Source organism: Epibacterium sp. ABZ3_068 (assembly GCF_056159265.1).
In genome coordinates this window covers 624,985-1,547,730 of the sequence record NZ_JBSWUV010000001.1, presented here as the reverse complement: position 1 = coordinate 1,547,730, position 922,746 = coordinate 624,985, and the positions used below count along the sequence as shown (strand labels likewise).

The following is a 922,746-nucleotide window of genomic DNA, read 5'->3' as shown; positions in this document are numbered from 1 at the left end:
GGAAGCCCGCGCAATTGTCCGCATGGCAGTCAAGCGCATGGAAGCTTGGCTGAAGCGTCCCGAAGAAGAGCGACTGACGCTTGGTGTCATTACATTCAACTCCGAACAACAGGGATTGATATTAGATCTTCTTGACGAAGAGCGGCGGCGAAACCCGGAGCTCGAATGGTTCTTCGAAGATGCCCGAGAAGAACCAGTAATCGTGAAAAACCTTGAAAACATTCAAGGCGACGAGCGGGATTTGATGCTGTTTTCAATCACCTTCGGTCCGGATCACGCTGGCAAACTCTCAATGGCCTTTGGCGCGCTCAATAGCGACGGAGGAGAAAAAAGACTCAACGTTGCAGTGACACGTGCCCGGCAGGAGCTGCATATTTTTGCCTCTATTCGGGCAGATCAGATTGATCTGAACCGCACCAAATCACTCGGTGTGAAACACCTGAAAGGGTTCTTGGATTTTGCGGCGCGTGGACCGGTTGCTCTTGCCGCAGAAAGCGATGGATCTTTGGGTCCTGTCGAGAATGTGTTCGAAGCCGCCGTCAAGACTGCAATCGAAGCAAAAGGCTGGGAGCTCCGGCCACAGATTGGGGTGTCAGGTTTTAGGATTGATCTTGGTGTGGTGCACCCAGATCATGCGGGTGTCTATCTTGCTGGTATTGAGTGTGACGGAGCAACCTACCACGGTTCCGCTACTGCGCGTGACCGGGATAAAGTGCGACAAGCTGTTCTTGAAAACCTTGGATGGACAATCCTCCGAATATGGTCGACGGACTGGTTCAAAAATCCAGGCTCTGTTGTTGAGCGAATTCACAAGATGCTGACAGAGCATCTGGAAGCTGACCGCATGCAACGTGCTGCGAGGGAAGAGGCCGTATGCCTCAAACCGAATTCGGAAGAAGAGGAATCTCTTCTGAATGACGGCGTGTCGCTACAGAAAGCAGAAACCGAGGATGAAAGGAATGAACCTAAGCCTGAAACACCGCCTGCTCCACCAGCGCCTGCGAAGGAGCGGGAACGTGAACCACTGGTTGCACGAGGGTCTGGCCAGTATCCCGCGGAACAGTCCCCACAACACGCAACTCCGGATCCCGACAGGTTTTACGAAACATCTTACAGGTCAATCCTGAGCACAATAATCGCTGAAATCGTGGCGCAACAGGGGCCTATGCCTTTGTCGTTGCTTGCGAGGCGTATTACGACTCTTCATGGGTGGCAAAGGACAGGCCGCAAGATCTCAGAACAAGTGCGCGCATCGTTGGAGCAGGTTGAAATTCGTCGCGAAGGCGAGGTGGATTTTCTATGGAGTAAGGGCAGTTATGCTGAACGCATCGCTTTCCGCCCGGAACTTGATCGAACTGTTCGGGATATTTCACGTTCGGAGATAGCGGCGCTCATTGACGCAAATTCTGAGTTCCTCAAATCAAGTGAAGACACTTGCTTGGATCTCGCTCGGATGGCCGGCATCAACAGGCTTTCAGCAGATGCACGAAGTTATTTGGAGCTTTGTTTAGACTGGCACAAAAAATCAGAGGATTGACGGCATTGATTGGTGGACGCTGCCTTCTCAAAAAGTTCCGAAGCTGGGGATGCCAAATCTGCTACTCGCAAGAGCGCACCTCGGCTGGTGTTTCCTACTGCCTTTTCGCCATAAATCGACAGACCGCTATGCCTCAATCTCTTTCTCAATGAACGGCTCGAGGTTTGCCGATCTCGCGCAAGATCAGCAAGCGGGATGAAGGTGCGCTGAAACCTGACCAGTGCTTTGGGGTCAATCAGATATCTGACCTGTTGACCTTCGTTCTCCTGGCTGGCCTCAAGAAGACCTTCGCGACACCAATGGGTTACAACCTCCGCTTTCCAACCGGCCAACTCGGCGACTTGATGTGCTGTCCACAATCCGGGTTTTGAGGCCTCGGTGAAACGTGCGTCGATGTCTACACAAGCGAACTCGAACAATCCCAATGGCTGTTCAGAGGGCGCTGAAACAGGCTGGATCGCTCCTGTCTGAATGGCCTTGAATACTGCGATCAGTTTCGACTTCTGCGTGGTGCGCCGAAGATTGAGATCAGAGAAGCGCAGAGTTTCCGCTGAGGAGCCTGCCGCTTTTTGATTGCCCCTGATGCCGTCAACAAGCACCAAAAGATCATCGGACAAGAAAGGACCTTCGACCAAAGGTGGCAAATCTGAGGTCGGTAGACGCGAAACCAGCCCAGCATCTTGAAGAATGCGAAACTGAGCCTTGCCGACACCAAGCATTTCCATTGCTGATTTTGCGGTCAGGTATCTCGCGCGGTCGATTTTGAGGCCTTCTACGACCTCCCGTAGCACCATGGTGTGCTTGTGCCCATGCCCGGAATGAGCCTGGCGGCCTTCTAATTTACCCGAAGCGACAGCCGCAACGATCCGCTCTCCCCGAACGTTCAAAACACGGGCGGCTTCGGTCGCTGATATCCAAGTTCTATCCTCGACAGGTCTTCCCGCGTAAGGACCTTGGAAGTGCTCTGCGATATGGCACGATGCCGCGCGAGCACGAATGGCTGCTGAGGAAGGTGCAGCAGCCGTTCGCATGAACCGACGTGAATGGCAGCTGAGCGCCGTTCATGTGGACTGGCTTGAACCCCAATTGCACTGAAAGTAATGGCACCAATGCACAGATCCAGCAAAGGTAGGTTCACCTCGAAAAACACAACTCAATGGAGAATATTGGCGGTGCCAACAAAGCTGACGTCCGACTTCGTCAATTCTTCAGATTTTGGCGAATTTCGGGGCATTTTTTTGCCTGTCCCGAAACTCGCCCAATTTCACCAAAGCGAACAACTTTAGGTGCTTCGCGAACACTTATGGGTGTCGCGAACGATTGTGGGGCATCCTACAGATCGTCAGAAGTCCAGGTTTTCGACGCTTAGCGCGTTTTTCTGGATGAACTCACGGCGCGGCTCGACCACGTCTCCCATCAGTTTGGTGAAGAGATCATCAGCTTCGACACTGTCATCCACTCGAACTTGCAAGAGCGTGCGCGCATCCGGGTCCAATGTAGTCTCCCACAGCTGATCCGGGTTCATTTCGCCCAAACCTTTGTATCGCTGCAGGCTAAGCCCCTTCTCACCTTCTTCAAGGATCGCTTTCAGCAGGCTCAAAGGACCATGAATGGCCTGACTGCGATCCTTGCGTTGCAGAACCGCAGATGAGCCATAGATCTCTTGAAGGCTAGCGGTAAAGCTGCCGGTTTTCCGAGCCTCACCGGAGCGCAGCATCGGGCCGTCCAATGTACGCACCTCTTCGACGCCGCGCAGAATACGCGCAAGGCGAATGCCGTGATCTTGGGTAATCCGGCCCTGCCAACCGCGCTCGTATTCCAAAGCGATCTGGTCCAGACGCGCCGCAACTTTGTCCGCAACGCCCTGCAAATCCGCATCAACCGCGCCAGGCACGAAGGCCCCAGCCACAGCGGCCTGTTCCAAAATCGCACGCGGATAGTGAGTCGGAAAGGCATCCAAAACCCGCTTCAGCTGGCGCGCTTCATCAACCACCCGGGTCAGGTCAGCGCCTGCGATTTCGGATCCATTGCCAAGTTGCAGAACAGCCCCCTCAACGCCCTGGTTAATTAGGTAATCATCCAGAGCATTCTGGTCTTTCAGGTAGACCTCGGACTTGCCCCGCGCCACCTTGTAAAGAGGAGGTTGAGCGATATAAAGGTATCCGCCTTCGATCAGCTCAGGCATCTGGCGGTAGAAGAACGTCAAAAGCAGCGTCCGGATATGGGCACCGTCGACATCCGCATCGGTCATGATGACGATCTTGTGGTAGCGCAGCTTTTCAATATTGAATTCATCCCGGCCGATACCGGTGCCAAGCGCCATCACAAGGTTTCCGATTTCCTGGCTCGACAGCATTCGGTCAAACCGGGCCCGCTCCACGTTCAGGATCTTGCCGCGCAAAGGCAGGATCGCCTGCGTCTGACGATCACGACCGGTCTGCGCCGAGCCACCAGCGGAGTCACCCTCCACCAGGAAGACTTCGGTCTTGGAGGGGTCTTTCTCGGAGCAGTCTTTCAGCTTTCCGGCAAGAAAGTTCACATCCATCGCGGTTTTGCGGCGAGTCAGTTCCCGCGCCTTACGGGCGGCTTCACGTGCCAATGCGGCCTCGATGATCTTACCGACAACCTGCTTGGCAACATTTGGGTTCTCTTCAAACCACTCTGCCAGTTTCTCGTTCATCAAGCTTTCAACAACTGGACGCACTTCCGAGGAAACCAGTTTGTCCTTGGTCTGGCTCGAAAATTTTGGGTCCGGCACTTTGACGGACAGTACGCAGGTCAGACCTTCACGCGCGTCATCCCCGGTAAAGGACACCTTCTCCTTCTTGGCGATGCCTGAAGACTGCGCATAATTGTTGATGGTACGGGTCAACGCCCCACGGAACCCCGCAATGTGGGTGCCGCCATCGCGCTGGGGAATGTTATTGGTAAAAGGCAGGACGGTCTCGTGGTAGCTGTCGTTCCACCACATGGCGATTTCAACGCCGATGTCGTCCTTCTCACCCTTGATATAGATCGGAGCGTCCATAACCGGCGATTTGGAGCGGTCGAGATATTTAACAAACTCGTTCACACCACCTTCGTAAAACAGCTCAGTCTCAATCCGTTCCGCGGGGCGTTCATCAACCAGAATGATCCGCACACCGGAATTCAGAAATGCCAATTCCCGCAGACGTTTTTCCAACGTCTCATAGACATACTCAAGGTTTGAGAATGTGTCGGTTGAAGCCAAAAAGCGCACTTCTGTCCCAGTACGATCACCACAATCGCCAACGACTTCCAGATGTTTGACTGTATCGCCACGCTCAAAACGCGCGACGTGTTCTTTACCGTTACGCCAGATGCGCAGCTCAAGCCAATCCGACAAGGCGTTCACAACCGAAACACCCACACCATGAAGGCCGCCGGACACTTTGTAGGAGTTGCTGTCGAATTTACCACCCGCGTGCAGCTGGGTCATAATCACCTCAGCCGCTGAAACGCCTTCTTCTTGGTGGATATCAACCGGAATACCGCGACCGTTGTCGCTGACAGAGACACTGGAATCCGGGTGGATTTTGACGGTTACCGCGTCCGCGTGACCGGCCAGCGCTTCGTCAATTCCGTTATCGACAACTTCATACACCATGTGGTGCAGACCAGAGCCGTCATCCGTGTCACCGATATACATGCCAGGCCGCTTTCGTACGGCCTCCAACCCCTTGAGAACTTTGATAGAATCAGCGCCATATTCTGCTGGGGTTTGCTCGTTCTCGGACATTCACAATTTCCTGCTTTAGCTTTGCGATTTTATACGAATTTCACGCCGGAATGTCACGTGGAACAGCTCAATTTTCTTGGCAATTTCAAGGCGCTTACTTCTGGCTTTATATCGTGTGGACGACAGAGTGCCCGGCGTCTTCGGAAACCTCGAACACCTGCGCCCGGGTCGCGATCTCAGCAAAGAGTTCCGAACCGGTTCCAGTCATCCAGGCCTGAACACCCAAGGCGCAAATTTCATCATACAGCGCCGCCCGACGCCCCGCATCCAAATGCGCGGCGACTTCATCCAACAAAAGGATAGGAGGACCTTCGTCCTGCTCCATCAACGCCCTTGCATTTGCAAGAATGAGCGAGATCAACAACGCCTTTTGTTCCCCCGTGGAACAGTCCTTCGCCGGCAGGGCCTTGGCGCGGTAGGTGCCCAAAAGGTCCGTTCGGTGCGGCCCTACCAAGGTCCGTCCCACCACGACATCCCGAAATCGACTTTCCTCCAGGGCCGCCTGGAAATCCTCTGCCGAATGCGGCATGTCACCATCCGCTTGCAAAAGCTCCAGCTCTGCGGTTGGGAAACCCGTCTCGGCGTTGGTCTGCGCCTGGTGGAGATAATCAACTGCGTTCAAGCGTGCCTGATGGATCTTGTGGCCGGCCACCGCCATCTGTTGCTCCACCACACGATACCAGACCGGATCACGCACCTCCTGCTTCAGCAGTTTATTGCGCTCGCGCATCGCCTTTTCATAGGTCAACGTCGCCTCGGCGTGATCGGGCGCAAAACTGAGCGCGACCCGATCCAGAAAACGTCTACGCCCTTCTGCGCCCTCGATCCAAAGCCGGTCCATCGCCGGGATCAGCCACACGACCCGTGCAATCTGCCCCAGGGCAATCTGGTTACTGGATTTGTTGTCGATCTTGACCTGCCGCGCCGCGCCTGCCTCGGACCAGGTTTCGACCTCATAATTTTGATCCTGACAACGCAGAATACCGCTGAGCTTCCATCCCAAGCTTTCCGGTTTACGCGCCATCTCTGCTGCGCTTGCACGACGGATCCCGCGCCCAGGAGAGAACAGCGACACCGCCTCAAGCACATTGGTCTTTCCGGCACCATTATTGCCAAAAAGCGCCACGGGTCGACCATCCAAATGCAAGTCCGCCCGCAAATGCGAGCGGAAATGGGAAATCGACAAAGAGGTCAGCGCACGCATGGGCCTGCCCTCCCTTTCATCTTTTCATTGACTATCTCGCCACAGACTGTGCCGCCGGGCACATTACACACGCATCGGCATCACGACATAGACAGCGCTTTCATCGCTGCCTTCGCGCATCAAAGTCGGGTCACCAGAAGAGTTAAACATGAACACAGCATTTTCACGATCAACCTGGTTTGCAATTTCCAACAGGTATTTGGCGTTGAAGCCAATATCCAGATGTTCGTCGCTGTAGGCTACGGCCAGTTCTTCTTCGGCTGCACCGCTGTCGGGCGCGTTGACCGACAGTATCAAGCGATCCTCACTCAGCTGCAGTTTCACCGCACGCGACCGCTCCGAGGAAACAGTTGCAACACGGTCAACAGCTCGCGCAAATTCGCTCGCATCCACTTCGAGACGGCGTGTATTCCCAACCGGAATAACGCGCGTGTAGTCCGGGAAAGTTCCGTCGATAACTTTGGAGGTGAGGGTAATATTCGGCGTTGCAAAACGAATTTTGGTCTCAGAGACAGAAACTGCGATATCCATCTCGTCGTCATCCAGGAGCTTACGAAGCTCACCCACAGTTTTGCGCGGCACAATCACGCCCGGCATATCTTCTGCACCTGCAGGAACATCCGCGTCAATACGGGCCAGACGATGCCCGTCCGTTGCTACACACCGCAAAACCCGGCCACCCGCACTCCCGTCCGAGACATGCATGTAGACACCGTTCAAATAATACCGGGTTTCTTCGGTCGAAATCGCAAACTTCGATTTATCAAACAAGCGGCGGAGCACTGCGGCATTGGCTGCAAAATTTGACTGATACTCTGACGAGGCCATGACCGGAAAATCTTCACGCGGCAACGTAGCCAGCGAAAAGTTCGAGCGCCCCGCCTCAACTGTCAGACGTCCAGTTGCTGCGTCCGCGCTCAGGGTCACCAGCGCGCCATCGGGAAGCTTGCGCACGATCTCATGCAAGGTGGTCGCTGCAACCGTAGTTGCGCCTGCCCGTTCAACCTGAGCGTTGGCTTTGTCGACCACCTCAATATCCAGATCGGTTGCGCGGAACTGAACCGTGTCACCTTCGGCCTCGATCAGAACATTCGCCAGGATCGGAATAGTGTTACGACGTTCCACAACGGACTGTGCCTGAGCTACAGCCTTCAGAAGGGTGCCGCGTTCGATACTGATCTTCATATCCCTCATTCCTTTCGTCTGGCTTCACCAGCAGCCCGTCGTCAACCCGGGAGGTCAAGGTAACCTTTTGCGCCCCCAAGACAAGACTTTATTCGATTTCTCCAATTGTAGATGACCAGCGTCAAGGGGCCAAAGGGTGCTAATTTACAGAAGGCCATGAAACGTTGCCCTCACGCTGTATTCGCACCATAAAAAACGGCCCTGAGAAGTATCAGGACCGTCTTTGAAGAAAGTCTCAGAGAGTTGCTTATGCCTCGATCGAGCGACGCAGCATTTCAACATCTTCGGCAATCTGGCCGTCGATCATCTTTAACTCTTCGATACGCTTCACACCGTGCATGACCGTTGTGTGATCACGACCGCCAAAACGGCGACCGATTTCAGGCAAGGATCGGCTGGTCAACTGCTTGCACAGGTACATGGCAACCTGACGCGGCCGTGCATAGGAACGCAATCGTTTGGGACCGATGATATCGGACATGCGGATATTATAATATTCAGAGACCTTGCGCTGGATTTCTTCAACCGTGATTTTGCGCTCAGAAGCGCGAAGTACATCGGCCAGACAGTCCTGGGTCAGTTCCATGTCGATCTCGCGCCCGACCAATGACGCAAAGGCGAACAATCGTGTCAGCGCGCCTTCCAACACCCGTACGTTTGTTGAAATGCGATGTGCGAGGAACTCAAGCACACCGTCAGCAACTTTTAGATCCGGGAAAGTCTGGCGATGTTGCTGAACCTTGGTTTGCAGAATGCCAAGACGCAGCTCATAGTCGGTCGGGTGGAGATCAACCACCAAACCACATTGCAGACGAGATTTGACCCGCTCTTCCAGCTCTTTGATTTCTCCGGGCGCACGATCCGCGGAAATGATGATCTGCTTGTTCTGATCAACCAGAGCATTGAACGTGTGAAAGAACTCTTCCTGTGTGGAATCCTTGCCAGCGATGAACTGGACATCATCCACCATCAAAACGTCAACCGAACGAAAGAGGTGTTTGAAATCCATCATTTTGCGCTCACGAAGCGCTTGCACAAAACGGTACATAAACTGTTCGGCAGACAGATACAGAACGTTCAGATCCGGATTGGAGCGTTTCAGCTCCCACGCGATGGCGTGCATGAGGTGGGTTTTACCCAAGCCAACACCACCATACAAAACCAGTGGATTGAATGTGACGGGGCCGGCCTCACCGACGCGACGGGCAGCGGCATGGGCCAGCTCATTGGGCTTACCCACAACAAAGGTGTCAAAGGTAAAACGCGGATCAAGAGGCGCGGCCTGCAGACCTTCCAGCGCATCTCGGCTATTCGAAGATGTCTCCGCAACACGGGCCGAGGGTTCATCTGACTGCGGTGCAGGCGCGTCAGAATAGGCTTTTCTCTCTTCGGGCGCAACGTTCTGAACAACCTCAAAAAGCGGCTGATTTGCGTTCGACGCTGGACGTTTCGGTGAATTCACCGCCACATTGAAAGCCAATCGCTGAACGTGCTCACCGGACATGTTCAGCTCATGCAGAATCAAATCCGAGAAGTTTTGGCCGACATAGTTCCCCATAAAATTCGTGGGAACATTAAAGACAGCAATACCACCGTCCAAGTTTTGCAACTCGAGAGGCTCGATCCAAGTCGTAAAATTGTTCTGCCCGACTGTCTTTAGCAATCTTTTTCGGACACTGCCCCATTTATCGTTCGTCATTCTTCGCCTCTCGCGTCCCCACATGCCGCAGCTACTTTAAGCTTGCGTTTTAGTCCCATGCCCAATTGTGGGCTTATGACGGAAAAAAGCTCCCAAGACTGAAAAGTTGCAAACTTTCCAAGCCTAAGGGTACGACCCCTTATTCCCGTCTCATTTTTTCATACAATCGGTGAGCTACATCACCTCGTAACGTTTCACGGCCCGAGCTAGGGAAACATATGACCTTCTGCAACAAAGCCCGCAAAAAGGCTTAAGAAACAGATGCCTAAGCGTTCTCTACCGACAACGCCAAACAGGCCATACTATTTTCACTGAACCCTGTAGAAACCACCTCGGCAGCCAGTCCCCCAAGCGCATGAATCGCTGAACATTGGTAGCAATTTTGGACAGGTGGCAGCAACGAAACTATGCGGTTGACTCTGCCTTTGCTCCCAAAGAATCTCTGCCCTTTGCGATAAGTTTTTGTCCTCATGGGAAAAAAAAGAAGCGCCGCAAATAGCAGCGCTTCACAAATTCGTGGAACCGAAACGGATCCGTCATCCAGCAGTAGTCTGATTAACCCAGCGCTTTTACGCGAGCAGCAAGGCGCGAGACTTTACGGGATGCAGTATTCTTGTGGTAGACACCTTTGGTGACGCCACGCATCAATTCAGGCTGAGCTGCACGCAGAGCAGCGGTTGCCGCTTCTTTGTCACCAGATTCGATTGCTTCTTCAACTTTACGCAGGAAGGTGCGGATGCGCGAACGACGGGCTTTGTTTACTGCAAAACGCTTTTCATTCTGACGAGCGCGTTTCTTAGCTTGAGGCGAATTTGCCATTGTGTGGACCTCTACAAGGTTTGTTTTTTCGAAGGCGCAATACCAACCAAACCCGGGGTCTACTCACCGGTGTGATTCTAGCCTAGGCGGGCTGCACGCGCATGTATGACGGCGGCTTCTATCTACATCAAACACAGAATGCAAGTGCAGATTAGACTTCATCAAAGCCAGCCGTTAGGTCGGCTTTGATGAAGTCTGGCTTGCGCGAATTACTTATCGCGGAACTGAGCTGCACGCTTCTCCAGGAATGCGCCCATGCCTTCCTTCTGATCTTCGGTTGCAAACAGCGAATGGAACAGGCGACGCTCGTACAGCAGCCCTTCCTCGAGCGGGACCTCATAGCTCCGGTTCACGGCTTCTTTGGTCGCCATCACGCTCAGCTGAGATTTTTCAGCAATCTTCTGTGCAGCACCGGTAGCTTCATCCATGAGCTTCTTGGCCGGCACAACGCGCGACACCAAACCGGAACGCTCGGCTTCTTCCGCTTCCATGAACCGACCTGTGAGGTTCATGTCCATCGCTTTTGACTTGCCAATAAAACGGGTCAGGCGCTGGCTGCCTCCCATTCCCGGCATAACGCCCAGGTTGATCTCTGGCTGCCCAAACTTTGCGGTATCAGATGCTATTATAAAGTCACACATCATCGCCAGTTCACAGCCGCCGCCGAGCGCATAGCCAGACACTGCTGCAATGATCGGCTTGCGAATTTTGGCAATCCGGTTGCTGACTTTGGCAAACAGATCTTCGCTGAATACATCTACAAAGCTCTTTTCAGACATCTCTTTGATGTCAGCGCCAGCCGCGAAGGCTTTCTCTGAGCCGGTGACAATAATGCAGCGCACCTTGTCACTGGCATCTGCATCTTCCAAAGCAGTCGAAAGTTCCGACAGTAACTCGGTATTGAGCGCGTTCAACGCCTCCGGGCGGTTCAGTTTAATGAGGCAAACATGGTCCTGCACGTCGACGTTAATCGTCTCATATGCCATAGGGTTTTGCTTTCGATTGTTCCGTTTCAGTTCGATTCCTTACCATGCACGTGTCTCGGATCAAGTTATCTTTGACATTGACTGCAATAGAAGGTGGACCGCCCGGACTGCGTTATTCTGGCCACTTTCCCCTCACAATTTGCGCGACGGCAGGGCTCGCCTTCCCTACCGTAAACATCAAAACTGTGTTGAAAATATCCAAGTTCTCCATTGGCTTGTCGGAAATCTTTAAGCGAGGATCCGCCGGCCTTTATTGCATCTTGCAACACTTCGCGAATAGCCGGAACAAGGCTTGCAACACGTGTTTGTGCAATCTGGCTCGCCTTCCGTTTGGGCGAAATTCCGCAACGGAACAAGGTCTCACACACATAGATATTACCAAGACCCGCGATGATTCCCTGGTCCAGTAGGGCCGATTTTATCGGTGAGTTCCGACCTTTGAGCGCCTCAACCAAATAGCGTTCATCAAACGCGTTTCCCAATGGCTCCGGCCCCAACACCGCCAGCAATTTGTGATCCGGCAGCGTCTCTGTTGCAATCAGATCCATCGCACCGAACCTGCGCGGATCGTTGAATGTCACACGTGCACCATTATCCATGTCAAAAATCACATGGTCATGTTTTTGATGCGCAGGATGGTCATGGACAAACTGCCCCAGCGGATCTCCGGAAACAGTCATCCGGCCTGACATGCCAAGATGAACCAAAAGCGTTTCCCCGCGATCAAGTTCCGCAAGAATATATTTCGAGCGTCTTCTCAGCGCTATCACACGGGCACCGGTCAAACGTTCTGCCATATTTTCAGGGAAGGGCCAACGCAGGTCGGGACGGTTCACCTGTGCCCGCGCAATGACCGCACCTTCCATTGAAGGAATTAAACCTCGCATCACGGTCTCGACCTCGGGCAGCTCAGGCATTACATCGCTCCTGCAACAGATGACGGTCGGCCGCATTGTGCCAACCAATTTGCGCTCTATAACTGGGGCGAACCAAAGGAAACGGCAAGCCGAATGACCGAGACTCAGGACAACACCACCCATTTTGGATTTGAAACCGTACCCGAGCATGAAAAGGCCGGGCGTGTGCAGGGGGTCTTTAACTCGGTCGCCTCGAAATACGATATCATGAATGATGTCATGAGCGTGGGCATCCACCGGGTCTGGAAAGACGCGATGATGGACTGGCTTGCGCCGCGTCCCGGGCAAAAACTCTTGGATGTCGCGGGGGGAACCGGCGACATCTCGTTCCGCTTTCTGAAGCGCGCAGGCTATGGGCATTCCACCGTACTGGATCTGACACGCCCCATGCTGGAAGAAGGGCGCAAACGGGCTGAGGCAGCGCGAATGGCTGACAGTCTGGACTGGGTTACAGGCGACGCGATGGCCCTGCCCTTCCAAGATAATACTTTTGATGTCTACACGATTTCTTTTGGCATCCGAAATGTCACGCGCCCGCTGGAAGCACTCAAAGAAGCCTATCGTGTGTTAAAACCCGGCGGTCGGTTGATGGTCTTGGAGTTCAGCCAGTTGCCGAATGAAGGTCTTCAAAAGCTCTATGACCTGTATTCATTCAACGTGATTCCACGCATGGGCCAGTTGATCGCGAATGATTACGACAGTTACCAATATCTGGTCGAATCGATCCGCAACTTCCCGGACCAGGACACATTCCTTGGCATGTTGCGTGAAGCTGGGTTTGAAAACGCAAAATACCGCAACCTGTCTATGGGCATTGCAGCCCTGCATTCTGGCTGGAAGATTTAATCCATGCGCGGTCCACACAATATTGTTCGCCTGATCCGCACAGGCGCCACGATGGTGCGCACGGGTGCCATGAATGCCGTTCTGGATGCGTTCGAGGCCCCACGCCCTTTGCGCATATTAGCATACACCCTCGGCTGGCCCTTTCAGTGGTTGGGCTACAAAGGGGATGAAAACATGCCCCCTGCCACCCGCGCGTTAACCGCGCTGGGGCCTGCATACATCAAGTTCGGCCAGGTCTTGTCCACCCGTCCGGATGTGGTTGGAGACGAATTGGCACAGCAGCTGCGCGTTCTGCAGGACAAACTGCCACCATTCTCACGCCAAGAGGCCATCCAGCAGGTTGAACATGAGCTGGGCCGCCCCTTGGCTGAGGTATTCTCGGAGTTCAGCGAACCGATCGCAGCGGCCTCCATCGCACAGGTTCACAAGGCGCGTCTGGTGGACAGCGGTCAGGACGTCGCCGTGAAGGTCCTGCGCCCCGGAATTGAGCGTGCCTTTAACCGGGATGTGGACGCCTTTTATCTGGCGGCACGCATCGCCGACCTCTTTGCCCCTGGCGCCCGCCGCCTGCGCCCGTTGGACGTCATCAAACATTTCGACGGCGTTGTTCAGGGAGAGCTTGACCTGCGTCTGGAAAGTGCTGCCGCCTCTGAGTTTGCCGCGAACACTGTGGATGACGAAGGCTTCCAGCTTCCGCAGGTTCTTTGGAACTATTCATCGCGCCGCGTGATGACCTTGGGCTGGGCGGACGGCACTCCTTTGGGGGATAATGACGCGCTTGATGCGGCCGGGCATAATCGGAGCGCACTCGCAGAGCGGGTCCTGTCCCTGTTCTTGCGTCACGCGCTGCGCGATGGCTATTTCCACGCGGACATGCATCAGGGCAACCTGAAGGTCGCCGCCAATGGTGACATCATTGCCTATGACTTTGGAATCATGGGGCATATCGACGAATATACCCGCCGGGTCTATGCAGAGATCCTCTATGGTTTCATCAAACGTGATTACCGCCGTGTGGCTGAAGTCCACTTTGAAGCGGGCTATGTTCCCGCCTCTCAGGACGTGGATGAGTTTGCCCGTGCGTTGCGCGCGGTCGGAGAACCAATTTTCGGCATGGACGCGGCACATATCTCCATGGGGCGATTGCTGAATTACCTGTTCGAAGTCACAGAACGGTTTGGCATGGAAACACGGACCGAACTGATATTGTTGCAACGCACCATGGTTGTTGTGGAGGGTGTTGCGCGCTCACTTGATCCGCGTATGAATATCTGGGAAGCCGCCCATCCGGTTGTTGAGGACTATATCAAATCCTCCATCGGCCCCAAAGCTGTTGCGTCCGATTTGGCAAAGACGGCTAAAGTGCTTGCCCGGTTTGGCCCGCGTTTGCCTGCTTTGGTAGAAAGAGCCTTGATCCAGCAATCAACGGCCTCGGAACCGCGCGGCACACCAGGCAGAATGTGGATTGTTCCGGCAACAATCGGATTGGGTTGCGGCGTGCTTCTCAGCGTTTTTGTAAGCGCTCTTCTGTGACGCGAGATTGGTCGAACTGACCGGTTGGCCAGATTTGACAAATCTTTGCATGACGCTCAAGGTTTCCAGTATGACGGAACACACCGACGATATTTTGAACCTCCTGCCGGCCCGGCTGAAAGATGCACGCCGTGCGCAAGGCTTGTCTTTGGAAGCCGTTGCAAATCTTTCGGGCGTCAGCCGATCCATGGTCAGCCAGATTGAACGCGGTGAATCAAGCCCGACAATTGCGACCCTGTGGAACCTGACCCGTGCATTGCAGGTGGATTTTGCCGGCCTATTGGAGGCTGGACAAAAGCAGGACCACATTGACGTGTTGCGTTCAACAGATGTCCCAATCATCCAAAACATGGGACAGGGGTGCAGAATCAAAATCCTGTCCCCTCCCGAAGATGCCGGCGGACATGAGGTTTACGACATCGCACTGTCGGAAACAGGAACGTTGATCAGCCAACCACACACCGTCGGAACCCGAGAACAACTCACGGTTCTAGAGGGAGAGGTCCGGCTGACATCAGGGAGCGCCGACGACGTCCTGAAGGCAGGCGATACGGCGCGATACGCAGCAGACGTTTCACATGCCATTTCTGCAAATGGTGCAGAAGCCCGTGTCTTCCTAATTGTGAAGAACGGTTAATCCCTGCTGGGGTGCTGAGCAGGGCGGGCGCAAAATTCCGCGCAAGTTATCCGCTATCACGGAAAATTTTCCACTATCCAAAAATTCCCCCTTTACGGAATCACATCCAATATGACAGAATTTCTGCAACAAGCGGAGTTCTGTCATGTCCCAAGCCTTCTACTCACACTTGTCCGACACCCTCTCCCAGATCGAGGCTGACGGGCTTTACAAACGCGAACGTATGATCACCTCCCCTCAAGGCGGGGAGATCAAGGTTGGCGACAATCAGGTTATCAACCTGTGCGCCAACAACTACTTAGGCCTTGCCGACCACCCTGATCTGATTGCGGCCGCCAAGGGCGCGATGGAACCCAGAGGGTTTGGAATGGCATCCGTGCGCTTCATCTGTGGAACACAGGACATTCACCGGGAACTGGAACAGCGGATCGCATCCTTTCTTGGCAAAGATGATTCCATACTGTTTGCGGCCTGTTTTGATGCCAACGGCGGGTTGTTTGAGCCACTGCTGACTGCGGAGGACGCCATAATCTCGGACAGTCTGAACCACGCATCAATCATCGACGGAATTCGTCTCTGTAAAGCGCAACGCTACCGCTATGCCAACAACGACATGGCTGACCTGGAGGCCAAACTGAAAGAGTCCCGCGCCAAAGGTGCGCGCCACATCATGGTTGCAACTGACGGCGTGTTCTCGATGGATGGGTACCTGGCCAATCTCCCGGAGATCCGCGCATTGGCTGACCAGTATGACGCCGTTCTCATGGTGGATGACTGCCATGCAACCGGCTTTATGGGCCCCAACGGCGCAGGAACGCCGGATCACTTTGGCGTCACAGTGGACATACTTACAGGCACATTGGGAAAGGCCCTGGGGGGATCAATCGGCGGCTATATCGCCGGGCCTCAGCCTGTAATTGATCTGCTCCGCCAGCGCGCGCGGCCGTACCTTTTTTCAAACTCACTGCCGCCCGCGATCGTCGCCGCCGGACTGGAAGCCATTCGTCTTGTTGAAGAAGGCACGGATCTGCGCGCGAAACTTTTTGAAAACACTAAATTCTGGCGAGACGGGTTGGAGAACCTTGGATTTGAACTGCTCCCGGGCAGCCATCCGATTGTTCCTGTTATGCTGGGCGAGGCGCAATTGGCCCAGGACATGGCCGCACGACTGTTTGAAGAAGGCGTCTATGTCTCAGGCTTTTTCTTCCCGGTTGTCCCCCGTGGTCAAGCCCGCATTCGCACGCAAATGAACGCGGCTCTGACGCAGCAAGAACTGGAACGCGCGCTGGCGGCTTTTGAAGTTGCTGGCAAAGCCTGTGGGGTGATCTGATGCGTCCAAACACGATGAAAGCGCTTGAAAAATCTCACCCCAAAGAAGGGCTGTGGATGGTGCAAGCTCCGGTGCCCGAAATCGGTCCCGATGAGGTGCTGATCAAGGTCAACAAAACGGGTATCTGCGGCACCGATATTCATATCTGGAACTGGGATGATTGGGCGGCCGCCACGGTGCCAGTCCCAATGATCACAGGTCACGAGTTCGCAGGTGAAATTGTCGAAATCGGAAAAGATGTCAATGGCTTGAAGATCGGGCAGCGTTGTTCGGGAGAAGGCCATTTGATCGAACATGACAGCCGCCAGTCTCGGGCCGGAAAATTCCACCTGGATCCAGGTACGCGTGGCATTGGGGTTAATGTTCAAGGGGCTTTTGCGCAATACCTGCGGCTACCTGCCTTTAACGTGGTGCCCCTGCCCGACGATATCCCGGACGAAATCGGAGCCATCCTGGACCCTTTGGGCAACGCGGTCCACACTGCTCTCAGCTTTGATCTGCTGGGAGAAGACGTGCTGATAACTGGCGCAGGTCCAATTGGCATTATGGCGGCAGCTGTTGCGCGTCACGCAGGCGCACGGAATGTGGTCATCACGGACATCAACCCCGACCGTTTATCCCTCGCGGAACATGTGGTGCCAAACGTCCGCCCCGTGAATGTCGGCACCGAAGATCTTAACGATGTGATCCACGAGCTCGGCCTGTCTCAGGGCTTTGATGTCGGTTTGGAAATGTCAGGCAATCAGATCGCACTGGACCAGATGGTTGAAGCGCTTGTAATGGGAGGAAAAATCGCACTGCTTGGCATTCCGCCAGGCAAGTCGCCTGTGGATTGGTCGCGCATCGTATTCAAGGCCATCACCATCAAAGGTGTCTACGGCCGGGAAATGTTTGAAACCTGGTACAAGATGATTGCCATGCTGCAAAACGGTCTGGACGTCAGCCGGGTCATCACGGACCGCTTTACTGTTGAGGACTTTGCCCAAGGGTTTGCGCAAATGAAATCCGGACGCTCCGGAAAAGTCGTGCTCGACTGGACGGGCTGACGGTTTCTGCCACCGCAGAGGCGCGCGTCTCACCGAACGGGAACGCGCCCCTCTTTTGTCAGCCACCAGACTTTCTCACCTTCAAGCACCGCAACCGTCAGCGGACGACCGTATCCGGCGCCACTGTCCAAGTTAAGACGATTGCCGCAGTCTTCCGGCGCTTTGAGGGCTGTATGACCGTGGACAACCAACCACGGATGTGGGGCGCTGTAGCTCAGGAAAGGCTCTCGAATCCAGACCAGATCATTTTCCTTCTGATCTTCGAGCGCAACGTCTGGGCGGATACCTGCATGGACAAAAAGGTAAGGTCCGGCTTGATAAAAAATCCTGAGCGATTGAAGGAATTCGATGTGATCGCGTGGCACGGCCTCCTTGGCGCGCTGGTGAACATCTTCCAAACGCTCGCTCCCTTCAACGCGCACCCCATAAGATGCCAAAGTCTGCATGCCACCCAAGTCAGGGTGCAGCCAGCTGTGGGTGATTTTGAGATGGGGATCAGGGCGGGGGCTATCCTCCAGAAACCACTCAAACATGCGGTCGTGATTGCCCTTTAGTGCTGTCCAGTTCCGCCCGGCCTCTATGCCGCTTTTCAGCATTTCCAAAACGCCGCAACTGTTTGGCCCGCGATCCACATAGTCGCCAAGAAAAGTGACCTGCGCGGTCTCGCCTCCATCCGCGTCAATCCAGGCCAATGCGTCTTGCAGCATCTGATGCTGCCCATGAATATCACCAATGGCGTAGATCGGATCCGACATCACATATTCCTTTTGCTCAAGCGGTATACACAACAAAATGGCAAACCTGTCAGCGGTAACTTTGCCGACTAGCCGCCCAGCAACAACGAAAAAGGCCACCTTCGCAGGTGGCCTTTTGGAACTGTTGCATCCGGGATCGCATCAAGCGACGTCAAATACCAACGGCTTGATCTGGGTAAATTGATCCGTCTCAGCCAGCTTGGCTCGTGCTTCGGCTGGCACCGGAGCATCCACATAAAGCAGCGCAATCGCTTCGCCACCGATATCAGAACGGCCCAAGGTAAAGTTCGCGATGTTGACACCCATATCCCCCAAGGTGCCACCCAAGGTGCCGATGATGCCCGGAACGTCTTTGTTGGTGGTGTAAAGCATGTTCGCACCGACTTCCGCGTCGATGTTGATGCCTTTGATCTGGATGAAGCGCGGCTTGCCGTCAGAGAAGACAGTACCTGCAACCGAACGCTCACGTTTGGACGTTACAACGGTAACCTTGATATAGCCGTCAAAGGAGCCGGTTTTGTCCTGTGTCGTGGTGGAGATCTGAACGCCGCGTTCTTTGGCGATAACCGGAGCGGACACCATGTTCACATCCGGGTTGGCCTTTTTCATGATACCCGCGATAACCGCACAGTTCAGCGCCTCGAGGTTCATGTCCGCTACGATACCATCATAGCAGATGTTGATGGCTTCAATCGGCTCATCAGTCATCTGACCGGCAAACGCACCCAAATGGTCGGCCAGTTTGATCCACGGCCCCATGATTTTGGCTTCTTCAGCCGTCACAGATGGCATGTTCAGCGCGTTTTCAACGGCGCCGGTCAACAGATAATTGGACATCTGCTCGGCCACTTGCAAGGCCACGTTTTCCTGCGCTTCGGTGGTTGCAGCGCCCAGGTGCGGGGTGCAGACCACATTCGGCAAGTTGAACAGGGCGTTTTCCTTGGCAGGCTCTTCCGAGAACACGTCAAACGCCGCGCCCGCAACATGGCCGGACTTGAGCAGCTCAGCCAGCGCGGCCTCATCGACCAGACCACCGCGAGCACAGTTGATGATGCGCACGCCTTTTTTCGTCTTGGCGAGGTTTTCCGCAGACAGGATGTTCTTGGTGCCTTCGGTCAGCGGCACGTGCAGGGTGATGAAATCCGCGCGGGTCAGCAGTTCGTCCAACTCGACTTTCTCGACCTGCATCTTTTCGGCTTTCTCTTCCGACAGGAAGGGGTCATAAGCCACAACTTTCATTTTCAGACCACGCGCGCGGTCGCAAACGATGCCACCGATGTTACCCGCGCCAATCACGCCAAGGGTTTTGTTGGTGAGTTCAACGCCCATGAACTTTGACTTTTCCCACTTACCGGCATGGGTCGAGGCAGAGGCTTCCGGGATCTGACGCGCAACCGCAAACATCATTGCAATCGCGTGCTCGGCGGTGGTGATCATGTTGCCGAACGGCGTGTTCATCACGATCACGCCTTTTTTGGACGATGCTTCTTTGTCCACGTTGTCGGTGCCGATACCTGCGCGACCAACAACTTTCAGGTTGGTTGCCGCTTCCAGGATGGTCGGGGTCACTTTGGTCGCAGAGCGGATTGCCAGACCATCATATTGGCCAATCACTTCGGCCAGCTTCTCTTTGTCTTTGCCAAGGTCGGGCATGAAATCAACGTCGATGCCACGATCACGGAAGATCTGGACGGCGGTTTCAGACAGTTTGTCGGATACGAGTACTTTGGGAGCCATGGGTTTGGGTCCTTCAAATATAGGGTGCAGAAGGGCGCGCAGATCCGCGCGCCCAGATCAATTGGAGTTAAGCTTGCGCTTCGATTTCGGCCTCAAAGGCCCAGGCGAGCCAAGGCAGCATGGCTTCCAGATCGGCAGTCTCAACCGTGCCGCCACACCAGATGCGCAGACCGGCCGGAGCGTCACGATAGGCACCAACGTCCAGCGCCACATCTTCGGCTTCCAGACGTTTGGCAACCGCCTTGGCAAAGGCTGCGCCGTCTTGGATGCGGTCATCGGTGAATTTCAGACAAACCGAAGTGTTGGAGCGGGTTGCACCGTCCACGGCCAGGTTGGCGATCCAATCATTGGCGTCACAGAAGTCGAACACGACCTTGGCGTTTGCATCCGCGCGGGCCTTCAGCCCTTCAAAACCACCCACAGACCGCGCCCAGTCCAGAGCAACCAGATAGTCCTCAACCGCCAGCATCGACGGCGTGTTGATGGTGGCACCGGTAAAGATACCGTCGATCAGTTTGCCACCTTTGGTCAGGCGGAAGATTTTCGGCAGCGGCCACGCTGGCGTATAGCTTTCCAGACGTTCAACTGCACGCGGCGACAGGATCAACATGCCGTGGGCCGCTTCACCGCCCAGAACCTTCTGCCAAGAGAAGGTGGTCACATCCAGCTTGTCCCAGGGCAGATCCTGCGCAAAGGCGGCAGAGGTCGCATCACAGATGGTCAGACCTTCGCGGTCATCCGCAATCCAGTCACCATTGGGAACCTTGACGCCCGAGGTGGTGCCGTTCCACGTGAAGACAACATCGTTCTTTGGGTCGACAGTCGCGAGATCAACGATCTCACCATATTCGGCGGTTTTGACCTCGGCATCGATTTTCAGCTGTTTCACCACATCCGTGACCCAGCCCGCGCCAAAGCTTTCCCAGGCCAGCATCTCAACCTTGCGCTCACCAAGAAGGTTCCACAGGGCCATTTCAACCGCACCAGTGTCGGATGCGGGAACGATGCCGATTTTGTAATCAGCGGGGATGCCCAGAACTTCGCGGGTGCCTTCGATGGCATCCTTCAGCTTGGCTTTGCCAACAGCTGCGCGGTGCGAACGGCCAAGAGGCGCGTCGGAAAGTTTGGACAATTCAAAAACGGGGGGTTTGGCACAAGGGCCAGAGGAGAAACGCGGGTTCGCCGGCCGCGTTGCCGGTTGAGAAATAGCCATCAATGCTACCCTTCCAGATAAATGCCTCTCGTTGGGGAGAGGTGTCCCACCGACCGGAATAGAGAGAGCTGCGGTAATCAGCAACAGGGAAAATGGACCAAATCCGGCCATTCTATTTGCAATTGCGACCTAAAATTTCGCCTTTAGGAAACTTATTCTCTCTCCGAAGTGTCGGATCAAAGACCTCAACAGGGGTGGTTCCAATCGCTCCGCCTCGTTATGAGATTGGCAGAATCACCGCAAAGGACGCGCCTCTTATGTTTGTCACAACCCTGCTGTGTAACCCTGCTTCGACCACCCTCGAACCGGCTTTAGCCGAATCGCTGCGCAATGCCTGGGGTGGCGGTGATGTGGTCTGGTTGGCCCAGAATGAGGCGCTAGAATTCACCCACGCCCAAATGCCAGACAATCGTTGGGACGTCTGGTCTGACCTTCAGGGCATGGGGGTCGACATGATCACTCAACCCGTTGAAGGACGGCGTAAAAAAATGCTTCTGGCGGACATGGACTCCACTATGATCCAACAGGAGTGCATCGACGAGCTGGCCGATGAGGCTGGTGTCGGCGCGCGGGTAAAAGACATCACCGCCCGCGCCATGAATGGCGAGTTGGATTTCGAAGGCGCATTGACGGAACGGGTTGGCCTGCTGAAAGATCTGCCGGAGACCGTTATTGGCAAGGTCCTTGAAACGCGGATTACATTTATGCCCGGCGGCAAGGAATTGCTGGCAACGATGAAGGCGAATGGCGCCTATGCCGCGCTGGTCTCTGGTGGGTTTACCGCGTTTACCGCCAAAGTCGCTTCAGAGCTCGGCTTCGACGAGAACCGCGCCAACACGCTGCTGACGGCAGACGGCAAGCTGACCGGCGAAGTGGGACGGCCGATTCTGGGGCGCGAAGCCAAAGTTGAAGCGCTGGAGCAAATCACCACACGCCTTGGCATCACCGAACGAGACGTAATTGCCGTTGGAGATGGTGCCAACGACCTTGGCATGTTGGGACGCGCGGGCGCAGGCGTTGCACTGCACGCCAAACCTTCGGTCGCCGCGGAATGCGATATCCGGATAAATCACGGAAACCTGACTGCCCTGCTGTATATCCAAGGCTACAGCAAAGACGACTTTGCCTCCTAATGTTTGAAGTCACATTTGAGGTTCTGGCCTTGCTAATGGCAGCAGGGTTCATAGCGGGGTTCATTGATGCCATAGCAGGCGGAGGCGGCCTGATCACCGTGCCGATGTTGTTATTGGTAGGCGCTGATCCAGTAACCGCCTTGGCAACGAACAAAGTTCAGGGCCTGTTTGGTGCAGGCACCGCCGCCTTGTCCTACGCACGCGGCGGCCACGTGGACTTGAGACAGCAAGCCCCCACTGCACTGATCGCATTTCTGGCGTCAATGGGCGGCGCTTTGCTGGTATCGGTCCTGCCAACCGAAGCAATCCGAATGGTTTTGCCCATAGTGCTGATCGCAATCGCATCGTTCTTTGCCTTGAAAAAGGGACTGGACGACACCGACCGACACCAACGGCTGACACCGTTTCTGTTTGCCATGACGATTGTTCCACTGTGCGGCGCCTATGACGGGCTATTGGGCCCCGGTGCAGGCAGCTTTTACATGCTAGGGTTTGTCACACTTGCCGGTTATGGGGTGCTGCGGGCAACTGCACATACAAAACTGCTGAACTTTGCCTCCAACCTCGGTGGATTGGTGGTCTTTGCAGTTGTTGCAACGCCTTGGTGGCTGACAGGTCTTGCAATGGCGGCAGCTCAGGTTGTCGGCGCTCAATGCGGAGCTGTTTTGGCTCAGAAGATCGGGTCACGTCTCATCAAACCATTGCTGGTCGCGACGTCATGCCTTTTGGCCGCAAAACTCCTCTGGGAGATGCTTTAACGCTGGTTCTCTGACGGTCTCCCAGAAGTCGCAGTGTTTGGTTTATTCGTCAGGGAAGCACAAAATGCCCCAGTTTTTGTTTGCCTATCATAATGGGAAAAAACCTGAGACCCAGGAAGATTGTGAGCGGGCAATGGCAGCTTGGAATGATTGGTTTGCAGCAATGGGCGAAGTCGTGGACAGTCCCGGTGCACCCGTCGGGTTGCCCAAAACAGTCAGCCAAAGTGGGGTTGCTGAAAACGAAGGGGCAAACCCGATTTCTGGCTATTCAGTGATAACGGTAGACACAATCGAAGAGGCGTGCCGTTTGGCGCAAGAGTGTCCAATGGTCCAAGATGGAACAGGCTCGGTAGAGATCGCCGAGATCCTCGAGATGTAGCCCCCTAAGACGTTCAAAAACTCAGCGCTGCGGCGGGTCGAATGGATCCGCAGTGAATACCGCGCCAATTTATGATGGGTGCGTTCATACGTTTCAACGTAGCCGGGTGAGCCGGATCCAAAACACCCAAGTTGGAGAGAATCGATGCTATTGCACATTCACTCGCGCGCGTTGATCCGTCCAGAATTTTGAGTGCTACACCCAGTTTTTGCTCTGGCAGGATGGCAACAAACACCGCTTCGGCACCTGTTTTGATAGCTACGCGCCCTCCCATGGCGCGCATTAATTCGGTACAAGCGCGCCCTTCTCCGGCCACAAGGTCAGGATGGGACACCATTGCATTGACCAGTGTTGCACCCGCTTCTGACGCGCGGTCAGACCGTACGTGAGACGAGGCAAACCACGCCATCGCCCGCGCCAGGCCGTGAAGGGTTGTCGCAAAGTTAGGCGCCGAACATCCGTCGATCCCGAAACCAGGACTGGTCGCATCGGTCACGTCTTCGAACGCGGACAGACAGGCCTGTTGTACAGGATGATCAGGTTCAACATATTCGGGACCAGCCCCCAAATGCTGCGCAAGAGTCAAAAAACCTGCATGTTTGCCAGAGCAATTGTTGTGGATTTGACACGGGCTCTGGTCCGAATTCACGAGTAAACGTCGCGCGTCTTTGTCCTTGGGCATGTGCGCACCGCACCTGAAATCTGCGTCGCGCAATCCAAGCTGATCCAGCCAGCGCCCTATTGGGTCCGTATGGATTTTAGCTCCGTTGTGTGATGCGCAAGCCAAGGCGAGCTGCTGCGAGCTCAGCCCATATTTTGCAGCTGCGCCAGAGGTCAGAAGCGGCAGTGCCTGAATCATTTTAGCTGAGCTTCGCGGATAGATGATGGCCTCCGGATCACCCCAGGACTGCACGATCTGCCCAGTGGCGTCACAAACGACGGCATGGCCAAAATGCACGGACTCGCATAAATCTGCGCGCCAAATCTCCACCATAGGAACCGGGTTCGTCATTTTAGGCCTCATTTCTGCGCGAATTCCCGCCAAACTCCCTTTCAACCATAGCACTTGATACGTTAATGTGGTTGTGTGGCGCAAGCGCGTTACAGGGGTAGAGACGGTGCATCAACGCCGCAAGGCCCTGCGTATTTGAGGTAGAAGACAGTCTTTGGAGTCGGGACAAATGGCATCGAAACTCGTCCGCATGATCGCGGGACTGAGCATGGCCTGTATGGCCAGCATGGCCGTGGCACAACAAGCAACAACAGATAATCGCGTCGGCGCCAATGTCGATTGGAGCGTGTTTCAAGGCGACAACCCCAAGGAATGCTGGGGAGTTTCCGCGCCAAAGGAAACCGTAAATACCCGCGATGGGCGCGTCGTGGCCGTGCGCCGAAGCGATATCCAGCTTTTTGTTTTTTATCGCCCGAACACGTCCAAGAACGGTCAGGTCACTTTCACCGGCGGATATCCCTTTGCGCCTGGCTCGACCGTGTCGTTGGAGATTGGCGATGAACAGTTCACTCTGATCACAGAAGGTGAATGGGCATGGCCGACGACATCCGCAGATGATGCAAAGATCATTGCCGCCATGAAACGTGGATCAAGCGCGATCCTGACAGCGCGGTCTGCGCGCGGCACCCAGACCAAGGATACGTTCTCTCTGCTCGGCTTTACGGCCGCAGTTGAGGATGCGGATAAGCGCTGCAACAGCTGAGCATGATCCAGGCTGTTTTGTTCCAAAGACCGCCCGATTGAGGCGGTCTTTTCATATTTGACATATTCGCATGACGGATATGTCCTACTCTGGCTGCATCTTTCATTTGGAACTTGCGGTATTCTCCTTTATACAGCCTCCTTCAATCCCTTTGCAGCACCCGAGTCCCGAGCCATGACAGCCAAAGCGCCGATCACGCAAGACGTTCTGACCCTGCCCCGCAAAGACGCGGAAGGTGACAAGATCAACCTGGTTGGTCTGACCCGCGACCGTATGCGGGAGGTTCTGATCGAAAACGGCACCCCTGAAAAACAGGCAAAAATGCGAGTTGGGCAGATCTGGCAGTGGATATACCAATGGGGCAAGCGCGATTTTGCCGAAATGACCAACCTGGCCAAGGCGTATCGCACGGATCTGGAAGAGAAATTCGAAATCCGCATCCCCGAGGTCGTGAGCAAACAGGTGTCGACCGATGGCACCCGCAAATATCTGGTGCGTATCAACGGCGGCCACGAGGTCGAGGTCGTGTATATTCCCGAAGACGATCGGGGCACGCTCTGTATCTCCTCGCAGGTGGGCTGTACCTTGACCTGTTCCTTCTGCCACACTGGCACCCAAAAGCTGGTGCGCAACCTGACCCCGGCTGAGATTGTCGGTCAGGTCATGATGGCCCGCGACGATCTGGAGGAATGGCCTGTACCTGGCGCGCCGAAGGATGAGACACGCCTTCTGTCCAACATCGTTCTGATGGGCATGGGGGAGCCGCTCTATAACTTCGAGAACGTCCGCGACGCGATGAAGATTGCGATGGACCCCGAAGGGATCTCCCTGTCGCGCCGTCGTATCACCCTGTCGACCTCTGGCGTTGTTCCCGAAATTGCCCGCACCGCCGAGGAAATCGGCTGTTTGCTGGCGATTTCCTTCCATGCGACGACCAACGACACCCGTGATGTGCTGGTTCCAATCAACAAACGCTGGAATATTGACCAGCTGCTGCAAGCGCTGGCCGATTACCCGAAGGTATCGAACTCTGAACGGATTACCTTTGAATATGTGATGCTGGATGGTGTCAATGATACCGACGAAGACGCACACCGCCTGATTGACCACATCAAGCGCTACAAGATCCCGGCCAAGATCAACCTGATTCCGTTCAATGAATGGCCCGGTGCGCCCTACAAACGATCCTCGAACAACCGGATCCGGGCCTTTGCCAATATTATCTATCAGGCCGGCTATGCCTCACCGATCCGCAAGACACGGGGTGAGGATATTATGGCCGCCTGCGGCCAGCTGAAGTCAGCCACCGAACGCGCCCGTAAATCACGCAAACAGATCGAAGCCGAAGCCGGTATGAACAACGGATAAGCAAAAGCCCGGCCTATGGCCGGGCTTTTTTTTCAGCGCTCGCGGCCAGGTAGACTGTCCCGTGGCGGCGCGCTTTCCCAAGATTCGAAAATTTCCATTGCCTCCTGCGCGCTTTCGGCAAACTTAAAAAGGTTCAAATCATCGGCCGAGATAGTCCCCGCATCGGACAAGGCTTCCCAATTGATGATCCGTTCCCAGAATTCACGTCCGAACAGGATAAACGGCACCCGCTCCATCCGGCCCGTTTGTATGAGCGTGAGGCTTTCAAACAGCTCATCCAACGTCCCAAATCCGCCGGGGAAAACGGTAATCGCCCGTGCGCGCATCAGGAAGTGCATCTTGCGGATCGCAAAATAGTGGAAGTTAAAGCTGAGTGAGGGCGTCACATATTCGTTTGGTGCCTGTTCGTGGGGCAGCACAATGCTGAGACCGATAGAGCGGCCACCGGCCTCAATGGCTCCACGGTTACCGGCTTCCATGACCCCGGGGCCACCGCCTGTCACGACAACGTTTTGACGACCGCCGCTCTCCTGGGATTTCAGCGTCATCAAACGGGCAAACTCCTGCGCTTCGTCATAGAAATGCGAAAGCTCAGCCAGAGTCTGAGTACGGGCCTGATCCTTGTTTGCAGGGGCTGGGATGCGGGCACCGCCGAACATGACAATGGTGCTTTCGACACCTTGCTCGTCCAGCATCAACTGAGGTTTCAGCAACTCTAGCTGCAGCCGCACAGGGCGCAACTCATCCCGGCAAAGGAACTCTTCGTCCGCAAAGGCCAATGCATAGGCTGGTGAAGCGGTTTGCGGCGTCAGCGGAACATGTTCTGCACGATCACGGTCGGAATGGGCGTCTGGAAAGCGGCTATGGCGTTCTTCGGTCATGGAATAAGGAGACCTCGTCTAAAAAGTTAGACTTAAACCCTATCGACACGACCAATCCGAGACCAGCCCTGCAAACACCAATGCAACTTACAATCCGCATTAATTGCGGTCGGATTCTAATTTTCCTACTGTGTGCGAACCGCGGATTGGCCCCTTATTCGAAAAACAGCTCAGAACAGTGCAAGAATGACCGAAACCATTGCCGACAAGATCTACTATGCCCTGCGTGAGCGTATTGTAACCGGTGATCTGCCAGCAGGAGAGAAGCTGCGACAGGATCACATCGCGCAGGACTATGACGCCAGCCATGTTCCTGTACGGGAAGCGCTGTTGCGCCTCGAATCGCACGGATTGACCACATCACTGCCCCGGCGCGGGATGCGTGTCAGCGCATTGGACCCACAGGAAATCCGCGAAGTTGTGGAAATGCGTGTAGCACTGGAGGTATTGGCACTGTCACATGCTGTCCCGCGGATGACCGAAGAACATTTGACGGCAGTGCACAGGTGTTTTGAAGCCTGTGAAACCGCCGCCGATATGTTGGCGTGGGATCGTGCAAACCGCGCGTTTCATATGGCTTTGCTGGCCCCTTGCGTCATGCCGCGGCTATTGGAAACCATCGCAGATCTCCAGATGGCCGCGGCGCGGCACATGTTCGCCTATTGGCAAGGGCAGTGGCGCCCTCGGCCTGATGTGGATCACGCCGCTTTGGTTAAAGCGGCATCCCAGCGTGAAACAGCGGCAGCCTGCGATATCATGCGTCGGCATCTGCGTCGTGTGCGATGATTGGGCGCGAATTTACCACCGAATGAGGCGGATTGAGGCATGACCTTTGCAGGTTTTGCAGTTAAGAAAGCCTAATATTTTTTGACCCCGTGGAGAGCACCAATGTCCAACGCACAGCTGGAAGCCGCAATCGAGGCCGCCTGGGAGGCCCGTGACACAATCACCCCCGCAACCACTGGCGAAACCCGTGACGCCATTGAAGACACACTGAATGCATTGGACAGCGGCAAACTCCGCGTTGCAGAAAAGCTGGACAACGGTGACTGGCATGTAAACCAGTGGGCCAAAAAAGCCGTGCTTCTGGGGTTCCGCATCAAGGATATGGAAGAGCAATCCGGTGGCCCTCAAGGCTCTGGCTGGTGGGACAAGGTCGACAGCAAGTTCAAAGGCTGGGGCGAAACCGAATGGAAAGGTGCAGGTTTCCGCGCTGTTCCCAATGCGGTTGTACGCAAATCAGCCTATATCGCACCAGGCGTGGTTCTGATGCCATCCTTTGTGAACCTCGGCGCATTTGTTGACGAAGGCACAATGGTAGACACATGGGCCACCGTTGGGTCCTGTGCACAGATCGGCAAAAACGTACACCTGTCCGGCGGTGTTGGTATTGGTGGTGTTCTCGAACCGATGCAGGCCGGTCCAACCATTATCGAAGACAACTGCTTTATCGGAGCGCGTTCAGAAGTTGTCGAGGGTTGTATTGTCCGGGAAGGTTCCGTGCTGGGCATGGGCGTGTTCATTGGCCAATCGACCAAAATCGTCGACCGCGAAACCGGTGAGATCTTCTATGGTGAGGTACCGCCCTACTCCGTGGTTGTTGCGGGCTCCATGCCATCCAAGAACAATGTGAACCTCTATTGTGCGGTTATCGTAAAGCGTGTTGACGAAAAAACGCGCTCAAAGACCGGCATCAACGAATTGCTGCGTGACTAAGTAATCGCTTGGGCGATGCCCAATGCCATGCATTGACCAGTGGCCATTCCGTTGGCCGCTGGTCTGGTTTTCCGTTTGACCCGGCATACATTTCCCGTCAAAGGCATGTCCCATGACAGAGAAAAAGAAATCCCGCCAACAAGTCTATACCCTGCTGGTCCAAATCGGCCGCAAAGAAGGGGATGGCCTTCCACAAAGAGCAACAGGCGCAGCCCTGATGGTCTACGCTTCTGGTGTGGATGAAGCCGAAGCAGTGCGCGAAACTGTTGCCATCCTGAAACAGGCGGATACCGCTCCTTTGGATGTTACCGGATACGGTACATTAGCCGAACGTGAAGCCGAGGGGCACGAGATCAGCGACGAAGAGCGGGATCTGATGAAGCGGGCTCTGGATGAAAACGCGGTGATCGTGGCACAGATGACACCGTTTTTTGGCGACCACGACACTCCCGAAGTTCATTAGCTCGGCGAACGGGTCATTTTGGACGTCCAAACCATTTGGCATAGATCGCATCATATGTGCCGTCTTCTCTCATTTCCAGAAGGGCTCGGTTGATCTCTTCCTTCAAGGGTGATCCTTGCGGCAGAGCCAGTCCGTAACTTTCCTGAAGAAACACTTGTCCGATGGTCTGACCGATTCCACGCCCCTCGTGACTGGTGTAATAATTGAGTACAGGTGCATCAAAGACCACAACTCGGATGTCGCCAGCTTCAAACGCCGTGAGCATTTCCTGCAAGTTGCTGAAGCCCTTAAAATCTACCTCGCGCCTGTCGAGAAACCCGGCCGCGGTTGAGCCGGACAAGGTTCCAACCTGTTTTCCGTAAAGGTCATTGACCGAATTCACATTGCTGCTGATCGCTTCAATGGTCATCACAGCTGTAATTTTTGCGACAAATACAGAAACAACAAACAAAGAAGAGATCACCAAAAGCACGCCAAAGATACGCCCGATAGGCGTGCGCGGAACGCGTTCTTCGAAGCCACCATTCACGACCAGATTCAGCGCCCACCAAAAGGACGGAAACCATGCTTCTTTCAAAGGGCGGTCAAAATATGGCTGCGCGCGGCGCTCGACTGTCCACATCAGCATCCCGCCGCCAAACAGCAAAAGAAAGGCGACACCGATTGCAATCGCCAGATCCTTGGACATCAGCGCACTTAACAAAGATGGTTCCCGCAGATCTTCGGACGTCACCATGATCTGCAGACCACTTTCGAAAATCGGATGACTGAAGTCCATATCCGCTTCGCGCGTTGATGTGACAGAGATATTGGCCGCCGCCATATCTGCTTCGCCAGTAACAACGTTAATCAACATTTGCGGGAAGCTGTCCAACCGACGCAGCTCATACGGCTGATCAAGACGATCGAACAGGGCTTCGACCAAGTTCACAGTGAAACCGGTTTCCTTGCCGTTTTCAACCATCGAAAATGGCGGCCGCGTTACAGTGTCCACGACAAATGTCTGTCCAGATGCCGTGCCCGCCAAATTGACCACGAGCAAGAACACAATCGAGCGAAATAAGGTCAAGAATACCCTCATGGAATAGTCACCATTTGCGAATGCTTACGGCGGAGAGACTATTCAGGCAAGGTATATGCGCCTCTGAAAGCAATATGGACCAGCAAATCTTACGTGGTCGCCCAATAATTACAGAGGCTTTTTCGCTGAAAAACTACTTTGAGCCAAACGGCTCACTGAAATTCACTTAGCCTGTGGTTTTCAATGGATCCCACACAGCAACCTGAAGGTGATATCACGTTCCAAAACCGAGTTGCGCCGACAAAAGGCGCCCCTCAAAGGTACGCAAAACCGGACGTGCCGCTTTGCCGTAACCGTCGCCAGTTTCAGGATCCAGCTCCGGGAAAATCGTGCAAATCTCATCTAAAACCTCGGGGTCAAACAAAGAATCTGTTTGGCTTCCGGGCAAATAACTTTCGCTTGGCACCCCTTCGGAAAATACGATCTGGTGCGTGTCAAACATCATATGAACATATGTAACGGTACCACCGGGGTGGCGCATTATCGTAGTGTCATTCACCAGACTTTGTGCCGCAACCAAAACTTCCTCTTCCGCAAAAAGCAGTTCCGCAGTGCTGTCGGCAATCAAAATCCGGTGTTGCGGAGACAGCCAAAGTTCCCGGCGGTTGCCAATTGCATTTTCTGCAATGCGGATGGGTGCAAGTTTGCCTTTAGCTGCAACCGTGCGTGTTCCAATCCACCGGATCGGTTGATCTCCGCAGTCCCGTGTCGTGACCAAATCTCCAACGGATAAGGTTTCGACCCGCTGTTCACCCTGTGGTGTTGTGATCAGTGTTCCAGCGACAAAACATGGGATTGTACTGGCCTCGACAATTCCAACGTCGGAATTCGTACCATCCGACACGGTGTAGGTGAAATTGAAGTCTTCCGAATCTCCGTCGCCCACCAGGGTCAACGTACCGTCATCGTTCAAAATGACGTCCTGGCCTGTCCCCAGCGTGATCGTCTGCCCAGCGCTAACTTCTTGCCCGTTGATATGGGTTATCGTTAGCGTTCCGTTGCTGCTGCTTTCATCATTGGCGAGAACATCCACTGTTTTGCTCTCGTTGGGCTGCACGTGGACAATGTCTTGATTTGCAATCAAAGACGTCTGCACGGAATCGGCGGCGATCAACAAGCTACTATCGTAGGCCGAATCCGAGACATCCGCGATGCCGATCCGGATAGAGTTCACTTCGCCCGGGTTGACATCAACCTTGAGTGTCAGCGTGATTGTCAGCCCGTCCATCTCGGTGTTGAAATCACTTGTCGAGTTATCCAGATAAAGATTCTGGTTCGAAACGTCGTTGATGTTCCCCGGATCCGTGTCACCAGAGCCGAAACCAATCTCGATAAACTCGTCGTTGACCCAAACACCTACAAAATCCTGAAAGACCGAATTTTGAAACTCTGGGTATTCTTCTGACGCAAAGACAAATTGCATTGTCAGCGTGTCCCCGGTGGGAACAAAATCTACGTCAAGATAGGACGCATCGAAGGTGCGTGTTCCAGCTTCGGCATTGAAATCAGCCTGATCCGTCTGTCCGGACGTGTTTGTAGAGCGAGAGTTAGACTGGTTCGCATCACCGGTCGAGTTCGTGTAATCAGCGGCACGCCCCGTTGAAAAAATAACACCGGTGTCTGAAGGCGTTGCACCATCAGCCAGAGCATCACCACCAGAGTAAATGGCGGAAGACAGCGGATCCCCTGTATAGGTTGCACTCTCGATGGAGACCCCGTCGCCAAAGATAGTCTGAGCCAGTTGTTCCGCAGTTGCGGAGGTATCATAATTCAGTTCCGACGCTGCAACCATTGCCGTGCCTCTGCCTGTTTCCGGACATTGCCAGATATTGAAATGTTCAAGGCAAACGCAGGTAGCACCTGTCTGGAAGACAAATGCAAAACCAGAGCACACTGATACCGCTGCTGTGCTCATTTCATTTTCGAAGTTGGCCCGATTTTTTCGGTTGTCCAACTGCTCAACTGCCCTGCCTCGGGTCTTGTTAAGCAATCGTTAACCAAACTTAATTTGAGAGTCAGCCGGTCAAGAGAAGACTCTTGGTCCGCGCTGTTTTTTGGCCACAGGTATTCGAAACCTCGCATTTGCACCCCGAAGGATTCCGCGATAGGCCGGGAGGCAACAGAATTTCAGGAGCCGCATATGTCCACAACTGACCCCGCACTGCTGACCGCTGATTTAATCCGTTGCCCCTCTGTTACGCCCGAGGAAGGCGGGGCGCTGGTTTTGCTGGACCGCGTTCTCAGCGAGGCGGGATTTGAATGCACGCGCGTAGATCGAGGTAACACCTGTAACCTCTTTGCCCGCTGGGGCACGAAAGGCCACAAGCGGACGTTTGGGTTCAACGGGCATACCGATGTTGTGCCTGTTGGCGATGAAGCGGCATGGACGGTCGCACCGTTCGGAGCGGAAGTAAAAGAAGGTGTCCTGTACGGTCGCGGCGCAACAGACATGAAATCCGGTGTCGCAGCCTTTGCCGCCGCCGCCATTGATCTGGTTAAAGATTGCCCACCCGACGGAGCGATTGTTCTGACGATCACTGGTGATGAGGAAGGCGACGCAACGGACGGCACCACCGCGCTTCTGGACTATATGGATGCGGAACAAGAACGCATGGATGTCTGCCTGGTCGGCGAGCCAACATGTCCCAACCACATGGGTGAAATGATCAAAATCGGCCGCCGCGGATCTATGACCGCATGGTTTACGGTCACTGGTGTCCAAGGCCACTCCGCCTACCCTCATCGCGCCAAGAACCCTTTAAACGCGATGGTGCGTTTGATGGACAAACTGGCAAGCCACGAGCTGGACCAGGGGACCGAGCATTTTGATGCCTCAACCCTGGCTGTTGTTACTGTGGACACAGGCAACCCTGCCACCAATGTCATCCCGGCACAGGCCACTTCGGCGGTCAATATCCGGTTTAACGACGCCCATACGGGCAAAGGTCTGTCAGCTTGGCTATTGGGTGAGGCCGAAAAGGTTGCGACGGAATTCAACATCTCTATCGAAACAAAGATCAAAATCTCTGGTGAGAGCTTCATCACGCCACCGGGCCCTTTGTCCGAGTTGGTTTCAGCCGCAGTCCAAGCGGAGACCGGTGTGCGCCCAGAACTGTCGACCACCGGCGGTACATCTGACGCACGCTTTGTCAAAAACCATTGCCCGGTTGTTGAATTTGGTCTTGTCGGCAAGACCATGCATCAAGTGGACGAGAACGTGGACATCGCACAGATCCATCAGCTGAAGGCGATTTATAGCCGCATCCTCAAGGACTACTTTGCATGACAATCTCAATGGCAGTGGTCGACGATCCGTCCCAATGCCTCGCATTGCGGATGGAGGTGTTTGTTCACGAGCAAGGTGTTCCTGTCGAAGATGAGCTGGACGATCTGGATGATCAGGCAGTTCATATCCTTGCCCTCAATGGGGACACCCCAATCGGAACTGCCCGCGTGGTGATACAGAAGGAAACGGCCAAGATTGGCCGTGTCTGCATCAGCAAGCCCGCGCGCGGCAGTGGGCTTGGGAAAGAGCTCATGATCTTTGCATTGGGCATTGCCAAAAATACAGCAGGCGTAAAGCGCGCAAAACTTGGTGCTCAAACTTACGCGATTGGGTTCTATGAACGCTTGGGCTTTGCCGCCTTTGGCCCCATCTATGACGACGGTGGAATCCCCCATCGCGACATGGTGAAAGAACTGAAATGACAAAGACCCTGGTCGTAATGATCAAGGAACCCAGACCTGGCCGCGTAAAGACGCGCTTGGGAAAAGACATCGGCATGACGGCCTCGGCCTGGTGGTTTCGTCATCAGTCTGCGCATTTGCTGCGTCGGCTGCGTGATCCGAGATGGCGCATTGTTCTTGCGACAGCACCCGATATTGCGGTTGCGTCCCGTGTGTGGCCTGCGGACTATGCCCGGTTGCCTCAGGGCAATGGCAATCTTGGCCAGCGCATGGAACGGATGCTCAAGACCGCATCTCAAACCGGCGCGGTATGCCTGATCGGTGCAGACATTCCCGGAATCACCCGCGCCCACATCGCCCGTGCGTTTTCGGCGTTGGGGGATCATGATGCCGTTTTTGGCCCGGCGCCAGACGGTGGGTTCTGGTTGGTTGGGGCAAAGCATCCAAAACGCTTGCCCAAAACGCTTTTCAAAGGTGTGCGATGGTCATCCGTTCACGCGCTGTCTGATTCACTGGCAACTCTCCCCGACCTGAAGATTGCACTGGTGGATACATTGGCAGATGTGGACACCGTGGCAGATCTGCGTCGCTTGCAAGGCTGACAGGACGATTTTGCTCATGACCTTGTCATCTTGCCGTGCTAGGCGGGAGATATGAGTTCTATTCCCAGCAAGGCCGAGATCCTCGATTGGATCACCGCCCACCCGACCCAGACCTCCAAACGCGACATCGCCAAAGCCTTTGGCATAAAGGGATCCGACAGGATCGACCTGAAACGCGTGCTCAAAGAGCTTGAGAGCGAGGGGCATCTGGAGAAACGCAAAAAGACATACCGCGACCCGGATCGTTTGCCTCCTGTCAGCGTTTTGGTGGTCAAAGCCCCGAACGAAGATGGCGATCTCTTTGCCCAGCCCATGGAATGGCATGGTGAGGGGGAAGAACCCCGCGTGTTGGTTATTCCCCGCGCCTCTGACCATGCTCTTGGCAAAGGGGACCGTATCCTTGCCCGCCTCACACTGGTTCAGAATGAGGACCATCACTATGAGGCGCGTCTGATCCGTCGGATCGGCACGAACCCCAAACGTGTTCTGGGCATCTTCCGCAAAGGCACGGAAGGCGGGCGCATCATTCCCATCGACAAAGCAAGCGACAAGGAATGGGTGGTCGCAGCCGAAGCCTTGATGGGGGCCAAGGACGGTGAACTGGTCGAAGCCGAACAAGCTGGCCCCAAAGGTCGGATGGGATTGCCACGTGCCCGGATTGTTGAACGCCTGGGCGATCCATCCGCACCAAAATCCGTGTCGCTGATTGCAATCCACCAACATGGGATTCCAGATCATTTCCCTGATAAAGTCATTGAAGAAGCGGATCAGGCAAAACCAATGGGGCTGAGCGGGCGCGAAGACCTGCGCGACATGCCACTGGTCACAATCGACCCACCAGATGCGCGCGACCACGATGACGCCTGCTACGCCCATGCGGATGACGATCCCAAAAACCCAGGCGGACATGTCATCTGGGTCGCGATTGCGGATGTGGCAGCCTACGTCAAACCCGGATCTGCCCTGGATCGCGAAGCCCGGAAACGTGGCAATTCCAGTTATTTCCCGGATCGTGTGGTTCCGATGCTGCCCGACAGGCTGTCAGGCGATCTGTGCTCTCTTCACGAAGGGGTGCCACGCCCCTGCCTTGCGGTGCGGATGCAGATCGACGCCGACGGCAACAAGATAAATCATCGGTTTGTGCGCGGCCTGATGCGCTCGGCGGCATCCCTCCACTATGCGGAGGTCCAAGACGCCTTTGACGGCAACCCAAATGAGAAATGCGCCCCCTTCCTCGAGGATGTGATCAAGCCCCTTTACGCGGCATATGCAGCGCTTGTGAACGCCCGCAAAGCGCGCCAGCCCTTGGATCTGGATTTGCCTGAGCGCAAAATTGTTCTGGATGACAACGGTCAGGTCGCCTCTGTCGCATTCCGGGACCGTCTGGACGCACACAAGCTGATCGAGGAATTCATGGTACTGGCCAATGTGGCCGCCGCAGAAACCCTGATCAAAAAGCGATCGCCGCAACTGTTTCGGGTACATGAGGAGCCCGCTGAAGAAAAACTCGATGCGCTTCGCGAAACTGCCAAAGCCGCCGGTTTCGCGCTGGCAAAAGGCCAGGTTCTGCAAACCCGGCATCTTAACGCGCTTCTGAATGCAGCTGCAGGGACCGATGACGCGGAGGTGATCAACATTTCCACTCTGCGGTCTATGCAGCAGGCCTATTACTGCCCAGAGAATTTCGGCCATTTTGGCTTGGCGTTGCGCAACTATGCGCATTTCACCTCCCCCATCCGGCGCTATGCGGATCTAGTCGTCCACCGATCGCTGATTTCGAGCCACGGCTGGGGCGATGACGGCCTGCAACCAGATGACATCGAACGGTTGGACGAAACGGCGCAGCATATTTCCGAAACCGAACGTCGCTCTATGGTCGCTGAACGCGACACCACGGACCGGTATCTGGCCGCCTTTCTTTCAGAACGGGTTGGCAATGAATTTGAAGGCCGGATCAGCGGCGTCGCGCGGTTCGGGATCTTTGTAAAGCTCGACGAGACGGGTGCAGATGGTTTGGTACCGATCCGTACCATCGGACGCGAGTTCTTCCAATTTGATGCCCAGGCGGGCACGCTCATGGGGGTCGACACCGGGCTTATCCTGTCGGTCGGCCAGCTCGTTACGGTTCGCTTGGCCCAAGCCGCTCCGGTAACAGGTGGTTTGGAGCTGGAGCTGTTGACGCTGGAAAACGCGACCATGCCCAAAGGGCGCGGCGGCGCTAGACCCAGCCGTGGCCGAAAAAGCCCCGCAGGCCAAGCGCCAAAACGCAAGGCAGCCAAGTCCAAGATCAAAAACGACAAGCTCAAGAGGAAGGTCGTCCGCAAGCGCCGCTAGCTGATCATCACAACGTCGTAAAATCAAACAATGCACGTTACGCGACTCATAGCCGAAGCGGCTCTTCGTGGGATGTGAAGCCTTTTTTGCATGCCGTCGAACCGCTACAGTAAATTCAGCAGTTTTATTGAGGTGCAGAATGATCAAGTTGGTTTCAACAACCGCTGTGCTGGTCGCGATTGGCACATCCGGAATGGCGTCACCGGAAGTGTCGCTGAGACCTACCGCCCGGCCAGTTGCAAAAGACAATCCGGTGCTGTCTTCGGCCGAAATTCAACGTCCAACGGCCCGGCCTGTGGTCACGGCCGAGGACACGGCCATCCCCGTCGCCGCGAACCCCGGTTTTCAGAATTGGATTAACGGCTTTCGCACCCGTGCCCGCAACCAAGGGATCAGTGACCGCACGCTGAACCGGGCGTTCAAGGGCGTGAATTATGATACTGAGGTGATCAAACGCGATCGGAACCAGTCCGAATTCACCAAAACGATCTGGGAATACCTGGACAGCGCGGCATCGGACACCCGGATCAAAAATGGGAAGTCCGCGCTCAGACAGCATCGCCGCACTCTAGAACGGATCGAGGCACACTATGGCGTGCCCAAGGAGGTTGTCGCCGCTGTCTGGGGATTGGAAAGCGCCTATGGCACTTACAAGGGCAGCAATGATGTCGTCCAATCCCTTGCCACACTTGCCTATGACGGGCGCCGTGGACGCTTTTTTGAATCACAGCTGATTGCCGCGCTCAAAATCATTCAAGCCGGCGATGTCGCGCCACGCAAGATGACCGGAAGCTGGGCTGGCGCCATGGGGCATACCCAGTTCATTCCGACGTCCTATCTGGCCTATGCTGTCGATTTTACTGGCGACGGAAAACGCGACATCTGGTCAGACGATCCAACGGACGCCTTGGCATCCACCGCTGCTTATCTTGCCAAATTTGGCTGGGTCAAAGGTCAGCCATGGGGCGTCGAAGTCCAACTACCCCGTAATTTCAATTTCGCCCTGGCCAGTCGCAAGATCCGGAAATCTCCGGCGGATTGGGCAAAGCTCGGCGTTAAGGGGCTGGATGGTCGCAGCGTGCCAAACTATGGCAGCGCTTCGATCCTGCTTCCGGCGGGCGGCCAAGGCGCTGCGTTTATGATCTTCAAGAACTTTGCAGTCATCGAACGCTACAACGCAGCGGATGCCTATGTCATTGGTGTTGGCCACCTATCTGACCGCCTGAAAGGTGCCGGGCCCATCCAAGCAAAATGGCCGCGTGGGGACCGCGCGCTGACTTTCAAAGAGCGCAAGGAAATGCAGCGACGCCTAACAAAAGCGGGATTTGACACCCAAGGCGTCGACGGAAAAATCGGACCAAATACGATTAGTGCCGTACGCGCTTATCAGGCGTCGAAAGGTCTGACCCAGGACGGATATCCTTCCCTGACCCTACTGAAACAACTTCGATAACAAAAAAGGCCCCGCAAAGCGGGGCCTCTTTTTTTGAAAGTAACTGGGCTTTTACTGTGGGCTCATACCGCGCAGGCGCTCTGAGCGGCGACGTAGCAGTTCCACTGTTGTCAGAAGTGCAATCGAGATCAGGACCAGGATCGTTGCAACTGACAAGATGGCCGGGCTGATCTGTTCGCGAATACCGTTCCACATTTGACGCGGAATCGTCTGCTCATCCAGTCCGCCGACAAACAGCACCACAACCACCTCGTCGAAAGATGTGACAAAGGCAAAAAGCGCCCCGGAAATAACACCCGGCAAAATCAGCGGCATTTGCACGCGAAGGAAGGTCGTGACCGGATCCGCGCCCAAACTTGCTGATGCGCGTGTCAACGAATGATCAAACCCTACCAGTGTCGCGGTGACGGTAATGATCACAAAAGGAATGCCCAAGGTCGCGTGCGCCAAGATCACACCAAGATACGGGATGCCCCAGTCTTGGATACCGATGGAGGAGTAAAAGAAGAACAGACCAGTCGCCACGATAATAATCGGAACGATCATCGGCGAGATCAGGATTGCCATGATAACACGGCGCCCTGGCATCTCTGGACGCGACAGGCCAAGTGCCGCCACTGTGCCCAGCACCGTTGCCAGGACCGTGGAGAAGAAACCGACGATGATCGAGTTCTTGGTCGCGTTAATCCAGGCTGCGTTTGTCCAGGTGTCCATCCACCAGCTCCAACCGCGTGGAGCATCAGGGTCTGTCATCCCAAAGGTTAACAGAAGATCGTACCACCGTGTTGAATACCCAGTTGGATCCAGTTTCAGCATCTTTTCGCTAAAGGTGAAGTACGGCTCTGCGTTGAAGCTGAGCGGGATAACCACCAGGATCGGCGCAATCAGGAACAGAAAGATCAGTGCGCAGATTGCAAGATAAGTATAGTGCCAGATCCGCTCGAGGCGAGATGCATGTGTCGGAAGTGCCATGTCGATTACCCCAGCTTCAGATTGTCGATTCCCACCAGCCGGTCATAGAGCCAGTAGAGAAGAATAATCCCACCCAACAGAAGGGCTGCGAGTGCGGCCGCCAGCGACCAGTTCAGCGATTTCTGCATATGGAAGGCGATCAGGTTGGAAATCAGCTGACCGTCAGCACCGCCGACAAGAGCCGGGGTAATGTAGTAGCCCACAGCAAGGATGAACACCAACAGAGCTCCAGCTCCGATACCGGGAACGGTCTGCGGGAAATAGATCCGACGGAAGGCTGTCCAGCTGGTTGCTCCAAGCGAACGTGCAGCACGAACGTAAGACGGGTTGATCGGGCGCATCACAGAATAGAGCGGCAAGACCATGAACGGCAGAAGAATGTGCGTCATCGCGATCAACGTACCTGCCTGATTGTACATCATTTCCAGACGGTTTTCATCCGCCAGAATGCCTGAACCGACCAGCGCGTCGTTCACAACGCCTTGGCTTTGTAGCAGCACCATCCAACTGGTGGTCCGTACCAACAAAGAGGTCCAGAACGGCAAAAGAACCAGGATCATCAGAAGGTTTGACTTTGCCAACGGAAGAGTCGCCAGCAAATGCGCAATCGGATAGGCGAGGACAAACGTCAAAAATGTAATGATGGTCGACAGGAAAAGAGTTCGCTTGAACAGTTTTACATAGACCTGACGGTTTTCGTTCACCTGGACGACGTCTCCATCAGCATTTTTGGTACGGTCCAGCGCCGCCAAGTAGAAGTTGGCTGTATACGACGAACTTGCATCACGCATCACACGCCAAAGGCTCGGGTCGGCCCAATCGTCGTCCAGCTTCAGAATCGCCTCTTTGAACGGCGGTTCCAGCTTTTTTGCACTCCGAGCTGCCTTTGTGAACATCGAGCGGGAACCGGAACGTTCGTAGTTGATACGCGTTCCTGCTTGGCCAGCCGCTTTGACTTCGCGCAGCACAAGAAAGTCCGCCGCCAGGGCTGCATAAGCAGCTTCATCAGGTTCTGTACCAAGCGGGTTTTCGTCAAACCACTCGGACAAATTCGTCATAAGCGGTGTACGTTCGCCGCTTGTCACGTCTTCGTGCCAAGTAAAACCTTCGTTGTGGACAGACCGGTGCAGCATTTGCCCGATTGGCATCACAAATGTCAGAAGGATAAATGCCAGAAGCGGTGCAACCAGCAGAAAAGCGCGGCGACGTGCATGGGATTGCGCGCGCATCAGCGCCTGTTTCAACGGCTTACCATCTGCCGTTGTCAGCCTGATCGGTTTATCCGAGATCCCGGCTGTTGAAAGAGTAGAATCACTCATAGTGGCTTACACCTTTTCCCCGAAAGTGGGCCGGGCCTTATCATCTGGCCCGGTCCCTTTGTGGCTCATACCCCTGCAACGCAGGGGTATGAAATTAGTTTGCCAACCAAGCGTTGAAGCGTTCGTTCAGTTCGGTGTCTTTGTCGACCCAGAACTCGAAGTTGTTAACCAGAGCATTGCCCAGGTTTGCTTCGGCTGTCGGCATGTGCGGTGCCATTTCGGTTTTACCGTCGGAGAACAGCCCAACCAGGCTACCAGAGGACTTACGGGCGGGGCCGTACGAAATCCAGGACGCCTGATCTGCCAAACGCTGGGTGTCGGTCGCGTATGCAATGAACTCCATTGCGGCGTCCTTGTTCGGAGCACCTTTCGGGACAACAAACAGGTCAAAATCAAGGATCTGACCATCCCAGACAACTTCCAACGGCTGGTTTTCAGCAACAGCGGCGTTGAAGATACGGCCATTGTAAGCGGTGGACATTACCACTTCGCCGTCGGCCAAAAGCTGCGGCGGCTGTGCGCCCGCTTCCCACCAGACGATGTCGTCTTTGATCTTGTCCAGAACAGCAAATGCGCGGTCAACACCTTCGTCTGTTTCCAGGATGCCATAGACCTCAGCAGCCGGCACGCCGTCCGCCATCAAAGCCATCTCCAAGGTTGCCTTGGCGGATTTGCGCAGACCGCGCTTGCCAGGGATTTTGAAAGTGTCGAAGAAATCCGCGATAGAGGTCGGTGCCGAAGAAACGTTTTCTGTATTATATGCAAAAACAGTCGACCAGACGATGTTTGCAACCGCACAATCCTGCAACGCGCCCTGGATGAAATCGTCCTCGGCCGGGGTTCCATCCGGTGCGGACGGCAGGATGGAAATGTCGATTTCTTCCAGCAGGCCTTCGTCGCACAGACGAACCGCGTCGGAGAATTCAACGTCTGCAACGTCGATGGTCACGTTACCCGCTTCAACCTGCGCCTTGATCGGTGTCGCAGGGTTGTCAGCGTCGACGGAGACAACTTTGATACCGGTCTCGGCTGCGAATGGCTTGTGATAGGCTTCAACCTGGCTCTTGGTGTAAGCGCCACCCCAAGACATCACGGTAACTTCTTGCGCGTGTACTGCAACAGCAGCAGTTGTCAGCGCGGTGGCCATAAGTGCAGTTTTGATTTTCATATAGAAACTCCCAGTTAAAGCCCGTTTTTGTTATTAGAATTTAGCGGTCCGGGCAGTGTATCCGCCAATTTTTTAGGGTGCGCGCCGGATCAGGCGTCCAGCGCGTGACAATCTTCTGGCATCCAGCCGATTTCGATCTGCTGGCCAGGTTTAAGACGGACTTGGTCCGGCGCGTTTCGCGTCTTGATGATGAACTCGTCATTTCCAGCGACCCGCAACCGCGTGCGGAAGATGTCACCCATATAGATGAACTCCAGCACTTCAGCCTTGAGGGTGTGTACGCCTTCTTGCATACGTTCCTTGTTGTACTCGACACGTTCCGGCCGAATGGAAACCCGCGTACGTTCACCTGGCTTAGACACGTTGACAGGCTTACAGTCGATCAACTCGCCATCGTCCAACTGGACCAATGCGCGGTTTCCGTTGACCTCTTTGACCGTACCTTCCAGCGTATTGTTCTCACCAATAAACTGAGCAACGAAGCTATTGATCGGCGCTTCATACAGCTCTGTCGGCGGCGCAAGCTGCTGGATTCTGCCATCGTTGAACACCGCAACACGGTCAGACATGGTCAATGCCTCGGTCTGGTCGTGGGTTACGTAAACCGTTGTAATCCCAAGATCATGTGCAAGGCGGGTGATTTCAAACTGCATCTTTTCGCGCAGCTGTTTATCAAGCGCGCCAAGTGGTTCGTCCATCAGCACAAGCTCGGGCTCAAACACAAGCGCACGGGCCAAGGCGACCCGTTGCTGCTGACCACCCGAAAGCTGGGACGGACGACGGCCACCGAATGCGCCCATTTCAACCATATCCAGCGCGCGCTGAACTTTTTTCTCGCGCTCGGATTTACCCAAACCACGCACTTCCAGAGGGAAGCTCAGGTTTTCGGCAATGGTCATATGCGGGAACAGCGCATAGTTTTGGAAGACCATGCCAATTCCACGCTTATGAGGCGGAATATGGTTGATGGAAACACCATCCAAGCGAATGTCACCGTGTGTTGCCGTTTCAAAACCGGCCAACATCATTAGACATGTCGTCTTACCTGAACCAGACGGGCCGAGCATTGTGAGAAACTCGCCTTTTGGCAAAGTAAGATTAAGGTCTTTAACGACAAGATTCTCGCCGTCATAGCTTTTTTGCACGCGTTCAAACTCCACGAACGCGTCGTTACGAGACAAATTTGCCAATCTAGGCTCCCCGTTTTTATGTTTATCGGCGACTGTCAGTCACTCTTATTCACTCACCATACATCTCTGCCAACCCGGTGCAAGCGCATCTCTATTGGTCTTGATCATGAAGGTTGGGCAAAGAATTCTTGGTTCTCCGAGTTAAGGTGTTTTCCTCAGAGGAAATGCATCATTTGCGTCACTTTGTGATTGATTTGCGCCAAATCTACCTCTCCAATCTGCTGTCGCCTTCATTTCATTGAATTTTATCCGCCCTCCAAAAAGACGGAAAAAGCGCACCGAGGGTGCGCTTTGGTTTGTTTTTTAGGCAACTTCCCGCGAGGTCATGCGCTCTGGAGCAAGCCTTCCGCTTTTAGTTGTGCATAGCATTCATCCAGAGATTTCAACGCACGGGACATCAAAGTGTCAATTTCATCCCGTGAAATCACCAAAGGAGGGGAAATGATCATCCGTTCACCGACATGGCGCATCACCAAATTGTTGGCAAAACAGCGTTCGCGGCAGATATAGCCGACTGTCCCTGTTTCAGCTGCAAATGCTGCGCGGGTTTCCTTGTTTGGCGTCAGAGCGATGGACCCCATCATTCCGACAATTCTGGCTTCGCCGACAAGCGGATGACCTTCGAGCGCAACCCATTTCTCCTTTAGATACGGCGCAGCGACATCGCGAACGTGATCCAGGACATTCTCTTCTTCAAGGATCCGCAGGTTTTCCAAGGCAACAGCCGCCGCCACGGGATGCCCTGAATACGTATAGCCGTGATTAAATTCGCCGGTCGCAATGACAGATGCCACTTCGTCGCTCACAATTGATCCGCCAATCGGCGCATAGCCCGAGCTCAACCCCTTCGCAACTGTCATTATGTCAGGGGAAATGCCCATTGTTTGAGAACCAAACCATTCGCCCGTTCGGCCGAAACCGCAGATCACCTCATCCGCGATGAGAAGGATTTCATATTTGTCGCAGATCTTCTGCACTTCTGGCCAATAGGTCTCGGGGGGCACAATCACACCGCCAGCACCCTGAACAGGTTCCGCAATAAACGCCGCAACCCGATCCTCTCCCAGCTCCAGAATAGCCTCTTCAAGCTCTTTTGCCTTGGCGACCCCGAAATCCTCAGGGGTTAAATCGCCGCCCTCGGACCACCAGTTTGGTTGGTTGATATGGTGAACATCTGGAATGGGCATGCCACCCTGTTCGTGCATTGCGGTCATCCCGCCCAAGGAACCGGCACCAACGGTGGAGCCATGATAGGCATTCTTGCGACTGATGATAATCGATTTGGACGGCTTCCCTTTGAGCGCCCAATAATGCCGAACCATCCGAATGTTCGTGTCATTTGCCTCGGAACCGGACCCCGCAAAAAACACATTGTTCAAATCCCCGGGCGCGAGCTCAGCGATTTTTTGAGCCAGCTCGATTACTGGGCGATGCGTGGTCTGAAAGAATGTATTGTAGTACGGCAGCTCACGCATTTGGCGCGCGGCGACATCCGCAAGCTCATCACGGCCATAGCCGATATTGACGCACCACAACCCGGCCATCGCATCCAGGATCTCGTTGCCTTCACTGTCTGTCAGGGTCACACCGCGCGCACGGGTAATAACGCGTGCGCCTTTCTGCGCCAGCTCTCCGTTACATGTAAACGGATGCATGTGATGCGCTGCATCCAGCGCCTGAAGTTCCTCGGTCGGCATGTGGTTAGTAATCGTAGACATGGAGCGACTCCCATTTCAAAGTTGCCCCAAGAATATGATCAAATTATTCGTTGTCAATCGAATCAGTGCCAACCAATAGGCCCTGGCGAATTTGCTCCATGCCCTGCGTGACGTCGCGCTCCATTGCCAAGGCTGCCAATTCACCATCCCGACGACGCATCGCTTCCAGAATGTCTTTGTGACGATCAGGGAAACTCTCGGATCCTAATTGCCCACAAACAACCCGCATAGACGGTCCAAATCTAAGCCAGATCCGCTCCGCTATGTCGGTCAGAACCGGCGCATTCGCATGGCGATAAAGTTCCGCGTGAAACTGGTAATTATACACCAGATAATCGTGGACATCATCTTCGGCCAAAGCTTGATCCAAAGCGGTATCAAGCTTGGTCAACCTCTCCACCGCGTCTTCTGTAATGCGACTAGCAGCCCTTCTAGCCAACTCACATTCAATTGATTTCCTTATATAAACCATTTGATCTATGTCCTCGCAGGACAAAGAAGGGACAGAAACCCTTCGGTTGCCCTGGAAGACCAATGCGCCTTCAGAGATCATTCGACGAATCGCCTCTCGAACGGGGGTCATGCCCACGCCGAGCGTTTCCACCAAGCCCTGAATTGTCACTGCCTGGCCAGGTGCCAGCTCTCCAAACAGCACTTTCTCGCGCAAGCGTTGATACACCACTTCATGGGTGGGGCGTTTTTCACTTGCTTCTGCTGTTTCCACATCCTGCAAAACTGGGGCCGTCACTGTTCCGCGTGCTCCTACTTTTTTGGCAGAATGCACCAAGAAATGGTCGCAGGAAACACAAAGATGTTGCGAACATTTTCGAAACTTGATCAAATTACCACCAGCCGGACGAGGAAGCCGGTCTCAATTGGGAGTGTCATAATGACCGCGAAACTAATTACTCTGACCGCCGCTGCCGCATTAAGCGCGGCTACGGCCTATGCTGAAGAAGTTCGAGTTTATAACTGGTCCGACTATATCGATGAGTCCCTTCTGACCAAATTCGAAGAAGAAACCGGCATCAAACTTATCTATGACGTTTTTGACAGCAACGAACTGTTGGAAACCAAAATGTTGGCCGGAGGGTCCGGCTATGATGTTGTGGTGCCAACGGGCTCTTTCCTCGCACGGCAAATTCAGGCAGGGGCATTCCAGAAGCTGGACCCATCCAAACTCAGCAACTCTGGCAACATGTGGGATGCAATCGAAGAGCGCACCTCGATTTATGATCCTGGCAACGAATATTCCGTAAACTACATGTGGGGAACAACCGGCATTGGTGTAAACACCGGCAAAATAGAAGAAGCATTGGGCGCGGATGCTCCGATTGACTCTCTCTCGCTGGTTTTTGATCCGGCCAACATGGAAAAACTTGCTGAATGTGGCGTTTACTTCCTGGACGCCCCTGATGAAATGATCCCGGCGGCGTTGAAATACATTGGTGAAGATCCAAACAGCATGGATGCCGATGTCGTGGCCAAGGCCGAAGCTGTCCTGCTGGCCGTTCGCCCTTATATCAAAAAGTTCCACAGCTCTGAATATATCAACGCTCTTGCAAATGGTGAGATCTGCGTGGCTTTCGGCTGGTCCGGTGATATCCTCCAGGCCCGTGACCGTGCAGCCGAAGCCGAGAACGGTGTAGAAATCGCATATAACCCGCCCAAGGAAGGTGCGCTGATGTGGTTCGATCAGATGGCCATCCCTGTCGATGCGCCGAACCCTGATGCGGCACATAAATTCCTGAACTTCATCATGGACGCCCAGAATATGGCAACGGCGTCCAACTATGTCTTTTACGCCAATGGCAACAAGGCAAGCCAAGAGTTCCTGGTGGAAGACGTGATCGGGGATCCGGCAATCTATCCAAACGATGAGACCGTCAAAAACCTTTATATCAAAGAAGGCTACCCGCCCAAAGTTCAGCGCATCGCAACGCGCCTGTGGACCAAGGTTAAATCGGGGACCTAATTCTCTTCGGAACAAAAACAACCGGGGCGCTTTGGCGCCCTGGTTTCGGATGTACTCGCCACAAACGACCTCCGGTGGGTAGACGCCCGACTTTTTTCCATGAATTCCGAGAGGTTCAGCGTGTCTAATCCTGTCTTTGCGCCGTGGGACGACCCAACAGCGCAGCCCCTGATCCAGTTTAAGAACGTCACCAAACTCTTTGGCAACTTCACTGCGATCGACGATCTTACTGTCGACATTTACGAACGAGAGTTTTTTGCCCTGCTTGGACCGTCCGGGTGCGGCAAGACAACCTTGATGCGTATGCTTGCCGGGTTTGAGAGCCCGACACAGGGCACAATCAACCTGGCAGGGCAGGATATCGCTGCGGTTCCACCAAACCTCCGGTCTGTGAACATGATGTTCCAGTCCTATGCGCTATTCCCCCATCTCAGTATCTGGGACAACATTGCGTTTGGCCTGCGCCGAGAGAGAATGCCAAAGGAACAGATAAACGAGCGCGTCTCGGAAATGCTGCGCCTCACCCGGCTGGAGAATTTTGCGCGTCGAAAACCACACCAGATCTCAGGCGGACAACGTCAACGTGTCGCCTTGGCGCGCTCGCTGGCCAAAGCGCCCAAACTCTTGTTGTTGGATGAGCCGCTTGGTGCCTTGGACAAAAAGCTGCGTCAAGAAACACAGTTCGAGCTGATGGACATCCAGGAAAAGACCGGCACCACCTTTGTAATTGTGACCCACGACCAAGAAGAGGCAATGACTGTCGCCTCTCGTGTTGCGGTGATGGACAACGGGAAAATCATTCAGATCGCAACGCCCGACAAGATCTACGAAGAGCCCAATTCAGTCTATGTCGCTGATTTTATTGGGGAGGTGAATATTATCCCGGCATCGGCCAATCCAAGCGGTTCGGATACATATGCGCTGACCTGGTCGGAAAATCAAAGCCCGCTTACGGCGATTTCTCCGTCAACCTTCAGCCATGGCCAAAGCTGCCATCTGGCGATCCGACCGGAAAAAGTTGCGATTTCAACCGAAAGACCAGCTGATGCCGTCAATGCAGTGCAGGGCAAGATTCTCGACATCGCGTATCTCGGCAATATCTCCACATACCATGTTGAATTACCAACTGGCACGGTAATCAAGGCCCAGGCCGCCAATACCCGCCGCATTTCACGCCGCGCATTTACTTGGGAAGACACTGTTTGGCTGTCCTGGACCGCCACTGCAGGCGTGTTGTTGGCAAGTTGATGCGGCGCGCGTTTCTTATCCTCGTCCCATATGTCTGGTTGCTGGCGCTGTTTCTGATACCCTTTGTCATCGTCCTCAAAATCTCTTTGTCTGATGCAGCAGTTGCGCGCCCTCCCTACTTTCCCCAATTCGATTGGGCAGAAGGGATCCGTGCGTTCCTTGCCGAATTGGATTTCGAAAACTTTGTCTGGCTGACCGAAGACGACCTTTACTGGAAAGCGTATCTAAGCTCTTTGCGGATCGCCGCTGTCTCCACGGTACTGACGCTTCTGGTCGGGTACCCTATCGCCTATGGCATGGCGCGCGCACCGTCAGAGTGGCGGCCTACCCTTATGATGCTTGTCATCTTGCCGTTCTGGACCAGTTTCCTGATCCGCGTCTACGCTTGGATGGGTATACTGTCGAACGAGGGCATCCTGAACCAGTTCCTTCTATGGACTGGCCTTATTTCGGAACCGCTGGTGATCCTAAACACCAATACCGCAGTCTATATTGGCGTCGTTTACACCTACCTGCCCTTTATGATCCTGCCAATTTATTCCGCTTTGGAGCGTATGGATGGCTCTCTCATCGAGGCTGCCGAGGATCTGGGGTGCTCCCGTCTTTCCGCATTTTGGCTTGTCACCATTCCTCTTTCAAAATCTGGTATCATCGCTGGCAGCTTCCTCGTGTTTATCCCGACTTTGGGCGAGTTCGTTATCCCGTCGTTGCTGGGGGGCTCCGACACGCTGATGATCGGCAAGGTACTGTGGGAGGAGTTCTTCTCGAACCGCGATTGGCCGGTGGCCTCAGCTGTTGCCGTTGTGCTTCTGCTCCTTTTGGTCATCCCTATCGTCCTGTTCCAGCGTAACCAACAAAAACAGCAGGAGGCAGAACAATGACACGGATGAGCTGGTTCAACACGGTCTCGCTCACGCTTGGCTTTGCCTTCCTCTACATTCCGATGGTGATCCTGGTTATCTACAGCTTTAACGAAAGCAAGCTGGTGACGGTCTGGGCGGGGTTTTCAACCAAATGGTACGGAGAGCTTCTGGGCAATGACGCTTTCCTGAACGCGGCCTGGGTTACGATCAAAGTTGCAGTCGCGTCATCGACCATCGCAACCGTTCTTGGAACAATGGCAGCTTATGTAATGGTGCGGGGCGGACGCTTTGCCGGCCGGACATTGTTTTCCGGCATGATCTACGCACCGCTGGTTATGCCTGAGGTCATCACAGGGCTTTCCTTACTCCTGCTTTTCATCGGCATCGGTCTTGACCGTGGCGTGTTCACGATCATCCTGGCGCATACCACATTCTCGATGTGCTATGTCTCTGTCGTTGTGTCCTCTCGCTTGGTCACCTTTGACCGCTCCTTGGAAGAAGCAGCTTTGGACCTCGGCTGCACGCCGACAGAAGCCTTCCGGCTTGTTACATTGCCAATCATTGCTCCGGCGGTCATTTCTGGCTGGCTTCTGGCATTTACGCTGTCATTGGATGACCTTGTGATCGCGTCCTTTACCGCGGGGCCGTCTGCAACAACGTTGCCGATCAAGATCTTTTCAGCCGTGCGCCTGGGCGTCAGCCCCGAGATCAATGCCCTCTCAACAATCATGATCACAATCGTGGCCTTTGGCGTGATTGTGACGTCTCTGGTGACCAAACGCCAATTGGTGCGCCAGAAACAGGAAGAACAAGAGGCTGAGCGCAGCTGATGCACCGTATCTACCCGGACTTCGCCTATGGCGACGGCCCGCGCAGAAATTGCTGGTGGGACGAGACAACTGTAGCGCCGGATTGGCCCCAGTTTGAGAGCCTCCATATGGTGGACGTCGCAGTCATTGGCGGTGGGTTTACCGGCGTTTCAGCTGCCCTGCATCTGGCCGAAGCTGGCATGGAAGTCGCCTTGTTCGAAGCCGAAACACCTGGTTGGGGAGCATCTGGCCGCAATGGTGGGTTTTGTTGCCTAGGCGGTGCGAAACTGTCCCATGATGGGATCGCGCGACGATACGGAACAGAAGCGGCACGCGACTATTCTGAAAGCGAAGTGGCTGCAGTCAATCTCGTCGAACAGCTGATAACCAAGTTTGAAATCCAAGCTGATACCCATTCAGACGGCGAAACTGTCATGGCACATTCAGCGCGCGCAATGGCCGGATTACGCGCCGAAGCGGAAAACGCCATGGCACGAGGTGAAAAAGTCACCCTGCTCGAGCGGTCGGACCTCACCGCCAATGGGCTGAATGGGCGATTTTTTGGCGCGCTGACGGCTCCAATCGGTTTCGGCCTCAATCCCCGAAAATACCTGTTTGGGCTTGCGGATGCTGCGCAAAACGCGGGGGCTCACCTGTTCTCCAGAAGCCCTGTTGTCACTGTTGACCACCAGCGAAACTCCCATGTTCTGAAAACCGCTAACGGCGTGCTCCGTGCCAAAAAGCTCATCATTGCGACCAATGGCTATTCCAGCGAGAATATCCCCGAATGGCTACGATCGCGGTACTTGCCAAGCCAATCGTCTGTCCTCGTCACACGCCCGCTCACCGATGCAGAGCTTATGTCTCAGGGATGGACAAGCGATCAGATGGCCTATGACACACGGCATCTGCTTCACTATTTTCGTTTGATGCCGGATCGGCGCTTCCTGTTTGGAATGCGTGGCGGCCTCTTGTCCTCGCCCTCTGCAGAGACACGAATTAGGCGGCAACTCCGCTCTCACTTCTGTCACCTGTTCCCGGCCTGGTCCGATGTGGAAATCACTCATATGTGGTCCGGTTTGGTCAGCTTGGGTGCAGGATTACTCCCCTTTATCGGAGCGATACCCGAAATACCTGGTATGTTTGCCGGGCTAAATTACCACGGCAACGGGGTCGCGATGGGCACCTATGCTGGTCGCATTCTCTCAGATCTGGCTCAGGAGAAAACACCAACGGTTCTTCACCCAAGTGTCGTACAGACATCTCATCAGTTTCCTCTGGGACAAAAGCGACGTATTTTTTTGCCCTTGGCCTATGGGTATTATGCGCTCAAGGACTTCAGCCTATCCAACTCAAACTCCATCGCCTGATGGTCGGCAGGATCACCGCGCTGTGTTCGCCACGCACAATAGGCCGCCATTCTCCAATGGTACCAAGCCCGCAACTGATCGTAGCGACGGACAATGCCTTTATTGGGGTAAGCAGACAAAAAGTCTTCTTCTTCCTGCAGCGTAAGCACTGCGCCGCGATACAGGAATTGCATGGCAGGTGACAAGAAAATCGCCAGGTCCTCAGTTGGATCCCCCAAAACAGGACATTGCCAATCAATCAGCCGCAGCCTGTCTCCTGAAACCAGAATATTGCCGGGAACAGGATCACCATGAAGCAGTGCAACGTGTTCGGAACTTTCCACTGTACCGGCTGGTTCAAGCGCTCTTAGACCGTGATCAACCGGGCAGGAATTCAAAATGCGCAACACCTGTCGGGTGATGTCGGACGATCCATTTGCCCCTCTCGGGACAAAGCTCGGCGCGCACTGCGTATGAACACGTGCCAGCAATTGCGCAACCTTCGCAACGTCGCTCTGCCACGAAACACCGTCGATCAGAGAGTACATTAGCCAATCAAGGCCATCGACTTTTCCCCCATGCTGAAATCTGGGACAAAGGTCAGTTTGCCCAAGCACCCTGAGCACGAGACGCTCTCGATCAGGATCATTGTCAAAAAGGGGGTTGGAACGGTTCGGATCATAGATCTTCAGGACAGAGACATGATCCCGAAAAACGACATTCGAGCGCCCCCCCTTCAACCTTTGCCGGGACGTTGTATCAAACCCCTTCGCCTTTAAGGATGCCCAAAACACCGGGCTAATGTCAGACGGTACTAAGATAGGTCAGCGCCCCCAAAGCAGTTCACTTGCGAGCGCATGTTGACCCAAACTTATGCGTTTGGCTCTCGCAGCCCGGTCACTTGTGAAGTGTCAATCGCCGAACCGCCTTTCATTATCAAGGCAACTTGGCTGCCCGCAATTCGCGCCTCTACAACTTTACTGTAAACATCAGCGGTATAAGATTCGAGGAGAGTTTCGTCACGATAATTTTCCAGTGTAAAGCTGTATTCACCTATTTCGACTTGATTTCCGTCCGCGTCGGTTCCGTCCCATTCATAATTTTCTGCGGATACCGGCAGCGATACTTTTCTAACTTGGTTTCCTTCTGCGTCTTCAATCACAAGACGTACATCATCGGCGCTTGCCAACGGATTCGGTGCGACAACAATCGGATCTGTCCCGTCATAATATCCTGCGATAGGAGCCTTTGCCTCCATACCGACCCATTGCGTCACGGTTGCAATTGTAGAAAGTGCCAGTTGTTCTTGCATTCCCGACAACAGTTCATTGCCTTGAACCTGTTGTTCCACCATCGAGAATTGCGCGAGCTGAGACGCGTATTCGGTGGAATCAATCGGCTCCAAAGGGTCTTGATTTTCAGCTTGGGTTGTCAGCAGCTTAAGAAAAGTTTCGAAATCCGACGCAATCCCACTGGCGCTTGAGCTGCTTGAAGATGACGAAAAGAGTGAAGACGTTGTGTTACTACTTGATGTGACTGGAGTGGTCATATGTTCAAACTCTCATATCCAACCCGGATCCACCCAGGTTCAAAGGTTGTGCTGTCTGCACGTCCTGCGCTTTGTCTTCCGCTAGGACGCCGTGTTCATCTGCAGATGACGGATGACCGCCCTCAGATCCATGTGATTGATTTTGAGAGTCGCCACTTGAAAAGGAGAACGAGATGTTTTCAAAGCCCATCGCCCTGAATTCCTTTTCCAACTCCCCAATGTGGCGCCGCATCAGGTCACTGGTTTCAAAACGCTCAGCATGAATGGAAACGCGCACGCCGGTTTCGTTGGTCGTAAGCTGCATTTTGACGTTCCCAAGCTCTTTTGGGTTCAACATCACATCAACTTTACGCTCACCCTTGGCTGCAAACGCCTCACTTAACTGGACTGCAACGCGTTGCGCAACGTCTACTCCCTGAACTGCAACGGGTTTAAAGGTCGCCTCGGTGAGTGTCTGGCTGATGCCAATGGCCTGCCCCCCAGCTCTTAATTCAAAATCGCGCGAGAGCTTTCGCTCGCTCTTCACAAATGTTTCTGATTGGCTCAACAGTGCCGCTTGCGAGATCTGCGTCGAGCTGCTCAATGTCGCGTTATAAGTGCCGGTATCCAGTGTGTTGGAGCCAGTGACAGATACCACCTGAATATCTGCAGTCTTCTTGGATTCGTTGTTCGCCCAGATATCATTTGCTTTGCTTTCAACCCGAGTCGCTGACGAACCAGAAGAGGTATTGGGCACATTAAAAGACGTCTGGGGTACAGCAGAATATGTGGTTGTTTTTTCAGCGGCTACTTCTGTCAGAATCCGCTGTTTGGGAGTTTCAATATCGTCCCCAAGCGCAGAAGCTTCCACCTCACCCTGTTCCAATGGAACAGCTGAATCCGTAGCCAACTTGTTTCCAACTCCCGCCTTCTGCGGCGTCGCGGTGGCCAGAAAATTATTCTTAGCCTCACTTGGCGCCTCGGCGGCTTTTGTATCCAATTCTAACTTTGTGAGGCTCGGATCGGTATTATCGACAATCTTTGCGGCATGTTCATCCACAATTTTTTGAGTCGCCGGAGAAAGCGCTCCCAGCCTTACCTGATATGCAAGCGGCAGTTCCTCAACTGATTCTGATGACTGCAAGGAAAGATTCGGCTTCGCATCGACCTCGGAGTTTTCTGGCTTAAAGTCCTTTGACTTGATCACCGTTCCTGTCGTCTGATCGACGACATCTGGGGAAGTGGCAACAGTTTCCTGCGCTGCAATATTCTGGATCTGCGAAGGTTTCTGCTGAACATTCGCTTCCTGTGGCAAAGGTTTTACGTCCGAGGCTAATGCTTGGCGGCTCCCACTGGTCTCGTTTTTCCGAACGTTCTCTTCGGATAGGTTCGGAGTATAAGCCGCAGACAAACCGTTGGCGGGTTCCACCTCTGCGCTTAGGCTCGCGTTGTCTGGGTGAGTTGGTTTCACATCTGGAACTATGGATTGTGTTTCATCCACAGCATTCTCGCCTTCGACATTCAAGCCTGGAGAAACTTCCACAAGGTTAGGCGCTTCGTCCACAGCAACAGATTCGATCTGTTGTTCCGTTTGAACCGCTGCGTCTTCTACTGGCTGATTACTGTGATCAATGGCATCGATAGCTTCTTCAGCAGCTGATTCTGCTGGTACTGTTTCGACCTCTGAAATTTCCACTGCATCAAACGTAACAGCTTCATCAGTCCCAACAGTTTCGTCAGTTTCAACTGAAGCTAACTCTTGAACCACAACCTGAACCGCAGCATCAGGTGTTGCGTTATCTTGCTCGGCCTTAGCGTAAAAGTTCGCGAAAGAGCCTTTCTTATGGCTCGTTTCAACCGTCTCCGCAGGCTTGGAACCTAATCGGTTATGACTCGCTTCAGCATTTTGCCCAATAATCACGGGATTCATCATCGGCTTCCAGACATTCTATCTTGACAAGATCACATTAACGGAAAGCGGTTACCGCAATTTTAACTGCTCTGCGATTATTCTGAGAAAAGTCGAAACAAATCCAACTTTTCGAATCTGAGGTCCAGAATGGAAATTCTCTCACACTCAGCGCGCCCGAACGTCGCGTATTCAGGCAATTCTAGCGCGGCGTCTCAAGATCCAATCCGTAAGGCAGCGCTAGATCTCGAAAGCGCTTTTTTGGCTGAAATGTTGAAATCTGCGGGCTTGGGAAAAACACAGGATTCTTTTGGAGGCGGCGCGGGAGAGGATCATTTCTCGAGTTTTCTCGTAGAAGAGCAGGCCAAGCAAATCGTCCAAACCGGTGGAATTGGCCTTGCCGAGTCACTTTATCATGCACTGAAGGATGCCCAAAATGACGATTCATGAAGCACAGGACCTGATTGACGAACTTGATGAACTCCTGGAGCTTGAGCGTGAGGCCCTGTTACAAGGCCAGCTTAATAAGCTAGAAGCCCTTTTAGAGCGCAAGGGCGCACTGATTTCCGAGCTCAATTCCTTAGAGGGATTTGAGCAAGAAACGTTGGAAACGGTGCATGAAAAGGTGTCTCGTAATCAACTTCTGTTGGAAAGTGCTATGCAAGGCATTCGTTCCGTTGCCGCGCGCATGAACGAACTGCGCAATGTTCGAAAAGGCTTGGACGTCTATGACAAGGCCGGTCGCAAGAACAGCTATTCGACCACTTCAAGCGTGAAACTCGAGAAGCGCGCCTAAGGTCCGAGCAATTTAGGGAAAATTCTAAAAAACCAAATTTGGGCTTTAGCACTCCATTAGCAACTACAGGTGCAATGTCACCTTGCACCTCATGACGGGGTGGCGCGGAAGCCAACAGGCAGTTCGCACAGTCAGAAAGACGTCAGAGAGCGCCCCATCTGGGGCAGGGATAAATCGGGGGAAAAAGAACCCTCGCATACAAGGATTAAATGCTATGACCAGCATTCTGACCAACAACGGCGCAATGGTTGCGCTGCAGACTCTGAGCTCGATCAACAATAACCTGACCGAGACTCAGAATGCCATCTCGACCGGCAAAGAGATCAACACTGCCAAAGACAACTCTGCAATCTGGTCCATCTCCAAAGTAATGGAAGCAGACGCAAAGAGCTTTGAAGCCGTTGAAGATTCTCTGGCGCTGGGTGCTTCGACTGTTGGCGTTGCGACTGCTGCCGTTGAGCAAATCACTGACATTCTGAATGACATTCGTGAGAAAGTTGTTCAGGCAACTGGTGAAAACGTTGATCGCACTGCGATCGGCAACGAAATCACTCAGCTCAGCGATCAGATCACGCAGATCATTGACGCCGCGCAGTTCAACGGCGCGAACATCCTGAAGGGTACAACAGTAGACGGTACCGCAACCGAACTGACGGTTCTGTCCTCTGTAAACCGCAACGCAGGCGGAACCGGCATCACCACGTCGAACATCACCGTCGCGGCACAGGACTTCACTTCCAACCTGGACCTGTCAGACATCGACCTGACCAGCTCGACTACAATTGATGCTTCGCTGGATGCTGTTGAAGCTCACCTGCAAACTCTGACCACTGCAGGTGCTGAGCTTGGTGCTGCGGCGAACCGCATCGACGGCCAGATGGAGTTCATCACCAAGGTGAAAGACGCAACCAAATCCGGTATCGGTGCACTTGTGGATACCGATATGGAAGAAGCGTCCGCACGATTGAAAGCATTGCAGACACAGCAACAGCTGGGTGTTCAAGCGCTTTCGATTGCGAACTCTTCGCCGTCCACACTGCAGCAGCTGTTCCGTTAAGAAACAGTTTGATCAGGGCGCCACTGGTGCCCTGATCCTCTGACCTCAGAGAATCTGATGTAATACGTTAGGAAAACACGTGAATGCCCTATTGAAGGCAAAGAATGCCTATTCTGCTGCCAACGCATCGACAAGCACACCCAAGAGCTTCGAATATCAAGTAATTGCCCGCGCCACGCGTGAAATTATGGAAGCGGCACGTAGAGGCAAAGAAGGATTTCCTGCACTTGCTAAAGCACTAGATACCAATCGCAGGCTCTGGCGTATTCTCGAACAAGATCTTCTGAGCGAGGACAACCAACTACCCGCAAACGTGAAAGAAAATTTAGTTTATCTCGCTGAATTCACACGTCAACACACCCCTAAAGTCCTTCGGAGAGAAGCTGGAGTACAACCGCTTCTTGAAGTTAACACAGCCATTTTGCGTGGCCTTCGAGGAGGAGCGACCTGAAAATGAGTGGATTGGTCCTGAAATTGGCCCCTAAAGAGCGTGTTCTGGTAAATGGCGCGGTCATTGAAAACGGGGACCGCCGCAGCCGCCTTTCAATTGTAACCCCTGACGCAAATATTTTGCGCTTACGCGATGCTATTCATCCTGAGGATGCAAACACTCCGGTTCGTCGTGTCTGCTATGCAGCCCAATTGATTCTCACCGGAGACGTAGACCCCGAGGAAGATCGCCTAGCAATGTTGCGTCGAATTGAGGAACTTAGCCAAGTTTTTACCGATCCCGACAGTCGCAGCTCTCTGGCTGAAGCTACAAATGCGATACTGAACGACAACCATTATCGTTGCCTAAAAGCCTTGCGAACTCTGTTGCCGCGTGAAGAACGCTTATTGGCTATTCGCCCGTCCTAGGGGCTTTGTTGCACAAATGGGGTGAGGGATTTCCTGTGTGAATCCAGCGTTGTATGGTAATCCCCCCACTTTCAATGGGGCTCAGCTGTAGAAATCACGCGGCTGTTTTCAATTTCATAGCGGGTGTGATGCCGCCAATGGCCATGTTGGGCCGGTCGTTGTTGTACGTCCAGAGCCATCTTGTGGCCTAGTCCTGTGCATCCTCTATCGTTTCAAAGATGCTTTGATCCAGCCATTCGTGCCGAACTGTGCGATTGTAGCGTTCGATGTAGGCGTTCTGCTAGGGCTTGCCTGACTGGATGTATTCAATGGCAATGCGCCGTTTCTCAGCCCATTGCATCAGCAAGCCACTGACATATTCGGGGCCGTTATCAACCCGAATGGTGGTGGGCTTGCCGCGCCATTCGATAATCTGGTTCAGGCTGCGCACGACACGCATTGCTGGAAGCGAGAAGTCCACCTCGCCCCCCAGCCCCTCACGATTGAAGTCTTCCAGCGCGTTCAGCAGCCAGAATTGCCGTCCATCCCCCAACCTGTCGGCCATGAAGTCCCCTCTCGTACATGCTTTGCATCTGCGAGAGGGGAGCGATCGACCAGACCTCATTCGGGTCCTCAGGTACAGCCAGTTCGTCCTGCTTTTCCCGCTTCAACCGTTTGCGCGGCTTGATCCTCAGGTTCAGCTCCATGAACCGCCCCGGTTTTACCGAAGACTGTAGAGTTCGTATTTCAAGCAGCGATTTTGTGTGACTTCAAGGCTTCTTCGTATTTCTCCTCAGCTTCGATTGGCGTGATGTATCCGAGCGGCGCAAGCAGGCGTTCCTTGTTGAACCAATCGACCCATTGGAGGGTTTCCCACTCGACCTGATCTTTGGATTTCCACGGTCCCAACCGATTGATGACTTCGGTTTTGAACAGGCCGATTATCGTCTCGGCCAGGGCGTTCTGCGCATTCAAATGATCCCCCAGATCATTTGATCCGCTGCGCGGACCTGCTGGAACTCATAGCTGTCACCAACGCTGCCGACGGATGGTTCCAGCCAGCATCGACCAACCGTTCCGTGTACTTGATCGACACGTTTTGGCTGCCGCGATCCGAATGATGGATCAGCTTCTCAGCAGGCCTGCGCGCGTGGATTGCCTGTTCCAATGCGTCCAGGACAAACTGCGTGTCCTGTGTCGTCGATGCCCTCCAGCCCACGATGCGGTTCGCAAAGGTATCGATCACGAAGGCTACGTAGACAAATCCGCGCCAGGTCGAGACGAATGTAAAATCTGACACCCACAACTCGTTTGGCATCGGAGCCCGAAACTGGCGATTGACCTTATCCAGCGGACACTGATCCGCAGGCTGGCCCTGGGTGGTTTTGATTTTCTTTCCCCGCCGAACACCTTGAATGCCAAGCTAGCGCATCAACCGCTCTACAGTGCAGCGCGCGACCTCAATCTTCTGACGCTTCATCGCATGCCACAGCTTGCGTGCGCCATAGATTGACCGGTTCTGCTCCCAAATGTCCGTCATCTCCTTGCGCAGATAAGCATCCCGCTTGGCACGATCCGATGCCCGCTCAGGATCACGCTCGATGGCAATCCGTTCATAGAAAGTCGACGGAGCAATCTGCAAAACTCGGCAGATCGGCTCGACCCCGTGCAGCGCTCTGTTGTCCTTGATAAAGGCAATCATTTGCGGAATGGGCGGTCGAGCTCCGCCTGTGCAAAATACGCAGATGCCTTTTTGAGGTTCTCATTTGCCTGACGCAACTGCCGGTTCTCGCGTTCAAGTTCCTTGATGCGATCACGTTCGGCCGTCGTCACGCCATCACGCTTGCCGGTGTCCGTCTCATGCTGCTTCACCCAAATGCGCAGACTGTCCCTGCTGCATCCAACCTTCTGCGAAATCGACAATATCGCTGCCCATCTGCTCGCGTATTCGCTCTCGTGATCCAAAACCATCCGCACCGCTCTGGCGCGCAATTCCTCTGGATAACGTGTTCCGTTCGTCGTCTTTCCCTGGACCCAGTATCCTTAATTCTGCGTCTCCGGAAAACAAGGGGCGGTTCACGTCCGTTTCAGTGCCATAGTCCGTCTCCTTTGTTGCACCAAAAGCTATCAAAGGAGCGGCATCAAACCGCGAAAGTTCCATAGAGGTCAGAAGTCTGCCCATTCAACTGGTCCGCCACCGGAGACTGCGGTTTGCGCTTCTTTAGGCGAGGACCAGCTTTCGTCTTCATGGCTGGCTGTTTGGCTTTGAGTCAGCTGCACGACAGCAGCTCCTTCGTTCAGCTTGAAGTAAGCCACCATGCTAGAAAGGTTGGCGGCATCACCTTTCAACATATGGCTTGCAGCCGTGGCTTCCTCGACCATTGCGGCGTTTTGTTGCGTGACCTTGTCCAGCTCGATCATACCTGTATTGATCTCAGCCAAACCGCCTGACTGCTCGCTCGCGCCTTGTGCGATTTCGGAAATCAAACCTGAGATCTGCGTGACTTGGCTTACAATACTGTGCAAAGCATCGCCAGTCTTCCCTACAAGATCCACGCCCTGCTCCACCTGCCGATAGGAGTCACCAATGAGCGTTTTGATCTCGGTCGCAGCGTCGGACGATCTTTGTGCAAGCGCCCGAACCTCTGACGCGACGACGGCAAAGCCGCGACCTGCTTCTCCTGCCCGCGCGGCCTCAACACCCGCGTTCAAGGCCAGCAAGTTGGTTTGAAAGGCGATATCATCAATGACACCGATGATCTGTGAAATGCGATTGGACGATTCTTGAATTGCATTCATTGCCTGAACTGCGCTGCTGACCACCTCGCTACTGTTTACAGCTTCGTTCTTTGCGCCTTGCATCGTTTCGGATACACTCGAGGCTCCTTCCGCTGCCTTGCGGACTGAGGCAGTCAATTCATCCAAAGCCGCAGCGGTCTCTTCCAGTGTCGCTGCTTGGCTCTCAGTCCGGCGGGCCAGATCGTCAGATGCTTGAGTAATTTCGCTCGAACCATTTCGAATGCTTTCGGCAGTTCCAACAACCGAAGAAATCGTCTCGCGCAGGCGATCAATCAATGAATTGAAGTCTGTGCGAAGCTGCTCATACTTTTCCGGGAACGTGTTTTCAATTGAATTGGTCAGGTCGCCAGTGGCCAGTTTTCCAATTGCATCACTCAACCGATCAACAACCTGTTGCTGTGCAGCATCTGCGCGATGCTTCTCTTCTTCCATACGCTTGGCTTCGGCGTTCGCGTCGCGAAAGGCTACCAGCGCCTTTCCAAGCGCACCGATCTCATCACGGCGTTCAGCCTCTGGAATTTCCCGATCTTGATCACCCTTCTGTAACGCATCGATGTGGGAAACAACTGCGGAAATCGGATTTGCGACCCCGGACGAGATCAGAAACAGCATAACCGCGAAGGATGCAAAGAACACAAACCCCAAAACAGTAGCCGTTAGATTTGCAGCGTTGACTTCATGCGCGATGATCGAAGTATCGAGTGCCCAAATCAAACTGCCTGCCGCTTCACCGTCAAATGACAAAGCTGTCTGGAAAAAAGTCAGATCACCAACTTCCTGGCGCAGTGTACCATTCTCCAGCATACCAACTGAGGTTTCCTCCCATGCGGGATCGGTTTCATCAGCTTTCGAAGCTTCGGCAAGAACATCACCTGCGCTCACGACTTGAGCAAACACGAAGGCGTCCTGCAGGGACAATGATTGAAGCGTGGAGTCTGCCAATTCACTATCATAATTCCAAGCAGCCGTCGCAAGCGGCGCTGCAACATAAGAATTGGTGAGGGACACCTTTTCTTCGAATGCTTCATAAAGAGCATTTGAAAGGGTATTGGCCCAAAAGACTGTTATCACAAACATCATGACAAGCAGTCCCGAGAGACCCGGCAAAAGGATTTTCCACTTTACCGGCATGTTCTTGAAACTAGTGGACTTCAGCATCAGTGTAACCCTTTAGATACGTTATTCTTGATTCGGCCAATAGTTTTCCGAATCGAACTTTTCAGGTCTTGAAGAGGTGCAACCATTCCAGATATTCCAGTTCTACTAGGCCCGGTTAAAGGGCTTTGAGTGAATAGGTTTTTCACCTATGCGCTTGCGGCTTCAAAAGACCTTTCTGCATTCCGCATTTTGTTGATTCTCTTGATCCGTGTGCGCCTAGAAGATGACTGGAATATTTTGCAGGATTCCCTGAGAACAAACCCGCTTTGGCAATTAATCCAGCACTCCGGCGCAATTCATTCTCCGACACATCCGTCACCTCGAAGATCACTTCTTCAGTCATGTTGTCGCATCCCAGAGTTAATACTGCGTTATTGGATGGAAAACTTAGATGTCAAAAATGAAAATATACGGCGATAAACTATTCAAATTTTGCTGGTCTCGCTTTAGCAGGTAGAAAGGAAGGGATAGGAACCCAGGTCGAACGGTAATCCCCCCATTTTTAATGGGGTTCAGCCGTAGAAATCACGCTGCTGTTTTCAGTTTCATAGCGGGTGTGAAGCTGCCAATGGCCATTGTTGGGCCGGTCGTTGTTGTAAGTCCAGAGGGCTTTGTTGCACAAATGCAGTGACGGGCAGAGTTCCCCTTTCCCCGAGCGGACTTATCCTACGGGCTCTGTGACGGGAATGCCGAGAGCAGTGTAGCGGTTGAGCACGGCGATGCGGATTTGGATTTCCGCGACCTGCCGGTCGAAGTCCCGGGCCATCACGGATTGGCCAAGCAGTTTGATACAGTGCATCTTGCTCTCGACGCAGCTTCGGCGGTGGTATCCGGTCAGTTTTCGCCACAACGCACGGCCCAGGTATCGTGAGGCCCGGACTGCCTCGTTCCGGGCGATGGCACCGGCGCTCGTGGGCTTCCAAGGTTTGGCATTTTTGCGGGGCGGGATCACGGCATCGGCGTGTCGGGCAGCAATCGCCTCGCGGCAATTGCGGGTGTCGTAGGCGCCATCCGCGGTGACCGACCCAATCTCCTGATCGGGTGGAATTTGTTCGAGCAATTCGGGCAACATGGGCGCATCGCCGATATTACTGCCAGTGATCTCGACAGCCCGGACCTCCAGTGTTTCCGCATCAATCCCGAGGTGGATCTTACGCCAGATGCGCCGCTTCGGGCCGCCCGCTGCCCGGCAGCACATGCTGGCATGTGTGAGAGGGATGCTTGCGCGTTTGTCGGGAAAACAGTTCCCCGGACTGTTTTCTGACCCTCCTCACTCCACTCGCCTTCGCCCTCCGACTTGATGCCGGTGCTGTCGATGAGAAGGTTCAGCGGTCCCATAGAGCCGCGATACGGCAGGCGCACGTTCAACGTCTTCTGGCGGCGGCTCAGTGTGCTGAAATCCGGCACCGTCCAGTCCAGACCGACCAGACGCAGGAGACTTTCCACGAACCCGGTCGTTTGCCGCAACGGAAGACCAAATAGAACTTTCAGGGTCAGGCAGGTCTGGATCGCCGCGTCGCTGAAACTCCGCTGTCGGCCGCGCCTGCCGCTTGGCGGGGGTGTCCAGGTCATCTCGGGATCAGACCAGATCGTCAGTGATCCGCGCTGCTTCAGCGCACTATTGTAAGCTGACCAGTTCGTGGTCTTGTATCTTGTCGGTGCCCAACTGGTCATGACCTCCAGCTATCACACTGGCTTCACGACATGAATCCGCTCACGCCATTTGTACAACAAGGCCGGGGATTACCGAATCCTTGGACATCTAATAGACTAGTTCAGGATGAGGCATCAGCTGCTGATCTGCTCCCTTTGGAAACCGCGTTTATGGATTAGCTCTTTTCGGGTTTTGGTCCTCTTTTGACCGCAGGTGATACTGCCACGGTGTGAGCCCGTCGAACCGGCTTATATTCATCGTCTGTCTCCTAGTTTGGAGAACCGGCTAACTTCAAAGCACGGTCTCCAAGAGGAGCAGGTCACAACTCATATGCGAAACGAAAAGGGCGATCAAAGACCGCCCCCAGTTTCAAGATACCAAAAATGATCATTCGTATTTTTTCTGGATTTCTGCCTGAATACCCTCTGCAATCAAGGCGTCCAGGGCAGACTGCATGCGGCTGACTAGATCGGCATCTGTCGCCTTGCTGCAGGCCACTGACATAACAGTCTCAGACAGTGTCAAAACCGCCTCCATTGGCTGCCCGTCGGCGACTGCAGTATCATAAAAAGCTCCGGATGTGACCAGCAGGTCGATCCGGCCCGCCATAAGTTTTTTCACAGTAACATCAAAGTTGGGAGATAAATCGGTCTGTTCGAAACCGGCATCATTCAGGACACCTACTGTATAATCACCTGTCTGTGTACCGGTTCGAAGTTTACGGGCATCCTCAATAGAATTTACAATGACGTCACTACCCTTGAGCTTGACCAGAACGGTTTTGTCCACGCTCAATGGCTCCACCCATTGGAAACGTGCATCTCGATCCTCTGTGTGGGTGGTGGCAAAAACGCAAGTATTTGGCTTTTTCTCTGCCAGATTAATTGCCCGGGACCATTGCGTCAGCTCCAGGCTGTAGTCCAGCCCGGCGCGCTCCATCATTTGGTGGACTTGATCAGTTGCGATACCGACAATCTCGCCATCCCGAGCGAAGTTCAAAGGCGCATAGTCTTCAGTATAAAAACTGATGCTCTCAGCCTTCGCAGAAGTTGCCAGCCCTATCGCGCAAACGGCGGCCATCTTAAAAACGTTATTCATCACGAGTTTTCCACAAGGTTAGATAGGTGATACCCGGGACACTCGTGCCAAATAGTGTACAACAGGTTTAAATTGACACATCTTGGCCTATGAACCGGATTTGCGTGATGCTTTTCTGCAGGTGCTCTGAGCTACTCTCCGATCGTTGTACAGGGCATTGGACCGTTCGCGGTTTGATGCCGCTCGTTTGATAGCCTTTATTGCAACAAAGGAGACGGACTATGGCACTGAAACGGGCGGACGAATTTCGCTAGGGTGCGGTGCGAATTTCTCTGACTGGCGGGCTGACGCGTAAACAGGTGGCTGATGACCTTGATGTTGGCCTGTCGACATTTAACAAGTGGATCACTGCACACAGAGACACTGATGTGGTTTCGACAGAGGGTTTGAGCTTGGCGAAAGAGAATGACGTGCTCCGGCACGAGAACCACATTCCCAAGGACTTGCAAGGATCCGTAAACAGTCCGGGGGACTGTTTGCCCGCGGCAAGAGGGAGATCCTAAACTGAAGAGGATCAGGAAAGGCCCCAGTGGGGCGTTTCCCCGATGAAGGCAACGCAGTTCTTCGCGAGACAAAAGCCATGAGGTTTAGGTTCATCCACTGCCCGGCAGGGTCATGCACAGCATGATCCCGAGAGGGAAAGAACACCGTAACAGCTTTCCCACCCACCGGCTGTGTGACGTCATGGATGTCAGTCCCCGAGGCTTGCGGGCTTTCCGTAACCGGCCAGCTAGTCGCAGGCAGCGGTCTGATCTTGTCACTTTGGCCCACATCAAAGAGCAGTCCCGTCTCAGCCTAGACAGCTAAGGTAGGCCACGGATGACCGCAGATCGGTCATCGCCGTGTGGGCCGTCCCCTCTCGGCAGATTTGGCTTTGCCAAATCGCCTGTCGGGCAATGGATGCGTCAGAACGGCATATCCGTTGTCAGAACCCGCAAACACAAGGTGACGACTGATAGTGACCACAAATTCAACATTGCGCCAAACCTGTTGGACCTGCATTCAAGGCGCGTCGTAGGCTCGGCTGTCAGAAATCGCATGAAACGCGACCTTGCGATCAGGGCTTTGAGGATGGCCATCGCGCTACGCCAGCCGCGGAAGGGCTGCGTCCATCATACGGATCGCGGCAGCCAGTATTGCTCCCATGACTATCAGAAGCTCCTGCGTCAGCATGGCTTCCAGGTATCCATGAGCGGCAAGGGCAACTGCTATGACAACGCGGCCGTCGAGACGTTCTTCAAAACGATCAAGGCTGAGTTGATCTGGCGCAGGTCATGGCAAACACGCGGCGAGGCAGAAGCCGCCATCTTCCAGTACATCAATGGCTTCTATAATCCGCGTCGAAGGCACTCAGCACTGGGGTGGAAAAGCCCGGTCGCTTTCGAACGGAAAGTGGCCTAAACGAGCACTTGGCGCGCCACTAAAAACGCGACAGGTCCAGTGCCGGGTTGTGCCTCGCGATGGACGTGCCGTTTGATGATAACGCTGTTGGCACCAATGATCAGCAGACGGCGAAGCGACCGCTCCCACATCTTCGTCGTCGCGCCGAGCCGTTGCTTGCCGCCGGTCGAATGCTGCCGCTGGGCAAGACCGAGCCAAGCAGCAAAATCCCGACCCTTGCGGAATATCTCGGGCGGAGACGAGAGGGTTGCGATGGCCGTAGCGATCAGCGGGCCGATGCCCGGGACTGTCATCAAGCGCTGCGCCACTTTGTTGTCCCTGGCGCAGCGGACGATCTCGGCATCCGCTGCATCATTCTGCGGGAAAACGATTCACTGGATCGTTTTCTTGTTAACCTCACTCTGACGTTTCACAAAGGGCTTCATATGGGCGGGTGAGATCAGTCGCATATCGTGGCCCAGCTTGCCGATCTCGCGGCACAGGAAATGCGCGCCGCCATATGCTTCCTTTGCGGCAGCGCAGGACGGCAGCTGACTGAAAACTCCAGAACCTGCGCTCGCCGCAACGTCTTGCGCAGAACAGCTTGCCCCGCTCCATCTGCCCCTTGAACCTGAAACACATTCTTCGCCAGATCGAACCCGACCGTGATAATCTCCCACCTGACCGTCCTCCTTTGTGGACCATTGCAGACCTACCTGGCCACATCGAAGCCGTCGGCGGGCGGTCACATCATCAGAGCCCAGTTGGAGGGCCTCTTTCACGGGGCAAGGCCGAGCTCACGCAATGACCGAAGCAGCACTTTTAACATTAATAGGGAGAGCGATAAATATTAAATACAACTATAACAATTCAACTCAGAACCCGGTAATTTTTCCTTATTCATTTCCAGCAATTCTCGTCGTGGTTGTGTGAGAAGTGAGGTAGGGTTATGACAATCGAAAGTTCCACGCTAAAAAAAGATACTCCTGACACCGTCGATGAGTCTTCGGCGCTGTTGGATGCGATAAACCGCGTTCAGGCGGTGATCGAATTTGATCTGGACGGTACAATTCGGACCGCAAACAATAACTTCCTGATCGTCACAGGGTACTCTCTGGATGAAATCTGCGGCAAGCACCATCGCATGTTCTGTGATCAGGCCTATGCGCAATCGGACGAGTATCGGGATTTCTGGATGCGTCTCGCTATGGGGGAGTTCACCAGCGGAGAGTTCCACCGTTTTGGCAAAGGAGGCGCGGAAGTATGGATCAACGCGTCCTATAACCCGATTTTTGGCACCGATGGAAAGCCGTATAAAGTTGTGAAATTTGCCAGTGACATAACAGCTGAAAAGCTGCGAAACGCTGAGCAAAACGGGAAAATAAACGCCATCAGCCGCGCTCAAGCGGTGATTGAGTTTGAGCTGGATGGCACAATCATTACCGCAAATGAAAATTTCCTTGCCACTGTTGGTTACAGCTTGGAAGAAATCAAAGGGCAGCATCATCGCATCTTTTGCGACCCCGAATATGCGGCAACGCCTGACTATAGCGCATTTTGGTCAAAGCTCGCGCAAGGTGAGTTTGCAGCAGGTGAATTTCAGCGGTTCGGGCGAGGCGGAAAAGAGGTTTGGATCAACGCCACCTACAATCCGATTTTGGACGCCAACGGTAAACCCTACAAAGTTGTAAAGTTTGCGACCAATGTAACCGAAGAAAAACAACGCACTGCAGAACAGTCCGGCAAAATGGACGCCATCAGCCGTGCTCAGGCTGTGATTGAGTTTGAACTGGACGGCACGATCCTGACCGCCAATGAAAACTTTCTGAGTGTAACGGGATATGCCCTGGATGAGATCAAGGGGCGCCATCATCGCATGTTCTGCGACGACGAATACGTCAACTCTCCGGACTATAAAGCCTTTTGGGCCAAACTTGCTGCCGGCGATCTATCGACAGGCAACTACCGACGTTTTGGAAAAGGCGGCAAAGAGGTCTGGATTAACGCGTCTTATAATCCGGTGTTTAATGCGAATGGAAAGCCCTACAAGGTTGTAAAATTCGCCAGTGACATCACAAAAACTGTTGAGCTCGAACGCGAGGTCACACGAATAGCCGAGAATTTTGCCAAACGGTCTGGTGACATTTCCGAACAGGCTACGAAAGTGGCCGAAGGCGCGCAGTCCTTGGGCTGTACAACCGAGGAGATCAGCGCCTCCATTGAGGAATTGAGTGCATCGATCGATTCGATTGCACAAAACAGCAAGCATTCAGATGAGATCGCCCAAGGCACCCGAGAAGAGGCCGACCTTGGCGCCAAAGCTATCGAGCGCTCGATTGAATCGATGGAACTGATCAACGCATCATCTGAAGAGATCAGCGAGATTGTAAAAGTCATCAGTGAAATTGCTGCGCAAACCAACCTCCTCGCTTTTAACGCGGCGATTGAAGCGGCGCGCGCTGGTGAACATGGTCTTGGATTTTCCGTCGTTGCAGATGAGGTGCGAAAACTTGCTGAACGCTCCTCTCAGGCCACCAAAGAGATCAGCAAACTGATCAATGAGACTGTAAAGCGCGTCTCCCAAGGGAGCGAAGTCTCAAAAGAGGCCGGTGACGCTTTCAAGAAGATTCTGAACGGGATCAAGGACACCACAGATTCGATCAAGCAGATTTCCGTAGCAGCACGCGAACAGCAAACCGCAGCAAGGGACGTGTCGGATGCAATCCAGAACATTGTCGATGCGACGGAACAATCCGTCATTGCTTCAGATGCCATTGCCGCATCCACCAACGAGCTCAACGGAGGTGCTCAGGAACTGACGCGCGAGATTGCCAAACTTGGACAATAAAACTGGGTTTTGGAGAAACTTCCTATGCCAGAAAGAGACGTCGAACTGAACACCGGCAATTTCGACAAACTGCGGGCGGTGATCCACCACAACACGGGGATCACCATCGCAGACAACCGAAAAGGACTGCTGGAGAGCCGTCTACGCGGACGCCTGAGAGAGATTGAGGAAACCAGTTTCAACGGTTACCTCAATCGTGTCAGCAAAGATGCGGGTGAAATGCAGGAGTTGATCAACCGTATCACGACGAATGAGACTTACTGTTACCGTACTCCCCGGATCTGGGATTTTTTCCGCGATGATTTTTTGGTCAACTTTCGCGCCAAGAAGTTGCCCCGCGCGATGAAGGCGTGGTCTGCAGCAGCCTCGTCGGGGGAAGAAGCGCATACAATTGGCCTTATCTGCGAAGAGATGCGCCAGAAGGCGTCAGGTTTCGATTACGCGATACTGGGGACTGATATTTCCTCTCGTGTGATAGAGAAGGCAGAACAAGGTCTCTACCGCGGCAAAGCCATTGCCCGGCTTAAAAAAGAGCAACCCGGCTTGGTTGAAACCCACATGGTGGGGGATGACACGGTTGGTTATTCCGTCACGCCGGAAATCAAACGTCGCATATCCTTCAGACTGCATAATCTGATCAGGCAGTTACCGGGAGGGCAAATCTTTGATATCGTGTTTCTTCGTAATGTTCTGATTTATTTCGATAAAGTCGAGCAAGAGCGGATTCTTTGGAATGTCAGCCGTCAAATGCATCCGGATTCTGTTTTGATCATTGGTGAAAGCGAAAGCCTGACACGGCTGGACAGTCCATTTGAGCAAGTCGCCCCCCTGATCTATCGCCCTCATTTGGATTGAAAACATGTCAGAACCAGACGCAATAGAACGACATGTCCGGATCGGTCAGGTCAAAACCGGGCACCCCGGACAGACATTAACTGCGATCCTGGGCTCATGTGTTGGTATCGGTTTTTTCCTGAAGTCGCGTTCGATCTACGGGTTGGCTCATTGCTTGTTGTCGCAGTCAAATGGAAAGCCGTCGACCAAAGAAGGAGCTGGACGCCACGTGGATCAAGCTCTGACATCTCTTCTGACGATGATGGAGATACAGCCAGAGGAACGTCGGCAACTGCGTGTCGTTCTGGCTGGGGGAGCGAACATGAGCATGCCGCTGGATACGCCGCCTGAACAGCTTGTTGGCAGCATAAATGCAAAATTCGCGCGCAAGGCATTACGCAGTGCAGGGTTGCGGCTGCTGGACGACGATTTGGGAGGCACAAACGGGCGGCGGATTACAATCGACTGCACGACCGGAGAGTATGAAATAGTGAGTATCCCCCGACTGGAAGGAGCAAAGCCGTGACCGAAAATGTCCATTCCCATGATGTGCCGGATAAGTCTGCTGCGATCCTGTCATCATCCTTATCGGACGCGCCTGTCACAAAAGTCCCCAGAATGGAGACTTACGGGTCCTTTCTCATCGACGGCATGGAATTCGCGTTGCCGGTGAGCGTCGTGCAAGAGGTTGTTAACGAACCCGAAACGGTCTCTCCTATTCCTCTCTCCCCCTCTTACATGAAAGGGCTGTTTAACCTGCGTGGTATGATCGTCCCAATGATCGACCTGCGTGAGATTTTTGGGTTTCCCCCAACAACATCGTCTAGCAATCGCAAGATCGTCATTATCGAAGATGGGAAAACACATCTGGGATTGGTCTTTGATGCAACCGGTGAAGTGATCCATGCACGCCAGACCCAACGCGTCGCTTTTCAAAGTCGCGACAACGGGATCAAAGACGTTATTTCCCAAGGCGTTCTGAAACTCGATGGTGGGGAGCGTATTCTTCAGGTTTTGGATCCCCATGAAGTCTTAAACTTAGAAAAAGTCCCGCGGATCAAAAAGGAGGAATCCGACAGACAGCGCCGGTCACAATTGGGCCAGCGCAAGCATTGTATTTCCTTTGAAGTAGGACACAGTAAATACGCTTTTGAGCTGGAACATGTTCAGGAGGTGATGGAAGTCCCCGAGATCAAGCAATCTTTTTTGACCCACGGGTATGTACTGGGTTCGATTAGCCTGCGCGGGCGGATTGTTCCGATTGTGGACTTTCGGGGTTTTGTCGGAAAACAACTAAGCGACAGCCAGCAGATCCGCGCATCAAGCTCAAACAAGATTTTGATCATGAACCTTAAGGAAGGTCAGATTGGGCTGCTGGTTTACTCGATCGATAGCATCATTCCATTTTATGAAAAGGACGTGCTGCCGATCTCGAAAATTGCCATGCCGCATGAGGCGATATTCAAAGGCTGCCTGCCGGTGAACAACTCTGAATTGGTCATGCTGTTTGATCATGCTGAAACCATGCGCCAACCGGATTTGGTGGCCGCTGCTCAATGCTGTCAGGAACTTTATCCTGACGGGGCAGAGGTGGAAGAAGAACAAGCAACCGTGTCGCGAAAGCGCAGAACATTCATAACCTTCAGAGCGGATACTGATTTTGCTATGGATATCGATCAGGTGCGCGAAGTTATCGATTGCCCCGAGGTATTGATGAAGCCGCCTAATGCAGCAACCGCCGTGGCAGGGCTGTTCAACCTTCGGGAAGAGATAATTACACTGCTCGACCTGAGGCTCCTTTATGACTTGCCCGAGGCGAATGTAGAAAACCACAAGATCGTGGTGTTCGAAACATCTGGCCAGAAATACGGTGTCCTTGTGGATAGGGTAAACGAAATCATAATGACCACATCCGACAAGGTGCTCCCCTTCAAGTCGACATCTGCCCAGCTTTCTGATGGGCCGGGCTCTCAAGACGTGAGGGAAATGGTGCAAACAAACGCCGCAAATGATGGGTCCAAAACGGTTATGGTTCTGGATGTTGCAGCCCTTGTTCACAGAAGCATGGGAGAATAGAGAGGGCGGCCATCCCCCTGCTTTTAGACCGATAAGAAACCACATCCAAAAGGTAGACCAAATCTGATCGAGCCCCCACGTTCACGCAAATACCAACGCACCTTAGCCGTGGCGACTATTGAATGATCGCGCTCTCCCATTCCTGGGTAAAGGCTTCGCGAGCAAGGCGATCAAGATAGATCATCAACGACGGCTCCAAGGGCACAATCTTCTGTCGTTGGGCAGCTGCGGCGTTTTCCAGCGGTGGCAGCTGCAATCTGTCAGAATGGTTCTCTTGTTCCGCAGCTTCCAGCACATGGTTTACAAATCTTTCCGACAGCTCTGGGTATCGCGTGCCCTTTAGAACAAAGATCGTTCGCATCATCGTGGTCACAAAATCCTCGGGAACGATCACAAGGAGGCGCTCATCCTCCCTTTCCTGCGTCGTTGCATAGCTTCCCAATACATTATACGCGACCAGCGCCTCACCCTGAGCTACTGCTTCGATCATCTCACCTGAGCAACAATAGAGGCGTGTGCCCAAACTTCCCATGACCTCAGTGAAACGCCAGAAGGTTTCGGATGCCCGCGCATCCTGCGTCGCGAAGAAGTAGCCTAATCCGGATTGGCGGATGTCATAGGTGGCCAGCTTGCCGCGAAACGTTTCAGGTTTCGCCCGAAAGAGCGAGATAAAATCCTGGCGGGTACGCGGGAGAGGTAAGGATTGGAAAGCTTCCCGGTTTACGACAATGGCTGCGGGTTCTGCCGTAAAGCCAAACAGACTTTGACGCCAATGCGTCCATGCGGGCTGTTCGATATTCTTGAGCTGTCGAGCAAAACCGTCGTTGGTCAGCTTGATCTGTAAATCCATCGCGCTGGAAATAACCACATCAAAGGACAGCGGATCGTTGCGAATGATATCGTTAATATCAGACGTACCGGTCACCAGATATTCGATCCGCACGCCTTCGTTGGCGCGGACAAAATCCGCGAGAACCAATTCAAGATAGATTACATCCGTACTCGAAAGCACCCGTAAAGTCAGATCGGCCTCGGTCGGTCCAAAGATTTTCTTATCCTCCCAGTCCTGCGCCTGAACAACCGTGGCAACAGCCAAATACATCAGAATGACAAGGTTGCGCATGCTCCGCCCTCCGGGTGATTGCTAAGAGAAAGAGACCCACCATGCGCCACAGCCACGTCTTGGGCAATCGTCAAACCCAACCCCGAACCGATCGTCTCTGCAGCGTTTGAACCGCGCATAAAGCGCGTCGAGAGTTCTGGAAGCTCATCTGGTGGAAAGCCGGGCCCGCAGTCGCGTACGGTAATGCTCGCAGGGTTGTCCGATACCGAGATCTGGATCACGCTTTCGCTGGGCGCATATTTTAAGGCATTGTCGATCAGATTACGGAGCGCATTCTGCAACAGGATTGCGTCACCATCAATCCAGACTTCTTTGGTCGTAGTAAGGTCAAGATCAACATCCCTCATATCGGCCAAAGGTCGCATGGCCTGAAACAGGTCACCAGTGATTTCAGCTAGATTCAATCGTGTCTTGCTGAGATGATCCGCACGGAATGTGATCATTGCATGATCCAAAAGCTGCCCCGCCGCTCGAGAGCTTTCATCAATAGCCCGAACCATGGCTCGCAGCGCTTGGCGGTTCTCCTGTTTGTCCACCCGCTGCAAGGTGGTTTCGGCATAAGAACGCACCGTGGCCAACGGAGTTCGGACCCGATGTGCTGCTTCGGCAATAAATTCTTCGGATTGGTTCAGTGAATGTGCAAGTCGCCGCATGAACCTGTTGAGAGACTCGACCAAAGGCGCCATTTCCGCAGGCACGGGTGCCGCCACGGGACGCAGATCTTCTGGTCCGCGCCGTTGCACCGAAGCTGCAAGCCGCGTGAGAGGGGTGATTGTTGCGTAGGTTAACCACAAAGACAAAAGCGTCATCAGCACAAAGAACCCCAAACCAAGAAGGCCGGCATTACGTGAAATCCGGTTCAAAACACCAGCAAGGCTCTCCTGACTTTGTGCTACGGTCACAGTCAGTGTTGTTTGCTGAATTGCTCCGACCAACCGCCGTGATCCGGTGGCGATCCTCAGATCGGACCCATCAAATCGACCTGCGTAAAACGCGATATCTCCTGGTTCGACATTGGTGAACACCATATGTTCGTACCCTGAAAGAAACCGTCCATCCTGGTGAATGGCATAAAAAAACCGATCATCAGCCTGTGTCGACAAGATGGAGAAGGCGGAATACGGGAGTTCAACAGACAGCACATCATTTCGGATTGCGGCCGCGTCCAAAATCGATGTGACCGACGCGCTGAGAATCCGGTCTTGCGTCGACTGCGCGATCTGGACCGCATATGTTCTGACGACCAGATAGAGGATCACCGCCAAAACAACCGCTCCGCCGATCAATGCAACCATCAGTGTTTTGCGCAAAGAACCTGCAATATTGACCCTGTCGCCGCTCAGCTCTGCCTCAGTCATCGCTGATCCAGCCTGTAACCCAATCCCCGGTGGGTCGTGATGGTCACATTGGACGGCTCCAGATGTTTGCGAAGTCGACCAATGTAGACCTCTATGGCGTTCTCTGAGACGTCTTCATCAAAGGTGAACAGTCGATCGAACAGTTTTTGTTTTGAAAAGATCTGGTTCGGCGCGTTGATCAGTAATTCAAACAGTCTCAACTCGCGATTTCTCAGTTTCACAGGGGTGCCTTTGACCGACATCTGTCCAGCAACCGGGTCAAAGCTGACATCGCCAATTGTGACCACAGGTTGTAAAGATCCGTGGTTGCGGCGCAACACTGCACGACAGCGCGCCTGCAATTCGGCATGGTCAAAAGGCTTTGTCATGTAGTCATCCGCCCCCAGATCCAGAAGGCTGATTCTGTCCGAAACCTCCGATCTGGCCGTCAAAACGATGACAGGGGTGTTGCGATTTTTGGCCCGGTGATGTTCCAGAAAACTACGACCATCGCCATCAGGCAGCATAATGTCCAATAGAATAAGGTCATATTCTCCAGTGTCACAGAACAACTTAGCGTCTTCTATTTTCTCCGCGTGATCAATGACATGCCCATCCATCTGAATGCGGGAGATCACCGCATTGGCCAGTTCAACATTATCTTCGACCAAGAGAAATTTCATTTACACGATGCCTCTTTTTTTGGCGCGACAGGTTTGTGACAGGTTCACGTGAACACTGGTGCCTCGATTGTGTCGCCAAGCGACCAGTTGTCAAATGGGAGGAAAATTATGACAACGTTCAAACTGGGCCGCCGCGCCCTGATGGCTACGGCTATTGCAACGCTCAGCTTTGGTGCGCCTGCTTTTGCGGGTGGCGAAAAAGTCCTCGACAGCATCCACTTCCTGATCCCCGGCGGCGCTGGTGGCGGCTGGGATGGCACCGCGCGTGGGACAGGTGAAGCGCTGACCGGCTCTGGTCTGGTGGGGACCGCATCTTATGAAAACATGTCTGGCGGTGGCGGCGGCAAGGCGATCGGATACCTGATCGAAAACGCTGACAGTAGCCATGGCACGCTGATGGTGAACTCCACGCCCATTGTCATCCGGTCCCTGACCGGCGTGTTCCCGCATAACTTCCGCGACCTGACGCTGGTGTCCGGCACCATCGGCGATTATGCGGCAATTGTGGTGGGCAAAGACAGCCCGATCAACTCAATGGCGGATCTGCTGGCCGCCTATGACGCGAACCCATCAAAAACCGCAATTGGCGGCGGATCGGTGCCGGGCGGCATGGACCACCTGGTGGCGGCGATGGTGATGGAAGCCGCTGGCAAAGACGCCCTGGGTGTCAAATACATCCCCTATGACGCAGGCGGCAAAGCCATGGCTGCCCTGTTGTCCGGCGAGATTGCAGCACTGTCGACCGGTTTTTCCGAGGCCGTAGACCTTGCCGCAGCGGGTGAGGTGAAGATCATCGGCGTCACCGCAGAGGATCGTGTTGATGCGGCACCCGACGCAATGACCATGAAAGAACAAGGCATCGACACCAGCTTTGTGAACTGGCGCGGTTTCTTTGCGGCACCGGGTCTGCCCGAAGACAAGCTTGCAACCTATCAGGATGCGATTGCCAAAATGTATGACACGCCAGAATGGGAAACCGTGCGTGCGCGCAATGGTTGGGTCAACATCCACAATTCAGGCGATGATTTCAAAACCTTCCTGGAAGGTCAGGAAAAGGTCATCGGCGATCTGATGAAGAAACTGGGCTTTCTGTAAATCAGACCCCGTTTCGGTTTCGCAAAATCTGACAATCTGGGGCGGGACACTCTCCCGCCCTTCCTAATCCAAGGGAGAGGGAAATGGCACTTGATCGCTGGATCGCCCTAGTGCTACTGGGCGTCTGCCTGGCCTATGGATACGCGGCCTGGTTCGCCATGGACGCAAGCCTTGCACCCTTCATGAGACGCGCGCCGATCTGGCCCAGCACTTTCCCCAAAGTGTTGTCGATCTTGGGCATTCTTGCGTCCGTGATCATTCTGTTGGGCCTTGAAAAAGGTGAGGCCAAGATCGGCGATATCGATTACCGCCGCCTTGGCGATTACCACATTGGACAGGCGCTGCTGCTGTTGGGGCTCATGGTGGCCTATGCGCTGTGCCTGCGGCCCATGGGGTTTTTGTTCTCTACCATCGCTTTCCTGATGCTGGGCTCGGCCATTTTGGGAGAGCGGCGCTGGATCATCATGGCTGTTGTGGCGGCGATTGCTACCTTTGTGGTCTGGTATTTGGTGCAGCAGGTTTTGGGCATCTACTTGCGCCCCGCGCCCTGGTTCATAGGAGGCTGATATGCTCGAAGGACTTTTGATCGGGCTGCAAACGGCCCTCTCGCTACAGAACCTGCTGATGGTCATCGCGGGCTGTCTGATCGGCACATTTATCGGCATGTTGCCGGGCTTGGGCCCGATGTCGATCATTGCCATTATGATCCCGGTTGCGATCTCTATGGGGGATCCATCGGCGGCGCTAATCTTGTTGGCGGGCGTCTATTACGGCGCCATTTTCGGCGGTTCGACTTCGTCGATACTGTTGAATGCACCTGGTGTTGCGGGCACCGTTGCCAGTAGTTTTGACGGTTATCCGATGGCACGCCAAGGCAAGGCCGGCAAGGCGCTGACCGTGGCGGCCATCGCCAGTTTCGCGGGTGGCACCATTGGCGCGATCCTGTTGATGATTTTTGCTCCAGCGCTTTCGTCCGTCGCGCTTTTGTTCCATTCGCCCGAGTATTTCGCGTTGATGGTGGTCGGTCTTTCGGCAATTGCGGCCTTTGCCGGGACCGGACAAGTGGCGAAAGCTCTGTTGATGACCCTGCTGGGCCTGATCATGGCCACTGTCGGCGAAGGGGCTCTGTTCAATCTTCCCCGCTTCACTATGGGGATCATGGACCTGCAGTCGGGCTTTGGCTTTATCACTCTGGCCATGGCGATGTTCGCCTTGCCCGAAGCGCTGTTCCTGGTTCTGAAGAAGAAAGAGATGAGCGGCGATGGCGGTGAAATCTCCGATCTGCGTATTACACGGGCCGAAGCGAAATCCATTGCGCCGGTAATCGGGCGTCAGTCGTTGCAGGGCTTTTTCATCGGAGTTCTGCCAGGCGCGGGTGCAACAATCGCCAGTTTCCTTGGCTATGCGGTGGAACGCAATATCGCCACCAAGGAGGAGCAGGAGGAATTTGGCAAAGGTTCCATCAAAGGGCTGGCAGCACCGGAAACCGCAAACAACGCTGCCTGTACCGGATCCTTTGTTCCACTGTTGACCTTGGGCATTCCAGGCTCGGGGACAACAGCGATCCTATTGGGAGCGCTGATTGCGCTGAATGTCACGCCAGGACCGCGGTTGATGATTGATGAACCCCAGGTGTTCTGGGCGGTGATCATGTCGATGTTCATCGGAAACCTGGTTCTGTTGGTCCTCAACCTGCCGCTGATTCCTTACATCGCCAAAGTGCTTTCGGTTCCGCGCAACTATCTGATCCCGTTCATTTTGTTCTTTACCCTTATGGGGGCCTATATTGGCCAGAACAATGCAACCGAACTGTTGCTGCTGGTTGGATTTGGGGTCTGTGCGACAGCGCTACGATTTGCCGACTATCCGCTGGCACCCCTGCTGATCGGGTTCATCCTGGGTGGCATGATGGAAGACAACTTTGCGCGCTCCATGCAGCTTTATGATGGTGTTGCGTTCATCTGGGAGCGCCCAATGACACTGGGCCTTTTGGTTCTGGCAGTTGTGCTTGTCGTGTTGCCCAGCTACCGCGCGCGCAGGGCCCGCCTGCGGGCGGCTGGTATAGCTGAAGGAGACTGATAACTCAAAAGAGGGAAACCAGATTACATCTTCTGGGACCGCAAGACAAAAGAAGCAGCTTAATGGCTTGATCATTAAGCTGCTTCTTCCATTTTAAAGATGGGCACAGGGGACGGCTTATTCCTTCCATACGGTAACGAAACGCTCTCAACGATTTTGAGCCAAACCGACGTGAAGCAATTCTTCGGGGTGTCATCGCTGGAGACGGCTCAGCTCGTCAGCAAAATGTTGGGTGAAGAGGAGCTTTCATCGGAAAGTTTCGGTCTGGGAGCTGAAGTTCTTGGCATGCCAACTTTGAGCCTCGGAAAACGAACCAAACCGCTGATGACGCCGGACGAAGTTCGCCGTCTGCCAGATGATGAACAAATAATCTTCCTCAAAAACCTGCCGCCAATTCGAGCTTTAAAAGCAGGTTATCAAGAGATTTCACCGTGGCGAAAGGTCGTAACGGCCAATCCGCTGCATGACGGCAAGCATTTCTTGGGAAAGGTGAAACTGAAGATCAATGGCAGTGGTGCAGCTGCAACTCGCATCGGAACGCGCATGGTCAAACGTGCAAAGCGCCGGCTATTGCGCCCCCTGTTTGCTGCGCTCGGCCTACTTTTGCCATCGAAGCAGGCTGTTGGACCAGCTGCGCTTGTTGTTGTCATTCTGACGCTTGGCCTTCCGCACTTGAGGGTTCAGTACACTGCAAGCCATAGCTGGTGCCGCTATGTCGGCCTTCCGGTCGTGTCAGAGTCTTTCGATACACACGGACAAGACAACTGCCCCCTCATCATCTGGAAGAAACTGGGGGAAACGCAGTCATGATGCACCCTCACAGCAATAAAGGAGGAGCACACCACGCTCTTTGCAGTCGCGCGATTGGCCATGGTACAATGAAATTTGAGGCTCAGAAAAGTTATCCACAGATTTTTTGCCTCAAAAGATTCAAGAAAGTGGCATAATATGTCCCGTCGGCGCTCAGATAACAGCTGGCGAACGGCCCTGCGCGATGGGCTCAGCACCTCGTCCGATCAGCAACTACGTGAACTGGTAAAGTACCTTGCCAGGCGTGCAGCAGATGAAGATCATGAAAGTTGGCGGCAACGCCAGCGAACGAAGAAACTGAAAGAAACGAAGAACCCGCCAAAACCACATTGAAGAGACAACCATTACCCGCATTGCCATCTACGCCCGATACTCCACAGACCTACAAAGTCAGTCTTCTATCGAAGACCAAATCCGGCTGTGCGAAGAACGTGCAAAGGCAAATGGCGGGGAAATCGAACAAAGCTACACTGACCATGCGGTCTCTGGTGCTTCTTTGATGCGTCCCGGCATTCAGATGCTGATGCAGGACGCGGCGGCTGGTAAGTTTGACGTGCTCTACGCGGAGGCGCTGGACCGAATTTCGCGCGATCAGGAAGACATTGCGGCAGTTTACAAGCGCCTGAGCTTTGCAGGCATCGCTATCATAACGCTGTCAGAGGGTGAAATCTCTCAACTTCATATCGGCCTGAAATGCACCATGAACGCTCTGTTCCTGAAAGACTTGGCCGACAAGACCCGCCGTGGCTTGCGCGGTCGGGTTGAAAAGGGCCTGTCTGGTGGCGGGAAGTGTTACGGCTACGATGTCGTTCCGGGTGAAGAACGCGGTCAGCGTACCATCAATGATGTTGAAGCTGCTGTCGTACGCAGGATTTTTGAAGACTGCGGCGCTGGCAAGTCACCTAAAGCGATTGCCGCCGCGTTGAATAAGGAAGGTATCTTGAGCCCGTCTGGCAAAGGATGGGGGCAAAGTACGATCAACGGCAATCGCCAACGTGGCACCGGTATCCTGAACAATGAGCTGTATATCGGTCGGCTGGTCTGGAACCGCCTTAGGTATCTCAAAGACCCTCAGACCGGCAAGCGTGTCTCAAAGTTGAACCCTGAAGATGATTGGATCATCCAGAAAGTGCCTGACCTGCGCATTGTATCCGAAGAACTTTGGGAGAAAACGAAGTCGCGGCAAGCTGGCCTGAACAGCAAGCCAAAGCTCTGGCAGACCAACCGACCAAAAAATCTCTTTGCCTATCTGATCAAGTGTGGCGTCTGTGGAGGCGGCGGCTCTACCGTGTCGAAGGGTCGGATCGGCTGCTCGAACGCGCGGAACAAGGCTACTTGCGACAACAAGCAAACGATTCCCCGTGATGAGCTCGAAGAGACCATGCTTGGGTCGCTACGCGATCATTTGATGAACGAAAAGCTCTGCGAGGTATTCTGCGAAGAATACGCGCGGCACATGGGAGACGCGGTCAGCCCGACATGATCGTCAGCGACAACGGAACGGAAATGACATCTCATGCTGTGCTGCGATGGTGCCAGGACACTGGCGTTGGTTGGCACTACATCGCGCCAGGAAAGCCCATGCAGAATGCGTTTGTCGAAAGCTTCAATGGCCGCCTGCGCGACGAATGCCTGAACGAACATATCTTCGGCAATCTCGCCGAAGCCAGAAAGATAATTGAAACCTGGAGGATCGACTACAACACTGAACGACCACACACTTCACTTGGCGGGCTGGCTCCAGCCGTTTGCGCCAGTCTCAACCGTGCCACCCGGCCTGCCTCGCTTGAGCTCCGCAAGGGCTCCGCTCAGCAGGCCTTGACCGCAACCCAATCAACAGAAAGAAACAAGAACGGGTTCTACACCTGAACGGACCGGATCAGGGGGCTGGGTCAGATGGCTTGCGCGTGTTTTTCCACTACGTTCAGAGTATGTTGTGTCTGATGTAGTAGGAAAAGCTGGTTGCGGGAGTAGGATTTGAACCTACGACCTTCAGGTTATGAGCCTGACGAGCTACCTGGCTGCTCCATCCCGCGCTGGTTTTGTGTATTTATCGATTTATAGAGACTGGTATTATCTAGGTTTGGCGGTGACCTACTCTCCCAGGGCTTAAGCCCAAGTACCATTGGCGCTGAGGCACTTAACTTCCGGGTTCGGGATGGGACCGGGTGTTTTGCTCTTGCTGTTGCCACCAAACCGAGGCAATACCATGCGTTTTTTTTGACGCTTACAATCAAGGTTGTCCAAGTTAGTTTTGCTTTTGGTTGCTTGATATATTTTAGAATAGACACTGTCTATTTCTGGATCAGATCAAGCCAATCGGGCGATTAGTACCGGTCAACTGAGTGCATTACTGCACTTACATCTCCGGCCTATTGACGTGGTGGTCTTCCACGGCCCTCAGGGATACCTTGTTTTGAGGGGGGCTTCCCGCTTAGATGCCTTCAGCGGTTATCCTTTCCGAACATAGCTACCCAGCACTACCGTTGGCACGATAACTGGTCCACCAGTGGTTCGTTCACCCCGGTCCTCTCGTACTAGGGGCAACTCCTCTCAAGTATCCTACACCCACGGCAGATAGGGACCGAACTGTCTCACGACGTTCTAAACCCAGCTCACGTACCTCTTTAAACGGCGAACAGCCGTACCCTTGGGACCTGCTCCAGCCCCAGGATGAGATGAGCCGACATCGAGGTGCCAAACACTGCCGTCGATATGGACTCTTGGGCAGTATCAGCCTGTTATCCCCGGCGTACCTTTTATCCGTTGAGCGATGGCCCTTCCACTCGGGACCACCGGATCACTATGGCCGACTTTCGTCTCTGCTCGACTTGTCAGTCTTGCAGTCAGGCTGGCTTTTGCCATTGCACTCAACGAGCGATTTCCGACCGCTCTGAGCCAACCTTCGCGCGCCTCCGTTACTCTTTAGGAGGCGACCGCCCCAGTCAAACTACCCGCCACGCAGGGTCCCGGATCCCGGTAAGGGACCGCGGTTAGATATCAAGAGTGCGAAGGGTGGTATCTCAAGGGAGGCTCCACCTGGACTTGCGTCCTGGTTTCGATGCCTACCACCTATCCTGCACATCACAATCCTGATACCAGTGCGAAGCTGTAGTAAAGGTGCACGGGGTCTTTCCGTCTAACCGCGGGAAGCCTGCATCTTGACAGGCAATTCAATTTCGCTGAGTCGATGTTGGAGACAGCGGGGAAGTCGTTACGCCATTCGTGCAGGTCGGAACTTACCCGACAAGGAATTTCGCTACCTTAGGACCGTTATAGTTACGGCCGCCGTTTACCTGGGCTTCAATTCGGAGCTCTCACCCCTCCTTTTAACCTTCAGGCACCGGGCAGGCGTCAGACCCTATACGTCGTCTTGCGACTTCGCAGAGCCCTATGTTTTTAATAAACAGTCGCCACCCCCTGGTTTGTGCCCCCGGATTCCACTTGCGTAGGACCCGGGCCTCCTTCTCGCGAACTTACGGAGGTATTTTGCCGAGTTCCTTCAACATCGTTCTCTCAAGCGCCTTGGTATTCTCTACCAGTCCACCTGTGTCGGTTTAGGGTACGGTCTCATGGAGGGCTATTTCCAGGGACTGATCAGCAGCCCACCCAATCCGATAAGGGCAAACTACCTTCACAATCCGTCACATCCTCCTGGCCCAGGAATATTAACCTGGTTCCCATCGCCTACGCCTTTCGGCCTCGGCTTAGGGGCCGGCTTACCCTGCTCAGATTAGCTTTAAGCAGGAACCCTTGGACTTTCGGCGAGAGTGTCTCTCACACTCTTTGTCGCTACTCATGTCATCATTCTCACTAGTGATCTCTCCACGGGATCGCTCACGCGCCCGCTTCATCGAAAGCTCCGTGCGTCCAAGACCTTCCAGAGGAAGGTTAAAGACGCATGGAACTATATCACACTACGCTCTGCTACCATGCACTATGTGCATCCTCGGCTTCGGCTCATGGCTTGAGCCCCGTTACATCTTCGCCGCAGGACGTCTTAATTAGACCAGTGAGCTGTTACGCTATCTTTAAAGGATGGCTGCTTCTAAGCCAACCTCCTGGTTGTTTTGGACATCCCACCTGCTTTCCCACTTAGCCATGAATTAGGGGCCTTAGCCGGAGGTCAGGGTTGTTTCCCTCTCCACTACGGACGTTAGCATCCGCAGTGTGTCTGCCATCTAGTACTCCCGGGTATTCGGAGTTTGGTTAGGATCAGTAAGCCTGTGGGGCCCCATTACCCATCCAGTGCTCTACCCCCCGGGGTATTCGGATGACGCTCTACCTAAATAGATTTCGCAGAGAACCAGCTATCTCCGAGTTTGATTGGCCTTTCACCCCTAGGCACAACTCATCCCGATCTTTTTCAACAGATGTGGGTTCGGTCCTCCAGTGCATGTTACTGCACCTTCAACCTGGTCATGCCTAGATCACTCGGTTTCGGGTCTGATCCCACGTACTCATGCGCCCTATTAAGACTCGCTTTCGCTGCGCCTACACCTAACGGCTTAAGCTTGCACGTGAGACCAAGTCGATGACCCATTATACAAAAGGTACGCCGTCAGATCGTAAAGATCCTCCGACTGATTGTAGGCGTTCGGTTTCAGGGACTGTTTCACTCCCCTTGTCGGGGTGCTTTTCACCTTTCCCTCACGGTACTGGTTCGCTATCGGTCAGTAAGGAGTACTTAGCCTTCGAAGGTGGTCCTCCGATCTTCAGACAGAATTTCACGTGTTCCGCCCTACTTAATACGTCCTTCAGAGCTTCCCATACGGGGCTATCACCCGCTATGGCTATGCTTCCCAACATATTCTGGTCACTCATCAGGCTCGGCTGGTCCCCGTTCGCTCGCCGCTACTAGGGGAGTATCAATTGATTTCCTTTCCTCCGGGTACTTAGATGTTTCAGTTCCCCGGGTTTGCTCTTAAAACCCTATGTATTCAGGTAATAAGTACTTGGTTATGCTCATTATAAGCAGCCTAGAAAGGCTATTATAACAAACATTCAAGTGGGTTGCCCCATTCGGAAATTCATGGATCAAAGCTTATTCTCAGCTCCCCATGACTTATCGCAGAGTATCACGTCCTTCATCGCCTCTTACTGCCAAGGCATCCACCAAACGCCCTTCTCGCGCTTGATCTGATCCAGAAAAAGACAGTGTTAACGTCTTTCCGTTTCGCCACTTGGGCGACGCGGCAATTAACACGATCGACAACAGAAGCTGGTAAGATCTGTTGCTTATCTTTCTGAACCAAAAGCATACTTTCCCGCCTGAACAGATGTCGGTCTGTTCAGACATGCATGAACTTAATCATGCGGGTTAGTGTACTTGACTTGGACAACTACCGTCATTTCATAAAGGCATACAAAAGGGCGTCTGAGGAAACATGACGCGTCCAATGCTTTCCACTGCCGAAGCAGCTTCACCTGAATGAGGTCATCCCCTTACTTAGGGCGACCAACGGTGTTGTTGATTGTAATCTCTATAAACGATATCAAGTTCCGCTCTCTTGAGAGAGGGAATGCTGCGTCCGATTGGACGTTTAAGAAGCACATCTTGCGCTGCTTAAAGGTCAAATCGAACCCTTTGATCTATGTATATCCGAAGAATGGTGGGTCGAGGAGGACTTGAACCTCCGACCTCACGCTTATCAGGCGTGCGCTCTAACCACCTGAGCTACCGACCCATTCTCTGTTGGGACTTAGCTGGAGATGGTGGAGCCTAGGAGGATCGAACTCCTGACCTCCTGAATGCAAATCAGGCGCTCTCCCAGCTGAGCTAAGGCCCCCTAGCTGAACCCTGCAATCTGCAAGGTCCTGACAATTCCTGAAGAGATATGAGGACGGCTCGGTTTGATATGTGACCAGCTTTGTTTGCTGGTCGTGCTAAGTGTTCCACGAAAGAGAGCAAGCTCTACTTTGCTAGGAACATCCTTAGAAAGGAGGTGATCCAGCCGCAGGTTCCCCTACGGCTACCTTGTTACGACTTCACCCCAGTCGCTGAGCCTACCGTGGTCCGCTGCCTCTCAAAGAGTTAGCGCACGGCCGTCGGGTAGACCCAACTCCCATGGTGTGACGGGCGGTGTGTACAAGGCCCGGGAACGTATTCACCGCGTCATGCTGTTACGCGATTACTAGCGATTCCGACTTCATGGGGTCGAGTTGCAGACCCCAATCCGAACTGAGACATCTTTTAGGGATTAACCCATTGTTGATGCCATTGTAGCACGTGTGTAGCCCAACCCGTAAGGGCCATGAGGACTTGACGTCATCCACACCTTCCTCCCGCTTATCACGGGCAGTTTCTCTAGAGTGCCCAGCCGAACTGCTGGCAACTAAAGATGTGGGTTGCGCTCGTTGCCGGACTTAACCGAACATCTCACGACACGAGCTGACGACAGCCATGCAGCACCTGTCACTAGGTCCCGAAGGAAGGCCTGATCTCTCAGGTTGTCCTAGGATGTCAAGGGTTGGTAAGGTTCTGCGCGTTGCTTCGAATTAAACCACATGCTCCACCGCTTGTGCGGGCCCCCGTCAATTCCTTTGAGTTTTAATCTTGCGACCGTACTCCCCAGGCGGAATGCTTAATCCGTTAGGTGTGTCACCGAATAGCATGCTATCCGACGACTGGCATTCATCGTTTACGGTGTGGACTACCAGGGTATCTAATCCTGTTTGCTCCCCACACTTTCGCACCTCAGCGTCAGTATCGAGCCAGTGAGCCGCCTTCGCCACTGGTGTTCCTCCGAATATCTACGAATTTCACCTCTACACTCGGAATTCCACTCACCTCTCTCGAACTCAAGACTGGGAGTTTTAAAGGCAGTTCCAGGGTTGAGCCCTGGGATTTCACCTCTAACTTTCCAATCCGCCTACGTGCGCTTTACGCCCAGTAATTCCGAACAACGCTAACCCCCTCCGTATTACCGCGGCTGCTGGCACGGAGTTAGCCGGGGTTTCTTTACCAGATACTGTCATTATCATCTCTGGCGAAAGAGCTTTACGACCCTAAGGCCTTCATCACTCACGCGGCATGGCTGGATCAGGGTTGCCCCCATTGTCCAAGATTCCCCACTGCTGCCTCCCGTAGGAGTCTGGGCCGTGTCTCAGTCCCAGTGTTGCTGATCATCCTCTAAAACCAGCTATAGATCGTAGACTTGGTAGGCCGTTACCCCACCAACTATCTAATCTAACGCGGGCCAATCCAAATCCGATAAATCTTTCCCCCGAAGGGCGTATAAGGTATTACTCACCGTTTCCAGTGGCTATTCCTTAGATCTGGGTATGTTCCCACGCGTTACTAACCCGTCCGCCGCTCCACCCGAAGGTGGCGCTCGACTTGCATGTGTTAGGCCTGCCGCCAGCGTTCGTTCTGAGCCAGGATCAAACTCTCAAGTTGAAAAGCAATTGCTTGCTTATCCTTGACGTCGAACCTCTGCACATCACTGGTTGCTCTGCAAATCCAAACCCTTGGGAGAGCTTAAATCTGGATCCGGACCCGGCTAGGAACCCGAAATAGCAACCTGTTATTCTCTGTTTGTTGTGCTTCAGTACCAAAGGTACAGAAAGCCGTCCAAACAGTGAAGCTGACACTAGATCATCGGGCCGAAACCCTACTAGCGTTGATATACAGACGTTGATCCATCGAAATAAACCAAACCGCCCACATATCTCTTCAGATATACAACAATGTCAAAGAGCAACACCCGGAAACAAAAGACCCGAAGGCCAAAAACAAGACCGTTGCGCAAAATCTTCCTGCGCCACCGCCTCAGTCCATTCCCAAATGCCCCAGCCTCTCCCAGGTGTCCCTCAGTCTTCCCTGAGCGCCAAGATCGTCTTTCCGACCCGTCACCACCGTCTCTCCGGTGTGTCCCGCAGCGTCTCCGCCGCGCCCCGTAGCGCCTCAGCGCCGCCGGTGAAGGGGGTTCTAGTGTTATTCCCCGAGGGCCGCAACCCCTTTTTTCAGGAAATTTCGTATTTCTTTCATAGAACCGTCACGCTGCCTAAAAAACAGGGCCATTCAGAGCGTTCTCGACGAGGAAAACAGGCGTTTTCCGCCTTTTGCGCCCGGAACACGCAGAATCAACAGGCCCAGGATCCCAAATAGATAGGCCAAAGGTTCAATCTGAAATCCTTTGGCAAGCCAGACATAGTGAATCGCAGCAAGAACAGCAGCACCATAGGCCAGCCGATGTAGTTTACGCCAAGTTGAGCCGAGTCGGCGGATTGATGCGTTGTTTGATGTTACAGCCAAAGGCAGGAGCAAAACGAAACCGGCCATTCCGATGGTAACAAAGGGGCGCTTGACGATGTCTGTCAGGATCTGCGCCGGGATCTGCACATCCAAAACCAGCCACACCAGAAGATGGCAACTGGCATAGAAGAAACAAAGCAACCCAAGCGCACGCCGGAATTTGAGAAGGTTAAGGCTCAGGTGTTTGCGCAGAGGGGTCACAGCCAGGGACGCTATCAGAAACTGCAAAGCCAGTTCACCATAGCGATGTTCGATCGCCTTGACCGGATCCACGCCCAGGCCACCTGTAATCCCAAGGTAGAACAGCCAGGGCGCGGGCAGCGCGCCTGCGACGTAGACGATCCACGTGGGACACTTGCGGACCAGCCCGTTCAGCTGGTCCAGGATCTTGGCGACTTTCAATAGAACTTTCTGAGATCCATCCCATCGTAAAGATGAGCGACCTCTTCCTCGTAACCATTGAACATCTGTGTCGGTTGGCGTTTGGCAAAGATACCACCGCCCAAAAGCCGTTCTGACGCCTGGCTCCAGCGCGGATGATCCACATTTGGGTTCACGTTTGAATAGAAGCCGTATTCACGCCCGTTTGCCATATTCCAGCTGGTCTCGGGCTGCTGATCGGTCAGAGTGATCTTTACAATCGATTTGATGGATTTGAAGCCATATTTCCATGGCACCACAAGACGCAGGGGCGCGCCATTCTGATTGGGGAGGGGCTTGCCGAAGATTCCCGTCGCCATCAATGTCAAAGGGTGCATGGCTTCATCCAGACGCAGACCTTCGCGATACGGCCAGTCGAGCACCGGATAGCGCGTGCCGGGCATTTCATCAGGACGCAGCAAGGTTTCAAAGGCCACGTATTTTGCACCTTCCTGCACCCCAGCCAGGTTCAGCAGATCCGCCAGCTCAAAGCCGTTCCAGGGTACCACCATCGACCACGCCTCGACACAGCGGAAGCGATAGATGCGCTCTTCGATGGTCATCTGCTCCATGATATCGCTGAACGCATATTCACCGGGGCGGTCTACCAGCCCCTCGATTGTCACACTCCAAGGTTTGGTTGTCAGCTGTCCTGCGTTTTCGGCCGGGTCGGTCTTGCGGGTGCCGAATTCATAGAAGTTGCAGTAGTTCGTAACCTCTTCCCACGTATTCGTCGTCAGCGCCTCTTCAGCCTGAGCAGACCCAGCGGAAACAGCAGCCAGCCCACTCCCCGCAAGACCAGCAAGAACTTTGCGGCGGTTCCAGAACAGCGCTTCGGGTGTCACGTCATCAGCGGACAGGTCGTTTTTCCAACGGTGGGCCACGGGCGCACTCCTTCTCTCAAACATTCAGTCTGTTTCTAAAGTAAGACCCACAGGGGCCTCAAAACATAACCCGTCACGTCTCCGCGACGGCGCTGTAACTTGGCATCAACTCGTTCATCGGGCGAGAGTGACCACCATCTTGCATGATCCGCACATGTCTGCGGCGCATCTGGCGCGGTTCCGCCACACCGACCGAATGGGCAATCACCTCAACCTCATGCACCAATTCCTGCGCATAGCGGGCGACGCGTTTATATTTCTCTTCTACCACCAACCCCTTTTGAAAGCGGGGGTTGTGGGTGGTGATACCTGTTGGGCAGGTGTTCTTGTTACACTTGAGCGCCTGTATACAGCCAAGCGAGAACATGAACCCGCGTGCCGAGGTCACAAAATCCGCGCCTGCGGCCAAAGCCCAGGCCACGTCGCCGGGATTGACCAGCTTCCCACTGGCAATAAGGCGAATGCGTTCGTGCAGCCCGTACTCATCGCGCAGGTTACAGACCATCGGCAGCGCCTCGCGCACAGACATGCCAACAAGATCCATCAGCGGCATAGGCGCCGCACCGGTTCCCCCTTCGCCGCCATCAAGGGTGATAAAATCAGGCGCGCCCTGTGTCCGGATGGCGATGTTCATAAACATCTCCCGCATCACCGCTTCGCCCCCCACCACAATTTTGATCCCCACGGGCTTTCCAGTCACTTCGCGGACATGGGAAATCATATCCAAAAGATCGTCCCAGTTGGCAATTTCCGGATGACGATTGGGAGAGATGCTGGCCTCACCCTCTTTTATGCCGCGGATGGCCGCGATCTCGGCGTTGACCTTTGCCGCAGGAAGGATCCCACCCTTTCCGGGCTTGGCCCCTTGAGACAGTTTGATTTCGAACATGCGGACCTGTTCATGGGCCGCAGCGGCGCGCAGCTTCTCATCGCTGATCCCGCCATCGGGCGTACGCACACCATATTTTGCGGTGCCGATCTGGAAAACGATGTCGCACCCGCCTTCCAGATGAAACGGGCTTAACCCGCCCTCACCGGTATTCAGCCACACACCTGCCTCCTTGGCGCCGCGGCTGAGCGCTTGCACAGCGGGTTTGGACAGGGCGCCGTAACTCATCCCCGATACATTAAAGATCGACGGGGCATGAAATGGCACCCGCGCGGTCGGGCCAATTTCCAACGGTTCGGTCTTGGCAAAATCCGCGTCCAGTTTGGGAAAGGGCGCATTTACAAAAATCGCCGTTCCCGGAACCGCAGTATTCCGCGTGGACCCAAAGGCAATTGTATTTCCTGCTCCTTCAGCCGCCCGATCAACCCAATCCCGCTGAGCGCGGTTAAAAGGAAGCTCTTCACGATCCATGGCAAAGAAATACTGTCGGAAGAACTCCCCAAGCTCCGAGAAGAGATGCCGGAACCGCCCGATGACCGGGTAATTGCGGCGGATCGCGTCCTTGGTCTGTCGCCGGTCAATAACAAAGAAAGCCGCCCCCACAAACAAAAGAGCGCCAATGATAAAGACAAAGGCAAAAACCAGGATTTCCAACGCGTTCAGGGCAAACCCCATACTCACCTCCATGTGGGCCACACGCCATTCACGCGCCCAAAACTCTGAATATCTTATACAACCGATAAAGCAGCCGGGTCGTTATCGCCAAGGACAACTCACAGAACTGTGTCCTCGCTGCAAAACATCGCAACGGATTTCACGTTTACGTGACTTGAAGGTGAATATCGCCGCGGCATCGTCAAAGAAAAAACGCGCCGAGTCCCCGGCGCGTTTCATACATTATGTCAATGTGCTGCAAGTTTAATGAACCACCGCATCATCAGGTCGCGGACGGTCCGATCGACCAACGCGATCTCCGATCACCAGCCCCTCTGCACCGGCCGAAACGGGAACGGTGTCGCCGTCCATGATATCTCCGGCCAAAAGCATCTCAGCCAGCGGGTTTTGCAAGGCACGTTGGATCACACGCTTGAGCGGACGAGCCCCAAAGACCGGATCATAGCCCTCATCTGCCAGCCATGTTTTCGCCGCGTCATCCAACTCCAGCGCAATCTTGCGACCAGCCAGACGTTTCAAAAGGCGCGACAACTGGATTTTGACAATCCCGTCCATATCCCCCCGCGCAAGGCGGTCAAAGATAATGGTCTCATCCAGACGGTTCAGGAATTCAGGCCGGAAGTGTGCCTTGACCGCATCCATCACGTCCCGTTTGGCGTCAGAGGCATCGGCACCTTCGGGCAGTTGGCTCAGCGCCTGCGCCCCAAGATTCGACGTCAAAATGATCAGCGTCTGTTTAAAGTCCACCGTCCGACCCTGGCCATCCGTCAATTGCCCATCATCCAGTACTTGCAGCAGTACGTTGAACACATCCGGATGCGCCTTTTCGACCTCATCAAACAGCACCACCTGATAGGGTTTACGCCGCACGGCCTCCGTCAGAACACCGCCCTCGTCATAACCAACATAGCCCGGAGGGGCACCGATCAGACGCGCCACCGCGTGTTTTTCCATGAACTCGGACATATCAACACGAACCATTGCGCTGTCATCGTCAAACAGGAACTCAGCCACTGCCTTTGTCAGCTCAGTTTTACCAACACCGGTTGGGCCCAGGAACAGGAATGATCCCAGCGGGCGGTTTTCGTCATTCAGCCCGGCACGGGCACGCCGAACTGCGTTGGACAGCGCAGTAACAGCCGCATTCTGTCCGATGACCCGCGCATGCAGCTCGTCCTCCATCCGCAACAGCTTCTCACGTTCGCCTTCCAACATGCGCGACGTCGGGATACCCGTCCAGCGCTCGACAACGTCAGCGATCTGTTCAGGACGCACCGCCTCATCGACCATCCGCCCCTGCTGCTCCTTGTCATCCGCTTCGGCCAGCTTTTTCTCCAGCCCCGGAATAACGCCATAGGACAGCTCACCAGCGCGGGCAAAGTCACCGTTTCTGGTCGCAATCTCCAGATCGGAACGCGCCTTTTCCAGTTGTTCCTTCAGCTCAGTCGCTGACGCCAGCTTGTCGCGCTCCGCCTGCCATTGGGCGGTCATTTCGGCAGATTGCTCCTGCAGATCTGCCAGCTCTTTTTGCAGCCGGTCCAGACGATCCTGTGACGCCGCATCTTCTTCCAGCTTCAGCGCCTCTTCTTCGATCTGGAGTTGCAGGATCTGACGATCCAGCGCATCCAGTTCTTCGGGTTTGCTGTCCACCTGCATCCGCAGACGGCTTGCCGCCTCATCCACAAGGTCGATAGCCTTATCCGGCAAGAAACGGTCAGTGATATAACGGCTCGACAAGGTTGCGGCTGCCACCAATGCGGCATCGGCAATCCGCACCCCATGGTGAAGCTCATATTTTTCCTTGATGCCACGCAGGATCGACACGGTGTCCTCCACCGTGGGTTCTTCGACCATCACCGGCTGGAACCGACGGGCAAGTGCTGCGTCCTTTTCCACATATTTCCGGTATTCATCCAGCGTGGTTGCCCCGATGCAATGCAACTCCCCGCGGGCAAGCGCTGGCTTGATCAGGTTCGCAGCATCCATCGCGCCATCGGATTTCCCGGCCCCAACCAGCGTGTGCATTTCGTCAATGAACAGTACAATTTCACCGGCGGCTTCGCCGACCTCGGTCAAAACAGCCTTCAGGCGCTCTTCAAACTCACCACGATATTTGGCTCCGGCAATCAGCGCGCCCATGTCCAAGGACAACAGCTGTTTGTCGCGCAAGCTCTCTGGCACGTCGCCATTCACGATCCTCAGTGCCATGCCTTCCGCAATCGCGGTTTTACCCACGCCAGGTTCACCAATCAGCACCGGATTGTTCTTGGTCCGACGGCTCAACACCTGCATGGCGCGGCGGATTTCCTCGTCACGCCCAATGATCGGGTCAATCTTGCCCTCACGCGCGCGTTCAGTCAGGTCCAGCGCATATTTCTTCAGCGCGTCATAGCCTTCCTCGGCGGTTGCACTGTCCGCAGTGCGCCCTTTTCGAATATCGTTGATCGCCTCGTTCAACTTCTGCGCCGAGACATCGCCTGCGACCAGCGCATCCTTGGCTTTGGATTTTACCAAGGCCAACGCCATCAGCATACGTTCGACCGGAACAAAACTGTCGCCCGCCTTATCGGCAATCTTGGCCGCCTCATCCAGAACTTTGGCTGTTTGCCCATCCAGATAGATCTGGCCGACATCGCCCGAGATCTTGGGCAATTTATTCACAGCGTCCTGCGCAGCCTCTGCAACACGGGCCGCATTTCCGCCCGCACGAGAGATCAGATTGCTGGCCAGCCCCTGATCATCGTCCATCAATGATTTCAAAAGATGTTCCGGGACCATCCGCTGGTGCCCTTCGCGCAAAGCAATGGTTTGCGCTGCCTGCACGAATCCCCGTGCCCGCTCAGTGAACTTGTTCAAGTCCATCTCGTTCTCCTTTTCAAAGCGCCCTGCAACTATGGAACGCCCGCTTGGCAGCGCGTCCCGGTTTGGGCCTCATCTTCAGATTTGGGCAGTTTCCCCGCCACTTCAAGACTATGGACCAAATTCACTTAGATTTCCCTGATCTGGCGCAAATTGGGCAGGGATAGGGGGTTTTCAGCCGCGTTCGACCCGATTAGGAATGCGCAAGTTCCCCCAAAGCCCGGAGAGTAGAAGAATGACCCAGCCCGCAGCAGACGACCGCCTGATTGTTGCCATGGACGTACCCGATGCGTTGGCCGGGCTGAAACTGGCCGAACAGATCGGCGATGCGGTCTCTTTCTACAAGATTGGCCTGGGGATGCTGACCGGCGGCGGCCTGGCACTTGCAAACGAGCTGAAGCAGGAGCACGGAAAACGCATTTTCCTTGATATGAAGCTCTTTGACATCGGGGCCACGGTGGAAAACGCGGTGCGGGGTCTGGCGCAGTTTGACCTCGATTTCCTGACCGTTCACGGCGACCCCTATGTTATTAAGGCAGCCAAGGAAGGGGCCGGCGGTAAAGATCTGAAAATTCTGGCGGTGACCATCCTGACGTCGCTGGACCGTCAAGATCTGGACGGCGCGCTGATCAAGGAAGGTGCCGTCAAGGATCTGGTGATTGAACGCGCTGGCAATGCTTTGGCAGCTGGCGCGGATGGTGTAATCGCCAGCCCGCAAGAAGCGGCCCTGATCCGTGCCCTGCCAGAGGCAAAAGGCAAGCTGATTGTCACCCCGGGTGTCCGCCCGGCAGGCGCAGACCTAGGGGATCAAAAACGCGTTGCAACACCGGCCAATGCCATCGCAGACGGCGCCGACCACATTGTGGTGGGCCGCCCGATCTGGAAGGCAGAAGACCCGCGCGCTGCGGCCACCGCGATATTAAACGAGCTGAAAAGCCCGCAAGCGAAAACCCCAAACCGCTAACCGGTGAATCACCTGCAGTCAGCGCGCTGCTGTTGGCTGGATTAACCATTTGGTAAGGAAATTGCCTAAATTCACGCCGGCGAGAAATATTTTCCCGTCGGCCAAACTCCGCCTGCATCGCATCAATTGACGCTCACGGAAACTACGTCAATCAATTGGGAACGCGGGGCTTTTCCGATTCGCCCCAGTTTTCCCTAAAAAATCTGCATGTAACCCAAAAGGCACAGGTGATTCTTTCCCTATGATTCTTGGCCCGCAGACCTTTACGAAACTGCGGGAACTGCGGGAACCTGTGGTCAGGACACTCCCCTGACGGGCGGTTCTTCCTGAGGCCCGTCAACTTCCCCCGCGCACGCGGGGGACTTTGTTTTTAGGGCCCCAAACGCCCGCTGATTGCATCAATCCCAAAGCTCTACACTTTTAGCCTCGAGGTATTCTTGCAATCTTGTCCTGAAATTCGGCACAGCTTTGGCATGCGCACAATAGGCCTCGGGCGTCCACATCTCCCAGCATTGCCCCTCGTCTCCCAAACGAATCTCGTCCACGCGATCCTCTGGTAAATGAGCGGCAAAGAACCAGGACACCTCGGCATCTGCCGCGTAGCTCCGCGCCCAGACAATATCGAGCTCTTCCAACGTGATTCCAAGTTCTTCCTGAGTTTCCCGCAACGCACAGGCCTTAGGGCTTTCCTCCCCTTCGCGGCCGCCGCCTGGTAAATCCCAATAGGCCGGAAAGGGAATATCCGGATTGTCATCCCTCAGGATCACAACCAGTTTTGACCCCAGAAACAAAGCCAGTTTAGCACCGGTAAATGACATGCTCGCCCCTGCAATCGATAAAGACAATCCCCTGCGACATAGATATGATGGGACGTCCCACCCCGCAACCGGATGCTTGTGATGCACGCTCTTTGCCGCGATTGTTTGTGCGTTCTCACGCCAGCTCGACGCTGCCCCAAATGCCGCAGCCCGCGAATCCTGGCCCATGAAGAGCTGTTTTCCCTTTCGATTGCACATATGGACTGTGACGCGTTTTTTGCCAGCGTCGAAAAGCGCGACAATCCGGAGCTTGCGGACAAACCTGTAATCGTAGGCGGCGGCAAACGCGGTGTTGTCTCTACCGCCTGTTATCTGGCCCGCATTCGCGGCGTGCGCTCTGCCATGCCGATGTTTCAGGCCCTGAAGCTGTGCCCTGACGCAGTGGTCGTCAAACCACGCATGAAGGCCTATGTGGAGGTCAGCCGACAGGTCCGCGCCTTGATGGACGAGCTGACGCCCGTAGTAGAACCCCTGTCACTGGACGAAGCCTTTATGGATTTGACAGGCACCGAAAAACTGCATGGCGCGCCGCCTGCGATAATGCTCGCACGATTGGTCAAACGGATGAAAGATGAACTGGGCATAACCGGCTCCATCGGCCTCAGCCACAACAAGTTCCTGGCCAAGGTTGCATCAGATCTGGACAAGCCCCGCGGGTTCTCGGTGATTGGAGTCCGCGAAACGCAGGATTTCCTGCGCGATAAACCCGTGCGACTGATCTGGGGCATTGGCCCGGCGGCGCAGGAGTCACTTGGCAAAGCCGGCATTCGCACTTTTGAAGATCTGCTCCGGTGGGACCAACAGGATCTCATCAACCGGTTCGGCAGCATGGGAGAGCGGCTTTTTCATCTTGCACGCGGTCAGGATCGCCGCCGGGTCTCTGCCCGCACGCCGTTAAAATCCATCTCGAACGAAACAACGTTCTTTGAAGACACTCAGAACCTTCAGGTGCTGGATGGCCACCTTTGGAGGCTGGCGGAAAAGGTCGCAGACCGCGCCAAGGCCAAAGAGATGGCCGGTCGCGTTGTCACTCTCAAGCTCAAACGCGCCAATCACTCATCCCTTACGCGCCGCACATCATTAAGAGACGCAACTCAGATTGCCGATCAGATATACAGGACCGCACGCGACATGCTGGATCACGCCATTGGCGAAGGCCCTTTTCGCCTTATCGGTTGCGGCATCTCTGATCTGGTTCCGGAGACCCAAGCAGACATGACTGGCGATCTATTGGACCCTCAGGCCGGACAGCGCGCGCAGGCAGAGCGGGCCGCGGACAAGATTCGCGCCAAATTCGGAGATGGCGCGATTCTTAAAGGTCGCGCACTTCGCTAAATTTCACTGCTCAGAGGGGAAGCCGGTCATTCAGCAGCAATGCGCTGCGGTTCTTGTCCCATTGCGATCAGTTCGGCAACCACCCCGGTCAGCACGGTATGCAATGCGTCAAACCCGCGATGCCGCTCAATCTTCTGCTCATCCATGTAAAGAGACCGGTCGATTTCCACCTGGATCGCATGCTGATTATGCGAAGGGCGCCCATAGGTCTGAGTAATATACGCGCCGGCAAACGGCGCATTTCGCGCAACCGTCAAGCCGGCCCGCTTAAACGCCGCTTCGACCTGCTCCATGACGTCACTGCTGCAAGAGGCCCCGAATCGATCCCCCAGAACAACTTCGGGTTTGCGCCCATTGCGCAGACTTGGCTCTCCGATCGCCTCATGGGGCATCGAATGACAGTCGATCAACACTGACACACCGAATCGACGTTTTCCGCGTGAGATCAAGTCGCTCAACTGCTTGTGATAAGGATGCCAGTATTTTTGCAGCCGGTCTTCTGCTTCGGTCAAAGGCATTTTACCCGAATAAATCGCACGACCATTGGCCACCACGCGGGGAATCACCCCCAGACCCGACGCAACTCTCGGATTTTGCCCTTTCTTCTGAACACCTTGTATCAAAGCCGGATCCAGTTCGTCAGGCGCGCGATTCAAATCCACAAAAGAACGAGGAACCGTTGCACATAACAAGGGTGCCCCCAACCGCGGTGCAGACGAAAAAAGCTCATCCACAAAGGCATCTGAGGAACTGCGGATTTGCAGATCGTTCAAAATAGAGCGCCCAAGGAAACTTTCGCGATATCTGTCCCCGCTGTGAGGCGAGGCAAAGACGACACCAGACCGCAGAACACGCGGCATTTCCAATCGAAAAGCTGTATCCGTCATCCCGGCTCCGAAAATTTGTTACAAGAAACACCTTAGACCGGAATTTCCTTTGCCAAAAGCTCTTGCGCCCGTCTGCGACTCTTATTATAGACCCCTTCACCGGCGCGGAACTTCGCGCCCCTTTCCTTTTTAGGGGCTAGTGAAACGCAGGTAATCAGGGGCGATTAGCTCAGTGGTAGAGCACTTCGTTGACATCGAAGGGGTCACAAGTTCGAACCTTGTATCGCCCACCATGATTTCATTGTCGGGATCTGAAGGCAGATCAAGGCACCCGTCAACCCAGGCGCTGGTTCGCGCGCCGCAGGAACAGGAGAGAGGCCATGAAGGTCAAGAACTCGCTCCGCTCGCTCAAGAACCGGCATCGTGATTGCCGCGTTGTGCGTCGCAAGGGCCGCGTCTATGTGATCAACAAGACCCAGCGCAAATTCAAAGCGCGTCAGGGCTAAGATCACGTCGAAAATTGACGTTACGGATTATTTAAAGACCACATCTTCTGATGTGGTCTTTTTCGTTTGCGCACACTCAGGTTTTCCAATTGTGACACTCTGCGCACGAGAATTCCGAGTGTTATTGTTGGAATTTAGTTTGCATCCTGCCGCAAAACCATTAATTGACATTTTCAGTCGGATTACCGGCAACGAGTTTTCATTCCGAAATACGGGACGCTAAATGATGACCACAAAAACATTCTTTCTGGGCGCGCTGACCGCAGCCGTCGCCACCGCCGCCGCCGCTGAAGGTGAATTGAACCTTTATTCCTCGCGTCATTATGACACCGACGAACGTCTCTATTCGGATTTCGAGGATGCAACCGGCATCACCATCAACCGTATCGAAGGCAAAGCAGACGAACTGCTGGCCCGTATGCAGGCAGAAGGTGCAAACTCTCCTGCCGACATTCTGCTGACCGTGGATACATCCCGCCTGGCGCGCGCCAAGAACGCCGGCGTACTCCAGTCCGTCGACAGCGCCATTCTGGAAGAGAAGATCCCGGCCAATCTGCAGGACGCCGACAACCAGTGGTTCGGCTTCTCGCAGCGTTCGCGTATCATCTTCTTTGACAAGGCAGACGTTGCAAACCCACCCGCAACCTATCTGGACCTGGCCAAACCCGAATACAAAGGTCTGGTCTGCATCCGCTCTTCCTCAAACACCTATAACCAGACTTTGTTGGCGGCCATCGTAACCAACCACGGCGAAGACGTGGCCAAGGACTGGGCAGCAGGTGTTGTTGCGAATATGGCCCGCGATCCACAGGGTGGCGACACCGACCAGCTGCGCGGTATTGTGTCTGGCGAATGCGAAATCTCTGTTTCCAACAGCTATTATTTTGCCCGCGCCCTGCGCAAAAACGTCAAAGGCCTGTCGGATGACATCGACATGATCGGCTGGGTATTCCCGTCTCAGGACGCGGAAGGTGCGCATATGAACCTGTCCGGTGCCGGCGTTGCTGTTAACGCACCAAACAAAGAGAACGCGATCAAGTTTCTGGAGTATCTGGCATCTGATTCTGCGCAGAAGTATTTCTCCAACGGCAACGACGAATTCCCGGTTGTGGCAGGTGTAGAACTTGCTCCGAATGTCGCGAAACTCGGCGAATTCAAAGCAGACGACGTTGTTCTGTCCGAGGTCGCCAAGAATATTCCGGTTGCCCAGAAGATCTTCAACGAAGTGAACTGGAAGTAATCCAACCCGGTTTTCGTGGAACACAGGAGGTGCGGAGAAATCCGCGCCTCTTTCTTTTTCGTGACGGTGCTATCGACGCCCGACCTGACGACAAATCAGGATAACCGGAATCAACCCAACGGCAACAATGACCAGCGAGGGCACCGCCGCACCTTCAAGGCGCTCATCAGATGCGAGCCGATAGGCCTGAACTGCCAGCGTATCAAAGTTGAACGGGCGCATGATCAGGGTGGCGGGCAATTCTTTCATCACATCCACAAACACAATCAACAGCGCGGTCAGCAGGCTTGGCGTCAGCAGCGGCAGGTGCACACGGCGCAACATGCCCATCGGTGTCTGCCCCAACGATCGCGCCGCCGCATCCATATTCGCATGTACCGTGGCCTGCCCACCTTCATAAGCGCCAAGGGCTGCGGACAGGAACCGCACCATATAGGCCGCCACCAAAAGCCAGATCGACCCGGTAACCAGCAACCCGGTGCGAATGTCAAAGGTTGCGCGCATCCAGGCATCAAGCGTGTTGTCAAAGGCCGCAAAGGGCACCATCAGCCCGACTGCAATGACCCCGCCCGGCACCGCGTATCCCAACCGTGCAACATAAGACGCCCAGGCCGAAACCCGGCCCGGCTGCAAACGCTGGTAAATCCCTAAACAGATTGCGGCTGCCACTGTAATCACCGCAGCCGTGCCCGCCAGCGTCAATGAGTTCTGGATAAATTGCACGTATCTACGGCTGAGCAGATTCTGTTCGGACTCAAGCCCCATCAACACAAGAATGGCAATTGGCAGAACAAAACCCAACAGAATGGGCAATCCGCCCAACACCCACGCAGCCACGCGGCGCGCGCCGTCCAACTCGGCCGGGGGCATCTTGGCATGTTGTTTTCCGGCCTGATGATACCGCGCGCGACCGCGGCTAACGCGTTCGCTCACCGACAGCATCAATGAAAACACCAACAAACACAGCGCCAATTGCGCGGCTCCGCTGCGGTCAGCCAGGGAAAACCAACTGGTGTAGATACCGGTGGCAAAGGTTTGAACGCCAAAATAGGAGACAGTGCCAAAATCTGCCACGGTTTCCATAACGGCCAAAAGAACGCCCGTGGCAATGGCTGGGCGCGCCATGGGCAGGCTCACGCGCCAGAACGCCTGCCAGGAGCTGTTGCCCAAAGCCCGCGCCGCCAGAAAGGCCCCGGCGGTCTGCTGCATAAAGGCCGCCCGCGCCAGCAGATAGACATACGGGTAAAGGACAAGAACCAGCATCAGCGCCGCACCCGGCAGTGATCGAATTTCGGGAAACCAGTAATCGCGCGGCCCCCACCCCGTCACGTCACGCAGGGTGGATTGCACAATACCCGGGTGATCCAGAACATAGGTATAGGCATAGGCAAGCACATAGGCCGGGAAGGCCAGTGGCAAGACCAGCAGCATCTCAAACAGGCGCACCCCCGGAAACCGCGTCATGGTGACCAACCAGGCGGCACCGACACCTATGGAAAAAGTACCAACAGCCACCATCAGCACCAGCAACACGGTCGTTCCGGCATATCGCGGCAATACGGTTTCTGCCAGATGTCCAACCGCACCAAAACCGCCGGTTACAGCGGCCAGCAAGACGGCCACCATTGGCAAAAGACAGGTTGCGGCGAGGATCAGACCAACCGTTTTGAACGCTCCGGTTCCAGCCCGTTTTCCACCGCGCTTGCCGTGAGGCGCATAAGTCTTTTCCGTGTCTGCAGCGCTCATTGGCGTGCCCCGATCTCAGTCTGGTTCCTCATGGTGTTCCTATTTCCACCAATTTTATCAGGAATGCCAGACTGAACCCGGCAGCACCATCCCCTGGACTGACGCAGTCACCATGTTCGACTGCGTAAGGTCAGTCGTAAACGCGCTGATCCTCGATCACCAAACCATCCCGCGGCAAGGCCCCGGGTGCAAACACTTCGACGTCTCCTTTGAGCTTGAGCACCTCAATCACAGAGCGGGCGAATTGCATCTGATCCCCGCCATCGGCTTCGATCTGCACCGTCATCCGGTCCATCTCGCCCTGGCGGCTGGCAATCACACGGGCGCGCTGGATTTCACTGTGTTTGTCGACCAATGCAGCCACCTGTTCGGGACGCACAAACATGCCTTTGATCTTGGTTGTCTGGTCCGCGCGCCCCATCCAGCCTTTGATCCGCAAATTGGTTCGCCCGCAGGGTGACTGGCCCGGCATGACCGCGCTGAGGTCTCCGGTTGCAAAACGGATCAGCGGATAGTCCGGATTCAATGTGGTCACAACGACTTCGCCGATCTCACCCGGTTGTACGGGAACACCGGTCCCCGGAGTAACGATCTCGACCACCACATGTTCGTCAACGATCATCCCCTCCATTGCCGCGCTTTCATAGGCAATGTTCCCCAGATCCGCCGTGGCATAACTCTGCAGGCAAGAGATCCCGCGATCTGCATATTCCTGTCTGAGGGACGGGAACAAGGCACCGCCACCAACAACCGCTTTGGAGATTTTGAGCCGCACTCCCATGCTGTCGGCCTTGTCCAGAAGCACCTTGAGGTAATCCGGTGTCCCGGCATAGGCGGTTGCCCCAACATCCCATGCGGCCGTGACCTGCAATTCGGTCTGGCCGGTCCCGGCTGGCAGAACCCGCGCACCCACCGCCTTTGCCCCGCTTTCAAAAATCATGCCGGCCGGCGTCAGGTGATAGCCAAAGCAATTCTGGATCACATCGCCTTTGCCAACCCCTGCTGCATGTAAAAAACGCCCCATCCGCCACCAGTCGTGGCCTGTTCCGCCGGGCTCATAAATCGGGCCCGGGGACTGAAACACATGCAGAATGTCCCCCACCGGCACATTGCCAAAGGGCGGATTGTCCTTCTGCGCGTTCACCAAATCGGATTTACGCAACACCGGCAACCGGGCCAGATCCGACAAATCCTGCAGCGGATCAATGTCCTGCAAATAGGCCCCTGAAGAGGCGCACACCCGCGCAATCTGTTCATTCACACCCGACAACAGCTGACGTGCACGTTCATCCACAGAGCGGGTTTCTAATGTATCAAAATATGTCATCCGCGCTCCCCCTTAACTCAACCACCGTTTACGCCGCCGATAGGAGCGCACATCACGAAAGCTCTTGCGGCCGTCTTCAGACATCCCAAGATAGAATTCCTTGACGTCCGGGTTCTCCTTCAATTCCGCGGCCGGGCCGTCCATCACAACACGCCCCGATTCAAGAATGTAACCGTAATGCGCATAGCGCAGCGCCACGTTGGTGTTCTGCTCCGCCAACAGGAATGTCACACCTTCCTGTTCATTCACCGCTTTGACGATCTCAAAAATCTGTTCGACCAGTTGCGGCGCCAATCCCATCGAAGGTTCGTCCAACAGGATCGTCTCCGGGCGGCTCATCAGAGCACGCCCCATGGCGACCATCTGCTGCTCGCCGCCCGACGTATAACCCGCCTGACTTTTACGGCGTTCTTTCAAACGCGGAAAATAGGAATAGACCATTTCCAGGTCGCGTTTGACCTCGGCTCCGCCATCGCTTCGCGTATAGGCACCGGCAAGCAGGTTCTCTTCGACCGTCAGATGTTCGAAACAATGCCGACCTTCCATCACCTGGACCACGCCACGTTTCACCAAAGCCGCCGGGTCGAGTTGGTGCACCTGTTGCCCATGATAGCGGACTGTTCCTTTGGTCACCTCGCCACGCTCGGATTGCAATAGGTTGGAAATCGCCTTCAGAGTCGTGGTCTTGCCCGCACCATTGCCACCCAAAAGAGCGGTAATCCCCCCTTTGGGAACAGCAAGGCTCACCCCCTTCAAGACCAGGATCACGTGGTTATAGATCACCTCGATATTATTCACTTCAAGCAACGCGGCCTGTGGCGCGCCTGCTGCTTTGGTCCCGTCTTCAGCTTTTGCGATGTCCAACATCTGCCCTCCTTGCGCCGTGATCCCCGGCCGGTCCTGCCAGCCGGGGAAGATGTCATCACTTGCAGCGTTCCTCGATCCCGTTTTCAGAAGCAAAGGCGGTGGAATCCTCGGCAATCAACGCATTGATCACCTCTCCATCTGTTGCCTTGAAATCCGAGATCAGCGACCAGCTCTGGTTTTCCGCGTCCCATTGGGTCACGCCAACCATTCCAAGGCCACCGTGGTTCTCGCAGGAGACGTTGAAGGTTGGTCCAAAGTTCGGCATGCCAAGCGCAGTCATCTTGGCTTCGTCGATCACAAGCGCTTCCATACCGTCGCGCATCATCGCGGCTGTGATCTCCGCTGTGCCGTGCAATTCCTGTGCGGTTTTGGCGGCCTCAACCGCCAGCATCGCCGCGTACATGCCGCGGTTATACAGAACCTTGCCCACGTTATCGCCAGCACCGGCTGCCAGACCTTTGTCGACAACATACTTGCGCATGTCGTCGAACACCGGGAAATCATCGCCAACGTTATGGAAGGTGACCGCCTTGTAGCCATGCGCCTTGGCCCCCGCCGCAATCACATCATGTTCGGCACCAGACCACCAGACACCGATGAAATTCTCCATCGGGAAGCGGATATTGGCGGCCTCCTGAACAGCAACCTGGTTCATCACGCCCCAGCCCCACATGACCACATAATCAGGCCGGTCCCGTCGGATTTGCAGCCACTGGGATTTCTGTTCCTGACCGGGGTGATCCACCGGCAGCAGCTTCAGTTCGAACCCGTGTTTCTTGGACAGCTCTTCCAGGGTGCGGATGGGCTCCTTGCCGTAAGCCGAGTTGTGATAGACCAATGAGATCGTCTTGCCCTTCAGATCACCACCGTTTTCCTCCAAGAGGTGGTTAATCACGCCAGACGCGCCGTTCCAATAATTGGCCGGATAATTGAACACATGGCTGAACACTTTGCCGTTGGCAGCAGATGTGCGGCCATATCCCATGGTGTGAAGTGGGATGCCATCAGCTGTTACTTTAGGGATCAACTGATACGTAATGCCCGTGGACAGCGGTTGATAGATCAGCGCACCATGGTCCTTGGTTGCTTCGTAACACTCAACACCTTTTTCAGTGTTATAACCGGTCTCACATTCGATGACCTGCGCCTTTACGCCGCCAATACCACCGTCACGTTCATTCACCAGGGTGAAATAATCGTTGTACCCGTCCGAGAATGGCACACCGCCGGCCGCATAAGGGCCCGTGCGATAGCTCAAGTCCGGAAAGACCAGATCCGCTGCCGCCGGTCCCGCGACCATCACAGCCGCCACGACGGCGCTTATCAGTTTCCGTGTCATCGGTTTCTTCCTCCCTAGATTATTCCGATGGTCCGGCGGGCCACATATGTGTCCTCCTCCCGCCGGTTTTCAGACCCAGCCCGCATCAGTGCGGAAAGGGCCACAACCTCAGTTTTTCCTTGGTGACGCGCCACATCTGTGCAAGCCCGTGGGGTTCGACGATCAGGAAAAACACAATCAAGGCCCCCACGACAACCAGTTGGAAATGCGCCACAATATCGGTAGGCCAGCCCAGAACGTCCACGCCCAGAACCTTCAGAACCACCGGCAGCAATACCAGAAACGCCGCCCCGGCAAAGGAGCCAAAGATCGACCCCAACCCGCCGATGATCACCATGAACAGCACTAGAAATGATTTCTGGATGCCAAAGGCTTCGCCGACCTCAACCGCTCCGAGATAGACCGAGAAGAACAGCGCCCCCGACACCCCGACAAAAAAGCCCGATACGGCAAAGGCGGTCATCTTGGCCTTCAACGGATTTACCCCGATGATTTCAGCCGCGATGTCCATGTCCCGAATTGCCATCCAGCTGCGCCCGACCGAACCGCGTGTCAGATTGCGCGCGATCAAGGCGCAAACCGTCAGGAATACAAGGCAGAACAGATAGGTCGCCCAGGCCGGAGCGTTCGGCCCGGTGATCACAATGCCAAATACTTCGCGTTCCGGTGCGCTGATCTGGCCAGAGGCCGAGTTGTTGTAAAACCACGGGACACGGTTGAAGAGCCAGACCAGAAAGAACTGCGCCGCCAGTGTGGCCACTGCCAGATAGAACCCTTTGATGCGCAAGGACGGCAGCCCAAACAATACGCAGACCGCCGCCGTAATCCCCCCGGACAAAAGAACATGCACAATCATGGACATCTCGGGAAAGGCGGTCATCAGCTTGTAACAGCCATAAGCTCCAACGGCCATGAACCCACCCGTTCCCAGAGAAACCTGTCCGCAATAGCCAACAAGAATGTTCAGCCCGATCGCCGCAATCGCATAGATCAGAAATGGCAGCAGGATCGCATTGGCCCAGTAGTCGTTGATGAAAAACGGGATCACTCCAAAGGCAACCGCCAGCACCGCATAGTAGCGTGCCCGATCAAACCGGATCGGAAACGTCTGGCCGTCCGCCACATAGGACGTCTTAAAATCTCCTGCTTCACGATAAAACATTCAGCCCTCCCCAGGCACCGGTTCCAAGATTTGGTTTCATGTCAGCCCAGATCATGCCGTGCCTCCCAATTTTCCTGTGCTAGATCGCGCGCGTCCCGGCCCAGGCGGGCCGATGGTTTTGCATATCCAGAGCGTTCTGAGACACGCACAAGTTTGAGATAGGTAAAAACCCCGGTAAAAAGCCCGGCCGCTGCAAGAAGGCTTGCAATCAAAAGCTGCTGTCCGGAATGGCTCTCAGCGCTCAGCGCGAGATAGCCAAACGCCCAAAACCCTGCCCAGGCCACGACATTTATCACCGCCAAAAGCTTGATCATCCGTGACCTCCCCGCATTAACAGAATGTTAACCGTTTTGTCAGTTTTCAGCGCTTCGCCACATTTTGCCCAATTCTCAGCGCTAATGTTAACGCGGGAAAAGTGAGTGGATGAAATGACGGCTATATTGGAGGACATCCGTCGGCTTGATGCCGCGCGGAAACGTGGGGACATATCCCCCGATGTATACGAAGACCAAAAGCGGCGCCTCTTGGGTGACGTGGAAGATGTGCAACTTGTCGCAGTGGCCAGGGCCGAACGCCGTGAACATCGCCCTGCGCGCGAAGACCCAAACCAAGGGCTGTGGTCGCTCCTGCTGGTCGGTTTCTGTCTGGCCGGAATTCTGACCTTCATCGCTGCGCAGCTGATCGGCGATATGACCATTGCCGTTACATTGGTGGTAACCATCTTTGCCGCCATTCTGGTCAAGGCTGCTAAACGGTTGGAACATTGACCCAACCGTATGCTGTGCGGGGAGAGATGATCAGACCCTTTCAATGATCTTCTCCCCAAACAGCCCCTGCGGGCGAAACACCAGGAACAGCAGCGCAAGCACATAGGCAAACCAGTTTTCGGTCGCCCCGCCCACCAAGGGGCCGATTGCGAATTCAAAGAGTTTCTCACCGACGCCGATGATCAACCCGCCGACAATGGCGCCGGGGATCGAGGTAAAGCCGCCCAGCATGAGCACCGGCAGCGCCTTGAGCGCAATAAGCGACAGCGAGAACTGAACCCCTGATTTGGTCCCCCAGACAATACCTGCAACAAGGGCCACAAACCCTGCCAGTGACCAGACCAGGACCCAGATGAAATTCAGTGAAATCCCCACGGACAGCGCCGCCTGGTGATCATCCGCCACCGCCCGCATCGCGCGCCCCTGTTTGGTGTACTGGCTGAAAAGCACCAGCCCGACCACCAGCAGCGCCGCAATCAACGTCGCCACGAGATCCAGATTGTCGATAAAGAACCCATAGTCAAAGATCTGGAACGTGGTCTCATCGATCCACAGGTTGATACCCTGCGGCAGCCCCACATCCAGAGTCTTCAACTCGGACCCCCACATCAGATCCGCCACACCTTCCAGAAAATAGGCCAGCCCGATGGTGGCCATAAACAGGATGATCGGCTCCTGCCCCACCAGATGGCGCATCACCAGCACCTGCACCAACCAGGCCAGCAATACCATCACTCCGACGGTAACAGCGATTGCAAGGAAGCCCGGCAGGTTCCACCCGAAATGGGTGATATGGCCGCCAAAGATCGCATTGATCAAATGGGCAAAGGGAACCTGCCCATTCATAATGCCCACAAGCGTCATAGCCGCAAACAGCGCCATCACCCCTTGGGCATAGTTAAAGATACCCGACGCCTTGTAGATCAGAACAAAGCCCAGCGCGACCAGCGCATAAAGCACACCCGCCATCAACCCGTTCAGGGTGACCTCCATGGCAAAGACAAGCTGTTCAGACATTATGACACCTCTTCCTGACACGGGCTTTCGATATTGTTCGGTAAATTCGCAGTGACTCCGACGCGGAAATCACCTGTATCTGGCCCTTCAAAGGCAAACAGCGCCAGCAGCCCGTTTTCGCGGCAATAAACCAATGCAGGATCAACCTGGGCCTTATGATGGAAAGCGACACCGTGAAACGAATGCTCTGGAAAGGCGGCTTCAATGCTCTCCACCCATTCCGCCTCAAACAGGCTGCGGGGAGGCTTTTGAACCGATTTGGCAACACATAGAAACCAATGGTTTTTTGAATAAGCAGCGTGCACCAACATCTGACCTATCTGAACAGACGTTTCCTGAATTCCCTCAAGATTTATCTGAGCCGCGGCTGCATCGAATGGCGCAAGAGGTGCATCACTTTGGCCCTCCATCACGTCAAAACACAAGTGCGCCGCCTCAATCCAATCCGGCATTGTTTGCGCCCGAAGCCCCACAGGCAACACACCCGCAGCGCAAAGCGACACAAGTGCAACCAGTCGCGTGTAAAAATGGGGTCCCCTAATCATGGGCCACCCCCAGATAGGCGTCGATGACCTCTTGGTTGTTGCGCACCTCATCAGGGGTGCCGTCGCCAATCTTCTTGCCGTAATCCATCACCACCACCCGATCCGACAGATCCATCACCACCCCCATGTCGTGTTCGATCAGCGCAATTGTGGTGCCAAACTCGTCATTCACATCCAGGATAAAGCGGCTCATGTCCTCTTTCTCCTCGACATTCATCCCGGCCATGGGCTCATCCAGCAGCAACAGCTTCGGCTCCGCTGCCAGGGCCCGCGCCAGTTCCACCCGTTTTTTCAACCCATAAGGCAGACGCGATACGGGGGTTTTGCGGATCGCCTGGATCTCAAGGAAGTCAATAATCCGCTCAACCTTCTCGCGGTTTTCCACTTCTTCCGCTTCAGCCCGACCTTTCCAGAACGCCTGCTGAAACAGGTTTGCGGACATATGGTTCAAACGACCTGTCATAACATTGTCCAGAACACTCATCCCTTCGAACAACGCGATGTTCTGAAACGTGCGTGCAATACCCTGTCGCGCCACCTCATAGGGGCGCATGGGTTTGCGTTTCTTCCCGTGGAACCAAACCTCACCTTCCTGCGGCACATAAAACCCGGAAATGACATTCAGCATCGACGACTTGCCGGCCCCGTTTGGTCCGATAATGGCGCGGATTTCCCCTTCGCGAATATCGAATGAGATGTCCTTGATGGCCTCCACTCCGCCAAACCGCAACGTGATGTGTTTCATCTCCATCACCACATCACCAATGGTTCGTCCGTCTGCGGTGACAAACCCCGCTGTCTGATCCAACATGTTAGGCTCCATTCTGGTGCTGCGCCCCAAGGGACGGTGGGCGGGGCGATGTCCGGCATAGCCGGACGAGCGTCGTATCAACGTCCCTCATTCCGCCGCCTCCAAACGCGCAATCGGGGCAGATACCTCAGCATCCTGAATGGACAGTGTCGCGCTGATCGCCCCCTTGCGCCCGTCCTCATAGGTTACTTCAGTTCGGGTAGAGACCTCGGTTGCGCCGCTATAAAGTGCCGTGAGAATGTCCTGAAACTTCTCTTCCACAAACCCGCGGCGCACCTTGCGCGTTCGCGTCAGCTCCCCGTCATCCGCGTCCAGCTCCTTGTGCAGGACCACAAAGCGATGCACCTGACAGCCTGACAGCATCTCATCTTCGGCAACGGACCGGTTCACTTCTGCCACATGAGCGCCAATGGTTTTCAGAACCTCAGGATGGCCCGCCAGCTCCTGATAAGAGGCATAGGCGATATTATTGCGCTCGGCCCAGTTCCCCACCGCCGTCAGGTCGATATTGATAAAGGCAACACAACGGTCCCGCCCATTGCCAAATAACACCGCCTCCAGAATATCCGGGAAGAACTTCAGCTTGTTCTCCACATACTTCGGCGCAAACATTGCACCATCGGCCATTTTGCCCACATCCTTGGCCCGGTCGATAATCCGCAGATGACCGCTTTCCCTCTCGATGAAACCGGCATCACCGGTGGCCACCCACCCATCGGCATCCTTGGTCTTCATTGTGGAGTCCGGGTTCTGGAAATACTCCACAAACACCCCGGGTGAGCGATAAAAGATCTCCCCCGTTTCATCGATCTTCAGCTCCACGCTTGGAGATGGCACGCCAACCGTATCTGCGCGCACCTCACCATCCGGCTGCTGAGTGATAAACACCGTCGCCTCGGTCTGCCCATAAAGCTGCTTCAGGTTGATGCCGAGCGAGCGATAGAAGTCAAAGATCTCGGGCCCGATTGCCTCACCTGCGGTGTATCCCACCCGGATCCGCCCATAGCCCAGCGTGTCCTTCAGCGGACCATAGACCAGCACATTGCCAATTGCGTATTTCAACCGGTCAAACAGCCCAACAGGTTTTCCATCCAGAATGCGCCCGCCGACCTTTTTGGCGTGCCTCAGAAAGTGATGGAACATCCTCTGTTTCAGCGGGCTTGCATCCTCCATCCGGATCATCACGCTGGTCAGCTGCCCTTCAAACACCCTAGGCGGAGCAAAGAAATAGGTTGGGCCGATCTCGCGCAGATCCGTCATCATCGTATCCGCGCTTTCGGGGCAATTGGTGCAGAACCCACACCAATAGGCCTGCCCGACAGAGAAAATGAAATCCCCAACCCAGGCCATCGGCAGATACGACAAAATGCTGTCATCGCTGCGCAGCCCATCGAATTGTGCCGAATTCTTGGCGGTCTCGATCACGTTGCGATTGGACAGCACCACACCCTTGGGTTTGCCGGTGGTGCCAGAGGTATAAAGCATCACACAGGTGCTGGAGTAATCCAGCTCTGCCCGCCGCGCGTTCAGCTCATCCGCAAGCGCCAGCGCTGCCTTGCGACCCTGAGCCTGAACAGCCCTGAACCCATGCAGATGCCCGTGATCATATTTCCGCATTCCCCGCGGATCGAGGTATATCATCTGTTCCAGAACCGGCAGCTGATCCTGCACCTCCAGAACCTTGTCTACCTGCTCCTGGTCACCTGCGATCACAAACCGCGCGCCGCAGTGGCTCAGGACATAGGCCATCTCTTCCGCAACCGCGTCCTGATAGACGGGCACCGGCACAGCACCGACCGATTGCACGGCAACCATCGACCAGTACAGATACGGGCGGTTGCGCCCAATGATGGCGACAAAATCGCCAGGCTTCAGCCCCAGGTCCAGCAGACCCAGCGCCAGCGCTTCCACTTCCTTTTCGGTTTCGGCCCAGGTCCAGCTCTGCCAGATCCCGTATTCCTTCTCCCTGTAGGCGGGCCGATCCCCGTATTCTTCAGCATTTCGCTGCAACAAGGCGGGCAGAGACATGTCTCCGCCCGCACGCGCACGCACGTCTGCCATATGTTCTCCTCCCAACCCGTCCCCTGACTGACCGCTGCTTCCTCCCTCGCAAACGGCCCCGAGGACGGGACAGATGTCAGCATCGTGGTTAATGTTGTCAGCAAGTTTGCCCAAATCTTACGAATTGTTTCAGCAGGGCCCTGCGGCGTTAAACCTCCGAAACGTGACGGCATAAAGCTGCGGAAATGCTTGCCAAACGCGCGCCCGGTGATAGCCATGAAAGACGCTTATGGAACGTATCGACACCTCATATACTGCGATGACCGCGGCCGGGCTGAACCTTATCGCCCAGGCCATTTCCATTTATGATGGGGATTTAAAACTGGCAGTCTGCAACCAACGGTTCCAGGACATGTTCGATCTGCCCGATGCGCTGGCCATGCCCGGAGCCGACTTTGCCGACACCATCCGTTTTATCGCGCAAAGCGGGGACTACGGCGACATTGAAGACCTCGAAACCTTTGTCGCCCAACGTGTGGCGCAGGCCAGAACCTTTGAGCCGCATTACTTCGAACGCATCCGCCATAACGGGCAGGTGATCTCGATCGAAGGATCCCCGCTGCCCCAGGGAGGCTGGGTCACGGTCTATACGGACATCACCCGCACCAAGCGGATCGAGGAGATGCTGCGCAGCCGCTCCGAAGAACTGTCGGACCAGCTGATTTCCCATACCGAGGAACTCTCCGCCACCAACCGCAAACTGGCCGCCTCCATCACCGCGCTTGAGGCGGCAAAACGCGACGTGGCCACCAGCGAGCGCCGTATTCGTCTGACGGCCGAGATGATGCCCGCCCATATCGCACATCTGGATGCCAACGGGTATTACACCTTCACCAACCGCCGCCTCAGCAGCGTGTTTCCGGGCCGACCGACCGATATTCTTGACACACATATAGCAGAGGCACTCGGCCCGTTTGCCTTTTCCAAGATCGAGCCGCATCTGATTGCTGCCTACAAGGGCGAGCGCCCGGTGTTTGAGTTCACCGAAGACCACGACAGCCGCCGCATTCGCGTGGCCCTGACACCGGATGGGAGCGGTGGGGTTTATGTGCTGTCCATGGATGTCACCGAAGAAACCCAGGCGCGCGTCGCCCTGCAGCAGACCCGTCGCCGTGACATGGCCGCGCAGATGACCAATGGGCTGGCGCATGATTTTTCGAACCTGTTGACGGTGATCCTCGGCATTCAAAGCAAACTGTCCAAGATGGAATTGGGCAGCGAGGCTGACCAGCTGATCCGGGCCACCCAATCCGCGGCGGAACGGGGCGGTCGTTTGCTGCACCGGATCTCTCAGATGACCGGCAACCGACCACTGCGGCCGCAAGCCACGGATCTTGCCGCACTTCTGGAAGAATTGAAAATCCTCGCCTCACCTTCCCTGCCACGTGGCATGGGGCTGTCCGTTGTGAACCACACCAAAGCGCAGACCCTGCTGCTGGATGCTGGCAAGCTGCAGGACGCATTGTTGAACCTGATCCTGAACGCGCGCGACGCCTGCGGCACCTCGGGGCAGATCACCGTCAGCGCGCATGAGGTCGGTCGCACATGGATTGAAATCAGCGTCACGGACACGGGCCCCGGATTTTCCAGCCAGGCGCTTGAACAGGGCCTCAATCCGTTTTTCACCACCAAGGGCAGCAAGGGTTCGGGCCTTGGCCTGTCGATGGTCTATGACATGGTCAAACTGAACGGCGGCAATGTGCAACTGGCCAATACGATCTCAGGTGCCAGCGTAACCCTGCGACTGCCCTATCGCCTGGCGCCCGAAGCCAACGGCGGCATGGCCCTTCTGGTCGAAGACAGCGATACATTGCGCGAAACGTACAATGCCATGCTCACGGACCTCGGCTATTCTGTAATCGAGGCCGAAACCGCGACGGACGGGATTGCCTTGGCGCGCAACCTGCCAGAAATTCAACTAATCCTGTCCGACATAAAGCTCAAAGGCTCGGAAACCGGCTTGGATCTCCTGGACGGGCTTGATCCATCGTCTCCGCTGCCGCCGGTCATTTTGATGACCTCTGCCGCAACCTCTGACCCGGTTTTCCGCTCCGCTCTGAAGAAAGCGCCCGTTTTGCAGAAACCTTTCACCACCGATCAATTGGCGGCCCTCATACGACCGGAGACCTCTGCATGAGCGCACTTGTCACCATTCTGGATGATGAACCCGAAATTCGTAAGCTGCTGACAGAGACGTTGGAGGACGCCGGTTTCAGGGTGCAATCCTTTGGCCGCGCCCGCGCATTTGAAGCCGCATTAAACCGGATTGCGCCGGATGTCTGCCTCATAGATCTGTCGCTGCCTGATACGGACGGTCTGGCGCTGGTTCATAAACTCGCGCAGGACCAAGGTGCTGCGGTGATTATCATTTCCGGCCGGGCACAGGTGCAGGATCGCGTCGCTGGCCTGGAACTTGGGGCTGATGACTATATTACCAAACCCTTTGACCCGATAGAGGTTGTGGCCCGCGTTCGGGCACGTCTGCGCAACGGCAGCCGGGCACAGACAGGATCAACCACCAAAAATTGCGCGCGCTTCACCGGTTGGCAGGCGCATTTTGATCGCTTTGTTCTCAGCGATGATCAGGGCAACGAGATGCCCTTTTCCCAGGCCGAAGGCGAAGTGCTGCGCCTGTTTCTGGAAAACCCCAAACGACTTATCTCGCGCGCGCAGATGCAAGAACAGCTGGGCGGTGCAGCCGGTGAAAGTTTTGATCGGGCCATGGATGTCCGCATTTCCCGCCTGCGCACCAAGCTGCGCGACGATCCCAAGAACCCAAAGCTCATCAAAACCATCTATGGGGCGGGCTATATCTTTCTAGATGATGTGGAATGGTAAGGAATGTTAACAACATATAGGTATCCCTTGTCATCTACCGACAACATATCGGTTGAAGATCAAGAACTCTTGGGATAGCCTAACTCTATGACGACCTGTTTGCTCTATACTCAAAGCGAACGCCAGCCTTCACGGTTCTATCGGATCGAACTGGCCATGAACCTCTTTTCCGAAGTCTCGGTGTTGCGTGAATGGGGGATTTCCGGCTGCGACGGGAAGACCATGATTAACATTTATGGCAACCTGCGCGAGGCGTCTCTGGCTGCGGATGAACACCGCAACCGCATGATAAATCAGGGCTATTTCCGCGACACTCTGGACGCATAAAGCCTGCGCCGATCCTTCAGTCCCAGTTTTCGCCCACGCCCAGTAAACCCGGCGTACGGTCATATTCCAGAAACTTGTTTCGCGTGCGAAACATATGAAAATCGAATATGTTTTTCCCCCTATTCAACAGCCTCTTGGCCTCCTAAATCCTGACAGTCTACAGGCAGGAGAATTCTATGAGCCAGATTACCCTGGTCAGGCACGGGCAGGCCAACACAGGCGCACGTGACGAGGCAAGCTATGACAAACTCAGCGATCTGGGCCACCAACAAGCCCGCTGGTTGGGCGAGCATCTGCGCGACACCGGCTATCATTATCCGCGGATTTACTCGGGCACGTTGACCCGCCACGTGGAAACCGCCGCATCCATGGGCATGTCCGCGAACATCGTTCATGACCCGCGCCTGAACGAGATGGAATATTTCTCTCTTGCCGAAGCAATGGAGACCCAGCACGGTCTGCCGATCCCCACCGAACGCGAAGGCTTTGCCGACCACATACCCAAGGTTTTTGCCGCCTGGTCTGAGGGGAGGATCGAAAGCCCTTATGAGAGCTGGCAAGAGTTTCAGACACGGACACAAACAGCGTTGAAAGACATCGCCCAAGGGGAAGGCCCCGCATTGGTGGTAACCTCGGGCGGGGTCATTGGCATGATCATGCAGTTCTGTCTGGACCTAGACCCCAAGGCCACAGCGCGCATGGTGCTGGCCATTATGAACTCTTCGCTGCACCGGCTTTACATCATGAACGGCGTCATCAGCCCCGATCTGTTCAACGCGGTTCCCCATCTAGAAGCACGGGAGCGTCGGTTCGCCCAGACCCATCTTTGACCCTGACACAGGACCGCTCTCATGCAGCTCTATTACGCTCCCCGCACCATCTCCATCGCCGTCGTGATCGCGTTGGAGGAAGCCGGGATCGCCTATGACGGGGTAGCGCTTGATTTCGCAGCCGCCGAACAGACCAGACCAGACTATGCCAAGGTAAACCCAAAGGGCCGGGTTCCCGCTCTGGTGCATAACGGGCACACGCTGACAGAAACCGGTGCCCTGCTGGAATATATCGCGGATCTGGCCCCATCGGCCGGCTTGCGCCCCGCTGATCCGATCAAAGCTGCCAGAATGCGTGAGGTGATGTTCTACCTTGCGTCAACGATGCACGTGAATCACGCCCATAAACTGCGCGGCCATCGTTGGGCGGATCATGAGAGCTCGCATCAGGATATGACCGCCAAAGTGCCCGAAACCATGGCTGCCTCCTGCGCCTATCTGTCTGACAATATTCTGCAGGGCCCATATGTGCTTGGTGCCGATTTCACACTTGCAGATATCTACCTCTATGTGATCTGTACTTGGCTTCAGGGCGACGGGGTCGATGTGGAATTGTTCCCCAAAGTCCGGGAGTTTATGACCACGATGGAGGCCCGCGCTTCGGTGAAATCCGTTTACGACCGCGGGATGCTTTGAAGGACGACGACATGACTCACCTTTGGGTGCGCGCCGAACAACGGGCCAACGAAGATCGCGTTGGGCTGACGCCCGCAGGCGCAAAAAAGCTGCTGGACGCCGGGATCAAGGTCACGGTGGAAAAGAGCCAAACACGCGCCATCCCGTTACAAGGCTATGTGGATGCAGGCTGCGAGATAGCCGAGGAAAACAGCTGGCCCACAGCGCCGGCCGAAGCCATCATCTTTGGCCTCAAAGAGCTGCCCGAAGACGGCACCCCCCTACCCCATCGCCACATTATGTTTGGCCACGCCTACAAGGGGCAGCACTCGGGTAAGGCTCTGCTGGATCGGTTCAAGGCAGGCGGTGGAACGCTATATGATCTGGAATATCTCGTCGATGACGCTGGCCGCCGGGTGGCCGCCTTTGGGTATTGGGCGGGCTATGCCGGGGCTGCGGTCACGCTGAAAGCCTGGGCGGCCCAACAGCGCGGCGCACTCTGCGGGCCGGTTACGGCCTATGAAAACAAAGACGCGCTGATCGCAGAACTGTCCGAGGAGCTATTCCAACTCAGAACCTCCCGTCCGACCGCAATTGTCATCGGGGCAAAGGGTCGGGTTGGCACAGGAGCCGCAGATCTATGCGAAACCATGGGGATCAAAGTCACCAAATGGGATATGGACGAAACCGCCCATGGTGGTCCTTTCCCGGAAATTCTGCAGCATGACATGTTCCTGAACTGCATATTCGCCCGCCCCGGAACACCGGTCTTTGTGCCGCGTGATGCGCTGACGGCTGAACGCACTCTGTCTGCGATTGGCGATGTGGCCTGCGACCCCGACAGCGATTACAACCCGGTTCCCGTCTATGACCGCGCCACCACCTGGGAAGCTCCGGCCCTGCGGGTAGCGGATGCGCCGGCTCTGGATGTGATGGCAATCGACAATCTGCCCTCGATGCTGCCTTTGGAAAGCTCCGAAGACTATGCAGACCAGCTTCTGCCCTCGCTTTTGACGCTGGGAGATCTGAACACGGGCGTCTGGGGCCGTGCCCACGAGGTTTTCAAACAACATGTGCCGGGTTAACCGGCTAACTTTGGGAGTTTTTTATGACTGTTCATTGGTGTGGCACAGGCCTGTCTGCCATCCCCGGCCTGCGGCGTCTGCTTCAGCAGGAGCGCGCCGTCACCGTCTGGAACCGGACCGTGGCCAAGGCCGAAGATGCTGTCGGTGATCTGACCAACGACATCCATGCTTTTTCAATCGACGCGCTGACTGAAGCGCTCAAACCGGGCGATGTGATCGTCTCCATGCTGCCCGGCGACCTGCATGTCCCTCTTGCGGAACTGGCAATCTCCAAAGGGGCGCATTTTGTCTCCTCCTCCTATATCGCGCCTGAAATGCGCGCGCTGGAAGAAAAGGCCAAAGCGGCCGGAGTCGTCCTGGTCAACGAAATCGGTCTGGATCCGGGTATTGACCATCTGATGGCCCATGCTTTGGTGGCAGATTACAAATCGTCTGACGCGTTTGATGCAAAGAACGAGCTGAGCTTCATTTCCTACTGTGGTGGCATCCCCAAGGTGCCCAATCCGTTCCGCTATAAATTCAGCTGGTCGCCTCTTGGAGTTCTCAAAGCGCTGCGTTCACCGTCCCGGTCGATCCGCAACTTTGCGCCGCTGGATGTGGCCCGTCCATGGGATGCGATATCGGCTTATTCTGCGCCGCTTCCCACGCCAGAGAGCTTTGAGGTCTATCCAAACCGCGACTCCTTGCCCTTTATGACCCAGTACGAGTTTGAACCCGACTGGAACGTCCGTGAATTTGTTCGCGGCACCCTGCGTCTCAACGGGTGGGCCGAGGCCTGGAAAGACGTCTTTGCCGAGGTCGAAACCCTCGAAGGGGTTGCCGGTGATACGCGTCTCAAAGAGATGTCGGACCAGTTCTGGGCAGACAATGCCTATGATGAAGGAGAGGCCGACCGGGTTGTCCTGTGCGTTGCGTTGAAGGCCGTTCAGGATGGCAAAGACGTCTGGCACAAATCCTATGTGATGGATGCCTGGGGAGATCTGCGGGGGACCGCTATGGCACGCCTGGTCTCGATCCCGGTCTCTTTGGCAATAGAGGCCGTTTTGGACGGGAGACTGGAGCCCGGCCTGCACGCGGCCTCCCCGGACCCGGTCCTGATCAAGGAGTGGATGGCGGAAATCGGAACTCTTGCCCAACATCTGGCTGTTATCGATCATTCAACGGCCTAGCCGCTGAAATTGCGAATGGCCGCGTCTTGCGGCCATTTTGCTCAGGCGCGCCGCTGGCTCCAAGGCTCCACCCAAAGAGGGCAATGTCCCCAGCCCGCCCGCGCAATCCCATGGCCGGCAGCGCAGTCCAGACCTTGCGCGCGGGCGCGTTCTCCGCGAATGCGACATCCAATGCCGCCCCAGACGTCACAAAAGAATGCTGCGTGGTTTTGCTGGCCTCCTGCAAACGTGCCGCCACATTCACAGTATCCCCCAGAACCGTATACTCCAGCCGGTCCCGTGTTCCCACAACGCCCAGAAACACGCGGCCCACATGCAGACCGATCCCCACCGCAACCGGCGTTTGTCCATCTGATTGCAAATCATCGGACCAGGCGTGGATCTCCCGCAGGATTTCCTGCCCGCAGGCCAGTCCACGGGCGGCTTCGTCCTCTCCGACAAAAATCACCATTGCCGCATCACCGATATATTTGTCTATGATCCCCTGATGCGCTGAAACCGCACGTTCAACGCGGCGGCGGAACTCGGTTATAAATGCGCCCACCTCTTCTGGAGGGCGCCCCTCGGACCAACGGGTAAAGTCACGGATATCGACAAACAGAACGGCGGCCTGTCGCTGTTGCCCTTGTCGCAGGGCGGTCGGTTCCTGTTCCACCAGATCGCCTACGATCTGGGATGGCAGATAACGCGTCAGCTTGGCTTTTTCCGCCGCCTCTCGAATAGAGCGGCGCAACAATGCACGCGTTCGCAAGCCCGCGACAATCAGAACGCCTCCGGCAAGGCAGATCATCATCAACCGCATCATATTTGGCGGGCCTTGCAACGCAGTACCAAGCTGCGCAACCGTGTCTGCAACCACATATTCAGGTGTGGCCTTCAGCAAGACTGCATGTCCAATCACCACCACCAAAACAGAATAGATCTGGATGGCCGGATTGAACCGCAACACACCAAACGCAAAGACCATCGGGATCAGCCAGACCGAAGGCATTGCAAACATCATGTCACCAGATAGACCGGAGTTGACGAGGCTGAACCATGTGTTTGTCAGAAGAAACAGGCAGTCGGCCGTTACAACAATCCAGATCATCCAGATCCGAAACCAGCCGCGCCGCAACAGAAAGAGGCTCAGAACCCCCAGTGCGATATATGCACCCAAGGTTGCCGAAGCGAGCAGGATTTGTCGCTTGATCAGGATGCGCCCGTCCAACGGGAAATCCCGTACAAGCAGAAATATGGTCACAAACAGGCCAATAGAAACACCGATACGCAGAAGCGCAACAACCCGTTCCGCATCAATTTGCGCGGCCCGCAACAAGTTATTTGCCCGTCGCTCGCGTGCGGCGCTGGACCAGCGCTGAATCACATTATCCATCCGTTTCAAGCAGCGTCATCTGTCGTGGTTCCACCTCAACATGGCCGGGATCCTCCAACTCTCCGCTTTGGGAGACAACGCCCATTGCCTCAAACCGGCGAGCCGAGGGCAGTACGCGGGATTCCAAGGATCCCACCGCCTTGTTGTAATGGTTGACCGATGAGGACAATGATTTTCCTACCGCAGCCAGATTGCGTGAAAACGTGTTCAGACGATCATACAGATCCTTGGCCGTTTTTTGCACTTCTATTGCGTTTTCGGCCATCTTCTCTTGCTGCCAGCCATAAGCAATGGATTTCACAAGCGCCATCAGCGTCGTAGGCGTTGCGATCAGCACCTTGTGTTCAAAGGCATATTCAATCAGCCCCGCGTCCGCATCAACCGCAGCAGAAACAAATGTCTCGCCGGGAATGAACATCACCACAAAATCCGGCGTCTCTCCGAGGGCGGATTGATAGGCTTTGGAGGACAATTGTTTCACGTGGGTCCGAACATGTTGAGCGTGGCGTTGCAGGTGAACGGCCTGATCCTCGGGTGTTTCGGCCTCAATCGCATCCAGATATGCCTCCAGCGGGGTTTTGGCGTCCACAATAATGGAACGTCCACCTGGAATGCGCACCACCGCATCCGGTCGACGCTGGCCCGCATCAGTGGCAACCGATTTCTCCAGTTCATAGTCCACATGTTCGCTCATGCCGGCCATTTCAAAGACCTGACGCATCTGCATTTCGCCCCAACGGCCACGGGTTTTGGGCGCGCGCAGCGCCTGCACCAGACGCCGGGTCTCACCGCCCAGAGCGGCCTGCCCGTCGGCCAGCGTTTTCACCTGTTCCTTGATCGCGCCATAAGCCTCGTTTCGGGCCTGCTCGATCTCTTTGATACGTTCACCAAACTGACCCAGCTTTTCATCCAGCGGCTTCACCAGGCTTTCAATCGCCTGATGGCGTTTGGCCAGATCCTGTTCGGCCGTCTTGCTGTGGTTCTGGAACCGTTCGCTGACGAGGTTGAGGAAGCTTTCAGAGTTCTGCTTCAAAACACCCGACGCAAGGGAGGCAAATTTATGCTCCATCTGCTCATTCATCTGACGCAGCTCTTCCAGACGGGCGGCGTGCTGGGCGGTCATGGTCTTGATCTCAGCTTCGGCCTTATGGCGGGCGACCAGCTCGTTTTCATGGATCCGGCGCAGGGTTTTATTTTCCCCCTCCAGATCCGGCAAGCGGCTTGCCTCTGTCTCTAACGCGGCCACATGACTGCGCAGATCGCTGTTGGTTTCCTGTGCCGCCGCCAGCGCAGATCTGTTGCGCGTCAAAGAGACGAGAAGAAACAAAGCCAGAAGCGAAAGCGCCGCAACAGCATAATGCAGCGGGGTCAGCATCGCAGGATCAAAGGGTGGGATCAGGGTTTCCATATCGCGCGCCCTTTCAGCTGCGGCCAAAGAGCCGCTCGATGTCAGAAAGTTTCAGTTCCACATAGGTGGGTCGACCATGGTTGCATTGGCCGGAATGCGGCGTGGCTTCCATTTCGCGCAACAGCGCATTCATCTCTTCTCCGCGCATCCAGCGGCCCGAGCGGATCGAACCGTGACACGCCACCCGGCTGAGGATTGCCTCCAGCCGGGCCTGAACAAGCTGGCTTTCACCCTGGTCGGCCAGTTCATCAAGGATGTCGCGGATCATCGCTTCGGCGTTTACCTCGCCCAATATCGCGGGGGTTTCACGTACAGCCACCGCGTTGCCGCCAAAGGGTTCAATGCCCAAGCCAAACTTGCGCAGATCCTCCGCGACCTCCAGAAGCCGGGCGCAGTCGCCGTCCGACAGCTGCACGATTTCCGGGATCAGCAAACCTTGGGCAGTGACGCCGTTTTCGGCCATCTGCTTTTTGAGCTTTTCATAAACCAGCCGTTCATGGGCGGCATGCTGGTCGACAATGACCATGCCGTCCTGGGTCTGGGCAATGATGTAGTTTTCATGCACCTGCCCCCGTGCCGCACCAAGGGGGAGGTGCTCGAGCGCGATTTCCGGCTCTGCTTCAGGCGTTGGAGTATCCACCACGCGGCCACTGAACGCCTGCGCCATCTCGGCAAAGCCGGCATCAGCAGCGGGTGCAGGATAGGCGGGTGCGGGAATAAAGTCCGGGCGCTGCCCCGCAAAGGCAACGCTGCGGGCCGCCATCGAAGGGCGCTCCATCTGATAGACACGCGGGGCGCCGCTGGCAGTGGGCTCTTCCGGACGCATGGCCCCTAAGGTGGCGCCAGCAACCGTCGTGGAGGCGCGATGCCCGGCCTCGGCCAAAGCGTGGCGCAGAGAAGAGACAATCATACCCCGGGCCAGGCCGGGATCACGGAACCGAACCTCGGATTTTGCCGGGTGGACGTTCACATCCACCAAGGTCGGGTCGCAGTCGATAAACAGCGCCGCCGCCGGGTGACGGTCGCGACTGAGGAAATCCATATAGGCGGCGCGGAGCGCACCGGTCAGCATCTTGTCCTTTACCGGTCGCGTGTTCACAAACAGGAACTGGCTGACCGCCGCCCCGCGGGAATAGGTCGGCAATGCGGCATAGCCATAAAGGCGCAGACCTTCGCGGGTGGCATCAATGCGCAGAGCGTTTTCGGCAAAATCCCGACCAATCACATGGGCCAGCCGCCCGTGAAGCGCGTCAAAAAGGTCCCCGGACAAAGGATCTGCACGAAAGCTCACACGCCCTTCGCCGCCGTCAGAGACATCGCGCAATGTGAACCCGATGGATGGCTCGGCCATGGCCAGGCGCTTGATCGTGTCGGAAATCGCCTGACTCTCGGCCCGGTCTGACCGCATGAATTTCAGGCGGGCGGGCGTGGCAAAAAACAGGTCGCGCAGCTCAACAATGGTGCCTGCGCGCAGGGCGGCGGGCTTGACGGGTTCCATTTGTCCACCCGCCACCCGGATCTGCGCCGTGTCAAAACCAGCTGCGCGGCTGGTGATTGTCAGGCGGCCCACGGCCCCAAGGCTGGGCAACGCTTCGCCGCGAAACCCAAAGGTGTGGATATTCAGCAGGTCCGAGCCGTCGATCTTGGACGTCGCATGGCGGGACAAGGCCAGCGGCAGATCTTCTGGCGTCATGCCGACACCATCATCCGTCACCCGGATCAGAGTTTTGCCGCCATCCGCAATGTCCACGGTGATCCGTGTCGCCCCGGCGTCAATGGCGTTTTCCACCAATTCCTTGACCGCAGAGGCCGGACGTTCGACCACCTCACCGGCTGCAATACGGTTAATCGCGCTGTCATCCAGCTGGCGGATCACAGGACGGTTGGTTTCTTGTTCTTGGGGGCTGATTTGGGGGTCGGCAGTGTTCATACCCCTAAATTTAGCATGGGAGGGGATGATTCCACCAGCGGCGAATTCAAGCCCTGTCAGATGCCCGCCGGGGTTCCCGCACGGGTACGACAAGGACCAAAGACGGCAGCAAGCGCCAGGATGAGGCCCGAAACCGTAGCAATCATGCCTGCCGCAGAGACCGCATCATAAAGCCCAAGCCAAAGGGGGCCATACCCCGCCAGCACATAGCCCAGGATGGCCGAGAGCGCAGCAAAAACAACGCTCCACCCGATTTGGCCCTCCAATTGGTTGGCCATCATCCGGGCTGCAGCGGGCGGACAGATGAACATGGCAATCACAATAATCGATCCCACCGCATCAAAAGCGGCAACAGCCGCGATGGCTGCCACCACCACAAGCGCCAGCCCAAGCGGCGTGGTTCTGATCCCGACGGCTTGTGCAAAACCTTCGTCAAAGGTGGAGATCTTCAGCGCACGCCAGAAGACACCGATAAAGAGGCTCGTGAGCAGCAGAACCAGAGCCATGCGCAAAAGCTCTGGCGGAAGGCCCGCAAGCGCCAGCGGATCCAGCAGCGACGCCCAACCGGTGGCGTCCAGCCAAATGAGGCTTTCGAGGTTGCCGTAAAGCGCATGTTCCACATCTAGATGCACGCTGGAGGTATCTGTTTGTTCCAGCAGAAGAACACCGCCGGCAAACATGGTGGTAAAGACCACCCCCATGGCGGCACCGGGTTCAATCCGTCCCAGGCGGCGAATAGCTTCGATCAAAAGAACCGCAACCAACGCCGCACCTGCCGCGCCAATCATCATCGGCCATGTGGAAATCACCCCTGTCAGGAGAAACGCCATAACAATCCCCGGCAGGACCACATGGCTGATCGCATCACCAATCAGCGCCTGCCGACGGAGCAACAGAAAATTCCCCGGTAACGCACAGGCAATCGCCGCGCAGGTGCCAATAAGCATCGGCGGCAGGGACAGGGGTACAAATTCTGCGCCACTCATGAGGCAACCTCCTGCGGGCCACCGATTTTCAGGTCTATGGCGTGGATTTCATCGGGGGTCAGAACGGTTTCGATCTCACGCAGCCCGTCATAAAGCGCGGCGGCGGCCTCATGCGCATGATCTCTACGCAGGACCTCCCATCGTTTTTCATCACGCAGCGCCTTGGCCGCGCGGGCACGGCCTGCCTCTGTCGCGACCCCATCCGGCCGCACCAGACCGGACCGTCCCAAAAGCCGGAGCGTGAGCGCCTCGTAAATCGGTTGCTCCTGAGCCAGTGCCAACAGCCCCTGACGCAGGTGAACCCGGCGCTGAAACCGGCGCTGGCGGATCACAGCGGCCAGAACGCCACGGCTGGGTGCGAAAAACAACGACAGCGCAAACAGAGCGGCGCTCATCAAAACGATCAGCGGGCCTGTCGGCAGATTCGGCGCCGTGGCAGAGATCCCTGCACCCAGAAAGGCTGCCAAGGCGCCGAAGACACCCGCCAGAAGCACAACCACGTCAGAGCGTTCTGACCAAAACCGCGCGGTGACGGCGGGTATGATCAGAAGCGCGACGATCAGGATCAGACCAACGATCTTGAGACCAACAACAGTGACGGCCATCACCAGCCCCATCATCAGCATGTCGGTCCGGGGCACGTCGATCCCCTGTGATGCAGCATATTGCGGATCAAAGGAGACCAGTGTCAGCGCACGGCGGGTTAATGCAATGATCACAAGCGTGGCGGCCCCACCGCCCGCGATCAACAGCGCGTCATTGAACAACATGCCAGCAGTCGAGCCCAGCAGGAACCCTTCGAGTCCGGCCTGACGGCCCACGCCTGCGGTTTGGATAATGGTGAGAAGCACCACGCCAAAGCCAAAAAAGGTAGAGAGAACCGCACCGATCGCCGCGTCCTCGGCCAGCCGGGTGCGCAGGGTCAGCCAATTGAGACACCACAGACCGACGGCGGCCGTCAGGGCGGAGCCGATCAACAGGCCGATCAGATTGCGCCCATCCCCGCCCAGGGCTGCCATGACCAGAAAGGCGATGCAGACGCCGGGCAGAGTTGCGTGACTGACCGCATCAGCCACCAGAGCGCGTTTGCGCAGGAACAGAAACGTGCCTGTAATGCCAGCTGCCGCGCCCAGAAGAGCGGCCCCGACAGACACTAACGTTGCATTATAGCCGAGCTGCAGCAAAAGCGCGTCCCAGATCATGGGGTCAGCCCGTGATCTGGTTCAGCTGTTCAACTTGGGTTGCGGCCAGACGTCCGCCATAAGCCGCCTGCAAGGTTACGGTGTTGAACGTGGTCTCCACCGCGCCTTCGGCCACTTTGCGGGTGTTGATCAGGAAGACATTGTCAAAATACTCGGTCACGGTGGCCAGATCATGGTGAACCACAACCACGGTTTTACCTTCGGCACGCAGGGATTTCAAAACGCCGATAATCGCCTTTTCGGTGGCAGCGTCGACCCCTGCGAAGGGTTCATCCAGCAAGTAAAGATCCGCATTTTGAGCCAGCGCACGCGCAAGGAACACCCGTTGCTGCTGCCCACCAGACAGCTGGCCAATCTGGCGGTCTGCAAAGTCGCCCATGCCAACCCGGTCCAAACAGTCGCGCGCAGCAGCACGATGATGCCCCCGGATGCGGCCCAGAAGACCCACTTGCCGGTACAGCCCCATCAAAACCACATCAATCACGCGGGTCGGGAAATCCCAGTCCACGCTGGCGCGCTGCGGAACATAGGCCACGCGGGCTCGTTGTTCGCTGAGGGGTTTGCCAAAGACCTGCACCCGCCCAGAGACTGAAGGAATTACTCCCAGTGCAGCTTTGAGCATGGTGGATTTTCCAGCCCCGTTGGGGCCGATGATCGCTGTCATTTCGCCGGGTTGCACGGTCATATCAACGGAAAACACCGCCGGTTTCTGGCCATAGGTCACAGTCAGGCCGCGAATGGCCAGCGGGCTTTGCGCCAGACAGCTTTCCGTAAGGGTTGTGCCGTTGTCCGTGATCAGATCCAACATCGCTTAAAACCCCGCCAAGAGTTTGCCATCCATGCCACCCGCGGGCACATTGGCCCCCAGCGCCGCTGCAATGGTGGTGAAATTATGATCAAGCATCCCTACAAGCGTGCCTTCATAGGTGCCATCCTTGCCCATCGCATCCGAGAAAAGCTCTCCGCCGATCTTGACCTCATGCCCCTGAGCGGCAGCCCCTTCGATCAGGGCACGCACAGAACGGTCAGAGACAGAGCTTTCGACAAAGACAGCCCCAATCTTGCGTTCGACCAACATGTCGACGAGTTCCGAAATCCGGTTCAGCCCGGCCTCGGATTGTGTGGAGATGCCCTGGACCCCCAGAACCTCGAACCCGAAATCACGACCAAAATAGCCAAAAGCGTCATGCGCGGTCAGCAAGACGCGATTGTCCGCTGGCACCTTGCCCAGAACGTCCCGCCCATAAGTAGCCAGTCTGTCCAGCTCTGTCAGATGGGCTGCGGCATTGGCTGCAAACACATCTGCGGCTTCGGGGCGAGCTTCGGTCAGGCTGCGCTGCACCTCTTTCACCACATCCTTCCACAAGGTCGGCGTCATCCAGACGTGGGGGTCGAATTTGTCGGCGTAATCATCATGGCGCCGCAGCATATCCTTGGGCAGGGCTTCGGCAACGGCGACAACGGTGCGCTTTGCCCCAAGAGCCTGCATGAAGTCTTCCATCTGCGCCTCGAGATAGAGCCCATGCCACAGAACAAGATCCGCGCGGGTCATGGCGACGATGTCGCTGCGTGTCTGGCGATAGGCATGGGGGTCGACGCCGGGACCCATCAAAGCCTTGACGTCCACCTCATCACCACCAACCTGACGCGCTGCATCTGCGATCATACCGGTTGTCGCGACAACTTTCAGTGGAGCCGCAAAAGCAGCCACCGGCACAGCCAGCAAGGCGGAAACAACCGCAATCATCAAACGGCGGGTCAGCATGATAGTCAGAATCCTTCTGTACATCCTGGAGAATGATATTGAGAACGATTTGCAACTTTGTCAATGATATTGAGAATTATTCTCAACAAGACGGTGCAACTGCCCGAAATTAGCTTAAATTCCAAGCATCCACCCCAACGCTCAAAGCCTCCCGCACCATATGCCAGCCACAAAATAAAAAGAGCGCACCAAACGGAGCGCTCCTTTTGTTTATCGGGATGGCAGATGCCAGGCCCTTTATTGCGTGGCCTGCAATCCCTCCGGCCGGCCAACGATCACAAACTGCAGACGCTCCGGATCATACAATTCGGCAGCTACGCGGTTCGCCTCTTCCAGAGTGATCGCATTAATCTTGTCATTGCGGGTGTCGACATAATCAATCGGCAAACCGTCCATCTGCATGCCGACCAGAATGGCTGCAATGCGGTCATTGCCATCAAACCGCAACGGATAGGCACCCGTAAGATAAGTTTTTGCATCCTGCAATTCTTGCTCGGTCACGCCATTGGATTTGATCCGTGACCATTCGGATTGGACAACATCCACCGCTTCGGCCATCTTCTCGTTCGCCGAAGCAAAAGAGCCGAGGTAAACCGCCGCCAGATCCCGTGGCAGCAGGTAGGAGTAGACCCCATAAGTAAGGCCCCGTTTTTCGCGCACCTCGCTCATCAGGCGACTGTCAAAAGACCCGCCTCCGAGGATCTGGTTCAACACATAGGCGGCAAAGAAATCAGGATCGTCGCGTTCCACCCCCGGCTGACCAAAGATAGCAACCGACTGCGGGGTTTCAAAATCGATGATCTCCAGGCCTTTGGACAGTTGGGGGGCAACAGGGGCTGGCATGGCTGCACCCGTTTCAGGTAGATCCGTCAGCAAACCGTCCAGAAGGGTCGCAAGCTCTTCGGCCGTAATATCACCCACCGCACTGATATAGATGCGATCCTTGGCAAAAACAGATTCATAGGCCGCAAAGATATCCTGGCGGGTCAGCGCCGTGACACTCTCGATTGTGCCGTTTTCCGGTGTTCCATAAGGGTGGTCACCATAGGTTTTGGCCGCAAACATCTTACCAGCAATCTCGTTCGGGTCCGTTTCCTCGGACCGCAGACCGGCAAGCACCTGTGCACGAACACGGTCCAAAGCATCCTGGTCGAAGCGGGGCTCCAGCAAAGTCTGACGCAACAACTCCATTGCTTCGGCGCGGTTCTCACTGAGAAAACGCGCTGATACAGCGACCGAGTCGCGATCAGAGCCGTAAGAGAAGCTGGCTGCAAGGCTTTCCAGGGCGCGGGCGTAGTCCTGTGCCAGAAGCTCCCCGGCCCCCTCTTCCAAAAGGCCGGTCATCAGATTGACCGAACCGCGTTTGCCGGGAGCATCCAGTGATGTGCCACCTCGGAAGCGAAGTTCAAGCGCGGCAAAGGGGATCGAATGATCTTCGACCAGCCATGCCTTGAAACCACCCGGAGTGGTGACGTCCTGAATTTCTATAGCACGGGCCGGAAGGGTCGCCAAAAACAGAAAGCAGATGGCAGAAATGTATTTCAAGGGGTTCATTGGGTCACCTCCTGTGCGTCACGCATCAGCCAGCCCGTTACGGAAACTTCCGGCTGCAAGACCTCCCGTGCGATGGCGATGATTTCATCGGCGGTAACCGACTGCAGGATCTGTGGCCACGCCTGAACATCTTCGACCGTCAACCCAGTGGTCAATGCACGGCCATAGCGGTTGGCGATACGATCCACATTATCACGGGCATAGATCTCATCCGCGCGCAGTTGCAGTTTGATACGCTCCAACTGGTCTTCATCAATCCCCTCTTCGAGGAAGGCAGCAAGTGTTTCGTCCAACGCCGCTTCGGCCTGTTCCAGGGTCACGTCCTGAGCAGGCACAACAAGGAAGGTGAATGTGGTGTCATCCAGAGATTCGCCGCGATAATAGGCCGTTGTGTAGACAGCCAATTGTTGATCGAATTGCAGCGCATTGGTCAGATAAGAGGTGCTTCCCCCGCCCAGAAGCTGCGCGAGAAGGTAGAGCGCGGCGGCTTTTTCCTGGGCGCCGCTGTCGCGCTCCGGTGCGAGATAGCTGCGCATCACATAAGGCTGCGCAACCCTCGGATCCTTATAGGTCACACGGCGGGCACTTGTTTGGGGTGGTTCTGACGAACGCATGCGCTCTGGCAGATCTGGATTGGCGGGGATTACTCCGTAATAGGTTTCCGCCAAGCTGCGGACGTTTTCCGGATCTACGTCTCCTGACACCACAAGGATCGCATTGTTCGGCGCGTAATAGGTAGAGTAGAAAGACAACGCGTCTTCCATCTGCAGCTCTTCCATCTCGTGGCGCCAACCGATGATAGGCTGACCATAGCGATGGTTGAGATACTGGACGGCGTTCATCTGCTCCCGGAACAATGCACCCGGATCGCTGTCGGTCCGCTGATTGCGCTCTTCCAGGATGACCTCACGCTCGGTCTCGATGTCTTCGGGGGTCAGGCGCAGATTGACCATCCGGTCGCTTTCCATCTGCATCATCAGTTCAAGCCTGTCCGAGGCGACACGCTGGAAGTAAGCGGTATAATCGTAGCTGGTAAACGCATTGTCGCGCCCACCGTTGGCGGCAACCGTTGCCGAAAGCTCCCCGGATTCAAGGTTCTCGGTCGCCTTGAACAAAAGATGCTCCAGAAAATGGGCCACTCCGGATTCGCCGATCGGTTCATCCGCCGATCCAGCGCGATACCAGACCATTTGTTGCACGACCGGCGCTCTGTGGTCTTCGACCACGACCACATCCATACCGTTGTCCAATGAGAAGGTGGTGACCTTCGCTTCACTGGCTCCCACACTGCCAGAAAGGCCAAGTGCCAGCGCTGCAGCGCAAGTGATCCGTCGGATCATATGTCGTCCTCCGTTAAAAAGCGGCGCGAGTTTTGCCCGCCGCGCCGGAACTGCTCAGACCTCCCGATTGGACGGGATCGTCACCGGATACAGGATACCGATACCCTTAAACCTACGTTTCCTAGTCGCAGGAACAAGGCCATTGGCGAGGATGTGAGAATATTTTAGGATTTTTATTCAGCCGGAGGCGCAGATGGCGTGCCCGTCTGCGCGTCACGATAAGCCTGGTTTACCGCAAACGGATCCAGAGACTGGCGCTTGTAAGCATCCCCATACCGGTCGACCGGGAACAGTTTAATACGCGCGGTACGCTGTTCGCGACGGCGGAATTTGGCGTCTTCCTCTGCCAGATCTTGGCGTATCTCCGGTTCTACGCCATAGCGACCGGTCGCAGCGATAAGCGCGCCGTCGGATGCTGGAATACCGGCGGTGTTGAGGTTCCCGCCCAATGCTGCAATTGCATCAGCCTTGGGGTTTTGATCGGTGCGATTGGTACCACCCGGCGTCGGTTGCGGCAATTCGGCAAAATTCGCCGGCGTTTCCAGCGGTCTTACCGGCTGTACCAGAAATTCATCCGGGCCAGTGCCCGTCGGTCGCAGATCATGCAGGCCGCCTTTGCTGCAGGCGGAAACCGCCAGAACAAGGCCGATACCCACAAGTGTCTTTGAGATCTGCATCTGAACCACTCCCGTCCGTTTATCGCGTCTTAGCTGATTTTGAATGCAAGGTCACGCGGGCTTTTTCAACTGGCTTTCAAACAGGATCAATCCTGCTGCACCACCAAAGATAAAGACATCCGCAATGTTAAACACAAATGGATTGTTGATCCCGCAGCAGGACATATTGAGGAAGTCCAGCACATAACCATAAACCAGTCGGTCCAGAACATTGCCCAGCGCGCCGCCGATAACCAAACCTGCCGCGAAACGCAGCCCCCGGTGCGGCGGCTGGCGCATGGCCCAGATACACAGGGCACTGCAGATGACAATGGAAAGCCCTGCCAGAAACAGTGCACTGCCAGTTTCGCCAAGGATTTCAAACAGCCATCGCAGAAGCCCGAAATTAATTCCCCGGTTTTCCCCGTAACGAAAGTTCAGGAGGGGCGGCAGCACATCAATTGCAAGACGGTTTTTCAGATCCATGCCGAAAACGACCCAGATCTTGGTGATCTGATCCAGCCCGAAGGCCGACAACGCTGCCATCAGAAGTATGCGCATCCGCTCCTGCTTTCTTCGTTAGTGACGGAAGTGGCGCATGCCGGTGAAGACCATCGCGATGCCATTTTCATTGGCTGCATCGATGACTTCCTGATCACGCATGGAGCCACCCGGCTGAATCACGCAGGTCGCACCCGCAGCAACGGCTTCCAACAGGCCATCGGCAAAGGGAAAGAACGCATCAGAAGCCACGGCGGAACCTTTGGCGAGGTTTTCGTCCAGCCCCAGCTCTTTGGCCATGCGCTCGGCTTTGGAAGCGGCCACATTGGCGCTGTCAACGCGGGACATCTGGCCCGCCCCCACACCCACGGTCGCGTTTCCTTTGACATAAACGATCGCGTTAGATTTGACGTGTTTGGCAACTTTCCACGCAAACAGCAGATCTTGCATCTGTTCGTCCGTCGGTTTGGCCTCGGTCACCACCTTCAGGTCGTCGAGTCCGACATATCCCACGTCTTTGTCCTGAACCAGAACGCCGCCAGCAACCTGTTTATAGGCGGTGATCGCAGCACGCGGTGCGGGCAGAGCATCGGTCAGCAACAGACGCAGGTTTTTCTTCTTGGCAAAGATCTCTTTGGCCTCATCCGACGCGCCGGGAGCGATGACCACCTCGGTGAAGATCTCGACGATCTTTTCGGCGGTGGCCGCATCCAGCGGCTGGTTCAGCGCCACGATCCCGCCAAAAGCAGAGGTGCGGTCGCAATCAAAGGCCTTTTGGTAGGCGTCCAACAAGGTTGCGCCGGTAGCCACACCACATGGGTTGGCGTGTTTGATGATGGCAACAGCCGCAGTTTCCGCCGGGTCGAACTCGGCCACCAGCTCATAGGCTGCATCAGTGTCGTTGATGTTGTTGTAGCTCAATTCCTTGCCCTGCAGCTGCTCGGCGGTCGCCACACCGGGACGGCCAGAGCCATCGGTATAAAAGGCCGCTTTCTGATGGCTGTTTTCGCCATACCGCAGGGTTTGCTTGATCTCCCCCGCGAACACACGGCGGCGCGGGGTTTCCTCACCAATCGCATTGGCCATCCAGGTGGACACAGCCGCGTCATAGGCACCGGTGCGCGCATAGGCGATCTGCGCCAGTTTCTGGCGGAAGGCATAGGTGGTCTGGCCGTCATTGGCCTCCAGTTCCGCCAGAAGCGCATCATAGTCTTCGACGTCGACAACGGTGGCGACAAACCCGTGGTTCTTGGCAGAGGCGCGGATCATGGCAGGGCCACCAATGTCGATGTTTTCGATCATTTCAGCATAATCTGCACCGCGTTCCAGAGCGGCTTCAAACGGGTAGAGGTTCACCACCAGCAGGTCGATCTCTCCAATGCCGTGTTCCTTCATCGCCGCAACGTGGTCATCATTGTCGCGCAGAGCCAACAGGCCGCCGTGGACCTTGGGGTGCAGCGTTTTTACACGACCATCCATCATCTCCGGAAAACCGGTGACCTCCGACACGTCCTTTACCGTCAGACCCGCTTCGCGCAGCGCTTTGGCGGAACCGCCGGTGGAGAGAAGCTCGACACCGCGCTGAGCAAGCGCTTTGCCCAAATCAATCAGGCCGGTTTTATCGGAAACAGAAAGCAACGCGCGGCGCACGGGGTGGAGATTGGTCATGGGTGTGGCAGTCCTTCGTCAGGCTCAATCAAAACTATCGGGCTCGTCCCGGTTGAGGTCACGAACGGCAACGGCGGTGTCTTGTGCCTTGCTCAGCACCCACCGGACGCGCGTCGCAAACTCTATTGCGTAGCCAGATAGAATGATTTGTTGCGAAGCGCGAGGCTTCAGACGGCCTTTTTCAAGATAAAAACTGGGTTCCAGGCGCAAATTGGCATTTCCATCATGGCGAAACACCCAAATCTCACCGCTTTTGAGGGCAAGAGACACGACAGCCCCCCCCATATCGAGCCGTGCATCAACATCCGGGTGCAGGTGGAATCGTAGATCAAAGCCAATCCCTGTGGCCCCGACCGTACGTTTGCTGTGCTCGAATTTCTTCTGCGCGGCCTCATCCAGAGCCAGAAGCATATCGTCACCCGTCAAGGATCGCCCATCATCGCTGAGCTCCATTGAGCGGGCATGCGTCAGCCCAAAATCGCGCTCATATCCATCATGGGCCATCTCGATCTTGGTTTCATTCGTTTGTTCTTCGACTTCGATAGGCACACGCGTCGGGCCATCAATCAGCGCCTCACGACTGGACACTTTGTGCGGCTTTGCCAAACGCGCCATCGAATGCCCAGCCAGACAGAGGGTAGAATGAGACGGAGTTGCACGCCCTGCCCGGCGCCACTCCAGACCGAAGGTTTCACCCGATCCGCAGTTCACAATCAGCGGCCTGCGCCCGGATGTCAGTTCAAACGCAAGGGTAGATGCATGGGCATTGTAGGACGCAACACCTGTGGGAGGCAGGGACGCATCAACGATGACAGACGTTCGCCGCGCATATAGCCGCGCATAGCCCATGGCCAGACCGTCGGACTTTTCTCGACTGGATGGCCCCGCGGCCAGGGCATGATCCAGCCGCCCCTCCATTCCACGTCCACCGCCATGAAACCGGGCCAAGCCGCCATCCGCATGCCGCAAACTGCGCAAGGCAGGCGCAATCCGTTCAATCGCCCCTTGATGAGCAGGCGCAACACGGCGCCCGGTTTCCGTCAGGGCTGCCGCAGCCCAAGTCAGAAGCGTGAAGACTTCCAGCAATTCTTCGGGATTACGGGTTGGCAGACCACCTTGGGCATCAATCTGCCTTTCACATTCACCAGACAGTGCCTTGATCGCTGGCTCGGCCAACTCCTCGCGCCCCTCCAGGGTCATTCCGGCATAGATGAGGCCCGTCAACGCTTCAAAACGCGGCAGACCCGGTATGGCGCCCTGCCAGCGATGGGCCAGAAACCAGGCCTGCCGCGAAAGAGAGGCATAAAAGGCGTCTGACGCCTCTTTTTCCTGCCCCGCGAGCAGGAACAGGGCGTGGTTGATCCAGCGGATTACACGCCGCCCTGTCAGATCAGGGCTCCAGCCGATCCCGCCGCCCTCACCATGTGCTTCAATCCAGCCCCATACCCATGTCTGAGCCTTTTTGCGCGCCGTCACATCCCCGACCGCAACCAGGTCATCAAGCCAGGCAAACCCGTGGCGCTCTGCGTCAAACGCCTGATCCGGTGCCTCAACCTCCCACAACCCGGTGGTTTGTGATTCCAAAAGATAGCCCGCAAAGAGCAAATTGCCGGACACAAGCTGGCGGCCCCGTGCAAAACTGCCGATGGTGCGCGGTTCAGGCTGCGACACAAACCCTGTCGCCGACGGCTGGCGTCGTGCGCGATAGGCATACCAACGGTTCAAGAAACGGGTCCCGTTGGTCGAAATACGGCTGTAGTGTGACATATTCAAATAGTCTCAACGCCCGGCCTAGGGGTGTAAAATTGCAGGCCTTTTCCCGCGAGCATAGCGCGCCGCCAAGCCCAAGTCACCGGGGTTGAAGATATGTCGCGCCGTCGCTCAGGCCGATTTGCGCAGAAGAGCCATGTAAAAGCCGTCCATACCGCCCCGATCGGCCCAGTAATCAGGCCGAAGGCGCAGGCCGCCTTCCTCGGTGATCCAGCTCGATTCGATACCAAGCGCCTGAAGTGCCATTCGATCGACCGCCATGTCCGGAAACATATCAACCGCATCTTCGACCTGACATTCCCCTTCATCCGGCAGCAGAGAACAGGTGCAAAACACCATACGTCCACCGGGTTTCACAAGGCTCCAGGCGTGGGCCAGCATCTGCGCCTGCAGATCAATGAGAGCCCCAAAATCGCTACCATCCTTGGCATGGGGCAGATCCGGGTGGCGGCGGATGGTTCCGGTGGCGGAACAGGGCGCATCCAGAATGACCGCATCATATTGCCCCTGATGTTCAAGCGCATCACCCGCGATGACCGTCGCCCGAAGCTGCGTCCGGGCCAGGTTTTCCCGCAGACGCGCCAGACGATTTTCAGAGATATCAACAGCTGTCACATCGGCACCGGTCGCGGCCAATTGCAGGGTCTTGCCGCCTGGTGCGGCGCATAGGTCCAGAACGTGTTCCCCTTTTTGGGTGGCAAGCAGACGTGCCGGCAGGGCTGCAGCGGCATCCTGAACCCACCAGTCCCCGGTCTCGAACCCAGGCAGAGCTGAGACCTGCGCTGCGTCCTGCAGGCGAATCGAGCCACTGGGAAGCGCTTCGCCCTCTGGCAGAATGCCCTGATTGTCAGATTTAGGTGTAATATCCAGCGGCGCGCCAGCAAGATGCACCGCTTCGATCCCATGCATCGCCTCTGCCCCCCAGGCCTGCTGCAGAGGGTTTCGGAGCCATTTGGGCAACCGGGGAGTACGCAGCTTCTCCCATTCTGCGGGTCCGTGTTCAGCCACTTTACGAAGCACCGCGTTGACCAGCCCCTTAAGCGCCCCGTGGCGTTTGTGGCGAGACACGATATTGACGATTGTGTTGACCACACCATGGGCCGCACCGCCACCGCAAAGCTCATAAACCCCCAGACGCAAAGCATTCTTGACATGCAGGGGCGTGGCCTTCTTCAAGTATTTCCCAAGAATTTTGTCGCAGCGTTCAAGATTGCGCAGCACATCGGTCACCAACCGCTGCGCCCGCGCGCGATCCTGGGGTTCCAACCGTTCCAAAGCGCCTGCCGCATAACATTCGGCCAGCAGGCGTCCTTCGCCCAAAACCTGGTCCAACAGATAAACTACTGTGCTGCGTGCGTGCATTGGGTCAGACATCCGGCACTCCTTTGGGATGCGGCGAGTGAGGAGCGGGAAGCGCTTGTTCCCGATGAAGAGCGGCGTATATCATGCCCAGAGCATAAAGGAACCCGTCAATGACCGACGCCACGCCCCAGATCAAACCCGAATGGAAAGACCTGCCGCCCGCCGCCCAACGCGCCCTGGCCGAAGCCGATGCGCGTAGGCAGGCCGAGCAGGAAAAAGAGCCGCTGCCAACAGAATTGGGCGGGCGAGATGGCCCCGAACCCGTACGATATGGCGATTGGGAGAAAAAAGGCATTGCAGTCGACTTCTGACCAACGCGGATAGGTTCATGATCATCGAAATCCGCCAATACACGCTGCATCCAGGAAAACGAGAAGAGTTCATTCGTTTCTTTGAAACCGTGAACCGGCAGGCGCTGCGCTAGGCAGGTATGCAGGTTTTTGGCCCGATGCGTGATCTCGAAGAGCCTGATAAAGTACACTGGATGCGTGCTTTTCCCAGCTTGGAAGCGCGGGAAGAGATCAAGAGCGCTTTTTACAATGGTCCCGTCTGGAACCAGGACATTGAATCCAAAGTCATGCCAATGATCGCAAATTTTGAAACATCTCTGGTGGAAACAACCGACGGGTTTGAAGGGTTTTCTGGCACACCATCGCCTTGAAAACTGAGGCCTTCACCCTGGCGATCAGCTCGCGGGGGCCAGCCCCCGCACCCCCGAAGTATTTTCAAAAAGATGAAAGCAATAGCGCACAGGCAACCTTTCATCTTTTCTCAAATACTTCCGCCGGAGGCAGCGGCCCAACGGGCCGCTTCAGAGTCCCAGGACGTCCACCATATCATATTCACCGGGGGCCTTCCCCTGCCCCCAAAGCGCGGCCTTTACCGCACCGCGCGCGAAAATCGCCCGGTCGGTGGCCATGTGGCGCAAAATGATACGTTCACCGGGAGCAGCAAAGAGGACATCGTGTTCGCCCACGATGTCGCCACCACGAATGACCGAGAAGCCGATATCCCCCTTTTTGCGGGCACCGGTGATTCCATCACGCGCGCGGTCTTCGACGTCAGCCAGCTTTACGCCACGCCCTTCGGCGGCGGCTTCACCCAGCATCAGCGCCGTGCCGGAAGGGGCGTCGACCTTGTGGTGGTGATGGGCTTCGATCACTTCGATATCGAAATCCTCGTCAAGGGCAGCAGCAACCTTTTTGGTAAGCTGCATCAGAAGATTCACGCCAAGGCTCATATTTCCAGCCCGGACAATCACCGCGTGGCGGGCGGAGGGTTCAAGCTGGGCGATTTGCTCCTCGCTCATGCCGGTTGTACCGATCACATGGACACAGCGAGCCTGAGCCGCGAGTTTGGAGAACTCGATTGTCGCTTCGGGCGCGGTGAAATCGATGACCGCCTGTGCCTTGGAAAAGGCATCCAGCGCATCGTCGGTCACAGTCACGCCCAGTGCCGCGCCGCCCATGGCTTCGCCAACGTCACGACCCACCCAATCGTGGCCAGCGCGTTCAATGGCTCCGACCAGACGCGCCTTTTCGCTCTCCTGGACTGTCTTGATCAGCATTTGCCCCATACGCCCCGAGGCGCCGGTGATCACAATTCCGGGGAGGTCAGTCATCGCTCTGGTCCTTTTTAAAACGTGCTGAATTCCTCCTACAGCGCCGCGCAGCGCTTGGCAAAGGGGGCAATTCGGCATAGATCGGAATCATGGCTAAAAACAAATTTCATGATGGTCCCGGTCCTTCGCAACGTCAGCTTCGTGTAGGAGAGCTGATCCGCCGCACCCTGTCTGAGGTGTTGGCGCGTGGTGACGTGCATGATCCCGACCTGAACCGTATGTCGATCACTGTCGGCGAGGTACGTACCTCGCCGGATCTGAAAATCGCAACAGCATATGTGCTGCCCTTGGGCGGCCAGGGGCAGGATCAGGTGGTGCATCTTCTGGCGCGCAACAAGGCGGAACTGCGCCGTGTGGTCGGCAAGAAGCTGGGGTTGAAATTCGCCCCAGATCTGCGGTTCCAGTTGGATCAGACCTTTGATCAGATGGACGAGACGCGCCGAATGCTGGGTCAGGACGCGGTGCGCCGTGATATCGACGAATGATCCGCGCAGCCTGCCTGATACTATGCGCCTGCATGGTTTGGGCAGGTCTGCCACAGGTGGCAAGGGCGGTTGAGTGCCGCAATCTGACCTATGATGGCAACCGGTACAGCCTGTGCGAAGTGGACGCGTCGCAAGAGCAGTTGCAACTGTTTCTCAAGGACGAAAACGGTGCGGTGCTGGGGCATTTTTCCCGTCTGGCGGCTGAGCTTGGCGATCAGGGCAAAGAGCTGAGTTTCGCCACCAATGCCGGCATGTATCACGCAGATCGCTCGCCGGTTGGTTTATTCATAGAAGACGGCAAGGAAGTCATGCATCTGGTGCCCACTGCAGGGCCTGGCAACTTTGGGCTGTTGCCCAACGGTGTGTTTTGCATCCGGCAGGGGCGCGCCGATGTGTTTGAAACCCTGAGTTTTCGCGACAGCGGTGTTGCCTGCAACTACGCCACCCAATCAGGACCGATGCTGGTGATCGACGGCGAGCTGCACCCAAGGTTTCTTCCGGATTCAACATCCTATTACGTGCGCAATGGTGTTGGCACTTCGGCAGATGGGAAGCGAGCGGTCTTTGTGATTTCGCGCAATGCGGTGACGTTTCATCAGTTCGGCAGCCTGTTTCGCGATCACCTAAAGCTGAAGAACGCGCTATATTTTGACGGCAATATCTCGCGGTTTCATGCACCGCAGATCGGACGCAGTGATGCGGGTTTTATGATGGGGCCGATTGTTGGCGTTGTGAGCGAAGCGCCAGAGGCTGAGCTGGCAAACTGAGCCAAAGCGCACTGGATGAATTGACAGATCAGATTGCTTGAGCTACGCCGCGCGCCTTGAATCATGCATTAAGGATGGGCAATGGCACGCAAACGCAAAGGGCGCGATATTTCCGGCTGGCTGGTGGTGGACAAACCGGCGGGGATGACCTCGACTGCGGTTGTGAACAAGGTCCGTTGGGCGCTTGAGGCACAAAAGGCGGGCCATGCGGGTACGCTGGATCCCGAAGCCACCGGCGTTTTAGCGATTGCTCTTGGTGAAGCGACCAAGACCGTGCCGTTTATTACCGATGCGATGAAGGCCTATACGTTTACCGTACGCTTGGGACAGGCCACCAATACCGATGATGCCGAGGGCGAAGTGATCGCCGAGAGCGACATGCGCCCCTCGGATGAGCAGATCAAAGAAGCGCTGCTGCCGTTCCTTGGGGAAATCCAGCAGGTGCCCCCCAAATTTTCTGCTGTCAAAATAGACGGTCAGCGTGCCTATAAGCTGGCGCGGGATGGGGAAGACATAGAACTGGCGGCGCGGCCCTTGTGGGTCGAAGAGCTGTTTCTGATCGACCGTCCGGATGAGGATCACGTGGTTCTGGAGATGACCTGTGGCAAGGGCGGCTATGTCCGCTCAATCGCGCGGGATCTCGGCGAGGCCCTTGGGTGCTACGCTCATGTCAAAGAGTTGCGTCGTATCTGGTCCGGCCCGTTTGAGGTGGAAGACGGTCTGAAATGGGATGAGGTGATGCGAATGGAACGCACGCCTGAGCTCGACACCCACCTGCGCCCACTGGAGCAAGGGCTGGATGGACTTCCTGAGGTCAAATGCACCGCTGAAGGTGCCGTTCGTCTGAAGAACGGCAATCCTGGCATGGTGATGCCCAATACTGAGGTTGAATATGGGGATGAAGCCTGGGCCTCGCTGGAAGGGAAGGCCGTGGCGGTCGGCATTTACAAGTCCGGCAGCCTGCATCCCAGCCGGGTGTTCAACCAGTAGGCAGGCTTGATCCATGTCCCTGCCCGTGGCATGGCGCGGGGCATGATCACTCGTCACCATACCAAGGGCGACGCGCCCTCGTCAGCCATTTACTCCGATTGCGAGACCTATCGCTATTCCCTGACCCGTATCTGGAAGCCTGAGGGAAAACGGGTGATGTTCATCATGCTCAATCCGTCCAAAGCGACCGAGGTTCAAAACGACCCCACGATTGAACGCTGTGAACGCCGGGCGCGCGCCTTGGGATTTGGCGGCTTTCGCGCAACAAATATCTTTGCTTATCGCGCCACCGACCCACGTGACATGCGCGCAACCGATGCGCCAGAAGGCCCGCATAATATGGATACCCTTCTCGAAGGGATGGATTGGGCGGATATGGTGATTTGCGCCTGGGGCACGCACGGCGCGCACCGAGGCCAGGGGCCCCGGGTTGAGGACATGTTGCGCAAAACCGGCAAGCCGCTTCACCACATTGGCCTGAGCAAAGCAGGCCACCCAAAACATCCCCTTTACATATCTTATGCGCAGCAGCCGATCCTTTGGCGGGGTTAATTCGCGCATCCATACGAAAATTTAACAGAAGTTCTCTATTCGTTCTCTGACTTGCCGGGTATAATCTCCCCTGTTGCGCTTTGGGTTTTGTTACGCGTTGGAGTAAGAGCCATGTTCATGATAGCCAGCTTCTTTACGCTTATCGCCGCTAGCAGTTTGTTATTTCTGGATGAATCTGACGAACAGGACGACGAAGACCAGGAAGCGGACGACACTGCGGAAGCACGTTTTGAAGACACGGAGACCCTCCCACTGGACGTTTTCATTGGGAGCGATGAAGCCGACACACTTTCCGGTGGCGATGGAGACGACCTCCTGGAAGGGCGCGCGGGGGCTGATGCAATCAACGGCGGCGACGGAGTCGATACGGTATTGGGCGGCGATGGCAATGACGCGCTTTATGGTGCTGACGCGGACGACAGTCTTTCCGGTGGCGCGGGCGATGACGTTCTGCATGGCGACGCCGGATCAGACCTTTTGGAGGGAGATGGCGGGGCAGACCTCCTGTTTGGGCACTTTGGCTCTGACACTCTGGACGGCGGCGAAGGGGACGACGTGGTCCACGGTGGGCAAGGCAATGATGTTTTGAGCGGGTCCGCCGGAAACGATGCGCTGCATGGAAATGACGGCGACGACTCACTGGAAGGTGGTGACGGGCAAGATTCACTGTTTGGCGGTTATGGAGACGATCTGATCCTGGGGGATGACGACGCGCTTCAGGACTATTTGAATGGCGGTGACGGCGACGATACCATCTTTGCCGGGAGCGAGGATATGGTCACCTCCGGCGAGGGCGCAGATCAGATCATTGCCAGCAACGTAAATCGCGACGAAGCTATACAGATCACAGACTTTGAAGTCGGCCAGGATGAGCTGGTTATCCCTTGGCCTTTTGAACCCGCAGATCCCCCGGAGATTACCATCACCGCTTCTGAAGACGTCCCGGATGAAACAGAAGTGCGGGTCGACGGGCAAATCGTGGCGCGTTTGTCGGCAGGGGCTGAGATTACACTGGATGACATCGTTTTGCAGTCAGATGGTCCTGCGATTCCGGACCCAATTCCCTGAAGGGCATTTTGCGCAGTTAGCCTTTGCCAAATGATCCAATTCGGACTATACGCGCCCATCCATGAGATTCTTTTTGAGAACTGATGGAACTCTCCACGGGCCTGTGCTGGACGACATCCCGGCCTGCGCCATTCACCTTTAACCCAAAAGGAGACCCCGATGTCGATCACTGCTGAAGAAAAAGCACGCGTCATGAAAGAATTTGCAACCAAGGACGGCGACACCGGTTCGCCTGAAGTCCAGGTTGCCATCCTGACCTCGCGCATCAACACTCTGACCGAGCACTTCAAAACCCACAAAAAAGACAACCACGGTCGTCGTGGCCTTTTGAAGATGGTTGCTCAACGTCGTAAGCTGCTGGACTACCTGAAAGGCAAAGAAGAGGCGCGTTACACAGACCTCATCAAACGCCTGGGCATCCGCCGCTAAGCGGGAACCACCGCAAGACAGTATCGCTCGTTCCGAAAGGAGCGGGCGTTTTTTTTTTGCAAACGCATTGCAGTTTTTGAAATCACTTCACAGGTTAGTGATTTTCGGCTTGTACCGCAAATAACACCACCATAAACAGCGATCGTCAAAAATCAAAAGCTAGGCACTGCCCCTTTCTAGGCTCACCCCGCGACCAATCACGAACCGTCGACGGGACAACCATGAAACCTACAGTAATCTCAGGCTTGATGCTGACCACAGTCTTGAGCTCAGCAAGCGCCGTTTGGGCGCAAGATTTGAACGAACCACTGCTTTTGGAAACGATCCGTATTGAGGCCGAAGAAGCGCAGGCCTTACTTGGCAACGAAGAGATTTCAGAAGAAGAAATCGACGCGCGCAATCCGACCTCTGCCAAAGACATTTTTGCCGGAAAAAGTGCTGTCACCTCAAGCGGTGGTGCTTCAATTGCCCAGCGCGTTTACGTGAACGGTGTCGAAGAAACGCTGCTCAACGTCACGATCGACGGCGCACGGCAGAATAAATCCCCGTTTCACCATGCGGGCAATGTGCTGTTGGATCCGTTCCTTCTGAAACGCGTCGAAGTCAGCAAGGGGCTGGCACCCGCCGATGTTGGGGCAGGCGCTCTGGGGGGCTCTATCGCCTATGAGACCAAAGACGCTGCCGACCTCTTGGACGAAGGGGATAACTTTGGCGGCGTGTCTCGCCTGACTTTTGGCACCAACGGGCTTGGCACCGAGGGGTCAATGGCCGTGTTTGGGCGGACCGGCGGATTTGAATACCTTCTGAGCGCATCAAAACGCGATGGAGACGATTACGAAGACGGCGACGGCAACATTGTGAACAACTCGGCCTCGGCGCTCTCGGACTATAGAGCCAAGTTTGCGTATAATTTCGGGGAAGGGCACCGCGTAGAATTTTCGGCCAGCAAGACCGAAGACGAGGGTTTGCGTGCATCCCAGAACGGTATTGTCCGCGCCAATTTCGCCGGTGTGATTGGCCGCGACACAGTGTTGGTACACAGTCTTGCAACGCGTGAATCCTACACTTTGACCTATGAAAAAGAAAAGGATGGAGGCATCTGGAACCCAGAGTTTCTGCTGTCATACAACGAACAAGACAATGACGCTGTTGGGCTTTACGGGCGCAACACAAGCCTGAGCGGCAGCCTCAAGAACGAATTTGCTCTGTCCAATGGTACGATCACCGCAGGCATCGATTTCTTCCGCGAATCCGCCAGCGGACGGTCCGACGAGGAAACAGAGATCCCGTCGACCCGACGTGAAGAGCATGAGGGCTACGGTATTTTTGCGCAGGCCCGGCAGGATTTCGGATCGCGGTTTTCGACCAGCTATGGCGCCCGGTTTGACGTTCAGGACTTCAGAGGTGTCGACGGTACAAAGTTGGATGACAGCGGTGTAAGCGTCAATGGCTCGGTCGATTATCTTATCAACGACAATTGGTCTTTGAACGCGGGCTTTGCGACGACTTGGGGCGGATATGAACTTGGCGAAGCCTCCTTGGTCAACCTGAACGCGGACAATGTTCCAACCAGCTACGATGGGTTTGGCGCATCACGTGCCCGCGCCGCCCGTATCGGCGCCCGGTTTGACAATGGGACCCTGAAGGCAAGCGCAGCATTGTTCCGCACCGAAATCGACGATATTGCCGAGGCCTCGGGCGACCGCGGGATTTCCAGTGACCTGGTCAGTGAAGGTATCGACACATCGTTGACCTATGACTTTGGCAGCGGTTTTGTTACTGCGAACTGGACCTATGCGGACGTTACCGAGAATGGAGAGGACATCGGCACGTTTGCCTATTTCCACGGTGCACCCGGTGGTCATCGGATCGCTGTTTCCGCACATTGGGATCTGAACAATTCCTTTGGCGTCGGCGGCGTTGCGCAGATCGTGCCATCCTTTACGCAGGATGATGGCGACAAGCTGCCGAGCTATGAGACCGTGGATGTCTATGCGTCTTATACCCCGCCAAGCATGGACAATCTGGAATTGCGCTTGGATGTGCGAAATCTGTTTGATGAAACCTTTGCAACCCGCAGCACAGATGGCATCGACTCCACTCGCGCCATTCCGATTTATGAAGCCGGGCGCACCATTGCGTTGACTGCCCGCCTGCGATTCTGATCAGGGATTGATCGAAAAGAAACAGACCGCACCTTGAAAGAGGTGCGGTTTTTTAGTGCGCCATTTCACCACTTGAGTTCGATCTCATTTTATGTTTGTTACGATATAACATATCTTGAGGTGAAATTGAAATGGCTGACACACGTTTGCCCGTTACTGTCCTGTCCGGCTTTCTGGGGGCAGGAAAAACGACGTTGCTGAACCGTATTCTGAACAACAGGGACGGCTTGCGGGTCGCTGTAATTGTGAATGACATGTCCGAGGTCAATATTGACGCCGACTTGGTGCGCGCAGGCGGTGCAGACCTGAGCCGGACCGAGGAAACTCTTGTTGAGATGTCCAACGGATGCATTTGCTGTACCCTGCGGGATGATCTGTTGGAGGAAGTGCGCCGACTCGCTGATGAAGACCGGTTTGACTACCTTCTGATCGAATCGACCGGCATTGCTGAGCCTCTTCCCGTTGCGGCAACTTTTGATTTCCGCGACGAAGACGGTCAAAGCCTTTCTGATGTTGCCCGCCTGGATACGATGGTGACAGTTGTGGATGCGGTGAATCTGTTGCGTGATTTTTCCAGCCATGACTTGCTGGAAGACCGGGGGGAAACTCTGGGACCGGAAGATGACCGTACATTGGTGCATTTGCTCACCGACCAGCTTGAATTCGCCGATGTCGTGGTTTTGAACAAGGTGGATGACGCAGGTCCGGAAAATGCCGATGCCGCGCGCAAGATCATTCGCAGCCTGAATGCGGATGCCAAAATTATCGAGACCTCCTTTGCCAAAGTGGAGCCTCGGGACATTCTCAACACCGGGCTGTTTGATTTCGAGAAAGCGCATCAACACCCGATGTGGGCCAAAGAACTGTATGGGTTTGCCGACCACACGCCCGAGACCGAGGAATACGGTATTCAGTCATTTGCCTATCGCGCCCGCGCGCCTTTTGATCCCGTGCGCATTCACAAGCTCCTGAATGGGGACCTGCCTGGTGTGATCCGGGCCAAGGGTCATTTCTGGGTTGTGACGCGCCCGCAATGGGTGGCAGAGTTTTCACTGGCCGGCGCACTGTCCAGCGTTGCTCCGCTTGGCACATGGTGGGCGTCTGTTCCAAAAGACCGCAGGCCGGAAGGCGCAGAGGAGTACCTGGCAAATGTCTGGTGCGAACCTTTTGGCGACCGCCGACAGGAATTGGTCTTTATCGGCTCAGGTATCAACTGGCCCCAGCTCGAGGCAGATCTGGATGCCTGCCTATTGCCAGACACCACGCCGGATGACCTTGATCTCCTCAAAGATATGCCGGACCCATTCCCGGTTTGGCGCACGTCCCAACAGGCTGCATAAACATGGCCGCAATGCGACGCTGCAACCGAGGCGACACAGGTCTGCGGGCAAAAATACGCAAAGGCGATCCCATGGACGCCTTTGACCGGCTGCCGCGCGAATTGCGCCAATGGATGGCCGGGGCCAATTTGCCCTGGTCGCCCAAATCATGCGACCGTATCTGGCGCAAAGCGGCCTCCAAGGGCCTATCAATAGATGAACGGCTTGCCCTTTTGGATCAGGTGGAAACAGCCACTTTGGTCAAAGCCGACACCGGGTTTCGCTGACCCTGCGTTGAAAAACTTACCGCCTGCAAAAAAAATCAAAAACACTGTCACAGATGTGTCAGTCCCGCCCTCTTTATAAGTGTCCCGCCGGATGAACTGGCGGCCATTGATACGGAGACACATTATGAAAACCTTTGATGTACAAGCGATTGGTATCGAAAAATCCGCAGCCGAAGTTTTTGAGTTTGTCGCGCAGCCGCAGAACCTGACCAAATGGACAAATGCGTTTGAGCGGGCCGACGATACCTCTGCGGATCTTGTCACACCAAACGGCGCTGTTCCGATTAAACTCAAAACCATTGCCAATGCCGCAGCCGGTTCTGTCGATTGGTACATGACTTTCCCTGATGATTCAGTTGCCACGGCCTTTTCCCGCGTCACACCCGATGGCGAAGGCAAATCAATCTACTCGTTTGTCCTGATGGCACCGCCGGTTCCTTTGGAAGAACTGGAAGGTGCATTACATTCACAGATGGAAATACTTGCTAAGGAGCTCATGGAGTTAAAAGCAAAGTTGGAAGAATGATCATTTTCGACGGAAATCAAGTCGAGGCGGCGCGACAGGGGAACCGCGCCGCCCTGAATGAAATTGTACGGGCTGCTGAGCGGCCCGTATTTAACCTGGCGCTGCGGATGCTGGCGAACCACGCGGACGCCGAGGATGCGACTCAGGAAATCCTGATCAAGATCGTGACGCATATCGGGTCTTTGATCGATGTGAACGCCGCAGGGGCCTGGGCGATGCAGGTTGCCTGCCGAGATCTGATGGCGCGCCGCAAACGTGGCCGGGTGGAAGCCATGCGCTTGACCTTTGAAGGGTTTGCGGCGGATTTGGACCATGGTCGACAGGATCTCGCAGAAGGCACGCTGACCGATGCGGAAACCACCCTAGCGCTGGAAGAGATCAAGGTCGGCTGCACTCTGGCCATGCTCACCTGCCTGCAACGGCCTGCGCGCATGGCCTATATTTTGGGCGAAATCTTCGAACTGACCGATCACGAAGCCGCACATGCACTGGATATTTCACCCACGGCTTTCCGCCAGCGGTTGGCGCGCGCGCGCAAATCCGTCACGGAATTTGTCACAAAAACCTGTGGTGTGATTTCACCTAACAACCCTTGCCGCTGCTCCAAACGGGTTGCCGCCGCGCTGGACCAGAAGCGGATCATCAAGGGACAGTCCCAATTCCGATTGGATACATTACCGCGCCACACACCGGATCAGGTCTCTGCCTTTCTCCGGTCTTTGGAAAAAGGGCGCGCGGCGGCGGCGCTGATGCGATCCAACCCTGACTTTCCGACGCAGGTCAGCGAAACCATCCTGCCAATGCTCGACGTGCAAACGGTGGCAACAGGGCCTTTGCAATAAGCCCGGGAAAAGGCTTCTTTGCAAATGTTGTAAATTCAGGTAATCACCGGGACATCTGAGACGACGTGCCCGGACCCTGGCACGCGAAAGCAAGATAACATGGGGTCGGCGGCAATGGGGCCGCTACGCAAACGGAAGACCCGGGATACGCCTGAGAGAGCTTCCAATTAGGATACGAAACGTATGTTCGACGTTACCAAAAAATCAATTCAGTGGGGCGAAGAGACGCTGACACTGGAAACCGGCAAGATCGCCCGTCAAGCGGACGGCACTGTGATTGCTACCCTTGGCGAGACTTCGGTCATGGCCAACGTGACCTTCGCAAAGGCACAGAAACCCGGTCAGGACTTCTTTCCGCTGACCGTTCACTACCAAGAGAAATATTATGCCGCCGGTAAAGTTCCGGGTGGCTTCTTCAAGCGCGAAGCGCGCCCGACCGAAAAAGAAACCCTGACCGCGCGTTTGATCGACCGTCCGATCCGTCCGCTGTTTGTCCCTGGCTTCAAAAACGAAGTTCTGGTGATGTGCACCGTTCTGTCCCACGATCTGGTGAATGACCCGGATGTTGTGGCAATGATCGCTGCCTCTGCCGCACTGACCATTTCCGGCGCGCCGTTCCGCGGCCCGATTGCCGGTGCACGCGTTGGCTTTGTGGATGGCGAATACGTCCTTAACCCAACCGTCGATGACATGCAGGACCTGCGCCTGAACCCGGAACAGCGTCTGGATCTCGTTGTTGCCGGCACCAAAGACGCCGTGATGATGGTGGAATCGGAAGCCTATGAGCTGACCGAAGACGAAATGCTCGGCGCGGTGACCTTTGCGCATGAGCAGATCCAGCCGGTCATCGACCTGATCATTGATCTGGCCGAAGAAGCCGCAAAAGAACCGTTTGAGTTTGAAGCGCCGGACTATTCGGAACTGTTCGACGTGGTGAAAGCCGCTGGCGAAGAGAAAATGCGCGCAGCTTACGCGATCAGCGACAAGCAAGAGCGTGTTGCAGCTGTTTCTGCTCTGAAAGAAGAGATCATCGCAGGTCTCTCTGAGGAACAACAAGAAGACGAAAACCTCGGCTCTGCACTCAAGAAGCTGGAATCCGGCGTTCTGCGTGGTGACGTTGTGAAAAACGGCCGCCGCATCGATGGTCGTGCCCTGGATCAGGTTCGTGCGATCGAATGCGAAACCGGCCTGTTGCCGCGTACGCACGGTTCGGCTCTGTTCACCCGTGGCGAAACCCAAGGTCTGGTTGTGACCACTCTGGGCACCGGCGACGATGAGCAGTTCATCGACTCCCTGCATGGTAACTTCAAATCGAACTTCCTGCTGCATTACAACTTCCCTCCCTATTCGGTTGGTGAAGTGGGCCGCGTGGGCTCCCCCGGCCGTCGTGAAATCGGTCACGGCAAACTGGCATGGCGTGCGCTGCAGGCTGTTCTGCCCGCACCGACCGACTTCCCCTACACCGTGCGTGTTGTTTCGGAAATCACCGAATCCAACGGCTCCTCCTCGATGGCATCCGTCTGCGGTGGCTCCCTGTCCATGATGGACGCGGGTGTTCCGCTGAAGGCACCGGTTGCCGGCGTTGCGATGGGTCTGGTTCTGGAAGACGACGGCTCCTACGGTATCCTGACCGACATCCTGGGCGACGAGGATCACCTCGGCGACATGGACTTCAAGGTTGCAGGTACTGAGGCCGGCATCACCTCGCTGCAGATGGACATCAAGGTTGCAGGCATCACGCCTGAGATCATGAAATCCGCTCTGGCACAGGCAAAGGCAGGCCGGATGCACATCCTGGGTGAGATGGCCAAAGCGCTGACAGAGGCCTCCTCGTTCTCTGAACACGCGCCGCGCATCGAGACCATGAACATCCCGACCGACAAGATCCGCGAAGTGATCGGTTCGGGCGGTAAGGTCATCCGCGAGATCGTGGAGACCTCGGGTGCGAAGGTCGACATCAACGATGACGGTGTGATCAAGATTGCGTCTGCCAACGGCGAAGCGATCCAAAAAGCCTACGACATGATCTACTCGATCGTGGCGGAGCCCGAAGAAGGTCAAGTCTACACCGGTAAAGTTGTGAAGATCGTCGACTTTGGTGCCTTTGTGAACTTCTTTGGCAAGCGCGACGGTCTGGTGCACGTGTCCCAGATCCTGAACAAACGCCTGAACCACCCGTCTGACGTTCTGAAAGAAGGTCAGGAAGTAAAAGTCAAGCTTCTGGGCTTTGACGACCGCGGCAAGGTACGCCTGTCGATGAAAGTTGTCGATCAGGAAACCGGCGAAGAGATCGTCGAGAAGAAAGAAGATGCAGAATAACTTTTGAAGTTTTCTGATCTACTCTTGTCATAACATGCAGCCCGGGGCGATTGCTCCGGGCGCTTTTATTCAGTAAATCAGTTCGCCATGGTCAAAGTTTCAATAATTACCGTTGCCTACAACTCATCCGAGATCATCGGCAGCCTGCTGGCGTCAGTTCCCGAAGGTGTTGACATCATTGTTGTCGACAATGCCTCGGATGATGGCCCCGAATTGCATGAGATCTGCACGGCGGAGGGAGCCGAATACGTTCGTTCTGAAACCAATCTGGGGTTTGGTCGCGGATGCAACCTGGGCGCGGCCCAAGCAGAGGGTGAGCTGCTCTTTTTTGTGAACCCCGACGCAGTGCTGGAAGATGGGTGTATTGATCATATGTGTGACGCGGCTGCGTCTCACCCCTTGGCCAGCGCCTTCAACCCGTTGTTAAGAGAGAAGAATGGCGCAGTTTCTTTCAAACGGCGTAGTAAACTGCTCCCACGGTCAGAATGGTTGCCCCGTAATTTGACAGAGTTTGACCGCGAAGTCCCCGTTCTGTCTGGCGCTGCCTTGATGATCCGTCGAACGGCTTTTGAACACGTTGAAGGGTTTGATCCCAATATCTTCCTGTTCCACGAAGACGACGACTTGAGCCTTAGATTGAAACAGCAATGCGGCCCGCTGCGTCTGGTCGGCAAGGCAGAAGTCAAACATTTGTTTGGTCACTCAACCAAACGTTCCGCGAAGTCTGCAGCTTTTAAGGCATGGTATATGGGGCAGTCGCGTGTTTACGCTTGTCGAAAACATCAGGTGCCAATGGCATTTACCAAAGCGCTCTTTGACGCATTCTTGCAGGCTATTTCACCTGTTTCATTTCTGTCCGGGCGAAAGCGAGCCAAACACATCAGTTATCTAAAAGGTGTGATCGCGGCTTACCCTCTGCAGTCTGCCAGACTCCCGCCGCGGACCTAACATTTTCTTGATTTTCAGGAGAAAAATCAAGAAAACCCACGAAACGACCTCCGTTATTGATTGGTATGGTATGAAGAGCCCCCCTTTGTGGAAAATCAGGCGCGAACTGCTGCGTCCCTTCACGCAATTGCGTAGACTGCCATCCCGGTTGGCAAGCTTGTTCTTTGCCCAAAGATACTATGATCTCTTCTTGGCCCCAAAAGTCGTCAAAACCAAAGGCGAGATTGTGATCAAGAGCAAGGTGGCTGTGTATTTGATTTTCCCGCAGAACGGGGTTCAGAGATCTCATTTTGAGGCACTCAAATACCTGAGGGAAAACGGATACGCGCCGGTGGTTGTGTCGAATCTTCCGCTGAAAGAGGATGAAATTCGTGCCCTTACAAAGGAGTCGTCTCTGATCATCGAACGTCCAAATTTTGGCTATGATTTCGGAGGCTATCGGGACGGGATTCTCGCTGCGCTGGGTTTGAACGACAGTCTGGAACGATTGGTTTTACTCAATGACTCCAGCTGGTTTCCCTTGCCAGGTTCGAAGAATTGGCTGCGCGAAGCTGAAGCCCTTAATCTGGACTTTGTTGGTGCCGCTACGAATTATGGTCACCCACGGGTTGGGCCAGAAAAGTTCCGCTCAATTTCGTGGTTCTACACAACCAAGCATAAGAACTTTCACTATTGTTCCTTTGGCTTGATGGTTTCGGGCGCTCTTCTCAAGTCACAGGATTTCTTGAAATTCTGGAAAAGCTTTCCTCTGACGAATGACAAAACAGTAACTGTGAGACGTGGGGAAATCGGCCTGAGCACCTTTGTCATTTCCGGAGGTTTTTCCCACGGAACCACCTTGGAATTGAGCGATCTCGACACGCGGCTCAGATCCGTGGACCGCGCAAAACTTCTGGATATCGCAAACCACCTTATCATACCCGAATCGACGCAACTCAATCAATTGAAGAGAGATTTGCTTTCGTCAAATCCAAGCGACGAAGATCTTGTGTGCCTAATTTTGTCAACGGTGTCCTACAAGGGCGTCAGCTATACTTTGCCACGCTTTATGCACCAGGATCGTGGGTTTGCTTTTTTGAAAAAGTCGCCGCTTTGGCTGAGCAAAGATGGGTCCGATCTCATGTTGGATTTTGCACGTGAACTCGGCGGCGAGTTCGCAGACGTGATTTTGCAAGAGGCGTTGCAAAAACGCCAGGAGCGCGTTCCAGAGTACGATTGCTAGCCCCCGCACAAACCTGCACGCCCCAGGGCGCGCAGGTCCTTGCGAAATTTATTCCGGCGCTTTGGTTTTGCGCAGGTAGGGGAAGATGGTTTCGAACTCGCCAAACTTGGCCTTGGCGTCTTCGTTCGACACTGAGGGGGGGATAATCACGTCCTCACCGGGGACCCAGTTGGCTGGGGTTGCGACACCTTTGCCGGACATCTGCAGACCGTCCAACGCGCGCAGGATTTCTGCGAAATTGCGACCAACGGTCATCGGATAGGTCATCGACAGCTTCAGTTGCTTATCGGGGCCAATGATAAAGACCGAACGAACCGTGGCGCTGTCTGCCGGTGTGCGCCCATCAGGCAGATAGGCTTCGGCTGGCAACATATCGAAGGCTTTGGACACTTCCAGTCCCGTATCAGCGATGATCGGGAAACCGGCAGTGGCCTTGCCATAGGTTTCAATATCGCCCTTCCATTTGCGGTGATCTTCGGCACTGTCGACAGAAACGCCAATCACTTTGGTGCCTCGCTTTTCCCATTCTTCGGAAAGCTGCGCCACAGCCGAAAATTCGGTTGTGCAGACCGGGGTAAAGTCCTTTGGGTGGCTGAACAGAATGGCCCAGCTGTCACCGATCCAATCATGGAACGTGATGGTTCCCTGGTCTGTTTCAGCCGTAAAATTCGGGACGGTATCGTTGATGCGCAAGCCCATATCGGGTCTCCCTTTTGCGGATGGAGTGAGGGTTATCATTCTCAATCCTTAATGTCGTTCGCGCCCATAGAATTGCAACCACGCGGTCTGATTACCAGATGAAAAAGGATCGAACACAAAGCGAACCATGCAAGCGTGGACAATAAATTTGATCAAATTCTTCAATATTGCTTGTGTGCCAGCGAACCGAGTGACAGAGTGTCGTCAAGATGCTTAGACCGGGAGTATACGCCATGATTGAGAAGCGTGATTTTTACATAAATGGTCAGTGGGTTAGCCCAATTGAAGGGCGTGATCACCAAGTTATCAACCCGTCATCCGAAGAACCCTGCGCGGTGATTTCTCTGGGTGGACAGGCCGATACCGACGCAGCCGTTGCGGCCGCAAAGGCTGCGCTGCCTGGGTGGATGGAAACGCCGGTTGCAGAGCGGATCGCCTTGGTTGAGACGCTTTTGAAAATTTATGAAAGCCGTTCCGAAGATCTGGCCCAGTCGATGTCGCTGGAAATGGGCGCGCCACTTGATCTCTCTCGCAGCTCTCAGGTCGGCTCCGGCAGTTGGCATTTGCGGAATTTCATAACAGCGGCCAAGGCATTTGACTTTGATCACCCGTTGAACGACGCCTCGCCCAACGATCGTATCATCCATGAGGCAGTGGGTGTGGCCGCCTTGATTACCCCGTGGAACTGGCCAATGAACCAGGTCACATTAAAGGTCGGTGCGGCTGCGATTGCAGGCTGTACGATGGTGCTGAAACCATCTGAAGAAAGCCCCATCAACGCGATGATCTTTGCCGAGATGATGGATGAGGCCGACTTCCCGGATGGAGTTTTCAATCTGGTGAACGGCGATGGCATGGGCGTTGGCACACAGCTGTCGGTGCATCCAGACGTGGATATGGTCTCTTTCACCGGGTCGACTCGGGCCGGCACAGCGATCTCCAAGGCAGCAGCGGATACGCTGAAACGTGTGCATCTGGAATTGGGCGGCAAAGGGGCCAACCTGATCTTTGAAGATGCAGACGACAAAGCGGTGAAACGTGGTGTGCTGCACATGATGCAAAACACCGGTCAAAGCTGTAACGCTCCAAGCCGGATGCTGGTCCAGCGCGGGATCTATGACCGTGTGGTCGAAGAAGCGGCACAAGTGGCAGACACCGTCACCGTGGGCCCAGCGTCAGAAGAGGGGCGCCACATTGGGCCGGTTGTGAACGAGGTGCAATGGAACAAGATCCAGGCGCTGATCGAAAAAGGCATCGAAGAAGGCGCACGTCTGGTTGCCGGCGGCCCGGGACGCCCTGATGGTTTGAACAAAGGGTTCTATGTGCGTCCGACCGTTTTTGCCGATGTGAACAATCAGATGACAATCGCCCGCGAAGAGATCTTTGGACCGGTGCTGTCGATACTGCCTTTTGACACCGAAGAAGAGGCGGTGGCGATCGCCAATGACACGCCTTACGGGCTGACCAACTATGTGCAGACTAAGGATTCCGCACGCGCGAACCGGCTGGCACGGGTGCTACGGTCCGGCATGGTCGAAATAAACGGCAAATCCCGAAGCGCGGGTTCTCCCTTTGGTGGGATGAAGCAATCCGGCAATGGTCGCGAGGGCGGCAGCTGGGGGATCGAAGATTTCCTTGAGGTCAAAGCTGTCGGCGGCTGGATGACCGAATAAACAGATCCCCAACTGGAACCGCCCTGTAACGGGGCAGTCTTTTTCTACAGGCTCTCCGCAGAGCCGAGGTTTCAAAAAGGAGCCTTGGCTCGGAATTTCAGGGATTCACTGCTGTCTGGATGTTTGATGCGCAGCTCCTCGGAGTGGAGCATCATCCGATCATAATCCAATGCCGCACCACTGGCATAAAGGGGATCTCCCAAAATAGGATGGCCGAGCGACAGGCAGTGCACCCGTAGCTGATGGGACCTGCCCGTTTTGGGTGTCAGGCGAACGCGGGTTTCACCATCACCGTATTTTATCACTTTCCAGTCTGTAACCGCAGGCTTTCCTGTCTCGTGGCAAACCTTCTGACGCGGCCGGTTCGGCCAATCCACGATCAAGGGAAGATCAACCGTCCCGTTGCGAGGATCTAACTGCCCTGCAATCCGCGCAACATAGGCCTTTTTTGTGGTTCGCTTTTCAAACTGCATCGACAAATGGCGTTGCGCATGCGCCGTGAGGCCGAACACCATCACTCCGGATGTGTCCCGATCCAAACGGTGGACCAAAAGAGCCTCCGGGAAGACAGCCTGGATACGGGATATCAAACAATCCGCCAGATGCTCCCCACGCCCCGGCACGCTGAGCAGCCCGGCAGGTTTGTTCACAACCAGAATCTCGGCATCATGGTGCAGAATGTCCAGGGGCTCCTGCGGCGGGGTGTATTCGCTTGAGACTGTCATAGGGGCTGCCTAGCCCTTGCGCACACTGGGAGCAAGATCCCACGCCGAAAAGCGACATGAACCTCAGGTGGAGGTCGCCCGGATCTGTCGCAAAAGCGAAGCCGAATAGATCACCAATGCAGCCCAGATAAGCGGGAAGGCAAGTTGGCGGGCCCGATCGAATTCTTCGCCAAAAACAAACACCGCCGTGAGAAAGATCAGGGTCGGCGCAATATACTGAAGGATACCAATCGTCGTCAGGCGCAGAAGTTTGGCCCCATTGGCGTAGATAATCAGAGGAACGGCCGTCACCACTCCGCAGCCCATAAGGAGCGCAGTGTCACGCCCGTTCATCGCAAAGTGATTTTCACCGGTTGCAACCAAATACCCAAGATACCCAAGCGCAAATGGCATCAGAATCAGCACTTCCATCATGAAACCTTGATTGGGGCCGACGGGCAGGGATTTTTTGAAATAGGCGTAAAAACCCCACGTTAGGGTCAAACAAATTGAAACCCATGGCAGAGAGCCCGCCTGGACTGTCAGGATCACCACAGCCAGGCCAGCCAGGACAATGGCCACAATCTGCGCTGCATTCAGCCGTTCACCCAGAAGAAGCGCCCCCAATGCGACACTAAATAAGGGATTGATATAGTAGCCAAGCGCGGCATCAATGGCGTGGCCAGATCCAATCGACCACACATAGATACCCCAGTTCAAAGATATGAGTGCGGCGGTAACCATTCCCATCATCAAACTGCGCGGGGTACGCAACGCGGTCATCAGATCCTTGGTCCGGCGCAGGGCCACCAGCAACACTCCGGCAATGGGCAATGACCAGAGAATGCGGTGCACCACAACCTCAGCTGGAGAAATATGCGCCACTAGTTTCATATAAAGGGGCAGAAAACCCCAAAGAAAATATGCCGTCAGGGCAAAGGCAAGCCCTGCGGGGGTATCCCGGTTCTCTGCAGTCATTTTACGCGCTCCTCCGGGTAACAATAGTTCAGGACACGGCGCGCGAAAATTTATTGTTTGTGCAGAAGAGGATCACGAAATGTCATCAGATGCCCGCTTATTCGCGGGCATCTGCAAACCGATAGATCAGATTTTCACCCGTTCGGATTTGGGATCATACATGGGCCGCAATGACGCTTCGGCTTTGACTTTGGTTCCGCACACGTCGATTTCATAGGTCGACCCAAGAACTTCCGCCGCGCTCTCCCCTGCGCAAGGCACGTAACCCAGACCGATAGCACCGCCGAGTGTGTGGCCATAGTTGCCCGAGGACAAATAGCCCACGTTCTCACCGTCGCGCAGGATCGGTTCATTGTGGAACAAAAGCGGTTCCGGATCCGTAAGCTTGAATTGCAGCAAGCGGTTTTGCGGTCCTGTTTCCTTGCGGGCAATCACCGCTTCACGACCGATGAAATCACATCCCTTGTCGACCTTTACCGCAAAGCCAAGACCCGCATCCACTACGTGATCTTCGCAGGTGATGTCGTGACCAAAGTGACGATACCCCTTCTCGATCCGGCAGCTGTCCATCATGTGCATGCCACAGAGTTTCAGGCCAAGGTCCTGACCGGCTTCGAAAAGGGTTTCAAATACATGTCCCGCCATGTCCGTGGACATGTAGATTTCCCAGCCAAGTTCGCCCACATAGGTCACGCGATGCGCGCGCGCGAGCCCCATTCCGACCTCGATCTCCTGCGCGGTGCCAAAGGGATTGGCGGCGTTGGAGAAATCAGCGGGTGAAACCGCCTGCAGCAGTTTCCGCGCATTCGGCCCCATCACGGCCAGTGTGCCTTCGCCTGCGGTAATATCGGTGATGACAACATTAAAGTTGCCCTTGTTCCGCTCCATCCAGGTCTGATCAGCAAGACGTGTCGCTGCCGGTGTCACCACCAGATAGGCCAATTCCGACAGACGGGTGACTGTTACGTCGGCTTCGATTCCACCGGTGCGGTTGAGGAACTGAGTATAGACGATTTTGCCCACAGGCACGCTGTAGTCACCACCACCGACATAGTTCATAAACGCTTCGGCATCTGGGCCTTCGACACGGATTTTGCCGAAAGACGACATATCATACATGCCGACGTTTTCGCGCACAGCGCGGTGTTCGGCAGCTGAGTTTGCGAACCAATTCTGGCGCTTCCAGCTGTACTGATATTCCCGTTCCTGGCCTTCCTCAGCGAACCAGTTCGCGCGTTCCCAGCCCGCCAGTTCACCGAACACAGCGCCTTGTTCTTTCAGGTGATGATGGAATGCCGTGCGACGCACACCGCGTGCGGTGGCTTTTTGACGATAGGGGAAGTGGTCCGCATACAACAAACCCAAGGTCTCTTTGGAACGTTCAAAGAGATACTTCTTGTTGCCCTGGAAAGGCTGCATGCGAGAAATATCAACATCGCCCAGGTCAAAGGGTTTCTCACCGCTGTCCATCCACTCAGCAAGCGCCATACCTGCACCACCAGCAGATTGGATGCCGATTGAGTTAAAGCCGGCCGCAACCCAGACATTATCCATCTCTGGTGCAAGACCCAGGTGGTACGCGTCATCCGGCGTAAAGCTCTCGGGGCCATTGAAGAAGGTGTGGATACCCGCTTCGGCCAACATGGGCACGCGGTTCACCGCCTGCTCCAGAATCGGTTCGAAATGGTCGAAATCTTCCGGCAGCTGGTCGAATTCAAAGCTGTCGGGAATGCCGTTCATTGCCCAAGGTTTCGCATTGGGTTCAAACGCGCCAAGCAGGATCTTTCCCGCGTCTTCTTTGTAGTATGCGCATTCATCCGGCACGCGAAGAACCGGCAGCTGTGTCAAACCATCGATGTTTTCCGTGACGATGTAAAAATGTTCACAGGCATGGAGCGGTACGTTTGTTCCCGCCATGCGGCCAACTTCGTGGCCCCACATCCCCGCACAGTTGACCACCATATCACATTCGATATGACCCGAGGCCGAGCCGTCATCTGCCACCCAGTCGACGCCAGTGACTGTTCGCCCTGACTTGGCGATTTCCGTAACCTTCACGCGTTCTTTGACAATCGCGCCACGCTGGCGCGCCCCTTTGGCCAAAGCCAAGGCGATATTTGCCGGGTCACCCTGACCATCCAGCGGAAGATAGACCGCGCCTTTGACGCCTTCCAAATTCACATGGGGATAGAGCTCTTGCACACGTTCGTTGGAGATTTCTTCAACCTCAACGCCAAACGCACGGGCCATGGCAGCCTGGCGATAGATCTCTTCTTTACGTTCCTCGGTCAGAGCGACGGTGATTGAGCCCACCCGCTTGAACCCGGTGGCAACGCCGGTTTCTTCTTCTAGCGCGCCATAAAGTTCCTGACTGTATTTCGCCAGCTTTGTCATGTTGGCAGTTGCACGCAACTGGGCGATCAGGCCGGCAGCATGCCATGTGGTGCCGCTGGTCAACTGTTTACGCTCCAGAAGAACGACGTCCTTCCAACCTTTCTTGGTCAGGTGATAGGCCACAGAACAGCCAATCACACCGCCGCCAATGATGACCACACGAGCCTTGTTTGGCAGGTCTACCATGTCCGTAACTCCTTTTCGTTTTCCTTGAAGTGCCAAAAAACCGTCAGCACGGACGTATCAAAAACGCCAAAAACAGAACCTATTCTGCCGATGTCGAAAGGCGTCTCGATTTTCTTAGGGCCGCCGGGGTTATCCCAAAAAAGTTTTTGTACAGAGTCGAAAATCCGTTTGGAAATCCGCAAGCAAGACCGACGTCACGAACGCACATTGAGGTGTTCAACAACAAATTATTGGCGCGATGCATACGAATTTTCCGATAGAACGTGTTCGGAGGCACACCAAGGCGCGCCTTGAATTTACGCTCCAAAGACCGGGGGGATATTCCCAAGTCTTCAACCAAAGAAGAAATCGGAAGCGGCTCTTCGATGTTCTCTTGCATCCGGCGGATACAGTGGTCCAGATCGCGATCACCGGTATGGGCAATGGCACCGCCGTTCACAGGTTGCAAGGTTCCCGGATCACGCACATTGTCGTGCAACAAAATGTTTGCAACTGTGGTCTGCGCCGCTGATGAGATGAGTTTTCCGATCAGGGCCAGCATCACATCGACAGTCGCTTCAAGCCCAGCACAGGTTACAATCTGGTCGGCCTCACTTACAAATTGCGTGCCGGCCTCGAAATACCCATGACGTTCCCGCAAAAGCGTTGAGTTTTCCCAATGGGTTGTCATGCCCTGTAAGGAGCCGTCTTCCTGGATAAACCGAGCGGCCGCTTCCGCCAAAAGATAAGTCCGCGTTCCAGCATAGAAATAGCGACTGAGTATCGGGCGCAATGACAGGCCTGGCGCGTCGGGATCTGAATTCCCCAGAACAAAGAGAAATTCAGCATTTGGCTTTTGAGGCACGTCCTGAGTTTCCACCATAACGCCGCAGGCATTGCGGCGTATGCCGCCGCCATTCGATAGAAACGACCAGGAGAATGCTGTGTGCGCCAAGGTTCGATTGCAAATTCGCAATGTATCGGTGATGGCGGAGAGTTCGGACAGAACATAACCATCACACAAGATGATATCAAAATGCCAAGTTGGATTTTGGGTCATTACATTCATGTCCGAACTCCCATTTTTATGCCCGAACGCGGGCGTTCTCTGGATCCCAGAGGTTGGCGTTTTCTTGAACCACAGCGGGGACCTTTTGGCCGTAGATCTCAACCATAAGCTCTGTACCTGGTTTTGCCAGATCCGCACGCACCATTCCCAGAGCGATGGACGCGTTTACCCGGTAGCCCCAATCGCCAGATGTGGTTTCCCCAACGATCTCGTCACCGTTGTAGATACAGGACATATAAGGCGCATCGGCGTCACCCGCCTCTACAATCAGCGAAACAAAGGCCTTCTTGGATCCTTGTTCCGCTTCTGCAATCAGCGCATCTTTGCCCGGGAAATTCTGCGGTTTATCCAATTTCACAAACCGTGACAGATCTGCTTCAAGCAAGGAATAGTCCGTGGACAAATCGCCTTTCCATGTGCGGTAGCCTTTTTCGATCCGCAATGAATTCAGCGCATACATGCCAAAAGGTGTAGCGCCCTGGGCGCGGATGGCGTCATAGACGTCTGCGGCATTCTCTGTCGGGCAGTGCACTTCCCAGCCAAGTTCCCCGGCAAAGGAGACCCGCGCCAGCATCACCTGATGTCCGGCAACCTCAGCCTGTTGATGCGTCAGCCATCCCAACTGCAGATCTCCGTTGGTCAGCGGTGAAAGTACGTCGCGGGACGTGGGGCCCGTTACAAGCAATGTGCAAATGTCACCAGAGACATCCGTCAGGGTCAGCCCTTCGGGAAGGTTGCGCCAGAGCAATTCGAAGTCATGCCATTGCGCCACTGCGGCGGTCATCAACATGAAGTCATCTTCACCTTTGCGGATCAACGACATCTCGGTCACGATGCGTCCGCGGCTGTCGGCGAAATAGGCCAGGTTCATGCGGCCGATTTTTGGCAATGCGCCGGTGATCTGACTGCGCAGCCACTCAGCGGCACCTTCACCGGACAAGGTGAAACGCGAAAAGCCGCACATGTCGATAACGCCAGTGCCATCACGCACGGCTTCGCACTCTTCCTGAACGCGCTTCGCCCAAGGGCCGTTTCGGTTCCAGCTTTCTGTCGCGGCTTCCGAAGTGTCATCTCCGTCTTTTGCGAACCAGTTTGCCCGCTCCCAACCGTTGTAGGCGCCCATCTGACCGCCATCTGCAATCAAACGCGTGTGGTTGGGTGACAGTTTTTTGTCGCGCGCCGCAGGCCATTCGTGATGCGGGAAATGCATCGCATATTCGTGGCCATAGGTTTCCATCGCTTTGTTGAGACAGAAGTCAAAGTCGGCATGCTCGGTGTAACGGCGGCTATCGACGGCCCACATGTCCCACTCGGTCTCACCTTCGGTGATCCATTCAGCCATAACCTTACCTGCGCCACCCGCCTGCACGATACCAAAGGTAAAGCTGTGGGCTTCAAAAGCGTTCTTGACGCCTGGCATCGGGCCCATCAGCGGCAAACCATCCGGAGCATAAGGAATCGGCCCATTGATGACACGACCCACACCCTGAGTGCCCAACAGTGGCACGCGGCCCATTGCGTCTTCAATGTACCATTCCAGACGATCCAGATCATCTGGATACAGCTGGAATGAGAAGTCCTGCGGCATCGGATCTTCAGAAGTCACCCAGTGCGCCTTACAGTTGCGCTCATAGGGGCCAAGGTTCAGGCCATGCTTGTCCTGACGCAGATAATAGGAGCTGTCCACGTCGCGGATCATCGGCAGTTTACGACCGTTTTCTTTGGTCCATGCTTCGATTTCAGGAATTTCTTCTGTCAGGAAATATTGGTGCGACATCACCGTCAATGGCACATCGCGCCCGCCAAAGGGTTTGAACCATTCGCCCACCCGTTTGGCATAATAGCCGGCGCAGTTCACCACAAATTCACATTTGATGTCACCCTTTTCGGTATGAACAACCCATTCGTCGCCGTCGCGGCTGACGCCGGTTGCTGGGCAGAAACGTTGGATATTTGCACCCAGGTCCCGTGCGCCCTTGGCCATGGCCTGGGTCAGCTGAGCCGGATCGATGTCACCGTCCAGCGGATCCCAAAGTACCCCGGCCAGATCATGGGTTTCCATAAACGGATAGTAATCAAGCGCCTCTTTTGGCGTCATCATCTCCATCTCAAGCCCTTGGTACCGAGCCATGGAGGCGACGCGTTCAAACTCCTGCATCCGCTCTTTCGTGTGCCCCAGGCGCAGCGCCCCGGTCACGTGATAGTTCATCGGGTAGTCCACATCATCCGCAAGAGTACGATACATCTCCAGCGAGTACCGCTGCATGTTCATCACCGCCCAAGAGGCTGAGAAGTTCGGACAGTTACCCGCCGCGTGCCAGGTGGATCCTGCGGTCAACTCGTTCTTTTCGAGCAGAACACAATCCGTCCAACCTGCTTTGGCAAGATGGAAAAGTGTTGAAACGCCAATCGCGCCGCCACCAATGATGACAACTCGTGCTGTATTAGGAAAATTGGACATGATCTGCATCCATATTGAGGTTAGAGGGGGTCTAAGGTTTTTGGGGCAGGCCGTCTGCGATCGTGTAATAGTCGCTTTTTTCGGCCGTATAGATGTGTTTTTCCAATGTGATGCCGGTCGGAGCATTTACGGCCCCAAGGGCAAAACTGATTTGATCTTCGTTATGGGCTTTCCAGAACAAAGACGAACCACAACGTGCACAGAAACCACGCTTTGCGGTTTGGGAGGCCTCATACCAAGACAGGCTGCCAGTGATGGACAGGGCATCTTCATGGACTTGCGCTGAGGCCCAAACGCCACCCGATTGTTTGCTGCATTGGCGGCAGTGACACATGCTTGCTGCAGTTGGTTCAGCCTCGGTCTGAAATTTAACTTGGCCACACAGGCAACTACCGGTGATCATGGCGCTTCTCCAAAGAACGGCAATGTCAGTAGACGGGCGGTGCGATGACCCATATGGCAACCGCAGCTTCATCGTACGGATTGGCCCACTGGTAAGGCTCATGGCGGATGCGAAAACTGTCTCCGGGTCCGACAGTGAACTGTCGCTCACCGATGCGAAGATCCAGACGCCCGGAAATCATGTAACCCACTTCCTGAGTTGGGCGATTTGCCGGGAGCTGCATGTACGACTTGGCGGCAAAGGTAGAATGCACCATCTCAAAGTCATCAGTGAGATCAGGAGAAAGGAGCTCTTCGAACAAACCCTCCTCACCTGATCCCATGGCACGGCGTGCGCCTGCACGGACGATGTAACCTTGTTCGGGCACAGGCGATGCAGAATGAGAGAACAGCATCGACATGGGAACATCCAAGCAGCTGGCCAGCAGGCGCAAATCCGAAATGCTTGGCTCTGATTTGTCTCGTTCAACTTGACTGAGCCAGCCAACAGAACGCCCAAGCTGCTCTGCCAAATCGGTCAAGGTCAGACCACGCGCTTTGCGCAACGCACGTATGTCTGCTCCAAGAGTTTCGTTTGGTCTGGACAGAGCGTTCACTTGCAACTCCCGTGAAATTTTTGCTTCTTTTTTCACAATCATGGAACTTCGTGAAATTTTCAAGTTTTTTTTCACGCCCCCATCCGAAAGACATGGCGCTCCCACAATGAGAGCGCCTTCCGTGATTAATTTTTGGTCATTAGTACGGTGTCAGATCCGCTCGATTGCAATCGCGGTCCCCTCGCCGCCCCCAATGCAGATCGCAGCAATCCCACGTTTCAGTCCGCGTTTTTCAAGCGCATTCAACAAAGTCACGATGATTCGTGTACCGGAAGCCCCAATGGGGTGCCCCAATGCGCAGGCTCCACCGTTTACGTTAACCTTTTCGCGCGGGATCCCCAGTTCGCGCATAAACGCCATCGGGACAACTGCAAAAGCCTCGTTGACCTCCCATAGATCAACGTCCTCAGTCGTCCAGCCAATGCGATCCATAAGTTTCTGCGCTGCAGGGACAGGCGCGGTTGTGAACCAACCCGGAGCTTGCGCATGGCTGGCGTGGCCAACAATTTTTGCCCGTATGTTCAGATCTTTTGACTTGGCCACATCTTCGGATGCCAGGACCAGAGCGGCGGCGCCATCTGAAATGGAGGATGCATTGGCAGCCGTAATGGTTCCATCCTTTCGAAACGCGGGCCGTAGAGTAGGGATTTTCTCGGGCCGCGCGTTTTTTGGCTGCTCATCGGCATCAATAGATGTTTCCCCTTTGCGCGTCTGCAGGGTGACGGAGGTAATCTCACCTTCAAATGCGCCGGTCTCCTGAGCGCTGAGCGCATTCGACAAAGACTGAAGCGCGTATTCATCCTGTGCCTCGCGGGTGAACTGGTATTTTTCGGCGCAATCTTCCGCAAAACTGCCCATCAAGCGCCCTTTGTCATAGGCGTCTTCCAGACCATCCAGGAACATGTGATCCTGGGTCTGGCTATGACCAATGCGCGCGCCTCCTCTCATTTTGGGCAAGAGATAAGGCGCATTTGTCATGCTTTCCATACCGCCGGCGATCATCAGCTCGGCGTGGCCAAGAGCGATCTGGTCAAAAGCCATCATAGTGGTTTTCATACCTGAGCCGCACATCTTGTTGAGAGTTGTCGCGGGCACATTGTCCTTCAGGCCGCCGCTGAATGCAGCCTGCCGCGCCGGAGCCTGACCCAGGCCGGCGGATAGGACACACCCCATCAGAACCTCGTCAACACTTTCCGTATTTGCGTCGCTCAAAGCAGCCTGAATTGCCGCCCCTCCAAGATCCACGGCCGACACGTCCGAGAACATGCCCTGAAATCCGCCCATTGGCGTTCGGCTTGCGCCACAAATAACAACGTTTCCCATTCAATCTCCTCCAATTTTAGGTGAAACTCTTACCCGATAGAAAGATTTAGCCGATAGATTACGCTAAAGGTTACTACTTACCGGGAGATACCATGACTCTGACCAGTACATTGATCGACGGCGCCCAAGTGGTCACTGTCAATGCGGAGCGTATCGACGCCGCCATGGCAATTCAATTCAAAGAAGATATGCGCAGCCAAACAGACAGCGGTCCGGAGCGCGTGATCCTCGACCTGTCAAAGGTCGAATTTATTGACTCCAGCGGTCTTGGAGCAATCGTAGCAGCCATGAAACAGCTGGGTTCTGGTCGTAAATTGGACCTCGCGGGCCTGACTCCAGTTGTAGACAAAGTCTTTAGATTGACCCGAATGGATACTGTGTTCAGCCTCTATGCAACGCTTGACGACGCCACAGGTGGAATAGTTGCGAATAACTGATCCCGTTGCATAGTCCGCCCCAAAGAGTATTGCCGATGGAAGAAACTTTCGCCTGCTCGTTTACGGCAACAGAACTCGAAGCCCGAACAGGCATCAGTTCAGTCGTTGATCAGTTGCGCAACCACGGTCTGCCGGAACCCCGGATTGGCGAAGTACAAATCGCCTTGGCCGAAGCGGTAAACAACGTTGTAGAACATGCGTATGCTGGACATGCTCCCGGCGACGTCAATATTCGATGCACATTAGAAGCCGAGAAACTTTCAATCTTTATCCGTGACGCAGGTGCGCCCCTGCCAGATGGTCAACTGCCTGCTGGGAAGCCCCAGAATTTGGATGGTACCCTCGAACAACTGCCCGAAGGTGGCTTTGGATGGTTCCTAATTCGGAAGCTGACAAGCGACATAAAATACGAGCGGAGTGACGGTGAAAACAATCTGTTGCTCAGCTTCGAAATTCAAATCAACTCCGTCTGACCGGGTCACGCTTCCCAAAACCGGGCATGACCCAGGCCACAAAGGGTTCATGTTGCAACCACAGTTGAACCGTCTCCCTCGACATACTCAGATGTGAGAGGCTGCAGCCTTTTGTAACCTTGCGTCACTCTCGACAGCATAGGCACATTGGCCTTCTGTAACGCAAGGAAGATGGGAGACTGAGGCATGCGCGATTTTCACAAACCACACCGGTCCGGAGTTTGGGCCCAGAACGGAATATGTGCGACATCGCATCCTTTGGCAGCCCAAGCTGCGATTGGCATTCTGAAACAAGGTGGCAATGCAATGGATGCCGCTATTGCCGGTGCCGTACTTCTTGGAATTTGTGAACCACAAATGACGGGAATCGGCGGTGACTGCTTTGTTCTCTTTAACAGACCAGGCGAAACAGAGATCCGTGCTCTGAACGGGTCCGGCCGCGCGCCCGCTGCGTTACTGGCTGCTGATCTGCGGGAGAGAGGGTTGTCAGAGGTCCCGGTTCATGGGGCCGAAGCTGTAACAATTCCATGTGCAATTGACGCGTTCTGCCATCTGAGCGAAACCGAAGGCGTCTTGGGGCTGGATGCGATTCTGCAACCGGCCATTCACTATGCTGAGTCTGGTGTACCGGTTGCTCCGCGGGTCGCCTTCGATTGGGCCACTGACAGTAAGAGCCTTAACGCAACCGCCCGCCTCCATTTCCTGTTGGCGGGAGCCCCCCCCAAGGTCGGCCAGATATTCCGCGCCCAAGGGCAGGCAGAAGTATTGCGCCGCATTGCCCGCGATGGACGAGACGCCTTTTATACAGGTGAAATTGCCGAAGACATGCTGGATGCACTGTCGGCACAAGGCGGCGTACATACCGCAGAGGATTTTGCGAACACCAGAGCCACTTCATCAACCCCAGTTTCAGGCACGTACAAAAACGTTGACGTGGTCGAGCACCCGCCAAACGGTCAGGGTGCAACTGCAATCCTGTTGCTCAACATATTAAAGCAATTTGACATTGCAGGCATGGACCCGTGGGGTGCTGAGCGCATACATATCGAGGCCGAAGCCACAAAACTTGCTTATGATGCACGTAACCGGTTTATCGCCGATCCAGACTATACAACTCGGCTGGAGCACATGCTGTCACCTGACACCGCTGCAAAATTGGCTGCTTTGATCGACACTAAAACCGTGATGCCTGCCCCGGCTCCCCTCTCAGAAGCGGTCCACAAAGACACGGTCTATATTACAGTTGTCGATCGCGACCGAATGGCGGTTTCATTGATCTACTCGATCTATCACGGTTTTGGATCAGGTATCGCCTCTGAGAAATTTGGCATCCTCCTTCAGAACAGAGGTGCCGGTTTTAACCTGCGCGCGGGACACCCAAATGAACTCGCTGGTGGCAAACGCCCGATGCACACTATTATCCCAGGGATGCTGCGCGAAAACGGGAAGATCGCAATGCCATTTGGCGTGATGGGGGGGGCCTACCAACCCGCCGGCCATGCGCGGCTTGTTTCAAACCTTTGTGACTTTGGACTGGATCCGCAGGCTGCGATGGACGCCCCGCGTGCCTTTGCTGACGGCGCAGTCCTCAAGATTGAACGAGGCTATGATCCGTCCGTTCAACAGAAACTCTCGGACATGGGCCACAAGATCGAGGTGCCTGGCACACCCTTGGGCGGCTCACAAGCAATTCGCATCCACAATAGCGGCGTTCTGGAAGGTGCCAGCGATCCCCGCAAAGATGGCTGCGCATTGGGCTACTGACACAAAACGGGGCATGAGCCTGCCCCGCACACCTTCATCAGCGTTTCGACGAAGCGTCTAGTTCATCTGGTAGTGCAGCGCATAAGCGGCACCATCAAAATTACCAAACATGTCTGGAACGTCCGGATGTTCAACAGGCTCACCAGAATAATCGGCAATCAAATTCTGTTCGGATACGTAGGCGACATAGAAACTTTGGTCGTTCTCTGCCAACAGATGGTAAAACGGCTGCTCCTTGGACGGGCGGCTGCCCTCTGGAATCGCCTGGTACCATTCTTCGGTGTTGGAAAACTGGGGATCAACATCAAAAACCACGCCCCTAAACGGATGCTTGCGGTGTCGAACGATCTGACCCAGCTTGTATTTAGCGTGTGTTCTCAACATTGCTCTCTGCCTTTTGTATATTAGTTCTAACTTAAAAATTTAGATTTTGTCCAACTTTTGCCACATTGAAACAGGGAAACAGTCTGTGAAGTGCTTTAACACAGTGCGTTTTCGAGTGACCGATCACAGCTTTGCCACGGCCTGTCGAAAGTGGTTTATATTGCCCGCAGATCCTGTAAAATAAGGACAAAACAAAGATAGGCAGGCAAATGAGCAGAGTAATATGCGCCATGATAGTGGTGCTGCTTGTGGCGGCGTGCGGTGGCGGCGGAAATACGCCCCCGCGAGATTTGGACAACGCTTGCAGCATCATTTCGCAAAAACCTGAGTACCTGAAAGCGTTCAAGGAAACCGAACGCAAGTGGGGTGTGCCGGTTCACGTTCAGATGGCGACCATTCATCAGGAAAGCAAGTTTCGATCCAAAGCTCGCACTCCACATCAATATATACTTGGCGTCATCCCCGCTGGACGACAATCCAGCGCCTATGGTTACAGCCAGGCATTGGACGGGACCTGGGATGATTACCGCGATGCAACCGGGCGTCGTTTTGCCCGACGGGACAGAATCAAGGACGCCACCGATTTTATGGGCTGGTACATGAACCAGACTCGTCAAAAGAACGGTGTGTCCCTTTGGGACGCGCGTAACCAATACCTCGCTTATCACGAGGGCCACAGCGGTTTTGCGCGTGGGTCGTATCGCAGCAAGTCTTGGCTGCTGCGAGTAGCCAGCAACGTGGAAGCACGCGCTCAGGACTATCAGGTGCAACTGGCGACATGCCGCAAGTTTCGCTGATGAATCCGCAAACAAAAGCCCACCGAAAGAAAACGGTGGGCTTATTTTCTGATCTATGTGGTCAGTTTAACGATCTGTATTTCTCTGAGCCGTGAACAGTTTGGAACTCAGCTTCATTCCGGTTTCCAACGATCCCAGTAAGACGGTGGTTTGACCGCCGGCATCGTCGTTCACCACCCATTTGCGCAGCTGCACCGGATTACCCGTAAAGCTGAGGTCTATACTTCCATATTCCGGATGTTCCGGATCCTGAGCGCGCACAACCGTTGCGGTACCATCAAAGCTGTGCCCCACAACCATATTCGCACGGTTCAGGTCCACGGTGCGTGCCAGAATTACCGACAACGGAGTACGACGCAACGGATAGGTTTCCGGTGGTTGATTGGATTTCGGGTCCTGAATCATAACGGCGCCGGCGCTGGCAACAACCACGGGCGCGTCTGGGCCAGAATATTCAAACCTCATCCGACCGGGGCGATGCAGGTAAAGCTTGCCCGTAGACAGGCTGCCGTCGTCATTGACCTGAGTAAACGACGCCTCCGCCGTTTTAAGACCATTTAGATAGCCTGAAATTTCATTCAGGCTGAGCTTTTCAGCGGCCCACGCCGCCGGGGCGCAGGCGACAAATGCAAGTGCGTATGCAAACTGTTTCATGTTCTAAAAGATATGCCTTCCCTTTGAGATTCAAAGGGGGTCGGCTTATTCCTGCTCAGGCACCAAAATTTCGCGTTTCCCAACGTGGTTAGCAGGCGTGACAAGACCGTTGTCCTCCATCTGCTCCACCAGCCGTGCGGCCTTGTTGTAACCAATCGCCAGTTTACGCTGGATGTAAGAGGTGGAGCACTTGCGATCCTTGACTACAATTGCAACGGCCTGATCATAAAGCGCATCTTCGCCATTGGTGTTCCCACCAGTGTTCAGCCCCAATACCGCATCGATATTGTCAGCCTTCTCATCATCAGGGCCTTCGACAACACCGCCGACATAATCTGGCGGACCGAATTGTTTAAGGTGATTTACAACCTCTTCCACCTCTTCATCCGACACAAATGGGCCGTGGCACCGGGTGATCTTTGATCCTCCTGCCATGTAGAGCATGTCGCCCATCCCGAGGAGCTGTTCAGCACCCATCTCGCCCAGAATGGTGCGACTGTCGATTTTGGATGTCACCTGGAAGGAAATACGAGTAGGGAAGTTTGCTTTGATTGTACCGGTAATGACGTCTACCGACGGACGCTGCGTCGCCATGACGAGGTGGATACCTGACGCCCGGGCCATTTGTGCAAGACGCTGGATACAGGCTTCAATTTCCTTACCTGCCACCATCATCAAGTCAGCCATCTCGTCTACAATCACAACGATATACGGCAGTTTCTTCGGTTCAAACTCTTCCGTTTCAAACACCGGTTCGCCAGTTTCATCCTCAAACCCGGTCTGCACAGTACGGCTGAACATCTCCCCTTTGGAGAGAGCATCCTCGACGCGCCCGTTATAGCCAGAGATATTCCGCACGCCCATTTTGGACATCTTGCGGTAGCGATCTTCCATCTCTCCGACCACCCACTTCAAGGCCACGACGGCCTTCTTCGGGTCAGTCACAACCGGCGACAGAAGATGTGGAATACCGTCATAGACGCTCAGTTCGAGCATCTTGGGGTCAATCATGATCAAGCGGCATTCATCCGGTGAAAGTTTATAAAGAAGCGACAGGATCATGGTGTTGATCGCAACGGACTTACCGGAACCGGTTGTACCCGCGATCAAAAGGTGGGGCATCTTGGCAAGGTTTGCGACCACCGCACCACCACCAATGTCTTTGCCCAAGGCCAGCGGAAGAGCCTGGTTACCATCACCATAATCCCGGCTGGACAGAATCTCGCGGAAGCTTACCATTTCGCGGTTTTCATTCGGCAGTTCGATACCAATGACTGAACGGCCAGGAACGGTGGAAACCCGTGCAGACAGCGCGGACATAGAGCGCGCAATGTCGTCGGCAAGGCCAATCACGCGGCTGGCCTTGAGACCCGGCGCAGGTTCCAGTTCATACATGGTGACAACGGGACCGGGGCGAACCGAAACGATCTCCCCCTTTACGCCGTAGTCATCAAGCACGGATTCCAACATACGCGCGTTTTCTTCCAACGCTTCATCGCTAAGAACGTGGCGCTGTATGTTTGTTGGGTTGGTCAAAAGGTTCAGGGGCGGAAGCTCAAAGTCACTGCCGCCGTCCTCAAATGCAAGACGCGGCTGTGCTTCTGCTTTCGCTCGGACCGATGGTTCAGGTGCCTTTCTCGCGGGTTTGTCCACAACAACTTTTCGAGGTGGTTCAGCACGCGGCAATTCAACAATCTCCGCTGTGCGCGGTGGCGTCGACACCTCGGGAGACGGTTCAAGGATTTCATCCGAGACCTCTTGCACCTCGCGCGCAAAGGACTGCGGATCCTCAAAGGGCGCCTCTTCCGTGAAGGGGCCATTTTCGTCAGGCACCGGCGGCATCGTTTGGCTACTGGCCGTCAATGGAGGTTCAACGCGGCTTTCAACACTTGGCTGCGGAGAGAAAATCAGCGGCGCCGGCCGTTTGCCGCGCCCTTTGGTCAGTGGCAAGTTCGGATCTTCTTCGGGCGCCATTTTGGCTGAACGACGAATCTGAACAGCCTTCGCGATCTTGGCCGATATCCGTTCCTGCCCCGGTAATTCATCCAATTCGATGTCTGCTGTCTGCTCCACCAGTTCAGGTTCCGGCATTTCCAGCTGTGGCTCTGCGCGGCGCATCAGACCGGGCACACGAGAAAAGAGCCCACCTTTGGTCGGGCTCACCTCTTCGTCTTCTTCATAAGTGTCGTCAACATAGGGCTCGTCGTCCAGAACAGCATCCGCTGCTGCCATTTGGGCAGATTGGATTTCCGCGTTCCGTGCGGCCTGCTGTTCCTTGCGGCGTGCGCTATAGGCCATAGCCGCCTGAACACTGGACGACGCTCCGCGTCCCAGCAAAGTCGCAACCGCTCCGTAAGTTATGATGACCCCAATGATCAGAAAGCGGCCCAGTCTGGAGAGTTCCGAACGGGTAAAGCCAAGCGTAAAGGCCGACAGCACAACCACAAGAACCGCCAGTGCCATGGACAGGAGCTTAACTCCAACAACCGGTGCCAACGGAAGAAGCAAGAGCAGCATCGCAAGGAAAAAATCCCCCAGAAGCCCTCCAAGTCCACTGTTGTGGTTTGCGCTCCAAACTGGCCCGGGCGGCAGTGTGGACACGTAGACAGCCAGCACAATCGGCATCAAAAGAGAAATCAGCAGCCAAGGAATGGCACGTTCTTCACCTCGGTGGAGAAGAAAACGCACTCCCCAGACGACGGGTGTCACAGCAATGGCCCAGGACCCGAAGCCGAGGCCAAGATATAGGATATGCGCAATCGAGGCTCCAAGACTGCCCAACCAGTTCTGTGCTGGCGCATCAGTGGACACATACCAGTTCGGATCATCCGGTGTGTAGGATCCAATCATGGCCGCCACGGCCAAGCCGAAACCAATCAGCAACAAGCCAAAAAGCTCTTTGCCGCGTTTTTCAACCGCTGCCTGCATCTCACTATCTAACAGCGGGTCCCGGCTTCTGGTTTGAAATGCCATGCCTACCTCGGTTCCTCATATACCGACCCTCCTGCTGTATCACAGGTATTACGGGCCTTTGTTGTTTTTGTTGCCCTCCGCACGCTGGTGCCTGTTGCGGACGAAAGGCTCTGTTTTATGCGTAGAGACAGTTGCGCAGTTTGATCAGCGCTTGTTTTGTCTCTTCTGCGGGCGCGACCAGTGCCACACGAATGTATCCTTCGCCAGGGTTGGACCCTTTTTCACCTTGGGCGAAATAAGAACCCGGCATAACGCGAACGCCGGTTTCCTGCCACAGTTTCAGCGCAGCCGCCTCACCATCGGCAACAGGCAGCCACAGGAAGAACCCTGCTTCTGGCGCGCAATAGCCGTCCACTCCGTCAAATACGGCATCCGCAATTCTGTATTTCTCCTGATACAGAGCCCGGTTTTCGATCACATGCGCCTCATCGGCCCAGACACGTGCGGCGGCGGCCTGCAGAGGTTCCGGCATCGGCGCGCCGGCATAAGACCGCAGTTTTTTCACCCGATGAACCGTATCAGGCCCGCCAGCGATAAATCCAGCGCGCAGCCCAGCAAGATTGGAGCGCTTCGAGAGCGAATTGAACAGGGTTACGCGCTCTGGGTCGATGCCTGCCTCTTGTGCGACGGTCAGTGCACCCACCGGCGGAGTATCGCGGTAAATTTCAGAGTAGCATTCGTCGGCGAAGACCCGGAAATCGTATTTCTCAGCCAATGCAAAGAGCGTTTTCCAGTATGCCTCATCTGCCACGGCACCTTGTGGGTTCGCCGGTGAACAGATGTAAGCCGCAACCGTACGGTTCAGAACGTCAGGCGGCAGACTCGCATAGTCCGGCAGGTGACCTGTTGCTAGGGTTGCAGGCACAAAAACAGGCTCTGCACCAATGGACAGGGTTGCAACCATATAGACTTGGTAAAACGGGTTCGGGATCAGAACAACAGGCTTTTCACCGTTCTTTTCCTCAGGACACAGCGCCATTGTTGCGTTGTACAGCCCCTCCCGGGTGCCGTTCAAAGCCATCACCTGCGTTGCTGGGTCCATCGTCACATCATAACGGCGCTGGATCCACCCGCTGATTGCGCCCCGAAGTTCATCCGAGCCTTCGTTTGGCGGATAGCCTTGAAACCCAGCGGCATTTTCAACAATGACGTCAGTCACCCATTTGGGGAAGTCATGTTTGGGCGCGCCAATGGTCATATGCACCACTTCGCCGCCCGGCGTGTGATGGTCCAAAAGTTCCCGCAGACGCGGAAACGCATAGGTCGGCAAGTTGGCAAACCGCTCAGGATTAATCATTTCAAGGCCTCAGGTCCGGGATCATCTCGCCCCGTTTCCCTATAGGTTACAGAGCCAAGAACAAAAAATCCAGCGCCCATGGTTTAGGCACTGGAGATGTGACATTCACGCCAGAGCAGCTTCCACCGCCGCACCAACACGGAGCAGTGCTTCCTCTTCAAAAGGTTTTGCCAAAATCTGCAAACCACAGCTTGGAACGCCGGTTGGTAAGGACAGGCCGCACGACCCCATGAGATTTCCGATCCGAGTGTTGCGCAAGGCCAGCAGATTGGATCTCACATAATAGTTATGGTCGCAGTTCAGCCGTTCAACGTTCGGCGGCATTATGGGGGAGGTCGGCATCAAAACCCCATCAAAGCCAGCAATGGAAGCGTTCCAATTCTGACGCAACTCCCGCAGGCGCACCCAGGCGGCAACATAATCCGCACCTGAAAAACCAGCACCGGAGCGGAACCGTTCCAGTATCTCTGCATACATCAGGTGCGGCGCGGCTTCGATCTTGTCTTTCCAAAGGCCATAAGCCTCGGTGGTGTAAAGAATGGCCGACAGCGAGAGTGCCTCTGCGACATCAGGCGTTTGAAACGGTACAACCGTCGCGCCAGCGTCACGCAAGCGATCTAAAGTAGATGTGTAAGCCGATGCAACTTCAGGCGCGAGATCATCCTGCGCAATGCTCTGCAGATCCGCGAAACGGGCCCCCTTCAGGTCCACGCCGCGCAGATCCGCGACCTTTCCTTCTTCGAGGATACCCAGATAAAGCGCAGCATCTTCCACTGACCGCGCCAGCGGTCCAATGGTGTCAAACGTCAGACACAGCGGCACAACACCGTCGGCTGTAATCCGCGTCGCCGTCGTTTTGAGGCCAACAAGATCGTTCCAGGCCGATGGAATGCGCACGGATCCGCCCGTGTCAGACCCTATTCCGCATACAGAGAGCCCATGTGCAACTGACGCCGCCGCACCGGACGACGACCCTCCGGGCACAGCTTCCGGGTCATTGACACAGGGGGGAGTCTCTTTGACCGGATTGAGCCCAAGACCCGAAAATGCAAGCTCGCTCATTTGTGTTTTACCCAGACACACCGCCCCAAAGGCAGAGGCCCGCTGCAAAACCACCGCATCGGTTTCGGGTATCCGGCCTTTCAACAGATCAGATCCGGCCTCTGTCACATCGCCCGCACTGTCAAAGATGTCTTTCCAACTGATCGGGACACCATCAACAAGAGAACGACGCAAGCCCAGTTTGGCCCGCTTGTCCGCCGCTTCTGCCTCTGCCAGTGCGCGGTCTGCGGTCACCACCGTAAAAATCTTGTCGCGCAGGGGATGCCTGTCGATTGCATCCAGATAAGTTCGGGTCAACGCCAAGGGCGAAATCTCGCCTGCAGCGATACCACGGCTCAGCGCGCCGGCTGTCATTGTGAGCCAGTCGTTCATTTCATTTGCCTTCTCTTTACCCATGGGGTCTTGGATCTTTTTATGGGCGATCCGTCACAAGCGTCACCATGGCTCATGGACAAACCGCTTCACAAGCGCATATTGCAAAGCATGAGCAAGAGAACCGATATCATCATCGTTGGTGGCGGATTAAATGGCCCCGCCTTGGCATTAGCATTGGCCCAAACCGGACATAGCATCACTGTGATTGATGCTTTGCCTCAGGCTGTGCGACAGAATGAGAGCTTTGACGGGCGCGGCTATGCATTGGCTCTCGCCTCTCAGAAGCTGTTGGCGCAAATTGGCATCTGGTCCGAAGTTGCTAGCCATAGTCAGCCGATGAATGAGATCAAAGTAAGTGACGGTGCGCCAGGCCGCACCCCTTCTCCGTTCTTTTTACATTTTGACCATACCGAGATCGAAGAAGGCCCGATGGGCTATATGGTTGAAGATCGCTACCTTCGCAGCGCGTTGATGTCTGCAGTGGAACGCAACCCTGCGATCACACTACGCAACGATTGCAAAGTTGTTGATCAGCACGCCGCAAGAGAGGCGATTTCAGTCACGTTGGACAATGGCGAAACGCTTGTGGCTGACTTGCTTGTCGGAGCGGATGGACGGGCAAGCGGTACCTGCCAACGCGCAGGGATCAAGCGCACGGGGTGGGACTATGGGCAAACGGCATTGGTCTGCGCGCTCGAACATGACCTGCCTCACAACGGGATTGCTCACCAACATTTCATGCCATCCGGGCCGTTGGCCATACTTCCGCTTCCCGGACATCAGTCATCTATCGTCTGGAGCGAAAGAACCACGCGGGCCTTGGAAATTCACGCGATGGATGATGCAGGATTTCTAAATGCGCTGCGCCCAAGCTTCGGCGATTTTCTTGGAGAGATCCGACTGGTCGGACAGCGCTTCAAATACCCGCTGAACCTTACTATCGCGAACAGCTTTATTGCGCCCCGTGTTGCGCTGATTGGTGATGCGGCTCATGGTATGCACCCGATTGCCGGGCAAGGCTTGAATGCCGGATTGCGAGACGTCGGCGCCCTTGCGGAGGTTCTCACAGAAGCAAAACGTCGAGGCGAAGACATCGCAAGCCCCTTGGTTCTGGAACGTTACCAACAATGGCGCCGCTTTGACACGGCAACTTTGGCTTCAGCAACCGACGTATTTAACAAGCTGTTCTCCAACGACAACCCACTGCTGCGACTGGGGCGCGACATCGGGATGGGTCTGGTAAATTCAATGCCAGCGTTGCGGCGTGGCTTCATGCGCGAAGCGGCCGGCCTCACCGGCGATCTCCCCCGATTACTGCAGGGCAAACCAATCTGATCGGATCTGGCGAAAAAACTGCGCGCCCTAGTCGAGCGCGCGCGCCTCATCCACCAACATCACCGGTATGCCATTGCGGATCGGAAACGCCAGGCCTGCTGACTTGGACACCAATTCCTGTGCCTCTGCATCATACTCCAGCAAGCCCTGTGTTTGCGGGCAGACAAGAACTTCAAGCATACGGCGATCAAATGCGGGGGTGAATTGCTCAGTCATTGCAGCATCTCTTCCTGGGAACCGCCGCGCAGGGCGAATTCGATCAAAGTGGTCAAGGTTTCGCGCCTTGTGGCAAGGCAAGGCGCCTCAAGCAAGGCCTGTTTATCCTCTCGGTCGAACTCCAGCATCATTGATAATGAATTTATCAAGAGCTCTTCGTCCGCATCCTTCAACGCATCCCAGTCGGCTGAAAGGTCTCGGAAGGAAAAAAAACGTTCCAACAATTGTAAAAAATTGCCGCGATCGAACCGCTCATCGGTTTCGCATCGGCCCAGATCGCGCTCAAACCCGTCCCAAATCACCTCACATCGGCGGTATGGGGTAAACCCATTCACCTCTGCCGCGATCCGGAACCGCGACACACCCGACAGGGTGATCATATACCGCCCGTCTTCGGTTTCAGAAAACTGCGTAACACGTCCCGCGCACCCGATGGAATGAAGAGCTTCCTCTTTATTCCGATTGGAACAGGGCTGCACCATGCCGATCAAACGTCCGCTGGTTTTGAGCGTATCCTCCAACATTTGCAGGTATCGCGGTTCAAATATGTGCAGTGGCAACCGAGCCCGAGGCAGCAGGAGCGCACCGGGCAGCGGGAAAATAGCAAGTGTCTCTGGCAGGTCAGCAGCCTTAATCATGATGCTAACAACAGTAGCGCGCCATCCGCGTTAGGCAAATATCAACGAGCTCAATTTGCGCCGACCGTTCAAAACAACCGGATCATTGGGTTTAAGCGCGTCAAAAATTGTAAACAACTGCGTCTTTGCCGCGCCATCATTCCATTCTCGATCGCGCCTAAACAACTCCAACAACTCACGAACAGCACCCTCCGCGTCTCCTGCAGCGTGCATCGCCTGTGCCAGGTCGAAACGTGCCTGATGGTTTGACGGATCAGCATCGACGGCTGCCTGCAACTCATCCAGCGGACCAGAATTTGCGGCCTGGCGTGCCAGCTCGATTTGCGCCCGTACCGCTTCGATCTCCGCAGCCTCCGCGATTTCAGCAGGAGCCCCATTCAGGACAGCTTCTGCCTGATCAATGTCTTCCAAAGCAATGTGCGCGCGGGCCAGACCGGCATATGCGGCCGCGGATTTGTCATCTTCACCTATGATGGCTGCAAAGGTTTGCGCGGCATCTTCCGCTGCGCCCTCTTCCAACATCTGCTCAGCAGCTTCAAGCGCATCTGCCAAACCACCGTCGGCAGAGCCGCCTGCGGATTCGGCCAGGCGTTTCACAAAAGCTTCGATCTCAGACTGCGGAACCGCACCTTGGAACATATCCACCGGACGCCCCTGATAGAAAGCGACAACCGTTGGAATCGACTGCAACGGCAAACCTTGCTGCGCCAACATGGCAGCCAGCTGCTGGTTTTCGTCGACGTTGATCTTGGCCATGGTGACCGAGCCATTTGCCTTGGTCACAGCTGCTTCAAGCATCGGGCCAAGCGTCTTGCACGGACCGCACCACGGGGCCCAGAAGTCAACAATAGCGGGGGTGGTCATGGAGGCATCGACCACATCCTGCATGAACGTGGCTTCGCTCACGTCTTTGATCAGATCAGCGGCGGGGGCGGTACTGCCAAGAATATCCATCTCTGTATGTTCTCCATTTCGAACTTGCTCCCTATATGAAAGGAGACGCGACAGAAACCAAGGGGGAGTTTCCCTATGCCGGCAACTTGGTCGAAAATACTGCGTGCCAGCGCGCGGAGCATGTCGATGGACGAAGACACGTGGCAGCGCCATGCCAATCCGCTTAGCGTCTACAGTCGGCTGTCGATCCTTCCGCTGATGACATTGGCGGTCGTTTCACACGTCTGGCTCGGCTGGTGGGCGCTGGTTGCAGTGGGAATGGTCGTGTTCTGGACCTGGTGGAACCCACGTGCTTTCGAAAGACCTGTGTCCACAGAAGGCTGGGCATCCCATGGCACGTTTGGAGAACGGGTGCTGCTGAACCAAACAAATGTGCCAATACCAGATCACCATATGGCATGGGCCAAGGTCCTTGCCGCGGTCTCCGGACTTGGCTTGATTCCCTGGATCTACGGCCTGTGGCAAATGGACTGGGGGTTCATCCTGTTTGGACTGACGCTATCCATGGGCGCAAAGCTCTGGTTTGTCGACCGAATGGTCTGGCTCTATCAGGATATGAAATCAACTTCGTCCACTTACGCGGATTGGGATCGCTGAGACGCCGCGCGCATGCGCGGCGCTTGGCCCAACGGGCGTGGGCAATCTTTGATTGTCTCACAACGGGCGGGAGCGCACCGCCTTTCGTCAGCGCTTGGGTCAAAGATCAAAAGTTGCAAAGACCGGTGCATGATCGCTGGGTTTCTCCCAACCACGCGCGTCCCGCAGCACTCGACTGGAATGGCCGGCGCTTGCAATGTCCTTTGTCGCCCACACGTGATCCAGCCGACGACCCTTGTCCGCCGCATCCCAATCGCGCGCCCGATAGCTCCACCAGGAGTAAAGCCGACCATCCGGAATATCATTCCGCGTAACGTCTACCCAATTCCCGGAATCCTGAACTTCAGCGAAGTGCTCCACCTCAATTGGCGTGTGGCTAACCACTTTCAAAAGTTTTTTGTGATCCCAGACATCATCTTCACGCGGCGCGATATTCAAATCGCCAACCAGAATAGACTTTTGGGGCGCGCTATTATGGAACCAGTCCCGCATCTCAGTCAGGTAGTCGAGCTTCTGGCCAAATTTCTCATTCTGCTCCCGATCAGGCACATCTCCGCCGGCAGGAACATAGAAATTGTGGATGACCACACCATTTTCCAACTCACCTGCGATATGGCGCGCATGCCCAAGAGACGCAAAATCCTCGCTCCCTGCTTCCTTGATCGGTAAGCGGGACAGAATGGCAACGCCATTATACCCCTTCTGCCCTCGTGCCACCATGTGACCATATCCCAACGCGGCAAAATCCTCGAGCGGGATTTTTTCGACGGGCGATTTGGTTTCCTGAAGACACAGGACATCCGGTCCTTCTTCCTGCAATAGCTTCTGCACAATCGGAGAGCGCAGTCGGACCGAGTTAATATTCCAGGTGGCCAGCGTAAAACCCATGACAGTTCCAATTCTAAAGAACAAATTTGCGCGCGATACTGCCCGCAGTTTGCCTCACGCGCCAGCCAAAGTCGCACGTGAGATCTACTTAAATGATTACTACCAGAAAACCGGCCGGGGCATGCCCGGCCCAATAGTCAAAAGAGGTTAGACAAATACCCCGCCTTCGCGAATGGCACCCATCATTACGAAACCAGTCGATACCCGCCGGATTCAGTCACCAGAAGACGCGCATTGGACGGGTCCGGCTCGATTTTCTGGCGCAGGCGATAGATATGGGTTTCCAACGTATGGGTGGTTACACCGGCATTGTATCCCCAGACTTCGTGCAAAAGCACATCGCGCGGAACAACGCCATCGGTGGAACGATACAGAAACTTGAGGATATTTGTCTCTTTCTCCGTCAGACGGATCTTGCGGTCATCTTCAGTGACCAAGAGCTTCATTGCAGGTTTGAACGTATATGGACCCAGTGCAAAAACGGCGTCCTCTGATTGTTCATGCTGACGCAATTGTGCGCGGATACGCGCCAGGAGAACCGGGAACTTGAACGGTTTGGTCACGTAATCGTTGGCACCCGCGTCCAGACCCAGAATTGTATCTGCGTCACTGTCGTGGCCGGTCAGCATCAGAACGGGTGCCTTTACACCTTGCTTGCGCATCAGGCGACAAAGCTCGCGGCCATCGGTATCAGGCAACCCCACATCCAGAATTATCAGGTCATACAAAGCCTCTTTGACCCGTTCCATAGCCGACTGACCTGAATCCGCATCGAAAACATCAAAGTCCTCGGTCATGATCAGCTGTTCGCTGAGTGCTTCGCGCAGGTCCTCATCATCATCGACCAGCAGGATTTTCTTAAGTTGTGCCATAGGCGAACCTCCTTTTTGTTCACACATGCGCAGCCAGCCCGTGATCGGCAAGCCTTCTGTCACCTCTCTCACGTCGACGTGTCCAAGGGTTGGTAAATATTTCACTTTCCTTGCAATTCATCGTAAGCACAATCAGCTAAGGTTTCACTATTTGAGTACGGAGTAAGCGAATGAGCTTAAGGCCATCCTTGATCGAACTGTTGGCGCGCGCCCGAGTCGATCTGCGCATGGGGCTGCCAGTCGTGGTGAAACAAGGTGCGTGGACTTCGCTGGCCTTTGCGGTCGAAACCCTTTCCGAAGACCGACTGCGCAACATGCGCGAGCTGGGAGAGGTTTCTCTTGCGCTTACAGCACGACGCGCAGAAACTCTCAAAGCACGCGTTTATGATAATAATATTTGCCGCGTGTCAGTACCTAAGACCGCAGAATTGTCTTGGTTTCAATCGCTTGCGGATCCCGCGGACGACCTGAACTCCCCGCTCAAGGGCCCACTTGAAAGCATTCGCACCGGGGATGCATCTCTAGCCCGTCTTGCAATTGCCCTTGCGAAGTCCGCCCGCTTGTTGCCTGCTGCCGTTCTTGTTGATGTTGAAAACGGGGCCAGTTTTGCAAGTCGGCATGGCCTGACATTACTTGACCATGACCAAGCCATTCCCCTTCTGGATCAAAGCTCTCCGCTTCACCCCGTTGCGGCAGCCCGCCTGCCGATCGAGGCCGCCGAATGCGGTCGATTGCATATTTTCCGCCCGGAAGATGGCAATGAGGAGCATTATGCAATCGAGATCGGGCGACCTGATCGCTCAGCCCCTGTGCTCGCCCGATTGCATTCTGCGTGCTACACTGGTGATGTTCTTGGCTCACTCAAATGCGATTGCGGACCGCAGTTGCGTGGAGCCTTGGCGCAAATGGGTGAAAATGGCGCCGGCGTTCTCCTGTACCTCAATCAGGAAGGCCGTGGAATTGGCCTAGCGAACAAGATGCGCGCATACTCCTTACAGGATCAAGGGTTTGATACCGTAGAAGCCAACCACCGTCTTGGCTTCGAAGATGACGAGCGCGACTTTAGGTTGGGAGCCTCCATTCTAAAGGAGCTAGGGTTCTCCTCTGTTCGCCTTCTCACAAACAACCCAAAGAAGATCATGATGATGGAGAGCACAGGCATCAAAGTGGCCGAACGCGTGCCCCTGATGGTTGGTGAAAACCCGTTTAACACGCAATACCTCGCCACCAAGGCTCGTAAATCGGGACATATGTTGTGACACCGAACGACCTTGTTCTGACACCCAAGGGGATCCGTTTTCGCGGCCGCCGGTTTCCCTGTTCAATTGGGAAAGGCGGTTTAACAAGCAACAAAAGGGAGGGAGACGGGGCGACGCCGGTAGGGACGCACCGGCTGGTCGGCATGCTATATCGTGCTGATAAAATTGAAAAACCGACATTGTGGGCAGAGCCCATCGGCCCCTCGGACCTTTGGTCCGATGATGTGCGGGACGGTTGCTACAACCAACTTGTTCGCAGACCTTACCCCTTTAGCCATGAACGCCTGCGCAGAGCAGATTCGCTTTATGATTTGATCCTGCTTACGGACTGGAATTGGCCAATCGCTGCGCCCGGACGCGGATCTGCGATTTTCATTCACCAGTGGCGGCGCCCAGGTTACGCAACTGAAGGCTGTGTTGCGTTTTCCAGATCTGACCTTCTCTGGATCGCAAAGAGGGTTCAGCCAAAGACGCATTTAATCATTCGGCCTGCTTAACTCGCTCGCCAAAAATTGCTGAACCAACGCGAATATGGGTCGCACCCAAGGCAATTGCCTTCTCAAAGTCACCGCTCATTCCCATCGACAGGCCAGACAATCCGTTCCGCGCGGCGATTTTTGCCAACAGAGCAAAGTGCAAACTGGCCTCCTCTTCCACTGGCGGAATACACATGAGCCCCTTGATGGGCAGGTCCAATGCACGGCAACTTTCCACAAATGCATCAGCTTCCCCAGGGAGAATGCCAGCCTTTTGTTCTTCTTCCCCGGTGTTCACCTGAACAAAGAGATCGGGACAGTCCCCTATTTCTTGCGCCAATCGCGCAATGGTTTTTGCCAGTTTTGGGCGGTCAACGGAATGGATCGTATCGAACAACTCCATAGCCTGCCGAGCCTTGTTCGTCTGCAGCGGTCCGATCAAATGCAGATCTAAGCCGTTATAAATATTCGAAAAATCGGGCCATTTTCCAGCGGCCTCCTGGACACGATTTTCGCCAAAACACCTGTGTCCCTCTTCAAGGACTGCCTGAACACGATCATTCGGCTGCACCTTGGAAACCGCGATCAGCGTCACAGAACCGGGCGGACGACCGGATGCAATTTCAGCGTCACAAATGCGGGTTTTGATTTCTTCAAGCGACATTGTCTTTCCCATCTTTGGCCAATGGAAGACAAACACGGTTTTCGACAAAAAGAAAAGGGCGAGCTCAAATGAACCCGCCCCAATTCGTGCATGTTGTTACGCCGACTTAGAAGTCGAAGCGAACACCCATATCCGCAACGGTGTCGCCGGAAGAGTTTTGTGCAACACCACCGCGCAGCGAAACGCCGCCGCCCAGGCTATGACGGAAGCCGATACCATATGCTTCGTCGCCGCCATCGGTGTCTGCGATGCCACCGCCCGCGATCAGGCCACGGATAGAGGTCGCGCTTGAGATGTCGTAAGATGCGGAGATCGAGTAAGCAACGTCGTCGAGTGCGTCAGAGTCGGCTACCAGTACGTTGTACGAAACTGCGCCGACTTCACCGGACAGGTTTGCAACCCAATAATCGGTTTCATCCGCGTCGTCACGCTCACCATATGCCGCGCCGAAGACAACCGCACCAAAGTCATAGCTGGCACCGATTTGATAGTACGAGTTATCCGGCTGCACGCCCAGAGTATCTGGATCGGCTGGATCATCCTCTACTCCATCAGTGTCATTATCTTCTGTATAGGACGCAGCAACGGTGAAATCACCAACGCTGTAACGAACTTTAACGGTTTGCTGACGGATATCGCCCTCACCAAAGCCGTTCGCGTCGATTGCGTCACCGATGGTGTTTTCAGCTTCGATCAGATCAGTCAGGCCGATACCATGGCCAAAGTAATCTACTACATCACCGGAGTCGATAACGTCAGAAACATGGCCAACGTCCAAGCGGAAGCCGCCTACGGACACTGCAAAACCAGCTGCGCCCGGACCGCGACCAGTTGCGCCGCCAGCGTCGTCATCGTTTGTTTCCAGCTGGAAGCGGCCTTCAAATTTAACACCAGCGTCGGTTGTGGTGTTTGCTCCGATGTTCAAACGGAAGCGCTGCTCCAGGCGAGTCTCTTTGTCCGTGCCGGTCGCGCCTTCGTCATATACGAGACCAAAACGGCCGTAACCGCCAAAAGTAATTTCAGCTTCAGCTGCGGCCATACCTGCGGTTGCGATCAGCGCGGAGGTCGCGAAGAGAATCTTTTTCATGATTTTCCCTCGGGTTTAGATTTCCTGCTCAAACCCGTACGGGATGCACGACTTTGAGTACGCATTCCGTTTCGCCTTTTTCAGACGACGTGCGCAAGGATGGCCTTTTCCGACCACATCCATTCCCAATAACATGATGCACCGCTGCAACAGTAAGATTGCAGCCAAGAAATCCCGACCACATGCAATCTCACTTATTTTTACACTGTCTGGCTCACCACCTTACAGCGTCAAAACACCCACTGAACAAACACGTTTAAGATCCAGCAAGATGCCGCGATGTCTTTCACTTTTACCTAACTGTGAAAATTAGATTTCATTAACGAAATCACGTAGGCATTTTCACATGTACAACTTGTCACCAAACAAGGCTGATCACATTATTTTGATGTAAACAACCATATGTGACTTAGGTTACACATGAAGATCGAAGCAATCAATACCTAAGTTCACAAACACGTCAGAAAAAATACAAGAGGCTCCCGAAGGAGCCTCAAGCATTAGATATAATGTAAGCTTGACTTAGAAGTCGAAGCGAACACCCAAGTCTGCCAGGGTGTCGCCGTCGGTCTCTTGACCAACACCGCCACGCAGAGACACACCGCCACCCAAGCTGTGCTTGAAGCCGATGCCATAAACTTCGTCCAGCGAATCTACACCGCTGTCAGCGATAACAGCTGTCAGTGTGGTTGCAGAGGAAACGTCGTATGCAACAGACAGACCATATGCGATCTCGTCAACCGCGCTGTCCTCACCTACGGTCAAGTTGTACGCCAGCTGACCGAATTCTCCAGACACACCAATGATCCAGTAATCTTGATCTTCGAAGGTACCCGCTACAGCAACATCGGAGTCACGATCGCCATATACGATACCAGCCTGCACCGCACCGAAGTCATAACCAAAACCGATCTGATAGTATGAGTAGCCATCAGCAACGGCTACGGTTTCATTTTCCTCAGTGTAGGAGAACGCTGCTGTGAAATCACCAACAGTGTAGCGTGCTTTAACAGTGTTACGATCAATAGCTTCGTTGCCGAAACCGTTTGCGTCATGAGTAAACGCATCGGATTGTTCAACAAACGCGGTCAGGCCAACGCCGTGACCGAAGTGGTCAACAACATCACCGGAGTCCAGAACGTCAGATGTGTTACCCGCGTCCAGACGGAAGCCGCCATAAGATACCCAGAAACCGGCTGCGCCCGGACCTTCACCGGATGCACCACCGGAGGAGCCTTCACCGGTTTGCAGACGAATACGGCCACCGACTTCAACGCCAGCATCAGTTTCTGCAGTTGCGGTGATGTTGAAACGGAAGCGCTGCTCCAGACGAGTTTCTTTTTCACCTGCGGTTGTGTCCGCACCTTCATCATAGAACAGACCAAAACGGCCGTAACCGCCAAAACTTACATCTGCTTCAGCTGCTGCAACGCCAGCGGTGGCGATCAGCGCGGTCGAAGCGAAGAGAATCTTTTTCATGATTTTCCCTCGGGTTTAGATTTCCAATCCCAAACAGCACATGCCGCGCTTGTCTGAGTACGGATTTCGTATCGCAGTTTCACGAATTCCGCACAACTCTGTGAATTTGGATTCACTTTCGATCCACATGATTTGATGCAAGGATGTCACAGTTGTTACCGCCAGAACCCGGGTTTTGTTACAGAAAAATCCCACGAAACTTATCCGAGGCGCGCTGATCATTATGAACGGAAATTTAGATAATGCGATCAGGGCACTATATGTATGATGGCCACATGGCCTCGCAAAGAGTCCCCGGATAGCACGTGGAACTGGCTGGGAAGCGCGCCCGATACGTCTACGCCCGTTAAACAGACTGCCCCCACAGCTGAAGTGCACACCCTTAGCCACATTACAGTAGGCTTGCAGTAATCGGTTCAGACCATCGTGCAGCCCCTCCCCCCCCCCCTTACACCCAATACAGCCGCGTAGAATCACGCATACAGGCAGGCCGCGGAGGGCAACACTAAGAGAAAGGGCTTGTTGGACCTCTAAGTGTTGTCTAGGACTATCCGAGACCGAAATAGACGAACGGAAGCTGTCGAAATGCGTTGGTTCTTGAATGTTGCTGTGATCGCGGCTCTGACCGTAACTGCAAGCTGCGGCGTTTTTGGGCGCGGCAATGACCGCAAAACACCGGTTGAAAACACAGATCGCTTCTTGGACTCAGACCGCGCGGCCGAAGAAGGTCTTCCGGGATCAAACCGCACCACGATTTTTGACGCCTTTGGCCCAACCAAAACGGAACAGACAGTGCAGGTGAACCGTTACCTGTGGGCTGCGTCCCTGGATGTTCTGGAGTTTTTGCCTGTTCAGTCCGTGGATCCTTTTACAGGCGTCATTATAACAAACTATGGAACACCTCCGGGTGGCGGGCAATCTTATCGCGCGACGGTTCATATAAAAGACCCTGCACTGGACGCGCGCTCGCTGAATGTTTCCCTTCAAACGCGCAATGGACGCGCGGTAAGTGATTCCACGGCACGCGCAGTCGAAGACGCAATTCTGTCACGCGCACGACAGCTGCGGATTGCTGATAAGAAGCTTTGAATTCCTGCAGACAATGGTCAGCACTGGAATCACCTGAAGAACACACGTATTACAGCGCCGGGTCATGCACCCGGCGTTTTCATGCAAAGGACCGCTCAAGATGTCGCGTTACGAAGCCTCGCAAATTGAAGCGAAATGGCAGGAGGCCTGGGAAGCAGCCTCAACATTCAAAGCCAAGCGCACGGCAGATAAGCCGAAGTACTACGTGTTGGAGATGTTCCCCTACCCATCGGGCAAGCTGCATATGGGGCACGTGCGCAATTACACCATGGGCGATGTAATCGCACGTTATAAGCTGTCGACCGGTCACAACGTGCTTCATCCGATGGGGTTTGATGCATTTGGCATGCCCGCCGAAAACGCGGCGATGGCAATTGGCGGTCATCCGAAAGAGTGGACATACAATAACATCGACACGATGGTCGAGCAGATGAAGCCGCTGGGTCTGTCGCTCGACTGGTCGCGCATGTTTGCTACTTGTGACCCTGAATACTACGGCCAGCAGCAGGCACTTTTCCTCGACTTCCTGGAAAAAGGGCTGGTTTATCGCAAGAACGCCGTTGTGAACTGGGATCCAGTCGACATGACCGTTCTGGCGAATGAACAGGTCGAAAACGGTCGCGGCTGGCGCTCGGGCGCATTGGTGGAACGGCGCGAGCTGACCCAATGGTTCTTTAAGATCTCAGATTACTCCGAAGAGCTGCTGTCGGCGTTGGACAATCTGGAGAACTGGCCTGCCAAGGTGCGCCTGATGCAGGAAAACTGGATCGGCAAGTCGCGCGGCCTGCAGTTTGGATTTGAGCGCCTGGATGGTGGTGAACCGATCACTGTATATACGACCCGCCCTGACACATTGATGGGGGCTTCGTTTGTTGGGATTTCGCCAGATCATCCGATTGCCAAGCAGCTGGAAGCCGAATCGGAAGAGGTCGCAGCCTTTGTTGCGGAATGCCGCAAAGGGGGCACCACCGAAGAAGCCATTGAAACCGGCGAAAAGCTGGGGATGGATACAGGTATCCGAGTGCGTCACCCGCTGGCCCCCAATTGGGAGCTGCCGGTCTGGATCGCCAACTTTATCCTGATGGACTACGGCACGGGCGCGATCTTTGCCTGCCCGGCGCATGATCAGCGTGACTTTGAATTTGCCAGCAAATACGACCTGCCGATCATCCCGGTGTTTGAAGACCCCGCAGGCGCAGATGAGCTGACAGAGGCCTATGTGCCGACTAAGGCGGAGAAGGTTCGATACGTCAAAGGCTTTGCAGGTGATACAGAGCAAACCGGTGATGCAGGCGTCAATGCTGCTGTCGACAAGGCCGAGGCTGAAGGCTGGGGTGAAGGTGTCACCAAATACCGCCTGCGCGATTGGGGCCTGTCGCGCCAGCGCTACTGGGGTTGCCCGATTCCGGTTGTGCATTGTGACAACTGCGGCGTGGTACCCGAGAAGAAAGAAAACCTGCCGATCCAGCTGCCGGACGATGTGTCGTTCGACAAGCCCGGCAACCCTTTGGACCGTCACCCGACCTGGCGCGATTGCACCTGCCCCAACTGCGGCAAACCGGCGAAACGCGAAACAGACACGATGGACACATTTGTCGATTCGTCTTGGTATTTTGCCCGTTTCACTGCGCCCCACGCCGAAACCCCAACCGATATGGCCGAAGCCGAATATTGGATGAATGTGGACCAGTACATCGGCGGGATTGAGCACGCGATTCTGCACCTGCTTTATTCGCGCTTCTTTGCCCGCGCGATGCAGATCTGCGGCCACCTGCCTGAAAAATCAATTGAACCGTTTGATGCCCTGTTCACCCAAGGCATGGTGACTCACGCGATCTATGAAAACGCCGAGCGCAAGGATGAGAACGGCCGCACCATCTATCACTACCCCTCCGAGGTTGAAGAGCGTGACGGCGGCACCTTTGTCAAAGAGACCGGCGAGAAGATCAAAGTGATCCCTTCGGCCAAGATGTCCAAGTCAAAGAACAACGTGGTCGATCCGCTGGCGATCATCTCAGCCTATGGTGCGGATACGGCGCGCTGGTTTGTTCTGTCCGATTCTCCCCCGGAACGGGACGTTGAATGGACTGCGTCGGGCGCAGAAGCTGCCCATAAACACCTGAACCGTGTCTGGAACCTCTGCGACAAGATCGCCCAAATGGACCCCGATGCAAAAGGCCAAGGTGATGATGATCTGCTGCGCGAAATGCACAAAGCCATCCGCGACGTGACGCTGGGCATCGATTCCTTTGGTTTCAATGCATCCATCGCCAAACTTTATGGCTTTACCAACACGTTGGCGAAATCCAAAGCCGGTGCGGCGGCGCAGAAACAGGCCATCATGACATTGGCGCAGCTGATGTCGCCGATGACGCCCCACTTGGCCGAAGACATTTGGGCCCATCAAGGTGGCGAAGGTCTGATCGCAACCGCGCCATGGCCAGTCGCCGATGAGGCAATGCTGGTCGAAAACACCGTGACCATGCCGATCCAGATCAACGGCAAACGCCGGGCGGAAATTGAGGTGGCAAAAGATCTCGACAAATCCGAGGTTGAAAAACTCGCCCTTGCCCACGAAGCTGTGCAAAAGGCACTTGAGGGCAAAGCGCCGAAAAAAGTGATCGTGGTTCCAGGTCGTATCGTCAATGTCGTGGCTTAAACGCAGAACTTTAATGCTGGCTTCGCTGGCCCTCGTGATAGGGGCTGCGGGCTGCGGTTTTACGCCGGTTCACGCACCAGGCGGCACCGGGGCCGCGCTTTATGGTAATGTTCTTGTGCAGGCCCCAGAAGATGTTCCATCCAACAGTGATGTGGCGGCATATTTTCTGGTGAACGCGCTTGAACAGGAGCTTGGGCGCGGTGAAGGCGGGATCTACGCGCTAGATCTTCGCCTCAATCAATCTGTCGAAGGCCAAGCGATCACCGCCGACAATGAGATCACTCGCTATTCGGTCCAAGGCACCGCCAATTATGCGCTGCGCCGCCTGTCAGATGGCATGGTTGTGGCCAGTGGAGATGTGAACAATTTCACAGGCTATTCCGCAACCGGCTCGACTGTGGATACATTGGCCAGTGAACGTGACGCCGAAGAGAGGTTGATGGAAATTCTGGCCAATCAGATCGTAACACGTCTCTATACTACGGCTGACCTTGCAGCAGCCGGTTCTGAATGAAGCTCAACACGCGTGAGGCCGAAGGGTATTTTGCCCGACCCGACGCCGATAAGACCGGTATCCTGATCTATGGCGGGGACGCCATGCGCGTGGCTTTGAAACGCCAACAGCTCTTGGCCGCTTTGCTTGGTCCAGCCGCCGAAGAAGAGATGCGCCTCACTCGCCTTTCCGGGGCTGACTTGCGCAAAGATCCTGCTCAGGTTCTGGACGCGATCAAGGCGGTTGGGTTCTTTCCCGGCCAGCGGGCGGTTTTTGTCGACGGTGCAAATGATTCTGCATCTCCTGCCATTCTATCTGCGCTGGAAGACTGGGAACCGGGTGACGCGCAAATCGTCATTACAGCGGGTCAGCTGAAGGCATCATCGAAACTGCGCAAGGCATTTGAAGGGCACCGCAACGCCTATGCCGTAGGGATTTACGACGATCCCCCTTCACGCAGCGAGATCGAGCGCCTGCTTGGCGAAAGCGGAATTCGGGATGTCCCCGGCGACAGCATGTCCGCACTGGTTGATATAGCAAATGACATTGGCCCCGGCGATTTTGCCCGAATGGTCGAAAAGCTCTCGCTCTATAAGCATCAGGACAGCGCCCCGCTGAGCATTGACGACATCGATGCCGTTGCGCCACAATCAACCGAAGCCGCTCTGGATGATCTTCTGAACATCGTCGCAGAAGGCCGCATTCAGGAAATCGGCCCGGTGCTCGGTCGGCTGCAGGCCCAAGGAACACAGGCAGTTGGGCTTTGTATCGGCGCAACTCGCCACTTTCGCAGGCTCTATACGGTGGCATCGGACCCTGGTGGCCCGGCCCAAGGCATAGGCCGTCTGCGCCCGCCACTTTATGGAAAACGGCGCGACATTGTTCTGCGTCAGGCCCAGGGATGGGGCGCAAACAGGCTTGAGACCGCGCTAACGGTTCTCACAGATACCGACCTTCAGCTTCGGTCAGCTGGCCAAACCGCACCTGCTTTGGCGTTGGTTGAACGCGCGCTTATTCGCCTCGCAATGCTCAGCCGTTCAAGGTAGCGCTGCAACCGTCTTGAAAACCTGAAATGCTTTCCCATTTGGGATTGGAGATCACGAAGGAGACGGAAATGTACACAGTATTCGGTAACCCGCGAACCCGCACAATCAGAGTATTGTGGGCCTTGGAAGAGCTTGGGTTAGACTATGAATTAGAGCCCTTTTTGCCGGCATCCGATGAAATGAAGAACATCGTTCCCTCAGGCAAAGTTCCGGCCTTGAAAGACAACGACCTCCTGCTGAGTGATTCCAGCGCGATCCTGCATTATTTGGCAGACAAACACGGAGGGTTACTGGCATCTGCTGGAACTCCGGAACGCGCCCTGCAAGACGCAATGACATTTCGTCTCCTGGACGAGTTGGATGCCGTTGTGTGGACCGTTGCCCGCCATACCTTTGTCCTGCCAGAAGAGCAACGCGTTCCCGACGTCAGACAAAGCCTGGCCTGGGAGCTGAACCGAAACCTTGACCGGCTGGCTGATGAGGTAACCGGACCTTATCTGGTCGGCAACAGCTTTTCCGTCCCGGATATTATTTTTGCGAATTGTATTGGTTGGGCCCAAAGAGCTGAAATCGAAGTGGCCAATCCCAGAATTTTGGACTTGGCCCAAGGATTGCGGGAACGCCCTGCGTTTCAGAGATTGCTGGCTTTGCTCAAATAACGCGCAGCGGCCTGCCCGGCCCAACGTCCGGTGGCGAAACATCCTGTAAGCAAGTAGCCACCGGTTGGAGCCTCCCAATCAAGCATTTCACCGGCACAAAAAACTCCCGGTCGCCGGAGCAACATCAAATCGTGATCCAGTGCGGCCTGACACACTCCTCCAGCAGTAGAAATTGCCTCATCCATCGGCCGAAGCGACACATTGCGAATGGATAGGTTTTTGACCATTTCCACCCAGGCAGATCTCTGCGGTGAACGGTTCTCAACCATCTCATTCACAAGGGCGACTTTGACGGCGGGTAAACGCAGTGTATTTTTCAACCAATGCGAAAACCGCGCCTTTTTGGTATCTTTGGGCAGGCTGGCAATAATGGCATCACGGGTACGGTCCGGAACCAAATCAACAACCAACTGCGCCCCGTTTCTGAGGGCTGGTGTCAAACTGTAAAGGCCACCACCTTCGAGCCCACGCCCAGACAGAATCGCTTCGCCGCGACTGCTAATACCGCCGGCCTCCCACCGCACCGACTTTAGGGCTGACCCGAAATGCGGTTCCATAAAACGGCTCCACGGGATGGATAGGGCCGCATTTGTCGGCGCAAAAGGAGCGATCTCAACATCTTGCTTTTGCAAAATCTGCGCCCAATGGCCATCGGATCCGAGACGCGCCCAACTGGCCCCTCCAAGCGCAAGCACAGTGGCATCAGCCGAAATCTGGACGTCACCATCCTGGGTTTGAAAAACCAGATTTTTTCCATCCCAGCCCGTCCAACGATGACGAACGCGTCTTTCGACTCCCAAATCATCAAGCCGGGACAACCACGCCCGCAAAAGCGGTGACCCTTTCATTGCTTTCGGAAAAACCCGCCCCGTTGAACCTGTAAAAACATCCTGCCCAAGTTCAATGGCCCAACGTTGCACCCAAGCTGAATCACACTCGCGCAGCATAGGTTCAAGCCATTGCTGAGCCTTACCATAGTGACAGATCAGCTTCGAAAATGGCTCGTCTTTAGTCAGATTTAAGCCCGACTTACCTGCCATCAAGAATTTGCGCGCCACTGAGGGCTTGGCCTCCACGACCAGAACACGATGAGCCTTCCGCGCAATCTCTTCTGCAGCCATCAAGCCGGCAGGTCCTGCACCAATTACGACTGCATCCCAATGTTCTCCCATGCGCCCCTCTTGTCACTGCAGCCTGTCCCCGCCTCTATAACAAGATCAAGAGTTTTACGAGACCCGGTATGGACGACCCGATTTGCCCCCTTTGTGAGAGACCGATACCGCCAGGCGTCCCACAAAGCCTGCATCACCTGATCCCAAAACTCAAAGGTGGCAAGGGTGGTCCCGTCGTGCTCCTCCACGATATCTGCCACCGCGAGGTTCACGCGACCCTGACAGAGGCTGAGCTTGCCAGGAGCTATGCCACCATTGACGCGCTACGCGCGCACCCTCGGCTTGCGAAGTTCCTGGCATGGGTTGCAAATCGACCTCCTGAGTTTCGTTCTCGGGTTCCAGGAAAACGACGAATACGTTAGTTGCAGCTGCTGATAATTTTCCGCGCTAGCTCAGCGGGTGCTTGAACAGAGTGGCTCATCAGGTCTTTGGCCGTTGATAAGAGTGCATCGGCGGGAACGATCCGATCCAACAAACCCCATTGAAGAGCCTCTTCTGCAGGGATCTTTTGACCGGCGGCCAACACTATTTTGGTGCGAGATGGCCCAATTAGAGCCTTCATACGCACAACGTCAGAGGGCTGCGGAAGATAGCCGAGCTTCATTACCGGATAAAAGATCCTGGCGTTTGGAACAGCAATCCGAATGTCGCAAGCCAGTGCCATCCCGTTGGCGCCTCCGGCCAGCGTTCCGTTAAGCGCGGCAATTTTCAGGCAAGGAAGCCTTGCAACGGCTGCGGACAGCTCTTCCCACAAAGGTGACGTGGCAAGCCCCGATCGGGCTTCGTCCAAATCCGCACCGGCACTAAAAACCTTGCCTGTCCCAGTCAGAACCACACCCCGCGCGGATTGCGCTTCAGCCATGATCCGTACCAAATCAGCCAACATGTCAGACGTGAGCGCATTGGCTTTTTCAGGCCGGTCCAGCGTAACAATCCAAATGCCCTCGGAGTTCTTTTTAACGTGAATCAAATCAAACCCACCCGTTTGCGAATTGCCTCATCACGTAACGAAACTTCATCCCCGATGAACGCGTCTGCATCTTCTGTACACATCCACTTCAAAGCGCGTGCAGGCCAGGATGCAGGGATATGGTCTGTCCATTCCAGCGCGCTTACGGGATTTACGCCGCTCAACTTGATATCTTTCTGCATCTGAGTCGCGACGGTTCCGGGTGATAAGCCCATCGCCCTGATCCCGTTCTCTCGTTCCTCCAAATCCAAAGCACGGGTCAGCATCGCCGCTCCTGCTTTTGATGTACAATAAGCGCTCCAGCCTTCCAGCGGACGATGAGCGGCACCGGATGACACGGTTATGATCGTTCCCCCGCCAGCAGATTTCATAACGGGCAACACGGCGCGAATGCCGTTGAAAACACCCGTAATATTTACGTCAATGAGCCGGGACCACTCTGCAGGATCCGCAGCCTCCAATCGGGAAATGGGTTCGATTACCCCAGCGTTGTTGATCAATATGTCCACACCGCCCCATTTATCACAGGCTTTGGAAACAGCGGCGGAAACAGCAGAAAAATCCGCAACATTACACGCAATAGGCAAAGCGTTTGGGCCAACTTCATCTGCAAGTGCGGCAAGAGAGTCAGTATCTCGGGCTAAAAGCGCAACGCGCGCACCCGCTTCGGCAAAAACCCGCGCAGTTTCGGCACCGATCCCCCGGCTGGCCCCGGTGATCACTATAGTTTTTTCGTTGAAATCCATACGCTCCTGCTCCAAATCTTTGTCATTGTAATGTGGTAATCCGCTTAGGGGGAGTGGTCCTGTCATTGGCACCTTGCGGATCCTGTCACCGTCATAAATCTTGATCATTAAAGATCAAAAAGAAAGGTTTTCTCATGTCCGTCACTTTTTTGCGTAGCTGCAGCGTGGCTGCACTTACGATTTTCTCTGCTCAAGGCGCTTGGGCTGACGTCAGCGGGAAAGACGTCTGGGCAGATTGGAAAGCCTATGTAGAAGGATCGGGTTACACCTTCACGGCGAACGAAGTCCAAAGTGGTGACACGCTGACTGTGTCGGATTTGACTATGGAAATTGCCATCCCGGAAGAAGACGCGACCGTAAACGTTAAGCTGCCAACACTCACGTTGGTGGACAACGGCGACGGATCGGTTAACGCATCCTTCCCTGCAGCCGCATCAATCGATTTTGATGTGACTGGTGGTCCCGAAGACATAAAAGGCGAACTCACACTTCGAACGGACGGTACACCGGTTGTTGTGACCGGCGACCCGGACGACATGACCTACGTCTACGACACCGAAATGATGGAAATCGGATTTGGTTCGCTTTCGATTTCCGGCGAAGAATTGCCTCCTGAAGTCTTCAGCGCCCTTGTTAAATTGTCCGGTGTAAAAAGCTCAACCCATGCAAAACTGGGTGAAAATCGCAGCTATGACCAGACATATGACATCGCAAACCTGGTCTATGATTTTGCCTTTCAGGATCCGGAAAACGCCGAATCCAAGGGTGCATTCAAGGCCAACCTCAATGATCTGAGCTTTACCGGCACCAGCCTTATACCGATGGAATTTGACGCGACCAATCTGAAGGCCATGCTAGAGGCCGGCTCCGCGTTTGACGGTAATTTCACCTTTGGCTCCGGCCAGTCTGAGATGTCGTTTAACGATGGCTCCGAAAATTTTCAATTCAACAGCTCTTCCACAGGCGGCAAATTGGGTTTCGCCATGAGCGCGGATGAATTGAAATACAACCTGTTGCAAGCTGAGTCGGATATCTCCGTAGTCGCGTCAGAGCTTCCGTTCCCGATCGCTTTCTCTGTTGCTGAAATCGGTATGGCACTGCAGATGCCTCCGGTGGTTTCGGAAGATGACAAAGACATGGCTTTGGCGATCACGTTGCGTGACTTTAATGTACCCGAAACCCTGTGGGCCATTGCAGATCCGACAGGGGCTCTGCCGCATGACCCTGCCTCCATTGTTCTGGACCTATCTGGCAAAGGGCGTTTGCTGTTCGACATTCTGGACCCAGAAGCTGCAGCAGAGGCTGAATACGCAGGTGAGAGCCCAGCTGAAGTCAATTCCGTCAAGATCAACGAACTGCTTCTGCGTGCAGCTGGCGCTGAGCTGACCGGCACCGGTGCATTTGAAATTGACTACAATGATCTTGACTCCTTCGACGGCATGCCTGCCCCCTTGGGCGTGGCCAACCTTTCTCTGATCGGCGCAAATGGTCTGATTGATAACCTGATCAAAATGGGCATCATGAGCGACAGTGACGCCACAGGTGCACGCCTTATGATGGGCCTTCTGGCCGTTCCCGGCGAGGGCGACGACTCTCTGGTTTCCGAAATCGAGTTTAGCGCTGGTGGTCAAATCAGTGCCAATGGACAACGGATCAAGTAATCGCTTGTTCATCAAAACATCAAAGGGTCGCTGAACAGCGGCCCTTTTTTGCGATCTGCGGACTTGCGGCGGCCCCTTCAGGTAGATAGCTCTGAAAGAAGAAAAAAGTGCAGGACCCTATGACCCAAACGCCCGAGGCCTTGTGCCATGCCCTGATTGACGCCGCCAAAGCGGCTGGTGCCGAAGCGGCTGATGCAATCGTAGCTGAGGGCCAGTCCCTCTCGATTGAAGTTCACGGCGGCAAGCTGGAACATGCGGAACGTTCCGAAGGGACGGACCTTGGGCTACGTGTTTTGATCGGGAAACAACAGGCGCTGGTTTCATCATCCGATATGCGGCCAGATACAATTGTGACGATGGCCGAGCGTGCCGTTGCAATGGCTCGTGAAGCCCCCGAAGATCCTTATACCGGTTTGGCCGATGGCGACGAACTTGCACAGAACTGGGACCTGGCTGCGTTAGAACTTTTTGACGACAGTCCGGAACCTTCGCCAGAAGCTCTGAAAACAGATGCCTTGGCGGCTGAGGCAGCTGGGCTTTCGGTTGCAGGTGTGACCCAAGTTCAATCCGCGGGCGCGGGCTACGGTCGCCACACAGTACATCTTGCAACAAGTCATGGATTTTCCGGTGGCTATTCTCGGACCAGTCGGTCGCTGTCTTGTACTGCGATTGCAGGGACCGGGGCGCAGATGGAACGGGATTACGATGGCGACTCCCGGACTTTTCAATCTGACTTACGCGATGCCGCAGACATCGGGCGCACAGCCGGAGAGCGCGCGACTGCGCAGTTGAACGCGCGGCGACCTGAAACCGGCAGCTTCCCAATTCTATTTGATGAACGAATTTCATCTTCGTTGGTTGGGCACCTCTTGTCCGCATCCAATGGTGCGGCCATCGCACGTGGAGCATCCTGGTTGAAAGACATGATGGGAGAGCAAATCCTGCCGTCTTCCATGTCGCTTGTCGAAGATCCGTTCCGGCCGCGCATATCTGGCTCACGTCCGTTTGACGGTGAAGGTCTGCCAACTCAGAAACGCATGATCATCAAGGATGGCGTTCTGGCGGAGTGGACGCTTGATCTTGCCTCGGCACGAAAACTTGGCCTGACAAGCACGGGAAACGCGGCCCGCGGCATTGGGTCGGTCCCCTCTCCGGCAAATTGGAACATTCTGTTGACACCGGGTGAGTACAGCCGCGACGACTTGATCCGCAATATGGGTTCAGGTTTGCTTGTCACGTCCATGATTGGTTCAACCATTAACCCGAATACCGGCGACTATTCCCGTGGCGCATCTGGGTTCTGGGTCGAAAACGGCCAAATCCAGTATCCGGTGAATGAATGTACAATCGCCGGCAACCTCAAAGACATGCTGCGCAATATGATCGCCGCAAATGATGGCCGAACATATCTGTCGCGTGTTGTGCCTTCTCTTTTGATCGAAGGGATGACCATTGCCGGCAACTGATCTGACTTTGCTGGTAGACGCCGCAGAGAAGGCAGGCGACATCGCATGCCGGTATCACGGTCCCAACGCAAAACGCTGGGAGAAACCTGACGGAGCGGGCCCGGTAACCGAGGCCGATCTGGAGGTCGATGCTTTTTTGCGGACATATCTTCTGAGCGCGCGCCCCGATTATGGTTGGTTGTCAGAAGAGACGGAGGACACTGAGCTTCGACTGTCCAAGCGTCATGTGTTTATCGTAGACCCAATTGACGGCACCCGTAGTTTTTCTGAAGGCTCCAAAACCTGGGCCATTTCAGTGGCTGTTGCAACGGATGGCATCGTAACTGCTGCGGCTGTTTTTTTACCTCAGAGGGAGCAAATGTTTGCGGCGTCTGTCGGCAACGGAACCACTTTGAATGGAAACGATGTGCAGGTCTCACGTGAAACAGATGTCAGCTCTTCCTCGGTCTTGACTGCACGGCCAGCCCTGGAGCCACAGCATTGGAAAGATGGAAAATCGCCCGATTTTCAACGGGAATATCGACCTTCTCTGGCCTATCGATTGGCCAGCGTCGCCGAGGGCCGGTTTGATGCTATGTTGACCCTGCGTCCAAGCTGGGAGTGGGACATCGCTGCAGGAGACCTTTTGATCCGGGAGGCCGGTGGCCGCAGCACAGACCGCAAAGGTCAGGCCCTTCGTTTCAACAGTCCACATCCGCAATTAAACGGAGTGTTGGCGGCAAATGAGGCTCTTCATCAGACTATTTTGAACCGCCTGAACCCCGAAGGGCCCGGGCTGACCGCCCTTTGACACAAGGACTTTCAAATTATGTCCCTGAGTCAAACAGAACTTATGGCAGCTACACCGGTTCCACGCCCAGATGGCAAACTTGTTTGGCTACATGCCACAACCACAGCACGATTGATGGCTCTGCGCGATGTCGCCGCGCGTCTGCAGGGGCATTATCCTGATCTATCGGTTATAACCACCTGGGAGCCACATGTCGTTCCTGCCCCGTCCGCAAATACAAACGAAAGACCTCTCGGCCCGCTGGCGGAAGACACATTTTCGGAAATGCGGAAATTCCTTGAAAGATGGTCGCCCGACCTCTGTATATGGGCGGGGGGACACTTACGCCGAACCCTGACGCGCCTTTTGGCTGAAACCGATGTACCCACAGTGCTGACCGATATCAGGATCGACGAACTTCCAAGCCGCGCGTCTCGCTGGTGGCCCGATCACAGAGCGCGATTGCTAAACAGTTTCTCCGCAATTTTGTCCCCTTCACAACAAGTTTCCGAAAGCCTTCAACGCACCGGCATCCCAGCCCACAGGATAACGTTTACCGGCCCCCTTGGAAGATCGTCCCTGCCGCCCGCATGTAGCCACGAAGATCTGAGCGACATGCAAAAAGTGCTGGCGAGCCGCCCCATCTGGCTGGCGACGCAAGTAAAACGCGGAGAACTCAGCAGCATATTGAATGCACATCGCAAGTCATTAAAGCTGCTCCACCGTTTGTTGTTGGTCATTTCACTCGAAGACAGAGCTGATCTTGAAGCGGCCCGTTCCATCATCGCTGAATTCGGCTTGAACTACGCAGATTGGGACATGGGCGAAGAGCCCGTCGAAGCCCATCAAGTTGTGCTTGCAGACAGTGAAGACCTGGGACTCTGGTACCGTGTGGCGCCGATGACCCTGATGGCCGGGTCTTTGAAACGGGAATTTCATGGACATTCGCCGCTGGACGCTGCTGCTCTCGGATCTGCAATCCTTTATGGAATGGGCATTTCGGACCACGCCGATCTTTATACAAATTTGAAGCAATGCGGTGCTGCGGTTCAAGTTTTGTCCGCTGAGAAGCTGGCGGAAGAGGTCGTTCGTCTCTCTTCTCCCGACCAGGCTGCCGAAATGGCCCTTGCAGGTTGGACGTTTGTCACTCAAGGATCGCGCACAACAGATCGCATCATAGAGATCGCACAGGATTTGCTGGATATGCCGGACATCGGTAATGAGACCACCTGATTTTTGGAATAAGTCCCCGCTGGAGTTCGACCTTCTCCGACTGATCTTATCACCCCTGGGTGCATTATACGCGCAGGCGACACGCAATAGGCTTCGGAAGGCAACACCACAGCGATTGCCCATCCCGGTGATCTGCGTGGGCAACCTGAATGCAGGGGGCACAGGTAAAACACCAACGGTCATCTGGCTGATCCAATACCTTCAAAATATCGGCCATCTCCCTATCGTTCTGAGCCGTGGGTATGGGGGGGCGCAGACTGGGCCAGTGATTGTAAACCCACAACGGCATCACGCCCGAGACGTCGGTGACGAACCCTTGCTGCTTTCGGCCTTCGGGTCTGTCTGTGTGGCCAAGGATCGCGCAGCCGGCGCGGAATTGGCTCTCCAACATGGGGCAACCGTGTTGATCATGGATGATGGGTTTCAAAATCCTGCGCTCATCAAGGATCTTTCTATCGTTGTCGTTGACGCAAACCGGGGGTTTGGAAATGGCCAATGCCTCCCGGCTGGCCCTTTACGTGAGCCGGTTGAGGCGGGACTGAAACGCGCAGACTTCATCTTGTCCCTGGGAGCACAGCCAGCCCAAGATGCATTTGAAAAAGTTTGGGGGCCACTGGTCACAGTTCCACATCTCAAAGGCCAACTGGAACCACTCAAGACCGGTATGCCCTGGGACGGCACGCGTGTTCTTGCATTTGCAGGAATAGGGCATCCGGACAAGTTCTTTGCCACCTTGCGCGCGCTTGGGGCGGACGTCTTACGAGGCGAAGCACTGGACGACCATCAACCGCTTTCGCAGTCTTTAATGACGCGGCTTGAGCATGAGGCAAAACTGCTGAACGCCCAGCTTGTTACAACTGAAAAAGACGCGGTACGCCTTCCGGAGAGCTTTCGGACGAAAGTGATTACACTGCCCGTACGGCTGGCGATAGCAGATGATGATACGTTATGTGAACATTTGAAAAAAGTAGCGCCGCCCCCGGATCAAGGAGCGGCGCGTCGATAAAGGTCTTTTGACCAATCAGTTCAGCTCAGCTTCGATCAGCGCTTTGAGATCATCATAGGGCTGATTGCGAATTTGATTGCCGTTCAGGATAAAAGTAGGGGTGGCCTCGACATTATCGGCGGTGGCGTTTTCCTGATACCAGCTTACCAATGTCTGGGCTTTGGTACCGTCTTGAAGACAGGCATCAAGCGCGTCATTCTCAATTCCGGCAAGCAAACCGATCTTGCGCAGCTCGTCCACAATCTCGGTTGGGCCTCCGGCACGGGCCCATTCAGACTGGCCTTTGAACAAGAGATCCGTGATACCAAAAAACTTCTCCGGACCGGCACAGCGGGCCATCATCGAAGCCCAAAGGCCATAGCGATCAAAATAGACTTCGCGATAAACAAACTTCACTTTGCCTGTATCAATGAAGTCCTTTTTCAATTGCTTATACCCATCGGCATGAAACCGTGCGCAATGCGGGCAGGTATAGGAAGCGTACTCCACGATGGTCACAGGCGCATCTTCTGCCCCTTGCACCATTTCAACGATGGTAGATGTGTCAATCTCTGCGGCATCTTGCGCGTAAGCCGCACCGACAAACGGCAGGGCAGACTGGCCCGAAACGGCATTTATTCCGAAGGATGCAACTGCGAAAGCTGCTGCAGATAGAACTCCAGACATAAGACGGGTCATATTTACCCTTTCCCTTGTGATTTCTGTTTGGTCAAAAAGTTACGTGCAAGGTTCTCCAAGGCAACACGTAACTCATCGCTTTCGGCCCCCTCAGCCACATGCTGGGCCTCGGAAACAATGTTTGTATCGACAGGACGCGGCTTTGGCGTCTTGGTCTCGCTTTGAAATGCAACTTGGCCGTCCGCAAACCCGGTTGGTGCTGTTTGGGTGATGCGGATTTTGGAAATCGCATTGTACCCGTAAACAGCGTTCACGCGCTCTCGCAGCTGCTCTTTTTGCATTTCGAGCATAGGGGCCTGCGCACCGGTCGTCAGAATGGTGAGCGTCGCCCCAAAGGATCCGCGTCCGTAACCTATGTTGACCGGGCGTGCGATGGCAGCAATGTCATGACCTACGGTTTCTTCCCAATGTGTCAGCAAACGAGATACAGCAAATCCTCGGGTTTCACCCGCCTTTCGGATTTGCTCACTCAAAACTGAGCCGGTGCGCTTGAAGCCGCGCGTGGATGATCGCCTCGGTGACATGACAGTGGTTTTGCTTGACCCTGCCCCCTAATGTAAAGAGCGATCAAACAAGAACCACCTTTTCGGCACAACGAGGCATAAACAATGCGTGATGAGACACTAGAGCAAAATGAGCTAAGTGACACTCTGCTGGGCTGGTATGATGCCCACGCGCGGACAATGCCGTGGCGCATTGGCCCCGCTGATCGCAAGTCGGGCGTGCTGCCAGACCCCTATCGTGTTTGGCTAAGCGAAGTCATGCTGCAACAAACGACAGTTGCAGCTGTAAAAGACTACTTCCAACGTTTTACAACTCGCTGGCCAACGGTTGAGAGCTTGGCTGCGGCCAACGACGAAGACGTTATGGCCGAATGGGCGGGCCTGGGATATTATGCGCGTGCCAGAAATCTCTTGAAATGCGCACGGATGATAGCCGACGAGCTTCAGGGGACTTTTCCAAACACCTACGAAGAACTTCTTAAACTTCCAGGTATCGGCCCCTACACAGCTGCCGCGATTTCAGCCATTGCTTTTGACCGGGCTGAAACTGTTCTGGACGGTAACGTCGAGCGGGTCATGGCGCGGATGTATGATATCCACGCACCTTTGCCGAACTCCAAACAAACACTGAAAGACAAGGCAGCCAAACTCACGCCGCGGTCGCGCCCAGGCGACTATGCGCAGGCCGTCATGGATCTGGGTGCCACTATTTGCTCTCCGAAGTCTCCGGCCTGCGGCATATGCCCATGGAGGAGCCCTTGTATCGGGCGGCAAAACGGAACTGCGGCTGAGCTTCCCAAAAAGACTCCCAAAACACCAAAACCCACCCGCCGCGGCCATATCTACATTGCACGCAGCAAAGCGGGAGACTGGCTGTTAGAGAGACGGCCGGACAAAGGGCTGCTTGGCGGGATGTTGGGCTGGCCAGGGTCGGAATGGACCGAATCTCCGGAACACAACCAACCGTTTGACGCCAACTGGCACGAGGTAGAGGCCGAAGTGCGGCATACCTTTACCCACTTTCATCTGATCTTGCGTGTACACGTGGCGAACGTGCCGGAAAACCTGCTGCTGTCGGAACGACAAAGGTTGGTCGAGCGGCATAAATTCAAACCGGAAAATCTACCAACCGTGATGCGCAAGGCATTCAATCTTAGTCGCGAAAACTCGGTCTTGGGATCCTAAATACTTCGATCTAAAGTCACCTGTGAACGCGCCAAAATTCTGAGAGTGAAGCATGTCCTCCCCCCTGCCCCTGTCTCATTGGCGAAATGCCCTTCCATTCTGGCTTTCGTTTTTATTGGTCCCCTTGATCTGGTTCTGCGCAATCCAGGGCGGCGCGTGGATTGTTCTTCCGCCCTTGGTGACCTGGTATCTCTTTGCTGTTTTGGACGCCATTTTGGGACTGAACACCGAGAATGCTGACCCGCAGACTCAGGAGGACGAACTCGTTTGGTATCGTCGCCTGACCATCGCATGGGTTCCGGTTCAGTTTTGTACGCTCTTTGGACTCATTTTTTTTGTGTCGGGCGCAACGCATTTAAACGGCTGGGAAAAGATGGGCCTGTTCTTTGGCATGGGCATTCTGAGCGGAACCATCGGCATCAATTACAGTCATGAGCTTATGCACCAGAAAAACAAAACCGAAAGGTTTTTGGGGGACATCTTGCTGTCGATGGTGCTGTACTCCCATTTCAGATCAGAGCACCTGCTCGTTCACCATCGCTATGTCGGCACGCCGCGCGACCCTGTGACTGCCCGTTACAATGAGGGGTTCCACCGGTTTTATCCCAGAGTGCTCCGTCAGTGTTGGCATTCCGCATTCAAAGCTGAACGCGATTTTCTGGCGCGCAAGAACTTGCCATGGACCAATCTTCGCAATCCGTTTTTCCGCTATTGGGCACTCCAAGCCGTAATGTTGGCCTTTTCGTTCATATGCGGCGGTTTTACAGGCCTCCTGTTTTTCTTCGTACAGGCCGGTGTCGCAATCTGGCAGTTGGAAGTCATAAACTATGTCGAACACTACGGGCTGACGCGCGAGCATCTGGGCGACGGAAAGTACGAACATGTCAAACCTTGGCACTCATGGAACGCCTCTCACAAAGCGTCAAACTGGCTACTGATCAATCTGCAAAGACATTCAGACCACCACTACAAGCCGGACAGGCGTTTCCCATTGCTTCAATCCTACGATGTTCAAGATGCGCCACAGCTTCCCCATGGCTATCCGATAATGGCTATGGCAGCGATGGTTCCGCCGATCTGGCGCCGAATAATGAACCCGAAGGTTCGTGCGTGGCGCAAACAATTCTATCCACAAATCAATGATTGGGGGACATACAACAAAGCTGAGAATCCAGAGCCGCGCTGAGAGGTCAAGCGACGCGATTGTACTCACCAGCCCCATTTTCTTTGAGATATTGCTGCATCGCCTTTTCGTGTTCTGCGGACAGGTCCGTTGCAACCTGAGCAGTTTCTTCGACGTTCTCTTTCAGCTCTTGGTCCCGCATATACTGTTGCATCGCTTTGTCATGTGCGGACATATTCTGTTCGCTTGCGTGCGCCACCGGGGCTGCAGCGTCATCAAGGCTAACACAGTTAATACTTTCCTTGAGCGAAGCCACTTCCGAAACAACTGTCGACATATTCTCAGACACCTGCGCCGCGCGTGACGCATTTTCCTGAGTGGTTTGGCCCAGCTGCGCCATGCTTGTGTCAATCTCCTGCAGGCTTAACGCTTGCTCCTCAATTACTGATGTGACCTCTTCCATCAGCTTCGTCATTTCAATTGTTCCGTCGCGAATACCGCTGAGGCTTTCCCCAGTTTCACGAACCAAATCGCAGCCTTCCTGCACCTGGCGTGTACTTTCTGCGATCAGGGATTTGATCTCAGTAGCCGATTGAGTAGCCCGACCAGCTAGTGCGCGCACTTCCGATGCAACCACAGCAAAGCCGCGCCCTGCCTCTCCGGCCCGCGCAGCTTCGACACCGGCGTTTAATGCCAACAGATTTGTCTGAAAGCTGATGTCCTCAATCACATCCACAAATTTGGCAATTTGCTCGGAGGATTCTTGTATGAGCTCAACTGCCTCAATCGCCTTCTTGACCACATTTTCGCCAGTTTCAGCGTTCCGCCGGTTCGCCGCCGAATTCTTGGATGCATTCTCTACAATATCTTTTGTTTCTTTTGTCCCCGACGTGACCCTGCTTACCGCGGCGACTGCCTCTTCCAAGGTAGCAGCCTGATCTTCGGCGCGTGTTGCCATTTCATGAGCCAGTTCGTGACTTTGCCTGAGACGAACATCCAATGAGTCGGATCGGCTCTGTGCATCCTGAATGATCGTTTCCCAATGGTCGATAAGATTGTTGTAGGATTGCCGTAAGCCGTCAAACTGCTCTGGGAACCCATCTTCCCCAGAGGCAGGGATTTTACCGCTTTTGCCGCTCTCTTCGAACTGTGAGAATCCTTGGGCAAGCAATTCAATTGCACGTGTTTGGTCCGACTGCTGAGCCTTGAAATAAGCCTCAACCACCAAATCGCAATCAGCCAACATCAAGCTCATCAGGAGCTTTAACTGTTTTTGCAGTTTCTTTTTGCCGCCTACGCCTGCCTTGCGAGTCAAAACTGATATCATCTCGGCTCCTGCCAAAGAATAGCCGCCTAGATACAGGAGGAATGGCAGGTCAATTTTATAGTGCACTTCTCCGACACGCTGCGCGGAGACAAGATATTCATTGTCAAAGTTGCCAGAGAATAGACGCGCCCAATGCTTCTTCTGCGCTTCTTTGGCGTGCGACACTGCAGCTTCATTAGGAAAGAACCGACGCGTCTCATCCTGTGACAACGCCTTTTCATAGAATTTCTGGAGAATGTCGTCGACCTCGGCAAGGATTACTTCGCCAGTTTGTTGAAGTAACTTTTTGTGTTCCCGTCCAAGGTCGAACCAGGCTTCAAGTTGCTTTTTTACGTCGGCGGACATCGTGAAACTCTCCAGAACTGCACAATCACAGATTGCTGAGCTCCCATTTCAGATTTCCTAATATGAGAATTCAAATCGTAAACGCGTCGCAAAAAATTAACAGCGTAAGTGCCTCCGCACCTATTGGGGAGAGGGCAGAGACCATACGGTGATGGGGTCTTGAATGCCGCGAACGGACTGTTGGTCAATCCGAAGGAAATCCGCCAACAGGTCGGTTCCGGGATTTTCCTCCAAACACTGCTGATAAGCATCGTTGCTAACAACCACTTGTGAATTCAGAGTACGCGTCAACCCTTCCAGGCGAGAGGCGACATTCACCGCCGTGCCTATGACCGCAAATTCAAGACGGTTTGCGCCGATATCTCCCAGAAGGGTTTCTCCATAATGGACACCAACCCCAATGGCGATCTGTTGCTCTCCACGCCGTTTACGATCCACGTTCCATTCCTTGATATTGGCCTGCATCGCCCGCGCACAAGAGATCGCTTCGCTGGCATCCTGTTCGCCCGCCTCAGGCGTACCAAAGGTCGCCATAAGCCCATCCCCCAAGTATTTGTCCAGGGTTCCGTTGTGACGAAATACTTCACGCTCCATTCTGCTGTGGAACTCACGTAGCACCGTGATGACATCATATGGGCTCATCTGTTCTGACAAGGCTGTAAAACCGACGATGTCGACAAAAAGAACCGCTGTATTTTGCCGCTTTACCTCTTTCAAAGGATCGTCGTTCTGGGACAACTGAGCAACAACATTGGGCGAGAAGTATCGAGAGAGGTTGGCCCTTTCCCGTTCAAGCGATGCGTTCGACAGTAAGAGCGAGTCAAATCGTCGTATGGAAAACCCCAAAGTGATCGCTGTCAGCATGAATACCATGACTTCCTGTATCCGCAGTGAAAATACAAAACTGTTCGGATCCATAATTTCCAAAACGCGGGGGAAGGCCGCGAACCGTTCAGATGCAACGGCATGAAGGTCATCGGCTCCCTTTGAAAAGTACCAAGCCAACACAAGCGCCAGAAGCCAGATTACACTGGTCCACATGCCTATGGCGACCACTGTACGCCATGAATAGGCCATCGTACCCGCAGCCAAAATAATGAAAAAATACAGGAAGTTATCAAACCTATAGTGAAACGCTACTGGCAGTTCTTCTGGGCTGAAAGGGTTAGGAACAACCATCGCAAAGGTCATGACAACCAGATCAATGAATATGAGCAAAAGTTCTACGCGGGACTGGCCCACCCGGCCAAAACGCCGGATGAGAAGACCGTTAAGACATAGAATTCCCAGTAACGCATGGTAATAAAACATGCTCGAATCTGGATAAACGAAAAAGATAAAAACGCCTGTGACGGCCATGGTGACCCAACGCGCTTTCACAGCCAGCTCAAGCCCGCAGCGTTTATGTTCTTCCAAGGCAGCACGCGCATAGGCATTTTCACCGCGCTTAGACATTGCACCCGCACCTTCTTCTTTGGTTGCACGTCCGCTGTCTGTTAATGCAACTTCAACCATACCAACACCACTCACTCTGCTGGAAGTCAATCTAACGGGTTGATCCAAGGGCGGAAACCTTGCTCACAAAAAAAGGCCCCGCCATTAAGGCGGGGTCAGGTGTGGTGCGCCCTAAGACAAGGGGCACCGGCGGTATTCTTTATCTGAGGTAAGGTTTAGTTTTGCAGCTCCGCTCGGATTTGCTGGCGCAAGACATCAATGGGAACAGTCTTGCCTTCCCGTTTGAAGCACCAATATGTCCAGCCATTACAGCTTGGAGCGTTTTCCAGATGCGCACCGACCTGATGAATGGAGCCTTTTACGTTGTCACCGACCAGCGTGCCGTCTGCCCGCACTTTGGCCTTGTGACGACGGTTCATGGAATAGAGTTCTTCGCCGGGTCTCAGCAGGCCCCGTTCAACCAGCTGACCAAAAGGAACACGCGGCTCTGCCCGTTTGGAGGCCGTGACTTGCAGCGCATCGCGGTCGAACTTACGCACGCCTTCGATGCGCTTTTCAGCAACATCGCGGTATGCTTTTTCTCGCTCGATACCAATGAACTCGCGTCCAAGCATCTTGGCCACGGCGCCCGTTGTCCCGGTGCCAAAAAACGGATCCAGCACGACATCACCAGGGTTGGTCGCTCCGATCAGAATGCGGTGCAGCAAGGATTCTGGCTTTTGCGTTGGATGAGCTTTATCGCCGTTTGCATCCTTCAGACGCTCGTGACCGGTACAGATCGGCAGAACCCAATCCGAGCGCATCTGAATGCCTTCGTTCAGCGCCTTCAACGCTTCGTAGTTGAAGGTGTATTTGGCACCTTCTTTCTTGGATGCCCAAATCATGGTCTCATGGGCATTGGTAAACCGCTTACCCCGGAAATTCGGCATCGGGTTTGACTTGCGCCACACCACATCATTCAGGATCCAATAGCCTGCATCCTGAAGCGCAGAACCCACACGAAAGATATTGTGGTAGGATCCGATAACCCAGATCGAGCCATTTGGTTTCAACAGGCGTCGCGCCGCTTTCAGCCATTCTTTTGTAAATTGGTCATAGGCCGAAAAGCTCGAGAACTGGTCCCAATGATCGTCTACCGCGTCAACCTTGCTGTTGTCGGGGCGATGCAGCTGGCCCTTGAGCTGCAGGTTATAAGGCGGATCTGCAAAAATCAGATCCACGGACTCCGCCGGGAGACTGTTCATAACGTTGATACAGTCACCACCAATAATCGTGTTCAAAGGGAGCGCTGCCGCGCCCTTCTCGATGGTATTTGTCATTTTTTCTGCCTCAAACCACGGCGCATTTTTGCGCTCATTTTGGTTATCAACAGGATGAGCGATCAGGGATTCCAGGTCAATTTGTTTTTTATCCTATAGGCTTATGCTTTACTCTTGATACAATATCTTGTGGACTGGCTTGAAACTACGCCTATGATGTGGTGTCACGCCCAGTGACTTTAATGCATCACGGTGCTGCTTGGACGGATAACCTGCATTCCTCTCCCATCCAAATCCTGGAAATTGTTGCGATAAATCCTCCATGATCCGGTCTCGCGCTTCCTTTGCAACAATCGAGGCGGCGGCAATCGAAAGTGACTTTGCGTCACCTTTCACCACAGCTTCTGCGGGCAGATTCAACCCTTTAGGGATCATGTTCCCATCAATCAAAAGATAGTCAGGGGGAGGATCAAGCGCGGCAACGGCCCGCTCCATAGCGAGATGGGACGCACGCAGGATATTCAAGCTGTCGATTTCCTCGACCGTCGCATGCGCAATCGACACATCGGCCTGCTGGAGGATCTGAGCCTCCACAAGCTTCCTGCGCTTTGGCGTCAGTTTCTTTGAATCATTCAAACCCTCCGGAAGACGCTCGATATCCAATACGACAGCCGCCGCCGTCACTGGGCCTGCAAGCGGGCCACGCCCGACTTCATCAACCCCCGCAATACGAAGATAACCGCGCCCCAGCGCTGCATCTTCCAATGTGTAATCAGGAAAACTCATTGCCAATGGATGCCGCGCTTTTGGGCTTCTCGCAACAAAGAAGGAAAGAGCGGGGGTGCAATCCCACTCTTTCCACTGCTCAACCCGATGATGCGGGCCTCAATCCTAGTGTGAAAATTAGCGACTTACCAAACGGTAGCCGTGTTTTTCCAAGCAGCGTGTTTTGTAAGCCGTTCTTTGCTTGTGCCCGTTCCAGATTTGCGTCCGGCATTGTCCTGGGAGACTGTTCACATAACCATAATCGCGCGAAAGGCAGCGGTGCGAGACCACCGTTCGGCTCTGGCTATATTCCGGAACAACCTTCACACAGTGCCCTGGCAGGTCATATTTTGCCACATGCCCCGGCAGCGGGCGCGCACGAGGGTCTCGATTGTCATAGCGATGAGTGTTGTTGTCATGGCTGCGGCTTCCATGAGAATATGTGTGCTGTTCTTGTTTACGATCCTTACGGGCATCATTTACTGCCGCTCCGATCAGACCAAGGGCCACCATCCCAGCGATAAACTTGGCGATGTCTTCGTCCGCACGTGCAGGGGCAGCCGTGAACCCGGTGACAGCCAAAGACAAGGCAAGGATCAATGCAATAAATTTGCGATGTGGTTGAGGGCGGGAAATCTTTTTCATGAGTCTGAGACCTTTTTTGGGTGTGGTACCAAGACAAAAGCCTGGTTGCTGATCTCAGACTGGGCTCACCCCTTTCAGACAGGCAATATCGCCGCCATGTTATCCAATATCAGCTCCTCCAACCTGTTGAGGTTATTGAATATCGGCGAGGTTCAGCGCATTGTGATCCCATGTTGCAGAAAACCCTGATCTCCTTGTGTGCAGCCCTTGCACTCCTTATGGCCTCACCGGTATCAGCCGCTGAATGCTATGCTGATTACAAAGCCAAAAAAGACGCCCCACTGCGGCTTCATTACGGCGTGGTGAAGCTCAACGGCCCCTGCCAAAAGGGCGATGCCCAAAACGAGGTCGCATCACGTATTGCCTCGGATGGTTGGAAACTATTGAATATTCTCTCGGTCTTTGGTCCGGAAGGTTTGCAACAAAGGAAAGGCGATGCAGGATCCTTCTATCTCCGTTTCTGAGATCCGTAGCGTTGGCAGCCGTATTATCACGGTCGGGATCGTTTCGATCATAGCGCTACTGGCGCTTGCAGGCACCGTTTTGTTGCTGACGCTTCCCGATGCCAATGCATTCAACGCCCATGTCGAACGACTTTTTGTCGAGAACGACCTGACCACCCAGGCTGAAATCAAACTGCTCGAAATACTTGCGCAGTCTGGAACGGCTTTTGCGGACACGCTTGGCAGCTATCGAATGGTAATTTTTGTCTTACTGGTCTTTGCCACTGCAATGATGGTCGCGGCTCTTGTCGTCTTGTCGATGCTGGTCACTTTGAACCGTCGTATGGCGCAAATCGAACGAGACGGTATCCAGGTCAGTGAGTTACTGCTCAGTCGTGATGAGAACATGGTCTACCTGAACAACATGGGTTTCAAGCTCACCCCGGCAGCAATGGAAACACTGGCCGTCTTGGCCGAGGCGAGGCTGGACGGCGAGGTTCTGTCCGGTATCGAAATAGAGTCAATGATATCTGGTAGAGACGCCGCAGATTGCGAGGAAGCTGCCGGCGCAACCCGGATAAAACGACTGCGTGATACGTTGGGGAACCAGATGGTAAGCGAACTACTGGTTAAGAATATCGCCAAGCGCGGTTATGTCCTTGCGATAAGCAAAGACGTCATCAGAATGGTATGATCATAAATTTGTAGCGCTTTTCTGAGTATAAGACTGGAAAACATGTTATAGTGTTCCCATATTTCGGCTATTGCGCTGCAGCAAAGGAGACGGCCGATGAACGTGCACGTCCAGCCCAACAGGGGCGGCTATGGTATTCTAGTCGAAGACCTGCCCCACCCGGTTTATGTCCGATATCACGGCGAGCTTCTTGCACAGAGCAACCGCGCCAAAGTGATGTTTGAAACACGTCACGAACCTGCGATTTATCTGCCGGTGGATGACCTGAGGGCATCTCTTGTTGAAAACGACGGCCTCCGCACCTTTTGCCCGTTCAAGGGAACAGCACGGTATTACGATCTGGACACCCGCGACGGCGCCTTAGGGAATGTTGCCTGGACCTATGATTGCCCACTGCCAGAAGTTTCAGGCATAAACCGTTTTGTCAGCTTTTCTGAAAACGACGGCTTGGAAATCGATGTCGGAGACAACACGATCCTGGCGCCCTCATATGGAAGTATTTCGGGCCCGCTTGTAGACTGGTTGCTGCGCGATGCCTCCTTCATTACGTCACCCGAAGAATTTACCAAAGCCCTGTCTCATAAGCTCATAAGTCAGGGAGTTTCGCTTTCACGGCTTTCGGTTATGGCGTGGTCATTGCATCCGATGATCGCCGGAAAGAACTTCATCTGGTCAAATAAAACGGATGAGGTGACTCTGTTCACACCATCCTATGAGATCTATGACAGACCAGCGTATCACAATAGCCCAATTCGGCATGTGTCCAAGGGCCTTGGGGGTGTACGCCACCGTCTTCATGATGGGTCTGACATTGACGCATTTCCAATTCTCGAAGACCTACAAAGAGACGGTGCAACCGACTACGTTGCAATGCCTCTGCCGTTTTCAGATGGCCGTATCAATGTACTGACTGTCGCCTCTGATCACAAAGATGGGTTCAGTACCGCCGATCTTGGTCTGATCTTTGAATGCTCGGCCGTTATTGCCCGATACTACGAAGTCTTCGCGCAGCGCGATAATGCAAAATCTCTGCTTGAAACCTACGTCGGCAAACGCTCCGGCTCTCGCGTATTGGGGGGAGAAATCAGGCGCGGTGATGGTGACGAGATCGACGCAACGATTATGTTCTGTGACCTGCGTCGCTCCACCCGGCTCCAAGAAACACTCGGCCGGAAAGCATATATCGACCTGCTGAACCAATTCTTTGAAAGCACCTCTGATATTGTACACGACAATGGTGGCGAAGTTCTGAAATTCATTGGAGATGCGGTTCTGGCTGTTTTTCCGGCCGGAGACGACGCCGACCACGCCCGCGAAAAGGCCATGCAAGCAGCGCGAAAAAGCGCCACTGCGCTCACTGAGATGCGTGGTGAAACAGGTATACCAGATCTCGACTGCGCGATCGGAGTGGCTTTTGGCTCTGTGACCTATGGAAACATAGGCTCACGCGAAAGGTTGGACTTTACAGTCGTAGGCCAAGCCGCAAACATCGCAGCTCGCCTTGGCGACTATGGCAAAACCATTGGGGCTCAAATCGTTGTCAGTCGCGACAGCCTTTGCCCAAACTGCACGGCTCGGCCCTTAGGCGACCTCATACTACACAATGTCGGCAAAACGGTTGAGGCCTATGTAGTGCCGGTTGTAGAGCCCAAAGCAACATAAGCTACAAACGCCAATAGCTGCCAAACAATCAACTCACTAAAAGCACTGATGATGCACCAATTGGACTCTGTTCCTCCATGATCCTCCCCCACTGAAGTGGTTCGCGCTCATAGTTAAGAAATGGAGAATTAAATATGGGATCGAGCGGTAAGCGGTGCACCGCCCTCACACTTTCGAGCAGATGACAGATCAGCGATTGAGAGGCTTCTTTTGTTGTATCCGCTCGATTTAGGCCGCATTGCAACCATCGCCCTCTGCCTGGGCCCAGTTCCAAGGCAGCAATTCGTCGAGTTTGTTGATCTTGTGGTCGTGAATGCGGCTCAGAACGTCCGTCAGGTAGGCTTGCGGATTGAGGCCGTTCATTTTAGCTGTCTCGATGATGGTCATGGCGCGAGCGAGGGTTTCGCCGCCAGTGTCCGATCCAGCAAAAAGCCGGTTACAGCGACTGGCACCGATGGGGTGCATGCCGCGTTCGGCAGCGTTGTCGTCGATAGCTACCCACCCGTCTTCGAGGAACAGCGTGAAGGAGGGCCAACGGGAAAGACCATAGCGGAAAGCTTTGGCCAGTTCGCCTTCGCCTGGGATGAGCGTCAGTTGAACCTCAGCCGAAGCTTGGAAGGCCTCCACCTTTGGTTTGCTTTTCTCTTCACGGATGGCCAAGCGCTCATCGGCGTTCAGGCCTTTGGTCTCGCGCTCGATATCATGGAGCTGGCTATTGCGATCAAGCGCCGTCTGACGGTATTGAACCAACTCGACGACTTCAACCGACTGATCGCTACGTTGTCTGATTATGACCGTCCTGTCCGCGCAGCCTTTGAAGCCACTGGTAACTATCATCGCGCTTTGGCTTACCCCCTGGGACGCGCCGGTATTGATGTGAAGCTGGTTTCTTCGGTGGCCTTGGCACGCACCCTGGAAGCTTTGAACAACAGTTGGGACAAAAATGACCCGAAGGATGCGCAGGTCATCCTGCACATGATGCAGATCGGGAATGAGCAATTCTACCATGACCCCATGCTCTGCGGTACGAATGACCTTCAAGAACGATCCAAGACGCACGATATTGTCTCGCGCTCGAAAACGGAACTCTGGCACAGGGTGCTGACACACTACCTGCCGCTGTATTGGCCCGAAGCAGAACGCTTCCATCGCAGCTCCCGCAGTGACTGGTTCTTTGCCTTCCTCGAACGCTATCCGTCACCGCACTATGTCTTTGCCATGGGCAAGGAGGCTTTCACTGCCGACGCCTGGGAAGTTGTTGGCCGCAAAGTCTCGAAAGAGCGTTTGCTTGCAGATATTTATCAGACGGCCAAGTCCTCTGTGGGCCTACCCATTGCACCGGACTCTGATGCCGCTCGGATGTTCAGGCTGGTTCTCGCTGAGGGGCGCAGCCTGATTGCCCAGCGTAACGAGATCAAGGACCGCGCCGTCGAACTGCTCAAGGATAACAACGACTATCAACTGCTGACATCTATCCCGGGGGGCGGGACAATCAATGCGCTGACCATCCTGGCTGAGGCTGGCGATCTGCGCCGCTTTCAGCATCACCGCCAGTTTCTAAAGTTCTGTGGCATGGACCTCGCAACTATCCAGTCCGGCACATTCCGTGGCCAGACCAAGCTGTCTAAATACGGCAATGCCCGACTGCGCAGCACGCTCTGGATGGCTGGTCAGGTCGCCATCATGCAAAAACCAATAGCTTCCGCGACAAGTTCGAACGCTACATCGCCAAAGATCGGCAAAACACCCATTTGCGCCGCAAGGCGTATACCGCAATCGCTGCCACCCTCCCGTGACATTGCTGCGCAATGCACTGCCCGGCAGTGAATGGTCCGCACTGTGCACGGGATCATCAAACGCGACGAACCTTATCGTCCCTTCTTTGAGGAATGATCGACGGCAGAAGGACCTGTCTCTGTAAGGGCCGTAGAGGCGAGTATTCGACCTCGTGGATAATGTTCAGGCCTTCTGCTCAACGACCCGAAGATCTCGTCTTAAGGATGGTGAGAGCCGCATAAGCGTACTCTGTGTTTGTTATGGGAGAGACATGTTGTTGACCAAAACGCCGAACTGACACACATTCAAACGTGCTGGAAAACTTCAGCATGACAATGACCTGATGCCAAATCAGCCATTCATTCCGCGCATAGGACGTTGTCTGACCTTATGTGTTCTGGCGGGCCGCGCATGATGAACAAATCTGTCAGCGCATTCAGCACGTCCGTGGAGTTGAGCTTGTGATCGACGCGGATCATCAGCGCCTCCCTGGTGTATTCGTGGATCATGTTGAGCGTTCGATAGACCCGACCATCCGCCGTGCGATCCCGGACGAAGTCATAGGACCAGACGTGATTGGGGCGTTCCGACCGTAGACGCACACACCACCCGTCATTCCGCCAGAGCCGCCCTTTCTTCTTTTGCTTTTGCGGGACCTTCAGCCCTTCGTGCCGCCAGATGCGCTCGACTGTTACTTGGCAGGCGATTTGCATGGTAAATCTGACGAGAGGGCCGTTTGTGGTTTACGCACCATCCTGCATTGTTCAGCAAACCGGTGACCATGCGATACCCATAGCGCCCATATTGGTCGGCCAACTCAATGATGTCGTCGGTCAGACGGCCTTCATCGGCTCGACCTTGGGGCACTTTGCGCTGCGTAGATCGGTGCTGACCCAAAGTGCGGCAGGCGCGGCGCTCAGACACGCCAAGCTCCTGCCGCACATGGTCGATACATTTCCGGCGACGCGAAGGGCTCAGGGGCTCCGCCCGTTCTGGCCTGAATTGATCCACAGGATCAATTCCTAGACGCCCATCACTCCCTTTGCTGCCTCGGCCAAGATGAGCTTGCCCAACGTTAGGTCCGACCCCGCCCGCCGAAGCCGCTGGTTGTTCCGCCTGACAAACGATCCCCCGGATCGGTTGCTTAACCGGCTCCAATTCTCCAGCTCTTTCAGCCGAGCCAGTTGAGACCGCTGCATCCCGCCATAGAGCTTGCGCCATCGATAGAACGTCTGCTGCGGCACACCAATCTGGCGTACCGCTTCGGCGATCGTCGCGCCTTGCCCTTGCAGAACTTCAACCTGCCGAAGCTTCGATACAATCTCTTCGGGTTTCTCTCGTTGCCCAGCCATCGCTGATCCTCCAATTTGAGGGGTATCCTATCCCAGTTGGTGGACCACTTTCAGGGGGCTACTCCATAAGCACGTTGCGCCTGTCCATGGATTTTCGAATGCTGTCAGCTTCATAGCCGCGATCAGCCAGCAGAACGCTCGGAGTGGGCAGATTGTCGGCCATGACCAGGTCGAAGCCAAGATAATCAGAGGCCTGCCCCACGTTGATCTCTGTTCCGGGTAAGCCAGCAACGTTGATGAGGAGGTGGATCTTGGTCGTAAAACCACCACGAGAACGTCCGAAACCTTGCCGCGGAGTCCCCCTTTAGCGCCTGTTGCCCGATGATGGGCGCGGACCACGGTGCTGTCCGCTGCCCGGCAGGCAGCGGGTGCTAAAGGGGGACTCCGCGGCAAGGTTTTGGCCGTTCAAGAGGTGGCTTCTCCCCTGCCCGGCAGGCGATTTGCATCGCAAATCTGCCGAGAGGGACCAAGATCCACCTCCGCGTCAACGCACATGGCCTGCCTATGAGAACGGAGATCACGCCGGGGCAAACATCTGACTATCTCGGTTTCGATCAGGTCATGGCCGACAATCTGCCAGAGCCCAAGGTGCTGCTGGCCGATCGTGGCTATGATGCTGACCGTATTCGAAAAAAAATGAACAAACGTGACATCCTAACCCAAATCCCGATGCGTAAGACCCGCAAGATGCGCGTCGGTGTGGATCACACGATTTATCGGCTACGCAACATGGTTGAGAGATGCTTCAACAAGCTCAAGAATGCTAGGCGCGTCGCAACACGATACGACAAGACTGCAGAAAGCTATCTAGGCTTCATCGACATCACATCGATCCGCCTTTGGCTGCGCCATTTGTCAACATGACCTAGGTTTTCGAAACTGTGTTAGCCTCCGGTATATTCCGAAATGATCTTTTCAATGGTGCCATCAGTGCGCATAACCCGAATGGCTTCATCAAAAGCTGCAATGAACGCGGCGGAATGCTCTTGCTCTGCCCATGTTTTCAGATAGCCAATAAGGGAATCTTCTTCACTGACATTTGTCACGCGTTCGACATTTTCGATCCCGAGAGAATTAAGAGCCATTTCAACCGAAACAACTTCATTTACATAGCAGTCCAAGCGTCCTGCAGACATTTTTTTCAAATTGATTTCGGTTGTTTGAGCTTCTTGGAGCTTTATTTTTCCGGTAGCAACCATCTCGAAAAATTGTTCCCCCGGGCTTTTAAAGCCATGGTTATTTCCAAAAGTCAGCCCCACAAAGTCATCGGGGTATTTCCAATCAGCTTGTGCGACTCCTTGACGACAGAAAACGCTGACGTATTCCTTCAACATGGCTTCGGAATAGGGCGCAATCCAAGGGCGCGCGTCGGGACGATGATAGGTGCCGACCAAACCGTGCGCTTGGCCATGCTCAACAATTGCAACAGCGCGCGACCAAGGAACGGAAACTGTCTCTACATCGTATCCATCACCGATTCGGGCAATGGCTGCATCAACAATGTCACCCAAAATACCTCCATCTGGCATGAGGTAAGGGGCATAGTTATCTGCAACGGCAAGAACAATTTTCTGTTCTGCTTGTGCCTGAAAGGACAAGAGAGCAGTCGAAAAAGCGAAGGCGAGAGAAAAAATACGCATTGGGTGCTCCTGATTTGTGTCTTGGCGATCGTATATGAGTAAAATTAAACAACCAATTAACGTAATGGCACAAAAGTACTTTACGTTGATTGAAACACATTTTTTTTCTGTGTCGAAATTCCGTTGATCTACCACCCTAAAAATTGGTCCACTTTAATCTTAAGTTTCCAATTAGGCTCCCATGCGTGGGAGAAGGTGAGCTCGATTAGGGTCAGGACCCATTGATTTCTGCGGGGTTGCGTGATTCAAGGTTCGTAAGACGAGCGGTGAACATGTCTGATCTGTTTTGGCTGACTGAGTGAGACGGGTCAAACCCCCGCTGAACCAGATGGCGCGTCTTGAGCCCTTCTTCCAGAAGTCCCACGTCAAGCCACGCGCTAATGATCGACGTGTGTTGAGTGGAGCTAGGCAGATAAGGAAACAGTCCGGGGGATCGTTTTCCCGACAGACGGGCATGGCCGCCTGATCGGCTGGAGTTTGCCGGACCGGTATTTGGTCCGGGGAATCAAATACCCTGAAAACGGGCTGCATGAACACCAAGCTGCACGCTATCTGCGACAGCAAAGGCCACCTCCTGAACCTGTTCGTCACGGCGGGTCAGGTCAGGCGCGCGAGCATTGCTGAGCAGCCTGCCGGATGTCGATTGGCGGCTTGGGGGTCGCGATTAAGATGCCGATTGGTTCAGAAAATTTTTAAAAGACAGAGGGATACGTGCCTGCATCCCCGCTCGCAAACAGCGCAAGACCCCGATCATATACAACAAGCGTCGATAAAACGGCGCCACCGCCCCTCTCGTGACATTCCTTTGCAATGCAATGCTGGGCAGCGATGCGAGATCATGTTCGGCAGGCTGAAAGATCGGCGGCGAGTGGCAACCCGATACGACAGGTGTCCCAAGGTCTTCCTGTCAGCAATCGCCCTAGCAGCACTCGTCTTCTACTGGCTATAAGGCCTGACCCTAAAGCTATCAACTTTTAACGTTGCCGCCTCCAAACCGAAAGGTAGGCAATTTTTTGACGTCAGCACTTAAGGGACCAAATTGGACCTGTCGCGGTTTGAAGCCACTCCTTTTGTAGCATTTATTGCAGCACGGGAGATGAACTAGGCGCGAGAACGGACAGACGAATTCCGCCAAGCTGCTATGCGGATCGCACTGGCGAGCGGGCATACACGTAAGCAGGTGGCTTCTGATTAGGGTTTTGGGCTGTCGACGCTGAACAAAAGGATCACGGCACATCGCGACACTGATGTGGTGTCGAAAGCGGATTTGGGCCTCGCTCGGGAGAATGACCGCCTTCGACACGAGGTGCGCATTCTCAAGGACTTGCAAGTATCAGGAAACAGTCTGGGGGACTGTTTGCCCGCAGCAAGAGGGGCATCCTAAACTGAAGAGGATCAGGAAAGGCCCGAGTGAGGCGTTTCCCCGATGAAGGCCACCCAGTTCTTCCCGGACCTAAAGCAATGAGATTTAGGTTCATCGAAGAGCACCAAGGCAGTTTCCCAGCCACGCCCGGCGATCTCGAAATCAAAGCTATGGCGGCTCATGATTGCCTCCGAAATACGCACAAATTTGCAAAATTTGTACAGGTTTTGTACGAGAAATCGGTCGTTTCCGCCGATTTCGCCGCGAAAGCTGGCGGGACTTTTTGCACGCTTCCGCACAAGGCACTGTAAATAGGTCATATTTTTCAGGTGGTTTTGGCGACCCCGGCAGGACTTGAACCTGCAACCTATCCCTTAGGAGGGGATTGCTCTATCCAGTTGAGCCACGGGGCCTAATTTTCACCTTCATACGGTTTGGAACCCGGTTCGCGCAAGGCTTCCTTTTGCCTAACCATCTGTCTCTTCACCATCTTTCGGCCCCGGACCCGCCGCTTAGAAGGGTGCTGCTCAGTCCAGTTGAGCCACGGCGCCGTATGAGCACTTGCCTAGTTCACCGCCAACAGCCAAGTCAATCTTCGTTTTCACTATTAAAACAAGTGAGATTTCATAGCTGATATCGGCCTGTGCGCCAAAGTGACATCTAAGTCCAACACATATACTCATCGGAAACGGGCCACATGGCCATCTATCCGGTGTCCTGACCGCCATCGCAGGCGGGCACAAACAAACGGACAAGGCAGGTGTCTAGGAAACTAGGTGCACCTCATTCCCCCCATTGTGCTTTGAGGGCACGGTAGGTAACGTCGTTGGAAAGAGCAACAAAAAGGCAGTTTTCACGTGACGAATGATACCCATCGCCCCCTTACCCTTCGTGACGTATCCGAAGCCACTGGCGTCTCGGAAATGACTGTAAGCCGAGTGTTGCGAAATAGAGGTGATGTATCTGAAAAGACACGTGAAAAGGTACTCGCCGCGGCCAAGGAGCTGGGATATGTGCCCAACAAGATTGCGGGGGCATTAGCATCCAGCCGAGTTAATTTGGTTGGTGTTATCATACCATCCTTGTCAAACATGGTGTTTCCGGAGGTGCTGACAGGCATCAACCGTGTGTTGGAAAACACAGATCTGCAACCTGTTGTAGGTGTGACAGACTACCAACCGGAAAAGGAAGAAAAGGTCCTTTATGAAATGCTGTCGTGGCGCCCTTCAGGTGTGATCATCGCGGGGCTGGAGCATTCGGAAGCCAGCAAGGCCATGTTGTCAGCAGCCGGTATTCCTGTTGTGGAGATCATGGACACTGATGGCAAACCTATTGACGCGATGGTTGGGATTTCTCATCGGCGTGCCGGTCGTGAAATGGCAAAAGCGATCCTGAAAGCCGGTTTTCAGCACATCGGGTTTATGGGGACCAAAATGCCTTTGGACCATCGCGCGCGTAAGCGATTTGAAGGTTTCACTGAAGCGCTGGCCAAAGAAGGTGTTGAGATAGAGGATCGCGCCTTTTATTCCGGTGGTTCCGCCTTGGCCAAGGGTCGCGAGATGACAAAGGAAATGCTGGATCGCTCGCCGGATCTCGACTTCATCTATTACTCCAATGACATGATCGGTGCGGGCGGCTTGCTCTATCTATTGGAGCAAAATGTAGACATTCCGCGCGAGGTCGGCTTAGCCGGCTTTAACGGTGTCGAACTCCTCGATGGCTTACCACGGCGATTGGCGACAATGGATGCATGCCGACAGGAAATCGGGCGCAAGGCAGCCGAAATCATTGCAGCACAATTGGAAGACCCAGACGCCGAAATAGAGAAGCACGTCACCCTAACCCCAAAGATCGACTATGGTGACACGCTCAAACGCTGGTGAGCATTTAGCCTTTTAGCGCATGCGAAATTTCCGAAAGGCCCGAGATGCCCGCAGTGATTTTGTCACCAGGCTTAACAGGGCCAACGCCTGCGGGTGTGCCTGTCATGATAATATCGCCTGCCCCGAGTTCGTAAAACCCAGACAAATGCGCCAGCAATTCGGGCACGGACCACACCATATCGTCCAGTTGACCATGCTGGCATCTCTCACCGTTCACGCTCAACCAAATTGACTGCCCAGTTGGGCCATCCCATTGTTTCCGCAAAGTCAGAGCACCCAAGACGCATCCATTCTCCAGATCTTTGCCAAGATCCCAGGGTCTCTGTTTCTTACGCTCTTTCGCTTGTAGATCACGACGCGTCATGTCCAAACCGCAGCCATATCCCAGAATTGCATTCTCGATCTCCTCACCAGCTGTAGACTCCAGCGGCGCCCCCAGTGCAACAAACAGCTCCACTTCATGATGAAAGTCATCTGTTCCCTTTGGAAACGGGACACAAGCCCCGTCGCGCAAAGCGTTTACGGCTGATTTGGTGAAGTAAAAGGGCGCCTCCCGATCCACTTCATTCCCCAGCTCAGCCGCGTGCGCCGCAAAATTACGACCAACGCAGAAAATTCGACGTACGGGGAAAACTTCAAGACGACTATTGATTGGTAGAGTTAGCGGTTCTGGAAGGGCAAACAGATGGCTACTCACGATTTTCTCCTAAGAAAGGGACCAATTCAGGCTGCACCTTAGAAAACAAAATAACAAATCGAAAAACAAAAGGAGCGAAAAGGGTAATCCCCCCGTTTTTGCGGGAGCTTGGTCGTAAAGTTTACGCGGCTGTTTTCAGTTTCATAGCGGGTGTGATGCCGTCAATGGCCATGCTGGGCCGGTCGTTGTTGTACGTCCAGAGCCATCTTGTGGCCTAGTCCTGTGCATCCTCCATCGTTTCAAAGATGCTTTGATCCAGCCATTCGTGCCGAACTGTGCGATTGTAGCGTTCGATGTAGGCGTTCTGCTAGGGCTTGCCTGACTGGATGTATTCAATGGCAATGCGCCGTTTCTCAGCCCATTGCATCAGCAAGCCACTGACATATTCGAGCCCATAACACCTTCGGAATGACGCTGATTGAGAGGCTATGATTGCCTGCGCAGCTCCCAAATAGCGCAGCGGGTGATCATAGCCGGGTCTCAGGTCCCTACAGTGGTTTTGCACGAACCACACCGCAAGGGAGACCGACTATGACCGATACCACTATTGCACAGGGCGAGCCTATTTTGGTGGCGATTGATATCGCAAAGGACCGCCATGAAGTTCTGATTGTTGTTCTGGGCAGAAAGCGCCGACGCCGTCTGACGGTGTTGAACCAACTCGACGACTTCAACCGACTGATCGCTACGTTGTCTGATTATGACCGTCCTGTCCGCGCAGCCTTTGAAGCCACTGGTAACTATCATCGCGCTTTGGCTTACCCCCTGGGACGCGCCGGTATTGATGTGAAGCTGGTTTCTTCGGTGGCCTTGGCACGCACCCTGGAAGCTTTGAACAACAGTTGGGACAAAAATGACCCGAAGGATGCGCAGGTCATCCTGCACATGATGCAGATCGGGAATGAGCAATTCTACCATGACCCCATGCTCTGCGGTACGAATGACCTTCAAGAACGATCCAAGACGCACGATATTGTCTCGCGCTCGAAAACGGAACTCTGGCACAGGGTGCTGACACACTACCTGCCGCTGTATTGGCCCGAAGCAGAACGCTTCCATCGCAGCTCCCGCAGTGACTGGTTCTTTGCCTTCCTCGAACGCTATCCGTCACCGCACTATGTCTTTGCCATGGGCAAGGAGGCTTTCACTGCCGACGCCTGGGAAGTTGTTGGCCGCAAAGTCTCGAAAGAGCGTTTGCTTGCAGATATTTATCAGACGGCCAAGTCCTCTGTGGGCCTACCCATTGCACCGGACTCTGATGCCGCTCGGATGTTCAGGCTGGTTCTCGCTGAGGGGCGCAGCCTGATTGCCCAGCGTAACGAGATCAAGGACCGCGCCGTCGAACTGCTCAAGGATAACAACGACTATCAACTGCTGACATCTATCCCGGGGGGCGGGACAATCAATGCGCTGACCATCCTGGCTGAGGCTGGCGATCTGCGCCGCTTTCAGCATCACCGCCAGTTTCTAAAGTTCTGTGGCATGGACCTCGCAACTATCCAGTCCGGCACATTCCGTGGCCAGACCAAGCTGTCTAAATACGGCAATGCCCGACTGCGCAGCACGCTCTGGATGGCTGGTCAGGTCGCCATCATGCAAAAACCAATAGCTTCCGCGACAAGTTCGAACGCTACATCGCCAAAGATCGGCAAAACACCCATTTGCGCCGCAAGGCGTATACCGCAATCGCTGCCACCCTCCCGTGACATTGCTGCGCAATGCACTGCCCGGCAGTGAATGGTCCGCACTGTGCACGGGATCATCAAACGCGACGAACCTTATCGTCCCTTCTTTGAGGAATGATCGACGGCAGAAGGACCTGTCTCTGTAAGGGCCGTAGAGGCGAGTATTCGACCTCGTGGATAATGTTCAGGCCTTCTGCTCAACGACCCGAAGATCTCGTCTTAAGGATGGTGAGAGCCGCATAAGCGTACTCTGTGTTTGTTATGACTCTGTTGCACAAATCGGCTGATGGCCGATTCTGTGGAAAAACTAACGTTTGCGAGCGCAGAAAGGGCTGTTCAAAATGGGGCGCGATCGCCTTTCCTATCATGCTCTTCGCACTTTCTGCGGTGCAGGAAAGATCTTGGCCAGTTTCCGGAGGTTCTGGGCGGTGACGGCGAGGCGGAATTCGTCATTTGCGCCGCATGGGCCGCGTAGTCGGAGCCGACCCAGGCCGAGGATGCGTTTGAGGTGGGCGAAGAGCATCTCGACCTTTTTCCTAAGTTTCATCGAGACGTCATATTGGCGGGTCTTGGCGATGTCGCGGGCGACCTGGCAGGCGTCTTCGTGTTCTTCGCGGGTGATCTTGCCGCCATACTTCGAACGCCAATTGTACAGCGTGGTGCTGGTTCGGCGGGTGATTGATCCGCTTTACTCCCGTGCTCGCGGCATAGCTCGGCGGCAGCCACACCGCCCTCCATCTGCCGCAGCATAACCATGATCTGGGCTTCTGTGAATCGTGTCTTCTTCATCGGAAACTCCTCGTTCATCCTGCCGAGAAAATTCTACTTCCGCATCCCCTTAGGATCGGGAGGGTTACCGGCGCATCTCAGACGTGACTTTCATGATGCCTAGACCAGAACCAAATCCGAGATCGCTAGGGAGGCGCCCGATTGGATCAGCCAGCTCTATGATATCGAGCGAGAGATCTAAGGCATGCCCGCCGACGAGCGCTTGGCCGTCCGGCAACAACAGACCAAACCAAAGATGGAGGCCTTCAACGCTCGCGCCGAAGCTCAACCGACACGCATTCCTGGCAAGAGCGACTTGGCTAAAGCATACCGCTATGGCTTCAGCCTCTGGTCCTCCTTCACCCTATTCCTGGTCAATGGACAAGTAGCGATCGACAACAATGCAGTCGAACGCGGCATGCGCCCCATTAGCGTTGGCTGCCACAATTGGCTGTCTACCGGATCCGACACCAGCGGTGAAAGCCTAGTCCGCGCCATGACTATCATCGAGACCGCCAAAATGAACGGGGTGGACCCGCAGGCATACCTAATTGCGGTTCTCTACCGCATCCACGACCACAAGATCAACAGGCTAGACGAATTGTTGCATTGGAACTGAACGCCAGCAACGACCAAGGATCACAAGGTGGCCTAAATCGGGCGGTTACAAGGAACCGCTATGGCGGATCAATTGTTGTGCGCAAAACCACTTGACCGGCACGCCCCCGTTACCGAAGTCCTGAGCCTTCTGTATCTCTGATCAGCTATTGTTACCCCATCACCGGGCTTGGCGAAGATCGGTGATGGGGCGATGTATGGCGTCTGAGCCTTGTGGCCTGACCACGTTTGCTAGCGAGCCAGCACCGTCTCTCTTCATCATCTCGAACAGTTGAAAGTAGCCGGTCAGGACTGCTAAGCAGAAGGACGAGAACATGGATACGGTAACACAGGCTGCAATCGTTGGCATAGATGTCAGCCGCGATTGGCTGGACATTCATTGTCTGCCAGGTGGGCAACGACAGCGCCTGCCCAACACTGAAGACGGCCACGCGCAGATTGTCGAATTGGCGGCTTCACACAAAGCGCTTGTGTGCTTTGAGGCGACCGGTGGTCAAGAATGGCGCTTGTGGTCTGCCCTCGATGCGGCAGCAATCACAACGCGACAATTGCCGCCAGCGCAAATCAAAGCCTTCGCGGCCAGTCGCGGCACGCGGGCCAAGACGGATCGGATCGACGCGGAATTGATCGCGCGTTTCATGGCGTTTCGCCCTGATGCTGGGCGCGCCCTCCCACATGAAAAGATACGTCTTCTCAGAGCGTTGACATCCAAGCGCGGGCAACCCGTTGAAACACGAAAACGGCTTCTGGCTCAGATTAAGGCGCACAGAAAGTTAGGATCGGCGGACTTTTTTGAGGCCATGGATGGTGAACTCAAGACCATGCTGGATCGTCAGACTGCCGGGCTCGAAGCTCAGATCGAACAGACCATCGCCAATTATCAAAGCCTCGACAATGCCGCCGACATCCTGCGTTCCGTACCCGGCATCGGTCCGGTTGCCAGCACGTTGTTAATCGCGGAAATGCCTGAACTCGGCCAGATCACCGGGGAACAAGCCGCCGCGCTCACCGGGCTTGCGCCAATCGCAAACGACAGTGGAGGCATGCGTGGAAAGCGTGCCATTGGCGGAGGACGACGATTGCTGCGGCATGTGATGTTCCAGGCCGCTCTCGTCGCAAGCCATCACAATCCAATCCTGAAGGTCTTCGCAGACCGCCTTCGCGCAGCCGGAAAACCGCACAAAGTCGTCATCACAGCCGTCGCCAGAAAGCTCGTCACAATCGTGAATGCGCTTCTCAAATCAGGCCAGAAATGGTCTCATCACGCCATTTGAGAAATACAGTTGCTAGGACTTCGGTCAAAGATCTTCGAATTACCGGACAACAAACTCTGCATGTAGCGCGCCAGCCGCCTTGAGGCTTTTGAGGATATCGATCATATCTCGCGGTGAAACACCCAAGGCGTTTAGACCAGACACGACCTCGGACAAGGAGGTGGTTTCTGGAACTTCGGCCAGTTGAACGTTTTCTTCCTCTTCGATCCCCACACCGGTTCGCGGTACGACGACAGGCTGAGCGTCCGTGAAGGGGTTCGGTTGCACCACAAGTGGCGCTTCCTCAATGCGTAGGGTCAAATTCCCCTGCGCCACTGCAACCCGCGAGATGCGGACATCGCTACCCATTACTATTGTCCCCGACCGCTGATCTACAACGACGCGTGCTTTCCTCTGCGGTTCGACCAGAATGTTCTCCATTCGGCCAATCGCATGCGCTGTCGAGCGGGTGTTGGTGCGCTGGATGTCTACTTCAACCGTCCCGGAGTCCCTCATCAAAGCGACATTGCGACCGAACTCGGCATTGATCGCCCTTTCGATGCGGTTCGCCGTTGTAAAATCGGCTTCGCGAAGCGCCAATCGCATCGTCGAAAGCGAGGAAAGGTCAAATTCAATCTCACGTTCAATACGACCACCGGACGGAATAACACCAGACGTTGGCACACCTTGGGTAACAGTCGCAGCCTCACCTTCGGCAACTGCGCCACCGGCTAGAATGGTCCCTTGAGCCACCGCGTAAATTTGCCCATCGGCGGCATTAAGAGGGGTCATGATCAACGTACCCCCCAAAAGACTGCTGGAATCACCGATCGCTGAAACAGTGACATCCAGTGTCGAGCCAACACGTGCGAAGGGCGGCAGGCTTGCTGTTACAAACACTGCAGCGACGTTCTTGGGCCGAAACTGCTCGCCTGTCACATTGACACCAAGCCGTTCCAAGATATTGGTCATGATCTCCTCGGTAAAAGGAGAGTTTCGCAAGCCATCGCCCGTCCCGTTCAGGCCTACAACAAGACCGTATCCGACAAGATCGTTTCCACGCACACCGTCGAATTCAACCAAGTCCTTTAACCGAATTGCGTTAGCGTGGGCCGTCATCGGCAGAAAAAGAAAGAAGACCAGGAAACGTAGGTATTTCATCATGATATATATCTCAGAAGGGTCAATTCGAACGACTTTTGTGTTACCACGTAAAGACTTTCCAACTGGTTTTGAGCCTCTTCCAGTTTTGCGTAAGTTTCATAAGGGTCAGCCTCCAGCATTTCGTTCTTGGTGATCGAAAGACTGGTGATCTCTGCCTCATTTCGCGTACGTGCATTTTCGATGCGTTCCTCCATGAAACCCACATCGGATCTTCGTTCAATAATGGCGTCGGTTGCGCCAAACAGTTCTTCACCCGAGCGACGTATCAGCTCACGCGTGACACCGTCTGACAAGGTAACGCCTGGCTCAATGGTAAGTGCCGCGATAGCAAAACCTTTCAGAGCTTCTTTGAACGCATCATCCGTCGCAAGAACATCCAGCTCGATCTGGTCGTGGGTCCCGATGTCAATCGCAGCCAGCGGTGTGGATGAGCCCGCATAGGCGACACTGTCAAATCCTGCTGGATCACTGAACCAGTTCTCTACGGCGGTGATCACATCATCCGCCGTTATCGCTCCGGAAACTTCGGTGGCCAAAGCAGACATCATAACGCTAGCGTCTTCAAGAGGAGCGCCCCTTGTGGCCGTGCCACCGAAGAGACTGCGCCCACCAACCGTAGCGTTCAGGGCGCTGATCGAGTTTTCCAGTTGAAGCCGCGCATCTTCGGCCAATGTCTGTGCATCGCCTGCCGACATGGTTGAGCTAAGTGTAAGAATGTTGTCGCGGACGCTTTGAACGTTTTCTTGTACCTTATCCATACTGTTCTGCATGGTTAGGGACAAAACCGTGACCTCGCTGGCAGCTACTTGGTAGCTGTCGAGCTGTCGCAAAGTGTGTTCAATACCTGATAGGTAGGTAAAATCGCCTCCTAGCCGCTCAGTGACATTGGTTGTCCGGCCGGTGGTCAACTCCTGACCCAGAGTCTGAACTTCCGACTTCAGCGTAGAGTTGCGAATTCTCAGGAAGGTATATTGTGCGAGATCACCGTAAGATGCAGACAGCATGCGTCAAATCCTCAGAATTGTGTCCATTAGTTCGTTTACGACAGTGATCATCCGCGCATTTGCTTGATATGCCTGTTCAATGATCAAGAGGTTCTGGAGTTCTACATCCGTATCAACCCCTTGAGCCTGCTCCATCTCACTTGTCTCAATGAAACTAGCGGCAGTAAACGCTACCCGATTTGCACTGGTCTCACTGTCCTGGGCAAAACGAGAGATTATGTCGGCGGCAAATGTTGCCGCTGTAACATCAATGGTGCCCAGGGAAGATGTTGTGACACTTCGGGTTTCTTCCAAAGCATCTTTGTAAGATCTGAGAAGCGTCGCATCACCCACCTCCCCGGAGGACACGGCGTTCAAACCGTCGCGAAATCTCCACGTTTCAGCTTGGCCATCCAATGCGACAAGTTCGTTGACCGAAATGCGACCTGCAAGCCCCAGTTCGTTTGCGGGATCAAAGAATGATCCGTCATCAGTAAAGATACCGGGATCAGTCGCCGAGAGAGTTGGATCAAGTGATGGATCTTGAAAACGCTCGATAAGATCGCGCGCCAAAGAGTCTAGATCTTCCTGTGCACTAACAGTGTATTCATCACGAATCTGAAACGCTGCTGCAAGAGTTCCGCCCCGCAATCGCCCCGTGGAACTTGTGTCAATCGGCCTTCCGTCAATTTCAAGACCAGACAAAAGACCGTTATCAACAGTCATATGGGGCGCAATGTCGCGTTTTCCCTCAAAGGTGAACTGGGCCGCAGTACCATCCAAGAGAATTTCACCGCCTTCGGAAAAGAGGGCTACCTGGCTGTTCTCACGCGCCACGACCTTTACCGGCACAATTTTGTTTATTTCATCAACGATCTGATCTCGTTGATCTATTAACCCAACCGGATCCAAGCCACTTGCCTGAGCAAGAACAATTTTGGCATTGATGCGCTCAACATCCTTCAGGCCCTGGTTCAATGTATCAATCTGTGCCGAAATTGAATTTTCAGCAACAACCCGTTGAGCGCGAACTTCGTCGGACGCAGAATTCAACCCTTCGGTCAATGCCGCAGCTGCAACGGACAGTTCATTCAACCGCGGCCCTGAATCAGGTCTTGAAATCGCCTCAACAAGCGCGGCGCTAAAGTTAGATTGAAGTGAGGCCAACGAGAACTCATCGTCCACCGTGCCAACAGAATCTGCGATGCGACTAAAAAAGTCGGCTGTTTCTTCAGCGGCAACGTATTCAGCCTCGGATACGCGACGAGATGCAAGGATCGCAGGGTCTTTCACCAGCTGAACATCACCGACACGTACACCGGGAATGCCTGCTCCCGCAGAATTTACCGATAGAACGCGCCGCGAGTGGCCAGGGTTTAACGCATTGGCCAAGTTGTCAGAGACAACGGATGTCGAACGCGACGCGGCATAGATACCCGACATTGCGGCATTGAGAGCACTAGACAGAGTCATGCGTCAGCCCTTGTAGTGGTTTGAAGGGACATCAAGCGCTATTAGCGCTTGATGTTGGTTGTTTCCTGCAGCATTTCATCCACGGTTTGGATAACCTTTGCAGCTGAGGAGTATGCTCTTTGGGTTGTGATCATTGATGTAAGCTCAGACGCAACATCGGCATTAGATTCTTCCAAAGCAAAAGACGCGACATTGCCCACCGGACCGGTACCCGCGTCCCAGAGGAAGAAAGAACCACTATCTGTCGTCGGAAGGAATGTCTGTCGATCCAGTGTCTGCAAACCGTTCATGTTCGGCACATCCACCAATGGAACTTGGTATACTGTGCGGGTAATACCGGAGTCATAGCTCGCCAAAACATATCCGTTTTCATCGATTTCGACATCGACAATATTGCCGGCAGGCGCGCCGTCACGGGAGATATTGGCGGCCACCCATTGGTCACCAAGCTGGGTGAGCCCGTTGGAACGACCGATCAAACCGATATCAACCTCAATCGAGCCACCGGCTACGTTAACAATAACAGAGCCCGTCGAAGCATCATAAGCCCCGCCGGTCGACGCGACGACAGAAGCAAGAGAACCGCCATCGGTCTGACTGTCGTTGAAGGTCAAGGTGTATTCGCCAATCAACGCGCCACCGCTAGCGGAATCCGTCAAACGCATTGTCCATTCGTTTGACGTGCCCGATGCAGGAACAGTTGCTTCGAATTCAACGGTGATTCCTTCTGCACGCCCCAAATTGTCATAATAGGCAATCGTCGTGGTCGTATCCGCAGGATCCGGCGTGCCACCAGCCTCAGTCGAGGTGGCCGGCAAGTTAATTCCCAAATTGATCTCAGTTGTTGGTTCGCTGGACAACTGGCTCCGGTTCAATACGATTGGCTCGAGACCATCAATCGTATCACGCGGAAAATTTGGGATAGAGCCGTCGGGAAGCGCCGGCCAGCCCATCAGCACAAGGCCAGACTCAGTCGTCAGCAGACCCTCATCATTGGTTTTGAACGACCCCGTAGAGGTAAGCAACATCGCCGGATTGTCAGCTCCCCCATCTACTTCTGCGATATTTGCGACAGGCAACATGCCACGACCATTGATCGCCAAGTCCGTTGCATTGTTAGTACCAATACGCGACCCCTGTTCATCGATGACACGCGATGTTGTGGCACGCACGCCACCTGCCGTGTAACCAGAACCGGAAGACCCGATAACCAAGGAATTAAAATCAGTTTGCACCCGCTTATAGCCGAGGGTCGACGAATTGGAGATATTGTCGGCAATGGTTGCCAAACGCGCTGCGTTGGCAGACAAACCCGCTACCCCCGCATTCAACGACGAAGAAATGGTCATGGATACGCCTTTCTGCTGCATCAAACTCTTCTGCAGACAGGCGTATCTGACGGGCATTAATACGGGGCTAACAGATAAAATCTGAGTTATCCGTTAGCCCAAAAGCCGTGAAAAAAGACGTTCGCAGCGGTTATTCGCGCAGCAAAACGATTTCCACCCGGTTATTTTTTATCGACATGGGATTTGGTTGCGCCAGTTTTCTGTCAGCGTGACCTGTCACCCTTTGAATACGTTTAGCGGACATGCCACCTGATTCGAGCAGCATACGTGTTTGGTCCGCACGAGCGTGAGACAACTCCCAAGTCGGGTTCTTGGCGAGAACCACAGGCTGAGAACGCGTATGGCCACCGATCGCAACATTGTTGCCAACAACATTGGTGACGCGAGCCACCATCCGCACCAAATCCCGGTACAACGGAGTCGGCGTGGAGCTATCGGCCTCAAACAAAGGTGCATCCGTTGTGTCGAACATTTCAATGATAAGGCCTTCGTCAGAGACACGGGTCACGATATGGCGTGCCATCTCAATGGAAACCATACTTTCGCCGCTACGCCCCGCCAATGCATCTTGCATTGCCTTGAACTCACGGTCTTCGGCCTGTTTCTCTTTGTCCTGTTTTTCGACACCGGTGTTGCCCTGCGCCTGCTGGGCATCTTCAGGATGTTCAGCACTGGCACCGGTTCCGGTTTGGGGCTTGATCTCTTCGGTGAACATACTGTCCCCAGAGAAAGCCCCATTACCACCGCCCGATACACGGCTCAGCGGAATAGTTGGCGAGAAGTAATCCGCCAGCCCTTTTCGCTGCTTTTCAGTCGTTGCGTTCAAAAGCCACATCAACAAGAAGAATGCCATCATCGCTGTAACAAAGTCAGCGTAGGCCACTTTCCAGGCGCCACCATGGTGTCCATGATCGCCGCCGCTTTTTTTCTTCTTGATGATAATGGGCGCCGCATTGCCTTGTGCGCTCATAGTCACCACCACTTTTATTCACCCAACACCGGGATAGCAGCGAGTGACTTAATCGAGCCTTAACAAATAAACTTGTCGGCAGTTAAGCCTCCGGAAAAGCCCTGGAGTGGTGCCGCTGATAGGACTTGAACCTACGACCCCATCATTACGAATGACGTGCTCTACCAACTGAGCTACAGCGGCCAAGTACGGCTGCAAATCCAGCCGTCTTTTGGAGCGCGGTCTTAACATTCGCGCGCTCCATGGAAAAGACCTAACTGGCCTCTTTTGTCGGTACGATTTCGTCTTCTTTAACCGCTTCCACAATTTCCACGGTTTCAACCTCGGTCTGCTCCGGCTCGGCATCGCTTTTTTCAAGCGCACCAACAATCAAAGGCAACATGTGCGCGCCTGTTGCGCTGGCAAACTCTGGGATATCCGGTGTCTTCCAGCTCAGAGTATCAAAACTTGAACAGTTTTCGCATACCGGCGCCCAGTCCGCATGGATGTGGTTACAGTTATCACATACCCATTGCGGTCCACGAGGCGCGCTGAGCGCGCGGGCAAGCCATCCGCGCACCACGCTGTCGTCCGATCCTTCCCCACGCTCGATCGCTGCCATCAATGTCAACGCACGCGCGTCCGGCGCACGCTCTGCCAGATCACCCAAAGCACGGCGGGCAGATGGGAACTCCTCGGCGACGATCTGAAGTTCGGCCATAACAAGACGTGTTTCGTCATGATTAGGCTTCAGACGCGCAAGCTGGTCAAACCGTTTGATCCGAGCCACCGGCGTTTCATCCGGTTCGATTTCTGCAAAGGCATGTGCCAGATCAGGATGGGGCTGGGCTTCCCATGTCTTCTTCAGAATGCGTGCGGCCTGACGTTTTTTGTCTTTGGCGATATAGGCTCGCGCGGCCATAACCGCAGCTGGAACCAGATCCGGTGACAAGCGGTTGGCTTCGATTGCCTGCTCCTGTTGCTCCGGTGTCGCGTTCTCATCCAAAAGCGTTTTAGACGACGATAAAGCCAGAACCGCATCCCGGCGCTTGTAAACATCGCGCGGCAAAGTGCCGGTTTTGAGTTTCGTTGACAAAGTCTTGCGCGCACCAGCCCAATCCTGGGCCTGGGCCTGAAGTTTCAACAGGGTGTCCTGTACTTCCTCGTGTTTGGGGCGCAAAGTCAGAGCCTTCTCAGCCAAAGCAAGCGCCGTCTGCGTATCCCCCTCAGACAGCTTTTGCTTCATGATCCCGCGCACACCAACAAAACGGGTCGATTGAGTAGACAGCAGGCGTTTGTATGCTTCGGCCGCCTTTTTCGTGTCGCCGGCCATCTCTGCAGCTTGTGCGGTAATCAGATCGGTAAGCTCTGGCTTTTCCAGGTAACGCTCCGCACGTGCCGCCTTGGCCATGGCCAAACGCCCTTCGCCGGAGGCCAGAGCCATCAAACCATCTGCCAGTGCCTGGTACCCCTTGCGTTCGCGCCCCTTGTCAAAGAAGCGCGACAAGGCTGTTTCGTCTCCATTAAGGAAGCGTATGGTTGCAACAAGAAGAGACGCCAGTTTCAGGATCAGCCACAATACAACCAGCAGGACAACAAGAGCCATAACAGATTGCAATGCACCGAGAGTATATTCCGTTCCGGCAACGGTGATCTGAACGCCGCCAGACGTTTCCAGCAACATTCCAGCGCCATAAGCCAGCGCCGCCGCAATCGTCACAAAAATAAGGTATTTAAAAAGAGACCAGAGCATGCGGGGGTGTCCTTATTTGGCGTTCAAGCTTTGGGAGAGTGTTTCTGCAGCCGTCAACGTCTCTTGACGTGCGGTAACGGCGGAGATCCAGTCAGCCATGGCAGAAGCGGCGGCTTCTGGGAGGGATGAGGTTTCGCTAAGCGCAGCTTTGAGATCACCGCGACGTACCGCAGCTTCCGCGCGCGACAAAACAGCATCCGCATCATCACCATCACGGGGGGCCACGGAGCGCGCGCCCAAATGGCGGTTTACATAGTCCAGAAGATTGCCGCTTTCCTTGCTCTCTTCTCGAACTGCCGCAAGTGCGGCGCGTGCAGAGGGGGCAAAGCCTTCGGTCAACGCGCTCAGCGTCAGCACACCGTCGGCGGCACGGGCGGATAATGCAGCCGGTACATCCACGCCCAGCGCTGAAAGTTCGCCGACCATTCCATCAAAAGGTTGACCTGAATCCAGTGCAGCGCGCAAACGTGCCAGTACGGTTTGCGCGCTGGCAATCTTCGCGGCCGCTGCGCTTGCTTCTTCCATGGCGCGGGCTTCTGCAAACATAGCCTCCACTTCGTTGCGCTGCTGCGCAAAGCTCTCCTGCAACTTGGCGACTTGGGCTTCAAACGCCGCGGCTGCCTCCGGCGAGGCTGCGCCGGCAATTGGTCGGCCCTGTAAATCAGACAGCTGAGCGGCAAGCTCTTTGACACGGGCTTCCAAACCAGAAAGGTCAACGGCGCTTTGCTCATTCATGTCGTTGGCGACAGCCTCAAGAGCATCAATGCGAACGGCCAAGGGATCCAAATCTGGAATGGACAGATCATTCAACCGTGTAGTGATATGCTCCAGCTTGTCGTTCAATTCCGCTTGCTTGGCTTGAACAGCGGCCAGCTCTTCACCAGTTGAGCCTCCGATTTTTCCCAAAATGTCTGTCTGGGCCAACCCAAAACCGATTGCAGCAGCCACGATGCCTCCTAAGGCCGTGGGCAAGAACCCTCCCCGCTTTTCAATGATACGCTCAACCTGAACCGGCGTTTCTTCAAGCGTATCAAAGGTAACATGTTCCGCAGGCGTGTCACTTACATCCAACGGTTCCTCGGTCTCGGTCTCGGTCTCGGTCTCGGTCTCGGTCTCGGTCTCGGTCTCGGTCTCGGTCTCGGTCTCGGTCTCGGTCTCGGTCTCGGTCTCGGTCTCGGTCTCGGTCTCGGTCTCGGTCTCGGTCTCGGTCTCGGTCTCGGTCTCGGTCTCGGTCTCGGTCTCGGTCTCGGTCTCGGTCTCGGTCTCGGTCTCGGTCTCGGTCTCGGTCTCGGTCTCGGTCTCGGTCTCGGTCTCGGTCTCGGTCTCGGTCTCGGTCTCGGTCTCGGTCTCGGTCTCGGTCTCGGTCTCGGTCTCGGTCTCGGTCTCGGAAGACAGGCTCTTCGGCAATTCGTCGCTGTCAACCACAGCCGTTTCACCGTCTGCGGCGTGTTCTACAACATCGGCCTCAAGGGTTTGGGTTTCCTCCACCCCTGGCGTCGGCTCCGCCACGTCCTCCGGGTTCTTTTTGTCTGCCACGCCGATCTTCCCTTCGAATCTGAAAATCTATCTATTGAACTTGAGCGCGACACTACTTCGCACCTGCGTCCGTCTCAAGCTATGCCAAGCTATCTGCGGCATTGCGAACCAGTTCCGCCATAGCTACAGCATCCGGTGCCCGAGAAATTTGCAACTCCATATAGTCCAAAGACTTCAACGGTTCAGCAACAGCTTCGCTCATCGCTACAAAAAACACACGCTTTGCTTTGCTGCATTCATAAGCAAATTGCTGTGCCGTGCGCGGGGAAAAAAGCGGCACGATATGTCGTTCTCCGCTATGCAAACTGTTTTTTGCCGCAACACTCAACGGGCGCAACCTCTGCTCATAGACAACTTGACTTTTGCAGTTCAGACCTGCCTCGTTCAATCGACCCGCAACATCTCCACGCGTATGTCTGCCATGAACATGTAAAACATTGCCCATATCGTTGCGCTTTGAAAGCACGTTAACCAATTCCTCGGCCGTCCGCCCCACGCATTCAGAATACCAACCGGCGCTTTTCGCCACCGCAGCCGTCCTCTCCCCGACGCAAAACGCCGACGCGCCCGACACCGCAACAAATGGAATCGCATGCGCCGAGGTGAAAATAACGGCATCAAAGTCAGCAGGAACGGCGTCGAGAGAAACGGGACTGATTTCGATCAGAGGGGAGACGATCAGGTTTAATTTCCCACGCGTTTCCGCAGGTAAAGCACGCCAAAACCGCTGAGACGCAGGTTCCGGTCTGGTCATCAATAGGCAAACCACACGCTTCTCCCGGGATTGTTTGACCACGCCTAAGGTGGTAGCCCCCGGCACATATTGATGCAATGGTAACACAATGACAGAGACACTTACGGTTTTAGGGATCGAAAGCAGCTGTGACGATACAGCCGCAGCTGTTTTACGTGAAACAGCAGACGGTCAGGTCCAGATACTGTCTTCCATTGTCTTTGGGCAAACCGAGCTTCACAGCGCATTTGGTGGCGTAGTGCCGGAAATCGCCGCACGGGCGCATGCCGAGAAACTTGACCTTTGCATCAAAGACGCGTTGCAAAAGGCGTCTGTGGATCTGACGGATATCAACGCAATTGCTGTCACGGCCGGCCCGGGCCTGATCGGAGGTGTCATCTCTGGCGTCATGTGCGCCAAAGGTATTTCAGCAGCAACTGGCCTGCCGCTCGTTGGTGTAAACCATTTGGCTGGCCATGCCCTGACCCCACGCCTTACAGATCAGGTATCATATCCCTATCTCATGCTATTGGTCTCCGGCGGTCATTGTCAGTTTCTGATCGCACGCGGTCCCGACGATTTCACTCGACTGGGTGGCACAATCGATGACGCACCAGGGGAAGCCTTTGACAAAACAGCCCGCCTTCTGGGGCTGCCGCAGCCAGGTGGCCCATCTGTTCAGGCCGAGGCAGAGCATGGTGATCCCAAGCGGTTTCGTTTTCCACACCCGCTGTTAGATCGTGACGACTGTAATATGTCATTCTCGGGTCTCAAAACTGCCCTTATGCGCCTGCGTGACCAGGTGGTTGCTGAAAAAGGTGGCTTGTCACGACAAGACCGCGCGGATCTTTGCGCGGGTTTTCAAGCAGCTGTTGTCGACGTGATCGTTGCAAAAACCAACCGGGCCCTAGCGCTCTACAGGCAAGAAAACCCGATCTGTCCAACCATTGCTGTAGCAGGGGGGGTGGCGGCAAATACCGCGATCAGAAACGGTCTGGAAGCGCTTTGCGCAGCTCATGAGACTCGGTTCGTCGCCCCTCCCCTTCGGCTTTGTACAGATAATGCTGCCATGATTGCCTATGCCGGGCTTGAGCAACTAAGAGCAGGCGCAAGCGATGATATGACACTCTCCGCCCGTCCACGCTGGCCACTGGACAAAATCAGCCCGGCGTTGATCGGCAGCGGAAAGAAAGGTGCCAAAGCGTGAGTATTTCCGTTCTTGGTGCTGGTGCCTTTGGAACTGCGCTTGCGATAAGCCTCAGCGGCTCAGGGCCGGTAACATTGTGGTGTCGCGACGAAAACCAAGTCAGCGAGATTCTGCAAACAGGCATCAATACGAAACGTTTGCCAGATGTGAAATTGCCCAGCGCGATCAAAGTCACATCAGATCTTGAACACGCTTGCGACGCCGACGTGTTGCTCTTGGCAGTTCCCATGCAACGCCTGCGGGCGTTTCTGGAGCAATCGCCGGGCCTTTTTACTGGCAAGGTATTGGTGGCTTGCTGCAAAGGGGTCGAACTTTCATCCGGATTGGGTCCAATTGGTGTGCTCATTCAGGCGGCGCCAACGGCAAAAGCTGCGCTGCTGACAGGACCGAGTTTTGCCGCAGATATTGCGCGGGGCCTTCCAACCGCCCTAACCCTCGCATGTGCAGACCGAGACACAAGTGCGCTCCTTCAAAGAGATCTGACCACGTCCAATTTACGCCTGTACCGAACCACAGATACAGTAGGCGCCGAAATCGGTGGGGCGCTGAAAAACGTTTTTGCCATTGCATGCGGTGCCGTAATCGGCGCAGGCCTTGGAGAGAGCGCACGTGCTGCACTGATGACACGCGGTTTTGCCGAAATGCAGCGAATGGCCACAGCTCTTGGCACACGCCCCGAGACGCTTTCAGGCCTCTCTGGGTTTGGAGACCTGGCCCTGACCTGCAGCTCACCATTGTCGCGAAACTTCAGTCTTGGCCTGTCACTGGGGCGCGGGGAATCGTTTGACCCTTCAATAACAGTAGAAGGTGCAGCGACCGCCCATGCCGCGTCCGAAAAGGCAAAATCTCTTGGGATTGAGATGCCAATAACCCAAACTGTGGTGGCTTTGCTGGATCAAAGCTTGACGATTGCTGATGCAGCAGCGCAATTACTTACAAGACCACTAAAAGAGGAATAAAATGCTCGTTGCATTGATCGCACGGGACAAACCTGGGAATTTACAGGTGCGTCTGGACAACCGTGAAGCCCATCTGTCGTATATCAAAGAAACCGGCGTTGTTGCGCAGGCCGGCCCTTTGATGGATCAGGATGGAACTATGGTCGGCTCACTCATTGTGCTCGAAGTAGAAGAGATGGCCCAAGCCCAGTCTTGGGCAGACAATGATCCATATGGCAAGGCCGACCTGTTTGAGACCGTTGACCTGATCACATGGAAGAAGGTCATCGGCTAATGCGCTACTGGCTGTTCAAATCCGAACCTTCGACCTGGAGCTGGGATGACCAGCAAGCCAAGGGAGACGAAGGCGAAGAATGGGACGGCGTGCGAAACTATCAGGCGCGCAATTTCATGCGCGAGATGAAACTGGGCGACCGCGGATTTTTCTATCATTCTCAGAAAGAAAAATCCGTTGTCGGCATCGTGGAGGTCTGTGCCGAAGCTCATCCGGACAGTAAGGCCGACGATCCCCGTTGGGAATGTGTGGACATCAAGGCGGTTCGTACAATGAAAACCCCGGTTTCTCTGGATCAAATCAAACAGGATCAATCTCTCTCGGAAATGGTGTTGGTGAAAAGCTCACGCCTGTCTGTTCAGCCTGTGACACCAGAGGAATGGCTGCGAGTTTGCTCTCTTGGCCACACAAAGCCTGATTAAACCAATCATGCTTCTTGGTCGTCTGAGGAGGGGCCAAATATGGACATTTTGAGTGTCATTGCCGCAGCGGCAGCAGGCTTTATACTTGGTGCGGTCTGGTATGGAGTTCTGGCAAAGCCTTGGATTGTGGCATCAGGAATTAAAGTTGACGCTGAAGGCAAGCCGCAAGGCGGCATGTCACCGGTAATTTTTGTGACAAGCTTCATTATCCAAATGATCGTCGCAGGCATGATGCGTCATGTTTTTGCGTTGTCTGGCATTGAAACAGCGGGGGCTGGTCTTGTTGCCGGCCTGGGCGTTGGGTTGTTTTTCATTTCACCCTGGATCGCGCTCAACAACATGTACGCCATGCGACCCAAGACACTCACACTGATCGATGGAGGATATGCGACACTTGCGTGTGCCGCTATAGGGCTTGTCCTGACATTGTTCTAACTGGAACGTCCTCAAAACAAGACCCGCATCTTAGAATAAAAAAGGGAAGGTTCCGGGACGAACAGAACCTTCCCTTCCACCCCGCGTGCTCCGTATCCACCACACGCGTATGAAATCTTTGGTCTGCCATCCTGGCTTCTATTCAACCTAACTCCATACGCCGTGATTCCGCAAAGCAATTGCCTGGATAATGTATATCAAATTCAGACGATTATCTGACTTTGAGCAGAGCCGCCTGCCCGCGTGTGGCGCAGGCGGCCTTAAAGGTGGCTTAGCTATACACGGCTTCTTTTCCAAAATGCTTGGTCAGCATGTAGTAAACAACAGCGCGGTATTTATTGCGCTCGGACTTTCCGTAGGTTTCAACAACAGAGTTGATGGCGTCCATAAGCTCGGGCCCATCGGCCAAACCCAGCTTCTTGATCAGGAAGTTGGTCTTGACAGTTTCCAACTCGCTTTCCTGACTTGACGCAACGGTAGAGGCGTCCGCGTTATAGATCGCCGGTCCACATCCAATTGTTACTTTGGTCAGGAGATCCATATCCGGCTCCAGTCCACATTTATTTTTCAGATCATCCGCGTATTGCGCGATCAGATCGTCTCTCTTACCCATGATATTCTCCCAACCAAAAAGATGCCTGTGAATGGCTATGGCGAAACAGTAGGCGCAAAGATTTCCATCACAAAGGAAAAGATTTCGCTGCAGTTCCCCTTATTCCAAAATCCGGAAATTTGGGAGACGCATAAAAAACGCCGCCCGGCTCATGTAGAGGGGCGGCGCGCAACGTAGTTATTTTCAGGCTCAATACCGGTAGTGTTCCGGTTTGAAAGGACCTTCCGGGGTAACACCGATGTAAGATGCCTGTTCCGGGGTCAGCTTGGTCAGCTTCGCACCAACACGCCCGAGGTGAAGGGCCGCAACCTTCTCATCCAGATGTTTGGGCAAGATGTAAACTTCGTTCTGATAGCTGTCACCACGGGTGAACAACTCGATCTGCGCCAGTACCTGGTTGGTAAAGGATGCAGACATGACAAAGGACGGGTGACCAGTTGCATTTCCAAGGTTCAGCAAACGGCCCTCGGACAACAGGATCAGTCGATTGCCGGACGGCATCTCGATCATATCGACCTGCTCTTTGATGTTTGTCCATTTGTGGTTCTTCAGAGCCGCAACCTGGATTTCATTGTCAAAGTGGCCGATGTTGCCAACGATGGCCATATCCTTCATCTCGCGCATATGCTCGATCCGGATGATGTCTTTGTTGCCGGTGGTGGTGATAAAGATGTCAGCGTCCAGCGCTTCTTCGAGCAGAACAACCTCAAACCCGTCCATCGAAGCCTGCAATGCGCAGATCGGGTCAGCTTCGGTCACTTTGACGCGCGCACCAGCACCCGCCAGCGAAGCAGCGGAGCCTTTGCCCACATCACCGTACCCGCATACAACCGCAACCTTACCGGCCATCATCACATCAGTTGCGCGGCGAATGCCGTCCACCAGAGACTCTTTGCAGCCGTATTTGTTGTCGAACTTCGACTTGGTGACCGAGTCGTTCACGTTAATCGCAGGGAACGGCAGCTGGCCATTTTTCTGCAGATCATAAAGGCGGTGCACACCGGTGGTGGTTTCTTCAGAAACACCCAGAATAGCGTCACGGGTCTTGGTGAACCAACCAGGGGATTGCTCCATACGCTTTTTGATCTGCGCTTTGATCACTTCCTCTTCCTCAGACTGAGGAACCGGAATAATCTCTTCACCTGCTTCAGCACGCGCGCCCAGAAGAACATAGAGGGTCGCGTCGCCGCCATCGTCCAGGATCATATTGGGGCCGTCTTCAAACATAAACGACTTGTCCAAATAATCCCAATGCTCTTCCAGCGATTGGCCCTTGATGGCAAAAACCGGAATATCCGCTGCTGCGATAGCCGCCGCCGCATGATCCTGCGTCGAGAAAATGTTGCAAGACGCCCAGCGGACATCTGCGCCCAGCTCAACCAGGGTTTCGATCAAAACCGCTGTTTGGATCGTCATATGCAGCGAACCGACGATCCGCGCACCTTTCAGCGGTTTGCTGTCGCCATATTCTTCGCGCAGAGCCATCAGGCCCGGCATTTCGGTTTCCGCAATGTTCAGCTCTTTGCGGCCAAACTCAGCCAGCGCGATGTCCTTGACGATATAGTCCCCGGCCATTGTAAGCTCCATTCTGGTTAGGGGTTAGGTCTGACAGGGCCTAACATCCTAATGGTTTACAAGCAACGAACATAGCTCTTCTACCGGACGAGTTGCTTGTCAGCCTGGAGTTCCGCGTGGCATTTTTGCCGGAAGAGCTTCAAAGAAATCCGTTCCCGCAGCCAGCACACAGCTCACACCGTTCGGGTATGTGATGAGGAGTGTAAAAGTGCCTGTTTCCTTCGAGGACCAAACTTCGACCAACGTGCTGCCCTGCTGGTCGCTCCGCAAACCGCCTGCCGTCAGGTTCTCTGCATATCTGTCAGACAGCCGTTCTATGACTGTCGTCCGATCCGCACAATTTGCAGCCCATACGGGAGGAGCCGTCGCAGCCATCCCAAACACCAAACAAATACTTAACAAACGCTTGAACACGACAAGCTCCTTTCGCTAGAGGTCAGTCTCTAGAGAGGGCCCGATTGAGAGGTCACGTGGCTCCTCTCCTTCATGTATTATGTGTCTTTTGGACGCATTTTTCAATCAAACTAAGGTCACACTCATGTTGGCCTTCCCATCTGGGTTCAAAACAGAGCTTGGATTTCAACGGGGTACGCTGGGGGAACGCAATAGATGGCAGCCGCACCAAGAGCATGGCAACGCATGTTGTCCGGACGCAGATTGGACCTTTTGGACCCTACCCCGGTTGATATCGAAATCGAAGACATCGCTCATGGATTGGCGTTTGTCGCGCGTTGGAACGGACAAACCAAAGGTGACTTTGCCTATTCTGTTGCTGAACATTCATTGCTAGTTGAACGCATTTATCAACGCCTTTGCCCCAAAGCGCCGACCAAGTGGCAACTGGCTGCACTACTTCACGACGCCCCCGAATATGTAATCGGAGATATGATTTCACCGGTTAAGGCCGCAGTCGGGACTGGATATGGTGAATTGGACGCGCGTCTGACGTCTGCGATCCACATACGGTTTGGACTGCCCGCTGCCCTGCCGAAGACGATCAAGGCTCAAATCAAGCGAGCCGATAAAATCAGTGCCTGGATGGAAGCCGTGCAGATTGCAGGGTTTTCTGAGCAAGAGGCCAACAAGCTCTTTGGTCGTCCCAAGACTGGAATTACCGAGGGTCTATACATTGATCTTCGGCCACCTGTTGATGTACGCCGCGACTTTATCAAACGTCACGAGGAAATCTTGAGGTCTCTCTAACTCTGCGGGTTCCGCAAGCCGCGTTCAACCTGACGAATACGCTTCTTTTCAAGCCGTTGCTGCTTAAATTTGGGCGACTCCACAAAGTTCTCGTCGGGTTCGATTCCTTTTTGACGCAGCATAATCCGTCGCTCGCGCCCCATTACTGGCCGCCAATCGACATTTGGTGAAATAAACCCGCCCTGAGACAGCGAACTCCCAATAACCTGATGGTCCAACTCGCCAAAACTCATTCGGCTGGAGCGCTGCTTGTCTATCGGCAACCATTCGGTGCGCAGAGCGTTTACAACCAAAGGATCGCATTTGCAGAAGGACTGCACATTATTCACCAGTTGTAAGTTGGCGCCAGACTCCCGACGCAGAATGATTGCAACTTTCTGGTCCGGCCGCCCCACCATTGCAAAGAGATGCAATGCTGACCCATCCGCAGCCACAATGTGACGCGCGGCCTTATATTGCGCCAACTGCGCATCCAGGCTGTGGTCTTGCGGGTGGAAAATTTCGTACCCTTCTGAAATCAGCCTGTTTTCCAGCTCTTCTTCACCGATCAACCCGCCCTTTCCAAGCCCAAGCTTGGACCGGGAGATATAAATCCTGTCCGCACCTTCTGGTTTGATGTCTCTGGCAAATTTTGCGTGGATAGCGTTGCGAAATTTTGCTGTCCCAGAAACTATGCTGCCCAGGCCGAACCCCTGTCCCGGAACGACAAGTTCTTCCACCCGCAACGCGCTGGTCGCCAGTTTGATCGAAAGGTCGGGAGAAATTGCATGGATAAAGTCCCGCTGGAAGCCACGTGTTTCCACGGCCAGTTCAGGCCTTTTGTGGATGAACAGAATACCGTCCACAGGTCGGTGCAATTCTGCCAACGCCCATAGACGTGACGTGCTTTCCACAAGGAAATGCCCAAAGTGCGCCCAAAGAACACCGCCCCAAAGCCAACGACCATTCAAGATTGGACCGTTGGATTTAGGTATGTCCGGCTGTGTGGTTATTGGCCTGTAGCGGCGCCAAAGAGCGCCTTGCGGACAATAAGAGCCATCCTGATACAGAACACCGGCGGGCTGGACAAACGCGCTGGCCTTTGGCGGCACAACATGCGCATTTGCCAAAGTGATCATCTCTTCGGACCATCCCCCAGCGGGCGAGGGCTCTGTTGTTGGATCACTCAAGCTCATTCAGTCAATTACCGTGGACTGCGTTTTGCCAAGATCCGCTGTAATGTGCGCCGATGCATGTTCAACCGCCTGGCGGTTTCAGACACATTGCGATCACAGAGTTCGTAGACACGCTGAATATGCTCCCAACGCACTCGGTCTGCGCTCATGGGGTTTTCAGGCGGCGGCGGCAGTTCATCATCAGTCGTCAACAATGCATTCATAATGTCAGACGCATCAGCCGGCTTGGACAAATAATCCGTCGCACCAATCTTAACAGCGGCAACCGCGGTTGCGATCGCACCGTATCCCGTCAGCACAACGACACGGCTGTCGGGGCGCTTCTCCCTGAGAACTTCAACCACATCCAGTCCGTTGCCATCCTCCAACCGCAAGTCGACAACGGCAAAGGCCGGCGGGCGCGCCGTTGCAATTGCAGATCCGGCTGCAACAGATCCGGCGGTCTCTACTTCGAAACCCCTTTTTTCCATGGCCTTTGCCAAACGCCGCAAGAACGGCTCGTCATCATCCACCAGCAAAAGTGATTTATCGGGCCCAATCGCGTTTGGGTCTGTTTCGGCCATATGCTCATTTCTCCCAACCGGTCAGTCGCGGTTTCCGACCAGAATATTACGTAGAGCTTTCAAAGGTCAAACCGAACGGCACCTTTATGCGTTTTCTACGAAACAGGTTACACGCTCAGCCATTCTCTCAGCTGTCTCATCCCGCTTGAAAAACTCTACGAATCCATGCTCTGGCAAGACCAAATACGTATAGGTCGAGTGGTTGACCAAATAGTATTCAGGATCTCCGTCCTGCTTTTGATAGAATGTTTTATAGGCTTTGCTAGCTGCTTTTACCTGCTCAGGTGAGCCGGTGAGGCCAATCATCTTTTCGTGAAGGTTGAAGGCAAAATCTCCAACAACTTCGGGTGTGTCACGTTCAGGATCTATGGAAATAAAAACCGGAGTCACGGAAACCCCGTTTTCTGCCATTATGTCAACCGCATCAGCGTTCCGCGCAGTATCCAACGGACAGACGTCGGGACAGAATGTGTAACCAAAGTAAATCAGCGTGGGCTCGGTAATAACATCTGTGTCAGAAACGGTTTCGCCCTTGGCATTAAGCAGCTCGAATGGCCCACCGATTGCACCAACTCCACCAGCGACGGCGCTGGCTCTGCAGTTTTCAAAGAGTTCTGTTGTCTGTTGTTGCGTCGCGAACCAGGCCGCGCCCAGTCCACCCACGGCCACTGTTGCGGCCAAAACGGCAAAAATGCGTGTCATAGAGACCTCTTTGATTAATCGCCACGTGTCGATTGAACGTTTCCCCCGTGAGACCTATCAGTATTTTCAACAGTTTCAAGCGGAGCACTTGGTCACATGTCTGATACAAACATCGGCCTGATGAGCGGTCAGGAGCGCAGCCATTGGATTCGTTTGCGGACGCTGATCATATTGCGTTGGGTTGCGATCTTTGGCCAAATCACCGCTCTGTTTGCGGCCCAGTGGATCTTTGAGCTCAAATTTCCAATTGAGCTGACCTACATCACCGTTTGTATTTCAGTTCTCAGCAATTTGATCGCCACATTCGCGTTTCCCGAAAACAAGCGACTGTCCGAATTCGAAAACCTGCTGATGATCCTGTTTGACCTTCTGCAGCTTGGTATCCTCCTGTACCTCACCGGGGGTCTCAACAATCCATTTTCGCTTTTGGTGCTGGGGCCGGTCACAATTTCGGCTGCAATGATGCGGTTGCGCTCTGCTTTGATCGTCGGAGCCATCGCAATCCTGCTGGTTACGGCCATGTCGGAAATTCACCAACCGCTGGTAACCGCATCCGGCGCAAAGCTGGAAATGCCAGGGATCTTCATATTTGGGAACTGGGCGGCAATCGTAATCGCAATCTTGTTCATCGGGGCTTACTCCTACAGAATTAGCTCAGAAATACGCTCCATGTCGGACGCCTTGGCGGCTACGCATATGGCTTTGTCACGGGAACAGAAACTGACCGACCTCGGTGGCGTCGTAGCAGCTGCCGCGCACGAACTGGGCACCCCCCTGGCAACGATAAAGCTAACAAGTGCGGAACTCGTGGATGAGTTGGAAGATCAGCCTGAACTGCGTGAAGACGCCGAGTTGATCAGAGATCAAGCAAACAGATGCCGTGACATTCTTCGCAGCATGGGGCGTGCCGGAAAATCCGATCTTCAAATGCGTCAGGCCCCGCTCACGACTGTCATAAACGAAGCGGCTGAACCGCATTCCGATCGCGGTAAAACCCTGCACTTGGACGCCGAACCGCATGAAGGGGCTGACCTTCTACATCCGAAAGTTATGCGTAAACCAGAGATCATTCATGGACTGCGAAACCTCGTCCAGAATGGGGTAGATTTTGCAAAAGCGAATGTCTGGATCACAGCGCGCTGGGACAATGAAAGTATCGCGATCACCATTCATGATGACGGACATGGTTATCCCCCCCATCTCCTTGGTCGTATCGGCGACCCATTTGTCAGGCGCAAACGTCAGGAAGGTGAACGTAAGCAAAGACCGGAATATGAAGGTATGGGTCTTGGCCTATTCATCGCAAAAACCTTGCTGGAGCGTACAGGTGCGAGCCTGAGTTTCGCCAACGGCAATGATCCGTATCAGGAAATATTGGACGCCCCCCAAGGCCAAGGTGCCATCGTTCATGTCGTTTGGCCACGCAAGTCAATTGAATCAGATCTGGGAGGCGTAGACCATCCATTGGGTAAGAACGAACGCATAGAGATTTGATCTATTTATTTTTGGTCAACCAATTAAACTTCATTTAACCATTATGAACGACGCTGTAAGACAGGTGAACAATTCGGGGCAAAGCAATGCAGGACATCGTTTCGGTTGAATGGCTGGTTCTGGTAGCGTTATGCGCTGCAACGGCGGCAATCGCGGTAAAATGGTTATCCCCTTCGTCTTACGCAAAACGTATGGAACATGACCTTCTGGTCGGGGATGGGCGCACAGATGCAGTTTTTCTGTTCGATGAAAACGCTCTGATCGGATGGTCTTCGGGCGCGAACAAGTTTATTGGCGATAACGCCGAGAGCTTTGGTTGGTCAAACCTTCGGGACCAACTGTCCCGCAGTTACCCTGGCCTTCCGCAATCCCCAAACTTTCTCAAAGACGTTGGGCCGCTGGTTCTGTCCGGGACTGCAGGTGCCGACAGCCGTGAGGCGCATTGCGAGTGGATTGATGGCATCACGCGCGTACAACTGCGACGCAGCACCCTGGAAGAACAAAACAAATCCCTGGACCAGGAACTTACAACACTGCGTGCAGCTGTTCATCAGGCCCCATATCCTGTTTGGCTACAATCCGAAGAGGGCGATGTCACCTGGACCAATCTGGCTTATGATGACCTCAGCCATAAAATCCGGGGTCGAAATGCCGATTTCTCTGACCCGATGTTCAGTGAATTGGACGAGCCCAAGGCGACTGGCCGCCCAGAACGCATTTCAATCCCCCTTCCAGAGAGTGAAAAGAAGCTTTGGTACAATGTCTCAACAACAGAGACTGAAGCAGGTTGGCTTTGTCACGCAGTCGACGTGAATGCTGTTGTAGACGCTGAAATTGCACAGCGGAACTTTGTCCAAACATTGGCCAAAACTTTCGCGCAGCTTTCGATTGGTCTCGCAATCTTTGACAGAAACCAACAGTTGGTCCTTTTTAATCCGGTTTTGATAGACCTGACAGCGCTGCCGGCAAATTTCCTCAGTTCGCGCCCGAATATGATGACGTTCTTTGACCGTTTGCGCGATCAAAGAATGATGCCGGAACCCAAAAGCTATTCCAGCTGGCGTCATCAGATGGCCGACCTATTGGAGGCAGCCGCCGAAGGCCGTTACCAGGAGACATGGTCTATGCCCTCTGGATCGGTCTATTCTGTTTCGGGCCGACCACACCCTGATGGCGCAATTGCTTTCCTTTTCGAAGACATCACCGCAGAAATCACGCTGACCCGTCAGTTCCGCAGTGAGCTGGAAGTCGGCCAATCCATTATGGACCAAATGGATGAAGCCATTGCAGTGTTTAACAAAGATGGAACCATGTCATTTTCCAACGAAGCATATCACGCACTTTGGAATGTCGACCCCGAAGCGAGCTTTGCAAAAGTATCTGTTATTGATGCCTGCCGAACATGGCAGGACTTCACAGCAGCAACCTCAGCTTGGGGCGCAGTTCGTGACTTTGTTCTGGGAACGGAAAGTCGGGATCCTTGGTGGTGTACGGTTCGGTTACGTTCCGGCGAAAGCCTGACATGCAGAGTGAGCGCACTGTCCAACGGGACAACATTGGTTCGGTTCCACGCATCCGAACCGGCGGAGCTCCCGCCAACACAGCAGCGCTTTCTGTCGACCATCGCCTGATCTCGCTTGCAGAGGAAATCGGACATGGCCATTTTAGCGCCATGACCAAGATGACCCTCTCCATTACTGTTCGAAGCCCCGACGAAATGGCCGATTTGGCCCGAAAGATCGCCGCGCGTTTATCGCCCGGCGATTGTTTGCTGCTGGAAGGGATCATTGGAGCAGGCAAAAGCCATTTTGCCCGCAGCGCGATTCAATTCCTTCTCCCTGAACCAGAAGACATCCCCTCTCCCACTTTCACATTGGTTCAGACCTATAATGGGCCAAAATGCGAAATCTGGCACAGCGACCTTTATCGCCTTTCAGCACTGGACGAGGTCTTTGAGCTTGGCCTAGTTGACGCGTTTGACAGTGAAATCACTTTGGTTGAATGGCCAGAAAAGCTTGAAGACGTCGCGCCAAAGAATGCGTTGCGCCTGAAGATAGAGCTTTCAAACGAGAGCGAAGACGCGCGCCTTGTAACTTTTAGCTGGAGCGATCCCAAATGGAGCCCACGAATGGAGCAGAGATCACATGACTGATCGCACCGTATTGAAACAGCAGTTCTTGAGGTCCACAGACTGGGCCAGTGCCACTGTCGTGGCGATGACAGGCGACGCATCCAATCGCCGATATGATAGGCTCTACCTAGGCGAAAAGACCGCAATCTTAATGGATGCGGCCCCGGCAAACGGTGAAGACGTCAGACCGTTCATTAAAATCGGCGAACACCTTCGCAGTCATGGTTTCAGTGCCCCAGAGATCCTGGCCAGAGATGTCGAAAATGGATTTCTGTTGCTGGAAGATCTGGGACAAGACCGCTTCAAAGAAGTATTGGAAAGCCGCCCAGAGCAAGAGAGGCATCTGTACACAGCAGCGACCGACGCCTTAATTGCGTTGCACCGATGTCCCCTTCCCCAGGGTCTACCGGACTATGGCACGCAAAAAATGGTCGAGGTTTGTGAACCGATTTTTTCCGAATATTGCCGCACGGTCGGCGGTGCTCAAAGCTCTTTGGGCAAGGCGCAATTCGACCGGGAACTGACAGCGATCCTGGAAAAAAACGTGGGCGCGCCTTCTGTTCTGGTTGAGCGCGATTACCACGCAGAAAATCTTTTGTGGCTGCCGGATCGAGAAGGCGTCGGCTGCGTCGGAATGCTGGACTTTCAGGATGCCGTAGCAGGTCATCCGGCGTATGATCTAGTCTCGATGCTGCAAGATGCTCGCCGTGATGTGTCCCCGCATATCGAGGAGGAAATGATCGCACATTACGTTGCAAAAACTGATGTTGACTCCAATGCCTTTGAAGCAGCTTACTGGACGCTCGGACTGCAGCGGAACCTTCGCATTGTTGGCGTGTTCGCCCGATTAGCGACACGGCTGGGCAAACCCCATTATGTTGAGTTTATTCCCCGCGTCTGGTCCTACATTGAACGCGGTTTATCACGCCCCGAACTGGCCGAAATGAAATCCGTGATCCGAGAAACTGTCCCAACACCCACTCAGGACAGGCTCAGAAAGCTAACAGCATGAAGTTCCAACCTTTTCCTGTGATGATATTCGCTGCTGGCTTTGGGACACGCATGGGACCATTGACAAAGGAACAGCCCAAACCGTTGGTAAAGGTCAGCGGCCGACCCATGATCGACTATACCATGGACTTGATCCGCGACTATGGCGCGGATCGGATCGTCGCAAACACCCATTACCTCGGAGAACAGATAAAAACCCACCTGGACCCACAGGGGGTGGTGATCAGCCACGAGAGTCCGAAAATATTGGAAACGGGCGGCGGCCTTCGCAGAGCTTTGCCCCTTCTGGGATCCAGCCCGGTTGCAACCATAAACCCTGACGCCATTTGGCAGGGTCCAAACCCCTTGCAGACTGTTACGGACGCCTGGGACCCTGAAAATATGGACGCATTGCTGCTGTGCCTCCCAAAAGAGAACACCATTGGCCGTGTCGGGCCAGGAGACTTCAGCATTGACAAGAACGGTCAACCAAGCCGCGGCGGAAATATGGTCTATGGCGGGGTGCAGATCATAAAGACTGATGCTCTGAGCGAGATTTCAGAAGAGGTGTTCTCGTTGAATCTTGTTTGGGATCGGATGAAGGAAAAAAATAGGCTCTTTTGTTGTGAATACCCAGGGAAATGGTGTGATGTCGGCGTCGCTGAGTCTCTCCCTTTGGCAGAGAGTTTGCTGACACCTGATGTTTGAACCAAGCTCAATTCCGCGCCTTTTTGCAGTGCCCTGCGGTGTCGATTTTCCAAAAGCTCTGGTATCAGGCCTGATTGCACGAAGCCAATCACAACCGCCTGAAGCCTTGGCGCGGACTGAGGTTATTTTGAACACCTCCCGCATGATGCGACGGGTTCGCCAGCTCTTTGACTCTGGGCCAAGTTTGCTTTTGCCCCGTTTGTCTCTGCTCGGCGGCCTGTCATCGGGGTTGGCGTTTCCCCCGGCCGTACCACCGCTCCGGCGCAGACTGGAACTGACACAGCTGGTGAGCAAGCTTCTGGACGCTCAGCCCGACCTTGCTTCTCGTGCATCTCTTTATGATTTGGCAGACAGTCTTGCCGGGCTTATCGACGAAATGCAGGGGGAAGGCGTTTCAACAGATGTGATCCGGAACCTGGATATCTCTGATCTTTCCGGTCATTGGGCCCGAACACAGAGCTTTATTTCCATTGCCGATCAGCTGGTTGAAATGAGCGGCGGCGCATTAGACAAAGAAGCTCGGCAACGGCTGATCGTCACTGATCTCATTGAAAAGTGGGAGGAGAACCCGCCCGAGCATCCGATCATTCTCGCTGGTTCCACCGGGTCACGGGGAACAACCCTGATGTTGATGGAGGCAATCGCCCGATTGCCCCAAGGTGCGGTGGTTCTGCCGGGTTTTGATTTTGATCAGCCCGCCGATGTTTGGGCAGAACTTAAAAATCCGCTCACATCAGAAGATCACCCACAGTACCGCTTTTACAAACTGCTACGTGATCTGGATATGGCCCCCGGCGAAGTGGCGCCATGGTCAAAAGACGCCCCCTTTTCATCGGCGCGCAATCGATTGGTATCCCTTGCACTCCGGCCTGCCCCCGTTACGGACGCCTGGATGCGCGAAGGCCCGAAATTGACCGATCTGGGCGATGCCACACGCGAACTCACATTGGTTGAAACTGAAAGTCCGCGCGCCGAAGCGCTTGCTATTGCATTACGGTTGCGAAAGGCCGCGGAAGATGGGCAAACCGCTGCTTTGATCACACCAGACAGGATGCTTACACGGCAGGTGGCATCCGCCTTGGATCGATGGGACATTCTACCTGATGACTCAGCGGGTCTGCCGCTTCAGCTGTCACCACCCGGCCGTTTATTGCGTCACGTGGCCGCGTTGTTTGCATCGCGCCTGACATCCGACAAACTACTGACGCTCCTCAAACACCCGTTGGCTCATAGCGGTGGCGAGCGCGGGGTCCACCTTCTGCACACGCGCGATCTGGAACTGCATATCCGCCGCAACGGTCCTCCCTTCCCCGATACAGAAAGTTTTACTGCCTTTGCTCATGGACGAGAGCTGTCTCCCGGATGGACTGAGTGGCTAATAGGCTGTTTCGACCAAAAAGCCATTTCGGCTGAACGCCCCTTGACCGAGTGGATGGAACGCCTGCGAGATCTTGCCGAGGCAATTTCCAGTGGTGCTCAAACCAAGGGAAGCGGCGGGCTTTGGGACCAGAAGGCGGGACGCGAAGCGCTTCAAATCATCGAAAACCTGGAGTGTGAAGCGCAACACGGCGGATCACTCTCGGCACGTGATTTTGCGGACCTACTCGGCGCTCTATTATCACAGGGAGAGGTACGGGATCGGGATGCGCCTTATGGCTCCATCATGATATGGGGTACTTTGGAGGCCCGCGTTCAGGGGGCTGATCTGGTGATCCTTGGTGGCTTGAATGAGGGCAGCTGGCCGGAATCTACCAGTCCGGATCCTTGGCTAAACCGTCAGATGCGCAGTCAAGCGGGGCTGCTGTTGCCCGAACGCCGGATCGGATTGGCCGCCCACGACTTTCAACAGGCTATCGCCGGGAAGGAAGTCTGGCTGTCCCGTTCAGAACGCACCGATGAAGCGGACACCGTTCCCTCCCGGTGGCTGAACCGGATGACCAACCTTCTTTCAGGTCTGCCCGATCAAGGTGGCCCGGATCATCTTCGGGCAATGCGGGAACGGGGAAAAGTCTGGATTGACTGGGCCCGCGCGCTTGAAAAACCGAACCCAATTCCAAGCGCGCGGCGCCCGTCCCCTCGCCCGCCGATCACCGCGCGCCCACGCAAATTGTCCGTGACAGAGATCCCACGTTTGATCCGGGATCCTTACGCGATCTACGCAAAACACGTGCTACGCCTCAAACCGCTCAACAGCTTGGTTCAAGAACCAGATGCGTTGTTGCGCGGGATCGTTCTGCACCGTGTGTTTGAAGTGTTTATCAAAGACACCTTGGACAATGACGATCAGTTGGCGGCCGATAAACTGGTTTCCTTGGCCAAAGGAGATTTGGAAACCAGCGTGCCCTGGCCAATTGCACGCAGCCTCTGGATGTCCCGTCTCAAACGCATTGCGCCGGATTTTGTAAATGGTGAAAGAGAACGGCGCAACCGAGCCAAACCGGTTCTATTTGAAGAATTAGGGCAAGCCCGGCTTGATCCGTTAGACTTTACAATTACCTGTCGCGCCGACCGGATAGACGCGGATGAGCGCGGCTTTTTACACATCTACGACTACAAAACAGGCACGCCGCCAACGGTTTCGCAACAAAAGAAATTCGAAAAGCAACTGTTGATCGAGGCCGCGCTGGTAGAGCAAGGCGGGTTTGAAACCCTAGGTGTCGGGGAAGTCAAAAGCGCAGCTTTTCTTGGCCTTGGATCTCAGCTCAAAGAAGTGCCAGCCCCTTTGGACAGCGACCCGCCAGCGCAAGTCTGGGAAGAGTTAAAGGCACTTGTCGGCGCGTATTTCGACCCTATGCAAGGGTATTCGAGCCGAAGCATGGTTCATAAAGACGATTTAATCGGAGACTATGACCACCTTGCGCGATTTGGGGAATGGGACCGGAGTACAGAGCCCACGCCGGAGGATCTGACATGAACACGCGCAATGCAGCATCCGAGGCCCAGTTCCGGGCCGCGCGCCCGGATGCCTCGACCTGGCTTTCGGCCAATGCCGGATCGGGCAAAACCAAGGTTTTGACAGACCGCGTCGCGCGCCTGCTTCTAAAGGGTGTCCAACCGCAGCACATTCTGTGCCTCACCTATACGAAGGCTGCGGCGAGCGAGATGCAGAACCGGCTTTTCAAACGCTTAGGCGAGTGGGCCATGCTCCCTGATGCAACTTTGATCACTGCCTTACGCGACCTGGGCGTGGAACTCCTCGACCAAGATGCTGAACTTGCCCAAGCGCGTACATTGTTCGCAAGGGCGATTGAAACGCCCGGCGGATTGAAGATCCAGACGATCCACTCGTTCTGTGCATCATTGTTGCGCCGATTTCCTCTGGAAGCGGGGGTGAGCCCGCAATTTTCTGAAATGGATGACCGATCCATATCCTTGCTCCAATCAGAGATCCTGGAAGGGCTGGCCGAGACTGATCCCAATTTGATTGACGCCTTGGCCGCACATATCTCGGACACCGATTTTGCAACATTAACGAGCGCTGTTGCCCAGAAACGCGAACATTTTGACCGACCGACAAGCCGCGCTGAATTATGTGCTTTGTTTGATCTGCCTCCATCCTATGATCATCAAGACCTCAGGTCAGAGGTATTTTTGGGCAACGAGGGCGATTTAATCGCCTCTCTGCGCGAGGTGTTAGCCGCTGGAGGAGCGAGCGATCAAAAGGCTGCGGCCAAGTTAAACGGAGTTTCAAATCCCAATTTGGGTGATCTGCCGCTGCTGGAATCCGTGTTTTTGACAGGGGCAACTGCCAAGTCGCCTTTCACGGCCAAGGTCGGTAGCTTCCCAACGAAGAAACTTCGTACCGACAACGCTGATCTGATGTCCAAGATTGAGCCTTTCATGATGCGTGTTGAGGACGCGCGCAACAAACGTCTTGCCTTGGATGCTGTTGAAAAATCGGCCCTGCTGCATCACTTCGCATCCAAGTTCTTGCCGGCGTATGAACGTTCTAAACAGGTGCGCGGCTGGCTGGATTTCGACGATCTGGTTCTTAAAGCACGCCAACTTTTGAACGATCCCGCAGTCGCCTCGTGGGTACTCTATCGTTTGGATGGCGGGATCGATCATATTCTTGTTGATGAAGCTCAAGACACAAGCCCGGTTCAATGGGATGTGGTGGAAAAGCTGGCACAAGAATTCACCGCCGGTGAGGGCGCGCGCGCATTGGTCGAGCGAACTATTTTTGTCGTCGGCGACATGAAGCAGTCGATCTATTCCTTTCAAGGCGCAGATCCTGACGCATTTTTGCGAATGCAGACCGAGTTTGGCAATCGACTTTCAGAGGTTGGCTCACAGCTTCAGACGACCTCGTTAGAGTATTCTTTCCGCTCTTCGGCTGCAATCCTGGGGCTGGTCGATGAGATTTTCAAAGACAGTGTGGGCGCAGGGTTTCACAAAGACGCCTTACACCGCGCTTTCAAGGCTGACCTCCCCGGTCGCGTTGATATCTGGCCCGCAATTGAAAAGGTCACCGACGAAGAAGACCGTCACTGGACGGATCCTGTAGACCGGCCAGGGAAACGCCATCACACTGTCATCCTCGCAGAAAAGATAGCGGGTGAGATCAAGCGGATGATTGACTCGGGCGAAACGATACCGACGGACGGTCCAAAGCCTGGAACTTTCCAGCGGCGCCCGGTTCAGCCTGGTGACTTTTTGATCCTAGTTCAACGCAGGTCCGAACTGTTTTCCGAGATCATCCGAGCCTGCAAAGCGGCGCGATTGCCAATTGCAGGTGCGGACCGCCTCAAGGTCGGAGCGGAATTGGCAGTAAAAGATATTGCAGCCCTGCTCTCATTCCTTGCAACACCCGAAGATTCTCTGTCACTTGCAGCTGCTTTGAAATCCCCCCTATTCGGGTGGTCCGAGCAGGATCTTTTTGATTTGGCGCATCGTCGCTCTTCGCCTTTTCTTTGGACTGAGCTGCGGGCCAGATCGGACGTGTTTCCCGAAACGATGGCCATCCTGAACGACCTGCGCGACAACACCGACTTTCTGCGTCCTTTTGATTTGATCGAACGTATTCTGACCCGTCACGATGGCCGTCGCCGACTGTTGGGCCGGTTAGGAGCTGAAGCAGAAGACGGGATCAATGCCTTGTTGTCCCAAGCGCTTGCGTATGAGCGCTCAGAAATTCCGAGCCTAACCGGGTTCCTCGTTTGGATGCAGGCTGATGACCTTGAAATCAAACGGCAGATGGGCGCTGCCGGAAACATGATCCGCGTGATGTCCGTTCATGGCTCAAAAGGGTTGGAGGCACCAATCGTCATATTGCCAGATACCGCGAAACGACGACCGCCTCGCGACGAGGAGATCATTCTTGCAGATGGTGTACCCCTCTGGAAACAGCCCAAGGAACTTATGCCGCCTGCCATGCTGGCATCCCGGGAACAAAAACAAGAAAAACTGAGCAACGAACGTCAAAGGCTGCTGTACGTTGCTTTGACGCGTGCTGAAAAATGGCTGATCGTTGCGTCCGCCGGGGAATTATCCTCGGAGGGCGACAGTTGGTATCAGATGGTCGAAAAAGCCGCTGTGGCGCGCGGCGCTGTCGAACGCGAAGATGGAAATTTCGGATTAAGGTTGAGCCACGGCGATTGGGACAATTTGGATTTCGTTGATCTTGAACCCGCCCTTGAGCCCGAAACCCATTTGCCCGAAGTGTTTACCCGCCCTGCCCCTGAATATGTTGCGCCGGTGGCGACACTCAGCCCATCCGATCTTGGCGGGGCCAAGGCGCTGCCCGGAGATCAAGGGTTGGATGAAGACATAGCCAAGGCCCGTGGCGTTAAGCTGCATATATTGTTTGAGCATTTACCAGAACACCCGCGGGAAAACTGGCATCAGGTTGCACAACAGCTTGATTTCAGTACTGCCGATGACTCTGATCTCTTCGACGAAGCGACACGCGTCCTTGATAATCCAGAAATAGCACATGTATTTACCAGCTCCGCGTTGGCAGAGGTGCCAATCACCGCATCGTTAGGTGGCGAGCGTTTGCATGGCATTATCGACCGTCTCATTGTTCAAAGCGATCGGGTTCTGGCTATCGACTTCAAATCCAACGCAACCGTTCCAGATTCACCGCAAGCCTGTCCAACCGGGATTTTGCGGCAGATGGGTGCCTACGCATTGGCATTGGCTGAAGTTTATCCAAACCACCGCATCGAAACGGCAATAATATGGACAAAGACCGCCGAGCTTATGGAGCTTCCACACGAACTTGTGTCACAATCATTCCTCCAGCGTCTGGAACCTTGACGATCCGTTAAGCCATACCTAGGTTCCGACTCCAGTTGCCAAACACTCAGGAGACAGTTTGATGTCAACCGTAGCAGTTACCGACGCGACCTTTGACGCAGAGGTCAAAAACTCGGAAGTACCCGTTGTTGTAGATTTTTGGGCCGAGTGGTGCGGTCCCTGTAAGCAGATCGGGCCGGCTCTGGAAGAGCTGGCAGCGGAATACGGCGACAAAATCAAAATCGCCAAAGTTGACGTCGACAGCAACCCGAATTCGGCAGCTGCGATGGGTGTACGTGGTATCCCAGCTCTCTTTATCTTCAAAGATGGCCAAGTGGTTTCCAACCGCGCCGGCGCTGCACCCAAAGCTGCTCTGCAAAGCTGGATCGACGAATCCATCTAATTTGTGATGATCCACGAATTAAGCAAAGGGCGCTGTTTCAGCGCCCTTTTTTGCATTTAGAAACGTGTGTCGTTCCTGTCTGACCCAGAAAACAAAAAGCCGCCGGAAGTCGGCGGCTGGATGTCATCGTGTGATGGTCCGTAAATTCAGACGTGATCGATGTCGTAACGTGTCAATCCGATGTCTTCGAGTTGTGCATTCGTCAAGCGGGACAACTCGATGCGCGTAAGGCGCTTTTCGTTCCAGCGGACAACTGCCTTTTTGGCAGCAATGAAAGTGTCGACCACACGGAGAATGAAGACTGCTCCGAGCGGCGCATGAAGATTTGCAGTGGTAGCCATTGCGCAGATCCTTATGAGAAACAGCCGACCCCATGTCGGTTGTAAGGCTTTACATACGGGCAGATTCTGAGTCTCACAATTGCCCGTTTTTCAGGCCCGATTTGCGCTGAACGCATAGCAAATGACCAGTTTGTTAACTTTGACGCCTGGAAAGGTCACCCATCTTAGAGATTCTCCCTCTCTTGTGCCGAAGCCCACGGGAATCCATATAGGGGTCAATATAAAGCGGAGAAACACATGGCAGACGCGCAATTTCCGGGTTGGCACGGAACCACGATCATCGGGGTAAAAAAAGGTGGCGAGGTCGTTATTGCCGGCGACGGTCAGGTGTCCCTTGGACAGACCGTTATCAAAGGAAGCGCACGTAAAGTGCGCAGGCTTTCGCCGGGTGGTTACGATGTTCTGGCGGGATTTGCTGGCTCGACCGCAGATGCGTTCACATTGCTCGAACGTCTAGAGGTAAAACTGGAAGCCACTCCCGGACAATTGGCCCGCGCCAGTGTGGAACTGGCGAAGGACTGGCGCACAGACAAATATCTCCAGAAACTTGAAGCCATGCTGATCGTAACGGATGGATCCGATTTGTTTGTCATCACCGGCGCTGGCGATGTGCTGGAGCCTGAACATGATGTTGCTGCAATTGGATCAGGGGGTAACTTTGCCCTCGCTGCGGCACGCGCTATGATGGACAGTGAAAAATCAGCAGAAGACGTCGCGCGTTCGGCGATGGCGATCGCCGCTGATATCTGTGTCTACACAAACGGAAATCTCACGGTTGAGAGCATTGGAAAATGATTGGTCCAGATGACCTACGCGCCGCCGTCGGCTCAGGCCTGCTGAGCGAAGCACAGGCAGCCTCTCTCAAAGCACTGGCAGATGCACGCAGCGGAGCCCGAAAAGACCTTTCAGAAGGTGACGAACCGTTTGAACTGTTCAAAGGGTTCAATGAGATCTTCATTGTCATCGGACTTTGCATTCTCGCATCCGGCTGGATCGGAGTGAACAGCATCGCAATGGTCGGCCAAGTTGGCGACGTTACGGGCCGCATCATAATCTCGTCTCTCATTGCAGCTGCCATTCTATGGGGGCTAGCCGAGTATTTTATTCGCCGCCGCCGCATGGTCGCACCTGCGATCGCATTATCCGTCCTTTTTGCAGCCAATTCTGGTGCTGGCCTCAATGCCTGGTTCTCAGAGCCCTTTATGATCGCGCAGCAGGATTACAGCAGCTTGGTTTTGCCTCTCGCGCTTTCGACTTTGGCCATTTTTGTTTTCTGGCTGCGTTTCAAAGTCCCTTTTGCAATGGCACTGATTGCGTTTGGGGTGTTCAGCTTTGCCATTCTAACGGGCGGCATTCAAACCGGCGCCCCTGCTGAATTCACAGATCTCTTCCTGTTGTCTGCCAACGGGCCATTCGCATTGATCACACTATTGGTGGGGTTATTGGTCTTTTGTGTGGCAATGTGGTTTGATCTGAGCGATCCGCATCGTGTGACACGTCGCTCCGCACAGGGGTTTTGGCTTCACGTTGTTGCAGCTCCGGCATTGGTCAACACAATAGCGCTGTCGCTTCTGGAAAACGATACAGCCGGATCCAATCTGGTCCTACTCTGCATTCTGGTTCTTTTTGCCGGCGTGGCCATCCTTATTGACCGCCGTTCCTTCCTGATCGCAGCAATCGGTTATATCGTGACACTTGCAGCAACCGTTTTTGATGGTGAAGGGGCTGCAATGACCGTACTTGTCCTCGGCGTTTTCCTTGTTGTCCTCGGCGCGTTTTGGACCAAGATCCGCGCGACACTTCTTTCGCTTGTCTCGGGTGTGCTTCCGGTTCACCGACTACCACCCTCTCACTAACCAAGGTACATTATGACAGACCTTACACCTCGTGAAATCGTATCAGAACTGGACCGGTTCATCATCGGCCAGAACGAAGCAAAACGCGCCGTTGCCGTTGCTTTGCGCAACCGCTGGCGTCGCAAGCAATTGCCCGATGACATACGCGACGAGGTCTACCCAAAAAACATCCTGATGATCGGCCCCACCGGTGTTGGGAAAACCGAAATTTCAAGACGTCTGGCGAAACTGGCGCGCGCTCCTTTCATCAAAGTCGAAGCGACAAAATTCACAGAAGTTGGATACGTTGGCCGGGATGTAGAGCAAATTGTCCGGGATCTGGTGGATGCAGCCATCCTGCAAACGCGCGAATACATGCGCGAAGATGTGCGTGCCAAAGCCCATAAAGCTGCGGAAGATCGTGTATTGGCAGCCATAGCAGGTGAGGGCGCACGTGAAGCAACATTGACAATGTTCCGCAAGAAACTGATTGCGGGTGAACTCGATGATACTGTGATTGAGCTGGATATAGCGGACACGTCAAACCCTATGGGCGGCATGTTTGAAGTCCCCGGCCAACCAGGTGCCAACATGGGCATGATGAACCTTGGCGATCTGTTCGGGAAGGCAATGGGTGGGCGTACGGTTCGTAAAAAACTTACCGTCTCTCAAAGCTATGACATTCTGATCGAAGAGGAAGCCGACAAACTTTTGGATGACGAAGCCGTCACCCGGTCAGCACTTGATGCGGTTGAACAAAACGGAATCGTTTTCCTGGATGAGATCGACAAAGTGTGCGCTCGTTCTGATGCCCGCGGCGGGGATGTCAGCCGAGAAGGCGTGCAACGGGATCTCTTGCCGCTTATCGAGGGCACAACCGTCAGCACAAAACACGGCGCGGTCAAAACAGACCATATCTTGTTCATTGCCTCGGGCGCATTTCATATCGCTAAACCTTCGGACTTGCTGCCAGAGCTGCAGGGGCGCCTCCCGATCCGCGTCAATTTGCGGGCATTGACTGAGGAAGATTTTGTTCGGATCCTTACAGAAACCGACAATGCGTTGACCCGACAGTACACCGCTTTGATGGGAACCGAAGAGGTCGAGGTCTCGTTTACCGAAGATGGAATCGCCGCTTTGGCAAAAATGGCTGCAGAGGTCAATCACAGCATAGAGAACATCGGCGCGCGCAGGCTATACACGGTCATGGAACGTGTCTTTGAAGAGCTTTCCTTCAACGCCCCCGATCGAGGCGGTGAGAAGGTGGTCATTAATGCCAAATTTGTGGGCGACAATCTTGCTGAGCTGGGTAAATCCAGCGACCTGAGTCGATACGTTCTCTGACCTGCGGTCACCCTCTTTAGAGACTGGACATTGACGGCAGCACAGATAACCTGCCGTCAATTTTTATCAGCGGGTGAAACTATGGCACGTGTCGCCTTCTCTCTTTGTATTGCATGTTTCACACTTCTCTCTGCCTGCGCACATGACCGCAGCGCCGCGCCCCTGATTCCCGAAGCTCAATCGCTCGGCTCTCAGCAAACAATTTATGGGGCAACCACCCGCAAGGCAGACGAACCGACGTTCGGCTTTGAGCGGTCAGATACCGTCAGCCTTCTGGAGTTGGAGATCTCCGTTCCGCCAAGTCGCGACAAGGGCACCCTTTCTTTGGGTGGCACAAATCCAGATCCTAAAACTGATTTTGTCCTTACGTCACGCAAGCTCCACAATACAGCCAGTTTTTCAAAAAGCATCAAAGCCGAACTGAGCAAGGTCCCTCCCCACCAACGCGAAGTAACTATCTTTGTACATGGCTTTAACAACACGCACGCCGAAGCAGCCTTTCGCACGGCACAGTTGAAGCATGACATTGAAATTCCAGGAGCCACTGTTTTTTATTCGTGGCCAAGTAAGGGGGCGGCGTTAGGCTATGCCTATGACGAGGATAGCGCTCTATTTGCCCGCGATGGCCTGGAAGGTCTTTTGCGTGCAATACGTGAAGCGACAGACATACCTGTCATCATCGTTGCTCATTCCCTTGGCACACAGATCGCGATGGAAACCCTGCGCCAGATCGAAATCCACTCGCCTGGATGGACAAGCCATAATCTATCGGGGGTCATATTGATGTCGCCCGACCTGGATGTGGATTTATTTCGCACTCAACTCGACAGGTTCAAGGAGATCCCACAGCCATTCGTCATTTTTGCAAATAGCCGGGATCGCGCATTGGGCATTTCTCAACGCATTAGAGGGACCAACACCCGCGCAAGGCTGGGAAACATCAGTTCGTTAGAGAGGCTGGCAGATCTACCAGTTCAAGTCATCGATACCTCAGATCTCAAAAGTAGCCGCGACTTGAACCACTTCCCGGCCGCAAATTCACCGGAGCTCATTGCCCTGTTACGCAGGTTGAGGATTGTTGCAGATGCAGAAAATAAAAGGCGGGGGGAACTGGCTCGGTTGTTACCAGGAAAGTTCAGCCGACTCGGCGGAGCTGTGCGCCTTAAGCTGGAAGAGACCCCCAGTAGTAACTAGCGCGAGCGTCGGAGGTAAACGTAATATGCGCCTTCACCACCATGTGAAATATGTGCCTGAGTAACCTGTAAAACGGCCTGTGACAGCGGTGGTAACGACAGCCATTGTGGAACCTTGTGACGCAATACTCCACGAGGCACAGGTATAGGGCCCGGCTCGTCCCGATCCTTCCCTTTTCCGGTAACGACCAGAACCAAGCGCTTTCCAGAGGCCTGAGCGGACAGAATGAACCGAGTTAGGGCAGGGTGTGCTGTGTCAATCCGCATGCCATGCAGATCCAGCTTTCCTTCGGGCTTCAATTTTCCGCGCTTCATGCGGCGATAGGATTTTTCATCCATCTGCACGCCACGGCTGGCCAAGGTCGCTGAAATTTCTGGGCGCAAACTATGCTTTGGGGAGGCTTCTGACGCCTTGGAGCCGATCGAAAACGTTTCAGCCCTGAAATGAACGGGTTTCTTAGGTTTTGGTTTGGGCAGGGTTTTGATCTGGGCGGCTTTTACCTTTTCAGGTTGCAGCCGTTCCGTTTGTTTAACAACTTTTTTCCAAAGATCGACTTCCTCTTCTGTCAGTTTGCGACGTGTCATCAGAGATCTTCCGACAAAAGAGCATATGCACGTTGAATAGGAAGGAGGACGTACATTCGTCCCGGATCACGTAATTTGCCGGCAGCTTGCCCGGCAGCATCTCCGGTCCCAAAGAAAATGTCAGCCCGTTGGGCTCCCTTGATCGCGGAACCGGTATCTTGCGCGATCATCAAGCGACGCATCTTGTTCTCTCCGTCTTTTTCCAACCAAACCGGAGCTCCAAGGGGCGTGTAAGCGGGATCAACCGCAATGCTGCGCAATGTCGTCACTGACCGGTTCATTGCGCCAAGCGGCCCTTTGGAGGCGCGTACCTGATTGACCTCGCGAAAGAATACATAGGATGGGTTGTGGAATAAAAGCTCGCGGCCGGCATCTGGATTTCGTCGAACCCAGTTTTTGATGACCTGTGCGCTAACCTGATGCGCATTGTAAACTCCGCGACGCACCAGCTCTTGGCCAATGGATCGATATTCGTGTCCATTCGCTCCTGCATAGCCCACTCTGATCACTGAACCGTTTTGCAGTCTGATGCGACCTGACCCTTGGATTTGCAGAAAGAACAGCTCAACAGGATCATCTACCCAGGCGATTTCGAGCCCGCGACCTTCCATGACACCACTGGTTAGAATCTCGCGCCTTGTCAGCCATTGGGGGGTACTGCGCGCTTCCGGTGGAAGCCTGTAAACCGGATAACGAAAGCGCCCGGTACGGTGTTTTGATCCACTCAGCTCAGGTTCAAAGTAACCCGTAAAAAGAGCGTTTTTACCGTCTTCGACCATCACAGGCCGAAAGAATAACTCAAAGAAAGATCTGGCTGATCCGGGCTTTTGGGATTGGGCTACGGCACAAAGTGCACTCCAGTCAGGATCGTCGAGATCGGGGCAGGTCTCCATAAAGGCTTCAAAAGCCCGATCATGATCATCATTCTCCCAACCGTCCAGCTGGGAGAACTCAACCATTTTGATGGTTGTTTCAGCCATGGCTCCGGGTGCAATTAAGGCAGCACCGCAAAGAGCCGAAAGGCCCATTGCTCTTCGGAGCGCAGAAATCATGCGTCTGTTGCAACCAATTGCCAGTTGGGATCATCAACACCCATCGCCCGCGCAAAAACCCAAGTGTCTTTTTGTCTTTTGACTGTCTTGCTGTCGCCCTCAACGATCTCTCCTTCGCTGTCGCGGACAACAGATGTCAGTTCACCTACGAAACGCATCGTGATTTCTGCCATCGACGTTGCTTCATCGAAGGTTGCGTTTACCAGGGTCGTTTCGCGCACCCCAATAAAGTTCGCCTCGATTGTCAGACCCTGATCTTCGCGGGCTGAAACTGCATCAACGAAACTGTCGTACAGGTCTTCGGCGAGGAAAGGCTGAATATTGCCAAGGTCACCGTTTTCAAACCCCATAAGGATCATTTCATAAGCGCCACGTGCACCTTGAACAAAGTCGCTGACACTGAAACCGGGTTCCACACGTTTCATCGCCGCCAATGCCAAGGACTGCGCGCTGTCGGCAGCAACGTGATCTGTAATGTCGTTGTCGGGACCACCTTCGATCACTTCAAGTTCGTGGTCAGACCGACGCGTCGTCTGGTCAGGCATCCGTGGTTTTTCAAACCCGTCTCGCGTGCCCAATACGCTTTTCAGACGCAGGATCAGGAAAATGGCGATACCTGCCAATACCAAAAGCGAAATCACGGGATTGTCCATGTAAACCTCATGCTAGGCGTTCGTGCTTTGTTTGAAACCTTGCGGCTCAGATCTTATGTAGGGGACCAAGGGAAGCAAGTCTACCGTCCCAAACACGATACAAAGGAAAGCGTGATGTATCTCTTTTTGGCCTTTGTCATGGTGCCGATCATCGAAATCGCCCTGTTTATCCAAGTCGGCGGGGCAATCGGTCTTTTGTCCACGCTTCTGATTGTGGTCCTAACAGCTATTCTGGGGACTTGGCTGGTACGGACACAGGGGCGAATTGCGATGGGGCAACTGCGGAATTCTTTCCAACAGCTGTCAGATCCTACGGAACCGCTTGCCCATGGGGCGATGATCCTTTTTTCGGGTGCTTTGCTTCTGACGCCCGGATTTTTTACGGATGTCATTGGTTTTTTACTGTTGATCCCGCGTATACGGGTCGTGGTTTTCAATTACCTGAGATCACGTGTAAGTGTCGCACAGTTTCACATGGGGCAGGGGCCGCAGGGGTTTACCCATCCTCATGGCTATCGCCATCCACATGGCAAGGACGGCGACATCGTCGACGGGGAGTTTCACGAAGTAAACCCTGAGCAGCCGCGAAGTGAGCCTTCCAAATGGGTCAACGGCCCAAAGTAACGAATGAATGACAAAACAGCGGACCCGTTGTGGTGTCACGGTCAAGCTGATAAGCACATGCTGATCGTATTTCTAGGAGACTACCCATGGCTGAAAATGGCGCTGCAGAAGCCCCTCAGCAACCGCAGGTCCAAATGAAGATTCTGGGCCAGTTCATCCGCGACCTGTCGTTTGAAAACGTTATGGCGCAAAAGGGTGTTGCCGGCGAAGTTCAACCCGATGTGAACGTACAAGTTGCGCTGGACGCGAAAAAACGTTCCGTCGAGGACCAGTTCGAAGTCATCACCAAGCTGACTGTCGAATCCAAAAACAAGGGCGGCGAGGGCACCTTGTTTGTTATGGAACTCGAATATGTCGGCATCTTCAATATCTCTGGTATCCCGGAAGACCAACTGCACCCGTTCCTGCTGATTGAATGTCCGCGCATGCTGTTCCCGTTCCTGCGCCGCATCGTGTCTGATGTAACCCGTGACGGCGGCTTCCCACCGCTGAATCTGGACAACATTGATTTTGTTTCGATCTATCGAAACGAACTGGCCCGTCGTCAAGCATCCGCAGAAGCACCTGTCGCACAGGCCTAAATTTCATAGGCACTCAATAGATACTCAAACGCCGCCTCACAGGGGCGGCGTTTTCAGTTCAGTGTCTTCCAAAGCGCATCATCACCCATCGTTTCGACAAATGCGTCATGCGCCTCCTTCTCGGCAGCTGTTATGCGCGGGGGCAGGGGGGTTGGCCTCGTCGATGGGCGCCAGGCATCATCAATCTGCGTAGACCCTTTTTCTTCTACAGAAGCCAACGCAAAGTCAGGCTGGCGACCGCCAATTAGCTCCAAATACACATCTGCAAGGATTTCGGAGTCAAGCAAAGCGCCGTGCAACGTTCGGTTTGAGTTGTCTATGCTAAAACGGCGACACAAAGCATCCAATGTCGCCGGCGACCCAGGAAACTTTCGGCGTGCCATGGCGAGGGTATCAAGCGCCTGCTCCATGGGAAGCTGCGGCAATCCCATCCAACGCAGCTCTGCATTCAGGAACTTCATATCAAAGCTGGCGTTATGAATGACCATCTTGGAGTCGCGAACAAAATCCAAAAACTGCTGGCCGACTTTTGCAAAAACCGGCTTGTCCCGCAGAATGACTTGTCCCGGCTGCGGTTGCTGTGGCGGCTCCAATAGATCTGGACCAATCCCATGTACAGAGAACGCCTCGGCCGGCATGGACCGCTCGGGGTTTATATATACATGAAACGTTTCGCCGGTTGGCATGTGGTTCAATAGCTCCACAGCACCGATTTCAACAATGCGGTCGCCAGATTCAGGGTCAAAACCGGTCGTTTCAGTGTCGAGTACGATCTCACGCATCTGTCAGCCTTTTTCGAATTTCAACCAAGATCTCCTGCACCTGTTGTGATGCGTGATCTATTGTATCCGTTTCTATTTGATAGTCAGAGCGACTGAGCTTTTCAGCGATCGGCATTTGCTTCGCCAGGATCTGTTCAAACTGCTCTGACGTCATAGTTCCGCGTTCCATAACCCTGTGTCGTTGCTGCTCGGCATCAACAAAGACACAAGCAACCGCATCCATTTCAGAGTTTGCGCCTGTCTCAAATAAGAGGGGAATATCAAAAACCAAGATGTCAGAACCGGCCTCTTCCTTGAAGATAGCTCTATCGGCCTGAACCAAAGGGTGCACAATGGCTTCGATTTTTGCCAGTGCTCCGGGATCTTTGCTAACCAGTGATCTCAAAAGTTTCCGATCTACAATTCGGTTTTTCACCACGTCCGGAAACAGGTGGTTTATCGGTTCGACTGCAGCTCCACCTGCCGAATACATCCGATGCACCGCCTCATCCGCATTCCAAATTGCGCAGCCAGCGTCCGCAAACATCTGGGCAGTTGTGCTTTTACCCATACCAATGGAACCGGTCAGACCAAGGTGAAAGCTCATCCCAGTACGGCCGCACGTGTTTCTTCGGTCACCTCCGGCCGACGACCAAACCAACGTTCAAATCCGGGTACGGCCTGATGTATTAGCATTCCAAGCCCGTCCACAGTTGTGCACCCAACTTCGCTGGCAAAATTCAGCAGATCTGTTTGCAAAGGTGTGTAAATCAGATCTGTCACAACGGCCTCTTTGCGCAGCCCATCCAATGGAATGCGCAGACGTGACTTCCCAGTCATCCCGAGGGACGTTGTATTTACAATCAGCTTTCCTTCTTCCAGCACATTTGGCGCCTGAACCCATTCGACAACGCGAACCTTCTGGCCAAAATCGCTTCGCAACTGCTCAGCCCGGTCACGAGTACGGTTGGTTAGAATAATGTCGTCTACGCCGGCCTCTATGAGCGAGGCAACCACTGCGCGACATGCGCCTCCAGCACCAAGAACAACGGCAGGACCGGACTTGGGATCCCAATCAGGAGCGCTCTCAGTGAGGTTGGTGATGAACCCGTATCCATCGGTATTGTCTGCCATGATCTTTCCGTCCGGCCGGAAGATAAGAGTATTTGCCGCGCCCATCAGTGTCGCGCGATCCGTGATCTGATCGGCGATGGCCATAACAGCTTCTTTGTGGGGAATGGTTACATTTGCGCCAACGAACCCCATGTCCGGCATCATGCGGACAACCTTTTCGAGGTTCTGTGGTTCAACATGCAAGGGAACATAATGCCCTTGAATATCGTATACCTTTAACCAGTGCCCATGGAGCTGAGGGGACTTTGAATGGGCAACAGGGCAACCGATGACACCCGCCAAAGGAATTTTTGAAATGCTCATTGCTCTATTACTCCCTGTAGTCCGAGGTAGTTGATAAGTTCGATCAGCGGCAAACCCAAGACATTAAAGTAGCTGCCTTCGATGTTGGTGAAGAGGCGAACCCCTTCTTCTTCGAGTTTATATGCCCCGACCGAATGGCGAATACTGTCCCAGTTTCGGTCTACATAAGACTGGAGGTATGCATCGGAACTCATCCGCATAAACAGCCGCACCTGCCCCACATGCCGCCAGATAGGCTGTCCCTCGCGATAGATAACAGCTGCGGACAACAGCATGTGCCGTTTTCCGCGCAACCGTCCCAAATGTTCTAGCGCTTCTTCCGGTGACCTGGGTTTGTCAAAGATTTTGCCCTCGAGATCCAAAACCTGATCACACCCCAAAACCAAGCCTTCCGGGTGTTTTCCACTGACTTTGCGGGCCTTTGCCTCTGCCAGGGCATCTGCAATATCTCTGGGAGAGGCCCCTTCAGCCACGAGACCCTTTTTGAGGTTGTCCTCGTCAACACGAGCCGGCACGATTTTGAGACCGATACCCGCATTTCTCAGCAGTTGCGCGCGGATTTCTGATCCAGACGCGAGGATGATGTGGGCAGACATGTGGAAAACCCCAAGTATAAAACCGATATGAATTTAGAATGGTTTGTATGGAATTCCCAGCGTGCCGCAAGTGGTGAGTAAAGCTCAAAATCTCACGCTTTTGCCGGCAGATTCGCCCCTCGTGGATGAGGATAACTCAAATTCCGTGGATATCTGTGTTGCCGGCGATTCCTCCAAGGTTTATCCCCAGCTTAATCTTGGTAAACGAAGTCTTAACCACCTTGATTTCATGGCGTTAAGGAAGGATTCACAGTTGGACAACCTGTCACGCTGTCATTTTATCCCATGTGGGGATAATCCAGTGAAGGAGTCGATAATCCACGGAAATCGGCCTGCCCTACAAAAACATCATCCTTCTTAAAATATAATTATTTATTTAAGGGGGGTCTGAGCCAGGAAAGAAATCGCATGGATCTGACTGATCTGATGTTCACCCTCTACCCATACGCCAAATCGCTTCACATCATGGCAGTAATCAGCTGGATGGCCGGGTTGTTCTATCTTCCACGTTTGTTTGTGTATCACACGGAGCAAGCTGAGAAGGTCCAGGAATGCAAGCCAGTGTTCCTGATCATGGAAGAGAAGCTGCTAAGAGTGATCATGAGGCCAGCAAGCGTCGTTACATGGGCCGCAGGTCTGTTTATGGTCTTCACCCCAGGGATTGTGGATTGGAGCTCTCTGTGGCCTTGGATCAAGGGTGCAAGCGTTATTGGCATGACCTGGTTCCACCACTGGCTGCTCTATCGCTTTCGTGACTTCCAGGCAGAGAAAAATACGCTCTCTGGTCGTCAGTACCGCATGATGAACGAAGTACCGACCTTGTTTATGGTGCTCATTGTCGTTTCGGTGATCTTTAAATTTTAAACACCAAATTGACTCGTTGGCGACAACGCCGTAAGAGAGGCCAAGACGGGCCCGTCCGGGATTCCGTATTTTCCATCGTTTTCACCTGAACGTCCCATCTCCCATGGGCAAAGAGGCCGTGTATTTATGACCGTGCAAGCTCTTAATCTTTCTGATCTCAAGGCAAAAAGCCCAAAGGCGCTCTTGTCGATGGCTGAAGAGCTAGAGATCGAAAATGCCTCCACCATGCGTAAAGGTGAGATGATGTTCCAGATCCTGCGTGAACGCGCGGATGAGGGCTGGGAAATCGGCGGCGATGGTGTTCTGGAAGTTCTGCAGGACGGTTTTGGATTTTTACGATCTCCCGAAGCAAACTATCTTCCGGGCCCGGATGATATCTATGTCTCGCCGGATATGATCCGCCAATACTCGCTGCGTACTGGCGACACCGTGGAAGGCCAAATCAAGGCACCGCTTGAAAATGAGCGCTATTTTGCTCTGACAAACGTCACCAAAATCAACTTTGAAGAGCCAGAAAAAGCACGCCACAAGATTGCGTTCGACAACCTGACGCCGCTCTATCCGGATGAGCGACTGAAAATGGAAATCGAAGACCCAACCGTCAAAGACCGCTCGGCGCGCGTTATCGATCTTGTTGCGCCCATTGGTAAAGGTCAGCGTTCTTTGATCGTTGCTCCTCCGCGGACGGGTAAAACAGTTCTGCTGCAAAATATTGCCCACTCGATCGAGAAGAACCATCCAGAATGCTATCTGATCGTGCTCTTGATTGACGAACGTCCGGAAGAGGTGACGGATATGCAGCGCTCTGTAAAAGGAGAGGTTGTATCCTCGACCTTTGATGAGCCGGCAGCACGCCACGTCGCCGTTTCCGAAATGGTGATTGAAAAGGCCAAACGCCTTGTCGAGCACAAACGAGATGTTGTTATCCTTCTTGATTCGATCACAAGACTTGGTCGCGCATTCAACACTGTGGTGCCATCGTCTGGTAAAGTTCTAACGGGCGGCGTTGATGCAAACGCACTTCAACGACCCAAGCGTTTCTTTGGTGCCGCACGTAACATCGAAGAAGGTGGTTCTCTTACCATCATTGCAACCGCGCTGATCGATACTGGCTCTCGGATGGATGAAGTCATCTTTGAAGAGTTTAAGGGTACGGGTAACTCAGAAATTGTTCTGGATCGTAAGATCGCGGATAAACGCGTGTTTCCTGCAATTGATATTCTCAAGTCTGGGACTCGCAAAGAAGACTTGCTGGTCGACAAAGGGGATCTTGCAAAGACCTTTGTACTGCGCCGTATCTTGAACCCCATGGGGACCACAGATGCGATTGAGTTCCTTCTGGGCAAACTCAAACAGACCAAGTCCAACGGTGAATTCTTCGACTCGATGAACACCTAAGGCCGGGCCGACAACAGGAAAGGCCAATAGATGGATACGATCTTTGCTCTGGCCTCTGCTCAGGGTAAGGCCGGAGTTGCGGTAATCCGCGTCTCCGGTCCTTGTGCTTTTTCGACTGTTTCCAGAATGTGCGGCTCCTTGCCGGCCTCGGGTAAAGGATTGCGCCGTGTACGCGATATTGCCGGCCAAGAACTGGATGATGCGCTGGTTCTAACGTTTGTTGGACCAAACAGTTTTACCGGCGAAGACGTGGTTGAACTTCATACCCACGGCAGCACTGCGGTGGTGTCATCAGTGATGGACACGCTCGGCACTTATGAAAATGTCCGGATGGCAGAGGCCGGCGAGTTCACACGCCGCGCGCTCGAAAATGGGCGGATGGATCTGACCCAAGTGGAGGGGCTGGCTGACCTGATTGATGCTGAGACAGAAGCACAGAGGAAGCAAGCCCACGTTGTTCTGGCCGGCAGGTTGGGAACACTCGCAGAAAATTGGAGAAATGACCTCATCAGAGCAGCGTCTCTGATTGAAGTCACGATAGATTTTGCCGACGAAGAAGTACCCGTTGACGTAACTCCCGAAGTAAAACAGCTCCTGTCTAGGGTGGCGAATGATTTACGCCGCCAAACAGCTGGAGTGCAGATCGCTGAGCGAATTCGCGAAGGTTTCGAAGTTGCAATCGTTGGCGCGCCGAATGTCGGAAAATCCACACTTCTTAATGCGCTGTCCGGTAGAGATGCCGCGATCACTTCTGAGTTCGCCGGCACCACACGAGATGTTATCGAGGTTAAGATGGATCTTGCAGGCTTGCCTGTTACGCTTCTGGATACCGCCGGCTTGCGCGAGACGGATGACCATGTTGAGGGAGTTGGTATCGAGCGTGCGATTAAACGTGCCAGTTCTGCGGATATCCGCGTATTTGTTGTAGAAGATGACGAATCTTTGGATGTTGAGCTAAAGCCAGGAGATGTAAGAGTGCGTCCGAAGGCCGATCTTAGAACTGACAAGTTTAATTCGATCTCCGGAGTGACTGGGGAAGGGGTGGACCGTTTGGTTGATCAGATTGCCTGGGAACTTTCCGAACGCGTTCAGAATTCTGGTATCGCAACGCGCCGGCGCCATAAAATTGCTATGGAATCGGCTTTGGGGAATCTTGCCGCAGCTAATCGTATTCTGGACTCCGGTCCGGAGTTCTATGATATTGCTGCGGAGGAGATGCGTTCCGCTATTCGTTCTTTGGAAAGTTTAGTTGGTCGGATCGGAGTGGAAAATCTTTTGGACGAAATTTTCTCCAGTTTTTGCCTTGGAAAGTGAGGGGTGTTTCACGTGAAACATTCGATCTATGATGTGATAGTTGTAGGCGGCGGTCACGCCGGCACTGAAGCAGCGCACGCTTCGGCTCGTACAGGCGCACGAACTGCGCTCGTTACCTTGAAACGATCGGGTATCGGCATTATGTCCTGTAATCCCGCGATTGGCGGTTTGGGGAAAGGTCACTTGGTTCGAGAAATTGACGCCATGGACGGCGTTATGGGACGGGTGGCAGACCTTGCTGGAATACAATTCCGCCTTCTGAATCGGAGAAAAGGGCCCGCCGTGCAGGGGCCAAGGGCGCAATCGGATCGGGCAATCTATCGCCGTAAAATGCTCGAGCTTACTGAGGCTCAAGAAAATCTGGATATAATTGAGGGTGAGGTCACATCTTTCTTGATGGAAGGAGAGCGCGTCCGGGGCGTCCAGTTGGCGGGCGGTGAAGATATTCCCAGTAAGACCGTTGTTCTAACCTCGGGAACCTTTCTGCGGGGCGTTATTCATATTGGAGACGTGTCCAGGCCAGGCGGACGGATGGGAGATCGCCCGTCGGTCCGGCTCGCAGAACAGCTATCAGCATTTGAGTTACCGCTTGGTAGATTAAAGACTGGGACACCACCACGTTTGGATGGTCGAACAATCAGATGGGATCTTTTGGATGAGCAACCGGGCGATGATGAACCCACATTCTTCTCGTTCTTGACACGGAAAACCCATGCCAAGCAAATCTCATGCGGGATCACTCACACAAACGAGCGTACGCATGATATCATTAAGGCGAACTTAGACAAATCCGCTATGTATGGAGGTCACATCGAAGGGGTGGGACCACGTTACTGCCCTTCGATCGAGGATAAAATTGTCCGGTTTGCGGACAAGAACTCTCATCAGATTTTTCTCGAACCCGAAGGCGTGGACGATCATACAGTTTACCCAAACGGTATTTCGACCAGCTTGCCGGAAGATGTACAGGTCGACTACGTGCGGTCGATCTATGGTTTGGAAAAGGCAGAAATTCTCCAGCCAGGCTATGCAATTGAATACGATTATGTGGATCCGCGTGCCTTAACGCTGGAGCTTCAGGTCAAAGATATTCCAGGCCTCTATTTGGCTGGTCAGATTAACGGTACCACCGGGTACGAAGAGGCTGCCGCTCAAGGATTGGTAGCCGGCGTTAACGCAGCGCGTTCGAGCGCGGGGAAGGAGCCTTTTCATTTTCAAAGGTCCAACAGTTACATCGGGGTCATGATTGATGATCTTACGACCAATGGTGTTGCTGAACCGTATCGCATGTTTACTTCCAGGGCTGAGTTCCGCCTGTCGTTGCGCGCGGATAACGCAGACCAGCGCCTGACTCCTTTGGCTGACCAGTTGGGATGTTTGGGGGAAGAGCGAAAGCGGACCTTTGGAGAGAAGGTCGAGAAGTTGGCAGCGGTCCGGAAAGTCTTGGATAATTCGTTCTTTACACCGAAGCAGGTGAATTCTGTTGGCATCAAGGTGAATCAAGATGGTAACCGACGCTCAGGGTTGGATATCCTGGCCTTCCCGGAAGTTACTTTCGATGACGTTATCCCTCTGATGGGCGAGCTTGATAGGACAGAAGATGACATAAAGCGTCAGATTGAAAGAGACGCCCTTTATGCGAATTACATTGAGCGCCAGGAAAAAGAGATATCGGCGATGAAGAGGGATGAGGGTTACCTTATTCCGGGTGGGTTTTCATATGCTGCGTTGGAAGGTCTGTCTAATGAATTGAAGGCAAAGCTGGAGAAAGCCCGTCCGCAGAACTTGTCTCAGGCTTCCCGTATCGAAGGTATGACGCCGGCGGCTCTTGCACTTCTTCTGGCGCATCTTAGAAAGATGTCCAGAAGTGAAGGTAAAAGGGCATGACGGATCAGCGTGATCTGAGAGGTTTGGATGTTTCACGTGAAACACTTGATCGCCTCGAGGTGTTTTCGAATGTTCTCAGAAAGTGGAACCCTAAAATCAACCTGGTTTCTAAAAAAAGCCTGGACGATCTGTGGTTGCGGCACATCGTCGATTCCGTGCAAGTTTTCAAGTCTGCACCATTGGGTGTAAAAAAATGGGTGGATATCGGATCCGGCGGAGGATTTCCCGGTGTTGTCGCCGCGGTAGTTGCAGCCAACGAAAGTCCTGAAACGACATTTACTTTGATTGAAAGCGATAAAAGAAAATCGGCCTTTCTGCGTAATGCCGCACGGGAGTGCGATGTTTCGATCAATGTTATTTCCAAACGGATCGAAGATGCGGAGCCCCAAAGTGCTGACGTACTATCAGCGCGCGCTTTGGCAGACCTTTCAAATTTGATGGAATTTGCAAGCCTCCACCTCTCCGATTCTGGGACTGCGCTGTTTCCAAAAGGTGAGAACTGGAAAAAAGAAGTGGATAATTCTCAAGGCGAATGGTGCTTCGAGTACGATCCGGTTAAAAGCCTTACAGAGCCCAAGGCTGTAATATTGAAAATTAGGGGAATTGTACGTGTCTGATCTCAGTCGCCCAACAGGGCCTCGAATAATCGCAGTCGCCAACCAAAAGGGTGGGGTGGGAAAGACAACAACTACGATAAATTTGGCTGCGGCCATGGTGGAATGCGGTCTGCGTGTATTGGTGGTCGATCTCGACCCGCAGGGGAACGCATCAACGGGCTTGGGGATTGAACTCGCAGACCGGGAGTTGACCTCATACGATCTTCTTGTTGAGGACGCACCTCTGGCAGGCGTGATCCGAGAAACCGATATAGAAGATCTCTGTATTATTCCTTCAACCGTTGACCTCAGTTCGGCTGATATCGAACTTTTCACCAACGAGAAGCGTAGTTTTCTACTGCACGACGCACTTCGCCAGACCGCGATGGACGACTATGACTACGACTACGTACTCATTGATTGTCCACCGTCACTGAATCTTTTGACGGTCAACGCAATGGTGGCGGCTCATTCTGTACTCATTCCTCTCCAAAGTGAGTTCTTCGCACTGGAAGGCGTATCGCAATTGATGATGACAATCCGAGATGTGCGTCAGTCGGCAAATCCGAACTTGAGAATTGAAGGCGTGGTTTTGACGATGTTTGATCGTCGAAACAACTTGTCGCTGCAAGTCGAACAGGATGCACGCGACAACCTTGGCGATTTGGTATTCCAAACAAAAATCCCGCGGAATGTTCGAGTTAGCGAAGCACCATCCTTTGCTTTGCCGGTTCTGAACTATGATACCAATTCTCTGGGTGCTAGAGCTTACCGAGCTCTGGCTGAGGAGATGTTGGAAAAACATCAAAATATTGCGGCATGAGAAGGCGGAGGCACAATAAATGGTAAAAGAAAAAGGAAAACCCCGCGGCCTAGGTCGCGGACTATCGGCACTTATGGCAGACGTAAATCCTGAACCTGTGAGCACAGAAACACAGGCGCCGCGCAATGCGGAAATCCTAGTCCCAATTGAAAAAGTTAAGGCAAATCCAGACCAGCCGCGCCGCCAGTTTCTACAAGAAGATCTCGATGATCTGACCGCTTCGATTAAAGAGAAGGGTGTCTTGCAACCGCTCATCGTACGGCCACGAGATGGCGGTTACGAAATTGTTGCGGGTGAGCGTCGTTGGCGGGCTGCCCAGGCCGCACAGCTCCACGAGGTGCCGGTCCTTATCCGAGATTATTCAGATCTGGAGATGATGGAAGTCGCCATCATCGAGAATATTCAACGCGCAGATCTGAATGCGATGGAAGAAGCCTTGAGCTACAAGCAGCTTATGGAAAAGTTCGGCCACACTCAGGAAAAGATGGCGGAAGCCTTAGGGAAGAGCAGAAGCTATATTGCTAACCTCGTGCGCCTTTTGCATTTGCCGGATGATGTTCAGCAGCTAGTTCATGAACGACAGTTATCAGCTGGCCACGCAAGGGCGTTGATAACGACCGATAATGCTTCAGATCTTGCGAAAAAGATTGTCAAAGGTGGACTGTCAGTCCGTGCAACTGAGGCGCTGGTCAAGAAGGCGGCAAGCGGCGATAAACCCGTTGCACCCCGAAAGGCCAAAACGTCTGAAGAAAAAGACGCAGATACGCGAGCGTTAGAAGACGATCTGTCAGCTGCTTTGCGTATGAAGGTTTCGATTGATCACAAGCCGGGTGGGGAATCTGGTTCCATAACGATCTCCTACGCGGATCTCGATCAATTGGATGATCTTTGCAATATGCTTAGCCGCTAGGGCGAGACCAAATAAATATCAAAACTCCACCAAGGGCCGCAGCTTGGATAAGTAGAATTTTGGCTGCGAGACCCAGGACAAGAGAAATCATAAAGACGGCGGCAACTGACACGGTTGCCGCTTTTTTTGCGCCCGGTCGGATGGCCCCGCTTTCCTGCCAGTCAATGATCATTGGCCCAAATGTAGCGTGACCAAGTATCCATGAATGAAGCCGACTTGATGAACGTGCAAAGAAGAATGCAGCTAGTAGGAGAAAAGGAACCGTAGGAAGCAGCGGAAGAACAATGCCGATCACCGCAAGTGCAACGCTGAGAAGTCCCAAGGCGGCGAAAATATATCGCATATCAATCCACAAGTAATTCGCGAAGAACGGCATTCAAAACAGAGCGACCCGCGTCCGTCGCGCTCAGCCTCGTATCCGACATAGTTATCATTCCTAGGTCTACAAGATCATCAATGCGGTCTTTGGGAAGAGGGCGTTGGCTCAAAAGTTCGAACCGTGAGGGATCAATCCCTTCTTTCAAGCGCAGTCCCATCATTAGGAATTCAACGGCAGAATCTTCAGCTGTTAGTTTTGTCGTATTGCTGATGCCTGAGCCGGATGAGACAGACTGCAGCCAGGCGCCCGGAGCCCGGTGACTTTCGGTTGCAATGCGGCTTACTCCGGTGGAGACGCGACCGTGAGCTCCAGGTCCGATTCCGAGGTAATCTCCATATCGCCAGTAAATCAGATTATGCTTGGACTCCGCACCGGGGCGCGCATGGTTGGATATCTCATATCCGGGTAAGCCATGTTCCGAGCAGATGTCCTGCGTGGCATGGTACATATCTGCGGCGTTGTCGTCCGAGGGGAGATCTTTCAATTTTCCTAGCGCGTATCGGTCGCCAAAAGCTGTACCGTCTTCGATTGTCAGCTGGTACAGGGATAGGTGGTCAATTGCCATCGAGAGTGCGTCTCGAAGTTCAGATGTCCACGCCTCCAAGGTCTGGCCCTGCCGCGCATAGATCAGATCAAAGCTGACCCTATCAAAACAGTTCCGAGCGATGTCAAATGCATCACCCGCTTCTTTGGCCGAATGAATGCGCCCAAGCCTGCGCAGGTCGTCGTCGTTGAGTGCTTGGATACCCATTGATATGCGGTTGACGCCGGCGTCGCGATATCCGGAAAACCTTCCCGCTTCCACGGAGCCAGGATTGGCTTCAAGTGATATTTCGATGTCGTTTGCAAAGGGCCAGATGCGCCGGGCGCTCTCAATGACGCCGGCGACCGTGTCAGGATGCATCAGGCTGGGAGTGCCGCCACCAAAAAAGATCGAGTTCAGAACGCGCCCTTCAGTGCCAAGCGCATTCTGTTTCATTTCCTTTTCATAAGCCATCAGCCAGTCGTGCTGATCAATGTGCTTCACCACATGGCTGTTGAAATCGCAATAGGGGCATTTGGCCTGACAAAAGGGCCAGTGAACATAAAGACCAAAGCCCCCGTTGCGCCAGTCATCCACCGAAACAACCCTGTACGAATTTCTGGACGGCGCGGCCGCGATGGCTGATCTTGTTCTTTTCTTCCTTTGGCATCTGGGCGCAGGTTACATCCAGCCCGTCGGGAATGAACATCGGATCATATCCGAAACCACCTTCACCACGAATTGGCCAAGTCAGAGCGCCGGGCATGACGCCTTCGAACACTTCGTCGTGTCCGTCAGGCCAGGCGATGACCAAGGTGCAGCGAAACTGGGCTGTGCGCGGCGCATCTGGCCCCTTGGCGTTTATCTCATCATTGGCGCGGGTCATCGCTTTCATGAAGTCGCGGCCGTTTCCAGTTTCAGCCCAATCGGCAGTATACACGCCCGGAGCCCCATCAAGCGCGTCTATGGTAATTCCGCTATCATCGGATAGGGCAGGGAGGCCGGTTGCTTTGGCAGCTGCATGGGCCTTGATCCGAGCGTTTCCGACGAAAGTATCTTCGGTCTCTTCCGGCTCTGGAAGGTTCATCTCAGCTGCGCCAACGACGGTTACCCCGTAAGGGGCAAGGATCTCGGAGATTTCTGCCAGCTTTCCTTTGTTGTGCGTTGCGACAAGGAGCTTGTCGCCGTCGAATGTTCGGGTCATTTGCAGGCAGCCTTTTGCATCTCGGCAAGCTCGGCTGTGCCTTTGGCTGCAAGGTCCATCAGTTCATTCATCTGATCACGAGAGAAGAGGGACCCCTCAGCAGACATCTGAACTTCGATCAGTTTCCCGGATCCGGTCATGATAAAATTGCCATCTACACCGGCTTCAGAGTCTTCCGGATAGTCTAGATCCAGAACGGGCTGACCAGCGTAGATCCCACAGGAAACAGCAGCGACAGGATCTACGAGAGGATCAATCGTTACGTCTCCGGCTTTCATCAATTTGTTCACGGCCAAACGCAGTGCTACCCAGCCACCGGTAATAGAGGCACAACGTGTCCCGCCATCGGCTTGCAATACATCACAGTCCACTGTGATCTGACGTTCACCCAGGGCAACACGATCCACACCCGCACGAAGGGCGCGTCCGATCAAACGTTGAATTTCAACGGTACGCCCGCCTTGTTTACCGCTTGCTGCCTCGCGCCGCATTCGGGTGTTGGTGGCGCGCGGAAGCATGCCATATTCGGCCGTTACCCAACCCAGACCGGTGCCCTTGATAAAGGGCGGCACGCGATCTTCGATGGTGGCGGTGCATAAAACATGCGTATCCCCGACTTTTATCAGGCAGGAGCCTTCGGCATGTCTGGTAAAACCTGTCTCAAACGAGATAGGGCGCATTTCATCAAGCTGTCGTCCGGAGGGTCGCATGGGTCATCCTTTATCTGATGTGATTGGGATAGCCTTCGCACACCGGGATTTGCAAGATCGTTTGGTCTTTTGGTAAGCTCAATAGATGACAAGCCAGCGCAATGCTCGTATTTGTTTTTGAGATCAGAGGTTGCTACGGCCACAATGTTTGTATGAACGACGAGCACAACATTCTATCCGACTTGAACGACCGCTCACGCGAGGTCTTTCGTACTGTTGTCGAATCCTATCTGGATAGTGGTGAGCCAGTTGGCAGTCGGACCCTGACCCGATCATTAAGTGAGAAGATCAGCGCGGCGACCGTTCGCAACGTGATGCAGGATCTCGAATATCTTGGATTGTTGAACAGCCCGCATATTTCAGCTGGCAGGGTGCCCACGCAGCTGGGCCTTCGTATGTTCGTGGATGGGTTTCTGGAAGTCGGAGACTTGGGAACCGACGATCGGGAAATAATTGATGCAACTGTGGCCAGCAATTCAAAAGACGTGGAGACGATGCTGGACAGTATTGGTTCGGCTTTGTCAGGTGTAACGCAAGGCGCGTCACTTGTCTTAACGCCGAAACATGAAGCTGAAATCAGGCATATTGAATTTGTCTCACTTGCGCCGGACAGAACTCTGGTTGTGCTGGTGTTTTCGGATGGTCATGTCGAGAACCGATTGTTCACACCGCCACCTGGACAGACACCCAGTTCCATGCGGGAGGCCGCTAATTTCTTAAACGCCTTGATCGAAGGGCGCAAACTCAGCGATATCCGGCGTGACATTCAGGGCCAGATTGACAATCGCAAGCAAGAGATAGACGTTCTGGCACGCGACTTGATCGAAAGCGGCTTGGCGCAGTGGGACGGGGGGAGTAGCGAAAACGAAAGATTGATCGTGCGTGGAAGATCGAATCTTTTGGCCGGAGGTGGCGCCGAAGAAGAGTTTGAGAGGATGCGAAGCCTGTTCGATGATCTTGAACGCAAGCGCGACATTGCCGATTTTCTGAAACTGACCGAAGAAGGTGACGGCGTGCGCATTTTTATCGGTTCTGAGAACAAACTTTTTTCACTTTCGGGTTCCTCTTTGGTGGTCTCTCCCTATATGAACGCGGATCGAAAGATAATTGGTGCGGTGGGGGTCATCGGCCCGACGCGCCTGAACTACGGACGAATTGTGCCCATAGTGGATTACACGGCACAGCTGGTTGGCAAGATCCTGTCCGACCGGAGTTAGAGGTGAAACATGGCAGAGCCGAAGAACGACGACTTTTTGGATGACATCGACGCCGCGGAAGCGGAAGAACGGGCAAATGAAATCGAAGAGATCGATGACGAGGCCCTGGAGTTGGACTCGCTTCGTGCAGAACGCGATGAGCTGAAAGATCGTTTCATGCGCGCACTGGCGGATGCCGAGAATGCGCGCAAGCGTGGCGACAAAGCGCGCCGGGAAGCCGAACAATACGGTGGTTCCAAGCTAGCGCGTGATCTTTTGCCCGTTTTTGACAACATGAAACGCGCAGTTGAATCAGCAACAGACGAGCAGAAAGAAGTGGCAGCGGCTCTCATTGAAGGTGTCGAACTGACCATGCGCGCGCTCGTGGATGTATTTGGCAAACACGGCGTACGTATCGTCTCTCCTGAAGTGGGAGATCGTTTCGACCCGCAGGTCCACGAGGCGATGTTCGAGGCACCGGTTCCCGGAACCAAAGCCGGCGACATCATTCAAGTTTCCGCAGAAGGTTTCATGCTGCATGACCGTCTGCTGCGTCCGGCACAGGTTGGTGTTTCTTCTACACCTGGCTAACTGTAAGGCGCGAAACAATACGATGAACAACGGCGGGCCTCAAAAGTCCGCCGTTTGCTTTTTAACCGCCCGCTGCGTCTTTGAGTTTGTAAAGCGCTTCTAGTGCTTCACGTGGAGACAGATCGTCGGGGTTGATATTATCAAGCATCTCATCAACCGGTGAAGGCGCATGTGTCGCTGATGGCTGCGGAGCAGGGGCCGCCGCAAAAAGCGGTAGGTCGTCAATTTTGATTGAACTGCCTCCACCTTCGCGGCTGCTTTGTTCCAGCATATTCAATACATCGCGGGCCCGGGTAACAACGGATGCAGGCAGGCCGGCTAGCTGGGCAACCTGGACGCCATAGGACCGGTCTGCTGCACCTTTGCGAACCTCATGCAGGAATATCACCTCGCCGTCCCACTCTTTGACCGAGACAGTGGCGTTGTCGACGCCAGACAGCTTTGCCGCAAGCTGTGTAAGCTCGTGATAATGGGTGGCAAACAGCGCACGAGAGCAATTTACTTCATGCAGATGTTCAAGCGTGGCCCAGGCAATCGACAGGCCGTCATAGGTCGCGGTGCCACGTCCGATTTCATCCAGGATGACCAAGGCGCGGTCATCGGCTTGATTAAGGATCGCCGCGGTCTCGACCATTTCCACCATAAAGGTCGAGCGTCCGCGCGCGAGGTCATCAGATGCACCAACCCGGCTGAACAACTGACTGATCAGCCCGATATGAGCGCTATCTGCGGGGACATAGCTGCCGATTTGGGCCAGCAGCGCAATCAACGCGTTCTGGCGCAGAAACGTCGACTTACCAGCCATATTGGGACCGGTCAGCAACCATATGGCTGCGCCGGAATTGGCTGTCAAATCGCAATCGTTAGCGACAAAGGGAGCGCCACCTTGCTGGCGCAGTGCTTGTTCCACAACGGGATGTCGACCGCCTGAGATAGCAAAGGCGCGGCTGTTATCAACCTTGGGACGGGACCAGTTTTCCGCACGGGCCAGATCCGCCAGAGCAGTAACGAGGTCAAGCTCAGCCAAGCCGCGTGCTGCGTGGTTGAGAGAGGCAGCCTGATCAAGAATGGCTTGCGCCAACGTGGAATACAGGCGTTTCTCCGTTTCCAGCGCTAAGTTGCCGGCATTCAGAATGCGGGTTTCAATCTCTGAGAGTTCAACCGTTGTAAAGCGTACCTGATTTGCTGTCGTCTGTCGGTGAATATAAGTTTCTGAAAAGGCAGCCGACATCATTTTGTCTGCATGAGTCGCCGTGGTCTCAATGAAGTAGCCCAGCACATTGTTGTGTTTGATTTTTAGCGCATTGATGCCCGTGTGCTCGGCGTATTTCTGCTGCAAGGCCGCGATCACGCTGCGCCCCTCATCCCGAAGGGTTCGCGCCTCATCCAGGTCCGCGTCGTATCCGGGTGCAATGAAACCGCCGTCTCGTAGTAAAAGCGGCGGCTCGGCTACAAGTGCGGCATCAAGCAAGGACAGAAGTTCGTCAAAACCTCTCAGGCCATCCCTGGCTTGCGATATCAATTCCGGCATTTCGGAGCTTTGACAAATCTGGGCAATTGCCTCGGCTTGTGTCAGTCCGTTTCTGATTGCGGCCAGATCACGCGGGCCACCCCGTTCAAGTGCTAGGCGCGATAGGGCGCGATCAAGATCTGGCGTCTTGCGGAGCGCGTCGCGCAGCTCTTGACCCAATCCGGCATGATCCACCATAAAATCCAAGGCAGACAGACGCGCGTGTATTGTGTCCAGATTGCGGGAAGGGCTCGAGATCCGTTGCTCCAGCAGACGCGCCCCGCCTGGTGTTACGGTTCTGTCGATAACCGAAAGCAAAGACCCGGCGCGACCTCCAGACAAGCAGCGCGTAAGCTCAAGGTTTCGCCGTGTTGATGCGTCGATCTGGACGACCCTATCTTCGGCCTCCTGAACAGGCGGCTGAAGAAGGGGCAGCTTACCTTTTTGGGTGATTTCCAAATAGTCAATCAATGCACCCATGGCAGAAACTTCTGCCCGGCTGAAAGTTCCAAACCCATCCAAAGCGCCCACATTAAAGAGTGAACAGAGCCGTTTTTCCGCAGCTGTGCTGTCAAAGCTGGCTTTTCCCAGCGGAGTAAGCGGGATTTTGTATTCATCCGCCAAGGGCTGGCACTGATCGTAGACAGGCCCATCTGTGACGATCAGTTCGGACGGTGCAAGTCTAGCCAATTCAGGTGACAAACGAACCCGTGCAACTGGCATCACGTGAAAGGCACCAGTTGAAATGTCAGCCCAGGCCAGCGCGCCATCGTCGCGCAGTTCCGAATAGGCCACCAGAAAATTATGACGCCGCGCTTCAAGCAAGGACTCTTCGGTCAACGTCCCAGGGGTTACCAAACGAACGACGTCCCGTTTCACAACCGCCTTATAGCCGCGCTTTTTGGCTTCGGCCGGGCTTTCCATTTGCTCGCCCACTGCCACGCGGAAGCCTTTACGGATCAGCGTCAACAGATAGCCTTCTGCTGCGTGAACGGGGACCCCGCACATCGGGATATCTTTCCCGTCGTGCTTGCCACGTTTGGTCAGGGCGATGTCCAAGGCTTCGGCTGCGTTCACCGCATCCTCAAAGAACATCTCATAAAAGTCACCCATCCGGTAGAACAGAAGGGCATCAGGGTATTGCGCCTTGATGTCGAGATATTGAGCCATCATCGGCGTAACAGTCATACGAAAAGTCCCCCGGAGTTTCTATGCCAGAGATCTACAATGGCAGAACACCGAGGGCAAACCCGTATGTGAACCAGTCAGCCGCGCCTAGTAGAGACCAAGCAATGCCTGCGGCGCTGAATTAGCAATCGACAGGGAACTGTATCCCAATTGCTGTTGAACTTGATAGGCTTTCAGTTTGGCTGCAGCTTCTTCCATATTAGTGTCTATCAGGGCGCTCAGGCCTTCCTTTATGGCATTGGATTGTACGCCATTGAACTCTTGCTGGCCCGTGATCCGGCTTGCTGCAGCCCCAAGACGTGCGGCCCCATCGATTGCAAAGCTGAGAAACCCTTCGATTTCGCTAAGCGCTGTCTGAGCGCTTGCCGGGTCTGTCACTGCGGTTCTATTGTCCAGATCAAAATTGGCGCTGCTATCCATATCCAAACTCTGGACATCAATGGTCGAAAGCGTTGATGGACCATTGCCAACCTTGCCCAAGGAAGACCCGACAGTCAGGCTATTGGAGCCCGCTCCGTCAATATCTGTCTTCAGAAGATTCACGCCATTGAACTGACTGGATGAGATGATGGACTTAATCTGATCCGTTTTCGCTGTCAGTTGCTCTTCGATTCTTCCGAAATCCGCGCCGCTGCTTGACCCAAGGATCGCAAGTTGTTTCATCTCTTGCAAAGTGTCCGATATAAACTCTGCACCGACAGCTGCGACACCTAAAGTGGCTTCTCCAAGGGCTAATGTGTCATCCAAAGCATCCAGACCACTAATGTCTGCCTTCTGCAATTCGCTGATGGCCCAAAGGGCAGGATTGTCCTGTGGACCACTTACCACTTGGCCGGTGGATACATTGTTCTGAGTTGTCTCCAGGTTCTGATTGATCCCGCCCAACATCTGAAGCGCTGTCATAGCGCCTGTGTTCGTCTGAAAACTGATCACGGCTATTCTCTCTCCATTTCCGAAGCATATCATTACACCTCAAATTGTAAGGCGTTCCGGATAGTGAGAGCCGTTCTGGCTCGCCCGCGTTGAGCTGCATTCTCAGCGCCCAAGCATTAACTGGTTAACGGTCATGTTAAGGGTTAATTTCCAATTGGAGCGCTTGGGTGTCGAGATTGTGGCGACACTTGGGCTAATACTTCAAATTTAGAAATGCTTGCGCGTCGTAGAAATGCCGATCCGTTAACGGTAACATGCGTTGTGACATTCCTTTGCTTTCTCTAAACCCTTTCGGGACTAGTAAAGGAATGCTGCACGATGCCCAAAGCAAAGATCACGCGCGAAGAAGCGCTTGCCTTCCACCTGGAACCAACACCCGGCAAGTGGGAAGTTCAGGCGACTGTGCCGATGACCACCCAACGTGATCTGTCATTGGCCTATAGCCCGGGCGTTGCAGTCCCTTGTGAAGACATCGCCAAAAATCCTGAACTGGCATATGACTACACAAACAAGGGCAACCTTGTGGCAGTGATCTCCAACGGTACGGCTGTTCTGGGGCTCGGAAACCTTGGCGCCCTGGGCTCCAAGCCGGTGATGGAAGGCAAGTCCGTTCTCTTCAAGCGTTTTGCAGATGTAAATTCCATCGATATCGAGCTTGATACTGAAGACCCGGACGAATTTATCAATGCCGTGAAGCTGATGGGGCCGACGTTTGGTGGCATCAACCTCGAAGACATTAAAGCGCCTGAGTGTTTCATCATTGAGCAAAAGCTCAAAGAAGAGATGGACATCCCGGTTTTCCACGACGACCAACATGGCACGGCTGTGATCTGTGCAGCGGGTCTGCTGAATGCTTTGCATCTGTCCGGTAAGAAAATCGAAGACGTAAAAATCGTGCTGAACGGCGCCGGCGCGGCGGGTATTGCCTGTATCGAGCTGCTGAAATCCATGGGCGCGCGGCATGAGAACTGCATTGTTTGCGACACCAAAGGTGTGATCTACCAAGGGCGTACCGAAGGTATGAACCAATGGAAATCGGCGCATGCGGTCTCTACCGATCTGCGTACATTGGAAGAAGCAATGAACGGCGCGGATGTTTTCCTTGGTGTGTCCGTCAAAGGCGCGGTTACCCAGGACATGGTTAAATCCATGGCAGATAATCCGGTTATCTTTGCAATGGCAAACCCGGATCCGGAAATCACCCCGGAAGAGGCGCATGAGGTGCGAGTCGATGCCATTGTGGCAACCGGGCGTTCGGATTACCCGAACCAGGTCAATAACGTGTTGGGATTCCCCTATCTGTTTCGGGGGGCGTTGGACATTCATGCGCGCGCCATCAATGACGAGATGAAGATTGCATGTGCCCATGCGCTGGCCGGGTTGGCCCGCGAGGACGTGCCGGACGAGGTGGCATTGGCTTACGGCAAATCGCTGACCTTTGGACGTGATTACATCATCCCAACGCCCTTTGATCCGCGTTTGATTCACCGCATTCCGCCGGCCGTGGCACGCGCGGGTATTGAAACCGGTGTTTCGCGTCGCCCGATCATTGATATGGACGCTTATGAGCTGAGCCTCAAAAGCCGTATGGATCCAACCGCCTCCATTTTGCGTAGCCTGAATGCACGGGCGCGGTCGGCCCAGTCACGCATGATCTTTGCTGAAGGGGATGACCCGCGCGTGTTGCGCGCCGCCGTCAATTACCAGCGATCCGGTTTCGGTAAAGCATTGGTTGTTGGTCGCGCCGAAGACATTAAGGAAAAGCTGGAAGCCTCGGGCCTTGGTGATGCTGTGCGCGAATTGGAGGTGGTGAATGCTGCCAACTCTCCGCATTTCGATTCCTACAAAGAGTTCCTCTATAGCCGTCTACAGCGCAAGGGGTTCGATCAGAAAGACATCCATCGTTTGGCCGGCCGTGATCGCCACGTGTTCTCGGCTTTGATGCTGGCACATGGGCATGGCGATGGTCTGGTGACCGGTGCGACCCGCAAGTCCGCGTATATTCTTGATCGCATCAACCATGTATTTGATGCAGACACTAAAAAGGGCGCTGCTGGCGTAACCGCGCTTTTGCACAAAGGTCGGATTGTCTTAATTGGCGACACATTGGTTCATGAATGGCCGGACGAAGAAGATCTGGCGAATATCGCCGAACGTGCGGCAGGTGTCGCGCGTCACATGGGTCTTGAGCCGAGAGTTGCGTTTGTCAGCTTCTCCACCTTCGGTTATCCGGTTTCTGAGCGCGCCGAGAAAATGCACATCGCACCAGATGTTCTGGACAAGCGCGGCGTTGATTTCGAATACGAAGGCGAAATGACCGTGGACGTGGCGCTGAACAGTCGCGCGCAGGAAGCCTATCCCTTCCAGCGTCTGTCTGGTCCTGCGAATATCCTGATCGTGCCGGCCCGCCACTCGGCTTCGATCTCGGTCAAGCTGATGCAAGAAATGGGCGGGGCCACTGTTATTGGTCCGATCCTGTCGGGCGTAAGCAAGCCGATCCAAATCTGTTCAACCTCGTCGACTGCCAATGATGTGCTGAACATGGCCATCCTGGCGGCCTGCAATATCGGGTAAGCTCTATGGCCATCTGGAACCTCGGTTCGATCAACCTGGATCTCGTCTACACCCTGTCGCACTTTCCTGCGCCAGGGGAGACGCTGGCCGCAGATCGAGTCGATCGGTATCTGGGTGGCAAAGGGGCTAATATGTCTGTCGCCGCAGCACGAGCCGGTTCAACAGTTTGGCACCTCGGGGCTGTCGGCTCGGATGGGGTCGAACTGGTCCAAAGGCTATCTGTTTTTGGGGTCGAAACTGCGAATGTTCACACCGTCGATCAGGCGACCGGGCATGCAGTGATTTATGTCGTAAACGCAGAAAATGAACAGGATGAAGGCGAAAATCAAATCATTCTGTTTCCCGGTGCAAACCGAGCACTGACGTCCGACCAAGTCGATGCGGCCCTGACAGGCGCCGTGGAAGGTGACATCTTTGTCACCCAGAACGAAACCAATATGCAGCTGGAAGCCTGCAAGCTGGCGTCTCAGAAAGGGCTCCGTGTGTGTTATGCTGCGGCCCCATTTGATGCAACGGCCGTACAGTCCGTTCTTCCCTATCTTGATTTCCTAATCCTCAATCAGGTTGAGGCAGAGCAACTGTTTGAGAAAACAGGAAAGAGAGCCGAAGATCTTGGTGTCAGAGATGTTGTTGTCACGCTTGGTTCCAAAGGAGCGCGCCATATTGATGGTGCTTCAGGCACTGTAACGGAAACACCGGCCTTTGATGTTGATGTGGTCGACACAACTGGTGCCGGAGATACCTTTACGGGTTATGTTCTAGCCGGCCTGGACCAAGGTCACTCGGTGAAAGACGCAATGGAAACCGCAAGTCGCGCTGCCGCCCTGATGGTCATGCGTCATGGTACTGCAGATGTGATCCCAACAATGGCGGAAGTAACGGCAGCTGATCTTAAGTAACAAGGGGCCATTTAGGCCCCTGTTTCAGTGGTGATCTGCAAACGGCGCTGCGTCGCCCCAAAGCTGTTTTACGCGCGCATCACGTCCACAGGCTTCGCGGTAGCGCTTGTATGCTTCTGCCTGTCGCTTTGGGCCAAAGCGGGTGAAAACCAGTTTACTGCCCTTGTAGTAATCTTGGTGCGAGGCATCGGCGGGAAAAAATGCGCCTTGCTCGTGGATTGGTGTCACGATTTTTTGTCCCAGCTCCGCCTGTGCCTTGTTTTTTGCCGCTGCAGCCAAAGATTTTTCTTCTGGGGATCTGACAAAGATGGCCGTGCGATAGCTGGCACCACGGTCGCAGAATTGGCCTCCAGCATCTGTTGGGTCGATTGAGCGGAAGAATAAATCTAACAGAGTGGCCCGGCTTACGATATCAGGGTCAAAGGTGATCTGAACCGACTCGTAATGGCCGGTGCCACCAGCGCCGACCTGCTTGTATGTCGGGTTCGCAACCTTGCCACCTGTAAAGCCAGAGACAGCTTCAAGAACTCCTGGAACGCTTTCGAAATCACTCTCGACGCACCAGAAGCACCCGCCGGCGACAGTCAAAGTTTCTGGTTGCCCTGCGCGCGCGTCGCTCGCTTCCATAAATAATCCAAGCGTAACTGCGGTTGCCAAAGCAGCCAGTTTGAATTTTTCCAAAGCAGTCATCTGTGCCTCCTGATACCTGCGTTAGAATGTGCCACCGGACGTCGAAACGGCAACTCACACAGGCGCGATGTAACGCAGTGGTGAAGACACGGACCGGATGTTACAGGTTCACGCCGGGTCCTTTGTGACTTTTGTTCACTTGCCGGCTGAATTGTTTCAGTACCGCAGCCAGGGAAACAATTTAAACTGTTCCAGTGGTTAATGTCTATGACCTGCCAGAGCGTCCAGCTGTTTTATCCTGTCCGCGCTTGATGGGTGTGTGGAAAACCAGCTCCGGTCTCCATCATTTTCTTCCAAATCTTCAAAAAACCTCTCCAGCCCACCAGTGCTGTATCCGCTTTTGTGCAGAAGATTTGCAGCAAACCGATCGGCTGACAGCTCATGTTTGCGTGAGTAGGACAGGGACGCCAAGGTTTGCCCCTCCAGCAAAATATCGTCGAGTATGGGGCCAACATCACCGGCGATTAAAGCAACAAGAACATAAATGGAGAGAGATCTGTAAACCTGCCGAAGGCCGTGATCTTCGACGACGTGACCCATTTCATGGGCCAGAACGCCGGCGATCACTTCCGGGTCTTTGCCATACATTTCCACCAGTTTGTCGCTGACAATGATCGTACCACCGGGCAGGGCGGCGGCATTCGGGCCCATTCCTGGCATGTCTCTGAAGATCAGATGAAATGTTTCATCTCCACCCAATGATCCGATAAGCTGTTTCAGGAGGCGCTCCTGGCTCGCTTTGTCCTCGGCGCTCAGGCTGCTTTCATCAAAGGAAGTAAAATCGAGGCTTTTGATCGCCGTGCGGTCCATCTGCTCCAAGGCGGCCTGCGGTGTGAGCCATACAGCAATTGTAACCATAACCGGCAGTGCGGTGAACCAAATGGCCAGTGCGCCCAGAAGCGCCAGCATGGTGAACGCAACCAAGCGCAGCCGGAACATTTCAAAAAAACGGATCAGCCGACTGCTGAAGGGCTCGTCTAAAACCATGGAGATCCGGTGATCTTCTGTCTGAAACATCCAACCATCGGCAAAATAGACGTTACGTGTGCCGGCGCCGGCTGTCCGGTCAAGGCGGACGTCGTTGGGGTACGCTTTTGTCAGCAGTAAGCCGGCGTTTGGATCAGTCAAAAAGATCCACTCTGCTCCAACGTCAAGTCGCGCAGGTGCTCGTTTGGATGAGCCGGGCCCAAAGGCCCAGCCTGTTACTGATGTGTCGGGTGCGGGCATTTAAACCGGCAGGCCCAGCTCTACGCCTTCGATGTCAGAATACGCGTCGCCGATTGCATTGGTTTCTGCCAAGACTTCACCGGTAAAATCATCGAGCGACCCATTGGGGATCAACGCGGTGTTGGCAGCGAGGTATTTGTGCATCCGTACTGTTGCCCAGGGCAACATCAGGCCAAGCGTCAACGAAACAACAAGAAGGTTTGAGACCGCGATCCACACAAGTGAGAACGGTTTAACCGTGGAGGCGAACTCATGCTTGTTTTCGCCCAGTTTGGTATGCGCAAAAATGTGGTTACGGATCATCGCTTGATACACAACGCCGGCCAAAGCAATCGCAAGCAAGGCGATGAAGTAGCCAGCAATAGCTTTAAATAAGAAATTCGGTTCTATTAGCATCTCGACGATTGCATAGAATGAGGCAAAGCCGAACATCATGACGTAAACCAATGCCACGCCGGCAATAGAAATCCCGATTGCGGACAGGAGAGCCGAATAAAACGGTCCAATATCCGAATCAAAATGGAAGCGCGTTTTGCCAAGGCAGTGATTGTTAATGCTGTAACGCTGCATAGCACGCTGTACAAAGGGCAATGTCGTGTAGAGTGTCAAAACAGCCAGAAGCGGATAGATGAAGACGAGCAGGTAGACTTTTCCAGGCTTGCCGACAAAGTCAAAGCGAACATTGGACCAGCTGCTGTTTCTTGCGTTAAAACGTGCGCTTCTAACCAGCAAAACCGGAACCAACACCGCATATACGATCAGTAGGATGATACCGAGCGGTGGCAAAAGCTCTAACGTGACAGAGAAGACCACCAGCGCAGCCAAAACGATCAAGCGCCCGACAAGAATTTGCTTCCCAGTCGCGTGATAGTCAAAGTTTCGACCCGCAACATAGGTGTTTTGATAGAAGTACTTCTTTGACCGTACCTTGGCCCAGGCCGAATAAATACCCAAGGTTACGATCGATAGCAGAAGGTTTACGATCCAGATTCCAAACCATTCACGTGCAGAACCACGGAATTCAAATTGCTCATGAGTTTTCATGAAAAATCCATCCAAAAATACATTTATAGCGCACGAAATAACATGCAGGTGATTCCTGGACTTGTATGGGATTTGTTAATTATTTCAACGAAAAACCGCCCAACGAATGGGCGGTTCTAAGGATTTGTCGCGATTTACAGCGGGTTAGCCCTTCAGCCGTTTATTGCGCGCCGCGAGAAGTTTCAGGCGCAGCGCGTTCAACTGGATGAAGCCTGCCGCGTCAGTTTGGTCATAGGCGCCGGCATCTTCTTCAAAGGTCACATGGGCCTCTGAATAGAGAGAGTGATCGGACCAGCGGCCTACTGTTTTTGCGGAACCCTTGTAGAGTTTCAGCTTAACGGTGCCCGATACATGTTCCTGGCTCTTGTCAATAAGCGCCTGCAACATCTCGCGTTCAGGTGAGTACCAGAAGCCGTTATAAATCAACTCGGCATAACGCGGCATGATCGAGTCTTTCAGGTGGCCTGCACCAGAGTCCAAGGTGATCTGCTCGATGCCCTTATGGGCCTCAAGCAGGATCTCGCCACCCGGAGTTTCATAGATGCCGCGCGATTTCATGCCAACGAAACGGTTTTCAACAAAATCCAGACGGCCGATACCGTGTTTGCGACCGTATTCGTTCAATTGGGTCAGAATGGTCGCCGGCGACAGGGCTTCGCCATTGATGGCAACCGCGTCACCTTTTTCAAAGGTGATCTCAATGAACTCAGGTGTGTCGGGCGCGTTTTCCGGGCTTACGGTGCGTTGGAACACATAGTCCGGCGCCATCTGCGCGGGATCTTCCAGAACTTTACCTTCGGAAGATGTGTGCAACAGGTTCGCGTCGACAGAAAACGGTGCTTCGCCGCGCTTGTCTTTTGCAATCGGGATTTGGTGGGCTTCTGCAAATTCCAAAAGCTTGGTGCGCGAGGACAAGTCCCATTCGCGCCACGGTGCGATCACCTTGATTTCAGGGTTCAGCGCGTAGGCGGAAAGTTCGAAACGTACCTGATCGTTGCCCTTACCGGTCGCGCCATGAGAGACAGCGTCTGCGCCTGTTTCTGCGGCGATCTCAACCAGACGTTTGGAAATAAGCGGGCGCGCGATGGATGTGCCCAACAGGTAGAGACCTTCGTAAACCGCGTTGGCACGGAACATCGGGAAAACAAAGTCGCGCACGAACTCTTCGCGAACGTCCTCGATGAAAATATTCTCGGGCTTAATGCCCAGCATCTCGGCCTTTTTACGGGCTGGTTCCAGCTCCTCGCCCTGACCAAGGTCAGCGGTGAAGGTGACAACCTCGCAGCCGTACTCGGTCTGCAGCCATTTCAGGATGATCGATGTATCAAGGCCGCCAGAGTAGGCCAGCACAACTTTCTTGGGCGCGGACATGGGTTTTCCTCTTGATCAGAACGAAAGCGCCCTACCGCTTTTTTGAACCAAGGGCAAGGTTTTCAGGGGTTGCAGCCAAATCGAGTTGCGGTAGAGGGTTATTCGCATTCAACTTAGACAACACTGAAAGAAATAGTATGGCAAGTTTTGCGATATCATGGCGGATCTTGATGCATTCATTAACAATGTTGGTCCGAAACGCGGGGACTATGCTCAAGATTTTTACAGTGCCCTTTGTGATCGCCGTTGTGTTGGGGATTGCGATCTTTGTACAAGTCCAAGGGGGCGTGTTGCTCCAGCTTTACCTTGGCAACTTTGGTGCGGCGACCGGGCCAATCCTGATGATCTTACTGTTCATAATCTTGATCAACTTGGTTCTGATTTGGCCAATTGTCACATGGCACCGTTTCGTGCTGCTTGAGACCCCGGTCGATTGGATCAACAAAGTCGAAATTTCGAGCGTTTTAAAGTACTTCTTTGCGTATTTGGGTATTTTTATCTTGGTTTTGTTTCCAACACTTATGCTGATTTGGGTTCTCGGTGTGACCGGTGTTTTGTTGGTCACCTTTGTTGGGCTGATGTTCAATTTTGTAGTTTCAATCGTGATTTCTTGGGTTGTTTACCGGTTGACACCTGTGCTTCCGGGTATTGCCTTAGGAGCGGAAGGCAATGGATTTGGAGCGGCATGGACAGTGACCAAACCCGGCTCGGGTGTTTTGTTCTGCTTATCGGTACTCTTTGCGGTTTTTGGCTTGGTACAAAACGGCGTAGGTTTGCTTGTTCCCGTGAACTTGTTGGTTGTGCTGAGTGTCTTACTTTCGATTTTTTTGTTTTTCCTGCAGATCAGTATCGCAACGACAATTTATGGCGTGTATGTTGAGGGCCGCGATATCTAACGCGGCCGCGCAATTTGCCTGATGTCCGCCCTTGTCATAGGGGCGGGCTTGCGTCACCAAAGGGTTATGAGTGATTTTCAGTCCAAAGCCCGCGCTGCCACCCAAGCCATGCGAGATGTGTTTCCCGCAACGCCACTCCAACGTAACGTTTTGCTGTCCGAACGGTTTGGGGCAGACATATATCTCAAACGCGAAGATCTGAGCCCGGTTCGGTCCTACAAAATCCGTGGGGCTTTGAATGCGATGCGCAAACAGCCGGATCAGCAGTTGTTTGTCTGCGCTTCAGCGGGCAATCACGCGCAGGGTGTGGCCTTTATGTGTAAACAGCTGGGCAAGCGTGGCGTGATCTTTATGCCGGTTACGACGCCGCAGCAAAAAATTCATAAGACGCGCATGTTTGGTGGCAGCAACGTCGAAATTCATCTCGTTGGTGACTATTTTGACGACACGCTTACAGCGGCTCAGGCGTGGTGCAGAGATCAAGGTGGGCATTTTCTGTCTCCTTTTGATGATGATGATGTCATTGAGGGCCAGGCTTCCATCGCGGTTGAGATTGAAGAACAGCTGGGGCGGACGCCGGACCATGTCATTCTACCTGTCGGGGGGGGCGGAATGTCTTCGGGTGTCGCAACCTGGTTTGGCAACCAGGTGCATTGCCTGTTTACGGAACCCGCCGGGGGAGCATGTCTGAAAGCGGCATTGGAGGCCCGCCGACCTGTTGCGCTCGAGCAAGTCGACACATTTGTTGACGGTGCCGCGGTTGGAACGATCGGCGAAAAACCGTTTGCCCTTCTCAGACATACGCCGCTTCCGGACGTTCTGACATTGAGCGAGGATCGTATTTGCACGACGATTTTGGAAATGCTCAACGTCGAAGGGATCGTTCTGGAGCCGGCCGGTGCGATGGCCGTTGAGGCACTCGGAGATGTGGTCAGCTGGATTCGCGGAAAAACAGTGGTTTGTGTTACTTCCGGCGGAAACTTTGATTTCGAACGTCTTCCAGAGGTCAAGGAACGTGCGCAGCGCTATTCTGGGATCAAAAAATATCTACTTCTAAGGTTGCCTCAACGTCCGGGGGCGCTCAAAGACTTTCTAAATCTTCTTGGCCCTGAAGATGATATTGCAAGGTTTGAATATCTCAAGAAGTCAGCGCGGAATTTTGGTACTGTCCTTATTGGGATTGAGACCAAGTGCCCAGAAAATTTCCGCGATATTTTTGATCGTCTTGAACACAGTGGCTTGGTTTTCACCGATATCACGAACGACGAAACTCTTGCACAGTTCCTGATCTGACCGCTTCTGTAGGTCAATAACGGGTTGGAAGCTCTCCCAGGAAAGACGCTTTGGAACTCTCATAAAGCGATATGACAGCGCCCAGGTCGACGGTCTCGGCCGCGCCCTGGGAAGACGCCCGCTCACCTTCTTGGCAAAGGTTGGAAAACTGCTGAAAGCCTAAGTTTAGTGCGCTGCCTTTGAGAAAGTGCAGGTCTTGCTCCAACTGCGACCGGTCTTCGGCACGCAGTTTCGCAAGAACACCCTCGACTTCTTCCAAAAAGATTTCTACGACTTCCTCGAAGTCCTCTGCACCAATCTCTTCTCGCAGTTCGGATACTCTGGACCAGTCAATCATGTCGGTTTCCCGTTCTTTTCATCCTAAATTTAGGACGGTGGTAATTTGACATCGGTAAAATTACAGTGAAAGTTCAATCTTTGATCAAGTTTTAGATTTCACGGACTGTTAAAGATCTACCGGGATAGTGCCAAGTGAGAACAACAGAATTACCCTTTTTAACGAGGTGCCCTCGGTGCTGCCTGACCGTAACAATGACGAAACGGAGCCGGTTGAAATGACTGGAACCATCCGGCGCGTCTTGGTCGTCGATGATAGCCGCCTTCAAAGGCGGATCCTTGTAGCCTCCTTAAAAAAATGGGGGTTCGACGTCGTTGAGGCGGACAGTGGCGCGTCGGCAATGGAGATTTGTCGCGAAGAAGCCCCGGACCTGATCCTGAGTGATTGGATGATGCCGGGTATGAATGGCTTGGAATTCTGCCGGAATTTACGGAAATTGAATTCAGACAATTATAGCTATTTTATTCTTCTGACGTCCAAAAGTGAGAAGAACGAAGTTGCCGAGGGGTTACATTCGGGTGCCGATGATTTTCTTACGAAACCTGTAAGCTCAGACGAATTACGCGCGCGTATTTCTGCGGGAGAGCGCATTTTGCGCATGCAACGCGAGCTTTCGGAGAAAAACCGGATTGTGACCGAAACTCTGGATGAATTGCAGCGTGTCTATGATGCGATTGACAAGGATCTGATGCAGGCACGGAAAATTCAGGAGTCCTTGGTTCCAGAGTTTGCAGCCAGTTTTGGCTCTTCGAACGTGAGCCTGCTCTTGAAACCTTGCGGTCATATCGGCGGCGATTTGGTTGGAATGTTTTCCCCGGGTATAAACCGATTAGGGTTCTACTCTATTGATGTGTCTGGCCACGGGATCACCTCTGCGATGATGACAGCCCGTCTTGGCGGCTATTTGTCTTCCACCCATTTTGATCAAAATGTCGCAATGGAGCAGCGTTTCAACCGCTACTATGCGCTGAAACCTCCAGAGGAAGTGGCCAGCATTCTGAACGCGCGTCTGATTGCGGATACCGGAATCGAAGAGTATTTTACCATGGCCTACTGCACCGTTGATCTCCGCAGCGGTCTTTTGAAATTGGTCCAAGCAGGCCATCCGCATCCGCTGTTGATCCGCAAGGATGGCAGCATGGAGTTTATTGGCCAAGGCGGGGTACCGGTTGGTTTGGTTCCCGATATCTCATACACGCGCGAAGAGGCCGTATTAGAGCAAGGCGACCGTCTGTTACTCTACTCTGATGGCTTTACCGAGGCGCGCCTTGAAAATGGTGGGATGTTGGATGATGACGGGCTGATTGACCTTGTGCGCAAATGTGACACAGGTCAAAGCGGGCAAGAATTCCTGGACGAAATCTACTGGAATCTTACCCAGATTATGTCCAAGGAACACGGCCTTGAGGATGATGTTTCCGCAACGCTGTTCGAATATAATGGACCGTAGTCAAAGACTGTTCAGGTAGCGAAGCACAAAGTGGCGGTCGCCGTCATTTCCCAGCGCGTGGATCGCATCTTCCGGATCCATCCAGAGCGCTTCATGGGCATCCTCGATTGGTGGACCTAGGCGTCGCACTGGGCGGGCCACATAGATGTGGCACAGCTTCTCCGCCCACAGATCGTATTCCGGCATAAACACGAACCGCCGGAACACACCGATTTTACGTGGTGATGCAATAGACCATCCGGTCTCTTCGTAGACCTCGCGATGTAGGGCGGGAACAGGTGCCTCACGACGCTCAATGCCGCCACCGGGTAATTGTAAATCGGGCTCCGGAGAAAATTGGCATGTGACCAATAATTTGCCGTCACGAGGAAGAATTGCATATGCACCCGGTCGCCGACGGTATTGAATTCCTTTGGACGGTGGTTCTCCAAATCGGGGTATCATGGAACTGCCCTCTTCACACTTGGGGTGCTAAGCCTATATAGGCTCGATATGCCAAACCGCGGCGTTTAAGGAAACCCCATGACACTTGCTTCTAAAATCGCGTGGGACGATACTGTCCTGCCTTTCCAGCTTGATGCATCTGATATGCGTGGCCGTGTGGCGCGTTTGGACGGTGTTCTGGATGGCATTCTGAAACAACACGACTACCCGAAGGTCGTGGAGGCCCTTGTTGCAGAGATGGCGCTGTTGACTGCTTTGATCGGGCAGACAATGAAGCTGCAATGGAAGCTTTCGCTTCAAGTTCAGTCAAAGGGCGCGGTTCGGATGATCGCGACAGATTATTATGCACCTGGGAAAGAAGGTGAACCTGCACGCATTCGTGCGTATGCAAGTTTTGACGCCGACCGTTTGACAGAAGGTGAACCGTTTGATCAGGTCGGGGAAGGCTATTTCGCAATCCTGATCGATCAAGGGGAAGGCATGAAGCCTTATCAGGGCATTACACCGCTGTCAGGTGGATCGCTTTCAGCTTGCGCTGAAGCCTATTTTGCCCAGTCAGAGCAATTGCCGACGTCTTTCAAGCTGGAGTTCGGTCTGTCCTCAGAGCCCGGCGTGGACGCGCATTGGCGCGCCGGCGGTGTCATGCTCCAAAGTATGCCGAAGGCGTCTCCTTTTGTTGCTCAGAATGACGGTACCGGCGACATGCTGACCTCTGGCGATCTGGTCTCGGGCGATGAAGAGGAAAACTGGACCCGCGTGAACATCCTCCTGGACACCGTAGAAGAGCTTGAGCTGATCGGCCCTTCGGTTACACCAGCGGATCTCTTGCTACGGCTGTTTCACGAGGAACAACCGCGCGTCTTTGACACCCAGCAGGTTCGGTTCGGCTGTACATGTTCTGAAGAGCGCGTTCGTCAAAGCCTGTCGATATACTCTTCAAAAGATATCGAGAAAATGACAAACGAAGAGGGGCGTGTCACCGCAGATTGCCAGTTCTGCAGTTCACATTATGACTTGGATCCCAAGACTCTAGGTTTTGAAGCGGACAAGAGCTAACTGTGCATCAGCTGATCCAAAAATTGGAGACGGCGCTGGGACGAGCTGGAAACGGCTCGTCTGACTTTGATTTGAACCCCGAGATAAAACTACCACCCAACCGAAAACTGCGTCCCGCCGGGGTGTTGATGCCAATTCTGTCTACGGAAACTGGCCCGCATATTCTGCTGACCAAGCGGTCTTCTGCGTTAAAGCATCATCCCGGTCAGATTGCTTTTCCCGGGGGGAAAGTCGACGAGACAGATAGCGGTGTTGTTGCGGCTGCGTTACGAGAGGCCGACGAAGAGATAGGGCTGCCCCCTTCGCAGGTTCGTGTTTTGGGAAAACTCCCGGCCCATGAAACGGTTACAAGCTTTCAGGTGACGCCTGTGGTTGCGGTGATCGATGGTCCCTTTACCCCAGTGCCAGAGCCCGGAGAGGTTGCAGAGGTGTTTACCGTTCCCCTGTGCCACGTTCTGGATCCAGCGAACTTTGTTGTTCAGGGGCGGCGGTGGCGCGGGCAACGCCGGTATTATTTCACTGTACCCTTTGGTCCTTATTACATTTGGGGTGCATCGGCCCGAATGCTGCATGCATTGGCCGATCGTGTGTCGCAATGCTAAGAATCGACCAGCCCTGGCTGACCTCTGACACAAGCCAAGCTGTCTGTCGTGCGCTGATGGCAGATGGAGCTGCGGCCTATTTTGTGGGCGGTTGCGTACGGAATGCATTCTTGGGAGAGCCGGTTTCTGACCTTGATGTGTCAACGGATGCCCATCCAAAAGATGTGATGGAACTGGCAAGGCGCGCCGGAATAAAGGCCATTCCAACTGGAATTGACCATGGCACGGTTACCTTGGTCATGAATGGTGTTCCGTTTGAAGTCACGACTTTTCGCAAGGATGTTTCGACAAATGGCCGACGGGCCGTTGTGGCCTTTGCTGACAATATGGTCGACGATGCCAAACGGCGCGACTTTACCATGAATGCTCTCTATGCGGATCCAGGCGGACAAGTATTTGATCCTTTGGGTGGCTTCAAAGACCTGCAGGCGCGCCGCATCCGCTTCATCGGAACACCTGAACACCGTATCAAGGAAGATTATTTGCGTACACTGCGCTACTTCCGGTTTCATGCTTGGTATGGAGATCCGGAAGCTGGGCTTGACCCGGATGCGTTGGCGGGGATTGCCGAAAATCTTGATGGGCTATCGAGGCTGTCACGTGAACGTATCAGCCATGAATTGTTAAAGCTGTTTGCGGCTCCCGATCCCGCGCCGGCAGTGGCTGCCATGCGCCAGTCAGGAGTTTTGCAGACTTTGTTGCCGGGAACAGATGACAGAGGCCTGGCCCCTTTGGTTCATTTGGAAGCCGGCTTTTGGGGGAACGGCGAGGGGCCTGACCCCGTTTTGCGGCTTGCGGTATTGGGTGATGCAATTGAAATTTCTCAAAAGCTGCGTTTGACCAAAGCACAAGATCGCAGGTTGGCCTTACTGCGTGAGGTGGCAAGCGGGAGCGCAGACGCATCAGAGCTGGCATACCGGCACGGTGTCTGCGACGCGAAGGCTGCGTGTCTTTTACGTGCCGCACTTTTGGAAATGCCACTAGATCGCAACTTGGCAACCGCGCTGGAAATCGGTGCAAATGCTGTTTTTCCAGTGACAGCCCATGATTTGATGCCTGAATATACGGGTGCTGCGCTGGGCGATGCCTTGAAAAAACTGGAGTCTGCCTGGATCAAAAGCGGATTTCAGTTGGATCGCGATGCCTTGTTGCAGCGACTGAGCTGACAAAATTGTATCGACTCTCCGGCTTTTGCTGACGCAAGCCTCTCTTTCTTCTATTTCTGAACCGACCCATGCGTGCAGCCGTATTGTTATTTTTGCACGTTAGGCTGACCCACACCTTTGTGCCGTAAATTTTTTGGAGCCCGGTCATGTTTCGTCTGTTCGAGAATCTGGTCGACCCTTACGTCGACTACGATGAAAGCGTATTGCCGCCTCAGACCTTAGCGGGATTCTTTCGGTATTATTCTGGACCGTTTCGCAAACTTTTTTGGGCGGCGGCGTTCATGTCGATTGTGGTAGCCGCGATCGAAATTGGCCTGATCTACTATATGGGGCGTGTCGTGGATGTCCTGATCGGCGATCCTTCCGAGGTGTGGGAGCGGTTTGGAACCGAATTTCTGCTGGTTGCGGCATTCATTCTTGTGTTGCGGCCTTTGTTGCAGCTGCTCGATGTCTTGCTGTTGAATAACGCGGTTACACCTAACTATGGGGCCATTATCCGTTGGCGTGCGCACAAACATGTGTTGCGGCAGTCAGTGGGGTGGTTCGAAAATGACTTTGCTGGTCGTATTGCTAACCGGATTATGCAGACTCCTCCAGCGGCAGGTGAAGTTGTGTTTCAGGCCTTCGATGCCATTACCTTTGCTTCCGCCTATCTTGTTGGAGCAGCTATCATGTTGTGGGCAGCTGATGCCCGCCTGCTCTTTCCACTGATTGCTTGGATTTTGCTGTATGCAGGGTTGATGCGGTGGACCCTAAAACGGGTAGGTCCGGCAAGTGAGGCCGCATCAAACGCACGGTCCACTGTTACGGGGCGGATTGTGGACAGCTATTCCAACATCCAATCGGTCAAGATGTTTGCCCACCATGATCGCGAACTGGCCTATGCCAAGGAGGCAATTGAGGAAACCCGTGCGACGGTTCAGGCTGAAATGCGCATCTATACGACAATGGACGCGGCTTTGGTCTTTTTGAATGGCTTGCTGATTGTGGGCGTTGTCGGGTGGGGAATTGCGCTTTGGATGCAGGGCAGTGCCACGACAGGTGTTGTGGCAGCCGCGACGGCATTGACACTGCGTCTTAATGCGATGACGGGCTGGATCATGTGGGCGCTCACGACCTTTTTCCGGCAGCTTGGTGTTGTGGCTGAAGGCATGCAGACTATTTCCCAGCCGATTGACTTGGTCGACAGGAAGGATGCCAATCCGCTGGAGCTCATTGAGGGCCGTATCGAAATATCGGATCTCAGCCATCATTATGGGCGTGGTCAGGGCGGTCTGGACCGCATCTCCGTCGTTATAAACGCAGGAGAAAAGATCGGTTTGGTGGGGCGGTCAGGGGCCGGTAAATCGACCTTGGTGAAGCTTCTGCTGCGTTTCTACGAAGCTGAAAGCGGTCGGATATTGATTGACGGTCAAGACATTCGCGCGGTTACGCAGGACAGCTTGCGCAGCCAAATCGGGATGGTGCAGCAGGATTCCTCGCTTTTGCACCGGTCCGTGCGGGACAATATCTTGTATGGACGCCCTGAGGCGAGCGAAGAGGACATGCTGCAAGCCGCGCGTCAGGCCGAGGCAGATGTGTTCATTGCGGATCTGGAAGACCCTCAGGGTCGAAAAGCGTTTGATGCGCATGTCGGGGAGCGCGGAGTGAAGCTCTCTGGAGGACAGAGACAGCGTGTGACGCTGGCTCGGGTAATCCTGAAAGATGCGCCGATCTTGGTCCTCGACGAAGCGACCTCAGCCTTGGACTCGGAAGTCGAGGCCGTAATTCAAGATACCCTTTATGGAATGATGGAGGGGAAAACGGTTATTGCGATTGCCCATCGCCTGTCCACCATCGCCCAAATGGACCGGATATTGGTGTTGGACGAAGGGAAAATCGTCGAAGAAGGGTCTCATTCGGAGCTTTTGCAACGTGAAGGCCTATATGCACAGTTCTGGACCCGGCAATCTGGTGGGTTCTTGAATCTAGAGGCGGCAGAATGATCATAGACAAGCTGATAGACCCTTTTAAACCGGCAAAGGGGGCTCCGCCTCAGAGCCTGGGTGCCTTTATGCGGTGGTGCCTTTCGGGAGCTTGGCCGGCATTGGGAGCCGCTACGGTTTTTTCTGCGCTGGCAGGTGCGATGGAGGCCGGGACCGCCTTTATTTTGGGTCTGGTGATTGACCGGGCCATCCTGAGCGGTCCTGAACAGTTTTTCACCGCCGCTAATGTTGCGATGCTTTTGGGGGCGCTTGGATTCTTTTTGATAATACGCCCGATCCTGTTTGGTCTGTCCTCTGCGTCAAATTCAATCATTGTAGGCCCGAACATCAATCCTCTGGTGTTGTCGCGCTTGAACCGTTGGACACTTGGGCAGTCGGTTGGGTATTTCGACGACGATTTTGCTGGCCGGATCGCGCAGAAACAAATGCAGACCGCCAGTGCTGTAACCTCAGTCACAACCGAGATGATCAATGTCGTTGCTTTTGCTCTGGCATCGCTTGTCGGAGCCATGGTGTTGCTTGGTACCGTAGATGTTCGGATCATTGGCCTGTTTGTCTTGTGGCTCATCGGATACTTCGCCTTGATTCGCTGGTTCATGCCGCGGATCCGCAAACGCTCTGCTGCACGTGCGGGCGCGCGTGCCACTGTTTCGGGGCAGGTGGTGGATACCTTGACCAACATTCGAACCGTCAAGCTGTTCGCGCATGCCAAACACGAAGAGCACAGCGCACTGGATGCGATGGCTAATTTTCGTGAAAAGGCGCTGAGTTTTGGATATCTTTCGGCCGGTTTCCGTTTCAGCCTCATGGCGCTTGCGGGCATTTTGCCGGTGCTTTTGATCGGAGCGACGCTCTATCTTTGGTATCGGGGTATAGCGACCGAAGGGAACATCGTCTCGGCTGGGGCTGTCTCTATCCGGATTGCTCAGATGACAGGCTGGGTCAGCTTCACGCTGATGGCGATCTATTCCAACGTGGGTGAGATCGAAAACGGTATGAAAACCTTGGCCGTGCAGAACCGGATCTTGGATCATTCGGATCGCGAGCTTGTGGTATCCGGTGGTGAGATCAGATTTGACCAAGCCAGTTTTGCCTATGGGCGTGACATCGGCGGGGTCCAGGACTTGGAGCTTCGGATCAAACCGGCAGAGAAACTTGGCATCGTGGGTGCTTCCGGAGCAGGTAAATCCACCTTGGTTTCCCTTCTTCTTCGTCTCTATGACGCCGAAAACGGGCGCGTTCTGATTGATGGTCAGGATATTCAGGATGTAAGCCAAGACTCCCTGCGCCGTCACATCGGTATGGTCACGCAGGAAACGGCAATGTTCAATCGTTCGGCTCGCGAAAATATCCTTTATGGCCGTCCAGATGCGAGCGAAGACGAGGTGATGGCAGCCGCCGAAAAAGCGGAGGCGCATGGATTTATTCAGGATCTCAGGGACGGCCAGGGACGCAAGGGCTATGATGCGCATCTGGGCGATCGCGGGGTGAAACTCTCTGGTGGACAGCGTCAAAGGATTGCCCTGGCCCGAGCAATTCTGAAAGACGCCCCCGTTCTTGTGCTGGATGAGGCGACCTCAGCGCTTGATTCCGAAGTGGAAGCGTCAATTCAATCCGCGCTTAGCCGGGTTATGGTTGGCAAGACGGTTCTGGCAATTGCGCACCGCTTGTCGACGCTCAGCGAAATGGACCGGATCATCGTTTTGGACCAAGGTCGAATCGTCGAGACGGGTACCCATGAACACTTGTTGGCGCTGGGCGGCCGATACGCGCAGTTCTGGGCGCGTCAATCAGGTGGTTTCATCGGCACAGATGATGCGGCAGCCGCCGAATAAGTCTTTTGCCAAAGGCTCTGGTTCGTTATCACCGCCTCCATGACAGCACAGGATAGAATTTCGACAAAAATCATTCGCCTTGGCCACCAAGGGGATGGAGTCGCGGATGGGCCCGTTTTTGCGAGACGGTGTTTGCCGGGTGAAACCGTAAGCGGTGTCCTTGAGGGGCAAACCCTTACGGACATCCGCATTGAATCTCCCAGTCCGGACCGCGTGCAAGCGCCTTGCAGCCATTACAAGGCGTGTGGCGGGTGTAGCTTGCAACATGCATCGACTGACTTTGTTGCGAGTTGGAAACAGGACTTTGTCCGCAGAGCTTTAACTTCGCAAGGGCTTGAGACAGAGTTTCGTCCAATCCATACCTCCCCAGAAAAATCCCGACGCCGAGCAACATTTGCGGCGCGGCGCACCAAAAAAGGTGCGTTGGTTGGGTTTCACGGTGCCGCTTCCGGGGTGGTTACAGAAATCCGCGACTGTATCTTGTTGGAACCTGCGCTGATTGCGGCTCTGCCAGTTGCCGAAGAACTCGCAATCGTCGGCGCCAGCCGAAAGACGCCGCTTGCCGTTACAGTGACAGATTCATCGATCGGGCTGGATATTATGGTTCGGCACGGCAAGCCGTTGGATGCGAACCTACGCATCGATTTGGCGCAACTGGTCGGGAAATACGGCATTGCCCGGCTGTCCTGGGAGGATGAGCTGATCGCGATGGAGCAGCCGCCGACACAATCCTTCGGCAAGGCGCAGGTCTGCCCGCCTCCGGGTTCCTTTTTACAGGCGACAAAGGACGGAGAAACCGCACTTCGCGATGCTGTTTTGGAAATTACTTCGGGTTCAAAAAAAGTAATGGACCTTTTTGCCGGCTGCGGGACGTTTTCCTTGCCATTGGCAGAACGGGCTGAGGTGCACGCCGTTGAAGGCGACAAGTCGATGATTGCAACCCTGGATGCGGGGTGGCGCAAAGCGCATGGTCTTCATACGGTGACGAGCGAAGCGCGCGATCTGTTTCGGCGTCCGGTGCTGCCGGATGAGCTGAACCCGTTTGGTGCGGAGTATGATGCCGTCGTGATCGACCCGCCCCGTGCTGGTGCAGAAGCGCAGACAGAGGAACTGGCGCGGGCAAAAGTGCCCACAATTGCCTATGTCTCTTGCAATCCGGTCACATTCGCACGTGATGCGAGGGTATTGGTGGATGCAGGGTATCGGCTGAACTGGGTGCAGGTGGTAGACCAATTCAGGTGGTCAGCGCATGCTGAACTGGCTGCATCTTTTACTTTGGAAACCTGACTTTGACCGGGACGAACGCGCACATGCCCCTTCAACGTATCTCCAAAATTCTCGACAGCCTGGCCTTTGGCCGTTTCATTACAGCTGTCATTCTGATTAACGCTGTTACGCTTGGAATGGAGACCTCTCACGCGATCATGAGCCGTTTTGGGGGTGCGATCGAACTCCTCGATAAGCTGTGCCTGATCATTTTTGTGGCCGAGATCACGGCAAAGCTCCTTGTACAGCGGCTGAAGTTCTTCCTGAACGGCTGGAGCCTTTTCGATTTCATTATTGTTGGTATCGCGCTTGTTCCCGGTGCCCAGGGATTTTCGGTGTTACGTGCGCTACGCATCTTGCGGGTTCTGCGGGTTATCTCCGTTGCGCCGCGTCTGCGTCGGGTTGTCGAAGGGTTTATCAACGCTCTGCCCGGTATGGCGTCAGTCTTTTTGCTGATGGCGATTATTTTCTACATCGGATCCGTTATCGCGACCAAACTCTTTGCGAGCGCCTTCCCGGATTGGTTTGGAACGCTGGGTTTGTCTGCCTATTCCCTGTTTCAGATCATGACGCTGGAAAGCTGGTCGATGGGAATCGTGCGCCCTGTTATGGAAATTTACCCGCACGCCTGGGTGTTCTTTGTCCCCTTTATTATGGTGACAACCTTTGCAGTGGTTAACCTTTTGGTAGGCTTGATTGTGAACTCTATGCAGGACGCACATGCAGAGGAAGAAACGCAGCTGACGGACGCTTATCGCGATGATGTTTTGACCCGTCTGGAACGCATTGAGCAAAGCTTGGCCGCACTTTCGGATCAAAACGCAAAGAAGTGATTTGGGTTTGGGGCCATTCTCGGCTAACGGCTGCACAAAGCAACAAAAGAGCAGTAAGATGGACAGACGCGCATTCGCGGCAAGTGCCGCAGCAAGCCTAGCCTTGGCGGGGTGCTCCGCACCAGGCAGCAAGTTTCAGAACTACTATGGTCCCCGTGTCACGTCAGTGGTCGTGAATAAAGGCGCGCGCCATATGTATTTGCTGAACAACGACGATATTTTGCGCAAATACAAAGTGGATCTTGGGTTTGCTCCCTTGGGACACAAGCGGGTCGAGGGCGACGGAAAAACGCCGGAAGGTGCATATTGGATCAATCGTCGCAACCCAAACAGTGCTTTTCATCTATCGATTGGTATTTCGTACCCGAACGCGAATGACGTCGCGCGCGCCCGTGCGTTGGGAAAAAGCCCGGGTGGTGAAATTTTCATCCATGGACAGCCGAACATCTTGCGGGATCGCAAACGTGCTGAGCGGGTTCGCGATTGGACGGCTGGCTGTATCGCGGTGAAGAATGACGAAATGGAAGAAATCTATGCCATGGTCACAAATGGCACACCAATCTTCTTGAACGCCTAATTGGGTGGTGTGGGCTTTTTGAGGGCCCGCAACCGCCTTAGCTTCCCATAACCAGGGTCCACCAAAGTTTTCCGTTTGGCTCCTGGAACCAGAAGAAACCCATATTGGCCGCGTTTGGATCGAGCACAACAGACCGCGTGGCCGGATCTTCCATCCAAGCGGTCAATGTTTGAACTTCGCTTTCATAGGTTTCCGAAATAGCCTCTCCGACCAATGTTCCAGTGTAACCCGTACGTGCAACACGATCTAACGGAGAGGAGCCGTCAGAGCCGAAATGCCAAGGACGGTTCTGTACTGACATATCGCGGGAGTGCGTCGCAGCTGCGGCATTCAACTGCGCATTCAGCTGAACGGGTGTTTGACCTGCAGCCTCGCGCAGTGCGTTAACAGAATCTAGCATCCGAAACTGTACTTTGTCGGCATTCCGGATGCGGTAAATACCGCTGCTGGCGCTGTCTACCGGCGTTGTTGTGGTACAGGCTGCTGCAATCAAAGAGAAGCACAGCGCAAAGATCGAAAGAATTCGGGACATGTCGCACCTTGGATAATCTGTACTTATTGCCTTTACCCCTCCTGTGGCGAATGCGCAAACAGGCTGGCGGTATAATGCGTGTCACAGTTTTGTTTGATTTGCGACTGAGGCATTCCAGCCATATTATGTGCACAACACGCTGTTTTGGCTTTTTCGGGTACATATCACATGACCAAGTCCATTTTTGAGACACTGAACCGTCGTCGCTTTTTGACATCCGCCGCTGCATTCGCAGCAGCGCCTGCCATTGCACAAGAGTCAGATCCGGCTGGAGAAACTGCTTTTGACCCGCTGCGTCCACCGCCAGAGCCAGAGCCTCCGGTTACCCGTAACATATCGGCCTTCCGTTCAAAGAAGTGGGAGCCCTATTTCAATAATCTTAGAAAAGGGGCGATTCTCGTCGATATCGACAGCCGCGCACTTCACTATTGGTCTGAGGATGGGGAAACTTATAAATTATTCCCCTCTTCAGTACCTTTATCCGAAGATTTGACCCGTCGGGGGAGAACGCAGGTGATCCGCAAGGTGAATGGTCCAAGCTGGTCGCCGACACCAAATATGCGCAAGCGCAATCCGGAATGGCCAGCCTATATTCCTCCGGGGCCTGATAACCCTCTGGGAACGCACGCATTATACCTCAGCTGGCAATACTACCGTATCCACGGAACTCATGACACGCGCAAGATTGGCCGAAGGTCGTCCAATGGTTGCATTGGTCTCTACAACGAACACATCGCCCAGCTGTTTTCGCTAGCCAAGGTTGGCACGCAAGTGTTGCTTATTTGACGACATAGGACTCAGGCTAGGAAAGCTAGGCGCAACAAGTGTTTGCATTTCTTCTGCCTTGGTGATTATTAGAAAATCACGAGGTAAGTCTTGGCTGCGTACGCTATTACTGTGCGCATTTACTGGAGGTTAACATGAAAAAACTCGTTCTTGCTGCTGCTCTGACCGCTGCTGCATCTGCTGCCGTTGCTGGTGGCCTGGCAGAACCGATCGTTGAGCCGCCGGTTATCGTCGAAGCCGCTGAAGGTTCCTCTTCCGGTATCCTGCTGCCGCTGCTGCTGCTGGTTCTGGTTGGCGCCGCTGTTGCTTCGAACTAAGTTCGGCATCAATAAAGTCAAAAAAGGCGGTGGTTTTACTACCGCCTTTTTTATTGTCTGAATTTCGGAGGGTTCCTAGTCCAACCAACCCTTCAGGTTATCCTCGATGACTTTTGACAATGCAGCAATGTGATCTGCGTCATCGTTGAGGCATGGAATATAGAGGAAATCTTCGCCGCCCGCGTGTTCAAAGCTCTCTTTGATCTCTTCGTTGATCTCTTCCAGCGTTTCGATGCAGTCGGCCGAAAACGCAGGTGCAATAACGGCGATGTTCTTTTTTCCATCCCGTGCAAGGTCTGCGACGTGTTCAACGGTGTAAGGCCGCAACCATTCCTCTGGTCCGAAGACGGACTGAAAGGTTGTGGTGATCTTTGTGTCGTTCCAGCCCAAACGCTCTTTGAGCAAACGCGTCGTTTTCTGACACTGGCAATGATAGGGGTCGCCTTCCATCAGGTATCGTTTCGGCATCCCGTGATAGGACACAACCAGAATATCCGGCTTCTTTTCTGTTTTTGAGTAGGCCTCTTCAACCGAGCGGGCCAGTGCCTCGATATAGGCGGGCTGGTCAAAATAGGGCGCGATGGTGCGCGCCGCCGGTTGCCACTTTTCTTCCATCAAAGCGCGAAAGAACTGGTCATTTGCTGTGCCAGATGTCGCTCCGGCATATTGGGGGTAAAGGGGGACAAACAGGATTTTTTGGCACCCAGCTTCGACCATCTCGCGTACTTTGGACTTTGTTGATGGGTTGCCGTAGCGCATGCAGAAATCGACCATGACCTGATCGGCATATCGCGCGCGCATAGCGTCAGCCATTTTTTCAGTCTGATCTTTGGTGATCGTCATTAAAGGGCTTTCGCCCTTGTCGTGATTCCAAATAGATTTGTAAGCCTCGCCCGAGGAAAACGGGCGTTTTGTCAGGATGATCAACTGCAGCAGCGGCTGCCATTTCCAGGACGGGTAATCGATCACTCGTTTGTCCGACAGAAACTCGTTCAGGTAACGGCGCATGGACCAATAAGAGAAATCGTCGGGTGTCCCGAGATTGGCCAAAAGGATGCCGACCTTCTCCGCCTTGATCTTGGGATGATCTGCCGGTGCATGTGCAGGGCAGGTGGCGGTGTCAGTCTTGTCCAGCATTGTCATAGTCCTGTGCGGCCAGAAATCAGTTCAGCTCTTAGATAAAGTCATACTGTCAAAAAAACCAATTGGATCACATTGGCGCAGCCATAAGTCGAATTAATCTTTGGGCAGCGGTTTTTCGGGGACTTTCAAAGCATCTGCCAAACGCATTTTGGCAGATCCTGGGCGAAGGGGTTGTTGTTGGCTGTCCGAGGGCGACCAGCCCGTGAGGCAGATAACCTCGAATGTCGCAGGCAGCAGGTTGGCTTCGTTTGCGAAATGCTCACGGTAGAGTTCATCAGCTTCGATGAAGAGGGCGCGTCGCGTCGGGTGTTTGATCCGTTGTGTCAGTGCGTTGGCTTCTCCCATATCGCGCAGATCCCGCGATAGATGCCAAATATCGCGGTATTGTGCGGTGAGTGGGACAATATCTGCTACGGGCAAAGCAAAACCAGCCCGCTGCAACAATCCGCCCAGATCGCGGACTTCGGCCATAGGGGAAACCCGTGGAGACAGGCCGCCCGTTATGCGGCTTTCAGCTTCGGCCAATACGGAGCGAAGCTCGTGCAATGTCCGCCCTCCCAATAGCGTTACAAGCAACAAGCCGTCTTCTTTTAATGCACGCCGACACTGGATCAATTGTCCGACGGGGTCATTGGCCCAATGAAGGGCCATCGTGTGGATCACAAGATCATGTATGCCTGTTTGCAGGTTCAGCAGGTCGTCATCAGGAACAATTGTGGCGTCCGGGCTAAAATTTTCCCAAATTTCGCCAAAACCACTAACGACCGCCGGGTTTGTAAAGGTCCTGTTAACCATCCTTAGGCGATCTTCAATCTCATCCCGGGCAAGGTGATGCAGGAACATGGCATCAGGTTTTGATCGGGCGCGATGGGCGTTCAAAGTTTGGCGATCGAACAGATTTGGCTGGTTTTGCAATGTCTCACTCATGAAGGATGTTTAGGATGTTGCACGCTCAAATTCAAACGGCTGTTTCGCTTGTCTACCCGCCTCAGTGTTCCTGTTGTGACGCGATGGTCGAAAGCGATTTTGGGCTGTGCGGGACATGCTGGAAGGATATGAACTTTATCTCCGGAACTGTCTGCGAAGGGTGCGGAAGTGCTCTACCAGGGCAGGGCGACGGGTTTAGACTGGAATGCGATAGCTGCCTGGGGCGTTCCTATCCTTGGAGCCAAGGTCGTGCCGCACTTGAGTACAAGGGCAAAGCCAAGGATCTGGTTATGGGGCTCAAATACGGGGATCGAACGGATGTCGCACGAATGGCGGCAGGCTGGATGTTACGTGCTTCGGCGCCATTGCTGCGAGACAACCCGATTGTAACCCCAGTCCCGCTTCATTGGATGCGCACGTTGCGCCGTAAATACAATCAATCCGCTCTTTTGGCAGAGGCATTCGCCGAGCACGGCCGCCTGGATTATTGGCCGGACCTTCTGAAGCGTACAAAGATAACACCTTCCCTGGATCACAAGTCCCGAGAGCAGCGCCGAAAAACTCTCTGTAACGCAATCGCACCGCATCCACGTCATAAGGAATTGATGCGTGGTCGGGTGGTCTTGTTGATCGATGATGTTATGACCTCTGGCGCTACGTTAGATGCCTGTTCAGAGGCTTGCTTGCGCGCCGGAGCATCAGATGTTCGGGTTTCAGTTCTTGCACGTGTCACGCAAGAGTGATCTGAACAATTTGCATCTGGATTTTGTGCGCGGCGCAACCCAAATTGACCGGTGAACAGAGCTTACCCTCAATTTGGAGCCCTTTGATGAAATCGGTTGAAATCTATACGTCGCCCTTGTGTGGCTATTGCCATCAGGCAAAGCGCCTCTTGAAACAGAAAGGCGTAAAATTTTCCGAAGTGGACGTTTTGACAAGCCCAAAACGTAAGCAGGAAATGATTAAACGTGCCAATGGCGGTAGAACCGTGCCGCAGATTTTTATCGGTGGAACGCATGTCGGTGGCTGCGACGATCTCTACGCTTTGGAGCGTGATGGAAAGCTCGATCCGATGTTGGCAGCCTAAGGACAATATGATGCGTGTCGCCTTGTTGCAGATGACTTCTTCGGATCAGCCCGAAGAGAACCTCCAAACCGTGCTGGGGATGATACAATCTGCGGTGGAAGGTGGCGCGCGTTATGTCCTGACGCCTGAAGTCACAAACTGTTTGTCAGGCAGCCGGAGCCATCAGAATGCAGTTCTGCGCACTCAAGACGCGGATGAGAGCTTGCCTGAATTGTGTTCCGCAGCGGCGCAACACGGGGTTTGGCTGACAGTTGGGTCATTGGGTGTTAAAACATCTGATCCAGATGGGCGTTTTGCAAACCGTCAGTTTCTGATTTCGCCCCGCGGCGAAATCGTGGATTATTATGACAAGATCCATATGTTCGACGTGGATGTTTCTGCCGAAGAAACATACCGGGAATCAGATGGTTACCGGCCGGGTAAACGTGCGGTGGTTGCTGACGCCGGGTTTGCCAAAATCGGCATGACAATCTGTTACGATGTACGATTTCCCTATCTTCACAGGCGCTTGGCTCAGGCGGGAGCTCAGATCATTACTGCACCGGCGGCATTTTCCTATGTGACCGGAGCGGCACATTGGCACGTTTTGCTACAGGCGCGCGCAATCGAAACGGGATGCTTCATACTGGCACCCGCACAGACAGGACAGCACGCGGCCTCGCGTGGGGTCCGTCGTAAGACCTTCGGTCATTCTCTTGTTGTTGCGCCTTGGGGTGAAATTTTAATGGATGCGGGCACAGAACCCGGTGTGAGTTTCGTTGATCTCGACATGGAAAAAGTAGATGAAGCACGCAGACGTGTGCCATCCCTAACCCATGACAGAGAGTTTGACGGACCCTAATGGAAGAATCCACTCCTCTTGCCGTAGCGCTGTTCAGCGAAATTCTTATGGCGGACCATCTGGCGCGCGCGCGGTTGACGCGGGCTCTTCCAAAAGGAATGGAGCTTTCACATTTTTCTGTCTTGAACCATCTTGCAGGGGTGGGAATGGAGCGTACACCGGCGCAGTTGGCAAAGTTGTTTCACGTGACACGTGGAGCAATGACCAACACTTTGAATAAGTTGGAAGTTGCCGGTTACATTCACATCCGCCCGGACTGGGACGACGCAAGGCGCAAATTTGTTGCGATTAGCCCGGCGGGACGCCAGGCACGGGATACGGCATTGGCGAGCATAATACCTATCATTTCAGAGGTCGTTAACGAGTTGGGCGATGAACGTGTAAGATCTACATTGCCAATTTTACGAGAGTTGCGGGCCAAATTGGATGCTGCCACGTAAGGGCATCAACAGCTTGTGTTGCCTCTGGCACGGTGCCTACGAGGGGCTGCAAGTTTTTGTTGGTATTGTTTTCGCGGCTTGCGGTCTTGCGCTCACCCATCTTGAACCCAAGACCGCTTCGCGAGTGGTGGCTTTGAAAATCAAAACCTTGAATATTTAAGTAATGTTTTTTTGACTTCTTGTGAACTCAGCAGAAGTGTTGGACGCCTATCCAAAAGGATAGGCGTGTCAAATCAGAAAATTACAACTGTCTGATAAGGCTAAATATTAGCTGTTTTTAGGTTTGGTGCTTGCCGTGGCGTAATTTACGCTAAGATCTCTGTCTGACAGGCTCCAGCTCCACAATACCGGGTTAAAGACGAAGCCCTTTCTATCAACGGGTGTCATTCCGGATCGAGTCAACAGGTCGAAAAGTTCATCAGGCGTGATGAACTTTGTCCATTCATGGGTGCCACGAGGCAGCCATCGCATAATCACCTCAGCCCCGATAATTGCCATGGCATAGCTTTTGGCATTCCGGTTGATCGTAGAGCAGATCTGGAGGCCTCCTGGACGTAAGAGGGTCTGAATAGCGGTCAGGTAACTGAGCGGATCGGCGACATGTTCGACCACTTCCATGTTCATGACCACATCGAACTGCTCTCCGGCATCGGCCAAAGCCTCGGCGGTTGTGTGGCGATAGTCGATGTCCAGTCCTGATTGCTCGGCATGTAGACGTGCAACAGGGAGGTTTCTCTCAGCCGCGTCTGCTCCGACGACAGATGCGCCCAATCTTGCAATTGGTTCACTGAGCAAACCTCCGCCGCAGCCGATATCCAGAATACGCAAGCCCTTGAACGGTTCAGTCTCGCTTAGATTGCGGTCAAATTCAGCGGCAATCTGTCCGGTGATGTAATCGAGGCGACAAGGGTTAAGCATATGAAGTGGTTTGAATTTTCCATTGGGATCCCACCATTCGGCTGCCATGGCCTCAAATTTTGCGATCTCAGACGGATCTACTGTCGTGTGAGGCGCTTGCATTCCTGTCTCCGTATGTTCTTTTACTCAGTGAACGTTATATAGGCCTGTAATGGACAAATACCCGGACCAAAAGCGCGCAGTTCAATTTCTTTACCCGCCGATCGAACCATTTGATCAGCGCATGCTGGATGTTGGCCAGGGGCACCGGGTTTATTTTGAACAGTCCGGAAACCCACAGGGGATCCCTGTTGTTGTGTGCCATGGTGGTCCCGGAGGCGGCAGCAGCCCTGCCATGCGCAGATATTTCGACCCGCTGATATACCGGATTATTCTCTTTGATCAGCGCGGTTGTGGTCGATCTCGGCCCTATGCGTCCTGTGAAGCGAACACGACCTGGCATCTTGTTGCGGATATGGAGGAAATTCGCCGCACCCTTGGGATTGAACGATGGATTCTTTTTGGCGGCAGCTGGGGCGCAACCCTTGCGCTTGTTTATGCACAATCCCACCCAGAACATGTCACCCATATCGTTCTGCGAGGTGTCTTCCTCATGACCCAGTCGGAATTGGACTGGTTCTATAATGGAGGTGCCGGAAAATTCTGGCCGGAAACGTGGTCTCGTTTCATCAGTCTGGTGCCCGAAAACGAACGTGGAGACGTCATCGCGGCCTATAACAAGCGGCTGTTTTCCGGAAACAGGGCGGAAGAAATCCGGTTTGGGCGGGCTTGGTCCGCCTGGGAGAATGCGCTGGCTTCGATCGCGTCCAATGGTGTCTCCGGCGATCCGCCGAGCGAATATGCCCGTGCTTTTGCCCGATTGGAGAACCATTATTTCATTAACAAGGGGTTCCTCGATTATGATGGTCAGATCTTGGCAAATATGGGCCGTATTTCACATATTCCGGGCAAGATAATCCAGGGGCGCTATGACATGATTTGCCCGCCACAGGCGGCTTGGCGGCTGAGCGAGCTTTGGCCAAATGCGGATCTTGTGATGGTGCGCAACGCCGGTCATGCTTTGTCAGAGCCTGGAATCAGTCAGGAGCTGGTTCGGGCGATGGAAAGTATCGCTGAGGAAGACCTCGAATGAACCGCCTAGACCGTCGTGCGCTTTTTACCTCGGGTGCCGCAGCTGCCTTGTTGGCAGCGACCGGTACTTCGGTGCATGGAGCCCCGAAACGTGGCGGAACCCTGCGTTTGGCGATCCCGAGGGAAGAGGGCCTGATGCGCAATCTGGCCCTTTGGGCGAGTCATGACGCATTGGTTGAAATCGGCCCAGATGGTGTGTTGCGCGGTGAGCTGGCGATTGCATGGCGCAGCGATGCCACCGCCCGGCGTTGGGAATTTGACCTGCGACAGGACGCGCGTTTTCAGTCTGGTTCTCTCGTTTCTGCAACGGACGTCGCGGTATCGCTTGAGCGTGGTTTGGATGGTGTTGGTTCCGTACAAGTGCTCGCTTCTGGCCGGATTTTGGTAAAATTAGATGCCGAAAACCCGCACTTCCCGTATGCCCTTGCGTCTGAACGTTGTGTGATTACCGAAGGTGGTGGTTCGGTTCAGCCCCTTGAGCACGTGAGCGGCAGCGGCTGCTACAACATATCGCGTGCGCAGGAAGGACGTCATTTCCGCGCAGAGCGGGTTGCGGACCATTATAAGGATGGCCAATCCGGTTGGGTCAACGCAGTGGAAGTCGCCGTAATTCCGGATCCTGCGATCCGGGCAGAGGCGTTGCGGGACGGTTTTGTGGATGTTGCAGCTTTTCCCGCCGCCCAAACCCTTCGGGATCGAAGGGATCTGACCTTCCATCCATCGGCACAGGATATCCAGTTGGTCGCGCATCAGGGCGTGGGGGTTCCCAGAAACATCGGAAAAGTCTCTGCTTTGGATGATGCGCGCATCATCGAGCGCTGGTGGATGCTTTGAAACTGCCTTCGGTTTCTCTACTTTTCACTCGCAATTCATAGACTTAGGGTGAAAGCCGACAGCGGATGAGGTTTTCCTTGCAGACTCACTGCCAAAAGCCTATACCACTGCACAACAGCGGCGCGTCGGGCTTCGGTTCGGGGTACCACCGGTAATTATCGACGGGCCGCGCGCCCGTTTTTTTGTGTTTGGACTGCTGATGACCAACGATCTGATTGCCAAAGCCGCCATTGATCGCCGCCTGGCCGAGATCATCTCTCCGGTGATTGAGGACTTGGGCTATGAGCTGGTGCGCATCCGCCTGATGTCGGGAAAGACCACGACTTTGCAGGTGATGGCGGACAAGCCTGATGGCGGCATCGAGGTGGATGACTGCGCTGAGATTTCGAACGCGATCAGCGCCACCATGGATGTTGAAGACCCGATTCTGGATGCTTACACATTGGAAGTGTCGAGCCCCGGAATTGACCGCCCGCTGACGCGCCTCAAAGACTTTGATATGTTCGAAGGCTACGAGGCTAAGCTGGAAACCACCGAACTTATTGACGGCCGTCGCCGTTTCAAAGGTGAGCTGGCTGGTATCGAAGGCAATGAGGTTCTGATCAACATCGAAGAACACGGTGAGACTGTAACCATCGGGTTGGATTTTGATTGGTTGAGCGATGCCAAACTGGTGCTAACCGATGATCTGATCAAAGAAATGCTGCGCCAGCGTAAGGAAGCTGGAACGCTGAACGAAGACGCATTCGACGAGATTGAGACCGAAGAAGGGTCCGAAGAGGAGACGAAGTAATGGCGATTACCTCTGCAAACCAGCTGGAGCTGTTGCAAACCGCCGAAGCTGTGGCACGCGAGAAAATGATCGACCCTGGTCTGGTGGTCGAAGCCATGGAAGAAAGCCTCGCCCGGGCGGCCAAAAGCCGTTATGGCTCGGAAATGGACATCCGTGTCTCGATCGACCGCAAGACAGGTCGCGCCACATTTACGCGTGTACGTACGGTTGTGGACCCGGACGAGCTGGAAAACTATCAGTCGGAAATGACGCCCGAGCAGGCCAAGCAATATATGGCTGATCCTCAGGTCGGTGATACCTTTGTTGAGGAAATCCCGCCGGTTGAGATGGGCCGGATTGCTGCACAATCCGCCAAGCAGGTAATCCTGCAAAAAGTTCGCGAAGCAGAGCGCGACCGTCAATACAATGAATTCAAAGACCGCGCAGGGACCATCATCAATGGTCTGGTGAAGCGCGAAGAATATGGCAATGTGATTGTCGATGTGGGAGCCGGTGAAGCAATCCTGCGCCGCAATGAAAAAATCGGTCGTGAAGCCTATCGTCCGAACGATCGTATTCGCTGCTTTATCAAAGACGTACGCCGTGAACAGCGTGGACCACAGATTTTCCTGTCTCGGACAGCGCCGGAATTCATGGCGGAACTGTTCAAGATGGAAGTTCCGGAAATCTATGACGGTGTTATTGAGATCAAAGCGGTTGCCCGTGATCCGGGATCGCGCGCCAAAATTGCTGTTTTGTCCTTTGACAATTCTATCGATCCAGTGGGTGCATGTGTTGGTATGCGCGGTTCCCGTGTGCAGGCTGTTGTGAACGAGCTGCAGGGCGAAAAAATCGACATCATCCCGTGGAACGAAGATCAGCCGACCTTCCTGGTGAACGCGCTGCAACCGGCCGAAGTGTCCAAAGTTGTTCTGGATGACGAAGCCGGTAAAATCGAAGTTGTAGTTCCCGAAGAACAGCTGAGCTTGGCAATTGGCCGTCGCGGTCAGAACGTGCGTCTGGCGTCGCAGCTGACGGGTCTGGACATCGACATCATGACTGAGGCGGAAGAATCCGCGCGTCGCCAAAAAGAGTTCGAAGCCCGCACCGCGCTGTTCATGCAGACGCTGGATCTGGACGAGTTCTTCGCCCAGCTGCTTGTTTCCGAAGGTTTCAGCAATCTGGAAGAAGTTGCTTATGTCGAACTGGACGAGCTTCTGGTTATCGACGGCGTGGACGAAGGTACGGCGGAAGAGCTGCAGGCGCGTGCGCGTGATTATCTTGAAGCGCAAGCCAAGGCCGCATTGGATGCTGCCCGTGCATTGGGTGCTGAAGAAGGGCTTATTGAATTTGAAGGTCTGACACCCCAGATGGTAGAAGCCCTTGCCAAAGACGATGTGAAGTCTCTTGAAGACTTCGCGACCTGCGCAGACTGGGAACTCGCTGGTGGTTGGACCACTGTCGACGGCCAGCGGGTAAAGGATGACGGCATCCTTGAAAGCTTTGGTCTCAGCCTCGAAGACGCACAGGATCTTGTGATGACAGCGCGGGTCATGCTGGGTTGGGTCGATCCGGCTGAGCTGGAAGCCGCTGAAGAAGAAGTTGAAGATGTCGACGCCGAAGAAGGCGAAGCCTGATCATCAGGCGTTTAGGAGAACGTGAATGGGCCGTGCTGGTGCCGAAAAGGAACGAAATGATGGGGCTGAGCGGAAGTGCTTGGCCACCGGAGAGGTTCAGCCCAAACACGGGTTGATCCGCTTCGTTCTGAGCCCGGATTCTGAGGTTTTCCCGGATGTAATGGGAAAACTTCCTGGGCGCGGGGTTTATGTCACGGCTCAGCGTTCGGCCCTGGATACGGCTATAAAAAAGAAACTCTTTGCACGGGGCTTCAAGTCTCAGGTAAAGATGCGCGACGATCTTGTTGCTGAGGTCGAAACGCAAGTTGCACGGCGATTGGTCGATTTGATCAGTCTCGCCCGCAAATCAGGTCAAGCCATCGCGGGTTACGAGAAGGTCAAGGACTGGCTGATCAAAGAAGAAGCAAGGATCCTGTTGCAAGCGTCTGACGGGTCCGAGCGTGGGAAGTCCAAACTGAGCACACCCTATAAGGGTAAATTCGTTGGTTGCTTGACGGCAAACGAGCTTGGGATGGCATTTGGACGCGAAACTGTCATACATGCGGCCCTCGCCTCTGGTGGACTCAGCAAACGTGTTGTAGAGGAGGCGCAACGATTGCAAGGGTTGCGCGAATTGAAGGGCGGCAACGGCCGCACGGAAGGATAAAGAGCTTTATGAGCGATAATGACGGCAAAAAGACATTGGGTTTGCGTGGTTCCCGTCCGGGGAACGTGAAACAGAGTTTCAGCCACGGGCGGACCAAGAATGTCGTGGTGGAAACCAAACGCAAGCGCGTGGTGGTTCCCAAGCCGGGCGCCGGAAAGTCGGGTGGCGGCGTTGGTGGCTCGGGTGATGCATCGCGTCGCCCCGCAGGTATCTCCGACGTGGAAATGGCGCGCCGTCTGAAAGCTCTGCAAGCTGCAAAGGCGCGTGAAGCTGAAGAAGCAGCGCAACGGGCCGCAGAAGAAAAGGCGCGTGCTGAAGAGCGTGAACGTCGCCGTGCCGAAGCTGAAGCCAAAGAGCGCGAACAGCGTGAAGCTGAAGAACGCGCTCGCCAAAAGGCGGAAGCCGAAGAGCGTAAGCTCGCCGAGGCGGCAGAGGCTGAAAAGCGTGCAGCCGCAGCCGCAGCCGCCGCAGAGAAAAAGAAATCCGAACCTGCACCTGCGGCACGTCCTGGACCGTCGTCCAAGCCTGCTGCAGCTGCGACCCCCCGCAAGTCTGACCGTGAGCGCGAAGAGCGTGGCCGCAACAAGAGCCGCGACGAAGGTCGTCGTTCCGGTAAGCTGACCCTGAGCCAGGCGACTGGTGACGCCGGTGGACGTCAACGTTCCGTTGCTTCGATGCGTCGTAAGCAGGAACGGGCACGTCAGAAAGCCATGGGGACGGTCGAGCGCGAAAAGGTCGTGCGTGACGTTCAGCTACCGGAAGCTATTGTGGTGTCCGAGCTTGCGAACCGTATGGCGGAACGCGTTGCCGATGTCGTTAAATCGCTCATGAATATGGGCATGATGGTTACTCAGAACCAGACAATTGACGCTGACACTGCCGAATTGATCATCGAAGAGTTCGGTCACAAGGTTGTTCGTGTTTCGGATGCTGACGTTGAAGACGTTATTCAAGACATCGAAGAAAACGAAGCTGATTTGAAGTCACGCCCGCCTGTGATTACGATCATGGGTCACGTTGACCACGGTAAAACATCGCTTTTGGATGCTATCCGTGACGCCAAAGTTGTGTCCGGCGAAGCAGGTGGCATTACGCAGCATATTGGTGCTTATCAGGTGAAAACTGACAGTGGCGCTGTTCTGTCGTTCCTTGATACTCCGGGTCACGCGGCCTTTACCTCAATGCGCTCACGCGGTGCTCAGGTGACAGACATCGTGGTTCTGGTTGTGGCCGCTGACGACTCGGTAATGCCGCAAACCGTCGAGGCGATTGCTCACGCAAAGGCAGCCGACGTGCCGATGATCGTTGCGATCAACAAGATCGACAAACCGGCCGCTGATCCGAACAAGGTACGTGCCGAGTTGTTGCAACACGAAGTGATCGTGGAAGCAATGTCCGGTGAAGTGCAGGATGTTGAAGTGTCTGCCCATACTGGTCAGGGCCTGGATGAACTGCTGGAAGCAATTGCCTTGCAGTCTGAGATCCTTGAACTGAAAGCAAACCCAGATCGTGCAGCTCAAGGTGCTGTGATCGAGGCTCAGCTGGACGTGGGCCGTGGTCCGGTCGCGACCGTTCTGGTTCAAAAAGGTACACTGCGCCAAGGCGATATCTTTGTTGTGGGGGAGCAGTACGGTAAGGTCCGTGCGCTGATCAACGACAAAGGCGAGCGCGTAAAAGAAGCTGGCCCATCTGTTCCGGTAGAGGTTCTGGGCTTGAACGGCACACCAGAAGCGGGTGACGTTTTGAACGTGACCGAGACTGAAGCGCAGGCGCGTGAAATTGCTGAATATCGCGCAAACGCTGCCAAGGATAAACGGGCTGCCGCTGGTGCTGCGACGACTTTGGAACAGTTGATGCAGAAGGCCAAGGACGATGAAAACGTCTCTGAGCTGCCAATCCTGGTCAAAGCTGATGTTCAGGGCTCTGCCGAAGCGATCGTTCAAGCGATGGAGAAGATTGGCAACGACGAGGTCCGCGTTCGCGTTCTGCACTCCGGTGTTGGTGCGATCACCGAGACTGACATCGGTCTGGCTGAAGCCTCTGGGGCACCAGTAATGGGCTTCAACGTTCGTGCAAATGCGTCTGCGCGTAACACCGCGAACCAGAAGGGCGTTGAAATCCGTTATTATTCGGTGATCTATGACCTCGTTGATGACGTGAAAGCTGCCGCATCCGGTCTGCTGTCCGCGGAAATCAAAGAGAACTTTATCGGTTACGCGACGATCAAAGATGTCTTCAAAGTGTCCAACGTCGGTAAAGTTGCCGGCTGTCTGGTTACCGAAGGGGTTGCTCGTCGTTCCGCAGGGGTTCGTTTGCTGCGTGACAACGTTGTTATTCACGAAGGCACACTGAAAACCCTGAAGCGCTTCAAGGATGAAGTCGCTGAGGTTCAGTCCGGGCAAGAATGCGGTATGGCATTTGAAAACTACGACGACATCCGCGCCAACGACGTTATCGAGATTTTCGAACGCGAAGAAGTCAAGCGTACGCTGGCCTAATCTTGATGCACTTAAAAACGAAAAACCTCGGCCGTTGGTCGGGGTTTTTTGCTTTTGCGCTCATGCATTTCTACAAGATAGTATGCTCTCAAAAGAAAAAGGCGGCCAATGGCCGCCTTCTCTATTTGGTGTGAGTGGTGGTGGTGTTACAGCTGATTAAACAGGCCGACCTTCGTAAACTTTTTCGCCAACTTTTACGGCGATTTTGCCGTTTGGCAGAGAGCGCAAGAATACGCCCTGAACGGATACATAAGTTCCCATAGTGATAGTCCGGATCATGAAACGCCCTCCCGTTAAGATCCAAAATCGAGAAGTATGACCTTGCAGTGTCATACTTTAGCATAGAACTTAACAAAAAGTTCACAAACTAAGCTAGGGAAAGTTGTTTCCGATTAAGAAAAAGTCACTTTAAGAACGCACACTTTTTCAGTTTTCAGAAACAAAAACCTATAGCCAGTCCCGAAGTATAGGAATCAAGGGAATGTCGGCCGGCGGCATGTCGAATTTCCGTAAATCTTGGGGAATCACCCACTTGAGAACCTGACCTTCTTTTCCTTGTGGAATGCCTTCCCATTTGCGGCAGACAAACAGTGGCATAAGCAGGTGAAAGTCATCATAGCTGTGGCTGGCAAAGGTCAGCGGTGCGAGGCAGGACGCCCAAGTGTTGATACTCAGCTCTTCCTGCAACTCCCGTATCAATGCGACTTCCGGAGTTTCGCCAGGCTCAACCTTTCCTCCGGGAAACTCCCACATTCCGGCCATGGATTTACCTTCGGGGCGCTGAGCGAGAAGAACCCGACCATCCGGGTCCACCAAAGCTACGGCTGACACCAAGACCATCTTCATGAGCGATAATCCGCATTGATCGAGATATACTGATGCGTGAGATCACAGGTCCAAACTGTTGCACGCCCCGAACCAAGACCAAGATCAACGCGAATGGTGATCTCTTTCTTCTTCATTTCGGCGACACCTTGTTCTTCTCGGTAATCAGGGGAAACCCAGCCTTTTTCGGCTACGAGAACTTCGCCAAATGAGATTGACAACAGATCCCGATCTGCTTCAGCACCGGATTTACCAATAGCCATGACAACGCGCCCCCAGTTAGGGTCTTCGCCTGCAATTGCAGTCTTGACCAATGGGGAGTTGGCAATTGCGAGGCCGTGCGTTTTGGCCTCGAGATCCGAAACTGCACCGGTGATCTGAATTTCCACAAACTTTGTGGCCCCTTCACCGTCGCGCACGACCTGATGGGCAAGATCCAGCATCACCGAATTCAGAGCGGTTTTGAACTCATCCTTGCCAGTCGCATCTACTCCAGACGCACCGGTCGCGCAGAGTAAGACGCTGTCGGATGTGGACGTGTCGCTATCTACGGTTATTGCGTTGAAGCTCTTTTCGTTCAGACCCGACAAGAGAGACTGCAAGGCGGGTTGCTCATAAACGGCGTCGGTAAAAATATAAACCAGCATCGTCGCCATATCCGGCGCGATCATGCCGGATCCTTTTGCGATCCCCGCGATTTTGACTTCTTTTCCACCGATCACAGCTGTTGCCGATGCACCTTTGGCAAAAGTGTCAGTGGTCATGATTGCATGCGCAGCGCTTTCGATTCCGTTTTTGGATTGGGCTGCAACAAGATCGGTAACTTTGGCCGCAATGCGTTCGTGCGGCAGAGGCTGACCAATCACACCTGTGGAGGATGTAAAAACACGCTTTTCTGGAACGTTCACTGCAGCGGCTACGGCGTTGGTAATTTCCTGCACTGAAGCCTGGCCGTAGTGACCGGTGAAGGCATTTGCATTGCCTGAGTTGACCAGAATAGCGGCGCCATCCTTGGTGGGGCCGCCAAGCTTAGCCTGACAATCCAAAACAGGGGCTGCACGCGTTTTGGACCGCGTGAACACGCCTGCAACAGATGTTCCGGGCTGCAAGACGGCCAGCATGACGTCGTCACGCCCCTGATATTTCACGCCAGTGGCGATACTGGCAAAAGTTACCCCCTCAATAACGGGGAGGGAGGGGAATTCTTCTGGTGCCAATGGGGACACCGGGAGTGGACCGGCCATATAATTAATTCCTTACCAAGCTTAAGTCCTGGATGATTTCGGGCGAGAAATCTTCAATCTCAGGACGTGTGATTTCAGCCTTGGTGGTCAGAGAATCAACGTGGTCTTCGACGGCGGCTTGCCGAAGAGAGTTTGCAATCTGCTCACGTACAACTTCATATTCAGGCGCTTCAGCCTTGCGGCGTTCGCTCAGAAAAATCACGTGCCAGCCAAATTGAGTCTGAACCGGGTCAGAAAACTCGCCGTTGCTCATACCTAAAACAGCAGTTTCAAACTCAGGCACCATTTGTCCCAAGCCAAACCAGCCCAATTGTCCACCATTTGGACCGGAGGGACCGGTTGACCGCGCCTTTGCAAGCGTTGCGAAATCTGCGCCGGCATCCAACTCTTTCTTGATTTCCTGTGCTTCGGCTTCCGTTTCGACAAGAATGTGAGATGCGTTGAACTCATCCCCGCCTTCACCGGTTGAATACGTTTCGTCATATTGCGCACGAATTTTTTCTTCGGTCGCCGCTTTTTCCATGACGTTTTCGACAACTTCTTGCGCCAGAAGGGTTCGCATCTCATTGTCGACCATGAGCTGAACATGTGCCGGAACTTCGCCGTGCAATTCCTGCTTTAAGGCCGTTTGCTGGATCAATTGATCCAAAATCGCCTTGTAAAGAACGTCGGCAGGTAGTTGCTTGTACTGTTCCGGCAAGGCTTCATGCGCAATGATCATGTGGCCAAGCGTGATGTCTTCGCCATTCACTGTAGCGATTACGGTATTTGCATGTGGAGCGGCAGAAACAACGCCAGGTAGCGCGAATGTTACTGCCAGAGCGAGCGCTGGCAGAAAAGTGAGACCTTTGCGCATTGAAATCTTCCTATTCTGTTAGGACCACGGGCCGTGGCGTTGACACTGAAATAACTGCCCCTTACATCGCCTAAGGGCCGATGACGGAACCGTCTTTTCCACCTTTGTTTATGGGTTGCGAGCTGGGCGGGCAAGTCCGGCTTTTGACACGACCAATGACAGACACGTTGGAGAACACATGCTGGGTATCGGAACTCTCGCCAAAAAGGTTTTCGGAACACCGAACGACCGCAAGATCAAGGCGACGCGGCCGCTGATCGCACAGATCAACGCGCTGGAACCAGAGTTTGAGAAACTCAGCGACCAGGGTTTGATTGAAAAGACCGAAGAACTGCGTAAGCGCGCGGTGGGTGGAGAAAGCCTCGAGAGCATTCTGCCCGAAGCCTTTGCCAATGTCCGCGAAGCGGCAAGACGGGCGCTGGGGCTGCGTGCATTTGATACCCAGCTTATGGGTGGTGTCTTCTTGCACCAGGGCAATATCTCGGAAATGAAAACCGGTGAGGGTAAAACCCTTGTGGCGACCTTTCCGGCCTATCTGAACGCGCTGACTGGCAAAGGCGTTCATGTGGTGACCGTGAACGAATATCTCGCCAAGCGTGACAGCGAGTGGATGGGCAAGGTCTTTGCAGCGCTAGGTATGACGACCGGTGTCATCTGGTCTGGCCAACCAGATGATCAGAAACAGGCAGCCTATGCCTGTGATATTACATATGCGACAAACAACGAATTGGGTTTCGATTATCTGCGCGACAATATGAAACCAAGCCTGGATCAGGTTTATCAGAAATACCACAACTTTGCGATTGTGGATGAGGTGGACTCGATCCTGATTGACGAAGCGCGGACCCCATTGATCATCTCCGGTCCTGCCGAAGACCGGTCGGAGCTTTATACCACAATCGATGAGTTGATCCCTGCGCTAAACGAAGACCACTACGAGATTGACGAAAAAACGCGTGGTGTGACCTTTACCGAAGATGGTAACGAAGAGCTTGAACAGATCTTGCAGCAACGTGGTCTTCTGGAGCCTGAGGCTTCGCTGTATGACCCGGAAAGCACTACTATCGTTCACCACGTGAACCAGGCTCTGCGGGCGCACAAGCTTTTTGCGAAAGACAAGGAATATATTGTCCGCAACGGCGAAGTCATCCTGATTGATGAATTTACAGGCCGGATGATGCCTGGACGTCGCCTGTCTGAAGGTCTCCACCAGGCGCTGGAAGCCAAAGAAGGCGTTAGCATTCAGCCAGAAAATACAACTCTGGCCTCTGTCACCTTCCAAAATTACTTCCGTCTTTATGACACGTTGTCTGGTATGACCGGCACAGCGATGACCGAGGCGGAAGAATTCATGGAAATCTACGGCCTTGGCGTGGTTGAAGTTCCAACCAACCGGCCGATCGCACGTAAAGACGAAGACGACCAAGTCTATCGTACCGCCGTCGAAAAATACCAGGCCATGATCAACGATGCCAAAGAGGCACACGAGAAGGGCCAGCCGGTTCTATTGGGAACCACTTCGATTGAAAAGTCCGAACTTCTGAGCCAAATGCTGCAGAAGGAAGGCATTCAGCACAACGTTCTGAACGCTCGCCACCATGAGCAGGAAGCGCAGATTGTTGGTGATGCCGGGCGTCTTGGCGCTGTAACCATTGCGACCAATATGGCGGGTCGCGGTACTGACATTCAGCTTGGTGGCAATGTCGAGATGAAAGTGATGACCGCTCTGGAAGCCAATCCAGACGCCGACCCGGTTGAGCTGCGCGCGGCCGAAGAAGCCAAGCATGCGGAAGAAAAAGAAAAGGTTCTGGCGGTAGGTGGCCTCTGCGTTCTGGCATCAGAGCGGCACGAAAGCCGCCGGATCGACAACCAGTTGCGTGGTCGTTCTGGCCGCCAGGGGGATCCGGGCCTGACGCGCTTCTATCTGAGTCTCGAAGACGATCTGATGCGGATCTTTGGGTCTGAGCGTCTGGACAAGATGCTGTCTACCCTTGGCATGAAAGAGGGCGAGGCGATTGTGCACCCTTGGGTGAACAAATCTCTGGAACGGGCGCAGGCCAAGGTCGAGGGCCGTAACTTCGACATGCGCAAGAATGTTCTGAAGTTTGACGATGTCATGAACGATCAGCGCAAGGTGATCTTTAAACAACGTCGTGAGATCATGGCGGCTGAAAACCTGTCCGACGTGGTAACCGATATGCGTGATGAGGTCGTTGATGATCTGATCGACGCGTATATGCCACCGAAGACTTACGCCGACCAATGGGACACAGCAGGCTTGCAAGATGCCGTCAAAGAAAAGCTGGGTCTGGATGTTCCGGTGCAGGATTGGGCTGCAGAAGAGGGAGTGGATGACGAACACATCCGTGAACGCCTGTTGGAAGCTGCGGATGCCAAGATGGCAGAAAAAATTGCCTCCTTTGGTGAAGATGGTATGCGCAACATTGAAAAGCAGGTGTTGTTGCAAACCATTGACGCCAAGTGGCGGGAACATCTGCTGACGCTGGAGCATTTGCGTTCGGTTGTTGGTTTTCGTGGTTACGCCCAGCGTGATCCGCTGAACGAATACAAAAACGAAGGTTTTCAACTGTTTGAAAACATGCTCGATAGCCTGCGCGAGGATGTAACCAAGCAGATCAGCCATGTGCGACCGATCACCGAAGATGAGAAGCGTCAAATGCTGATGGAAATGGCGGCCCGTCAGGCTGCGATGCAACTGCCTGTGGCTGCTCCCGTCGAGCTGGTGGAGGAGCCTTTGGAAGGGTTTGACGAAAACGATCCCTCAACCTGGGGAAATCCATCACGCAACGACAAATGTCCCTGCGGGTCTGGTAAAAAATTCAAACACTGCCACGGCAGCCTGAGTTAAGATCAAAGGTATTCGACTAAAACTTAAATGATTTTGACGAAGGGTGGCCACGAGTTGGCCACCTTTTTCAGTCAGGCTTCCCCTATCTTGCGAGTCTTGGAGGCCAGATTGGTGAAACCACGTGTCTTGATGTTGGCTGGCGCAACTCTTTGCTGTGCGCTGGGAGTTGGGGTGCTTATGCAACCGCAAATTCTTTCGCTGCTTTCTGACAAAATCGCCCTCTCGCAGGCTCACTCCAGTGCTGATACAGCGCAAATGGGCTCAGCAGCGCCTGCCTTTTTGCCTGATGATCCAGATGTGCCCCTTGTGTTGGAAAACATCACGCTAACGGCTGCTTCGCAGGACCTGTCGAACTCCAATCCGACTGTTGTCTCACCGATCCCGGACTGCGACCTGAAATTAAATGCCGACGCGTTAGAGGGGGCAATGGTCGCCCTGTCGGCAGAAGCTATTTGTTCGCCCAATGAAACACTGTCCATCCACCATAACGGCATGATTTTCAAAACCACTTTGGATGAAAATGGCGTCATGCAGGTTGTCGTTCCGGCTTTGAATGCGCGTAGCGTGTTCATTCTCGAAACCCGGAATGGTCAAAGCGCCATAGCGTCGGCTCATGTCCCGAATATTGCCCAGTTCGACCGGGTCGTTTTGCAGTGGGGTGGGAGCAGCGCATTCGAGCTTCACGCGCGCGAGTTTGGAGCTGACTATGGCGAAATCGGGCATGTCTGGTCGGGAGCTGCAGAAAGCGGGGTAGGCCAAGTTTACCGACTGGGTGACGCGTCGCTGTTTTCACCCCTGATAGCGGAGGTCTATAGCTACCCGACACAAGGGTCTCAGACGCGTGGGTCAATCTTATTAACGGTTGAATCAGAAATTACCGAGCAAAACTGCGACCGCACAATTGGAGCGCAAACTCTGGATTTGCGCGGTGGGTCTTTGCGCAGTCGTGATCTTGTGCTCAACATGCCCGATTGTGAGGCTGCGGGTGATTTTCTGGTGTTGAATAATCTTGTCGAAAACCTGACAATCGCCGCGAATTAAATACGATTTATCAGGGCTTCTCATGGCGATCCTTCGTGCGGTGGTTTCCGCCGCACTCTTACTTCTGTGTTGTTTGCAGCCCGCTCAGGCGCAAGATGTAACCCTGTCTTCTCCCGACGGAACGGTAGAGATTACGGGCGATCTCTTGGGGTTTGACGGTGAATTCTATCGAGTCGATACCAAGTTCGGCGAACTGACAGTCGATGGATCTGGCGTTAGCTGCGACGGACCAGGATGTCCCAGCCTATCTGACTTTGTGGCAGAAATTACACTTTCGGGGTCTGCTGCGATGGCTGAAATTCTTCTGCCAGCCTTGATCGAAGGCTATGCGCTGCGCAACGGATACCAGACCCACCGAAACAAGCTGCAAGGGGATGATTTCGAATATCTCTTACGTAGATCCGGCGGGGCAACAACTGCACGGTTCATATTTGTTGTAAGCAACACGGATCGCGGCTTTGCTGACTTGCTCGATGACAGTGCTGACATTGTTATGGCCCAGCGTGAAATTCGGAAAAGTGAGCTCGAACAGGCACATTCCCTTGGTCTTGGTGATCTGACCCAAGCCTCTCGCAGTCGCGTTCTGGCTTTGGATGCACTGGTGCCTATCGTTTCTCCGGACAATCCTGTACGTCACATTGATTTGCCCAACCTTGTACAGGTTTTAAAAGGAGAGATCACGAATTGGTCGACCCTGGGTGGACCGGATGCACCGATATCGGTGCATCTTCCTGTTGGCGGGCTTGGGATCGCGCAGGCGATTGAGGATCAATTTGACCTCTCATCCGGTTTTCCGGCCAATGCGCAGCAGCACGATCGCATGGAAACCCTTGCCCGGTTCGTTGCAATAGATCCCTTTGCGCTTGGTCTGGGCCTTTATTCCCAAGTTGGAACGGCTCGTCCACTCAGGCTGAGCGGGAGCTGTGGTTTTGGTCTGGAGGTAGGGCGCCGGGCAATAAAGACAGAAGATTTCCCGTTTACGGCACCTTTGTTCCTGTATCTGCCGACGCGGCGCCTCCCAAAAGTTGGGCGGGAATTTTTGTCCTATGTCCGCGGTCCGGCGGCGCAGATTGTTATTCGGCGCGCAGGATTTGTGGACCAGGCACCTGAAAGAATTGCCTTGAATAGGCAGGGAGATCGTCTCGCGAATGCTATTGCCTCGGCCGGCAAAGAGGTCGACTTGAAGGAACTGGCCCGAATGGTTCAGGCCTTGGACGGGATGGAACGGCTGACAACGACGTTCCGGTTTGAAGCAGGATCATCACGACCGGATGCGCAGTCGCGTGGAAACATTCAGCAATTGGCACGGGATCTCGAAGCAGGTGTGTATGACGGCCGCAGATTGGCATTTTTTGGGTTTTCAGATGGAGAAGGGCCCGCCGCCGCAAATCGCGATATTGCGCTTAAGCGGGCAACCGCCGTGATGGAGGCCGTTGTCGAAACGAGTGAAACGGCAGAGCTCTCACGTGTTGATCTGTCAGTAGAAGCGTTTGGTGAGGCAATGCCTATGGCGTGTGACGACAGCGCCTGGGGTCGAAAAGTCAACCGCCGGGTCGAGGTTTGGGTTCGGTAGAATTCACAGGTATCCTTCGGCGCGAAAGCTCAATTCGCGTGACTTTCCTATGATCAGGTGATCATGAACTACAATGTTCAGCGGCGTTAAGGCGGCTGTAATCTGCTCGGTCATCAGGATGTCGCTTTCCGATGGCGTCGGATCCCCAGACGGGTGGTTGTGTACCAGAATTATGGCGCTTGCGTTGTGCTCCAGGGCCCTCTTGGCAACTTCACGCGGGTAGACGGGCACGTGATCCACGGTTCCGCGCGCTTGCTCCTCATCCGCGATTAGGACGTTCTTTCGGTCCAGGAAAAGAATGCGAAACTGTTCCATCTCCAAATGCGCCATGCTGGTGTGGCAGTAGTCAAGGAGCGCATCCCAGCTTGATAGGACCTGACGTTGCATGATCCGTGCACGTGCCAAGCGTTGTGCGGCAGCCTCAAGAACCTTGAAATCAGTAATAACAGCGTCACCAACCTCCGGTACTTTGGACAGGCGCTCTGGGCTCGCTGTTATGACGCGGTTTATGTCCCCGAACTGATCGAGCAGACGCCGGGCAAGGGGTTTAACATCTTTGCGGGGTATAGACCGGAAAAGAACCAACTCCAAAAGTTCGTAATCCGGCATCGCTGCGGCACCACCTGCCATAAAGCGTTCGCGCAGGCGAGCGCGGTGATCGCGTATATATGACGGAAGTTTGGGGCCACCAGAAGGGGAGGGCACCCTGGTGTTTTCGTCTTCACCAAAGAGCGGAAGTGCTGCGTCCTGAAAGTGACCCGGCTGTTTCATTGGGCCATGATCCGGCCACAAGTCTTTCCGGAATGTTAATATCAGATCCCTGCAGAAAGGTTTTGACGCAGTCTTTATGCGGCGTCCCAACAAAAAACACTCCCCGAAGGGAGCGTTTCCTTAGCCTTTCATCCCGTCCCAAAATCCTTTGACAGACGAGAAGAAACTGCGACTTTCAGGATTGTTGTTCTCTTCCGAGATATCCTCAAATTCTTTCAGCAGTTCTTTTTGACGCGGTGTCAGATTGACGGGGGTCTCAACAGCCAGTTCAATGAACATGTCACCGACACCGCCGCCGCGCAGAGCTGGCATACCCTTGCCGCGCAGACGCATTTGGCGACCGGATTGGCTGCCTTCCGGTATTTGAACACGACCGCGTCCGCCGTCGATTGTGGGCACTTCAATAGCACCACCCAATGCGGCCTTGGCCATTGATACAGGTACGCGACAATAAAGATTGTCAGCCTCCCGTTCAAAAAGGTCATGTGCCGCAACTTCTACAAAAATGTAGAGGTCGCCCGGAGGTCCGCCGCGCAAGCCCGCTTCGCCCTCACCAGCCAGTCGAATACGGGTGCCCGTTTCCACGCCGGCAGGAATGTTCACTGACAGAGAGCGGTCTTTCTCTACACGACCGTGGCCGTGACAGACCTTACACGGGTTCTTGATGATCTGCCCAAGGCCAGAGCATGTCGGGCAACTCCGCTCGACGGTAAAGAAGCCCTGCTGTGCGCGGACTTTGCCCATGCCGTTACAGGTTGGGCATGTCGCCGGTTCTGCACCACCTTCTGAGCCGGTCCCTTCACAGGCTGTACATCCCACAGCCGTAGGCACCTTGATGGTTTTCTGAATACCTGCAAATGCGTCCTCCAAGGTGACACGCAGGTTATACCGGAGATCCGCGCCACGTGACGCGCGCTGGCGTCCGCCACCAGCACCTCCACGACCACCGCCCATGAAATCACCGAACAGGTCGTCAAACACATCCGAGAAAGCCGAGGAGAAATCGCCACCGCCGAAGCCGGGACCACCACGCTGTCCCCCAGCGCCCGCGCCGCCCATACCGTTTTCAAAGGCTGCGTGACCAAAACGGTCATAGGCAGCTTTTTTATCGGCATCTTTCAGAACATCGTAGGCCTCGTTGATCTCTTTGAACTGAGCTTCCGCGTCCGGTTTGTCCGCATTGCGGTCAGGGTGCAGTTCTTTGGCCTTCTTGCGATAACCTTTTTTGATCTCTTCGGCAGACGCACCTTTGGCGACGCCGAGAGTTTCGTAATAGTCACGTTTTGACATCGGTCTACCCCTTCTGCCTCAACGAAAGCGGGCCGGTCCGGGGTCCGGACCGGCCCTTCTTGGCGGGTGCCAAGAAATTAGCGCTTATCGTCGTCCAGATCTTCGAATTCAGCGTCAACGATATCGTCGGCGCCCGGACCGGCAGCTTCGTCAGCGGCGGCTGGTGCTTCTTCTCCAGAGTCTTCTTGTTGCGCTTTGTAGATGGCTTCACCCAAACGCATCGCGACCTCTGTCACGTTCTGGATACCCGCTTTGATCTTTTCAGCGGTTGCTTTCTCGTTTTCCAGATCGTCCTTCAACGCAGCAACAGCCAGTTCGATTGCTTCCACGGTAGATGGGTCGACCTTGTCGCCATGTTCTTCGACAGACTTCTCGGTCGAATGGACCAGGCTTTCCGCTTGGTTTTTGGCTTCGATCAGCTCGCGACGTTCCTTATCCGCCTCGGCGTTCTCCTCGGCTTCTTTGACCATCTTCTCGATGTCATCGTCAGACAAGCCACCAGATGCCTGGATGGTGATCTGCTGCTCTTTACCGGTCGCCTTATCCTTCGCGCCGACAGACACGATACCATTGGCGTCGATGTCAAATGTTACCTCAATCTGAGGCATACCACGCGGTGCGGGCGGAATGTCTTCGAGGTTGAACTGACCCAGGATCTTGTTGTCCATCGCCATTTCCCGCTCACCCTGGAACACGCGGATGGTTACGGCGTTCTGGTTGTCTTCTGCGGTCGAGAAGACCTGAGACTTTTTGGTCGGGATGGTCGTGTTACGGTCGATCAGTCGTGTGAAGACGCCACCCAGGGTCTCGATCCCCAAGGACAGCGGTGTCACGTCGAGAAGAACAACGTCCTTGACGTCACCCTGCAGAACGCCGGCCTGAATTGCCGCGCCCATTGCAACAACTTCGTCCGGGTTTACACCTTTGTGGGGTTCTTTACCGAAGAATTTGGTTACTTCTTCGATGACTTTTGGCATGCGGGTCATACCGCCAACCAGAACCACTTCGTCAACGTCCGATGCGGACAGGCCTGCATCTTTCAGGGCTGCTGCACAGGGCTTCAAGGAGTTTTTGATCAGGTCGTTGACCAGGCTCTCCAGTTTGGCGCGGGTCAGTTTCATGACCATGTGCAAAGGTTGGCCGGTGCCCGGATCCATCGAGATAAACGGTTGGTTGATCTCGGTCTGGCTCGCCGAAGACAGTTCGATCTTGGCTTTTTCAGCGGCTTCTTTCAGACGCTGCAGAGCCATCTTGTCTTTGGTCAGGTCAACGCCGTTGGCTTTTTTGAACTCATCCGCCAGGTAGGAGACAATGCGCATGTCAAAGTCTTCACCACCCAGGAAGGTGTCGCCGTTGGTGGACTTCACTTCAAACAGGCCATCGTCGATTTCCAGGATGGTTACATCGAACGTACCACCACCAAGGTCATAAACCGCGATCGTTTGGGTGTTTTCTTTGTCCAGACCATAGGCCAACGCAGCCGCGGTCGGCTCGTTGATGATGCGCAGAACTTCCAGGCCGGCAATCTTGCCAGCGTCTTTTGTCGCTTGACGCTGTGCGTCGTTAAAGTAGGCCGGAACGGTGATTACCGCTTGGGTCACGTCTTCACCGAGGTAAGATTCTGCGGTTTCTTTCATCTTACCGAGGATGAAGGCTGAGATCTGCGAAGGGGAATATTTCTCACCCTTGGCCTCAACCCATGCATCGCCGTTACCACCGTTGATAACTGCGAACGGCAGATGTTTCTTGTCCTTGGCCAGATCCGCGTCATCTGCGCGGCGACCGATCAGGCGCTTAACACCAAAAATTGTGTTGTCTGGGTTTGTCACAGCCTGACGCTTTGCCGGCTGACCTACCAAACGCTCTTCGTCTGTGAATGCTACGATCGACGGGGTGGTACGTGCGCCCTCTGCGTTTTCAATAACGCGGGGCTGCGAGCCGTCCATGATGGCCACACAAGAGTTCGTTGTACCCAGGTCGATCCCGATAACTTTGCTCATCTTCGATCCCTTTTTTCCTCTAAGGCGATTACTCGAGGCCTGAACCCATTGCGGCATCCCGACCCCGATCACGGCGTGTTTGGTCTAAACCATGCCGTGTCGAAGTGTATATAAGGAGCACAATTCGTCCCTGCAACCGCCTCGGCACGCCGCATGTCGCCGTTCTGAACGGTTTTTGCAAGGGATATGGTTAAGAATGGAATAAGACTGATGCCTTTGCTGCGGATACGAGGGTTTGAAATCCACAAAAGCTACCTCACGCAGGAAAAACAGCTCGAAATTGTGGACGCATTGCGACCTGTGTTGAAAGCGGCACCTTTGTTTTCGCCCACTGTCCCTTCCGGTGGTCAGATGTCTGTGCGCATGACCTCTGCCGGAGAATTGGGGTGGTTTTCGGATGCTTCAGGCTATCGCTATGCGCAAACACATCCCAAGGGACAGGCCTGGCCACAGATCCCACCCGTGATTCTGAATTTGTGGAAGGATCTGATCTCCGAAGAGCGCGAACCGGAATGTTGTCTGGTGAATTACTATGGCGAGACTGCGCGCATGGGGATGCATCAGGACAAAGATGAGGTTGATTTTTCCTATCCGGTCTTGTCGATCAGCTTGGGCGATGATGCGCTGTTCAGGATCGGCAACGCGACACGCGGCGGAAAAACAGAATCAATCTGGCTGAGCTCCGGTGATATCGTTGTCATGGGAGGAGAAGCGCGACTAAAATACCATGGCGTCGACCGGATCCGGTTCAAATCCTCTCGTCTTTTGCCGAAGGGGGGACGGATAAATCTGACGCTGCGGGTTGTGACCTGAGACTTACCGGCGCGCCCCCCAGCTGAGCGAGACTTTGCGGCGGGTGTAAAACTCTCCCATCATGCCGATGACCAGAAGTACCAAGGCGACTGTAAGGGCGTACTCCCAACTGCTGAAATGCGGGTTGTAGTTCTTGAACGTGTAACCGCGCACCTGATCGATGCAATGAAAGAGCGGGTTCCAGTCAAACATAACCAGCATTGACGAAGGCAGAGTGTTCGCCAGGAACATTTTCCCAGAGGCGATCATGTTCGCGCGCTGGTAAATCGTCGAGATGATCCCAACCAAAGAAGGCGCCCATGGTTTGAGGATAAGAAAAACCAATCCGACACAGGATCCGGTGAGCCAGGCGAGTAGCATCATTCCGTAAGCCGAGATCGGATCGTCGATCACCACAGGGGTGAAAGCGACGTGATAGCCGAAGAGGATGATAAACAGCGATATGGTCTGCAGATAAAGAGAGCCGATGGCTGCCGACAAAATGGCCACGATTGTGTTCATCGGGGCATGTTTCATCATGGGGCTGCTGGGTCCTTCCGCGCCGGCAACTGCGCTCACGGCTTTGGTGTGTGTCAAAAACAGGAACACACCGGTCATTACATAGACCAGGAAATCTCCACGAACGGCTGAGCCTTTCACGCCTAAGATTTCAAACATCGCAAAGAAGATGACCACAAACATCACTGTCTGGAAGATCGTCGTTCCCAGTGCCATCAGCGCGTTGTTGTGTTTCGAACGCACGCTGCGCACCACTGCGTGAAAAACCACCTCGGTCATTGCGAGAAGGCCTATTAAAGTGGATGGACGACGTTGTTGATGCTGAAACATTGGAACCGATTGCGCTGATTGCTGCCTAAACTAGCATGGAATTCTTGCCGTTCTCTTTCGGGAGTACCATAAGGAGCCATGAGAGTGTTTTCAAATTCATCCCGTTAGTGCGGAGCATTAGTGTGACATACGACGAACTGATCCCAGTTATTCGCAAGCTGGCGATCGAAGCCGGTGCCAAAATCATGGAAATCTACAACTCCGATGATTTTGAAGTAAAAGTTAAATCTGACGAGAGTCCGGTTACGGCCGCAGATGAGGCCGCAGATGCGTTGATTTCCGTCGGCTTGCGGGCAGCCTTTCCTGACATGATGTTGGTAACCGAAGAGCAGGCGGCGTCTCACAAGGAACGTGGCGAGACATTTTTGATTGTTGATCCGCTGGACGGCACCAAAGAGTTCATAAACCGTCGCGGCGACTTCACCGTGAACATCGCGCTTGTGGAGAAAGGCGTGCCCACGCGGGGTGTAGTATATGCACCGGCGCGCGAACGTATGTTCTTTACTTTGGCGGACGGAACCACTGTCGAGGAAACAGGGTCTTTTGAAACCGACACCATTGGCGCCACGAAGCCCCTCAGAGTTGCGGACAGCGACAATAGTGCTTTGATGGTCGTTGCGTCCAAGTCTCACCGAGACCAGGCGACCGATGACTACATCGGAAAATATCAGGTTAAAGACAGCAAGAGCGCTGGCTCGTCGCTCAAATTCTGCCTTGTTGCAACAGGTGAGGCCGATCTGTATCCGCGCGTGGGCCGTACAATGGAGTGGGACACTGCCGCAGGCCATGCCGTTTTGTTAGGCGCTGGTGGTAAAGTTGTCCGGTTCGACAACCACGAACCGCTCGAGTACGGCAAGGAAGGCTATGCGAACCCGTTTTTCATCGCCTATGCTCCTGGTGTCGAGTTGAAAGAAGCGTAGTCAAACGGCCGGTGCCCAGCGAAGATAGACACGGAATCGCTGGGTACTGTCTGCCAAAATGTTCCTGTTGGAACTGCAGTAAAACCGGGTGCGACATGGTACTGTTGTATACGAACGCTAAAGAGTATGCCGTCCCTACCGTTAATGTATCGTTATTGAGGGGTGTTTTTTGATAAAATAAGCTGCAAACCGCAGGAACTGATACAGAGGTGCCCGAACCGTAGTAAATATTTGCAAGGGCGTCTGGCTGTCCCACGAACCTTTGCCTTTTGGGTTTCCAGCCCTCATTGGGCAGCTTTATGTAAAACGGCCCCTCGTCCGAGTGCGCGAATGTGGTCACAGTGTATGAAAAAGAGAGCGAGTTATGCGTAAGAAAGTTACAAAAGCCATTTTCCCAGTTGCTGGTCTTGGTACTCGATTCCTTCCGGCAACAAAATCTGTTCCAAAAGAAATTATGACATTGGTGGATCGCCCTCTGGTCCAATACGCCATCGACGAAGCGCGAGCGGCGGGCATCAAGGAATTTATCTTTGTGACCTCCCGCGGCAAAGGTGCGCTTGAAGATTATTTTGATCACTCACCTGTTCTTGAGCAAGAGCTGCGCAAGAAGGGTAAAGACGCGCTTCTTGAGACACTCAAGCAGACCAATATGGACTCCGGTGCGATTGCTTATATCCGTCAGCACCAAGCGTTGGGTCTGGGGCATGCGGTATGGTGTGCGCGTCGTCTAATCGCGAACGAGCCGTTTGCGGTTATCCTGCCTGATGACGTCATCGCGGCCGAGACACCGTGTTTGCAGCAAATGATCGAAGCCTATGAAGAAACCGGCGGCAACATGGTTGCTGCTATGGAAGTTGCCCCCGAGAAAGCCTCTGCATACGGCGTCTTGGATGTTAAGAACGATATGGGTTCCGTTGTCGAAGCCCGTGGCATGGTTGAAAAGCCCAAGCAGGACGAAGCTCCGTCCAACCTTGCTGTAATTGGTCGTTATGTTCTTGCACCTTCTGTCATGAAGAACCTGAACAAGAAAAAGCAAGGTGCTGGTGGCGAGATACAGCTGACTGATGCTATTGCGGAAGACATCAACAACGATGTGCCGGTCTATGGCTATCGCTTCCGTGGTCAACGTTTTGATTGCGGCTCAAAGGCGGGCTTCCTTCAGGCAACCGTTGCGTTTGCTCTGGCACGCGAAGAGCTGCGTGACGAGCTGATGGGATACATCCAAGAGGTGGCTCAGATGGATACGGCTGCGCAGTAAGCGCGGCCTTTTCCGTTCCAAAGAGTGAAGACGAATAAAGGGCAAACGGTTTGAAAACTGTTCTTGTTACAGGCGGTGCGGGCTATATTGGTTCGCATGCCTGTAAAGCACTGAAAGCCGCAGGCTATACACCGGTTACCTATGATAACCTCGTAACCGGCTGGCAGGACGCGGTGAAATTTGGCCCCTTCGAACAAGGTGATCTGACAGACCGCGCCAGGCTGGATGACGTTTTTGCCAAGCACAAACCGATTGCGGTCATGCATTTTGCAGCGCTGAGCCAAGTTGGTGAAGCGATGTCGCAGCCCGGAAAATATTGGGCGAACAATGTTGGCGGATCTCTTAACCTGATTGAGGCAGCCGTCGCCGCCAACTGTCTGGATTTTGTCTTCTCCTCTACCTGTGCAACCTATGGTGAACACGATAATGTGGTATTGGATGAGAACACGCCACAGCACCCTTTGAATGCCTATGGAGCAAGCAAACGGGCGGTTGAGGATATCCTGAAGGATTTTGAGGCGGCCTATGGCCTGCGGTCCGTGATCTTCCGATACTTCAATGTTGCTGGTGCCGACCCCGAAGCAGAGGTAGGTGAATTCCATCAACCCGAGACGCATCTGATCCCGCTTATGATCCAGGCGATCAAAGGCGAGCGCGACGCGTTGACTGTGTTTGGCACCGACTACGACACACCTGATGGAACATGCATTCGCGACTATGTTCATGTCTGCGACTTGGTAAATGCGCATGTTCTTGGCCTGAAATGGCTGGAAGACGGAAAAGGCAGCCAGATCTTTAATCTGGGTACCGGGTCTGGGTTCTCAGTTATGGAAGTAATTGAACACTCGCGAAGCGTGACCAATCAGGAAGTGCCACATAATATCGGGGCGCGTCGGGCTGGTGACTGCACCAAGCTGGTGTCTGGCTCTACCCGTGCAATCAAGGATCTTGGCTGGGAGCCTACGCGCTCAACTCTGAATGAGATGATTGCGGACGCTTGGCGCTGGCATCAAAGCGGTCACTACGACAAATAATGGTTGGGTCTGGGTCTGACCTATCTATGCCGCGTGTCTCTTGGCGCGCGGCTTATCGTTTGCGGTTAAAACGAAAACGCCTTTTGTGGCGTGCGTTTCGGGCGCGGCGCCAATTGCATCCTGTGATGGTCCGACGCACTGGCTTTCGGCCAGATGAAATTGTCTTGGTCTCGGTCTCGCGAAACGAGGCGTCGCGCCTCCCCTTCTTTTTGGAATATTATCGTCAGCTTGGCGTTTCTCATTTCATGATGGTGGATAATGCGAGCACCGACGGCAGCGACAAGTTCCTGTCAGAGCAGCGCGATGTTTCTTTGTGGCATACGCCGGACAGTTATCGCGCCTCTCGCTTTGGGTTAGATTGGACTACGTGGTTACAACGGGTATTTTGTCACCAGCGTTGGTGTTTGACAGTTGATGTTGACGAATTGTTGGTTTTCGACGGTTCTGACCGAATGGGATTGCTGCAATTGGCCAATACCCTTGATCGGCGCGGTATAGCCGGGCTGGGCGCTATGATGCTGGACCTCTACCCAAAGGGGCCTTTGTCTGAATGTTTGTATCAACCGGGCCAATCCCCGCTGGATGTGCTGAGATGGTTTGATCCAGCCCCGTATCGTGCAGTGCGTCAGGGGCCTTTGGGAAATCTTTGGCTTCAGGGTGGCGCCCGAGAACGCGCTTTTTTTGCCGCCTGTCCTGAACGCTCTCCGACTTTGAACAAGATTCCTTTGATCAAATGGGATCGGTCGTATGTCTATGTGAATTCCACCCATTCCGTTCTGCCGCGCGGTTTGAATGGGCTATATTCAGGGCCGGGGGAGAGGATGCCGTCGGGAGTTCTTCTGCACACCAAATTTTTGCCTGAAGTCGTTTCCAAGTCGGAAACGGAAAAACAGCGGCAGCAGCACTTTCATACGCCTGAAGCCTTCGACCACTATTATGAAAAGATCATGGCGTCGCCTGACCTTTGGCACGAGGGCGCGAAACTTTATGAAGGGACTGAGCAATTGATTGAGCTGGGTATGATGTCGAAAATCGACTGGTAGAGTGTGAGCAACAGACAAATTTCGCCAAATTGTAACTCTTTCTAAATCCATTGAAACTCATGCTTTACCCATGACATATTGGCGAACAGCACGGGCCTTGGTCGTATTTGATTTGCGATAGCGGTTTTTAGGCCCCGTTTTGCAAAAGTGGACGGATCATTGGGGCTTTGGGATTCTTATCGCATGCGGTTGCGGCGCAAACGTCGGATTGTTCGCGCCGTTCGGAAGTCCCGTGAGCTTTCGTGCTTTCAAGACAATACAAAACGTATTCGCGCCGGTGACATTCTTCTTGTTTGCACAATGCGGAATGAACAAATCCGGCTGCCTTACTTCCTTCAGTATTACCGAAATCTAGGCGTTAACCATTTCCTATTTGTCGACAATGGATCGAGTGATGGAACGTCCAGCTACCTCAATGGTATGGAAGATGTTTCGGTTTGGCAAACTGACGCCAGCTATAAACGTGCGACCTATGGCGTTGACTGGATGAACTATCTCAAACGGCGGTATGCGCATGGTCATTGGGTTTTGGTTGCGGATCCAGATGAATTTTTTGTCTATCCTTTCTGCGACACGCGCCCGTTGCGAGCCCTGACGGATTGGCTGGATGAGTCCTCGATCAGAAGCTTTTCTGCGATGCTTCTTGATGTTTACCCTAAGGGTGCAATTGGTGCAGAACCCTATGAGGCTGGACAGGACCCACTGGAAATTTGCCATTGGTTTGACAGCGGAAATTACTCCGTAAAGCGCAACCATACCTATGGAAACCTGTGGATCCAGGGCGGAGTTCGGTCTCGTGTCTTCTTTGGAGATAAACCCAAGAAAGCGCCGGCGTTAAACAAAATCCCGTTGGTGAAATGGGATCGTAAGTATGCCTATGTCAGCTCCACTCATATGTTGCTTCCACGCGGTTTGAACCAGGTCTACGAAACGGATGGCGGGGAAAAAGCGAGCGGAATTCTTCTTCATACAAAGTTCTTGGATACGTTTACCGCGAAAACGCGAGAGGAGATGGCGCGAGGTCAACATTTTGCAAGCTCTGCTGAATATGAAGCCTATGCCAAGGAAATCGAGCAGCACCCGGAGCTGTGGTGCAAATGGAGTGAGAAATACATCAACTGGAGACAGCTGGAAATCCTTGGCCTGATGTCCAAAGGGAACTGGGCATGAGCTCGGTTGGTATTATCATGATGGTGCACACTGCGCTGGGACGCGCAGCGCAGGTGGCACGCCATTGGGCAAATGCGGGATGCCCTGTTGTGGTTCATGTCGACACTAAAGTGTCTAATGAAGAGTTCGCAAACTTGTCAGCCTCGCTGAAGTCAGTACCTTTGGTTAGTTTTTCCAAACGTCACCGTTGCGAATGGGGGACCTGGGGTATCGTCTCCGGATCTCAGGCTGCGGCGGAACAGATGCTGCGTACGCATCCAGATGTGAACCATGTGTTTCTTACTTCGGGATCGTGTTTGCCGTTGCGCCCGGTTTGTGAGCTATTGGAATACCTTGAGGAACGCAGCGATACGGATTTCATCGAGAGCGCAACAACATCTGATGTTCCTTGGATTGTCGGAGGGCTAAGTGTCGAGCGTTTTACGCTGCGATTTCCGTTTTCCTGGAAGCGGCATCGCTCCCTTTTCGATGGCTATGTATCGTTGCAGCGCAAGCTACGGGTAAAGCGCCGAATCCCTGATGGGCTTGTTCCGCATATGGGCAGTCAATGGTGGTGTTTGACGCGCAAGACTTTGTCGGCCATTTTGAATGACCCGGACCGGTCGATCTATGATCAGTATTTTAAGCGCGTGTGGATCCCGGATGAAAGTTACTATCAGACCCTGGTCAGGCTGCATTCGTCCAACATTGAAAGCCGCTCACTAACTCTTTCCAAGTTCGACTATCAGGGTAAACCTCATATATTCTATGATGATCACCTGCATTTGTTGCGCCGTTCGGATTGTTTTGTCGCCAGAAAGATCTGGCCGCATGCCGAGCGCTTGTATCAGAACTTTCTGACTCCTCCGGCGGGATCTACGAGCCGGACAGAACCCAACCCGCGCAAGATTGACCGCATTTTCTCCAAAGCTGTTGAGCGTCGCACACGCGGTCGCGCCGGGCTTTATATGCAAAGCCGCTTGCCGCGGCATGGTGAAGAAAATGGTGTGACGTCGGGGGAGTATTCTGTCTTTCAGGGGTTCTCGGAGCTTTTTGTCGATTTCGAAACATGGTTGACCAAAACAACTCAGACACGCGTACATGGCCACCTTTTTGCGCCAGATCGTGCAGAGTTTGTAGACGGGCAGATCTGCTACAATGGCGCCCTCAGCGGGAATGCAAAGCTGCGGGATTACGACCCCGAACGTTTTCTGACGAACTTTATTTGGAACACACGTGGTGAACGGCAGTGTTTTCAACTGGGGCCAATGGATTCGCAAGGGGCCGTAAAATTGATGGCTCGCGATACCAATGCTCAGATTTCTGTCATCTCGGGTGCCTGGGCCGTTAATCTGTTCAAGTCCGGCAAGGGGTTTGATGAGTTGCGCAAAGAGGCGGCGAAACTACAGAGGATCGAGGCGCATCAGCTTAAGGTTCTGCGGTCGAAGTGGGTTAAAGCCCGTGTTCGAATTTGGTCCATGTCAGAATTCATTGAATCACCTATGGAATCCCTTCAGTTGATTGTGGATGAAATCACCAAAGGCAAACATCTCCATTTGACCGAAGCTCCGCAGATGGTTGATCTGGCGGGGTTTGGGCAATTTTTGCAAAACCTGAAGAACCAAGGTATGCACCCGTATCTGATGGGTGATTTTCCACTGGAGCCGACGCAGATTCAGGCGCCTTCGCTGCCTAAGAAACCATATTTGGTACGCTGACTATGCTCTCTACCTTCGATTATTTTGTCATATTTGCCGAGATGCGGACCGGTTCCAATTTTCTGGAAAGCAATCTGAACGCGTTGAAATCAGTCAGTTGTTTCGGTGAGGCATTCAATCCGCATTTCATTGGCTACCCAAACAAAGACGAGCTTTTGGGTATGTCGCAAGAGACGCGAGATGACAATCCGGGAGATCTGTTACAGCGCGTTCGCAATTTTGAAGGCTTTGGCGGGTTTCGCTATTTTCACGACCACGATCCGCGTGTTCTTGGCCAGATTCTGGACGACCCAAGGTGTGCCAAGATCATTTTGACGCGAAATCCACTCGATAGCTATGTCTCCCTGAAGATTGCAAAGGAAACGGGACAGTGGAAGCTGACCAATGTTAAGCGGCGCAAAGAGGCTTTGGTCCGATTTGATCGAAGTGAATTCAATGCGCACTTAGCAGAGTTGCAGAAGTTTCAATTGCAACTGACGCAAGGCCTGCAATCACGTGGTCAGACGCCGTTTTTTATCGCCTATGAGGACCTTCAGAGTCTGGATGTCATGAATGGTCTGGCGCAGTGGTTGGGGCTTGAAGCAAGGCTCGAGGCTCTTGATGACCGACTAAAGCGTCAAAACCCGGCGCCTGCGATTTCCAAAGTTTCCAACCCGGATGAAATGGCACAATTCTTGGCTGAGATTGACACGTTCAACCTGTCGCGGACACCCTGTTTTGAGCCCCGTCGCGGCCCCAATGTGCGCAGCTACGTTGCTGCTGCCCAAAGCGCCCTCTTGTATTTACCAATCCAGGCAGGGCCAGTAAGTGCGGTGTGCCAATGGATGGCTGCTTTGGATAGGGCACCATCGGACGCATTGAAGTTGATAGATGGTCAGAAGCAGCTGCGCGAATGGATGAACCAACACACCGGCCATCGTAGCTTCACGGTTTTACGGCATCCTCTTGCGCGCGCTCATGCCGCATTTGTCGAAGTTGCATTGGACGGTGACACGAAATTTTCAAAGAACCTGCGTCAACAGTTACAAAGGCAGTTTCAGGTTGCGCTTCCAAAGCAGAAGGAAGATCGCGACACACACAGGGCCGCATTTTCTGGCTTTTTGGATTTCCTGAAGCGCAATCTTGCTGGTCAAACTCCACTTCGCGTTGATGCGCGCTGGGCAAGCCAGTCCCAGGTGATTTCCGGGTTTGAGGAGTTCTGCGCTCCGGATTTTCTATTGCGTGAGGAAGAGCTGGCGCAGGATTTGCCTTTTCTGGCTCGAAAGATCGGCATTCAAAACGCTCCAGACTACGTCATGGCCCCTAACAAAAGTGCATGGCAGCTGGGTGATATTTATGATGCTGCGCTGGAGAAAAAAGCGCGTACCGTTTATCGCCGCGATTACATGCTGTTTGGCTTTGGGGACTGGAGCGCCGCAACCTAACCGGAAGATCTGGGACTGTGTGTGGATCAGGCTGCCTGGACGGATTGGTTTTCCGTCAGGATTGTGAACAATGTATTGGGGTCCGGATTCGCACGCAGCTTGGTGCAGTAGTTTTGTTCGCGCAGGGTGCGTGACACCAACGCCAGCGCCTTGAGGTGCTCGACACCCGCACTCTCAGGAGCAAACAAAGCAAAAACAATATCCACGGGTTGGCGGTCGACTGCGCCAAAATCAAGGGGCTTTTCCAACACAAGGAAAACACCAACCACTGCGTCCAGCCCATCCAGACGCGCGTGAGGCAATGCAACACCGTGCCCAACACCTGTGGGGCCAAGGCTTTCGCGTTCCAGCAAAGCCTCGACCGTTCTTTCAGCGGGCAAGCCATAGATGCTTTGCGCTATTTCAGCGATTTCCTGAAAAAGACGCTTCTTGCTTGAGGCCGCGCCGATAACACGTACTGCCTCTTGCTTGAGGATCTTGGAAATTTGCATCTGCTTGCTCCGCTCGGGTGCCTACTTTGGCCCGTAAGCCGTGTTTACGGGTCGATCCAGCCGATGTTGCCGTCTTCGCGGCGGTATACAACGTTCAGACCGTCTTTGCTTTCGTTCCGGAATATCAACACTGGCGATCCAGCAAGTTCCATTTGCATCACCGCTTCACCTACAGACAAAGACGGGATCTTGGTCTCCATTTCAGCGACGATGATTGGTTGCAATGTCTCCGGCTCGGACTCTTGGTCGGTCGTTTCCGAGGCCAAGATATAGGACGCGGCACCAGAAAGTTCAACCGGTTCGCTCCGGTCGCGGTGATGGTCCTTCAGCCGCCGCTTGTAGCGTCTCAGCTGCTTTTCCATTTTCTCGTTACAACCGTCAAAAGCTGCATAAATTTCAGTGGCATGCGCTTTTGCTTGAGCGGTCAGTCCAGTAGACAAGTGGACCGTAGCCTCGCAGACATATTCATGCGCGGAACGCGAAAAAACCACAGTCGCATCCGTAGGTCGTTCAGCATATTTGGCAACAACTTCACCAAGCTCAGACTGCACGTGAAACTGCAGAGCTTCGCCGATGTCGATCTGTTTTCCGCTGATTTTGTAACGCATGGGATCTCCTTGCTCTTTGCTCATCTGATTGACCCGGCTGCGACAGCAACCAGGAAATAAGGGTCAAAATCAGATAGGTGTATAAGGCAGGATGCGAGATTGCAGGCGTTCAGGCCTTGAAATCAAGGATGTACGAGTTGCTGCAAAGGACTGCATCTGTGCCATGAAACAATTCGATGACAAAGGCGGGGGAGAGTCAATGGTAAACCTAAAATTGGTCTAACCTTGGCGGCGTTCTTACGAGTCGCTGCGTCGATTTCTCGAAGCATTTGCGATTTAGGATATGCGGAAACTATCACCGAGATAGACGCGGCGTACGTTTTCGTTCTCCACAACTTCTTCTGGACTGCCGGACATAAGGACTTGTCCGTCATGGAGAATATAAGCGCGATCAACGATTTCCAGAGTCTCACGTACGTTGTGGTCGGTTATCAGAACGCCAATTCCGCGTTTCTTTAGGTCGGAGACCAGGTGCCGGATGTCACCCACGCTGATTGGATCCACACCTGCAAAGGGTTCATCCAGGAGAAGATACTTTGGATTCGCGGCCAGGCAGCGCGCAATTTCCACCCGCCGGCGTTCACCACCGGAAAGCGCGAGTGCAGGAGCGCGTCTTAGGTGTTCAATGGAGAAATCCGACAGAAGTTCTTCCAGACGTTCGCGCCGTTTGTGCGAGTGCTTTTCGGAAATATCCAAGACTGCCATGATGTTGTCTTCAACGGAGAGTCCGCGAAAGATCGACATTTCCTGCGGCAGGTACCCAATACCCAAGCGCGCACGGCGATACATCGGCAGGGATGTTACAGCTTGCCCATCAATGGAAACTGTCCCGGCCTCTGGAAAGACCAGACCCGCAATGGAGTAAAAGGTTGTGGTCTTCCCGGAACCATTCGGGCCGAGCAGGGCGACGACCTCGCCGCGGTTCAGTGACAGGGTGACGTCACGAATAACCACACGGTTCTTGTAGGACTTTCGCAGCTTTTCGATGCGCAATCCCGACGAGCCGTCGGTGACTGTTAATTGCGGGCGGGTCATCAGTTACCGTTTGGATTCAGGATTGTTTTTACGCGACCGGCCATTTCCGCCGTGCCGCTGGTGAGGTTGACCACCATGCGATTGGAGGTCAGAACCGCATCACCTTGGGTTAACAGAACGTTGCCGGTCAAGACGATGGTGCCGGAGTCAATATTGTATTCTGCCGCATCTGCTTCTGCGGCGTCTGGTCCATTGACCAGAATGACTTGGCCAGATGCGTTCAGACTTTTTATGCCCGTCTTCTTCTGGTCGTCGCCTGTTTTGTAAGTCACATGGACGACGTCAGCCGAAAGGCGCATGACGCCCTGAATGATGATGACATCGCCTGTAAAACGTGCTGATCCGTCGGTTTGATTAACTTCGAGGTTCTCTGCGGACACTTCAACCGGAGCGTTTGGGTCGGTTTTGACGTTGCCAAATGCAATTGCTCCCTGCGCCGCTACAAGCGCCGGCAAGAGGATAGCCGATACGGCAAAAAGAAATGTGCGCAGGAACATATGTCGTTATCTTTCCGAAATCTCTGGTTCATATAGCAATTTCACACCGTTTTTGAACAGTATAAGAACCGACTCCCCTTTAGATTCTGTTTTTATGTGCATCGCACCAGCGGATAAATGTCCCAAAGGGCTTGTTGCTTTTACGTTTTCGGGCGCTTCTGCGCTGATTTCGTTCAGGTGCGCATCCAGCCGCTTTGTTTCAACCCGCAAACCGTCATCGGTTTCTATGACGACCTGACCGGTGAATTCAGCGACGTCCATATTGGCGCTCAGGCTGCCTGTCTGAGAGTGCAGGGTGATCAAGCCTCCGCGTATGGGGCGCATGGTCGCTGACATTTCCGCTGCGGTTGCCTTGCCACCGGATCCGTCGAACCGGGCGCTCTCTGCGCTTACAAGGATTTCGTCACCTCTGGTGGTGCTGCCTGCAAAAAACGGGCCGGTGACCTGCTGGCCGCGCATGCGGTCTTCGATCTCTTTTTGTGCGAAGGGAATGGCGGCATCCTGTTCTGTGCCGCGCGAAATCAGAAAAACAGTGGACAGCAGCACGAGCGCGGCAAGTGGCAGAACCACTTTTAGAAATGCGATCATGCGAGAGTAACGGTCCATTTCGGTCACACGAATTTAGGAATGGGAAAAGATATCAGTGTCCGGCCACCCGGCCAAATCCAGTTTGGCACGTGTTGGAAGGAAGTCGAAACAGGCTTTTGCTATTTCCGTCCGTCCTTCGCGGGCTAACCTCTGGTTCAGCTCAACCCGCAATTTGTGCAGGTGTAAAACATCGGATGCAGCGTATTCCAGTTGAGCTTTCGTCAGATTTGGTGCCCCCCAATCGCTCATCTGTTGCTGCTTGGAAATATCTAGGCCCAAAAGATCCTGTGTCAGGTTCTTGAGGCCATGCCGGTCCGTGTAGGTGCGCACCAGGCGGCTGGCTATCTTTGTGCAATACACGGGCTCTGCCAATGCGCCAAAGGTATTGAAAAGCGCCGCAATATCAAAGCGTCCGTAGTGAAAGAGCTTGAGGATTTCTGTGTTCTCAAGGAGCGCGGTCAGATTAGGGGGCTTTGATTGGCCAGGGGTGACCTGAACAATATGAGCCGATCCGTCGCCAGCAGACAGTTGCACCACGCACAGACGATCCCGGTGTGGGTTCAATCCCATGGTTTCGCAATCAATTGCGACCACGTTTCCAAGGTCCAGACCATCAGGGAGGTCGTTCTTGTATAGGTGATTTGCCAACGGACTGCCTCTGTCTGGGTGGTGGCTGCGCCAATGCGAATCGACATAGGCGCTTTGCCTCGCGAACTCAACCGATGCGTAGCAGTCCTTGGTTTTGGAATTCTTTTAAAGGGGAAGTGGTGCCCAGAAGAGGACTCGAACCTCCACGTCCATACGGACACTAGCACCTGAAGCTAGCGCGTCTACCAATTCCGCCATCTGGGCATGATGTCGTGAGGAGGGCGTATAAGGTGAGTCTTAATGTGCTGCAAGCGTAAATTCACGACAGAGGTGAATTTTCTGAGTTTTCAGAAGGTTCAGTAAAAACAAATACTTACACGTCCATGCGCGCGGGTATGCTGTTTGTTTAATTTGCTGGTGTAATATGGTGCCCAGAAGAGGACTCGAACCTCCACGTCCATACGGACACTAGCACCTGAAGCTAGCGCGTCTACCAATTCCGCCATCTGGGCACAGATGTCGTGAAGCGGGCGTATAAGGGTAGTCGGGGGTGGCGTCAAACGGATTCTTGACGTTTTTGCAAAATAGTCTGTCTGGCGATGTGATCTGTTGTTCAACAGCATTACGCTGAATTGACATCAATCGAATTCGTTTTGCGCCTTGTTCCAAAACCTCGGGGACGATAAATCAGGTCCATAGCTACAACTGGGAGCCAACAGATGTCCAAACTGGTCACGATCTATGGTGGATCCGGCTTTGTGGGGCGCTACATTGCGCGGCGCATGGCCAAAGAAGGCTGGCGTGTGCGCGTTGCCGTGCGTCGTCCAAATGAAGCGATGTATGTGAAACCATACGGTGTGCCAGGTCAGGTGGAGCCGGTTCTGTGCAACATTCGCGACGATGCATCGGTTGCGGCCGTGATGGAAGGTGCGGATGCCGTTGTGAACTGTGTGGGTGTTTTGAACGGCCTGGGCAAAAACACGTTTGAGGCAACACATGCCGATGGCGCTGCGCGCGTTGCACGTATCTCTGCCGAATTGGGTGTTGAAACTTTCGTTCATGTCTCTGCTATTGGTGCAAACGCAACCAGCCGCAGCGAATATGCCCGCACGAAGGCGGCAGGTGAAGCTGCGGTTCTGTCTCATCGATCAGATGCAGTGATTTTGCGCCCGTCTGTGATTTTTGGCACCGAGGACCAGTTCTTTAACCGATTTGCAGGCATGGCGCGTATGGCGCCCATCTTGCCCATTGCGGGCGGTGGGACCAAATTCCAGCCTGTTTATGTGGATGATGTTGCAAAGGCAGCGGTCCAGGGTGTCCTGGGTCGGGCCGAAGCGGGTATCTATGAGCTTGGCGGTCCAGAAGTGAAGACATTCCGCGGTCTGATGCAGCAGATGCTGGAGGTTATTCACCGTCGTGCGATTATCGTATCGCTGCCGGGTTTTGCTGCTGGCTTGATGGCTTTTGGGTTTGATCTGATGCAGAAGGTCTCGTGCCAGTTGATCGAGAATAAGATGCTTACTGCCGATCAGGTTCGGAACCTAAAGGTCGACAATGTGGTTTCTGACGATGCCAAAGGCTTTGCTGATCTGGGCATCGAGCCTGTCTCTCTGGCGTCAGTGCTGCCTGATTACCTTTGGAAGTTCCGCCCGTCCGGTCAGTATGATGAAATGGTCGGCTCAGCCCGTAACCTGCGCGGCGACATCTGAGTTTTATTTCCGATCGTCGGAGATATAGAAGGCGCCAATTAGGCGCCTTTTTTTATTGTTCAAGCGCTGTAGGCTATGACCAGAAGAACAATGCCTAGGATCACGCGGTAAATCACATAGGGCGTGAAACTCACGCTGCGCAGAAGTCGCATCATGAGGGTCAGTGCTAAAAGTGCTGAGGCAAAAGCAAGTCCAGCTGCGATAGCTGCGTCTTTCATGATTGCGGGATTTGCGTCTACCGCCATTTCGGCTCCCAGCAAGATGCCCGAAGCCATGATCGTCGGGATGGACATCAGCATTGCGATACGGGCGCCTTCTTCCCGCGTATAGCCGAGCTGACGTGCGCCGGTAATGGTAATACCTGATCGAGAAGTCCCCGGGATCAATGCAAGCATTTGCCACAGGCCCATAACGATCGCATCCTTGGTTCCCCAGTCACCTATTTCTTTGCGAGCTGGGCTCCATTGATCTGCGACGTATAAAACGATGCCAAAGCCCAACATGGTCCAGCCGATCACGGTTATGGAGCGCAGGGCATCGCTGAGGCCGGTGAAGTGCAAAAAGGCACCAAAGAGAACGGTAGGAATTGTCGCAATAATCAGGCCAAGCGCAAGTCTGGCGCCTCTGGTATCTGTTTTGCCCCGCGCCAAAGGTATGAGTCCAGCCAGCCCGTCGCGCACATCGCTCCAGAAATAGAGAACGACGGCAAAGAGCGTGCCCACGTGAACGGCGACGTCGATCAACTGACCTTGGTCCTCCATCCCTGTGAGTTCCGGCAGGAGAATCAGGTGGCCAGAGGATGAGATCGGCAGAAATTCGGTAAGGCCTTGGATAACGGCAACAATAAAGAGGTGGAACAAAGACATATTGGGGCCTGTGTATTGTGGGCAATAAGTGTCGTGTAAGCTGTCTATAAGTCGTTGGTGTGAAAAGAAAGTCCGACAATTAGTTCCGATTCGGACCTAAAAGTTCTGTACATCCGCTCATTTCAAGGTATGACCAAAGAAACGGCAGGCCGTAAAGGTCAGTATGGTTTACCAATAACCGCTACGCTCCGACACATCCGGTGTCGAGGCTAGCCAAAAATGGAGTTCTTAGCTGTGGCCAAGCAACCTATGCTCAAATTCGTGCACATTGACCGCGATATGCCCGAAAAGAGAACCGCTGAAGAACGCAAAGGTGATTTTGACGAGATCTATGCGGAATTCGCCGCTGCTAAAGCTGGTGAGCAGGCGAGCCGTTGCAGTCAATGTGGTGTTCCTTATTGCCAGTCGCATTGCCCTTTGCACAATAACATCCCGGATTGGTTGCGCCTGACCGCCACCGGCCGTCTGGAAGAGGCCTATGCCACCAGCCAATCCACCAATACGTTTCCAGAGATCTGCGGTCGTATTTGCCCGCAGGACCGCCTGTGTGAAGGCAACTGCGTCATAGAGCAATCCGGGCATGGCACAGTAACCATTGGCGCGGTTGAGAAATACATTACCGATACCGCGTGGGAAAAAGGCTGGGTGAAACCAGCAGCACCTCTGGCGGAACGTTCCGAAACCGTTGGCATCATCGGCGCTGGGCCCGGTGGTTTGGCTGCCGCAGACATGCTGCGCAAGGCGGGTGTCCAGGTAACCGTTTATGACCGCTACGACCGCGCAGGGGGGTTGCTGACCTACGGTATTCCGGGCTTCAAGCTGGAAAAAGATGTGGTGATGCGCCGCAATAAGCTGCTGGAAGACGGTGGCGTGACCTTCGTCCTCAACTGTAATGTCGGGGTGGACATCACATTTGAAGAGATCCGTGCCAAACACGACGCAGTGATCATTGCGACGGGTGTTTACAAGTCCCGCGATCTGGCCATGCCGGGTTCGGGTGCAACCGGTATCGTAAAGGCGATCGACTTTTTGACCGTGTCCAACAAAGCTTCCAACTTTGGCGACAGTATCCCTGAGTTCGAAGACGGTACGTTGAATGCGGAAGGCAAGAAAGTTGTTGTCATCGGCGGCGGCGATACTGCGATGGACTGTGTGCGGACTTCGATCCGCCAGGGTGCGACTTCGGTTAAATGCCTGTATCGTCGCGATAAGGCAAATATGCCAGGCTCACTGCGCGAAGTGCAAAACGCAGAAGAAGAAGGTGTGATCTTTGAATGGCTGTCCGCGCCCAAAGGGTTCACTGACAGCGCCGGCAAAGTTTCGGGCGTTATGGTTCAACGCATGCGCCTGGGTCAGCCCGATGCATCCGGCCGTCAAGCTCCCGAGGTGATCGAAGGCGCGGACTTCGTTGAAGAGGCCGACCTGGTTATCAAAGCACTGGGTTTTGAGCCAGAAGAGCTGCAAACATTGTGGAACCAGCCCGAACTGCCCGTCACGCGATGGGGCACGGTAAAGGCCGAGTTCCTGACGGGCGCGACCGAAATGGATGGCGTTTATGCCGTGGGCGACATCGTGCGCGGTGCCTCATTGGTTGTATGGGCGATCAAGGATGGGCGCGATTGTGCCAATGCGATCCTTGAGCGTTTCAACGCAGCAGCTTCTGTCGCAGCCGAGTAATCCATCTAACTCAAATCCCAAAAGCGGCCTGAGCGCCCCCGAAATGGGCGAGGCGCCGCCGCCTTAGAGAGGAATGAAGACATGACCAAATATGATGCAGAATGGGTCCGTGCAGAGGAAGCCAAGCGCAAGTGGATGGCTGAAAACGGTCTCTACTCCGAGGAAGAAGAGCATTCGTCCTGCGGCGTGGGCCTTGTTGTCTCTATCGACGGCAAAAAGAGCCGCAAGGTTGTCGAAGCCGGTATCGAAGCGCTGAAGGCGATCTGGCACCGTGGCGCCGTAGACGCCGATGGCATGACCGGTGATGGCGCGGGTATCCACGTGCAGATCCCGGAGCAGTTCTTTTATGACCAGATTGAACGCACCGGCCACCAGCCGCGCAAGGGCGAACAGGTTGCTGTTGGCCAAGTGTTCCTACCGCGTACTGACTTTGGTGCGCAGGAAACCTGCCGCACTATTGTCGAAAGCGAAGTGCTGCGCATGGGCTACTACATCTATGGTTGGCGCCACGTCCCGGTGGATGTCTCCTGCCTTGGCGAAAAAGCCAATGCGACCCGACCGGAAATCGAACAGATCCTGATTTCGAATTCAAAAGGTGTCGATGAAGAGACCTTTGAACGTGAACTGTATGTAATCCGTCGTCGTATCGAGAAGGCAGCTGCCGCAGCACAGGTTGGTGCGCTCTATATTGCGTCTCTGTCCTGCCGCTCGATTATCTACAAGGGCATGATGCTGGCCGAGCAGGTTGCAGTCTTCTACCCGGACCTGATGGATGAGCGCTTTGAATCGGCCTTTGCGCTGTATCACCAGCGTTACTCCACCAACACTTTCCCTCAGTGGTGGCTTGCACAGCCGTTCCGCATGTTGGCGCACAACGGCGAGATCAATACGCTCAAAGGCAACCTGAACTGGATGAAGAGCCACGAGATCCGTATGGCGTCCGCGTCCTTTGGGGATCATGCTGAAGATATCAAGCCGATTGTTGCCTCTGGCTCATCGGACTCTGCTGCGTTGGATTCGGTGTTTGAGGTTCTGGTACGGGCCGGCCGCTCGGCTCCGATGGCAAAAACCATGCTGGTTCCCGAAAGCTGGTCCAAACAGGCGCTGGAGTTGCCGCAAGCCTGGCGTGACATGTATTCCTACTGCAACTCCGTTATGGAACCCTGGGACGGCCCGGCGGCCTTGGCGATGACTGACGGTCGGTGGGTCTGTGCGGGGCTTGATCGGAATGGTCTGCGTCCGATGCGTTATGTGGTGACAGGCGATGGTCTGGTGATCGCCGGTTCTGAGACCGGTATGGTGTCAATCGACGAGGCCAACGTGGTCGAAAAAGGCGCGCTGGGTCCTGGGCAGATGTTGGCCGTGGATATGAAAAAGGGCAAGCTGTTCCACGACACCGCGATCAAGAACAAGCTGGCGCGCGCGCTGCCCTTTGGCGAATGGGTTGAAAAGATCAACGATGTCGATGCGTCTCTGGCAGAAGTGACAGAACAACCGCTGTTCCAAGGGGAAGAGCTGCGCCGCCGTCAAGTGGCCGCTGGCTATACAATCGAAGAACTGGAACAGATTCTGTCTCCGATGGCGGAAGACGGCAAGGAATCGCTGGCCTCGATGGGGGATGACACCCCGTCTGCCGTTCTGTCGAAGATGTACCGTCCGCTCAGCCATTTCTTCCGCCAGAACTTTAGCCAGGTGACCAACCCGCCGATCGACTCTTTGCGCGAATATCGTGTTATGTCGTTGAAAACCCGGTTTGGTAATCTGAAGAACGTTCTGGACGAAGACAGCTCACAGACCGAAATCATCGTGCTGGAGAGTCCTTTTGTCGGTAATGCGCAATGGTCAAAGCTGGTTGAGCAGTTCAACGCACCGCTGGTTGAGATCGACTGTACGTTTGAAGCCGGAAAGGGAACCCTGAGCCTTGGGCTTGCGCGCATTCGTTCCGAGGTCGAAGACGCTGTGCGTTCTGGCGCTGGACATATTTTGTTGACCGACCAGTATTCTGGCGAAGACAAAATTGCGATGCCCATGATCCTCGCGACGTCTGCTGTGCACTCGCATCTGACTCGTAAGGGGTTGCGCACCTTCTGTTCGCTGAACGTGCGGTCTGCCGAATGTATTGACCCGCATTATTTCGCGGTTCTGATTGGCTGTGGTGCGACCGTTGTGAATGCCTATCTTGCCGAAGATTCTCTGGCGGACCGGATTGATCGCGGCCTTCTGGATGGTTCGTTGACCGAGAACGTTGCCCGTTACCGCGAAGCGATTGACCAAGGTCTGCTAAAGATCATGGCCAAAATGGGTATCTCGGTGATCTCATCCTATCGCGGTGGTCTGAACTTCGAGGCGGTCGGCCTCAGCCGTGCAATGGTTGCTGAATATTTCCCGGGCATGACCTCGCGTATCTCTGGCATTGGGACCAATGGTATTCAGGTCAAGGCAGAGGAAATCCACGCCAAAGGCTGGAACACTGCTGAAGGTATTCTGCCAATCGGTGGGTTCTACAAAGCGCGCAAGTCCGGCGAGACCCATGCGTGGGAAGCAACTTCCATGCACATGATGCAAATGGCCTGTAACAAGGCATCATTTGAGCTGTGGAAGCAGTATTCGGCGAAGATGCAGGCGAACCCTCCGATCCACCTGCGGGATCTTCTGAACATCAAGCCGCTGGGTGAGCCGATTGCGATTGAAGAAGTTGAATCGATCACTTCGATCCGCAAACGCTTTGTCACTCCGGGTATGTCGTTGGGGGCTTTGTCGCCCGAGGCGCACAAGACCCTGAACGTGGCGATGAACCGGATTGGTGCCAAGTCCGACTCGGGCGAGGGGGGCGAAGATCCGGCACATTTCCATCCTGAGCCAAACGGAGACAACCCGTCGGCCAAGATCAAACAGGTTGCATCGGGTCGCTTTGGTGTGACTGCGGAGTATCTGAACCAGTGTGAAGAGCTGGAGATCAAGGTTGCTCAGGGTGCAAAACCCGGTGAGGGCGGCCAATTGCCCGGAATGAAGGTGACCGACCTGATTGCTCGTCTGCGCCATTCTACCAAGGGTGTGACGCTGATCTCACCACCTCCGCACCATGATATCTACTCGATCGAGGATCTGGCTCAGCTGATCTATGACCTGAAACAGATCAACCCGCGCTGTAAGGTAACCGTGAAACTGGTAGCATCTTCGGGTGTTGGCACAATTGCTGCGGGCGTGGCCAAGGCCAAGGCGGACGTCATCCTGATCTCGGGTCACAACGGCGGCACCGGGGCATCTCCGGCGACCTCTATCAAATACGCGGGTCTGCCTTGGGAAATGGGTCTGACCGAGGCGCATCAGGTTCTGGCGATGAATAACCTGCGCGACCGTGTCACTCTGCGGACAGACGGGGGCCTGCGCACTGGGCGTGACATTGTCATGGCTGCGATGATGGGCGCCGAGGAATACGGCATTGGAACCGCAGCGCTGATCGCTATGGGCTGCATCATGGTTCGTCAGTGTCAGTCGAACACGTGCCCGGTTGGCGTCTGTACACAGGATGAAGCACTGCGTGGCAAGTTTACCGGTAACGCCGACAAAGTGGTGAACCTCATCACCTTCTATGCCCAGGAAGTGCGGGAAATCCTTGCTTCCATCGGCGCGCGCTCCTTGGACGACGTGATTGGTCGTGCGGATCTGCTGGCGCAGGTCTCGCGTGGCTCAGCGCATCTGGATGATTTGGACCTCAATCCAATGCTGATCACCGTCGATGGAGCGCACAATATTGTGTACAACCGCGACAAGGAACGGAACGCGGTTCCGGATACTTTGGATGCTGAAATCGTCCGGGATGCCGCGCGCTTCCTCAAAGAAGGCGAGAAAATGCAGCTTTCCTATGCGGTTCAGAACACGCACCGGACCGTTGGCACCCGAACCTCCAGCCATATTGTTCAGAATTTTGGTATGCGAAACACACTGCAGCCGGATCATCTGACAGTCAAACTGCAAGGATCTGCCGGTCAGTCCCTTGGTGCCTTTGCTGCGCCAGGTCTGAAATTGGAAGTGTCCGGTGATGCAAACGACTATGTTGGCAAGGGCCTTTCGGGCGGCATTATCACTGTGCGCCCGCCACAAGTTAGCCCTTTGACGGCAAGTAAGAATACAATTGTCGGAAACACTGTGCTGTATGGTGCGACAGACGGGTATCTTTTTGCTGCGGGCCGTGCGGGTGAACGTTTTGCCGTACGGAACTCTGGCGCAAAGGTCGTGGTCGAAGGCTGCGGATCCAACGGTTGTGAATATATGACCGGCGGTGTTGCAGTGATCCTTGGGTCAATTGGTGCCAACTTTGGTGCAGGTATGACCGGAGGTATGGCTTACCTCTATGATCCGGATGCGCAGGCGGAAGCGCTGATGAACATGGAATCACTGGTCGTTACCCAAGTTACGGTGGCGCATTGGGAAGCAGAGCTGAAAGATTTGCTCGAACAGCATTTGAAGGAAACTGGAAGCCGAAAAGCAGCAGAAATTTTGCAAAACTGGGACAATGAAAAATTTAACTTCCTCCAGGTTTGCCCCAAAGAGATGCTGAACAAACTGCCGCATCCTCTGTCGCTTGAGGATGAGGTGATCCCGGCCGAGTAATAGAATTTGACGAATCCCCAACTGGACCCGCAGGCGGAACACCTGCGGGTTATTTTTTATGTGGAAACACCTCTTGGTGCTGGTCGGTTGACTGATTTATAGAGAGGCATGGCAGTTCGGGCACAAAGTAAGAAATCATCTTCGAAACGGAAATCCGGGAATTCAAAGTTCCGGCCGATCTCTTGGCTGCGACGTTGGATTTTCCGCGTTTTGCTTGGCGGTTTTGTGACGGCATTGCTGCTTGTGCTTCTGTTTTCAGTGGTCAACCCACCTATAACCCACACGATCTGGTCCGAAAAACGCAGATTGGGAGATGTTGATCGTGAATGGGTACCGATTGAACATATAAGCCCTGTTTTGGTGCGTTCAGTCGTGGCGGCTGAGGACGCAAATTATTGCCTGCATTGGGGGTTCGACCTTGTTGCAATCCAGTCCGCTTTGCAGGACGGGGGACGTCGCGGCGGGTCCAGCCTCTCGCAACAAGTGGTGAAAAACGTATTTCTGTGGCAGGAGCGCAGCTGGTTTCGAAAGGCCTTGGAGACTTTGTTGACGCCAATGGTCGAAGCGATCTGGTCCAAACGCAGAATTCTGGAAGTGTATCTGAATGTTGCTGAAACGGATGAGGGCGTTTTTGGTGTCGAAGCAGGCGCGCGGAGGTATTTTGGCAAAGGTCCGGATGAGCTGTCAGCACGGGAGGCTGCCTTATTGGCCGCCGTGCTTCCCAATCCCAAAAGGCGTTCAGCAGCCCGCCCGACGCAGGGACTAAGAAAACGCGCGGACCGGATCGCCGACGGTGCAGCCACGATCCGCGCGGATGGACGATCTGCGTGTTTCGAGGATTGAATCTTTTGCGCGTATTGGGCATCTGTGTGAAAGTTCTCACACCGCATTTTCAGGAGTTTGCTTAGGTGGCTCGCCTTTATCACGTTCCGCTTTCCCCGTTCTGCCGCAAGGTCCGTTTGTCGCTGGCTGAAAAGAAAATCGAAGTTGAGCTGATAGAAGAGCGCTACTGGGAGCAGGATCCTGATTTTCTGCGCCGCAATCCCGCCGGCAAAGTTCCTGTGCTGCGTCTGGATGGAAAAATCCTAACTGAAAGTGCGGCAATCTGTGAATATATCGAGGAAACGCGGCCAGAACCTTCGCTGATGCCTGCAGATGCAGATACGCGTTCAGAAGTTCGTCGGCTTGTTGGTTGGTTTGATGACAAGTTTCACAACGAAGTAACGTCGAAGCTGCTTTATGAACGGGTGAACAAGAAAGTCACTGGCGAGGGCTATCCCGACAGTAAAAATGTCAAGGCAGGCGCCAAAGCGATAAAATATCACTTGGACTACATGACGTGGTTGCTGGATCATCGCCGGTGGTTGGCCGGGGACAAGATGACCTTGGCAGATTTCGCTGCGGCCGCACATCTGTCATCGCTCGACTATATCTCAGATGTGGATTGGAACCGATCTGCGGTGGTGAAGGATTGGTATGCCAAGATCAAGTCCCGTCCAGCTTTCCGTTCCATTCTTGCGGACCAAATCCCGGGTTTCCGACCTCCGGCTCATTACGCGGATCTTGATTTCTGATAGGGTTCTAATCAGCGCTGGGTGCCATGTGGTCCTGCAATGATGTAAATCCGAGAGTGCTTTTAGAAAAAGATGAACGATTTGGCAGATCTGAAGGCCCGATTGGCGGCGCAGGCTGAGGCCGAGGGGTTTGTCTCCTGTCGGATTTGTCGCCCTTGGGATGTCCCCGAAGTGGCGGACAGGCTTGAACAGTTTCTGGCAGAGGGTTTTCACGGTCAGATGGGGTGGATGGCTGAACGCCAGCATTGGCGGGGCGACCCGGCGCAGCTTTGGCCAGAGGCGCGTTCGGTGATCATGTTGGCAGAAAGCTATACACCAGAAGAGAACCCGATGGACGCGGTGGCCCGGACGGACTGCGGCGCAGTCTCTGTCTATGCGCGTAACAAGGACTATCATGATCTTGTCAAAAAACGCCTCAAACGCTTGGCACGCTGGTTGATCGCTGAAACCGCTGACGACACACAGGTGAAGGTCTTTGTCGATACTGCTCCGGTTCCTGAAAAACCGCTGGCGCAGGCGGCAGGTCTTGGGTGGCAGGGGAAACACACGAATCTTGTCAGTCGGAATTTTGGCAATTGGGTCTTTTTAGGCTCTGTTTTTACGACGCTGGAGCTGCCGGTTGATGCGCGTGAGCGGGACCATTGTGGATCGTGTCAGTCTTGCCTGATGGCCTGTCCTACGGACGCATTTCCTGCGCCCTATCAGTTGGATGCGCGACGATGCATATCCTATCTGACGATTGAGCATAAAGGCCCTGTAGATGTGGACCTGCGTCCGCTCTTGGGCAATCGGATCTATGGCTGTGACGATTGTCTTGCAGCTTGCCCGTGGAATAAGTTTGCAGTTGAGGCAAGTGATATTCGTTACGCTGCACGTGATGACCTGCGAGCGCCGCCGTTGGCAGAATTGGCACAGCTGGATGACGCGGCCTTTCGCAGTCTCTTTTCCGGATCACCAATAAAACGGATCGGGCGCGACCGCTTTGTTCGTAACGTGCTTTATGCCATTGGAAATAGCGGCAGCCCGGATTTGCGATCTGTGGCCCAAAACCTGTGTAATGACCCGGACCCGACTGTAGCCGAGGCCGCGCAGTGGGCTGTTTCGCAACTTGGATAAGATTTCTTTGCATTGCAGGTTACGCATATTCTGCCATTTGGTTCGTAAGAACATTTTGACCAGGGGATAAAGGGCATGGCTCTTGCATTGGGCGTCGATACCGGCGGCACTTTCACAGACGCGGTTTTGATCCGGGATGAAAAGGACATCATCGCATCTGCAAAAGCCCTGACAACCCGGCAGGATTTGGCAATTGGTATTGGCAATGCCGTTACAGAAGTTCTTCGGCTTTCAGGCGTAAACCCATCTGATATTGCCTTGGCTTCTTTATCGACAACGCTTGCCACAAATGCGCTGGTCGAAGGTCAGGGGGGGCGGGTTGCACTTATTTACATAGGATTTAATGACACTGACCTAGAGCGGCACGGTCTGAACGAAGCCTTGGCCGGCGATCCGGTCATGGTGTTGCAGGGTGGTCATACCCATAGTGGATCCGAAGCACAGCCATTGGATTTGGACGCCCTTCAAACCTTTGTAGAAGAACACCGGGAAACGGTAACTGGGTTTGCTGTCGTAGGTGTTTTTTCAACCCGTAACCCGTCTCATGAACAGCAGGCCGCACAAAAAATACAAGATCTGACAGGCCTGCCCGTCAGCTGTTCTTATCAGCTGTCTGCGAAGCTCAACGGGCCCAAACGGGCGGTAACGGCCGTATTGAATGCACGCCTTATCGGGATGATTGATGCATTGATTGGCCGCGCCCAAGAAACACTGTCCAGCATCGGTATCTCGGTGCCGATGATGGTTGTGCGTGGTGACGGTGCGTTGATGAGCTGCGAAGAGGCACGCAAGCGACCCATCGAAACCATCCTGAGCGGCCCTGCTGCTTCAATCGTTGGTGCGCGTTGGTTGACGGGCGTTGAGACCGCTTTGGTCAGTGACATAGGTGGAACCACAACAGACGTGGCGTTAATCAGGGATGGAAAGCCACAGCTTGATCCAAATGGCGCCCGTGTTGGTGCGCATCGCACGATGGTTGAGGCCGTCGCGATGCGCACCACAGGGTTGGGAGGTGATAGCCAAGTTCACGTGGTCTCAAATGGACTAAAAGGCGGCGTGACGCTTGGCCCGCGTCGTGTTCTTCCGGTTTCCCTGATTGCCTTTGACGCGCCCGATATCGTCCACTCGGCTTTAGATGCGGCATTAAACGCGCCAGTTGTGTCCGAGCAGGCGGGCCAGTTTCTTCGTAGGCTTCAGTCAACGCATCCAGCCGGGTTGGCCGACCGAGATAGAATGTTGCTGGACCGTATTTCGGACCGGGTATGGCCGCTGTCAGATTTGTTGCGCACGCGTATGGATCACGCGGCACTGAAACGGCTGTGGGATCGTGGCCTGGTGCAAGTCGCAAGTGTGACCCCAACAGATGCATGCCATGTTCTTGGTCTGCACAATGCCTGGGATGCTGATGCGTCAGAAAAAGCGCTGCTGTTGTTGTCCCGACGCCGGGTCGGATCAGGAGAAACCGTGGCACGAAATGCCGCTGAAGTGGCTAAGATGATTTTGGACCAGATGACAGATCAGACCGTTTCTGCGCTGTTAGAGACTATTTTTTTAGAAGAGCCTGAGTTTGACGGCGCGACGGATGAGCTTGTTCGGCACCCGTTGATGATGCGTGCTCTGGCGGGGCATAAGGGGCTCATTTCCTTGGATGCTGCGCTGAACGTGGATGTCATTGGGCTTGGTGCGTCTGCTTCAACCTACTACCCCGCTGTGGGCAAACGGTTGAATGGGGCGGTCCTCTTGCCGGAACATGGGGATGTTGCCAACGCAATTGGGGCAGTCGTCGGGAGAATCTCTGAGCGGGTTCAGGGGAGTATCACAGCGCCCGCCGAAGGTGTTTTTCGAGTCCACTCAGATGAGGGGCCGAAAGACCATGCTTCACTCCAGTCGGCACAAGATGCTCTTGAAGATGCTCTGAAGAATATCGTCCTCAAGCGAGCCGAACTGGCTGGGGCAGGTGACATCGGTCTGTCGATCTCGCGGGATATTCGCACTGTACGGGTCGAATCACGTGACGTGTTTGTGGAAGCGCAAATTACGGTTGAAGCGTCAGGGCGGCCACGTATTACAGAATAACAGGCGAAGGGCCGCCTTGGGCTTATTCTGTTGAAAAACTCTTCTTGTTTGGTGCTGGATTGACTGGTTCAATTCTTGCGACGTTGCAGGAGATTGACCGCGATGATGGGGCCGAGGCAGGAAGCGCAGGGAGCGTTGTTCTACGAGTTCTCGATTGAGGACCATGTTCCTCAGGATCACATTCTCCGTGGCATAGACCGGTTCGTCGAACTTTCAGGCATCCGGGGACACCTTGCCCCCTTCTATAGCTCAACGGGCAGACCGTCAGTTGATCCGGAACTGATGATCCGGATGCTGCTGGTGGGCTACGTGATGGGCATTCGATCTGAGCGTCGGCTCTGTGACGAGGTGCATCTCAACCTCGCGTACCGCTGGTTTTGCCGCCTCGATCTCACTGATCCGGTGCCGGACCATTCGACCTTCTCGAAGAACCGGCACGGCCGTTTCCGAGACAGTGACCTTTTGCGGCATTTGTTCGAGACGGTTGTTACGCGCTGTATCGAGGAAGGGTTGGCCAGTGGGCAGCGTTTCGCAGCTGACGCCAGCCTGATCCAGGCTGATGCCAATCGGCAGAACTCCTCACCGCAGCGGGATTGGGCACCTGAGAAGATCGTCCCTGAAGATGCACCCCGCGCCGTCAGGGAATACCTAGAGACGTTGGATGAAGCCGCCTTTGGTGCTGCAAGCCCGGTGAAGCCGAAGTTCACCTCACATTCCGATCCAGCCTCGCAATGGACAGGGGCACGGGGTGGACCCGCCTATTTTGCCTATTCCGCCAACTATCTGATCGACACCGACAACGGTGTGATCCTGGATGTTGAAGCAACTCGGTCTATCCGACAGGCTGAGGTCGGTGCTACCCGAACCATGGTTAGTCGGGTGCACCAGCGCCATGATCTCAAGCCGGAACGGTTGATCGCAGACACGGCTTATGGTTCGGGACCCATGCTTGGCTGGCTTGTCGATCATGGCATTGCTCCGCATATCCCGGTTATCGATAAATCCGGTCGCAACGACGGGACCTTCGAGCGAGCCGACTTCACCTATGACACTGAGAATGACGCGTACATCTGTCCAGGTGGCAAGGAACTCAAACAATACCGCCGGGCCTTCACAAAGCCGAGGGAACCGAAACCGGACAAGGACGGCATCCTTCGTTATCGTGCCCGCAGATCCGACTGCGACGCCTGCAACCTGAAAAGCCGATGCTGCCCGAAAGAGCCGCGGCGCAAGGTAACACGGTCGGTCCACGAACCATCCCGAGACGTGGCGCGCGCCATCGCCCAAACCACCCAATACGCGATCTCTTGCAAGCTCAGGAAGAAGGTCGAGATGCTGTTTGCCCACCTCAAACGCATCCTCGGTCTCGGACGCCTCCGATTACGTGGTCCATGCGGCGCACGCGACGAATTCCACCTCGCCGCCACCGCCCAGAACCTCAGAAAACTCGCAAAGCTCATCACGGCTCCCCAAACAACACCCGCCATATGATCAAGGTCTCGGCTGTGCAGATATCGAGATCAAAACCGAGCATTCAAATCGGCGAGTTTTTCAACTGAATAGGCCTTAGACATGCATTATTCCGCTCGTTTGGGCAGAACCCAATTGGGCCGCGGGAAATGGCAGGTATACCCATTGGGAGTTCGCTGCAAATAATCCTGGTGTTCTGGCTCTGCTTCCCAAAAGTCACCTACTGGCTCGACCTCGGTTACCACAACTCCAGGCCAGATCCCTGAAGCGTTTACGTCAGAGATCGTGTCTTCGGCTATCGCCTTTTGATGCGCGTCCACAAAGTAGATGGCGGAACGATAGCTCATACCAACGTCGTTGCCTTGACGGTCGGCCGTGGTTGGGTCATGAATTTGAAAGAAAAATTCCAGCAGGCTTCTGTAACTGATCTGAGTTGGATCGAACAGAATTTCAATCCCTTCTGCATGAGTCCCGTGATTGCGATAGGTTGCGTTTGGGACGTCGCCTCCGGTGTAGCCCACGCGGGTTGAAATCACACCAGGTAAGGCACGGATCAGTTCCTGCATCCCCCAAAAGCAACCGCCTGCCAAAACAGCACGTTCGGAATTGCTCATGCTTGTTCCTCCACTTGGTCAATATAGTCGCCATACCCCGCAGAGACCATGTCGTCCCGGTGAATGAAACGTAAGGAGGCGGAGTTGATACAGTAACGCAGTCCACCTTGGTCTCGAGGGCCATCGGGAAACACATGTCCCAAGTGGCTGTCCCCATGAGTTGAACGAACTTCTGTTCGCACCATACCATGCGTGCGGTCTTCCAGCTCCTGGATATGCGCCGGTTCTATTGGCTTGGTAAAACTCGGCCAGCCACAACCAGATTCGTATTTGTCAGAAGATGCAAACAGCGGTTCTCCGGATACAATATCGACGTATATACCCGGTTCTTTGTTGTTCAGCAGCTTGCCTGTGCCCGGCCGTTCCGTGCCGGATTTTTGCGTGACATAAAATTCTTCTTCGGACAATCGCGCAACGGCGTCGGGGGTCTTGGAGTATTGTGTCATGGCGCCTCTCTAAACCGAACTACCGTTCATAAAATGGGGCGTGGCGAGAGAATTTCAAAGGGGTAAACTGAAGGCGCTTCGCCGACACAAAGCCGCCTCGCGCTGTTGTGACCTGCTCGCTCCAAGACCGAAACGAAAAAGGGCCGCTGCAAGAGCGACCCTTGGGAAATTCGAAACCGGCTTGGTGATCAAGCCTCGCCATTCACGCTGTCTTTCAGCGCTTTAGCGATGGTCATTTTCACGACCTTGTCCGCTTCTTTCACAAACTTCTCACCGGTGGCCGGGTTGCGTACTTCACGCTCCGGACGCTCGCGGCAGTAGATCTTACCAACGCCTGGAAGTGTCACGGCACCACCGCCGGAAACTTCGCGGGTAATCAGGCTGCAAACGGCTTCCAACGCAGAGCCTGCTGTTTTTTTGTCGCTGCCCATTTCGTCGGCCAGCGCGGCAACCAGCTGAGTTTTGGTCATCGGTTTGGACATTTTTTTTCTCTCCTTACGACTGCCCGATGTGTAGGGCCTCATCGCCGAATACTACCGGTATGTAGTGGCTGAACACAACGGATAGACGCTGAAAACACATGCGTTTCGGCGATTTTTCGTCGAAATCCAGTGCTTTTTCGGTGCTAAAGAAACGCGGTTTCGTCGAAAGAGCGCAGTTTTCGGCTGTGAAGCCGCTCCAAAGGCATCCCACGCAGTGTTTCCATGGCTTTTATGCCAATCTTCAAATGCCGCGAAACCTGTGTGCGGTAAAAGTCCGATGCCATGCCGGGCAGCTTCAGTTCACCGTGTAGAGGCTTGTCAGATACACATAAAAGCGTGCCATATGGAACCCGGAACCGGTACCCATTTGCCGCAATTGTTGCACTTTCCATGTCGAGCGCAACGGCGCGAGATTGGCTGAGCCGCTGTACTGGCCCGGATTGATCGCGCAACTCCCAGTTGCGGTTGTCGATCGTTGCAACAGTACCTGTCCGCATGATCCGCTTCAGGTCATACCCGTCTAATTCTGTGATTTCCGCAACGGCTTGCTCCAATGCAACCTGGATCTCTGCAAGGGCTGGAATTGGTGTCCATATCGGCAGGTCGTCGTCCAGAACATGGTCTTCGCGTAGGTAAGCATGTGCCAGCACAAAATCACCCAAGGCCTGCGTATTGCGCAGCCCGGCACAGTGGCCAACCATGAGCCAGGCGTGCGGGCGCAAAACTGCAATATGGTCGGTTGCCGTTTTCGCGTTTGAAGGTCCTACACCGATGTTCACCAATGTGATCCCGTTACCGTCCTCACGCTTGAGGTGGTAGGTCGGCATCTGCGGCATCTTTCCGGTCTGTGGGATTGCTGCTGATGGGTCAGAGATCACGTGGTTGCCGGTGCTCACAAAGCTTGTGTAGCCTGAGTTCGGGTCTGCCAACATGTCACGTGCATAGGCTTCAAACTCGGAAACATAAAACTGGTAGTTGGTGAAGAGCACATGATTTTGGAAATGCTCGGCATCCGTTGCTGTGTAATGCGAGAGCCGCGCAAGAGAGTAGTCAACACGTTGCGCTGAAAAGAGGGCAAGGGGGCCGACACCGTCAACCGGTTGGTGCGTGCCATTTACGATATCGTCATTGGTTGTGGCCAAGTCCGGCACATCGAAAATATCTCTGAGGACAAAACCCGCTGCGCCTTCCTGCGGAACCGTGATGTCGTTTCGATTTGCGACAGCAAAATGCACCGGGATCGGGGTGTTTGAAAAACCGATTTGGACCGGCTGACCATGGTTGCGAACCAATAAAGTGATTTGTTGGGCCAAGTAGCTTCGGAACAAGTCCGGCCGGGTAATTGTGCTGGCATAAACGCCGGGCGCAGAAACATGGCCATAGCTGAGCCGACTGTCGACCTGTGTATAGGAGGGGTTGGTAAAGCGAATTTCCGGATAAAATGCGCGAAAATGCGTGTCATCCTTTGGCCCGTTTTCCATAACATCGGCGAAAGCGGTACACAAAAAATCTGTTGCCAGTTGATAAAGTTCAACCAGTCGGGTCACCGCTGCATCTGCGTTTGTGAAGTTTTCTGGTGCCGGAGCCTTTGGTAATTCGATTTTCATGCAGTGCCTTCAATAACGGGAATTTTCTTGAATTGGGTCACGTCCACAAGACCAAGATCCGAAATGCGCAGTTCCGGGATCACAACCAGTGCCAGAAGCGAGTGCTGCATATAAGCGTTGTTCAAGGTGCAACCGCAAGCTTGCATGGCTTCTACCATTTTTTGGGCTTTGGCAGCGACTTCTGTTGCAGGGCTATTGGACATTAATCCTGCAATGGGCAGTTCAACCAGTGCCAGTTCTTCGCTGTCTTTATAAATGGTGATGCCACCGCCGACTTCAGCCAAGCGATTTGCAGCCAGCGCCATCTGAACCCGATCTGTTCCAACAACAATCATATGGTGGCTGTCGTGCGCTACTGTAGAGGCCATTGCCATCGGTCCGTGGTAACCAAAGCCCGAGACAAAGGCATTTGTCACGCCCCCGGTGCCACGGTGCCGCTCGACCAAGGCGATCTGGCAAATGTCGTTTTCTCCTTCGACCAAGCCATCCCGGACCGGCAACTCGGCCTTGAGCGCCTTTGTCGGAGCTTGGTTTTCGACGACACCAATAATATTGGCTGTTACAGCATTGGCTCCGTCTGGCGCAGCGATTTCGAAATCCCGTGCGGTGAGTTCATGGCCAAGGTGGATTGTGCCTTTGGCGTGGTCAGGCCAGTCCAAATGCGGGCAATCCACTAGAATAGAGCCTGCTTCGGCAACAATTGTTCCGCGTGCAATGACCGTTTCTATTGGCAATTCTGTCAGGTCTGATGTCAGGATCACATCCGCTCGGCGTCCAGGTGTGATTGAGCCAATTTCACGCTCTAATCCAAAATGGGTGGCTGTGTTGATGGTGGCCATCTGTATTGCAACCAACGGTTCACAGCCGCAAGCGATGGCGTGGCGCACAACGCGATTCATGTGGCCGTCATTGACCAAAGTTCCGGAATGGCAATCATCGGTGCAAAGGATAAAGGAGCGGCTATCCAACCCTTTCTCGGTCACTGCAGTGATCTGGCTTTCGACATCATACCAAGCCGAGCCCAATCGCATCATCGATCGCATGCCTTGTCGTGAGCGGGCGATTGCATCGGCTTCACAGGTTCCTTCGTGATCGTCTGCTGGCCCACCTGCGACATAGGCGGCAAAGTTGGGGCCTAAGTCGGGTGAAGCATAATGCCCGCCCACCGTTTTGTTGGCGCGTTGAGCTGCGGCGATCTCGGCAAGCATTTTAGGGTCGCCGTTTGCGACGCCTGGGAAGTTCATCATTTCACCCAATCCAATGATGCCGGGCCAGGACATGGCTTCTTCGACATCCTCAGGCGTGATTTCAAACCCCGTGGTTTCCAAACCCGGAGCTGACGGCGCGCAGCTGGGCATCTGGGTGTATATGTTTACCGGCTGCAAGAGTGCTTCGTCATGCATCAGGCGCACGCCTTCTAACCCCATGACATTGGCAATTTCATGCGGGTCGGTGAACATGGTTGTGGTGCCATGAGGGATAACAGCGCGGGCAAATTCAGCAGGAGTAAGCATGCCGCTTTCAATGTGCATATGTGCGTCACACAGGCCTGGAATCATAAAACGGCCCTGCGCTTCGATCACCTCTGTTTCTGGCCCCGTACAATAGCTCGCATCCGGTCCGACATAAGCGACACGACCGCATTTTATGGCGATGTCGTGGTCCGGCAGGATTTCACGGGTGTGGACATTCACCCATTGTCCGCGGCGGATTACGGTATCAGCTGGTGCGCGGCCTGCAGCCACTTCTACCAACTGTGCGGCGACGTCGGGCCAACTCGGGAAAGGGTTCTCTGACATGGTTTATTTTCTTCCGGTTGCGCCATTAAATTCAAGCGTAACTTGTCCTGTTTCATGAAAAGGTCATGCAAAAATAGGAAGAAAGTCACATGGATATCGTTATTCACCACAACCCCGCCTGCGGTACATCGCGTAACGTGCTGCAACTGATCAAAGACGCTGGTTATACCCCAACTGTCATCGAGTATATGGATACCGGTTGGACGCGACCGCAGCTGCAGGCGTTGTTTGCGGCTGCTGGCCTTACCCCCAGGCAGGCGCTGCGAACGAGTAAATCACCAGCTGAGGAGCTCGGGCTTTTGGATCCGGCTGTTTCTGATACGGTTCTGCTGGATCATATGCTGGAGCACCCTGTGCTGGTGAACCGTCCAATTGTGGCTTGTAAGAACGGTGTCAAACTGTGTCGCCCCTCTGGTTCGGTTCTGGATCTGCTTGACAACTGGCCGCAAGGTCCATGGGCCAAAGAGGACGGTTCCGAGCTTATTGATACTGAAGGCAACCGTCTGAGCGAGTGATCGCCGCCATAGTGTTAAGGTCACGCGCCCTCTGGGATTGGAAGGCTTTAACATTGCAGATTTGTTTGCGTCATCTCGGTGCATATTCCGGTTTTCCAATGACGCGAGGGTCCAATGTCAGAAACGCAGAAACCCGTTGTAACAATCTCTTATTGTATTGGCTGTAACTGGCTGCTGCGCGCGTCGTGGATGGGACAGGAGTTGCTGTCCACGTTTCAGGAACAGCTGGGCGGGGTCACTTTGGTTCCAAGTGAGATTGGCGGTACTTATGAGATCCGTATCGGTGAACAGGTCCTATGGGAACGAAAGCGCGACGGCGGCTTTCCTGACGTCAAAGAGCTGAAAACGCGGGTTAGAGATCAAATCGCGCCTGAGCAGGATTTGGGACATTTGGATCGTGCAGCATCCCAATCTGACGTGTGATCAAATCCATGGTTGTCACGCACTGCACTCAAGCGCATCTATGAGGCATGGAAAAAACTCTTCTTTGTCTTGGATTTGGTTATTCAGCTCAAGCCCTGGCGCGAGAACTCGCCCCGCAAGGGTGGCGTGTTGTGGGGACCAGCCGCGATGGTCATCTGGTCGACGGCGCAAGAACTGTGAAATGGCCTGGCCAACCCCTGCAGCTTGATGGGGTCACCCATGTTTTGTCTTCTATAGCGCCGAATAAAGAGGGTGACCCTGTTCTGTCAGCGCTTGTGGCGCAGCTTGGCGATCGTGCTTTGGAATGGGTGGGATATTTATCGACAACAGCTGTTTACGGGGATCACGGCGGCGCTTGGGTTGACGAAGAAACCCCTGTTTCCCCAAGCACGGCCCGGGGGCAATGGCGCGTCGCGGCCGAGCGCGAATGGCTGAACAGCGGACTGCCAGTGCATGTCTTTCGTTTGGCTGGGATCTATGGTCCGGGGCGCGGGCCATTTTCCAAAGTACGTTCGGGGCAGGCACGGCGGATAGTGAAACCTGGACAGGTCTTTTCGCGAATACATGTAAATGACATTGCACAGGTACTGGCTGCGTCTATGTCTCGGCCCAATCCGGGTGCCGTTTACAATGTGTGTGATGACTTGCCCGCCCCGCCCGAAGAGGTGATTGGTTTTGCGGCCGAAATCCTTGGGCTGCCCATGCCGCCTGCTGTGCCCTTTGATGCGGCAGATATGACCCCTATGGCCCGCAGCTTCTATGCGGAGAATAAACGGGTCCGCAATGATAAGATCAAATCTGAGCTTGGCGTCTCATTGCGCTATCCTGATTTCAGATCCGGGTTGAGGGCCTTGGCGCGGGACGTGGACTAGAAAAGTCAAATCACGATATGGTAACCTATGTGATACTATTTTACAGGTTACATAGCAACCTTTCCAGCTTAGGTTTGTTTTGCCGGTTACAAGATCGCGCTCGGGAGGAGCCGTGATCGGCATCAAATGTGAATCAATGGTCAGGTGGAAAAATGCCTCTTATTCAAGTCAAAGTGTTCAAAGACGAATTGAGCGACGGTCAGTCCGAAGAGCTGATCGCAAAAATTACCGATGTTGTTACCGAGGTAACAAGCGAAAAACTACGTGATGTAACTTGGGTGATTATTGACGAAGTCAAAGACGGCCAATGGGGCGTCGGAGGTAAGGCACTGGGCCTTCCAGACGTCAAAGCCCTGATTGCAAGCTAATCGGGTTGTCCCCTGCCTCGGCAGGGGATTTTACTATCCGTGCCGGACGGCCAGCTCAGCAACACCAAGTGTTTCAAGCACTTTGGCTTCGATCTGATCCGCGTTCATTGCTGCAACATCATACATGTCTTTTGGGCTGGCCTGATCAATAAAGATGTCCGGCAAAACCATTGACCGGTATTTGAAGCCTGCGTCGAATACGCCCTCATCCATCAGCAGCTGCGCCACATGGGAGCCAAAGCCGCCAACGGCGCCTTCTTCGATGGCTATCATGGCCTCGTGATTGGCGGCGAGTTCCAAGATCAGTTCGCGGTCCAAAGGTTTGGCAAAGCGTGCATCCGCAATTGTCGGGGTTATCCCCTTTGCGTTCAGGGTCTCTGCCGCTTTCTGGACTTCTGAAAGCCGGGTGCCAAAAGACAAGAGTGCAACGCGCGCGCCGTTCTGGACGATCCGCCCTTTCCCGATCTCAAGAACCTGCGGATCCTCCGGAAGCTCAACGCCGACACCTTCGCCGCGGGGATAACGGAAGGCAATTGGCCCTTCGTCATATTCGGCGGCAGTTTTTACCATATGGGCCAGCTCGGCTTCATCCGCTGCGGCCATAACCACCATACCGGGTAAGTTCGCCATAAAGGCAATGTCAAAAGACCCTGCGTGGGTGGCTCCATCGGCACCAACCAATCCAGCGCGGTCAATCGCAAACCGAACAGGCAGACGCTGAATGGCCACATCATGGACCACCTGATCATAGCCTCGTTGCAGGAACGTGGAATACATCGCGCAAAACGGTTTCATGCCACCGGCGGCCAGGGCGGCCGAGAACGTAACCCCATGTTGTTCTGCAATGCCCACGTCAAATGTGCGCGAGGGATAACGTTCGGCCATCAGATTAAGCCCTGTTCCATCGGGCATCGCAGCGGTCACTGCACAGATCTTGTCATCCTTGGCGGCGAGCTTCACCAGCGTGTCGCCAAAAACGGATGTATAGGACGGTGCGTTTGTCGGTGCTTTCTTTTGCTTGCCGGTTACTACGTCAAACTTGGCGGTGGCGTGCCCTTTGTCGCGAGCCGCTTCCGCCGGGGCGTAGCCTTTGCCCTTTTTTGTAAGCACGTGGATCAACACCGGACCGGTTGCGCGGGCTTTGACTGTTCTTAGAACAGGCAGCAACTGCTCCATATCGTGGCCATCAATCGGGCCAAGGTAGGAAAAGCCCAAGGCCTCGAACATTGTGCCGCCAACAGCCATGCCTTTCAGCATCTCTTTGGCGCGCTTTGCCCCTTCGCGGAAAGGTTCCGGCAGCAAGGATACCGCCCCCTTGGCCACTGCCTTGAGATCGTGGAACGGCTCTTCCGCGTAAATACGCGAGAGGTAGGACGACAATGCACCTACCGGTGGGGCAATCGACATTTCATTGTCGTTCAAGATTACAAACAGGCGCTTGCCAAGGTGTCCTGCGTTGTTCATGGCCTCGAATGCCATGCCTGCTGACATTGATCCGTCGCCAATTACCGCAATTGCATCGCCATTGCCTTCTGGCACGACACCGCCCAGATCGCGTGCAACCGCAAACCCAAGGGCTGCGGAAATCGAAGTTGAACTATGCGCTGCTCCAAACGGATCATAGGGGCTTTCACTGCGTTTGGTGAACCCGGACAAGCCGCCCTTTGTCCTGAGCGTGCGAATACGATCCCGACGTTCGGTCAGAATCTTGTGGGGATAACACTGATGGGACACATCCCAGATCAGCTTGTCTTTTGGTGTGTCAAAGACAGAGTGAATGGCCACGGTGAGTTCGACAACGCCAAGGCCTGCGCCCAAATGGCCGCCTGTTTCTGAAACGGCGGAGATCGTCTCGGATCGCAGTTCTTGCGCAACTTGGGTAAGTTGCGCATCGCTTAGGTCTTTCAGGTCCGCGGGGCGGTTGATCTGATCCAAGAGGGGGGTGTTGGGCCGGTCCGACATGGTTGGCAGTCTTCCTCAGGTACGAGAATTAGCTATCGCGCGAGATAACGAAGCGAGCGGCCTGCTTCAAGGTTTCTGCTTCCGCTCCATAAGGATGTAGTGCTTTGCAAGCATCATCCACCAGCTGCGAGGCGCGCAGTTTTGCCGCATCCAATCCGAGAAGTGAAACAAAAGTGGCTTTGCCCGCGTCTTCATCCTTGCGAAGGGCTTTACCGACCTTGCCGGCGTCTCCTTCGACATCCAGAATGTCGTCAGCAATCTGAAAGGCCAGGCCAAGGGCGCGCGCATAGTGCAAAAGCGGGTCCGGTGAATGCCCGGCGAGGGTGGCTCCCGCGGTTGCTGACCATTCGATCAGGCAGCCGGTCTTGCGTTGTTGCAGCAGTGAGATCTGGTCAAGGTCAAGCGGCTCTTTTGCGCTTTCCGCAGCAATGTCGAGCATCTGTCCAGAGACCATCCCGTCCTTGCCGGCCGCCTGTGTCAGACTGTGCAGCATAGACAGCGCATGGGGCCCCACGACAGGCTCGGTCAACAGTTCAAAGGCGAAGGTCTGCAAGCTGTCACCTGCCAAGACTGCCATTGCTTCGTCCCACTTTCTGTGGACAGTGGGCTGGCCCCGACGCAGGTCATCGTCGTCCATACAGGGCAGGTCATCATGCACAAGCGAATAAGCGTGTACGCATTCAATAGCGAGGGCCGCGTTCAAAGCCGCTTCGGTCGGCACATCGTGCAGGCGCGCGCTTTCCAGAACTAAAAAACCACGCAACATCTTGCCGCCAATGATCGCATAGCGCATGGCAGTATGAAGAGGATCAGGCCCCTCAAGTCGCGTTTCTGCGTATTCGGTGATCTGCGCCTGTGCAGACCGCAATGCAGCTTCGAAATCGGCTCGGGAGGTCATTGGATCAGCCTGCGTCCAAAGGCTGCGTACCTGTTGGTGTCCCATCCGCATCAAGCGTGATCGCAGCCACTTTTTCCTCTGCGCGCTTCAGTTCATCTTCGCAGCGTTTTTTCAGTGCTGCACCACGTTCATACAGCGCAATTGAGGCATCCAGGGCTACGTCCCCGCGTTCAAGTTGGTCCACCACAGTCTCCAGCTCGCGCATTGCCAGCTCAAAGCTCAACTCTTCGACGGGGGTCTGTGTCATGATCCTGCCTTTATCAATTCGTCAACATGGGCCGCGGTGGCGGCTGCCAGCGCGTTCAGATCATATCCGCCTTCCAAAGTCGAGACGATACGACCACCGCAAACTTCCTGCGCGATTTTGCAGAGTTCACGGGTGAGCCATGCGAAATCAGAGGTAGACCAATTTAGGTTGGCAAGCGGATCATCCTGATGGGCGTCAAATCCGGCCGAAACGATCAGCAGTTCAGGTTTGAATGCGCGTAGGCGGGGAAAGGCTATGGTCTGATAGGCCTGCCGCATGGCGTCGCCACCACTGCCCGGTGGCAGCGGCAGATTGATAATTTGCCCATAGGCGCCATCCTCATCTGCCTTGCCGCTGTCTGGCCAAAGGGGCAACTGCTGCGATGATACAAAAAGCGCGCGTTTCTCTTCCCACAGGATGTCTTGCGTGCCATTGCCGTGATGGACATCAAAATCGAAAACTGCAACACGGTTTAACCCATGGTGATCAAGCGCGTGTTTAGCGGCAAGTGCGGCATTTCCAAAAAGGCAAAAGCCCATGGCTGTGTCTGTCTCAGCGTGGTGTCCGGGCGGGCGAACGGCAGCAAAGGCGTTTTGAACATCGCCTGATAGGACGAGGTCAACGCCGCGAACCACGGCACCGGCTGCACGAAAGGCAGCGTCCAGGGAGCCTGGCGAAAGAAACGTGTCACTGTCAATCTGTGCGAAACCGTTGTTCGGTCGCCTGTCGCGGAGGTCTTCTACATAAGACTTGGGATGAATGCGCAGCAAGTCATCCTCGGCAGCCATTGGCGCGGTTGCCCGTTTGAGGTCCTTTCCTTCGAGGCCGTGGAGAACATGTTCCAGACGTGCCACGCGTTCCGGATGACCTTCTGGCGTGACATGGGACAAGCAGTCCGCATGGGTGATAAGTGCAGTGGTCAATGTCCTCTCCAGCGCGATGTTCCATACGTATGGTAAAAGCCTGCGTGTTGGCGCGGCAAGGGGCAAAGCAGGGTGTTTTCGAGCAGGTCAGAAGATTTCGAAGGCAGCGATCAATCCGGGGCCAGCATATAGCCAGCGCCACGTACTGTTTGCAGGTATTGCGGCTGTTTCGGGTTGGGCTCGATCTTGCGGCGCAAACGGGTGATCTGAACGTCCACCGCGCGCTCTTGGGCCTGGCCGCGATCACGCCCCAGATCTTCTACCAGTTTGGCGCGTGATACTGGCTCGTTCGGCTGAGCTGAGAAGATCTTCATCAGCTGGCTTTCCGTACTGGTCAGGCGAACCAGTTCCTGTCCTTGCCACATTTCGCCGCGTTCGATGTCATATCGGATACCGCCCAGATTTAGAACTTTGGGCGCGGTATCCTCGGGCTTGGCCTCGGGCATCCGGCGCAGGATTGCATTGATGCGCAGCAATAGTTCTTTTGGTTCGAATGGCTTAGCCAAATAATCATCCGCCCCGGCCTCCAAACCAGCAATGCGGTTCTCTGTCTCGCCTTGTGCGGTAAGCAGCAAAATCGGGGTGGTGTAGGTTTCTCGGAGCGACCTTGTCAGCGAAATACCGTCTTCGCCGGGCATCATCACATCCAGCACAATTAGGTCAAACTCCAACCCAGAAAGAACGCGGCGGGCGTGCTGTGCATCCCGTGCAGCTGTCACCAAAAAACCGGAACGCATCAGAAATTTCTTGAGCAGCTCACGAATCCGCTCATCATCATCAACAATTAAAAGGTGAGCATCGCAATTCATAAACTGGTTTCCCGAAGTTTGGTATATGCACGGCGCATATCTGCATCCATCATCGCTTCTAGCACCTTTCTGAACCCTTGTACCGCCTCAGGTCCTGCTTCCTTGTAGGCGGCCCGCATTCGTGCCCGCTGCGCATTGGACAATTCAGCTTCAAGTGTTTTACCGGCTTCTGTCAAATAGAGATGACGTTCGCGTTTATCAGCAGTTCCCACGCGGCTTTCGACAAGCCCGTCTTCGATCAAAGCCCGCAAAACCCGGTTCAACGATTGCTTGGTGACTCCAAGGATAGATAACAGGTTGTTCACTGTGGTGCCCGGCGCACGATTGATAAAGTGAATCGCACGATGGTGTGCGCGGCCATAAGCCAATTTTGCTAGGATGCGGTCCGGATCTGCAGTGAATCCTCGGTAGGCAAAAAACATCGCCTCGATGCCTTGCCGCAATTGTTCATCTGTCAAGAACAGCAGGCTTTCACCGCTGGTGAGTTGACCGCTCCGCCCGTCTGACATGGTATGCCTCGTACATCTTTTGTTTGGCTTAGCTTATGTCAGCCATGTTGACATTCCAAGGGTGAAGATGTATCGAATCTCAAATTTGGCGCAACTATATGTCGCGCAGCCTTGTTTCTGGCGCAATAAATGAAATTCACTAAGACCCTCGGGAGGGTGCGGGATGACAGCATATGATGACCGTGATGGTCTGATCTGGATGGACGGCGAGCTGATCAATTGGCGGGATGCAAAGGTGCATATTCTGACCCATGCGATGCATTACGCTTCCTCTGTTTTTGAAGGTGAGCGCGCTTACAACGGTAAGATCTTCAAAAGCCGTGAGCATTCCGAGCGTTTGATTGCTTCGGCCGAAGCGCTGGATATTCCGCTGGGCTATACTGTTGATGAGATTGAAAAAGCCAAAGAAGAGACGCTGAAAGCCTCTGGCCTTCAGGATGCTTATGTACGGGCCTTGGTCTGGCGTGGATCTGGCGAAGATATGGGTGTGGCTTCCGCTCGAAACCCTGTTCACCTGGCAATCGCAATCTGGGGCTGGGGGGCTTATTATGGCGACGCCAAGATGCAGGGCGCCAAACTTGACATAGCAGAGTACAAACGCCCGAGCCCGGACACGATCCCAGTTCATGCCAAAGCCGCTGGCCTTTACATGATCTGCACCATCTCCAAGCACAAGGCTGAAGCCAAGGGCTGCTCTGATGCGCTGTTCATGGACTACCGTGGCTATGTCGCCGAAGCGACAGGCGCGAATATCTTCTTTGTCAAAGACGGCGAGGTACACACGCCGCTGGCAGATTGCTTTCTGAATGGGATCACCCGCCAGACTGTGATCCAGATGCTCAAGGACAAGGGCATCACCGTGCACGAGCGCCATATCAAGCCGGAGGAAATGGAAGGCTTTGAACAGTGCTGGCTGACCGGAACGGCAGCAGAAGTCACCCCTGTTGGTGAAATTGGGCCCTATTCCTTTGAAGTGGGTGCTCTGACACGGGAAATTGCCGAAGACTATGAGGCGCTGGTGCGCGCCTGAAGGACAGATCTTTTAGAGTATCAGGGGCGTGTGGAGTGATCCGCGCGCCTTTTTTTGTTTTCGCCCTGTGGCGCAACTGGAGCTGTCGTCACAAAAGTTTTTCAAAATCTTCTCCGCGCTGCGGGTCTTAGCTTCGCAAATTTGTTCAACCCTGTGGTCAGCCGATTCTCTATTTACATTTGGAGTTTAGCCTGATGACCCGTTCACGAATTTTCCACACAACCCGCCGCAGTTTTTTGACCGGAAGTGCAGCTTTTGTAGCAACTCTCGCAGCTCCTTCCATTTCTCGGGCAGCCTCGCGCCCTGTGTTCACGCACGGTGTCCAGTCAGGAGATGTGGACACCGGATCGGGCATGATCTGGACACGTTCCGACCGCCCTGCGCGCATCATGATGGAGGTGTCGACAACAGAGAGCTTCGCAAATGCGCGCAAACTGGCACCAATAACAGCGCTTCCAGAAGGCGACTTTGCGGTTAAACGCCTGGTCGATGGCCTACCGTCGGACCAAGACATCTTCTATCGTTTTGTAGCAGCCGATTTGAACGACCTGCGCGCGACGTCAGAGCCGATTGTGGGCCGTTTCCGCACGGCGCCCTCTGCCCGGCGCGATGTGCGTTTTGCCTGGTCTGGCGATACCGCTGGCCAAGGGTGGGGTATCGATGATGAAGGTATGCGCACCTATGCAACTATGGCCCAGCATCAGCCGGATTTCTTCATTCACTCAGGCGACACCATCTATGCTGACGGTCCGATGAAAGATGAGGTCGAAAAGAATGGCGAACTGATCTGGAAGAACACCACTCTGATTGATGAAAAGCGCAAGGTTGCGGAAACTCTGGCAGAGTTCAGAGGGCAGTGGAAATACAATATGATGGATGAACACGTGCAGGCAATGAATGCCGTGTGTCCCACATTCTTCCAATGGGATGACCATGAAGTTGTGAACAACTGGTCGGGTTCCAAAGATCTGATTTCGGACGATCGATACACTGAAAAGTCCGTTCACGTTCTGCAGGCGCGCGCTGCCCGTGCGTTTCATGAGATGACGCCTCTGCGGATCACGCCTGCTGAACCAGGTCGTGTCTATCGCAAAATTTCTTATGGGCCGATGCTGGATGTCTTCTTTCTGGATCTGCGCTCATATCGCGGAGCAAATGGTCCGTCGATGGAAGACAACATCAGCGAAAAGTCCCGTATTCTTGGTGCTGAGCAGCTTGCGTGGCTGAAACGTGAACTGGCGCAGTCAACTGCAACGTGGAAAGTCATCGCATCCGACATGCCAATCGGTTTGATCGTCTGGGACAATTGGAAAGAAAAATCCGGCGCCGAGGCGATTTCGAACGGCGACGATGGCCCTGCCAAAGGGCGCGAGTTGGAAATCGCAGATCTTCTGCGCTTCATCAAGGCTGGCGGCATTCAGAACACGGTCTGGTTCACGGCTGACGTACATTACACTGCCGCGCATTACTACAATCCAGACAAGGCGCAGTTTCAGGAATTTGAACCCTTCTGGGAGTTTGTTTCCGGGCCTCTGCATGCAGGTACTTTTGGGCCAAATGCACTGGACAAGACCTTTGGCCCGGAAGTTAAATTCGTGAAAGCGCCAAGCGAAGGGCAGGGCGTGAACTTGCCGCCAAGCGAAGGGCTTCAGTTCTTTGGTCTTGTTGATATTGATGGCGCAACGGAACAGATGACAGTTCGTTTGATGGATCGGGCCAATATGGAATTGTGGTCGGTTACTTTGGACCCGGCTTCTCCGGCGATCTGAAATGTGGAAATTGTGTCGGCTCGCCTAATAGCGGGCCACTCTTTACCCGCCCTTGGGGTCCATCAATCGCTTGGCCTTGCCGCGCTCAAGGCCAAGCTTGTGCTCGCGCCAAACAACAACGGCGTTTCCGGTTACAACCAAGGTTGCGCCTGCGAGCATGACCAGCGTCGGAAGTTCTGAAAACCAGACATAGCCAAGGATGACTGCAAAGATCATCGAGACATAATCATAGGGCGCAAGCAAAGATGCAGGTGCAAAGCGATAGGACGATGTGACTAAAATCTGGGCTACACCACCGATCAACCCAGCACCAATGAGAAGCGTCAGGTCATGACCCGTTGGCATAACCCAGCCGAACGGCAAAGTCAGTAGCCCCAAAAAGGATGCGGTAATCGAAAAGTAGAACACGATGGCTGACGTCTGTTCGGTCTGGACCAGACGCCTTATGTGGATTTGCACCAAGCCACGCATAATTGTTGCTGTCAGGACGCAAATTGCACCAATCGTGGCCGCTCCGGTCAGGCCATCACCACTTCCTAGTCTTGGCCATAACATTATCATGACGCCGATCAGGCCTATTGCGACTGCCGTGATCCTTATAGCGCGGATCTTCTCCCCCAGAAAAAATGCAGCAAAAATCAGGGTGAAAATTGGCGTGGCAAACCCAATTGCCGTGACTTCTGGCAATGGCAACAAGCTGAGGCCGAGAAAGGTCAAACCCATGGCAGAGGTACCGATGACGCCGCGCCAGACATGCCCCATCGGGCGCACAGCTTTCAATCCGTTACGCAATTCGCCTTTGTAGATCAACCAGGCAACGATAACAGGAATGGCGCAAAACGATCGGAAAAATACCGCCTGGCCGGTTGGTACGTTTTCGGTCGCAGCCTTGATCATCGCAGACAGTATCGTGAAGAGGGCAATGGCCGAAACCTTCAGCAGAATACCAATAGCAGGCCGATGCGATGTTAAGGGTTTGTTCATGGCGCGACAGTGCGACGCAGCCGACAAAAACTCAATGGGGTTGTTACAATAATGCCCAGAAGAAACCGGGCGTTATTGGTTTGTTTTTGGCATTAACTGCCGATGTGACCTTGGTTCTCACCAATCTGCCCGCGATGTAGCAACAAGTGGTCAAGGATGACGCAAGCCATCATTGCTTCGGCTACGGGAACCGCGCGAATGCCAACGCATGGATCGTGCCGCCCTTTTGTGATGACTTCGACTGCTGAGCCATCTTTGCGGATCGACTGACGGGGGGTGAGGATTGAGGATGTCGGTTTCACCGCAAAGCGTACAACAACATCCTGCCCCGTTGATATGCCGCCCAAAATGCCACCAGCGTGGTTGGAGGAGTAAACCGGCACCCCATCGTTGCCGAGAAAGATTTCATCCGCGTTCTCGGACCCTTTGAGGCGGGCGGCGTTCATGCCTTCTCCGATCTCGACCGCTTTCACCGCGTTGATGGACATCATCGCAGCCGCCAGATCTGTGTCCAGCTTGCCGTAAACAGGGGCGCCGATACCCGCAGGCACGCCTTTGGCGACAACTTCGATGACTGCACCAACCGAGTCATGTGCTTTGCGCAGACCTTGCAGGTAATCCTCCCAGTCCTGTACGGATTCGGCATCAGGGATCCAGAAATCGTTATGATCAATCGCTTCCCAATCAAACCGGCTGCGGTCGATTTCCATTTCGCCCATCTGGGTCATGTAGCCTTTGATCGTGAGGCCTGGGGCCAGAGCCTTAATTGCTTCACGTGCAACACCGCCGGCGGCCACGCGCGCCGCGGTCTCCCGCGCCGAGGACCGTCCACCGCCACGATAGTCACGGTTCCCGTATTTCTGGAAGTAGGTGATATCCGCATGGCCTGGACGAAACGTTTGTGAGATCTCACCATAGTCGCGCGACCGTTGATCGGTGTTTTCGATCATCAGCTGGATCGGCGTTCCGGTTGATTTGCCTTCAAACACGCCGGACAGGATCTTTACCGCATCCGGCTCGTTGCGCTGGGTGGTGTTTTTGTTCTGACCTGGGCGTCTCTTGTCCAGCCAGACTTGCAGCATCTCAGGCTCAATTGGCACATTGGGAGGACATCCGTCGACTGTTGCACCCAATGCAGGTCCGTGGCTTTCGCCCCATGTGGTGACGCGGAAGAGGTGGCCAAAGCTGTTCATTGACATGGGGTGCGGTCTCCTTTGCGGGACGTGCTTACCCTTGGTAGGGCCGCTCCTCAAGAGGGAAGGGGCGCATGGATGCGCCCCGGATCCGTCTTATTCCGCTGCCAGTGCAGGTGATTCTGCAATTTTTGCGCGGGTTTCAGTGATCATCAGCGCAGCGCGGGCGGCTTCCTGACCCTTCAGGACAAAATGTTCGCGATAGATCGCGTTGTGATGGTCGGTTTCCTGATATTGGTGCGGTGTCAGAGAAACTGACAGAACCGGAACGCCGGTATCCTGACCAGCGCGCATCAGGCCGTCAACCACGGCTTGCGCGACAAAGTCATGGCGATAGATGCCACCATCAACCACGAATGCCGCGCAGGCGATGGCATCATATTTGCCGGTCTTCGCCAGATCCTGCGACACCAGCGGCATCTCAAAAGCGCCGGGCACGTCAAAGACATCTACTTGTTCTGCTGGAATAATTTCCAAAAACCCTTTGAGGGCTTGATCCACGATATCGGAATGCCAATTGGCTTTTACAAAGGCATAGCGGGTGTGTGTCATCGTCATCTCCTTTGGTTTGACACGTCACCCAAGGCGATAACGAACGACAAGGCGCACCAGAAGCGCAACCCAACCGCACGTTCTCTTTCATCCGGACTATGACCGTCGGCTCTGGTATCTCACCAGATCTGCTGACGCTTGGCATATGCCAAGCCGCTCGCGGGCTCGCGAGCTTTGCTCGCATACCGCCGGTGGGGAATTTCGCCCCGCCCTGAGAACGAGGCGACACTGCCAAGCGCAAGATGAGATTGCAAGAGGGAAGCTCTTATCGGCAACTTTTATCACTGAAATGGGAAGTTAAGAAACAGACTGTGGTTGTCGTTCATCAAAGCCGTAGTCTGTGGATGTCGAATCAGGAGAAGACATATGCGTCTGTTTTATGCGTCAGCCTCGCCCTTTGTGCGCAAAGTCATGATTGTTTTGCAGGAAACCGGACAGTTTGAAGATGTGGAAACGGAAAAAGTGGTTACCACACCTTTGGTCCCGGCGGAGCAACTGAAAGCCGCGAATCCCATGTCCAAAATTCCGGCTCTGGAACGCTCGGACGGGGCAACTCTTTACGATAGTCGCGTTATTTGTGAGTTTCTCAATGAACGTGCCAAAGCAAACCTTTATGCACGCTCTTGGGAAAGCAAGGTTCTGGAAGCGACCGGAGATGGAATCGCTGATGCTGGTGTTTTGATGTCCTACGAGAAACGGCTTCGCCCGGATGGCCAGGTTTGGGATGGCTGGCTTGATGCGCAATTGTCCAAAATTCATGGAGCCTGCGCCGCCTTGAACACACGATGGATGAGTCACCTTCATGGTCCGCTGGACATCGGTCAAATCGCCGTTGCCTGTGCGCTGGACTATGTCGATTTTCGCCACGCCGATGCAAATTGGCGTAACGGAAATGATCAGTTGGCCGCTTGGTTTGCGCAATTTTCGCAACGTGACAGCATGATTTCCACTAAACCTTCGTGACACTGAGAAAAAAACCGATTTTGGCCTTGAAGTGGCATTAAATACTCATCAAATAAGGGCCAAAATCTATGTGACGCTGTGAAAGAAAGGCCACACTCGGCCGACCTGCGCGGCTTTGACCGCTAGACGAACGGACTTCTCCCCGCTAGATACCCGCTGAGGCACTGCCTTTAGTGGTAGTGTATGCGCATGTTTGCCCTAAACGGGCGCTGGAATTGGAGAAGCCTCGTGTCCCACGCAGAAGATACCGAAGGAACCCGGAGAGATTTCCTCTATTATGCCACCGCAGGTGCCGGGGCCGTGACGGCCGGTGCTGCAATCTGGCCCCTGGTAAATCAAATGAATCCTTCGGCCGACGTTCAGGCCCTGTCCTCGATTATCGTGGATATCAGCGGCGTTGACGTCGGAACACAGATGTCCGTTATGTTCCTTGGAAAGCCGGTGTTTATTCGCCGCCGTACCCAAGAAGAAATTGACGAGGCACGCGCCGTAGATCTGGCAGATTTGCCGGATGGTGTTGCGCGTAATGCCAACAAGGGCGAAGTCGACGCGTCGGATCAGAACCGTACCATGGATGAAGCCGGCGAATGGCTGGTGATGATGGGTGTGTGTACCCACCTTGGTTGCGTGCCTCTGGGAGATGCAGGCGATTTCCACGGGTGGTTCTGCCCCTGCCACGGTTCGCACTACGACACCGCCGGCCGGATCCGCAAAGGTCCCGCGCCCGAGAACCTTCCGGTGCCTGTCGCCGAGTTCATCGATGAAAACACCCTCAAGCTCGGTTAAAGGAGGTCGCTAGATGTCTGGTATCCCGCACGACCATTACGAGCCGAAGTCCGGCGCAGAAAAGTGGCTGCACAGCCGCCTGCCGGTAGTTGGCCTGATTTATGACACCATCATGATCCCAACCCCCAAGAACCTGAACTGGTGGTGGATTTGGGGCATTGTTCTGGCGTTCTGCCTCGCGCTGCAAATTGCCACCGGCATCGTTCTGGTGATGCACTACACCCCACACGTGGACATGGCCTTTGCCAGCGTCGAACATATTATGCGCAACGTGAACGGCGGCTATATGCTTCGTTATCTGCACGCAAACGGCGCTTCTTTGTTCTTTGTTGCGGTCTACATCCACATTTTCCGGGGTCTTTTTTACGGGTCTTACAAAGCGCCGCGTGAAATCACGTGGATTGTGGGTATGCTGATCTACCTGTTGATGATGGGCACTGCGTTTATGGGTTATGTGCTGCCTTGGGGGCAAATGTCCTTCTGGGGTGCAACGGTAATTACCGGCCTGTTTGGCGCTATCCCGTTTATTGGCGAGCCGATCCAGACCCTGCTGTTGGGTGGTCCTGCGGTGGATAACGCCACGCTGAACCGCTTCTTCTCGCTTCACTACCTGCTGCCGTTTGTCATTGCTGCACTGGTCATCGTCCACATCTGGGCGTTCCACACCACCGGCAACAACAACCCGACGGGTGTTGATGTTCGCAAGGGCTCCAAGGAAGAAGCGGAAAAAGACACGCTGCCGTTCTGGCCGTACTTTGTGATCAAGGATTTCCTGGGTCTCGCCATTGTTCTGGTCGTTTTCTGGGCGATCGTTGGCTTCATGCCGAACTATCTGGGCCACCCGGATAACTACATCGAAGCGAACCCGCTGGTCACACCGGCGCATATCGTTCCGGAATGGTACTTCCTGCCGTTCTACGCGATCCTGCGTGCCTTTACCGGCGAAGTTTGGGTGGTTCAGATCGCCTCCTTCGTCACTGGTGGCATTGTTGACGCGAAGTTCTTCGGCGTTCTGGCAATGTTTGGTGCAATCATCGCGATGGCGCTGGCCCCGTGGCTGGATACGTCCATGGTGCGCTCGGGCAAGTATCGCCCGCAGTTCAAATGGTGGTTCCTGCTCTTGGTCATCGACTTCTTTGCCCTGATGTGGCTGGGGGCGATGCCCGCCGAGGAGCCTTATGCATCGCTGTCGCTGATCGCATCGGCCTATTGGTTTGGCTATTTCTTCGTGATCCTGCCGCTTCTGGGTGTGATCGAGAAGCCAGATGCAATGCCCGCAACCATCGAAGAGGATTTCGACGCCCACTATGGCAAGAAGTCCGAAGCTACTCCTGCTGAGTAAGAAGAAGGACAGCTACCCATGTTCAAGAAATTTGCAACCGGTGCTGCCTTTGCTTTGGCACTCATCCCTGCTGCATCCTTTGCAGCAGGCGGTGGAGATCAGCACGTCGAAGACTTCTCCTTCTCGTTTGAAGGCCCGTTCGGGTCCTACGATCAGAACCAGCTGCAGCGCGGACTCCAGATCTTTACCGAGGTCTGTTCTGCGTGCCATGGTCTGAAACAGGTTCCGATCCGAACTTTGAGTGACGAAGGTGGGCCGAACCTGCCGGAAGATCAGGTGCGCGCTTATGCGGCTGATAACTTCTCGATCTACGATCCTGTTTTGGACGAAGATCGCCCGGCCAAGCCGACAGATCATTTTCCGATCAATGATTCACTTGGCGCACCCGACCTCAGCCTGATGGCGAAGGCCCGCGCGGGTTTTCACGGCCCCTATGGCTTGGGTCTGAACCAGCTGTTCAAAGGTATGGGCGGTGCAGAGTACATTGCCTCTCTGATGACCGGCTATACCGGTGAGACCAAGGAAGAAGCAGGTACAACCTTCTATGAGAACACCGCCTTCCCGGGGGGGTGGATCTCTATGGCGCCGCCGCTCTCGGATGAGCAGGTAGAATTTATCGATGGGCATTCCAACGATCTGCATCATCTGGCTGAAGACGTCTCTGCTTTCCTGATGTGGACGGCAGAACCCAAGATGATGGCACGCAAGCAGGCCGGATTTGTCGGAGTTCTGTTTCTGACAATCCTGTCTGTGCTGCTCTACCTGACCAACAAACGTCTGTGGGCACCGCACAAAGGCAAAAAGACCACGTGATGGCTCCTCTTCTTTAGGAGTTGTGAAAAAAAGCCCCCGCGAACATTGCTCGCGGGGGTTTTCTGTTTTGGCGAGCCCGCCTTATTCAGAAAGGCGGGCAGATGCTGCTTGCTCTAAACGATGATCAGGTCGTCAGCCAGACCCGCTGTGCTGTCCAAATTGCCCAAGATCAGCTCATCGTCGCCAAAATCTAGGATCAGCTGCCCGTCCCGGATGATTCCGAACGTATCGACAACTTCTTGCGCGGTCAGTTCCCCTTCCCAGAGATCATCATCCAGGACAATCTTGTCAGTACCCAGCTCAAAATCTGTGATGGTGTCGTGGCCATATCCGTCAGAGAAGATGAACTCGTCCGAGCCTCTGCCGCCCGTCAGGCTATCATTGCCGCGCCCTCCATCGAGTGTGTCGCGCGCGCCGCCGCCGTCGAGCGTATCGTTGCCTACGCCACCGCCGAGGTTATCACGCCCGCGCTGGCCCTTTAAGATATCGTCGCCGGCTCCACCGCGCAGATTATCATTGCCAGAGTTCCCGAACAGTTGGTCGTCGCCGCTACCGCCGCGTAGCCTGTCGCGCCCACTTCCACCCCGAACGATGTCATCCCCTGTGCCAGCAAAGGCAACATCATTGCCCCCACCGAGATTAAAGGTGTCGTTGCCGGAAAAGTCTAAAGCGCCTCCCCTGCGGATAACGTCCGCCTGATCACTGCCGTTGACTGTGAAATCTTCGCCCGACAGCGCTTCAATCACTTTTTCGGGTGTCAGAACGGCAACTCCGGGGTTTCCTAAGGCGAGTGTTATAAGATTTTCGTAAAGGCTTGAGATGTCGATATCCAGGTCACTGAAATGCAGCGCTTCCCCCGTAAAGGATGTTCCGTCGCTTGTTTGTATCTCTGTTAAGGATATATCGCTGATGGTTCCGACAACAGGTGATACGATCCCTTCTGCAAAGCCAGTACCGGTCAGAACTGTGGGGTCAAGGGAGCCCTGGGTTGTAATGGTGCCTTCGTTAGAGACAACCAGCTTTCCTGTCAGGTCGTCAACGATCCGAGAGAAAAGTCTGTTAAAGTTGCCACTTAGGTCAATCGTCGGCATGAAAAATCTCCGATATGGAAGGTAAAAGAATACCCTGCAGAGAACGCTCTGATTGAAAAATGGGCAAATAAACTAAATGTGATTCCAGGGGCGGTGTTGTTAATATTTCATAAAATTGCGTGTTTTCTTAGGTTTAGTCAAAAAAAGATGAGCGCGGGCGTGATGTTTTTAAGATATCCAGCAATCGCGTTGCATTAACGTTTGGCGCGGCAGTTCCATCCAATTTTACGTCATATTTTATGTGTTGGTGAATTGAACGCTGGTCTTTTTCTGCGCTGCCAATTTCGCGGTCACCGCGAAGGCGTTCACGCCCGCGAAGTTCAGTGATGTCTGTGAACAAACCTGCAAACAAAACGCCATGGTTGTAAAATAGTTCTTGCAGCTCCGCGTGCCATCCTTCGGTGTCCATGATGTGTTCCAGGATCACATCGTTTCCTGAATCGGCAAAGGCCGCGACGGCCTTATGGAAACCAGAAAAGAACTGTGAACGCTGTGCGTGCCAATCTGCGTAAAGTGACGGATCCCAAGCACCGCTGTCGCGCAGGTGGTCGATCGAGAGATGTAGGAATGGGCGTTCCGCCTTTGCGCGCAAAGCGGATGCCAACGTCGATTTGCCGCTGCTTGAAGCTCCATGGAGGAAGATGATCTGAGCCACCGGAGCCCTTACCTTGTGTTACACGATCAATTGCTTGCCATCGGTGCCAGAAATCTTTGCCTGAACCAACGCGCCTTCAGTTTGGGCCGTTGTAAAACGCACTTCGGTGAACTGCTCGGTGCGCCCCATATGTGGGTTTTCCATCAAAACAGAGTGGGTGCACCCAATCTGGTTCTGCAAATGCCGCCGGACCTGCTCCTCTCCGATCTCGCGCAGGCGTGCAGCGCGGGTCTTGATTGCCGTTCCATCCACCTGGTTGGGGATCTTGGCCGCTGGCGTTCCCTCGCGTTTGGAATAAGGGAAAACATGCAACCAGGTCAGGTCGCAGTCTGTAACCAGTTTCAGCGAGTTTTCGAAATGAGCTTCTGTTTCGGTGGGGAAGCCTGCGATGATATCGGCACCAAAAGTCATTTCTGGCCGAAGCTTGCGCGCCTCTTCGCAGAAACGGATGGCATCGTCACGCAGATGTCGACGTGCCATACGTTTTAGAATCAGATCATCGCCATGTTGAAGGGACAAATGCAGATGTGGCATCAGCCGGTGTTCTGTAGCAATGGCCTGCATCAGGTTCTCATCCACTTCGATCGAGTCGATGGACGAAATCCGCAACCGGGGCAGGTCGGGGACCAGTTTCAGGATACGCATCACCAGATCGCCAAGTTTCGGCTGAGCAGGCAGATCCGCCCCCCAAGAGGTCAGGTCGACGCCCGTCAGGACAACTTCGTTGTAGCCCTTATCCACGAGCCGCTTGATCTGGTCGACCACTACCCCGGCCGGCACAGATCGAGAGTTGCCGCGACCATAAGGGATAATGCAAAAGGTACAGCGATGATCGCAGCCGTTCTGGACCTGTACATAGGCACGTGAGCGCGTTCCAAACCCATCAATCAGATGCCCGGCCGTTTCGGTCACGGACATGATGTCGTCGACTTGAACCTTCTCGGTCTCACCGATGAAATCCGCAGACATGCCTTGCCAGGTTTCGGGCTGCATCTTTTCGGTATTGCCAATGACCTTGTCGACCTCATCCATTTGGGCAAAGGTCTCTGGCTCGGTTTGAGCGGCACATCCGGTAACAATGATGCGCGCATCCGGGTTTTCACGACGCAGTTTGCGGATCTCTTGTCTCGCCTTTCGTACGGCTTCCGCTGTTACGGCGCAGGTATTCACCACTACGGCATTTTCCAGCCCAGCCGCCTGGCTGAGCTCTTTCATGGCTTCGGTCTCATATGCGTTGAGACGACAGCCCAAAGTGGTGAACTTGGGAGCGCTCATCAGAGGCTATCCAAAAATTGTTGTGAGAAATGTCCGTCACATACATGCATTGTTTGCCCTGTCATCCAGACACCATCCTTGCGCCAGTCAATCCACAAGGTGCCACCATCCAAGTCAATTTGAACATTACGCCCCGTTAGCCCTCGGCGCGCTGCGGCAACGGCGGTGGCGCAGGATGATGAACCTGATGACAGGGTGATTCCCACGCCGCGTTCCCAAACCCGCATACGGATATGATCGGGGCCCACCACATGTGCGACCTGAACGTTGGTGCGCTCCGGGTATAGCGGATGATGTTCATAGCGGGGTCCAAACTCTTCCAGCGGAATGCGTTCGGCATCCTCCACAAAAAATGTGCAATGGGGGTTGCCCATGCCGGTTGCCGTCGGCCCGCCCTCGATCGGCAGCTCCAACGTATCCATCTCTTCTGCCAGCGGGACGTTGTTCCAGTTCAGCTGTGGTGGGCCCATGTTAACGGACGTCAACCCATCCCCGGCCTCAACCGCGAAAAGGTCACCACGCTCAGTTGTCAGGTGCAGGCGGTCTTTGTTCAGTTCAGTCATCAAGTAGCGCGCAACGCAGCGCGTGGCATTTCCACAGGCGCCAGAGGTCGAACCATCTGAATTATAGAATGTGAGATGCGCATCCCCTTCACCCTTCTCAATCACTGTCAGTTGGTCAAAACCGATTCCAAACCGGCGGTGGCCGATCCCCCGGGCCATTGCGGGGGTGATCGTGAAATCCTGAACGCGCGCGTCAACAACAACAAAGTCATTGCCGAGCCCGTGCATTTTCATAAAGGGCAAATGAGTATGTGAAACGCGTGTCATGAGCGGCATATAGCGGTGCAATCTAAATGAATCCAGTCTTTGACAATAAAGTTTGAAAAAAGGGGTTGACCCCTTTCCGCATTATCCGTAGATACGCCGCCTATCGGGACAGCGCGACTGACCAAGTCAACCTGCCTCAGCGCAAATTAAGTGCTTGAACTCGAAAGAGAAAACACTTACACGAAGCGCTCAGCAGAGATGCAAAAGAAGAGTGGGCCGTTAGCTCAGTTGGTAGAGCAACTGACTTTTAATCAGTGGGTCGCAGGTTCGAATCCTGCACGGCTCACCACTTTCTTCCATTAGATATTTCCTCTCAAAGGTTTATCGCCACCTTTGGCGAACCCTTCGGGGAGGTTCGCCACATCCTTATTGCCATTCGGTCGTGCAATCAGCTTTTCCATGGCGGAGTCTGCCAATCCCTCTCTGCCTGCTGCCTCGGTATAGAGCTGGACGAGAGCCAGCGTCTTGTGCCCAGTCACAGACGCGATTTCATGGGTAGTTGCGCGCGCTTCAGCCAGGCGGCGGGCACAAGCCTTACGCAGTCCATGGGAGCTGCAAGCAGGCAAACCAGCCTCATCACACCAGCGGCGCATTGCATTGCCCAGACCAGCCGCCGCCCGCGCCTTCCCAGAAGCTGTAGCTAGGAACGGTCGATCATCAGGCAATGTTGCCAGTAGTTCGGCCAAATCAGCATGGACGGGTATGCTGACTTTGATTCCACCGGAACGTGCCGTCTTCTGACGCTTGTACTCTATTCGGCCATCCTTCAGGTTCCAGGGGCCAAGCTGCACCGCGTCAACGCGCGCTGCTCCAGTATACAGCATCAAGGCAACAGCCCGATGGGCCAGCGTACCCGGCTTATGCACCTCGAAAAAACGGGCAATCTCACTCTCTTCCCAAGAGTGAAAACCGGTTCCCGCATTGCGATATGGTTTCGTTGCTCGGGCCGGATTATCCCCCCGCCAGTCCAAACCAATTGCGTGGTCGAGAAGTTGGATCAGCCGCTTTCGCAGATTGTTGGCTGCTGCGGGCGTTTCTGCCTTTTCCGCTAGCATGGCCTGCACATGACGGCGCTCCAATTGGGCAATAGGCTTGCGGCCATGCTTCTCGCGGAATTTTTCTATAACCCCCCGGTATACTCGTTTGGTACTGTCTGAGAGATCAAGAAACTCCGGCGAACGATACCAGGACGCGACAAGGGCGTTTACGCTGCCGGGTACTGTGCGCTCCGCGCCGATCAACCCGCGTGTGCGGTGCCCGTTCAGCGCGGCCTCGTAACGCCGGACAAATTCGTCTGACCCATATTCGCGCCCAAGCTCGGCAGAAAAGCCGCCTTTGCGGAACCGCCACCGGCGGTTGCCATGTCGGTCCATGTACGGTGTTGCACCTGGGAATTGCTTGCGGTTTTTCACGACTGGTCCCATGGGTTGTCACTGTTTTGGTCGTTTTGACCGATCGAATAGACGACAATGGTGCCATCGGGCTTTGTCTCGGTCTTGGCGATAGGAATACCCGCGTCCCTGTGTGCCTTTAGGCAGCGCGTCAACTCAGCCTGGGTAATGATTGCTTTCCTATTCGCCATCGTCGCTACCCTCCCGCTTGCCCAGCACCGTCATATTGAGGGGCGAGAGGTATTCCTCGCCGCCGTTGATTTCTGTGAGGTTTTCCCATGCGCGGATGTCGTTCGGGCTGAGCCAGCCCCATTCGCGTCCAATTCGGTAAGCCTCGTAGCGCGCCTTCATGTCTCCGCGCAGAAGGCCAGCCAAATCATGCTCCACGAAGTACCGCTTACGCCCTTCCATGGTCAGCAAAGCCGCATTCATGGCTTGCTCGACGCGGCGCGCCATTGGCGCAAGGCAGCGCACCACCAAAGCGCGGCTTTCACCATCCACATTCGAATAGGTGGCGTTGTCAGTGATGCCGACAACAGTCGGGGGCACGCTGAACGTGCGGGCCACGTCCATGTTGGACAGCTTTCGGCTGTCCAGAAACTCGGCGTCCTTCGCAGAAATGCTGAGACTCTTCCAGTCAAGGCCACCGTCCAGCACCAGAATGCCGGAGGTCTCTGCCTGACCTTCGACGCGATCCCGCATTTTCTGCAAAGCGTCGGCCTTGGCCTCGTTGTTGATCTTCTGCGGAAACACCAACGCACCCTCGGCGCGAAATGCGCGGCTTGCTTGCCGTGCGGCCTGATCCTGCTGCGTCAGCGCCAGCGAGAAAGTTTCCCGAGCCAGTTGGATCGGGGAGACCCCCATAACGCCATCTTGTGCAAGGCGATACTTGAGGTGCAACACCTCTTCTTGGATCAGTGTCTTGGAGGTGCCGCGCGTATCGGTCACACGATACCGCAAGCGGCCGTTGTCCAGCTTCTCGACTGCGACGGTGGAGGGATGCAGCGGGTAAAGCCCGGTGACCTGACCCCGCATGTTGGTATCGATCCGGGCGAAGGCGTTGCCCATGGTCAGCAGCGACACCAGTAGGAATTCGCGCCCCTCAAAGGCGGTCATCTGCGGGTTAAACTGGTCGTGCAGAACACCATGCAGCGGGTGGCCTGTGGCACGTTCGCGCCCACCATTGGCGCTGCGCTTATAGACGTTCATCGGCATGGCAGCGAGGTTCTGGCTAATCACGGAAATGCAGGCTTGTGCTACCGCCAGACCAGAGGCGCGGGCGGGGTCCACAAAGCCGGAACCATTCACCCGCTGGCCCAAAAATTCTGCAAGGGCCGGGTCAGAGGTCGTGACGGTTTGGCGATTTTCTCGCCCGAAGAAACGGGAAATCAGGCTCATGCCAGCAGCTCCAGTAGGCGCAGGCGGCGCGCGGCTGCATCCCGAATGGGAAAGCCACGCACCAGCGAGCGAGCATTGATGACAGTGCCCTCATAGGCCGGGAAGGCAGAGACCACGCTAATCTCAAATAGATCGACCGCGCGCAGTTCGCGCCGCGCCCCGTCCGAGTGTTCGTCCCGTGCCTCAAAGCCGAAAGACATGCCGCCCAGATCGCCGCGTTCGGCAAGCGTCAGCACGTCACGACCCGCCTGCGTGTCAGGTACGTCCATGTCAAAGCTGAGACCGCGCGTGTCCTCAGACAGGCGCAGGGACCCAGAGCGGGTGCGGGCCAGAACGCGGGTCGGGTCATGATCCACCAGAGCCAGAATGTCCGCGCGCTGCGCGAGGGTGCGGCTGAAGGCACCGGGGGCTATGGTCTCGACAATCCCGGCACCGATGCGGGCCTCAGAGCCGAACAGGGCTGCATATCCTTCCAGGCGGCGACCCTTGGCGCGTAGCTCTGCGGTTTGAAAGCGTTTCTCGATCACAGGCAGACACTCCGGTAAGGGGCGATCAACCTGTCGATACCGTAGGCGGGAGGTTTTGCTGGGTCACCCCTCAAACTGCCTCCATTGTTGAACCAGTATCCGGCCAATAGGACCACCGCATGGGAAAGCGCTGGAGCAATCGGCTCTGACATGTCCAGGTCGAGGCTTTCTAAGTGATTTCGTGCCGCATCGAGCAACTCCGCCAATTCCTCATCGTGGCCGTCTCCATCCAGGACGCGCACGTGCCTTTTCAATTGCTCCAGCGTCGCCATCAATCGATCTCCGCGTAACGGAAACCCTCGGGATGGCGTACCACCACATCAGCATCAAGGAAGGCGTGCAGGATCGCGCCGCCCTTGCTTGCCACATCGCTGTGGTAGGGGTTCATCATCAGGTCGACGCCAGACCAATAGCCGATGTAGAGGCTCGCCCATTCGCCATAGATAAGGGCGTTCTTGTCATTGGTCGCGCCAATGTCGTCGGGCACCTGAGTCGAGCTTTCCACGCGCTCATTGTGGAACAGTTCCGACAACGAAATGGTGCGGGCATCCGTATCCTTGATCTTGCGGGCGGTGTTCATCACCTTCTTGTTGGTGAGAAATCCGGTGGTGCCTGTCACATTGTCGGTCTCCAGTGCTGCGATCAGATCAGCAGCAATATCAGACGAAAACGCCCCACCTGGCACCGACAGCACATTGGTGTCAGCTAGGATGCCGGTCGGCTCATCATCCCCGCCGCCCGTGATGCCTGCGCCATCCAGTGCCTGCGCCAACAGGTATGCCAGATCCGCGCGCAAGATCGGTTCCAGCGCTTGATTGGACTGGAGCAACATGCGGCGGGACAGTTCGTATTCAGCCGTGACTGTCTTTGGCCCCATGTCTTTCTTGGCAAAGGTGGCGTCGCTGCGACTGGCGTTGTTATGTTCCGACACCCAGCCCGCCGCGCCGGAGCCGACAAGGCGGGGCAGTTCGAGGTTGCCTGTCAGACCACGCAGAACCGTCGCGCCCATGCCCTCCACCTTGAGAGCGGCGCGGCGGCGGTCGGTCATCGCGGCCAGATCAGTCTTAATCAGGTTGCCAGCGGTTCCGGCGCTGGTCAGGGCGCGGGTCTCGCCGCCCAGCAGGATCTCGGTCGGAACCATCACGCCCCGGACCTCGCCTCGATCCTTGGCCAGCTCCTGGTGCCATTCGGCCTCCACGCCGGACAGGTGACCGGCGCGGCATTCAATCAGCGCCTTGCGCACCGAGTAGCCTTCCAGCGAACGCCGAGCCACGGCGTCTTGGGTCAGGGTCTCGCCGCGGGCTTCCAGCCGCTCAAACTCCGCGAGCTTCTGTGCATCAGTCAAACGGCTGTTGAGGCTGCGCACCTCGGCGTCCAGATCATCGAAGCGCTTGCGCTCTGCTCCCGACAGGTCGCGATTTTCCTTCGCGGCCATGTCGTGGATGGTATTCATTTCGGCAATCTTATTGCCACGTGACTCTTGCAGGTCACGCAGGTTAAGAGAGGTCATCTTGGCCCCTTTCACGAGGTGTTAAGGTTGAAGGTCAGCGCGGTACTGGTTTGGCGATTAGGGCCGCGCTGGTCTGGAAAAAGTGCTAGTTGCGTGCGTAAGAGGTATCCAAGCACTGGTAATCGTTCAATTCCATGCGGTTGCAAACCTGCCGGAAAACCATAGAGGCATTCACGATCATACAGTGAGAAGTGTAACCTGTTTGACCGCCGAGAAAGCTGAAAATTTCGTCTAAAACAGATGACTTAGAAGGCTTCCAAGTGCCAATCCAACATCCTTTAGCATTTACTGCCATAAGTGTATCACCATGATCGAAATGACACGGCAGCGCGGGCGACCGTTCAACTTCCACTCCGTCGCCCACAGTTCCGAAGTAGGCGAACTGTGCAGCTGCTTCGAAAGCAGCTTTTGGGGAGAGGCCAGCGTCGACGAACTCCTTCGCGATTGCATACTCCATGATGTGGTTGAACTTGAAAATGCGTGCGACACCACGCTTGCCACCGCCCTGCGGATCTTCACCGCTGCCGGTGATTGAATATCGGCTGTTCCAAAGTTGGAATTTTCCTTTGTCGAGGCCGCTGAATTCCGCGACCTGCGCCATAAGGAACTCTTGTTCGAAGATGTTCATAGCGACTCCTAAGAATTATCGGATGATTATTCATGCCGCACTTTTGCTGAAACATCAAGTGATAATACTCGATGCATTCTAAACTTAACTGACCAGCCGTTTTTCTCTCTCCAAGCGTATTGGATTGCGCAGAACGTGGCTGAGGTGATCAAGCTGGCTCTGTGTTTGCCTCAGGTGGAATGCTACTTGCTGCGAGACATAAACAGCCGCCTCTTGTTCGTAGGTGTCATGCTCTAGATCTCCCTTATCGATCAGCACGGCCAACGCTTGTGACAGATGCAAAGCTTCCTCAAAACCTTCGATGTAGTTCCCCAAGTCTGGGTGTAGGATCGGAAACGAGGCGTCTAGCGCAGCCCGTGGTTCTGCTGGAAGGGTCGCAAGGTACTTGGTCTGCCGGTCACGCAGCCTTTCGATTTTCTCCATCTCCTCTGCAAGCACTCTATCGCAACACAGGGCCTTTCCGTTTACGTTTTTGTTTTCGAGATCAGAAACAGGGCGATTTTCAGCAGACACAGTTTCACTGTTCGCGCAAACGCGTTCTTTGGGCATTGTTCGGTTCTCCGAATTGGGATATCAATATTTTATGTTGATAGAGGATTGGCGCTACATGCGTCAACAAAAAATGTTGATATGACACCAGCGCAATGTCGGGCAGCACGTGCCCTGATCGGTATGACACAACCAGAACTAGCCAAGGCAGCAGGTTTTGGTTTATCTACGATTGTGGATTTTGAGAAGGAGCGGCGCGTGGTTTCATCCACCGCTCGTATAAGGATGATGGAAGCACTTGAGAGCGCCGGGGTCGAATTTATTCCAGAAAATGGTGCTGGAGCAGGTGTTAGGTTGAAGAAGAATGTTTGATGGCGATTAAATACGATGTATTGCCTAGGACCATATTGCTTTGCGACTATAGTAAGGGTGGGTTCCGCGCACCAGAGATGGTAAAGCGTAGGCCCGTGATAGCCATTTCGCCGCGCCTTCGTCACAGAAGTGGCCTGATTACAGTAGTACCATTGAGTACAACCAAGCCTGAACGGGTCGCGGATTATCACTGCAAGATTTCCCTTGCCTCCCCTCTTCCAAACTTCACAACAACGGAATGCTGGATCAAGGCTGACATGATAGCGACCGTAAGCTTTGAAAGATTAGATTTGTTTCGCACACAGCGAGACCAAACTGGCAAGCGTAAATATCTAACGCCCCGCATCTCTGAAGACGATTTTGATCGTGTTAAAGTGTGCATCACTGCTGCTTTGGGACTGTAAACCCAGTTTCCGAAATCGCTTCAGAACTGGAAAAAATAATTTCCAAAGTGATTCGCTATTCATTGACCTTTAAGGAGTCAACCGCTATATTGCCCTTGTCCGCTCGTGCTGCAAAGCATTGAGCCTCAAGACCACCAACGTGGCAGCCCCGCTATGGCGATAACAAGCTCAGCGGGGCTTCGTTTTTTTAGGCAAGAAGTTCCGCCAAACACAGGGGGAGATCGTCCTCGCCTTCGCGGTCTACAGCCGCCAGGGCCATAGCCAACGCCACGATCCCATCAATGCGTCCGCTTGATTTGCCCTTGTCCAGCTTCCGGTTGCCTGCCGGGTCCATCTCCACCACCGCATTGGCCGCGCAATAGGTTAGCACCGGGTTGCCCGAGTGGCGCAGCCGGGCCTCGGCCACTGCGCGTTCCAGTCGGTCTACGGCGGGGGCCATATCGCGGAAGCCTTGCCCGAAAGGTTCCAGCGGCGGTTCCGCTCCCATCTTGCCCAGCTCGCGCTTTAGGTCCTCGATGCGCCAGCGGTCATAAGCGATCATCTGCACGTCATAACTGAGACAGGCATCGGCTATCGCCTCGGCCACAAAGGACGGGTCGACCACCGGGCCGGGGATCAGGGTCAGATAACCTTGGCGCGCCCAAAGGTCATAGGGAACCCGGTCCTGTTCCGATTTCTCGCGGATTCCCTGTTCCGGCAGGAAGAAGCGCGGCAGCAGATCAAAACCGCCGGCACCATCCGGGAACACCAGAACAAAGGCGGTCAGGTCGCGCGACTGCGACAGGTCCAGCCCGCCCCAGCATTCCCGCCCCTCCAGCGCCTTGAAATCCACCGCACCCGCATTGGCGTCCCATTCTGCCTTGGCGAGGAAACGCACATGGGCATCGACCCGCTGGTTCAGGATCAGGTTGCGGAACGCCTGTTCCTTCGACGGCATCCGTTGCGCCTGCGCCGCTTGTCGCCGCACATCCTCCAGCGACCGAAAATCGCCCAGGGCGGGATTAGCTTTGCGCCATGCGTCCTCGCTCCACGGGTCATCGTCGGCGCTGGCCCCGTAGAAGGTCATATGAAAGCTGGGGTCCTCGACTTCGCCGGAATTGACCTTGTGGCCGTAGTCCACCAGTTCGGACATGACCGCGTGATCGTCGGCGGCTTGGGTGCTGATGACGCACAGCAGCGGGTTTGCCCGCGCGCCCATGGCGGTATCCAATGCCTCATAGAGGTCTCGCTTAGGGGCGGTGCCCAATTCGTCGTAGATGGTGAAGCTGGGGGAGAGGCCCTGTTTGGTGCTGGCGTCGGCAGAGAGGGCTTGGAAGATCGAGCCTTTGCCCTGGCCAGTCAGAACCTCGATGCGCTTGCTGAACTTGATGACGTTGGCGCGGGCGTCCAGCTCCGGGTGTTCATCTAGGATGGCAACCATTTCCGCGAAGGTCTTGCCCGCCTGCGCCTTGTCGTTTGCTGCGGCATAGACCTCGCCCCGGCTTTCGGCTTCAGGGCCAAGAAGGTGACAGAGGCCCAGACCGGCCACCAGCTGCGTCTTGCCGTTCTTGCGCGCCATCGACAGGACAGCGGTGCGCACCGGGCGCAGACCGTCCTCGTCCTCGGCATAGATCGCTTCGAGAAAATCGCGCTGCCAGTCGCGCACCTGGAGCTTGGTTCCTGCGAGGCTCCCTTGCGTGATCGGCAGATCCTCTAGAAAGGCGATGACACGCTCCACACGGCTCAGGCCGGGCTTGTCCCACGGCAGAGTGTTGCGGAGTGGGGAAACCTCGCTGGTGGCAAAGCCAAAGCTGCCCTGTGGGTTGTCCGCGATCACCGCCAGTTTTGGTTTTGCGCCTTTACCTCGTTGTCCCATTTTATCAAACCTAATTAAGTATTTATCTGACTTTCCCATCGGTTTCGGGGGGGTCATTCCTAGTGATTAAGGGTGCCCCCACCACCCATCGGCGGGATCGATCGGGTTGCCATTAGCATCGCAGCCTTTGAAACGGCGTCCGGTTGCGTTGCCGCTGGTGCGATCAAAGCCAGAGGTCTTCTCGTTGTGGCACCGTGCGCAAAGAGACATGAGACCAGAGAGTTCGGGGAAAGGATCGCCGCCTTGACTGATCGGCTTGCAGTGGTCCACAGCAGTCGCTTCGACAACCAAGCCACGCTTCTCACATGCAAAACACAGCGGGCATTCGCCCAGTTTAGCAAGACGCAAGCGCTTCCATGCGCTGGTGCAGTAGGGCCATTTACTCATCGCGCTGGCCCACTTTCATTGTTTTGATAATGTCGCTCAGTTTCTTCCAGTTATCGTTCATTGCTGCTCTCTCTTTTCTCTACCGTTGCACCAGGTCCTTACTGCTCAATGGTGAGACCCGGAGCAGAAGGCATAGGGCGACCAGCCCCGGCCAATCTGGCCGAGCTGGTCCCTAGCCTTCAGCGTGAAGATCCTGCTCAACGGAGCCGACCCATCGCTTTCAGGCGCCTCCAGTCCCGACGATCCATGCCGGAGGCTCAGTCGCTACTTGCGGCGCTTGGATGGACGCCGGGGGACGCGCTTCGACCTTTCGGGCTGCGCTTTGGCCTGTGTCCCCACCCCGTGGTGTGCCAAAGTTTCGGTGCGTGCCACCGTCTGAACCGTCCACGCATCGACAGCGCCAATCAGGCGGCGCTGGGGCCTACTTTCTCGATTTCGATCACGTCCAGCGGGTCCTCATTGAAGAGGCGAGCAACCATGCTCTGCATGGTCTCCTGCTGCTTCTGTGTAGGGGTCCAATTCTTCCAGTGGGCACGGCGGGCCATGTCCTTAGCGAACTGGCGTTCCCATGCGCTTCCAGAGGTCCGCGACAGGCGGGGCATGTAGAACAGGAGGTGTTCGACCGTGCGGTTCATTGGCTAGACCCTCCTCGGCTTGTACCGAAGATTGCCAGGGAAGCGACGTCATAAGCATCGCCTTCTTCCAAGCTCTTTAGGGCTGCATAAGCCAGCCCCGCGCGCTCGACATTGGAAAGGCGCGCAACAAGAATAACTGAGAGGTCAAGCCAAGCCTGCGGGGTTGCCAGGGTCAGCACGTAGCCGATGCAACGTGCAACGCGTTTATGCCGATCCTTGGCAAAGCGAGACATCGCAGAGGTGCGGTTTCTGGACTTGAAAAGGTTCGCCAAGCCCGGAGATTTCTCTTTGTTTTCAAACCTAGCGTTTTTCCCGTTCGTCAGGCTAACTGTTTGACGGGAAGGGGAATGGAGCGTTCTGCACGGCTCACCACTTTTTTTATGTTGTGAATGAACCATAAGAGTGCGAATTTGGAGCATAAGCTTACGAATTCGCTCGCCTGGCAGAAGCTCTTGAGATCAGAACGTGAACAAACTTGCTGCGTAGCCTTTGGGATCACGATTGCTGTGGTTCTCTACGCATTTTGCAGCAATGCCGTGAATTGCCTTTGATCCTCTCCCACTATCTTGGATGCATCCAATTTAGGCATGAGCATATGAAAAGGCTCTCCCTGCGCGGTAGGCAATGGCGATACCCCCAATTCTCGGCATCAAGGTAGGCGAAGTAGGGGCGGCTTTCCTCGGCCCGGGTCCACTGGGCTGCCGGATCACACGTGGCGACAAACTTTTGCTGAACTGGCGATGCCGCACCGAAAGCCGCGTCATCTAGCGTTTCGAGATATTCCTTGGCGGCGCGGTTTCCAGCGGCCCGTGCAACGTCTTCATTCCAATCCTTGGCCGCAATGGAACGGGCCTTGTTGGCATTCGCTGGGATCAGGCTGGCATCGACCGCAAAGCCTTCGCCTGACACGAGATTCTCCTTCAGGCAGCGCTCTACCGTTGCCTCGAAGATGTGACGCAGCATGTCGCTGTCACGGAACTTGCCATGACGGTAGCGTGAGAAGGATGAATGGTCCGCCACTTTGTCGTCCAGTCCAAGGCGGCAAAACCAGCGATAAGCTAGGTTGAGATGCACCTCCTGGCAAAGCCGACGCTCAGATCCGATCCCCATCACATAGCCAATCACCAGCATGCGGACGATGAGTTCGGGATCGATCGAAGGGCGGCCTGTGTGGCTGTAGAACGGCTTTAGCCTCTCCCGCATATCGCCCATGTCGAGAAAACGGTCGATCTCTCTCAATACGTGATTGGGCGGCACATGCGCGTCCAAATCGAACTCATAATACAGCTGTGCTTCGACACTTTGAATGCCCATCATCGCCGGATCCTCCCAATCTCAATAAATCGAGTGAAACAAACGACTTGCCGCACTGCGACACAGAGTTTTTCAACAGCATGGGCGGTTTCCGGAAGTTCGCCGCGTCTGCGAGAGGCTCATGTTCAAGAAGGATTAGCGGCCATTCAAGCCCGCACTACCCTTGGATCGATGCTGCACACTGCACTAAGGTCAGCAATGCGCAGTGAGCGACATTTGCAAAGTCTCAGGATCTGCCACCTAGGCAACGGTCTCATGCTGCACGAGCAATGGAGGGAACAGACCTTCGCCGCAGATGCAGCCACCAACCACCGTCGAACGGAAGGGAGGCGGACAAACCCGCCTTTTGCCTACGCCGCTATTGCTGTCGCAGAAAACACTCGCGGGCGCGGCATGGTTCTCGCTGTTAAGCAGAATGTGTCGCCAGAGCGGTCATTGAAGGCCACTCTGAGAGGTAAAATTCAAACCGACCTTTAGCGGCCACTGGGATCAACCATCGGGGAGCGGACTTTGCCGCCGTTTGCTGCGGACGTACGAATGGCCGCTTTCAAGAGCAGGCTAAGACCAGAGCCCTCTAGTGAGTGCTGCGGCAGCTTCCCGTAGGGTGGCGTGCGCGGTTTGGCGCATATGTTCCTCTTTGGCGCTTTCGAGGCCCCAATCTCCCATGTACTTCAAGGCTGCCGAAGAAACGTAAGCAAGCCAAAGTGCAAGCCTTTGCGGGTCAATCTTACGATGTTTGGCATATGCACTCTCAAAAAGATCTTTGCCTTCCGTAGCATGGATGTATCTCAATTCCAGAGCAGCACAGGCAACGTCGGAAAGTGGGTCTCCTACAGCAGCATATTCCCAATCTAGGATTGCCGTAATTCGACCTTCTGACCAGATGAGGTTTGAAGGCCAAAAGTCCCCGTGCAAGACCACATCTGAGCCAGAAAACTGTGAATTCTTCAGCCTTTTGAGATAACTTCGGAAGTCATTCCATTCTGCACCTGTCGGCAGAAACTCAAGAAGTTCTGGGATAGGGTCATCCCGTCGTGGCAGTGTAGGCATGACGTTAACCGCAACTTCGTGCACCGAGATCATCGCTTCAACCATAGTCTCGACGCTCGCTTTAAGCACGGGCTGAGCGAGATCGGAGGCCCCCTCGACGAACGCTATGATCAGATAGGGATCCTCTAATAGCGAGCAACTTGCATCCACGCTGAGTGGCTTGGGCACCGAAATCCCCGCCCGAAAAAGTGCTTCGAGAATTTGGAACTCAAGTTCTGCGCCGTGACCGTAGTGCGTTGCACCGTGAACTCTCAGCACGACGTGCTCTTTACTTCCGTTGGGATGCGATAGCGCGAGGCGATAGACCTCAGCGGAAACTCCGCCTTCCATTCGCTCGATAAATTCCGGCACTGCGCCTTTGGTATACTGTTCAACGGCGCGATGTAGGTTCTCGTCATTTAGGGATAACAAATCAGCTGCCTTTCGAATTTGAGCGGACATTCGTGCATCATGCAACATCGGTCAATAAGGGCTCTGATCTAGCCCCGGTTTCGCCGCCCGAAGCGCGAACGGCGGCCCCAGATTTACGAACGACCGCGCCTTTAGAGACGTGATACAAGATCAAAGACTTAGCCCAATACCTCCATGACCGGTCTCGATCTGCGTGTAGCAACGGCATCGCCGCGTGAGCGTTAGGCCATTGTGAGCCCATTTTGACCAGGATTTGCGTACTCAGTTTCTCAATCTGCGACATCAAATTGCAACAAAAAGGGTCGAAAAAGTTGTGATGATCCAAATACCTTGCAATGCAAGGTATCATGCATTATATCCAACTATATGAATGAAAGCGCAAAGCCTGCAGATTCGGCGCATATCCAGCTCAAAAAGGGGGCATTGCAACTATGTGTCCTGGCCATGTTGTCCCGCAAGGAGAGCTACGCTTACGAGATTTCGAGCACACTCGCGGAAGCTGTCGGAATGGGTGAAGGCACGATCTATCCATTGATGCGCCGGATGCAGAAGGACGGTCTCGTGGAGTCTCATCTTGTCGAAACCAGCAATGGTCCGTCCCGAAAATATTACCGTCTTTCAGACGCTGGACGTCGGGAGTTTGAAAAGCAAAAGAGTGGCTGGATGACCTTCATGACAGCCGTCAATGAGATAGTCGGAGATCGCTCATGATTCAGGAAAAGTTTCTTGAAAACCTACGTCGTGAGTTATGCGATATGCCGGTCCACGAAGTTGATGAAATCATTGAGGATTACCGGTCCTACTTCGATGATGCACACGCTGCTGGCAGAAGCATTAACGAAGTCGTCATGTCTCATGGCGAGCCTCGGCGACTTGCGCAGGAACTACGCACCGAAATGGGTTTGCGCCGCTGGGAGGGACATCAATCACCTTCAAACTTCTGGAAGGCATTGCTGACTTTAGGCGGTCTGGCCGCTGCTGACGTCATAGTCCTGCTACCGGCCATAGTGGTGCTCGGATTGACTGCCTTGATCCTGTTCTTTGTGCTTTCGCTATTCGGAGTGATCGCCATCGGAACACTGCTCGACCTTGTGTCGTCCAGCTATGATCCGGCTGAAGGGTCGGCGACCTATCTTCTGTTACGAAGCATGGGATTTCTAACCGCCTGTATTGGCGGCGGTGTTTTGCTGGTGTTCGCACTTCGCAAAGCAATGACCCAACTGGCTCGTTACGCGCGGCTTCACTATCGGTTATTGCGGCCCGGGTCTCCCGGCGCTGCCCCATCCAACGTTGAAAACCCAAGTTCGAATGGCTGATGTGATGAGGGAATACATCGCATGAAACACCGATATTTGATGTCTGGTCTAACATTCGCGGCGATCGCCGGATTCGCGCTGATCTACCTCATACAGACTGGGGAACGTGGATTATGGGCCCAAACGCAGCCTGTCCGGACAATAGATGTCACACGGCTTGACGCCACGGAGACTCGGAAATTGGGCTGGATGCCGAAAGAGCTGGATGCCGTATTCGACTATGCAGCAACCTTGAGTACCGATTCCTTAATAATTGTCACCAATGGTCAAATTGTCGGTGCGTTCGGCGATTTGTCAAAGCCCTACAACGTCCATTCCATTCGAAAAGCACTTCTCAGTGCTGTTGTCGGTCAACATGCTGGTATCGACGCTGAACAGGTGCCTCTCGATGCGACGTTGCGGGAACTGGGTATCGACGATTCACCAATGCCATTATCCGAAGTGCAAAGATCTGCAACGGTCAACCATCTCCTGAAAAGCACGTCAGGTATAAACCACCCGGCCGCCGCCGAAGGCGGATTGACCGCTGAGAAAAACCGCCGTTTGGGTGATGGCGAAAATCAACCAGGGGAAATCTGGGCCTACAACAACTGGGACTACAATGCCCTCACCACGATCTTTGAGAATCGCACGGGATTAACCGTCGCGGAAGCCTTTCAAAGTGGCATTGCCGAACCGGCCGATATGAAGGATTTCGACATCGAAGCGGTTTCCTATGTTAGCGATCCAACGCGATCACAGCATAAGTCAGCAGCGTTTCAGATGTCTGCCCGTGATCTCGCGGTCTTTGGACAGATTTATCTCAATGGAGGTCGGCTGGGTGGCAAGCAGATCCTGCCACGATCCTGGATTGATCGGATCGTCGACAGATTTTCAGAAACCGGTAGGAATGACCTGAGATGGGGACATGGTGATCTTTGGTGGCTTCCCGGCCCACAAAGCGGTTTACCCGAAGGCACATTTTGGGGTTGGGGCCTGGGAAATCAAGCACTGTTTGCAATCCCGGTATGGGATACCGTGATCGTCGTCCAATCAGACACCACGGAGTTCCTGAAGCGTTTCATTCCAATGATCGCCGATGGTGAAAGATCAGCGGAAGAAGTTCTTGAAGAATTGATCATCTCATGTATCGATCCGGGTCAACGCGAAAGTGAATACTGTGTGGAGCATCGGTTCACGACACCACGAGAGTTTGAGAAACTCGTCTCAATGATTCGGAATGCGCGCCTTTAGGAGGCAATTCTCAAGTGCTCGACACAAAGCTCCACTATGAAGCTCTTCGTTCAATCGCGACATGGAACGAAGGTCCCAATTGTCCCGCAAATTAGACATCTGAGATACTCGGAAGGGAGTGACGTTTTGACTAAATCCGAATTGACTGCCATAGGAATTTCGATAGTTGCGCTTGGCGTGTCTAGTTTTACGGCATTTTCCCAATGATCATACGGCAGGCCAAGAAAGCCGACTTGGAGGCGCTTTACTTCGTCTCACTAAAAACTGGTCATCTGGGCGAGGATGCCACCAATCTCTATTCAGACCCTTCGATGATGGGTCACATTTATTCTGCGCCATACCTCCTCTTTGAACCAGAGTTGGCATTTGTCATTGAGAACAACAATGAAGTTGCTGGATTCTGTGTCGGCACAAAGGACACGGTAGATTTTGGGGCGCGTCTCGAAGCCCATTGGTGGCCTACCCTCCGAAAAAAGTATGCAAGACCAGCGCCTAACTCACGGGCGGCGTGGTCTGCGGATGAACGTAGGAGTCAATTGATCCACGAACCTAAACCCACGCCATCATCGGTTGTGGAAATCTATCCCGCGCACCTTCACATGAACTTACTTCCCGTCTTTCAGGGGCAACGCCTGGGAGGCAGATTACTTGAATACTGGTTGAACAAGGCCAGACAACTGGGCGCCAAATCCGTTCATATTGGCTCGAACGCCAACAATGTCAGAGCCATAAGATTCTGGCGTAGCCAAGGGTTTAAGGAAATTTCCTGCTCGGGATCAGATACAACATGGATGGGTAGGTCAATAACCTAGTCGGCGGACGGCTTTGTCCCGCGCCTTGCACATTGCCCGACAAATTCTCGCTGCACCCTGCATGAATGGCCGATTCATCCGCCGCACGGCAGCGCTCGAATGTATGCCAATGCAGCGATTATTCTTCTGCGAGCGCGCGCAGCGAGAAAATCAAATTCACAGGATGGGCTCAAAGCTGACTTGCGGCGATGCCGCATCAAGGTTGCAGCGAATCCGCACCTGATCCATGCTGCCAGATGACGCCAGCCAGCCCAAAGCGGACATGATCGGGTCGACGCTCGCAGCGTAGCTGATCCGGTAGTGGGCGGAAAGCAGACATTAGCCGCGTCTGCGAAAACTCCATCCCTCAACCCTGAAACCAGACCTTCACCATTCATGTGGTAAGACTTTCCTGCCAATCAGGTTGAAGTTCTTGGGACCCAAAGCTTTAGATTAAATCCTTCAGGTTGCCTAGGTCAGTAAGAATGCTGGATGCTGCTGGGCCTTACTACTCATTGCCATTTTCAAAAAAGAGGCCCTTTAATCAATCCTGGCGATTATACGGAGGGGTAGACTCAACTGTTGAAGGCAGCAAGTTTATCCCTATGCTGAGGAAAATTTATCGAAAAATTCTTACCCGAATCCGGGTGCCGTGGATGAGATTACAACGAACTTTGGGTTAGGGGGCATATCCCGCTAACTGTATTTTGCATCAGGAGACAGGTTTGTATTTATCAAACGTGAATATTCAGGGTTTTCGGTTATTCAAACAGCTCGTTCTGAACCTTAATCGCGGCCTGAATGTTCTTGTTGGCGAGAACGACTCCGGCAAGACCACGCTCATTGATGCCGTCAGGTATGCCCTCGGTACAAAATCTTTCGATAGGAACTTCATTTCCGAACAGGATTTCCATGAAGACCTTGACGAATTCACGATTCAGTTGAAGTTTTTAGACGTGGATGCGCATGCGTATCGCTTTGTTGAGCACCTCTCAAACGAGAAGTATGGAGACGGGGAAGGTGCAAAAAAGCAGCGATCAGTTCTCTACTTACATTTGCGTGCGCAAAAAACCGGGGAAGAGCGGCGCGGCTATCCACATATCAGGTCGGAGTTGCGCTCTGGTTCGGATGGGAAAGGGCTACCCGTAGAAGCGGAAATTCGAGACTTCCTAGCCACGACGTATCTAAGACCCTTGCGGGATGCTGAAGCAGAACTTTCGTCAGGTAGGGCGTCTAGGCTGTCGCAAATACTTAGCTCTTCGAAAGAAATTCGGGGTCAGACCGATCAAATCTTGTCTGTCATAGCTGAGGCCAATGAAAGCCTTCTTGCAGATGAGGCGGCTTTGAAAAAGGCAGCTGAAAACATACAGGAAAACTACCTTCACCATCTGATATTTGAAGGCGACAAAGAAGAACTCGGCGCGTTTGTGGACATTGCAGGTGTCAAGAAGAACGACCTTGCCGCTCTGCCCGACAACCTAAAGCGAAGGCATCTCCGGGAGGTTTTGGAAGGGTTGAGCCTAACTCTGACAGATGACCGGCGTATGCACGGTCTGGGGTATCATAATTTGCTGTTCATGGGGGCGGAGTTGCTATTTCTGGAACAGGAATCGGATAAAGAATTTCCCCTGTTGCTGATTGAAGAGCCAGAAGCGCATCTGCATCCGCAGCTTCAGATGAAACTGCTGCAATTCATCAACGCAAAGACCAAGTCCGCCGATAGGCCCGACGGCGTGCAGTGCATTTTGACGACACATAGTCCGAATATCTCGTCGCAGGTACTTCCTTCGGAAGTCATTATGCTAGGAGCCGGGATGGCATGGGCGCTCAGGCCTAAAGAGACCGAACTGTGTCCAGGTGACTACAAATTTTTGCAGAAATTCCTAGATGCGACGAAGGCCAACGTCTTCTTCGCTAGGGGTATTCTTTTTGTCGAAGGAGATGGCGAGAATATCCTGCTGCCTGCGATTGCGCGCTTGCTTGGCAGACCTTTGGAAAACTACGGTGTTTCAATCGTAAAGTACGACAATAGCGGTTCTTGGAAGCGCTTTGCCAGACTGTTCTTGCGGCTAGGGAAAGATGACTTAGCTGAAACTGAAAACTGGAACCCAACCAAGGTTTGTGTGCTGCGCGATCTCGATCTCTGGCCCGACTGTGCAGAAGAAAAGGATGATGGGAGCAACCCCTACGGTTTCAAAAGGCCATCGAAAGGGAATCATAGATACTGGCACCGGAATTGCGATGACCAAGGGCAACGCAAGGTCGATCACATAGACGGCCTGAGCAGGCAAAATGTTCTGGTCAAAATATCCGATGATTGGACGTTTGAATACTGCCTGGCCAAGTACGGCCTGTTTGATGAGTGCTACGAGGCAATCAAAGGTTCAAAAGAGGGGATAGATGGAGTCGTCGGCACTGACGACGAAAGAGCGACATACATTTTGGCCAACACCTCCAAAACAGACTTCGCCTACAAATTATCCGAAATTCTTGAAGCGCAACTAAAAAACAAGGTTTCGGACGCAGTTGCCGCCCTAACAGAGGAGCAACGCTGCGACCCCGCCGTTTGCGCCGCTGCAATCGCAAACGCGGGAAATGAATTCGCCCTCGAACTAAAAAGAAAATTGCCTCCCTACATCGTTGAAGCAATCGAATATGTGACCGTTCCAATTGTTGATGCTAATCAGGAGGAGGAGTCGGTCGATGGCGTCCCCGCTTGATGGCCTGATCACACGTGAGGACATTGTTGAAGTCGCCGCAAGCGAAGGCTTGGTGCTTGAGGACGAAGAACGCACTTCGATTCTTGAGATAATGCGATCAATTGACGTTCAGGCTTGTCCGGGCAGCGGCAAGACGACCCTTGTCGCTGCCAAGCTTATTCTTCTTGCGAGGAAGTGGCCCTACAATGATCGGGGTATTTGTGTTCTATCACATACCAATGTGGCCAAGGACGAGATTGTCGATCGGCTCGTTGCATCCAGATATCCGGAAGCGCAAGGGCTTCTTTCTTACCCCCATTTCATAGGCACTATTCAAGAGTTTATTGGAAAGTATGCGGCTTTCCCATTTCTTCGATCCAAAGGAATAGAAATTCGTCAGGTCGATACAGATACATGCGTTCAGATGCTTTATTCAAAGCTGTCAAATAGGACACGCGCGTATGTTGATCGCAAGAGCACTTATTCAAACATTTTGTATGATTTTGGACTGCGGTTCGACGATAACAAGTTGGAAATTGACGTTCCAACATTCTCAAACGTCTCGACATCAAATTCATTCAAGGAACTGCGTGATAAGAAAGCTGAGCAGATCCGTAATGGCTTATTTTTCTTTCGTGATGTGTATACTTTCGCCGAGCTAGCCTTAGCCAGAAGCGAAACTTTGGGGTCAGCGCTTCAGACCAGGTTCCCATGCGTTTTCTTGGACGAGATGCAGGATACCCAGAAGTTTCAGGATGATCTTTTGCGCAAGATATTTCCTGTCGATGATGAGAGGTTGATTGTTCAGCGTTTTGGCGACCCCGACCAAGCAATCTTCCATGGTTCCGAAGGGGAGGAACCGAATGAGAGTTTTAATGCGAAAACTGCCAGCGACATGGACTTTGTCGTCAACAAATCCCATCGGTTTGATGGATCGATTGCCGAGAAAACAAAAGCGTTCAGCCTGAATTCAGTGCCGCTGGAGACAGAGCAATCGGAGGAGAAGGTTGCGGAACTGCTGGCTCACGCCTCTAAAGTAGGCGAGTTCCAGCATACGCTTCTGATCTATGAAAACGAAACGCGCGAGAGTGTTATCGACTGTTTTGCCGAACTTGTTTCCAGTCAGTTTTCTGACGAAAAGAAAAGGTCTGATCGCTTTTGCGTGAAGGCGGTAGGTGCAGTTGGTAACGAAATTGATCCTGCCAAAGACCAGTTGAAGATCGGTCATTACTGGCCTTCATATGACAAGGGTAGGTCGAAGACGCGTTTCAAACCGGCTACTTTGCAGGAGGCGGTAGAATTCTGCCGCAGATCCGAGGTCTCGGACTGGGCAGATAGTTACAAACTGATCTTGGACGGTGTTGTCCAGTTTTTGAGATTGGCACGTTTCACAGAAGAAAATGGACGGAACCACACGTCAAGATCGCTGCGGATGTATCTAGAGTCCAAAAGCCAATGGGCACGCTTTCGCCAGGCCATTTATTTGTTGCTAAGAGATGCGGGGCAAATTGAAGAGGATTTCTGGACGGAAACCTGTGAGAAGCTCAAGCAAATATTCGAACTTGATGCACTGCCGCTCGAAGCTGAAGCATTTTTGGCCTACTCCGAAGAGATTGAACTGATCGATGATGTCGGTGATATCGAGGAACAGGAGGTGACTGCGTCTGTTCAGCCTACCGGAAACTCTTACTTCCACCCGGATGGATTTAAAATTGAAATTTCGACCATTCACGGCGTTAAAGGCGAAACGCACGACGCAACGTTGGTTCTGGAGACAAAAAACCACTGCTGCGATCTTGAGGTAATGCTGCCATATTTGACTGGATGCCTGCCGAGCGAAGCGCATCCAAACTCAAAGGTGCCTGATAAGCCGCACGCGACTAGGGCATTCAAACCTAACAAGATATTCATGCGCCAGCTTTACGTTGCGATGAGCAGGCCACGACATTTGCTGTGTCTTGCTGTTCATTCGGACAGAGTAACTGCAGAACAGGAAGCAACTTTGCTTGGTGTTGGCTGGAATATCCAAAGGGTGATTGTTCCGGCGGGAGCAGAAGAATGAATAATGAACGACACACCAAAAGCCTTCCGAAGTATATAGCTGAAAGCCTCGACACGTATGGGTACTTTTTCTCAAGTGAAAATATCTTCACCGATTTCGAAGTCGCAGAAGAACTAGTCAAACTGGGCAAAAGGATGGGACAAGTCCGAACAGGACGTTTCGGATCGCCGGTAGAGGTTCTTTCCCCATTGAGTAGCACTAATGCGCCGCCCCATTCGCTAAGTGCGATTCACGGACATGGTGAGTTTCCATATCATGTTGATGGGTCCCATCTCACTTCCCCAAGTAGGTATTTGCTGCTCTTCTGCTCCGAAGCAATCGGGTCAATCGCACCAACGCATATCCTGCATCGACGTGACTTGGATTTGACTCCAGATGTTGTCGAAGCGATGCGAGCTGGTGTCTTTTTGGTGCGAAATGGAAAAAGGTCATTCTATGCCAATATCCTGTCCGATGCTGTTTCGTTTATGCGGTGGGATGCAGGCTGTATGTTTCCAAAAGATAGAAAAGCTATGAAGGCAGCCAAAGCCCTTTCACAGCCTGCAAACATAACGATGAAAACAACTATCAATTGGCAAGCAGGGGCATTTCTTATCATTGATAACTGGTCCGTTTTACACGCTCGCGGCCCAGTTGTAGATAAGACCTCACGGCGAGAACTCTTAAGGGTATCAGTCCAATGAACAATGATGTACCGCCTGCGCTAGCCCCAAGCGCGCTATATTCCAAGTCTCAGTTGTATATCCAGCGGGCTTTGGTTCGGCAGGCCGCAGGCGAAACTGATGAGTATCAACTATGGGCGTCACTTGCGCTTGAGTTGTTGGGCAAGTCTGCCCTGTCGTCGATTCATCCCTCATTGATCGCTGATCCACTTCACTATCAGTCCCTTTTTGCGGCATCTGGGGTGAATGTATCGACCGATATAAAGACAATTACGGCCAAGACTTTGTTTGAGAGGCTCCTGCATCTGGTCAAGCCGTTTGATGGGAAGGTGAAGGAGTTCTGTAACCAAGTCGCAAATCGCCGCAATGCAGAACTTCACTCAGGGGACGCGCCCTTTGCTGCAACTCGATCTGAAAAATGGGAAGCAGAGTATTGGTATGCCGTCGACCTAATCCTCACCTTTCAAGGTCAGACATTTGAAACTTGGTTACCGGTGCTGTCGATCAGGAGGTTCAGAGGCTGGCTCGAGCGCCGATACGGGATCTGCACCTGGATCCGAGCCTGCCGTCGGCACAGCGTCGAATAGTCGGGCACGGGCCAGTCGAGCCCGGCCATCTCGATCAGGCTCGCGACCAGGCCGACGGTCTGGCGAAGCGGCAAGCCGAACAGGACTTTCAACGTGAGACAGGTCTGAATAGCGCTGTCGGAGAAGGTCTCGGGATGGCCACGCTTGCCGCTTTGCTCCGCCTGCCAGAGCATTTCAGGATCGAACCAGATGGACAACGATCCTCGCCGCTTCAGGGAGGCGTTATAGTCGGACCAGTTCGTCGTGCGGTAGCGGGTGTTGGCAGGCTTGGGCATGCCAGCGCATCTAACCATCACGATTCCCAAGCGGAATCCCTCTCACCGATATGTGCAACAAGCCCGAGCAGCTCGACCTTCAGGCCTTGCAACGTGCGCGGGAGCGCCTGGTGTCAGACAGAACGCGCCTGATAAACTGGAGGTGGCATAGAGTTTGCCGGAGCCTTCAACTCTTGAATTGGATGGTACATCTGGAGCAAGACAACAAACAAATATTCCACGGAAGTGCGCGAGTGAACGGTTCGCATGGCTTTGGACAATACGGCTAGGATCACAAAGTGACCGCCTGTTAGGCTTCGCGTGAACCTCCAGCTGTTTTGCAGCTGAAGGCTATGCTTTCTTAGCTGCATAGCAGCTTTATTCAGCGATGATCGTTCTGTTGCGGAATAGCCCAGACAGACGGCCCTGGCCGATCAGGACGCCACAGATCGTCAGCGCAATTCCCAGGACCTGAACCAAATGGGGAACGGTTCCGAGAAGCGCTGAAATAAGCAACGCGAATACCGGCACGAAGTTGAAAAAGATCGATGTTTTGCCAGGGCCACGCACCGCGATACCCACGTTCCAGAACAAATAGGCAAGCACCGAACCGGCAATCCCCATCCAAAACGCTGCGGCAAGACTGATCCCGGAGGTTTGTGCGGCGGCTTGGAACGGCGCCTCAAAAAGGAATGCGAAAACTATCAGAGCCAGCGACCCGAAGAACATGGTCCAGCTTGTCGTCTCAAGCGGTGTCGAGTTCTTGATAAACGCGCGGGTCCCGACGGTGTACGCAGCCCACCCGATGGATCCCATGAGGATAATGAGGTCTCCGACAGCAAATTCGATCTGACCCGACAGAATACGTCCGTTGGTAATGACCAATGATACCCCAATCAAGCTGATAACCATGCCGATAATCCGATCCAGTGCGGGCCATTCTCTGTTCAACAAGGCCTCGAGAATATTCGCAGAAATCGGTGTGGTGGCCATGATCAACGACGCGGTGATCGGCGAAGAGGTCTGCAACCCGACAAAAAGGGAGCCGTTGAAACCAGCGACGCCGATCACGCCCAGCAGAACATATGCCACGAAGTTACGCGACAGGGTCGAGAGGCGCAGCCCCTCCTTGACGATGAGGATCGCGAAAATTCCAATTACCGCGATGATAAACCGCTCAACTGAGGCGGTCCATGGTGGTACGCTTTCCAGAGCGAACTTGGTGGCTTGGAAATTCGACCCCCAGAAGAAGGCGGCCAAAAGTGTCAGCATAACTGCTGTTGTTGCGGTGGTTTTCATGTTTCCGTCCTTAATCCTGGTACCAAAGCGGCGCATCCAATCTCATCGAAGAGATTTGCGCCGTTTCCGATGAGGACATCACGAAGCTCACGGCGCTGGCGACATCCTCCGGGCGAAGCATTTTCGCCAGTTTTTCCGGTGGAAACTCCCCGGCGGCACCCAAGTTCTCGCGAAAACCTGTGTCCACCTTGTCAACCTGGATCGCACAGACACGAACATTTCGTGGCATGCCCCACTGACGCAGGCCACCTGTGTAGCCTTCCACGGCAAACTTTGATGCCGAGTAGGACAGCAGGGCATGCGTGTGGTCCGTGCCCCAGATCGACGAGATATTCACGATATCTGCCCGGGGGTTGCGGGCAAGCTGAGGAAGGGCAAACTTGGTCAGTTGAAACACCCCCTTCACATTGACATCGAACGTTTTGTCCCATTCGTTGATGTCGGCGGTGTCGGGGCCGCCACCGTAGCAAATCCCCGCCACATTCACGAGCGTGTCGATCCCGCCGAAGGCCTCAACGGCATCCTCGATCGCGGCCTGACAGGCCTCTGAACTGCGAATATCGAATTGGATCGGCAGGAAGTTTTCGTAGCTGGCACCCTCCGGTTGCGCGATCTCGGTGTGATCGGCCGCGATGACGCGATGCCCGTCCGCCAGGCAGCGCGCCACGGTAGCTGCTCCGATGCCCCCGGTGGCCCCGGTGATGACTATGATCTTGGTTTTCATCTGGTATCCTCTCATGTCTGGCCAACCGGAATCCGGTCAGCTGTTTGAACGTTAATGCCCTGTCCTGCGGGACAGCAGGATGGCGATGCGGGCATGAATTTTCTGCAGCGAATGTCCGAAACCCTTTTTCCATTCATGGAAAAAGATCAGGTGGCGACGAGACCGCTTTCGAGCACGGGCCACCCTCGGGCTCTCGCCAGAACTGCAAGGGGCGAAGCCTCCCCCACTACGGCTCGATGCCCAACGGCTTCGAGCATCGGAAGATCGCTGAGATCGTCTCCGATCGCCCAGCAATCCTGTGCCACCGCACGCTTGCCCTCCAGAAAGCGTTCGATCGCAATACGCTTGCCGTGACCGATTGAAGGGAATGGTCCGATCTCCCCGGTATAGATCCCGCCAGGGCCGATGATCATCGGAGCGCAAAGAATGTGATGCACACCCATCTGCGCCGCAACCGGCTCAAGGATTTCCTCGAAGGAGCCAGAGACGAAAACCGCTTCTGCGCCCTCTCCCTGCAGTCTGTTCATCAATGCCAGGCTCGCTTCGATGATCAGGCCTGGTCGGACAGACACCTCCCGCCACCACTTTTCGCCGGCAGACTGAAGCTCTTGCGGAGACAGGCCGGCCAGGTGCCTGTAGTAAGCGCGGTTCAGATCTTCACGCGGCAGTCCGCTCGAGACAAGCTCATCAAATTCGGTCTCAAAGGTTGTGAGCGCCTGCGTATTGCCGCAGAGCTGGCACCAAAATCGAAAAAAATCGAACATGCTCTTGGTACGGATAAGCGTCTCATCGACATCAAAAAATGCGTATATCCTGGACATAACGAGTGTTCCTTTCAGACCTGCTCAACGTGGCGCTGAAGCGGGTTCGGGTGAGGGTGTGTCGTAAACTCCGAGAAAGAGGGGCCCGTCATTTTCAGCTGTGCATGAATGTCTCCGCCGAGACCGTAGCGGCCGATGGCACCGCCGTGGCTCATCTGGTAACTCATGAACAAGACGACGACGTTGATCACCCGGTTACCCGGACGCCCCCGGTCCGGGAATGGATCCGGGAGGACCGCTTCGAACGAAGCAAAGCCATTCTGGTCCGATTTGAAGGCATTCGGTATGCCCAGAGGGGCCGGTCTCGAAGCCCCGGAGGGGTCAAGATCCCGTTCGCGCAGCGTCATGATCGTGTAGAGAGAATTCGGGACCAGCCCGCTGAACGAAAAGCTGAAGCGGGCGTCGCGGTTCTCATTCTCAAGTGAGATTTCAAGTGTCCCGCGGGCCTGCATCCAGTCACCAAGCGTCACCGCCTGACGCAAGGAGCGACCATGTTCCCATTCTGCGTCCGGGATGGGCGTCTCATGAAACGCGTAGCTTGGCTTCTTCTCTTCGCGTGCACCAGGGTACTGAGAAGGCGCAAAGAGCATCTGGTAATTGTTACAAGGCAGAGGGATCGGCAGTGTGTGTAAGACCATGCTCGCCAATGCCTCGGGAAGGTCTTCGTCAAAGCGCCTGAGAATGGTATATGGCGCCCGCTCGCCAAAGTCGGGAACCTCACTTTTCGCCGACACAATCGCCCGTCCCCAGTGCGTCAAGATACGCCCATCCGGCAGGACATCGTTGATTGCGCCAACGACGACAAAATCGCCCTCGGGGGTCATAACCTCACTCGGCGGATAGAGCGGACCTTGGGTGGTGACACTCAATTCGTATTTGCGGTGCATATCTGAATGCTCCCAGTCAAGGTTGAGGATTTTGCGAAGCTGGGCCGATTGGCCGGCCCATCTCAAAGGATCAGACCACTTGGGCCGCCTGACTGATCGGGACAGCTGTCTTGAATATTCCGGCCACTGCGCTCTCCGCGAGGGCGCGCTCCTTCTGTGCGATCAGGGAGGCGGGATAGACGGTGAAGGAAAAGCCGGAAGTCATGCAGCGCATGCCAGATTGAACCAAATCCACCTCGACTTCGAACTTTTGACGCCGCTCGTTGATGTCCTTGCTGATCACTCGGTAATCGAGATGCGCAGAAACCGGGAAAACGAAATTCTCAAACTTCGTTCCGACCGAGTTGATCACGAAGTAGCTCTTCTGGTTCCGATCAGAGAGGAAGAACTGCTCGGTCACAACAAGGAAGGCCTGGCGGGCTGCTTCGATCAGAACCATTCCCTGGATATGCTGGCCAGTCTGATGGTCCCCCATCAACTCACAACCCTCATCGACCAGAAGATGCATGCGATAGGAGTCAGCACCGGTTTTGTGCGGCTCGGTGATCAGGGTGTTGTGGTCGTGCCGTTTGTGCGAATGATGGCCACCGGCCCTTTTAGCGTTAAGCGTTAGCGGGCTCGTATCCCACATATCCCCCTCAGGGTCTGTATCCCGGATACGGCTGAGAATGGCATCGATTTCGCTGTCCGCCACGCCCTGACCACGATGCAGAACCAGCCTTTGGGGAAGCATCGATTTCGGCAGGTCGATTAGGGTGATCACCTGATCGGGCGTGACCGCCCCGCAGTGGGCCGCAAACTCAGAGAATTTGTTCGCGACAATGATGAGATCCTTTTGTGTCATGCTTGAGCACCTCTCTATTCTTGATTTTTCAAGCCGCGTTCGCAGCACTACGGGCCGCACTCGCGCTCTCATAGAACTCGGTGTAAAGCCCGTCGGTCCCGCCGGTGATGTAGGTGTTGCCAGCCTGCTGAACGATGTCCTTGTAGCGCTCCGAGGTGAAATCGACGTTGTAGGTCTCAACCGGGGCATCGAAGCCAGCCACAAACATCACGCCGGGAACCCCGCTGATGACCGAATGGTAGGCCAGAAAAATCTCAGCAGCATCATTGCCCCGCACCACATCGAAAATGGTCTCTTCACGCCACTTCCGATAGGCCGACATCATCGAAGGCATCACCTCGACATGCCGCAGCTGGATGAAGCGGGTTTGCGGAATCGGATCGGAACAATCTTTCGGCGCTTCCACAAAGTCGAGAACCTCGCGACGAACATCGGCAACCATCATTTTTCCGATCTCGGTGTCACCCACCGGCGGAGCCATGTTGACGAGGTCAAGCAAAGAGCTACCCTCAGGCAACGGCAGGATCTCGATCACTTCGGGAGATGAGAGCGATTTCAGGATGCGTCCCTGACTGGATTGGGATAGCTTTTCGCACAGGGCGTCCTTGTGTTCGGGTGTCGTTGGGAAGCGTGAAATCATGATAAGGCGAGAGGCCATTGCAGTAATTCCTTCTTTTGATACAAAGTAGTCCCCCGCCAATCCGGCTTCACATGAAGGTGTTGATGGCGGACGAGTTCAGCGTCCTCCATCGCAGGCGTCCTGAAAATATCAAAAACTTGAGAACTGTTTTCCGTATACGGAAAACTTTTGCGCATGAATTAGTCAGAGCGATTTCGAGAGGGTCGGCAGGCCAAGGATGTCAAAATTCTGGCTGGAGTTCCGAGCGATGTTCGGCGACGATTTCACGTAGAAAATCACAGATGGCTCGAATGCGTGCGGACTGAGAAAGGTCTGACTGCATCACAAGAAAGATGGGCTGATCGAGGCCGATGCTTTCGCGCACACAGACAAGATCAGCGCTCCGCGCCAAGAAATGCGGCAGCGATGCCACCCCAAGCCCGGCCTTGACCGCAGCGAGTTGAGCTGGAAGGTCTGTGGTTTCGATCCTTGCCTGGGTATTGCCGGCCAGTCGATCAAGCAGTTTCGCCGATGACAGTCCGACATGCTTTTCGCTCCAAGTGATGATCGAATGCCCTTCGAGGCTCGCTATATTGGGGGCAACCGGGTTCCGCTCAAGATACTTGCGATTGGCATAGAGGCCCCAGCCCATGGTTCCAACACGTTGTATCGAGATATTTCCGCGCTCGGGGGCCACCATTCTGAGCGCCACATCTGCGTCGCGCCGATGCAGATCCGCCGTTTGGATGTCCGTGATAATCTCCACCGTCAACTTCGGATAGAGGTTAATGAAGCGCGGCAGCGTGGGAATGATCACGTGGGCTGCGAGGGTTTCGGCCGTGGCAAGACGCACCCGCCCAGAGATCTCTGCACGCGCCGCCGCAGTTGAACTGAAAGACAGCGCAGCGGTCTCGAGAGCTTCAGCCTTATCAAGGAGCGCAACGCCATCCTCGGTCAGCCGGTAGCCGGATTGCGCCCGCGCAAAGAGCGGAACCCCGATGGCCCGCTCCAGACGTTCGATCCTCCGAGAGAGCGTGGCGATCCCGATCTGTAAATGGGACGCAGCGGCACTCAATGTTCCCAGGCGAGCAACCGCCAGAAAGGGTCTGGCATCATCCCAATTGAGGCGTGGCTGTGACATATTCCGAATCTGAAAAACCTTCTACGAATAATCGATAGATACCCCGCTTGGGCAACATGTCAAACTTGTTCCAAAGAATTATTGGAGCAGAATTTGATGAAACAGCGTGTTCTAGGATCATCCTTGACGGTTTCCGAGATTGGTCTCGGCTGCATGGGTATGAGCGAGTTTTACGGATCGCGTGATGACAAGGTGTCCCTCGAAACTCTTGCAGAGGCGATCGATCTTGGGTGTGATTTTTTTGACACTTCAGACATGTATGGCGACGGACACAACGAGCGTCTCATCGGAACTTTTCTCAAACAATCCGGCACGCGCCCAAAGATTGCCACCAAGTTCGGTATTGTCCGGGAACCGGGCCAATACGCGCGACGGATCGACAACAGTCCAGAGTATATCCGGAAAAGCTGCGAAGCGTCGTTGCGGCGCCTAGGCGTTGAAACGATCGACCTTTACTATGTCCACCGACTTTCACAAGACGTGCCGGTTGAAGAGACAATCGGCGTTCTCGGCGAATTGGTTGCTGAGGGGAAGATCGCCAATATCGGCCTGTGCGAAGTCTCCGCCAAGACCCTGCGCCGAGCCCACCGGGTCCATCCGGTTGCGGCTGTTCAAACTGAATATTCCTTGTGGACGCGCAACGTTGAGGCGGAAGTCCTCCCAACCTGTCGTGATCTCGGCATCGGCTTTGTGCCATATTCGCCTCTTGGCCGTGGCTTCCTGACCGGGCAGTACCGCGACCAGGCCAGATTTGAGGAGGGTGACATTCGCGGCATGCTTCCGCGTTTCGAACAGCAGGCAATGGAGCAAAATCTTCAGATTGTCGATATCGTCGAGGACCTGGCTGAACTCCATGAATGCACGCCCGCACAGATATGTCTGGCTTGGCTCCTAGGGTCCGGAGACTTCATCGTCCCAATCCCTGGCACGAAACGTCCGAAATATCTTCGCGAAAATATTGGTGCTGCAGACGTCAGGATTTCGGAGTTCGAACGCGTCAAGTTGCAGCGCGTTCTCGACAATGTCGGCGTTACCGGCGAGCGATACACGGCAGAAGGTATGAAGGGTCTCGAGGTCTGAGGAGGAGATGGAGATGATCAAATCGACAAAAAAAGTGGTGGTGTCGGGCGCGGCCGGACAGATTGCATATTCGCTGCTGTTTCGCCTTGGGGCGGGAGCGCTATATGGCGAAGATCAGGATATCAGCCTCTGCTTGCTCGATGTGCCGGCGGCAGATGACCGGGTGACTGGCGTCGCGATGGAACTCGCAGATTGCGCCTTCCCGCGGGTGCGTTCCATCATTGCAACCAACGATCCGGGCGTAGCCTTCGAGGGGGCGGATGTGATTTTCCTGGTCGGAGCGAAGCCCCGAGGGGCGGGAGAGGAACGCTCCGACCTTCTGAAGGAGAATGCTAAGATTTTCGAAACTCAGGGCGAGGCTCTGAACAAGGTGGCCGGACCGGATGTGAAAGTCCTAGTCGTTGGCAATCCGGCGAACACGAATGCGCTGGTTCTGGCTCGCCATGCCCCCAATGTCCCACGCCGTAACATCACCGCGATGATGCGGCTGGACCACAATCGCGCGGTCTCCATGCTCGCTGGGGCAGCCGATGCGTCTGTGTCGGAGGTAACGCAGATGGTTGTTTGGGGAAATCACTCCTCGACCATGGTTGCTGATATCAGCCATGCGCAGATTGAGGGTAAACCTGCGCGAGCCGTCGTTGATCCGGCCTGGCTGGAGGGGACCTTCAGGTCCAGTGTTGCCGAACGTGGGTCCGAAATCATTCGCGCCCGAGGCGCTTCTTCCGCAGCGTCAGCTGCGAATGCTGCGCTTGATCACATGCGCGACTGGATTCACGGCAGCGATGGTCGGTGGGTAACCTTCGGGATTTTCGGAGGCGAAACCTATGGGTTTGACGCGGATCTGGTCATGGGGTTGCCGGTCATCTGCAAAAACGGCAACTATGAGATCGTGGCAATGGAAATAAGCGCCGCGGTACGCGAACGCATCGAAACTTCCACCGACGAGCTCGCGAAAGAACGGGAGGCTGTTGGGGCATAACTGGTTGCCGTGCGTCCAGTGACCTCCAAGGCAGTAGGCCAATCGTGGGCTTCTGATAGATCGGCGTCAAATCAATGCCTGTCGCGGGATGCTCATAGTCTGAGTGTCACTCAATGGTCATATTTAGTTTGCAGACCATCGGACTCGTCAATCCAGGCAAAGCCTTCTATCGTGAAGGAGACGATAGAGAGGATGAACATGGCTATACGCGAAAACGGCAGTGTAATTATAGGAACAATTGAAAACTTAGTTAAGGGGGTCCGCTCTTCTAGGATGCCACGATCGGCCGTGAATGGTGTGTTGGCACAGGTCACTGAGTTCACCGAACAACTCGTTACGACATATACCTCGGAAATTGCACCAGGTTAGGTGAGAGTGTCCGACCTTTTGTGTATGAATGATCCGGTCGATGCTTCATCGAAAGGAAGCATGCATGACGATCTCCAAGGAACTGCTGGACGAACTGCTGAAGGGCGTTGAGCGCCCCGAGGAACTGCTCGGCGACGCCGTGCTGATGAAAGAGCTCAAGATCAAGCTCATGGAACGGTTGCTGGGCGCCGAGCTGACAGCACACCTCGGTTACGAGGAGGGCAAGGAAGCCCCGCCCGGTCAGACCAACCGCCGGAATGGCGCTGACCTGCCCCTTTTTTGAGGGCCACTCGTAAGTAGAGCTTGTTCTCGTTCTGTTTGCCATTATTCGGCGGCGCCCATTGCGTTTTGTCGAAGGGCCTCGCGGCAGCGAACTCCTCCGGCGTTTTGTATTTCAGGCTGCTGTGTGGACGTTCCGCGTTGTAGTCGATCCTCCAGTCATCGATGATTTCCTGGGCCTCTGCGAGGCTAGTGAACCAGTGCTGGTTCAGGCATTCCTCTCGGAACCGGCCATTGAAGCTTTCGATGTAGGCATTCTGGGTCGGCTTGCCGGGATCAATGAAATACAGCTGGACGCCCTTGTCATCAGCCCATGCATCAAGCGCCCGACCGCGCAGTTCCGGGCCATTATCGACAACCAGGATGTCCGGGTAACCGCGTTCGCGGGCGACGCGTTCCAGCATCTCCACAACCCGTTCGCCCGGCAATGAGAAATCCACCTCGATGGCGGGGCACTCACGGGTGCAATCGTCTTTGAGATTGGCGGTGCGGAACTTACGCCCGTTGGCCAGTGCGTCTTGCGTGAAGTCTAGCGACCAACGCTGGTTGGCGGCGATCGGGCACCAACTTCCTTCCCGCGCTTGCTTTGGGATCTTCTTGCGCTTTGTCCGCCGCAGCCACAGACGCTCTTCGCGGTAGATCCGCTCGACGACCTTGACGTTCACCTTGAAGCCCTCGCGGACCAGCTTTGCATGCAACATGCGATATCCATACCTTCTGTGTTTGCCTGACAGAGTGATCAGGCGCTCCCGCAACCGCGCGTGGCGGTCTGGTCTTGCCTGATAGGCCAGGCTCGGCCGTGAAATCCCGACCAGCCTGCACGCCCGCCGCTGCGTGAACCGGTGGTCTTCCACCAGTGTCTTCACGGCGTCGCGGCGGTGCACAGGCGTTAGGAGTTTCTTGCCAGCAAGCTCTTGAGACCGGCATTGTCCAGCATGCTGTCCGCCAGTAAACGCTTCAGCTCGGCGTTCTCCGCTTCAAGATCCTTCAGGCGGCGCAGCTCTGAAACCTGCATACCGCCGTACCGGCTCTTCCACTTGTACAATGTCGCATCCGACATGCCATGCTTACGGCACACTTCCGAGACCTTCGCCCCCGCTGCATACTCCTGCAATATCCTGAAAATCTGCTCTTCCGTGAAACGTGATTTACGCATCCTTTGTTCTCCTCGTTGCTTCGAACGTTACGAGAACAAACTCTCCTTTAGAAGGGTCCAGCTTTTGGGGGGCAGGTCAGCGCCTCGACCAAGGTGCTGAAGGGACAAGACGGGGAGATGCCGTTGGCGGTGCCCCGCGACCGTGACAGCAGCTTCGAGCCCGAGCTGGTGAAGAAGGGCCAGACCCGGATCGACGGGATGGACGACAAGATCATCGGGCTCTACGCCGCCGGGCTGACGGTGCGGGATATCCAGGCCCATCTGCTCGACCTCTATGGTCTGAAGGTCTCGCCCGACCTGATCAGCCGCGTCACCGACGCCGTCCTGGACGAGGTCCGGGACTGGCAGAGCCGGGCGCTGGAGCGGATGTATCCGATCGTGATCTTCGACGCCCTACGGGTGAAGATCCGCGATGCCGACAGCCGGACGGTGAAGAACAAGGCCGTCTATGTCGCCCTCGGCGTCAGTCGCGATGGTCTGCGCGAGGTTCTGGTCCTTTGGATCGCCGAGAACGAGGGCGACAGGCCCTCAATGGCCTGCCGTTTCCACGTGCTGACCTGGTTCGGGTGCAGCTGATGCTTCGCGGCAATCTCTTGCACGGTCTTGTCGCCCCGCAGCGCTTCCAACGCCACCTTGGCCTTAAACCGATCTGTAAAGTTCCGGCGCTTTGCCATTCTCGTATCCCTAAAAAGGTTGGGGATACACCTTAGCTGACTGTCCGGTTTTCTGGGACCACTTCAAATATGACTGGGCTCTTTGGTGCGGACAATGAAACCCATCGCTTCGTGACGCGGTATCTGCTGAGCACACATTTTGATCTATTCTTTGCGGATGCCATCATCGTGATCGAGGGAGCCGCAGAGCGGATCCTGCTGCCACATCTGATCCAGCATCACTACCCTGACCTTGCAGTGGCTTATCTATCCTTCCTACAGCTGGGGGGCAGCCACGCACACCGCATGCGGCACTTGATCGAGGCGCTGGAGCTGCCGACGCTGATCATCACCGATCTCGATGCCGCGACGAAGGTCAAAATCGAGGTTAAGAAAGGCGAAAGGAACGCCTGGAAATCAGCCCGGCCGCGCTCGGGGGCCGCTCAGGAAACCACGAACCACGCTCTGAAATCTTGGCTCCCAAAGATGGCAGAGGTGGACAAGTTGATGGCTACGCCGCCAAACACACTCTGCCACACCGATACCACCCAGACCATCGCAGTCTCCTATCAGATCCCGCAAGAGGTGACACAGGGCACGCAGACCCAAGCCATCACGCCCAGCACGTTTGAGGATGCACTTACACTTACCAACCCGAAAGCAGTGGAGGACGCCGCGAAAGCGGATCTGGCCTGCGGCATGACGCGTGATTTTGGCAAATACATCGCTACCGCGGCAACGCCTGAGGACCTCGCAGAGGATCTCTTTAATCGGTTGGCTAAAAATACGGATAAGGCCGCCTTCGCACTGGACCTCCTATACATCGAGGACATCAAAGCGCTTCAGGCACCGCCCTATATCGACAAAGGCCTGACTTGGCTCGCGGGCAAGCTGAATGGCGGAGAGGCTGCGAAATGACGGACGTGACCGACGCTACCCGCGACGCAAGCGCTTGAGGCGCCGTTTTCCCAAGTGGCGCGTTACCTCGCCTATGTCGAAGACCGCAGCCCATATGGCACCCACCAAGGGGTCAAAGGGCTCGAATTTCCACGGGTCATGGTGATCACTGATGACGCCCACACGCGCTTCAAGGGCCTTGCCTCCTACGAGACGCTGTTTGACGTAAAGCGCCTGTCCCCAGCCTCTCAGAAAAAGGCGGATCAGGGCGAAGAAAACACGATCGAGCGCACCCGCCGTTTGCTATACGTTACCTGCACGCGGGCTGAAGAAAGCCTCGCGCTTGTACTCTATTCCGAGGCCCCCGACGCGGTCCGCAGGTTTCTGATCTCCAACAAATGGATGGGCGAGGACGAGGTCGTGATGGCTGCGGCCGACGGGACCTTTCAGGAAGCTGCACAGCAACGCTGAACATTCAGTAGTGACCGTTCTGGGCCGCTTGTGTCGCCCAGCCGTGTAAACCCTGTTGGTCATGATTTCCGATCGTCGTAAAGCGCCTCTTTATGCCCGAGTACTATGGGTGAGCTGCTTAATGTTGTGGTCTTTTCCTAACTAGCGTGAGCCGCGCAAGCCTCAGCTTGAAAACTGTCAGAAACTAAGCTATATATCTGACACGAGGAGGTGAACATGCAAACCACATCTCAAGCGATCAAGGCCTATGCTGAAGCGCTGCCGGAGGGTGCGACCCTGTCGGCGCGGGAGTTGTTGCACCTCGGAGAGCGTGCTGCGGTCGATCAGGCGCTGTCTCGGTTGGTGCGGCGTGGGGAGCTTCTGCGTTTGAGGAGAGGATTGTTCGCGCAGCCTGTGAAAACCCGCTTCGGGAGCCGGGCGCCCTCAGTTGAGGCCGTGGTTGAGCACATTGCGAAATCAACCGGTGAGCGCGTGTCGCAAAGCGGAGCGTCGGCAGCGAACCTGCTCGGGATGTCGACGCAGAATCCTTCCCGTCAAGTTTATTGGACCTCCGGGCCGAGCCGTCAGCTGAAACTCGGAGCGCAAAGCGTCGAGCTTAAGCATGTGCCGAGCTGGCAGCTTCGTGCGCCCAACAGTCGCGCCGGTCACGCCTTTCGGGCGCTTGCCTATTTCGGCAAGTCCGAAGCTGCTCATGCTTTGAGGCGCATCAAAGCGACGTTGAACGAAGAGGAGAAGCGCGAGCTTCTGAGCTTCCGAGCCTCTGCGCCTACTTGGATGGCCAAGGAACTTAGCGCGCTTGCGTCATTGCAATGACCGAAAGCCAAACCTATTTTTCGCTGTCGCGTGAAGACAAGATCGACGCGCTGGAAGTGGCCGCCTCGAAATTGGGGCGGCCTGCAGACCTGTTGGAAAAGGATATCTGGGTCGTCTGGGTGCTTGACGCCTTGTTCGACAGTGCTCTCGGCGAACACCTGGTGTTCAAGGGCGGAACCTCGCTGTCCAAGGTCTACAAGGCGATTGACCGGTTCTCAGAAGATGTCGATCTGACATATGACATCAGGCAGATCATTCCCGATCTGATCAAGGATCCCGACGATCCATATCCGCCAAGCCGCTCGCAAGCTCAGAAATGGACCGTATCCGAAGAAATTCAAGATGACTACACGCCCTAAACTCGCCATTCGACCAATCGTTTTCAGTCGAAGCGGCCATTCACGGCGAAACATCGAACGCTCACTTTGTCCGCACTGTTCCCGTTCGATGGTTTTGAGGGTTGCACCTGCAGCGAAGGGCGGCTTTTCCAAGTGCGCGTGCGGCATCGGATCTACATCATGGCGTCAGATATCCCGACTTTGCAAAGTCCGAAATCTGCGCTTCGCTGACATTCGAACGAGGCGCAGCATTGGTCGCTATGGGGCTCTTTCGGCATCTTTGCCGCACTGGTTCCGAATGGCCGGTTTCTAGCCAAAAACGTTGTTGGCTTCGGCGTGCACAACGCATTTCTCAGTCAAAATGGTTCCCATGCTCCACATCCGCCCAGTGCTTGTTCACTGGCAGTGAACGCGCTCGGCGAAGGATGTCGTCAGTTTGGACAGGGCAGAAGTCCCATTGATCAACGCCAACGTTGACGCTGTTGCGCGAGCCCTGCCATTGGTCATGGACGTGGCCAAATAGCTGAACCGCACCTTTTCGGGCTCTGTTCCACGTGATCATAGGATAGTGGCAAAGCACTAACCGCTGATCCCCATCTTTGATTTCCCTTAGATCAGCAATGCTTTCCCAAGGCAAAGCTACGACTGCCTCATCATCGTGGTTGCCGATGACAAGATGCTTACGCCCCGGGATCTGATGAAACCAGTTTTCAAACTTCTCCGGGCTTGTCGATTGACCAAAGGCAAAATCCCCCAACACCCAGAGGTCATCATCGAAGCCCACACGGCTTTGTATATTTTGGATAATCCTCGCGTTCATTGCTTCGATGTCTGCGAACGGTCGGTTGCAGAATTCAATAATTCTGGTGTGACCGAGATGGAGGTCAGCCGTATACCAGTTGGCCATTCAGTTTTCCCCTTTTTTGTCGGCTGCCGTATTGAGCAAGTTTCGAAAAGTTTTTATCGCAGATGAAAGACACTATATATAGACACAGATCACCGGGTGGCTAGTTGTTCCCCGACTTCGTTTCGATGAGGCCTGATAGGTAAATTCGAACCCGGAGAAAGTAAATTGAAACCCAACATTCGAGCTCAACGAAGGTAAATTTAAACCCAAATATTTTAATGGGTTACAGGATGCACTTTCTTCTTGACGGACTGGGGATAACCTGTGTTACCGATTCTTAACTTAACATAGAAGATCGCACTTTTTCTCTGAAAAGGGCATCAGTTAATGACACCAGATATTGTGTTGCATAAGCAGTTGAAAGCGGCTCTTAGAGCGCGCGGCGTCAGTTTTACCTACATAGCGAAGGAGCTTGGTAGAACGACAGCGCTGGTGTCGCTCACTTGCATGGGACGGACAAAGAGCCATCCCGTTCAGAGCAAAATTGCCGAACACCTAGGTCTTAAGCCAGAGGAAATCTGGCCGGATCGTTACCCAGAACAGGAGGACGGCATGCCTTAAACAGAAAAGGCTCAGAGTTCCCGCTCCGAGCCAATTCCATATGAGATCAAGTGATCCCTTAGCTAGTCATTTGATCTCTTGTTTCACCTCAAAAGTCAAGTCTCCGCCGGGCAAATTTGACCGGCGGCCCGATGCGGCTACGAAAAAGAGTAAAGTGACGATGTTGTTGATCACATTGAAAACTACGCCCCGCGCATATGGTACATACCGTCCTGGAGCTCCCTGCTATCTAAGTCAGATTGAGGGGGCGCAAAATGCATAAGCTGCCTGTTATCTTAACCCTTCGGCCTCGCGAAACGTTAATTTCGTTCGTTTCAAACCTTGCAGCGGCCAACGGGACACCGACGGTTCTCGAATTTTGCAACGATCTGAAATTGCGATGGACAAAAGCCTACCGTGGCAATCGCGACGAGCTAGAAAAACTGTCGGTTCTTTCTACCGTACCCCTGAACGAGCTTGCTGAGGTTTCATTGGTAGGGCTCGGTGATCGCCGTTACGAGATTGCGGGGGAGACCGTCATGGCGAAGACGCTCCGGATGCACGAAACCAGGGTTTGCCCTCAGTGCATTGCAGAGGATCTCGAAGGCGGTGCTCCCTTTGGTCGGATTGAATGGCAAGTCGCCGCATATCGTACTTGCCATAAACACTGTGTTCCGATGTTCAGGCTACCAAAGGCGGTCAGACCAAGATGTGACTTTGACTTCTGCAGGCGCGTGGAAGATCACAAAGAGGCAATCCTGGAGCAGTCAGGATGTTCACCACAGCACACTGCAACTACCAAATTTGAAAGCTACCTGCATCGTCGCCTGTCAGGAGTTCGAGAAAACACCTGGTGTGACGAACAAGAACTGGGCCTGCTTGTCGAAGCATCCGAAAAGCTTGGTGCGGTCTTGACCTTTGGAAGCGCAGTGCGGCCATCGACATTTTCAGAAGAACAAGAGGCTACCGCATTCACATTCGGCTTTGAGGCATTCTTGGATGGCCCGATTGGTTTGAATGCCGCTTTTAGGAAAATTCGGGATGCATCCACAACGATGGTGCCGGGTTTCTATACGGATTTCGGCGCGTTTGCCAGATGGCTTGGGCGCGTAGATTTGGACAACCCCAAGTTTTCAGGGCTTGTTGAGCTCGTGACCGACTTTGCCTTCAGAACCTATCCCTTTGAACAAGGGGAGCGGTTTCTGAATTCCGTATGCCCCGAGAGAAAGATCCATAATACTTCTACACTCGCCAAAGCATATGGCACCAGCACGGCCCGGGCTGCGAGGCTGGCCAAAAACCTCGGCTTGGGTGATTGGAAAGGCAATCAGCAATCTCTCTTCGACGCAAAGGAAGTAGACCCGCACTTTACGGCGTTCTCGAAATGCATGAACGGCCCGCAGTTATCGCAGTCGGTTGGAATCGCAAAGAGTTTTGTGCGCCGCTTCTCTGATGCTGGCTTTGTACGACCTCGTTATAATTTGGATGGGATGGATCCAGTCTTTCATCCCGACGATATCGAAGATTTTCTGAAACACCTTCAGAGCACCGCGCGCCAAGTCTCTGAGGTGCCCATCGGAACCTATCGGCTTGCTGAAGCCAGTTCGCGCGCCAAGTGCTACCTCGAAGACGTGATAAAGCTGAGTTTAGAGGGCAAACTCAAATCACTCTGCTACACGGTCGAAACTCCAAATTTGCGCGATTTCTATGTGGATCGCGAAGAGGTGCTGGATCACCTTCAGTCGGATGCTCCGAGCGGCCATACAAAGGTTCAGATACAGAAATTCCTGCGTATCAATACACCAACGATTTGTCTTGTCGTTGATCGTGGCCTCCTGACGTGTAAGCGCATCAGGCACCATCGTTCTCGCAAACCGATGTCTTTGATCCGAACATCGGATCTAATGAGTTTCTTGGGTCAGTATGCCACACTTGGTATGATGGCGAACCATTATGGAACCCAAGCCATACATGTAGCCAGGAAACTGGAGGCGAAAAATGTGTTTCCGATGTCATTTGGTTCTCCAAGGTACAGCAAAATATACCTTCGGAAGAAGGTGGAAAGCTCCGGCTTGGCTGAACTTTACCTGAACGACTGGACGCCTTCTCAAATCGAGGAGGCGTTGTCATGAATTCTCATTTCGAAGATTTAGACCACGACACATGGCAATATGCGCTGCCGAAGATCCGTTCTGCTGGAAAGATACAGTTCGGCGATATACACGGTGTGCTTCCCTATACAGGCGTAAGAAACCCAATTACCACCAGCAGCGTTTCGCAAAAGGTTTCGTTTACCTACCGATCAGCCGCCAATAACTGGCAACCCAAGATAGGGGCTGCCGAAAGCATGGCTGAGGCTGCGGTGGCCATGGAGGCGCTGGTATCTCCCCACGTTCACGATGTGGAATTTCAGCCGACTACATTCCCCTATTTGCATCCTAATGGTCAGACCAAGCTTCACACAATTGACCTTAGGATCACTTACAATACGGGAGAACGATGTTTCGTCTTTGTTCGGAACAGTACCAGTTTGAACAAGCGGTATATTCAGGATGAGATCGACGCCATTTGCAACGGAGTACCTGAATCAGAGGCCCATAGCTTCGCTGTAATCGATGGAGACGCGTATTCACGCCCGCGACGAGACAATCTTCGTCGAATGCATCATCTGGTCCACTTTCAGCCCGACGCACGTTCAGACGAGGTTGTAGAAGCAGCATTTGAGACGCTGCGTGAAGTCTGGCACCTTTCAGATCTGTTTGGGCGTTTGCCATTGTCTGGTGCCCAAATAACCCAGTCGGTTTTGCGCCTGATAGCGACGGGCAAACTAGATGCCGACTGTGATGCCGTCATTTGCGAACACTCTCATATCTGGAGTGCCTCCGATGATTAAACCAAAATACATCGTCCCGGCCGGAAAAGAGATCATCAGTGCCGGTCAAACCATCCGCCTTCGGCAAGCAGAAAATAACTGTTTTGAAGCTGTCAATTGCCTGAATGGAGAGGTCGAATTCCTCTCCTATCAAGAGGCAATCGCATTCTTGCATCAGCCCAATATAAGCATGCCATTTCATGGGTTTCCAGAATCTGAAGCAACCGCACGAATCCGTTCAGGCCAATTCCCGCATCCAGATCAATTAAAGCCAGAAGGAATGGATAACGTGGACTTCCAAACAGCCCTTTGCGTTGCCATCGGCGCTTTGGAATCTACGGGGGTTAAAATCAGTGAGCCTTCATTGAACAGGTCGGGAAATCGAAAATTTATCCAAAAGGTAGCCAGCACTATCTTCAAGAAGGGCCCGATTGCTATCAACGAGGTGCGCGGGGGAAAGAGAAAGAGTGTTTTTCTGATCCCCAAAGGTCGCACTCTGCTCAAGTACTACACCCTCTATTGCAGTTCCGGCCGCAACCCGATGGCACTTGCTGAACAAAATTGCTTGAAGGGGAACCGCACACCAAGGCTTCCACTTCGTACTGAACAGTTGATTTCCCAAGCTATCGATGAGGTCGGCCTGGACACAAAAGACCCCTCCGTAGCTCAAGTGTTGTGGCGCCTTGAGCAATTGGTGGATGAAGACAATGGCCTCCGACAATCCCGTGGTCAATCAGCTTTGGTGATGGTCTGCCACAAGACCGTTTCGAGACGGATCAAGGCGATTAGCGCTACGGCGCGCGCCATAGCTCGGAAGGGCGAAAAATTTGTTGCCAACAACCGAAGTCGCGGCGCGACAGACACGCGTGCTTTGCTCATCGGTGAACTTGTTGATATCGACGAGTGCAAGATATCGTTGATCGCCTCCGTCAAGGAGTGTGGCCTTTGGGAGCGACTTTCCAAAGATGATCGAGCAACGGTCGAAGAAATCGATCATATCATCCAGACAAGACTTTGGCTGGTCTTGGTGTTCGATATCGCCACCAGAATGCCCCTGGGATGGGTATTGACTGATACACCATCGGCTGAAGCAACCCTGCAAGCCCTGAGAATGGCAACGCGCGACAAAACCCGTGAAAAAACCATCTATGGCTGTGACCGCGATCCGATGCCTGCTGTCGGAATTTGTCAAATACGCTCTGACAACGGCACTGGACTTCGCAATTCGACAGTAAAGACTGCTCTGCTGGGGATGAATGTACAGTCAGTCGATCTACGCGCCTACCATGGGATCGATAAATCACATCAGGAACGAGTGTTTGGGTCATTGGAATCGGTGCTGTTTCAGATGATCCACGGGTATACTGGTCGAAAGGCAAATGCCTTGCCCGGATACGATCCCATCAAGAATGGCGTACTGGATCAAGAAGAAATTTATGGTTTGATCACGCGCTACTTGGTGGATGAATATCCATTTCAACGCCACTATGGCACGGGTATGATGGGTGCTCGTCCCGTCAAAGTAGCCAATCGCATCAACAACGAGACCGGTGGTGGTGTGATACATGCTATCCCTGATCACAACCGACGTATCGCTTTGGGTTGGAAAAAGAAGGCAACCGTTACCGACGAAGGTGTGAAGGTCTTTGGTCTTCCTTACACATCTGGCGAGCTCCAGGCTATTCGAGATAAAATAAAGAAAAAGGTCACCGTTTTTTCGGACCCTGACCTTGTGGATCATGTCACCATTCTCGTGGAAGGTCACAAAGACCCGATCTTGGGACGACTCAGTTGGACAGCAATGAAAGGCCTCACGATTCCTGAGTTTTTGGCGTATGCCGCTCAGCTTCGTGCGGAGACACCAGAAGAAACGATAGACTTCGATTCCCAACGAATTCGAGCCGGTAGAAAGCGCTTCGAACAAATGAGGAAAACCGGTATCGAGCACAAGCTTGCGCGAAGCTATATGACCCAAGCAGAAGCGGAAGCAAAAGCCAAGATTGTTGCCACCGGCGTACATGGTCCACGGATACCCACGCCTAACACCCTGAAGCCTGGCAGGATTGGAAAGCCGCCTGCCGGAGAAGGTGTGCGCAAAGTTGGCAAGGGGCTTCAGCCTCCCATCGAAAACGGCGAAAGATCCTCTTCGAATGATCCCCAGATACTTGGGCGCCCTGATACAAAGGGTAAACTGTCATGAGTTTCGTTAAGCATAACCGTGTCGATTTACAGCAAAACCTGTACTCAGCTCACTACACCTTTCCACGTTCACACGACTTACGTGATGCGTTTGAATGGATGATTACGGACTACTATTCTAAAGCGGCGTTGGGAGGCCCATTTGAAGCGCGTGGTATATTGCTTACTGGGCCAAGCAGGATCGGAAAAACCACTGAAATTCGAAAGATTTTGTCAGAGGTAAATGACGGATCGACGCTTATGCCAGATGGCAGACCAGCCCGTTTTGTTTCCGTTACACTAGGTGGCAAAATCACGTGGAAAGATTTGGGCATCCATACGCTCAGAACCGGTCTGAAGTACCCCATGGAGCATCGAAGGGCTCTAAGCCAACGAGACTACTGGGATCGGGTGCAGTATCAGGCACAGGCGCAGGGTGTCGTTGGTATTCACTATGACGAATGCCAGCACATTTTCTCAAACAAAGGCCAAGAATCCCGAGCCATGATCTTGGACAGTTTCAAATCCCTTCTGAAACAACCGGATTGGCCTTTCATGCTGGTGCTCTCCGGCATCGGACAACTCGCAGATCGGATTCAGCAGGAAGAGCAACTTGCCCACCTTCTGCGACCGATCTCGTTCCGGGAGATTCACATCCATCACCAAGACTGCCTGGATGAACTGAACAGCCTTTGTCATGCCTATGCTGAACGAGCTGGTTGTGATTTCTCGGAAATTGGGACCATCGATTTCTACCGAAGACTCTGTCTCGCCTGCGGGAACAGCTGGGGATTGGTGGTCGAGCTGCTAATCGCTACCTTAATCCGAGTGGATGACGAGCAGGCAAAGAAAATCTCGACACAACATTTTTGTAGCGCGTTCACCGAGCGTTTGAATCTCGCTCCAGGGTTCTCGCCATTTTCGGTGAACGACTACGAAGAGATGTTTCTAGCCCAAAAGATGTTTGAGCTTTGGAACAAGACGCAACCACCTGAGTAGATTTTCAATCTGAGCAGTGAGAAAGCCCACATCTATTGTGGGCTTTTTTCTTTTTTGGATCGGTGATTTTTCGCATGCTTTTGTGTCAAGTTCGCATGCTTTTGGTCTCAACGAAATTCGAGGCTAGTTTATCGTTTGGATACAATTTGTTGCGGATGATGTTTCTCGGTAGCTTGGAAAGCTCGCACTCTTATGGTCCACTGACATATGTTGTTGTAAAGTGACAAATTAATTGTCCATTTGTGACAGGATTCTGTCCATTTGCGACAGATCTTTTGTCCATTGGTTCAGGATATTCCTTTGTTATCTAAGCTGCCCAATGGGTGAAGTGCCTTTACGGTCATCACGTTTTTCGAGTTGTGTTAAGTGGGCTAATTCTGTTGAAAAACTCCTGCTTGATCGAGGCGTAATTGGCTGATTCAATTCTCTCTACGAGCGGGAGGATTAGCGATGATGGGACCGAAGCAGGAAGCGCAAGCAGCATTGTTCTACGAGTTCTCTCTGGAAAATCATGTCCCACAAGACCACTTGTTACGGTCGATTGATCGATTTGTGGATTTGAGCAGTATTCGCGCCCACCTTGCCGATTTCTATAGCCATACTGGTCGCCCATCGATTGATCCGGAGTTGATGATCCGGATGCTGCTGGTTGGCTACATTATGGGCATCCGGTCTGAGCGCAGGCTTTGTGACGAGGTGCATCTGAACTTGGCGTATCGTTGGTTTTGTCGCCTCGATTTGTCTGATCCGATTCCTAACCATTCGACGTTTTCCAAGAACCGACACGGACGTTTCCGTGAAAGCGCGTTGCTGCGGCATCTGTTTGAGAAAACTGTCGCACGGTGCATCGAAGACGGTTTGGTCAGCGGACAACGTCTTGCAGCGGACGCAAGCCTAATTGAAGCCGACGCCAACAAGCAGAACTCCACACCGAAGGAAGACTGGGATCGCAGGGCCATCGATCCAAACAATGCGCCGCGTGCAGTAAAAGAATACCTCGACGTCTTGGACAACGCAGCATTTGGTGCTGCGTCCACCGTGGAACCCAAATTTACGTCCCATTCCGATCCATCCAGTCAGTGGACAGCGGCTCGTAAAGGGCCAGCGTTTTTTAGCTATTCTACCAATTACCTGATCGATACCGATCACAGCGTCATCGTTGACGTCGAAGGGACTAGGTCGATTCGTCAGGCCGAAGTTGGGTCAGTGCGAACCATGTTGGATCGGATCAAAGACCGGCACAATTTGGACCCCGACTGGCTCATCGCGGACAGCGCCTATGGATCTGGGCCGATGCTGGGTTGGCTGGTTGATCGCGATATCGAGCCTCATATTCCTGTGTTGGATAAATCCGGTAGGACTGATGGCACCTGGTCCCGCGCAGATTTTGAATGGGACCCTGAAAACAACCAATACATCTGCCCCGAAGGTGAACCGCTCAAGCAATTCCGCCGTAATTATTCCGATCCGAACCGTGGCCCAAGCGGCAAAGGCGTCGCAAAATATCAAGCGCTGAAGCACACCTGCCAAGCCTGCCCATCAAAAATGAAGTGCTGCCCAAAAGCCGATGCGCGCAAGATCACTCGCGAAGAACATGAAGATGCCCGTCAGGTCGCCCGTGACATAGCTAAGACCAAACAATACAAAGTCTCGATGCGGCTGCGAAAGAAGGTCGAAATGCTCTTCGCACATCTCAAACGCATCCTTGGCTTGGGACGGCTCCAATTGCGGGGACCTTGCGGCGCAAATGACGAATTCCTCCTCGCTGCCACCGCCCAGAACCTCCGCAAATTAGCAAAGATCTTTCCTGCACCGCAGCAACCGCAAAAAGCCTGAAAAGAAAGGCGCTCGCACTCTGTTTGAGGCAACATTTTCTGCGACAGAAAAACGTTGTTTTTCAACAGAATTCGGCGGAAACCGGACTTTCGCCGCATAAGCACAAGTCATATTCTCTGTTATGAGAAGCGGACATCTGTGCTTGTGTTATGGGCGAGTGACCTGCTCCCCTGAAATGTCCGGTGTTTTTGGTTAGCCTGTTCTCGAAAAAGGAGACAGATGATGAAGAGAAGCCGTTTCAGTGAAGAACAGATCATTGGTATATTGAAGGAGCATCAGGCCGGTGCGACGGCGGCCGATCTGTGCCGCAAGCATGGCGTCAGCGATGCTACCTTTTACAAATGGCGATCCAAGTATGGCGGGATGGAAGTGTCGGACGCGAAGAAGCTGAAGGCGCTTGAGGCGGAGAATGCAAAGTTGAAGACGCTCTTGGCCGAGCAGATGATGGATGTCTCAACGCTCAAGGAAATGCTGGGAAAAAACTTTTGAGGCCCGGATCGCGACGCAATGCTGCGGCCTGGGCCATGAAAGAGAAGCGATATAGTCAGAAACGGGCCTGCGCTTTGGCCGGGATTGATCCACGCGTCTACCGGCGTGTGTCGAAGCAGCCAGCCGATACTAATCTGCGCGGTCGGCTGAAGGAGCTGTCGTATGAACGGCGACGCTTTGGCTATCGACGGCTGCACATCTTGCTCAAACGTGAAGGCTGGCATGTGAACTGGAAGAAGTTATACCGGATCTACCGCGAAGAAGGGTTAACCGTTCGCAAACGGGGCGGTCGCAAACGCGCACTGGGCACCAGAACACCGATGGCGATCCCACAGGGGCCGAACCAACGATGGTCTCTGGACTTTGTGTCCGACAGCCTGTCCTGCGGTCGCCGCTTCCGCATCCTGAATGTGATCGACGACTTCAGTCGCGAATGTTTGGCTGCTGTGGTCGACGCATCGCTCTCCGGCGACCGCGTGGCCAGGGAACTGGATCGGATTGCCGAGATGCGTGGATATCCCTGTATGGTGGTCAGCGACAATGGGACCGAACTGACTTCGAATGCGATCCTGAAGGGGCAAGAAGACCGCAAGGTTGACTGGCACTACATCGCGCCCGGCAAGCCAACGCAAAACGGGTTTGTCGAAAGCTTCAACGGCAGGATGCGCGACGAATGTCTGAATGAGCACTTGTTCGATAGCCTACGCCATGCGCGCAACCTAATCGAGATGTGGCGCGCCGACTTCAACCATCACCGCCCACACACAAGCCTCGCTGGCATGACGCCAGCCGAATATGCTAAACGGTCAAACGAAGACCAAAACCTGAACAGAGCTAACCTAAATTAGCGGACTCAAAGGGAAGCAGGTCACGAGCTACTTGGTGGATTTTCTCATTGTGATTAGTCCCGCAGCATTCAATCCAAGACCCCACGACCGGTTTTGCCAATACTGGCCCTGCATTTCAGTCGCATCATCGTTTACTGTGAGTATTGCGGACCCGTAAAACTTGGGCTGGCCTGTTACCGCAAGAGGCTGCGAGTTGTCTTGTTTATTGGCCTGTTCGTAAACCCATGCGACTGATTTGCTCCCGTTTTCTGACGAGAAAAATTCCACTGAAACTGTTTCGGAACTGAGCAATGGCGTTTTTTCGTTTGGTAGGAAGGTCACGTCGGTCCGAAACCACGTCTGTTTGATTTTCACATCAAAGCTAGCATCAAGGAGATTGGGCCGTTCGTCTTTGAAAGGGTCAAATGTAACTTCGTTACTGGCCGCAGCGGTTTTCAGGCGTTCCACAATCGGCCAATTGGACTGGATCGTCACAGCCCACTGGCCGTTCAGGTCAGGAAAGTAGCGACTTGCGAACCAAGGTCCCGCCAAAGGTAACTTCCAAAGAAGACGCCAGCCTGGCGCGATGATGAATAGCGCGATGCTTCCCCAGATGACTACCGCGACAACTCTTGAAGTCAAAAGGTTGGCAACCGGCGATCCCAGGACAGGCACGTTCGCGGCAAGCCAGGTCTCAATCCAGCCAACCGCGAGCGGTGAAGCCAAAGCTAGATAGACCGTGACCCAGCCCCCTGAATTCCGGCCACTGAGGTGTTAGTAATCCGTCCAAGCAAAGGATGGACTATGAAACGCAGATTTTCAGACGAACAGATCATTGGGATGATCAAAGAATACGAAGCCGGTGTGAAAGCCCAAGAGCTGTGCCGGAAGTACGGCATCAGCGATGCAACGTTTTACAAATACAAAGCCAGATTTGGCGGCATGAACGTGTCCGATGCGAAGAAACTGAGAGCGCTGGAAGACGAGAACAATCGTCTGAAGCGGATGTTGGCAGATACGATGCTGGACAATGCGGCCTTGAAAGACCTCGCGACAAAAAACTACTGACGCCTGATGTGAAGCGCAGGGCCGTGTCGGACGTGATGGATCGGCACGGCCTGTCTGAGCGTCGGGCGTGCGAATTGGCGGGCCTGCATCGGTCTGTTTTTCAATATGAGAAGCAGGATCAGGGCGATGACGCCCTGCGCAAACGACTGCGTGAACTGGCGAACGAGCGCCGTCGGTTCGGATATCGCCGTTTGGGCATCCTGTTGGCCAGAGAGGGTTTTGAGGTGAACCACAAGAAACTGTTCCGGCTCTACCGCGAGGAAGGGCTGGCCGTGCGGCGCAGGCGTTCTCGTAAGCGGGCTCTGGGCACGCGCAGGCCGATCCTGGTGCCTGAACGGGCAAACCAGCGCTGGTCGTTGGACTTCGTGTCAGATGCCTTCGCAGACGGCCAACGGTTCCGCGTGCTGTGCATCGTGGATGACTGCACCCGAGAAGCACTGGCTACGGTCGTGGATCGCTCGCTGTCGGGTTCACGCATGACCCGAGAACTGGATGAACTGATCCGCCGACGCGGTCAGCCCGACATGATCGTCAGCGACAACGGAACGGAAATGACATCTCATGCTGTGCTGCGATGGTGCCAGGACACTGGCGTTGGTTGGCACTACATCGCGCCAGGAAAGCCCATGCAGAATGCGTTTGTCGAAAGCTTCAATGGCCGCCTGCGCGACGAATGCCTGAACGAACATATCTTCGGCAATCTCGCCGAAGCCAGAAAGATAATTGAAACCTGGAGGATCGACTACAACACTGAACGACCACACACTTCACTTGGCGGGCTGGCTCCAGCCGTTTGCGCCAGTCTCAACCGTGCCACCCGGCCTGCCTCGCTTGAGCTCCGCAAGGGCTCCGCTCAGCAGGCCTTGACCGCAACCCAATCAACAGAAAGAAACAAGAACGGGTTCTACACCTGAACGGACCGGATCAGGGGGCTGGGTCAAACGATAGAGGAGGCTCAAGATCGGGCCACAAAATGGCTCTGGACTTACAACAACGACCGGCCCAACAATGGCCATTGGCAGCATCAAACCCGCTATGAAACTGAAAACAGCCGCGTGATTTCTACGGCTGAGTCCCATTAAAAATGGGGGGATTACCGGAGCTCTGTAACGCCGAAACCGGCGCCGTAGGAGGAGGTGTTGGTTTGCCCTTCTGAACTTGCCCTGCAATATTCGGCGGCTGGTCTTTCAAACTTTTGGAAATTTGAATTCAGGGAGCTGGCTAAATGCTTCACGTAGCGCGACGCCCCAACCGTTTGAGATTTCCTCGAAGTAGGGATCGTTCTCTTCAATCCGAAACATTCTGCCATTTTGCAGGCTGTCGGTTTCATAGGCGTGGACATCCAATGGCAGGCTCACAGACAGATTGGCCTTGATCGTGGAATCAAAACTCACTGTCAGCAGTTTGATTGCATCTTCAAAGGACATGCCCGGATCATAGGCGCGCAGCAAAATGGGGCGACCGTATTTCGTCTCGCCAATCTGGAAGAAGGGAGTATCAAAACTGGCTTCGATAAAATTGCCTTCTGGATAAATCAGGAAAAGCCGGGGCGCGCCGTCTCCGATTTGCCCGCCCAGGATCATTGTCGCGTTGAACGCGGCATCGGCGCGCTGACCGGCTTCGGCATGGGTGGCGATCACCTCTTTCAGAAGGTTTCCCACCATGGTTGCCACCTGGAACATTGATCCTTCTTCCAGAATGCCGGGGTGACGCGCTCCGGGTTCCTTGCTGCGCTCTTCCAGAAGGCTGACTACGGATTGCGTTGTCGCCAGATTACCGGCCGTCATCAAAGTGATGGAGCGGTTGCCAGGCACATCCCAAGTGAACATCTTCCGGAAGGTGGAGATGTTATCTACACCAGAATTGGTGCGGGTATCGGACATAAAGACCAGGCCCCGGTTCAACATCAGGCCAACGCAATAGGTCATGTTGTTTCCTTTTTTGCAGGCTCTTCAAGCAGCCTATTGCTGAACCTGCAAGGAAACATGAAGATTCTCTGCTCCATTTCCCTGTCGAATGCCCAGAATTGGCGCGGCATCGCTGTAGTCGCGCCCTGTGGCCACGCGTACATAACGCGCATCTGGCGATATTCCGTTGGAGACGTCAAACCCGACCCAGCCCAGGCTTTGTGTCCAGACCTCGCACCAAGCATGGGAGGCGTCCTGTTGCTCTTGCCCATCCATCAGCAAATAGCCACTGATGTAGCGGGCGGGATATCCCATCAAACGTGCGGCTGCGATCATTATGTGGCTGTGGTCCTGGCATACGCCGTGACCGGCGGACAGGGCGACTTCGGCCGTTGTGGAGCTGTCCGTACGCCCAGTCTCATATTTGACCTGTGACAGAATTTCGCTGGACAGATGATGTAAGCGCGCGATGTCGTCCAAGTCGGCCGTATCGCTGCGCACTGCCGCGGAGAGCTTTCGAACGTTGTTCCCGGCGGCAGTCATTGGTGTTGCCCCTTCAAACAACCAAAGTGGTGCATATCCGGTGTGTTGCCCTACGACACCGTTTCGGTCTTCTACCTCGACCTCCCCCGTACTGACGATTTCGATGTGTGTGGCCCCTTGATTTACCTTCACCAGTTCTGTGTGATTTATGAAGAGATCGTCAAACGTAAGCTGTTTTGCGCCTCCGGAAATTCTGGTCTCCCAGTTCAGGACCGTTTGCCCATGGCCGGTACGGGGAATGAGCCGCAGCTTCTGCAATGCATAATGCACTGGCTCGTCATATTTATAAGTGGTTTGATGTTTGATCGTCAGTTTCATTGACTTATCCGTAGAACCGGAAGCTCTGCTCAATCCCGGAGGAAAGCACGGTTGTGTCTTTGATGAACTCGCCTAGGAACTCGTGGAGCCCATGTTGAAAAATGCTTTCGACTGAGTGCCCACGCATACGGGTGCAAACGGCTTCGGCTTGGTCCTGACAAGGCTGCCGGGTTCCATAGTCTTCTTCCAGATTCTTCAGGTTTTCCTCGATTTCGTTGTAGCAAAACGCCAAAGAGCGCGGCATGCGGCGATCCAGGATCAAGAAATCTGCAATCATCATAGGTGAGATGCTACCGGTATATAGCCATCTGAACGACTGCTCTGCCGAGACAGAGCGTAGAATCACCTCCCACTGAGCATTATCGATATTGGAGCCGACATAGGCTGCAGACGGCAGCAGTACGTAGTATTTCACATCTAGGATACGTGCCGTGTTGTCGGCCCGTTCGATAAAGGTGCCCAGTCTGGCAAAGCAGAATATGTCATTGCGCAGCATGGTACCGTGCAATGCGCCGCGCACAACAGAGGTTCGGTAACGGATAGCGGCCAATACACCATGCAGGTTGCGCTCGCTCACAGGGCGGGCCAGGTCTTCTTTGGTCGCCATCCAGCATTCATTGGTGGCTTCCCAGACCTCGCTCGACAAGGCCGTGCGCACCATTCGCGCGTTTGAGCGGGCCTGGCCCAAAGTTGCCATCACACTCGACGGGTTGTCCTTGTCCCGCAGCAGATAGTTGATGACATTAGCCGCCGTGTAGCTGTCGTATTTTTCTTCATAGCCAAGGTTCATTCCGGCCGTCGTCACGATAGAGCGCCACTCGCTCTCGCTATTGGAGGAGCGGGTCAGAGCGATCCGCCATCCGGCTTCCAGCAGGCGTGCAGTATTCTCTGCCCGTTCCAGATATCGAAACATCCAAAACAGGCCGCCAGCAGTTTTTCCCAGCATCATGAATTAGTCCCCCAACACCCATGTGTCTTTTGTTCCGCCGCCTTGGGATGAGTTCACCACCAGCGATCCTTTCTTCAATGCAACCCGGGTCAGGCCGCCGGGCGTTATGTCGACCTGATTGGGAGAGACCAGAACAAAGGGCCGCAGATCTACGTGGCGCGGTGCCAGGCCTGACTTGGACAGGATCGGAACTGTCGAAAGGGAGAGCGTGGGCTGGGCAATGTAATTTGCCGGTTTGGCTCGCAGTTTGGCTTCAAACGCAGCAAGCTCGCGTTTGCTCGCGGCGGGGCCGACCAACATGCCATAGCCACCCGATCCGTGCACTTCCTTCACCACCAGATCCTTGAGGTTCGCCAGAACATGAGCAAGGGAGTCCGGTTCAGAACAACGCCAGGTCGGAACATTCTTCAAGATCGCCTGCTCGCCCGTGTAGAACTCAATTATTTCAGGGATGTAGCTGTATAGCGCCTTGTCATCTGCGATACCGGTTCCGGGCGCATTGGCCAGTGTGATGTTGCCTGCCCGATAGACATCCATGATGCCGGGTACACCCAAAAGGCTGTCGGGATTAAAGGTCAGCGGGTCAAGATAGGCATCGTCTACACGACGATAGAGCACGTCGATGGTCTGATACCCTTGTGTCGTGCGCATCGCGACACGCCCGTCGACGATCTGCAAATCGTGACTCTCCACCAATTCCGCACCCATCTGATCGGCAAGAAACGCATGTTCGAAATAGGCTGAATTGTGGATGCCAGGTGTCAGAACGGCCACCACCGGTTTTTCGTTCGGCGACGAGCTTGGCGCACTGTGGGCCAAAGACCGGCGCAAGCGTTGCGGATATGCAGAGACAGGGCGAACCTTCAGTTGTGTAAACAGCTCCGGGAACATCTGCAGCATCGTTTCACGGTTCTCCAGCATGTAAGAAACGCCGGACGGGGTTCGCACATTGTCTTCAAGGACAAAGAATTCGTCTTCTCCGGTGCGGACCAGATCCACTCCGCAGATATGGGTGTAAACGCCACCGGGTGGGTTCACGCCAATCATTTCCGGGCAAAATGCCTCGTTTCCGCTGATTAACTCACGCGGAATACGGCCTGCTCGCAGGATCTCTTGGCCATGATAGATGTCGTATAGGAAGGCATTGATTGCGCGCACACGTTGCTCAATCCCGCGTTCCAGTTTGGCCCATTCCCGTGCAGCTATGATGCGCGGCACGATGTCAAAAGGGATGAGCCGCTCGTCAGCTTCTTCCTGCCCATAGACGTTAAACGTGATTCCGATCCGTCGGAAAAAGGCCTCTGCATCCTCTGACTTGCGCCTGAGTCTTTTTAGATCCTCATTTTCAAACCAATCAAAATAGACCTTGTAGGGGTCGCGCGCAGCACCGTGAGTGGTGAGCATCTCGTCAAAGAATGTGGCTTCATGTGTCATAGATTGAGTTTTGCATCCAAACCTCCAGCCGCAAGATTCGTGCCTCAAAAGCAGGCTTTTGGCGTCGCTCTGCGAAAAACGCGCCTGAAATTTAAACAGGATTTCTAATAAATAATCATATTGCGAACGAATGTGGGGGCTTTGTCTAAAAAATGCGCATGTCGAAAACGCCAGTTTCCCTGCTGTCGTTTCTATTTCGACTGACAGGTAACCCTATCAGTTGGTACGTCATTCCTTATAGGTCAGCGCGTTAAGGTCTTCTGATTTTTTGTCAATAATCATGGCAAATTCGCTCTGTTCCAAACGTCGAGTTCAGCGATGCACGCCAATGAACGAGGGCGTTTCCACATCTGTTGGGAACCAGGAAGGGTCTCCAGAACGGCCGTTGTAAAAACGTGTTTTCACATTCCGATAACATCAATTGAATCAACTTCGAGTGGTTTTGAGGCGGTAGGTTCATCACGCATTAGTTTTTGTTCGGCAACTCTAGAGCTGACAAAAGAGGGACAATCATGCTTGCCAAAATTCTAAGATCTCTTGTTCTCAGTACGATTGGCTGCATCGTGTCTCATGCGGAAGCCAAAGAGAACACGTTGGAACTTTTTATCGACGCTGACTATTCAATCAGCGTCGCCGCGGCGCAATCCATTGAACTTGGTGTGCGGACTGCGCTCGACGAAGTCGGGTTCGAAGTCGCAGGCACAAGAATTCGCGTTGTTCCGATGGATCATCGCGGCAACGTAAAGCGGGCACGTCGTACCTATGAACGTTACCTGGAAAGCGAGCAGGCATTGGCCGTCATTGGTGGTCTGCACTCTCCCCCGTATTTGGCGCACAAGGATTATATCAATTCAAACGGTGTGCTGACGCTGTTGCCTTGGTCCGCAGCCGGTCCGATAACGCGGTCGAAAGCGGGACATGACAATTGGATTTTCCGCCTGTCCGTCGATGACACGCAATCGGGCAGTTTCCTTGTGAATGAGGCCGTCGAAAAGGCTGGTTGCGAGAAAATTGCGTTGATCCTTTTGGAAAACGGATGGGGGCATGCCAACCAGAAAACGCTGACTGCGGCTCTCGCTGCTCGCGATATGGCCCCAGTCACAACAGAGTTCTTTTCCACAGCAATCGGTGATGCAACAGCTCTTAGCTTGGCTGCACGTATTGGGCGAACCGGTGCTGACTGCGGTGTCTTGTTGTCCAACTGGGACAACGGCGCCTTGGTTCTGAATGCATTGCATCAACACGGTACAGACATACGCATATTCAGCCATTGGGGAATTATGGGAGGAGAATTCACCCGGCGCGTAGACGATCAAACACGTCGCGCTTTGAAGCTCCGCGTCCTGCAAACATGCGCCTTGCGCCGTGAAAGCGAAGGTAACTCCCTATTGGCAAAAGCGTTGACTGCTGCAGCTCCTGATCTGGAGTCAATTTCGGAGATTCCGGCAGCCACAGGTTTTGTCCACGGCTACGATTTGACGCGGATTTTGATCGAAGCCGCACGTCAGGCTGCTGAAAGTGAAACATGGGATACTGCAAGTATTCAGGAAAAACGTGCCAAATTGCGGCAAGCCTTGGAGAACTTGGAAAACCCCGTTCCTGGGATACTGGGGCCGTATGACCCACCATTTTACCCCTTTGGACCTCAGTCGCCCGATGCACACGAGGCTTTGGGGATAGATGACCTTTGCATCGCCAAATTTGGGTCAGATGGGAGGCTGGAGAATGCCCTCTGACTCTTTCTTCTCGGGTTCAGCGAATTCCAGAGTTGTTTTGCAGCGTTTCTGGAGCCTGTTGATACTTGTTTTGATCCTGGCCGTTACGTCATCTGCGATGACGGTTCGTATGACTGCCACGCCATTTTTGGTTGCAGAGCAGAAGGAAGCGGTTGCGGCCCAAGCCACGCGAGACGCGCAAAGTTTGGAAATGCAGCTTGACCGATATCGGGTGCTTCTCGATTTTGTCAGCCATGCGCCCCCCGTTGTTGATGTGGTTATAGGTTATGTCAACTCGCCCGACGTCGTGAGGGAGCTTTTGCTGCGTCTAAGCGAGACCGATGCTTTGTCTTGGCTGCGCGTTTATGATGCATTCGGAGATGAAGTTGTCTATCTGGACTACGGGGATGGCGGCGAGGGTCCTTTGATGGGGCAGCCTCTCACGCAGCTTGTGGCGCGGACAACAAATGGGGAAAAGGGGAGTGAGCGCGAAGTTGTTTTTGCCGTGATCGGCGACGAAGCTCATATTGCCATTGCATCTCCTGTGCGCCACCAAGGGTTTACCGAAGGTGCTGTTGTTGTCGGTCTGCAGGTCGGTTTTGACGCACTCTTTCCAGCAAATGAGATTGCCAAGGAAACCTATGTTGTCAAAACAAGCGCATTAGAGGCGGGTACGATTGACGTTCCGGACGGGGCTTCAGTGGTGCCTCTTTCCGCTGCGGATCTTTCCGTCGTTTTATTGCCGGATACCGACGCCGTTGCTGCAGCAGGTGGTCGGCTCCTAACGACTACCGTCAGTGCGTTGGCATTGGTACTAATCATAGCCTTTGCCCTGTTTGCTGGTTTGGGCCGCGCGGCATTGGTCGAGCCTCATCGACGGTTGGAGCAGCAGAAGAAGTCACTTGCTGAACTGGCTGCGGTTGCAAAACGCGCAAACGACGCATTTGTGGTAACGGATGCAGATGGGCGGATCGTCTGGACAAACCCGGCATTCGAGAAACTGTCTGGATATTCGGGCGAAGAGGCACGCGGCCAAAAGCCGGGAGCAATGCTTCAAGGCGCGGGAACTGATCCGGGTACGATCTCAGAGATACGCGAAGCCATACGCCAACGCCGTCCGATCAAGACTGAGATCCTTAACTACAACAAAGATGGCAGTTCATATTGGATCTCATTGGGTATCTCTCCGCTGCGCAACGAGGAGGGTAAGTTCTATGGCTTCATGGCGATTACTCATGACGTCACACAAGAGCGTGCGCAACGCGAAGCCATCATAGCGGCCAAGCGCGAGATTGAACATCAGGCCCTGCATGACTCTTTGACAGGTTTGCCTAACCGCAGAGCTCTAGATGTCGCGCTGCAGACTCGCAGCAGGGACATGAAAGCGGGTGCAACGGTGGTCCGGATCGATCTGGATCATTTCAAATACGTCAATGATACGCTTGGTCATGCCGCGGGCGATTTCGTCCTTTGTGAGGTTGCGGACATCCTGCGGCAGGAGACCAAGGCAGAAGATCTCCCGGCCCGGGTCGGAGGGGATGAATTTGTGATCCTTCTTGGAGGGGGGAAGACATCGGAGGATGGCCGGGTTGTCGCCGAACGTATGTTGGAACGTATCCGACAGCCCAAACTATTTGAGAAAAAGACAATACGTGTAGGGGCGAGTTTCGGCGTTGCGAGCACGCTGGATGGGCTGGTGCCAATGGAGCAGCTTGTCGTAGGAGCAGACGCCGCGCTTTACGAAGCCAAAGACAGTGGGCGAAACAATGTTTGTCTTTATACCCCGAATTTGCATCACGCGGTTCAAGGGCGCCGGGCGCTCGCGCTTGAAATTCGCCGTGCGATTGTGAACGAAGAATTTGTCCCTTTCTATCAGCCGCAATTCGATGCCCAGACCTATCAGATTGTTGGCGTCGAAGCTTTGGCGCGCTGGCGGTCTCCTGAGCTTGGCCTGATGGTGCCAAGCGCGTTTTTACCGATCGCAGAGCAGTTGTCGGCCGTTGATGAAATAGATGCATTGATTTTCCGAAAGGCAACACAGGAAATCAGCGAGCTGCGCGCACAAGGTGTGATAATTCCCAAACTGTCGTTTAATGTTACAGCCCAGCGGATCCAGAACCCGGAAATGTTCCTGAACTTACCAAAGATATCGGAGACCGGTTATCAAATCGCGTTTGAAGTTCTTGAATCGGTTCTGGTGGAGGAGCAGACAGACCTGTTCAACTTTAGCATTGATCGGTTGCGGGATATGGGGATTTCAATTGAAATTGACGACTTCGGCTCTGGTCATGCGTCCATTGTCGGTTTGATGCACCTGCGACCGGATGTGATGAAAATCGACCAACAGCTGGTTTTACCCCTGACCAAGTCTGGCACTATCCGGGGGCTGTTGAAGCAGATTGTCGGTATGGCGGAATTAATGGGATTGAAAGTCACAGCCGAGGGTGTCGAGACGATGGAACACGCCCGGATCTTGGCTGAGCTTGGGTGTCATACACTCCAGGGATTTGCATTCTCCAAACCGCAAAGCGCAGAGGATTTGGAGGTTTTTGCCCGGAACTGGGACCCCGCGTCAGTGGATATCCGTCGCAGGGCCCAAGGTTAATCACGGCCCAATAACCTGGAGGGCCGCCCCTTGGTCTCATTGTGCCAATCCGGTGCTTACCAGCTGTTGTAAGACAGGTATTTACCCGACATCTCTACCTTGACCCGGTCCCCTTTGGGATGCGGTACCTTGGTGACCGACATATCAAAATCAATCGCAGACATGATGCCGTCGCCGAATTTCTCGTGGATCAGCGCTTTAATCGTCGGCCCGTAGACGCCAACAATTTCATAAAGGCGATAAATGCAGGGGTCCGTCGGTACGGTCTGCTCCCACATTTTGGTTGGGCTTTCTTCCAGAACCGATGCGGCTTCTTGTGGCAGGCCCAGGGTTGTGACCAGAAGCGCGGCTTTTTCCGCTGGCATCGCATTCATGCCCACACAGGCCGAATGGGTCCAAACAGACGACATGTCGATCTTTTCGGCGATTTCCTCCCAGGTTAGCCCCGCCTGTTTTTTCGCGGACAGGATCATGACGGTTACGTCTTCTTTGCTCAGCATGACTGGCACCTCTATGTTGTCTTTCATGGGATTGCCTCCTCTGGGTCGTTAACTGCCGACGCTGCGCAAAGGCGTGGCGTCTGGGGTGGTGTCTGTTTGAGTTTTGTCAATCCGAACGGTTTGCGGCTTCTGCAGGGCTCCTTTGGACGGCATCCCGGCGAGTTCTTTTGAACGCTGGCCAAGGAAGTGAACCAAGTGGTTGCGGATGGGATAGTAATTGGGGTGATCGACAATCTCGGTCCGGTTGCGCGGACGCGGAATGGTGATCTCCACCGATTCCGCAACGCGGGCAAAGGGGCCGTTTGTCATCAACAGGATCCGGTCCGCCAACAGGATCGCCTCGTCGATGTCATGGGTGATCATGAAGACGGTCTGTTCAGTCTGGCCCCAGATCTTGAGCAACTCATCCTGAATGGTGCCCCGTGTCAGCGCATCCAGAGCGCCAAAAGGTTCGTCCAGCAACAAGAGCTTCGGATGGTTGGCAAAGGCGCGGGCAATTGACACTCTTTGCCGCATACCACCTGACAACTGCGCTGGTTTGCGATGCACCACGTCCCCACCCAGACCAACCATGGAAAGGTATTCCAATGCCTGTTCCGTGATCTCCTGTCGTGACTTCTGCGGGTATCGGGCTTTGATCCCAAAGATCACGTTTTTCAATGCAGAGAGCCAAGGCAACAAGGAGTAATTCTGGAACACCACGCCCCGGTCCAGGCTGGGACCCGAGACCTCGAACCCATCCATTTTGACCACACCTGATGTTGGCTCTGCCAGACCCGCCAGAATGTTCATGATCGTGGATTTACCACAGCCGGAATGACCCAGGATGCAGACGAACTCTCCTTTTTCGATGCCGAATGTGGCGTTTTCAAAAACGGTGAGTGTTCCACCTTTTCCATCGGGAAATTGTTGGGTGAGCTGTTCGATGCTCAGGAAGGATTTAGCCATCAAAACACTCCTTTATTCCGCAAAGGCCACGGCGCGTTGCAGTGCGCCAAAGGCCGCATCCAGCAACATGCCAACAATGCCGATCATCAGAATGGAGAAGATCACCGAAGTGAGATCGAGGTTGTTCCACTCGTTCCAGACGTAGTAGCCAATCCCGGTTCCACCGACGAGCATCTCAGCCGCCACGATCACCAGCCAAGCAATCCCGATAGAGATCCTCATACCAGTCACAATTGTTGGTGCCGCTGCGGGCAGGATCACGGTGATTGCGGTTTTGAAGGCAGACAGTTCATGGGTGCGTGCAACGTTGACCCAGTCCTGTCGCACACCTGCAACGCCAAAGGCGGTGTTGATCAGCATTGGCCAGATCGAGCAGATAAAGATGACAAAGATCGCACTGGCTTCGCTGTCCTGAATGATGAACAGTGCAAGCGGCATCCAGGCAAGTGGTGAAATTGGCCTTAGAACCTGAATGAAGGGATTAAGGGCTTTGTGCGCAACCGGCGACATGCCAATGAGAAAGCCCAAAGGCACCGCCACCAGTGCGGCCAGAATGTAACCCGTCAGCACGCGATAGATGGAATAGCCGATCTGGATGCCGATCCCCTTGTCATTGGGGCCGGCATCATAGAAGGGGTTGGACAATTGTTCCCAGGCTTTGACCAGCACCTGACTGGGCGGGGGCACGCCTGCTTTTGGCGCTCCCCCTCCTGTAAGGCGCTCGTATTCCGTAAGTTCGCCGACGGCTTTCTGCGCGGGAATGGCGGCCTCCCAAATCAGAAGGCCGATCAGCAAAAGAACAACCGACAGGATCGCTGCGCGCTTGGACTGCGAGAGATTGTCCAGCATTTCTTATGCTTTCCCGATGGCAAAGCTCGATACGTATTCTTCGGGCTTGGCCGGATCAAAGGTCTTGCCCATGATCGTATGCGATTTGTAGGTGATGTCCGGTGCATCATAGCCCAGGTCATTCATCACCTTCTTGGCGTCCGCCGCAAGATAGACCTGTTCTGCCACACCGGCGTAGTCGACATCCCCTTCAATATAACCCCAGCGTTTCATCTGCGTCAGGATCCAGACCCCCATAGAGTGCCAGGGGAAGGGGTCAAAATCGATGCGATCAGGAACGTTTTGGACCTCGCCAAGCCCATCCGCATAGGTGCCGGTCAGTACCTGCTCGATGACGGGGATAGGTTGATTGAGGTAGTTCGTGGGCGCAATTGCTGCCGAGATTTCCTTGCGGTTTTCTGGGTTTGAGGCGTATTGCGTCGCGTCGATGATCGATTTCAACAGCGCACCATATGTGTTTGGTAGCTCGGTTGCAAAGGACAACGGTGCCGCAAAGGCACAGCAGGGGTGGCCCTCCCAGATGTTCTTGGTCAGCGTGTGAATAAACCCGATGCCCTCCCAGACCGCGCGTTGGTTGAATGGGTCGGGGGACAGGTAACCATCCAAGTTCCCGGCACGCAGGTTGGCAACCATTTCTGGTGGCGGCACAACGCGGATCTGGATGTCTACATCCGGGTCCAATCCGAATTCAGCCACGTAGTAGCGCAATAGGAAGTTGTGCATGGAGTATTCAAATGGAACCCCAAATGTGAAGCCTTTCCACTGTTTCGGGTCGCGTTTGTCCAGGTGCTCGTTGGACAGAACGATGGCCTGACCGTTGATGTTTTCAACCGCTGGCATGATGTAAGGCTCAGCCACGGACCCGGCCCCCAGCGTCATTGCCAAAGGCATCGGTGTCAGCATGTGGCTGGCGTCATATTCACCGGACAGCGATTTGTCCCGTGCGACGGCCCAGCCGGCGGTTTTGATCACTTTGGCATTCAGTCCATAGCGCTCATAAAATCCCAATGGTTGCGCCATAATGATCGGCGTCGCGCAGGTGATCGGGACAAAACCGATGTTCAGGTCGGTTTTTTCAGGGGTGCCGAGAGTGTCCAAAATGGCTGCTTTGGCCTTGTCGATAGGGAAGACAGATGCCAGTGCAGCAGCTGCCGTGGTGCCACCGACCATTCCCATAAACGACCGGCGGCTGATGTCGTTCTGGCCAAAGACCGAACGCACAATTGCGCTTTCGACCGCCTGTTCCAGCATGTCCTCGCTGTTCATATCGGTTGCAGGGGCGGCAACAAAAGTCTCTGAACATGTGGCACAGGTACATCCCGCCCCATGTCGCAAATCAGTGTCTTTTGAGAACGGATTCCCAAGGCTCTTAACGGTCATAGCACATCCTCTCTGTCGGTTTTTTTGTTATGGTGACACGCGTTTTTGAGCAGAAATAGATGGTTAACGACCTGCTGAAATTTCGTATCTTGTTGGAAATGCAGATGGTTTTTTGTGCGACCGTTACGAAATATCGTGAATTACGACAGTTCGCGATGTCCGTACAAATCGTGGCCCGTCACAATCAGTTCATGCAAATCGAATCGAGCTTCTCGCTGTCCGTTGCGCTCAGCCCATTGCCCACGATGATCTATGATCCGCGTGCGGATAAGGTCTGTGAATGTGACAAACGTACATTTTCGCTATTCGAAGATCGCTTTCGATCTGGGGGGCTGGGTCCACTGCTGCGATCTTCTGCTGCGGAGTTCTCTGTCTTTCTTGAGGCCGTGTTCCACTATGGAACCTATGTTGAGGCAGGGTTGCGCTTTGCCACATCGGAGGGAAAGGAACTCAATCTGGAGGTATATGGCACCGCTGTTCCGGATACAGATCCAGCGTTGGTGTCATTGTCATTTCTGGACATTGACGCGCGTGGGCATCGTGCCTACCTGGCGGAGAAAAACGCGCACCACCGGGCCGGTTTCAACCACTGGCAGGAGGTTTATGGGTTTTTCCAGGAGGTCGAACGGGAGAACCAATTGATCCTGGATGCCGCCGGAGAGGGGATATACGGGATCAATGCGGAAGGTAAGGCGACATTTGTCAATCGTGCCGCTCAGGAAATGTTGGGCTGGAAGGCCGAAGATCTGATCGGTCAGGAGCTGCACTCCATTATTCATCACCATCATCTGAACGGCGATCATTTTCCTGCGCGCGAATGCCCGATCTACAAATCCTTTCGCATGGATGCGACCATGCGCGTGGATGAGGATGCGTTTTGGCGCAAGGACGGCAAGCCCATCCTTGTGGAATATGTCTCGACGCCGATTTATGATCGCGGCGTTTTGGCCGGGGCAGTGGTAATTTTTCGCGACATTACTGAACGGCGTGAAAACGAGCGGAAACTGCGCGCAGCCCTCAGTGAGAACGAAGAGCTGAAAGCGCAGCTGGAGCAGGAGAATGACTACTTGCTGACCGAGATTCGCACCTCGCGATTGCAAAAGGGCTTGATCGGAGAATCCGCATATGCCCGCAGTGTGAACGCCCAGATCAATCTGGTGGCTGAGACCGACACCAACGTTCTGGTGCGGGGGGCGCCGGGCAGTGGTAAAACGCAAATCGTGTCGCTCATCCATGATGCGAGCCCTCGCGGCAAGCGACCATTGGTGCATGTGGATTGCACCACAAAATCCGCCCGCGACTTAGAGATCGAACTGTTCGGCTATCGCAAGGGAGCCTTTCGCGGAGCGGAGCGGGACACAGTTGGTAAATTGGTTCTGGCGCAGAATGGTACGCTGCATCTGGACGAGATTACGGACATGCCGCTCGATTTCCAGACCAAGCTGCTGCAGGTCCTTCGCGACAGAGCTTTTACCCGTATCGGCGCGTCAGAGCCAACGCCGATCGGGACGCGGATCATCTCGTCGACCGCGCGCGACATTGATGCGGAATTGGGGGCGGGGCGTTTCCGGCGCGATCTCTATTTCGAGCTTGCGGTTTTCCCTGTGCAGACCCAAGACCTGCGTAGCCGCAAAGAAGATATTCCGCATCTGGCCCAGCATTTCCTGGAGCAATCCGTGCGTCGGTCACGCTTGCCGCAGACACGTCTGAGCCGAGCCAATATAGAAACGCTACAGTCCTATTCCTGGCCCGGTAATGTACGGGAACTTCAGAACGTTGTCGAACGCGCTGCCATCCTCGCGCAGGGAGGGAAACTGGTTTTTGACTTTGCCTCCGCCGCTGCGCCTCCTCAGATTGATCCGGAGCGGATTTACAACGATGCGGAGTTGCGAGAGATCGAACGGAACAATCTGGTAGCTTGTCTGCGCAGGTCAAACGGCCGAGTTTCCGGGGCTAAAGGGGCGGCTCAGCTCTTGGGATTGGCGCCAACGACTGTCTATTCGCGGATCAAATCGCACAAGATCACCGAAGCAGATTGGGCCAGCCATGCCCCGGCCTAGCGTTCTTTGCTTGCACCAAAGCTTTCGGTTTGTATCGCAGTGTCGGGAACGCCGCGTTGGCGAAGGGCTTCCGTCCAATCCATTGCAAAGGCGGTTGGGCCACAGATGAAAAACGCCGCTCCCTCTGGTGGTGTGCAGGTGCTCAGAATATCTGGCGTCAAGCGGCCGTCAAAGTGATGCTGTGATACCTGTTGGCCCGATCCTTTGGCCTGACTGTAAAATGTCACCATTCGGAGCGCCGGATGTTTGCGTCGCAAGAGGTCAAGGTCAAAGGCAAATGTGTGGTGAAAGGCATCTCGGGCGGCGTGCAGAAACCATATATCGCGTCTGGGATTCTGCTCGAGGGCAGCCTGAACCATGCTCATCATTGGTGTTATCCCAATACCTGCACTGACAAACATGATGGGCGTTTCAGCGCTCGGAAGGGTAAATTCACCGGCTGGGCGAAAAGCAGAGATCAAATCACCGACTTCCAGAAAATCGTGCAGATAGCGTGAAACAACCCCGTGCGGATCACGCTTGACTGTAATCCGATAGCGGCTCTGTCCCGGTAAGTTGGTCAGTGAATAGCTGCGTCGGATTTTCTCGGGCATTCCGGGCAGCGTCACTTCGATTGGGAGGAATTGACCCGCGCTAAAATCGTGGATTTCTCCCCGGTCGCGGGGCTCAAAGACAAAGGATGTGCTGTCAGCGCTTTCTACACGTTTCTCGATCAGCCGTAATTCACGGACTGCTTCCCCATCCTTGTCCCAGCGCAGGCGAAGCGCGCTGGGCAGTTCCACAACCTCGTCGATTTCGATTGTGACGATGCGGCGGGCACCGGGGAATTGGGCAAAGTCCGACTTTGATGCGTCGACTTTTGCACATCCGGTCAATTGCAACAGGCTCCCGGACGCGAAATCCAGAAACAGGAGGCCCGCCCGCCCGTCTCTCTGAATATTGCCAAGCGTGTTGTAGTAGTTGTTGCCCGGATAGTCTGGAAACCTGATCTGTCTGGAAGACATAACCCTCACAAATCCAGGGGCGCCACCGCGATGCGACGCATCCATCCCGTAGCTGGGATGTTCTCCTTCCCCACGGTATCCGCTGGCGATGAAAAACGTGTCTGCGGCGGAAATACAGTTTTGGTGCGCCACAGTCAGGCTTTTGTGGCGCGTGACAGCACCGGGTGTGGCCGTAGTCAGCTGCGTATAGTTGCGCGCATGAATGTGTTGCGGGCAATTGCCAAAGGATTGGTCGACAAGAAACTTCAGACCTTCGGCGGTTGTGTCGGAAATACGCCCGTTGACTCGGTTGCGTCTTCGGGTGGCCAATTCAATCCCAATCAGCCCCAGATCAACGCCGGATCGTAGCATTCCTTCCAATGCGTCGCCTTTTGCTGGTTGGCTTGCGATTGCCAAACTCTTGCTGTCAGGCGAGTTTACAAAACCAACGTCCCCTTCCAAAACCGTAGCCCAGGGGCGCCCTTCGGCATCACGTGCAGCGGCAACCAGAAAGGGTTGGTGGGCAAAGAACTCCCGATGCTGATCCGGCATAAAGGGGCGGATCGCGCGGCGGCCAAGGGCTTCTACGCGGCGTACGCCGAACTGCTCCTGCAGCGAGATTTCACCGTCATGGAACGGGGACAGATGATCGGCTTGTTGCGTCATGTCTTCCTCGCAAACAGGAACAGAAAACAGGGTGTCTTCCGGAGCTATATGCCCCGGAAGTATTTGGCTTATTCTGCGGCCAGGCCGACTTTGCTTGCGGGCATCCCAATAAAGCCTGGCAGAGCTTCGATACGAGCGACAAGCGCGCGCACATTGGGGTATGGTTCCAGCGACACATTCCCTTCCGGAGCGTGCGCCGTGTAGCTGTAGAAGGCGACATCAGCGATGGTCGGACGGTTGCCCACCAGCCATTCTTTTCCCTCCAAATAGCCTTCAAGGAAGGTAAAGGCCCGTTCCGAAACCGCTTGCGCACGCGCCGGATCAAGGTCCGCGCCGAACACAGTGATCAAACGAGCCGCGCAGGGCCCGCTCGCCAGTTCGCCGGCGGCAAAGGCAAGGAACTTGTGCAGCAGTGCTTCTTCTTCGATGTCGCTTGGGATCCACTCGGGTGCGTATTTGCGGGCCAGGTAAACCAGAATCGCATTGGAATCGGCCACAACTGTGTCTGCATCTTCGATCACCGGAACCAGACCAGCTGGGTTCAGCGACAAAAATGGCTCTTTCCTGTGGGCACCATTGACCAGATCGACGTCAATGGTCTCATAGTTGATGCCGGTCAAGGCGGCGAACAGCTCCACACGGTGGCAGTGGCCGGACAGCGGATGGCGGTGAATTTTGATGGCGTTGGACATTGGTACATTCCTCTTGGGTTACTGTGTCACGCAAAGGATCGGCGGGGGATCTGCTTTGGTGTCGTAACTATGGCTTTAGAATGCTGCGGGGATAATCTCTCGATTTGTTCAATCGTTATGTCTATTTTGTTCACAACGAATGACGAGGAGCGTAAGAGGGTGGATAAGATCGAGACAATGCGCGCCTTTATCTCTGTTGCACAGGAACAGTCTTTTACAGGCGCTGGGCGCAGATTGGGCATGTCGACCAAATTGGTGAGCAAATATGTACAGCATTTGGAAAGCCAGCTGCATACCCGCCTCTTCAATCGCACCACCCGCAGCGTGTCCTTAACTGAGGTCGGCGCTGCATATCTTGGGCGATGCCGGTCGATTCTGGAGCAGATTGACGATCTGGATGCTTTGGTGCGCGAACATCAGGTTGAGCTTGCAGGCCCAGTTCGGTTGACCGCACCAACCGGTTTTGGCAGCACCCGATTGACAGACGCGCTTATACCTTTTCTGCGGGCGCATCCGGATGTGCATTTGGATCTCAAACTTTCGGACTCCCGCGTTGCGCTGGTGGAAGAAGGGCTGGATTTGGCGATCCGGATTGGCGTGTTGAGGGACTCGACCATGATTGTGCGCAAGCTTGCTGATATGCCGCTGATCGTCTGTGCTTCACCGGCCTATTTGGATGTTCACGGGCGGCCCCGTGATCCACGCGCTTTGGCGACGCATACTTGTCTGGTGGATGAAAATCAGGCCAATCTGAATGCCTGGCGTTTTTGGTCTGACGAAGGCGAAGAGCATGTCGCAAAATTGAACGTGACCACCCGCGCCAACGCGCCGGCGGTATTGGCGCGCATGGCGATTGGGGGGCTCGGTATTGCGCGGTCGCCGCGCTATACGGTGGAAGAGGCTCTGAATAGCGGTGCCTTGGAAGAAATCTTACCCGGATATAAAACCGACACTTATGGTGTCTTCGCGCTCTATCCGCACAATCGGCATTTGACACGCCGAGTGCGCGCCTTGATCGACCACCTCGCAGCAGAGTTCAGCGCAAAAAAGCATGAGTGACGGCAGCAGAAACCCGTCCAGATTATGAGATGGCCGTCACAAGAATGAGCTCTGCACTGATTAGTGTGTTTAAACACGAACGAGACATTTGGCTGTGCCGACAACTTCCAAAATGGGCGAGACGCGCCACCTAGGACAGCTAACCTATGATCAAAGGCCTAAGATGAAGATCATCCATATTTCAGATATCCACCTGACCGTACCTGGCGAGCAAATGGGCGGTTTGGACCCTCATGCCCGCTTCGCAAAGGCGCTCGCTGATGTGGCTGAAAACCACGCCGACGCCGCGCGCATTGTCATAACCGGTGATCTGACCCATTGGGGTGAAGTTGCCGCCTATGAGGCGCTGAAACGGGCGATTGCGGATGTAGATATTCCGGTGCGATTGCTTTTGGGAAATCACGACGATCGTGCCAACTTTCGGCGTGTCTTTCCAGATCACCCAGTAGACCCCAATGGCTATGTGAACCATGCGGAGGCGCTAGGCGGGGTTCGCTACATCTATTTGGATACAGTCGGAGAGAAAACCCATGCAGGTCATTTCGGCCCGGACCGTGTCGAATGGCTGTCTGCTGAACTTGAAGCTTGCGAACGTGCGCGCCTGTTCTTGCACCACAACCCGATGCCGGTCGGTCTGCCAGCCGAAGATCCCATAGCATTGGTTGCCAAAGACCAGCCCGCCTTCCACGGGGTGCTCAAAGAATACGGTGACCGGATCGAGTATTTTCATTTTGGTCATGTTCATGCGCCGATACATGGTGTGTTTATGGGCGTTCCCTTTGCCTCAGTTCCGTCCACCGGCAATCAGACCTATCCAGACCTGAATGAACAAACATGGCTGAAAGGCGGCGCATTGGATCCTGCCTATTTCGTATTGTCCATTGAGGGTGGCCACACGCTGATCCACCAGATCCCCTTTGCCTGGGAGGGCGAGATCGGGCGTTTCGGCACCGCTTGGGAAGACTGAGTTCATTCGCTCAGCTCATCTGCAGGCGGCCATCGTGCGAAATGCGGCAGTGTGGCGGAATACTGGAGCCATAAGGGGAATCTTAGTCTTCGGTGCGTTAGAAATGATTGCTCCCGCGACTGCGGAACAATCTGCTAGCTGGCCGTTGATACAAGATGACACTGAAGATTCAGATCGTAGGATTGGTGCGCTTTTCGGTGCTGAGCCCGACGTTCTATACGCAACGCTTTCAGTCTTTGGATGAAATCGCGGCGTATCTGTATGCGCCGGAGCGCATGGAGCTGCGCTTCCGCTTGTTCGAAGCATTGTGTCTGCCCTCTTTGGTTGGCCAAAACGATGATGGTTTTGAAACCGTTATTTTGACGTCTAAATGCCTGCCCAAGGAATACTGGGAACGGCTGCAAGACCTTGTGGAACCCTTTCCCAAAATCACTTGCAAGCAGTTCTGGCCGAGCAACCACTTTCGTTTGTTGAAACGCGGGTTCGATTCTGTTTCTCCGGGAGAGGCGACACATCGGGTACAATTCCGGCTGGATGATGATGACTGTCTGGATAATGAATTCATCAGCCGCCTGCGGCGTACAGCAGAAGGCCTGATCCCGTTGCAGGGAGACGGGGAGCCTTTTGCACTATGTGGCAACCGTGGATTCTATGCGCATAAAACCCGGATAGGGGTGCAGGTGTATGATTCCTGCGAACATGCGCCTCTGTCTGCCGGTGCCACGATTGTTGGCAAAGTCGGCCAGCGCTTGAACCCTTATCGGTTCAACCATCGGCGCTTTGCTCAACATTATAACACCTATTCAGACATCTCAGTGCCGTCTTTTGTCCGCACCGTCCATGGTGACAATAAATCTGATGCGACACAAATGGGCTTGACCCGTCGGTGGTCTCGGGCGCAGATCGACAGTGCCTTGCGAAAGCACTTTGATTTGACCCCTGATTTCCTGAACGAGCTCCTTGCATGACATCCAACCAAACGGGTGCGCTTTTTATGGTGGCGGGCATGTCCGCCTATACGCTGAATGACGCGCTGGTGAAACTGGCGGGCGTCGATTTACCGTTGTCGCAAATCCTTGTGATGCGTGGAGTGATGGCCTCGGCGCTTCTGATCTTCATGGCCAAGCTCATGGGAGAGCCGCTGGTTCCGCGGGGACGAAAGGAATGGGGGTTTGTTCTTCTGCGGGCCACTTGCGAAGTGGCAGCGACCTATTTTTTTCTGACAGCTTTGATGGTGATGCCAATCGCCAACGCCACAGCAGTCATGCAGGCCATACCGCTCTCTGTTACATTGGCAGCCGCGTTGTTGCTTCCCGAGCAGGTAGGCTGGCGCCGTATCTTGGCCATTGTGGTGGGGTTTTTCGGGATGTTGCTGATTGTAAGGCCCGGTGCAGACGGGTTTTCCGAAGGGACGTTTTTTGTCCTCATAACAGTGCTTCTGATCACAAGCCGCGATATGCTCACCCGTTTTGTACCTGCCGGAGTTCCGGCTCTGTCAATGGCAGTCACAACCTCTGTGGGGGTGACGTTCTTTGGTGTGGTTCTCAGCCAGAGCCAGCAATGGGTAAGTCCAGCACCACAGCACTTCGGATTGTTGCTTGGCGCATCTGTGTTGATACTGACAGGCTACTTATGTTCAGTCTATTCGATGCGGGCAGGAGACGTCTCATTTACGGCCGCGTTCCGCTATAGTGGGCTGTTGGTGGCACTGATGGCTGGGCTGGTGCTTTTTGAACAATGGCCCGATCCACTTACGCTATTGGGTGCCGCTATTGTTGTTGGTGCAGGGCTGTTTACGCTGATGCGGGAAAATCAACTGCGCAAGCGGGCCCCGTCGGATAGCTGATCGATTTCTGCGGGACCGATTGCAAAACTGCGCTGCAGAACGCGGCGCTGGGCTTCGGTGATCGGGTGCATATCTTCGCGTGCGGCACTTTTCTGGCGCGAGTCATTGAACCGGTTGTGGCTGCGCAAAAACATGGCCCGCTGGTTTAGGCTAACCGTTGGCATTTTCTGGAAAACACGATGATGCGCGAAATTCATGACCGATGTGGTGACGCCACTTCCAACAGAAATCGCCAATGCTGCGGCCTGATAGGGGCGCACAACCTCTGACACCCAAAACTGTTCGGCTTCTGGTCTGACCAGGAAACCGGCGTTGAAATCGAAAGCCACATGGTCGTTGTGCTGAACCAACCCTGCACAGTCCTTTGTTGCGGATTTAAGGTGCTGGACAAAATCCACCGCAACTGCGTCATCATCATCCATCCGAAACTGCAGGCAAGGCTCAGAGATGTCGTGCCGGGCTTCGTTCAATATCTTGCGCATCAGCGGGCGGTGTCGCGCCGGCGCTTCGGCGCGGATGTGTAGCCGTTCCATCCCAGAGCACAGGTCACGCAGTCGCTCTTCGTATTTTTTGGGCAAACTGTCCCCAATCACCACGATCAGGTCGAAATCAGGATCGGTCTGTGCCTTCATGGAAGGCAGCATTATCGCTTCGAACAGCGTAAAGCGTTCCTCCATGCGGTCGGCTGCATATAAATAGGCAATGCGCTCTTCGAGTGTTTCATGCTCCACTTGAAAGCCGCCAATTGCAGGGTAGGAAAACCGGCACAAACCAATTACTTGCATATCTCTGAGGCGCTCGTGTCATTACGTCAAACTGACTATGACCACAGACATGTTGCATCACAAGACTTGGTTGCGGTGCGTCCGGCTATGATGTTGACAAGCCTCGCGACTCCCCCTATACGCCCGCTATCCGGCAATGGGGTATTCCCTCTGATGCCGAATTCAAAAGTTAAGTGGATCAAGGTTCAGGCACTTTTATCACCTGAATCCTCTGTAAACACACCGCGACGTTTACCTCGGAATGGAAACGTTTGCGGTTTTTGCGCTTGTCTAAGGATCTGATCCCGAGGCCTGCGCGAGAAGAATGAGCCGCACAGCCCGAGGGTTTGTGCATGACGAAATGTTGCAAAACGGGGATATAACCGGAATGCCAACGATCCAACAGCTGATCCGCAAGCCGCGGCAGCCGAAAGTAAAACGCTCCAAATCCATGCACCTGGAGCAGTGCCCTCAGAAGCGTGGCGTTTGCACCCGCGTTTACACCACTACACCGAAGAAACCGAACTCCGCGATGCGTAAGGTTGCGAAGGTTCGTCTGACCAACGGTTTCGAGGTGATCTCTTATATCCCGGGTGAAAGCCACAACCTTCAGGAACACTCCGTAGTTCTGATCCGCGGCGGTCGTGTAAAAGACCTTCCGGGTGTCCGTTACCACATCCTGCGCGGTGTTCTGGATACCCAAGGTGTTAAAGATCGTAAGCAACGTCGTTCGAAGTACGGCGCAAAGCGTCCCAAGTAAGAAGGAGAGGCATAGATGTCACGTCGTCACGCCGCAGAAAAACGCGAAGTCCTGCCCGACGCCAAATTTGGCGACCGCGTTCTGACCAAATTCATGAACAACCTGATGATCGACGGCAAAAAGTCGGTTGCAGAGAAAATCGTCTATAACGCGCTGGACCGCGTTGAGACCAAAGTCAAACGCGCCCCTGTGGAAGTGTTCCACGAAGCGCTGGACAACGTAAAACCGTCTGTTGAGGTTCGTTCCCGCCGTGTTGGTGGTGCAACCTATCAGGTTCCGGTTGAAGTACGCCCCGAGCGCCGCGAAGCACTGGCAATCCGCTGGTTGATCACCGCCGCACGTGGTCGCAACGAGAACACAATGGAAGAACGCCTCGCCGGTGAGCTGCTTGACGCTGTACAAAGCCGTGGCACTGCCGTTAAGAAGCGCGAAGACACGCACAAGATGGCTGAGGCAAACAAAGCCTTCTCGCACTATCGCTGGTAAACCTTCAGAGGCTGATTCCAAATGGCACGCGAATATCCGCTCGACCGCTACCGTAACTTCGGTATCATGGCGCACATCGATGCAGGTAAAACTACCTGCTCCGAGCGCATCCTGTATTACACTGGTAAATCACACAACATTGGTGAGGTGCACGATGGTGCGGCCACCATGGACTGGATGGAGCAGGAGCAGGAACGCGGCATCACCATCACTTCGGCTGCGACCACCACATTCTGGGAACGCACCGAAGACGGTAAGACCGCAGACACCGAAAAGCACCGTCTGAACATCATCGACACCCCCGGCCACGTTGACTTCACTATCGAAGTTGAACGTTCGCTGGCGGTTCTCGACGGTGCAGTCTGTGTTCTGGACGCCAACGCTGGCGTTGAACCCCAGACCGAAACCGTGTGGCGTCAGGCTGACCGCTACAAGGTTCCGCGTATTGTTTTTGTCAACAAGATGGACAAAATCGGCGCGGACTTCTTCAACTGCGTGAACATGATCGAAGACCGCACCGGCGCACGTGCTGTTCCGGTTGGTATTCCGATCGGCGCGGAAACCGAGCTGGAAGGCCTGGTTGACCTCGTGACCATGCAGGAATGGGTCTACATCGGCGAAGACCTCGGCGCGACCTGGGAAAAGCGTGAAATCCGCGCTGAGCTCAAGGACATGGCCGACGAATGGCGTGGTAAGATGATCGAAGCGGCCGTCGAGCAAGACGACGACGCGATGATGGAATACCTGGAAGGCAATGAGCCTGACGTCGCCACTTTGCGTGCTTTGCTGCGCAAAGGCACCCTTGCGCTGGACTTCGTTCCGGTTCTGGGTGGGTCCGCGTTCAAAAACAAAGGTGTTCAGCCGTTGCTGAACGCTGTGATCGACTATCTTCCGAGCCCGCTCGACGTTGTTGATTACATGGGCTTCGCACCTGGTGACGAAACCGAAGAACGTAACATCGCACGTCGCGCCGACGACGAAATGGCCTTCTCTGGCCTGGCGTTCAAAATCATGAACGACCCCTTCGTTGGCTCCCTGACCTTCACACGCGTTTACTCTGGCGTGCTGAACAAGGGCGACAGCATCCTCAACTCCACCAAAGGTAAGAAAGAGCGCGTCGGTCGTATGATGATGATGCACTCCAACAACCGTGAGGAGATTGATGAAGCATTCGCGGGTGACATCATCGCGCTGGCGGGTCTGAAAGACACCACCACCGGTGACACTCTTTGCGACGCCAAAGAGCCAGTTGTTCTGGAAACCATGACCTTCCCCGACCCGGTTATCGAAATCGCGGTTGAGCCGAAGACCAAAGGTGACCAGGAGAAAATGTCTCAAGGTCTGGCTCGTCTGGCTGCCGAAGATCCGTCCTTCCGTGTTGAGACTGACCTCGAATCTGGTCAGACCATCATGAAAGGCATGGGCGAACTTCACCTGGACATCCTGGTTGATCGTCTGCGTCGCGAGTTCAAGGTCGAAGCGAACATTGGTGCGCCGCAGGTGGCCTATCGCGAAACCATCTCGCACGAGGTTGAGCACTCCTACACCCACAAGAAACAGTCTGGTGGTTCGGGTCAGTTCGGTGAGGTTAAACTCATCATCACCCCGACCGAAGCAGGCGAAGGTTTCTCCTTCGAGAGCCGCATCGTTGGTGGTGCTGTTCCCAAGGAATATATCCCGGGTGTTGAAAAGGGCGTTCAGTCCGTCATGGACTCCGGTCCGTTGGCTGGCTTCCCCGTGATCGACTTCAAGGTTGCTCTGATCGACGGTAAGTTCCACGATGTGGACTCTAGCGTTCTGGCCTTTGAAATCGCATCCCGTATGTGTATGCGTGAAGGCATGAAAATGGCCGGCGCGAAACTTCTGGAACCGATCATGAAAGTAGAAGTGATCACTCCGGAAGAATACACCGGTGGCATCATTGGTGACCTCACCTCCCGTCGTGGTCAGGTGTCCGGTCAAGAGCCGCGCGGCAATGCGATTGCGATTGATGCAAACGTTCCGCTGGCGAATATGTTCGGCTACATCAACACTCTGCGTTCGATGTCTTCTGGCCGCGCCCAGTTCACCATGCAGTTCTCGCACTACGATCCGGTTCCGCAGAACATCTCTGACGAGATCCAGGCGAAATACGCGTAAGCGTTCCCAAAATTGGAGGGTAGGCAAGGGTGCCTGCCCTTCTCAACGAAAAGGAGGCCTCTCATGGCTAAGGAAAAGTTTGAACGTACAAAACCGCACGTCAACATCGGCACCATCGGCCACGTTGACCACGGTAAAACCACGCTGACCGCAGCGATCACCAAATACTTTGGTGACTTCAAGGCCTACGACCAGATCGACGGCGCACCGGAAGAAAAAGCACGCGGCATCACCATCTCCACCGCCCACGTGGAATATGAGACCGAAAACCGTCACTACGCACACGTCGACTGCCCCGGCCACGCTGACTATGTGAAGAACATGATCACCGGTGCGGCGCAGATGGACGGCGCGATCCTGGTTGTGAACGCCGCTGACGGCCCGATGCCGCAGACTCGTGAGCACATCCTGCTGGGCCGCCAGGTTGGCATCCCGAAGATGGTTGTCTTCATGAACAAAGTTGACCAGGTCGACGACGAAGAGCTGCTGGAACTGGTGGAAATGGAAATCCGCGAGCTGCTGTCTTCCTATGACTACCCGGGCGACGATATTCCGATCGTTGCAGGCTCCGCTCTGGCGGCGATGGAAGGCAACAAGCCTGAAATCGGCGAAGAGAAAATCAAAGAGCTGATGGCGGCTGTTGACGACTACATCGACACCCCTGAGCGCGCTGTTGACCAGCCGTTCCTGATGCCGATCGAAGACGTGTTCTCGATCTCTGGTCGTGGTACCGTTGTGACCGGTCGTGTTGAGCGCGGCGTGATCAACGTCGGCGACGAGATCGAAATCGTTGGTATCCGCGACACCTCCAAAACCACCTGTACCGGTGTTGAAATGTTCCGCAAGCTGCTGGACCGCGGTGAAGCAGGCGACAACATCGGCGCGCTGCTGCGTGGTGTTGACCGTGAAGGTGTTGAGCGTGGCCAGGTTCTGTGTAAGCCCGGTTCCGTGAACCCGCACACCAAGTTCGAAGCAGAAGCCTATATTCTGACCAAAGAAGAAGGTGGCCGTCACACCCCGTTCTTCGCGAACTACCGTCCGCAGTTCTACTTCCGCACCACCGACGTCACCGGCACCGTTACTCTGCCCGAGGGCACCGAGATGGTTATGCCTGGCGACAACCTGAAGTTCGACGTTGAGCTGATCGCACCGATCGCGATGGAAAACGGTCTGCGCTTCGCGATCCGCGAAGGCGGCCGCACCGTCGGCGCCGGCGTTGTGTCTAAAATCACCGAGTAATCAACTCGTCTGATGTGACTTACGGAAAGGGCGCCCCAAGGGGCGCCCTTTTTGCATTTGTTTCATGTCTATTGGTTAAAGCCCCCTCACCCGGTCAGTAACCCATGTTGTCTAAGGCTGTTGGCCATGTCGGATATTGTTTCTTTCGCTGGTACGGGATCCCGTTTGAGCAACGTCATACCACGGCTGGCGTCCAGGCGCGGCCGGTAGCCAAGTTCCACTAAATTTGCCCGAATATCAGCGTTGAACAGGGCGTAGATTCGCACTGTCCAATCAGGTAGCGTCAGCTTCGGCAACCGGCTAGCGCGTTCTGGAAGCGCAGCCTTGAGTGCGTCCCCCAATTCGCGAAGTGATTGGATTTCAAACGCAGCGGGCACTCTGCGGCCAAAGGTCACCTCATTTGTCAGCGCTTCGCAATGGATCCGTGCCAAATCGCGCACATCCACAAGATGAAGGTAAAGATCTGGGACCGCCGGAAACTCTCCATTCAACATGCGACGTATCAGATCGCCGGATGTGCCGGGGTCTTCGTCCAACAGCGGGCCAAGGATGAAACCCGGATTTATTACCGTCAGATCTTGGGGCCTTCCGGCCGCCTGCATAATATCCCATGCCCGCATTTCAGCTCGTGTCTTTGACTCTGCATAGGCATTCAATGTCCCGCTGTCCGGATCAGCCCAATCTTCAGGGCCAAGTTCAGCCGGGCCTGATTGGCCACGCCCGTTGACGATCGCCACGCTGGATGATGTTAAGACAACCCGTTTCACTCCGGCTTTTAGGGTTGACTGAAGCGCGCGTTCCGTGCCTTCGACTGCCGGGCCAACCAGTTTCATTTTGTCCTCTGGCATAGCCGTGACAAATGGTGAAGCCACATGCATCAGGTATTCCGCACCTGCTGCAGCCTCATTCCAGCCGGTGTCCCGTGTAAGGTCGAGTTCCACAAATGTGAGCTTTGACAGATCTGCCCCCTGCTCGGACAGCGTTTTGCGCACATGATTGGCGCGCGCCAGATTTCGCATTGTGCCTCTGACGTGATAGCCTGACCGGAGAAGTTCAAGCGCGATATGTCCCCCGAGGTACCCTGTTATCCCGGTCAGAAGAACCGTAGTATTGGAATTAGTCGCCATCTATAGGCCTCCATTAATGAACAAAATGAACTCAAATCGTTCAATATGATATAAGAAGCGCGCCATGACACTTTCAACCCGGGGGTTGCGAAAACAAGAAGCTATTCTGGACGCAGCAGAAGCCATGTTTCTGCGGCTTGGCCTCAGGGCAGCAACGATGGGAGGTCTGGCGAATGAGGCGGGCGTCGCAAAGGCCACGCTTTACGGGTATTTCCCGGAAAAAGACGCCGTGTTCGCTGCGGTTGTCGACCGGTTTCAGAGCCGTTTGGCAGCAGAGTTTCGAAAAAATTTGGCACAGGAGACAACCGCGGCAAGCCGGATCTCCGCCGCCTTGATTGGCAAATCACTAACAGTGTTCCGGGTTCTTCAGGGGTCACCGCATGCCGATGAGCTTTTGGCAGGAAAAAAATCGCTCTACGAAGATCGCCGAAATACGGAAGAACAGTGGGTTATCGATTTGCTAGCGCCAGTTCTGGAGGTTGACTTTGGGCCGCAGTCAACGGAACTGGCCGGGCTGCTACTGGCCTGTGCAGTCGGAATTTCTCAGCGCGCGCAGAGCGAATCTGAATTGGAAAAGGGGATCGAAACTGTCGTGTCGGCCGTTCTATCCGCGGCGAAGAGGTCTGACCCTCATTAAGTTCACCGAAGCTTGTTGTGTCTGCCTGCCATGGTATCTGCTTGGTCTGTGACGGTGTCCAAGGCCCGCGAAATATCGGATTGCAGACGCGCAACGTCCTGTTCAGTTGGTTTTTTGGGCACGGTTTCCGTCCATTCTTTGCAGAGGAACACTCCGCGCGAGAAGGGGAGGGGGAGCATTTGTTTGTCCCATGTTGGGATCTTCAGTACATGTTTCTCAGCAAATGCGACGGTGAAAACCCGGGAACCTGTCATCCGCGCCCACATGACCGGTACTTGCGAAGACTGGCGAGCGGGGCCTCGTGGCCCGTCGGCCGCAAGGCCAATAGAACAGCCGTCTTTAGTGCGACGCAATACTTCGCGCGACAGGGCCACATGGCGTTGGTGGCTGGACATTGGAATGGTCTCAAACCCGAGACGCACGAGAATTTGCCCTGCCAGCCGCCCGGCACGTGCTGCAGATGTCAGTGCACAGATCCGACCTTTTGTCGTGTCGAAAATAAAAGGTGCCATGATCAACCGTTGGTGCCACAGGACAAAAATAACCGGCTCCCCACGGGCAACACAGGCATCCATCTCATCGAAACCTTCACGCCGCCATCGGGAAGTCCTGTAGGCGAATCGTACATAAGCCGCGAAAAAGCCCTCTACCGCGCGGTTAAAACGAGGGCTGTTGGCGATTTTCTTGCGAAGGCTCACGTTTTCGGGTCCTTTTTCCGCCTGTCATAGACCAGCAAAACCAGCCCTGCCAGTGCTGACGTCGAATGAGGGGATTTTGCAGCGATTTCCCTCTTGATACTGTTGCGACAGTGGCTTAGGAACACCCGCACCATAGGGGTATAGCTCAGTTGGTAGAGCGACGGTCTCCAAAACCGTAGGTCGCGGGTTCGAACCCTGCTGCCCCTGCCATTTTTCAATCAGACTGATACGAATTGACCGGACACGACACGTGGTCGAATCCGGTTTGTTCTGTATGTGTAGCAGTGCGCCTTTGGTGCAAAGATCGCTCTCAGGCGACAGCAGCTGAGTTCGGCATCAACGTGTACCCACTGGTGGATGTGGCAACATCAATATGGTCCGGAAGCTCACCTTTCATCCAGCGGCCAAAGGCGAGGTCCAGCCCTTCTTCGAGGTCGCGCGTGAAACAATGCGTGTCGAATAGCGGCATGGTCATTCGGTTTGCACTTAGCCGCGACTTGATGTCGTTAAGTCGTGCAGGATCCTGAGCGATAGCGAGAGCCTGGCGTTCATATGCTGCTGGCGTGCTGGTGATCAGCTCTGGCAGCCCAACTGCCGATAGCAGGCTGGCACTGACTCGTGCTGCGAATTGTTTGCCGACCATGGTGAGGACAGGTAGGCCAGACCAAAGTGAGTCGCTCGCCGTAGTATGGGCATTTACCACAAAGGTATCGAGGAAAAGGTCTGCCAGCTGGTGACGCGCCAAATGTTCAGCCTGCCCCATGCGTTCCGCAAAGACGAGACGCTCAGCAGAAATTCCGCGTGCTTCGGCTTCGGCCTTCAGATTCGCCTTGGAGGTTTCGCTCGTATCGAGCAGCCAAAGCACGCTACCTTCGACCTGGCCCAGCAGGCGCATCCAGATGTCGAACTCAGCTGGTGTGATCTTGTAGCTATTGTTGAAGCAACAGAAAACGAACCCGTTCTCGGGAAGATGGCAATCCGCACGCGTGACTGGCGTGTTGGAAATGACGCGATTCCGGTCGTTGATTTGGTAGCTGTGTGGCATCCGGATGAGATGTTCATCGTAATACCGCTCGCTCCCAGGAGGGCACACCTGCCAATCCGCGATCATGTAGTCGTAAACATTTGTGCCCATCGTCCCTGGGTATCCCAGGTAAGCAATTTGAATTGGGGCCAAACGAGCTCCAAATATGGAACAGCGGTTGTTGCCCGTGAAGCCTTTAAGATCGATTGCAATGTCCAACTGATCCTGGTGCGCTCGGTCTATCAGCTGCTTGTTCGAAAGCTCCGAGGCCTCAATGAAGTGATCAACGTGATTCTGAACCTGCGCGCGGCCTTCATCTTGAATGTTCGGGCCGAAGGAATAGGCAAATATCTCGAAACGTTCATCGTCATGCGCTGCAAACAAGCCGCCCATCAGATGCAGTGTCGCATGATTGTGGAAGTCGGATGAGAAATAGCCAATCTTTAAGCGTTGGGGCCGCTGGGAAGGGGCGCGACGTAACGGGGCTGTCATCACAGGGATTTTTTCACCCGCATAAGCCTGTGTGCGAATCCGCAAGAGATCCGGGTTGTCTTCCATCGCCATCAGGGGAAAGGGGGAGCAGGCAGTGCCCTGAAGCCCCAGGAACCTACGATTGAGATGATACTCTTCGGCCCAGTGCCAGTCGTTTAGATGAGCCATCGCGTGAAGCTTCGCAGTCTTGGTGCGGTCGCAGTTTGGACATTCCGCTTCAGCCTTTTGCAAATACGGAAGTGCCTTTTCGTTATCGCCCTTTTCGACATGAAGAAGGCCGAGATTGAAAAGGGCAGGCTGAAGTTTCGGATCCTCTGCGATGGCGCGCTCAAGGGTTTTTTCTGCCTCCGCCGACTGACCGGTTTCACGTAACGCGCTGGAGTAATTATACAAAACCTTCGCGTTTTCGGGCGCTGTATCGCTTGCGATTCGCAAGAAGGCCACTGCTTCACTTGCTTGGCCAAGCGCCAGCAGGAGATTTCCGAAATCATTCAGCAGTACAGTGTTTTGTGGTTCAAGTTGCAAGGCTTTGCGATAAAGCGCTTGCGCATTTTCCAGTTGCCCCTGTTTGGCGCAAACGCTGGCCATCAGGCCAAAGGTTTTGCCACTCTTGCTGTTGAGCTCCATCGCCTTGTTTAGGCAGGTTGCAGCTTCGTTCAGGGCACCTCGCAGCATGTGGCATTGTCCCAGGGCTTGCCACAGGAAGTGAGACTTGCGGTAGGTATTCAGGTTGCTGGCGCAATTTGACGCAGCCTGCGCAATGTTACCGTCAGAGATGTCGCGCTTTATCTGGTCGATCAGATCGGAGGGTGGCTCATCAATGTTTTTTAAACGATTTCGCAATGAGGCGAGCGCTTCGCGAGCTTTGGCGTTCTGGGGGAAATGATCAAGAATGTCCCCATATGCCTTGGCGGCGTCTTCGAGCTTTTGATCGCGCTCAAGGCGTTTTGCTTTGCTGAGGCGTTTTGCGACGGTCATGGAATCCTATCTCACTTGCGATGCGCTGATGCGGCGGGGTGCGTTCCTGCACCAAAACCCGTAGTGCGAACCAAGTTAGGATAAGAAAATTAATATAGAATTGATTCAGGCTGCGCTGATTTGGCTTCAGGCAGCTCAGGCGTCGGACAGATCAGAGGTGCGTTTCTGCCTCAATTCATTTGCCTTACCGGGTCGCCAACGCAAAACTTAGACTAGGTTTGTAAATGCGGGCTTCGGACAAGGCAACGGAGGGGGAACGCAGCGCATTTGCAGCCAGATCGCAGTTTTCATACGCTGCCCTTGAAATGAGGCGCAACACCAGTTAAATCCCCGCAGATCGCATCATAGCAAAAAGAGACGCAGCCAAATGGCCAGCATCAATCCAGTTCAGTTCATCCAGCAAGTCCGTGCCGAGGTTTCCAAAGTCGTTTGGCCGACTCGCCGTGAAGTGTTGCTGACCACTGTCATGGTATTTGTCATGGCTGCATTGACGGCCGTGTTCTTTGCGCTCGTCGATCTGGCCATCAAGTCTGGCCTTGGGGTCATTCTCGGTTGATGGCGGGTAGTCGGTAGTGCTGCTGACCGCGGCCATTTTGTTTGTCATGGCTGCATCGACAGGCGTGTTTTTTGTGCTGGTGGATTTTACCATCCAGTCTGGTATCGGTTTTATCCTAAACTGATGTGACGTGAGCGGGAGTAGAAAAACTCCCCTCTTTTCGCAGCGTGTAATGCGGCTTACCCTTGATCTTGTGGATGAGTGGGGGTAGTTGAGCCGCTATCCCTGACGTTGGCGTGTGGCGATTCGGTTGCACGCCGATTTTTGTTGGGCACGGTCACGACGCAAATGCGGATGGGCGTGAGTTGAATTAGAAACGATGTGCGGGCTGTAAATGCGCGCGGCAGGACAAGGACGATCAGGTTCATGGCGAAACGGTGGTATTCGGTCAGCGTTCTTTCGAACTTCGAAAAGAAAATCGCAGAACAGATCCGTGCCGAGGTGATCGAAAAGGGCCTTGAGGACGAGATCGACGAGGTTCTGGTTCCGACCGAAGAGGTGATTGAGGTGCGTCGCGGCAAGAAGGTGACCACCGAGCGTCGCTTTATGCCGGGTTATGTTCTTGTGCACATGGAGATGTCTGATCGCGGATATCACCTGATTTCATCGATCAACCGCGTCACCGGTTTCCTCGGCCCGCAAGGCCGCCCGATGCCGATGCGCGATGCGGAAGTGAACGGTATTCTGAACCGCGTGAGCGAGAATGAAGAGACGCCGCGTACTTTGATTTCCTTCGAAGTCGGGGAGAAGGTCAAAGTGAACGATGGTCCGTTCGAAGATTTCGACGGTATGGTCGAAGGGGTCGACGACGAGCATCAGAAGCTCAAGGTCACCGTGTCGATCTTTGGCCGGGAAACCCCGGTCGAACTGGATTTCACTCAGGTCACCAAGCAGTCCTGATGAAACAGGCCGCGTTTTTGGTTTGTCCAAGGCGCGGCTTTGAGCGTGGGAGGCTATGGCATCGCGATGTCAAAGCCGGACCACACAACATGAGAAACCCCAATGACGCGTCGGCGGGGTGTTGAAAAGGAGATAACCAGATGGCCAAGAAGCTTGCTGGTACAATGAAGCTGCAGATCCCTGCAGGTCAAGCAAACCCATCCCCGCCGGTTGGTCCGGCGCTGGGTCAGCGCGGTATCAATATCATGGAATTCTGCAAGGCGTTCAACGCTAAGACGCAGGAAATGGAAGCCGGTGCGCCGTGCCCGACCGTGATCACTTATTATCAGGACAAGTCCTTCACTATGGACATCAAGACGCCCCCTGCGTCTTATTACCTGAAAAAAGCCGCTGGCCTGAAGCCGGTTGGTAAGCGTAACCGCCCCCGTGGTGCAGAAGCACCTGGTCGTGAAGTTGTTGCGACTGTAACTGCTGCACAGGTTCGTGAAATCGCCGAAGCGAAGATGAAAGATCTCTCCGCGAACGACGTTGAAGCAGCAATGCAGATCATCCTGGGCTCGGCCCGTTCTATGGGTATCGAGGTGAAAGGCTAAATCATGGCAAAGCTCGGTAAACGTACCCGCGCAGCGCGCGAAGCCTTCGCTGGCAAAGAAAACCTGACCGTTGAAGAAGCTGTTGCACTGGTTAAGGCCAACGCAACTTCCAAGTTCGACGAGACCATCGAAATCGCAATGAACCTGGGCGTTGACACCCGTCACGCAGACCAGATGGTTCGTGGTGTGATCGGCCTGCCAAATGGCACCGGTAAAACCATGCGGGTTGCAGTTTTTGCACGTGGTCCGAAGGCTGACGAAGCAAAAGCAGCAGGTGCTGACGTTGTTGGTGCAGAAGACCTGATGGAATCCATTCAGGGAGGTAACCTTGACTTTGATCGCTGCATCGCGACTCCGGACATGATGCCGATCGTTGGTCGTCTGGGTAAAATCCTGGGCCCGCGCAACCTGATGCCGAACCCCAAAGTTGGCACCGTGACCATGGACGTGAAAGCGGCCGTGGAAGCAGCCAAAGGTGGCGAAGTTCAGTTCAAAGCGGAAAAAGGTGGCGTTGTGCACGCCGGTGTTGGCAAAGCGTCCTTTGACGAAGCAAAGCTGGTTGAGAACGTCAAAGCCTTCATCTCTGCGGTTGCCAAGGCAAAGCCGTCGGGTGCCAAAGGCGCATACATGAAGAAAATTGCGCTGTCCTCCACAATGGGTCCGGGCGTGACCGTTGATGTCGAAGGCGCTGTCAGCGAGTAATTTTCGATCCTTTCGAGGGATTGATTGGGGCGAGTCTTGCGAGGCTCGCCCGTTTTTGTTTGCGGGTGTCATAAAGTTTTCGCAAAGTGGCCTGTGCGGCTGATTTACCCCTTGGAAATCTTCCGGATTGGGACTAAGCACGGGCACGCAATGAAGCGTGCGATTCGTCGTGCGCTTCATTTCGTTTCGTCCAAGATGGTGGGTGGCTTGTCGATCTGGCCTTAATTTCCCTCCTGAGACGGGTAAAGACCAGAAAGATCGAGGGATTTTTAACCCTCGGGCAGATTTTGGCTCATCCCGTAAAACGGACCCGAACGCCGGGCCTTGGTCACAAGGTCAGGCACAAAATGAGCCGGGGTGATTTTCATCCCTAAACTTGGAGAGAACTGTGGATAGAGCCCAGAAAGAGAAAGTGGTCGAGGAACTCGGCCAGATCTTCGAAAGCTCTGGCGTTGTGGTCGTATCCCACTACGTCGGTCTGACAGTTTCTGAGATGCAAGACCTTCGCGCACGTGCTCGTGACGCGGAGTGCTCTGTGCGTGTTGCCAAGAACAGGCTCGCCAAAATCGCCCTTGAGGGTAAGCCGTGTGAAAGCATGACGAACCTGCTGACGGGCATGACCGTTCTCACCTATTCCGAGGATCCTGTGGCTGCGGCCAAGGTTGCCGAGGGCTTTGCCAAAGATAACGACAAGTTCGTAATCCTCGGCGGCGCAATGGGTGAAAACGCTCTGGATCGTGCTGGCGTTGCTGCCGTGTCGAAGATGCCTTCCCGCGAGGAGCTTATTGCTTCTATCGCTGGCTGCATCGGCGCACCGGCTTCCAACATCGCTGGCGCAATTGGCGCACCTGCAAGCAACATCGCAAGCATCCTTTCGACCATCGAAGAGAAGGCGGAAGCTGCGTAAGCGGTTGGAACTGACTGACTGGCGTAGAGATGTAACCTCTACGTTGGAACACACACACTTTATACGGAAAGAGCTAAGAAAATGGCTGATCTGAAAGCACTCGCGGAAAGCATCGTTGGTCTGACCCTGCTGGAAGCACAAGAACTGAAAACCATCCTGAAGGATGAGTACGGCATCGAGCCCGCGGCTGGCGGCGCAGTTGTCATGGCAGCTGGTGGCGACGCCGGCGGCGCAGCTGAAGAAGAAAAAACCGAATTCGACGTCGTTCTGAAGAACGCCGGCGCTTCGAAAATCAACGTGATCAAAGAAGTTCGCGCGATCACCGGTCTGGGCCTGAAAGAAGCAAAAGGTCTGGTCGAAGAAGGTGGCAAGATCAAAGAAGGCGTCGACAAAGCCGAAGCAGAAGACATCAAAGCGAAGCTGGAAGCAGCTGGCGCGGAAGTCGAGCTGGCCTAATCGCCGATTTGGGGGAAGTAAGGGCTGCAATTTCCCAGTGAAATTGTTCTCTATACTCCCAAGTTTCAGGCTGGGTACGGGATCTCCCGTGCCCAGCCGTACCTGTCTTAGCAAGGGCCTCGCGATCTGGGGCGTTTTCTAAGGCGAGGTTCAAGGGATCGGGAAGGTCGTCATACGGGACGATGGCCGTGAATTGATCCGAACACGCTGTCTCGTATGGGCAAGGCGCCGGAGCCCGGCGGCGTTCTTGTCTCATGAGAACATCGAAAGGTGACATCTGACATGGCTCAAACGTTCCTTGGCCAGAAACGTCTTCGGAAATATTACGGCAAAATCCGTGAAGTTCTGGATATGCCGAACCTCATTGAGGTCCAAAAATCTTCTTACGACCTTTTCCTGCGCTCGGGTGATGCCGACATGCCTATTGACGGCGAAGGCATCATGGGCGTTTTTCAATCTGTTTTCCCGATCAAGGATTTCAACGAAACATCCGTTCTGGAGTTCGTGAAATACGAGTTGGAGAAGCCGAAATACGACGTTGACGAATGTATGCAGCGCGACATGACCTACAGCGCGCCGCTGAAGGTTACCCTGCGTTTGATCGTCTTTGATGTTGATGAAGACACCGGTGCCAAATCCGTTAAGGACATCAAGGAACAGGACGTCTTCATGGGCGATATGCCTTTGATGACCCCGAACGGGACCTTTGTCGTGAACGGCACCGAGCGCGTGATCGTGTCTCAGATGCACCGTTCGCCGGGCGTGTTCTTTGACCATGACAAGGGCAAAACCCATTCTTCGGGTAAACTGCTGTTCGCTTGCCGTATCATTCCGTACCGCGGCTCTTGGCTGGATTTCGAGTTCGACGCAAAAGACATCGTCTTCGCCCGCATCGACCGTCGCCGCAAGCTGCCTGTGACTACCCTGCTTTATGCGCTGGGTCTGGACCAGGAAGGCATCTGTGATGCTTACTATGATACGGTTCCTTTCAAGCTTGAAAAAACACGCGGCTGGGTGACCCCGTTCTTCCCCGAGCGCGTGCGTGGTACCCGCCCGACCTATGATCTGGTTGACGCCGCCACCGGTGAGATCATCTGCGAAGCCGGTAAAAAAGTGACGCCGCGCGCTGTGAAAAAGATGATCGACGAAGGTTCCATCACCGAGCTGCTGGTTCCGTTTGATCACATCGTTGGTAAATTTGTCTCAAAAGACATCATCAACGAAGAAAACGGCGCGATCTATGTCGAGGCCGGTGATGAACTGACGCTGGAATACGACAAGGATGGCGACATCATTGGCGGTTCTTTGAAAGAGCTGATGGATGCGGGCATCACCGACATTCCGGTTCTTGATATCGACAACGTCAATGTCGGTCCATACATCCGCAACACGATGGCTGCGGACAAAAACATGGGTCGTGATACCGCGCTGATGGACATCTACCGCGTAATGCGCCCGGGTGAACCGCCCACCGTCGAAGCCGCGTCAGCACTGTTCGACACGCTGTTCTTTGACAGCGAGCGCTACGACCTGTCGGCTGTTGGCCGCGTAAAAATGAACATGCGTTTGGCTCTGGATGCCGAAGACACCATGCGTACCCTGCGCAAGGAAGACATCATCGCATGTATCAAGGCTCTGGTTGAGCTGCGTGACGGCAAAGGCGATATCGACGATATCGACCACCTTGGTAACCGTCGTGTGCGCTCCGTTGGCGAGCTGATGGAAAACCAATATCGTGTTGGCCTGCTGCGGATGGAACGTGCGATCAAGGAACGTATGTCCTCGGTCGAGATCGACACCATCATGCCGCAAGATCTGATCAACGCAAAACCGGCAGCGGCAGCTGTTCGTGAATTCTTTGGCTCTTCGCAGCTGTCGCAGTTCATGGACCAAACCAACCCGCTGTCTGAAGTGACGCACAAGCGTCGTCTGTCGGCGCTTGGCCCCGGCGGTCTGACCCGCGAACGTGCCGGTTTTGAAGTGCGTGACGTTCACCCGACCCACTATGGTCGGATGTGCCCCATTGAAACGCCGGAAGGCCCGAACATTGGTCTGATCAACTCGCTCGCGACCTTTGCCCGTGTCAATAAATACGGCTTCATCGAGACCCCGTATCGGAAAGTTGTCGACTCTAAGGTCACCGACGAAGTGCATTACATGTCGGCGACCGAAGAAATGCGCCACACTGTTGCGCAGGCGAACGCGACCCTGGACGAGGACGGCAAGTTCGTTAACGATCTGGTAAACACACGTCAGTCCGGTGACTATACAATGGCGCCAAGCGATGCGGTCGATCTGATCGACGTTTCGCCGAAGCAGTTGGTATCGGTTGCGGCCTCTCTGATCCCGTTCCTTGAAAACGATGACGCGAACCGTGCTCTGATGGGCTCGAACATGCAACGTCAGGCGGTTCCGCTGCTGCGCGCAGAAGCACCGCTGGTGGGAACCGGTATCGAAGAGAAAGTGGCGATCGACTCCGGTGCTGCGATTCAGGCGAAACGTGCAGGCATCATCGATCAGGTTGACGCCCAGCGTATCGTTATTCGCGCAACCTCCGACCTCGAACTGGGTGATGCGGGTGTGGATATCTACCGCATGCGCAAGTTCCAGCGTTCGAACCAGAACACCTGCATCAACCAGCGTCCGCTGGTGAAGGTTGGTGACACGGTTCAAAAGGGCGAAGTGATTGCCGACGGTCCGTCCACGGATATGGGCGAACTGGCTCTGGGTAAAAACGTGGTTGTCGCGTTTATGCCCTGGAACGGTTACAACTACGAAGACTCCATTCTGATTTCGGAACGTATCGCACGTGACGACGTCTTTACCTCGGTCCACATCGAGGAATTCGAAGTCGCTGCTCGTGACACGAAACTGGGTCCGGAAGAGATCACTCGCGACATCCCCAACGTTGGTGAAGAAGCGCTGCGTAACCTGGATGAGGCAGGCATCGTTTACATCGGTGCGGATGTAGAACCGGGCGACATCCTTGTTGGTAAGATCACCCCCAAAGGTGAATCTCCAATGACCCCGGAAGAGAAGCTGCTGCGCGCCATCTTTGGTGAAAAAGCATCTGACGTCCGCGATACCTCGTTGCGTGTGAAACCGGGTGATTACGGTACCGTTGTTGAGGTACGCGTCTTTAACCGCCATGGTGTGGAAAAAGACGAACGTGCTCTGCAGATCGAGCGTGAGGAAGTTGAACGCCTCGCCCGTGACCGCGACGACGAACTGGTGATCCTGGACCGCAACATCTATGCGCGTCTGCGTGGGATGCTGGTCGGCAAGGTTGCCGTCAAAGGCCCCAAAGGCATCCGTGCCGGTGCTGAAATCACCGAAGAGCTGCTGGATTCCATGCCGCGCGGCCAATGGTGGATGCTGGCGCTGGAAGACGAACAGTCTGCACAGATCGTCGAAGCCCTGAACGAGCAGTACGAAGCACAGAAACGTGCTCTGGATGCTCGCTTCGAGGACAAGGTCGAAAAAGTTCGTCGTGGTGACGACCTGCCGCCGGGCGTGATGAAGATGGTCAAAGTCTTCATCGCCGTGAAGCGCAAGCTGCAGCCTGGTGATAAAATGGCCGGTCGTCACGGGAACAAGGGTGTTATCTCCCGCGTTGTTCCCATGGAAGACATGCCGTTCCTGGCAGATGGTACGCCGGTTGACTTCTGTCTCAACCCGCTGGGTGTTCCGTCGCGTATGAACGTTGGTCAGATCCTTGAAACACACATGGGTTGGGCCGCACGCGGTCTGGGCATCAAAGTTGACGATGCTCTGCAGGACTACCGTCGTTCTGGTGACCTGACGCCGGTGCGTGAAGCGCTGCGTCTGGCCTATGGTGAAGATGTCTACGAAGAAGGCATCATGAACATGGAAGAGGACCAACTGGTGGAAGCTGCAGGCAATGTGACCCGCGGTGTTCCAATCGCCACACCGGTTTTCGATGGCGCCAAGGAACTGGATGTCAACGATGCGCTGAAACGTGCGGGCTTTGACACCTCTGGTCAGTCGATCCTGTTTGACGGCCGCACCGGTGAACAGTTCGCGCGTCCGGTGACAGTAGGTGTCAAATACCTGCTTAAACTGCACCACCTGGTCGACGACAAGATCCACGCACGTTCCACTGGTCCGTACTCGCTTGTTACGCAGCAGCCGCTGGGTGGTAAGGCACAGTTCGGTGGTCAACGCTTTGGTGAGATGGAGGTCTGGGCTCTGGAAGCTTACGGTGCCGCCTACACCCTGCAGGAAATGTTGACCGTGAAATCGGATGACGTGGCGGGCCGGACTAAGGTCTATGAAAGCATCGTCAAGGGCGAAGACAACTTCGAGGCAGGCATCCCAGAATCGTTCAACGTTCTGGTGAAAGAAGTCCGGGGTCTCGGCCTGAATATGGAACTCCTGGATGCTGAGGTAGAAGAGTGATCTCAGCGCCCGTTAAATTTGGCACCATGATCTTCGTTCTGGTGTTTGCTTCTGTTGCAAACGCCAAGAACGAGCATTTTGAATGTACGAGTAACTATGAGAAAGCTCTCTTGAGCACTTCTGTTACCCATAAGTTCAACGCCAAATTCAGAGGGCATATCGGGCGCAACCAAGCGCGCGAACAAATCTACGGAATATGCAATTGCCTTTGGGAGCTACACGACCAGCCAAAACTGAGAAAGAGAGACATGGACCTTTCTTTTGAGTTTGGCGAACGGCGTGGCATCACCAAGGTAACCTTCATCTGCACTCCTGAAGGAGCGGTATCGAAATGAACCAGGAAATCACCAACAACCCGTTCAACCCGCTGACCCCGCCCAAAGTCTTTGATGAAATCAAAGTCTCGCTGGCGTCGCCGGAACGGATCCTGTCGTGGTCCTATGGCGAAATCAAAAAGCCAGAAACCATCAACTACCGGACGTTCAAACCCGAACGTGACGGTCTGTTCTGCGCGCGTATCTTTGGCCCGATCAAAGACTATGAATGTCTGTGCGGCAAATATAAGCGCATGAAATATCGCGGCGTTGTCTGCGAGAAATGTGGTGTTGAAGTTACCCTTCAAAAAGTACGCCGTGAGCGTATGGGCCACATCGAACTGGCAGCGCCTGTTGCGCACATCTGGTTCCTGAAATCGCTTCCGTCGCGTATCGGCCTGATGCTGGACATGACCCTGCGTGATCTGGAACGGGTTCTGTATTTCGAAAACTACGTTGTCATCGAGCCGGGTCTGACTGACCTGCAATACGGCCAGATGATGACCGAAGAAGAATTCATGGATGCCCAGGACCAGTACGGTATGGACGCCTTCACTGCCAATATTGGCGCTGAAGCGATCCGTGAAATGCTGTCCCTGATCGACCTGGAATCCGAGGCAGAGCAGCTGCGTGCTGAACTGGCTGAGGCAACCGGTGAACTGAAGCCCAAGAAGATCATCAAACGTCTGAAAGTTGTGGAATCCTTCCTGGAATCCGGCAACCGCCCAGAGTGGATGATCATGACGGTTGTGCCAGTGATCCCGCCAGAGCTGCGCCCGCTGGTGCCGCTGGATGGGGGGCGTTTTGCGACGTCTGACCTCAACGACCTTTATCGTCGTGTGATCAACCGGAACAACCGTCTGAAGCGTCTGATCGAATTGCGCGCGCCTGATATCATCGTGCGCAACGAAAAGCGGATGCTGCAGGAATCCGTGGATGCATTGTTCGACAACGGCCGGCGTGGCCGCGTAATCACCGGCGCAAACAAGCGTCCGCTGAAATCGCTGTCTGACATGCTGAAAGGTAAGCAGGGTCGTTTCCGTCAGAACCTTTTGGGTAAACGCGTCGACTTCTCTGGTCGTTCGGTGATTGTGACCGGTCCGGAACTGAAGCTGCACCAATGTGGTCTGCCCAAGAAAATGGCCTTGGAACTCTTCAAGCCGTTCATCTATTCGCGTCTGGAGGCCAAAGGTCTGTCCTCCACCGTGAAGCAGGCGAAAAAGCTGGTTGAGAAAGAGCGTCCGGAAGTTTGGGATATCCTCGACGAGGTGATCCGCGAGCACCCGGTCATGCTGAACCGCGCGCCGACGCTGCACCGTCTGGGTATCCAGGCGTTTGAACCCACGCTGATCGAAGGGAAGGCGATCCAGCTGCACCCGCTGGTCTGTTCGGCGTTTAACGCGGACTTTGACGGGGACCAGATGGCGGTCCACGTCCCGCTGAGCCTTGAGGCTCAGCTGGAAGCACGTGTTCTGATGATGTCCACCAACAACGTTCTTTCGCCTGCAAACGGTGCACCGATCATCGTTCCGTCGCAGGATATGATCTTGGGTCTCTACTATCTGACCCTCGAGCGCGAAGGCATGGTGGGTGAAGGCAAAGTCTTCGGCACTATGGACGAAGTTCAGCACGCGCTGGACGCTGGTGAAGTGCACCTGCACTCCAAAGTCACTGCTCGTGTTCTGCAAATCGACGAAGAAGGCAATGAAGTCTATCAGCGCTTTGAAACCACGCCGGGCCGTGTCCGTCTGGGTGCGCTGTTGCCGAAAAACGCGAAGGCACCGTTTGAACTGGTGAACCGTCTTCTGCGGAAGAAAGAAGTTCAGCAGGTCATCGACACCGTCTATCGTTACTGCGGTCAGAAAGAGTCCGTGATCTTCTGTGACCAGATCATGACCATGGGCTTCCGCGAAGCGTTCAAGGCTGGCATCTCGTTCGGTAAGGACGACATGGTGATCCCCGATACCAAATGGACCATCGTGGATGAAACCCGTGATCAGGTGAAAGACTTTGAACAGCAGTACATGGACGGCCTGATCACTCAGGGTGAAAAGTACAACAAAGTTGTGGATGCCTGGTCGAAGTGTAACGACAAAGTCACCGAAGCGATGATGGGCTCCATCTCTGCCGACAAGCGGGACGAGAATGGCGCTGTCATGGAGCCGAACTCGGTTTACATGATGGCTCACTCTGGTGCGCGTGGCTCTGTTACGCAGATGAAGCAGCTGGGTGGTATGCGTGGCCTGATGGCCAAGCCAAATGGCGACATCATCGAGACACCGATTATCTCGAACTTTAAAGAAGGCCTGACCGTTCTTGAGTACTTCAACTCGACCCACGGTGCCCGTAAGGGTCTGTCGGATACGGCTCTGAAGACCGCGAACTCCGGTTATCTGACACGCCGTCTGGTGGACGTGGCCCAAGACTGTATCGTTCGTGAAAATGACTGCGGCACCGACCGTGCGATCACTGCCCAAGCGGCTGTGAACGATGGCGAGGTTGTTGCATCCATCGGCGAACGTATTCTGGGCCGTGTTGCGGCAGATGACGTCAAGCGTCCAGGGACAGAAGAGATCCTGGTCGCAGCTGGTCAGATCATTGACGAGCGTATGGCTGACACGATTGAGGAAGCCGGTGTTCAGTCAATGCGCATCCGTTCGCCTCTGACCTGTGAAAGCGAAGAGGGTGTTTGCGCCCAGTGTTACGGTCGTGACCTCGCACGCGGCACCAAGGTGAACGAAGGCGAAGCCGTCGGTATCATCGCGGCGCAGTCGATTGGTGAACCTGGTACACAGCTGACGATGCGGACCTTCCACATCGGTGGTGTTGCGCAGGGTGGTCAACAGTCTTTCCAGGAAGCAAGCCAGGAAGGTAAGATCGTCTTTGAGAACCCCAATATCCTGGAAAACGCCAACGGCGAGATCCTGGTTATGGGCCGCAATATGAAGCTGATCATCCAAGATGAGCACGGCGAAGAGCGTGCGAGCCACAAGCTCGGCTACGGCTCCAAGCTGTTTGTCAAAGAAGGTCAGACGATTTCGCGCGGCGATAAGCTGTATGAGTGGGATCCTTACACTCTGCCGATCATTGCGGAAAGAGCCGGTACTGCAAAATACGTCGACCTGGTTTCTGGTCTGGCGGTGCGTGATGAGACCGACGAAGCCACCGGCATGACCCAGAAGATTGTGATCGACTGGCGTGCGGCTCCGAAGGGATCTGATCTGAAGCCTGAGGTCATCCTGATCGACAGCGACGGTGAACCGATCCGTAACGAGCTGGGTAACCCGGTCACCTACCCGATGTCGGTGGACGCAATTCTGTCCTGTGAAGATGGGCAGGAGATGCAGGCTGGTGACATCGTTGCGCGTATTCCGCGTGAAGGTGCCAAGACCAAGGACATCACCGGTGGTCTGCCACGGGTTGCGGAATTGTTCGAAGCGCGCCGTCCGAAAGATCACGCGATCATCGCCGAAATCGATGGTCACGTGCGCTTTGGCCGCGACTACAAGAACAAACGCCGCATCTCGATCGAGCCGGTCGATGAGACGCTTGAAACCGTCGAATATATGGTCCCCAAGGGCAAGCACATTCCTGTTCAGGAAGGCGATTTCGTCCAGAAGGGTGACTACATCATGGATGGTAACCCGGCGCCGCACGACATCCTGTCCATTATGGGTGTCGAGGCTCTGGCGAACTATATGATCGACGAAGTTCAGGACGTTTATCGCCTGCAAGGTGTGAAGATTAACGACAAGCACATCGAGGTGATCGTTCGCCAGATGCTGCAAAAGTGGGAGATCTCAGACTCCGGCGAGACCACGCTGCTGAAAGGTGAGCACGTGGACAAGCAAGAGTTCGATCACGCCAACGAAAAGGCGATTGCGCGTGGCAAGCGTCCGGCCAAAGGTGAACCCATCCTCTTGGGTATCACCAAGGCGTCGTTGCAGACCCGTTCCTTCATCTCGGCGGCCTCCTTCCAGGAGACCACCCGCGTTCTGACCGAAGCCTCGGTTCAGGGTAAGAAGGACAAGCTGGTTGGCCTGAAGGAAAACGTCATCGTGGGTCGTCTGATCCCGGCCGGTACCGGTGGTGCAACCCAGCGCATGCGTCAGGTTGCTCAGGCGCGCGACAACGTGGTTCTGGAAGCCCGTCGCGAAGAAGCCGCTGCCGCTGCTGCTCTGGCTGCTCCCGTTGTCGAAGACGATGTTGCCGACGATCTGGACAATCTGGTGGAAACCCCGGAAAGCCGCGATTGATCAAAACGTTAGCTGCGGCCACCTGATCGGTGGCCGCTTTTACACTCAAAACGCCCGCTTGCGTCGAATCGCAGCGGGCGTTTTTTGTGCGAAACTCATATGAGTTCAAACAATGCCATAGGATCGGTGAGAGCGAAGGCGAATTTACGCACACGGTTGTTGCAAATATCTACGTTTAAAAGACAATCTTTGCTGTTTGTCTGTCGCCCCTTTGCTGAGCAGACGCTGGGCTGCGCCTAGCAAATGAGCGAAAATGCGACGCATTTTGCTCAGTTTTCGGACTTGGGACGGAAGGGGTGCTTAAAAAATAGACATAGGGGCCATCTCGCAGAAACCGGTGATCCGAATGATTGATTTCTAGGCAGCAGAGGAGGTCATAGTAAGAGCGCTCATGACCCAAAGAGGAAAACCTCAGGCATGAGCGTGTGACGGCCTTGCGAATTGGACCTCGATTAAGCCGCCACACCAAATGCAACATTGTTGCGGGACCTTGCTACGCCTTTGTGCCTTTGGGTGCAATGCAGTTTGCTTGTGCCCGCCAGGAGGAATGACATGACCCGTTTCACCAAACTTATGGCAACAACTGCGGCTTCTCTGCTGGTCGCTGGTGCGGCGGCTGCTGCGGATTGCCCTGTAAAAGTTGGCGTTCTGCACTCGCTTTCCGGTACCATGGCGATCTCGGAGACCACGCTGAAAGACACTATGCTGATGCTGATCGACCAGCAGAACAAAGCTGGTGGGGTTCTGGGATGCCAGATTGAGCCGGTTGTCGTTGACCCGGCATCTGACTGGCCGCTGTTTGCTGAAAAGGCGCGCGAACTGTTGACCGTTCACGACGTTGACGTGATCTTTGGAAACTGGACGTCTGTTTCACGTAAGTCCGTTTTGCCGGTGATCGAAGAATTGAATGGCCTGCTTTTCTACCCGGTGCAGTATGAGGGCGAAGAAAGCTCCAAGAACGTGTTCTACACCGGTGCAGCGCCAAACCAGCAGGCGATCCCGGCGGTGGACTACTTCCTCGAAGAGCTTGGCATCGAACGTTTTGCGCTGCTGGGCACCGACTACGTCTATCCGCGGACTACAAACAACATCCTAGAGCAATACCTGCAGGATAAGGGTATCGCGAAGGAAGACATCTTTGTGAATTACACGCCGTTTGGCCATTCGGACTGGGCGACAATTGTCTCTGATGTTGTCGGCCTCGGGGAAGGTGGCAAACAGGTTGGTGTGATCTCCACCATCAACGGCGACGCCAACATCGGTTTTTACAAGGAACTGGCCGCGGCGGGTGTGTCCGCTGACGATTTGCCGGTTGTGGCATTCTCCGTCGGTGAAGAAGAACTGTCGGGTCTGGATACGTCCAATCTGGTTGGTCATCTGGCGGCATGGAACTACTTCCAGTCCGCTGAAACCGAAGCCAATGCTGCCTTTATCGACGCATGGAAAGAATATGCGGGCGCCGAGCGTGTGACCAATGACCCGATGGAAGCCCATTACATCGGCTTCAACATGTGGGTAAATGCAGTCGAAGCGGTTGGCACCACAGACGTGGATGTGGTCCGCACCGCAATGTATGGCCAAGAGTTCCCGAACCTGACCGGCGGGACTGCGGTTATGCTGCCGAACCATCACCTGGCAAAACCGGTTCTGATCGGTGAGATTCAGGCGGACGGGCAGTTCGATATTATCTCCAAGACCACAGAAGTCCCGGGCGATGCCTGGACCGATTTCCTGCCGGAGTCGGCTGTTCTGAAGTCTGACTGGAAAGATCTGGGTTGCGGTATGTACAATACTGAAACCAAGACCTGCGTTCAGCTGACCTCGAACTATTAATTCACCCAAGACCGGCCAGTGGTGCATGTTTGTGCCACTGGCCCCGGATCAGGGCAAAACTCTCCTATGTTGCGACTTCTCATACTCGTCATTGCCGTGGCGTGGCTGCCTTTTGCTGTGTCTGCACAAGAGCTGCAGAACCTGTTGCAAAGCCACCGCGACGTCATCATCAAACCCTCCCGTAAAACAGTTGGACTGGTGCTGGATGCGCTGGTCGCGTCCGGGTTGCCAACGGTTCCGGGATTTCTGGAAGCCTGGCAGGATAAGTCCATTTATGTGCTGACCCAAGATGATCAGTTTTATATTGGCACAAGCGATAGCGACGGTTTGACCCTGCTGGACGTAGACACGGGTAAGGAAGCCGTAGCAGGCGTTGATCAAAAGAACGCCAAGCAGATCAAGCCCAACGGCGGCGTCCGTCGCGAAATCGGTTCAGCTCTGGTGGCGTTTCAATTAAGTGATCCTGATATTGCCCGCCGCACGCAAGCGTTGGATGCTTTGGCGCGGGCACTGGATCCGGCGCAATTGGGCCCCTTGATGGCCTCGATTGATGGAGAGCAAGACGCCGCGCTGAAATCGCGCAAACAGAAATTAGCCAATTACCTGCAGGCCCGGTTTGGAGAGACCCCGACAATCCGTGTGACCGCAATTCAAAATCTTTCAAGCGATCTTAGCGTGGAAGGACGCGCGGTCCTGTCGCAGATCCTTGAGACCAAGACACTGGTGGCCCAAGATCTTCTAGATGGCACCAATGTCGCGTCGATCCTGACGCCGGGTGAGGGTGGTCTCGCGCGCGACGTGGCCTATCAGATGTTGGTCGATGACCATGATCTGCCCGCCCGCGTAGACGCCGCTGACATCCGCCGCGCTTTGGAGGCCAATCTGAATGGTGGCACCGTGGGCGGCGTGCCTGTTGCACAGCTGGACAGTGATGACATGCGCCTGCGGGCCTATGACGGCTTGGTGAAAGAGGGTGCAGTTCCAGCCCGTGTGGATGCCGCAGCGATGGATGCGGCCTTTGCTGACTGGGGATTTTACACCGTTTATGTCGAAAGCGACCCAACCATTACCGAGGCGGCAGAAGCCGCGCAAGCCAGTGTTAAAACCCGCGTGGGGCTGAGCCAAACCGCAGATATCGGGCTGGATGCGATCTCGCTTGCGTCGATCTATTTCCTGGCCGCCATTGGCCTGGCGGTGACGTTTGGCGTGATGGGTGTGATCAACATGGCCCATGGTGAGTTCATCATGATGGGCGCCTATACCGGGTATGTGGTGCAGCAGATCGTTCCGGATTACACGCTTTCACTGATTGTGGCGCTGCCGCTGGCCTTTGCGGTGACTTTTGGCGCAGGTGTCGCGATGGAGCGGCTGGTCATCCGTTGGCTTTACAATCGCCCGCTTGAGACCTTGCTGGCGACCTTTGGGATTTCCATCGCCTTGCAGCAGCTGGCCAAAAACATCTTTGGCACCCAGGCGCGGCCTTTGACCTCTCCGGGGTGGCTGGACGGGGCCTGGGTGATCAATGATGTGATCCAGATCAGCTATATCCGGATTGCCATCTTTGTTCTGGCGCTCGCCTTCCTCTGCCTGTTGCTGTTCATTTTGAAACGCACGCGGCTGGGGCTTGAGGTGCGCGCGGTCACGCAGAACCCACGCATGGCGGCGTCGATGGGGATTAACCCAGAGAAGATCAAAATGCTGACTTTTGGCCTTGGTTCCGGGATTGCCGGCATCGCCGGGGTGGCCATCGGGCTTTATGCCAAGGTGACGTCTGAAATGGGGGCCGATTACATTGTTCAAAGCTTTATGACGGTGGTTGTGGGCGGCGTCGGCAATGTCTGGGGCACGCTTGCGGGGGCGACCATGATCGGCGGCTTCCAAAAAGGAGTCGAATGGTTGAACCCCTCCAACACCCTGGCGGCGCAGACTTATATGATCCTCTTTATCATCCTGTTCATTCAATTCCGGCCCAAGGGCATCGTCGCCCTCAAAGGCCGCGCGGCGGGAGATTGATCTGATGCAACGTTCTTTTCTTGCGCAAAACCCATCCGTGATGTGGTTCCTGGCAGCCCTTGGCCTGTTCACCGTTGTGGTCACGCTCTTGGCCGAGGGGACCGGTTCTGCGGTGATCTCCACCTCGTTTGTGAAGACTTTGGGCAAGGTCTTATGCCTGTGCCTGATTGCCATCGCGATGGATGTGGTCTGGGGCTATTGCGGGATCCTGTCGCTTGGCCATTTTGCCTTCTTTGGCATCGGCGGTTATTCGGTTGGCATGTGGCTGATGTATGCCCGGACCGAGGCAATTGTCGAAACCAGCATGGCCTCAAGCGTGATCCCTCCGACACCGGGCGAGGTGCAGGATGCAATTGCAGCCCAGATTTTTGGTGTGGTGGGAGCGTCTGAATTTCCGGCGATCTGGATGTTCTCCCATTCTTTGGTGCTGCAGCTTTTGATGGTGGTGTTGGTGCCTGGCGTTCTTGCGCTGGTGTTTGGCTGGCTGGCGTTTCGTAGCCGCGTCACGGGCGTATACCTGTCGATCCTGACACAGGCGATGACGCTGGCGCTGTCCTTGTACCTGTTGCAAAACGATTCTGGTCTGCGCGGCAATAACGGGCTGTCGGGCTTGCAGAATATTCCCGGCTTTGACCATGTGCCGCAATCGACGGTTTCCATCGTGTTTTTCTGGGCATCTGCGGTGGCTTTGGGCGCGGGGTATCTGCTGTTTGCGCGGGTTCTGTCCGGCAAAATGGGCAGCGTGGTCCGCGCGGTGCGCGATGATGAGGTGCGGGTGCGCTTCCTGGGCTACCACGTCGAAAGCTATAAGCTGTTCGTCTTTACTTTGACGGCGATTGTGGCCGGTATTGCAGGCGCGCTCTATTACCCGCAGGCAGGCATCATCAACCCGACCGAGGTTGCGCCGATTGCCTCGATCTATCTGGCGGTCTGGGTCGCAATCGGCGGGCGCGGACGGCTTTATGGTTCCGTCATCGGCGCGGCCTTTGTGTCCTTGTTGGCGAGCTGGTTCACCGGCGGTGGCGCGCCCAATATCAACCTGGGCTTTTACACCATCCAATGGACTGAATGGTGGCTGGTCCTGCTGGGCGCAAGTTTCGTTGCGGTAACGCTCTTTTTCCCCGGTGGCATCGGATCCCTGTTTGACCGGTTGAAAGGAGAGGTCAAATGAGCACGCTTCTCGAACTCTCTGGTGTGTCCGTCTCGTTTGACGGGTTCAAGGCGATCAACAATCTGTCGTTTCAAATTGGCGAGCCAGAACTGCGCGCCATTATTGGCCCAAACGGAGCGGGCAAGACGACCTTTATGGATATTGTCACGGGCAAGACCAAACCGGACGATGGCCGCATTGTATTTGGGGAGAAAAACATCTCGCTGATCGGGATGTCCGAAAGCCAAATCGCCCGCGAAGGAGTGGGGCGCAAGTTCCAGAAACCCACGGTGTTTGAAGCTCAAACCGTGCGGGAAAACCTGGCCATGGCGCTGAAGAACCCGCGCGGCCCGTTTGAGGTATTGTTTTATCGCAAAACCAAACAGGGTGCTGACCGGATCGAGGCGCTGGCGGAACAGATCGGCCTGACGGATGAGCTGACGCGCATCGCGGGTGAGTTGAGCCATGGGCAAAAGCAATGGCTGGAAATCGGCATGTTGCTGGCGCAAGAGCCGCGCTTGTTATTGGTGGATGAGCCCGCGGCGGGGATGACCCCTGCAGAACGGGAAAAGACCACATCCATGCTGGTCGAGGCTGCCAAAACTCGCGCGGTTGTTGTGGTGGAACATGACATGGAGTTCGTGCGCCGCCTGAATTGCAAAGTGACCGTGTTACACGAAGGGTCAGTTCTTGCTGAAGGATCGCTGGATCACGTGACCCAGAACCCCGAAGTCATCGAAGTCTATCTGGGACGTTAAACTATGCTGAAACTTGAAAATCTGAGCTTGCACTACGGCCACTCTCAGATCCTATATGATATCTCGATGGAAGCGCAGGCGGGTGCTGTGACCTGTCTGATGGGCACCAATGGCGTTGGCAAAACCAGCCTCCTCAAGGCAATTTCCGGCACGCATGCACGTTCGGGGGGGGAGATGGTGTTGAACGGGCAGTCGGTTTCCAAATCCACTCCGGCCCACCATCTGGCACAAATGGGCGTGGGCTATGTCCCACAAGGGCGCGATGTCTTTCCGCTGATGACGGTGAAGGAGAATCTGGAAACCGGATTTGCCTGCCTGGAGCGCAGCGAGCATGTGATCCCGGATGAGATCTATGAGCTGTTTCCAGTGCTGAAAGAGATGCAGAACCGACGTGGTGGTGACCTGTCAGGTGGGCAGCAGCAGCAGCTGGCGATTGCCCGTGCGTTGATCACCAAGCCCAAGCTGTTGTTGTTGGACGAGCCCACAGAAGGCATTCAGCCCAATATCATCAAGCAGATCGGCGAGGTCATCAAATACCTGCGGGAACGTGGCGACATGGCGATTGTCCTGGTCGAGCAGTTTTTTGATTTCGGCTACGAGCTTGGAGACCATTTTGTTGTGCTGACACGCGGTAAGGTCGTCCACAACGCCGCGCGTGCAGAAACGGGGCGTGAAGCATTGCTGGCCAAGGTCTCAGTCTGATTATTTGATGGTCGGAGCTGCGGATTTTGTAGGTTTTTCAGCTTGTTCGCTCCAACTGATCCGCATTTCGACCTTGCATTGGCCGTCTGACCGATCCGCCTTGAGGCGCAAAGTCATCAAACCATCAATAGGCAGAACCAGTTCGTCATCGCCTTCACCCAGGGTCAGTTCGCCTTTGCCGATACCTTTGGTGATCGCCTCCAAAAGACCCTTGATCGTCTTCTGGTCCTGAAGCGATTCATGTCGAAACTTACCGTCAGCATATCCCATGTCAGGCGATCTCTTTTTCGTGTTGGGCAGCCTGTGACATATTCTGGCGCAGGGCCGCGCAATAGGGATGGAAATGCTTGGCCTTCGGGTAATCCGAACTGAGGCCAATGATGTCCCCTGATGGATAGATCAAAGTTGCGCCTGCGCCAATCCCCGACAGACCCTCGCGGGCGCGGGAGGCCCTGTCCAGGGTAACATCGGCTTCAAGATGCAGAAGACCCTGTTTTGCCAAAAGGCGCTGACCGCTGTGATTGTTTACATGCCCCTGTACCACCAGCTTTAGCCCGGCTTGATGCAACAGGCGAACGCCATGCTCTGACAGCTCCTTGTCGGATTTTCGGTACTTCGTGCGCACCAGGTTCGCCACAGGCCCGAAGTAAAACGCAAACAGGTCTTTCTTGGCCTCCTGACGGAAGCGTCCGTTTACTGCAGCCTGTCCCTCGGTTACCAGCAGTTTACACATACTGTCATCCAGCCCGGCATGCACAAACAGCAGTGACCCGGTTTGCAGGATCACATCCATCCGCTGGAAAAACCAGTAATAGTCACCGTTGGGTTGCAGAAACAGCTCGTGGCACAAAAGCGCGGCTCCAAAGACCTCGCGCATGCTGAGACCTTCGTCCGCCACGTTCTGAGCAAATTCACTGCCTTTGTCGCGCAGGCGGCGCAGTTCCTTGTCGATAGCCTCTGGAGAAAGATGTGCCGCCGCCGCTGTCGGGAACTGTTCAAACCAATCAGTGCCTGGGCAGATGCGGTCACGGCATTTGTCTTCTCCGGGCAGGCGAGCCATACGCTGGCTGCTTCCGTATCGCTCCCAGATTTCGCGCATTAACGGCAGCGCCTTGCGCCCCATACGTACAAAAAGATGCTCAGTAAGCGGGTTTCGAGGAGTCGCAAGTGAGCGTACGGCCAGCATCAACCGCAGATCGTGATTGCCGGCAAGCAGTGTGACTTTTGCACCGACTGCAAACAGTGCCGAGAGCGCATCCAGCATGTCCAGGTTGGATGGCCCTTTGTCCAGACAATCGCCACCAACCACAACATGGGCCAGATGACCAAATCCGGTCAGGGTAAAATCCGATAGGCCAGTTCCAGTTCGGCAGATCACGCCTGCGGCCACCAGGGATCGCAGAAAGCTCTCGGCATCGGCATGTGGGTCAGAGACAAAGACCACGGGTTGTTTGGGCCAGGTCCAGTTGCTTTTGTTTGATGCAACCAGAGAGGTCTGAAAGTCCAGAAGCCTGCCGCCTGAGTGTGCTTCTGACACAGGCCAGGCTTCGCAGTTCTGAGGAAGGGGGTCGAATTCGCAGAACGCATCGAAAACAGGTGGCAACAGCGGCCCGCCATAAGGCCGCAGAAGCTGATAGGTGTGCAAGGCGCAGGTCCTTTAGTCCAACGGTGTCTCTTTTTGTGTCGGCAGGGAGTGCTGGCCCCACCGCAGTGGAACCATGTACCATTGCCATTGTAACAGTGCAGTAACGGCCAGGCTTGAGACGTGCCGTGATGGGCGATCCTTGGCCCCCAAGATAGGGGCCGCATAGCGACGGACCGGACTGTCCCCCACGGGAAGCGTGTGGTTTCTATCCTGATGGTGACGGCTCAGACTGAGCACCCGCGACCCTGCGCAACGCTGCCTTGAAGGTGCAGATGCTTTTGCGTTGAGCAGGGTTTCTTGGGCAGCTTGAAGCTCTTATTCGGGATGATCAGCGCGAAGTGGTAGCGTTTGCAAACAGGTTCGCGCCAAGCCCTGCCAATTTGTCAAAATCGATCGCGCCAGAGACTTCACTGACGCGCACACCCTTCAGGGCCTGTAAATAGCCCTCTGGGTCAAGCGCCGAGTTATTTGGCAGGAAACGACCTGAGTTTTCTTGGAAAAAGGGGCCCGCGCTTTTCATAATCGCGGCCAGAAGATCTGGACGGTCTTCCAAAGCGACCGGCATCACCTGCGTTGGCGACTGGCTGTTGCGTTGCCAGTTCAACACCCAGAAATCTGTAAGCGGCGCAGCATACTGTATGCGGTCAGGCCCGTAGATTTCCGGTACAATCAAATCGTGTTTCTCTTCCAGATCCCAAAGCTCACCTGCATCCATGGCCTTAAGCCTGGCCATGTCAGCAGCGCCCAGCATCGGATGCAGGCGTGCATTTCCCAAAATAGTGCCTGGATTGATCCGCGGATGTTTGGGAATCCCAAGGCAGCGTGGCGCGTCTTTGCCGGCTTGGACCATAAGCCGATCGTTTGTCACATAACGCACGCTATCAATATCCATCATCCGCAACATCGAACTGGATTTACCACCTCCTGACAGGCCGGCGATGGCCAGGGAACGCTCTCCGTTGGTAACGGCGGCGGCATGGCAGATCTGCCACCCTTCACGCTTACACTGGTTCAGTATCTGCGTGTTGATGAAGTTCACAACCTGGTTCGGGTTGGCGCATGTCGGGCCAAATGCGATCATGTGGTTATGGGATTGCAGGAAGGTAACACCAGTGCGCGCCTTGTGGATGAGACGTCCGTCTTCCAGTTCCCAGTAGGTATCTTTACGACCTGTTTTCCCCGGTTCACGCTGCCAGTCAATCCAATCCGGTTCGGGCACCAAACTCTGCCCCTCAAGAATATCAACTGCCAGTGCCGTCTCTGTGGGGGCCGTCAGCGCATCGGCAAAGTAGCCGCGCAGCTCGTCAGCCAGAGGAGGGCGTACACGTACTCTTACGCAGATATGGCCGACGCTGATGAAAATAGGCTCTGCCGTATCAAGTTCGGATCGGTCGAGTTGGAGGAGAACGTCAGCTGTCTTCACTGCTTTACCTTTGCAATTACATGATCTGTGACCAGTGCCGCGGCATCCAGCCCACATCCGTCGCGTACACCACGAAACCCGCCAAAGGCCGAGACTTCGAATACAATGGGTCCCTGGTCCGTCAGCGCCACATCAACGGTCGTGAAGGTCAGGCCAAAAGGGTCCTGCGCCCGACGGGCCAGTTCAATCAGTTCTGCGTCTGGTTCAAAAGGCGCATATTTGCCGCCGGAATGGATCGTGGTGTTCCATGTGTCAGACCCAGAGACACGGGCATAGGTACACAGGTATTCGCCATTTAGGAAAACCATGCCCAGATCCTGTCCGGACAGATCCAGCTTCTCCTGAATATACATGACCGGATGCTCAGCCGCGAAAGCCGCAATCGCATCTGCATCGCCTGTGCTGATCAGGGTCATTCCCCGCGCTTTGGTGGAATAGAGCGGTTTGAACACTGCGCTGCCATAATCTTCTACGACAGCCAGTGCGGCATCCCGGTCTTCGGTCACAACAGTACGTGGCATTGGGATGCCCGCCATCCGCAAGGACACGGTACACGCCAGTCGGTCGATCAACCGGATTATCGCTTCGGGTTTGGAGAAGACTTTGACACCTCTCGCTTCTGCAAAGCGTAACAGCTCCAGACGATCCAATACATGGGGGCTATAGACCTCGCTGATCTTCTTGATGATCAGCGCGTCATAGGTGCATAGGTCGTCGTCACCGTGCATCAGCCGCTCTCGATCCAGATCGAGCGCCACGGCCCCCATATCAATTACCTGGCGAAACCCTGTTTTGGCTTCAATTGCATCGGCCAAGGCCTCGGTGGACCATTTTCCGGGTATGCCAACCACCCCGATTTTGAGTTCAGTCACTGAAAAGCTCCTTTATCGGCAGTTTCAGCCGTGCTTCTTTTCCTTCGGGGCAGCTCACCGCTTTTTCAAGTAGATATCGCGCGCGCACCATCATGCGACGGGCATGTGCCTTGTCGAAGACAAACCGTGTAGAGGATGCAAAACTGCGGGCCAACCCCAACGCCAGCCGGTATTCGAAACAACTATCGTTCTGGGATTTGGCAAATTTTGCCGCCATCTTGTGAAAATCGCTGGCCACATGCGCGACCCGACGCCTGATGTCGGCGTCCTGGATCTGAAGCCGGTAATTCGATACCATAAAGACCGACACATCCTGCACGTAATCCATATAACGTGAACGGTGCAGATCGATGAAATGTATCCGCTTGTCGCTGATGTCAAAGATCACATTGTCCAGGTTGAAATCACCGTGGATGTGAACTGAGAACGGGGCGGGCAAAACCTGTTCGCGCACTTCAGCTCGCTTTAGAAGGCTGTCAAAGCTTGCCAATTGGAGGCCATTGATCCGTGCGGACTTGGTGCGGAACTCCGGATGGACCCGATGCACATCCCCCATCCTTGCCCGCAACTGCTTCATCGAGGCCATTTCCGCCGGTTCATTATGCCGCGTGCGTTTCCAAACATCGCGCAGGGTCCGGGCCAGCGCATTCTGCGCCTCTTCCAAGGTCGCGTCGTCTTCGTTCAAAACAACATGTTCGAATGTCTGGCCTTGAAGGTATTCAATCAGCAAAGCAGCCGACTGGCCGTTTTTCTTGTAGGATAGGATTTTGGGGGCAAGACCGGGATAGATCGCTTCCCAGCTTTTGACCCCTGCGCGCTCTTCTTTCACTTTTGCCAGCTCGCCATCCTTGAACACCGCGTCAATCTGGTCGCGCGGACCTGATTTGGAGCGTATGGCAGAAATTGCGCTGCCTGAGCGGGTTTCAGCGAGGGGTTCCAGCTCCACTTCCCCATGATTGCTTGCCGCGTCCGAAAGGACGTTCTTTAACGTGAAGTAGCGATCAAAATGCACGGATTGTCCGATGGAGGCCGACAGGATCGCTTCGCTGATGCCTTGAAGCGCATCCCCCATACGTCGCACTTCATTGGCGGCCAAAAGGCTGTTGGACAGATCTTCTGTCTGTTTGATCTTGCGCATGTCTCGGGTCAGAGTGCGAAAAAGCTGGTCATAAAGCGCATCGAGATCCGATTTTGCCTGACCGATTTTGATAGCACGCTCGCTGTCGCGGGCTTCAATTGCGGGAATGATGTCCTTGATGTGTTTGCGCAAGGCTTTGATCGTTTTGGGGTAGGCCTCCGGGCGCAGCAGCTCGGGCCGTTCCACGACTTCCGCGTGTTGCAGACAGCGGCGCGCCATACGGGCGATCAGATCCAAATTCTGTGCCACGAGCGAGCAATTGTGCATCAGCAATTGCGTGTCACGCCGGGTTCGTTTGCCTTTTACTGCCTCCTGACACCCCCTTTGGACACGAGACCAAAGGTTATAAGAATAGCCCGCTCGCAGGATGACTTTCTGCGCCCGTGCAGGCTGAGGGTCATCAAAATAGGCTTCAAGGCTTGTAAGCTGCCCGTCAAGTTCAGCGCATAGGAAATGCAGGTTTTCGCGCACCGGGCGCGGTAGGTTACGCATCAAAAGTCCCCAGATATTCTATTTTCAGGTCCGCACGTAAAAAGGGCGCATAGGCAGGCCGAAAAGAAATGGCTTCGCTGACAGGGTCTGCCCAGCGAGTCGAAACCTGTGACGGATCCGGATTTGGGCCCAAGGCAGGTTGGTAATCTGGATCAACACCGCACAGAAACAGCACCTCAAGCTGGTGCCGCAGACCGGTTGACTTGGGCTTGAAGACATCTGCAATACCCAAAAGACGAATGGGAGAAACCACTGCGTCAACCTCTTCCAGACATTCGCGGATCAGGGATTGTATCAGGGTTTCACCCACCTCTTGTTTACCACCGGGCAAGGTCAAATATCGCCCCTTGCCCGGTTTTTCCTTTACTTGCACCAGCACCTGCCCTGCACGCAGAATAACCGCCCTTACACAGGGGCGGATCGGTTTCAGATATGGCTGTTGTGTCTCGTTCATTGCGTAATAGGATTGTCTTGCAAAAGGTTTATGATACTTCGGACCCAAATTGTTGGAGTTTTCCCCTGTGGCGCACCTGAAAATCACCCGCAAGGTCGAATTGCCGGATACGCTTCGGGTCTCGCGTGCCAAAAGCCTACCTAATCTGGGTCCACGACTGCTGTTTTTCAGCGGCGGCAGTGCTTTGAACGATATCTCCCGTGCGCTGAAACATTATACGCACAACTCCATACATTTGATCACCCCTTTTGACAGCGGCGGCAGTTCACAGGTGTTGCGGCAAGAATTCAACATGCCGGCGGTTGGGGACTTGCGCAGCCGCCTGATGGCTCTGGCGGATGAAACCGTATTGGGGCAGCCGGATATCTTCCGCCTTTTTACCTATCGCTTTGACAAGGACGGCGCGCCTGCCGCATTGCAGGAAGAGTTTGCGGACCTTCTGTCCGGACGGCACCCCCTGATGCGCGCCATTTCGCAGCCGATGCGCAGTCTGATCCTGACGCAGCTCAAGCAGTTCGAAACCCATCGCAGTGCGGACTTCTGCCTTGCCGGTGCCAGCATCGGAAATTTGATTCTGGCGGGCGGATATCTGGCCAATGACCGTGCGCTGGAGCCTGTCCTGTTCCTGATGTCAAAAATGGTTGCCGTCAAAGGTACGGTGCGATCCATCATCGACCGGAACCTCGATCTGGGTGCTGTTCTTGCCGATGGCACAACGATTTACGGCCAGCGTAACCTAACCGGGAAGGAAGTTGCGCCGATCGCGGCTCCTATTTCAGAATTGTTCCTTTTGGAGAATGGCCAGCGGGTTTCACGCGATATGGTGAAGCTGCCGAAACGGAACCGCAAGTTGATCAAGGAAGCCGACCTGATCTGCTATTCGCCAGGGAGCCTTTACAGTTCGATTCTGGCAAATCTTTTGCCGCAGGAAACAGGCCGCGCCATTGCGCGAAGGCACGTGCCCAAGGTTTATATTCCAAGTCTGGGCGCGGATCCTGAATGCCCGGGGATGACTTTGGGCGACCAGGTCGATGCTCTCTTGGCGGTGTTGCGCCATGACACAGGCGGCGACTGCCCGGCTGAGGATCTCTTGTCTCTGGTTCTGTGTGATACAAGTTCGTTTGTCGCTGAAGAGGCCGAACGTATAGAGCGTGATCATGGAATCGCCTGCGTTTGCGCACCATTGGCCAATATTGACCGACCTACGCGCTATGACCCGGATCTGGTCAGCGCTGCGCTGATCTCTATGACCTGACCGCGGCGCTGTTTTCTGCTATACTCTTTTCCAGACGGAAAGGAGCGGAGGATGCGACATCATCGAACCCTTATACTGATCTGTCATGGTAAAACGGAACGCGGCTGGGAGGGGGAGGATGTGTCCCGTCCCTTGCGTCCCTCGGCCAAACGTTTGGCGCAGAAGTTCGGGTCCTATCTGGCAGAGCATGGTATCGAGTGTCCAATCATTGCGTCGCCCGCTGCGCGGACACGTTTGAGCGCGGAAAAGGCGGCCAAGGTCTGCGGCACACCCGTGCGTCGGATCCTTTATAACAAATGGCTCTATCGCCCCGGTTTGACCGAGCAGATCGACATTCTGTCCCGCCATTTGATGCGCGACGATGTTCTTTACTTTGGTCATGAGGCGGCAATGCAGGATTTGATCTTGCATTTGGTCGGGCAAACAGGGGCGCAGGGCTTTGGCCTTGGGTGTCTTGCGATACTGTCGGTGGATTTGGACGGCTCTACCGGGCGGATCGTGAAGGCGGAATTGGATCAGATCGTTATGGATACAGATCTGCCGGAAGGGTTCCCCTATCCAACACCTGCTGCCAAAGAGCGCCGCCCGCGTCCGGCGTATTATTACACTCAATCCGGTGTCATCCCCTATCGGTTGACCGAGAGCGGAGCGCGTATCTTGCTGGTGTCGAACAAGAGCCGACGGCGTTGGGGCATTCCCAAGGGAATTTGTGAGCCTGGTTTTTCTCCACAAGTGTCAGCCGCAAAGGAAGCGCTACAAGAGGCCGGGGTCACCGGACCTGTATCCAATCAGGTTTTAGGACGGTACAGCGTGCCAAAATGGGGCGCCGTCTGTACTGTTCAGCTTCACGCCATGCGGGTTGAAGAAGAACTCTCGGACGGCTTATGGGCCGAATGCAGTCGCGAGCGGGCGTGGCATCCGGCATGCGAGGCTGCGTCCTATGTCGATAACCCGCAGCTTGCCGAGCTGATTGCACGGTTTAGCAGGTCATTTGAACACAGCGCCTGATGGCCTGAGATGTTCGAACGTCGGCTGAAATCGAATGGCGAGCACCAGACAGGAGCGCGCCCTGCCGATTTTGGCCGGATTGTCACAACGGGTTGGGATAAACTGGTTCGGAATGCGCAGTTCCTTTCCAAATGTAACCCTGGTCGGCTAACAACGCGCCCATGACGGATCGGTCAAATAAGAAACCCACTTCCTTTGATGTGGCACGCCTGGCAGGCGTTCATCGTTCGGCGGTGTCACGCGCGTTTTCTGGCCGGGGGCGCATGGCCGAAGAAACGCGTCAGAAGGTCCTCGCCGCTGCCGACGAGTTGGGATACCGCGTGAATTATCTGGCGCGGGGGTTGCAGGGGTCGTCTTCGCAACTGGTGGGTATCGTGGCGTCACGCCTTGATACCCCGTATCGTGCCACGCAGGTCAGGGTGCTGGCACAGCATTTGTTAAACCACGGGTACAGCCCCGTTTTGGTTGCGGCCGAAGACAGCGACGATCTGACAGGTCTGATGGACCGGCTTTTGCATTACGCGGTGTCCGGGATGATCGTGACTTCTGACACGCCGCCGGCGGGAATCATCGAAGAGTGTTCCGCCCTGTCAGTTCCGGTGGTTTTGATAAACCGGGACCAAGGGGATCATGATGCCGATCGTGTTCAGATGGACGTTGAGCAGGGCGGGAAAATGGCCTTTGACATTCTGCGTACATGTGGCGGCTCACAGTTTGCGGTTTTGTTGCCGCAACGCCCGACCTATTCAGTCTCAGGTCGTGCGCTGGCTTTTGCGCGCAACTGTAATATCGGTGGGTTTCCTTGCCTGCATGTTCCTGTCGTCAGTCAGGATTACGAGGCCGGTGTGAGCGCTGCCGATGATCTGATGAAGGCGGACACCCGGCCTGATGCGGTTTTTGCTACAACTGACCTGTTGGCGCTGGGCCTGCTGGACGGTCTACGCCAGAATTATGGGATTTCGGTGCCTCAACAGATCCAGGTGCTTGGCTTTGACGACATTCCGCAGGCTGCGTGGCTGGGAAATAGCCTTTCAACGCTGCGGCAAGACGCCGATGACGTCGCACAATTAACGGTCGAGTTGATGTTGCGACGGATTGAGGATCCCAACCGTCTGCGTGAAACCCGCTTAATCGGAATAACGCCCCGGCTGCGCAAGACGACACGACAGGCGCAGACGGAATGCGATTAATTTAGCGCCTTTCTTTTGTTTTTCGCACAAAATATAGCCATATTAAGGCAGGGTAATCTATCTCCAAGCTGTGCAAATAGTCGGGGCGCTGAATAAATGATCATCTTACGTCCGAGAGAGTTTGGACTATGGGTGGGACCATTACAGTTTGTGCGCCAATACCGTTGCCTGAGGTAAAGGATAGCTCCGGACAGCCGCCGCGAGCCATTGGGCGTGCCTGCGTCACAACTCATTGTCGGGGCGAGATCTCGGCACTGCGTGACCTTTTCCAAACCGGTTCTTTGCGGATCGTTTTTCCACATGGGCGCTCTGACGTTGAGGCCGTTCTTGTGAATACGTCAGGCGGTATTACCGGCGGCGACCGTTTCGAAATTCAGGCGACTGCGGGTGCAGGCAGTCAGCTCACCCTGACAACCCAAGCCGCTGAACGCGCATATCGCGCATTGGAAGGGCAAACGGGTCAACTCGTGACGCATCTGAGCGCAGAGGCCGGCGCATTTCTGAGGTGGTTGCCGCAGGAAACACTCATTTTCGAAGGCTCCGCGCTAAACCGGCGGCTGCATGTGGATCTGGCCGCCGATGCCCGTTTTTTGATGGTGGAACCATTGGTGTTCGGGAGAACGGCGATGGGTGAAACCGTTCACAATGCGCGCCTGTGGGACCGGATCTCGGTGAAACGCGGGGGCCAGCCGATCTACTTGGATGGACTTAATCTGGGGCCGGATATTCAGGCACAGCTAGATCGTCCTGCGGTGGCCAACGGTGGCTGTGCCATGGCCTCCGTGATCTATGTCGCACCGGAAGCTGAAGCCCATCTTGACGTTGTGCGCGCCCTTTTGCCCGAGGCAGGTGGCGCGTCTCTTTTATCGGAAAATGTGCTGGTTCTGCGCATGCTTGGGGCGGATGGTTTCCACTTGCGCAAATCCCTTGTTCCCATTCTTGATCGGCTCACCGGTCAAACCCTGCCTCGCAGTTGGCGGTTGTGACTTTTGAAGGATTTGACGTGAAAGGCAAAAACAGATGAATCTGACCCCGCGTGAAAAAGACAAGCTCTTGGTGGCCATGGCCGCTGAGGTCGCGCGAAAGCGGCTGGCGCGCGGCGTCAAGCTGAACCACCCCGAGGCCATCGCGCTGATTACCGATGCCGTGGTGGAAGGCGCACGCGATGGCCGGTCCGTGGCTGAGATGATGCAGGCCGGGGCCCAGGTCATCAGTCGGGATCAGTGTATGGAAGGCGTGCCCGAGATGATCCACGAAGTCCAGGTTGAGGCTACTTTCCCGGATGGGACTAAATTGGTCACCGTTCACAACCCTATTCGATAGTGAAACACCACCTGGACGTAACTGTTACGAACCGGGACATCTTCTGACAGGAAACAAAAATGAAACGACTGCATGCTCTCGCACTTGCCTCCACCTTCACCGCTGGTCCGGCGCTGGCTCATGGTGGGGCACATGTTCATCCGCATGGGGCCGAGACCTGGATTGCATTGGCGATAGCTGCTGGAATTGTAGCGATAGGGGCAAGCTACCTGTGGGGGCGCAAATGATCCCAGGTGAATTGTTTCCGGCAGAGGGTGAGATCACTCTGAATGAAGGAGCTGAGGCGGTGACGCTGATGGTCGCCAACACCGGCGACCGTCCGGTGCAGGTGGGCAGCCACTATCATTTTGCCGAGACCAATCCGGGTCTTGATTTCGACCGCGCCGCCGCGCATGGCATGCGGCTTGATATTGCGGCCGGCACCGCGGTGCGATTTGAACCCGGCCAGGCACGTGAAATACAGCTGATCCCAATTTCCGGCGCGCGCAAAGTGTTCGGCTTTAATCAAAAGGTGATGGGCGCGCTGTAGCGCCCTGCGACCCAATCCCGGATGACTTTCTGACAGGACCCTTGATATGCCCGCAAAAATCTCCCGTTCTGATTACGCTGCGATGTTTGGCCCGACCACAGGGGACAAGCTACGATTGGCGGACACTGACCTCGTGATCGAGGTGGAAAAAGACCTGACGGCGCTGAAAGCAGGCGGAAACGCTCCGATGTATGGCGAAGAGGTCAAGTTTGGCGGCGGCAAAGTGATCCGCGATGGCATGGGGCAAGCGCAGACCACGCGTGCCGAGGGCGCCGTGGATACCGTTATCACCAACGCGCTGATTGTTGATTACACGGGGATTTTCAAGGCGGATGTGGGGCTGAAGGATGGACGTATTCACAAGATCGGCAAGGCGGGCAATCCGGACACGCAGCCGGGCGTTGATATTGTTGTTGGCCCCGGAACCGAGGCGATTGCAGGCGAGGGGCGGATCCTGACGGCGGGCGGTTTTGACAGCCATATCCATTACATCTGCCCGCAACAAATTGAAGACGCGCTGCATTCTGGCCTGACCACCATGCTGGGCGGAGGCACCGGGCCGGCCCATGGGACATTGGCAACCACCTGTACTCCCGGTGCCTGGCACCTTGGCCGTATGATGCAGGCCGGAGATGCGTTCCCGATGAACCTTGCCTTTGCGGGTAAGGGCAACGCCTCGTTGCCGGGGGCGTTGGAAGAGCAGATCAAGGGCGGCGCCTGCGCGCTGAAACTACACGAAGACTGGGGCACAACGCCGGCGGCAATTGACTGTTGTCTGGGCGTAGCGGACGCCATGGATGTGCAGGTGATGATCCACACCGATACTTTGAACGAGAGCGGTTTTGTGGAACACACTGTGGCGGCCATGAAAGGCCGGACCATCCACGCCTTTCACACCGAAGGGGCAGGGGGCGGCCACGCACCGGACATTATCAAGATCTGCGGAGAGGAATTTGTCCTGCCCTCATCCACCAACCCGACCCGTCCCTTTACCGTGAACACGGTGGAAGAGCATCTGGACATGCTGATGGTCTGTCACCACCTGGACAAATCGATTCCCGAAGATGTGGCCTTTGCCGAAAGCCGGATCCGGCGCGAGACCATTGCGGCCGAAGACATCCTGCACGACATGGGTGCGTTTTCGATTATCGCGTCGGACTCCCAGGCCATGGGCCGCGTCGGCGAGGTGATCATCCGCACCTGGCAGACCGCCGACAAGATGAAGAAACAGCGTGGCCGCTTGCCGGAAGAGACCGGGGAAAACGATAATTTTCGTGTGCGCCGTTATGTGGCGAAATACACCATCAACCCTGCGATCGCGCATGGGATCTCTCATCAAATCGGCTCTATCGAAGAGGGAAAACGTGCGGACCTGGTCCTGTGGAACCCGGCCTTTTTCGGCGTCAAGCCCGAGATGGTCCTGATGTCCGGCACCATTGTCTGCGCGCAAATGGGGGACCCAAACGCCTCTATCCCGACGCCGCAACCGGTCTATTCCCGGCCGATGTGGGGCGCCTATGGTCGGTCGGTTGAAAATTCCGCCGTGACCTTTGTGTCCGAGGCGGCGCAGGCAGAGGGTCTGGCGGAAAAACTGGGGCTTGCTAAGGAAACCGTCGCTGTCAAACACACGCGTCAGATCGGTAAATCAGATCTGAAGTTGAACAATGCGACACCCGAAATTGAGGTGCACCCCGAAACCTATGAGGTACGCGCCGATGGTGAACTTTTGACCTGTCAGCCCGCCACCGAATTGCCAATGGCGCAGCGGTATTTTCTTTTTTAATACAAGGGGTTAATAAAGTGTACTTTGCATTGCAATATCTGCATGGCGGCTATGCCGCGCAGCCCCTACCTTCGGTGGAAAAGGTCAGTTATGTTGTCTCTCATGGGGAGGATATTCCTGAACAAGGGGTGATATCCAATGGCAACTATCGCAACCACACATACCGGTTTCAACTTTTCTGTTGTTCTGAAGCCTTTTGCCGCCGTGGGCAGATTTCTGGTTCATCTGGGCGAATCCAACGCGCGCGTGCAAGTCATGCGCAAGCTGATGGAAATGTCCGACGAAGAGCTGGCGCAGCGCGGCCTGAAGCGCGAAGACATCGTGCAACACGTCTTTGCGGACAAATTCTACGTCTAATTTCGGATGATCATCAGAGGGGCAACCAGTGACTGCGCCTCAGATGATTGCCCAAACCTATCACGGCCACGCCCATAAAACCCCGGTGGACCGGGTGACTTTGGACTACGAAGGCCGTTTTCTGCGTCGCAAGGTTCTTCTGACTGAGCGCGGCGTACGTTTGCTGGTTGATCTGCAGCAGACGACATCTCTTGATCATGGCGGCGTCTTGATTACGCAAACCGGAGATGAGGTGGAAGTCGCAGCAGCGCCGGAGCCTCTTTTAGAAGTGCGCGCGTCAGACCTGACCCGAATTGCTTGGCATGTAGGTAATCGGCACACGCCTTGCCAGATAGAAGCCGGTCGTCTGTTGATCCAGCGTGACCATGTCATTTGCGACATGCTGAAACTTTTGGGGGCCGAAGTCGCCGAAGTTGTGGAGCCCTTCACTCCTGAAGGCGGTGCCTATGGCCACGGGCGCACTCACTCGCATGATCATGGACATTCCCATGGGCTGGATGGCGCGCATGGACATGCCCATGAACATTGATGCCGCACTTTTGTTGCAGCAATGGTTGTCGCCGGCTTTCCCCGTAGGCTCCTTTGCCTATTCCCACGGGCTGGAGGGGGCTGTTGAGGCAGGTTGGATTTCCGATGATGAAAGCCTGACGGAGTGGCTGAAGGATCTTCTGGAATTCGGAGCCGGGCGGAGCGATGGTTTGTTTCTGTCTGCGGCCTACAAGGCCACAGACAGAGAGGCCTTGGCCCTGATAGACGCACACGCGCTTGCGTTCCAGCCCTCCAAAGAGCGCGTTTTTGAAATGACGCAACAGGGGGAAGCCTTTGTGCGAACCCTATCAGAAGTTTGGGGCATCGCCTTGGGGGTCCGGGCATATCCAGTTGCGCTTGGTGCAGCTGTCGGGGGTAAACAGCTGCCATTGGAAATGGTTCTGACGCTCTACCTGCAGGCTTTTACATCAAACCTGATCGCGGCCGCGCAACGCCTTTTGCCTGTAGGACAAATCCAGGGGCAACTTATCCTGTCAACATTGAAGCCAATTCTGAAATCTGCGGCGCAATGCGGGGTAACAGGCGATCTTGAACAGTTGGCTTCGGCCGCCTTTTTGGCAGATATTTCGGCTATGAAACATGAAACCCAATATTCGAGGATTTTCCGATCATGAGCAGCATGAACGGCCCGTTGCGCGTGGGTATCGGCGGCCCTGTTGGCGCTGGGAAAACCACTTTGACCGCTAATCTGGCGCGGCATTTTTCCAAAACCCATTCAATTGGGGTGATCACCAATGACATTTACACTCAGGAAGATGCCGAGGCCTTGATGCGTATGCAGATCCTGCCGCAGGACCGGGTCATTGGCGTGGAAACCGGTGGATGCCCCCATACTGCCATTCGCGAAGATGCATCGATCAATTTGGCCGCCGTGGCCGAGATGCAGAAAAGACACCCGGATCTCGATATGGTGTTGATCGAAAGCGGTGGAGACAATCTGTCGGCGACTTTTAGCCCTGAATTGGCAGATGTTACGCTCTATGTGATTGATGTAGCCGCCGGTGAGGAGATCCCGCGCAAGGGCGGGCCGGCGATTACCCGCTCGGACATCCTAATTATCAACAAAACCGATCTCGCACCTTATGTCGGCGCATCGCTAGAGGTCATGGAGCGGGACGCCACAAGAATGCGAGCCGGGCGCCCCTTTGTCTTCTCAAGCCAACGCCATGGCGAAGGGGTGGACGAAATTGCTGCCTTGCTGGCCGAAGTGGGCGGACTTCCAGCTCCCGTCTGAAAGTACCGCTTTGTAGCTTACATGGCGTTCAGAAAAGCCTCATCCTGGGTGTCCTCACGAATGACCTGGTTTGTGGCACCCACCTGGAACCGGTCAATTGCGGCCTGCATGGCTTGCGCTTCTTCGGACAGGCCAACACTTGAATGGGTCATCCCCTGGAACAGATGGTCGTTCATCTTGGTTGTGTTGTCCAAGTCGATCATGGAGTGGTTGATGGTTTGCAGGTCACCAGATTGTTCCTCTGCAGCTGAAGCGATCTCGCTCATCCGTTCTGCGGCGTTTGAAACGGTTTCAGAGATCTGGCTGATCGCCTGACCAGTACGTTGAACAAGCTCTGACCCCATCTCTACCTGTTCGCTGCTCTCTTTGACCAACAGCGTGATTTCGTCTGCTGCAGCTTTGGATTTATTGGCCAGCTGACGCACTTCGGAGGCCACCACGGCAAAGCCCTTTCCAACGGTTCCCGCGCGGGCCGCCTCAACACCTGCGTTCAGAGCCAAAAGGTTGGTTTGCTGGGCAATCCCTTCGATCGTGCCAATGATCTGTGCGATCTTTTCCGAGCTGCTTTGCAGGTCGCGCATTGCTTCAATGGTTTCATCGACAACCTTGATGCTGGACGTAGCAGTTGCATGGGCTTCCTGGACCGAAGTCGAGACTGAGCTGGAGGCTTTTGCCGTGCCTGTGATCGACTCCGAAAGACGGCTGAGTGAGGACGTCGTTTCGGCCAGAGTGTCTGCCGTTTGGCCGGATCGTTGCGACAGGTCTTGCGCGACAGTTGAGATTTCAGAGCTGTTTCCAACAATAGAGCTACCGCTGTTGGACACCATGCGCACCGAATCTTCCAAACGTTCCACAGCGACATTGAAGTCATCGCGTAGTTTCTTGTAACCGCCTTCAAGATCGGCAGTGACGCGTACGGTCAGGTCGCCTTCGGACAGGCGCTCCAACCCGGTTGCAAGAGAATCGACGGCCAGTTTCTGCTGCGCTTCCCGTGTTTTGCGTTCAGAGGTTGCACGCTGTTCCAGTTCTTCCTTTTCAACCAGCCCGTCGCGGAAGACTGTCAACGCGCGGGCAATGCGTGATATCTCGGTCCCTGAACGGTTGAACCCTTCGACCGGGCTCATATCGCCGCCAGCCAGGCGTTCTGTTGTCTCACTCAAGCGTACCAGCGGGCGCATGATGAATTGATGGGTGAAGAAGAGCCCCAAGGCAATGACCACAGCCGAGATTACCAGAATTGTGTTCAGACGGTCCGATGCGGTGGCCACATCGCCTGACACGGCCGATGCGATCTGGCTAATCTCTTCTCGGCTGGTTTGGCTTAGACGCGTGGCGGTCTCGGCAATATCTGTCATGGCGGAGGCGGCCTCCAAAGAGGCGGCGCGCGCCGTGTCACGTGCTTCCAATGCATTCAGTTTTGTGTCCAGAAGCCCACCTTCTGCAACCAGGGCGTCGATTTTTTCCTTGGCATCAGTTCGCAGGGTGACTTCGGCCTTTTTGATCTCTTTAAGAAGCCCTTTGTACAGACCGGGCAGGCGTTTACCCATATGGTGTGCGCCTTCCTGATCATTCGCAACCACAACTTCAAGCGATGTGGTACGCAACAGGCCCAGACGGTTGTTGATATTCAGGAGTGTCAAGAGCTTGGCGACCTCTTTACCAAAAAGGTCGTTGCTAGCCTCCAGATTGGTGGCGCCGACCTGTTCGGTTGCGAGTTGGAGCATGGCCATCATATGGTCGATCTGAGCTGCCAGTTCTTCATCAGCTGAGAAATGTTGCACTTCTGCTTGATGAAACAGGCTGCTGTTCGATCGGGCCGCAGACCCAATCAACTTCTGCCACAATGCGATTGAGGCTTTGGTCTCCTCAAGCTCACTCTCGACAACCGGATTTTCAAGAACGCTTTGGTAGCTTGCTTGAGTCTGCTGCAGAATCTCTTGAGCGGTCTCGATCCGTTTCGCTTGTTCCTGTGGGGATAGCGCCGTTTCAATTTCCAATGTGTCCAATGCCAAAAGCGCCAGATTCGTGCGCAGTTCCATCACATCCTGTACCGCCGCGAATTCACGTTCCACCATGTTCCGGACGGAGGTATCCATAAATTCGACGATTTCGCGGCTGGCGCTTCGCATCCGGATTTTAGTGTCCTGCGCAGCCCGGCCCAGCTGGCTTTGTGCGGCCATTGTCGCCTGCGCGAGGCCGTCGACTTGTTCTTTGATCTCAACAGCGGCCTGAAACTCCCGACCGCGATTTTCCACAAGAGATTTCAGCGCACTATTGACTGTAGTCAGCTGCGATTTGAAGTCATTGGCCTCATCATCCTTCAGTTGCGGTAGGATCGCTTCGATGTGCTGCAGTGCCTCTGCTTCGCCGGCGTACGCGTTTTTAAGCGCCTCTTCATCCGAGGCCAGCAACAGGCTGATCAGCGCTTTTTGTGCCTGGCTCACGGCCTCCGCAACATCAGAGGTCTGGGCCAACGTTGGTAAACGCTGTTCGGTCATATCCTCGACATTGGTGGTGATCCGATCAAATGCTGACGTAATCAGCAGGCTACCGATTGCGGATGTTGTTCCCATGGCGAGCAAGATCAAAAAGATCTTTGCGCCGATGCTGCCGAGGGTGCGCATCAGCCATCCATCACGAGACAGGAATTTTACGTTCATCGGGCACCGTCCGTTCAAATGCTAGTGTCGGCTCAACTGATCGCGAAACGCTTCACAAATACAGTTTTTTGAAATTGGTGCACTGAACTCGTAAATTTTCCGTCTAGGTTGTGGGATTGCAGCGAATGTCTGTGGAAAAAAAACAAAGAAACCTGCCGAATTCCTCCGGCAGGAATGCAAAATGCACCCAATTTGTGCCTTTTGGGGGAGTGCGGGTTTAAATCACCGACAGCTTGCTGGCTTCTGCTGCCAGAGATTCGATGGCGGCCCAATCCCCGGCCTGCACCAGGTTCTTCGGAGCAACCCAGCTGCCTCCCGCGCACACCACATTTGGGAGTTTCAGATAGCTATTTGCATTTTGGGGGCTGACACCTCCGGTCGGACAAAAGCTGATCTGGGGCAGGGGAGCCCCAATCGATTTTAGTGCAGGTGCGCCACCGGAGGCTTCTGCGGGGAAGAACTTTAACATGTCATAGCCACGCTCCAACAAGGCCATGGCCTCGGATGCGGTGGCGGCACCGGGTAACATCGGCAGACCGCATTGCTCTGCGGCGTCCAGCAGCTTGGGCGTGCAGCCGGGAGAGACGCCAAACATCGCACCAGCTTCCACTGCGGCTTCAACATCCGCCGGGGTGACAAGGGTGCCTGCTCCAACGACACCCCCTTCGACCTGTGCCATTTCCCGGATAACATCCAATGCAACCGGAGTCCGCAGGGTCACTTCAAGCGCAGGAAGGCCGCCATTGACCAAAGCCTGGGCCAGCGGACGGGCATGGGCAACATCGTGTACAACAAGAACCGGTATAATCGGCGCAAGGGCACAAAGATCGCGCGCTTGTTTGCTGGCTTGTTGGGGGGTGATGGGCATTCGTTATACTCCAAATACACTTGCACCTTCGTCCGCTGCGGCGACGCTGCGGCGGAAAGCTTGAAAGAGATCACGGCCGGTGCCGTATTCGTTTGCCGACAGATCAGCGGTTGCCGCCCCGCGGTCAAGAACGCCATCCGTCAAAATTTCCAAAATACCGTTTGGTGCATCCAGACGGACAATATCGCCATCTTGTAGCTTGGCAATTGCGCCGCCGTCCAGCGCTTCGGGGACCACGTGGATGGCTGCGGGAACTTTGCCAGACGCGCCGGACATGCGACCGTCTGTAACCAACGCAACCTTTTTGCCCTGACCTTGCAAAATGGACAGTATCGGAGTGAGCGAATGCAGCTCCGGCATGCCATTTGCCTTGGGTCCCTGGAAGCGGACCACAACGATTACATCATCGGTCAGTTTGCCTGCCTTAAATGCCGCTTTGACCTCATCCTGGTCATGGAAGACGCGAACGGGGGCTTCAACCACCTGATGCTCTTCGGCCACGGCCGAGATCTTGATAACGCCGGTACCCAGTTTGCCGGTCAGGCGTTTCAGGCCGCCGGTTTCTTGGAAAGGGGCCGATGCGGGGCGCAGGATCGCTTCATTGAGGCTCTTGCCTGCGCCTTTGCGCCAGGTCAGCCCGTCCTCTGACAAGAAGGGCTCCATCAGATAGTTCTCCAGCCCTTCGCCTGCCACGGTCTTGGTGTCAGGGTGCAGGAAGCCGGCGTTCAGCAGTTCGCCGATCATATAACCAAGGCCGCCTGCCGCGTGGAAATGGTTCACATCCGCCAGACCATTAGGGTAAACGCGCGCCAAAAGCGGCACAACGTCCGATAGATCCGAAAAGTCCTGCCAATCCAGAATAATTCCGCCGGCCCGCGCCATGGCAACAAGGTGGATCAACAGGTTGGTCGACCCTCCAGTGGCCATCAGACCGGCGATGCCGTTGACATAGGCTTTTTCGTCGAGAATGTCGCAGACCGGGGTGTAATTGTTGCCCAAAGCCGAAAGGGACAGCGCCCGCCGCGCCCCTTCTTCTGTCAGCGCGTCACGCAGCTCGGTGCCTGGATTGACAAAAGAGGAGCCCGGTAGGTGCAGCCCCATGAACTCCATCAGCATCTGGTTGGTGTTGGCCGTGCCGTAAAAGGTGCAGGTGCCCGGACCGTGGTAGGATCCCATTTCGGATTTCAGCAGCGCGTCGCGGCCGATCTCCCCTTTGGCAAAGGCTTGCCGAGTCTTGGCTTTTTCGTCGTTGGAAATCCCGGACGTCATCGGTCCTGCAGGCAGGAAGACAGCAGGCACATGGCCAAATGACTGTGCGCCAATCACCAGGCCCGGCACAATCTTGTCACAGACACCAAGATAGACCGAGGCATCAAAGACATTGTGTGACATTGCCACGCCGGTTGCCATGGCAATTACATCGCGGGAGAACAGCGACAGCTCCATCCCGGCTTCGCCCTGGGTTACCCCGTCACACATGGCCGGAACTCCGCCGGCAACCTGTGCGCTGCCGCCGATCTTGCGCACGGCCTCACGGATGCGCTGCGGATAGGTTTCAAACGGCTGATGGGCTGACAGCATGTCGTTGTACGCAGTGACAATGCCCAGGTGCCCGGCTGAAGACGTGGCCAGATGATCCTGGTCTTCCCCTGCGGCGGCATAGGCATGCGCCTGACCTGAACAACTGAGATGGGCCCGCGCCGGGCCTTTCTTTTGCGCCGCACGCATCCGTTCCAGATAGGCGCTACGGGTCGTTTCGCTGCGGGCGATGATCCGGTCGGTCACCGCGTGTAGGGTCTGGTTCAACGTCATGATGGTGCCTTTTCAGATGTTTTGGTACCGAAGGGTTGAAGATGTCAAAGTCATGCGCCGATGTCGCGCCAACGACGTTCATCCCGATGCATCAGAAGCAGGGAGTCATCCGGGCCAGATCCACCTTGGTCATAAAGCTGCGGCGCTTTACCACCATCCGTGAAACCTTCGATAATCGGATCTGCCCAGGCCCAGGCGGCCTCAACCTCGTCGCCGCGCATAAACAGGGTCTGGTTGCCCCGGATCACATCCATGATCAGCCGTTCATAAGCATCCTGCGGGCGACCTGCTTCAGGCAGGCTTTCGGCAAAGGTCATGTCCAGTTTTGCCGTTGTCAGGCGCATACCGCCGGGGCCTGGGTCCTTGATTGTGGTGTGAAGGGTGATGCCCTCATCCGGTTGCAGGCGGATTACCAGAACATTCCCGGCTGCCGGGCTGTCCCCGTCAAAGATATTATGGGGGGGATTGCGAAAGAACACCGCAATCTCGGAGGAGCGCTGGCGCAGACACTTTCCGGTGCGCAGGTAAAATGGCGTGCCTGCCCACCGCCAGTTCGCCACCTCAACCTTCATGGCGATAAAGCTTTCCGTGGTGCTGTTGGCATTTCCCGCATGGTCGCGGTAACTGTCGCCGCCCTTGCTTTCGCGGTATTGGCCCCGCGCAATATCTGACTGGGTCACCGGGTTCAGCGCTTCGATCACCTTCAGCTTCTCGTTACGCACCGCATTTGGAGTAAACCGCGCGGGCGGCTCCATCGCGGTGAGGCACAGAAGTTGCATCAGGTGGTTCTGGACCATATCCCGCATCGCGCCCGACTTGTCGTAATACTCGCCGCGCCCTGCAACATCGATGCTTTCGGCTACGGTGATCTGTACGTGGTCGATCTGCGACGAGTTCCAAAGAGGTTCGAACAGCGAGTTGGCAAAGCGCAACGCCATCAGGTTCTGAACTGTCTCTTTGCCCAGATAGTGGTCGATGCGGTAAATTTGATGCTCTTCAAAATGAGCGCTGAGCGCGGCATTCAAGGCTTTGGCCGAAGCCAGATCGTGACCAAAGGGCTTTTCAACCACAACGCGGCTTTGTTGCGTCGCAATGCCGGTGGACTTCAGGCGTCCTGCAATATCGGCAAACAGCCCCGGTGCCACCGACAGGTAAAAGGCACGCACGACGTTGTCGCGCAGCGGCTTGGCCAGTTCATCCCAACCGCGTTCGCTTTTGGCATCAACGGCCACATAATCCAATATATCCAGAAACGCGCCGATATTGGCCGTGGTTGCGTCTTCCGGGTGGCCGAATTCCTTCAAAGCATTAGACACCAGATCGCAGAATTCGCCACGGCTCATGGCACTGCGCGATGCTCCGATCACGCGGGAGTTTTCGTCAAACTGGCCGATGATAAACCGGTGAAACAAACTCGGCAGGATCTTACGGCGGGCCAGATCCCCTGTTGCGCCAAACAGCACCAGGTCAAAAGGATCAACAGGAATAACGCGTGATACCATGGTTCAGCTTTTCGCCTTTCTCGAATGGCAACGTGGTGGTTGCTCAAATCCCAATTTTGATCGCGCTCTGATCTTGCGGTTGCCCGACCCTTGTGGGAGTGAGCATAGCACAGGATCGGAGAAGCAGGTCATACTTCCTTCCCTAACTATCGCGAATCAGTTTCGGATCCGTTGCTGCATTGGTAGCGCTAACGGAGAAAAATGTAACCCGTAAATGTGAGGGCTCTACGGGGCAGAGTGAACCGGATGCATGGGCTGTCCTATACAAGCAGGTTTCGCTGCGAAACGCGTTGCCTATCCACCGTGCGCTCCATGCGCAACGGTGTTTCATCGGCCTGTCTAATGTGGTCTTTGTTTTCGCACCAACACTGGCTATGTGTAGGGCCATAGTAATCAAAGATACAAATGTCTGAATTTCAGTGCCCCAATTGCGGCAGCGCGGTAACGCCTGCGTTTAAGATGGTAAAGATGATGACCTGCGACTCCTGCGGGACATCGTTGTTCCTGTCTGACAAGACAGCAGAACTGGCTGGAGAAGGCGGTGTCATGCATGATGTGCCGCTGTTATTCGGCTTGGGTGACCACATCCGCCTAAGCCGAAACAGCTATTACATTGTTGGACACGCCCGGTTCTCTTATGGGCGCGGAACGTGGGACGAATTTTGTGCTCTGAGTTCTGAGGGTGAGCCCGCCTGGATTTCCGTGGACGAAGGTGACATCGTTGTTCAGGAGGAAATCCCACCCTCTCAATGGCCACGATATGATGGTTATCTCAAACTGGGGAAGAGCTTTTCTTACGAGGGCGACATGTTCTCGGTGGTAGAGATCGCAGGCGCGGAATGCATTGCCCTGCGCGGTAGCTTTGATGAACCTTTGCGCGTCGGCGACAGCTATCGTTACTACAACCTCCAAGGAGCAGAAGGTCAGCTCTTGTCGGCAGAGATCGATGGAGACCAACGGTCCTGGTATCTGGGGCGCTGGTTCGATCCGTTTGAGGTCGAGGTGATGACATGACCTTAAACGCTGTCAAAGCGATCAACTGCACCTCTTGCGGTGCCGGGTTGGATGTCCTGGGCGGGGGACGTGTCACGAGCCATATCTGCCCCTATTGCGGGACGGAACTGGACGCGACAGACAATTACCGCGCGCTGAAACGTTTTAATGACAAACCAAGGCCGAAAACCCCGTTTCCGATTGGAACCAAAGGCAAGATCCACGGAGTAGACTATACCGTGATTGGCCTGTTGGAGCAGGCCGAGCGCTGGGCGGGGCAAACCTATACTTGGCTTGATCATCAGCTTTATTCGCCGACGCATGGCTATGCCTGGCTATCTTTGGAGCAGGGCCATTGCACCTTTTCGCGTCGCTATCGCAAGCCGATCCGTTGGATGTCCTCCGATTGGGTTGAACGGGCCAATTCCCGTCCCAAGGTGCACCACGATGGGGAGTGGTTCCTGTATTTCGATACCTCGCAAAGCGAGATCCGCTATGCCGAGGGTGAATTTTCCTGGCAGCCGCGTAAGTCTGACAAAACAACAACTGTCAGCGCAATGGGCAGCCGACAGATGCTCAGCTTTTCGCAAACCGCCGGTGAGCGTGATGTCGAGAAGTCTGAATACCTGACAGTTGCAGAGATTAAAGAAGGCTTTGGCTTTGATCCGGGGTTGGACCCCTATTCGTTCCACCCGTTGCAACCTTTTGATGAGGGGCCCAATGCAGGGTTTCAGCAAAAGGTCAGCATGATATGCGCCGGGATATGTATTGTCCTGTTGGCGCTTCTCTTGGGGATGCCAAAGCAGAACCTGTTGAATAGAATTGCCCTTTCCCGCGGGGATTTACCTGTGGAGCGCACATTGGAAGGGGTGAAAGCAGGTGATCTGGTGCAGGTCATCATACAGGGAAACGGGGTTAACGCTTGGTCCGAGCTTGAGCTTGAGGTCAGCGATCCCGAGGACGAGGTCCTCTTTGCCACAACCCGCGCCGTTGAACGCTATAGCGGGCGTGATAGTGATGGCAGCTGGAGCGAGGGGCGAAATCGCGCAACTGCAACCTTTCGCGCACCGCTGGACGGGGACTATACTCTGGCGCTTGATCTGGATGGAGAAGGCAATTGGCCCTCTTCGGGTGGGCCATCCCCCCGGCCGTGGTCCAAGCTTTGGGTAAAGGCCCAATCCGGCAAGGTGGTTTGGTGGTGGTTGGCTTTGGCGGCTGTCGGTTTCACGGTGCTTGCGGCCTGGCCCCGGTTGCGCGCGCGTCGTCATTATGCGTTGCGCTGGCGTGGCAGTGACTGGTTTGAAGAGGACGACGATTAAACTATGAACCTCTTTCGCATCTTCTTTCTGGTGATGGCGACAGCAACTGTCGCAGGGGCCAGCTATCTTTCATATAACGGGATTGGCGGCGAAAGCCGGGATATCTCAAACTCGATCCGGGCCGCCAGTGGTGGTCGCGGGTTCAGTGGCAACGTCAAATAACGGGGAACGTTATGGAGCTTTTTACCGCCATTCAACTGACTGAAGTCGTCAGCACGTTTTTTTACACGTTCATCGGCATGGTGCTGATGTTCCTGGTGTGGAAAGTGATCGACTGGGTGACCCCTTTTCCGATCCTGAAAGAAATTGAAGAAGACCAGAATATGGCGTTGGCGATTCTGATCGGGCTGTTGTTTGTCTCGATCTCGATCATTATCGCGGCCGTGATCCTGTCATGAGCGATGCGCCATTGGGCGCGCGCAGGCGTGAAATCTGGTTGTTGGTCGCCACCTTCCTGGTAGCGGTGGCCGGGCTGATCTATGAGCTGATCGCAGCGACACTTTCCAGCTATCTTCTGGGCGACAGTGTACGCCAGTTCTCTCTTGTCATTGGGGTGTTTCTGTCGGCGATGGGCGTGGGGGCCTATCTGTCGCGATTTGTCGGTCAGGCGCTGAAAGGGTTCATCTGGGCGCAGATCCTGTTGGGTATCCTTGGTGGTTTTCTGGCACCGGTGGTGTTCTATGCCTACGCTTGGACCGGCGCTGTTGAGCTGCCGCTGTTTGGTCTGCTGATCGCGGTTGGCATTCTGTCGGGTATGGAAATCCCCCTGATCGCCCGCGTTCTGAAAGAGATCGGAGCACCGGAATTCCGGTTCGAGAACGTGCTCAGCGTGGATTATGTGGGGGCGCTTGCCGCTTCTGTCGCTTTTCCATTGTTGATCGTGCCACAACTGGGGCTGATGTCCGCAAGCCTTGCCTTTGGGGCCCTGAACCTTTGTGTGGCGGGGCTGTCGCTGTGGCTGTTCCGCGAGGTTGCAGACCGCAGCCAATGGGGGGTATGGGCCTTTGCGCTTGTCCTGACAGGCGCGGGATTGGTGCAGTCCGAGCGGCTGGTGACAGTGGCAGAGGCTGCGCTTTATGAAGACGATATTATCCTAAGTGAAGCAACGCCTTATCAGCAAATCACCGTGACACGGTTTCGCGACCGTACCCGGTTGTTCTTGGATCATTCGATCCAGTTCGACAGCTACGACGAGTACCGCTATCACGAGATGCTGGTGCATCCGGCCATGTCCAGGGCCAGCCGTCGCGCGCATGTTCTGATCCTGGGGGGCGGAGATGGTATGGCCGCGCGGGAGGTTCTTCGCTGGGCTGATGTGGAGCAAGTGACTCTTGTCGACCTGGATCCGCGTGTCACGGGGATCTTTCGCACGCACGATGATCTGTCCGCTCTGAATGAAGGGTCGTTGCGGGATCCGCGTGTCACAATACACAATCAGGACGCTTGGCAGTTTGTGGAGCATGAGGTCGAGCAATATGACGTTGTAATCGTCGATCTGCCCGATCCCAAGAACCTTGCCCTGTCAAAACTCTACAGCCGCGAGTTTTATAGCCTGCTGGTGGAGCGCCTCAGCCCGCGCGGGATGCTGGTGACACAGGCCGGTTCGCCGTTCTATGCGCGGCAGGCCTTTTGGTCGGTGGCCGAAACTGTGGCGGCATCGCGCAATCCGATCGCGCCGGGGCAGGGGTTATGGACCTTTCCTTATCACACCTATGTGCCCAGTTTTGGGGATTGGGGGTTTGTGATGGCCGCTCCGCTGGAACCTTCGGCGCGGCAGTCGGATGTGCCAGAGGGGCTGCGGTTTCTCACAGCTGACACATGGAACGCGGCGCAGATCTTTGGCGCTGATACAGGACCGGTTGCGGCAGAGGTTAATCGACTGCAATCGCATGCTTTGGTCGCCTACTATCTGGACGGTTGGGCAAAGTGGTTTGAATAGAGGCTGACCCAGCAGAACGGGGCGTGAGGCTGTTGGACAGATTGCCCAAAAGACAAGGGACCGTAAAATTTCAGGCAGACAATTTGTCCGTTTCGATGCGCAGCTGTGTTTTTTGGCTTTTGCCAGAATAAACGCTGTGCTTTGCAGCTAAACAGGGAAACGGATCAGCGACCAAGCTGAACCAGGGAGGGATGACAGCCGGAATGTCGGAATTGTGGGAGGGGATCGCCCAGGCCTTCTGGCTGGTGGTGACGCTGGATGCGGATCTAGTGGAAATTACGCTGCGATCTCTGCGGGTGACACTTTCTGCGCTGGTTGTGGCGTCTTTGATTGCCTTGCCCTTGGCCGCCGTTCTGGCCGTGCGCAGGTTTCGCCTGCGCCGTGCGACAATTGCGGTTCTGAACGCATTGATGGGATTGCCTCCGGTGGTGGTCGGGCTGCTTGTCTATGTCATGCTGTCTCGCTCTGGGCCCTTGGGGGTGCTGGGGTTGCTGTTTACCCCCACGGCGATGATCATCGCGCAGGTGATCATTATTGTGCCGTTGATTGCTTCGATCGCGCATCAGTCCCTGCGAGAGCTGTGGAGCGACTACCATGATCTGTTGATCTCCCTTAACACCACACAGGCCCAGCGGATCAAGACATTGCTGTGGGATGGGCGCCGGGCTTTGTTAACGGCTGCCTTGGCAGGGTTCGGCCGCGCGATTGGCGAAGTGGGCGCAATTATGGTTGTCGGTGGCAATATCGACCATCACACCCGTGTGCTGACCACGGCGATTGCCCTGGAAACCGGCAAGGGTGAATTTGCCCTCGCACTGGGGTTGGGCTTTGTGCTGATCGGCCTCGCAGTTGCCGTAAACCTCTGTATCCACTGGTTGGGGCAGACTGAACGGACGGGGCGTTGGTGATGTCATTGCTGCCACTGGTTGCCAAGGGTGCGACGGTACGCCGTCAAAAGAAGGTCCTGATCGGGCCGGTGGATCTGCGGCTTGAAGGACGCGGTGTGACCATTGTGATTGGTCCCAACGGTGCGGGCAAAACCTCGCTTTTGAAAATGTTGCATGGGATCATGCGCCTGAACAGCGGATCGGTGACCTGGAACTGCCCGATGGATGAGGCCCAGAAACGCCAGGCCTTTGTGTTTCAGCAATCTGTCATGATGCGCCGTTCGGTGGTGGACAATGTGGCCTATCCGTTGCGCCTGACAGGGATTTCGCGGCGGCAGGCCCGGGCTGAGGCGCTGGATTGGGTCAAGCGCATCGGGCTGGAAGCTGCGGCGGATCGCTCGGCCGCTGTGTTGTCTGGTGGAGAACGCCAGAAACTGGCGTTGGCCCGCGCATTGATCCGCAAGCCTGAGGTTTTGTTTCTGGATGAGCCCTGTGCGTCTTTGGATGGGCGGGCCACCCGTGAGATCGAAGCCATGTTGAAGGATGCAGCGGCGGAGGGCACCCGGCTGGTGATGTCCACGCACAATCTGGGTCAGGCGCAACGGCTTGCAACTGAGATTATCCTGGTCGCCCGTGGGCAGATCCAGGAACACCAATCGGCGGGCGATTTTTTCGCCGGGCCCAAAACCCCCGAGGGACGCGCGTTTTTGAGAGGAGACATTATCGAATGAAACATCTGCTTTTGGGCGCTCTGGCAGCGCTGTCCATGCAGACAGCTGCCTGGGCTGAAGAGATGAAGCTGGCGGTGACCACGTCGTTCCACAATTCAGGTCTGGCAGAGATCCTGCTACCCGAGATCAAGGCGGACTTGGGCCTGGATGTGCAGCTTCTTGTTGTGGGAACCGGTCAGGCAATCCGCTTGGGCGAGGCCGGTGACGTGGATGCCATTCTGGTGCATTCAAAGAAGGCTGAGGACAAGTTCCTTGCTGGAGGTTACGGGACGCACCGACGTGAGATCATGTATAATGATTTCGTGTTCATCGGTCCCAAGGAGGATGCCGCCCATGTGCACGACGCAACAACCGCGGCGGATGCCCTGCAAAAGATCGCCGGCGCCGAGGCTGCGTTTGTCAGCCGTGGGGACGACAGCGGCACTCACAAGAAAGAGCTGAGCCTGTGGAGCGCGGCGGATCTGAATGCCGACGGTTTTGGGGATTGGTATCGCGCTGTTGGCGCTGGAATGGGCGCTGCGCTGAATACAGCGGCGGGCATGGATGCCTATATTATGTCTGACCGCGCCAGCTGGCTGAACTTTGGCAACAAGGGCGATCTGGAGCTGCTCTACTCCGGAGATCCGGTGCTGTTCAACCAATACGCCTATCTTCCTGTGAACCCGGAAAAACACCCCCATGTGAAATCCGAACTGGCAGAGCAGCTGGAAGGCTGGCTGGTCTCGGACAAGGCGAAAGGGTTGATCAACAGCTATAAAATCAACGGTGAGACACTGTTTGTCTTTAACGCCAAACAGTAGGCCTAGCCATTATGTAACGGATAAAGCCCCTGCTGTATGCGGGGGCTTTTGTGTTTGTGACGCTGAAGATCAGGATGCGCGGATCAGGATGCAGGCAACGCCGTTGGGTTGAACTCACACATTGCCCCGGCTTGCTGGGCAACGGCGGCAAAGCCGTCTGTGGAAAAACCGCCATAGGTCCAGGTCTCGCCCTTGGCGGAAATATGCACGGCGACGCTGATGTTGCTTTTGGCCTTGGACAGGGCATCAATCATCTCTCCGACAAAACCGGAGGTCATGCTGGCGCCATCGCGCCCCATATGGGTGCCCAGGAACATTTCATCTCCGAGCCAGACCGCGGCATCGTCGACATAGAGTTCGACGTAATCCGAGCTTTGGTCCCAGGGCGCACCTTCGTCATTGGACCAAGGGTAGTATTCATAGGAAAACCCGGCGTTGTACCCTTGCTCGTCAAACCGAAACGAGAGCATGCCACTGGTGTGGCGATCTGCGCGCAGGGTGAACATCTGGCACGTCTTGCCCATGCGAACAACGGCCCAGTTGCCGCTTTCGAAATAGTTTCCCTGAGCCAGCGCGCCGGATGCAATGGTGCTGGCCAGAAGCGCTGTTGCTGAAAGTTTGAACATAAACTGCTCCCGATTGAGTGTGTGCAAGCGGTTTAGCACTCGACGATCAACAAGGTTTTTATAAGGCGCAACTGGTTCAGTTCTCGGGCGTGGCGTGGATCGCAAATTGTTCCAGACCTGCGGATTGTGCTTCGATCACGCGGTAACTTTCACGTACACCCGCATCTGTCAGTTCGCGAGCAACCGTTAGCAATGTGTTGGGGGCGTGATCGGCACAGAGCTCCGCCATGTGGGAGAGTTCTTCGGTCGCGACGGGGCGCGCCGCATCCCGATCCGGTGCCCCGTAGTAGGTGATGAAATGCTGTGCCAGAAGCTCCGTGAGCTGGGACAGTTCCTGGTCTTCGATCTGTGTCACCGCAACAAAGGTGACTCGCCCGCCGGTCTCCAGCCCCATCCAGCCATTGGCAAAGGCCTGACGTTGTTTGCCAACTAAATCGCCCTGGGACCAGTTGGAAAACTCAAACCCGCCAGCAATACACCATTCCCCTGTACGCGCGGGGTTGGCGAAGACATTCATGTCGCTTTCATCAAAATGGATGGCACGGGCCAACAGCATGGTTCACTCCTCCAAGAGGGTTGTCAGGGGTATGAGATGTGTCGTCTCACCGTCGCGTAACAGCATGCCGAAATCTTCGTCCACGCCGAGGAATTGCCCGGTCTTGTCCCCATGGGTGAGGTTTTCACCCATATTATGGACCAGCCCTCGCCATTCGCCATGAAGTGACTTGGTACCGCCTTCCGCGTCCCAACGAGAGATCCAATGGAGTGTGTGACGGGTCCAGGCTTCCAGCAATTCGGGTGCCTTCACATCAGCGCAGCCTTCGGCATAAAGCGCGGTGTCTTCTGGGGTCAGCCCCGCGTCCTCACTCGAGGGCCAAAGGCGCAGTTCAAAACCGACAACCAGCCAATCCGGCTGCTGGTCGGCGCTCTTGTGGCTTGCCGCAGTGCGCAAACGCCCGCAGCGCGCGCCGTTGATGCGAATAATGCCGTTCCATTCCAGATGAACGGCGACCTCGGGTGGGGCCAGCGCGCCAAGGGCGTTTTGAAATCCAACACCACAGGCAGGCAGCATCGCCATTGCCTTGGACAGAGGCACCTCTGGCGCCAGCACCAAAGCCGCGGCCATTGTGTCTGCCCCCAGATTATAGACCACCAGACCCGCATCGCAGCCCAAAACGGCCTTTTGCCGCGCGACCTCAAACGGGTCGTCCTGGCCCGTCAACGCATGCCCGGACATCAAAGGGGGGAAGGTCGGTGCCGTGGTCATACCTCTGCTTTCTCGATCAGGTCAGCGGCGATCTGTTGGAACACTTTCGCCTGAGCGCTGTCGGGTTTTGAGACCACAATCGGCGCACCACCATCTGCCGCCAGACGCACGTCCAGATGCAGCGGGACTTCGGCCAGCAGCGGCACGCCGATTTTCTTGGCTTCGGCTGCGACGCCGCCATGGCCAAAGACGTGTTCTTCATGGCCGCAATTCGAACAGATATGCGTCGACATGTTTTCGATCATTCCCAGAATTGGTACGTTCAATTTGTTGAACATATCAATGCCTTTGCGCGCATCAATCAGCGCTACGTCCTGCGGGGTAGAGACGACGATGGCCCCGTCCACATGGGCCTTTTGGCTGAGTGTCATCTGCACATCACCGGTCCCGGGTGGTAGGTCCACGATCAGCACGTCCAAGGCTCCCCATTGCACCTGCATCATCATCTGTTGCAGTGCACCCATCAGCATCGGACCGCGCCAGACAACGGCCTGATCCTCGTTGGTCATCAGACCGATGGACATCATGGTGACGCCGTGGTTGCGCAGCGGCAGGATGGTTTTGCCATCGGGGCTTGCCGGGCGTCCAGAAACCCCCAGCATCCGGGGCTGCGAGGGACCATAGACATCGGCATCCAGCAGGCCGACGCTTTTGCCCGCTTGGGCCAGCGCACAGGCGATATTGGCAGATACGGTGGATTTTCCGACGCCGCCCTTACCCGAGGCCACAGCGATGATCTTTTGCACGCCGGGGATTTTCTGAGGGCCCTTTGGTTCCGCAGGGCGCGCAGGTTTCAGGTCTGGCGGTGCTTTCTGGCTGTGCGCGGTCATCATGGCAGACACTTTGGCCACTCCGGCCAGCGCTTTCACTCGGGCCTCCGCTTCGGCCCGCAGGGGTTCATAAACATCGGCGCGCGCCGGGTCGATTTCAAAGACAAAGCGCACAGCGTCGCCTTCGATAGTCAGCGCGCGCATAATTCCTGCGGCGACGATGTCCTGACCGGAGGCCGGGTCTGTAATGGTTTTGAGCGTCTCGAGAACGGTTTCACGGGTGAGGGACACGCGGGGCTGCTCCTTGGTAGTGGCGGAAAATCTAGCCCTAAGGCTCGGTTTGTAAGGGTTTAGCATTGAATGCCCTGGCGCACCACGCAAGGTAACGCGCCAACGGGGCAAATTTGAAAATGTCAGTGATCACGCCGTTTGCTGAAGTAGTCATCGGTTGTGCGCACTTTGGGGCGGGGGGCACCCGCCAGCGGGGCGTTTTCCTGATGGTACTGTGCGGCAACACGGCAGTTGTCACACATTTGGATCATCCGCGCGGCCTGAGGATTGGCAAACATTGCGTGTTTCCCGGCCAGTTTTTCAGAGATTTTATCGATCGTGGATTTCACCCCAAAAGGCGTGCCGCATTCGACACATTCAAAGGGTTCTTCTTCATGCACGACATTTTGGGAAAGAGCCGCATCGGTCAGGTTCAGACGGGGTTCCAGGGTGATCGCCTGCTCCGGGCAGGCGCTGGCGCAGATGCCACATTGGAGGCAGGCATCCTCTTGAAAACGCAGCTGTGGTTTATCCTCATTGTCGCCCAGTGCACCTGAGGGGCAGAGCGATACGCATGAGAGACACAAAGAGCAGGCATCCGTGTCGACCATTACCGTGCCATAGGGCGCGCCTTGTGGCAGGGCGAGGTGTTCCGTGTTTGGAGCCAGCGCCCTGGCCGCTTGTCGGGTGATCTGGCGGCGGGTGCCGATTGGGCGGATCGGTGTTTCAAGCGGGGCAGGGGCTGCATCTGCAAAAAGAGTATCCGACAGCGCATCCGGGTCGGATATGTCCAGAATACGGGCCTTGCCTGTTCCAGCAATTGCGGTTGCAAGCGCCAGCTCCTTTTCCTGCACGTCACGTTCGACGTTGGGAGAAGATAGCATGTCAACACTTGCAAACCCGGCTGCAAGTGCGGCCAGAATTTCAGCGTGGCCAAAGCTGTTCAGCGCCTCAATCTCCATCGGGATCACGTCGGCTGGCATGCCGCGGCCGAAACGCGCTGCCATCTGGATCATCTCGGTTCCAAAGCTGTTTACCACCAAGAGGCGCGGAGCCGTGCCCCCCGCCGCGAGGTAGGATTTGGCCAAAGTCTGTACCCGAACAAACAGGCTGTCGGTGGGGGGCGCGTCATAGGTCAGTGCCCCCGACGGGCAGAGTGCAGCGCAGGAGCCGCAGCCTGCGCAGACCATCGGGTCGATACTCACATGGTCGCCTTCGGACGTAATTGCGCCTGTTGGGCAGACATCCAGGCAGCGGTTGCAGCCGGTTTGGCTGGCACGTGAATGGGCGCAAAGAAGCGGTTCGGCCCGGATGTACAGTGGCTTTTCGAAAATGCCGACCAGCTGGCTGGCCGTTAGCAGCGCGTCAGCGACGGCCTGCGGGTCTTTGGGATCGGTGCGTAAATAGCCTTCGCGTTTTTCAGCAGCTGGAAACAGAGGTGTGCCGCCGGTCAGGTCCAGGATTATATCGCAATCAGACTGCCCCCCGTCACGTGGTGCTGTCCAAGCCCAGGCGCGGCCGGTAACATCAAGCTGTTCCAGCGCATCTATCTTGACTGCGAATTGTCCCAGCGCCCCCTTCGCATGGCACAGATTGCCGCGGATCACGTCAAACCCGCGATGCATCGGAGGGTCTGCCTGATCCGTCAACAGCACAGTTACACCCAGCAAATCTTTTAGCCGTTCCGCTGCAGGTAGAGCGTTTTTCTCTGGGCCGATGATCAAACAGAGCCCCTGTGAATGGACGTCCAGGGTCTTTGCCGCGGGGACAGTCAGGGCACTTTCGGCGACCAGTGCGGACATTTTGGGTATCACATCGGCAGAATCTCCGGTCCAACCGGCGCGATCCCGCAGGTCTAGATACTCCGGTTCCGGGGCGTTGATTTCGACCGCAAGCTCAGCGAAAAAACGTGCCTCTTGGGTGCAGCAAATTGTGACGTTCCCTTGCGACATTGCTGTTGCGGCGGCCTCAACCTCGGTGGTGCAAAGTGCTGAGTGCAGTTTGGAGCAGGTCCGACCTGTGGCCTGAGATAGGCGATCCGCATCAAGGGCATTTGATCCTGAACAATTGCATAAAATCAATGGCTTGGTCATTGTTTCCTCGCTGGAGTTTGGGCCTGTTTTGCCGCAAAAATTACCTTGGGTACTCAGCTTGCTACACCTGATTCTGGGCTGGCGTAAACCGTTTTCAAGGGCGCGTTCAGGGCGACAAACACGTTGTTTCCGTGCAGCGATTCGCAAAAATCGAGAGAGTCGCTGAACCTGATTAAAATGCTCAAGATGGACTTTTCGTCCGGCCTTGCATGCAACAGTATTCCGGGTTGCCCAATTTGTCCGGAAATGTCGAAAAAACAGGCGAACGTAAAAAACGCAGTTCAGGCGTGGTGCCTCCCCAAGGCAAGATTGGAACAGACTTTGGGAGAGAGCCGCAGCGTGGCGCGTGACTTTGAAAAAATGGATGTGATGCCCTTGGGGGTTGTCATCCGGCGTGTGCCGGGCGTGACACGCTGGGCCAAGTGGTCGTGGCAAGCTGTTGCGGTGCTGCCTGGCGCAGGCCCTGCATCCTGGCAACTGCTGCGGGAAGAAGGCGATGCGCGGGAATATCACGCAGCAACCGTCCCGTTGGAGCTGCACCGTGCAGAGGCGGAAGCCTACAAGCTGGGCCTGACCGCAGTGCCTCCGTCGGTCTATGTTGTGCTGCGTGAGGACCCGACCCAGGATCCTCCTTTGGAAGTCACCTTGGTCACGGCTTCTCCCTATGAAGCTCAGGACTACGCTGACAGCGGTGAGGAACTGGTCGAGAAGATTGCGATGCCCGATGGTTTGATCGCCTGGGTCCAGCAATTCACCGATGCCCACTTTCAGCAGGAAGAGTTCAAGAAGCGCCGTCGCGACAAGCGCACCATTGGTGAGGACGAGGACGGGATCGGCGATGTGCGTATCAAACAGGTTGCGGATGTATACCGTGCGCCGGGCCAGATCCGTAAGGAGCGCCTGCAATGAGCGATTTCTGGGCCCGCCGCAAAGCCGCTGTAGAGGCCGAAGCCAAAGCCGAGCTTCAGTCCGCTGCTGATCAGGACGCAATTGAACAGCAGGCTGAGCTGGAAGCGCTCAGTGACGCGGAAATATTAGAAAAACTGGAATTGCCGGACCCGGACATGCTGAATGAAGGCGATGACTTCAAAGTGTTCTGGGGCAAGGCGGTGCCGTCACGTATTCGCACCCGTGCCATGCGCCGGTTGTGGCGGGTGAATCCGATATTAGCCAATGTGGATGGTTTGATTGATTACGGCGAGGATTTCACCGATGCGGCTTTGGTCGTTGAGGGGATGGAAACGGCCTATCAGGTTGGCAAGGGCATGACCGCCCATGTGGAAGAACTGGCACGCCAGGCGGCAGAGAAAGAAGCGGCTGAGCTTCAGCCACCCGAAGATGAGGCCTGCGCCGATGAATTGCTGAGTTCCGAACCAGTACCTGTCGAGATTTCCGAAGGTGTTACAGTCTCGGCAGAAACCGCCACAGCGGCCTTGGATGATGCCGCGATTGAAGATGATGACGATTTGCCGCCCGCGCCCATGGGCCGGATGCGGTTTCGGTTTGAAGAAACTGCGCAGACGTGAGGATGGAGAAGGATATGACAGCCGTGGCTGAAAACCTGACCGTTGCCGAGGAGGACCGCCTGCGCGCGGACCTTTACAATTTTCTGGGTCTCTTGCTTGCAGGGCCGCCGGATCAAACGCTGCTGGAACAGACCGCAGTTTTGACTGGCGATGACAGCCCGCTGGGGCAGGCGGTGACCTCGCTTGCAAAAGTGGCAAAACAGACCAAGCCAGCCGGTGTTGAGCGTGAGTTTAACAAGTTGTTCATTGGCTTGGGACGGGGTGAGCTGTTGCCCTATGCCAGCTATTATCTGACTGGCTTCCTGAATGAAAAACCGCTTGCAGCGCTGCGGCAGGATATGGCTGCCCGCGGTGTGACCCGCGCACAGAATGTCTATGAGCCCGAAGACAACATTGCCTCTTTGATGGAGATGATGGGGGCTCTGATCGTGGGCCGTTTTGGTGATCCCGCGCCGCTGAGCGACCAGAAACAGTTCTTTAACAAGCATGTCGGGCCATGGGCCGGGCATTTCTTTACCGATCTCGAAGGTGCCAAAACCTCGCTCTTTTACGCCTCGGTTGCCCATGTGGGCCGGGTGTTCATGGAGATCGAGGCCGAGGGCTTTCGCTTGAGCGCGCAGTAGATGCGCGAAGCCGGGGTTGTCCAAATGGGTGGCTCCAATGACCCGTGACCCGAAGACCATCAGGAGGAGGATCACTTTGATGAGCAAGAAGGCTGAAGGCGGCAATTCCCGCCGTGACTTTTTGAAACTGGCGGCAACCACCGCCCCGGCGGCGGCACTGGCCGTGGCCACAACCGGTTCCGAGGCACAGGCTGCGCCAGAGCCGGATCTGTCATCTGACAAGATGCAGGATACCGCGCATACCCGCGCCTATTACGAGAGCATCCGGTTCTGAGTTTGAACCGGGCGCTTTGACCCGATCCCGCCGCTGGCAACTGGTTGCGAAACGCCCGACCGTCCAGAGGCTTCACTTCATTGACCGAGCTAGGCCCAAAAGGGACAGCAAGGGAGGTTTAAATGCTTAGGAAAAAGACCAACGGGGTTGCGAGACGCCCCCAGCGGACAAGTATCCTGTCCAAGGTTGCGGAAACTTCCGTTGACCGCCGCGCGTTTTTGCGCGGATCCGGCCTGGCCATTGGTGGCCTGGCTGCAATCAGCGCCACAGGCGGTAGCGTGACCCAGGCCAATGCGGCCACCGCTGCAGCAGGCGCTGTTGAGACCATCAAATCCGTCTGCACCCACTGTTCAGTTGGCTGTACCGTTCTGGCAGAGGTTCAGGGCGGCGTCTGGATCGGGCAGGAGCCCGGTTGGGACAGCCCGTTCAACCTGGGTGCCCACTGTGCCAAAGGCGCGTCGGTGCGTGAACACGCCCATGGTGAACGCCGCCTGAAATACCCGATGAAACGAGAGGGTGGCGAGTGGAAGCGTATTTCCTGGGAGCAGGCCATTAATGAGGTCGGCGACCAGATGATGCAGATCCGCGACGAAAGCGGACCTGACAGCGTGTATTGGCTGGGCTCGGCCAAGCACAACAATGAACAGGCCTATCTGTTCCGTAAATTCGCCGCCTATTGGGGCACCAATAACGTCGACCACCAGGCGCGGATCTGTCACTCGACCACGGTTGCGGGTGTGGCGAACACATGGGGCTACGGCGCCATGACCAACAGCTATAATGACATCCACAAGTCCAAGGCGATCTTTATCATCGGTGGAAACCCTGCCGAAGCGCACCCGGTGTCGCTGCAGCACGTTCTGAAAGCCAAGGAACAGAACAACGCGCCGTTGATCGTTTGTGACCCGCGCTTTACGCGCACGGCGGCCCATGCGGATGAATTTGTCCGCTTCCGTCCCGGCACCGATGTGGCGCTGGTGTGGGGTATCCTGTGGCACATCTTTGAAAACGGTTGGGAAGACAAAGAGTTCATTCGCACCCGTGTTTGGGGGATGGATCAGATCCGCACCGAGGTGAAGAAATGGACGCCCGAAGAGGTTGAGCGCGTCACCGGTACCCCTGGTGAGCAGCTGCGCCGCGTGGCCCATACGCTGGCCAACAACCGTCCGGGCACCGTGATCTGGTGTATGGGTGGCACCCAGCACACGACCGGCAACAACAACACGCGCGCATACTGTGTGTTGCAGCTGGCGTTGGGCAATATGGGCACCGCCGGTGGCGGCACCAACATCTTCCGTGGTCACGACAACGTGCAGGGTGCAACGGACCTTGGCGTACTGTCCCATACTCTGCCGGGCTACTATGGTCTGAGCGGTGGTGCATGGGCGCATTGGGGTCGTGTTTGGGGTGAAGATGCCGATTGGCTTGCCGGTCGTTTCGGCTCCATCAAGGGCGCCGATGGCAAAGAAAAGTCGCTGCAGAATCTTAAGGGGATCCCGGTCAGCCGCTGGATTGACGGTGTTCTGGAAAACGCAGACAATATGGAGCAGCCAAACAACGTGCGCGCCATGGTTCTGTGGGGGCATGCGCCGAACTCGCAGACCCGCCAGCCTGAAATGAAAACGGCGATGGAGAAGCTGGACCTGTTGGTCGTGGTGGATCCCTATCCGACTGTGACTGCGGTTCTGCAGGATCGCACCGATGGTGTTTACCTGCTGCCAGCTTGTACCCAGTTCGAAACACGTGGCTCTGTGACGGCCTCCAACCGTTCTATCCAGTGGCGCGATCAGGTGGTTGAACCGCTGTTTGAATCGCTGCCGGATCATGTGATCATCGCCAAGTTTGCCAACAAGTTCGGCTTTGGCGATCGTCTGTTCCGCAACATCGAGATGGAAGACGCGGAAACGCCCAATATTGAAAGCATCACGCGTGAGTTCAACGCGGGTATGTGGACGGTGGGCTATACCGGTCAGTCGCCGGAGCGGATCAAACTGCACATGGCGAACCAGCACACGTTTGACAAAACCACGCTCAAAGCCATCGGTGGCCCTGCTGACGGGGATTACTATGGTATGCCGTGGCCGTGCTGGGGCACGCCGGAGATGAAGCATCCGGGCACGCCGAACCTTTATGACATGTCGATGCCGGTCTCTGAGGGTGGCCTGACCTTCCGTGCCCGTTTTGGTGTAGAACGTGATGGGGATAACCTTCTGGCCGAGGGGGTCTATTCCAAGAATTCCGAAATCCAGGATGGTTATCCGGAGTTCACAATGCAGATGCTTATGGATCTGGGTTGGGATGGCGATCTGACGGATGAGGAGCGTGCCGCAATTGACGCTGTGGCGGGTCCAAAGACCAACTGGAAAACGGACCTGTCCGGAGGTATCCAGAGGGTTGCGATCAAGCACGAATGTGCGCCTTTTGGCAATGCCAAGGCCCGCGCGGTTGTCTGGACCTTCCCGGATCCGGTGCCAATCCACCGCGAACCGCTTTATACCAACCGTCGTGACCTTGTGGCCGATTACCCGACTTATGAGGACCGTCACGATTATCGTCTGCCAACCCTTTATGCCTCGATCCAGAAAAAGGATGTCGCAAAGGATTACCCAATTATCCTGACGTCCGGTCGTCTGGTTGAATATGAAGGGGGCGGCGATGAAACCCGGTCCAACCCATGGCTGGCCGAGCTGCAGCAGGACATGTTTGTCGAGATCAACCCGCGCGATGCCAACAACCTTGGTGTGCGGGATGGCAAACAGGTCTGGGTCGAAGGTCCCGAAGGCGGCAAGGTCAAGGTGATGGCGATGGTGACACCACGTGTGGGCGAAGGCGTGGCCTTTATGCCGTTCCACTTTGGCGGTCACTTCCAGGGTGAAGATCTGCGCCACAAATATCCAGAAGGCGCCGATCCGATTGTTCTGGGTGAAAGCACCAACACCGCGCAGACCTACGGGTATGACTCGGTCACGCAGATGCAAGAGACCAAGTGTACTCTCTGCAAAATCAGCGCAGCTTAAGGAGAAGACGTTATGGCAAGAGCGAAGTTCCTGTGTGACGCCGAACGCTGCATTGAATGCAACGCCTGTGTCACCGCTTGTAAGAACGAGCACGAAGTGCCCTGGGGCATCAACCGCCGCCGTGTGGTCACCATCAATGATGGATCTCCTGGTGAACGGTCGATCTCGGTCGCCTGTATGCATTGTTCGGATGCGCCCTGTATGGCTGTCTGCCCGGTGGATTGTTTCTATCAATCCGAAGAGGGCGTCGTCCTGCACTCCAAAGATCTCTGCATCGGCTGCGGTTACTGCTTTTACGCGTGCCCTTTTGGCGCGCCGCAGTACCCGCAGGCAGGCAACTTTGGCAGCCGAGGCAAGATGGACAAATGCACCTTCTGTGCCGGTGGTCCGGAGGAAAACAACTCCGCCGCTGAGTTCCAGAAATATGGTCGCAACCGGATTGCCGAAGGTAAGCTGCCAATCTGTGCTGAGATGTGTTCAACCAAAGCGCTTCTGGCTGGCGACGGCGACACGGTTTCCGCCGTTTATCGTGAGCGTGTTGTGGCCCGTGGCTTTGGCACCGGCGCCTGGGGTTGGGGCACTGCCTACGACCAAAAAGGTGGCTGATCCGATACGGATCTGAAGAACGGGATGGCCCGGTTTCCCGGGCCGTTCCGCACATCGAAAAAGTTGTAACTTACTCATATCAAAGGAGTGTGCCGATGCTGCGCATTGCTTTTGCAATTCTATGGTCGGCGCTGATCTCTGCGGTGGCTGTGCCTGCGATCGCGCAAACCGCGCCGGATCGCTCTGCCACGGGTGGTGCTCAGACGCTGTCGGATATTCTTGCACGCCAAGAACAGCTGAAAATCGACGACAGTTTCCGTCGTGAGAACACCGGTGACCCGAATGCGGCCAAGGCGACCACCGATCAGCTTGGTACCTTGGGTGGTGCGTCGGATGCGGATGTGTGGCGCGCCTTACGTTATGACAGCGCCGATGTGCGGGTCTCAGCTGGTGGAGACGTGGCTGCGACACTGGTTCAGGATGGCGGCATGGCATGGTTGGCGTTCCGTGCTGGCCCGTTGCGCACCTATGGCGGCTGGCTCCTTCTTGGAACCATTGGCGCGCTTGTTGTGTTCTACCTGCTGCGTGGACGGATTGCAGTTGATGCTGAAAGCACCGGTCGCACGGTGACCCGGTTCAAAGCCATTGAACGATTTGCTCATTGGATGCTGGCGGGGTCTTTCATTCTGCTGGGTATTACCGGCCTGCTGACGCTCTTTGGTCGCGTCGGGATCATTCCGTTTCTGGGGCATGAGGTGAACTCTGTCCTGTTGATCGCAGGAAAGTGGATCCACAACAGCGTAGCGTGGGCGTTTATCCTGGCGCTGGTGATGATCTTTGTGATGTGGGTTGGCCACAATATCCCGAACCGTGGGGACATCATCTGGATCAAACAGTTCGGCGGGATTATCGGTAAGAACCACCCTCCGGCCAAGAAGTTCAACGCGGGTCAAAAGGTCATCTTTTGGTCGGTGATCCTGTTTGGCGGCTCGATTGCGATCTCAGGCGTGTCGCTTCTGTTCCCCTATGAGCTGCCATTGTTTGCCAAGACATTTGCGTTCCTCAACACAACGGGGCTGCCGGATATGGTTGGTCTGGGCGTTCTGCCGACCGAATTGGCCGCACAGGAAGAAATGCAGCTGGCGCAGGCCTGGCACGCGATTGTGGCCTTTGTCCTGATGGCCATCGTCATTGCCCATATCTACATCGGTTCTGTTGGGATGGAAGGGGCCTATGATGCCATGGGAACGGGCGAAGTGGATGAGGCCTGGGCGTATCAGCACCACTCGATCTGGCTGGAAGAGGAAAAGGCCAAAGCCGCAGCTCATCAGCCTGCGGAATAGAGAAAACCGGGTATCCTGAAAGGGGTGCCTCAACACCTGGGTTGTTGCTGTACAGACTCAGTCCAGACCTGATAAATAACTTATCATAAAGCCACATAGGCGGGATCAGATATGAAAGTGATGTTTGCTGGATTTGCGGCGATCTTGGTGATCGCAGTGGCTGCGGATTTTGCACTGGATGAAATTGGTTTTGCGTCAGCAGATCGTCAGTCTGGTGCATCTGTAAGATTGGATAGCCGCGATTGAAACTGAATACCCCGGCGCGTGACGATTACGGTGATAGCCTGAGCGGCGCCTCGATCCTGGTGATCGACGACGAGCCGGGCATGCGTAACTTCATGACCAAGATCCTGGAGCCACGGTGTAAGCGCGTGGAACAGGCGGCTTCGGCAGATGAGGCAACGGCTATTCTGGATCAGAGCCATTTTGATCTGGTTGTGTTGGACAATATTATGCCCGGAAAAACCGGTCTGGAGTGGGTTCAGGAACAGCGCAAGGTTGGCCTGTTTGCTGATACCATTCTTGTGACGGCCTATGCGGATCTGGAGACAGCCATTCAGGCGCTGCGCACCGGTGTTTCTGATTTTGTGCTCAAGCCGTTTCGGGCGAACCAGATTCTGAATTCCGTCGCGCGTGCACTTGATCGCAAATATCTGCGCCGGGAAAACTACCTTTTGAAGCACGAGCTTTCGATTGAAGGTGGTGCTGCGCGGGGGCGGTTGCTGGGCAAATCCGCCGCCATCAACAGGGCGCGCGATATGCTGCGTCGTCTTGCGCCGCTGCCGACACCGGTTCTGTTCACAGGCGCCAGTGGCACGGGCAAGGAAATTGCTGCCCGCACGCTTCATTCTATGTCGGAGCGTGCAGATAATCCGTTTGTGGCCATTAACTGCGCAACCATTCCGCCCGACCGGATTGCACAAGAGCTGTTTGGGCAAGCCGATGCGCAAGATCGCCGCCAAGGAGGACTGTTTCTGCTGGCTGATGGCGGCACTTTATTCCTAGACGAGATTGCCCAAATGCCCGATCAGGTCCAGGCCGCATTGTTACGGGTATTAGAGGACCACCGGGTCCGACCGTTGGGAGCTGAACGCGACATTCCACTCAACCTTCGGTTCCTGTTTGCCACCAATGCCGATCTTGAAGACTCGGTTCAGGAGGGTCGGTTCCGCGCTGACCTGTATCACCGGATCAATGTCGTCAATATCGAGATGCCCCCGCTCAAGGATCGTGTCGAAGACATCGTCGAGTTGGCGGCGTTCTTTATGGAACAGTTTTCGACCACGTTGGGCATGCCTGCACTGGCGTTGAACGAAGAGACGCTTTTGAAGTTCAGCCGTTATGATTGGCCGGGGAATGTGCGCGAGCTACGGAACCTGATTGAGCGGTCTATGATCCTGGGTGAGTTCCCTGAAGAATTCGCAGGCCATGGCGGCGTTTCCGGGCTAGCGGCAATTGAATCACTGGATTTGGTAACGCAGCGCCACATAATGCATGTGCTGGATGCATGTGATGGAAACCGGGCAGAAGCCGCACGCAGGCTCGGCGTCTCCCGTAAAACCATCGACAGGAAATGCGCGTCTTGGGATCTTTGAGGCGATATCTACTGCGCAGCCATGTCCAAAGTGTGTGCTGATGGTAGCCAGATCGTAAACTCTGCACCCGTGGGGTCAATATTGCGCGCCTGAATGATCCCGCCCGCCCGTTGTATCAAGGACTGGCTTATAGACAGCCCGAGACCGGTGCCCTTACCGAGTTTTGTTGTAAAGAAGGGGTCAAAGACGGCGCTGAGCTTGTCTGCGGGGATACCTGGACCGCTGTCAGACACAGTAATGAGAGCACCGGGTAAACCATTTCTTTCGGCTGTGTCCAACGACAAGATCAGACGTCCGCGCTCCTCCATTGCCTGCGCTGCATTGATTATCAGATTGACGATGACTTGCTGAAGCTCACCAGGGTCGATGCGCACTTCGGGGGCTTGGGCCAATTGTGTTTCAACGGTGATTTCCTGATGCGCGATCTTGTGAGCGACAAGGACCAAACAATCCTGAAGCACCGGTGCGATGTTCAAGCATTCTGCGAAATTGCCAAATTCCGAAGGCCGTGCGAATTGCAACAGTTTGCCAACAATGGCGCTGATCCGCATAATCTGATTGTCGATCAGATCCAACTCGGTTGCAACCGGTTCGGCCTTTTCGTCAAGCATCATTCGAATAACGTCTACATTCCCCTGAATGACCGCAACCGGGTTGTTGATCTCATGCGCGACGCCTGCAGTGATCTCCCCGATCGAGGCCAGTTTCTCGCTCATGACCAGCTGTTTGTATGTCTCTTCCAGTTTGGCATTTGCAGCGCTCAGCTGTTCGGTGCGCTTGTCAACGCGGGCGTTCAGCTCATCGGCCCATTCCCGCAGGCGGCGGTCGCGTTCTTGCACTTGATCGAGCAGCATATCCAGATGTTGGGCAACCTGCCCGATCTCATCCTTGTTGGGGACAAGCCCGATCCGCGCCGAAAGGTTGCCTTGCTCCACGCGCCGCATGGTCTTGGTCATACGTTCCAAGGGGGCAAAGATCCCTTTGGCCAACCATAGAAAAACCGGCGCTGAGATGGCCATCACGACGATAAAAACACCGATGATGCTCCAATAGGCCTCGCGTTTGGCGGCAGAGTAGGGGGCCTCCAGAAAGCCCACATAAAGCATTCCAACGCGTTCTCCGTAGCTGTCAGTCAGCGGCAGATACCCGGAGATATACCAGTCATTTACCACAAAGGCCCGGTCCAGCCAGGTTTGTCCCTGAACCAAGACCGCGTTTCGCACGACGGCGGAAACACGTGTGCCAAGAGCGCGAACATCCTCGAACAGGCGAACATTTGTGGATACGCGGGTGTCGTCCAGAAACAGTGTCGCGGTTCCTTGGCGCCCCTGCCCAGAGCTGTGGTCCTGATAGACCAGTGCGTTGATTGTGTCGATAAAACCCAGATTACGGTTCAACAGCATCCCCCCGACCAACACCCCACGGTGCTCACCCAGTCGGACCGGAGCTGCGGAGTGGATTACCATCCCCCTGTCTTCGACGTGGCGTGTCGTGGGAACTGCGGCCTCGGTTTCGATCAAGGGAAGCCGTGCCTGGTCTGCCAGATGTGTTGAAAGCGCGGCCAGATCCTCGCTGGAAAAGATGTCGATCGCAAACTGGGTCCTGCCGTTTGCGGCAGCTTCGATGATGGGCCATTTCAGATGCTGTTGTTGCAGCGCACCCTCTGGAACATAATAGAGGAAATCGAGTTTCAGATCGCGTCGGCGCTGACCCCAAAACCGGTTCTGTTCGTGGGGTGGCGCATTCAGGATTTGGTCAAGCGTTTGAGATTCAGCAAGACGTTCCAATGCATTACCTGTGACTGCCTCCAGATGCTGCAGATACTGTTCTGCAATCTTCAAGTCGCTTTCGACTTTGGCGATTAACACATCATCGTAGTCCGCGTTCCAACGTGCCATCGCAAGAACCAACAGCAGCGGAATGAGCACGCTAAGCGGTAGAAGTGCCAGCAGTAAGAGGCGTAGTCTGACAGAGCGCAAGAGGGCGGATCCTGGACAGGTTCATTTGCCCAACTGTTGCACAGATCCAAAGCGCCGTATAGATTGGCGCCCCGTCTTCACTCTCCGCGTAGGCGTTTGGACAAGCTGGGCATCCTGCTTTTGGGCGATAGCCAAATGCTCAAAAAACGCTGTCGTGCGCCAGCATGTTCGACAGTGCACGTGCGCTGCCCATTCAAAGATAGCTGCAGTCGATTTTCCGAAGTCGACAGCGCAACATATCTGTCGCCTTTTTTGACGTCCCGAAAACATTTTTCGAGCTTGGACATAAACTGAGTGGAGTCCGGCTGGGTGCCCTCAAGCCTTCGGAGTTCGATGCCAGCAGAACCCGCCAGTTTTCGTCCACTTATGCCTTTCCTGTATTCCAACTCCAAAGCCATCGGAGACTGCCAGCTGAATCGGTTGTTCTTTGAATAGAGAGTTGCATCGTATAAAGTCACGCCGAGCCACCGGAACGATGCGGTGCCGAGCGGTTTCGCGTTTGGAAGTCCGATGTCGGCCTGCGCTGTAGTTGCCAGGCCAATCAGCAACAGAGTTAGCATCTTCCACATAGATCTCTCCTTGAACATGCCTTGGAGTAAAACATCGTCCTTGGATCTAGGGCAGGTCTTGGTCGGGTCCAATCTCAACGCCCGAATGCATCGGCTTTCACGGTTTTGTCTCGGGCATAGCTCGATCTCACAAAGGATTTATCGAAACGTGAACTGATTGGTCAGTGTCTTAAAGAACTGATCCAGACATTTTTCCTAAATTGTGTGCATGATCAAAGCAGGCACCAATTTATCCATTTGTCATGGCATACGCAGCCAGAAAGCCGCAGATTCTGTGGCTGGGGTCACTATTCGTTCCAATCGCCTGTTGTCTCAAATATACGTCATAAGATGCAGGTATTAGATATGAACAACTGGACTGCGGGTTATACCGCTGACCTGGATTACACCCATGATTTCCAGAGAGAACTCACCCCGTCTTTGTTAACCTTTTGCGCTACGTCCAAAGGTGTGAAACACCGGCTGGACCAAGACGGTGTTACCTATTGCGAGCTGGGATGTGGCTATGGGATGACGGCCAATATTCTGGCAGCTGCCAACCCTCACATTCAGTTTTATGCTATGGATTTCAATCCAGCGCATATTGCTGGCGCGTCGCAGCTGGCACAGGAAGCCGGTTTGGACAATCTGCATTTCTATGAGCAATCGTTTGACGATTTCCGCACCGAGGCATCGCTCCCGGAGAAATTTGATGTCATCTCGTTGCACGGGGTGTACACTTGGGTTTCCAAAGAAAATCAACAGATCATCCTCGATTTCATTGGCAAGCGCCTGAAACCGGGCGGTTTGGTTTATGTGAGCTATAACACCTTACCTGGGTGGTCCGCCGCAACACCTCTTGCCCGGTTGTTTGCTGACCGGGTGCAAAACGCTGATGGTCCGATTGCGGACCGGATCGAAGCGGCGCTTGATTTTTGCGAAACGCTCCAGGCCACCGGTGCCAAGTATTTTACGGACAATCCGGGATTGGAGAAACGTCTGAAGAAGATGCGTTCTATGTCGAAAAACTATTTGGCGCATGAGTATCTTTCACTGGGATGGCAGCCAATCCATTTTGCAGACATGGCCGAGCATATGGGGGAGGCCAAGATGAATTTCCTGGGCTCGGCCAATCCAATTGATCACCTCAACGATTTAAACTTGCAACCCGCACAAGCGGCGATGTTAGAGCAGGAGATTGATCCGGTTCAGCGCGAAAATCTGCGCGATATTCTGGTTAATGAGCAGTTCCGCACAGATATCTTTGTGCGTGGATATCAACGTCAGACAGAGCGCGGCGCGGTTGGAGCGTGGTTTGACACTGCGCTGGCTTTGACGCGCCCATTCACCGAAGACCTTCCCGTCATAAAGTGGCGATTGGGTACTGTACCACTGAAGCTCCACCAGTGTGCTCCGGTCTTGCGCGCGCTTATGCAGAGACCGATGACCGTCAAGCAATTGTTGGATCATGGTGCGTTTGGAGAAATGAACTGGGGGGAGATCACCCACCTGCTGACGACATTGGTTGGGGCGAGTCACATTACACCCTGCTTGTCGCTTGACGGCATTCAGGACCGCGAAGCCTCTTGCCAGACCATGAACAAGGCGGTGTGTAAGCGGGCTGAGGACAGTGAAAACATCCATTTTCTTGCTTCACCTGTTACAGGCGGCGGGATCCAGGTGAACCGATTTGAGCAATTGTTCCTGATTGCGATACATGAAGGGCGCCAAAATCCCGAAGATTGGGCCGAACTGGCCTGGATGATTCTGGCACCACAGGGGCAACGGGTTTTGAAAGATGGTCGGCAGCTGGAGACTCCAGAAGAAAATCTTGCGGAGTTGTGTCAGCAGGCCGAGGCGTTTGCGGTGACCCGGCTTCCCGTTCTGAAAAAACTGGGTATCCCATTTTAAACATAGAACCCACAAAAAGGCCGCGCAAATGCGCGGCCTTGTCGCCTTGGAAGCGAGAGCGTTTAGGAGAGGAATGCTCCCATGGCGCGGCCAGTGTCCAGCATACGGTTGGAAAAGCCCCATTCATTGTCGTACCAGCTGACCACACGCACCAGACCTTCGGAGGTGACCGAAGTCTGCGCCGCCGCATAGGTGGAGGAGTGGATGTCGTGGTTGAAATCAACCGACACCAGTGGTTCGTCGCTAAAGTTCAGAATGCCTTTCAGCGGGCCTTCAGCCGCCGATTTGACAGCGGCGTCGATGGCTTCGCGCGTGGCTTCTTTTTCTGGTACAAAGGTCAGGTCCACCAGTGACACATTTGGCGTGGGAACACGAATGGCGGACCCTTCCAGACGGCCTTTCAGATGTGGCAGAACTTCTGAAATTGCGCGCGCAGCACCCGTAGAGGTCGGGATCATAGACATGGCTGCGGCACGTGCACGGTAGAGGTCTTTGTGCGTTGTGTCATGTGTCGGCTGGTCACCCGTGTAGGCGTGAATCGTGGTCATGTAACCTGTCTTGATGCCAAAGGTGTCATCAAGAACTTTTGCCAGCGGTGCCAGACAGTTGGTGGTGCAGGACGCGTTAGAGACGATCACGTCCTCTGCAGTCAGCTCACTGTGGTTGACGCCATATACAACAGTGCGATCGCTTTCTTTGCCTGGCGCAGAGATCAAGACGCGTTTGGAGCCGTTTTTCAGGTGCAGCGCAGCTTTGTCACGTGCGGTGAAGAGGCCAGTGCATTCATAGGCAATGTCTACATCGCTCCAGGGTAGCTCTTCCGGGTTGCGGATTGCGGTCAGGCGGATGGTTTGGCTGCCGACGTTCATGGTCTCACCATCGATGGTGACATCCTGGCCAAGGCGACCGTGAACACTGTCGAACTTCAATAGATGTGCAAGGGTCTCTGGCGGAGACAGATCATTGATGGCGACGACTTCAATGTCTTTGACATTGTTCTCCAGAATGGCGCGCAGCACGTTACGGCCGATGCGGCCAAAACCATTGATTGCGATTTTCAGGGTCATGGGGCCTCCTCCGGGATTCTTCCGGGATCAATTTCGAGTCATTCGGAATGATTGCGTTACCGGTAGCGATAACATTGACGAAAATCAAGCCCTGATGCAAATCTAGATCTGTCATGTGATCGCCGCATTCAGATAAGAGGGTGCCATGTCGAAAAAGCTTTTACTCAAAGATATCGCTAAACTCGCCGGAGTGAGTGAGATGACAGCCTCACGCGCTTTGCGTGGTGCGCCCGATGTGTCCAAGGCTACAAAAGCCAAGGTAGAAGAGATCGCGGCGGCGCATGGGTATGTCCCGAACCGGATCGCAGGGTCTTTGTCGTCTCAATCAGTCAATCTGGTGGCCGTGGTTGTTCCGTCGCTGAACAGCTATGTTTTTCCCGAGGTGTTGTCTGGCATCTCAGAGACCCTGACGGGAAGCGATCTCAAACCTGTTGTCGGTGTCAGCGGCTATGACCTGAGCGAGGAAGAAGCTGTCATTCGCGAAATGCTCAGCTGGCGCCCGTCCGGGCTGATTGTGGCGGGCCTTGAACATAATCAAGCGACGTGTCGTATGCTGAGGCAAGCGTCCTGCCCGGTTGTGGAAGTCATGGATACTGACGGAGATCCGGTCAGCCATTGTGTGGGGATTTCCCATCACAGTGCAGGATACGATATGGGACGTGAAATCCTGTCGCGTGGGTACCGGCGCATTGGCTTCATCGGCACCAAACTGCCGCGGGATTTCCGGGCACGTAAACGCATGGCGGGTTTTGTTGCTGCGCTTGAAGAGGTGGATCTAAAGCTGGTGGATCAGGTGACCTATTCCGGTGACTCGTCCATCCAGACTGGCCGCGACCTGACCGAGAGGATGCTGCAGACCACTCCTGATGTGGACTGCCTCTATTATTCCAGCGACGTGATGTGCGTGGGCGGCTTGATGCATTGCCTGGCCAATGGTGTGTCTGTTCCTCAGGATGTTGCGCTGGCAGGTTTCAATAATCTGGAAATCCTGCAGGGGTTGCCGCTGGATCTTGCGACCACCGATGCGCGCAGGCGTGATGTCGGACAACGCGCGGCTCAGATCGTTTTGCAGGCCCGCCACTCTAAGGCGCCGCTGGAACCGATTCTAGACGTGCTGCAATCCACGATCAGTGTCGGGCAGTCCTTGTAACAAGATGCCCCCCAACAGAGTTGGAGGGCATTGCAAGCAATAGGCTGTTTAAAGTGCTGCTTTAAAAAGCTGTGTGAGGTTCGCCTCGGTCAGCTCAATCGGGTTGCCGCCACAAGACGGGTCTGTCAACGCACCCTTTACCAATTCGGGGATCGCACTTTCTGTCACGCCCAGATCGGATAGAGAACGCGGAATGCCGAGGCTGTCGTTCAGATTTTGTACATATGTGCGGAAGCCGTCGAACCCGCCGTCAATCCCGAGGTAGTCAGCAGCATGGGCAAACCGGTCCGCAACTTCGGGTGCGTTGAACTCAAGAACCGCAGGCATACAGACCGCGTTTGTGGTGCCGTGGTGGGTGTTGAACACCGCGCCGATTGGGTGGCTCATGGCATGAATGGCACCCAGGCCTTTCTGGAATGCAGTGGCTCCCATCGCAGCAGCGGACATCATATGCGCGCGTGCCTCTATGTCGGTGCCATCCTTGTAGGCGCGCGGCAGGTATTCTTTGACCAAGCGCATGCCCTCCAGCGCAATGCCTTGCGACATCGGGTGGTAGAAGGGCGAGGAATAGGCCTCCACACAATGAGCAAAAGCATCAAGCCCGGTGCCCGCGGTGATGAAGGCAGGCATGCCCACGGTCAGTTCGGGATCGCAGATCACCACGGCAGGCAGAACCTTGGGGTGAAAGATGATCTTTTTCACATGTGTCACCGAGTTGGTGATCACGCTGGCGCGGCCCACTTCGGAACCGGTGCCTGCTGTTGTGGGCACCGCAATGATCGGAGCGATTGCATCAGCATCGGCACGGGTCCACCAATCGCCGACATCTTCGAAATCCCAGACAGGGCGGGTTTGGCCCGCCATAAAGGCGACCATTTTTCCCAGATCCAGACCGGAGCCGCCGCCAAAGGCGATGACACCGTCGTGGCCACCGGCTTTGTAGGCCGCAACACCGGCGTCCAGATTGATCTCGTTCGGGTTGGGGTCCACATCCGCAAAAAGACCGCGCCCCAGGCCTGCAGCCTCCATAATGTCCAGCGTGGCCGTGGTGATCGGCAGGTTGGCCAGACCTTTGTCTGTTACCAACAACGGGTTTGTGATCCCGGCGGTGGCGCAGGCTTCGGCCAGCTCTTTGATCCGGCCCGCGCCGAATTTGATGGTGGTCGGATAGGACCAGTTTCCAACAAGGCTCATGATGTCACCTTTTTCAGATGGTAGGATTTGGGACGGGTGAGGTTCTGATAGCCGATGATCGACAGGCCGCCACCACGTCCGGTGTTTTTACATCCCGTCCAGCACAGGCCGGGATCCAGATAGTCCGCCCGGTTCATAAACACGGTGCCGGTCTCCAACTGATCGCCAATAGCCATCGCGCGATCCAGGTCTTTGGTCCAGAGTGATGCGGTAAGGCCGAATTCGCTGTCGTTCATCAATGCTATGGCTTCTGCATCCGAAGAGACCTTCATGATGCCAACCACTGGACCAAAGCTTTCCTCACGCATCACCCGCATGTCATGGGTGACCCCTGTCAGGATCTGCGGTGTCAAATAGGCGCCACCGTTGTCTTCTGCGAATGTATCGATATGCGCCCTTGCGCCTTGTTTGACCGCCTCGGCAATCTGAAAGCGGACCTCTGCGGCAAAGCGTTCATTGGCCATCGGCCCCAGTGTTGTTGCCTCGTCCAGAGGATTGCCAAGTTTGTAGGAGTTCACCAAGGCCACGGCATGTTCCACAAAGGCGTCATAGAGGCTTTCATGGACATAAATCCGCTCGATTCCGCAGCAGCACTGGCCGGAATTGAACATCGCCCCATCTATCAATGTTTCAATCGCAGCCTCAAGATCTGCGTCTTCCATTACATAACCGGGATCTTTACCGCCGAGCTCTGTGCCGACGCCGGTGAAGGTGCCTGCCGCGGCACGCTCCATAGCTTGCCCGCCGCCCACAGAACCTGTGAAGTTTATGAAATCAAAGGCGTTCTCTGCGATCAATGTGCTGGTTGTGTCATGGTCCAGGAAGACGTTCTGGAAAACGTCTTCCGGCACGCCCGCAGCATGGAAGGCCTGCGCCATACGTTCCCCAACCAACAGGGTTTGGGTTGCGTGTTTCAGAACAACGGTGTTTCCGGCAATCAGCGCCGGAGCCACGGTGTTGATTGCGGTCATATATGGGTAGTTCCAGGGGGCCACGACCAGCACCACACCATGAGGGATGCGTTTGATATAGCGTTTAAACGTGGCGTCTTCACCAACTTCGATGTCCGCCAGGGCCTCTTGCGCGATTTCTGCCATGTAGGAGGCGCGTTCTTTGAACCCGCCAAACTCACCCCCATAGCGCACGGGACGGCCCATCATATGGGCGAGTTCTGGGACGATCTCCTCATTCATCGCGCCGACAGCTGCAACGCCAGCCATGACGAGATCGATCCGTTCCTGTAGCGGACGGGCTGCCCAGGACTTTTGCGCGCTGCGCGCCGTCGCGACAGCCTGCTTTGCTGCATCCATCGACAACACGTCGCGCTCAGCAAAAACCGATCCGTCAATCGGTGAGATACATTTTAGGGTGCTCATGCTTTTTCAAAGCCTCGTGCAATTTCGTAGTCTGTGACCACACGGTTAAACTCTTCGATTTCCCATTCCGCAGCGCGGGCATAATGGGCAACAACGTCTTCACCCAGCGCCTCTTTCAGCATGTCAGACGCCAAGAGCGCATCGCGGGCGTCCCGCAAGGTGCCGGGAATATGTAGTGCTTCGTCATTGCTATAGGCATCACCTGTGAACTGCGCAGGCAGCTCCAGTTCTTCTTCGATGCCTTTCAGGCCAGCGGCCAACATCGCGGCCTGCGCCAGATACGGGTTCATATCCGCACCTGGGACCCGGCATTCCACCCGCACGGCTTTGGTTCCGTCCCCACACAGGCGGAACGCGGCAGTCCGGTTATCAACGGACCATACGGTTTGTGTTGGGGCAAAGGAGCCTTTGGCAAAACGTTTGTAGCTGTTGATATAGGGCGCCATGAAATAGGTATAGTCGGCGGCATATTTCATCAGGCCCGCCATATAGTGATCCATCAGACGGGATTTGCCCAATGGTTGCTTTGCATCAAAGAAGGCGTTCTGACCATCCCTCCACAACGATTGGTGGACGTGGGACGCGGACCCTACACGGTCTGCATGCCATTTCGGCAGGAAGCTGGCGGCGAACCCCTGCTGGTGTGCGATTTCCTTGATCCCGTGTTTGGCCAGCGTGTGGTGATCTGCAGTTGCCAGTGCCTCGTCGTATTTGACGTTCAACTCTTCCTGACCGGCCTCAGCCTCTCCTTTGGAACCCTCGACCGGAATGCCCATGGCACGCAAGTGATTGCGGATCGGGCGCATGACCGGTTCTTCCTTGGAGGTCTGAAAGATGTGGTAATCTTCGTTGTAGTTGGAGATCGGCTGCAATTTAAAACCGTTGCGGGCAATCTCGTCATGGGTGCCCTGGAACAGGAAGAACTCAAGCTCGGTCGCCATGATCGGCGTGAACCCCAGAGCGGAGGCGCGCTGGATCTGCTTTTTCAACATCTCGCGGGGCGCAAATGGGATCGGTTGGTGATGATGGTGGTCGAGCACATCGCACAGCACCAATGCGGTTCCATCGAGCCAGGGTACCGGACGAATGGTCGACAGATCGGGCTTCATCACATAGTCGCCATAGCCGCGCTCCCAGCTGGTGGATGCATACCCATCGGGGGTGGCCATAGCGAGATCGGTGGCCAACAGGTAGTTGCAGCAATGGGTTTCGTCCTCGGCCATTTCCAGGAAGGCTTCGGCGTGAAACCGTTTGCCCATCAGGCGGCCCTGCATGTCGATGATGCAGGTCAGGACGGTGTCGATCTGGCCGCTTTCGATATCGGCGCGGAGGGCATCAAGAGTGAAGGGGCCGGGCATGGGCGAGGTCTCTTTTTGTTATCAAGCGGAGACCGCCCCAATGGGGCGGTCACAGTTTGAGCCGCGCATCCCCAACCGGGGATGCGGGCCGTTTGATCAGCCATAGCGATAAGGGCGACCGGCTTTGTGCATGTCAGCGTTGTATTTCTTGAAGATCTCAACAACCTTGGCCTTTGTTGGGCTTTCAGTGGCGATCTCATCCCAGAATTTAACCGCAGCATCTTCGACCTGCTGCCATTCATCGTCCGGAATGGTGGTCAGCTTCATGTCGCTGCCATTGACGCGCAGGGACGCCTCGCCACCCCAATACCACCACTGGCGATAGTAATGGGACTGGTCACAGCAGACGCGGAACAGGGTCTGCAGATCTTCGGGCAGCTCGTTCCAGCGACCCTGGTTGGCAAAGAATGACCCGGCCCACGCGCCCGAGATGTTGTTGGTCAAGAAGTAGTCGGTCACTTTGGACCAACCGACGGTGTAATCTTCGGTGATGCCGGACCAGGCGATGCCGTCCAACTCGCCGGTTTGAACCGCAACTTCAATGTCTTCCCACGGCAGGGTGACGGGTACAACGCCGAACTGTGCCAGGAAGCGGCCCGCAGTTGGGAAGGTAAAGACGCGCTTGCCTTTCAGGTCCGCAAGCGAGTTGATCGGATCTTTGGTGGCAAAGTGGCAGGGATCCCAGGCCCCGGCGGAGATATGTTTGACGCCGACCTTGGAGTATTCCTCGTCCCAGATCTCATTCAGGCCGTATTGGTTGAACAGGACCGGCACATCGAGAGAATAGCGCGACGCAAAGGGGAAGTAGCCGCCAAAGACAGTTACTTCTGTCGGAGAGGCCATGGAGTCATCATCCGATTGCACCGCGTCGATGGTGCCGCGTTGCATGGCACGGAACAATTCGCCGGTCGGCACCAGTTGGTCCGCATAGAACAGTTCGATCTGCATGCGGTCGCCTGCGATCTTGTTGAACATATCAATGGCGGGCTTCACGACATGTTCAGCCAGGGCCGCACCAGCATAGGTTTGCATGCGCCATTTGATGGTGGATTGCGCCAGGGCGGGGGTCGCCAGCGGGGCGGCGATTGCGCCAACTCCTGCGGTTTGCAGAAACTTACGTCTTGATGTCATTTCCTTACTCCTTGTTGGTTGTTCGGCCCGTTTTTGGGCTCTTCTTCGGGGTTATTTTCCGTAGACATATTCCGGCAGCCAAAGGGCTATCTGCGGGAACAGCATGATCAGGGCGAGGGCCACGACCATGACCCCGGCAAAGGGGATGATAGAGATATAGATGTCCTTGAGCCCGATTTCCGGCGGAGCCATCGCGCGCATCAGGAAGAGGTTGTAGCCAAAAGGCGGTGTCATATAGGCGATCTGGGTGGTGATCGTGTAGAGGACGCCGTACCAGATCAGATCAAACCCCAGCGCTCCGACCAACGGCACATAAAGGGGCGCCACGATCACCAGCATTGCCGTGTCGTCCAGGAATGTGCCCATGATGATAAAGCTCAGCTGCATCAGGATCAGGATCATCCACGGGCTGAGGCCAAGTTGATCGGTGAACAGATCCTCGATCGCCTTGACCGCGCCGAGCCCGTCAAAGATTGCGCCAAATCCAAGCGCCGCAAGAATGATCCACATGAACATGCAGGAGATGCCCAAGGTGGAGCGGACCGAAGTTTCAAAGACTTCTTTGTTCATACGACCTTTGAGCACCGCCGCAAGAAACGCGGTGATTGCGCCAATGGCCGAGCTTTCCACCAGTGATGTCCAGCCGTTCACAAAGGGGACCATCATCGCCGCAAAGATACCGATCGGCAGCAGGCCTGCCCGCAAAAGGCGCAGCTTTTCACTCATCGGTACGTCGCGCTCTTCCTTGGGCAATACAGGACCCAATTCCGGCTGCAGACGGCATCGGACATAGATGTAGATGACAAACATGGTTGCCATCAAAAGCCCCGGGATTACGCCTGCAAGCCACAGCTGCCCGACGGGTTGGCGCGCGATCATCGCGTAAAGCACAAGAACGACCGACGGTGGAACCAGAATACCCAGGGAGGACCCGGCCTGGATGACGCCGGTCACCATGATCTTGTCATAGCCACGCCGCAGCAGTTCGGGCAGTGCAATTGTTGCGCCGATTGCCATTCCAGCAACACTTAGGCCGTTCATGGCAGAGATCAGGACCATCAAACCGATTGTGCCGATGGCAAGACCGCCGCGCACAGGCCCCATCCAGACGTGAAACATCTTGTACAGATCATCGGCAATCTTGGATTCCGACAAGACGTATCCCATAAAGATAAACATCGGCAGGGTCAGCAGCGGGTACCATTTCATCAGCTTCATTGCGGCTGAAAACGGGATCTCGGATCCGCCCGTGCCCCAAAGCATCAATCCTGCAAGCGCGCCGACAAAGCCAATGGCGCCGAACACTCGCTGCCCGGTCATTAGCATCAGCATCATGCCCGCGAACATGAGGATTGCGATCATTTCGTAAGGCATCAGAGCTCGACTCCACGCAGGCGACCGATGTCGCGAAACAGTTCAGCAACGCATTGCAACAACATCAGAAGGACACCAAAGCAAAGGATGGTTTTTACGGGCCACAGGAACGGGCGCCAGGCTGTGGATGAGCGTTCGAGATAACCGATTTTCTCCTGTGCGCCGGACAGCCCGTCTGACAAGAGCGTTTTGAACAGATCCCAAAAGAACTGGAACGGCTCCAGCCCAAAGTATCCAAGCGAATAGGCGGTTGAACTGACGGCGCCGTAAAGCAGCATCCATAAATAAAACATGAGGAAAAGCACTGTGGAAGCGTCGATCATTGCCTTTGTGCGCACTGACCAGCCTCCATAGAAAAGGTCCATCCGCACATTCGATCCCATCTGAATCGAATAAGGGCCGCCCAGGATGTAATAGGCGACCATGACAAATTGCGCGGTCTCCAGCGTCCAGAGAGACGGATTAAAGAATGTCTTGGAGATCGACGACCACAAGAGAACGCCAATCAGCGCAAAAATCAGATACATCGCAAATCGCCCTATCCAGCGATTGAGGGTATCTATTGCGCGCACATATGCGCGGATCCAGCTAGGCATCTGACTGCCCCCCATGGGTGAGCTGCGCAATAGCGGGGCGCAGCAGGAAAAGCAGCTCGTTTGCGATTGCAAAGACATCAGCGTCGCTGGTCAGAAGGTCATTGCGTACTTCGATCATGACATTTGGAAGTCCGTTTTTGATCCCATGCAAAAGCAGAGAATGAGTCACGCCGTCCTCGGGACCGTAGGGCGCATTACGCTCAACTTTGCGGTTTGGAAGAGAACTGGCCTGTTCCAGCATCAGTTCCGCAAACGCGCTGTCGCTATCATGCAAAATGCCAATTTCGACTGCGCGTTCTTTACCAAAGTAGACAGGCGTAAAGCTGTGCAGTGTTACAATCAGGCTTTGCAGCTTCCGTTTACTCCGAGCCGTGATGATATCCTGAACCGCAGTACAGAATGGTTGATACACCGAGTAAACCCGTTCGTCCCGCTGGTCTTGTGAAAGGTTTCGGTTGCCCGGGATATCGATCAGTTCCGATTTCTCGGGCATGGCCGACGGCGCGTTTGGTGGGCGATTGCAATCGTAAACCAATCGAGAAACGGTGCTTGCAACCACGGGAGCATCCAATGCTTGGGCAAGATAAACAGACAGCGCCCGCGCGCCCGGGTCCCATGCGGCATGGCTGGTGGCCGCTTCGGTTGTCAGACCCAATCCGTCATATCTGGGAGGGATGTGATGGCTTGCGTGTTCGCATAGGAGCAGCACCGGACTCTGTCCGTTTGCATTGATCACTTCCACTGGATCAAAAGGTGATGTGGAATCGCCTTGCACGTAAGCACTCCCTTGTTTTTGGAAAGATGTTTCCACGTGACTTTTTTTCTGTCAATATACTTTCAGTCGCTCGCAGTTGATCGGGGAAGCTTTGAAAACATCTGTTCAGCGATTAAGCAAAGTGAATTGATCACAGACGAGAGAGAGCAAAAGTGTCCAAGCCGGCAGCCTCAGTAAGAGAGCTCATCCGCGAGCAATATTCAGCGCTGACGCAGACCGAACGTAAGTTTGCACAGGCGCTTCTGGACAATTATCCGGCTGCCGGTCTGGCTTCGATCACTATCGTTGCACAAAGCGCGGGCGTCTCCACGCCAACTGTCGCGCGAATGGTGCAAAAGCTTGGTTTTAAAGGGTATCCTCAATTTCACCAAGCGTTGCGCGAGGAGCTCGAGGCAAAGGTTTCCGGTCCGACCCAGCGCCGGGACAATTGGGCGTCGGATGCGCCGGAAGGGCATATGCTCAATCGGTTTGCGGAGGCTGTGACACATAACCTTGGACAGACTTTTTCAAATCTGGATACCGATTCATTTGATTCGGCCGTTTCGCAGCTCGCCAATACCAAAGGGCGGCTTTTTGTGGTTGGTGGACGCATAACTCGGGCGCTTGCGGATTATGCATTCACACATTTTCAGGCGGTTCGGCAGCGCGTGACGCATATGACTTCGTCCTCCGCGACATGGCCGCACTACGTTTTGGATATGGTCGAAGGGGATACGTTGCTGATGTTCGACGTGCGCCGCTACGAGACCAATTTGCAGCGGCTTGCTGAATTGGCGCGAGAGCGCGGGGTACACATCATACTGATCACAGATCAATGGGGCAGTCCGATTGCTGCTTCGTCCAATCAAACGTTCAATTGCTGGGGTGAAATTCCGTCGGCGTGGGACTCAAATATCTCTACCATGATGTTGCTTGAGGCGATGATTGCTGCGACCCAGGAAGAGAGCTGGGACGAGACCAGAACCCGTTATGAAAGGTTGGATGATCTATTTGATCTAACTCGGCTGTTTCGCAAGTTTTAATCTCCTCTCCGCATGCGGTTCAGTGCCGAGCCGTAGCCCTAAAGAGATTGGCCTACGGCAGTACATCTGCCTCATGCGGCTCGTTCGGCCGGAGCTGGTTTCTTGTCCTCTTGCAGTTTAAAATCACAAATCAGATCTGCCAAACGGCTGGATCTGGTTGCGATATCACCAGAAGCCGTTTGGGTATCCATTGCCATTGAAGTGTTTTGCCCGGCAAGATTGTTGATCACTTTCATTGCGGAGGTCAGATCGTGAAGGCTGTTAATCTGATCTTGTGAAGCCTCAGAGATCCGGGTCAGAACGTCATCGACACGGGTGATATCCGTCGAAATTTCTTCGAGCGCAGCACCTGTGCGATCAACCAGTTGTACGCCTGAATTTACATGCGTTCCGCTTTCGTCGACCAGCTGTTTGATCTCCATTGCGGCGGTGCTGGCGCGTTGTGCAAGGGCGCGCACTTCCGACGCCACAACAGCAAAGCCGCGGCCGGCTTCGCCGGCGCGTGCGGCTTCTACGCCTGCGTTCAGAGCAAGCAAATTGGTTTGGAATGAAATGTCCTCTATCATCGAAATGATCTGCCCGATCTGTTCAGAAGAGTTCTGAATGCGGCTCATGGCATCCACAGCTTCGCGCATGACCTCGGCCGAGGTGTTGGCTCGTTCCCGTGCCGCGCCCGCCAGGCTGGCGGCAGAAATAATTTCGTTTCCAAAGGTCTCTACGTCGGACGAAAGCGCGTCTACGCGTTCGGTTGTGTCCCGAATTGTGTCGACTTGCTCGTTGGTACGTGAGGCAAGATCAAGGGCTGAGGACTTCATGGCTGCAGAGGCTTGGTCCAAATCTGAAACTGTCTCCGCAATGGAGGCGAGCACTGTGCGCAGTCGCTCGGACGCCGTATTAAAGTCGCATCGAATTTCATCATACTCGCCATCCAAGGGTTCATCAAAATGGCTTGTCAGATCGGCTTTGGCCAATGCTGCCAGACCTTCTGTGACCAACTCAACAACACGCCCGTGTTTGGCATTTAGGGCGGCTTCATCAGATGCTTTCAACTCTTCCGCAGCCCGACGCATGGCAAGAGTTTCTTGTTTGAAATGATAGATCGCCTTGGCCATTTTGCTCAATTCGTCCTTTCGGTCGATGCCGGGAACAAAAATGTCAAAGTTACCCTTTGCAAAATCATCGACAACGTTGGTCAGGGATTTGATCCGCCAGATCATGCGTTCGAAGATAAAGAATGAAAAGATTCCCATTATCACCATGCCCGCAATGCAGATCCAAAGGAACTGTTGTAAGTTCTGGTTGGCTTTCAGGTACATTGCGTCCGACATTTCGGTGATTTGTTGATCTAAATCCACTTCAATGCTGCGAAGATGGTCAATCCAGTCTGTGGAGAGTTGAAACCATTCGGGGGCTGTTAAACCGTGGTAGTTTCCGGTGCCGAACCCATTTTCTATGGTTTCGCGTGCGGCCTTGATCTGCTGATAGCTGGAGTGCGTATAGATGTTGTTCCCTATATGTAATTCATGAAGAAGGATCTCAGCCTCTTCCAGCAAGCCTTGCTGCGCACCACTGAGTAGAATAAATCTATTGTGCAGGCGAAGGTCAAATTCGGAGCCCAGCCCCGTTGCGCCCGCTGCACGTTCCAAACCGGCTTTTTCCTTTGCTGCGCCGACAAGGGTGCGTACCTCAAGGATTGCCTGGATAATTCCACGTGTTTCGCCGGTTTCCAGATGATGGGAGACCGCTAAGAGATCGTGAATGAGTGCTGTATAAAAGGCTACAGCTGACTTCGCGTCCAGTTCAGCTTTGGTGACCTTCGCCCTGATCACGGACATCTGGGTGATTTCCTCCAGCATCTTGTCGTAGCTTTCTGCGTGATCACCGCGTAGATCCGCAGTCTCATTTAGGACTGGGGAAATAAAACTGTCCGTTTCCTTATGCTGCTGCACCAGTTCATTGGCGAAATTTCGCCCTTCAGATGCAAGGAAACCCGCCGAGTATCCGCGTTCACGCTGAAGTTGGTGAATGAGATTTGAGACATGTGTTTCCTCATGTATTTTCTTGCTCGACATATAGGCGTGATCTCTCAGCGCGCGTTCTGTCTTTAGGTGGAGTACAGCAAAGTAACCTGCCAGTGCGAGCAGCGGCAGGATGGTCGTTAGCATTGCAACTCGAAGTTTCATCGGAGTCTCCGGTTCAACTGTTTCGTTGCACAGACTGCCAACCTTTGATTGAATAGAGGATTAACGAGAAAATTCAGTTGTGAGAAAATCTGGTAATTGAATGTGTCGTTTCATGCTTATTGATGCACCTGAAATATAACTGTATTTCTTCCATTATTCCCTCCCGAAACGGGAATTGCTTGGGGTGCGGAAATAAGAATGATAGATCTTTGTCTTGATCCACTTCTGATTGTTCTCAAGAGAAGTGTGCGTTGAGCATGAAATTTATCTGAACCCAGCCAGCCGAATCTGTGATTCGCAGTCATAATCAGTTCGTTAGATTTCGAACTGTTCGCGACACCAAATTTTTATGAGATGCCCTGGTGCTGCTGGAGAGAATTGAACTCTCGACCTCTCCCTTACCAAGGGAGTGCTCTACCTCTGAGCTACAGCAGCGCCGGTGAAGGGGCTTCTATGCATATTCGATGAGGGATGCAAGAGTGTCTGGACGGTTTTTTAGCACTAAGTTACAGAAGTTTTATGGCTGATCGAAAAACACAAAAAAAACACGGTTCCGATGCGACGCGGGAGGACCGCTTGAAGGCGGCATTGAAGGCTAATATGGCCCGTCGTAAGGCGCAGGCGAAAGCACGCTCCACCAAACCTGTGGAGCCTACAGGCAAAACCGAAGGGTAAAGAGACGATGGATTCGATTCTTGTAACGGGCAACGGCCCTTTGAATGGGCAGATTGAAATTGCTGGAGCAAAAAACGCCTGCTTGACGTTGATGCCCGCGACTTTGCTGACCGAAGAGCCGCTGACACTGACAAATGCGCCGCGGTTGAGCGATATTCGGACAATGACAAAATTGCTGCAATCCCTGGGGGCCGAAGTTTCGGGACTTCAGGACGGCAAAGTTCTGGCGATGTCGAGCCATGACATAAATAACCACACGGCTGAATACGATATCGTTCGCAAGATGCGTGCGTCCATTCTGGTATTGGGGCCTATGCTTGCACGCGATGGGCATGCCGTTGTTTCATTGCCTGGCGGCTGTGCAATTGGCGCACGTCCTGTTGACCTTCACCTGAAGGCGCTTGAAGCGCTGGGTGCGGAGCTTGAGCTGAAAGACGGCTATGTCCATGCCAAAGCGCCAGGCGGGCGATTGACTGGCGGAACCATCGATTTTCCATTTGTCTCTGTGGGGGCCACAGAAAACGCTCTGCTGGCCGCCTCTCTCGCTAAAGGGACCACTGTCATTAACAATGCCGCGCGCGAGCCCGAGATCGTTGATTTGGTTGAATGCCTCCGCAAAATGGGCGCTGAAATCGAGGGCGAAGGCAGTTCTACGATCACAGTTCAGGGCGTGGATCGCCTCAATGGAGCGACGCATCCGGTTGTCGCAGACCGGATTGAACTGGGCACCTATATGCTGGCCCCGGCGATCTGTGGGGGAGAAGTGGAACTTCTCGGTGGTCGCATGGATCTGATCGGCGCCTTTGTTGATAAGCTCGCGGAAACGGGTGTCGAGGTATCCGAAACCGAGAACGGTGTGAAAGTTGCGCGCAAGAATGGACGCGTCAAAGCCGTAGATGTGACCACCGAACCGTTCCCTGGCTTCCCCACTGATTTGCAAGCACAGATGATGGCGCTCCTGTGTACTGCCGACGGGACAAGTGTTCTGGAGGAAAAGATCTTTGAGAACCGCTTTATGCACGCGCCTGAACTGATCCGCATGGGCGCGCAGATTGATGTCTCAGGTGGTACCGCGACGGTTACCGGTGTTGAAAAACTAAAAGGTGCGCCCGTGATGGCAACTGATCTACGCGCCTCCGTTTCGTTGATTCTCGCGGGTCTTGCAGCCGAAGGCGAAACACGTGTCAGCCGCGTCTATCACTTGGATCGTGGCTACGAAAAAGTTGTCCGCAAACTGTCCGGCGTGGGTGCCAAAATTGAACGGATCAAGGAGGAATGATGGCGGACGCCACATTTGAAGATGGTCGCGAAGCGCCTCTGAACCTAGGAGCGTTGGATGCCGAGGATCTGCAGGTTCTGTCGACGTTGGCACAGGACGCGGTGTTCCCGGTTTCGGAAATGCGCTGGCTGCCTAAAGAACGCCGGTTTGCAATTCTGCTCAATCGCTTCCGCTGGGAAGACCGCGTGGCTGCCGAGCAGCGTGGACGCAGTGTTGAGAGGGTTCAGTCTCTTCTGGTTGTTGACAATGTGCTGGGTGTTGCTTCGCAAGGTCTCAACCGTGAGGACAGGGATATGATCTGCTCATTGATGTCTGTTTCCTTTGAGGAAACGAACGAGGGGAGCGGTTATTTGCATCTGACCTTGGCGGGCGATGGTGGCTTGCGATTGAGTGTCGAAGCGCTAGAGGTAGGGCTGAAAGATGTCACCCGCCCATACAGCGCTCCATCGGGTAAAGTCCCAGAACATGGTGCGTGACCTGCCTTCCTCTGCCGAGTAATGGACTGAGGGGCTTTGCGGGACGATTTGTCCCGTTAGAATTCACCGGGAGCGCTTGAGGCTCGGCGCTTGCCCGGCTAATCCGACTGCAAAGGAGAGCTGCCATGCCCGTATTCCTGAACACCGTTGATGCGGATTTCGAAAGCCGATTTGAAGCGCTTTTGGGTGCCAAACGCGAAGACAGCCCGGATGTGGATGCTGTTGTGGCGGGTATTATCGCGGATGTGCGCGCGCGCGGCGATGCAGCCGTTCTGGAATTGACGGCCAAGTTTGACAGGCTCTCGCTTAACGCGTCACAGCTGCGCTTCAGCGAAGAAGACATCGAAAGAGCGATAGCATCGGTTGATGCAGCGGATCGTGATGCGCTGGAGCTGGCAGCAGATCGGATCCGCGCGTATCATGAGCGCCAGATGCCGACAGATGATCAATGGACTGACGCTGTTGGGGCCACTTTGGGCTGGCGATGGTCCGCAGTTTCCGCAGCGGGGCTTTACGTGCCGGGGGGTGTGGCGACCTATCCGTCTTCTGTACTGATGAATGCTATTCCTGCAAAAGTGGCCGGAGTAGAGCGATTGGCCATCACCGTTCCCACCCCCGATGGCGACGTGAACCCACTTGTACTTCTGGCGGCACGTTTGGCCGGAGTGGATGAGATTTACCGGGTTGGCGGCGCGCAAGCGATCGCGGCTTTGGCTTATGGCACTGACACCATCAAACCAGTGGACAAGATCACAGGGCCGGGAAACGCTTTTGTTGCAGCTGCCAAAAGACGGGTGTTTGGCAAGGTTGGTATCGACATGATTGCTGGCCCGTCCGAGATTTTGGTGATCGCGGACAAAGACAACAGGCCAGATTGGATAGCTTTGGATCTGCTGAGCCAGGCCGAGCACGATGAAAGCGCGCAATCCCTTCTGATCACCGATGACGCTGGGTTTGGCAAAGCTGTTGCGGAAGCTGTTGAAAAGCGTCTGGAAACTTTGGAGCGTCGCGAGATCGCGGGCGCCAGCTGGCGTGATTATGGAGCGGTTATTGTCGTGCGTGACCTGGATGAAGCGGTTGTGCTGTCAAATCGGATCGCGCCGGAGCACTTGGAATTATGCGTTGCGGATCCTGTTGCGCTGAGCAAGAAAACCGTACACGCAGGTGCCATTTTCCTTGGCCAATATACACCAGAAGCAATTGGCGATTATGTTGGCGGGCCTAACCATGTGCTGCCCACAGCGCGATCTGCACGGTTTTCCTCTGGGCTCTCTGTTATGGATTTCCTCAAGCGAACCACATTGAGCCACATGACATCTGAGGCCCTTGCAGCCATCGGCCCAGCTGCGGAACGGCTGGCACAAAGCGAGAGCCTGGAGGCCCATGGTCTTTCAGTACGTGCGCGATTGGACAGTCTGAATCATTGATGGTAGCGTCCCCGAAACTTTGCGGGAACTTACGACCTTGGATGGATTGTGCTGCACTGCAGCATGAACTAGGTTCAAAGGATCAGCTATGCTGTGTGAAGGTCCATCAGGTTCTGAGGTCTATGATATGAGCTACATCAGTAAGATTGAACTGGACGACCAAAATCTGCCCGCTCCGACCCCGGAGATTGCGCAAGAGCGCAAAGTGGCAATTTTTGACCTTATCGAGGAAAACAGTTTCGTCCTGCCGCCCCGTGACGGGCAAATGATTCCCACGGGGCCATATCACTTGGCGCTGGCTATTCGGGACAAACGGTTGGTATTCGAGCTGAACACGGAAACTGGCGAAAGGGCTGCGGAATTCCACCTGTCGCTTTCGCCCTTCCGTCAGGTGGTCAAAGATTATTACCAGATTTGCGAAAGCTACTTTAATGCAGTGAAGAATCTGCCTCCGAGCCAGATCGAAACCATCGACATGGCGCGCCGAGGCATCCACAATGAGGGTAGCCGCGTGTTGCAGGAACGATTGGATGGTAAGGCCGTAATCGATACTGATACGGCTCGCCGCCTGTTCACGCTGATCTGTGTTTTGCATTTTGGAGCCTGACATTGGAGAAACTGCCGCATTCGGTCCTGTTTTGTTGTGACCACAACGCGGTCCGATCCCCGATGGCAGAAGGGATCATGAAGAAGTTCTACGGCGCCGGGACCTATGTTCAATCGGTTGGCGTCAAAAACGATATGGAGATTGATGGGTTTTCAATCGCCGTATGTCATGAAATCGACGTCGAACTCGGGCGTCATCGCTCACGGTCCTTTGACGAGATGGAACAATGGGGAGACGATCTGTCATCCTTTGATCTTGTTGTTGCATTGTCCCCGGCAAGTCAGCGTCGGGCGCTGGAACTTACCCGTTTTTTCCATCTTGATGTCGAATATTGGCCAATCATGGACCCTACCGGGCTAGGTGAAACACGAGACGCCAAGTTAGAAATGTATCGTCAATCACGCGATCAGATCATACAATGTTTGAAGGAACGTTGGGGCGAACCGAAGGACACCAAATGAGCGACATCATTACGCGCTACTTTGAGGCGTTTAACGCTGGGGATACGGATCAGATGTTGGAATGTCTAACAGATGACATTGCACATCACGTAAACGAGGGCAACATACGGGTCGGTAAAGAAAAATTTGCCGCTTTCTGCGCCCATATGGAACGCTGTTACAAGGAAGAGCTGACCGATATGGTGGTCTTCCTAAGCGAAGACGGCTCCCGTGCGGCGGCAGAGTTCATTGTAAACGGAACCTATCTAGAAACAGACGAAGGGCTGCCCGAAGCGTCAGGGCAGAGTTACCGTTTGCCAGCCGGGTCTTTCTTTGACCTGAGGAATGGAAAAATTTCCCGGGTTACCACCTATTACAACCTGTCAGATTGGGTGGCGCAGGTTTCGCGAAAATGACGATTGTGATCGAGGCTTTATCCGGCGCCGCTTTGGAGGCGGCGCTTCCGGATCTCGCTCAGCTTCGGATCAAAGTATTCCGTGCGTTTCCATATCTTTACGATGGTTCCGAAGATTACGAGCAGAGCTATCTGAGATCTTACCGCGACAATCCGCGGGCGCTTTTGGTTGCTGCGCGTGAGGGTGAGAAAATAGTGGGGGCAGCCACAGGCATGCCTCTCGCAGACCACGAGGACGCAAATCAGATCACGGGCGACGCCCTCAATGTTGACGATGTTTTTTACTGCGCCGAAAGCGTCTTGTTGCCGGAATTTCGGGGCCAAGGCATCGGTCACGCGTTTTTTGATCAACGTGAAACATATGCAGCTGGTCTGGGCTTCAAAACAACGGCTTTCTGCGGGGTGATCCGCCCGGCGGACCACCCATTGCGTCCTAGTGGATACCAGCCGCTTGACGCGTTTTGGCGTAAGCGCGGATATGAACCAGTGGACGGCGTGCGGGCCAACTTCTCGTGGACGGATGTTGGCGACACCAATGAAAGTGTCAAAGAACTGCAGTTTTGGTCACGCGACTTATGAAACGTGCGGAATGATCCATTTTGAAGCGGAGACCCCGATGAAAATTGCAACCGCGGCATATCCTTTGGATTGGTTTGACAGCTGGTCCCAATATGAAGACAAAATTAGTTCATGGGTGACAGAGGCCGTTGGGCAGGGTGCAGATCTTCTGGTTTTTCCGGAGTATGCGGCCATGGAGTTGGCAACGCTCTCAGGGGCAGAGGTGGCCGCTGATCTGGAGCGTTCGATTGCCGCTGTCTCTCAGCGTATGGAGGCTGCCAATACTCTGCATTCCAGATTGGCGACCGAGTATCAGGTCCACATCCTTGGGGCATCCGCGCCGGTTTGGATCGGTCAGGATCGTCCCGTAAATCGCGCGGCGTTGTTTGCGCCAAATGGGAAGGTTGGTCATCAGGACAAGCAAATCATGACACGGTTTGAGCGGGAGGACTGGAACGTTGTTTCAGGCTCTGGGCTGAACCTTTTTGAGACCCAGCTCGGCAAGATCGGGGTGTTGATCTGTTATGACAGCGAATTCCCCTTGTTGGGGCGCGCCCTGTCCGAGGCCGATGTAATCCTTGTGCCGTCCTGTACTGAAGGTCTTGCGGGTTATTCCAGGGTGCGCATTGGCGCAATGGCGCGTGCACTGGAGAATCAATGTGTGACAGCCATGGCGTCCATCGTTGGGACGGCTGAGTGGTCAGAGGCCGTTGATGTGAATGTCGGTATGGGCGGAATTTTTGGTCCACCAGACCGTGGGCTTCCGGATACCGGAGTGATCGCAGAAGGTCGGTTAAATGAGCCTGGCTGGACCTATGCCGATGTAGATATTCAGAAAATTGCCGAGGTACGCGCCGATGGGGGTGTCCTGAACAGGTTGCATTGGCAAGAACAGGACACATGCGTGAAAATAACTTCAAATATTAGCTTGTCGTGATTGTGCCCTTGAAAAATAGGAAAAAAGCCCTCATTTAAGCGCACGTCCCGTGTTTTGTGCGGGAAGTTGTGTAAAGGAGAGACCATGGCCAAGGAAGATACGCTCGAATTTCCCGGTGTCGTGAAGGAACTCCTGCCCAATGCGACGTTTCGGGTCGAGCTAGAAAACGGCCATGAGATTATCGCACATACGGCAGGAAAGATGCGCAAAAACCGCATCCGTGTTCTGGCTGGCGACAAGGTACAGGTGGAAATGACCCCCTATGACCTGACCAAGGGTCGGATCAACTATCGCTTCAAGTAAGCATGATCCGCAATTGCGTTCAAAGCCCGGCTTGTGCCGGGCTTTTGTTTTATCCGCTGTCCGCGTATCACCATGGGCAGAGCGAGATTAGAGGACAAAATGGTGTTCATTCTTGGATCGGGCAGCCCGCGTAGGTTGGAATTATTGCAACAATTGGGTGTTAAACCTGCAGCCGTGCGCCCTCCGGACGTGGATGAAACGCCGTTCAAAAGAGAGTTGCCGCGTCCTTATTGTACGCGTGTTACCCGCTCCAAAGTCGAAGCTGTTGATGCGCGGGCCGAAGATGTTGTGCTTTGCGCGGATACCACCGTTGCACTGGGCCGCCGTATCATGGGTAAGCCCAAAGATGCTGGCGAAGCTGCGCAATTTTTGCTGGCCCTTTCGGGGCGGCGTCACCAAGTGATTACCGCAGTTGCTGTGCGTAAGGGCGATCAGATCTGGGAGACAGATGTGGTGAGCCAGGTAAAAATGAAACGTCTTTCGGATGAGGAGCTTAACGCCTACCTCGCCAGTGGTGACTGGCAGGGAAAGGCCGGTGGCTATGCCATTCAGGGCCCTGCGGGAGCCTTTATCCCTTGGATCAGTGGCTCTTTCACAGGCATTGTGGGGCTTCCGCTGGCTGAAACTGCAAACCTATTGCGCGCGGCTGGCGTGCCCGTATTCCAACAGGAGGTCGTCGCATGAAGGGCCGTTCAATCATTCTGGACCACATCAATGAGCGTGAAGCAGCCGCACTGATCGTTGATGGAATTTTGGAAGATTTTCTGATCGATGGCGATGCGCCGACCCCGGGTACCATCTATCGTGCCCGTGCAGATCGCCCGGTGAAGGGGCAGGGGGGCATGTTCCTCACCACGCCCGACGGGCCTGCGTTTCTGCGTCAGGTCAAAGGGCTCGCGCCGGGGCAAATGATGCTTGTACAGGTCACCGGATATGCTGAACCTGGTAAAGCCATTCCTGTGACACAGAAGCTGTTGTTCAAAAGCCGCTATGCCATCGTCACTCCCGATGCGCCGGGGCTAAATATCTCGCGCTCTATTCGGGATGAAGATGAACGTGATCGGCTGTTGGAAATCGCTCACGAGACAACTGGCGATCTGCCTTTCGGCCTGATTCTTAGGTCTGCCTGTGCTGGTATTGACGTCGATGACATTGCCGAAGACATCCAAGCGATGTGCAGCCTGGCTGAGCAGGTGCTTGGCGATGAAGGGGCCGAGGTTGAAGTCCTCTCCGAAGGAGATGGTCCACATCTCTTAGCTTGGCGCGATTGGGTGGAACCCGCAACCATCGAAAGCAATCCGGGCGGCTTTGAACGCCATGGTGTTCTGGATGCGTTGGATATGGCCCGAGGTATCGAGGAATCTTTGCCGGGCGGGGCATTCCTCTATGTGGAACCCACCCGCGCTCTGGTGGCCGTCGATGTCAATACTGGCACGGACACTTCCCTCGCCGCCGGGGTTAAGGCCAATATGGCCTGCGCCAAACATCTGCCGCGCGTCTTGCGTGTCCGCGGTCTGGGCGGGCAGATCGTATTGGATCTTGCCCCCATGCCCAAGAAAGACCGGCGCGCTTTTGAAAGCGCCCTTCGCGCCAGTCTGAAGTCCGACAGCGAAGAGACCACAATGGTCGGCTGGACCAATCTGGGCCACTTCGAACTTCAACGCAAACGCGGCCGTGTGTCCTTGCTGGAAGCCCTGTCATGAGCTGCCCTGTCTGTGCAAACGATACGGTTCTAAAATACCGCCCATTCTGCTCCAAGCGCTGCGCTGATATTGACCTCGGAAAATGGATGAACGGGGTCTATTCGGTACCCAGCCAGGACCCGGAAGATCTCGTCGAAGCCATGGAATTATTGGAAAATTCACCGCCGCCCGAACAAAGTTGAAAAACTTTCAAAATCCCTCTGGACACTCTTTGCGTGACAGCATAGAAGGCCTCCACCCAAGGCGAGACGCCTTCCCGTGCCCGGGTAGCTCAGGGGTAGAGCAGTGGATTGAAAATCCTCGTGTCGGTGGTTCGATTCCGCCCCCGGGCACCATAATATATTGATTTCAAATATTATTTTTCTCCGTTGGTAGATTTCATCAGCGGTTTTAAAAGTTACACACAGTTATACACTCAATTTAAGTTCCTGATTTGCCGAAAGATTCAAAAAACAAAATCCTCAAAATCAAACCCCTCCGCAAAGGCCTGTCGATCTATAAAACGGCCCGTAGTCCCTATTGGTATGTGCGGCTGAGAGACCCCATTGCTCGCGCCTATGTGGTGCGTTCAACCAAAGAGACCAGCCGGATTGAGGCCATTGATGCAGCGGGCGAGTTTGCCGACAGTTATCATAGCCAAGCCAACAGCGATCATGCCCGGAAGAAGTCCACCAGCTTTGAGCACTATGCCAAGAAGCTGATGGACCTTCAGAAGGGAGCGTCGAAGTGGTCCGATGGTGACAATAAGCTGCTGATGCGGGCCAATGATGGGCTGATTGTCTATTTTGGCAAATATGATGTGACCAAGATCAACACCGGTATGGTTCGCGATTACCTGATCCATTTGGATGGCAATCGTTCCAAACGGTTGGCGGAATCGACCAAAGCCAAACATACGATCATCATGCGCAAGGTGCTGGCGCTGGCGGTGGAAGATGGCGTGTTAAATGTGCTGCCGGTCATGCCGAAGCAAAAGACCGTTGATACGCCCCGGCATACGTTTACCGACAAAGAGTACAAGTTGTTTAAAGAGGTTGCGCAGAGATGTGCAAATCGCGGCGACAAGGTGCGCGGTGTCAGAGTGAAGCGGGAACATGTGATGATGTTCATGTTCTGCGTGCACTCCTTCCTGAGGCCGACAGAAGGAGAGCTGTTTGGCCTGAAGCACGGGGATATTCAGGTCAAAGGCGATCCGACGCATCTGGAGTTGAATGTGCGGGGCGGCAAAACCGGTGCCCGCGTCAGCGTGACGATGCCAATTGCGGTGCCTTTTTACACTGACCTCAAAGACCCGTTTAAGGGCATCCGCTATCCCGCTGATGAATACGTGTGGATGCCTGAATACCCAAACCGTCGCACAGCGATCAATACGGCCCGGCGTATCTTCAACCACATTTTGAAGGAAGCAGGGCTTGCGGACGGGGATCGCAAACTGTCTCCTTATTCGCTACGCCATTATGCCATCCAGGCCCGGCTGCGGGAGTCCAAAGGTAAGGTGAACCTCCATACGTTGGCCAAAAACGCAGGCACTTCGGTGGATCAGCTAGAGCGGTTTTATCTGAAGAAGATGGCCCCCTCAAAAGAGCTGATTGAGAACCTACAGATCGTCGGCTGACGGAGCGGGTTGTCTGCAAAGCGCGGCTTGGGGGAGGGCGCAAGGGACATCACAGGAGAAGCGATATGTCCCTTCGTAAAGAATTTGATCTGTCCGCCATTGCCAAACCCAAGTCCTTGTCGGCCAGCCATCTGCGCCGTCAGAAGTTCATAGCTGCGATTGAGAAGCAATTGGCAGCAGCCCGCGCAGGCGATGTGCTGCCAAAGGCGTCCAGTTGGGCATGGCAGTCTGAAGCCGGAGAATGGTTCCTCTCCCCCCGGTATGGGCGAGCGGCGCTTGAGCTTGCAGATGGTATGGCAACAATCAAATGCGGTGACGCCAAGGGCGTTGTCCAATCCCTCCAGAAGCTCAAATCCTTGGCTCAAGATGGTCAGTTGGATGAGGTTTTGGAGGCGGCTGCTTTGGCGATCCGTAGTCGTTTTGCCAAGGCTTAAAACAGGGGCCAGCGCTGTCATGGCGATGGCCACACTTGAACACATATACTCAATTGAAAGGTAATTATTATGAATGACTTAGAAGTAATCCGTTTCCAACCATCGCGTGTCCATGGGTCTCGATCTGACAATCGGTTGGCTTTCCAATGGCTGGCTCGCAATGCTGGAAATCTCAAGGATAAGAAGGTGATGTTTGAAGGTACTGGGCGGAAACTAGGCCGCTCCATCCATTTTGCTCTCCTTCGGGGTATGACAGAGGCAGAGGTCCAAGCGCTCTATCAGCAAAAGAAAGCAAACAGCCCCAAAAACAGACTCTTCTTTTGGTCTTACCTGCCAACAGATCCTGATTTGCCCTTTCCAATGCTGATTGATGACTGTCCGGATACGTTTGATCGGAACTACCTCGATTGCGTGCTTGGGGGTGTTGGAGAGGCCAAACTTTGGGAGGACATTTTGTTCCCAGAAAGTTTAGAGCTGGAGACTTAGGGCCTAAAGGTCATCTCCGGAATTTAAACTCAGCCCGCCGGAACCCAACCGGGGCTTTAAAACTCTAGCTTTTGTGCGAAGCACAGTTCACGAAGTGAACCCATTGGGTGTCTATAGGAAGATTATAATCAATCTTTATAACAGCTTAGATTTGCTTGAGGCTCAATCACTTTGTGATTGAGTACCCCCTTCGGGGGTATGTTTCTGGCGGATAATCTTTTAGTGTTTTTTGGAATTTGGACATACTTCTCCTATCCGTTGAGGAGAAGCATGTGAGATCTGGCGATCTGACAAACCATCTACACACGATTACCTGAAGGGTGCGGCTGGCGGTTATCCGGTCTCAGCCTACGTGCTGCTTACACAGCGGACCGATATGCGTGCGTCCTGTAGATGGCAATTTGACACGCTCGGCGACGGCACTTCCCCGTCTCGTGATGACAATTGTTTGCTCTTGCTCTCTTTGGGGGCTTTCATCTTTCCCCCGCTTTCGCTGTCTCCTAACCCTACTATTCGATGACGTTATGTCTGCTGGCCGTTGTAACTTTGGCTCTGCACCGTCCGGTGGAAATTCCCTTCTGATTGCATAACGCTTCGGGCTGATTATGATTTTGGTTTGTATCGCGTTCCTGATACAAGAGAGTTGCGAGCTGTATTTGTATGTTTGTATATGTATAGTATATTGTTTTATATGGTTTATTTATAAGTCGGTGCTTGGGGAGCTCTGGCGATGTCACATGTTTTATTTGAACTTTTTTGGCCAGTTTAAGGATCATAAAAATAGTAAAAGTTCTATTTGGGTGTAGAGCACAAACTTTTACTATTTTCAACACTCGGCATCCGCTTCAACAGGAACCCTGAAGCTGCGCTCAGCCCATTTTTTGAAGTCTTTTAGGACCACCGATGCCTTCATCCTCTCTCTTCTCCGCTACGCAATTTGGCAAGCCGAACGGTCGCAGATACAAGAAAGGACGGTATTTGGTCTTTGGCTTTGACACGGAGTATCAGCGCAGGCCACGGACCAATGCGGCAGGCCAGGTTGAGATAGAAAATGAAGTGCTTTCCTATCAATTTAGCTGTCGTGTCGTCACTCCAGATAATGCTGGGGAGGAACCACATTGGTCTGGGATTATCTTGCCGGATGGGCCTTTGGTCAGCGACCGTCTGTCCCTTGAGGCCTTTGTCACACATGCTTTGGCGGAAGGGATCAAAGCCTATCCAGATGTCAAAATGCCCGTTGATATCTATCTGGTGGCGCATTTTACCCGAGCGGATGTGCCTGCGTTTAGTGACTTCAAGGATGACGAGCGCCGGGGTGCGCTGAATCTCGACAACATTCGCAGCCTGTTTATGAATGTCAGCTCGGATATTGAGGTCTCTTTACCCTGCGACGACGGCAAAGGACATGTGCGGATTGCAGTTAAGATCCGGGATACACTTGCATTGGCTCCTGCAGGTGCCAGAAGTCTTGCTCAGCTTGGTGATATACTTGGGTTTGAGAAGTTGTCTCTGTCAGATGACCCTGTCAAAGATCTGCACTACAAAACGCATATGGCCGATTTTATGGCCGCTGATTGGGAGCGGTTCCGGGACTATGCGATCCGGGATGCTGAGATCTGCGATCAATACACCACCCGATTGATCCGTCTCTACTTTGAACAGACCGGCACCTTCAAATTGCCTGTGACGCTGACCTCCATTGGTGTCGACCTGATTCAAAAACACTGGAAAAAGCTTGGTCTTGACCCTGCATATGTGGTGGGCAAGGAGACCGTGGAGGAGCGGCGCTGGGATAAGAAACGAGAGCGCTATGTGACGGAGACGAAAACAGTGTCTTTGCCGAAGCTTCACTGGAGTGAGGACTTCTTTACAGAGTGTTATCACGGTGGGCGCAACGAGCAATTCTGGTTTGGTCCAGCACCCGAAGGTGTTTGGTATGACTATGATCTTGCCAGTGCTTACCCGTCGGCCATGTCGTTGATTGGGGAGGTGCATTGGGACAGCATTCGCCCCATCACGCCCACTAAAGAACTAAAGAAAGGGACGTTTTTATCCGGAGATCTGGCCTTTGCCAATGTGAACTTTGAGTTCCCTGATGATGTCCGCTTTCCCGTTTTGCCGGTGCGTACGGAAACGGGCTTGCTGTTTCCCCGCAAAGGCAACAGCACCACCCACATCAGCGAGATCAATTTGGCGCTCCAGTTGGGGTGTAAAATTGAACTGGTGGAGGGGCGATACATCGACAGTGATTATGTCTTCAGCCGCATCAGGGAACATGGGTATCCTATTCGTCCGTTCCTTGATTTTACCAAGCACTGCATCACTGAGCGTCAGAAACACCCCAAGAAGAATTTGAACAATCTCTTTTGGAAGGAGCTGGTCAATTCCACTTATGGAAAGACGGCGCAGGGGCTCAGGGAGTGCCGTGTGTACGATCTGAGATCTGCGCAGACCCAGCGTTTGGAACCCAGTAAGATTACCAATCCTGTCTATGCGGCTTATATTACCGCTCTCTGCCGCGCCACGCTGGGCGAAATCATGAATGCGCTGCCGCGGAGTGTTGAGATCTTCAGCGTCACAACAGATGGCTTTCTTACAACTGCAACGGATGCGCAGATGAGGAAGACGACCATTATCAACTTAGGTTGGGACTATCGATCTGCGCGCGGCATACTTGTGGGGGATACGCAGATCTATGAGACCAAGCACGTCATACGCCAACCGATTGGCTGGCGGACACGCGGGCAGGCGACTCTGAAACCCTCTCAGGTCTCGGACTTTGAAGGTGTCAATCTTGAGCCTCGGGAGGATGAACGGGTTGTCTTGGCCAAGGGTGGGATCAAACTTGATCGAACGTTGTCCAAGTCACAGCAAAACGATGAGATTGTGGAGCTGTTTTTAAACCGGAAGCCAACGGATACAATGGCGGTGGTGTTGGGGGCAGGCATTCGGGAGATGTACGAAAAGGGGATGGATTTTGTCGACAAGACAATGACCAAGCGTCTGTCGATGGAGTTTGACTGGAAACGCAGGCCGCATGCTGCTGGTGATGTTCCAGTGCAATTTGGCACCCAATCTGAAGTCAGTCATCTGGCGTTTTCCACCATACCTTGGGACAGTGTTGAGCAGTACAATACCGTTCGGGAGCTTTGGCGTTCCTATACCAAGGACGCCCCGCGCTGCCTCAAATCCGTTGAAGACTATCAAAAATGGGCCACCTACTTTGAAAGCAAGCTGGCGGCACAAGGTCCGGCTGGGGCGTATTTGGCCAAGGAGGATGGCATCCTAAAGCGCATTCGCAGGGATCTGGTGATCGCTCAGAGGCTTCGCAAAGCTGGCACTCATGAGCTTAATCCAAGCGCTGTTGATCAGGATGTGCTTCCTGACGGCTTCAAACTGAAGGCAGATACGTTCGCAAATATCCTCAATGATCGCTTTGGCATTCCCTGCGCCAAGACCGATGTGGACAATGCCCGGAAGAAGAAAGCATTTGTACCCAAGCAAGTCCCAAACTGTGACCAGTCCGTCAAGATCTTGGAGGCGATCAAAAGGGGCCTGTTTCCAAAACTGGATATTGAACAATTCCTCACACCAAAGGCCGCGTTCGATCTGAAGATCGTCGAAAGGGATATGGCAAAGCCTTTGCGGGAGTAGCGGGGAGGCTATTTGGGTACGTTGAGGGCGCGATAGCGATCGTTGAAGCGGGCAGTGTGTATGGCGTAAGTGCGGGACAATCCGGGCCTTCGCTGCAGTTGCACCAACGTCGGGTTTTAAACTAAGAAGGTTTCAGCATGAGCGCATGCAAAGTTTAAGTGAAGGGCGAACTATGAAGCTGTTCCACCCTCTTCTGGTGTTATTGGCAACCCAAGCCACTGCGGGCGACAAGTCAGAGTTAATTCAAGCTCTGGAAACGTCTGGAAAGCACTTCTTCGAAGACGAAAGGCGTGAAGTCCGTGTCGACGACTGCCAGATGACGACATTTCGTTGGCGAGACGTTCCGGGCCAAGGCTGGGTGCTCTGGACATCATTTCAATTCGACATGGTCAACGCACTCCTTAACGAAGATAGACGAACTCCAGGGAAAAAGTACGCTTACGCAAAGCTAGAAGACGGTCCACCCGAAATTGGCTTTGCTTTCTACGGCTTTTCGATGCGGGAGGGTACACTTACCCGACAAGAGCGTTCTGTACTGAGAGAACCATCGAAAGAGACTGTGCCGTCACCACGCGGTGACGGCACAAGTCACTACTACGAGTGGCGAGATAGCATGCTGATCAGTATGAAAGGCCTTGGCGTTGAAGAAAAGGCCATCAGCTTCACTTCAACTTATGACGCATACGTCAAGGAATTCTGTACGTTCTCAAGCTGACATTTGTGCACCATGCAGCATCCGTTCAATTGGGCTCTCTACGGGCATTCGCTGCTTAATCTGCAAGTGTCCGCTTTGCTCCCTTCAAGCTGGCTGCATAGTTTTTGACCGTTTGTGGATGCCATTTGCCACCTTTGCGGGTTTTCACACCTCTCGCGTTCAGCAGCTTAGCTGTTCCTGAAAAGCTGCCAGCCTCAGCCAAAGCCGTCTCAAACTCTTGGCTGATCGTTCCGAAGAATTCCAGCTTTTCCTGCTGTCTGACCTTTGCAAGCCGCTGTGCGTTCCGCCCAAGGATCGTTCCACGCGCTTTGGCGGCTTGCAGAGCAGCTTTGGTTCTCCCAGAAATCTGCCTGCGTTCTTCTTCAGCGAAACACGCCAGCAGATGCAAAAAGAAGGTTGAGACATTTGGATGTTCGCAGACGACCAGCTCAATCCCCTGATCAATGATGCCAGAGATGAACGAAACCTTCCGGGAGAACCTGTCGAGTTTTGGGATCAGCAGCTTGGATCGTGTCTTCTTAACGAGATTGATGGCCTTCCACAGTTCAACTCGATCATTGCGCTTTCCTGATTGTACTTCGGTGAACTCTGCAATCACGTTGTCGTTTGGTTGAAGGAACTGCTCAACCATCGTGTGTTGCGCTTCCAGCCCAAGACCTGAGCGTCCTTGGCGTTCCGTGGAAACTCGAAAATAGACGACATATTCGACCATAAAATCCCTCCGTAACCGACAAACGTTGGTTTGTCGTAGACGGCTTCCGAAAGTTGGGAAAATGGTTCAACGAAAGGCTTGGGTGTTTGAGGAAAGTGATCTCAGAATGGACGGGGAGGGCGCTGTTTTGGGAGCATACACTGCCAACGTCGCTGGCCTTAGGTGATTGAGATGCTCTCAAATGTAAACTTTGCGAAGAAGTAGGACTCGTTGGCGGATCGGATGCGCTACACTGCGCAAGCATGCCAGTCAAGGCGCAAGTCCTTGTAGCGAAGGGAAGATGGGCCTTTGACCGGCTCAAGCAGGAAGGCTACGCCACAAAATCTCACAGAAACACTTAATCTGACCACGTGACCCGCAGAGCAGGGTCGACCTGCACGCGCATGTGCGTCGATCCGGCTTTTCACTTCAGTACTTCTCGAGCCGAACATCTTTCCAAGGCACAAGCCTGAAGGTTTGACACATTAGGACGCACGACCTATTTATTAGGTCATATGTCCTAGAATCACATAAGGCCTCTCATGCTAAACTCTTTATTCTCTCCTTTTTCCCTTGAAGGACTTCCACTAAGCAATCGGATGGTAATGGCTCCTCTGACAAGAAACCGGGCAGGAAGTGATGGAATTCCGACGGAAATGATGACCACCTACTATGCTCAACGGGCCAGCGCGGGACTTATTATTGCGGAATCCGCTCCGATTTCTCAGCAAGGTGTGGGCTATCCAAATACACCAGGCCTCTATTCAGCAGAGCAAGCCACAGGCTGGTTGCGCGTGGTGAATGCAGTGCATTCTGAAGGTGGCCATATCTTTGCACAGTTGCAGCATTGCGGCCGCATCTCACACCCCAGCCATCAAGCCGATGGGATGTTACCGGTTGCACCTTCGGCGATTGCGCCAGCCGGGCAATCCGTTACTGTGAAGGGCATGCAAGATTATGTGGCACCGCGCCCGCTTGAAACAAGTGAGATCCCAGGTGTGGTCGCACAGTTTAAAGCCGCAGCTGAACGTGCCAAAAGTGCTGGGTTCGACGGAGTGGAAATTCACGGTGCCAATGGGTATCTCATTGATCAGTTTCTACGTGACGGAACCAACCAGCGTACAGATGGTTACGGTGGCAGTGTAGAGCACAGAATGCGGCTCCTGCATGAGGTAATCGACGCAGTTGCCGAAGTGTTCCCAGCCTCGCGGATCGGATTGCGGTTAACCCCGGAAAACACGTTCAACGACATGATGGACAGTGACCCTCAAAACCACTTCTCCTTTATCGTTGCAGCCCTGACGGGGCGTGGGTTGGCCTATCTTCACGTATTGGAAGGCACCATGATGTCGAATGAGAAGATGGTGGATTACAGAAAACTGCGCGATACGTTTGACGGTACTTACATCGCAAACAATGGATACAATAAATTACGCGCAGAGGCAGCGATCTCTGAGGGGAATGCTGACCTCATCGCATTTGGTACCCCATTTATTGCTAATCCAGATCTGGTCCGTCGCTATCGCGATAACCTTGTTTTGAACAAGGTCGATCATACAACCTTTTATGGCGGCAATGAAACAGGGTACACGGATTATCCATTCGCTGGAAAATTGGTCCAGTCTGTAGCGTGAGGTCAGAAGATGGTAAGAGCAAGTACGCGAGAAAAAATCGTCACGGCCGCTGATGTTCTGTTTTATGAGCAGGGGTTTGACAATACGTCCTTTGCTGCGGTCGCAAAGGAAGTTGGTATCTCTCGGGGAAACTTTTACCATCACTTCAAAACAAAGGATCAGATTTTGGAGGCGGTTATTGAACGCCGCCTTCAAGACAGAAAGATCATGTTGGACCGATGGGAGATCGAGGGCGAGACGCCAAAACAGAGGGTTGCCAGTTTCATCCGTATCTTGATCGTCAACGCCACCAAAATTCGCGCATTTGGTTGCCCGGTTGGGAGCCTCTTTCACGAACTCTCCAAAATAGACCACGAAAGCGAGCCTGAGGCTATTAAGCTGTTTGATTTGTTTCGTCATTGGCTCTGTCGACAATTTACGAAGATGGGTCACACACGCGACGCTGACTATCTAGCAATGACGTTGCTTGCACGCAGCCAAGGTGTTGCAACGGTGGCCAATGCCTACCCACAAGAAGACTTTCTTGAACGTGAAGTCGCTCAGATGCTTGCTTGGTTAGATTCTATTTCATCCACCCGTTCAATCGACAGGAATTGAGTTTTTCATATTCCTAGTCACGTTAACACTTCAGACCGTAAATCGAATGCAAAGGCTTATTTGCCCGCCGACAATGCATGGTTTCAAAAAGGCATGAGCAACGGTCGATTTCCTTGAACGGTTTTCGGAAGAATTTGTTAAATAAGAGAGGAAATTGTATTGACTGAACCCAGTGTTATTGACCGCCTTCAGCGACTAACGACGCCTCATCTGGCTGATGCTTGTATGCGCATAGGTTTGATCGCTAGATGCGCCCCAGCCGAAATCAAGCCTATTGCTGGCAACATGTCATGTGCAGGCCGTGTATTGCCAACGTGTCACAAAGGGAGTGTCGACGTTTTTTTGGAAGCTTTGGAACATTCGGAGCCTGGCGACATTCTAATCGCTGACAATCGCGGGCGAACCGATGAGGCCTGCATCGGTGACCTGATTGCTCTAGAAGCAGTGGGCGCAGGGTGCCACGGTATTGTCATAGATGGGTACCACAGAGATACCGTAGAAATCGTTGAATTGGGCATCCCTGTTTTTTCTCGTGGCGCATACCCTGCTGGACCTCAGCGTGTCGACCAACGTGAAGCCAGCGATCTTGTGACTGCGCAGTGCGGTCTGTGGCATGTTTCGCAAGAAGACTTTGCCATTGGTGACCAAGATGGAGTTGTCTTCGTTGCCGAAAACAGTTTGCACGAGGTTGTGGACATCGCAGAAACAATCCGTGATACAGAAAAATTTCAGGCGCAAAGGATGCTTGATGGTTGCTCATTCCGGCAGCAATCCGACTTTCAGGAATACCTCAAATTGCGCCAGAAAAATGCTCATTTTGGATTTCGCCAGCATCTGAGAAGTATCGGTGGCGCTATAGAGGAATGAGCCAAGTTTGAGCTCGCTAAATGGCGCTGCGCTGCTGTCTTAGCGTAGACGAAGCTAAAAAAATCGTTCAGAAGCTCCTTTGCTGCGCGCCAGATCTTTGCGCAGACTTCGGCTGTCTCAAAGGGGCAATCACGTACACTTTCAGTACTAGTCTTGGCGTCCGAAAAGGGCCGAGGACCCCCCCCCATATTCCACCAGAAAGCATCAATGCCCTTTTTCAAAAAAGACGAGCGTTGGTGCTGGGTCCAACGCTCGTCTTTTTGGGTTCTCGGTTGTTTTTCGATCAACGGAGATCGAACTGAAGCTTGGCGACTGGCAAAGGTTGCCAGTCGTTCAAGATGTTCAAAGTGAACGTTTTACTCAATGGTGGGCACGACCTTTATGTCCGTCAGGCTGAACAGGAATGTTCGGTCTTCGAGGTCTGGCGATGAGCCAAACACTGCGGACCATGTGGTGCGGATACATTGGTTCTCAAGCATATTGCCGTATTTGAACTTTCCAGAAAACATTACGGGGTCGTTGCGTTTCATGGTCAAGATGGCAGGCCATGCATTTGGGGCAACCTCGGCTCGGACGCTGTTTCCAAAGCCGACGAAGAGTTCCACATAGATTTTGTCTCCTGCATCGGTGGCGTCTGCATCTTCAAATAGCCCAACCCAATTGTGGTGCGGCGCTAAACCATGAAACACTTGGTCCCCGCACAGGGTTCCGTTGGCGTTGATGAAGGCTGTTGCTGCCGCTGCATCGTTGGCGGCGGCATCTGCTTCGGCGATGGCGCTGCCGATAATGTCCAAAAACACATGTTGGTCCGCCGGAGCATAGGCAGCCACGTGTTTTTCGAATTTCTCACCTTGTACATCCGAGGTGAAAAGCCAGTAGAGGATGTAGCCGATGCCCAACAAAATGATCGGTTTTTTCAACCTCCGAATAGGGCCTTTGCGTTTCTTACCTTGGTCTGCGGTCTCTGTTGTTTGTGTCATATCTGTTTCTCTGTGCTTCAAATGATGTTGGCGATTGAAAACGATTTGATGTCACCCAGCGGTGCGTCGGGTGTTCAACGTTCACTGGCGACTTGATTGCGGGTCTCGATGAAGGCGGATTGGCATGCTGGATGAGACACGATGGGGCTTGCATCCCGGCCATTTGCTGGATGGCTTTCGATGGTGAGTGCAGCTTTGCTCAGCTCTTGCTGTGCTGTTTGCCAGTCAATCGACTGCTCAAAGGAGTCGGTCGCTGATCCCAGAATATCCGTGTATGTGTCGCCGTCACGCGGGCTTCTCAGAAACCACGTGCCTCGCTGTTGCCAGTCTTCATGATTGTTGTGCGACCAGACTTTCAGAGCGGTCATTCCGAAGGGCTTAATAAAGGTCGCGTATCCGCCAGCTTTGTTGAAGGCCGTCAGATTGTCGGTTTCCCACTTTTGCTCTGCCACATTGTAGGTGTTTGTTGTGATGTGGAACGCGACCCGGCACTGACTTCGTGCGGCCAAATTGGCGGGCTGGCCAAATATCCTGACGTCCTGTACCTCATCACATTCCGTGTTCGATTTAGGATCTATCGCAGCTGTACCCTGAGGTGTTCGGCAGGCTGTCTGTTCGGTCAGATGAAACGACACCGCCATCAGGTCAAATACGTTCGGAATGCCGTTCAGCCGCTCGTCTTCTCTGGGAGTAAGCGGATACACGGCAACTGAGTGCCTGTCATAGACCACAACATCTGTTGATAGCTGCTGCGTCTCGCTGTCGAAATACGCCAAGTCTCCGTATCGCTGCCTCTCGCCCAGATATTGTAGCTCTGACCCAAAAGTCTCGGCCCATTCTTCCTGATCAGCACAGGCGGCTTCCAATGTGGATCTGCGAACCGGCTGCCACTGATTGTTGACGTGCCTTAGGTGTAACTTGCTGACGGGCAGACCAATCTTCGACCAAAGCTCAGGCGTACTGAGCCGCGTGCTGAAGGCATTGCTGGCAAACGGATCTGTCGAAAAATGCTCATTGATCAACTGGGCGTTTCGCATGCAGGTTTTGAAGATGGCATGCTTGAGCGCCTGTTCAGGACCTGCTGCTGGAGTGTCAGTTTCGGCGATTGCAGCACTGTCATTTCCCTCGCATCCATCACATTCCTCCCCTTCACCCCAGATGAAGGCGCTGGCTGATCCATCGATGAAGCGACCAAGGAAGATTTGCACCTCTGAAGAGGAGGACAGATCTATCTGATGTCCCATATTGTGTTCCATCAGCCCCAGAGCTTGCCTGAGCGCATGGGCCGTATTGCGGCCCCACAGGCCATCTAACGTGCTGCCGTAGAAGTTATAGGCTGCCAGCTCGCGTTGGACCTGAATACGATCTGCTGTGCTGAGCTGTTTGAAACCTTCCTCCAACATCGTCAGTGATCGTCCTGCGACTTCAGCGGGTGTTGCAGCCTGGGACGGGGCAGGGGGTGAAATGGCGATGGAAGATAAGGCTATGGCTGTGGAAATCGTCAGAGTTCTCATGATGGAATACACACCTGAATAGGGCTGGGATTTAGAAATTGGGTTTTGGATGTGATCGGGTGATCGCTGCGGGGCCGTCCCTCTTTGAGGGCAGACAGACAACGGGCATGCGATTTGAAAGAAACGGGGAGGTTCAGAGAACACGCCTGTGGCGGTCTCTGCTCTTCAAATGTCCAAAGCCCTGACAGCATCGCGCCCCGATCTGCGAGCGCCCTCGCTGTCGTTGACTGGTGATCGGGGTGTTGGAAATCCGCGATAGCACGGACCCTGAGCCTTTAGCCGGAGCCTGTTGCATAGCACAGGCACCCCGACCATAGGTCAAAGTGTTTAGCCTCATCTAAGGCCTAGCTATCGAGAGGTTTCCACGCCCCAACATGACCGCGTCTGCCATGTCAAAGACAGACCTAGCAGCTAACTCGCTGGAGAAAAAGGGGGGCGGTTCGAGAGGGTATGTTAGATGGGCATAGCTGTTAACTGCCTAAGCCAGAGAAAACGGCGGAAAGTGTGAATTCGCTGCACCTGCAAGGGCATACTGTCAAACACATAAAAGCGGCCATTCAAGGCTCAGCTTCAACGCCCCACCATGCTGCACCGGCACCAAGGTCAGCAATAGCGCAGCTAACGGGCGGAAGATATCTTGACCGCCTGCAGTTCTAGCTCGGTTCGGATGCTATTTTACGGTGAGGCGGCGTAGCGCCAACGGTCCGAGCACGCCGCAGAACCCAGCTAACATCTACCTGGACCACTCGGAAGCGATCCGGGCGATTGCAACCAAGATTGGCTGCAGCCGCGAGCCTCTTCGCGGGTGGGTCGCCAAAGCCAAGGCAGAACGAAACGTCATTGATGAGAAAATGCGAATGAATATATTTGCATGACGAGCATCGGACAGTCTCCAGCTAGATCGGTGTGGCTTAAGTCCAACTATCGCGTTTGAATCAATACGGAAAAGGTTGCTTCGCAGGGTGTGATGTCTGATATTGACTTGATTTTTTCGCCGCTGCTCGAGGGGAATTCGAATTGAGCAAACTTTTCTGGTATCGGCTTCTGTTTCGGCTTGAGCTTTTTAAGGCCGATGGCATGGCTTTTCAAAACCTAGTGAATAATATTTTCGAGAGCACGTATGCCGACTTCCAGGCTGTAGCTCCTTGGGGAAATAAAGGCGATGGAGGCAACGATGGCTACATTCCATCTTCTGGACACTACCTCCAAGTATATGGGCCCAAAGCAAGCTCTTCATGGCAGCCCACAGTTGCAGCAAAAAAGGCTCAGGAGGACTTTTCAAAACTGAAAGGAAAGTGGACCGGATTGAAACGGTATAGCTTCGTTTTGAACGACCGTTTCGACGGCGTGCCAGCTCCGGTTGAGATGAGCATTCAAGAAATACAATCAAGCCATAGCATTTTAGCCGATTCTATTCCGTGTGCCAAGTTAACGAACAGCTTCATGGCGCTTCCTGACGACCTCAAGATGGACATCGTCCACGGTATTCCCAGCGACCAACCTCACATCGATAAACGCGCATTAGGTGAGCTCCTAGACCATCTGGCCGATAAGAATGCCCCAGGCCTCATGCGCTCGAAGGGGTTGGCACCGGATTTTGACGAAAAACTAACCTTCAATGGCCTTTCAGACATAATCGGGTCGAGATTGCGTGCTTTCAGCTACCAAGCCTCAGATGTCAGTGACTTTTTGGACACGCGGGATCAGTGGCTTGCTCAGGGCATAGCTCAAGAGCTACATGAGGTCTATGAAGAGAGTAAATCCAAGATAACCGGTGTGGCAGACGCCGCCGATCTCCGGTATGTCTGGATGCTTGATAAGATCGTCCCCGACCACGCCAAGCTTCATCCGCACACGAAAAAAGCATTCGAAGCAGCTGCGGAGGTCATTTTGGCACACTATTTTGAGGCATGTAATGTCTACGACAAACCTACGGCTAGCAGTCGCACCGCATGACCATGTGAGGTTCTGTGACAGTGTCGTGGGACTAGCCGGTCGCATCCGAGACCTCATTAGCTCGCCCAAAACAATAGATGAGCTGCAGAATATTCTTGATCGTAAGGATAGCGATTGGCCTGGGCGGGTGGACTTTGAGAAGATTGTTTTAGCCGTAACGCTACTTTATGCTATCGGGGCGGCTCGTCCTGCGGAAAATGATCGTATAGAGTCAGTCCAGTGAAACTTATTTCCCTCACATGCGACAAGCCTTCATTCAAACCGATTTTTTTTAAGGGGGAGGGGGTTTCATTAATTGTAGGCGATGCGTCCGAAAAAGAAGCCAGCTCAAATGGTGTTGGAAAAACGCTAGCCCTAAAACTTGTGAACCATTGCCTTGGTGGCAGGCCCGACAAGGACATGGCTAAGACCATCCCGGACTGGATGTTCCATCTTAAGTTCGAATTGAATAATAAATCTCACTGCATATCCCGAAGCGGTGATGGGAAGAAAATTATCCTTGATGGCGCCAAAATACCTGCATCAAAACTGGTTGACTGGCTAAACAACTTTGGGCCATTTAAAATACACGGCAATTATGATGGAATTACATTTCGATCCTTATATGGGCGCTTTGCACGCTCAAAGAGGTCTGACCGAACTAATCCGATCACCTTGACACGCGAGCAAGATTACCAAGCCCTTAACAGAACCTTGTATCTTCTTGGCGCGGACACAACCCTTGCGGCGAAAAAGGCAGGCCTTCGAGCAAAGCAGCTCGAAATTAAAGACCTGAGGGGCCTTCTAAAGTCTCGAGATGAGAGGCTTCAGGAGATCCTGCTGGGTGGTATCAAGCCGGAATCCTACCTAAAAAAGATTCAGGGCGAAATTGCCGAAATGAGTCAAAATCTGCAAGAAATGAGGGTTGCTGCAGACTATGATGAAATTCGGATTGAGGCTGACAAGCTAACAGAAGAGCTTCGTCAAAAAGAATCAGAACTTGCGATCATAGAGTACCAGCTGCGTGGCATCGAGGCGTCCCTTAAAAAGAAGCCTGACATTGGCAAGGAGGCGCTTTCGTCATTTTACCAAGGGCTTGGAGATATTTTCAAGCAAGAGGCTCTAAAGCACTTTGAAGATGTGGAGAACTTTCACCACTCCCTGCGTAGAAGACGTCAGGAGCGGCTGAATAAGGATAGAGCCAGGCTACAAACGAAGAAAGAACACGTAGAAGGACGCCGCACTGAAGTTGCAGACAAACGAGACTTTTTGGCTCGTCAGCTGACTGGTGCAAGTGCTCTTGGCGACTATGAGGTGGTTGTAAGAAGGCTTGCATCCAAAGAAGAAGATGAAAAGCGTCTTAAGAACTTCATTGAAGGGGACAAAAACCTCCAACGTGACGCGATCCGCATCAAGAAAGAAATGGTTGAACAGGACAGCCGCGCTGAGGAGTACTTGGAAACCTCTCCAATTGAGTGGGCTGACGATGAATTTCGCGCGCTTGTTGGAAAACTGTACCCTCAAGAAGCAGCAGGGATTGCACTCAAGAATAATACCGGGGAGAATAAACTTAGATATGATCTCTCCGTTGACGTGCAGGGCCAAGACTCAGACGGTATTAATGCCGCTCGGATTGTGTGTTTTGACTGGATAATCTTCATGTTTGGCTCGAACCACAATATGGAACATCTTTGGCACGACAATGGATTGTTTGACCACATTGATCCAAGGCAGCGGGCGAAGTGGTTGAGTTTCGTTATGGAATCGCTCAAAAACACCGGGAAGCAATATATAGTCTCCCTGAATACAGAGAACTACGATTCTACAATTGAACTCCTAAATGATGAGCAGAAAAAAATGGCGGAGGAATCCGTAACTGTTCGCCTCTACGGAGATAGGCCTGAGCACAAACTGCTAGGCGTTCAAATTGGAAGTTCAGAGAAGTGAATTCCTGCCAGCTGATAACGTCAACCAAGGCGGGAGTTATTTTGACATCATCCTCAAGATATGAAACGCTATGACGCGTTCGGAAGCCCACCTCGATATCCAATAGTCCTCCTGCCTATTAGACAGGCGTTCTTTCAGTTCGACGAAAGCAGGATCGTCACTTTCTCGCTGAAGCACCCAGAGAAGGAGATCAACCGCTTGGAGCCCAAAGCTGTCCGTAGACGAGGTAACATGCAAATCAGCTGGCTCACTTTTTGACATCTCGGCTTCTGGAAACCTTCCGTCTAGGTTATCCTTCAGAACAATATGCCCAAACTCTTGATAAACTCTCTTAAGCTCACTTCGAAATTCATCCTGCTTATCATGAATAATTCTCTCTGGACCAGATCCAACCAGAGAGGAGAATTCGTGTATTTCTTGAAATAGGTGAGTGAAGGATATCAAGTTGGGACTATGAATCTGATATCCCTTACGTTTTTCCGTTGCGGTAAGAGTAAACCTTTCGGGTCTGCGCCGCGCCTGTTTTAAAGCAGATTGAAATACTATCTTTACAGGTTCCGGCTCATTCGAAACGTCTATCGCACCTTGTAGATATTCTATCACATCCAAGATGCCTTCAACATCATCTTTCAAGAAGCTTTCCCAAAACTTCTTGGACACTACCCTATTCATGATTGTGTCAACAGTTACACATAGAGTGTGCCGATGCATTTCATCCCAGTACCACATACCGGGCGCGCCTTTATTCTCTCTAGGGTCAAAAATCAAATCTATAAACTTGGTTGGAGACACATAAGGCTTGTGAATTGTAGTAACGCTGAAGCGCCATTGACCGCCTCCATCCAACGCTTCAATAAGGCGATGGCCAAGACTGACTAATTCTTCTTCCGGCCATTCATTCGCATGCAGGCGCGCAACACCCCTTTCATCGATAAATACCTGAATTAAATCCCTTGCGACTTCCTCACAATCGTTCTCACACAAGATCGCACCCAGCCGGAATATCTCGTTCTGGTCGAAGATGTTCTTTCCAGAATGTCCTGTTTCATCGACATATACAAACATGCCTTTCCCCTAAATGGGCTATGGTCGAAAGTTGGTGAAGCCGGATTAGGCGTCGGCTTGACGTTGACGTAGGCCGTCAAGGAACTCAACCCCCTGGATGAGCTCGGGTAGCCGACTCTACCCGTATGATTGGCGCCATTTACCCTGCGCGGTGCCATGAAGGTCCGGTATTTGGAAGCCGCACTGCAGCAATGGTGATCCTGGCCAATGACCGGTGTGGGCCGTTCGTACTCGGCTTAGTTCTTGAATGGAACGACGTTTGAACCGCCGTTGGCAAATGCCACTGCGCCTTCGCTGCGTATAGTAGTGATTGCTTCCTCTAACGCAGCCTGGTCGTCGTCAAAGAGATCGTCCCAGACGATGGATGTTCCGTCTTCGGTCACAACCTCCAGTGACCATCCGTCCCCGCCTTCGAGTTTATGGATGTCCACCTTGAATGGCACCCCATCTTCAACGATGCGCTGCGAGGTGCTAGAAATGACAAGGTTGGGTTCGCGTTCCATCTCAAGACCTCTTTGTTCTTCGGTAGATGATAGAAGCACTGATCACGAAAGCCAATGTCAGTAAAGCGGGCTGCGCATACAGCAATCTGACCGGTTGGTGACTGGCGGAAAGGGCTGTTCCTTTTCGAAAGATAAGTCATAATGTCGCCACCTGACAAATGACCGTCGCTACATCAGCCCATTGAGGTATTCGAACGCCTTTGCATCACGGGCAGTGGTGTACTACCTTGTCTGTATGCCCACATATTTGGATCAAGCAATGCACTCTATGAAAACTGTTTGGTTTCAATGTTTTGAACTTTGTTTTGATCGATAATTTCAAAAGTTAGACACAAAACGAGACACTGCCCTGTAAGTCATTGATTTTACGTATGGGTACATGATTGAAAATCCTCGTGTCGGTGGTTCGATTCCGCCCCCGGGCACCATTTAAATCTTTGAAAAATAAATGGTTTTTACTCATTGGACTTGATCTCCTTGTCAGGGTTTGACGGTTTTTTCTGTGGGTTTGACAATTTTGCTTTTTGGGCGCGGCGCTCATATTCCCCTTCCCAGACTTGCATTGTCTTTTTGTTCTTTCGGGCCAACGCGGCGTTCTTCGAATAGTGCAGTCCCATAACTTTCGAGTCTTGCGCGAGCAAATCAGAAATCTCTCGCTCGTCTTGCCCAGCCTCACGCAACCAGGTTGCCATAGTGTGGCGCAGCCCCTTTGGGGTTAGTCCCGGGGCAACCTTGCCAGCCTTTTCAAGCTTTCTCCGAAGTCGCTGCCATGCGCTGGCAAAGCCATCGTAGGTCCAAGGCGTGCCTTTTGAACTCGCAAGCAGCGTTTCTGCATCGTGCGCCGGTGCCATTGCTAGCTCGACCTCAAGAATGCTGCTGATCGGGATTGCAGCGCCGACATTGGTCTTGTTTCGACCTTTCCATACGATTCCGTCATCTACCTGATCTTTGCGAAACTCGAGCGCGTCGCTTGGATCTTGACCGGTACAGAATATCATTGCGAGCGCTGCCCTCAGCTGAGGGGATGCGGCTTCAAGAACTGTTTGAACCTCTTCGAAAGTCCACGTTCTGTATGCTTCCGGGGTGTCTTTGGGGCGCGGTTTCCTGATGACATCTTCTGCAAAGTTCTTTGAGATTAGGGTCTGGACCCATTGATTTCCGCTTGGCTACGTGATTCACGGGTCGAAAATCGAGCGGTGAACATGTCTGATCTATTCTGGCTGACGGATGCGCAGATGGCGCGTCTTGAGCCCTTCTTTCCCAAGTCCCACGGCAAGCCACGTGTTGATGATAGGCGCGTGCTGAGCGGTATTATCTTTATTAATCGCAATGGCTTGCGTTGGCGCGACGCCCCCACTGTCTATGGGCCGCACAAGACGTTGTACAACCGCTGGAAGCGGTGGAGTGATAAGGGTGTTTTTGCCCGGATGATGGCGGGTCTGGCTGCCGAGCACGTCGAAGAAAAGACCGTCATGATCGACGCCACGTACTTGAAGGCCCACCGAACGGCGACCAGTATGGCCGCGAAAAAGGGGGGCGTGGACGCCTGATCGGCCGGACCAAGGGCGGCATGAATACCAAACTGCACGCCATCCGCGACAGTCAAGGACGCCCTCTCAATCTGTTCGTCACGGCAGGACAGGTCAGCGATTATATCGGCGCGCGGGCATTGCTCAGAAGCCTTCCGAAGGTTAATTGGCTGCTTGGGGATCGCGGTTATGACGCCGACTGGTTCCGAGAAGCGTTGCAAGACAAAGGGATACGAGCTTGCATCCCTGGCCGGAAGCAGCGGAAGAAACCGGTGAAATACGACAAGCGTCGCTACAAACGGCGCAACCGGATCGAGATCATGTTCGGAAGGTTGAAGGATTGGCGGCGTGTGGCAATCCGATACGACAGGTGCCCGAAGGTCTTCCTGTCCGCAATCGCCCTCGCAGCACTCGTTATCTATTGGCTATGAGTCCTGACCCTAAGCCACAGTGGACGCTGAACGCTATGACATAGTGGCGCGGGTTTCTCTAACCCCGCGCACAAGTACTATACAAGCTAATCTTGCACGCTTTTTGGCCAGAGTCAGGGAAGGAACGCACGCGAGTTCGCGTTAGCTAGTTTGGGCAGTGTTGTAGACTTTGCATACCACCAATGCCGTAGCGTCCATTGCGAGTTCCTTAATCAGGTAACCTCTGTCTCCCCACTTCCGAATATTCCGCATATAGCCCTTTCCATCGGCGTCCATGAACAAACAACGGATATTGCTGTAATCGCCCCAGACGCCCGCCACGGCGGTCAATGGTACGCCTTCAGGCAAGCAGTCTACTTTTGCAAAGTCGCGGTAGTCGATGCCGTAATCGCGGGCTTGGTGAAAGCTCATGGTGAAATGGTCGTGTTCAAATGTCATTTTTCTTCCCTTCAAATTAAAGTCCGATGCCATGACCCTGGCCTCGTTCAAATTGCCGTTCGTTCAGCTCTCGTTCAGCTGTTTCTCGGCGGCTCTCACTAGCTTCAAGCTGGCTTGCAAGTTCTCTTCCAGCGTCGCGTAGGTCTCTTCCTCGGTCAGCAAGTCGGCCAATGTTTTCACGGACAAGAGATGTGATTTCATGAGCAGCAGCACGCATTGCACCAACCCACTCAGCTTCTTCTCGATCCCGACCGTCGAGCGTGTCTCTAAGCCGCGTAATTCCTGTGCTGAGGTTTCGCAGGCCGCTACCAACCGCTCGACGCAGGCGAGCAAATCGCGTTCCAAGGCTGTCAGGGGCTGAGCCATTTAGTTCGCCTCCACTTTGATGCAAGAAACCGTCTGACCCGCCATCGTGCAGCTGCGAATGCTCGCTGTTTCCGGCGACAGGATCAGATAGGTTGCGCCCTCGTGCTGCACTGTCTGCAGGCCTAGCGTCTCCAACTGCGTGCGGCTCGTCATCTCGGACAGTCGCCAACTCCAGAAGAGTGTCAATGCAAGTGTCGCCACTACTATCAACAGACACGCCAAGCTCACCATCCATGGTGAAATCCGCATCAAACGTCTGATCGTGTTGATGTGATCCTGCCAGGCTCTCCCGCTCCAATCCAGAAACGTGCTGGTATCGGTCTCGATTGTATCCCGCGCGAGCCTCACACTGTCCTGAATATCGCTCCTGAAGCTCTGCAATTGTGACGCCATCAAGTCGGCGTGCTCTTTGCGGATCGCTTCTAGGTCCGCGTTCAATTTCTCGGCTAGGCGGTTCGGCTTGCCAGTCGTCATGGAAAATTTCTCCTTTCAATCGCCAGCGTTCCCCCGTGTCGGGGTCTTTGGCGGTGATGTAATTTTTGCTAGCGCGGGGAATGTCGAAGCCTGCGTCGATCAGAGCATCAATCATGCTGGCGCGGTCGCTGATGGTGCCGACACTGATTTGATCCAAAATCCATTCGTGCAGTTCTTCGCGGCCTTGTGCTCGCGTAGGGGCTTCAACAGTGGCTTGGACTTGCTGTGCGCGATCCAAGTCCATCGGATCAGTCCAGCCATGCGTCTTGTTCATCAGATCGCGCAGACTGTCATAGGCGGTTTGATAGCCCGGTGGCGCGATGTTGAGGCTTTTGCCGGTGGTCAGCTCCAGGCGCGGTGTACAGAAATGTAGTTCAACGCGGTCTTCGTGGCTGTGCCGGACCCAGAGCATATCGAATTGCTCGCCGTCCATGCCAGCAAAAGCCAGCCGCTCGAAGGCGTCCATGACTTCGGCCTGCTGGGCTTCAGTCGGGGCATCTTCGCTAGCAAAGCTGATGACGCCCGCACGGTAGGTCCATTGATTGCGGCTGGCATCAATCAGGGCCTCGGTCCGGGCGGGATCGCCACGCAACACTTCGGGTAAGGGATCGCGGGCGACCATTACCGGCCTGCCATCGGCATCGCGGATCAGATCGCGATTGGCGTCATAGGCCAGCACCTCACGCGCTACAAGGTAGCCTACGGGACCAAAACACACTTCGGACAAAGGCAAAAGAATGGACCGAACCACTTGCCCAAAGCTTGCGGCTTCGACACAGAACCCGATACGTTCACGGGGAGGGCATACGCCCCGGCTAACAATAATCTGTGACGGACCAGCTGTGCCAGACGCTCAACAGAAGAACAATCCGCATGTTCCGCCGCAATCTGTCAAAACCCTTCAGGTTTTGCTGATGGCCGAAAAGGTTTTTCTCACGACCTTAAGAAAGATAGCTCAAGAAAACTGTGGCCATCTGCCAAACTATGAGTCTTTTCAACGGAAAATCAGCCATGACAATATTCTACATATCGCAAGATTTTTCTTTCTGTTAAGCGAGTTGGATTGCTCAGGACCAGAAGAGATAAAGTCTCTTATCAAGGGGCATAATGATCAAAAAAACAGCCTAATTGAAGAGAGAGACTTCCGAGTAAGATCGGAGGGAGAACTGAAGAAGGCACGGTTCTCGAAGTATCAGCGTGTTGATTGCATAGATTCAATTGGATGGTCGAAACGGCCTGCATTCATTCGATCCGAAATCGCCTCTTTCTTGTACGAACATATGGGACGCGCCGCCGCTGAAAGCACGGTTGATGATATGGTCAAAGCGGGCCTGCTTGTTGAAACAACATACTCGCCTGAAGAAGGCCCAGATCGAAAACTTGTTAAAGCCGACGGAAGACTTGAAGATGCCGTGCGAACCTACCTGAACGATATTTACTCAGTCATCAAGAACACATGAGAACTTGCTTATGAGATTGGTACTCAAATACGCGCTCGTTTTTTTCCTGACAACTCAGGCCGCGCTCGCTCAAAACACCAGTTTATTCGGCATTGAAAATCAAGAACTTGCCCGCCTGTTTCTCGAAGAGGCCGTGGACATTTCCCGTAGCGGCTCAGGGACTCGCGACCCCTTTGCAGGCTCCAACACAGACCTCAACGAGCTGGGCGAGTTTCAGATACTTCAAGAAGCATACCGAGCCGATCCCGACGCGACGTTAGATTTGATCGAAAGAATACTCAAAGCCGGAAGGACACAATGACATGGTGATCCAATCACTTAATTTCCGGATGACTTACGTCCTGTGCGTCCTATGTTTCAGTCTGTTGAGTACTGTAACTGATGCGAATGCTGGAGATCGATTTGCTCTGGTGGTTGGAATCGACAACTACGAAAATGTTGCTCGTCTTCAAAAAGCGAATAATGATGCACTTGCGGTTTCAGCGACACTCGAAAGCATCGGTTTCAATGTAACACAACTTCTTGATGCAGACCGTCGCACCCTCAATCGAGCGATATCAGGGTTCGCCGCTGACATCAGGCCCGGCGATGAAGTTGTATTCTACTTTGCAGGTCACGGAATCGAGGTAGATGGGCGCAATTTTCTGCTGCCATCCGATGTTCCCACAGCCAAGCCCGGCGAAGAAGAATTTGTCATCAGTGAAAGTATCGCCGCCGATCGTATTCTGAACGTTTTCAAGGGCCAAGGAGCAAGGGTCACCCTGCTTATCCTTGATGCCTGCCGCAACAATCCCTTCCCAACAGAGGGTCAAAGATCACTTGGGGGAACACGGGGTTTGGCACTGATGGAGCCGCCCGAAGGTTCATTCATTTTGTTCTCCGCAGGCACAGGCCAGACCGCTCTAGACCGCCTTTCGAACTCTGATCCGAACCCAAATTCTGTCTTCACGAGAGCTTTGCTTCCTCGGCTACGTGAGCAAGGCCTACCCATTCATGACCTTGTTCGCGAGGTCAGAATCGATGTCCGTAAACTCGCCGCAACCGTCAAACATAATCAATTCCCCGCCTACTATGACCAACTCTCTGGTGAGTTCAGTTTCAATCCAGAAGGTGCTTCGTATAGCGAACCGGTAGAACCTACTGTGATACCCCAAGAACAGGTCATCATTCCTAAGCCAGTCGATCCCTGTGAAGCAGCGCGCACAGATTGGCAGGTTCTATCAACAACACAAAGCCTATCTGCACTGGAAGAGTTCACCCGCAAATACGCGAGTTGTTCGATCTATGTTGCTGCCGCAAGAGACCGGATCACAACGCTTTCTGCATCAAGAAATCAAAGCACTGTGGTTCCTCAGACACCCGCAGCACCCGCAAGCGGAGATATTTGCTCGCGCCTGTGGTACGAGCGCAACCTAATCTTTCACAATAATGGGTACTGCTTTCAGACTGCTCGTGCGAAAGCAGTGTTTGATACAAGCCAGTGCACCGGACGATCCCCTTCATTGTCGTCTTCTGAACAAAGGGAAGTTGCACGCATTCAAGCCGCCGAAAGAGCCAACGGATGCTGAGATCGCGATTGGTCGCTTTATCGCTTGCGCTAGGTGTCCTGCCGAGCGCCTCAAGCGCCGCGTGCGAGGTTCGTGATTTCACAGCACTTCCCCTACCAACAGTGGTTGACCGGACTGAGATCGCGGTAGCTTTGGAGCTAGCCTTTCCCGGATTGGTAGTCGATGACGCCAAGGAAACTGTGACGGTTTATGGAGAAACATTCCCCCTAGGTCAGGATAGCGGAAGATCGGATCGCCAACGCCTCGCTGACCCTTCAATTGCGGAGATGTTCACCCACGTTTATCCGCTACGGTTCGATTTAGACCGCCGCAACACGCCATGGGATGATCCGGGGCGAGCAAGGCATGACGGATTATTCCGCGCACTGTACGGCCAAACTGAGAGAGACGTCGCCGGCAACTTACTCCGTGTGGAATATCGGGGTTCATCTCAACGTGCGCGTTTTTCAGCAAACAGAAGACAATGCGTCGCGCAACAACTTCAAGCTGCCCTGAATGCGATTGCTGACGAAGGTCCAGACATGGACAAGTTCTTCACAAAAGTAGGCGGTAGTTTCAACTGGCGGGTCATTGCTGGGACAGGGCGTCTCAGTGCGCACAGTTTTGGTATTGCAGTAGACTTTAACACTGAGCTTGGAGGCTATTGGCGTTGGTCTGGTGCCAAGGAAGGCAACGTCGGGCAATACACCAATCAGTATCCAGAAGCGCTCGTTCAACACATGGAACGGTTTGGCTTCATATGGGGTGGGAAGTGGCACCACTTTGACGGCATGCACTTTGAGTACCGACCAGAACTCATACTTCATGCTCGGTTGATGGGACAGAGTACTGAGAAATAGAAATTTTTTAGGTCAGCAATTATGACATATAAGGTTCATTATGTTGCATTTGTGTCCGGGGTGGCTTTCCGTGGCCACCCCAGATTCTCAGTAAGTTGCGGCCACTTTCCAAGCGCTGTCGAAATCATCCGCTCCAAATTTTGCTGCTTGCTCCACAACGTTGGAATAGCCGGGGTAGGAAACCTTGAATGCCGCGTCCACATAGCTGACTTTGGTGCTTTTGGCATTTGTGAACCACTCATTGGCAGCAATTTTTGGTTCTACGACAGGCTGCTCCACCCACTCAACAACAACCGCTTCGGCATTCATGCCAGCCAAGTTATCAGCCATGTCATAACCAGCTTGGATGGCAATTTTCTGGTCCCATCCAACAACACCAACATCCTTAGACAAAGTAGCCAACGGCTGATTGTCCTTACCCTGTCGGTCAGGTCGGAACCTTTGCATGTATGCGATATGGGTTGATCCTGAGTGCCTGTTCTTCGGAGCCGCTATCGCTGATGCCGTCTCGGAGACGTTCAAGGTTCTGTGTCAAGGATGCGTAGCACCGCTGTAGGCGGCTTGTCCTTGATGCATGGTTCTTGAATGGCTCAGGCATCAACTCAGCGATGCGGCATCCGATGGCTTGGCACGATCCGCCCTGTTCTTTGGTGAGCTGGAAGCGAACCAGACGGTGTGACCGCGTATCCTCGTTACATTCATGAGGATGGCTGCAGGGCCACACATGCATCCAATGCCCTGAACAAGTGGCTAAAGGCTAGGTTCGATGGTCTGACTGCCCATAGCCTCAGGCATACCATGAGGGACCGTCTTAGGGAGGTGGAGGCTCCTCTGGAATTGATTGACCAGATAGGTGGATGGTCTAGTGTCGGGGGCGTTGGTGCGTCGTATGGGCGGGGCTACAAAATCAAGCAAATAAGCCGATGGTTGAGGGAGACCTCAGGCTCAAGTCTACCATTGATGGAGAGCCTATCGTTCAGATTGACCTTAATGCTGCACAACCAATCCTGTTCTCTTCCTTGATGGGCTACAAAATCAAGGACACGGGCAGAAAGAGCGGTGGCTGGTATGATCTATATGGCGAGATGGCTCAGGAGTTGGTGAAGGGCAACTACGAAAAGCTGGATGAGGAACGGGCAAAGCTTAAGGCCGTTGGTGTCGAACTTATTGGCTATGGCGACCCACTCAAGAAGCGCCCATCACCTGAACTCAAGATCGAGCAGCCACACCGCCCTCCATCTGCCGTAGCATAATCATGATCTGGGCTTCTGTGAATCGTGTCTTCTTCATCGGAAACGCCTCGTTCATCCTGCTGAGAAAATTCTACTTCCGCATTCCCTTAAGATCAGGGGGGATTACCCAAAGGAGTGTCGGCGGGTTACCTTCCGGAGCGGCGGAGCATCAGACCGAGGCGCGCAAAACTATCTTCGGCTTTTCCGGCCTCCTCCTTACCAAAGAAAGAATCCAGCTCTGGCCAAAGTTTTACGGCCTGATCCAGAACAAGGTCATTTCCTTCGGAATAGAGGCCCGCACGAATCATGACTTCGGACTGCTCATATGCGCCTAAAAATTTGCGGACCTGAAGGATCTGCTCGTTCTCTTCTGGCGTAGCCGCAGCCGGCAGGCTTCGTGAAACAGAGCGGGACACATCGATAGCCGGGAAACGCCCGCGCTCTGCAATTTCGCGGTTCAAGACGATGTGCCCATCCAATACCCCACGCAAAATGTCAGCGATGGGTTCATCCATATCAGAACCAGCGACAAGAACACTGTAGACAGCTGTAATGTCGCCCTGTTCGCCTTCTCCAGGTCCCGAACGTTCGCACATGCCAGTAATCAGGGGCGTCACTGAGGGAGGAAAACCGCGCAGGGCCGGTGCTTCACCTGCTGCCGCAGAAATCTCCCTGTGAGCCTCTGCAAAACGGGTAACTGAGTCTGCCAACAGTAAGACATGCTTTCCTTGATCACGGAAATGCTCTGCCACACTCATTGCCGCCCAAGCACAACGGCGACGCACCAGAGCTGACTGATCAGACGTTGCCGCGACCACAACCGCACGGCGCATGCCTTCCTTGCCCAAAACCTCTTTTACAAAATGGTTTACCTCGCGACCTCGTTCGCCGATCAGCGCCATGACAACCACATCGGCTTCCATGTTTTGAGCCAGTTTGGCCAGCAGTGTGGACTTCCCGACGCCGGAGCCTGCAAACAGGCCGATACGCTGACCCTTGACCACGGGTAAAAGCGTATTCATCACCGCAAAGCCAGTTGATAGGCGTTTACCTAACCCGCGCCGCGCCGCTGCTTTTGGCGGAGCTTGCATCAAATCGCGCGAAATCTCTCCACGAAGCAACGGCCGTCCGTCCAGTGGTTGGCCAAACGGGTCAATGACACGACCGATCCATTTATCATCAGGGGCAAAAACAGGCGTGGTTTTGAGCAGAACCGGATCCCCGATTCGAATCCGGTCGGGTGTCGTGTCAGGCAGCATGAAAATCTCGTCTTCATCAATTTTCATGACCTCGCCCATTAGCTCGTCATTGGGACCTCGTCGCAGCTCGGCTCGATCGCCAATTCTAGCTAAGTGCGCCAAACCAGTGACTTTTATCAGGCCGTCCGATACGCCGGACACACGCCCGACGGTCGTCGACAATTTCTTCGATGCCAGTTCCTCAGTCAGAGCTTTTAGCGCAGGGATCATGTTCGGGTTCTCCAAAGTACCTCTGAAAACAATTTCTAAAGGAATCGGGGTTAAGCCTTGATTGAAATTGATCGAGGGAGAAGCCCCGGTGTTCGCAGATCTGAACGTCTTTAAAATTGCATACTCGATGGCGTCCCATGCCGGGACCCGCCAAGCGTTGGTTGCACAAAATATCGCCAACGCCAACACTCCTGACTACCACGCAAAGGATATCAAACCTTTTAAAGAGGTTTATGCCCGGCGTGGTGCGCAGTCCGGAGACATGATTTCAACACGCTCTTCCCATCTCAACGGTCAAGGTACGGCAATGGAGTGGGCCATTTCCTCCGATGACACGGGCTCTGATCCAAATGGGAACTCAGTTTCGATCGAAGACGAGATTCTGAAAAGTGTCGAGGTGAAGCGCCAACATGACCGTGCGCTGGCCATCTATCGTTCCTCCATGAATGTGCTGCGTGCCAGCATTCGCACCAACTGAGGGGGCCTAAACCATGAGTGATTTTGCAAATTCTCTTTCTGTTTCCTCAAGTGGATTGAAAGCACAAGCCAACCGTCTCCGCCATGTTGCTGAGAATATTTCCAACGCGGACACGCCTGGCTATCGGCGTAAGTCAGTGCCGTTTGAGGCTGTGCGCAATCTCAACACCAACACTGAAGAAGTCCGTGTTGGGCGCGTGATCCTTGATCGTTCCGATCTGCAGAAAATTTATGATCCGTCACATCCGCTATCAGATGAGTCCGGGCACTACGATGGGTCGAACGTCGACCTGATGATTGAGATTGCCGACGCGCGCGAAGCGCAGCGCAGTTACGAAGCTAACCTGAAAATGTTCGACCAAACACGAAGCATGTCGTCTGCTTTGATGGACCTGTTACGCAACTAAATTTGAATTAGGAGATCCAGAATGGATATTCGATCACTATCCGCAACAAGCGGATACGCCGCCGCCCGTCCTGCTACAAAAGCTGACCCCAACCATGTTGGAGGCGGTATTCAGGACCACCTGAAGGCAAATTTTGAAGACTTTGCAACAACGTTGCAGACCTCTGAACAATTGTCGGTTCAGGCTATGACTGGTTCGACCGATCCGCACACCCTTGTGCAGGCTTTGGCACAAACGGAGCTGGCGGTTGAAACCGCCGTGACCGTCCGGAACAAAGTGGTCGAGGCGTACCAAGAAATCATGCGGATGCCGGTTTAACGCCATGATGAATGACGGGCTCTTCTTTGACACCCTGCGTCAAGCTGTATTGACTGCAATTGCTATGTCGACGCCTCTATTGGCGGTTGCGCTGATTGTGGGCATCGTCATTGGCCTGTTTCAGGCCCTGACATCAATCCAGGAAATGACGCTCACCTTCGTCCCCAAACTCGCAGCAATCCTTCTCGTTTTTTGGGCGACAATGGGCTTCATGACGCAATCACTTGTGGCGTTCTTTGATGGGCATTTGGTTCCGCTAATTATTGGGGGTCTGTAATGGATTCAGCAAGTTACACGACATTGTCCCGTCAAACCGGGCTCGTCCGGGAAATGCGCGTGGTTGCCAACAACATCGCCAACTCCGCAACCACCGGTTACCGTCAGGAAGGGCTGATTTTTTCCGAGTTTGTTGCCTCCTCTCCCGGGACAGAATCTATCTCCATGTCGCGCGCAAACATTCGCAACACGTCGATGGCACAGGGGGCTTTGACACAGACGGGTGGCACCTTCGACCTTGCGATCGAAGGTGAGGCGTTTTTTATGGTCGAGACCCCACAGGGGGAACGTTTGACCCGATCAGGCGCATTTTCCACAAATGCTGCTGGAGACTTGGTAACCGCCGACGGTCTTCGTGTTTTGGACGCGGGGCGCGCACCGGTCTTTATCCCTGGAGACGCGCAATCCATAAACTTCGGCCAGGACGGCACGTTAAGCGCGGATGGTCGCCCCTTGGGGCAAATCGGTCTGTTTGTCCCCGGTGAAGATAGCCCAATGGTCCGCGAAGACGGTGTAATGTTCCGCGTCGATGGGGAAATCGAAGAGAGCTTGGATGCACGTGTGCATCAGGGTTTTCTTGAAGGTTCAAATGTAAATGCGATCGATCAAATCACGAGAATGATTGAAATTCAGCGCGCCTACGAAATGGGGCAGAGCTTCTTGGAAACGGAAGATCGCCGCGTACGCGATGCCATCGACAAACTGATCAAACGATAGGAGACGGACAATGCGGGCTCTCAAAATCGCTGCCACCGGGATGACTGCGCAACAGCTGCGTGTTGAAACCATCTCAAACAACCTCTCAAATATGAACACGACCGCCTATAATGCGCGTCGTGCCGAATTTGCCGACTTGCATTATCAGCAAGTTTCGCGGGCCGGCACTGTGAATGCCTCAGACGGAACTGTGCTTCCCACCGGTGTGCAGGTCGGCTTGGGGGTTCGCCCTGCGGCAATATCAATTCATCTCGAGCAAGGTGCGCTGACCAATACAAACAACGACTTGGACGTTGCGATTGACGGAAAAGGCTTTCTTGAGGTCACACTGCCGTCTGGACAATCTGCATATACTCGCGATGGTTCTCTGAAACGCGATGCTGAAGGCTTGATTGTCACATCAGATGGATTTGCAGTTTCACCAGAAATCACCATTCCAGACGATGCAAAGAGCATTTCGATAAACCCCGAAGGTGAGGTCTTTGCCTATTTCAATGATACCGCCGAAGGACAGCTTCTTGGTCAACTCAGCCTTGCCAACTTCACCAACCCCAAAGGGTTGGAAGCAATCGGCGGCAACCTGTTTGTTGAAACAGAAGCCTCTGGAGGCGCAAATGTTTCAACAGCTGGCGAAGATGGTCTTGGAACTTTGCGCCAGGGTTACCTTGAAGCCAGCTCTGTTGATGCAATCCGTGAAGTAACCGAATTGATCGCTGCGCAACGTGGATATGAAATGAACGCCAAGGTTATTTCTGCCGTGGACCAGATGATGGGTGCAACAACACAGGTGCGCTAATGAGACTTGTCTTCGCCTTTTTGATCACAATTCTGGCCCAGGCCGCGGTTGCCGAGGTACTTGTGCCTGTGCGCAATATTCGCCCCAAAGAAATCATCGCGCCAAGCGATTTGATGGTCAAACAGGTGGATGTTCCAGGCGCGGTCGCAGCCTTGGACGAATTGGTCGGACAAGAGGCGCGCGTGGCCCTTTATGTTGGACGCCCCATTCGCCGCGGTGATTTTGGTCCGCCTGCAATTATTGAGCGCAACGATCTAGTCACTTTGATCTTCCGAAACGGAACTTTGACCATTGCCACAGAAGGCAGAGCATTGGGACGTGGTGCAGAAGGCGAAGCCATTCGTGTGATGAACCTTTCATCGCGCACCACCATTTCCGGCCGGGTTCGTGCCGATGGATCCATTGAGGTACACTAATGAAAACCATGTCAGTTGTTTCCAAAGTCGCACTGATTGGTGTCGTTCTGACTGGCGCATGTGCGCGGATGGACCACCTTGGGAAACCCCCGTCCTTTTCCCCTGCAAATGAGACGCCGGAACATGTGGCCATGTTGTGGGAAGGTCTTCCGCAAGAAAACCGACCGCAGCGCGCAGTTGATCACGCATCCCTATGGAGCGGCGAGCGCCAGTCCCTTCTTGGGGACCGTCGAGCCGTTAAACGTGGGGATATCCTCACGGTTGTAATCGAAATCGACGAAGAGGCTGAGATCTCCAATGATACGCAACGCTCGCGCAATGGCTCCGAAAGCCTTGGCGTGCCGCAACTCTTGGGTATCCCGCAGCGCTTGGACCGCCACCTTCCAGATGGTGCAAGCCTTTCTGACGCCGTCGATTTGAGCTCAAATTCCTCCTCCGGAGGGTCTGGTTCAGTGAAGCGTAGCGAAAAACTGGAACTTCGAGTCGCAGCTACAATTGTAGACGTTCTTCCCAACGGTGTTCTGGCCATTAATGGATCGCAGGAACTGCGTGTGAACTTCGAAATTCGCGAATTGCTTGTCTCAGGTTATGTCCGCCCCGAGGATATCAGCCGCCAAAATGAAATCACCTACGACAAAATTGCCTCGGCGCGTGTCTCCTACGGCGGGCGAGGCCAAATTACAGATGTTCAACAACCACGTTACGGCCAGCAATTGCTGGACGTCGTGCTTCCCTTCTAAGGACACAACATGATTGCCAAATTACTCCCAGTCATTTTGTTGGCCGTTGGAACTGCCGGCGGAATTGGTGCAGGTATCATGCTGAAACCTGCTCCCGAAGAAAAAGCTGAGATGGAAGGACATGCCGAAGAAGAAGGCATGCAAAAAGAAGAAAAAGAGGATCACGCCAAGGAAATGGCCAAGATGGATCCTGAAGCAGAGCCGATCTACGAGTACATTAAGATCCAGAACCAATTTGTTGTGCCGGTTGTGGAGCACGAGGAGCTTTCGTCGCTTGTGGTTGTTTCGTTGTCCCTAGAGACGGACATCGGAATGAACGAGATAGTGCATGCCTATGAACCAAAATTACGCGATGTTTTTCTGCAGGTTTTGTTCGATCACGCAAATATGGGCGGGTTTAGAGGAGCGTTCACGCGCTCTGATATGCTCGACCCGCTTCGCACGGCCCTTCGCGAGGCTGCGCAAAAGCAACTGGGTGCAGGTATCAACGATGTTTTGATCGTTGAAATTTCACGCCAGGACGTTTGAGCAAATATCGGAGTTGGGTTGTTACCCTCTTTTGTGGTCTGTTCTGCTCCCCTTGGAGTCCGCGTTTATAGGTTAGCCCTGTTCCGGTTCTGGTCCTCTTTGGACTGGACGTGGACTTGCCTCCCTTCCGTTCCGGTTTTCTTCGATCAATGCTCGCCATCAAGGAGACCGGATATGGCCCCCAAACACAGTGAAGATTTCAAATGCGAGGCGGTTCGACCCCGTGCAGCGCTCTGTTGTCCTTGATAAAGGCAATCATTTGCGGAATGGGCGGTCGAGCTCCGCCTGTGCAAAATACGCAGATGCCTTTTTGAGGTTCTCATTTGCCTGACGCAACTGCCGGTTCTCGCGTTCAAGTTCCTTGATGCGATCACGTTCGGCCGTCGTCACGCCATCACGCTCGGCTATTCCAGAAAAGTATTCCATCTTCTATCTCCCTTGTTCACAGATATCCTGTGATCCTATCGGGAGCTCGACCTCAGAATAGAGGGCAGCCCAATTACGCATGCTCTGGGCACGCGAAGGCCGCTGGTTGTGCCGGATAGCCCGAACCAGCGTTGGAGCCTGGATTTCGTATCTGTTGTGCTGACCGATGGTCGCCGCTTCCGTATCCTGACCGTGGTGGATGATCACACGCGAGAGAACCTGGCGCTGGTGGTCGATACATCGCTGTCGGGCTTGCGGGTCGCGCGAGAACTGGACCGACGGATTGCAGAGCGGCGCGCGCCGCGCACCGCGCACGATCGTGTCTGACAACGGAGCCGAGTTCACCAGCATGGCCATCTTGCGGTGGGTTCAGGAAGCCGGGATCGGCTGGCATTACATCGCACCGTGAAAACCAACTCAGAACGCATTCATCGAAAGTTTCAACGGCAAGCTGCGGGACGAATGCCTGAATGAAACGCTCTTCAGCTCACTGGCCTAGGCCCGTGAAACGCTGGAAGCATGGCCGGAGGATTACAACCATCAAAGACTATATTCGGCGTTGGGCAACCTGACACCGATGGAATTTGCAGAGAAAATCAACATAGACAAACTGGCCGCGTAAGGCAATCAGGCCAAAACCAAGGACTCTCCGTGAGATGGAGGAAACTCGGGGCTCAGGTCACTCGAATGGCTGGATCAAAACACCTTTGAAACGATAGAGGAAGCACAGGGCCAGGCCACAAGATGGCTCTGGACTTACAACAACGACCGGCCCAACATGGCCATCGGCGGGATCACTCCCGCTATGAAACTGAAAGCAGCCGCGTGATTTCTACGGCTGAGCCCCGTTAAAAATGGGGGGATTACCGTGTAGCCTATCTGTTACTGTCAAGGTGCGTAGCTTCGAACCAGTGCTCCGGCAATCATGCTCCACCCATCGGCGACGACAAAGAACGCAAGCTTGAATGGAAGAGAAACCACAGCAGGGGGAACCATCATCATCCCCATCGACATAAGCACGGCTGAGACAACCATATCTATGATCAGGAAGGGAAGGAAAATTAGGAAGCCAATTTGAAATGCGCGAGAGATCTCAGACAGCAGGAAGCTTGGGATCAAAACGGAGATCGGAGCTTCTGCACTCGGATCTATGCCAGCAGTTTCGGGCCGAAGGTCTGCAATCGAATAGAAGGTGTCCGGATCAAGCCGTGCTGCCATGAAGGCTTTGAACGGCTCAAGGCTGCTTGTCAAAGCGGGTAACAGTTCCATGCGCTCTTCAAGCAAAGGGTTTATCCCCACCTCCCATGCTTCTTGGAACACAGGTTCCATTACAAAGTAAGTGAGAAACAAGGCCAGACTGATGATCAGCATACTCGGCGGTGCTTGTTGAAGACCGATACCTTGACGCAGAATCGACAGAACCGTCACCATAAAGGGAAAGCTTGTGATCATCATCAGGATACCCGGCGCGATGCTGAGCACTGTGATCAAAATTATAAGCTGTACAGAGCGAGCGGAAATGGATTGCCCATCTGCAAGCGAAAGACTCAATTCTTGAGCCGCAGCATGACCTGGGAAGGCCAGAACAGCCAATCCCGCCAAGGCCATGCCTACCAGTATATTTCGTGTCATCCCAGCCCGCTTTGCAAATCCGCAATTTCCGTTAGACGTACGGCGAGCTGACCCGCCTGATCGCCTTCCAGTTCTTCTAGTTGTCCACGGGCGACAAGTCGGTCACCGACATAAAGGTCAACGGGGTCCTCGACGCGTTTGTCTAAAGTGAGGATTGCGTTTTCACCCAGATTTACTAAGTCCCGGATCAGCGGGCGCGCTTTTCCTACGGAAACCACAACCTCCACTGGAACAGAAACGAAGGGATTCCCGGCATCGGCCGCTTTGAAGTTTTGGTCAGATGCGTCATCCATAAAGGCTGTCCTCTTTGAAGTGATAGGTGAAGGCGTCTATGGAATCGCGAACCGACTCCAGTAGCGCCGCGCTGTTCAATTCACGTTCGACTTCGCCGACGCGTAAATATGCCTGGCCAGGCTCTAACATTTGGTCTTCTTTGACGGTGACCGGGACAGAGAAGTTCTCACCCAAAAGGGCACGAACCGATGCGCCTTCTCCGGCGGAAACGACGATGGCCATACCCTGATCCGTTTGATCCTTGGCCATCTCCGTAAGCTGCTCGACCATATGATGGCCAAAAGACGCGGCCATGGCATCCGGCAACACGGCACTTGTGAGAACTTTGAACATAGGATCCAGAGATTCTATAAGCTGGCTTTGCGCTTCAGTGTAAGTGAAGTTCAGGTCTTGCAAAGAGGTTGCCAGTGTCGCTGAAATCTTGGTGACTTCTTGATCCTTGGCCGTAACGGCATCCTCCCAACCTGCGCTGTACCCCGTTTCAAAAGATTCAGCGCGGGTTTCTTCGAGCACCTCTTCTGATACGGCGATTGCTGCAGGCTCAGCACGAGAGTTGAAACCAAAGTCTTCCAAGAGATGTGCAATAGTCATCAGGCTCTCTCCTCTTTCTCTTCAAGCCATCCGCGGAGAATTTGAACGGTTTCTTCTTGGCGTTCTCCGATCATGGAACGCAGGCGGTCGACTGGATCTCCTCCATCGCCGCCCCCGGATCCAAGGACCGGCAAGCCGCCGCCAAGACCGCCAAGTTCACCTAGCGAATCGAATTGACCGGTCTCTGAGTCCTGGATTTCACCATCCAATGCGATTCCTGCACCCAAGTTAGGGTTGGCCATGAAGTTTCCGCCACCGCTGAGCGCGGGAAGCTCGGGCAGGTCGCCAAAGCTATCGTTGTCACCCATATCCGGGCTTGGCAGGGCCGCAGCTGCGCCTGCTCCACTGGACGATAAGATTGGCCGCACAACAAAAAGGCCCAGAACCAGTGTTACAACAGCAAGGGCCGCAATCTGGATAAGTGACATCGCGTCGATATAGATATTGTCAAAGAACGAAGAACTCGCTGCAGTGCCCTGAGGTTCAATGGTGGGCATCTGCATGGACTTCAGCGTGATCACGTCACCGCGATCTGCATCAAATCCAACCGCAGCAGCAATCAATTCATGAAGAGCTTCCAATTCTTCGGCAGGACGGGCTTGAAAGACCTCATCTCCAGCGGCGTTTGTGCTTGTGGTGCCGTTGACAAGAACAGCAACCGTCAGGCGTTTTATGGCGCCAGGTCCACGGAGGATCTCGGTCTCGGTTTCGGAAATCTCATAGTTGATTCGTTCACGAGTGGCGCTGGTATTGGCCTTGGAACCCTCACCAGATGAAGCATCACCGTCTGGAATATTTGATGCGACAGTCACCTCACCGGATTGGTTTGTAGAAGAGTCTGCGCGTTCTTCAATGTCTGTACTGACGGCAACTCTGCTTTCCGGATCAACACGTTTCTGGCGGATCGATTCGGTGTCAGTGATTGTCTCGACACTCACTTCGACAACCGCGTTTCCTTTGCCAACCCGTGCTTCAACCAGGCGCATCACGCGTTCTTTTACCGATTGGGAACGATCATCATTTCCGGCACCCGCTGCTGCTGCCGCTTCTGGTGTACCAACAAGTGTGCCATTTGCATCAATGACGGCCACGTTCTCCACGGCCAAGCCTGTCACCGCAGATGAAACGAGAAACCGAATCGCATTGGCCTGAGCGGGTGTAATATTTCCCCCCATCGGCGAAATCGAAACTGACGCGGTCGGTTCGATTGTTCTTTGGAATGGGTTGGTGCCAGTATTGGCAATATGTACCCTAGCCTGAGCAATATGGGGGCTCGCAACGATCGTACGGGCAAGCTCGCCCTCTTTTGCACGCCAATATGCGGCGTCAAACATCTGGGACGTGGTGCCAAAACCGCTAAGATTATCTAGCAGCTCATAGCCTTTTCCACCGTTTGCTGGCAGGCCTTCGCTGGCCAGCATCATCCGTAACTCGTCACGGTTGCTCGACGGAACATAAATTGATCCACCGCGCACTTCATATTCTACGCCGCGCTGATCCAGCGCGCTTACCACTTCGCCTGCGGTTCCACTTTCGAGACCTGCATAAAGCAGTTGCATGGTTGGCCGACTCGCCATTTGCGACATCGCAAACACGGCAACAAACATGAAAACCGTGGCACCCACGGCAATCAGACGTTGCTTTGTCTCCAATCCTGCCCAGACATTCTTGATCTGCTGCACAATAACCTCCGTCATACCGGCTTTCTGTCCGGCGTACTTCCTTTTCCCTGATCGGCCTTAACATTCGGTTAGTTCCTGAAGGGTTATGAAGAGGCACACGACGTTTTAGGGATAGCCATGACAGACGCTGTAGCTGATACAGAAGATGAAGCACCTGCGAAGAAGAGCAAACTGCCCTTGATTATCGGGGTTGTTCTTGGACTTGCGGGAGCGGGCGGCGGTTTTTTCGCCGTTCAGTCAGGCCTTCTTCCCTTTGGTCAAAGTGACGATGCGCATTCAGAAGAATCGCATATGGCCAAAGAGGCGCCAGAAGGCGTGGACACGGGTGAGTCGGCGGAAGAAATCGCTAATCTTGCCTTTATCGATATGGAACCGATTGTGATCTCTCTGCGAAAGGCGAGCGGTCTAAATCATTTGAGGTTCCGCGCTCAACTTGAAGTCAGCTTGGAACATCAGGCTGAAGTTGAAAAAGTCCTTCCACGGGTTGTCGATGTCCTCAACAGCTACCTAAGGGCTTTGGAAATTGAGGATCTGACCGATCCCATGGCTCTTCCAAAGCTACGCTCGCAGATGCTGCGGCGGATCAATATCGCAACTGGCCAAGGTCGGGTGCGAGATCTGCTGATAATGGATTTCGTATTAAACTAGGAGGACAGGATGGATCTTATCGCTGATATCCTTATGGCCGCTGGTGCGCTTGGAGCAGGATTTTATTGTTTTGTTTTGTCGCGTCGGTTGAAAAAATTCAACAGCTTGGAAAAAGGTGTGGGCGGCGCAGTCGCCGTATTGTCCTCTCAGGTTGATGATTTGAATAAATCTCTGAAAGAGGCGCAGGCCATTTCCAACAATTCAAGCCAGGAGCTTAAGCAGCTGACCGCTCGCGCTGAAGGCGTCGCGCAACGGCTGGAACTGATGATGGCCTCTATGCATGATCTTCCAAGTGGTCAGGCTGAGGCAGCTGCGCCGCAGCCAAACGAAGAAACAGACGCGCTCGCCACGGCTTATAATGCTGGAGCACAGGCTGAGCCAGAGGTGCAGCCAGAACAAGAAGAGGCCAAACCAGCAGGTCTCATGTTCGTGCGGCACAACCGTAGTCAGGTGGCATAATGGCAAAGTCGGTTAAGTCAAAAGCCAAATCGGGCGCTCTCTTTGCGTTGGCTTTTTTGCTTGTTGGTTCGGCCGTTATTCGGATTGGGCTTGAAGCTGGGCCTGCAATCGCGCGCGAGGTTGCCGGTATGGGCAAGGATGAAAGCAAAGACGATACGCATGGTGCGATGGCCAAGCAATCGTTGCCATCCTCCGCTGAAATGGAAGCAATGCTGAAAGCCTTCAAGCAGCGTGAAGAGATGCTTGCGAAGCGTGAAGCGGAAGTTCAAGACCGGATGAAAGCACTGGAGATCGCCAACAAAGCAATCGACCAGAAGCTTGCTGCTCTTGAGGCTGCAGAAGAAAAGCTCCGCGAAACTGTGGCCCTTGCGGATGGCGCAACGGAACAAGACGTCGATCGCCTGACATCCGTATATGAACAAATGAAGCCCAAGGAATCGGCTGCTTTGTTCGAAGAAATGGATCCTACTTTTGCCGCTGGTTTCCTTGCACGGATGCGACCGGAAGCGGCGGCGGGGATTATGGCAGGTTTGAGCCCGGAAGCGGCCTATACCATCAGCGTTGTCCTCGCAGGTCGCAATGGTTCCGTGCCCAAGGAGTAACTTGGGCACTTTCGGTCAGCCTTTGTTAAGGTGACTCGGTCTAACTTGTTGATGACACGAACTTATGGAGTGAACCTATGATCGGCATTGTAGGTATTGCCACCATTTTTGTGATGGTGTTCGGGGGATACCTCGCGGCGGGCGGTAAGATGGGAATCATCATCAAATCGCTGCCATTCGAAATGATGATGATCGGTGGCGCAGCCGTCGGTGCATTTCTCATCAGCAATGATATGGGGGGTGTTAAACACACCCTCAAAGACCTTGGTAAAGTTTTCAAAGGACCCAAATGGAAGCCGGACGATTACCGGGATCTTCTGTGTCTGCTGTTTGCGCTTATCAGAATCCAAAAGGCAAACCCGGTGGAAGTAGAGCAACATATTGAAGACCCGGAAAACTCTTCAATTTTCAACAGGTATCCAAAAATCCTGGCTGATAAGGAAGCGGTGAATCTGATTTCGGACACTATGCGCTCTGCGTCAATGAACTATGATGACCCGCATCAGGTGGAGGAGGTTCTGGAGAAACGTATTGAAGCGAATATGCACCACGCGCTGCACTCCAGCCATGCTCTGCAGGCGGTGGCGGATGGCCTTCCTGCGCTAGGTATTGTTGCTGCGGTTCTCGGTGTTATCAAAACAATGGCATCAATTGACCAGCCGCCCGAAGTTCTCGGTAAAATGATCGGTGGCGCGCTTGTGGGTACGTTCCTGGGGGTTTTCCTAGCCTACGGTTTCTTTGGGCCTTTCGCAGGCAAGGTGAAGGCTGTGGTCGAAGAAGATGGTCACTTTTATCAGTTGATCCGCGAAGTTCTGGTGGCCAACCTGCACAACCACGCAGCCGCCATTTGTATCGAAGTTGGGCGTCAGAACACGCCTTCCCATTTCCGGCCCGGTTTTTCAGAGTTGGAAGAAGCCCTTAAATCGGTGAAACAGGACGCAGCATGAATTGGCGCGCTCTTTCAGTTGTTTTCTGTGTTGTGGCGGCCCAAGCTGTTCATGCAGAAACGATTGTGGCCCGTTCCGGAGAGCATGATGGGTTTTCTCGCCTGGTCATGCGGCTTCCGGATGGGGCCGACTGGTCGCTGACCCAGAATGGGAAAAGCGGCGTATTGAATATCGACGCCCCCGATGTTGTCTATGACACATCGCAGGTTTTTGGACTGATCCCACGGACAAGACTAAGATCGCTGTCTCAGGTTGGCCCCGGTCAACCACTTAAACTTGAGCTGGCATGCGATTGCCAGCTGAGGTCCCAAGTCATGAGCAACGGCTACCTTGTGATCGATGTGCGCGGCGATGCAGGGACAAGACCAAAAGAAATAGAAGCACCGGAATATATTCCGGATTCATCAGTGTTACCGCTTCTTCCAGTTTCTCCCCCAACGAGCGGCTATAGGTTTTCAATTTCGGATGGCGACATAGCAGCGTCTCGCTTTGCGATGAATTTGAAATCTGCCCTGGAAACAGAGGACACTCTGTTCCGGCCCTCAAAACCAGAACAGCGTCCGGAATCTGAAGCTCTTGTTACTGAGCAGCAGACCTCACCGCCTTTGGAGCTACCGGTTGTTACGGACACTCCGTCTCCCGCACAACCTGTGCCAGAAAACCTTGCACGTGAAAGCGGGTTGGTTGCCGATTCAGACCTGTTAGATATGGAGGAAGCGGCACGCACGGCAGTTGTGAATGAATCTGAGCGCCGATTGTTGCAGCAAATTGGGCGCGCTACCAACCAAGGTCTGCTCGATCTTATGGTGACGGAAGTCGAGCGTGGCAGTGGGAATTCGAGTGTCGATCCGCTTGGCTCCAGTGACAGGCCTCTCAATCCCCTGGACCATATTTCTGTTACCACTGCGATTGATCGTGAAACGGGTTTGTTTGCCCATCAAAGCGATGAGAAGACAACCGACCAGCTGTGTTTTGCGGACATGGAAGTCGCTGTGCACAAATGGGGCAACGACAAGCCCTTCGCGACACAGATTTCCGAGCTGCGTAATGGTATGGTGAAGGAATTCGACAAGCTGGATGAAGATAAGATCGTCGCACTCGCAAAGACCTATCTGTATTTCGGCTTTGGTGCTGAGGCGCGCGCTACGCTTTCTCTTCTGCCGGAGGGTCCCGGTCGACCGGACAATCTTGAGGTATTGGAAACTATGGCCGATGTCCTCGACGGTCATCCCCTACCGATCAACAATGCCTTCTCTGGACAACAGGTTTGTGAGGGGAATTCGGCATTCTGGTCTGCTCTCGCAGAAGGGGAGATCCAAAAGAACGCCAATACAGATTCTATTCAACAAGCCTATGCGATGTTGCCGGTTCATCTGCGTGTCCACTTGGGACCACGTATTTCCACATTGTTCTCGCAGCTTGGCGAAAAGCATATGGCGGAAGCCGCTTTGCGCTCTGTGGAACGTACGGGCGTCGATCATGTGCCAGAAATCAATCTTGCAGAAGCCGCTTTGGCTCAGCTGGATGGCGATTCAGACACTGTTGTTGAAGAGCTGGTCGAAGAGGTTGCCGAGCGTTCGGTGAATACTCCGCGCGCACTGATCGACTTGATTGACTTGCACTACAAGGAGAGGCGAGCTTTGTCTCCTGATATTCCCGAATTAATTGGCTCGTATGAGTTGGAGAATCGGGACACTGATCTGGGAGGGGAACTGCGTCGTGCTGAAGTGACATCTTTGGCATTGGAGGGCCGTTTTGAAGAAGCGTTTCGTGAACTTGAGCGCCTTAGCAATCAGGATGGCCCTGTTGCAAAGGTCACCGCGCTTGAGCCTCTTCTGAATTTGCTGACCGAACGCGCCAGTGATGTGACGTTTCTCCATTATAGTCTGACATTTAGTGAAGTAGCGACTGCAGCCGAGGCGATTCCTGTCGCAGATACAATGGCGCGTCGTCTTTTGGATTTGGGGTTTGCCAGCCACGCAGAGTCTTTGATGAAAAAAGATGCATTGGATGAGCCTACTGATGACCGTAGATTAATGCTGGCCGAAGCTGCTGTGGCTCTGAACAAGCCGAATGTTGCGCTTGAAGAGCTGGAAGGCCTAGAGGGCTCGACAGCGAACCAATTGCGCGCTCGCGCTTATTGGCTTGAGGGTAATTACAATCAGGCAAGCCAGGTGCTTCTGGAAGAAAAAGAAACTGAAGAAGCGGCCCGTGGCTTCTGGTTGTCGGAAAACTATCAAGCGATTAGCGGGATCGACGGCGCCAATGAAGCGCGCTTTGGCGAAGTGGCGTCGGTCACAACTGAAATTGGCCGCGTCTCGCGCGATCCCCAAGGGATGCCGCCCTTGGCGGAAGCACGCGCTTTGATGGAAACCAGCCAAGGCACGCGGGATAGAATCGAAGAATTATTATCTCGAGTCGGCGCGACTTCCGATCAATAACCCCCTCCCGAGAAAAATCAATTGTATACATGGGCGTAGCGGAGTTTTTCCTAACCGCTGCGCTTTGCATTTGTAACGGTTTGTAAATGATCACGGCCTATTTTCAGGACAGGGTGAAACCTTAACTGGATTGGGCAGAATGCCGTTTTTCAAGATACGCTTTTCGAGTGTTAATCTGTGGCGCCGTTATCGTCGTGCCCTGTTTTGTATGGCGCTGGCCTATGGCGCTGGTACTCTACCGGCTTCTGCAACTGGTAACCCTTCCATTGCAGGTATCTGCGATCTTGCCGCGCAGCAGGCTTCTCGTGATCAAGGGATTCCATTGGATGTTTTGCGGGCCATAACCCGCACGGAAACTGGACGGGGTGGGAAAAGTGGCCTGCAACCCTGGCCCTGGACCGTGAACATGGAAGGGACCGGAAAATGGTTCGACACCCAGGACGAAGCGCGTCGCTATGTAGATACCCATTTCAAAAGAGGTGCACGCAGTTTTGATGTTGGATGCTTCCAGATAAATTATCGGTGGCATGGGCATGCATTTGAATCGATCGATCAGATGTTTGATCCGATCGTAAATGCGCAATACGCCGCTCGGTTCCTGATGGAGCTTTATGGGGAATTCGGTGACTGGTCCAAGGCTGCCGGTGCATTTCATTCGCGCACACCAGGTTTTGCCACGAAATATGCAGCACGTTTTGATCGCATCCGATCCAATTTGGGACCGGTGCAGACTGTTGCCTCTCTTCCGAGACAGCAGCGACAGCGTGCCGTTTTTGGTGCGCCGCTGCCCTTGGTTGCCCTGCATAAACCGGCTCCTCTGGTTACCCATGGTTCCGTTCGTCTGGGATCACTGATGCCGATCGAAGGCGCGGCCTCTCGCGCCCTTATCCCTTTGAATTGAAAGAGCTGACACGTGCCTAATATCTCAATAAAACAGGTTTTCAGCCCAACAGTCCTGCTGGCAATCGCTCTGATGGCGATTATTGTCATGATGATCCTCCCGGTGCCAGCCTGGGTCTTGGACGTGGGACTCGCGGCGTCTTTTGCTCTGGCGATTTTGATTTTTACGATTACGCTGTTTATCGAGCGGCCAATCGACTTTTCGTCTTTTCCTACCATCTTGCTTGCATCGCTGATGCTGCGCTTGTCGCTTAACGTTTCTTCTACGAAACTGATCATCGGACAGGGCCACACCGGGACAGATGCTGCCGGTAATGTTATCCAAGGGTTCGCCCAATTTGTCATGAGTGGCAGTGTCTTCTTGGGGCTTGTGGTCTTTGGGGTTCTACTGATCGTGAACTTCATGGTGATCACGAAAGGCGCGGCGCGTATGGCGGAAGTTGGCGCGCGTTTTGCGCTGGATGGTATGCCTGGTAAGCAGTTGTCGATTGATGCCGATATGAGCGCGGGTGCGATCGACCATGAAACGGCCAAGCAACGCCGGGAGCTGGAACAAAAAGAAACGACCTTCTTTGGTTCCTTGGATGGCGCTTCAAAGTTCGTAAAGGGCGATGCGGTCGCAGGCCTGTTAATCACGATCTTGAACCTGGTTGTTGGCCTGATTATGGGCGTTATAGTCCATGATATGAACGTGTCGGATGCGTTTCAGACATACGCCATCCTGACAGTTGGAGATGGGCTCGTATCGCAGATCCCATCCGTCATCATCTCCATTGCGGCTGCCTTGCTATTGGCGCGTGGCGGTGCAACCGGTGCTACTGACAACGCACTGCTGTCGCAGTTTTCCAGTCACCCGGCAGCTTTGGCGACAGTCGCCGTCTTGATGGCACTTTTTGCGTTTGTGCCAGGCCTTCCCTTTGTTCCTTTTATGATCGGATCCGGGGGCCTTGGTTATGCAGCTTACCGATTGTTCAAAAAAATTGCGGAAGAAGAAGAAGCAGCCGTAGACGAACAAGTTGAAGAGACGTCAAAGGCACCTGAGGCGCGGCCGTTGGGGGATGTGCTTGATCTGGATGACCTTCATTTGGAGTTTGCGCCTGATCTTGTAAGCATGGTCCTGGATGCGGGCACTGGTCTGGATGCGCGGATTGCCAATATGCGAACACATGTGGCCACTTCCTTTGGTCTGATCCTTCCCGAAATTCGATTGAGTGACCAGTCCGAACTTGAAAGTGGAACATACGTTATCAAAGTTCAGGGAGTGGAGCAGGCGCGTGGCATTCTCCACCCGGACATGGTTCTCGCTTTGATGCCGGATCAGCATGAAGCATTGCCGCCAGGCGCAGATGTGACGGAGCCTGTCTATGGTGCACCAGCGCGCTGGGTATCTGATGCTTACCGAGAGCAGGCCAGCATGATGGGGGCAACAGTGGTTGCCCCGGCAGAAATATTGGCGACTCACCTGCTTGAAGTGATTAAGCTCAATTTCCCCCGCTTGCTCACCTTGAAATCGCTGCGCCGTTTGCTCAACGAAATGACAGAGCTGAGCGACGCATTTAGAGCAGAGGCGAACCGCAAGCTTTTGGACGAACTGGTGCCAGATAAGGTTCCAATGGACTCTTTGCACGCGGTATTGCGCTTGTTGCTGGAAGAACGTGTTTCAATTCGCAACATGCCCCTGATCCTAGAAGCAATTGCCGAAGCCCGCGCCCATACAACGCTGCCCGAAGCGATTTGTGAGCACGTCCGGCAGCGTCTTGGCTTCCAGCTTGTTGCAGAGATTAAACGGGATGACGGAACGATTCCACTGGTGCAGCTTGCACCGGAGTGGGAGGATATTTTCTCAACCTACCAAGTGGATACGCAAGGGTCCGGTCTGGATATTGCATTGCCGCCTGATCAGTTCAACCGTCTTGCAGATGGTCTGAACGATCGGCTTCTTCAAGTGACAGAGCAAGGGATCAACGCGGCAGTGGTGACTTCTACCCGGCGTCGTCGATATCTGAAGACCATTCTCAAATCTCGTGGCGTGTCGAATCCGGTTCTGTCTTTTGAGGAAATTGGTCTCGAAGCGCAGCCCTCACTGGTTGGTTTGGTTCCGGCATGATTTTGGACTTTATGTCAGCGGACCTGGTGAACCTGCTGGGCGCAGGTTTCTGGCATGCGGCAATTGTGTTCCTGCGTTTGGGTGCCATGGTTGCCATTCTGCCCGGTATTGGTGAGACTTTCGTACCAACACATGTGAAATTGGCGATAGGTATCGTGTTCACACTGATCGTTTCGCCCCTCGTGCCCGTTCAACCGGCGCCAGATACGGTTTTGATCTATGCGAGCCTGTCTGTCAGCGAAGCTCTCGTCGGACTCGCATTGGGGTTTACTGTGCGCCTCTTCGTTCTGACACTCCAGACGGCAGGGTCTATCGCTGCTCAAAGCACGTCGCTTGCCCAGGCGTTTGGTGGCCTTGGCGCAGAGCCTATGCCGGCAATTGGCGGATTCTGGGTGTTTGCAGGGACCGCTTTGGCCGTTCTGATGGGGCTTCATATTAAAGTCGCGGAGTTCATGATCCAGTCGTATCAGTTGTTTCCGGTTGGCGACTTCCCACCGGCTGCTGAGTTATCCCGTTGGATTGTTCAGCGTGTTTCGCACAGTTTTTCATTGTCATTTGCGCTTGCTGCGCCATTCTTGATTACCTCTGTTGTTTATAATGTAACCCTTGGTTTTATCAGTCGGGCGATGCCCCAGCTTATGGTCGCTATGGTCGGTGCACCGGCCATCACCTTTGGTGGCCTGTTTATTCTGATGGTCGGTAGCCCCATGATCTTGATGCATTGGGGCGAGGTATTTTTTGGCTTCTTCAATGATCCGACGGGAGGCTTCCAATGAGCGGTCAGGACGACGATTCAGAAAAGTCATTCGACCCGACACCGGAGAAACTGAAGAAGGCGCGCGAGAATGGTGAGGTTGCCAAGTCAACCGACTTGTCCGTAGCGGCAGCCTATATGGGGCTCGCAATTGCGTTTTATGCTGCGGGGGGCGAGCCGATTGAAGAACTCGGCTCGATTCTCATGGCATTTCTGGATCAGCCTGAGCGGATGGCCGACATGTTTTTCAAGGGTTCGGCTTCCGCTCCTAGCGCTGGTTTGATGCAGTCGACCATGTTATCCATACTGCCTTGGTTTGCGGTGCCTTCATTCTTGGTTTTGCTATCGATCGTTGGACAAAAGGCTTTTGTCGTAGCTCCCAAACGAATTGAACCCAAGCTTTCCAGAATCGATATTATCAAAAATGCCAAGAACAAATTTGGCCGGGCAGCGCTTTTTGAGTTTGCAAAGAGCTTTTTCAAACTCCTGATCTATTCCATTGGTCTGGGGGCCTATTTGTCTCATCGAATGCCCGAGATGATTGCTGCTGCGGCAACCGGATCGCATTCAGTCGTTATGCTTATTGCAGATCTCGTCGTGCAATGTCTTGTGTTTGCACTCCTAATTGCTACGTCAATCGGAATTTTGGATGCCGCTTTTCAACATGCCGAATTCAAACGGAAAAACATGATGTCGCGCAAGGAGGTCATGGACGAACAAAAGAACTCGGAAGGGGATCCGCACTTCAAAGGTCAACGTCGTCAGCGTGGTCAGGAAATTGCCCTGAGCCAGATGATTGCAGTTGTCCCGGATGGTGACGTTGTGATTGTGAACCCGACCCACTATGCAGTTGTTCTGAAATGGACACGCGAGCAAGGGTCCGCGCCCTCTTGTATTGCAAAAGGCGTAGATGAAGTGGCCGCCGCCATTCGCGAAAAAGCTCAGGAACACGCTATCCCAATTCATAGCGACCCACCAACTGCGCGTGCTCTCTATGCGACAGTTGAGATTGGTGAAGAGATCCACGAAGAGCACTATGCACCAGTGGCAGCAGCCATTCGGTTTGCCGACGCTATGCGTGAAAAAGCGAAGGGACGTATCTGATGAAGCAAAAAATGTTGCAACAGATGAAAAGCGTCGCCGAAGCGCAATATTTTATGGAGCATGCTCGTCTGAAACCGATTTTGGACGCCGAGACAGGGATCAGGACACAGCTTGCCAAACTTGACCGTCAGGTTCAGCAGGCACGGGAGCAGTCAGAAGATAATCTGGCGATGAAGTCGTTGGGCGCGGATCTTCTGTGGCAGGGGTGGCATAATCGTACACGCCGCCAATTGAATGTGGAGTTGGCCCAAGCAACGGCAAAAAAGCTTATGGCCATGGAGCGTCTACGCAAAACCTTTGGACGAAAGCTGGCCGTTGAGACAATGGCGGACGATGTTGCCAAACAGAGAAAAGCGGACCGTGCCGCGCGACAACTTGCACAGCTATTGAAGTTGTAGAGGCAATTCTCACTTAAATCCCAAATTCATTCGGCTTAGGCCGGACGCTTGGATCTTACAAAGGGTTGCCTGCGTAAGTCTTGTCACCGCGCTCACGTGCCAAATGAATCTGCTTTTGCCGCTCCCGGAACCGGGCTTTATCCGCTTCGGACGTCTCATGGGCGCACTGATGGCAAGATACGCCGAGCTCAAACTCTGGGCGCTTCATGTCCTCTGGCAATATCGGGCGGCGACAGCCGTGGCAAAGCAGGTGCGGCCCTTCCTCCAACCCGTGGCCAACTGAAACGCGGTTGTCGAACACAAAACACTCGCCCTGCCAGGTGCTGTCTTCGGCAGGCATCTCTTCCAGATAGCGCAGGATGCCACCTTTCAGATGGTAGACATCTTTCACTCCCTGACCCAACAGGTAATTTGTTGACTTTTCGCACCGAATACCACCGGTACAGAACATAGCCACACGTTTGTTATGGAACCGATCTTGGTTCTCTTCCCACCAAGCGGGGAACTCACCAAAACTCACGGTCTTTGGGTCAACAGCACCTTCAAAGGTCCCAATTGCAACTTCGTAATCATTGCGCGTGTCGATCACCACGACATCGTCCTGACGGATGAGATCGTTCCAATCCCGCGGTTCCACATAATTTCCGACACGTGCCCGAGGGTCGACATCGGGTTGCCCCATTGTGACGATCTCTTTCTTCAGCCGTACTTTCATCTTGCCAAATGGCGGATGATCGCTTGTGGCTTCTTTCCACTCAAGATCAGAACATCCGGGCAATTTTTTGATGTGGTTCAGAACCGCATCAATGCCGACGCGCGGACCTGCAATGGTTCCGTTGATCCCTTCCTTTGCCAAAAGAAGCGAGCCTTTGACATCCTGCGCGACGCACAGATCAAGCAAAGCTGGCTTTATGGCAGCCGGGTCTTCAAATCGGGTGAAGTGGTAGAGAGCAGCAATTGTGTACATGTCCCGCCATTAAATCGCTGTGACGCGCAATTCAAGCACTTCAAACACTGTTTGGACGTTGTATGTGGTGAATATGTGTTCTCAAATTTACATATCGTAAATGTACTATTTGTGTTGCGTGACGAGGGCCTGCGAGCATAGCCTCTATTGGGGCAGGTTTGATGAAAATTTTAGGTTATGGGAGTGCAGATCATGACCACAGCTCTGATCATTATTGATGTGCAGAATGATTTTTGCCCGGGCGGCGCTTTGGCTGTGCCAAATGGGGATGAAATCATACCTGTTATCAACAAAATGCTTCCGAAATTTGACACTGTGGTCTTGACCCAAGATTGGCACCCCGCAGGGCATAGTTCCTTTGCAAGCGAGCATGCAGGGAAGAAACCCTATGAAACTGTGGAGCTCTTATATGGTACACAAGTTTTATGGCCGGATCACTGTGTTCAAGGAACCAGAGGAGCGGAGTTTCACCCTGACTTAATAACCAGTGGAGATCTGATTATCCGCAAAGGGTTTCGTTCCGATATCGACAGCTATTCCGCGTTTTTCGAAAATGACAGAACCACTTCGACAGGGCTCAATGGCTACCTTCGCGAAAGAGGGGTGAGCGCTTTGACATTGGTCGGATTGGCAACGGACTTTTGTGTCTCTTATTCAGCGCAAGACGCGGCTACACTGGGATTCGATGTGACTGTAGACCTGAAGGCCTGTCGCGGCATCGATATTGAGGGGTCATTGAAGGCCGCTTTGAAGACCTTACAGGAGCATGGCGCCAACCTGATTGGGCAACCTACGAAAAAGTAACGATTAATGGATAGAAACTTTAACCAAACGTTTGTCTCACAGGGGAGACGCCCAGAATGTCGGAAGCGACCTGTCCGGTAGCAAAACACGACAAACGGTATAGCGCCGTTGGTCTGCTGCAACGTTATGCGGGTCATAAGGTAGACCACCTAAGGACACGCTTGCTGTTTGCGTTGGGGTGGTGCGTTTTTGTTGCCTTCATGGCTTCCCCAGCAATTGCCGTTAGCTGTTTTTTTCTCGTTCTGATCGGCGATCTGGTTGAAACGTTTTTTATGCGGCGACTGGTCCTTACGCCTATTGATGACATTGACCCCAAAAGAGCACGGTTGGTCGGTTTGACGACCAGTATGTTTGACACCGTTCTCTTTGCGGCGTCTGCGAGCTTACCGACCTATCTGTGCACCTTTGAAATGATGCACGATCATGGCCATTGGGAACCGATATTCACCATTTACCTCCTTATGGGGACGGGGCTTGCCTATCTTATGTTTGTGCCGTTGAACCCATTGGCAGTGTCATTGCGGGCGTCGATTTACTTTCTTGTACCGCTCGGGATCTTGGTCATCGGTGGTCCGGCGGATGGTGTCGACCCAATGGTGCACGAACTCGATATCGGTGGCGCCCTCGTTTTCACATTGATCGCCATTTGGATCGGCAGGCTGGTCATTTCCCGACACGACCGCAGACGCCGGATGGAATTGAAACAGGCCACGCAGCAACGCGAATTACGTAATGCATATGCACAAATGTATGCACAGCAGTTGGAGTCGCGCCGTCTGGCATTGGTTGCAAAAAACGCCAGCGACAGCGTTATGATCATAAACCGTGATTTCAAAATAACGTGGGTTAATGAAAGTTTCACACGGATCACCGGTTATAATATGCAGGAGGCGATCGGAAAAACGCCTTCGCAACTTTTGGACTGTGATCAGACTGACACCTCAATAACAGCTGAAATAGACGCTAAACTTCTGCGGGGAGAAAACGTAAGGGCGGTTCTTTTGAACCGTCGCAAGGATGGTAAGCGAATTTGGCTGGAGACAAGCCAGGTTCCTATGCAGAATGCACATGGTGAGCTGGAAACCATAATTGCAGTAGAGCGCGATATTACCTCTGCCAAAGAGCATGAGAATGAATTGGAGCGCGCGCGCGAGGCCGCAGAGGAAGGCGCGCGCACGAAAGCAGAATTCCTTGCCACAATGAGCCATGAAATCCGGACACCTTTGAATGGCGTCATCGGAATGACCCAACTTTTGGAACAAACAAATCTAGATGCGGAGCAGAGGAACTTTGCCGAAACGATCCATACATCAGCAAGTTCTCTCTTGGCCCTTATCAACGATGTTCTTGAACTGTCGAAGATGGACGCGCGTGATGTGTCACTGGCACCGGTGCGGTTTTCGGTTCGAAAGTGTTTTGAGGCGACAGTAGCGCTCTTGACCCCGCTCGCGCAGGACAAAGGCATATTTCTTGAGCTGGACGTCGCTGAAGACGTTCCTCAGTTTCTGCTTGGTGATGATCGGCGGATAACGCAAATCCTGACGAATGTTGTTGGAAATGCGATTAAGTTCACCAGCGAAGGCGGCGTGCGTATTGTTGTTACCTGTGAGTGGTTGCACTCCGAACCACATCTGTGTTTTGCGGTTGAAGATACTGGGATCGGTATTCAACCTGACATGCAGGACCGCATTTTTGAACGGTTTTCCCAGGCTGACGCGGCGATCTCCCGACGCTTTGGCGGGACGGGTTTGGGACTAACCATTTCTCGGCGGCTTGCACATGCAATGGGGGGGGAGATAACCGTTTTCTCCCGTCCTGGAGAAGGGTCTTGTTTTACAACACGTTTGGTCTTGAAGAGCGCGCCTGCAGACAATGATGCGCAAAAAACAATTGATGTTTCCGAGAAGAAGGACCTTACAGGTGTGCGAATTCTTGTGGCAGAAGACAATCAGGTCAACCGCTTGTTGGTGCAGAAATTTCTAAAAGACAGCGGGGCCAAGCTTGGATTTGCTTTGGACGGCCAGCAAGCTATCGAGAGAGCTAAGGCACTTGAACCTGATATCATACTTATGGATCTTTCAATGCCCAATGTGAATGGCCTTGAAGCGACCCGTGCCATTCGGGACTTACCCATTGCGCAACCCTACATCGTTGCGCTGACAGCCAACGCCTTTGATGATGACCGGGCCGCCTGTCTGGAAGCCGGCATGGATGATTTCCTGTCAAAGCCAGTGAGCCGACAGCAGCTTTTGGACAACCTGATCGACGCAATTTCCTCAAAGCATGCAGAAAGCCCTGCGGTTTCGCTTTGCGCCTCCTCTGATGCTATTCTAAGTAGCTAGAAAAAGGTCAGGTAGGGCGTCATGTTGGACATTGCGACACGGGTTTATAATCACAAGTGGAAAATCGATCCGATTGTCCGGTCTCTGATCGATACCGATTTCTATAAACTGCTTATGTGCCAATCGGTGTTCCGCAATCGACCGGATACTCAGGTGCGGTTTTCCCTGATCAACCGGTCGTCCCATGTGCCTTTGGCCAAACTGATTGATGAAGGTGAACTTCGGGAACAGTTGGACCATATCCGTTCCCTCTCCCTGTCGCGCGGTGAAAGCACCTGGCTGCGGGGTAACACGTTCTATGGCAAGCGTCAGATGTTTCGCTCTGACTTTATGCAGTGGTTTGAGAGCCTTCAGCTGCCGCCCTATGAACTCGAACGCAAAGGTGACCAATACGAGCTGACGTTTGAGGGCAAGTGGCACGAGGTTATGCTGTGGGAAATTCCGGCACTGGCCGTTCTGATGGAACTGCGCTCCCGGGCTGTATTGGACCAGATGGGCAGATTTGAGCTTCAGGTGCTTTATGCCCGCGCAATGACCCGTGTTTGGGAGAAGATTGAGCGCCTTCGGAAAATCCCTGATCTTTCGGTTGCTGATTTTGGCACGCGGCGGCGTCATGGGTTTCTGTGGCAGGATTGGTGCGTTCAGGCCATGATCGAAGGGCTGGGCAACCGATTTACCGGCACTTCGAACTGTCTGATTGCAATGCGGCGCGAGGTCGAGGCAATTGGCACGAATGCCCATGAACTGCCGATGGTCTATTCAGCCTTGGCCGAAGACGACACGCAACTGGCACAGGCCCCCTATGATGTTTTGTCGGACTGGCACGACGAACATGAGGGGAACCTGCGTATCATTCTGCCGGACACCTATGGAACAGAAGGTTTTCTGGAACGGGCACCGGATTGGTTAGCAGGATGGACCGGTATCCGGATCGACAGCGGCGACCCTGCAACCGGTGCAGAAACCGCGATCCGGTGGTGGACAGCCCGCGGAGAGGACCCTTCGAAGAAGCGCGTCATCTTTTCAGATGGGCTGGATGTTGGCAAAATGGAAGAACTTCAGCGTCAGTTTTCTGGGCGGGTGCAGGTGTCTTTTGGCTGGGGTACATTGCTTACCAATGATTTCAGGGGCTTTGTGGAAGACGACTTGCTGTCGCCCTTCTCCTTGGTCTGTAAGGCGGTGTCTGCCAATGGTCGACCGACAGTGAAACTGTCCGATAATCCAGAAAAGGCAATGGGCCCAGCGTCAGAGATTGAGCGATATAAACGTGTCTTCCAGGTTGGGGATCAGGACAGTTTTGAGGTTATCGTCTGAGCCAGAGCGGAATGATAAGCCGTTTGCCTACTTCTGCGGTCCAGCTATTTGGGGAGTGTAACCGCAGACGATGGAACTCCGACTGAAAGAAGTCCTGTCTCCGCAACGATGCCCGAAGACAATAGCCCGACCACGTGAAACCTGCCGTCTGCCTTGGCGAGAAGCGGCGCGCCCGAGTCTCCTCTCATGATTGCACAGTGGGCAAGGATGACGCCATGCTGCAGTTGGGCTGTTCCGCAATCTTCAACAAGGCTCAGAACATGTGGACGCAAAGCGGCATACCCTGCCACTTGTAGCAATGTTTGGCTCAGGTCCTGCGCTGAAAGCACGGAGAGCGGGATAAAACCCGTGGTACGCCCAATCGGTTCTGACAAAACCAATACCGCCCAATCTGTCTTTGGGTTTGACTTGAAGCCACGGGCTAGAGGGTCATGTGCGGGAGGTAAAATGTAGCGCTCGACCGTTGCGGTTTCTACGGCGGCTCCGCGGTCATATCCTGCAGCAAACCGCAGACTCTCTGCCGGGATCCAGGCTTTGCGCGGATGATTATACAGGCAATGGGCTGCTGTCAGAACCAACCGTTCAGAGATTAGCGTGCCAGTGCAGTGGCTGCGAATTTGGATGCTGGCAAAGTTCACACGACCAATTGCGCGCCATGGTGCGGAGGTTGCATCCAGAATCTTCCGGTCTCTGATTTTGGAACAGCTATCTGACGACGCACTGCGTTTTTCACAGAACGCCTCAGACCCTTTCCCTTCAGGCACTTGGCTCTGAGCGCTGGCAGCAAAGGCGCAGGCAAAAAACAGGCAAAGCAGGACACGAACAGCGCGCATGAAATGCATGTCTAACTTTCCGAGTTTCGCAAATCCAATCGTACCCTGTGTTTAGCTTGAAGCGAACGAAATGGACCAGAGAATTCACATGGCTTTGCACCCGCACACGTTATTGTCACCGGTATGGGGAAGGTGGGGGCCAAATTTCGTTGCATTTTGTTCGTACGGTCAATTGTTTCGCGTGCGAAACATCCTAACAGCTTATGAGTGCAAGCGCTTCTGCTTTGTTGGATTGGGAGACCCGGGAAACAGAACCAAAGAGAGTTTCTCTGGTTCTGTTTGTTTTAATTACATTTGCTACAGCAATCTTTTGAGATCACAGCGAAGCCGAGACGGCAAGAATGCTTTCGCGCAAAATTTCGGCGCAGCGGTCGATTGTGGCATCGTCCATGATCAGGGTTGGTGAGAGGATCAGCACATTGCCCAAGGGGCGTGCCACCAGCCCGCGTTTATAGGCTTCTTTTGAGACTTGGAGACCGATGTTCAGTTCGGGGTCAAAGGAAGCCTTGCTTGTTTTGTCTGCAACAAACTCGATCCCGATCATAAAGTGGCTGCCGCGCACCTCACCTACGATGGGCAGATCTTCCAAGGTGCGTAGCGCGTTTTCGAAACGTTTGCCGCTGGTCCGGACCTTTTGCGGGATCTGATCCCGTTCCATCAGCGCAATATTGGCAAGACCAGCTGCCGCTGCCGCCGGATGTCCCGAGTAGGTCATACCATGCAGGAACATCCCGCCTTCGCCAGAGATCACTTCGTGAATTTCATCGGACATGATAGTGGCTGAAAGTGGCTGATAGCCCGATGTCAGACCTTTCGCGGTATTGATGATATCGGGTTCGGTATCAAACGCATCTTTTGATGCAAAAAAGTGCCCCAAGCGGCCAAAGGCGGTGACGACCTCATCGGCGATGTATTTGATTTCATAGGAATGGCAAAGCTCAAGCATTTTTGCATGGTACCCTGCCGGAGGCACAATCACCCCGCCTGCGCCCATAATGGGCTCTGCGATAAAGCAGGCGATGTTCTCGGGGCCGACGCTTTCAATCTTGCTTTTGGCCTCCTGAAGCAGATCGTTCAGGAACTCCTCTTCGGTCATGCCGTCGCCATTGCGCCAATAGTGCGGACATTTCAGGTGGTGGACCAGATTATCTGCTGTGTCCCAGCCTTCGGAATACAACGGGGTGGTCATGGCCATCGCAAGATGTGTTGAGCCGTGGTACGCGCCCACCCGGCTGAGAATTTGTTTCTTTTTGGGCTGGCCCAGCCGGTTGTAATAGTGATGCAAAATCCGGATTGCGGAGTCATTTGCGACTGAGCCAGAGTTGCCAAAGTGGACTTTGTTCAAACGTCCGGGCGCCAGTTCTGCCAGTTTGGCCGCAAGCGCGGCAGCTGATGGATGCGTAAAAGCATAGAACGTCGAGTAGTAATCCAACGTCTGCAACTGTTCGGTGATCGCGTTGATGATCTCCTGGCGACGGTGGCCGACATTCACGCACCACAATCCGCCAATTCCGTCGATCAGTTGGTTGCCATCACTGTCTGTGACAAAAGCACCTTCGGCGCTGGTAATGACCGTGCGTGCGCCATCCTGTTTCAGCGCATTCAGGTCGGCAAAGGATTGGACCAGATGGGTATCAGCGGTCAGCACGCCATCGGTAGAAGTATCGAGAGCCAAGGACATCGGATCACACCTTTCGTAGATCGGAGAGTTGGGTTGAACGTTTCTCGGGGGGAATTGCCGGATTGGGTTTCAAGTCGGCAATCAACAAGGTCTCTGCCTGTCCGGCAGATGCAATGACGCTGCCATCGGGAGCGGCAATCAAGGAAAGGCCCCCAAACGTCAGGGTGCCTTCGGTGCCGCAATAATTGGCATAGGCAACGGTCACATCCATTTCGGCAGCACGAGCTGGAACCAGCAGGCGTGAAACATGTTCGAAACCCGCCGGGTTGGCTGTCGGCACCAGGATCAGCTTTACGCCTTCCTGTGCCAAAGCTCGAACATGTGGAGCAAATTCAATATCATAGCAGATCAGGACGGCAGTCCGGATACCACATAGGTCAAAGTGGCAATAATTCTGTCCGGGAGTAAAATTGGCCCGTTCCATCGGTCCGAAGAGCTGCAGCTTGCGATAATGCGCGATACACTCGCCCGTGGCGCCCAAAACGGTTGCGCTGTTATGGACCGTATCACCTTCGCGCTCGGCCCAGCCAATAGTCAGGCCGCAGCCTGCATCGCGGACCACAGCCTGCAATCGGTTCTGCCATTCACCACCTTTGGGTTGGGCTAGCTCAGCATGCCGCTCAGGTTGATTATAGCCTGGCAAAAAGAGTTCAGGTACCACCAACATTTCGGCCCCACCTGCGGCGGCGGCCGTGAGCTGGGTCTTGAGGCGGGCAAATGCCGCCTCAAGATCGCCGCCGGTTGGCGGTCCCTGATATAGTGCGAGTTTCATTGTCACTTTTTCAGGTTGGTCCAGATCGCATCATAAAGGACCTGAACCTCCTCGGAGCAGGCCTCGACAAAGACGCCTTTGACATCTGCGGGCGGGTTTGACTCTGGGGAGCCTGCAACTTCGGGGGTCAGGAATTCCGCAACACCTTTGACGCCTGCCGAATACTGGGCATAGTTCGTGATAGCGGCCGCGTTCTCAGGCTCCAAAAGGAAGTCCATAAATTTCAGCGCGTTATCGCGATTAGGGGCATCTTTCAGAAGGGCGATATTGTCCATCCAAACAATCATCCCTTCCTTGGGGAAGACATATTCGATCGGGGCACCTTCACTGCGCGCACGCGCCGAGAAACCGGACCAGATCATACCTGCCGCTGCGTCGCCGGAAACCAGCACATCCTTGGCCACATCAGAGCCAAACGACGCCCAGTCCGGTTTTGCTTTTTGAACCAAGGCGTTCAACGCCTTCAGTTGCTCGCGATCTCCGCTGCACTGAGGGATGCCGAGGTAGAGTGACGCCAGAGTCAGTGTCTCGCCCGAGGTGTCCAGAACGTTGATCTTGCCCTTCAATTCCGCAGGCGGTTCAAAGATCAGAGACAAGCTGTCAAGCGGTCCGTCATAGGCCTCTTTGTTTACCGAAAAGGACGTGGAACCCCACTGGTAAGGGATGCTCGACTTGCGGCCCGGATCGAAGGCGACATCGAGCCACTTGTCTTCGATATTGCCAAAGTTTTTGAGGTCAGACGGTTCAAACGTGTCCAGCATGCCTTCGTCTGCAAGGATCTTGACCATATAGTCGCCCGGAACCGCCAGGTCGTAAGAACCCAGTTTGCCCGCCTTGAGCGCGGCAAGCAGCGCTTCGTTGCTGTCAAAGGTGTCCATGGTAACTTCGACGTCATATTCGGCAGCGAATTTGTCCAAGAGCTCTTGCGGGATGTATTCGAACCAGTGGTAAAGGGAAAGCTTGCCTTCGGCCTGGGCGGCGCCGGCCAGGGACAGTGCAAGGGCTGAGGTCGTCAGAAAGGTCTTCATGTCAGTCTCCGCTGTTGGTTTGTTATTTTTTGTTTTGTCCCGCCCGCCCGATCAGCCAGGAGAGCGTGACAAAGACCACCGACACGCCAAGCATCAGCGTGGAAATGGCCATGATGTTGGGCTTGATGCCCTGTTTGACTGATCCAAAAATCGCTGTGGGCAGGGTTTCCACACCCGCGCCTTTGACGAAGTTTGTGATCAGGAAGTCGTCAAGTGAGATGATAAACGCCAGGATAAACCCGGACAGGATCCCCGGTGTCATCAGCGGCAGCAAAATCAGCCGGAACGCCTCCCATGGCGTGGCGTAAAGATCCATGGCGGCTTGCTCGTACATGTCCGGAACCGATTGCATACGGGCTGAAATCGGCAGGTAGGCAAAGGGGATGCAAAACACCACATGGGCAATGAAAATCGTCATCAGGCCGGATTTGAAACCGATGGTGATAAAGAAAATCAGAGAGGCGACGGCGGTTACGATCTCTGGCACCATGAGGGGAAGGTTGATCAGGGCGAGGCTGCCGGTCTTGCCTTTGAACCGCCCGGCGCGGTTCATCGCAACCGCTGCAGCCAGTGCAATCGTGGTCGCACAGGTCGCCGCGCCAATTGCAATAATGAACGAGTTTATTGCTGCCGCACGGAACTTTGGTGCGTCGACCCCGGTGAAGACATCGACATACCATTTGAACGAAAAGCCGCCCCATCGGGTAATCGATGTGCTGTCATTAAAGCTGTAGACTGCCACGATGATCAGCGGCGCATAGAGGATGACCAAACAGAGGATTGTCAGTGCGCGAAACCCGGTAAAACGGCGCAGGTCAATTGTTTTGGACGACATTTATCTGTCCTCCCGCGATTGGGCACGTGCATGGATGAGCAGAACTGCAAGAACGATGGAAAGCAGGATCATTGCCGAAGCCGCGCCAAAGGGCCAATTACCGGCTGCGCCTTTGAACTGTTCTTCGATCAAGGAGCCGATCATAAAGGTCTTGGCACCGCCCAAAAGATCCGGCGCAAGAAATGCGCCGAGCGACGGGACAAACACCAGTATGCAACCCGCGATGATACCGGGCTTGACCACTGGAAGAATAACCAGGCGCAGCGTCGTCCAGCTATCCGCATAAAGATCTGCCGCAGCTTCCGAGAGGGAAAAGTCATACCTCTCTACGGCGGCATAGATCGGCAGAACCATGAATGGCAGATAGGAATAGAACAGCCCCAGCTGCACAGCGAAATTGGTGTTGATCAGTGCCAAGGGCTCGCTGATAACGCCAGTCCACATCAGGAATTCGTTTAACGGCCCGGTGTCACGGATCAGGAACTTCATTGATACGGTTCGGATCAGGAGGTTGACCCAATACGGTATGGTGACCAGGAACAGCCAGATCGATCGGGACGCAGGCGCGCGGGTTGCAATGAACCAGGCGGTTGGGAAACCGATCAGAAGGCAGAAGATGGTTGCAAGACCGGCCTGCCAGATGGAGCGCCAGAAGATGGAGATATAGGTCCACTCAATTGTCGGGGCTTCATCGCCGAACAGGCCACGATCCAGGAAGAACTGATCATAAGCCGCAAAGGTGAACTCCCAGATGACACCACCACGAAATTCCTTGGTCAGGAAAGAATAGGTGGCCATCAGCAAGACCGGCAATACCAGAAAGAAACCGATGAATACCCAAGCAGGCAACAAGAGCCTGTGACCGCTGCCGCGATAGATTTCCGAACGGGATGTTCCCGTAGCGCCTACACCCGCCATTAGTCTGCCAACAGGCGCGCGGCACCTGCCTCAACCTGGACCCCAATTTCCTGTCCATGCGTGGGTACTGTTGTGAGTGCACTGTTCTGCAAGCGGACATGCAGCGCTGCGCCGGTGTTTAGCTTCGCATGAAGTTGAATATCCGTTCCTAAATACACATGATCCGTGACCGTTGCAGTCATCACGTCAGCATTTGGCTCACACAGGCTGATCCGTTCCGGGCGCACGGACAATGTGCTGGTGCCGGGTGTTGCACCGGGCGCAGCGGGACATTGAAGACGAGCGCCTCCAGGCAGCACAATGTCCGCCATCCCTCCTGTTACAGACTGGGCGTCGACCTCCAGCAGATTGGTCTCCCCGATGAAATCCGCCACAAAACGGTTTTGCGGCGCCTCATAGATCTCTTGTGGGTTTCCGATCTGTTGGACATGACCCGCCGACATAACCGCGATCCGGTCCGACATGGTCAGCGCTTCTTCTTGGTCATGGGTGACAAAGACAAACGCAATTCCGGTTTCGCGCTGGATTTCCTTCAGTTCCACACGAACCGCCTGACGCAGTTTCAGATCCAGTGCTGAGAGCGGCTCGTCTAGGAGTAGCACTTTTGGATTGGGTGCCAGGGCGCGTGCAAGGGCAACGCGCTGCTGCTGACCACCTGAAAGCTGTGCTGGGCGTCGTTCGGCAAATTGGTCGAGTTGCACCAAGTCGAGAACTTCGCGTGCACGCTGTCTGGCAGAGTTGCGCGACCACCCTCGGCGCTGCATTCCAAACATGACGTTTTCGGTGACGGTCATATGAGGAAACAAGGCATATTGCTGAAAGACCGTGTTGACGGGCCGTTTATGTGGGGGCAGGGGGGCGATGTCTTCACCATGCAGACGGATTTCACCTTCGGTGACCTCTTCAAACCCTGCGATACACCTCAGGAGCGTTGTCTTGCCGCAGCCGGACGGGCCGAGAAGCGTAAAAAATTCACCTTCACAGATGTCCATCGAAACGCCGTGCAATGCGGTGAAAGTGCCATAACGTTTCACGACGTGGGCAACATCAACAGCGACTTTTTTGTTTGGCATGAGGACCTCTTGATTATACCCCCTGGTTCACTGTTAATTTTGTAAGTAAATCAAAATTGAGGGGTATATACCCCCAAGGGGGTATGATGTCCGAACCTGCCACAACTGCCGAGGACCTGTTGGCCCTTGTGATAGATGCCGCCGAGAGTCAGGCCTTTGCTGAGGCGCTCTATGGATGGTTGTCCAGCCAGCTTGAGATCGACAACACCACGATGCTGGCCTATTTCCAAACGCGGCGACCCGAAGTTCTATATCTCCAGGCACGGGAAGCCAGTGTCCATAGGTGCTTGGAAAGTGATTATTTACCAGGGGCTTACGTTCTTGACCCGTTCCACGAATTGCATGTGCAACGCGTGCCTGAAGGCCTTTACCGGCTGCGTGACATTGCCCCTGATCAATTCCACCGAAATGAATATTACGCCAGCTACTACAAGCAGACGACATTGGTTGATGAGCTCGCCTTTATCGCTTGTCCGGCTGAAGGCGTTTCGGTCCACGTTTGTTTGGGGCGCGACGTGAGTTCCGGACGTGTTTTTTCTAGTCGAGAAATCGCAAAAGCACAAAAAATAACCAAATTGGTTTGCTCTTTGATCCGAAGACAGTGGGTTGGGTTGTCCTCTCAAGGGGATTACGCAGAAGGCGAAGTGGTCGAAAAAGTCATGAATGACCTCAGATTGCGCGACGGAATCGCGTTAAGCCGGCGACAGGCTGAGGTCGCGCTTTTGATTTTACGCGGACACAGTTCTGTATCGATCGGCCTGCGACTGGGGATCAGTGCGCAGACAGTGAAAGTTTTCCGTAAACAATTGTACCGCAAGTGCGGGATCTCTTCCCAGGCTGAACTCTTCTCGCTTTTGTTGCCGGTGTTGGCCGGGTGATCACCCCACTAACGATTTTGATACGCCGATTTGAAATGCTCCTTTAGAATGTCGATCAGCTTTTGGACCGCGGGGGGGCGCATCGCGCCATAGTGGTCGACCGTTACGATATTTGGAGCCGGGAGCGTGTCGGTAATCTGCAAGCGTTTTGTACCTTCTTCCAGCGGTAGCGGTTGCTTGGGCCAAAAATTCAGGACAGCAACGCCAAACCCTTTTGCGACACCACGGATCAAGGTTTCGTAGCTGCGGCTTTTGAAATGAACCTGAGGGCGGTTTTTTGCAGTGTCGAACAATGTCATCAGATATGTCTCGGTCAGAGGCAGGTTCAGCAGGGCGATCGGGTATTGCGCAAGCTCCGAGATGCTCAGTTTGTCGTGTTTTGCGAGCGGGTGGTTCAGCGGCACCATCGCGTGAGGGGCTGCCCGGCCGATATGTTCAAAGGTGCCGGTGAAATCTGGGCCGAGATCATAGACAACCGCGATATCTACTTCTCCCCGATCCAACGCGCGTTTCAAACTGGGCTGGTCAGTCTCGACAAGTTCCACGGCAATCGGGCCCAATTCGAATTGAAGCTGTTCCAATACGTCAACCATCATGATCGAGCCGAAAGGCTCAAAGAGCCCGATACGCAGATCCGTTGCTTTTTGCCCATGTGTGCGAGTTTCCCGTAGGAAATCTTCTTCGGCATTCAAAAGCCTGCGCGCGGCGGCAATAAAACGTTCGCCTTGAGCCGTAGGGTGCACCCCACGGCCTTTTTGCCGCGCGAAGATACGAACACCCAATGATTGTTCGGCGGCGTCTACAGCTGCCAGGATCGAAGATTGGGAAATGTTCATATGATGCGCGGCTTTGGCAAAGCTGCCAAGGTCCTGAACTGCACAGATGTAGGAAAGATGCTTGAGGGAGTGCGCCATCGGATGGGTGTCCAAAAAATGGATATGTCTGACGCAAACAATACATTTTTCAGAATGCCAGACCACTGTTTAACATGCCCTTGACCCTCACCGGACAGGAGATTGACCATGAAATTCCCGATTTCTGATGCGCCTGAAGTGTGCCAAATGTCTGCTTCGGATCTTGTTGCGTGTTTTGCGTCTGGTGCGTTGTCTCCTGTCGAAGTGGCCAAGGCGGCTCTGGAGCGCGCAGAGGTTGCACAGAGCACCAGCAACTCTTTTAACTTGATCGACACCGAAGGCGCATTGCACGCTGCAAGAGCTTCTGAAGCGCGCTGGGCGGCAGGAGATCCGCTTTCGGGGATCGACGGTGTGCCGGGCACCATCAAAGATATCGTTTATGTGAAAGGGCTGCCAATCAGTTTTGGAAGCCACTTGGGCGATGATGCCAAGTGCCGCGATGACGCGCCAAGCGTTGCGCGTTTGCGTGCCGCGGGAATGGTCAATTTGGGGATCACAACTTCGCCGGAATTTGGTTGGAAAGCGCTGACGGACAGCCCACGTTGGGGGGTAACAACCAATCCCTGGAACACTGAAATGACGCCGGGGGGATCATCGGGCGGTGCCGGCGTGGCAGCCACGATGGGGGCCGGTGTTCTTCATTTGGGTACCGATGGAGGCGGTTCGATCCGGATACCCTCTGCATTTACAGGTATTGCGGGGCTGAAACCGACTTTTGGCCGGGTGCCTGCATACCCGGCTTCGCCTTTTGGAACCGTTTCGCATATCGGCCCAATGGCACGTCGGGTTGAAGACGTAGAGCAAATGCTGGCGGTGATGTCTGGGCGTGATCTGCGGGATTGGTTTCAGGGCGAAGGCGAACTGCTTGGCTTGCTTCCTTCCGTCGAAAGTCCAAAGGGGAAGAAAATCGCGGTTTGGCGGGTTCCTCCGGGCGGATCGGTTGCGCTAGAGGTCGCTGCCAACTTTGATGCAGTCCTCAAGCGTTTTGAAGCGGCCGGAGCGGTGTTGGAAGAGATCGAACTTCCGATGGTGGATCAGCTTTATGAGATTGCAACGCGCCTGTGGTTCAGCGGCGCACTTGCGCGCCTGTCGTCTTTTGGAGATCTCGACACTTTGGACACGACATCCATCGACCCGGGATTGCTTGAAATTGCGCATCAAGCGCGAGCGTATTCGGCCAAGGATCATATTGAGGCCACGACTTTACGTGCGGCCTTTGGGAGCCAGATGGATCAACTTTTGTCGATGTACGATTATGTCGTGTCACCCGCCTGCAGCGTGCTTCCGTTCAAGGCCGGATGCGAAGTCCCGCCAGACAGCAATCTGTCCCGTTGGTTTGAATGGGCAGGTTTCAGCTATCCGATAAACCTGAGCCAGCAGCCCGCTGCCGTTGTTCCGACTGGGGTGGACAAAAACGGGCTGCCACATTCTGTGCAGATCATTGCGGGGCGCGGAGCCGATTCATCGGTGCTGGCCCTCGCTAAATGGTGGCAAGCCCTGTATGATGCGCATCTGCTCTAGCCATTTTGCCGTGTATGGTCATCCCCAACTGGAACCGGCAGCCTGCTGCCGGTTCTTTTTGTCAGGTTTCCAGGTGCGATAACAAAGTGCGAAATCTCTTGCGGGCTTCACCAGGGTGGCGCAGCTTTTTAACCGCGGCCAGATTTGACATGTCGTTGCCCACGACTATCAGCCCCACCATTCCCCATTCGTAGTGGGGCACACAGATGTGACCGTAGATGCCGGGAACCGTGAATTCGATGGTCAACACCTCATCCACTGCGCCGTTCCATGGTGTGGCTCCTTCGGGGATCATGCCGCGTTTTGAAGCCGAATTGTGACCATCATCGGTTGGGACAAAGGTCACGCTGTCACCGACATTGATGTGCAAGATGTCAGGCGCAAAGACATTTGGTGTCTCTCCGTTTGTGCAATCCGCATTCAACATCAGCACGCTATGGGCGGTGCCTTCTGCTGGCGGGACAGGGCAGGCGACCGCGCTTCCAGCAGCCATTGCGCCTAAAGAAAGTGTGAAGCTACGACGCGTAAGCATGAACCAGGAATTCCTCTCTTGGACCGGAAGTTATTTCGATGTCGACGCCGTAAGTCGTTGCCAAGGCGGGAGAGTTAAGCACCTCTTCTGGTGTACCCTGTGCCAGAATCTGCCCGCTTCCGAGCAGGATCAGATGATCGGCAAATCGTGCGGCAAGGTTCAAATCATGCAGTGCCACAACGCCAACGGCATTGCGGGTTTGAATAGCTCTGCGGATCCGGTCCAGAACACTCAACTGATGACGCAGGTCCAGCGCGGATGTCGGCTCGTCGAACAAATACACGTCGGATTTGCGGATCAGCGCCTGCGCGACCGAGACCATTTGCGATTGGCCACCGGAAAGCTCACCCACATAGGCCTCGGCCAGATGGCCAATTCCAGCGTCACTGAGCGCTTGTGAAACCCGTTGGATATCCGCGCCAGAGACCCGCCAGCCACGCAGTTGTTTATGGGCCATCATAACCACGTCGAATACGGTTAGGGCGGCATTCGCAGCAAAGAACTGCGGCATGAAACACACTTGTTCCAGACGTTTGCGGCTTGGCAATGTTGCGAGATCTTGGCCTCCCAGCCGCACCTGTCCCGACGTGGGCTTCAATAGTCCTGCAATCAATCGAAACAGGGTGGATTTCCCAGCTGCATTCGGGCCAATCAGCGCAGTAACCGCGCCGGGTTGCAACCCGTCAAAACTGACGCCGTTCAGGATCTGACGCTTGCCGTAGCTGAATTCCAAATTGTGAACCGATAGAGTCTTCATTGCCAGTGCCTCTTTCGTTGACCCAAGATGAGCAGGATGAAGAACGGGATCCCGATCAGGGAGGTGATCATACCAATGGGGTAGACAATGCCGGGTGTGATCGCTTTGGACGCAATAGAGGTTCCCGAAAGGATCAGGGCACCGCAAAGGGCAGAAAGGGGCAGGAAGCCGCGCTGATCTTCGCCAACAATCATGCGGGCGATATGCGGCCCGACCAGACCGACAAAGGCAATTGCGCCTACAAAGGAAACGGCAACCGCAGCCAGAAGGGACACTCCTGCCAGGACCGTTACCCGTAAGAGACCAACATTGACGCCCAGGGCTGCGGCTTTTTCTTCGCCCATGCGCAGGGCCGTCAGAGCCCAAGAGCGGCTGAGGAACCAGGGCAGCAGAACAGTTAAGACGATCGCACAGATCGCAACCTTGTCCCAGGTTGCGCGGGACAGGGACCCGAGCTGCCAAAAGATCAGCTGTGCCAATTGCAGTTCAGACGCGCCGTATTGCAGAAAGGCCAAGAGCGCGTTGAAGGTGAACAGCATGGCGATGCCAACGAGGATCATAGCCTCAGGCGAAACACCGCGCAGGCGGGTGAACAGGAACAGAGCACATGATGTCCCCATCGCAAAGACAAACGCATTTACTGTGACCATCAAGCCACCGACACCGGGAAGAACCGACCATCCCAGAACAATGGCCAGAGCGGCACCAAAGCTCGCGGCGGACGAAAGGCCCAAGGTGAAGGGGTCGGCAAGCGGGTTGTTCAGGATTGTCTGCATCTCTGCGCCGGCGACGCCAAGCATGGCGCCAACACAAACCGCCATCAGGGCGACGGGCAGGCGCAGCTTCCAGATGATGACCTCTTCTTTGGGTGTGGCGACTGAAGGATCCAGGATCACCTGAAGAGTCCGACCAAAACTCAGGTTGGCAGGACCGGTGATGATGTCAAAAATGATAAGGCCAGCCAAAATGGCAAAGGCCAGCGCAACAAGCAGTGCGCGGCGCATCGAACGCTTGCGATAAGCGCTCGCCAGGCCAGAGGCCTCGGCTACTAATGTCTGATCTGTCATGATGTTTTCCGATAAAATGGTCCGCTGCGTCGATTGAGCAGCGGACCGGGGGCGTTAGTGACCGACGCTGGCCGACATCCAGAAGGTGCCAGAGGCGTCAAAGGGCAGGAAGCGTTCGTGCAATTCGTCGAACGTGGCCTGTGGGTCCAGATCCTCGAAGTCATCCGGGTGGAACCATTTGGCCAGCTGCTGGATCGCAACAAAATGGTAGGGTGAATTGTAGAACTGGTGGAAAATAGCGTGGTAGTTGCCAGATTTCACGGCTTCCAGATCTGCGAAACCTGCGCGCTGGGCCAAGGCATCGATGCGTTTCTGGTTGGCAGCGTCATCGGCCTCATACCCGAGCAGGACCGAGGTCACTTCGGGGCGGGATTCAGCCCAATTCGCACCGGTTGCAACAATGTGCTGCGGTTCCGCCTCAATCACCCCTTCCAGGTTCAGCGTAACGGAATAGGCATTGGCAAGGGTCGAGGCGTAGTTGGTGCCGCCTGCGAGTTCGACGAAACGGCCATAGTTATATGGGCCGAAAGACCAGCAGCAGAAATCAACCTGCCAACCTGCGGCGTTTTCCACAACGACCATCGGGCGGTCTTCTGCGGGGATGGTGTCAACAATATTGGTGACCTTGCGCATTTGAGCAACGTAGAAATCAATGAACTCAGCGGCTGATTTCTCTTCGCCCAGTATGCGGCCCAGCATCAGGAGGGACGGCACAACGTTTTCTGTCGCGTTGCGACGGAAGTCGATAAATGCCACCTTGACCCCGGCAGCGTCCAGTTTTTCGATCAGACCGGTTTCTTCGGCTTTGAACAGGCTGCCGGATTCCAGAAGTACCAGATCCGCCTCGGATTCCAGGACTGCCTCGATGCTGAAATCGCCTGCATAAGGGTTTCCGAAATTGATCAGGCGAGCGGTGTCTTCGGGGAAGGCGCCTTGGAATTTGCGGAACCCGTCGGGATCATAAAGGATCAGATCGTTATTCCAGCCGACGATCTTGTCGAACGGGTTGTCTTTTGTCAGCGGCGCGATGGCGTACATCATGCGCCCTTCGCCGAGGATGATTTTATCCGGCAGTTCCGGAAGAGTGACTTCGCGGCCTGCGATGTCAGTGAACGTCAAGGCTTCAGCTTGAGCACTGGTGGCTGACGCGATCAGGGTCGCGCTGGCTGCAATGGCACCAAGGAAGCCGCCGATAATTGCCTTGAAGGACATGTGCGATCTCCGTTTGGGTTTGCGTTTGAGCGCCACGTAGCGGAAAATAAATAAAAATCCAACAAAAAAAGTCGGAATAATGTCTGATTGCACCTTTCACGATAATTCGGAACGGCGCTGCTCAGTGCAGAATTGAGTTTGTCTCTTGCCAAAAAACGCCGGTCCCACGGGGGAACACGGCGTCCAGATTGGAAAGCCAAGGGGCCGCAGCGCAGCCCCTTGGTGATTTTGTAATGGGACTAGACAAACAGGATGGAGTTGTTTGCCTGCAGTTCTGCCAATGTGGTGGAGAACCCATCGTCGTGAGCAAAGGCAGCTACATCGACAAAGTTTCCATCACCGTTGGCGCTGACAGCCAGGACCTGCTCGCCGTTTTCGTTCACCGAAAGGGCAACGTAATCACCTACGGCGCTGATATCGGCGTCAAAGTTGGTCAGCAAAGCCGAGATATCCAGGAAGTCGCCATCATCGAAGGAGAAGTCGCGCAACCGATCCATCCCGTCAAAGCTGTCAAAGACAAAGGTATCTGCCCCCGACCCACCAAAGATATTGTCGCTGCCATCCCCTCCTACAATCACATCGTCGCCGCCGCGACCCGTGATAAAGTCACTGCCACCTGCGCCATAGTAGATGTCGTTCGCGTTCGAGCCAAAGATCGTGTCGTAGTACTCTGTCCCGATCACGGTTTCAAAGTTCACAGCAAAGTTCGATGCAGTCAAAGCCACATCCAATGCCTCGCCGCGGGCTTCTGCTGCGGTCAAACCGCTTCCGTCTTCCAGTTCGAAACGAGAAGAATAGATCTGAATCGCGCTGGCGGACCGGTCTGCAACCAGATCCTGGTTCAATAGCTCGGCATATTGTTCACCATAGCTGTTGAGAACCCCCAAGATCCGACCATAGCCGTCGGTAGAGGTCAGTTGCAGGACATCTCCCTCACCCTGGCCACCGTCAAGCAGTTCACCCACAACATCGCTTTCGGCGATTACGTTGTCTTCCTGATGAACTTCCACGGTAACTGTGGCTGTTGTGACAAAGTCGCCATCCGTGACCTCGATTTCCAAATCATGGGTCGCGATCCCAACCGAGATGTCTTCCTCCAGTTCACCCGTGGTGGTAATCTCGCCGGTCTCTGCGTTGATTGCAAAGAGCCCGTCGTCATTGCCGCCTACGATGCTGTAGGTCAGAGAGTCCCCGTCAAGATCGTTTGCTTCGACTTGATGGATCTGGTCGCCGGCCGCGTAGTCTTCATTGAAGACAGTCAGATGGCGGCTTTTGACTGTTGGAGCATCCTCTGCGTTGACCACGGTAATCGTGGCTGTTGCAGAAGTCCGGTTGCTTCCGTCAGACACAACATAGGTAAAGCTGTCTTCGCCCACATAGTTCGGGTCGGGGATATAGGTCACGCTTCCGTCGGCTTCCAACCGCAAGGCGCCGTGCTCTGCTTCGCCGAGTTCTACAATCACCAGCTCGCCGCCGTCCGCATCGCTGTCATTCACCAGAAGAGTGGTGATATTGGTGTTTTCATCTTCGGTGATTTCAACGTGATCATCCTGTGCAACAGGCGCGGCGTTGTTTTCATCTGCCGTACCGACCAGATCCTCGATAGAGAAGATTTCCCCATCCTGGAACTCGACAACTTCCACGTTGAGCACGCGGTCCGTTCCGTCGGCATGACGGAAGATCACGGCTTCGCCGTCACGATAGATGTCATATTCGCTGCGTGTGCCTGCAAACAGGACAGTATCGTTTCCTTCGCCTCCGTTGATCCCGTCATTACCGATGCCAGCAACAATGTAGTCGTTTCCTTCACCACCACCCAAATAGTCTTCTTGGTTTGTGCCGATCAGAAGATCATCGCCATCGGTTCCGGTCTCAATCACGCCTTGCTGGAAGTGCTCACCCCCGCGATCTTCCCACCATGGGGCCTGGCTTGCATTCTGTTCCCAAAGGAACTCTGCGCGCGGGCTTGTGTCATTCAAGTCGGACAGGAAGCTAAAGAAACCATAGCGAGAAGGTTCGCCCACCGAGCCGTGGTTGGTGAAGGCACCGGTGCCAACCTCACGCCAGATGTCCCAGATACCTTGGAACAGCTCCCGCATGTATTCGCTACGGTAGAAGTCCACATAGAACCCTTCGAGCTGTTCTACGGTTTCTTGGGGCAGGTTGGTGTTGTCAAAGTGCAGCAGGTGCGCGCCACCTTCATAGTCTGTAACCTGTAGCCCATACCGGTCTGCGATCTCTTTCTGCTCACGCAGAAACTCGCCTGTTGCCGGGATCGAGAACGGGTAATCCGGATCGTTCAGTTTCTCGAACAGGAAGGCCTGCGCGTCCACGTCCGGATCGTTGATTGCCTCGATCAGATCCGCACGCAGCTCTTCGCGAGTCAGCGTGGCGCCGCCGAAATAGGTGGTCACAGCAATCGAGTCAAAGATCTCCTCGGGCGGGATGAAATTGTCCGGATCATTCAGCTGCCATGCATCCGCCCGCAACAGAGCTTCGGTGACGCTTGGAACTGCTGACTGGGTACCCAAAGTATTGTGCAACAGTGGGCGTTCATCTTCGCCGACCTGGTTAAAGATCTCCTTGAACGTCAGCGCCACATCAGCTGCCTTGGAGGTGATGTAAGCAAAGCGCGATGCGTTGTCGCCGGGATCCAGGTTCCAGGCTTCAATCGCCTCGGCCCGCAGATCATGGGTGTCCTGATAGCCATAGTTCCAAAGCTCGTTACCGTATTCCACGGTGACTTTCAGGTTCGGATCCAGGTTGTCGCGGATATAGGTCGCATAATGTTCGATCACATCGGCGTTTGCCTTGGTCGGGATTGTAATCCACAGATCAGTGCCGGCTTCGTTTGAAAGCTGAACCAGGGCTTCGATAGGAACCCCATATTCGGTTGCCCAGGAGGATTCTTCCAGTGAAGGCAGATCGTCCAGGGTTTCGATTGGCGATTCAATCGTGCGCTGCCATGCCATCGTGCGGAATTCGCGGAAGTCCGCCAGCACATCTAGCGCATCCGGGTTGAAGGTCGCGCCAGCATCATAGAGATCGACGTACTCTTCCTTCACGATGCTGATGTTCTTGATGTAATCGCCGGTGTCGTTGGGGTCGGTTGACCGCAGGAGCACCTCAAAGCTGCCTGAGCCATGTTCAAAGACGATTTCGCCATCTTTCTGGCTGATGATATTGGCATCAAAGCGCAAGTCGATTTCGCCCTCACCTTCGTAGCGCAGCACATAAGTGCCCTCGCGTCCGATTGTGTCCGAGAAAATGAAACCGATGGTTGGTGCGTCCTCTGGGATTTCGGTGGGCCAGCCGTTGTCGTCGAGATAACCTCCCTCACGCAATTCAGCGTAATCATAAGTCCCGAACTCACCCGGGGCGTGCGCTTTTACGGGTCGACTGGATTTGAATATGTCGAGGAAAGGCAATTGCGAGCTGTAGTCCGCCGTGCCCGTCAGGCCAACCGAACCCGAGCCATTGTCCACGCCAAAGGCACGGTCAGTGCTGGCAATCAACTCGCTGCGGCTCTCGTCCACATCGGCCACATTGATGGTGACATCGGTCGTCGTTGTTGCCTGACCGTCAGAAACGGAAACTTCCAGTGCGTGAGCCTGTGCCACTTCGTAGTCGAGGGCCGCGCCTTCTGTCAGAGAAATTGCGCCATCACTGTCGATTTCAAACAGACCATCATCGTTGCCGCCGGTGATCTCGTAGCTGAGTGTGTCGCCTTCGACGTCGGTCGCGGACACCTGCGCCAGGATGTCATCACTTTCGGCCGTTTCAAGAACCGTAGTTACATCTGCTGATGTCACAAACGGAGCATCATTGACCTGCTCCACAGCGACTGTGACGGTTGCAGTGGACGTCTGTCCCGCGGCATCCTCGACCGTGTAGGTGAAGGTGTCTGAGCCGCTAAAGTCTGCGGCTGGGATGTAGGTTACCGTCCCGTCGACGTTCAAAACCGCAGAACCGTTTTGGGGAGAGTTGATCCCGGTAATTGTCAGGGCGTCACCGTCGTCGTTTCCAAGGAGATCCAGAACAACGGTGCCGTCTTCGGCGACAGAGCCGCTGTCGTCTTGGGCGTTAAGCTCTGGCAATGGTGCGGGCTCCGGAGCCGGCTCTGGCGCTGGGTCCGCATCAACAGCAAGGTCGCTCAGCGCGACGATTGTGCCATCTGAAAGACGCGCGAATTCGACACCTGTAACGGTGCTTGTTTCACCAATCCCTGTTGTGATTTCGAAAGATCCGTCTTCGGTCTGTTTGACTTCGAAATCATCTGAGGAGCCGCGCAGCCAAATTGTGTCGGACCCTTCGCCGCCATCGATGACGTTATTGCCGGCAGACAGTACAATATTATCGTCCCCAGCGCCCGCATTCAGCGTGTCATCACCGGAACGGCTGTCCAGCCAATCATCTCCGCCTTCAGCATTAAAGACGTCTACATAGCGCCCGCCGAAAAACGTGTCGTTGTGCTGTGAACCTGTGATCTCTTCGACGTTCTTGGTCAGATGACCAAACGTCAGAGCCGTATCCAGCGCCGTTTCGGAAAGTTGTTCACCTGATCTGCTGGAGACATTGTTGTTGATCGCAGCATAATTTGCGCGAACTGTTTCGCCGTCAAATTCCGCTTCGGCACCGCGCTCATAAACTGCATATGCTTTGTCTGTGCTCGTTAGGTCAAGCTCGTTTCCGAGGGCGCCCCAGCGCCCGACGGATTCAATGATCAGACCCTTTTCCTCTCCTGCAAAGGAAGCCGTGTCGTACCCGTCGCCTCCATCAAGGAAAGCGCCGGTGCTTCCCTGGACAGCGAACTGATCGTCGCCGTCTTCGCCATACAGCTGTTTTTCACCACCTGTGGAACGGAAATAGTCATCACCTTCTGCACCATAGACAATGGCATCTTCGTCATACCCAAAATATCGATCATCGTTGGCAGTTGCGACGATACCTTCGACATTCACTGCGACACTGGCGAGCTGCAAGGTTGTCTCCAACGCGGTCGAAGACAGCAGGGCGTCAGACGAACCGTTTGCGACGTTGTTTTGAAGGGAGAAATGATTCGCGGTAACGGTTTGGCCGGAAATCTCGGCGGTTGCACCACGTGCTTTGAAAATGAACCCGGTTGGGCCCTCGTTGGCTCCCAGATCGCGGGCCAATGCAGACCAGCGCGAAATCCCTAAGATGTCGATACCGGTTTCTTGGTCGTCGGTGTCAGCGGCAACAACATCGTCACCCTGTTCACCGTCGATAAAAGACCCCTGTAGGGAAATCGTTGAAATGCTGTTCCCATCGCCAAGAGAAAAGCTTTCACCACCTGGAATGGGTTGCCCTTCAACGTTGACCTCTTCACCATCGGTTTGAATTAAATCTGTGGAACTTCTGAGGCTAAGGGCCAGTTCAGAAACCACGTTTTTGATTGTTTTGTCCAAGGCTTCTCTCCTTGAGAATTCTTCAGTTGAAATTCCGGAACTCAAAATTCCTGACCTTGGGTTAATTGCGGGGGTTTCGTGGCGATACTAACGTTTTTGTGAAATGTACAAGATTGGATTTAACTAGTTTTTTATCGCCGCATTTTTGCCGCTTTTGTGCCTTTGCGTTTTTTGAAATTTGGTTTATTTGGGAAATATAATTTTAAAAACATGTACTTGGCTTGGTTGTGATTTTAACTTCTGGTCGGTTCTTTTTGTTTGAGTTCGCGATTGGGCGGAAAAGTGGCAATTTTGTGGGAGGTGTTGCCATCTTTTATATTGTTTATATTATGGAAAATGATTGTTTTGGTTTTGTGGGGGGCTTTCAGTGAGGCTTGTTCGCGTTTCTTCGAGCTTGGAAATGAATTGGTGGAGCCGTGTTTGATTCCGATTCTAAGGTTCTCGCTGGTTGGCGGGCCTTGAAATTGGCCTGCACCTGACGCGGACCGTAGAACAGCATTCTTCGTCAATAGGTCTGTAGACGAGGGCCATGATGTGCGGCCCGCTCCAAAAGAGCACGTCGCAATGCAACTAAAGGGATCTTGGGATGTGTCTCACGGTCCCGCCCCCATTTGGGAGATGTGAATAAGCTACGAATGCCATCCGCGCCAATTGAGAGCAGGACCTCAATAGTCTTTGTGTCAGCCATAACACCGGGAGGGTGGAGTTTGACGACAGTCGTACTCAAGAAGGGTTAAGAGGCATCACGGTTGCGCGGGGGGAGGGGCTAACATCTGGTCTTTGGCTCAACGGTCTTTTTGTTTGGCTCTGAACAGTGAACCCCGGACAATATTGTCGGGGTTTGCGGCCGGTACTGTCACAGGCCCAGCTCATCTAGTTCAGGATGGTCCAAGGGGCGCGGTCCAGCTTCCCAATGGAATTTTCGATCCGCATCATCAATCGCCAGATCATTGATCTGTGCAATCCGGCGGCGCATTCGGCCATCCGCGGCAAATTCCCAATTTTCATTCCCGAAGGAACGAAACCATTGGCCATTGTCATCATGCCATTCATAGGCAAACCGCACTGCGATGCGGTCCCCGGCAAAAGTCCACAAACCTTTGATGAGCCGGTAATCCAATTCTCGGGTCCACTTCCGGGTCAGGAATGCGTGGATTTCTGCGTGGCCGTTCACATATTCCGCGCGGTTTCGCCAACGGCTGTCTTCTGTATAGGCCAGTGTGACGCGGTCTGGATCACGCGTGTTCCAAGCATCTTCTGCGGCACGTACTTTTTGCAAAGCAGTTTCCCGGGTGAAGGGAGGCAATGGTGGTCTGGTCATTTTTGATCTCCGTTGAAATCAGGGACTTTGTTGCGTGAGTGGTGGTCGTGAGTGGTGTTGGGTGACTGATCTGTTAATGTGTCAAGGGTGTACTGATCTGTAACTGTTTGCAAGGGCTGGATTGAGATTTGCGGGAAATTTTGTGTTTTCTTTGGGGGGTATTTGAAAAAAAGACCCAATTTCAGTAGATTATTGAACGACCAGAGCCGCCGAGATACAGTGCGAAATATAGGAAGTAGGAGCTGTCATGAGCCGCAATAAACGCGATGAGCTGATTGAAAAGTCTCTGTGGCTCTTCTATCGTAATGGTTTCCACGCGACGGGTATGGACTTGGTTGCCAAGGAAACCGGGGTGTCCAAGACATCAATTTACAAACACTTTCGCACCAAGGAAGAGCTTATCCTGGCGGTGCTTCGTTTGCGGGACGAGAAATTTAGATCCTGGTTGGTTGGACGAATGAAGGAATTGGCTTCGACGCCAAAGGGTCAGCTGCTTGCGATGTTTGATGCGATCGAAGAGTGGTTCCGCGAGGACAATTTCAAAGGTTGTATGTTCATCAAAGCAAGCTCTGAGTATCAAGCGCAGGACCATGCTATTAACCAGCAATCGTTTGAACATAAAGCTCTCTTGGCAAAGCAGATTGGCGAAATCGCTGCATTGGCCGACTATGCGAATCCTGAAGAACTGGCCCGTCAGGTTCTTTTGCTCAAAGAAGGTGCGATCGTCCTTGCAGCCATGTCCCATTCGGCAAAACCGGCGCAAGATGCTCGTGTGGTTGCCCAATTGTTGCTGGATGCAGCGCCTCAAAATGGCGTTGATCGAGGCTTAGCCGGGTAACACTTTTTCTACTGGCCGTGGTGTTCGTATCCGAGGCAATTCTGAAACGCGGATCTGAAACCGCGTTTTGTCCGGTCCCAAAATACGCTTTGGGAACCGTTGCAGTTTCTGAAGGCGCTATCAACTCAGCTCTTCGGCCCAGGGAGGATTGACGCCTGCACGAGAAACCGTGACGGCGGCGACCTTTGAGCCATGAGCGAGTGCAGCTTCCAGATCTTGGGGTTTCGGCGACTTTAACGCGTCTTTGGTCAACGCACCGCGTTCCGAGAGTTTTGCCAAAACACCAGCATTAAAAGTGTCGCCGGCGCCGACTGTATCCACGATTTCAACGCGCTGCGCAGGCACATCAATCGACTGTTCGTCAAAAAACGCCGACGCTCCGTCTGCACCGCGTGTGACCAGTACAATCTTTGGGCCTTTTTCCATTAGCATTCGCGCTTTGGCAGCCAGTGTTTCCGTGCCGGGCACCAGCCAATCCAGATCTTCGTCGGAGGCCTTCAGGATATCACAATACGTCATCATCTCATCGAGGCGCACACGATACCGGGTCTCATCCTGAATGAAGTTTGCTCGAATATTGGGATCCATCATTACTGCGCGAGTCGCGCCATAGGTGCGCAGCAACGTCGCATAGGCATCGGCGGCAGGTTCACAGGCGAGGCTGATGCCCCCCAAATATAGCGCGCTTACGGATGACGGAACTTCTGGAAGCTCGTCTGGCTGCAGCATACGGCCTGCGGTATTCTCGTCATAAAACGCGTAGGTCGCATGACCGTTGTTCAGGGTGACAAACGCCAACGTGGTTGGGCGATCGGAAACAGAAATGAGGGAGGTATCAACCTTGCTATCGGTCAAGGCCTGCTGAAGCTGTTGCCCAAACATATCGCTCGACAAACCGGTGAGCATTCCGGCGTTGACGCCCAGCCGTCCGAGCGCGATTGCCGTATTGAAAACAGCGCCGCCAACAAACGGAACAAATCCATCGCGACCCAGTTCAGTCGGCGCCGGGATCATGTCGATCAGAGCTTCACCACAACACAAGATCATGGGTTATCCTTTCAGAATTGCTTTGCTGTCCACAAGGAAACGGTTGGACAGGGGCAGGCTTGCCGCGCCGAGTGAGCGGGCATCGCTGCCGATGGTTCCCTCGCGAATTTCAGGGACGTCAATCCCGGGAATTCGGTTAGCTTCGAGGTAGTCAGCAACTTTCCGCACCAGGCTGGACCGCACCTCGTCGGGCAGCCACCCGTCGATCATGACGCATTCAAAGTCGATGACACATGTTGCAGATGCAATTGCATAGGCCAAGCCTTCGGCAGCGGCGTTCAGCCAATCTTCCACGTAGGTTTCGGGAATGTTCCATGTCTTTGGGGATTCCCAGATTTCTGCACCGTCTTCGCCCGCAGCGTTCAGCGCGCGTTCCAGTTCCGCTAACGAGGCGGCGTCTACCAATTGATGAACACGGCCAGCTTTTTTGCCAATAGGGATCGACCCAAGCGCCGCAGCGTTTCCTGTTCGCCCGGTGTAAAGTGCATTGTCCATCACGAGCCCACCGCCGACGAAGAAGCCTATGAAAAAGTAGAGAAAGTCGATGGGTTTGTCTTGGTCGCCAAACACCAGTTCCGCACCGCAGGCAGCTGAGGCATCGTTTTGTAAATAAACGGGGAAATCAAGGTTCTGGGCAATTTCCTCTGCAACGTCCCGGTCGCGCCATGCTTCCATTTCGCTGCTGGTCACACCCAGCGGTTTGGCCCAATCCCATAGGCGAAACGGAATTGCAATGCCAAGCCCCGCAACACGTTTTCGCTGTTTGGAGTCCAGCTGGTCCAGTGCCTGGGCAATGCCGTCTTTGGCAAAGCGCACAACGCGATCCGGTGTTGGATATTTATGTGTCAGGTGGACACGGGTTTTTACACGGCCCAGAAAGTCGATCAGAACCAGGTCCAAACTCCGGCGGCCGACCTTTAAGCCCATGAAGAATGCGCCTTCCGGGGCGAGACTCATCGGAACTGACGGTTGCCCGACCTTGCCGCGAACGGGTTCCCCCTTTTCCAAGAGCCCATCGGCTTCCAAAGCGCGCATGATGACCGAGACTGTCTGGGCCGACAGTTTGGTCAGGCGCGCGACTTCGGCCTTTGGCTGTGGACCCATTTGGCGAATGAGAGACAGAACCAAACGTTCATTATGGGCACGCATGCCACTTTGGTTTGACCCTCTGACGGTTGTTGTTTGGGCGTCCAAAGCGCCACGTCCTCCCTGGTATTCCACGGTCAGGTGTTAGCGATCTAACGGTCCTCACCTGATCCGATGCACCTAGTAGACTTGCCGTTGTCATGCAAACTGTCAATAATAAATAAGAGTGATTTATTTATTGACACATCTTGAGAGAGTCGCTTTGATAAAGGCGCCTGATGATTGGAGCTCTGCTTTGGTTGGGCACATTGAATGCAAATGGGTCTTTTGTTTCTTCAGAGGGTCCAAAGGGAGGAAAGACATGAAAACTGCCATTAAACTGGCCTGCGCTGCGTCCGCATTGGCCATTTCCGTGACTACTGCATCTGCCGGTAGCACGGGTGCCTGCCTGATCACCAAAACCGACACAAATCCATTCTTTGTCAAAATGAAAGAAGGCGCTTTGAGCGCAGCCGAAGCTGCAGGCGTCAAGCTGCAAACATTCGCCGGGAAATTGGACGGTGACGTCGAGACACAGGTTGCAGCTGTTGAGACCTGCATTGCATCCGGTGCAAGTGGTATCCTGATCACGCCGTCAGATAGCCGCGCGTTGGAACCTGCTGTTGCGCAGGCGCGTGATGCCGGACTCTTGGTTATCGCGCTCGACACTCCGTTTGAACCAGCGGCAACTGCAGACGCGACTTTTGCAACCGACAACTTCCTTGCCGGTCAACTGATTGGTCAGTGGGCCGCTGCGACCATGGGCGATACGACGGCTGCAAAAATCGGCATGCTGGACCTGAACGCATCTGAGATCTCAGTCGACTACCTGCGCAACAACGGCTTCCTTGATGGCTTTGGCGTGGATATCAAGGACCCGACCGACATTGGTGACGAAGACGACCCGCGTATTGTTGGTAACGATGTCACCAATGGCAACGAAGAAGGCGGACGTACTGCGATGGAAAACCTGTTGCAGCTCGATCCGGGTGTCAACGTTGTTTACACGATCAACGAGCCAGCGGCAGCCGGTGCATATGAAGCGCTGAAAGCGGTTGGTCTCGAAGAGCAGGCATTGATCGTTTCTGTGGATGGCGGATGCCCTGGTGTTCAAAACGTAGCAGATGGGGTCATTGGTGCGACATCCATGCAGTTCCCGCTTTTGATGGCGTCCAAAGGGATTGAAGCAATCGAGGCTTTTGCGGCCTCTGGGTCCAAGCCTGAAAACACACCGGGCCTGGATTTTGTAAACACCGGTGTTCAACTGGTTACAGATGCTCCCGTTGACGGCATTCCGTCCATTACCTCTGCCGAAGCACTGAAGCTTTGCTGGGGGTAAGTTGAAACCGCACGAGGATGGTATGAGCCTGACTTGTGCCGAGGGCGGCTGCGGCCGCCCTTCTGTTTCAAAGAAAATTTGTGGCCATAATGCCGCCCTTGAAATTACATACCGCAATCGGAGACTTGCCCATGTCCGGCACTGATTCCCCGCCGCGTCAAGCCCAGGACTTTGAGAAGACGCTTAATCAAAGCGACACTTCAGTGGCGTCCTTTGACAGCGGTGAAAAGAGTCTAATAGACAAAGCCCAGCACTTCCTGCACGGCCACCCAACAATGGTTCCCGTGATTGTCTTAATCGTCAGCATCGCCATCTTTGGCGTTCTGGCAGGGGAGCGTTTTTTCTCGCCTTTTAACCTGACACTGATCATCCAGCAGGTTTCGATTATTGGTATTCTTGCCGCAGCCCAAAGTCTTGTGATCATGACGGCCGGCATCGACCTGTCGGTTGCCGCAATCATGATCCTCATGAGTGTGATTGGTGGCAAACTGGCCGTTGATCTCGGGGTGCCTGCGCCTTTCGCATTGTTGATCGCCTTTGCTGCTGGCACTGGGGCAGGTGTGTTGAATGGTCTGTTGGTGACACGCATCAAACTGCCTCCGTTCATCGCGACGCTTGGAACGTGGAATATCTTCTTTGCGCTGAACCTCTGGCTGTCGGGTGCGCAATCAATCCGGTCGCAGGACATTGACCAAGCTGCACCGCTCTTGAAATTCTTTGGTAACAACATCGCAATTGGATCTGCGCGCCTCACTTATGGTTCGATCCTGATGGTGCTCGTCTTTGCGGCGCTCTGGTATCTTTTGAACAAGACCGCCTGGGGGCGGCACGTTTACGCGATTGGCGATGACAAGGAAGCGGCAGAGCTTTCGGGCATCCGTACTGACCGGACGCTTGTATCCGTTTATGCGCTTGCCGGATTCGTCTGTGCGATTGGTGCCTGGGCGTCTATCGGGCGTGTTGGGTCGGTTTCTCCGCAATCTTTCTATGAGGGCAACCTGCAGTCCATCACTGCTGTTGTGATCGGGGGCATTTCGCTTTTTGGCGGGCGTGGCTCGATCATGGGGGCCTTGTTTGGAGCGCTGATTGTTGGCGTTTTCCAGTCTGGCCTGCGTCTGGCTGGCGTGGATGTACTGTGGCAGGTCTTTGCTATCGGCTGGCTTATCATCTTTGCGGTCGCAATTGACCAATGGATCAGAAAGGTATCGTCATGACGACTCCCATTCCTATTGTTCAAGGTCGTGGAATCCTAAAGCGCTATGGTCGTGTGACAGCCATCGACCAGTCTGATTTTGATTTGTATCCGGGCGAAATCCTCGCCGTCATAGGCGACAACGGTGCCGGTAAATCCTCAATCGTGAAATCGATCTGTGGTGCGGTGACCCCAGATGGCGGAGAGATCAAGATCGAGGGCAAGCCGGTTCATTTCAATTCGCCTATCGAAGCGCGTGATATGGGTATCGAGATCGTCTATCAGAACCTGGCTTTGTCTCCGGCCTTGTCGATTGCCGATAATATGTTCATGGGCCGCGAAATTCGGCGCAAGGGGATTTTGGGCGACTGGTTCAAGATGCTCGATAACGCCGAGATGCAACGTATCGCGCGTGAGAAGCTGACGGAACTCGGCTTAATGACCGTGCAGTCTATCAATCAGGCGGTCGAAACGCTTTCGGGGGGGCAACGCCAGGGTGTCGCCGTTGCCCGTGCAGCGGCCTTTGCGACAAAATTCATCATAATGGACGAACCGACGGCCGCACTTGGTGTGAAGGAAAGCCGCCGCGTTCTTGAATTGATAAAGGACGTTAAGGCCCGCGGCATTCCGATTGTCCTGATCAGTCACAACATGCCTCATGTCTTTGAGGTGGCGGACCGCATCCACATCCATCGTCTTGGCAAGCGCCACGCGGTGATAGATCCACAAAAATACTCTATGTCGGATGCCGTTGCGATCATGACAGGTGCGATGGATGCGCCTCCCTTGGAAGAGCAGCAGCTCACTCCCAGATCCGTCGCATAAACCGGCTCCCTCCCGTCTGAAAGAAGAATAATCAACTCGCGGGAGGGAGCTGTTTTAGACAAGCACCCTAAACCTATCGAGTGGCGCGCCCTGCCTACACATGGTCAACACATCATGGAGGATGCTCTTTTGCGCCCTCAGTTCTGCATTTGCCGCCTGTAGAAATGAGTCTTGTTCTCATAAGCGCGTCACCGCTTTTGTGGATTTATGAGATCAAACACACTGTATTGTCGGACGTGCTCGGACGATTTGCTCTGTTTACCAGAGGGCACAAAGGCCCCGTCTGGTAAACAGGCCAGATCAATGTCATGCGGGAGGCGCGTGTTGGGGCTCGTTTCAAGCCCTCTCTGTTCAGTGTGGGCCTGTGTCTCTCGTGAAACAAACAGGGGTTTCCTGATGATATGTTGAGGTATGAAAGTGTGATTCTCAATATTCTCAAAGAGAGATGTTGCCCCACACTTCTGGGGTGTTTTTTCCTGAATAAATTCAATCTAATTAATTTTTTTACGCAAAAACAATAGTTTGTTTGTTTTCATCTATTGGGCGGTTTTTCAAATTTTTCATTTTGGACCTTGGCGCTTAACGGTTTGCGAGGGTTTGGCAGGTATAAAGTGATCAAGCTGTGCAAACAACGTAACGGAGTATTGGCGTGTTTTTTAAGTCCAAGAAGAACGCTGAGACGGCAGAACTTGATCTGGCCCAAAAAGCTATCTTGCAGATGATCGATAAGACGCAGGCAACGATTCAATTCGAACCCGACGGAACGATTTTGACCGCGAACCAGAATTTTTTGGACGCGCTTGGGTACTCTTTGGATGAAATTGTGGGCCAGCATCACCGGATGTTTGTCTATAAAACCTTTGCGGCTACAGAACAGTACGAACAATTCTGGAAAGATCTAGCCACTGGCACGGCGGTAACAGACCAGTTCCCTCGCGTCCGCAAGGACGGAAGCGTTATCTGGATCCAAGCGACATATGCACCAATCTACGATGAAGCTGGGAATATCGTCAAAGTAGCCAAGATCGCGAGCGATATTACTGAGCGAAAAGAAGGTCTTAATACCATCACCGAGGGGTTGCAGGCTCTTTCCGAAGGCAAGCTGAGCCACCGCATCAAGGCGTCCAATATCCGTGATGTTGCTGATTTGGGCAAAGCGTTTAACGAGTCCGTTGAAAAGCTGGAGCAGACGATTAGCACTGTTGCTGGCGTATCCGAGGCGGTTCAACGCACGGCCGGAGAAATCGGGCAGTCTTCTGGTGATTTGGCGCACCGAACCGAGAGTCAGGCCGCCACACTGGAGGAGACAGCCGCGGCTATTGAAGAACTGACCGCAACCGTGCGTTCTTCTGCTGATGGCGCGCGTCAGGTGGAAGAAATCGTCCGTAAAGAGCAACAGAAAGCGACTGAAAGCGGCGAAATCGTCACCAATGCGATCTCGGCAATGTCCGAGATCGAACAGTCCTCTGACAAGATTGCAAATATTATCTCCGTAATTGACGACATCGCGTTCCAGACCAATCTCTTGGCCTTGAACGCCGGTGTTGAAGCTGCACGAGCGGGTGAGGCGGGTCGTGGCTTTGCTGTCGTTGCATCCGAGGTTCGCGCATTGGCTCAGCGCTCTTCTGACGCTGCGGGTGAGATCAAGAAGCTGATCAGCGACAGTAATCGTCAAGTTTCCAACGGTGTGGATCTGGTTGGTCAGGCTGGTAAGGCTCTGCATCAGATCATTGAAAGTGTCGGCGCGATTTCCACCCACGTTAGTAACATTGCTCAGGGTGCAGAAGAGCAGGCGACCACTTTGAACGAAGTCAACTCTGGTATGACTGAACTGGATAAAGTCACTCAGCAGAACGCTGCGATGGTTCAGCAAAGTACCGCCGCCGCGCAGACATTGAATAACGACGCGGCCCGATTGGGTCAGGAGGTTGCGATGTTTACTGGCGCAAGTGCTGGAAATGTTGCGAAATTCCAAGAGCCATCGCGCCCTGCAGCCGTTGCGGCACCCGAACCAACTGCGCATGGTCCGTTGGACGCTGCAGTAGGTTGGGATGATTTCTAACCCGTTCAGCACCGAAGTTGCTTAACAGCGCATTGCTCAGCTTATTTGGGGTGGTCCAGGACCACCTCTTTTTTTACTTCTCGGGTCTCTGGCCTGGGTCAATACGCAAGTGTCTGTCGATTTCTACTGGCCAGAGCTTGACCTCCCCTCGACCTGCCGCAAATGTGGGGCGCAAAACGGGGAAAAGAATGACCGCGCAGGAACATATGACCTTCCCGCTCATACAAACTGTCGGTTTGTCGGGTCTGATTGTCCGCTTCTCGGATCGTTTGAGCGACATTCAAAATCGTGCGGCATTGGCTTTTTGTGAAGCGGTTTCAAGCGCTTGTTTTGCAGGCGTGCAAGAAACATCGACATCCCTTGCGTCAGTCTTTGTTCGTTTTGATCCTCATGTGGTTTCGCACGCTGCCCTTGCAGAGCAGCTTGGCCTGTTATTGGAAAAGCGAGACTGGAGCGCCGCGCCGCTGCCCGATGGGCGCAGGTTTTGGCGTGTTCCGACTGTATATGGGACTGATCTTGCGCCGCAACTGGCAGAGGCCGCAGATCTGGCAGGGCTGACAGAAGAAGCGGCCATTGCTGCCTTGGGGTCGGCACGTGTCCGGGTTCTGACAATCGGATTTGCGCCGGGCCAGCCGTATTTGGGAACACTTGGAGCTCAGTGGAATATACCGAGACAGACCGACTTAACCCCGATGGTGCCACGTGGAGCATTGGTTCAGGCCGTCTCACAGTTTGTTTTGTTCTCTACGGCTACGCCAACGGGCTGGCGTCATGTTGGGCAAACCGGTTTCCAGGCGTTTCGTCCCACTGCTGAAGCACCCTTTGCTTTGCGCGCAGGGGACGAAATGCAGTTTTTCCCGGTGACAAAGCCTGAGTTTCAACGCCTCGTCGGGAAGGACCCGCACTTTGGCGGCGCATTGGTTGAGGAACTGGAAACGTGAGCGCTTTGAAAGTCCTAAACATAGGGCCCGCGGTTTCTGTTCAGGATCTGGGGCGAGCTGGGCTATTGCAGTTTGGTGTCGCCCAAGGAGGCGCTGCGGATGTGCGTGCTTTGGCTGAAGGCGCAGCATTGTTGCAACAGGCCCCCACGCTTCCGGCGCTGGAGATGGCAGGATTTGGCGGAAGTTTCGAAGCCTTGGGGGAATTACGTATTGCTTTGACAGGTGCGCGCATGCGGGTCACCTTGGACGGGTCACCTTTAGCCTGGAATGCGTCTCATCAGATCAATCAGGGGCAGAGACTGGAAATTGGCGCCGCAAGCAACGGTGTCTATGGATACCTGCATTTGGGTGGCGGAATACTCTGTGAACAGATTTTGGGCGCATGTTCTGTGCATTTGGCCGCAGGTTTGGGAGCAAATGCGAGTGAAGGCGATGTCTTGATCGCAGGGCCGGATGCTGGCACGCAAACCGGTGTGGTCCTCCCTCGCGACCCACGGTTTGATGGCGGAGAAATTCGCATTGTCGAGAGCTTCCAGTCTTCTCTTTTCAGCGATGACGTACGCGCGCGTTTTCAGCACACGCCGTTCCACAGGGGCGCGCGCGCGAACCGCATGGGGGTTGAGATGCAGTCCAGCGGTCCTGGTTTCTCGGCGGACAGCCAGCTCGATATCCTTTCGGAAGTCATCGTTCCCGGAGATGTGCAAATGACCGGGGATGGTCGGCCCTTTGTTTTAATGCGGGAATGTCAGACAACGGGTGGATACCCTCGAATTGGAACGGTCTTGCCCTGTGACCTGCCCAAAGTTGCACAGGGCGGAGCAGGGGCAACCTTCCGGTTCAAATGGGTAACGCTTGCTGAAGGGCTGGAGGCCGAACGCCGTTTTGCCAAAGAGCTGGCCACACTGCCTGCACGTTGTCAGCCTTTGCTGCGCGATCCTGGCGACATCGGAGACCTCCTGTCCTATCAATTGATCGGCGGGGTCGTTTCGGCAACTGCGGACCCGTTTCTATAGTATCACTCCAAGGAGCCAAGAATATGACTCACGCTGTCGATCTGAATGCGGATATGGGAGAAAGCTTTGGTCCTTGGGTCATGGGCGATGACGAGAGTTTGCTCAAAGTGATTACCAGCGCGAATGTCGCATGTGGCTTTCATGCCGGCGATCCAGACGTCATGTTTCGGACTATGGAAAATGCTCGGGATGCAAATGTTGGAATCGGTGCACATCCGGGATTTCTGGATCTGCAGGGGTTTGGGCGCCGAAATATGCATGTTCCCGATGGCACAGTTGCCAATATGGTGCGCTACCAACTGGGGGCAGCACTGGGCATGGCGAAAACTGTGGGTGCGGAGGTTCGCCATCTCAAGCTTCACGGTGCATTGGCCAATATGGCCAGTGTGGATCCAAAACTGGCGCGTGTTTGCTACCAGGCTGCGCTTGATGTCGCGCCGGATATTATTGTTATGGTTCTGGCTGCCACCGCCATGGAGGAGGTGGTCCGGGATCTTGGGTGTAACTGGTGTGGAGAGATCTTTGCCGACCGCGCCTATAATGATGATGCGACGCTGGTAAGTCGTAACCTTCCAGGTTCGGTCATCCACGACCCCAAGGTTGCTGGTCCCAGAGTGGTGGAAATGGTGAAGGCCGGTGCCATTCTCTCTGAGAGTGGTAAATCTATCCCGGCTTCGATCGATACGATCTGCCTGCATGGCGATACGCCGACGGCTGTTGAATTGGCAAAGTCTGTTCGCCAGTGCCTCGAGGCGGAAGGTATAGCGGTTCGTCGATTTTCCGGCCGTGTGGGCTAACCTCCAGTAACCGAAAAAAGGAATCTCCGACTCGGTCCTATTGTGAGTCGAAGAGGATTCTAGTGGCGGGAAATTTCCGCGCCACTAGATATAGTAATTGTGCTGATTTAAAGCTTCGAAACAAGCCCGCTTTAAGGGCGTCGCCCTGCTTCAAAGTCTTGGGGCACCCTTTGATTTCATCAAGTGATACGCAGTTATCCCGTTGATATTGTTTATTATTTTGTGATTTTGTTGATTTCTTTTATGTTTTTGTGATTTTGGGGTTGCGGGTGGTTTGGGTTGGGACTAGAACCCCCTTCACCGGCGGCGCTGAGGCGCTACGGGGCGCGGCGGAGACGCTGCGGGACACACCGGAGAGACGGTGGTGACGGGTCGGAAAGACGATCTTGGCGCTCAGGGAAGACTGAGGGACACCTGGGAGAGGCTGGGGCATTTGGGAATGGACTGAGGCGGTGGCGCAGGAAGATTTTGCGCAACGGTCTTGTTTTTGGCCTTCGGGTCTTTTGTTTCCGGGTGTTGCTCTTTGACATTGTTGTATATCTGAAGAGATATGTGGGCGGTTTGGTTTATTTCGATGGATCAACGTCTGTATATCAACGCTAGTAGGGTTTCGGCCCGATGATCTAGTGTCAGCTTCACTGTTTGGACGGCTTTCTGTACCTTTGGTACTGAAGCACAACAAACAGAGAATAACAGGTTGCTATTTCGGGTTCCTAGCCGGGTCCGGATCCAGATTTAAGCTCTCCCAAGGGTTTGGATTTGCAGAGCAACCAGTGATGTGCAGAGGTTCGACGTCAAGGATAAGCAAGCAATTGCTTTTCAACTTGAGAGTTTGATCCTGGCTCAGAACGAACGCTGGCGGCAGGCCTAACACATGCAAGTCGAGCGCCACCTTCGGGTGGAGCGGCGGACGGGTTAGTAACGCGTGGGAACATACCCAGATCTAAGGAATAGCCACTGGAAACGGTGAGTAATACCTTATACGCCCTTCGGGGGAAAGATTTATCGGATTTGGATTGGCCCGCGTTAGATTAGATAGTTGGTGGGGTAACGGCCTACCAAGTCTACGATCTATAGCTGGTTTTAGAGGATGATCAGCAACACTGGGACTGAGACACGGCCCAGACTCCTACGGGAGGCAGCAGTGGGGAATCTTGGACAATGGGGGCAACCCTGATCCAGCCATGCCGCGTGAGTGATGAAGGCCTTAGGGTCGTAAAGCTCTTTCGCCAGAGATGATAATGACAGTATCTGGTAAAGAAACCCCGGCTAACTCCGTGCCAGCAGCCGCGGTAATACGGAGGGGGTTAGCGTTGTTCGGAATTACTGGGCGTAAAGCGCACGTAGGCGGATTGGAAAGTTAGAGGTGAAATCCCAGGGCTCAACCCTGGAACTGCCTTTAAAACTCCCAGTCTTGAGTTCGAGAGAGGTGAGTGGAATTCCGAGTGTAGAGGTGAAATTCGTAGATATTCGGAGGAACACCAGTGGCGAAGGCGGCTCACTGGCTCGATACTGACGCTGAGGTGCGAAAGTGTGGGGAGCAAACAGGATTAGATACCCTGGTAGTCCACACCGTAAACGATGAATGCCAGTCGTCGGATAGCATGCTATTCGGTGACACACCTAACGGATTAAGCATTCCGCCTGGGGAGTACGGTCGCAAGATTAAAACTCAAAGGAATTGACGGGGGCCCGCACAAGCGGTGGAGCATGTGGTTTAATTCGAAGCAACGCGCAGAACCTTACCAACCCTTGACATCCTAGGACAACCTGAGAGATCAGGCCTTCCTTCGGGACCTAGTGACAGGTGCTGCATGGCTGTCGTCAGCTCGTGTCGTGAGATGTTCGGTTAAGTCCGGCAACGAGCGCAACCCACATCTTTAGTTGCCAGCAGTTCGGCTGGGCACTCTAGAGAAACTGCCCGTGATAAGCGGGAGGAAGGTGTGGATGACGTCAAGTCCTCATGGCCCTTACGGGTTGGGCTACACACGTGCTACAATGGCATCAACAATGGGTTAATCCCTAAAAGATGTCTCAGTTCGGATTGGGGTCTGCAACTCGACCCCATGAAGTCGGAATCGCTAGTAATCGCGTAACAGCATGACGCGGTGAATACGTTCCCGGGCCTTGTACACACCGCCCGTCACACCATGGGAGTTGGGTCTACCCGACGGCCGTGCGCTAACTCTTTGAGAGGCAGCGGACCACGGTAGGCTCAGCGACTGGGGTGAAGTCGTAACAAGGTAGCCGTAGGGGAACCTGCGGCTGGATCACCTCCTTTCTAAGGATGTTCCTAGCAAAGTAGAGCTTGCTCTCTTTCGTGGAACACTTAGCACGACCAGCAAACAAAGCTGGTCACATATCAAACCGAGCCGTCCTCATATCTCTTCAGGAATTGTCAGGACCTTGCAGATTGCAGGGTTCAGCTAGGGGGCCTTAGCTCAGCTGGGAGAGCGCCTGATTTGCATTCAGGAGGTCAGGAGTTCGATCCTCCTAGGCTCCACCATCTCCAGCTAAGTCCCAACAGAGAATGGGTCGGTAGCTCAGGTGGTTAGAGCGCACGCCTGATAAGCGTGAGGTCGGAGGTTCAAGTCCTCCTCGACCCACCATTCTTCGGATATACATAGATCAAAGGGTTCGATTTGACCTTTAAGCAGCGCAAGATGTGCTTCTTAAACGTCCAATCGGACGCAGCATTCCCTCTCTCAAGAGAGCGGAACTTGATATCGTTTATAGAGATTACAATCAACAACACCGTTGGTCGCCCTAAGTAAGGGGATGACCTCATTCAGGTGAAGCTGCTTCGGCAGTGGAAAGCATTGGACGCGTCATGTTTCCTCAGACGCCCTTTTGTATGCCTTTATGAAATGACGGTAGTTGTCCAAGTCAAGTACACTAACCCGCATGATTAAGTTCATGCATGTCTGAACAGACCGACATCTGTTCAGGCGGGAAAGTATGCTTTTGGTTCAGAAAGATAAGCAACAGATCTTACCAGCTTCTGTTGTCGATCGTGTTAATTGCCGCGTCGCCCAAGTGGCGAAACGGAAAGACGTTAACACTGTCTTTTTCTGGATCAGATCAAGCGCGAGAAGGGCGTTTGGTGGATGCCTTGGCAGTAAGAGGCGATGAAGGACGTGATACTCTGCGATAAGTCATGGGGAGCTGAGAATAAGCTTTGATCCATGAATTTCCGAATGGGGCAACCCACTTGAATGTTTGTTATAATAGCCTTTCTAGGCTGCTTATAATGAGCATAACCAAGTACTTATTACCTGAATACATAGGGTTTTAAGAGCAAACCCGGGGAACTGAAACATCTAAGTACCCGGAGGAAAGGAAATCAATTGATACTCCCCTAGTAGCGGCGAGCGAACGGGGACCAGCCGAGCCTGATGAGTGACCAGAATATGTTGGGAAGCATAGCCATAGCGGGTGATAGCCCCGTATGGGAAGCTCTGAAGGACGTATTAAGTAGGGCGGAACACGTGAAATTCTGTCTGAAGATCGGAGGACCACCTTCGAAGGCTAAGTACTCCTTACTGACCGATAGCGAACCAGTACCGTGAGGGAAAGGTGAAAAGCACCCCGACAAGGGGAGTGAAACAGTCCCTGAAACCGAACGCCTACAATCAGTCGGAGGATCTTTACGATCTGACGGCGTACCTTTTGTATAATGGGTCATCGACTTGGTCTCACGTGCAAGCTTAAGCCGTTAGGTGTAGGCGCAGCGAAAGCGAGTCTTAATAGGGCGCATGAGTACGTGGGATCAGACCCGAAACCGAGTGATCTAGGCATGACCAGGTTGAAGGTGCAGTAACATGCACTGGAGGACCGAACCCACATCTGTTGAAAAAGATCGGGATGAGTTGTGCCTAGGGGTGAAAGGCCAATCAAACTCGGAGATAGCTGGTTCTCTGCGAAATCTATTTAGGTAGAGCGTCATCCGAATACCCCGGGGGGTAGAGCACTGGATGGGTAATGGGGCCCCACAGGCTTACTGATCCTAACCAAACTCCGAATACCCGGGAGTACTAGATGGCAGACACACTGCGGATGCTAACGTCCGTAGTGGAGAGGGAAACAACCCTGACCTCCGGCTAAGGCCCCTAATTCATGGCTAAGTGGGAAAGCAGGTGGGATGTCCAAAACAACCAGGAGGTTGGCTTAGAAGCAGCCATCCTTTAAAGATAGCGTAACAGCTCACTGGTCTAATTAAGACGTCCTGCGGCGAAGATGTAACGGGGCTCAAGCCATGAGCCGAAGCCGAGGATGCACATAGTGCATGGTAGCAGAGCGTAGTGTGATATAGTTCCATGCGTCTTTAACCTTCCTCTGGAAGGTCTTGGACGCACGGAGCTTTCGATGAAGCGGGCGCGTGAGCGATCCCGTGGAGAGATCACTAGTGAGAATGATGACATGAGTAGCGACAAAGAGTGTGAGAGACACTCTCGCCGAAAGTCCAAGGGTTCCTGCTTAAAGCTAATCTGAGCAGGGTAAGCCGGCCCCTAAGCCGAGGCCGAAAGGCGTAGGCGATGGGAACCAGGTTAATATTCCTGGGCCAGGAGGATGTGACGGATTGTGAAGGTAGTTTGCCCTTATCGGATTGGGTGGGCTGCTGATCAGTCCCTGGAAATAGCCCTCCATGAGACCGTACCCTAAACCGACACAGGTGGACTGGTAGAGAATACCAAGGCGCTTGAGAGAACGATGTTGAAGGAACTCGGCAAAATACCTCCGTAAGTTCGCGAGAAGGAGGCCCGGGTCCTACGCAAGTGGAATCCGGGGGCACAAACCAGGGGGTGGCGACTGTTTATTAAAAACATAGGGCTCTGCGAAGTCGCAAGACGACGTATAGGGTCTGACGCCTGCCCGGTGCCTGAAGGTTAAAAGGAGGGGTGAGAGCTCCGAATTGAAGCCCAGGTAAACGGCGGCCGTAACTATAACGGTCCTAAGGTAGCGAAATTCCTTGTCGGGTAAGTTCCGACCTGCACGAATGGCGTAACGACTTCCCCGCTGTCTCCAACATCGACTCAGCGAAATTGAATTGCCTGTCAAGATGCAGGCTTCCCGCGGTTAGACGGAAAGACCCCGTGCACCTTTACTACAGCTTCGCACTGGTATCAGGATTGTGATGTGCAGGATAGGTGGTAGGCATCGAAACCAGGACGCAAGTCCAGGTGGAGCCTCCCTTGAGATACCACCCTTCGCACTCTTGATATCTAACCGCGGTCCCTTACCGGGATCCGGGACCCTGCGTGGCGGGTAGTTTGACTGGGGCGGTCGCCTCCTAAAGAGTAACGGAGGCGCGCGAAGGTTGGCTCAGAGCGGTCGGAAATCGCTCGTTGAGTGCAATGGCAAAAGCCAGCCTGACTGCAAGACTGACAAGTCGAGCAGAGACGAAAGTCGGCCATAGTGATCCGGTGGTCCCGAGTGGAAGGGCCATCGCTCAACGGATAAAAGGTACGCCGGGGATAACAGGCTGATACTGCCCAAGAGTCCATATCGACGGCAGTGTTTGGCACCTCGATGTCGGCTCATCTCATCCTGGGGCTGGAGCAGGTCCCAAGGGTACGGCTGTTCGCCGTTTAAAGAGGTACGTGAGCTGGGTTTAGAACGTCGTGAGACAGTTCGGTCCCTATCTGCCGTGGGTGTAGGATACTTGAGAGGAGTTGCCCCTAGTACGAGAGGACCGGGGTGAACGAACCACTGGTGGACCAGTTATCGTGCCAACGGTAGTGCTGGGTAGCTATGTTCGGAAAGGATAACCGCTGAAGGCATCTAAGCGGGAAGCCCCCCTCAAAACAAGGTATCCCTGAGGGCCGTGGAAGACCACCACGTCAATAGGCCGGAGATGTAAGTGCAGTAATGCACTCAGTTGACCGGTACTAATCGCCCGATTGGCTTGATCTGATCCAGAAATAGACAGTGTCTATTCTAAAATATATCAAGCAACCAAAAGCAAAACTAACTTGGACAACCTTGATTGTAAGCGTCAAAAAAAACGCATGGTATTGCCTCGGTTTGGTGGCAACAGCAAGAGCAAAACACCCGGTCCCATCCCGAACCCGGAAGTTAAGTGCCTCAGCGCCAATGGTACTTGGGCTTAAGCCCTGGGAGAGTAGGTCACCGCCAAACCTAGATAATACCAGTCTCTATAAATCGATAAATACACAAAACCAGCGCGGGATGGAGCAGCCAGGTAGCTCGTCAGGCTCATAACCTGAAGGTCGTAGGTTCAAATCCTACTCCCGCAACCAGCTTTTCCTACTACATCAGACACAACATACTCTGAACGTAGTGGAAAAACACGCGCAAGCCATCGTAAGCGTTGTATCCAGGGCCCGAAACAGCACTTTTAATCTTCTCTGCAAGATCTAAGACTACCAAACAAGTGCTCAGTCGCCGCTGTTTGACATCGCTAATTCCTACCCCCGGCTGATCAGCCCCACCTGAGTGGTCCAGTTTGATTGTTAGTGCATGACCGGGCTTTGGTCCATCTGGACGATTGTTGCGGGTGCCGGTGGGCGGTAGCCCAAAGCACTATGTGGTCGTTTCGTGTTGTAGTGTTTTCTCCATGCTTCGATCAGGACTTGGGCCTCACGCAGGCTGTAGAAGATCTCGCCATTTAGGAACTCGTCCATTGCCCGGCAGGCGCATGCAAAGCATGCTGCCGAGAGGGGCGGAACCTTGCATTGAAGCTCTCGCAGCGTCCGCCAGGATCAGCTTATCAAGCGTCAGATCAGAAACGGCTTTGCGCAACCGCTCGTTGTTCGTAAGCGTTGTATCCAGGGCCCGAAACAGCACTTTTAATCTTCTCTGCAAGATCTAAGACTACCAAATAAGCGCTCAGTCGCCGCTGTTTGACATCGTTAACTCCTACCCCCGGCAACCTGGGCCGCAATGCCAATTCATTGGAGCTTCCGGCCGATTGTGTTGAAAAAGTCCTTGGGTCCGCGTTCGCAGGCGCTGATCCAGAATTTTGTTCTGTTGGGGATCGAATTCCCCCTGCGAGCGGAGCGCTATTCTCACTGGAGAAAACAGGCGTTCTGAAAAATCAGGCAGCTTTGAGTTCGCTCGAGTTTTTCAACACAATCAGCCCAGAGCTGCCGCTGAAGCGATACCGGGTATGCGGCGGCGCGGCCCGTCGAACCGGGCTTTCGCTGCGCATGCGTCCTGCGGGTGCCGTCGGAGGTCAGGTGTGCGGAAAGAACGGTCTCGAGCTACCGAGGCTCGATAACTGGAAGAACGCTCTTCACAGCGTTTGCTATGCCGCTTGAGCTATTTGCCGCAAGAACTCTGATAACCCACGATTCAAAGTTTTCCCTTCTGGTCCCTTTCAAAACTGACGCCAAGGTTGCAGCGATTCCTCTTTTATTGTCGTAATAGCGCAGAAGTGCCGCCAAGTCTTTCTGCTCTATAGCAGCCTTAATCTCTCGCGTTCGAGTTCCTACGATTCCAGAAATATCCAGATTTGCGGTGCGAGTATCGTAATCTCGAATCAGGTCTTCGCTCGATGTTGAGCCTGAGAAATCGAGCTGCTTCAGCATTCGATCAATACGCCTTTGGCAATGACGGGCGACCACCTTATCGATCTTTTCATCGCTATCGAGTAAGCTGAATATTCCGTTGGCGACATCATCGAGCTTTTTCTGTAAGTCAGCTCCAGTGAAGCCATCAGATTCGGCAATCGCGGAGCAAACAACTGGAAGTGCGATAAGATTCTCGATCTCCGATACAGGAATGATCTTGATACCTAAGCCTTCAAAATAAGCTACATCCTCATCGCTGTAGTCATCGCCGTCCACGATACCGGAACATGTTACCCGGGTCAGGCTCGCATTGGCCCGCATTGAAACCACTGAATGGATTACTTCTGAGCAAGAAGACTTCGGAACAACTGTCCATTCTGGATAGCATGCGCGGTATATTGCGTAGTCAAGGCTATCATGCGTGCCCTCCACAAAGAGGATGGGGCGTCTGCTGCCCAGAATGAGCGTGACCAGTTCCTCTGGAAACCCGGTGTTCTCCGGAATCTCTTCAACTACCCAATGGGGCTGAGGTGAAAAATCTCGAATCACATATTTTCTTGCTGATCGTGCTGCCGCAAAATCAAGGTCGTGAGTAATATATATAAATCCGCAATCCCTTCGAGTGGCTTCTATTTCGTCCCATAGCTTGGCCATTATTGAGCGATGAACGTGAAGCTCTGGTTCATCGACGATCAAGACCGTTCCCTCCGCTGCAACCAGTGCTTGCCCTATCATGTAGAAAACCGCCCTCTCCCCATCACTCATCTCTGAGGCAGGGTAAGTTTCGCCAACGCCACCGGCTGAAACTCTGATGTTATCCCCGGAGATGTGAAGTTGACGATGAGGAAGAAGCCGGTTCCAGATTTCAAGAAGCTTGTCGAACTTTGTGATCTCAAAGCTGTCTTCGCTGTGATCTGCGCCCGGCTTATGCCGATGATAGGCTTTCAACGAGGTGTTAGATTGATCGGCAAAAAGCGCTTGAATGAGATAATCGAAATCATTCAGGAGATGGGTCGCATGTTTATTGCCCCATCTATTGCCACTTCTGTGGTTCAGGCCAGCATTTCGGGACGCGTCCCCAGGGTATCCGTATCGCAACCCGGAGAGCGCTTGCCTCTCGCTAATTTTTTGAACCTCGGGGTTCATGATAAGCGCACGATGGGCAGATACACGGTGAGCCGATTATCCCAAGCTATTCTCGATATGAACTGTGAGACGCGTTTTTCCGCCACCGTTCGCGCCGACGAATAGGACAGTCTCGCCTGGGTCGAACTCTACTGCGAGAGCTTCACCCGGGGTGGGAATAGTAAAATTGAAGGTCATAGTGCTCTGCGATTTGCTATTTTCTGGTGATGCTACCGAGGGCTTGGAGCTTTCACAACTGGCGCTGTCTTTTTTATACCGGCGCACCGCTGTTTGACGATGCCAGTGCCGCGACGAGCCAATCCGGCGACAACCGGCAGTAAGCGATTGTCTTTTGCTGGTCGTCCGCGAACATGCAGATCGTGCGGTCATTCACTTCTGCCGTGCCCGTCTCAGGGTCCGCATACAGCTCAAGCCGCGTTGCGGCGGTGCAGCGCCAAGCCCGAGTTCGGCGCGGTCTGAATGTCTGGTTCCTACCTACAGCTTGGATGGCTCACTCCTGCGGCAAAGGTCGGCTCTCCGCCCGATTGTGTTGAAAAACTCGAGCGAACTCAAAGCTGCCTGATTTTTCAGAACGCCTGTTTTCTCCAGTGAGAATAGCGCTCCGCTCGCGGGGTGAATTCGATCCCCAACAGAACAAAATTCTAGATCAGCGCCTGCGAATGCGGACCCAAGGACTTTTTCAACACAATCCGCCCCTGATGCAGGTGGTCACGCTGCTATTCGCAACTCTGCGCCCTTCTGTTTCATTCCAGCTTTGCAATGTTCAGGCGCGTCCCAGGGCAAGAACTTTCGGTAGTCGATGACCGGAGAGGCTTTTCGGGCGAACAACTGGGTTAACTCGTCGAACAGCCATACCAGGTATTTATAAGGATCATATCCGTTTAGCTTGCAGGTCTCGATAAGGGAGGAAAATACAGCCCAGGTTTGCCCGCCTTCTTCACTTCCCATGAAATAGACATTCTTTCGAAGCATCTGCACCGGCTTGAACTGTCGCTCGACGGCGTTTGTATCTAACTCCATGCGTCCATTATCAAGGAAACGGGTCAAGCTTTCTCGGCGACTAAGCACGTAGTTGATCGCAGTGTTCAGTGCGGAGCCGGTTGAAATGCTCGATTGGATCTCTTCCATCCGTCGCAACAGCTTTTCGACCACCGGCTTGCAGTGTTTTTGGCGATGGCTTCGACGCCCCTCAGGGCTCCATCCCCAGGTTTCACCATCGTATTTGTACACCAAGTTGATCAGCTCGATAATTTCAGCAGCGGATGCAGACCCTACTTTGCCATCCTTAGTTGTATCGTAGTATTTGATGAAGTTCCGACGGGCATGCGTCCAGCAACCAACGCTGACAATATTTGCCACGGCTGAGCCGACTCTTCCAAAGCGTCCATAGCCCCCATATGCATCGTGATGAACGATGAGAGATCGACCAGCAAAAAGATCATGTATATGGGACATGGCCCGCGAATTTCGGGTGACATAAATTGTTGCAGGCGGATCGTTTCCGCCAAATGGCCGGTCGTCGCGATGAACGGCGTACATATAGGCCGTGCCTGTTTTGCCTTTTCCCTGCCTTAGGATTGGGATGGGCGTTTCATCAACGAAGACTCGACGGCTGTCGCCAAGGATAGACTCCATCAGGGCATGATAAACACCCATGATAGCTTCAGCTGTCTTGTTGGCTTGGCGCATTAAGGTCGAACGATAAGTGATCCATCCCGCATAACGGAGCATGGTTTCAATTCGGTACCAGGGTAGGCCCCACGCAAATCGTTGAGTGACGTGATAGGCCAATACGCTGCTGTCCATATTCGTGCCGGGCAAGAGTGTCGGCTCAAACGGCATCGTTTTCATCCGCTCTTCGCCATCAGCGTCGTAAAGGCAACGAAGCTTTGGGACCTCGGTCACTTCAACCCAGTAATAGGCAGGTCGAACTTTTCGCCTTCTTTGAGTGTAAAAGGATCTTATTCCGCCGCCACATCCGCATGGACACGTCAAAGGACCTTTATATTCGACATCGACATGATCCAAACCACTCCAATCAGTTGGTCCCCGGCCGGTGCTGTCTTTGGTGGGTTTGTCCGGAGAATTCGCAGCGTAGTTTTTGCTACCCTTTTTGATTTGGCCTTGAGTGTTCTGGTTCGAAGATGATTTGGTCGTTTGTTCTTTGGCCTCTTCTTCTTCCTCTGCGCTCAAAGGATCAAAAGTGTCTGCACTATTTGTCCAGAGATCATGAACAAGACCGGCGATCCGTTCGTCTTTTGCTTTCACCTCGGATTGCAGCTTTTTGAGGGTCTGTTCGAGGAACTTAATACGCGCCGAGCTGCGCAACGCCTCTTTGCGATCGGCTTCTAGCTTTGAGCCAAGGGCGTCACAAAGACTGCATGCCGACGATATGTCACCCGCTTGGAGAGCTCTGCTCAGCTCAGCATGTATGTCGATTGCCGTGGCCATTTCTGGATGTTCATCCCCGTCATGCGCCAGGGTACTAGGCGCAGATCTATCAGTCGCGTCCTAAGGATCGGGCGCGTTTTCGCTTGATTTTCGAAAGTGATGATGGGATGAAAGGGGAAGAGATCGTGCACCAAAACGATTTTCCGAGGTCTGCTGGGTTCCGACACCCGCAGGCCTCTTTCAATTCAATACCATCGCAAGCATGTTCAGGTCATGGTATCGACCTCGCTATCTGTGATCGTGTCGGGAAATACCTCCTGAACGGGACGGTTTAGTTTCCTCGCGATGGCGGTCTCAATTCGAGCGGATCGATTTCGCCGTTGAGAGACGTAAGATACAGCAGCTGGGGAAACACCCAAGTCCGAACTGATTTCAGAAAGCGACGAGCCCACGAGCCGGAGCATACATTTTAGTTTTTCATGCCGACGCAATTCCGATCTCATGATTTGTGTCTGCTTTCTTCGCTTAAAGTCTTAACTAGCGGCACAAAAGCACTTGCGAATCGGTCAGTCAATAAGTGGAATTCTCCTAGGGTCTGGACTCATTGAGTTTCAAAGCCAGTAGATGACCAGGGCAGCAAGTGCGATTGCTGATAGGAAGACCTTTGGGCATCTGTCGTAGCGTGTCGCCACACGCCGCCAATCCTTTAGCCTACCGAACATGATTTCGATCCGGTTTCTGCGCTTGTAGCGGCGCTTATCGTACTTCACTGGCTTCCTGCGTTGTTTCCGGCCCGGGATGCAGGCGCGTATCCCTTTGTCTTGCAACGCTTCTCTGAACCAGTCGGCATCATAGCCTCGATCTCCGAGCAACCAATCGACGTGCGGTAAGTTGCTGAGCAAAGCGCGTGCCCCGATGTAATCGCTTACCTGTCCGGCGGTTACAAACAGATCAAGCGGGCGTCCTTGGCTGTCGCAAATGGCATGTAGCTTGGTGTTCATGCCGCCCTTGGTTCGCCCGATCAGGCGTCCACGCCCCCCCTTTTTGACGCCCAAATTGGTCGCTGTACGGTGAGCCTTGAGGTAAGTTGCGTCGATCATCACAGTCTTTTCTTCACGATGCTCGGCGGCCAGGCCGACCATCAGACGAGCGAAAATGCCCTTGTCACTCCACCGCTTCCAACGGTTGTAGAGCGTCTTGTGGGGGCCATACTCCTTCGGCGCATCACGCCAGCGTAAACCATTGCGATTGATGAAAATAATACCGCTCAAGACGCGCCTGTCATCGACGCGTGGTTTGCCGTGGGATTTCGGGAAGAAGGGCTCAAGGCGCGCCATCTGCGCGTCCGTCAGCCAGAAAAGGTCTGACATGTTCACCGCTCATTTTCGAAGCAGTGAATCACGCAGCCCGACGGAAATCAATGGGTCCTGACCCTAGTGCCTTCCATCACGAGCCACGTCGCGTTTTCGACTTGATATCACTGTGTGCTGCATCGCGATGGAGCTTGCTCCAGAAGAGCAAAGGCATTGTTCCGAAGAATTTTCACATCGTCTGCAGGCAGAGCAATCTGCACGGCAGCCTTGGCTCTGTTTGCTTCAATCTTATTCTGCTCTTCTTCATCCATGCTGGCGAAGCCTTCGGGAAGTGCAGGAAGTACGCGAACAGTTGATAGTTCGCCACTGCCCCATAGGAGCTGTGAGGCTGAGAACGTCCACATTGCATCTTCGAGATTTTCCTCTTTGCTTTCGCCAATTTGGCAGAATTTCAAAGGATTTTCGGGGTCTTGCAGGTCAGTGAGTATACTCTTGGCAGAGTTTGAAAAAATCAGAATATCAGATGGAGCTGAACGAATTCCAAGTATTTGAAGGGCTAGGTTTGTTGCTGGCCGCTGCACGTTAACTGGGACCAATAACAAAACCGCAATTGCAAAAAACGCAACCATAGCCATAACGCGACGACCGTGTGAGGACGGCACAAGAAGAACCAGAAGAAGCAGAAACCCTGCTCCCATGCACCCCAAGAGATAGAGTAAAATCTGCCCAAAACTTAGCTCTGTCACGAGGCAAATATAAAAAACAAAAATACTTGCTATCGTCGCCGCAAACACATCTAGAATCAGCTCTTTCCAAGAAATTCTTGGGATTTCAGTATTGCGTTGAGTGCCGTCTCTGAACCTTGACATGTGGGGGAGTGGATGCCGTACCCATGCGGTAAACAAAAGGCCATAGCCTAAGTAAAATGATAACATTAGGGCGAGAAGGAGTAGGACGACCAATGAGCTGGCGAGTTGCCCAATGCTCTCAACAGGAAAGACAATACGTTCGCTGAAGCAATATTGGACAATCATCCATAGTGCCAACAACGGAGCTACCGCTTTCAACTTTCCAGAAGCCCACGCCAGATCTTTCATCCATTCGTTTGCGAGGTCACCTTGTTCGGATTTGCTTTTTTGTTCGTTATTCATAAAAAATTTCAGCTTCTGAATTGCACACAGATCACAACCTAAAGCTTAAAGATAGCCCAATCAACATCCTAAAAAGCGTAGACCCGAGCTTCGTGGTTCGGCAGTCAGTATGCAGACAAAATGGTTGATAAAAAAGGGCACATTAGATGCCTGACTAAAACTTGCGTATTTAGTTTCAATTGCTTACAGGGGATCAAAAGGGCAAATTGGTTGACTCTCGACATTTCTTATCGATAGTCAGGACATTTGTCCTTTTGCGTCACGATGTGCCCTTTGGGTGCCGTTTCGCCCTGGCTCGGTTTGCCCGCCGCTAGAGGGCAAACACCTCATATGCACCCGCCGCGCGGGTGCGCCGCTTCATGAAAACGTGGAATTTGTCTAGAATCCAAAGGCTGTCGACGAGGCTAATGGCTGACAAAGCGAGCCTACGCTTTGCTGCATCGTCGCGGACGGCCCTAAGCCGCCCTCTGTAATACGCTCGACGAAAGGCCGCTTTTAGGTTGAGCTTCAATCAAATTTCCCACCACAAATATCCAGTAGAAACGAATATTCGTCGCCCACCCAAAACGGTGCGAAGGTCAGCGCACCGATGATAAATGCCGATAGCGAGCAAACGAGAACAGCCCCGGCACCCATGTCTTTTGCCAAGCCTATCAGTGGATTGTTGTCGGTTGTAATCGCATCGCATGCCTTTTCAAGCGCGGTGTTCATGATCTCGGATGCGATCACCATTCCGATGCAAAGTGTAATCCAGCGCCATGCGGTGAGGTCAACTTGAAGGAAGATACCAAGAACGATGGCAACCGTGGCAGCCCCAAGATGAATCCATGCGCTTTGTTCGCCTTGTAGGACTGCCCTAATCCCGTTGAATGCGTAGCGAAAGCTATGCGCCCGAACGCGCCAATCAAATCGATTGGCCGCCTTACTCGGTTTTGTCTGAACCACGGCATCATCCAAAGTCCACTGTAGTGGGCTCGCGCTGTTTGACTCTGGTATGAACCGCAATTTTCGTGCGGCCCAAAGGATGCCGCCGAACAGAATTGCAATGATGGTGCAACAGATCATTTATTGGATCCTTTGATTAATCTAACTGAGAATTTCGTGCGCTCAGACAGATGAAGGGACAAAGCCGCATCACCGGCCGCATCCGCGATAAGTGTCTTATTTCGCGCCCAGGAAACGGCGCAATGAGCTTCAGGAGGCAGTCCGGAAATGACGATTTTCGCCGTAATCCCGACTTGGGCAGGAACAAGGACGCAAATGAGCGCATCATCTTGCCACTCGGCTTTGGCAACAAGCACATCGGGGTAAGGTACGGATTTCAGATATGGGGTCTGAAATCGCATCGGTTCGGTTACAAGCTTGCGTAATGCGTCAGGTCCCATGACACGTGCGAGCATTTCATTGGCGTGCGACCAAACGGATGCTGTCGGTCTATGGGCAACCCCGTTCATGGTCACTGCAGGCAATTCTTTTGACAGGGCAGTGCTGAGTTCTTGCGCGGCGATCCCATCATTCATTTCGCGCGCGGCTGCAGCCGTCGCGGTATATCCAGCAGCGCGCGTGAAACCGTAGTTGCCAACATCCACAGGCCAAATGGCTGACCGCCAACTACCGCCACCGCGTTCAATTTGCATTGCCGCCCATTGGCGTTTTGCAAGATCAGGGAAGACCGCATTGAAGAATAAGCAAGGAAAGCTCTGCATGACAGCTCCTCCGATCGCAGGAGGCGCAAAACCAGTGTAGCTGGACCGAAACGGGATAAACTGGCCCTTTGGATCAATAAACTCCGCCTCAAGGTCCTTTCTGAAATGAGGGGCGATGCACTCCCAATGGCTTGTTTCGTAGATGGCGTCGTATGCCCGGATCGCTGTTGCCGTGATCGCGTTGCATAACGGAAAGACCCAATTCGGTTCGCAGGGAAGAAGCCCGTAGCTGGCTTGTTTGTATTGCGCGACGAGGCCCTCGATTATTTCATGAATAGTGTGGCTGTAGGTCTCTCCGGATTTTGAGGTGCAGGTAACCGACATGACAGCGTTATCGATTGGGTAACTGACCGCCTTTTGTTGATATAGGAGCTGTGCGGCGAAGAACCCCGAATACATAATATTATCACGGATGAAGGGATCACCGTTGGTGTCGAAGTTGCCCCATGCGTTCTCAAGCTTCCAGTATCCCCATACTTTGGGATTGGTTTGCTTTGCGTTCAGATTTGATTGGGCGTCGGCCATGTATCCGGCAAAGGCTGGCATCTTGGTCGCCTGAACCATCGACAGGGCGTAGGATGTGAAGTTCAACTGATACCGAAGCGCCGCTGTTTGGAACTGATCCAAGACGTCGAAGCCGTTGAATTCATCCACCGGCTGCAATGCGCGATCTAAAAGGAGGCGCAGGCAAGCAAGGTCGTCTTGGCTCAACTCATCCGATGTCTGGTCGAGCGGTTCATGTTTATACGTACTTAGCGCTTTGTTGAGAGCTTGGCGTTTTGTGAGCAATCGCGATGATTGTATCTGACGTAAACAAGTGAACCCAACGACGACCGTGATTGGTATCCACATAAACGAACTAACGTTGTCAGTCGGCGCGGTCCACATGGCCAAGACCGCAAGTCCGCCCCAGACAATGCACGGCAAAATGACGTTGCCCGTCGCGAACCAAACCACCATGGCACCGCCGAAGGCCATCATGCTGATGCATAGCGTCATGGTCGCAACAAGGTCCCATTGTTCAAAAACGGCCGGAACGAAACCCAACCCTGGCAGCAACAGACCTAGTCCAAAGGTTTGGGCAGTAACGGATGGCATCATCAAAATGATCCCCATTCCGATGAGCGATAAGGCGATATAGCCCTTCAAGAACCGCCATTGTTTTGCGCGCGTGATCGGCCCAATGGAACAAAAATCGTCGGGGTAATAAGCGGCATCAACATGTAAATTACTTTGCATTGCAAAGTCACTCCTCAAATTTTTTAGAGAATGGGTTTCGGTTTCAGGTCAGCAGGAGTCTTTGCATCGCTTTGGGTTGCGTCTTTTACAACCTTCTCAAGCACCGCGACATAGTCAAAAAACTGTCGCTGGCCTTCTGCGGTGATCATACAATGCGTGTGAGGGCGGTTATTTTCATAGCCCTTTTCGACGGTCACCAATCCGGCATCTTGCAGGACTTTAACGTGGCGGCTCAAGTTCCCATCCGTCAAGGCACACAGGCGTTTAAGATCGACAAACGACAACCCCTTTGGATGCGACACAAGGGACGTGAGAAGACCAAGACGGGCCTTTTCATGTATCGTCCGCTCAAGACCACTGTAGGAAAACCGTGCTTGTTCGCTGTCATCTGACATGTCTCAATTTTCCTTCGTTTTTTCAGGTGCCCAGTGCAACACGCAGGCCAATAGGATCTGTCCCACTCCAAAGGGAATTCCCATGGCCCAAGGTGTCAATGTCATGCTCTGTGCTGAAAGCAAGAACACCACTAAACCCGAAACAAGATACCAAGCGGCTGCGTAAAGAACGTTCCGTGGCAGCATCGTCGTCGCGGCAAAAAGTCCAAGCCCGATGAGTATTTGCCATAGCCCCGGCAAAATCCATATCAGTGTTGGGGCCTGGTCTATGATGATCCACCCAATTGCGGCCCCTGCGATCAGACATGGAAGAAATCTCTGGATAACGGCCCACAGAAGGGCATTGGCGTTCGCCCCATGGGCGCGCTTTGACAGGGCCCACATCTCGGTTCCAATCAAAGCGAGACATATAAACGCAAGCACAATCCATGGCGTCAGGATAGAGCCCTCCTGAGCATTAGCCTGCAATGCAGAAAGACCGAAGGCTAGGCCACCAGTTGCCCCAATCACCAACGGCCCAAATCCACGGAACAACTGAACATCCGCAATCTGATTGCGAATATTTGCGATATCGTCCAATGCACGCCTCAAATCATCCATAAAATACTTTATATCACAAAGTTATTTGTTCGACAAGAACACGAAGTGCTTAGAGACCCTGCCCACAAGGAGCATTGCGCGTCGGGAGCGGGTGACAATTGAATTTACGAAGCCGACCTTAGTCGCCAGTGCGGCGAAGGTCGGCTTCCCGCCCCAATTCTAACAAAAAAAGAGCTAGGGGACGTCGCCCCCACGCGCCCGCAACACAATTAGACAGGGCCGTGTCCCCGGCTTCGCCTGCGGGCCGCACCCTGCTTAAGCGGTGCCTGCACAAAGGCGATGGAGGAGAATTTGGTTTCTCTGAGTGGGAAGCGGCACGCCATCAAGTCACTTGCCCCCACACGTCCCCTAGCAAAGTGTCTGACGTCGGTATCTATGAGTCCAAATCGTCGTATTTGCTCTGAAACTTTCTGACCTCGGAGCTCGTCCATCCGCAATAGGAGGTATCATGCTTTCCTTCAGACCCTTTATAGAGACCTAGTAGGAGGCTTCATAAATGGCCAATGCGTCAGCCTCTTTGAGCTCGCGCGGATTGTTAACCAGTAATCGTGTTTGGTTCATCGCATCGTTGGCCAGCTTTGGCAGGATATCTCTGGGAATGCCCATTTCTCGAAGCGACTGTTGAAGCCCACATCTTTTGGAGAGTTCCGCCAAGGCGGTGCAAAATGCAGGGGCGCGATCATTCATGCTCAAAGCATCCAGTTCAGGAAAGAGATATGGGGCGAGCTCGGCATAGGGCTCTGGTGCGGTCGCGATATTAAACTTCAAAACATGCGGCAAAACCAACGCATTTGAGAGACCGTGGGGAATATGGAAATGCCCACCCAACGGGTATGCGAGTGCGTGAACAGCTGCCACAGGAGAGTTGGCAAAGGCTTGACCAGCCATCATCGACCCCAGCAGCATGTCGGACCGTGCGCTGACATTGCTGCCGTCACGCACCGCGGTTTCAAGGGCACCGCCCATCAATCGTAGCGCTTCCTTTGCGAGATTTCGGGAAAGCGGATTGTTGTTCGGGTTTGCCGAAGCATAGGCCTCGATGGCGTGGACCATTGCGTCAATGCCCGTCGCGGCTGTGATGTGAGGTGGCAAGCCGAAGGTCAGTTCGGGGTCGAGCAGGGCGATGTCAGGGAGGATCACGGGTGAGACCACGCCCATCTTTTCGTTGGTGCCAGTGGTGACGATGGAGATCGGCGTCACTTCTGACCCGGTGCCTGAGGTCGTTGGGATAAGGATCAGAGGCAGTCGGGGGCCTTTGGCATTTCCGACACCGTAAGCATCACTGAGGGATTGATTTCCAGTCGCCAAAAGAGCCGCCAATTTAGCCACATCCAAAGACGAACCACCGCCAAGGCCAATCACACCTTGAGCGCGGCACTCAATTGCCATCTCGGCGCAAATGGTGATGACAGATTCTGGCGGGTCCGCTTGGACATCTTGAAAAAGCGTGACCTCGACGCCGCTTTGCTTGAACGATTCAAGCGCCTTGTCGACAATACCCGTCGCCATCATTCCAGGGTCCGTGACGAGCAGCACGCGCGTCCCGATTTCAGCCTTGGTGATCGCACCGATCTGACTCAGCAAGCCTGCGCCAAAACGAATGCTTGCCGATGTGTTGAAAGTAAAAGGCGTCATGGGCTGCCGCTCAATTCTATGTCTGGTCTACTTCGTTGCTTGGCGTGTTCTTCAAGGGCTCTTAAGAGCGCTTCGGGTGCGCGTTCAGACATTATACCCTCGGCAGCCGTTTCGAGTGAACAGCGGTTGTCCATGGCGCGTTTTTGAATGATCCGATGGGCTTGATCATCCGAAATTTTGTCTTGTTGGCGCAGCAGTATCTTTGCGAGGGTCAATTTTGAGATCGCGACCTGTTGCGACTTCAATTTGTCCAATTTGGCACGGGCGTCGGCGCGCTCATGCCAGCTGGAACGCGCAATCATCAAATTCGTAAGCAGACCAAACGGCTTCACGGGTCGCCCGATAACGGCGGCGGCCCTGATTTCTAGAACCAGCTGCAAGGTTGATGGGTCTTCATATTCAACGAGTGCAATTAAGGGTTGGCCGACCTCGGATATCGCGCCCGCAAGCGCCGTGATTTGTTTGCGATGTTCGGGTTCCACCGTGACAATGGCTGCATCAATATCGTCAGGCAATGAATTGGGAATTGGCCAACCCGACACGGGGACACAGCCGATCCGTTGCAGGTGCTTTACCAGAAATTGCGTTTCAGCACTGGGCGGCAACACGAGGCATACTTTCAACCCGCTCAGATCACTCAAGCAGTGCTTAGCGCCGAGACTATGCTTTTTTTGCCGCATCATGCTCTATACTGTGCTGGATCATATAGGGGAAAGGGCGAACAGCTTTCTTCTCTTGTTCTAGTATTTCAAAACGCTTTGTGTTGTCCACTTTGGCGATGCGTGGCCACAGATAGGTGTGACGAGAATCCTCATCAATTTTCACACGCCCCTGTGGTGCATCAAAGGATGTTCCGCCCAACCCACTGATAATTTCGTCAATTGTCAGGGCGCCCGCCTTGCGTGCGGCTTGCGCGAAGAGATGGACTTGGAAATATGCGCTTTCAGCCCCTGCGGTGATGGGCAAACCCTCGCCAAATCGGGCGCGGTATTGGGTGACGAAGCGTCTGCTTTGGGCGGTGTCCAAGGTTTCAAAATAGGGCGCGGCACTGATATGGCCTTCAGCGGCGTCCGAGCTCATCAGGGCAATGTCGGCCTCGTTTGTGGCGAGGCTCACGATGGGCATCGCCTGTCTCAGCAAGGACGATCGACCGAAGGCTTCATACAGTTTGCAGGTGTCTTTCCCAACAACTGTCGAATAGATCGCATCCGGCATCAGGTCGACGGCCTGTCTGATCACATCTTCAAAAGCGTCTTTTGAGCTGTTGGGATCTAGATAGATTTCCTCGACCACTTCGCCCCCAGATTGGGTGAACAGGTCGCCCATAATCCGGTTGCTTTCATGGGCAAAAATATAGTTGCTGCCAACAAATAGAACGCGATTTCCGTAGTTTTTCACAACATGATTGGCCAGTTGAACTGAGCTTTGGTTCGGGGCGGCACCTGTGTAAAAGCAGTTGGTCGAGAACTCGAAACCTTCGTACATCGTTGGATAAAAAAGCAGCGCATTTTTGTTTTCAACAACGGGTAACACGGCTTTACGGGTGTTCGACATGTGGGTTCCGAACAGGATTTGGACCTGCTCATTGTCGCAAAGATGTTGCGCCGCGATTTTGTAGTCGTTTGGCAATGGGCCGACATCAAGTTCAACAGGTTTTAAGCGGGTTCCATTAATTCCGCCCGTTGCGTTGACCTCTTCTATAGCCAAGAGCGACGCTTGCATTTGTGTTAGCTCGACCGTGGCCGTCAGGCTGGTTTGGGAAAACAACAGACCTACAGGGTAACCCTCGGACGTTCTGGCCAGAGGTTTCATGTCAACGCCTTCCAATCATAATTCCCTTCAAAAGCCGCGGCGGCCTGATAGATCGTTGCCTCATCAAAGTCCCGCGCGATCAGCATCATTCCTATCGGCAGGCCATCTGATTGGCCACATGGGACGCTCATCGCAGGCAAGCCTGTGATATTGAATGGGGCCGTATTTGCGTTCATTTCCAAGGCGCGTGTCACGAAGGTTGTGGCATCCGCATCCCGAGCAGGCAATTTGGGCGCTTTCAGCGGCACCGTGGGCATCAACAGCAAGTCATAGTCATTCAACGCGGTCTCGTAAGCGCGTTTTAGGCGGCGTACAAGGTTCTGCGCCTTGGCGTAGAATTGCCCCGAATAGGTCGCGCCGAAATAGTCACCGGCCAGCAGCGTAGACTTCAGGTCTGGCGGGAAAATCGAGGCCTGTTCTTTCCAGTCTCGCTGCGCGCGCATCAGTGAATCAACGTAGAGCCCTTTCCAGTTAGACCCGTAGTTAAACCCCTTCAGCTGATCGGTCGTGCCCTCAACGGCGATGGGTGACCAAATGGCGTGGCCAAGCCTATGCAGTGGAATACTCACTTCGCTGACTTCGGCGCCCAGTTTTCCAAGGAGCGCGGCTGCATGTCGAACCGAGGCATCCACGTCCTCTTCGGAGTTGTCCCAACCGAACCCCTCTGACACGATGCCAATGTGCAGACCTTCGCAGCCTTTGGTCAGCGCGGGCACATAGTTAAAGGACTCGGGCAAATGAACTTGTCGGGGATCAAGGTCATCGTATCCCGCAAGGACTTCAAGGAATTTGGCGTTATTCTCGACAGTGGAGGTCAAAAGCCCAGCATGATCCAAGGTCATTTCGATGGGCATAATGCCGGTATAGGGAATAAGCCCATGGGTGGGTTTCATCCCATAAAAGCCGGAATAGGCGGCGGGAATACGGACCGAGCCGCCTTGGTCGGTGCCGATGGCCAAATCCACATGGCCGCTGGCGACAAGCGCGCCACATCCCGACGATGATCCACCGGCAGAATGGCCATCTTTACGCGGGTTGATCACAGGACCAAGTGCGCTGGTGTGGCTGCTGCCGGACACGCAGAAATACTCGCATTGGGCTTTTCCCAAAATGGTGCCGCCCGCATCCAACAAGCGCGTGGCGACAGTGGCGTCCACGTCGGGGGTGTAGCCCTTGAGCGTTGAAGAGCCGTTCATCATTTGCACACCCGCCAGACAGATATTGTCCTTGAGCGCCACGGTCAGTCCCGACAATTTACCGCTGGGTGCCCCCTTAACCGTCGTCTTTACGTACCATGCATTAAACGGGTTATCTTCTGGCTCGGGCGCGACGCCAGTACTGCGAGGATAGACGACTTCGGGCAGCTCGTTGGTCATGGCATCTATGATGTCATAGTCGCTGCACACACCTTCTAAGATTGAGATGTATTCAGGAATATCAGCTTCAGCTAGATTGAGGCCCAGACGATCACTGGCTTTCAAAAGGTCGTGTTTTTGTGGTCTGCGAACTGGCATAAATTACCCTTCTATCCCAATGAAATTACGGGCTTCCTCGTCACTCCCCGCCGCATGTGGGTCGAGCTCCTTGACGATGACACCCTTGTCGATGGCCAGCACCCGGTCGCAGAGTGCCCATAGAAATTCGATGTCTTGTTCGATCAGCAAAACCCCAATGCCGGTCTTTGTCCGCAGTTCTTTCAGCAGATCGACGATCTCGTCGCAAATGGACGGCTGAATGCCCTCGGTGGGTTCGTCCAGCAAGATCACCTCGGGCTTGCCGCAAAGGCAACGCGCCAAGGCCAACAACTGTTGCTCGCCGCCGGACAGACTGCCGCCACGGCGATCTAAAAGACGCTCGAGCCGTGGGAACAGGGCAATGATTTCATCGATGGTTTGCGCTGACTCTTTGAAATTCTGCACGCAGCCCATTTTAAGGTTTTCATAAACCGTCAACAGCGGGAAGATTTGTTTGCCTTGGGGCACATATCCAATCCCCGACTTTGCCCGTTCTTGGGTTGGGATTTTGTCCAAGGCCGCGCCATCCATGTGGATTGACCCCGACCAGGTTGGAAGCTCGCCGGTGATGGCCCTCAGCAGGGTGGTTTTGCCCATGCCATTTCGCCCCAGGATGCCGACGCATTCATCATCTTGCACCGACAGGTTCATCCCAAACAGAACCGGCACATGGCCGTAGCCCGACTTTAAATCTGTGACCTCAAGCATCGCTGTGGTCCTTTCTGCCCAAATAGGCGGCACGTACGTGGGGGTCTTTGGCGACCTCTTGAAAGGTCCCCTCGGCGATGACTTCGCCCTGATCAAACACCGTCACGTTTTCACCAATCAACTTAATGAAATCCATGTCGTGCTCGACGACAACAACCGAGCTGTTAATGGTAATTTGTTTGATGATATCGACGGTTTTTAACGCCTCGGAATGGGTCATGCCTGCCGCGGGTTCGTCAAGCAGCGCAAGGGCGGGTTTTGAAGCCAAAATCAACCCCAGTTCGACCCATTGACGCTGACCGTGCGAGAGGTCAGCGGCCAAAACATCGCGGGAGTCTGTAAGCGAAATCCGCTCCAGAACGCTTTCGACATCCACTTCGACTTGCTTGCCCGAAGACACGCGATTGACTGCTAGCTCTAGGTTTTCATAAACCGTCAGCCCCTCAAATAAGCTGGGCACTTGTGTCTTAACGCCGATCCCCAATCTGGCGACCTGATGAGGCAGCATTCCCGAAATCTTGTGCCCCATAAAGGTGATCTCGCCACGGGTTGGTAAATGTTGCCCGCTCAGCAGCCGGAAAAACGTCGTCTTACCTGCGCCGTTTGGCCCGATCAGGCATCGCAATTCACCCTTTTTCAGTGTGAAATCGACTTCTTTGATGGCGTGAACACCGTCAAAGCTGATGCCCAAAGCTTTGGCTTCTAGAATTGTCTCAGCGCTCATGAGTTCGTCTCCTTCGCCAAAGCTGCGTCTTTTTTGGAGATCTGACCGAATATTTTCCGAACCGTGCCGGTGATAAGCGGTGCAAGTCCAGCGGGGACAAGGAGGACAAAGATTGTCAACAAAACGCCCAGTACAAAGGAAGCATTGATCGTTTGCTGAGTGCCCAATTGCGCCATCATCCATTGGATCGCGATACAGCCCAAAATCGGGCCGAGCAGCGTGCCACGCCCTCCGACAATGACCCAAATAATGATCTGCGCCGACTGCACGAGGCTGAACAAAGTCGGGCTGACAAAGGCACCCCAATTGGCGAACATGCACCCGGCCAGACCGGCAATCGCACCCCCTATTGAAAAGGTGATGAGCTTGTTCAGGCTGACGTTATAGCCCAACAGCTCGGCGCGGTGTTCGTTCTCGCGAATGGCGATTGTGAGCTTGCCGTATTTGGTGGTGAGGTAGAGTTTGACCAACAGATAGACGGCGATCAACAAGCCAACCGACAAGTAGAACATGCCGTTGATGCTGATCATGCTGCCATTGGGCCAATCCAGCGTTGGGATCGAGGTGATCCCGTTGTATCCGCCAATCCGCGCCGCACCGATTTTATATTGCGGGCCAGACGTGGAGTTGATCAGGTTGAACAGGATCAAGGTCACCGCCAGGGTGATCACCCCAACATAGATATCGCTGATACGGCCGTAGAACATGAAGTATCCCAACAGGGCTGCGAATGTCGCGGGGACGATCATGGACAGGGCGACGGCCTCCCAACCTGCGCCAAAGTTCAGGGCGGCAAGGGCATAGGCATAGGCCCCCAACCCAAAGAACGCCGATTGCCCCAAAACCATGATGCCACCCATGCCCCAGACAAAGGCAAGGCTGAGCGCCAGCATCCCCATAATGATATAGACCGTGAGGTTGAGGACCGAGAACACCTCGATGATTGAGGGAACGAAATAGGCCGCAAGCACGACAGCCCCCAAAGCCAGTAATTTGTATGTGCTGCGCATCAGATTGCCTTATTGAAGAAGCGTCCGGTGATCCCCTTTGGGAGAATCCGAATGAGGATGACTGCGCTGACCAACAGGGCCACTTCGCCAATGATCGGCGTGTACCAATAGGTGAAGACCTGCGAGATCGTGCCAAACAGTGTAGAGGCCGCGATGTTGCCCGCAATCACCGTTCCGCCGCCGCTAATCACCGTGATGAATGCTTTGGCGATGTAGGAAACGCCAATGGTCGGAATTACGCCGGTGATCGGGGCCAAAGCCGCGCCGCCAAGGCCGGCAAGTGCCGCGCCCAAGCCAAATGTCAGCGAGTATATCTTCCGCGGATTGCCCCCCAGTTTTGCGACCATATCCGCATTTTGCGTGGTTGCGCGGGCCATCAAGCCAAAGGTCGTCAATTTGAACAGGGCCGCAAGACCAACAATGACCACCACGGCCAATCCGATCAAGAAGAACGCATGACCGCTTGTTGAGAACCTGCCAATATCAACGCTTGGAAGCGGTGTCGAAATCCCTGTCGTCGTGTTGCCCACCAGCATGGTCATTAGGCCAACGATGGCCAGTGACAGCCCCCAAGTTGCCAGCATTGTATCGATCATTCGCCCGTAAAGGTGACGGACAATGAGCCATTCGAGAAGAATTCCGATCAATCCGACAACCAACGGTGCCAGAACCAGAATACAAAACCAGATGTTCAGCCCAGCATAATTGGTGCCATAAATTGTGACATAGCCGCCCAGCATGATGAACTCGCCATGCGCCATGTTAATGACCTTCATCATCCCAAAAACCACCGCCAACCCAATGCTTATAAGCATCAGGATGGCGATAGATCCCAGGATTTCGATCGCTATGATTAGTGCGAAATCCATTTCAACCAATCACAGTTCGATAACGTATTGCTGATTGTCGTCTGGATTTTTAATCAAATCACAAACAGCAGCGGTATCTGCTGGGGGTTGTTGTTCAAACTTCTCAATTAGGTTGAGCTTACGATCACGCGCTTCGGCCACGTGAACGTCCACGATTGTGTGGTGTGTTGCCGGGTCGACCGTAACCTTTCCACTTGGCGCATCAATCGAAATGCCAGTTTCCAGCGCTTCAATAACCGGCATGCGATCAATCGTTCCAGCTTGTTCCACAGCGGCCACCCAAAGCAAGAATGCTTGATAAGCCCCCATCGAAAGCTCGGTGATATAGGGATAATCTGCCCCAAACATCTCGTGGAAGGCCGCGACGAATTGCTGGTTCCGCTCACCTGGAAGTTCCTGCAAGTAGTTCTGGCAAACCAAGTGACCGTTGTACTCTTCCGGTGGAAGCGCGATGTGCTCGTTGCCGCCGGCAAAGGTCGTCGAGGACACTGGGATTTTACCCAACATACCCGCTGCTTTCCATTGACGATAGAATGACATATGCGCGCCGCCAACCAGCGCGGAATAGACAAAGTCAGGCGCTGCGGCTTGGATTTTGGAAATGGATGACCCAAAGTCTGTCACGTCGAGCGGGAAGAACTCTACGTCCAGAACTTCACCGCCGTTATCCAGCGTGAATTTTTTCACCCAATCGGAAGTGATCTGACCGTAGTTATAATCGGCGGCAACGATGTAGACTTTTTTACCCGCTGTTTTCACCGAATGATTGACCAATTTCTGAACGGTCTGGGCTGGCGTCACACCGGTCGAGAAGTGATTGCGGTCGCAAACGCCGCCTTCATATTGGGTCGTGTAGAAATAAAGCGTATCGGCTTTTCTGAGGATCGGGCGAATGACTTCGCGTGATGAGGATGTGATGCCCGCAAAGACCGCTGCGGGTTTATCCGCAAGCGCTGTTTGCTTGGCGTATTGCGCGTATAGCTGATTGTTCGACTGCGCATCATAGCTTTTCAGCTGGATTTCGCGACCCAAAAGGCCACCTTTGGCGTTTTGCTCGGCGACCGCGAACTTCATTATATCCCCGACCGGCTTTCCATAGACGTCGAGGCCGCCGGAAAGGTCGTAAATGGATGAAATTACAATTGGGTCATCCGAGGCAAATGCGCGCGGGGCTTGAAACATTGCAGCGGCTGCAGCAGCCGAGCCGAGTAGTGTGCGACGTGATATCGTCATGAGGTTCTCCACAGTTGGGTTGGATAGATATATTTGCTCCCCGAACGCTGAATGGCGCACATGAATACGTAAAGCCGGACGCGGCTCTATGAAAACAGAGATGTAGGGAGAGGTCATTTGCTGACCAAAGACCGACGAAGCTGTCGGTCCAATATATTTGCCGCATATGACGGAGCGGCGCATTTGACGCTTTCGCCCGGCTGGGCTCTTCGGCCCACTCAAAAAAGGCTAGGTTACGCGTTTTGGTTTGTAAAGTTGATTTTTGAAAAACTTGTAAGATATTGATTTATTATGCTTAATGTGGATCCTGTGTCAGCAAGATAGATGATCCAGTCTTTTTCCGCTTTTGGATCATTGTCACGTTTAAGGTGGGCGCTCCTCCTTTTATGCAGTTAAGCTGGGTATGAATTTGAGCCAGTTAGTCTATCATTTGATGTGTTGAAAATGGGTTTGGACAAACTCTGCGTTGCTTTTTTCCGCCCATCATTATGCCGCAGCCTCATCCACATAGACGCCTTGTTCATCCCACAGGATAATCTCAGGCGAAGACGATAGCGTCCCAAGGTCAAGGACCGACATACGCAATTATGCGCATAAAGATCCTAAAAAGATTTCCAGCCTATTGTATGCAGCGCGAGGTCAAAGTTGGCGTCCTGGACTTTTGAATTTTGCCGTATGATGCTCAGTTTCCTGTCTTCAATTTTGTGGCTCAAGACGACTGAAAACGTATTCTGGGAATCGCTTTAAGCCGAGAGTGCCGGTTACCATGAGCATTCGCACCTTGGTTGTACAGCGCAACACAACAAACCTAAATTCGGAACCGCTCCTGAATGTCAGCTTTTTACAGAGGTTAAACTGGACACCGAAGAGACGCCTCACATTGAAGGCACACACAAATCCATTCGCTTACTCGGTCGAGCCGTCGAACTCGTTCTGCCTGCTTGCTATCCCGTTTGAAGATCTGATCCGTGTGGTGGTGGCAGTGGAGTTGCACGAATGATTTCCCCTTCCGGCAACTTTAAACTCTATCTCGCGTCCAAACCTGTGGATTTTCGCAAAGGAATGGATGGTCTTGCAGCCATTGTGTTGAATGAGTTTGATCTTGATCCCTTCGATGGTGCAATCTTCATCTTTCGGTCCAAGCGTGCCGACCGCCTAAAGCTGATCGTTTGGGATGGGACTGGCCTGGTGATGACTTACAAACGGATCGAAGGGGCCGGATTTGTGTGGCCTAAGATCTCGGACGGGGTGATTACCATCAATCGCTCTCAGTTTGAGGCCTTATTCGAAGGCTTGGATTGGCAACGGGTTGTTCCACGTCATATACGCAAGCCGCTGGCTGTTTAGGGGAAACGTGGAGGGAAAAATGAACAAAAACATATCCGACTATGACTTGGCCCATAATCTGCTCGCACAAAAGGACCTCTTGCTTTCAGCTTACGCGACAGATGATGACGCAATCATTGAGCAAGCGCTCTTACGGGTCATGGATGCACGTCGAATGAAGAAGAACGGCACCTTGGAGTGGTACAAGCAAAACGCCGATTAGAGATCATAATTCTGGTTGAGCAGCTGTGCCGCCTGTGCATTCACAAAGTCCCGCTTCGCTGACGCAGAAATTGCCCGCCGATGCAGCAACCCTGCCTTTGCGGCGCATATCACCGAAGCAGCCGCTCGACAGCGTGGCAATGATATTAACCGAATCTGTAAATTCGCCGCAGTCCAATCCGTCAACTCAGACGCGGGCATAGTGAGCTTTCGCTGCACATGCACCAATGGCGGCTTTGGATAATTTTTCTTAGGGTCAGGACCCATTGATTTCCGTCGGGCTGCGTGATTCACTGCTTCGAAAATGAGCGGTGAACATGTCAGACCTTTTCTGGCTGACGGACGCGCAGATGGCGCGCCTTGAGCCCTTCTTCCCGAAATCCCACGGCAAACCACGCGTCGATGACAGGCGCGTCTTGAGCGGTATTATTTTCATCAATCGCAATGGTTTACGCTGGCGTGATGCGCCGAAGGAGTATGGCCCCCACAAGACGCTCTACAACCGTTGGAAGCGGTGGAGTGACAAGGGCATTTTCGCTCGTCTGATGGTCGGCCTGGCCGCCGAGCATCGTGAAGAACAGACTGTGATGATCGACGCAACTTACCTCAAGGCTCACCGTACAGCGACCAGTTTGGGCGTCAAAAAGGGGGGGCGTGGACGCCTGATCGGGCGAACCAAGGGCGGCATGAACACCAAGCTACATGCCATTTGCGACAGCCAAGGACGCCCGCTTGATCTGTTTGTAACCGCCGGACAGGTAAGCGATTACATCGGGGCACGCGCTTTGCTCAGCAACTTACCGCACGTCGATTGGTTGCTCGGAGATCGAGGCTATGATGCCGACTGGTTCAGAGAAGCGTTGCAAGACAAAGGGATACGCGCCTGCATCCCGGGCCGGAAACAACGCAGGAAGCCAGTGAAGTACGATAAGCGCCGCTACAAGCGCAGAAACCGGATCGAAATCATGTTCGGTAGGCTAAAGGATTGGCGGCGTGTGGCGACACGCTACGACAGATGCCCAAAGGTCTTCCTATCAGCAATCGCACTTGCTGCCCTGGTCATCTACTGGCTTTGAAACTCAATGAGTCCAGACCCTAGATCTCCAAGCAGACCATCTAGCGCGAGCGTGACTCCTTGCATTTCAAAGAAAGTCTGGGCCGATCCATCTACACCCAACGCCTCATTGACATTGATTTCTGCCGCAGTGATTGCAAAATCGAGGTCACCATCGCCGCTCTGAAAGCTCTGCCAAGTTTCATTTGTCAACACATCTAAGATCGTGCTGACGAACATCTCATCAAACAGCTCGCCCTCCTGTACGATTGATTCTGCTGCCGAAAAAATCGTACCCGTTGGCAAATGCAGCAACGTTATGCTGTTCGTGCCCTCAGTACCCCCATTGTGACCTATGAAATTATCGTCACCGATATCAGCTGCTGCAAAAAACTGTTCTAGTCCTTCAAGTTGATCTGATGAGATCAGATTGCCCTCGACCACCAGAGCTTTCATAAACTTGATCATGTCCCCTGTCGTAGAGAAAGCCCCGCCATCGCCCCCAGCGTCGATTGGCAGTAAAGTAACGTCCAAAAGCTCACCGCCTAGTTCTCTGTAAGAATTGAGCACTCCATCTGGGCGCTCAAAGCCCGGCAAGCTGGTCGAGGTCATACCGACCGGATCGAAGATCCGTGTTTGGAAAACCTCTGCAAGTGGACTGCCGGTCACATTTTCGATCGCCAGCTGCAACAGGAGAAAACCTGTATTCGAGTATTCAAATCCTCCCCCGGGCGAAAACTCAGCAGGAGCTTTCTGATCATTGAGAAATTGCAAAGCCTCTCGAACACCGATTGGTTGTGGCGGATCGCCCAGAACCGGCTCATAGACGATTGGAATGTTGGCTTCATTGAGAAAGTCCGTTGCATAGTCGGGAATGCCGGATTGATGTGTCATCAACTGCCGCAATGTGACGTCGTTGATATTTGGGATCCCAGACAGCGAGCTCACGTCCATCACTTCGGAGAGCTTATCGTCGAGAGAAAGCTGCTCTTCGCTCGCCAATTGCAACAAAACCGTGGCGGTCATCATTTTGGTTTGCGAACCGATCTGAAATATGGCGTCTATCGTTACAGGCACATCCTGACCAATCGCGACGACGCCATCTGCGGCGCCCACGCTCAGCCCATTGCGTTCCACTTCCATCAGGACTGCTGGGGCGTTCCCGCGATAGTTCGCAATGCCTTTCTGAACGACATCTAGAAATGCACTAGGATCAACTCTTGTCATCTTTTGGTCTCAATCTTTTATGTCCAGACAGGCGAAAGTGCCTGCTGGTGAAGACCTAAACAGACCGTTTGGTCACACGACCCATCCAGTTGGTTCGTACCGCTATCCAGCATACGAATAGTAAGAGAACTCCCCATCATCAGAGCTGCTTCTTCAGGAAGGTGACCAAGTGCTCGAGGACCTCCGGCGCGATTGTCGTCTCTATGTGGCGATACTCAGAAGGCGCACCGGATTTACTCGGCTGTAGAAAATGGTTTAGGCCTTCTAATGTGATGACCTGGCTACCAGAATGATGCAAAAGTCGGGCTGCCGCCGATGCGTTCAGATCATGATCGACCAATAGGTCATTGGTTCCGTAAAGAGCCATCACTGGCCCTGAGAATGCGCCTAAATATTTTTCAGGTTCATATCGAGCAATCTCCCATCCCCACTTGGTTCCCCAAAATCGTGTAAGAGAATATCGGTATAGCCATGGCAGGTCACTAACGGCCGCTTTTACACTTGCGTGCGCGTCCTGTGGTGCGGGCGCAGCCTCAAGCGCGTCAAACACCCTCGTCAAAGCAATGTCCATCGCTGTGATTTCTGCATCAGTCTCACCCGCCGCAGCGGCGAGGTCACGCGACTGACGTCTTATTGCTGTCTCTGTTGGTATCACGGGAGTTGCCAGCAAAGCCAATGCCTGCACTTCAAACTTTGTGAAGTCTCCCGCAGCAATCAATGCGCTCATCCCACCTTCGGAATGGCCGACAAAGCCTAATCTGTCCGGGTCAATACCGGGTTGCGCTGCCAGCCAGTCGAGCGCGGATGCTCCGTCACGGGCGAAACCAAAAAAGCCCGTTTCTCTATAATTTCCACCGCTTTCTCCGACACCTCTTTTGTCGTAGCGCAACGCCGCTATACCTGCGTGTGCGAGCGCATCCGACAAAACGAGAAATGGTCGATGGCCGACCGAGCTTTCATCGCGGTCATGCCGTCCCGTACCGGCAAGAAGGACCACAGCGGGATGTGGGCCTGGCCCGAATGGGACGGTCAACTCCCCGGCCAGACGTGTATCATCTTGCGCCGCAAATGTGATCTCTCGCACGTCATAGTGACGGTCAGTTGGATTTTGTGGTCTCGGGCCTGCGCAGGCAAACAGGCAAAGAGTAAGAAGGGTAAAGACAAGCTTGTGCACGGAGGCCTCCCTGGAAAATCCTCTTGGATGTGTCTCCCGGGTACAGTGCGCGCGACCTAGCCAGCGGGCTCGGTCGCGGTTTGACTTTTTCGCCAGGCACTCGGTGTCTCTCCTTTGTGCTTTCGAAATGCCGCATTGAATGTGGATTTGGCATTGAACCCAACAGCAAAACAGATGTCGAGAATTGTATCATTGCTGGCGATCAATCGCGCGGAGGCATCTTCGATCCTGTGGGCATTGACATAGTCATAGAAAGTCACCTCTCGTTGCTGATTGAGCGCCTGGCTCAGATAACTGGGTTTCACTCCGACAGCTTCGGCCAAATCCTTGAGCGTTAACATCGGGTCAAGCCAAAGCTGGCCCTGCGCCATGGCGCTATCAAGACGGGTTAGTATCGCGTCAAGGTCTTGATCACCGAGGCCCGAACGCTCATAGGCGGGTTTTTGTGACTGGTGCTGCGTGTCTTCCGTCAGGTCCTCCGCCCAGCTTGGCAGCCTCTCGATGGTCATTCCGTGCGCTGCAAAACCAAAGCAGGCGAAGGAGATCATAGCGCGCTCAAGCCACCCATCATCCACATCACGCCCGATAAGGCCTGCGAACAAAGACAAAAGATAGGCGACCAGAACGCCAACAGGGATCATAATCAAAGAGAAGGTTACGACCCGCTCTCCCCTTGCTGGCTGCGTGTAGATTTGTCGGAGCAAACGTCGGTGGCCAAACCACCTGAGTATCACAGAAATTGTCAGGACAACGCTCGCAAGCAAGGCGATCAGTGCAAAGAGACTTATGAAAAGGGCGACCAAAATCCCCGCCGCATTCCCCGGCAGCTCGCCCTGCAAGATCATGTCCTGCCGGACACGTGGTTGCAAAAGGAACGGAAGGGGCAACACGGCTGCGCTGATCCAAAGCCATGTGCGCTTCGCGAGCTTTCGGTTCGTCAGAACGTTCATGTGGAGTTGCAGGAGCATTGGGAGAAACACGCACAACGCCAAAGTCAGCGTCAGCTCCACTCCAGGCGGCGCCAAATCCAATAGCCCAAGGCTCAGCAGCCCAAATTGAAACACGACCAGCGGCAAGAGGAGTGGTCGACGTTCGGGATGGCCAATGGTCCGCCAAAAGAGCGCGAACCCGGCCATCGTGGCCAATCCCATCTCAAATCCATTAAGCGCGTGCATTGGCTTCCCTCTAGCTTTCGCTCCGGTTAACACATTTATTCAGCGGAGTGCGATCCTCTGCACCGCCAGACCTAGGGTTGTTCCCAGAGAAATACGACAGCGCAGAAAGGAGGATGGAGTGAACGGCCCAATAAATTCGTTGACCCGAGTTTTGTAAGAGACCGCATTTCTTATTGCCGTCGTGCGGTAAGGTCGCCAACCAATGCGCCTGACCTGCTGCATAGGCGCTGGGACTTCGAAGCTTGGTGTTGAACACGCCGAGGGCAGTCGAGGCGCAGTCGAACTGTAATCCAATGCCCAAATGCACAACTTCACTGCGCACAGGCCGGTGCATCGCGCCGAATGAGCGAGCGCGTTTACGCCCAAACGGTTAATCATCTCCTTTGCAACGCCAAGCGCTTTAAAAAGAACCGTGCTGCTTTGTCTTTACGCCTCACCCAGTTACATATAAGCGCATGTTCGATGGTAGGGTGCGGGACCAGGAAGACATCTGCTGGACCGGCTTTCTGGCGATTTCGTCACAGCGACTGAAGCTTTCACCGCTCGCGCATTTAATGTTATGGGGTTCAGATAGCCACTGGCTTCATGCGCGGTTGATTTTGCTCGTCATCCTTGGGGCAACCGCGGCGGGAAAAATGACAAGATCTCTGTGATAACCCGATCAGGCTGCCTTTGATGGATATAATGACCGCTTTCCGGGACATGTATGTGAGTGCCGCGCGGGAGCCGATCAGCAAACTCTTCTGCATAGTTGATCCAAGCCCGCTGGAAAGCGTCGCTAACACCAATGCCGCCGCGTCCCGCAGACATAATGGTGACGGGGATGCGCTCCAAAAAAGACAGATCGCGTAAAGTGGCTTCCGTATTGGGCATCCCTCGCAGTTCTAGAATTTCGGCGCGCCCCATCAAGGCCATAAGAGCGACTGGAGGTTTGCAACCCTTCAATGCCAAAGCTTGGCAGCGCGCAGTGAAGTCCGGCAAACGCGCATCAACAAGCACAAGCCCCGCGACCTTCTCGGGGAAGGCCTTCGCATACGCGAGCGTATATGTGCCGCCAACCGAATGGCCAACAAGGATATAGGGAGGTCTCAGACCTTTGCCGCGCAAAGTTATATCAAGTTGTTCTGCGACTTCACGGCCCGTTCGACGTCCGTCGAGATCGCCAGGCCAAACCCGCAAATCTGCCAATCCTAGACCGCCATATCCTGCGCGACTCCATGCAAAGTGGGAGATGTTTTTTGGCAGTTGCGCACGCAGAGCAGCCCAGCTTTCAGAACCATCGCCGAGGCCTGCTTCGAAAACGACTGTCGGTCCGTCTGCTATCGGCCCGCCTGCTATTTGATCATCAGGACCGGTCGAGCTTACACAGCCCGTCAGGCAGAGAACAATTGCAGCCATCAAAAAGTTAAATTTCATCAAAGTTTACTCCGGTTTCCACCGAACTGATACGCGTTGATCATAATTCTGACGTCCGAACCAAGCGGTTCGAACGTTTTTTAGCAAGGGCGATCCGGGGCTTATACCATCCGCAATACCGCCACCCCGGCCATGCTGTTCCGGTCAAGGTCGGGTGGGCGCAGTCTTTAGGATGGATGCCTTAGTCCGCTTGGTATTTGTATCAGCGCACTGCGAGAGGGCTGTATCAAGCGTATTGATCAGCGACGCTGCCGGGTTCAAGAGTGTGGGTGCCTTACCGCGTGTTGCGTTGATCCTCAAAGTCAGCCTCATCTAGAGCCAAAAAAGGTGCGATCCACTTGGACCGGACGTCGGTGAAGGCAAATCATGCACTATGTCCCTGACGCATCCACAGGTGTCATTAGGCACATATGAATTGTGAACTGCTTTCAAGTGTCTCGTGCTCCAGAAGCAGTTCAAGAATAATCTCCAAAGAGTTAAGGAAATAAATACCTTGGAAGAAATAGTATATACCCCGACCAACCCGATCGTAGGGGTGGCCATTTTAATTCTTATCCTCCACCTCGTTCTACGTCACTTCGTTCTGATGATGATGTTTGGTGACATTATTTTAGGTTGGTTACGCGGCTTTAGCTGGTTCCCTGCGAAGGGGAAACGCCTGCGTGCGGTGTTGCATTGGGTCATCGCTGTAGCAGCTTTAATTGGATTTTTGATTGCGGCGGGCTCAATGGGATGGCTGATACCCAAGACACAGGTTTGAATCATAATAAATGGAGCTTGATCCCGAGCGTATGTCGACTGGCGATATAGGTAAGTAACGGGCAGTGCTGGCAACTGAAATCAGATAGTCCAGTGTCAGCATTGCCTTGATCTTCGCCAATATCATTACTTCGAGATCAATTAGGCGTGCCCGTGTGTTTCATATTGCATCACGGAGCTCTGCGCAGCGCATTTTCAATCATTGAAGGAGCGGGTGGAAATTTGTCAAAGGCAGTTAAAATTTCGCTGTGGGCTTTGGTCGCAATTTTCTGCACTGTCGTGTGTGTCGAGCCCAGACTTATATTTGATGTCTCTTTAGGTTTGCCCATCAATCATCCCGCTCGATGGATGGCTCTAGGGGTCTTTGGAACGTTGAATTTGTATTCCCTTTGTATGATTAGAAAGGAATTGTTTCTTGAGCGCACATCCAACGGTCAGTCTCCTACAATTCATCGCCCGCGCCCGCATCCTATGCCTGATGGGTTCGTGGACGAAGTAAAAGACGGTCTAAGTACACTTGCAGGTTTTGGATTACATCTAAAGGGTGATACGACGCGACTGGACGCGGTGTTCGCACGTGCCGTTTGGGAAAAACACATTTGTTATTGGGCCCATATCAACAAGCAGGCCCCCCAGAATAGGCCAGAGCTCCACGACCTATTGCAAATGATGGTCGATGAAGGTGATGGTCGTCCAATTTGTTCGCGCGTTACACAAATCGATTTAGAGGACACTCTACTCGATCAAGCCTATGTACAATTCGCGTCTCAGATCCGCTATGTGACGGATGGTGTTTTAGATTTTCAGAAGCTTCGCGAAGAAGGAAACTTCGGTTCTCGCAGCTTTTGTTTCGATCTCTTTGGTCAGAGCTATACTTGGCCAATAAAAGAGTCCGGTCGCACTGTTGACCTTGAACTTTTTGCCCAACTTGCGCGGCTTATTCCGAGCTATTGCAGTGATGATGGATCGCCGCTTCGGTTTGCCTTCGAATACGGCGGTGATACTTCAGACGCTGTTCTTCTCCGTGAAAGGGATCTGGAGAAATTTAACGCAGCACTTGGGACGTGTTATCAATGGATTGATGAATGAGTTTTCTCAACTGAACTGATCCACACACATTTTTTGGGAAACGGCGGACCAAGAATGTTAAGCAAACAACCAAAGCCGGAAGGGATTGTCGCGAATTTACCTCAGGTTGAAATACTGACCGGGCAATATATGCCCCGTCTGGATGCAATCAGACAGATCGGTGTTGCTAAACAAACCAACTACCGCTGGCAAAAACAATACGGAGGAATGACGTAGATAAATTGAAACGGCTGAAGTGGCTTCAAAAGGAAATTGACTGGCCCAGAAAAGCTGCAACGGATTCGACGCTGGACAAATTGATCTCGATGGAACCGGCACTGGGAAACTTCTAAGCCCCGGTTGTCGCTCAGGCTGGAATGATCGCTTACATAATCAGTCCACCTTCAAGTTTGAACCATAGACATGAGAATTTTCTCGCGAGTACGGCGAACGACAGTTCAGTCCGCTCCTCGTTGATCGGTCGGAACTGCGGCGAAAGGTCGTTCTCGGTTTGGGCCAAATCGACGTCCACGAATGACCGGAATGGTGACACAAGCCGCGCTGTCCGATTGAAGTGCTGCGATTGCGAACGATGCTGCGTCAGCAACATGCCCAAACATCAATGTCGGGAAAGTCCCGCATCTTTCCCATTCGCCGACCTCGAAATTTCGCTATCGCAGCGAATGACCGTTAAGCGGGCAGCGACCGCAGCATCCGGTGGATGGGTTGAGTGACCGCTTTGGGCCGTTCGCCTATTGCCTAAACGGGACGACGTTTGCACCACCGTTGGCAAAAGCGACTGCGCCTTCACTGCGAATGGTTCTGATTGCCTCTTCGAAAGCGGCTCGGTCGTCTTCAAAGAGATCATCCCAGACAATGGAAGTCCCGTCTTCGGTCACAACTTCCAACGACCAGCCGTCTCCGCCTTCAAGTTTGTAGATGTCCACCTTGAATGGCACCCCATCCTCAACGATGCGCTGCGAGGCGCTGGAAATGACAAGGTTGGGTTCGCGTTCCATATGAATACCTCTTTGGTCTGCTGTAAATGATAGAAGCAAAGATCACGGAAGCCAATGTCCGCAAAGCGGGATGCGGTTGCGGCATCTTGAGCAATCAACGAAAGGCCGCAAAGGGCCGTCCGCGACGATGCAGTAAAGCGTAGGCTCGCTTTGTCAGCCATTAGCCTCGTCGACAGCCTTTGGATTCTAGACAAATTCCACGTTTTCATGAAGCGGCGCACCCGCGCGGCGGGTGCATATGAGGTGTTTGCCCTCTAGCGGCGGGCAAACCGAGCCAGGGCGAAACGGCACCCAAAGGGCACATCGTGACGCAAAAGGACAAATGTCCTGACTATCGATAAGAAATAATTGGTCGGAGCGAGAGGATTCGAACCTCCGGCCCCTGCCTCCCGAAGACAGTGCTCTACCAGGCTGAGCTACGCTCCGACCGTGGAGGGGTGATTATACCTAGGCCTAGGGGGATGCAAGCCCAAATTATTCAGTTTTCTTGTGGGTGCTTTGGCGCAAAAATACTGAAACATTGGGCCCCGTAGAACTGACCGCCCTGCTGCGGGTTTTCAGCACTGGGGTGTTGTCTGACCGTCCACCGCGAGCCTCCCGGAGTACGATGAAGATACCGCTGGCAATGATAATCGCCGCGCCAAGAAGTGTCGTGAAATCAATTTCTTCGCCAAAGAGTAAGCTCCCATAAATCGTTGCCCAGATGATTTGAGAGTACTGCATCGGGGCGACCGTGGCTGCTTCGCCGATGGTGTAGGATTTTACAACCAAGAGGGTTGCGCAGAAACCAAGCAGGGCGATGATTGCGATGCTTCCAAGCTCGGTTGCTTCCAGCGGAACATAGCTGAACGGCAGGGCAAACCCCATGACCAGTACAGTGGCCAACATCGGGAACAACATCAATACGATCGAACGTTCCTCGTTGCTGACTTTCCTTAGGATCACCGATTGCAGGGCATTCCCGAGAGCTGCAACCAAAGCCGCCAAATGGCCCACGCCCAATTCAGTTTCTCCGGGGCGTAGCACGACCAGAACACCGATAAAACCAACTGCAACCGCAGCCATTCGGGGTAGGCCCACGCGTTCCTTCAGGACCGGAATGGACAGCAGCGTGATCAACAGAGGTGTGGCAAACAGCAGCGCATAAGCTTGTGCCAAAGGTAAGACAGAGAACGCATAGAAGGCGCTGGCCGGGATCACAGGAATGATCAGAGCGCGAAGAAACGTCCAGCCTGGATACTTGGGACGTAGGTTCCCGATGGTTTTGTCACCGACCATCATGACAGTCAGCAGGGGAAAGGACAGAAGGCTGCTAAAGAACACAATCTGAAAGGCCGATTGTGTTTCACTTACAAACTTCACGATCACGTCATGAGTGGAAAAAATTCCATAGGCGATCAATGCGTAAATGGCGGCTTTTGCGTTCATTTGGTTACCGGCTGCGTTCTTGGGTGGTCTGATAGCGCTAGCGTGTCATGAAAGCTGCCGAAGTGACAAGCATTTAAGCGACCCGGCGTTAGGCGTTTTTGGAAAAGAAAAACGGACCGGAATTTCCGGTCCGTTCACATGCACGATGTGCAACGTGGTTTAAAGATTGGCGTCTAGTGCAGCGATGATTGCATCACCCATGCCAGAGGTGGTGACCGGGGTTACGCCTTCTTCGCCCAAAAGGTCTGCGGTGCGCACGCCGTCCGCCAGCACCTTCTCAACTGCGCTTTCCAGGCGGTCTGCTTCCGCGCCCAGGTCAAAGCTGTAGCGCAAGGCCATTGCAAAGCTGAGAATGCAGGCGATCGGGTTGGCTTTCCCTTCGCCAGCGATGTCCGGTGCGGACCCGTGGACCGGTTCATACAGTGCTTTGGGGCGGCCGTTTTCCATCGGAGCACCCAACGATGCAGACGGAAGCATTCCCAGTGATCCGGTCAGCATGGCTGCAGCGTCAGACAGCAGGTCACCAAACAGGTTGTCAGTCACAATAACGTCGAACTGTTTAGGCCAGCGGCAGAGCTGCATGGCACCCGCGTCTGCGTACATGTGGGACAGCTCAACCTCGGGGTAGTCTTTTGAAACCTCGGTTACAACTTCGCGCCACAGGATGCCGCTTTCCATCACATTGGCTTTCTCCATCGAACAGAGCTTCTTGCCGCGACGCATAGCAAGTTCGAAAGCGGAACGCGCGACGCGCTCGATTTCGGACTCGGTGTAACGCTGGGTGTTGATGCCCACACGTTCGTTGCCTTCTTCGATGATGCCGCGCGGCTCACCAAAGTAGATGCCCGAGGTCAGCTCGCGCACGATCATGATGTCGAGGCCTGCAACCACGTCTTTTTTCAGTGACGAGAAATCCGCCAGCGCATCAAAGCATTGTGCCGGACGTAGGTTGGAGAACAGGTCCATCTCTTTGCGCAGGCGCAGGAGGCCACGTTCAGGTTTTACGGAGAAGTCGAGAACATCGTACTTCGGACCGCCAACAGCGCCCAGCAGAACGGCGTCGACTTCTTGCGCTTTGGCCATTGTGTTGTCATGCAGCGGGGTGCCATGGGCGTCATAAGCCGCGCCGCCAACTAGGTCTTCGCTCACATCGAACTGAATGTCGCGCTTGTCACCAAACCAGGTGATGATCTTGCGTACCTCGGCCATCACCTCGGGGCCAATCCCGTCACCGGGCAGAATCAGAATCGATGGGTTAGACATCCTCAGTCTCCTTGAAATCGGTCGCTCCGGAGGTATCGTTCCTGCCCGGTGGGGTCAACAAGAGTGCTGAAAATAAGGGGCTTTGGCGGTGTCCTTAGGGGAATTCAATGTCCATCCATACCAGATAGTGGCGGCTAGCGGTTGCCACAGGTGTTTCTGATCGCATCGGCCAGTGAACTCCGGCATCTGTCACGGTCAACGAAGTATCCGGTAGGATGTAATCAACCCTTAACGCGCCTGTTTGCGGCCAAACCACCGTATTGGCGCCGCCAGCCTCACTGCGTGGTGTCGGATCTTGCAGGCGCGGGTGGGTAAGCAAGGTCCTAATAGCCCCGTGCCGCCCTTCACCACGGTTGGGATCAAGGTTCGCGTCGCCGATCACAATGACCGGTTCGGTAAAGCCGTTGTCCTGATCCAGAAGGTGCGACCATAGCATGATCTCATCATGGTTGCGTTTGCCATTGCGATCCTCATCTCCGTCGAAAACCGGCGGAGTGGCATAAAAAATGAGAAGGTTCAGCCGCTGCTGATCCGGGAGCTCAACAGGAAGGATCCAGTGATTTGAGGAGGATAGCCGCTGGATGTGTTGCGCTGCCGCACTCGGAAATGGAGCACCGTCAGGGTGTTGCGGTAAGGATGCCCAGGGGAGTTCATGCCACAGTTGCGGGGTCAGATCCACGAGTTCAGAGGTAAGCAAGGTCCATTTTGAGAAGACAACGATCCCATTTGCGCCGGTAAAGTCTCCGTAGCTCTGAGTGTCGCGCGGCCCGCCGTGCTTTCCATCTCCATCAAGGTCCAGGTCGGTGCGTAACCCGCTGTTGGGACGCGCCGTAAAGGCGTGGTCATACACCAGCTTTCTATCCGCCAGACGATGCTGGAAGGCCGCCATGGCCCGACCTTCACTGTCCCAATCGATACCCTGCAGGACCAAAATATCCGGCCTGGTGTCGATTATCACATCAATAATCGCCTCTGCTTGTGGCAGTGACTTTTGCTCCAACGCGCGCAAAAGCAGACCGGGGCCTTTTTGTGAGAGCTCGGTGTTGTAGGTTGCGACCCGAAACGTCTCCGCCGATACGGGTGCAGCGATGATAGCCGCAAACAAGGCTGCGACCACACATCTCATATGGTTTGCAATGAGTCCGAGGCGGCATAAGTGCGTCGCCGTTGCGCTGCGATAAGGTCAGCAACCCGCAGCATTGCCATTCCCCGCATGACCATAGAGGCCGGAACAAAGGCCCAAAGGGCCATGCCCCAAATCAGCATCATTGGGTGGCCCAGGATGGCGATGCCCAGAAAGCTGTCGACCATCTTGATGCCGCCGGGGAGGGCGAACGGTAGTAAAACACCCAGAATGACGTTCAGACGGCCATCACGTGTCATCCGACTGACAACGTCGCCGCCGGTGGTCGGATCGAACAGAGGCAAGTTGGTCCAGACGTTGAAGGAACCAGATGAAATTGGCCAGCCAGTTACTCTAATTGCAAAGGCGACGCAGGCTGTTGAAAGTATCGCAATAAAACAGGAAAAACCTGCCGCCGCGCGCGCGATGTTTTCTGTAGCCGTGCTGGTGTCCTCCGGCAGTATCAACGTCATCAGTTGGACCGGAGAAAGCGGAAAGTCGAGAGCATTGCCTAAAACTTTTCCAAGCCCGTGAAAAAGTGTGGTCAACCCATTTGAATTTGGGCCGTGGCGGAGCATGAGCGCTAAGCCGCAGACCATCATGAACAGGGCGACATATCGGATGCGGTTGAGTGGCGGAGCGTCCCGGAATTCGACGAAGCTCGGAAAATGAGAGTTATATTCAGCGAAGATCAAAGCCCCAGCCAGCAAGGCGAGGAAGACCACCAATTCCGGCGTTCCATTGATGTCCTGCGCTAAGATCAAGGACGGCATGGCAATGAGCAATGCCACCAAAATCGCACGCACGGCTGCTGCTGCAATCCGAGCTATCACATTTTATTCCTCAAACCGGACCGGCGCATTTTCACGCTCGTCGTCGCACTTTGAAGCGCCCCAGAATTGCCTGGGGGGCTCTGCCTCATTTTTGCCCTTATTTCATCACGATTGCCTTAATCGTCTCAAGCGTGGAGGCGGAAATTACGAGGTTTTAATGCGTAGTTTTACCAGGTGGTGCCGTAATGCATCATCTTTCACGTGAAAAATCAGCGTCTTGCGTTAACTATCTGGGGAAAAGGTAAGGTTTTGTCGGGAAACGCGCGCAACTGAAGTGTGGCGAATTTGTGGTGATTTTCGGATCTTGGACCTGAAAAAGGCCGCCCCAAGCTGGGGGCGGCCATTTGTTTTCCAGACTGTAGTCGCCTGCATTACACCCAGGGACGGGCCTGTGCGGCTTGGTCTTCAAAGGTTTTGATGCTTTCGGCTTTTTCCAGCGTCAGGCCGATGTCATCCAAGCCGTTCATCAGGCAGTGCTTTTTGAAGGCGTCGACTTCGAACTTGATCACATCTCCTTCGGAGGTGGTGATTTCCTGAGCGTCCAGATCCACCGTCATGCGGGCGTTCTCGCCTTTTTCGGCGTCTTTCATCAGAATGTCGACTTGCTCCTGAGGGAGAACAACCGGCAACATGCCGTTCTTGAAGCAGTTGTTAAAGAAGATGTCGGCAAATGAGGTCGAGACGATCACTTTGATGCCGAAATCCGCCAACGCCCACGGCGCATGCTCACGCGAAGATCCGCAGCCAAAGTTGTCGCCGGCCACCAGGATCTGGGATTTGCGATACTGGGGTTTGTTCAGCACAAAATCTTCGATTTCTGTGCCATCCCGGTTATACCGCATCTCGTCAAACAGGTTCTTGCCAAAGCCGGTGCGCTGAATGGACTTCAGGAACACTTTGGGGATGATCATATCGGTGTCGATATTCACCAGCGGCATGGGCGCTGCGATACCGGTGAAGGTTTCAAACTTTTCCATTTTGCTTGCTCCTTACATCAACTCGCGAACGTCAGTCAGCTTGCCGGTCAGCGCGGCAGCCGCAGCCATCGCGGGTGAAACCAAGTGCGTACGCCCTTTGTAGCCCTGGCGACCTTCAAAGTTCCGGTTCGAGGTTGCAGCGCAACGCTCACCTTCACTCAGCTGATCGGGGTTCATTGCCAGACACATAGAGCAACCGGCCATGCGCCATTCAAAACCCGCAGCTTCAAAGATTTCGGCTAGGCCTTCTTCTTCAGCTTGGGCGCGTACCAGGCCAGAGCCGGGAACGATCATAGCACGCATGCCGTCCTTGATCTTCTTGCCTTTGACGACTTCGGCCACGGCGCGCAGGTCTTCGATGCGGCCATTGGTACAGGAGCCGATAAAGACGGTGTCGATCTCAATTTCAGTCAGCTTCTGACCTGGCGTCAGGCCCATGTATTCGATCGCGCGTTTTGCGGCTTCAACTTTACCGCCTTTAAAGTCCTCGGGGGAGGGAACCACGCCGGTGATCGGCAGAACGTCCTCAGGAGAGGTGCCCCAGGTCACAACCGGTTCGATGTCCTCGCCGCGCAGGGTGACAACTTTGTCGAACTGCGCGCCTTCGTCAGTATAAAGGGTCTTCCACCAGTTCAGAGCGGCCTCGAACTGCGCGCCCTTGGGGGCATGGGGGCGGCCTTTGACGTATTCAAAAGTGGTCTCGTCCGGAGCGATCAGACCTGCACGCGCGCCACCTTCGATGGCCATATTGCAGACGGTCATACGCCCTTCCATAGAAAGGTCGCGGATCGCTTCGCCACAGTATTCGATCACATAACCGGTGCCGCCACCGGTGCCAGTTTCACCGATCACAGCCAGAGTAATGTCCTTGGCGGTCACACCCGGCTTCAGCTTGCCGGTGATCTCCACCTTCATGTTTTTGGACTTCTTCTGGATCAGCGTCTGGGTCGCCAATACATGCTCGACCTCAGAGGTTCCGATGCCATGCGCCAGCGCGCCAAACGCACCGTGGGTCGCGGTGTGGCTGTCGCCACAGACAACGGTCATGCCGGGCAGGGTCCAGCCCTGTTCGGGGCCGACAATATGTACAATACCCTGGCGCACGTCAGAAACCGGGTAGTAATGCACGCCAAATTCCTTGGCGTTTTTGTCGAGCGCCTCAACCTGGATGCGGCTTTCCTCGGTCATTGTGGCCGGGTCGGCGCGGTCCAATGTGGTTGGCACGTTGTGATCCGGTACCGCGATGGTTTTGTCCGGCGCGTGCACTTTGCGTCCGGCCATTCTCAGGCCTTCAAACGCCTGCGGGCTGGTCACTTCATGGACCAGGTGGCGGTCGATATACAGCAGACAGGTACCGTCTTCGGCCTCATGCGCGACATGCGCATCCCAGATTTTATCATAGAGTGTCTTCGGGGCGGTCATTTCGCTCTCCCGTGGATGGTCATAGAATTGTGGAGTCATCAGCGTTTTCAGCCCGCACTATGTATGCAAGCCAAACGGTCAGCCGAATTCACAGTCGTGCCAACACCGTGCGCATCGCGCCGTGAAATCGCCAAGGCAGCCAAGCCCTGTCGGAGATATCAAAGATACGTTCCATGGGCGTCCTTTATAGAACTCACCTGAGACTCGCAAGAGAACAGCGAGCGAAACGGCTTAATGGTTTCCGGAAGTCGGCCGATGCCGTCGTGTGCCCCTTTCACTGGCTGCGCCAAAGGGTGTAAATAACCGCGCTGAATCGTTATCGCCTTTCCCATTTGTGCGAATTCGTGCACACAAGCGCTTCGATTCGCCCTTGGTCTTTCAGCGCTCGTTGAAAAACCGGGGGGCTTTTGCTATGGTAATACCACCCTGCGCCGGGATGTGCGGCGCCTTATATGGAGGACATTGTCCTGTCACCCCAAGCTGACGTGGCGAGCAAAGGCGGCCACACTCTGGCGGTTAAGCCCGCCTCTCAACAGCCCACCAGCGAAGCGCTGCTGGAGCGTGTTCTTTCTTCTCTTGATGATGATAAAGCTGAGGATGTCGTGCAGATTGATCTGCGTGGCAAAACGTCCTTTGGTGATTACATGGTGATTGCCTCCGGTCGTTCGAGCCGTCAAGTGGCCGCGATGTCGGAAAAGCTGATGGATCGTCTGAAGCAGGAATTTGGCATTGGTTGCAAGGTCGAAGGTAAGGATACCGGAGACTGGGTTCTGATCGATACCGGAGACGTTATCGTCCACTTGTTCCGTCCCGAAGTGCGTGAATTCTACCAGATCGAAAAGATGTGGCAGCCTGCAAGCGGTCAGTCTCCTTCTGCACCGATCACGGTCTGACGCGCCGGTTGAGAGAAAACAAAGACATTTGATGTAGCCGCCGTACGCGCGGCTGACAGCAAAGGTATCTACAGATGCGTATTCACATCTGCGCGGTGGGGCGATTGCGGTCCGGGCCTGAAAAAGCTCTGATTGATGACTACCTCACCCGTTTTGACCGCACCGGTCGCGCGCTGGGTTTGGGGCCTGCGCGCGTGGTCGAGGTCGAAGATAAGAAAAACGCTGGCATGGGGGCTGAAGCTGCACTGCTTCGCAAGGCATTGCCAAAGGGGGCGCTTCTGTGCACGCTGGATGAACGGGGTCAGCTTCTGACCTCGCCCGAGTTTTCCCGGAAAATGGCAGGATGGCGCGATGGCGGTCGGCAGGACTTGGCGTTTGTCATCGGGGGCGCGGATGGGATCGATCCGGGTTTGCGTGCCGAGGCGGATTTTTCCATTTCATTTGGCAAGATGGTCTGGCCGCATATGATGGTGAGGCTGATGCTCACTGAACAGATCTATCGCGCGGCGACGATCGAAGCTGGAAGCCCCTATCACCGCACGTAGTTTAAGGTTCGAGCTGTACCTCAAACAGTGTTTCGGCCCAGCCATCCACATTGTCACGTGCCTGAATGAACACCTGCTTAGTGTTGGTTGGGATCTCGACCCCGCTTAGCGACCGGGTGAACGGCTGTTCGTGTTCATGCGGATGCAGCAAGGTACGCAGACCAAGTTCCGTCCCGTTGTTGTCGAGGACTCGCCAGCCATCTGCATAGTGATCCCAACCTGTGTCGCCATGGCGCAGGGTCACATCAAATGTCCAGCTTGAGCCGCGTTGTGTCGCCTGTGCCGAAACGATTTCCGGCGCATCCGCAAAGCTTGCGGAGGCACCAAGGGTGAGGCAGAGAATAACAGAAAAGATCCGTGTCATGCGGGTAGGTTATCTGCAATCGTCTTGGACTGGGGATCACGTTTGCGTGCAAGCGCATGATCGGCAGGCGTGCTGAGCAGGACTTCGCGTGATTTGGACGCAAACTCGCGCCGGTATAGCACCGCCAGGGTGACCAAAGTGGCGACAATCAGGGAAATTGGGCCGAGCAGCCAGGCGCATGTGGAAAGCGAGAAATAGGTGGCGCGCATGCCGCGATTGAAACTGCGAGCTGCGGTGATGTTCAGTTCTGCGGCCTGCGCAGCACGCTGGTGCACCAGAGGCGCGTTCGGGTCATTGGGGACAGCAGCCATCAGGACAGATCCATATCCGAAAAGCCGATGTGACCAAACGAACTTTAGGAATGCGTTGCACAGTAACAGCAGTACCGCGATCAGCTTGGCCTCCCAGACAAAAATGGGGGCATCGGCCTGAATGAAATCGCTCGCAATACCTGCAAGCTGATCCGCTTGGCCGATCAAGGCCAGTCCGCCACCAATGGCGATCATTGAAGCGGAGGCGAAGAAAGCTGTGCCCTGACGCAGGTTGCTGACGAGCTGGGCATCAAAGATCCTTGGCTCGCGGGTTACCATCACTGTCATCCAGTCGCGCCGGAAGTCCGCCATGAGAATCGACACAGACGGCCGGTTGGGCGAGGGGTGTTCAATGCGCCAGCCGATCCAAACCCATGCTACAAGAACAAAGGCAAGACCTGCGAAATCCAGCGGCGAAAACAAAGCGATACGGTTCAACCAAATCATGCAGGCACCGTACCGCCGGACGCAGGGGCTTGTCAGGTCATAAAATTGGTAATATGTTTTTACCAATTCAAGCGACGGTATGTGCCAGAGGAGAGCGCGCCATGGAAATGCCAAAGCCAGATCAGTTGGTATTGGACCGAAAGGCCGCGCTCATTGCTGAGCTGTCTCAGGTCTTGCCTCAGGATGGGATTATTTCTGATCCAGCTGAAACCCGTGCTTATGAATGTGACGCGCTTACAGCCTATCGCTGCCCGCCCATGCTGGCGGTTTTGCCAACAACCACGAAAGAGGTCGCGGCTGTACTCCGGATCTGTCACGCGCAGAATGTCCCCGTGGTGCCGCGTGGAGCTGGTACGTCTTTGGCGGGTGGTGCATTGCCCACCGCTGATTGTGTGATTCTGGGAGTCGCACGAATGAATGACGTCTTGGAAACCGACTACGACAACCGTTTTATCCGTGTTCAGACCGGTCGCACCAATTTGAGTGTCACAGGTGCGGTGGAGGATGAGGGCTTCTTTTATGCCCCTGATCCCTCAAGCCAGCTAGCCTGCGCAATTGCCGGCAATATTGCCATGAATTCCGGCGGTGCACATTGTCTGAAATATGGCGTAACCACCAATAATCTGTTGGGCGTCACAATGGTGATGATGGATGGCTCGATTGTCGAGATCGGTGGGGTGCATTTGGATGCAGGGGGGCTGGACCTTCTGGGGGTTATCTGTGGTTCCGAGGGGCAGCTTGGGGTCGTGACCGAAGCAACCTTGCGTATTCTGCATAAACCTGAAGGCGCGCGCCCCGTCTTGATCGGCTTTGACAGCAACGAAGTAGCCGGAGCCTGCGTGTCCGATATTATCAAATCCGGCATCCTGCCGGTAGCGATCGAATTTATGGACCGTCCCTGCATTCGCGCCTGCGAGGCCTTTGCTCAGGCCGGTTATCCCGATTGTGAAGCGCTTTTGATCATCGAGGTTGAGGGCAGCGAGGTCGAGATTGATGATCAGCTCGCCCGCATTATCAAAATCGCCCAAATGCATAACCCTGTTGAACTTCGCGAAGCCCGGGACGCAGATCAGGCCGGACGCATTTGGTTGGGGCGTAAGTCCGCCTTTGGTGCGATGGGGCAGATCAACGACTACATGTGCCTGGATGGGACCATTCCTGTGTCCACTTTGCCGGAAGTGTTGCGTCGCATTGGTGAGCTGTCTGCCGAATACGGGCTGGAAGTTGCAAATGTTTTTCACGCTGGCGATGGCAATATGCACCCGCTGATCCTGTTTAATGCCAATGAAAACGGTCAGTTGGAAACCTGCGAGGCGCTTGGGGCTGAGATCCTGAAACTGTGTGTCGAAGTGGGGGGATGCCTGACAGGTGAACACGGCGTCGGGGTCGAAAAGCGCGATTTGATGCTGCATCAATACACGCGCGAAGACCTGGAAGCGCAACTTCGCGTAAAAGACGTGTTCGACCCCAAGTGGTTGCTCAACCCTGCCAAAGTCTTTCCTCTGACTGTAACCGCTGCACGGCGGCAGGTTGTATGAGCAGGCTTTGGCCTTTCGCTTTGCCCCAATGGGCTCAACGGCCCCCCAGAGTATTTTGGAAAAACAGATGATCACTCCCCAAAATGAGATGGAACTGGCGGCGGCGGTTGCTGAGGCAAAAGGCCCGTTGTGTATCTCTGGCGGCGGCACCCGAGGGCTGGCGGTTCCGGGCGAGGTGCTGAGCACGGCTGGGCTGACCGGGGTGTCACTGTACGAGCCGGGCGCGCTGACCATGGTGGCCGCCGCTGGAACACCCCTGGCCGAGGTGGAGGCGTTGTTGGCCGCAGAAGGACAGCAACTGGCCTTTGAGCCGTCAGACTATCGCGGCCTTTTGGGGACAGCAGGGGAGCCAACGATTGGCGGAGCCTTTGCTGCCAATATTTCAGGCCCACGCCGGGTTCAGGCGGGCGCGGCGCGGGATTTCCTGTTGGGGGTTCGTTTTGTCGACGGGCGCGGGCAGGTAGTAAAAAACGGTGGCCGGGTGATGAAGAATGTCACCGGTTATGATCTGGTCAAGCTGATGGCAGGCGCGCATGGCACCTTGGGAGTGCTGAGTGAAGTTTCTTTCAAGGTTTTGCCCAAGCTGGAATTTACTGGCACGTTGGTTTGGCAAGGGTTGAATTGGGCGCAGTCCTTGCAAGTTTTTCAGGCGTCTATGAATTCTCCGTTTGATGTGACCGGAGCCGCTCGTTTGCCTGAGCAGGCAGAGCGGCCTTCGCAAACGCTGATCCGTTTGGAGGGTGTTGAAGCCTCCGTATGTTATCGGATGGAACAGCTGCAACGAAAATTGTCACATCTCGCAACGGCAGATGTATTAAGCGGTTCAGAAGCCGCAGACCCCTTGTGGCGTGCAGTGCGCGATGTGGAACTGTTTCATGGGAAACAGGGCGCAGTCTGGCGCAGTTCTATCAAGCCAAGCGACATGCCTCAGTTGGTCGAACGGGCGAATGGACAACATATAGTGGATTGGGCCGGCGGGCTTGTATGGAGCCTTGTAGAGGAGCAATGCGATCTGCGTACGGCACGATCCAACATCAGCGGGCACAGCACTTTGGTTCGCGACAATGTCGGAGCCGCGCGATTTGAACCGCAAGCGGCACCTCTGGCGGCACTTGCACAGGGGCTTCGCGCGCAGTTCGATCCGCGTGGCATCCTGAACTCTGGACTGATGGGGTAAATCATGCAGACCAACTTTAGTGAGGAGCAGCTGCGTGATTCAGGAACACAGCGTGCAAATGAGATCCTGCGTTCCTGCGTGCATTGTGGTTTCTGCACGGCGACCTGCCCGACGTATCAGGTGCTTGGTGATGAACTGGACAGTCCGCGCGGACGGATCTACCTGATCAAGGACATGCTGGAAAATGAGCGGGAACCGGATGCCAAAACCGTCAAGCATATTGATCGTTGCCTTGGGTGTTTGGCCTGCATGACCACCTGTCCGTCGGGCGTGCATTATATGCATCTGGTGGACCATGCGCGTGCCTACATTGAACAGCGCTACAAAAGGCCATTCTCAGATCGGACATTGCGTTGGATATTGTCGCGGATCCTGCCTTATCCGGGGCGTTTCCGCCTCGCGCTGCTTGGTGCAAAATTCGGGCGGCCTTTGCGCCACCTGCTGCCTGACCCGCGGTTGCGGGCGATGTTGGAAATGGCGCCCAAACGCATCCCGCCAGTGTCGCGCAACGATGATCCACAGAGCTTTGCGCCGGACGTGCCGAAAAAGCTGCGGGTGGCCTTGATGACGGGCTGCGCTCAGAAGGCGCTGAATACGGACATCAATGACGCCACAATCCGCTTGTTGCGGCGCTTTGGTTGCGAGGTCGTGGTGGCCAAAGGGGCTGGTTGCTGCGGGGCGCTGACACATCATATGGGCCGTGAGCGCGAGGCCCATGAGACGGCGGCCAAGAATATTCATGCCTGGAGTGCTGAGATCGCGGGCGATGGTCTGGATGCAATTGTCATCAATACCTCGGGCTGTGGCACTACGGTCAAGGATTACGGGCATATGTTCCGCAACAGCGACCTTGCGGACCCCGCACAAAAGGTTTCGGATCTGGCGGTTGATGTCAGCGAGCTGTTGCTGCGGCTGGAACTGCCCGAAGGGGCGGGGCAGGATCTGACCGTCGCCTATCACGCTGCCTGTTCCTTGCAACATGGGCAAAAGGTGAAGTCAGCGCCCAAAGATTTGTTGAAACGCGCAGGGTTCAAAGTGGTTGAACCCAAGGACCCACATCTGTGCTGCGGTTCGGCGGGCACCTATAATCTTCTTCAGCCCGAAATTTCAGCCGCGTTGAAAGCGCGAAAGGTCGAAACGCTTGAAGCCAGAAAGCCGGATGTGATTGCAGCTGGCAATATCGGCTGCATGATGCAAATCGGTTCAGCTGCGGCTACACCGGTTGTTCATACGGTCGAACTGCTGGACTGGGCCACAGGCGGCCCGAAACCGCCCGCTTTTGCAGCGCAATCTGACGCAGACCCGGTGCCTCGGTTGCGTTAGTGCGCGGTTTTCCGGTCACGGTTACGTTAATGGCTTTTTAATTCCTGTGAACTGCCCCATTTTCGCCCTGGTCCCGCTACACAGTTGCGGAATAGTTTGAGACTTTTGAGATGACTGGGGCATATCAGGTGCAAATCAAAGCAAAGATCGGCATGGTTTTGGTCAGCCTTTTTGCCGCCATTGGCTCTTTGGCTGCCGCGGACAGCCGTTTGGAACGTCTGGAGACACTGGACGCTGGCCGTTCATGGGATGCTGTTGGTCGGCTTGATCTGAACGGGCAGGGGCTGTGCACCGGGGCGCTGATTGCACCGGACCTGGTTTTGACGGCAGCCCACTGCCTCTATGATCCGGATACAAAGCTACAGCTTGATCCAACTACGATAGAATTTCTGGCGGGTTGGCGTAATGGGCGCGCCTCGGCCTATCGGTCGGTGTCCCGGGCAACCGTACATCCGTCGTACATCTATGATGACGAGGTTTCATCTGATCGGGTGCGCAATGACATAGCACTTCTGCAACTGCAACGCCCGATCCGGAACACCACTGTAAAGCCGTTTGAGACGGATGCCCGCCCCAGGAAAGGGGATCAGATTGGCGTTGTGTCTTATGCCCATGATCGCTCCGATGTACCCTCTTTGCAGGAAGTCTGCGGCGTCATGGCACGACAAGCCGGAGTTTTGATTATGTCCTGCGACGTGGACTTCGGATCCTCCGGCGCCCCTGTCTTTTCCTTCGAGACGGAGATACCGCGCATTGTCTCGGTAATTTCTGCCAAGGCGGAGGTGAAGGGAAAACGCGTCTCCTTGGGGGCGTCTCTGGCCGAAGATTTGGAGTTGTTGCGTGCCAATTTGACCGGAACGGGCGGAGGCGCTTTCACAGCCCCAACCGGTGTGCGTCGGGTGCGTGTCGGAGACGCACCAGGACAAACCGGCGCAAAATTTGTGAAACCATGATTTTACGTGCGGGCCTTGCAGCGCTTTGTGCTCTGCTTTTTCTAGCCCAGGCATCGCTAGCCGACGGTTCGGGATTGCGTAGGCTGACACAACGAGATGACCTGTTGGGGTGGGAAGCCGTTGGCCGTCTTGATATTGACAATGATAAATATTGCACGGGCACATTGATTGCAGCGGACCTGGTTCTGACTGCGGCGCACTGCGTCTACCGGCACAATGGCAATCTGGTATCCCCTGAACACGTTACTTTTCGTGCAGGGCTGCGTGACGGCGTTGCAATCGCGGAACGGAAAGCACAACAGATTGCGGTCGATCCTCTCTTCGAGCCCGGCGGTCGGCTGACAGCAACAGACGTTCGCCACGATGTGGCATTGGTTCGGCTGCGCGAACCCATTACCGTACTGGATGCGGATCCTTTTGGTCTGCATCAAGGTGATCCGCGCGGGCGTGATATTTCGGTGACATCTTATGGCCGAGGACGATCCCAAGCCCTGTCGCGGCAACGCCACTGCAACATTGTGGCCGAGCAAAACGGCATGTATCTAATCGATTGCAACGTCACCTTCGGCTCTTCTGGTGCTCCCGTTTTTGCAAAAGTCGGGTCACGGGTGAGGATACTGTCGCTAGTCTCTGGGGGCGGAACCTACCAAGGGCGCAAGGTGGCTTTTGGGATGGCTCTGCCAGACCGCGTTGCTGAACTGAAAGCCCAGCTGCGTCGCAATCCTGTCAGTGGCCCGGGAGGCACATTTGATCGCAGGGCGCAGGGTTCGGGTGCACGTAGCAGTGCGAAATTTGTCCGCCCTGGCGGTTGAAACCTTTCTGATCACGCATATGTCAATTGTGTTCGGGTCGCCCAAAGTGGGGCCCGACGCTTTAACCCGCCTGTCCCATGGGGAAGGCACTGACATATATCGCTCGTGAAAGAGGATAAAACGACATGCGTACGTTTGATTTCGCACCGCTGCACCGCGCCACCATTGGGTTTGACCAAATTGCCGATCTTATGGATCGAGCTTTGAACGCCGATAGCAGCCACACAAGTTACCCGCCCTATAATATCGAAAAGACTGCCGCTGATGCTTATCGCATCTCGATCGCGGCGGCCGGCTTTTCCGAGGAAGAGCTGAGCGTTGAGGTAAAGGAAAATGCCCTGATTGTTGCCGCCAAAAAGGCCGAACAAGAAGGCGAACGCACTTATCTGCACCGTGGTATCGCTACGCGTGCCTTCGAGCGCCGATTTACTCTGGCCGACCATATCCGGGTGACCGGGGCCAGCCATTCAGATGGTATGTTGCATATTGACCTGCAACGCGAGGTGCCCGAGGCACTGAAACCCCGCCGCATTGCAATTAATGGCCAACTGCCCGAGACAGCAGAGATTGAGGCCAAAGCCGTTAACTAACCCACGTCCCTTCCTTCCGGGTTAGACCTGCCCGTCGGCTTTGTCGGCGGGCTTTTTGCACCCTGTGTGCACCAAAGAAAAAGGGGCCTCGTAAAAGGCCCCTTCCAAAGATGATTTGCGTTGTGACTTAGTCGACTTTGCCGATTGAGAAGAACATGGTCTCACCCGAGCTGTCGTCCACACCGTCATTGTCGGTAGAGATAAACGCTGTGCCGTCTTTCAGGATCGCCAGGCCTTCGACTTTGTCCAGAACATAACCGCCGGTTGACTTCAGGTCGGGCAGCAGGTCGCGAACCAGTTCTTTGGAAACAACGGGCAGCTCACCACCAAGCGGAGCCGGAACCATTTCGGCAGCAGGGATGCGATAGACTTTCTTGGTCACTGCGCGGTCGTCATGCTGGTTGTCACGCTCGATCACATAGACATAGTCACCGTGTGCCACGATCTCGGACAGGCCAGTCCAGCCTTTTGCAGGCTCCGCTTTGGGATAGTGCACGGCACCCCATTCTTTGGTTTCGGTGTTGTAGGCCACCAGTTTCACGTGGTTTTTGGGATCGTCTTTCCATTCACGCTGAACGGCCATCCACAAGGTGTCGCCAATTTTGGTGATGCCTTCAAAACCAAAGCGCTTCTCAACCGCCATCAGCTCTGCAGGCAGGCCGAACTCTTGCTTGTGGCCTTTGATCAGCCCGTCTGCAGTTACGTGATATAGCGCGTGCGGGATCGCGCGGTCGGTACGGCCTTCAGATGCCAGCCAGAAGCCGCCTTTGCCGTCCAGGGTGATGCCTTCGAGATCCAATTTCTGTGCCGGCTGACCGTTGGCACGGTGCACGCGGATCACATCGACGATACGCGCCGGGGTCTGGGACGGATCGATTTTGAAAATCGAAGGCTGGAAGCTGTAGAAGCTGTCGTTCACAGCGTAGATCATGCCATCGTCATCAGCAACCATGCCAGAGATTGCACCCCAGCCGATCAGCTCATCTGTGCCTTCAGAGGTCAGATGCGGGTATTGTGCCGGTGCGTCCTGATACTCAAACAGCATCACGTGAGCCCGTGCACCTTTGTCCTCGATCAGGTCTTTTTCGTTTGCGGAAACCAGCAGGTTACGTTCTGGAATGGTGACGTACCCCTCTGGGCCGACACCTGAAGACAACAGTTGCTTCAGAACGGGATTAGCCGGGTCGGTTACGTCATAAACACCAACGACAGAGGCGCGTTCAGCACCGACAAACACATAGGGTGTGCCGCCGAATTCGCCAAAGGTTACGGATTCAGGCTCAACACCTTTGGAGTCTGAGCGTTTGTCCGGGTAGTGACCGATCTGGATGATGGCTTTTTCAAAGTCGGTGCCGCTGTCGTAAACAACAGTGCCATTCTTGTTGAAGATAGTCCAACCGCGTGAACCGCCGTTGTAGTCGCCTTCGTTTGCGGTCGCAAAATGGGTGTCGTCGATCCAGGTGACCGCATCCGGTTCACGCAGACGGCCGTCCTGGCTTTCGGTGAAGATCAGCGCGCCGCGCTCGTCGGTGGCGTCGATATTCTTCAGGTCGACAGAGCCCGCAGAGAAATGGTTAAGCACGGTGCCGTCTTTGGATACAACAACCATGTGGTTGTTTTCCTGCAGGGTGATGACGGTTTCACCCAAAGCATTGATCGAAACATATTCAGGCTCGGGATCTGTTGGGGCAATCTCTGCCAGACCGGTCAGGTCCACCATCTTCATCGAAGAACAGTCCAGACCGCCTTCGGTGGTGTTGACCAAGATCAAGTTACCGGCAGGAAGCTGCGGGATAACGCCGTCGTTCAGGTCTTCGTCACGTTCGTTCTCAATCGCGATGGCGATAAATGCGCCATCTTTAGATTTTGCCAGACTGTCGGGCTGACCACCCAAATCGCAGGCGGCAACCTCATTTCCGGTTGCCGTGTCGATGGCTTTTACAACGCCGGAAGGCTGGGCGTAGCTTTCAGAGGTGTTGACGCCCACATATGCAGTATTGCCGACAACGGTAACAGATGTCGGTTCGCCACCCAAGTCGATGTTGCCTTTGGGGGCCGGGTTTGCGGGATCGGTGATGTCGATCATACCGAGCGCACCCAGAGGGCTGTCGGTGTAAACCAGCGTCATGCCATCTGCGGTCGCGTCGATGATCTCGGGCGAGCTTTCGCGTTTGGTGTCCTCACCTTCGGCCATGTTCTTGATGACCGGGAAAGAAGCGATGCGGTTGAAGTTCATTTCAGCCGAAGCCTGAACAGCAGTCAGGGCAAGGGCCGATGTCAGGCAAAGAAGACGCACGGACATCATAATTCTCCCAATATTTAATGCTGATGGGACATGACGCCCGTGGCGTGACGCCTGTGTGACATTTGTGAATCAAAAATGTAAAAGGCCGCTCTGCACGTGCAGAAGCGGCCAATTCAGAGATCTGAAAGTACAAGACTTATACAGACATGCAGATGTATTTCAGCTCCAGGTAGTCTTCGATGCCGTGGTGGCTACCTTCGCGGCCCAAACCGGACTGTTTGACGCCACCAAAGGGCGCGTTTTCGGTGGAGATGATGCCAGTGTTGACGCCTACAATGCCGTATTCCAGCTCTTCCGCCACTTTGTACACACGACTCAGGTCCTTGGCGTAGAAATAGGAAGCCAAACCAAAGATCGTGTCATTGGCCAGAGCAATCACCTCGTCCTCGTCCTCGAATTTGAACAGCGGTGCCATTGGGCCAAAGGTTTCATCCGTTGCAAAGACCATATCGGTGGTCGCGCCGGTGATGATTGTTGGCTCAAAGAAGGTGCCGCCCAGCTCAGAGCGGTTGCCGCCCAGGATAACTTTGGCGCCCTTGGAAGTGGCGTCGGCAATGTGCTCCTCGACCTTGGTCACGGCTTTTGCGTTAATCAGGGGACCAAAGGCGGTGTCGGCTTCAAAACCATCACCCACTTTCATCTCTGCGACTTTGGCGCGCAGCTTTTCTGCAAATTCATCGTAGACGCCAGCTTGCACATAGATCCGGTTTGCACAGACACACGTCTGGCCGTTGTTGCGGAACTTGCACATGATTGCACCTTCAACCGCAGCGTCAAGATCAGCGTCGTCAAAGACGATAAACGGTGCGTTGCCGCCCAGTTCCATCGAGCATTTCATTACGCTGTCCGCGGCCTGACGCAGAAGGATGCGGCCGACATTGGTCGACCCGGTGAAAGTCAGTTTGCGGACGGCGTCGTTTTCACAGAATTCCTTGCCGATCTCTGATGCATTCAAGCTAGGCACGACGTTAAAGACGCCCGCCGGAATACCCGCGCGGTCGGCCAGGACTGCCAGAGCAATTGCTGACAAGGGGGTCTCTTCAGAGGGGCGCGCGACAAAGGCACAGCCTGCAGCCAGCGCCGGGCCTGCCTTGCGGGTGATCATGGCATTGGGGAAGTTCCAAGGCGTGATCGATGCGGCAACACCGATGGGCTGTTTCAGAACCGTGATGCGCTTGTCCCGCTGGTGTCCCGGAATGGTCTCGCCGTAAACGCGCTTGGCCTCTTCCGCAAAGAACTCGATGAAAGCCGCGCCATAAGCGATCTCTCCTTTGGCTTCCGAGAGAGGCTTGCCCATTTCGGCAGTCAGGATAACGGCCAGATCGTCCTGGTTCTCCATCATCAGATCAAACCATTTGCGCAGGACAATCGCGCGTTCTTTGCCTGTCCATTTAGCCCAGTCTTTCTGGGCAACCTCGGCCTGTGCAATCGCACCGGCGACTTGTGCGCGGGACAAATCTTCGACCTTTGCGACCACATCGCCGCGGGCTGGGTTGACGACGTCAAATGCCTCGCCTTCGCCTGTGACGAATTCACCGCCGATATAGGCGCGTGTTTCCAACAGGCTTGTGTCTTTCAGAAGGGATTTTAATTCGGTCGCAGCAGCGGTCATTGGGGAAGGTCCTTACATACGGTTTGGCGCATCGAGAGCAAGAATAGTAGGAATTGTCCATACTATAATCTAACTCCAGTTTCACGGTGCGGATAAAACCAGTTTCCGCGCGCGCAAAACGATCATTACTGCGCGCTGGCCGCTCATCGGGCCTTTTCACGCTGCGGATGTGAAATTTTCTCTTGTTTTTGGGCAGGTCTACAGCACAGTCTTGGGTACGGTCGGGCGATGGCGTCGCCGCATGATTCACTGTTATGCTGACAATATCATGGACCGGTCCCTAACAATGTCCTGAACGCCGGGAGCTTTCTTTGACATAAGGAAGGATCCAGCATGACTGCACGTCCTGAAATGTATCGGTTTCACAATGGTGAAAAGGCGCCATTGCAGTTTTCGGTTGCCGAATATGAAACCCGTATCGCCGGTTTGCGCAAAGAGATGGAGAACCGCGGTGTTGCCGCTGCCGTTTTCACTTCGATGCACAATATTTCATATTATTCGGGCTTCACTTATTGTGCCTTTGGCCGCCCCTATGCGCTTGTCGTGACTGACAAGACTGCTGTAACGATCAGCGCGGGGATTGACGCTGGCCAGCCCTGGCGTCGTTCATTTTGTGACAACATTACCTATACCGATTGGCAGCGCGATAATTTCTGGCGCGCGATCCTGTCGATTACAGGTGAGAACAGCACGATCGGCTATGAAAGCGACCACCTGACCTTGTTGCAGAAGGCGAAACTGGACGCGTTTTTGAAGCCCGCGCAAATGGTGGATTTGTTCGAAACAACCATGCAACAGCGGATGCTAAAATCTGCTGCTGAACTGGAACTGATACGCGCTGGTGCAGCTGTGGCAGATGTCGGGGGCTATGCGATCCGCGACGCGGTCAAGGAGGGTGCGCGCGAGAGTGATGTCGCAATGGCGGGTCGGGATGCAATGGAATTGGAAATTGCCAAGCGGTTTCCAGATGCGGAATACCGCGACACCTGGGTTTGGTTTCAATCGGGGATCAACACGGACGGCGCGCATAACCCTGTCACAGGCCGCAGGCTCCAGCGTGGTGATATTCTCTCGTTGAATACCTTTCCGATGATTTCGGCATATTACACGGCGTTGGAACGGACGATGTTTGTGGGGGAGGTTGATGCGGCCAGTCTGGAGATTTGGCAGGCCAACGTGGCAGCTCATGAATATGGAATGTCTCTGCTGCAACCGGGCGTCAGTTGTTCAGAGGTGACGGAGAAGATTAATAGCTTCTTTGAAGAACGCGATCTGTTGAAGTACCGGACCTTTGGGTATGGCCATTCCTTTGGTGTTTTGTCCCATTACTACGGGCGGGAGGCCGGGCTGGAGCTGCGTGAGGACATCGAAACCGTTCTGGAACCCGGAATGGTGATTTCTATGGAGCCGATGCTGACAATTGCCGAAGGCTCGGCCGGTGCCGGAGGATATCGCGAGCATGATATTCTGATCATCACCGAGGATGGCAATGAAAACATCACCAAATACCCTTATGGACCAGATTTCAACGTCATAGGTTAACACGATCAGGGCCGTCATACGGTTTTTGGCGGCTCTTTTCTGCATCAGATGCGAATTGTCACACGGTTGTACTTGACGCTTGGTCTTTTGCTTTGCATGCCCACATAAGAAAGACGCGTCGTGTCGCGTGGGACGATCAATGTGGAGAGGGTGTTATGGGGTATCTACGGTGGATCTTTACCATCTTGTTCTGGGGTGGAATTGCAGCATTTCTGCACTATACGCTGCCCCAGTATGATGTTGTACGCATCGTCAACACCTATGAGGAGCGCCAGGAGCTTACCGATTGGACACGTCTTTTCTGGTCCAGACCGGATGCCCAAAGCCAGTCTTTAACTAGCCGCGACGTGCAGTTTATCCAAGCCGTGCGCCCTGACGGAGATGTGACTGTTTACCGAAATGAAGACACCGGTTGGAGTTGGCCACCCTATTTCAAGTTCGACACGGCCAACCTTTATACAGAGGCAAACGACGCGATTTCGACCAAGGAAGCGCCCGAATGGGTTGCCATTCGCCACTATGGCTGGCGCAATCAATTTCTTTCGATTTTCCCCAACGCGGTTTCTTTGAAACCCGTAGAAGGCCCAGACGCAAAACCCACCAATTGGGCCAGCATCATAACTTTGGTTTTGCTTGCGGCGGTCTTCTGGGCGATATTTGTACGCTGGAGGCGGTTTAAGGCGCGGCGATTGGATCCGTTGGTGGAAAATGTCGAAGACAACCTCTATGCTGTTGGGGACGCTGTGTCCGACCGTAAAGACAGCGTAATGCGCTGGTTCAAGAAGAAATAGCCTAAAGTTTACCTTTCGATCCTTTGGTATAGGCCCTCGCTGCTTTTGCGTTGTGGGGATTTTATTCCGATGTCTGCATACTTACTCTAGGGGAAACAGCGACATTTCGTATGGGGAGGTGGCTATGACGGTAACCGTCATGGAACTGACGGCTGTCAATGAGGAAAACATTGAAGCCTTGGCTACGTTTTTGGCGATGAGCTCAAACTTGCAGAAAGCCTCTCGAGGTCGGGTTGTACGGGTCTATGAAGTTGCCAAGACGCTGATAGGTCAGGAATGCGCGCAAACTGTGAGAATTTCGGAGTTTCCGGACAAGGCTTCGATTGAGCGCTATTACAACAGTGTGGAGTACGCTGCGCTCAGACCGGTTCGAAAACAGGCGTTCCAGCACTTTCATGTCTGCATCCTGGCAGATACATAAAAACGGTCGAAAGGCTTCTTAATCGGCAAATACATTCTGACTTTGCAGAATGCGCTCAGCTTGATCTTCGGAAGTTGATAGGAACTCCTGCAGTTTCTGCCGGTTTACATCCGGATCGTTATCCTCCCGCAGGATCCAGTGATGATCAAGATTGGCGTCGCGGAGGCGGTCTGATTCAAACAGGATGTCATTGCGTATGGTCGGGAGCAATCGTTCCAATGACTGTGCCGAGGTCTTATCTCCTGCGAGCCCGACACGACGTGCGTGCCCTGCAAGGTAGCTGTCACTAAAGTTACACTCGATCTGCAGAAGCCGTGTTTTTGATCGGTCGGAATAGAAATCTTGGATCAATTCCAGAGAGGCTGGATCCATGCAGACAACCATTCGGTTGCTTTCGAAATACTCAAACAGCATGCGCATCAAGGCACGGCGATGGCGTGTGCGTTTTTCAAGCGATGCCTGAATGCCGCCAAGGTCAGGCAAGGGGGTGCCCTCTTCGTTGAAGAGATATTCTAGGCAAGGAAGATTGGTGACTTGTCGCACGGGTTCAAGCAAGCGCTTAGCGACATGCCACTTCTTGCATGTGATAATCATCAACTCCCGCTCTCGACCAAGCGAGCCCTCGGTTTCCCAGAAGCGTGGTGAGAACCGCCGTCCAACTCGACCGCGTTTGGTCAGGAATTGATATAGGTTCCGCCCTTCGTTGGAGATCGAAAACTCCACGCCCTGCGCGGCATAAAGTTTCCCCAACCTTAGTTTCAAGTCCTTTGCGCCCGGGCTGATTTTACGCGCAAACAGGAAGTCCTGGCTGAGCAGTAAGTCATAGTGGTCATTGTAGAAAGTAATCGGCATGCCGTAGTCGCTGAACATCAAGAAGGTCAGCGTACGGGTTTCGATCTCTGTTTCGGGAACGAGGTGGCGCACCAAGGTTTGGAAAAACGTTTCGTCAGGGATCCAGGTTGTGCGGAAGAAGCGAATTACATCCTTACGCTTCTTCAGGAATACAAAAAGCTGTTCGACTGTACGGCGGCGCAGGCACCACCATTGGCTGCCAATCTGCACCTGAATGTCGGCAGGAATTGACCGTTGCAGCGCCAGTTTGCGTTGAAGGTTTACACTTGCATAGAACAGAGCCTTGTTCTTGCGCTCATTAAAGAGGTGCCTATAGATTAGGCGGTCCTCTTTCATCCCGGTCTTGATCCAGTCACTTTCGAAGAAATCAAAGCTTTCAATGTAGTCCTGATCTCTCTGGTCAAGGACACGATGCGCATACTCGGCGGTTTTGATCGCCATGCAGTCACCGGACACCATATAGAAATGCGTGGCGCGTGGAAAACAATCCGCGGCGGTTTCCAAGGCATGCAAGGTTGCCTGAACCAGAGACCATTCTCCCCAGCCGCATTTTTCGCGTTTGCGAGAGAAGGCCACGTTTGGATTATCTGCTAGAGACGCCCGGATTTTGTCAAAGTCGGCTTTGGGGGCACGGGCATCAAAATGGATCGAAATATAGTCACCGACCGCAGTTAACTGGTTCGCCTGTTGAATAACGGCGTCCGGGTCTTTGTGGCAAAGGAGGATATAGGCGATTTGGGCCATACGAGAAACGAATTATCCGGTCACTTGGAATTGTTTTCCTTGATAAGGGGGAACACAGGGTGAATAAACCGGAATGTTCTGTATTTTAGCTTAAGTCTTACGACCGACGCGAAATTGCGATAGATCTACTTTTCGCAAGAGATGAGGAGTACACATGGGGTTTCCTGGAACCTGGATGACCGAAAGCAAGAGTGTTGTTTATCGCGTGGTGCCCAAATGCGCATGTTCGACCATCGGCCAGATTATGTATTACTCGGATCATGGGCATTTCTTTGACGGTGATATTCACGATGCCCAAGACGGGCTGCACAAATGGGCCTTGGATCATAGCCAGGCAGCCATAGCTGAGACTGTCGCAGCTCAGGATACCTATGCCTTTACATGTGTGCGCAATCCCTACACGCGCGTATTGAGTTCTTTTTTCGACAAGATCTGTGGCATCCAGCGCAATGGTCGCCGGTATCGGGGCAACCTCGTGCCCAAGTTGATCTACGAATACGGGATCGAAGTCGGCGGCGAGGACGGTAAGCAGGAGTTCGACCAGATCAAGAGCTTCCGCCGCTTCTTATTGTTTGTGCGGGACACGGTTCGCTACCGCCGCCCGATGGAACCGGACATCCATTGGTCCTCGACCTCAGGACATGTTTCCACCTTCATTTGCAATGGCGGAAAGTATGACAAGGTCGTTTGGACAGAGAAGTTCAATGAGGGTATGCAGGATGTGATTAGCGCGATTGAGACGCCGCACTCAGTTGATCTTAACGCGATCCCGCGGTTCAATGAAAGTGAGGGTCATGGGCCTAAGCGGGCTCATCCGGTTGAAGATTACTTCGACGATTTGTCGATGCATTTGATCTATGAGATCTATAAGCGCGACTTTGAAGTGTTCAAATATGATTTTGAAAATCCGGGCAACAAGATGCCAATTGGTGAAATCGATTTGGACGAGGTGCACGCCAAACTCGGCAATTGACCCAATGGTTGCGGAGGCACTCCCGCCCGTTGTTCAGGCATTGAAATGCCTTCCGCCCGTTGGGCCAAGCGCCGCTATCGCGGCGCTTTTCTGTTTCTCGCAAACGTTTCGGCAGACGCACGCCGCGTTAGCGGCGCCATGCCCAAGGTTGAAAGTCGCATCGGCTGAGCCGATGAGGCGTGCAGGCGCGGGAGCGCTTGGAAAACCAGAAACGGCCCGCAATGCGAGCCGTTTCGAAAGTTGTCCGTGAAGCGTGGTTCACACTTGACGCACAGCGCCCTTGGCAGCACTGGTTGCAAGTTTAGCGTAGGCTTTGAGTGCGGTAGAGACCTTGCGTTTGCGTGGTTCAGCAGGCTCCCAGCCTTTCTCGTCTTGAACCTTGCGGCGCTCTGCCAGGACCTCTTCTGAAACCAGGAGATTTATGGACCGGTTGGGGATGTCGATCTCGATCGTATCTCCATTCTCTACAAGGCCAATCGTTCCGCCCTCAGCTGCTTCGGGTGATACATGGCCAATCGATAGACCGGAAGTGCCACCCGAGAAACGACCGTCCGTCAGCAGGGCACAGGCTTTGCCCAACCCCTTAGACTTCAGATATGATGTCGGATAGAGCATTTCCTGCATCCCTGGACCGCCGCGGGGGCCTTCGTAGCGGATCACCACCACGTCACCTTCTGTCACTTTACCGGTCAGGATGTCATTCACCGCCTGGTCCTGGCTTTCACAGACATAGGCTGAGCCGGTGAAGGTCAGGTTGGACGCGTCGACGCCTGCGGTTTTCACGATGCAGCCATCCAATGCGATATTGCCGAACAGAACCGCCAGACCGCCGTCCTGACTGAACGCGTGCTCTTTGGAACGGATCACCCCGCCTTTGCGGTCTACATCCAGCTCCTTGTAGCGGTTCGCTTGACTGAACGCCTGTGTGGTGCGGACACCACCGGGAGCGGCTTTGAACAGCTCTTCTGCCTCAGGGTTATTTGCAACTGTGATGTCCCATTTGGCAATCGCTTCGCCCATGGTGCTGGTATGAACTGTGGGCACATCGTTATGCAACAGGCCCGCGCGGCTTAGCTCCCCCAAGATGGAGAATATGCCACCGGCGCGGTGCACGTCTTCCATGTGAACATTGTGGGTGTTTGGCGCAACTTTACACAGGCACGGTACCTTGCGGCTCAGCCTGTCCATGTCGGTCATTGTAAAATCTACTTCACCTTCATGCGCAATGGCCAATAGGTGCAAAACCGTGTTGGTCGAACCACCCATAGCGATGTCCAGACTCATTGCGTTCTCAAAGGCTTCAAATGTCGCGATCTCGCGCGGCAGCAGACCTTTTTCGTTCTGTTCATAGTGGCGCTTGGTGATCTCGACGATCTTTCGACCTGCCTCAAGGAACAGGTTCTTGCGGTCTGCGTGGGTGGCCAGGGTGGAGCCATTACCCGGGAGCGCCAAACCCAGCGCCTCTGCCAGGCAGTTCATGGAGTTTGCGGTGAACATGCCCGAACAGGAACCACAGGTCGGGCAGGCGTTTTCCTCGATGTGTTGGACTTGCTCGTCGGTGAAATTCTCATTTGCGGCCGCAACCATGGCATCAACCAGGTCGATCTTTGTCATGTCAAGATCAGCGATGTCTATCTTGCCCGCTTCCATCGGACCACCGGACACAAAAATCACCGGGATATTAAGGCGCATGGCCGCCATCATCATGCCTGGCGTGATCTTGTCACAGTTTGAGATGCAGACCATGGCGTCGGCGCAGTGCGCGTTGACCATATATTCCACACTGTCAGCGATGACTTCGCGTGAGGGGAGGGAATAGAGCATCCCGTCGTGGCCCATTGCGATCCCGTCATCCACCGCAATGGTGTTGAATTCCTTTGCGACGCCGCCTGCGGCTTCGACCTCACGCGCGACCATCTGGCCGAGGTCCTTCAGGTGAACGTGGCCGGGGACAAATTGGGTGAAGGAGTTCACGATGGCGATAATTGGTTTGCCAAAGTCGCCGTCGGTCATGCCGGTTGCGCGCCACAGGCCACGCGCGCCCGCCATATTGCGGCCATGAGTAGAAGTTCTGGATCGGTACATCGGCATTTTGCTTTTTCCCTTAATTCTGGCCCACAGGGACACTATTTGCGCAACAATAGCAATATCTCGGGGGCTGTTTCGGTTCTTTTCAGTGTTTGTAGTCGCCAAAGTCTCTGGTTGAGAACGAGGAAGGCAGTCAGGTGGTGGCGGTTTTGCGTAACACTGAGGTCAGGAGGTGATTGACAACCAGCCCTGCGACCAACGCCCAGAAAGCAGCGCCAATGCCCCAAAAGCTGATACCAGATACGGCAACCATAAAAGTAATCATCGCCGCTTCGCGCCCCTTTGTATCACTAAGTGCACTGGAGAGGCTGTTGCCGATTGTTCCCAAGAGAGCCAGACCAGCGATCGTTGCAACTAGGGCAGGAGGGGCAACCAGAAACAGGCTGATCACGGCCGCTCCGCCCAAACCAACTAGGCAATAGAACACTCCTGCCGCGACAGAGGCCAAATACCGTGTTTTGGGATCATCGTCTGCCTCTGGGCCTGCGCATATGGCTGCGGTAATCGCCGCCAAATTAAAGGCGTATCCGCCAAAGGGTGCCAGTAGGAGGGTTGCAAGACCGGTGATCGTCATACTGGTCGACACGGGTGGGGTGTACCCGGCGCTGCGTAAGGTGACGACACCGGGCATATTCTGTGAGCACATGGTCACAATGTAGAGCGGCAAGCCCAACCCGATCAGGGTTTGAGGCGAAAATTCCGGAAAGACAAAAACCGGGAGGCTGATAGACAGATTGAGGTCTGATGCTGCTCCAAAACTGCCGGTGGCCGCTGCCCAAGCACAACCAAGCGCAAAGCTAGCTGGTACTGTATAGCGTGGAAAGAACATCCGCCCGGTAATGAAGCACGCTCCCATAGCGAGTACAAGAGAGGGGTCCGTGTTCAGGGCCTGAAAGGCCGCCAAGCCGAACTGAAATAGAATTCCGGCCAAAAGAGCATTGGCCAAACTGTCCGGAATGAGGCGTGCAAATTTCTCGAACCAACCGGTCAAGCCTGTCAGCGTTAGGAGCGTGCCGCAGAAGATGAATGCCCCGATTGCTTCGGGCAGTGTGACACCGTCCATTCCGACTGCAATCAAAGCGGCACCCGGAGTCGACCAAGCGGTCAGGATTGGCATCTTGAAACGCAAAGACAAGATCAGGCAGGTGAGGCCCATGCCTAAACCAAGTGCCATCATCCAGCTCGCCGCCTGTTCGGGAGTGGCTCCAACAGCGTCAATAGCCTGAAAGATAATGGCAACGGAGCTTGTATAGCCCACCAAAACAGCAATTGCTCCGGCGGCGATATGTGAGAGTTTGAACTGAGTGGCCATGCGGCTTTTCATCCAATGCGGCTGCGATTAGGGTGCGTGCGTTATAGCATCCAGCATAGTCGCGTGCGTTATAGCGCACAAGTGGGAATGCATAGACCGAGTAAGTGAGGGATCGGCCAGAGATGAAAGATGACACGATCGCGCAAAACCTTCGTCGGATTCGATCTGGTCAGGGCGTGAGCTTGAGCAAGGCTGCCGAGCTGACAGGCGTGAGCAAGGCGATGTTAGGGCAGATCGAACGGCAGGAAAGTAGCCCTACAATTGCCACGCTGTGGAAGATTGCCCAGGGGTTCCGAGTGCCGTTATCCGATTTATTGCAAGAGCTTACCTGCCCGGATGGGTGCTCGGCAGTTCGGTTTCCCGGCAGTATCTCGGTCAGGATTGTCTTCCCGTTTGATGCAAACCTGGGAGAAGAGACTTTCGAGATAAGCCTGAAGCCTGGCCAGTTGCATCAATCGGAGGCTCATGAAGCGGGTTTGGTTGAAGATGTGTTTGTCTTGTCCGGGCGCATGGAAGTCTTGGCTGGCGACGTGGTCCAGGCGTTAAACCAGGGTCAGGGGTATCGATTCGCAGCAGATCAGCCGCATGGGTATCGTGGATCGGAAGAAGGTGCCGTGTTTTTGAACATCCATCATTACGCGCGCCGCGGATTTTAAAAAGGCCATCGCGCGCGCTTCGAAAGTCGCGCGTTTGGCAAGTCTCGCATCTGCGCGCGCAAGCGGGTGTGGTGTGTTCTTGCGAGCTTCTGGTCACGCTCTCTCTTGCGCCCGGACGCGTGCCCGCTTACATCTGCCTCCCATGGCCAAGAAGCAGAGCACAGACCCCAACTACAAAATCGTCGCCGAGAACCGGCGGGCGCGCTTTGACTATGCAATTGAGAGCGACATTGAATGCGGTGTCGTGCTGCATGGGTCGGAAGTAAAAGCCATGCGTGGAAATGGGGTCAATATCGCAGACTCTTATGCTGCTGTTGAAGACGGGGAGCTGTGGCTTGTGAATTCCTATGTGCCACCGTACGAGCAGGCGAAGGTTTTCAAACATGTGGAACGCCGCCGTCGCAAACTGTTGGTGTCGCGCAAGGAACTGGCAGACCTATGGAACGCAACGCAGCGCAAAGGCATGACGCTGGTGCCGCTGGTTCTGTATTTCAATCACAAGGGCCGCGCGAAAATCAAACTTGGTATCGCCAAGGGTAAGAAATTACACGACAAGCGCGCGACCGAGGCCAAACGCGACTGGTCCCGGCAAAAGCAGCGCTTGCTTAAAGACAACAGCTGACGTCTCTGCCTAAGAAATTTTATACCATTTGACGCTTTGGCCCGGCTTGCACAGGGTCAAGGGGGGTAGTACCCATGCTTTCAGGTTTTTCTCCGGGAGGCATGTATGACGGACGATCCAAAGACCCTTGTTTCGACCGATTGGTTGGCAGCACATCTGAAGGATCCGGACCTGCGGATCCTCGATGCGTCTATCCCGCCCGTGGGGAGTGGGCCGGAGATGGCAGAAGTCGCAAAGGAAGCGTTTGCCACAGGGCATATTCCCGGCGCACGTTTCTTTGACATTGATGAGATCTCAGATCATCGTTCGGACCTCCCGCATATGGCGCCTCCGGTTGATAAATTCATGTCCCGCCTGCGCGCCTTGGGAGTCGGCGACGGGCATCAAGTTGTTATTTATGACTGGCAAGGGTTGTTCTCTGCTGCGCGTGTATGGTGGCTGTTCCGTTTGATGGGCCAGACCAACGTGGCTGTCTTGGACGGTGGTTTGCCAAAGTGGCAGGCCGAAGGCCGCCCCTTAGAAGATTTGCCGCCGGTGATCCGGGACCGCCATATGACCGTACGTTTTCAGAACCACCTGGTGCGTGATGCGACACAGGTGTCTTCTGCGTCCAAGCTGCGCGATCATGAAATTATTGATGCGCGTGCGGCCGCGCGTTTCCGGGGTGATGCGCCTGAGCCTCGTGAAGGTCTTCGCGCAGGTCACATTCCCGGTGCGAAAAACGTACCCTTTGGCTCTGTTCTGAAGGCTGATGGCACGATGAAAGACAGCGCTGGGCTTCGCGAAACATTCGAAAGTGCCGGGGTCGACTTGGCAAAGCCAGCGATAACGACTTGTGGTTCGGGTGTGACCGCTGCCATTTTGTGCCTAGCGATGGAGCGGATGGGGAAAACTGATTATTCGCTTTATGACGGCTCTTGGGTGGAATGGGGCGCTTTCCCGACCCTGCCGATCGCGACTGGAGAGAACTGATGTTTGAGAAACTTAAAGCGCAGCCTGCAGACAAGATTCTGGCGCTGATGCAACAATTCCGCGAGGATCCGCGCACGTCCAAAGTAGATCTGGGCGTTGGTGTCTACAAGAACGCTGAAGGCGTGACCCCGGTGATGCGTGCTGTTAAGGCAGCAGAGCAAAAGATCTGGGAAACTCAGGAAAGCAAATCCTATGTGGGACTTGCGGGTGATCCGGCCTATGCGGACGTGATGATTGATCTGATTCTGGGGCAAGCCGTGTCACGGGAAAAGATTGCGGCAGCCGCGACTCCGGGTGGCACCGGCGCCGTACGTCAAGCGTTTGAATTGATCCGCAATGCAAATCCCGATGCGCGTGTGTTTGTATCCGATCCAACATGGCCGAACCATATTTCGATTCTGAATTACCTCGGCATTGAAACCGTGACCTACCGGTACTTTGATCGAGAGACCCGGGGTGTAGACTTTGACGGTATGATCGAAGATCTCAAGGGTGCAAAAACGGGCGATGTTGTATTGCTGCATGGCTGTTGCCACAACCCGACCGGTGCAAACCTGAACCTGACCCAATGGCAGACCGTGGTGGATCTGATCAATGAGCAGGGGCTGGTTCCGATGGTGGACATTGCCTACCAGGGCTTTGGCGATGGTCTTGAAGAAGATGCCCAAGGGGTGCGCCTGGTCGCATCGTCGGTACCGGAGTGTTTGATCGCGGCCAGCTGCTCCAAGAATTTTGGTATCTACCGTGAGCGAACCGGCTTGTTGATGGCCGTCTCTCAGGACGCCAGCGCACAGGGGCTGAACCAGGGTACATTGGCGTTTTTGAATCGTCAGAACTATTCCTTCCCACCGGATCATGGTGCTCGGATTGTAACGACAATCATGAACGACGATGCTTTGCGTGCTGATTGGGCTGCAGAGCTCGAAGACGTCCGGCTGGGCATGTTGGGTCTGCGTCAGCAACTTGCGGATGAGCTGCAACGTTTGACGGGATCCGACCGGTTTGGCTTTATTGCGCAGCACCGTGGCATGTTCTCTCTGCTTGGGACAACGCCTGATCTGGTGGAGAAAATGCGCGCAGACGACGGGATCTATATGGTTGGTGACAGCCGCATGAATATTGCAGGCCTGAACAGCCAGACAGTGCCGATCCTGGCCAAAGCGATTGTCGACGCAGGCGTCTGAACTTAGTCTAACCAGCATTACTGAAGCCGCTGCGCCCTGGCCCAGCGGTTTTTCTTTGTAGTCATCAATAGAAAAAAGCCCCGGCGCGCGCCGGGGCTTTCCTGTATGTGATACGTGTCTGAGGTTTAGCTTGGCGAGAACTCAGGGTAGGCTTCCATGCCCAGTTCAGCCATGTCCAGACCATTGACTTCGTCTTCCTCGGATACGCGGATGCCAAAGACCGCTTTGAGGATCAGCCACATCACACCGGAGGTGACAACGGTGAAGATGCCGACAACGACGATGGAGTAAAGCTGAACACCAAAGGTCGCGTCACCATTGGACAGCGGTACAATCAGTGTGCCGAAGATACCGGCAATCAGGTGAACCGGGATTGCACCAACAACGTCGTCGATTTTCAGTTTGTCCAGGAACGGAACTGCGAAGACAACGATGACACCACCGACCATACCGATCAAGGTCGCCAGACCAAGAGACGGTTCCAGCGGTTCGGCGGTGATGGAAACCAGGCCAGCAAGCGCGCCGTTCAGGATCATGGTCAGGTCAGGTTTCTTGAACATGACCTGAGTCAGAACCAGTGCTGCAACTGCGCCACCTGCTGCGGCTGCGTTCGTGTTTGCAAAGATACGGGAGATGTCAGCAACGTCACCGATCGAACCCATTGCCAGCTGCGAACCGCCGTTAAAGCCGAACCAGCCCATCCACAGGATGAACGTCCCCAGGGTGGCCAGAGCCAGGTTGGAGCCAGGCATCGGGATGGTCTTGCCGTCTTTGTACTTGCCGATACGCGGACCCAGGATGATTGCGCCGGTCAGAGCCGCCCAGCCACCAACAGAGTGTACAACGGTGGAGCCAGCAAAATCTTGGAAGCCCATCGCATCCAGGAAGCCGCCGCCCCATTTCCACGACGCTTGCAGCGGGTAGATTACGGAGGTCAAAACGATGGTGAAGAGCAGGAAAGGCCACAGTTTGATACGCTCGGCCAGGGTGCCGGATACGATCGATGCGGTTGCCGCGCAGAACATCAGCTGGAAGAAGAAGTCAGAGCCGGTTGAAGCATAGGAATAGTCATCAACGCCATCTGCGCCAACACCAACAGCCTCCAGAACGCCTGGGCCCCATACGCCAGACAGAACGCCTTCAATGGACCATGTGCCCAGCGGATACATCAGGTTATAGCCGATCAGCCAGTAGAAGATTGCGGCTAGCGAGAACAGCGCCATGTTCTTGGTCAGCTGCATGGTGACGTTTTTGGCGCGTACCAAACCTGCTTCGAGCATCGCAAAGCCGGCAGCCATCCAGAAAACAAGGAAGCCACCGATCAGGAATAGCAGTGAGTTCAGGATGAAGACCGAGTCGGTCGACGGGTTTACACCCGGAACCGGATCGTCGGCCAATGCCAGACCGGGCAGGGCAACCAGTGCCGCCGCAGCCAGCGGGAGAGTGAATTTTTTCATGTCCGTAATTTCCTTCCCTGTGGACGCTTTAGAGCGCCTCGTGGTTGGTTTCGCCGGTACGCACGCGTACGGCTTGTGCCACATCGAGCACAAAGATCTTGCCATCGCCGATTTTTCCGGTGCGGGCAGTCTGCGTGATGGTTTCCACCACTTGGTCCGCCTGCGCCTCTGGAACGACGATCTCAAGTTTGACCTTGGGAACGAAGTTCACTTCGTATTCGGCTCCACGATAGATTTCGGTGTGCCCTGCTTGCGCACCAAAGCCCTTGATTTCTGTCACCATCAGTCCCGACACGCCGATTTGGGTCAGCGCTTCGCGGACCTCCTCCAGCTTGAAGGGCTTGATGGCTGCAATGATCATTTTCATCTCAACACCCTTTCTCGGGCATTGCGCCCGTTCATTCGCAATGGCAGCAAAGCGATTGTGACGAGTCGATGAAACGCAGGGCGCGGCAAACAGATGCTCATCGAGCGGCCGCGATGAAAAAAATTGCTCAAAATCTGCGCATTGCTCAAAAACAAAGCAGAAAGAGAAGGGGATTTACTAATAAACTGCCCCTCAACAAAGCAGAATGCGCTTGGTAATGTTGGTAAAACGGGCAAACCGGGCAGGATATAGGCATGGTACGAAAAACGGGGCGTAAGCCACTGGTTGCGGACAAAAGGTATGACACCTCCCGCAGAAAACAGACTCGGAAGCCGCGTAAAGCTAAAGCTGACGGAAAAAGTCTTCTAAGCGTCGTTTTTGGACGTAGACGTAAACGCCCCAAGGCGAAACCTCCGCGCAGGCGTGGCCTTTTCGGCTGGCTGCGCTGGGTTTTGGGACGGATCATCGGAATGATCTGGGGGTTAAGCTGGCGCATTGGTCTGACGGCCGCAATCCTTTTGGGAATTGCCGTTGCAAATATCTATCTCACCTTGCCGGATTTCCGCGCTTTGGTGGATGGGCGCGCGCAGGGGTCTGTTACGATGTTGGACCGCAATGGCGAGGTCTTTGCCTGGCGTGGTGATCAGTTCGGCGGGATTGTAACAACCGATACGGTCTCTCCCCATCTCAAGAACGCTTTTGTTGCGACAGAAGACAAGCGTTTCTATCGCCACTTTGGCCTGAGCCCGCGCGGCGTGGCCTCTGCTATTCGGATCAACCTGCGCGAGGGGCGCGGTCCGCTGTCAGGTCATGGTGGTTCAACCATCACCCAGCAAACCGCCAAATTGCTGTGTCTGGGGGTGGCGTATGACCCGCAGGATTGGAAGAGCGAAGCAGCCTATGAAGCAGATTGCCGTCGTAGTTCCTTGGGCCGCAAAGCCAAGGAAGCGATCTTTGCTCTCGCAATGGAAGCAAAGTACAGCAAGGACGAGATCCTATCTATCTATATGAACCGCGCATATTTAGGTGGTGGCGCGTATGGGGCAGAGGCCGCCGCGCAACGTTACTTCGGAAAATCCGCAAGTCAGGTTAGTGCCGCCGAAGCGGCGATGCTTGCGGGGCTTCTGACAGCGCCAAGCACCCTGGCGCCGACCAATAATCTGCAGCGGTCGCAGGATCGCGCAGCCACTGTTCTGCGTTTGATGGAGGAACAGGGGTATTTGACAACGGCAGAAGCTCGTGCCGGGCAAGACAATCCGGCAACCTTGTCCAAGGCGGCACAGGCCCGTGCCGGTGGATATTTTGCCGATTGGGTGATGGAAACAATTCCAGATTTTCTGGGGCAGGACACGACAGAAGACGTCGTGCTGCGCACAACTTTGGATCAGCGGTTACAAAAAGCTGCGGAAGATGCGTTGGATTATGTTTTTGAGAATAAGGTGCGCCAAGGTTCCAAGGCACAGGCCGCAATTGTGGTGATGAGTGCTGATGGCGCTGTGCGTGCTATGGTTGGGGGGCGTCAAACACGTGTGTCCGGCGTGTTCAACCGCGCGACACAAGCGAAACGGCAAACGGGGTCAGCCTTTAAACCTTTTGTCTATGCCACGGCTCTTGAACTTGGCTACTCTCCCTATGATGTGGTTTTGGACGCCGAATACTGCCTGAATATCCCAGGGTCGGGACAGTGGTGCCCCAAGAACTACACCAATCGGTTTTATGGCGAGGTGACACTGACACGGGCCTTGAAGGATTCTTTGAATGTTCCTGCCGTAAAGATTTCTGAAGCGGTCGGCCGCGACCTCGTGCGACGCGTTGCCGATGATTTCGGTATAGAGAGCAATCTGGCCGATGGCCCCGCCCTTGCATTGGGGGCCTCTGAAAGCAGCCTGCTGGAAATGACCGGCGCCTATGCGGGCATTTTGAACGGCGGGTCCTCCGTTGCCCCCTATGGTTTGGTCGAATTACAGCTCTCGCAAGATCAAGAACCCTTGTTGCGCAATGACAGTGGTATTGGTGAACGTGTTATTCGGAACGAAGCCGCGCAGCAGCTGGTCTGGATGATGGAAAAGGTCATTACCAACGGCACCGGACAGCGTGCACAACTGCCGGGATGGCAAGCCGCGGGTAAGTCTGGCACGACCCAGGCAGCTCGCGATGCCTGGTTCATCGGCTTTACGGCCGATTATGTTGCAGGTGTTTGGATGGGTTATGACGACAACACGCCTTTGACGGGCGTCACCGGGGGCGGGCTACCTGCGGAAATCTGGCATGAGACAATGGTGCGGGTTCACGAGGGTCTGCAGCCCAAACCGCTTCCGATGCGCGCGCCGCCACAATTGCAAGTGCCCGAAGTCCGTCACGAGCCGCAACAGCAGCGCAACCCGCAAAACGGGCAGGGGCTTGGTGGTGCGATCGACAATGTTTTGCGAGGGATTTTTGGAAACTAGGGGGAAGAGGAGTACAACAGCAGGGTTAAGCATGATCTCTTATGTAGCTGTTGTTATAGGCGATATTGCACGCGCCAAGTTGTTCTCCTCTGGCCAGAGTAAGCCTAGACGGGACGGATGAAAAGGTATGGCAGTGACCCATTTGCAGACACAAGAAAGGCCCCAATGTGGGGCCTTTAGTCTTTTTTATCTGGGAAATGGTTAACCTATTTTCTTCAGTTCGGCGATTGTCTTGTCGATGTCGCCGCCATTTCTGTCGATGATCGCGCCAATTTCTGTCCGTTCGGTCAGAAGGAGGTTTACACCCTCGATATACATATTGAAGAAACGGTCCTTGCCCGACCGATCTGACACTTGGAAGGTTACTTTGAAGGGGGACTGACCTTTCAGATAGGCAACAGTGTCCACCTCGTACCATTTTTTGACCTTCTTGACGCCTGTAACCTCAAGGCGCCCGCCAATGAATTCACGAAAGCGGCGGCCATATTTGCGGGCGATGTAACCTTGGAAGGCCTTGGAGAATGCCTTCTTTTGGCTTGCAGATGCCCGGCGTGCCTCAACACCCATTGCATAGGCCGCAATATAGGAGGTGTCGCTGTATTTTGAAAAAATCCGCTCGAATTCGCGGAACATGGCGGTTTCGCCTTTACCGGATTCGATCACGCGGTTGATATCGCCAACAAGCGAGTCGATCAGACGGCTCGCACCAGCATTGTCCAGCGCCCACGAAGCGTTTGGCGCGATTGCGACGCTTGCGCCAAGCGCAAGCAGGAAATTCCGACGGTTCATGACTTAAAATCCTTCCGTGCTCAATTCAAACGGATCAATCTCTGCATTTTCGGAGGCCTGTCCCAACTCGAACCGGCGGTTCTGGAGGTAAATCAGACGTGCCTGAGCATAGCTGTCGGCGCTTTCGTACAGAATCGAATCTACTGTATCTGAGTATGTGCCACGATCCCCAAGGCGACGCACGATCTCGGCATAGACGTCTATGTTATCGGCGGGATTGTTCTTGGCGTAGCCAATCGGGTTGGTAAAGAAGTCGACGACGAGGCCGCTGGCGTCACGGGCCGTAGATGGGCCAAAGAACGGTAGCTCTACATAGGAGCCTTCGCCAACGCCCCAGACGTGCAGAGTTTCGCCAAAGTCCGTATCCACACGCGGTATATTGAAATCAGAAGCCGGATCCCCAAGGCCACCGATGCCGAGGACCGAGTTGATTGCAAAACGCGACAGCGCGATTCCGGCCTGTTTGAAGTTGCCCTGCAGAAGGGAGTTTACAGCCTGGCCTGGCATCGACAGGTTTTCAGCAAAAAAACCAAAGCTGGTAACCATATCCTCTGGAACGATGGCGACATAGCCCTTTGCCGCAGGTCGGAATGCGAAACGGTCGACACCGCGGTTGAATTCGTGAACTGCGCGATTGCGTTTCTCATGAGGGTCCACAATCGTGCCCTCAGCGATCTGCTGGCCTGACGGTTTCGCGCAGGCAGACACCAAAATGACCGCTGTCAGTGTGAGGACAGGGAGGATCGCGCGCATCTTCATTTTCATGTTACCAGTTTCTCATATCGGCTAGTCAAACGCAGGTTCAGGTAATCCGCTTTGTTCACATACAGTTATTTTCCTGGTGTCCCAGGGGGCTAAAATGGCTGTTTATCATTTTGTGGCACATTTGGAACAGCGTAAAAGAAACCCTGTACGTATGAGCTATCAAGGCGCATATATGTCTCAAAATTAGTTTCAGCACTCCGAACATGCAAAAAAATACTACACAAGACGGAATTAATGAGCTGCGCGCAGTTCGTAGACAAAGCAGGCACCTGTATTGGACTGTCGGTTTGTTCAGTTTTTTCGTGAACTTACTGATGCTCACTGGCCCGCTTTATATGATGCAAGTCTATGACCGGGTGCTGGGCAGCCGGTCTGAGGCGACGCTGGTCGCTCTCTCTATACTCGTGATCTTCCTGTATGGAATGATGGGGTTGCTGGACTACGCACGTGGGCGGATTCTCGCCCGGGTCGGCGCACGTTTCCAGGCGGCGCTGGATCGGCGTGTCTTTGATGCAATGGTGCGAAAGTCCGCAGTTGGAAATGATCCGGTGGCGCAAACCGGTCTTCAAGACCTTGAAGCGATCCAGCGGTTGATGTCGTCGCCCGTTTTGGGGGCTGCTTTCGACTTGCCTTGGACGCCGCTTTTCCTCGCAGGCATAGCGTTGTTCCACCCTTATTTGGGATTGCTTGCCCTTGGTGGCGGGCTCGTTCTTGTGGGGATCGCGATAATGAATCAGATCTTCTCCAAGAAACCATTGGGGCAGGCCAGCGCTTCTGGCCACAAGGCCAACCTTCTTTCTGAGGAAATCAGAAAGGAGTCGGAGATGATCCAATCCATGGGGATGCGCACCGCGGCCTTTCAACGTTGGAAGGTGGCTCGCGATTCTGCGCTGTCCGATACAGTTGTTGCAAACGACACAGGTGGCGGTTTTACCGTTTTGACCAAGACCCTGCGTTTGTTCCTTCAGTCAGCAATGCTGGGACTTGGCGCATATTTGGTTTTGAACGGCGACATGACACCGGGAGCCATGATCGCGGGCTCCATCCTGATGGGGCGAGCGCTTGCCCCCATTGAAATGGGGCTGGGTCAATGGTCGATGGTGCAACGTGCATTCAAGGGCTGGTCAAATCTGGCCGAACTATTGGGTAAGGTCCCGGAAGAGCGTGAACGGACGGAATTACCCAAACCCAAGGCGCGTCTTGATGTCAAAGGTCTGGCCGTAGTCGCGCCGGGGGAAAAATCACCGACGCTGCGAAATGTGACTTTCAAGGTCGAACCGGGACAGGCAATTGGCGTGATTGGTCCGTCCGGCTCCGGGAAATCCACATTGGCACGCGCGTTGACCGGAGCATGGCGACCAGCGGCTGGATCCGTACGTCTGGATGGGGCTTCCTTGGACCAGTATGCGCCCGGCGTACTGGGGCAGCATATTGGCTATCTGCCGCAGAAGGTGCAGCTGTTTGAGGGGAGTGTTAGCCAGAATATTGCTCGGCTGGCCGAGACACCTGATGCAAAACTGGTGGTTTCTTCCGCCAAGAAGGCTGCAGCGCATGAAATGATCCTGAAACTTCCTGGGGGCTATGACACGCCGGTTCATGCTGGCGGCGGTCGTCTCTCAGGGGGACAGATGCAACGTGTTGGATTGGCACGGGCTCTTTATGGTGATCCGGCAATTGTCATTTTGGACGAACCAAACTCCAACCTCGACAATGAGGGGTCGAATGCCCTTAATGCAGCGATCCGCCAGATGAAAGAGGAAGGGCGATCCGTTCTGATTATGGCTCACCGCCCTGCAGCGATCCAGGAATGCGATATGTTGCTTGTTATCGAGAATGGTTCACAGGCTGCATTTGGTCCAAAAGACAAAGTGCTTGCTGAGATGGTTTCGAACCACAAGAAGATCCAAGCGGCCGCAACGCGAGCGCCGCAAGGCCAGGCCAAGACCGGGGGCGCCGCATGAGTATCGAACAAAAATGGTCAGCCCGCCGCCCGTTGATGATTGGTTTCATTGGATTGGCAGTGCTGGTTGGTGGCTTTGGTACCTGGGCGGTTAAGGCAACGCTGGCTGGGGCAGTTATTGCTTCAGGCCGGATCGAGGTCGACCGAAACCGGCAGGTTGTGCAGCATATCGACGGCGGTGTTGTGTCTGAAATTCTTGTGGACGAGGGCGACACCGTGGCGCTTGGTGCCACTTTGATCAAACTCGACGCAAGTGAACTGAGTTCTCAGCTTGCGATCATAGAAGGCCAATTGTTTGAGGTGCTTGCCCGCCGTGGTCGGTTGGAAGCGGAACGTGATAGTGCAGAAGCAATCACATTTGATCCGCTGCTTATCGAGATGGCCGACCAAAACCCGGATGTTATTGATTTCCTTCGGGGGCAAGAACGTTTGTTTACGGCGCGCAAGGACAGCACTGCGCGCGAAATCGACCAACTTGAAAAGCGTCGCAATCAAATCGACGAACAAATCATTGGGGTTCAGGCTCAGCAGCAGTCCATGCGCGTCCAGTTGGAGCTCATTGATAAAGAGCTCACAAACCAACAATCCCTTTTGGAACGGGGCTTGGCCCAAGCCGGTACAGTCTTGAACTTACGTCGAACGCAAGCGGATCTTGAAGGACGTCTGGGCGAGTTGATCGCCTCGGAAGCTCAGGCACGGGGGCGTATTACGGAACTTGATATCGAGATCCTCAAACTTGGCACCCAGCAGCGCGAAGAGGCGATTACACGCCTGCGCGACCTTCGGTTCCAAGAGGTTGAACTGGCAGAAAACCGGCGCTCCTTGATTGAGCGTTTGCAGCGTCTGGATATTACTGCGCCTGTTTCGGGTATTGTGTACGGTTTGGAAGTCCACACACCGCGGTCGGTTATTCGCCCGGCGGACCCCGTTTTGTATCTCGTGCCTCAGGATCGTCCACTTGTGATTGCTGCGCAGGTTGCACCGACGGATATTGATCAGATCTTTGTCGGGCAAACCGTGACTCTGCGGTTTTCCGCTTTGGACCAACGGGAGACACCGGAGCTTTTTGGCACGGTGACCCAAGTGTCCGCGGACGCGTTCGAGGATGAAACTTCGCGTGTTTCCTATTACCGGGCGGAAATTCGTTTGAACGACGGTGAACAAGAGCGGCTGCCAGAAACCGCCGTTCTGATCCCCGGCATGCCCGTAGAAAGCTACATACGTACCAAAGACCGGTCACCGTTGACTTATTTGGTCAAACCCCTGGCGGATTATTTTGTACGTGCATTCCGCGAGACATAGGCGCGGAAACGATCCATGGGCATTTTGAAAAGGGGGGGCTAGCGCACTCCCCTTTCTTCTTTTCCTCTCTGTGAACGATGGATACTGTGTGCGCAAATTCAGTAGAGGACTTCACTAATGAGCATTGATGGAAAACTGGCTGAGCTGGGCCTAACTTTGCCGGATGCGCCAGCGCCTGCGGCCAACTACGTTCCCTATGTGATTGCGGGCGACATGGTTTATGTTTCGGGACAAATTTCCGCCGATGAAAGTGGGTTGATCACGGGTAAACTCGGCGAAGATCTCGATGTGGCTGCCGGTCAGGCGGCTGCACAACGTTGCGCTTTGTCGCTTTTGGCGCAGCTCAAGGCCGCGTGTGGGGGCGATTTGGATCGCTTGGAACGCGTTGTGAAGCTGGGAGCCTTTGTAAACTCTACGCCGGATTTTACGGAGCAGCCACAAGTGGTGAACGGTGCTTCCGACCTGTTGGTTGAGCTGTTGGGGGACAAGGGACGTCATGCACGCTCTGCGGTTTCCTCTCCCTCTTTGCCATTGGGTGTGGCCGTTGAAATCGACGCTGTATTTCAGATCAAGTGATGCAGAATTTCCCAAAGTTGAAATGAAATACGAACATCAAGAGCGCCCAATCAAAGGGAGCTCTCAATAGGATCTGTCGGGAATGTGATATGCATTCCTGTTTCGACTTTGATCAGCGGTTGAACCCTGCTTGTGCCATCCCAGATAGTATTTGAGTAAGAAAAAGGTCGCGCAGGGGATGGCAATGGACGGATCGGCAATCGAAATCCAGGTCTTGGCCAGCATTGACCAAATCAGCGAACAAGATTGGGATGCCTGTGCCTGCCCAGAGAGCAAAGATGGCGGACGACCACTCGATCCCTTTACAACTCACAGGTTTTTAAGCGCCTTGGAGAAAAGCGGATCGGTTGGGCCGGGAACTGGTTGGCAGCCGCAATACCTGACGGCTTATCACGAAGGCGCATTGATCGCCTGTGCCCCGCTTTATGCAAAAGGGCACAGCCAGGGTGAATACGTCTTTGATCACAACTGGGCGCATGCCTATGAGAATGCCGGCGGGCGGTATTACCCGAAATTGCAGATCGCCGTGCCCTTTACCCCAGCGACAGGGCGGCGGCTTCTGGTGAGACCCGGATTTGAAGGGTTAGGGCATTCTGCGTTGGTGCAGGGGGCTGTGCAACTTGCCGACAACAATCAGCTTTCATCGCTTCACATTACGTTTTGCACCGAAGTCGAGCGTGCCATTGGCGAAGACATGAAACTGTTGGTGCGTAACGGACAACAGTACCATTGGCTAAACGACGGTTATGCTGATTTTGATGCCTTCCTGGCAACTCTGTCGTCACGAAAACGGAAAAATATCCGAAAAGAGCGCAAACAGGCGCAGGACTTCGGGGGGAGCATTCATTGTTTCAGTGGCGACGAGCTTGAACCGCGACATTGGGATGCGTTCTGGATGTTCTATCAGGACACTGGCGCGCGCAAATGGGGGTCGCCCTATCTGAGCCGTGCATTTTTCGACATCGCGCATGAGACGATGGCCGACGACATGGCTTTAGTACTTGCGGAGCGGGATGGTCGCTATGTCGCCGGCGCGCTGAATTTCATGGGGCGCGAGACGCTTTTTGGCCGATATTGGGGCTGTATTGAACACCACCCATGCCTGCATTTTGAATTGTGCTATTATCAGGCCATTGATCTGGCGATTGCTGAAAGGATGAAGCGGGTCGAGGCCGGCGCACAGGGAGACCACAAGCTTGCTCGTGGCTACTTGCCGACACTGACACACAGCCTGCATTGGATGCGTGATCCGGGATTTTCTGATGCGGTCGAACGGTACCTGGTGGCCGAACGGGCTGCGATCGAAGAGGAGATCGAAGTGCTGACAGACTATGGCCCATTCCGCAAAGCCGATGTGGAGGAACAAGAATGAGCGAAAAACTGTCCGAGGCCACCCGTGGCCCGTTACTTGATCCGCTGTTTCAGGCTGGTTGGTCCATGGTCGATGGCAGGGATGCCATTGCCAAGACGTTTTCCTTTTCGTCTTTTGTCGAAGCCTTTGGCTGGATGACCAAGGTCGCGATTTGGGCTGAGAAGTGGAACCACCATCCGGAATGGTCCAATGTCTACAATAGGGTTGAAGTTGTTTTAACAACCCATGATGTGGACGGGATCAGTGCACTGGATGCCAAGCTTGCACGTAAAATGGATATGCTTGTCTAGGGCGCGGTTTCCCACGCCCCAGAGTTTTCTGGTGGATCAGCCCATGGCGTCCAATAGGCCTTCTCCTGCGGAGATTTCGCATTGGCCGGGGTTTTCTTCGAGATTCAATACTTTTACCGTGTTGTCCTCGACAAGCATGGCATAGCGTTTGGACCGCCCGATCAGACCGGCTGGCGGGGCGTCAAAGCGCATGCCGATCGCATCCGTGAAGCTGCTATCTGCGTCGCCCAGCAAGGTCAGGCCTGCTGCATTGGCGCCGGTTGCCTCTCCCCAGGCCTGCATCACAAAGGGATCATTGGCAGAAACGCATATGATCTCGTCCACACCTCTGGCCGTAAACTGGTCCTTTGTGCGCATGAAACTGGGGACATGTGCTGAATGGCAGGTGGGGGTGAATGCGCCGGGCACGGCGAATATCACCACTGTGCGCCCTTTTGTCAGGGAGCTTACTGCAACCTGTTCTGGGCCCTCTGCACCCATGCGGGTTAAATGGGCGTCGGGAAGTTGGTCTCCAACAGAAATCATCGCGCGTTCCTCTTCTAGCGTTTGCGTTTCCGGGCACTCGGAATATAGGTTCCCACAAGACCGTGACCAGAATGTACAGAGGAGGCAAGCAACTAATGGGCCATTTCGTGGTAATAGGAGCCGGGCAGGCCGGCGCATCATTGGTTGCAAAACTGCGCAAGGAAGGATTTGACGGTGACATCACCTTGATCGGCGCAGAGGGAGCACTGCCCTATCAGCGTCCGCCGCTCTCCAAAGCCTATCTTTTGGGCGAGATGGAAAAAGAACGCCTCTACCTCCGCCCGCAGAGTTTTTACGAAGAAAACAATATTTCCCTCAAGCTGAACACTTATGTCTCGGCAATTGACCCGTCTGCCAAAACGCTCACTGCCGGTGGAGAAGTCCTGTCTTATGATCAGTTGGCTTTGACCACCGGCTCCAACCCGCGTCGCCTTCCGCCCGCCATTGGCGGTGATCTTGCGGGTGTTCACGTGGTGCGCGATCTGGCAGATGTGGACGGTATGGCCTCTGAGATCACACCCGGCAAACGCGCCCTGATTGTCGGTGGTGGCTATATCGGGCTGGAAGCAGCGGCGGTTTGTGCAAAACGCGGTGTTTCGGTTGTTCTAGTAGAGATGGCTGAACGTATTCTTCAACGGGTTGCTGCCGCCGAAACCTCTGATTATTTTCGCGCGCTGCATCAGGAGCATGGCGTCGAAATCCGCGAAGGCATCGGCTTAACGCGCCTTTTGGGCGAGGATGGGCGTGTTTCGGGCGCTGAATTGAGCGACGGCAGCACCCTGGACCTGGATTTTGTTGTTGTTGGCGTTGGGATCACACCCTCCATCGACCTTGCCGATGCAGCAGGTCTGGAAATCGACAATGGGATAAAGACTGATGCTCAGGGCAGAACCTCCGACCCATCGATATGGGCCGCAGGTGATTGCGCCTCTTTTCCGTTTCAAGGGCACCGCATCCGCCTTGAAAGCGTGCCCAATGCCATCGACCAGGCCGAAGTCGTCGCGCAGAATATGCTGGGCGCGGGCAAGACCTATGTCGCGCAGCCCTGGTTCTGGTCAGACCAATATGACGTCAAACTGCAGATTGCCGGGCTGAACACTGGCTTTGATCAGGTCGTGACACGCCAAGGTGCGGGTGCGCAGGCGTCTTTTTGGTATTACAAAGGCGACCAATTGGTTGCCGCGGATGCCATGAATGACCCGCGGGCCTATATGGTGGCAAAACGGCTGATTGATGCGGGCAAAACTGCTGATCCAGCAGTGGTTTCTGACCCGGAAGCCGACCTGAAACCACTGTTGAAAGCATGAGGATCATCGCAGGCGACTTCCGCGGCCGCGCCCTGGCTGCTGTGGGCAAAGGGGACGCGGGCGCACATCTGCGCCCCACCACAGACCGTGTGCGCGAAAGCCTCTTTAGCGTCCTTACCCACACCGGAGCCATTGCGGGCGCGCGTGTTCTTGATCTGTTTGCCGGTACGGGCGCACTGGGGCTTGAGGCTTTGTCGCGCGGGGCAGGTCACGTCACCTTTGTGGACGATGGGCGCACGTCAAACAGCCTTATCCGCAAGAATATCGAGATCTGTCGGGCAGCTGAGACCACACGCCTGATCCGGCGCGATGTTCTGAAACTGGGCGAACACAAGGATGCGCCTTTTGATCTGATCTTCCTGGATCCCCCATATGGCAAAGCACTTGGTGAAAAGGCGCTTGCAAATGCGGTTGCCCAAGGCTGGATCGCCCGGGACGCGCTGATTGTCTGGGAAGAAAACGCCCCGATGCAGGCCCCTGCGGGATTTACGCTCGAGAACAGCCGCAAATATGGCGACACGCATATTACGCTCCTGTGGTATGAACCCTAGGACATCCATTTGTCACGTTGACCCGATAGAGCAAATCCCTGAGTTCAAGGAGTCTCCCCATGCCAGTCACCTCTCCCAGACCTAAACTGGTGATCTTTGATTGCGACGGTGTACTGGTCGACAGTGAGCGGGTCACAAACGAGGTGATGGTTGCCAGCCTAAAGCGTTACGGGCTTTCAATGACGGTTGAACAATCCATGGATCATTTCGTCGGCGGCACAATGGCCAGTGTCATGAGTAAATCACGTGCCATGGGCGCTGATTTGCCGGACGCTTGGATTGATGAAGTTTACGCTGAGATGTACGCGCGGCTAGAGCGGGGCGTACATCTGGTGCCGGGCATTCCAATTCTGTTGGAGCGACTTGCCGCCGAAGCCATCCCGTTTTGCGTCGCCTCCAATGGCAGCGAGGCCAAGATGAAAATTACCCTAGGCCAGAATGATCTTTGGAACACCTTTCACCCACACGCAATGTTCTCTGCTTATTCCCTGGGCGTGGCAAAGCCCGACCCCGGTTTGTTTCTGGCTGCCGCCAGCCATTTTGACGTGCAGGCACGGGATTGTCTGGTGGTCGAGGACAGCGAAAGCGGAGCTTTGGCCGCCGCCCGCGCCGGTATGCGATGCCTCGGTTTTGTTCCGCATGGCTCGGGCGCGCGTCTGGCGAAACACAACGCCGAACTCTTCACCGACATGAAGCAGATGCCAGCTTTGATTGGGCTGGAAGCCTGATATCGGGCTTTCATCTTTTCACAAATACTTCGGGGTGAATTGGCCGTAAGTCCAAGAGGGGCAGAGCCCCTTCTCCCTTTCTGGAAATCACTCGTAAGTCGGATGAAATTTTCCGCCCGGTGACAGTGTAAAAATCTCAAACCCGCTTGCTGTCACACCAATCGAATGTTCAAACTGCGCTGACAGGGATTTGTCCCGCGTCACGGCTGTCCACTCATCAGCCAAAACCTTGGTTTCAGGACGGCCAAGGTTGATCATCGGTTCAATTGTAAAGAACATGCCCTCTTCCAGAACCGGGCCGGTGCCCGGGCGACCATAGTGCAGAACATTTGGCGGGGCGTGAAAAACCTGTCCCAGGCCGTGGCCGCAGAAGTCGCGCACAACGCTCATCCGGTGGCTCTCCGCATAGGATTGAATGGCATGGCCGATATCACCAAAGGTATTGCCGGGTTTTGCCGCCTCGATCCCTTTCATAAGTGAGTCATGTGTGACCTGGATCAGGCGCTCAGCTTTGCGTGGCAGCTTGCCTGCAACATACATGCGGCTTGTGTCACCAAACCAACCGTCCAAGATGACGGTGACATCAATGTTCATGATGTCTCCATCCTTCAACTTTTTGTCACCGGGAATACCGTGACACACAACGTGATTTACGCTGATGCAGCTGGCATGTTGGTATCCTTTGTAGCCAATCGTAGCAGACGTCGCATCGGAGGCTTCGACCATATCGGTGATGAGGCGGTCGATTTCGCCAGTGGTTTGACCAGGGAAGACGTGCTGCGCGATGTCATCCAAAATTTGCGCCGCAAGTTTACCTGCGGCATGCATTCCAGCAAAATCCGCGTCCTGATAAATGCGGATGCCATCTTTGGTCGTGCGGCCGTCTTTCGATCTCATCAAGGGCTCCAATGCTTGCCTGTTGGCCCGTATTTAAGAGGTTTTGGGAAAAAGGACCAGAGGGGCCGCGTCCAAGGCTTCAGGTTGAGTCAATTCCCCTGTCCAAGACGATGCGTTCAGGAGTAATGCGGGTGCCGTAAACGAAATGCTCGACCCCGGCTTCTTTGGCTTGCGCAAAAGCCGCCGCATATGCAGGGTCAATGTCTTCGGCCAATGCAAAGCGATCACAATCTGTGCGCTGCACCAGATATAGCATAACCGCGCGGTGCCCATTTTGAACCATTTGCGTCAGCTCTCCCAGGTGTTTTGTGCCACGGGCGGTGACACTGTCCGGAAACTCCGCAAGGCCGGTTTGGCGGGACAGGGTGACGCTTTTTACTTCGACATAGCAATCCGGCAAACCGTGTGCGCTTAACAGGAAATCAATGCGGCTTTTTTCACCGTATTTCACTTCTGGACGCACAGTGGTGTAGTCGGCCAGTTCCGCCACCTGCCGCGCTTCCAGCGCAGCGCGCAAGGCTCTGTTCGGGACCGATGTATCCACACCGGTGAAATGGTTGCCTTCGTGTTCCACCAAGCGCCAGCCATATTTCAGCTTTTTTTTCGGATCGTCATTGGGCTCTAACCACACCTTCATTCCAGGGGCAGCCAGCCCCATCATTGAGCCTGGATTGGCGCAATGCGCGGTAACCTCGCGCCCGTCTTCCAGCCGACAGTCTGCCAGAAATCGCTTGTAGCGTTTGATCAATACGGCTGGGACGAGGGGTGTGCTGAAATCCATGTAATTTTCCTATCGCACATAGAGGCGATGTCAACTCGCCAGAAACGGTTACGGTGTCTTGCCCTAGCTGGCTGTGCCTCTATCTTTGAGGGTAACTATCAGGAGAGATGAGAATGACGAATCCCACTGCCGCAATGCTGGTCATTGGTGATGAAATCCTGTCCGGCCGCACGCGGGATGCAAATATGTTCTACTTGGCCGGTGAACTGACCAATCACGGAATCGATCTCAAGGAAGTGCGGGTTGTCAGCGATGATGCACAGGCCATCGTAACCGCCGTTACCGCGTTGTCAGGCAATTACGATCACGTTTTTACCAGTGGTGGGATCGGTCCAACCCACGATGATATTACGGCTGATTGTATCGCCCGGGCTTTTGGTGCGCATATTGACGTGCGGGAGGATGCAAAGGAGATTCTTGCGGCGCATTACCGCGAGACAGGGAAGGAATTAAACGCCGCTCGCCTGCGCATGGCGCGCATTCCGGACGGTGCTGCTTTGATCGACAATCCAGTCTCGGCAGCGCCAGGTTTTACAATTCAAAATGTGCACGTCATGGCCGGAGTGCCGTCGGTGTTTCAAGCCATGGTCGCCAGTGTTCTGGCTACCATCGCCGGTGGCGCGCCGCTTCTGTCGCAAACCTTACGTGTCGATCGCGGCGAAGGGGATATAGCCGAGGTCCTGAGTCAGGTCGCCGAGAAATTTTCGGATATTTCGATTGGATGTTATCCGTTTCAGCAGAACGGAGCTTTTGGTGCGAATATTGTTCTTCGGGGCACTGATGGTGCCCGGATCGAAGATGCTTTGAACACATTGATTGCGGGGCTTGAATTATGAGCAACCCGATCCCGCAAGCTGACCCGTTTCTATATGATGTGGTCGAAGCCACTTGGCCTGCTGCTTCCAAACAGAGGCTTGGACCGGTCGTGTTGCGCGAAGGTCGCGGAGGCGGCAGCCGGGTATCCTCAGCAACTGTCGATGGTGCTTTTGAATTGGCGGATCTCGAACGCGCCGTCGTTGAAATGCGGTCGATGGGGCAACTGCCTTTGTTTATGGTACGGGATGGTCAGGAAGAACTGGATAGCGCCCTTGCTGATCTGGGATTTCGAATCAAGGATCCTGTTAACATCCGCAGCTGCGCCACCGCTGATCTTGCAGATATTGTCATACCGCGGGTCATGACGTTTAACATTTGGCCACCGCTAGCCATCCAGAAAGACATCTGGGAGGAGGGCGGCGTCAATGCGCCACGTCTGGCCGTGATGGAGCGGGTAAAAGAACCGAAAACCGCAATTTTCGGCCGTATCGACGAGCAGCCTGCTGCAACCGCCTTTGTGAGTATTCATGACGGAGTTGCGATGTTGCATGCGCTGGAAGTCAGGGCAGAACACCGGCGCAAAGGCCTGGCCAAATGGGTTATGCATCATGCGGCGCAGTGGGCGCTCCGCAATCGGGCACAAGAATTCTCTGTCGTCGTTACCAAAGCCAACCTCGCGGCCAACGCGCTTTATGACCGTCTTGGCTTGCAGATAGTCGGTCAATACCATTATCGCGAATTGAAAGACGCGAATTGATTTTGATAGGCATCTGCACATGTTTCGCTTTTTAACGGCCCTTCTTTGCCCTGTTATGATTTGCGCGGTGTGGTTTGGTACCGATGCCAAAGCTCAGGACCTGACCCTCCCATTGGGATCGCAAGAATTGACCATGCGTGACATGCCGTTGGCGCGCTATAGTGTTCCCCTTGGACCATGGAGTGATGGCCGGGTTTCTATGGCTTTGACCGAAGGCCAGGTGATACGCCGGACCTGGCGTGTGAGCAGCGGGCAGACCACCTTGCAGGTGTTCGATCCATTGCGCAGCCAGATCGTGGAACAAGGCTACGGGGTCCTGTTTCAGTGCCATGATGTGGAATGTGGCGGCTTTGACTTTCGGTTCGCAATTGACGTTGTTCCCGCACCGGATATGGCCGTCGATATCGGTGACTATCTTTTCCTTTCAGCCCGCGGGCCCGATGAGAGCTTTATTACTTTGCTCGTGTCTCGGTTCGGGCGTGAGAACTATATTCAGCTTGTCGAGGTGGGACGCGAGCGCCCTAATGTTGTCACCGTGGAACGGCCAGACGGGGATACTCGGCGTGGCCAATCGGAATTGGAAACGTCAGATCGTCAGGGTGAACCGGATCTTGCCGACAGGCTTATGCGGGATGGTCATGTCGCTCTGGATGGGCTGGATTTTCAGTCTGGTTCCACCGCGCTTGCCCAGGAGAGGTATCAGAGCCTCTCTGATCTTGCTGATTTTTTGACGGCAAACCCGGCACGGCGCGTGCTCTTGGTTGGTCATACAGACACAGTTGGCAGTCTGCAGAGCAATGTCTCCGTGTCCTTTGCCCGGGCTGAAGCTGTGCGCACCCAGCTGAGTGATGTCTATGGTGTCGCGCTCAGCCGTTTGGATGCAGTTGGTGCCGGATTTATGTCGCCCCTCGTCTCAAACGAAGACGCGGCAGGTCGAGAGATCAACCGCCGCGTCGAAGTGGTTCTGCTGCCGTCAGAGTGAGAGTGGAGTTATTTACCAGACCGCAGGGTCTTTGTTCGCAAAGGCATGCGCCAAGAAGTCGATAAAGGCGCGCACTTTGGGCTGGGTGAACTTGCCTGGAGGGTAGACCGCGTAGATACCTTGGGTTTCGACCGGAAGACCCGGCATGACATCTTCCACCAGCCCTTCGGACATTGCGTCCGCGTATAGGTAACTGGGCAGATATGCGATGCCAAGACCAGAGATCGCTGCCGTTAACAGGGATTGCCCGTCGTTGACCGAGAGCCAGCCGCTGGTGCGCACTTGGCGCTTTTCACCTGACGGTGCCGTCAGGCGCCAGACACTGCCGCTGGACTGGTTTGAATAATGGAGCAGCTTGTGATTGTTCAGATCATCAATTTTCTGCGGACGCCCGAACTCTTCCAGATAGGCGGGGGAGGCGATCATGCGTTTGGAGGTTTCTGCCAATTTGCGGGCGCGCAGCGAGCTGTCTTCCAGCTCTCCAATGCGGACCGCCATATCGAACCCTTCCGAAATCAACTCCACGTAACGGTTGTTAAGGACCATGTTGACGGTGATATCGGGGAAATCACGCAGGAATTCAGACAGCACAGGAGACAGGTGGTTTACGCCAAAGTCGGTCGCGACTGAGATCCTCAGCAGGCCTGATGGCGCAGATTGCATGGAGGTCACCAGTGCATCAGCTTCACCTGCGTCATTCAGGACACGTCTTGCGCGATCATAATAGGCCAGGCCGATTTCAGTGGGAGATACCCGTCGTGTTGTACGGTTCAGGAGGCGAGCGCCCAGCCGAGCCTCCAGACTGGAGACATGCTTGGAGACCGCAGATTTAGAGATGCCCATTTTCTTGGCTGCATCGGTAAACCCGCCTTGGTCTACTACATTGGCAAAGGCTTCCATTTCGGTCAGCCGATCCATCATTCGTCTCCTTTAACATTCCTGTGCAAGGACAAGTCATGCAGTGAGATTGAGGCAACTTCGCGGCGCGCTTGGGATAATTAAAGGGTTTTAGGTGATATCGTTTTGGGTCTGGAAACAAGGAAACAATAGAAACATCAGTTGCTTAGGCCAGGGTTATCGCTCCGGATCTCCAAAAGAGAAGGTCTATCTAGCTGCGAGGATCCAGCGGACGGTTGTACGTTTCCCCCTCCTTTACCAGTTGAACCTTCTGTATCTCGTCTTTGCTATGTTGCCCCCGTCAGCTGCCTTGGCCGAGGTTGCTGACGGGGCGGTGTATTGCGTCTGAGCCTTGTGGGGTTGACCACGTTTGCTAGCGAGCCAGCACCGTCTCTCTTCATAGTCTCGAACAGTTGCATGTGGCCGATCAGGACCACGGATCAGAAGGAAGAGAACATGGAAAGATTAACACAGGACGCAATCATCGGCATAGATGTCAGTCGCGATTGGTTGGACATTCACATTTTGCCCTCCAACTGCAGTCAGCGACTGCCAAATACCGACGAAGGACATGAACGGTTGAGTGAGATGGCTCTGTGCGAACGCGCATTGGTGTGCTTTGAGGCCACAGGGGGACAGGAGTGGAGGTTATGGGCTGCACTGGATGCCGCGGGGATCAAGACACGGCAATTGCCACCCGCGCAGGTCAAGGCCTTCGCCGCGAGCCGGGGCACGCGCGCCAAGACGGACGGAAACGACGCTAAGTTGATTGCACTTTTCATGGTTTTCAGACCTGAAGCCGGGCGCACCATCCCACATGAAAAGATACGCTTTCTCAGAGCCTTGATGTCAAAGCGCGGTCAACTCGTCGAGACACGAAAGCGGCTACTGGCTCAGATCAAGGCACATGACAAGCAGGGTTCGGCTGACATGTTCGAAGCCATGAACGGCGAATTGAAAAACCTGCTGGATCGTCAGATCGCTGAGCTTGAAGCCCGGATCGAACAGACCATTGCAACCGATGAGAGCCTTGCAAGGACCGCCGACATCTTGCGTTCTGTTCCCGGTATCGGCCCCGTGGCAAGCACGATGCTGATCGCAGAGATGCCGGAACTCGGACAGATCACTGGTGAGCAAGCTGCCGCGCTGACAGGCCTTGCGCCAATCGCACATGACAGCGGCGCGATGCGGGGCAAGCGCACCATCGGCGGTGGTCGGCGACTGCTGAGGCATGTGATGTTCCAATCCGCGCTCGTCGCCAGTCACCACAATCCGGTTCTCAAGACCTTCGCCGATCGTCTGCGCGTTGCTGGAAAACCGCACAAGGTCGTAATCACGGCAGTCGCCCGAAAGCACATCACAATCGCCAACGCACTCGTCAAATCACGACAAAACTGGGCTCCTCAGAATGTATGATAAATACAGTTGCTAGCCTGAGTTTCGTGCTGAAGCCACATCCAATGAGGTCAACAGGTGTGCCTAGCAAAGGCGTAAATCGACCTCTTCACTTGGTTTCGCGAAAGCGTGAATGGTGTGAAAAACCAGTCACAGTTTTGCAGCAAGGCGCATCCCTTGATCTATCGCGCGTTTCGCATCCAGTTCAGCCGACAATTCAGCACCACCGATGATATGTGCCTTGAGTCCATTCGACGTAAGGGCTTGCGCCAATTGGGTTTCTGATTGCTGACCCGCACAGAGGATCACGGTATCGGCACAAAGGTGCTCGATGTCAGTTTCGCCGGTGCGAACGGTGATCCCTTGATCTGTGATTTCTTCGTAGGTTGCCCCCTGCAGAAAGCGAACGCCATTGCGCTTTAGGCGTGCCCGGTGAATCCAACCGGTTGTTTTCCCCAAGCGTCGGCCCAATGGTTCATTCTTACGTTGCATTAGCGTGATCTGCCGGTGTGAGCGTGGCAGCACAGGGCCATCCGGGGTGAGCCCAGAGCGGTGCACTGCTGGATCGGCAATTCCCCATTCCTTCTGCCATTCAGAAAGCTGCGGTGAAGCGGTCATCTGCGCATCTTGGTCTGCGTGCAACAAGAACTCGGCCACGTCAAAGCCAATACCGCCCGCGCCTATGATAGCCACGCGGTCTCCGACCGGAGCATTGTGGCGAAGCACGTCGATATAAGACAGAACATTTGGTCGATCCTGGCCGGGGATCTTTGGATCGCGGGGGGTGACACCCGTGGCCAATATAATCTCGTCAAATGACTCCAGATCTTGGCTGGTGGCTGCGGTGCCCAATCGTTGGTCAATGGGGAGTGCTTTCACCTTTGTCTTGAACCAATCGACCAAACCGTTGAACTCTTCTTTGCCGGGAACGCGCCGCGCCATATTGAGTTGCCCGCCAATCTCAGACGATTGCTCAAACAGCGTTACTTTGTGGCCGCGTTCTGCGGCCGTGATTGCAGCTGCCAGTCCCGCAGGCCCGGCCCCGACCACTGCAACTGTTTTGGGCGTCTGGGCCGACCGAATTTCCAGCTCTGTTTCGTGGCAGGCGCGTGGATTTACCAGGCAGGATGTCAGGCGGCCGCTGAACGTGTGGTCCAGGCAAGCCTGGTTGCAAGCGATGCAGGGGGCAATCTGGTCAGCTTCTCCCCGGATTGCTTTTGCGACAAAATCCGGGTCCGCAAGCATCGGGCGCGCCATTGAGACCATGTCGGCGTCACCCTTTGCCAGAACCTGCTCGGCGATCTCAGGTGTATTGATCCGGTTCGATGTAACAAGCGGTATCGACACTTTGCCCATCAGTTTCTTGGTGACCCAGGTAAATGCAGCGCGGGGAACCGATGTGGCGATGGTGGGAATGCGGGCTTCGTGCCAGCCAATTCCAGTGTTGATAATGCTCGCGCCAGCAGCCTCAATCGCATGGGCCAGTTGCAGTACCTCATCAAAGGTGGAGCCATTTGGCACCAGATCGATCATCGACAGGCGATAGATCAGAATGAAGTCACTCCCAACAGCCTCACGAACCCGGCGCACAACCTCTATGGGCAGGCGCATGCGGTTCTCATATGATCCGCCCCAGCGGTCTTTACGCTTGTTGGTGTGGGTCACGAGGAACTGGTTGAGGAAATACCCCTCGGATCCCATGATCTCGACCCCGTCATAACCTGCCTCCTGTGCCAGTCGGGCGGCTGTTACAATGTCGGCGATCTGTTTTTCGATCCCGGTTTCGTCCAATGCCGTGGGGGTAAAAGGTGAGATGGGTGACTTGATTGCGCTTGGCGCAACACATTCCGGACTATAGGCATAGCGCCCCGCATGAAGGATCTGCATGGCGATTTTGCCACCTTCAGCATGAACGCGTGACGTAACGACACGGTGGTTTGTCGCGTCTGTCTCGGTTTGCATTGCGCTCGCCCCCGGCAGAACTGCGCCTTCTGTGTTTGGTGCAATGCCGCCGGTCACCATCAAAGCAACACCGCCACGCGCACGGGCTGCGTAAAATTCCGCGACCCTGTTCCAGTCCCCTGTTTCTTCGAGGCCGGTGTGCATGGACCCCATCAACACGCGGTTCTTCAACGTGGTGAAACCCAAATCGAGAGGGGCAAGCATATGTGGGTAGGCGGTCATGGCGGGGTCCTTCCTAGCGTTGCAATGAACTCTGCGCTTCACTAAGATCGCTGTCACCTCGCTACGCGGCGTCAACCCCTTGCGTGTCGTTGCGGCACAGGCTCTAACACTGAAAAGAAAACGAGGGCCTTTCACCATGACACCCGAAGATATCGAGAAACTTCCTTATCGCCCCAACGTGGGGGTAATGCTTATAAATAACGCCGGGGCGGTCTTTGTCGGCCAGCGTATGGATCGGCACAAGGATGCCTGGCAGATGCCACAGGGCGGGATCGACGAAGGTGAAGATCCGAAAACAGCCGCCCTGCGCGAACTGGAAGAAGAAACTGGTGTGCGGCGGGAATTGGTCGAGATCATCGCCGAGAGCAACGGCTGGCTTCCTTATGATCTGCCACACGATGTGGTGCCGCATTTCTGGGGTGGCAAATACCGCGGTCAGGAGCAGAAGTGGTATCTGATGCGGTTTCTGGGGCAGGACGAACAGGTTCAGATCGATACCGCACATCCTGAGTTTTCCGCATGGCAATGGCTTCCGGTGGATCAACTGGTTGACAACATCGTCCCATTCAAACGCGAGGTCTATGAACGCGTCTTGGCTGAATTCAAAGCGTATCTGTGATGACGGTTAAGCGGCATCTTTGGGCTGTGCTGATTTCTGGGTTTGGGGCACAGCGGTTCAGGCGCTGAGTTGCCTGCCTTACGGTATCACTGACAGCTATCTGAACGCTGCCCAATCAAATGCAGACTACAATGTCCTGAAGGGGCGTCTAACATTTCATCAGGGCAAGTTGGATCGCCAGTTAGATAGAGCAATCCGCAAAAACGGCGGTGCCCCGGTGAGCGTGAAAGCGCGTTTGAACGGTTTTGCTTTGGGTGCGAAGGGCTTTGATATTCCAGTCACTGTGGATGTGACACTGCATCTGAACTGTCTGGGCCCCTGGTGCCCACAGGCGACGTCCGGGCGCGATGTCATTATCTTCGCGCGCAAGTCGGGAAGCGCGTTGGCTGTCACGTTGGACGCATGTTCCGGTGATCTTTATGCTCTCACACCGGAGCATTTGCGCGAGGTTCTGCAATGCCACGCCGGTGGCACATGTCTGCCACGTGAAGAGCTTTGGACGCGCGAGCAGGAAAACTAAAAAGGCCTCCCTTTGGGGGAGGCCGCTTGTGATTTTGTAGAGGCTCAGAGCAATCCGGCAGCCGTTAGCAGATCGCGCACATCAGTCTGGGGGCGCGGGCCGATGTGGCGGATCACCTCGCCCGCACAGATGCAGCCGATTCGGGCGCATGTTTCCAGATCGCGCCCCGTCGCCAAACCAAACAGGAACCCTGCCGCGAACTGATCACCGGCACCGGTGGCATCCACCGGTGTGATCTTTTCGACCGGCACCTCGATCCGTGTGCCTTCACTGAGGACGGTGACACCATCGCCCGAACGGGTGCAGACAACCAGCGGGCAGATTGCTGCAGTTTTGGCCAATGCGGCTTCCAGATCGTCGGTCTCAAACAGGGATTTGATCTCATCCTCATTGCCGATCACATAATCCAGATCATGTTCGATCAGCGACAGGAAATCGTCCCGGTGACGCTCCACACAGAAGGGGTCCGAAATGGCGATGCCTGCTTTGCCGCCGCCGGCTTTGGCCGCGCGTGCCGCCTCGCGGAAGGCGGATTTCCCTTTGTCCTTATCAAACAGATAGCCTTCGAGGAAGACGATCTGCGCATTTTCAGCAACGCCAGCAGGAACGTCGGTCGAGCTGACCTCAGACGAGATGCCAAGATAGGTGTTCATGGAGCGCTCACCATCGGGTGACACAAAGATCATCGAGCGTGAGGTCGGCAGCTCACCACCGGCAACTGGCGGGTTCACAAAGTCAACGCCATCGTCCTGCATCGCCTTGGCATAAAACTGCCCCAGCGCGTCATCATGCACACGACCGATGAACGCGGCTTCAAGCCCCAGCGCACCAGCGCCCGCAAGGGTGTTTGCAACTGAGCCACCTGGCGTCTGCACCCGGTCATTCATTGCAGCGTAAAGCACCTCGCCGCGATCGCGTTCGATCAGCTGCATAATGCCTTTTTCAATGCCCATATGCTCCAGAAAACTGTCGTCGCATTGGCTGATAACGTCCACAACGGCGTTGCCGATGCCAACAAGCTGGTAGGTCTTCATAGGGTCTTGTCCTCGAATTGACAGAGATCACGGATAATACAGGTGCCGCACAAGGGTTTGCGAGCTTTGCAATGGTATCGCCCATGTAGGATTAACCAATGGTGTGCATGCAGTTGGAAGTCGGCTGGAATATGATCCTCGACCGCGCGTTCCACCGCGTCCACATCTTTGCCCGGTGCAATGCCAGACCGGTTGCCAACGCGAAAGATATGGGTGTCCACGGCCTGCGCAGGCTGACGCCACCACATGTTCAAAACCACATTGGCTGTTTTGCGGCCCACACCGGGCAGCGATTGCAGGGCGGCGCGGGAGTTTGGCACCTCACCGCCGTATTCATCGACCAGAATCCGTGACAGTTTGATCACGTTCTTGGCCTTGTTGCGGTAAAGGCCGATGGTCTTGATATGTTCGATTAGGCCGTCTTCGCCAAGATCCAGCATTTTTTGCGGTGTGTCAGCGATCTTGAATAGCTCTTTGGTTGCTTTGTTCACGCCAGCGTCTGTGGCTTGCGCCGACAGCGCAACCGCAACCACAAGAGTATAGACGTTGACATGATCCAATTCACCCTTGGGTTCGGGCTCGGCGTCCTGGAACCGGGTGAAAATCTCGCGAAGGGTATGATAATCAAGTTGCTTGGCCATTGCGGCCTTTAATGGCGTGTAGTTCTCTGTCTGGCAACGGCAAAGGCGGGCACAGCGCAGTCTTTCCTGGATTCTGTGTACTTACCGCAGGTTTCGGGTCGCACAGCGCGTGGCGTGCGTTAGATCGTGCTGTGAAAGGTAGCGGTGATGACGGAGCAAGTAGTGAAACTGGAAAAAACCTCAGGGCCTGAACACGAATATCATTACGGAGTGATGCGTCGTGCTATGGAGACCATTGATGCCTGCGAGGGATCACTCTCGCTTGATGATTTGGCGGTGCAGATGGGGATGAGCCCGTCTCACTTTCAACGTATCTTTTCTGCCTGGGTTGGGGTTTCGCCAAAACGGTATCAGCAATATCTGCGGCTGGGTCATGCAAAGTCGCTGCTACAGGATCGTTTTACCACAATTGACACCGCGCATGAGGTGGGGCTGACGGGGTCGGGCCGACTTCACGATCTGTTCCTGCGCTGGGAAGCAATGAGTCCAGGAGAGTATGCACGTCGTGGCGCAGGAATAGAAATTTTCTGGGGGTGGTTTGACAGTCCCTTCGGGCTAACGCTCGCGATGGGAACCGATCGTGGTCTATGCGGCTTGGCGTTTGCGGCGGAAACCGGGGCAGAGCCCGCCATGGCAGATATGAAGGCACGCTGGCCTAAAGCGAAATTTGTGGAAGACCCAACGCGCCTCCGTGCATGGGTGGAGTCTGCTTTTGCTCAGGAAGGAGAGACCCGGCTCTATCTGATCGGCGCCCCTTTGCAGATCAAGGTTTGGGAAGCTTTGCTGCGAATCCCGTCTGGACATGTGACCACCTATTCCGAAATTGCCATTGCAGCAGGCGCACCCAAGGCCGTGCGTGCTGTGGGCACCGCTGTGGGCCGCAACCCTATCAGCTGGTTGATCCCCTGCCATCGTGCGTTGCGAAAGTCTGGTGCTTTGGGTGGCTATCACTGGGGTTTGCCAGTGAAACGCGCCATGTTGGCCTATGAGGCGGCCCGAACCGAAGAAACCATGGTGTGATCAGCGAATTCTCCCCGGAGGCCCCCATGTGGCGACTTTTTGCCTAGAATTCCCCGCGTTCTCTTGAGGCTTTGTTGCTTCGGCATGATATATGATTGGAAACAATAAGCGCGGTGTCTCGGTGATTGAGGCCCGATGAGCAGTAAAGGACGTATCATGAACCGCTCAAAATTGACCATTGCGATGGGCCTAATGGGCGCTGTTGCACTCTCTGCATGTACAGACCCGGTTCGTTTTCAGGATGAAAACGGCCAGGCAAATAAGACCCAGCGTGGTGCCATTATCGGTGGTTTGGTCGGTGCTACGGTTGGCGCGCTGACCTCAGATGACGACAAACTGGAAACCGCTGTTCTCTCTGGTGCCGCAGGCGCGCTGGTCGGTGGGGTGATCGGGCATGAGTTGGACAAGCAAGAGGCGGAGCTGCGCCAGACGCTGTCCAATGATATTTCGATTGTAAACACTGGCGATCGCTTGATCGTGTCTTTGCCCAATGACCTTACATTTGCCACGGACAGCTCGCAGGTTTCCTCGGCTGTGCGTGCGGATCTTTTGAAAGTGGCAGACAGCCTTGTACGGTATCCCAACAGCTCTGTTCAAGTTATCGGTCACACCGACAGCGACGGGGATGCTGCCTATAACCAATCCCTGTCCGTACGGCGTGCAAACGCGGTTGCGGATTTGATTCAATCAGGTGGCGTGCCTTATAACCGCATTATCACAACTGGTCGTGGTGAAGAGCAGCCGGTGGCGAGCAATCTGACGCCTGAAGGCAAGCAGCGCAACCGCCGGGTTGAGATTGTTGTTATCCCCAACGCGACCTGACATCGCGCAACACAGATGATCTGAAACCGCCCGACCTGAGACGGGCGGTTTTCTTATTTGTGATTTTGTGCACATCACATGCGCTTTTTCAGGCCTTTTGTGCGACGCCATGGCGGTTATGTTCACTGTAACGCAACACCAACATGTGAGCTTAACGATGACACAACCGAAATTGCTTTTGATTTCAGGCGCTTTGCGCAAATCATCCACCAACACCAAACTGCTGCGTGAGGCGGCGCGTCTCTTTGGTGAGGCGGAAGTGATTGAAGCGAACCTATCCTTACCGCTTTATGATGGGGATCTTGAAGAGGCAGAGGGTATTCCAGAAGCCGTTCAGACGTTGGCCGCGCAAATTGCAGCGGCAGATGCGGTTGTGATCTCTACGCCGGAGTATAACAAGGCACCGTCCGGCGTTTTAAAAAATGCCTTGGATTGGGTGAGCCGTACCGATGAAGCGCCGTGGGCGGATAAACCGGTTGCAGTGCTTTCAGCTGCGGCGGGACGCGCCGGAGGTGAGTTGGCGCAATCCATTTTACGCGGCTATCTGCAACCATTCCAGCCGCGCCTGCTCGCTGGTCCCGCTGTGCATCTGGCGGCCTCATATCAAGAGTTCGACGACGACGGTCGGCTGAAAAATGAACGCTATTCTGAGGCCTTGACGCAGCTGATGATCAAACTGCGTGGTGAGATAGAGCATTAAATCAAAGGCATGGGCTCCCGCGCCCGCAGTAGGGCCAAACGGCCCCACTGAACGGCCTTGGGCCGGGCGCCGCGCTTGCGCGCGGCGCTGGCGTCCGGATCAGAGGTTGTCCTCTATGCGGAAGCCATCTGGAATAGCATTGATGTCCTCAAGGATTAGGTCGGCCATGACACTTGCAATTTTGGGTGCCATGCCAAAACCGATTTTGAAACCGCCATTTGCGATGAAGTGACCTGGTTGGTCCGGCCAGGCTCCGAGCATGGGCGCGCGCGATTTGGCGCGTGGTCTTACACCGGCCCAACGTTCCAAAATAGGCGCATCTGCCAGTTGGGGCATGGCTTTGATTGCGCGGTCGAGGATGTCGTCAAGCTGAGTGTCGGTGCTGGTGGGGTTGTCGAATTCTCTCTCGCTGGTGGAACCGATTGCAGTGGTCCCATCTGCATGTGGAATAATGTGCAAACTGTCAGCAAATAGTTGAGGTTTCTCGCGTGCGTCGAATTTCAGTAGGATGGCTTGCCCTTTGACACCGTTTCCTACTGGTTTGTCGAACTGCTCCGAAAGGGTCTTTAGGCCTTCATACCCTGTGGCGTGAACAACTACGCCCTGATCCGGGCCCTCGATCTGTATCGGTACGCTTTTGGCTGCCAGGGCTGCGACAAGTGCGGCACAGGCGCGGCGCGGGAACATGCGCCCGCTCAGCGTATCGTGGATCAGATAGCCAGTGGCGCTTGGAGGGGACCAGTTGTCATCCGGGGCCGGGATCACCTCCCATTTCGCGTTGTCCTGCCACAGCTCCTTTGCGCTGACGGCGCGGGAGCGTGCAAGTTCCAAGGTGCGAAGGTCCGCAATGGGTTGGAGCCGTCCGGTGCGACCGTATCCTGCTGAGAGGCCGCCAGCTTCTTCAACAGATTTCCAGAAAGACGCAGCCATCAGCAGGCTGTCGAGTTGAAAGGCTTTTTTGGTATTCCAGTTTTCCGGCACATGAGGGGCAAGAGCGCCGACGAGCCCGCCGCTTGCACCGCTGCCGGCGCCAAAGGGATCAATCACCTGAACCTTGGCGCCGCGTTGTGCACAAACCCAGGCGATTGACAGGCCAAAGATACCTGCACCACGTATGGTCACTTCTGCCATTGCCATTTCTCGTCCCTTTCGTCAGTGTCGCGCCGTTGCGCAGAACGTCATGTAAGGGAGTTTGCGATGGCAGACCAGAAGCCGAATGAGCCCAAGGCACAGCTCAGCTGGCGTGATGACGTGATCCCAGTGTCAGACCAGTTCGATGACCCCTATTTTTCAATCCAAAACGGGCTGGCAGAAACCGACCATGTATTTCTGGCAGGAAACGGTTTGCCGGATCGGTTTCGCCCCGGATTTCACATTGCGGAACTTGGGTTTGGAACTGGCCTCAATATGTTGGCCGTTTGGAAAGCTTGGGAAGAGGCGGGGCATACTACCCCTTTGGCCTTCACAAGTTTCGAAGCTTTTCCGATGACGGTTGCTGAAATGGCGCGTGCGCTCGAAGCCTTCCCAGACGTTGGTCCATGGGCAGGGCGGTTCCTGGAGGTTTGGTCTGGGGATGGCGTGCTCGAGATGGATACGCTGCACCTGAATGTCGTGCTCGGAGATGCGCGTCAGTCCTTGCCAGAGTGGCAGTCCAAGGCTGATGCATGGTTTTTGGATGGGTTCTCCCCTGCAAAGAATCCGGAACTATGGGGTGCAGATCTGATGCAGGCCGTTGCGGATCATACCGCACCCGGAGGAACAGCAGCGACCTATACCGCTGCTGGCTTTGTGCGACGTGGGTTGGAAAAGGCGGGCTTTGCAGTGCAGCGCGCGCCAGGTTTTGGCCGCAAGCGCCATATGACACGCGCCATTAAGGACAGCCAATGACACAGAATAACATGCGCCGCGGGATCCTGTTGATGATTATCGCAACCGCGATTTTTGCAATTCAGGATGGGATCTCGCGCCACCTGGCGTCTGAATACAACGTCTGGATGGTTGTGACGATCCGGTTTTGGTTCATGGCTTTGTTCGTGATGGCATTAGCTGCCCGTAAACCGGGAGGGATTCGAAAAACCGCCCGAAGCAAGCGCATCTGGTTTCAAGTGGGGCGCGGGTTCCTTTTGGCGGCTGAGATCTGCCTGTTTGTGTTGGCGTTTACATTGCTGGGCCTATTGCAAAGCCACGCTGTATTCTCTTGCTATCCATTGCTGATCGCGGCGCTTTCGGGACCAGTGCTTGGCGAAGATGTCGGATGGCGAAGATGGGCCGCAATCGGGGTTGGCTTTATCGGTGTTTTGGTAATCTTGCAGCCAGGTTTTGGAGTTTTTCAACCTGCTGCGATTGTTGCGTTGCTGGCGGCGCTGGCCTTTGCCCTTTATGGGCTTCTGACACGATATGTCGCGCGCTATGACACTCCGGATACGTCGTTCTTTTACTTGGGAACTGTGGGCATGGTCTTCATGACCCCGATAGGGCTTTTCCATTGGGAGGTTATGACAACGCCAGACTACGGGTGGATGGCTCTCCTAACCGTTTTGGGAGGGTTGGCGCATTGGAGTCTTATCAAGTGCTACGAGGTGGCCGAGGCAAGTGCCGTTCAGCCGTTTGCTTATCTGCAATTGCCATGGGTGGCTCTCATCGCGGTCTTCATATTTGGTGAGACGATCCAACCGAATGTCATGATCGGTGCTGCGATCGTGGTGGGGGCGGGGCTCTTTACCCTATGGCGTGAACGCGTGAAGCGTTGATCCTGCCAATTCCGCCGAGAACGGTTGAGGCAGCGGATCCTTACCAAGGCGGGCGCGATAGACAGGCAGGCTTTCGGTGACACGCATGACGTAATTGCGGGTTTCGTTAAACGGGATATGTTCGATCCAGTCGATGATGTTGGGGGATCCGTCGCGCGGGTCGCCATACCGTTCGATCCAGGCTTTGGGGCGATGGGGGCCTGCATTGTAACCGGCCGACATCATGACAACATTACCGTTGAACTCATCTGCCAACCCGGCCAGATACTGCGCCCCAAGGCGGGCGTTATATTTCCAGTCTTGTGTCAGCCGTCCTGTTTGGTGCTCTTTGGATATGCCAAGCTCTCCTGCTACGAGTTGTGCGGTGGCTGGCATCAGCTGCATCAGTCCACGTGCCCCTGCATGACTAATAACGGATGGGTCAAATTCACTTTCGCGACGAGAAATCGCAAGGGTCATTTCCTCGGCCATTGGCAAACTGCGTTTTGCCACGGGATGCAACGGAAAATACGCGTTTTTGAGCTCCACACCTTGCCGTGCAACACGCTTGGATACCATGACGGCCAGATGTGGTTCGTTGAGGTCAACAGCCATCTGACCAACCAGGGCAGCTTTGTCGGCAGGCAAGCTTTCCACAAGATGTGTCAAGAAGCGTTCCGCCAATGTTAATTCATCGGCTTCCAGAAGCTTCATCGCTGCCTGGGCAACCGAGGACTTCATAAAGTCGGCGTTTTTCCAATCGCCAGCAACTTGGGGCCGTGCCAAATCAGGATCAAAGGGCCTTCCCAAAGCCTCTGCCGCCAATAACCCATAAAACGATGTCTGGAACCGGGCTGCTTTGTCAAATGCCTCATAGGCTTTGTCGGCCTCTCCCATGGCGCCATATGCGCGGCCCAGCCAATAGCCGCCCCGCCCGACTGAGATTGGGGACTCGACTGCTTTTGCAAAACGTTCGAAATGATAAGCAGCCAATTCCGGATCTTTCAGAAATTGAAGTGCCACATAGCCTGCAATCCACTCGCAATCTGCGTACCCATACCCTGCATCCGGAGCGCTGAAGTGAAAGGCTGCCAGTTGATAGGCCTTTTCATAGTTCCCATCACGCATTTCTTGGCGGGCAAAGTCACGGCGTCGACGTAACCAGTGTTCTGGCCGGCCAAGCGCTTTGGCGCTGGTGCTCTGGCTCATCATCAGGTCAATTGCATCCGCTTGCCTGCGTTTGCCATCCCGCCAGGTGAACCGATCATAGGAGAGCCCGGGAACGTTGCGCAGCTTCTCTGGAACAGCCTCGATCTTTGCGTCGACACCGGGTTGTGTTTTTTGCAGTGCAATCCGGGCTTCGGTCAGCGCGCGATTGGCGTCGTCCAACAGCGGCAGCATCCGACCCGCGCTTTGAGTGTGCCCGTCCCACAAGAGATTGTCGGCTCGGGTTGCATGATAGCTGCGCAGAAGCTTGCCATGCTTGCTCAGGAATTCTTTGTGGGTCTGTTCAGGCATTGCCATAGTGGTCCAGGCACGGATCAGCTCCGCATTGCCCTCTTTGGCACGGCGGTTTGCGATCAAGGCTTCCGCATAGGCCAGTGCGCCAACAGGCGTTTGAGGGGCCTGAGCGCTAAAAAAACGCAGAATCGTCGCGTGGTCCGATTGAGCAATCGTGGCCTCACTCCGTCGACGTAGGAGGCCCAGACCTGGCCAATCATTGCGCCGCTCCAGGAACGCCAGAACCTCTGATGCAGATCCTTCGCCAGCGCGCAGACGGTGCCACTCAACCAGGTCTTGCGCCAAAGGATCACGCCGCCCCGCTTCACGCCGCGCGGTGTCCCATTCCTTGGCCTGCGCAGCGGCCATGGCATCGCCCAACCCCTTTGACCAACCAACTTGTGGGAGGGAGAGGCCTAATGAGATCACCGAAATTAAGGCGATCTGGCTGAGTTTGTGTCTCTTCACTTGCATTTTCCAGCGACTCGGGGATAGAGCCTGTGACGATAGTTCTTGGCGCGCAGGGTTCAAATCAAATCCGCGGGAAACCAGGGCGACCGGACCCATCCGGGGCGAATTTTCGCCGAAGATAGTAGATTAAGACACTCGCAAGTAAGGGAGCGCACCATGTTCAAAGGCTCTATGCCAGCCCTCGTCACCCCGTTTCGTAACGGTGAATTGGATCTGGATGCACTCAAACACCTGGTTGAATGGCAGATCGGAGAAGGTTCAACAGGGCTTGTTCCTGTTGGCACAACGGGTGAAAGCCCGACATTGAGTCATGACGAACATGAAACAGTTATTGCGGAAGTGGTAAAAGCGGCTGCAGGACGCGTTCCGGTAATTGCGGGGGCAGGGTCCAACAATACTGTCGAAGCGATCCGTTTTGTGGAGTTTGCAGCCAAAATTGGTGCGGATGCGGCGCTGGTTGTGACGCCTTATTATAATAAGCCGACCCAACGTGGTCTGATCGCTCATTTCACGGCGCTTCATGACTGTGCAGATGTTCCGATTGTGATTTACAATATTCCGGGGCGTTCTGTTGTCGACATGACACCGGAGACAATGGCTGAGCTTGCCAAACTGCCGCGCATCGTCGGCGTCAAGGATGCCACGGGTGATTTGGCTCGGGTGAGTCAACAACGCGCAACCTGCGGAGCGGACTTTGTCCAACTGTCCGGCGAAGATGCAACCGCGCTGGGCTTTAACGCACACGGGGGTGTTGGCTGCATTTCGGTTACAGCAAACGTGGCACCGAAGCTTTGCGCAGAGTTCCAGACGGCAACCCTCGCGGGCGATTACAAGACCGCGCTTGAATATCAGGATCGTCTGATGCCGCTGCACGAGGCGATCTTTATCGAACCGGGTTTGGTCGGCGCGAAATATGCGCTGGCGAAGCTGGGGCTGTGTTCCGAAGAGGTTCGCTCCCCGTTGACAGGTCTGGAAGACAGTACAAAGGCAGCAATCGACGCAGCCATGGCGCACGCTGGGATTATTTAAACCCCAAGGATCGCGAAGGATAGGAATAACCAGCCCCACGTGGGCTGGTTTTTTCTTAGAATTGCCTGGCCAAATGCGATGTTTTATCCGGGTTACGTATCACATAGATGCGGTGAATTCGGTCGGCGGAAACCTCAAGCAGAGTCGCTTGTAATATCCCGTCGGTTTCATGACTCAGCAACGCAGGCAGACCGTTCAGGTGGCAATATCGCCAATTCGAGGGCACTTCCGACCCATGTTTGGCGGCAAGGCCTGCACAGAGGCGTATAATCTTGTCGCTGCCAAAAATCGGGTTTATGGCAGCTGCTGCCTTGCCGCCGCCATCCGAAATCAGAACCGCGTCCTTGGCCAAAATCTTTGCCAAAGTGGTTGTATCACCGGTTTTTGAGGCATGTAAAAAAGCCGTGGTAAGTGTTTCGCCTTGGTCCCGGCCAATCGTTTGGACAGTTCTGTCGCGGCCTATGTGGAGCCGCGCCCGCGCGGACAACTGTCGGCAACTTGCCTCGGACCGTTCCAAAATCTCTGCGATCTCGGAATAACTGGCGTCAAAAATGTCATGCAGCAGGAAGGCAGCCCGTTCGGCAGGGCTTAGCCGTTCCATTGTGCAAAGCACTGCATAAGAGACATCATGCGACAAAACAGGTTCTTCCGTCACAACCGGCTCCGGCAGCCATTCCCCTGGATAAGTTTCGCGACGACGCCGGGCAGATTTCAAAAAATCCAGACATAGGTTGACGGTTGTCTTTTGCAGAAAGGCTTGTGCGTTACGAATTTCTTGGGTGTTTGTGGTTTGCCAGCGCAGATAGACGTCCTGCAGGATGTCCTCTGCGTCAGAGGAGCTGCCCAACAAGCGATAAGCGACCGCGAATAATCGCGGCCGCGCCTTGATGAATTGATCCGTCTGTCGGGTTTGCTGTTCGTTCAAGCTGGTATGGCCTCCTTTTGGACAGGGTGTGGAGTTTGGAAACCGATTGCAATCCGGTTCCAACTGTTGATGGCAGCGATCAACAGGGTCAGTGCAACCTGTTCGTGCGGAGAAAAATGTACCGTGACGGCGGCATAAAGCGCATCTGGTGCGCCTCTTTCGGACACATCTGTCAACGTTTCCGTCCAAGCTAGAGCCGCCCGTTCACGGTCTGTAAACAGTGTTGACTCGCGCCATGCGTTCAGCAGATGCATGCGATCCTCTGTTTCTCCGCCGGCGCGTGCATCATGGGTGTGCATATGAATACAAAAGGCGCAGCCGTTTACCTGTGAGGCACGCAGTTTTACCAGTTCGATGAGGCTGGTTTCAAGGCCGCTGTTTTTGATCACCTCTTCCTGCTGCAACATGGGCTGAAGCAGATCCGGGGCGACCGCAAAATAATTCACTCTTTGGGACATCACGTCCTCCTTTCAAGATGGTTGAGAGGAAGACGAGATAGGGTGGCCGTTTGTGACTGGTTGAGTCAGTTTTTTTTATCGTTTTCCGTAGTAGAGTCCGACAACATGTTCTGCCTCGGCAAAGAACAACCAACGCGATGCGAATACTCCAATCACATGGCTGATGACTGCAATGCCCGCAGTCGCATGTTTCGCGGCGGTGGTCTCAAGCGGCAGAGCAAGGAGCGCGAATGGCAGCAGGTAGCCGAGCCCCAAAGCGATCCCCCTCAGTTTCTGCCGGTGCTTGCGTCCAACCTCAAATGCAAACTCGCGCAACAGATAGTTGTTACCGGTATGGGGGGGCTCAAAGGCACGGACCGTTCCGGTTATGCCAAGGCCTGTGGCGCTTGCCAAAGTTGTTCCAGACTTTGAAAAGGCGCGGTCCCCCTGGTGCCAGTGGCCCAGCTGTATGACCCCTGCACAGACCATGAAGCCAAGCGCCACATCGGTCTGACCGGCCAATAGGGCGCCCCCTGTCAGGGAAAGGCTCACAAAATGCAAAGGCGTCCAGATCATGTTCCAGCGCGGAACCGTCTTCAACTGCGTGTAGATCATCGAGGTTGTGAGCACTGTTATCAATGAAAGCGTGGCCCCTAAAATGCCAAGGCCCGACCAGCTCATGCCCCAAAAGACCGCTCCGGTGGCATAGATCCCCATAACCACAAGCGCGGCCACAGATGCACAACCCTCGCGACTCAGCCAGCTTGAGCGCCATTGGGTCAGCGCCCGCCAGGCGCGCTCTGGGTGGCCTAAATGAAATGTCGATGCCAAGAGGCCGCCTATGGCCAAGCCGAACCCGATGGCGAAGAAGGCGAAAGCGATCCAGCCTGTCACGTCGGGCATCCCGAGACCCAGAAAAGCAAGTAATCCGAAACCAAGGCCGGATAGGGTTGTAAACAAAATAACGGATGGGGCAGGGTGCATCAGCCGGTCCCTCCAGGGAATTTGTCCAGCGCGCGATCCAGCCAAGCCATAAAGCTGGAGGCATCGTGGTTTTCCTGTTCCAGAACTGGGACTTTGGATGTGGTCAGCTGGTCCTTAGGGCGCGGAGGAAGGTATTTGTTCACGGGCTTAGTACCCATTTCCGGCATCAGATCCATCCCGCTGCGTTCGGCAACCAATTGTGAGACTTCGCTGTCCGGGTCGCTGAAATCACCAAAATGGCGCGCCCCTGCGGGGCAGGTACGTACACAGGCCGGGATCTGGTCTTCTGTTGGGAGGTTCTCATTATAGATCCGGTCCACACAAAGGGTACATTTCTTCATGACACCGGCAGCCAGATCCAGTTCCCGTGCACCATATGGGCAGGACCATGCACATAGGCCGCAGCCAATACAATGGTCCTCTTCGACCAGGACGATACCGTCCTCGACACGTTTGTAACTTGCGCCGGTTGGGCAGACGGTCACACAAGGCGCATCCTCACAGTGGAGGCAGGACTTGGGGAAATGGACCAACTGCGCCGCCCCCTGTTCAGGCTGAATCTCATAGGAATGAACACGGTTGAGGAACGTCCCGGAGGGATCGCTACCATAAGGTTCCTGATCGGAGAGCGGCGCGCCATAGTTTTCCGTGTTCCACCCTTTGCACGCCACAACGCAGGCATGACAGCCCACGCAGATATCGAGGTCGATCACCAGGCCGAGTTTTTTGTCGGTTTTGTCTGGCAAGCGGGTCATTTGCCAACCTTCCATTTCAGTGATTTGGGGCCCGTGCCAACCGGGGAGTGTTGCGGAGCAAAATCGGGCTGGCTTTGCATTGCCTTTGATGGCGGGGTTGTTTTCTCCATCTGCACCTTGAGGTCAAACCAGGCCGCCTGGCCAGTGATCGGATCTGAATTGCTCCACCTGAGCCCATCGCCCTTGGGTGGGAGAAGTTCGTGGATCAAATGGTTCAAAAGAAACCCTTGGGTGGCTTCTGGTGCGTCTTCAGACAGGGCCCAGGCCCCTTTGCGCTTGCCGATGGCGTTCCAGGTCCAGACCGTCGTGTCGTTCAATGCGGCCATTTCCAGGACTGGCACTGTGATCTCTCCGTGAGGGGAGAAAACCCGCACCCAGTCGCCGTCGCTCAGGCTGTGGAGCTGCATCAGTTTGGTTGGAACATAAAGCGGGTTGTGCCCGTGAATTTGCCGCAACCATGCATTTTGGCTGCCCCAGGAGTGGTACATCGCCATAGGCCTCTGGGTGAGCGCATGGATTGGGAATTCGTCGTCCGTCTCTGTGCAGGCCGGATACCAGATTGGGAGCGGATCCATCTTCGACCTGAGCTGTTCGCGCAGATGATCGGGCGGTTGCGCATGCCCATAGCCTTCGGCTGCGCGCTGAAATTTGCGCATCGGTTCGACATAAAGCTGAAAGACATAGGGCGAAGGTTTGTCAAACAGCCCCATATCGACGGCCCAGTCCTGATAGGCGCGGTTCCAGGGTTTATAGTAAAGCGCGCCATCAGGGATATGGGAGACATGAAAACCGCCATTTTTGATGTAACGCTGCAATTGATCCGGGTTTACCGAACCCCGACCTGTCTGTGTTCCGTCTTCGCCCCGAAATCCCGACAAAGGACCAATTCCAAGTCGGCGTTCGTGGTTAACGATGTAATCGGCGTAATCGCGGTACTTGGCCGTGCCCTCATCTGTCAGAAATCCGGGCAGCTTCAATTTGTTGGCCAGCTGGACCAAAACGGTTTGAAACCCTCGCACGTCCCGATCCGGTTCCACTACGGGCCAGCGGATCGCATCTGCGGCGGCGTCGGCCTCACAGATCGGGCGGTCCAGCAATGAGATGCAATCATGCCGCTCCAGATAGGTCGTATCCGGCAGGATCAGATCCGCATAGGCCACCATTTCCGAGGAATAGGCGTCAGAATAGATAATATGCGGGATGACATAGTCGCCGTTCTCGTCCTTGTCCGTCAGCATTTCCATTACACCTTGGGTGTTCATGGAGGAGTTCCACGCCATGTTCGCCATATAAAGAAACAGCGTGTCGATCCTGTACGGATCACCTGCATGTGCGTTTGAGATCACCATATGCATCAACCCGTGCACGGACATCGGGTTTTCCCAGGTGAACGCTTTGTCGATACGGGCCGGGCTGCCATCGGGTTTCAGCGCCAGATCTTCGGGACCGTGGACGAACCCAAGGTGAGGCCCGTCCAGTGGGCAGTCTGCCTTGGATTTGCAATGCGGGGTCGGGTGGGCCTCGAGCGGTTTGGGGTAGGGCGGTTTGAAGCGGAACCCGCCCGGAACTTCGACAGTCCCCAAGATGATTTGCAATACATGCAGCGCCCTGCAGGTCTGAAACCCATTGGCATGGGCTGATACGCCGCGCATCGCATGGAATGACACGGGACGCCCTGTCATCGTTTTATGGACTTCGCCGCGGAAGTCGGTCCATTCCTGTTCGATCTCAAAGCTTTCCTCGAACGCTACCCGTGCGATTTCGGCTGCAATTGCGTAAATCCGATCAGCGGGTATCCCGCAGCGGTCCGCTACGGCCTCGGGTGCGTATTCGTCAGCCAGATAGCGTTCGACCATCAGATGGAACACCGGGCGATGGACGATGCCCTCCCATTCGAAACTGGCTGAAAGATCAGGTTGCACACCAGCTTCGTCAAACGGGGTGATCTTCTTTGTGCGGCGATCTACCACCAGTGGTCGCCCTTCGGGATCGCGCAGAAACAGACCTGATTGTTCCGTGCCCTCCGATTGGTTCACCAAAAAGGGCGCATTTGTGTAGCGCGCCAAATAGTCCAGGTCGATCTTGCCTGCCTTCATCAGAACGTGGATCAACGACAGGATGAACAGCCCGTCCGTACCGGGAGTGATACCGACCCAATCATCCGCCACGGCATTGTACCCAGAGCGTATCGGGTTCACCCCGATAACCCGCGCGCCCCTTGTTTTGATCTTACCTATTCCTGCTTTGATGGGGTTGCTGTCATGGTCTTCGGCAACCCCAAACAGCATAAACAGTTTGGTATGATCCCAATCCGGCTGTCCAAACTCCCAAAAGGCTCCGCCCATGGTGTAGATGCCGGCAGCGGCCATATTTACCGAGCAAAAACCACCATGAGCCGCATAGTTCGGTGTGCCAAAATTCTGCGCCCAAAAGCTGGTGAAGCTTTGCGATTGGTCACGTCCTGTGAAAAACGCCAGTTTCTCGGGGTTGGTTTTTCGGATCGGGTCCAGCCAACCCGTTGCAATGTTCAGCGCCTCGTCCCATGAGATTTCTTCGAACTCGCCTGAGCCGCGGGGACCCACGCGCTTCAAGGGGGCACGCAATCGGGACGGTGCGTTGTGCTGCATGATCCCGGCTGACCCTTTGGCGCACAGGATGCCTTTGTTGACTGGGTGGTCCCGGTTCCCTTCGATATAGGCCACCTTGCCGTCTTTCAGGTGGACATTGATACCACAGCGGCAAGCGCACATATAGCACGTGGTGTGACGGATCTCGTCGGACACAGGTGGAGAAGTGTCGACCCGGTGCTGCTGGAATGTCATCTGGCCTTCCCTCTAATTACGAAGTCACCACCGATCTCTGTCGGCCATAAGGTCCAGCAGTTCGCGTTCCGCATTTGGATCACGTCATCTGATTTGGACATTTATTCCGACTTTAGAAACCTTTCTGGAAGAATGACACTCGACGATGCGGCTTATAGAACTTTACGTTGGTGTGTTGCAGTTAGGGCCGCGATTTTTTGTTCAGCCGTCACGCAAAGCCGCGGCAAGAAGGGCTAAGCCAGGTTCAATTCGGTTCGCTTCGATAGAAGAGTAGCCAATGCGGTAAAAGTTGTTGCGTCGCGTCGCTTCTGCAAAAAAAGGTGCTCCTGGTTCAATCAGCACACTTTGGGCGCGCAGGCGTTCGGCTATGCGGGCCATGTCGATGTGTTCGGGCGCGCGCATCCACAGAGCAGATCCGCCATAAAGGCCACCGCCCGCGATGGAGAGGCCCTGTTTCGCTATTGCCGCGTCTACGCGGGTGCGCCTGACATGCAAAACCTTTGCAATGCGGCGGATCTGCGCATCGTAGTGTCCAAGTGACAAAAAATAGGCAACCGTGCGTTGAATGTGCCCAGGCGGGTGGCGCAGAACGCTGGCACGCAAAGCTCTTGCCTGGCGGATAAAGGCTTCGGGTCCCACAAGGTAGCCTAACCGAAGGCCGGGAAACAGCGACTTGGAGAAAGAACCGACGTAAATCACGCGGCCGTCGCTGTCCTGCGATTTAAGTGCGGGGGCGGGGGCCCGTAGAAATGACATCTCGAATTCGTAGTCATCTTCGACCACAATTGCATTGATGTCACGCGCACGATCCAGCAATGCCTTGCGACGGGATTGAGGCATGTTGACCGTTGTTGGGCTTTGGTGACTTGGAGTTACAAATACAACATCAGTGTCGTCTGAGATTTCTTGGGGCGGCAGCCCGTCCTTGTCGACCCCGACAAGATCCAACGCGCAACCCGTGTTCGCCAGTTGATCTCGCAGCGTGTAATATGTTGGGTCTTCGAGCGTGGCTTTGCGATCCCGCGACAGCAGGATCTGAGCCGTGAGCCACAGTGCGTTTTGCGCTCCCATCGTAATCAAGATTTCTTCCGGGCGCGCAACAATTCCGCGCCGCGGCAAAGAATGGCGCGCTATATATTCGACCAACAGGGGATCATCCTGATCATATTGGTCATTGGCTAAGGACGTGAAGTCCCGCGACCCGAGTGCGCGCAACGCACATTGACGCCAGTTGGTGTGGTCAAACAGCGATGGGTCGGCCTGACCATAGATGAACGTGTAATGATAGTCCCGCCAGTCCTGCGGACGCCGTGGCGTATCTCCACTGGTGAACTCGCGTGCAATGGCCTTGCTCCAGTCCATCGTTTCACCAGAGCCCCTGCGCGGAGCGTAACTGGGGGGAATCGGCGCATTTTCCGAGACAAAATATCCAGATCTGCCACGTGCAGTGAGGTAGTCATTGGCCACCAGTTCGGTAAAGGCCAGTGTCACGGTGATCCGGCTGACCCCCAAATGCATGGCCAATTTACGTGATGATGGAAGTTTTTCACCCAGTCTGAAACGCCCCGACAGAATGCCTTCAGCAATCATCTCCTGGATCTGCACTTGCAGAGTGCCCGGGGCGTCGGGTTTCAAAAAGAATGTCTCAACTGAGATTGCCATAAAGTTTCTATTCTTGAAGGGGGATGTCGCTGCAAGTGGACCTAAGTCGCGTTGATCTGGATATACGCTTTGTTGCCTTGGTCGGGCAAGCATTCGCTGCGGGTTGACGTTCCCAAAAACAACTATAAAACTAGTTATATGGAATCGGGAGGACCAACCATGCAATGGGAAGAAGCAGCACAGGGGTTTGCCGCAATGGGGTCCGAAGCACGTCTGCAGGTTATGCGAACGCTTATTCGGGCAGGAAATGCGGGTCTGACAATTGGCGACCTTCAAGAGCGGACAGGTATCGCTCCGTCGACGTTGGCACATCATATGAAGTTCCTCGCAGGGGCAGGGGTTGTTGCACAGGAGCGGCAAGGCCGCAGCACGATCAACCGCGCATGCTTTGATAAACTGGAAGCCTTGGCTGCCTTTATCCTCAGCGAATGCTGTGCGGATCAGGTTGAGGTTCAAATCAAGACATCGGAGGTCCAATAAAATGGCAGACCTGACACAGAGACCGGTTTTGCGACGCATGCAGTTGAAGTGGCTGATGACGCCTTGGACCATCAGTATCGGAACCTTGACTGCGGTTGCCGTCTTTGACCCAACGCAATTTGTGTCGGTGTCGCTATTTGCCGGCAGTGCGTTTCTACATACGCTGCGCTATGTGGTCTTTGCCGTGCTCTTGCTGGCATATTTGAAAGCTACAGGAGCCGAGGTTATGGTCGCCCGCGCTTTTGAAGGGCGCGAAACAAGGATGATATTTCTTGCTGCTTTGTTTGGTGGGTTAGCCCCCTTTTGTTCGTGTGAAGTGATCCCCTTTATTGCGGGTCTTCTTGCGCTCGGAGCGCCGTTGTCGGCTGTCATGGCGTTTTGGTTGTCTTCGCCTCTGATTGATCCACCGACGTTGCTGATCACAGCCGCAGCGCTGGGGTGGCCGTTCGCGGTCGGGAAAGCCCTGGCAGCCGTAGGTCTTGGTATCTTTGGTGGGTTTGCAATTAAAGCTGCGCGCCAATGGGGTGTCTTTTCAAACCCTTTGAAAGACAGGCCAACAAGCAATTGCTGTGGATGCGGTGCGCCGAAGATGGATGCCAAGCCGGTTTGGACATTCTGGACTGAACCGTCGCGCGTTCAGGCCTTTCGGAAGGAGGCCGTTCACAACGGTATTTTCCTGATCAAATGGTTGGCGCTTGCCTACGTTCTGGAAGGGGTGTTGGTCCATTATGTAAAGGCTGAAACAATTGCCAGCCTCGTGGGGGGAAAGGGTATCGGCGCGATTGCCATTGCTGCCTTCGTCGGGATGCCAGCCTATCTGAATTCCTATGTTGCGCCGCCATTGCTGGCGGGTTTGATGACACAAGGGATGAGCGCGGGTAGCGCAATGGCCTTCATGGTCGCGGGAGCGGTGAGCTCCATTCCCGCTATGGCAGCCGTATGGTCTCTCGTTCGGCCTCAGGTCTTCGCAGCTTATTTGACCCTTGGCGTGGCAGGTGCAATTTTGTCGGGCATGCTGTTTCAGCTGGTTTAATCTCAGAGTAACAGGCGGCTCCCGCGCAGCTCTGGCCATTCATGGAATGACCTTCGCCCCTTGGGCCTGGCACCGCGCTTTGCGCGGTGCCCCCAAGGCCGCACGGAAGGTGTGACGGCTTAGCCGGCGTACCTGCGGGCGCGGGAGCTCACCCGTCTGATCTCACATGCAAGAAAGGCCCCCATTGAGTGGGAGCCTTTTGAAGGTCGCGATTTGAAACTGTTCCGCGTGGACTTAGCCAAACACTTTCGTCAGCGCGATATCGACGGCATCAGTGATCTTGTCGACATCTTCAGACGTTACAATCAGTGCGGGACTAAAGCACAGGGTGTTGTTTTTTCCTGGGATCGACCGGTTGGTCACACCGATCAGAACACCTTGGGCACCGACCTCAGCAACCACCTGTTGGGCCAGTTTTTCGTCCACGGGCGTTTTACTTTCCCGGTCAGACACAAGTTCCACGCCAAGGAACAGGCCTTTGCCGCGCACGTCTCCGATGACCTTGTGTTTCTCCATCAACGCCAAGAGGTTACCCTTCATACGCTCGCCCATTTTGGTGCAATTTTCCAAGAGGTTTTCCTCTTCGATAATGCGCATGTTCTCAAGCGCCGCGGCAGGGCCCGCGGTGCAACCGCCAAAGGTGGAAATATCGCGGAAATAGTTCAGGTGATCTGTCGTATCATCCTTGAACATCTGGAATACGTCTTCGGTTGTAACCATGCAGGCAATCGCGGCATAGCCGGAGGCAACCCCTTTGGCCATGGTCACAAAATCCGGCTTGATCCCGTAATGTTGGTAGCCAAACCAATGGGTGCCGGTGCGGCCAATACCACAGACCACTTCGTCAATGTGCAGCAGGATTTCGTACTTCTTGCAGATTTCCTGAACACGCGGCCAGTAACCTTCGGGGGCTTCGATAACACCGCCGCCTGCGGTCACAGGCTCAAGGCAAAGTGCACCAACTGTTTCTGGCCCTTCACGCAGGATCACCTCTTCGATCAAGTTTGCAGCGGCGATGCCGAACTCTTCACCGGACAAGTGCCCCAGGCCGAGCTCCTCCTTGCGGTACTCCATGCAATGAGGCACGCGCACGAAATCGGGTGCCATGGGACCATACTGTACGGTGCGCTCGTCCTGACCGCCTGCGGACATCGTTGCAAGTGTTGAGCCATGGTAATCGCGGTCGCGATAGAGGATCTTGGTTTTCTTACCGCCGTATTTCTTGTGCGCGATCTGGCGCACCATTTTGAAGGCTTTCTCGTTTGCTTCAGAGCCAGAATTCACATAGTAGACGCGGCTCATGCCTGGCATCTTGCTGATCAGTTTCTCCGCATAAAGAGAGCCTGGGATGGAGCCAGCTGAGTTCGCAAAATAACAGACTTTCATCATCTGTTCATAAACGGCCTTGGCAATGCTCTCGCGGCCATAGCCCACGTTTACGGTCCAAACGCCACCGGAAACCGCATCAAGGAATTCCTTGCCGTTTTGGTCCCACACGCGCATGCCTTTGCCTTCGACAATGATGCGTGGGTCACTAGTCTCAAGCGGTTTATGCTGGGTCAGATGGTGCCACAGGTGGGCCTTGTCGGCCTCGACAACGTGGCTGAGATCATTCTCTGTAAACGCGCCTTGCATAGTTTTTTCCTTTCCTGCGGACGTTTCGGGCCCCCTTTTTCAAAAGAGGTGTCTTCCTTCCAGTGACGGATCTGCGAATTCTTTGACAGGGCCAGTTTCCTTACCTGTTTATGTCCAGAGGGGATTTGACACCTGTAGTGCACGGTTTTGCGGTCTTTGCGGTCCGAGGGAGCTGAAATTCTATACGTTGACTCGTTTAAGCATGAATTTTCACAGTGTGCGCCATGTGCCGGACATGGGGCGCACAGGAAACTTTGCTCTGTTTTGGAGACAACTGTAGCAGACAGTAGCTGTCGCTTCAGTCAGGGTGACGCTCGAGCTCTCCAAATTGACGCTAACGACCACAACGCCCCGTTTATGACGTGCTATTGACCCGAAGTTGAGAGATCTACCGCCAAATTGGCTGACACTAGGGGCGCAATGCTAAGGTTTTGCGCATCCACCCGTATGAAAGACTGACCAATGTCAAAATTTGTACTTACCGTTCAATGTACCTCGCAACGCGGGTTGGTGGCTGCAGTGTCCACCTTCCTGGCCGATCGTGATTGCAACATCACCGATGCGGCCCAATTTGATGACACTGAGACAGGGCGTTTCTTTGCCCGTCTGGCGTTTGAAGCACCGGAGAGTGAAACGCTTGAAGGGTTCAACGACAGCTTTGCAACCGTGGCCGAGCCGTTCGACATGAAATTCGGGTTTCATGAGCAAGGCACCAAAATGAAAGTGCTGATCATGGTCAGCCGCTTTGGGCACTGTCTGAACGACCTGTTGTATCGGTCGCGCATCGGCGCGCTGCCTGTCGAAGTTGTCGGCGTAATTTCCAACCACATGGAATATCAAAAGGTCGTGGTTAACGCGGATATCCCGTTCCATTACATCAACGTCACCAAAGAGAATAAACCGGAAGCCGAAGCCGCTCAGATGCGTGTGATCGAGGAAACCGGCGCAGAACTCGTTGTCCTGGCCCGTTACATGCAGGTTCTGTCAGATGAGATGTGCACAAAGATGTCGGGTCGTATCATCAACATCCACCACTCCTTCCTGCCTTCTTTCAAGGGGGCGAACCCCTACAAACAAGCCTTCCAGAAAGGTGTTAAGCTGATCGGTGCCACGTCCCACTACGTGACTGCGGATCTGGATGAAGGTCCGATCATCGAGCAGGATATCGTTCGCATTACCCATGCCCAGTCGGCGTCTGACTACGTATCGCTGGGGCGTGATGTGGAGAGCCAAGTTCTGGCACGCGCAATTCATGCCCATGCCAATCACCGCGCTTTCCTGAATGGGAACAAAACCGTTGTCTTCCCGGCATCTCCTGGCAGCTATGCATCAGAGCGTATGGGCTAAGTAACCTGTACTGATGGGCTGGGGGTGTTTTGCACTTCCGGAACAACTTACCAATCCTGGACCCCCTGTCGAAATTGTTTTCGGCAGGGGTTTGATTTTTGCGTGACGTCAAGGCAGAGCTGGCGCCGCTAACCGCTTTCGCCTTTTCGGGAGGAGAAGCACGGCGCAGCGCTCGGTCAGATAGAGGGCTGCATAGGAAAACCTTACTTGCGAGTGCCGCGAGAAGCTAACACCTACGTCTCATGTAAAATTGGTGCCCGCCGCTGTCCAAGGAAGTGGCATCAGAAAAGGAGTATGCGCAGAAATGAATTCTTTTACGCGACGATCGGCGCTTCTTTTGGGCGGTGCGGCAGCCGGTTGGGCGGCATCCCGGTTTTTTGGATCGGATTTACCAACTTTGGACGGAGCCAAAAGGCTTGGCCAAGGATCTGAAGATTTGGTGATGAATGATGCAAGCGGGCTTTCTGCTACTCCAATTCACAAGCACATCGTCATGTCCGAAAATGCTGACGATGCCCTGATCGCTGCGATACGAGATGAACTGAAAGAAGCGGCAGCGAAGCAGAGACCATTAAACGTAGGCGCTGCACGTCATTCGATGGGAGGGCAGGCGATCCCACGGGATGGAACGGCTGTAACCTTCGATAGGGGTACCGTGGAAATCGACAGTTCCAGCAGAACGTTCAAAGTTCACGCTGGCGCGCGCTGGTCACAGGTAATCGCGGCACTGGACCCTCAAGGGTGGTCGCCTGCTGTCATGCAATCCAATCATGATTTTGGCGTAGCCGCGACCTTCTCTGTGAATGCACACGGCTGGCCGGTACCCTTTGGGCCAATGGGGGCAACTGTTCGGTCCCTCCGTATGATCCTGCCAACCGGTGACTTGGTATCCTGCTCACCGACGGAAAACGCAGACCTCTTTAATATGGCAATGGGTGGATATGGTCTTGTGGGTGTCATCTTGGACCTCGAGGTTGACATGGTGCCCAACGCGAGACTGGTGCCGAGCTTTCAAACAATGGCCGCAAGTGCCTTCCCCGCGGCCTTCCAGGCGGCGATTGATGATCCGTCGATCAAAATGGCCTATGGTCGGCTGAACGTTGAGCGGGCCTCATTCTTTGAACAGGCACTGCTGGTCACTTACCGCGAAGCCGACAACCAATCTGCCCTGCCGCCTGCATCTGGGTCTGGCTGGATGGCTCATGTCGCAAGCCGGGTCTATCGGGCACAGCTTGGGAATGAGGCGATGAAGTCCTTCCGGTGGTGGAATGAAACGGCACTGGCCCCAAAGGTTGGCGGCGGGGACGTTACGCGGAACTCGTTGATCAATGAACCCGTTGTGACGCTTGATGACCGCAATCCCGATCGTACCGACATTTTGCACGAATACTTTGTGAGTTTTGAAGCATTTGGCGCATTCTTGACGGCGTGCCGGGACGTGATACCAGCTTCCTTCCAAGAATTTCTGAACGTGACACTGCGGTATGTTGCCCAAGATGAACAAAGCGATCTGGCCTATGCAACGACGCCCCGCATTGCTGCAGTTATGTCCTTCAGCCAGGAAATGACCAAACGCGCAGAGGCTGATATGAAGCGGATGACGCAAGAATTGATTGATCGTGTGGCTCAGGATGGCGGGGCATATTATCTGCCATACCGCCCACATGCGCGATTGGATCAGATGGCGCGGGTGTACTCGGGCGCAGCTCGCTTTGCGGCGAAGAAGCGCGAACTGGATCCGCAGCTGGTCTTGCGGAACAATCTTTGGGACAGCTACCTGGAGCACTTGTAACCATGACAACCATTCAGAAGCTATGTTTCTTCTACTTTGCCGCGCTCATGGCGGCGGCGTCCTTAAATTACATTCCGGGTCTCACGGATGAAAGTGGTCTCGCCTTCGGGATTTTTGCGCTCGATATCTATGACGATTCATTGCATGTCGCTTCGGCTATTTGGGCGTTGATCGCTGGTCTTCTGTCTCATCGTTCCGCGCGGGTTTTTATGATTTTGTTCGGCGCAGCCTATCTGGGAGATGGGGTTTTCGGGTTCTTCACGGGCTACGGGTTTCTTGACCTTGGGATCTTTACAAATGCCTCGGCTGGTCTGGACTTCTCAGTCGGGCGGGTTCTCGCAAATGCGCCGCATATCGGGCTTGGCGGCCTGGCGCTCTGGGCTGGGTTTCGCAATATCGGGCATCAGGCATGAAGGTGGTGTGGCGGTGGCTGAAACGTTTGACCCTGGGTGCTGTGCTCATTTCCTTGGGGCTTGGCGCACCGGTGGCTTACACAGAAGCCATGTGTCGTCCAGAGGGTGACCCTGACACATATCAAGCGACCCTCCCGCCTGAGCATCATCGTTTGGAAACGCGCACCCTTTTGACGTATCCGGAATGGCATATTGTCCACGCCTATGAGGATTATGCACGCGTTGTGAAAGTGGCAGACCCGCATGACTATCAATTCCTTACAGGGATTTCCGGTTTCTGGGGATCGCTCTGTGAACTGTCCAAAGCGTCGGGCCAGCTTGGGGCGGTAGATGGTGCTACCAAACAGATGGTGTACGTTATTGGCGTCAGTTTCACCGCCGAACTTCTGGCCAAGGCTGCGTATGAGGAAACCATTGGACGATTGATCACGGTCTTTCGCGGTGACCGACGTGCACCTCTTGATGATGTCTCCGCACAACAGGCCCATGCATATGCGGCGTTTCTTCAGCAGGTGCCCTGGTACAAATGGGACTTTCGCGCGGATGCGCAAGCTCTTGAGGATAGTGGAACCGGAGGCCTGAGAGATCGTGAGCGTCGGATTGCTTTGCGGTTTGAATATCGCATTAAATCAATCTATGCAGAGCTCATAGCAGCAGCGGTTTCAGAAGTCGGTCCCGATGCGCTGACGCTTCGGATGATTGTAAACGGTTTAAGCGAAACGCAACTGGAGCAGCTGGATGGGGTAACCGTCATTGGTGAAACCACTGCCGGTATTGAAATCGAAACAGTCAGATACCGAGCTTTGACACATCTATTGCAAATGATGGCGCAAAACGGCGGTGAGTTTGTCGAAATCGCTGGAAATGACGACATATTGTTCACGGTTTTGTCCGACACACCTTCGCATCCAAAAGCGTTGGACAGCGCTGTCCGACAGGGATTTGGCGATTACCGTCACCTGGTTCTGACAAAAGTCACCGATCTTGCTGGCGATTTGCGGGCCATAGAGGCTGGAGCCGCGCGGCTGGAACATATTCATGACTATTAAAGGCATACTCCTTACGGGCGTATTGCTTTTGTTTGGCTGGCTCGGACTTCTTCTTGGTATAACTCTTTTCACCGACGAAGCTCCCGCGCTTTTGGTCGTGTTTCCGAGCCAAGATTTCTTGGCGCATTTGCCAGAGGATACGGCAGTCCTGTCTGCTTCGCCTATCAGCGTGACATTGGTATCTGAACGCGAGGGCTTAGCCTTTCGCCTTTATGATCAGGGCGCAAGGCTAGTTCTACCTGCTGGCCTGACAGGATGTAGTCCGCTGTAAAAGAAAACCTGTCACGATTTGCAGACAATCGGGAAATTCGCGGAAATAAAACCTCAAGCGCAGTTGGCGCTTGAGGTTCTGATCTCTTGTCGTTTTCGCAATTGAACTTAGAACTGGAGACGGACTTGGGCGGTCAGACCATAGCTGTCGAACCCTTGGCCAACCCGCCCATCCGCTCGGATCGAGGCGGATAGCTTACGCAAAGAGCCGCGATCGCTGCGCAATTCTCTGTTGTAGGTGTAGCCAAGGCTTATCTCAGTATAATCCGGCAGCGCAGACGATGTAATCCCGGTGCTGATGCCAGCCGCATCGGTGAATGTGGAAGATGTGTCATCCGAGAGGTTGACGTAGTGAGTCAGCGTTGCAAAGGCGGCACTGCGGGCCCCGGTTGCTTTGTTTACCTTTGTATGGGCCAGGGTTCCTCCCACAAAGCTGATTGCCGTCGTAGACGCATCCAATTCAATCAGACTGCCGTCATTGAACAGAAAGTCGGTCTCTGACGTACGTGTGACCGACAGGCCCGCCGTAGGAACAAAGAACAGATTTGGCTGGTTCGGAATGCTCAATGCATAGCTGGCAGCAGCAGACAAAGTATAGGCGGTTGTATCAAAATCTGTGTCATCCACGGCAAGCGGGTTCAGGCCTGACGAATTGACCGTGAAATCCGTTTGTTCCGCACGGGCTTGAACATCCAGGCTAAATCGCCCGCGCGCTGCCACCACATAGCCGCCGACATATGCTTGGCTCAGATCCAGTTCTGTTATGCTGTCGATCTGACCCGCTGCTGCCCCGGTCCCCGGAATGGGCTGGTCGGCGGATGCGGTGTTGTAACCGGCAAAGACCCCGTAAGATACATCCCAACCATTTTCCAGAATCAGACTGTTGAAACAGGTTGAATCCAGCCCGACCTGAATGCCGCTAAAACTGGCTTCGGTTGTGGTCTCCACCGAAGACGTCGCTGTTGTCGCCGTGCCTGTTGCATTGGCTGTACCGCCGACCACGCGAGCCCAGCCTCCGGGACGACATTTTTCTCCCTCGTTTAGCTTTGAAAGTGAGGTGACAAACGGGCTGGTTGGTCTGTTAATAACCGAAGCAACCAGCGACTGCGCGGAGGCAATCGCGCCGGTCAGACCGGCGGCCGCGTTATTGAGCTGACTGATCAGAACAATGTCACCATCGCTGTTGTTACCAAGCGTGTAGGTGTAGGTGTTGCGGTTGTCTGTAGGAATATTTGCCTCATCGACTGTTGCCGTCACGGTGCTGCCAGCGTCGAGATCGACCAGAACCAGCCCTCCCGCTTCTGTTGCTCCGTAGGTGTCGTTCGCAGTCTGGTCATCGAACACCAGATGGATAGTCCCTGATGACGCACCACTTCCTGTTGCAACGACGTGGTCGACTGTTTGTGCGCCATCCGTGAGATCCACGTCCAGGTTTACGGTACCCCCATCTCCTGTGATCGCCCCGTTGATTGTCAAAAGATCTCCAGATGTTCCGTTGGCCACATCGAGAACTGCGGACGCTCCAAGAGTGACGTTGCCGTCCAAAACGATACCGGAGGCTTCCGCATTTACCGCGCCATTCAATATGGAGTTGCCGGTCAAGGTTGCATCCTGACCCAGTATCAGACTTGACCCGCTGTCAAACCGCAAGCTGTCTCCCGCCTCTGTGGCTACAAATGTCGCGCCTTGGCCGATGGTTAGACCGCTGCCGGACGCAAAGGTAGCCTCTTGTTGAACGGTTCCATTATCGCCCACGTTAAAGGTGGTGCCATCTGCGATTTCAAGCGTACCGGCATTGAAGGTCAATGACCCGACCGAGAGCCCGTCAGTTGAAATCGAGAACGTGTCATTGCCGTTTTGGGTCCAATTCCCGGAAACATCGTTTTGCAGATCCAATGCTCCGGCATTTGTAATATTGCCGGTGATTTCACTATTGAGAACAAGGCCAGCCCCCGCTGCGATGTCGATGTCACCGGTTGTTGCGGCCTCGATCGTGAGCGTGCCGCCGTCGATATCAAACCCGCCCGCAACAGAGCTTGCCCCATCGACGGTTGTCGTCCCCGCGGTCTGGGTCAGCGCGCCGCTGACGCTGCCGCTGAGCGTAAGGGCTGCGGTGCCGGAGAGGGCGACATCCCCGTCGAGGGTGCCATTGGCATCCACCGTCCCGGCCGAGGCGTCCAGGGTGTCAAAGCCCAGGGTTGCACCCGACGCAACCGCCACATCACCGGTGCTGGTCAGGGTGGTGATCCCCGCCAGGGTGCCGGAGTTCACGGTCAGGGTTCCGGTGTTTTCAAGCGCGTCATTGTCCACGGTGACGGTCTGTGTTGCACCGCCCGCCCCGGCATTGATGGTCAGGGTTCCGGCATTCAGGATGTCCTCGGCGCCTGCGCTGTCCTCATCGCTGTCCGCGTTCAGCGTGCCATCCCCGTTAAAGGTGATCTGGCCGCCTGCGGTGTTGTTGATCTCCCCGGCATCCACCAGCGCGCCGCCATCCCCGATGGTGACTGTGCCGCTGTTGGTGAATGTATTGCCGGTGCCAGCCAGGGTTGCGCCGCGTTCCAGCACCAGCGCGGCACTGTTGCTGAGCGCATTGGCGCTCAAGGACTGGTTCTGCGAGACGGTGAGCGTGCCGCCGGAGACCGTCACATCGCCGCTCACCGTGGAGGTGCCATCGACGGTTGTTGTGCCCGCGGTCTGGGTCAGCGCGCCGGTGAGCGTGCCGCTGAGGGTAAGGGCTGCGGTGCCGGAGAGGGCGACATCCCCGTCGAGGGTGCCATTGGCATCCACCGTCCCGGCCGAGGCGTCCAGGGTGTCAAAGCCCAGGGTTGCACCCGACGCAACCGTCACATCACCGGTGTTGGTCAGGGTGGCGCCGCTGCCGTCGATCTCAGCGCCGGAGTTCAGGGTCAGCGTACCCGTGTTGTCCACATCCCCCACCGTCAGAGTGGTGTTGTCCGCGACCACCAGGGCACCGGCATTGCTGACATCTGCGGTGGCATCCGCAACCCCGATCTCCAGGTCACTGCCAATGGTCAGCGTATGGCCCGCATCAACGGTGACATTCGAGGCCTGATCCCTGTCCAGCGTGACATCGGTGGCCACGGTCAGGTTGGTGGTTGCAAAGCTCACATCTCCAAGAGCGGCAAACCCGGTGCCAAAGGTGATCGCATCGGAGGCAATGGTCAGTGCCCCGCTGCCCGCATCGATCGCGCCATTGCTGGTCCAGCTGCCGCCGGATTGGGTCAGGGTAAAGCTGCCATTGTCGCTGTTGGTGATCTCCCCGGTCTGGGTGATGTTCCCGGTGACGGTGACATCGCCGCCAAGATCTGTGGTGCCTGTCAGGGTCAGGTCGCCGGTCACATCTGCATCCAGATTGAGCGTGGCGCCCGCTGCGATGTCGATGTCACCGGTTGTTGCGGCCTCGATCGTGAGCGTGCCGCCGTCGATATCAAACCCGCCCGCAACAGAGCTTGCCCCATCGACGGTTGTCGCCCCCGCGGTCTGGGTCAGCGCGCCGCTGACGCTGCCGCTGAGGGTAAGGGCTGCGGTGCCGGAGAGGGCGACATCCCCGTCGAGGGTGCCATTGGCATCCACCGTCCCGGCCGAGGCGTCCAGGGTGTCAAAGCCCAGGGTTGCACCCGACGCAACCGTCACATCACCGGTGTTGGTCAGGGTGGCGCCGCTGCCGTCGATCTCAGCGCCGGAGTTCAGGGTCAGCGTACCCGTGTTGTCCACATCCCCCACCGTCAGAGTGGTGTTGTCCGCGACCACCAGGGCACCGGCATTGCTGACATCTGCGGTGGCATCCGCAACCCCGATCTCCAGGTCACTGCCAATGGTCAGCGTATGGCCCGCATCAACGGTGACATTCGAGGCCTGATCCCTGTCCAGCGTGACATCGGTGGCCACGGTCAGGTTGGTGGTTGCAAAGCTCACATCTCCAAGAGCGGCAAACCCGGTGCCAAAGGTGATCGCATCGGAGGCAATGGTCAGTGCCCCGCTGCCCGCATCGATCGCGCCATTGCTGGTCCAGCTGCCGCCGGATTGGGTCAGGGTAAAGCTGCCATTGTCGCTGTTGGTGATCTCCCCGGTCTGGGTGATGTTCCCGGTGACGGTGACATCGCCGCCAAGATCTGTGGTGCCTGTCAGGGTCAGGTCGCCGGTCACATCTGCATCCAGATTGAGCGTGGCGCCCGCTGCGATGTCGATGTCACCGGTTGTTGCGGCCTCGATCGTGAGCGTGCCGCCGTCGATATCAAACCCGCCCGCAACAGAGCTTGCCCCATCGACGGTTGTCGCCCCCGCGGTCTGGGTCAGCGCGCCGGTGAGCGTGCCGCTGAGGGTAAGGGCTGCGGTGCCGGAGAGGGCGACATCCCCGTCGAGGGTGCCATTGGCATCCACCGTCCCGGCCGAGGCGTCCAGGGTGTCAAAGCCCAGGGTCGCACCCGACGCAACCGTCACATCACCGGTGCTGGTCAGGGTGGTGATCCCCGCCAGGGTGCCGGAGTTCACGGTCAGGGTTCCGGTGTTTTCAAGCGCGTCATTGTCCACGGTGACGGTCTGTGTTGCACCGCCCGCCCCGGCATTGATGGTCAGGGTTCCGGCATTCAGGATGTCCTCGGCGCCTGCGCTGTCCTCATCGCTGTCCGCGTTCAGCGTGCCATCCCCGTTAAAGGTGATCTGGCCGCCTGCGGTGTTGTTGATCTCCCCGGCATCCACCAGCGCGCCGCCATCCCCGATGGTGACTGTGCCGCTGTTGGTGAATGTATTGCCGGTGCCAGCCAGGGTTGCGCCGCGTTCCAGCACCAGCGCGGCACTGTTGCTGAGCGCATTGGCGCTCAAGGACTGGTTCTGCGAGACGGTGAGCGTGCCGCCGGAGACCGTCACATCGCCGCTCACCGTGGAGGTGCCATCGACGGTTGTTGTGCCCGCGGTCTGGGTCAGCGCGCCGGTGAGCGTGCCGCTGAGGGTAAGGGCTGCGGTGCCGGAGAGGGCGACATCCCCGTCGAGGGTGCCATTGGCATCCACCGTCCCGGCCGAGGCGTCCAGGGTGTCAAAGCCCAGGGTTGCACCCGACGCAACCGTCACATCACCGGTGTTGGTCAGGGTGGCGCCGCTGCCGTCGATCTCAGCGCCGGAGTTCAGGGTCAGCGTACCCGTGTTGTCCACATCCCCCACCGTCAGAGTGGTGTTGTCCGCGACCACCAGGGCACCGGCATTGCTGACATCTGCGGTGGCATCCGCAACCCCGATCTCCAGGTCACTGCCAATGGTCAGCGTATGGCCCGCATCAACGGTGACATTCGAGGCCTGATCCCTGTCCAGCGTGACATCGGTGGCCACGGTCAGGTTGGTGGTTGCAAAGCTCACATCTCCAAGAGCGGCAAACCCGGTGCCAAAGGTGATCGCATCGGAGGCAATGGTCAGTGCCCCGCTGCCCGCATCGATCGCGCCATTGCTGGTCCAGCTGCCGCCGGATTGGGTCAGGGTAAAGCTGCCATTGTCGCTGTTGGTGATCTCCCCGGTCTGGGTGATGTTCCCGGTGACGGTGACATCGCCGCCAAGATCTGTGGTGCCTGTCAGGGTCAGGTCGCCGGTCACATCTGCATCCAGATTGAGCGTGGCGCCCGCTGCGATGTCGATGTCACCGGTTGTTGCGGCCTCGATCGTGAGCGTGCCGCCGTCGATATCAAACCCGCCCGCAACAGAGCTTGCCCCATCGACGGTTGTCGCCCCCGCGGTCTGGGTCAGCGCGCCGCTGACGCTGCCGCTGAGGGTAAGGGCTGCGGTGCCGGAGAGGGCGACATCCCCGTCGAGGGTGCCATTGGCATCCACCGTCCCGGCCGAGGCGTCCAGGGTGTCAAAGCCCAGGGTTGCACCCGACGCAACCGTCACATCACCGGTGTTGGTCAGGGTGGCGCCGCTGCCGTCGATCTCAGCGCCGGAGTTCAGGGTCAGCGTACCCGTGTTGTCCACATCCCCCACCGTCAGAGTGGTGTTGTCCGCGACCACCAGGGCACCGGCATTGCTGACATCTGCGGTGGCATCCGCAACCCCGATCTCCAGGTCACTGCCAATGGTCAGCGTATGGCCCGCATCAACGGTGACATTCGAGGCCTGATCCCTGTCCAGCGTGACATCGGTGGCCACGGTCAGGTTGGTGGTTGCAAAGCTCACATCTCCAAGAGCGGCAAACCCGGTGCCAAAGGTGATCGCATCGGAGGCAATGGTCAGTGCCCCGCTGCCCGCATCGATCGCGCCATTGCTGGTCCAGCTGCCGCCGGATTGGGTCAGGGTAAAGCTGCCATTGTCGCTGTTGGTGATCTCCCCGGTCTGGGTGATGTTCCCGGTGACGGTGACATCGCCGCCAAGATCTGTGGTGCCTGTCAGGGTCAGGTCGCCGGTCACATCTGCATCCAGATTGAGCGTGGCGCCCGCTGCGATGTCGATGTCACCGGTTGTTGCGGCCTCGATCGTGAGCGTGCCGCCGTCGATATCAAACCCGCCCGCAACAGAGCTTGCCCCATCGACGGTTGTCGCCCCCGCGGTCTGGGTCAGCGCGCCGGTGAGCGTGCCGCTGAGGGTAAGGGCTGCGGTGCCGGAGAGGGCGACATCCCCGTCGAGGGTGCCATTGGCATCCACCGTCCCGGCCGAGGCGTCCAGGGTGTCAAAGCCCAGGGTCGCACCCGACGCAACCGTCACATCACCGGTGCTGGTCAGGGTGGTGATCCCCGCCAGGGTGCCGGAGTTCACGGTCAGGGTTCCGGTGTTTTCAAGCGCGTCATTGTCCACGGTGACGGTCTGTGTTGCACCGCCCGCCCCGGCATTGATGGTCAGGGTTCCGGCATTCAGGATGTCCTCGGCGCCTGCGCTGTCCTCATCGCTGTCCGCGTTCAGCGTGCCATCCCCGTTAAAGGTGATCTGGCCGCCTGCGGTGTTGTTGATCTCCCCGGCATCCACCAGCGCGCCGCCATCCCCGATGGTGACTGTGCCGCTGTTGGTGAATGTATTGCCGGTGCCAGCCAGGGTTGCGCCGCGTTCCAGCACCAGCGCGGCACTGTTGCTGAGCGCATTGGCGCTCAAGGACTGGTTCTGCGAGACGGTGAGCGTGCCGCCGGAGACCGTCACATCGCCGCTCACCGTGGAGGTGCCATCGACGGTTGTTGTGCCCGCGGTCTGGGTCAGCGCGCCGGTGAGCGTGCCGCTGAGGGTAAGGGCTGCGGTGCCGGAGAGGGCGACATCCCCGTCGAGGGTGCCATTGGCATCCACCGTCCCGGCCGAGGCGTCCAGGGTGTCAAAGCCCAGGGTTGCACCCGACGCAACCGTCACATCACCGGTGTTGGTCAGGGTGGCGCCGCTGCCGTCGATCTCAGCGCCGGAGTTCAGGGTCAGCGTACCCGTGTTGTCCACATCCCCCACCGTCAGAGTGGTGTTGTCCGCGACCACCAGGGCACCGGCATTGCTGACATCTGCGGTGGCATCCGCAACCCCGATCTCCAGGTCACTGCCAATGGTCAGCGTATGGCCCGCATCAACGGTGACATTCGAGGCCTGATCCCTGTCCAGCGTGACATCGGTGGCCACGGTCAGGTTGGTGGTTGCAAAGCTCACATCTCCAAGAGCGGCAAACCCGGTGCCAAAGGTGATCGCATCGGAGGCAATGGTCAGTGCCCCGCTGCCCGCATCGATCGCGCCATTGCTGGTCCAGCTGCCGCCGGATTGGGTCAGGGTAAAGCTGCCATTGTCGCTGTTGGTGATCTCCCCGGTCTGGGTGATGTTCCCGGTGACGGTGACATCGCCGCCAAGATCTGTGGTGCCTGTCAGGGTCAGGTCGCCGGTCACATCTGCATCCAGATTGAGCGTGGCGCCCGCTGCGATGTCGATGTCACCGGTTGTTGCGGCCTCGATCGTGAGCGTGCCGCCGTCGATATCAAACCCGCCCGCAACAGAGCTTGCCCCATCGACGGTTGTCGCCCCCGCGGTCTGGGTCAGCGCGCCGCTGACGCTGCCGCTGAGGGTAAGGGCTGCGGTGCCGGAGAGGGCGACATCCCCGTCGAGGGTGCCATTGGCATCCACCGTCCCGGCCGAGGCGTCCAGGGTGTCAAAGCCCAGGGTCGCCCCCGACGCAACCGTCACATTACCGGTGTTGGTCAGGGTGGCGCCGCTGCCGTCGATCTCAGCGCCGGAGTTCAGGGTCAGCGTACCCGTGTTGTCCACATCCCCCACCGTCAGAGTGGTGTTGTCCGCGACCACCAGGGCACCGGCATTGCTGACATCTGCGGTGGCATCCGCAACCCCGATCTCCAGGTCACTGCCAATGGTCAGCGTATGGCCCGCATCAACGGTGACATTCGAGGCCTGATCCCTGTCCAGCGTGACATCGGTGGCCACGGTCAGGTTGGTGGTTGCAAAGCTCACATCTCCAAGAGCGGCAAACCCGGTGCCAAAGGTGATCGCATCGGAGGCAATGGTCAGTGCCCCGCTGCCCGCATCGATCGCGCCATTGCTGGTCCAGCTGCCGCCGGATTGGGTCAGGGTAAAGCTGCCATTGTCGCTGTTGGTGATCTCCCCGGTCTGGGTGATGTTCCCGGTGACGGTGACATCGCCGCCAAGATCTGTGGTGCCTGTCAGGGTCAGGTCGCCGGTCACATCTGCATCCAGATTGAGCGTGGCGCCCGCTGCGATGTCGATGTCACCGGTTGTTGCGGCCTCGATCGTGAGCGTGCCGCCGTCGATATCAAACCCGCCCGCAACAGAGCTTGCCCCATCGACGGTTGTCGCCCCCGCGGTCTGGGTCAGCGCGCCGGTGAGCGTGCCGCTGAGGGTAAGGGCTGCGGTGCCGGAGAGGGCGACATCCCCGTCGAGGGTGCCATTGGCATCCACCGTCCCGGCCGAGGCGTCCAGGGTGTCAAAGCCCAGGGTCGCCCCCGACGCAACCGTCACATTACCGGTGTTGGTCAGGGTGGCGCCGCTGCCGTCGATCTCAGCGCCGGAGTTCAGGGTCAGCGTACCCGTGTTGTCCACATCCCCCACCGTCAGAGTGGTGTTGTCCGCGACCACCAGGGCACCGGCATTGCTGACATCTGCGGTGGCATCCGCAACCCCGATCTCCAGGTCACTGCCAATGGTCAGCGTATGGCCCGCATCAACGGTGACATTCGAGGCCTGATCCCTGTCCAGCGTGACATCGGTGGCCACGGTCAGGTTGGTGGTTGCAAAGCTCACATCTCCAAGAGCGGCAAACCCGGTGCCAAAGGTGATCGCATCGGAGGCAATGGTCAGTGCCCCGCTGCCCGCATCGATCGCGCCATTGCTGGTCCAGCTGCCGCCGGATTGGGTCAGGGTAAAGCTGCCATTGTCGCTGTTGGTGATCTCCCCGGTCTGGGTGATGTTCCCGGTGACGGTGACATCGCCGCCAAGATCTGTGGTGCCTGTCAGGGTCAGGTCGCCGGTCACATCTGCATCCAGATTGAGCGTGGCGCCCGCTGCGATGTCGATGTCACCGGTTGTTGCGGCCTCGATCGTGAGCGTGCCGCCGTCGATATCAAACCCGCCCGCAACAGAGCTTGCCCCATCGACGGTTGTCGCCCCCGCGGTCTGGGTCAGCGCGCCGGTGAGCGTGCCGCTGAGGGTAAGGGCTGCGGTGCCGGAGAGGGCGACATCCCCGTCGAGGGTGCCATTGGCATCCACCGTCCCGGCCGAGGCGTCCAGGGTGTCAAAGCCCAGGGTTGCACCCGACGCAACCGTCACATCACCGGTGCTGGTCAGGGTGGTGATCCCCGCCAGGGTGCCGGAGTTCACGGTCAGGGTTCCGGTGTTTTCAAGCGCGTCATTGTCCACGGTGACGGTCTGTGTTGCACCGCCCGCCCCGGCATTGATGGTCAGGGTTCCGGCATTCAGGATGTCCTCGGCGCCTGCGCTGTCCTCATCGCTGTCCGCGTTCAGCGTGCCATCCCCGTTAAAGGTGATCTGGCCGCCTGCGGTGTTGTTGATCTCCCCGGCATCCACCAGCGCGCCGCCATCCCCGATGGTGACTGTGCCGCTGTTGGTGAATGTATTGCCGGTGCCAGCCAGGGTTGCGCCGCGTTCCAGCACCAGCGCGGCACTGTTGCTGAGCGCATTGGCGCTCAAGGACTGGTTCTGCGAGACGGTGAGCGTGCCGCCGGAGACCGTCACATCGCCGCTCACCGTGGAGGTGCCATCGACGGTTGTTGTGCCCGCGGTCTGGGTCAGCGCGCCGGTGAGCGTGCCGCTGAGGGTAAGGGCTGCGGTGCCGGAGAGGGCGACATCCCCGTCGAGGGTGCCATTGGCATCCACCGTCCCGGCCGAGGCGTCCAGGGTGTCAAAGCCCAGGGTTGCACCCGACGCAACCGTCACATCACCGGTGTTGGTCAGGGTGGCGCCGCTGCCGTCGATCTCAGCGCCGGAGTTCAGGGTCAGCGTACCCGTGTTGTCCACATCCCCCACCGTCAGAGTGGTGTTGTCCGCGACCACCAGGGCACCGGCATTGCTGACATCTGCGGTGGCATCCGCAACCCCGATCTCCAGGTCACTGCCAATGGTCAGCGTATGGCCCGCATCAACGGTGACATTCGAGGCCTGATCCCTGTCCAGCGTGACATCGGTGGCCACGGTCAGGTTGGTGGTTGCAAAGCTCACATCTCCAAGAGCGGCAAACCCGGTGCCAAAGGTGATCGCATCGGAGGCAATGGTCAGTGCCCCGCTGCCCGCATCGATCGCGCCATTGCTGGTCCAGCTGCCGCCGGATTGGGTCAGGGTAAAGCTGCCATTGTCGCTGTTGGTGATCTCCCCGGTCTGGGTGATGTTCCCGGTGACGGTGACATCGCCGCCAAGATCTGTGGTGCCTGTCAGGGTCAGGTCGCCGGTCACATCTGCATCCAGATTGAGCGTGGCGCCCGCTGCGATGTCGATGTCACCGGTTGTTGCGGCCTCGATCGTGAGCGTGCCGCCGTCGATATCAAACCCGCCCGCAACAGAGCTTGCCCCATCGACGGTTGTCGCCCCCGCGGTCTGGGTCAGCGCGCCGCTGACGCTGCCGCTGAGGGTAAGGGCTGCGGTGCCGGAGAGGGCGACATCCCCGTCGAGGGTGCCATTGGCATCCACCGTCCCGGCCGAGGCGTCCAGGGTGTCAAAGCCCAGGGTTGCACCCGACGCAACCGTCACATCACCGGTGTTGGTCAGGGTGGCGCCGCTGCCGTCGATCTCAGCGCCGGAGTTCAGGGTCAGCGTACCCGTGTTGTCCACATCCCCCACCGTCAGAGTGGTGTTGTCCGCGACCACCAGGGCACCGGCATTGCTGACATCTGCGGTGGCATCCGCAACCCCGATCTCCAGGTCACTGCCAATGGTCAGCGTATGGCCCGCATCAACGGTGACATTCGAGGCCTGATCCCTGTCCAGCGTGACATCGGTGGCCACGGTCAGGTTGGTGGTTGCAAAGCTCACATCTCCAAGAGCGGCAAACCCGGTGCCAAAGGTGATCGCATCGGAGGCAATGGTCAGTGCCCCGCTGCCCGCATCGATCGCGCCATTGCTGGTCCAGCTGCCGCCGGATTGGGTCAGGGTAAAGCTGCCATTGTCGCTGTTGGTGATCTCCCCGGTCTGGGTGATGTTCCCGGTGACGGTGACATCGCCGCCAAGATCTGTGGTGCCTGTCAGGGTCAGGTCGCCGGTCACATCTGCATCCAGATTGAGCGTGGCGCCCGCTGCGATGTCGATGTCACCGGTTGTTGCGGCCTCGATCGTGAGCGTGCCGCCGTCGATATCAAACCCGCCCGCAACAGAGCTTGCCCCATCGACGGTTGTCGCCCCCGCGGTCTGGGTCAGCGCGCCGCTGACGCTGCCGCTGAGAGTCAGCGTGCCGCTGTTGCTCAGTGTCTGGCTTCCCAGAACATCTGCGTTAATGTCCAGAGCCCCGGCATTTTCCAAGCTTGAGGTTATCGTGAAAATGTCGGCGAGCACCAGAGTTGCTCCGCCATCAATGGTTGCGTTCCCTGTAGTGGGCAAATCCAACGTCAAGGAGCCGGAGTCGACATTGATCGTTCCGTTAACCAGGAGTGTATCATCGTCGGCCTGACCTGTTATCGTCAGAAGTGATGCCGTGCTGTTCAGGTCCTGTACGGAAATTTGAGACCCTTGATCGACAGTGATCGTGATTGAGTCTGCAGCTGCATCAAAAATTGCAGTGTCATCAGGTTCGAAAACATCTGGAACAGGCGTGCCCCAATTGGATTCGGTTAAGTTCCAAGTATTGTCAATTGCGCCGGTCCAGGTCAGATCATCTGCCAGGGCTGTTGTGGGGATCGCGAAGGACGACACCACGACGCTCACGCCTGCTGAAAGAATAAAGACCAGTTCGGTTGCGCGTCCAAATCGACAGTGACGACGGATGCTTCGTTGACGAATTCCGCGTTGCACCAGATTAGCTTTAGACTCATCCATGAGACGTGACCTCTAAATTCTTGAAATGCCCCGACGTCAGCAGACAGCGGCAGCGAAAAATAATTTCAACAAAGGGCCTCCGCAGAAAAACGGAGCCTGCAAAAAAAAACAAAAAAGTGGAAAAAACGCATTCTCGACGGCGAGCTGCTGGACCTCGTGTTTTGTCTCTCTAAAATAGAAAAAACGAAAACTATGAGCTCAGCAGACGCGTACTTGTGTTTATCCCAAACCCTATTCCAGACAGTCGGCAATTGCTGTCTTCGACAATCGATTCGTCAATTGCCTTTCGGTTTTCTCAGTCTCCCTATCTTGTGTGCCTGTCGATTTGCGATCATTTTGTCACAACTCTAGCGTTAAACCTGTCCTTGAATGCTATGAGCTGCCCCAGTGCTTGTTGCCGTCCGGATATTGATGTTGATTACCCCCAATTTTCTTGAGGCTCAATATGATTTCAAAAATCTTCTTTTACGCCGCATTTTGCGTTCTGGCTGTTGCAGCACCGATTTCCGCAGAGCAAAGGCTGGAAAATGGCAAGCCGTTCAAAGACTGGCGTTTGGCTTGCAGGACGGTAGAAGGTGGTTCGCAATTTTGTACGTTAATTCAACAGTTGACAGCGAGCGAGAGCGGTAAATTTCTCGCTGAAATAGGGCTGCAGCCGGCTGAAATTGATGGTGAGAAAGGGCTTGTTATGGCGCTCTCTACACCGACGGACATGGCGCTAACAATGAACCCCGGTTATCGCTTTGCTTACGGTTCCGATGTCCTTCCGCTGCAGTGGCGCACTTGCAGCGCGACCGCGTGTTTGGCATCGCGCTTGCTGCAACCGGAAGAAGTGGCTGCCCTTAAAAGGGGGCGAAAGATCCTGTTGGGGTACCAGCCAGTGGCATCAGCAGAGAGCACCATATTTGAGGTGTCACTTTCAGGTGTTACTGCCGGGCTTGCGGCAATTGGGCGATAGAAACGGGCTTGTTTCGCAATTGCGCCATAGCTTTCCCATGTTTTCGTGGTGAGGCTCTCGTCATCTTTTGGTTATGAAATATAAGTCGGCCTTCGCACTTAGCCTTCCCAATGTAATTGGCGGGGCGTGTTGCGGTCATTCGGGACATTGCGCTTTTGCGTAAACTTGCTTTGGGTGCAGGCGCTAGCGCGCCGTGATGTTCAAAGTATCAAGTATGATTTCAAAGACGCGACGATTGATTGCCCAGCGTTCCATATCCGCGGATTGCGCCTCGGTCACGACTTGCGCGGCAAAGGCTTTCCCGCTGCCGATTGCCCTGCAGCTCAGGATCACATGTGGCCGCCCGTCGCGACTGCCGTCATACCGTACAACGTCGAAATCCAGATCGTCCCGCGCGCCGTTGAGCAGGCTTTGTGGTTCACCTAACTGGTATCCCTGCGCCTCCAGTTTGCCGATAAATACCTTCTCGAGCCCCTCCGGGGTTGTTGTTCCGGGGCTGCCCAACACAGCAAACAGGCTGCCTGCCGGTGCGTCTCCTTTGAAGTGTTGGAAATGTACAGCGGCTGCATCCAGTGGAACCTCTGGAACCGGGGCAGGGAGCCAGCTGGTCGGCAGCAAGAAAGCGGCTTCGGCTGACGGGGCGGACACGAGTTGGGTCTCCATGGGTTCAGCATAGATCTGCCCGGAAGGCTGCAGAAGTGAGAAGCGCATGGCTGCCATCAACGCGAATTCCTGCAATCTTGGATCAGACAAATCTTCCCCAATGTCCGCAGATCCATCAATCAGGAAAATCAAGTCGCCGTCTTTGATTGTAAGCAGGCGATGCAAACGGTTCGTTTCGGTTGAAACTGTGACAGCATCGCCCATGACACCATAGGCGGTTGGCAGTTCGCGCATATCATGCAGCTCCTGCCCTTGGCTGGGGACCCACGCACGCAGCCAGTCCGATCCGTTCATCACGCGCGGTAGAAAAGCGGCGTGAACAACAACTTTGGCATTGAAGTCTGCTCCAAGAGCGTCACTGGTTCCAGGTGTAAAACGGGCGAGAACAACCGCTGGATTGTCGGCGTCAGGAAAGACATCTTCACCGATCGTCTCGGTTCTCCAGTCGCGTGGAAGGGCAATGCGGAAGTTTCCCGATGGAAAAACGCCTTCCTGAACAATGGCGTCCAGATAACTCGCCTCGATCAGAGGCTTGGGGGAGACTGGCTGTGTTAGCACTTTGGCCCGTGGTGCGCTCATGTCGTCATCCATTTCTAGGGCCCGTCAGGCCGGTTCCGGTTGGTATACTTTGGACCAACACTGAGGTCGAGATCTGCCGAAAGCCCGAGGATTGCGGCAAGTTTGCCGCCCGCCCCCATATGATAGCGGCCGCTTTCCAGATTTTTATACCCGTAGCCACGCGCGCCGACCCCAAGCGAACCCGCTGATACCCCGCCTTTGGCTTTGGCGGTCAATGTCCAATCAGTAAACGGAATGGGAATATTGATTTCGCCCATAAGGTCGCCTTTGGCGCCAGCCGCTCCAACGGCACCGCCCAAGGCGAGGCCAGCGCGTTTGCCATCCGAGCCCAGAAGAACATCGCCCTTTGCCTCCGCAGACAGAAGCTCGTACTCACCGCCCGCTTCAGCCAATGGGTTGTTTTCATCAGCGCCCAGAAACAGGGTGCCGCCTTCCTTGACCATTCGGGCGCTTGCCGCGCCTTTCGCACCAAAACCGTCATTGGATGCGATATACCCCTGGGCATCGGCGGTTAAATTTTCGAACTGGTGAGAGCCGCCAAAGATGCCGTCCTCGCTGAATTTTCCCTCATGTTTCATACGGGTCATGCCGATTCCAACCTGACCTTCGGCGATCCCCGTTTGATCATCATAGCTTCCGCCGGCCTCGGCGTATAGCACGTCTACATTGTCGTCGCCGCCGGCGCGAACTTTGGCGAGTTCCTTCTTTTTTTCAGCTTCGCAAGGTTTGACAACCTCGCCCGGTTTGGCCTCGGATTTACCTTCTGCGGCTTTCTGACCAGCTGTAGCGGCTTGCGCGGCTCCTTCCGGTACTGTGGGGGCACCGCCTTTGGGCGGAATCACTAAGGTCTGGCCGGCCTGCACCTTGTTTGGATCCGCGATGCCATTTGCCTTTGCCAGCGCAGGAACAGTTGTGCCATTGCGCCGAGCCACGGCGGATAAGGTATCGCCCTGTTGCAATTGATAGGTTTGGGTAACCGGTGAAGGATCAGCCATTTTTGGCTCCTAGGGCGGCGCGAACCTGGTTTAGACGGGCGTCGGCAGAGATGGGCGCACGCAGAACCGCATCCAGCCATTGGTACCGCGCGTCAAAATAGAACTCAGCGGGAAAGGCGATGAAAACATAACTCATCTCGGTCACGTGAGCCTCAGATGAAAACCCGTAATGCTGGCATAGTTTTACTGCATGATGCGCTTTTCTATCCGCGTCTGCCGGGGCAAGTTCCGGCATTTCCCGCGCCATGTAGTCAAGCAGATCCTGCCGTAGGGCACGGTAGAAATCCTTGGCGCCCACAGTTGAAAACGCATCGAGCTGGCTAGTGCGGACCCGAAGCATGTCACCCCCGCCCAGTCCAAAGGAGCACAGCAAAAACCACAGCGACGACTGAGAATGCTCCCAATGCGAACCAGCCGAGGCTTGCCCCGAAATCGCGGAATTCCGGGCGCAGAACCCACTGGGCAAATGCGCCTTCCGAACCGCCGTCGCGCACACGTGACTGAATACCCGAACTCAATCGCTGCCAAAAGAAAGGCTGGGCCAGGGCCAAAGACAGACCGCCGAATAGGGCAAAGACCGTTTTCATGGTCTGAGCCGCAAGATCACGGTCGCCGTTGAACAACGGTAAGGTTCGTTCGTTGAGCGCTGAAAGGCCGATCAGCGTGGCGATTAACACCCCTGCAACAAGGAGGAGTTTGGTTGATAGAACCATAGGAATTGCCCCTAATCAGCTCGCACGGACAAAGGAGTTGCCTGCCACAAGCGAGCCGCCGTGAGAGGTGGAGTCTCCGACCCGTGCAACAGGTTTTCCGGTGATCCGAAGAACTGGAGACCCAGCCACGATGGCGTCTGTGCACGGCACCCCACTGCAGAGGGTGGAACCGCCGACAACCGCAACCGGGCGTCCGGCGATTCGGACAATGCTCTGGCCGGGGTTGACCACGGGGCCACCAACGTGAGGAACCGGACCGGGGTTCACGGCGGGGCAGGCATGGTGATCGCCAAGAAGGGATATCGGCTTTCCGGGCATAGTATGACCTTTCGGGCTTACGCGGCTTGTGTGCCGGTTGCGGCAACTTCGCGGCTGTTCAGAACCTCTTGGATCAGGGTTCCATCCGGCGCGGCATAGCTGTTCATGACATCGGGATCTGCGGGGATTTCGGTCAGAACCCTGTCAAAATCACGCATGACAAATGCAATCTGATCCGGCTCCATCATAGGCAGGTAACTGCTGAAGACAGAGGGGCGGTAAATCTTGAAAAACAGATTGCGGCCAGCATCATCCTGCACACGGAATGATCGTTTCAGGCTTGTCTTAACCTTTGTGACTGTAGCCTTTGAGAACAAAAACAGGCCGGTGTCCTGCCCCCAGGCCTCATCCAGAAACCAATTGAGTACATCGCTGTTTTGAGGATCAATGGGAACAATCCAGGGGGCGACCTCGGCTAGATCCTCGCGTGCCTGACCGTCAAACAAGCATAGCGCATTGTCATCCAGAGCCTGAAGAATAACAGCAGTGTCGGGTGAGCGGCTGGCATCAACCACCAGATAGATGTTTTGCTCTTCCCGCCGTAGCGCAATAAGCGTTTCGCGCAGCGCCTCGGATGTGTCGATACTGTCGTTCATATGTCTTATCCTTGGGCTGAGCCGCGGCATTCTTCACAGAAGGCTTCCTCTGCTTTCAGCACTTCGGATTGGGAGGGCGCGCCGGGGTCAATGTCGACGGAGGCGCTCAGAATTTTGAGTTTGGTCGCTTTTATCGTCATGCCTGATTGGTCAATTTCGATCGACCCGCCTGGGGCGGAAATGGTGAATTTTTCAGTTGCGACCTGCGTGTGCTTTTTGGTGCGCGAAAGGATCACCTTGCCAACAGTGGTCATCAGCTTTTCGCCAATGGTTACGTGTTTGGCCTTGCCGATCTGCTCCATTGTTGCGCCGCCGACATTGACGATCTTGGTCAGCCCAACCTGTTCGGCAGATACTATGCCACTGGTGTCCGACCGAAAGTTCGAAACGAAGGTATTCATTGTTCCGGGGGCGTCGGTCAGCGCCGCGGCACTGTCACCGAGCATGCTTCCGGCAAGCCGCATTGCATGGTTGGCGTCTTGGCCGGCCTCGTCGGCGCCATGCAGCCCACTGCGCCCCTTTACGCCGAGGGCGTCCAGAAAACCCAGTTTGGAAGAGCCTAGGGCGCTGGCGAAAGTTGCAAGTGGCCCATCCCCGCCGCCCCCTTCGCTTGCCCCTTTTTTTACAAGTTTTGAGGTGATGCCTGCTAACCCGCCCAGGCCAGACAGCAGCCCAGCCGCATTTGGTCCGGTGCCTCCCACGACCAGTGACACAGAACCGCCGACTTCGGTTTTCTGGTTCTGGCCGACTTCGGTTACCTTGTTGGCACCAACACTTTGCACTTCGTGGCGTTTGATCCGCGCCAGAGAATCGTTCAACACCAAATGCGAAAGGTCTTTCTGGGCCTTGAACGCGATCTGTTCGCTGCCCGGTTCGTCCTCAAACACCATTTCATTGAAGCCGCTTGATTGGTGTGTATCGGTGCGGAAGACAGACTTTGTCTTGTGTTCTGGCAGAGGGTAGGGCGCCATGTTTTTGCCGTTGAACACACAGCCGGTGACAAGCGGCTTGTCCGGGTCACCGTCCAGATATTCCACCACAACTTCCATCCCAATCCGTGGGATCACCATGCCGCCCCAGCCGCCGCCAGACCAGTTCTGGCTCACACGGCAGCGCATGGAATAAGCGGCTGCCAGATCCCAATGAAACTGCACCAGGATGCGACCGAATTCATCAACATCTATCTCGCCGTCGCCAACAACAACTGCGGTTTGCGGGCCCTTCATCACAACTTGGGGCGTGCGTCGTTCCGGGCGCATGGGGCCAGTGACCGGACTGAGGACATAGCGCCCCTCATAAGCTTCTTCCTCGGACAGGCTTTCGGTCGTCGCATAGGCCTGAGGTCGCAGCACATGTTCTGCACGTAAGCACAGAAATCTTTGGCCCGTCGCTCCCGGCAAGGTATCCCCAACCGGTGTGACGCATAAACCCGCGCCTAGACTGATCACATCCCCGCGCGCCTCTATTCGGGCAATTCCACCGGTTTCTTCTTCGGTGCGTCGCCCTACAACGACCTCGCCGACACCCTGAGCAAGGTAATCCCCGGGGTAATCGAAACTTTCGATCTGCCCATGCGCATAGGTGGCAATACCTTCGCGTTCGACTTCCTGGATCGCTGTTGGTGTTTTGAAGTTGTAATCCGTCAATCGCACCGCGCCGGTTTGCATCCGCGCGCCGCCTTTCCAGGATTTAAAGTGTTCTTCTTCGGTAACGTGATAACGGTCTACGCCAAAGAAGGGGCGAGTGGCTCCGGGTAGATCCGCATGGGCGGTCACATAGTCTGTCAAAACCAGGCAGTGGTTGCCTTGCTCCTGTCGCCAGTGCCAAGAGATGCCAAAGCGTTCCATCATTCGTTTTGCGAAATCAGCATCGCTCTCGCCGTATTGAACGGTATATTCCAGAACGGGATAGTCATCCGACAACTGAATTTCAAAGTGCGGCGAGCCTAGGCTGGAATAGGCATCAAACAGTTCCGTCAGGATCTGTTGCACTGTCAGATTGTGGAAGATCCTCTGATTGCGGCGCATACCTGCAAGATGCAACCACGGACGCAGGACCAGATCGTAACCATTGCCATGCTCGGTGGTGCCGCTCCACCGGGCTTCGGTCACAATGCCATCAAAATGACGCGCCCCGTCAGCGGTTTTGACGCTCACCGTTGCGTGGGTGCCAAGAAGGTGGTTCAGGTCAATTTCAGGGTTTTGTGAAAAGGCTGCAACGCGCCACTCAAACGCGCCAGACATCTCTTCTTGACCGTCCATACGGTGCAGCACCAAAGCATCTCTGCCAAGCTGCGTTTCAAGCACACCATGACGGTCCGATTGCGTGAACAATGCGTTCATAAATGTCACTCCCGGTAATGGTCCGGACAAGAAATTCAAAAAACTTATGCAAAATATAGAGCACAGCTACTGGGCGAGGATAGCACTCGCATCGCTGGCGTCAATTCATTCTTGGCCAAGCCAAACCCTTTGCACGCAGCTCTTGGGTTAAGATTGTTGCTTAAATGGCGCAATGCTCCTGTGGGTTGACTAAACTGCCCAGATGGGCGGTTGTAAAACCTTTAGCGGCCCTGGTTCTTGGCACAGCTTACTGAGTGCGGTTTCCTTTTCGCGTCGTACTTGACCCCCGGAATTTCACGGTGCAAGAAAGACTTGTATTTGTTCGCTTCAATGAATTTTCTTGGAGAAATTTATTATATGTCGCGCTTTAGCAAGGTTGTGTGGAGAGAGGGGTTGTTTCTGAAGCCTCAGCATTTCCAACAGGCTGACCGCTATTTTGAAAAGACTCTTGCTTTTGCCCTGTCGCAGGCAGGATCCCAGCCGTTTCCGTGGGGAATCGCAGAGGTTGAGTTTGACTCGGGCCAGCTGCGTCAGGGTCGGCTCGAGCTGCAGAAGATTTCCGGGGTTTTTAAGGACGGAACGGTGTTCTCCGCACCTGATCTGAGCAGCCTGCCCAGTGAGATTGACGTTCCTGAAGGCAGCGTCGGAAAAACCATTTGGCTGGTGTTGCCGAATGTCTCACAGAACGGGCAGGACATTGGCGATGAAAGCGATCAGGCCACGCGGTATTTTGTCAGTGAAGAGCGCGAAGTGGTCGATAATGCGCGCGCCAGTCGCAGCGAAGAAAGTCTGGAAATTGCAGTTCCGCGACTTGAACTGATGCTCCGCGATGCCGCGCCTGAAGGCTATCAAAGCATCGAATTGGGACAAGTCGCCGAGGTGCGGGATGGCACAGTGGTGACTTTGGACCAGACCATGCCGCCAACGGGTTTGAACCTGTCGTGTCACCGGGCCTACAGCGGGTACCTGAAAGCCGTAATCGGCGCGGTAGAAGCACGGGTTGAAGTGCTGGAAAGATACGCCGCTGATCCGTCCGCCGGTGGGGGTATGCAAGGCAAAGACTATCTGATGCTGATGGTACTGAACCGAAATCTGCCGGTTCTACGCCATTTGCAGACGCTGCCGGTTGTACATCCAGAGCGTCTGTACTCCGTTTTGATCGCCTTGGCGGGGGAATTGGTGAGCTTTGAGGACCGAGAGCGCCGGGTGCGCGACTACGGTCGCTATCGCCACGATCGCCCCAAGGAAACTTTCCTGCCGGTGGTTGATGATATTCGCCGGTTCCTGTCACGTGACGTCAGCCGGGCTGTGCGCCTGCCGCTGGAGGACCGCAAGGACAACCGCTTTGCGGCAATTGTAGAAGATGCGACGCTGTTCTCGCGGGCGTCTTTTGTGATCGAGGTAAAAGCGGATTTGCCTTTAACCGAGATCCAGAACCAGTTCCCGCAGCTTTGCAAAGTTGGCCCGGCCTCGCGCATGCGTGAGATCATTGTGAACAACATGCCGGGCCTGCCCATCGTGCATACGCCGACGCCGCCCGCGCAGATTCGCCATGTGACGGGGCACGTCTACTTCTTGATCGACAAGTCGAGCCCATTGTGGCGCGAATTTTCAACCCTGTCAGCCATTGGTCTGCAGCTTGCCGGGGCCTGGCCGGGTCTTGTGTTGGAGCTCTGGGCAATTCCGGAGGACTGATCCATGACGACGGATGACGACGACCGTACAGTGTTCGGTCAGCGGCTGCCGCAGCCTCCGCAGGAAGGTCAGCCCTCTCAGCCTCCGCAAGGGGCTGGAGGTGAACGCACGATCTTCGGCATGCCGATTCCCGGTAGTGCAGGGGGGCAGCCGCAAACGTCACCTGCGCCGCCACCCCCGCCACCTTATGGTCAGCCTGGCCATCCGCCGCAGAGAGACGGCTATGCACCGCCGCTGCCGATGACTCCGCCGGGCGTTCCACCTGCCGGGCACCCTGTTGCCCAACAGGCGCCGCATATGTCACCCTATGCGCAACCGCACCCCAACCCGCCTGCTTCCCAATATCCAGCTCCGCCCTCGCAGGCACCCGGGCCGACAGGTGAGCAAGAGGACACATGGTTCGGGGGCAAGTTGCCACCTCAACGCCCGGCGCAACCGGCTGTCGCAACGCCGCCATCGGGATACTCCGGGCAGGCGGTGCCTCCCTATGTCCCACAGCAACCCCAGCCCCAGCCTGGCTATGTGCCGCCTCCTTCCGCGGCCTCCCCTAACTGGGCACAGGGGCAGGCGGCAGGATGGTCGCCTTACAACGCACCGCAGAATCCGCAATTCCCGGATGCACATGCGGCGCAACAGACCGCGGCGAAGCAGGCCACACCCGAAGTTAAAATTCCCTTTGCCGATGCTGTGCGCGGATCTGGGCTGAACATTGGTCATACCTCCAACCCCATACTTGCTGCGGCAACGGATTTATTGGTTTTGCTTGGCCGCCTGCGCACGGGCATTGTGGAAATGCACGCTGTGCCTCTGCGGGACCATGTCGTGCGAGAAATCCATGGCTTTGTTCAGAAAGCGCAGGATCATGGGGTTGTGCCTGAGGATATTGACGTTGCTCGCTATGCGCTGGCCGCCACAGCAGACGATATTGTGCAGACCATTCCCGGCAGTGAGCCGGGATATTGGCAGCAATACTCCATGGCTGCCGAACTGTTGAACGATCGTTCAGCAGGCATCGGTTTCTTTGCGCGTCTCGAGCACGTAATGGGCCTGTCCCACCAGCGCAAAGACCTGCTGGAGCTGATGCTGACCTGCCTGGCTTTGGGATTTGAGGGCAAGTATCGCGCAGACCCCAATGGCATGGTCGCGCTGACGCGGATGCGCAATGAGATCTACCAGCGCTTCCGCGCTGTCGAAGCCCGTCCGGGTCATGATTTGTCCGTGCATTGGATGCCAGTGCTTCTTGGCGGGCGTCGTAATACAGCGCTGATACCCTTATGGATCTTTGGCGGGATAGCGGCGGCCATGGTAGTGGCATTGTTTGCCACACTTTCAGGTGTCCTGTCCTCGGATACGCAGGTCAGTCAGGATGCCATATTGGCGCTGACAGATCCGACTGAAGAAATCGCGCTTGAGACCGCTGCCAATTTTGTCGCTGCTGAACCCTACGAGGCGGCTGCTCCGCCGCAGCTTGAGCGAATCCGCGGGGTGTTGGATCGCGAAATTACGGAGGCCTTGGTGAACGTTGAGACCAAGGGCGATTACATTGCAATCCGCGTCGGATCTCAGTTGCGGTTCAAGTCAGGATCTGCGGATTTGAGCTCGGACTTCAGCGATCTGGCTTCTCGCCTTGGGCTGGTGCTGGAAGCGGAGACTGGTGATGTGGTTGTGGAAGGTCACAGCGACAATATCCCCCTGAGCGGGCGCGGGCGCTACCGTACAAATGAAGAATTGTCGCAAGCGCGGGCGGAAACCGTTCTGGGCTTGCTGGCAGAGTCGATTTCTGACCCGAGCCGTTTGAGCGCGGTGGGCGTTGGCCCCAACGATCCGCTGGACACTGCTAATACACCGGAAGCGCGGGCACGAAACCGCCGGGTTGAAATCCTGATTGAACGGGAAGAACGACTATGAGGCTGTTGGGTCTGAGCCTGTCGCGGTTGTGGCAGAAACCGTGGATGCGGCTGCCGTTGATTGCGCTGGGGGTGCTGTGCATCTGTCTGGCAATTTGGTTTGGTTTTTTGTGGACTGGCCTGCCTTGGCTGATCCACCCTTGGGTGCGGGGCGGCGCAATTGCCGTGATCCTTGGCGTGATTGCTCTGGCCGCAGGGCTTCGGTATCGCAAGCGTCGTTTGGCGGCCAAAGCGCTTGAGGAAACCCTTGTTGAGTCACCGGTCGGCGATGCTGCGGTCCTCGCTGACCGGATGCGCGACGCCTTGGGAAAACTGAAAAAGAACGGCGGCGCAACGTATCTTTATGATTTGCCGTGGTATATTATCATTGGCCCGCCAGGCGCCGGTAAAACCACTGCGCTGGTGAATTCTGGGCTGGAATTTCCTGGCACCGATAAGGCGGCCGTGGCCGGTTTTGGCGGCACCAAGAATTGTGATTTCTGGTTCACCGAAGACGCTGTGCTGATCGATACCGCCGGGCGATACACCACGCAAGACAGTGACGAACGCGCCGACGGGATGAGCTGGAAGGCGTTTCTCGAACAGCTCAAGGCAGCGCGTGCCAACCAGCCTGTGAACGGGGTGATCCTGGCGTTTTCATGTGATGACATGTTGACCGCCACTGGTGAAGCGTTGGACAGCCACGCGCTGACAATCCGTAAGCGTCTGCAGGAAATTCACGAAAAACTGCGCATTGATGTGCCGGTCTACGTTATGTTCACCAAGGCCGACATGGTTGCGGGTTTCCGCGAGTTCTATGGCCCCTTCGGAGAGGATCGCCGTCGCGGGGTCTGGGGGGTTACGTTCCAGACAAAGGACCGCAAAGAAGAAACTTACCAGTCGGTGCCTGCGGAATTTGATGCGCTGATTTCGCGTTTGTCAAACGAAGTGACGGATCGTCTGAACGAAGAACCTGATAGTGTTGCGCGTATTTCCATCTTTGGCTTCCCGGGGCAGATGGCGCTGATGCAGCGGAATGTCAGCGATTTTCTGCGTCGTGTGTTCCAGCGCCCACAAGAAATTCACGCAATTCTGAGGGGCTTCTATTTCACTTCGGGTACGCAAGAGGGCACGCCGATTGATCAGGTGCTGGGCGCAGTACGCGGCGGCAGTGTTGATACCGGTTTTATGTCGGGCAAAGGGCGCAGTTATTTTTTGCAGGATCTCCTGCAGAAGGTGATTTTTGAAGAGCGCGACTGGGTAGGCTATGATCTAAACGCCATGCGCCGTCGCTCCATTTTACGCAGTGTGGCGACCACGGCGATTGTGGCGCTGACCGTAACCTCTATGGGGCTATTGGGGTACAGCTTCTGGAAAAATGCGACATTGGTGCAGGAGGCCGATCAAGCGGCCGAGCTTTATGCGCTCGAAGTGCAGGGAGACCCTGCATTGCGTCAGACAATTTTAGACGACCCGAGCCCTCTGCCAATCATGGAGGCGCTGGCCATCTTGCGTGATATGCCGGGCGGCTGGGGCAACCCGCGAGAGCAGGGCTTTATCGAACAGATGGGCCTGTCACGTCACGGCAGCATTCGACAGGCTGCGCTTGAGAGCTATTCCGATGCTTTGGAGCGGCATCTTCGGCCTCGGATGATGCTGCAACTGGAAAACGAGCTGCAGGATTTCGTCGGCAGCCAAGAAACCGAGCGCGCGTACCGCGCATTAAAGGTCTACATTCTGCTTGCCAAGCAGCAGCCGGGTAAGGCAGATGACCCCGCTGTGCAGGCATATTTTGCTGAAGCGTGGCTGCCCTATTTCTCCGAAGTTGGACTCGAGGATGAGTACAATGAGATGAACGACCACCTTGCTGCGATGCTGGAACTAGACGACCGGGTGGAGCCGCGTCTGAAACCCAACAACTCGATTGTTGAGGCTGCGCAGCGGATCATTGCCACCCTGCCTTTGGCGCAACAGGCCTACAGTTCCATTCAGTCCGATGCGACGGCCATGGCTCCGTATAATTTGGGTGCAGAGCTGGCAGGGGTGCAGGCGGATCGGGTGTTCCGCACCACGGATGGACGTGAACTTGATACGCTGACGATACCTGGGCTTTACTCTTTCTCTGGGTATTGGGGGACGTTCAGGGCAGCTATGGAGACAGCTGCAGAACGGCTTGCAGACGAACGATGGGTTCTGGGCAAAGCCGGGGAAGAGGTTGATTACTCGGGCCAGTTGGCTGGACTGAACCGGGACATTCATGCGCTGTATCAAGCGGATTTCACACGCCATTGGCGTGGGCTTTTGGACCGGATCGAATTGACGTCAATGTCGGTAGGAGCCCCGGACTTCCCGGCTTTGTCGGTGGCGTCGGTGGATTTTGCCTCTCCGATCTTGAAACTGGCGGAAGCCGTTGATCGCGAAACCCGGTTGTCGAGGTTCTTGGATACCATTGAAGGTATGGAAGTTTCGCCAGAGAACCTGGCTGGTGGCAATGTGGCGGGCCAATTGGGTGACGCAGGCTTTAGCGAAGTAGAGCGGCGCTCCGGTGCGTTTCAGCGGATCGCGCTCAATCTGCTGAAGGACCGCGCCAAGTTCCAGGGCCAAGCTGGCGTCGCCGGAAATGTCGGGTCGCTGCAGCGTCGCCAGTTGGAAGACGTGGAGCGTAATTTTGAAAAGTGGCACAAGTTTGTGGCCGGTGATGCTGCAACGCGGTCTCGTCCGGTTGATGTGTTCCTGGCGGGACTGCGGGATCTTGCGACCAACAGACAGGGTGCTGCGCGCAGCCCGAACCCGGCGTTGGATGAACGTGGTCTGCAGGACGCACTGAGCCGTCTGACGCAGAACGTGCCGTTTTATCCACCAACCGTGATCGACTTTGTCAATCAGATAGAGCGCGAGTTCCTGACGATTTCCGCCAATACGACCATCGCGCAGATCGAACGGGCAATGACAGAGGACATTACCGCTTACTGCCGCCAAAACATAGAAAATGCTTTCCCGTTTGACCGTAGCGGGCGGCATATCTCCACCGCAGTATTTGGTGACTTTTTTGGCTATGGCGGCCGGATGGAGCAGTTCTATCAGGAGTATCTGCGCGACTATACGCAACGCGATGGTCTCGGCGGCTTGGTCCCGCGTGAGGGCAGCTCGCTCGGCGGGCGGTTGTCAGAGGCCACACTCAGCCAGTTCGCCCGGGCAGAGCGCATTCGACAGGCGTTCTTTCCGGCAGATAGCAACCGACCGTCAGTCCGCTTTACCATTCGTCAGACCACCAGCAGCGACGCTGTGGAAGCCACTCTTCTGGCCTTTGGTGAGCGGCGGGTGAAAATCCTGCCAAATTCCACGGCTGTGAGCGTCAATTGGCCCGAAGAGACGGCTGATATTGTTTTGACGCTTCTGCCGCAGAAAAAACGGGTGTCGAATTCTCTGCGTTTTGGTGGCGGTCGCTGGTCGCTGTCCGAATTTATCGAAAAGGGGCGAGGGCGCGCCAATGGCACAATGGTTGATATTTCCCATTCCGTTGGAGGTCGCTCCGGTCGCTACCGGTTGGAATTCGACAGCATTACAGTGCCGTTTCTGATGAAAGAATTGCGGGAGTTTCAATGCCCGCAGAGTTTGGAGTAAGCCATTGACCCAGGCCAATCCCTCTCCCGTTGCCAGTGCCGTTCTATACGGCAAGCATCGCGCGTTTGGTGATTTTTTGGCGCACGGTTTGGACCACAAACATCTCGCACCACTGGATGGCTGGCTGGAGGCGGTCCTGCCAGATCTGTGCAACCGTTTGGGGGAACGCTGGGAAGCCGCCTGGGCCGCAGCGCCACCTTTGTGTTTCTGGATTGGGCCAAGCCTTTTGGGCGCGCCTCTTTGTGGGGTCTTTATGACTTCGGCTGACCGGGTTGGACGCCGGTTTCCCTTGGTGTTTGGCTTGGCCGGGGTGCTCACGCCGCCTCCAGTTGATGAAACGTTCAGCGCGGCACCCTATAGCGCCCTTTGGTCTCATATTGCAGGGTTTCGCCTTCCAGAAGAAGGGCTTCAGGGCGCGGCAACGCTGTTGGAAGGGTTTGAGCCACCGGACTTGGATGGCGTGGTTTGGGATGCCAGCAGCGATGGGACCCTTTGGGGACAGCGCAGCGATGGCGATCTTGGGCGGCTGTTTGCCGATGCCCGCAGGCATGATGTGGCGCAGGCCCAATTCACGCGCAGCCATTGGTGGCAGGAGCGGATGGACGGACGCGAGGCTGGATGGCTGGCGTGCAACGGTTTGCCCGATGCCGAGGCACTGGAATGGTTGTTGACTGCACGGGCTACGGAAGGAGAGACAGTGTGACGGATACCATGGGATGGGGCCGAGTTTTTTCCTTTGAGAGCGTTGGTGACAGCGATGTTGGACGGGTTCGCAAGATCAATGAAGACAGCTTGCTTGTGTCTCCGGGCAGCCGCCTTTGGGTGGTGGCTGATGGCATGGGGGGGCATGCTGCGGGAGATTTTGCCAGCCAGACACTGGTTTCCAGCCTTGATACCATCGGTGTACCGGCCTCATATGAGGATCTGCGCCATCGTATGGCAGATCGGCTGACGCAGGCAAACAGCCGGGTGCAGATGCACGCAGCCGAACTGGGTCGTGGCGCAATCGGTTCAACCCTTGTGGCTCTGACAACGATCGAAGATCGTTTCCTGTGTTATTGGTCCGGCGATAGCCGTTTGTATCTGCTCCGTGAAGGCGCCCTGTGTCAGGTCAGCCGTGATCATACCGAGGTTCAGTCTCTTTTGGATGCGGGACGGATCACGCAAGAGGAAGCCGCGAATTGGCCGCGCAAGAACGTTATCACTCGCGCTATTGGCGTCACCCTTTCGCTTGAGGTCGAGATGGTGGAAGGGCAGCTTCAAGATCGTGATATGTTCCTGCTGTGCTCGGACGGATTGTCGGAATATTTCGATGACGATGAATTGGCTCATGTGCTGAACCTGTCCGACTGGGGTTTGGAGCAAAAGTGCAAATATCTTGTGTCACAGGCAGTGGAGCGCGGCGGCAAGGATAATGTGTCCGTTGTGCTGGTGCAGGCCCGAGATCTTGGCCTGCGCGAAGCCGACGTCGATGGTCAGTTCCCTGAATTTGTGGGGCTGCTATGAGCGAGAAACCGGCATCTCCCCCTACCGGGCCCGTGGATGAGGAAGACCGCACCATTCTGGCGCCCATGCCGTCTCAACCCGATCAGGGAAGTGAGCCAATTGCGGCTGAAGAACCGATTGACGAACGCACGGTTGTGGGGCCCATGCCGGGTGCCAGACCGACCGGGACACTGGCTGGGAGCGATCCTGACGCGCCTGCGGCCGCATTTGCTCCCGATCTTCCGGTCGCCCCCGCACGGACGCAGTCGGCTGATGCCGCTAGTGATCCCAAGGTGCCTGCCCAATCGTTGTCGGACGGGGAAGAAGAGGACCGCACCATAATTGCGCCCATGTCATCCGGGGAGGCCGGCGACATTGCAGGGGGCAGCACCCCTGTCTCTGCGATGCCAACAACCACATCGCCGGTTTTAGAGAGTTCTCCAGGGGAGCCACTCCAAAAACTGGAACCAGGTTATGTGATCAACAATATGTACCGTGTCCTTCAGCCGCTGGATCAGGGTGGTATGGGCAGGGTGTTTCGCGGCGAAGAAATCGGTACCGGGGAGCCAGTGGCGATTAAGGTAATCCTGCCCGAATTTTCCGAGGACACCAAAGCCGCCGACATGTTCCGCCGCGAAGCGCGCACACTACGTCTGTTACATCACGATGCGATTGTGCGGTACTTCGCGTATCTTCCCCCCGACGCGCGGCTTAACCTCCATGCTCTTATCATGGGGTTCATTGAAGGAACCAAACTGTCGGACCGGATAAAGTCCAAAGGCGCGCTGAGCCTTGGAGAGATTTGTCGTTTGTTTTCCCGTCTGGCCGATGGTCTTCAGGCCGCCCATGAAATCGGCGTGGTGCATCGTGACCTTTCGCCAGATAATGTCATGTTGCCCGACGAAAAGATCGAAAAAGCTGTGTTGATCGATTTTGGCATTTCGCGCTCCTCGGCCATCAAGGACGTGACATTGGGCAATGAATTTGCGGGCAAGCTCAAATATGTTTCACCTGAGCAGTTGGGCGCGTTTGGTGGTGAAGCAGATGGGCGCTCCGACATCTATTCCATGGGCTTGCTGATGTATGCCGCTGCAACCGGAGGGACGGCCCCAATGGGGGGGTCGATTTTGGAGGCGGTGAAACTACGCGAAGGGATACCGGATCTGAGCGCAGCTCCTGTAGAACTGCAGGGGATAATGTATCAGATGTTGCAGCCGGATCCCGCGATGCGGCTGGCCACAATGGCGCAAGTCAAACAGGCGTTGCAGGATATAGAAGGCGGACGCAGTCCGTCGGTGACCACACTCGGCGGGTCGAGCGCACCATATGGGGGCGGGCTGACAGCCGGCGGCACGCAGACAGGCGCTATCCGCCGCCAAGTTGAAGGGCTGCAAGCTGCGCCGAACATGGGATTTACCACCGTTCCGACAACGCAGACGCCCACGTCTCGATCGCAGGCCGCGGGTTCTGCTGACAGCGGCTCAAAGGCCGGCGCGGAGCCAAAAGGGAGGGGCGGGGTTATCGTGCTGCTGTTGGTGCTCTTGTCTCTGGCGGGCGGCGGTGCCTGGTATGCGACAACCCAGATGGAAGAGGGTAATAGCGAGACTGACGTGGTTGAACAGGGAGTGCGGCGTATTCCCGGACGAGAGACATTCCTGGCGGAAGCGGTTCCGACGGGCTGTGTTTTTGCAACCAACCGTCTTAACGGACCCAATGCTGGAATGATTGAAGGCTTCCACTTGGCTGATGTATCTCTTGAGGATATTGAGGCCTCTTGGGCAGCAACCTATGGCGACACCCCAGCCCTGATCTCTCGGGTTGTGGAACCCGCTCAATGTGACGTGCTGGCGCTTGCGCACCGTTTTCAGGGGACCGCCGGTGGGAAAACTGAACTAGCCCTTTCGACCAATGTGCTGTCTCGGCGGGAAGAGATTTCCGGCAAGCTTTGGGGTTCGACCGGGCGTGCCGACTGGTTGGCGATCATTACACCCAAAGGGAAGGTCTATAATCTGACGTCCCGGCTGCAGGATCCGATCGGGCAGGAGCGTCAGTTCAGCTTCCGGATCCGTTCGGGTGCACCCGGAAAATACATACTGGTGGCGATATCGTCTCAAAAAGCGCTGGTGCGCACCGGAGCCATGCAGGATGGCACTCAGGCCGACACGATTTTCAACTTGATCAGTCGAGAGCTGGAAAAAGACTCCGGCGCTTCAGTGGATGTCGGGTTTGTGCACATCATGCCCTGAGCCGACCCCGCGATGGTTCAGCGCCTGTTAGAGCGCGTCCAAAAATTGGTCCAGTCTTTCGCGGTAGCCTTTGACCTGGTTGGACACCGGCAGTGGTGCAGGGGCTGTTGCCGTTTTTCTGACGCTGGACAGTTTGCGGTCGGCCCAGGCCACCATCTGAGCATTGGTCCAGCCGGTTAGGAAAGGGTTTGCCCGAACAACATCGGCGCCCATTGTGTCCGATACCGTTGCATCTGGGTCAGCCTTGAGAGCCTTTACCGCGCCGTGAGCGCCGAGGAAATGGGCCAGGTAGAGACGGCCGGGCGAAATCCCCAGGCCAGCCGAACGCAGCACCGCTTCATTTTCACGCGCGAGGTTTGTGACCATTGTACGGGAGAGCTCCGGATCAAAGCGCAGTTCTAACAGCTCCTCGCGGCTGAGCGTTTCTGCCAGATCAGGGCGATAAGTTTTCATCATTCGTATCCATGTCGACGAGATGAACTGTCCTAACCCGGTAGCCGTAGATCGGCTGTTCTTTGCCCGAGCATTGCCTGCGCTTTCGACTTGAATGATGCGATTGACCAGAGCCTCCACGGCGCCGGACCCTGCGCCGCTGATAAAGCTGAGGGGATCAACCGGCACGCCTGCCAACCGGATTTCAAAATAAAGATGGGGGCCGGTAGACTTTCCGGTGGTGCCAACTCTGCCTATGATCTGGCCCGCGCCAACTGTGGCTCCCTCTGCTAAACCGTCTGAAAATTGGTCCAGATGGGCATAACGGCTTTCGACGCCGCCTGCGTGATCGATATGAATAACATTGCCGTGCGTTCTGGAATACTCCAGTCGGACAACCTTACCATCCGCGGTCGCTCTGACAGGGGTGCCGACCGGGGCGGCCCAGGCGACGCCATTGTGTTGCTCTGTGGTTTTCCCATTGGCATTGGTCTGCGGTCCAAAGCCTTTGGTTTTGATGCCTTGCACCGGAATTCGAAACCCTGAGCCAAGCCCACCGGCACTTGTCACGGCATCCGGATCAAAGCATCGAAAAGCCCCGGCCTGTACATCAGCACTTTGGCGATCTTCGGGGACCACGTAACAGCGGAAGCGCTGTTCCGCCTGGTCGAGACTGACATAGAGCAATCTTGCCGACGGAAGAAGCGTTGTATCTGCGCTCATCAGCAACCGCAGGCTGTCCTTTTCGGATGCCAGGCGGTCCAGATCGGTGGCTCGGCTTAGCATCATCATGGTCTCTCCCACGGCGTCGGAGCTTAGACCGTTGCGCAGCAATGCAGTGTAAAGCGCGTCCTTTAGGCGGATTTCGCTGTCGCCACCTCGCGCGCGGAGGACACGTGCCGCCTTGTCCAGAAGATTGGCGGAATACCACGGATCATCTGAAGCGATAAACCGTCCCGGTGCCGGTTGCGACAACGAAAAGAGATATTGATCCGGAGCATAAAACGAGATCTGCAATATGTTTGCGCCATGGCGGGCTGGTGCCATACGCAGGGCGACCAGATCTCCGATTTGCAACCTTTCCATTCGGTCCGGTTTTAAACCCAACGTTTCGGCTTCGCGAGAGACCGCACGGACGAGGCGTTGTACTTCGGTCTCGCTTATTCCAACGCTTTGTAACAGCTCGTCCAGCGCGCGCGCCCGTTCAATGTGGAACAGGTCGTCCTCATAAAGGGGGTGACGCTGAGAGGCAGGCAGCGCGAGGGCCTCTGTGATCGAGTTTTCAATTGGCGCAACGGTCGTCTTCTGGGAAGCCAGTTCCGAAAGGCCAGGGGCACGGCGTTTCTGAAAGGCGGCCAGATCTGAACTGGTCGAGGGCAGGGTAAGCTGCAGTGTCTGGTCCACGCTGAACAAGGGACCGTCCACAAGGATCAACGGTCGGCCTGCTGGTGCGCGACCAATATCCAGGCTTCTGTCTGGGACTACGCGGCGCGGTCCCTGTCCGGTCTCCTGATCCAGGTGAATGACCATTGGGTCTCGGCGAATGTTCAGGAACACGGCGCTGTCAGGGATCTGTGTTGCTGCGAGCTCTGTCGTGTCGACCTGGACGAAATTGCCGTCAACTGACGCGTTCTGACTGTACTTTCCTTCTGTATTCCACATCAACCAGGCCGCAGCACCAACCCCTGCAAGCCCGGCGGTCACTAGAGCCATACGAAGCGCCGCGCGGATCAGGCGGCGGCGGCGAAACTTACGACCCGAGCCGCGAAAACGTGGGTCGACTTCGATCTTTGCGCCGTGTTGGGAAGAGGGTTCCATCTGGTTCGGTTTAACGGAAAACACCGGCACGAGGTACTTCTACGGCGTTATTGGAGGGCGCTTGTCGAGCCGGGCGCGTGGAAGAAGGGGCGCTCCGGTTTGTAGCATTGCTGTTTGCAGGTGCTCTCGACCGTGTTGTGCTGCGTTGAACCGGTGCGGCGGCCACCCGGCAGGCCACATCTCCGTTAAGCAAAATACTGCGGAACAGCGCGTTGCTGGGCGCGGGATCTGACCAGCTGGCACCATTCCCGAGGGTGTCGAAATAACTGGCCACCGACCGGCGCGATCCATTCCCCCAAAGACCGTCAATGGTCGAACGGTAACAGTTCATCCGTGCCAGTTCTGTTTGTAGGGCGCGGGCGGTTTGGTCCTCGGGAGGGTCCACATGCCCACCTTCAACCAAGCGGCGGAACAATTCAGGATTTGAGCTGCGCAAAGCTTCGCGCGCTGCGACGTCGCTGTAGTCAAACCCAAAAGATGCCAATGTGTCCTGCAAAAGCGCTTCTACACCAAAATCGGCCTCTGCCCCCGGAGGTATCCGTCCAAGGATAATCGAAGGGGCCGGGCGCCCAGCTGCCGGCCGCTGGGCCTCAAATGATCGACTGCCGAAACTTACCAGAACCGGCGCCCCGGCTGGTTCTTCATAAGCGGCAACAAGAACAAGATCCTCTTGGTTCGAGCCTTCGACGTCAAATGTAATCGGTTCGAGTTCAAAAGGCTCAAATTCCGGTTCAGCTTGGGGCGCTGATTGTGCAATGGCAGCCTGTGGTAACGCCAGCACAATGGCAAGTCGGGCGGCGAAGCAGACTATTGCACATACTGACGGAAAAGAGGCGAGCGGCCGCATTTAATGAGGTCCTAAAAAGTGTATTTCATAAACAGGACAATCTTCACAATAGCATCACCCTGTGTCAATTCCTTGCGCCTTGATAAAGGGTGAAATCGACCCTTTGAGGCACCACGCAGATTTATTCGGCCAAGGTGACGATATTGAATGTCCAGGCTTTGGCGTTTTGGGTGTCGACTTCACGGAAGCGTGCAGCGATTTTGCCCCTTTGTAGACAATCCTCTTTGCCACGAATGCGGAACTCCGCTGCATCCACACACATTATGGTATCTCCATCAAACATTGGTTTTTGAAACACGTCCTGCGCATAGACATAGACGTAACGGGCAGAGAGGTCCGCTTCGATCACCTCGGCGCACTGGTTCGGTCCCGCAACCCACCAGCCAGCAGTTTCCCACCCGTCGTGATGCCAATTGCCAACGGCAACATTGACCACATCGAGGGTCTGATTGCACACTCGAAAGCCTGCATACGCAGGCAGTGGCAAGTGCATCAGCCACAAGACGGGGGTCGCCAGAGCCATTTGCGTGATAACGGAGAAGCGAAACATGCGAAATCCACGTGCGGTCAACAGGTCACAATCCCAGATAGAATAGCGCAGTGAAGACGCAAGGCCCAGAACCGGATGTAAGGGAAGTCGGGCTTATTTGAGGAAAACAGCCCAGAATACTATCGACGCGGCACATCCCGGCAGGGACGAGGTGCACCACCCCTTACAGCGCAACGCTTGGTCAGAGAATCTGATTGATTTGCAATGGAATTTCGTCTCGGAGCATTGACAAGTTACTCTCTTGGCAACACAACGCACGCGGATAGTATGAGATTACTTTCAAAGGCCAAACCGGTGGGCGCGCCTTTCTGACGGCGGCAATGTGTATGGATTGCGCAGCTAGGGCATGCCGTTTATCAGCTCATATGCAAAAAATGGTGCAGACGTAAATTCGAGTAATCTTGGAGCAGCGGCTCGGGGTGCGACGCAAGGCATTGGCAAAGGCAATCTGATTGGATTTATTGTGGCCGGCGTGGTTGAGGTGCACGATTTCATAAAGAGTGAAGACCTCGAAAAGAACTGGGGGAGTGTACTGGGCGGTCTAAGCGTCGCTTTTATCAAAGTTTGGGCTGCGGGTTTTGCTGGGACACTTGCGGCTGCAGCGGTTTTGACGTTTGCAGCAGCACCTGTTGTTCTCGTTGTTGGTGTCGGTGTCGCGGCGGCAATTGTGGTTGGCGTTGGGTTGGACATTCTCGATAATTGGGTTGGCTTTTCGCGCGCGGCACGAAAAATCGGTCAAGCGCTGGGTCAGTCTGTCGCCACTGCGCTCGACGCCACGGCGGCCTTTGTGGATCGAATTCTAGTACAGCCTGTTGACGCCCTGCTGGATCAATGGATGGTCGATTTTCGCAAACATCTTCGGCGCAACGATCCTGTTGGCCACTGCGCCTTATTCTGTTCTGATCCTATGGACCAGCTCAGAGCTTGGAGGTTCGGCTTGGGAGGTAGGTATTAGACGATGCGCCTCATGCCCCCTCGTATTGAAATGTTGAACGGCGCGCAGGTCGCGTTCGTTTTCTTTGTATGCTTCGTTCAGATTTTTAGTTTCGGGTTTTCAATTTCACTACCCGCGCCGCTTTCGTGGATAAGCCTCATATTAGTGGTTCTTCTTACTTTCTGGGCCATTGCAATTTTTTATCTACATCTGCGTCGGGATAAGTTTCGCGTGCGATCCAGGTTCATTGCCGGTTCGTTTGTAATGAACATCACCTGCTTGTCGTTTCTACTCAATGCGGTTGCATGGGTGCAGGTATCGGCGTTTGCGCTGACGCTGATGCTGTCCTTACATATCGCCGCTTGGGGTGTTGGCTACCTGTGCGGGCACTATCGTCTTGATCATGCGAAGCGCAGCGCGGAATTTTCGCGCTTTATAAAAAAGCGCCAGACAGGCGGGTACGACCTGTCTGGCCGCCCGCCGGAATGGCAGCAATACTCCAGAACCTTCAAACCGGCGCTTCTGGAAATAGGGTACAAAATCGGCCTCTGGATTCTGGTTGGCCTGTGCCTCATCTTAGCCCCACTTGGTGGTGGTGCGGCCACGGCTATTCTGGCGGTTCTGGGAATGTTTGACATGCAGATGTCGGAACATCGCGTTGCTTTCGTGTTGGTTGGGTTTCCAGTGCTGCTGGTGCTTGGCTATTATTCGGCTTCGGTGTTCCCAGCCGCGCGGGAGTGGCGAAAGCTGACCAAACACGCCGGCGAAGAGTTTTGGCCGCAGGAAGACAAATACCTATAGATCCTCGGGGGTGCGGCCTTGGGGTCATCCAGGTAAGGGATCGACTTGGCCAGTAGAATTATATGAGTTGTGCCGCTGGTTTTCTCTGTTGAAACCTGTGTTTCTTTGGACACGCTCCACAGCTGCTCCGACTTCCTGTGAATAAGTCTTTTCCCTATGGTTGCACGAGGTGCCTCCATAACCTACGCTGCTGACATGAAAAAGATTCTTGCTCTGTCCTCTTGTCTTGTCGCGTTGACCAGTGTCGGCGGTGTCCTTCTGTCAGAAGTGCACAGTCAGGTTACGAAGGTCGAAGTGGCGATAGATAGGGCGCGTCAGCCGGTGTCGGCGGCGGCTCAGGTTGTATCGGTGTCGCTGCAGTCGGCCACCGGCCAAGTGGCGCAAGTGCCGGGAACGAATGGGGTCACTCATCAAACGCGCTCGACCGAGCATGATGCGCTGTCCAAAGCGTCCGCTGAGTTAGCAGAGCAGCGCGTGCACACGATTTCAACTAAGCCTACGTCGCGCCCTGTATTGCAGTTTGAGGACAAGCGAGCGAAAGCGCCGCAGACAGTGGTTGTTCGGGAAACGCCCGAGCCAGAAACACCGCAGATCCATAAAGAGCCGCCCGAAGTGCAGGCCGTTCGGGCGCAACAGGCCTTTGCCGCCGCAACTGTCAATGAGCGCGCACAGGCGATGCCTGATCCTGATGCCGTGCAGGGAGTTCAGTTGCCTCGTTATGCGTTCCAGAGCCCTCTCCAGCCGCAGCAGAGAAGAATTCGGTTGTTCGATCCGGACGCGGGCGGGTTGCGTTTGTGGCTCGAAGCTCGTCCCAGCCACGAGCTTGGTCCCCAAGTCGGAGTCTACCGATAGGCGAGTTTTGGGTTGACTTGAGGCCTGCTCAAACCGCTAATTGCGTTATCTGGATTTCTTCTACGTATTGGAGGAACGGCATGTTTCGCCGGGTGTCTCAAGTATTTGCATTTATGTGTTGCTGCGGGTTGTTTGTTGGTTCAGCCATGGCGGGACCTGCTTTTTTGATTGAGCTAAACAAGGCAACCGAAAAGAGCGCATCTGGCACGGGAACCTGCGAGATTGTGATTTTCGCCCATAACAAGTTAGGCACTGGACTGAAGGAGATTTCCTTCAAACTGGCGGTGGTGGATTCGGCCAGTCAATTCAATACGATGCTGTCGCTGCCTTTGGGAGCGATGCGCAATAACGATAGTAAATTTGCATCTTACACTCTAAAGAACCCCTGCAGTGAAATTTCAAAAGTTGTGATCAATGATGTGCATCGCTGTCTGCCCGCTGACGAAGCGGCAGCCAACGACATTTGCAACCAAGGACTCGAGGTTAATTCGCGCGAGTCAGAGATTGAAATGGCGCTTTGACCCTTTTGGGAAAATTAAATGAACGTGACATTCTTTACTGACCTAACAATCCTCGGGATTGCATCGTACTTAGTATATCTGACCCTTGCGGGGCTGTCGGTTTTTGCCCTTGGAACGGGTATTTTTAAGCTGTTGCAGTTCTCGCGTGCGGGGTTGGGCGGTCGTGAGGAGGCTGAGCGCATCCTCGACGATTGGTTAAGTGGCCGTGTGGACGATGCGATCAAGCGTGCGGGACACCGAAAGCTGGTTCTTACACGTGTTTTGCATGCGGTGTTTTCGGGGCTGCAGGCGCGGCCGAATGATCCATCCTATGCAGAAGAACTGAGCCGCCAGACAGTGCTGATCGAACTGGCGCGCCTGAGCGAACGTATGCGGTCGCTCGATATGACCGTACAGGCGGCACCGATGCTGGGTTTGTTAGGCACGGTGATTGGTATGATTGATGCGTTTTCTGTTTTGTCAGTGACCGAAGGCACGGTTGACCCGTCGGCACTGGCGGGGGGCATCTATGTGGCGCTGACCACAACAGCGGCCGGTCTGGGTATTGCGCTTCTGGCGTTCTTTATCGCGACCTGGCTGGAAAGCCGGATCGACCGCGAGCGCACGGTGATGGAGGCGCTGGTTTCGGCAGCGATTCATGGGCGCATCGGGCCAAGCAACCTGGCAGCCTGAGGGCCATCGATATGAGCCGATTGAACCTGCCGTTGCCAACCCGCAAGCGGTCCTACCGGATCGCGCTTGCGCCTTTGGCTGATGCTATGTTTCAGTTGCTGACCTTTTTCATGCTGACCACCAGCCTGACGCCCTATTCGATGCTGACCATTGGTTCTGCTACAAATGAAGCGGGCGAGCTCTCGGCGGATGAGGGCCTCGGCACATCCGGGGGACAGCCTGCGGTCCCGGCCGGTTTGGTGATTTGGGAGCTTGAAGATGGGCTGATCCGCTTTGGTGGGAGCACTTATCAGCGCGCGCAGCTGCAGGATTTGTCAGAGATCATCGCGGCGCGGGGGGAGAATGTGCACGTTCAACTGGTTGTTGGACCGACCGCGCGGGTACAGGACGTGGCTTCGGCCATGGCGGCGCTGCGGGGTAATGCGATCGAAAAGGTCGAGCTCAAGCGAATTGGGGGCGACCTATGAAATCGAACGCGCGGCTGTTAGGGCGGTATGAGGACAGCCGCCGTGGGGGGGCTCAGATCGACTCTTCCCTGGCGATGGTCAACATCGTTCTCCTGCTGATTTTCTTTTTCATTGCCAGCGGCACTATTCTGGCGTCCCGCGAAGTGGCGGTCGCCTTGCCTGAGACAACCAAATTGTCTTTGGAGCAGCTTCCCTCGCCGTTGCTGGAAATTGGCGCTGATGGGAGCATGGTTCTGGACGGGGCGCAAATTCCGGCAGGGAGCCTTGCCGCAGCGACTGTGGATACTCCAGTGCTCCATGTCTTGGCGGACCGAGACACCCGGGCGATAACCGTATTGGAAACATTGGAAGCCGAGGAGTTGATCGCAGTTGAGCTGCGCCTGGTGACAGTGCACCGCGCAGGGGATGGGGTAAGTCTTTCGACTGCGGAGGCGGGGCTGTGAGCTTCTTGCCTTTTGAAGGTTCCACACCCCGCTCCTGGCGGCTGGCCATGGGAACTTCCGTGGTGGCACATTTGGGGCTTGGTGTGCTGCTGTTGTTCGGTGCGGTTCCATTTTTACCACAGTCTGGGGAACTGTCGGCGGTTGAGGAGGAATTCGCACTTGTGAGCATTGACGTTCTGGATGCGGTCCAGGTTCTTGAGCCGGAGAATGATCAGGTCGAATCCGAGCAGCCAGAGGATCCGCTGACCCCGTTGGGTGGCGCAGAGATCCCTGCGGAAGACCCTGATCTCACGGCGCTGGCTCCAGATGATACATTGACCGCCCCCGAGCCTGAAGAATTGCCGGAGACGCTTTTGCAAGATACCGCTCTGCCGACAGAAGTGCCGGAGGCTTTAGATGCGGAGCTTCAGGAGGATGTGCCTGCAGAGGCCGTTGAATCCGAACTCGAACCCGAATTCGCAGAGACATCTGAAGAAGATAGTGTCCCTGAGGAAATCGTGGGCAGCGTGAGCGAGGCCATTCCCCCTGAGGAGGCACTGCCGGTCGAGGAGCCGGTCGTTTCCGAGATCGCGCCATTCGTTGAAGACAGCTTTTCAGTCGAAGACAATACGTTTGACCTGGCAGAAGACTCCCCGCTTGAAGGCGAGGGGGCTGGCGGGTTTGGGGCCGATTTGGATCTGGCACCGGACGAAGTGAGCCTGCCAAGCGAAGACGCGCCCGAGGCGCCGGATCATGTCAGTGACGAAGAAGCCGTCGCGTTGGCGCTTTTGGCTCCACAGGAGGCTGGCCGCACCGATGAAAGCGGAGATTTGTTCGGGGAGAGCGAGGATCAAGGGGAGCAGAACGATCCCGCAACCGATGAGTCGCAAGATGCACCTCAGCTTCGCACAGCCCGTCGAATTGTTGCGCCAAGTGTTCAGATGCGTGGATTGGGTCAACTGATCCGGCAAATTCGCGCTGTTCCGCAGCCACAGTGCAGTTTGCTCCTGCCGCGTCGCAGCCAAAGAGCGGGACTTGGATTGTCGATGGTCGGCACCGACGACATTGCATTGAACGCAGTCGCAGATCGCGTGGTGGCCCGCGTTGAAGGAGCCGTGCAGCGCAACGTTGAGATCATCGACTTGCGTCAATGCGCAGCTTTGGATGCTCTGCGCCAAAGCGCGGCCTACCCTGCTAGCCGGTTAGGGCTGACAATGGAGCAGCGGACGCTGAATAGCGGTGATCGGCTCCGGGCGCGGGTGATTGGCGCAGGGGGGCTCAATCTCGCGCTCTTGTTGGTCGATGACAACGGCGTCGTTCAGGATCTATCACGCTTTGCCACGTTGGATGGGGACGCCGTTGCGGTTGATGCACCTGTAGCCCGTGCTGGGGCCGTACGAAATACCCGGCAGATACTTTTTGTTCTGGGCCATGAGAATGAGAGCTTTAACCTAGAAGCGGAGATGGGAAAAACGGCACAAGACGTGTTTTCCAGCCTGGGGGGAGATATTCTTGAAGGTACTGTATTCGCCATGACGACATTTCAAGTTTTGCAATAAAAGCGCATTGGGTCGTCGGAAGATAGTCATGCTACCAATGGGCGAATTCCCGCGAACTAACCGAGCTACATCAATTGACTGGAATGCGACCGTAAAATGTCTGATATAATCAAACCGAGGGGTGTATTCCCAATATTTGCGACAACATTACTGGCCGCGGGCCTCGTATTAAGTGGAGCCATGATGGCAAAGAGCGAAGAATTTATCTGTTCGCCAATGACCGGACAACTGGTAACTGCGGCCGGCAGTCCGGCGGGTGGAGTTTCTGTCACTCGTGAATGGTTCGCAGGTGGCAAGAAGGGACATGACAGGGCGACAACAGATGCCGAGGGGCGCTTCTCCTTTGCGTCGGTGCAGCCAAAACGAAGCCTGTTGAGCTGGCTGCCGGGAGAAAAAACGGTCCGGCAGGTCTTCTCCGCTGAGCTGGACACAGGGCGATTTGAGTTTCTGGACGTGCACAGCCGGGGATATGGGCTTAATGCTGAATCAGGCGGCAAGGCGTTTGATATGCTCTGTCGGATTGATGTGAAACCCGGTAAAGGCGACGTCGGATGGGGTACCTGCACCCTGGTCGAATGAGAATTTTCAATTTTATTAATACTTTCAATATTTTAAAACTGTGAGAGCGACATGACATTACTGTCAGGAAAAGAAGCCGCAAAGCTGGCCGAAGGGGTCTATAATATTTATTCGACCCGTGACGGGGGTGACGCCGCAACTATTGCCGGGCGCAATATCGAACAAGGGATTGGCGTTGGTGAAGTTGAGGCGGTAGCGCCGCGCGCAGGCTTCATGGGAGAGTCCGGGGCTTTCATTAAAGAACGTACTGGTTTTGGTCTGGTCTTGGATCGTGGTCTGGCATCAAACCGTGAATTGATCGTGGTGACACGGGGCACAGTATTCACGTCTACCAATGACTGGCTGTCAAACTTCAATATTGGTTTCGACAGGGGGCCAGATGGCAGCCTTGTGCATGCGGGGTTTAATCGGGTCTATCGCAGCTATGCGGATGAACTGCGAGACGTAATCCGGCGGGCGCGTCCTCAGAAGATTCATTTTGTCGGGCATTCGCTTGGCGGGGCTCTGGCGACTCTCGGGGCAAGCGAATTTGCCGTCCAGCACCGGTTGCAGTGCTACCTTTATACTTTCGGTGCGCCGCGTGTTGGAAGCTTTGGTTTGACGACCAACCTGCGCAGCTATTTGCCCGCTTCAAATGTTCGCCGTGTGTATTCCCTGTCTGATCCTGTGCCGATGATCCCGCTGTTGCCGTTTACCCATCTTGGTGTGGGGTCGACCGGTATCAACGCTGGCTTTAGCAGCATTTCCTCTGCAGCGCATTCTATGTCGGGGTGCTATGTTCCCAACATGCCGCAGAACGGTTGGCCGCCGCAAGTTGCACTCCCCAACCGGTCGGATCCGGATTATTGGCTTGACCTTGCGGCCCGGTCGACGGGACTATTTTCCTCAGCCGGTTATTATTTCCTTGGCAAGGCGCTTGAGACGATCATGACAGCCTTGAATATTTTTGGTTTTGGTCTTGGGGTTGGCGTAACCGTTCTGGATCGGCTGGCCACGGCTATGCAGAATACGGCGATCCTGGCCAGCCGTGTCGGTGAGAACATTTTCCGTTGGGTGAAGATTGCCTTGCGGCTTGTGGGCAGGTCGGCAATGGCGGGGATGATCGCTTCGGGCGATCTGACGTTGCGCTTTCTCAAGTTTGTTTTTGACCTGCTCATAAACCCGGTCCTAACGGCCGCGCGTGCAGCGGTCGGGCGATTGTAAAGGCATGATTGCAGGCATGTGCGTGGTGATGGTGGCATAAGGCTAAGGGGGTTGGAATGATCGGACAATCTGGAAATTTGAATAACGATCTGACGGTGCCGCCCATGCGGAGCATGCGTTATGACAGTCCGGCTCAGATGTATTCGGCGGTGCCGGAAGTGGCGGCATTCACCAAGCACAGGCCGGGCGCAGAGGAAGACAACTTTTATTACTTTCAGCGCCTTAAAGGGTCCACCACGCCCGAGGATGCGATTACATTTGCGGCGTTTTCGGCAGAGGCCCGAAGTGCTATACATTGGGCAAGGGAAGCGGTGAGGACGACCTTGCCGGAGCCTGACGCAGAAGATGCTGAGCTTTTGGTGGCAATTGGACAATGGATGGAATACCCCGGAAATGAAACCCGTTGGCGTTCGTTGCAACTGGCCTTGTTTGCCCGCCGTCGATCACCGATCGTCTATATCGGCCTGGCTGTGGGATGGTCCGGTGGAATGATTGCGCCGAATGATCCCAGCCGTCCTCCGGCATGGCGGGCGCCAAGTGCTGTAAATGCGGCGTTGCTCACGACGCTGGCGCGCGGCGGAGCAGAGCAACGCTCGGTCAATATGGCACGGATTTTGGACGCCGCGACGTCGTTGTTCCGGGGGCGATGAGTCGCAGGCCTTTGGCGTCCGGGGCTGTGAATGCGACGCGATTGATGATGAGAGACGGTCTGAACCACCATGACGATTTTGACCCTGCGGATCGAAAATTTTGCCACGCTGGAAAACGGCGGGCCAGTTTCGCTGAGCCTTGAGGGGCGGGGGGCGCAGGTTGGGCGCAAGGTCGGCATGGATTGGGTGCTCCCGGATTCGACGCGACATATTTCCGGGCACCATTTTGATATTGCTTTCGAATATGGCAAATACGTGCTGTATGACGTCTCTAGCAACGGCACATTCCTTCAGGGCGAGCGTTACCGCCTGTCCGAGCCGCGGCTTCTTCAGCAGGGCGACCGCTTGAATGTGGGGCATTATGTCATCGCGGTCGATCTTGCGGATCGTCCCTTGGCCGTTCCGGGTGCGTCTCAATCAGTTGCTCCGGTGCCGCCTCAGATGCCAGTTGCAGCTCCGCCAGCTATGCCGTCGCCGGTAGGTGTGCAAACTCCTTCAGCCCCGTTGGGGGGGGCGGAGCCGTTTGATGATGTTTGGGGCGATTATGGCGGTTCATCGATGCCGCCGCCTGTTGAACTGCCGCAGATGGGGATTTCTATGCCTCCCAACGCGCCTCCTAATGCAGGTGCATCGCAAAGCCCGGATTTGAATAATTTGGCGGGTAGCGCGCCTCCAAGCGAGTTATCTGCACCTCCGAGTTTCGAACAACGCGGCGACCAAGCATCGCTGTCCGTGCAAAGCCCGCAGGCCTGGACCGAGCAAGGGTCCTTGAACGTTGTGACACCGCCGATGGCGCCGTCGCCTGTTGCGGCCGGTTCGCAGGCCGCGGTGGCACCGCAGCACGTCGCGCCGGAACTGCCACCGCAGGCGCCTCCAGCATTTGCCCCGAGCAATCTGCCAGAGCTAAGCGCCCATCACCCGGCCACGCCTGAGCCTTATTCACAGGTTCAGCAAGCGGGTGGGGGAGGGGACGCGTTTCTGCGCGGCTTCATGCAGGGAGCTGGACTTCAGGATCCGGAACAACTGCAGCTTCAACCCGAGGAGCTGGGCAAGATCCTTGGGCAAGCAATGCGCGATGGCACTGGTGAAATAATTGCAATGCTGCAGAGCCGGGCGGCGGTAAAGCTGTTCATTAGCGGTGAGGATCGCACCATGCGATTGGCATCGGGGAATAACCCTATGAAGTTTCTGCCGGATGCAGAGCGTGCCTTCGAGGCCATGTTTGTGGCCCCGCGTGAGGGCTATATGACGGGTGAAGAGGCTTTCCGAGATGCGCTGGAGGATATTCGCAGCCATCAGGATGCCATGATGGCGGCTCTGCAACCTGCCCTGGCTGAAATGCTGGCAGGGCTTTCCCCCGAAGAGATTGAGGAAGCCGTTGGTGGTGGTTTGGTTGGCAGCAATGGCCGCAAACTCTGGGCGGAGTTCAAGACCCGCTGGGAGGCCACGGCAGCGCAGGGGGAAAACGGCATGCTTGACGCCTTTATCAAGGCCTTTTCGCGAATTTATTCCGATGCGGTGCGTAAGCGCTAACTATAGGAAAATAAAATGATTTTGGAATGGATTGCGCAGCCTGTGGATGAACAGGCCCCGGCCGGGGAAGATCTGTTTGAAACTGATGACGCAGCCTATGGCGACTACTATTTTGACTCAGTCGGGCGCTTGCCAGAGGCTGATGATTACTTCCGACCGGGTATGGAGGTTGGCGGAAATAAGCAACCTGATGTCATATTCGATCCGAAAACGGTTACGCTCAAAGATGAACTGAGCGCGATTGATGGGTTGCTCAAGCGCAGCCGTGATCTGCGTTTGTTGGTCTTGCGGTCACAATGGGCGATCTTGTCTGGTGATCTTCGCACCTCAGTCGAGAGCGTTGAGGCGATTGCCAACCTTTTGGAGGTCATGCCAAATGATGCCCACCCGCAACTGACGGATGGGCCGCGTGACCGTTTGGATGCCCTGAATGATCTATCGCAGATTGGTGCGATGATCCTGCCGTTGCGTTATATGGATCTGGGCGGAAGCGGCACGAGCCTGCGTCAGGTGCTTGTGGCCAAGGGGCGTTACACCCCGCATGACGGTGAATACGACCTGATGTTGGATCCGCTTCTGCAGACTCTGCGCAGCATGGGAGATGCATTGGAGCGCGTGCACGGCTTGCTGGCACAGTTCAAAGCTGCGGTTGGACGGATTGAGATGTGCTGCCTTGGCAATGACACACCTCACACACCGCAGGTAAAAACGCTGAAAGATGAGCTGGATGCTATCCTGTCCTTGCTTGAAGAGGTGCAGCCGGATCTGGGGGGGGCACAGACCGACACCGAAGCAGAAAATTCGGCGGTTGCGGACCTTCAAACACCGCCGCAAATGCCAGGCGGCTCTGGTCCGGCGGGGGGGACTTCTGTTTGGGTGGAACCGATCACTGAGGTAGAATCTCATGACGAAGCCCGTGCGCGGCTGTTGGCGGTTGAAACCTATTTTGCTCTGAATGAACCTTCGTCTGCGGCTGTGCTGCTGATTACGCAGGCGCGGCTGTTGATCGGGAAGACGCTCATTGATGCATTTGAAGAGTTGATGCCCAATGCTGTGGACCGGGCAGTCGTGGAGTTCAGCCCGGCGCTTGACTTCAAACTGGCTCGTGGTCAGCTGCGTGCTCTGGCCGATCAGGTCGAGAAAGCCGACAGGCACGCAGGCGAATCTGATGCAGCGGAAACGGCGGATTTGAGCGGTTCGGAAATTGAAGTAGCAGGCGCAACCGTAAGTTTACCGAAAAAATTTAAAGTCAACAATCCTGAGGAAGCAAAGCAGCAGATTTCCGCCGTGGAAACATTCTTCCGTACAGTTGAAAAATCGTCTCCGGTTCCGCTTCTTTTGTCGCGTGCAAGGGGGTATATTGGCAAGGATTTTGAGACACTTATGCGGGAATTCATTCCTAAGGATGAATATTAAAATCTAAGCGACGGTGATTGGTGAAAGAGCGCTTGACAGTCACCAATTAAATACGTCTGATGCGCGAAAATTTGTTCAGAAATACTATTGGGAAGGAGCGCTGTTATGGCTTCTGATACCGGCTCCGGTCATATTCGCAGAAATCGCCCGCCGCGCGTGCAAATTTCTTATACCGATCCTCTCGACGCTCAAAAGGAAGTCGAACTGCCCTTCGTTATGGGCATGATGAGCGATCTGTCTGGGAATGCACCTGGCACAGAAAAAGCTCCTGTGGAGCAGCGTGAATTCGAAAAAGTCACCAATTCCACGCTCGACAATTACATGAAAGAGAAGGTCCAGCCCGGACTGGCTTTCATGGTGGAAAACAAACTGGACGGCGGGGAAGGCAAGATGGGCCTCAACCTTCGGTTTGATTCAATGGAAGATTTCGAACCCGCTCAGATCGCACGTCAGGTGCCTGCGCTGAATGAGTTGCTGGAAGCGCGTAAGCAACTTGCTGATTTGTTGCTGTACATGACCTCCAAGCCAAAAGCGCAGGATCAGATCCGGGAGCTTTTGAACGACCCGGAACGTCTGAAAGTCATGGCTGAACAAGCCCGCGCTGAAGCGGCAGCCAAGGCTGCTGCGGACGAAAGCGAAAGCTGAAGCCCCGCCTTTGGTGAAAAACGTATTTAGGGAGCGTGCATTATGACTGAAGAAGCACAGATCCAGGAAGCCGGTTCTGCTGGCGTGAACGAGCTGGAAGATTTCTCTGCGATTTTGAAATCGACCATTAACCCCACGACCGAAGTGGCTGAAAAGTCCATCGACAGCGCGCTGTCCACGGTGGTGCAGGAAGCAGTAAAAGGTCAGGCGCTGATCGACGATGACGTGATCGACACGATCCAGTCGATGATCGCGGGTCTGGACCGTCAGCTGAGCAGTCAGATTAATGAAATCCTGCACAATGAAGAATTCCAGGCGTTGGAATCTTCTTGGCGCGGTCTGGCTTATACCCTGAACAATTCCGAAACAGGCGCGAGCCTGCAAGTGGAGGTCCTGAACGCCTCCAAGAAGGAATTGAGCAGCATGATGAAGCGGTATCCGGGTGCCAAATGGGACCGGTCGCCGCTGTATCGTCAAGTCTACGAGCGTAAGATCGGTACTCTCGGTGGGGCACCGATGGGGGCTATCGTTGGGGATTATTACTTCGATCACTCCTCAGCCGATGTGGCACTTCTAAGCTCGGTCTCTAAAATCGCCGAAGCCTCTCTGGCGCCTTTCCTGGCTTCTGCCGCTCCGCGCCTGCTGGGTTTGGAGAGCTGGAATGAAATCTCTAATCCGCCGGATGTTGAGGATCTCTTCACCGCATCGGATTATGCCGGTTGGAACTCTTTGCGTGACAGCGAAAACGCACGTTTCCTTGGTCTGACGCTGCCTCGCGTTTTGGCGCGTGAACCCTATGGTCCCGACAGCACAATGACCGTGGAAGAGTTCAACTTCACCGAAGAGACCGACGGTCATGGTGGTGAGAAATACGCATGGATGAATGCGGCCCACGCGATGGCTGTGAACATCAACCGGGCGTTCAAGGAACACGGTTGGACCGTGCGTATCCGCGGTGTGCAGTCGGGTGGAGAAGTCACACAGCTGCCGACCCACCTGTTTGACACCGGTTCGGGTGAAAACGATCTGAAATGCCCGACCGAAGTGTCGATTGATGACCGTCGTGAAGGCGAGCTGTCGAAGGTTGGTCTTTTGGGGCTGATCCATCGCCAGAACACGGACAAAGCTGTGTTTCTGGGCGGTCAGTCGCTTTACAAGCCGAAGAAATACACCGATCCGCTTGCAACCGCGTCTGACAACATGTCGTCGCGTCTGCCCTATATGTTTGCGGTGTCGCGCTTCAGCCATTACCTGAAGGCGATGATCCGCGATCAGATCGGATCCAGCGCAGATAAAGATCAGATCCGCCAAAACCTTCAGGTCTGGATCGATCAGTATGTCACCCTCAACCCTGAAAACGCTGATGAGCGTGAGAAGGCAAGCAAACCGCTGGCCGAAGCCAAGGTTGAGGTTGTCGAGGATGAACTGAATCCGGGGTATTACACCGGGAAGTTCTTCCTTAAACCGCACTTCCAGATGGAAGGCATGGATATCGGGATGAGCCTGGTATCTAAAATCCCGCCACCGAAATAATCGGTTGGCCCTACGCGTTTCGTAACTAAGGAGACAGATGAATGGCTGTCGATATTTTCCTGAAATTGGATAAAATTAAAGGCGAGTCGGTTGACGACAAGCATGCGGGTGCGATTGATATCACCCAGTGGTCCTGGGGCATGACCCAGTCCGGTACCACCCACCTCGGCCCGGGCGGTGGTTCCGGCAAGGTGAATGTACAGGACTTGACCCTCACCAAATACGTGGACATGGCGACGCACGACCTGCTGAAGCATTGCGCCACCGGTACCCACATCGCCGAAGGTGAACTGATCGTACGTAAAGCAGGGGCAACCCCGCTCGAGTATATCAAGATCAAGATGCATGAAATCATGATCTCTTCTTACTCCACCGGTGGTTCCGGCGATGGCATGGACCGCGTCATGGAAACCGTAACGCTGAACTTCGCAAAATACGAAGTTACCTACGCGTCCCAGAAGAAAGACGGCTCCAAAGGCCCAGAAGGCAAAGCCGGCTTCGACATCGCAAAGAACATTCCGGTTTAAACCGGATACAGCGTGGGCGGCAGAGAGTTCCTTGCCGCCCACCGTTCCCTATTTTGATACTGCACCCTTATGGCAAGCCTTGCTTCCGATTCCGTGAACAGCCGCCGCCGCCGATCCCGACGCGTTCACGAACGGTCGCGAGTGGCGGTTTTTGACGTTTTCCGTCATTCTTTTGAAGATGGGGACAGAAATACGGGTGTTCACAATTTACAAAAGCCGGAAACCAAGGACTGCACTCGCTCCAATGCCCGCCGCGTTGGCGTCAGCGAAGACGAATTACGTGCCCATGTGAAGGCGCATCTTGAAACCTTGATGAACACAGTTCGCCTTGATGCCGTGACAGACCTGGGAGAGCACCCGAATGTGGCACGTTCAGTGCTGAACTACGGGTTTCGTGATCTCTCAGACCTCAGTCGACCAGAGCTTCTGGCGCAGGACATCAGCCAATCCATAAAGCAGTCCCTGCGTGATCATGAACCTCGGCTTGTAGACGACAGTATCGAAGTCAAAATCCAAACATCGGGTAGCGATGCGGCCCAGCGAGTTGGTTTACACGTGATGGCCGAGCTGATCGCTGATCCCGCCGACATCCCTGTGGATTATGAAGCGGATATCGACGTTGGAAGCGGTAAAGTCATTCTCCAGTCGCAGGGCCGGTAATAGACTATGAAAATCGCTTTTAAAAACGCCTATGAACGTGAACTGGCGCTTCTGAAAGAGCGCGCTGCGCAGTTTTCGGATGATTTCCCTGATCTTGCTGAGCGCCTTGGCGGTCTCTTGGAGGAGAATCTCGATCCTTCGATCCAGGGATTGCTGGAAGGGTCTGCCCTTATGGCCGCGCGGGTCCAGCTGAACATTGATCAGCAGTACAGAACGTTTTCGCGCGAACTCCTTGAACAAATCTGCCCGGACGCCACCGCGCCTTTGCCCTCTGCGATGTTGGTGCGGATGCGACCCTATGGCAAACCAGAGGAATTGGCCGCAGGGCGCCGATTTGATGCCGGTGAATATTTGGAGGCGTCCTTCAGCAATGGAGACCGCCGGGTCAATTGCCGTTTTCGTTTGGCCGAGCCTGTAGAGATTTGGCCGCTTGAGATTTCAAAGGCCGCGTTCCACGCGTCGCCTGCTATGATGTCGTCTATGCTTGGCGAGCGCGGGCGACTTCGCGACGGTGACACTCGCAGCACATCCGCAGGCATCAGCCTGACATTGGGACGGACTGATGGCGGCTCAATGGCAAGCCTGCAAGCCGACAGCCTGCCGATCCATTTTCTTGGCGCGGTTCCCGAGGCGATGGCACTCTATGAACTGATGTTTTCCGGCCTGATCCGCGTGACACTGTGCTGGGAAAATGATTTTGGCGATCCGGTGTACCGTATGGTTTCTCCTGCGGAAATGATTGAACAAATCGGGTTTGACCATCCTTTTCCCCTGTTCGAACGCGACGAAAGATTGTTTCCCGGTTTTGCCACTCTGTTGGAGTATTTTGCCTTTCCGCGTAAGTTCCTGGGGCTTCGATTGAAGGGCATGCGCGAATGGTTGCGGGGGATTAAAACCAGTTCCGTTCAGATGATTTTTGAATTCGATCACGGTGATAGCAGGCTGGAAAGCCACTTCTCTACAGACAGTCTTGGCTTGTACTGCGCGCCGGCAGTCAACCTTTTTGAAGATGATGCAAAGCCGATCGCGGTGGATCAGAAAGCTCATGAGTTTCTGGTGAGCCCCAATCGAACTCCGATAAATAACTATGAAATTCAGCGGGTCATTTCGGTGACTGCGCAGAGCAAAGGTCAGCGCGAGCGTCGTAATGCCTTGCCCCTTTATGCGCTGCCCACAGGGGGACAGGACACTCGTCAGGCGATTTACTACACCACCGAGCGCAGACGCCGTCGGTTGTCTCGCCAAGAGCGGAATATCGGAGGCACCAGATTCCGCTACGAGGGAACCGAAACCTGGCTGACCTTTTACGAGCCGGAAGACGGCGTATCGGCCCATCAGCTTTTTGTGCGCACATTGTGCTCAAACCGACATTTGCCGGAAGTCCTGCCAATGCGGGAATCTCCGTTTTCCCTGCTGGAAGACCGCAGTGTAATTTTTGACGTCGTGGCAGGGCCGACGGCTCCACGAGAGGCCGTGGCAGAACTCGAGGCTGAAGGGCCGCAACGCACGCGCTCCGGCGACAATTACTGGCGTCTTTTGTCGCTCTTGTCTGTGAGTTATCGTGGCTTTGTTGGCGCGGATGGGCGAGGGAATGTAGAGGCGCTCCGTGAGGTTTTGCGCCTGTTTAGTGATGTATCTCAGCAGGTTACGGAAAGTCAGATCAATGGCATAACGGCCCTGTCCGCATGTCCCGTTACCCGCACTGTCAAAAGGTTTGGTGGCTATCTCCCGGCCCGAGGGTTGGAGGTGCGGATCTGTTTTGATGAAAAGGTTTTTGACCGCGGGGCGATTATGGTGTTGTCAGCGGTTCTGGATCGGTTCCTGGCCGATTATGCCGGTGTCAATACATTCACTCAATGTCTGGCCTGTGACCAGAAAGGTGAGGTGCTGACACGGTGGCCTCCCCGTGGTGGTTCGGGGCCACTCCTGTGAGTGCGTCAACGGACCCCAAGCTGGAGCAACGCCGAGGGTTCGGTTTCCTCGCACTGATGCGCTGGCTCGAACGGCGCGCCGATGCGAAACCCCGCGTCGGGCAGAGCCGTCGTGTCCATGAAGACATTGCCGATGTTGGCCAAGATCCCTTTTTGGGTTTCCCCGATGGCGACCTTTCCGAGGTTGACCTGAGCGCCCCCCGCCCCAAGGTTCGGCCGCGCTTCATGGGCTTTTTTGGACCTTTTGGCGCGTTGCCTTTGGCAATGACCCGAGAGGCGAAACGGTGGCAGGATAATGGCCAGCCAGGATTTACCCGTTTTGCGGATATATTTGCTGCGCGCTTTATCCAGTTGTTTTATCGCAGTTGGTCAGACGCACGACCGATTACGCAATTCGACCATCCGAGCGGTGGTGATTTCCCGGATCATCTGCGTTCATTGACCGGAGATGCGGGAGCCGTGCACCGCGGTCTTGGCGCGGTCGATGATACTGTCCGGCTGCGCTATACCGGCCTTCAAATGGGACGCGTGCGCTCGCCTGTGCGGTTGCAACAGATCCTGCGGGCGCATTTTCAGGTCGATGTGGAGATCGAAGAATTTGCAGCCTCTTGGCTGAACTTCGCCCCCGAAGACTTATCAAGCCTTGGTTTCAATTGTACGCGACTGGGTGAGGACGCAAAGCTCGGCAGCAGTATGGCGACAACCGAAGAAAAGGCGATCATACACATTCGTTGCACAGAGCTGACCACATACCGCGCTTTCTTGCCGGGACGGGCACGCCACAGCGAACTTACGGATTTGGTGATGGGCTACACGGGGCAGTTTTTTGCCTTTGAGGTCCGCTTGTGGTTGCCACGATCAGAGCTTCGGGAGGCGCAGCTTGGGATTTCAACTGAAGTTGGTTGGATGGCCGTGCTGTCAGAGCCAATTTCGACTGCGCCATTCGGCAGTTGGGCGCAAATGTGCAGCTATCAAATTGATTTTAATGACATTCAGCGCCCTTTTTAGAGCAAATTTATTCGGGAGGCAGACACAATGGCTGCAGAAATTCAGGTCGAAACATACGTCGGAAAGCTGAACCGATCCGGGCATGATGCGTTTTTCAACGCGATGCGTCAGGCGCGAGGAGAGGGGCACCGCCACGTGGATGTATTGCATTGGCTTTATCATGTGGTGTCTTTGAAGGACTCGGACGTATCCTGCACCTTACGGGGGCTGAAACTTGACCGGGCGGCAGTGCTGACGGAGCTGACACAATCGTTGTCGCGCCTTGAAAAGAACGTCACAGAGATGCCCGTGATATCTGACACCTTGTCCAAGGCGTTCACCAACGGTTGGGTCTATGCCACCTTGTTGTTCGGTGAGGTCCAGATCCGCACCGGCCATATTCTTGTGGCTCTCTTGTCTAATTCCGAAAGCCGACGGGTGCTCGCGGCGATCTCAAAGACGCTTGCGATGCTTTCTGCTGAAACCTTGGCCAAAGAAGCCCGCAGCCTTTGGCGGGACAGTGAAGAGGAAAACCAAACGCCGGTTGAAGGCTCTGGCCTTTCGGCGAGTGAAGGGGAAGAGGGTCCTGGCGCTTCGACTGCGTTGGGACGTTTTGCCAAGGATATGACTGCGGCAGCTGAAACAATGGATCCGATCGTTGGCCGTGACGAAGAAATCCGCCAGATCGTTGATGTATTGCTGCGCCGACGCCAGAACAACCCGATCCTGACCGGTGAGGCAGGTGTGGGGAAAACCGCGGTGGTCGAAGGCTTTGCGCAACGTCTGGCTGCAGGTGATGTGCCGCCGAAACTGCGCAGCACCAAGCTGTTCGAACTGGATATCCAGGCTATGCAAGCCGGAGCGTCAATGAAGGGTGAGTTCGAACAACGGCTCAAGTCGGTGATCGACGAAGTCCAGTCGTCGCCTACTCCGATCATTCTGTTCATCGACGAGGCACACACTTTGATTGGGGCAGGGGGGCAAGCAGGCACTGGCGATGCGGCCAACCTGCTGAAACCGGCTCTGGCACGGGGAACCCTGCGCACGATTGCGGCGACCACTTGGGCCGAATATCGTAACTACTTTGAAAAAGATCCGGCGCTGACCCGTCGATTCCAGCCAGTAAATGTGGATGAACCGGACGTAAAGCTCTGTTGTACAATGCTGCGTGGTATCCTTGGCGCAATGGAAAAACACCATGGTGTACGCATAGCAGATGAGGCAATTGTCTCCGCTGTGTCTCTGTCGGCGCGCTACATCCCAGCGCGCCAGTTGCCGGACAAGGCGGTGTCGCTGCTGGATACGGCATGTGCCCGTGTGGCGGTCAGCCAGTCAGCACTGCCTGCACGGATTGCGGATCTGCAGCAGGACATCAGTGCGCTAGAGACAGAGATCGAAGCAAAGCACGCTGAGCGCGAGCTGGGCACCTCCAATGAGGCGCGCATCGCCGAAGCAGAAGCTGAAAAAGCCGCGCTGAATGAGGAGTTGATCAATCTGCGCGGTACCTATGAGGCGGAAAAAGAACTGGTTGAGGAAATCCTTGCCCTTCGCAGCGCTATGGGTGGTGAAGACGAAGGCGGACCTGGTACCCACGATCTTCTGCTCAAGAAAATGGCGCAGCTTGAAGGCGCAAACCCGGATGACCGTATGGTCTATGCCCATGTGGACTCGCAGTCCGTTGCCTCGGTGATCTCGGATTGGACCGGTATTCCTGTGGGGCGCATGGTGCAGGACGAGCTGTCTGCCGTACTAACCTTGTCGGATCGCCTTCAAGAGCGGGTGATTGGTCAGGATCACGGGCTGGCGACGATTGCGAAACGGATCGAAACCTCGCGCGCGGGTCTTGCGAATCCTGACAAGCCGATTGGGGTGTTTATGCTTTGTGGCCCGTCCGGTGTTGGTAAGACCGAAACCGCTCTGGCGCTGGCTGAAACGCTCTATGGCGGCGAGCAGAACATTATCACCATCAACATGTCTGAATTCCAGGAGGCGCATTCTGTGTCGCTGCTGAAAGGCGCGCCTCCCGGCTATGTCGGTTACGGAGAAGGTGGTCGCCTGACTGAGGCAGTGCGGCGCAAACCCTATTCTGTTGTGCTTTTGGACGAGATTGAAAAAGCACACCCGGACATACATGAGTTGTTCTTCCAGGTCTTTGACAAGGGTATAATGGAGGACGGCAACGGGCGGCCGATCAATTTTAAGAATACTCTGATCCTGCTGACCTCTAATGTTGGTACTGATGTCATTATGGAAATGGCCGATGAGGGTAATACCAAACCGGACGTCGACGAGCTGGCAGCAGCGCTGAAGCCGTTCCAGTTGGATGTTTTCCCGCCGGCGTTGCTTGGTCGTATTGTGTCGATCCCCTATTTCCCGCTGGGCAGCGCGGCGCTGGCAGAGATCACCAAGCTCAAGTTGCGTTCGGTTGCAAAACGGTTGCGAGCAAGCCACGAGGCAGAGCTGGTCTATGGTCAGGATGTGCTGGATTACATTACTGAGCAATGCCGCGATCCTGACAGCGGGGGCCGGATGATCGACAACATCATTACCAATTCGATTCTGCCGGAACTGTCACGTCATGTTCTGGAGCGTATGGTCGCAGGTGAAGAGTTCGAGCGCGTTAAAGTTACCCGTGGCGATCAGGGGTTTATGTATCAGTTTGGCAAGGCGACAGAGTTGGCCCAGGAAATCTGAACGACTGACACAGGCTTTGGCGCCGCTCCACTTTCGAGCGGAGTGGCGAAGAATAGAGCGAAAATTGAACGACGTCTGACAAGGTCGTTGTTCGAATATGGAGAGCTGAGGATCCGCGTGTGAAGCGGGTCCTGAGTGTCTTGCGCGTCGCGCATCTGGTGGGCTGTGCTATATTACCCCAGCCCGTGTAACTGGAGCGTCTTTGAAGATTTAGCAGGCGTTCCAACAGACCTTTGACGCAACTGACCAGATGGGGACACACAAGCGCCTCTGAAAAGATCAGGGCGGTTCATAGCTTTTGTCGGCTTAGAAAAAGCCATTCTTCAATGGCAATGTCGCGGCTCCTATTGCCGAGGTTTCGCCTTTTATTTGCGAAGGGACCATGCGGGGTGTCGCGCGTATTACCCCGTGCCGGGGGCTGCCGTAAAAATTCAACCTTTCAATCAAGGCCAGCGCCAGTTTGGGAGGGATCTGGCCGCCAAAGACCACCACTTCCGGATCAACCACTGAATTGAGCACATTGACCGCACGGCTGGCATGCGGGGCCACACGAGTGAGCCATGCCTCTACGCCAGGCCAGTTCATATCAAATGTTTCGGACAACTCAGAAATGCTCCGGACATGCACACCGTTTTCGTTCAGCATTTCAAGAAGGCTACGTAAGCGTGGTCGGTCGGCGTGTTCTTCGGGCGTAAAAATCCCGCTGATTTCTCCTGCGTTGCCAAAGCGCCCCGTCAGTAGTTCTCCATCGACGATCAAGCCGGCGCCAAACCCATAGTTAAAGGACATGTAGACGAAGTTTGAAACGCTGCGGCCTACCCCCAGCATGCGTTCACAAAGCGCGCCTGTGTTTGAGCCGTTCTCAGCCCAGACTGGCAATGAAAACCGGTCTGCCAGCATAGGCTCTAGTTGATGTTTTGACCATTCTAGCAAAGGTTCGGGTGGATTGAAGCGGGACCCTTCGACCCGAAATCCGGCAATCGAGAAACCGATGCCAAAGAGCCTGTCACGCGGCGTGTTCGTTTGTACAAGCAAGGCTTCAATACAACGGTCAATTTCCGCGAGTGCTTCGGCCATACTCAGCCCGTCGATTCTGAGCGCTTTGGTTGTAAACGAGCCCGCAAAGTCCATCAGCGTTACACCAGCACTGTCGGTGTCTATACTGATCCCAAGCGTCGCGGCAAAGTCCGGATTCAGGCGTAGCTGAGGGCTGGGTTTTCCCTTGTAGCTAGGCGGTTCCAGTGGCCCGACCAAAAGGGTGCCACGCTGTTCCAGTGCGGTGACTATCCGATGGATTGACTGCTGAGTCAGGTCGAGTTGTCCCTGCAACGCGCTGCGCGACACACCTGGCGTTCGCCAGATTTCGGACATCACGCGGCGTTCATTCGGGCTGGCCGCTCGCATCTCATCTCGCAAAAAACGTTTGGGAACAAGTCTGAACGGGTCAAAGATCTGCGCTTTCATACATCCCCTATAAGGCGCGTGCGGGTGTTTTGGCTATAAAAAATCCCGTGTAAAGTTATTGTCACACTTAAAGAGTAATAGCGGATCTCATAGCGAAATGCACTTCAACCACTTCCTGAGGGTCCAATGAAATTCTTCTTCACTGCAGCGATGACGCTAGCGATTGCCCTACCAGCATCAACTGGTGTCGCCGCGGATATCGAATTCTGGTACGGCAACACCGGTCGTCCTGAAGAGGCGATCCAGAGTGCCTGTGCCGACTTCAATGCTTCGCAAAAAGCACACAATGTGACCTGCGTTGGTCAAGGCGGGTATGAAGTCGGCATGCAAAAGGCCATCGCGGCTTACCGCTCTGGCGAACATCCCGTTCTGATTCAGTTTTTTGACGCTGGAACCTTGGACCTTATGCTGTCGGACGCTGTTTTGCCCGTGTCAGACATCCTGCCAGACGTAGACTGGAGCGACTATAATACCGGCGCGCGCGGTTATTATGAGACGTCGACGGGTGCGCTCTTTTCGCAGCCTTACAATGGCTCGACTTTGGTCTTCTATGCCAACAAGGAAATCTTGGCTGAAGCCGGGATTACCGACGTTCCACAGACCTTTGAAGCGGTCATCGAAACGGCACGCATGTTGAAAGACGCAGGCGTCGATTGCCCATTCACCACAGATGCGCACCCTTGGCGGGTGCTGGAACAATTTGCTGCGCGCCATGGCACAGCCATTGCTAGTCAGAACAACGGTTATGGCGGGCTTGATGCGGAATACACGATCAACAGCGGTTTGGTCGCACAGCACATGAAGAACCTTGCCCAATGGCGCAAAGAAGGACTGGTGCGCCTGAGCCAGGACACCAAAGCCGGTAAATATACCGCCGCATTTAATGGCGGTGAATGTGCTATGATGGAAAGCTCCACCGGCGCCTATGGTGGGGCATTTGCAGCCCTTGGCGACAAAGTCGCGCTGACCCTCGCCCCGATGTATGAGGGATACGAGCGTCACAACACTCTGATTGGCGGTGGTTCGATCTGGGTTATGAAGGGCCATGACGCCGACGAGATCGACGCTGCAAAGGCGCTCCTGGATTTCCTTCGCCAGGACGAGCAGCAAATCGAGTTCACCCGTATGACCGGTTATATGCCCGTCACGATGTCCGCTTTGAACACGCTGGTTGAGCAAGGCAAAAACAAAGAGCTGGAATTCGCCACCGCCGAATTGGGTGTGGCGTCGCTGAACATGCCAGGCACCGCAGCAAGCCGTGGCATTCGCCTAGGCTTCTATGTCCAATTCCGAGACATTTTCAAAGAAGAGACGCAAAAGGCCTTTAATGGCGATCAGACGATGCAGGAAGCACTCGATCACTCTGTGACCCGAGGCAACGCGCTTCTGCGCCGATTTGCGCAAACCTATTCCGGCGCGACGCTTCCGTAATTGATGGGTGGCGTCGGCGGATCACCCCCGTGCGCCACCTTTTCATCCCTTCTTTGATGGACTGAGAGCCATATGAACCATGCATTTTTTTCCGGCCGTTTGAGCTATGCGATGCTTGTCGCGCCAATTTTGTTCTTGCTGTTTATGTTCTTCTACGTGCCTGTTGGGCTGGCTTTCTTCTGGTCACTGTTTTTGGAACGGCCTTTTGGAGGTGGATCGGAATTCGTCGGATTGCAGAACTTTCAACGAGTTCTATCGGATCCCGAATTATGGGAGGCGGCACGGCGCACGCTTGTCTTTATGATCGTCGCGCCTGGTTTGGCAATTGCACTGTCTTTGGTGTTGGCACTGGCCGCAGATCGGGGAATGCGTTTCAGTCAAACGGCGAGAAACATCATCATTTGGCCAAAGGCCATCGCGGGTGCCTCCATCGGTGTTGTATTTGTCTTTATCTTCAATCCGTTCCTTGGCGTGTTTTCACCCATGAATGAGATGTTCCCAGGTATATGGACCCCCCGGATCGATGGCACTGATGCCTTTGTGACAATCGTGATTGCGCAAGTTTGGAACGGCATCCCGTTCAACTTTGTTATTCTGCTTTCCGGCCTGCAGACCCTCCCCGATACTCTGACAAAGGCAGCTGCGATGGACGGAGCAGGGCCGTGGCGACGGATATGGAACATCCAGCTTCCACTTTTGACACCGCAGATCTTCTTGGTCTTTGTGCTGGAATTTGTTGGTGCCGTGGTCGAGGTCTTTGGATTGATTGACACGATGACCGAAGGCGGTCCCGGAGGGGCAACAACGCTTTTGATTTACAAGATCTATGTCGACGGGTTCAAAGCGTATGATCTTTCTGGTGCTGCGACGCAGACTGTTATTTTGATGCTCATCGTCGTCGCAATGGTCCTTTTGCAGTTCCGTCTCGAACGCAATGTAAAATACGAGCGGTAATTATGATTGAACGTACCAACGGGATTGATCGCGCAGCGGCGGTGGCTCTGCTTCTGGGAATTGGCTTTGTTCTGACGCCGCTCTTGATCACCTTTGTCACTGCCACGCAGTCTCAATCTCAATTTGTCGAAGCCGGGGGGATCCATGCCCGACTAGGCGGACATTTCTTTTCCAATGTGCACCATATTGTAACCGAAACCATGTTGCCCAAGCAGCTTTGGAACTCCTTCGTTGTGTCGGTGCTCGTTGCCGCTATCAAATGCAGTGTCGCTTTCCTTGCGACGTTTGCGCTTGTATTTTACGACAACCGACTGAACCGGATCATCTTTGCGCTGACAATCGCAAGCGTGATGCTACCGGTTGAACTCATCGTGATCACAACCTACCAAGTGGTGGCCAATGTTGCGATGCCGATCAATTGGCTCGCGGCGTTGGTTGGACTAAAGACGGACCTGAAGCTCAATCTGCTCGACACTTATATCGGCGTAGCTGCCCCCTTGGCGACCGCGTCGACCTCGGTCTTTATCTATCGGCAATTCTTTCTCAGTCTGCCCCGCGACTTGCCAAAAGCTGCGGCCATGGATGGTGCCGGGCCGATCCGGTTCATGATCGACATCCTTCTCCCCCTCAGCCGTCCCCCCCTGATCGCGACCTTCCTGTTTTGGTTCATTGGCGGCTGGACCGCCTATCTATGGCCTTTGGTTGCCGCGTCCCGTCCCGACGCACAGCCTGCGATTGTTGGTCTGGCGCGCCTTGCCACACAGGAACCGGACCAGATACCCGAAGTTCCTCTTTTGATGACCGGAGCGTTGTTTGTGTCCTTTATTCCGGTGCTTTTGATCGCCGTGATGCAGCGCCAGATCGTGCGCGGCCTGAATCTCTCGGAGAAATAGCAAAATGACTACGATTCATCTGGATAAAATTGTCAAAACCTTTGGTGAAACCGAGGTGACAAAGTCGATTGAGGCTCACCTTGCTTCCGGGGAATTCACAGTGATCCTTGGTCCTTCAGGCTGTGGAAAATCAACGCTGCTTAACATGATTGCTGGGCTTGAAACCGTGACCAGCGGCTCAATCCGTTTCGACGCACGCGAGGTTCAAGACCTGCCTCCAAAAGACCGAGGTTGCGCTATGGTTTTTCAAAACTATGCGCTTTATCCGCATATGAGCGTCGCAGAAAATATTGGCTACGCGCTGAAGGTCGCGGGTGTTCCCAAGGTGGAACGAGCTCGGCGGGTGGCTTTGACGGCCGATATTGTCGAACTGGGTGACTATTTGGCCCGTAAGCCATCTGAATTGTCGGGTGGACAGCGGCAGCGCGTTGCAATCGCTCGTGCCATCGTACGCGAACCAAAGGTACTTCTTTTTGATGAACCGCTATCCAATCTCGACGCTAAACTTCGTCATGGAATGCGAATGGAGCTGGCCGAACTGCACAAACGCATTGGTGCCACGAGCGTCTTTGTGACCCATGATCAGGTTGAGGCGATGACATTGGCGGATCGTGTGATGATCCTCAATCAGGGCCGAGTAGAGCAATTCGCGCCGCCGAGTGAGATCTATCATCGCCCGGCAAGCCGTTTTGTGGCTGGATTTATTGGCTCGCCGCCAATGAACATTCTGTCAGCGTCGGCGGATGGTTCTTGCCTACGACTGGAAAATGGTCCGCGCCTTCATGACAGTGATATGCAGGGTCCGCTGACGATTGGCATTCGCCCAGAGAAAATTGAGATTTGCACCAGCGGCATACCTGTCAGGGTGAAATATCGCGAGGATCTGGGGGCTTATGTTTCTTTGGTTGCGCTGCTTCCTGGCGGGCAACAGATAAATGTGACCGCTACTCCCGACGCAAATGTAGAAGCCGCAGACGAACTTCACCTGCGATTTCCGCCACAACATCTTCACTATTTCCACCCGGAAACTGGCCTTCGCCTAAATTGAGAAAGTAGTTAATTATGGCACCTAACCGCCCCGACCCCGTTTCATTCCTCACTGGGCAACTGAGCAGCCGTCCCCATCCGAGCGGTGTCGGGATCCCAGGGGGAGGCGAAAAATTTTTCACAGATGGCGCGGTCCAAATCTGGCCCGGCAATACATTTATTTGCCATATTGATCCACGCTCTCCAGCCTTTGAAGCCATCCGAACAGTTCAAGAGAAGATCAAGTGTAGCCCGTATTCGCCGTTCTTCAGCTTTCTGCCTCCGGCAAGCTTTCACATGACAGTGTTTCAGGGGATCTCGCCTGAGGCAAAAGCGAAGGGAGTTTGGCCTGGCGACGTGTCCGAAGATCAGAACCGTGATGCAGTTTCCGCGTATTTCTTGTCCCGCACATCAGCTCTGGGCCTTCCTTCGCGCTATTTGGTCCGTTGTACTGATCTTTTTGCCTGTCATAGCCTGACAATGACAGGTGCAGACAACGCGGCAGAGACCGCCCTGCGAGACACACGCCGCAAGCTGAGGGTTGCTACCGGGCTGGAGTTCCCGGATTTTGACGACTATGTGTTCCATATATCGCTTGCATATCTCTTATCTTGGGTTTCTGAGCCACTGGCGTATGAAATGGCAGCCTTCAGCGCGGAGATCAGTTCAGAATATTGCGATGCTATTGGCGATGTGGCCCTTGGCCCGCTGGAGTTCTGTAACTTTGACTCCATGCACCACTTCTCTCCGCTGCGATACCTGGATTGATGCAAGTAAAGAGGCTGACATCGAAGCAGAACTTTGCAGGCGATTGTCAAATCTGCGCGAACTTAGGTTGTGCGGGGCTTGGGGTGGGGGGGACCGAAACACATTCCCTATTGGAACGACCCACCTAGGAGCCGCATTTGGTTTCGGAACGCCTATGTGAGCGGGCGTTTAGGCGCAAAACCTCCTATTCTAAGGTGGTTAGTCGCAGCTTTGACAGCCGTCATATTCGCCGAACCAGCCTCTGGATTGCATGTTTCCGCCTCTTATCTATCGTATTGTGCTCATGCAGGTGTTTGTTGCAATTATGTCACGTGACGATGTTGGCAGCATCTAAATCTTTGAAGGAATCGCCCAGGCTGATTACCAGACCATCCAAGATGGTTCCATCGGACCAAAACCGTAACCCCAAACAGGAAAGGGATAATCATGATTGTTCGTCGTTCTACCCTTTCGGGGCCGATCAACACCTAAGCTGATACCAGATCAGGGTTGATCCAGTTCGCCAGTTCCCCGCTGGCGCATCTCATTACGTATTTTGGGTACTATCTCATGGGCAATTCTGTCTTGGGTGGTTGCTCGGCCGCTGCGTCCGGCGCCGACACCATCACGAAATTCTATACATCGGCAGCCTGGATCGAAGGACGGGCTGAACAACAACTTGAAGAAATCGCCGGGTGGACCGGCGTGCAAAAAATCGCGGCCTTTCCAGATCTGCATCCAGGCAAATACGGGCCGGTAGGATGTGCCGTTCTGGCAGACCGTATTTTCCCACAGCTGATCGGTAACGATATCGGTTGTGGCATGTCCCTGTTCCAGCTCGACCTGCCAGTGCGAAAGCTGAAGTTGGAGAAAGCGCTGCGCCGGATGCGCGTTCTTGAAGAGCCTGCATCTGAAGATCAGGGCCGACGGCTGGAAGATATTGGCTTGCCTGCCGATCTGTCTGCCGCATCACTCGGCACGGTTGGTGGTGGTAATCATTTCTGCGAGGTGCAGACCTTGGCCGAGGCAGACGGCGACACCTGCCTCGATGCATCACGCCTGTATCTGCTGGTTCATTCCGGCTCGCGCGGGTTCGGCAATACTGTTCTTGGGGCTTTACCTCAGGGCGCCTTTGCCGGTGTGCAAAGCGATAGCGAAGCGGCGCAGGCCTATTTGCAGGATCATGATCGGGCCGTTCGTTGGGCCGGCCTCAATCGTCAGATTATTGCAGAACGGGCAGCAGAAGCGCTGCGCGCAGATCTGACGCAGTTGGCTGATGTACCGCACAACCTACTTACGCAGAAAAACGGGTATTGGCTGCACCGCAAAGGCGCGGCGGTTGGTGAGCATGGGTATGTTCCGCTTGCTGGATCGCGGGCGAGTGCAAGCTTTCTGTTGGCTCCGACCGGTCTCGATGCTGCATTAGGTAGCCTCGCCCATGGTGCGGGCCGACGATATGACCGCTCTTCCATGCATGGTCGTGTGCGGGCCAAAAAGTCTGACATTGAGGCCATGCAGCGCAATCCCTTCGGGGGCCGTATTCTGTGTGAGGATCGAGACCTTTTGGTTGAAGAGGCGCCATTGGCATACAAATCCGCCAAGTCGGTCGTCAAAGATCTGGAACGCAAAGGCGCGGCCTCCTGCGTGGCCGAGTTCCACCCGCTCTTTACTTTTAAGAAAACGCGTGAGAGGGCCATATCATGACTGCAACCGGACATGTGTCTCTCTTGGTGACCAGCGGTCGTGGCCCGGCGGAATGCCAGCAAGCCGTGGCGGGTGTCATAGATGTCATGCGAAGCGAGGCGCAGTTGCTTGCCTTAGATTTCGATTTCAAAGGTGTGCGGACAAAACATGGTTTTAAATCCGCCGTGGTTCTGGTCAGCGGTACGAATGTGGACGTGTTTTGCAAAGCCTGGCGCGGCACGATCCAATGGCGCGCGGACAGTAAAGTCCGCCCGGCGCATAAACGGGCCAACTGGTTTATTGGTGTATTCGATTTGCCTGAAACCGCGCGAATGCCTGACCGTATCCGCACCAGTGACGTCGTGTTTGAAACCTTCCGTGCGGGTGGCCCTGGCGGGCAGCATCAGAACACAACCGATAGCGCGGTGCGGGCAACGCACAGGCTAACGGGGCTTTCGGCGGTGGCGCGTGAGGAACGTTCGCAACATCGAAATAAGGCGTTGGCCTTGGAGCGCCTTCGACGCCTGATGACTGCCCAGGCCGCAGCGGATGAAGCAGCACAAAAGGCGAGCCATAACGGGCTGCACCATGCACTCGAACGCGGTAATCCGGTCCGGTGCTTCAAAGGTCACGACTTTTGTGAGGAGAAGGGTGGTTAAAATGAAGGTAACTAACCAATTCTTGAACCGCGATTTCTTCGCGGGGGGCTGGCGCTCTACCGCGCGAGCGTTCGAAACGTCTGGGTCAGTCTGACACTCGACAACCGCAGCGCGGCCTATCGCCAATTTGTATCAGGATGGGGCAGAATAACGTTCTGTCCCAGTCGCGCCATGTTCGTATGACGGATGGCACATTGGCACGGGGTCCAAATGGCTACGCGTCGGGGAAACACTGGTTCTTTTGGCAGGGAAAACTCTGTGGTCTGGAGCGCGGTATCAATGAAAAGTCAAAAGTGGGCGGGTCGCTGAGGGTCGAGCGTTTTTCCCCGGCGAACGCGAATTGGCGTCGGTTTTCGAACAGCCAGCCTTGCTCAGATACAGGGCGGGCTGTTCGCCAATAGTACCGACGCTTTATCCGCAGCGCAGCCATCGGGATTGGAATGCTGTTTAAAAGACATCCAGGCAGAATAATTTCGTAAAGTTACATCCACTGCCCGGATTAAAGCGCCCCCCATTCCAAGCCGAATTTGCTCAGGTATTTTCTCAACCTGTCGGAATCATTCTGGGTCTTGCGCTTGCTGCGAGAAACAGAGAACAAGGTGCGACCAGCGGCGCTCAGGCTGGAGGAGCGGCGGCAGACCCGTATCACTTCGGCCAGTTGAACAAGGTCAAACGGGTCGACTTCGGATGCAGCGTCGCCCATCACATCTGCAACCAGCTTTTGGTCGTCATTGGACTGTGCGGACTTCCAGTCTGTTTGAAGCGTCTTGATTTCAGATAAGACCATTGCCCTCGTAATCCGGCCGCGGGGAGCAAGCGTACACAGTCTGCGGATTGATCCAGAAAAATCGCGGAAGTTTCCCAGCCACGCTGTTGCCGGGTCTTTTGCAAACTCAAGGTACTGCGTACGGGCATCGGAATTGAAGCCGACATGGGTGCCCAAATTCCGTTCGCAACGATCCAGTTCGTGCAGCAGGTTGGCCTCTATATCTTCAGTACGGTTGCGCAAAGGGGGTAAGGTAAAGCGCCATGTGTGCAGCCGGGCCAGTAGGTCGGGGCGAAACTGTCCCGAAGCTGTCAAGCTGCGCAGGTCGCGATTGGCACCGGCGATCAGGTGAAACCGGCTTGAGATTTCATGGTCCGAGCCCAGAGGATAGAACCGCCCGGTTTCGATCGCGTGCAGCAGGACCGACTGCATGTTGGGATTCAACTCGTCCACATCATCCAGAAACAGCACGCCACCATCAGCTTCGCGCAGCAAACCGCTTCGCTCTGTCCCTGCTGTCCCAAGGTAAGAGCGGCGTTGACCAAAAAGCATTGCCGTGGCGTCGGGCCCGTTCAGGGTCGCACAGTTGACGTGAACCAGACGGCCCTTGATGCGGCGGCGGTCCAGCTTGAGACTGTGAATGCGTTCGGCCAGTTCTGTCTTGCCGGTACCGGTTTCTCCCAGAAGCAGGATCGGTTCGTCAGAATTACTGGCGACAAGCTCTATTCGGTCGATCAATGCATTATATTGCGGATTGTGCGTTTCGATCCCGCCTTTCAGATGGTTGCTGTATTCGCGCGACAGTTGGTCGAACCGCTGCTGAAGCGCGTTGTAGCGGCTGAGGTCAAGATCAATCACGTCGAACTTTGGTTTGTCCTCATCCGGGCCAGGAGGGCCCGTCTGGATCAACCGCGCGGGGATATGCCGACTTTCGGTTAATAGGAACCAGCAGATCTGCGCGACATGTGTCCCTGTGGTCAGGTGGACGTGATACTGCTCGCGATCCTCGTCAAACCCATATGCGCGGGAAAAGTCGAACAGCTTGCCGTAGACCTCCTGAAAGTCCCAGGGATCGGTCAGGTCTAGGCGATGCAGCAGCACCTCGGTTCGGGGTGACAGCTCTTCGATCTCGCGTTTGACCTGATGGGCGAGGCGATGGAACTTGTGGTCGTGCAACAGCTCGAGCCGATCGACGTCGAAATGGTCGTGGAGGGTCAGGCTGGGGGTGGGTTTCCAGCGTCGTTTCTTGCCCATATCCAGCTGCGTGCCAAGGAATCCGATGACGACATTCTTCATGCTGTATCTATTTCTATAACCTATGATATTTTTGTATCGTAGATTGGGGAGCTGCTTTCAGCAACACTGAAAATATTCATTTTAAAACAGTGTCTTGGGTGAATATTCGTTTTCTCTCTGATTACTGCGCATGCCATGCCAAAACATCCTCACAAAACAACGAGGACAAGGAAATGGCGAACAAATCTGTGTTTGCATCGATCAAAGGTCGGCCGCTGCCTAAAGCAACTGCTCAGAACGTGCATGGCGCGCCGGCCTACGCTTATTCCGATGCCCATGCTCTGGCACAGGTCGCCGTGACCGGAACCTTTGGGGGCATGTTTTATCAAACGCCGCAGCAAGAGCTGGAATATGTTCTGGAGTTGGCTGAGGCGGTTGAGCCAAAGTTCCTGGCGCAGGCGGCGATTTATGCCCGCCAGTCGGGATACATGAAGGATATGCCTGCTGTTCTCCTGGCCATTTTGGCTCGGCGTGATCCGGTTCTGTTCCGGGCGGCCTTTGGCCAAGTGGTCGATAACGGGAAGTTGCTGCGCACTTTTGTGCAGATCATTCGATCGGGGCAGACCGGTCGGACGTCACTGGGGTCGGCCCCGAAAGCGATGGTGCAAAACTGGTTGAATACGGCGTCCGACCGAGCGCTTCTGAACGCCAATATCGGGAATGACCCGTCTTTGGCGGACGTGATCAAGATGGTGCATCCTAAACCGGCCTCGGCCGAGCGGGAGGCGCTATTTGCCTGGATCGTCGGGCGGCCGTGTAATCTGGCACGGCTGCCACAGGCTCTGCAGGATTGGATTGCGTTTCGTGAAACTGGCAAAGGCCCGGTGCCGGACGTGCCGTTCCAGATGTTGACGCAGTTGGAGCTGTCGCCACAACACTGGGCGCGGATCGCACGTAAAGGCTCGTGGCAGATGGTGCGCCAGAACCTGAACACGTTCCAGCGTCATGGCGTTTTCAATGTGACCAACAACGTGGATCATGTGGCTGCGCTGTTGCGTGATCCGAAGGCTATCGCAAAGGCGCGTGCGTTTCCGTACCAGTTGATGGTGGCGGCGCAGAACGTGAACAGTGATATGCCGCGCGAGATCGTAGAGGCTCTGCATGATGCGATGGAAGTCGCGGTGCGGAACGTACCAAAGGTTGTCGGTCAGGTTGTTGTGTGTCCGGACGTCTCCGGTTCCATGACCAGCTCCGTGACCGGGTATCGCCCAGGCGCTACCTCGGTTGTGCGTCACGTGGATGTAGCAGCCCTTGTGGCCGCGTCATTCCAGCGCGTGAACCGTGGTTGTCAGGTTCTGCCGTTCGACTTCGACGTGCGTGACGTACGTCTGGAGCCGCGCGACACGATCCTAACGAACGCCGAGCGTTTGGCCGCTCTGGCTGGTGGTGGAACAAACTGTTCCGCACCGCTGAAGTGGCTGAACGATCGTGGTCGCGCACCGGATCTGGTGGTGTTCGTGTCCGATAACCAATCCTGGGTTGATGCCCGGAACGGCGGGCAGGGCACGGCAATGTTGAAGGAATGGGAGGTGGTCAAGCGTCGCAACCCAAAGGCCAAACTGGTCTGCATCGACATCGCCCCATACGGGACCACGCAGGCCCAGACACGTGAAGACGTATTGAATGTCGGCGGGTTCTCGGATGCGGTCTTTGACCGGATCGCGGGTTTTGCCAGCGGTCGCAGCGGCCCGGATCACTGGGTCGGTGAGATCGAGAAGATCGACGTATAAGAAAGCGTCAGGCGGAATGCCTGTGGGACTACATTTTTAGGTAATGTCACCGTCTCACAATCAGATTTGTCCGCCTGACCCACCTGATAAGTAGCAAAAGGAATGGATTTCGGCGAATGCCGATGGAACTACAGTCTACCCCGGAGATGCGCGGTTAGCGACCACGCTGTGCCGATTTGGCGCATAGCTCAAATACGCAGAGTACCGGGCAAAGTGTTTCATCACTCCCTTGTCGCCGCATTATTTAGAAAACCCCGGCGAATGCCGAAGGAACTACATGGTACCAAACTGGGAAAGGTCGAGCGGGTTCAAATCCCCTCTTTGCCGACGCCCATACGGCAAACGCAGTTGCCCATTCAACTGCGGGGCGGGCCTCCCAAACTGTTTCTTCTTCCTTTGTCGCCGGGGCCCATGACACGTTGGGCGAATGCCTGCAGACCTACTGGTAGACGCACCCGAAAGGGGACATGGGCAACCATGTCGTGCTGGTTCAAACCCAGCCCGGAGAAACCCGGTGGCGGAATAAATCGGTTTGCGAACATCTTGTCGCCCAGCCAGTTTGGAAACATGAGTAGATAAAGATGATGGACGAAAAGACATATGATCCGGTTACCGGTGACCATCTGAAAGACTGGGGTCACCGTCCCGGCAAGCAATTCCCCACCCTGCTGGCGCGCGCAAATGAGATGCGGGCCGACGGGCTTGGGCTGGTGCGTATCCGTCAGGCGCTGGAGGGTGAAATTCCTTCCGTGCCGGTGACCTTGGACATGCGCGCTCCTGGAGAGGTGCCGTTTCACGAGAATATCAACGCGGCGGACCCGGACGAAGAGGACAACGTCTCTAAGGTGCGGGAGACAATGACAGTGTTGATGCGGACACCCACCATTGAGGCCGGCGCGATCATGCCGGATGCCTGTCCGGCTGGGCCGGTTGGGACCATCCCGGTCGGCGGCGTCGCGGCGGCTCGGAATGCGATCCATCCGGGGATGCATTCGGCAGATATCTGTTGCTCGGTTATGATCACTGATCTGGGGAACGCCGATCCAAAAGCGGTGCTGGATGCGGCTCAATCGGTGACGCACTTCGGCCCGGGCGGGCGAGCACAGGGGAAGCGGTTCACGACCTCGCTGAAACTTCTGGACGCGTTCCGGGAGAACCCGTTTCTGGACAACCCGAAGTCTTTGCGTATGGCGCAGGAGCATATGGGGACACAGGGCGATGGGAACCATTTCCTGTTTGTCGGCCGGTCGCGCAAGACTGGACGGACGGCGATTGTGACCCATCATGGGTCGCGTGGGCCCGGTGCGGTTCTATATAAGAACGGGATGCATGTGGCCGAGAAGTTCCGCAAAGAGTTGTCGCCGCGCACGCCCAAGCAAAACGCCTGGATTCCAGCAGATACCGAAGAGGGTCGCAATTATTGGGCGGCGCTACAGCTGATCCGCAAATGGACCAAGGCCAACCATAACGCCATTCACCAAGCGACGGTCGAGGCCGCGCGTGTAGGCGATGTGGGAGAGCGGTTCTGGAACGAGCATAACTTTGTTTTTAAACGGGGTGATCTGTTCTACCACGGCAAGGGTGCAACGCCAGCCTGGGGCGATTACGCTGCAGATGCGACAGGGCTGACGCTGATCCCGCTGAACATGTCCGAGCCGGTTCTGGTTGTGCGCGGAAAGGATGCAGGCCACGGTCTGGGCTTTAGCCCGCATGGCGCGGGGCGGAACTTTTCACGCTCGGAGCACAAGCGCCGGATGGGATCGGTCAGGCCGGATGAGATGTTGCTGGCTGAAACCGAAGGGCTGGATATCCGGTTCCATGCCGGTGCGGTCGACGCTTCAGAGCTGCCGTCCAGTTACAAAAGCGCAGACAGCGTTGTCGCACAGATCAAGTCTTATGATCTGGCCGAGATCGAGGACTACATCGACCCCTACGGTTGCATCATGGCCGGAGATGTGCCGCCGTTCTGGAAAAACAAGAAAAAGAGCCGTCGGTGAAGTTCACCGACGGCTCTGAAAACGCAACTCAAAACGACTACGATACAGGGTGTCTTGCTTCTTCTGGAGGCGCACCCAGCCCTCGCGGTTGCAATTCAGGTCTCTTCAACTGGCAGCCTGTAAACCTTCGGCACAGCGTTGCTGCACATCGCGTATGATCACATTGATCAGCGCGCGGGAGACTTGCAGTTCTTCGGCAATTTCTTTTTGCGAAACGCCAATGAGCCGGTGTCGCAAGAACACCTCGCGGTTTCGTGGTGTGCTGTTGGCCAGACTTTGGGCAACTGCCTGCAGCGCTTGTTTGCCTTCCAGACTTGCCCGACCGCACAGGGGGGTCACGCCGGCCGTTGGCAGCTGGACTTCGTCGTCAAAATCCGTAGCGATCTCGTGGCGCGATCTTCGCAGGTAGTCGATGGACGCATTGCGCACCATCCGCGCCACATAGGGGCGGAGTTTATCCGGCAAACTGCTGGGGGCCAAAGACAGGCATTTCACGGCTGTGTTCTGGATCACGTCTTCAGCCGCGTCTAATGAGCCGACCAGTTTCAACGCTGTACACAGATGCAGTTTGCGGTGCCGTACAAGTTCTTCAATCAAAGCTTCGCTGACGCGCGGACGCGGGTGATCTGGCATGGCAATCCCATTGGCATGATCCGGAATAAGTCCGGAAGTTGTGTTGTTTGGAGAAAACTGCCTTTAGGCACAGATGCCTTTGGTCGCGCCCAAATTATGTCTCAGATGGATTGGATTTTCAATTCTTACGTGTGGCTTCGGCGAAAAAATTCCCATAGGGTGCGTGCGACCCGCAGATGCGGGCCGCTGGATAGGGCTTATTCCGCAGCGGCAAGCCGTGCGGGCTGCGGGGACAAGAGCGCTTCGGCAATTTCATCCACACGCACCGCCAGAACTGACAGCAAGGTGTCGCTCAGCCCGTGGGTTTCCTCGCAATAGCCTTGCAAGAAGATACGCGGTTCAAAACTTCCGTGGGTACGCATCCGGTAGTTTCTGTCGGGGCTTTCGAACTGCACATGCGGTTCAAGCCCAGCCAACAGGGTTTCTCCTAAGCGGCGGCGATAGCCGGTAGCCAGGATAACCAGGTCATAAGCGCAGCTGCGCGTTTCGCCGCCTGGGGTTGGCTGCAGTGTCAGTACTGTTTGTTGTCCGCGGGTTTGGGCCGAGGTGACGCAGGTGCTGCGTAGCAGCCCATAGTCAGAACCGTTGGCCACTTCCTGATCGTAGAATAGCCCATAAATCTGATCAATCAGATCACCATCCACCACCGCGTAGTTGGTATTGGAATATTCTGCCATCAGCGCACGGCGCTGGTCGGCAGGCTGCTGATAGACATGTGACGTGAAACTGGCGTCGAAGATTTCGTTTACGAAGGGGCTGTCGTCCGAAGGCTTGAGCGCATGGCTGCGAAAGATGAAATCCACCTTCGGCCGGGCTGGATCATTCGCGAGGTCCATAAAAATCTCGGCACCGCTCTGCCCTGAGCCGATTACCGCCACCTTCAGCGGTCTGTCCGCTTCTGCCAGCTTTGGTTTGACGGAGCTGAGATATTGCGCGCTGTGAACCAAACCGGGATGGTCCCGCAGATCCGCAAAAATCTCTGGGATGGCGGGTTTGCCGCCGATGGCCAGCACCAAATCTCTGGTTAGATAGCGCGTTTTCCGGCCGGTCTCATCCTCGGCGGTAACAGCCAAAACCTGGCCTGTGCCGCCGGGTTCCTGAATGGGGTCTGCGCCGATTACCCGCTGACCATAGCGACAGGTATCTTCAAGCTGCGCGGCTGCCCAGGAAAAATAGCTGTTAAATTCTTGTCGACTGGGAAAAAAGCTCTTGCGGTTGACGAAACGTTCCAGCCGCCCTTGGGCATGTAAATAGCTCAGAAAAGAAAAGGGGCTGGCCGGATTTCGCAGGGTGACCAGATCCTTGATAAAGGAGACCTGCATGTCAGATCCCTCAAGCAGCATGTCTGGGTGCCAGGCAAAGCGGGGCTTGGCCTCTAGGTAGAGCGCGTCCAGCGTGGGCGCGCCGGACTGGGCACGTTCTTGCAGGGCGATCGCCAAGGCCAGGTTAGATGGGCCGAAGCCCACCCCGATCATGTCGTGGATGTGGTGCGGTTCGCTCATCGGTTTTCTCCGAGTGTCAATTGGGCAGAGGGGGATAGCTGAAGGGGTCGGCCTGGATCTGCTGGGCTGGGCCGCGACCAGAGGCGTGCTTGGAAAAAATGGGTGCGCTCTAACCGAACAAGGGTTGCGCGTTTGTGGGCAAAGTCGAAGTCCTTGACTGCTGCAAAGCCGGAACGCGTTAGATTGCGCAGTTGCTGGGTATGGCTCGCCGCGGGTTCACCAAGCAACGCCTGCGTGCGGGGCTCTGCCAGAAACATGTAGTGCATCAGAGAGGGCAGCCAGGCCGTGATATAGTCGGCGCCACGGGCGTTCGGATCGCCCACCAGCACATGCCAGCCCCGGTCCCAGTCCCCGGCTTGATAGTGGGCTCCGATACGGTTTTCACGGGCCCAATAGAGTTCAAAGTAACAGAATGGACGGCCATCGAGGCAACCAAGCACCGGCATCATATGCGGATCAGCCTGCATCCGCGCCAGATATTCCTGATGGTACTCCAACGTGCCGGATTCCTCGAAAAAGGCGGCGACACGGTCATCGTTCATCCAATTGTGAAACAGCTCCAAGTCACTGGTGGAATCCAGCGCACGCAGGGAAAAGGTCTGCTGCAGCCAAGGGATGCGGCGACGATACAAAAGGCCTGATGGTTTGGGGGCGCGCAGGGGGTGATACCCATGAGGGCCAGCCACCTGTGTCAGTGGGTAACTTAGCGGCGGCTGGACCAGCCAGAGATCCGGTATTTGCCAGAGCATCTCTGGAAAAACAGCCAGCCAGCCGTTGTCCAGCAGGCAGGCAGCCCCGAGAGAAAGAAGCTCCTGGGTCAGATGGGCAAAGTCCTCTTGTTTCAGCAGAACCATGGCTTCTTCTTCTGAGTGGCTTGTCAAAGCCTCACAGGCGGCCAGAACAGCGGGCAGGCTGATTGGATGTGAGGGCGCAGAAAGCTGCAGCTTCCCCTCTCCTTGATCCGTCACGGCTATCTTCTGCGTGGTGTCGTGGCTGTAAACCGTGACAAAACCGGGTTCCGGCTGGGCCCAATAAGGTGGGCTGTGAACTGAGGCGTAATCCAATGACACGCGGGGTCCTCCGTTTGCTGCCCGGTGCAGATGTACGCCGGGACTGCTTTGAGAACGCCGCAGGGATGGAAAAGTTTAGAAAAAAAATCAGGTAATTTGAATTTTCGCGATGCGCGCAATGAAGCGTGTTTACAAACAGAATAACCCGGCACCTGAGGACAGGACCGGGGGCAGTTTTACGTGAAACAGCAGTCAACTGAGGGCGAATACCTTTTGAATTGCGCGGTTTACGGCCACACTCAGCACTGACATGTGGTTCTCTCCGGCATAGGTTTCATAGTCAGCAGTAACCCCTTTGACCTGATTTAAAGCGGCCGCCATCTCCTGCGCAGCGGCAATCGTTCGGGTTTTCTCTTTTTCGGCCAACCGTTCCTCTGCATCGGCAGCCACCACTTGAAACGGGGCGAGCCGGGTGCCTTCCCATTCGCCAGCGGAGAGATGGACATAAGGGCGGCGTGGCGCGGGATCAAAATTTTCCAGATGCTGCAGCAGGAAGCTGTTTTCCCAAGTGATCGCGGGGCTTGCAGCGACCCAATGACTGAAGGTTTCCGGGCGGGTGAACAGCAGCCAAAGAGCAAAAAGCCCGCCAAGGGAATGGCCAAACAGCCCGCGGTGCTTGGGATTGAGCGGTGCGTGAGTTTCAGCCAGTGGCAGAACCTGTTCCAGCAGAAACCGGGCCATCTCTGCGCCTCCACCGGTTCGGACCGGGTCGCTGCCTTCGTAAAACGGCGGATAGGTTTCGCCGGGGGGCGGGCCCAGGTCCCAACTGCGCTGAAAGGGGTCGTAGGCTTCGTCCGTAGGGTAACCAATGGCAACCAGAACACCCCAGCCGATATCGGTGCCGGAAGGGTAGAAGGCCTGCGCGCGCATTGCGTCGATTGCAGTGCCGATTACGGCATTTCCGTCCGTCATGAACAGGGCGGGCCAGCCGCCTGCAGGAGGCACGCCCGGTGGCACCCAGATAAACACACGACGGATTATGCCGGTCTCTGAGTCGGTAACATCGTGCCATCGGGCACCCGTCCAGGTCTCGCCGGTAGTGGTTTTGGGGGGCAGCTGTGTCATGTCCGGGCTTCCTCTATGGCCTGCAGGACATCTGCCACAAGGTCCCCCTCATTTTCCAGGCCCGCAGCAAGACGGACAGAGCCGGCCTGTGTCCCGAAGCGCTGGAACACATTGGCTGGTCCAGACAGGCCCAGAGCAGCTTGGGCGGGGATCACCAGGCTTTCGGGGCCGCCCCAGCTGACCCCAATCTTCACGACATTCAGCGCATTGGTAAAACGGGGAATGTCCACGCTGCTGTCGAGATCAAAAGCGAAGAGCCCGCCATAGCCCGAAAGACAGGCATTGCCGGGGTTGGCTTCAAACGCCGGATGGCGGACGCAGGCAACTGCGGGATGGGCGGATAGCGCACGCCCCAACGCCAGCCCGTTCTGCATGTGGCGTGCCATTCTAAGGTGCAGTGTTCGCATGCCACGCAGAACCAGCCAAGCGTCGAACGGAGAGAGCTTGCCACCGAGGAAATGATAGGCTTCGTGGTCGATGCGTCTGATCAACGCCTTGGGGCCAGTCACCAATCCAGCCAGGGTGTCGGAGTGGCCAGCCAAGTATTTTGAGGCAGCGTGAACAACAAGGTCGATGCCGAATTCCGTCGGCCGCTGGTACAATGGCGTGGCCCAGCTGTTGTCGATCACCGAGATCACCCCCAATCGACGCGCCTCGGCCCCGATTGCGGTCAGGTCCTGCGTGGTAAAGCTCCAGGAGGTCGGGCTTTCCAAGTAGACCAGCGCTGCTCCGGGCAGCGCGTCCAACACCGCTTGGGTATTGGTGCCGTCCACATATTGAGTGGTGACGCCAAATTTTTTCAACAGGCATTCGAATAGGCGGTAGGCATCGGAATAAAGGTTCTCGACAGCCACAACGCGGTCACCTGATTTCACAAAAGGGATTACCGCGGCCGCAATGGCCGCCATGCCAGATGCAAACCCGCGGGCCGCCTCCATGCCTTCCAGGCGGGCGATGAGGCTCTCAAGTTCTGCCACCGTAGGGTTGTTGCCGCGGCTGTAAACGTAACGGTTGGAGTCTCCTGCAAAGACAGCTGCCAAGTCTTCGTAACGATCAAATAGAAAGGAAGACGTCTGGAATACGGGCACTGAGCTGGCACCATGGGGCATCGCATCGTGCGGGGCTATGAGATCGGGTGTCAGCCGGTCAGATACCGGTGTCAGTTTCTGGGGTGAGTGATCGTTCATGTCGGTAGACCTTTCAGGGGAGCGTGCGGAAGATGTCGCAGGATCAGAACGGCGGCGATGCCGGTGACGAGGGCAGCCAAGGACAGCGCTGGGGCAAGCCCGGCAAAGCCCCAGAGGCTGGCAGCCGCGAATAAGAGTGGCAGAAACAGCCAGCCGAGCGGCGCCAAACCAAGAAGCGCCGCGTCCCGGGCGCGGGAAGAGGCTTGCAAGCTGACTTGGGCTGCATGGCGCAGGGCTGTTGCTGGCAAAGACACGGCCAGCGCTGCCAGCGCGGGTGCAGCAAGGGACTGAACCGTTGGGTCTGCGGTGAACAGCGCGCTGATCTGAGGTGCTGCGTTGAGGCCGGTTACCAGGAACAGGCCGGCAGCTGCCGCAGCAATTGTTGCTGTGGTGAGAGCAGCGCGGGCCAGGCGGGTGAGGTTGCCCGCGCCTGCCGCATGCGCCAGTACCGCCTGTGCTCCGAGGCAGAAACCTTCCACCGGTAATGTTGCGAGAACCCAGAGCCTGAGCGCAATGCCCATGGCTGCCTGACCCGCTGCCCCTTCGTATTTTCCGGCCAGCCGATAAAGAAGCAGGAAGGCGAGGCTGGCCAAGAGCACCGAGGCTGCTTCGGGCAGGCCGATACGCAAGACCGGCCAGAGACGCGCGAAGGCGCTGGCAGAAAGGCGCGGACGTAGGCGTAATGCGGTGCGGGAAGCCGTGAAATACCAGCCATAAAGAACCAAAGTGCAGATCTGGGCTAAAACGGTGGCCAATGCCGCCCCTTGCACGCCGAGCCCTGCGGTGAAAATCAGCAGCGGATCCAGCGCCATGTTAAGTGAGAAACAGAGCATCAGGCTAAAGAGACTGAAACGGGCGTGTCCGCTGCCGATGGCGGTGAAATCGCACAAGATCTGCACCATACCCAACCCGGCCGAGAGCGTGAGAATTCTGAGGTACTGCTGAGCAGGTTCGCGCACTGATCCGGTTGCGCCGAGCGCGTCCAGCATCGGTCTCTGTGCCAGCCAAAGTGTGGCGCTGGCAAGGGCTGCCAGTAACAAGCACAGCATCATGGCACTGGATGCAAGCCGGACGGCCTCTGGTCTGTGACCGGACCCCAGGGCGCGGCCTGCGGCGGCGGCGGTGCCGATGCCAAGTCCCACGCCAATTGCAGCGGTCAGACCGGTAATCGGTAAGGCCAAGCTGACAGCCGCCAGTGCGTCCTGTCCCAGTTGACCGACAAAATAGCTGTCCACGCCTTGATGAGCGGCATTGATCGACAGACCACCTGCGGTAGGGAGGCCCGCGCGCAGAAGTGTCCGGATAAGGTCTGGGCTGGCAAGGTTCAATGCGGTCATGCGCTGTGGCTTCCGTTTCAAAAGGATCCGTACTGACCTTTGACGCCAGGGCTGCGGAAAAATTCACAAGCTAGGTGCAAGTTTTCTGCCAAGCAGGGTGAACCGCAGACCACACGCTGCGTCTTTCCGGAGACAAGAGGTGAATGGAGACCCGAAGATGACAAACCCTGAACCCGATAAATGGATCTGCGTCAGAAACGGTGAAGGTCGCTGGTCGGTCTGGCCTGCCGATCTGCCGACACCGGCGGGATGGCACGCCAAAGGCAGGCCTGCGGATCGTGACACATGCCTTCAGGAAATAGAGACCCGCTGGACGGATCCGCGCTCTGAAGCGTTGAAGGAGGCGATGTCATGAACGAAACGCTGGTGATTGAAGAGGCGGGGACAGAGTTAATACCGGGTGAAAAGCAGGTTTGGGCTCATGAACAGGTGGGGCAATTGGCTCCTTACGGTGTGCAGGTGCTGCTGCTTCGGGCGGATTTGCGTTGGCCCTACTCACAGGTCCGGCAGGCTGCGCAGGCTGCCGTTGAGGCGCATCCGGTGTTTTCTGCGCGTCTGCATCGGCTTGCAGGTGGTGTTATCCGCCGCTCCGAACACGAGCGGGACCGGATTGGAGTGGTGGAACGCCCGGCCAAAGGCATCGAGGCCGCTTTGGCAGAAATGGATTTCGACGTGGACGGCGGTTCTGGTGCTTTTGCTTGTGTCGCGACGGGTGACAAGGGGCATTTCTTCGGCGTCGCTTTGCACCCGGTCTTCGGCGATGCCGGGGTCTTGAACGCTGTAGCTCAGGACTTTTCCCGTGCCTTGACCGGAGAGCGAACCAGCGCAGCTGCAACGGTTGCAATGATGGGCGACGTAAATCGGGATCGCCTGCCATTCTGGCGGGAGAGACTGGATGATCTGTCCTGCGCCGTTGCGCGTTTGCCGCATCGGTTCGGGGGAAGTGAAGACATTGTGCGAGGAGGGGCGGAACATGTGCTGGCGCCGACGCTGGCGCAAGCGCTGAACCGTGAAGGCACAGATGCAGAAGCCCATTGTGCTGCAGCGCTTGGGATTGTGTTGTCCCGGTATAGCGGGCATGAGGACCTGCGTTTTGCAGTTGGTTCCGTCCATGCGGAAGCTGAGCGACGCAGCGAAGACATCCTGCCGCTGCGGCTTCGTATCGCTCCGGGCAACAGCGCAAAGATGGTACTTGAACAGGCGCAAAGGGAATTGGCAAACGGCAGGGCGCAAAAGCTGCCTTCCGAGCTCCTTGTGCAGGATGTTTTGCGCCGAGAAGGGGCGGACCGCCATCCCTTGGGGGCCATCACCTTGCATGTGCGGAGGGATATGCCTCTGCCGGGTGGGCTAAACGCCTGTGCATTGCCAGATCCAGCTTCGCAGGGAGAACTTATGCTGCTGGTCCGCCTGTGTGGTGATGGTAGCATTCTCCTGCGGGCGAGCTATGCGCGGGATCTGTTCGAACCCGCATTGGTCGCACGATTTCTGGTGCATTTGGAGCGTGTACTGGAGGCTGGGCTGGAAGATCCGGCGCGGGCGACCGGGCGGATTGCATTACTGACCGGTGCTGAGTTGGACAGGCTGTCGGCTCCTTATGAGGACCGCGAGGCCAATGCGGCTCGGGCCGTGCATGAGCTCATCGCCGAGCACGCCCGACTGACACCTGACAAAACTGCGCTGATTTGGGGCGGGGCGGAATGGAGCCACGGGAGGCTGAACCGCCGGGCCAACCGGCTGGCTCATCGCTTGCGGGCGCTGGGCGTCGGTGCCGAGGTGCCAGTGGCTGTTATTGTCGAACGCGGCCATGAGGCGGTGATGGCGATCCTGGCGGTGTTAAAAGCAGGCGGCGCCTATATTCCGGTGGAGCCGGATCATCCGCAGAGCCGCAATCATCACATTCTCAGCGACGCAGGCGTGCAAGTGGTTATCACCCGCCGCTGTCACCTGGATAAATTGCCCAAGGCGCTCGCGGCACAGATCCTGTGTCTGGACGATAACCCCGGAGCAGGTCAGCCGGAGACGGATCCAGATGTTCCCATCCATCGCGATCAATTGGCCTATATCATGTATACCTCAGGTTCGACCGGTAAACCCAAAGGGGTTGCAGTGGAACATGGACCGCTGAGCGATCATTTGCAGGACACAGCGCGTGTCTATGAAATGACGAGCGAAAGCCGGGAGCTGCCATTTTTGCCTTTCTCTTCAGATGGTGGGCACGAACGATGGATGAACCCGCTGATGATGGGAGGCTCTGCGGTGATCCCGGACGGGGTTCTGTGGACGCCAGAACAGAGTTTTGCCGCGATGCGCAGACATGGCTGCAACAATGCTTCGATCCCAACGACGTATCTGCAACAGCTGGCTGAGTGGGCAGAACAGACCGGAGAAGCGCCAGATATGCGGTTGTACTCCTTTGGAGGTGAGGGGTTGGCGCAGGCAACTTTTGACCTGCTGTCGCGAGAGCTGCGAGCGCCCATGCTGATCAATGGCTACGGGCCGACCGAAACCATCATGACGCCGATGGTCTGGAAGGTTCGGGCGGGAACCAAGTTCGAAGGCGCTTATGCGCCCTTGGGGCGGGCGGTGGGACACCGTCGCGCTTATGTTCTGGACCGCCAGTTGATGCCGTGTCCCATCGGTGTGGTGGGTGAGATTCATCTTGGCGGTGAAGGTGTTGCGCGCGGTTATGTAAACCGCCCCGGCACCACCGCAGACCGCTTTATCCCCGATCCGTTTGCACCTGAACTGGATGGGCGCAGCGGGGCACGGATGTATCGGTCCGGTGACTTGGGGCGTTGGCGCGAGGATGGCACAATCGAATTCCTTGGCCGCGTGGATCATCAGGTCAAACTCAATGGATATCGGATTGAGCCAGGCGAGATCGAAGCAGCGCTTTTGCAGCAGCCTGGGGTCTCCGAGGCGCTGGTCCTGTTGCGCGAAAATTGTGGTGAAAAGCAATTGATCGGCTATGTGGTTGCACCACAGGAGGTCCAGGAGCAGCAACTGATGCGTGCGCTGGAGGCGCAGCTGCCCCGGCATATGATGCCATCGGCTGTTGTTGTGCTGGAAAAGATGCCGACAAACCCCAATGCCAAGCTCGACAGGGCGGCCTTGCCGCTTCCGGGCGCGCGCTGTCATTCCGGCAAAGGAGCCCCTCCGGCCGGGCAGGCCGAAGAAGCTGTACTGGCGATCTGGCAGGAAGAGATCGGCAATCCGAATATGGGTGTCACAGATGATTTCTTTGATATGGGTGGCCGGTCTCTGACTGCGTTGAAGGTTCTGGCCCGGATGCGCAAAGTCTGGCCGAGCACGGCGTTGACGATTGCCGATCTTTTCGATGTTCCAACCGTTCGGGCTCTTGTCCGGCGGATCGAAGCCGGAGATGCCACAGGACGGCAAGCGATTGCGCTGCGTGGTACTGGTTCACAACCCATGTTGTATTGTTTCCCGGGGCTTCTGGTTTCGACCCGCGAATACCTCCGTCTGACGACCTATCTGGGAGACGATCAGCCAGTTACCGGCTTCTTGTGCCATTCTCTCAATGAAGAGAAGCACTTGAATGTGGCCGTTCAGGACGTGGTAACACCCTATGTGGAGCATATTCGCCGGGAAAGTTCGGGGAAGGCCTGTGCGTTTCTGGGGTGGAGCTGGGGCGGTCTACTGGCCTGGGAAGCGGCTCGACAGCTCAAGGATGAAGTGGACCTGCGTATGGTGGGAATGGTGGATGTCTGCGATCTGGGCAGCGACTTTGCCCTTGGTGCTGTACCGCGTTTCGCTCCCGGAGAGCGCGAGCAGCTGGAAGCAGAGCTGCGGGCGTGGCTTGGAAAGACCCGGATGCGCGCGCAGTGGGACGCGCTGATTGGATCAATGGATAAGCTTTGCTATGATCAGTTTCTGCGCTTTATCGGCAATGAGGCGGAGCCGCTGCCCTATGATGGACCCGAGGTATCCAGCCGTGAGCATACGTTCTGGGTGCTGATCGACAATGCGTTGGTCTTCCGCCGGTACGAACTGGCACCGCTGGATGTGCCCGTGACGTCCTTCAGCGCAGGTGACACGTTGAGCCGCGGTTTGAACCTGAAGGACTGGCGGCAGGTCTCGCCGCGGGCCGAACCGGCCGAGGTGGTGCCAGGTACCAACCATCTGCACATCATTGGTGACCGACTGTTCCACGGCCGTTTCAAGGCTGCTCTGGAGCGGGCTTTCGCGGAGCTGTAACGCACTCCGCCGGGGTATATGGACCCCGGCGGAAAGACTGAAAGAGGTGGCACAGGGAAACCCGTGCCGCCGTTTTGTTTGATCAGAAGGTCTTACCGATTGTGAAAGACACGACACGGCCTTCGCCGCGAGAGCAGCCAAAGCCGTCATAGCAGATGCTGTCATAGTCCTTGTCGAACAGGTTCGAAACCCTCAGATTGACTTCCATTTCCTGCCATTCGTAGCGCAAAGCCAGATCGGCGATGGTATAGGAGGGGGTCACCCGCGCGTTTGCCTGGGTGGCAAAGGCTTCGTCATTGTAACGTACACCGCCGCCGATGCTCAGACCTGGCAGCAAAGCTGCGGCGTCATAGTCCAGCCACAAGGACAGCTGGTGTGGCGGTGCCATGGCATTGTCGTTGCCAATGAGGTCATCAATCAGCGATTTGGTAATTTTGGTGTCCAGATAGGTGTAACCAAACACAGCCTGCAGATTGTTCGTGACCTGTCCCCGCGCCTCGAATTCAAACCCACGAGAGTGGATCTCACCTGCCTGGGTGAAGCTGCTCCAAGTCGGGTCATTGCGGTCGTAGTCCTTTACGTTGGTCTTGCGCAGGTCAAAGAGTGCGGCGCTGAGCATATAGTTGCCGTGCTCCGGAATATAGCGCAGACCGGCCTCCCATTGCTTGCTCTCAGAAGGGTTCAAAGGGGCGCCATCAATGGTTTTGCCGAAGTTCTGAACGAAGCCCTCTGTGTAACTGATATAAGGCGTCATGCCATCGGCCGACTGGTAGGTCAGGCCAAGCATTACGGTGGTTGCGTCGTTCTTCTGCGCCTGGGTTGTGGAGTTGAGAAGATCGTCGATTTCATTTTCGAACCAGCTGCGGCGCAGGCCTGCCGTGATGGCCACGTCATTCACAAATTTATGGTGGTTCTGAAGATAAATCCCCTTTTCGGTGTATTCTTCGCGGTTCTGTGTGGACAAGGTCGGGTCGGCTACGTCGAAGTCGAAAACCGGATTGGCAAAGCTGACGAAATAGGCGCCTTCGTCATTGTCGCCTGCGGCCAGATTCTGGCTGTATTCAGTTTTGCGTCGCTGGTAGTCGGCACCGATAATCAGACTGTTGCCGCCGCGTTTCCACTCCAGATAGTTGTCAAAGCCTAGGTTGGAGGCCTCTTCGGTATTGGCCTGAGCGGTAAAGCCCATGTCGCCGGTTGCAAAGTCGGTAGAGGCCAGATACAGGTGCTGGTAGTCGATTTTGTCACGGGCATAACGGGCCTTCTGATTGAAGGTGAAGCCCTCGCCGAAACGATGCGAAAATTCCCACCCGATGGATTCGCTGTCGCTGTTGTAGGAATTGAAGTCCGACTGACGTTTATAAAAGTCATCGGGCAGGCTTCCAAGGGCTGCATCATATTCAACGCCAGCTTGAGGAACCCATTGAAGCGGTGTGCGCTCGTCCTGCTGATAGTGCATCAACACGGTCAGGCTTGTGTCGTCGCTTGGTGCCCAAGTCAGGCTGCCTGCGATCAACTCGCGGTCGTTATGGGAGTTGTCCAGCTCGGTTTCACCATCGCGGAGCAACATTGTCAGCCGTCCGGCCAGCGTGCCTTCGGCGTTCAGCACACGGGAAACATCCACACCGCCCTCGGCGGTGCCGAAGCTGCCATAGCCACCATAAACGGAGCTTTCGTTTTCAAATGTGGGACGTTTGGTCACCAGATTGACCAAACCGCCGGCGTCGTTGGAGCCATAAAGCACACCCGCCGGGCCGCGCAGAACCTCGACCCGGTCCAGCATGTAGGGGTCGATCTTGAAACTTGCGAAGTTATGCGACTTGTTTGGAAGCCCGTCACGGTACAGTGCGCTAGTTCCCATATCAAAGCCACGGATCGAAAACTGGTCAAATCGGTCGTCGGTGCCCCAGGTGGAAGGATTGATACCAGGGGTGAACTTGATTGCGTCCTCAACCTGTGCAGGACGGCGCCGCTCCAGTTCGGTGGAGGTCACAACCGAGATTGATTGCGGTACCTCGGTCACGGGCACGCCAGATTTGACGCCGGTTTCTGAGGCGGGGGCGAGGTATCCGTCAACGGCACCTGCATATTGCAGCTTGTCACGTACGATGATCGGCGAGAGTTCCAGAACGTCTTCATCCTGTGCAAACAAAGGTTGGGCGGTTATCGCAGAAGCGCCAAGCGCAGTGCCGCAAAGCAACGCCCGCAACGAAGCTCGGCCGGTGACGGCCGGAGCGGATTTGAATGTCATCACTGTAGTCCCAGGTTTAAAGGTCAGACTGAGCCTGTGGCAAAGTGCGGACCTATTTGGTTGGCAAATTGAACTTTGCCTGGGACGTTCCTGGGTGGCGCGACCTTACAATTTGCGGATGAGGAGTCAATGGTAACGCAGGTGTGACGCTTGTTCTACAGTAGTTTTATATGGCTTTTTTGCCTTGTTTTATCCGTCGGCAAAGAAATTGAACGCGCTCTTTGCCCAAAGCGGGACCAGCGTGTTTCAGGAGCTTCCCGGGACGATTATCCTCTGCTCCAATAGGCCGCGATATAGCTTCTTCCGGATGGCACGCCAGCGGCCCGGATTGCGTCGCGAACCGGCTGGACCTCGGATCTTTCGCTGGCAAACCAGAAATAAGCATCTGGGCAGCGTGAGATCTCCGTCAGGGCGCAGCAGCCCAATGTGTTCCCGGCCTGCCTGTCCAGCCAGCGCAGGGACATGCCGGGTGGAGGCGTGACCGGATACCCGCAGGCGCCGCCGCCATTTGCAATCAGCGTAACGCTGCCACAGGTGTCGGGCGGAAGGGCTTCAACAATGCGCGCTGCTGCCGGAATACCTGTTTCATCGGCAAAAAGCAGGATATTTTTTGCATCTGGAATGCCGCCGCCGCCAGGACCCGCAATGGCCAGCTGATCCCCAGCCTTCGCGCTGTGCGCCCAAGCCGACGCTCGCCCGCCCGTATGCAGAAATATATCAAACTCCAGCATGTTGCTTTGGACGCAGATGTTGCGCGCGGTGTAAACCGGTCGATGCAGAGCCTTGTCACCCTTAGGCCAAACTGTCCGACCGCTGAAGTCGAGCTTTGGGTAATCTGGATCGACGCAATCTGAGGGGGGCAAAAGAAGGCGGAAGTGAATGGCATCATTGCCAAAGCCAGATAAATCCTGGGCCTGAAGGCGGACACGCAGAAAGCTGCGCCCCAGTGGAACAATCGAGTGAACAGTGGTGAACTGCACGTCCGGCGGCAGGGTGCCCGCAGCGTTGTCATCGGGCCAACAGAGCGAAGCGGCGGCACCGGGTTGAAGGTGTTCAAGATGGCCTGCAAAGCCTTCTTTCAGCATGTGAAGCCGGTCTGGCTGCGCAGCTGATATCTGGATCGCGCTGCCTGCCTCTTCTGCGCAAAAACAGTAGAGGCCGAAGGCTGGAACCTCAATTGTGAGACTGGTTTCTGTGTCCAAGAGGATCGGAAGTTCATGGTCCTTTGCTAAGGTGCGCAAAGCCGGTCGGGTGGAGGCAAATGGCACGGAAGGTAGCCGGGACATGGTCTGCAAAGGAAAGCGCGTGTGCTCGTTCATCGGTGAAAGCCTTATTCAGGGATGACGTGGGGGGTGCCGTGCACAGGGTCGGGTATGATCCGGCAGGGCAGGCCAAAGACGTCCTGCATGACTGGCTCAGTGACCACATCGGCAGGTGTCCCCTGGCAATAGACACGACCGGATTTGAGGGTGATCATATGGCATGCAAAGCGGGCCGCGAGGTTGATGTCATGCAGCACCATGACAATGGTGCGGCCGGTCTCCCGATTGAGGCCCCGCACGAGTTTCAAAAGCTCGATTTGATGTGGCAGATCAAGGTACGTCGTGGGTTCGTCCAGCAACAAAATGCCAGTGTCCTGGGCCAGAGCCATAGCAATCCAGGCACGCTGGCGCTGGCCGCCGGAGAGCGCGTCCAGGGGGCGCTCGGCAAGGGCTGTCATGCCGGTCCGTTGCAAAGCATTGTCAACGGCTGTGGCATCCTGGCGTGACCATTGCCGCAATGGTGATTGATGAGGCGTGCGGCCGCGTGCGACCAGGTCGCGGACTGTCATGCCTTCTGGGGCTGCAGGTGATTGCGGCAGGATCGCCAGCCTTTGCGCAACAGAACGGCTGGGCTGTTGGTGGATCGCTTTTCCGTCCAGAACCACTTGACCAGAGGTTGCGGGTTGAAGCCGCGCCAACGCGCGCAGGAAAGTGGACTTTCCGCATGCATTGGGACCGGCGATGACCGTGACGCTGCCGTCGGGAATCTCTGCTGTTACATCTGTCAGAACTGGCGTTCCGTCATAGCCCGCTGAAAATTTCTCGGCGCTTAAACGGGCGCTTGGAGAGATATTGGCCGATTGCATCACAATGCTCCTTTGCGGAAGTGGTGTAGCAGCATCCAAATCAACAAGGGTGCGCCAACAAGAGCGGTAAAAACGCCGGCGGGCAGCTGAATCCCGGGTATGCTGCGGGAGGCAGTATCAGCCAGCAGGGTGATGAAAGCCCCCACGAAGGCTGCTCCGGTCAGGGCCGGGTGGTCTCTGGAGCCAAAGGCGCGTGCAAGAGGCCCCGCCGCGAAGGCCACAAACGGCAGTGGACCGGCAGTGCTGACCGCCAATGCGGCCAACAGGGTTGCGGTTACCGTCAGGGCCAGCCGTAAGGCAGGCAGGTTCAGGCCCAGAGCGGCTGCGGTGTCGTCGCCCAGTGACAATCGTGCGAGCGGGAATTGCAGCCACAGGGCCAGTGGCGTCAGCAGGGCCAGCCCAGCCCATACACGGGTCGCGTCGCTCCAGTTGCGCGCATTCAATGATCCGGTCAGCCAATGTGCCATGTCAGCCGCGCTTTGGATGTCGAGGCGGCTGAGAAGCAGGTCGGCCACGGCACTTAGTGCGAGCCCGGCGCCGATGCCGGTTAGGATCAGCCGAGCTGGGGACAACCCGTCCTTCCAGGCCAGCAGGGTAACGACAGCGGAAGTCAGCAATGCTCCGGCAATCGCTCCGGGCAGAACCAGACCGCCGGTCAAGATCAGAGCAGCCAGTGCCCCGCAACTCGCACCGGCGTTAAACCCAATCACATCGGGTGCGGCCAGGGGGTTGCGCAACATCGCTTGGAAAATCGCACCGGACAGGCCAAAGGCGGCTCCGGCCCCAAGGGCCGACAAAATGCGCGGAAGACGAAGATCAAGGAGAACAAGCTGTTCCATCGCACTTCCGTAACCAGTTAGAACCTGCAGACTGCGGAATAAGCCAAGAGGATAACTGCCAAGCTGAGCTGCCAATGCGGAAAGCGCCAGCAGCGCGGTCAGCATCAAGGCACCTGCAAAAACGGCGCGGCGGGAAATTTTGAACGAAACAGAAGAGATGCGAAAGATCCAGGTCACAAGCGTCGGGCTCCGTTCTGACGGACCAGCCAAATCAATGCGGGCCCGCCCAGTAATGCGGTCATCACCCCGGCCGGCAGGCTGCCTCCAAAGACTGGTAGGCGACCGGTCAGATCTGCGGCAAGCAGGAGAATGGATCCAAATGGAGCAGACAGTGCAAGGCTCCAGCGCAGTCCCGGGCCGGCGGCCCAGCGGGCCAGATGCGGCACGATCAGTCCTAAGAACGCAATAGGTCCCGCCAAAGCGACAGCACTGCCGCTTAGCAGGACAATGGCGGTGCCAGCCAGCAGACGTGCAGCCCCGGTGCGAATCCCAAGTCCACGGGCACTGTCTTCGCCCAATAACAGGGCATCCAGGCCTGGCATTGCTGCAGCTGCTGCGAGCGCCCCCAAGGCAAAAAACGGAGAAAGTGCCACAAGCGTTTGCATGTCGATCCCGTCAAGCCCGCCGAGAACCCAAAAACGATAGGTATCCAGCGTCTGTTGACTGGCCAGCAACAAAGCCCGGGTGAGAGCAAGAAACAGAGCGCTGATGGCAGCCCCTGCGAGCAGCAGTCGCAACGGGCTTGCCAGCGGACCGCCGCTGAGTGCTGCCACCAGCAAAGCGGCCGCAAGCGCACCCAGAAGGGCAGCCCAGACAAAGCTCGCAGGATCCGTAATGCCGAGCAGCAGAATACAGCCCGTCACAGAAAGCGCTGCTCCTCCGTTGATCCCGAGCAGCCCAGGATCGGCCAGCGGGTTGCGGGTCAGTCCTTGGATCAAAGTTCCGGAAACGCCCAGAGAGGCTCCGATCAGGATTGCACCGAACAGGCGCGGCAGCCGCATCTGTCTGACCACGATCTGTTCTGCGCTGGTGATGTCATAAGCCGCTAAGGCATGCCAGACCTCAGTCCAGCGGACCGGGCGCAGGCCCAGTCGCAGGGATGCCACTGCAAGCAGGATCAACGCGGCCAGCGATCCAGCCAGCCAGAGCGACCGGCGCGAGAGGGTAGCGTGGCTGTGCGAGGCGGGCAGGGCCAGTGTATTGTCAGACATCTTAAAACCCCTTTGGCAGCAGACCCGCCTCGGCCATGCCGGGAACGGGCGTCGCAGGGTCGCCATCCGACGCGGCCTCCAAAAGGGGAACCAACTGGTCCAACGCGTAGTCCAGGCTGAGTGGACTGGAATGGGATAAGGCGGCAGCCAGAAGAGGGTCGGCGTGGATTTCCCTGCCTTCCCTGTAAGCACGCAACGTCGGGCGCAGCGGCATCCGCGCTATCTTTGATGCAGACCCGCCGTAATCGAGCCAGATCAGCACATCTGTGTCGATCGCAGAAGGGTCTTCGTCCGGGATCAGCGTGTGAAAACTGTTGATCCCGGCTGCGGCGTTGATTTCGGCCGGGATCTGGAAACCAAGCGCTTCCAGAAAGCGGCCGCGGATATCGCGGCTGGTAAAGGCTCCGGTTTGCCCTGCCCAGACCATGGCAGCGCTTGCCCCTTGCCATTCCGGGTGGCTGGCGCGGAGCGTTTCAAACCTTCGACCAATGCGATCAATCACCGCCTCTGCTTTGTCGGAGGTACCCGTAGCCGCACCGAGGCGCCTCAGCATAAGCTGCCAGGGCGTGCCATAGTCGCCATAGGCCGGGGGCGGCGCAAGTGTGGGGGCAATACGGGACAAAAGGGCGTATTCACGATCTGTGATGCCAGACCATTGAGCCGCAATCAGGTCGGGTTCAAGCGCTGCAATCGCTTCGACATCTATGCCGCCCCGCAATACAACCGGGCGGGCCTCTCCCATCACGTCCAGTGCCCAGGGCCACACGCCAGACGGATCGTTTCCATACCAGTTGCGCAAGGCAATTGGTTGTTCATCAAGAGCCAGCAGGAAGTCATGACCGGTAAAACTTAGCGACACAATGCGGTGGGGCTTTGACGGTATCGTCGCTTCTCCGAAACGCGTCTCAAGCGTCACGGGGAAGCCCTGCGCCGCCGCCGAAACGGCCAGTAACCAAGATAACACGATGCAGGCAAAGGCAATACGCATAGCTGATTTTCAGTCTTAGGTCAGACATTGTCCGTTTGTTCATCTGCTTCAAGCAGAAGAGATTTAAACGTCTGACTGGACTGGACTCCTGTAATAAGGTGCCCGCAATCTTGCTAATACGCTTCTAGAGTGTAGTCAGCACCGGATATACAGTCTTAACGTTTCAGTCAAGGAAGGTGCTGTTTCCCCCAAAAAGCGATCCATCTGTTCGTATTTTGTTTCTGATCTAGGTTTTGGTCTGGCGATCAGTGCCTTTGGGAAGGCCGCTGAGCGCTCTCGGTTGTCGGGGGGGGCAGCAAAAGGATCCCTGACCATAATGCAGTGCAAAAACTGCATAGAGTGATACTTGGCCGGTAATCAGGTGGGAGGAGGATCGCAATCCGTTGCGATTTTTGTCTTTCATTTGTCGTGTCGGCGACGCTCTGCGTCTGAGGCCGCCTTTGGAGAGTGGTGGCAATCCGCAAAAGTTTCTCAATTCCAGACTTGATAATCTTTCTGATATGTCGTTAATTTCTGTCATGACAGAAAAAACAGCCATAAATGATTCCACAGCCAAAGCTCAGTTCATTTTGTATTGGGGTGACATGGGGAGCCAGTGGGGCGTGAACCGCTCAGTGGCTCAGATCCACGCTCTTTTGTTCCTGAGCGTACGCCCTTTGAACGCCGAAGATATTGCCGATCAGCTGGGCGTTGCACGGTCCAATGTGTCTAATTCGCTAAAGGAATTGGTAGGGTGGAAGTTAATCCGCCGTGTGCCGGTCGCCGGCGATCGCAGAGAGCACTTTGTGGCCGAGGTGGACGTATGGGAAATGGCGATGCTCATTGCGCAGGGGCGCAAGGAACGTGAGATCGACCCGGCGATGATCGCGATTGACAGCTGTGTGAAGCAAGCGTCCGAAGAGCAGAATATGGACCCGATCGTATTGGCTCGTATGCAGGATATGCAGGATTTTCTTGTGACGGCTGATCGGTGGTCGACGCAGATGCTGCGTGTACCAAAGTCCAAGCTGAGTGCGCTGATGAAGATGGGTGACAAGGTTTTGTCGCTGCTCGCATTTACGGGAAAAAAGACTGAGTGATCCTTGGCATTTTTTTGCGCTTTAATTTCTGAAATTACAGAAAATATAGACTTAACTGAAGGAACTGATGTTGTGAAAATCGATTTTTCTCCAAGCAACAGCACCTCCGATGATCGGTTTCCCAAGTTGGTCGGGCATAGGGCCTGGTCGGCGTTGCCCACCGCTGTCCGCAAACGGTTCGGACGGCGCATGCAAAGTGGAGCAAGTGTTACATATCAGGGTGTTGTCGTAGGGATGAGAATGAACCTGGCCGGGCGTATCCTGGCACAAGTGGCGCGGATCGTGGGTGCTCCTCTCCCGTATGACCTGTCCTCCATTGACCAGCCTGCTGTTGTGACCGTGACTGAGGACATCGCCGGAGACGGGCAATTCTGGATCCGGATGTATGGGCGCGAAGCTGGATTTCCCCAGATCGTGCACAGTTCCAAACGCTTTTCAGGTCCAACAGGGCTGGAGGAGTACATTGGGTACGGCCTCGGCATGGCATTGAAGGTCACCGTGGAAGGGCGGGACCTGTTGTTCAAAAGTGACCACTATTTTCTGCGGGCCTTTGGCTTTCGGATAAAGCTGCCCCGCCTTTTCAGTCCCGGCTCCTTGGTCATCGGACATCACGATAACGGGGCTGGGCAATTCCGGTTTTCTCTCGACCTCAGGCACCCGATTTTCGGGCAAATGATCAGCCAGGACGCCATTTTTCAAGACGCAAAGGAGTAGTTTATGGACAATCCAATTTTATGGACCCTGATTTCGATACAGGTATTTATGGGGGCATTTGATACACTTGTGCACCACGAAGGAACCGAGCGCTTGGCTTGGCGTGTTTCGCAAAAACAAGAGCTGCGTCTGCATGGGGTGCGCAACTTTTTCTACGCAGTGATCTTTATGTCTTTTGCCTGGCTTGAGCCGCATGGAATTTTCACAGTTATTTTGGCTGGTATCCTTGCGGTCGAAGTGGTGATTACGCTTTGGGACTTTGTTGAAGAAGACCTGACCCGGAAGCTGCCGGCTTCGGAGCGGATCAATCACACACTGCTTGCGCTGAATTACGGTGCCATACTCGCCCTGGCCTCCCCCTATCTTTGGGCGTGGTCCCATTTGCCCAGTGCGTTGGTTCCGGTTAGCTATGGATGGTGGAGTGTCATGGCCTGCCTGTCATCAATTGGGGTGGGTGTATTTAGCATCCGGGATTTGCTGGCGGCCGCGCGGAGCGACCGATTGGAGCGAGGCAACCCTGCGGACTTGGTTTCCGGACTAAAACCGCGCCAGCATATCCTGGTAACCGGTGGCACGGGGTTTATCGGATCCCGTTTGGTGGAGGCTCTGGTTGCTGCTGGCCACCATGTTACCGTTCTCACCCGAAACCCAGCCAAAGCGAACCATCTGGCGCATCCGGTTCGGCTTGTGTCCAGCTTGGACAAGATCGACGACTCTTCCTACTTTGATGCCATTGTGAACCTCGCAGGTGATGCCATTGCCGGTGGACTTTGGACCCGCAAGAAACGGGCAGAGATTATTGCGTCGCGGGTAGAGATGACACGTTCAACTGATCGTCTGATTGCGCGTTTGCAAATCAAGCCGGGCTGTTTGGTCAATGGCTCAGCAGTGGGCTGGTATGGTCTGCAAGAGGACGGTGACGAAGGCGATTTGACAGAGGGTTCCTCTCCAAAGCCTGCATTTGTGCATGAGGTCTGTCACGCATGGGAGCAGGAAGCACAGCTCATTGCTAACCAAGGTGTCCGTGTCGTTTTGTTGCGTACAGGTTTGGTCCTGGGGGTTAATGGCGGTATGCTTGCAAAGCTTCTAACCCCGTTTGAATTTGGGGCGGGCGTTATCATGGGCCATGGTCGGCAGTGGATGTCGTGGATCGAGCATGACGACATGGTACGTGTAATATCATTTGCGATTGCTACCCCCTCTTTGTCTGGTGCGGTAAATGCTGTTGCTCCTCACCCAGTGACCAACGAGGTTTTTTCCCGCAGCCTGGCGTCTGCATTGCACCGCCCCCTGTTGTTGCGGTGTCCCGGATGGATTCTTGAAGGTTTGCTGGGGGACTTGGCGCGAGAGACGATGTTGGGAGGCCAACGCGTCCTGCCATCGCGTCTCATCGACAGTGGGTTCGTTTTTAATCACGCTTCCTTAGCGCCAATGCTGCGGCAGATCACGGGCGCTCGGTCTGACAATAGCCGATTGGGATAAGGACTTCCAAATCAAGAGGGGCGTTGCTCGCCGCATTCTACCTGGTGTGAAGTTTGTCTCTATATAAGAAATCGGCGGCTATGGTGCCGCCGATTTTTCCACCCTAAATCCTGAGTGTGCGACGCGTTGTCATCCAGCGGATGCAGGATACTCTCAGGCTGTTTCCAGATCATCCGCGGCGGCATAGGAGCCATCTTCGCGATGCACTTCTTTCCCGGCCACAGGAGGATTGAAGCAGCACGCCATGACGAGCTCCTCATCGGCGCGAAGGGTATGGCGGTCGTGCTTGTCCAGAGCATACATCACACCGGGCCGTATGTGGTGCGTTTCACCGGTCGCGATGTCGGTGATCGAGCCGGTGCCCTGCATGCAATAGACGCTTTCGAAGTGATTTTTGTATTCAAACGTGTGTTCCGATCCCGCTTCAAGAAAGGTAATGTGGAAAGAAAATCCCATTCCATCTTCTGCAAGCAGCATGCGCACGCTGCTCCACTGGGCGTCCGAAACGACGCGGTTGCGCTCTTTTTCAATGATTTCGTTGAAATCGCGTACAATCATGATCTTACTCGGCTGCAATTCTATGTGTGTTTACGACGTCCTGTGCTGCGCCAATTAGGATATCCAATCCGGTTTTCAGCACGTCCTCTGGGGTGGTTAGCGGAGCCAGGATCTTGATGACTTCATCCTCTGGACCCGAGGTTTCGATGATCAGTCCTCGCTTGAAGGCGCGGGCGCAAATTTCACCCGCTAGAACACCGCTGCCGACATCTACGCCGCGCATCATGCTGCGCCCCTTGAGCTGCGCACCGGGGACCATATCTGCGATGGTCTGCAGACCGTCTTCGACCAGTTGCGCCCGGCGGGAAATGTCGCGTTGAAATTCATCGCTGGCCCAGAATTTCTCCAAGGCAGCGCGTGCCGTGACAAAGGCGTGGTTGTTGCCGCGAAAGGTGCCATTGTGTTCAGCCGGGCCCATCAAGTCATACTCGGGTTTTACCAGGACCAGCCCCATTGGCAGGCCAAAGCCCGAAATGGATTTGGCCAAGGTGACGATGTCAGGGGAGATGTCCATGTCTTCAAATGAGAAGAATGTTCCTGTACGGCCACAGCCAGCCTGCACATCGTCGATTATCAGCAGCGCGCCAGCTTTCTGGGCCAGCTCTGCGATCCGCTGCAGCCAGGGGCGGCTTGCAACGTTCAGCCCGCCTTCGCCTTGTACGGTCTCGAGGATTATCGCAGCCGGTGCGTCCAGACCGCTTGAGCGATCGTTGAGCATCGCTTCCAAGAAATCAGCGGTATCGCCGCAGCCGGCGAAATAACCATCATAGGGCATTCTGGTCACCCCATTCAGCGTCGTGCCCGCACCACCACGGTGGTAGCTGTTTCCCGTCGCCGCCAAGGCTCCCTGGGTGACGCCGTGAAAACCGTTGGTGAAGGCGATGATATTGCTTCGGCCGGTGGCTTTGCGGGCGATTTTCATTGCGGCCTCGACAGCGTTTGCACCGGTCGGCCCGGTAAACATGAGCTTGTGAGACATGCCACGCGGGGTCAGTATGTGCTCTTCAAACGCCGTGATAAATGCGGCTTTTGCATCGGTGTGCATGTCCAACCCATGTGCAACACCGTCAGCCTGGATATGTGCGATCAGCGCGTCTTTCAGGTCTGGATCATTGTGGCCGTAGTTCAACGACGAGCAGCCGGCGAGGAAATCGATGTAACGTCTTCCATCGCTGGATGTCATTTCGGAGCCGTTGGCCGAGGTGAAAACAGTGTCAAACCCCCGGCAATAGCTGCGCGCCTCGGATTCACGGCGTGTGAATATGGAAGTATCAGTCGGGTTCGTATGCATACGACCTCTCTTGGGTTTTGGCGGGTGGATAAAAGGAAAGCTGGCCAGCAAAGGAGGGCGCATGGCTTAGGCAGCCAGTTGCGCTCGTTTGGAAAGCGGAATGGTAACCAGATACTCGGTCTTGTGGCGTTCCTGGAAATGCAGAGCTTGCGTATAATAGGGCGCACTCTCCAGCTTCTGACCTTGGAGATGTGAAAATTTGCGGAACAATGCCCAAGAGGCTTCATTATCCGCGGTAATGGTCGTCTGAATGCGGCTCACCCCACTGCACTGCGGACGGTTCAGAATGTGCTGCAGCATCAAACCACTTAACCCTTGGCCACGTGCGACCTCCGATACGGCAACTTGCCAGACAAACAGCGTGTCCGGCTCGTTCGGCATGACATAGGCAGATACCCAGCCAGCGGTCTTGCCTGCCAATTCGGCCAGAACGCAGGTGTCGGCGAAGTGATCACACTGCAGCAAGTTGCAATACATCGAGTTTTCGTCAAGCGGGCGGCAGGCTCTGACAAGGTACCAGATTTCTGCGCCATCTTTGGCGGAGGGTTTGCGCAAAGACGGCAAATCGACGTGCATTGAGTGAGCGGGGTGTTGCATAGGGGCTCCTTTCGCTTCGTTTATCAAAGTAACAGGATATGGACGTAACTTCAATAGTCGAAGCAATTAATAGGGAAATTGATGGAAATATCTGAAAATTACAACGATTCATGATGTAAAATCACCATAAATAGCTTTGATGAGTGAAGTTTGTTTGTGTTTGCGCCCTGAGTCCAAAGTGCATAAGGTTTGACAATCAAATGAATGGAGGCAATTTGGACCGTATCGATAGTAGCTTGATTGCCCTCAGGCGGATTGTGCGCGCGACTGAATTGTTTGGACGCAAGATACGTCAGTCCACGGGGGTTACGCCCACGCAATTCCGTGTCCTGCAAATCATATCAGAACAGGGATACACCACGGCCAAAGCTGTCTCCCTGCGCATGAGGGTTTCGCAGGGAACTGTCACCTCTTTGGTTGATAAGTTGGTACGAGATGGGTTGGCCGTGCGTGAGAAGTCTACTCTGGATCGGCGGCAGACCAATATTGTGCTGACTGACGCTGGACGCACAGTGCTGAGCGACGCCCCTGATCCGCTACAGCAGCGATTTGTGCGCAAGTTCGCAGCGATGGAGGATTGGGAGCAAGCCATGTTGGTCGCAAACCTCGAACGCGTTGCGGGCATGCTTGATGCGGAAGACATGGACGCGTCACCGGTTCTGGATACAGGTGAAATTCGGCCTGTAGAATAACCGTCGCCGGAAGTTGAAGGAGAGACAATCGCCGCGCCCTGACTGTAAGGGCTAGGGGTCTTGCCGGGCATTCCTATAATGTACGAGACGTTTCCATGCTGCCTTGGCACGGAGTTGCGACAGCTAAGGCAATTGGCGCGCCGAAAAGCCATGAGGGCGTTCCGGCGCGTTTCGATGAGGTATGAGGTTCAGAACGGATAGTTCTGATTTGGATCTTCGATTGTGATCCATCTTAGATCGGTAAACTCGCCAATACCTGCCTTGCCACCAAATCGGCCATAGCCCGATGCTTTGACGCCGCCAAATGGCATTTGGGGTTCATCAGAGACCGTTGGCCCATTTATGTGGCAGATGCCGGCTTCGATGCGTTCCGCAACTTTCATCGCCTTGGTAATGTCCTGACAAAACACCGCAGAGGCCAAGCCATATTCCGTGTCGTTGGCAACTTTTATCGCGGCGTCGGTATCGGCCACACGGATGATGGATTTCACCGGGCCAAAACTTTCCTCGTGATAGATCCGCATATTTGCATCTACACCATCCAACAGTGTCGCCGCATGGATCGCGCCTTTGCGGGTGCCTCCGGCAACAAGCCGAGCCCCGTTTTCAATTGCGTCTGCAATCAGCCCATCCATTTTCGCAGCCGCGTCTTTGTCTGCCAATGCACCCAGGACAACCTGATCCCGGGGATTGCCAAAGGGCAGGGCGGCGGCCCGTGTCGCGAGTTTGTCGACAAAAGCATCGGCAATAGAGTCGACAACGATAATCCGCTCCGTGGACATGCAGATCTGGCCTTGGTTCATGAACGCACCAAAAATGGCCGCATTGACAGCGCCGTCGAGGTCCGCTTCTTCGAGCACTAAAAGCGGTGCCTTGCCACCAAGCTCCAACAAAGCCGGTTTCAGATTTTCGCCCGCAATCCGCCCAATAATCCGCCCTACATGCGTTGAGCCGGTAAAATTCACATGTTTAACCTCGGGGGCTTCAATCAGGGCTTTGACCACTGCGGGTGCATCTTCAGGTGCGTTTGAGATCACGTTGATTGCACCTTCGGGAAGGCCAGCCTCGCTTAGGCATTCGCCGATCAAACGATGGGTGCGCGGGCAAAGTTCTGAGGACTTCAGTACCACAGTATTGCCGCAGGCTAGGGCCATCGCCACCGCTCGCGTTCCCAGGATCACCGGCGCATTCCACGGGGCAATACCAAGACAAACGCCTTTGGGCTTTGCAACCGCCATTGCCAGCGTCCCTGGCTTGTTGGCGGGGATCACTTCGCCGCCGATTTGCGTGGTCATTGCCCCGGCTTCGCGCAGCATGCCCGAGGCGAGATGCACGTTGAACCCAGCCCAAATGCGCGTGGCTCCGGTTTCTTCGACCATCGCCTCCACAAATTCGCCTGAACGAGCATCCATAATCTCTGCGGCTTTAACCAAAATCGCGCGCCGTGCTGCCGGGCCTTGGGTGGACCATATGGAAAAGGCGGACTGCGCCGCCGATACAGCTTTGAGCGCGTCTTGCACGCAGGCCGCTGCTGCTATGGTGGCCACCTCTCCTTTCACGGGATCGCGACGGATAAAGGTCGCACCTTCTTGTGCGGCTACGTTCTTGCCGCCAATCAATAGATCCAAACTCATGCCGTCCCCTTTCAATTCAAGCCGTGGCTGGTTGCATCGATATGCGCGCGCATGCCGCCATCTGTGGCGACGTTCACGCCGCGCAGCCAGGCCGCACCATCCGATAGCAAGAAGGTCACAACGGGCGCGATGTCCGTTGGTGCGCCGGGGCGATCCATAATGCGCATGTCTTCTTCGGCGCGCTCGCCCAGGGTCTCCAGAAAATCGCCAAGGATCGGCGTGTCCACAGGGCCTGGGCTCACGGAATTCATACGAATGCCACGGTCTCTCCATGTCCAGCGGTTTTCATGTGTCCAGGCCACAAGTGCTTGCTTTGAAAAGAAATAGCTGATGTCTGGTGTGATTTGATGGGCGTCTGCAAACTCCGGGATACCCGTGTGGGTCAGGCCGTCTGCGGCCCGGATCTTGTCCACGACACCTTCCCAGCCAATGCCGGCCAAAGACGCCAGATTGACAATCGATGCGCCGTTACTAAGGCTCTCTACCAGCCCCAAGGTCAGCTTTTTCAGTGCGACAAGATTGACCGCCAGAACCACGTCGACCGGAGCCGTGGGCGGAACCCCTGCAATATTGGCAAGGCCATCCGCCTTGAGCGGTTTCAACTCCTCGATCAGGGCATCCAGCGCTGCTTCATCGGTCAAATCCACCTGATGGAACCCGTCCAATTCAATCGTCGGCCTATTGCGGTCAACGCCGATCACTTTCGCTCCGGCTGCGCGGGCCTGGCGCGCCGTTTCCTCTCCGATCCCGGATGAAACCCCGGTAATGATTATCGTCTTTCCCTCAAGCATTTCTGCCTCCCTATTCTGCTGCGAAGGACGTTGTGGCGTAGCCTTCGGGATGGAACGTCCCGTTCTCATCGCGGAAACTGTGCGCAAAATCGGGCCAGATCAGGGTCAGGCGACCCGAGCGCTCGTCGACGTACCAGGACTTACAGCCACCGGCGAGCCAGACAGTGCCTTCGGACATCCGATCGAGCTTCTCCATATAGGCGTCTTCTTGTTCGCGTTTGACCTCGATCACCTCGACGTTTGCTCTTTCGATGTGATCCAATGCGCCGAGAATGTAGTCCACCTGAGCTTCGATAATGTAGACCACGGAGTTGTGTCCAAGCCCGGTGTTCGGGCCATTGATGATGAACATGTTTGGGTAGCCGTTGACCGCGATACTGTCATAGGCCTGCATGCCCTGATCCCAATGGGCGTCCAGGCTGGTGCCATCTGCGTTGAAAATGCGGGTTGCAAAAGGTGGGCGTACAGCCTCAAATCCGGTGGCAAAGACCAGCACATCCAGATCATGGGCGACGCCGGATGATCCGATGGCCTGACCGCCGTCTACCTTGGCCAGGGCAGAGGCCTCAAGCGTTGTATTTTCGGCCGCAATTGCCGGGTAATAGCTGTTGGAAATCAGCAGGCGTTTACAGCCAACCTCATAATCGGGCGTGAGTTTCGCGCGCAGATCGGGATCTGATATGTTGTTTTCCAGATTGCTGAGCGCGAGTTCCTTGGCCTCATTGAGGTACCGAGGAATATTGCGTCGCTGCGCAAAGTTATGTTCGCCCGCCCAGAAAATTTCAGAGCGCATTTCATCTATTACGCTTGGATCGCGACGGCACATGCGCCGCTCGCCTTCGGTGTAGGCGCGATCCCAGCGCGGGATCATATAGGGGGCGGAACGTTGAAAAACGACCAGTTCTGATGCTACTTTCTGCATCTCAGGTACGATTTGAATCGCCGAGGCACCGGACCCCACAACACCGATTCTTTTCCCTTCAAGATCAACGGAGTGGTTCCAGTCGGCTGAGTGGAAAACCTCGCCTGTGAATGTTTCAAGCCCCTCGATTTTAGGCATATGGCCATCGGCCAAATGGCCGGTCCCGGTGATCAAGATTTTGGCCTCATAGGTGCCTTTTGAGGTTTCGACGATCCAACGTTTTTTACCCTCGTCCCAGGTGCTTTTCAGCATATCGGTGTTGAAATGCGTGTGGGGCAGGATGCCTTCGTCTTTGGCACATTTACGGATGTAGGCCTGGATCTCGCCTCCGGGAGAAAAGACGCGTGTCCAGTCGGGGTTGGGCAGGTAGCTGTAGGAATAAAGATGGCTGGGAACGTCGCAAGCGATCCCGGGGTAGTGGTTGTCACGCCAGGTGCCGCCCACATCAGATGCCCGTTCGATCATGATGAAATCATCGCGGCCGGATCGTTTCAGCTGAATTGCCATGCCAAGGCCCGCAAAGCCGGCGCCGATGATCAGGATCGGTGTTTGAGTGGTCATAATGGGTTCTCCTTACGGCTTTTGGGCGGGGATGATCGCGCCAGCGGGGTATTCGTCAGGCTGAGCGGTGAAGCGATCGACATAGTGGAAGAGTTCGGCGGCACGTTCATGGACAACCGCATGACCTGCCGGGATTTCGGCGTATCGGGCGTCCTCGATCGCGCCAAAAAGCTGTTTGGAATGATGTTTCGGCACCATCATGTCATAGGTGCCACCGATGACGAGGGTCTTGGCTGTTATGGTTTCACAGGCGGCTGCCACATCGATCCGGGTATTGAGATCCATCTGTTTGTCTACAAAGGGGCTCATCTCAAGCATGCCAGAGGCAGCAAGGATCGCGTCAAAGCCCTTCATGTTCATGAAGGCGGGTGAGAAGGCGCAAAATGTCATGTACTGGGTGATCGACGGGCTGTTTTCAGACCGCAGCTGACGCCACACATGGTTGCGCATCTTCTGGTGTGCGTCGGTTTTGAGCCAACCTGCGGTCAGAATGAGGTTGGTAATCTTGTCGCCCATGTCAGCGGCCACCTGCGCGGCCACAACCGCGCCCAGAGAATAGCCCATCAAAGTCACGGGGCCTGTGGGAACTTCGGCTTCGATCACCGCTCGTACTTGGTCCACAAGGTCGGACAGTTCGAGTGTCTCTCCGTTTGGCTCGGACCAGTCCAGAGCGATCACTCTTTGGCGATAGGACATCATGGGGAAGATGTAACCATAATGCCCGTCAATGGATCCGGCGGTGCCGTGAACCAGAACCAGCGGCGCGCGGTTGTTCTCTGGCCCTGCCACACGATAGCGCACCGTAACTCCGTTGACGGTCACATGGTTCTCGCGGAAGGGTTGGGTATCGAGCATGTCTCAATTTCCTTTTGTCAAAGCCTCCCCGTACGCAGCCTTTGGGCATCAGGCTCCGGTGCCGCTGCAGGCGTGCTGCGCGGGGATGGTTAAGTGTCAGGTAAGGGCCAATGCCCTTGGCGGGTCTTAGGCGGTTGGGATGTGAAAGCCTCCATCCACATAAATTGGTTGTCCGGTCACATAGGGCAGCGCGCCAGAGGCAAGGCTCGCCGCCACAGTGCCGATATCCGACGTCTCTCCCCAGCGCCTTTGGGTCACAGAACCGTTGTCAATATAAGCGTCGATCTTCCTGGTCGGAGCAGAGCCGGTCATTTCGGTGCGGATAAATCCGGGGCGAATTTCATGCACCGAAATGCCATGCGCCCCCAACCGATCCGCATAGAGTTTTGCAACCATCGACAGGCCGGCCTTGGAGACGCAATAGGGGCTGCGATCCGTGGATACATGGCTTGCGGCGATTGATGTGATAAATGTGATCGAGCGATAGCTATCTGTCTTGCGGGTCAGCATGCGTTTGGCCACGGCCTGAGTGAAAAAGAACGTTCCACGCAGATTCACATCGAGATTTTTGTCGAAGGCCTCGGTGCCGAGTTCAAGGATGTCGGTCAGCGGCCGGGCAGCGATGCCTGCGTTGTTCACCAAGGCATCTATCGGTCCCAGTGCGGCTTCTGCGGCCGCGATTGCGTCTGCGTGGCTGTCGACATCGGCAAGATCCATTGGGCCGAACCACGCCTTTGCCCCTGCGGCTTCAAGCTCGTTCTGTACAGCTTCGGATTTTGCATCTTTGAAGAGGTCCAGTCCCGCGATGTCAAAGCCGACCTGGGCCAGGGCCAGAGCAATGCCGCGCCCAAGTCCCTGTCGTGCGCCTGTTACAAGTGCAACGGGTCGTGCCATGTTACACCTCCAGCCATTCTGCGCGAACTTCGGGCGCGTTCATCAGCTCTGCCGATGTTCCATCAAACACAATCTCTCCGTGGCCCATGACATAAAGCCGATGGGAAATATCGAGCGCGATAACCAGTTTCTGCTCAACCAAGAGGATCGACACACCTTTGGCTGCGATCCGCTCCAAGAGTTCGCCCACCGCAGCGACCATTTTGGGGGCAAGCCCTTCGGTCGGTTCGTCCACCATGATCAGATCGGGATCACCAATAAGCGTGCGACATATGGTGAGCATCTGTTGCTCGCCACCTGACAAAGCGCCAGCGGCCGTATCGGCGCGGGTGCGCAGAACCGGAAAAAGATCATAGATGTCCTCCATGCTCCACCGTCCTTCCCCACCGGGTTTAAGGCCTAGGATCAGGTTCTCTTTTACCGTCAGGTCTGGGAAAATATCACGGCTTTCAGGGACATAACCGATGCCTGCATGGGCAATCCTATGAGGTTTTTGTCCCCCCAGTTCGATGCCTGCAAATGTCACCGCGCCTTTGGTTGTGATTGCGCCCATAATCGCCTTGAGCAAGGTTGACCGGCCTGCGCCATTGCGCCCCAGGAGGGAGACAATTTCCCCCCGTTTGATCTCCATATTCACGCCATGAAGAATATGGCTTTTTCCATACCAGGCTTCCAGATTTTCCACAGACAACAAGGTCTCAGCCTTTATATCAAGCTCTGGCTTGGTCATGCCGCGTCCTCCTGTGGTGCACCCAAATAGGCTTCTTGTACTGCGGCATTTGCGCGGATCTCTTCCGGCGTCCCGGTTGCAATGATTTCGCCATAGACCAGTACAGATATCCGGTCCGCCATTTCAAAGATCACTCCCATATCGTGTTCGACCATCAGGAGGGTTTTGCCTTCGGTGACTTTCAGAATGAGTTGGAGCGCGGCATCTGTTTCGGAGTGGCTCATTCCGGCCATAGGTTCATCGAGCAGCAGAGTATGTGCGCCAGAGGCAACGGCGAGCCCGAGTTCCAGCGCACGTTGTTCGGGGTAGGACAGGCTGTCTGCCTGATCCTGAGCGCGGTGGGTGAGGCCCAGTTCCAACAATAGGCGTTCACATTCTTCGGCGACGTCCGACAGCTTGGATAGGCGACGCAGAAACGTATACCGATGGCCGAGCTTCCACATGACAGCACAGCGAAGGTTCTCCTCCACGGTCATCTGCGGAAAGATGTTGGTAATCTGAAAGCTGCGAGACAGTCCTTTGCGCGCGATTTCAGCAGGCGAGGTGCCTTCGATGTTCTGACCTTCAAAGAGGATTTCACCGGATGTCGGGGTAATCCTGCCTGAAATGAGGTGGAACAGCGTTGATTTTCCCGCTCCATTCGGGCCGATCAGGGCATGGCGTTCGCCTTTTCGCAGGTCCAGATTGACGCCGCGGATGATGTCCACCGGGCCAAAGGATTTGCGCAGGTCTTTGAGTTCGAGAGCCAGGTCATGCGTCATACGGCACCTCCTTTTGCACCCAGTTTGTGGCGCAGCGTGTCCAGACGATCGAGCAGGGGGCGCATAGCCAAGGCACCGCCACCAGAAAACACGCATCCCAGCGCCCAAGACGGGAGGGAATGGGCGTTCAATGACAGTCCAAGCACCGAGATTTGTGGTCCAAGCTGCGCGTCCAGGCCGACGCGGTAGGCGAGTTCAATAAGGACAATGATCCCGAATAAGCTAATGATGCCACAGATGCCGACAGCGGCCAGCAGAGGCGCTTGTGGTGCGAATGTGCCGGACCGTATGAGGGTAAGTGAGTCCGCGATCATCGCGGCCAGTCCGCCAGGTGCTGCCATCACCACGAAGACAAACAAAAGACCGAAATACATCATCCAGGCAGGGCTGATGTCCGAAAGCCAAAGTTTCATCAGGCCAATGACAATTGCGCCCAAGACCGGACCGAAGAAATGCTTTGTTCCGCCGATATAGGTCATCAGCAACACGAGCGTGGATGTTGCGGCACCGAGTTCATGTACGGTCATGATCTCAAAATTTATGGCCGCCAGAGATCCCGCGATCCCGGCGATGCCCGCGGCAATTGCATAGGCCAGCAGCCGCACGCGTTTCGCCGTGAACCCTAAGAACTCGACACGTTCTGCGTTGTCACGTACCGCATTTGCCAATAGCCCAAGGGGCGTCTTGGTGAAGAAATACAAAAGGCCAGCGCAGATCAGGAACCAGACCGCGACGATGACATAGATATCGGTGGTTGGTCCGTAGTTCATGCCAAAGCTCTCTCCGAGGTCCATCCGGTCCATGGAAACGCCTTCTTCTGATCCGTAGATTGACGGGAATAAGGCTGCCGCAGCGTAGACCAGCTCTGCCAATCCCAAGGTGATCATCGCAAAAGGCATGCCGCCGCGCCCCGACGCCAGCCAGCCTCCGAAGATGCCGAGTATGAGACCGCCGATCCCGCCAATCAATGGAACAAGCGGCAGCGGGAATTCAAAACCAGCGTCCGCCATGCCAAGAACCGCATGAGTGGCGATAAACCCGCCAAGGCCGAAAAACGTACCGTGACCCAGTGACAAAAGACCGGTTTGTCCAAGGAGGACATTATAGGAGAGTGCAAAGATCGCCATCGTGCCCAAGTAGTTCAGCGTGGAGATCATGGAATTGCTCGTGAAGATCAGGGGCAACGCCACCAAGACTGCGACGATTGCAATCCACGGAAGTCCTGTAAAACGGCGCGGGCTGTGCCGCTCCATAGTTGGGTTAAGTGTATTTGTGCTCATTTACTCTCTCCCTTAGGCACGTTTGCCAAACAGGCCCATTGGGCGAAAAATCAGGACGGCAACCAGAAGGAGGTAGGGGATTACGGGGCCGACTTGGGACACTGAGACGGTCCAGATGTCTTCAATCAATGCGCCCAAAGCTGCCGGCGGATGGGATATCCCGATCAGGCCAAAGACGTCTGCAACTGACAAATCAATAGCCACAGCAAAGGTCTGGATGAAGCCGATCAAGAGCGAGGCAACAAATGCTCCGGCAAGGGATCCAAGCCCTCCGACAACAACAATGACAAAGAGGATAGGGCCCAGAGCGGCGGCCATTGAGGGTTGGGTAACCAGGATCGGACCTGCGATAACACCGCCAATGGCTGCCAGTGCAGAGCCCACGCCAAAGACCGACATAAAAACAAGCGGGACATCATGGCCTAGCATGGACACCATTTCCGGATGCGTCAAAGAGGCCTTCACAATCAGCCCAACGCGGGTGCGGGTTAACAGCAGCAACAAGCCGGCAAAGATCGCGATCGACATTATCAGCATAAAGAGGCGGAACGCGGGGTATCCTGTGCCGAACAGCTCAAAGGCGGTGAAGTTCAGTGCTGCCGGTACCTGAAAGTCTTGCGGGCTGCGCCCCCAGATCATTTGAACCGCTTCTTCGATGACAAAGGCAACGCCGAAGGTGAACAGCAGTTCTCCTAAGTGTCCAAACTTATGAACCCTGCGCAGCCCGTACCGTTCGACTAGCGCGCCCAAAATTCCCACCAGTACCGGAGCAACAATCAGGGCGGGGAAGTAGCCAATGTGTTTGGACAGTTCAAACCCCAGGAAAGCGCCAACCATAAAGAAACTGGCATGGGCGAAGTTCAAAACGCCCATCATGGAAAAGATCAGCGTCAGGCCGGAGGCCAGCAAAAACAGCAACATCCCGTAAAGCGTGCCGTTCAGGAGAGAGAATGCTATGGTTTCGTAGCCCATGTCACAATCCCGAGAAATTTGGTTTTAAGCCCGCGCGGGGCCAATCAACCGCGATGAGTTGCCCAGAGCCTGAAAGGGTAACAAAGGCGGTTTTCATATCGGGTCCGCCAAAGGCGATGTTGGTTGAAAACGGATCCGGCATCTCAACCGTTTCGACTTCTTTGCCTTCAGGCGAAATCACGGTGATACACCCAGGCGTTAATCCGGCAACGGCGATATTGCCGCTTTCTTCGACGCCAAGGCTGTCATAGCGTTTAAAGCCTTCGAGCTGCGCCAGGACCGATGTTCCGGGATTGGCGTGGTCAATTGGGGCAATCTCACCAGGTCCAGTGATGTCAAAGGAATAGAGCCGTCCGGTTTCGGTCTCGGCCACATAAACGGTTTTTTCATCTGGAGAGAGGCCGACGCCATTGGCCGTTGTGATGGGGTAGGCAACCTCTTTGGCAAAAGAGCCATCTGCCGCCCCGTAGTAAAGCCCGCCGTGCACAAAACTCCGTTCTGTCCGCATACCGTGATCGGTGAACCAAAGCCCGCCATCGCGGTCTATCACGATGTCATTGGGCATCAGCAAAGCCTGTCCATTGATCTCGCGATAAAGTTCGGTCACTTCGCCTGTGGTCAGATCGACGCGTTCGATACGTCCGCCGCTGTATTCGGGATTCCCCCCGACGGGTTGCGTCCATCCGCCGGGATTTCCCCAGGCAAACCCGTCACCGTTGTTGCAGATATAGAGCGCGCCATCTTTGCCCACGGCGGCTCCGTTAGGTGCGCCAGAGAGCCGTAGAAAAACCTCTTTTCTTCCGTCCGGGAAGACTTTGGTCAGGCAGCGCTTCTGGATTTCACAGAGTATGATGGTGCCGTCGGGCAACACGACCGGACCTTCGGGAAATCCGAGACCTTCGGCCAATATTCGATAAGGGTATTGTGTCATCGTGATTATTCTTTCCTCCTGTGCCTTTTCGGCGCGCCGCCAATGTTGGCCATAAGCGACACGCCAGATGACCCGTTTATGGACGTTTCATCTCACAAACGGTTGGAAGAGTGATGGTTTCTGCGGGGATCAGCGCAACGTTGTGCCATCCCCACCCGGTGCCTTCTTCGTCCAGGCTGCCTTCAGAGACCGGAGCGAATTTCGATACAGCCATCTGGGTGATAATCTGATGGTCGTCTTTGCGCATTTCGGCGGGCGCACCAAAGATGGTTTCAAATTTCACCCCTTCCAAGGCCGTCACTAAGGCGTCGACCTCATTGGAACCTGCAGCCTCTGCGGCCATGGCAAGGGCGCGCATGGCGGAGCTGTCGCCGGGGAAGGGGCTTGCGGAGATCCCGGAAACCTCGCGAAATTCGGCTTCAAAAGCCTGAAGGCCAGGGTCCTTTATACCTGCGTCCCCGTCAAATACCGAATAGACCAGACCATCCAGCCCGGATTGCGCCATCGCGGTTGGTGCGCCGGGGCCTGTCGAGAAATAGGTGAACCATTCCGTATCAAGGCCCGCCTCACCTGCAGCCTTGAGCACCAATGCCAGATCTGCGCCCCAGTCAGAAGTGATCACCGCGTCTGCGCCAGAGGCTTTGATTTTGGCGACATAGGGGGTAAAGTCTGTAATCTTCTGCAGGGGGTGCGTGTCATCTCCGACCCATTCGATATCAGGTCGTGCCGCGCCGACCATTTCCAGGACTGACTTTCGCGTGGTCTGTCCGGAAGAGCCTTCAGCGTTTAGCAAATATACTTTGCCGATGTCGTTGCGCCCTTTTAGATAGGCAGCAAGGCCGGCTGTTTTCATGTCCGCATCCAGCACCCAGGAAAAGCTATAGTAACTGCATTTTTCACCTGTGATTGCCGGGTCGTGGGAGGCGCCGTCAAAAACGATGACCTTGTCATCTGGATTGCGTCGATTGTGTTTGCGGACAAAATCCACCAGCGCAAATGTGTTCGACGAGGAGACCGAGGTCTGTAGAATCCGTGCTCCGGCGTCGATGGCTTTTTGCGCCTGGATAGCGGTTTCTTGCGGCGACATTTTGTTGTCGAATTTCAGGATCTCGATCTGTTCTCCGTTCAGACCGCCGTTGTTGTTCACGTCTGCAACCGCAAAACGCAGAACTTTTTCGATCCGTTCAGAAACAACCGCAGCTGGTCCCGAGAACGGGTCGATCATTGCGAATTTGAAAGTGTCTGCTGCAAAGGCACTGGTCGCGATGTTGAATGCCAATGCGGATGCAATCAGGGTGTGTAACGTCTTCATTCTGTCCTCCCAAAGACAAAGCTCTCCTGGCCTCACCCTTTTGGGGTCAGACATCTGCGTCGCCGCAGCGGTTTGAGAGATTGTCAGTTTTCTCCTCCGGGCCTTAGCCCAGGATCGCGATCCCAGCCGACCAGAGGTCCATTGGGTCTTGATCCGATCCGTGTTTCTATGGTGAAAAACTCGGTCAGGTTTTTCAATCGAGTTTGTCCGATAAATGGACTTCTTCTATACTTATTTTACATTTCTTGGGCGGCTTTTCTTTTCGCTTCTGAGGAGATTGTTGAATAATAATGAGTTATTTCCATTTTTGCTCTTTGGGATAGGTGGATGCGTCATGTGTTTTTCTGAAATTTAGTCCACTGAGTGGACTTAGTATGTGGCGCGGCCGCCGGACATGTCGAAGATGGAGCCAGAATTGAATGAACACTCGGGGCTTGCGATGAAGGCGATCATCGCGGCGCATTCTTCGACTGTTCCAAAGCGCCCTTGGGGGATTCGCGACAGGGAGAGCTGAATCTGGTGTTCGGGCAGTTGGTCCATCAATGGCGTGTTTATCAGACCGGGTGCGATGCAGTTGGCGCGAACGCCTGTATTGGCAAGTTCTTTTCCCAGTGATTTGGTGAAGCCAATGATCCCGGCTTTCGCGGCGGAGTAACTTGAGGCGTTTGTGTTTCCCTCTTTGCCGGCAACGGACGACACGGTTACGATCCGCCCGTAGTCCCGCGCGACCATGCCGTCGATCACTGCTCGTGAGCAGAGGAAGACACCTCCGATGTGGATGTCGATAACCTGCTTCCAGGACTTATAGTCGTGTCCCTGCAGGGGGTGTGTCGGTCCGGTGATGCCGGCTGCCGTGACCAAAATGTCGATTTTATCAAAGGCGGCTTCAGTTGCCAGCTTAGCTGCTTCGACGGAGGCTTCATTGGCGACGTCGACTTCAAACCCTTCCGCGCATCCAATCTCTGCGGCTGCTTCCTTTGCGCCTTGGAGGTCCCATATCGCTACTTTTGCGCCTTCTGACACGAGGCGCTCGGCAACTGCACGGCCGATGCCGCGTGAGCCACCAGTGATGACGGCGACTTGGTTTTCAAATCGTTTCATGCTCTATTTCTCCTCCCGAGATTGAAAATTAGTCCGTTATGTTGACTCATGTTTTTGCGGTAGAGCATTTATTTTTTTGCGTGAGTGCAATAGGTAAAGGTAAATTATGGAGAAAAACGGCATCAAAGTCCGTATATCGGTCTTTGTTGTCGTGGGGGTAAGCCATGAGTGATGTTAAGGATAAGTCCAGCAGAAGCCAGGTTGTCGAACGTACCTGCCTGATTCTACGCGAGCTGGGTCGACATGGCTCCAGTGGGGCACGTCTTATCGACCTGACGGACCGATCAGGGTTAAGCCGACCAACGGTTCATCGGATCTTGTCCACGCTGACAGCAGAGAAGTTTGTCGAGCGCGTGGCGGATCGCCGATACCGTCTTGCATCTACGATGTATGAACTGGGTCTCAATGCACCAAGCCCTGTCGGCGATCCGGAGCTTTTGCGGCCTTGTGTGCAAAGCCTAGCGGATAGCTGCGGGGACACGGTGTATCTGGCCATGCGCACCGGCGATTTTTCGCATTACCTTTTGCGCTGTGAGGGGGCGTATCCAATTCGTACACATGTTGTGTCTGCAAATCAGACCCTTCATCTGGTGTCGGGGCATTCAGGGCGCGCGCTGCTTGCATCCATGCCGGAAGATGAGGCCGAGGACATTATCACGCGGGCGAGCCGAAACAGAAGTTTGTTTGGTGAAGCTACGCCGGACAGTTTCCGTGACGAGGTTTATAATGTCCGAGAGGCCGGGTTTGGTTGGGCGCGAGATGTAACCTTTGTAGGGGTCGCCGGGCTGACCTTGCCGGTTCCGAACCGACGCGGGTCCGCTTATCTCGCGCTGACCATTTCTTCCATTCCGCAAAGGTTGACCCGGGAACGTGCGCACAGCCTGTTGCCCGAAATGCAGCGCGTTGCTGCACAACTTTCCCAAATGGTTGGTATGGACTAAGGCAGAGCGATGTATCCAAAAGGTGAAGGCAGCTGGGTTGGTGAGCGTGCAGTACGCCCACCGGCTGCGCCTTGATCGACAGTTCATATTTCGCTGAGCATCTTGCGCGAGGGGCAAATTTGCGTATCCCGCGCAAGATGTTTGTTGACGGTGTTATACTGTTTTTGCTGCGGCCATTTCGTCGTAAACGGCCGTTTCGAAATCCAAATAACCGCCAAACGACACCGGATCTCCGAAGGGGAGAATCTGGGTGGCTCAATAGCCACCAACGCCGTTTGCAATGTCGATCCAGTAAAGGCAATTTGCTAATCCAGCCCAGCCAATCGCTCCGGCAGGTCGACCCGTGTGTGCCTTCTCGGAATTGACCATGAAGCTGTAGGACCAATCTTTGGCAAGTCCTGGGAAGAACTCAGCATCATTTGAGCGGGCTGGTATCACTCCAGGCAGCATCGTCACTTTCTGCGTAGGGACCAAGTCACCTTTCGGCGATGGTAATCGGCCAAATGTGTGATCCTGATGGATGGCATTTGACAGACAAGATCATTATCCGCCCGAACGGCGCCGACCTGGTCCGTGACCTTCATAAATTGCGGACCTCCAAAGGGTGGATCCTTTGCAGCGGGAACATATCCGTTCACCAGCCCCTTCGCGCCAGAATGTTTCCTTGCAGCTCAGACAGGCGCGCTCGGCGGCGATGTCAGCGTTTGCCTTGCTTGTCCCCAAATCCATCTCTGCGGATTTTACGGTCATTTCCCACTCCTCATGTTTTTCCAATAGGTCAAGGTCGCGCGGGTGAGACGAGTTGGCACCGGGGCCGATGTTGCCTTTGAAAATCAGACTTATCGTCGTGGTCTGATCTTGGTGTGTCATCGTCCACGGACGCGTGTTCCAGCCGCGAGCGAAAAGCCGCAGTGACAGCGCCAATGGTTTCAGGACCGATCAAGATGTGGGTTTGCATGCATGTCGACGCTATTTGCATCTGGTAACTGGAAACCGAGCGTGCAGTTCGAGCCGCCGCCATAGTTTCGCGCTTCGGCGTCGTCAGGATTTGGCGTTGTCAGGATTTGGCCCGTAGCCGCCGTACCCTCTTCGTGATGTGGGAAAACAGTGCGTCACGGCCGGGGGCGGATTTGATCCGCCAGCTCACGCGGCAGAGCGACAACGCTATTTGCTGATGAGGATGCGTCAGGGACTTGTCAATGAGGCAAGGTTAGATTCCTCTGAAGACGTGCTAAGTTTCAGAGATGGCACGACAGCCCTTGTAAGTCGCTGCGACAAGACGCATGTCTGCTATGCGATCGTTTTACTCTGCGACCCTCTGCTTCCGTTCATCCGGCGTCAGTCGTTTTCTCAGTCTGACTTTGCCGGGCTGCAGCATCCTGCGGGCAGCACATGGACAGGAGACCACGGACATGGCCAATGGCACCGTGAAATTCTTCAATGTTGAAAAAGGTTTTGGTTTCATTGAGACGGAAAGGGGAGACAAGGATGTTTTTGTCCACATCTCTGCCGTGGAACGGGCCGGTTTGAGCAGTTTGTCGGAGACCCAGAAGGTGGGCTTTGACTTGGAAACAGGCCGCGATGGTCGAGAAAACGCGACCAATATCACGCTCGCTTGACCCCGCAGATGTGGCGAATGTTCCGGTGGTCTGTGGCTTTCGATCCGGCCTCACAGGTGGATGCGAAAGGTGTTCAGCCCCATAGCTTTGCAGCATTTTTTCCCAGTCCTGGGTGGCGCAACAGATAAGTCCGCCCCGGACACACAGCGCTGTCGTCAGCTCGATTTAGGAGACAACAAGATGAAAAGTTTCAGCACGCAAGCGCGTACTGCCACGGGCCGCGACCTGTTCAAAGACAAACCAAAGAAAGCCAAGGAAAAGCCGAAGAAGCCAGTGGCCGAAATCCAGATCGGCGAGCACGGCAGGTACCAGATCAAGTCTGGCCGTCTCGCCGGTGAATTCATTGCTCGCGCGTTTCCCAAGCCGCCGACGAAGGCGCGGGGGCTGATCGCAGAGGCGACAGGTGCTACGGAAGAAGCTGCGATAGCTGCCCTGCAGGGGGTTATTGATGCACGTGAAACGCGCAGAACCGAAGGGCGCAGAACCGATCCCGAAACAGGATCAACCGTGCCAAGCACTGAGGAATATGTGGAAGCGATCGAACAGGTCACGCTTTCCCGCCCCCAGACTGCAATGTTGCTGGCCTTGGCGTTTGCCGACGACGAAGGGCTGCCTGAAGCCCGGATCGCATATGCAGCTGGCTACAAGTCGCAGGCATCGGCCAATCGGGCTTTTGCGGCCGCTGGTTCGTTACTGGCGAGCTATCTGTCGATTGGATTATCAAAGAATTCAATGAAAAACGATTTTGATGGGACCGCGATCTTGGGGTTCCGAGGGGCACCACCAAACGATGATCATCGCGGAAACTGGATACTTCACCAGGAGTTACGGGAAGCTGTCAGATCGGTTCTTTGACACAACCGATCAGGGCAAACACTCAGACGCTGGGCTGATCCTCAGCGTTGATTACATATTGTGATTTGCGTCAACAGAAACGGTTTGGTCAACACGCCTGTGCTCTTAAAGAGGCAGCCCAAATCGGGACCGTTCAAATAGCGATCTGGCGCAGATTTTGGGCCCTCGATGGCGCTGTAACGCAATAGTCTCACTATGGCAGCTAGCCGCTCCGGGGCATCGACACATAGATCCGCGCTGGTAGACTGCACGGTGGTATGCGCGATCTGATCGTGGCACAGGCAGAAAGTCCGGCCAATGCCACGATCGTGTCTTGGGGTTAGATGACCAGCTTTATCGCATAGGCCACAACAGCAAGAGCCAAAACGCCTCCCAGCCAAAGCCCAAAGAACCAAAGCCACTTATGTAAAAGTGTATTGTTCATCAGTGATACCCCTCGGATGGGTCCATTTTGCCGCGAAATACCCAATAGGCGTAAGCCGTGTAACCCAGAATGATGGGGATCAGCACAACTGCTCCGACCAAAGCGAAGGCAAGGCTGCTGTCCGGTGCCGCAACATCCCAAATGGTGAGCGATGGTGGGACCATCATCGGATAGAAACTGATGCCGATGCCAATGAAGCTCACCGTGAAGAACCCCAGCGCGGATAGGAAGGGCTGCAGGTCTTTCTGGTCATTCAATCCACGGAAAAAGGACCAGATCAGGGCGAGCATGATGAGGGGGACAGTCATTGACCACAGGCTGCCGGGCAGGTTGAACCAGCGCTCAAAATAGACAGGGTTTTGGAATGGCGTGAGCAGGCTGACCAGCCCGATCAGGCCCAAAGTGGTTGCCCCCAGATACCACGCGTACCGGCGCATCTGGTTTTGCAGGCCGTTCTCAGTTTTGAGCACCAGCCATGTGGCTCCGAGCAGGGCGTATCCCACCACCACCGAGATCCCGGTGAGGATCGAAAAAGGGGTCAGCCAGTCGAACCAGTCGCCGGAATACGCGCGGTCCGTTACCTCGATCCCTTGGACCAGTGCCCCCAAAGCGATGCCCTGACACAGCGCTGCGATGACAGAGCCGCCAAAGAACGCTGTGTCCCAAACGCCTTTCCAGCGGGTTGTCCGCCAACGGTACTCAAAAGAGACCCCGCGAAAAACAAGAGCCAGGAGCATAACCGTTGTGGGCATATAAAGTGCTGGCATGATGACGGCATAGGCCAGTGGAAAAACTGCAAACAGACCACCGCCGCCCAGTACCAGCCAGGTTTCATTGCCGTCCCAGACCGGGGCGACAGAGTTCATCATCTGGTCGCGGTCACTATCGGATTTGGCAAAGGGGAACAGGATACCAAGGCCAAGGTCGAACCCGTCCAGGACGACATATGTCAGGACTGCAAAGGCAATCAGCCCTGCCCAGACAAATGCGAGATCAAAAATCATTGTGGCTCTCCTATTTGCCCGGGATGAATGTGTCGCGGGTCTGTGGGGCTGGCGTAATGCCCGCCGTACGGATTGGGCCATCGGCGAGGCCCAGTTTTGGGGTCGAAGGTCGCTTGTTCATCATTCGCAGGATGTAGAATGTGCCCGCGCCAAAGACGAAGAAGTAGACTATGATAAACGCCAATAAAGAGGTCGCGACTGCCGGTGCATCCACCGGCGCGATGCTTTCGGAGGTCCGCAGTAGGCCGTAGACCGTATAGGGTTGGCGACCAACTTCTGTAGTGATCCAGCCTGCGAGGACTGCGACAAACCCGGTTGGCCCCATGATGACGGCTGTCCGGTGCAGCCAGGGTGCATCAAAAAGCTGTCCTTTCCAGCGCGCCCAAAGTGACCAGACACCAAGGCCGAGCATGGCAAACCCAAGGCCAACCATAATCCGAAAGCTCCAGAATACAATCGCAACCGGGGGTTCTTCATCATCCGGTATGGTATCCAGCCCGTCCAACGGCGCATCCCAATGATGCTTGAGGATCAGTGAGCTGAGCTTTGGGACCTCTATCGCATAGTCGATCCGCTTTTCTTTGGCGTTGGGAACGCCGAACAGGATCAACGGTGCGCCATCTGGGTGGCTGTCGTAATGTCCTTCCATGGCCATTACCTTGGCCGGTTGATGTTCAAGCGTGTTTAGCCCATGTGCATCGCCTGCAAAGATTTGGATCGGTGTCACGATGGCCGCCATCCACATGGCCATCGAGAACATGCGTCTTGCCTCTTTGTCTGTTCTGTCGCGCAGCAAGTGAACGGCACCAACGGCACCAACAACAAGGGACGTTGTCAGGAAAGCGGCAAGAACCATATGGACAAGGCGATAGGGGAAAGAAGGGTTGAAAACGATCTGCCACCAGTCCTCTGGAACAAACTGACCCACGTCGTTGACGGTGTATCCGGCGGGGGTTTGCATCCAGCTGTTGACTGACAAAATCCAGGTCGCTGACATCAATGTACCAAAGGCGACCATTGCAGTTGCGAACATGTGGAGCCTTTCCCCCACGCGTTCACGCCCGAACAGCATGATGCCAAGGAAGCCCGCCTCAAGGAAGAACGCCGATAAAACTTCATAGGCCATAAGGGGGCCGATCACAGGACCGGCTTTATCCGAGAAAACGGCCCAGTTCGTCCCAAACTGATAGGACATAACGATGCCGGACACCACGCCCATGCCAAAAGCCACGGCAAAGATCTTTTTCCAGTAGTTGAAGAGCGTCAGGTAGGTCTGATCCCGTTTGCGGATCCATAGACCATTCAGAACCGCCAGATAGCTGGCAAGTCCGATGGAAAATGCAGGGAAGATGATGTGGAAAGACACGGTAAAGGCGAATTGGGCACGCGCCAGCGTCTCAGCTGAAAAACCGTCTAACATGTTTTGCCTCTTGGGCTGGAAGGGGGAACCAAGACCCACAATAGGGTCAAAGCTTGGTCAGTTCGTTAACCACGCGGACCGAAATCTGCGGATGTTACATCACCACTGCCATCACGGTCTATGACCGCCAGCCAGTCGGTGGTCTTTGCAAGGAATTCCGCTTTGCTGTCCTGCCCGTCGCCATCAGCAGCGTCGTAAGTCATAATCATACCTTTCTGGATGTGACATCTTGCCCTTAGCAAGTTCGCCCTGGCTTTCCATATCGGCCGCGCGGGTTTCGTCAAAAGACCTGTATTCATCCTCATCAAGAAGACCGTTCTCATCCGTGTCGAACATATAAAATACTTCGCTGCGTTTTTCGGTCAGCTCGGTGAGCGATACCGTGCCGTCGTCGTTCAGATCCCAGTTTTCGATGAAATGAGATCCGGGTGTTTCCTGTGCTGTCACGGCCAGCGGACAGAGGGTTGCAAATATGAGAGTCGCAAACTTCATAGGGTTTCCTTTGGGCTGTGCGGGGCCAGTTTGGAGGCGCAGATCGGCTTGAGTTCCGCAGGAAGGATGTGGAGGGGAGCCTTACCATCCACGGCCAACCGGTCATTAAAAGGGTTCAGGCCGGGTGTCGTTAGGGTGGTAGAATCGGGGTCGGTATCTTCAGGAAGAACGGTCATGAAGCTTTCTCGGTGATGTATGATTTCGACGTAGGGGGTGGCCCGCGCCCTTTCAGTGACAAAGTCACTTAACTTGCAAAAAGTTATACTCAAGGTATAAGTTATTTGGGGGACTGTCATGAAACTTACATCGTATACAAATTTTGCCATGCGTTCGTTGCAGTTGGCAGCTTTGAAAGCGCCGGACTTAATTCGCGTCGATGACGTTGTGCGCGTGCATGGACTTGCGCGTCCGCATATTGTCAAAATCGTCCATGAACTCGGGGTAGCTGGCTACGTTGAAACCCAACGTGGGCGCGGGGGCGGGTTTCGTCTGGCTCGCCCGGCGGAGGAAATTATCGTTGGCGACGTGGTGCGGTTGACTGAGGGGCCGATGGATCTGGTCGAGTGCTTCAATCCTGAAAACAACACCTGCCCATTGATCGGCATCTGCAAATTGTCGCGTGCCTTGCACGAAGCGACACGTGCGTTCATGGCGGTTTTGGATGATCTGACCTTGGCCGACATCGCTTCGAACCGCCACGACCTTATGGCGCGGATCGCGCCGTTAGAGGAAGGAATTACGGTACCGAAACGGAGCTTGAAATGACGGATTTCGACTGGACCGAACGTTTCAAAGGAACGGCGGCCTTGCCACCAGATGTCCGAAAGCGGTTGAATGTAACCGCGCGGTCTATTCATATAAAAAAGGGTGATCAGGTCTTTGGACCGCTTAATGTTCCTGATGGTTTGTTCTTTTTGTACGAAGGTCGCATTCGTGTTTCGCAACGTTCAGACAACGGGCGTGAAATCGTGCTCTATCGTGTGGAGGCGGGGGATAGTTGTGTTCTGACAACCGCCTGTATTTTGGCGGAAGAGGCTTATAACGCAGAGGGCATCGCTGAAACCGATGTGACCGTTATCGTGCTGGCCAAACCTGCTTTTGATCGCCTCGCTGCCGAAGAAGACGCGTTCCGCAACTTTGTTTTTGCGGCTTATTCACGCCGTCTGATCGACTTGTTGCGGGTTGTGGATGATGTGGCTTTTGGCCGGATTGATGTGCGTTTGGCCCAGCGGCTTTTGGTGCTTGGGGATGGCCTCAAAGAAATCCATACGACCCATCAGGACTTGGCCAGTGAACTGGGCACGGCGCGCGAGGTGATCTCGCGCGTGCTGAATGATTTTCACAAGCGGGACCTGATCGCGCAGTCGCGTGGCGTAATCAGCCTATGCGACAAAGCCGGTTTGGCGGCCATCGCCCAAAGTCCTTAGAGGATGTTTCTTGGAGTTACGTGACAAAGTCACTGAAGCGGGGGTGTTAAAGTTATATTTCGATATCAACTTATCGCATGGGGAGGAGACCATGAACTGTTACGCCCGCATCACGACCAGCAGGGCATCACGGTAGAAGTATCTTGTGCGCTTCTTTCCTTTTCCGTGGTGGTCCCGCGACCGGATTTGGCGCAGTCTTTCAGGTGCTGAGTTTGGAGCTAAGCTTAAATCCGCCTGATAGCGCGGTGCGCCAGCGTGCTCTGGTCCGCGTTTCACTGGTTGAAGTGCGCAGCGGCGGGATGTGCATGGGGGGCACCTTTACCGCTATGACTGAACGCTCCATGGATCCTGCCCAAGACATGGTGATGGAGCAATGACGTGGTTACTGACTGCGTTTGAAATCAAGGAGATCCAAAATGACCTATCCTGTGAAAATGGACGTCAAACCCGAAGTTCAGGCCTTCTTCGATGAGGCAACAAATACAATCAGCTACATCATAAAAGATCCGACGTCTGATGCCTGTGCGATTGTCGACAGTGTCATGGACATAGATTATGCCGCTGGCCGGATTACCTTTGATCATGCGGATGAACTGATCCGGCAGGTCGAAACTCGCGGCTTAAAGCTGGAGTGGATCATCGAAACCCACGTCCATGCTGATCACCTGAGCGCGGCCCCTTATATCCAGTCGCGGCTGGGCGGTAAAATTGGCGTCGGATCAAAGATCACGGTGGTGCAGGACGTTTTTGGAAAGGTGTTTAACGAAGGCACCGAGTTTCAGCGTGACGGCAGCCAGTTTGATGCGCTGTTTGAAGACGGCGATACCTATAAGATCGGCAACATGCAGGGCTTTGCGATGTACACGCCCGGTCATACGCCTGCCTGTATGGTACATGTGATGGGCAATGCGGCCTTTGTTGGCGATACGCTTTTTATGCCCGACGGAGGCTCGGCACGTTGTGACTTTCCGGGGGGCAGCGCTGAGGAGCTTTATGACAGCATTATGAAAGTGTTGGCCCTGCCAGACGATATGCGTCTGTTTATGTGTCACGACTACGGACCAAACGGCCGGGACATTGCGTGGGAAACGACCGTGGGTGAAGAAAAAGCGCACAATATCCATGTGGGCGGGGACAAGACCAAGGAAGATTTTATCAAATTCCGCACCGAACGCGATGCGCAGCTTGATATGCCCAGACTGATCATTCCGTCGCTACAGGTGAACATGCGTGCGGGAGAAGTGCCGACGGACAAGGACGGCAATCCGATGCTCAAAGTGCCTGTGAACACGCTGTAGGAGGAACAGGATCATGGAACTCAAAAAGATCACCGACAAGACGACGGTCAGCCCACAGATCATGCCTGCGGATATTGACGCGATCAAAGCCGCCGGTATCCGCGCGATCATTTGTAACCGTCCAGATGGTGAAGGTGCGGATCAGCCCTCATTCGAGGAAATCGCAGCCGCCGCCAAGGCCGCGGGGATTGAGGCGCGCTATGTGCCAGTGAAGTCCGGCATGGTTCGCGACGAGGATGTTGATGCGTTTTCAGCGGCTCTTTCAGAGCTTCCCCGCCCTGTGTTGGCCTATTGTCGTACGGGGACGCGCTCGGCGACCTTGTGGTCTTTTCATGAGTCCAAGAAACGCGCGATGCCCGAGATCCTGGCCGCGACCAAAGCTGCAGGCTATGATATGTCGGGTATCGCACGCCGGATCGCGAACGGCGGCAAAACACCCACTGACACCGGCGACGCGCATTTCGACGTGGTGATTGTTGGTGCAGGTGCGGGTGGGATCTCGGTTGCAGCCAGCTTGAAATCTCGTAAATCAAACCTGTCGATCGCAGTGATCGACCCTGCGGACATCCACTATTACCAACCGGGTTGGACAATGGTTGGTGGTGGGATTTTCCAGCCTGAGCAGACCGCCAAGACCATGGGCTCGCTGATCCCGCGTGGTGTGAAATGGATCAAGTCTGCTGTTGCCGCATTTGAACCCAAGAACAACGCTGTCATTCTGGATGGGTGTCGCGTTGTGAAATACGACCGTTTGGTTGTCTGCCCCGGTCTAAAACTGGATTGGAGCGCTATCGAAGGGCTCGAAGATACGCTTGGCCGCAACGGTGTGACCTCGAACTATCGTTATGATCTTGCCCCCTATACTTGGCAATTGGTGCAAGAATTGAAGCGGGGCCGCGCCGTATTTACCCAGCCGCCTATGCCGATCAAATGTGCCGGTGCGCCGCAAAAGGCGATGTATCTTTCAGGAGATGCGTGGTTCCGCAATGGCGCGCTGAAGGACATCGATATTCAGTTCATGAACGCAGGAGGGGTGCTCTTTGGGGTCAAGGACTATGTTCCGGCGCTTATGGAATACATCAAGAAATACAATGCCGGTCTGAACTTTTTCCATACGCTGACGGCTGTTGACGGCCCGTCCAAAACCGCGACGTTCCAGGTGGCCAAACCGGACACAGCCCCCGAGACCGTCACAGTCGAATTTGACATGATGCATGTTTGTCCGCCGCAAACTGCCCCGGATTTCATCCGTGTCTCCCCCTTGGCAGATGCTGCGGGATGGGTCGATGTGGATCAGGCGACCCTGCGGCATAAGACGTTTGACAATATCTGGTCACTTGGCGACGTGATGAACGCGCCCAATGCCAAAACCGCCGCCGCAGCACGCAAACAGGCCCCCACCGTCGCTGACAACATCGTGGCCGATATCCAAGGTCGCTCGCCGGTCTCAGCCTATGACGGTTACGGATCCTGCCCTCTGACCGTAGAGCGTGGCAAGATCGTGTTGGCGGAATTCGGCTATGGTGGTGTTCTGAAACCCAGTTTTCCGTCGTTCCTTCTCGATGGCACAAAACCGACCCGCGCGGCATGGTTCCTCAAGGAAAAGATGCTGCCGCCGATCTATTGGAAAGCTATGTTGAAAGGAAAAGAATGGTTGGCCCAGCCTGAAAAGCTGAAGGTTGGGGCAGAATAGCTCCTGCCTTTGCAAAAGCGCACCGATTGATTGGAAAGTTCCACCTGTTGTGGAGCTTTCCCCTTTTTTCCTTCCTCTTTTGAACTGACCTGCCACATGATCTCACTTTTCCGCTATCTTCCGATCCTCGACTGGGGGCGGCGCTATGACCGCAGTGCATTGTCCAATGACATGGTTGCGGCCGTCATCGTAACGATCATGCTGATCCCGCAATCGCTTGCTTATGCGCTGCTGGCAGGCTTGCCGCCAGAGGCAGGGATCTACGCCTCCATCGCGCCGATCGTGCTTTATGCACTTTTTGGAACATCTCGTGCTTTGGCCGTAGGGCCGGTCGCGGTTGTGTCGTTGCTGACCGCCTCGGCCATTGGGCAAATCGCTGAAACGGGTACGGCGGGGTATGCCATTGCTGCGTTGACCTTGGCTGGGCTGTCGGGGGCGTTTCTGGTGCTGCTGGGGATCTTTCGTCTGGGATTTCTCGCCAATTTCTTGAGCCACCCGGTAATTGCCGGCTTTATCACAGCCTCTGGTATCCTGATCGCGACCAGCCAGCTGAAACACATACTGGGGGTCAGCGCCCATGGGCATACACTGCCCGAGATGCTGGGCTCGATCCTTGCGCATCTGGATCAGGTCAACTGGATCACAGTTGCCATCGGGGCGACAGCGACTGGTTTTTTGTTCTGGGTCCGAGGCAACTTGAAACCCTTGTTAAGGCGTTTGGGAACAGGACCACTGCTGACGGATCTCTTTGCAAAGGCTGGTCCCGTTGCCGCAGTGGTGGCGACAACGCTTGCGGTTTGGGCCTTCGGGCTGGACGCGAAAGGCGTAAAAATTGTGGGCGACGTCCCCCAAAGCCTGCCGCCGCTGTCCTTGCCCAGCTTTTCCCCGGACTTGATCAGCGCGCTGTTGGTGCCTGCAATCCTGATTTCGGTCATCGGGTTTGTCGAAAGTATTTCGGTTGCCCAAACCCTTGCAGCCAAGAAACGCCAACGTATCGACCCGGATCAGGAGCTGATCGGGCTGGGTGCCGCTAATCTGGGTGCGGCCTTCACGGGTGGTTTTCCTGTCACCGGGGGATTTTCGCGGTCTGTTGTGAACTTTGATGCCGGTGCGGAAACACCAGCGGCTGGTATCTATACAGCCATTGGCCTTGCAATCGCAGCGCTCGCCTTGACGCCATTGGTCTACTACCTGCCCAATGCAACTCTTGCGGCGACGATCATCGTTGCCGTGCTCTCGCTTGTGGATCTATCGATCCTGAAGAAAACCTGGGGGTATTCGCGGACAGATTTCACGGCCGTTGCGGCAACGATACTGCTTACCTTGGGGCTGGGCGTTGAGGTCGGCGTGGCAAGCGGCGTGGCAATTTCCATCCTGTTGCATCTTTATAAAACCTCACGTCCCCATGTTGCTGAGGTTGGCCTTGTCCCCGGAACCCAACATTTCCGTAACGTGAACCGGCATGACGTTGAAACCTGCCCGAATGTGCTGACCCTGCGTGTGGATGAAAGTCTCTATTTCGTAAATGCACGCTTTCTTGAAGACCTGATCCAATCTCGCGTTACGACCACTTGCGACATAAAGGACGTGGTGTTGATGTTCTCAGCCGTAAACGAGGTGGATTTTTCCGCGTTGGAAAGCCTCGAGGCCATCAACCTGCGACTGAGCGATATGGGGATCGGTCTGCATTTGTCAGAGGTTAAGGGACCAGTGATGGACCGCTTGCAAAAATCCCACTTTATTGACGACCTGAATGGCACAGTCTTTCTGTCGCAGTATGACGCTTGGGATCATCTGGCCCGTGTGCGGGGTGTTACGAACTAGGGTACTGTTTGTGTGCGTGCCCGCAGTATTCGAAACGTACGTCGCAAGGGTTACTTGTTGAGTCGCGCCCGGTTGAGCGCCGCAGCTTTCCCCAGAACTCTTTGAGGCGCTTTTGCTGGCCTGCAATCTGGTCCATATAGGCCAGACTTGCTTTTTTCGGATTTCCTGAAGCCGGGGTCCGACAACATCGCCTTTGCCCAAACCGGCCAAGCATTCAACGGGCTTCGAAGGGGCAGGGCAAAGATCCGCCCGGAAACATCTGACTGTGATACGGCACTTGGAATCGTCTCCAGCGTGCCATTAGGATGAACCCATTCGGGAGAAGGCAAACACTGTCGCCTTGCGCTTTGGAGCAAAAGCTGGAAGCCCAAACTGCGCCTACCAGCTTTTGTTTGGGCACGCGGCGTTAATTTTTCTGAAGCCTTCACGATAAACGTCCACAATTCACAAGAATGTTATTGAGCGACTCTATGCATAGAATTACAAAGTATGCACCAGCCGCCCCGAGGGATATGTAAATTCCTCAATGCGAGAGTTTTGTGGAGTTGAACAAGCATGAATGTCGAAATGCTGAAAGGCCACCTGGATGCGATTATTCTGACGACCATTCAATCTGGCACCTCGCACGGCTATGCGATTATTCAGGAAATCAAAACTCGAAGCATGGGGGTTTTTGATCTGCCCGAAGGGACGATCTATCCTGCTTTGCATCGCCTGGAAAACGCTGGGTTGGTGACTAGCCGGTGGATCTACCCGCCGACAGGTCGAAAGAGACGTATTTACGAGATTTCCGATGCTGGCGTGGCTTCATTGAAAAAGCGGCGCCAGGACTGGCGTGTGTTTACGCAGGCAGTTGATTTGTTTTTGTCTGAAGGTGGAATATGATTGATGAGTTTGCCCAGGCTGTCGCGAGGCAGTCCTGTTGTGACGAGGACTTGGCGGAACGTTTGCGCCATGAAATATTGGACCACTTGTACCAGGCCGCTGAAGAGGAAGGCGGGGATTGCGAAGATGCAATGCGCGCCGCTATCAGGCGGTTTGGCGAACCAGAAACCCTTGTGGGTGAGTATACGCATATCGTTCAGGAGCGTCGCAGCCGGACGACACGCAATATCGCAATTCTCGCCATCGGAATTGTTTTTGTGTCAATGCGTCTAAGGTCCTTCGTCCTGCCGCAAAACTGGTATGAGGCGATCCTTTCGACGGACTGGGGCGGGATGCTGATGTTTGTTGATCGCTATGCATTCATCTTGGCGATAATTGTTATCCTATGTGACATGTTGTGCGAAAAATACTGTCATTCAATGGGACGTGCAGGTCAGAAAATTTTTGGCATTAACCGCGTGTTTGTCTTCCCGCTGGTTGGGGCGGTACTCATTGCATTGTCGTCTGTCACAGGGATCGTGTCTGTTGTCGCATCGCAGGTGGGGGAGTTATTCTTGGGGGTTTCGAATGTCTCTCAGACTATGTTTCTTGGCCTCTTAATGCTCCTTACCGGCGCTGTTATCGTCCAATTGTACCGGCATATTTCGGGTTTTTCCGCCGTAAATTGACTCACTAACAAGATCTAAAAACCAAAGAAATTGCTTGCTGCCGAGGGCAGTGGGCTCCCTCCGTTTGTCTTTATTTTAACCGGCTACGCTCTGCGTGAGATCGGACTGGCCGGCTGTGTCTTGAAGGAACCTATTCATGTTTGACGCTGACATTTCTGACGAAAAAGCGAAGTCAAATGAGCCAATTGCAATTGTCGGGATGGCGTGTCGGTTTCCTGGCGGAGCGGATGACCTCGAACGCTATTGGGAGCTGATGCGTGAAAGCCGTGATGGCATCGTGGAAATTCCAAAAGACCGTTTGAATATAGACGATTACTATGATGATCGCGCACAGGCTCCGGGAAAGATCTTTGTTCGGCACGGCGGTTTTTTGCAGAATCCGATTGATGCATTTGACGCGCAGTATTTCGGAATGTCCCCGCGCGAAGCGGCCTATCTTGATCCTCAACAGCGCCTTTTGATGGAAGTTGCATTTGAGACGCTTGAAAACGCAGGTATCCCTGCAGAGCGTCTGGCGGGTACGGACACTGGCGTGTTTGTTGGCGGCTTTATGGTAGATGGTATGCTGACGCAGTTCAGCCCGCTTGCTAGGAATGAAATCGGTCAGCACACAGCTGTCAGTTCTACGCTCACCATCCTGTCCAACCGCTTGTCCTATATGCTGGACCTGCACGGTCCGAGTTTTACCCTGGATACGGCGTGCTCTTCGTCGCTTGTTGCGATGCACCAAGCGTGCCAGGCCATTCGAAATGGCGATTGCTCGATGGCTCTGGTGGGTGGTGTCAATGTGATCTTCCGTCCCGAGACATTGATCGCGATGTGCAAAGGCGGCTTCCTTTCACGTGATGGCCGGTCCAAGAGCTTTGATGCGCGCGCCGATGGATACGGACGTGGTGAAGGGGCGGGTATGATCCTCCTGAAACCGTTGAACCAGGCACAAGCGGATGGCGACCGCATTCACGCTATCGTTAGAGGAAGCGGCACAAACCAAGATGGCCGTACTGATGGGATTACGGTTCCCAATGGTGAAGCCCAGGCGGATCTGATCCGCAAAGTATGTCACGACAGCAACTGCGACCCGGCCAGCATCGGATATGTAGAAGCCCACGGTACAGGGACCGCGATTGGTGATCCGATAGAAATGTCCGCACTTGGCCGCGTGTTCGGGGCAAGCCGCGATAAGGGTGACCCCTGTCTGGTCGGTTCGGTCAAGGCAAACATTGGACACCTTGAAGCAGCGGCTGGTATCGCCGCCGTGATCAAGACGGTTCTGTGCCTGAAAAATGCTGAGATCCCTCCGGTTGCGAATTTAGAAGAGACCAATCCCGCTATTCAGTTTGATACCTGGAACGTGGATGTGCCACGTGAAGTCAAACCCTTTGAACCGGTTGCCAACGCTCCACGTCGCGCCGGGGTGAACTCTTTCGGTTACGGTGGCAGCAACGCGCATGTCTTGCTGGAAGAGGCGCCTAAAGCCGAAGTCTCCCAAGGCGAAACAATTGCGGAGCCTAACATATTGCTCCTTTCGGCACGGTCCGACGCAGCGTTGCGCGCAGTTGCAGCGCGAATGGCGTCCCGTCTGGAGGACATCTCGGCCGATGGTTTTGCAGATCTTTGCCTTTCTCTGGCCACGCGCCGCTCGCACTATGAAAACCGCCTCGCCATTGTTGGCGAAACCGTGGAAAGCGCCCGCGAAGCGTTGAATGCCTTTCTGGCGGGGACGGAAGATGCCCGCGTCATAACCGGAAGCAAACGTGCCGATGGGGTGGATCCAGTTTTTGTTTTCACCGGCATGGGTCCTCAATGGTGGGGAATGGGCCGTGAACTTCTGCAAACTCAGCCGGTTTTCCGCGCCTTTGCAGAACGTGTCGACCAAGAGTTCACAAAACTCAGCGGCTGGTCACTGCTGGAAGAAATGCTGCGCAACGAAGAAGACTCCCGCGTCACGGAAACGCAGATTGCGCAACCGGCGAACTTCTTGGTGCAGGGCGGCCTTCTGGAGCTTCTGCGCAGCTGGGGTGTAAACCCTGCTGCCGTTGTTGGGCACAGTGTGGGTGAAGTAAGCTCTGCTTTCGCCGCTGGCGCACTCTCGTTTGAGGATGCGGTGCGTATCTCATATTTCCGCAGCCAGATGCAGGCGCGTACCTCTGGTATTGGCGCGATGCTGGCGATCGGCGCAAGCGCCGAGGACGCGCAGGCGCTGCTGGGCGGATGCGAGGAACTTGTGTCCGTAGCCGCAGTCAACGGTCCGAGCTCGGTCACGCTTTCCGGGGATAAGGATGAGTTGGAGCGCATTGCAGAAAAACTCGAAGGCGAAGGTATCTTTAACCGCTTTTTGAAAGTGGAAACCGGATACCACAGCCCGGTCATGGACCCCTTGCTGGATCCTTTGGAGGACGCCCTGGAAGGGGTGTCGCCACATGAGGCGGACATCGACCTCTATTCGACTGTTTCAGGCGATCTGGCGATGCCAGGTGATTACGGCCCTGCCTATTGGCGCGACAACGTGCGCGGGTCGGTTCTGTTTGCCAATGCAATTGAAACGATCCTGGACGATGGTCACGACGTGTTTCTTGAGGTGGGCCCTCATCCAGTTCTCTCGGGCGGAATACGCGAATGCCTCTTGGCTGCAAATGTTGACGGGACATTGGTTCCCACCCTGCGTCGCAAAAAGCCTGAAATTGAAAACATGCTGCGTGCGATTGCTGAGCTTTATGTTTCAGGCGCGCGGGTTGATTGGGGTCAGTTCCACGCAACGCGGTCTGGTAAGTTTGCTGAATACCCATCCTACCCGTGGCAGCGTGAGCAGCACTGGAACGAAGGCGAGGCGGCGCGCAAGGACCGCATGGGCGATCAAAGCCGCCGCCCGCTTTTGGGCGCACCCATTGCCGCACCTGGCCAGATGTTCAGCGCCGCAATCGGTAAGACGTCTTATCCTTATGTGTTCGACCACATCGTCGAAGACAGTATCGTGCTTCCGGGGGCCGCGTATGTTGAAATCGGCCTGACTCTTGGTGACGTGATCTCGGGCCATCAAAGCGTGCGGATCGAAGGTCTGGACTTTAGCCAAGCGTTGTTGATCGGCGAGTTGGAAGAGCCGGTTGTGATGACGCGCTATGACGCCGAGCAGCGTCGTTACGAGATCTTCAGCGCCCCAAATGCGCAGAGTTCGGACTGGACACGCCATTCCGGCGGTCAACTGTCGTTCCTGTCACTGGGAGACGCACCTACTGTGGATCTGGCGGCGATCAGGTCGAGATGCAGCGTCGATGTTCCCAAGGTCCGCCATTACGAGATGATGCACGCACGCGGCTTGCAATACGGCCCCTTGTTCCAGGGGATCGAGAGTTTGGGGCTGTCTGAAGACCGGCGTGAGACGCTGGCCCATATCGTGGCACCTGACGGATTGGCGGATCGTGGCGAGAAGCTACATCCAGCGCTGTTGGATGCGTGTTTCCAGGCTCTGATTGCGCTGGTGCCAAATGAACCGGGCGCCGCTCCTTATGTTCCGGTTGAGATCGCGGATATCCGCTTGCACCGCGCGGCCGGGCAAAACTTCTGGTGTCACGGTCAGCTTCATAATTTCGACTCGCTTCAGATGAACGGAGACCTTTGCCTGTTTGATGAAACGGGGCAGATCGTGGTCGAACTGCTGGGGGTATCTGCGCGTAGCCTGGGGCAGAGCGAAGGCAGCGCAGGTGATCCTGCCATCAATGCTCTTATGCAGCGGTTTGAACTCGTTGCGCAGCCTCTGGAGGGTGCGGACATCGAACCGAACCAAGAGCTGGTGCTGCTGGGGGGATCCGACGCGCTGGTGTCGTCGCTGACCGAGGCAAAGGCAGCTGTGTCTCAGATCGACCTGGATGCAAAAGCATCGCTGAAGGGCGCTCTGGCTGGGTTGGGTGAAACCCATATTGTTGATGCAAGGTTCCTTGAGGCCAACGACAGCGATCCGGTTGGCCTTGACCGGTCCCAGGCTTTCCTCAGCCTGATGCATGCAATCCCGCAAGATGGGGTGAAACGCCGGTTAACGCTGTTGCTTCCCCATATGGATGACCGGCCAGAAGCTGTGTCGCTTCAAAATGCTTCGGTCCTGGGGCTGGCGCGGGTTGCGGCAAATGAATACGCGGATCTGGATTTGCGCTTCATTCAATACGATGCCCAGACTGAAACACTTGAGGTCGTGACCACAGAGCTTCTTTCTGGTGCAACCGCCGACGACGTTGTTCTGAGTGGCGATGAGCGCAAGGAGCGTCGGTTGCTGCCCGTCACCATGCAAACGATGTCCCAGGATGCGGCGCGCCGTGCGCCTTTTGGCGCCCCCGAAGCAGACGAAATCGATGTCGAAGTATTGGCGGCTTACCCTTGCGGGGAGAATAGCGCATACACGGATATCGTCGCTCAGCGCATCAACGAGACAGATGCAACCGGGGCAGAAGTCACCAAACTCCTTGCGCGTGTCTCTGGTGAGGCTCAGCGATACATGCGCCTCAAGTCTGCGGCTGTTCTTGAGTGCCCGGAAATCGGAGACCTGAGTGATCCTGAGTGCACGGGTCTGGTGTCCATGTGCATCGCTCATGCGGGCCTGGTCAAATCCGCACGGCTTCAGGCAAAGAAATCGGTTCTGCTCTATCCTGCCAATTCACCCCAGCTGAACGGCTTTGGTGCAATCGCCACGGCGCTCGATCTTGAACATCACGAAATCGAGGGAGGACATGTCGCGCAGATTGATGAAGTGGCACGTCGCTTCCCGAATGGCCTTGACAGTGTCTGCATCGCCGATACCGACGAGATGGCTTCGGATCTTGCGAAACATGTTGCTGAGTTCGGCTCGGTCATCCGCTTTGTGACGCAGAACGGCCGCACAGAAACGCTCGCTCTTCCGGCGCAGAACTGCACCGCAATTCACCTAGACACCGCGCGATTGGCATCACGTGCTTCGGGCACGCTTTCCGACTCACTTTCAGCCGTAGCGGAGCTGATCCGCTCTGGGGCGCTGCCGAAATCGGCCTTTGCTCAGTTCGCGGATGCCTGCCAGCGCTTTGTGGTGGGTCAGGAAGATGCAACCGCGCGTAAACGCAGCCTGGCGGAAGCGCAGCCTCCGGTGCAGATCCGCGCGGACGGTTGCTATCTGATTACCGGTGGCTTTGGCGGCTTTGGATTTGAGATCGCAAAGTGGCTTGCAGCCAAGGGCGCGCGTTCCATTGCGCTGGTCAGCCGCAAAGGTATGCAGACCCCCGGCGCCGAGGACATGATTGCCGAGCTGTTGCAGGCGGGTGCCGAGGCATTTGGAATAGCGGCGGACATTTCCGACCCAGACCATGTCTCTCGCGCGTTGAAAGAGGTGAAGGAACGTGGTGCGCCGTTGCTTGGCATTTTCCATGCCGCGGCGGTTCTGGACGACAAACCGGTTTACTCCTTGGAGCCAGAGCAGTTGCAGCGGGTCATGATGCCCAAAGCGCTGGGCGCGTGGAACCTGCATCAGGCAACCCGCGATCTGGATCTGGATTGCTTTGTCATGCTGTCATCCATCGCCTCGCTTTTGGGCAGCCCGGGGCAGGGGGCCTATGTTGCCGCCAACAGTGTTCTGGATGCTCTGGCACAAGAACGTCGCAGTGCTGGGCTGGCGGCTACTGCCATCAACCTTGGGGCTTTGTCCCAGGTGGGCATGGCTGCGCGCCATGAAGGGGTGGAAAAACACCTGGCACGAGTTGGTGTTGGCTCTTTGACACCCCAAGAGGCCTTGTCGATGTTCGAGCGTATCCTGAACTGGAACCCGGTTGCGCTGTCCGCAGCGCGAATGGACTGGGCTCTTTGGGGCGGGGCATATGGCAAATGGGCTGCGTCCTCGCGGTATAGCCATTTGATGCCGTCACAGGATGACAGCCAGAACGGTTCGGATCAGGACAGTTTTGCCCGCATGACCGCGACGGAGCGTGCCGCTCTGGTGGATGACGCGCTTGTCACCCTCGTGTGCGGGGTGCTGCGTCTGGACCGTGGACAGCTGGATCAGAGCAGATCGCTCCTGAACATGGGGGTCGACTCGCTGATGGCCATGGAACTGCAGGCAGGCATCGAGAAACAGCTGGGTCTTAAAGTTCCTACACTGGAGCTCATGAAAGGTGTGGCCTTTGCTGATCTGGTGAAAAACCTGACCGAAAAATTCGAAACCGCATGTGTCGCACAGTCCGAAGATCAGCCCGAGGCCGGGACATTGGATGCACCGGCGCCCACCGCAGAAGAGTTCGATATTGCAGCGCTACTCGCGGACATGTCCTCCATGGACGAGGCAGAGATCGAGCGCGCCATGGAAACTTTCAAATCCTTCGAGGAGAGCAACCAATGACCGTTACTGATCAACCAGTTCTGGATCAGCCCAAAACCTCCCGTCAGGAAGCCTTCGCTGAAATGCTCAAGGCCAAGGCCCGCGCGCAAGTCGCCGTCTATCCTGTGTCAAAAGGTCAACAAGCGCTTTGGTTCTTGCATCAAAGCGTTCCGGAGAGTGCTGCTTATACCGTTGTATTTTCGATGAAGATTATGGCGGGGCTGAACAAGGAGGCGCTTAAAACAGCGCTTCAGGGGATCGTTCTGCGCCATCCGCAGCTGCGCGCGACATTTCACATGTCGGACGATGGAACGCTGCAGCAACGTATCGCAGGCTTTGATGATGTTGAGCTGCCTGAGACCGATCTGAGCCATTGCAATACGAGAGAGGTCGAAGCCGCGCTGGCGGAGGCCGCCGCCGCTCCGTTTGATCTGGCGAAAGGGCCATTGTTTCGCCCTCAGTTGTTCAAACTGGCTGATGGGGCCTATGCCTTTGTCCTGGCTGTGCATCATATCGTCTATGACGGGTGGTCGCTGTGGCTGACGCTTGATGAATTGCGCGAAAGCTATGCTGCCGAGGCGCAGGGCAAAAAACACGGTTTGCGCGCGCCCAAGGCGACCTATGTGGACCACATCCAAGCACAGGAGGCTCTGATCTCTGGGCCACGTGGGGCAGAGCTGGACGCATACTGGACCCAACGCCTGGCCGCAGTTGCCGGGACATTGGACCTGCAAACCGACATGCCCCGCCCTCCGGTCCGTCAGTTGAACGGCGCGGCACATGCGTTCTCCCTTGGAGAAACACGGACCAAGGCGCTGCTGGAAGCCTGCCGCAATCTGGGTGTCACGCCCTTTTCGGCCTTGCTCGGCTGTTATCAGCTTCTTTTGCACCGATATACAGGCCAGGACACGATCCCCGTCGGTACCAGATCTGCGGGACGCAGCAACCCGGCGATGTCGGATGTCATGGGATATTTCGTGAACCCTGTTGTCATTGTTGGCGACGTTGACGCGCAAAAGCCCATCGGGACCTGGCTGCAGGAAACACAGGAGCAGGTGCTGACCGCCGTTGCGCATGATGACCTGCCATTCCCAACAATTGTCGAGCGCCTCAACCGTCCGCGCGACCCGTCGACAACGCCGCTGTTCCAAGCCTCTTTTGTCATGCAAAAAGCCCAGCGTGCAGGCAGTGCAATGGATCTGATGGCGTCACAGGCCGATGGTCGGCCCGTTGATTGGGCAGGGCTTCAGGTTGAATACATCGACCTGCCACAGCAGGTTGGCCAGTTCGACATCGACCTTGAAATGTTTGAGGTAAACGGAGCCATCCGTGGGGTTCTCAAATATGACAGTGACCTGTTCTTGCCGCAAACAGTCGGGCGTTTCTGCGATGACCTGCTGTGTCTGATCGATAACGTGATTGCAGAACCGGCCCAGCCCATCGACGCCGTTCAGGTTGTCAACGAGGCGTCCCTGAACTGGATCGCGCAGACCTCTACTCCGCAGACGGCGCCGATTGCAGCTGAACTTTGTGTTCACGAGCAGTTCGAGCGGCGCGCAGCGGAAAACCCGGATGCGGTGGCTCTGATTTTTGAAGGTGAGACCGTCAGCTATGGGGAGCTGAACACACGCGCCAATATGCTGGCACATGCCTTGATTGCAGAAGGTGTGACCCCAGGCGAATTGGTCGGGCTGTGCAGCGAGCGCTCGATTGAAATGGTGGTGGGGATTATCGGTATCCTCAAGGCAGGGGCTGCATATCTGCCGCTTGATCCGAGCCTGCCGGAGGACCGTCTCAACTATATCATGTCCGACAGTGCGGCACGCACATTTGTGTGTCAGCCCGAGCACCGCACATTGGGCGAGCAGGCAGGGGCCAACATTCTGGAGATCCAGCCCGGCGGGTTCTGCACAGGTGTCTGGGATACAGCAAACCCGCAAGGATTGGCCTCTTTGGATGGCCTGATCTATGTGATGTATACCTCCGGCACCACGGGTCGCCCCAAGGGCGTGCAGCTGTCCCATCGCAACGTTGCGCGGCTGTTTCTCAATACCGCGCATTGGTATGATTTTAATGCGCAGGACGTGTGGGCGCTGTTTCATTCCTTTGCGTTTGATGTGTCGGTCTGGGAACTTTGGGGTGCGTTGAGCCACGGCGGTCGTATCGTGGTTGTGCCCTACCTGATCACACGTTCACCCGGGCAGTTTGTCGACCTTGTGTTTGATGAAGGCATCACTGTCCTGAACCAAAGCCCCTCGGCGTTTAAACTGTTTGTCCCGGAAGAGGCGCAGCGCCCCATTCCGGACGTGATGCCCATTCGCCTCGTAATCTTTGCGGGCGAGCCTTTGGATCTGCAAAGCCTGCGTCCTTGGGTTGCGCGCCACGGAGATGAGACCCCCGCTCTGATCAACATGTATGGGATCACCGAGACCACCGTCCATGCGATGTATCGGCGGGTCTATGCGGCGGATCTCGATCGCGCCAAAAGCACCATCGGTGTGACCATCCCCGACCTGAGAATTGACTTGTTGGACCAGCATTTGCGGCCGGTCCCGATTGGCACCACGGGTGAGATCCACGTGAGTGGTCCGGGGGTTTCGCTGGGCTATCTGAACCGCGAAGACCTGACTGCTGAGAAGTTTGTCACCGGTCAGGATGGCACGCTCTATTACAAGTCCAGTGACCTGGCCCGGTATTTGCCTGATGGCGATATCGAATACCTTGGGCGCAACGACAAACAGGTGAAAATTCGCGGGTTCCGGATTGAATTGGGTGAGGTTGAGACCTCGCTGTGCAATCACCCGGACGTGCAGACCGCTGTTGTAGTGCCGCAGGAACATGCCCATCACGGCCGACGTCTTGTTGCCTATATCGTTCCGAATGCTCGGGAAATTCCAGAAGCGGAGCTGCGCAGACATCTGGCGGCGGTCCTGCCGGATTACATGATCCCGTCGGCATTTGTGACCATCAGCGAAATTCCTCTGACCGGGAATGGCAAATTGAACCATGCCCTTTTGCCAGAACCGGTGTCGCAGCGTAGCGAGGATCACAAAGCTGTTCCTGCCCGTGACGAGACAGAGGCAAAGCTGGTTGCAATCTGGGAAGAGGTCCTGGAGCTGTCACCAATTGGTGTAACGGACAACTTTTTTGCACTTGGCGGGCACTCTTTGTTGGCGGTGCATACGGTGGCGCAAGTCGGCGAGGCGTTTGGTCAGAAACTTTCGACCTCCGTATTGTTCCGAAACCCCACGATTGAACAGCTTGCGGAAACCATCCGTAGCGACGCAGAGCAAGAGTGGTCTCCGGTTATTCCGATGAATGACGTGCAAGGGGATCGCCCGTTCTTTTGTATCGCTGGTGGCGGGGGCAGCACCTTGTATTTCCAAGGGCTTGCAGCACAGCTGACCAATGTGCCCTTTATCGGTGTTCAACTGCGCGGAACGGACGGTCAGCACTCCCCGCATACCACCGTAGAAGCGGTTGCGTCGGAAACCATTGAAGCGATCCGTAAATTGCAGCCAAGCGGACCTTACAGGCTGGGCGGACATTGTTTCGGCGGTCTCGTGGCCTATGAGGTCGCCCGTCGTCTTCAAGCGCTTGGTGAACGCGTTGACCGTCTGGTGATTATGGACGCACCAGCCCCGCAGGCGCGACACAATGAACTCAATAAGATCGAAGACGCGGCACCTGACCAGGCTGACTGGCTCAGCAAGATTGCTGAAATCCTGGCTGAAAGCGCAGGACACAGCCTTCATGTTTCGCCCCAAGATATTCGGGCAGCCTCGGACGCCTTTGCGTTTGTTGCTGAGAAACTTGCTGAAACAGGTCTACTGCCTGCCAAGAGCGCGGCTGAATACCTGCAAGGGTTCTTCCAGGTCTTTGTCGCCAATAGCCGTGTTCGATATGCCGCATACAGCCGTCTGGAGACTACGATCACCTTGCTTAAAGCAGATGAAGAGCACCCGGACTACGATTATTCTGCGGCCGATGATGCGGGTGTTTCGCCCGAAGCCTCGGTCTTGGGCTGGCATCATTTTTCCACCCAACCCGTGCGGTACGAACGTGTCGCAGGAAACCACCTAACTATGCTGACCAAGGACTTCTGCCCGGCTCTGGCCGCGCAGGTGGCCAAGGCATTGGCGTAATTAGAGCAATCACTTCAACCAAGTAAGTAACGGATATTCAGATGTTTAAATCGAAATTTGCGGCCCTTTATGCCTCCGCAACGCTCGCTCTTGTGGCCCCTCAGGGCGCCTATGCGTTTTCTGACCTGATCGCATTTAGCGGCGCGCTTTCTGATACAGGCAACTACTCTGCGGAAGCAGGGGACCGTCCGGCACCGTTCTATGAAAACCGCACCGCAAACGGTCCTGTCGCCGTAGAAGAACTGGCCAGATGGCTGGGTCTCGAGGCCAAGGCGTCGATGCATTTGGTTGGCAAGCAGGAAGGCACAAACTTTGCAGTAGCAGATGCGCTGGCAGGTGGTAACGGAGCCCACGATCTGCCCGCCGAAGTCGATGCCTATCTTGCGACGAATGACGGCAAAGCGGATCCCGATGCGCTGTTCTTCATGTTTATCGGCGGCAACGATGTGATCTTGGCCTGCGGAACCATGGATGATGCTCAATCGCATCAGATCCTGGTAGACGCGGTTGCCGGAATTGAAACCCAGATCAAGCGACTGGTCGATGCGGGCGCGAAAACAATTTTTGCACCGGACTTCATCGACGTTGGTCTTGCGCCTGCTTTGACAGCCTATGGCCCGGAAGCAGCTGCCCGTGCCACCGCTCTGTCACAGGAATACAACCGCCTGTTCAACGCGATGCTGGATGACATCGACGATGGTTCGTTCGAACTGGTGCGCTGGAGCTTTGACAACTTTGTCAACAACCTGATGGAAAACGGAAAAGATTTCGGGTTCGAGAACTCTGACACGCCGTGCCTTGAGGCGGGCGAGGACTGCGACATGAACTCTTATGTGTTCCTGACAAAAGAGTATCCGACTGCGCGTGTTCATAAAATGCTTGGTTCGGCAATGGCGCTTGCCATTCTGAACCGCGAATAGGGTCCGGGTTGATGAGTAAAAGAGTTTTCTGGACTCTGGCAGCGCTGGGTTTCAGCGCTGCTTCACCGGCTGCTGCCGAAGGCGGGTTGTACACGTCTGTTCATCTCGGCTTTAGTCACCTTGGCAACCAGACCATCGACAGCGTTGATACCGGCTTTGGTCCCCAACCGGGTGGGTACATCGACTCCGATAATGGCATCGGTTTTGGCGGAGCCATTGGTTGGGAGTGGGACAACGGGTTTCGGACAGAGATCGAGGTCAGCCAACGCCGGAACGAGTTCACTCAGGCCACTGCGGGCGCCCTGACAGATGCCACAACCACCGGTGATGGGATCAATACCTCGGTATTCGTCAACGTCTACTATGATCTGCCAAAGTCTCGTAACTGCGGAGAATGTCGTCTGACACCGTATATCGGCGCGGGCATCGGGCGGACCTGGTCCCGTTGGGACGATGTGCTGTCTTTTAACGACGTAGAAAGCGTTGGGCATGACTCCAAGGATAGCGCCACGTCGGCGCAGGTCATGCTTGGGGTTTCTTATGACCTGCCGCAGGTCGAAGGCCTCTCTTTGACTGCAGAACTGCGATACACCAAAATGCTCGATGACCTCCGTTACGATGGTGCAGTGCTACAGTCTCGGTTTGGATCCTTCCCGATCAACACCAACGTTACCAGCAGCGACCGGACGGATATCCAGTTTGGTTTGCGGTACAGCTTCTGATCGCTGCGACATTTGAGCTGAACATATTGGAGTGGTCCTATGCATATTTCTGAACTTGAGCCCGCGCGCGGGGAGCTGGAAGCCGTAACTGCCAAAGTCCGTCGGCTGGTCGCCGCTAATGCGGGTCACATGACATATCATGGGACGAATACCTATGTTGTTGAAACGGGGTCCGGGCTGGCTCTTATTGATCCTGGCCCGGACCTTCCAGACCATACCAACCGTCTGATCGACCTTTGCGGAGGCGACCTTCGGTATATTTTTCTGACACATGCACATGCGGATCACTGTGGAGCGGTTGATGGTGTGCGTCGCGCGACCGGCGCCAAACTGGTGGCAGCAGAGAATTCCGCATATGACGCCGGGCCGGTCGACGTCCGGCTGGGTGACGGTGAAAGCCTTGACGGGATTGTGGCGATCGAAACTCCTGGCCACACGCAGGATCATCTGTGTTTTCAGTTTGAGCGAGTCATTTTTACAGGCGACCACGTGATGGGCTGGGCGACAACTGCTGTGCTGGCCCCCGAGGGGGATGTCAGCGCCTATCTCGGCAGCTTGCGCAAACTGGGCGATTTTCGCGCGCGTCACTATCTGCCCGCGCATGGCCCCAAGGTTGCCAATACGCGGCGCTATCTGACCTATCTTATTGAAAAAGCGGAAGAGAAAGAGCGCCTTCTTGTCTCCAATCTGGCGGCATCACCTGGACGTGTCGATCAGATCATCGGGGCTATCTATGGGGATCTAAGCCAAGAGATGGGCCGCGTCGCCCATCGCACAATCGAGGCGCTTCTGATCCGTCTGGAACGGACCGGCAAAGTGATCTGCGAAGATGAAACCTGGAGGATATTGCAATGAACCCTGTGTTTAAACGGCTGGCGGGCGCGGCCTTGTTTCTGGGCCTATCCTGCGGTCTTGTGCAGGCAAAAGACCTGCTGGACGCTGCTGTACTTGAAAAGCGGATGCAGAGCTTTCTGACTCAGGAGGTTCAGGCCGGACGTGTCTTGGGTGGTGTTGCTCTGGTGCTCCAGGACGGAGAGCCGGTCCTCCTTCAAAGCACGGGCACGATTGACGTGGCGGGCGCATATGACATGGACGCAAAGACACTGTTTCGGATCGCGTCGATGACCAAGCCGATTGTCAGCGCCGCCGTCTTGCAGGCCGTCGAGGCCGGACGCATCGGGCTTGATGATCCGATTGCAGAGTATCTTCCGGAACTGGCGGACTTAAAAGTGATGTCGGCGGACGGTTCGCTTGTCGATCCGCTGCGCGCACCCACGGTTTACGACCTTCTCAGACATACGGCAGGCTTCACCTACAGTTTTGCAGGAGCGGCTGCGGATGAAATTCGCACCGCCTATCGCACAGCTGATATCGAACAATCCCGCACGAACATGTCGTCAGAGGACATGTTGCAGAGCCTGTCAGGTATCCCGCTGGCCTTTCAACCAGGTACGCAATTTGAATATAGCGTGGGGGTGGACCTGCTGGGGTTCATTCTCGAACGCACCTACGGTCAAAGCCTTGATGTTGTGCTGAAAAGTCAAATCTTTGACCCTCTGGGCATGACGGACACAATGTTCCAGGTTCCCTCAGAGCGTGCACATCTTATTGCCGAAGCTCCTGTTTCAGATCCGATGAAAGCCTTTACCGAAAGCTGGATGCGCGTGGCGGCCGAACGTGATGGCGCATACCTCAGTGGCGGCGGCGGCCTTGTGTCCACGGCCGAAGATTTTGCTCGGTTTGCACAGATGCTTCTCGACGACGGGCAATTTGGCGATGTTCAGATCCTTTCACCTGCAAGTGTCCGTTTGATGCGGTCAAACCATATCAAGGGCCTGAAAGGCGGGCCGGATCCATTTACCGGGCCCGGTTACGGATTTGGGCTTGGGCTTGCCATGCGGCTGGAGCAGGGCGGCGCATATGTAGCCGGTGCCAAGGGAGACGCAAACTGGTCCGGGCTGAATGGCACAACCTTCACAATCGATCCCGAGAACGATCTGGTTGCCGTCTTCATGGCCGCCGCCCCGTTTCAGCGGAACCATTTGCGGTTCTCTTTCCGCAATGTCGTCTACGGCGCACTGCGCTCTCAACAACTGCCCAAATACTGAGGTCGATCATGTCATTCTCAGTTTATACTGCATTGAAGAACGCCGCCGAGAGTCACCCCAAAGGCAAGGCCGTTACATATGTCGATCCCGATATTCTGGATCTGGACGACGTTGACCCGGACCATATCAGTTATCAGAAACTGATTGCGGATGTGACAGCGCTCGCAAACGGGTTTCGCGTGCTGGCCGATAAGGACCGACCGGTTGTATCGCTTATGTTGCCCTCGACCATTCCGGCGGTGACCGCATTAATGGCTGCGCAATGCGCAGGTATTGCGCATCCCGTGAATTTTTTCCTAAGCACGGCCGAGATTGCCGCCAGCCTTCGGGAGGTTGGCACGGATATCTTGGTTACAATCGGAACCCATCGTAACCTTCCGCTGTGGGACAAGGCGCAGGCTCTAAAAGACCAGGTGCCTGAATTGAAAGCGGTGATTGTCATTGACCGCGCCAAGGTCGCGCCTGGATATCTCTCGATGCGCGAGGTTATTGCAGATCACGCCGGGCCGGAACTGATCGGCCCGCAACCGAGCTCTTCGACAATTGCCGCTTATTACAACACCGCCGGCACAACTGGAAAGTCAAAGGTGGTGCAGCTCACCCATGCGAACCTTCTTGCTGCGGCGGGTGCCCTGGCAGAGGCGTGGGCCTTTGATCACAGCACACGTATTGTAAATGCCTTGCCGTTTTTTCATGTCGCCGGTGCAAACCTGTTGGGCCTAGGTCCGCTGATGGCTGGCGCTGAAATTCTGTTGCTGTCCGAAACCGGGCTGCGTAATCCTGCGATCCTGGCTCAACATTGGGACATCGTCGACAGGTTTGAGCCGACCATAATCGGTGGTATCCCAAGTTCGCTTACAAGTCTGCTGGAGGTGCCGGTGAACGGCGCCGATCTGTCCAGTGTGCGCTTTTGTGCAACTGGCGGTGCACCTTTGCCTGCCGCTGTTGCCGAAACCTTTGAGGCCCGGTTTGGCCTGCCCATTCATGCGATCTACGGCATGACTGAAACTGCGGGACTGATCGCAACACGTCCCTGTGGCGCTGAGAAAGACTACACCCGGGTTGGACAGCCAAGCACGGATACGCATGTGGAGATTCGTGCGTTCAAATGCGGAGAGGTGGGCGCAACACTGCCACGCCAAGAGCAAACGGACGGCGTGATCGTGGTAAAAGGACCGCAGGTTTTTGCCGGGTACCTTCAGGCAGAGCAAACCGCTGCAACAATGACAGACGACGGCTTTCTGATCACTGGTGACATCGGGAATATGGATGCGGATGGTCGCGTTATTGTGTCCGGGCGCAGCAAGGATGTGATCATCCGGTCAGGGCATAATATAGACCCTGGCGACATCGAACGCTGTGCCACTTCATGTGACGGTGTTGCGGCCGCCGTGTCCGTTGCCATGCCGGATTTCGTATCCGGCGATGTGCCAGCTCTCTTTGTGACAGCTAAAAACGGTCACACTCTGACGCCCGAGGTGCTCAGTGCGCATTTGCGCTCCAATCTGGCCGAACCCCATGCACTTCCGGCCCATTTTGAGATCGTGGATGCACTTCCCGTCACAGCTGTTGGAAAGGTCTCCAGGTTGGAATTACGCCGACAGGCGGCCGAGATTGCGTTGAATGCTGAAACCGGGGCTCCTGAACCGCTCAGACTGATCGACGTTGTCATTTGTGACAGCGGAACGCTCAAGGCTTTTGTTCCGTCTGAGTTGGGCACAGAGGATCCGGACCTGATCGCCAGGGCAAACGCAGTTATCGCGCGTTTCGGTCTGGGATAACGCTACGTTACCCGCAAACTCAGCGATGCAATTCGCGTAGTTTTTTTACACTTGATGCTTAGTAATGCTATGCATAGTTACGCAAAGTATACCCATATGAGGTTTGAAATGAAGAAATATCTGTCTGCCGCGATTGCCTCAGTTGCAGTCCTCGCCGCAACTCCGGTGATCTCAGGGGGCGCGCGCCCTGTTCCGGTTCGCGGCGAAATCGCATCCGTGTCTCCGAAGGTCATTGAAATTACAGGAAGAAACAACGAGACCCAGACTGTCTTCCTGTCTGACAATTTTGAAATTGTTGGAGTCGAAGCGCGCAGTCTGGAAGATATCAAAGTCGGTGACTTTGTTTCTTCCACCGCAGTTCCCGACGACCACGGCGGTTTTATGGCGCTTCAGATTTCGATCCTTCCTGCGGCTTTGGCTGGGGCAAACGAAGGGCAACACCCTTGGGATGCTGCGCCAGACAGCGTTATGACCAATGCGGCGATCTCCGGCGTTGCTAAGGCGGGAGATGCGGAAAACACGCTGGTGCTCAGCTATGACGATGGCAAAGAGTTTGAGATCTCGGTCTCTGAAGAAACGCCTATCGTCAGCTTCGTTCCCGGTGACGCAGAGCTCCTGAAACTCGGCTCCGAGGTGTTTATCATTGCAATCGACAAGGAGGCCAAATTGGTCTCCAACCGCGTCATTGTTGAGACCAACGGGGTTAAACCTCCGATGTAACTCGAAGCGGAGTGTGGGGTTTTCTAACCCCGCACTCCTGATGTTTTGGGCGTCGACTTCACAGGAAACGGACTATGAGTTTTGAAATTCTCCTGGCACTTGCTGCAGGTGTTCTAACCATCGCAGCACCGTGTATTTTGCCCGTCTTGCCTATTCTTCTTGGGGCGACACTGAAGCATCAGTCACGCATCAGGCCATTGTTGATCGTTGCAGGCTTTATTGTCGTTTTTTGCGGGACGACGCTTTTGTTCAGCGTATTTACCCGTCTGTTTGGGGTGTCTCATGACAGTTTGCGCACAATTGCCGTTGTTTTGATTGCGATCTTTGGCGTGTCGATGATTTGGCCCTCGCTGCTTGCGCGTCCAATGGAGAGACTAAATCAACTGATTCCAACAGCCCATATCGGCACCGGGGACGGGCATCTGAGCGCGTTCTTGTTGGGCGGTACACTGGGCTTGGTCTGGGCCCCCTGTGCAGGTCCCGTATTGGCGTCCATCCTTGTTCTGGTTGCCACAAGTCCTGATCTGGCGCACTCGGGCTTGTTGTTGCTTGCCTATTCAATCGGGGCAGGTCTTCCGATGCTCGGGATTGCTTATGGCGGCCAATACGCCGCGCAGAAAGTACGCGCTTTTTCAAAGCACAGCAGGCAGTTGCAGCTTGGCACTGGCGTTTGTGTCGTGTTGATGGCGGTTGCTATCTACTTGGAATACGATGTGCTGCTGATCTCAAAACTGTCATTTTTATACCCCGACGGCCGTCTTGGCCTCTGAACCGAAGGGACAGCTCATGTTTCGCAATTTGAACCGCCGTAACTTCCTGAAAACAGCGGCGGCCGGCGTCGCAACACAGTTTGCCACGCCGGTTTCTGCAGGCGTTGGTGATCCGGCCCCTGAATTTGTTGATCTGGAGAACTGGCTGAACAGCGATACGCTGACACTCTCGGCTCTGCGGGGAAAAGTGGTGCTTGTGGATTTCTGGACGTTTGGTTGTTCAAACTGCATCAGCACCTTGCCCCATCTCAAGTCATGGCATGCTGAATTCTCCTCCGATGACTTTGCACTGGTGGGGGTCCACACCCCGGAATACGCCTATGAGCGTGAGCTCGAGGGTTTGAAGGACGCGCTGGCCCGGTATGAAATCACCTATCCTGTGGCTCAGGATAACCGCTACAAGACGTGGTTGGCTTATGAGGTGCGGTACTGGCCGACGTCGGTGCTTATCAATCGGGAGGGCAATGTGCTTTCCTACCACGAGGGCAGCTCGGGCTTGGATGACTTCAAAGAAAAAATTCGCGCAGCCATAGAGGCGTGATCAGCCAAAGAGGTCGGGGGAGGGCGCAACCCGACCTATTTTCGATCTGTACGTTTCGTTTTGTAGGCTAATTGCCAGCCCGGGTGAGGCGCCACACGCGCGCCTCTCTCCCTCCTTGCGCACATGTTTGGTCGAAGGAGGGGAGAGACCAAATGCGCTGCGTTCAATCAATATACAGTGTGCCCGGATCCGTGCGGCTTAGCGCATGACAAAGGGATCCGGGATCGGGTCGTCACTGGTACGCAGCCAGACTGATTTTACCTTCGTGTAATCCAACGCCGCTTGCAGACCACCTTCGCGCCCGTGACCGGACAGGCCATGACCGCCAAAGGGGGCAATGGGGCTTACGGCGCGGTAGGTATTCACCCATACGATCCCCGCCCGGATTGCCCTGATCATACGGTGGGCGCGGGTCAGGTTCTGGGTGAACAGGCCTGACGCGAGACCAAATGCAGTATCATTTGCAATCGCGATGGCCTCTTCTTCTGTCTCAAAGCTGACAACTGACAAGACAGGGCCAAAAAATTCATGGATCAAGCTGTCCGCATTGCGTGCGCCCGAACAATCCAAAATGGTTGGCGGAAAATAATACCCTGGTCGGTCCAGCGCCTGACCGCCTGTAATCAACGTGGCACCTTGTCCGACAGACCGGGCGATCAAGTCGAGCGCGACGTCACGTTGGCGCGCGGTGCACAAGGGGCCGACTTCGGTTGCCATATCATTTGGTGCACCGATAGTAATGGCCTCTGCCTTTTCCTTGAGACGTTTCAGAAAGGCGTCCTTGATCGATGCCTGCACCACCAAACGGGATCCGGACACGCAGCTTTGCCCAGTGGCAGCAAAGATCCCAGAAATCTGCGCGTTGACGGCGCTTTCGATATCCGCGTCTTCAAAGACGATGAAAGGGGACTTGCCGCCGAGCTCCAGTGAGGTCGAGGCGAGATTTTCCGCCGAATTCCGTACGATATGGCGCGCGGTATCCGGTCCGCCGGTAAAGGCCACATGTGCGACTTTGGGGTGGCTGGTCAAAGCAGCCCCTGCCGCAGGGCCGCCTGTAACCACATTCAACACGCCCTTTGGAAAGCCCGCTTGATCAAAGATCCGTGCAAATTCCAGCATAGGCGCAGGGCCTTCTTCGGATGCCTTCAGCACCACTGTACAGCCCGCCGCCAAGGCCGGTCCGATTTTCACGGCTGAAAGAAACAGCTGTGAGTTCCAGGGAACAATTGCGGCGACCACTCCAACAGGTTCACGACGCAGCCACACGTCCATATCCGGTTTATCGACGGGCAGGTGTGCGCCTTCGATCTTATCCGCCAACCCGGCATAGTAGCGGTAGTAATCAGCGACATAGGCAATCTGGGCAGAAGTCTCGCGGATAATCTTTCCGGTATCGCGCGTTTCAAGCTCAGCAAGACGCGGCGCGTTTTCAGCGATGAGATCTGCCAGACGATACAGAAGTTTACCGCGCGCGGTTGCCGTCAAACTGGCCCACTCCGGTGAGAAAAAGGCACGATCAGCGGCCTCAACAGCAAGATTGACACCCACTTCACCCGCCTCGGGCATTTTGGCCCAGACCGTTCCCGTGGCGGGATCAAGGCTGTCAAATTGCGCAACTCCGTTTGAGAAGTCACCGTCAATATACTGTTGAAACTGCTGCATTTTTGATCGTCTCCTTACTGAAACGCGGGCATGACGTCTTTGATGAAACGTTCCAGCGACGCTTTCTTGCGCTCAAAGCTCATGGAACTGTCAATCCAGAAGGAATATTCATCATACCCCAACGCCTCGGACTTGCGGATCCGGTCGATGACAGTGTCCGCGGTGCCAATCACCAGAGCCTGCTCCATGCTCTCAGGCGTATAGAACGGGTGGTTTGCAATGTCTTCGTCGCTTAGGGGCGCGATCAGACCTTGGGTGATTTCGCGTTCGTTTTTGAACCATGCACCAAAGTAGTTGAAGAAACGGTTCAGCTCAACCGCAGCCAGTTTTGCATCTGCGGCGTCTTCTGCAACATAGGTGTGGCGCAGCAACATGATCTTGGGGCGTGGAATGTCGGGGAACTTGTTGCAGGCGTCGTTGAATTTGCCCATCAAACTCTCGACTTCGTCATCACCGCTCCACAATGGTGTCACTTGGACGTTGCAGCCGTTTTGAACGGCGAACTCATGGCTATTGGGATCACGTGCGGCCACCCAGATCGGCGGGCCGTCTTGTTGGACCGGCTGGGGAGAGGACGTGGTTTTCGGAAACTGATGGAATTCCCCTTCATGGGCATAATCCCCTTTCCACAGTTTCTTTACTGCGGGTACCAGCTCTCGCATGCGCTGACCGGCTTCCCAGGCATCCATGCCCGGCATCAGCCGCTCGTATTCAAAGCTGTAAGCCCCGCGCGCGATACCCAGATCCAAGCGACCTTCGGTGATAATGTCGGTCATGGCCGCTTCGCCTGCAAGGCGGATCGGATGCCAGAAGGGGGCAATCACAGTGCCGGTGCCAAGGCGCACATTTTTGGTCTGTCGCGCCAGATCCACAAGGTTCAGGAACGGGTTCGGCGCGATGGTGAAATTCATCCCATGGTGTTCACCCGTCCAAACTGCGTGCATCCCACCATCATCAGCGATTTTGCACAGTTGGACAAATTCATCATAAAGCTGTTTTTGATCCTGGTCCGGGTCAATGCGCTCCATATGCGCGAAGAGAGAAAATTTCATGTTACACGCTCCCATGTGCGACTGATTTGACTTCGCCGCTTTTTTCGTTGCCGTAATACACACCCAAATGACCCAGCTGGCTTTCGCGCGCAAAGCGCTCCAGCATGGTGCACATCGCCGGATCCGCGATGTCCGCAAATGTGCTGTCGCTGAGCTCGGTAAACATGCCTTTTGTCGGCGTGCCACCCGCAGCCTTGCAAAGGAAGGAAATATGCTGGTGTTTGCGGGCGTCGTCCTCAAAGACTGAGTAGATAAACCCAGGCTCCGCATCGATGCCAACGTCTGTGATCAACTGCTTCAGCGCATATGTGGCGCCTTTGGAGACATCTTCGCTGACCGGCAGGGTCAGCTGCCCCTGCTCATTGCCAAGCAACAGGACTTTGCCGTCTCGCTCAATCAAGGCTGACACAACAAGATCTGTACGTTCGCTTAGGGTTTTTGCTTCGGCGGCAGGAGAGACATAGGCTCCACGTGCGTAGCCCAATCCCGGCTGTATTGTGTTTTCAAAGGCTTTGACCTCGCCAATCAGGATCAGATGGTCCCCGGCCTCCACTGTTTTGTGCATAGAACAATCAAACCAGGCGGATACCCCCTCCAGTATCGGTGAGCCATTCGGACCGTTCTGCCAGTCTACAGTCGCAAAGCGGTCTTCTGTCGGGCGGGCAAAGGTGTTGGAGACTTCGATCTGATCTTCGGACAGAACGTTGATCCCGAATTTTGAAGCCTTGGCAAAGCTGTCGTAATTGCTGGATGTATTGGCCAGACAGACCAGAACCAATGGCGGATCAAGAGAGACCGACGCAAAGGAATTGGCGGTGAAACCCAGTGGCTTGCCCGCGTCGTTATAGGCCGTGACAACGGTGACGCCAGTCATGAAGCTGCCGAATGCGTTGCGAAGAGCCCGTAGGTCGCTCAGCATAGTGGGGTCAAATTGACTCATGCGACGTTCCTCTCCTGAAGTGGGGTTTGCAGCCAGTCCTCCAGCGCGGCATTGACGGTTTCCGGCGCCGTAAGATTGACCATATGGCGATGGTTTTTGACAACAACGGCACGTCCAAACGGGGCGGCCTCTGCCATGACATGTGACATAGCGGGTGTTGAGTTCAGATCTCCGTCGCCTGTCAACGCCAACAGCGGGCACGGGATCTTTTTGAACCCTTCGGCATAGGTGGCGTCCCCATGGGCAAAGGCAGAGTATGCAGTGGCGTAGCCATCAATACGCACCTCGGACAGCCATTTGGACACCTGCGCACGTGCCGCCTGTTCCTGCTCACTATCGGCAAACCAGCGTTTCAGAGGGGTCTCCAAATCGAACACGCCCGTAAAAATCTGCTGCGCGCGGTCTTTGACGGCTGCACTGGCTTCTGGGTCCCGACAAAAGACCCCATTCAACAGGGCCACGCGGTCTAATCGCTGCGGATGGCTCACGGCAAAGCCACCAGCGATCAGAGCGCCCATGGAGTGACCGGCCAGGTTCACATGATCCAGTTTCAGGGCATCCAACACGGCCAGCAACCAGTCCACAAAAACGCTGAGCGATGAGCCCTCAGGAATACAGTCGCTTTGTCCGTGCCCTGGCATATCCAGCGCAATAACGTGATGTCTGCGCCCAAGCGCGTCCAGCTGAGGTTGCCAGGCCGCCGATTGCATGCCTACACCGTGGATCAACACCAGCGGAGAAGATGTGCCCGCATGAGGCAGCCCGACCTCGCGGTATGCAACCTTTCCAAAGGGATCAGACAGCGGCAGGATTGTCGACGTCATGGCCCAGTTCCTTCAGGTCTTGATAGCGATCACCGATACGGTGGTGTGGACGGCCGCCAATAGATGCGCCCAATGCAATCACGATTTCATCCGGGCCCGGTGCATCCGCGACCTGCAACTGAATGGTCAGGTAATGGCTGCGGCGTCCGCCGTCGTTCTTGTCCATAAGCGGAATCTGCAACGAGGCATTTGCTGGCCCACGGGTGTTTGTGAAGGCAAGATAGGACTTTGCTCCCACCGCCTCGCGATAGAAATTCCCAAAGCGAAGGGTATGGATCAGCGCCGAACCATGTTCGACCTCACCATTCACCCCGACAATTGCCCCTTTGCCGTAGCCTTCCACTTTGTCTCCGCCGCCAGCCGCTTCGAGGATCATATCCGTCAGCAACTGGCCCAGGCCTGGCGCGCAATCATGGATGGCAGGCTTCAGGTCGTCGACAAATCCCATGCCAGCCCACGGGTTTTTGATCACAGCCAGGGCCGCAATCATTTTCAATGGCGTCTCGGCGACCTTCCCGCCCTCAATCAATGTGTTCTCTACGTGAAGAAGAGTTTTGCGGATTTCTGCGGGCATCAGGGCTCTCCTGTGTGATTCTTTGATCGTACGATGGTATACCATAATACGAACTGTCAATCATATCTTGATCAGATAGGGGAACACTGCTAGCGATCTGGATATGAACACGACACCAATGGCAAAAATTGAGCACCAGCCCACAACGCTCAGGGACGTGGTGCAGGAACGCCTTCGCATGGCGATCATCGAAGGTCTGTTTCAGCCGGGGCAACGCCTGGTGGAGCGGCCCCTGTGCGAACAACTCGGCGTCAGCCGAACGGTTATTCGCGAAACAATGCGGTATCTGGAAGCGGAAGGTCTGGTTGAGATCCTGCCGGGACATGGGCCAATCGTGGCCAAAATCAGTCAGGAAGACGCGCGCCAGATTTTCGACATCCGCAGGAAGCTGGAGACCTCTGCGGCGGAAACCTGTGCCCGCAGGATCACCCCAGAGGTCGCGCAGGCTCTGCACCTTGCACTGGAACGTTTGAAGGATGGCGGCAGCGCCAAAGAGGCGGGCGATCTGTTTCGGGCCACTGCGGATTTTTACGCCGCGATTTTTGAAGGGGCAGGGCACTATATCGCATGGGAGATTGTTCAGCGTTTGAATGGCAGGATCAGCCGATTGCGCATGATGACTCTGTCCACGCAAGAGCGTAAGCGCCCGGGTATTGAGCATATGGAACGCATCTGCGCAGCCATTGTGTCAGGAGATGCGGATGCGGCGCGCCATGCGGTGGACGAACATCTTGAAGACACAGCTGCCATTGCAGACAAACTTCTGGCCGAGGCGAAGGAAGACAGCAATGACTGAGCAACCCAAAGCCTATTGGATCGCCAATGTTACGGTTACGGATCCGGATGCCTACGCAGGGTATCAGCAAATCGCACCCGAAGCCTTTGCAAAGTTTGGCGCACGCTTTCTTGCACGCGGGACTGCAGAAACACTGGAAGGCACCAACTGGCAGCGACGCGTTGTTATTGAGTTTGACAATATGGAGATGGCACGTGCCTGCTATAATTCGCCGGAATACCAGGCCGCTCGCGCCAGACGCAACAACGCCTGTTCCGCCGATATCGCCTTGATCGAAGCTTTGACGTAACCCCAAACGAACTGGATTGAACATGGATGATTTGTTTGAAACCGGCCTCGCACAGCGCAAAGCCACCCTTGGCGCAGAATATGTCGAAAACAATCTGGCGGCCGCTGATGAGTTCACACGGCCGTTTCAGGAGGCGATGACGGCCTGGTGTTGGGGATTTGGCTGGGGCGACGAGGCCATCGACGCCAAGACCCGGTCCCTGATGAACCTCAGCATGATAGGCGCTCTGGGCAAGATGCACGAATGGGAACTTCATTTGAACGGCGCTATCAACAACGGCGTGACCAAAGACGAAATTCGGGCTGCGATCCATGTCATCGCGATTTATTGCGGCGTCCCCCAGGGGGTCGAGTGCTTTAGAATTGCGAAACGTGTCTTGGATGAGCGTGGACTGGCCTAAAAGGAGAATTGGCCTGAGAAGGAGGCTCAGGATACCTGTGCGGCCCCCGTGTTGTTGCCATCAGACAGGTTGCCGCCGGGCTATGACACGGCGAGAGATGAGGCGTTCCGGAAGCGTGCAGCATCCGTGCACCTCAGAAGCCGGACCAAAGCCGAGCCCAGTTTGCGACGGGCACCTGTCCACACAAGTCAACACCCAAGTGTCCCTCAATTGTAGAGTTCTTGCACTTTGGAGACGATGATCTCGCTCTCGACGCTGCACGCGGCCACAAGCTGGGTCATCTGGCTTCTGATGGGGGTATCTTCTTTTGCAAACAGCCCCCAGTCATAACCGATTTCAACGGAGAGCGGACGGATAGAGACGCCTTCAACGGGCACGCCCATCGCTGTCACCGGATCACACAGGGCGATGCCCAACCCGGCGCGGGCTGTCATCGCGGCGCTCAGGGAGGAGTTTGTTGCGATTTCACTGACCGGCTTAATGGCTTCTTTCTCGAAGGCTTTGTCGATCTCGCTGCGGATCTGGTAACCATCACAGATCGTTGCCAGTCGCTCCGTGGCAAAGGCCGAAAGGGGCACGGGGTCCTTGGTATCGTATTTACTGCCTGCTTTCACGATGGCAACCACTCGGGATTCAAATCGTGCCAGGCATTTGAGCTGAGCAACCTCTTTTGAATATGCGGAAAACCCCAGATCAGCGGTCCCGTGGCGCAGCGAAAGCATGACACGTTCGGATGTTGTTGTTTCAACATGCACAAAATCAGGCAGAACATTTTCAACCCGGGCCAGAACGGGGCCCAATAACCCTGCGGACATGGTGGGAGTCGCAACGATATCTATGGCGGGCAACTTTTCATCCCGGATCGCGTGAGCCCGTTCAGTGAGTTGCGCCAGATTTGCCATAACGCGTTGAGATTCCTCAAAGAATTTAAGCCCCTTTTCAGAGGGCGCAATCTTGGGGCCATTACGTTCAAACAGGGCAAAACCGACCCGTTCTTCCAGGTCGCGGATCATGCGTGTGATGGCAGGTTGCCCAACGGACATTTTTTGGGCAGCTGCGGTCATCGACCCGTACCGAACGACCGCTGCAAAGGCCTCCATCGAGCGAATATCAGGACGCTCACTATTCATTGTTGACATACTATTGTTTCCATTATTACCATTTGGAATTGTTGGCGGCCCAATATGCTCTGAGAGAATAGCATGGCGACCGCCGATTGGTAGATGTTCAGAGCAAAGAAATTCTCCCCTAATTTCCTTGCGCAACACGAGCGCTACTTAATTGCTGAAACATACCCCAAAGCACGTCTGGTGGCTTACATGATGAACCAAAATATGACGTCCATTGACTCACAGGGCTTGGCCAATCTTGAAAGACGGGTCCGGGATGATCTGGCACTTCTCTGTTATCCCGGCAAAGACTGGGTGCCCAATCAGGACAATGTGACGGATGTTGTGATCATTGGCGGCGGAATGTGCGGGATGGTTGCCTGGTTGGGGCTGACCACAGGCGGCGTCGGAAATATCCGCGTCTTCGACAAGGCCGACGAAGGGTTTGAGGGACCGTGGCTTGACTATGCGCGTATGGAGACGCTGCGCTCTCCCAAAGTGCTGACAGGGCCAGCATACGGCCATGGTGGCCTGACCTTTCAAGCGTGGTTTCGGTCCCAGTTTGGCGAAGAAACCTGGAATGAACTGGATAAAATCCCCCGCACCATGTGGGTGGACTATCTGCGCTGGTACCGCAAGGTTCTTGAAATTCCTGTTGAAAACAATGTTGTGGTTGAACGTGTCGAACCCGAAGGCGAAGTTCTGCGCTTGACCTTGTCTGGGGCCCAATCCGGGCAGGTGCTCACCCGAAAATTGGTCTTTGCAACCGGGCGCGATGGCACCGGTGGGCCCAATCTTCCCGACTTCATCAAAGGGCTGCCACGCGATCTTTGGGCGCATAGTGCCGATCAGATCGACTTTGGAAGGCTGAAGGAGAAACGTGTTGCGGTGATCGGCGTCGGCGCCTCAGCTGTCGACAATGCCGCCGAGGCATTGGAACATGGTGCAGCCGAAGTGCGTCACCTTATTCGCCGTAAAGAGATGCCAACCATCAACAAGATGATGGGCATCGGCAGTTTCGGGTTCACTGCAGGGTATGCCGCCTTGCCAGACGAATGGCGCTGGCGTTTCATGCAGTACAGTTTTGCAACCCAGACCCCGTCACCGCGGGGATCGACGTTGCGGGTCAGCCGACATCCGAACGCCTATTTCCACTTTGGCAAGGCAACCACCCGTGTTGAAGCTCTGGAGCAGGGCGCACGTCTCCATTTTGCGGATGGTACCGCCTATGATGCGGACTTTGTGATCCTTGGCACGGGGTTTGTTATCGACCCTCTGGCGCGCACTGAATTTGGCGAAACCGCATCGGAAATCCAATTATGGCAGGACGTCTATACCCCGCCGAAGGAGGAGCAAAACGCCGATCTGGGCCGGTTCCCCTATCTTAATCCTGATTTCAGTTTCCGCGAGAAGACCCCGGGGAACGCGCCCTGGCTACGAAATGTCTACTGCTTCAATTATGGATCTTCCGCAAGCATGGGCAAAGTCAGCGGCGATATCCCGGGTATCAGCGAAGGTGCGGCATGGCTCGCGAGGTCTGTTGCGGCATCCCTTTATTGCGAAGACGTCGAACAGCATTGGCAGGGCATGCAGGATTACGACACGCCGGAACTTCTTGGAGATGAATGGGACGCAACCGAACTAGAGGCTGCGGCATTGGAAAAAGAGGATTTGACTGAATGAACCTGTCAGAAATGACCCTTCTGAAAACGGCTGGCATTGCTGAAGGAACCGCTCTTGCATCGGTTGTTGCAACGCGTCGCAATATTGTCGAGATGACGCAAAAGGCCGAAGACGCTGTTCTGCGCCCCAAGGATTTTGGCGCTTTCAGTCATCCGCTGCGGGCAGCTATTGCGGCTCGGGTGGCCCGCCGGGCGATGGATGAAGAACTCACGCAGTATTACATCAGTGACGCTGGTCCTTTTGCCAATTTGGCCGCACCTGATGAGACCGGCGCGGATCATGATCTCACAGCCGTTCTGTCGTTTGTGGACCGCGTGGCCGATCAGACACGTGATGTCTCGGCCGATGATATCTCAGCCTTGCAAGACCGGGGTGTTGCGGACGCCGATATCGTGCGCCTGTGCGAGCTTGTGGCCTTTCTCGCATACCAGTTGCGCGTGATTTCCGGCCTGCGCCTTATGAAAGGGGACAGCCAATGACACGGATTATTCATAAGTTCACCCGCAACGTGCCGGACTGGCAGCCACGTGTCGTGCCGGTACGGCTTGAAGAGGCCACGGCTGAACAGCTTGACGCCTTAAAGGTGACTCCCTCCAACACCAAAGTGTCCGACTATGTGCTGACATTGGCCCATGATGTCGAAAGCCTGGCAGTCAGGTCGCCACTGTTTAATGCGATCATGTACGATGCAGGCGGCATGTCACGGGCGGAACGTGAACTGGGTGCGCTGGCGGCCTCCATGGTGAACCGCTGCATTTACTGTGCGGCCGTCCACGCGGATCGCCATGCGAAACTGGCAAAAGATGTTGCCGTAACGGATGCGCTTTTTGCCAAGGGTGAACACGCTGATCTGTCGCCACGTGATCGCGCGATTTTTGACTTTGCCCGCAAATCCGCTGAGGCTCCACCCGCTGCCGGAGCGGAGGACATCGAGGCCCTAAGACAGCAGGGCATTGGAGAGGATGAAATTCTGGACCTGGTGCTGTCGTCAGCTTTGTTTGGATGGGCCAACCGTCTCATGCATGTTTTGGGTGATCCTGTTCGCCATACGGAGCCTGCATGAACACCAGCGCGCGCATAGGTATCGTCGGGGCCGGATCCATTGCCCTCGGGACAGCAGCCTTGCTGCATGAAAACCGGCATGAACCGATGCTCTGGTCCCCATCTGGAAACAGTACCAAAGTGTTCGCGGACCTTCCCTTGTGCGCGCGCGGCGTATTCGAGACAGAGTTTGCTCCAACCGTTGCGGGATCCGCCCAGGAGCTGGTGCAAGAGTGCGAGGCGCTGCTTCTGTGCCTGCCCGCAAATGGGCACAAGGCCGTTTTGGATGCGCTGGCTCCGCACATAAAAGAGGGGCAGCATGTTATCATCTCCTCTCATGCATCTTTTGGCGTCCTGTATCTGGCGCAGCAACTTGCGGCCCGGGGTGTCTCTGCTCCGATTACCGCTTGGGGAACTACCATTGTTTCCGGGCGGCGAACCGACAATACTGTACGGGTGAATACAGTGCGCAACCGTGTCGACATCTGCACGGTTCCCGAAGCGGACAGCGCGGCGGCGCTGGATCTGTGCCAGACACTGTTTGGCGACCGCTTTATGCCGCGCGACGGGGTGTTGGCCATTACGCTCTCCAACCTCAACCCGCAGAACCATCTGGGGATCGCCCTGTGCAACATTACCCGGATGGAGCGAGGAGAAGACTGGAGCCAGGGCCAGAATGTCACCCCAAAGGTCGGGCGCCTTATGGAGCAGCTCGATCAGGAACGGCTTGAAATCGCACGCGCATTAAAGCTGGATGTCAAAACGATCTTTGAGCATTTCCATCAGAGTTTTCATGTCCCGATCGGTCCGGTCAGCGATATGAACCAGGATATGCACAGACACGGCTATTCCGGATTGGGCCCCCATACCGCCGAAAGCCGTTATATAACCGAAGACACGCCTTATGGGCTGGTTGTGACCGCAACGCTCGGCCGACTGGTCGGAAAACCCGCGCTATTGCATGAAGCCGGGATCCAGATCTTCTCGGCCATGTACGGGCGTGACTTTGCGCAGGAAAATGATCTGCTGAACGCGCTTGAAATTGAGCGTTTCAGTTTGACGGACTTACAGCAAGCTGCCCGTACCGGCCTGCTGGAACATGCATCTGCAGGTGCCAATGACAATGAATGATACGGGAAAGACATAACCGACAAGGAGACGTAACAATGACGAAACTGACCTATAGCCGTCGCCGGTTTCTTGGTACTGCCGCCGCCGGTGCTTCTGTTCTCGCAAGCCCCGTTTATTTGCGTCGCGCCAATGCGGCAGGGGGCGAAGTCAATATCTGGACCTACAACGACTTTGTTCCCAAGGCCTTCAAGGAACAGTTTGAAGCTGAAACCGGGATCAAGGTGAACGTACGGCTGGTGGATGACCAAGGTAAGCAATTCAACCTTCTGGCCGCCGAAGCCCCGAACCCGACCGTGGACATCATGACCGTGGCAGGCCACCGGTTCCTGCAGTTCATCGACAGCGATCTGCTGGCACCGCTTGACACGGACCGGCTGAGCAACTGGGGCAATATCAACCCGACCTATTCCGAAAGCGATTGGTCAACCATCAATGGCCACAAATGGGGCGCGCCGATCCTGTCGGGGATGGAGGTCTTGTCTTACAACACCGAGTTGGTCAGCGCCGAAGAAGCAAAGTCCTGGGATGTGCTCTTCTCTGATAAATACAAAGGTCAGACCGCCTATATCATCCAAGACATGATGTCGATCATCATGCTGAAGATGGGGTATGACGGGAACATGGTGGAATACCTCGGAGACCCTGAGAAAGCCGCTGCAGTTGTTGAAGAAGCCAAACAGTATCTGATCGAAAAGAAACCGCTGGTGCGTAAATACTATGACAGCGGCGCCGAAGTGCAGCAGATGTTTGTCAATCAGGACATTGCCCTGGCGCACAGCTGGAACGGTCCGGCAGCCGCGCTGATCAACGATGGTTTCCCGCTTGCCATGACCATCCCGCGCGAAGGGTCTTATGGCTTTGTCTACACGTACAACATTGCCAATAACGCACCAAACGCGGACAATGCCTATACCTTCCTGAACGCCATTCTTGCCTCGCCTGAAATCGGCGCCGCGATGACCAAGGCGTCGGGCTTCATCTCGACCTACAAAGATGCGTCGAACTATCTGACCGATTTGGAGAAAAAGTCGACCTCGTTCTCGGATGAGGAAGTCGCCAATCTCAAATTCTTCCGCGCGGAAGCAAATGAGATGAAATACGGTCTGGTTGATCCGGCCGTCGAAGCGATCAAGGCTGCCTGATACCCTTTGGGTTTTCTAAGTTGTTCCTGTCCGGAATCTTTCCGGGCAGGGAACCAACGTTTCCATGGGATACTCCGACATGAGCGATGAAGCCGCACAGGGCACCCGATCAAATTTCTCCAAAACAGATGGTGGCGGACGGACCTTTTGGGGCAGCCTTGCCAACTGGAGCCCGTATAAACTGTTGATTGCGCTTGCGACGGCCACTCCGCGGCGACAGTTCCTTGTTCTGGCGGCCGTGCCGATTGTCTGGGTTCTGACCCAACATCTGGGACCAATGCTGCAAATGCTGCGCGTCAGTCTGACAGACGCCTATCCGGTTGCTCCCGGAGTAGAGCAGCATTTTACCCTGGATAACTACGCCCGCTTTTTTGGGGACCGGATTTTCTGGCAGCCGTTTTTCAGGACCTTGACCTTTGCCGGTGTGTTCACCTTCTGCACGCTGATCCTGACCTATCCCGTTGCTTATTTTCTGGCGCGTCACGTGTCGCGAAAAAATCAGATGTTGTTTCTGCTGCTGCTTCTGGTTCCGTTCTGGGTCGGAGAGATTGTGCGCACCTATGCGATCATGATCCTGCTTGGCAATACAGGCGCTTTGAACCAGCTGTTGAAATTTGTTGGGCTGATCGACCGCCCGATCCCGTTTATGTACACCAGCTTCTCGATGGGTGTCGGGATCGTCTATCTCACGGCGCTTTATATGCTCCTGCCGCTCTATTCGGCGCTGGAGAAATTGCCCAAAAGCCTGAACGAGGCGTCAGCCGACCTTGGCGCGTCAGCCTGGACCCGTTTTCGCAGGATCACCCTGCCGCTTACTCTCGAAGGCATCTCATCAGGCTGTACCCTTGTTTTCCTGATCTCAACCGGCTTTTACGCCACGCCAGTTTTGCTTGGAGGACCGTCGACCACTGTTTTTGCAGAGACCATCGCCGGGTTCTTCCATGTGGCGGGTGATGAATGGCCCACGGGGTCGGCCTTTGCGACAATCATGTTTGTTGCGGCTTTGGTCCTGACCGGCAGTTTCCAAAAGCTCATGAACGCTTTGCGCAAAGGGGACAGCAAATGAACCGCGGCAATCGTATCTTTCTGTCCTGTGTCTATTGGGCCTTTGTGCTCTATGTTTTTGTGCCTCTGATCCTGATGGTTCTGATGGGGTTCAAGGACAGTAAATTCATCGGCTTCCCGATCCGATCCTGGACGCTGGACTGGTATACAGGCGTCCTGGGCAACGCGGAGGTGCTTTCGGCCTTTGGCTATTCGGTTGCGATTGCCGTCCTGTCCACGCTGATCTCAGTTGTGGTTGGCACCTGGATCGCGGTGCTGTTGGAAGGGCGTAGGTTTCTTGGCCGTACGGCCGTTTTCGGCCTGACTGTTCTGCCTGCCTTGGTGCCTGGCATTATTTCGGCCATCGCTTTCCGCATCTACGCCCGCTGGTTGGGGATCGAGCCTGGAATGGGGGCGATCATTTGGTCCCACGCGGTTCATAACGTCCCCTTTGTCGCATTGGTTGTGATGGCGCGCCTGTCGACACTACCCAAAAGCCAGATCGAAGCGGCGCGGGATCTGGGCGCGGATCCCGTTATTGCCTTTATGCGGATTACCTTGCCGTATCTGGTGCCTGCGATCCTTGGGGCCAGCATCTTCTGTCTGCTGCTGAGCTTTGACGATTTTGTCCGCTCCTTCTTCCTGGGGGGATATGACCCAACCCTGCCAGTGCTGATTTTCGCCAAGCTGAAATCGGGCATGTCTCCTGAAATCAATGCCATTGCAACCGTTGCTCTGGTCCTTACCGCCGCCATCGGGATCTGGGCCGAACGGTTTACACGCCGACTGAACAAGGATTGATACATCATGACTGAGAAAACGCCTTTGGTCCGCATTGAGAACGTGACCAAGAAATTCGGTGACACGGTTGCGCTGGACAATCTGAATCTGGACATTGCGCGCGGTGAGTTTGTGACGTTTCTTGGGCCATCGGGCTGCGGAAAATCTACCACTTTGCGGATTTTGGGGGGCTTTGAACGCCCGACATCAGGCCGTATCCACCTGAATGAAGAAGACGTCACAACGCAGCCGCCAGAAAAGCGCCATGTGAATATGGTGTTTCAGGACTATGCCTTGTTCCCGCATATGACAGTGCGGCAAAACATAGGTTTTGGGTTGGAACTCAAGGGGATGAGCCGGTCAGACATTCGTCGCCGCCAGGATGAAATCATGTCTTTCCTGGAGCTCGACAGTTACGGCGATCGCTATCCGGCGCAGCTTTCCGGGGGCCAGCGACAACGCGTGGCTCTGGCGCGGGCACTGGCGCCGGACCCGGCACTGTTGCTGCTGGATGAACCCCTTGGGGCGCTGGATGCAAAACTGCGTGGGCAGGTGCAGCAAGAGCTAAAAGCCATTCAGCGCCGCACCAACAAGACGTTCTTTTTTGTGACCCACGATCAGGACGAGGCGCTGACAATGTCGGACCGGATTGTTGTTATGAACAATGGTCGCGTTGAACAGGACGGATCACCCGAAGACCTCTATTTCCGGCCGGCCACCCAGTTTGTGGCCGAATTTATTGGCGATACCAATCTGTTGACCGGTGAGATGCGGGGAGCCGAAGGGGACGAGGTGGTCATGGACTGGTTTGGACAGACCCTGAAAGGCAGCAGCCATGGGCCCCTGCCACAGATCGGAGCACAGATCACGGCTTCGGTCCGTTTGGAGAAACTGGGATTTCACAGCTCCCGACCGGCCGGCAAGAATGCAGTAAAAGGGTCGGTTGTTGGCAAGACCTTTCACGGCAGCCGCATGTCTGTTGATCTGATGATCGACGATACCCCAGGTGCCAGATTGCGCGCCTTTGTGGACACTGACATTGGCCAATCCGTGGGCTCAGATCCTGTCTGGATCGGCTGGGACAGTCAAAGCATGGCCGTCTTGCAAGATTGATACAGGACGGGCAGGGATACGTCCGCAAAGCAGGTTAAGCTGGTTGATGACATAGTGCACAAAAATGCCCCCGGTTCATGAACCGGAGGCATTTCATTATGTCAAAGGTTTCCCTGACGAGCCGTGTCAGTGGGGGTGTCAGGCGAAGGAAACTCCATTCATCTCCATCGGAAGCGCTGTCACCAGAGGTCCGGCAGCTGCAGCAATTGCATTTGCCAAAGCGGGTGCAGCAGGGGGAACACCGGGTTCGCCAACCCCTGTCGGCGCTTCGGCAGACGGCATTATGTGAACTTCGATCGCTTTGATATCGCCGATCCGCAGCGGCTCATAGTCCGGGAAATTGGACTGATCCACTGCTCCGTCGGTCAGCGTAATGTGATCGCGCATCGCATGGCCGATACCATAGCCGATGCCGCCTTCCATCTGCGCGACCACCACATCCGGGTTCACGGCAATCCCGCAATCGACGGCACATGTGACTTTCTCAACCACAATGCCGCTGTCCACATCCCCTGAGATTTCGACAACTTCCGCCACATAGGAGCCAAAGGATTTGTGGACCGCCAGCCCCTGTGTGCGACCGGACGGCGCCTTACCCCAGCCCGCTTTTTCGGCAACCAGTTTCAGAACACCCGCGTTGCGATCGGCATCTTTGCTGCCTGTCAGATGCGCCAGGCGGAATTCAAGCGGATCACGACCAGCGGCCTGTGCAACCAGATCCATCATGGTCTCCATCACATAGGCCGTGTGGGTATGCCCGACCGAACGCCACCACAGAACCGAGGTTGCTTTTGGCGTATCGGTGAGGCCCACCGCCATTCCAGGTATCTGATAGGGGCTGTCAGCCACCCCTTCAATAGAGGTATGGTCAACGCCATTATGGACCAGCATGGGTTCAAAGGCGGTGCCTTTGACAACGGGTTGCCCGGCGATCTGGTGCTGCCAGCCGACAATGTTACCATCAGCATCCAGGCCCACGCGTACCTTGTGACCAAAGGCGGGACGATAATATCCGCCGCGAATGTCATCTTCGCGCGTCCAGACCAGTTTCACAGGTCGGCTGCGGTCCGTCATGACAAAGGCCAGTGCTGCCTCTACCTGATAATCGGCGTCTGGTGTCGCGCGGCGACCAAAGGAGCCACCGGCCAGCATCGTCTTGATATGGATCTTCTCAGCCGGAAGGTCAAAGATCTGCTGATAGGCCATATGCGGGCCCGTTGGGATCTGTATCCCATCATGCAGGACGACGTCGCCATCTGCCGTCTGTTCGATGGTACAGTTCAGCGGCTCCATGGGCGCATGGGCCAAAAGCGGGAAGTAGAAGGTTTTTTCCACCACCGTTGCGGCCCCGTCGATGGCCTGCGCCGCAGCGGCAGCATCGCCGTCGTTAGCGTTATACTGCGGGGACGTCTCAAGCGCGGCGCGGATTTCAGCCTCGATCTGGTCAGAGCTGCGCGTCTCCGCGTTTGACATATCCCAGGTCACATCCAATGCATCCCGCGCCTGAATTGCGGCCCAGGTGTTTTCAGCATAGATTGCGACTCCGGCCTTGTTTGGCAGAATGGCCGCGTTAACAAACCCTTTGACATCACGGGATGCGCTGTCATCAAAGGCGGTGGCAATGCCCCCGCGGGCTTCGGGGCGGGCAATCAGAACAACCATCTGGTTGGGCAGATGCATGTCCATCGCATATTGTGCCTGCCCGTTGGTCTTGATCGGTGAATCCTTGCGCCGCACATGGGGGTTGCCGATCAGCTTGAATTCAGCGGGATCTTTCAGGCGCGGTTCTGCAGGCGCCTCCAGTGTTGCCGCGAGGGCGACAAACTCAGCAAGAGGCGCTTCCCGTTCGCCCCCTTTTACAATGCCCTCTTCAATGCTGATAACTTCTGCCGACACACCCCAGGTTTCTGCCGCCGCCGCAATCAGCATCTCGCGTGCAGCAGCACCCGCCTGGCGATACTGCGCCCAGGAGTTGGCCATTGCCGTTGACCCGCCGGTGCCTTGGAAGGGGCCAAAGGCGAGGTTGTTGTAAAGCTTGGGATCAGAAGGAGCGAATTCATATTCGATCTGATCCATCCTGAGCCCGATTTCTTCGGCAATCAATGTGGGCAGGCCGGTTGCCGGGCCTTGTCCCTTTTCAAAGTGTTTGACGATGGCTGTCACGGTGCCGTCAGCGTCGATTTTTACAAACGGGTTGAACTGGCTGCTGCCTTCAGAACCCGCTGCCAGAACACCATCGGCGCGTGCACCGATCAGAAGAACGGCGGATGCCGCTGCCGCGGTTTTCAAAAAGCCCCGGCGAGAAGTGGTAAGTGTCATGGATCAGGCCTCCAGGATTTCGGATGCGCGTTGAATGCCCTTGCGAATGCGCTGGTATGTGGCGCAACGGCAGGCATTGCCTCTCATATATTCATCGATTTCTTCGGCGGTTGGTTTGGGGTTTTCGCTCAGCAGCCCGACTGCGGACATGATCTGCCCGGATTGGCAATAGCCACATTGAACCACGTCCAATTCGACCCAGGCTTGCTGAACCGCAGCGCCGATCTTATTCTCGCTCATGGCTTCAATGGTTGTGATCTCGGCGCCTTCGACGTCTTCCACATAGGTCTGGCAGGAGCGAACCGGTTCCCCATCCACATGAACCGTGCACGCCCCGCAGGACGCCACACCGCAGCCAAATTTTGTACCCGTCAATTTCAACTCATCCCGGATCACCCACAAAAGCGGCGTGCCCGGTTCGGCTACCACGTCATGTGTGGTGCCGTTCAACGTCAACTTCAGAGTCATTGGAAATCTCCCATTCGCGCTTGCATCCAAAGGATTTGGTAAACTGGCTCGTTTACTGTAGGCTCAGATCACGGTGCTTGTAAACTCTGGAGTGTACTTCAGGTCATTTGCCCCATCGCGTGAAAGGCACTATAGCTGTGGATATGAAGGCAGGCGGAGCAGTAAACAGGTCGAAGTACGACCAGATAATTAGGGCGGCCGTGGCGGAATTCCAGGATCGGGGGTTCGCCGCGACCAGCATGGACCGTATCTGCGCCGAGGCCGAAGTGTCCAAGCGCACGCTCTATAAGTACTTCGAAAGCAAGGATAACCTGTTCCAATCCATCGTGGGTTTGATGGCGGACCGCTTTGCTGATGCGCTGACGCAAAAATTTAATGCAGACAGGGATATTCGCGAACAGCTTACGGAACTGGCCTGGGCCGAAGGCCGATTGCTGATCTCCGCGGATGTGATGGCAATGGCCCGCATGGTGATCAGTCAGGTGCTGTTGTCACCGGAGCTCGGTGCGCTGGTACAGGACAGGGTCGATTCGCACAGCGTGTTTTTCCACATGATGCGGGATGCGGACGCGGCGGGCCATCTGGTGATTGATGACCCGGACCGTGCAGCAAATGAATTCATTGCCCTGATCAAGGCCAAAGCCTTCTGGCCCGTTATTCTGGGCGGCCCGATGCTGACTGAGGACCAAATGTCAGACCTGGTGCAGCATACCGTCGATATGATCATGAGCCGTTACGCGCCCTGAGCGACCCCATCGGGCAGATCAGACAGAGCTGCCTTCCAGCCGGGCTGAGGTATCCTCATCCAGATTGCCTCCTGCCATTTTTGCAAAGGCTTTGCGCCAATCGGCCGACAAGTGTTCCAGGGCTGCCAATGCGGTGGCCTCTTCGGGGGTGATCCTGCGGGTCAGTCGGGCGGCGGTGACTTTGGCAACACTCCAGTTGGGGCAGGGACGTTCAACCAGATGTATTTCATCCCCGGTCTGAACCTCCCCGGTTTCCAGAACTCGGTAATACCATCCGGTCCGGCCTGTTTTCTGGAAATGATAGGCCATGCGATCCTCGCCGGTGTGGGCGTTCAGCTTCCAGCACGGTTGCCGCCCTTGGCTGATTTGCACCAATGCCTCGCCCAGGCGGAAAATGTCACCGATAAACACTTCAGTCTCAACCAGTCCCCGGGTTGAGATATTCTCACCAAAGGATCCCGGCACCAGATCCGGCCGGTTCAATTCCTGTTGCCAGGCGCTGTAGTGGTCGCCTGCATAGTGGTGGATGGCTTTGTCGGCACCGCCATGAACGGCCAGATCGGCCTGGCGATCACGAACAAAGCCGGTTTGAGACACCGTAAGGCGTGCCATTGTCTCTGTTTTGGCAATGGCAGATGCCGGGCGACCTGGCCACAGGGCCTGGACGCTACCGATATAGATGCCGTCAATTGTGGTGGTCTGGGTCATGAGATCCCCCTCAGATAAACAGAAGTCGTTTCGGTTTCTGCCAAACCCATCCAAAGCGCGCGGTCTGGCGGACGATCAAGTGTAAAGTTTCAGGGGCGTTTCCGGGGAGAAGACTAACACGGCAAGCTTTTGCCTGATATCGGCGCAATTGTCACAGGTTCACGGCTGAAAGGCCAATGCGTGCAATCAGCTGTCCATCAGCTTGCGATACCGCAGCGCCACCCAGATCAATGTGGCCATAAAAAGCAGTGCCATAGCATACCAGGTCAGCGCATAGGACAGATGCGAATTGCGGAACTGGACAATTGTTAACCCGCCCCGTGGGGCCGCGCCAAGCGCCGCCAAATGGTCAGCGTCCACAAAATAGGGCAGGGGCGTTGCCAGATCCAAGGCTGCGGACATCTGCACCGTGTCCCGCGCAACCCAGCGATTGGCTGCGGGATCATTGGTTTCCAACAGGGTGCCTTCAGGCTCGCTTGGACGAATGAGACCGGTAATCCGTGTCGGCGCTGGGGACCAGTTTTGAGGGGACTTCTTGTCGCCGGGGACAAAGCCACGGTTGACCCACACCAGACCCACCGAGGTCTCATAGGGCTGCATAACCCAGAAACCGGGGCCAAGCTCGGTCACGGCCTTGACCAGAATATGCCGGGGCAGCGGCGTGCCCTCAAAACCGACCCGCAGGTAGGCATGAGCGTCAGCGTCAAAGCGCGCGGGAAGGGGGTGCACCTCCCCAAAGGCGCGCGCTTCGACAGTTGCTATCAGATCCAGCTTCCAGGCCAATCGGCGCATCTGCCAATTGCCCATCAGCACAAAGGTCACAACCATCACCACAGAGATCAGCCCCAATAGAGCGGTTCCCCAACCGGGGCGACGGATGTGGCCTTCTTGGGTCATGGCAGGTTACGAACCCGTTCGATCTGTTCGTGAGCGGGCATCATGTTTTCCTGCAGGTTGAACATGACCCAGATGGAACCGGACAGGACGATGACCAGCAACAGAATGGTCAGCCCCATAGACATCGCCTGCCAGCCGTCTTCGGCCTTGATGGTCACGTGCAGGAAATAGTGGATATGCACCAGCATCTGAGCACCGCCCAGAATGAAGATGATCGCCACAGCCACGCCCTTGCTGTCCAGCGGTTCACCCATGACCACCCAAAACGGGATCACGGTCAGGATGACGGACAGAACAAAACCGATAAGATAGGATTTCAGCGACCCATGGCCGCCCTTTGCATGATCGCTCACAGCAGGACTCCTGTCAGGTAAACCAGTGAAAAGACGCCGATCCAGATCAGATCGAGGAAGTGCCAGAACAGGCTGAGGCACATGACCCGGCGCTTGTTCTCATGGGTAAGGCCACGCTGGGACAGCTGGATCAGCAGAACCACCAACCAGATGCTGCCGCCCAGGACGTGCATCCCGTGGGTGCCGACCAGGAAGAAGAAGGACGACAGGAAGGCACTGGCCTGCGGGGTTGCGCCCAGGTGGATCAGGTGGCTGAACTCAAGAACTTCCAAGTACAGGAAGGCTGCGCCGAAACCACCAGTGACCACCAGCCACACCAGCGTGCCCTTCAGATCGTTGCGATCCATCCGCAGCACGGCAAAACCATAGGTGATGGAGGAGAACAAGAGCATGAAGGTTGCAATCAGGATCTTGTCCAGTTCAAACAGATCCACCGGTGCCGGGCCGGCCGCATAGTTGCCGCCCAAAACCGCATAGGTCGCAAAGAGGATGCCAAAGATCAGGCAGTCACTCATCAGGTAGATCCAGAAACCCAGCATGGTGCCGGTTTCGTGGTGATGCTCCTCATGGCCGTCCCCATCGTGATGATGGGGATCTTCCATGACGAAGAACTCAACGGGTTCTTTTACAGTTGTGTCAGTCATTATTCCGCTGCCTTTGCCAGCTGCTGAGTACGCTGATTTTCGATTTCACGCACTTCCGCGGCTGGAACGTAATAGTCGCGGTTGTAGTTGAAGGTGTGTCCGATGCCGTAGACCAAGGCCATCACAAAGCTTGCGGCCGCAAGCCACCAGATGTGCCAGATCAGAGCAAATCCCATAACGGTCAGCAGCCCCGCCAGCACAACACCGGTTGCGGTGTAATGGGGCATGTGGATCGGCATGAAGCCATCGGTCGGGCGCTCGTAACCTTCGCGCTTCATATGGGTGAAGGCGTCGATTTCATGCACTTTCGGAGTGAAGGCAAAGTTATAGTAGGGCGGCGGTGAAGAGGTCGCCCACTCCAGCGTACGGCCATTCCAGGGATCGCCGGTCTCATCCGCCAGCTCTTTGCGACGCATGATGGAAACGATGATCTGCAGAACAAAGGCGCCGATGCCTGCTGCGATGAACAGTGCCCCGACCAGAGCTACGATGAAGTAGACCGAGTAGAACGTGTCCTCAAACTGGCTCAGACGGCGTGTCACACCCATCAGGCCCAGCACATAAAGCGGCATAAACGCGAGGTAGAAGCCGATGATCCAGCACCAGAAGCTGACCTTGCCCCAGAACGGATCCAGGCTAAAGCCAAAGGCCTTGGGCCACCAGTATACGATACCGGCAAAGATCCCGAAGACCACGCCACCGATGATCACATTGTGGAAGTGCGCGATCAGGAACAGCGAGTTGTGCAGCACATAGTCCGCAGGCGGAACCGCCAGAAGAACACCGGTCATGCCGCCGATCACGAATGTGATCATAAAGCCCATGACCCACAGCATCGGCACGTCAAACCGCACGCGACCCTTGTACATGGTGAACAGCCAGTTAAACAGCTTGGCCCCGGTCGGGATCGAGATGATCATGGTTGTGATGCCAAAGAAGGCGTTCACATTGGCACCGGCCCCCATGGTGAAGAAGTGGTGCAGCCATACGATGTAGGACAGGACCATAATCACGCAGGTCGCATAGACCATCGAGGTATAGCCAAACAGACGTTTGCCGGTAAAGGTCGGCACTATCTCGGAGAAAATACCAAAGACCGGCAGGATCAGAATGTAAACCTCAGGGTGACCCCAGATCCAGATCAGGTTCACATACAGCATCGGGCTGCCGCCCAGATCATTGGTGAAGAAGTTGGTGCCAAGGTAACGGTCTGCGGTCAGCAGAGCCAGGGTCGCGGCCAGAACCGGGAAGGTCGCAACGATCAGGACGTTGGTACACAGTGTGGTCCAGACAAAGACCGGCATCTTCATGTAATCCATGCCCGGTGCGCGCATCTTTACGATGGTAACAACCAGGTTGATACCGGACAGGGTTGTCCCGATCCCGGCAATGTTCAGCGCCCAAAGGTAATAGTCCATCCCGACAGAGGGGCTGTAATCCAGACCGGAGAACGGTGCATAGGCCAGCCAGCCAGCAGTTGAGAACTCTCCTACAAAGAGCGAGATCATGATCAGGATGGCGCCGGACACTGTCAGCCAGAAGCTGAAGTTGTTGAGGAACGGAAACGCTACGTCGCGGGCACCGATCTGCAACGGCATCACATAGTTCATGAAACCGGTGACGAAGGGCATCGCGACAAAGAAGATCATGATCACACCATGTGCGGTAAAGATCTGATCATAGTGGTGGGCGTTCAGGTAACCTTCCCCGCCCGAAGCCGCAAGAGCCTGGTGGCCCCGCATCAGAAGTGCGTCGGCAAAACCGCGCAGCAGCATGACAAGGCCAAGGATCATATACATGATCCCGATTTTCTTGTGGTCAATTGAGGTGAACCAGTTCTTCCAGAGGTAGCCCCACAGGCGGAAGTAGGTCAGCGCGCCAACCAGGGCGAGCCCGCCCAGGATAACGCCAATGAAGGTCACCAGAACGATTGGTTCGTGAAAAGGGAATGCGTCCCAGGACAGCTTTCCCCAAAAGGGATGCACGTCAAGTGCCGAAGCACTCGTGCCATGATGAGCTGAAGAAGCCATAACGGTCTCTATCTTTGTTCGTTTCAGTTTGCGTTCACAGGAGCGGTCAGCGTCATCGCTGTTACCAGGTCATCCTTTTTGATACGCAGTTCAGGACGGATCAGAGCCATCAGAGCACCGGGATCGTCAGCCGAGCAGATGCCGCGGAACATATCGCGGTTCCACAGACCTTCCAGACCACCGCCACCAAGCGCGTCGACCATCATCATGTCGTGACGACACAGGTCTTCGCTGTTGACGCAGGTGTTGACGATACGTTCCCACAGGGTGTCATCCAGGCTGCCATAGTAGGTCACCGGATGCGAAATGCTCTTTTGGTTCAGGGCTTCCAATGTGTCGGTGTCCAGCACCTTGTCATCGCCGCGGACCTTCTCGACCCAAGCGTCAAAATCCGCTTCGTTCAGGCCGTGGAACTTGAACCGCATTTGCGAGAAACCCTCGCCCGAATAGTTGGCCGAGAACCCTTTGTAGATGCCAGGTTCGTTGATCACCGCATTCAGTTCGGTCTGCATGCCGGACATGGCATAGATCTGACCGGCCAGAGCAGGAACATAGAAGGAGTTCATAACGGTGGTTGACGTCAGCTGAAACTCGATCGGGCGGTCCACAACGGCGGCCACTTCGTTCACCGAAGCAATGCCCAGTTCCGGGTAGATGAACAGCCATTTCCAGTCCATGGCCGCAACCTGAATGATCATCGGCTCGACCGTTTCGTCAAGCGGCTGATCTTCGGAAATCCGGGCCAGTGGCTTATAGGGGTCCAGACGGTGTGTCGCCACATAGGTCAGACCAGCCAGACAGATAATGATGGCCAGCGGAACCGACCAGATGATGATCTCCAGCGTGGTGGAGTGATGCCAATCGGGTTCATAGGCTGCGTCTTTGTTGGAGGCGCGATACCGATAAGCAAAGAAAATTGTCAAGGCGATCACAGGCACGATGACAATTAACATAAGGATTGTGGAATATACGATCAGGTTGGCTTGTTGTACCGCGACGTCGCCCGAAGGGTTCATGACAACCAGATTGCACCCAGACAGGAGGAGGGTCGACAGAATAGCCGATGCAATAAGTGCGCGTTTCATTGAGTCTTTCTCTCAAGGTGAGACTGTTGGAGGAGGAGGAAGCTTGCACGTCAGTCTCAGGCGGCCAGCGAGCGCTCTTTTGCTCCAAGTCTCAGCGGGTTGCAATGCGACAAATGATGACTTTGCGGTTTCTGTTTTACTTGATGGATGCCCAAACCCCGTGCATGATCCTCTTATGGAGAAGAGGAGAACTATATGAACAGTGTGGAGAATACACACCTGCATGAGGCTACGATCGACGAGGTGGTGATCACGGTTGTCATGGCGCGTGTGACCGACTTTTTTGGTTTTTTTGTTTATGCGATTGCGTCCGCCCTGGTCTTCCCAAGGTTGTTTTTTCCGACATTTGATCCCGTAACTGGTACACTTTTGTCGTTTGCGATCTTTTCACTGGCGTTTTTGGCTCGTCCGGTGGCCTCGATGTCGGGGCGCGTGATCCAACGCAAGATTGGGCGCGCAGGCAAGGTTACTTTGGCTTTGTTTATTTTGGGCAGCGCCACAGTTGCCATTGGGATGCTTCCTGGATTTGACACAATCGGCTGGTGGGCTCCGGTTTTGCTGGCGGTTCTGCGCATCTGTCAGGGCCTCGGACTGGGCGGCGCATGGGACGGTCTGACGCTGCAATTGCAACACAGCGCACCCGAAAATAAGCAAGGTTTTTATGCAATGGTGCCCCAATTGGGCGGTCCGATTGGATTCGTCGTGGCGGCCTCCCTGTTTTATGTGCTGACCGGCTTCCTCACAGAGGAAGAGTTCTTCACCTTCGGCTGGCGATTCACCTTCTTTGCGGTCTTTGCCGTCAATGTGGTTTCTCTCTTTGCAAGATTGCGCCTGCTGAACGCCGATTGGGGTGTCGAAGAAGAACTGGTGACCTCGGCGCCGATGCGCGAATTGATCCAGACACAGTGGCGACCGATTCTCCTGTCTGCCTTCCTGCCGCTGGCCAGTTACGCGATGTTCCACATGGTAACGGTCTTCCCCTTGGGGATCAGCAGCCTGTTCACCGGGCATGAAATCTCGGACATTCTTCTCCTGCAATTGATCGGCGGAACCCTTGCCGTCTTTGCGGTGATTGCAACCGGAATTCTGGCCGATAAATATGGGCGCCGTTACGTTCTGGGTGTTTCCACGGCACTCATTTTTGTTCTCTGCCTGATGATCAGCACCCTTGTGACCAATCCGGCCACCTATATCATCTTTGGTTTTGTCGTTCTGGGGCTGACATATGGTCAGGCCAGCGCCATTGTTCCGCGCCGGTTCGAGCGCAAGTACCGGTATTCCGGAACCGCCCTGGCAACAAACCTGAGCTGGATTCTGGGAGCTGCCTTTGCCCCTCTTATCGGGCTTAGCCTGGTTGTTGGTTTCGGCCTATGGGCAGCGGCCATTTACCTCTTGTCTGGTGCGGTGGTGACATTTGTTGCACTGCGGGTCCTGTCCAACAGCGAGGCCGCGTCCTGATAACCAAGACCGGAAACAAGAACAAGGGCGCGGCTTCTTAACGCGCCCTTTTTTGTCGTAAGCGTTGC

822 protein-coding genes, 16 tRNA genes, 6 rRNA genes, 29 pseudogenes, 1 riboswitch and 2 other annotated features (1 of these 876 only partly in view) are annotated in these 922,746 nt (G+C 54.8%); of the genes and pseudogenes, 469 read left to right on the top strand and 404 right to left on the bottom strand.

Annotated elements, in window-relative coordinates; genetic code table 11:
- A protein-coding gene (locus ACXAEW_RS07315; RefSeq protein WP_474940696.1) for a DUF3320 domain-containing protein crosses the window boundary here: on the top strand, positions 1–1,537 show its 3' end. Its footprint begins 4,319 nt before the window's first position; the window shows 1,537 of its 5,856 coding nt (coding positions 4,320–5,856); its start codon lies off the left edge, out of view; its stop codon occupies positions 1,535–1,537.
- On the opposite strand, the gene ACXAEW_RS07310 is transcribed toward ACXAEW_RS07315, so the two are convergent.
- From ACXAEW_RS07310 to mutM, 8 genes are all read right to left on the bottom strand, one after another.
- Positions 1,492–2,262 (bottom strand): hypothetical protein, encoded by a 771-nt coding sequence (locus ACXAEW_RS07310; protein ID WP_474940695.1) that lies wholly within the window; start codon positions 2,260–2,262, stop codon positions 1,492–1,494. The two genes, ACXAEW_RS07315 and ACXAEW_RS07310, sit on opposite strands and share 46 nt — an antisense overlap.
- A 617-nt stretch (positions 2,263–2,879) precedes the next feature.
- Positions 2,880–5,297 (bottom strand): DNA topoisomerase (ATP-hydrolyzing) subunit B, encoded by a 2,418-nt coding sequence (gene gyrB / locus ACXAEW_RS07305; RefSeq protein ID WP_474940694.1) that lies wholly within the window; start codon positions 5,295–5,297, stop codon positions 2,880–2,882.
- 106 nt (positions 5,298–5,403) lie between these two features.
- Positions 5,404–6,501 carry a DNA replication/repair protein RecF gene (gene recF, locus ACXAEW_RS07300; RefSeq protein ID WP_474940693.1) on the bottom strand — a complete coding sequence of 366 codons (1,098 nt, stop codon included), beginning with the start codon at positions 6,499–6,501 and terminating at the stop codon, positions 5,404–5,406.
- 63 nt (positions 6,502–6,564) lie between these two features.
- Positions 6,565–7,686: a DNA polymerase III subunit beta gene (dnaN, locus tag ACXAEW_RS07295; protein ID WP_474940692.1), complete on the bottom strand. Its 1,122-nt coding sequence runs from the start codon at positions 7,684–7,686 to the stop codon at positions 6,565–6,567.
- A gap of 247 nt (positions 7,687–7,933) precedes the next feature.
- A complete protein-coding gene (gene dnaA, locus ACXAEW_RS07290; RefSeq protein WP_474940691.1) occupies positions 7,934–9,385 on the bottom strand; it encodes a chromosomal replication initiator protein DnaA in 1,452 nt (483 codons plus the stop codon).
- 555 nt (positions 9,386–9,940) lie between these two features.
- The gene (rpsT, locus tag ACXAEW_RS07285; RefSeq protein WP_474940690.1) at positions 9,941–10,204 is read right to left on the bottom strand and encodes a 30S ribosomal protein S20; all 264 of its coding nucleotides are present in this window, start codon (positions 10,202–10,204) and stop codon (positions 9,941–9,943) included.
- A 209-nt stretch (positions 10,205–10,413) separates the two neighbouring features.
- Positions 10,414–11,190 (bottom strand): enoyl-CoA hydratase, encoded by a 777-nt coding sequence (locus ACXAEW_RS07280; RefSeq protein WP_474940689.1) that lies wholly within the window; start codon positions 11,188–11,190, stop codon positions 10,414–10,416.
- Between the two features lie 65 nt (positions 11,191–11,255).
- Positions 11,256–12,107 (bottom strand): bifunctional DNA-formamidopyrimidine glycosylase/DNA-(apurinic or apyrimidinic site) lyase, encoded by an 852-nt coding sequence (mutM, locus tag ACXAEW_RS07275; protein ID WP_474940688.1) that lies wholly within the window; start codon positions 12,105–12,107, stop codon positions 11,256–11,258.
- A gap of 93 nt (positions 12,108–12,200) precedes the next feature.
- Between mutM and ubiE the strand changes: the two genes are divergently transcribed.
- The 5 genes from ubiE (at position 12,201) to tdh (ending at position 17,499) form a co-directional block, all read left to right on the top strand.
- Positions 12,201–12,953, top strand: coding sequence for a bifunctional demethylmenaquinone methyltransferase/2-methoxy-6-polyprenyl-1,4-benzoquinol methylase UbiE (gene ubiE / locus ACXAEW_RS07270; protein WP_474940687.1), 753 nt, complete (start codon positions 12,201–12,203; stop codon positions 12,951–12,953).
- A gap of 3 nt (positions 12,954–12,956) precedes the next feature.
- A complete protein-coding gene (gene ubiB / locus ACXAEW_RS07265; protein ID WP_474940686.1) occupies positions 12,957–14,486 on the top strand; it encodes a 2-polyprenylphenol 6-hydroxylase in 1,530 nt (509 codons plus the stop codon).
- Between the two features lie 70 nt (positions 14,487–14,556).
- Positions 14,557–15,123 carry a helix-turn-helix domain-containing protein gene (locus ACXAEW_RS07260; protein WP_474940685.1) on the top strand — a complete coding sequence of 189 codons (567 nt, stop codon included), beginning with the start codon at positions 14,557–14,559 and terminating at the stop codon, positions 15,121–15,123.
- Between the two features lie 145 nt (positions 15,124–15,268).
- Positions 15,269–16,453, top strand: a complete 1,185-nt coding sequence (locus tag ACXAEW_RS07255) for a glycine C-acetyltransferase (RefSeq protein WP_474940684.1) — start codon at positions 15,269–15,271, stop codon at positions 16,451–16,453.
- 14 nt (positions 16,454–16,467) lie between these two features.
- Entirely contained in the window at positions 16,468–17,499 is a 1,032-nt protein-coding gene (gene tdh / locus ACXAEW_RS07250; protein ID WP_474942999.1) for an L-threonine 3-dehydrogenase, read from the top strand.
- Between the two features lie 29 nt (positions 17,500–17,528).
- Here the strand turns inward: tdh and ACXAEW_RS07245 are convergent, their stop codons facing one another.
- The 3 genes from ACXAEW_RS07245 to ACXAEW_RS07235 form a co-directional block, all read right to left on the bottom strand.
- Entirely contained in the window at positions 17,529–18,254 is a 726-nt protein-coding gene (locus ACXAEW_RS07245) for a metallophosphoesterase family protein (protein WP_474940683.1), read from the bottom strand.
- A gap of 141 nt (positions 18,255–18,395) precedes the next feature.
- Entirely contained in the window at positions 18,396–19,991 is a 1,596-nt protein-coding gene (serA, locus tag ACXAEW_RS07240) for a phosphoglycerate dehydrogenase (RefSeq protein WP_474940682.1), read from the bottom strand.
- A 67-nt stretch (positions 19,992–20,058) separates the two neighbouring features.
- Positions 20,059–21,204, bottom strand: coding sequence for a phosphoserine transaminase (locus ACXAEW_RS07235; RefSeq protein ID WP_474940681.1), 1,146 nt, complete (start codon positions 21,202–21,204; stop codon positions 20,059–20,061).
- Positions 21,205–21,461: 257 nt separating this feature from the next.
- Between ACXAEW_RS07235 and serB the strand changes: the two genes are divergently transcribed.
- The 3 genes from serB (at position 21,462) to ACXAEW_RS07220 (ending at position 23,474) form a co-directional block, all read left to right on the top strand.
- Complete coding sequence (gene serB, locus ACXAEW_RS07230; protein ID WP_474940680.1) at positions 21,462–22,337, top strand: phosphoserine phosphatase SerB; 876 nt, start codon at positions 21,462–21,464, stop codon at positions 22,335–22,337.
- Complete coding sequence (locus ACXAEW_RS07225; RefSeq protein ID WP_474940679.1) at positions 22,337–23,095, top strand: TSUP family transporter; 759 nt, start codon at positions 22,337–22,339, stop codon at positions 23,093–23,095. The genes serB and ACXAEW_RS07225 overlap by 1 nt, the downstream gene beginning before the upstream one ends.
- Before the next feature lie 64 nt (positions 23,096–23,159).
- Complete coding sequence (locus tag ACXAEW_RS07220; protein WP_474940678.1) at positions 23,160–23,474, top strand: YciI family protein; 315 nt, start codon at positions 23,160–23,162, stop codon at positions 23,472–23,474.
- 13 nt (positions 23,475–23,487) lie between these two features.
- Here the strand turns inward: ACXAEW_RS07220 and ACXAEW_RS07215 are convergent, their stop codons facing one another.
- Positions 23,488–24,486: an asparaginase gene (locus ACXAEW_RS07215; RefSeq protein WP_474940677.1), complete on the bottom strand. Its 999-nt coding sequence runs from the start codon at positions 24,484–24,486 to the stop codon at positions 23,488–23,490.
- Positions 24,487–24,655: 169 nt separating this feature from the next.
- Here ACXAEW_RS07215 and ACXAEW_RS07210 point away from each other — a divergent pair, with 169 nt between their 5' ends.
- Positions 24,656–25,189 carry an invasion associated locus B family protein gene (locus tag ACXAEW_RS07210; RefSeq protein WP_474940676.1) on the top strand — a complete coding sequence of 178 codons (534 nt, stop codon included), beginning with the start codon at positions 24,656–24,658 and terminating at the stop codon, positions 25,187–25,189.
- 174 nt (positions 25,190–25,363) lie between these two features.
- Positions 25,364–26,557, top strand: a complete 1,194-nt coding sequence (rlmN, locus tag ACXAEW_RS07205; protein WP_474940675.1) for a dual-specificity RNA methyltransferase RlmN — start codon at positions 25,364–25,366, stop codon at positions 26,555–26,557.
- 32 nt (positions 26,558–26,589) lie between these two features.
- Here rlmN and ACXAEW_RS07200 read toward each other — a convergent pair whose 3' ends face one another.
- Positions 26,590–27,438 carry an LOG family protein gene (locus tag ACXAEW_RS07200; RefSeq protein ID WP_474940674.1) on the bottom strand — a complete coding sequence of 283 codons (849 nt, stop codon included), beginning with the start codon at positions 27,436–27,438 and terminating at the stop codon, positions 26,590–26,592.
- Positions 27,439–27,624: 186 nt separating this feature from the next.
- Between ACXAEW_RS07200 and ACXAEW_RS07195 the strand changes: the two genes are divergently transcribed.
- From ACXAEW_RS07195 to ACXAEW_RS07185, 3 genes are all read left to right on the top strand, one after another.
- Positions 27,625–28,224 (top strand): GntR family transcriptional regulator, encoded by a 600-nt coding sequence (locus ACXAEW_RS07195; RefSeq protein ID WP_474940673.1) that lies wholly within the window; start codon positions 27,625–27,627, stop codon positions 28,222–28,224.
- A 102-nt stretch (positions 28,225–28,326) separates the two neighbouring features.
- Positions 28,327–29,154: a 2,3,4,5-tetrahydropyridine-2,6-dicarboxylate N-succinyltransferase gene (dapD, locus tag ACXAEW_RS07190; protein WP_474940672.1), complete on the top strand. Its 828-nt coding sequence runs from the start codon at positions 28,327–28,329 to the stop codon at positions 29,152–29,154.
- A 112-nt stretch (positions 29,155–29,266) separates the two neighbouring features.
- Positions 29,267–29,617, top strand: coding sequence for a hypothetical protein (locus ACXAEW_RS07185; RefSeq protein WP_474940671.1), 351 nt, complete (start codon positions 29,267–29,269; stop codon positions 29,615–29,617).
- A gap of 13 nt (positions 29,618–29,630) precedes the next feature.
- Here ACXAEW_RS07185 and ACXAEW_RS07180 read toward each other — a convergent pair whose 3' ends face one another.
- Positions 29,631–30,698, bottom strand: coding sequence for a transporter substrate-binding domain-containing protein (locus tag ACXAEW_RS07180; protein ID WP_474940670.1), 1,068 nt, complete (start codon positions 30,696–30,698; stop codon positions 29,631–29,633).
- Between the two features lie 214 nt (positions 30,699–30,912).
- Positions 30,913–32,490 carry a Hint domain-containing protein gene (locus tag ACXAEW_RS07175; RefSeq protein WP_474940669.1) on the bottom strand — a complete coding sequence of 526 codons (1,578 nt, stop codon included), beginning with the start codon at positions 32,488–32,490 and terminating at the stop codon, positions 30,913–30,915.
- A gap of 348 nt (positions 32,491–32,838) precedes the next feature.
- Here ACXAEW_RS07175 and dapE point away from each other — a divergent pair, with 348 nt between their 5' ends.
- The 5 genes from dapE (at position 32,839) to ACXAEW_RS07150 (ending at position 38,774) form a co-directional block, all read left to right on the top strand.
- The gene (gene dapE, locus ACXAEW_RS07170; protein WP_474940668.1) at positions 32,839–33,984 is read left to right on the top strand and encodes a succinyl-diaminopimelate desuccinylase; all 1,146 of its coding nucleotides are present in this window, start codon (positions 32,839–32,841) and stop codon (positions 33,982–33,984) included.
- Complete coding sequence (locus ACXAEW_RS07165) at positions 33,981–34,406, top strand: GNAT family N-acetyltransferase (RefSeq protein WP_474940667.1); 426 nt, start codon at positions 33,981–33,983, stop codon at positions 34,404–34,406. The genes dapE and ACXAEW_RS07165 overlap by 4 nt, the downstream gene beginning before the upstream one ends.
- A complete protein-coding gene (locus ACXAEW_RS07160; RefSeq protein ID WP_474940666.1) occupies positions 34,403–34,987 on the top strand; it encodes a TIGR04282 family arsenosugar biosynthesis glycosyltransferase in 585 nt (194 codons plus the stop codon). Before ACXAEW_RS07165 ends, ACXAEW_RS07160 begins: the two co-directional genes overlap by 4 nt.
- A gap of 51 nt (positions 34,988–35,038) precedes the next feature.
- Positions 35,039–37,321, top strand: a complete 2,283-nt coding sequence (rnr, locus tag ACXAEW_RS07155) for a ribonuclease R (RefSeq protein WP_474940665.1) — start codon at positions 35,039–35,041, stop codon at positions 37,319–37,321.
- A 139-nt stretch (positions 37,322–37,460) separates the two neighbouring features.
- Positions 37,461–38,774, top strand: a complete 1,314-nt coding sequence (locus ACXAEW_RS07150; RefSeq protein ID WP_474940664.1) for a lytic murein transglycosylase — start codon at positions 37,461–37,463, stop codon at positions 38,772–38,774.
- Between the two features lie 51 nt (positions 38,775–38,825).
- Here the strand turns inward: ACXAEW_RS07150 and ACXAEW_RS07145 are convergent, their stop codons facing one another.
- The 6 genes from ACXAEW_RS07145 to ACXAEW_RS07120 form a co-directional block, all read right to left on the bottom strand.
- Positions 38,826–39,746, bottom strand: coding sequence for an ABC transporter permease (locus tag ACXAEW_RS07145; RefSeq protein ID WP_474940663.1), 921 nt, complete (start codon positions 39,744–39,746; stop codon positions 38,826–38,828).
- Between the two features lie 5 nt (positions 39,747–39,751).
- A complete protein-coding gene (locus ACXAEW_RS07140; protein ID WP_474940662.1) occupies positions 39,752–41,065 on the bottom strand; it encodes an ABC transporter permease in 1,314 nt (437 codons plus the stop codon).
- Between the two features lie 94 nt (positions 41,066–41,159).
- Entirely contained in the window at positions 41,160–42,233 is a 1,074-nt protein-coding gene (locus ACXAEW_RS07135) for an ABC transporter substrate-binding protein (RefSeq protein WP_474940661.1), read from the bottom strand.
- A gap of 89 nt (positions 42,234–42,322) precedes the next feature.
- Positions 42,323–43,423 carry an ABC transporter ATP-binding protein gene (locus ACXAEW_RS07130; RefSeq protein WP_474940660.1) on the bottom strand — a complete coding sequence of 367 codons (1,101 nt, stop codon included), beginning with the start codon at positions 43,421–43,423 and terminating at the stop codon, positions 42,323–42,325.
- Positions 43,424–43,746: 323 nt separating this feature from the next.
- On the bottom strand, positions 43,747–45,141 hold the full coding sequence (locus ACXAEW_RS07125) for an aspartate aminotransferase family protein (RefSeq protein ID WP_474940659.1): 1,395 nt from the start codon (positions 45,139–45,141) through the stop codon (positions 43,747–43,749).
- A 43-nt stretch (positions 45,142–45,184) separates the two neighbouring features.
- Entirely contained in the window at positions 45,185–45,889 is a 705-nt protein-coding gene (locus tag ACXAEW_RS07120; RefSeq protein WP_474940658.1) for a GntR family transcriptional regulator, read from the bottom strand.
- 141 nt (positions 45,890–46,030) lie between these two features.
- Here ACXAEW_RS07120 and ACXAEW_RS07115 point away from each other — a divergent pair, with 141 nt between their 5' ends.
- From ACXAEW_RS07115 to ACXAEW_RS07095, 5 genes are all read left to right on the top strand, one after another.
- Complete coding sequence (locus ACXAEW_RS07115; RefSeq protein ID WP_474940657.1) at positions 46,031–47,116, top strand: polyamine ABC transporter substrate-binding protein; 1,086 nt, start codon at positions 46,031–46,033, stop codon at positions 47,114–47,116.
- A gap of 120 nt (positions 47,117–47,236) precedes the next feature.
- A complete protein-coding gene (locus ACXAEW_RS07110; protein WP_474940656.1) occupies positions 47,237–48,364 on the top strand; it encodes an ABC transporter ATP-binding protein in 1,128 nt (375 codons plus the stop codon).
- A complete protein-coding gene (locus ACXAEW_RS07105; RefSeq protein ID WP_474940655.1) occupies positions 48,364–49,245 on the top strand; it encodes an ABC transporter permease subunit in 882 nt (293 codons plus the stop codon). Before ACXAEW_RS07110 ends, ACXAEW_RS07105 begins: the two co-directional genes overlap by 1 nt.
- On the top strand, positions 49,242–50,057 hold the full coding sequence (locus ACXAEW_RS07100) for an ABC transporter permease (RefSeq protein ID WP_474940654.1): 816 nt from the start codon (positions 49,242–49,244) through the stop codon (positions 50,055–50,057). Before ACXAEW_RS07105 ends, ACXAEW_RS07100 begins: the two co-directional genes overlap by 4 nt.
- The gene (locus tag ACXAEW_RS07095; protein WP_474940653.1) at positions 50,057–51,406 is read left to right on the top strand and encodes an NAD(P)/FAD-dependent oxidoreductase; all 1,350 of its coding nucleotides are present in this window, start codon (positions 50,057–50,059) and stop codon (positions 51,404–51,406) included. The genes ACXAEW_RS07100 and ACXAEW_RS07095 overlap by 1 nt, the downstream gene beginning before the upstream one ends.
- On the opposite strand, the gene ACXAEW_RS07090 is transcribed toward ACXAEW_RS07095, so the two are convergent.
- The 3 genes from ACXAEW_RS07090 to ACXAEW_RS07080 form a co-directional block, all read right to left on the bottom strand.
- Entirely contained in the window at positions 51,358–52,179 is an 822-nt protein-coding gene (locus tag ACXAEW_RS07090; RefSeq protein ID WP_474940652.1) for a phosphotransferase, read from the bottom strand. The two genes, ACXAEW_RS07095 and ACXAEW_RS07090, sit on opposite strands and share 49 nt — an antisense overlap.
- 77 nt (positions 52,180–52,256) lie before the next feature.
- A complete protein-coding gene (locus tag ACXAEW_RS07085) occupies positions 52,257–52,934 on the bottom strand; it encodes a flagellar hook capping FlgD N-terminal domain-containing protein (RefSeq protein WP_474940651.1) in 678 nt (225 codons plus the stop codon).
- 4 nt (positions 52,935–52,938) lie between these two features.
- Positions 52,939–54,843 carry a flagellar hook-length control protein FliK gene (locus tag ACXAEW_RS07080; protein ID WP_474940650.1) on the bottom strand — a complete coding sequence of 635 codons (1,905 nt, stop codon included), beginning with the start codon at positions 54,841–54,843 and terminating at the stop codon, positions 52,939–52,941.
- Positions 54,844–54,972: 129 nt separating this feature from the next.
- Between ACXAEW_RS07080 and ACXAEW_RS07075 the strand changes: the two genes are divergently transcribed.
- The 5 genes from ACXAEW_RS07075 to flbT all read left to right on the top strand — a co-directional run bounded on the left by ACXAEW_RS07075 (position 54,973) and on the right by flbT (position 57,533).
- A complete protein-coding gene (locus tag ACXAEW_RS07075) occupies positions 54,973–55,272 on the top strand; it encodes a rod-binding protein (RefSeq protein WP_474940649.1) in 300 nt (99 codons plus the stop codon).
- Positions 55,259–55,618 (top strand): flagellar biosynthesis protein FlgN, encoded by a 360-nt coding sequence (locus tag ACXAEW_RS07070; RefSeq protein WP_474940648.1) that lies wholly within the window; start codon positions 55,259–55,261, stop codon positions 55,616–55,618. Before ACXAEW_RS07075 ends, ACXAEW_RS07070 begins: the two co-directional genes overlap by 14 nt.
- Before the next feature lie 214 nt (positions 55,619–55,832).
- Entirely contained in the window at positions 55,833–56,675 is an 843-nt protein-coding gene (locus tag ACXAEW_RS07065) for a flagellin N-terminal helical domain-containing protein (RefSeq protein WP_474940647.1), read from the top strand.
- Between the two features lie 79 nt (positions 56,676–56,754).
- Positions 56,755–57,126 (top strand): flagellar biosynthesis regulator FlaF, encoded by a 372-nt coding sequence (gene flaF, locus ACXAEW_RS07060; RefSeq protein ID WP_474940646.1) that lies wholly within the window; start codon positions 56,755–56,757, stop codon positions 57,124–57,126.
- A gap of 2 nt (positions 57,127–57,128) precedes the next feature.
- The gene (flbT, locus tag ACXAEW_RS07055; protein ID WP_474940645.1) at positions 57,129–57,533 is read left to right on the top strand and encodes a flagellar biosynthesis repressor FlbT; all 405 of its coding nucleotides are present in this window, start codon (positions 57,129–57,131) and stop codon (positions 57,531–57,533) included.
- Between the two features lie 94 nt (positions 57,534–57,627).
- Here flbT and ACXAEW_RS07050 read toward each other — a convergent pair.
- From ACXAEW_RS07050 to ACXAEW_RS07020, 7 genes and pseudogenes are all read right to left on the bottom strand, one after another.
- Positions 57,628–58,225 (bottom strand): annotated as a pseudogene (locus ACXAEW_RS07050) (integrase core domain-containing protein); the annotation flags it as partial.
- A gap of 34 nt (positions 58,226–58,259) precedes the next feature.
- Positions 58,260–59,483: pseudogene (locus ACXAEW_RS07045) on the bottom strand (IS3 family transposase).
- Positions 59,140–59,256, bottom strand: a sequence feature (AL1L pseudoknot). It overlaps the preceding pseudogene by 117 nt.
- On the bottom strand, positions 59,371–59,694 hold the full coding sequence (locus ACXAEW_RS07040; protein ID WP_474943078.1) for a hypothetical protein: 324 nt from the start codon (positions 59,692–59,694) through the stop codon (positions 59,371–59,373). The pseudogene ACXAEW_RS07045 and the gene ACXAEW_RS07040 overlap by 113 nt, the downstream one beginning before the upstream one ends.
- Positions 59,679–61,469 carry a methyl-accepting chemotaxis protein gene (locus ACXAEW_RS07035; RefSeq protein WP_474940644.1) on the bottom strand — a complete coding sequence of 597 codons (1,791 nt, stop codon included), beginning with the start codon at positions 61,467–61,469 and terminating at the stop codon, positions 59,679–59,681. The genes ACXAEW_RS07040 and ACXAEW_RS07035 overlap by 16 nt, the downstream gene beginning before the upstream one ends.
- A gap of 142 nt (positions 61,470–61,611) precedes the next feature.
- Positions 61,612–61,812 (bottom strand): hypothetical protein, encoded by a 201-nt coding sequence (locus tag ACXAEW_RS07030; RefSeq protein ID WP_474940643.1) that lies wholly within the window; start codon positions 61,810–61,812, stop codon positions 61,612–61,614.
- A gap of 318 nt (positions 61,813–62,130) precedes the next feature.
- Positions 62,131–63,143, bottom strand: a pseudogene (locus ACXAEW_RS07025) (IS5 family transposase).
- A 367-nt stretch (positions 63,144–63,510) separates the two neighbouring features.
- A complete protein-coding gene (locus tag ACXAEW_RS07020; protein WP_474940642.1) occupies positions 63,511–64,221 on the bottom strand; it encodes a substrate-binding periplasmic protein in 711 nt (236 codons plus the stop codon).
- A 260-nt stretch (positions 64,222–64,481) separates the two neighbouring features.
- On the opposite strand from ACXAEW_RS07020, the pseudogene ACXAEW_RS07015 reads away from it, so the two are divergent.
- Positions 64,482–65,622: pseudogene (locus ACXAEW_RS07015) on the top strand (IS3 family transposase).
- 38 nt (positions 65,623–65,660) lie between these two features.
- Here ACXAEW_RS07015 and ACXAEW_RS07010 read toward each other — a convergent pair.
- Positions 65,661–66,274 (bottom strand): annotated as a pseudogene (locus ACXAEW_RS07010) (transposase); the annotation flags it as partial.
- Positions 66,275–66,550: 276 nt separating this feature from the next.
- Between ACXAEW_RS07010 and ACXAEW_RS07005 the strand changes: the two are divergent.
- The 4 genes from ACXAEW_RS07005 to ACXAEW_RS06990 are packed head-to-tail and all read left to right on the top strand — an operon-like array spanning position 66,551 to position 71,359.
- On the top strand, positions 66,551–68,449 hold the full coding sequence (locus ACXAEW_RS07005; RefSeq protein ID WP_474940641.1) for a PAS domain-containing protein: 1,899 nt from the start codon (positions 66,551–66,553) through the stop codon (positions 68,447–68,449).
- Between the two features lie 9 nt (positions 68,450–68,458).
- On the top strand, positions 68,459–69,304 hold the full coding sequence (locus ACXAEW_RS07000; RefSeq protein WP_474940640.1) for a CheR family methyltransferase: 846 nt from the start codon (positions 68,459–68,461) through the stop codon (positions 69,302–69,304).
- Positions 69,305–69,308: 4 nt separating this feature from the next.
- Complete coding sequence (locus ACXAEW_RS06995) at positions 69,309–69,809, top strand: chemotaxis protein CheD (RefSeq protein ID WP_474940639.1); 501 nt, start codon at positions 69,309–69,311, stop codon at positions 69,807–69,809.
- Entirely contained in the window at positions 69,806–71,359 is a 1,554-nt protein-coding gene (locus ACXAEW_RS06990; protein ID WP_474940638.1) for a chemotaxis protein CheW, read from the top strand. Before ACXAEW_RS06995 ends, ACXAEW_RS06990 begins: the two co-directional genes overlap by 4 nt.
- Before the next feature lie 115 nt (positions 71,360–71,474).
- Here the strand turns inward: ACXAEW_RS06990 and ACXAEW_RS06985 are convergent, their stop codons facing one another.
- The 3 genes from ACXAEW_RS06985 to ACXAEW_RS06975 are packed head-to-tail and all read right to left on the bottom strand — an operon-like array spanning position 71,475 to position 74,502.
- The gene (locus ACXAEW_RS06985) at positions 71,475–72,482 is read right to left on the bottom strand and encodes an ABC transporter substrate-binding protein (RefSeq protein ID WP_474940637.1); all 1,008 of its coding nucleotides are present in this window, start codon (positions 72,480–72,482) and stop codon (positions 71,475–71,477) included.
- Positions 72,461–73,840 carry a sensor histidine kinase N-terminal domain-containing protein gene (locus tag ACXAEW_RS06980; protein ID WP_474940636.1) on the bottom strand — a complete coding sequence of 460 codons (1,380 nt, stop codon included), beginning with the start codon at positions 73,838–73,840 and terminating at the stop codon, positions 72,461–72,463. Before ACXAEW_RS06980 ends, ACXAEW_RS06985 begins: the two co-directional genes overlap by 22 nt.
- On the bottom strand, positions 73,837–74,502 hold the full coding sequence (locus ACXAEW_RS06975; RefSeq protein WP_474940635.1) for a response regulator transcription factor: 666 nt from the start codon (positions 74,500–74,502) through the stop codon (positions 73,837–73,839). Before ACXAEW_RS06975 ends, ACXAEW_RS06980 begins: the two co-directional genes overlap by 4 nt.
- A gap of 108 nt (positions 74,503–74,610) precedes the next feature.
- Here ACXAEW_RS06975 and ACXAEW_RS06970 point away from each other — a divergent pair, with 108 nt between their 5' ends.
- The 6 genes and pseudogenes from ACXAEW_RS06970 to ACXAEW_RS06945 all read left to right on the top strand — a co-directional run.
- Positions 74,611–75,597: a Bug family tripartite tricarboxylate transporter substrate binding protein gene (locus tag ACXAEW_RS06970; protein ID WP_474940634.1), complete on the top strand. Its 987-nt coding sequence runs from the start codon at positions 74,611–74,613 to the stop codon at positions 75,595–75,597.
- Between the two features lie 83 nt (positions 75,598–75,680).
- On the top strand, positions 75,681–76,163 hold the full coding sequence (locus ACXAEW_RS06965) for a tripartite tricarboxylate transporter TctB family protein (RefSeq protein ID WP_474940633.1): 483 nt from the start codon (positions 75,681–75,683) through the stop codon (positions 76,161–76,163).
- Between the two features lies 1 nt (position 76,164).
- A complete protein-coding gene (locus tag ACXAEW_RS06960) occupies positions 76,165–77,676 on the top strand; it encodes a tripartite tricarboxylate transporter permease (RefSeq protein WP_474940632.1) in 1,512 nt (503 codons plus the stop codon).
- 99 nt (positions 77,677–77,775) lie between these two features.
- Positions 77,776–78,486 (top strand): type IV secretory system conjugative DNA transfer family protein, encoded by a 711-nt coding sequence (locus ACXAEW_RS06955; protein ID WP_474940631.1) that lies wholly within the window; start codon positions 77,776–77,778, stop codon positions 78,484–78,486.
- Positions 78,487–78,814: 328 nt separating this feature from the next.
- Complete coding sequence (locus ACXAEW_RS06950; RefSeq protein WP_474942998.1) at positions 78,815–79,969, top strand: recombinase family protein; 1,155 nt, start codon at positions 78,815–78,817, stop codon at positions 79,967–79,969.
- Positions 79,951–80,355 (top strand): annotated as a pseudogene (locus ACXAEW_RS06945) (transposase family protein); the annotation flags it as partial. The gene ACXAEW_RS06950 and the pseudogene ACXAEW_RS06945, both read left to right, overlap by 19 nt.
- A 90-nt stretch (positions 80,356–80,445) precedes the next feature.
- Here ACXAEW_RS06945 and ACXAEW_RS06940 read toward each other — a convergent pair.
- The 10 genes from ACXAEW_RS06940 to clpB form a co-directional block, all read right to left on the bottom strand.
- A tRNA-Met gene (locus ACXAEW_RS06940) sits at positions 80,446–80,522 on the bottom strand.
- Positions 80,523–80,567: 45 nt separating this feature from the next.
- Positions 80,568–80,682 (bottom strand): 5S ribosomal RNA (gene rrf, locus ACXAEW_RS06935).
- Between the two features lie 110 nt (positions 80,683–80,792).
- Positions 80,793–83,626 (bottom strand): 23S ribosomal RNA (locus ACXAEW_RS06930).
- Between the two features lie 470 nt (positions 83,627–84,096).
- Positions 84,097–84,173, bottom strand: a tRNA-Ile gene (locus ACXAEW_RS06925).
- Between the two features lie 26 nt (positions 84,174–84,199).
- Positions 84,200–84,275: transfer RNA gene (locus ACXAEW_RS06920), tRNA-Ala, on the bottom strand.
- A 149-nt stretch (positions 84,276–84,424) separates the two neighbouring features.
- Positions 84,425–85,885, bottom strand: a 16S ribosomal RNA gene (locus ACXAEW_RS06915).
- 624 nt (positions 85,886–86,509) lie between these two features.
- The gene (gene msrQ / locus ACXAEW_RS06910) at positions 86,510–87,130 is read right to left on the bottom strand and encodes a protein-methionine-sulfoxide reductase heme-binding subunit MsrQ (protein WP_474942997.1); all 621 of its coding nucleotides are present in this window, start codon (positions 87,128–87,130) and stop codon (positions 86,510–86,512) included.
- A gap of 11 nt (positions 87,131–87,141) precedes the next feature.
- The gene (gene msrP, locus ACXAEW_RS06905) at positions 87,142–88,047 is read right to left on the bottom strand and encodes a protein-methionine-sulfoxide reductase catalytic subunit MsrP (protein WP_474940630.1); all 906 of its coding nucleotides are present in this window, start codon (positions 88,045–88,047) and stop codon (positions 87,142–87,144) included.
- Between the two features lie 73 nt (positions 88,048–88,120).
- Positions 88,121–89,611 carry an FMN-binding glutamate synthase family protein gene (locus tag ACXAEW_RS06900; protein WP_474940629.1) on the bottom strand — a complete coding sequence of 497 codons (1,491 nt, stop codon included), beginning with the start codon at positions 89,609–89,611 and terminating at the stop codon, positions 88,121–88,123.
- A gap of 243 nt (positions 89,612–89,854) precedes the next feature.
- Complete coding sequence (gene clpB / locus ACXAEW_RS06895) at positions 89,855–92,473, bottom strand: ATP-dependent chaperone ClpB (RefSeq protein ID WP_474940628.1); 2,619 nt, start codon at positions 92,471–92,473, stop codon at positions 89,855–89,857.
- A gap of 232 nt (positions 92,474–92,705) precedes the next feature.
- Between clpB and pyrF the strand changes: the two genes are divergently transcribed.
- Positions 92,706–93,434 (top strand): orotidine-5'-phosphate decarboxylase, encoded by a 729-nt coding sequence (gene pyrF / locus ACXAEW_RS06890; protein ID WP_474940627.1) that lies wholly within the window; start codon positions 92,706–92,708, stop codon positions 93,432–93,434.
- 398 nt (positions 93,435–93,832) lie between these two features.
- On the opposite strand, the gene ACXAEW_RS06885 is transcribed toward pyrF, so the two are convergent.
- Positions 93,833–94,252 carry an NUDIX hydrolase gene (locus ACXAEW_RS06885; RefSeq protein WP_474940626.1) on the bottom strand — a complete coding sequence of 140 codons (420 nt, stop codon included), beginning with the start codon at positions 94,250–94,252 and terminating at the stop codon, positions 93,833–93,835.
- Between the two features lie 81 nt (positions 94,253–94,333).
- On the opposite strand from ACXAEW_RS06885, the gene ACXAEW_RS06880 reads away from it, so the two are divergent.
- A complete protein-coding gene (locus ACXAEW_RS06880; RefSeq protein ID WP_474940625.1) occupies positions 94,334–95,587 on the top strand; it encodes a DNA polymerase IV in 1,254 nt (417 codons plus the stop codon).
- 26 nt (positions 95,588–95,613) lie between these two features.
- On the opposite strand, the gene ACXAEW_RS06875 is transcribed toward ACXAEW_RS06880, so the two are convergent.
- Positions 95,614–96,474, bottom strand: coding sequence for an N-formylglutamate amidohydrolase (locus ACXAEW_RS06875; protein ID WP_474940624.1), 861 nt, complete (start codon positions 96,472–96,474; stop codon positions 95,614–95,616).
- A gap of 158 nt (positions 96,475–96,632) precedes the next feature.
- Here ACXAEW_RS06875 and ACXAEW_RS06870 point away from each other — a divergent pair.
- From ACXAEW_RS06870 to ACXAEW_RS06860, 3 genes are all read left to right on the top strand, one after another.
- A tRNA-Val gene (locus tag ACXAEW_RS06870) sits at positions 96,633–96,707 on the top strand.
- Positions 96,708–96,794: 87 nt separating this feature from the next.
- Positions 96,795–96,920, top strand: coding sequence for a type B 50S ribosomal protein L36 (ykgO, locus tag ACXAEW_RS06865; protein WP_005648635.1), 126 nt, complete (start codon positions 96,795–96,797; stop codon positions 96,918–96,920).
- Positions 96,921–97,146: 226 nt separating this feature from the next.
- Positions 97,147–98,160, top strand: a complete 1,014-nt coding sequence (locus ACXAEW_RS06860; RefSeq protein WP_474940623.1) for an extracellular solute-binding protein — start codon at positions 97,147–97,149, stop codon at positions 98,158–98,160.
- A gap of 69 nt (positions 98,161–98,229) precedes the next feature.
- On the opposite strand, the gene ACXAEW_RS06855 is transcribed toward ACXAEW_RS06860, so the two are convergent.
- The 6 genes from ACXAEW_RS06855 to ACXAEW_RS06830 all read right to left on the bottom strand — a co-directional run bounded on the left by ACXAEW_RS06855 (position 98,230) and on the right by ACXAEW_RS06830 (position 104,915).
- Positions 98,230–99,906, bottom strand: coding sequence for an ABC transporter permease (locus ACXAEW_RS06855; protein ID WP_474940622.1), 1,677 nt, complete (start codon positions 99,904–99,906; stop codon positions 98,230–98,232).
- Positions 99,907–100,036: 130 nt separating this feature from the next.
- Positions 100,037–101,233, bottom strand: a complete 1,197-nt coding sequence (locus ACXAEW_RS06850) for a phenylacetate--CoA ligase family protein (protein ID WP_474940621.1) — start codon at positions 101,231–101,233, stop codon at positions 100,037–100,039.
- A 12-nt stretch (positions 101,234–101,245) separates the two neighbouring features.
- The gene (locus tag ACXAEW_RS06845) at positions 101,246–102,100 is read right to left on the bottom strand and encodes an ABC transporter ATP-binding protein (protein WP_474940620.1); all 855 of its coding nucleotides are present in this window, start codon (positions 102,098–102,100) and stop codon (positions 101,246–101,248) included.
- A gap of 55 nt (positions 102,101–102,155) precedes the next feature.
- A complete protein-coding gene (locus tag ACXAEW_RS06840; RefSeq protein ID WP_474940619.1) occupies positions 102,156–103,439 on the bottom strand; it encodes an ABC transporter substrate-binding protein in 1,284 nt (427 codons plus the stop codon).
- A gap of 85 nt (positions 103,440–103,524) precedes the next feature.
- Positions 103,525–104,601, bottom strand: coding sequence for a branched-chain amino acid ABC transporter permease (locus ACXAEW_RS06835; protein ID WP_474940618.1), 1,077 nt, complete (start codon positions 104,599–104,601; stop codon positions 103,525–103,527).
- 41 nt (positions 104,602–104,642) lie between these two features.
- Positions 104,643–104,915 carry a hypothetical protein gene (locus ACXAEW_RS06830; RefSeq protein ID WP_474940617.1) on the bottom strand — a complete coding sequence of 91 codons (273 nt, stop codon included), beginning with the start codon at positions 104,913–104,915 and terminating at the stop codon, positions 104,643–104,645.
- Between the two features lie 114 nt (positions 104,916–105,029).
- Here ACXAEW_RS06830 and ACXAEW_RS06825 point away from each other — a divergent pair, with 114 nt between their 5' ends.
- Positions 105,030–105,368, top strand: coding sequence for an SHOCT domain-containing protein (locus ACXAEW_RS06825; protein ID WP_474940616.1), 339 nt, complete (start codon positions 105,030–105,032; stop codon positions 105,366–105,368).
- 30 nt (positions 105,369–105,398) lie between these two features.
- On the opposite strand, the gene ACXAEW_RS06820 is transcribed toward ACXAEW_RS06825, so the two are convergent.
- The 4 genes from ACXAEW_RS06820 to ACXAEW_RS06805 form a co-directional block, all read right to left on the bottom strand.
- A complete protein-coding gene (locus ACXAEW_RS06820) occupies positions 105,399–106,385 on the bottom strand; it encodes a branched-chain amino acid ABC transporter permease (RefSeq protein WP_474940615.1) in 987 nt (328 codons plus the stop codon).
- A complete protein-coding gene (locus tag ACXAEW_RS06815) occupies positions 106,385–106,930 on the bottom strand; it encodes a hypothetical protein (protein ID WP_474940614.1) in 546 nt (181 codons plus the stop codon). The genes ACXAEW_RS06820 and ACXAEW_RS06815 overlap by 1 nt, the downstream gene beginning before the upstream one ends.
- On the bottom strand, positions 106,923–107,741 hold the full coding sequence (locus ACXAEW_RS06810; protein ID WP_474940613.1) for an ABC transporter ATP-binding protein: 819 nt from the start codon (positions 107,739–107,741) through the stop codon (positions 106,923–106,925). The genes ACXAEW_RS06815 and ACXAEW_RS06810 overlap by 8 nt, the downstream gene beginning before the upstream one ends.
- Before the next feature lie 87 nt (positions 107,742–107,828).
- Positions 107,829–109,802: an AMP-binding protein gene (locus tag ACXAEW_RS06805; protein WP_474940612.1), complete on the bottom strand. Its 1,974-nt coding sequence runs from the start codon at positions 109,800–109,802 to the stop codon at positions 107,829–107,831.
- Between the two features lie 229 nt (positions 109,803–110,031).
- Between ACXAEW_RS06805 and ACXAEW_RS06800 the strand changes: the two genes are divergently transcribed.
- From ACXAEW_RS06800 to ACXAEW_RS06770, 7 genes are all read left to right on the top strand, one after another.
- Positions 110,032–111,939 (top strand): PAS-domain containing protein, encoded by a 1,908-nt coding sequence (locus tag ACXAEW_RS06800; protein WP_474940611.1) that lies wholly within the window; start codon positions 110,032–110,034, stop codon positions 111,937–111,939.
- A complete protein-coding gene (locus ACXAEW_RS06795; RefSeq protein WP_474940610.1) occupies positions 111,936–112,640 on the top strand; it encodes a response regulator transcription factor in 705 nt (234 codons plus the stop codon). Before ACXAEW_RS06800 ends, ACXAEW_RS06795 begins: the two co-directional genes overlap by 4 nt.
- An 87-nt stretch (positions 112,641–112,727) precedes the next feature.
- On the top strand, positions 112,728–112,967 hold the full coding sequence (locus ACXAEW_RS06790) for a WGR domain-containing protein (RefSeq protein ID WP_474940609.1): 240 nt from the start codon (positions 112,728–112,730) through the stop codon (positions 112,965–112,967).
- A 176-nt stretch (positions 112,968–113,143) separates the two neighbouring features.
- Positions 113,144–113,797 (top strand): histidine phosphatase family protein, encoded by a 654-nt coding sequence (locus tag ACXAEW_RS06785; RefSeq protein WP_474940608.1) that lies wholly within the window; start codon positions 113,144–113,146, stop codon positions 113,795–113,797.
- A gap of 21 nt (positions 113,798–113,818) precedes the next feature.
- A complete protein-coding gene (locus tag ACXAEW_RS06780; protein ID WP_474940607.1) occupies positions 113,819–114,433 on the top strand; it encodes a glutathione S-transferase family protein in 615 nt (204 codons plus the stop codon).
- An 11-nt stretch (positions 114,434–114,444) separates the two neighbouring features.
- On the top strand, positions 114,445–115,497 hold the full coding sequence (locus ACXAEW_RS06775; RefSeq protein WP_474940606.1) for a saccharopine dehydrogenase: 1,053 nt from the start codon (positions 114,445–114,447) through the stop codon (positions 115,495–115,497).
- A gap of 23 nt (positions 115,498–115,520) precedes the next feature.
- A complete protein-coding gene (locus tag ACXAEW_RS06770) occupies positions 115,521–116,666 on the top strand; it encodes a saccharopine dehydrogenase family protein (protein WP_474940605.1) in 1,146 nt (381 codons plus the stop codon).
- Here ACXAEW_RS06770 and ACXAEW_RS06765 read toward each other — a convergent pair.
- The 14 genes from ACXAEW_RS06765 to ACXAEW_RS06700 all read right to left on the bottom strand — a co-directional run bounded on the left by ACXAEW_RS06765 (position 116,644) and on the right by ACXAEW_RS06700 (position 134,195).
- A complete protein-coding gene (locus tag ACXAEW_RS06765) occupies positions 116,644–118,041 on the bottom strand; it encodes an adenylate/guanylate cyclase domain-containing protein (protein WP_474940604.1) in 1,398 nt (465 codons plus the stop codon). The genes ACXAEW_RS06770 and ACXAEW_RS06765 overlap by 23 nt on opposite strands.
- Positions 118,034–119,449 carry a DNA recombination protein RmuC gene (locus ACXAEW_RS06760; protein WP_474940603.1) on the bottom strand — a complete coding sequence of 472 codons (1,416 nt, stop codon included), beginning with the start codon at positions 119,447–119,449 and terminating at the stop codon, positions 118,034–118,036. Before ACXAEW_RS06760 ends, ACXAEW_RS06765 begins: the two co-directional genes overlap by 8 nt.
- 13 nt (positions 119,450–119,462) lie before the next feature.
- On the bottom strand, positions 119,463–121,379 hold the full coding sequence (gene mutL, locus ACXAEW_RS06755) for a DNA mismatch repair endonuclease MutL (RefSeq protein WP_474940602.1): 1,917 nt from the start codon (positions 121,377–121,379) through the stop codon (positions 119,463–119,465).
- 56 nt (positions 121,380–121,435) lie between these two features.
- Positions 121,436–122,365: a metal ABC transporter permease gene (locus ACXAEW_RS06750; protein WP_474940601.1), complete on the bottom strand. Its 930-nt coding sequence runs from the start codon at positions 122,363–122,365 to the stop codon at positions 121,436–121,438.
- On the bottom strand, positions 122,362–123,567 hold the full coding sequence (locus ACXAEW_RS06745; protein ID WP_474940600.1) for a metal ABC transporter permease: 1,206 nt from the start codon (positions 123,565–123,567) through the stop codon (positions 122,362–122,364). Before ACXAEW_RS06745 ends, ACXAEW_RS06750 begins: the two co-directional genes overlap by 4 nt.
- Positions 123,568–123,571: 4 nt before the next feature.
- A complete protein-coding gene (locus tag ACXAEW_RS06740) occupies positions 123,572–124,375 on the bottom strand; it encodes a metal ABC transporter ATP-binding protein (RefSeq protein WP_474940599.1) in 804 nt (267 codons plus the stop codon).
- Positions 124,376–124,378: 3 nt separating this feature from the next.
- Positions 124,379–125,332: a metal ABC transporter solute-binding protein, Zn/Mn family gene (locus tag ACXAEW_RS06735; protein ID WP_474940598.1), complete on the bottom strand. Its 954-nt coding sequence runs from the start codon at positions 125,330–125,332 to the stop codon at positions 124,379–124,381.
- A 237-nt stretch (positions 125,333–125,569) separates the two neighbouring features.
- Positions 125,570–126,886, bottom strand: coding sequence for a M16 family metallopeptidase (locus tag ACXAEW_RS06730; RefSeq protein ID WP_474940597.1), 1,317 nt, complete (start codon positions 126,884–126,886; stop codon positions 125,570–125,572).
- A complete protein-coding gene (locus ACXAEW_RS06725) occupies positions 126,883–128,226 on the bottom strand; it encodes a M16 family metallopeptidase (RefSeq protein ID WP_474940596.1) in 1,344 nt (447 codons plus the stop codon). The genes ACXAEW_RS06730 and ACXAEW_RS06725 overlap by 4 nt, the downstream gene beginning before the upstream one ends.
- A gap of 173 nt (positions 128,227–128,399) precedes the next feature.
- Complete coding sequence (locus tag ACXAEW_RS06720; RefSeq protein ID WP_474940595.1) at positions 128,400–128,903, bottom strand: DUF3035 domain-containing protein; 504 nt, start codon at positions 128,901–128,903, stop codon at positions 128,400–128,402.
- Positions 128,904–128,954: 51 nt separating this feature from the next.
- Positions 128,955–129,443, bottom strand: coding sequence for a signal peptidase II (gene lspA, locus ACXAEW_RS06715; RefSeq protein WP_474940594.1), 489 nt, complete (start codon positions 129,441–129,443; stop codon positions 128,955–128,957).
- Positions 129,444–129,461: 18 nt separating this feature from the next.
- Positions 129,462–131,051, bottom strand: coding sequence for a bifunctional phosphoribosylaminoimidazolecarboxamide formyltransferase/IMP cyclohydrolase (purH, locus tag ACXAEW_RS06710; protein WP_474940593.1), 1,590 nt, complete (start codon positions 131,049–131,051; stop codon positions 129,462–129,464).
- 24 nt (positions 131,052–131,075) lie between these two features.
- Entirely contained in the window at positions 131,076–132,818 is a 1,743-nt protein-coding gene (locus tag ACXAEW_RS06705; RefSeq protein WP_474940592.1) for a heparinase II/III family protein, read from the bottom strand.
- 114 nt (positions 132,819–132,932) lie between these two features.
- Complete coding sequence (locus ACXAEW_RS06700; RefSeq protein ID WP_474940591.1) at positions 132,933–134,195, bottom strand: RsmB/NOP family class I SAM-dependent RNA methyltransferase; 1,263 nt, start codon at positions 134,193–134,195, stop codon at positions 132,933–132,935.
- A gap of 98 nt (positions 134,196–134,293) precedes the next feature.
- Between ACXAEW_RS06700 and ACXAEW_RS06695 the strand changes: the two genes are divergently transcribed.
- Complete coding sequence (locus ACXAEW_RS06695; RefSeq protein ID WP_474940590.1) at positions 134,294–134,494, top strand: DUF1674 domain-containing protein; 201 nt, start codon at positions 134,294–134,296, stop codon at positions 134,492–134,494.
- A gap of 137 nt (positions 134,495–134,631) precedes the next feature.
- Positions 134,632–134,844 (top strand): hypothetical protein, encoded by a 213-nt coding sequence (locus tag ACXAEW_RS06690; protein WP_474940589.1) that lies wholly within the window; start codon positions 134,632–134,634, stop codon positions 134,842–134,844.
- A 150-nt stretch (positions 134,845–134,994) separates the two neighbouring features.
- Here the strand turns inward: ACXAEW_RS06690 and dapB are convergent, their stop codons facing one another.
- The gene (gene dapB, locus ACXAEW_RS06685; RefSeq protein WP_474940588.1) at positions 134,995–135,804 is read right to left on the bottom strand and encodes a 4-hydroxy-tetrahydrodipicolinate reductase; all 810 of its coding nucleotides are present in this window, start codon (positions 135,802–135,804) and stop codon (positions 134,995–134,997) included.
- Positions 135,805–135,893: 89 nt separating this feature from the next.
- Here dapB and rbfA point away from each other — a divergent pair, with 89 nt between their 5' ends.
- From rbfA to ACXAEW_RS06615, 14 genes are all read left to right on the top strand, one after another.
- Positions 135,894–136,289, top strand: a complete 396-nt coding sequence (rbfA, locus tag ACXAEW_RS06680) for a 30S ribosome-binding factor RbfA (RefSeq protein ID WP_474940587.1) — start codon at positions 135,894–135,896, stop codon at positions 136,287–136,289.
- On the top strand, positions 136,286–137,056 hold the full coding sequence (locus ACXAEW_RS06675) for a phosphodiester glycosidase family protein (protein ID WP_474940586.1): 771 nt from the start codon (positions 136,286–136,288) through the stop codon (positions 137,054–137,056). Before rbfA ends, ACXAEW_RS06675 begins: the two co-directional genes overlap by 4 nt.
- 81 nt (positions 137,057–137,137) lie before the next feature.
- Complete coding sequence (gene truB, locus ACXAEW_RS06670) at positions 137,138–138,046, top strand: tRNA pseudouridine(55) synthase TruB (protein ID WP_474940585.1); 909 nt, start codon at positions 137,138–137,140, stop codon at positions 138,044–138,046.
- A gap of 42 nt (positions 138,047–138,088) precedes the next feature.
- Positions 138,089–138,598 (top strand): DUF1643 domain-containing protein, encoded by a 510-nt coding sequence (locus tag ACXAEW_RS06665; protein ID WP_474940584.1) that lies wholly within the window; start codon positions 138,089–138,091, stop codon positions 138,596–138,598.
- Positions 138,599–138,709: 111 nt separating this feature from the next.
- Positions 138,710–139,666, top strand: coding sequence for a calcium-binding protein (locus tag ACXAEW_RS06660; protein WP_474940583.1), 957 nt, complete (start codon positions 138,710–138,712; stop codon positions 139,664–139,666).
- A 159-nt stretch (positions 139,667–139,825) separates the two neighbouring features.
- The gene (rpsO, locus tag ACXAEW_RS06655; RefSeq protein WP_474940582.1) at positions 139,826–140,095 is read left to right on the top strand and encodes a 30S ribosomal protein S15; all 270 of its coding nucleotides are present in this window, start codon (positions 139,826–139,828) and stop codon (positions 140,093–140,095) included.
- Positions 140,096–140,316: 221 nt separating this feature from the next.
- Positions 140,317–142,260, top strand: a complete 1,944-nt coding sequence (locus ACXAEW_RS06650; protein ID WP_474940581.1) for a TonB-dependent receptor domain-containing protein — start codon at positions 140,317–140,319, stop codon at positions 142,258–142,260.
- Between the two features lie 131 nt (positions 142,261–142,391).
- Complete coding sequence (locus ACXAEW_RS06645) at positions 142,392–143,600, top strand: GTP-binding protein (RefSeq protein WP_474940580.1); 1,209 nt, start codon at positions 142,392–142,394, stop codon at positions 143,598–143,600.
- 2 nt (positions 143,601–143,602) lie between these two features.
- On the top strand, positions 143,603–143,866 hold the full coding sequence (locus ACXAEW_RS06640; protein ID WP_474940579.1) for a DUF6525 family protein: 264 nt from the start codon (positions 143,603–143,605) through the stop codon (positions 143,864–143,866).
- A 124-nt stretch (positions 143,867–143,990) separates the two neighbouring features.
- Entirely contained in the window at positions 143,991–144,392 is a 402-nt protein-coding gene (locus tag ACXAEW_RS06635; protein WP_474940578.1) for an SRPBCC family protein, read from the top strand.
- A complete protein-coding gene (locus ACXAEW_RS06630; protein ID WP_474940577.1) occupies positions 144,389–145,234 on the top strand; it encodes an RNA polymerase sigma factor in 846 nt (281 codons plus the stop codon). Before ACXAEW_RS06635 ends, ACXAEW_RS06630 begins: the two co-directional genes overlap by 4 nt.
- 183 nt (positions 145,235–145,417) lie before the next feature.
- Positions 145,418–147,553 carry a polyribonucleotide nucleotidyltransferase gene (pnp, locus tag ACXAEW_RS06625; protein WP_474940576.1) on the top strand — a complete coding sequence of 712 codons (2,136 nt, stop codon included), beginning with the start codon at positions 145,418–145,420 and terminating at the stop codon, positions 147,551–147,553.
- An 87-nt stretch (positions 147,554–147,640) separates the two neighbouring features.
- On the top strand, positions 147,641–148,501 hold the full coding sequence (locus tag ACXAEW_RS06620; RefSeq protein WP_474940575.1) for a glycosyltransferase family 2 protein: 861 nt from the start codon (positions 147,641–147,643) through the stop codon (positions 148,499–148,501).
- Between the two features lie 7 nt (positions 148,502–148,508).
- Complete coding sequence (locus tag ACXAEW_RS06615) at positions 148,509–149,723, top strand: rhamnan synthesis F family protein (protein WP_474940574.1); 1,215 nt, start codon at positions 148,509–148,511, stop codon at positions 149,721–149,723.
- Positions 149,724–149,771: 48 nt separating this feature from the next.
- On the opposite strand, the gene ACXAEW_RS06610 is transcribed toward ACXAEW_RS06615, so the two are convergent.
- Positions 149,772–150,422: a peroxiredoxin gene (locus ACXAEW_RS06610; RefSeq protein WP_474940573.1), complete on the bottom strand. Its 651-nt coding sequence runs from the start codon at positions 150,420–150,422 to the stop codon at positions 149,772–149,774.
- A gap of 233 nt (positions 150,423–150,655) precedes the next feature.
- Here ACXAEW_RS06610 and ACXAEW_RS06605 point away from each other — a divergent pair, with 233 nt between their 5' ends.
- Positions 150,656–152,095 (top strand): aldehyde dehydrogenase family protein, encoded by a 1,440-nt coding sequence (locus ACXAEW_RS06605; protein WP_474940572.1) that lies wholly within the window; start codon positions 150,656–150,658, stop codon positions 152,093–152,095.
- 71 nt (positions 152,096–152,166) lie between these two features.
- Here the strand turns inward: ACXAEW_RS06605 and ACXAEW_RS06600 are convergent, their stop codons facing one another.
- From ACXAEW_RS06600 to ACXAEW_RS06565, 8 genes are all read right to left on the bottom strand, one after another.
- The gene (locus ACXAEW_RS06600) at positions 152,167–152,820 is read right to left on the bottom strand and encodes an RluA family pseudouridine synthase (RefSeq protein ID WP_474940571.1); all 654 of its coding nucleotides are present in this window, start codon (positions 152,818–152,820) and stop codon (positions 152,167–152,169) included.
- Positions 152,821–152,883: 63 nt separating this feature from the next.
- Entirely contained in the window at positions 152,884–153,777 is an 894-nt protein-coding gene (gene rarD, locus ACXAEW_RS06595; protein ID WP_474940570.1) for an EamA family transporter RarD, read from the bottom strand.
- A 126-nt stretch (positions 153,778–153,903) separates the two neighbouring features.
- Positions 153,904–156,357: a GcvT family protein gene (locus ACXAEW_RS06590; RefSeq protein WP_474940569.1), complete on the bottom strand. Its 2,454-nt coding sequence runs from the start codon at positions 156,355–156,357 to the stop codon at positions 153,904–153,906.
- Between the two features lie 79 nt (positions 156,358–156,436).
- Positions 156,437–157,405, bottom strand: coding sequence for a GlxA family transcriptional regulator (locus ACXAEW_RS06585; RefSeq protein ID WP_474940568.1), 969 nt, complete (start codon positions 157,403–157,405; stop codon positions 156,437–156,439).
- A 16-nt stretch (positions 157,406–157,421) separates the two neighbouring features.
- Positions 157,422–159,866 carry a GcvT family protein gene (locus tag ACXAEW_RS06580; protein WP_474940567.1) on the bottom strand — a complete coding sequence of 815 codons (2,445 nt, stop codon included), beginning with the start codon at positions 159,864–159,866 and terminating at the stop codon, positions 157,422–157,424.
- A gap of 31 nt (positions 159,867–159,897) precedes the next feature.
- Positions 159,898–160,269 (bottom strand): GFA family protein, encoded by a 372-nt coding sequence (locus ACXAEW_RS06575; RefSeq protein ID WP_474940566.1) that lies wholly within the window; start codon positions 160,267–160,269, stop codon positions 159,898–159,900.
- Between the two features lie 25 nt (positions 160,270–160,294).
- The gene (locus tag ACXAEW_RS06570) at positions 160,295–160,906 is read right to left on the bottom strand and encodes a helix-turn-helix domain-containing protein (protein ID WP_474940565.1); all 612 of its coding nucleotides are present in this window, start codon (positions 160,904–160,906) and stop codon (positions 160,295–160,297) included.
- A 108-nt stretch (positions 160,907–161,014) separates the two neighbouring features.
- On the bottom strand, positions 161,015–162,187 hold the full coding sequence (locus ACXAEW_RS06565; RefSeq protein ID WP_474940564.1) for a thiolase family protein: 1,173 nt from the start codon (positions 162,185–162,187) through the stop codon (positions 161,015–161,017).
- 92 nt (positions 162,188–162,279) lie between these two features.
- On the opposite strand from ACXAEW_RS06565, the gene ACXAEW_RS06560 reads away from it, so the two are divergent.
- From ACXAEW_RS06560 to ACXAEW_RS06550, 3 genes are all read left to right on the top strand, one after another.
- Positions 162,280–162,624, top strand: a complete 345-nt coding sequence (locus ACXAEW_RS06560) for an STAS domain-containing protein (protein WP_474940563.1) — start codon at positions 162,280–162,282, stop codon at positions 162,622–162,624.
- Between the two features lie 35 nt (positions 162,625–162,659).
- Complete coding sequence (locus tag ACXAEW_RS06555; RefSeq protein WP_474940562.1) at positions 162,660–163,097, top strand: ATP-binding protein; 438 nt, start codon at positions 162,660–162,662, stop codon at positions 163,095–163,097.
- Positions 163,098–163,283: 186 nt separating this feature from the next.
- Positions 163,284–164,861, top strand: a complete 1,578-nt coding sequence (locus ACXAEW_RS06550; protein ID WP_474940561.1) for a gamma-glutamyltransferase family protein — start codon at positions 163,284–163,286, stop codon at positions 164,859–164,861.
- Positions 164,862–164,918: 57 nt separating this feature from the next.
- Here the strand turns inward: ACXAEW_RS06550 and hspQ are convergent, their stop codons facing one another.
- A complete protein-coding gene (hspQ, locus tag ACXAEW_RS06545) occupies positions 164,919–165,245 on the bottom strand; it encodes a heat shock protein HspQ (protein ID WP_474940560.1) in 327 nt (108 codons plus the stop codon).
- 209 nt (positions 165,246–165,454) lie between these two features.
- Here hspQ and ACXAEW_RS06540 point away from each other — a divergent pair, with 209 nt between their 5' ends.
- Positions 165,455–166,042, top strand: coding sequence for a transglycosylase SLT domain-containing protein (locus tag ACXAEW_RS06540; RefSeq protein WP_474940559.1), 588 nt, complete (start codon positions 165,455–165,457; stop codon positions 166,040–166,042).
- 66 nt (positions 166,043–166,108) lie between these two features.
- Here ACXAEW_RS06540 and ACXAEW_RS06535 read toward each other — a convergent pair whose 3' ends face one another.
- The 4 genes from ACXAEW_RS06535 to ACXAEW_RS06520 form a co-directional block, all read right to left on the bottom strand.
- A complete protein-coding gene (locus ACXAEW_RS06535) occupies positions 166,109–166,696 on the bottom strand; it encodes a LolA family protein (protein ID WP_474940558.1) in 588 nt (195 codons plus the stop codon).
- A 45-nt stretch (positions 166,697–166,741) separates the two neighbouring features.
- Positions 166,742–169,669: a DNA translocase FtsK gene (locus tag ACXAEW_RS06530; RefSeq protein WP_474940557.1), complete on the bottom strand. Its 2,928-nt coding sequence runs from the start codon at positions 169,667–169,669 to the stop codon at positions 166,742–166,744.
- A 115-nt stretch (positions 169,670–169,784) separates the two neighbouring features.
- Positions 169,785–170,966: an aminotransferase class I/II-fold pyridoxal phosphate-dependent enzyme gene (locus ACXAEW_RS06525; RefSeq protein ID WP_474940556.1), complete on the bottom strand. Its 1,182-nt coding sequence runs from the start codon at positions 170,964–170,966 to the stop codon at positions 169,785–169,787.
- 105 nt (positions 170,967–171,071) lie between these two features.
- Positions 171,072–172,400 (bottom strand): amidase, encoded by a 1,329-nt coding sequence (locus ACXAEW_RS06520; RefSeq protein ID WP_474942996.1) that lies wholly within the window; start codon positions 172,398–172,400, stop codon positions 171,072–171,074.
- Positions 172,401–172,511: 111 nt separating this feature from the next.
- On the opposite strand from ACXAEW_RS06520, the gene ACXAEW_RS06515 reads away from it, so the two are divergent.
- Positions 172,512–173,738: an FAD-dependent monooxygenase gene (locus tag ACXAEW_RS06515; protein ID WP_474940555.1), complete on the top strand. Its 1,227-nt coding sequence runs from the start codon at positions 172,512–172,514 to the stop codon at positions 173,736–173,738.
- 27 nt (positions 173,739–173,765) lie between these two features.
- Here the strand turns inward: ACXAEW_RS06515 and ACXAEW_RS06510 are convergent, their stop codons facing one another.
- From ACXAEW_RS06510 to ACXAEW_RS06500, 3 genes are read right to left on the bottom strand one after another with little or no spacing between them, the layout of a single operon-like run.
- Positions 173,766–173,954, bottom strand: a complete 189-nt coding sequence (locus tag ACXAEW_RS06510) for a Trm112 family protein (protein WP_474940554.1) — start codon at positions 173,952–173,954, stop codon at positions 173,766–173,768.
- Complete coding sequence (locus tag ACXAEW_RS06505; RefSeq protein ID WP_474940553.1) at positions 173,951–174,592, bottom strand: LON peptidase substrate-binding domain-containing protein; 642 nt, start codon at positions 174,590–174,592, stop codon at positions 173,951–173,953. Before ACXAEW_RS06505 ends, ACXAEW_RS06510 begins: the two co-directional genes overlap by 4 nt.
- A gap of 30 nt (positions 174,593–174,622) precedes the next feature.
- Positions 174,623–175,546 carry a tetratricopeptide repeat protein gene (locus ACXAEW_RS06500; RefSeq protein WP_474940552.1) on the bottom strand — a complete coding sequence of 308 codons (924 nt, stop codon included), beginning with the start codon at positions 175,544–175,546 and terminating at the stop codon, positions 174,623–174,625.
- A gap of 75 nt (positions 175,547–175,621) precedes the next feature.
- Between ACXAEW_RS06500 and ACXAEW_RS06495 the strand changes: the two genes are divergently transcribed.
- Positions 175,622–176,143, top strand: coding sequence for a DUF6653 family protein (locus ACXAEW_RS06495; protein ID WP_474940551.1), 522 nt, complete (start codon positions 175,622–175,624; stop codon positions 176,141–176,143).
- 99 nt (positions 176,144–176,242) lie between these two features.
- On the opposite strand, the gene ACXAEW_RS06490 is transcribed toward ACXAEW_RS06495, so the two are convergent.
- Both ACXAEW_RS06490 and ACXAEW_RS06485 read right to left on the bottom strand, forming a co-directional pair.
- Positions 176,243–177,031 (bottom strand): exodeoxyribonuclease III, encoded by a 789-nt coding sequence (locus ACXAEW_RS06490; protein WP_474940550.1) that lies wholly within the window; start codon positions 177,029–177,031, stop codon positions 176,243–176,245.
- Positions 177,032–177,216: 185 nt separating this feature from the next.
- Positions 177,217–177,903: a response regulator transcription factor gene (locus ACXAEW_RS06485; RefSeq protein WP_474940549.1), complete on the bottom strand. Its 687-nt coding sequence runs from the start codon at positions 177,901–177,903 to the stop codon at positions 177,217–177,219.
- A 170-nt stretch (positions 177,904–178,073) separates the two neighbouring features.
- Here ACXAEW_RS06485 and ribA point away from each other — a divergent pair, with 170 nt between their 5' ends.
- Positions 178,074–179,162 (top strand): GTP cyclohydrolase II, encoded by a 1,089-nt coding sequence (gene ribA / locus ACXAEW_RS06480; RefSeq protein WP_474940548.1) that lies wholly within the window; start codon positions 178,074–178,076, stop codon positions 179,160–179,162.
- On the top strand, positions 179,159–179,659 hold the full coding sequence (locus tag ACXAEW_RS06475; RefSeq protein WP_474940547.1) for a L,D-transpeptidase family protein: 501 nt from the start codon (positions 179,159–179,161) through the stop codon (positions 179,657–179,659). Before ribA ends, ACXAEW_RS06475 begins: the two co-directional genes overlap by 4 nt.
- Here ACXAEW_RS06475 and ACXAEW_RS06470 read toward each other — a convergent pair.
- From ACXAEW_RS06470 to ACXAEW_RS06460, 3 genes are all read right to left on the bottom strand, one after another.
- Positions 179,643–180,302, bottom strand: a complete 660-nt coding sequence (locus ACXAEW_RS06470; RefSeq protein WP_474940546.1) for a YggS family pyridoxal phosphate-dependent enzyme — start codon at positions 180,300–180,302, stop codon at positions 179,643–179,645. The genes ACXAEW_RS06475 and ACXAEW_RS06470 overlap by 17 nt on opposite strands.
- A 106-nt stretch (positions 180,303–180,408) precedes the next feature.
- Positions 180,409–181,389, bottom strand: a complete 981-nt coding sequence (locus ACXAEW_RS06465) for a porin (protein ID WP_474940545.1) — start codon at positions 181,387–181,389, stop codon at positions 180,409–180,411.
- A gap of 522 nt (positions 181,390–181,911) precedes the next feature.
- A complete protein-coding gene (locus tag ACXAEW_RS06460) occupies positions 181,912–182,868 on the bottom strand; it encodes a porin (RefSeq protein WP_474940544.1) in 957 nt (318 codons plus the stop codon).
- 585 nt (positions 182,869–183,453) lie between these two features.
- On the opposite strand from ACXAEW_RS06460, the gene ACXAEW_RS06455 reads away from it, so the two are divergent.
- The 5 genes from ACXAEW_RS06455 (at position 183,454) to ACXAEW_RS06435 (ending at position 188,814) form a co-directional block, all read left to right on the top strand.
- Complete coding sequence (locus ACXAEW_RS06455) at positions 183,454–183,957, top strand: DUF3576 domain-containing protein (RefSeq protein ID WP_474940543.1); 504 nt, start codon at positions 183,454–183,456, stop codon at positions 183,955–183,957.
- A gap of 100 nt (positions 183,958–184,057) precedes the next feature.
- Entirely contained in the window at positions 184,058–186,616 is a 2,559-nt protein-coding gene (leuS, locus tag ACXAEW_RS06450; protein WP_474940542.1) for a leucine--tRNA ligase, read from the top strand.
- A complete protein-coding gene (gene lptE / locus ACXAEW_RS06445) occupies positions 186,603–187,130 on the top strand; it encodes an LPS assembly lipoprotein LptE (RefSeq protein WP_474940541.1) in 528 nt (175 codons plus the stop codon). Before leuS ends, lptE begins: the two co-directional genes overlap by 14 nt.
- The gene (gene holA / locus ACXAEW_RS06440) at positions 187,127–188,155 is read left to right on the top strand and encodes a DNA polymerase III subunit delta (RefSeq protein ID WP_474940540.1); all 1,029 of its coding nucleotides are present in this window, start codon (positions 187,127–187,129) and stop codon (positions 188,153–188,155) included. The genes lptE and holA overlap by 4 nt, the downstream gene beginning before the upstream one ends.
- 68 nt (positions 188,156–188,223) lie before the next feature.
- Positions 188,224–188,814, top strand: coding sequence for a glutathione S-transferase family protein (locus tag ACXAEW_RS06435; RefSeq protein ID WP_474940539.1), 591 nt, complete (start codon positions 188,224–188,226; stop codon positions 188,812–188,814).
- Here ACXAEW_RS06435 and ACXAEW_RS06430 read toward each other — a convergent pair.
- Positions 188,787–189,986, bottom strand: a complete 1,200-nt coding sequence (locus tag ACXAEW_RS06430; RefSeq protein WP_474940538.1) for a TIGR03862 family flavoprotein — start codon at positions 189,984–189,986, stop codon at positions 188,787–188,789. The two genes, ACXAEW_RS06435 and ACXAEW_RS06430, sit on opposite strands and share 28 nt — an antisense overlap.
- Positions 189,987–190,054: 68 nt before the next feature.
- Here ACXAEW_RS06430 and ACXAEW_RS06425 point away from each other — a divergent pair, with 68 nt between their 5' ends.
- A complete protein-coding gene (locus tag ACXAEW_RS06425; RefSeq protein ID WP_474940537.1) occupies positions 190,055–190,348 on the top strand; it encodes an HNH endonuclease in 294 nt (97 codons plus the stop codon).
- Here ACXAEW_RS06425 and ACXAEW_RS06420 read toward each other — a convergent pair.
- Positions 190,345–190,956, bottom strand: coding sequence for an enoyl-CoA hydratase/isomerase family protein (locus ACXAEW_RS06420; protein WP_474940536.1), 612 nt, complete (start codon positions 190,954–190,956; stop codon positions 190,345–190,347). The two genes, ACXAEW_RS06425 and ACXAEW_RS06420, sit on opposite strands and share 4 nt — an antisense overlap.
- Positions 190,953–191,702 carry an SDR family oxidoreductase gene (locus tag ACXAEW_RS06415; protein WP_474940535.1) on the bottom strand — a complete coding sequence of 250 codons (750 nt, stop codon included), beginning with the start codon at positions 191,700–191,702 and terminating at the stop codon, positions 190,953–190,955. Before ACXAEW_RS06415 ends, ACXAEW_RS06420 begins: the two co-directional genes overlap by 4 nt.
- A gap of 134 nt (positions 191,703–191,836) precedes the next feature.
- Between ACXAEW_RS06415 and ACXAEW_RS06410 the strand changes: the two genes are divergently transcribed.
- From ACXAEW_RS06410 to lpxK, 6 genes and pseudogenes are all read left to right on the top strand, one after another.
- Positions 191,837–193,363: a DUF2125 domain-containing protein gene (locus tag ACXAEW_RS06410; protein WP_474940534.1), complete on the top strand. Its 1,527-nt coding sequence runs from the start codon at positions 191,837–191,839 to the stop codon at positions 193,361–193,363.
- A gap of 119 nt (positions 193,364–193,482) precedes the next feature.
- A complete protein-coding gene (locus ACXAEW_RS06405) occupies positions 193,483–194,829 on the top strand; it encodes a TldD/PmbA family protein (protein WP_474940533.1) in 1,347 nt (448 codons plus the stop codon).
- Positions 194,816–195,619: an inositol monophosphatase family protein gene (locus ACXAEW_RS06400; protein ID WP_474940532.1), complete on the top strand. Its 804-nt coding sequence runs from the start codon at positions 194,816–194,818 to the stop codon at positions 195,617–195,619. Before ACXAEW_RS06405 ends, ACXAEW_RS06400 begins: the two co-directional genes overlap by 14 nt.
- An 18-nt stretch (positions 195,620–195,637) precedes the next feature.
- Positions 195,638–196,150, top strand: a pseudogene (locus ACXAEW_RS06395) (glycosyltransferase N-terminal domain-containing protein); the annotation flags it as partial.
- 63 nt (positions 196,151–196,213) lie between these two features.
- Positions 196,214–196,831, top strand: a complete 618-nt coding sequence (locus ACXAEW_RS06390; RefSeq protein ID WP_474943077.1) for a 3-deoxy-D-manno-octulosonic acid transferase — start codon at positions 196,214–196,216, stop codon at positions 196,829–196,831.
- Positions 196,818–197,837: a tetraacyldisaccharide 4'-kinase gene (gene lpxK / locus ACXAEW_RS06385; RefSeq protein WP_474940531.1), complete on the top strand. Its 1,020-nt coding sequence runs from the start codon at positions 196,818–196,820 to the stop codon at positions 197,835–197,837. Before ACXAEW_RS06390 ends, lpxK begins: the two co-directional genes overlap by 14 nt.
- A 15-nt stretch (positions 197,838–197,852) precedes the next feature.
- Here the strand turns inward: lpxK and ACXAEW_RS06380 are convergent, their stop codons facing one another.
- On the bottom strand, positions 197,853–198,515 hold the full coding sequence (locus tag ACXAEW_RS06380; protein WP_474940530.1) for a DsbA family protein: 663 nt from the start codon (positions 198,513–198,515) through the stop codon (positions 197,853–197,855).
- 2 nt (positions 198,516–198,517) lie between these two features.
- Positions 198,518–199,039 carry a DUF721 domain-containing protein gene (locus ACXAEW_RS06375; protein WP_474940529.1) on the bottom strand — a complete coding sequence of 174 codons (522 nt, stop codon included), beginning with the start codon at positions 199,037–199,039 and terminating at the stop codon, positions 198,518–198,520.
- Positions 199,040–199,123: 84 nt separating this feature from the next.
- Between ACXAEW_RS06375 and mutY the strand changes: the two genes are divergently transcribed.
- On the top strand, positions 199,124–200,203 hold the full coding sequence (gene mutY, locus ACXAEW_RS06370; protein WP_474940528.1) for an A/G-specific adenine glycosylase: 1,080 nt from the start codon (positions 199,124–199,126) through the stop codon (positions 200,201–200,203).
- Positions 200,204–200,255: 52 nt separating this feature from the next.
- The gene (locus ACXAEW_RS06365) at positions 200,256–201,389 is read left to right on the top strand and encodes an alkane 1-monooxygenase (RefSeq protein ID WP_474940527.1); all 1,134 of its coding nucleotides are present in this window, start codon (positions 200,256–200,258) and stop codon (positions 201,387–201,389) included.
- Between the two features lie 4 nt (positions 201,390–201,393).
- On the opposite strand, the gene ACXAEW_RS06360 is transcribed toward ACXAEW_RS06365, so the two are convergent.
- From ACXAEW_RS06360 to ACXAEW_RS06340, 5 genes are all read right to left on the bottom strand, one after another.
- Positions 201,394–202,998, bottom strand: a complete 1,605-nt coding sequence (locus tag ACXAEW_RS06360; RefSeq protein ID WP_474940526.1) for a methyl-accepting chemotaxis protein — start codon at positions 202,996–202,998, stop codon at positions 201,394–201,396.
- Positions 202,999–203,118: 120 nt separating this feature from the next.
- A complete protein-coding gene (locus tag ACXAEW_RS06355; protein WP_474940525.1) occupies positions 203,119–204,513 on the bottom strand; it encodes an adenylate/guanylate cyclase domain-containing protein in 1,395 nt (464 codons plus the stop codon).
- 155 nt (positions 204,514–204,668) lie between these two features.
- Positions 204,669–205,772, bottom strand: a complete 1,104-nt coding sequence (locus ACXAEW_RS06350; protein WP_474940524.1) for a DNA methyltransferase — start codon at positions 205,770–205,772, stop codon at positions 204,669–204,671.
- A gap of 108 nt (positions 205,773–205,880) precedes the next feature.
- Positions 205,881–206,498: a ribonuclease HII gene (locus ACXAEW_RS06345; protein ID WP_474940523.1), complete on the bottom strand. Its 618-nt coding sequence runs from the start codon at positions 206,496–206,498 to the stop codon at positions 205,881–205,883.
- A 117-nt stretch (positions 206,499–206,615) separates the two neighbouring features.
- Positions 206,616–207,122: a hypothetical protein gene (locus tag ACXAEW_RS06340; protein WP_474940522.1), complete on the bottom strand. Its 507-nt coding sequence runs from the start codon at positions 207,120–207,122 to the stop codon at positions 206,616–206,618.
- Positions 207,123–207,292: 170 nt separating this feature from the next.
- On the opposite strand from ACXAEW_RS06340, the gene ACXAEW_RS06335 reads away from it, so the two are divergent.
- The 3 genes from ACXAEW_RS06335 (at position 207,293) to ACXAEW_RS06325 (ending at position 209,921) form a co-directional block, all read left to right on the top strand.
- Positions 207,293–207,586 carry a hypothetical protein gene (locus tag ACXAEW_RS06335; protein WP_474940521.1) on the top strand — a complete coding sequence of 98 codons (294 nt, stop codon included), beginning with the start codon at positions 207,293–207,295 and terminating at the stop codon, positions 207,584–207,586.
- Positions 207,558–208,259, top strand: coding sequence for a winged helix-turn-helix domain-containing protein (locus ACXAEW_RS06330; RefSeq protein ID WP_474940520.1), 702 nt, complete (start codon positions 207,558–207,560; stop codon positions 208,257–208,259). Before ACXAEW_RS06335 ends, ACXAEW_RS06330 begins: the two co-directional genes overlap by 29 nt.
- A gap of 96 nt (positions 208,260–208,355) precedes the next feature.
- On the top strand, positions 208,356–209,921 hold the full coding sequence (locus tag ACXAEW_RS06325; RefSeq protein WP_474940519.1) for a DUF427 domain-containing protein: 1,566 nt from the start codon (positions 208,356–208,358) through the stop codon (positions 209,919–209,921).
- Between the two features lie 228 nt (positions 209,922–210,149).
- Here ACXAEW_RS06325 and ACXAEW_RS06320 read toward each other — a convergent pair.
- Positions 210,150–210,650 (bottom strand): annotated as a pseudogene (locus tag ACXAEW_RS06320) (IS66 family transposase); the annotation flags it as partial.
- On the opposite strand from ACXAEW_RS06320, the pseudogene ACXAEW_RS06315 reads away from it, so the two are divergent.
- A pseudogene (locus ACXAEW_RS06315) lies at positions 210,588–211,814 on the top strand (IS110 family RNA-guided transposase). The pseudogenes ACXAEW_RS06320 and ACXAEW_RS06315 sit on opposite strands and share 63 nt — an antisense overlap.
- 260 nt (positions 211,815–212,074) lie before the next feature.
- Here the strand turns inward: ACXAEW_RS06315 and ACXAEW_RS06310 are convergent.
- Both ACXAEW_RS06310 and ACXAEW_RS06305 read right to left on the bottom strand, forming a co-directional pair.
- Positions 212,075–213,049: pseudogene (locus tag ACXAEW_RS06310) on the bottom strand (DDE-type integrase/transposase/recombinase); the annotation flags it as partial.
- 58 nt (positions 213,050–213,107) lie between these two features.
- Positions 213,108–213,251, bottom strand: coding sequence for a hypothetical protein (locus ACXAEW_RS06305; protein WP_474940518.1), 144 nt, complete (start codon positions 213,249–213,251; stop codon positions 213,108–213,110).
- A 132-nt stretch (positions 213,252–213,383) separates the two neighbouring features.
- Here ACXAEW_RS06305 and ACXAEW_RS06300 point away from each other — a divergent pair.
- Positions 213,384–213,913 (top strand): annotated as a pseudogene (locus tag ACXAEW_RS06300) (IS5 family transposase); the annotation flags it as partial.
- 20 nt (positions 213,914–213,933) lie between these two features.
- Here ACXAEW_RS06300 and ACXAEW_RS06295 read toward each other — a convergent pair.
- Positions 213,934–214,689, bottom strand: a complete 756-nt coding sequence (locus ACXAEW_RS06295) for a substrate-binding periplasmic protein (RefSeq protein WP_474940517.1) — start codon at positions 214,687–214,689, stop codon at positions 213,934–213,936.
- A gap of 272 nt (positions 214,690–214,961) precedes the next feature.
- Between ACXAEW_RS06295 and ACXAEW_RS06290 the strand changes: the two are divergent.
- Together ACXAEW_RS06290 and ACXAEW_RS06285 are read left to right on the top strand one after the other, a co-directional pair.
- A pseudogene (locus ACXAEW_RS06290) lies at positions 214,962–215,638 on the top strand (transposase).
- Positions 215,639–215,830: 192 nt separating this feature from the next.
- Positions 215,831–216,195, top strand: a pseudogene (locus ACXAEW_RS06285) (hypothetical protein); the annotation flags it as partial.
- 193 nt (positions 216,196–216,388) lie between these two features.
- On the opposite strand, the gene ACXAEW_RS06280 reads toward ACXAEW_RS06285, so the two are convergent.
- A tRNA-Arg gene (locus tag ACXAEW_RS06280) sits at positions 216,389–216,465 on the bottom strand.
- A gap of 444 nt (positions 216,466–216,909) precedes the next feature.
- Between ACXAEW_RS06280 and ACXAEW_RS06275 the strand changes: the two genes are divergently transcribed.
- The gene (locus ACXAEW_RS06275; RefSeq protein WP_474940516.1) at positions 216,910–217,935 is read left to right on the top strand and encodes a LacI family DNA-binding transcriptional regulator; all 1,026 of its coding nucleotides are present in this window, start codon (positions 216,910–216,912) and stop codon (positions 217,933–217,935) included.
- Positions 217,936–217,939: 4 nt separating this feature from the next.
- Here ACXAEW_RS06275 and ACXAEW_RS06270 read toward each other — a convergent pair whose 3' ends face one another.
- Both ACXAEW_RS06270 and ACXAEW_RS06265 read right to left on the bottom strand, forming a co-directional pair.
- Positions 217,940–218,632, bottom strand: coding sequence for a fumarylacetoacetate hydrolase family protein (locus ACXAEW_RS06270; RefSeq protein ID WP_474940515.1), 693 nt, complete (start codon positions 218,630–218,632; stop codon positions 217,940–217,942).
- 121 nt (positions 218,633–218,753) lie between these two features.
- Positions 218,754–219,026, bottom strand: a pseudogene (locus ACXAEW_RS06265) (integrase core domain-containing protein); the annotation flags it as partial.
- Positions 219,027–219,163: 137 nt separating this feature from the next.
- Here ACXAEW_RS06265 and ACXAEW_RS06260 point away from each other — a divergent pair.
- Positions 219,164–220,435: pseudogene (locus ACXAEW_RS06260) on the top strand (IS110 family RNA-guided transposase).
- Positions 220,436–220,681: 246 nt separating this feature from the next.
- On the opposite strand, the pseudogene ACXAEW_RS06255 reads toward ACXAEW_RS06260, so the two are convergent.
- Together ACXAEW_RS06255 and ACXAEW_RS06250 are read right to left on the bottom strand one after the other, a co-directional pair.
- Positions 220,682–220,942: pseudogene (locus ACXAEW_RS06255) on the bottom strand (transposase); the annotation flags it as partial.
- Positions 220,943–221,106, bottom strand: a pseudogene (locus ACXAEW_RS06250) (transposase); the annotation flags it as partial.
- A gap of 184 nt (positions 221,107–221,290) precedes the next feature.
- Here ACXAEW_RS06250 and ACXAEW_RS06245 point away from each other — a divergent pair.
- Positions 221,291–221,704, top strand: a complete 414-nt coding sequence (locus tag ACXAEW_RS06245; protein WP_474940514.1) for an IS66 family transposase — start codon at positions 221,291–221,293, stop codon at positions 221,702–221,704.
- Between the two features lie 313 nt (positions 221,705–222,017).
- On the top strand, positions 222,018–222,977 hold the full coding sequence (locus ACXAEW_RS06240) for an IS110 family RNA-guided transposase (RefSeq protein WP_474940513.1): 960 nt from the start codon (positions 222,018–222,020) through the stop codon (positions 222,975–222,977).
- Between the two features lie 39 nt (positions 222,978–223,016).
- Here the strand turns inward: ACXAEW_RS06240 and ACXAEW_RS06235 are convergent, their stop codons facing one another.
- The 9 genes from ACXAEW_RS06235 to ACXAEW_RS06195 form a co-directional block, all read right to left on the bottom strand.
- Positions 223,017–224,120 (bottom strand): flagellar basal body P-ring protein FlgI, encoded by a 1,104-nt coding sequence (locus ACXAEW_RS06235; RefSeq protein WP_474940512.1) that lies wholly within the window; start codon positions 224,118–224,120, stop codon positions 223,017–223,019.
- Entirely contained in the window at positions 224,117–225,124 is a 1,008-nt protein-coding gene (locus ACXAEW_RS06230) for a flagellin (protein WP_474940511.1), read from the bottom strand. The genes ACXAEW_RS06235 and ACXAEW_RS06230 overlap by 4 nt, the downstream gene beginning before the upstream one ends.
- Positions 225,125–225,127: 3 nt before the next feature.
- Entirely contained in the window at positions 225,128–226,576 is a 1,449-nt protein-coding gene (gene flgK, locus ACXAEW_RS06225) for a flagellar hook-associated protein FlgK (RefSeq protein WP_474940510.1), read from the bottom strand.
- Between the two features lie 41 nt (positions 226,577–226,617).
- Entirely contained in the window at positions 226,618–227,946 is a 1,329-nt protein-coding gene (locus tag ACXAEW_RS06220; protein ID WP_474940509.1) for a flagellar hook protein FlgE, read from the bottom strand.
- Between the two features lie 109 nt (positions 227,947–228,055).
- On the bottom strand, positions 228,056–228,895 hold the full coding sequence (locus ACXAEW_RS06215) for a flagellar motor protein MotB (protein ID WP_474940508.1): 840 nt from the start codon (positions 228,893–228,895) through the stop codon (positions 228,056–228,058).
- Between the two features lie 107 nt (positions 228,896–229,002).
- Positions 229,003–229,078: transfer RNA gene (locus ACXAEW_RS06210), tRNA-Thr, on the bottom strand.
- Positions 229,079–229,148: 70 nt separating this feature from the next.
- Positions 229,149–230,627 (bottom strand): heme biosynthesis HemY N-terminal domain-containing protein, encoded by a 1,479-nt coding sequence (locus ACXAEW_RS06205; RefSeq protein ID WP_474940507.1) that lies wholly within the window; start codon positions 230,625–230,627, stop codon positions 229,149–229,151.
- A 12-nt stretch (positions 230,628–230,639) separates the two neighbouring features.
- Positions 230,640–232,163, bottom strand: a complete 1,524-nt coding sequence (locus tag ACXAEW_RS06200; protein WP_474940506.1) for a COG4223 family protein — start codon at positions 232,161–232,163, stop codon at positions 230,640–230,642.
- A gap of 79 nt (positions 232,164–232,242) precedes the next feature.
- Positions 232,243–232,917, bottom strand: coding sequence for a uroporphyrinogen-III synthase (locus ACXAEW_RS06195; protein WP_474940505.1), 675 nt, complete (start codon positions 232,915–232,917; stop codon positions 232,243–232,245).
- An 88-nt stretch (positions 232,918–233,005) separates the two neighbouring features.
- On the opposite strand from ACXAEW_RS06195, the gene tsaD reads away from it, so the two are divergent.
- From tsaD to ACXAEW_RS06170, 5 genes are read left to right on the top strand one after another with little or no spacing between them, the layout of a single operon-like run.
- The gene (gene tsaD, locus ACXAEW_RS06190) at positions 233,006–234,103 is read left to right on the top strand and encodes a tRNA (adenosine(37)-N6)-threonylcarbamoyltransferase complex transferase subunit TsaD (RefSeq protein ID WP_474940504.1); all 1,098 of its coding nucleotides are present in this window, start codon (positions 233,006–233,008) and stop codon (positions 234,101–234,103) included.
- Positions 234,100–235,062 (top strand): NAD(P)H-dependent glycerol-3-phosphate dehydrogenase, encoded by a 963-nt coding sequence (locus ACXAEW_RS06185; RefSeq protein WP_474940503.1) that lies wholly within the window; start codon positions 234,100–234,102, stop codon positions 235,060–235,062. Before tsaD ends, ACXAEW_RS06185 begins: the two co-directional genes overlap by 4 nt.
- Before the next feature lies 1 nt (position 235,063).
- The gene (locus ACXAEW_RS06180) at positions 235,064–235,336 is read left to right on the top strand and encodes a YciI family protein (RefSeq protein ID WP_474940502.1); all 273 of its coding nucleotides are present in this window, start codon (positions 235,064–235,066) and stop codon (positions 235,334–235,336) included.
- The gene (locus ACXAEW_RS06175) at positions 235,336–235,758 is read left to right on the top strand and encodes an EVE domain-containing protein (protein ID WP_474940501.1); all 423 of its coding nucleotides are present in this window, start codon (positions 235,336–235,338) and stop codon (positions 235,756–235,758) included. Before ACXAEW_RS06180 ends, ACXAEW_RS06175 begins: the two co-directional genes overlap by 1 nt.
- Before the next feature lie 39 nt (positions 235,759–235,797).
- Positions 235,798–236,193: a DUF1761 domain-containing protein gene (locus ACXAEW_RS06170; protein WP_474940500.1), complete on the top strand. Its 396-nt coding sequence runs from the start codon at positions 235,798–235,800 to the stop codon at positions 236,191–236,193.
- Positions 236,194–236,464: 271 nt separating this feature from the next.
- Here ACXAEW_RS06170 and ACXAEW_RS06165 read toward each other — a convergent pair whose 3' ends face one another.
- Both ACXAEW_RS06165 and ahcY read right to left on the bottom strand, forming a co-directional pair.
- Positions 236,465–236,806, bottom strand: a complete 342-nt coding sequence (locus ACXAEW_RS06165; protein WP_474940499.1) for a DUF2853 family protein — start codon at positions 236,804–236,806, stop codon at positions 236,465–236,467.
- A 189-nt stretch (positions 236,807–236,995) separates the two neighbouring features.
- Complete coding sequence (gene ahcY / locus ACXAEW_RS06160; RefSeq protein WP_474940498.1) at positions 236,996–238,381, bottom strand: adenosylhomocysteinase; 1,386 nt, start codon at positions 238,379–238,381, stop codon at positions 236,996–236,998.
- 609 nt (positions 238,382–238,990) lie between these two features.
- On the opposite strand from ahcY, the gene ACXAEW_RS06155 reads away from it, so the two are divergent.
- The gene (locus ACXAEW_RS06155; protein ID WP_474940497.1) at positions 238,991–239,584 is read left to right on the top strand and encodes an HD domain-containing protein; all 594 of its coding nucleotides are present in this window, start codon (positions 238,991–238,993) and stop codon (positions 239,582–239,584) included.
- Here ACXAEW_RS06155 and ACXAEW_RS06150 read toward each other — a convergent pair.
- From ACXAEW_RS06150 to ACXAEW_RS06140, 3 genes are all read right to left on the bottom strand, one after another.
- The gene (locus tag ACXAEW_RS06150; protein ID WP_474940496.1) at positions 239,581–240,759 is read right to left on the bottom strand and encodes a glycosyltransferase family 61 protein; all 1,179 of its coding nucleotides are present in this window, start codon (positions 240,757–240,759) and stop codon (positions 239,581–239,583) included. The two genes, ACXAEW_RS06155 and ACXAEW_RS06150, sit on opposite strands and share 4 nt — an antisense overlap.
- An 8-nt stretch (positions 240,760–240,767) precedes the next feature.
- Complete coding sequence (locus ACXAEW_RS06145; protein WP_474940495.1) at positions 240,768–241,322, bottom strand: ActR/PrrA/RegA family redox response regulator transcription factor; 555 nt, start codon at positions 241,320–241,322, stop codon at positions 240,768–240,770.
- Positions 241,323–241,406: 84 nt separating this feature from the next.
- Complete coding sequence (locus ACXAEW_RS06140; RefSeq protein ID WP_474940494.1) at positions 241,407–242,024, bottom strand: SCO family protein; 618 nt, start codon at positions 242,022–242,024, stop codon at positions 241,407–241,409.
- Between the two features lie 96 nt (positions 242,025–242,120).
- On the opposite strand from ACXAEW_RS06140, the gene regB reads away from it, so the two are divergent.
- The 8 genes from regB (at position 242,121) to trxA (ending at position 253,990) form a co-directional block, all read left to right on the top strand.
- Positions 242,121–243,518, top strand: a complete 1,398-nt coding sequence (gene regB, locus ACXAEW_RS06135; RefSeq protein WP_474940493.1) for a sensor histidine kinase RegB — start codon at positions 242,121–242,123, stop codon at positions 243,516–243,518.
- An 86-nt stretch (positions 243,519–243,604) separates the two neighbouring features.
- Positions 243,605–245,149, top strand: coding sequence for a PAS-domain containing protein (locus ACXAEW_RS06130; RefSeq protein WP_474940492.1), 1,545 nt, complete (start codon positions 243,605–243,607; stop codon positions 245,147–245,149).
- Between the two features lie 41 nt (positions 245,150–245,190).
- Entirely contained in the window at positions 245,191–245,670 is a 480-nt protein-coding gene (gene tsaE / locus ACXAEW_RS06125) for a tRNA (adenosine(37)-N6)-threonylcarbamoyltransferase complex ATPase subunit type 1 TsaE (protein WP_474940491.1), read from the top strand.
- Positions 245,663–246,661 (top strand): aminoglycoside phosphotransferase family protein, encoded by a 999-nt coding sequence (locus tag ACXAEW_RS06120; RefSeq protein WP_474940490.1) that lies wholly within the window; start codon positions 245,663–245,665, stop codon positions 246,659–246,661. The genes tsaE and ACXAEW_RS06120 overlap by 8 nt, the downstream gene beginning before the upstream one ends.
- Positions 246,658–247,347 carry a nucleotidyltransferase family protein gene (locus ACXAEW_RS06115; protein ID WP_474940489.1) on the top strand — a complete coding sequence of 230 codons (690 nt, stop codon included), beginning with the start codon at positions 246,658–246,660 and terminating at the stop codon, positions 247,345–247,347. Before ACXAEW_RS06120 ends, ACXAEW_RS06115 begins: the two co-directional genes overlap by 4 nt.
- Positions 247,340–250,261, top strand: coding sequence for a double-strand break repair protein AddB (gene addB, locus ACXAEW_RS06110; protein ID WP_474940488.1), 2,922 nt, complete (start codon positions 247,340–247,342; stop codon positions 250,259–250,261). Before ACXAEW_RS06115 ends, addB begins: the two co-directional genes overlap by 8 nt.
- A complete protein-coding gene (addA, locus tag ACXAEW_RS06105) occupies positions 250,258–253,608 on the top strand; it encodes a double-strand break repair helicase AddA (RefSeq protein WP_474940487.1) in 3,351 nt (1,116 codons plus the stop codon). Before addB ends, addA begins: the two co-directional genes overlap by 4 nt.
- 61 nt (positions 253,609–253,669) lie before the next feature.
- Complete coding sequence (trxA, locus tag ACXAEW_RS06100; RefSeq protein ID WP_474940486.1) at positions 253,670–253,990, top strand: thioredoxin; 321 nt, start codon at positions 253,670–253,672, stop codon at positions 253,988–253,990.
- Positions 253,991–254,136: 146 nt separating this feature from the next.
- Here the strand turns inward: trxA and ACXAEW_RS06095 are convergent, their stop codons facing one another.
- A complete protein-coding gene (locus ACXAEW_RS06095) occupies positions 254,137–254,331 on the bottom strand; it encodes a DUF1127 domain-containing protein (RefSeq protein ID WP_474940485.1) in 195 nt (64 codons plus the stop codon).
- Positions 254,332–254,568: 237 nt separating this feature from the next.
- Between ACXAEW_RS06095 and hslV the strand changes: the two genes are divergently transcribed.
- From hslV to ACXAEW_RS06075, 4 genes are read left to right on the top strand one after another with little or no spacing between them, the layout of a single operon-like run.
- Entirely contained in the window at positions 254,569–255,126 is a 558-nt protein-coding gene (gene hslV, locus ACXAEW_RS06090; RefSeq protein ID WP_474940484.1) for an ATP-dependent protease subunit HslV, read from the top strand.
- Complete coding sequence (locus ACXAEW_RS06085; protein WP_474940483.1) at positions 255,123–256,187, top strand: hypothetical protein; 1,065 nt, start codon at positions 255,123–255,125, stop codon at positions 256,185–256,187. Before hslV ends, ACXAEW_RS06085 begins: the two co-directional genes overlap by 4 nt.
- A gap of 12 nt (positions 256,188–256,199) precedes the next feature.
- Entirely contained in the window at positions 256,200–257,510 is a 1,311-nt protein-coding gene (hslU, locus tag ACXAEW_RS06080) for an ATP-dependent protease ATPase subunit HslU (RefSeq protein WP_474940482.1), read from the top strand.
- A 30-nt stretch (positions 257,511–257,540) separates the two neighbouring features.
- Positions 257,541–258,704: an alpha/beta hydrolase gene (locus ACXAEW_RS06075; protein ID WP_474940481.1), complete on the top strand. Its 1,164-nt coding sequence runs from the start codon at positions 257,541–257,543 to the stop codon at positions 258,702–258,704.
- On the opposite strand, the gene ACXAEW_RS06070 is transcribed toward ACXAEW_RS06075, so the two are convergent.
- From ACXAEW_RS06070 to ACXAEW_RS06060, 3 genes are read right to left on the bottom strand one after another with little or no spacing between them, the layout of a single operon-like run.
- Positions 258,701–259,288, bottom strand: coding sequence for a Smr/MutS family protein (locus tag ACXAEW_RS06070; RefSeq protein WP_474940480.1), 588 nt, complete (start codon positions 259,286–259,288; stop codon positions 258,701–258,703). The genes ACXAEW_RS06075 and ACXAEW_RS06070 overlap by 4 nt on opposite strands.
- Complete coding sequence (mltA, locus tag ACXAEW_RS06065) at positions 259,288–260,340, bottom strand: murein transglycosylase A (RefSeq protein WP_474940479.1); 1,053 nt, start codon at positions 260,338–260,340, stop codon at positions 259,288–259,290. The genes ACXAEW_RS06070 and mltA overlap by 1 nt, the downstream gene beginning before the upstream one ends.
- Entirely contained in the window at positions 260,337–260,993 is a 657-nt protein-coding gene (locus ACXAEW_RS06060; protein WP_474940478.1) for a Tim44/TimA family putative adaptor protein, read from the bottom strand. The genes mltA and ACXAEW_RS06060 overlap by 4 nt, the downstream gene beginning before the upstream one ends.
- 114 nt (positions 260,994–261,107) lie before the next feature.
- On the opposite strand from ACXAEW_RS06060, the gene ACXAEW_RS06055 reads away from it, so the two are divergent.
- Complete coding sequence (locus tag ACXAEW_RS06055) at positions 261,108–261,617, top strand: FxsA family protein (protein WP_474940477.1); 510 nt, start codon at positions 261,108–261,110, stop codon at positions 261,615–261,617.
- An 86-nt stretch (positions 261,618–261,703) separates the two neighbouring features.
- Positions 261,704–262,198 (top strand): protein-export chaperone SecB, encoded by a 495-nt coding sequence (gene secB / locus ACXAEW_RS06050; RefSeq protein ID WP_474940476.1) that lies wholly within the window; start codon positions 261,704–261,706, stop codon positions 262,196–262,198.
- Between the two features lie 53 nt (positions 262,199–262,251).
- On the opposite strand, the gene dnaQ is transcribed toward secB, so the two are convergent.
- From dnaQ to ACXAEW_RS06030, 4 genes are read right to left on the bottom strand one after another with little or no spacing between them, the layout of a single operon-like run.
- Complete coding sequence (gene dnaQ / locus ACXAEW_RS06045; RefSeq protein ID WP_474940475.1) at positions 262,252–262,980, bottom strand: DNA polymerase III subunit epsilon; 729 nt, start codon at positions 262,978–262,980, stop codon at positions 262,252–262,254.
- Complete coding sequence (gene coaE, locus ACXAEW_RS06040; RefSeq protein ID WP_474940474.1) at positions 262,973–263,566, bottom strand: dephospho-CoA kinase; 594 nt, start codon at positions 263,564–263,566, stop codon at positions 262,973–262,975. Before coaE ends, dnaQ begins: the two co-directional genes overlap by 8 nt.
- Positions 263,563–264,396, bottom strand: a complete 834-nt coding sequence (locus tag ACXAEW_RS06035; protein ID WP_474940473.1) for a shikimate dehydrogenase — start codon at positions 264,394–264,396, stop codon at positions 263,563–263,565. Before ACXAEW_RS06035 ends, coaE begins: the two co-directional genes overlap by 4 nt.
- Positions 264,393–264,992: a Maf family protein gene (locus tag ACXAEW_RS06030; RefSeq protein ID WP_474940472.1), complete on the bottom strand. Its 600-nt coding sequence runs from the start codon at positions 264,990–264,992 to the stop codon at positions 264,393–264,395. Before ACXAEW_RS06030 ends, ACXAEW_RS06035 begins: the two co-directional genes overlap by 4 nt.
- A 408-nt stretch (positions 264,993–265,400) precedes the next feature.
- Here ACXAEW_RS06030 and ACXAEW_RS06025 point away from each other — a divergent pair, with 408 nt between their 5' ends.
- From ACXAEW_RS06025 to ACXAEW_RS05995, 7 genes are all read left to right on the top strand, one after another.
- On the top strand, positions 265,401–265,856 hold the full coding sequence (locus tag ACXAEW_RS06025) for a CopD family protein (RefSeq protein ID WP_474940471.1): 456 nt from the start codon (positions 265,401–265,403) through the stop codon (positions 265,854–265,856).
- A gap of 126 nt (positions 265,857–265,982) precedes the next feature.
- Complete coding sequence (rho, locus tag ACXAEW_RS06020) at positions 265,983–267,254, top strand: transcription termination factor Rho (RefSeq protein ID WP_474940470.1); 1,272 nt, start codon at positions 265,983–265,985, stop codon at positions 267,252–267,254.
- A 30-nt stretch (positions 267,255–267,284) separates the two neighbouring features.
- Positions 267,285–268,568, top strand: coding sequence for a tRNA uridine-5-carboxymethylaminomethyl(34) synthesis GTPase MnmE (mnmE, locus tag ACXAEW_RS06015; protein ID WP_474940469.1), 1,284 nt, complete (start codon positions 267,285–267,287; stop codon positions 268,566–268,568).
- 12 nt (positions 268,569–268,580) lie between these two features.
- Complete coding sequence (gene mnmG / locus ACXAEW_RS06010; protein ID WP_474940468.1) at positions 268,581–270,455, top strand: tRNA uridine-5-carboxymethylaminomethyl(34) synthesis enzyme MnmG; 1,875 nt, start codon at positions 268,581–268,583, stop codon at positions 270,453–270,455.
- Positions 270,452–271,072 carry a 16S rRNA (guanine(527)-N(7))-methyltransferase RsmG gene (gene rsmG, locus ACXAEW_RS06005; protein WP_474940467.1) on the top strand — a complete coding sequence of 207 codons (621 nt, stop codon included), beginning with the start codon at positions 270,452–270,454 and terminating at the stop codon, positions 271,070–271,072. Before mnmG ends, rsmG begins: the two co-directional genes overlap by 4 nt.
- A complete protein-coding gene (locus ACXAEW_RS06000) occupies positions 271,065–271,874 on the top strand; it encodes a ParA family protein (RefSeq protein ID WP_474940466.1) in 810 nt (269 codons plus the stop codon). Before rsmG ends, ACXAEW_RS06000 begins: the two co-directional genes overlap by 8 nt.
- Positions 271,875–271,893: 19 nt before the next feature.
- Complete coding sequence (locus ACXAEW_RS05995; protein ID WP_474940465.1) at positions 271,894–272,784, top strand: ParB/RepB/Spo0J family partition protein; 891 nt, start codon at positions 271,894–271,896, stop codon at positions 272,782–272,784.
- On the opposite strand, the gene ACXAEW_RS05990 is transcribed toward ACXAEW_RS05995, so the two are convergent.
- The 4 genes from ACXAEW_RS05990 to rph are packed head-to-tail and all read right to left on the bottom strand — an operon-like array spanning position 272,774 to position 275,600.
- Entirely contained in the window at positions 272,774–273,127 is a 354-nt protein-coding gene (locus ACXAEW_RS05990; RefSeq protein ID WP_474940464.1) for a YbaN family protein, read from the bottom strand. The genes ACXAEW_RS05995 and ACXAEW_RS05990 overlap by 11 nt on opposite strands.
- A 1-nt stretch (position 273,128) precedes the next feature.
- The gene (gene hemW / locus ACXAEW_RS05985) at positions 273,129–274,283 is read right to left on the bottom strand and encodes a radical SAM family heme chaperone HemW (protein ID WP_474940463.1); all 1,155 of its coding nucleotides are present in this window, start codon (positions 274,281–274,283) and stop codon (positions 273,129–273,131) included.
- Complete coding sequence (gene rdgB / locus ACXAEW_RS05980) at positions 274,276–274,890, bottom strand: RdgB/HAM1 family non-canonical purine NTP pyrophosphatase (protein WP_474940462.1); 615 nt, start codon at positions 274,888–274,890, stop codon at positions 274,276–274,278. The genes hemW and rdgB overlap by 8 nt, the downstream gene beginning before the upstream one ends.
- Entirely contained in the window at positions 274,887–275,600 is a 714-nt protein-coding gene (gene rph / locus ACXAEW_RS05975; protein WP_474940461.1) for a ribonuclease PH, read from the bottom strand. The genes rdgB and rph overlap by 4 nt, the downstream gene beginning before the upstream one ends.
- A gap of 152 nt (positions 275,601–275,752) precedes the next feature.
- On the opposite strand from rph, the gene hrcA reads away from it, so the two are divergent.
- Both hrcA and ACXAEW_RS05965 read left to right on the top strand, forming a co-directional pair.
- Positions 275,753–276,817 (top strand): heat-inducible transcriptional repressor HrcA, encoded by a 1,065-nt coding sequence (hrcA, locus tag ACXAEW_RS05970; RefSeq protein ID WP_474940460.1) that lies wholly within the window; start codon positions 275,753–275,755, stop codon positions 276,815–276,817.
- Between the two features lie 9 nt (positions 276,818–276,826).
- Positions 276,827–277,387, top strand: a complete 561-nt coding sequence (locus tag ACXAEW_RS05965; protein WP_474940459.1) for a nucleotide exchange factor GrpE — start codon at positions 276,827–276,829, stop codon at positions 277,385–277,387.
- A 61-nt stretch (positions 277,388–277,448) separates the two neighbouring features.
- Here ACXAEW_RS05965 and mutS read toward each other — a convergent pair whose 3' ends face one another.
- The gene (gene mutS, locus ACXAEW_RS05960; RefSeq protein ID WP_474940458.1) at positions 277,449–280,085 is read right to left on the bottom strand and encodes a DNA mismatch repair protein MutS; all 2,637 of its coding nucleotides are present in this window, start codon (positions 280,083–280,085) and stop codon (positions 277,449–277,451) included.
- Positions 280,086–280,172: 87 nt separating this feature from the next.
- The gene (locus ACXAEW_RS05955) at positions 280,173–281,018 is read right to left on the bottom strand and encodes a flagellin N-terminal helical domain-containing protein (RefSeq protein WP_474940457.1); all 846 of its coding nucleotides are present in this window, start codon (positions 281,016–281,018) and stop codon (positions 280,173–280,175) included.
- Positions 281,019–281,336: 318 nt separating this feature from the next.
- Between ACXAEW_RS05955 and ACXAEW_RS05950 the strand changes: the two genes are divergently transcribed.
- Positions 281,337–283,592, top strand: coding sequence for an NADP-dependent malic enzyme (locus ACXAEW_RS05950; RefSeq protein ID WP_474940456.1), 2,256 nt, complete (start codon positions 281,337–281,339; stop codon positions 283,590–283,592).
- Between the two features lie 5 nt (positions 283,593–283,597).
- Positions 283,598–284,491: a ribokinase gene (locus tag ACXAEW_RS05945; RefSeq protein ID WP_474940455.1), complete on the top strand. Its 894-nt coding sequence runs from the start codon at positions 283,598–283,600 to the stop codon at positions 284,489–284,491.
- A 24-nt stretch (positions 284,492–284,515) separates the two neighbouring features.
- On the opposite strand, the gene msrA (ACXAEW_RS05940) is transcribed toward ACXAEW_RS05945, so the two are convergent.
- From msrA (ACXAEW_RS05940) to ACXAEW_RS05925, 4 genes are all read right to left on the bottom strand, one after another.
- Positions 284,516–285,181: a peptide-methionine (S)-S-oxide reductase MsrA gene (msrA, locus tag ACXAEW_RS05940; protein ID WP_474940454.1), complete on the bottom strand. Its 666-nt coding sequence runs from the start codon at positions 285,179–285,181 to the stop codon at positions 284,516–284,518.
- 198 nt (positions 285,182–285,379) lie between these two features.
- The gene (locus ACXAEW_RS05935) at positions 285,380–286,408 is read right to left on the bottom strand and encodes a M48 family metallopeptidase (protein WP_474940453.1); all 1,029 of its coding nucleotides are present in this window, start codon (positions 286,406–286,408) and stop codon (positions 285,380–285,382) included.
- Positions 286,409–287,452, bottom strand: a complete 1,044-nt coding sequence (locus ACXAEW_RS05930) for a YjgN family protein (protein ID WP_474940452.1) — start codon at positions 287,450–287,452, stop codon at positions 286,409–286,411.
- A gap of 144 nt (positions 287,453–287,596) precedes the next feature.
- Entirely contained in the window at positions 287,597–288,823 is a 1,227-nt protein-coding gene (locus ACXAEW_RS05925) for an argininosuccinate synthase (RefSeq protein ID WP_474940451.1), read from the bottom strand.
- 209 nt (positions 288,824–289,032) lie between these two features.
- Here ACXAEW_RS05925 and ACXAEW_RS05920 point away from each other — a divergent pair, with 209 nt between their 5' ends.
- Both ACXAEW_RS05920 and ilvA read left to right on the top strand, forming a co-directional pair.
- On the top strand, positions 289,033–289,719 hold the full coding sequence (locus ACXAEW_RS05920) for a hypothetical protein (protein ID WP_474940450.1): 687 nt from the start codon (positions 289,033–289,035) through the stop codon (positions 289,717–289,719).
- Positions 289,720–289,785: 66 nt separating this feature from the next.
- Positions 289,786–291,012 carry a threonine ammonia-lyase IlvA gene (ilvA, locus tag ACXAEW_RS05915; protein ID WP_474940449.1) on the top strand — a complete coding sequence of 409 codons (1,227 nt, stop codon included), beginning with the start codon at positions 289,786–289,788 and terminating at the stop codon, positions 291,010–291,012.
- 13 nt (positions 291,013–291,025) lie between these two features.
- Here ilvA and ACXAEW_RS05910 read toward each other — a convergent pair whose 3' ends face one another.
- The gene (locus ACXAEW_RS05910) at positions 291,026–291,349 is read right to left on the bottom strand and encodes an Hpt domain-containing protein (RefSeq protein WP_474940448.1); all 324 of its coding nucleotides are present in this window, start codon (positions 291,347–291,349) and stop codon (positions 291,026–291,028) included.
- 217 nt (positions 291,350–291,566) lie between these two features.
- Between ACXAEW_RS05910 and ACXAEW_RS05905 the strand changes: the two genes are divergently transcribed.
- Entirely contained in the window at positions 291,567–292,799 is a 1,233-nt protein-coding gene (locus tag ACXAEW_RS05905) for a PP2C family protein-serine/threonine phosphatase (protein ID WP_474940447.1), read from the top strand.
- Here the strand turns inward: ACXAEW_RS05905 and ACXAEW_RS05900 are convergent, their stop codons facing one another.
- On the bottom strand, positions 292,800–293,243 hold the full coding sequence (locus ACXAEW_RS05900; protein WP_474940446.1) for an NUDIX hydrolase: 444 nt from the start codon (positions 293,241–293,243) through the stop codon (positions 292,800–292,802). It abuts the gene before it with no gap.
- A 78-nt stretch (positions 293,244–293,321) separates the two neighbouring features.
- Between ACXAEW_RS05900 and hslO the strand changes: the two genes are divergently transcribed.
- The 8 genes from hslO (at position 293,322) to ACXAEW_RS05860 (ending at position 302,563) form a co-directional block, all read left to right on the top strand.
- Entirely contained in the window at positions 293,322–294,299 is a 978-nt protein-coding gene (hslO, locus tag ACXAEW_RS05895; protein ID WP_474940445.1) for an Hsp33 family molecular chaperone HslO, read from the top strand.
- 2 nt (positions 294,300–294,301) lie between these two features.
- The gene (locus tag ACXAEW_RS05890; protein WP_474940444.1) at positions 294,302–294,901 is read left to right on the top strand and encodes a CoA pyrophosphatase; all 600 of its coding nucleotides are present in this window, start codon (positions 294,302–294,304) and stop codon (positions 294,899–294,901) included.
- Complete coding sequence (locus tag ACXAEW_RS05885) at positions 294,895–296,067, top strand: CCA tRNA nucleotidyltransferase (RefSeq protein ID WP_474940443.1); 1,173 nt, start codon at positions 294,895–294,897, stop codon at positions 296,065–296,067. The genes ACXAEW_RS05890 and ACXAEW_RS05885 overlap by 7 nt, the downstream gene beginning before the upstream one ends.
- Before the next feature lie 146 nt (positions 296,068–296,213).
- On the top strand, positions 296,214–298,052 hold the full coding sequence (locus ACXAEW_RS05880; protein WP_474940442.1) for an ABC transporter ATP-binding protein: 1,839 nt from the start codon (positions 296,214–296,216) through the stop codon (positions 298,050–298,052).
- A complete protein-coding gene (locus ACXAEW_RS05875) occupies positions 298,049–299,887 on the top strand; it encodes an ABC transporter ATP-binding protein (RefSeq protein ID WP_474940441.1) in 1,839 nt (612 codons plus the stop codon). Before ACXAEW_RS05880 ends, ACXAEW_RS05875 begins: the two co-directional genes overlap by 4 nt.
- Before the next feature lie 39 nt (positions 299,888–299,926).
- Entirely contained in the window at positions 299,927–301,174 is a 1,248-nt protein-coding gene (locus ACXAEW_RS05870; RefSeq protein WP_474940440.1) for a class I SAM-dependent RNA methyltransferase, read from the top strand.
- 23 nt (positions 301,175–301,197) lie between these two features.
- The gene (locus ACXAEW_RS05865) at positions 301,198–301,986 is read left to right on the top strand and encodes an ion transporter (protein ID WP_474940439.1); all 789 of its coding nucleotides are present in this window, start codon (positions 301,198–301,200) and stop codon (positions 301,984–301,986) included.
- A 58-nt stretch (positions 301,987–302,044) separates the two neighbouring features.
- Positions 302,045–302,563 (top strand): L,D-transpeptidase family protein, encoded by a 519-nt coding sequence (locus tag ACXAEW_RS05860; protein ID WP_474940438.1) that lies wholly within the window; start codon positions 302,045–302,047, stop codon positions 302,561–302,563.
- A 37-nt stretch (positions 302,564–302,600) separates the two neighbouring features.
- Here ACXAEW_RS05860 and dalA read toward each other — a convergent pair whose 3' ends face one another.
- The gene (gene dalA / locus ACXAEW_RS05855) at positions 302,601–303,095 is read right to left on the bottom strand and encodes a divisome-associated lipoprotein DalA (RefSeq protein WP_474940437.1); all 495 of its coding nucleotides are present in this window, start codon (positions 303,093–303,095) and stop codon (positions 302,601–302,603) included.
- A 168-nt stretch (positions 303,096–303,263) separates the two neighbouring features.
- Here dalA and ACXAEW_RS05850 point away from each other — a divergent pair, with 168 nt between their 5' ends.
- Together ACXAEW_RS05850 and ACXAEW_RS05845 are read left to right on the top strand one after the other, a co-directional pair.
- On the top strand, positions 303,264–303,881 hold the full coding sequence (locus ACXAEW_RS05850) for a L,D-transpeptidase (protein WP_474940436.1): 618 nt from the start codon (positions 303,264–303,266) through the stop codon (positions 303,879–303,881).
- A 134-nt stretch (positions 303,882–304,015) separates the two neighbouring features.
- Positions 304,016–304,198 carry a hypothetical protein gene (locus ACXAEW_RS05845; RefSeq protein WP_474940435.1) on the top strand — a complete coding sequence of 61 codons (183 nt, stop codon included), beginning with the start codon at positions 304,016–304,018 and terminating at the stop codon, positions 304,196–304,198.
- Positions 304,199–304,273: 75 nt separating this feature from the next.
- Here ACXAEW_RS05845 and hemH read toward each other — a convergent pair whose 3' ends face one another.
- Together hemH and ACXAEW_RS05835 are read right to left on the bottom strand one after the other, a co-directional pair.
- Positions 304,274–305,335, bottom strand: coding sequence for a ferrochelatase (hemH, locus tag ACXAEW_RS05840; RefSeq protein WP_474940434.1), 1,062 nt, complete (start codon positions 305,333–305,335; stop codon positions 304,274–304,276).
- Between the two features lie 99 nt (positions 305,336–305,434).
- Complete coding sequence (locus tag ACXAEW_RS05835) at positions 305,435–306,268, bottom strand: methyltransferase domain-containing protein (protein ID WP_474940433.1); 834 nt, start codon at positions 306,266–306,268, stop codon at positions 305,435–305,437.
- A gap of 14 nt (positions 306,269–306,282) precedes the next feature.
- On the opposite strand from ACXAEW_RS05835, the gene ACXAEW_RS05830 reads away from it, so the two are divergent.
- The 4 genes from ACXAEW_RS05830 (at position 306,283) to ACXAEW_RS05815 (ending at position 308,636) form a co-directional block, all read left to right on the top strand.
- Positions 306,283–307,011 (top strand): double zinc ribbon domain-containing protein, encoded by a 729-nt coding sequence (locus ACXAEW_RS05830; RefSeq protein WP_474940432.1) that lies wholly within the window; start codon positions 306,283–306,285, stop codon positions 307,009–307,011.
- An 86-nt stretch (positions 307,012–307,097) separates the two neighbouring features.
- Complete coding sequence (gene grxC, locus ACXAEW_RS05825) at positions 307,098–307,355, top strand: glutaredoxin 3 (RefSeq protein ID WP_474940431.1); 258 nt, start codon at positions 307,098–307,100, stop codon at positions 307,353–307,355.
- A gap of 10 nt (positions 307,356–307,365) precedes the next feature.
- Positions 307,366–308,196 (top strand): carbon-nitrogen hydrolase family protein, encoded by an 831-nt coding sequence (locus tag ACXAEW_RS05820; protein WP_474940430.1) that lies wholly within the window; start codon positions 307,366–307,368, stop codon positions 308,194–308,196.
- On the top strand, positions 308,196–308,636 hold the full coding sequence (locus ACXAEW_RS05815) for a MarR family winged helix-turn-helix transcriptional regulator (RefSeq protein ID WP_474940429.1): 441 nt from the start codon (positions 308,196–308,198) through the stop codon (positions 308,634–308,636). Before ACXAEW_RS05820 ends, ACXAEW_RS05815 begins: the two co-directional genes overlap by 1 nt.
- A 267-nt stretch (positions 308,637–308,903) precedes the next feature.
- On the opposite strand, the gene ubiG is transcribed toward ACXAEW_RS05815, so the two are convergent.
- Entirely contained in the window at positions 308,904–309,656 is a 753-nt protein-coding gene (gene ubiG, locus ACXAEW_RS05810; protein ID WP_474940428.1) for a bifunctional 2-polyprenyl-6-hydroxyphenol methylase/3-demethylubiquinol 3-O-methyltransferase UbiG, read from the bottom strand.
- 49 nt (positions 309,657–309,705) lie between these two features.
- Here ubiG and pip point away from each other — a divergent pair, with 49 nt between their 5' ends.
- From pip to infB, 6 genes are all read left to right on the top strand, one after another.
- Positions 309,706–310,686: a prolyl aminopeptidase gene (pip, locus tag ACXAEW_RS05805; protein ID WP_474940427.1), complete on the top strand. Its 981-nt coding sequence runs from the start codon at positions 309,706–309,708 to the stop codon at positions 310,684–310,686.
- Entirely contained in the window at positions 310,683–311,519 is an 837-nt protein-coding gene (locus ACXAEW_RS05800; protein WP_474940426.1) for an ABC transporter substrate-binding protein, read from the top strand. The genes pip and ACXAEW_RS05800 overlap by 4 nt, the downstream gene beginning before the upstream one ends.
- A gap of 199 nt (positions 311,520–311,718) precedes the next feature.
- A complete protein-coding gene (gene rimP / locus ACXAEW_RS05795; RefSeq protein WP_474940425.1) occupies positions 311,719–312,312 on the top strand; it encodes a ribosome maturation factor RimP in 594 nt (197 codons plus the stop codon).
- Positions 312,312–313,928 (top strand): transcription termination factor NusA, encoded by a 1,617-nt coding sequence (gene nusA, locus ACXAEW_RS05790; RefSeq protein WP_474940424.1) that lies wholly within the window; start codon positions 312,312–312,314, stop codon positions 313,926–313,928. The genes rimP and nusA overlap by 1 nt, the downstream gene beginning before the upstream one ends.
- A gap of 25 nt (positions 313,929–313,953) precedes the next feature.
- Entirely contained in the window at positions 313,954–314,574 is a 621-nt protein-coding gene (locus ACXAEW_RS05785; RefSeq protein WP_474940423.1) for an RNA-binding protein, read from the top strand.
- 8 nt (positions 314,575–314,582) lie between these two features.
- Positions 314,583–317,072, top strand: coding sequence for a translation initiation factor IF-2 (gene infB / locus ACXAEW_RS05780; protein WP_474940422.1), 2,490 nt, complete (start codon positions 314,583–314,585; stop codon positions 317,070–317,072).
- Between the two features lie 156 nt (positions 317,073–317,228).
- Here infB and ACXAEW_RS05775 read toward each other — a convergent pair whose 3' ends face one another.
- The 4 genes from ACXAEW_RS05775 to ACXAEW_RS05760 form a co-directional block, all read right to left on the bottom strand.
- Complete coding sequence (locus ACXAEW_RS05775) at positions 317,229–317,351, bottom strand: hypothetical protein (RefSeq protein WP_474940421.1); 123 nt, start codon at positions 317,349–317,351, stop codon at positions 317,229–317,231.
- Positions 317,352–317,519: 168 nt separating this feature from the next.
- The gene (gene mutT / locus ACXAEW_RS05770; protein WP_474940420.1) at positions 317,520–317,918 is read right to left on the bottom strand and encodes an 8-oxo-dGTP diphosphatase MutT; all 399 of its coding nucleotides are present in this window, start codon (positions 317,916–317,918) and stop codon (positions 317,520–317,522) included.
- A complete protein-coding gene (argJ, locus tag ACXAEW_RS05765; protein WP_474940419.1) occupies positions 317,915–319,141 on the bottom strand; it encodes a bifunctional glutamate N-acetyltransferase/amino-acid acetyltransferase ArgJ in 1,227 nt (408 codons plus the stop codon). Before argJ ends, mutT begins: the two co-directional genes overlap by 4 nt.
- A 4-nt stretch (positions 319,142–319,145) precedes the next feature.
- Entirely contained in the window at positions 319,146–319,997 is an 852-nt protein-coding gene (locus ACXAEW_RS05760; RefSeq protein WP_474940418.1) for a peptidylprolyl isomerase, read from the bottom strand.
- 178 nt (positions 319,998–320,175) lie between these two features.
- Between ACXAEW_RS05760 and secA the strand changes: the two genes are divergently transcribed.
- The 3 genes from secA to ACXAEW_RS05745 all read left to right on the top strand — a co-directional run bounded on the left by secA (position 320,176) and on the right by ACXAEW_RS05745 (position 325,480).
- On the top strand, positions 320,176–322,866 hold the full coding sequence (secA, locus tag ACXAEW_RS05755) for a preprotein translocase subunit SecA (protein ID WP_474940417.1): 2,691 nt from the start codon (positions 320,176–320,178) through the stop codon (positions 322,864–322,866).
- A 111-nt stretch (positions 322,867–322,977) separates the two neighbouring features.
- Complete coding sequence (locus ACXAEW_RS05750) at positions 322,978–323,907, top strand: hypothetical protein (RefSeq protein ID WP_474940416.1); 930 nt, start codon at positions 322,978–322,980, stop codon at positions 323,905–323,907.
- Positions 323,908–323,929: 22 nt separating this feature from the next.
- Positions 323,930–325,480, top strand: coding sequence for a substrate-binding domain-containing protein (locus ACXAEW_RS05745; protein WP_474940415.1), 1,551 nt, complete (start codon positions 323,930–323,932; stop codon positions 325,478–325,480).
- A gap of 3 nt (positions 325,481–325,483) precedes the next feature.
- On the opposite strand, the gene radC is transcribed toward ACXAEW_RS05745, so the two are convergent.
- The 3 genes from radC to dnaK all read right to left on the bottom strand — a co-directional run bounded on the left by radC (position 325,484) and on the right by dnaK (position 329,541).
- Positions 325,484–326,251, bottom strand: coding sequence for a RadC family protein (radC, locus tag ACXAEW_RS05740; protein WP_474940414.1), 768 nt, complete (start codon positions 326,249–326,251; stop codon positions 325,484–325,486).
- Between the two features lie 120 nt (positions 326,252–326,371).
- A complete protein-coding gene (gene dnaJ / locus ACXAEW_RS05735; protein ID WP_474940413.1) occupies positions 326,372–327,541 on the bottom strand; it encodes a molecular chaperone DnaJ in 1,170 nt (389 codons plus the stop codon).
- Between the two features lie 77 nt (positions 327,542–327,618).
- Positions 327,619–329,541 (bottom strand): molecular chaperone DnaK, encoded by a 1,923-nt coding sequence (gene dnaK / locus ACXAEW_RS05730; protein WP_474940412.1) that lies wholly within the window; start codon positions 329,539–329,541, stop codon positions 327,619–327,621.
- A 210-nt stretch (positions 329,542–329,751) separates the two neighbouring features.
- On the opposite strand from dnaK, the gene ACXAEW_RS05725 reads away from it, so the two are divergent.
- Complete coding sequence (locus ACXAEW_RS05725) at positions 329,752–330,354, top strand: alpha-ketoglutarate-dependent dioxygenase AlkB family protein (protein WP_474940411.1); 603 nt, start codon at positions 329,752–329,754, stop codon at positions 330,352–330,354.
- 3 nt (positions 330,355–330,357) lie between these two features.
- Here ACXAEW_RS05725 and ACXAEW_RS05720 read toward each other — a convergent pair whose 3' ends face one another.
- Positions 330,358–331,182, bottom strand: a complete 825-nt coding sequence (locus ACXAEW_RS05720) for an ABC transporter permease (RefSeq protein ID WP_474940410.1) — start codon at positions 331,180–331,182, stop codon at positions 330,358–330,360.
- A 122-nt stretch (positions 331,183–331,304) separates the two neighbouring features.
- On the opposite strand from ACXAEW_RS05720, the gene cysQ reads away from it, so the two are divergent.
- From cysQ to ACXAEW_RS05685, 7 genes are all read left to right on the top strand, one after another.
- Positions 331,305–332,102, top strand: coding sequence for a 3'(2'),5'-bisphosphate nucleotidase CysQ (gene cysQ, locus ACXAEW_RS05715; protein ID WP_474940409.1), 798 nt, complete (start codon positions 331,305–331,307; stop codon positions 332,100–332,102).
- A gap of 364 nt (positions 332,103–332,466) precedes the next feature.
- Positions 332,467–333,360 (top strand): UTP--glucose-1-phosphate uridylyltransferase GalU, encoded by an 894-nt coding sequence (galU, locus tag ACXAEW_RS05710; RefSeq protein ID WP_474940408.1) that lies wholly within the window; start codon positions 332,467–332,469, stop codon positions 333,358–333,360.
- Positions 333,361–333,410: 50 nt separating this feature from the next.
- On the top strand, positions 333,411–334,394 hold the full coding sequence (gene galE / locus ACXAEW_RS05705; RefSeq protein WP_474940407.1) for a UDP-glucose 4-epimerase GalE: 984 nt from the start codon (positions 333,411–333,413) through the stop codon (positions 334,392–334,394).
- Positions 334,395–334,519: 125 nt separating this feature from the next.
- The gene (locus tag ACXAEW_RS05700; protein WP_474940406.1) at positions 334,520–335,437 is read left to right on the top strand and encodes a glycosyltransferase family 2 protein; all 918 of its coding nucleotides are present in this window, start codon (positions 334,520–334,522) and stop codon (positions 335,435–335,437) included.
- A gap of 183 nt (positions 335,438–335,620) precedes the next feature.
- Positions 335,621–336,607 carry a glycosyltransferase family 2 protein gene (locus tag ACXAEW_RS05695; protein ID WP_474940405.1) on the top strand — a complete coding sequence of 329 codons (987 nt, stop codon included), beginning with the start codon at positions 335,621–335,623 and terminating at the stop codon, positions 336,605–336,607.
- Positions 336,604–338,304 carry a DUF5927 domain-containing protein gene (locus ACXAEW_RS05690; RefSeq protein WP_474940404.1) on the top strand — a complete coding sequence of 567 codons (1,701 nt, stop codon included), beginning with the start codon at positions 336,604–336,606 and terminating at the stop codon, positions 338,302–338,304. The genes ACXAEW_RS05695 and ACXAEW_RS05690 overlap by 4 nt, the downstream gene beginning before the upstream one ends.
- Positions 338,305–338,306: 2 nt before the next feature.
- The gene (locus ACXAEW_RS05685) at positions 338,307–339,728 is read left to right on the top strand and encodes a sulfotransferase family 2 domain-containing protein (protein ID WP_474940403.1); all 1,422 of its coding nucleotides are present in this window, start codon (positions 338,307–338,309) and stop codon (positions 339,726–339,728) included.
- A 26-nt stretch (positions 339,729–339,754) separates the two neighbouring features.
- Here the strand turns inward: ACXAEW_RS05685 and ACXAEW_RS05680 are convergent, their stop codons facing one another.
- The 8 genes from ACXAEW_RS05680 to ACXAEW_RS05645 all read right to left on the bottom strand — a co-directional run bounded on the left by ACXAEW_RS05680 (position 339,755) and on the right by ACXAEW_RS05645 (position 344,047).
- Entirely contained in the window at positions 339,755–340,219 is a 465-nt protein-coding gene (locus ACXAEW_RS05680; RefSeq protein ID WP_474940402.1) for a PTS sugar transporter subunit IIA, read from the bottom strand.
- A gap of 44 nt (positions 340,220–340,263) precedes the next feature.
- Positions 340,264–340,827: a ribosome hibernation-promoting factor, HPF/YfiA family gene (gene hpf / locus ACXAEW_RS05675; RefSeq protein ID WP_474940401.1), complete on the bottom strand. Its 564-nt coding sequence runs from the start codon at positions 340,825–340,827 to the stop codon at positions 340,264–340,266.
- 276 nt (positions 340,828–341,103) lie between these two features.
- Positions 341,104–341,862, bottom strand: coding sequence for an LPS export ABC transporter ATP-binding protein (gene lptB / locus ACXAEW_RS05670; protein ID WP_474940400.1), 759 nt, complete (start codon positions 341,860–341,862; stop codon positions 341,104–341,106).
- Positions 341,862–342,359, bottom strand: coding sequence for an LptA/OstA family protein (locus ACXAEW_RS05665; RefSeq protein ID WP_474940399.1), 498 nt, complete (start codon positions 342,357–342,359; stop codon positions 341,862–341,864). Before ACXAEW_RS05665 ends, lptB begins: the two co-directional genes overlap by 1 nt.
- 6 nt (positions 342,360–342,365) lie before the next feature.
- Complete coding sequence (locus ACXAEW_RS05660; protein ID WP_474940398.1) at positions 342,366–342,965, bottom strand: hypothetical protein; 600 nt, start codon at positions 342,963–342,965, stop codon at positions 342,366–342,368.
- A 15-nt stretch (positions 342,966–342,980) separates the two neighbouring features.
- Entirely contained in the window at positions 342,981–343,595 is a 615-nt protein-coding gene (locus ACXAEW_RS05655) for a ribonuclease D (protein WP_474940397.1), read from the bottom strand.
- A 117-nt stretch (positions 343,596–343,712) separates the two neighbouring features.
- A tRNA-Leu gene (locus ACXAEW_RS05650) sits at positions 343,713–343,799 on the bottom strand.
- A gap of 161 nt (positions 343,800–343,960) precedes the next feature.
- Positions 343,961–344,047, bottom strand: a tRNA-Leu gene (locus tag ACXAEW_RS05645).
- A 207-nt stretch (positions 344,048–344,254) separates the two neighbouring features.
- Here ACXAEW_RS05645 and ACXAEW_RS05640 point away from each other — a divergent pair.
- Positions 344,255–345,244, top strand: coding sequence for a complex I NDUFA9 subunit family protein (locus tag ACXAEW_RS05640; protein WP_474940396.1), 990 nt, complete (start codon positions 344,255–344,257; stop codon positions 345,242–345,244).
- 59 nt (positions 345,245–345,303) lie between these two features.
- Here the strand turns inward: ACXAEW_RS05640 and ACXAEW_RS05635 are convergent, their stop codons facing one another.
- Positions 345,304–346,110 (bottom strand): undecaprenyl-diphosphate phosphatase, encoded by an 807-nt coding sequence (locus tag ACXAEW_RS05635; RefSeq protein WP_474940395.1) that lies wholly within the window; start codon positions 346,108–346,110, stop codon positions 345,304–345,306.
- Positions 346,111–346,344: 234 nt separating this feature from the next.
- On the opposite strand from ACXAEW_RS05635, the gene ACXAEW_RS05630 reads away from it, so the two are divergent.
- The 7 genes from ACXAEW_RS05630 to ACXAEW_RS05600 all read left to right on the top strand — a co-directional run bounded on the left by ACXAEW_RS05630 (position 346,345) and on the right by ACXAEW_RS05600 (position 358,658).
- Positions 346,345–347,787: an NAD(P)-dependent oxidoreductase gene (locus ACXAEW_RS05630; protein WP_474940394.1), complete on the top strand. Its 1,443-nt coding sequence runs from the start codon at positions 346,345–346,347 to the stop codon at positions 347,785–347,787.
- 81 nt (positions 347,788–347,868) lie between these two features.
- Positions 347,869–352,401 carry a glutamate synthase large subunit gene (gene gltB, locus ACXAEW_RS05625; protein ID WP_474940393.1) on the top strand — a complete coding sequence of 1,511 codons (4,533 nt, stop codon included), beginning with the start codon at positions 347,869–347,871 and terminating at the stop codon, positions 352,399–352,401.
- 108 nt (positions 352,402–352,509) lie between these two features.
- The gene (gene mtgA, locus ACXAEW_RS05620; protein WP_474940392.1) at positions 352,510–353,244 is read left to right on the top strand and encodes a monofunctional biosynthetic peptidoglycan transglycosylase; all 735 of its coding nucleotides are present in this window, start codon (positions 352,510–352,512) and stop codon (positions 353,242–353,244) included.
- A gap of 65 nt (positions 353,245–353,309) precedes the next feature.
- A complete protein-coding gene (gene fzlA / locus ACXAEW_RS05615) occupies positions 353,310–353,975 on the top strand; it encodes an FtsZ-binding protein FzlA (RefSeq protein ID WP_474940391.1) in 666 nt (221 codons plus the stop codon).
- A gap of 72 nt (positions 353,976–354,047) precedes the next feature.
- Positions 354,048–355,091, top strand: coding sequence for a tRNA epoxyqueuosine(34) reductase QueG (gene queG / locus ACXAEW_RS05610; protein WP_474940390.1), 1,044 nt, complete (start codon positions 354,048–354,050; stop codon positions 355,089–355,091).
- A gap of 75 nt (positions 355,092–355,166) precedes the next feature.
- Positions 355,167–357,167 carry a hydantoinase/oxoprolinase N-terminal domain-containing protein gene (locus ACXAEW_RS05605; RefSeq protein WP_474940389.1) on the top strand — a complete coding sequence of 667 codons (2,001 nt, stop codon included), beginning with the start codon at positions 355,167–355,169 and terminating at the stop codon, positions 357,165–357,167.
- Positions 357,168–357,269: 102 nt separating this feature from the next.
- Entirely contained in the window at positions 357,270–358,658 is a 1,389-nt protein-coding gene (locus ACXAEW_RS05600) for a transposase (RefSeq protein WP_474940388.1), read from the top strand.
- A gap of 86 nt (positions 358,659–358,744) precedes the next feature.
- On the opposite strand, the gene msrA (ACXAEW_RS05595) is transcribed toward ACXAEW_RS05600, so the two are convergent.
- The 5 genes from msrA (ACXAEW_RS05595) to ade all read right to left on the bottom strand — a co-directional run bounded on the left by msrA (ACXAEW_RS05595) (position 358,745) and on the right by ade (position 363,585).
- Positions 358,745–359,251: a peptide-methionine (S)-S-oxide reductase MsrA gene (gene msrA, locus ACXAEW_RS05595; RefSeq protein ID WP_474940387.1), complete on the bottom strand. Its 507-nt coding sequence runs from the start codon at positions 359,249–359,251 to the stop codon at positions 358,745–358,747.
- Entirely contained in the window at positions 359,248–359,697 is a 450-nt protein-coding gene (gene msrB, locus ACXAEW_RS05590) for a peptide-methionine (R)-S-oxide reductase MsrB (RefSeq protein WP_474940386.1), read from the bottom strand. Before msrB ends, msrA (ACXAEW_RS05595) begins: the two co-directional genes overlap by 4 nt.
- 188 nt (positions 359,698–359,885) lie before the next feature.
- Positions 359,886–360,179: an HU family DNA-binding protein gene (locus ACXAEW_RS05585; protein WP_474940385.1), complete on the bottom strand. Its 294-nt coding sequence runs from the start codon at positions 360,177–360,179 to the stop codon at positions 359,886–359,888.
- Positions 360,180–360,322: 143 nt separating this feature from the next.
- A complete protein-coding gene (locus ACXAEW_RS05580) occupies positions 360,323–361,786 on the bottom strand; it encodes an AMP nucleosidase (RefSeq protein WP_474940384.1) in 1,464 nt (487 codons plus the stop codon).
- Positions 361,783–363,585, bottom strand: a complete 1,803-nt coding sequence (ade, locus tag ACXAEW_RS05575; RefSeq protein WP_474940383.1) for an adenine deaminase — start codon at positions 363,583–363,585, stop codon at positions 361,783–361,785. Before ade ends, ACXAEW_RS05580 begins: the two co-directional genes overlap by 4 nt.
- A gap of 89 nt (positions 363,586–363,674) precedes the next feature.
- Here ade and arsC point away from each other — a divergent pair, with 89 nt between their 5' ends.
- From arsC to ACXAEW_RS05555, 4 genes are all read left to right on the top strand, one after another.
- Positions 363,675–364,100, top strand: coding sequence for an arsenate reductase (glutaredoxin) (arsC, locus tag ACXAEW_RS05570; RefSeq protein WP_474940382.1), 426 nt, complete (start codon positions 363,675–363,677; stop codon positions 364,098–364,100).
- 114 nt (positions 364,101–364,214) lie between these two features.
- A complete protein-coding gene (locus ACXAEW_RS05565; protein WP_474940381.1) occupies positions 364,215–364,523 on the top strand; it encodes an Rdx family protein in 309 nt (102 codons plus the stop codon).
- 47 nt (positions 364,524–364,570) lie between these two features.
- Positions 364,571–365,395 carry an SDR family oxidoreductase gene (locus ACXAEW_RS05560; protein WP_474940380.1) on the top strand — a complete coding sequence of 275 codons (825 nt, stop codon included), beginning with the start codon at positions 364,571–364,573 and terminating at the stop codon, positions 365,393–365,395.
- A 152-nt stretch (positions 365,396–365,547) separates the two neighbouring features.
- Entirely contained in the window at positions 365,548–365,763 is a 216-nt protein-coding gene (locus tag ACXAEW_RS05555) for a tautomerase family protein (RefSeq protein ID WP_474940379.1), read from the top strand.
- A gap of 33 nt (positions 365,764–365,796) precedes the next feature.
- Here ACXAEW_RS05555 and dxs read toward each other — a convergent pair whose 3' ends face one another.
- From dxs to ACXAEW_RS05525, 6 genes are all read right to left on the bottom strand, one after another.
- Positions 365,797–367,725 (bottom strand): 1-deoxy-D-xylulose-5-phosphate synthase, encoded by a 1,929-nt coding sequence (gene dxs / locus ACXAEW_RS05550; protein WP_474940378.1) that lies wholly within the window; start codon positions 367,723–367,725, stop codon positions 365,797–365,799.
- Positions 367,726–367,753: 28 nt separating this feature from the next.
- Positions 367,754–368,623: a polyprenyl synthetase family protein gene (locus ACXAEW_RS05545; RefSeq protein WP_474940377.1), complete on the bottom strand. Its 870-nt coding sequence runs from the start codon at positions 368,621–368,623 to the stop codon at positions 367,754–367,756.
- Positions 368,624–368,627: 4 nt separating this feature from the next.
- Entirely contained in the window at positions 368,628–368,870 is a 243-nt protein-coding gene (locus ACXAEW_RS05540; RefSeq protein ID WP_474940376.1) for an exodeoxyribonuclease VII small subunit, read from the bottom strand.
- Positions 368,867–369,793 (bottom strand): histone deacetylase family protein, encoded by a 927-nt coding sequence (locus ACXAEW_RS05535; protein WP_474940375.1) that lies wholly within the window; start codon positions 369,791–369,793, stop codon positions 368,867–368,869. The genes ACXAEW_RS05540 and ACXAEW_RS05535 overlap by 4 nt, the downstream gene beginning before the upstream one ends.
- A gap of 110 nt (positions 369,794–369,903) precedes the next feature.
- Positions 369,904–370,602, bottom strand: coding sequence for a response regulator (locus ACXAEW_RS05530; RefSeq protein WP_474940374.1), 699 nt, complete (start codon positions 370,600–370,602; stop codon positions 369,904–369,906).
- Positions 370,599–371,111, bottom strand: coding sequence for a MarR family winged helix-turn-helix transcriptional regulator (locus ACXAEW_RS05525; RefSeq protein ID WP_474940373.1), 513 nt, complete (start codon positions 371,109–371,111; stop codon positions 370,599–370,601). The genes ACXAEW_RS05530 and ACXAEW_RS05525 overlap by 4 nt, the downstream gene beginning before the upstream one ends.
- Positions 371,112–371,274: 163 nt before the next feature.
- Here ACXAEW_RS05525 and ACXAEW_RS05520 point away from each other — a divergent pair, with 163 nt between their 5' ends.
- Both ACXAEW_RS05520 and ACXAEW_RS05515 read left to right on the top strand, forming a co-directional pair.
- Positions 371,275–372,141, top strand: coding sequence for a branched-chain amino acid aminotransferase (locus tag ACXAEW_RS05520; protein ID WP_474940372.1), 867 nt, complete (start codon positions 371,275–371,277; stop codon positions 372,139–372,141).
- A gap of 194 nt (positions 372,142–372,335) precedes the next feature.
- On the top strand, positions 372,336–373,910 hold the full coding sequence (locus tag ACXAEW_RS05515) for an alkaline phosphatase D family protein (RefSeq protein ID WP_474940371.1): 1,575 nt from the start codon (positions 372,336–372,338) through the stop codon (positions 373,908–373,910).
- 42 nt (positions 373,911–373,952) lie between these two features.
- On the opposite strand, the gene ACXAEW_RS05510 is transcribed toward ACXAEW_RS05515, so the two are convergent.
- The 3 genes from ACXAEW_RS05510 to ACXAEW_RS05500 all read right to left on the bottom strand — a co-directional run bounded on the left by ACXAEW_RS05510 (position 373,953) and on the right by ACXAEW_RS05500 (position 376,639).
- On the bottom strand, positions 373,953–374,894 hold the full coding sequence (locus ACXAEW_RS05510; protein WP_474940370.1) for a DMT family transporter: 942 nt from the start codon (positions 374,892–374,894) through the stop codon (positions 373,953–373,955).
- Positions 374,895–374,986: 92 nt separating this feature from the next.
- The gene (aroC, locus tag ACXAEW_RS05505) at positions 374,987–376,093 is read right to left on the bottom strand and encodes a chorismate synthase (RefSeq protein ID WP_474940369.1); all 1,107 of its coding nucleotides are present in this window, start codon (positions 376,091–376,093) and stop codon (positions 374,987–374,989) included.
- 90 nt (positions 376,094–376,183) lie between these two features.
- A complete protein-coding gene (locus tag ACXAEW_RS05500) occupies positions 376,184–376,639 on the bottom strand; it encodes a 6,7-dimethyl-8-ribityllumazine synthase (protein ID WP_474940368.1) in 456 nt (151 codons plus the stop codon).
- A 75-nt stretch (positions 376,640–376,714) separates the two neighbouring features.
- Positions 376,715–376,862: riboswitch (FMN riboswitch) on the bottom strand.
- A 143-nt stretch (positions 376,863–377,005) separates the two neighbouring features.
- Between ACXAEW_RS05500 and ACXAEW_RS05495 the strand changes: the two genes are divergently transcribed.
- The 4 genes from ACXAEW_RS05495 (at position 377,006) to ACXAEW_RS05480 (ending at position 380,543) form a co-directional block, all read left to right on the top strand.
- Positions 377,006–377,602, top strand: coding sequence for a glutathione S-transferase (locus tag ACXAEW_RS05495; protein WP_474940367.1), 597 nt, complete (start codon positions 377,006–377,008; stop codon positions 377,600–377,602).
- 228 nt (positions 377,603–377,830) lie between these two features.
- A complete protein-coding gene (gene petA, locus ACXAEW_RS05490) occupies positions 377,831–378,388 on the top strand; it encodes a ubiquinol-cytochrome c reductase iron-sulfur subunit (protein ID WP_474940366.1) in 558 nt (185 codons plus the stop codon).
- A gap of 13 nt (positions 378,389–378,401) precedes the next feature.
- On the top strand, positions 378,402–379,730 hold the full coding sequence (gene petB / locus ACXAEW_RS05485; RefSeq protein ID WP_474940365.1) for a cytochrome b: 1,329 nt from the start codon (positions 378,402–378,404) through the stop codon (positions 379,728–379,730).
- 18 nt (positions 379,731–379,748) lie between these two features.
- A complete protein-coding gene (locus tag ACXAEW_RS05480) occupies positions 379,749–380,543 on the top strand; it encodes a cytochrome c1 (protein WP_474940364.1) in 795 nt (264 codons plus the stop codon).
- A 113-nt stretch (positions 380,544–380,656) separates the two neighbouring features.
- On the opposite strand, the gene ACXAEW_RS05475 is transcribed toward ACXAEW_RS05480, so the two are convergent.
- From ACXAEW_RS05475 to dapF, 4 genes are all read right to left on the bottom strand, one after another.
- Positions 380,657–381,634, bottom strand: coding sequence for a calcium-binding protein (locus ACXAEW_RS05475; protein ID WP_474940363.1), 978 nt, complete (start codon positions 381,632–381,634; stop codon positions 380,657–380,659).
- A 133-nt stretch (positions 381,635–381,767) separates the two neighbouring features.
- Positions 381,768–382,289: a chloramphenicol phosphotransferase CPT family protein gene (locus ACXAEW_RS05470; protein ID WP_474940362.1), complete on the bottom strand. Its 522-nt coding sequence runs from the start codon at positions 382,287–382,289 to the stop codon at positions 381,768–381,770.
- An 18-nt stretch (positions 382,290–382,307) separates the two neighbouring features.
- Positions 382,308–383,564 (bottom strand): tRNA (N(6)-L-threonylcarbamoyladenosine(37)-C(2))-methylthiotransferase MtaB, encoded by a 1,257-nt coding sequence (gene mtaB, locus ACXAEW_RS05465; RefSeq protein WP_474940361.1) that lies wholly within the window; start codon positions 383,562–383,564, stop codon positions 382,308–382,310.
- Positions 383,564–384,403 (bottom strand): diaminopimelate epimerase, encoded by an 840-nt coding sequence (gene dapF, locus ACXAEW_RS05460; RefSeq protein ID WP_474940360.1) that lies wholly within the window; start codon positions 384,401–384,403, stop codon positions 383,564–383,566. The genes mtaB and dapF overlap by 1 nt, the downstream gene beginning before the upstream one ends.
- Positions 384,404–384,607: 204 nt before the next feature.
- Here dapF and ACXAEW_RS05455 point away from each other — a divergent pair.
- Positions 384,608–384,683 (top strand) — tRNA-Lys (locus ACXAEW_RS05455).
- A gap of 10 nt (positions 384,684–384,693) precedes the next feature.
- Here the strand turns inward: ACXAEW_RS05455 and ACXAEW_RS05450 are convergent.
- The 8 genes from ACXAEW_RS05450 to ACXAEW_RS05415 form a co-directional block, all read right to left on the bottom strand.
- Positions 384,694–385,767, bottom strand: a complete 1,074-nt coding sequence (locus ACXAEW_RS05450) for a tyrosine-type recombinase/integrase (protein ID WP_474940359.1) — start codon at positions 385,765–385,767, stop codon at positions 384,694–384,696.
- A gap of 35 nt (positions 385,768–385,802) precedes the next feature.
- Entirely contained in the window at positions 385,803–385,976 is a 174-nt protein-coding gene (locus ACXAEW_RS05445) for a hypothetical protein (RefSeq protein ID WP_474940358.1), read from the bottom strand.
- Entirely contained in the window at positions 385,966–387,183 is a 1,218-nt protein-coding gene (locus ACXAEW_RS05440) for a phage portal protein (RefSeq protein WP_474940357.1), read from the bottom strand. Before ACXAEW_RS05440 ends, ACXAEW_RS05445 begins: the two co-directional genes overlap by 11 nt.
- Positions 387,180–387,710 (bottom strand): HK97 family phage prohead protease, encoded by a 531-nt coding sequence (locus tag ACXAEW_RS05435; protein WP_474940356.1) that lies wholly within the window; start codon positions 387,708–387,710, stop codon positions 387,180–387,182. The genes ACXAEW_RS05440 and ACXAEW_RS05435 overlap by 4 nt, the downstream gene beginning before the upstream one ends.
- Positions 387,707–387,982, bottom strand: a complete 276-nt coding sequence (locus ACXAEW_RS05430) for a head-tail connector protein (RefSeq protein ID WP_474940355.1) — start codon at positions 387,980–387,982, stop codon at positions 387,707–387,709. Before ACXAEW_RS05430 ends, ACXAEW_RS05435 begins: the two co-directional genes overlap by 4 nt.
- On the bottom strand, positions 387,982–389,220 hold the full coding sequence (locus tag ACXAEW_RS05425) for a phage major capsid protein (RefSeq protein WP_474940354.1): 1,239 nt from the start codon (positions 389,218–389,220) through the stop codon (positions 387,982–387,984). Before ACXAEW_RS05425 ends, ACXAEW_RS05430 begins: the two co-directional genes overlap by 1 nt.
- 85 nt (positions 389,221–389,305) lie before the next feature.
- Entirely contained in the window at positions 389,306–389,848 is a 543-nt protein-coding gene (locus tag ACXAEW_RS05420) for a hypothetical protein (protein WP_474940353.1), read from the bottom strand.
- 84 nt (positions 389,849–389,932) lie between these two features.
- Positions 389,933–390,397, bottom strand: a complete 465-nt coding sequence (locus ACXAEW_RS05415; protein ID WP_474940352.1) for a hypothetical protein — start codon at positions 390,395–390,397, stop codon at positions 389,933–389,935.
- Between the two features lie 81 nt (positions 390,398–390,478).
- On the opposite strand from ACXAEW_RS05415, the gene ACXAEW_RS05410 reads away from it, so the two are divergent.
- Positions 390,479–390,709, top strand: coding sequence for a helix-turn-helix domain-containing protein (locus tag ACXAEW_RS05410; RefSeq protein WP_474940351.1), 231 nt, complete (start codon positions 390,479–390,481; stop codon positions 390,707–390,709).
- Positions 390,709–391,113: a type II toxin-antitoxin system PemK/MazF family toxin gene (locus ACXAEW_RS05405; RefSeq protein WP_474940350.1), complete on the top strand. Its 405-nt coding sequence runs from the start codon at positions 390,709–390,711 to the stop codon at positions 391,111–391,113. Before ACXAEW_RS05410 ends, ACXAEW_RS05405 begins: the two co-directional genes overlap by 1 nt.
- A 187-nt stretch (positions 391,114–391,300) precedes the next feature.
- Here the strand turns inward: ACXAEW_RS05405 and ACXAEW_RS05400 are convergent, their stop codons facing one another.
- From ACXAEW_RS05400 to ACXAEW_RS05375, 6 genes and pseudogenes are all read right to left on the bottom strand, one after another.
- Positions 391,301–392,968 (bottom strand): terminase large subunit, encoded by a 1,668-nt coding sequence (locus ACXAEW_RS05400; protein WP_474940349.1) that lies wholly within the window; start codon positions 392,966–392,968, stop codon positions 391,301–391,303.
- Between the two features lie 66 nt (positions 392,969–393,034).
- Positions 393,035–393,355 carry an HNH endonuclease gene (locus ACXAEW_RS05395; protein WP_474940348.1) on the bottom strand — a complete coding sequence of 107 codons (321 nt, stop codon included), beginning with the start codon at positions 393,353–393,355 and terminating at the stop codon, positions 393,035–393,037.
- A 404-nt stretch (positions 393,356–393,759) separates the two neighbouring features.
- Complete coding sequence (locus ACXAEW_RS05390; protein ID WP_474940347.1) at positions 393,760–393,990, bottom strand: hypothetical protein; 231 nt, start codon at positions 393,988–393,990, stop codon at positions 393,760–393,762.
- Positions 393,987–394,262: a hypothetical protein gene (locus ACXAEW_RS05385; RefSeq protein WP_474940346.1), complete on the bottom strand. Its 276-nt coding sequence runs from the start codon at positions 394,260–394,262 to the stop codon at positions 393,987–393,989. Before ACXAEW_RS05385 ends, ACXAEW_RS05390 begins: the two co-directional genes overlap by 4 nt.
- Before the next feature lie 382 nt (positions 394,263–394,644).
- Positions 394,645–395,307: pseudogene (locus ACXAEW_RS05380) on the bottom strand (transposase); the annotation flags it as partial.
- A 555-nt stretch (positions 395,308–395,862) separates the two neighbouring features.
- The gene (locus ACXAEW_RS05375) at positions 395,863–396,795 is read right to left on the bottom strand and encodes a phosphotransferase family protein (protein ID WP_474940345.1); all 933 of its coding nucleotides are present in this window, start codon (positions 396,793–396,795) and stop codon (positions 395,863–395,865) included.
- Between the two features lie 336 nt (positions 396,796–397,131).
- Here ACXAEW_RS05375 and ACXAEW_RS05370 point away from each other — a divergent pair, with 336 nt between their 5' ends.
- The 7 genes from ACXAEW_RS05370 to ACXAEW_RS05340 all read left to right on the top strand — a co-directional run bounded on the left by ACXAEW_RS05370 (position 397,132) and on the right by ACXAEW_RS05340 (position 405,549).
- Entirely contained in the window at positions 397,132–397,476 is a 345-nt protein-coding gene (locus ACXAEW_RS05370) for a PadR family transcriptional regulator (RefSeq protein ID WP_474940344.1), read from the top strand.
- Positions 397,473–398,081 (top strand): DUF1700 domain-containing protein, encoded by a 609-nt coding sequence (locus tag ACXAEW_RS05365; RefSeq protein ID WP_474940343.1) that lies wholly within the window; start codon positions 397,473–397,475, stop codon positions 398,079–398,081. Before ACXAEW_RS05370 ends, ACXAEW_RS05365 begins: the two co-directional genes overlap by 4 nt.
- Positions 398,082–398,270: 189 nt before the next feature.
- Positions 398,271–399,314 (top strand): serine hydrolase domain-containing protein, encoded by a 1,044-nt coding sequence (locus ACXAEW_RS05360; RefSeq protein WP_474940342.1) that lies wholly within the window; start codon positions 398,271–398,273, stop codon positions 399,312–399,314.
- Positions 399,315–399,517: 203 nt separating this feature from the next.
- Positions 399,518–400,126, top strand: a complete 609-nt coding sequence (locus ACXAEW_RS05355; protein WP_474940341.1) for a GNAT family N-acetyltransferase — start codon at positions 399,518–399,520, stop codon at positions 400,124–400,126.
- Positions 400,127–400,830: 704 nt separating this feature from the next.
- Entirely contained in the window at positions 400,831–402,825 is a 1,995-nt protein-coding gene (locus tag ACXAEW_RS05350; RefSeq protein WP_474940340.1) for an ATP-dependent nuclease, read from the top strand.
- Entirely contained in the window at positions 402,809–404,866 is a 2,058-nt protein-coding gene (locus ACXAEW_RS05345; protein WP_474940339.1) for a UvrD-helicase domain-containing protein, read from the top strand. Before ACXAEW_RS05350 ends, ACXAEW_RS05345 begins: the two co-directional genes overlap by 17 nt.
- Positions 404,863–405,549 (top strand): TauD/TfdA family dioxygenase, encoded by a 687-nt coding sequence (locus ACXAEW_RS05340; protein WP_474940338.1) that lies wholly within the window; start codon positions 404,863–404,865, stop codon positions 405,547–405,549. The genes ACXAEW_RS05345 and ACXAEW_RS05340 overlap by 4 nt, the downstream gene beginning before the upstream one ends.
- 469 nt (positions 405,550–406,018) lie before the next feature.
- On the opposite strand, the pseudogene ACXAEW_RS05335 reads toward ACXAEW_RS05340, so the two are convergent.
- From ACXAEW_RS05335 to ACXAEW_RS05300, 8 genes and pseudogenes are all read right to left on the bottom strand, one after another.
- Positions 406,019–406,390, bottom strand: a pseudogene (locus ACXAEW_RS05335) (IS5 family transposase); the annotation flags it as partial.
- Positions 406,391–406,747: 357 nt separating this feature from the next.
- A complete protein-coding gene (locus ACXAEW_RS05330; protein ID WP_474940337.1) occupies positions 406,748–407,668 on the bottom strand; it encodes a DMT family transporter in 921 nt (306 codons plus the stop codon).
- 10 nt (positions 407,669–407,678) lie between these two features.
- Positions 407,679–408,392 carry an SDR family oxidoreductase gene (locus ACXAEW_RS05325; RefSeq protein WP_474940336.1) on the bottom strand — a complete coding sequence of 238 codons (714 nt, stop codon included), beginning with the start codon at positions 408,390–408,392 and terminating at the stop codon, positions 407,679–407,681.
- A gap of 146 nt (positions 408,393–408,538) precedes the next feature.
- Entirely contained in the window at positions 408,539–409,213 is a 675-nt protein-coding gene (locus ACXAEW_RS05320; RefSeq protein ID WP_474940335.1) for an HAD family hydrolase, read from the bottom strand.
- Between the two features lie 14 nt (positions 409,214–409,227).
- Positions 409,228–410,100, bottom strand: coding sequence for a hypothetical protein (locus ACXAEW_RS05315; RefSeq protein ID WP_474940334.1), 873 nt, complete (start codon positions 410,098–410,100; stop codon positions 409,228–409,230).
- Between the two features lie 70 nt (positions 410,101–410,170).
- Entirely contained in the window at positions 410,171–410,944 is a 774-nt protein-coding gene (locus ACXAEW_RS05310; RefSeq protein WP_474940333.1) for an AfsA-related hotdog domain-containing protein, read from the bottom strand.
- A 28-nt stretch (positions 410,945–410,972) separates the two neighbouring features.
- The gene (locus tag ACXAEW_RS05305) at positions 410,973–411,602 is read right to left on the bottom strand and encodes a hypothetical protein (protein WP_474940332.1); all 630 of its coding nucleotides are present in this window, start codon (positions 411,600–411,602) and stop codon (positions 410,973–410,975) included.
- Between the two features lie 202 nt (positions 411,603–411,804).
- Positions 411,805–412,704, bottom strand: a complete 900-nt coding sequence (locus tag ACXAEW_RS05300) for a LysR family transcriptional regulator (RefSeq protein ID WP_474940331.1) — start codon at positions 412,702–412,704, stop codon at positions 411,805–411,807.
- Positions 412,705–412,800: 96 nt separating this feature from the next.
- Here ACXAEW_RS05300 and ACXAEW_RS05295 point away from each other — a divergent pair, with 96 nt between their 5' ends.
- The 3 genes and pseudogenes from ACXAEW_RS05295 to ACXAEW_RS05285 form a co-directional block, all read left to right on the top strand.
- The gene (locus tag ACXAEW_RS05295) at positions 412,801–413,784 is read left to right on the top strand and encodes an aldo/keto reductase (protein WP_474940330.1); all 984 of its coding nucleotides are present in this window, start codon (positions 412,801–412,803) and stop codon (positions 413,782–413,784) included.
- A gap of 13 nt (positions 413,785–413,797) precedes the next feature.
- Entirely contained in the window at positions 413,798–414,766 is a 969-nt protein-coding gene (locus ACXAEW_RS05290; protein ID WP_474940329.1) for a malate dehydrogenase, read from the top strand.
- Between the two features lie 433 nt (positions 414,767–415,199).
- Positions 415,200–415,397: pseudogene (locus tag ACXAEW_RS05285) on the top strand (transposase); the annotation flags it as partial.
- Between the two features lie 106 nt (positions 415,398–415,503).
- Here ACXAEW_RS05285 and ACXAEW_RS05280 read toward each other — a convergent pair.
- A pseudogene (locus ACXAEW_RS05280) lies at positions 415,504–416,570 on the bottom strand (IS3 family transposase); the annotation flags it as partial.
- A gap of 84 nt (positions 416,571–416,654) precedes the next feature.
- Here ACXAEW_RS05280 and ACXAEW_RS05275 point away from each other — a divergent pair.
- Positions 416,655–417,089 (top strand): annotated as a pseudogene (locus ACXAEW_RS05275) (transposase); the annotation flags it as partial.
- Here ACXAEW_RS05275 and ACXAEW_RS05270 read toward each other — a convergent pair.
- Positions 417,077–417,244: pseudogene (locus ACXAEW_RS05270) on the bottom strand (transposase); the annotation flags it as partial. The pseudogenes ACXAEW_RS05275 and ACXAEW_RS05270 overlap by 13 nt on opposite strands.
- 69 nt (positions 417,245–417,313) lie before the next feature.
- Here ACXAEW_RS05270 and ACXAEW_RS05265 point away from each other — a divergent pair.
- The 4 genes from ACXAEW_RS05265 (at position 417,314) to ACXAEW_RS05250 (ending at position 419,763) form a co-directional block, all read left to right on the top strand.
- Positions 417,314–418,141, top strand: a complete 828-nt coding sequence (locus ACXAEW_RS05265; protein WP_474940328.1) for an ATP-dependent endonuclease — start codon at positions 417,314–417,316, stop codon at positions 418,139–418,141.
- 54 nt (positions 418,142–418,195) lie between these two features.
- A complete protein-coding gene (locus ACXAEW_RS05260) occupies positions 418,196–418,591 on the top strand; it encodes a P-loop NTPase family protein (RefSeq protein WP_474940327.1) in 396 nt (131 codons plus the stop codon).
- Between the two features lie 216 nt (positions 418,592–418,807).
- Positions 418,808–419,404, top strand: coding sequence for a DUF6088 family protein (locus tag ACXAEW_RS05255; RefSeq protein ID WP_474940326.1), 597 nt, complete (start codon positions 418,808–418,810; stop codon positions 419,402–419,404).
- A complete protein-coding gene (locus tag ACXAEW_RS05250) occupies positions 419,401–419,763 on the top strand; it encodes a nucleotidyl transferase AbiEii/AbiGii toxin family protein (RefSeq protein ID WP_474940325.1) in 363 nt (120 codons plus the stop codon). The genes ACXAEW_RS05255 and ACXAEW_RS05250 overlap by 4 nt, the downstream gene beginning before the upstream one ends.
- 331 nt (positions 419,764–420,094) lie before the next feature.
- Here the strand turns inward: ACXAEW_RS05250 and ACXAEW_RS05245 are convergent, their stop codons facing one another.
- Positions 420,095–420,649 (bottom strand): metallophosphoesterase, encoded by a 555-nt coding sequence (locus tag ACXAEW_RS05245; RefSeq protein ID WP_474940324.1) that lies wholly within the window; start codon positions 420,647–420,649, stop codon positions 420,095–420,097.
- Between the two features lie 327 nt (positions 420,650–420,976).
- Here ACXAEW_RS05245 and ACXAEW_RS05240 point away from each other — a divergent pair, with 327 nt between their 5' ends.
- The 7 genes from ACXAEW_RS05240 (at position 420,977) to ACXAEW_RS05210 (ending at position 430,411) form a co-directional block, all read left to right on the top strand.
- On the top strand, positions 420,977–421,210 hold the full coding sequence (locus tag ACXAEW_RS05240) for a helix-turn-helix domain-containing protein (RefSeq protein WP_474940323.1): 234 nt from the start codon (positions 420,977–420,979) through the stop codon (positions 421,208–421,210).
- Between the two features lie 254 nt (positions 421,211–421,464).
- A complete protein-coding gene (locus ACXAEW_RS05235) occupies positions 421,465–423,321 on the top strand; it encodes a TniQ family protein (protein ID WP_474940322.1) in 1,857 nt (618 codons plus the stop codon).
- The gene (locus ACXAEW_RS05230; protein ID WP_474940321.1) at positions 423,318–424,082 is read left to right on the top strand and encodes a hypothetical protein; all 765 of its coding nucleotides are present in this window, start codon (positions 423,318–423,320) and stop codon (positions 424,080–424,082) included. Before ACXAEW_RS05235 ends, ACXAEW_RS05230 begins: the two co-directional genes overlap by 4 nt.
- Entirely contained in the window at positions 424,075–426,261 is a 2,187-nt protein-coding gene (locus ACXAEW_RS05225) for a hypothetical protein (RefSeq protein ID WP_474940320.1), read from the top strand. Before ACXAEW_RS05230 ends, ACXAEW_RS05225 begins: the two co-directional genes overlap by 8 nt.
- Positions 426,258–427,238 (top strand): ATP-binding protein, encoded by a 981-nt coding sequence (locus tag ACXAEW_RS05220; RefSeq protein ID WP_474940319.1) that lies wholly within the window; start codon positions 426,258–426,260, stop codon positions 427,236–427,238. The genes ACXAEW_RS05225 and ACXAEW_RS05220 overlap by 4 nt, the downstream gene beginning before the upstream one ends.
- Positions 427,239–427,688: 450 nt before the next feature.
- A complete protein-coding gene (locus ACXAEW_RS05215) occupies positions 427,689–429,074 on the top strand; it encodes an IS1182 family transposase (RefSeq protein WP_474940318.1) in 1,386 nt (461 codons plus the stop codon).
- A gap of 222 nt (positions 429,075–429,296) precedes the next feature.
- Positions 429,297–430,411, top strand: a protein-coding gene (locus tag ACXAEW_RS05210) for an IS3 family transposase (RefSeq protein ID WP_474940317.1) whose coding sequence is annotated in 2 segments (ribosomal slippage) — positions 429,297–429,546 and positions 429,546–430,411 — 1,116 coding nt in all. Because the reading frame shifts where the segments join, the coding sequence is not laid out codon by codon here.
- A gap of 27 nt (positions 430,412–430,438) precedes the next feature.
- Here the strand turns inward: ACXAEW_RS05210 and ACXAEW_RS05205 are convergent.
- Positions 430,439–431,116 (bottom strand): hypothetical protein, encoded by a 678-nt coding sequence (locus ACXAEW_RS05205; RefSeq protein ID WP_474940316.1) that lies wholly within the window; start codon positions 431,114–431,116, stop codon positions 430,439–430,441.
- Between the two features lie 78 nt (positions 431,117–431,194).
- Here ACXAEW_RS05205 and ACXAEW_RS05200 point away from each other — a divergent pair.
- A protein-coding gene (locus ACXAEW_RS05200; protein WP_474940315.1) for an IS3 family transposase occupies positions 431,195–432,372 on the top strand; the annotation gives its coding sequence in 2 pieces (ribosomal slippage) (positions 431,195–431,441 and positions 431,441–432,372; 1,179 coding nt in all).
- 24 nt (positions 432,373–432,396) lie between these two features.
- A pseudogene (locus ACXAEW_RS05195) lies at positions 432,397–432,517 on the top strand (IS3 family transposase); the annotation flags it as partial.
- Between the two features lie 128 nt (positions 432,518–432,645).
- On the opposite strand, the gene ACXAEW_RS05190 reads toward ACXAEW_RS05195, so the two are convergent.
- From ACXAEW_RS05190 to ACXAEW_RS05175, 4 genes are read right to left on the bottom strand one after another with little or no spacing between them, the layout of a single operon-like run.
- On the bottom strand, positions 432,646–433,386 hold the full coding sequence (locus tag ACXAEW_RS05190) for a proteasome-type protease (protein ID WP_474940314.1): 741 nt from the start codon (positions 433,384–433,386) through the stop codon (positions 432,646–432,648).
- 33 nt (positions 433,387–433,419) lie between these two features.
- Positions 433,420–434,226, bottom strand: coding sequence for a transglutaminase family protein (locus tag ACXAEW_RS05185; protein WP_474940313.1), 807 nt, complete (start codon positions 434,224–434,226; stop codon positions 433,420–433,422).
- 4 nt (positions 434,227–434,230) lie between these two features.
- A complete protein-coding gene (locus ACXAEW_RS05180) occupies positions 434,231–435,172 on the bottom strand; it encodes an alpha-E domain-containing protein (protein WP_474942995.1) in 942 nt (313 codons plus the stop codon).
- Positions 435,173–435,178: 6 nt separating this feature from the next.
- Positions 435,179–436,609 carry a circularly permuted type 2 ATP-grasp protein gene (locus tag ACXAEW_RS05175; RefSeq protein WP_474940312.1) on the bottom strand — a complete coding sequence of 477 codons (1,431 nt, stop codon included), beginning with the start codon at positions 436,607–436,609 and terminating at the stop codon, positions 435,179–435,181.
- A gap of 512 nt (positions 436,610–437,121) precedes the next feature.
- Here ACXAEW_RS05175 and ACXAEW_RS05170 point away from each other — a divergent pair.
- Positions 437,122–438,345 carry an ABC transporter substrate-binding protein gene (locus ACXAEW_RS05170; RefSeq protein ID WP_474940311.1) on the top strand — a complete coding sequence of 408 codons (1,224 nt, stop codon included), beginning with the start codon at positions 437,122–437,124 and terminating at the stop codon, positions 438,343–438,345.
- Positions 438,335–440,929 carry a putative bifunctional diguanylate cyclase/phosphodiesterase gene (locus ACXAEW_RS05165; RefSeq protein ID WP_474940310.1) on the top strand — a complete coding sequence of 865 codons (2,595 nt, stop codon included), beginning with the start codon at positions 438,335–438,337 and terminating at the stop codon, positions 440,927–440,929. Before ACXAEW_RS05170 ends, ACXAEW_RS05165 begins: the two co-directional genes overlap by 11 nt.
- A gap of 56 nt (positions 440,930–440,985) precedes the next feature.
- Here the strand turns inward: ACXAEW_RS05165 and cynS are convergent, their stop codons facing one another.
- The 4 genes from cynS to ACXAEW_RS05145 are packed head-to-tail and all read right to left on the bottom strand — an operon-like array spanning position 440,986 to position 444,606.
- On the bottom strand, positions 440,986–441,456 hold the full coding sequence (gene cynS / locus ACXAEW_RS05160; protein ID WP_474940309.1) for a cyanase: 471 nt from the start codon (positions 441,454–441,456) through the stop codon (positions 440,986–440,988).
- A 21-nt stretch (positions 441,457–441,477) separates the two neighbouring features.
- Positions 441,478–442,377 (bottom strand): ABC transporter ATP-binding protein, encoded by a 900-nt coding sequence (locus tag ACXAEW_RS05155; RefSeq protein WP_474940308.1) that lies wholly within the window; start codon positions 442,375–442,377, stop codon positions 441,478–441,480.
- A gap of 12 nt (positions 442,378–442,389) precedes the next feature.
- Positions 442,390–443,226 carry a nitrate ABC transporter permease gene (gene ntrB, locus ACXAEW_RS05150; protein ID WP_474940307.1) on the bottom strand — a complete coding sequence of 279 codons (837 nt, stop codon included), beginning with the start codon at positions 443,224–443,226 and terminating at the stop codon, positions 442,390–442,392.
- Positions 443,227–443,229: 3 nt separating this feature from the next.
- Complete coding sequence (locus ACXAEW_RS05145) at positions 443,230–444,606, bottom strand: CmpA/NrtA family ABC transporter substrate-binding protein (protein ID WP_474940306.1); 1,377 nt, start codon at positions 444,604–444,606, stop codon at positions 443,230–443,232.
- Positions 444,607–444,761: 155 nt separating this feature from the next.
- On the opposite strand from ACXAEW_RS05145, the gene ACXAEW_RS05140 reads away from it, so the two are divergent.
- Positions 444,762–446,666, top strand: a complete 1,905-nt coding sequence (locus ACXAEW_RS05140; protein WP_474940305.1) for a sigma-54 interaction domain-containing protein — start codon at positions 444,762–444,764, stop codon at positions 446,664–446,666.
- Here the strand turns inward: ACXAEW_RS05140 and ACXAEW_RS05135 are convergent.
- Together ACXAEW_RS05135 and ACXAEW_RS05130 are read right to left on the bottom strand one after the other, a co-directional pair.
- On the bottom strand, positions 446,663–448,315 hold the full coding sequence (locus tag ACXAEW_RS05135; protein WP_474940304.1) for an FAD-binding oxidoreductase: 1,653 nt from the start codon (positions 448,313–448,315) through the stop codon (positions 446,663–446,665). The two genes, ACXAEW_RS05140 and ACXAEW_RS05135, sit on opposite strands and share 4 nt — an antisense overlap.
- Before the next feature lie 68 nt (positions 448,316–448,383).
- Positions 448,384–449,007, bottom strand: a complete 624-nt coding sequence (locus tag ACXAEW_RS05130; protein ID WP_474940303.1) for a glutathione S-transferase family protein — start codon at positions 449,005–449,007, stop codon at positions 448,384–448,386.
- 159 nt (positions 449,008–449,166) lie between these two features.
- On the opposite strand from ACXAEW_RS05130, the gene ACXAEW_RS05125 reads away from it, so the two are divergent.
- The 4 genes from ACXAEW_RS05125 (at position 449,167) to ACXAEW_RS05110 (ending at position 452,879) form a co-directional block, all read left to right on the top strand.
- Positions 449,167–450,066, top strand: coding sequence for a LysR family transcriptional regulator (locus ACXAEW_RS05125; protein ID WP_474940302.1), 900 nt, complete (start codon positions 449,167–449,169; stop codon positions 450,064–450,066).
- Positions 450,067–450,229: 163 nt separating this feature from the next.
- Positions 450,230–451,033, top strand: coding sequence for a phosphodiesterase (locus ACXAEW_RS05120; protein ID WP_474940301.1), 804 nt, complete (start codon positions 450,230–450,232; stop codon positions 451,031–451,033).
- Positions 451,034–451,188: 155 nt separating this feature from the next.
- The gene (locus tag ACXAEW_RS05115) at positions 451,189–452,001 is read left to right on the top strand and encodes a glycosyltransferase (RefSeq protein WP_474940300.1); all 813 of its coding nucleotides are present in this window, start codon (positions 451,189–451,191) and stop codon (positions 451,999–452,001) included.
- Positions 451,998–452,879 (top strand): DMT family transporter, encoded by an 882-nt coding sequence (locus ACXAEW_RS05110; RefSeq protein WP_474940299.1) that lies wholly within the window; start codon positions 451,998–452,000, stop codon positions 452,877–452,879. Before ACXAEW_RS05115 ends, ACXAEW_RS05110 begins: the two co-directional genes overlap by 4 nt.
- On the opposite strand, the gene ACXAEW_RS05105 is transcribed toward ACXAEW_RS05110, so the two are convergent.
- Positions 452,846–453,664, bottom strand: a complete 819-nt coding sequence (locus ACXAEW_RS05105; protein WP_474940298.1) for a glycosyltransferase — start codon at positions 453,662–453,664, stop codon at positions 452,846–452,848. The two genes, ACXAEW_RS05110 and ACXAEW_RS05105, sit on opposite strands and share 34 nt — an antisense overlap.
- 367 nt (positions 453,665–454,031) lie before the next feature.
- On the opposite strand from ACXAEW_RS05105, the gene rpsL reads away from it, so the two are divergent.
- The 4 genes from rpsL to tuf all read left to right on the top strand — a co-directional run bounded on the left by rpsL (position 454,032) and on the right by tuf (position 458,267).
- Positions 454,032–454,403, top strand: coding sequence for a 30S ribosomal protein S12 (gene rpsL, locus ACXAEW_RS05100; protein ID WP_005621086.1), 372 nt, complete (start codon positions 454,032–454,034; stop codon positions 454,401–454,403).
- Positions 454,404–454,418: 15 nt separating this feature from the next.
- Positions 454,419–454,889: a 30S ribosomal protein S7 gene (gene rpsG, locus ACXAEW_RS05095; protein ID WP_474940297.1), complete on the top strand. Its 471-nt coding sequence runs from the start codon at positions 454,419–454,421 to the stop codon at positions 454,887–454,889.
- 21 nt (positions 454,890–454,910) lie between these two features.
- Positions 454,911–457,028, top strand: a complete 2,118-nt coding sequence (gene fusA / locus ACXAEW_RS05090; protein WP_474940296.1) for an elongation factor G — start codon at positions 454,911–454,913, stop codon at positions 457,026–457,028.
- Positions 457,029–457,091: 63 nt separating this feature from the next.
- Positions 457,092–458,267, top strand: a complete 1,176-nt coding sequence (tuf, locus tag ACXAEW_RS05085; protein ID WP_474940295.1) for an elongation factor Tu — start codon at positions 457,092–457,094, stop codon at positions 458,265–458,267.
- An 86-nt stretch (positions 458,268–458,353) separates the two neighbouring features.
- On the opposite strand, the gene ACXAEW_RS05080 is transcribed toward tuf, so the two are convergent.
- Complete coding sequence (locus ACXAEW_RS05080) at positions 458,354–459,394, bottom strand: NAD-dependent epimerase/dehydratase family protein (protein ID WP_474940294.1); 1,041 nt, start codon at positions 459,392–459,394, stop codon at positions 458,354–458,356.
- Positions 459,395–459,458: 64 nt separating this feature from the next.
- Here ACXAEW_RS05080 and ACXAEW_RS05075 point away from each other — a divergent pair, with 64 nt between their 5' ends.
- Complete coding sequence (locus ACXAEW_RS05075; RefSeq protein WP_474940293.1) at positions 459,459–460,031, top strand: TetR family transcriptional regulator; 573 nt, start codon at positions 459,459–459,461, stop codon at positions 460,029–460,031.
- A gap of 2 nt (positions 460,032–460,033) precedes the next feature.
- Here the strand turns inward: ACXAEW_RS05075 and ACXAEW_RS05070 are convergent, their stop codons facing one another.
- The gene (locus ACXAEW_RS05070; RefSeq protein ID WP_474940292.1) at positions 460,034–460,729 is read right to left on the bottom strand and encodes a lysophospholipid acyltransferase family protein; all 696 of its coding nucleotides are present in this window, start codon (positions 460,727–460,729) and stop codon (positions 460,034–460,036) included.
- A 134-nt stretch (positions 460,730–460,863) separates the two neighbouring features.
- Between ACXAEW_RS05070 and ACXAEW_RS05065 the strand changes: the two genes are divergently transcribed.
- Positions 460,864–460,939, top strand: a tRNA-Trp gene (locus ACXAEW_RS05065).
- Between the two features lie 100 nt (positions 460,940–461,039).
- On the opposite strand, the gene ACXAEW_RS05060 is transcribed toward ACXAEW_RS05065, so the two are convergent.
- Entirely contained in the window at positions 461,040–463,223 is a 2,184-nt protein-coding gene (locus tag ACXAEW_RS05060; protein WP_474940291.1) for an O-linked N-acetylglucosamine transferase, SPINDLY family protein, read from the bottom strand.
- Between the two features lie 367 nt (positions 463,224–463,590).
- Between ACXAEW_RS05060 and secE the strand changes: the two genes are divergently transcribed.
- From secE to urtE, 14 genes are all read left to right on the top strand, one after another.
- Entirely contained in the window at positions 463,591–463,779 is a 189-nt protein-coding gene (gene secE / locus ACXAEW_RS05055; protein ID WP_474940290.1) for a preprotein translocase subunit SecE, read from the top strand.
- A 366-nt stretch (positions 463,780–464,145) separates the two neighbouring features.
- The gene (gene nusG, locus ACXAEW_RS05050; protein ID WP_474940289.1) at positions 464,146–464,679 is read left to right on the top strand and encodes a transcription termination/antitermination protein NusG; all 534 of its coding nucleotides are present in this window, start codon (positions 464,146–464,148) and stop codon (positions 464,677–464,679) included.
- A 140-nt stretch (positions 464,680–464,819) separates the two neighbouring features.
- Positions 464,820–465,272, top strand: a complete 453-nt coding sequence (gene rplK / locus ACXAEW_RS05045; RefSeq protein ID WP_474940288.1) for a 50S ribosomal protein L11 — start codon at positions 464,820–464,822, stop codon at positions 465,270–465,272.
- 3 nt (positions 465,273–465,275) lie between these two features.
- Positions 465,276–465,974 (top strand): 50S ribosomal protein L1, encoded by a 699-nt coding sequence (gene rplA / locus ACXAEW_RS05040; protein ID WP_474940287.1) that lies wholly within the window; start codon positions 465,276–465,278, stop codon positions 465,972–465,974.
- Between the two features lie 388 nt (positions 465,975–466,362).
- Positions 466,363–466,881 (top strand): 50S ribosomal protein L10, encoded by a 519-nt coding sequence (gene rplJ / locus ACXAEW_RS05035; protein ID WP_474940286.1) that lies wholly within the window; start codon positions 466,363–466,365, stop codon positions 466,879–466,881.
- An 81-nt stretch (positions 466,882–466,962) separates the two neighbouring features.
- Complete coding sequence (rplL, locus tag ACXAEW_RS05030) at positions 466,963–467,337, top strand: 50S ribosomal protein L7/L12 (RefSeq protein ID WP_153217278.1); 375 nt, start codon at positions 466,963–466,965, stop codon at positions 467,335–467,337.
- 282 nt (positions 467,338–467,619) lie between these two features.
- The gene (gene rpoB / locus ACXAEW_RS05025; RefSeq protein ID WP_474940285.1) at positions 467,620–471,756 is read left to right on the top strand and encodes a DNA-directed RNA polymerase subunit beta; all 4,137 of its coding nucleotides are present in this window, start codon (positions 467,620–467,622) and stop codon (positions 471,754–471,756) included.
- On the top strand, positions 471,753–472,091 hold the full coding sequence (locus tag ACXAEW_RS05020; protein ID WP_474940284.1) for a hypothetical protein: 339 nt from the start codon (positions 471,753–471,755) through the stop codon (positions 472,089–472,091). The genes rpoB and ACXAEW_RS05020 overlap by 4 nt, the downstream gene beginning before the upstream one ends.
- On the top strand, positions 472,088–476,326 hold the full coding sequence (gene rpoC / locus ACXAEW_RS05015) for a DNA-directed RNA polymerase subunit beta' (protein ID WP_474940283.1): 4,239 nt from the start codon (positions 472,088–472,090) through the stop codon (positions 476,324–476,326). The genes ACXAEW_RS05020 and rpoC overlap by 4 nt, the downstream gene beginning before the upstream one ends.
- 552 nt (positions 476,327–476,878) lie before the next feature.
- Positions 476,879–478,159 carry an urea ABC transporter substrate-binding protein gene (gene urtA, locus ACXAEW_RS05010; RefSeq protein WP_474940282.1) on the top strand — a complete coding sequence of 427 codons (1,281 nt, stop codon included), beginning with the start codon at positions 476,879–476,881 and terminating at the stop codon, positions 478,157–478,159.
- Positions 478,160–478,225: 66 nt separating this feature from the next.
- Positions 478,226–480,172 (top strand): urea ABC transporter permease subunit UrtB, encoded by a 1,947-nt coding sequence (gene urtB / locus ACXAEW_RS05005; protein WP_474940281.1) that lies wholly within the window; start codon positions 478,226–478,228, stop codon positions 480,170–480,172.
- 4 nt (positions 480,173–480,176) lie between these two features.
- On the top strand, positions 480,177–481,343 hold the full coding sequence (urtC, locus tag ACXAEW_RS05000; protein ID WP_474940280.1) for an urea ABC transporter permease subunit UrtC: 1,167 nt from the start codon (positions 480,177–480,179) through the stop codon (positions 481,341–481,343).
- Positions 481,340–482,080: an urea ABC transporter ATP-binding protein UrtD gene (urtD, locus tag ACXAEW_RS04995; RefSeq protein ID WP_474940279.1), complete on the top strand. Its 741-nt coding sequence runs from the start codon at positions 481,340–481,342 to the stop codon at positions 482,078–482,080. The genes urtC and urtD overlap by 4 nt, the downstream gene beginning before the upstream one ends.
- A 3-nt stretch (positions 482,081–482,083) precedes the next feature.
- Complete coding sequence (gene urtE / locus ACXAEW_RS04990; RefSeq protein ID WP_474940278.1) at positions 482,084–482,782, top strand: urea ABC transporter ATP-binding subunit UrtE; 699 nt, start codon at positions 482,084–482,086, stop codon at positions 482,780–482,782.
- On the opposite strand, the gene ACXAEW_RS04985 is transcribed toward urtE, so the two are convergent.
- From ACXAEW_RS04985 to ACXAEW_RS04960, 6 genes are all read right to left on the bottom strand, one after another.
- On the bottom strand, positions 482,783–483,052 hold the full coding sequence (locus ACXAEW_RS04985) for an amphi-Trp domain-containing protein (RefSeq protein ID WP_474940277.1): 270 nt from the start codon (positions 483,050–483,052) through the stop codon (positions 482,783–482,785). It lies immediately after the preceding gene.
- A 1-nt stretch (position 483,053) separates the two neighbouring features.
- Positions 483,054–484,427 carry a metallophosphoesterase gene (locus tag ACXAEW_RS04980; RefSeq protein WP_474940276.1) on the bottom strand — a complete coding sequence of 458 codons (1,374 nt, stop codon included), beginning with the start codon at positions 484,425–484,427 and terminating at the stop codon, positions 483,054–483,056.
- A 328-nt stretch (positions 484,428–484,755) separates the two neighbouring features.
- Positions 484,756–485,850: an HprK-related kinase B gene (locus tag ACXAEW_RS04975; RefSeq protein ID WP_474940275.1), complete on the bottom strand. Its 1,095-nt coding sequence runs from the start codon at positions 485,848–485,850 to the stop codon at positions 484,756–484,758.
- Positions 485,847–486,722, bottom strand: a complete 876-nt coding sequence (locus ACXAEW_RS04970; RefSeq protein ID WP_474940274.1) for a GAK system ATP-grasp enzyme — start codon at positions 486,720–486,722, stop codon at positions 485,847–485,849. Before ACXAEW_RS04970 ends, ACXAEW_RS04975 begins: the two co-directional genes overlap by 4 nt.
- Entirely contained in the window at positions 486,715–488,352 is a 1,638-nt protein-coding gene (locus ACXAEW_RS04965) for a phosphotransferase (protein WP_474940273.1), read from the bottom strand. The genes ACXAEW_RS04970 and ACXAEW_RS04965 overlap by 8 nt, the downstream gene beginning before the upstream one ends.
- Positions 488,345–488,806: an NUDIX domain-containing protein gene (locus ACXAEW_RS04960; protein ID WP_474940272.1), complete on the bottom strand. Its 462-nt coding sequence runs from the start codon at positions 488,804–488,806 to the stop codon at positions 488,345–488,347. The genes ACXAEW_RS04965 and ACXAEW_RS04960 overlap by 8 nt, the downstream gene beginning before the upstream one ends.
- 67 nt (positions 488,807–488,873) lie before the next feature.
- On the opposite strand from ACXAEW_RS04960, the gene ACXAEW_RS04955 reads away from it, so the two are divergent.
- The 12 genes from ACXAEW_RS04955 to ureG all read left to right on the top strand — a co-directional run bounded on the left by ACXAEW_RS04955 (position 488,874) and on the right by ureG (position 498,034).
- The gene (locus tag ACXAEW_RS04955; RefSeq protein ID WP_474940271.1) at positions 488,874–490,061 is read left to right on the top strand and encodes a GAK system CofD-like protein; all 1,188 of its coding nucleotides are present in this window, start codon (positions 488,874–488,876) and stop codon (positions 490,059–490,061) included.
- A 51-nt stretch (positions 490,062–490,112) separates the two neighbouring features.
- Positions 490,113–491,069 carry an NUDIX domain-containing protein gene (locus ACXAEW_RS04950; RefSeq protein ID WP_474940270.1) on the top strand — a complete coding sequence of 319 codons (957 nt, stop codon included), beginning with the start codon at positions 490,113–490,115 and terminating at the stop codon, positions 491,067–491,069.
- 161 nt (positions 491,070–491,230) lie between these two features.
- Entirely contained in the window at positions 491,231–492,259 is a 1,029-nt protein-coding gene (locus ACXAEW_RS04945; protein ID WP_474940269.1) for a LacI family DNA-binding transcriptional regulator, read from the top strand.
- 128 nt (positions 492,260–492,387) lie between these two features.
- A complete protein-coding gene (locus ACXAEW_RS04940; protein ID WP_474940268.1) occupies positions 492,388–493,245 on the top strand; it encodes an urease accessory protein UreD in 858 nt (285 codons plus the stop codon).
- A 34-nt stretch (positions 493,246–493,279) separates the two neighbouring features.
- A complete protein-coding gene (locus tag ACXAEW_RS04935; protein WP_474940267.1) occupies positions 493,280–493,582 on the top strand; it encodes an urease subunit gamma in 303 nt (100 codons plus the stop codon).
- A gap of 59 nt (positions 493,583–493,641) precedes the next feature.
- Entirely contained in the window at positions 493,642–493,809 is a 168-nt protein-coding gene (locus ACXAEW_RS04930) for a hypothetical protein (RefSeq protein WP_474940266.1), read from the top strand.
- On the top strand, positions 493,806–494,111 hold the full coding sequence (locus ACXAEW_RS04925) for an urease subunit beta (protein ID WP_474940265.1): 306 nt from the start codon (positions 493,806–493,808) through the stop codon (positions 494,109–494,111). The genes ACXAEW_RS04930 and ACXAEW_RS04925 overlap by 4 nt, the downstream gene beginning before the upstream one ends.
- Positions 494,112–494,157: 46 nt before the next feature.
- The gene (gene ureC / locus ACXAEW_RS04920; protein WP_474940264.1) at positions 494,158–495,894 is read left to right on the top strand and encodes an urease subunit alpha; all 1,737 of its coding nucleotides are present in this window, start codon (positions 494,158–494,160) and stop codon (positions 495,892–495,894) included.
- A gap of 138 nt (positions 495,895–496,032) precedes the next feature.
- Entirely contained in the window at positions 496,033–496,251 is a 219-nt protein-coding gene (locus tag ACXAEW_RS04915) for a DUF1127 domain-containing protein (protein WP_474940263.1), read from the top strand.
- Positions 496,252–496,294: 43 nt separating this feature from the next.
- Positions 496,295–496,780, top strand: a complete 486-nt coding sequence (ureE, locus tag ACXAEW_RS04910) for an urease accessory protein UreE (protein ID WP_474942994.1) — start codon at positions 496,295–496,297, stop codon at positions 496,778–496,780.
- Entirely contained in the window at positions 496,770–497,414 is a 645-nt protein-coding gene (locus tag ACXAEW_RS04905; RefSeq protein WP_474940262.1) for an urease accessory protein UreF, read from the top strand. Before ureE ends, ACXAEW_RS04905 begins: the two co-directional genes overlap by 11 nt.
- Complete coding sequence (gene ureG / locus ACXAEW_RS04900) at positions 497,411–498,034, top strand: urease accessory protein UreG (RefSeq protein WP_474940261.1); 624 nt, start codon at positions 497,411–497,413, stop codon at positions 498,032–498,034. Before ACXAEW_RS04905 ends, ureG begins: the two co-directional genes overlap by 4 nt.
- 17 nt (positions 498,035–498,051) lie before the next feature.
- Here ureG and ACXAEW_RS04895 read toward each other — a convergent pair whose 3' ends face one another.
- From ACXAEW_RS04895 to zwf, 4 genes are all read right to left on the bottom strand, one after another.
- Positions 498,052–500,694, bottom strand: a complete 2,643-nt coding sequence (locus tag ACXAEW_RS04895) for a methyl-accepting chemotaxis protein (RefSeq protein ID WP_474940260.1) — start codon at positions 500,692–500,694, stop codon at positions 498,052–498,054.
- Positions 500,695–500,911: 217 nt separating this feature from the next.
- Positions 500,912–501,562 carry a bifunctional 4-hydroxy-2-oxoglutarate aldolase/2-dehydro-3-deoxy-phosphogluconate aldolase gene (eda, locus tag ACXAEW_RS04890; protein ID WP_474940259.1) on the bottom strand — a complete coding sequence of 217 codons (651 nt, stop codon included), beginning with the start codon at positions 501,560–501,562 and terminating at the stop codon, positions 500,912–500,914.
- A gap of 3 nt (positions 501,563–501,565) precedes the next feature.
- Positions 501,566–503,374 carry a phosphogluconate dehydratase gene (gene edd / locus ACXAEW_RS04885; RefSeq protein WP_474940258.1) on the bottom strand — a complete coding sequence of 603 codons (1,809 nt, stop codon included), beginning with the start codon at positions 503,372–503,374 and terminating at the stop codon, positions 501,566–501,568.
- Positions 503,375–503,424: 50 nt separating this feature from the next.
- The gene (gene zwf, locus ACXAEW_RS04880; protein WP_474940257.1) at positions 503,425–504,876 is read right to left on the bottom strand and encodes a glucose-6-phosphate dehydrogenase; all 1,452 of its coding nucleotides are present in this window, start codon (positions 504,874–504,876) and stop codon (positions 503,425–503,427) included.
- A gap of 468 nt (positions 504,877–505,344) precedes the next feature.
- Here zwf and ACXAEW_RS04875 point away from each other — a divergent pair, with 468 nt between their 5' ends.
- The 8 genes from ACXAEW_RS04875 to ACXAEW_RS04840 all read left to right on the top strand — a co-directional run bounded on the left by ACXAEW_RS04875 (position 505,345) and on the right by ACXAEW_RS04840 (position 511,545).
- Positions 505,345–505,890 (top strand): DUF4178 domain-containing protein, encoded by a 546-nt coding sequence (locus ACXAEW_RS04875; RefSeq protein WP_474940256.1) that lies wholly within the window; start codon positions 505,345–505,347, stop codon positions 505,888–505,890.
- Positions 505,887–507,188 (top strand): DUF4178 domain-containing protein, encoded by a 1,302-nt coding sequence (locus ACXAEW_RS04870; protein WP_474940255.1) that lies wholly within the window; start codon positions 505,887–505,889, stop codon positions 507,186–507,188. Before ACXAEW_RS04875 ends, ACXAEW_RS04870 begins: the two co-directional genes overlap by 4 nt.
- A 3-nt stretch (positions 507,189–507,191) precedes the next feature.
- On the top strand, positions 507,192–507,350 hold the full coding sequence (locus tag ACXAEW_RS04865) for a hypothetical protein (protein ID WP_474940254.1): 159 nt from the start codon (positions 507,192–507,194) through the stop codon (positions 507,348–507,350).
- Between the two features lie 11 nt (positions 507,351–507,361).
- Positions 507,362–507,586 (top strand): DUF350 domain-containing protein, encoded by a 225-nt coding sequence (locus ACXAEW_RS04860; RefSeq protein WP_474940253.1) that lies wholly within the window; start codon positions 507,362–507,364, stop codon positions 507,584–507,586.
- Positions 507,583–509,127, top strand: a complete 1,545-nt coding sequence (locus tag ACXAEW_RS04855) for a polyamine aminopropyltransferase (RefSeq protein WP_474940252.1) — start codon at positions 507,583–507,585, stop codon at positions 509,125–509,127. The genes ACXAEW_RS04860 and ACXAEW_RS04855 overlap by 4 nt, the downstream gene beginning before the upstream one ends.
- Positions 509,128–509,330: 203 nt before the next feature.
- A complete protein-coding gene (locus ACXAEW_RS04850) occupies positions 509,331–510,035 on the top strand; it encodes an ABC transporter permease (RefSeq protein WP_474940251.1) in 705 nt (234 codons plus the stop codon).
- Positions 510,035–510,745, top strand: coding sequence for an ATP-binding cassette domain-containing protein (locus ACXAEW_RS04845; RefSeq protein WP_474940250.1), 711 nt, complete (start codon positions 510,035–510,037; stop codon positions 510,743–510,745). Before ACXAEW_RS04850 ends, ACXAEW_RS04845 begins: the two co-directional genes overlap by 1 nt.
- Positions 510,742–511,545 carry an ABC transporter substrate-binding protein gene (locus ACXAEW_RS04840; protein ID WP_474940249.1) on the top strand — a complete coding sequence of 268 codons (804 nt, stop codon included), beginning with the start codon at positions 510,742–510,744 and terminating at the stop codon, positions 511,543–511,545. The genes ACXAEW_RS04845 and ACXAEW_RS04840 overlap by 4 nt, the downstream gene beginning before the upstream one ends.
- A gap of 83 nt (positions 511,546–511,628) precedes the next feature.
- Here ACXAEW_RS04840 and ACXAEW_RS04835 read toward each other — a convergent pair whose 3' ends face one another.
- The 5 genes from ACXAEW_RS04835 to ACXAEW_RS04815 all read right to left on the bottom strand — a co-directional run bounded on the left by ACXAEW_RS04835 (position 511,629) and on the right by ACXAEW_RS04815 (position 516,571).
- A complete protein-coding gene (locus ACXAEW_RS04835) occupies positions 511,629–512,171 on the bottom strand; it encodes a hypothetical protein (RefSeq protein ID WP_474940248.1) in 543 nt (180 codons plus the stop codon).
- 76 nt (positions 512,172–512,247) lie between these two features.
- The gene (locus ACXAEW_RS04830) at positions 512,248–512,727 is read right to left on the bottom strand and encodes a DUF6505 family protein (RefSeq protein ID WP_474940247.1); all 480 of its coding nucleotides are present in this window, start codon (positions 512,725–512,727) and stop codon (positions 512,248–512,250) included.
- 3 nt (positions 512,728–512,730) lie between these two features.
- Positions 512,731–513,438 carry a biotin/lipoate--protein ligase family protein gene (locus ACXAEW_RS04825; protein ID WP_474940246.1) on the bottom strand — a complete coding sequence of 236 codons (708 nt, stop codon included), beginning with the start codon at positions 513,436–513,438 and terminating at the stop codon, positions 512,731–512,733.
- Positions 513,435–514,499: an iron-sulfur cluster carrier protein ApbC gene (gene apbC / locus ACXAEW_RS04820; RefSeq protein WP_474940245.1), complete on the bottom strand. Its 1,065-nt coding sequence runs from the start codon at positions 514,497–514,499 to the stop codon at positions 513,435–513,437. The genes ACXAEW_RS04825 and apbC overlap by 4 nt, the downstream gene beginning before the upstream one ends.
- Before the next feature lie 122 nt (positions 514,500–514,621).
- A complete protein-coding gene (locus tag ACXAEW_RS04815; protein ID WP_474940244.1) occupies positions 514,622–516,571 on the bottom strand; it encodes a 4Fe-4S binding protein in 1,950 nt (649 codons plus the stop codon).
- Positions 516,572–516,940: 369 nt separating this feature from the next.
- On the opposite strand from ACXAEW_RS04815, the gene ACXAEW_RS04810 reads away from it, so the two are divergent.
- From ACXAEW_RS04810 to ACXAEW_RS04770, 9 genes are all read left to right on the top strand, one after another.
- Complete coding sequence (locus tag ACXAEW_RS04810; RefSeq protein WP_474942993.1) at positions 516,941–517,480, top strand: DUF3305 domain-containing protein; 540 nt, start codon at positions 516,941–516,943, stop codon at positions 517,478–517,480.
- On the top strand, positions 517,477–518,097 hold the full coding sequence (locus tag ACXAEW_RS04805; protein ID WP_474940243.1) for a DUF3306 domain-containing protein: 621 nt from the start codon (positions 517,477–517,479) through the stop codon (positions 518,095–518,097). The genes ACXAEW_RS04810 and ACXAEW_RS04805 overlap by 4 nt, the downstream gene beginning before the upstream one ends.
- Before the next feature lie 14 nt (positions 518,098–518,111).
- Positions 518,112–518,720 (top strand): TorD/DmsD family molecular chaperone, encoded by a 609-nt coding sequence (locus tag ACXAEW_RS04800; protein ID WP_474940242.1) that lies wholly within the window; start codon positions 518,112–518,114, stop codon positions 518,718–518,720.
- Between the two features lie 79 nt (positions 518,721–518,799).
- A complete protein-coding gene (locus tag ACXAEW_RS04795) occupies positions 518,800–518,994 on the top strand; it encodes a twin-arginine translocation signal domain-containing protein (RefSeq protein ID WP_474940241.1) in 195 nt (64 codons plus the stop codon).
- Positions 518,995–519,116: 122 nt separating this feature from the next.
- Positions 519,117–522,011, top strand: coding sequence for a formate dehydrogenase subunit alpha (locus ACXAEW_RS04790; RefSeq protein ID WP_474940240.1), 2,895 nt, complete (start codon positions 519,117–519,119; stop codon positions 522,009–522,011).
- Positions 522,012–522,023: 12 nt separating this feature from the next.
- Entirely contained in the window at positions 522,024–522,617 is a 594-nt protein-coding gene (fdh3B, locus tag ACXAEW_RS04785) for a formate dehydrogenase FDH3 subunit beta (RefSeq protein WP_474940239.1), read from the top strand.
- Between the two features lie 95 nt (positions 522,618–522,712).
- Entirely contained in the window at positions 522,713–523,900 is a 1,188-nt protein-coding gene (locus tag ACXAEW_RS04780) for a formate dehydrogenase subunit gamma (RefSeq protein WP_474940238.1), read from the top strand.
- A gap of 111 nt (positions 523,901–524,011) precedes the next feature.
- On the top strand, positions 524,012–524,146 hold the full coding sequence (locus ACXAEW_RS04775) for a hypothetical protein (RefSeq protein ID WP_474940237.1): 135 nt from the start codon (positions 524,012–524,014) through the stop codon (positions 524,144–524,146).
- Entirely contained in the window at positions 524,143–525,495 is a 1,353-nt protein-coding gene (locus ACXAEW_RS04770) for a sigma-54-dependent transcriptional regulator (protein ID WP_474940236.1), read from the top strand. The genes ACXAEW_RS04775 and ACXAEW_RS04770 overlap by 4 nt, the downstream gene beginning before the upstream one ends.
- A gap of 8 nt (positions 525,496–525,503) precedes the next feature.
- On the opposite strand, the gene ACXAEW_RS04765 is transcribed toward ACXAEW_RS04770, so the two are convergent.
- Both ACXAEW_RS04765 and ACXAEW_RS04760 read right to left on the bottom strand, forming a co-directional pair.
- Entirely contained in the window at positions 525,504–527,474 is a 1,971-nt protein-coding gene (locus ACXAEW_RS04765) for a sensor histidine kinase (RefSeq protein ID WP_474940235.1), read from the bottom strand.
- A gap of 77 nt (positions 527,475–527,551) precedes the next feature.
- Positions 527,552–528,043 carry a chalcone isomerase family protein gene (locus ACXAEW_RS04760; RefSeq protein WP_474940234.1) on the bottom strand — a complete coding sequence of 164 codons (492 nt, stop codon included), beginning with the start codon at positions 528,041–528,043 and terminating at the stop codon, positions 527,552–527,554.
- A 345-nt stretch (positions 528,044–528,388) separates the two neighbouring features.
- Here ACXAEW_RS04760 and ACXAEW_RS04755 point away from each other — a divergent pair, with 345 nt between their 5' ends.
- Complete coding sequence (locus ACXAEW_RS04755) at positions 528,389–529,933, top strand: methyltransferase regulatory domain-containing protein (protein WP_474940233.1); 1,545 nt, start codon at positions 528,389–528,391, stop codon at positions 529,931–529,933.
- Positions 529,934–529,995: 62 nt separating this feature from the next.
- Here the strand turns inward: ACXAEW_RS04755 and gap are convergent, their stop codons facing one another.
- On the bottom strand, positions 529,996–531,000 hold the full coding sequence (gene gap, locus ACXAEW_RS04750; RefSeq protein ID WP_474940232.1) for a type I glyceraldehyde-3-phosphate dehydrogenase: 1,005 nt from the start codon (positions 530,998–531,000) through the stop codon (positions 529,996–529,998).
- Between the two features lie 145 nt (positions 531,001–531,145).
- Here gap and ACXAEW_RS04745 point away from each other — a divergent pair, with 145 nt between their 5' ends.
- Complete coding sequence (locus tag ACXAEW_RS04745) at positions 531,146–532,150, top strand: LacI family DNA-binding transcriptional regulator (protein ID WP_474940231.1); 1,005 nt, start codon at positions 531,146–531,148, stop codon at positions 532,148–532,150.
- Positions 532,151–532,198: 48 nt separating this feature from the next.
- On the opposite strand, the gene ACXAEW_RS04740 is transcribed toward ACXAEW_RS04745, so the two are convergent.
- The 7 genes from ACXAEW_RS04740 to ACXAEW_RS04710 form a co-directional block, all read right to left on the bottom strand.
- Positions 532,199–533,344 (bottom strand): iron-containing alcohol dehydrogenase, encoded by a 1,146-nt coding sequence (locus ACXAEW_RS04740; RefSeq protein WP_474940230.1) that lies wholly within the window; start codon positions 533,342–533,344, stop codon positions 532,199–532,201.
- A complete protein-coding gene (locus ACXAEW_RS04735) occupies positions 533,341–534,720 on the bottom strand; it encodes an aldehyde dehydrogenase family protein (protein WP_474940229.1) in 1,380 nt (459 codons plus the stop codon). The genes ACXAEW_RS04740 and ACXAEW_RS04735 overlap by 4 nt, the downstream gene beginning before the upstream one ends.
- Entirely contained in the window at positions 534,717–536,078 is a 1,362-nt protein-coding gene (locus ACXAEW_RS04730; protein WP_474940228.1) for a glutamine synthetase family protein, read from the bottom strand. The genes ACXAEW_RS04735 and ACXAEW_RS04730 overlap by 4 nt, the downstream gene beginning before the upstream one ends.
- Positions 536,079–536,174: 96 nt before the next feature.
- Positions 536,175–537,209 (bottom strand): TRAP transporter substrate-binding protein, encoded by a 1,035-nt coding sequence (locus ACXAEW_RS04725; RefSeq protein ID WP_474940227.1) that lies wholly within the window; start codon positions 537,207–537,209, stop codon positions 536,175–536,177.
- 51 nt (positions 537,210–537,260) lie between these two features.
- The gene (locus ACXAEW_RS04720) at positions 537,261–538,583 is read right to left on the bottom strand and encodes a TRAP transporter large permease (RefSeq protein WP_474940226.1); all 1,323 of its coding nucleotides are present in this window, start codon (positions 538,581–538,583) and stop codon (positions 537,261–537,263) included.
- Positions 538,583–539,179, bottom strand: coding sequence for a TRAP transporter small permease subunit (locus ACXAEW_RS04715; protein WP_474940225.1), 597 nt, complete (start codon positions 539,177–539,179; stop codon positions 538,583–538,585). Before ACXAEW_RS04715 ends, ACXAEW_RS04720 begins: the two co-directional genes overlap by 1 nt.
- The gene (locus ACXAEW_RS04710; RefSeq protein WP_474940224.1) at positions 539,172–539,954 is read right to left on the bottom strand and encodes an N-formylglutamate amidohydrolase; all 783 of its coding nucleotides are present in this window, start codon (positions 539,952–539,954) and stop codon (positions 539,172–539,174) included. Before ACXAEW_RS04710 ends, ACXAEW_RS04715 begins: the two co-directional genes overlap by 8 nt.
- 152 nt (positions 539,955–540,106) lie before the next feature.
- Between ACXAEW_RS04710 and ACXAEW_RS04705 the strand changes: the two genes are divergently transcribed.
- On the top strand, positions 540,107–540,976 hold the full coding sequence (locus ACXAEW_RS04705; RefSeq protein WP_474940223.1) for a MurR/RpiR family transcriptional regulator: 870 nt from the start codon (positions 540,107–540,109) through the stop codon (positions 540,974–540,976).
- A 71-nt stretch (positions 540,977–541,047) separates the two neighbouring features.
- On the opposite strand, the gene ACXAEW_RS04700 is transcribed toward ACXAEW_RS04705, so the two are convergent.
- Positions 541,048–543,159 carry a methyl-accepting chemotaxis protein gene (locus ACXAEW_RS04700; protein ID WP_474940222.1) on the bottom strand — a complete coding sequence of 704 codons (2,112 nt, stop codon included), beginning with the start codon at positions 543,157–543,159 and terminating at the stop codon, positions 541,048–541,050.
- A gap of 360 nt (positions 543,160–543,519) precedes the next feature.
- Positions 543,520–543,594, bottom strand: a tRNA-Thr gene (locus ACXAEW_RS04695).
- An 84-nt stretch (positions 543,595–543,678) separates the two neighbouring features.
- Here ACXAEW_RS04695 and ACXAEW_RS04690 point away from each other — a divergent pair.
- The 19 genes from ACXAEW_RS04690 to ACXAEW_RS04600 all read left to right on the top strand — a co-directional run bounded on the left by ACXAEW_RS04690 (position 543,679) and on the right by ACXAEW_RS04600 (position 558,883).
- Positions 543,679–543,834 (top strand): hypothetical protein, encoded by a 156-nt coding sequence (locus ACXAEW_RS04690; protein ID WP_474940221.1) that lies wholly within the window; start codon positions 543,679–543,681, stop codon positions 543,832–543,834.
- A gap of 7 nt (positions 543,835–543,841) precedes the next feature.
- Positions 543,842–545,113, top strand: a complete 1,272-nt coding sequence (gene murA / locus ACXAEW_RS04685; protein ID WP_474940220.1) for a UDP-N-acetylglucosamine 1-carboxyvinyltransferase — start codon at positions 543,842–543,844, stop codon at positions 545,111–545,113.
- Complete coding sequence (locus tag ACXAEW_RS04680; RefSeq protein WP_474940219.1) at positions 545,113–545,589, top strand: DUF2948 family protein; 477 nt, start codon at positions 545,113–545,115, stop codon at positions 545,587–545,589. The genes murA and ACXAEW_RS04680 overlap by 1 nt, the downstream gene beginning before the upstream one ends.
- Before the next feature lie 125 nt (positions 545,590–545,714).
- Complete coding sequence (gene hisD / locus ACXAEW_RS04675; RefSeq protein WP_474940218.1) at positions 545,715–547,016, top strand: histidinol dehydrogenase; 1,302 nt, start codon at positions 545,715–545,717, stop codon at positions 547,014–547,016.
- A gap of 127 nt (positions 547,017–547,143) precedes the next feature.
- The gene (locus tag ACXAEW_RS04670; protein WP_474940217.1) at positions 547,144–547,623 is read left to right on the top strand and encodes a UPF0262 family protein; all 480 of its coding nucleotides are present in this window, start codon (positions 547,144–547,146) and stop codon (positions 547,621–547,623) included.
- Between the two features lie 2 nt (positions 547,624–547,625).
- Complete coding sequence (locus ACXAEW_RS04665; protein ID WP_474940216.1) at positions 547,626–548,084, top strand: arsenate-mycothiol transferase ArsC; 459 nt, start codon at positions 547,626–547,628, stop codon at positions 548,082–548,084.
- The gene (locus ACXAEW_RS04660) at positions 548,081–548,479 is read left to right on the top strand and encodes a ketosteroid isomerase-related protein (RefSeq protein WP_474940215.1); all 399 of its coding nucleotides are present in this window, start codon (positions 548,081–548,083) and stop codon (positions 548,477–548,479) included. Before ACXAEW_RS04665 ends, ACXAEW_RS04660 begins: the two co-directional genes overlap by 4 nt.
- A complete protein-coding gene (locus ACXAEW_RS04655) occupies positions 548,476–549,057 on the top strand; it encodes an N-acetyltransferase family protein (protein ID WP_474940214.1) in 582 nt (193 codons plus the stop codon). Before ACXAEW_RS04660 ends, ACXAEW_RS04655 begins: the two co-directional genes overlap by 4 nt.
- A gap of 37 nt (positions 549,058–549,094) precedes the next feature.
- Positions 549,095–549,973 carry a carbon-nitrogen hydrolase family protein gene (locus ACXAEW_RS04650; RefSeq protein ID WP_474940213.1) on the top strand — a complete coding sequence of 293 codons (879 nt, stop codon included), beginning with the start codon at positions 549,095–549,097 and terminating at the stop codon, positions 549,971–549,973.
- A gap of 84 nt (positions 549,974–550,057) precedes the next feature.
- Positions 550,058–550,276, top strand: coding sequence for a translation initiation factor IF-1 (gene infA, locus ACXAEW_RS04645; RefSeq protein ID WP_005978431.1), 219 nt, complete (start codon positions 550,058–550,060; stop codon positions 550,274–550,276).
- Between the two features lie 99 nt (positions 550,277–550,375).
- The gene (locus ACXAEW_RS04640) at positions 550,376–550,960 is read left to right on the top strand and encodes a Maf family protein (protein ID WP_474940212.1); all 585 of its coding nucleotides are present in this window, start codon (positions 550,376–550,378) and stop codon (positions 550,958–550,960) included.
- Positions 550,957–551,979: a ribonuclease E/G gene (locus ACXAEW_RS04635; protein ID WP_474940211.1), complete on the top strand. Its 1,023-nt coding sequence runs from the start codon at positions 550,957–550,959 to the stop codon at positions 551,977–551,979. Before ACXAEW_RS04640 ends, ACXAEW_RS04635 begins: the two co-directional genes overlap by 4 nt.
- Positions 551,976–552,161 (top strand): DNA gyrase inhibitor YacG, encoded by a 186-nt coding sequence (locus ACXAEW_RS04630; protein WP_474940210.1) that lies wholly within the window; start codon positions 551,976–551,978, stop codon positions 552,159–552,161. The genes ACXAEW_RS04635 and ACXAEW_RS04630 overlap by 4 nt, the downstream gene beginning before the upstream one ends.
- 78 nt (positions 552,162–552,239) lie before the next feature.
- Positions 552,240–552,314: transfer RNA gene (locus tag ACXAEW_RS04625), tRNA-Phe, on the top strand.
- Between the two features lie 98 nt (positions 552,315–552,412).
- Entirely contained in the window at positions 552,413–553,594 is a 1,182-nt protein-coding gene (locus tag ACXAEW_RS04620) for a tyrosine-type recombinase/integrase (RefSeq protein ID WP_474940209.1), read from the top strand.
- Between the two features lie 65 nt (positions 553,595–553,659).
- Positions 553,660–554,028, top strand: a complete 369-nt coding sequence (locus ACXAEW_RS04615) for a hypothetical protein (RefSeq protein ID WP_474940208.1) — start codon at positions 553,660–553,662, stop codon at positions 554,026–554,028.
- A 69-nt stretch (positions 554,029–554,097) separates the two neighbouring features.
- Positions 554,098–554,514 carry a hypothetical protein gene (locus ACXAEW_RS04610; RefSeq protein ID WP_474940207.1) on the top strand — a complete coding sequence of 139 codons (417 nt, stop codon included), beginning with the start codon at positions 554,098–554,100 and terminating at the stop codon, positions 554,512–554,514.
- 903 nt (positions 554,515–555,417) lie between these two features.
- Positions 555,418–558,168 (top strand): DNA polymerase, encoded by a 2,751-nt coding sequence (locus tag ACXAEW_RS04605; RefSeq protein WP_474940206.1) that lies wholly within the window; start codon positions 555,418–555,420, stop codon positions 558,166–558,168.
- A gap of 172 nt (positions 558,169–558,340) precedes the next feature.
- Positions 558,341–558,883: a hypothetical protein gene (locus ACXAEW_RS04600; RefSeq protein WP_474940205.1), complete on the top strand. Its 543-nt coding sequence runs from the start codon at positions 558,341–558,343 to the stop codon at positions 558,881–558,883.
- A 55-nt stretch (positions 558,884–558,938) separates the two neighbouring features.
- Here the strand turns inward: ACXAEW_RS04600 and ACXAEW_RS04595 are convergent, their stop codons facing one another.
- Complete coding sequence (locus ACXAEW_RS04595) at positions 558,939–559,595, bottom strand: recombinase family protein (protein WP_474940204.1); 657 nt, start codon at positions 559,593–559,595, stop codon at positions 558,939–558,941.
- A gap of 521 nt (positions 559,596–560,116) precedes the next feature.
- On the opposite strand from ACXAEW_RS04595, the gene ACXAEW_RS04590 reads away from it, so the two are divergent.
- The 3 genes from ACXAEW_RS04590 (at position 560,117) to ACXAEW_RS04580 (ending at position 562,672) form a co-directional block, all read left to right on the top strand.
- Positions 560,117–561,208, top strand: coding sequence for an alkene reductase (locus ACXAEW_RS04590; RefSeq protein ID WP_474940203.1), 1,092 nt, complete (start codon positions 560,117–560,119; stop codon positions 561,206–561,208).
- Positions 561,209–561,217: 9 nt separating this feature from the next.
- A complete protein-coding gene (locus ACXAEW_RS04585; protein WP_474940202.1) occupies positions 561,218–561,805 on the top strand; it encodes a TetR/AcrR family transcriptional regulator in 588 nt (195 codons plus the stop codon).
- Between the two features lie 159 nt (positions 561,806–561,964).
- Entirely contained in the window at positions 561,965–562,672 is a 708-nt protein-coding gene (locus tag ACXAEW_RS04580) for an RraA family protein (protein WP_474940201.1), read from the top strand.
- Between the two features lie 356 nt (positions 562,673–563,028).
- On the opposite strand, the gene ACXAEW_RS04575 is transcribed toward ACXAEW_RS04580, so the two are convergent.
- Both ACXAEW_RS04575 and ACXAEW_RS04570 read right to left on the bottom strand, forming a co-directional pair.
- Positions 563,029–563,652 (bottom strand): hypothetical protein, encoded by a 624-nt coding sequence (locus tag ACXAEW_RS04575; protein WP_474940200.1) that lies wholly within the window; start codon positions 563,650–563,652, stop codon positions 563,029–563,031.
- A gap of 74 nt (positions 563,653–563,726) precedes the next feature.
- Entirely contained in the window at positions 563,727–564,908 is a 1,182-nt protein-coding gene (locus ACXAEW_RS04570; protein ID WP_474940199.1) for a hypothetical protein, read from the bottom strand.
- Positions 564,909–566,183: 1,275 nt separating this feature from the next.
- Between ACXAEW_RS04570 and ACXAEW_RS04565 the strand changes: the two genes are divergently transcribed.
- Genes ACXAEW_RS04565 through ACXAEW_RS04555 form a run of 3 tightly spaced genes read left to right on the top strand, consistent with a single transcriptional unit; the run spans position 566,184 to position 569,048 of the window.
- Positions 566,184–567,122 carry an ABC-three component system protein gene (locus ACXAEW_RS04565; protein ID WP_474940198.1) on the top strand — a complete coding sequence of 313 codons (939 nt, stop codon included), beginning with the start codon at positions 566,184–566,186 and terminating at the stop codon, positions 567,120–567,122.
- Positions 567,082–567,345 carry an ABC-three component system middle component 6 gene (locus tag ACXAEW_RS04560; protein WP_474940197.1) on the top strand — a complete coding sequence of 88 codons (264 nt, stop codon included), beginning with the start codon at positions 567,082–567,084 and terminating at the stop codon, positions 567,343–567,345. Before ACXAEW_RS04565 ends, ACXAEW_RS04560 begins: the two co-directional genes overlap by 41 nt.
- Positions 567,342–569,048 (top strand): DUF2326 domain-containing protein, encoded by a 1,707-nt coding sequence (locus ACXAEW_RS04555; protein WP_474940196.1) that lies wholly within the window; start codon positions 567,342–567,344, stop codon positions 569,046–569,048. The genes ACXAEW_RS04560 and ACXAEW_RS04555 overlap by 4 nt, the downstream gene beginning before the upstream one ends.
- A 36-nt stretch (positions 569,049–569,084) precedes the next feature.
- On the opposite strand, the gene ACXAEW_RS04550 is transcribed toward ACXAEW_RS04555, so the two are convergent.
- The 3 genes from ACXAEW_RS04550 to ACXAEW_RS04540 form a co-directional block, all read right to left on the bottom strand.
- Entirely contained in the window at positions 569,085–570,113 is a 1,029-nt protein-coding gene (locus ACXAEW_RS04550) for a DUF3800 domain-containing protein (RefSeq protein WP_474940195.1), read from the bottom strand.
- A gap of 236 nt (positions 570,114–570,349) precedes the next feature.
- Complete coding sequence (locus ACXAEW_RS04545; protein WP_474940194.1) at positions 570,350–570,616, bottom strand: hypothetical protein; 267 nt, start codon at positions 570,614–570,616, stop codon at positions 570,350–570,352.
- Between the two features lie 455 nt (positions 570,617–571,071).
- The gene (locus tag ACXAEW_RS04540) at positions 571,072–571,725 is read right to left on the bottom strand and encodes a tyrosine-type recombinase/integrase (RefSeq protein WP_474942992.1); all 654 of its coding nucleotides are present in this window, start codon (positions 571,723–571,725) and stop codon (positions 571,072–571,074) included.
- Positions 571,726–571,818: 93 nt separating this feature from the next.
- On the opposite strand from ACXAEW_RS04540, the gene ACXAEW_RS04535 reads away from it, so the two are divergent.
- A protein-coding gene (locus tag ACXAEW_RS04535; protein ID WP_474939587.1) for an IS5 family transposase occupies positions 571,819–572,576 on the top strand; the annotation gives its coding sequence in 2 pieces (ribosomal slippage) (positions 571,819–572,143 and positions 572,143–572,576; 759 coding nt in all).
- Between the two features lie 141 nt (positions 572,577–572,717).
- Here ACXAEW_RS04535 and ACXAEW_RS04530 read toward each other — a convergent pair.
- Positions 572,718–573,047 (bottom strand): hypothetical protein, encoded by a 330-nt coding sequence (locus ACXAEW_RS04530; RefSeq protein ID WP_474940193.1) that lies wholly within the window; start codon positions 573,045–573,047, stop codon positions 572,718–572,720.
- Positions 573,031–574,605: a relaxase family protein gene (locus tag ACXAEW_RS04525; protein ID WP_474940192.1), complete on the bottom strand. Its 1,575-nt coding sequence runs from the start codon at positions 574,603–574,605 to the stop codon at positions 573,031–573,033. Before ACXAEW_RS04525 ends, ACXAEW_RS04530 begins: the two co-directional genes overlap by 17 nt.
- Positions 574,606–574,696: 91 nt before the next feature.
- Here ACXAEW_RS04525 and ACXAEW_RS04520 point away from each other — a divergent pair, with 91 nt between their 5' ends.
- From ACXAEW_RS04520 to ACXAEW_RS04505, 4 genes are all read left to right on the top strand, one after another.
- Entirely contained in the window at positions 574,697–575,314 is a 618-nt protein-coding gene (locus ACXAEW_RS04520; protein ID WP_474940191.1) for a VHS/ENTH/ANTH domain-containing protein, read from the top strand.
- A 10-nt stretch (positions 575,315–575,324) separates the two neighbouring features.
- Positions 575,325–575,615 (top strand): hypothetical protein, encoded by a 291-nt coding sequence (locus tag ACXAEW_RS04515; RefSeq protein ID WP_474940190.1) that lies wholly within the window; start codon positions 575,325–575,327, stop codon positions 575,613–575,615.
- 1 nt (position 575,616) lies between these two features.
- Positions 575,617–576,882 (top strand): caspase family protein, encoded by a 1,266-nt coding sequence (locus tag ACXAEW_RS04510; protein WP_474940189.1) that lies wholly within the window; start codon positions 575,617–575,619, stop codon positions 576,880–576,882.
- Between the two features lie 152 nt (positions 576,883–577,034).
- Positions 577,035–577,721 (top strand): M15 family metallopeptidase, encoded by a 687-nt coding sequence (locus ACXAEW_RS04505; protein ID WP_474940188.1) that lies wholly within the window; start codon positions 577,035–577,037, stop codon positions 577,719–577,721.
- 87 nt (positions 577,722–577,808) lie between these two features.
- Here the strand turns inward: ACXAEW_RS04505 and ACXAEW_RS04500 are convergent, their stop codons facing one another.
- Complete coding sequence (locus tag ACXAEW_RS04500) at positions 577,809–578,123, bottom strand: hypothetical protein (RefSeq protein WP_474940187.1); 315 nt, start codon at positions 578,121–578,123, stop codon at positions 577,809–577,811.
- Between the two features lie 521 nt (positions 578,124–578,644).
- Here ACXAEW_RS04500 and ACXAEW_RS04495 point away from each other — a divergent pair.
- Complete coding sequence (locus ACXAEW_RS04495) at positions 578,645–578,974, top strand: hypothetical protein (RefSeq protein WP_474940186.1); 330 nt, start codon at positions 578,645–578,647, stop codon at positions 578,972–578,974.
- A 125-nt stretch (positions 578,975–579,099) separates the two neighbouring features.
- Here the strand turns inward: ACXAEW_RS04495 and ACXAEW_RS04490 are convergent, their stop codons facing one another.
- Positions 579,100–580,422, bottom strand: a complete 1,323-nt coding sequence (locus tag ACXAEW_RS04490; protein WP_474940185.1) for a FliI/YscN family ATPase — start codon at positions 580,420–580,422, stop codon at positions 579,100–579,102.
- Between the two features lie 88 nt (positions 580,423–580,510).
- Here ACXAEW_RS04490 and ACXAEW_RS04485 point away from each other — a divergent pair, with 88 nt between their 5' ends.
- From ACXAEW_RS04485 to ACXAEW_RS04445, 9 genes are read left to right on the top strand one after another with little or no spacing between them, the layout of a single operon-like run.
- A complete protein-coding gene (locus ACXAEW_RS04485; RefSeq protein WP_474942991.1) occupies positions 580,511–580,900 on the top strand; it encodes a FlgB family protein in 390 nt (129 codons plus the stop codon).
- A 13-nt stretch (positions 580,901–580,913) separates the two neighbouring features.
- Positions 580,914–581,306: a flagellar basal body rod protein FlgC gene (flgC, locus tag ACXAEW_RS04480; protein WP_474940184.1), complete on the top strand. Its 393-nt coding sequence runs from the start codon at positions 580,914–580,916 to the stop codon at positions 581,304–581,306.
- Between the two features lie 21 nt (positions 581,307–581,327).
- On the top strand, positions 581,328–581,624 hold the full coding sequence (gene fliE / locus ACXAEW_RS04475; protein ID WP_474940183.1) for a flagellar hook-basal body complex protein FliE: 297 nt from the start codon (positions 581,328–581,330) through the stop codon (positions 581,622–581,624).
- A 4-nt stretch (positions 581,625–581,628) separates the two neighbouring features.
- On the top strand, positions 581,629–581,901 hold the full coding sequence (locus tag ACXAEW_RS04470; protein WP_474940182.1) for a flagellar biosynthetic protein FliQ: 273 nt from the start codon (positions 581,629–581,631) through the stop codon (positions 581,899–581,901).
- Positions 581,901–582,617: a flagellar hook-basal body complex protein gene (locus tag ACXAEW_RS04465; RefSeq protein ID WP_474940181.1), complete on the top strand. Its 717-nt coding sequence runs from the start codon at positions 581,901–581,903 to the stop codon at positions 582,615–582,617. The genes ACXAEW_RS04470 and ACXAEW_RS04465 overlap by 1 nt, the downstream gene beginning before the upstream one ends.
- Before the next feature lie 10 nt (positions 582,618–582,627).
- Positions 582,628–583,413 carry a flagellar basal-body rod protein FlgG gene (gene flgG, locus ACXAEW_RS04460; RefSeq protein WP_474940180.1) on the top strand — a complete coding sequence of 262 codons (786 nt, stop codon included), beginning with the start codon at positions 582,628–582,630 and terminating at the stop codon, positions 583,411–583,413.
- Positions 583,413–583,829: a flagellar basal body P-ring formation chaperone FlgA gene (gene flgA / locus ACXAEW_RS04455; protein WP_474940179.1), complete on the top strand. Its 417-nt coding sequence runs from the start codon at positions 583,413–583,415 to the stop codon at positions 583,827–583,829. Before flgG ends, flgA begins: the two co-directional genes overlap by 1 nt.
- Before the next feature lie 8 nt (positions 583,830–583,837).
- Positions 583,838–584,569 (top strand): flagellar basal body L-ring protein FlgH, encoded by a 732-nt coding sequence (gene flgH, locus ACXAEW_RS04450; RefSeq protein ID WP_474942990.1) that lies wholly within the window; start codon positions 583,838–583,840, stop codon positions 584,567–584,569.
- 9 nt (positions 584,570–584,578) lie between these two features.
- On the top strand, positions 584,579–585,097 hold the full coding sequence (locus ACXAEW_RS04445) for a flagellar basal body-associated protein FliL (RefSeq protein ID WP_474940178.1): 519 nt from the start codon (positions 584,579–584,581) through the stop codon (positions 585,095–585,097).
- A gap of 206 nt (positions 585,098–585,303) precedes the next feature.
- Positions 585,304–585,398 (bottom strand) — a sequence feature (AL1L pseudoknot).
- Here the strand turns inward: ACXAEW_RS04445 and ACXAEW_RS04440 are convergent.
- Positions 585,309–585,502 (bottom strand): annotated as a pseudogene (locus tag ACXAEW_RS04440) (IS3 family transposase); the annotation flags it as partial. It overlaps the preceding feature by 90 nt.
- A gap of 102 nt (positions 585,503–585,604) precedes the next feature.
- Between ACXAEW_RS04440 and ACXAEW_RS04435 the strand changes: the two are divergent.
- Positions 585,605–586,145 (top strand): annotated as a pseudogene (locus ACXAEW_RS04435) (integrase core domain-containing protein); the annotation flags it as partial.
- A 63-nt stretch (positions 586,146–586,208) separates the two neighbouring features.
- Positions 586,209–586,352, top strand: a pseudogene (locus tag ACXAEW_RS04430) (integrase core domain-containing protein); the annotation flags it as partial.
- A 59-nt stretch (positions 586,353–586,411) separates the two neighbouring features.
- Here the strand turns inward: ACXAEW_RS04430 and fliP are convergent.
- From fliP to fliF, 4 genes are read right to left on the bottom strand one after another with little or no spacing between them, the layout of a single operon-like run.
- Positions 586,412–587,155, bottom strand: coding sequence for a flagellar type III secretion system pore protein FliP (fliP, locus tag ACXAEW_RS04425; RefSeq protein ID WP_474940177.1), 744 nt, complete (start codon positions 587,153–587,155; stop codon positions 586,412–586,414).
- Positions 587,152–587,448: a FliM/FliN family flagellar motor switch protein gene (locus ACXAEW_RS04420; protein ID WP_474940176.1), complete on the bottom strand. Its 297-nt coding sequence runs from the start codon at positions 587,446–587,448 to the stop codon at positions 587,152–587,154. The genes fliP and ACXAEW_RS04420 overlap by 4 nt, the downstream gene beginning before the upstream one ends.
- The gene (locus ACXAEW_RS04415) at positions 587,441–588,040 is read right to left on the bottom strand and encodes a FliH/SctL family protein (protein ID WP_474940175.1); all 600 of its coding nucleotides are present in this window, start codon (positions 588,038–588,040) and stop codon (positions 587,441–587,443) included. The genes ACXAEW_RS04420 and ACXAEW_RS04415 overlap by 8 nt, the downstream gene beginning before the upstream one ends.
- Positions 588,040–589,737: a flagellar basal-body MS-ring/collar protein FliF gene (fliF, locus tag ACXAEW_RS04410; RefSeq protein WP_474940174.1), complete on the bottom strand. Its 1,698-nt coding sequence runs from the start codon at positions 589,735–589,737 to the stop codon at positions 588,040–588,042. Before fliF ends, ACXAEW_RS04415 begins: the two co-directional genes overlap by 1 nt.
- 102 nt (positions 589,738–589,839) lie before the next feature.
- Here fliF and ACXAEW_RS04405 point away from each other — a divergent pair, with 102 nt between their 5' ends.
- The 10 genes from ACXAEW_RS04405 to ACXAEW_RS04360 all read left to right on the top strand — a co-directional run bounded on the left by ACXAEW_RS04405 (position 589,840) and on the right by ACXAEW_RS04360 (position 600,082).
- The gene (locus ACXAEW_RS04405) at positions 589,840–590,370 is read left to right on the top strand and encodes a flagellar basal body-associated FliL family protein (RefSeq protein WP_474940173.1); all 531 of its coding nucleotides are present in this window, start codon (positions 589,840–589,842) and stop codon (positions 590,368–590,370) included.
- A gap of 9 nt (positions 590,371–590,379) precedes the next feature.
- The gene (locus ACXAEW_RS04400) at positions 590,380–590,829 is read left to right on the top strand and encodes a hypothetical protein (protein ID WP_474940172.1); all 450 of its coding nucleotides are present in this window, start codon (positions 590,380–590,382) and stop codon (positions 590,827–590,829) included.
- Positions 590,829–591,431, top strand: coding sequence for a MotE family protein (locus ACXAEW_RS04395; RefSeq protein ID WP_474940171.1), 603 nt, complete (start codon positions 590,829–590,831; stop codon positions 591,429–591,431). The genes ACXAEW_RS04400 and ACXAEW_RS04395 overlap by 1 nt, the downstream gene beginning before the upstream one ends.
- Before the next feature lie 77 nt (positions 591,432–591,508).
- Positions 591,509–592,378, top strand: a complete 870-nt coding sequence (gene motA / locus ACXAEW_RS04390) for a flagellar motor stator protein MotA (RefSeq protein WP_474940170.1) — start codon at positions 591,509–591,511, stop codon at positions 592,376–592,378.
- 314 nt (positions 592,379–592,692) lie between these two features.
- Positions 592,693–594,819 (top strand): hypothetical protein, encoded by a 2,127-nt coding sequence (locus tag ACXAEW_RS04385; RefSeq protein WP_474940169.1) that lies wholly within the window; start codon positions 592,693–592,695, stop codon positions 594,817–594,819.
- A 139-nt stretch (positions 594,820–594,958) separates the two neighbouring features.
- On the top strand, positions 594,959–595,720 hold the full coding sequence (locus tag ACXAEW_RS04380) for a transglycosylase SLT domain-containing protein (RefSeq protein WP_474940168.1): 762 nt from the start codon (positions 594,959–594,961) through the stop codon (positions 595,718–595,720).
- Positions 595,721–595,792: 72 nt separating this feature from the next.
- Positions 595,793–597,826 carry a flagellar biosynthesis protein FlhA gene (gene flhA, locus ACXAEW_RS04375; protein ID WP_474942989.1) on the top strand — a complete coding sequence of 678 codons (2,034 nt, stop codon included), beginning with the start codon at positions 595,793–595,795 and terminating at the stop codon, positions 597,824–597,826.
- Entirely contained in the window at positions 597,823–598,602 is a 780-nt protein-coding gene (locus ACXAEW_RS04370; protein WP_474940167.1) for a flagellar biosynthetic protein FliR, read from the top strand. The genes flhA and ACXAEW_RS04370 overlap by 4 nt, the downstream gene beginning before the upstream one ends.
- Entirely contained in the window at positions 598,599–599,684 is a 1,086-nt protein-coding gene (flhB, locus tag ACXAEW_RS04365) for a flagellar type III secretion system protein FlhB (RefSeq protein WP_474940166.1), read from the top strand. Before ACXAEW_RS04370 ends, flhB begins: the two co-directional genes overlap by 4 nt.
- Positions 599,684–600,082, top strand: coding sequence for a hypothetical protein (locus tag ACXAEW_RS04360; RefSeq protein WP_474940165.1), 399 nt, complete (start codon positions 599,684–599,686; stop codon positions 600,080–600,082). Before flhB ends, ACXAEW_RS04360 begins: the two co-directional genes overlap by 1 nt.
- A gap of 55 nt (positions 600,083–600,137) precedes the next feature.
- On the opposite strand, the gene trhO is transcribed toward ACXAEW_RS04360, so the two are convergent.
- The gene (trhO, locus tag ACXAEW_RS04355; RefSeq protein ID WP_474940164.1) at positions 600,138–601,049 is read right to left on the bottom strand and encodes an oxygen-dependent tRNA uridine(34) hydroxylase TrhO; all 912 of its coding nucleotides are present in this window, start codon (positions 601,047–601,049) and stop codon (positions 600,138–600,140) included.
- Between the two features lie 192 nt (positions 601,050–601,241).
- On the opposite strand from trhO, the gene pncA reads away from it, so the two are divergent.
- Genes pncA through pncB form a run of 3 tightly spaced genes read left to right on the top strand, consistent with a single transcriptional unit; the run spans position 601,242 to position 605,509 of the window.
- The gene (gene pncA, locus ACXAEW_RS04350) at positions 601,242–601,853 is read left to right on the top strand and encodes a bifunctional nicotinamidase/pyrazinamidase (protein ID WP_474940163.1); all 612 of its coding nucleotides are present in this window, start codon (positions 601,242–601,244) and stop codon (positions 601,851–601,853) included.
- 56 nt (positions 601,854–601,909) lie between these two features.
- Complete coding sequence (locus ACXAEW_RS04345; protein WP_474940162.1) at positions 601,910–604,195, top strand: ATP-binding protein; 2,286 nt, start codon at positions 601,910–601,912, stop codon at positions 604,193–604,195.
- Positions 604,196–604,216: 21 nt separating this feature from the next.
- Positions 604,217–605,509: a nicotinate phosphoribosyltransferase gene (pncB, locus tag ACXAEW_RS04340; protein ID WP_474940161.1), complete on the top strand. Its 1,293-nt coding sequence runs from the start codon at positions 604,217–604,219 to the stop codon at positions 605,507–605,509.
- Between the two features lie 44 nt (positions 605,510–605,553).
- Here the strand turns inward: pncB and ACXAEW_RS04335 are convergent, their stop codons facing one another.
- The 7 genes from ACXAEW_RS04335 to ACXAEW_RS04305 form a co-directional block, all read right to left on the bottom strand.
- Positions 605,554–606,351 (bottom strand): trypsin-like serine peptidase, encoded by a 798-nt coding sequence (locus tag ACXAEW_RS04335; RefSeq protein WP_474940160.1) that lies wholly within the window; start codon positions 606,349–606,351, stop codon positions 605,554–605,556.
- Positions 606,352–606,658: 307 nt separating this feature from the next.
- Complete coding sequence (locus tag ACXAEW_RS04330; RefSeq protein ID WP_474940159.1) at positions 606,659–608,023, bottom strand: aminotransferase class III-fold pyridoxal phosphate-dependent enzyme; 1,365 nt, start codon at positions 608,021–608,023, stop codon at positions 606,659–606,661.
- Between the two features lie 4 nt (positions 608,024–608,027).
- A complete protein-coding gene (locus ACXAEW_RS04325) occupies positions 608,028–608,795 on the bottom strand; it encodes a carbon-nitrogen hydrolase family protein (RefSeq protein WP_474940158.1) in 768 nt (255 codons plus the stop codon).
- A 2-nt stretch (positions 608,796–608,797) separates the two neighbouring features.
- Positions 608,798–609,823, bottom strand: coding sequence for an extracellular solute-binding protein (locus ACXAEW_RS04320; protein ID WP_474940157.1), 1,026 nt, complete (start codon positions 609,821–609,823; stop codon positions 608,798–608,800).
- 22 nt (positions 609,824–609,845) lie between these two features.
- Entirely contained in the window at positions 609,846–610,658 is an 813-nt protein-coding gene (locus ACXAEW_RS04315; RefSeq protein WP_474940156.1) for an ABC transporter permease, read from the bottom strand.
- A complete protein-coding gene (locus tag ACXAEW_RS04310) occupies positions 610,659–611,576 on the bottom strand; it encodes an ABC transporter permease (RefSeq protein WP_474940155.1) in 918 nt (305 codons plus the stop codon).
- A complete protein-coding gene (locus tag ACXAEW_RS04305; RefSeq protein ID WP_474940154.1) occupies positions 611,576–612,649 on the bottom strand; it encodes an ABC transporter ATP-binding protein in 1,074 nt (357 codons plus the stop codon). Before ACXAEW_RS04305 ends, ACXAEW_RS04310 begins: the two co-directional genes overlap by 1 nt.
- Before the next feature lie 128 nt (positions 612,650–612,777).
- On the opposite strand from ACXAEW_RS04305, the gene ACXAEW_RS04300 reads away from it, so the two are divergent.
- On the top strand, positions 612,778–613,527 hold the full coding sequence (locus ACXAEW_RS04300; protein ID WP_474942988.1) for a helix-turn-helix transcriptional regulator: 750 nt from the start codon (positions 612,778–612,780) through the stop codon (positions 613,525–613,527).
- A gap of 8 nt (positions 613,528–613,535) precedes the next feature.
- Here ACXAEW_RS04300 and ACXAEW_RS04295 read toward each other — a convergent pair whose 3' ends face one another.
- Complete coding sequence (locus tag ACXAEW_RS04295) at positions 613,536–614,441, bottom strand: LysR substrate-binding domain-containing protein (RefSeq protein WP_474940153.1); 906 nt, start codon at positions 614,439–614,441, stop codon at positions 613,536–613,538.
- Between the two features lie 108 nt (positions 614,442–614,549).
- Here ACXAEW_RS04295 and ACXAEW_RS04290 point away from each other — a divergent pair, with 108 nt between their 5' ends.
- A complete protein-coding gene (locus ACXAEW_RS04290) occupies positions 614,550–615,962 on the top strand; it encodes an amidase family protein (protein ID WP_474940152.1) in 1,413 nt (470 codons plus the stop codon).
- Between the two features lie 61 nt (positions 615,963–616,023).
- Here the strand turns inward: ACXAEW_RS04290 and ACXAEW_RS04285 are convergent, their stop codons facing one another.
- The 6 genes and pseudogenes from ACXAEW_RS04285 to ACXAEW_RS04260 form a co-directional block, all read right to left on the bottom strand.
- Entirely contained in the window at positions 616,024–616,494 is a 471-nt protein-coding gene (locus ACXAEW_RS04285) for a pseudoazurin (protein ID WP_474940151.1), read from the bottom strand.
- A pseudogene (locus ACXAEW_RS04280) lies at positions 616,478–617,164 on the bottom strand (ABC transporter ATP-binding protein); the annotation flags it as partial. The gene ACXAEW_RS04285 and the pseudogene ACXAEW_RS04280, both read right to left, overlap by 17 nt.
- Positions 617,165–617,247: 83 nt before the next feature.
- Entirely contained in the window at positions 617,248–618,318 is a 1,071-nt protein-coding gene (locus tag ACXAEW_RS04275) for a FecCD family ABC transporter permease (protein ID WP_474940150.1), read from the bottom strand.
- A gap of 54 nt (positions 618,319–618,372) precedes the next feature.
- Positions 618,373–619,530, bottom strand: coding sequence for an ABC transporter substrate-binding protein (locus ACXAEW_RS04270; RefSeq protein WP_474940149.1), 1,158 nt, complete (start codon positions 619,528–619,530; stop codon positions 618,373–618,375).
- 239 nt (positions 619,531–619,769) lie between these two features.
- Entirely contained in the window at positions 619,770–624,959 is a 5,190-nt protein-coding gene (locus ACXAEW_RS04265) for an Ig-like domain-containing protein (protein ID WP_474940148.1), read from the bottom strand.
- A gap of 856 nt (positions 624,960–625,815) precedes the next feature.
- Positions 625,816–626,280, bottom strand: a complete 465-nt coding sequence (locus ACXAEW_RS04260; RefSeq protein ID WP_474940147.1) for a nuclear transport factor 2 family protein — start codon at positions 626,278–626,280, stop codon at positions 625,816–625,818.
- 247 nt (positions 626,281–626,527) lie between these two features.
- Between ACXAEW_RS04260 and ACXAEW_RS04255 the strand changes: the two genes are divergently transcribed.
- The gene (locus ACXAEW_RS04255; protein WP_474940146.1) at positions 626,528–627,118 is read left to right on the top strand and encodes a TetR/AcrR family transcriptional regulator; all 591 of its coding nucleotides are present in this window, start codon (positions 626,528–626,530) and stop codon (positions 627,116–627,118) included.
- Between the two features lie 120 nt (positions 627,119–627,238).
- Here ACXAEW_RS04255 and ACXAEW_RS04250 read toward each other — a convergent pair whose 3' ends face one another.
- Positions 627,239–628,165, bottom strand: coding sequence for a carbohydrate kinase family protein (locus ACXAEW_RS04250; protein ID WP_474940145.1), 927 nt, complete (start codon positions 628,163–628,165; stop codon positions 627,239–627,241).
- Positions 628,166–628,168: 3 nt separating this feature from the next.
- A complete protein-coding gene (locus ACXAEW_RS04245; protein WP_474940144.1) occupies positions 628,169–629,314 on the bottom strand; it encodes an ROK family protein in 1,146 nt (381 codons plus the stop codon).
- Between the two features lie 298 nt (positions 629,315–629,612).
- Between ACXAEW_RS04245 and ACXAEW_RS04240 the strand changes: the two genes are divergently transcribed.
- From ACXAEW_RS04240 to ACXAEW_RS04180, 13 genes are all read left to right on the top strand, one after another.
- Complete coding sequence (locus ACXAEW_RS04240; protein ID WP_474940143.1) at positions 629,613–630,629, top strand: substrate-binding domain-containing protein; 1,017 nt, start codon at positions 629,613–629,615, stop codon at positions 630,627–630,629.
- 131 nt (positions 630,630–630,760) lie between these two features.
- Positions 630,761–631,843: an ABC transporter permease gene (locus ACXAEW_RS04235; RefSeq protein ID WP_474940142.1), complete on the top strand. Its 1,083-nt coding sequence runs from the start codon at positions 630,761–630,763 to the stop codon at positions 631,841–631,843.
- Entirely contained in the window at positions 631,819–632,646 is an 828-nt protein-coding gene (locus ACXAEW_RS04230) for an ATP-binding cassette domain-containing protein (RefSeq protein ID WP_474940141.1), read from the top strand. The genes ACXAEW_RS04235 and ACXAEW_RS04230 overlap by 25 nt, the downstream gene beginning before the upstream one ends.
- A gap of 649 nt (positions 632,647–633,295) precedes the next feature.
- Positions 633,296–634,708, top strand: a complete 1,413-nt coding sequence (locus tag ACXAEW_RS04225) for a methyl-accepting chemotaxis protein (RefSeq protein WP_474940140.1) — start codon at positions 633,296–633,298, stop codon at positions 634,706–634,708.
- A 188-nt stretch (positions 634,709–634,896) separates the two neighbouring features.
- Positions 634,897–635,649, top strand: coding sequence for a 5-oxoprolinase subunit B family protein (locus ACXAEW_RS04220; protein WP_474940139.1), 753 nt, complete (start codon positions 634,897–634,899; stop codon positions 635,647–635,649).
- Entirely contained in the window at positions 635,646–636,662 is a 1,017-nt protein-coding gene (locus ACXAEW_RS04215) for a 5-oxoprolinase subunit C family protein (RefSeq protein WP_474940138.1), read from the top strand. The genes ACXAEW_RS04220 and ACXAEW_RS04215 overlap by 4 nt, the downstream gene beginning before the upstream one ends.
- Positions 636,663–636,685: 23 nt before the next feature.
- Positions 636,686–637,459, top strand: a complete 774-nt coding sequence (locus ACXAEW_RS04210; protein WP_474940137.1) for a LamB/YcsF family protein — start codon at positions 636,686–636,688, stop codon at positions 637,457–637,459.
- Positions 637,460–638,279: 820 nt separating this feature from the next.
- Positions 638,280–639,740: ribosomal RNA gene (locus tag ACXAEW_RS04205) — 16S ribosomal RNA — on the top strand.
- 149 nt (positions 639,741–639,889) lie between these two features.
- Positions 639,890–639,965, top strand: a tRNA-Ala gene (locus ACXAEW_RS04200).
- Positions 639,966–639,991: 26 nt separating this feature from the next.
- Positions 639,992–640,068: transfer RNA gene (locus ACXAEW_RS04195), tRNA-Ile, on the top strand.
- A gap of 470 nt (positions 640,069–640,538) precedes the next feature.
- A 23S ribosomal RNA gene (locus ACXAEW_RS04190) occupies positions 640,539–643,372 on the top strand.
- A 110-nt stretch (positions 643,373–643,482) separates the two neighbouring features.
- Positions 643,483–643,597: ribosomal RNA gene (gene rrf, locus ACXAEW_RS04185) — 5S ribosomal RNA — on the top strand.
- Positions 643,598–643,642: 45 nt separating this feature from the next.
- Positions 643,643–643,719: transfer RNA gene (locus ACXAEW_RS04180), tRNA-Met, on the top strand.
- A gap of 213 nt (positions 643,720–643,932) precedes the next feature.
- Here the strand turns inward: ACXAEW_RS04180 and ACXAEW_RS04175 are convergent.
- From ACXAEW_RS04175 to ACXAEW_RS04085, 19 genes and pseudogenes are all read right to left on the bottom strand, one after another.
- Positions 643,933–644,100, bottom strand: a pseudogene (locus tag ACXAEW_RS04175) (integrase core domain-containing protein); the annotation flags it as partial.
- Positions 644,101–644,682: 582 nt separating this feature from the next.
- Positions 644,683–646,137: an AAA family ATPase gene (locus ACXAEW_RS04170; protein ID WP_474940136.1), complete on the bottom strand. Its 1,455-nt coding sequence runs from the start codon at positions 646,135–646,137 to the stop codon at positions 644,683–644,685.
- A gap of 708 nt (positions 646,138–646,845) precedes the next feature.
- Complete coding sequence (tnpC, locus tag ACXAEW_RS04165; protein WP_474939601.1) at positions 646,846–648,588, bottom strand: IS66 family transposase; 1,743 nt, start codon at positions 648,586–648,588, stop codon at positions 646,846–646,848.
- Positions 648,589–648,794: 206 nt separating this feature from the next.
- On the bottom strand, positions 648,795–649,031 hold the full coding sequence (locus tag ACXAEW_RS04160; protein ID WP_474939600.1) for a helix-turn-helix domain-containing protein: 237 nt from the start codon (positions 649,029–649,031) through the stop codon (positions 648,795–648,797).
- A 108-nt stretch (positions 649,032–649,139) separates the two neighbouring features.
- A complete protein-coding gene (locus tag ACXAEW_RS04155) occupies positions 649,140–649,898 on the bottom strand; it encodes an IS5 family transposase (protein ID WP_474940135.1) in 759 nt (252 codons plus the stop codon).
- Positions 649,899–650,005: 107 nt separating this feature from the next.
- Positions 650,006–650,992 (bottom strand): hypothetical protein, encoded by a 987-nt coding sequence (locus ACXAEW_RS04150; RefSeq protein ID WP_474940134.1) that lies wholly within the window; start codon positions 650,990–650,992, stop codon positions 650,006–650,008.
- Positions 650,993–651,499: 507 nt separating this feature from the next.
- Positions 651,500–652,057 (bottom strand): diacylglycerol kinase family protein, encoded by a 558-nt coding sequence (locus ACXAEW_RS04145; protein WP_474940133.1) that lies wholly within the window; start codon positions 652,055–652,057, stop codon positions 651,500–651,502.
- The gene (locus tag ACXAEW_RS04140; RefSeq protein WP_474940132.1) at positions 652,054–653,937 is read right to left on the bottom strand and encodes a linalool dehydratase/isomerase domain-containing protein; all 1,884 of its coding nucleotides are present in this window, start codon (positions 653,935–653,937) and stop codon (positions 652,054–652,056) included. Before ACXAEW_RS04140 ends, ACXAEW_RS04145 begins: the two co-directional genes overlap by 4 nt.
- A 23-nt stretch (positions 653,938–653,960) precedes the next feature.
- Positions 653,961–654,332 (bottom strand): transcriptional regulator, encoded by a 372-nt coding sequence (locus ACXAEW_RS04135; RefSeq protein WP_474940131.1) that lies wholly within the window; start codon positions 654,330–654,332, stop codon positions 653,961–653,963.
- Between the two features lie 3 nt (positions 654,333–654,335).
- Complete coding sequence (locus ACXAEW_RS04130) at positions 654,336–654,911, bottom strand: hypothetical protein (protein ID WP_474940130.1); 576 nt, start codon at positions 654,909–654,911, stop codon at positions 654,336–654,338.
- Positions 654,912–655,409: 498 nt separating this feature from the next.
- Positions 655,410–656,567 carry an iron-containing alcohol dehydrogenase gene (locus ACXAEW_RS04125; RefSeq protein WP_474940129.1) on the bottom strand — a complete coding sequence of 386 codons (1,158 nt, stop codon included), beginning with the start codon at positions 656,565–656,567 and terminating at the stop codon, positions 655,410–655,412.
- Positions 656,564–657,208 carry an ANTAR domain-containing response regulator gene (locus tag ACXAEW_RS04120; protein ID WP_474940128.1) on the bottom strand — a complete coding sequence of 215 codons (645 nt, stop codon included), beginning with the start codon at positions 657,206–657,208 and terminating at the stop codon, positions 656,564–656,566. Before ACXAEW_RS04120 ends, ACXAEW_RS04125 begins: the two co-directional genes overlap by 4 nt.
- Before the next feature lie 19 nt (positions 657,209–657,227).
- Positions 657,228–658,379: a transporter substrate-binding domain-containing protein gene (locus ACXAEW_RS04115; protein WP_474940127.1), complete on the bottom strand. Its 1,152-nt coding sequence runs from the start codon at positions 658,377–658,379 to the stop codon at positions 657,228–657,230.
- The gene (locus ACXAEW_RS04110; protein WP_474940126.1) at positions 658,376–659,893 is read right to left on the bottom strand and encodes an amidase; all 1,518 of its coding nucleotides are present in this window, start codon (positions 659,891–659,893) and stop codon (positions 658,376–658,378) included. Before ACXAEW_RS04110 ends, ACXAEW_RS04115 begins: the two co-directional genes overlap by 4 nt.
- Before the next feature lie 3 nt (positions 659,894–659,896).
- Positions 659,897–660,601 carry an ABC transporter ATP-binding protein gene (locus ACXAEW_RS04105; protein WP_474940125.1) on the bottom strand — a complete coding sequence of 235 codons (705 nt, stop codon included), beginning with the start codon at positions 660,599–660,601 and terminating at the stop codon, positions 659,897–659,899.
- Positions 660,594–661,325 (bottom strand): ATP-binding cassette domain-containing protein, encoded by a 732-nt coding sequence (locus ACXAEW_RS04100; RefSeq protein WP_474940124.1) that lies wholly within the window; start codon positions 661,323–661,325, stop codon positions 660,594–660,596. The genes ACXAEW_RS04105 and ACXAEW_RS04100 overlap by 8 nt, the downstream gene beginning before the upstream one ends.
- Positions 661,322–662,335 carry an ABC transporter permease subunit gene (locus ACXAEW_RS04095; protein WP_474940123.1) on the bottom strand — a complete coding sequence of 338 codons (1,014 nt, stop codon included), beginning with the start codon at positions 662,333–662,335 and terminating at the stop codon, positions 661,322–661,324. The genes ACXAEW_RS04100 and ACXAEW_RS04095 overlap by 4 nt, the downstream gene beginning before the upstream one ends.
- Positions 662,335–663,204, bottom strand: coding sequence for an ABC transporter permease subunit (locus tag ACXAEW_RS04090; protein ID WP_474940122.1), 870 nt, complete (start codon positions 663,202–663,204; stop codon positions 662,335–662,337). Before ACXAEW_RS04090 ends, ACXAEW_RS04095 begins: the two co-directional genes overlap by 1 nt.
- 9 nt (positions 663,205–663,213) lie before the next feature.
- A complete protein-coding gene (locus ACXAEW_RS04085) occupies positions 663,214–664,620 on the bottom strand; it encodes an urea ABC transporter substrate-binding protein (protein WP_474940121.1) in 1,407 nt (468 codons plus the stop codon).
- 813 nt (positions 664,621–665,433) lie between these two features.
- Here ACXAEW_RS04085 and tnpB point away from each other — a divergent pair.
- The 3 genes from tnpB to ACXAEW_RS04070 all read left to right on the top strand — a co-directional run bounded on the left by tnpB (position 665,434) and on the right by ACXAEW_RS04070 (position 667,061).
- Entirely contained in the window at positions 665,434–665,784 is a 351-nt protein-coding gene (tnpB, locus tag ACXAEW_RS04080) for an IS66 family insertion sequence element accessory protein TnpB (RefSeq protein WP_474940120.1), read from the top strand.
- A gap of 19 nt (positions 665,785–665,803) precedes the next feature.
- Positions 665,804–665,986 (top strand): hypothetical protein, encoded by a 183-nt coding sequence (locus tag ACXAEW_RS04075; RefSeq protein ID WP_474940119.1) that lies wholly within the window; start codon positions 665,804–665,806, stop codon positions 665,984–665,986.
- Positions 665,987–666,302: 316 nt separating this feature from the next.
- Positions 666,303–667,061 (top strand): IS5 family transposase, encoded by a 759-nt coding sequence (locus ACXAEW_RS04070; RefSeq protein ID WP_474940118.1) that lies wholly within the window; start codon positions 666,303–666,305, stop codon positions 667,059–667,061.
- On the opposite strand, the gene ACXAEW_RS04065 is transcribed toward ACXAEW_RS04070, so the two are convergent.
- The 4 genes from ACXAEW_RS04065 to ACXAEW_RS04050 all read right to left on the bottom strand — a co-directional run bounded on the left by ACXAEW_RS04065 (position 667,049) and on the right by ACXAEW_RS04050 (position 672,031).
- Complete coding sequence (locus ACXAEW_RS04065) at positions 667,049–668,266, bottom strand: serine hydrolase domain-containing protein (RefSeq protein ID WP_474940117.1); 1,218 nt, start codon at positions 668,264–668,266, stop codon at positions 667,049–667,051. The genes ACXAEW_RS04070 and ACXAEW_RS04065 overlap by 13 nt on opposite strands.
- Before the next feature lie 139 nt (positions 668,267–668,405).
- Positions 668,406–669,350, bottom strand: coding sequence for an alpha/beta hydrolase family protein (locus tag ACXAEW_RS04060; protein WP_474942987.1), 945 nt, complete (start codon positions 669,348–669,350; stop codon positions 668,406–668,408).
- A gap of 146 nt (positions 669,351–669,496) precedes the next feature.
- Positions 669,497–670,615, bottom strand: coding sequence for a helix-turn-helix domain-containing protein (locus ACXAEW_RS04055; protein WP_474940116.1), 1,119 nt, complete (start codon positions 670,613–670,615; stop codon positions 669,497–669,499).
- A gap of 606 nt (positions 670,616–671,221) precedes the next feature.
- Complete coding sequence (locus ACXAEW_RS04050) at positions 671,222–672,031, bottom strand: alpha/beta fold hydrolase (RefSeq protein ID WP_474940115.1); 810 nt, start codon at positions 672,029–672,031, stop codon at positions 671,222–671,224.
- Between the two features lie 493 nt (positions 672,032–672,524).
- On the opposite strand from ACXAEW_RS04050, the gene ACXAEW_RS04045 reads away from it, so the two are divergent.
- The 3 genes from ACXAEW_RS04045 (at position 672,525) to ACXAEW_RS04035 (ending at position 674,095) form a co-directional block, all read left to right on the top strand.
- Positions 672,525–672,791 carry a hypothetical protein gene (locus ACXAEW_RS04045; RefSeq protein WP_474940114.1) on the top strand — a complete coding sequence of 89 codons (267 nt, stop codon included), beginning with the start codon at positions 672,525–672,527 and terminating at the stop codon, positions 672,789–672,791.
- Between the two features lie 221 nt (positions 672,792–673,012).
- Positions 673,013–673,879 carry a hypothetical protein gene (locus ACXAEW_RS04040; RefSeq protein ID WP_474940113.1) on the top strand — a complete coding sequence of 289 codons (867 nt, stop codon included), beginning with the start codon at positions 673,013–673,015 and terminating at the stop codon, positions 673,877–673,879.
- 54 nt (positions 673,880–673,933) lie between these two features.
- Positions 673,934–674,095, top strand: coding sequence for a hypothetical protein (locus tag ACXAEW_RS04035; protein WP_474940112.1), 162 nt, complete (start codon positions 673,934–673,936; stop codon positions 674,093–674,095).
- 515 nt (positions 674,096–674,610) lie between these two features.
- On the opposite strand, the gene ACXAEW_RS04030 is transcribed toward ACXAEW_RS04035, so the two are convergent.
- From ACXAEW_RS04030 to leuC, 8 genes are all read right to left on the bottom strand, one after another.
- Entirely contained in the window at positions 674,611–674,877 is a 267-nt protein-coding gene (locus ACXAEW_RS04030; RefSeq protein WP_474940111.1) for a hypothetical protein, read from the bottom strand.
- 349 nt (positions 674,878–675,226) lie between these two features.
- Positions 675,227–675,303 (bottom strand) — tRNA-Pro (locus tag ACXAEW_RS04025).
- Between the two features lie 48 nt (positions 675,304–675,351).
- Positions 675,352–676,305, bottom strand: coding sequence for a DMT family transporter (locus ACXAEW_RS04020; RefSeq protein ID WP_474940110.1), 954 nt, complete (start codon positions 676,303–676,305; stop codon positions 675,352–675,354).
- 159 nt (positions 676,306–676,464) lie between these two features.
- A complete protein-coding gene (gene leuB, locus ACXAEW_RS04015; RefSeq protein ID WP_474940109.1) occupies positions 676,465–677,568 on the bottom strand; it encodes a 3-isopropylmalate dehydrogenase in 1,104 nt (367 codons plus the stop codon).
- 94 nt (positions 677,569–677,662) lie between these two features.
- Positions 677,663–678,694, bottom strand: a complete 1,032-nt coding sequence (locus ACXAEW_RS04010) for an endonuclease/exonuclease/phosphatase family protein (protein WP_474940108.1) — start codon at positions 678,692–678,694, stop codon at positions 677,663–677,665.
- Complete coding sequence (locus ACXAEW_RS04005) at positions 678,691–679,497, bottom strand: hypothetical protein (RefSeq protein WP_474940107.1); 807 nt, start codon at positions 679,495–679,497, stop codon at positions 678,691–678,693. The genes ACXAEW_RS04010 and ACXAEW_RS04005 overlap by 4 nt, the downstream gene beginning before the upstream one ends.
- A 398-nt stretch (positions 679,498–679,895) precedes the next feature.
- The gene (gene leuD / locus ACXAEW_RS04000; protein ID WP_474940106.1) at positions 679,896–680,501 is read right to left on the bottom strand and encodes a 3-isopropylmalate dehydratase small subunit; all 606 of its coding nucleotides are present in this window, start codon (positions 680,499–680,501) and stop codon (positions 679,896–679,898) included.
- A gap of 12 nt (positions 680,502–680,513) precedes the next feature.
- The gene (gene leuC / locus ACXAEW_RS03995; protein WP_474940105.1) at positions 680,514–681,923 is read right to left on the bottom strand and encodes a 3-isopropylmalate dehydratase large subunit; all 1,410 of its coding nucleotides are present in this window, start codon (positions 681,921–681,923) and stop codon (positions 680,514–680,516) included.
- 452 nt (positions 681,924–682,375) lie between these two features.
- Between leuC and rsfS the strand changes: the two genes are divergently transcribed.
- Both rsfS and rlmH read left to right on the top strand, forming a co-directional pair.
- Positions 682,376–682,816, top strand: a complete 441-nt coding sequence (gene rsfS / locus ACXAEW_RS03990; protein WP_474940104.1) for a ribosome silencing factor — start codon at positions 682,376–682,378, stop codon at positions 682,814–682,816.
- Between the two features lie 74 nt (positions 682,817–682,890).
- Positions 682,891–683,361, top strand: a complete 471-nt coding sequence (gene rlmH / locus ACXAEW_RS03985; protein WP_474940103.1) for a 23S rRNA (pseudouridine(1915)-N(3))-methyltransferase RlmH — start codon at positions 682,891–682,893, stop codon at positions 683,359–683,361.
- Between the two features lies 1 nt (position 683,362).
- On the opposite strand, the gene ACXAEW_RS03980 is transcribed toward rlmH, so the two are convergent.
- Both ACXAEW_RS03980 and ACXAEW_RS03975 read right to left on the bottom strand, forming a co-directional pair.
- Entirely contained in the window at positions 683,363–683,725 is a 363-nt protein-coding gene (locus tag ACXAEW_RS03980; protein WP_474940102.1) for a hypothetical protein, read from the bottom strand.
- The gene (locus ACXAEW_RS03975) at positions 683,722–684,483 is read right to left on the bottom strand and encodes a DUF599 domain-containing protein (protein ID WP_474940101.1); all 762 of its coding nucleotides are present in this window, start codon (positions 684,481–684,483) and stop codon (positions 683,722–683,724) included. The genes ACXAEW_RS03980 and ACXAEW_RS03975 overlap by 4 nt, the downstream gene beginning before the upstream one ends.
- A gap of 101 nt (positions 684,484–684,584) precedes the next feature.
- Between ACXAEW_RS03975 and ACXAEW_RS03970 the strand changes: the two genes are divergently transcribed.
- From ACXAEW_RS03970 to ACXAEW_RS03945, 6 genes are all read left to right on the top strand, one after another.
- On the top strand, positions 684,585–686,021 hold the full coding sequence (locus ACXAEW_RS03970; RefSeq protein ID WP_474940100.1) for an FAD-linked oxidase C-terminal domain-containing protein: 1,437 nt from the start codon (positions 684,585–684,587) through the stop codon (positions 686,019–686,021).
- Between the two features lie 67 nt (positions 686,022–686,088).
- Positions 686,089–687,198 carry an FAD-binding protein gene (locus tag ACXAEW_RS03965; protein ID WP_474940099.1) on the top strand — a complete coding sequence of 370 codons (1,110 nt, stop codon included), beginning with the start codon at positions 686,089–686,091 and terminating at the stop codon, positions 687,196–687,198.
- Positions 687,199–687,201: 3 nt separating this feature from the next.
- Positions 687,202–688,521, top strand: coding sequence for a glycolate oxidase subunit GlcF (glcF, locus tag ACXAEW_RS03960; RefSeq protein ID WP_474940098.1), 1,320 nt, complete (start codon positions 687,202–687,204; stop codon positions 688,519–688,521).
- Positions 688,522–688,673: 152 nt separating this feature from the next.
- On the top strand, positions 688,674–689,474 hold the full coding sequence (locus ACXAEW_RS03955) for a trypsin-like serine peptidase (protein WP_474942986.1): 801 nt from the start codon (positions 688,674–688,676) through the stop codon (positions 689,472–689,474).
- Positions 689,471–690,286, top strand: coding sequence for a trypsin-like serine peptidase (locus ACXAEW_RS03950; RefSeq protein ID WP_474940097.1), 816 nt, complete (start codon positions 689,471–689,473; stop codon positions 690,284–690,286). Before ACXAEW_RS03955 ends, ACXAEW_RS03950 begins: the two co-directional genes overlap by 4 nt.
- Before the next feature lie 125 nt (positions 690,287–690,411).
- Positions 690,412–690,876 (top strand): Hsp20 family protein, encoded by a 465-nt coding sequence (locus tag ACXAEW_RS03945; RefSeq protein ID WP_474940096.1) that lies wholly within the window; start codon positions 690,412–690,414, stop codon positions 690,874–690,876.
- 127 nt (positions 690,877–691,003) lie between these two features.
- Here ACXAEW_RS03945 and ACXAEW_RS03940 read toward each other — a convergent pair whose 3' ends face one another.
- Both ACXAEW_RS03940 and ACXAEW_RS03935 read right to left on the bottom strand, forming a co-directional pair.
- Positions 691,004–693,178 carry an esterase-like activity of phytase family protein gene (locus ACXAEW_RS03940; protein WP_474940095.1) on the bottom strand — a complete coding sequence of 725 codons (2,175 nt, stop codon included), beginning with the start codon at positions 693,176–693,178 and terminating at the stop codon, positions 691,004–691,006.
- 139 nt (positions 693,179–693,317) lie between these two features.
- Positions 693,318–694,793, bottom strand: coding sequence for an NAD-dependent succinate-semialdehyde dehydrogenase (locus ACXAEW_RS03935; RefSeq protein WP_474940094.1), 1,476 nt, complete (start codon positions 694,791–694,793; stop codon positions 693,318–693,320).
- 333 nt (positions 694,794–695,126) lie between these two features.
- On the opposite strand from ACXAEW_RS03935, the gene ACXAEW_RS03930 reads away from it, so the two are divergent.
- The 3 genes from ACXAEW_RS03930 (at position 695,127) to ACXAEW_RS03920 (ending at position 697,547) form a co-directional block, all read left to right on the top strand.
- Positions 695,127–696,335 carry an aminopeptidase P family protein gene (locus ACXAEW_RS03930; protein WP_474940093.1) on the top strand — a complete coding sequence of 403 codons (1,209 nt, stop codon included), beginning with the start codon at positions 695,127–695,129 and terminating at the stop codon, positions 696,333–696,335.
- Positions 696,336–696,490: 155 nt separating this feature from the next.
- The gene (locus ACXAEW_RS03925; RefSeq protein ID WP_474940092.1) at positions 696,491–697,126 is read left to right on the top strand and encodes a DUF1523 family protein; all 636 of its coding nucleotides are present in this window, start codon (positions 696,491–696,493) and stop codon (positions 697,124–697,126) included.
- Between the two features lie 124 nt (positions 697,127–697,250).
- Positions 697,251–697,547, top strand: a complete 297-nt coding sequence (locus ACXAEW_RS03920) for a DUF1330 domain-containing protein (protein WP_474940091.1) — start codon at positions 697,251–697,253, stop codon at positions 697,545–697,547.
- Between the two features lie 18 nt (positions 697,548–697,565).
- Here ACXAEW_RS03920 and ACXAEW_RS03915 read toward each other — a convergent pair whose 3' ends face one another.
- The gene (locus ACXAEW_RS03915; RefSeq protein ID WP_474940090.1) at positions 697,566–699,143 is read right to left on the bottom strand and encodes a DUF5928 domain-containing protein; all 1,578 of its coding nucleotides are present in this window, start codon (positions 699,141–699,143) and stop codon (positions 697,566–697,568) included.
- Positions 699,144–699,297: 154 nt separating this feature from the next.
- Here ACXAEW_RS03915 and ACXAEW_RS03910 point away from each other — a divergent pair, with 154 nt between their 5' ends.
- Entirely contained in the window at positions 699,298–700,116 is an 819-nt protein-coding gene (locus ACXAEW_RS03910; protein WP_474940089.1) for a sulfotransferase family protein, read from the top strand.
- Positions 700,117–700,374: 258 nt separating this feature from the next.
- On the opposite strand, the gene ilvD is transcribed toward ACXAEW_RS03910, so the two are convergent.
- Both ilvD and ACXAEW_RS03900 read right to left on the bottom strand, forming a co-directional pair.
- The gene (ilvD, locus tag ACXAEW_RS03905) at positions 700,375–702,207 is read right to left on the bottom strand and encodes a dihydroxy-acid dehydratase (protein ID WP_474940088.1); all 1,833 of its coding nucleotides are present in this window, start codon (positions 702,205–702,207) and stop codon (positions 700,375–700,377) included.
- A gap of 130 nt (positions 702,208–702,337) precedes the next feature.
- Positions 702,338–703,516: a benzoate/H(+) symporter BenE family transporter gene (locus tag ACXAEW_RS03900; RefSeq protein WP_474940087.1), complete on the bottom strand. Its 1,179-nt coding sequence runs from the start codon at positions 703,514–703,516 to the stop codon at positions 702,338–702,340.
- Positions 703,517–703,638: 122 nt separating this feature from the next.
- Between ACXAEW_RS03900 and ACXAEW_RS03895 the strand changes: the two genes are divergently transcribed.
- The 4 genes from ACXAEW_RS03895 (at position 703,639) to ACXAEW_RS03880 (ending at position 706,950) form a co-directional block, all read left to right on the top strand.
- A complete protein-coding gene (locus tag ACXAEW_RS03895) occupies positions 703,639–704,172 on the top strand; it encodes a helix-turn-helix domain-containing protein (protein WP_474940086.1) in 534 nt (177 codons plus the stop codon).
- Between the two features lie 142 nt (positions 704,173–704,314).
- Positions 704,315–704,794 carry an SsrA-binding protein SmpB gene (gene smpB / locus ACXAEW_RS03890; protein WP_474940085.1) on the top strand — a complete coding sequence of 160 codons (480 nt, stop codon included), beginning with the start codon at positions 704,315–704,317 and terminating at the stop codon, positions 704,792–704,794.
- 105 nt (positions 704,795–704,899) lie between these two features.
- A complete protein-coding gene (gene sseA, locus ACXAEW_RS03885; RefSeq protein WP_474940084.1) occupies positions 704,900–705,766 on the top strand; it encodes a 3-mercaptopyruvate sulfurtransferase in 867 nt (288 codons plus the stop codon).
- Positions 705,766–706,950, top strand: coding sequence for an amino acid aminotransferase (locus ACXAEW_RS03880; RefSeq protein ID WP_474940083.1), 1,185 nt, complete (start codon positions 705,766–705,768; stop codon positions 706,948–706,950). Before sseA ends, ACXAEW_RS03880 begins: the two co-directional genes overlap by 1 nt.
- 125 nt (positions 706,951–707,075) lie before the next feature.
- On the opposite strand, the gene ACXAEW_RS03875 is transcribed toward ACXAEW_RS03880, so the two are convergent.
- Positions 707,076–708,407, bottom strand: a complete 1,332-nt coding sequence (locus ACXAEW_RS03875) for an ammonium transporter (RefSeq protein WP_474940082.1) — start codon at positions 708,405–708,407, stop codon at positions 707,076–707,078.
- 28 nt (positions 708,408–708,435) lie between these two features.
- Positions 708,436–708,774 (bottom strand): P-II family nitrogen regulator, encoded by a 339-nt coding sequence (locus ACXAEW_RS03870; RefSeq protein ID WP_153217356.1) that lies wholly within the window; start codon positions 708,772–708,774, stop codon positions 708,436–708,438.
- Positions 708,775–709,028: 254 nt separating this feature from the next.
- Between ACXAEW_RS03870 and ACXAEW_RS03865 the strand changes: the two genes are divergently transcribed.
- Positions 709,029–711,221, top strand: coding sequence for a transglycosylase domain-containing protein (locus ACXAEW_RS03865; RefSeq protein ID WP_474940081.1), 2,193 nt, complete (start codon positions 709,029–709,031; stop codon positions 711,219–711,221).
- Positions 711,222–711,422: 201 nt separating this feature from the next.
- On the opposite strand, the gene ACXAEW_RS03860 is transcribed toward ACXAEW_RS03865, so the two are convergent.
- Entirely contained in the window at positions 711,423–712,010 is a 588-nt protein-coding gene (locus ACXAEW_RS03860) for an MlaC/ttg2D family ABC transporter substrate-binding protein (protein WP_474940080.1), read from the bottom strand.
- Between the two features lie 3 nt (positions 712,011–712,013).
- Entirely contained in the window at positions 712,014–712,775 is a 762-nt protein-coding gene (locus tag ACXAEW_RS03855) for an MlaA family lipoprotein (protein ID WP_474940079.1), read from the bottom strand.
- Positions 712,776–712,978: 203 nt separating this feature from the next.
- Between ACXAEW_RS03855 and ACXAEW_RS03850 the strand changes: the two genes are divergently transcribed.
- From ACXAEW_RS03850 to ACXAEW_RS03830, 5 genes are all read left to right on the top strand, one after another.
- Positions 712,979–714,736, top strand: coding sequence for a type I secretion system permease/ATPase (locus tag ACXAEW_RS03850; RefSeq protein ID WP_474940078.1), 1,758 nt, complete (start codon positions 712,979–712,981; stop codon positions 714,734–714,736).
- Positions 714,733–716,037: an HlyD family type I secretion periplasmic adaptor subunit gene (locus ACXAEW_RS03845; protein WP_474940077.1), complete on the top strand. Its 1,305-nt coding sequence runs from the start codon at positions 714,733–714,735 to the stop codon at positions 716,035–716,037. Before ACXAEW_RS03850 ends, ACXAEW_RS03845 begins: the two co-directional genes overlap by 4 nt.
- Before the next feature lie 117 nt (positions 716,038–716,154).
- Positions 716,155–716,613: a RidA family protein gene (locus tag ACXAEW_RS03840; protein ID WP_474940076.1), complete on the top strand. Its 459-nt coding sequence runs from the start codon at positions 716,155–716,157 to the stop codon at positions 716,611–716,613.
- A 184-nt stretch (positions 716,614–716,797) separates the two neighbouring features.
- Positions 716,798–717,985, top strand: a complete 1,188-nt coding sequence (locus tag ACXAEW_RS03835; protein WP_474940075.1) for a GNAT family N-acetyltransferase — start codon at positions 716,798–716,800, stop codon at positions 717,983–717,985.
- Positions 717,982–718,275, top strand: coding sequence for a 4a-hydroxytetrahydrobiopterin dehydratase (locus tag ACXAEW_RS03830; RefSeq protein WP_474940074.1), 294 nt, complete (start codon positions 717,982–717,984; stop codon positions 718,273–718,275). The genes ACXAEW_RS03835 and ACXAEW_RS03830 overlap by 4 nt, the downstream gene beginning before the upstream one ends.
- 36 nt (positions 718,276–718,311) lie before the next feature.
- Here ACXAEW_RS03830 and ACXAEW_RS03825 read toward each other — a convergent pair whose 3' ends face one another.
- Positions 718,312–718,800, bottom strand: coding sequence for a redoxin family protein (locus ACXAEW_RS03825; RefSeq protein ID WP_474940073.1), 489 nt, complete (start codon positions 718,798–718,800; stop codon positions 718,312–718,314).
- Between the two features lie 95 nt (positions 718,801–718,895).
- On the opposite strand from ACXAEW_RS03825, the gene ACXAEW_RS03820 reads away from it, so the two are divergent.
- The 3 genes from ACXAEW_RS03820 to ACXAEW_RS03810 are packed head-to-tail and all read left to right on the top strand — an operon-like array spanning position 718,896 to position 721,386.
- Positions 718,896–720,107 carry an NAD(P)/FAD-dependent oxidoreductase gene (locus ACXAEW_RS03820; protein WP_474940072.1) on the top strand — a complete coding sequence of 404 codons (1,212 nt, stop codon included), beginning with the start codon at positions 718,896–718,898 and terminating at the stop codon, positions 720,105–720,107.
- On the top strand, positions 720,104–720,658 hold the full coding sequence (gene rsmD, locus ACXAEW_RS03815; RefSeq protein WP_474940071.1) for a 16S rRNA (guanine(966)-N(2))-methyltransferase RsmD: 555 nt from the start codon (positions 720,104–720,106) through the stop codon (positions 720,656–720,658). Before ACXAEW_RS03820 ends, rsmD begins: the two co-directional genes overlap by 4 nt.
- Positions 720,659–720,717: 59 nt before the next feature.
- Complete coding sequence (locus ACXAEW_RS03810) at positions 720,718–721,386, top strand: HAD family hydrolase (RefSeq protein ID WP_474940070.1); 669 nt, start codon at positions 720,718–720,720, stop codon at positions 721,384–721,386.
- A gap of 87 nt (positions 721,387–721,473) precedes the next feature.
- On the opposite strand, the gene map is transcribed toward ACXAEW_RS03810, so the two are convergent.
- Both map and sfsA read right to left on the bottom strand, forming a co-directional pair.
- Positions 721,474–722,283, bottom strand: a complete 810-nt coding sequence (gene map / locus ACXAEW_RS03805) for a type I methionyl aminopeptidase (RefSeq protein ID WP_474940069.1) — start codon at positions 722,281–722,283, stop codon at positions 721,474–721,476.
- A gap of 79 nt (positions 722,284–722,362) precedes the next feature.
- Positions 722,363–723,064: a DNA/RNA nuclease SfsA gene (gene sfsA / locus ACXAEW_RS03800; protein WP_474940068.1), complete on the bottom strand. Its 702-nt coding sequence runs from the start codon at positions 723,062–723,064 to the stop codon at positions 722,363–722,365.
- Positions 723,065–723,177: 113 nt separating this feature from the next.
- On the opposite strand from sfsA, the gene ACXAEW_RS03795 reads away from it, so the two are divergent.
- The 3 genes from ACXAEW_RS03795 (at position 723,178) to ACXAEW_RS03785 (ending at position 725,619) form a co-directional block, all read left to right on the top strand.
- Positions 723,178–723,900: a competence/damage-inducible protein A gene (locus ACXAEW_RS03795; RefSeq protein ID WP_474940067.1), complete on the top strand. Its 723-nt coding sequence runs from the start codon at positions 723,178–723,180 to the stop codon at positions 723,898–723,900.
- Positions 723,897–724,637 (top strand): GNAT family N-acetyltransferase, encoded by a 741-nt coding sequence (locus ACXAEW_RS03790; protein WP_474940066.1) that lies wholly within the window; start codon positions 723,897–723,899, stop codon positions 724,635–724,637. Before ACXAEW_RS03795 ends, ACXAEW_RS03790 begins: the two co-directional genes overlap by 4 nt.
- Positions 724,638–724,704: 67 nt before the next feature.
- Entirely contained in the window at positions 724,705–725,619 is a 915-nt protein-coding gene (locus tag ACXAEW_RS03785) for an OmpA family protein (RefSeq protein ID WP_474940065.1), read from the top strand.
- Between the two features lie 12 nt (positions 725,620–725,631).
- On the opposite strand, the gene ACXAEW_RS03780 is transcribed toward ACXAEW_RS03785, so the two are convergent.
- Positions 725,632–726,537, bottom strand: coding sequence for a LysR family transcriptional regulator (locus ACXAEW_RS03780; RefSeq protein ID WP_474940064.1), 906 nt, complete (start codon positions 726,535–726,537; stop codon positions 725,632–725,634).
- A 435-nt stretch (positions 726,538–726,972) separates the two neighbouring features.
- Between ACXAEW_RS03780 and ACXAEW_RS03775 the strand changes: the two genes are divergently transcribed.
- Positions 726,973–727,932: an IS110 family RNA-guided transposase gene (locus ACXAEW_RS03775; RefSeq protein WP_474940063.1), complete on the top strand. Its 960-nt coding sequence runs from the start codon at positions 726,973–726,975 to the stop codon at positions 727,930–727,932.
- Between the two features lie 129 nt (positions 727,933–728,061).
- On the opposite strand, the gene ACXAEW_RS03770 is transcribed toward ACXAEW_RS03775, so the two are convergent.
- Entirely contained in the window at positions 728,062–730,095 is a 2,034-nt protein-coding gene (locus ACXAEW_RS03770) for an FAD-dependent oxidoreductase (RefSeq protein WP_474940062.1), read from the bottom strand.
- 136 nt (positions 730,096–730,231) lie between these two features.
- On the opposite strand from ACXAEW_RS03770, the gene ACXAEW_RS03765 reads away from it, so the two are divergent.
- A complete protein-coding gene (locus ACXAEW_RS03765) occupies positions 730,232–730,714 on the top strand; it encodes an RNA pyrophosphohydrolase (protein WP_474940061.1) in 483 nt (160 codons plus the stop codon).
- Between the two features lie 19 nt (positions 730,715–730,733).
- Complete coding sequence (locus ACXAEW_RS03760; protein ID WP_474940060.1) at positions 730,734–731,234, top strand: hypothetical protein; 501 nt, start codon at positions 730,734–730,736, stop codon at positions 731,232–731,234.
- A gap of 44 nt (positions 731,235–731,278) precedes the next feature.
- Here ACXAEW_RS03760 and ACXAEW_RS03755 read toward each other — a convergent pair whose 3' ends face one another.
- Positions 731,279–732,268: an adenosine kinase gene (locus ACXAEW_RS03755; RefSeq protein ID WP_474940059.1), complete on the bottom strand. Its 990-nt coding sequence runs from the start codon at positions 732,266–732,268 to the stop codon at positions 731,279–731,281.
- Positions 732,265–732,909, bottom strand: a complete 645-nt coding sequence (gene nth / locus ACXAEW_RS03750) for an endonuclease III (protein ID WP_474940058.1) — start codon at positions 732,907–732,909, stop codon at positions 732,265–732,267. The genes ACXAEW_RS03755 and nth overlap by 4 nt, the downstream gene beginning before the upstream one ends.
- Positions 732,910–733,056: 147 nt before the next feature.
- On the opposite strand from nth, the gene ACXAEW_RS03745 reads away from it, so the two are divergent.
- The 3 genes from ACXAEW_RS03745 to ACXAEW_RS03735 all read left to right on the top strand — a co-directional run bounded on the left by ACXAEW_RS03745 (position 733,057) and on the right by ACXAEW_RS03735 (position 735,451).
- Positions 733,057–733,929 carry a methylated-DNA--[protein]-cysteine S-methyltransferase gene (locus ACXAEW_RS03745; protein ID WP_474940057.1) on the top strand — a complete coding sequence of 291 codons (873 nt, stop codon included), beginning with the start codon at positions 733,057–733,059 and terminating at the stop codon, positions 733,927–733,929.
- Between the two features lie 156 nt (positions 733,930–734,085).
- The gene (locus ACXAEW_RS03740) at positions 734,086–734,751 is read left to right on the top strand and encodes a YiaD family glycine zipper/OmpA-like lipoprotein (protein WP_474940056.1); all 666 of its coding nucleotides are present in this window, start codon (positions 734,086–734,088) and stop codon (positions 734,749–734,751) included.
- 157 nt (positions 734,752–734,908) lie between these two features.
- Entirely contained in the window at positions 734,909–735,451 is a 543-nt protein-coding gene (locus tag ACXAEW_RS03735) for an NADPH-dependent FMN reductase (RefSeq protein ID WP_474940055.1), read from the top strand.
- A gap of 99 nt (positions 735,452–735,550) precedes the next feature.
- On the opposite strand, the gene ACXAEW_RS03730 is transcribed toward ACXAEW_RS03735, so the two are convergent.
- Positions 735,551–736,588, bottom strand: coding sequence for an NAD(P)/FAD-dependent oxidoreductase (locus tag ACXAEW_RS03730; RefSeq protein WP_474940054.1), 1,038 nt, complete (start codon positions 736,586–736,588; stop codon positions 735,551–735,553).
- A 60-nt stretch (positions 736,589–736,648) separates the two neighbouring features.
- Between ACXAEW_RS03730 and mnmC2 the strand changes: the two genes are divergently transcribed.
- Together mnmC2 and ACXAEW_RS03720 are read left to right on the top strand one after the other, a co-directional pair.
- Positions 736,649–737,338: a tRNA (5-methylaminomethyl-2-thiouridine)(34)-methyltransferase MnmC2 gene (mnmC2, locus tag ACXAEW_RS03725; RefSeq protein WP_474940053.1), complete on the top strand. Its 690-nt coding sequence runs from the start codon at positions 736,649–736,651 to the stop codon at positions 737,336–737,338.
- Complete coding sequence (locus tag ACXAEW_RS03720) at positions 737,335–738,201, top strand: DMT family transporter (protein WP_474940052.1); 867 nt, start codon at positions 737,335–737,337, stop codon at positions 738,199–738,201. Before mnmC2 ends, ACXAEW_RS03720 begins: the two co-directional genes overlap by 4 nt.
- Here the strand turns inward: ACXAEW_RS03720 and ACXAEW_RS03715 are convergent.
- Positions 738,175–740,154, bottom strand: coding sequence for a lytic transglycosylase domain-containing protein (locus ACXAEW_RS03715; RefSeq protein WP_474940051.1), 1,980 nt, complete (start codon positions 740,152–740,154; stop codon positions 738,175–738,177). The two genes, ACXAEW_RS03720 and ACXAEW_RS03715, sit on opposite strands and share 27 nt — an antisense overlap.
- A gap of 153 nt (positions 740,155–740,307) precedes the next feature.
- Here ACXAEW_RS03715 and dapA point away from each other — a divergent pair, with 153 nt between their 5' ends.
- Positions 740,308–741,180, top strand: coding sequence for a 4-hydroxy-tetrahydrodipicolinate synthase (dapA, locus tag ACXAEW_RS03710; protein WP_474940050.1), 873 nt, complete (start codon positions 740,308–740,310; stop codon positions 741,178–741,180).
- A 55-nt stretch (positions 741,181–741,235) separates the two neighbouring features.
- Here dapA and ACXAEW_RS03705 read toward each other — a convergent pair whose 3' ends face one another.
- The 6 genes from ACXAEW_RS03705 to pdxR form a co-directional block, all read right to left on the bottom strand.
- Complete coding sequence (locus ACXAEW_RS03705) at positions 741,236–742,105, bottom strand: sigma-70 family RNA polymerase sigma factor (RefSeq protein ID WP_474940049.1); 870 nt, start codon at positions 742,103–742,105, stop codon at positions 741,236–741,238.
- Entirely contained in the window at positions 742,102–742,563 is a 462-nt protein-coding gene (locus ACXAEW_RS03700) for a carboxymuconolactone decarboxylase family protein (protein ID WP_474940048.1), read from the bottom strand. Before ACXAEW_RS03700 ends, ACXAEW_RS03705 begins: the two co-directional genes overlap by 4 nt.
- A 75-nt stretch (positions 742,564–742,638) precedes the next feature.
- Positions 742,639–743,526 (bottom strand): dimethyl sulfoxide reductase anchor subunit family protein, encoded by an 888-nt coding sequence (locus ACXAEW_RS03695; protein WP_474940047.1) that lies wholly within the window; start codon positions 743,524–743,526, stop codon positions 742,639–742,641.
- Positions 743,526–744,281, bottom strand: a complete 756-nt coding sequence (locus ACXAEW_RS03690; protein ID WP_474940046.1) for a 4Fe-4S dicluster domain-containing protein — start codon at positions 744,279–744,281, stop codon at positions 743,526–743,528. Before ACXAEW_RS03690 ends, ACXAEW_RS03695 begins: the two co-directional genes overlap by 1 nt.
- A complete protein-coding gene (locus ACXAEW_RS03685; RefSeq protein ID WP_474940045.1) occupies positions 744,278–747,103 on the bottom strand; it encodes a molybdopterin oxidoreductase family protein in 2,826 nt (941 codons plus the stop codon). Before ACXAEW_RS03685 ends, ACXAEW_RS03690 begins: the two co-directional genes overlap by 4 nt.
- 201 nt (positions 747,104–747,304) lie before the next feature.
- Positions 747,305–748,765, bottom strand: coding sequence for a MocR-like pyridoxine biosynthesis transcription factor PdxR (gene pdxR / locus ACXAEW_RS03680; RefSeq protein ID WP_474940044.1), 1,461 nt, complete (start codon positions 748,763–748,765; stop codon positions 747,305–747,307).
- Between the two features lie 159 nt (positions 748,766–748,924).
- Between pdxR and ACXAEW_RS03675 the strand changes: the two genes are divergently transcribed.
- On the top strand, positions 748,925–749,245 hold the full coding sequence (locus tag ACXAEW_RS03675) for an ArsR/SmtB family transcription factor (RefSeq protein ID WP_474940043.1): 321 nt from the start codon (positions 748,925–748,927) through the stop codon (positions 749,243–749,245).
- A 1-nt stretch (position 749,246) separates the two neighbouring features.
- The gene (locus ACXAEW_RS03670) at positions 749,247–750,278 is read left to right on the top strand and encodes a permease (protein WP_474940042.1); all 1,032 of its coding nucleotides are present in this window, start codon (positions 749,247–749,249) and stop codon (positions 750,276–750,278) included.
- A gap of 234 nt (positions 750,279–750,512) precedes the next feature.
- Here the strand turns inward: ACXAEW_RS03670 and ACXAEW_RS03665 are convergent, their stop codons facing one another.
- A complete protein-coding gene (locus ACXAEW_RS03665; RefSeq protein WP_474940041.1) occupies positions 750,513–751,913 on the bottom strand; it encodes an aminotransferase family protein in 1,401 nt (466 codons plus the stop codon).
- Positions 751,914–752,375: 462 nt separating this feature from the next.
- On the opposite strand from ACXAEW_RS03665, the gene purU reads away from it, so the two are divergent.
- The 5 genes from purU (at position 752,376) to ACXAEW_RS03640 (ending at position 756,785) form a co-directional block, all read left to right on the top strand.
- Positions 752,376–753,260 carry a formyltetrahydrofolate deformylase gene (gene purU, locus ACXAEW_RS03660; protein ID WP_474940040.1) on the top strand — a complete coding sequence of 295 codons (885 nt, stop codon included), beginning with the start codon at positions 752,376–752,378 and terminating at the stop codon, positions 753,258–753,260.
- 304 nt (positions 753,261–753,564) lie between these two features.
- On the top strand, positions 753,565–755,052 hold the full coding sequence (locus ACXAEW_RS03655) for an FAD-binding oxidoreductase (RefSeq protein ID WP_474940039.1): 1,488 nt from the start codon (positions 753,565–753,567) through the stop codon (positions 755,050–755,052).
- Positions 755,053–755,054: 2 nt separating this feature from the next.
- On the top strand, positions 755,055–755,465 hold the full coding sequence (locus ACXAEW_RS03650) for a hypothetical protein (protein ID WP_474940038.1): 411 nt from the start codon (positions 755,055–755,057) through the stop codon (positions 755,463–755,465).
- Positions 755,462–756,514: a hypothetical protein gene (locus ACXAEW_RS03645; protein ID WP_474940037.1), complete on the top strand. Its 1,053-nt coding sequence runs from the start codon at positions 755,462–755,464 to the stop codon at positions 756,512–756,514. Before ACXAEW_RS03650 ends, ACXAEW_RS03645 begins: the two co-directional genes overlap by 4 nt.
- A complete protein-coding gene (locus ACXAEW_RS03640; protein WP_474940036.1) occupies positions 756,504–756,785 on the top strand; it encodes a hypothetical protein in 282 nt (93 codons plus the stop codon). The genes ACXAEW_RS03645 and ACXAEW_RS03640 overlap by 11 nt, the downstream gene beginning before the upstream one ends.
- A 107-nt stretch (positions 756,786–756,892) precedes the next feature.
- Here ACXAEW_RS03640 and ACXAEW_RS03635 read toward each other — a convergent pair whose 3' ends face one another.
- Positions 756,893–769,246 carry a hypothetical protein gene (locus tag ACXAEW_RS03635; protein ID WP_474940035.1) on the bottom strand — a complete coding sequence of 4,118 codons (12,354 nt, stop codon included), beginning with the start codon at positions 769,244–769,246 and terminating at the stop codon, positions 756,893–756,895.
- Between the two features lie 445 nt (positions 769,247–769,691).
- Here ACXAEW_RS03635 and ACXAEW_RS03630 point away from each other — a divergent pair, with 445 nt between their 5' ends.
- Positions 769,692–770,204, top strand: a complete 513-nt coding sequence (locus ACXAEW_RS03630) for an invasion associated locus B family protein (RefSeq protein WP_474940034.1) — start codon at positions 769,692–769,694, stop codon at positions 770,202–770,204.
- 183 nt (positions 770,205–770,387) lie between these two features.
- Here ACXAEW_RS03630 and ACXAEW_RS03625 read toward each other — a convergent pair whose 3' ends face one another.
- Genes ACXAEW_RS03625 through ACXAEW_RS03595 form a run of 7 tightly spaced genes read right to left on the bottom strand, consistent with a single transcriptional unit; the run spans position 770,388 to position 776,410 of the window.
- On the bottom strand, positions 770,388–771,446 hold the full coding sequence (locus tag ACXAEW_RS03625; RefSeq protein WP_474940033.1) for a hypothetical protein: 1,059 nt from the start codon (positions 771,444–771,446) through the stop codon (positions 770,388–770,390).
- A 14-nt stretch (positions 771,447–771,460) separates the two neighbouring features.
- On the bottom strand, positions 771,461–772,441 hold the full coding sequence (locus tag ACXAEW_RS03620) for a LysM peptidoglycan-binding domain-containing protein (protein ID WP_474940032.1): 981 nt from the start codon (positions 772,439–772,441) through the stop codon (positions 771,461–771,463).
- The gene (locus tag ACXAEW_RS03615; protein WP_474940031.1) at positions 772,434–772,781 is read right to left on the bottom strand and encodes a hypothetical protein; all 348 of its coding nucleotides are present in this window, start codon (positions 772,779–772,781) and stop codon (positions 772,434–772,436) included. The genes ACXAEW_RS03620 and ACXAEW_RS03615 overlap by 8 nt, the downstream gene beginning before the upstream one ends.
- A 1-nt stretch (position 772,782) precedes the next feature.
- Positions 772,783–773,154 carry a hypothetical protein gene (locus ACXAEW_RS03610; protein WP_474940030.1) on the bottom strand — a complete coding sequence of 124 codons (372 nt, stop codon included), beginning with the start codon at positions 773,152–773,154 and terminating at the stop codon, positions 772,783–772,785.
- Between the two features lie 15 nt (positions 773,155–773,169).
- The gene (locus tag ACXAEW_RS03605; protein ID WP_474940029.1) at positions 773,170–773,472 is read right to left on the bottom strand and encodes a PAAR domain-containing protein; all 303 of its coding nucleotides are present in this window, start codon (positions 773,470–773,472) and stop codon (positions 773,170–773,172) included.
- A gap of 17 nt (positions 773,473–773,489) precedes the next feature.
- Complete coding sequence (locus tag ACXAEW_RS03600; RefSeq protein WP_474940028.1) at positions 773,490–774,068, bottom strand: DUF4123 domain-containing protein; 579 nt, start codon at positions 774,066–774,068, stop codon at positions 773,490–773,492.
- 5 nt (positions 774,069–774,073) lie between these two features.
- The gene (locus ACXAEW_RS03595; protein WP_474940027.1) at positions 774,074–776,410 is read right to left on the bottom strand and encodes a type VI secretion system Vgr family protein; all 2,337 of its coding nucleotides are present in this window, start codon (positions 776,408–776,410) and stop codon (positions 774,074–774,076) included.
- A 330-nt stretch (positions 776,411–776,740) separates the two neighbouring features.
- On the opposite strand from ACXAEW_RS03595, the gene tssK reads away from it, so the two are divergent.
- From tssK to ACXAEW_RS03565, 6 genes are read left to right on the top strand one after another with little or no spacing between them, the layout of a single operon-like run.
- Entirely contained in the window at positions 776,741–778,105 is a 1,365-nt protein-coding gene (gene tssK / locus ACXAEW_RS03590; RefSeq protein ID WP_474940026.1) for a type VI secretion system baseplate subunit TssK, read from the top strand.
- A gap of 3 nt (positions 778,106–778,108) precedes the next feature.
- On the top strand, positions 778,109–780,013 hold the full coding sequence (icmH, locus tag ACXAEW_RS03585; protein WP_474940025.1) for a type IVB secretion system protein IcmH/DotU: 1,905 nt from the start codon (positions 778,109–778,111) through the stop codon (positions 780,011–780,013).
- On the top strand, positions 780,010–783,615 hold the full coding sequence (gene tssM / locus ACXAEW_RS03580) for a type VI secretion system membrane subunit TssM (protein WP_474940024.1): 3,606 nt from the start codon (positions 780,010–780,012) through the stop codon (positions 783,613–783,615). The genes icmH and tssM overlap by 4 nt, the downstream gene beginning before the upstream one ends.
- Before the next feature lie 4 nt (positions 783,616–783,619).
- Positions 783,620–784,318, top strand: coding sequence for a type VI secretion system-associated protein TagF (gene tagF, locus ACXAEW_RS03575; protein ID WP_474940023.1), 699 nt, complete (start codon positions 783,620–783,622; stop codon positions 784,316–784,318).
- On the top strand, positions 784,315–785,121 hold the full coding sequence (locus ACXAEW_RS03570; RefSeq protein WP_474940022.1) for a PP2C family protein-serine/threonine phosphatase: 807 nt from the start codon (positions 784,315–784,317) through the stop codon (positions 785,119–785,121). The genes tagF and ACXAEW_RS03570 overlap by 4 nt, the downstream gene beginning before the upstream one ends.
- Positions 785,118–787,346 (top strand): serine/threonine-protein kinase, encoded by a 2,229-nt coding sequence (locus tag ACXAEW_RS03565; protein ID WP_474940021.1) that lies wholly within the window; start codon positions 785,118–785,120, stop codon positions 787,344–787,346. The genes ACXAEW_RS03570 and ACXAEW_RS03565 overlap by 4 nt, the downstream gene beginning before the upstream one ends.
- Positions 787,347–787,373: 27 nt before the next feature.
- On the opposite strand, the gene ACXAEW_RS03560 is transcribed toward ACXAEW_RS03565, so the two are convergent.
- From ACXAEW_RS03560 to ACXAEW_RS03550, 3 genes are all read right to left on the bottom strand, one after another.
- Complete coding sequence (locus ACXAEW_RS03560; RefSeq protein WP_474940020.1) at positions 787,374–789,626, bottom strand: peptidoglycan DD-metalloendopeptidase family protein; 2,253 nt, start codon at positions 789,624–789,626, stop codon at positions 787,374–787,376.
- Positions 789,607–790,443, bottom strand: a complete 837-nt coding sequence (locus ACXAEW_RS03555) for a hypothetical protein (RefSeq protein WP_474940019.1) — start codon at positions 790,441–790,443, stop codon at positions 789,607–789,609. The genes ACXAEW_RS03560 and ACXAEW_RS03555 overlap by 20 nt, the downstream gene beginning before the upstream one ends.
- Before the next feature lie 121 nt (positions 790,444–790,564).
- Complete coding sequence (locus ACXAEW_RS03550) at positions 790,565–790,993, bottom strand: DUF1036 domain-containing protein (protein WP_474940018.1); 429 nt, start codon at positions 790,991–790,993, stop codon at positions 790,565–790,567.
- 346 nt (positions 790,994–791,339) lie between these two features.
- Here ACXAEW_RS03550 and ACXAEW_RS03545 point away from each other — a divergent pair, with 346 nt between their 5' ends.
- The 20 genes from ACXAEW_RS03545 to tssH all read left to right on the top strand — a co-directional run bounded on the left by ACXAEW_RS03545 (position 791,340) and on the right by tssH (position 811,579).
- Positions 791,340–791,948 carry a hypothetical protein gene (locus tag ACXAEW_RS03545; RefSeq protein ID WP_474940017.1) on the top strand — a complete coding sequence of 203 codons (609 nt, stop codon included), beginning with the start codon at positions 791,340–791,342 and terminating at the stop codon, positions 791,946–791,948.
- Between the two features lie 12 nt (positions 791,949–791,960).
- Positions 791,961–792,728: a hypothetical protein gene (locus ACXAEW_RS03540; protein ID WP_474940016.1), complete on the top strand. Its 768-nt coding sequence runs from the start codon at positions 791,961–791,963 to the stop codon at positions 792,726–792,728.
- A gap of 195 nt (positions 792,729–792,923) precedes the next feature.
- Complete coding sequence (locus tag ACXAEW_RS03535; RefSeq protein ID WP_474940015.1) at positions 792,924–793,580, top strand: hypothetical protein; 657 nt, start codon at positions 792,924–792,926, stop codon at positions 793,578–793,580.
- A gap of 80 nt (positions 793,581–793,660) precedes the next feature.
- The gene (locus ACXAEW_RS03530; protein ID WP_474940014.1) at positions 793,661–794,101 is read left to right on the top strand and encodes a hypothetical protein; all 441 of its coding nucleotides are present in this window, start codon (positions 793,661–793,663) and stop codon (positions 794,099–794,101) included.
- A gap of 18 nt (positions 794,102–794,119) precedes the next feature.
- A complete protein-coding gene (locus ACXAEW_RS03525; RefSeq protein WP_474940013.1) occupies positions 794,120–794,773 on the top strand; it encodes a MotA/TolQ/ExbB proton channel family protein in 654 nt (217 codons plus the stop codon).
- An 11-nt stretch (positions 794,774–794,784) separates the two neighbouring features.
- Positions 794,785–795,240 (top strand): ExbD/TolR family protein, encoded by a 456-nt coding sequence (locus ACXAEW_RS03520; protein WP_474940012.1) that lies wholly within the window; start codon positions 794,785–794,787, stop codon positions 795,238–795,240.
- A complete protein-coding gene (locus tag ACXAEW_RS03515; RefSeq protein ID WP_474940011.1) occupies positions 795,237–795,683 on the top strand; it encodes an ExbD/TolR family protein in 447 nt (148 codons plus the stop codon). The genes ACXAEW_RS03520 and ACXAEW_RS03515 overlap by 4 nt, the downstream gene beginning before the upstream one ends.
- Entirely contained in the window at positions 795,680–797,221 is a 1,542-nt protein-coding gene (locus ACXAEW_RS03510; RefSeq protein ID WP_474940010.1) for a hypothetical protein, read from the top strand. The genes ACXAEW_RS03515 and ACXAEW_RS03510 overlap by 4 nt, the downstream gene beginning before the upstream one ends.
- 183 nt (positions 797,222–797,404) lie before the next feature.
- Complete coding sequence (locus ACXAEW_RS03505; protein WP_474940009.1) at positions 797,405–797,800, top strand: DUF6795 domain-containing protein; 396 nt, start codon at positions 797,405–797,407, stop codon at positions 797,798–797,800.
- A 51-nt stretch (positions 797,801–797,851) separates the two neighbouring features.
- Positions 797,852–799,003, top strand: a complete 1,152-nt coding sequence (locus ACXAEW_RS03500) for a lipase family protein (protein WP_474940008.1) — start codon at positions 797,852–797,854, stop codon at positions 799,001–799,003.
- A 56-nt stretch (positions 799,004–799,059) separates the two neighbouring features.
- Positions 799,060–799,653, top strand: coding sequence for a DUF6931 family protein (locus ACXAEW_RS03495; RefSeq protein WP_474940007.1), 594 nt, complete (start codon positions 799,060–799,062; stop codon positions 799,651–799,653).
- Positions 799,654–799,722: 69 nt separating this feature from the next.
- A complete protein-coding gene (gene tagH, locus ACXAEW_RS03490) occupies positions 799,723–801,186 on the top strand; it encodes a type VI secretion system-associated FHA domain protein TagH (RefSeq protein ID WP_474940006.1) in 1,464 nt (487 codons plus the stop codon).
- 15 nt (positions 801,187–801,201) lie between these two features.
- Positions 801,202–802,602 (top strand): type VI secretion system protein TssA, encoded by a 1,401-nt coding sequence (locus ACXAEW_RS03485; protein WP_474940005.1) that lies wholly within the window; start codon positions 801,202–801,204, stop codon positions 802,600–802,602.
- Positions 802,603–802,707: 105 nt separating this feature from the next.
- Complete coding sequence (tssB, locus tag ACXAEW_RS03480; RefSeq protein WP_474940004.1) at positions 802,708–803,247, top strand: type VI secretion system contractile sheath small subunit; 540 nt, start codon at positions 802,708–802,710, stop codon at positions 803,245–803,247.
- A 42-nt stretch (positions 803,248–803,289) separates the two neighbouring features.
- Positions 803,290–804,780 carry a type VI secretion system contractile sheath large subunit gene (gene tssC, locus ACXAEW_RS03475; protein ID WP_474940003.1) on the top strand — a complete coding sequence of 497 codons (1,491 nt, stop codon included), beginning with the start codon at positions 803,290–803,292 and terminating at the stop codon, positions 804,778–804,780.
- Between the two features lie 41 nt (positions 804,781–804,821).
- Positions 804,822–805,307: an Hcp family type VI secretion system effector gene (locus ACXAEW_RS03470; protein ID WP_474940002.1), complete on the top strand. Its 486-nt coding sequence runs from the start codon at positions 804,822–804,824 to the stop codon at positions 805,305–805,307.
- 141 nt (positions 805,308–805,448) lie between these two features.
- Complete coding sequence (tssE, locus tag ACXAEW_RS03465; RefSeq protein WP_474940001.1) at positions 805,449–805,967, top strand: type VI secretion system baseplate subunit TssE; 519 nt, start codon at positions 805,449–805,451, stop codon at positions 805,965–805,967.
- Between the two features lie 6 nt (positions 805,968–805,973).
- Positions 805,974–807,899, top strand: coding sequence for a type VI secretion system baseplate subunit TssF (gene tssF, locus ACXAEW_RS03460; protein ID WP_474940000.1), 1,926 nt, complete (start codon positions 805,974–805,976; stop codon positions 807,897–807,899).
- Positions 807,896–808,906 carry a type VI secretion system baseplate subunit TssG gene (gene tssG, locus ACXAEW_RS03455; protein WP_474939999.1) on the top strand — a complete coding sequence of 337 codons (1,011 nt, stop codon included), beginning with the start codon at positions 807,896–807,898 and terminating at the stop codon, positions 808,904–808,906. The genes tssF and tssG overlap by 4 nt, the downstream gene beginning before the upstream one ends.
- A 27-nt stretch (positions 808,907–808,933) precedes the next feature.
- Complete coding sequence (tssH, locus tag ACXAEW_RS03450) at positions 808,934–811,579, top strand: type VI secretion system ATPase TssH (RefSeq protein WP_474939998.1); 2,646 nt, start codon at positions 808,934–808,936, stop codon at positions 811,577–811,579.
- Between the two features lie 306 nt (positions 811,580–811,885).
- Here tssH and ACXAEW_RS03445 read toward each other — a convergent pair whose 3' ends face one another.
- Complete coding sequence (locus ACXAEW_RS03445; RefSeq protein ID WP_474939997.1) at positions 811,886–812,656, bottom strand: ROK family protein; 771 nt, start codon at positions 812,654–812,656, stop codon at positions 811,886–811,888.
- A gap of 513 nt (positions 812,657–813,169) precedes the next feature.
- Here ACXAEW_RS03445 and ACXAEW_RS03440 point away from each other — a divergent pair.
- The 7 genes from ACXAEW_RS03440 (at position 813,170) to prfH (ending at position 820,436) form a co-directional block, all read left to right on the top strand.
- Positions 813,170–814,474 carry an extracellular solute-binding protein gene (locus ACXAEW_RS03440; RefSeq protein WP_474939996.1) on the top strand — a complete coding sequence of 435 codons (1,305 nt, stop codon included), beginning with the start codon at positions 813,170–813,172 and terminating at the stop codon, positions 814,472–814,474.
- Between the two features lie 72 nt (positions 814,475–814,546).
- Positions 814,547–815,428: a carbohydrate ABC transporter permease gene (locus ACXAEW_RS03435; RefSeq protein WP_474939995.1), complete on the top strand. Its 882-nt coding sequence runs from the start codon at positions 814,547–814,549 to the stop codon at positions 815,426–815,428.
- A gap of 2 nt (positions 815,429–815,430) precedes the next feature.
- Positions 815,431–816,321, top strand: a complete 891-nt coding sequence (locus ACXAEW_RS03430; protein ID WP_474939994.1) for a carbohydrate ABC transporter permease — start codon at positions 815,431–815,433, stop codon at positions 816,319–816,321.
- Positions 816,322–816,325: 4 nt separating this feature from the next.
- Positions 816,326–817,369, top strand: coding sequence for an ABC transporter ATP-binding protein (locus tag ACXAEW_RS03425; protein WP_474939993.1), 1,044 nt, complete (start codon positions 816,326–816,328; stop codon positions 817,367–817,369).
- Between the two features lie 14 nt (positions 817,370–817,383).
- On the top strand, positions 817,384–818,115 hold the full coding sequence (locus tag ACXAEW_RS03420; RefSeq protein ID WP_474939992.1) for a DUF1868 domain-containing protein: 732 nt from the start codon (positions 817,384–817,386) through the stop codon (positions 818,113–818,115).
- 549 nt (positions 818,116–818,664) lie between these two features.
- Entirely contained in the window at positions 818,665–819,798 is a 1,134-nt protein-coding gene (locus ACXAEW_RS03415; protein ID WP_474939991.1) for an RNA ligase RtcB family protein, read from the top strand.
- Positions 819,795–820,436: a peptide chain release factor H gene (gene prfH / locus ACXAEW_RS03410; protein ID WP_474939990.1), complete on the top strand. Its 642-nt coding sequence runs from the start codon at positions 819,795–819,797 to the stop codon at positions 820,434–820,436. Before ACXAEW_RS03415 ends, prfH begins: the two co-directional genes overlap by 4 nt.
- Before the next feature lie 499 nt (positions 820,437–820,935).
- Here prfH and rtcR read toward each other — a convergent pair whose 3' ends face one another.
- Positions 820,936–822,498, bottom strand: coding sequence for an RNA repair transcriptional activator RtcR (gene rtcR, locus ACXAEW_RS03405; RefSeq protein WP_474939989.1), 1,563 nt, complete (start codon positions 822,496–822,498; stop codon positions 820,936–820,938).
- A gap of 173 nt (positions 822,499–822,671) precedes the next feature.
- On the opposite strand from rtcR, the gene ACXAEW_RS03400 reads away from it, so the two are divergent.
- Both ACXAEW_RS03400 and ACXAEW_RS03395 read left to right on the top strand, forming a co-directional pair.
- Entirely contained in the window at positions 822,672–824,228 is a 1,557-nt protein-coding gene (locus ACXAEW_RS03400) for an RNA-binding protein (protein ID WP_474939988.1), read from the top strand.
- A 581-nt stretch (positions 824,229–824,809) separates the two neighbouring features.
- On the top strand, positions 824,810–826,225 hold the full coding sequence (locus ACXAEW_RS03395) for an RtcB family protein (protein WP_474939987.1): 1,416 nt from the start codon (positions 824,810–824,812) through the stop codon (positions 826,223–826,225).
- A 105-nt stretch (positions 826,226–826,330) separates the two neighbouring features.
- On the opposite strand, the gene ACXAEW_RS03390 is transcribed toward ACXAEW_RS03395, so the two are convergent.
- The 6 genes from ACXAEW_RS03390 to ACXAEW_RS03365 all read right to left on the bottom strand — a co-directional run bounded on the left by ACXAEW_RS03390 (position 826,331) and on the right by ACXAEW_RS03365 (position 833,019).
- Positions 826,331–826,858 (bottom strand): sigma-70 family RNA polymerase sigma factor, encoded by a 528-nt coding sequence (locus ACXAEW_RS03390; RefSeq protein ID WP_474939986.1) that lies wholly within the window; start codon positions 826,856–826,858, stop codon positions 826,331–826,333.
- Between the two features lie 197 nt (positions 826,859–827,055).
- The gene (locus ACXAEW_RS03385) at positions 827,056–828,360 is read right to left on the bottom strand and encodes a lysine N(6)-hydroxylase/L-ornithine N(5)-oxygenase family protein (RefSeq protein ID WP_474939985.1); all 1,305 of its coding nucleotides are present in this window, start codon (positions 828,358–828,360) and stop codon (positions 827,056–827,058) included.
- Entirely contained in the window at positions 828,357–829,430 is a 1,074-nt protein-coding gene (locus tag ACXAEW_RS03380; RefSeq protein WP_474939984.1) for a GNAT family N-acetyltransferase, read from the bottom strand. Before ACXAEW_RS03380 ends, ACXAEW_RS03385 begins: the two co-directional genes overlap by 4 nt.
- A gap of 192 nt (positions 829,431–829,622) precedes the next feature.
- Positions 829,623–830,495, bottom strand: coding sequence for an alpha/beta hydrolase (locus ACXAEW_RS03375; RefSeq protein WP_474939983.1), 873 nt, complete (start codon positions 830,493–830,495; stop codon positions 829,623–829,625).
- The gene (locus ACXAEW_RS03370; protein WP_474939982.1) at positions 830,492–831,682 is read right to left on the bottom strand and encodes a PLP-dependent transferase; all 1,191 of its coding nucleotides are present in this window, start codon (positions 831,680–831,682) and stop codon (positions 830,492–830,494) included. Before ACXAEW_RS03370 ends, ACXAEW_RS03375 begins: the two co-directional genes overlap by 4 nt.
- Positions 831,679–833,019: an MATE family efflux transporter gene (locus ACXAEW_RS03365; RefSeq protein ID WP_474939981.1), complete on the bottom strand. Its 1,341-nt coding sequence runs from the start codon at positions 833,017–833,019 to the stop codon at positions 831,679–831,681. The genes ACXAEW_RS03370 and ACXAEW_RS03365 overlap by 4 nt, the downstream gene beginning before the upstream one ends.
- A gap of 157 nt (positions 833,020–833,176) precedes the next feature.
- Here ACXAEW_RS03365 and ACXAEW_RS03360 point away from each other — a divergent pair, with 157 nt between their 5' ends.
- Complete coding sequence (locus ACXAEW_RS03360; RefSeq protein WP_474939980.1) at positions 833,177–833,374, top strand: MbtH family NRPS accessory protein; 198 nt, start codon at positions 833,177–833,179, stop codon at positions 833,372–833,374.
- Entirely contained in the window at positions 833,371–837,237 is a 3,867-nt protein-coding gene (locus tag ACXAEW_RS03355; RefSeq protein WP_474939979.1) for an amino acid adenylation domain-containing protein, read from the top strand. Before ACXAEW_RS03360 ends, ACXAEW_RS03355 begins: the two co-directional genes overlap by 4 nt.
- A gap of 82 nt (positions 837,238–837,319) precedes the next feature.
- Here ACXAEW_RS03355 and ACXAEW_RS03350 read toward each other — a convergent pair whose 3' ends face one another.
- The 6 genes from ACXAEW_RS03350 to ACXAEW_RS03325 form a co-directional block, all read right to left on the bottom strand.
- Positions 837,320–839,485 (bottom strand): TonB-dependent siderophore receptor, encoded by a 2,166-nt coding sequence (locus ACXAEW_RS03350; RefSeq protein WP_474939978.1) that lies wholly within the window; start codon positions 839,483–839,485, stop codon positions 837,320–837,322.
- Positions 839,486–839,751: 266 nt separating this feature from the next.
- The gene (locus ACXAEW_RS03345; RefSeq protein ID WP_474939977.1) at positions 839,752–840,804 is read right to left on the bottom strand and encodes a siderophore-interacting protein; all 1,053 of its coding nucleotides are present in this window, start codon (positions 840,802–840,804) and stop codon (positions 839,752–839,754) included.
- Positions 840,805–840,815: 11 nt separating this feature from the next.
- Entirely contained in the window at positions 840,816–841,598 is a 783-nt protein-coding gene (locus ACXAEW_RS03340) for an ABC transporter ATP-binding protein (protein ID WP_474942985.1), read from the bottom strand.
- Between the two features lie 14 nt (positions 841,599–841,612).
- The gene (locus ACXAEW_RS03335; protein ID WP_474939976.1) at positions 841,613–842,629 is read right to left on the bottom strand and encodes a FecCD family ABC transporter permease; all 1,017 of its coding nucleotides are present in this window, start codon (positions 842,627–842,629) and stop codon (positions 841,613–841,615) included.
- Positions 842,626–843,663, bottom strand: coding sequence for a FecCD family ABC transporter permease (locus ACXAEW_RS03330; RefSeq protein WP_474939975.1), 1,038 nt, complete (start codon positions 843,661–843,663; stop codon positions 842,626–842,628). Before ACXAEW_RS03330 ends, ACXAEW_RS03335 begins: the two co-directional genes overlap by 4 nt.
- 1 nt (position 843,664) lies before the next feature.
- Complete coding sequence (locus tag ACXAEW_RS03325) at positions 843,665–844,651, bottom strand: ABC transporter substrate-binding protein (RefSeq protein ID WP_474939974.1); 987 nt, start codon at positions 844,649–844,651, stop codon at positions 843,665–843,667.
- A 602-nt stretch (positions 844,652–845,253) separates the two neighbouring features.
- Between ACXAEW_RS03325 and ACXAEW_RS03320 the strand changes: the two genes are divergently transcribed.
- The 3 genes from ACXAEW_RS03320 (at position 845,254) to ACXAEW_RS03310 (ending at position 847,926) form a co-directional block, all read left to right on the top strand.
- Entirely contained in the window at positions 845,254–845,730 is a 477-nt protein-coding gene (locus ACXAEW_RS03320; protein WP_474939973.1) for a GbsR/MarR family transcriptional regulator, read from the top strand.
- Between the two features lie 72 nt (positions 845,731–845,802).
- Entirely contained in the window at positions 845,803–846,444 is a 642-nt protein-coding gene (locus tag ACXAEW_RS03315; RefSeq protein ID WP_474939972.1) for a DUF4166 domain-containing protein, read from the top strand.
- A gap of 3 nt (positions 846,445–846,447) precedes the next feature.
- Positions 846,448–847,926: a TIGR01777 family oxidoreductase gene (locus tag ACXAEW_RS03310; protein ID WP_474939971.1), complete on the top strand. Its 1,479-nt coding sequence runs from the start codon at positions 846,448–846,450 to the stop codon at positions 847,924–847,926.
- Between the two features lie 153 nt (positions 847,927–848,079).
- On the opposite strand, the gene ACXAEW_RS03305 is transcribed toward ACXAEW_RS03310, so the two are convergent.
- From ACXAEW_RS03305 to ectA, 3 genes are all read right to left on the bottom strand, one after another.
- Positions 848,080–848,484 (bottom strand): ectoine synthase, encoded by a 405-nt coding sequence (locus ACXAEW_RS03305; protein ID WP_474939970.1) that lies wholly within the window; start codon positions 848,482–848,484, stop codon positions 848,080–848,082.
- 4 nt (positions 848,485–848,488) lie between these two features.
- Complete coding sequence (gene ectB, locus ACXAEW_RS03300; protein ID WP_474939969.1) at positions 848,489–849,775, bottom strand: diaminobutyrate--2-oxoglutarate transaminase; 1,287 nt, start codon at positions 849,773–849,775, stop codon at positions 848,489–848,491.
- 66 nt (positions 849,776–849,841) lie between these two features.
- A complete protein-coding gene (gene ectA, locus ACXAEW_RS03295) occupies positions 849,842–850,372 on the bottom strand; it encodes a diaminobutyrate acetyltransferase (protein WP_474939968.1) in 531 nt (176 codons plus the stop codon).
- 215 nt (positions 850,373–850,587) lie between these two features.
- Here ectA and ACXAEW_RS03290 point away from each other — a divergent pair, with 215 nt between their 5' ends.
- Positions 850,588–851,064: a MarR family winged helix-turn-helix transcriptional regulator gene (locus ACXAEW_RS03290; protein WP_474939967.1), complete on the top strand. Its 477-nt coding sequence runs from the start codon at positions 850,588–850,590 to the stop codon at positions 851,062–851,064.
- Between the two features lie 188 nt (positions 851,065–851,252).
- Here ACXAEW_RS03290 and ACXAEW_RS03285 read toward each other — a convergent pair whose 3' ends face one another.
- From ACXAEW_RS03285 to ACXAEW_RS03230, 12 genes are all read right to left on the bottom strand, one after another.
- On the bottom strand, positions 851,253–852,698 hold the full coding sequence (locus tag ACXAEW_RS03285) for an aldehyde dehydrogenase (protein ID WP_474939966.1): 1,446 nt from the start codon (positions 852,696–852,698) through the stop codon (positions 851,253–851,255).
- 11 nt (positions 852,699–852,709) lie between these two features.
- The gene (locus ACXAEW_RS03280; RefSeq protein WP_474939965.1) at positions 852,710–853,489 is read right to left on the bottom strand and encodes a coniferyl-alcohol dehydrogenase; all 780 of its coding nucleotides are present in this window, start codon (positions 853,487–853,489) and stop codon (positions 852,710–852,712) included.
- Positions 853,490–853,499: 10 nt separating this feature from the next.
- Positions 853,500–854,972 (bottom strand): flavin-containing monooxygenase, encoded by a 1,473-nt coding sequence (locus tag ACXAEW_RS03275; protein WP_474939964.1) that lies wholly within the window; start codon positions 854,970–854,972, stop codon positions 853,500–853,502.
- A 12-nt stretch (positions 854,973–854,984) separates the two neighbouring features.
- A complete protein-coding gene (locus tag ACXAEW_RS03270) occupies positions 854,985–855,827 on the bottom strand; it encodes an alpha/beta fold hydrolase (RefSeq protein WP_474939963.1) in 843 nt (280 codons plus the stop codon).
- A gap of 126 nt (positions 855,828–855,953) precedes the next feature.
- Entirely contained in the window at positions 855,954–856,721 is a 768-nt protein-coding gene (locus tag ACXAEW_RS03265; RefSeq protein WP_474939962.1) for a 3-ketoacyl-ACP reductase, read from the bottom strand.
- Between the two features lies 1 nt (position 856,722).
- Complete coding sequence (locus tag ACXAEW_RS03260; protein ID WP_474939961.1) at positions 856,723–857,451, bottom strand: ABC transporter ATP-binding protein; 729 nt, start codon at positions 857,449–857,451, stop codon at positions 856,723–856,725.
- Positions 857,448–858,212, bottom strand: coding sequence for an ABC transporter ATP-binding protein (locus tag ACXAEW_RS03255; RefSeq protein ID WP_474939960.1), 765 nt, complete (start codon positions 858,210–858,212; stop codon positions 857,448–857,450). Before ACXAEW_RS03255 ends, ACXAEW_RS03260 begins: the two co-directional genes overlap by 4 nt.
- On the bottom strand, positions 858,209–859,492 hold the full coding sequence (locus tag ACXAEW_RS03250; RefSeq protein WP_474939959.1) for a branched-chain amino acid ABC transporter permease: 1,284 nt from the start codon (positions 859,490–859,492) through the stop codon (positions 858,209–858,211). The genes ACXAEW_RS03255 and ACXAEW_RS03250 overlap by 4 nt, the downstream gene beginning before the upstream one ends.
- 12 nt (positions 859,493–859,504) lie before the next feature.
- Positions 859,505–860,464, bottom strand: a complete 960-nt coding sequence (locus ACXAEW_RS03245) for a branched-chain amino acid ABC transporter permease (RefSeq protein ID WP_474939958.1) — start codon at positions 860,462–860,464, stop codon at positions 859,505–859,507.
- Position 860,465: 1 nt separating this feature from the next.
- Positions 860,466–861,395: an SMP-30/gluconolactonase/LRE family protein gene (locus ACXAEW_RS03240; protein WP_474939956.1), complete on the bottom strand. Its 930-nt coding sequence runs from the start codon at positions 861,393–861,395 to the stop codon at positions 860,466–860,468.
- Positions 861,396–861,471: 76 nt separating this feature from the next.
- Entirely contained in the window at positions 861,472–862,707 is a 1,236-nt protein-coding gene (locus ACXAEW_RS03235; RefSeq protein WP_474939954.1) for a branched-chain amino acid ABC transporter substrate-binding protein, read from the bottom strand.
- A 369-nt stretch (positions 862,708–863,076) separates the two neighbouring features.
- Positions 863,077–863,808: an SDR family NAD(P)-dependent oxidoreductase gene (locus ACXAEW_RS03230; protein WP_474939952.1), complete on the bottom strand. Its 732-nt coding sequence runs from the start codon at positions 863,806–863,808 to the stop codon at positions 863,077–863,079.
- Between the two features lie 164 nt (positions 863,809–863,972).
- On the opposite strand from ACXAEW_RS03230, the gene ACXAEW_RS03225 reads away from it, so the two are divergent.
- Positions 863,973–864,749: an IclR family transcriptional regulator gene (locus ACXAEW_RS03225; RefSeq protein ID WP_474939951.1), complete on the top strand. Its 777-nt coding sequence runs from the start codon at positions 863,973–863,975 to the stop codon at positions 864,747–864,749.
- Positions 864,750–865,292: 543 nt separating this feature from the next.
- Here the strand turns inward: ACXAEW_RS03225 and ACXAEW_RS03220 are convergent.
- The gene (locus tag ACXAEW_RS03220; protein ID WP_474939949.1) at positions 865,293–865,499 is read right to left on the bottom strand and encodes a hypothetical protein; all 207 of its coding nucleotides are present in this window, start codon (positions 865,497–865,499) and stop codon (positions 865,293–865,295) included.
- A gap of 662 nt (positions 865,500–866,161) precedes the next feature.
- Between ACXAEW_RS03220 and ACXAEW_RS03215 the strand changes: the two genes are divergently transcribed.
- A complete protein-coding gene (locus ACXAEW_RS03215; RefSeq protein ID WP_474939947.1) occupies positions 866,162–866,368 on the top strand; it encodes a cold-shock protein in 207 nt (68 codons plus the stop codon).
- 180 nt (positions 866,369–866,548) lie between these two features.
- Positions 866,549–867,223, top strand: coding sequence for a hypothetical protein (locus tag ACXAEW_RS03210; protein WP_474939945.1), 675 nt, complete (start codon positions 866,549–866,551; stop codon positions 867,221–867,223).
- A gap of 319 nt (positions 867,224–867,542) precedes the next feature.
- On the opposite strand, the gene ACXAEW_RS03205 is transcribed toward ACXAEW_RS03210, so the two are convergent.
- The 6 genes from ACXAEW_RS03205 to ACXAEW_RS03180 form a co-directional block, all read right to left on the bottom strand.
- Positions 867,543–867,647 carry a DUF2474 domain-containing protein gene (locus tag ACXAEW_RS03205; protein WP_474939944.1) on the bottom strand — a complete coding sequence of 35 codons (105 nt, stop codon included), beginning with the start codon at positions 867,645–867,647 and terminating at the stop codon, positions 867,543–867,545.
- Positions 867,647–868,651, bottom strand: a complete 1,005-nt coding sequence (gene cydB, locus ACXAEW_RS03200; protein WP_474939943.1) for a cytochrome d ubiquinol oxidase subunit II — start codon at positions 868,649–868,651, stop codon at positions 867,647–867,649. Before cydB ends, ACXAEW_RS03205 begins: the two co-directional genes overlap by 1 nt.
- A 10-nt stretch (positions 868,652–868,661) precedes the next feature.
- The gene (locus tag ACXAEW_RS03195) at positions 868,662–870,071 is read right to left on the bottom strand and encodes a cytochrome ubiquinol oxidase subunit I (protein ID WP_474939942.1); all 1,410 of its coding nucleotides are present in this window, start codon (positions 870,069–870,071) and stop codon (positions 868,662–868,664) included.
- Positions 870,072–870,136: 65 nt separating this feature from the next.
- Positions 870,137–870,274 (bottom strand): hypothetical protein, encoded by a 138-nt coding sequence (locus ACXAEW_RS03190; protein WP_474939941.1) that lies wholly within the window; start codon positions 870,272–870,274, stop codon positions 870,137–870,139.
- Positions 870,255–870,563 (bottom strand): hypothetical protein, encoded by a 309-nt coding sequence (locus ACXAEW_RS03185; protein ID WP_474939940.1) that lies wholly within the window; start codon positions 870,561–870,563, stop codon positions 870,255–870,257. Before ACXAEW_RS03185 ends, ACXAEW_RS03190 begins: the two co-directional genes overlap by 20 nt.
- Positions 870,560–870,739 (bottom strand): hypothetical protein, encoded by a 180-nt coding sequence (locus tag ACXAEW_RS03180; RefSeq protein WP_474939939.1) that lies wholly within the window; start codon positions 870,737–870,739, stop codon positions 870,560–870,562. Before ACXAEW_RS03180 ends, ACXAEW_RS03185 begins: the two co-directional genes overlap by 4 nt.
- Before the next feature lie 118 nt (positions 870,740–870,857).
- On the opposite strand from ACXAEW_RS03180, the gene ACXAEW_RS03175 reads away from it, so the two are divergent.
- The 18 genes from ACXAEW_RS03175 to ACXAEW_RS03090 all read left to right on the top strand — a co-directional run bounded on the left by ACXAEW_RS03175 (position 870,858) and on the right by ACXAEW_RS03090 (position 896,390).
- Positions 870,858–871,328 (top strand): RrF2 family transcriptional regulator, encoded by a 471-nt coding sequence (locus tag ACXAEW_RS03175; RefSeq protein ID WP_474939938.1) that lies wholly within the window; start codon positions 870,858–870,860, stop codon positions 871,326–871,328.
- On the top strand, positions 871,325–871,990 hold the full coding sequence (locus ACXAEW_RS03170; RefSeq protein ID WP_474939937.1) for a Crp/Fnr family transcriptional regulator: 666 nt from the start codon (positions 871,325–871,327) through the stop codon (positions 871,988–871,990). Before ACXAEW_RS03175 ends, ACXAEW_RS03170 begins: the two co-directional genes overlap by 4 nt.
- A gap of 245 nt (positions 871,991–872,235) precedes the next feature.
- Positions 872,236–872,367, top strand: a complete 132-nt coding sequence (locus tag ACXAEW_RS03165; protein WP_474939936.1) for a hypothetical protein — start codon at positions 872,236–872,238, stop codon at positions 872,365–872,367.
- Positions 872,368–872,406: 39 nt separating this feature from the next.
- Complete coding sequence (locus ACXAEW_RS03160; protein ID WP_474939935.1) at positions 872,407–873,288, top strand: MBL fold metallo-hydrolase; 882 nt, start codon at positions 872,407–872,409, stop codon at positions 873,286–873,288.
- A 13-nt stretch (positions 873,289–873,301) separates the two neighbouring features.
- A complete protein-coding gene (locus ACXAEW_RS03155; protein ID WP_474939934.1) occupies positions 873,302–874,981 on the top strand; it encodes a bifunctional protein tyrosine phosphatase family protein/NAD(P)/FAD-dependent oxidoreductase in 1,680 nt (559 codons plus the stop codon).
- A gap of 96 nt (positions 874,982–875,077) precedes the next feature.
- Positions 875,078–876,805 (top strand): SulP family inorganic anion transporter, encoded by a 1,728-nt coding sequence (locus ACXAEW_RS03150; protein WP_474939933.1) that lies wholly within the window; start codon positions 875,078–875,080, stop codon positions 876,803–876,805.
- 555 nt (positions 876,806–877,360) lie between these two features.
- Positions 877,361–877,690 (top strand): PadR family transcriptional regulator, encoded by a 330-nt coding sequence (locus tag ACXAEW_RS03145; RefSeq protein ID WP_474939932.1) that lies wholly within the window; start codon positions 877,361–877,363, stop codon positions 877,688–877,690.
- Positions 877,687–878,358 (top strand): permease prefix domain 1-containing protein, encoded by a 672-nt coding sequence (locus ACXAEW_RS03140; protein WP_474939931.1) that lies wholly within the window; start codon positions 877,687–877,689, stop codon positions 878,356–878,358. Before ACXAEW_RS03145 ends, ACXAEW_RS03140 begins: the two co-directional genes overlap by 4 nt.
- 136 nt (positions 878,359–878,494) lie before the next feature.
- Positions 878,495–884,704, top strand: a complete 6,210-nt coding sequence (locus tag ACXAEW_RS03135) for an SDR family NAD(P)-dependent oxidoreductase (protein ID WP_474939930.1) — start codon at positions 878,495–878,497, stop codon at positions 884,702–884,704.
- A complete protein-coding gene (locus tag ACXAEW_RS03130; protein ID WP_474939929.1) occupies positions 884,701–888,828 on the top strand; it encodes a non-ribosomal peptide synthetase in 4,128 nt (1,375 codons plus the stop codon). Before ACXAEW_RS03135 ends, ACXAEW_RS03130 begins: the two co-directional genes overlap by 4 nt.
- Positions 888,829–888,869: 41 nt before the next feature.
- Complete coding sequence (locus tag ACXAEW_RS03125) at positions 888,870–889,748, top strand: SGNH/GDSL hydrolase family protein (protein ID WP_474939928.1); 879 nt, start codon at positions 888,870–888,872, stop codon at positions 889,746–889,748.
- Positions 889,749–889,759: 11 nt separating this feature from the next.
- Positions 889,760–890,470 carry an outer membrane protein gene (locus ACXAEW_RS03120; protein ID WP_474939927.1) on the top strand — a complete coding sequence of 237 codons (711 nt, stop codon included), beginning with the start codon at positions 889,760–889,762 and terminating at the stop codon, positions 890,468–890,470.
- A gap of 39 nt (positions 890,471–890,509) precedes the next feature.
- Positions 890,510–891,325, top strand: coding sequence for an MBL fold metallo-hydrolase (locus tag ACXAEW_RS03115; RefSeq protein WP_474939926.1), 816 nt, complete (start codon positions 890,510–890,512; stop codon positions 891,323–891,325).
- Positions 891,322–892,578 carry a serine hydrolase domain-containing protein gene (locus tag ACXAEW_RS03110; RefSeq protein WP_474939924.1) on the top strand — a complete coding sequence of 419 codons (1,257 nt, stop codon included), beginning with the start codon at positions 891,322–891,324 and terminating at the stop codon, positions 892,576–892,578. Before ACXAEW_RS03115 ends, ACXAEW_RS03110 begins: the two co-directional genes overlap by 4 nt.
- Positions 892,579–892,586: 8 nt before the next feature.
- The gene (locus tag ACXAEW_RS03105; RefSeq protein ID WP_474939923.1) at positions 892,587–894,359 is read left to right on the top strand and encodes an AMP-binding protein; all 1,773 of its coding nucleotides are present in this window, start codon (positions 892,587–892,589) and stop codon (positions 894,357–894,359) included.
- A 108-nt stretch (positions 894,360–894,467) separates the two neighbouring features.
- Positions 894,468–895,079: a hypothetical protein gene (locus tag ACXAEW_RS03100; protein WP_474939922.1), complete on the top strand. Its 612-nt coding sequence runs from the start codon at positions 894,468–894,470 to the stop codon at positions 895,077–895,079.
- A 74-nt stretch (positions 895,080–895,153) separates the two neighbouring features.
- Positions 895,154–895,849, top strand: a complete 696-nt coding sequence (locus tag ACXAEW_RS03095) for a cytochrome c biogenesis CcdA family protein (protein WP_474939921.1) — start codon at positions 895,154–895,156, stop codon at positions 895,847–895,849.
- Between the two features lie 16 nt (positions 895,850–895,865).
- Entirely contained in the window at positions 895,866–896,390 is a 525-nt protein-coding gene (locus ACXAEW_RS03090) for a redoxin family protein (RefSeq protein WP_474939920.1), read from the top strand.
- Between the two features lie 198 nt (positions 896,391–896,588).
- Here the strand turns inward: ACXAEW_RS03090 and ACXAEW_RS03085 are convergent, their stop codons facing one another.
- Genes ACXAEW_RS03085 through ACXAEW_RS03065 form a run of 5 tightly spaced genes read right to left on the bottom strand, consistent with a single transcriptional unit; the run spans position 896,589 to position 901,442 of the window.
- Positions 896,589–898,052, bottom strand: a complete 1,464-nt coding sequence (locus ACXAEW_RS03085) for an aldehyde dehydrogenase (RefSeq protein ID WP_474939919.1) — start codon at positions 898,050–898,052, stop codon at positions 896,589–896,591.
- A 14-nt stretch (positions 898,053–898,066) separates the two neighbouring features.
- Positions 898,067–899,104, bottom strand: a complete 1,038-nt coding sequence (locus ACXAEW_RS03080; RefSeq protein WP_474939918.1) for an LLM class flavin-dependent oxidoreductase — start codon at positions 899,102–899,104, stop codon at positions 898,067–898,069.
- 1 nt (position 899,105) lies between these two features.
- Entirely contained in the window at positions 899,106–900,044 is a 939-nt protein-coding gene (locus ACXAEW_RS03075; RefSeq protein WP_474939917.1) for a flavin reductase, read from the bottom strand.
- Entirely contained in the window at positions 900,041–900,868 is an 828-nt protein-coding gene (locus ACXAEW_RS03070; protein WP_474939916.1) for an alpha/beta fold hydrolase, read from the bottom strand. Before ACXAEW_RS03070 ends, ACXAEW_RS03075 begins: the two co-directional genes overlap by 4 nt.
- Positions 900,840–901,442: an amino acid synthesis family protein gene (locus tag ACXAEW_RS03065; RefSeq protein ID WP_474939915.1), complete on the bottom strand. Its 603-nt coding sequence runs from the start codon at positions 901,440–901,442 to the stop codon at positions 900,840–900,842. The genes ACXAEW_RS03070 and ACXAEW_RS03065 overlap by 29 nt, the downstream gene beginning before the upstream one ends.
- Positions 901,443–901,560: 118 nt before the next feature.
- Here ACXAEW_RS03065 and ACXAEW_RS03060 point away from each other — a divergent pair, with 118 nt between their 5' ends.
- From ACXAEW_RS03060 to ACXAEW_RS03050, 3 genes are read left to right on the top strand one after another with little or no spacing between them, the layout of a single operon-like run.
- Positions 901,561–902,238: a GntR family transcriptional regulator gene (locus ACXAEW_RS03060; protein WP_474939914.1), complete on the top strand. Its 678-nt coding sequence runs from the start codon at positions 901,561–901,563 to the stop codon at positions 902,236–902,238.
- A complete protein-coding gene (locus ACXAEW_RS03055; RefSeq protein ID WP_474939913.1) occupies positions 902,231–902,527 on the top strand; it encodes a DUF1330 domain-containing protein in 297 nt (98 codons plus the stop codon). Before ACXAEW_RS03060 ends, ACXAEW_RS03055 begins: the two co-directional genes overlap by 8 nt.
- 22 nt (positions 902,528–902,549) lie before the next feature.
- Positions 902,550–902,927, top strand: coding sequence for a carboxymuconolactone decarboxylase family protein (locus ACXAEW_RS03050; RefSeq protein WP_474939912.1), 378 nt, complete (start codon positions 902,550–902,552; stop codon positions 902,925–902,927).
- 206 nt (positions 902,928–903,133) lie between these two features.
- Here the strand turns inward: ACXAEW_RS03050 and ACXAEW_RS03045 are convergent, their stop codons facing one another.
- A complete protein-coding gene (locus ACXAEW_RS03045) occupies positions 903,134–904,066 on the bottom strand; it encodes a LysR family transcriptional regulator (RefSeq protein WP_474939911.1) in 933 nt (310 codons plus the stop codon).
- A 195-nt stretch (positions 904,067–904,261) separates the two neighbouring features.
- On the opposite strand from ACXAEW_RS03045, the gene ACXAEW_RS03040 reads away from it, so the two are divergent.
- The 8 genes from ACXAEW_RS03040 (at position 904,262) to ACXAEW_RS03005 (ending at position 911,970) form a co-directional block, all read left to right on the top strand.
- Entirely contained in the window at positions 904,262–905,719 is a 1,458-nt protein-coding gene (locus ACXAEW_RS03040) for an NAD(P)-binding domain-containing protein (protein ID WP_474939910.1), read from the top strand.
- Complete coding sequence (locus ACXAEW_RS03035; protein WP_474939909.1) at positions 905,716–906,198, top strand: hypothetical protein; 483 nt, start codon at positions 905,716–905,718, stop codon at positions 906,196–906,198. Before ACXAEW_RS03040 ends, ACXAEW_RS03035 begins: the two co-directional genes overlap by 4 nt.
- Positions 906,195–906,782, top strand: a complete 588-nt coding sequence (locus ACXAEW_RS03030; protein WP_474939908.1) for a peroxidase-related enzyme — start codon at positions 906,195–906,197, stop codon at positions 906,780–906,782. The genes ACXAEW_RS03035 and ACXAEW_RS03030 overlap by 4 nt, the downstream gene beginning before the upstream one ends.
- Complete coding sequence (locus ACXAEW_RS03025; RefSeq protein WP_474939907.1) at positions 906,779–907,891, top strand: NAD/NADP octopine/nopaline dehydrogenase family protein; 1,113 nt, start codon at positions 906,779–906,781, stop codon at positions 907,889–907,891. Before ACXAEW_RS03030 ends, ACXAEW_RS03025 begins: the two co-directional genes overlap by 4 nt.
- Positions 907,892–907,926: 35 nt before the next feature.
- Positions 907,927–909,033 carry an ABC transporter substrate-binding protein gene (locus ACXAEW_RS03020; protein WP_474939906.1) on the top strand — a complete coding sequence of 369 codons (1,107 nt, stop codon included), beginning with the start codon at positions 907,927–907,929 and terminating at the stop codon, positions 909,031–909,033.
- Positions 909,034–909,112: 79 nt separating this feature from the next.
- Entirely contained in the window at positions 909,113–910,099 is a 987-nt protein-coding gene (locus tag ACXAEW_RS03015; protein WP_474939905.1) for an ABC transporter permease, read from the top strand.
- Positions 910,096–910,878 (top strand): ABC transporter permease, encoded by a 783-nt coding sequence (locus tag ACXAEW_RS03010; RefSeq protein ID WP_474939904.1) that lies wholly within the window; start codon positions 910,096–910,098, stop codon positions 910,876–910,878. Before ACXAEW_RS03015 ends, ACXAEW_RS03010 begins: the two co-directional genes overlap by 4 nt.
- Positions 910,879–910,884: 6 nt before the next feature.
- Positions 910,885–911,970 carry an ABC transporter ATP-binding protein gene (locus tag ACXAEW_RS03005; RefSeq protein ID WP_474939903.1) on the top strand — a complete coding sequence of 362 codons (1,086 nt, stop codon included), beginning with the start codon at positions 910,885–910,887 and terminating at the stop codon, positions 911,968–911,970.
- A gap of 138 nt (positions 911,971–912,108) precedes the next feature.
- Here ACXAEW_RS03005 and ACXAEW_RS03000 read toward each other — a convergent pair whose 3' ends face one another.
- Together ACXAEW_RS03000 and ACXAEW_RS02995 are read right to left on the bottom strand one after the other, a co-directional pair.
- Positions 912,109–914,289, bottom strand: a complete 2,181-nt coding sequence (locus tag ACXAEW_RS03000) for a xanthine dehydrogenase family protein molybdopterin-binding subunit (protein WP_474939902.1) — start codon at positions 914,287–914,289, stop codon at positions 912,109–912,111.
- A 3-nt stretch (positions 914,290–914,292) separates the two neighbouring features.
- Positions 914,293–914,757, bottom strand: a complete 465-nt coding sequence (locus ACXAEW_RS02995; protein ID WP_474939901.1) for a (2Fe-2S)-binding protein — start codon at positions 914,755–914,757, stop codon at positions 914,293–914,295.
- 143 nt (positions 914,758–914,900) lie between these two features.
- Between ACXAEW_RS02995 and ACXAEW_RS02990 the strand changes: the two genes are divergently transcribed.
- On the top strand, positions 914,901–915,503 hold the full coding sequence (locus ACXAEW_RS02990) for a TetR/AcrR family transcriptional regulator (protein WP_474942984.1): 603 nt from the start codon (positions 914,901–914,903) through the stop codon (positions 915,501–915,503).
- Between the two features lie 18 nt (positions 915,504–915,521).
- Here ACXAEW_RS02990 and ACXAEW_RS02985 read toward each other — a convergent pair whose 3' ends face one another.
- The 6 genes from ACXAEW_RS02985 to cyoA form a co-directional block, all read right to left on the bottom strand.
- Complete coding sequence (locus ACXAEW_RS02985; protein ID WP_474939900.1) at positions 915,522–916,211, bottom strand: MOSC domain-containing protein; 690 nt, start codon at positions 916,209–916,211, stop codon at positions 915,522–915,524.
- A gap of 186 nt (positions 916,212–916,397) precedes the next feature.
- On the bottom strand, positions 916,398–917,108 hold the full coding sequence (locus ACXAEW_RS02980; RefSeq protein WP_474939899.1) for an SURF1 family protein: 711 nt from the start codon (positions 917,106–917,108) through the stop codon (positions 916,398–916,400).
- Positions 917,105–917,461, bottom strand: coding sequence for a cytochrome o ubiquinol oxidase subunit IV (gene cyoD, locus ACXAEW_RS02975; protein ID WP_474939898.1), 357 nt, complete (start codon positions 917,459–917,461; stop codon positions 917,105–917,107). Before cyoD ends, ACXAEW_RS02980 begins: the two co-directional genes overlap by 4 nt.
- Entirely contained in the window at positions 917,458–918,105 is a 648-nt protein-coding gene (gene cyoC, locus ACXAEW_RS02970) for a cytochrome o ubiquinol oxidase subunit III (RefSeq protein WP_474939897.1), read from the bottom strand. The genes cyoD and cyoC overlap by 4 nt, the downstream gene beginning before the upstream one ends.
- On the bottom strand, positions 918,105–920,135 hold the full coding sequence (gene cyoB / locus ACXAEW_RS02965) for a cytochrome o ubiquinol oxidase subunit I (protein ID WP_474939896.1): 2,031 nt from the start codon (positions 920,133–920,135) through the stop codon (positions 918,105–918,107). Before cyoB ends, cyoC begins: the two co-directional genes overlap by 1 nt.
- Before the next feature lie 23 nt (positions 920,136–920,158).
- On the bottom strand, positions 920,159–921,220 hold the full coding sequence (gene cyoA / locus ACXAEW_RS02960; RefSeq protein ID WP_474939895.1) for a ubiquinol oxidase subunit II: 1,062 nt from the start codon (positions 921,218–921,220) through the stop codon (positions 920,159–920,161).
- 195 nt (positions 921,221–921,415) lie between these two features.
- Between cyoA and ACXAEW_RS02955 the strand changes: the two genes are divergently transcribed.
- Positions 921,416–922,678, top strand: a complete 1,263-nt coding sequence (locus ACXAEW_RS02955; RefSeq protein WP_474939894.1) for an MFS transporter — start codon at positions 921,416–921,418, stop codon at positions 922,676–922,678.
- Positions 922,679–922,746 lie beyond the last annotated feature (68 nt).

What these genes read in the sequence shown, in the direction of transcription:
- ACXAEW_RS07310 (WP_474940695.1), bottom strand. Translation starts at nt 2,262, where the DNA reads ATGGAAATGCTTGGTGTCGGCAAGGCTCAGTTTCGCATTCTTCAAGAT.
- gyrB (WP_474940694.1), bottom strand. Translation starts at nt 5,297, where the DNA reads ATGTCCGAGAACGAGCAAACCCCAGCAGAATATGGCGCTGATTCTATC.
- recF (WP_474940693.1), bottom strand. Translation starts at nt 6,501, where the DNA reads ATGCGTGCGCTGACCTCTTTGTCGATTTCCCATTTCCGCTCGCATTTG.
- dnaN (WP_474940692.1), bottom strand. Translation starts at nt 7,686, where the DNA reads ATGAAGATCAGTATCGAACGCGGCACCCTTCTGAAGGCTGTAGCTCAG.
- dnaA (WP_474940691.1), bottom strand. Translation starts at nt 9,385, where the DNA reads ATGACGAACGATAAATGGGGCAGTGTCCGAAAAAGATTGCTAAAGACA.
- rpsT (WP_474940690.1), bottom strand. Translation starts at nt 10,204, where the DNA reads ATGGCAAATTCGCCTCAAGCTAAGAAACGCGCTCGTCAGAATGAAAAG.
- ACXAEW_RS07280 (WP_474940689.1), bottom strand. Translation starts at nt 11,190, where the DNA reads ATGGCATATGAGACGATTAACGTCGACGTGCAGGACCATGTTTGCCTC.
- mutM (WP_474940688.1), bottom strand. Translation starts at nt 12,107, where the DNA reads ATGCCTGAGCTGCCCGAGGTCGAGACCGTGATGCGAGGTTTAATTCCT.
- ubiE (WP_474940687.1), top strand. Translation starts at nt 12,201, where the DNA reads ATGACCGAGACTCAGGACAACACCACCCATTTTGGATTTGAAACCGTA.
- ubiB (WP_474940686.1), top strand. Translation starts at nt 12,957, where the DNA reads ATGCGCGGTCCACACAATATTGTTCGCCTGATCCGCACAGGCGCCACG.
- ACXAEW_RS07260 (WP_474940685.1), top strand. Translation starts at nt 14,557, where the DNA reads ATGACGGAACACACCGACGATATTTTGAACCTCCTGCCGGCCCGGCTG.
- ACXAEW_RS07255 (WP_474940684.1), top strand. Translation starts at nt 15,269, where the DNA reads ATGTCCCAAGCCTTCTACTCACACTTGTCCGACACCCTCTCCCAGATC.
- tdh (WP_474942999.1), top strand. Translation starts at nt 16,468, where the DNA reads ATGAAAGCGCTTGAAAAATCTCACCCCAAAGAAGGGCTGTGGATGGTG.
- ACXAEW_RS07245 (WP_474940683.1), bottom strand. Translation starts at nt 18,254, where the DNA reads ATGTCGGATCCGATCTACGCCATTGGTGATATTCATGGGCAGCATCAG.
- serA (WP_474940682.1), bottom strand. Translation starts at nt 19,991, where the DNA reads ATGGCTCCCAAAGTACTCGTATCCGACAAACTGTCTGAAACCGCCGTC.
- ACXAEW_RS07235 (WP_474940681.1), bottom strand. Translation starts at nt 21,204, where the DNA reads ATGGCTATTTCTCAACCGGCAACGCGGCCGGCGAACCCGCGTTTCTCC.
- serB (WP_474940680.1), top strand. Translation starts at nt 21,462, where the DNA reads ATGTTTGTCACAACCCTGCTGTGTAACCCTGCTTCGACCACCCTCGAA.
- ACXAEW_RS07225 (WP_474940679.1), top strand. Translation starts at nt 22,337, where the DNA reads ATGTTTGAAGTCACATTTGAGGTTCTGGCCTTGCTAATGGCAGCAGGG.
- ACXAEW_RS07220 (WP_474940678.1), top strand. Translation starts at nt 23,160, where the DNA reads ATGCCCCAGTTTTTGTTTGCCTATCATAATGGGAAAAAACCTGAGACC.
- ACXAEW_RS07215 (WP_474940677.1), bottom strand. Translation starts at nt 24,486, where the DNA reads ATGACGAACCCGGTTCCTATGGTGGAGATTTGGCGCGCAGATTTATGC.
- ACXAEW_RS07210 (WP_474940676.1), top strand. Translation starts at nt 24,656, where the DNA reads ATGGCATCGAAACTCGTCCGCATGATCGCGGGACTGAGCATGGCCTGT.
- rlmN (WP_474940675.1), top strand. Translation starts at nt 25,364, where the DNA reads ATGACAGCCAAAGCGCCGATCACGCAAGACGTTCTGACCCTGCCCCGC.
- ACXAEW_RS07200 (WP_474940674.1), bottom strand. Translation starts at nt 27,438, where the DNA reads ATGACCGAAGAACGCCATAGCCGCTTTCCAGACGCCCATTCCGACCGT.
- ACXAEW_RS07195 (WP_474940673.1), top strand. Translation starts at nt 27,625, where the DNA reads ATGACCGAAACCATTGCCGACAAGATCTACTATGCCCTGCGTGAGCGT.
- dapD (WP_474940672.1), top strand. Translation starts at nt 28,327, where the DNA reads ATGTCCAACGCACAGCTGGAAGCCGCAATCGAGGCCGCCTGGGAGGCC.
- ACXAEW_RS07185 (WP_474940671.1), top strand. Translation starts at nt 29,267, where the DNA reads ATGACAGAGAAAAAGAAATCCCGCCAACAAGTCTATACCCTGCTGGTC.
- ACXAEW_RS07180 (WP_474940670.1), bottom strand. Translation starts at nt 30,698, where the DNA reads ATGAGGGTATTCTTGACCTTATTTCGCTCGATTGTGTTCTTGCTCGTG.
- ACXAEW_RS07175 (WP_474940669.1), bottom strand. Translation starts at nt 32,490, where the DNA reads ATGGTTGCAGCGTCGGAACTGAATTATGATACCTCCGCAACTGCGGAA.
- dapE (WP_474940668.1), top strand. Translation starts at nt 32,839, where the DNA reads ATGTCCACAACTGACCCCGCACTGCTGACCGCTGATTTAATCCGTTGC.
- ACXAEW_RS07165 (WP_474940667.1), top strand. Translation starts at nt 33,981, where the DNA reads ATGACAATCTCAATGGCAGTGGTCGACGATCCGTCCCAATGCCTCGCA.
- ACXAEW_RS07160 (WP_474940666.1), top strand. Translation starts at nt 34,403, where the DNA reads ATGACAAAGACCCTGGTCGTAATGATCAAGGAACCCAGACCTGGCCGC.
- rnr (WP_474940665.1), top strand. Translation starts at nt 35,039, where the DNA reads ATGAGTTCTATTCCCAGCAAGGCCGAGATCCTCGATTGGATCACCGCC.
- ACXAEW_RS07150 (WP_474940664.1), top strand. Translation starts at nt 37,461, where the DNA reads ATGATCAAGTTGGTTTCAACAACCGCTGTGCTGGTCGCGATTGGCACA.
- ACXAEW_RS07145 (WP_474940663.1), bottom strand. Translation starts at nt 39,746, where the DNA reads ATGGCACTTCCGACACATGCATCTCGCCTCGAGCGGATCTGGCACTAT.
- ACXAEW_RS07140 (WP_474940662.1), bottom strand. Translation starts at nt 41,065, where the DNA reads ATGAGTGATTCTACTCTTTCAACAGCCGGGATCTCGGATAAACCGATC.
- ACXAEW_RS07135 (WP_474940661.1), bottom strand. Translation starts at nt 42,233, where the DNA reads ATGAAAATCAAAACTGCACTTATGGCCACCGCGCTGACAACTGCTGCT.
- ACXAEW_RS07125 (WP_474940659.1), bottom strand. Translation starts at nt 45,141, where the DNA reads ATGTCTACGATTACTAACCACATGCCGACCGAGGAACTTCAGGCGCTG.
- ACXAEW_RS07115 (WP_474940657.1), top strand. Translation starts at nt 46,031, where the DNA reads ATGACCGCGAAACTAATTACTCTGACCGCCGCTGCCGCATTAAGCGCG.
- ACXAEW_RS07105 (WP_474940655.1), top strand. Translation starts at nt 48,364, where the DNA reads ATGCGGCGCGCGTTTCTTATCCTCGTCCCATATGTCTGGTTGCTGGCG.
- ACXAEW_RS07100 (WP_474940654.1), top strand. Translation starts at nt 49,242, where the DNA reads ATGACACGGATGAGCTGGTTCAACACGGTCTCGCTCACGCTTGGCTTT.
- ACXAEW_RS07095 (WP_474940653.1), top strand. Translation starts at nt 50,057, where the DNA reads ATGCACCGTATCTACCCGGACTTCGCCTATGGCGACGGCCCGCGCAGA.
- ACXAEW_RS07085 (WP_474940651.1), bottom strand. Translation starts at nt 52,934, where the DNA reads ATGACCACTCCAGTCACATCAAGTAGTAACACAACGTCTTCACTCTTT.
- ACXAEW_RS07080 (WP_474940650.1), bottom strand. Translation starts at nt 54,843, where the DNA reads ATGAATCCCGTGATTATTGGGCAAAATGCTGAAGCGAGTCATAACCGA.
- ACXAEW_RS07075 (WP_474940649.1), top strand. Translation starts at nt 54,973, where the DNA reads ATGGAAATTCTCTCACACTCAGCGCGCCCGAACGTCGCGTATTCAGGC.
- ACXAEW_RS07070 (WP_474940648.1), top strand. Translation starts at nt 55,259, where the DNA reads ATGACGATTCATGAAGCACAGGACCTGATTGACGAACTTGATGAACTC.
- ACXAEW_RS07065 (WP_474940647.1), top strand. Translation starts at nt 55,833, where the DNA reads ATGACCAGCATTCTGACCAACAACGGCGCAATGGTTGCGCTGCAGACT.
- flbT (WP_474940645.1), top strand. Translation starts at nt 57,129, where the DNA reads ATGAGTGGATTGGTCCTGAAATTGGCCCCTAAAGAGCGTGTTCTGGTA.
- ACXAEW_RS07040 (WP_474943078.1), bottom strand. Translation starts at nt 59,694, where the DNA reads ATGGGCAGACTTCTGACCTCTATGGAACTTTCGCGGTTTGATGCCGCT.
- ACXAEW_RS07035 (WP_474940644.1), bottom strand. Translation starts at nt 61,469, where the DNA reads ATGCTGAAGTCCACTAGTTTCAAGAACATGCCGGTAAAGTGGAAAATC.
- ACXAEW_RS07030 (WP_474940643.1), bottom strand. Translation starts at nt 61,812, where the DNA reads ATGACTGAAGAAGTGATCTTCGAGGTGACGGATGTGTCGGAGAATGAA.
- ACXAEW_RS07020 (WP_474940642.1), bottom strand. Translation starts at nt 64,221, where the DNA reads ATGAATAACGTTTTTAAGATGGCCGCCGTTTGCGCGATAGGGCTGGCA.
- ACXAEW_RS07005 (WP_474940641.1), top strand. Translation starts at nt 66,551, where the DNA reads ATGACAATCGAAAGTTCCACGCTAAAAAAAGATACTCCTGACACCGTC.
- ACXAEW_RS06995 (WP_474940639.1), top strand. Translation starts at nt 69,309, where the DNA reads ATGTCAGAACCAGACGCAATAGAACGACATGTCCGGATCGGTCAGGTC.
- ACXAEW_RS06985 (WP_474940637.1), bottom strand. Translation starts at nt 72,482, where the DNA reads ATGCGCAACCTTGTCATTCTGATGTATTTGGCTGTTGCCACGGTTGTT.
- ACXAEW_RS06980 (WP_474940636.1), bottom strand. Translation starts at nt 73,840, where the DNA reads ATGACTGAGGCAGAGCTGAGCGGCGACAGGGTCAATATTGCAGGTTCT.
- ACXAEW_RS06975 (WP_474940635.1), bottom strand. Translation starts at nt 74,502, where the DNA reads ATGAAATTTCTCTTGGTCGAAGATAATGTTGAACTGGCCAATGCGGTG.
- ACXAEW_RS06970 (WP_474940634.1), top strand. Translation starts at nt 74,611, where the DNA reads ATGACAACGTTCAAACTGGGCCGCCGCGCCCTGATGGCTACGGCTATT.
- ACXAEW_RS06965 (WP_474940633.1), top strand. Translation starts at nt 75,681, where the DNA reads ATGGCACTTGATCGCTGGATCGCCCTAGTGCTACTGGGCGTCTGCCTG.
- ACXAEW_RS06960 (WP_474940632.1), top strand. Translation starts at nt 76,165, where the DNA reads ATGCTCGAAGGACTTTTGATCGGGCTGCAAACGGCCCTCTCGCTACAG.
- ACXAEW_RS06955 (WP_474940631.1), top strand. Translation starts at nt 77,776, where the DNA reads ATGGGCACAGGGGACGGCTTATTCCTTCCATACGGTAACGAAACGCTC.
- ACXAEW_RS06900 (WP_474940629.1), bottom strand. Translation starts at nt 89,611, where the DNA reads ATGGGGTTTGCCCTGAACGCGTTGGAAATCCTGGTTTTTGCCTTTGTC.
- clpB (WP_474940628.1), bottom strand. Translation starts at nt 92,473, where the DNA reads ATGGACTTGAACAAGTTCACTGAGCGGGCACGGGGATTCGTGCAGGCA.
- pyrF (WP_474940627.1), top strand. Translation starts at nt 92,706, where the DNA reads ATGACCCAGCCCGCAGCAGACGACCGCCTGATTGTTGCCATGGACGTA.
- ACXAEW_RS06885 (WP_474940626.1), bottom strand. Translation starts at nt 94,252, where the DNA reads ATGTCATTTACCGGTGCTAAACTGGCTTTGTTTCTGGGGTCAAAACTG.
- ACXAEW_RS06880 (WP_474940625.1), top strand. Translation starts at nt 94,334, where the DNA reads ATGCACGCTCTTTGCCGCGATTGTTTGTGCGTTCTCACGCCAGCTCGA.
- ACXAEW_RS06875 (WP_474940624.1), bottom strand. Translation starts at nt 96,474, where the DNA reads ATGACGGATACAGCTTTTCGATTGGAAATGCCGCGTGTTCTGCGGTCT.
- ykgO (WP_005648635.1), top strand. Translation starts at nt 96,795, where the DNA reads ATGAAGGTCAAGAACTCGCTCCGCTCGCTCAAGAACCGGCATCGTGAT.
- ACXAEW_RS06860 (WP_474940623.1), top strand. Translation starts at nt 97,147, where the DNA reads ATGACCACAAAAACATTCTTTCTGGGCGCGCTGACCGCAGCCGTCGCC.
- ACXAEW_RS06855 (WP_474940622.1), bottom strand. Translation starts at nt 99,906, where the DNA reads ATGAGCGCTGCAGACACGGAAAAGACTTATGCGCCTCACGGCAAGCGC.
- ACXAEW_RS06850 (WP_474940621.1), bottom strand. Translation starts at nt 101,233, where the DNA reads ATGACATATTTTGATACATTAGAAACCCGCTCTGTGGATGAACGTGCA.
- ACXAEW_RS06845 (WP_474940620.1), bottom strand. Translation starts at nt 102,100, where the DNA reads ATGTTGGACATCGCAAAAGCTGAAGACGGGACCAAAGCAGCAGGCGCG.
- ACXAEW_RS06840 (WP_474940619.1), bottom strand. Translation starts at nt 103,439, where the DNA reads ATGACACGGAAACTGATAAGCGCCGTCGTGGCGGCTGTGATGGTCGCG.
- ACXAEW_RS06835 (WP_474940618.1), bottom strand. Translation starts at nt 104,601, where the DNA reads ATGTTTTATCGTGAAGCAGGAGATTTTAAGACGTCCTATGTGGCGGAC.
- ACXAEW_RS06830 (WP_474940617.1), bottom strand. Translation starts at nt 104,915, where the DNA reads ATGATCAAGCTTTTGGCGGTGATAAATGTCGTGGCCTGGGCAGGGTTT.
- ACXAEW_RS06825 (WP_474940616.1), top strand. Translation starts at nt 105,030, where the DNA reads ATGACGGCTATATTGGAGGACATCCGTCGGCTTGATGCCGCGCGGAAA.
- ACXAEW_RS06820 (WP_474940615.1), bottom strand. Translation starts at nt 106,385, where the DNA reads ATGTCTGAACAGCTTGTCTTTGCCATGGAGGTCACCCTGAACGGGTTG.
- ACXAEW_RS06815 (WP_474940614.1), bottom strand. Translation starts at nt 106,930, where the DNA reads ATGATTAGGGGACCCCATTTTTACACGCGACTGGTTGCACTTGTGTCG.
- ACXAEW_RS06810 (WP_474940613.1), bottom strand. Translation starts at nt 107,741, where the DNA reads ATGTTGGATCAGACAGCGGGGTTTGTCACCGCAGACGGACGAACCATT.
- ACXAEW_RS06805 (WP_474940612.1), bottom strand. Translation starts at nt 109,802, where the DNA reads ATGGCAGACGTGCGTGCGCGTGCGGGCGGAGACATGTCTCTGCCCGCC.
- ACXAEW_RS06800 (WP_474940611.1), top strand. Translation starts at nt 110,032, where the DNA reads ATGGAACGTATCGACACCTCATATACTGCGATGACCGCGGCCGGGCTG.
- ACXAEW_RS06795 (WP_474940610.1), top strand. Translation starts at nt 111,936, where the DNA reads ATGAGCGCACTTGTCACCATTCTGGATGATGAACCCGAAATTCGTAAG.
- ACXAEW_RS06790 (WP_474940609.1), top strand. Translation starts at nt 112,728, where the DNA reads ATGACGACCTGTTTGCTCTATACTCAAAGCGAACGCCAGCCTTCACGG.
- ACXAEW_RS06785 (WP_474940608.1), top strand. Translation starts at nt 113,144, where the DNA reads ATGAGCCAGATTACCCTGGTCAGGCACGGGCAGGCCAACACAGGCGCA.
- ACXAEW_RS06780 (WP_474940607.1), top strand. Translation starts at nt 113,819, where the DNA reads ATGCAGCTCTATTACGCTCCCCGCACCATCTCCATCGCCGTCGTGATC.
- ACXAEW_RS06775 (WP_474940606.1), top strand. Translation starts at nt 114,445, where the DNA reads ATGACTCACCTTTGGGTGCGCGCCGAACAACGGGCCAACGAAGATCGC.
- ACXAEW_RS06770 (WP_474940605.1), top strand. Translation starts at nt 115,521, where the DNA reads ATGACTGTTCATTGGTGTGGCACAGGCCTGTCTGCCATCCCCGGCCTG.
- ACXAEW_RS06765 (WP_474940604.1), bottom strand. Translation starts at nt 118,041, where the DNA reads ATGGATAATGTGATTCAGCGCTGGTCCAGCGCCGCACGCGAGCGACGG.
- ACXAEW_RS06760 (WP_474940603.1), bottom strand. Translation starts at nt 119,449, where the DNA reads ATGGAAACCCTGATCCCACCCTTTGATCCTGCGATGCTGACCCCGCTG.
- mutL (WP_474940602.1), bottom strand. Translation starts at nt 121,379, where the DNA reads ATGAACACTGCCGACCCCCAAATCAGCCCCCAAGAACAAGAAACCAAC.
- ACXAEW_RS06750 (WP_474940601.1), bottom strand. Translation starts at nt 122,365, where the DNA reads ATGAGTGGCGCAGAATTTGTACCCCTGTCCCTGCCGCCGATGCTTATT.
- ACXAEW_RS06745 (WP_474940600.1), bottom strand. Translation starts at nt 123,567, where the DNA reads ATGATCTGGGACGCGCTTTTGCTGCAGCTCGGCTATAATGCAACGTTA.
- ACXAEW_RS06740 (WP_474940599.1), bottom strand. Translation starts at nt 124,375, where the DNA reads ATGTTGGATCTGATCACGGACAACGGCACAACCCTTACGGAAAGCTGT.
- ACXAEW_RS06735 (WP_474940598.1), bottom strand. Translation starts at nt 125,332, where the DNA reads ATGCTGACCCGCCGTTTGATGATTGCGGTTGTTTCCGCCTTGCTGGCT.
- ACXAEW_RS06730 (WP_474940597.1), bottom strand. Translation starts at nt 126,886, where the DNA reads ATGAACCCCTTGAAATACATTTCTGCCATCTGCTTTCTGTTTTTGGCG.
- ACXAEW_RS06725 (WP_474940596.1), bottom strand. Translation starts at nt 128,226, where the DNA reads ATGATCCGACGGATCACTTGCGCTGCAGCGCTGGCACTTGGCCTTTCT.
- ACXAEW_RS06720 (WP_474940595.1), bottom strand. Translation starts at nt 128,903, where the DNA reads ATGCAGATCTCAAAGACACTTGTGGGTATCGGCCTTGTTCTGGCGGTT.
- lspA (WP_474940594.1), bottom strand. Translation starts at nt 129,443, where the DNA reads ATGCGCATACTTCTGATGGCAGCGTTGTCGGCCTTCGGGCTGGATCAG.
- purH (WP_474940593.1), bottom strand. Translation starts at nt 131,051, where the DNA reads ATGACCAATCTCCACCCCGTGCGCCGCGCGTTGCTTTCTGTTTCCGAT.
- ACXAEW_RS06705 (WP_474940592.1), bottom strand. Translation starts at nt 132,818, where the DNA reads ATGTCACACTACAGCCGTATTTCGACCAACGGGACCCGTTTCTTGAAC.
- ACXAEW_RS06700 (WP_474940591.1), bottom strand. Translation starts at nt 134,195, where the DNA reads ATGTCTGACCCAATGCACGCACGCAGCACAGTAGTTTATCTGTTGGAC.
- ACXAEW_RS06695 (WP_474940590.1), top strand. Translation starts at nt 134,294, where the DNA reads ATGACCGACGCCACGCCCCAGATCAAACCCGAATGGAAAGACCTGCCG.
- ACXAEW_RS06690 (WP_474940589.1), top strand. Translation starts at nt 134,632, where the DNA reads ATGCGTGATCTCGAAGAGCCTGATAAAGTACACTGGATGCGTGCTTTT.
- dapB (WP_474940588.1), bottom strand. Translation starts at nt 135,804, where the DNA reads ATGACTGACCTCCCCGGAATTGTGATCACCGGCGCCTCGGGGCGTATG.
- rbfA (WP_474940587.1), top strand. Translation starts at nt 135,894, where the DNA reads ATGGCTAAAAACAAATTTCATGATGGTCCCGGTCCTTCGCAACGTCAG.
- ACXAEW_RS06675 (WP_474940586.1), top strand. Translation starts at nt 136,286, where the DNA reads ATGATCCGCGCAGCCTGCCTGATACTATGCGCCTGCATGGTTTGGGCA.
- truB (WP_474940585.1), top strand. Translation starts at nt 137,138, where the DNA reads ATGGCACGCAAACGCAAAGGGCGCGATATTTCCGGCTGGCTGGTGGTG.
- ACXAEW_RS06665 (WP_474940584.1), top strand. Translation starts at nt 138,089, where the DNA reads ATGATCACTCGTCACCATACCAAGGGCGACGCGCCCTCGTCAGCCATT.
- ACXAEW_RS06660 (WP_474940583.1), top strand. Translation starts at nt 138,710, where the DNA reads ATGTTCATGATAGCCAGCTTCTTTACGCTTATCGCCGCTAGCAGTTTG.
- rpsO (WP_474940582.1), top strand. Translation starts at nt 139,826, where the DNA reads ATGTCGATCACTGCTGAAGAAAAAGCACGCGTCATGAAAGAATTTGCA.
- ACXAEW_RS06650 (WP_474940581.1), top strand. Translation starts at nt 140,317, where the DNA reads ATGAAACCTACAGTAATCTCAGGCTTGATGCTGACCACAGTCTTGAGC.
- ACXAEW_RS06645 (WP_474940580.1), top strand. Translation starts at nt 142,392, where the DNA reads ATGGCTGACACACGTTTGCCCGTTACTGTCCTGTCCGGCTTTCTGGGG.
- ACXAEW_RS06640 (WP_474940579.1), top strand. Translation starts at nt 143,603, where the DNA reads ATGGCCGCAATGCGACGCTGCAACCGAGGCGACACAGGTCTGCGGGCA.
- ACXAEW_RS06635 (WP_474940578.1), top strand. Translation starts at nt 143,991, where the DNA reads ATGAAAACCTTTGATGTACAAGCGATTGGTATCGAAAAATCCGCAGCC.
- ACXAEW_RS06630 (WP_474940577.1), top strand. Translation starts at nt 144,389, where the DNA reads ATGATCATTTTCGACGGAAATCAAGTCGAGGCGGCGCGACAGGGGAAC.
- pnp (WP_474940576.1), top strand. Translation starts at nt 145,418, where the DNA reads ATGTTCGACGTTACCAAAAAATCAATTCAGTGGGGCGAAGAGACGCTG.
- ACXAEW_RS06620 (WP_474940575.1), top strand. Translation starts at nt 147,641, where the DNA reads ATGGTCAAAGTTTCAATAATTACCGTTGCCTACAACTCATCCGAGATC.
- ACXAEW_RS06610 (WP_474940573.1), bottom strand. Translation starts at nt 150,422, where the DNA reads ATGGGCTTGCGCATCAACGATACCGTCCCGAATTTTACGGCTGAAACA.
- ACXAEW_RS06605 (WP_474940572.1), top strand. Translation starts at nt 150,656, where the DNA reads ATGATTGAGAAGCGTGATTTTTACATAAATGGTCAGTGGGTTAGCCCA.
- ACXAEW_RS06600 (WP_474940571.1), bottom strand. Translation starts at nt 152,820, where the DNA reads ATGACAGTCTCAAGCGAATACACCCCGCCGCAGGAGCCCCTGGACATT.
- rarD (WP_474940570.1), bottom strand. Translation starts at nt 153,777, where the DNA reads ATGACTGCAGAGAACCGGGATACCCCCGCAGGGCTTGCCTTTGCCCTG.
- ACXAEW_RS06590 (WP_474940569.1), bottom strand. Translation starts at nt 156,357, where the DNA reads ATGGTAGACCTGCCAAACAAGGCTCGTGTGGTCATCATTGGCGGCGGT.
- ACXAEW_RS06585 (WP_474940568.1), bottom strand. Translation starts at nt 157,405, where the DNA reads ATGAATGTAATGACCCAAAATCCAACTTGGCATTTTGATATCATCTTG.
- ACXAEW_RS06580 (WP_474940567.1), bottom strand. Translation starts at nt 159,866, where the DNA reads ATGTCCAATTTTCCTAATACAGCACGAGTTGTCATCATTGGTGGCGGC.
- ACXAEW_RS06575 (WP_474940566.1), bottom strand. Translation starts at nt 160,269, where the DNA reads ATGATCACCGGTAGTTGCCTGTGTGGCCAAGTTAAATTTCAGACCGAG.
- ACXAEW_RS06570 (WP_474940565.1), bottom strand. Translation starts at nt 160,906, where the DNA reads ATGATTGTGAAAAAAGAAGCAAAAATTTCACGGGAGTTGCAAGTGAAC.
- ACXAEW_RS06565 (WP_474940564.1), bottom strand. Translation starts at nt 162,187, where the DNA reads ATGGGAAACGTTGTTATTTGTGGCGCAAGCCGAACGCCAATGGGCGGA.
- ACXAEW_RS06560 (WP_474940563.1), top strand. Translation starts at nt 162,280, where the DNA reads ATGACTCTGACCAGTACATTGATCGACGGCGCCCAAGTGGTCACTGTC.
- ACXAEW_RS06555 (WP_474940562.1), top strand. Translation starts at nt 162,660, where the DNA reads ATGGAAGAAACTTTCGCCTGCTCGTTTACGGCAACAGAACTCGAAGCC.
- ACXAEW_RS06550 (WP_474940561.1), top strand. Translation starts at nt 163,284, where the DNA reads ATGCGCGATTTTCACAAACCACACCGGTCCGGAGTTTGGGCCCAGAAC.
- hspQ (WP_474940560.1), bottom strand. Translation starts at nt 165,245, where the DNA reads ATGTTGAGAACACACGCTAAATACAAGCTGGGTCAGATCGTTCGACAC.
- ACXAEW_RS06540 (WP_474940559.1), top strand. Translation starts at nt 165,455, where the DNA reads ATGAGCAGAGTAATATGCGCCATGATAGTGGTGCTGCTTGTGGCGGCG.
- ACXAEW_RS06535 (WP_474940558.1), bottom strand. Translation starts at nt 166,696, where the DNA reads ATGAAACAGTTTGCATACGCACTTGCATTTGTCGCCTGCGCCCCGGCG.
- ACXAEW_RS06530 (WP_474940557.1), bottom strand. Translation starts at nt 169,669, where the DNA reads ATGGCATTTCAAACCAGAAGCCGGGACCCGCTGTTAGATAGTGAGATG.
- ACXAEW_RS06525 (WP_474940556.1), bottom strand. Translation starts at nt 170,966, where the DNA reads ATGATTAATCCTGAGCGGTTTGCCAACTTGCCGACCTATGCGTTTCCG.
- ACXAEW_RS06520 (WP_474942996.1), bottom strand. Translation starts at nt 172,400, where the DNA reads ATGAACGACTGGCTCACAATGACAGCCGGCGCGCTGAGCCGTGGTATC.
- ACXAEW_RS06515 (WP_474940555.1), top strand. Translation starts at nt 172,512, where the DNA reads ATGAGCAAGAGAACCGATATCATCATCGTTGGTGGCGGATTAAATGGC.
- ACXAEW_RS06510 (WP_474940554.1), bottom strand. Translation starts at nt 173,954, where the DNA reads ATGACTGAGCAATTCACCCCCGCATTTGATCGCCGTATGCTTGAAGTT.
- ACXAEW_RS06505 (WP_474940553.1), bottom strand. Translation starts at nt 174,592, where the DNA reads ATGATTAAGGCTGCTGACCTGCCAGAGACACTTGCTATTTTCCCGCTG.
- ACXAEW_RS06500 (WP_474940552.1), bottom strand. Translation starts at nt 175,546, where the DNA reads ATGGATATTCTTGGCAGTACCGCCCCCGCCGCTGATCTGATCAAAGAC.
- ACXAEW_RS06495 (WP_474940551.1), top strand. Translation starts at nt 175,622, where the DNA reads ATGCCGGCAACTTGGTCGAAAATACTGCGTGCCAGCGCGCGGAGCATG.
- ACXAEW_RS06490 (WP_474940550.1), bottom strand. Translation starts at nt 177,031, where the DNA reads ATGGGTTTTACGCTGGCCACCTGGAATATTAACTCGGTCCGACTGCGC.
- ACXAEW_RS06485 (WP_474940549.1), bottom strand. Translation starts at nt 177,903, where the DNA reads ATGGCACAACTTAAGAAAATCCTGCTGGTCGATGATGATGAGGACCTG.
- ribA (WP_474940548.1), top strand. Translation starts at nt 178,074, where the DNA reads ATGAGCTTAAGGCCATCCTTGATCGAACTGTTGGCGCGCGCCCGAGTC.
- ACXAEW_RS06470 (WP_474940546.1), bottom strand. Translation starts at nt 180,302, where the DNA reads ATGTCGCTTGAAGAAATCAAAACCCGCATTTGTGACGCTGAAATTGCA.
- ACXAEW_RS06465 (WP_474940545.1), bottom strand. Translation starts at nt 181,389, where the DNA reads ATGAAAAAGATTCTCTTCGCGACCTCCGCGCTGATCGCAACCGCAGGT.
- ACXAEW_RS06460 (WP_474940544.1), bottom strand. Translation starts at nt 182,868, where the DNA reads ATGAAAAAGATTCTCTTCGCTTCGACCGCGCTGATCGCCACCGCTGGC.
- ACXAEW_RS06455 (WP_474940543.1), top strand. Translation starts at nt 183,454, where the DNA reads ATGCGTTGGTTCTTGAATGTTGCTGTGATCGCGGCTCTGACCGTAACT.
- leuS (WP_474940542.1), top strand. Translation starts at nt 184,058, where the DNA reads ATGTCGCGTTACGAAGCCTCGCAAATTGAAGCGAAATGGCAGGAGGCC.
- lptE (WP_474940541.1), top strand. Translation starts at nt 186,603, where the DNA reads ATGTCGTGGCTTAAACGCAGAACTTTAATGCTGGCTTCGCTGGCCCTC.
- holA (WP_474940540.1), top strand. Translation starts at nt 187,127, where the DNA reads ATGAAGCTCAACACGCGTGAGGCCGAAGGGTATTTTGCCCGACCCGAC.
- ACXAEW_RS06435 (WP_474940539.1), top strand. Translation starts at nt 188,224, where the DNA reads ATGTACACAGTATTCGGTAACCCGCGAACCCGCACAATCAGAGTATTG.
- ACXAEW_RS06430 (WP_474940538.1), bottom strand. Translation starts at nt 189,986, where the DNA reads ATGGGAGAACATTGGGATGCAGTCGTAATTGGTGCAGGACCTGCCGGC.
- ACXAEW_RS06425 (WP_474940537.1), top strand. Translation starts at nt 190,055, where the DNA reads ATGGACGACCCGATTTGCCCCCTTTGTGAGAGACCGATACCGCCAGGC.
- ACXAEW_RS06415 (WP_474940535.1), bottom strand. Translation starts at nt 191,702, where the DNA reads ATGGATTTCAACGAAAAAACTATAGTGATCACCGGGGCCAGCCGGGGG.
- ACXAEW_RS06410 (WP_474940534.1), top strand. Translation starts at nt 191,837, where the DNA reads ATGTCCGTCACTTTTTTGCGTAGCTGCAGCGTGGCTGCACTTACGATT.
- ACXAEW_RS06405 (WP_474940533.1), top strand. Translation starts at nt 193,483, where the DNA reads ATGACCCAAACGCCCGAGGCCTTGTGCCATGCCCTGATTGACGCCGCC.
- ACXAEW_RS06390 (WP_474943077.1), top strand. Translation starts at nt 196,214, where the DNA reads ATGCAAAAAGTGCTGGCGAGCCGCCCCATCTGGCTGGCGACGCAAGTA.
- lpxK (WP_474940531.1), top strand. Translation starts at nt 196,818, where the DNA reads ATGAGACCACCTGATTTTTGGAATAAGTCCCCGCTGGAGTTCGACCTT.
- ACXAEW_RS06380 (WP_474940530.1), bottom strand. Translation starts at nt 198,515, where the DNA reads ATGACCCGTCTTATGTCTGGAGTTCTATCTGCAGCAGCTTTCGCAGTT.
- ACXAEW_RS06375 (WP_474940529.1), bottom strand. Translation starts at nt 199,039, where the DNA reads ATGTCACCGAGGCGATCATCCACGCGCGGCTTCAAGCGCACCGGCTCA.
- mutY (WP_474940528.1), top strand. Translation starts at nt 199,124, where the DNA reads ATGCGTGATGAGACACTAGAGCAAAATGAGCTAAGTGACACTCTGCTG.
- ACXAEW_RS06365 (WP_474940527.1), top strand. Translation starts at nt 200,256, where the DNA reads ATGTCCTCCCCCCTGCCCCTGTCTCATTGGCGAAATGCCCTTCCATTC.
- ACXAEW_RS06360 (WP_474940526.1), bottom strand. Translation starts at nt 202,998, where the DNA reads ATGTCCGCCGACGTAAAAAAGCAACTTGAAGCCTGGTTCGACCTTGGA.
- ACXAEW_RS06355 (WP_474940525.1), bottom strand. Translation starts at nt 204,513, where the DNA reads ATGGTTGAAGTTGCATTAACAGACAGCGGACGTGCAACCAAAGAAGAA.
- ACXAEW_RS06350 (WP_474940524.1), bottom strand. Translation starts at nt 205,772, where the DNA reads ATGACAAATACCATCGAGAAGGGCGCGGCAGCGCTCCCTTTGAACACG.
- ACXAEW_RS06345 (WP_474940523.1), bottom strand. Translation starts at nt 206,498, where the DNA reads ATGAGTTTTCCTGATTACACATTGGAAGATGCAGCGCTGGGGCGCGGT.
- ACXAEW_RS06340 (WP_474940522.1), bottom strand. Translation starts at nt 207,122, where the DNA reads ATGAAAAAGATTTCCCGCCCTCAACCACATCGCAAATTTATTGCATTG.
- ACXAEW_RS06335 (WP_474940521.1), top strand. Translation starts at nt 207,293, where the DNA reads ATGTTGCAGAAAACCCTGATCTCCTTGTGTGCAGCCCTTGCACTCCTT.
- ACXAEW_RS06330 (WP_474940520.1), top strand. Translation starts at nt 207,558, where the DNA reads ATGCAGGATCCTTCTATCTCCGTTTCTGAGATCCGTAGCGTTGGCAGC.
- ACXAEW_RS06325 (WP_474940519.1), top strand. Translation starts at nt 208,356, where the DNA reads ATGAACGTGCACGTCCAGCCCAACAGGGGCGGCTATGGTATTCTAGTC.
- ACXAEW_RS06295 (WP_474940517.1), bottom strand. Translation starts at nt 214,689, where the DNA reads ATGCGTATTTTTTCTCTCGCCTTCGCTTTTTCGACTGCTCTCTTGTCC.
- ACXAEW_RS06245 (WP_474940514.1), top strand. Translation starts at nt 221,291, where the DNA reads ATGCCCGCCGACGAGCGCTTGGCCGTCCGGCAACAACAGACCAAACCA.
- ACXAEW_RS06240 (WP_474940513.1), top strand. Translation starts at nt 222,018, where the DNA reads ATGGATACGGTAACACAGGCTGCAATCGTTGGCATAGATGTCAGCCGC.
- ACXAEW_RS06235 (WP_474940512.1), bottom strand. Translation starts at nt 224,120, where the DNA reads ATGATGAAATACCTACGTTTCCTGGTCTTCTTTCTTTTTCTGCCGATG.
- ACXAEW_RS06230 (WP_474940511.1), bottom strand. Translation starts at nt 225,124, where the DNA reads ATGCTGTCTGCATCTTACGGTGATCTCGCACAATATACCTTCCTGAGA.
- flgK (WP_474940510.1), bottom strand. Translation starts at nt 226,576, where the DNA reads ATGACTCTGTCTAGTGCTCTCAATGCCGCAATGTCGGGTATCTATGCC.
- ACXAEW_RS06220 (WP_474940509.1), bottom strand. Translation starts at nt 227,946, where the DNA reads ATGCAGCAGAAAGGCGTATCCATGACCATTTCTTCGTCGTTGAATGCG.
- ACXAEW_RS06215 (WP_474940508.1), bottom strand. Translation starts at nt 228,895, where the DNA reads ATGAGCGCACAAGGCAATGCGGCGCCCATTATCATCAAGAAGAAAAAA.
- ACXAEW_RS06205 (WP_474940507.1), bottom strand. Translation starts at nt 230,627, where the DNA reads ATGCTCTGGTCTCTTTTTAAATACCTTATTTTTGTGACGATTGCGGCG.
- ACXAEW_RS06195 (WP_474940505.1), bottom strand. Translation starts at nt 232,917, where the DNA reads ATGACCAGACCGGAACCTGCGTCTCAGCGGTTTTGGCGTGCTTTACCT.
- tsaD (WP_474940504.1), top strand. Translation starts at nt 233,006, where the DNA reads ATGACAGAGACACTTACGGTTTTAGGGATCGAAAGCAGCTGTGACGAT.
- ACXAEW_RS06180 (WP_474940502.1), top strand. Translation starts at nt 235,064, where the DNA reads ATGCTCGTTGCATTGATCGCACGGGACAAACCTGGGAATTTACAGGTG.
- ACXAEW_RS06175 (WP_474940501.1), top strand. Translation starts at nt 235,336, where the DNA reads ATGCGCTACTGGCTGTTCAAATCCGAACCTTCGACCTGGAGCTGGGAT.
- ACXAEW_RS06170 (WP_474940500.1), top strand. Translation starts at nt 235,798, where the DNA reads ATGGACATTTTGAGTGTCATTGCCGCAGCGGCAGCAGGCTTTATACTT.
- ACXAEW_RS06165 (WP_474940499.1), bottom strand. Translation starts at nt 236,806, where the DNA reads ATGGGTAAGAGAGACGATCTGATCGCGCAATACGCGGATGATCTGAAA.
- ahcY (WP_474940498.1), bottom strand. Translation starts at nt 238,381, where the DNA reads ATGGCCGGGGACTATATCGTCAAGGACATCGCGCTGGCTGAGTTTGGC.
- ACXAEW_RS06155 (WP_474940497.1), top strand. Translation starts at nt 238,991, where the DNA reads ATGGCAGCCGCACCAAGAGCATGGCAACGCATGTTGTCCGGACGCAGA.
- ACXAEW_RS06150 (WP_474940496.1), bottom strand. Translation starts at nt 240,759, where the DNA reads ATGAGCTTGAGTGATCCAACAACAGAGCCCTCGCCCGCTGGGGGATGG.
- ACXAEW_RS06145 (WP_474940495.1), bottom strand. Translation starts at nt 241,322, where the DNA reads ATGGCCGAAACAGACCCAAACGCGATTGGGCCCGATAAATCACTTTTG.
- ACXAEW_RS06140 (WP_474940494.1), bottom strand. Translation starts at nt 242,024, where the DNA reads ATGACACGCATTTTTGCCGTTTTGGCCGCAACAGTGGCCGTGGGTGGA.
- regB (WP_474940493.1), top strand. Translation starts at nt 242,121, where the DNA reads ATGTCTGATACAAACATCGGCCTGATGAGCGGTCAGGAGCGCAGCCAT.
- ACXAEW_RS06130 (WP_474940492.1), top strand. Translation starts at nt 243,605, where the DNA reads ATGCAGGACATCGTTTCGGTTGAATGGCTGGTTCTGGTAGCGTTATGC.
- tsaE (WP_474940491.1), top strand. Translation starts at nt 245,191, where the DNA reads ATGACCAAGATGACCCTCTCCATTACTGTTCGAAGCCCCGACGAAATG.
- ACXAEW_RS06120 (WP_474940490.1), top strand. Translation starts at nt 245,663, where the DNA reads ATGACTGATCGCACCGTATTGAAACAGCAGTTCTTGAGGTCCACAGAC.
- ACXAEW_RS06115 (WP_474940489.1), top strand. Translation starts at nt 246,658, where the DNA reads ATGAAGTTCCAACCTTTTCCTGTGATGATATTCGCTGCTGGCTTTGGG.
- addB (WP_474940488.1), top strand. Translation starts at nt 247,340, where the DNA reads ATGTTTGAACCAAGCTCAATTCCGCGCCTTTTTGCAGTGCCCTGCGGT.
- addA (WP_474940487.1), top strand. Translation starts at nt 250,258, where the DNA reads ATGAACACGCGCAATGCAGCATCCGAGGCCCAGTTCCGGGCCGCGCGC.
- trxA (WP_474940486.1), top strand. Translation starts at nt 253,670, where the DNA reads ATGTCAACCGTAGCAGTTACCGACGCGACCTTTGACGCAGAGGTCAAA.
- ACXAEW_RS06095 (WP_474940485.1), bottom strand. Translation starts at nt 254,331, where the DNA reads ATGGCTACCACTGCAAATCTTCATGCGCCGCTCGGAGCAGTCTTCATT.
- hslV (WP_474940484.1), top strand. Translation starts at nt 254,569, where the DNA reads ATGGCAGACGCGCAATTTCCGGGTTGGCACGGAACCACGATCATCGGG.
- ACXAEW_RS06085 (WP_474940483.1), top strand. Translation starts at nt 255,123, where the DNA reads ATGATTGGTCCAGATGACCTACGCGCCGCCGTCGGCTCAGGCCTGCTG.
- hslU (WP_474940482.1), top strand. Translation starts at nt 256,200, where the DNA reads ATGACAGACCTTACACCTCGTGAAATCGTATCAGAACTGGACCGGTTC.
- ACXAEW_RS06070 (WP_474940480.1), bottom strand. Translation starts at nt 259,288, where the DNA reads ATGACACGTCGCAAACTGACAGAAGAGGAAGTCGATCTTTGGAAAAAA.
- mltA (WP_474940479.1), bottom strand. Translation starts at nt 260,340, where the DNA reads ATGATTTCTGCGCTCCGAAGAGCAATGGGCCTTTCGGCTCTTTGCGGT.
- ACXAEW_RS06060 (WP_474940478.1), bottom strand. Translation starts at nt 260,993, where the DNA reads ATGGACAATCCCGTGATTTCGCTTTTGGTATTGGCAGGTATCGCCATT.
- ACXAEW_RS06055 (WP_474940477.1), top strand. Translation starts at nt 261,108, where the DNA reads ATGTATCTCTTTTTGGCCTTTGTCATGGTGCCGATCATCGAAATCGCC.
- secB (WP_474940476.1), top strand. Translation starts at nt 261,704, where the DNA reads ATGGCTGAAAATGGCGCTGCAGAAGCCCCTCAGCAACCGCAGGTCCAA.
- dnaQ (WP_474940475.1), bottom strand. Translation starts at nt 262,980, where the DNA reads ATGCGTGAGATCGTACTCGACACTGAAACGACCGGTTTTGACCCTGAA.
- coaE (WP_474940474.1), bottom strand. Translation starts at nt 263,566, where the DNA reads ATGAGCTTTCACCTTGGTCTGACCGGTTCCATTGGTATGGGTAAAAGC.
- ACXAEW_RS06035 (WP_474940473.1), bottom strand. Translation starts at nt 264,396, where the DNA reads ATGAGCATTTCAAAAATTCCTTTGGCGGGTGTCATCGGTTGCCCTGTT.
- ACXAEW_RS06030 (WP_474940472.1), bottom strand. Translation starts at nt 264,992, where the DNA reads ATGTCTGCCCACATCATCCTCGCGTCTGGATCAGAAATCCGCGCGCAA.
- ACXAEW_RS06025 (WP_474940471.1), top strand. Translation starts at nt 265,401, where the DNA reads ATGGATCTGACTGATCTGATGTTCACCCTCTACCCATACGCCAAATCG.
- rho (WP_474940470.1), top strand. Translation starts at nt 265,983, where the DNA reads ATGACCGTGCAAGCTCTTAATCTTTCTGATCTCAAGGCAAAAAGCCCA.
- mnmE (WP_474940469.1), top strand. Translation starts at nt 267,285, where the DNA reads ATGGATACGATCTTTGCTCTGGCCTCTGCTCAGGGTAAGGCCGGAGTT.
- rsmG (WP_474940467.1), top strand. Translation starts at nt 270,452, where the DNA reads ATGACGGATCAGCGTGATCTGAGAGGTTTGGATGTTTCACGTGAAACA.
- ACXAEW_RS05995 (WP_474940465.1), top strand. Translation starts at nt 271,894, where the DNA reads ATGGTAAAAGAAAAAGGAAAACCCCGCGGCCTAGGTCGCGGACTATCG.
- ACXAEW_RS05990 (WP_474940464.1), bottom strand. Translation starts at nt 273,127, where the DNA reads ATGCGATATATTTTCGCCGCCTTGGGACTTCTCAGCGTTGCACTTGCG.
- rdgB (WP_474940462.1), bottom strand. Translation starts at nt 274,890, where the DNA reads ATGACCCGAACATTCGACGGCGACAAGCTCCTTGTCGCAACGCACAAC.
- rph (WP_474940461.1), bottom strand. Translation starts at nt 275,600, where the DNA reads ATGCGACCCTCCGGACGACAGCTTGATGAAATGCGCCCTATCTCGTTT.
- hrcA (WP_474940460.1), top strand. Translation starts at nt 275,753, where the DNA reads ATGAACGACGAGCACAACATTCTATCCGACTTGAACGACCGCTCACGC.
- ACXAEW_RS05965 (WP_474940459.1), top strand. Translation starts at nt 276,827, where the DNA reads ATGGCAGAGCCGAAGAACGACGACTTTTTGGATGACATCGACGCCGCG.
- mutS (WP_474940458.1), bottom strand. Translation starts at nt 280,085, where the DNA reads ATGACTGTTACGCCGATGATGGCTCAATATCTCGACATCAAGGCGCAA.
- ACXAEW_RS05950 (WP_474940456.1), top strand. Translation starts at nt 281,337, where the DNA reads ATGCCCAAAGCAAAGATCACGCGCGAAGAAGCGCTTGCCTTCCACCTG.
- ACXAEW_RS05945 (WP_474940455.1), top strand. Translation starts at nt 283,598, where the DNA reads ATGGCCATCTGGAACCTCGGTTCGATCAACCTGGATCTCGTCTACACC.
- msrA (WP_474940454.1), bottom strand. Translation starts at nt 285,181, where the DNA reads ATGACTGCTTTGGAAAAATTCAAACTGGCTGCTTTGGCAACCGCAGTT.
- ACXAEW_RS05935 (WP_474940453.1), bottom strand. Translation starts at nt 286,408, where the DNA reads ATGCCCGCACCCGACACATCAGTAACAGGCTGGGCCTTTGGGCCCGGC.
- ACXAEW_RS05930 (WP_474940452.1), bottom strand. Translation starts at nt 287,452, where the DNA reads ATGAAAACTCATGAGCAATTTGAATTCCGTGGTTCTGCACGTGAATGG.
- ACXAEW_RS05925 (WP_474940451.1), bottom strand. Translation starts at nt 288,823, where the DNA reads ATGTCCGCGCCCAAGAAAGTTGTGCTGGCCTACTCTGGCGGCCTTGAT.
- ACXAEW_RS05920 (WP_474940450.1), top strand. Translation starts at nt 289,033, where the DNA reads ATGCTCAAGATTTTTACAGTGCCCTTTGTGATCGCCGTTGTGTTGGGG.
- ilvA (WP_474940449.1), top strand. Translation starts at nt 289,786, where the DNA reads ATGAGTGATTTTCAGTCCAAAGCCCGCGCTGCCACCCAAGCCATGCGA.
- ACXAEW_RS05910 (WP_474940448.1), bottom strand. Translation starts at nt 291,349, where the DNA reads ATGATTGACTGGTCCAGAGTATCCGAACTGCGAGAAGAGATTGGTGCA.
- ACXAEW_RS05905 (WP_474940447.1), top strand. Translation starts at nt 291,567, where the DNA reads ATGACTGGAACCATCCGGCGCGTCTTGGTCGTCGATGATAGCCGCCTT.
- ACXAEW_RS05900 (WP_474940446.1), bottom strand. Translation starts at nt 293,243, where the DNA reads ATGATACCCCGATTTGGAGAACCACCGTCCAAAGGAATTCAATACCGT.
- hslO (WP_474940445.1), top strand. Translation starts at nt 293,322, where the DNA reads ATGACACTTGCTTCTAAAATCGCGTGGGACGATACTGTCCTGCCTTTC.
- ACXAEW_RS05885 (WP_474940443.1), top strand. Translation starts at nt 294,895, where the DNA reads ATGCTAAGAATCGACCAGCCCTGGCTGACCTCTGACACAAGCCAAGCT.
- ACXAEW_RS05880 (WP_474940442.1), top strand. Translation starts at nt 296,214, where the DNA reads ATGTTTCGTCTGTTCGAGAATCTGGTCGACCCTTACGTCGACTACGAT.
- ACXAEW_RS05875 (WP_474940441.1), top strand. Translation starts at nt 298,049, where the DNA reads ATGATCATAGACAAGCTGATAGACCCTTTTAAACCGGCAAAGGGGGCT.
- ACXAEW_RS05870 (WP_474940440.1), top strand. Translation starts at nt 299,927, where the DNA reads ATGACAGCACAGGATAGAATTTCGACAAAAATCATTCGCCTTGGCCAC.
- ACXAEW_RS05865 (WP_474940439.1), top strand. Translation starts at nt 301,198, where the DNA reads ATGCCCCTTCAACGTATCTCCAAAATTCTCGACAGCCTGGCCTTTGGC.
- ACXAEW_RS05860 (WP_474940438.1), top strand. Translation starts at nt 302,045, where the DNA reads ATGGACAGACGCGCATTCGCGGCAAGTGCCGCAGCAAGCCTAGCCTTG.
- dalA (WP_474940437.1), bottom strand. Translation starts at nt 303,095, where the DNA reads ATGTCCCGAATTCTTTCGATCTTTGCGCTGTGCTTCTCTTTGATTGCA.
- ACXAEW_RS05850 (WP_474940436.1), top strand. Translation starts at nt 303,264, where the DNA reads ATGACCAAGTCCATTTTTGAGACACTGAACCGTCGTCGCTTTTTGACA.
- ACXAEW_RS05845 (WP_474940435.1), top strand. Translation starts at nt 304,016, where the DNA reads ATGAAAAAACTCGTTCTTGCTGCTGCTCTGACCGCTGCTGCATCTGCT.
- hemH (WP_474940434.1), bottom strand. Translation starts at nt 305,335, where the DNA reads ATGCTGGACAAGACTGACACCGCCACCTGCCCTGCACATGCACCGGCA.
- ACXAEW_RS05835 (WP_474940433.1), bottom strand. Translation starts at nt 306,268, where the DNA reads ATGAGTGAGACATTGCAAAACCAGCCAAATCTGTTCGATCGCCAAACT.
- ACXAEW_RS05830 (WP_474940432.1), top strand. Translation starts at nt 306,283, where the DNA reads ATGTTGCACGCTCAAATTCAAACGGCTGTTTCGCTTGTCTACCCGCCT.
- grxC (WP_474940431.1), top strand. Translation starts at nt 307,098, where the DNA reads ATGAAATCGGTTGAAATCTATACGTCGCCCTTGTGTGGCTATTGCCAT.
- ACXAEW_RS05820 (WP_474940430.1), top strand. Translation starts at nt 307,366, where the DNA reads ATGCGTGTCGCCTTGTTGCAGATGACTTCTTCGGATCAGCCCGAAGAG.
- ACXAEW_RS05815 (WP_474940429.1), top strand. Translation starts at nt 308,196, where the DNA reads ATGGAAGAATCCACTCCTCTTGCCGTAGCGCTGTTCAGCGAAATTCTT.
- ubiG (WP_474940428.1), bottom strand. Translation starts at nt 309,656, where the DNA reads ATGCAAGCGCCTCACACGACAGTAGATCCGTCTGAGATCGCAAAATTT.
- pip (WP_474940427.1), top strand. Translation starts at nt 309,706, where the DNA reads ATGGACAAATACCCGGACCAAAAGCGCGCAGTTCAATTTCTTTACCCG.
- ACXAEW_RS05800 (WP_474940426.1), top strand. Translation starts at nt 310,683, where the DNA reads ATGAACCGCCTAGACCGTCGTGCGCTTTTTACCTCGGGTGCCGCAGCT.
- rimP (WP_474940425.1), top strand. Translation starts at nt 311,719, where the DNA reads ATGACCAACGATCTGATTGCCAAAGCCGCCATTGATCGCCGCCTGGCC.
- nusA (WP_474940424.1), top strand. Translation starts at nt 312,312, where the DNA reads ATGGCGATTACCTCTGCAAACCAGCTGGAGCTGTTGCAAACCGCCGAA.
- ACXAEW_RS05785 (WP_474940423.1), top strand. Translation starts at nt 313,954, where the DNA reads ATGGGCCGTGCTGGTGCCGAAAAGGAACGAAATGATGGGGCTGAGCGG.
- infB (WP_474940422.1), top strand. Translation starts at nt 314,583, where the DNA reads ATGAGCGATAATGACGGCAAAAAGACATTGGGTTTGCGTGGTTCCCGT.
- ACXAEW_RS05775 (WP_474940421.1), bottom strand. Translation starts at nt 317,351, where the DNA reads ATGATCCGGACTATCACTATGGGAACTTATGTATCCGTTCAGGGCGTA.
- mutT (WP_474940420.1), bottom strand. Translation starts at nt 317,918, where the DNA reads ATGAAGATGGTCTTGGTGTCAGCCGTAGCTTTGGTGGACCCGGATGGT.
- argJ (WP_474940419.1), bottom strand. Translation starts at nt 319,141, where the DNA reads ATGGCCGGTCCACTCCCGGTGTCCCCATTGGCACCAGAAGAATTCCCC.
- ACXAEW_RS05760 (WP_474940418.1), bottom strand. Translation starts at nt 319,997, where the DNA reads ATGCGCAAAGGTCTCACTTTTCTGCCAGCGCTCGCTCTGGCAGTAACA.
- secA (WP_474940417.1), top strand. Translation starts at nt 320,176, where the DNA reads ATGCTGGGTATCGGAACTCTCGCCAAAAAGGTTTTCGGAACACCGAAC.
- ACXAEW_RS05745 (WP_474940415.1), top strand. Translation starts at nt 323,930, where the DNA reads ATGGCGATCCTTCGTGCGGTGGTTTCCGCCGCACTCTTACTTCTGTGT.
- radC (WP_474940414.1), bottom strand. Translation starts at nt 326,251, where the DNA reads ATGAAACAGCCGGGTCACTTTCAGGACGCAGCACTTCCGCTCTTTGGT.
- dnaJ (WP_474940413.1), bottom strand. Translation starts at nt 327,541, where the DNA reads ATGTCAAAACGTGACTATTACGAAACTCTCGGCGTCGCCAAAGGTGCG.
- dnaK (WP_474940412.1), bottom strand. Translation starts at nt 329,541, where the DNA reads ATGAGCAAAGTTATCGGGATCGACCTGGGTACAACGAACTCTTGTGTG.
- ACXAEW_RS05725 (WP_474940411.1), top strand. Translation starts at nt 329,752, where the DNA reads ATGCCTTTGCTGCGGATACGAGGGTTTGAAATCCACAAAAGCTACCTC.
- ACXAEW_RS05720 (WP_474940410.1), bottom strand. Translation starts at nt 331,182, where the DNA reads ATGTTTCAGCATCAACAACGTCGTCCATCCACTTTAATAGGCCTTCTC.
- galU (WP_474940408.1), top strand. Translation starts at nt 332,467, where the DNA reads ATGCGTAAGAAAGTTACAAAAGCCATTTTCCCAGTTGCTGGTCTTGGT.
- ACXAEW_RS05700 (WP_474940406.1), top strand. Translation starts at nt 334,520, where the DNA reads ATGGTCCGACGCACTGGCTTTCGGCCAGATGAAATTGTCTTGGTCTCG.
- ACXAEW_RS05695 (WP_474940405.1), top strand. Translation starts at nt 335,621, where the DNA reads ATGCGGTTGCGGCGCAAACGTCGGATTGTTCGCGCCGTTCGGAAGTCC.
- ACXAEW_RS05690 (WP_474940404.1), top strand. Translation starts at nt 336,604, where the DNA reads ATGAGCTCGGTTGGTATTATCATGATGGTGCACACTGCGCTGGGACGC.
- ACXAEW_RS05685 (WP_474940403.1), top strand. Translation starts at nt 338,307, where the DNA reads ATGCTCTCTACCTTCGATTATTTTGTCATATTTGCCGAGATGCGGACC.
- ACXAEW_RS05680 (WP_474940402.1), bottom strand. Translation starts at nt 340,219, where the DNA reads ATGCAAATTTCCAAGATCCTCAAGCAAGAGGCAGTACGTGTTATCGGC.
- hpf (WP_474940401.1), bottom strand. Translation starts at nt 340,827, where the DNA reads ATGCGTTACAAAATCAGCGGAAAACAGATCGACATCGGCGAAGCTCTG.
- lptB (WP_474940400.1), bottom strand. Translation starts at nt 341,862, where the DNA reads ATGACCCGCCCGCAATTAACAGTCACCGACGGCTCGTCGGGATTGCGC.
- ACXAEW_RS05665 (WP_474940399.1), bottom strand. Translation starts at nt 342,359, where the DNA reads ATGTTCCTGCGCACATTTCTTTTTGCCGTATCGGCTATCCTCTTGCCG.
- ACXAEW_RS05660 (WP_474940398.1), bottom strand. Translation starts at nt 342,965, where the DNA reads ATGGACCGTTACTCTCGCATGATCGCATTTCTAAAAGTGGTTCTGCCA.
- ACXAEW_RS05640 (WP_474940396.1), top strand. Translation starts at nt 344,255, where the DNA reads ATGTCCAAACTGGTCACGATCTATGGTGGATCCGGCTTTGTGGGGCGC.
- ACXAEW_RS05635 (WP_474940395.1), bottom strand. Translation starts at nt 346,110, where the DNA reads ATGTCTTTGTTCCACCTCTTTATTGTTGCCGTTATCCAAGGCCTTACC.
- gltB (WP_474940393.1), top strand. Translation starts at nt 347,869, where the DNA reads ATGACCAAATATGATGCAGAATGGGTCCGTGCAGAGGAAGCCAAGCGC.
- mtgA (WP_474940392.1), top strand. Translation starts at nt 352,510, where the DNA reads ATGGCAGTTCGGGCACAAAGTAAGAAATCATCTTCGAAACGGAAATCC.
- queG (WP_474940390.1), top strand. Translation starts at nt 354,048, where the DNA reads ATGAACGATTTGGCAGATCTGAAGGCCCGATTGGCGGCGCAGGCTGAG.
- ACXAEW_RS05605 (WP_474940389.1), top strand. Translation starts at nt 355,167, where the DNA reads ATGGCTCTTGCATTGGGCGTCGATACCGGCGGCACTTTCACAGACGCG.
- ACXAEW_RS05600 (WP_474940388.1), top strand. Translation starts at nt 357,270, where the DNA reads ATGATGGGGCCGAGGCAGGAAGCGCAGGGAGCGTTGTTCTACGAGTTC.
- msrA (WP_474940387.1), bottom strand. Translation starts at nt 359,251, where the DNA reads ATGAGCAATTCCGAACGTGCTGTTTTGGCAGGCGGTTGCTTTTGGGGG.
- msrB (WP_474940386.1), bottom strand. Translation starts at nt 359,697, where the DNA reads ATGACACAATACTCCAAGACCCCCGACGCCGTTGCGCGATTGTCCGAA.
- ACXAEW_RS05585 (WP_474940385.1), bottom strand. Translation starts at nt 360,179, where the DNA reads ATGTCCAAACCGATGACCAAAACTCAGCTGGTTGCCGCGCTGGCCGAC.
- ACXAEW_RS05580 (WP_474940384.1), bottom strand. Translation starts at nt 361,786, where the DNA reads ATGAAAATCGAATTACCAAAGGCTCCGGCACCAGAAAACTTCACAAAC.
- ade (WP_474940383.1), bottom strand. Translation starts at nt 363,585, where the DNA reads ATGTCAGAGAACCCTTTCCCGAGTTGGCCCGACGTCGCCGCACAGTTG.
- arsC (WP_474940382.1), top strand. Translation starts at nt 363,675, where the DNA reads ATGGATATCGTTATTCACCACAACCCCGCCTGCGGTACATCGCGTAAC.
- ACXAEW_RS05565 (WP_474940381.1), top strand. Translation starts at nt 364,215, where the DNA reads ATGTCAGAAACGCAGAAACCCGTTGTAACAATCTCTTATTGTATTGGC.
- ACXAEW_RS05560 (WP_474940380.1), top strand. Translation starts at nt 364,571, where the DNA reads ATGGAAAAAACTCTTCTTTGTCTTGGATTTGGTTATTCAGCTCAAGCC.
- ACXAEW_RS05555 (WP_474940379.1), top strand. Translation starts at nt 365,548, where the DNA reads ATGCCTCTTATTCAAGTCAAAGTGTTCAAAGACGAATTGAGCGACGGT.
- dxs (WP_474940378.1), bottom strand. Translation starts at nt 367,725, where the DNA reads ATGTCGGACCGGCCCAACACCCCCCTCTTGGATCAGATCAACCGCCCC.
- ACXAEW_RS05545 (WP_474940377.1), bottom strand. Translation starts at nt 368,623, where the DNA reads ATGACCTCCCGAGCCGATTTCGAAGCTGCATTGCGGTCTGCACAGGCG.
- ACXAEW_RS05540 (WP_474940376.1), bottom strand. Translation starts at nt 368,870, where the DNA reads ATGACACAGACCCCCGTCGAAGAGTTGAGCTTTGAGCTGGCAATGCGC.
- ACXAEW_RS05530 (WP_474940374.1), bottom strand. Translation starts at nt 370,602, where the DNA reads ATGAATTGCGATGCTCACCTTTTAATTGTTGATGATGATGAGCGGATT.
- ACXAEW_RS05525 (WP_474940373.1), bottom strand. Translation starts at nt 371,111, where the DNA reads ATGTCAGACGGGCGGAGCGGTCAACTCACCAGCGGTGAAAGCCTGCTG.
- ACXAEW_RS05520 (WP_474940372.1), top strand. Translation starts at nt 371,275, where the DNA reads ATGACAGCATATGATGACCGTGATGGTCTGATCTGGATGGACGGCGAG.
- ACXAEW_RS05515 (WP_474940371.1), top strand. Translation starts at nt 372,336, where the DNA reads ATGACCCGTTCACGAATTTTCCACACAACCCGCCGCAGTTTTTTGACC.
- ACXAEW_RS05510 (WP_474940370.1), bottom strand. Translation starts at nt 374,894, where the DNA reads ATGAACAAACCCTTAACATCGCATCGGCCTGCTATTGGTATTCTGCTG.
- aroC (WP_474940369.1), bottom strand. Translation starts at nt 376,093, where the DNA reads ATGTCAATGAACAGCTTTGGCCACCTCTTCCGCGTCACCACATGGGGC.
- ACXAEW_RS05500 (WP_474940368.1), bottom strand. Translation starts at nt 376,639, where the DNA reads ATGACACACACCCGCTATGCCTTTGTAAAAGCCAATTGGCATTCCGAT.
- ACXAEW_RS05495 (WP_474940367.1), top strand. Translation starts at nt 377,006, where the DNA reads ATGCGTCTGTTTTATGCGTCAGCCTCGCCCTTTGTGCGCAAAGTCATG.
- petB (WP_474940365.1), top strand. Translation starts at nt 378,402, where the DNA reads ATGTCTGGTATCCCGCACGACCATTACGAGCCGAAGTCCGGCGCAGAA.
- ACXAEW_RS05480 (WP_474940364.1), top strand. Translation starts at nt 379,749, where the DNA reads ATGTTCAAGAAATTTGCAACCGGTGCTGCCTTTGCTTTGGCACTCATC.
- ACXAEW_RS05475 (WP_474940363.1), bottom strand. Translation starts at nt 381,634, where the DNA reads ATGCCGACGATTGACCTAAGTGGCAACTTTAACAGACTTTTCTCTCGG.
- mtaB (WP_474940361.1), bottom strand. Translation starts at nt 383,564, where the DNA reads ATGAGCGCTCCCAAGTTCACCACTTTGGGCTGTCGTCTCAACGCATAT.
- dapF (WP_474940360.1), bottom strand. Translation starts at nt 384,403, where the DNA reads ATGCCGCTCATGACACGCGTTTCACATACTCATTTGCCCTTTATGAAA.
- ACXAEW_RS05450 (WP_474940359.1), bottom strand. Translation starts at nt 385,767, where the DNA reads ATGGACCGACATGGCAACCGCCGGTGGCGGTTCCGCAAAGGCGGCTTT.
- ACXAEW_RS05445 (WP_474940358.1), bottom strand. Translation starts at nt 385,976, where the DNA reads ATGGCGAATAGGAAAGCAATCATTACCCAGGCTGAGTTGACGCGCTGC.
- ACXAEW_RS05440 (WP_474940357.1), bottom strand. Translation starts at nt 387,183, where the DNA reads ATGAGCCTGATTTCCCGTTTCTTCGGGCGAGAAAATCGCCAAACCGTC.
- ACXAEW_RS05430 (WP_474940355.1), bottom strand. Translation starts at nt 387,982, where the DNA reads ATGGCGACGCTGGAGCAATTGAAAAGGCACGTGCGCGTCCTGGATGGA.
- ACXAEW_RS05425 (WP_474940354.1), bottom strand. Translation starts at nt 389,220, where the DNA reads ATGACCTCTCTTAACCTGCGTGACCTGCAAGAGTCACGTGGCAATAAG.
- ACXAEW_RS05420 (WP_474940353.1), bottom strand. Translation starts at nt 389,848, where the DNA reads ATGAACATCTTCGAACAAGAGTTCCTTATGGCGCAGGTCGCGGAATTC.
- ACXAEW_RS05415 (WP_474940352.1), bottom strand. Translation starts at nt 390,397, where the DNA reads ATGCCCAAAGAACGCGTTTGCGCGAACAGTGAAACTGTGTCTGCTGAA.
- ACXAEW_RS05410 (WP_474940351.1), top strand. Translation starts at nt 390,479, where the DNA reads ATGACACCAGCGCAATGTCGGGCAGCACGTGCCCTGATCGGTATGACA.
- ACXAEW_RS05405 (WP_474940350.1), top strand. Translation starts at nt 390,709, where the DNA reads ATGGCGATTAAATACGATGTATTGCCTAGGACCATATTGCTTTGCGAC.
- ACXAEW_RS05400 (WP_474940349.1), bottom strand. Translation starts at nt 392,968, where the DNA reads ATGGGACAACGAGGTAAAGGCGCAAAACCAAAACTGGCGGTGATCGCG.
- ACXAEW_RS05395 (WP_474940348.1), bottom strand. Translation starts at nt 393,355, where the DNA reads ATGAGTAAATGGCCCTACTGCACCAGCGCATGGAAGCGCTTGCGTCTT.
- ACXAEW_RS05390 (WP_474940347.1), bottom strand. Translation starts at nt 393,990, where the DNA reads ATGAACCGCACGGTCGAACACCTCCTGTTCTACATGCCCCGCCTGTCG.
- ACXAEW_RS05375 (WP_474940345.1), bottom strand. Translation starts at nt 396,795, where the DNA reads ATGTCCGCTCAAATTCGAAAGGCAGCTGATTTGTTATCCCTAAATGAC.
- ACXAEW_RS05370 (WP_474940344.1), top strand. Translation starts at nt 397,132, where the DNA reads ATGAATGAAAGCGCAAAGCCTGCAGATTCGGCGCATATCCAGCTCAAA.
- ACXAEW_RS05365 (WP_474940343.1), top strand. Translation starts at nt 397,473, where the DNA reads ATGATTCAGGAAAAGTTTCTTGAAAACCTACGTCGTGAGTTATGCGAT.
- ACXAEW_RS05360 (WP_474940342.1), top strand. Translation starts at nt 398,271, where the DNA reads ATGCCGAAAGAGCTGGATGCCGTATTCGACTATGCAGCAACCTTGAGT.
- ACXAEW_RS05355 (WP_474940341.1), top strand. Translation starts at nt 399,518, where the DNA reads ATGATCATACGGCAGGCCAAGAAAGCCGACTTGGAGGCGCTTTACTTC.
- ACXAEW_RS05345 (WP_474940339.1), top strand. Translation starts at nt 402,809, where the DNA reads ATGGCGTCCCCGCTTGATGGCCTGATCACACGTGAGGACATTGTTGAA.
- ACXAEW_RS05340 (WP_474940338.1), top strand. Translation starts at nt 404,863, where the DNA reads ATGAATAATGAACGACACACCAAAAGCCTTCCGAAGTATATAGCTGAA.
- ACXAEW_RS05330 (WP_474940337.1), bottom strand. Translation starts at nt 407,668, where the DNA reads ATGAAAACCACCGCAACAACAGCAGTTATGCTGACACTTTTGGCCGCC.
- ACXAEW_RS05325 (WP_474940336.1), bottom strand. Translation starts at nt 408,392, where the DNA reads ATGAAAACCAAGATCATAGTCATCACCGGGGCCACCGGGGGCATCGGA.
- ACXAEW_RS05320 (WP_474940335.1), bottom strand. Translation starts at nt 409,213, where the DNA reads ATGTCCAGGATATACGCATTTTTTGATGTCGATGAGACGCTTATCCGT.
- ACXAEW_RS05315 (WP_474940334.1), bottom strand. Translation starts at nt 410,100, where the DNA reads ATGCACCGCAAATACGAATTGAGTGTCACCACCCAAGGTCCGCTCTAT.
- ACXAEW_RS05310 (WP_474940333.1), bottom strand. Translation starts at nt 410,944, where the DNA reads ATGACACAAAAGGATCTCATCATTGTCGCGAACAAATTCTCTGAGTTT.
- ACXAEW_RS05305 (WP_474940332.1), bottom strand. Translation starts at nt 411,602, where the DNA reads ATGGCCTCTCGCCTTATCATGATTTCACGCTTCCCAACGACACCCGAA.
- ACXAEW_RS05300 (WP_474940331.1), bottom strand. Translation starts at nt 412,704, where the DNA reads ATGTCACAGCCACGCCTCAATTGGGATGATGCCAGACCCTTTCTGGCG.
- ACXAEW_RS05295 (WP_474940330.1), top strand. Translation starts at nt 412,801, where the DNA reads ATGAAACAGCGTGTTCTAGGATCATCCTTGACGGTTTCCGAGATTGGT.
- ACXAEW_RS05290 (WP_474940329.1), top strand. Translation starts at nt 413,798, where the DNA reads ATGATCAAATCGACAAAAAAAGTGGTGGTGTCGGGCGCGGCCGGACAG.
- ACXAEW_RS05265 (WP_474940328.1), top strand. Translation starts at nt 417,314, where the DNA reads ATGACTGGGCTCTTTGGTGCGGACAATGAAACCCATCGCTTCGTGACG.
- ACXAEW_RS05255 (WP_474940326.1), top strand. Translation starts at nt 418,808, where the DNA reads ATGCAAACCACATCTCAAGCGATCAAGGCCTATGCTGAAGCGCTGCCG.
- ACXAEW_RS05250 (WP_474940325.1), top strand. Translation starts at nt 419,401, where the DNA reads ATGACCGAAAGCCAAACCTATTTTTCGCTGTCGCGTGAAGACAAGATC.
- ACXAEW_RS05245 (WP_474940324.1), bottom strand. Translation starts at nt 420,649, where the DNA reads ATGGCCAACTGGTATACGGCTGACCTCCATCTCGGTCACACCAGAATT.
- ACXAEW_RS05240 (WP_474940323.1), top strand. Translation starts at nt 420,977, where the DNA reads ATGACACCAGATATTGTGTTGCATAAGCAGTTGAAAGCGGCTCTTAGA.
- ACXAEW_RS05235 (WP_474940322.1), top strand. Translation starts at nt 421,465, where the DNA reads ATGCATAAGCTGCCTGTTATCTTAACCCTTCGGCCTCGCGAAACGTTA.
- ACXAEW_RS05230 (WP_474940321.1), top strand. Translation starts at nt 423,318, where the DNA reads ATGAATTCTCATTTCGAAGATTTAGACCACGACACATGGCAATATGCG.
- ACXAEW_RS05225 (WP_474940320.1), top strand. Translation starts at nt 424,075, where the DNA reads ATGATTAAACCAAAATACATCGTCCCGGCCGGAAAAGAGATCATCAGT.
- ACXAEW_RS05220 (WP_474940319.1), top strand. Translation starts at nt 426,258, where the DNA reads ATGAGTTTCGTTAAGCATAACCGTGTCGATTTACAGCAAAACCTGTAC.
- ACXAEW_RS05215 (WP_474940318.1), top strand. Translation starts at nt 427,689, where the DNA reads ATGATGGGACCGAAGCAGGAAGCGCAAGCAGCATTGTTCTACGAGTTC.
- ACXAEW_RS05190 (WP_474940314.1), bottom strand. Translation starts at nt 433,386, where the DNA reads ATGACCTATTGCGTTGGCCTGATGTTGAACCGGGGCCTGGTCTTTATG.
- ACXAEW_RS05185 (WP_474940313.1), bottom strand. Translation starts at nt 434,226, where the DNA reads ATGAAACTGACGATCAAACATCAAACCACTTATAAATATGACGAGCCA.
- ACXAEW_RS05180 (WP_474942995.1), bottom strand. Translation starts at nt 435,172, where the DNA reads ATGCTGGGAAAAACTGCTGGCGGCCTGTTTTGGATGTTTCGATATCTG.
- ACXAEW_RS05175 (WP_474940312.1), bottom strand. Translation starts at nt 436,609, where the DNA reads ATGACACATGAAGCCACATTCTTTGACGAGATGCTCACCACTCACGGT.
- ACXAEW_RS05170 (WP_474940311.1), top strand. Translation starts at nt 437,122, where the DNA reads ATGCTTGCCAAAATTCTAAGATCTCTTGTTCTCAGTACGATTGGCTGC.
- ACXAEW_RS05165 (WP_474940310.1), top strand. Translation starts at nt 438,335, where the DNA reads ATGCCCTCTGACTCTTTCTTCTCGGGTTCAGCGAATTCCAGAGTTGTT.
- cynS (WP_474940309.1), bottom strand. Translation starts at nt 441,456, where the DNA reads ATGAAAGACAACATAGAGGTGCCAGTCATGCTGAGCAAAGAAGACGTA.
- ACXAEW_RS05155 (WP_474940308.1), bottom strand. Translation starts at nt 442,377, where the DNA reads ATGGCTAAATCCTTCCTGAGCATCGAACAGCTCACCCAACAATTTCCC.
- ntrB (WP_474940307.1), bottom strand. Translation starts at nt 443,226, where the DNA reads ATGCTGGACAATCTCTCGCAGTCCAAGCGCGCAGCGATCCTGTCGGTT.
- ACXAEW_RS05145 (WP_474940306.1), bottom strand. Translation starts at nt 444,606, where the DNA reads ATGACCGTTAAGAGCCTTGGGAATCCGTTCTCAAAAGACACTGATTTG.
- ACXAEW_RS05140 (WP_474940305.1), top strand. Translation starts at nt 444,762, where the DNA reads ATGTCCGTACAAATCGTGGCCCGTCACAATCAGTTCATGCAAATCGAA.
- ACXAEW_RS05135 (WP_474940304.1), bottom strand. Translation starts at nt 448,315, where the DNA reads ATGACGCAACAAGCCGATCATCTGTCCCCGTTCCATGACGGTGAAATC.
- ACXAEW_RS05130 (WP_474940303.1), bottom strand. Translation starts at nt 449,007, where the DNA reads ATGTCCAACGCCATCAAAATTCACCGCCATCCGCTGTCCGGCCACTGC.
- ACXAEW_RS05120 (WP_474940301.1), top strand. Translation starts at nt 450,230, where the DNA reads ATGAAGATCATCCATATTTCAGATATCCACCTGACCGTACCTGGCGAG.
- ACXAEW_RS05115 (WP_474940300.1), top strand. Translation starts at nt 451,189, where the DNA reads ATGACACTGAAGATTCAGATCGTAGGATTGGTGCGCTTTTCGGTGCTG.
- ACXAEW_RS05110 (WP_474940299.1), top strand. Translation starts at nt 451,998, where the DNA reads ATGACATCCAACCAAACGGGTGCGCTTTTTATGGTGGCGGGCATGTCC.
- ACXAEW_RS05105 (WP_474940298.1), bottom strand. Translation starts at nt 453,664, where the DNA reads ATGCAAGTAATTGGTTTGTGCCGGTTTTCCTACCCTGCAATTGGCGGC.
- rpsL (WP_005621086.1), top strand. Translation starts at nt 454,032, where the DNA reads ATGCCAACGATCCAACAGCTGATCCGCAAGCCGCGGCAGCCGAAAGTA.
- rpsG (WP_474940297.1), top strand. Translation starts at nt 454,419, where the DNA reads ATGTCACGTCGTCACGCCGCAGAAAAACGCGAAGTCCTGCCCGACGCC.
- fusA (WP_474940296.1), top strand. Translation starts at nt 454,911, where the DNA reads ATGGCACGCGAATATCCGCTCGACCGCTACCGTAACTTCGGTATCATG.
- tuf (WP_474940295.1), top strand. Translation starts at nt 457,092, where the DNA reads ATGGCTAAGGAAAAGTTTGAACGTACAAAACCGCACGTCAACATCGGC.
- ACXAEW_RS05080 (WP_474940294.1), bottom strand. Translation starts at nt 459,394, where the DNA reads ATGGCGACTAATTCCAATACTACGGTTCTTCTGACCGGGATAACAGGG.
- ACXAEW_RS05075 (WP_474940293.1), top strand. Translation starts at nt 459,459, where the DNA reads ATGACACTTTCAACCCGGGGGTTGCGAAAACAAGAAGCTATTCTGGAC.
- ACXAEW_RS05060 (WP_474940291.1), bottom strand. Translation starts at nt 463,223, where the DNA reads ATGACCGTCGCAAAACGCCTCAGCAAAGCAAAACGCCTTGAGCGCGAT.
- secE (WP_474940290.1), top strand. Translation starts at nt 463,591, where the DNA reads ATGGCCAGCATCAATCCAGTTCAGTTCATCCAGCAAGTCCGTGCCGAG.
- nusG (WP_474940289.1), top strand. Translation starts at nt 464,146, where the DNA reads ATGGCGAAACGGTGGTATTCGGTCAGCGTTCTTTCGAACTTCGAAAAG.
- rplK (WP_474940288.1), top strand. Translation starts at nt 464,820, where the DNA reads ATGGCCAAGAAGCTTGCTGGTACAATGAAGCTGCAGATCCCTGCAGGT.
- rplA (WP_474940287.1), top strand. Translation starts at nt 465,276, where the DNA reads ATGGCAAAGCTCGGTAAACGTACCCGCGCAGCGCGCGAAGCCTTCGCT.
- rplL (WP_153217278.1), top strand. Translation starts at nt 466,963, where the DNA reads ATGGCTGATCTGAAAGCACTCGCGGAAAGCATCGTTGGTCTGACCCTG.
- rpoB (WP_474940285.1), top strand. Translation starts at nt 467,620, where the DNA reads ATGGCTCAAACGTTCCTTGGCCAGAAACGTCTTCGGAAATATTACGGC.
- rpoC (WP_474940283.1), top strand. Translation starts at nt 472,088, where the DNA reads ATGAACCAGGAAATCACCAACAACCCGTTCAACCCGCTGACCCCGCCC.
- urtA (WP_474940282.1), top strand. Translation starts at nt 476,879, where the DNA reads ATGACCCGTTTCACCAAACTTATGGCAACAACTGCGGCTTCTCTGCTG.
- urtB (WP_474940281.1), top strand. Translation starts at nt 478,226, where the DNA reads ATGTTGCGACTTCTCATACTCGTCATTGCCGTGGCGTGGCTGCCTTTT.
- urtC (WP_474940280.1), top strand. Translation starts at nt 480,177, where the DNA reads ATGCAACGTTCTTTTCTTGCGCAAAACCCATCCGTGATGTGGTTCCTG.
- urtD (WP_474940279.1), top strand. Translation starts at nt 481,340, where the DNA reads ATGAGCACGCTTCTCGAACTCTCTGGTGTGTCCGTCTCGTTTGACGGG.
- urtE (WP_474940278.1), top strand. Translation starts at nt 482,084, where the DNA reads ATGCTGAAACTTGAAAATCTGAGCTTGCACTACGGCCACTCTCAGATC.
- ACXAEW_RS04985 (WP_474940277.1), bottom strand. Translation starts at nt 483,052, where the DNA reads ATGGGATATGCTGACGGTAAGTTTCGACATGAATCGCTTCAGGACCAG.
- ACXAEW_RS04965 (WP_474940273.1), bottom strand. Translation starts at nt 488,352, where the DNA reads ATGCGTAACCTACCGCGCCCGGTGCGCGAAAACCTGCATTTCCTATGC.
- ACXAEW_RS04960 (WP_474940272.1), bottom strand. Translation starts at nt 488,806, where the DNA reads ATGAACGAGACACAACAGCCATATCTGAAACCGATCCGCCCCTGTGTA.
- ACXAEW_RS04950 (WP_474940270.1), top strand. Translation starts at nt 490,113, where the DNA reads ATGCGACATCATCGAACCCTTATACTGATCTGTCATGGTAAAACGGAA.
- ACXAEW_RS04945 (WP_474940269.1), top strand. Translation starts at nt 491,231, where the DNA reads ATGACGGATCGGTCAAATAAGAAACCCACTTCCTTTGATGTGGCACGC.
- ACXAEW_RS04940 (WP_474940268.1), top strand. Translation starts at nt 492,388, where the DNA reads ATGGGTGGGACCATTACAGTTTGTGCGCCAATACCGTTGCCTGAGGTA.
- ACXAEW_RS04935 (WP_474940267.1), top strand. Translation starts at nt 493,280, where the DNA reads ATGAATCTGACCCCGCGTGAAAAAGACAAGCTCTTGGTGGCCATGGCC.
- ACXAEW_RS04930 (WP_474940266.1), top strand. Translation starts at nt 493,642, where the DNA reads ATGAAACGACTGCATGCTCTCGCACTTGCCTCCACCTTCACCGCTGGT.
- ACXAEW_RS04925 (WP_474940265.1), top strand. Translation starts at nt 493,806, where the DNA reads ATGATCCCAGGTGAATTGTTTCCGGCAGAGGGTGAGATCACTCTGAAT.
- ureC (WP_474940264.1), top strand. Translation starts at nt 494,158, where the DNA reads ATGCCCGCAAAAATCTCCCGTTCTGATTACGCTGCGATGTTTGGCCCG.
- ACXAEW_RS04915 (WP_474940263.1), top strand. Translation starts at nt 496,033, where the DNA reads ATGGCAACTATCGCAACCACACATACCGGTTTCAACTTTTCTGTTGTT.
- ureE (WP_474942994.1), top strand. Translation starts at nt 496,295, where the DNA reads ATGATTGCCCAAACCTATCACGGCCACGCCCATAAAACCCCGGTGGAC.
- ACXAEW_RS04905 (WP_474940262.1), top strand. Translation starts at nt 496,770, where the DNA reads ATGAACATTGATGCCGCACTTTTGTTGCAGCAATGGTTGTCGCCGGCT.
- ureG (WP_474940261.1), top strand. Translation starts at nt 497,411, where the DNA reads ATGAGCAGCATGAACGGCCCGTTGCGCGTGGGTATCGGCGGCCCTGTT.
- ACXAEW_RS04895 (WP_474940260.1), bottom strand. Translation starts at nt 500,694, where the DNA reads ATGAACGTAAAATTCCTGTCTCGTGATGGATGGCTGATGCGCACCCTC.
- eda (WP_474940259.1), bottom strand. Translation starts at nt 501,562, where the DNA reads ATGCCCATCACCCCCCAACAAGCCAGCAAACAAGCGCGCGATCTTTGT.
- edd (WP_474940258.1), bottom strand. Translation starts at nt 503,374, where the DNA reads ATGACGTTGAACCAGACCCTACACGCGGTGACCGACCGGATCATCGCC.
- zwf (WP_474940257.1), bottom strand. Translation starts at nt 504,876, where the DNA reads ATGGTATCACGCGTTATTCCTGTTGATCCTTTTGACCTGGTGCTGTTT.
- ACXAEW_RS04875 (WP_474940256.1), top strand. Translation starts at nt 505,345, where the DNA reads ATGATGACCTGCGACTCCTGCGGGACATCGTTGTTCCTGTCTGACAAG.
- ACXAEW_RS04870 (WP_474940255.1), top strand. Translation starts at nt 505,887, where the DNA reads ATGACCTTAAACGCTGTCAAAGCGATCAACTGCACCTCTTGCGGTGCC.
- ACXAEW_RS04865 (WP_474940254.1), top strand. Translation starts at nt 507,192, where the DNA reads ATGAACCTCTTTCGCATCTTCTTTCTGGTGATGGCGACAGCAACTGTC.
- ACXAEW_RS04860 (WP_474940253.1), top strand. Translation starts at nt 507,362, where the DNA reads ATGGAGCTTTTTACCGCCATTCAACTGACTGAAGTCGTCAGCACGTTT.
- ACXAEW_RS04855 (WP_474940252.1), top strand. Translation starts at nt 507,583, where the DNA reads ATGAGCGATGCGCCATTGGGCGCGCGCAGGCGTGAAATCTGGTTGTTG.
- ACXAEW_RS04850 (WP_474940251.1), top strand. Translation starts at nt 509,331, where the DNA reads ATGTCGGAATTGTGGGAGGGGATCGCCCAGGCCTTCTGGCTGGTGGTG.
- ACXAEW_RS04845 (WP_474940250.1), top strand. Translation starts at nt 510,035, where the DNA reads ATGTCATTGCTGCCACTGGTTGCCAAGGGTGCGACGGTACGCCGTCAA.
- ACXAEW_RS04840 (WP_474940249.1), top strand. Translation starts at nt 510,742, where the DNA reads ATGAAACATCTGCTTTTGGGCGCTCTGGCAGCGCTGTCCATGCAGACA.
- ACXAEW_RS04835 (WP_474940248.1), bottom strand. Translation starts at nt 512,171, where the DNA reads ATGTTCAAACTTTCAGCAACAGCGCTTCTGGCCAGCACCATTGCATCC.
- ACXAEW_RS04830 (WP_474940247.1), bottom strand. Translation starts at nt 512,727, where the DNA reads ATGCTGTTGGCCCGTGCCATCCATTTTGATGAAAGCGACATGAATGTC.
- ACXAEW_RS04825 (WP_474940246.1), bottom strand. Translation starts at nt 513,438, where the DNA reads ATGACCACGGCACCGACCTTCCCCCCTTTGATGTCCGGGCATGCGTTG.
- ACXAEW_RS04815 (WP_474940244.1), bottom strand. Translation starts at nt 516,571, where the DNA reads ATGACCAAGCCATTGATTTTATGCAATTGTTCAGGATCAAATGCCCTT.
- ACXAEW_RS04810 (WP_474942993.1), top strand. Translation starts at nt 516,941, where the DNA reads ATGCCCTTGGGGGTTGTCATCCGGCGTGTGCCGGGCGTGACACGCTGG.
- ACXAEW_RS04805 (WP_474940243.1), top strand. Translation starts at nt 517,477, where the DNA reads ATGAGCGATTTCTGGGCCCGCCGCAAAGCCGCTGTAGAGGCCGAAGCC.
- ACXAEW_RS04800 (WP_474940242.1), top strand. Translation starts at nt 518,112, where the DNA reads ATGACAGCCGTGGCTGAAAACCTGACCGTTGCCGAGGAGGACCGCCTG.
- ACXAEW_RS04795 (WP_474940241.1), top strand. Translation starts at nt 518,800, where the DNA reads ATGAGCAAGAAGGCTGAAGGCGGCAATTCCCGCCGTGACTTTTTGAAA.
- ACXAEW_RS04790 (WP_474940240.1), top strand. Translation starts at nt 519,117, where the DNA reads ATGCTTAGGAAAAAGACCAACGGGGTTGCGAGACGCCCCCAGCGGACA.
- fdh3B (WP_474940239.1), top strand. Translation starts at nt 522,024, where the DNA reads ATGGCAAGAGCGAAGTTCCTGTGTGACGCCGAACGCTGCATTGAATGC.
- ACXAEW_RS04780 (WP_474940238.1), top strand. Translation starts at nt 522,713, where the DNA reads ATGCTGCGCATTGCTTTTGCAATTCTATGGTCGGCGCTGATCTCTGCG.
- ACXAEW_RS04775 (WP_474940237.1), top strand. Translation starts at nt 524,012, where the DNA reads ATGAAAGTGATGTTTGCTGGATTTGCGGCGATCTTGGTGATCGCAGTG.
- ACXAEW_RS04760 (WP_474940234.1), bottom strand. Translation starts at nt 528,043, where the DNA reads ATGTGGAAGATGCTAACTCTGTTGCTGATTGGCCTGGCAACTACAGCG.
- ACXAEW_RS04755 (WP_474940233.1), top strand. Translation starts at nt 528,389, where the DNA reads ATGAACAACTGGACTGCGGGTTATACCGCTGACCTGGATTACACCCAT.
- gap (WP_474940232.1), bottom strand. Translation starts at nt 531,000, where the DNA reads ATGACCCTGAAAATCGCAATCAATGGTTTTGGCCGCATCGGCCGTAAC.
- ACXAEW_RS04745 (WP_474940231.1), top strand. Translation starts at nt 531,146, where the DNA reads ATGTCGAAAAAGCTTTTACTCAAAGATATCGCTAAACTCGCCGGAGTG.
- ACXAEW_RS04740 (WP_474940230.1), bottom strand. Translation starts at nt 533,344, where the DNA reads ATGAGCCTTGTTGGAAACTGGTCCTATCCGACCACCATCAAATTCGGC.
- ACXAEW_RS04735 (WP_474940229.1), bottom strand. Translation starts at nt 534,720, where the DNA reads ATGAGCACCCTAAAATGTATCTCACCGATTGACGGATCGGTTTTTGCT.
- ACXAEW_RS04730 (WP_474940228.1), bottom strand. Translation starts at nt 536,078, where the DNA reads ATGCCCGGCCCCTTCACTCTTGATGCCCTCCGCGCCGATATCGAAAGC.
- ACXAEW_RS04725 (WP_474940227.1), bottom strand. Translation starts at nt 537,209, where the DNA reads ATGACATCAAGACGTAAGTTTCTGCAAACCGCAGGAGTTGGCGCAATC.
- ACXAEW_RS04720 (WP_474940226.1), bottom strand. Translation starts at nt 538,583, where the DNA reads ATGCCTTACGAAATGATCGCAATCCTCATGTTCGCGGGCATGATGCTG.
- ACXAEW_RS04715 (WP_474940225.1), bottom strand. Translation starts at nt 539,179, where the DNA reads ATGCCTAGCTGGATCCGCGCATATGTGCGCGCAATAGATACCCTCAAT.
- ACXAEW_RS04700 (WP_474940222.1), bottom strand. Translation starts at nt 543,159, where the DNA reads ATGAAACTTCGAGTTGCAATGCTAACGACCATCCTGCCGCTGCTCGCA.
- ACXAEW_RS04690 (WP_474940221.1), top strand. Translation starts at nt 543,679, where the DNA reads ATGGCTGATCGAAAAACACAAAAAAAACACGGTTCCGATGCGACGCGG.
- murA (WP_474940220.1), top strand. Translation starts at nt 543,842, where the DNA reads ATGGATTCGATTCTTGTAACGGGCAACGGCCCTTTGAATGGGCAGATT.
- ACXAEW_RS04680 (WP_474940219.1), top strand. Translation starts at nt 545,113, where the DNA reads ATGGCGGACGCCACATTTGAAGATGGTCGCGAAGCGCCTCTGAACCTA.
- hisD (WP_474940218.1), top strand. Translation starts at nt 545,715, where the DNA reads ATGCCCGTATTCCTGAACACCGTTGATGCGGATTTCGAAAGCCGATTT.
- ACXAEW_RS04670 (WP_474940217.1), top strand. Translation starts at nt 547,144, where the DNA reads ATGAGCTACATCAGTAAGATTGAACTGGACGACCAAAATCTGCCCGCT.
- ACXAEW_RS04660 (WP_474940215.1), top strand. Translation starts at nt 548,081, where the DNA reads ATGAGCGACATCATTACGCGCTACTTTGAGGCGTTTAACGCTGGGGAT.
- ACXAEW_RS04655 (WP_474940214.1), top strand. Translation starts at nt 548,476, where the DNA reads ATGACGATTGTGATCGAGGCTTTATCCGGCGCCGCTTTGGAGGCGGCG.
- ACXAEW_RS04650 (WP_474940213.1), top strand. Translation starts at nt 549,095, where the DNA reads ATGAAAATTGCAACCGCGGCATATCCTTTGGATTGGTTTGACAGCTGG.
- infA (WP_005978431.1), top strand. Translation starts at nt 550,058, where the DNA reads ATGGCCAAGGAAGATACGCTCGAATTTCCCGGTGTCGTGAAGGAACTC.
- ACXAEW_RS04640 (WP_474940212.1), top strand. Translation starts at nt 550,376, where the DNA reads ATGGTGTTCATTCTTGGATCGGGCAGCCCGCGTAGGTTGGAATTATTG.
- ACXAEW_RS04635 (WP_474940211.1), top strand. Translation starts at nt 550,957, where the DNA reads ATGAAGGGCCGTTCAATCATTCTGGACCACATCAATGAGCGTGAAGCA.
- ACXAEW_RS04630 (WP_474940210.1), top strand. Translation starts at nt 551,976, where the DNA reads ATGAGCTGCCCTGTCTGTGCAAACGATACGGTTCTAAAATACCGCCCA.
- ACXAEW_RS04615 (WP_474940208.1), top strand. Translation starts at nt 553,660, where the DNA reads ATGTCCCTTCGTAAAGAATTTGATCTGTCCGCCATTGCCAAACCCAAG.
- ACXAEW_RS04610 (WP_474940207.1), top strand. Translation starts at nt 554,098, where the DNA reads ATGAATGACTTAGAAGTAATCCGTTTCCAACCATCGCGTGTCCATGGG.
- ACXAEW_RS04605 (WP_474940206.1), top strand. Translation starts at nt 555,418, where the DNA reads ATGCCTTCATCCTCTCTCTTCTCCGCTACGCAATTTGGCAAGCCGAAC.
- ACXAEW_RS04600 (WP_474940205.1), top strand. Translation starts at nt 558,341, where the DNA reads ATGAAGCTGTTCCACCCTCTTCTGGTGTTATTGGCAACCCAAGCCACT.
- ACXAEW_RS04595 (WP_474940204.1), bottom strand. Translation starts at nt 559,595, where the DNA reads ATGGTCGAATATGTCGTCTATTTTCGAGTTTCCACGGAACGCCAAGGA.
- ACXAEW_RS04590 (WP_474940203.1), top strand. Translation starts at nt 560,117, where the DNA reads ATGCTAAACTCTTTATTCTCTCCTTTTTCCCTTGAAGGACTTCCACTA.
- ACXAEW_RS04585 (WP_474940202.1), top strand. Translation starts at nt 561,218, where the DNA reads ATGGTAAGAGCAAGTACGCGAGAAAAAATCGTCACGGCCGCTGATGTT.
- ACXAEW_RS04575 (WP_474940200.1), bottom strand. Translation starts at nt 563,652, where the DNA reads ATGACACAAACAACAGAGACCGCAGACCAAGGTAAGAAACGCAAAGGC.
- ACXAEW_RS04570 (WP_474940199.1), bottom strand. Translation starts at nt 564,908, where the DNA reads ATGGAACACAATATGGGACATCAGATAGATCTGTCCTCCTCTTCAGAG.
- ACXAEW_RS04560 (WP_474940197.1), top strand. Translation starts at nt 567,082, where the DNA reads ATGTCTACGACAAACCTACGGCTAGCAGTCGCACCGCATGACCATGTG.
- ACXAEW_RS04550 (WP_474940195.1), bottom strand. Translation starts at nt 570,113, where the DNA reads ATGTTTGTATATGTCGATGAAACAGGACATTCTGGAAAGAACATCTTC.
- ACXAEW_RS04545 (WP_474940194.1), bottom strand. Translation starts at nt 570,616, where the DNA reads ATGGAACGCGAACCCAACCTTGTCATTTCTAGCACCTCGCAGCGCATC.
- ACXAEW_RS04530 (WP_474940193.1), bottom strand. Translation starts at nt 573,047, where the DNA reads ATGGCATCGGACTTTAATTTGAAGGGAAGAAAAATGACATTTGAACAC.
- ACXAEW_RS04515 (WP_474940190.1), top strand. Translation starts at nt 575,325, where the DNA reads ATGAGATTGGTACTCAAATACGCGCTCGTTTTTTTCCTGACAACTCAG.
- ACXAEW_RS04510 (WP_474940189.1), top strand. Translation starts at nt 575,617, where the DNA reads ATGGTGATCCAATCACTTAATTTCCGGATGACTTACGTCCTGTGCGTC.
- ACXAEW_RS04495 (WP_474940186.1), top strand. Translation starts at nt 578,645, where the DNA reads ATGGTTGAGGGAGACCTCAGGCTCAAGTCTACCATTGATGGAGAGCCT.
- ACXAEW_RS04490 (WP_474940185.1), bottom strand. Translation starts at nt 580,422, where the DNA reads ATGATCCCTGCGCTAAAAGCTCTGACTGAGGAACTGGCATCGAAGAAA.
- flgC (WP_474940184.1), top strand. Translation starts at nt 580,914, where the DNA reads ATGAGTGATTTTGCAAATTCTCTTTCTGTTTCCTCAAGTGGATTGAAA.
- fliE (WP_474940183.1), top strand. Translation starts at nt 581,328, where the DNA reads ATGGATATTCGATCACTATCCGCAACAAGCGGATACGCCGCCGCCCGT.
- ACXAEW_RS04470 (WP_474940182.1), top strand. Translation starts at nt 581,629, where the DNA reads ATGATGAATGACGGGCTCTTCTTTGACACCCTGCGTCAAGCTGTATTG.
- ACXAEW_RS04465 (WP_474940181.1), top strand. Translation starts at nt 581,901, where the DNA reads ATGGATTCAGCAAGTTACACGACATTGTCCCGTCAAACCGGGCTCGTC.
- flgG (WP_474940180.1), top strand. Translation starts at nt 582,628, where the DNA reads ATGCGGGCTCTCAAAATCGCTGCCACCGGGATGACTGCGCAACAGCTG.
- flgA (WP_474940179.1), top strand. Translation starts at nt 583,413, where the DNA reads ATGAGACTTGTCTTCGCCTTTTTGATCACAATTCTGGCCCAGGCCGCG.
- flgH (WP_474942990.1), top strand. Translation starts at nt 583,838, where the DNA reads ATGTCAGTTGTTTCCAAAGTCGCACTGATTGGTGTCGTTCTGACTGGC.
- ACXAEW_RS04445 (WP_474940178.1), top strand. Translation starts at nt 584,579, where the DNA reads ATGATTGCCAAATTACTCCCAGTCATTTTGTTGGCCGTTGGAACTGCC.
- fliP (WP_474940177.1), bottom strand. Translation starts at nt 587,155, where the DNA reads ATGACACGAAATATACTGGTAGGCATGGCCTTGGCGGGATTGGCTGTT.
- ACXAEW_RS04420 (WP_474940176.1), bottom strand. Translation starts at nt 587,448, where the DNA reads ATGGATGACGCATCTGACCAAAACTTCAAAGCGGCCGATGCCGGGAAT.
- ACXAEW_RS04415 (WP_474940175.1), bottom strand. Translation starts at nt 588,040, where the DNA reads ATGACTATTGCACATCTCTTGGAAGACTTTGGTTTCAACTCTCGTGCT.
- fliF (WP_474940174.1), bottom strand. Translation starts at nt 589,737, where the DNA reads ATGACGGAGGTTATTGTGCAGCAGATCAAGAATGTCTGGGCAGGATTG.
- ACXAEW_RS04405 (WP_474940173.1), top strand. Translation starts at nt 589,840, where the DNA reads ATGACAGACGCTGTAGCTGATACAGAAGATGAAGCACCTGCGAAGAAG.
- ACXAEW_RS04400 (WP_474940172.1), top strand. Translation starts at nt 590,380, where the DNA reads ATGGATCTTATCGCTGATATCCTTATGGCCGCTGGTGCGCTTGGAGCA.
- ACXAEW_RS04395 (WP_474940171.1), top strand. Translation starts at nt 590,829, where the DNA reads ATGGCAAAGTCGGTTAAGTCAAAAGCCAAATCGGGCGCTCTCTTTGCG.
- motA (WP_474940170.1), top strand. Translation starts at nt 591,509, where the DNA reads ATGATCGGCATTGTAGGTATTGCCACCATTTTTGTGATGGTGTTCGGG.
- ACXAEW_RS04385 (WP_474940169.1), top strand. Translation starts at nt 592,693, where the DNA reads ATGAGCAACGGCTACCTTGTGATCGATGTGCGCGGCGATGCAGGGACA.
- ACXAEW_RS04380 (WP_474940168.1), top strand. Translation starts at nt 594,959, where the DNA reads ATGCCGTTTTTCAAGATACGCTTTTCGAGTGTTAATCTGTGGCGCCGT.
- flhA (WP_474942989.1), top strand. Translation starts at nt 595,793, where the DNA reads ATGGCGATTATTGTCATGATGATCCTCCCGGTGCCAGCCTGGGTCTTG.
- ACXAEW_RS04370 (WP_474940167.1), top strand. Translation starts at nt 597,823, where the DNA reads ATGATTTTGGACTTTATGTCAGCGGACCTGGTGAACCTGCTGGGCGCA.
- flhB (WP_474940166.1), top strand. Translation starts at nt 598,599, where the DNA reads ATGAGCGGTCAGGACGACGATTCAGAAAAGTCATTCGACCCGACACCG.
- ACXAEW_RS04360 (WP_474940165.1), top strand. Translation starts at nt 599,684, where the DNA reads ATGAAGCAAAAAATGTTGCAACAGATGAAAAGCGTCGCCGAAGCGCAA.
- trhO (WP_474940164.1), bottom strand. Translation starts at nt 601,049, where the DNA reads ATGTACACAATTGCTGCTCTCTACCACTTCACCCGATTTGAAGACCCG.
- pncA (WP_474940163.1), top strand. Translation starts at nt 601,242, where the DNA reads ATGACCACAGCTCTGATCATTATTGATGTGCAGAATGATTTTTGCCCG.
- ACXAEW_RS04345 (WP_474940162.1), top strand. Translation starts at nt 601,910, where the DNA reads ATGTCGGAAGCGACCTGTCCGGTAGCAAAACACGACAAACGGTATAGC.
- pncB (WP_474940161.1), top strand. Translation starts at nt 604,217, where the DNA reads ATGTTGGACATTGCGACACGGGTTTATAATCACAAGTGGAAAATCGAT.
- ACXAEW_RS04335 (WP_474940160.1), bottom strand. Translation starts at nt 606,351, where the DNA reads ATGCATTTCATGCGCGCTGTTCGTGTCCTGCTTTGCCTGTTTTTTGCC.
- ACXAEW_RS04330 (WP_474940159.1), bottom strand. Translation starts at nt 608,023, where the DNA reads ATGTCCTTGGCTCTCGATACTTCTACCGATGGCGTGCTGACCGCTGAT.
- ACXAEW_RS04325 (WP_474940158.1), bottom strand. Translation starts at nt 608,795, where the DNA reads ATGAAACTCGCACTATATCAGGGACCGCCAACCGGCGGCGATCTTGAG.
- ACXAEW_RS04320 (WP_474940157.1), bottom strand. Translation starts at nt 609,823, where the DNA reads ATGAAGACCTTTCTGACGACCTCAGCCCTTGCACTGTCCCTGGCCGGC.
- ACXAEW_RS04315 (WP_474940156.1), bottom strand. Translation starts at nt 610,658, where the DNA reads ATGTCGTCCAAAACAATTGACCTGCGCCGTTTTACCGGGTTTCGCGCA.
- ACXAEW_RS04310 (WP_474940155.1), bottom strand. Translation starts at nt 611,576, where the DNA reads ATGGCGGGTGTAGGCGCTACGGGAACATCCCGTTCGGAAATCTATCGC.
- ACXAEW_RS04305 (WP_474940154.1), bottom strand. Translation starts at nt 612,649, where the DNA reads ATGCCAAACAAAAAAGTCGCTGTTGATGTTGCCCACGTCGTGAAACGT.
- ACXAEW_RS04295 (WP_474940153.1), bottom strand. Translation starts at nt 614,441, where the DNA reads ATGGCGCACTCCCTCAAGCATCTTTCCTACATCTGTGCAGTTCAGGAC.
- ACXAEW_RS04290 (WP_474940152.1), top strand. Translation starts at nt 614,550, where the DNA reads ATGAAATTCCCGATTTCTGATGCGCCTGAAGTGTGCCAAATGTCTGCT.
- ACXAEW_RS04285 (WP_474940151.1), bottom strand. Translation starts at nt 616,494, where the DNA reads ATGCTTACGCGTCGTAGCTTCACACTTTCTTTAGGCGCAATGGCTGCT.
- ACXAEW_RS04275 (WP_474940150.1), bottom strand. Translation starts at nt 618,318, where the DNA reads ATGACAGATCAGACATTAGTAGCCGAGGCCTCTGGCCTGGCGAGCGCT.
- ACXAEW_RS04270 (WP_474940149.1), bottom strand. Translation starts at nt 619,530, where the DNA reads ATGTCCTTCAAGGCAATTATCGGCGGCTTCCTTGGTGCCATTGCAGCC.
- ACXAEW_RS04260 (WP_474940147.1), bottom strand. Translation starts at nt 626,280, where the DNA reads ATGACCAGACCACCATTGCCTCCCTTCACCCGGGAAACTGCTTTGCAA.
- ACXAEW_RS04255 (WP_474940146.1), top strand. Translation starts at nt 626,528, where the DNA reads ATGAGCCGCAATAAACGCGATGAGCTGATTGAAAAGTCTCTGTGGCTC.
- ACXAEW_RS04250 (WP_474940145.1), bottom strand. Translation starts at nt 628,165, where the DNA reads ATGATCTTGTGTTGTGGTGAAGCTCTGATCGACATGATCCCGGCGCCG.
- ACXAEW_RS04245 (WP_474940144.1), bottom strand. Translation starts at nt 629,314, where the DNA reads ATGCGTGCCCATAATGAACGTTTGGTTCTGTCTCTCATTCGCCAAATG.
- ACXAEW_RS04240 (WP_474940143.1), top strand. Translation starts at nt 629,613, where the DNA reads ATGAAAACTGCCATTAAACTGGCCTGCGCTGCGTCCGCATTGGCCATT.
- ACXAEW_RS04235 (WP_474940142.1), top strand. Translation starts at nt 630,761, where the DNA reads ATGTCCGGCACTGATTCCCCGCCGCGTCAAGCCCAGGACTTTGAGAAG.
- ACXAEW_RS04230 (WP_474940141.1), top strand. Translation starts at nt 631,819, where the DNA reads ATGGATCAGAAAGGTATCGTCATGACGACTCCCATTCCTATTGTTCAA.
- ACXAEW_RS04220 (WP_474940139.1), top strand. Translation starts at nt 634,897, where the DNA reads ATGACCGCGCAGGAACATATGACCTTCCCGCTCATACAAACTGTCGGT.
- ACXAEW_RS04210 (WP_474940137.1), top strand. Translation starts at nt 636,686, where the DNA reads ATGACTCACGCTGTCGATCTGAATGCGGATATGGGAGAAAGCTTTGGT.
- ACXAEW_RS04170 (WP_474940136.1), bottom strand. Translation starts at nt 646,137, where the DNA reads ATGAACCCCGAGGTTCAAAAAATTAGCGAGAGGCAAGCGCTCTCCGGG.
- tnpC (WP_474939601.1), bottom strand. Translation starts at nt 648,588, where the DNA reads ATGGCCACGGCAATCGACATACATGCTGAGCTGAGCAGAGCTCTCCAA.
- ACXAEW_RS04160 (WP_474939600.1), bottom strand. Translation starts at nt 649,031, where the DNA reads ATGAGATCGGAATTGCGTCGGCATGAAAAACTAAAATGTATGCTCCGG.
- ACXAEW_RS04155 (WP_474940135.1), bottom strand. Translation starts at nt 649,898, where the DNA reads ATGTCAGACCTTTTCTGGCTGACGGACGCGCAGATGGCGCGCCTTGAG.
- ACXAEW_RS04150 (WP_474940134.1), bottom strand. Translation starts at nt 650,992, where the DNA reads ATGAATAACGAACAAAAAAGCAAATCCGAACAAGGTGACCTCGCAAAC.
- ACXAEW_RS04145 (WP_474940133.1), bottom strand. Translation starts at nt 652,057, where the DNA reads ATGATCTGTTGCACCATCATTGCAATTCTGTTCGGCGGCATCCTTTGG.
- ACXAEW_RS04140 (WP_474940132.1), bottom strand. Translation starts at nt 653,937, where the DNA reads ATGCAAAGTAATTTACATGTTGATGCCGCTTATTACCCCGACGATTTT.
- ACXAEW_RS04135 (WP_474940131.1), bottom strand. Translation starts at nt 654,332, where the DNA reads ATGTCAGATGACAGCGAACAAGCACGGTTTTCCTACAGTGGTCTTGAG.
- ACXAEW_RS04125 (WP_474940129.1), bottom strand. Translation starts at nt 656,567, where the DNA reads ATGACGCCTTTTACTTTCAACACATCGGCAAGCATTCGTTTTGGCGCA.
- ACXAEW_RS04115 (WP_474940127.1), bottom strand. Translation starts at nt 658,379, where the DNA reads ATGAAACCTCTGGCCAGAACGTCCGAGGGTTACCCTGTAGGTCTGTTG.
- ACXAEW_RS04110 (WP_474940126.1), bottom strand. Translation starts at nt 659,893, where the DNA reads ATGCCAGTTCGCAGACCACAAAAACACGACCTTTTGAAAGCCAGTGAT.
- ACXAEW_RS04105 (WP_474940125.1), bottom strand. Translation starts at nt 660,601, where the DNA reads ATGCTTGAGGTCACAGATTTAAAGTCGGGCTACGGCCATGTGCCGGTT.
- ACXAEW_RS04100 (WP_474940124.1), bottom strand. Translation starts at nt 661,325, where the DNA reads ATGAGCGCTGAGACAATTCTAGAAGCCAAAGCTTTGGGCATCAGCTTT.
- ACXAEW_RS04095 (WP_474940123.1), bottom strand. Translation starts at nt 662,335, where the DNA reads ATGCGCAGCACATACAAATTACTGGCTTTGGGGGCTGTCGTGCTTGCG.
- ACXAEW_RS04090 (WP_474940122.1), bottom strand. Translation starts at nt 663,204, where the DNA reads ATGGATTTCGCACTAATCATAGCGATCGAAATCCTGGGATCTATCGCC.
- ACXAEW_RS04085 (WP_474940121.1), bottom strand. Translation starts at nt 664,620, where the DNA reads ATGCGCCGCTCCGTCATATGCGGCAAATATATTGGACCGACAGCTTCG.
- tnpB (WP_474940120.1), top strand. Translation starts at nt 665,434, where the DNA reads ATGATTTCCCCTTCCGGCAACTTTAAACTCTATCTCGCGTCCAAACCT.
- ACXAEW_RS04075 (WP_474940119.1), top strand. Translation starts at nt 665,804, where the DNA reads ATGAACAAAAACATATCCGACTATGACTTGGCCCATAATCTGCTCGCA.
- ACXAEW_RS04070 (WP_474940118.1), top strand. Translation starts at nt 666,303, where the DNA reads ATGTCAGACCTTTTCTGGCTGACGGACGCGCAGATGGCGCGCCTTGAG.
- ACXAEW_RS04065 (WP_474940117.1), bottom strand. Translation starts at nt 668,266, where the DNA reads ATGACAAGAGTTGATCCTAGTGCATTTCTAGATGTCGTTCAGAAAGGC.
- ACXAEW_RS04055 (WP_474940116.1), bottom strand. Translation starts at nt 670,615, where the DNA reads ATGCACGCGCTTAATGGATTTGAGATGGGATTGGCCACGATGGCCGGG.
- ACXAEW_RS04050 (WP_474940115.1), bottom strand. Translation starts at nt 672,031, where the DNA reads ATGAAATTTAACTTTTTGATGGCTGCAATTGTTCTCTGCCTGACGGGC.
- ACXAEW_RS04035 (WP_474940112.1), top strand. Translation starts at nt 673,934, where the DNA reads ATGTTAAGCAAACAACCAAAGCCGGAAGGGATTGTCGCGAATTTACCT.
- ACXAEW_RS04030 (WP_474940111.1), bottom strand. Translation starts at nt 674,877, where the DNA reads ATGGAACGCGAACCCAACCTTGTCATTTCCAGCGCCTCGCAGCGCATC.
- ACXAEW_RS04020 (WP_474940110.1), bottom strand. Translation starts at nt 676,305, where the DNA reads ATGAACGCAAAAGCCGCCATTTACGCATTGATCGCCTATGGAATTTTT.
- leuB (WP_474940109.1), bottom strand. Translation starts at nt 677,568, where the DNA reads ATGTCTAACCCATCGATTCTGATTCTGCCCGGTGACGGGATTGGCCCC.
- ACXAEW_RS04010 (WP_474940108.1), bottom strand. Translation starts at nt 678,694, where the DNA reads ATGAGATGTGTGGTCGCAGCCTTGTTTGCGGCTATCATCGCTGCACCC.
- leuD (WP_474940106.1), bottom strand. Translation starts at nt 680,501, where the DNA reads ATGGAAAAGTTTGAAACCTTCACCGGTATCGCAGCGCCCATGCCGCTG.
- leuC (WP_474940105.1), bottom strand. Translation starts at nt 681,923, where the DNA reads ATGACCGCCCCGAAGACACTCTATGATAAAATCTGGGATGCGCATGTC.
- rsfS (WP_474940104.1), top strand. Translation starts at nt 682,376, where the DNA reads ATGGAGGACATTGTCCTGTCACCCCAAGCTGACGTGGCGAGCAAAGGC.
- rlmH (WP_474940103.1), top strand. Translation starts at nt 682,891, where the DNA reads ATGCGTATTCACATCTGCGCGGTGGGGCGATTGCGGTCCGGGCCTGAA.
- ACXAEW_RS03980 (WP_474940102.1), bottom strand. Translation starts at nt 683,725, where the DNA reads ATGACACGGATCTTTTCTGTTATTCTCTGCCTCACCCTTGGTGCCTCC.
- ACXAEW_RS03975 (WP_474940101.1), bottom strand. Translation starts at nt 684,483, where the DNA reads ATGATTTGGTTGAACCGTATCGCTTTGTTTTCGCCGCTGGATTTCGCA.
- ACXAEW_RS03970 (WP_474940100.1), top strand. Translation starts at nt 684,585, where the DNA reads ATGGAAATGCCAAAGCCAGATCAGTTGGTATTGGACCGAAAGGCCGCG.
- ACXAEW_RS03965 (WP_474940099.1), top strand. Translation starts at nt 686,089, where the DNA reads ATGATCACTCCCCAAAATGAGATGGAACTGGCGGCGGCGGTTGCTGAG.
- glcF (WP_474940098.1), top strand. Translation starts at nt 687,202, where the DNA reads ATGCAGACCAACTTTAGTGAGGAGCAGCTGCGTGATTCAGGAACACAG.
- ACXAEW_RS03955 (WP_474942986.1), top strand. Translation starts at nt 688,674, where the DNA reads ATGGTTTTGGTCAGCCTTTTTGCCGCCATTGGCTCTTTGGCTGCCGCG.
- ACXAEW_RS03950 (WP_474940097.1), top strand. Translation starts at nt 689,471, where the DNA reads ATGATTTTACGTGCGGGCCTTGCAGCGCTTTGTGCTCTGCTTTTTCTA.
- ACXAEW_RS03945 (WP_474940096.1), top strand. Translation starts at nt 690,412, where the DNA reads ATGCGTACGTTTGATTTCGCACCGCTGCACCGCGCCACCATTGGGTTT.
- ACXAEW_RS03940 (WP_474940095.1), bottom strand. Translation starts at nt 693,178, where the DNA reads ATGTCCGTGCGTCTTCTTTGCCTGACATCGGCCCTTGCCCTGACTGCT.
- ACXAEW_RS03935 (WP_474940094.1), bottom strand. Translation starts at nt 694,793, where the DNA reads ATGACCGCTGCTGCGACCGAATTAAAATCCCTTCTGAAAGACACAAGC.
- ACXAEW_RS03930 (WP_474940093.1), top strand. Translation starts at nt 695,127, where the DNA reads ATGACTGCACGTCCTGAAATGTATCGGTTTCACAATGGTGAAAAGGCG.
- ACXAEW_RS03925 (WP_474940092.1), top strand. Translation starts at nt 696,491, where the DNA reads ATGGGGTATCTACGGTGGATCTTTACCATCTTGTTCTGGGGTGGAATT.
- ACXAEW_RS03920 (WP_474940091.1), top strand. Translation starts at nt 697,251, where the DNA reads ATGACGGTAACCGTCATGGAACTGACGGCTGTCAATGAGGAAAACATT.
- ACXAEW_RS03915 (WP_474940090.1), bottom strand. Translation starts at nt 699,143, where the DNA reads ATGGCCCAAATCGCCTATATCCTCCTTTGCCACAAAGACCCGGACGCC.
- ACXAEW_RS03910 (WP_474940089.1), top strand. Translation starts at nt 699,298, where the DNA reads ATGGGGTTTCCTGGAACCTGGATGACCGAAAGCAAGAGTGTTGTTTAT.
- ilvD (WP_474940088.1), bottom strand. Translation starts at nt 702,207, where the DNA reads ATGCCGATGTACCGATCCAGAACTTCTACTCATGGCCGCAATATGGCG.
- ACXAEW_RS03900 (WP_474940087.1), bottom strand. Translation starts at nt 703,516, where the DNA reads ATGGCCACTCAGTTCAAACTCTCACATATCGCCGCCGGAGCAATTGCT.
- ACXAEW_RS03895 (WP_474940086.1), top strand. Translation starts at nt 703,639, where the DNA reads ATGAAAGATGACACGATCGCGCAAAACCTTCGTCGGATTCGATCTGGT.
- smpB (WP_474940085.1), top strand. Translation starts at nt 704,315, where the DNA reads ATGGCCAAGAAGCAGAGCACAGACCCCAACTACAAAATCGTCGCCGAG.
- sseA (WP_474940084.1), top strand. Translation starts at nt 704,900, where the DNA reads ATGACGGACGATCCAAAGACCCTTGTTTCGACCGATTGGTTGGCAGCA.
- ACXAEW_RS03880 (WP_474940083.1), top strand. Translation starts at nt 705,766, where the DNA reads ATGTTTGAGAAACTTAAAGCGCAGCCTGCAGACAAGATTCTGGCGCTG.
- ACXAEW_RS03875 (WP_474940082.1), bottom strand. Translation starts at nt 708,407, where the DNA reads ATGAAAAAATTCACTCTCCCGCTGGCTGCGGCGGCACTGGTTGCCCTG.
- ACXAEW_RS03870 (WP_153217356.1), bottom strand. Translation starts at nt 708,774, where the DNA reads ATGAAAATGATCATTGCAGCCATCAAGCCCTTCAAGCTGGAGGAGGTC.
- ACXAEW_RS03865 (WP_474940081.1), top strand. Translation starts at nt 709,029, where the DNA reads ATGGTACGAAAAACGGGGCGTAAGCCACTGGTTGCGGACAAAAGGTAT.
- ACXAEW_RS03860 (WP_474940080.1), bottom strand. Translation starts at nt 712,010, where the DNA reads ATGAACCGTCGGAATTTCCTGCTTGCGCTTGGCGCAAGCGTCGCAATC.
- ACXAEW_RS03855 (WP_474940079.1), bottom strand. Translation starts at nt 712,775, where the DNA reads ATGAAAATGAAGATGCGCGCGATCCTCCCTGTCCTCACACTGACAGCG.
- ACXAEW_RS03850 (WP_474940078.1), top strand. Translation starts at nt 712,979, where the DNA reads ATGCAAAAAAATACTACACAAGACGGAATTAATGAGCTGCGCGCAGTT.
- ACXAEW_RS03845 (WP_474940077.1), top strand. Translation starts at nt 714,733, where the DNA reads ATGAGTATCGAACAAAAATGGTCAGCCCGCCGCCCGTTGATGATTGGT.
- ACXAEW_RS03840 (WP_474940076.1), top strand. Translation starts at nt 716,155, where the DNA reads ATGAGCATTGATGGAAAACTGGCTGAGCTGGGCCTAACTTTGCCGGAT.
- ACXAEW_RS03835 (WP_474940075.1), top strand. Translation starts at nt 716,798, where the DNA reads ATGGACGGATCGGCAATCGAAATCCAGGTCTTGGCCAGCATTGACCAA.
- ACXAEW_RS03830 (WP_474940074.1), top strand. Translation starts at nt 717,982, where the DNA reads ATGAGCGAAAAACTGTCCGAGGCCACCCGTGGCCCGTTACTTGATCCG.
- ACXAEW_RS03825 (WP_474940073.1), bottom strand. Translation starts at nt 718,800, where the DNA reads ATGATTTCTGTTGGAGACCAACTTCCCGACGCCCATTTAACCCGCATG.
- ACXAEW_RS03820 (WP_474940072.1), top strand. Translation starts at nt 718,896, where the DNA reads ATGGGCCATTTCGTGGTAATAGGAGCCGGGCAGGCCGGCGCATCATTG.
- rsmD (WP_474940071.1), top strand. Translation starts at nt 720,104, where the DNA reads ATGAGGATCATCGCAGGCGACTTCCGCGGCCGCGCCCTGGCTGCTGTG.
- ACXAEW_RS03810 (WP_474940070.1), top strand. Translation starts at nt 720,718, where the DNA reads ATGCCAGTCACCTCTCCCAGACCTAAACTGGTGATCTTTGATTGCGAC.
- map (WP_474940069.1), bottom strand. Translation starts at nt 722,283, where the DNA reads ATGAGATCGAAAGACGGCCGCACGACCAAAGATGGCATCCGCATTTAT.
- sfsA (WP_474940068.1), bottom strand. Translation starts at nt 723,064, where the DNA reads ATGGATTTCAGCACACCCCTCGTCCCAGCCGTATTGATCAAACGCTAC.
- ACXAEW_RS03795 (WP_474940067.1), top strand. Translation starts at nt 723,178, where the DNA reads ATGACGAATCCCACTGCCGCAATGCTGGTCATTGGTGATGAAATCCTG.
- ACXAEW_RS03790 (WP_474940066.1), top strand. Translation starts at nt 723,897, where the DNA reads ATGAGCAACCCGATCCCGCAAGCTGACCCGTTTCTATATGATGTGGTC.
- ACXAEW_RS03780 (WP_474940064.1), bottom strand. Translation starts at nt 726,537, where the DNA reads ATGGATCGGCTGACCGAAATGGAAGCCTTTGCCAATGTAGTAGACCAA.
- ACXAEW_RS03775 (WP_474940063.1), top strand. Translation starts at nt 726,973, where the DNA reads ATGGAAAGATTAACACAGGACGCAATCATCGGCATAGATGTCAGTCGC.
- ACXAEW_RS03770 (WP_474940062.1), bottom strand. Translation starts at nt 730,095, where the DNA reads ATGACCGCCTACCCACATATGCTTGCCCCTCTCGATTTGGGTTTCACC.
- ACXAEW_RS03765 (WP_474940061.1), top strand. Translation starts at nt 730,232, where the DNA reads ATGACACCCGAAGATATCGAGAAACTTCCTTATCGCCCCAACGTGGGG.
- ACXAEW_RS03755 (WP_474940059.1), bottom strand. Translation starts at nt 732,268, where the DNA reads ATGAAGACCTACCAGCTTGTTGGCATCGGCAACGCCGTTGTGGACGTT.
- nth (WP_474940058.1), bottom strand. Translation starts at nt 732,909, where the DNA reads ATGGCCAAGCAACTTGATTATCATACCCTTCGCGAGATTTTCACCCGG.
- ACXAEW_RS03745 (WP_474940057.1), top strand. Translation starts at nt 733,057, where the DNA reads ATGACGGAGCAAGTAGTGAAACTGGAAAAAACCTCAGGGCCTGAACAC.
- ACXAEW_RS03740 (WP_474940056.1), top strand. Translation starts at nt 734,086, where the DNA reads ATGAACCGCTCAAAATTGACCATTGCGATGGGCCTAATGGGCGCTGTT.
- ACXAEW_RS03735 (WP_474940055.1), top strand. Translation starts at nt 734,909, where the DNA reads ATGACACAACCGAAATTGCTTTTGATTTCAGGCGCTTTGCGCAAATCA.
- ACXAEW_RS03730 (WP_474940054.1), bottom strand. Translation starts at nt 736,588, where the DNA reads ATGGCAATGGCAGAAGTGACCATACGTGGTGCAGGTATCTTTGGCCTG.
- mnmC2 (WP_474940053.1), top strand. Translation starts at nt 736,649, where the DNA reads ATGGCAGACCAGAAGCCGAATGAGCCCAAGGCACAGCTCAGCTGGCGT.
- ACXAEW_RS03720 (WP_474940052.1), top strand. Translation starts at nt 737,335, where the DNA reads ATGACACAGAATAACATGCGCCGCGGGATCCTGTTGATGATTATCGCA.
- ACXAEW_RS03715 (WP_474940051.1), bottom strand. Translation starts at nt 740,154, where the DNA reads ATGCAAGTGAAGAGACACAAACTCAGCCAGATCGCCTTAATTTCGGTG.
- dapA (WP_474940050.1), top strand. Translation starts at nt 740,308, where the DNA reads ATGTTCAAAGGCTCTATGCCAGCCCTCGTCACCCCGTTTCGTAACGGT.
- ACXAEW_RS03700 (WP_474940048.1), bottom strand. Translation starts at nt 742,563, where the DNA reads ATGTCCCAAAGAGTGAATTATTTTGCGGTCGCCCCGGATCTGCTTCAG.
- ACXAEW_RS03695 (WP_474940047.1), bottom strand. Translation starts at nt 743,526, where the DNA reads ATGCACCCTGCCCCATCCGTTATTTTGTTTACAACCCTATCCGGCCTT.
- ACXAEW_RS03690 (WP_474940046.1), bottom strand. Translation starts at nt 744,281, where the DNA reads ATGACCCGCTTGCCAGACAAAACCGACAAAAAACTCGGCCTGGTGATC.
- ACXAEW_RS03685 (WP_474940045.1), bottom strand. Translation starts at nt 747,103, where the DNA reads ATGACATTCCAGCAGCACCGGGTCGACACTTCTCCACCTGTGTCCGAC.
- pdxR (WP_474940044.1), bottom strand. Translation starts at nt 748,765, where the DNA reads ATGGCAATCTCAGTTGAGACATTCTTTTTGAAACCCGACGCCCCGGGC.
- ACXAEW_RS03675 (WP_474940043.1), top strand. Translation starts at nt 748,925, where the DNA reads ATGCAATGGGAAGAAGCAGCACAGGGGTTTGCCGCAATGGGGTCCGAA.
- ACXAEW_RS03670 (WP_474940042.1), top strand. Translation starts at nt 749,247, where the DNA reads ATGGCAGACCTGACACAGAGACCGGTTTTGCGACGCATGCAGTTGAAG.
- ACXAEW_RS03665 (WP_474940041.1), bottom strand. Translation starts at nt 751,913, where the DNA reads ATGCAAGGCGCGTTTACAGAGAATGATCTCAGCCACGTTGTCGAGGCC.
- purU (WP_474940040.1), top strand. Translation starts at nt 752,376, where the DNA reads ATGTCAAAATTTGTACTTACCGTTCAATGTACCTCGCAACGCGGGTTG.
- ACXAEW_RS03655 (WP_474940039.1), top strand. Translation starts at nt 753,565, where the DNA reads ATGAATTCTTTTACGCGACGATCGGCGCTTCTTTTGGGCGGTGCGGCA.
- ACXAEW_RS03650 (WP_474940038.1), top strand. Translation starts at nt 755,055, where the DNA reads ATGACAACCATTCAGAAGCTATGTTTCTTCTACTTTGCCGCGCTCATG.
- ACXAEW_RS03645 (WP_474940037.1), top strand. Translation starts at nt 755,462, where the DNA reads ATGAAGGTGGTGTGGCGGTGGCTGAAACGTTTGACCCTGGGTGCTGTG.
- ACXAEW_RS03640 (WP_474940036.1), top strand. Translation starts at nt 756,504, where the DNA reads ATGACTATTAAAGGCATACTCCTTACGGGCGTATTGCTTTTGTTTGGC.
- ACXAEW_RS03635 (WP_474940035.1), bottom strand. Translation starts at nt 769,246, where the DNA reads ATGGATGAGTCTAAAGCTAATCTGGTGCAACGCGGAATTCGTCAACGA.
- ACXAEW_RS03630 (WP_474940034.1), top strand. Translation starts at nt 769,692, where the DNA reads ATGATTTCAAAAATCTTCTTTTACGCCGCATTTTGCGTTCTGGCTGTT.
- ACXAEW_RS03625 (WP_474940033.1), bottom strand. Translation starts at nt 771,446, where the DNA reads ATGAGCGCACCACGGGCCAAAGTGCTAACACAGCCAGTCTCCCCCAAG.
- ACXAEW_RS03620 (WP_474940032.1), bottom strand. Translation starts at nt 772,441, where the DNA reads ATGGCTGATCCTTCACCGGTTACCCAAACCTATCAATTGCAACAGGGC.
- ACXAEW_RS03615 (WP_474940031.1), bottom strand. Translation starts at nt 772,781, where the DNA reads ATGCTTCGGGTCCGCACTAGCCAGCTCGATGCGTTTTCAACTGTGGGC.
- ACXAEW_RS03610 (WP_474940030.1), bottom strand. Translation starts at nt 773,154, where the DNA reads ATGGTTCTATCAACCAAACTCCTCCTTGTTGCAGGGGTGTTAATCGCC.
- ACXAEW_RS03605 (WP_474940029.1), bottom strand. Translation starts at nt 773,472, where the DNA reads ATGCCCGGAAAGCCGATATCCCTTCTTGGCGATCACCATGCCTGCCCC.
- ACXAEW_RS03600 (WP_474940028.1), bottom strand. Translation starts at nt 774,068, where the DNA reads ATGAACGACAGTATCGACACATCCGAGGCGCTGCGCGAAACGCTTATT.
- ACXAEW_RS03595 (WP_474940027.1), bottom strand. Translation starts at nt 776,410, where the DNA reads ATGAACGCATTGTTCACGCAATCGGACCGTCATGGTGTGCTTGAAACG.
- tssK (WP_474940026.1), top strand. Translation starts at nt 776,741, where the DNA reads ATGAATTTTCTTGGAGAAATTTATTATATGTCGCGCTTTAGCAAGGTT.
- icmH (WP_474940025.1), top strand. Translation starts at nt 778,109, where the DNA reads ATGACGACGGATGACGACGACCGTACAGTGTTCGGTCAGCGGCTGCCG.
- tssM (WP_474940024.1), top strand. Translation starts at nt 780,010, where the DNA reads ATGAGGCTGTTGGGTCTGAGCCTGTCGCGGTTGTGGCAGAAACCGTGG.
- ACXAEW_RS03565 (WP_474940021.1), top strand. Translation starts at nt 785,118, where the DNA reads ATGAGCGAGAAACCGGCATCTCCCCCTACCGGGCCCGTGGATGAGGAA.
- ACXAEW_RS03555 (WP_474940019.1), bottom strand. Translation starts at nt 790,443, where the DNA reads ATGCGGCCGCTCGCCTCTTTTCCGTCAGTATGTGCAATAGTCTGCTTC.
- ACXAEW_RS03550 (WP_474940018.1), bottom strand. Translation starts at nt 790,993, where the DNA reads ATGTTTCGCTTCTCCGTTATCACGCAAATGGCTCTGGCGACCCCCGTC.
- ACXAEW_RS03545 (WP_474940017.1), top strand. Translation starts at nt 791,340, where the DNA reads ATGCCGTTTATCAGCTCATATGCAAAAAATGGTGCAGACGTAAATTCG.
- ACXAEW_RS03540 (WP_474940016.1), top strand. Translation starts at nt 791,961, where the DNA reads ATGCCCCCTCGTATTGAAATGTTGAACGGCGCGCAGGTCGCGTTCGTT.
- ACXAEW_RS03535 (WP_474940015.1), top strand. Translation starts at nt 792,924, where the DNA reads ATGAAAAAGATTCTTGCTCTGTCCTCTTGTCTTGTCGCGTTGACCAGT.
- ACXAEW_RS03530 (WP_474940014.1), top strand. Translation starts at nt 793,661, where the DNA reads ATGTTTCGCCGGGTGTCTCAAGTATTTGCATTTATGTGTTGCTGCGGG.
- ACXAEW_RS03525 (WP_474940013.1), top strand. Translation starts at nt 794,120, where the DNA reads ATGAACGTGACATTCTTTACTGACCTAACAATCCTCGGGATTGCATCG.
- ACXAEW_RS03520 (WP_474940012.1), top strand. Translation starts at nt 794,785, where the DNA reads ATGAGCCGATTGAACCTGCCGTTGCCAACCCGCAAGCGGTCCTACCGG.
- ACXAEW_RS03515 (WP_474940011.1), top strand. Translation starts at nt 795,237, where the DNA reads ATGAAATCGAACGCGCGGCTGTTAGGGCGGTATGAGGACAGCCGCCGT.
- ACXAEW_RS03505 (WP_474940009.1), top strand. Translation starts at nt 797,405, where the DNA reads ATGGCAAAGAGCGAAGAATTTATCTGTTCGCCAATGACCGGACAACTG.
- ACXAEW_RS03500 (WP_474940008.1), top strand. Translation starts at nt 797,852, where the DNA reads ATGACATTACTGTCAGGAAAAGAAGCCGCAAAGCTGGCCGAAGGGGTC.
- ACXAEW_RS03495 (WP_474940007.1), top strand. Translation starts at nt 799,060, where the DNA reads ATGATCGGACAATCTGGAAATTTGAATAACGATCTGACGGTGCCGCCC.
- tagH (WP_474940006.1), top strand. Translation starts at nt 799,723, where the DNA reads ATGACGATTTTGACCCTGCGGATCGAAAATTTTGCCACGCTGGAAAAC.
- ACXAEW_RS03485 (WP_474940005.1), top strand. Translation starts at nt 801,202, where the DNA reads ATGATTTTGGAATGGATTGCGCAGCCTGTGGATGAACAGGCCCCGGCC.
- tssB (WP_474940004.1), top strand. Translation starts at nt 802,708, where the DNA reads ATGGCTTCTGATACCGGCTCCGGTCATATTCGCAGAAATCGCCCGCCG.
- tssC (WP_474940003.1), top strand. Translation starts at nt 803,290, where the DNA reads ATGACTGAAGAAGCACAGATCCAGGAAGCCGGTTCTGCTGGCGTGAAC.
- ACXAEW_RS03470 (WP_474940002.1), top strand. Translation starts at nt 804,822, where the DNA reads ATGGCTGTCGATATTTTCCTGAAATTGGATAAAATTAAAGGCGAGTCG.
- tssF (WP_474940000.1), top strand. Translation starts at nt 805,974, where the DNA reads ATGAAAATCGCTTTTAAAAACGCCTATGAACGTGAACTGGCGCTTCTG.
- tssH (WP_474939998.1), top strand. Translation starts at nt 808,934, where the DNA reads ATGGCTGCAGAAATTCAGGTCGAAACATACGTCGGAAAGCTGAACCGA.
- ACXAEW_RS03445 (WP_474939997.1), bottom strand. Translation starts at nt 812,656, where the DNA reads ATGGCCGAAGCACTCGCGGAAATTGACCGTTGTATTGAAGCCTTGCTT.
- ACXAEW_RS03440 (WP_474939996.1), top strand. Translation starts at nt 813,170, where the DNA reads ATGAAATTCTTCTTCACTGCAGCGATGACGCTAGCGATTGCCCTACCA.
- ACXAEW_RS03435 (WP_474939995.1), top strand. Translation starts at nt 814,547, where the DNA reads ATGAACCATGCATTTTTTTCCGGCCGTTTGAGCTATGCGATGCTTGTC.
- ACXAEW_RS03430 (WP_474939994.1), top strand. Translation starts at nt 815,431, where the DNA reads ATGATTGAACGTACCAACGGGATTGATCGCGCAGCGGCGGTGGCTCTG.
- ACXAEW_RS03425 (WP_474939993.1), top strand. Translation starts at nt 816,326, where the DNA reads ATGACTACGATTCATCTGGATAAAATTGTCAAAACCTTTGGTGAAACC.
- ACXAEW_RS03420 (WP_474939992.1), top strand. Translation starts at nt 817,384, where the DNA reads ATGGCACCTAACCGCCCCGACCCCGTTTCATTCCTCACTGGGCAACTG.
- ACXAEW_RS03415 (WP_474939991.1), top strand. Translation starts at nt 818,665, where the DNA reads ATGGGCAATTCTGTCTTGGGTGGTTGCTCGGCCGCTGCGTCCGGCGCC.
- prfH (WP_474939990.1), top strand. Translation starts at nt 819,795, where the DNA reads ATGACTGCAACCGGACATGTGTCTCTCTTGGTGACCAGCGGTCGTGGC.
- rtcR (WP_474939989.1), bottom strand. Translation starts at nt 822,498, where the DNA reads ATGAAGAATGTCGTCATCGGATTCCTTGGCACGCAGCTGGATATGGGC.
- ACXAEW_RS03400 (WP_474939988.1), top strand. Translation starts at nt 822,672, where the DNA reads ATGGCGAACAAATCTGTGTTTGCATCGATCAAAGGTCGGCCGCTGCCT.
- ACXAEW_RS03395 (WP_474939987.1), top strand. Translation starts at nt 824,810, where the DNA reads ATGATGGACGAAAAGACATATGATCCGGTTACCGGTGACCATCTGAAA.
- ACXAEW_RS03390 (WP_474939986.1), bottom strand. Translation starts at nt 826,858, where the DNA reads ATGCCAGATCACCCGCGTCCGCGCGTCAGCGAAGCTTTGATTGAAGAA.
- ACXAEW_RS03385 (WP_474939985.1), bottom strand. Translation starts at nt 828,360, where the DNA reads ATGAGCGAACCGCACCACATCCACGACATGATCGGGGTGGGCTTCGGC.
- ACXAEW_RS03375 (WP_474939983.1), bottom strand. Translation starts at nt 830,495, where the DNA reads ATGACACAGCTGCCCCCCAAAACCACTACCGGCGAGACCTGGACGGGT.
- ACXAEW_RS03370 (WP_474939982.1), bottom strand. Translation starts at nt 831,682, where the DNA reads ATGAACGATCACTCACCCCAGAAACTGACACCGGTATCTGACCGGCTG.
- ACXAEW_RS03365 (WP_474939981.1), bottom strand. Translation starts at nt 833,019, where the DNA reads ATGACCGCATTGAACCTTGCCAGCCCAGACCTTATCCGGACACTTCTG.
- ACXAEW_RS03360 (WP_474939980.1), top strand. Translation starts at nt 833,177, where the DNA reads ATGACAAACCCTGAACCCGATAAATGGATCTGCGTCAGAAACGGTGAA.
- ACXAEW_RS03355 (WP_474939979.1), top strand. Translation starts at nt 833,371, where the DNA reads ATGAACGAAACGCTGGTGATTGAAGAGGCGGGGACAGAGTTAATACCG.
- ACXAEW_RS03350 (WP_474939978.1), bottom strand. Translation starts at nt 839,485, where the DNA reads ATGACATTCAAATCCGCTCCGGCCGTCACCGGCCGAGCTTCGTTGCGG.
- ACXAEW_RS03345 (WP_474939977.1), bottom strand. Translation starts at nt 840,804, where the DNA reads ATGAACGAGCACACGCGCTTTCCTTTGCAGACCATGTCCCGGCTACCT.
- ACXAEW_RS03330 (WP_474939975.1), bottom strand. Translation starts at nt 843,663, where the DNA reads ATGTCTGACAATACACTGGCCCTGCCCGCCTCGCACAGCCACGCTACC.
- ACXAEW_RS03325 (WP_474939974.1), bottom strand. Translation starts at nt 844,651, where the DNA reads ATGCGTATTGCCTTTGCCTGCATCGTGTTATCTTGGTTACTGGCCGTT.
- ACXAEW_RS03310 (WP_474939971.1), top strand. Translation starts at nt 846,448, where the DNA reads ATGGACAATCCAATTTTATGGACCCTGATTTCGATACAGGTATTTATG.
- ACXAEW_RS03305 (WP_474939970.1), bottom strand. Translation starts at nt 848,484, where the DNA reads ATGATTGTACGCGATTTCAACGAAATCATTGAAAAAGAGCGCAACCGC.
- ectB (WP_474939969.1), bottom strand. Translation starts at nt 849,775, where the DNA reads ATGCATACGAACCCGACTGATACTTCCATATTCACACGCCGTGAATCC.
- ectA (WP_474939968.1), bottom strand. Translation starts at nt 850,372, where the DNA reads ATGCAACACCCCGCTCACTCAATGCACGTCGATTTGCCGTCTTTGCGC.
- ACXAEW_RS03285 (WP_474939966.1), bottom strand. Translation starts at nt 852,698, where the DNA reads ATGAGTTTGGATCTATTGATTGGCGGCAAGAACGTAGCCGCACAAGAA.
- ACXAEW_RS03280 (WP_474939965.1), bottom strand. Translation starts at nt 853,489, where the DNA reads ATGCTTGAGGGAAAGACGATAATCATTACCGGGGTTTCATCCGGGATC.
- ACXAEW_RS03275 (WP_474939964.1), bottom strand. Translation starts at nt 854,972, where the DNA reads ATGACCACTCAAACACCGATCCTGATCATCGGCGCCGGCTTTGCGGGC.
- ACXAEW_RS03270 (WP_474939963.1), bottom strand. Translation starts at nt 855,827, where the DNA reads ATGCTCGATACCCAACCCTTCCGCGAGAACCATGTGACCGTCAACGGA.
- ACXAEW_RS03265 (WP_474939962.1), bottom strand. Translation starts at nt 856,721, where the DNA reads ATGGCACGACCCGTTGCACTTGTAACAGGCGCACGACAGGGACTTGGG.
- ACXAEW_RS03260 (WP_474939961.1), bottom strand. Translation starts at nt 857,451, where the DNA reads ATGACCAAGCCAGAGCTTGATATAAAGGCTGAGACCTTGTTGTCTGTG.
- ACXAEW_RS03255 (WP_474939960.1), bottom strand. Translation starts at nt 858,212, where the DNA reads ATGACGCATGACCTGGCTCTCGAACTCAAAGACCTGCGCAAATCCTTT.
- ACXAEW_RS03250 (WP_474939959.1), bottom strand. Translation starts at nt 859,492, where the DNA reads ATGAGCACAAATACACTTAACCCAACTATGGAGCGGCACAGCCCGCGC.
- ACXAEW_RS03245 (WP_474939958.1), bottom strand. Translation starts at nt 860,464, where the DNA reads ATGGGCTACGAAACCATAGCATTCTCTCTCCTGAACGGCACGCTTTAC.
- ACXAEW_RS03240 (WP_474939956.1), bottom strand. Translation starts at nt 861,395, where the DNA reads ATGACACAATACCCTTATCGAATATTGGCCGAAGGTCTCGGATTTCCC.
- ACXAEW_RS03235 (WP_474939954.1), bottom strand. Translation starts at nt 862,707, where the DNA reads ATGAAGACGTTACACACCCTGATTGCATCCGCATTGGCATTCAACATC.
- ACXAEW_RS03230 (WP_474939952.1), bottom strand. Translation starts at nt 863,808, where the DNA reads ATGAAACGATTTGAAAACCAAGTCGCCGTCATCACTGGTGGCTCACGC.
- ACXAEW_RS03225 (WP_474939951.1), top strand. Translation starts at nt 863,973, where the DNA reads ATGAGTGATGTTAAGGATAAGTCCAGCAGAAGCCAGGTTGTCGAACGT.
- ACXAEW_RS03220 (WP_474939949.1), bottom strand. Translation starts at nt 865,499, where the DNA reads ATGACCGTAAAATCCGCAGAGATGGATTTGGGGACAAGCAAGGCAAAC.
- ACXAEW_RS03215 (WP_474939947.1), top strand. Translation starts at nt 866,162, where the DNA reads ATGGCCAATGGCACCGTGAAATTCTTCAATGTTGAAAAAGGTTTTGGT.
- ACXAEW_RS03210 (WP_474939945.1), top strand. Translation starts at nt 866,549, where the DNA reads ATGAAAAGTTTCAGCACGCAAGCGCGTACTGCCACGGGCCGCGACCTG.
- ACXAEW_RS03205 (WP_474939944.1), bottom strand. Translation starts at nt 867,647, where the DNA reads ATGAACAATACACTTTTACATAAGTGGCTTTGGTTCTTTGGGCTTTGG.
- cydB (WP_474939943.1), bottom strand. Translation starts at nt 868,651, where the DNA reads ATGATTTTTGATCTCGCATTTGTCTGGGCAGGGCTGATTGCCTTTGCA.
- ACXAEW_RS03195 (WP_474939942.1), bottom strand. Translation starts at nt 870,071, where the DNA reads ATGTTAGACGGTTTTTCAGCTGAGACGCTGGCGCGTGCCCAATTCGCC.
- ACXAEW_RS03190 (WP_474939941.1), bottom strand. Translation starts at nt 870,274, where the DNA reads ATGACTTACGACGCTGCTGATGGCGACGGGCAGGACAGCAAAGCGGAA.
- ACXAEW_RS03185 (WP_474939940.1), bottom strand. Translation starts at nt 870,563, where the DNA reads ATGAAGTTTGCGACTCTCATATTTGCAACCCTCTGTCCGCTGGCCGTG.
- ACXAEW_RS03180 (WP_474939939.1), bottom strand. Translation starts at nt 870,739, where the DNA reads ATGACCGTTCTTCCTGAAGATACCGACCCCGATTCTACCACCCTAACG.
- ACXAEW_RS03175 (WP_474939938.1), top strand. Translation starts at nt 870,858, where the DNA reads ATGAAACTTACATCGTATACAAATTTTGCCATGCGTTCGTTGCAGTTG.
- ACXAEW_RS03170 (WP_474939937.1), top strand. Translation starts at nt 871,325, where the DNA reads ATGACGGATTTCGACTGGACCGAACGTTTCAAAGGAACGGCGGCCTTG.
- ACXAEW_RS03160 (WP_474939935.1), top strand. Translation starts at nt 872,407, where the DNA reads ATGACCTATCCTGTGAAAATGGACGTCAAACCCGAAGTTCAGGCCTTC.
- ACXAEW_RS03155 (WP_474939934.1), top strand. Translation starts at nt 873,302, where the DNA reads ATGGAACTCAAAAAGATCACCGACAAGACGACGGTCAGCCCACAGATC.
- ACXAEW_RS03150 (WP_474939933.1), top strand. Translation starts at nt 875,078, where the DNA reads ATGATCTCACTTTTCCGCTATCTTCCGATCCTCGACTGGGGGCGGCGC.
- ACXAEW_RS03145 (WP_474939932.1), top strand. Translation starts at nt 877,361, where the DNA reads ATGAATGTCGAAATGCTGAAAGGCCACCTGGATGCGATTATTCTGACG.
- ACXAEW_RS03140 (WP_474939931.1), top strand. Translation starts at nt 877,687, where the DNA reads ATGATTGATGAGTTTGCCCAGGCTGTCGCGAGGCAGTCCTGTTGTGAC.
- ACXAEW_RS03135 (WP_474939930.1), top strand. Translation starts at nt 878,495, where the DNA reads ATGTTTGACGCTGACATTTCTGACGAAAAAGCGAAGTCAAATGAGCCA.
- ACXAEW_RS03130 (WP_474939929.1), top strand. Translation starts at nt 884,701, where the DNA reads ATGACCGTTACTGATCAACCAGTTCTGGATCAGCCCAAAACCTCCCGT.
- ACXAEW_RS03125 (WP_474939928.1), top strand. Translation starts at nt 888,870, where the DNA reads ATGTTTAAATCGAAATTTGCGGCCCTTTATGCCTCCGCAACGCTCGCT.
- ACXAEW_RS03120 (WP_474939927.1), top strand. Translation starts at nt 889,760, where the DNA reads ATGAGTAAAAGAGTTTTCTGGACTCTGGCAGCGCTGGGTTTCAGCGCT.
- ACXAEW_RS03115 (WP_474939926.1), top strand. Translation starts at nt 890,510, where the DNA reads ATGCATATTTCTGAACTTGAGCCCGCGCGCGGGGAGCTGGAAGCCGTA.
- ACXAEW_RS03110 (WP_474939924.1), top strand. Translation starts at nt 891,322, where the DNA reads ATGAACCCTGTGTTTAAACGGCTGGCGGGCGCGGCCTTGTTTCTGGGC.
- ACXAEW_RS03105 (WP_474939923.1), top strand. Translation starts at nt 892,587, where the DNA reads ATGTCATTCTCAGTTTATACTGCATTGAAGAACGCCGCCGAGAGTCAC.
- ACXAEW_RS03100 (WP_474939922.1), top strand. Translation starts at nt 894,468, where the DNA reads ATGAAGAAATATCTGTCTGCCGCGATTGCCTCAGTTGCAGTCCTCGCC.
- ACXAEW_RS03095 (WP_474939921.1), top strand. Translation starts at nt 895,154, where the DNA reads ATGAGTTTTGAAATTCTCCTGGCACTTGCTGCAGGTGTTCTAACCATC.
- ACXAEW_RS03090 (WP_474939920.1), top strand. Translation starts at nt 895,866, where the DNA reads ATGTTTCGCAATTTGAACCGCCGTAACTTCCTGAAAACAGCGGCGGCC.
- ACXAEW_RS03085 (WP_474939919.1), bottom strand. Translation starts at nt 898,052, where the DNA reads ATGCAGCAGTTTCAACAGTATATTGACGGTGACTTCTCAAACGGAGTT.
- ACXAEW_RS03080 (WP_474939918.1), bottom strand. Translation starts at nt 899,104, where the DNA reads ATGAAATTTTCTCTCTTCGCGCATATGGAGCGCATTGACCCGGACCAG.
- ACXAEW_RS03075 (WP_474939917.1), bottom strand. Translation starts at nt 900,044, where the DNA reads ATGAGTCAATTTGACCCCACTATGCTGAGCGACCTACGGGCTCTTCGC.
- ACXAEW_RS03070 (WP_474939916.1), bottom strand. Translation starts at nt 900,868, where the DNA reads ATGACGTCGACAATCCTGCCGCTGTCTGATCCCTTTGGAAAGGTTGCA.
- ACXAEW_RS03065 (WP_474939915.1), bottom strand. Translation starts at nt 901,442, where the DNA reads ATGCCCGCAGAAATCCGCAAAACTCTTCTTCACGTAGAGAACACATTG.
- ACXAEW_RS03060 (WP_474939914.1), top strand. Translation starts at nt 901,561, where the DNA reads ATGGCAAAAATTGAGCACCAGCCCACAACGCTCAGGGACGTGGTGCAG.
- ACXAEW_RS03055 (WP_474939913.1), top strand. Translation starts at nt 902,231, where the DNA reads ATGACTGAGCAACCCAAAGCCTATTGGATCGCCAATGTTACGGTTACG.
- ACXAEW_RS03050 (WP_474939912.1), top strand. Translation starts at nt 902,550, where the DNA reads ATGGATGATTTGTTTGAAACCGGCCTCGCACAGCGCAAAGCCACCCTT.
- ACXAEW_RS03045 (WP_474939911.1), bottom strand. Translation starts at nt 904,066, where the DNA reads ATGTCAACAATGAATAGTGAGCGTCCTGATATTCGCTCGATGGAGGCC.
- ACXAEW_RS03040 (WP_474939910.1), top strand. Translation starts at nt 904,262, where the DNA reads ATGACGTCCATTGACTCACAGGGCTTGGCCAATCTTGAAAGACGGGTC.
- ACXAEW_RS03035 (WP_474939909.1), top strand. Translation starts at nt 905,716, where the DNA reads ATGAACCTGTCAGAAATGACCCTTCTGAAAACGGCTGGCATTGCTGAA.
- ACXAEW_RS03030 (WP_474939908.1), top strand. Translation starts at nt 906,195, where the DNA reads ATGACACGGATTATTCATAAGTTCACCCGCAACGTGCCGGACTGGCAG.
- ACXAEW_RS03025 (WP_474939907.1), top strand. Translation starts at nt 906,779, where the DNA reads ATGAACACCAGCGCGCGCATAGGTATCGTCGGGGCCGGATCCATTGCC.
- ACXAEW_RS03020 (WP_474939906.1), top strand. Translation starts at nt 907,927, where the DNA reads ATGACGAAACTGACCTATAGCCGTCGCCGGTTTCTTGGTACTGCCGCC.
- ACXAEW_RS03015 (WP_474939905.1), top strand. Translation starts at nt 909,113, where the DNA reads ATGAGCGATGAAGCCGCACAGGGCACCCGATCAAATTTCTCCAAAACA.
- ACXAEW_RS03010 (WP_474939904.1), top strand. Translation starts at nt 910,096, where the DNA reads ATGAACCGCGGCAATCGTATCTTTCTGTCCTGTGTCTATTGGGCCTTT.
- ACXAEW_RS03005 (WP_474939903.1), top strand. Translation starts at nt 910,885, where the DNA reads ATGACTGAGAAAACGCCTTTGGTCCGCATTGAGAACGTGACCAAGAAA.
- ACXAEW_RS03000 (WP_474939902.1), bottom strand. Translation starts at nt 914,289, where the DNA reads ATGACACTTACCACTTCTCGCCGGGGCTTTTTGAAAACCGCGGCAGCG.
- ACXAEW_RS02995 (WP_474939901.1), bottom strand. Translation starts at nt 914,757, where the DNA reads ATGACTCTGAAGTTGACGTTGAACGGCACCACACATGACGTGGTAGCC.
- ACXAEW_RS02990 (WP_474942984.1), top strand. Translation starts at nt 914,901, where the DNA reads ATGAAGGCAGGCGGAGCAGTAAACAGGTCGAAGTACGACCAGATAATT.
- ACXAEW_RS02985 (WP_474939900.1), bottom strand. Translation starts at nt 916,211, where the DNA reads ATGACCCAGACCACCACAATTGACGGCATCTATATCGGTAGCGTCCAG.
- ACXAEW_RS02980 (WP_474939899.1), bottom strand. Translation starts at nt 917,108, where the DNA reads ATGACCCAAGAAGGCCACATCCGTCGCCCCGGTTGGGGAACCGCTCTA.
- cyoC (WP_474939897.1), bottom strand. Translation starts at nt 918,105, where the DNA reads ATGACTGACACAACTGTAAAAGAACCCGTTGAGTTCTTCGTCATGGAA.
- cyoB (WP_474939896.1), bottom strand. Translation starts at nt 920,135, where the DNA reads ATGGCTTCTTCAGCTCATCATGGCACGAGTGCTTCGGCACTTGACGTG.
- cyoA (WP_474939895.1), bottom strand. Translation starts at nt 921,220, where the DNA reads ATGAAACGCGCACTTATTGCATCGGCTATTCTGTCGACCCTCCTCCTG.
- ACXAEW_RS02955 (WP_474939894.1), top strand. Translation starts at nt 921,416, where the DNA reads ATGAACAGTGTGGAGAATACACACCTGCATGAGGCTACGATCGACGAG.